Source organism: Prolixibacter sp. SD074 (assembly GCF_009617895.1).
Taxonomy (GTDB): Bacteria; Bacteroidota; Bacteroidia; order Bacteroidales; family Prolixibacteraceae; genus Prolixibacter.
Genome location: NZ_BLAW01000001.1, coordinates 749,385 through 1,672,130, shown reverse-complemented (window position 1 = coordinate 1,672,130; position 922,746 = coordinate 749,385). Strand labels below are relative to the sequence as shown.

Genomic DNA, 922,746 nt, shown 5'->3' with positions numbered 1-922,746 from the left:
TCGGCGCTATACATCTGAATATATTTCACATCAGAGGAACTGTTCTTCGAGAATTAGCTAATACGGAATCGATTGTTAACACCTCAAAAACTACACGTGTGAACATTGAGATTAAAGATCTGAATAAGATTTACCCGAATGGAAATCAAGCCCTGAAGGAAGTTTCATTGGAAATTGGAAACGGCATGTTTGGTTTGCTGGGGCCTAATGGTGCCGGCAAATCGAGCCTGATGCGTATTTTGGTTACCCTGATGAAACCTTCGAAAGGGCAGGTGCTGGTGAACGGACTCGATCTGCAGAAACATCGCCGCGAAATCAGGCAGATGCTGGGCTACCTGCCCCAGGACTTCCGCTTTTTCGCCAAACTGACAACGTGGGAATTCCTGGATTACAGTGCCCGCCTGGCGGGTATCAAACAAAGGAAAGCCCGGATGGGGGCAGTAGGGCAGATGCTGGAAGAGATGGGGTTGTACGAAGCCCGCAACCGCATGGCCAACAAGCTGTCGGGAGGAATGAAACGCCGCCTCGGCATTGCGCAGGCACTGATTGGTGAACCGAAAATTATTGTAGTGGATGAGCCTACGACAGGCCTCGACCCGGAGGAGCGCATTCGTTTCCGGAATTTGCTTTCGTCCATCAGCGAGCGGGAAGTCATCATTATTCTTTCCACGCACATTGTGGGCGATATTTCCAGTACCTGTACCGATATGGCTTTGCTTAACCAAGGCTCACTGGCTTATCATGGTGCTCCGGACAAGTTGATTGAAATGGCCCGCGGTAATGTGTGGCAGATTTCTGCTACCGAAACGGAATACCAGGAGATACAGGAAAAATATCCCATCATATCGTCCATTCCTGCCGAATCGGGCTGGGAAGTTCAGGTGGTTGCCCGCGATGTGAACGGTTACGCCGGGGAACAGATTGAACCGAACCTGGAACATGCTTATGTGAATTTTATGGAGCATGAATTAAATCAACGCTGGCACGAAGAATAATAGTCTGCCGGTTATTATCTTAAAATCCTAACGCTAAAGAAACAACGATCATGGCATCACTTCACCATATTCGTACCGTAGCCACCTATGAATCCAAGACCCTGTTCCGCAGTTGGTTCTTCCGGATTTTTGCCATTCTGGCGCTGGTATTTGTCTTCTTTTTCAACCTCTTTTATCAAACGAAAGCCGGATTCCCGTTCGACGATATGGTTGCCCTGCCTTCCAAGGTTCCGTTCATGAACCTGTACATTATTAATATGGCGCAGGCCATTATTGCGATTTTCCTGGCATCCGACTTCCTGAAAAGGGATAAAAAACTGGATACTACCGAAGTTATTTACATGCGTTCCATGTCGAACGCCGATTACGTTATCGGGAAAACGCTGGGAAACCTGTATGTTTTCTTGTTACTGAACGTAATCGCGCTGGTAATGGTGGCCGTTTTTAACCTGGCGTCGCCATACAGTTCTTTCCGGCTGATGCCATATTTTTATTACTTCTTCCTGGTAAGTGTCCCTACCTTGCTGTTTATTCTGGGATTGGCCTTTTTACTGATGTCGGTCATCCGGAACCAGGCGCTGACATTTATTCTGCTGCTGGGATACATCGCGGCAACGCTATTCTATTTGCAGGGAAAATTCCACTTTCTGTTTGACTACATGGCTTATCGGTTACCGCTTACCTGGTCCGATTTTGTAGGCTTTGGCAACCTGAATAGCCTGTTAATGCAACGCGGAATCTATTTCTTCCTGGGCGTAGGATTTATTTGTCTGACAATTTTATTATTGAAGCGGTTAAATCAGTCGAAGGCGGTGAATGGCGTGGTAACGGTTATTGGAGTTGGTTCGCTGATTTTTGCCCTCGTGTTGGGGTTCTCTTATGTGAACCAGGTATCGCAGTTCGATAATCACAGGAAGGAAATGATTGCCCTGAATGATCGGTATGCCCTGGCGCCAGTCATGCAGCTGACGCGGTGTGATCTGGACGTGAAACACAAAGGGAATACGATTACCGTTGTCGCAGATATGGAACTGAAAAATACCACGATCGAACCGGTGAAAGAGATTATTCTTACATTGAATCCGGGCCTATCCGTAACCAGTGTGGAAGGGGCAAAGTACCAACGCGACCAGCAACTGTTAAAGATTAAGCCTCAAAATGCCTTGGCTCCAGGCGATTCTTTGCAGGTAAAAGTACGATATGCCGGTACGATTGATGAGTCGTTGTGTTATCTGGAATATGATCGCGAAAGGCTTGACCAGATTACATTGGACGATAACGCCACAATTGACAAACGAAATGCTTTTGTGCAGGGCGATTATGTACTGTTAACGCCTGAAACACGGTGGTATCCGACTCCTGGAATCAATTATTCATCGAAGGGTTTGGCCTGGTTGCACAAAGGCTTCACCCACTTCTCGCTGACGGTCGAACCGGCAAACGATAGTTTAAAAGTATTATCGCAGGGTGAAAAAACAATCGGTCAGAACGGTACAATAACCTTCCGGGATAAAAAGCCGTTGCCACAAATTTCGCTGGTAATGGGCAATTACCAAACCCTCTCCGTCACCGTTGACAGTGTTCAGTATAGCTTAACCTTTCTGAAAGGTCATAACCGCTTCGATGAGTTCTTCACGGAAGTAAAGGATTCACTGGCACCGGTTATCCGTGATTTGAAAAATACGTTTGAGGCTAAATTGCAGCTTCGGTATCCGTTTAACCGGCTCGAACTGGTGGAAGTACCGGTGCAGTTCTATTCTTATTCGCACCTGTGGACTGCTGCCCGTGAACAGGTTCAGCCCGAAATGGTTTTCCTGCCGGAAGGCGGTTACATGGTTTCCGGAGCTAATTTTGCGCTGTCGAAACGGTGGGCTGAGCGAAGAAGCAAAAGAACAAATGAAAGCATTACTGAACGGGAATCGGAAGAGGACCTGTTCCGCGATTTTGTGGACGGTGCACTTCTATCAGCTGATGAAGGCCGTGGATTTCGTATGCGCATTGGTGGTCCGGGCCGAAATGCCGATGACAATCCGAATCCGTATTTCATTTTCCCTGATTATTACACTTACGTGAATGAAATCAATTCGCCGAAATATCCCATCATGAATCGTGTTGTTGAATCCTATTTAGTGGAACGTACCTCGGATGATCGTCCGGGCTTCATGCGCAACTTCATGGGCATGTCGAGCGACGAGAAAGGGAATATGGAACTTCAGGATAAATCGTTTGCTCAGGTATTGCAGGATCAGAATGACCCGGATATCGTGGACAATATTATCCAAACGAAAGGCGAATTTCTTTTCGCACTGATGAAAGCCGCAGCTGGCGAAGATAAGTTCGATAATGTGCTAAACTCCTTCCTGGAGAAAAACCGTTTCCGGGAAACCGGAATTGACGACTTGAAGAATGATTTGGCTTCATCGTTTAATCTTCAGCTCGACGATTACCTTTCTTCCTGGTACAATTCGAAAGAGTTGCCGGGCTACCTGGTAAACGACGTGGAAGCGGTGAAAGTGAAGGACGGCGACCGCACGCCGACGATGGTGGCTTTCCACTTATCGAATACGGGAAAAGAGCCCGGTGTGGTGAAATTTACTTTCCGGTTGGGCGGACAAGGTGGCCGTGGCCGACGTTTTGGCGGTGGTGGTGAGGCGGAAACCGTGGAACGGATTGTTGCCATTGCGCCTCATCAAACCAAGCGAATTGGCGTGCTGCTCAACGAAGAGCCGCGCATGATGATGACCAATACGTTCGCGTCAGCCAATATTCCTGCAGTATTGACGCAGCGTTTCGAAAAAATTGAACTTGACGAGAAACGAACTCCGTTTAACGGTGAAGAGGTGATTGATTATGATAGTGGTATGGCCCCGAATGAGACGATTGTCGATAACGAAGATCCCGAATTTAAATTGGTACAGCCCGAATCGAGCAGTTTCCTGAAAAAGATTTTCCAGGCTCAGCTGATAGATAATAAGGATCAAAAGTATAAAGGCCTGAACTTCTGGCGTCCCCCGGTGAAATGGACTTTAACTACCAATACGAATTTCTATGGAAAGACGGTTCGGTCAGCCTATTACACTAAAGGAGGCGCCGGTGATCGCGAAGCTATTTGGAATGTCCCGATTAAGGATGCCGGTTATTACACCGTTTATGTTTATGTCCCGAAAATCAACATGCGTTGGCGGGGGGAGGATAAAGGTGAATATACTTACACCATTCATCACGATGACGGGGAAGACGATCCGGCGGTTGATATCAAAAGTACTGATGGTGGTTGGGTTGAACTGGGAGCTTACTATTTCTCGCCTGATACGGCCAAAATTGAATTAACGAATAAAACCGAAGCCAGTATTGTGTACGCCGATGCCGTGAAACTGGTCAAAGAAAAATAACCTGTAAATCCATGAAGAAACTAAAGTATCTCTGTTTACTGTTGTTGATGGGAGTGACCGTGCCGGTTCATGCGCAGAAAATCCTGACGCTTGATGATGCGATGGCGATAGCTGTTAAACATAGTCCTGATTTGATAGCTTCCCGTCTGAACCTGGAGCGGACAAGCGAGTCGCTGAATGCGAAGCGGGCTTCCATGAAATCTCAATTTTCGCTTAGTCTGAATCCGCTGCAATACAGTCAAAGCCGGTCATTCAACGATTTGATCTCGCAGTGGAACACCACCGATAATTTCCAAACATATGGAACATTTACTGTTCAACAACCGATTTTGCTCACCGATGGGACCATTTCGCTGAACAACGAATTTGGTTGGAGGAACAGTTACAGTGAATACAGCGGGGTCCGGGATAAGTCGTTTTACAACAATTTGTATCTCAGTATCACACAGCCGTTGTTTACGTACAACCGGCAAAAAATGGAGCTGAAGCAACTGGAGTTGGATAACGAAAATGCGATGTTGAGTTATGCCATGCAACGGTTGAACCTGGAGAAGATGGTTTCGCAGTTTTTCTACGATGTTTACCAGGCACAGATGAGCCTGAACATCAAAGAGGACGAATACAAAAACACCCTGAAGAGTTACGATATCATTAAGAACAAGGTCGATGCCGGATTGGCTGCGCAGGAAGAATTGTATCAGGCTGAAGTGAACAAGGAAACGGCACGTTCCGATCTGGAAAACCAGCGAGTAACGCTGGAAAATTATAAAGATCAGTTCAAGCAGTACATCGGAATGGATATCAATGAAGAGATTACGGTGATGGCCGATGTAGAGGTGAAACCGGTGTCGGTAGACCAGAAAATGGCTATTGATCACGGCTTGTCCTCCCGCATGGAAATCAGGCAAAGGGAAATCAATGTGGAGAACTCGCAGTTTGATTTGATTCAGGTAAAAGCTGCCAATGAATTTCGCGGTGATGTGAACATAACCTACGGTTTGCTTGGTGACAACCCGGAGTTAAAAAATGTTTATGACAACCCGACCCGGAATCCGCGTGTGAACGTGGCATTTAATATTCCGCTGTGGGATTGGGGCGAAAAGAAGGCGAACATTCGGGCGCAGGAAGCGGTCATAAAAACGCAGCAACTCAGTCTGAATAATGAAAAAATCCAGATTGTCCTGGATATTCGCCAGGTGGTGCGGAGCCTTCAAAACATGAAAAACCAGATTAACATCGCGAAGATCAACGAAAAGAACGCACAATTGACGTATGATATTAACCTGGAACGTTACCAGAATGGTGACCTGACCAGCATGGATTTGAACCTGTATCAGTCGCAGCTTTCGGAGAAAAAAATGGCATATGCACAGTCGCTCATCAACTACCGGATTGAGCTGTTGAACCTGAAAGTACAGACGCTTTACGACTTCGAAGCAAAAAAATCGGTTGTACCAGAAGAATTTTTGAAAGAATATCGCGATAGCCAAACCAAATAACCATTTCTGAAAAATCGTGCAAAAATGAAAATATCGAATAAATGGCTGCTTGCCGCTCTTTTACCTGTATTCGCGTCCTGTGGCAATCAGAATAACCAACTGGGCAACGAACTGGCCATCCCGGTTTCAGTTCAGGATGTAAAAAAGAGTAGTATTGGGCAATATGTCAGTACAACGGGAACCGCCAATGCCGCCAGCGAGGCAACACTGAATACCGAAATGGCCGGTAACTATTATCTGCAACGCAATGCGAAAACGGGGCATCCGTTCCGGTTAGGTGATAAAGTGCAAAAAGGGCAGGTGATTGTCAAACTGGAAGATGAAGAGTACAAAAACGGAGTATCGCTCGAAACAAAGAAGCTGAACTACGAGATTGCCAAGCTGGAATATGAAAAGCAGCAATCACTTTACGAAAAAGGCGGTGTGACACTTCGTGAAGTGAAAAACTCGGAAGTATCGTTGAGCCAGGCAAAGCAGGATTACGAAAATGCACAATTGCAACTGGCGAAGATGAATGTAAAGGCTCCGGTTAGCGGAATTTTGGTCACTTTGCCCAATTTTACCAACGGGACACGCGTTGCGTCGGGAACGGCAGTGGCTACCATCATGGATTATAATACGCTGAATATGGAAGTGAACCTGCCCGAGAAGAATCTTTCCACAGTAAAAGTCGGGCAGGAAGTTAATATTACCAATTATACCCTTCCGGAAGATACCCTAACGGGAAGAATCAGCGAACTTTCGCCAGTTGTAAGCAGTGAGACGCGAACGTTCACCGGGAAAATCCGTATCGATAATCCCGAGCTGAAACTTCGTCCCGGAATGTTTGTGAAGGCCGATATCCAGGTAGCACGGATGGACAGTGCCATTGTCATCCCAAAAGATATTATCGTTTCGGGTAACCGCGGAAAAACAGTTTATATCGTTGTAAAAGGCGCAGCACAGCAACGGGTGATTGAAACCGGCCTGGAAAATGATAACCAGGTACAGGTGGTTTCAGGCCTTAAGGCAAACGACCGGGTGGTTACCAAAGGTTTCGAAACATTACGTAACCGGTCGAAAGTAAAGGTAGTTAAGTAGTTATTCCGGCAGCGTCCGCTGACCAGGAAAATCATATTTCTATGAGAAAACTAACAAATTTTGCGGTGAATTATCCGGTTACGGTATTGATGGCGGTAATGGCAATCCTCTTGCTCGGCATCATCTCGTACCAACGATTGGGAATTGACCTGTTTCCCGATTTGAATTCGCCCCGGTTGTATGTGGAGATAAAATCGGGCGAGCGCCCGCCTGAAGAGATGGAGACGTTGTTTGTGAAAAACATCGAAGCGTTGGCCATCCGGCAAAGCAACGTGGCGCAGGTTTCTTCTATCATTCGCACCGGTTCGGCACAAATTTCTGTCGAATATACCTGGGGAAAAGATATGGACGAAGCTTTCCTCGATTTGCAGAAAGCTTTGTCGAATTATACACAGAATAGCGAGATTGATGAGCTGAATATTACGCAGCACGATCCAAATACTGCTCCGGTGATGATTGTTGGCCTTTCCAACGAGTCGCTTACTGACATGAACGAACTGCGGAAGGTGGCTGAAAACTATATTCGTAACGAACTGATTCGCCTCGAAGGTATTGCCGAAGTGGAACTGTCCGGACAGGAGGAAAGGGAAGTCCGCATCGATACCGATCCCTATAAGCTGGAAGCTTTTAACCTGACGATGGATGATTTGAGTCAGAAGATCGAAGCGTTTAACCGGAGTATCTCAGGCGGTTCCATTACCGAAACCGGCATGCAATACATCGTGAAAGGTGTGAGCATGCTGCGCGATATCGACGACTTTAATAACCTGGCCGTCGGTTATAAAGCTCCGGTTACCGGTAGTGAAACGGTTCAGAAAGCGCCTATCTTTCTGGGCGAAGTAGCCCATGTTTCTTACCAGAATAAAGACCCCGAAAACATAGTCCGTGTAAATGGGAAACGCTGTATTGGACTGGCAATCTACAAAGAGACGCGATTCAATACCGTAAAAGCGGTCCGGGACATCAACGAAGAGCTGGCCAAAATCACCAGGGCGCTTCCGGGTTACGAATTCACGGTAGTGAGTAACCAGGGAACATTTATTAAGAGTGCCATTAACGAGGTGAAGAATACGTTACTCATCGGCATTGTGTTGGCTGTGTTTGTATTGTTTCTATTCCTGCGACGATTTGGGACAACGCTCATTGTGAGTTTGGCGATTCCAATTTCCATTATTGCCACCTTCAACCTGATGTATTTTAACGGGTTAACCCTGAATATTATGACATTGGGGGGATTGGCCCTGGGAGCCGGAATGCTGGTGGATAATGCCATTGTGGTAATGGAGAATATCTTCCGGAATCACGAAAGTGGTTTGTCGGTACGCGAATCGGCGATAGTTGGTACCGCGCAGGTTGGAGGGGCCATCACGGCTTCCACGTTGACGACCATTGTCGTTTTCCTTCCTATTGTCTATCTGCATGGCGCATCAGGTGAGTTGTTCCGCGACCAGGCGTGGACAGTAGCATTCTCGCTGCTATCTTCACTGGTGGTAGCCATTTTCCTGATTCCAATGATGTATCACCGCATTTACCGGAAGAAGGAAGCGACACTGCAGTTTCGTTCCGTTCAGGTAAAAGGATACGGAACATTCCTGACGCGGATTCTGGGACGTCGCTGGTGGGTGATTGGTGGAAGTGTTGTATTGTTAGCCATTTCAGCATTGCTTTATCCTTTTATCGGAAGTGAATTCATGCCCAAAGCTGATAGCCGGGAATTCACCATCGACGTAAAAATGCCGGAAGGAACACCGTTGGAGCGGACTTCGGAAGGTGTTGCTTCGATGGAAGCTTTGCTTAAGAAATTGTTGGGCGACAACGTGCAATCTATTTATTCCCGCATCGGCCCGGGTTCTGATTTATCAGCTACGACGGAAAGTGTCTTTGAAGGCGAGAATACAGCGGAGGTAAAAGTAGTACTGAAACCTGATGCGAAATACAATTCCCGGAATGTGGTGGGGGCGGTTTCGAATTGGTATAAAGATAATCCGCAATTCGAGGTGAGTTTTGTGCAGGACGAAACAGCGCTGCAAAGTATTCTGGGTACACAGGATGCCCCCGTTGTCCTGGAAATACAGGGAGAAGATTTGAATGTAATCGACACGCTCACGAAACAAGTAATGCAGCGGATTCAGGATGTTCCCGGATTGTATAATATGCGTACCAACATCGAAGACGGCTATCCGGAAGTAGATGTGGAAATCGATCGCCTGATGGCGGGAATGCACAACCTCAGTGTTGAACAGGTGGTGGGACAGATTACGGCTCAACTGGAAGGTCAGGACGCCGGTCAGATGGAGAAAGAAGGCGAGATGCGCGACATCACCATTCACACACCCAAGATGAGCCTGAAGCAATTCCATAATATCGAACTCAACAGCAACGGACAAGTTATCCGGCTGGATGAGATAGCCAAACTGAAGGAATCGGTTTCACCAAAAGAGATTTACCGGCTCAATCAAAACCGCATTGGAAAGGTAATGGCCGATTTGGATAAGAATGTGCCGTTGGATAGAGTGGTTGCTCAAATGCGCGGTAAACTGGCCGGTTTGCAACTGCCAACTGACTACAAATACAAAATTGCCGGTGAGGAGCAAAAGCGGGAAGAGTCGATGAATAACCTTGAGTTTGCGCTACTGTTATCCATTATTCTGGTGTATATGGTGATGGCTTCCCAGTTTGAGTCGCTCATCCATCCATTCGTTATCCTGCTCACGATTCCGTTCTCGATTGTGGGAACCGTACTGTTGTTCTTCATCATGGGGCAACCGTTCAATATCATGGCATTAATCGGTGTCATAATGCTGGTGGGAATTGCGGTCAACGATTCCATCATTTTTGTCGATCGCATCAACCAGCTGTGGCGTGGCGGTATGAATAAACGGGAAGCCATCGCGGTAGCGGGACAACAGCGTATTCGTCCCATTATTATGACCAGTTTGACGACTGTTTTGGCGTTGTTGCCACTCACCTTCGGATTCGGTGAGAGCGCTGCATTGCGTTCATCAATGGCGCTGGCGGTTATCGGTGGTTTGATAACCAGCACCATTCTGACGTTGGTGGTGATTCCGGTTGTGTACGATCTGTTTACCGGAAAGACCATCCGCAGTCTCGATACTGTGACTGACGAGGAAGTGTGACGAATCCCGGGATAAGGACTGTCCGGAATTGGACCAAAAGGGTTAACGGACGAGCTAAACTTGCGAACGAATGAACTTTATTATAAACAGAAAGACCCTTATCAGCATGTTATTCATCGGGCTGAGTTTGCTGGGATACATCTCCTGGCAAAATCTCCCCATGGAGCTGTTTCCCAATGCTGAGCTGCCCGTGCTTTTCGTTCAGGTAAATACCCAAACGGAGGTAGACCCCAAATATATGGAGAACCAGGCCATCATTCCGTTAGAAGGAGCCATTGGAACCATGCAGGGAATCGAAAATCTGCAGTCGACAGCGCAGTCGCAGCGGGGTACCATTGTCGTCGAATTTAAGAAGAACGTCAATTTCAAGTATACCTACCTGAAGCTGCAGGAAAAAATTGACGAGGCAAAGCAGTCGCTTCCTGAAGAATTCCGGGTAACCGTGATGAAGGTGGACCTCGACCAGATGAACAACCAGTTCATGGAGCTCCAGGTGCGTGGCTCGGGAGGTGTCGACAGAGTCCGGAACGAAACAGACCAGGAGGTTGTCCCTGATTTGGAAAACATCGACGGAGTTGCCGGTGTAACGGCCTATGGTGGCCGGGAGAAATCCATCGAGGTGCGCCTGAAAAAGGCGATGTGCGAAGCTTATGGCATTACGCCGGCAACTATTCGCAGCAAAATTGCCCAGGGTTACCGAACCCGTGCTTTCGCCGGAAACGTGTACCAGTCGAACCGGCAATTCATTGTGCATGTAAATGCCGAATACACCGATATCAAATCGCTGGAAAACCTCGTGATCGCCGACGGTCCCATCCTGCTGAAAGATGTAGCGAATGTTTATTTCGGTGTAAAGGAAGAGACGTCCTATTCCCGTGTGAACGGAAAGGATGCGGTGACGGTCCGGTTGGTGAACGACGCCCAGGCTAACCTGATTGATGTTTCGCACAAAACGCTCGATGTGGTTAAGAAGCTGAATGAAAAACTGGCTTCGAAAGATATCGAGATTGTAGTCCGGAACAACACCGCACAAACCATGGAGGACAATATCAACCAGATCATCGAACTGGCGCTGGTGGGTGGACTTCTGGCCGTGTTGGTGCTCTGGATCTTCCTGAAAAATTTCCAGCTGGTTTCTGTTATTGCGCTGGCCATTCCCATATCGGTATATGCGGCGTTCAACTTCTTCTATGCTGCCGGTGTCACCATCAACAGCCTGACCCTTGTCGGGATGGCGCTGGCCGTCGGGATGTTGCTCGACAACAGTGTGGTAGTGCTCGAAAATATTTATCGATTACGATCACAGGGCCTTCCCCCGGCGAAGGCAGTTATTCAGGGAACAACGGAAGTATGGCGCTCCATCGTAGCAGCTACATTAACGACCATTACTGTCTTCTTGCCTTTCCTTTTTTCTGATAATTACCTGATTAGCCTTATCGGGAAGAATGTCGGTGTATCCATTATCTCAACGCTCACCATCAGTTTGTTTGTGGCGTTGCTGCTGGTGCCCATGATGGCGCATTATTTCCTTACCAGGAAGAAAAGCAGTTCCATCAATTTCAACCAGATATCGACCCGGAATCCGCTTATTCAGGGCTATGTGATGGTGCTGAAAAATACGCTGCGGAGCCCGGCCCGGACCATTATTGGTGCCTTGGTCTTTTTCTTCCTGACCATTTTTATTCTGTTGGCGGTCAGCGTTAATAATCTTAGCGAAGTCGAAACCAACGATTTTCAGGTTTATGTGACCATGCCTTCCGGCTCGACGCTGGCATCGACCGATAAGGTGGTTTCACAAATCGAAAGCCGGTTAGAACCGGTTGAGGAAAAGCAGGATATCGTCAGTAAAATTGAAGAGGATAACGCGGTTGTAACGGTTACCCTGAAGGACGGTTACAAGAAGACCAGTAAACGAAGCATTGCCGAAATCAAAAGCGATGTAGAAAATCGTGTTGAAAATATTTCCGGCGCTGAAATCAGTGTCGATGAAGAACCAGCTTCTGCCGGAAACCGTGGTGGTGGGGGCGGTGGCTCCTTTGGTGGTGGCGGTACCAGTTTCATGCGCCTCTTGGGCGTAGGGACCAACTGGGAACGCATTCTTATCAAAGGACAGGATTTCGAAAGCATGAAGAATGTAGCTTCCGATTTACAGTATTATCTGGAAAGTCTGAAATCGATGCGCCGGGTGCAGGTTAGCTACTCCGATAACCGGCCGGAAGTTCACCTGGAGTTTCATCCGTTACTGCTGACGGCTTACGATATTCCGTTGGCTAACATCGCTTCAGAACTGAACTCTTTCAATCCGGAAATCAATACCAACGTTCCGTTCAAACAAGGAACCGACCAGTATGACATTATCATTCGTGATGAAGATGCAAAAGAGAACAAAGAGCGTTCAGCTGATGACTTACGGCATTTGCTCGTCACCGATGCGAATGGTGGTACGCACGAATTGCAGTCAGTAGCCGATGTGGTTTTCTCTTCCGGATACGCAAATATTGACCGGGTGAACCAGGAAAAACAGGTTGAAGTCCGCTATCGTTTTATCAATGAAGCGCAGGATTCGAAGACTTTGCTCGATGCTTACCGCATGGAAGTAGACCAGATCGTAGCCAATTACAATCTGCCTTCGGGTGTTGCCGTCCAGGTCATACACGAAGAAGATGGCCTGCAGGAATTCTATTTCCTGATCCTGGCGGCTTTTATCCTTATTCTGATGATTCTGGCGTCAGTATTCGAGTCGTTGTCTACGCCCTTTGTGCTGATGTTCTCCATCCCGCTGGCAGCCATCGGCTCATTCCTGGCGCTTATTTTTACCGGGAACAGCCTGTTTAATGCCAATACCTTGACGGGATTTTTGATCCTCTTGGGCGTGGTGGTGAATAACGGAATTATTCTCATCGACTATACCGGTATTCTGCGGAAGCGGGGTTACCGGAAAGAACGCGCCCTGATTACGGCCGGAATGTCGCGTATCCGCCCCATCCTGATTACCGCTATCACCACCATCGTGGCCATGATGCCACTGGCGATGGGCGATAATGAATATGTCGGAGCCATTGGTGCTCCATTCGCTATTACAGTAATTGGAGGACTAAGCGTAAGTACATTGCTAACGCTTATCTTTATTCCAACCTTCTATTTTGGCCTCGAAAATGCGATTAACTGGATACGCAAGCTCGATCTCCGGATTCAAATCCTTCAGATTTTACTTTACATAGGTGGTTGTATTCTTATCTTCACGAAAGTGGATGCCTTTATGTGGCAGATGGTCGATTTGGTTGGATTAACCGTATTGGTTCCCGGAGCGGCCTGGTTCGTAAAAAACAGCCTGCGAAAAGCTACCGAAGCGGTTATCGATTCAGATGTACCGATTCAAATCAGGATTCAGAACCTGGTGAAGATTTATGACCGGGGCAACCGGTTTATCCGTGAATGGAAAGGTAACCGGAACATTCGCGAACGCAAAGGTGAGTTGAAAACCTATCATTCATGGCGCGACTTCGACGATTTTATCTGGGAAATTCCGCTGATGGGTTTCATGGCCTATTTCACTTTTTCATATCTGGATAACGGCTTGTGGATGTTTATTATGTCGCACTTTGTGTTCCTGATGGCTTTGTCGATTTGGAGAAGGGTACAGCTGTTGCTAGCATATTCTTCCGCGCAAAGCGGAAAAGACCGCCCGGTTAAAATCGGAATTATCATGCATCGGTTATTGTACTGGGGATTGCCGGCAGTGGCGTTGGCGCTGTTTTACCTGAAGTGGGAATCCATCGGCCCGGTGGTAATGATTGCTGTGTTGTGGTATTTCGTACTTGCCGTGAAAGTGACAGCCGACAACTTATACCGCGACAAGATCAATATCGAACGGTTGAAAGGCCGTTTTGCCGGCTTGCGCCGATTGTTTTTCAAACTGGTGGAACAAATTCCGGTTATTGGCCGCAAGCACGATCCGTTCAAAGCGTTGCGAGGCGTTTCACTGGATATTGGTACGGGAATGATTGGTCTGCTCGGGCCCAATGGTGCCGGTAAATCGACCATGATGCGCGTGATTTGCGGAATTTACGATCAGAGCTATGGCAAGGTCTGGATTAACGGTGTGGATACACAGCATAAGCGTGAAGAATTGCAGGGATTGATCGGATATCTTCCGCAGGAATTCGGTACATACGAAAATATGTCGGCATGGGAATTTCTCGATTATCAAGCCATTCTGAAAGGATTGTCCGATAAAGAAGCGCGTGAAGCCCGTGTTCAATACGTGTTGGAAGCAGTTCACCTGTGGGACAAGAAAGACGACAAAATTGGTTCGTTCTCAGGTGGAATGAAGCAACGCATTGGTATTGCACAAATCCTGCTGCATTTGCCGCGTATCTTGGTTGTTGATGAGCCGACAGCCGGCCTCGACCCACGGGAACGAATTCGTTTTCGTAACCTGTTGGTGGAACTAAGCCGCGAGCGGGTGGTTATCTTCTCGACGCACGTTATTGAAGACATTTCCAGCTCCTGTAACCAGGTAGCCGTCATCAACCGTGGTGAACTACGTTATACCGGTCATCCCAACAACATGCTGAAACTGGCCGATGGCCTGGTTTGGCAGTTCCTGATTCCGGCCAAAGAGTTCGATGCCATGGAAGGAAAAGACCGCGTTGTGCATCACATGCGCGATGGCGGCCAGATTAAGGTCCGGTTTATTTCCGCATCTCAACCTACTCCGGGTGCTGTTCCGGTGAAACCGGTATTGGAAGAGGCTTATTTGTGTTTGCTGAAAGGAATCCATAAAGAGAACAGTTGATTCTGGTTGACGAAATGAATATTTGAAAATGGATACAAGATATATCGATAGAATGGTGAAAAACCGCTGGTTCGATTTAATCGTACGAATGGCAAGGTATAACATGAAAATTATCTTTGCCGGCCGTTTCCTGTGGTTTTTCCTGGCCTCACTGGTGTTTTACATTCTGTTGGCCATCAATTTAGTTTTTAATGAACCGGGTTACACCATGTCATCAGTTTACGGGATATTATATTTTCCGGCGGTACTGCTCATCTTTTATCCAACAGCCTTTGGTATCCAGAACGATGCCGATGCCCGAATACTGGAAATCCTTTTCGGGATACCCGATTACCGGTATAAAGTATGGTTGGTTCGTTTGGTCATGGTATTCATCCTGGTTTGGCTGTTCTTGCTGGTGTTTTGTGTGCTGGGTTACTATGCCCTGGTGCCGTTTCCTATTGTTTCGATGTCACTCCAGTTGATGTTTCCGGTTGTATTTCTTGGGTGCTTGTCTTTCATGATATCTACTGTAGTGAAAAACGGGAACGGAACGGCGGTCATCATGGTCATTATTGGAATTGCATTGTTGATTCTGAGCGATTTGCTTAACCGCACGCAATGGAATGTTTTTCTCAATCCATTCTCCATTCCTGATGATATGAATGAGTTGATTTGGCAGCAGATAACACAGAAAAACCGCATCTTTCTGGGAGTTGGCAGCGTGATTTTTCTGTTAGCCGGATTAACGAACCTGCAACGTCGTGAGAAGTTTCTGAAATAGGTAATAAGAATTTTTCTGCCGGATGCAGATTTATTTTGGCAGTTGCGATTCCGCATTACCTTTGTAGAACCAGATAACCTGACAATGAAAAGCGATACGCTGAAAAGCCACTTTAAGCTGCATTTTGTAGTCCTGATTTACGGATTCACTGCTATATTGGGCAAGCTGATTACTTTGCCGGCCGCACAGTTGGTATGGTTCCGCATGTTAATAGCGGCTGTTTCGTTTTATCTGTATTTCCGTATCCGGAAGAAAAATTTTCGTGTTTCCCGTAAGGATTTAATACAAATTCTGGGCGTTGGCCTCATCGTCGGTGCGCACTGGATTGCCTTCTTTGGCGCGATCAAAATTTCCAATGTTTCAGTCACGCTTGGCTGTCTGGCTTCCACTACGCTTTTTACCAGTTTCCTGGAACCGTTGTTTTTCCGGCGCAGTTTGAATTTGCTGGATATATTCATCGGGGTAATGATTATCGCCGGTCTGTATCTGGTTTTCCGCTTCGAGACACGGTATACGTCCGGGATCATAGTTGCCCTGACTTCTGCCTTTCTCGCCGGCCTTTTCACTGTTCTGAATAAAAAACTTATTGCCCGCAATAGCGCGTCCGTTATTAGTTTTTATGAAATGCTGGGTGGTTTTGCCGGAATTTCTATCTTCCTGGCTTTTACAGGTCAGCTTAACCTGGCATCGCTTCAGATGACCGGAATGGATCTCTTTTATCTGCTTTTACTGGCAATTGTTTGTACCGCATTTGCTTTTGCTGCGCAGGTAGATGTGATGCGGGAATTGTCGGCGTACATTGTGGCGCTGACTATCAACCTGGAACCCATTTATGGTATCCTGCTTGCCTTTTTTATCTTCGGAGAATCGGAACAAATGACCAGTGGTTTTTATGCCGGGACGGCGGTTATCCTTTTCGCTGTGTTTGGCTATCCTATCTATCATCATTATAAACGTAGAAATGCTCTTCGAAAAGCAAAAATTTCTTCATGAGATTTGTTTGGCAGGTGTTGATATGACCCAGTTTAGGGGCATTCTTTAGATTGCTTCCAAGCCAAATTTATATTATCTTGTATATCGTGTGTTTTTGGTGGGAAAATTTTTAGTCAAATTTTAAAACTTACCTCATGGTACATGAAGTTAATAAAAGGAAGAATTCTGTAAAAAAAAGAAAGGAGAGCCGTATGGTACCCAGGTTAAAGTGGGAGGGGAGTAAGTTACAGGATGATATTTTATCGGATGATGTTAGTTTATTCAAATCGCATCCCAATATTGATTATGAGAATTATATCCAGCGACTCTGGGATGCCAATAAAGATATCTGGCAGATTTTAATGGAGGCAGAAGATCTGGAACAAGCCCGTGATAAGTTTTATGCATATCTGGATCGAACTGAGCGGCGCGTTTTCGATTTGGATAACAATCTGCATATTCTCGAAAAATCGATGGTACGCGAATGTATTCGCGTATTGCGGAGTATCATTGGTCCTATCAATGAGTTTCGTACTGAGTTTTCGGCATTGGATAGCTTATGGAAATTAGCACAAAACAGACGGACGGAGTTGAAGGAGAAGATATCGGTTGGTTTTATCCTGGAGTTTATCAATCTTTTTCGTGGAGTAACGGGCCAGTCGTTTATCTATCTCGAAGATAAGGAAGTGAGGAAAGGAATCCCCGATTTTCTTCGGATGCAGGGCCGGGATGCAGCCCGTTTACAGACGGAAATGCTGGACGAGATGGGCTCGGGCATGCTGAAATACTTCAAAAAATACCCGTCGGGACTGGAGGAGGAAGTAATCAGCTGGCGGACCGAAAACCGGTCGCGCATCCTTCGTCATTTCCAGGGAACGGAAAAAGATTGGAACAATTACATTTGGCAAATCCGGAATGTGATTCGGAGCGCCAAACCGTTGGCCGATTTGATTGAACTGTCTGCCGAACAACAAGAGGCTATCGACAGGGCGGTGCAAAACAACATTGCTTTCGGCATCACGCCCTACTATCTCAGTTTGATGGATTCGCAAATCCCGGTAGGATACGATCATGCTATCCGGGCGCAGGTCATTCCGCCGAAAGAGTATGTGGATAAAATGAGTGAGCTCAGGCCCGGACGAAAACGCTCCTTCGATTTTATGGGCGAGCACGACTGTTCGCCGGTCGATTTGGTCACCCGGCGTTATCCCATGATTGCGATCATTAAGCCATATAATACCTGTGCACAAATTTGTGTGTATTGCCAGCGGAACTGGGAAATCGAGCGGGTACTGGAACCCAGGGCGATGGCATCGAAAGAGAAACTGCAGAATGCGTTGTCGTGGTTCGACCGGCACAAGAGCATCGGAGATGTGCTGATAACCGGGGGCGACCCGCTCGTGATGCGGGATGCGCAACTGGAAAATATCCTGGCTATCCTTTCGGAAAAGAAGCATATTTACCGTATCCGGATTGGCTCGCGAACGCCGGTGGTCCTGCCCATGCGCTTCACCGACGAGTTGGTGGCCATACTGGCTAAATATCATCAGCCGCCCCGTCTGCAGCTTTCCCTTGTGACACATTTCGAGCATTCGTATGAAATTACACCCGAGGCAATGGAAGCCGTTCAGAAACTGCGGAAAGCCGGCATTAGCGTTTATAACCAGCAGGTATTTACGGTAGAGAATTCGCGACGCTTCGAAACGGCCAAATTGCGCAAAGATTTGAAATCAATCGGTGTCGACCCGTATTATACCTTTAACATGAAAGGGAAGGAAGAGACGAAGCAATACATGGTGCCCATTGCCCGCATCCTGCAGGAGCGAAAAGAAGAGGCTCGCTTACTTCCCGGTCTCGATCGAACGGATGAGCCGGTGTTTAACGTTCCCCGTTTGGGGAAAAACCATCTGCGTGCCGGCCAGGACAGGCGCCTGGTAATGATTCTGCCGGACGGCTCGCGGGTGTACGAATTTCATCCGTGGGAAAAGAATATCAAGCCCATTCCGCCATACAACTACGTGGATGTGCCCATTTACGACTACCTGGAAGAGCTGGCCTCCCGGGGCGAAAATATCCACGATTACCGGACCATCTGGTTTTATTATTAAGAACCTCTCGCAGGAAGCACCGCAGAATCGCTGACGCAGGTTTATGATTATGGTCGGCTAAAATAACCATTCGGCGGAAGCCGGGTAACGTTTTAATAAGATTGAGCCGATGGAAGAACTCTTTCCCGGGAGTACTTCCGGATGTTTTTGAATTTATCTTACCCGGTAGTAACCGGATTGAATTATTTCTGAAATGAATCTTCAATCATTTCCAAAGAGTATGGTTACACGTTGATAAAATGCATTTAATACGTTCCATTTTTTCTCACCGTAGTTTTGAATCGGTAAAGATAGTGTTGGCTGATATGGATGATGCTGTTTTTACCACCTGATTTAATAAATATTGACTAAAACTGAGCGAAATGAAAGGGGTATTATTGATTTTACTGTTCATCTTGCCGTTACAGGTCCTGTTAGGACAGGATTATGCGGCAAATGTGAACGAAACGGAATTCAAAACCAAACATCCGGCAGAAAAGGAAGCTGTTGCGAGAGATTACAAGTGGGAATTCTATTCGCCTGATTTGGATAATTATACCAAACAGAAAGCGGCGGTTGTGGACGGAGAACGCTTCGATACATCGTTGTCGCCTTTGGTGGATATGTTCAACGAAAGTTATACCGATCAGGAACCGATTGCTCCGGGCAATCCGGCTACACGCATTATTATTCGTAAGCCTGCTATTTACAATGCCGTTCGAAAGATTGATAAGTACTATTCAAAACAGGTGGCCCATGGTGGGATGAATTCGGTGAATGCCCGAAAAGGCTTTGAACGAGTGTTGACCATTGCGATAGCTGCGTTAAGCGAAAAAAGCCAAAGTTTCGAGGACGCCCTTCAGCAAAACAGGAGGAATCCGGAGGCATTGCTAGCTCAATTTAACCAGGTAAAACTGAAGGATATGTAACAAATTAACGAAGGGGTTGCTGTAACAACCCCTTTTTTATGCAAATAAGCTATTTCAAATAACCTATTTATTAACTGTTTTAAAGATATGAAAAAAAAGCTTTTTCTGTTTCTGGCCTTTCTGGGATTCCTCATGGGACAACAGGCCTTTGCTCAAACAGAAATAAAAGGGTCTGTTAAAAGTCGGGAAGGGGAATCGGTTCCGGGAGTGAATGTGGTGATAAAAGGTACCACCAACGGAACGGTAACCGATATTGACGGGAACTATACCATTCATGCGCCGGGCGGAGGTGTGCTGGTATTTTCTTTCATCGGTTACACTCCTCAGGAAGTTCCAGTCAATGGACAGAAGACCATTAATGTCGTTCTGAAGAAAAACACCGAAGCGATTGATGAAGTGGTTGTGACTGCTTTGGGAATTAAAACCGAGAAGAAACGGCTCGGATATGCCACGCAGGAGATTACCGGTAAGCAACTCACCCAGGTGGAAGACGTGAACGTGATGAACACCCTGGCGGGAAAAGTTTCCGGATTGACCGTTCATACCAAAACGGGACTGTTTCAGGCGCCTGATTTTCTCCTTCGCGGGAAAAAACCGCTGATTGTATTGGATGGTATTCCTATCTCAACTGACTTTTATGATATTTCGAGTGATGATATTGCCAGCATCAACGTACTGAAAGGTACGGCGGCCTCGGCGCTTTACGGTTCGCGCGGTAAAGATGGGGCTATCATGGTTACCACGAAAAATGCTGCCAAAGGAAAACTGAATATCTCGGTTAGTAACAGCGAAATGTTCTCGGCCGGGTTTGTAGCCTTTCCTAAAGTGCAAAGCGAATATGGAAACGGTTCAGGCGGACAATATAAATTTGTGGATGGAGCCGGTGGCGGTATTCACGACGATGACCTGATTTGGGGGCCCAAACTGGATCAGGGAACGAACATTGTGCAGTGGAACAGCCCGATTAAAGATTTACAAACAGGCGAGATGATTCCCTGGAAAGGCCCGGTTAAGGGGACTCAATATGATGACGCCAATCGTTATCAGCGTGTCGCCACTCCGTGGGTTTCGCATCCTGATAACCTGAAAAATTTCCTGGAAACAGGAATTGTATCCAACTCCAATTTCAGCATCAGTTCTTCGAATGATAAAGGCTCAATCCGGTTGTCCGGTAGTCATATGTACCAAAAAGGTATGGTGCCGAATTCGCAACTGAACAGCACAGGTATCAACATGAGTTCGCAATATAAGATTACGAACAAACTGACGTTGGATGCCAGGCTTTCGTATAACAAGGTGTACACCGATAATTATCCACGTCACGGATACGGTCCGCTCAACCACATGTACACCATTGCGGTCTGGATGGGATATGACGTGAATATTCGGGACATGCGCGACTACTGGATGAAAGGCCGTGAAAACTACAAACAGGCCAACTGGAATTACCTGTGGTACAATAACCCGTATTTCATGGCTTATGAATGTACCCAGAGGTACGACCGGAACGTTGTCAACAGCAATGTTTCGCTGAACTACCAGCTTTTGCCAAATTTGTCCATCCAGGCACGGGGTGCAGTGCGAAACCGTTTTCAGTACGAAAACCGGAAGACCCCAAAGAGTTACCTCTACTACGGAAACAGTGTGCTGGGAAATTTCGAGGACTGGAAAACCAAATGGAACTATTACGATTTTGATGTTTTGGCAACTTATACGAAGAGTTTCTCTGATAAGTTCAGCCTCGATGCGTTTGCCGGAGCTTCTTCGTTCCGTTATGATTACGACTATCAATATGCATCGACCGATGGTTTGATTACCGGTGGACTTTTTAACCTGGGTAACAGCCTGGGACCGGTTAAGGCAAGCAATACCATCGAGAAAAAAGCTACCCGAAGTGCATACGGAAGTGTCAATATTGAACTGTTCAAAGCATTCTACGGGACTATCTCCGGACGTAATGACTGGTCATCCACACTTCCGGTCGATAATAACTCTTATTTCTATCCTTCGGTTTCCGGAAGTTTTGTGTTTGATAATATCGTGAAGCTGCCTTCATGGATGAGCCATGCGCAGCTGCGTTCAACATGGGCGCAAGTTTCTACTGACCTGGGTGTGTATAGCCTTTATAACACCTACTCAAATACATCAATGTATGGTTCAACTCCCGGTATGTCGTATCCTTCCAGCCTGGCGAACAGTGAAATTCAGCCGGCAAAATCGACTTCATGGGAACTGGGCGGAAATCTTGGATTGTTCAAGAATCGTTTGAGTATTGACGCTACCTACTATAAGGTGAAAGACGAGAACCAGATCATTGACCTTCCGCTGTCTATCACTTCCGGATTTGATTCCCGTAAGGTGAATGGCAATGTATATAATACCACCGGCGTGGAATTGATGGTAAATGTTGTTCCGGTGCTGACGGACAAGATGCGCTGGAATATGGCGGTTAACTGGTCGACCAATAAAAAGGTGTTGAGCGAAATCTATGGAGGGGCCACAAAATACGGGTACCTGCATATGAATGAACGGGTCGACAGCTACTATGCAACTGTCTGGCAAAAATCGCCCGACGGGCAAACCATCATTGACCAGGCGAGCGGATTGCCCATTCGTGACCCGTTTGCACGGAAATTGGGTCACCTCGATGCGAATTGGCAGTTTGGCTGGAACAATACGTTCACCGTAGGAAACTGGCAGTTCAACGCACAGGTTGATGGTCGTGTGGGAGGAATTATGCCTTCGCTTACGGTTGCTAAACTCTGGTGGGGAGGAAAACATCCCGAGTCGGTGGCTAACCGTGATGCGGAATATGCCGGTAAGCTTTACGTTCCGGATGGGGTAGCAGTAGTGAGTGGCGATGTTCAATACGATACCGATGGAAATATTATTTCCGATACCCGTGTTTTTGCGAAAAACGGAAAAGGATTGAAGTACTCCGACTGGGCGATGACATACGGTTACCGTGCCGAAGAAATGGATGTGAATACCTTCGATGCTTCGTTCATCAAACTCCGTGAGGCTTCAATTAAGTACGATTGCTCTTCGCTTTTTGCCGGAACGGTTGTTAAAGAAGCGTATGTACAGCTCATTGGACGAAATTTAGCGATGTGGAAAAAAGCGAAGTTGATTGATCCGGATTTTGGTAACGACGACAACTTACAGGATCCTTCGGCACGATATGTTGGTTTTGGACTGGGTGTTAAATTCTAATCAATGCAAATCATGAAATTCATACAAAAATCCATATTATTCTTCCTGTTGGCTGCCACACTGTTTTCGTGTGAAAAGTTGCAGGATATTAATGTCAACCCAAATAACGCACCGGAGACACATCCCAAGTTGCTGCTGAAGGATATTGCCTGGAATGCCTTTAACGGACAGGGAACCGGTTCGATGTTTGCTTCGAGGGTAATGGTTAGCTCCGATGGGGCCAGCAACGAGCAATATTATACCTGGGATCGCGATAATTTTGACCGTTACAATCAGCTTCGGAATATTACAAAGATGATGGAAGAGGCCGACAAGCAGGGTACCCCAGAATACACCTATCTGGCTCATTTCTTCCGTGCTTATCAGTTTTACGAGTTGACCCGCCGGTTTGGGGATGTACCTTATTCCGATGCTTTAAAAGGGGAAACAGACGGGGTATATGCACCGAAATACGATGAGCAATCGAAGATTATTCCGGCCTTACTGGATGAACTGAAAGCTGCGAATGAAGGTTTGAAAAGTGTAACCTATATTGACGGAGATATCATTTATGGCGGCGATCCGATGAAGTGGCGTAGGCTAATCAACTCTTTCCGGCTACGTATTCTTATGAACCTATCGAATAGAGCGAATGATGCTACGTTAGATATTTCGGCGCGTTTCCAAAATATCTATCAAAATGAGCCGTTGATCGGGAGCATCGACGATGCGGGGCAGCTGGTATATCTGGACCAAAAGGGAAGCCGCTATTTTGAGTTTTTGGGCAAATTCGGATCGGTTGGAATGGATTCCACTTTTGTTCAATTGCTGAAGGACCGCCAGGATCCCCGGTTGTTTGTTTTCTGTCAACCGAATCCCAATGCAGTATCGACAGGCCTTCCGGTAAATGACTTTGATGCATATGGTGGGGCTGATCCAACCTTGACGTTTGGCGCCATTTCTGACGAAAGAAACAAAGGATATGTATCGATGGTGAACCCCCGTTATTTTGACGGACCGGTGAACGAGCCTCACAAATTGATGGGGTATGAAGAGCTGCAGTTTATTCTGGCGGAAGCGACGGTCCGTGGCTGGATTGAAGGTGGCGATTTGGCAAAAGTAAAGGCTTTTTATAACGAAGGGATCAAAGCATCATTTCTTTTCTACCGGAAGTATGCAGCGAATTACGCCTCATATTTAGGGGATGATGCCATTGCTGAATATCTGAATCAACCAATGGTTAACTTTGATAATGCTACCACTTTCGACGAGCGTATTCGATATATCATAACCCAGAAATATATCCAGTTTTATTTCCAGACTGGCTGGGAACAGTTTTATAACCATCGCCGAACAGGATATCCGAAATTTCTGACTGGTGGTGCGGTTGGAAACAATGGTCAGGTTCCGGTGCGTTGGATGTATCCCGAAGATGAATATAATACAAATGCAGCCAATGTGCAGGATGCTGTTGCGAGACAATTTAATGGCGATGACAATATCAATGGAAAAATGTGGTTATTAAAATAGCGCTACCATGTATATCAACTTGATCTTTTTTTTTTGATCCATGCCAATAAATCAAGTTGGTGCACGTTTAATAGTAAGTAGCCAATCTTTTTTTTCGCAAAGTTTTTAGGTTTTTATGAGCGGGGTCCCTGTTTGGGATTCCGCTTTCATTTTTACAAGTGTTTGCGGAAAAGGGTGTTATCAGCGGCAGCGTTGGTTCACCTTCGTTGTCGTTTTATAATAATTTTAGATATGTAAGACTAAACAATATGGATGCATTATGCCTTATTATGGGTGAATTCATTTAATTGCAGTAAACACGATGGTAAAAATCAGGGTGTACCGTAAAGAGGATTTTGATAAGATAGTGGGGTTGCATCGGAAAGCGCTCGAAGCCATTGGAATGTACCGGGGAGAAGGTCCCTGGGACGATGATTTGCCTTATTTGGATACGATATATGGTGGTGATAACGGCTATTTCCTCGTAGGCGAGGATGAAGGTCGGGTTGTAGCGATGGGAGCTTTTCGGAAAACAACCGGGCATCTGGCTGAGATTAAGCGTATGCGTGTGGATCCGGATTACCAGGGAACGGGACTGGCACGGGAGTTATACGTGCAATTGGAAAATGAAGCGGTATCGCGGGGCTATGAGAAATTCCACCTCGAGACATCAGAGCCGCAAATAGCGGCCCGGAAATTCTACCAAAAGGTTGGTTTCCGGGAAACCGGAACAGCCATTATCGACGGGACACTAAGTGTTTTAATGGAGAAGGATTTACCTCAAAAGTAAAACAGCCACCCGAAGCAGGAACGGGCAGCTGTTTGTGAACTAATTTTGGGGTTAGCTTTTCATCATTTATAGGCCTGCTGATGAACATTTTTTACTGCTCGTCCACTTGGATCGGCACTGTTGCGGAATGACTCATCCCAAGCCAATGCTTCAGCCGTACTGCAGGCGATTGACGGTACCGATGGAACGCAGGCAGCTGCCTGGTCAGAAGGGAAATGCTCACTGAAAATGGCCCGGTAAAAATATTCTTCTTTCGACATGGGCGGATTTACCGGAAAACGAAATTTGGCGTTGTCCAACTGCTCGTCTGAGACTTGTTCTGCTGCCATAGATTTTAACGTATCAATCCAGCTATATCCTACACCATCAGAGAATTGCTCTTTTTGGCGCCAAACAACACTGTCGGGCAAATAATCTTCAAATGCTTTACGTACTACCCATTTTTCCATTTTTCCATCTTTGGCCATTTTGGCTTCCGGATTCATGCGCATAGCTACATCCAAAAACTCTTTGTCGAGGAAAGGAACGCGCCCTTCAACACCCCAGGCTGCTAACGATTTGTTTGCCCTTAGGCAGTCGTACAAGTGCAGTTTGCTTAACTTCCTGATGGTTTCTTCGTGGAAAGATTTAGCATCGGGTGCTTTATGGAAGTAGAGGTAACCACCGAAAATTTCATCGGCACCTTCGCCTGAAAGTACCATTTTCACGCCCATCGATTTGATGACCCGTGACAACAGGTACATCGGTGTGGATGCGCGAACTGTGGTTACATCGTATGTTTCGAGATGGTAAATCACATCTTTTACCGCATCTAGTCCTTCCTGTATGGTGAAGTGAACTTCATGGTGAACGGTACCAATGTGGTCAGCCACTTTTTGCGCCGCGGCCAAGTCGGGTGAACCTTCCAGACCGATGGCAAATGAGTGCAGTTGAGGCCACCAGGCATCCTTTTTATCTTCTGTTTCAACCCGGTGGGCGGCATATTTCTTCGCGATAGCGGAAATAACCGATGAATCGAGGCCCCCGGATAGCAGCACGCCGTAAGGTACATCGGACATCAGTTGACGGTGAACAGCTGCTTCCAAAGCATCGCGTAACTCGTCGATGGATGCCGGATTGTCCTTCACATTATCGTATTCCATCCACTCACGTTTATACCAACGCTTCATTTCACCTTCGGTACTTGACCAGTAATGGCCGGGCAGAAATTCTTCAATCTTGTTGCAGGCACCTTCCAGTGATTTCAATTCGGACGCAACGTAAAAGTTACCATATGAATCCCAGCCCATATACAACGGGATAATACCGATGTGGTCGCGGGCAATCAGGTATTCATCTTTTTCTTTATCATAAAGTGCAAAAGCAAAAATTCCGTTTAATTCTTCCAGAAAATCTTTTCCCTTTTCGCGATAGAGCGGAAGAATTACTTCACAATCCGATTTGGTGAGGAAATCATAAGAGTCTTCGTATCGGTCACGAATTCCCTGGTGGTTATATATCTCGCCATTGACAGCCAGTACCAAATTACCATCTTTACTGTACAACGGTTGTCCTCCGGATGAAGGATCGACAATGGATAATCTTTCGTGAGCCAAAATGGCTTTGTCCTCGCAAAAAATGCCGGACCAATCCGGACCGCGATGGCGAATCTTTTTGGACATTTCCAAAACCTGGGGCCGCAGCTGCTGCGATTCTACTTTCAGGTCAAATACACCGACAATTCCACACATAATAATTCGTTTATCTGATATCTATGATAACTCTTTTTGAAAGCTTTTGTTGCTGTAAATATACATATTTCTTTATAATACCGCCAAACACATGACAAAATGTAATGAAATAATAGGATATTTAATATTAATGTAAGATTTCCGACAGTTGAAAAATGAGGACTTAAGCGAGTAAGTTTTAATTTTTTATAGCAAAAATACGAATGAGAAGGGGGGGAAGAATGATTATCAAGGCAAAATAAACCCGGCATTCGGTTGAAATGCCGGGGCCAAAAAAATTTCTGATTTTATTCAAATTTGTTGATGATTCCCTGGTCGAGCATCGATTGTGTGATTTCTAAATCCTGCTCAAGAAACTCATCCAGCTCTTCTTCGCTTTTAAAATCAGCTACAAGACCATTGTAAACCAGGGTGAATGTGTCAGAAGCCTGAAGAATCTTCAGTCCTGGCAGGTCTTTATTGAAGTCTTTAACCGGATATCCCGGCTTTTCACCTTCATCTTCTGCCACCTGGTCGAGGTAACTAACGTAAAAATCGTGTCCGCCCTGTAGCAACACCTGGAGAATGTCGTCATCGTCCGCCCGGTCATAAAATTCGGTCACTGTCAGCCGGTAAATTTCCATGTCCCCTTCACCATTGATATAGAGAACATCGCCGAAAGGTTTATCCGGTCGGGTTTCCAACTCTTCAAAATCAAGCGCTTCCGCTTTGGCCAGAAAACGGGGATGGGCGTTGTGCAGTACAAATTCTGCCGGTTCATCACCGGAAGCGAAGGGATGGTGACAGATCAAAAAGCGAAGTGTTTTCATCTCATTATATTTTTTAGAACTTCCAATATTCGTTGAAATATGTCAGCAAGATGGACAGCGGAGTATCATTGTGACATTTTGCTGAATTGATGTTCATTTACGCTGCCAAGTTAGGGATTTTTGTCCCTTTGGCGCTATTCGTTTGTTTCTTTGCGGTACTTTTGTTCCATGTTTTCCGATGTATACCTTTTTAATCCGACCAATGAACTGGCCATTGCCAATGGCGATCCCAACTATATGCCGCCGAAAAGACTGCTTCAATTTGAAAAAGATTTGGGCACCATGCCGATGTTTTTTGCGAAGGAGACTGATATTGTGTTGGTTCACAAAGTTCCTTCGGAATCGTTTCTAACTCTTTGGCAAAAAGCAGGAAAGAAGCTCCCAGCGTTTATGAAGGAAGATGAAGCACTTAGTGATCTCGCGTTTTGTCAGCAACCAAAGGGATTTTTGTGTCCATGGGGGTGGGGCCCGTCTATCCACCGAAGGTTGAACCCTCTTAAAGAATCTTGTTCCGATGAATTCAAAAGCTCACCGATAGCTCAATGGACAGAATCTCTCCGAGAGGTTTACAGCCGGAAAACTGCCGCAGGAGTTTTAACGGAAGTATTGAGAACAGCAGGAGAGAACGATTGGTTGTTGCCACTGGATGAAAGCCCTGTTTTATGCTCACAATTAGAGGAAATAACACGCTTGCAGAGTAAGTGGGGAAGGTTGGTGGTGAAGTCCCCCTGGAGCGCTTCCGGACGGGGAATTCAAATGCTGGGAGCAAATGAGTTTAATCAATCAAGCCGACAGGTTATTTCCGGATTTTTGAAGCGACAAGGCTATGTAATGGTGGAACCCTGGCTGAATAACGTAGCCAATTTGTCCCTGCAATTTTATTCGGAGGCTAAGGGGGAAGTCGTTTATCGGGGACTATCCTCGTTTTTAACTGATGCTGCCGGACGCTACCAGGGAAATTATATCCGTGAATTATCACCGGGCCTTTCTGCCGATGAAAAAAGCTTTTTAACGGATTACGTGCCGGTTGTCAGGCAGTTATTACAAAGCGTGCTTTCCGAAAGTATCTTTTCACATATGTATCACGGTTGGCTGGGAGTCGATTTGTTGCTTTACCGCGATGCAGGTAATAAGCTTCGATTACATCCCTGTCTGGAAATCAATTCTCGTTACAACATGGGAGCTTTAACACTGGAGTTGCGTGAGATGATTTCTCCTGAAAGTGACGGACGATGGGAGATAACCTTTGATAAACTTGGTCGGTTTAGTCAGGATATCGAGGCACAAATGTCCCGGTTTCCTGTCAAAGTGACCGACGGGAAAATAGCTGAAGGCATTCTGCCGATGGTTCCTCCTTCGGAAGATGCACAATTTGGCGTCTGGTTAAATGTGGAGCGTAGCTAACTTACAGTAGTTTCAACCGGCGCATAAGGAATATTAAACCGGAAAGTCGTTCCATTTCCGGGACTGGATTCCAGATCGATGTTGCCACCCATTTGTTCAACAAGCGCTTTGCATATCGAGAGTCCCAGTCCGGTTCCCTGGGCAAACGGATCGAGTTTGGTGAAACGTTTGAATATCTTCTGCCGGTTCTCTTCTGAAATCCCAATACCTGTGTCGCTGACATAAAATTCCAACAAGCGTTCCCGCGAATTCAGGCCGTAACCAATCCTGATTTCTCCTTGCTGGGTGTATTTTATTGCGTTCGATACCAGCTGCTTCAGTATTTGAGTAAGTCGCTCACAATCGGTTTTTATTGGTGGAATATACTGTTTCCCAGATTTTTCATCAATAACAAGATTAACTTCAGGTAACAACTGTTTCTTCATTACATCGAGTACATCACCGCAGATATCTGGTATGCTGCATTTAATGAAGTCAAGCTCGTAGTTTCCACTCTCAATCTTCGAAATCTCAACGATATCATTAATCTGACTGAGCATGTAATCGCTCTGCTGGTGGATAATGCGTTGATATTCGGTTCTCTCTTCTGGTTCTATATCATCGTTCGATAACAGGTAAGCAAAGCCGATAATGGAGTTAAGCGGTGTCCGGAGCTCGTGGCTTAGATTGGTCAGGAAGGCTGTTTTTAATCGATCCGACTCTTCTGCCTTTTCCTTTACACGGATTAACTCATGTTCGATAATTCTGCCGCGTGCCAGCTCATGCATCAACCGGTTATTTTTTTGTTTGAGTTCCAGTGTCCGTTGCTCGATTTCGTTTTCACGGTTCCGGAAAGTTTCGTTGAGCAGATTTTGTTGTTGCTGACGTTGTAAATGCTGGTAAAAATTACGTCTGGCATAATATTCAAGATAATAGGAGCCGAACATTCCAATCAGGTTCATGGCCGTGAAGAAGAAGAAGGATATGACCAACAATTCGGAGAAGGTTTGCTGGGCTATTACTTTACCTGTGACGAATAAAATCAAGGTAATCCAGCCGGCAATCGACGCATACAAAAATCGGAGCCGTATGAAAAAATATCCAGCCGAAAATACCAGCATCAAACCTCCGTAATAAGTGAAGTTTTCCGGCTCGAGAATAAGCATATAACTAATCCCGGCTCCGGCAACAATGTAACAAAGGGCCAATAAAACCTGCCATATTCTTTCGAAATATTGAGAATAGGAAAGAAACAACGTGCCGGCCATCAGGGGTAGGACAATGCCAAACCTGATGAAAAGGAACGTTGTTAAGCGATTGGGAATATACAGGTAGTCTACAATGCTGAACCCGGCATACAGAATCGTCAATAGGAGAAACGTAAACCTGAATTGCGGTATGGACTCGCTGAAATACTGTTTCCTAAATTTGGATTCTGTCTCTTTCTGACCTGTAAACAGCAATGTAACCGGATGAAGCCTCATTCGTTTTTCTGTTATCTGGGGGTAAAGCATGCTATCAAAAAAGGTTGGATTTAATTTATGACACATCTTCAAGTTACGGCATTCTACTGATTTAAAACAGTCTTCCTACAACAAAATAACATTTTGATTAATAAAATCTTCGCAAATGAGGTGAATTTTTCATCAACCTGTGTTTGCGCGAGGGTACAAACTTTATAAAGTTTTCCGTGTAGGGCAAGGTATTGTTTAGTTTTGAACATATCATTACGAAAAGAAGTCGGGGTAAATGATGATCGATGAAATAAAACAATAGCCTATGAGAATTGAAGAAGAACTGGTTCACGGTCGTTTAATCAAACGGTATAAACGATTTCTGGCTGATGTAGAACTAGATGATGGTACTGAAGTGACGGTGCATTGTACCAATTCAGGGACGATGAAAAGTTGCCTGGAAGATGGGGCCGAGGTGTACCTGACTCCGGTGAACGATCCGAAAAGGAGGACGAAATTTACCTGGGAAATGATAAAGATTAACGGTGGCTGGGTGGGTATTAATACCAATAATCCCAACAAAATTGCCTTTGAAGCGGTCCGTGATAACCGGATTCCGGAATTGAGCGGGTACGATACCGTGAAACGGGAGGTAAAATTTGGCGACAGCCGTTTCGATGTGATGGCGCAGAAAGAGGGGGAAACCTGTTTCATCGAAGTGAAGAATGTGACCATGAAGGAAGGAAGCGATGCCCTTTTCCCGGATGCTGTGACCACCCGCGGGCGCAAGCATTTGAACACACTGATGGAGGTGAAGAAACAGGGAATGCGCGCCGTAATGCTCTACATCATTCAGCGCGTGGATGTCGATAGGTTTGGCCCGGCCGATGATATCGACCCGGAATATGGCAAAGCACTTCGTGAAGCATACCGCCAAGGCGTAGAGATTATTCCCATGCAGGCCGAAGTCACTCCGGAAGGCATCGAACTGGTACGGAAACTCGATTTTGAATTGTAATGAGTCCACTCCGAAAAGTCAAAAACCCCTATTCCGAAGTATCGGACCCCTGAAGGGGACCTTGAAGAATTCATTGATTTTCAGCGAGTTCCCCTTTAGGGATCAGGGGTAAAGAAGTTGAAAATCAATGAACTCAGACTTTTCGGAGCAGACTCAATATTATCATAAAACCAAACAACTGTTGATTCATATGAAGAGAAACCTCTTTTATCTGCTGGCCCTGTTGCTGTTATCGTCGTGTGGGCCGAAACAAATACCGGCAGTGGGCGACCAAACCCAGCCGGTTCTTGAGTTTGAAACTCTTTGGAAAAGTTCTCTTTCGTAGTTTTTTAAGGTATAACCTGAAACCTTTCAGTCGTCCCGACTCGTAGCAGTTGGTGAGAGAACCCAAAAAAGCTGCGATGAAAATCATGCGTTCCATATCGCCCTTTATTACCACGTATCATGTGGCGCAAGAGAAGAAACCGGTCACCTTTGCCTATCGTACGCCCCGGGGTGAACTGTTCCTGCTGGGCCGCGATGCTATCCGCAGCGAAAGCGACTTTGTGCGGAATGTAAAGTGGGAGGATTTGATTGCTTCCGACGAAAGCCTGGGAGCATTGCAAAAGTTATCACCCAACTATGCAGCTTTCCGGAATATGCCTGCCGAACCGTGGCAAATCAGTAAAATGGACAAGCAAACTGAAACAGGAAGTTACATCGACCAGCACCTCGAATGGATTAGCAAGATGTATGTGGACGGCTATTTTACCGGCGGAACGTACCCCCACTGGATTTATGTTCCGCGGAGTTCGAAGAATTATGCCATAGTCAATTTTACCATTGGCGGCCTGCTGGCTGTACTCGGGTTTTACATTTTCTTTTCCGGAGGACAGTCCATCACTGATAATGTGGTCGTGTTGTGGCTGGCCGGCATCGTTTTCATTTTAATGGGCGTACGAATTTTCTCCCGTAGCCGGAAACGGTGACTTATTCTCTTTTCTTCTTGAAAACCGCGCGTTTTAGAGCCGTTTTTATTCGCTTATCAGGAAGAAAGCTGATTCGTAAATCGCGTATGTTGCGCGATGTGACTTTGTCGGGAGTGCCTTCAGTGGTTACTTTTGCATGCAACCGAAAGGAACCGAATTCATCGATTTTTACTGTATTGCCGTCGAGCAATAACTCGGGCAGTAGATCCACCAGTCCCATTAATACCAGATGAACGTCGGCTTCCGATGCAGTCGAGCGTTGTGTCAATATCTCGGCGACTTGTCGAAGGTTGATTTTACGGGAACCGGTTAGCTTTGGGGACCAGATTCTTTCGTTAGCCTCAGCTTGTCCACGCTTAATGGTAGAGATGACTTTGTATTGAAGTGCCATGGTTTTGATAGAAAGGTTTAGTTATTATACTTTGATTATAATTGCTAATTTATAAAATAATCAGGATTAAAATTCCAAAACCTAAGTGCCTGTTTGATAAAGTGTAGGGATGAAGTATGTAATTTTCCGGTAGGTTTTTATGAAAATGTCTTTGACTACTTCCTGCAAGGATTGCTGATAATTTGGATTCCTGCCTATATGATTACCTTTATCCATCGAAAAATTCATGATGAGAATTATGCGTCCAGTTTCTGTTGTCCAGTTATTTTTAGCATTTACCCTTTCTGGGTTTACTTTTGCCTGCCAGTCAACCCATAAAAGCAGCAAACCGGTAGCGGCAGTTGAGGGAACCGATTCGTGCCGGTCGAACCCTAAACATACCTACGAGGTGTATGTCCCTGCCCACCGGTCAGCGGACACCCGGCTGCCGTTGCTGGTAGCCATCGATCCACATGGCTCGGGGCAAACGGCGATGGAGCATTTGAAAGAAGCGGCTTCAGTATATCCGGCGGTGCTGGTCGCCTCTAATCTCATTACAAATGATGGCCCAAACTACTTGTCCGAGCTGAATGAAATCATTGCTGATGTTCAAAAGCGTTTCCCGGTAGGAAAGCAAATTTACCTGGCTGGTTTCTCCGGAGGGGCGCGAATGATGTTGGGGTATGCGGCGAATCATCCGGTTGACGGGGTAATGGCCTGTGGTGCTTTTGCCAGTCCCGATCAATTGGCTGCCATCCATTGCCCGGTTACGGGCCTCATTGGGATGGACGATTTTAATTTTCCGGAAATGGTTCAGTACATTCTGAAACCGGAGAACACGCCTTCCCATGTTCATATCGTACTCACCGAGGCTTCGCATGCCTGGCCGGCAAAACGCAGGTTAACCAGTGTGTTTGGCTGGTTCCGATTGTCAGCTTCGTCGAACAAGGAGGCTTCGAAGCAGGAGATTGCCACATTTGTGAAAGGGCAACAGACACGAATCGATTCGTTGGCCGGGGCGGGAGAGTTGCTGCAGGCTGCTTGCACAAGTCGCAACATGGCTTCGGTGGGAGCATTTGAGAAAGTTGGTTCTTTTAGTGTCTTGACGAATGAACTGACCAACAAACCTGCTTACCAGGAACAACTATCGCAGTTAACTGCCAGTTTGCAGTTCGAGTTTAACCGGCGACAGGTATATCTTCAGTCCCTGTTTTCGAAGGATGAAAACTGGTGGAAGAAGGAGATTTCGGCTTTGCATGGGAAAATGGCTACGGAACCCAATACGATGCGGCGCATGGCTTACAAGCGGCTGGGCGGTTTCCTGGGAATTGTTTGTTATTCATACGCCAAACAGCTGGCCGGGCAGGAAGATATTCCTCACCTGGAGAAAATACTTATGATTTACCGTCTGGCAGAACCGGATAACAAAGATATGCAACACTACCGTGAGGTGCTCGAACAGCTGAAAGCGCAGCAATGATTTTCCGGCGCAACGGCTGACAGTAACCGTTATTGGGCGCCCTGGCCCGGGAAAAGGAAGTTCACACAAAATTAACGTTGGGCAATTGGTCGGGCTTTCATCCTTTCTTTTGGCGTCAATCCCTTATTTTTGTTGTTTAAAGCAATTTTTTATGAACGAAAAAACACCCATTTCGGAACTGAATGCACGGATGAAGACGTTTCGTCAAATCATGGATCAACAACATCCTGGTTGGGGAATGGCTGTCGTCTTTAGTAAAATAAACCTCTTGTATTTCACCGGTTCCATGCCGGAAGGTATGTTGGTCATCGAGCGTGGCAAGGATGCTACGTTATGGGCGCGAAAGGGATATGAACGGACCCTCGGTGAATCGGAATTTCCGGTTATTGAACCCATGAACAGCTATCGCGATGCCGCGCAGGCGTATTCGCAGTTGCCCGGCGAAGTGCACCTCGAAACCGAGTTTGTGCCTTTGGCCATGTATCAGCGTTTTCAAAAGCATTTTCGGTGCAGTTCGTACCAATCGATTGATTTTCAGATTGCGCAGGCCCGATCGGTAAAGAGTCAGTGGGAACTGCATTTTATCGAACAGGCCGGAACATATCACCGGAAGGTACTGGAAGATATCGTACCGGAAATACTGCGCGAAGGAATGGCCGAGACCGACCTGGCTGCTGAGCTCTACGAGGTAATGGTGAAGGAAGGGCACCAGGGAATCGCCCGTTTCGCCATGCACGATACCGATGTGGCGGTTGCCCAATTGTCGTTTGGCGAAAATTCCTTGTACCCGACCAACTTCGACGGACCGGGAGGAAACCGCGGACTGAATGCTGCTGTGACCAGCTTCGGAAACCGTGACCGGAAACTGAAGAAAGGCGACCTGGTATTTATTGATATGGGATTCGGAATAAACGGATACCATTCCGACAAAACCATGACGTACATGTTCGGAGAACGGTTACCCAAAGAAGTGATAGCTATTCATCAGCAGTGTGCCGACATACACGATCGGGTGGCCGAAATGTTAAAGCCGGGCGCCATTCCCGAGAATATTTATGAAACCATCATGAATAATTTAACTCCGGAATTTAAACGGAACTTTATGGGCTTCGGAACCCGGCAGGTGAAGTTTCTGGGGCACGGAGTCGGCTTAACGGTAGACGAATATCCCGTGCTGGCAAAAGGTTTTAAGGCCCCGTTGGTGGAGAATATGGTTTTTGCCGTTGAACCGAAGAAAGGTATCGAAGGAGTTGGTATGGTGGGAACGGAGAATACTTTCGTGGTAACGCCCCAAGGCGGCCGCAGTATTACCGGAAGTAACCGCGGACTGATTTTTGTTGGCTAAAAAAGGAGAAGGGATGATTGATTTTTGGCTGATTAGACATGGAGAGACGGTTGAGAATGTGCAGGGCATTTGCCAGGGACAAACCCCCGGGACACTTAGCGAAGACGGAATGATGCAGGCTAAAGCTTTAGCTGGATATTTAAAGAATGAAGAATTCGATGTGATCTATTCCAGCGACCTGCGACGGACAATGAAGACGACGGAAGAAGTACTCCGGTTTCACCCCGGGGAAGAGATTATTCCTGAACCGCTTTTACGCGAACGTTACCTTGCGGGATGGCAGGGAAAGCCGTTTCCGAATAACTGGGATGGGATGGATTTACCGGAAGGAGCCGAAACCTCGGAAGATTTGATTGTGCGTGCAGAAGCCTTCATTAAGCTGATAAAGGAAAAGAATGAAGGACAAAAGGTTTTTGCCATGAGCCACGGAGGTTTAATCCGTGCTTTCTGGACGGTGCTGCACAACCTCGACCCTGATTCTTACTACCAATGGGATACACCGAAAAACACCAGTATCAGCCGCTTCGGGTTGAAGGAAGACGGTTCGGTGAAAGAATTGGTTCGCAACTTCGCCGGGCATCTGGGAACGGTACCGGTGAAAAACAAAGCCAAAAACAACAACGACTGGCAGTTATAGAAAAATATAATGAATCTCCCCGCTGCAAGTAGCTGGGGATTAAACCCACTGAGCTAAAAAAAGGGAGTAAAATGAGCTCTCTGGTTTATTCATACCTCAAACTTTCTACCGGGTTTCGTGTGGCCGCTTTCCAGCTTTGCCAACGGGTTGTAATTAATAATTAGATAGAATGTGTTGTGGAATGGCGGGGTTTATCAAAAACTTTGACAACCGTGTCAATTTCTTTGTCAGGAAACTTATTCGTTCATTCCCAGTGTGGTTTCAACGTTTTCTTTGAAGCTTCGTCCTAAGGGAAGTTTGATGCCTTGTACTTCAATGGTATTTCCGAAAACCGCATTGATATTTTTAATGGACACAATATATGATTTGTGGATACGAATGAAGCCTTGTCCATTCAGTAAGTTTTCAATATTTTTCATGCGGTCCAACTTTGTGTATTTTTTATCTCGAGTGTGTATCACCACGTATTCCTTCATGCCTTCCACATACATAATATCGCTGATGTTCACTTTTTCGGATTTATATCCGGATTTGACGAAGATGAAATCACGAGGTATTGTGGCGCTGGTATTTTCTTCTGTATCAGCAGAAATCTTTTTATTTTCCGGAGTAACAATTCTGTCGATGGCCTTATTCACAGCTCTTACAAATCGCTCGAAGGAGATAGGTTTCAACAAATAGTCGACGACATCGAGGTCATATCCTTCCAGGGCATATTCCGAATAGGCCGTGGTAAAAATGGTGGCTGGCTTTTTTTGCAGGGTGCGGATGAACTCAATTCCCGTGATACCCGGCATCTGAATGTCAATAAATACGATGCCGGCTTCTTCATTCTCTATTAATTCATATGCATCCATTGCTTTACTGAATGTTGCAACTAATTCCAGCTGCGGCATTTTGGCCACATAATCGCTCAGGTATTGACGGGCGATAGGTTCGTCATCTATGACGATGCATTTAATTCGGGACATCATAATTCGTCTTTCTTTGAGAATACCGGAAATTGCAGGGAAACCAGGAATTCGTCTGTCTGTTTTATGATTCGAAGTTCATATTGGTCTCCAAAAATAAGAGCTAACCTCTTTTTGACGTTACTCAATCCAAGCCCGGAGGTTTTGCCCTGAGGGATTGGTTGCCCCGGTTTTTCCGTTTGAAAATTATTCTTGCACACAAAATAAAACTGTTCGTCTTCGTCCCATATATCCAACTCAATCCATCCATCGTCTTCCTTGCCAATTGCTCCATGCTTAAAGCAGTTCTCAATGAACGGCAGCAGCATTAACGGTGGAATAAAAGAACGCGGATGACTGATGTGGATGGATGTGCGGATATTTTCGGGGTGCGAAAGGCGCATTTTTTCCAGGTCGAGGTAGTTGTGAATGAAATCGAGTTCTTTTTCCACGGGTACCAGTTTCTGTTCGGTTTCATAAATCATATATCGCATGGTATCCGATAGTCCCAAAACCATCTGCGGCGCTAAATCCGATTTGGAATAAGTGAGCCCGTAGAGGTTGTTCAGGGTATTGAACAGAAAGTGAGGGTTGACCTGGGATTTCAAATAAAGAATCTGGGCTTCCTGGCTGTGTTGCAGTTCCTCCCTACTTTCCTGTTCCTTTTGGTCTTTGTGTTCGTAGAGCCTTAGCAGTGTAGCGAAGATGAGAATCGCACTATTGAGAAGAAAGCTTGCAATAAATGGAGCATGCCCATTGCGAATAATTGTCCCTTGTAGTAAGCGCGGCCTTATGATATACGTTTCAGGTGCCAGGCGAAAAGCATTGATAAACGGACCAGGGAAAGAGTCGAGTATCCGGGAGCGCAAAACAGAGAAAAAGAAAATGAGTAGGAATGCTGAAATGACGAACCAAACAGGGTGTTTACGCTGAATTAATAATTGAGTTGTTAATCCCCAACCGGCAATGTAGAATAACCCGACCATCAAAACCACCGCTTTGATGGTACGCCCTAATGCCAATCCCAACGGTAGGAAAAGCGAGAATGACATAAACAGGAAATAGGTTATCACCAGCCAAATAATGCTATGTACAAGCGACTTCTTCATTTCACAATGATACGAAAATAAAGGTTTATGCATGAACCGCTTAAACGAACCACTTAAATTCTTCAACCAATGACAAAATTCGTCAATTGGTAGAAAATTGAGCCGGGAGGTAGTTGGTAAAACTCAAATGGTTGTTCGATGAAATAACAATAAGGTACCAGTTCTAACCAATGAAAAAAATAGTTTTAGCCATTTTCTTTTTGGGGGCTACGGCAGCACATTACTCGACGCTACTTTCAATGTAACAACCCCAAATGCATACGGATACGGGGAATTAAGCTACGGAGATTTTGAAAAATACGATCTGGGCCTTGTTGGTGGTGTTGCCTTTAATTTTCCCTTTAGCAAACTCAGCATTAAATACTCGTATGGCTTTAAAGATGTACTGAAAAATACAGACGCCTACATGTATCTAAAAGGCGCCCGGAATGATCAGATATCCATTTCGTTTACCCGATATTTCAAATAAGCGCTTTATCCTCATCGTCCACGGATTTTATAATAGCCTGTCTGGATTTTGGTTGATTGAAAATGACGTTGGTTGAATGCAGCTGGTTGTTGGATGAAAAGATTTTAACGACTGAACAGACAGGTATATATTGGCCATGAATTTAAAAATCAATGACAGTAATGAAAAGAATAATTCTAATGAGTATGCTTTTTTTGACCAGTTCAATTGGCGCTTTTGCCCAGTTCAGCGGTACGACTTATACCCCGGGGCAACGGGCTCAAATACAAAACGACTGGATGAAGGATAATCTTCGGCTAACTAACGAGCAGTTGGAGAAGGTATCGGAACTGAATCTTGAATATGCTCAGAAAATGGAAGAAGTGAAAACAATTCAGGGAAAACTTGACAAGTTAAAGAAAGCCAGGGATATAGCTGATGATAAAGATAAGCGACTGAAACAGGTATTAACAAAAGAACAATTCGATTTGTACCAGGAAAAGAAAAGCGAACTCAGGAAGATGGCTCGGGAGCGAGCTAAAGAGTTCGAACAAAACAATCAGTAAAACTATCTCCGGAAGGAGTAAATAAACGATAAAAAGACAATCGATGAAAGCAAAAAGTATTTTGGTAGTATGGAGTCTGGTTGCCGTGATGATGGTCCTGGCTTTCAGTGGATTTAGTCCCGGAACAAAAGTGAGTTTTCCAAAATTCTTTCAACGCAGTCCCGAAACACGGGCAAACATGCTCACGATGGTGATGCAGAACCGGTTGAATCTGGATGATAAACAAAGCGAGAACGCTTACCGGGTTAACCTGAAATATGCACAAATGATTCAGCCTTATTTGGAAAAAGGCGAAGAGGTTCCCGTGTTGAACAAGGAGTTGGTAACGCTGAATCAGAAACGAAAAGATGAGTTGAAATCTATTTTGACAGAGTACCAGCTAAAAGAAGCCGATACCCTACGGCAACAATGGATTTCGCGACTGGAGATTATCCTGAAACAAATGAAAGAAGATCAATTTTCTCACCAATAAATTCATATATAATGAAAACAATGAAAAATTATGTAATGGCTTTTACGATGTTGTTGAGTATCGTCGCATTGAGCGCTTGCAACAACAATGACAATGCTCCGGCAGATGAAGAGCTAAGTGCCGAAACTGTCGATTTGGTTAACGAAAGTGCTTCGACTGATATGATTGACGAGGCGGTTGATGCCGACGTGAACGAGGCGATTGCCTCATCCGAACAGCAGGGGAGTAGCCTAAAATCTGCGTCGACTGATAGTACCGATTGTTTTACGTTAACAGTTAGTCCGAACGACGGAACGTTTCCTCGTACGATAACTGTTGATTATGGTGACAGCTGTGTCAGTATGACTGGTTTGACCCGTTCGGGTTCCATCGTGATTACGATTACTGATACGCTCAGGAACCCCGGGGCGTCGTATACCGTAGCTTTTAACAACTATACGGTGGAAGGATTTTCTATCTCGGGAAGTAAATCGGTTGAGAATACCGGAACAAAAGATGCACCGGAATATACCGAAACAACCAATTTTGACTTAACAACAGCCAATGGGGTAGTCATTAGCAAGACCAAAACAGGTACTCGTCAGCAGATTGAGGGAATCGATACGCCTGCTCTCGTTGATGATGTTTTCCTGCTTACCGGTTCCGGTGAGGTTTCTTCTTCTGTTGGACGTTCCTATTCCTACACGATTACGGAGCCGTTGAAAGTGGCGCGCTCCTGTGAAAATATTCTGGAGGGAGTGATGGAAATCACATGGACTGGGAAAGACGAACCGGTCACCATTGATTATGGGGATGGTTATTGTGACCGGAAAGTTTATGTTTCCCGTGCCAGAAGAATCGTGCGGAGGGCAGTGTATCTCAATCAATTCTGAGAGATGAAGGGTAGCCGGCGGTATTATATATCGCCGGTTTTTTATATCATAGATATATCATTGTATGCAGAAATGACGGGTTGCTTTCAGTAAAGATTATTACGTTTATCTCAGAACATTGAACCGGGAACATGAAAATCAACCGTACCATTAAAATAGCTAACCTTCGAATTGCCATACTGTTTGCAGCATTTCTTCCTACGTTTAATATTATTATCAACAGCCAACAGCAAAATGACCTGAATTTTAACCGGCTTTTACTGACTTTGCCGGTTACCTTCCTGTTTCTGCTGGTTGCATGGTATGTGAATGCTTTTTTGACTTTTTACTTTACCGAAGCAAAAACCGTTCATTCCCGGATTCGGGAAATATTGATTATCATTGGCAGTAATCTTCTGCTTCTTTCGCTTTTTCTTCTCTCCGGAATATATATCCTAAAAGAGACCGGTAATGTTCCTTTGAAGAATCATTTTGCCCTGTGGCTGATAACGCTGAAGGGAGCAGTAAGCATTGGTTTGATTTACATTATCCAATATGCATTGAATTCCAGCGCCCGCGCACAGGAGATCTCCATGCAAAATCAAATGCTGAAAATGGAGAATCTGCGCTCGCAGTTTGAAATTCTGCGCCAACAGGTGAATCCACATTTCCTTTTCAACTCACTATCTACGCTTCGTTCCATGGTTCGCTCGGGCGACCCAAAGTCGGAGCAGTTTGTTATGACGCTCTCGGAGATTTACCGTCAGTTGCTGGATAAACGGCAAAAGGATTTGGTTACCCTGGAAGAAGAGCTTGAGTTTGTAAACGACTATGTTTTCATGCTTTCAGCCCGTTTTGGTGAGAGGCTGGCCATTTCCATCGATCTGCCAGGGCAATTGATGAGTTTGAAGATACCGACATTCAGTCTGCAGCTCCTTATCGAGAACGGGATCAAACATAATATGATATCGCCGGATAAACCACTTGAAATAAAATTATTCAGTACGCTTCCCGAAACCATTACGGTAGAAAACAAACTGCAGCCGAAGATAACCAGTGAAGAGCATTCCGGCTACGGATTGGAGAACCTGGTGCAGCGGTATAGATTACTGGGCTATCCCGATGGAGTTTTTATTTATACCGACGATGAAATATTCCGTGTGAAACTTAAATTACTGAATACATGAAGGTGTTGATTATTGAAGATGAGCCACAGGCTGCTGATGTGTTGAGTGAAATAATTGGTGATGTGTATCCGGCAGCACAGGTGATGGGCGTGCTTCAGAGTATTGAGCAGGCCATAGCATGGTTATCCTTACCGGAAAACCAACCGGAATTAATCTTCATGGATATCCAGTTGGCCGATGGGATAAGCTTCGAAATTTTTTCGCGTGTTGAAGTGGCCTGTCCTGTCATCTTTTGTACAGCCTTCGACCAATACACGCTTCAGGCATTCAAGTCGAATGGCATCGAATACATTCTGAAACCGGTGAAAGAGGAAGATATCCGGGCTGCTTTTGCTAAAGTAGAGAAACTCAAAAATGCTTTCGGCAATGGTACTGAGATGCTCAACACACTCAAAAACGTTTTCACGGAAAAGAAAAGCTACAAAACTTCGATTCTTATCCGCTACCGCGAAAGTTATATTCCGGTTGCTATAGAAGATATTGCATTATTCATCCTCGAAAACGAGGTGGTTTATGCCTACCGTTTCGATCAGCAAAAACATGCAATCTTCAAAACCTTAGAAGAACTCGAAAGCAGCCTCGATCCCGAACAGTTTTACCGTATCAACCGGCAAGTGTTAATCAGTCGCCGGGCCGTTCAGAAAATTCAACCCTACTTCAACCGTAAGATGGTTATTCGGCCGCCTTTCCCTTTTGGCGAAAAGCTAATTGTAAGCCGGCTCAAAGTATCTCCTTTCATGCGTTGGATGGAGCAAGCCTGAGCCGGTTCAATTCACCCTTCTGTTTGTTCAGTTCACCTGATTTTCCGTTTTAAACGGGAAAATCTGACTGCATCTTTGTGCTATCGTTTTCATGTCCGCTCCGGGTAACCCACTGGAGTCATTGGTCCCCCGGAGCGGACTATTTTAATATTAGTACAAAGGTTATGAAGCAATTTATTCTATCTGTTTTCGTACTTGGATTTGCCTTTACTACTCAGGCAAACGAACCCCGGGACCAACTGGCTGGTATATGGACCAATTATTTACAAAATATCAGAATCGAATTCTATCAAACCAGCAACAGTTATTCGGCTAAAATCGTCTGGCTATCAGCTCCTGATGATCCGCAGGGACATCCGAAACGGGATCGGAATAATCCTGATCCGGAGAAAAGGGGCCGGCCTATTCTGGGCCTGAACCTGATTACCGGCCTTACCGGGGCGGGTGACGAATGGAACGGAGGTACGATATACGCTCCTAAGCGAGGTGTATATGCTGATTGCTCGGTTAAGGTGATTTCCGATAACGAGTTGAAATTGACCGTCAAAAGGGGACTTTTTACGGATACTAAAATTTGGACCCGGGTAGGGCCATGAAAAAGTCTATCATCATAGCACTGGCCCTGGGATGTTTGAGTGGCCACCTGAGTGCACAGGAAACTTTTGGTTCATTGTATGATGTGTGGAACTACGCATTATCGCACAATGCCGATAACCTGATTCAGCAGATGCAGATCGACCAGGCCGGCAAGAATAAACGGGAGGCCAACAGTTTTCTTTATCCGAAAATTACGGCCGGCATAAACGGGCAGGATAATATCGATATCGCTGAGACTCCGGTTCCCGGTGAGATCGTGGGACAGCCCGGCAAAACCGTTTTCCTGAAATTCGGCAAGAAATATAACTACTCGGCCGGTATAAGCGTGAATTATTCACCTCTCGACTGGCAGGCTATTTACCAGTCGAAAATTGCGAAGGTGAACCTTGAGCTGAAGACGGCCGGAAAATCATATTTCGAACAGAACCTGAAGAAGCAAATAGCCCAGTTTTACTTTGCAGCGCTAACCGCTAAACGGGCTGTGGAAATTGGCGGGTCCGATTTGGCAACTGCTGACACATTGCTCTGGCTTACGCAAGATCGCTTCAAACAGGGTACTGTTGATGCATTGGCTGTGAATAAAGCTCAGATCAACCGGAACACGGTGCAGCAAAAGTTGGAATCGTCGAAACAATATCGCGATGAGTATTTTAATAACCTGAAGATATTGCTTGGGTTGAATGCTTCTCAACCATTAGAATTGAGCGGTAACCTACCGGGAATTTCACAGACTGGTCCGGAACCTGAGATGCTTCCGAATCAACGTTTTCTGGAAAACTTCAGGCTCCAAAGCGAAATGTCTGCCTATGAAGCCAAAAAGGCAAAAGCGGCGTTCGTACCCAAAATCGGGATAAACGGATACTTTGGGAAATACCAGTTTCAGGATAATCTGTCTTTCTCTTTTTCTTCTGCCAATTGGCAACCCAATAATTATATCGGGGTTAGCATCTCTATTCCGGTTTTTACCGGGTTCTCCAGCAGGTCACGTTATGCTGCGGCTAAAATCGATAAGCAAGTGGCCATGACGACCTATCAGGAAGAGATCCGGAAATCGGCAATTAACGATAGTACGTTATACTCGAAATACAATTCCTCGATGAGTATTGCCCTGGCCGGAAGCGATACGTATCGTCTTTCTCATGATAATCTCAAACTGGCAAGGAAAAAATACGAACAGGGTTTACTCAGCCTTGATGGCTATCTGAATGTATTCGATGACTACCTGTCAGCCGAAAATCAATACCTGAATAACCTCTCAGAATTTTTAACACAAAAAGCAGTAATCGAATCACGTAAATAATCCAAAATGAAGTTCAAATCTGTCTATATCGCCCTCATTGCCCTACTTCCGTTGATTTCAGGGTGCAATAGCGAAAATCATACCTCGCCGCAGCGTAAGGATATTGTCGACGCTGTATTTGCCAGTGGGGAGGTGGTGATGAGTGATCCGTATTTGGTGACTTCCATGTCGGAAGGATATCTCACCCAGTCGTTTGTGGACGAAGGCGACAGTGTAACCAAAGGGCAGGAGCTATTCCATATTCAGGACGAAACACAGCAGGCACAACTGGAGGACGCTGAAACGACTTACCAGCATGCTTTATCGAATAATCGCCCGGATTCTCCGGTGCTGAAAAAGCTTAACGAACAAATTGTACAGGCAAGAAATCAATTGACAAACGATTCAATCAACTTTGTTCGGTATCGGAACCTGATTCAATCGAATGCGGTATCGAAAGCTGAATACGATAAAGCAAAGCTTGCACTGGAAAATTCGCGTATCAATCTGCATGTTCTGGAAAACAGCCTGGCGGATACCAAAAAGAACCTACAAGTCGAACTGGTTAATGCCAAAACCAATCTGGTAGCACAGCAAAACAACAGCTCCTGGTTTATGATCCGCAGCAATGTAAACGGTATCGTTTTGCAGAAGATGAAAGAGAATGGTGAGCTGGTCCGAAAAGGTGAAGCCATTGCACAAATTGGTTCAGGTGATTTTGTTGCCAGGCTTTACATCGCAGAAGAGGATATCAATCGGGTCAAACTGGGGCAGAAAGTATATGTGGAGCTCAACAGCGAAAAGAACTCATCGGTTCCGGCCCGGATTACCAAAATCTATCCTGCATTCAGCACGGAGGAACAATCCTTTATAGCCGAGGCACATTTTACGCAACCGGTCCCGGGTTTGCGCTCAGGGACGCAGCTTCAGGCCAATATTGTGGTAGATGAAAAGCACAATGCACTGGTCATCCCGTCTTCCTATCTGCTTCCGCATGATTATGTCGAAATCGAAGGTAGAGATAAAAAAGTGAAGATCGATACCGGCATTAAAACTGCTGAATGGGTGGAAGTACTGCAGGGGCTGAATGAAAAGGATGTACTGACTTTACCCGACGAACAATGAAACAACAAGGAAATCAAACAAAAACGACAGTGAACAGGCAGATATCATTTGTTCATCTGACCTCAAAAATCTGGCAAACGCTGGTGGCCGTCCTCGGTGTGACTTTTGGCGTTTCCATGTACATTTTCATGAACAGTTTCATGAATGGTGTGAATAATACCCAGGATAGCCTGACATTTAGCACACTGGCACATGTCCGGATTTACAATGACGAAAATACCAGTACCTATGATCCGGTAGTTGAGTTTGTGAAGCCCGGCACATTGATAAACATTAGGAACAAGAAGAGTATACAGTACACCGACGGAATCAAAAACACGTCACAAGTAATTTCGCTGGTGGAAAAACAACCCGGGGTAACCGGAATTGCTCCGCAACTTAATTTCAGTGTATTCTTTCGGAATGGAGCTAAAAAAATCAACGGAAATATTTCCGGGGTCGATGTTGTTAACGAAAATCGTCTATTCGCCATTGGTGACAAAGTAATTTCAGGCAGATGGAAGGACTTGACTTACCGAAAATCCGGGATCATTCTCGGAAAGGATCTGGCCAAAAACCTGGGGGTTAAGTTGAATGACAACGTCAATATCCTGACTTCCGATGGAATATCGAAGAATCTTCCGGTTGAAGGAATTGTTGAAACTTCAGTGAAAGGAATTGATAGGTCGCAGGCGTATGTCAATATCGTCACAGCCCGGCAGATATTGGGAAAGAACTTCGACTTTTCCAGCGATATCCAGATTAACATTGCCGATCGGGATAAAACCGGAGAACTGATCAATCAGCTCAAACCGCTCATTCCGTATCAAATCGAATCGTGGCAGACCGCTAACCAGCAACTCGTGGCTGCATCCCAACTTCGGAACATTACTGCGATAGCTGTCTCACTAACAATTTTGCTGGTAGCTGGTTTTGGGATTTACAATATTATGAATATGACCATCAACGAGAAAATAAAGGAGATAGCCATTCTGAAAGCGATGGGGTTCTCGGGAAAGGATGTGAAAAATATTTTTCTCACACAGGCAGTAATTATTGGGGTGGTTGGTAGTATAACCGGCATTCTGTTCGGCTATGGCATTTCATCACTGGTTAACGAAGTGCCGTTCAGAATAGCCGGTTTAACCACTCTCCCCATTTTTTATCAACCTGTAGACTTCATCATGGCAACAGTATTTGGAACCGCGACAACCATTTTTGCGGGTTATCTTCCGTCGCGGAAAGCATCGAAAATTGATCCGGTTATTATAATCAGAGGATAATCATGGGGAAAAAAGCGCTAAAGGTTAAAAACCTGATTAAATATTTTTACGACCCACAGACTTTTCAGGTCATCAAGGGCGTGTCATTTGACGTTGATAAAGCAGAATTTCTTTCCATAATTGGAAAGTCCGGTTCCGGAAAATCGACACTATTGTATGTCCTCTCAACCATGGACACCGATTACGAAGGCAGTCTTGAATTCAACGGAGACTTATTGACCGGAAGAACGCAGAATCAGCTTGCTCAGTTTCGGAATGAGCACATCGGGTTTGTGTTTCAGTTTCACTACCTGTTACCCGAGTTTACTGCCCTGCAGAATGTGATGTTACCGGCATTAAAACTGGGAAAACTCTCACCGGCGGAGATTGAAGAAAAAGCATACGAAAGCCTGGCATTACTCGATTTGAAAGATCAAGCGCTTAAACGGGCGAACAAACTTTCGGGAGGACAGCAACAGCGGGTTGCTATCGCCAGGGCACTGATAAACAATCCGTCCATCATCATGGGTGATGAGCCCACCGGTAATCTGGATAGCAAGAATTCAAAGGCTGTACAGGACATTTTTCGAAATCTGGCGCAGGAGTTTGGCCAAACGATTATTTGCGTCACGCATGATAACGATTTTGCCCGGAATACCGATCGGACCATCGAAATGACGGATGGTTTGATTTTGCAATAACAAAAAATAGCGATATACCGCAAACCTACAGCTTATGAGAATCGTGTACCGATTGGTTGGTTTATTTTTGCTTCTATTCATGGTATCCGGCGGATGGGCGCAACCCCTGATTCCGGGTGCCGCTGAAGTTGAATTGGCTCATCCGGGCTCGGAAATCAAACAAAACATGTCGTTTCGAATGGCCCTTCCGTTATATTCTTCTTCCGAAAATCGTTTGATGATGACGCCTCAATACCGGTATCTGCAACTGTCCGATGCTTTTCCATTCGAGGTTTCTCAATTCCATAAGCTCGATTTTCGATTTTCATGGATGCACCGGTTCAACAACGGTAAATGGAGTAGTGTTTTCTTTTTCGAGCCCACTTTATCATCCGATTTCAAGCAGGTCTCATTTTCTGATTTGATGTGGTCTTCAGGCATTCGGATGGTGTACCACAAGAATGAAAGACGAACCTTTTATCTTGGCTTCATTTATGCCAACCGGTACAATAGCAATTTGATTATTCCAACGTTTGGGGCCCGGCGTCAATTGACTGATAAAATTGTTATTTCCGGAAATTTACCGTTCTTCACCCGGTTTTCTTATTGGCTGGACCCGGATACGGAAACCGGGGTATATTACTTGCGTCGTGGTTTTTCTTCCGGTATAACCGGAAACCCGGACTATGATTACATTTGGGTACACGAACGAAGTTTGGGGCTCTTTGCCAATCGCAAAGTGTTTCGCAACTGGTGGATGGCGGTGAATTTGGGATATCGTATTAACCGCGAAGTAAATGCCTACCGGGAACCGGAGCATGCCAGCTGGTATTTCGGCACATTATTAACCAATAATTCCCTTGCTCCGGAATACCAATATTCCGAAAGCGGTTTTATCATGAGACTTGCGATCAGTTACCGGTTTTCGGTCAGTTCATTTTCTCCTTAATCATCGTTTCCAGAGCATCAATCCATAACGGATGGTCGTTGAGGCTTTCCACCATCGTCAGGGTTTCGCCACCGTTACCGGTGAAGAAGCGTTTGTAATCGATGCCGATTTCCACACGGGTTTCCAGGCAATCGGCCACAAATGAAGGCGATGCTACCAACAGTTTTTTTACTCCTTGCCTGGCTTGTTCTTCCAGCAGTTTATCGGTGAAGGGTTTGACCCATTTATCCGATAAGCGTGATTGAAATGACACCGTATAATCGCTGGGTTTCAGGCCCAGTTCTTCGGCCAGTTTGCGCGAGGTCGCGTAACAGGCAGCTTTGTAGCAGAAGGTCCCGTGTGCCGGCATGGCTTCGTGACAGGTGCAGGAGGTGTTGCTGATGCCGGGATGCGATTTATCGAGATGGCGCAGCGGTAGGCCGTGATACGAAAAGATGATGTGGTCGTACTCCTTCGGCTTTTGTTCGCGGATGCGCTCGGCGAAAGCTTGAATGAAATCGGGGCGATCATAAAACTGGCTGATAACCTGAACATCGGGAATGATGTTCCATTTCCGGACAGCTGCCCAAAATGCTTCAATAGCGGTTCCGGTAGAAGAGGAGGCATATTGCGGAAACAATGGTAACAGGATGATTCGTTCGAACCCGCCTTCCTGAATTTCTTTCAAGGCAGCTTTTAACGACGGATTGCCGTATCGCATGGCCACAAAAACCCTGTCGCCATCCGGCAGGCGGGCTTCCAGCTTTTCCTGAACGCTGTTGGCAAAAAACACCAACGGTGAGCCTTCTTCGGTCCAGAGTTGCTGGTACAATTTCGTCGATTTGGGCGCCCGGAACGGAACGATAATCAGGTTTACCAGTATCTTCTGTAGTAACCACGGAATGTCAATCACCCGCTGGTCGTTGAGAAATTGAAACAGGTAACGACGGACACTACCGACTCTGGGCTCGTCGGGGGTTCCGACATTCATCAGGAGAACGGCTGTTTTCTTTTCGGCCATCGAAGAAATGTTAGATTTTTGATGATAAATGTTGAATCGGTTTGTTCAGGAAACAAGTCAATCTGTTAAACAGTTTATCCAATCAATATCTTTTTTCAGTAACGAAAGGGTTTCGGCTTCCGGTGAACCGGGCTCGGGCGTGTGGTTGTATTCCCAAACCGCTTCGGGCGGCATGCTCACTAGAATGCTTTCGGTGTTTCCTCCCGAGACCAGCCCGAATTTGGTCCCGCGGTCGTACACCAGGTTGAACTCCACGTACCGGCTACGCCGCATTTGCTGCCATTGTTCTTCCCGTTCGGTGAAAGGCATATCGGCATATTGCGCCAGTTGTTCGGCATACATTTCCGGGTACGCACTGGCTAGATCAATAGTGAATTGCAGCAGCCTTTCAAAGGATACTTCTTCGGTCGGTTTTAACCGGTCGAAGAAAATACCGCCCACGCCGCGGGTTTCATCGCGATGGGGAATGAAGAAGTAGTCGTCAGCCCATTTTTTGTAATCGGAATAAAACGAAGGTGAGTAGCGGTCGCAGATTTCTTTTACCTTCCGGTGAAATTGCTGCGCCCCGGCTTTGTCGATATAGTGGGGCGTTAGGTCGATGCCGCCGCCAAACCATTGCACACCGTTGTCGAGACTGAAATGGCGCACGTTCATGTGAATAATCGGTGCGTGCGGGTTCACCGGGTGCAGAATGGAGGAGATGCCGGTGGCTGCATACGCCGAAGCTTTTTCGCCAAGCAGCTTCTCCATTTGTGTGCTGTAGGTACCTTCCACATGCGAAAAGTTGATGGCTCCCTTGGCAATCTTATTTCCATCGGCAATCACACGCGTCATTCCACCGCCAATATTTTTCTTCCAGGCATCGCGACTAAACTTTGCTTTGCCGTCGGACTGCTCGAGGCGGGCGCACATTTTTTCCTGCAATTCACTGTAAACCTCCGCTATCCGGGCTGTCTCTTTCATCCAATTTCTTTTTCGGTTATCATTCGTGCCTGTTTGATGCGGTCGGCCATCCCAATGCCATTGCGGATGTTCCCGGCCAGAATCAGTCCGGGATATTTCCCTTCCAGCCGGTCAATCATTTCAAAGCGCTCCTTCGAATTGGCGCCGTATTGCGGAATGGCGTGCCGATAACGGTAAATGTGCTGAATGTCCGGTTTCAGTTTCGTCAGTTTCATCATCGGGACCAGTTCTTTTTCCAACACCCGGTTAATTTCGCTGTCGCTGAAATCAATCATTTCCGGATGGCGAATTCCCCCTATAAAGACCGATAGTACTGCTCCTCCCGTCGGTGTACGGTTTTGAAAAAACGACGAGGTAAACAATACGCCCAGCATATTTTTGTTTTCCTTCGCAGGAATCAGTCCGCCAAAGGCGTTGAGCGGCATTCCTTGCCAATTTTTGAAGCCCAGAATAACCTGCGTCACGGTCGCGTATTTTAATGCCGGGAAAGGTGCCAGTTCCTCATCTTTGAGAAATGGATAAAGACCGGGAAATGCATGTCCACCCACAGTTGAAATTACCTTAGGGGCCCGGATGGTCTGGGTTTCTCCATCCGCGGTGGTTGTGACGGTGAACCCGTCCCGATCGGGCTGAACCTGTGTGTTTTCCGCGCCCAGCGTAATGCTTTCCAGTCCGACCGATTTTTCCAGCGCTTTGATGAGCGAGGCCAGTCCTCCTTTGGCCGAAAAGACTTCATGTGTGGCTTTCTTGTCACGCGGCCCTTTGGGCTCTTTCCATTTTTTCATCGAACCCCTGACGAAGCTGCCGTAGTTTTGCTCCAAATTGTACAACTTGGGCAGCGCATATTGGGTGACGAGGTATTCCGGGTCACCGGCATAAACGCCCGATATGAAAGGATTGACCGCGTAATCGAGGTAGCTTTTTCCCATGCGGCGACGTACCAGTTCGGCCACTGGTTCATTGGGCTTGGTGCCTTTCTTGCGAAACGGTTCCCCGAGAATGCGGAATTTATCGTACCACGAAAAGAGGGGGGTGCCGATAGCGGAAATCGGTCCGGATGGCAACGCATGCCAGTCGTCCCCTTTCCATATAAGTCGCCGTTTGGCAGCCGGATTGGCGGTTTCCAGGGTCACATCATTCCGTAACTCTTCGAACAGCTCGGCTACTTCGGGGTTCCCCAGTACGCCGGTATTCGGACCGGTTTCAAAGGTGAAGCCCTCCTCATGGACGGTTTGAATGACGCCGCCGGTGCGGTCATTCTTTTCAATGACACGAACGTTTTTTCCCTGTTTTTTCAGATAATGCGCGGCGGTCAGACCGGTCAGGCCTGCGCCGATAACGATGACGTCGGTATTTTGTATGATACTCATGGTTAAACTGGTTTGGAGAATTTGGATTCGTTGTCGCCGCCCATCAACGGGTCAAAGGTGGCGGCTACGTTGCGAATGAACATGTTTCCTGCTTCTGTCACATTCACTTTCTCGTTATCGAAATGAATGAGACCGTCGGTTTGCAGTTCGGTGAGCTTTGTTTTTTCATAGGCTACAGCCGACCGGACCGCATCTTCCGAAACCCGGCAGCGCCCAGCCATGTCGTCCCAGCGGACTTGCCGGTTGCACATCACTTCGGTCACCACTTCCCGGATGATCCGTTCCGTATTGTTCAGCCGGTAACCTTTGGCAATGGGCAAATGACCGTCTTCCACCTGTTGCATGTAATCGTTGATGGACTTGCTGTTTTGTGCGTAAACCTGCTCTAACTGACTGATTCCCGAAACACCGAAAGCGTACACTTGCCCGGTGGTGCGGCGGGTGCAGTAGCCCTGGAAATTCCGGTGCAGACTGCGTTCCTTGTGGGCAATGGTCAACTCGTCGTTGGCTAGCGCGAAATGGTCGAGGCCAATGGCATGATAGCCGCTTTCAATCAGCCGTTCGCTGGCCCGGTCGAACATGGCAATCTTATCCTCGTTGCCCGGAAGGCCAATCACTTCGAGGCGTTTCTGGCTCTTCTTCACCCACGGAACATGCGCATACGAAAAAGTCACCAGGCGGTCGGGCTTTATGGCAATCGCTTTTTCGATGGCCGAAATAAAGCTGTCGACGGTTTGGTTGGGCAGGCCGTAAATGAAATCGAGGTTCACATCAACCGGTTCGTCGCCTTCTTTCAGCAGCCGGATCAGTTCGTCTACCGGAAGTTGGGATGGGTCCCGGTTGACCGCTTTCAGTACGTTGATATCGAAATCCTGGACACCGATGCTGAAGCGGCGGAATCCGGCCCCTTTTAATCGTTTCACCGTTTCCTCATCCAAATGGGCCGGATTGCACTCAATGGCAATTTCGGGCTTTTCGATAAACGAAAAATTATCGAACAGCAGTTGGTTCAACTCTTCGAGGTAGTGAACCGGAATAGCGTTGGGGGTACCGCCGCCATAGTGAACCTGGGAAACTTTGCGTCCGGGGGCGAGGTGTTGTTTCACCATCTCCACCTCCTTCTTCACTGCCTCCATGTACCGTTTCACGGTTTCGTCGTTCTTCATGGGGAAGGAGTTGCAGCCGCAGAAAAAGCACATTTTCCGGCAAAACGGAATGTGAAAATAGAGCGATATGTTTTGCGGTTCCCAGTCGTTCGACTCTGTCAGCGCTTCACGGTAGCCGGTTTCCGTAAAGTTTTCGGTAAAGAAGTTGGCCGGCGGATAACTGGTGTAGCGTGGCACCGGACGATTGTATTTTTGTAATAATTCGTTGTTCATTTTGATGCATTTATGACCGTTTCCAGTCGGTATTTTTTGCCCAGTCGGCCAGGAAACGGGCGTTTTCAAACGGAATGCCGGGCATGAAGCCGTGGCCCAGGTTGAAAATCCAGTTTTGATTTTCCGCGCCAAAGCGGATATATTTTTCCAGTTCCTTTTCGATTTCTTCCTGTGGTGCAAACAGCAACCGCGGATCGACATTTCCCTGCAGCCCGATTTCCGGATGGACCAGGTTGCGGGTCGTTGTTAATGACGATTGCCAGTCGACGCTAAGGAAGTCGGCTTCTTCCGGTGTGATGTTGGCTAATCCGGTTCCAATCCCTTTCGGGAAGAAGATGAAGGGCAGCCCGGCATCGCGGACCACTTGTGCTATTTTCCGCACCGGCGGAAGGAACAATTCGTTGTACACATCGAACGGCAGCAGACCGGCGTGTGTGTCAAACAGCTGAAAGACGTCGATGCCGTGTTTGATTTGCCCTTTGATGTACTCGATAGACATATCCGTGAGGGCATCAATCAGCTGCCTGGTTGTTTCTTTTTTTTCGTAAATAAACCGAATTGCATCGGGAAAATTGCCTTTGCGGTCCAGGCCCTGCAACATGAACAACAGCACCGTAAGCGGAGCCCCGCAGAATCCAATGAGCGGAATGTTGGCTGGTTTGGTGCGGTTAATTTCGTCAATCACCGCATAGATATAATCCAGTTTGGCCGGATCATCAAACAGTCCGTTTATCGGGTTTTCCCGGAAGGCGAGCGGTTCGTCAAAAGTCGGACCGGCATCGGTGAACTCGAGGCCCATGCCCATGGCATAGGGAACGACCAGGATGTCGGAAAACAGGATGGCCGCGTCGACGCCCAAATCTTCTACCGGGAGGAGCGTCACTTTCGCCGCCACTTCCGGGTTCTGCATCATCTGCCAGAAGGTGTATTGCTCCTTGATTTTCAGGTACGAGGGCAACACACGTCCGGCCTGGCGCATGAACCACACAGGCGGCCGCTCCGTTGGTGCGCCTTTCAGGGTACGTAATAAAATGGATTCGGTCGGGTTTGTCTGCATCGGGGAATTAACTTTTCTGTTTGATTTTTTTCAATGCGTTGTAACTGGCTTCGATGGTGCGCTGAATGTCTTCGTCGCTGTGTGCTGCCGAAACAAAACCGGCTTCAAATTGCGACGGTGCCATGTAGATGCCGCTCTCCAGCGAGTATTTGAAATAATCGGAGAAAACCTTTGTGTCGCATTTCATCACATCGGCAAAGGAGGCCACCTTATCTTCTTCGGTGAAGAACAGGGTAAACATGGAGCCGACGCGGTTTACCACGGCCGGGAAATCCAGTTTCCGGAGGTTGTTCTTCAGGCCTTCTTCCAGCATTCCGGCTTTCCTTTCCAGGTCGTCATATATCATCGAGTCATTATCCAGCAAGTGCAGTTGCGTCAATCCGGCGGCCATCGCCAGCGGATTTCCCGAAAGGGTCCCGGCCTGGTAAACGGGGCCCTGCGGCGCCAGGTGATCCATGATGGGTTTCTTGCCGCCATAAGCACCGACAGGCAATCCGCCACCGATGATTTTCCCTAAGGTCGTCAAATCGGGCCCGATGCCCAGCAAACTTTGTGCGCCGCCCTTGGCTACGCGGAAACCGGTCATTACCTCATCGAAAATGAGCAAAGCGCCGTGCTTTGTACACAGTTCGCGGACGCCCTGCATGAACTCTTCCGTTGGAACCACCACGCCCATGTTTCCGGTGACGGGCTCGATGATGAGGGCGGCAATGTTGTCGCCGTTCTTTTCGAAAAGGGCGGCGACCGAATCCAAATCGTTGAATTGGGCGGTGAGCGTGTCGTGTGCCGTTCCTTTGGTGACACCGGGCGTATTCGGGGTACCGAACGTCAAAGCGCCGGAGCCGGCAGCAATCAGGAAACTGTCGTTGTGACCGTGGTAGCAGCCTTCGAATTTGATGACCAAGTCGCGGCCGGTGTAGCCACGGGCCAGGCGCAGGGCGCTCATGGTGGCTTCGGTGCCGGAGTTGACCATCCGCACACTTTCGATAGACGGCATCATCTTTCGTACCTGCCGGGCCATTTCGGTTTCCAGCAGGGTGGGAGCGCCAAAACTGGTGCCTTTCTGCATGGTTTCGGCCAGCGTTTTTAATACGTCGGGGTGGGCATGGCCGAGGATCATCGGGCCCCACGAACCTACATAATCGATGTACTCATTGCCGTCGATGTCACGGACTTTGGAGCCTTTGGCGCTTTCGATGAAGACCGGATCGCTTTCCACGCTCCTGAACGAACGCACCGGTGAGTTCACTCCGCCGGGGATGCAATCCAGCGCTTCCTGAAAGGCCTGTATGCTTTTGGTAAATTCCATGTATCTGATATTTTCATTTTCGCTCGTTTAATCCACAAAAATAACAAATATGCCGGCTCGGGGTTGTAATATTTTTGTTGTTTTAGTCGGGACGAATAGATATTCGCCCGTATCCTCGGAAGGATCTTTCTTCGGGGAGATTAGATCCGTTGGGGCGAAAAGCCATTCGCCCTCTTATGAAGCGGGGTCCTCTTTTCGGGCGAATGCGATTCGCCCGTACGGGCAGCCCGATTATTTCAGCTTATCCTTTTCCCAGTTGGAGGGATTATTGATGATATAATTGGAGATATTCCGGTAGGCCTTTTCTGATTTGATAATATGCTCGTAATAATTCCGTTGCCAGATCGTTGGGGCGAATAGCGATTCGCCCGTTCTGGCGCCCGTATCCCGATCGAATAGATATTCGCCCGTATCCTCGGAAGGATCTTTCTTCGGGGAGATTAGATCCGTTGGGGCGAAAAGCCATTCGCCCAATTCTCCCGAATTCCGATCGGATTTCGATTTTTCCGTTGGGGCGAAAAGCCATTCGCCCTTTTATGAAGCGGGGTCCTCTTTTCGGGCGAATGCGATTCGCCCGTACGGGCAGCCCGATTATTTCAGCTTATCCTTTTCCCAGTTGGAGGGATTATTGATGATATAATTGGAGATATTCCGGTAGGCCTTTTCTGATTTGATAATATGCTCGTAATAATTCCGTTGCCAGATCGTTGGAGGGTGTCCGAAAAGTCCAAAGAGCATTTTCAGAACTATCAAATTGTAAGTACAGCTTTAGTTATTTACCCCTAAATCCCCTGAAGGGGACTTTAAGCCTCACCTTTAGGGGAGGTTTGGAGGGGTAAATCCAAGATTGCTTTCAATTTGAAAGTAAACACTTTTCCAATTCAACTTTTCGGACACCCTCGTTCTGGCGCCCGTATCCCGATCGAATAGATATTCGCCCGTATCCTGGGAAGGATCTTTCTTTGGGGAGATTAGATCCGTTGGGGCGAAAAGCCATTCGCCCTTTTATGAAGCGGGGTCCTCTTTTCGGGCGAATGCGATTCGCCCGTACGGGCAGCCCGATTATTTCAGCTTATCCTTTTCCCAGTTGGAGGGATTATTGATGATATAATTGGAGATATTCCGGTAGGCCTTTTCTGATTTGATAATATGCTCGTAATAATTCCGTTGCCAGATCGTTGGGGCGAATAGCGATTCGCCCGTCCTGGCGCCCGTATCCCGATCGAATAGCGATTCGCCCGTATCCTGGGAAGGATCTTTCTTTGGGGAGATTAGATCCGTTGGGGCGAAAAGATATTCGCCCAATTCTCCCGAATTCCGATCGGATTTCGATTTTTCCGTTGGGGCGAAAAGCCATTCGCCCTTTTATGAAGCGGGGTCCTCTTTTCGGGCGAATGCGATTCGCCCGTACGGGCAGCCCGATTATTTCAGCTTATCCTTTTCCCAGTTGGAGGGATTATTGATGATATAATTGGAGATATTCCGGTAGGCCTTTTCTGATTTGATAATATGCTCGTAATAATTCCGTTGCCAGATCGTTGGGGCGAATAGCGATTCGCCCGTCCTGGCGCCCGTATCCCGATCGAATAGCGATTCGCCCGTATCCTGGGAAGGATCTTTCTTTGGGGAGATTAGATCCGTTGGGGCGAAAAGCCATTCGCCCAATTCTCCCGAATTCCGATCGGATTTCGATTTTTCCTTTTTAAGAGCTGAATTTTCTTTTCGGGCGAATAGCGATTCGCCTTTATTTAGATCTGGATTTTTCTTTGGATTGATTGGGGCGAATAGCAATTCGCCCGTACGTCCGCCTTCTTTTATTTCCCGGATAAGCTGATGAATCCGCTTGGTGGTGGCTCCTTTATAGCCCCGGATGATGGCGCCGATGGTGTGGGAGGGGGAATGAAATTTTCCGATTTCGTCCTTTCCTGTTTTCCTGATTTGATAATCGATGCTGATGATGCCGTGCATGTGGTTGGGCATGATGATGAATTCGCCCAGTGAAGTGTTATTCCTGATTTCGGGAGTTTTGGCCCATTCTTCTTTCGCTATTTCTCCAAATGGATTTAGAAATAGCTCTCCGTTGATAATTTTGCCAAATATATTTTTTCTGTTTGCCGTGCAAAGCGTAATAAAATATAGCCCTTTCCCTGCGTAGTCGTAATTCTTTAAACGGATGCTTCTTCGGTGATGAATGCTTGGATTATACATTTTCAATGGTTTGGTTCTATCGTTAGATTGCTTTTCACAGAACAAGTTAGGAATGATTGGTGTAATCTGCAACTGTCCTCATTGGCAGACAGGCCTTGGGTGGCCGCTAACCTGACAGTGCCGGGAGGCCTGTCAGCGTTCAGCGGCCCTGGTCCCGGCGTAGCTTTTCCAAAGTTTTGAACTTTGGAAAAGATTTCAGCTTCCCTGTAATTTGGACGGGCCACGCACATTTATGCACGCCTTCCCTGGGAGTTGGACGGCTCATGCACATTCGTGAAAGGCTTCCCTGTGGATTGGATGAGCCACGCAGATTTGTGAAAGGCTTCCCTAATGGATTGGACGAGCCACGCACGTTTGTGAAAGGCTTCCCTGCGGATTGGACGGGGCACGCACATTTATGCACGCCTTCCCTGAGAGTTGGACGAGGCACGCACATTTGTGTATGGCTTCCCTGTGGATTGGACGAGGCACGCACATTTGTGCACGCTGACCTGAAAGTTGGACGAGACATGCATATTTGTGCATAGTCTGTTTATGGCATAGCGGATAAAAGCAATGGGCGGATAGCGATGAATACCGCGAAATTACTTGCAAAAAAACAATAGAATGGATAATAGCTATGTTTTTTCAGATATTTACCATAAATTAGTTTGTCTGTTAAGTAATAAGTCAATTACAGGGTGTTTTGCCAGACGGATCGACAAACTAATAATTAATTTAACTTTTAATTCAAATTTATGATTCCAAAAATTAACTATCAAAGCAGGAATGCCGAGGTAGACGGCACTGTAAAACGAATGCTCAATGCCTGGAACAGCGCAGGTATAGTTGATGATGCCCACCTGGCCACCATTTTTAACCTCGTGGATGCAGGTGAAAAGAAGCTTCTCACGGCGATTAATCGCTCCAAAGCGGAATCGCAACTCGAAGAAAAAGACGAAGTCCGCGATAATCAATTCCGTTTACTGTATAATTTGGTACAAGGAGGGCTCGGTCATCCCGATCCATTGGTCCGGGGCGCAGCTCAAAAGTTGTTTGCCATACTTGATAAATATAGTATGGCAATTATAAACGAAAATTATGTAACCGAGTCATCGCTGCTCGGCTCGTTATTGGAAGAACTGTCCGACACCAGCCTGGAAACGTCTATTGCTGCGGTTTCGGGATGCGCCGAACTGATTGCCGCCTTGCAGGCTGCCCAGGACGATTTCGAGAATATCCGTACGGCTTATGAAAAAGAAAAGGACCTGGATAGTAAAACCGTTAATGCTACCACGCTTAAAAAGCAGATCGTCCGGACCATCAACAAAAAACTGGTGCCGTATCTCCGGGTTGTTTCGGAGAATGACGACGCCAAATATGGTGGTTTAGCCGGCACATTGACGCAAATTATTGCCGATAACAATGAGGTGGTGAAAAAGCGCCTTGCCGATGCCGAACCGGTTGCTGGTTGATGCATTGGTAGCTGGTCGTATCAGGCTAAATAAGTATAGATAGTCCGATCTGGTAATTTTGCTCAACAGATTGAATCCGCTTCACCGAAATGGTGGGACGGATTTTTTTTGGTGTGCCGGCAATCTTTTCCAAAGTTTAAAACTTTGGAAAAGTGTCAATCAGGCGATAGCCAATATTTCAGAAAAGGTTCCGGAGGTGTCATATGTTGTTAGCAGGGGGTAGCATAAAAAGCCATTCGGCTCCGGCGGGAGTCGTATATTCCCGGTAGGATATGATTGATTTTAACAAGATGTCATCCCATCCGGGATGAGAACAAAACAATTTTCATAATTTGTGTTTTATTCATCGTGGAAAATCCTCCTCCGGCCTGTCGGCCACCTCCTCCAGAGGAGGACACGTTGCGAAGTGCAGCACATTTGAACGACTGCATTGGTATTTTTCGGTAAGAATGCGGGAGCACCATTCTGCACTAAACCACTTAATCCTGCAGTAGGTTGGCGAACGGTCCCCCTTTGGGGGGAATTAAAGGGGGAGGATTTATCTGTTGGAATTCGAAAGATTGATCGTCGATGATTTTGATCATCCAACACCTTCGGCGTTGTAGTTTCAGTAGAGAGTTGTTCCACCGGTTGCACAGGCGGTGATGAATGGTTTATCCCCTTCGTGATATTTCTCTTTGGCCTGAAGGGCCGGTTTATTTCAGCCTAATGGCAACGCCTTGGGAATATAAGGCCTCCTCGATGCAGACGCGGTCGCGCGGTAGTTTGGATTGGAACAGGTGGTTGTTTCGACCGGAAGAGAGTTGAGGTAGAAAATAGAAGCTGTTTTTAATCGACGTTTGCCCGTGAAGAATATCTTTTCCAAAGTTCGAAACTTTGGAAAAGGTTTAAATAAAAACCCCCGAGCGTTTTACAACCCGGGAGCTTTTCTATCTAATTTTTGGCTAATCTTATAAATCTTTTACAATATCCTGCGAGTGATAGGTGATGATGATGTCGGAACCAGCGCGTTTGATGGAAGTAAGAATTTCGCGTACGATACGTTTTTCATCAATCCAGCCGTTGGCGGCTGCGGCTTTTACCATCGAAAATTCGCCACTCACGTTGTAGGCGGCGATGGGCATGTTGAAATTGGTCTTCACGCGCTGAATCACGTCGAGGTAACTCAACGCCGGCTTCACCATCACAATGTCGGCGCCTTCTTCAATATCCAGCGCTACTTCGCGTAATGCTTCATTGGCATTGGCAGGATCCATCTGGTAGGTTTGCCGGTCGCCAAATTGCGGGGCACTTTCGGCGGCATCGCGGAACGGGCCGTAGAAAGCGGATGCATATTTGGCCGAATACGCCATGATGGGTAGATAGTTGAAGCCGTTTTTATCGAGCTCCCGGCGAATGGCGCCCACGCGACCGTCCATCATATCGCTGGGGGCCACCATATCGATGCCTTCGTTGGCCAGCGAAACGCACTGTTTAGCCAGCGTAACCAATGTCAGGTCGTTCGCCACATCGCCATCAACGATGGTTCCGCAATGACCATGCGTGGTGTACTCGCAGTTGCAGATGTCGGCAATGATGTACAAATCGGGTACGGCTTTTTTCAGGGCGCGGGTGGCTTGCTGCACAATTCCGTTGTGCTCGCAGGCTACCAATCCGGTTTCATCCTTGTGTTCGGGTATCCCGAAAAGGAGAACCGCCTGGATTCCGATGCCGTAAAGACGTTTACACTCTTCTACCAGCAAATCGACCGACAGCTGGTAGTTTCCAGGCATCGATTTGATGGGGTTGCGGACATTGGTACCCGGACAAACGAACAGCGGCATGATGAGGTCGTCGCGGGTTAAAACGGTTTCACGAACCAGGTTCCTCAGAACCTGTGTTTTGCGCAGACGGCGCAGACGGGTGGTTGGAAATGCCATACTAATTGATTTTTATGTTATTCGTTAAATGCTATGTTGTAATGGCCGGCAATGGCGGCCATTAATCCTTTTGAATTACTCGTGGAAGCGACCACAACGGGTCCGGTTCCGTGTTTTTCTGCCGCTTTGGCTGTTGTATGCCCGATGCAGGCAAGTCGCAAAGCGGAAGGAGTGAGTTGTTTTTCGGTTAGCCGGATAAAGTTATCAATTCCCGACGGACTGGTGAAGATGATCAGTTCGTAATTGTCTGCTTCAATACGTCGCAGAATGTCGCTGTTAATTACTTCCGGCATCAGGGTTTGGTACACTTCCAGCCGCTCAACCTTTGTTTTTCCGGACAGTTTCTCTTCGATGCGGTGACGGGCTAAGTTACCAACCGGCAGCAATACTTTTTCACTTTCTGCAATTTCTTCATACAGTTCTTCGGCAAATTCATCGCCGGTTTGACCGTGATTGATGAACCGGGCCGAATGACCGTATGGTGCCAGTTTGGCAGCCGTTTTCTTCCCAACGGCCGCTATTTTTATTTTCTCCGGAAGGAGGTAGTTGTCCTGAACAGTTTTCAGCTGTTCGAAAAAGCAGTGAATGCCGTTGGGACTGGTAAAAACCAACCAATCGAAGCGGCTCAAATCGTTCAGGATTTTCTCCATCTTCGCGCTAAGCGGAACCGCCTGTATTTCAATCATTGGAAGTTCCAGCAGGGTGGCGCCTTCAGCGGCAAACCATCGCTTCATGTCTTCCGACGTTCCTTTGGGCCGGGTGGAGATAAATACCTTATGTTGCAATTGACTTTGGCTCATGTTTCTTTTTTCCGTTATTCTACCGGACGAATATTTTGCAAAATGGTTTTTCCGCCTTTTCCAATCAGTATAGTGGCTAACCGGATGCCCATTTGCTCACCGTCCGCTTCATTTCCCGTTAAGGAGTCGCTGAGGTATTCCGTTCCGTCGACTGACGAAACAAAGCCGGTGATGGTCATTTTGCCGTTTTCGCGGCGGGTATAGCAACCAATGGGCACCTGGCATCCGCCTTCGAGCGTGCGCAGGAAAGCGCGTTCGGCTTGCCCGGCCAGCCATGTTTCTTCATGGTTGATACCGGCCATCAGTTCGTTGATGTACGCATCGTCTTCTTTGGTTTCGATGGCGATGATGCCTTGCGATGGCGGCGGCATTAGCTGTTCGGGTTCCAGGATTTCGGTGATGTAATCGTCGAGGCCAATGCGCTGCAAACCGGCAGCGGCCATGATCATCACGTCGCAGTAACCTTCCTCCATTTTGCGGAGGCGGGTGTTGACGTTACCACGAATGTCGATGATTTGAAAATCGGGATTGTACTTTAACAACGAAGCACGGCGGCGCAGACTGGATGTGGCGAGAACATCTTCGGAGGTGAGGTCTTCCAGTTTCTTTCCTTCGCGGCTGACCAGTGCGTCGCGGTACTCAGCACGTTCGAGTACGGCAGCCAGTCTTAACCCTTCGGGAAGGGCAGTAGGGAGGTCCTTCAGGCTGTGAACGGCCAAATCGATTTCGCCGGCTACCATGTTCAATTCAATTTCTTTGGTGAATAATCCCTTGTCGCCAATTTTGGAAAGGGCAACATCGAGTATTTTGTCCCCTTTGGTGTGGATGATTTTGATTTCAACAGGCAGATCCGGGTATGTCGATTCGAGCGCTTCTTTCACGGCATGCGCCTGATACAACGCAAGCTGGCTTCCGCGTGTCCCTATCCTGACAGTTTTGTATTCCATAAAAGTAAATGGTTTCTGCGGGCTAATTCCGGTTGAACCGGAAAAGGGTTATTCGTTTACTTTGAACAATTCGTTGATGATGCGCAACGATTCGGCATCGCGGCCATTGTCGGTAATTTTTTTCAGATTCTTGATCAGGATACGGGCGTACCGTTGCGTCAAGTGGTTGGTGTATTCATTCACCTGGCGCTGCACATCTTCTGAATTAATTTTCTTGTATCCGCCCAGCTCTTCCTGGTTGACCCGCTGCAAATTAGTTTTGATGGCTTTGATGGCTGGCCGAAGTGACCGGCCCGTGTACCAATTACAGAATTCAGTCACTACTTCATCGATGATGGGACGGGCACTGTCAACTGCTAACAACCGCTTTTCCGTATTCCCGGCAATGTTCTGCTTCAGGTCGTCGACGCCAAACAAGTGGATATCCGGAAGAGTGCCTGCCTGTTCCTCAATATTCCGTGGAACGGAAAGGTCGATGAGTAATTGTGGTTTCCCGTTGCGTTTCTCTGCGGAAGCCTCCATCATTTTTTTATCGATCAGGTATGTAGGGGAAGAGGTAACTACGATAACAATGTCGAACAGCGAGAGGTGGTCGGGGTAATATTCAAAGGGAATAACCTTTCCATTGTAGCGTTTAGCCAACCGTTCGGCGTTGCCGGGTGTCCGGTTGCTTACCGCAAAATGGCAGGCGCCTTTTTTGACAAGACTTTGCAGTGTAATTCCGGCGGTGTCGCCGGCACCGATAATCAATACTTTTTTCCCGGTCAGGTTGTCAACCATGTTTTGGCAAATTTCCACTGCTGCTGCACTCACCGAGGTAGCTCCCACCTTAATGGCAGTTTCGGCACGAACGCGCTTGCCTGCTTCGAATGATTTCTGGAAGAGCCGCATCAACACGGCGTCGGTCATATTTGCTTTGGTGCAATGCAGGTAAGCATCCTTCACCTGTCCGATAATCTGATCTTCACCAATCACCATGGAATCGAAACCGGCAATCACTTCGAAAAGGTGCCGGGCGACGTCCTTATCTATTTTCCGGTAGAAATATTCGGCGTGCGAATTTTCCAGCTTTTTAAACTGGTTGACTTGCGCCAGAATGAGCTCAAAGGCTTTCTTCGGAGGGTATTTGCCCTGAGAAAAGTAAATTTCCGTGCGGTTACAGGTCGACAATACCACCATGTCGGTGATGTCGGTTGCCTGCTGCACTTCTTCGTAAAAAGGTTGAATTTCCTCTGTCAGGAATGTATATTGTCCCCTAATGTTAAGGGATGCCGTCTTGTGGCTGATACCTAAAAGGCCAATCATTTGCTGCTGATTTGTGGACAATTACCATACAAAAATAACAGATTATCAGGAATATGGCGAATTGTCCTGTCGGTCAATTACATTTCAAGCGATTACTCTCTTCACAATGGAAGAAATTTTTGGGAAGTTTCAGCTAAGGGTTGGCGGAGGCCGGGAGAATAACCGGAAAGCGAGATGTTGCTCCGAAAATTGAGTGGAGACATCAATGATATTATGGACAATTCCGGCAGCATACGATTTTTCTTCAGATACTTGTTGTTCTGATTGATCGAAATGTGTGCCTGCAATGTGGCTGAAAAAATGAACGGTGTCCCCGGAGGCAACATTGCTTTCTTTTGCAATGTTAATGGTATTTATGGTGGTTGCATCAACCGTGTTTTCTTCCACGTTGGGTTTACCCAACAACCACGATCCCAAGCCTACGACGTAGAGAACGAAGAGGAACAGGTAAGGCAATGTGTTCGATAATACTCCGAAGAAAAACACGGGCAGATTATTTAATTATCAATGGATTGTACTCACTTCCTTAGCTACTTAAGTTAAAGGAGTTCTGCAAACTTACTAAATCTGGCTGAGACTCTTTCTTTAAGAATGCTTAAAATTGCGGTGATATATCTCACAAAAAGGGATGGATATTTCGGGGCGAACCGTCGTCAGTACCTGGATTTCATTACTGCCGGAAGGCCGGGCGATGAAGAAAATTGCCAATTCATGAGACCTGCTTTATTTCGGTTTTTTGGTGGCGGAGCCTGGTAAAGAATTTTCTGGCTTCCGGTTTATTTTTCCTGGTCCATGCGTTGTTTGATTTCTTTCCTTATCACGAAAGTGGCCGCAATAATCGCGATGGAAATTCCCAGCCAGCCATAGTGCCGTAACACGTTTGGTTTCATGAAAATGGTGTAGAGGTTCCAGATGGCAAAAAGAGCCATGACAATAATGAGAACAATTTGCCACCGAAGTTTATTTTGGTCATTTTTCATGGTTAAGTACATTAAGGGGTATAATATATGTTTTATTTTGTTGCCATCGGAGTAAGCGGTGGTTGGAATTTCTTCGCGTTTAAATTTTACCTGAATTCCAATAAACCGGTCCTCTTTAAATGCCGGGAGAATAGAGCATTTGTATTTCTCGAATTTCTCCAGTGCCTCTGTAATGGTTTCGTTTGCCTGGAGATTCCCCTTTTCTGTTAAACAATCGATGACAAGTTTATGCGGGCGTTTAATCAGATCGGAAGGAGTCAGTATTCCCATATATTCCATCCTGTCATCCTCAATATCTTTTTATTGATAAAGACTGCTTCCACATTTATATCTTCTACTTCAAAAACTTCGAATTCATTGGGCACTAAGAATTCAAATGATTTAAATACGCCTGTTTTTCCCTGCGAACATTTTTTCCCCAGTATTAAAATATCTTAAGTGGGTGAATGTGTGTTTATTTGTGCGTGGATGATCCAATAATTAATATTGTTTATTTATTCCCACTGAAATAATGGGAGGGGTAATTGATTTTGTGGTAATGTCGTATTATTGTGTGAGGTGATTGGCCTTCATAATACTTTTATCGGCCGCATGCCTTCCTATCTCCACCATCTCTTTAGCCTTGTAGAAGTTGTAGGTGGTGCAGGCGTCGCGTGATATTTCTATGAGGATATCCGGCGGATGATTTTTTAGGTTGGTTTGCCCGATATGGTAGGCCATCATTCCGATGGTTTTGTTGATGACGTCGAAATAACCCAGTTTTTCTTCTTTGTTCGATGGCAAAATTTCCTGCAGGTGTTGATAAAACTCTTTGATTTTTTGCTGATAAGCGGATTGGTCCGCTTTATCTTTTTTTTTCGAAACGACCGGTTTCTCCAATGGAATATCTGCATTGACATTTACGGCAACCAGCAAATCACCCGGTTCCCGTTTGGCATGATTTAATGGAATGTTATTGATGATACCGCCATCGACCAGTAATCCATTTTTCGTTTTCACGGGAGTAAAAACCGTCGGAATGGCCATGGAAGCCCGAATGGCTTCGAAGACACTTCCTGTTTGGAACACCACTTCTTTTTTATTGATAATATCAGCGGCTACAGCGGCATAGTGTATATTCAAATCTTCAATATTGGCATCCGGGATAAACTCTTTCATCTTATTGAGCACCTTGTCGCCTTTCACCAGCCCTTGCGAACTGAGCGTGAAATCAACCAGTGCAAACACTTTCATGCGATCGAGCGAGTAGAGCCATTCCTTGTACTCTTCTATCTTTCCAAGGGCATAAACGCCACCAACCAGGGCCCCCATTGATGTGCCAACAATCGAATGGATTTCGAAGCCTTGTTTTTCCAATTCTTCAATCACACCAATGTGTGCTATTCCGCGGGCTCCACCTCCCGATAAAACCAGGGATACTTTTTGTTTCATCAATTCTTCCTAAGTGGGTTAAGGTAATGATTTTTTATGGGGTTGGTATTCCTGAATTCGTCTTCCGCCCATAGTTTTCAGTTTTAGTATGATGCCCCAGCCGTTTTTAATAATGTCATTGCCAGTATCTCTATTAAGCAGGTCGGTTGATGATAAACGTGACGTGAAAATCATACCAACTCAATCGAAGTAATTTCAGGCAACACGCCCAATCGTCCCTGGTACCCAATAAAACCGTAACCGCGGTTGACATACAAATACTGGTGTTCCTTTTGGTACAAACCGGCCCATTCTTTATAGAAATACTCAACCGGGCTCCATTTGAAACCGGGAATGTCTATTCCAAATTGCATTCCGTGCGTGTGCCCACTCAGGGTCAGGTTAATATCCTGATAATCCTTCCGGACCTGTGCATCCCACTGCGAAGGATCATGGCTCATGAGTATTTTCACGGAAATGTCCAATTTTTCCAAACCGGACACGGCTTTTTTCATATCACCATATTGGGTAAAACCTCTGGCTCCCCAATTCTCAATCCCAATCAACGCAATTTGCTGGCTGTTTCGTTCGAGAAGCACGTGTTCATTTGTCAGCAATCGCCAACCCATATCAGCCTGATGTTGTTTCAACTGCTCCAGATTTTTCATTTTGGCTTCTTCTGAAGGCCAGGAAACGTAATCGCCATAATCGTGATTTCCCAAAACAGAGTATACGCCCATTGGCGCTTTCAAAGCTTTGAATACTTCCATGTAGGGTACAATTTCGGTAGCCCGGCCGTTCACCAGGTCACCGGTAAACAAAATCAGATCCGGCTTTTCCTCCATAACGGCGGCAACACCTTGTGATACTGCCTCTGGGTCATCAAAACTTCCGGAATGAATATCCGAAATCTGAACAATACGAAGCCCTTTGAATTCATCCGGCAAACCGTTTATCGGTATGCGGACTCTTCTCAATTTGTAATTGTACCTGTTGGACATGCCATACACCAGTCCCGAAGTGAGCGCTCCTCCAATCAACAACGCTGTTTGGGAAATAAACGTAAAACGCCCGATTAAACGAGAGCTATCAGTCGGGCCCCCAGCAGGATGGTTTCTGAACGAAAGAAAAAAGCGAACGACGTTAGGAACAATCATGACAACATCGGTCAACAACATAATGGCCGCAATAAGTACCTGGCCAAGAAAGACTGTAATAAGAATATTTACAATGTATTTCAGGGTGGGCGAAGGCCAGGCTGTTCTTCCCCAATGAGGGAAAGCGTACAAGCTCCATAAGGTCGCCAGAGATAAGATTACGTAAAAGAAAAACAGCCACAAATGCAAGCTGCTGTTTGTATTTCGAAGAGCTGTTCTCACGGCCACGAATGTGTAATACTCAACGACAATTACGAAAAGGATAAAAAACAACAGCTGTTTACTCATCAATTCCAGTTTTCAGTTTGTTTTGACAGATGCTTCGCTATTTTCATTCAACCTGAACGCAAGTGAAAAGTAAACGACGAAACACCCCTAATTAACAAGAATTTTAGAAAGATGGTTGACTATTGTCAGTACAATTTTCAAATGAAGAAACTGAGAAGACAACCATAAGTGAATTTTTAGATGTCGGTTTTCGGTGGGTAATGCGAGTCTTGCGTTTGTTATTCTTTCTACATGATGACGCGAAAAATGATTATCTCAATTATATTGCTGTTTATTTCAGTTGCGCATAGGAGTAACCCTTTTTCCCGTTATACAAATCACACCAAATAGAAAATTTCAGAGGCTTAACGTTCAGCGGCATTCTTCGTCGGGGATTCAGGAAAAATTCGACCTGACTAATAGAGCAGTTTTCTCGTGATTTTAAATTATAACCCGTTATTTTGTAATACTTATTTCTCAGAACTCTTCCGGTTTGGCGTTGCGGATGATTTAAATGATGCTTTGAATTTTTTTCAAAAATCTCAACCTGTGTTTTATTATTTGGTTACACTCTATCGTTGCCTGGATAAGTGCGAAGATGATGAACAGCCCGCCAAGGTAATATGCGTATACGATCATGAGTATTCCCAGCACAAGCAATATTGAAGTGTTGAATACTTTCACCCATAGATTGATCACATAAAATTGTAGATTTAGGTCGTTGTCCTTATCTATTTTCCCAACGAATTTCAATATCATTCTCTTGCCTAAAAATGATTTTTCTGCGTCGTAGATTATAAAATTTCCAGATTTTATTTCTCCTAAGTAGTCGGAATTAGTGACAGATTTATTTAGCTGAAAGTCTCCCTGATTAATAGAAAAATCTGCAATCTCCTGAATTTTGGAAAGAAATTCTTCTGTGTTTGATAGATGCAATTTTTTTAGTCTCATTTGAGCTGGTTGAATTATCCATTTACGTTATGCAAAGCTCATCTGTTGAGATGACAATATTTTTTTTCTACTCAGTTGGAATGGGCGAATGATGTTGTTAAAAGAACGATAGTTTGTCCTACTCCATCACGGCAACTACCCGGGCCGGCGCTGCCGAAGCTCCGACAATCTTCAACTGGAAGGCCGCAATCTTAAAGCCTGAATAGGGGAGCGCTCCCAAATTGACCAGCTGTTCCATGTGGTAATATTCTTTATCTTTTCCGACCAGGTGAGCTTCCCAGAATAGTTCTTTGGAGATATCATCTAAAACAGAGAGTTGTATAAGTAGTAACGTTTCTTTTCGTAGTGAAAACCGAAGATATCCATTCCTAAATTCAATTGATTCGGTTTCAGACCAAAATATCACATGTTCTTTGCCAATCGTCTTAATTCTGAACTTATCGTCATCAATGTGTACAAATGATTTTCGTCCGAAGAAGTTTTCCAGGGCGTAACCCATTCCACCAGTCAAGTGGTATAGGCCGTTGAGTAAAAAGATGACAATTCCTATCCAATCCCAGACGCGAAATCCTTGTCCTGAAGAAATCCGGTGCTGGATTAAGAAGACGGTGAACAGGAAGAAAAGAATTCCGATGAAAAATCGAAATCTTGATTTTTTGAAATGGCCGTTTAGGTTTTGTTGGTATTCCATTTTAGGTCGGTTTTTGTTGGTTGAATGACAGAAGAATGGTTATGTGTTCCGAAAGTTAATATTTTCATTGAAATCCACATCACTTTTCGTACATTTCGGTCACTGTTATTTGACCATCTAACTATTGAGCCATGAACCGAAAACTGATATCCGTTATTCTAATTATTCTTACTCTAATGGTAAATCAATCCTTTGGAAAGAACAAGAACAATTCACTGGTGAATCTGGGTATAGCCGGCCTTACTCACGGACATGTGGGGTGGATTTTGGATGCCATGAAAAAAGGCGGTGTAAAAGTGGTGGGTATTGCCGAAAGCAACCGGGAAGTAGCGGAACGGTATGCGAAGCAGTACGGTTTCCCGATGAGTTTGGTCTACCCGACGCTGGAGGAAATGGTTACTAAAACAAAGCCGGATGGGGTAACTGCTTTCGGGCCGATATTCGATCATTTGCATGTGGTGGAAGTATGTGCGCCGCTGCACATTGATGTCATGGTAGAGAAGCCGTTGGCTGTGAATGGCGAACATGCGCAAAAGATGGCCCGTTTGGCCCGTGAAAACGGAATCAGGTTGCTGACCGATTATGAAACGACGTGGTACCCAACCAACCATTTGGCTTATCAAATGGCGGTGGATGAAAAGAAACTGGGTGAAATTCGCAAAGTAATTGTTTGTGATGGTCATCAGGGACCGAAGGAAATTAACGTACAGCCGGAATTTCTGGCCTGGCTGACCGATCCGAAACAGAATGGTGGCGGAGCGGTGGTCGATTTTGGATGCTATGGGGCGAATCTCATTACCTGGTTAATGCAGAATCAAAGACCGCTTACGGTATCGGCCACGCTGCAAACTATGAAACCGGATGTTTATCCCAAAGTGGATGATGAAGCAACCATCATCTTAACATATCCGGGTACGCAGGGAATTATACAGGCTTCGTGGAACTGGCCTTTCAGCCGTAAGGATATGCAGATTTATGGCCGTACAGGAGAATTCTTTGCTGGCAACCGACATGAAATAGATTACCGGTTAGCCGGAGAGGATAAAGAAACGAAGAAAGAGTTGCCTGAACGTTTGGCACCTTACAATGACCCGTTTGCCTGGTTTGAGGCAGTGATAAGAGGTGATATCATCGTCAGTCCCACCGATCTTTCATCGTTGGAAAACAACCTGATTGTTGTGGAAATTTTGGACGCCGCCCGTGAAAGTGCCCGTACCGGGAAAGTTGTTCATTTGTAGCGCTTATCTTTCCAGCGGGAAACGTGTATTAATCATCTTCAGTCGATTCTCCCAATGAGTTTCGCAGGTTGATGAGTGTCGTATTTTCAAAAGGAAGATAAATCTGTTCAAAAGGTTCTTCGCAAACGGCCCGATAGATCGATAAGGTGCGGTCATCCTGCACATCGAAACTCGTAATCCCGCAAATCAACTGGAGCGTCTCTTCTTTGGTAGCTCCCGTTTCCGATGCCAAAATGATTTCGCGCAGCAGGCTTCCTGCAGATGAAACATTCAATGATTCTCCCCCAATAGCCAGCATCCTGTTTATAATCAAATTGACTTGTTCCTCCTGAAGATGAAGTCGCTCTTTTTTCATTGGTTACCTTTATTATTCCGGTTAACGCTTCTTTTGCACATGCGCCGCAAATATACATCCCTTTCGGGGGAAGACAAATATGTTGTATTAAATATTGAAATTCTGTTATTTTTTTTCTGAAAGTATTGAATGAGGAAACCGGTGAAATTCCTCTACATAGTTTCTTTAAAATTATGAATGATAATTCAGTTAAAGCCTTAATTTTGGTTCTTAAAACCGGCGAATCAAACGACCCAACCCAAACCTGATAATTTATTGAATGATTATCAGCGGTTAATCGCTTGGATATTTGATTGGGATATGCTGGCCTGAGATGATCACGTCTTTTTATGTTTTCGTTATGGCTCAAATTGCCTGTATGTTTCGAATGCTAATTGAAAATAAACTAAAAGCACATGAAGAAAGTCTGGAAAATGTTTTTTGCTGCTATGTTTGCACTTCTTATGAGTATACCCACATTTGCAGCAGGAAGATTAAGTGTACAGATTGGGAATTTTACTTCTTTTAAAGAAACTCCCAATGGCGTTTTAATTTCGGCGGACAACGCCAAACTTTCCCTAACGGTTTATGGCCCGGAAGTAGTTAGGGTTAGGGCCACACAGGGCGATTTTAGTGATTTGCCTTCGTATGCAGTTATTGGTCAACCTACCGGAAAATTCACTTCCGTGAAGGATGAAAGCGATAAACTGGTTTTGTCAACAGGCGAACTAACAGTTGAGGTAAATAAAAATCCAATTATAGTTCGCTTTTACAACAAGGACGGGAAGTTGCTGAACGAAGACGAGAAGGGGTTAGGCATCAGTTGGCTGGGGACCGGAACGACCTGTTACAAGAAATTGCAGCCCGATGAGCGTTTTATTGGGCTAGGCGAAAAAACAGGCAACCTCGATCGGCGTGGTTCGGCTTACGAAGACTGGAATACTGACCATTACGGTTACCCGGACAATGCCGACCCACTATATACTTCTCTGCCATTTTATATTGGTTTGCATAACAACCTGTCTTACGGGATCTTCTTTGATAATACCTACAAAGCCACCTTCAATTTTGGCGCATCGAATAACCGGTTTTCCAGCTTCGGTGCGGTTGATGGTGAGATGAACTACTATTTCTTTGGTGGTAATTCAGTAGCTGAATTGCTGAAAGAATATACCGGCCTGACCGGTCGCATGAAAATGCCTCCCATGTGGGGACTGGGATTCCAGCAGTGCCGTTGGAGTTATTTTCCGGACACGGAAGTATTGAACCTGGCCCGCACTTTTCGTGAGAAGAAAATTCCGGCTGATGTGATTTATCTTGATATTCACTACATGGATGCCTACAAGGTGTTCACCTGGAATAAAGAACGTTTTCCGAACCCGTCGGCAATGATCGATTCGCTGAAAGATATGGGATTTCATGTGGTGACCATCGTCGACCCGGGTGTGAAAAAGGAAAAAGGTTACCGGGCTTACGAAAGTGGTTTGAAAAACGATTGTTTTGTCAAGTATCCCGATGGGATCAACTGGGCAGCTGATGTTTGGCCGGGCACCTGCAATTTCCCCGATTTTACTAATCCGAAAGTCCGGACCTGGTGGGGTGATCTTTACAAGGGGCTGGTTTCTGATGGTGTAACCGGATTCTGGAACGACATGAACGAACCGGCTTCGTGGGGAAACATGGTTCCTAACCTGGTGGAATTTGACATGGAAGGCCATAAAGGAACCATGGAGGAGGCACACAACATTTATGGCATGCAGATGGCCCGCAGTACATACGAAGGCGCTGCCAAACTGATGAATGGCAAACGTCCGTTGGTGCTTACCCGTGCAGCTTATGCCGGAGTACAACGTTATTCAGCTATTTGGACCGGTGACAATGTAGCTTCCGATGACCACATGTTGCTGGCATCCCGCCTTATCAATTCCATGGGATTGGCCGGTGTTCCTTTTGTCGGCGCAGATATTGGCGGCTTCACCGGGAAAACCACTCCGGACCTGTTTGCCCGATGGCTATCGATTGCTACATACACACCCTTCTTCCGCAGCCATTCGGAGTATAATTCCCGTGCTCACGAACCCTGGACTTTTGGCGAAGATGTGGAAGCCATTTCACGGAAGTACATCAATGAGCGCTATCAAATGCTACCTTATATTTACTCGGCTTTCGATGAAGCGCATGAAACAGGTATGCCAATAGCCCGTTCATTGGCCATCAATTATACGTTCGATAAGAATATTTACAACCCGGATTTCCAGGATGAATACCTTTTCGGGCCATCGATTCTGGTTGCGCCGGTTTCCAGTAAGCAGATGTTCGAGCGTGTTTATCTGCCTGAAGGCAGTTGGTACCGGAAAAGTACAGGCAAAAAATACGATGGAGGTCAGTCGGTCATTGTGGATGCTCCATTGTCCGACCTTCCGGTTTTTGTGAAAGCAAGCGCCATTATTCCCATGCAATCAACCGTTCAGAATACAGCACAAAAAGGCGATGGTATCCTGCGACTGCATATTTATAGTGGTTCCAGGCCCAATAAATATTTGTATTACGAAGATGACGGAACGACTTACCAGTACCAGGATGGTCATTTCCTGAGACGGGAATTCGTTTTCGACCCGGCGGCAAAGAAAATTACCATTGGCAAAGCCGAGGGAAATTACACTTCGAAATTCAACAAAATTGAGATTGTACTGCATGGTTTCGATGGCATGAATTCAGTAAAAGTGGGACGTAAAACGATGAACCTGCAAAAAGGTGAAGGCAACACGCAAACGCTTACGCTGGATGCAGGCAAAGGAGAGACTGTACTTTCCTGGTAAGGAAATAAATTGAGATGTGATGAAAGCCTGTCGGAGGAAAGTGTTCCTGCCGGCGGGCTTTTTTATGGATTTTTTGTCAACTGTTGTACACCGAAACTGACGAATTCCCAATTACAAACCGAAAGAAGAAAAATCAAGCAATTAGCTTTTCGGACACCCTCGTATTAGATGTTGTTTTGAATCCTGGTTGGGAGATATCTCTCAATGAAAAACATCCGTTGGTGCGACCACTATTACTTTTGTTCATGATTTGTTTCAGGATTTTTCCCGCTGTTTGCGCTCATTTCGGATAAAACCGCTTTCATCTGCTGCAGCTCTTTTCCATAACCGGCCCAGTTATTTTGTTTCAAATACTCATTGGCTTTATTGTAATGGCCGAGCGCCTCCTTCGCTTTCGCCGAAAGGGTAGTCCGAACGATATTTGCGATGTTTTTTACTTGCGGTACCGACAATGAATCCTGTGAGCCGGAGCTGCTAAAAATCGCCTGGAGCGCCTCTTCCAGGGTTTTTTTCATCTCAATATGATCGTTATAAGTAACAATAACCCTTTTCAATTCCGGAATCTTGCCCTGTTCCGATTGCAGATATACCGGTTCCACATAAAGGAATGAATTTTTTATCGGGATGATCAACTGGTTTCCTTTGAAAACCTGCGATCCCTGCTGTCCCCAGAGGGTAAGTTCGGAAGAGATGTCAGGCTGCTGATTAATCCTTGCTTCAATCTGCATCGGCCCGTATATCAACTTATCCTTAGGAAGGGAATATACAATCAGATCGCCGTAATTTGGCGTGTCGCAACGGGCGCACATCCAGGCAATCATATTATCCTTTTTGGAAGGGGTAAGCGGCAGCATGAGGATGTACTCTTCTTTCTGTGTTTCGGGCAAACGCATAATAATGTAATATGGGAACATTTTCTGTTGGGCATTATTGTAGCTCTCATTGGGGACAGCCCAGTAGTCTTCCTGGTTGTAGAATACCTTTGGATCGGTCATGTGATATACATTATACATTTGCGTTTGTATATTAAACAGATCGGTGGGATAGCGGATATGAGCCTTCAAAAACTCAGGCATGTCGCTAAAGGGTTTGAAGAGTTTGGGATATATTTTCTGATAGGTTTGAATAATCGGATCTGTCGGATTAATCACATAGTAGGAAACATCTCCATTGTAAGCATTTATCACCACCTTGACCGAATTATTGATGTAGTTGAAACCACGTCCGCTCAGGCTTTGTGTGACAGGCTCAGAGTAAGGAAACATATTGGTCGAGGTGTAGGCATCGTGTATCCAGTAGAGTTGTCCATCGTCTCCAACTACCAGGTAAGGCTGGCTGTCGTATGAAAGAAAAGGGGCAATGGTTTTGTCACGCTGTGTGATGTTCCGGTAGAACATGATGCGGCTTTGGTCAGTCAGATAGCCGGTCAGAAGAATTTTTATGTCTGAAAATTTCCAGGCAAAAACCAGGCGTTTAAACATACCGGAAATACGAACGCCTCCCTTGCCGGCGTAACTGGTATAAACATTATCGTCGCCTTTCGGGTAATCAAACTCCTTGGCTGTTGTGTTGACCAAAACAAACTGATTGGACTCTTCGCCATAATAAATTCCCATTTGGTCAAGCTTAAGGGGCACGGTGGTTGTCGGGGGGATGTCCTGAACAATTAAATTGGGCATACCGTTAGTCAATATCTCGTTAACGGGGTTCATCACGACGCCGTAACCATGGGTAAAGATCAAATGGGTGTTGACCCATGTTTTTGCCCGATCGGGAATTTGCGAAACGGGCAACTCTCTTGCGGCCAACGCCACTTCTGTATATTTGTTACCGAAATGATAGCGATCGACCTGGACGCTGTTAAAATCGTAATAGAGGCGAATCTCCTGCAATTGCTTATACGTTTGTATCAAAGGCCTTCTGTCCCATAACCGTATATTATCTATGGTGTTGCGGTTTTCCTGAATGTCCTTATTGGTAATCTTTTCGTCGACGGGAAATGGTTTAACCTTAATTTTATTTAAGCCATACGCTTCCCGCGTTAATTTTATATTATTCAGAATATACGGTGTTTCTTTTTGCAGTTCGTTGGGCTTTACAACGTATTGTTCTATTATGCCGGGATAGATCCACCCAAAGCCAATTAATACGAATGCCCATACTCCAACGGCATATAAAATAATTTTCTTTTTCCGGAAGGCCGGAGATAAAAACAAAAGCAATGTGATAACAACGCTCACGATGAAAAGCGCCCAATAGGCCGGGATTTGAGCATGTACATCCATATAGGAGGGGCCGTAAGCTGCTCCGTGGGAGGAATATAAAACATTATACAGTTTCAGGAAATAGGATGCCGAAATGCCCAGCACGAAGAATCCGGTCAGGCTCAGTAAATGTCTTCTGACGGGTTTGGAAACCTGAAAAATTTTTCCGATTGACGAAACAGCGTTGTCAAGCCAATAAGAGATTATAACGGCAATGAAAGTCAGCCCCACCATGAAAAGGTACCAGCTGGTGATGAACTGGTAAACCGGAAGTTTGAATACATAAAACCCGGCATCTTTGTGGAAAATCGGTTCCTGAATACCAAAAGAAGAAGCATGGATGAATTGCAGGAAATTGCTCCATTTATCAACGCCATACGTACCCATAAAGATGCCCAGAAACAAAATCAGTACAGCCCAGATCCAAAAGATTGCTTTCCCTTTGTAGGCCTGCAAAATAACTTGTCGCGGGTCATCTTCCGGCAGGTAGATGTTTTGCCTGCTCAGTTGGCCCCTGCGATGGGCTAAGCGAAGGTGAAGACTAAAGAACAGGACAAAAACCAGGAAGAATAAGATAAACGAAACAATCCTGGCAATAATCATGGTATTAAATACCGAGCTATAGTGCAGATTATTGAACCAGAGCCAGTCGCCGTAGTAATTTAAGAACAGGTTTAACAAGTAGAAAGCCACTAAAATGGCGACAATGATGCTGATGATCTTTCTGTTTCTTTTCATTGGTTTTCCTGTTATGGTGAAGAACTAGAATGGGAAAATACGCGTCGTGGCAGAACGACTGATGCGGTGAAAGTACACATTATTTCATCACAGTATCCGGAATGAGCGGACTTAATATGTTTTCCTGACGTGTTCAAATGGCGATATCCGGAACGATGAACCCGGCTTTCGTCTGATGCGGGGCTCATGCATAAACGTCAGGTTTATGGAAATATAAAGGCTGTGTTCTCGACATGAATGAATCGCAAGCACATGTACTTCATGTTACATCGGCTTCCAACGCGTCTTATTTAATGAAAAGGGATGGTTTAATGCTTCTTGTGCAATTTGGCCTGAATTGGAACAAAAATTTGAAAAAGCAGATAAGGTTACATTGTATCGAACGCTAAAAACATTCCAGAAAAATAAACTGATACATAGCATTGACGATGGAACAGGCTCTGTAAAATATGCTTTGTGTCACGATACTTGCGAGTGCCACCCCGAAGACCTGCACGTCCATTTCCTTTGCGCAATTTGCAATCAAACGTTTTGTTTAAACGACATTCCGGTTCCAACAATCAATCTTCCCAATAGCTTTTCCCTCGAAAGTGTGAATATGGTAGTTAAAGGTATTTGTTCGAACTGTAAAAAATAACTTTGCAACCCGGTTGCATCAACTTTTTTTTATCTTTGACGTTCATATTTTATGATTTTAAGTTTTAGAAACCGGTGAATTTTAAAGGACAACATATAGGAAACTTTCTTACCTTTTTGGCAGGGCTGATTATTTTGGCTCATGCTGTTGTACCGCACCATCACCATTCTGAGATAACGCATTCTCCAGAAGAGGAATCATTATGCGAAAGCCCTGTTCAGGAGAAGCAGACTTCAGAACAAAATGATTCCCATTGCCATGCATTTAACATCCTGGCATCGGATTACTCTATTACTACATCTTCAAATCAGACCAAGTCAGATTATTTTAACTTTTTTACAGTTGGAATCTTTGCTCAAACTTATTTTTCGCCTGTAAAAACTATTACTTCAACTTTTTTTGACCATCAGGCCATTTTCATCAAACAATTCTTCGTTACTGCCCAATCACTCAGGGCACCTCCTGTAAATGCTTAATTTTTATTTGAGTTAACGAACCGGCAAACAAGCCGGGCCAAATGTCTTATACTTAATTCTTTTGTTATGAAAAAGAAGAAGTTAAGCAAGCAACAATTACAGGAAAAACGAAAAATCGAAAATAAAAAGTTTAATCGAACACTTATTATCAGTTTTAGTTTACTGATGGTCGCAACAGTTTCTGTTCTGACTTTCTACACCTATAAGTGCGACACCCGGTTTTTTTATCATAAATGAGTTTGGTACGAAGAAGAAATTCCCGGCGAATGGGCTTGTATGAACGGCGATGACATACAGCTTCATAAATCTTCAAAAGTGTCCTATAAAAACAAGGTGTACTATTTCTGTAGCGAGGAATGTTTTAACCATCTGGTAAAGCATTTTACAGAAGTTGCGATGGTTCCCGATGCTTTTTCAGGCGATTCAATTAACAAGTCCGATGCATTAATCGGGCTAAAAGAAAAAGGGGAACCTGAATTGGTTTACTTTAAGAATAAACAAACGATGAACGAATATTATGAACAGAGAAATAAATAAAGTTTTAACAAATAAAATCAATATGAAATGATAAATAGAATCATAACTTTTTCACTAAGAGTGAGGTTAATTGTTTTATTTATGTTATTCCTTTCACTTCAGGGAATAGCTCAAACGCAAGACACAACAATAACCCTCGAAGACGCCGTTGAAATCGGTGTAAAAAATAACCTGGCAATACTTGCTGTGGAAAAAGATATCGCTGCCACTAAAGGAAAGGCAATCACCGGCCTGGGAGTAGAGGATCCGGAAGTTTCCGGGTCATGGACAGAAATCCCTAAAGGAAGCGGTGTGAGTAATTATAATGAACGTAATTTCACTATATCTCAATCCATTGATTTTCCTACGAATTATATTCACCGGAAAAAACGGGGTGATTTGGATATTGAGCGTTCACAAGTTATGCTCCAGGAAAGGAAGCTTGAATTACGCACCCGGATAGAAAAAGTCTATTACCAATTAGTGGGAAGCCGTGAACAAGTCAACCTAATCAGGGAAAACATCAGTTTGGCCGAAAATTTTCTGGATGCCGCCCAAAAAAGGTATAACGCGGGGAAAGCCCCAATCTTAGAAGTAAAAAGGGCACAAATTGTTCTGTCAAACATTGAAAATGAATTAGCAGTGGCGCAAAGCAATTATGAAAATAATCAGGCGGCTTTAAATGCTCTCCTGGCCTTCCCCGATGAGAAAAATGCCGTACCTGCCGATAGCTTAACGTATCGTTTATTGAATTTAAATTTAAATGATTTACTACTACAGGCAATAGAAACACATCCACTACTATTAATTTATAACCTCACGGCTAAGATTGCCGATAAAAATGTCAGCCTGGCCAAAGGCAGCTATTTACCCAAAATTTTCGGTGGTTATACGGCGCAAAAAATAGGGGGCAACAAATTTCGTGGTGTCGAAGCAGGGATCAGCATTCCGCTGTGGGCGCCTGTAAACCAACGGGGGCAGGTAATGGAAAGTAAAGGAAACCTCGCTGCAACAAAATACAGGGAACAAAATGCAGTACTTGTCCGTAAAGCCAGGGTGAAAGGCGCATACAGCAAGGTTATTGCAGCACTCGAACAGGTCGATAAGTATCAAAGTAACCTGCTTCAACAATCGGAAGAGTTATATAAACTCACCCTGCGCAGCTACGAGGAAGGCAAGGTTGATTACCTGAAGGTACTTGATGCGCAAACATCATATATAAACATTAACAAAAGTTATATCGATGCCCTTGCATATTATAAAATACAAGTGGCTGATTTAGAATTTGAAACCAATCAAAATTTTGTACAATAAAAAAATAATACAATGAAAAAAATACTTTTAATTTTTATAGTTTCTGTTGCCGTGATTTTAACTTCATGTAATAACACGCCTAAAGAGGGCGAACCTGAAGGCCATGCTACCGAAGAAGCTCCGGAGACTGAAGAACACGCCGAAGAAGGACATGGACAGGAGGTTCATATTACCCCAGAGCAAGTGAAAGAAATGGGAATTGTTGTAGAACCTTTAAAAGGTGGTTTGGTAAATTCAAAAATACAGCGCCCCGCCACGGTTAAATTTAACCCCGATAAAACCGTAAAAATGGGCCCGCGTATTTCTGCAAAGGTAGAAAAAGTGCAGGTTGATTTGGGCGATAATGTTTCGAAAGGACAAGCCCTGGCTTATTTAAGCAGCATGGAACTTGGTAAAATTAAAGCCGGTTACCTGAGCCAGTTATCGCATTTTCAGACTAAACAAAAAGCCTATCAAAGGGAGAAAAAACTGTACGGGGAAAAAATTAGCAGTGAAGCAGACTATTTACAGGCCAAAGCAGAATTTGAAAATGCCAGGGCTGATTTGGAATCCAGCAAAGCAACCCTGGAACTATTCGGAATTGCTGCAGAAAACGTGGGCAACCAGGATTACCCGTTGTCATATTTTGTACTAAACTCCCCTCTTTCCGGTGTGGTGCAGGAACGAAACCTTTCGCCCGGGCAAACATTATCGCCCAACAGCACCCCCATACATATTGTAAATAACAGCGAGATGTGGGTGATGGTAGATGCTTATGAGCGGGATATTGCCTACATTCAAACAGGACAGGCTATCAGCCTGACGGTAAAAAGCCTTCCCGGTAAAGTTTTTACGGGCAAGATAGACTGGATATCCAATGCCCTTGACCCGGATTCACGAACCTTGAAAATCAGGGCAGTAGTAAACAATAAAAAAGGCTTGTTAAAAGAAGGAATGTACGGAACCGCGGGCATCATCAATAATGAGGAAAGGAAAAATCCTATTATTCCTGTCGATGCCGTTCAAAAGATAGAAACCGAACAAGTGGTATTCATTCCCGGAGATGAAGAAGGTAGTTTTAAACCTGTAGAAGTAATTACCGGAAATGAAAACAACGGTTGGGTAGAGATTGCCGGGAATATAAAAATAGGTGAGCCGGTGGTTACTGCCGGGGCTTTTGACCTGATGTCCACCATCACTTCAAAAACAAGAAGCGCCGCACATGGTCATTAAAATATTGTTCAAGATTTAAAAAAAGACAAATATGATAGATAAAATAATAAATATATCCTTAAAGAACCGCATCATTGTCCTATTGCTGGCAATAGCAGTAGGCGCTTTAGGATATTGGTCGTACAAAAATGTCCCGATTGATGCTTTCCCCGATGTTACGCCCCCTATGGTGCAAATATTTACTTCCAGCCCCGGCCTTTCACCGGTGGATGTGGAAACGCAAATAAGTTACCCGGTAGAAATATCCATGTATGGATTGCCCGGTATTGAACGTGTACAAAGTACCTCTATTTTTGGCCTTTCGAGGGTTAACGTTTATTTTGAGGAAGGAACCGATATTTATTTTGCCCGGCGGCTGGTGATGGAACGCTTGCCCAAAGCCAAAGAAGCCATACCCGAGGGACTTGGGACTCCTGAGTTAGGGCCGCTTACTACCGGTCTGGGACAGGTATTGATGTACACCCTGGAGGTGGATAAAGACACCAGCTATTCCTTAATGGAAATGCGAACCATACAAGATTGGATCATCAAACCTCGGATGCGGACCATACCCGGGGTAACAGATGTTTTGGGTGTCGGTGGCGATGTAAAGCAATTCCAGGTAAATGTAGATATGAATGCACTCTTATCGCGAAACCTTACGATGGAAGAAGTCCGCGAGGCATTGATTTTAAATAACCGGAATATTGGCGCCTCGTTTATCGAACGTGCCGGGGAAGAGTTCCTCGTACGCGGGTTTGGCTGGATAAAGCCGCACAATGAAGGATTGGAAGATATCCGGAATATTATCGTTTCGGAAAAAAACGGGACACCTGTTACCATCGGGCAGGTTGCCACGGTTGAACACGGCGCTGAAATAAAGCGCGGCACCATGATTGCCAATGGCAAAGAAACCGTGGCGGGATATGTGCTCAAACTATGGGGTTCAAACACACAAAAGATTCTTGATGGAATGGATAAGCAAATCGCCTCTATTAATAATTCTCTGCCCGAGGGCATGAAGTTGGTCCCGTTTTATTCACAAGCGACGCTGGTTGAAAAAGCAGTGGGAACAGTTACCTCATCTCTGGGAATTGGGGCCATTTTAGTAATTCTCGTTCTATTTTTATTCCTGGGCAATATCCGCTCTACGTTCATCGTGCTTATTTCCATCCCTGTTTCTGCACTGATTGCTTTTATAGGCCTCAAATCCATCGGACTGACAGCCGACCTGATGAGCCTGGGTGGCCTGGCCATTGGTATCGGTATGATGGTTGACGGCTCTATCGTGGTGGTTGAAAATGTGATGCGCCACATAAAAGAACAAAAACAAAAAGGAGTTAAAATTTCGATGGTCAGACTGGTAGGAGAAGCTACCCGTGAAGTGGGACGTCCCATTGTTTTTGCAGTTGCCATTATCATTCTTGTTTTTATTCCACTATTTACGCTGCAAGGTACCGAAGGAAAGCTATTTAGCCCCATGGCATATTCCATTTCATTTGCCATGCTGGGAGCTTTAATTTTGGCTATCACACTTACACCTGTTATGACGAGTTATTTAATCAGGGAAAAAACAAAAAATAAAGAACCACGGTTTCTCGGTTATTTAAGAAAGAAATACCGGGTATTTCTGAACAGGACAGTAAAACATCCTTTTGCTGTGGTTAGCGTGGCTGTTATACTCCTGGCCGGGAGTATAGCCATCGTCCCGTTTTTGGGAACCGAATTTGTCCCTACCCTGCGTGAAGGGGATATTGTTATACGTTCCACCCTGCCGCCGGGAGCCAACCTGACAAAAACAGTCGATTACGCCAAAAAGATTCAAAAAGCGATAAACGAATTCCCTGAAGTCGAAGGAGCCTATGCACGCGTCGGGCGGGCAGAAATAGGTAGCGACCCCGAGCCGGTAAACGTGGTTATGACCGTTATCCCGCTACAACCATTGGACGAATGGGAAACGGGCAGGACTTACGAGGAATTGCAGGCGGCCATGGCAGAAAAGTTAGAGAAGGAAGTGCCCGGTCTGGCCAATAACGTTTCTCAGCCCATTCAACTTCGTACCGATGAACTGATGACCGGTATAAAAGCCCAGGTAGCAATCAGTATATATGGGAGAGATCTGGATGAACTCAATGAAATTGGAGCTCAAATCCGGGATATATGTAACGAAACGCCCGGGGCCGTGGATGTGAAAATGCAACAGCAAAGCGGGAAACCACAAATAGAAATTACTCCCGACCGTGCCGAGTTGGCCAGGTTGGGCGTTTCAGTGGATGAGTTTTTTAATACCGTAGAAATGGCTATCGGCGGGAAAACAGCAGGGCAGGTCTTTGAAGGAATCAGGCGGTTTAACATTTACACCCGTTTGCAGGAAGACCAGCGCAGCAGGCTTGACTTAATTCGCGAGCTTCCCATTAAAACAGCCAAAGGGAATGTAGTGCCCCTCGACCAGGTGTCGGATATAGAAGTTTTCGTAGGGCCTAAAATGATTTCAAGGAATAAAGCCAGCCGACGTACCTATGTGCAATTAAATGTTAGGGGACGTGATATGGGCAGCGTTGTTCAGGATATTCAGAGTGCTGTGAAAAACGAAGTGGATATGCCGGCAGGGTACTTCGTGGAATATGGCGGACAGTTCGAAAATCAGCAGCGATCCATGAAACGTTTATCCGTAGTGGTTCCGATTACCTTTGCCCTTATCTTTTTAATGTTGTTTTTTGCATTCGGCAGTCCGCGCTATGCAGCGCTCATATTCTCCAATGTCCCTTTTGCTTTATTGGGAGGTATTTTCGCACTGTTCATTTCAGGGCTCTACCTTTCTGTACCTGCCGTGGTTGGTTTTATAGCAGTATTTGGTATTGCCGTACAAAACGGGGTGGTACTTGTTGATTATATCAACCGGCAACGAAGTGCAGGGAAGGATATGCATGAAGCCATTATTACCGGTTCAGAGCATCGCTTACGTCCGGTATTAATGACCGCCCTGACCACAATCCTCGGGTTGTTGCCCTTGATGCTGGCCAGCGACATTGGCTCCAATGTACAGCGTCCGCTGGCAACTGTTGTCGTTGGGGGCTTGATAACTTCTACCCTGCTTACATTGATAGTACTCCCAAGTATTTACAAATGGTTTGCCCCGCGTAGAAAAGGAGTTGAAATATAATAATTATAAAATTGTAAATTATGAAGGAAATAAAAGCGTTTATTCGAACTAATATGGTAGATCAAGTTATTGACGCCCTTGAAAACCTGCCCATAACACCTGGGATTACTGTTAGTGAAGTCCAGGGATGGGGCCATTCGAAAAATGGTACAGGTGCAAAACTTACTGAAAGAATTAAACTTGAAACGGTTGTTCCCGATGACCAGGTAGAGACCGTTTTGGATTGTTTGGTGAAATATGCCCGTACCGGGGAAGGTCATTATGGTGACGGGGTAATATTTGTTTCTCCCGTGAATGAAGTTATCCGGATACGAAACGGGCAAAGGGGAAAGGAAGTAGTTGAGCATAAAGACTAAAATTGTTACGCCTGCATGTTCCATCATCCGGGAACATGCAGGCTTTATATTCTTATAAAAATGTTTTTCATAGTATAATAGAATGAATTCATGTTTTTGAGATGAACAAGATAATTGTGAAGAAAAAGCCAGGTACAATATCAATTAAAGAAATGCAAAAATTAGCAATGCAACACGGTGGTATGTGCTTATCTAATTCCTACATCAATAGCAAAACCAAATTGTGGTGGCAATGTGCAAAAGGCCATTGCTGGCAATCAACCCCGTTTAGCATTAAAGTTAGAAAAAGTTGGTGCCCGTATTGTGCGGGCAACCAACCTCTGGGGGTGAATGCCATGCATGTTCTTGCCCGTGAAAGGGGTGGAAAATACCTCTCAAAAGAATATAAGAACTGTAAAACAAAAATGTTGTGGCAATGTAAGCACGGACACAGGTTTCAATCAACCCTCGACAATATTAAGCAGGGCCGCTGGTGCCCGCATTGTCGTGCTGTCGGGGTTTGACTGTTTTATTATACCGCGGGAAATATTTGGCCCCGGTTTTTTGATTAAAACATAATTGACATGAAAAAATATTTTAAAAGTTTGTTTATATGGCAGTTAATTGGTGGTGGGGTTTTCTTTCTGATAGTGTCGCCACTTCTTATCGCAACTTATCAATACGAATTCTTATTTCATGAAACTCCTTTCCTGAAATTAGTATCAAATATTTACAATGTTCTTTTACCACCGACAGACCTTGGCATTTTTATGCTTGACTTAACCGTTTCTGTTGTGGGGATAGTTTTTGCCACTCTTTTCTATCGTTACAAAAAAAGAAAACCGGAAAAGAAGCTTACTACCTCAGATATCCTGAAACTAATTGAAAAAGGTGAAAATGAACGTGTAGAATTCAAATCATCGCTCAGGCATGACTACCGGCAGGTTAAAACCGATAAAAACCTGGAGCATGTTATTTTAAAATCAATTGCCGGATTTTTAAATGGGAAAGGTGGCATCCTGATTATTGGAGTGAATGATTACGGAGAGATTTTAGGATTGGACAATGATTATTGGTCATTGAAAAAGAAAACAAAAGATGGTTTTGAGCAAAGACTAATGTTAATCGTTGCAAATGCCTTTGGCAAAGATATCTGTAGCAAAATACAGGTGTCATTCCATATTATCAACGATAAGGAAATATGCTCCTTATTCATTGAGCGCTCTAAACGGCCTGTTTACTTTAAAGAAAATAACCAAACAGTTTTTTTCCTGCGAACGGGAAACGTAACCAATTCGCTTTCAACCAGTGAAACGGTTGAATATCTGGAATCAAAACAAAAAAAGAGGTTTAAATTCCAGAATATATGATTTTATTATTAAAGTTTTTTCACCAGGGATTTGGTAAAATCGCCTAACTCGAAAATCATCGTCACCGATGGTAAATCACCGGTGATAGTAAATGACCAATCAAGATAGCAAAAATTATTTTGCAAAGAGTGAATACAAATAACCTGCAAAAACAAAAGAAAAAGAAAAAAAGGAGATGAAAATTGTATATCAGGCTTTCTTTATTTTGAACACTTAAAAAGTAGTCTTAAAAACTTTGTACCATGGAATACTACTTCAACAAAATAGTAAAAGGAAATTTTAACGATATTCTGCAGGTAGTAAAAATATCTTTAAAGAAGGAAGACTTTGAATTATTCTATGAAATAGATATGCAGGAAAAAGTTCGCCTAAAACTTGGCAGTATATGTCCTGGATTTGTAGTATTGGGAGCCTGTAACATGGATTTTCTATACAATATTCTCGATATGAAAGGGTAAATTACGGCTTCGTTACCCTTTAATATTGTTTTACAACAAATAATAAGAATGAAGTAAAAGTAGTAGCAATAGACCCCTTTTCTTCCATAAAAGATTCTAATAATGAATTTCTGGTTATTCTGACTTATGCCATAAAATTGAAACTGGCAAGGATGATGGAATCAATCACTACTTCTTATGACTCAAAGTTCCTTTGAAGGTAATTGTAAGTTGCATTGGATTGGGAACTGATTAAAAAAAACGTGTAAAACATTAACATTTTTCTAAAATGAAAAAATATAACCTAAAAAACCTGGACTGCGCTTCATGTGCGGCAAAGGTTGAAGAAGGTGTCGGGAAACTGAAAGATGTAAAATTTGTGAGCGTTAATTTCGCCACTACTTCAATGACAATAGATACTGATGACCTTGAAAAGGTAAAAAGCAAAATAAAAGAGATAGAACCCGAAGTTGAAATTGAAGATGATATTGATAAAAAAACAATTGTTTCTTCAAGTGAACTTGCTGAAAACAAATGGACGATTATTAAAGCAATTTCAGGTATCCTTCTCCTGGTGGCAGGACTGATTTTTGAAGAGGAGCTCCACAATACGCCTTTTCACATCGCCGAATATGCTGTATTCGTGACGGGCTACCTCATCGTGGGCTGGAATGTTCTTGCATCGGCGGGTAAAAACATCATCCGGGGACAGGTTTTTAACGAGCAATTTCTGATGTCGGTGGCAACGCTGGGAGCCTTTGCTATAGATGAAATGCCCGAAGCCGTTGCTGTTATGTTGTTTTATGTTGTTGGTGAACTATTCCAGGATATTGCGGTTGACCGTTCCCGCGGGTCAATAAAATCGCTTCTTGAAATTAAACCCGATTATGCTAATCTGAAAGACGGTGGGGATATCATAAAAGTTTCGCCGGAAGATGTGAACCTTGGAGACGAAATAATAGTTAAAGCCGGCGAAAAAGTTCCGTTGGATGGATTGGTAATTGAGGGGAGTTCATTTGTTGATACCTCAGCGCTTACGGGTGAAAGTGTCCCGCGAAAAATAAAATCAAAGGATGAGGTATTAGCGGGAATGATAAATCAAACTGGATTAATAACCGTTAGAGTTACCCGCCTTTTTGGTGAATCTTCTATTTCAAAAATACTTGAGATGGTTGAAAACGCGTCATCCAAAAAAGCGGAAACCGAAAAGTTCATCACCACGTTTGCCAAATATTATACGCCCGTAGTGGTTTTTGGCGCTCTTCTGCTTGCTGTTTTGCCCCCGCTTTTACTAAGCGGCGCAACTTTTAGCGATTGGATTTACCGGGCGTTGGTAGTCTTGGTTATTTCATGTCCCTGCGCACTGGTAATCAGCATTCCGCTTGGATATTTCGGCGGAATAGGCGGCGCTTCGAGGAAAGGAATCCTGGTGAAAGGTTCTAACTTTTTAGATGCGCTGACCCAGGTTAAAACCGTGGTGTTCGATAAGACCGGCACGCTTACAAAAGGAGAGTTCAAAGTAACAGAAATAGTCACCTCAAATGGCTTTTCAAAGGAAGAAATATCAGAATACGCGGCCTATGCCGAATATAATTCCAATCATCCGATTGCAAAATCCATACTCGAATCCTATAAGCGGGATTTTGACAATTCGAGAATCGGGAAGGTGGAAGAAATATCCGGGCATGGGATTAAGGCAAACATTGACAAAAAGGAAATATTTGTAGGGAATGATAAGCTCCTTCATAAAGAAAACATAGCGCATGACACCTGTGAAATTGAAGGTACGGTTGTGCATGTTGTTGTTGACAGGAAGTACGCTGGCTACATTGTTATATCAGATAGTTTGAAAGAGGATTCCATTGAAGCCATCGGACGTTTAAACAAAAAAGGCATTAAAACAGTAATGCTTACAGGCGACAGCAAATATGCCGCGGGTATTTTCGCCCGAAAGCTGGGCATCAGAGAATATTATACCGAATTGCTTCCTGAAAACAAAGTTGAGCATATTGAAAGAATGTTGAACAAAAACAGCAAAGTTGCTTTTGTGGGCGATGGCATAAACGATGCCCCGGTAATTGCCCGTGCCGATGTCGGCATTGCTATGGGTGCGCTCGGTTCCGATGCAGCAATAGAAACCGCCGATGTGGTATTGATGACCGATTCACCTTCAAAAGTCATTGATGCTATGGATGTTGCCAGGAAAACCAGAAATATCGTGTGGCAAAATATAATTTTTGCCCTTGTGGTTAAAACGGCCTTTATAGTCTTGGGTATTTTCGGGGTTGCCACCATGTGGGAAGCGGTTTTTGGCGATATGGGCGTTGCTTTGATTGCGGTGTTTAATGCAATCAGGGTAATGAAAAATTAGCAATTTGTAAATAAAGTAATTTTGATAAAGTTTGATTGATGCTTAAAAAAGTGAAGTTGTACAAGGAATCGAGTGGACTGTTTGGTTTAATGAGGGGACATATTGAGCTACATGAAGGTAAATCATGGTGGTTGTGTTTTACATAACACCATACCAAATTGAAGCATTTAGGCGATATATCTTTTTAAATAAAGAAGATTTAGAAGAAAAACCTTAAAAGTTTTATCATTTGCTTTACAATATGGCAACAGGAAGCGGTAAGACTTTGATAATGGCAGGTTTGATGTTTCACTTTTACCAAAAAGGCTATCCCAGCCCACAAGCCAAAACTTGTCAATAAGTGTGTTTTTTCCCACGCACGGACTGAAATACGTTGCAGGTAAAATCATAAAATAAAAATATAATGAAAGAAATAAAAGCATTTGTAAAGCCATTTAAAGTAAATGATATATTCCATCACTTACTCGAAGCCGGTTTCCCAAATTTAACGGTTTCGATGGCGGAAGGAACGGGAAACCTTGAAAACTCCGACCCCTCTGTTTCAACACAATTTTCAATCACCAACAGCCAGGTAGCCAAAATTGAAATTGTGTGTAACAAAGAAAATGTGGATAAAATTGTTGCGATTATATCGGAACAAGGACGTACCGGGAACCCGGGTGATGGCCTCATTTATGTTTCGGATGTTGAAAAAGCCTACCGGGTAAAAGACGGGTTGAAAAACGGGAATTAATCAGATGAATGGCTGTGGCAACTTTAGGGTTGCCACAGCTTTTTGGTGTAAATTGCAACTTTAAATATAGTTGGTTGTATTTCAATAGTATTTAGTAACTAACACAGCATTTGCAAAATGACAAACAACGAAATCGAAACGAAACTTGAATCGAAAAACGTAAAACCAACTGCCATGCGAACGTTGGTTTACAAAGCACTTGCTGAATCTGGAAAAGCGCTGAGCCTGGCGGATTTGGAACAACGTTTTGAAAAGGTAGAGCGTTCAACCATATTCAGGGCGCTTAAATCATTCGAGGACAATTTCATCGTTCATACAGTTAATGATGGTTCAGGTTCAGTTAAGTATGCCGTCTGCGATGAGGATTGCACATGTAATATAAATGACCTGCACGTTCATTTTTACTGTATGCGTTGTGGCAGAACACGTTGCATGAAAGAACTTCCAATTCCCAACATTAAACTGCCAGACGGCTACACCTATGATAATGCTCAATTCGTTATTAACGGGGTGTGCCCGCGCTGCGATTAAACTTTGCAACAATGTTGCACTAATTTATTGGTAATTTTGATATTATTAAAATGTCTAACATTAAAAAATTAAACGTATGAAATATTATTTTGAGAAAACCACAGATTATGCTTTTGAAGAAGCAGTAGAAAAAGTAACCGAAGAACTTAAAAAAGAAGGGTTCGGGGTTTTGACCGAGATTGATGTGCAGGCCACATTAAAAAAGAAACTGGATGTTGATTTCAGAAAATACCAAATTTTAGGGGCTTGCAATCCGTCATTTGCACATAAAGCACTGCAGGCCGAAAACAAAATCGGGGCCATGCTACCCTGCAATGTGATTGTGCAGGAACTGGATAATGGCAAAACAGAAGTAGCTGCCGTTGACCCGGTGGCTTCGATGGTGGCGGTTCAAAATGACAAATTAGGTGGTATTGCCGGCGAAATCAGGGCCAAACTTGAAAAGGTCATTGAAAACGTATAATACGGCCGGAATTTAAACCTAAAGTAGTTTAAGAATCCTTGGAAATGAGAAAACAACTGTTGTTATTAACCTTCGCGCTTTTCTGTGCATTCACTATGAATGCACAGGAGGGAGAACGGTTGAAAGTAATCACAGGGGTGCGTGTTAACCCTTTTGTGATGTACGATTTTGACGGCAACAAAACGGAAATAACCCGTATCCATGCCGAATTGGGCGCCATGTTCAATAATAAAACCTACCTGTCGGTGGGATACACGCCCTTTGCCAACGCCATCTACAATTTCAACGAATACTGGTTTGTAGGGTTTGACAAAAAAATCCCGGTATCGTGGGTTTTGGCAGAAGAGTACATGTTTGATGAAAATAAATTTATAGTCCAGACCGGCCCCAATTTCAAATTAGGGAACGTGGGAAATGCCTTTGTATTCCTGTTTACCCCTGTTGATAATATTGACTGGGGCTTGAAAGTGGGCGTCTTCATTCCGTTGAACGTGGTGTTGTATAAAGAATAGCTAACATGTTCAAATCTGTATTTACCGTAAGTAAAATGGATTGCCCCTCCGAAGAATCCCTTATCAGGATGAAACTGGAAGGGCTTTCTGTCATTAAAAATCTGGTGTTCGATATTGAAAACCGAAAACTCACTGTCTTTCATTCCGAAGAAAATCCTGAAATTGAACAACGGCTGAAAGAACTCAATTTGGGTACGGAACACAAAGAAACTATAACTGTCCAACAGGATGAATTTATTGACAATACATCGGTACAATCGAAACTTCTTTGGACGGTACTGATTATCAATTTTGCTTTTTTTATCCTTGAAATCACAACAGGTCTCATATCAAAATCCATGGGCCTGGTTGCCGATTCACTGGATATGCTGGCAGACGCGTTGGTTTATGGACTTAGCCTTTGGGCAGTCGGTTCAACGGTAATCCGCAAGAAAAAAGTAGCAAAACTAAGCGGCTATTTTCAACTGGCATTAGCCCTTCTGGGCCTTTTGGAGGTGATACGCAGGTTTATCAGTTTTGAAGAAGTGCCGGATTTTCAAACCATGATTATCGTTTCGGTATTGGCATTGATTGCCAATTCTGTTTGCCTTTATCTTCTGCAAAAGTCAAAGAGCCGGGAAGCACACATGAAAGCCACCATGATTTTCACATCAAACGATATTATTATCAATACAGGTGTTATTGCGGCAGGTGTTTTGGTGTTGTTGACGCAATCAAAATATCCCGACCTGATTATTGGAACCATTGTTTTTTTGGTTGTGGTGAGAGGTGCAATAAGGATTTTGAAATTAGGGAAATAGATATGTGAAAATTATGGCACATACACACGGACATTCACATGCGGCTGGCAAAAATTACGGAAAATCTTTTGCCCTGGGCATTGGTTTAAATGTAACTTTTATTGCCGTTGAAATAGTTTATGGTTTAATCGCCAACTCATCCGCATTGCTCGCTGACGCAGGGCATAATGCCAGTGATGTGCTCGGCCTTGTTTTTGCATGGACGGCCATGTGGCTTGCATCCATGAAACCACGAGGCAAATACACCTACGGGCTTCGAAAAACAACCATCCTTGTTTCTATTTTGAATGCCCTTCTGCTGTTTGGTGCAGTGGCTGTAATCGCCTGGGACGCTATTGGTAAATTCAAAAATCCCGAACCAGTGGCAGGCAGTCAGGTAATGATTGTTGCCGCCATTGGTGTAGTTATCAACACCCTAACTGCCTTGCTTTTTATGAAAGGCCAGAAAGACGACCTGAACATTAAAGGAGCATTCCTGCACATGGCAGCCGATGCCGGGGTATCGCTGGGCGTTGTTTTGGCAGGTTTGTTAATCAACCTTACCGGCAAACAATGGATTGACCCGGTTACAAGTTTCCTTATAATTGCTGTAATCGTTTGGGGAACCTGGCGCTTATTTACCGATTCCATTGATTTAGCGCTGGATGCCGCTCCCAAGCATATTGAACTCGACAAAGTACGCAACTTTCTTTTATCCCAAAATGGGGTTGAAAATATACACGATTTACACGTTTGGGCAATGAGCACCACCCAAATAGCTTTAACAGCCCACCTGATAATGCCTGAAGGGTTTAGCGATGAATTTATTGCTGAATTACAGGAGAAACTTGTACACGAATTCGGGATAGGCCACACAACCTTTCAAATTGAAAACAAACAGATAGAAAAATATTGTGATACTGATTGTTAAGACATACTAATGGAAATAATTTACAAGTCAACAATAACCTGCCCCGAATGTGAATAGTTGCTGTTAATGTCTTTCGGTCCGCGAAAGTTAGCACCATACCAAAAATTAAATTTCCAAAAATATTTTTTACTTTTACCGTTCAGAAATACATTGATAAGTTGATGAAAAACCGGGTTAAAATATTACTTCCAATAGTTGGCATTATTTATTGCATGGCCTTTTTGGAAATAAATTTTCCCGGTGGTGTTCATCAAACCTGGAACGACCCATACGACACTTATATAGTCACACAGAATAATACTGATGCTCACTCTGCAAATCATTCTTTTGACTTAAACTCACCGAATTTAGCTGTTCTAAGCAGTAATAGTGTTTTCCCAATTATTGTCATAGCCCTTTTCGTATTATTCATCCCGTTTTTTATTCTGCGGTACAATTCATCCGGAATATATCTTACATAACAATCAGCATAAAAGACTTTTTTATTGAAAACAGACTTCTGCCCGGAAGGTTTTTTTACCTACTCCAGTTTCAATTCGAATTTTTCGTTGAACTGAAGATTTCCATCAGCTTTGGAGCCGTCCGGTGTTTCGAAACCTTTGATTTTCGGCGTTTTTCCTTTTCGTATCAACTGTTTTACCTGGTTGTTAGTCAGGTCTTTGTTCATGAAGGAGAATGGAATGCGAAGCGAGCAATTCTGAAAATTGGTGCATCCCCAGGCGGTTTTTCCTTTTACAATGGTTCCTTGGTTGCATTTCGGGCAGGTAAGTTTCTCTTCCTCTTTTTCTTCCAGTTCGATATTGAAATCGTCGGTCAGCACGAGTTTGCCATCTGCTTTTTCACCGCCATTGGTGAATCCTTTAATAACCCCGGTTTTTTTCTTCTCAATCAGTTGTTTGACCTGATTATCGGTCAGTTTCTTTCCCAGGAATTCAAAGGGAAGCCGAAAATTGCACCCATCGCGAAAAGCACTGCATCCCCAGGCTGAGTTCCCTTTTAATATCATCCCTTTTTCGCACTTGGGACAAGTTAGCTGCACCTCTTTTTCCACCTTTTCTTTTTCCCCGTTTCCCCCGGAAGGTTTTGCCTTCTTTTCATCTTCGATGATGGTGATCTCTTTTCGTGGCGAACGTTTTACCTGGTCGACAATTTCCGACACCATGGTTTTCATCTCCTCCATAAATTGCGAAACCTCGTAAGTGCCTTCCTCAATTTGGCGGAGCTTCTTTTCCCATTGGCCAGTCAGTTCGGCCGATTTGAGCAAATCATTTTCGATGGAACCAATCAAATCGATGCCGGTTTTTGTGGCTAAGATGCGTTTTTTATCGCGCACAATGTATCGGCGGCGGAACAGCGTTTCGATGATGTTGGCCCGGGTTGACGGACGGCCGATGCCATTCTCTTTCATTAATTCCCGTAGTTCGCCATCGTCTACCTGTTTACCCGCCGTTTCCATGGCGCGGAGCAGGGTGGCCTCGGAATAATAGCGCGGCGGTTGTGTCATCTTTTCCGCCAGATCGGGTTCGTGCGGGCCGCTTTCCCCTTTTACGAATGCCGGCAGAATGTTCTCGTCGGCCTGTGTTTTGCCGCCATCGCCCTGGTAAACGACCCGCCATCCGGGATGAAGGATTTGCTTTCCGGTTACTTTGAAATCCACTTCGTTAACGGTAGCCAGCACGGTGGTGTTGGCCACTTTACAATCGGGGTAAAACACGCTGATGAAGCGCCGGGCCACCAAATCGAATACCCGCTTTTCGTCAGGCGTCAGGTTGTAGGTGAACACGCCGGTCGGGATGATGGCATGGTGATCGGTAATCTTTTTATCGTCGAAAACCTTTTTCGATTTCCTGATTTTGTCTTTCAGAAGCGGCTCGGTCAGCTGCTCGTAAGGTTTCAGCTTTTTCAGGATACTGGGGACTTTCGGGTAGATATCGTTGGGCAGAAACGTGGTGTCGACACGGGGATACGTGGTTACCTTTTTCTCGTACAGGCTTTGAATAACACGGAGTGTTTCATCAGCCGAAAGGCCGAATTTGCGGTTGGATTCTACCTGCAGTGAGGTTAAGTCGAAAAGCTTTTGCGGTTGTTCTGTCCCTTTTTTCGTTTCCACGGAAGTGATGAAAAGGTCGTGCCCTTTGATCTCCCCCAGTTTCTTTTCCGCTTCTTCCTTAACGGAGAAACGTCCGCTGGTAGCACTGAAAACTGTTTCCCGGTAGGTGGTCTTTAATTCCCAGTACGGTTCCGGTTTAAAGTCTTCAATTTCCAGCTGTCGCTGAACCACCAGGGCGAGGGTAGGTGTTTGCACCCGACCGATGGAAAGTACCTGTTTGTTTTGCCCGTATTTTAGTGTGTAAAGCCGGGTGGCGTTGAGGCCCAACAGCCAGTCGCCAATGGCGCGGGCACTTCCGGCCGCATACAGCAAATCGAAATCGGCGCCGCTGTAAAGTTTCTCGAACCCTTCTTTAATGGCTTCTTCCGTAAGGGACGAAATCCATAACCGCTTGATGGGTTTTTGACATTTTGCCTTGGTGAGCACCCAGCGCTGAATTACTTCTCCCTCCTGGCCGGCGTCACCGCAGTTGATGACCTCGTCGGCCTCATTCACCAGCTTTTCGATGGTGTCGAACTGTTTTTTCACGCCTTCGTTATCAATGAGTTTGATGCCGAATTTACGTGGAAGCATGGGGAGTGTGCGCAAGTCCCACCATTTCCAGCGCGAGGTATAGTCGTGCGGTTCTTTTAGGGTGCACAAGTGGCCGAACGTCCAGGTGACCTGGTATCCGTTTCCTTCGAAATAGCCATCACGGCGGCTTTTGGCTCCCAGGATTTCGGCTATTTCGCGGGCAACACTTGGTTTTTCGGCTATGCAGACTTTCACGCTTCGATTGATTTGTCACCAAAAATAATCAGCTCAAACTAATTCGACGACAAACCGGCGACGAAGTTTTCAACGATATGCGTATTTCCGAAAGCTGGTCGTGGATGGAGGATCTTATCCGGTTATGGGGGCTTACAATCTTTTCAGGGGATTGCCCTGCTGCGGAAATCCTTTTTTATTGCAGAAGATTCTTCGCGATGACTGGGGTTTTGACGGCTATGTGGTATCGGACTGCTGGGCCATCAGCGACTTTTTTCAATTCCAGAATACAGTCAAAGACGCAGCCGAAGCAGCCGCTATTGCCATTAAAGCAGGCACCGATTTGAACTGTGGTGTTTCCTTTTCCAGGTTAGATACTGCCATTAAACGCGGTTTGGTGACAGAAACCGATATTGATAAAGCGGTGAAACGATTGTTCCGCGCCCGTTTCAAACTGGGAATGTTCGACCCGGACGCTCGGGTCCCTTACTCCAAAATTCCATACTGCGCCAATTGTTCCGACGTAAATGACCATTTGGCACGTGTAGCAGCACAGAAATTTCGCAAATGCGCAATTGAAAGGCAAACCTGAGTTTACCCGTGTGGACGATCAGATTAACTTCTACCGGGGCCCTCATTCTCCTTCACCACAGTTGCCTGGCGACGATTTTTCGGTAAGATGGACCGGATACATTGTCCCGCCGGTAACCGGAACCTATCATTTGGGCTGTTGGGGAATGCCAACATTGGACGTGTACTTCGAGGCTAAGAAGATATTGAGTCATAATTCAGGGCATCACGCGTTTTACCATGAACCGGATGTGCAGATGGAAGCCGGTAAGCGATACAAGGTAGTTTACGAATACAAAAACTGGTACGGAGAAGGAGACGCCAAACTGGTATGGGCCATGCCCAATCCGAACATGTTGAAAGATGCAGTAGCTACTGCCGAAAAAGCCGATGCTGTTGTGTTGCTACTAGGGTTGTCTCAACGTCTGGAAGGAGAGGAGATGCCCATCAAAGTCGATGGATTTAAAGGCGGCGACCGTACCAACCTGTTGCTTCCCAAACCATAGCGCGATTTGATGAAAGCCATCAAAGCTACCGGCAAACCGGTTGTTCTGGTGTTGCTCAACGGAAGTGCGCTGGCCATCAACTGGGCTGCTGATAACCTGGATGCTATTGTTTCGTCCGGATATGCCGGACAGGAAGGCGGGAACGCTGTTGCTAATGTTCTTTTTGGCGATTACAATCCGGCCGGAGGATTACCGGTCACTTACTACAAGTCGGTTGACCAGTTGCCTCCGTTCGAAGATTACGATATGAAAGGCCGTACTTATCGTTACTTTACCGGGGAGCCACTATTTCCGTTTGGTTATGGATTAAGTTACACCACGTTTAACTATTCGGATTTAAAGATTCCTCAAACGGTTTCTTCCGGCGGTTCCATCCCGGTTTCCGTCAAAGTAACCAATACCGGCAATCGTGACGGTGATGAAGTGGTTGAATTATACATTACCGGTGAGAAAGCACCTACGCCGCGTCCTATCAGGCAACTGGAAGGATTTAACCGTATCAACCTGAAAGCCGGAGAGAGCAAGGTGGTTAAATTCAGACTTGGCCCTCGTGAACTTTCGATGATTAACAAACAGGATAATCTGGTTGTGGAACCGGGCTGGTTTACCATCTCGGTAGGAGGAAAACAACCTGGCTTTTCTGGACGAGCCGATGCCGCAACCACATCGGTTGTTACCGGACGATTTAACGTGAAAGGAAAGCTGTTTAAACTGAAAAAATAAACCGAAGATTATCAGATGAAAGCGGGGCCTTGCGCCCCGTTTTTTATACCTTTAAAAGAAAAAGAACATGGCTGAGACGGTTAACCGTGTTCCGGTAGCGGCCGGACGCTTCTACTCCGGTTCACCGAACACATTAAAAAAAGAAGTTCACGAGTTCCTTTCTTCAGGAGCTACCTTACCCGAAACCGATCGATTGGTTGGTTTGATTGTCCCGCATGCCGGTTATGTTTTTTCAGGAGGTACCGCAGGAAAATGTTATGCGCGTATTCCGGGAAAAAACGGCATTGAAAGAGTTGTACTGATTGGTTCTTCACATTATGCCTCTTTTCGGGGCGCTTCCATTTACAATATTGGCAACTACGAAACGCCGCTCGGAGTAGTGCCGGTTGATTGGGAAATCTGTGAAAGACTAATTGAAAACAATGATTTGTTCAGTTTTCATCCAGCTGCCCACAGCGAGGAGCATAGTCTGGAAGTGCAATTGCCTTTTTTGCAGGAAAAATTGAAATCGGATTTTCGGATTGTTCCCATTTTGTTGGGACATGTACATCTCAAAGAGTGTAAATTAATGGCAAATCAGCTTATTTCACTGGCCGATGAAAAAACATTGTTCGTTATAAGCACCGACCTGTCACATTATCCGGGTTATGAAGATGCCCGGTTAGTTGATGCGGAAACCATTGAAGCCATTGCTTCCGGTGAGCCGGAAAAATTTATTGACGGACTGGACCGCAACAATGAAAAGCATATGGCTAACCTGGAGACCTCTTGTTGCGGATGGACTTCTGTTCTTACATTTCTTTACCTGGCAAAAGGAATGAAAAACGTCGTCATCCGGAAAGTGGATTACTCCAATTCAGGTGATTCTGCTTATGGCGATCGTGAACGGGTTGTTGGCTATGGCGGACTTGAGGCCGTTGTTCCCGGGGCAAAAACAGTTTACCTGAATGAAGAGGAAAAAGCACAGTTGAAAAAGCTGGCCGAAGAAGCCATCTGGCAATATTTTGAACGGGGAGGACGCGATGATATTGATCCGGAATATCTGCCTCCGGCTTTGCATGAAAGGTATGGAGTTTTTGTTACTGTTTATGTAGGAGAGAAGTTACGAGGTTGCCTTGGCCGTTTCGATGAGAAGGAGCCTTTGTATGAACGTGTCCGTGATTTAGCTATTGCATCAGCTACGCGCGATACCCGTTTTGCACCGTTAAACCGGGATGAATTAAAGAATATGCGCATTGAAATTTCTGTTTTGACCCCGCTCAAGCGAATTCACGATCCATCTGAAATTATTCTGGGGAAGCATGGAATCTACATTCGGAACGGATTAAATACCGGTACATTCCTGCCACAGGTTGCTACTGATCACCACTGGAGTGTGGAAGAGTTCTTAGGCTATTGCTCTAAGAATAAGGCTCATTTGGGTTGGGATGGTTGGCGTTCATCCGAACTGTTTGTTTTTGAATCCGTCGTGATTGATTAATTCTTTCCACATAAGCGTAATTCGGCACAATAATTGATTAGTTAACGTCGTTTTAAACTACACTTAATATAATTGTCAAATTAAATTGGCATATTTGAAGTTGAATAAAAATGCAAATCACAAAAACGAAAGATTTATGGGAAGAAAAGAGTATTTTGAAAGTTTGGAAGATTTGCGTTTGCTCAGAGAATCACTTTTAAGTAAAGAAAATGATGATCCTCTTTTCAGGAAACAATCGAAAGATGATATGATGTGCGAAATTGATAAGCGCCTTCATCAGTTAAAGGAAATTGTAGAAAGAGATTAAGAGAAACGTAAATTGACACTGTCCCGGTAAGGGACATTTTTTTTGTCCATACTTTTCTGGAGAAGCCCCCTCCATAATTATTTTCCAAAGGTGTTAACAAAGCTTTTCCACCATTCTCAACGCCGATAATATTTTTAATTTTGCTCATGTTCGTAAATGAAAAAGTTAAAGGAATTATATCGCCGGAATATTTATGGAGTGATTGGCACACTAGCCTTTCACCTCGTCCTTCTGTCCATTTTTTTGCTGGCGGAGCTGAAAACGTCCAAACAACCGCAAGACGAAGGCATCATTCTCGATTTTACCGAACAGCCGGCACCCAAATTGCCCGGGCCGGAAATTAAGAAAGAAAAAGCAACAACTGCATCTTCAGCCGAATCTCTCGATCGGGGCTCCAATCGGGCTGTTAACGATGCTTCCATAGAGAAACCTACCAAGGATAAGTTCTTCGATAAATCATACAAGGAAGAGATTGAAAAAGCCAAAGCGTTGGTTAATGACGTAAATAAAACGCTTTCGCAGAAGATACCGGAAATTGGCGATATTAAAATGCCGGAGGAGACTACCGAGGGCATGAAACGGGAGGATATTAAGAATACCATTTACAAGGGGAAAAGCAATATTCACTATTCGCTTGAAAACCGGTACCATGTCCGCTTGCCCATCCCGATCTACTTAGCACAGGGCGGCGGGGAAGTAATCGTCGATATCATCGTTGGCCGGAATGGCCGGGTGTTGAGTGCTGAGCCTCGTCCCAATCCGAATATTACCGATCCTATGTTGTTGGCTTACGCGAAGAAGGCAGCCTTGAATACGGAGTTCAACGTTGATCCAAAAGCACCAGAAAAACAAAGGGGAACGATAACTTATAATTTCGTCCCCCAATAGCCTATGGCTTATTCAGTCGTTTTATGATACAAACTGGCTGAAGTTTTTCATGAATTGAACTCTTTCCCATGCAGCGGGATTTCCGGCAGATGAATGCTTCAACAGACCGGTAAAGTCGTCGATGGCTTCAAAGTCCTTCTCAGCCATCCATTTCTTCAATTCTTCAAGCAAAACTTTGATGTGTTTGGGGCCATGTTTATAAATGACGGAGGCAATCTCAACAGCTTTTGCGCCTGCCAGTAATTGTTTCACAATGGCATCGCCGGTGTGAATACCGGTTGAGGCAGCCAGGTCACACTTCACTTTGCCTGACATTAGCGATATCCACCGAAGGGGTTGACTGTAATCACCCGGAGAGGACAAAATCGGTCCCGAAGTAACGGTCAGGTTTTCAGTGTCAATGTCAGGCATCCACGATCGGTTAAATAGGACAATTCCCTGAATGCCAGCTTTTGAAATACGACTTATGTATGATGCCAGGTTCGAGCAATAATATCCTATTTTCAGGGAAACCGGGAGAGTAACAATTTCTTTTACTTGGTGAATAATCGCATCGGTAATGACCAGGTTGTCCAGTTGTTCCCGGTCGTCATCCGACGGGAGGAAGAATAGGTTTAACTCGAGGCCATCGGCACCAGCTTCCTGGATTTCCTTCGCGAGGTACATCCATTTTTGGCTGGAGACACAATTGATGGAAGCGATAACCGGAATTTGAACCGCTTCTTTCGCTTCTTTAATTAGTCGAATATATTTCCGGACGGAATCTTCGTACAGCTCCTCTTCGGTAAAATCGAGCGTTTCGGGAAAAAGGAAAGGCCGGCCAGTCATTCGGTGCTCGGTTTCCTTCATTTCGAGAATAATTTCCTCTTCGAATAGTGATTTTAAAACAACGGCAGCCGCTCCGTTGGCTTCCAGTTCTTTTATTTTTTCAACTGAATCGGTAAGCCCTGAGCTGGCAATTATAATGGGATTCTTCAGAGAAAGTCCCATGTATTTCGTCGATAGATCTGTCATAATGATAGCTTTGCTGGTTATTGTACTTCGCTTAAGATACAAAGTTTAACCACAAAAAACCATTATTCGATTGAAAACCTATTTCGAGAGTTTGAGCAGAAAATTCAGGCTGCATTTAAAAATTGTAGGTCAAACCGATACCGAGGAACTGTTTTAACTGAACTCTGGGGCCATGTTCCACTCCGCTGGAATCGACATATTTGATGTTATCGTCATATTTTAATGTGGCACCAAAGTTGGCTGCCAGGAATTTATTGATTTGCATATTAAAACGAATATCCCAGTTTACATCAATGTTTTGTGGTTTATCCAGATAATTGGAGAAGAGGTCGAGTTTCGTTTCCAAATCAACATTCTTCAGTAAATCGGTCTGGGTGTAGGAAAATTTGGCATAGGCACCAAATTCGGCCCTGAATTTGTCACCCGGATTGACGCCAAATGCCCCGGCCATTGACAGTGAATCATCCACTAGAAATGTGAATTTTGTACTAACTGGTGAAATTAATGCTGAAATACTCTTGTTGGGCTTGTAATCAAAACCCAGAGCAAAATTCATGTAACCTGGAGCCATGAAGTTGGAAATGTAAGTAGTCTTGTTTGGGTAATTATATCCCTTGGCCAATTGGGTTCTGAAATCGTACAGGGCTGACAGGTACCATTTGCCGTCGATTTTATAGCCATACTTGGAAGAAAAGCTTAATTTATCGACGCTTTTGCGCAGGTTCTCGTTGTTGTTTTTAACAAAGCCGTACTGCATATTAAAGGAATTGTCCCAGGCATGATTGTTCTTCTTTTTATTGGCATTGATGTTAAAAAGAAAGGTTCCTGAAACCGAACCGTCTCCGCCTTCAGCCCAATTGGTCAGCGTAACCTGTGAAAAATTGAGCGAACCGTTTCCGTTGATGCTCCAATATTTTGTTGTGTCAGACGGCGTTTGCGCATGAAGCGCAAACGTTTCCGTTAAGATGACAATGAGGAAAGATAATTTTTTTAGCATGTTGTTAATATTCGTTTGGTTAGCCATTATTTTTCATTGAAAAGGTGTACATCCCTTTGTGGAAATGGAATGGAAATACCTTCTACATCAAATGATTTTTTAACTTTTTCGGTCAAATCAAAATATACTCCCCAGTAATTTGCAGCTTCTACCCAGGGCCTGACGACAAAATTCACGGAACTATCGCCCAATTCATGTACTGCTACAAAAGGAGCCGGATCTTTGAGTACCCGCTCGTCTTCTTCCAGTAACCTTTTCAGGATATCGCGGGCTTTGTCGATGTCATCCGAATAACCAATTCCAAATTTCATATCGACACGGCGGGTTGGCAAAGCCGAATAATTGGTCATACTGCCGGTTGCCAGGCCTCCGTTGGGAATAATCACCCGTTTGTTGTCGGGAGTGTTCAGAATTGTATTGAATATCTGAATCTCTTTTACCGTTCCCATATGTCCCTGGGCCTCGATGAAATCGCCGACTTTAAATGGTTTAAAAATGAGGATGATGACACTACCGGCAAAGTTTTGCAATGTTCCCGACAGGGCCAAACCAACGGCAAGGCCTGCAGCAGCCAGAATGGCAATAAAGGAAGTCATCTGGATACCCAGCATACTTGCAACGGTAATAACTAGAAGAACTTTTAAGGAAATATCAAGTAAGCTGATTAGAAAGGATGACAGAGAAGGATCAAACTCCCTCTTCGTCATGGTTTTTCGTATCAACTTGTCTAATCTTTTGATGATCCAAAGTCCGATAATCAGAATAATGACAGCATAAACCAGTCTAAGTCCCCATGATTGGATAAGCACCCACGCTGCAGGGGTGTAGTTGTTCAGGTTTTCCATTTTTTTTTGTCTTTAAGTTGTGTTAATAAAGTTTGAATGACTCGAAGTGAAATTATTCTATTTACATAGAATAAATCTAAATAAAATAATGCAAAATATGAATGAACTTTGGCAATTACTCAATGAAATGGCCATTTATCTGCTCATTGGGTTTCTTTTTGGCGGCATTCTTCATGTTCTTATTCCAAAGGAACGCGTTAGCCGATATCTTGGGAGAAAGAATACGTTATCGGTAATGAATGCAACCTTATTGGGAATTCCTTTGCCACTTTGTTCCTGCGGTGTGGTTCCTGCCGGAATTTCATTTTACCGTAACGGTGCCTCGAAAGGTGCAACCACGTCGTTCCTTATTTCGGCACCTCAAACGGCTGTCGACCCAATGTTGGTAACCTATTCTTTGTTAGGATTACCGATGGCACTTATTTATCTTATTTTGTAGGGACGAATGATCAGGGTGTAGTGTTCGCATATGAAACCTTCTGTGAACGGTTGCGGATAAACGCTTATATTATGATAAATAACCTAGGGCGATTATCGGAGGAAAATGATTGGATAATGGGTGAATTGGCTGACATATTTTCATCATTTTTCAATGATTTACATGTCAAAAATTCCTGATAAACAGATTGTTGTAGACAAAATGTCTGTTATTTGCAATTGGCAATAAGTTTGCTATTCGTGTGGAGAAAAAGAGAAAGAAACAAGAAGTCGATGAAATCTGGTGTCTCCGTTAATTGGTCGGGATGACTCCGATTTTTATCAACGAAAAAATTAAAAATACCGACATGAATTTTAACAATTTTACCATTAAAGCGCAGGAGGTTGTGCAGCATGCCATTCAGGTGGCACAGGGAAACAACCAACAGGTAATTGATACCGGACACCTGTTTAAAGGTTTGTTCAGCAAAGCTGAAAATGTCACTGGTTTTCTTTTGAAAAAACTGGGGGTCAATGGTTCGGTTTTGCAGCAAGCATTAGACCAGATTGTCGCTGGCTACCCGAAAGTATCAGGCGGTGAACCTTATTTGTCGCCGGCAGCGAATACGGTCGTTCAAAAAGCGACAGGGTATTCTCAAAAGATGGGCGACCAGTTTGTCTCGGTCGAGCACTTGTTGCTCGGTTTACTCGATGCGGGCGATCAGGTGAGCAAGATGATGAAGGACAGTGGAATCTCCAAAAAGGAATTGGAAGCTGCCATAGCCGACTTGCGCAAAGGCTCAAAGGTTGACAGTCAAACCGCGGAGGATACATTTAATTCGCTCAACCGGTTTGCTATCAATTTGAATGAACGCGCCCGTTCGGGAAAACTCGACCCGGTTATTGGCCGTGATGAAGAAATTCGACGGATTTTGCAGATTTTGTCCCGCCGGACTAAGAACAACCCGATATTGATTGGCGAACCAGGAACGGGAAAAACAGCGATTGCCGAAGGTTTGGCTCACCGTATCGTTCGGGGCGATGTACCGGAAAACCTGAAGACTAAGCAAATTTTCTCGCTCGATATGGGCGCGCTAGTGGCTGGCGCCAAATATAAGGGCGAGTTTGAGGAACGGTTAAAAGCAGTGGTGAATGAGGTGGTGAAGGCCAGTGGCGAGATCATTCTTTTCATCGACGAGATTCATACGTTGGTGGGCGCCGGTAAAGGCGAAGGTGCGATGGATGCTGCCAACATCCTGAAGCCTGCACTGGCCCGGGGTGATTTGCGTGCGGTTGGTGCGACTACCTTGAACGAATACCAGAAATACTTCGAAAAAGACAAAGCGCTGGAGCGCCGTTTCCAAATTGTGATGGTGAACGAGCCGGATACGTTGAGCGCCATTTCCATCCTTCGTGGATTGAAAGAGCGTTACGAAGGTCACCACAAGGTAAGGATTAAGGACGATGCCATTATAGCGGCAGTGGAACTTTCACAACGGTACATCACCGAGCGGTTTTTGCCTGACAAAGCTATCGACCTGATGGATGAAGCAGCCGCCAAATTGCGGATGGAGATGGATTCTCTTCCGGAAGAACTGGACGAAATCGAACGGAAGCTGAAACAACTGGAGATTGAGCGGGCTGCCATTCGACGGGAAAACGATACCCGTAAGCTGGCTAACCTCGATGAGGAGATTGCCAACCTGAAGGCAGAACAGACGAAATATCGTGCTTCATGGCAAGCCGAGAAGGATGTGATTGATGCGGTTCAAAAGCATAAGTCCGAAATAGAAGAGATGAAGCTGGAGGCGGAACAGGCTGAGCGGCAAGGCGATTATGGTCGCGTGGCTGAAATCCGCTATGGCAAAATCAAAGGTGCCGAAGAAGAAATCCAGCGTTTGCAGACCGAATTGGCTAAACTTCAGGGCGAATCCTCTATGATAAAAGAAGAAGTGGGAGTAGAGGATATTGCCGAAGTTGTAGCCCGCTGGACCGGAATACCGGTTTCCCGGATGATGCAAAGTGAGCGGGAAAAACTTTTGTACCTGGAAGATGAGTTGCACAAGCGGGTGGTTGGCCAGGATGAGGCGATTGCAGCTGTGGCTGACGCAGTTCGTCGCTCGCGTGCAGGCTTACAGGATGAAAAACGGCCGATTGGTTCATTCATTTTTCTGGGAACAACAGGTGTGGGAAAAACTGAACTGGCGAAGGCGCTGGCTGAATATCTTTTCGATGACGAGAACATGATGACGCGAATCGATATGTCGGAATACCAGGAGAAATTTTCGGTAACACGATTGATTGGCTCTCCTCCCGGATATGTGGGGTACGACGAAGGTGGACAGCTGACCGAAGCTGTTCGACGGAAGCCGTATTCGGTGGTTTTGTTCGATGAAATCGAAAAAGCGCATCCCGATGTCTTCAATGTGTTGCTCCAGGTACTCGACGATGGCCGGTTGACCGACAACAAAGGACGTTTGGTCAATTTCAAGAATACCATCATTATTATGACTTCGAATATTGGCTCGCACATTATTCAGGAGCGGTTCGAGAATCTGAAAGATGAAAACCGTGAAGAGGTGTTGGAGCAGACCCGCTTTGAGATGTTGAACCTCTTGCGGAAGAGCATTCGTCCGGAGTTTCTGAACCGTATTGATGAGACGATCGTGTTCACTCCGTTGAATCATGAAGAGATCAAAGAGATTGTGCGTCTGCAGTTCAACCTGATTGCAGAACGGCTGAAGAAAAGCAATCATGAAATCTCCATTAGTGAGGCAGCAGTGGATTGGGTGGCTGCTTCGGGGTTCGACCCGCAGTTTGGCGCCCGTCCGATCAAACGGACATTGCAACGTTTTGTCCTGAATGACTTGTCGAAACAGTTGCTGGCAGGAACCATCGCAGAGGACAAACCCATCATGGTGGATGTGGAAAACAATACCCTGGTATTCATGAATTAAGAAAATGAAATCCCCCGGTTGAGAAACGCCGGGGGATTTTTTGGTTTTTACCGCAAACTGACTTTCCGGACAACAGCCTGTTCGTCGTCAGTCCAACGAACAAGATAGATTCCGGTCCCGGGCTGTAGCCGGGCATGATTGGTGTGGTTGATTGAGTATTCAGTTATTTTCTGCCCAATAAAGTTGAACACCTCCAGTTTTCCGTTCAGCAGTTGTGGTGTTGTAACATGAAGGATTTTTCCGGAACTGTAGATGCGAACTTGGTCATTGGTTAAATCATCAAGTCCGGTTCCGTTTTTCAGATGCAGCATTAAACTGTTGTTGTTTTCTCCGGCGGCAGCATCGTATCGCAATGTATCGCTACTTCTCAAGTCAAGTGTTTCGCCGGTAATTGTATTTTCCAGCGAAATAGTAATTCCGCCACGGAATGAGTTAGAAACTTCACCGGTAATGCTGAGTTCGCCGGCATCAGAAATGTACAATCCCAGCGGGAAACTTTCGGGATAGGTTTTTGCCTGGTTGATGGCCAGTTTCTCACCTTCCTTATTGAACCAAAGCTGCGGTACCCCGATATCGTAGTACACTAATTTTCGCGAATCTTCATTGAAATCCAGTTCATCGCTGTTTGTTTGGTCGAAACGAACTAAAGCGAAATCTTTCCCATTAGGGCCAGTCACTTTGAGCCGGACAATATAATCTTCGGGTATTCCTTGTTTCAAGAAATATTGGCCGGTCGGGACACAGTCGTCCAGATTAACCGAATAATTCCCGGCAGTGGTTGCTTCCACGAAGAATCCCTGCATGGGAGGAATCATATCCGTAAACCCGGGACTGGTGACTGTGCCGTCAGATGAAACCGTTAGATAGGTTTTGGCATTCGGATCGAACATGTAAGCTGTTCCCGTTGTGTTGGTTTGATCGGAAGTCGACCAATTGATTGCTCCCAATCCAGGGTTACCAACAAAGTTGAAGTTATTGCCTCCATCTTCGAAACTTAGGGAAACAGACTGAATCCCGGAAATACAGCTTCCGTTGAAGACGAGTCCCAGCTCGTTGCGGGTACTGTAAAAGCCGTATCCGGTCATGGGTGATAGCGGCAGTGTTTGGTCGGACACATAACTCCAGGCGCTTTCATCTGCCGGTTGAGCGTTGTCGTAACGAATCAGGTATACCATGCCATACACTGGTTCGAACATGGCAGCGGTGTTGTCTTTTACCGGCGGGGTCAGGAAGAGCCATTTTCCTGCAGTTAATGCCCGTTTGGCATAGAGGATGCATTCTTCCGGAACATATTGCTGACCACCCAGCGAAGCATCCGACTCGAGTACCAGTGTTTTCGGGTTGACGGCTGCGGTAAGTACCGGGTAATGGTCAACGCCGGATGGAATGATGCCTTTCATCGTTCCATCCGGAATTCCGTTGTTCCAGTTGGCGGCATTGTTCCAGTTATTATTCTGTGTTCCCAACCACGTTGTTTCCAGGTTGGGGGATGCGGCTAATGTTTGTCCGGTGTTCACCGCACCAAATGACGATTCTGCCGGGTCCTCCCAGGTGAAGTCTTCGTAGTAAGAGCCTGGGCCGGTCAGTTGAATGGAGAAATTAGCAGGAGTGGTAGTAGTCTCTTCCGGAGCAATTTCGATTGATGTCAGTCCTGTAGCATCACCTTCGGTTGCAGTAACAGGCCCTTCGTAGCTAATGAACTGCACAATTTTGTGTTGATATGAAATGGCTAAACCATCAGGGCCTTTTTGCAATTCATCACAGTCAATCAGGATGAGCGAAAAGGTAATTTCATTCACAAATGATACATTTTCCGCTAAATTAAATTCATCTATGATGGTCCCACCATTTCCATTGTAGTGTATGAGGTTAAAGTCGTCAAGCAAATAGTTTTCTGCATTTTCGAGTATGATTTCAACCTGTGCGTGATCGTCAACACTGTCACTGTAATGAAACTCATTAATCCAGGCGTTGGGTAAGTCATCCAGCGGTGTGATAAGCGTTGTTTCGGGAATCGTTCCGTCTGTTTTCACATTGGTTGTTTCATCACTTCCCCGGTAGGGAATGATTTGTGCATACCAACGTGTTTCGTTTCCGGGAATATACACTTCAGCTGCAGTTGTATCCTTATCGATGACAATCAACGCCTCATCGTCACTAAAGTCGGTATCTTCAACCGGACTGTCGCCGTCGACGGGCAAATGAGGAGTTGTTTGACTGAAGAGGAGAAGATAGCCGTCAGCAGCTGCTTCCCCGCTGTTTGCATCCCAAAGTAAAGTAAAAGTGTTACCGGTTTGTCCGGCCAGTCGAAAGTTACTGACCTGGTTGGCGGGCTCTGTTTCCATTGCGGTTCCAGATAGAGACACCAATACCGTTTCCGGGAGTTCGGTTGTTTCGTGGGTGATATCTCCACTCATCGTCCCTGGGGCATCCGGGGCAAAACGGACATGGATGGTTGCGGATAATTCACCGTCTGTTCCGGCGAGTGAAAGAGGAGCTGTATTTCCCTGCCAGTTGGTTTCATCGGTGGAAACGTCGAACCCGGCAGGAGGCGTAATAACGAGGTTGTCCCTCAAATATTGGGCTGTAACTGTATAAAATGATGTCGCAGAGTTCTCACCCGTAACCACGTCACCAAAATCAGGAAGACTTTCGACTGAAACCGTTACTTTCGGGGCTGGTTGATCCAACGTAGTGACTTTTCCGCTGGAAATCTCACTTTCCTTCACCGAATTGTCTTCCATCAGCCGTATAGCCTTCAGTTGACAATAATAGGTGGTTGAGAATTGAACGGATGTCGCTTCGTATGAAGTAACATTTCCAATATCTTCATCCACAATGGGATTGGTGTAGTCCGATTCTGTACTGATGATCAGGGAATAGGATGTTGCCTGGTAACTGGCCTGCCATTCCAGTGTAAACTTATTATAGTCAACCGAACCTGCCTGTAAATCTTCGGGTGCGACAGGAGTACCGGCTGTAATTTCAAACGAAGCTTCGGCGCTCGTCGCTTCCTGTTGGGAGTTATCAGTTGCTTTGATTTGGTAATAATAAGTACCGTCCTCAAGAACAGGTAAATCCGCTTTCCATTTTGTGCCCGATGAATAACTAAGCGTAAATGACTCCGTTAAGTTACCCGGGGGTGTTCCGTAAAGCATGATAGCTGAAATGACTTCGCCATCATCTGAAATGGAAGCCGAAACAGTGTTGTTTCCGGTTACTTCGGTGTCCGTCATGGGCGAAGGCTTGAAGGTTACACTCCCGAATTCGGGAACCGGGTCGTTATCGAAGAGGGCATTTTCGGTATCATTGCTATATGGAACGGGTGGTGCCGGAGGTCTGGTCTGTGCGAATGAAGGGCTTTGAAAGATAATAATCAGGCTAATAAGGAAAAGAGTTGTTGCAAAATTATTCATATTCAGAAAGATTTTGGTTGTTAGGTTAATAATGTATTGTTGTCTTGTTAAGAACGTTTGGTGTTTTTCTCTTTTCCTATATATAAGTTACAATAAAATCGTTTGTTAGCAAGTTTTTAAAGAGATGTTTTATAACAACTGGATAGGTAATTGGTATGATTTATGAATTGTTATAAGAGTTCAGAATAGCAACGATAGCTAATGTTTCAGCCCTGATTTATGAGGAAAAGAGTTTGCAAAAAAAAAAGCGTAACCAAAAAACTGATTACGCTTTGCCAGCGGAGAGAGAGGGATTCGAACCCTCGGAACCCTTTAGAGGTTCACACGCTTTCCAGGCGTGCCAGTTCAACCACTCCTGCACCTCTCCATCGGTGCTGAACTCCGGCTAATTTACCATGACTCCGGGGCACAAAAGTAGGAGATTTTTTTTGTCCGCAAAATATTTTCTTCAAAAGAAAAAAGGGGGCAGGTCTGGCTTTTTACTTGCTGGTCGCAGGAACGTCTTCCTTCCGGATCACGATCTTGTCCTCCTTAATGTATTTCCTGTTGCCTGTATCGTCAGCTAACCGCACTGTCACATCAACCGGAGTTCCTACTTTCCAGTTGGGACCGTTAACAGCGGTGAGTTCCATGAAACCTCCTGGTATATCGGTTAATTCTTTATCAAACTTGCCTTCGTACCCATCAAAACTCATGTCGCTGGGACGGATGGCGTATATTTCGGCATGTAATCCTTTAGGTAAAGGTTTTCCGCCTGAGGCTATTATTTGAGCGATAATCGTAATGCCCTCACTGTCGGTATCGGAACGCGTTTGAAGGATGACCTCCGAATGAATGTGGAACTCTGTATCATCTAAAAGAATGACGCTGGATGCTTCGCAGGGGCATGGCAATCGGGTGGACGCACATGATGTCATCAGTAACAAGCCAGCTATATAAAAGAAAATGTTCAGTTTCATATCTGTCGATTTTGAGCAAAGTAATAAAAAGCCTTCGATTAATATGGGGGAATGTCAAGGGTTTTTTAGTTTACTTTTCATAGCTTTGGTACGCCTAAATGAAATGATAAAGATGTCAGAACAATTGAATCACTGAAATTTATATGACCAAAAACTGATAGGTATGAAACGAATCTCTTTGTTTTCACTGATGATTGTATTATTGATGGTAGGGGGATGCAAGAACTCCCCAAAACAAGATGCCGGGCAGGAAGACGTTGTTGCACAGAAGGTAAAAGCGTTTTCGAAAGTTAAGCTGACGACTGATATGAGTCAGCTTGATGAAAATCAGGGAAAAATGCTGTCGCTGATGTTCGATGCGGCTGATATCATGGATGATATTTTCTGGCAAGAAGCTTACGGCGATAAAGATGCGTTGCTCACCAGTCTGAAAACACAGGCAGAGAGGGATTTTGCCATGATTAACTATGGTCCCTGGGAGCGCTTGAACGGCAACAAACCATTTGTGGAAGGAGCCGGCCTGAAACCAAAAGGGGCAAATTTTTATCCTCAGGACATGACGGAACAGGAATTTAACGACTGGAATGATTCCACAAAAACCAGTCAATACACCATCATCCGTCGTGATAAAGAAGGTAAGTTAATATCGATTCCTTATCATGAATATTTTAAGGATAAGATTGAGAAGGCTGCATCGTTGATTCGTCAGGCTGCAGAACTGGCTGAAGATCCGGGACTGAAAAAGTACCTGGAATTGCGTGCCGAAGCCTTGCTGACGGATAATTATTACGACAGCGATATGGCCTGGCTCGATATGAAGAACAACACCATTGACTTTGTGGTGGGGCCTATCGAGAATTATGAGGATCAGCTTTTCGGTTACAAAACATCGCACGAAGCGTTTATCCTGGTAAAGGACAAAGAGTGGAGCCAACGACTGGCTAAGTTTGCAGCGCTGTTGCCTGATTTGCAACGGGCATTGCCTTGTCCTCCCGGGTATAAAACAGAAATGCCGGGCTCCGATTCCGATCTGAATGCATATGATGTATTATATTATGCAGGCGATTGTAATGCCGGTTCCAAAACCATTGCTATCAACCTTCCCAACGACGAGCGCGTTCGGGCGGATAAAGGCAGCCGGAAACTGCAGTTGAAAAATGCGATGCGTGCCAAGTTTGACAAGATTTTGGTACCGATTTCCGATCTGCTGATTGCTCCCGGCCAACGTTCGCACATCAAGTTTGATGCTTTCTTCGAAAATACCATGTTCCACGAGGTCGCTCACGGATTGGGGCTTGGAAAAACTATCGACGGTAAGTCAACGGTACGGGAAGCATTGAAAGATACTTACACTTCTATTGAAGAAGGCAAAGCTGACATCCTGGGACTGTGGGTGATTACCAAACTGCACAATATGGGGGAATTGTCGGGTGAAGGCCTGATGGACAATTATGTGACGTTTATGGCGGGAATTTTCCGTTCCGTGCGTTTTGGCGCTGCCAGTGCACATGGAAAAGCCAACATGATCAGGTTCTATTATTTTGAGCAGCAGGGAGCTTTTACCCGGGATACTGAAACCGGAACGTACCATGTCGATTTTGATAAAATGAAGAAGGCGATGACTGCTTTGTCGGATGAATTGCTGAAAATCCAGGGCGACGGCGATTATGAGGCTGCCGCTAAACTGATAAAAGAGAATGGTTACATTCGTCCGGAACTGCAAAGCGATTTGGATCGTATTTCTGCGGCCGGTATTCCGAAAGACATTGTTTTTGAACAGGGAAAGGCTGTCCTGGGACTGAAATAAGCCGGCCCGGGTCTTATTATATAAAAGTTATCACGCAACTTATCAGATCGTTTTACTCATCTTAAAGAAAGCCCAATTGAATTGTATTGTTTTTTTAGTAACTTGATATACAATTTAATTAAGCAGCTAAATGTTAAATCAATATTTAAATTAACTTACTTATGAAAAGGCTTTTCCGGGTGCTGATGGTGATGATGATCATTAGTCTGTTCTTCTCCTGCACCGAGAAGAAATCGAAGTATGTAACCCTTCAAAAGACCGATTCCAACGGTTATAAGTACGAAGAAGTGATCAATGATCCATTGAAAACCCGAATCTACACATTGGATAATGGATTAAAGGTCTATTTGTCTCAGAACACAGACGAACCCCGTATTTTTACTTTTATCGGCGTGCGGGCCGGTTCATTGAATGACCCGAAAGAAACAACGGGACTGGCTCACTATTTCGAGCACATGATGTTTAAGGGAACCGATGAGTTTGGTACCAATGACTGGGGAAAAGAAAAGGTACTGCTCGACTCCATCTCCGGCTTATTCGAAGCCCACAAGGTTGCAACTGATCCGGAAGTGAAAAAAGCCATCTACAAACAGATTGATGAGGTCTCGCAGGAAGCTTCGAAATATGCGATTCCGAACGAGTACGACAAAATGGTTTCCACAATTGGGGCAAAGTATACCAATGCGGGTACATCATATGAGTTTACCGTTTACATGAACGATATTCCATCCAATGAACTGAATAAGTGGATCAACATGGAATATGAGCGTTTTAGCGATCCGGTTCTTCGTTTGTTCCATACTGAACTGGAAACGGTGTACGAAGAATTCAACATGTCTCAGGATAACGATGGCCGCCGGCTGAACCGCGCTATTATCAGTGATCTTTATCCTGGGCATCCGCTGGGTACCGATGTAATTGGCCGACCGGAAGATTTGAAAAATCCGTCGATGGTTAACATCATGAATTTCTATCATACCTGGTACGTTCCAAACAATATGGCAGTTATCCTGACTGGAGATCTCGATTACGATAAAACCATCCAGATGGTCGGTGCCACTTTCGGTAAATATAAATCGAAACCGCTTCCGGAAGTAAAACATGCTAAACTGGAACCGATTGAGAAGCCGGTAGTGAAGGAAGTGTATGGACCGGATGCTGAGCGGGTGATGCTGGCTTATCGTTTCAGTGGCTATCATTCGCCTGACCGGAAATATGTGACCATGATTGACTACATCCTGACCAACTCGACGGCCGGGTTGATCGACCTTGATTTGAATCAAAGTCAGAAAGTACTGAAAGCAGGCAGCTATAGCAACTTTCACAACGAATATGGCGAACATCGTTTGTATGGAACACCACGACAGGGACAGTCGCTTGATGAGGTTCGTGACTTGTTATTGACAGAGATCGAAAAAGTGAAGAATGGCGAATTTGACGATTGGCTGATTCAGGCAACAGTGAATAACCTGCGTTTAAATGCCATTCGTCAGAACGAAGGAAAATGGAGAGTCTTCAATTACCTGAATTCCTTTATCAAGAAAACCAACTGGGCAGACGAACTGGCGTTTTACGATGAAATGGAAAAAATTACCAAAGACGAATTGGTGGCTTTTGCCCGCGAGCATTACAAGGATAACTATGTTCTTGCGTATAAACGGACAGGAGAAGCCAAAGGGCTGGTGAAGGTCGATAAACCGGAAATTACGCCTATTTCCATCAACCGGCAGGATCAGTCGAAATTCTTCACCGATTTTACGGCGCAGAAGGTAGAGCCTCTGAAGCCCCGGTTTGTCAACTTTGAGGAGGCTATCGATGAAAAGCCGCTGGCAGAAGGAGTGAAGATGGATTATATTCCCAACGAAACCAATGAGCTCTTCCAGTTGGATTATGTAGTCGACATGGGCCGGAACCACGATCCGTTGCTCGAACTAGCGGTCAAGTATTTGCCTTACCTGGGAACCGATAAATATCCGGCTGCTGACCTGAAAAAGGAATTCTATAAGCTGGGAGTTGATTTGAATGTGAATACCGGTAACGACCGTTCCTATGTGTTCATTTCCGGTTTGGATAAGAATGCGAAGAAGGGAATGGAACTGCTGGAACATTTGCTGGCCAATGCCCAACCCGATCAGGAAGCCTATGATAAAATGGTGGAAGGAATTCTGAAAGAACGTGCCGATGCCAAGCTGAACCAGTACCAGATTCGACGTGCTCTTCAGTATTACGGACAGTACGGAAAGGAGAATCCCTTCACCAATGTGATTTCGGAAGAAGGACTCCATAAAGTTGATCCGGCTGTTTTGGTAGCCAAATTACATGAATTTAGTCATTACCCACATCGCGTATTCTACTATGGCCCGACGTCCTCCGAGCAGGTTTTTCAGATGGTGAAGGAGGGGCATCAGATTCCGGCTGAGTTGAAATCGATCCCGGCAGAAAAAGAATTTGCGATGCAACCGACAAATGAGAATAAGGTCTTCTTTGTGAATTACGATAAATCGCAGGTTGATATCCGGATGATGTCCCAAAGTTTACCGTTCTCGCCCGAAACGTACGTTAATTCGCAGTTGTTTAATGAATATTACGGCAACTCGATGAGTTCAGTCGTATTCCAGGAAATCCGCGAATCGAGGGCTCTGGCTTATTCTGCATGGGCCGGATACAGTGCCCCATCGAAGAAAGAAGAACCTTTCTACATCAATGGCGCCGTGTACACACAAGCCGATAAAATGATGGATGCGATTGGTGCCATGAACGGTTTGTTGGATAACATGATTTCCGATAATCGTCTGTTTGGAATTGCCCGCGAAAGCGTGATGAAGAATATCCAGACGGAGCGCATCAACAAAACGAACATCTTCTGGACCTGGTTACGGAACCAGCGTTTGGGTATCGATAAGGATATCCGGGAAGATGTTTATAACAAGGTTGAGAATTCGGACATTGCCGATGTGCAGAATTTCTTTAACGACCATATGAAGAACCAGCACTTTACTTACCTGGTGGTTGGAAACCGGGATGACGCCGATTTGGATGCTTTGAAAAAAGTCGGTCCGGTTGAAGAGCTGGCGCTCGAAGATATTTTTGGATATTGATTTGGCTTGTGCCGGAGCTGCCCCCGAAATACATAAGCCCGTCTTAACAGGTGAACTGCGGAGAGGCCCGGTAGTGTTCCGGGCCTGTTTTTTTGCTGCGCATGAAAATAAAAGGATGATAAATTCTTACTTTTAGTCAATAGAAAGAAAACGTAAACGATGGAAAGTCCGGAAAACTTTGCTCCAATGGGGCTCATATTCGATATGGACGGTGTGATCATAGACAGTAATCCGCTGCATAAAAAAGCCTGGCGTACGGTTTTCGGGCGGGAAGGTATTTCCATCACCGAAGAAGATTTTACCAATTTCATTTTTGGTACCACCGGCGATTCGGCTATCCGGATCCTGATGAAACGAGAGATGGCACAGGAAGAGGTAGACAGTTTCAATCAGGCTGTCGATGCAGAATACCGGAGCATGGTAAAGCGGATGGACGGGGTGGAACCCGTTGAGGGATTGCGTAATTTCCTGGAACAATTACGTTCAGCCGGATACAGAATCGTTGTAGCTACGTCGGCGCCGACTAAGAATGTCGATATGGTAATGGACAAGCTTCAGTTAAGAGAGTATTTTGAATTCATTATTGACCGGGCCCGGGTAACCCACGGAAAGCCACATCCGGAAATCTATCTGGCTACTTTGGAGCAAATGGGCATGCCCGCTTCGCAATGTGTCGTTTTCGAAGACTCCCTGGCAGGAATAAGAGCCGCTGTCGGGGCGGGAATCAAAGTGATTGGGGTAACCACCAGCCATTCGGATGATGAACTCAGGAAAGCCGGGGCCATTCTGACGATCAGCAATTTCGATGAAATGAGCGCGGAACATATTTCAACCCTGATAGGGGGTAATTAGATGTATCCAGTCCGTATGTTCAAACTTTCTTCTGGGTAGAAGAAAAGAGATGAACAACAAAATTCAGATTTACTTTAAGCGTCTTCATGCCGAAGAAGCTGAACGCTTGCAAACACTGGGCGTCCGCACGGAACAGGTACGCTACGGGGAGCTCCTCAAATTGCTTCACCGATTAGGTTTAAGCATCAATAAAAGAATTGTCGATATGGTAAAGTCAAGTGGTCCATTTTTCTTTACGGTGGCTGCAGCCGGCGATTTCCTGATGGTACACCTTTTCCGCAAGGAAAACCGGGAAAGCTGGATACAGGGCCATTCATCGGAAATTGGATTTGGCAGAGGTTTAGGTTAATCATAATCACATTTATATTGTTTTTCTACTCCATCTGTGAACATTATGGCCTGTCTGAACGCTGTTGTAATCGGATATTCATTTATGGATTCTGCATGATTAAACGTAAATTTAGAGACATTTAAATAGCATGACATTTACATCAAACAAGATACAATAATGACGATTTCTGAAAGTACAGGACAGGTTCCGTTTAACGCATTTCTCAACTCGCTGAAGGAGACAATGAAAAGTGTTTTTTATGAGCGGGACAACATTGAAAAATTCATTCAGCAAAGGGGTTTTCCTGCCTTGGTATTGCGTGACATCATGTCCCGGAATCCGTTATCGGTAGCCATTCCTGAAGCCTATGGCGGCAGGGGCGTAAAGGTGAAGGAGTGTTTGGGCGTTCTGGAAACGGCGTCGTACGAGTCGTTGCCATTGTCGTTGGTATTCGGCATCAACATGGCCCTTTTCCTGGAACCGGTGGTGAAATATGCCCAGGATTTGGTTAAAGGCGACATCTTTAAACGGTTCATGAACAAGCAGAACATGGGGGGACTGATGATTACCGAGCCCGACTATGGCAGCGATGCGTTAAACATGCATACATTTAATGTGAAAGAGGGGTCACACTATCATATTCAGGGAACCAAGCACTGGCAGGGGTTGACGGGTATGGCCGATTACTGGCTGATGGCCTCACGCTCCAAAAATAAGGACGGCCGTCTGGCACGCGACATTGATTTTTTTGTTTGCGACGCCCATCAGCCCGGGCAGCGTATTGAAGTAGAAGAGTATTACAACAACATTGGATTATACCCGATTCCTTACGGGAGAAATAAGATCGATATCAAAGTACCCGAAGAGAATAAACTCCAGCCCGAAACAACAGGGCTTAAGTTGATGATGGATTTGCTCCACCGCAGCCGGTTTCAGTTTCCGGGCATGGGAATGGGCTTTATCAACCGGATGCTGGATGATGCCATCAGGCAGGTGACTTCCCGTTTTGTCGGGGGCAAGTCGCTAATGTCGCTTGACCAGGTGAAGCACCAGATTTCCCGTATTCAAAGTGCGTTTACCATTAGTTCTGCCATGTGTTCGCGCAGTGCGGAACACAGCGGTATCGAGCATGATTTATCGCCCGATGCGGTGGAAGCCGGCAGTATGAAGGCATACATCACCGACCTGATGCAGGAAGCAGCCCAAACCCTGACGCAATTGATGGGGGCCAACGGTTATAAAGCTGAGAGCGTGGGCTCACGGGGCATCATGGATTCGCGTCCATTCCAGATTTTCGAAGGTTCGAACGACATGCTGTACACCCAGGTTTCGGAAGGTGTGTTGAAGATGATGCGCAAGCAAAAAGTGACGAGCCTGTTGGATTTCTTCCAGTCGTACAACCTGACCGATCGCGCTGCTGATTATTTCAAGTCGCTGGTCAACTTTAAGGTCAATTTTGATTTGCCACAGCGCAAAGTGGTCGATTTGGGCAAAATTATCAGCAAGGTGATTGCTGCCAATCACGTGGTTACGCTTGGTTCGAAAGGTTTCCGCAGCGATTTGATTCAGGAAAGCATCGAAACCATCCGGCACGATATTGCCATGTTGGTGAGCTCATACAAGTTTCAGACACAAACGGCTCCGGTAGTCGAATATCATGAGAATAGCTCGTGGCTGAAGTTCAGTTAAGCGTTTCAATCAAAAATATGAGAAAGGGTGGATATCTTCCGGCAGCCGGATGAATCCATCCTTTTTTTTGTTTAACACTTAAAACTTCTTTAACAACAGTAACCACAGTAACAGCGAAGTGCAACCTGAAACCTGTAAATCAATGAGAAATGAACAATGAATAATAAAGAGGACGATTAGGCTAAACCCCAAAACAGAACATGAAACCTGTAAACGCAATACAGAATAAGTCTATATAAGAGGGTAGATCGTTGATGCAGCTAAATTTCAGCTATCTTGCGCTAATTGAATGACAATAGCATGAATAAATAAAAAGCTGAGCGTTGCCTGACAGGCAGTGGCGGCACGAAGGATTTGAAGAGGAAGGACAGATAATTTTCCGCCTGCCGGAAGTCTCCAAAGGTTAAAAAGAATACCCATAAGCCACTCTACCCGTACATTCCAACGTTTACCGATTAACAAATTACATTATGGCAAACACCCATTCGTTTCATATTCCCGTTATGGGAATTGGATATACCATTGATACACCTTTAAAAGTTGCACATTTAGGCATCGATTCTGTCATTTCGCTGGTAGATGATATGTTGCTTGAAAAACTGCGCAAAATGTATTGCGAGAAGTTTGAAATGCCTTACCAGGAAATCACGGAAAAGATTGAAGATTTCCGCGCCAAGCGGATTACTTCCTATCTCAACCTGGTGAACAGTGTGGCCGAACGCAAGCTCGAAGAGTTGAAAAGTGCGGCGTTGGAAAGGAGAGAGGAGATAAGGGAATACTTCAACTTGTTGCCCGACAGCTCGACCATCAAGCAAGAGTTCAAAAAACGGACGGCTAAGTACATCAATTGGGATGAAGTCGGTAGCTGGCTCCGGGAGAACCTTTCGCTGGGAAGCATCGATGTGAACATCATGACCAAGATTGATAAAGACAATTACCTGAAAAAGGAAAAACTGCCGGTAGAATATAACGATGCACATGCCGCGTTGCGCGGATTTGCCCAAAGCGATTTGCATTCGAGCATTGTGCTTTCGGCGGGTATGAACCCACGTTTGTATGGTTACCTGGAACATTTCGACGACTTCTTCCCTGATGAGAATGGTTACATCCAAAAGAAAATTGTGCTGAAGGTAAGTGATTACCGCTCGGCATTTATCCAGGGCAAATTTCTGGCGAAAAAAGGATTGTGGGTTTCGGAATACCGGGTTGAATCGGGGTTGAACTGCGGCGGTCATGCTTTTGCCACCGAAGGTAACCTGATGGGCCCCATCCTGGCCGAATTCCGGGACAACCGGAAAGATTTGATCCAGGGCGTGCACGAAATCATGGTACAAGCCCTTGTTGCAAAAAACCGTGTGGTTCCGGAGAAAGAACTTCCGCTGAAAATAACGGCGCAGGGTGGTGTCGGTACCGCTGAAGAGCACGAATTCCTCATCAATCATTACCAGATTGATTCAGTAGGATGGGGTTCACCCTTCCTCTTGGTTCCTGAAGCAACCAGTGTGGATGACGAAACCATGAACAAACTGGCGGAGGCCAAAGAAAAAGATTTGTACCTGAGTAATATCTCGCCATTGGGCGTGCCTTTTAATAACCTGCGCGGTAACACCAAGGATGTGGAGAAAATGCTCTGGGCCGAAGGTGGCAAGCCGGGAAGTCCCTGTCCGAAGAAATATGTGGCGTTGAATAATGAATTCACCGAAAAGGGAATTTGTCCGGCATCGCGGCAATACCAGCTACTGAAGATGAAAGAGCTGAAAAAAGAGGGCATGTCCCCGGAAGCTTACCAGGAAAAAGTGAACCAGATCATTGACAAGTCGTGCATTTGCGTTGGACTGGGAACCTCAGCGTTGAAAGCCCATCATCTCGATACCATTGAAGAAGGAGAAGGGGTATCCGTTTGTCCCGGACCGGATATGGCCTATTTTGACAAGGTCGTTAGCCTGAAGGAAATTACCGATCACATCTATGGTCGTGGTAACGTAATGGGGCGGGCTGACCGGCCTAATATGTTTGTTAAGGAACTGAATATTTACCTCGATTTTTTGAAGGATAAGGTGAATGAGGCCAAAAAATTGGTGACGGTAAAGCAGGTGAAATACTTATCTTCTTTTGCGGATAATATCGATAAAGGAATTACCTATTACCGGGGGCTGTTTGGCGGTTCTGCGAAAGAGAAATTCAACGACGGCAAAGCAGGCATTTTAGCCGGGCTGGACAACAGTAAAAATACACTGCAACGTCTGGTTGGAGAAATTGAAAGTTTGAAGTGAAAAACATCCCTGCCGGAAAGTCTTCCCAGGGAAGAAGTCCATCTCTCCCCGGAAAATATTGGTCGTGAAAACAGCACCGAACTGCCCCCGGATGTTACAGAAGTACTGGAACGTGAACCATCCAGGTGGTATGTGCGCAGGATCATCCGCCATAAATATGTATTAAACTCGCAAAGCAGTAATCTAATGACTGGATCACCAAATTCTTTCCCGGAGAAAACCACAGTGAAAAATCCTGCAGCAGCTGGTTGCAGTATCCGCTGGAATTTTTGCCGGGGAAATAACCTACAACATCATCTGTCCGCCATTCACAGGCAGATAATTCCCGGTGATGAATTTGGATTCATCGGAAGCATAAAACAGCACGGCTCCCGCGATATCTTCAGGTAACCCGATTCTTCTTAATGGAGTCATACCGGCAACCATCTTTTCCCTTTCTTCCGGCATGGAGCTGGTAGCATCAGTAAGTACAAGGCCGGGAGCCACCACGTTGACGCGGATTTGCATAGGCCCCATTTCAAACGCCAGCGATTTTGCAAATGCATCCAACGCTGATTTGGCTGTTGAATGTGCCGAAAATCCTGTATTGGGCCTTCTTGACAAACCACTGGAAATAATAATAACCGAGCCTGATTTCCGTTCTATCATGGACGGGAGCACAGCCTTCAAAGTCCAGAAACTCGCTTTCACTTCATGTAAAATCTTTTTTTCAAAATCTTCCCAGGCTTGTTCCATAAAAGGCGCGTTCTTAAAATTACCCCCGGCATTCAACACCACAATGTCGATTTTCCCAAACTCACGTTCAACTTCCCGAACCATTTTATCTGACTCTTCACGGTCAAAAACATTGGCCTTTACAGCTATGGCACGTCCATGATTCTTTTGGATAGCAGCTACCACTTCAGCAGCTTTTTCTTTACTTTGATTGTAATTTACGGCCACTGCAGCGCCGTGTTCTGCAAGTTTAACAGCCGTTGCGGCCCCAATACCCCGGCTTGCTCCGGTTACAATTGCAACTTTTCCCTTTAACAACATTTTCATCCCCTCTTTTTAATGTTTCTCTTTTTCAAGTTTCAGTTTTTCAGAAATCATTAAATCCCCCTGTGCCATATTTTCATAGGGATTCTCTTTAATAAAAACCACGAAAGCTTCTCTTGGGATATCGGTTATTTCACTGGCTAACTTTGTAAAGCCTTTGGCCAGGGCTTCTTTTTTTTCATTCGGAAGGAAAGGCCCTTCCATCGTGATTACTGGCATAATTTTCAATTTTTCAGATTAATAATTCAGTCCATTTCGTCCCCTCAAATCTTATACATAGCTGCAAAATTAAGTTTTTCCACGACAAAGTATTCTGAAATATTCTTAAAACGAATGGGCCCAGTTTAAGAACATATTTTTAAAGTTTGCATCATTGGCATATTTAACCTGAGAACGCCCTCCCAATTCCGCTTAAAATTGTTAGTTATTGCCCTGCACGTGCTTCCAGTTGCTTCCGCTTCAGCGTGATGAGGTGGCCAATGGGTTTTCCATCCCGGTAGGTAATCACCCGTAAAGTAATTGGCCCATCCGGCAATTCAACCAGGCCGGTGTATCTGGGACAGAAATTGTCGGGCATGGTGTCGTCGATGGTGTAGTAAATCGCCAGGTCAGGGATTTCGGTATTCATGACCAACATTAACTTACCATTTTCCTTTTTTGTGGTAACTTCTGCATCGTAAACGGCCTTGGAATAATTGATTTTCCCGATGTCGGCACGTGAAAACTGGTTCTCCATCCGGGTGGCAAAGTTATTCCAGTTTTTGGCTGATTTGGGCGACCAGAACACCTCGGATAGGGCCCAGGCGCGCGGATAAGTCATATAATCTACATATCTGAACGTTGGGGTTTGCTCGGTCCATAAATTACCCTGGCCTCCGAGAATGTATTTGGGATCGACGCCATCGGGTACCGGCTCAAAACTATAGGTTTTCGATACGCGCAGATTGGCATAAATAGGCGGCTCAACCGTCGGCTCTCCCTGGCAATAGTCGAGATAGGCATAAGTGGTCGGGGTCATGACTACTTCGTGTTTCATTTTCGCCGCTTCAATTCCGCCTTTCATTCCGCGCCAGCTCATCACGGTGGCATTGGGGGTGATGCCGCCTTCGAGAATTTCGTCCCAGCCCAACAAACGCTTTCCTTTCGACTCAAGTATTTTTTCAACCCGGTTCATGAAGTAACCTTGAAGCTTTTCTACATGGGTGATGTCGAGCTTTTTCATGAGCGCCTGGCAACCCGGATCTTTTTCCCAATAGCCTTTGTAACACTCATCTCCACCAACATGAATGTACTGGTTGGGAAAGAGTGCTGCCACTTCCGTGAATACTTTATCGAGAAACTCGTACACTTTTTCGTTTGACGGATCCAGGGTATTGTCAACAAACATCTGGAAAGTACCGTCGTCATTCCATTTCGCAAAACTTGAACCCGGATTTACTTTAACACTGGTATCCTGTGTGCAGCAAAGCTCGGGATAAGATGCAATGGCGGCCATGCTGTGTCCGGGAACATCGATTTCCGGAATGATGGTAACATAACGCTCTTTGGCATACTGAATAATTTCCCGGATGTCATCCTGTGTATAATAACCGCCAACGGTTGCTTTCTCGCCGGGTTTTGGAGCTTCGCGATCGCCAAAGTGTCCATAGCGTTTTACCCGCCATGCGCCTAACCCGGTGAGTTTGGGCAGCGATTTGATTTCGATGCGCCAACCGTTATCGTCGGTCAGGTGCCAGTGGAAAGTATTGTATTTGAACCGGGCCATCTGGTCGATGTATTCTTCTACCTGCTCTTTGGTGAAGAAATTACGACTCACGTCGAGCATCAGGCCGCGCCAGGTAAAACGTGGGTAATCAGTAATAGATACTGAAGGGACGTTCCAATCCCCGGCGGTTTTTACTTTGCTCTCAATTTCTTTTGGGAACAGTTGGAGCAACGTTTGCATTCCATAGAACAGGCCGGCTGGTTTGTTGGCGGCGACAACAATTCCTTTGGGATTTACATCCAGCGTGTAACCTTCGTCTCCCAGGGTTTTGCCGGTTTTGGTGTTCAGGTTGAATTGAATGGTTCCCTCAGTTCCCTTCTTCGCTTTCAGGTTAAAACCCGTCGGCGTATTGATTTTTGCCGTGAACATATTCGCAACATGTTCTGCATCAGGCATGTTGTATGCAACAGAAGATGCGGGTGTGATGGAATAAAACCCATCAGCCGGTTCCACATTGACCGGTTCAGGAATCAGGTTCAGACTGTTGGTTTGTCCGTTAACAGTCGCAATTGTGCAGACAAGCAACAGGAAAAGCAAGTTTCTCATCGTTTTTATTTAATGGATTAATAATCAGTTGAAGATTAGGCCTGCGTAGTTGAAAATTGACAACGTTGCCGATAAATATAGAAAATGTTCTCAATGATCAGGCAGGTTTTAGAAAGGTTCTTGTCATCACAACAAAGTGTAAAAAAAGTATTTGTTCGAGCTGGCTACAAAGTTATAGATCCATTCGTTGCTTCAACCGGAACCGATTAATAATTGCCCGTCTTAATTCTTTCCTAAATTTCATTGGTGATGAGTCAACTTTTCATTCAGTTTTGTATTTTAGGCGGCGCTTCGATGGTCTTCCATTTTGTAAGCTGTATCTTCCGGTTAACCGGAAATAATCACTAATGAACAAATCGCGTTTCCATGACAGATATTATTAAATCCATTATCCTCGGTATTATTGAAGGTATTACCGAGTTTCTGCCGATTTCGTCTACCGGGCACCTTATTATTGCCAATCAGTTTATAACATTCGAAGAGAGTTTCACCAACATGTTTGATGTGGTGATTCAATTGGGCGCTATTCTTTCTGTAATTTACTATTTCCGGAAGGAGATTATTCCCAAAAGCCTGAACATTGCTGAAAACAAACGCATTTTTGATATTTGGTCCCGGGCGGCTGTCGGAGTGGCGCCTGCTTTGATATTGGGCGCCATTTTTGGTTCATTCCTGGAAGAAAAATTGTTCAATCCGGTGGTGGTTTCGACCATGTTGGTGATTGGTGGCCTGGTTTTGATTCTCATCGACCGGAAAGACCGGCCATCCCGCTTTCACGATGTGGCTACCATGGACTACAAAACTGTCCTGCTTATCGGTTTAATTCAGTGTATGGCTATGATCCCCGGAACATCCCGGTCGGCGGCTACCATCATTGGAGCCATGTTGCTGGGGGCCGATCGGAAAACGGCAGCCGAGTTTTCATTTTTCCTGGCCATTCCGACCATGATTGCAGCCTCCGGTTATTCGTTGCTGAAACATCAAGCTTCGCTCAATAGTCACGATTTGATTGTGCTGGGAACCGGATTTGTTGTTTCTTTCATTGTGGCGTTACTGGTTATTGCCTTCCTGATGAACTTCATTCGGAAACATACTTTCCAAAGTTTCGGTTATTACCGTATTGTGCTTGGAATTGTTATTCTGGCCTGGATGTTCCTTTGGTAAAATGATCCACTTTTTCAACTATAATATTTACCCCCGTTTCCTTCTGATTTTTGATGAAAGATTCGGGGTATTTTATATTATTTTCGCTGCTCTGATTTTTATTGTATTCTAACCTGAATTGGCCGGAAACCTCCCCGATTTTTGAAAAAATTTCAAATCCGGTAACCCACTCGCAACGATACCCGTACAGCGATTTTCAGCTTCATTGAATAGTCTTTTTATGGCTAACTGCCGAATTATTAGTAAATTTGCATTGTTTTTAATCAATATTTTGGTTGAAAATCGACCATTTGGCCGGGGCCAAAATTGCCTTTCATTAATGCATGAGGATTGCATTCATAAATAGGAAAATTAAAAGTTTATGATCAAAAAGAAAAAGCCTGTGATTCTGTTTAAGTACGGCGGGAATGCTATGACCGATGACGAGCTGAAGAAACAGGTGCTTGAGCAGATGTGTTCGTTGACAAAAATGGGATATCATGTGGTCATAGTCCATGGCGGAGGGCCGTTTATAAAAGACATTCTGGGGAAAGTTGGCGTTGAATCGGAATTTATTGACGGCCACCGCAAAACGACACCTGAAGCCTTGAAATATGTGGAGATGGCGTTGAAAGGTGAAGTAAACGGTAGCCTGGTCAATCTGGTCAATCGTTTAGGATACAAAGCCGTTGGCCTTTCCGGGAAGGATGGAAAGATGGCAGTTGCCACTAAACGGCTTCACCGGAAAATGGTTGACGGAAAATGGACGGGTTTTGATCTGGGACAAGTTGGGGATGTGGAATATATCAACCCGCAATTGCCCGAATATTTACTGAGTGAAGGATACATTCCGGTGGTGACCTGTATTGCTTCGGATGAAAAAGGGAATGATTTCAATATCAACGCCGATATGTTCGCCGGTCATCTGGCCGGGGCGTTACATGCCAGGCAGTACATTGTCCTGACAGACGTGGACGGCTTGCGAATGGATAAAGACAAACCGGAAACGCTCATCGACAAATTGCATGTGGCGGAAATTCCATCGCTGGTTGAGGCTGGTGTTATTCAGGGAGGGATGCTTCCCAAAATGGATGCCTGTCGCATTGCTTTGGCTAACGGGGCCGACTCAGCCCGTATTATCAATGGGACCAAACCCGGGCAGATTTCAGACCTTATCGGGAAAACCCCGATTGGTACAACCATAATCAAATAATCATGACTTTAAAAAACAATCAGGCGTATCACGACGTCGATCAGAAGTATTATTTACAAACTTTCAGACGATATCCGATTGTTCTGGAAAAAGGAGAAGGATCAACCGTTTGGGACGTGGAAGGTAACCGCTATGTGGATGCTTTGGCAGGCATTGCGGTGAACAGCGTGGGGCATAATCATCCCAACGTGGTCAATGCCATTCGCGAACAGGCAGGTAAACTTATCCACATTTCCAATTTCTACCTGAGCCGGCCACAGGTGGAGCTTTCGCAGAAGCTGGTGGAAATGTCGGGACTTGACCGTGTTTTTTTCAGTAACAGCGGCGCCGAGTCGGTAGAAGGGGCGATTAAAATTGCACGAAAATATGCTCATAGCGAGGGACATGGCGGAACGGTCATTTCCATGAGCGGCTCTTTTCACGGCCGGACACTGGCTACGATTGCTACAGGAAAGAAAGCGATGCAGGAGGGATTCGAACCCATTCCGCAAGGTTTTGTGCAGGCAACTTTCGATGATATTGAATCGGTTAAGAGCCTGGTGGATAAGGAAACAGCTGCCGTTATTGTCGAACCCATTCAGGGCGAAGGCGGAATAAACGTGGCAGACAAGCAGTTTCTGAAAGATTTACGTACCTTATGTGACGAAAAGGACCTGGCACTCATCTTCGATGAGATTCAGTGTGGAATGGGAAGAACGGGCCATTGGTTCGCCAAAGACTATTTCGGCGTACAGCCCGATATTATAACACTCGCCAAAGGCCTTGGAGGGGGAGTTCCTGTAGGAGCGATTCTCTCGAATGAGAAAGTGAGCCAGGCCATCAACTTTGGTGATCATGGAACCACCTTTGGAGGAAACCCACTGGCTTGCGCGGCTGCGTTGGCCACCATTCAAACAATCGAAGAAGAGAACCTGTTGAAAGCAGCTGTTGAAAAAGGAAAGTGGCTGCGTGATAAACTTTCGGAATTGAACGAGCCGGCCATCAAGCAAATCAAAGGAAAAGGATTGATGATAGGCGTTGAATTCGATTTTGAAACCAAACCACTGGTGGCTGAAATGCTGAAGAACGGCGTGTTGGCCAATGCCACAGCCGGAAATATCCTGCGTTTGGTACCGCCGTTGAACATCAGTTATCCGGAGCTCGAAGAAGTGCTCAGGGTACTGAAGATTTCGTTACAAAACTTAAGAGAACATGGTTAAGAAACATAAGATAGGTATTATTGGAGCCACCGGATATACGGGCTCCGAACTCGTCCGCATTCTCGTCAACCATCCGGAGGTAGAGATTGCACTGATTACTTCCGAAAGCCGGGCCGGCGAAAAATTCTCTGACATTCATGCCTCCTTTCGGGGAATCGTAGACATCGTTCTTCAACCGGCTTCGCAGGTTGAAAAAACTGAGCTCGATCTGGTTTTTCTCGCATTGCCGCATGGCGTCTCCATGAATTTCGTTAAAAAATACCATCATCAACCGTTTAAGATTGTCGATCTGTCGGGAGATTTCCGGCTCGATTCACCGGAAATTTATCAACAGTGGTACCAAAAGGAACACATTTACAAAGAAGGTCTTGATAGAGCGGTCTTCGGTTTACCGGAATTGAACCGCGAAAATATTAAACAATCCGAATTGGTCGCTAATCCGGGATGTTTCCCCACAACTGCAATTTTGGGACTGGCGCCGCTGCTCAGCGAAGGCATGATTGAAAGCCGCGGGATTATTGTAGATTCCAAGACCGGCGTTACCGGAGCGGGCGTGAAGCCCAAAGAGGTGGCCCACTTTCCGACCGTGAACGATAATTTCAAGGCTTACGGCCTGAAAAAACACCGGCATACCATTGAAATTCAGGAGACACTGAATAAGCTCTCTTCCGATGAAGTAAATCTGCAATTTACGCCGCATTTGCTGCCCGTTGACCGGGGTATTCTGTCGACCATTTATGCTCGTCCTGTTAAAGAAGTGACGACCGCTGACCTGAATGCTCTTTACCTGCGTTATTACAAAGGCCATCCATTTGTACGCATCACCCTGGAAGCGCCGTCTATCAAAGATGTGCGGGCATCGAATTACTGCAATATTTTCATTACGTACGACGAACGGACCGGGAATATTATTGTGCTGAGCACTATTGATAATCTGGTTAAAGGTGCTGCTGGTCAGGCTATTCAGAACATGAATCTGATGCTGGGCCTTAACGAAACCGATGGTTTGAAACAAGCCCCGGTGAATCCATAAAACTAATATGCTATTCCGCTAATTGGAAGAGAAATTTAGAATGGCCTTCAAAAACTCTGAAAAAGTACTTTTAAAAATGGAGTCAAAACAACGAAACACGATGATTAAGAATATTACGAATGTAAGGGGAATCAAGTGTTGGGGGGCGCACATCGGTGTGAAGTCGATGCGTCGTGACCTGGCCCTTATTTATTCGGAGGTGCCTGCCAGTGCAGCTGCTCTATTTACGCAGAACCAGGTAGTTGCCGAGCCGATTAAGGTATCGCGCAGGCATATTGCTGACGGCAAGGCACAGGCTATTGTGGTCAATGCAGGAAATGCCAATGCCTGTACCGGCGCACAAGGCCTCGCAGGAGCCGAAGCCATGGCAGAAACCTATGCCAATGAGCTGGGGATTGACAAGGATTTGGTACTTGTTGCATCAACAGGAATTATTGGCGAACCTTTCCCTACTGATGACATTGTGGAAGGGATCAGGGAAAATGTAGACAAGCTGACGAATAAGTCGAATGCCGGGGCTTTTGTGGCCAATGCTATCCTGACAACAGATACCTTCGCCAAAGAGGGATTTATTGAATTCGATGTGAATGGATATGAAGTAAATCTGGGCGGCATTGCTAAAGGGTCGGGTATGATTCATCCGAACATGGGAACGATGCTCTCCTTTTTGGTAACTGATGTAGCTATTGAACCCAAGTTGCTGAAACGGTTGGTGAAAAAAGCAGTCGATCGATCTTTTAACATGATTACCGTTGATGGTGATACTTCGACCAATGATATGGTAGCAGTATTGGCAAACGGAATGGCCGGGAACGATGTCCTGATGAAGGAAAACGATCCGGGGTGTAAAGTATTTTATGAAAACCTGGAGAACATGATGATTCACCTGGCCAAGCTGATTGTTTCGGACGGTGAGGGTTCATCGAAATTTGTGCAGTACCAGGTTACACATGCTCCTGACGAATTAATTGCCCGAAAGTTGGTTCGGACAATTTCAGATTCATCGCTGGTGAAAACGGCAATGTTTGGTCGTGACCCGAATTGGGGACGTATTATTTGTGCAGCCGGAAATGCCGGTGTTCCATTCAATTACGAAAATGTGGACCTTTATCTGGGAGATGAAGAGACGCAAATTCAGGTGCTGGAGAAGGGAGTTCCGTTGGAATATGATCGGCATTTCATGAAGAAACTTCTTCGCGAATCGCACATTTACGTGAAGCTCGATTTAAATAACGGACGTGCTACAGCTACGGGTTGGGGAAGTGACTTGACGACTGACTATGTATTATTCAATTCGGTATATACTACCTGATTTGTATGGCAGTCCGATAAATTATAAATTTACTGCCCCCTGGTTTTCACGCCAGGGGGATTTTTTTGCACTTTGTTGTTTAGGTGGCCTGGACCTGAATGGTGAGCATTAATATCCCCAGAACCAGATAGACAATACTCATTAGTCTTGACAAGGATTTCTCGCTGATTTTACTGGCCTCTCGGGCGCAGAAGATACCGGTAAAAATAGCAGCCATGGCAATGGTTAGTCCGGCTGTGATATTCACGTTACCCATGCTGGCATGGCCAATAACTCCCGAGGCAGCGGTAAGCGACATAATCAAAATGGAAGTTCCTAGTGCTTTGTGAATTGGGAAGCGATTGACAAACAGAAGAATCAATAAAAGATTCGTTCCTCCTCCGGCACCCATAAAACCCGTTATAAACCCACTTCCTCCGGCAAGCACTGATGCTGAAATGCTGCGCCAGACCGGAATATCCGGAATTTTTGTATCCTGTCCGTCGCTGTCGTCACTGTGACGATCGCGGCGAATCCCGTTAATCCATATGACGATGGCCAATATGATAAGAATGGAAGCAAATGATGAACTTAATCCGTGGTCGGGAATTTTATCGGAGAAACGCGCACCTACCAGCGCCATAATAATGGACGCCAGTGCGACAAATCCACCGGATTTCATGTCGATGTTTCCATTCTTGTAAAATGTATACGCAATGGCGAGTGGAGTGAGCACATCCACCAGCAGGCTGGTACCAATGGCTTCGTGGATGGAAAATTTTAAAAGAAGGTGGATGAGGGGAACCACAACCATAACCCCGGAGGCTCCGGTGAGGCCGGTAACAAGTCCGGTAAAAATGCCGATGATGATCAGAAAAACAATATCCATCAGATACTTATAGGTCAAAGAGACATTGGTGCGCCCTGTAAACATAAGCATTCTGTCAGGTAAATAAAAATCGAAAGAGCTGGTTGATTCGTTAAATACTTGAGCCTTACCCGATGAATGCTTAAATTTGTCTAAAACGAAATAAGATGAAACTTCGGGAGTTAATCATGAGAAATCGCAGTTACAGGCGGTACGTCGAAGAGTTCCGGATTGACCGGAAGGTATTACTCGATTTGGTTGAGTTGACAAGGTATGCTGCATCAGGACAGAATGCGCAACCACTGAAATATAAACTGAGCTACGAACCTGAAATTAACGAAAAGGTATTTGAGCACCTGGCATGGGCCAATTACCTGACCGATTGGCCCGGGCCGGGAAAAGGTGAGCGCCCCTCTGCTTATATCCTTGTTTTGCTTGACCGGGAAATAGCGCAACAATGCTTTTGCGATGACGGCATTGCTATGCAGAACATTTTGCTTGGCGCTGTTGATAAAGGGTTGGGAGGATGTATTTTGCGGGCAGTGCATAAACCGGCTTTGCGCAAATTGTTTCAAATTTCCGAACGGTATGATATTATGGATGTGGTTGCGTTGGGAAAACCGGCCGAAGTGATACAGATTGAAGATTTGGGAGCCGACGGTGACTCGCGCTACTACCGTGATGAAGATAATGTCCATCATGTGCCCAAACGTAAACTGGCCGATCTTGTAATTGATTAGTGTGCTATGCGATAGCAAATTGCTATTTCAGCTTATCCTTGAAGACTTTTCGGAATTTCTCCAGTTTGGGTGTAACCACCAGACGGCAATACGGTTGGGTACTGTTGTTTTCGTAGTATTTCTGGTGGTAATCTTCTGCCGGATAAAAAACTTCAAATTTTGTAATTTCCGTCACAATCGGGTTATCCCAAATGCCTGCACTATTAAGTTTTTTCTTGTAGCCTTCAGCGAACTCCTTTTGTTTTTCGTTGTGATAGAAAATCACGGAGCGATATTGCGTCCCTACATCATGTCCCTGACGGTTCAACGTAGTCGGATCATGCGTTTGCCAGAATACTTTAAGTAATTCCGGATACGAAATGACTTTGGGGTTGTAAATAACCTGGATGCACTCGGCATGTCCGGTCTTTCCGGTACAAACTTCCCGGTAGGATGGATTTTTTACAGTACCGCCCGAGTAACCGGAAATGGCTTCCTTTACTCCTTTTAATTCACTAAAGATAGCTTCGGTACACCAGAAACAACCCGTACCGAAAGTTGCTGTATCGTATTTGGCTTTTTCATTCATATTTGGTGCTTTCTGTTGGGCATGTCCATCTTGATTTCCATTTTTGGGAAATGAAAACGACGCAATGATTCCCGCTAAAAGAATAAAGGGGATGAATAATACATGCCGGGATGCTTTCATACCTGTTTTGTACGCTGTTTTAGCTCGAAAGTTTCCGGTTGCTGTTGTGAAAGTAAGCATCCAGAATGGCCAGGTAGCGCTGTTTCTCCTCCGGAAGCAGGAAGGCAGACTCGAACGAATTTCGTGCCAACCGGTACAAATGATCTTTATTTAATTCGAGTGCTTTGGTAACGGCCAGGTAATTTTCGTTGACATAGCCTCCAAAATAAGCGGGATCATCGGAATTAATGGTCACTTTCAACCCTTTGTCAAGCATGATTTTCAAAGGATGTTCCCACATATCTTTTATCACTTGCAGTTTTAGATTTGACAGTGGGCAGATGGTGAGCGGGACCTGTTCATCTGACAGCAAAGCGACCAAATCGTTATCCTCCAGGCTACGGTTTCCATGGTCGATACGAGATACACTCAGGGCTTGAAGGGCGCCCCATACATATTCCGAAGGGCCTTCCTCACCGGCATGGGCAACCGTTAGAAATCCCATTTCGCGGGCTTTATCAAATACTCGTTCGAATTTTCCGGGCGGATTGCCTTTCTCAGATGAATCGAGCCCAACAGCTACAATTTTTTCACGGTAGGGCAGCGCTTCATTTAATGTTTCAAAAGCAGACTCTTCAGAAAGATGGCGCAGAAAACTCATGATTAACTTGGAGGAAACCCCGAGCTCTTTTCTTCCATCGTTCAACGCATCGACAATTCCCTCGACAACCAACTGAAAAGGTACTCCACGGGAAGTATGCGTTTGGGGATCGAAAAATATCTCGGCATGTAATATTTTATTTTCATGGGCCTTTTTTAGGTATGCCCAGGTCAGGTCGTAAAAATCCTGACGGGTTTGCAGCACATTGGCTCCGGCGTAATAAATATCAAGAAAATCCTGCAGCTTGCTAAATTGATATGCATTGCGTAAGTCTTCAACTGAGGCGTAAGGTATGTTCACATGGTTACGCTCAGCAATTTCAAACATGAGTTCAGGCTCAAAGCTACCCTCAATGTGCAGGTGCAGCTCGGCTTTAGGGAGATTTTTAATAAACTGTTCCATTCGTAAAATTAACGATTCTTGACTAACTCGGCCTGGTTGGTCATTCATCATAACGCATAACCGGGCAAGAGGTTTCATTCGTGCGTCAGGAAAATGTCGAAATAGAAGCTATTTGCTTCACCTTTTGCTTGTTCTCATTGACTTTGTTGAATGCTTGTCGTAAATTTGAGAACTGCCAAACAAAACCAATATTGTTAATTAGCGTTCTTTCGTATAAACCAGATTAAATGTGTTGGAGCGGTTCCCTTTCTCTTTTTGGGGGGAAGAGTATTTTCAGGTAACCAGTGTGTTGCCCCTGTAATATGTGATAAACGAACGATTACTTGCGATGAAACGATTGAAATATCAATTTACGTTGGATGATATGCCCCGGGTAGCTGAGTATATTTATCAGACTTTTCAACGGGATCATGATGAATTTGAGCGCTATTCTCCCGATTTTAATCAGGAATTTGAGGAGGCACTGGAAGAACGGATAAATGCTATTCGCGAACTTCCTAATCTGGATTTTCTGGATGAAAAAGTTGCCGGGAAGCAGAAAAAGTTGCTGATTATGACCAGTCACCTGCGCCCGTTGCTTAACATTACTGAGCTTTATTTTAAGACGGCTAAAGATGATGCTCTTGAACAAAGTGTTGATTTAGACGATATTAATTCATTGCGGACCATATTGGTTGAAAAACGCATTTGGGAAATTCAGTCCGGAATATCCAGGTTGCTGAAATATATTAATCAGCATTTGCCGGAACTGGAAGAACGTGGTTTTCCGTCCGGGATAATAGATGATTTTCGGTTGTTGTCGAAAAATCTTCAACGAATGGAGATCGATTTGGCTGAAACAATACACGAAAAAGAGGTCGTTACTCATGAAAACGTTCAGGCAATGAATAATTTGTGGGAAGCGCTGGAAGATATCTGGACGGCTTGTCCGGAAGTGTTCGCCGCAACCCATCAGGAGAAAGTGAAAGATTATTCACCGGAAGAGATTAAGCGTCATATTCATCCTAAGCCTTCACGAAGGGTTATACATAAATGATAATTGAATATCTGGAAAAAATTTGAGGTTGCCCGAAAAAGGCAGCCTCAGTTGCTATACGTTTAGCTCTTCTCCTTCCGATTTGGCAATAATAACGGCACCGCAGGAATCACTCCACACGTTGGTGGCTGTCCGGAACATGTCGAGTATCCGGTCGACCGGAAGCACCAGGGCAATTAGTTCGAAAGGCAATCCCAGTACATTCAGCAAAATGGTAATGATAACGAGGCTTCCCATTGGAATGGCCGCTGTACCAATACTGGCCAGCAACGCGGTGATTAGGATAATGAATTGTTCTTTTAAGTCCATCGTAACTCCCTGTGCCTGTGCGATAAACATCACAACGGCAGCGATGTAAATAGCCGTGCCATCCATGTTGACTGTAGCGCCAATCGGCAAAGTGAAGTTGGTTATTTTTTCCGAAACGCCCGAATTTTCATGGGTGTCATTCATATTCAAGGGCAATGCAGCTGCCGATGAGGCTGTGGAAAAAGCCGTCAACAACGGTGTAGCTACGTTTTTCATATGCTTGAATGGCTTGGCCTTTCCCACAAATTTGACCAGCAGGGGTAAAGTGATGAAAGCATGAATGAATAATGCTACCAGGACGGTTAGCATAAATGCGCCCAGACGGTAAACCAGATTACCAAAATCTTGCTGCTCAGCCACCACTTTCACAATCAATCCAAATACTCCGTAAGGTGCCAGCTTAATGATGAACATGGTAATTTTCATGAACAACTCGAAGCTGGAAGTAAATAGATCGACTAATAACTTACGATGCTGGCTATTCAGTCTGGACAGAAATATTCCGATGATAATAGCGACAAAAATGATGGATAACAACTCGTTGTCAACCATTGCTTTGAAGATATTGTCCGGAACAATGTCGATGAGGGTTTCGCTGAAACTTTTGTGCTGAACCTGCAGCTTGTCAACATTCTCAATCGCTGTAATATCGACGCCGATACCCGGTTTAACCAGATTGGCCAAAACCAGCCCGGTGGTAATCGACAACAGGCTGGTTACAACGTAGTAAGCTATGGTTTTTAACCCGAGAAGACCAAAATTCCCGTGCCCGCCAATGCTGGATATTCCCGAAATAATGGAAGTGAGAATCAGAGGGATGACAATCATTTTCAGTAACCTGAGAAAAATATCACCCATCCAGCTCACATAAGGGACTACAGGTTTGAAAAATATACCAACGACAACAGCGAGTACAAGAGCAATCAGAATTTGCCAGTGAAGATCTATCTTTATTTTTTTCATAAGCATACGGGTTATGCACAGCGAAAGGCTTTGGCACCGAATATAGCGAGAATTACAGGATCAGCAAAAAAACGTGAATTGTAGATAGGGAGATTGTGTTTGGTTATAACTTGTAACGAATGGGTTAAATCCACTTTTTCTTTTTGAAGTACCAGATGAGGATAAGAACAAGAGTGATCATGATTCCCCACAAAATGAAATAGGCGTACTTCCAGTGAAGTTCTGGCATGTTTTCGAAATTCATTCCGTACACGCCTACTATAAATGTGAGTGGAATAAAAATGGTGCCAATGATGGTGAGTACCTGCATCACTTTATTCATCCGGAAGCTGATGCTTGACAGGTACAAATCTTTCAGCCCGGAAACTACTTCCCGGTATGATTCAACGGTTTCGATGATTTGAATGATGTGCTCATAAATATCGGTGAAATATTTGCGGGTTTTATCTTCAATTAATTCAATATCATCGTTCTCCAGTTTTCGCATTGCTTCGCGAATCGGGTAAGTTATTTTCCGAAGCTGAAGTAAATCCCCTTTTATGCGGTGAATTTCCTGAAGTGCTTCTTCGCCGGGATGATTAAAAATCCAGTCTTCCAGTTTCTCCAAATCATTCCCAATATTTTCGATAATGGTAAAATAATTATCGACGACCACATCGGTTAGTGCATAAAAAAGGTAATCAGCTCCCCGCGAGCGAATGGTTCCTTTGGATGAAGAGAGCCGATTTATAACAGGTTCGAATACAGTATCGGGCTTTTCCTTAAAGCTAATAATATAATTTTTTCCCAGGATGAGGCTGATTTGTTCAGTTATCAGATTGCCTGTTTGTTCCTCGTAACTAAGCATTTTCAAACTCAGCATCACATAATCATCCTCGTCTTCCACTTTTGGACGTAAATCCGTATTCAGGATATCTTCCATTAAAAGAGGGTGTATCTCATAGTGGCTACCCAATTTTTCCATCAGTTCCACATCGTGTAGCTTGTCGATGTTGATCCAACTTACCGGATTGGCCTCTTTTCGCCTGAGTGCATCCTGCAGGGTGGCGTTGGTATTGACTTCAAACTTTGAAGCATCGTAATCGATGATGGTTAATTCAGGGGCTTCTTCGTGTTTGTCGCCAATGAAAACCATGCTGCCGGGTGGCAGGCCGGTTTTTTGAGATACTTTCTTTTTCCGGGTATTGCGCCTTTTGATGTGTGGATTTTTCATACGCGTCGGCTCTTAAACCTGTGTCGATGTCAGAAACAATGAATTATCGAAATGGTTTAACTGCTTATGCCTGCAAATGAGCTCGGTGGTGTTTGCTTGCACTTGCATGAAAGAATTTTGCCTGGAATAAATGCAAATCAGCAAGGCGGTTTTTAGCGATGAACTATTTGTTTGAGCTACAGGAATTTCAAAATGTAAGTTATTAATTTTTTATTAACTGTGTTTGTTTTCAGTTGTTTGGCATGAAAAATTTATATATTTTATTTCTACTAAAACCGGACTTTAACTTTAAACTGTGATGAAGCCGGTTCGATTCGGCTCTCGCAACCAGAGGTTGCTTGTATGTTTGATTCCTTTTTCGGACGCTAAACTTAATAGCGGCCAGTTGAAAAAGATGAAAGCTTCTTCAAATCAGTCGAATAATTGTTTGTGAAATTAGCCTAACAGATGTTCCTATGCTTGATAGAATTATTGAATTTTCCATCAGGAACAAGTTGGTCATCGGATTATTGACCCTTGCCCTGATTGGATTGGGGATTTTCAACTTTACCAGGTTACCCATAGACGCCGTCCCTGATATCACCAATAACCAGGTGCAGGTTACAACAGTATCTCCTTCGCTGGCTCCGCAGGAAGTTGAACAGTTCATCACTTTTCCCATCGAGGTGGTGATGGCCAACATTCAGGGAGTGAAAGAGATTCGATCCATTTCGCGGTTTGGCCTTTCGGTGGTCACCATTGTGTTCGAAGACCGGATAGATACCCATATTGCCAGGCAGATGGTGAGTGAGCAGATTAAGAGGGCGGAGCAGGATATTCCGGCCGGTTATGGTACGCCTGAAATGATGCCAATTACTACTGGTCTCGGCGAGATCTTTCAGTATGTTTTGGTTCCTGAAAAGGGGTATGAAAAGGCATTCAATCCGATGAAGATCCGCACGGTTCAGGATTGGATCGTCAAGCGGCAATTGTCCGGAATTCCTGGTATTGTCGAAATCAGCAGTTTCGGGGGAGAGGTAAAACAGTACGAAGTAGCGGTAAAGCCCCGTGACCTAGTGGGAATGAATGTGACCATCACCGAGATTTACAATGCGCTGGTACGGAACAATGAGAATACGGGGGGCAGTTACATCGAAAAAGGCCCTCACCGGTATTATATAAGGGCAGAGGGATTGGTTCGTGATGAAAAGGACATCGGGAATATTCTCATTAAGAATGTAAATGGCTACCCACTGTTTATTAAAGATGTTGCTGTTGTGAAGCTTTCGTCTCCGCCACGTTTTGGAGCCATGACCAAGGATGGTAAAGGAGAAACGGTGGGAGGAATCACGCTCATGCTCAAAGGAGCTAATACTTCTCAGGTAATCAAAGAGGTAAGAAAACGGATTGATCTGGTTCAAAAAAGTCTTCCCGAAGGTTTAATAATCGAGCCATACCTCGACCGTTCGCAGTTTATCGCCAAAACAATTAATACCGTTAAACAAAACCTGCTGGAAGGAGGTATCATAGTTATCTTCATCCTGATTTTATTGCTCGGGAATTATCGGTCCGGGCTTATTGTTGCGTCGGTTATTCCACTTTCGATGCTGTTTGCCTTCATCATGATGAATATTTTCGGGGTTACGGCAAACCTTATGAGTTTGGGCGCCATCGACTTCGGTTTGATTGTCGACGGTGCCGTCATTGTGGTGGAGGGAATTGTCTACCTTTTACATCAGCGGTTTAACGGCAAAATACTTAAGGCCGCCGAAATGGATGACACTGTTTCGACGGCCACACACCGGGTTGGTCGCTCTGCGGCATTTGGCGTCATTATCATCCTGATAGTTTACTTGCCAATTTTGGCTTTTACCGGCATTGAGGGAAAGAACTTTAAGCCGATGGCACAAACTGTCAGTTTTGCATTGCTGGGCGCATTGATATTGTCTTTGACCTATGTGCCGATGATTAGCGCTGTTTTTCTTTCCCGGAAGGTAAAAGAAGGACATAGCCTGGCGGACCGGATCATTGATTTTCTGAGCCGGTCACATCGGCCGGTTCTAAAATGGGCGCTGAGGCACAAATTTATGGTTTTGCTCGTTACCATCGTGTTGTTTGTGGCGACTATGTTCTCATTCTCGCGGTTGGGTGGTGAGTTTATGCCAACGCTGGAAGAGGGTGATTTGGCTTGTCAGATGACTATTGCTCCGGGGGCGTCGTTAGGGCAGAGTATCAAAACCACTACGCAGGTCGAAAAAATTCTCATGAAACAGTTTCCCGAAGTAAAAACGGTGGTCTCGAAAATCGGAACTGCAGAGATTCCGACTGACCCGATGGCTGTGGAAGATGCGGATATCATGATTATCATGAAGGATAAGAAAGAGTGGGTGAGTGCAGATAACCGGGAGGAGCTGGTCGCCAAAATGAAAAAGGCACTGGACGTAATTCCGGGGGCATCATTCGATTTTTCACAACCCATTCAGTTACGTTTTAACGAGTTGATGACAGGTGTGAAAGCGGATGTGGCCGTTAAGATCTACGGCGAAGATATGAACCTGCTTTTCGAGAAAGCGAACGAAGCTGCTACAATTATTCAGGGAGTTCAGGGGGCAGGTGATGTTCGAGTAGAGCAGGTTACGGGGCTTCCGCAGATGATGGTCCGTTTTGATCGGGATAAACTGGCTCATTATAACCTCGATATTACAGATGTCAACAATGTCATTCGGACAGGATTTGCGGGTGAGAAGGCCGGTCTGGTGTTCGAAGGTGAACGACGGTTTGATTTGGTTATACGATTGGATGAAGCTTACCGGAAAGATATCCGGGCTTTGGAGCGGTTGCGCATTAATAAACCGGATGGCAAACTGATATTGTTGAACCAGGTGGCCACGGTGACCATGGAGAATGGTCCGATGCAGATTAGCCGCGACAATACTCACAGGCGCATTGTCATCGGTATCAATGTTAGAAACCGCGACGTGGAATCGTTTGTCAACGATATCAACAATAAGCTGCAGTCTGAAGTAAAATTACCTCCGGGTTATTATTTCAGTTACGGTGGGCAGTTCGAAAATTTGCAATCGGCCAAGAAGAGCTCATCCATTGCAGTTCCGGTTGCGCTCGTGCTGATTTTCATTATGCTCTATTTCGCATTCAGCTCATTGAAACAGGCTACCATGATTTTTACGGCTATTCCATTGGCTGTCATGGGAGGTGTTTGGACGTTATTTATGCGAGGTATGCCTTTCAGTATCTCAGCTGGTGTTGGTTTTATTGCCCTGTTCGGCATTGTGGTGTTGAACGGTATCGTGTTGATATCCTACTATAACCAATTAGAACAGGAGGGAGTAGCTGATATTTATGAGCGGGTGTTGAAAGGGACCAGTATGCGTTTACGCCCGGTGCTGCTGACGGCTTCGACTGATGCATTAGGTTTCTTACCGATGGCCGTTTCGACGGCAGCCGGGGCCGAGGTGCAGCGTCCACTGGCGACGGTAGTTATCGGTGGTTTGATAACTTCTACATTCCTCACATTGGTCGTTCTGCCGGTTATCTATTACCTGTTTCATTCGGGCGAATGGAAGAATCTTTTTAAATGGAAAAAGAAACCGGTGGCTACGGCCGTTCTGTTGCTGTTACTTTTCCCGGTAGGTAAAAGCTGGGCGCAGGGACCGGCCAGGACCGTTACGCTAGGCCAGGCAGTGGAGATGGTGCTGAATAATAACCTTTCGGTGAAAGCCCGTTCGTTGATGGTGGAACGGGAACAGGCTTTGAAGAAATCTTCTTTCTCTCTGGATCCGGTTATGCTGCAGTATGATAAAGGAAAGATAAATACCAATTATAACGACTACAATTTTCAGGTGCGGCAGCGATTTGAATTTCCAACGATGTACGGAGCTAATGCCCGCCTGGCAAATGAAAATATCCGGCAAAGTGAACTGGCGCTCGGAAAAGAAAAATCGATGCTGACAACACAGGTGAAGATGCTGTACTCCCGCAGCCAGATTGCAGGTGAGAAACTTCGGTTGCTTCGCCGGCGCGACAGCTTGTTTGGGGCGATGGAGAAGGCCGCTGACAGGCAATTGGAAAGTGGTGCCATTGGGCTGAGCGAGTATAACCTGTTAAAAGCCGAGGCATTGCGATACCGGCAGGAGCTGTTGACTGGCCAAGCAGCTTTTGAGACACACTTGGGGCAACTGCAGGTTTTCCTGTATTCAGAAGAACGAATCATGCCTGTATCTGGCGAATTGGAACATTTTCAACCGGTCCGTTTATTACCTGATACAACATCGAATTCATGGGATTACCGGATGATGCTGCAAGATGTGGCCCGGAAAAATGCGGAAGTCAAACTTTCGCGAAACAATTGGGCGCCGGCTTTTTCTGTCGGATATTTCGATCAGAGTTTCGATGGAAACAAAGGATATGACGGCTGGAGTGTTGGCCTCGAGATTCCGATCTGGTTCTGGTCGCAAACATCAAAAACCAAAGCGCTGAAACTGGAGCGTGAATCGTTGACTTATCAGGCAGCTCAGCAGCAGCAACAGGATTGGGCGCTTCAGAAACAATTGATCATGCAGCAGCAACAATTATCCAAAAGCCTGGATATGTATGAATCAGAAATTGTTCCCCGAGCCAGGGAACTGCTAAAGGCTGCGATAAAAAGCCGTGAAGTGGGACAAACCGACTATATCGGATTTTCGCGAATGGCAGGCGAGGCGTTTCTGTCCCGGTTCAATTACCTCGATATCCTTCAGCAATATAATGAGACAGTTTTGCAATTGAATTTAGTAATGGGTTCCCCGGAAACAAAATAACCATGAGAAATCAACTTTTTATCATCCTTGCCGCAGTCGTGCTGATTTTTACAGCCTGCGGCCCAAATAAAAACAGTAACAACGAGGAAGCCGGAGCTTCCGGACAGTTACAACTTAGCCGAGAACAAATTGCCCATACCAATATTGCTTTCGGGCTACCGATGGAGAAAAATATGTCGGACGAAATACCGGCGAGAGGGGTGGTGGCGTTGCCACCGGATGGGCAAGCGCTTGTCAATTCTTTCTCATCATGCATTGTGAAACGGGTTTTTGTGCATATGGGGCAGAAGGTTAGTCGTGGACAAGTTATGGCGATGCTAACCGGACCGGAATTGATTATGATGCAGGAGAATTACCTCAAAAGTGTATACACGCTGGAAATGCTTGAGAAAGATTACCAACGCCTTCAGCAACTTGAAGGGGATAATATTTCTTCGCGGAAGCAAATTGAACAGGCGAAGGCTGCTTACTTATCCGAAAAAGCAGGTGTGCAATCACTACGTGAAAGATTGCGGCTGCAACACATCAATATTGACAAGCTAATGAGTGATGGCATTCAGAGTGAAATTCCGGTCATCTGTCCTATTGATGGAATGGTCAACAAGATTAATTTCTCAATAGGCCAGATTCTTTCTCCTGATCAGGTACTTTTCGAAGTGCTGGATTTAAGCCGGTTGGTATTGAAAATTTCCGTTCTGGAACGCGATATTCCCCATATTTCAGTGGGTCAACATGTCATGTTCATTCCTTCCAATTTGGGTGATAAGCCTTATCCCGCCAAAGTAGTGGCTATTGGTGGTAAGGTGGAAGAAACCGCTAAAGTGGTTAGTGTGCTCCTGAAGCCAGACGAGATGCCGAAGAAACTTATGCCGGGCATGTTTGTCGCTGCCATGATTCGGGTGGATGCCCATATGGCACAATGTGTACCTGAAGCTTCGCTGATTTATGATGAAAATAATAATTCCATCCTGTTTTATACAGAAGATGATCCGGAAAAGTCTGGGAGCGTTACTTTTCGGCACCTTAAAGTGGAACCCGGATACCGGAATAACGGTTTTGCTGAGGTTAGCGGCCTTAATCAATTACCTGCTAATGCGCACGTAGTTTTCGATGGTGGGTATTATCTCTATTCTGAACTGTTGAAAATGAAGGAATAAATCATCGAAAATCTTTTGATTTTCATGTTGGTGGGAATTTTTGTTAAAAAAAATAATTGTCAGTAGCATTAAAATTGCCCGGGAGATTTGATTTCCCGGGTATTATTTTGCTATTTTGAGATGATTTTTAAGACATTGAGGCCTTATCTGCCAAAACATTCCTGGCATGATATATGTACTAATGTAGATATATAAAACAATAAAGGAAGCGATTTAGGCGTTTCTGAATCAGAAGGTAAGATAATAAGTTTGAAGTATTATGAAGAAAATTTTTGTAATCGTAGCGTTGGTTGCCTTTGTTGCTCAGGGAGTGATGGCAGCTGCACCCGGTAATGGGGACGCAGATGTTCAGCCGGTTAAGCTGACAAAAGCCATGTTCCTGGAGAAGGTGATGAATTATGAGAAAAATCCGAATGAATGGAAATACGAAGGAAGTAAGCCATGTATCATCGATTTTTATGCCGATTGGTGTGGACCATGTAAACAGGCTTCTCCAATTCTGGATGAACTGGCCCAAAAGTATGCAGGCAAGGTGCAGTTTTACAAAGTGGATACACAGGTAGAGCAAGAGTTGGCTGCAGTTTTTGGTATTCGCGGCATTCCCGCTTTTTTATGGGTTCCTATGGACGGCAAACCGACTATGACGAGTGGTATTGCGCGAAGCAAAGAGGAAACCAAGGCTATGTTCGAAAAATTAATCAACCAGGTTTTGTTAGGCAATAAACCAGCTGAATGACGGAATTGAATATACTTAAAAAGAAGAGGCTTTCCTTATCGGGAAGCCTCTTCTTTTATCATGGTATTGAATTTTCTCAGATTTCAATGACTAAAATGGTATCGTACGTTTTTCGCTTGTTTTGCGGAATATTGATGGTTGTACCGAATTTGTTTTGCTGAAAATCGATCGGAGTTTTGTTGTCATACAAACAGGCCTTTTTCACTTTCTTACCAAAATCAGGTAGAAGCAGATTTTCATCGGCCAGATCAAGGACGTGCACATAAATTTTGTTTCCCTTTATGGTTGTAACGCCCCAGCTATGCGGAGAAACAGGGCCGCCCCTGGTACCATAAACGGTCTCACCATATTGATCCATCCATTTTCCGATTTCACCAAGTGTTTTAATAAACTCCGGCTGTATCTTCCCGTTAGGCATAGGACCAACATTTAACAGGAAGTTGGAGTTGTAACCCGCGGCTTTTACCAGGTAATGAACGAGGTCTTTTGTGGATTTGTAATTATTGTCTTGTAAGTTAAAGCCCCACGAATGGTTCATTGTTTCGCAGGTTTCCAAAGGAAGCTGGCCAATTTCTGATTCACCGCTAAAACCAGTCGTGTTGTGTCCGGGCAGGTCTTTTTCGAACATCTGGAAATCTTCTCCCGGTTTGGGTGCCTGGTGATGGTTGCTTCCAATAAGGCACGACGGTTGCAGATTGTGAATGAGGCTGTATGTTTTGTCGGGCCGCCAGTCAGCATCTTTTTTGTCCCACCGGCCATCGAACCAAATACCGGCAATGTCACCGTAATTCGTTAGCAATTCGGTTAGCTGGCCATCCATGTAGTCGAGGTAGGCGTACCAGTCTCCTTTTTCCGGCCGGCCGGAATAATGACCCGTATTACCTCGCGGATAGTAGTTGTTTTGATACCAGTCGAGTTGGGAATAGTAGAAAAAGAGCTTAATGCCCTGTTTATGACATTCATCTGCCAGCTGCTTCAGGACATCCTTCCCGTAAGGTGTTCTGTCCACAATGTTCCAGTCGGTCAGCTTCGTATCCCACATGCAAAAGCCGTCGTGATGTTTGGAGGTAATGGTGATGTACTTCATTCCGGCCTCTTTCGCTGTTTTCACCCACTCGGCGGCATTAAATTCAATGGGATTGAAAAAAGCCGGAAGCTTCTCGTAGTTTTTCTTATTGATATGCTGGTTGTTCATAACCCATTCGCCATCGCCCAACACCGAGTAAAGGCCCCAATGGATGAACATACCGAATTTGGCATCCTGAAACCATTGTCGGGCTTCCAGGTTGCCAGGCGTGGGTTGATAATTTTTCTGTGCCATAGCGAGCGATGAAAATAATGATAACAGAACAAAGCCTGCAATTTTTCTGAAATGCATGGTGTATTGGTTTAGTTATGACGAGACTAAGTTGGCAGGAACTTACCGGAAATGCGGTGAGAACCTCAGAGTTCTCCCCGAAGTCCAAGTGCATCGGCTTCTTTCTGCATTCCGGCAATGGTTTCTGCCATCAGTTCCTCCAGCGGCATGCCCAGCATTTCTGCACCCTGCATAATGACTTCACGGTTGGCGCCAGCGGCAAACGATTTGGTTTTCCATTTCTTCTTCACCGATTTGACTGTCAAATCGAGGATGCTGCGCGACGGCCGAACATACACTGCTGCTGTAATCAGTCCGGTTAGTTCATCAGTTGCATACAGCACTTTTTCCATCGGTAGTTCCGGTTTATCATCGGTGCACATTCCCCACGCATGGCTCATAATGGCACGGATGTATTCTTCCGGCCATTCCTGCTCTTCCAGAATTTGGCGGGTCATGGTACAATGCTGTTCGGGATACTTTTCGTAATCCAAATCGTGCACTAATCCGATAATGCCCCATTTTTCGGGGTCTTCACCCATCTTTTCAGCAAAGTGTTTCATCACGGCTTCTACAGCCATTCCGTGTCGGACCAGGCTGTCCGAGTCGTTGTACTTTTTCAGAAGCCCGAGTGCTTCATCCCGTGTAGGAATTTTCGACATCTGTTTTTGTTTTAGATGAGCCTTAAATTTAACAAGAGATTATCGATTGCCCAAGGACTGGGAAAATCATTTTCAGGATGAATGAGATTAATGATTTTTACTGGAAAAAAGGGTGGGAGAATATCAGGTTTTTCGCCGTGAAGAGCCTGTTTAGAAACAGACGAAAATCCTTTACCGGATTAGTGAATCAGCTAATTTAGCATCTCATGACGCACATCGATTTACAGGCTATACTGAACGAGATTGCCCGTGAAGTGGAACCGTTTTATGGCAAGGGCAAAGTAGCCGGCTATATTCCGGCTTTAGCCAAAATCCCGGCCCGGCAATTTGGCATGTCGGTTTCGTTATTGAACGGCCAGGAATATGCGGTCGGTGATGCCGATGTGCCCTTTTCCATTCAGAGTATTTCCAAGGTTTTTACGCTGGTGATGGCTTTTCGCGAAAAAGGCGATGAGGTTTGGAAAAGGGTGGGGCGCGAACCTTCCGGGACACCGTTTAACTCACTTACGCAGTTGGAAACGAACGGCGGTTATCCGCGTAATCCGTTCATTAATGCCGGTGCGCACGTGGTGTCGGATATGTTGATGGATTTCCTTCCCAATCCGCGCCAATCCCTGCTTGAATTCGTGCGCATGCTAACGCTGAATGACGCGGTCGATTATGATGGGGAAGTAGCGGAGTCGGAGCGGATTCATGGTGACCGGAACCGGGCTTTGGCCTATTACATGAAGAGCTTTGGGAATATTCACCACGAAGTGGACCAGCTGCTCGACGTTTATTTTCACCAATGTGCGTTGTCGATGAGTTGCCGTGACCTTTCGCGCAGCTTGCTGTTTTTGGCCAATCATGGTATTGTTCCTCACTCCGGAGAACAAATACTGAACGAAAGCCGTTCCAAACGACTGACGGCCTTAATGTTAACTTGCGGTTTGTACGATGAGGCCGGTGAGTTTGCTTTTCGCGTTGGCCTTCCTGGTAAGAGCGGTGTGGGTGGCGGTATTGTCGGCATCATTCCCGGCTTGCTGGGTGTTGCCGTTTGGAGCCCCGAACTGGATGTGTCGGGCAATTCGGTGCTGGCCATGGAGGCACTGGAACGGTTTACGACCAAACTGGGCATCTCCGTTTTTTAAGTAAGTAAGTTCGAAGCTTATTTGCCCAAAGCGGAAACTCAACCGCACAAGTTCGAAGCTTATTTGATCGAGGCTGAAGCTCTACCGGCTAAGTTTGCTAAAGTACCCCGAATAGTTGGCGACTGGCTTTAGTATTTTCATGGTAAAAATTCCTTACTTTCGTTATAAAATATCATTTCCATGGGCATTCAACGTAAAGATTTTCTGGTGCGCCAGTTTGAAGAACTTGGCCGGGTGATTGCTGCTTTGCTGGGATTTCGCGAAAAAGGCGAAAGCGAAAGAGCACTGCATTACGCGACTGATTCGTTGAAAGGTATGCTGGATAACGATCCGGATTATTATCTCTCTTTTTCGGATGATGATTTTCGAAAGAATCTTCAGGAGCTATGGAAGCCCGGTATTGCCGGAATGGAAATCCTGTCGGAGATGTTATATCAGCTTGGCTGGATTTATGACGATTTGGGGAAACCGGAAGTAGCTTCCAATTGTTTTCGAAAAGTGAAGATTACCTGGGAGGTTCTGGAAAGCGATCAGGGAACGTTCAACATGGAACGTAACATGAAGCTGGAAGTGCTTGATGGGTATATATCAAATAATGAGTAAAATATACCTTCTGCTCATCCCAGTTGTAACTTAATGAAAACTATTATTATGCCACTAAATATCTTAAAGAGTTATCGCGAAAGAAAAATAAAGGAGGCCTGGAAGTTGTTTCATGATGGCAAGCGTGAAGAGGCTTTCCGGAAAATCCGGTTGCCGCTGAAATCAACGAACAGAGAGGTGCAACTAGAGGCTTTGCAGATTGCCGGAATGGCGATGTACAAACAGAAAAAGTTTGACCAGGCTATTAATTACTTCCAAAAAGCCTGTAAACTGGGTAATGCCCGTCACGACTGGTTTAATTTGGCGATGGCATATGCCAAATCAAAGCATGTTCTGGAAGCGGAGGCTGCTTTTAATATGATTAACGGGGCATCTACCAAGCACAATTACCAATACGCCATTTCGCAACCGCAGATGTTGTATCAGTATTTCCGCGTATTGCGTGATTCGGCGTTCATGCGCGAAGCTTTCGGTCGAATCAACGAACTGAAGGCGATGTATTGTGCATTGTATAAATCAGAAGAGGATTATCTGGCTTCCAGGGGAATGCCGGGACTTTCGTTGATGATGAGGGAAGCTCTTCCTGTGCTTCAGTCGTTGGCAGTAGAAAGGGACATGGTTTCGTGGCTGGAGGATTTTGGGAAAAGAATAAAAGCGCCGGGTAGTCAGGTTTTGAAAGAGTATGTGACATTACTGGATGTCTGAATATGTTGACATACCCGTTTTTACCGGTATAGGTCACACCCCGAATACTAATATTTAATATTGTTCCAAATAAAAATTATTTTATCTTCGGTCAGGATAAATAAATTGGGCGGCCTAACCTTTTTTGCCATTTGGGTAAAAGGATTAGGTACAAATCCATTTCGGACCTAACCGGGTATATGGGGCTGTACACACCTGCAGCCCCGCTACTTAATCATTCTAAGTTATTCACGATCAGAAAAGGCCTTTGAAGAAAAGGAAGAACATGGTGCCCGAAATGAGAATTTTTATGAAAGTGGCTACCAGGAATCCGATGAACGAACCGAGGCCGGCACGAAACATTTCTTTGGAACGTTTGCCGGCATACATTTCTCCGATAATGGCCCCGGCAAACGGCCCGATGATGAATCCAGCCGGCGGGAAAAACAATCCTGCTAAAAGCCCAATGATGCTTCCCCAAACGCCATATTTACTGCCACCGAACCGCTTTGTTCGGCTCACTTCAATATTAGGGTGGGCAACAAAAAATTCTACTTTTATGTCATGGAAATAGAAAGCTTACTACGTTACTTATTGCCCCAGGAAATATTTGAATACTTTGATTTGATTGATTTCAAGGAAGTAGAAGGTGGACAATTAGAGCTACATTTAAATGAAAAGTCAATTAAGCCCTTGGAGCACGCTGATAAAGAGCTGGTTTCAAATGGATTCGACGAGCCTGTCCGTATCCAAGATTTTCCGTTAAGGGACAAGACAGTCTATTTTGTCGTCAGGCGACGAAAATGGAAGGACAAGCACACAGGAAAGATCTATAGTTCCCGATGGGATTTAATAGCCAAAGGCACCAGCTACACCAAAGAGTTTGCTGCTTTTTTAAAAGGGTTACTTGGACAAATACCCGATAAGTTCGAATAGCTTAGAGAAACATTATTATATCAACGGAGATTATTTTGGGCAACAATACAAGGATCATTTGAGCGATTTTCATGAATGGGAACAGAAGTCCCATTCAAAGGATTGGATCCTTTTTCCAGGGAATATAGGGACACGATTGAGTATCGATGAAACAGCACTTACCAATGGAGAACTTTACACCGTGGTGACCAATAAGGCAGGGAAAGGGAAAAAGGGCTCTTTAGTGGCCATGATAGAAGGGACAGAGGCAGGGAAAGTTATTGAAGTTTTAGATAAGATATCAGAAGAAGAAAGAAATGCAGTTGAAGAGGTAACACTGGATATGGCCAGTTCCATGCGAAAAATAGTAAAAAGTTGTTTTCCAAAAGCCAGCCGGGTTATTGACCGCTTTCATGTCCAGAAACTGGCCTATGATGCATTGCAGGAGATACGTATCAAACACCGTTGGGATGCCATTAATGAAGAAACCAATGCAATTGAAAATGCAAAAGCTGATGGCGTAAAATATATCCCTGAAGTTTTAAGCAATGGAGACACTAAAAAACAACTTCTGGCCCGTAGCCGGTATTTATTGTTTAAATCAGGGGATAAATGGACTGACAAGCAAAAGAAAAGAGCTGCTGTATTGTTTGAGCTTTATCCCGACATTAAAGAAGCATATTCCCTGACACATTCATTAAGAATGATATTTTTGAAAAACACGGACAAGAAAGTAGCTTATACTAAAATGGCCAGGTGGTTCAACGATGTTACTGAATCCGGTTTTAAATCTTTCAATACCATATCTGCTACATTCTATGCGCATTATCCTGAAATATTAAACTTCTTTGACAACCGAAGCACTAATGCTTCTGCTGAATCATTTAATGCCAAACTTAAAGCTTTCCGTGCAACTCAAAGAGGAGTTGTCGATATTGAATTTTTCCTTTTCAGAGTGGCTAAGATTTATGCGTAATCTAAAAAATCCACCCCAATTATGAATTGATCCCTTTGTTCCCCAAATGGGAATTAGATAGTCGAGAACCGTGACGATCAGGGCTATAACTCCCCAGACAACGAAGAATTTTGTTGAAAAAGTTACTCTGTCAGAAAAGCTGAGGACGACCAGGCCGAGGTACGAAAGTGTTGGTCCGGGGAGAGCAGGTAAAATGCAACCTATTAGGCCAACTAACATTAAGATGGCACTGATGGTGATGAGTACATAATCCATTGATAAAGTGTATTAATTCAGCGAATTGTAGTATTGTACGAGCTTAATCAAATCCGCTTTGTCTTTCGCTGACAGCTTATTGGATTTGTAATACCTGGCTACTTCATCATGATGTTTTGGAAATGCTTCCAGCAGGTTCTTTTTCTTGGTAATATGTTGAGCAGGTAAAGCGCCTACCTGGATGTAGAAATCTTCCAGTGGCCAGTCAAACCGCGCTGGCTTGGGATCTACGTAGGGTTTCTCTTTTTCTTTTTCGAAGAATTTGATGGTGTGTTGCGACAGGAGTCGAACATTCCCATCGGCCAAAATTTCAAAGTAACCTTCTTTGGTTTTGCTATCAGTGAATTGGTAGGTTGTGTAGGTAAATACGCGATTGCCGAACTCGGCTCTTTTTACGATATCCCTGGGTGAAAATGTCATTGCTTTTCCGTCCTTCTCAAACTGCAGTTCATCCTGGTATTGGTCGTATCGCAACGGGACATCGACGTATTTATCGTTCTTGGTAGTAAAGACAGTTCCCTTTACAAATTGGTCCTCCAGGTAGGGTGAACCCTGGATATCTTTCAGCGACAGGTTTTGAATGCCAAAATGCTCACCTTGTATCATTTTGGAGAATCGTACATCGTCGATGGTTTTGAGCATGGCGTTCTGCGATTTTCCAATGATTGGTAATACAAGGAGAAGAAGGATAATGATCTGTTGTTTCTGTTTCATGGATTCCAGGTTATTTGATTTCGTCCGTCTGAAAATATAAAAAATCATAGGATTATGCGTCGTTCTTTAGAAGTTTTCCCAGGCTTGGTTTTTCACTTTCGTTGAAGTTTTAGACAAAGGAAAATTTCTGCAAATTGACTGCAAATTTCATGCTGATTTGTAAACTTTTTCACACCCGTTACGTTACAGGAAATGAGTACAGTAGTTTTTTCTATGGTTTGTTAAGTTAGGTTAGTTGGTTTAATTTTTGATTGATTTCTTTTGCGTTGGTGTTTTAAGGGTTACAACCCCGGTTCGATTGAACCGGGGTTTTTAAATTTGTATTCGTATGAGTTCACATCATCACCACGAGCATGCTTCGGTTGATAATATGACCGGAAAGAAACTTTTTTTGACGACTATTTTGAATTTTCTCATATCCGCTGCTCAGATTGTGGGAGGAATCCTGTCGAACAGTTTAGCGCTGATTTCCGACGCGTTACATAATCTGAGTGACGGCATTGCGGTATTGCTTGCATGGATTGCTTACCGCTTGGGAAAAAAGCCGGGCACGCCACGTCAAACTTTCGGCTTTCGCCGAAGTGAGATTCTGGCAGCGTTCATCAATTCTGTTGCGCTGATTGCCATTTCGGTTTACCTGATAGTGGAAGCTGCAAAGCGTTTTACCGATACTACTCCGGTTGACGGCAGCGTCATGTTTTGGATGGGAATTATTGGATTGGTGGCCAATACCTTTTCAGTGATTCTTCTCCAAAAGGATAAAGGAAGTAACATCAATGTTCGGGCAGCTTATCTTCATTTGTTAGGCGATGCGCTTACATCACTGGCTGTTATTATTGGTGCCATTGTGATTGAAATGTGGCAGATTTACTGGATTGACCCGCTGGTGACTGTCATTATCAGTGTTTACATTCTGTATCACACAATTGGATTGTTGAAAGAATCAACTTCGGTGCTGATGCAGTTTACCCCGTCGGAGGTTGATTTGGTGGAGGCCAAGAAAAAACTGGAAACCTTGCCGGAAATCAATAACGTCCATCACCTTCATTCATGGGCGCTGTCGGAAGGGAGTCTCTATTTTGAGGCTCATGTTAACCTGCAAAATGATTTGCCGACCAGTAAAACCCTCGATGTGCGTCACAATATTGAAGAATTACTGCATCGCGACTACGGCATCGAGCATGTAACACTTCAGTTTGAATACAAGAGCCATCACCATCCGGGTATTCTGGTAGATGGTAATGGCTGCTGTTGATCTGTTTTTAATCACCTGGTTTAGTTTACCTGGACAATAAATTCTTTCGGCTTGGTAAGCAGGCCAAATGGCTCCGGTTGCATGCCGTAACGCGAGGTTACTTCAAGGAATTTCTCCCGGTAGGCAGGATCGACTGCAACCAAAAGTCCACCGCTGGTTTGTGGATCGCAAAGTACCACCTTTTGTTCTTCTGTCAGGGGAGAAATTTTGTGCCCATAGCTGTCAAAATTCCGGAATGTACCACCCGGGAACGTTTTGTGCTTGATGTAGAAATCAAGATTATTCAGCTTCGGTACTTTAGTCGAATCGATAGTTGCGCTGAGGTTGCTGCCTTCGCATATTTCGGATAAATGTCCCAGTAGTCCGAATCCGGTTACGTCGGTAATGGCTGTTACTCCTTCCAGTTCTCCCAGTTCCTGGCCAATTTTATTCAGGGTAATCATCGAGTTGCGGGCGACGTCCAAATCTTCTTTTTTGAGGATGCCTTGTTTTTGCGCTGTGGTTAAAATACCAACTCCCAGCGGTTTGGTAAGATAGAGTTCGCAACCGGCAACTGCAGAGCTGTTCTTTTTGATGTGCTTTTTCGAGGCTATTCCGGTAACCGCCAGGCCAAAAATCGGCTCCGGGCCATCGATGCTGTGACCGCCGGCAATGGCAATACCTGCCTGTGCACATGCTCTTTTCGCCCCTTCAAGGACTTTACCTGCAATTTCGGCCGGAAGCTTGTCTACCGGCCAGACCAGGATTGCAATGGCCATCAGTGGTTTTCCGCCCATTGCATAAATATCACTGATGGCGTTAACCGATGCAATGCCTCCGAAATCATACGGATCATCAACGATGGGAGTGAAGAAATCGGTTGTGGAGATGAGCGCTTTTTCATCATCAATGGCATACACCGCGGCATCATCAAGTGTGCCGTTACCGACCAAAAGGTTGGGGTCGTCAATCTCGGTTTTTGTTTCGGCCAGGATGTTACGTAAAACCCTTGGGGATATTTTGCAACCGCATCCCGCTCCGTGTGAATATTGAGTGAGCCTTAGCGGCTTAATGGCTGGTTGATTATCTGATTTTTTTTCCATTTTCCGTTTATAACTTTAATTCGTTCGCTTTTTCCACTAGTTTTCCGGCATCTTCCTGACTATTAATCCCGCTCAAATTGATGCTGGCATCACTTTTCTTGTATTTATCACGGCTGTAGCGATACGTTTTATCGTAATAACTGAGCAGCATGGCGGCGACCTGTTCCAGTTTGTCCGTTTGATATAACTCGAGAATCATGTTGGTTTGTTCTTCACCGAGCCTTTTGTGTAAAGACGAAATAGCCTTTTCCATCTGAGGCCTTTCAAGCATTCCGTAATCTTTGACAACTCGCTTCACCCGCTCTTCAACCGGTACTTCAATTTCAATAATTCGGGCTTGATTCATGTTTTTCCAAAAGGAATCGGGTAGAGAGACACGGCCTATGCTTTTGCTTTCACCTTCTACCCAAATACGTTTTTCGCGGTCCAGTTTTCGTAAAGCTGCCAGTAGATTGTTCTGAAATTGTTGTGTGGTGGGTTGTTCTCCTTGTCCCACACCGCCAAAAACGGAACCGCGATGGTTGGCCAAACCTTCCAGGTCCAGAATTTGTTCGTCTCGTTGGTCCAATTCCTGCAGCACCTCTGTTTTTCCACTGCCGGTAAATCCTTCCAGGACAATGAGGTGGGGAATGGTCCCAAGTTCTTCCATCAGCAGGTTTCGGTAAGCCTTGTAACCTCCTTTCAGCGTGAAGCATTGTATACCTACCCGCTCGAATAACCAGGCCATACTTTCTGAGCGCATCCCTCCACGCCAGCAATGAACAAGCAACTCTCCACTGGAAGCTAAAGCCTGTGCTTCTTTCACAAATCCTGACATTTTGGGCCCCACGATATCCAGTCCTAGCTCGATAGCCTGGAGCCTTCCCTGTTGCTTGTACACCGTTCCTACGTTGGCACGTTCTTCGTTTGAAAAAAGTGGAATATTGAACGCTCCGGATATGTGCCCCTCGGCGTATTCTGCCGGAGAGCGAACGTCAACTACCGGTGTATTTTCTGCTTTACTAAGAAATTCGTTGGGATACAGTACTTGCATCGAGTGAAATTTGACACAAAATTATGCTTTTAGGAGCGGAAAACAATGATGTGATGATTTGGAATTAATGATGTGAAAGTTTTAGTTTGATCCCGGGTTTCCCCTTTTTTCTTTCCGGGGCAAACGGTATGAACTTCGTACAAAAATGCCGTTACCAAATACAGTATCTGTATCGAGTGACGGCTTATTTTGTTGAACTTGTTTTGTCTGCTTTAATTGCCAGAAACCAAAGTAATTGCCGGGAAACAGCCAGTGAACCAGCATTAGTGCATCGTTCTGACTAAAGTTTACAGCTGATTACTGATCGAGCAGTTTTACCCTGACAGCAACCGGGCCTTTGGGACCAGGTTCGACCTCAAAGGTAACTTTACTACCTTCATTAATCTCATCCAACGTGTTGTTTACATGTACAAACACACTATCCTGAGTTTCGGTATCCCTGATAAAACCATACCCTTTGGAATCGTTGTAATAAGTAACTTTTCCTTTTCTTATTGGATCTGGTTGCTCCATATCTTCTTTCTTCGGAATGCTGATCTCAATATCTTCTGCCTTTGTTTTTGTTTTCTTACCCGGATCAGGAGGAGTATCCGTAATCATTCCGTTTTCGTCAACGTAAGCAATCATATCGTCGAGGCTACCTTTTTTTTCATTATCCTTTTTGGCCTGCCTCCGCATTACCTTTTCTTTTCTCTTTTTTACTTTCTTGTTTCTTACTTCTTTTTTGTTGAAAGTTTCTTGTGATCTACCCATAAATAATTTTAATTGATAATAAATCTGACTGTTTGTATTTACTCCATTTTAGTACCGAATATTTCGGTCTTTTGTATCCCGAATGTCAGAAGTGGACAGTTTACTGAAAGGCCCTTCCTGTCGTTCGGAAATATTTTCGTGTATGTTGATTACAGTAAATCGGTCCGGTTAAATTGGTTGATTACCAGTGTAAAACAACTGATCCGCATGTGTCGGTGCCGAAAACGGATTTAAAAAAAAGTGCAGTGTTTAACTAATACAAATGTGGAATTAGTATATGCACGCTTAATATCAAATCAGAACCAGTGCAAATATAGCGTTTATTTTCAGTGATTTCGAAATAAATTATTTTTTCCTGATTCTGATGTTTTGTGTATATCAGGTCAGGCAGGTGCCTGCAGATTGGTTTATTTCAACGAAGGCTGAAATTATTCCTGATAGTTTTTATCACTCAGTCAGGCAATTACAAGTAGTCCTGCTTATCGTTCCTGCGACTGAAAATAGTTCTCGATTTTTGCCGGTAGCTCAAAACGGTTGACTGGTTTCACCATGAAATCGTCACATCCTGCTTCCATGCATTTATCCTTGTCTTCAGACATGGCATAAGCAGTAAAAGCAATCACCGGTAAACCGGGATTTGTTTGATGTTGGTAATGTCCCGTCCACTCGATTGTATCTCACTAATTCCTCCGTTGTTATTAAGTATCGGAACATTAATCCATTGAACCCACGTTTCCGGTTTCCCGTTCATGGCGGGAATACTTATTTCGAAAGTGCCGACTTTTCCGGTTTCATTCTAATTTTAAATTCCCTACCTTCTTGCCTTGAAAAATTGCGTACTTTACGCCGCTTTTGAATTGTTAAACCTGAATAAAACAGATATTTTTGATGGGTAAAGTGTTGATCATTGGTGCCGGTGGCGTGGGAACCGTTGTTGCTCACAAAATGGCCGGACTTCCTAAAGTATTTTCGGGAATCATGCTGGCAAGCCGCACCAAATCAAAGTGCGATGCAATTGCTGAAAAAATAGGTGGGGACCGCATCCAAACGGCTCAGGTAGATGCTGACAGTGTGCCGCAGCTGGTCGGGTTAATTCGTTCGTTTCAACCGGACTTAGTGGTGAATGTGGCCTTACCTTATCAGGATTTGACCATCATGGATGCCTGCCTCGAAACGGGTGTTTCCTATTTGGATACAGCCAATTATGAACCGAAAGAAGAAGCCAAATTCGAATATAAATGGCAATGGGCTTACCATGATCGTTTCAAAGAAGCTGGTTTGACGGCTATTTTGGGGTGTGGTTTCGATCCGGGAGCGACTAGTATCTTTACATCATACGCGGCAAAACATGTGTTCGACGAGATTCAGTATCTCGATATTGTCGATTGTAATGCAGGTGATCACGGTAAAGCTTTCGCTACCAATTTCAATCCCGAAATTAATATTCGCGAGGTGACACAGAAAGGAAAGTACTGGGAGAATGACGACTGGGTTTTGACCGGGCCACATGAAATTCACAAACCGTTGAATTATCCGAACATTGGTCCGAAAGAGTCTTATCTGATTTACCATGAGGAGTTGGAATCGCTGGTGAAAAATTTCCCGACCATTAAACGTGCCCGGTTTTGGATGACCTTCGGACAGGAATATTTAACACACTTGCGCGTGATCCAAAATATTGGTATGGCCGGAATTGAGCCGGTTATGTATGAGGGCAAAGAGATTGTGCCGATCCAGTTCCTGAAAGCAGTGTTGCCGGATCCAGGTGATTTGGGAGAAAATTACCACGGCGAAACTTCTATTGGTTGCCGCATTCGCGGATTGAAAGACGGCAAGGAGCAGACTTATTACATTTACAATAATTGCAGTCATGAAGCGGCTTACAAGGAAACCGGTATGCAGGCTGTTAGTTATACTACGGGCGTTCCGGCGATGATTGGCTCCATGATGTTCATGCGGGGAAAATGGAGAAAACCCGGGGTGAACAACGTCGAGCAGTTCGATCCGGATCCCTTTATGGAGGAATTGAAGAAACACGGCTTACCATGGCACGAATTGCATGACGTCGATTTGGAATTGTAAAACATTGATAAAATATATTTACAGGAGAGCTGTTTCATTTGTGACAGCTCTTTTTTTTAAGTACAATGGCTGAAGACAGCAGGAATTTTGAAGCATTTAGAAGGTCGTTGTTCGGATTTGCCCGTATTGAAGTTTTTTAAACTAAAATAGTAACTTGACCGTTTCAAGGTGGTGATAACAGTGGTGTTTCGCTGTATGCACCTCACGGATTGGTTCACTTGTTCGAAATCGGTCAAATTCACTTGTATGCCGGCTCTCTTCAGAATTTTTTTATTCTCTTTCATTTGTCTTTTGCCGTTTGAGACATTTGCTCAAAAGAAACCGGTGGTTAAGAAAGTGGCGTTCGAAGGAAATGCCACGCTGACTGATGAAGGCCTCGCAGGGCAGATGAATACGGAAAGCCCGACATTTCTCGATAAGTTACAATTTTGGAAATCGGCTCCGGCTTTTTCAAATTACATTCTGGATGATGATATCGAGCGGTTGAAAAGGTACTATCAGCGCAATGGATTTTTGCATCCTAAAATCGGTTACTCGCTTGATTCCAATAAAGCAGGCCGACGAATTTCTGTCCTAATCCACATCAACGAGGGAAGGCCTTATCTTATCAGTGATGTAAAAGTACAGGATGGTACAACACGACTGGATTCGACCATTATAAGTGCTGTCCGGAAAGATTTTCCAGTTAAGCAGGGAAGTCGTTTTGTTGATCAGCAAGTATACCAATCGGAGGATAAATTAACCCATGCTTTTACCGATAAGGGTTATCCGCTGGTGCAGGTAAAACGCGATATCCAGGTCGATACCACAGAACATTCCGTTGGCCTTAACTTTCAGGTGCATCCGGGACCGGAAGCCTGGTTTGGAAAGATAACCTGTCACGGCGATTCCCTGGTACCCCAAAAATTTATTCGGAACAAGGTTCAGTTTTCTTCAGGTGATCGCTTCTCCCAAAAGCAATTACAAAAAACACAGCAGAAGCTTTTCAATACCGAATTATTCAGTTATGTCGTTGTTCGTGCACTGATTGATAGTATCAAGGGAGACAGTGTCCCGGTCGCCGTTTACCTGAAGGAAAATCCGGGTTGGTTGTTAAAAGCCGGTGTGGGATATGGTACAGAAGACCGTGTTCGGGTATCGGCTGAACTTACCCGGTTACATTTTCTGGGAGGTGCCCGGCGCTTGATTTTTAATGGAAAACACTCTCATTTTCTCCCCTTCAGTTTTGATACTAAGTTTATTCAGCCTGATATTTTTCGCGATAACCTCGATTTTATCCTGAACCCGTTTTATATCCGGGAAAATGAAACCGGTTTTGAGGTCGATCGACTGGGAACCGGCGTCACCTTTCAGCAAACATTTTCTTCCGGTACTGCCGGCTATTTGATGTATTCGCTGGAAAAAGACTGGCTGACCAATAAGACACTGGTAACTGCTGATTCAACGGTCAATCCTCAGGATTCGATTCACAATAAATCGGGAATCACTTTTGGTGTCACCCGGAATACGACCAACGATGTTTTTGATCCGACGAAAGGTTGGAAATTGAATACGTACATTACCTATATGGGAATTGGATTTCAATCGAAATATCACTACATCAAAGTCGAGTCAGATGTGCGGCACTATATTCCGTTTAACGTGAATTGGGTGTTTGCCGCCCGGTTGCGTGCCGGTGTTATTCGTCCCATAGGGGGAGATAAGGAGAGTCCGTTGGAAGACCGGTTTCTCTTGGGAGGAGCCAATTCCTTGCGCGGTTGGGGACGTAACCAGGTTTCTCCGGTAAACGGGAACGGCGTGCCGATTGGCGGTAACAGTGTCCTGGAAGGAAGTGCGGAATTCCGGTTTCCGGTTTATGGAATATTCGGAGGTGCCGCTTTCATGGATTTTGGTAACGTGTGGCCTAAAGCCTTACAGTACAATCTGGCCAGTCTTAAATGTGATGTCGGACTGGGTGTTCGGGTGAAAACGCCTATCGGTCCCATTCGATTGGATTTAGCGACACCTGTGTTTGAGAATAAGTTTCGAACGCAGTTTTTCATCTCTATCGGACAAGCATTTTAGGATGGTAAGGAGAATCGTGAAAATAGTAAGCTGGCTGGTTGGCGGAATCATCATTCTGGTTCTCGCTGTGCTGCTGGTGATCCGTACCGGAATGCTGAATCAATGGCTGGCTTCTGTCGTTTCGTCCAAGGGAAGTGAAATGCTGCATGCCAATGTGAAACTTGATTCCATCCGGGGAAACCTGTTAGGAGATTTTTATCTGAAGAATTTCTCGCTTTCGCGGAATGATACGACATTGTTGGCTTTTCAAAAGCTGGAAGTAAAATATTCTCTGGCATCGATCCTCCGAAAGAACGTGAACGTTGACTATGTCGGGCTGGGACAACTTCGTGTTTTTGCTGTCCAGGAAAAAGATTCGACCTGGAATCTGGAACACATTCTTCCGGCGGATACCACAAAAATGCAGCCGGGTTCGACATTGAAAAGCGGAAGTAATTGGAAGGTGAACATATCCGACTTTCGTCTGAAAGATTTTCAGGGAGCAGTCCTCCCGATTGATACGGCCACAATTATTCCGCGAAAATTGGCGCTCGGCTTAGCATTATCTTTCCGGTTCGAACCGGACGATTTGGCACTCAACTTAAAGCAGTTTCACCTGCAAACGCAAAAACCGGATGCCGTTATCGACAACCTGACGGGAAAACTGGAGGTGGCGAAACGGCGGTTGAAGTGGAGCGGCCTGCAATTCCAAACTGCTCGTTCGCGAATGACCAGTAACGGAATGCTGCCACTCGATTCACTCAATTTAACTGATTTGCAGCTGGCTTTTTCCCCACTCGATTTAGCGGATTTGCAACCTTTCCTGAAACAGCCGCTTTATGGTACGCCCAATATCCAGCTTTCGCTGAAAGGCGGGATGCGGCAAACCCAGGTGCAACTGAATGTCCAGGAGGCAAAGCAACGGCTTTCTCTTGATGGTTGGTCCAGTAATTTGCGCACGAACCCACAGTACAATTTGCACCTTAATATCGACAGTCTGAATGCAGCAACCTGGACGGGAGATAGCACGTTGACCTCATTGATTTCCGGACGTTTTGCCGTTGATGGTGACGGTTTTAACCTGAAAAATAATCGGCTGAAACTGGACGGGCAATTGAACGATGCTCACTATTCCGGTTATACGGTGAAGAATCTTTCAGTGAACCTGGACAAAAAAGCTGGCAGTATGCATGCCCGGATTGATGCGGATACCTGGTTGGGAAGCATGGAAGTTGTAGCGCAATTGGATAAGATATTTACCCAACCGGAATATCTGCTCAGAGCGAAACTGAGGCATCTGGATCCCGGTGATTTCTTACCCACTGATACGCTGAAGTCAGATTTGAACCTGGATGTAAAAGTGAGTGGTTCCGGCAAGGATTTGAATAGCTTGCAGGCACAGACTGAAATTAAATCGACAGCTTCTGTATTGTTTGGTCAACCGGTTTCCGATTTCCATACCCGGATGCGTTATGATGCAGGCGATTATCAATTGGATAGTCTGCTCTTCGAGGTTCCGGCCTTTCATCTTTTCGCGAGGGGGAAGGGGAACATTCACTCGGGCAACGACTTTTCAGTAACTGTTCAGGCCCGGGACATTAACAGTCTGGCTATGCCGATGGGATTACCGCCGTCGGAAATGACGGGGACTATTGCCGGAAGAGTAACCGGCCCGGTTGACTCACTTCGTTTTGCCGGAAACATCAATCTTCAATACCTGCGTTATGATTCCATCAGCGTGGGCTCGTTGGCCGGAAATATACAGGCCATAGTGCAGGATAGTGTTTATCGTGGAGATGCTGTTTTGCAGGCAAGTTCACTGGATATCAATGGGACGAAAATGAAATCCCTTGGCCTGAAGGCGCAGTTTCAAAATGGACGTTTGGAGAATCAGGTTGATTTGATAATGAATGATTCGTTGAAAGCAAATGTCGAAGCAAATGTCCTTTTCAGGAATGTTCTCCGGGTTGATCTGAAACGGCTCCATTTGAATTTGATCGGCTCGGAGTGGAACGGAGGAAGCGATTCAACTTCGATTATTCCGTCCAGTGGTTCCATCGTTGTGAGGAACCTGGTATTGGCTTCGCAGGAGCAAAAAATAGCAGTATATGGACGGTTTGCTTTTCATGGTAGTGAAGATTTAAACCTGTCTGTTGAAAATATTGATTTATCACAGATTCCACGGTTTAAAGGGATGCCCCAAAACTTAAAGGGAATTGTTTCTTCGGGCATCCGGTTGACAGGTGAGGCATCCAAGCCTGAAATACAAGCCTTTCTGGATGTACAAAAGCCAACGCTCGATATCATTAGCCTGAAGCAGATTGCGGCCCGAATAAATTACGTGGATGAAAGACTAACTTTGCAGGTAGTTGCGTTGGGTGAAAAAGACTCACTCTTAACTGCCAAACTAGATCTCCCGTTACACCTTTCGTTCGCCGATAGCATTTATCTGCTCCGGAACACGGCCCCGGTTAGCGGGTACTTACGGGTCGATAGTCTGGAAATTGCCCGGTTGAACCAGTTCATCGCACCGCAGAAAATGAAAATGAGTGGCTTGTTTTCGTCCGATGTGCAGCTTTCTAATACCATCGACGATGTGAAAATTGGTGGCCATATCCGTCTCGATAACGGACAATTTGATGATAAAGAGTACGGATTGAATTACCGGAATATCATGTTACGAAGCGGCCTTCAGGGCAACCGGTTCTCAATTGATACATTGGGCATGAAGGCAGGAAAAGGATACCTGGGAATGAATGGGTATGTGCAGTTGAAACCGCAGTTGGAAGCTGTTCCTGAGTTTATTCATTTGAATGTCAACGCGAAAGATTTTTCCGTGGCTAATTCTGATTTACTGGATGCTGTGATTAATACGAATTTGCTTTTAGAGGGAACCCCGGAAAAGCCTGTATTTTCCGGAAATCTGACAGTCAACCAGGCACATTTAAACGCGGATGCTTTGCGTGCCCGGATGGCAGTGAAATCGGACGATCCCAACCCGCCCTTGCTGGTGCAGGCCGTTCAGCAGGCATCAGCGTTTGATACAACGGGTAACCACCCTTCAGCGATGAAGTATAAGGTTCCCTCGTTCCAGTCTGTCGACTTTTACCGCAACCTGAGCGGAAACTTTACCGTTCGCATTCCCGGGAATTTTTGGATTGCGGGAAAAGACATGAATTTTGAGATGAAAGGGGATTTGCGTGCGGTGAAGGAAGGAAAGCTGGTGGATCTATTCGGTACGCTGAATGTGCAGCGCGGATTTTATAAGATGTATGGCAAACGCTTCGATTTTGAGTCGGGTAGTTTGACCTTTACCGGAAGTGATGAAATGATGAACCCAGTGGTTGATTTTACCATTGCTTATTCGTTCCGTGATGTTGAAAAGCAATTGAAGAAAATTACTTTGCATATTACCGGCCGGGCACTTGCACCTACATTTGAATTTCGTTTCGATGGACAGGTGATTACTGAGCAGGATGCACTGGCTTATATTTTATTTGGTCGTTCGTCCAGTCAACTTACCTCTGCACAAAGCTCGAGTGTGAATAGTGCATCGGGAGTTGCTAAGAACTTGGCGCTCGGACAGGTTTCTGCACTGCTGAAGGACGCGGTGCAGTCCACATTGAACCTCGATATGTTGGAGATTTCAGGAGACGAGAACTGGTCGTTGAGCAGTGTAGCGGTAGGAAAATATATTACCAAGAATCTCTTTCTCAGTTATCAGCAGACTTTTGCCCTTGATAAAAAGACCAAAATTATTCAGCCACAAAAGATTACGTTGGAATATCAGATTTTCCGCTGGCTTTACCTGCAGGCGACCAATCAGTCAACGAACTCCGGATTTGATCTGATAATTAAAAAATCATGGAAATGACCGGCAAGATGTTTTTGTGCGATTATCAATCATTCCAGCTTCTTACGATTAGTCAGTTCCATCTGATAATTTATGTGTAAACATCCATCGATTTACAGCTGTACACAAGGCTATTAATCTTTTGATGGGAAAAGATGAAGCGTTATTTACTTCCCTGATTAACATGGTTTGTTTTTATCGGTTCCATTCCTATTCTATCCTACCGGGAAAAGCGTAACTTTGCAGCCGGTTTTTGATGAATAATCACGGCAATTATGGCTATCGATCTGAGTAAGGTTCCTTCGCCCTGTTACGTACTCGACGAAGGTTTGTTGCGGAAAAATCTCGAACTCATCCGGGGCGTGAAGGACGCCGCAGGAGTGGATATCATCCTCGCGTTTAAAGGCTTTGCCATGTGGAGTGCTTTCCCCATTGTTCGTGAATACATTAGCGGTGCGACAGCCAGTGGCGCCTATGAGGCCCGTTTGGCAGTGGAGGAGATGAAGGCCTTGGCGCATACCTATTCGCCGGCTTATGCCGGGGATGATTTCGGTGAAGTCCTCGAATGTTCGTCGCACATCACCTTCAACTCCCTTTCGCAACTGGAGCGGTTCCTGCCGGCCGTGAGAAACTATTCGCGCAGGATATCGGTCGGACTTCGGGTCAATCCCGAATTCTCGGAAGTAGGCACCGATTTGTACAATCCCTGTTCGCCGGGAACGCGTTTAGGCATCTTATCATCGCAACTGGGCGATGAACTGCCCGAAGGCGTGGAAGGTTTGCATTTCCATACTTTGTGCGAGTCGGACCCGGTCGATTTGGAGAAAACACTGGCGGCGTTTGAAGAGCGTTTCGCCCGTTTCCTGCCGAAAGTAAAATGGGTGAACATGGGCGGCGGCCATCTTATGACCTGCAACGGGTATGATACGCAGCACCTGATCAATCTCCTGAAAGCTTTTCGTGAGAAGTGGGATGTGGAGGTGATTCTGGAACCGGGCAGTGCGTTTGCCTGGGAAACCGGCGTGCTGAAATCGACTGTGGTGGATGTAGTCGAAAACAAAGGCATCCGTACGGCCGTGCTCAACGTATCGTTTACGGCCCATATGCCCGACTGCCTCGAAATGCCTTACAAGCCCCGTATCCAGGGCGCTCATTTCGACCCGGTGGATGGCAAACCGACTTACCGTATGGGTGGAAATTCCTGCCTGGCCGGTGACTTTGTGGGCGATTGGTCGTTCGACGAAGAGCTGAAGCCCGGCGATTCGATTGTTTTCGAAGATATGGTTCACTACACGATGGTGAAAACCACCATGTTCAACGGGGTTGCCCATCCCTCCATCGGCATATGGAACGACGAAACCGGTTTCCGTCTGGTGCGGGGGTTCAGTTACTCGGATTATAAGCAGCGGTTGTCATAAAAAGGTGTAAAATAGTCTTAATTGTTGGCACTAGTAATTTTTATAGTTCATATCCTATTGTCAAATTTAGAGTTTGGCCATCTCCCGTTTTTAGTTTTCAAAATTTAATAAAAGGCTTAACTGTCCGTCATTAGGAGATGGCTCTGTTTGAGGAAGGAAAGCCCTTGGTGTCATATTGGCCAGCAATGCTTTTATTATCGTGCTGATTTTGTAATAAATAAAATTGAATAGTTCGTACATCTGTTCTTTGTTTAGCGTTTTTACCCCGCTTTCAAGGACCTCCTTGTTCTAGCTTTTTGCGCCATGGCCAAAACTGTAAAGCTTATTTTATTGTACAGGGGCGTCATTTCCCGGTCTTTGCTAAAGTGGGCAACATTCATCAGCCAATAGCCAAGGCTAATGGTCCCGTTATCGTCATCTCTCACATAGTCCAGCCCATCCATCGCCCTGGCAGGAGGAGCACAGTACAACGGCAACATCAGTGGTGCCATGTGGCGGCTATCGGGTAATGGCAAAAAAGGGTATGGTTTTACCTACGACGGTTTGAACCGGTTGACCGTAGCCGATTACGGGACCTATTCAGGAAGCTGGGCGAATACTTCAGCCTATGATTTGAGTTCTGTCGGTTACGATAAAAACGGCAACCTGAACTATGATGGAATACGTAATTTAACGATAAGTTATTTTGAAGAATTTAATTTGCCGAAACAGTATTACAAGAATTCCACTAACAAGGTAGATTACTATTACGATGGACTGGGGACTAAGTGGCGCAAAACAGCCACGGTTTCGGGCGTTGCCTCCACCACGCTTTATGATGGTACTTTTATCTACGAAAACGGCACCCTGAAGAAGGTGTTGACCTCCGAAGGGTATTACGACCCGTCGGCAGGGCGGTACTACTATTACCTGAAAGATCACCTGGGGAATACCCGTCTAACCTTCCATTACAGTGGTACCACGGCGGTAGTCGACCAGGAAGTTGAGTACTATCCGTTTGGCAGCCTGTTTACCGGGAACAATCTCGATAAAAATAAGTACCTTTATAACGGTAAGGAATTAAACGACGAGTTCTTTGAAAATTATGACTACGGGGCAAGGTTCTATGATGCTGAACTGGGACGATGGCATGTTGTTGACCCATCAGCTGATAAATACTACTCTATCTCTCCATATGCTTATTGTGCTAATAACCCCATGATTTATATTGACCTAACGGGGATGGAATTTACAGATGCTGCATGGGAATGGGTGAATAAGTTAATTGCGGAGGTTAACAGTCGGCAAGAAAGCAATAATGCAAGAATTGCTGACAAACAAGCAAAGCTGGATGCTGGCGGTCTATCTGCAAAACAAGAGAAGAGGTTAAACAGGCAAATAGGAAATCTTCAAAGCCAAAATAACTCGTTGGAAGGAGTAAGAGGTGAAGTTGCAACAACGGCAGCCTCTGACCAGACGTATAATGTGGTTGAGAGCTCTTCTCAAAATGAAAGCGGGCCTCTTCCTGGCATGGGAACAGAAGTAGCTTACACATCCTTTAACTTTGATACTAAAAATGTAGATATTACAGTATCTCCCGGTGCGGGATTAGGTCTTTTTGCACATGAACTTTTACATGGATATCAATTTGAGACAGGTCAAATTAGTTTGGGAGCTGCTGGCGCAAAAGGGTATAGTTTTCTTTTAGATAAGACGAATGAAGTTGCAGGCTATGCTAGGCAATGGATGTTTGGCAGTAATGAAGGAGTTACAAGCATAAGCACTTTGCCAGAGAGATATAGCGGTCTTCCCCAAGGACCTATAAATGTCCATAACTATAGTTTCCAGGGAAGAAAGTTAAGCGATATGAACCCCTATGAACTTCAGCGATTATCTAAAATAATGAAGCAGGCGTATAGGTATAATGGGAAAACTTTTTATTAAAACTCCACAGAGATGAGAACAAATTTAATTTTAGTATTCTTTTTATTGTTGTCACTGAAGGGAATTTGCCAAGATGTCTTATTTAACTTGTATTGTTACAATCCTTGTACAGAAGAAGTTAAAAGGATAGATTTTTTTGGTCTAAAAAAAGGTGACAAGATTTTTTCGGTCAAAGATTCTTCAGGCTTTCTTCAATTAAAAGATACCGGTGCTTATGCATTGTCATATGCCCTTACTATGATTGATAGCACACAATTAGGAAAGGAATATCACTTCAACTCTGCCGGAAGTTACAGTGATACCCTAAGGCTAATGACTATTACTCCCTGTCTTGAACCGACTTCACATCCCAATTTTATTGGATATTGTTGTTGTGGTGAAGAATGTGAGGGTAAACAGGTAGACTATTACGCAAATGGAAATAAAAGAGTAGAAGGATTCTTTAATAAAGGAAAACCTATTGAGAAGCTGATTTTCTATAAAAGAGATGGTTCTATAAATTACATTGAAAAATACAATAAAAAAGGTAAGTTTAAAAAGAAGACAACATATTAATAAAAGAAAGAGGGTGTCCGAAAAGTTGAATTGGAAAAGTGTTTACTTTCAAATTGAAAGCAATCTTGGATTTACCCCTCCAAACCTCCCCTAAAGGTGAGGCTTAAAGTCCCCTTCAGGGGATTTAGGGGTAAATAACTAAAGCTGTACTTACAATTTGATAGTTCTGAAAATGCTCTTTGGACTTTTCGGACACCCTCTTTCTTTTTACAATGCAGCGATATTTTTAATCTTAATGGATTTTATAAACCCATCAATAACCGAAAGAATATGCCCTTTGTCGGCCTCTTCCATTTTTTCAATCTCGTTAAGGCGTTTAAGCATCTCGGGGTCTTTCAGAATATTTTCCTTGTCAGTTTTCCCCAATAAATAACCTACGGTTGTGCCAACCAGCTTTGCTATTTTTTTAGCGGTCTCAATAGATGGCTTCATCTCGTTACCAAATGCTTAAATCGGACCGTTGGGTTTTTGATATTATCAGGCTTCGTTAAATTCCTGACCTTTATCTCTTAAATAAAATGAACAAATCTTAATCTTTGTAATTCGTTGGAGGTATCGATTTGGGACAAGAAAAATACCGGGGCAGAAATATTCCATTTAAAGCTTCCGTTAAAGCTGCACGCGTAAGTTCCCAAAACATTCCACAGAAGTTTTGATTCTATACCTTTGCATCTTAATTTCTTTCTTATGCCAAACTACGCTAAAATCCCTTTTCGGGCCGATCGTTGGCCATTCTTCTATGGTTGGTTTATTGTGTTGATAGGAACCCTGGGGGTTTTGTTCAGTATCCCGGGACAAACGATGGGTGTTTCGGTATTCACCGACCACCTGATTGGTGAGTTGAACATCTCGCGCGACCAAATCAGCCTGGCGTATATGTTTGGCACGATTGGCAGTTCGCTGTTTCTCACCCTTGCGGGAAAATGGTACGACCGTTACGGAGTTCGCCTGGTAATGAGTGGAGCTACACTTACCCTGGCTTTTGCATTGGTATTGGCATCGTTTTCCCCAGCCATTGTTTTATTGGGGAAAGGACTTGCGTTTTTACCCTTGTCCTATTTTGCCGTGTTCGTTATGAGTTTGCTCTTTTTCCTGATTCGCTTTTCAGGACAAGGCGTAATGACATTGGCGTCGCGCAACATGATCATGAAGTGGTTCGACCGGAAACGTGGTCTTGCCAATGCACTGAGCAGTGCTTTTGTTAGTTTCAGCTTTTCGTTGTCGCCACTGTTTTTGGCATGGGGGATCAACCGGTTCGAATGGTTTGGGACATGGCGTTGGCTGGCAGTATTATTACTACTTTTCGCTGTACTTGTATTGGTTTTCTACCGCGATAATCCGGAAATCTGCGGACTCGTTCCCGATGGCAAAATGACTCATCCTTTAACCGAAAATGAGAAACTTCAGCAGAATCGAAAACAGTTTACTTTGCAAGAGGCACGAAAGACAATTGCATTCTGGGGCGTTGCTATCGCCAATACCTATAACGGATTTTTTATTACCGGATTAACCTTTCATATTTTATCCATTTTTAAGACCGTTGGAATGGATGAATCCAAAGCGCTGGGGATTTTCCTTCCAGCTACGGTTATCTCCGTCATTGTTTCCATTGGCGGAAATTACATCAGTGATTTCGTTCGTTTGAAATATCTTCTTTTCATTATGGCATTGGGAGGCATATTGTCTTCTGTTGGGTTAATTTTGCTTGGTGATGGATGGGCCTATTATGTGTTGATTATAGGAAACGGAATTGTGAGCGGTATATATACTGTTCTTTCTGCGGTGGCATTTCCCCGCTACTTTGGCCGAAAGCACCTCGGCGCCATTTCGGGCTTTAACATGTCGATGATTGTTTTTGGCAGTGCTATTGCTCCTTTGATTTTTAGTTTGAGCAAAACGCAAACCGGTAGCTATTATACGGCCGGAATGTTCTCCCTTACGATTGCCGTACTGATATTCCTGCTCGCAACCCGCGTTCACAACCCACAACAAAGTTAAACGTTCATACTTCCTATCTTGAATGATTCGGCTCAATTTGTTACTCATTCCCCGGTTTGTTGGTTGATATTCAATATCCGTTGAAAAAATCCTGCCCTTTTGTTTCATTTTTGTACAAATTTAATTGAACAAAAAACTTTTATATTCATTTAAGACATGAAACTCTTATATTGCGGCAGAATTGAAACAGCTTAGATCCGAAATAGTCGAGCAGTCTCCTGACTTTATGGAAAGAGCCGGGGAGTATGAAAATGTGCTGAATTCCTACCGGGAAGCGCTCAGGCAGACAGTTGATCGGGAGCAGGGGCCAGCGTTGAAAAAGCATCTGGACCGGGGAAAACTGCCGGCACGTAAACGCATCAGTTTACTGATTGATCCGCAGACTCCCTTTCTGGAGCTTTCGCCTTTGGCTGCATACGATCAATATAATAACCAATTCCCATCGGCAGGAATCATTACCGGTATCGGTCGTATCCATGGCCGCGAAACGGTAATTATTGCCAACGATGCAACCGTGAAAGGTGGTACCTACGTGCACGAAACGTTGAAGAAGCATCTCAGGGCACAGGAGATTGCCATGCAGAATAATTTGCCGTGTGTATATCTGGTCGATTCGGGGGGAATATTCCTGCCAGAGCAGGCACGGTTATTTCCCGATCGGTTTGATTTCGGCCGCATTTTCCATAACCAGGCCCGGATGTCGGCGGAAGGAATCCCGCAGATTTCGGTAGTAATGGGCTCCTGTACGGCTGGCGGCGCTTATGTTCCGGCCATGAGCGACGAAACCATCATGGTGAAGGACCAGGGAACCATCTTCATTGGAGGTCCGCCTTTGGTGAAAGCGGCTACCGGCGAAGATGTGGACGCGGAAGAGCTGGGTGGCGCACTGGTGCACACGGGAATTTCGGGTGTTGCTGATCACCTGGCGGAGAACGATATTGATGCCCTGAAAAAGTGCCGTAATATTATTGAAACGCTGCCATTGCCCGATAAACAGATGTTGGATGTGGTTCCACCGGAAGCTCCTTTGTACAAAGCTTCTGACCTGTATGGCCTGGCTCCGGTCGATTTGAAAAAGCCGGTCCGAATGCGGGAAATTATAGCCCGTTTGGTAGATGGCAGCAAGTTCCAGGAATTCAAGGAGCGTTACGGAACAACCATTATTACCGGTTTTGCCAGGATGATGGGATTCCCGGTAGGGATTATTGCCAATAACGGGTTCCTTACGTCGGAGGCATCGTTAAAGACGGCTCATTTTATCGAATTATGCAACTTCCGGAAGGTTCCGTTGTTGTTTTTGCAGAATATCACCGGCTTTATTGTCGGAAAAAAATACGAACAGGAGGGCATTGCCCGTAATGGTGCAAAACTGATTCATGCAGTGGCCACGGCAAGTGTCCCTCGTTTTACGGTGATTATTGGTGGTTCATATGGTGCCGGAAATTATGCAATGGCGGGCCGGGCATATGACCCGAATTTTCTGTTTATGTGGCCCAACGCCCGCATCGGGGTGATGGGAGGTGAACAGGCATCACAGGTGTTGCAGTCTATCGGAAAGAAAGGTGAAAAGAGCGGCGCACCCGATTTGGTCAGCCAGTTTGATGAGGAAAGTCGCGCACTGTACAGCACATCTCGCCTTTGGGATGATGGTATTATCGATCCTACCGAGACGCGCAGTGTGCTGGGCCTGGTTGTTTCCGTATCACTAAACCGGAAAATTGCTGAACCTAAAACCGGTATTTACCGTATGTAGAATAAGTGTTGAATTGATTGATAAAACGAGATTCACAGGGAAATCTGTATTTGCATAACCTGATTGATTTGCCTAAGCATTGGTCTATGGAAGAATACCAAACCATATCGGTTAAACCGGAAGGAAAAACATTAAATCTTTGGTTAAACCGAAGTGAAGTGCACAATGCGCTTAACCGTCAGATGATGGTTGAGCTGCACCGTTTTTTTCAGTGGGCAGAAGTACAGCCGGGGTTTCGTTTCGTTGTGATTCGTGGCCACGGGAAATCCTTTTGTGCCGGTGCCGATTTGAACTGGATGAAAGAATCAGCAACGTTAAGTGAAGCGGAGAACCTGGAAGATAGCCGGTTGCTCACACAAATGCTGATGGCCATTTATCGAAGTTCGAAAGTGGTGATTGGTGCTGCGTATGGTAATATTTTTGGTGGCGGGACCGGATTGTTGGCAGCTTGCGATATGGCTTATACGGTTACCCGCGCCCGGTTTTCATTGAGTGAAACCCGTCTTGGACTGGTGGCGGCCAGTATTACACCTTTGCTGCTGAAACGAATGAAACCCTCGCGGCTAAAAGAATTGATTTTTTCAGGGAGCCATTTTAACGGAACTGAGGCTTTTGAAAATGGTTTAGCTGATCGGGTTTTCGAATCCGTTGAAGAAATGGACCGGTTCATCCTCCAGTTGTTGGAACAGATGCTGAAGGGGGGACCGCGTGCTGTTGTTCGCTCTAAGCAGCTAATCAATGAATTGACCGACGGAACATTGATGAACGAATATATGAAACAAATGCCGGAACTGTTGGCAGAAGTGCGGGTTACTCCCGAAGCCCAGGAAGGCATTGCTGCATTTTTAGAGAAACGAACTCCCGATTGGCCCTGATGATGGAGAGACTGGAAAAAATATTAATCGCCAACCGGGGTGAAATTGCTCTTCGGATCATCCGCGCAGCGCGTTCCATGCACATTTCCGCGGTAGCGGTTTATTCCGAAGGGGAAGCCGGTGCTTTGCATGTTCGCCAGGCTGACGGATCGGTATCGCTCGGAGAAGGTTCGCTGAACGATACCTACCTGAATATTGAAAAGATGATTCAGGTAGCGGTCCAATCCGGTGCCCAGGCCATTCACCCGGGCTATGGTTTTCTTTCGGAAGATTATCGCTTTGCGGAAGCTTGCGCCGAAGCCGGTATCATTTTCATTGGCCCTGATGCGGAAGTATTGAGGCTGATGGGGAATAAGATGGAAGCCAAGCTGTTTGCTCAAAAACTGGGAATTCCTGTGTTATTCGGACAAACATTGGTTGCCGGACAATTGAACGGTGAACCCCAAACGCTGGAGTATCCATTGTTAATTAAAGCTTCCCACGGAGGTGGTGGAAAAGGTATTCAGATTGTTGGTTCGGCTGACGAGCTAAATGAAAAACTGACCCAGGCATCGCGAGCTGCTGCTAATTATTTTGGTAACGGCGAAGTGTACATTGAACCTTACATTGAAAAGGCCCGCCATATCGAGGTGCAGATTTTAGGCGATAGCCACGGTAACCTGGTCCACCTTTTCGAACGTGACTGTACGCTGCAGCGGAATCATCAAAAGATATTAGAAGAAGCGCCTGCAGCGAATCTTCCGGCTTCCGTGCAGAAGAAACTCCTCGATGCAGCTTTGTTGTTGGGAAAAAGAACCAACTATTCGGGCGCCGGAACAGTAGAGTTTTTAGTGGAACCCGATGGCCGCTTTTGGTTCATGGAGATGAACCCGCGTATCCAGGTGGAACATCCGGTAACCGAAGAGGCGACTGGAGTAGATATCGTTCGGGAACAATTGCGAATTGCTTCCGGCAGGCCGCTTTCCTTTCGGCAAAGTGATGTTTCACTGAAGGGACATTCTATCGAAGTCCGTGTCTACCGGGAAGATCCGGAAAAAGCGTTTGCGCCGTCGTCTGTACCGGTTCATTTTTACCGGTTGCCCGGAAATGGTGTCAGGCTGGAAACCGATTTGGATGGAGACAATGTTGCCGGAAGTCTGTTCGATCCGCTGATTGCCAAGATTATTACTTTCGGCGAAAGCCGAAACGATGCGTTGGCGAAGATGCAGCTGGCACTGGATGAACTGACGGTTCACGGCCCGAAGACCAACCTTTTGTATCTGAAATATTTGCTGAAAGAACCTTCTTTCGCAAACAACAACATACACACCGCTTATTGTGGCGAACAGCTGGAAGAACACCTGGATGGATTACAGCAGGGCCGGGAGAATATTTCCCGGGAAGTGCTGTTGGCTGCGTATTTGTACCTCGGTTTTCTGCGAAAGCAAAATAACGCGGCTGATACCTGGGAACAGGTCGGATTTCTTCGTTTAAAAAATGAAGTAGAGATAGCTGTTGACGGTCAGATGTTTTCGGTTGCTTTTCATTCCCGGGAGGGAAATAGTTTTCAGTTACAAACCGGGGCTAAAATGCGGATGGTTTCAGTAAAAGAAACAGAAGATCAGTGGTTAACGGTTTCCCTGGGCGGGAAGAACCACGTAATTTCCTGGTCAAATCATCCGGTTGCCGGTAAGTGGCTGGATGCTGATGGTTTCCATTTTCATGTGACCAGCCCGGATTTACTGGAAGATTACTACGGTGAAGCGGCTGGGGAAGAGCCTGAAACCGCCGAAAATGAAGCGGTGGTCCGCTCGCCGCTGCACGGAAAGATTATCGATATTCAAGTCAAACATAAACAAACCATTAAAAAAGGGGAGGTGTTGCTGGTGATCGAATCCATGAAATCGGAGAACCACGTCACATCGCCCCGCGCAGCAAAAATCAAATCCATTGCTGTGGAAGTAGGCAGCCAGGTAACTGACGAAATGCCTTTAATTATTCTGGAGGATATTTAACTATGGACGAATTATTGCCCAAACACTACGCAGACTATCGTAAGCGAATCAGGGATTTTGCAGAGAAGGAGATTTACCCTGTTGCAATTGGGAACGACGAAAACGAGCATTTCCCGGTTGATTTGACGAGGAAAATGGGTGAAGCCGGACTTTTTGGAATTGCCATTCCCAGGGAATACGGCGGACAGGGGCTTGATACCTTATCGTACATTATTGCCGTGGAAGAATTGGCCCGTGTGGACAGCTCTCCGGCTGCTACCATAGCTGCCCATAATTCACTGGGGATTGCGCCAATTTATTCTTATGGTACGGAGGAACAGAGGAAGAAATTCATTCCGGGTTTGTGTACAGGTGAGAAACTTTGGGCATTTGGATTGACCGAATTGACTGCCGGCTCCGATGCAAAAGGTGTGGAATCGCGTGCCGAACTGGTCGATGGCGAGTGGGTTATCAACGGCTCCAAGATGTTCATCACGAACAGCGCATCGGAAATTGCGTCGGGCATTACACTGCAGGCGATAACCGGCGAAAAGGAGGGTAAGAAAGAATTGACCGCCATATTGGTAGAACGGACTACCCCGGGGTACGAAACCTGGCCGGTGAAAGGAAAACTGATGTGGCGTTCGGTGGACAACGGCAAAATGAAATTTACTGATTGCCACGTTCCGGAAGAAAATTTACTGGGAAAGCGTGGCGAAGGCATCAAGATTATGCTGGCCACACTCGATGGCGGACGTTTGTCGATTGCGGCCATGGGACTCGGTTTGGCGCAGGGCGCTTTCGAGATGGCCGTGAAACATGCCAGGAAACGTGAGCAGTTTGGTAAGCCGATTGCCGAATTCCAGGCGGTTTCCTTTAAACTGGCTGAAATGGCGATGCGTATTGAGCTGGCCCGAAATACGCTGTACCGGGCTTGCCAGTTAAAAGATGCCGGAAAACCTTTCGGAAAAGAAGCGGCGATGTCGAAGTTGTATTGCTCGGAAGTAGCCAAATATGTGGCTGATGAATCGGTTCAGGTTCACGGAGCATACGGTTTGCTCCGCGAAAATCATATCGAGCGTTTCTATCGTGACCAGCGTTTGCTTCAGATTGGTGAAGGAACTTCCGAAATTCTAAGGATGGTCATTGGCCGTTATGTCTTAAAATCGTAAACTGTTTTCCAACGAAATCAGATAACCATGGGCGCCGATCGCAAACTGGATCACATCAAACTGGCTTTTCAGTCGCAGATGAACGGAATAGCTGCTGATAACCGCTTCTTCTACGAACCGATGTTGTCAGGGCATCCGGCAGGCGAACCGGAAGAAATTCCGTTTGCCGGGAAGAAGCTGAAAGCTCCGGTTTGGGTTTCGAGCATGACCGGCGGTACCAGGTTGGCTAATACCATTAACCACAACCTGGCCCGGGCTTGTGGTGAGTTTGGACTGGGCATGGGACTGGGTTCCTGCCGCAAACTGCTGGATGGTGATACGTATTTTCCCGATTTTGACGTCCGTGCCGATATCGGTGAGCAACAGCCACTTTATACCAATTTGGGTATTGCGCAGGTGGAGGTGCTGTTGGATAAGGGGCAGACAGACAAAATCGAACGGCTTATCGATCGCCTTCGTGCCGATGGATTGATTGTCCATATCAATCCGATGCAGGAGTGGCTTCAGCCGGAAGGAAACTTCATTCAGCATCCGCCGATTGAAACGGTGGAACGCTTGCTGGAAGAAGTGAATTTTCCGGTTATCGTGAAGGAAGTAGGCCAGGGATTTGGCCCGGAGAGCCTGCTCCGGCTTTTAAAACTTCCATTGGCAGCAGTTGACTTTGGCGCTTTTGGCGGAACCAACTTTGCCCGAATCGAGCTGGAACGCAACAGCGAACTGAACAAAGAGTTGTATGGGCCATTTGTGTGGGTCGGAATGTCCGCTGAGCAGATGCTCGATGTGGTGAATCAAATGGTTGATGGAGGTGAAGAAATCAAGTGCCGCCAGCTGATTATTTCCGGCGGCATACAAAATTTCCTCGACGGTTACTACCTGACTGGAAAATCGAAATTGCCGGCCATCTATGCGCAGGCTTCTGCTTTTCTGAAATACAGCCAGGGGGAATATGAGGTGCTGAGAAATTATGTGGAAGCCCAGCTGAAAGGTTTGCGGATAGCCAAAGCATTTCTTCGGATTAACGAAAATTATTCTGAATGACGAAAAACGAACGGATTATCAGTGGCTTTTCCAAACTGAACCGGTCGCAACGAATCGATTTAATAGGAGACCGGCTGGGACTTGATGAGGCTTCCCGGTTGGTACTCGATAATTTCTTGCATCAAAATCCGTCTACACAAGCGCTCTTCGAAGAGTTTAGCGAAAACTTCCTCACCAACTTCTTTATGCCCATGGGCGTCGTTCCCAACATGGTCGTGAATGGTAAGTCTTACATCGTTCCGATGGTGATTGAAGAAAGTTCGGTGATTGCCGCTGCAGCAAGAGCAGCCAAGTTCTGGGCTTCGTTAGGGGGATTTCGGGCCCGGGTGGCCGGAATGGTCAAAAAAGGACAGGTGCATTTCACCTGGTCAGGGAAAGCTGAATATTTGACTAAGGTTTTTCCTGTTCTGAAAGAGAAAATGCTGGCGGCAACAGAAGAGTTGACCTCACGGATGCGTCAGCGGAACGGAGGTATCATCGCGGTTGAGTTGGTCGATAAAACAGAAGGCCTGGAAAACTATTACCAGGTAGACGTTTCTTTTGAAACAGCCGACGCCATGGGGGCGAATTTCATCAATTCGTGCCTGGAGACCATGGCCGCCGTTTTGGTCGATGAATTGAATAACCCGGAAAGAAAAGGCGAAGCGAGTGTCATCATGTCGATTCTATCGAATTATACGCCGGATAGCCTGGTGGAATGTTGGGTGGAATGTGATATTAATGAATTGGCCCCATTTAGCGGAAAACTGAAACCCGAAGAATTTGCCCGGAAATTTGAAATGGCCGGCAGCATTGCACAGCTGGATGTTTCGCGGGCGGTAACGCACAATAAAGGAATTTACAACGGCGTGGATGCTGTCGTGCTGGCTACCGGAAACGACTGGCGGGCGGTGGAGGCTTGTGGTCACGCGTTCGCGGCTTCTAATGGGAATTACCGCAGTCTGACATTTGCCCAAATCGACGGTAACCGTTTTCGCTACACGTTGCGACTGCCTTTAGCGCTCGGGACGGTGGGAGGCCTGACGAAAACCCATCCGGTTTCCAAACTGGCGCTGGAACTGCTGGAGAACCCTAATGCGGAAACCTTGATGATGATTGCCGCAGCTGCCGGCCTGGCGAACAATTTTGCGGCGGTTGCATCGCTCACGACGGTTGGCATCCAACAAGGGCACATGAAAATGCACTTGACTAATATACTGAATCAGTTAGGGGCTAATACCGAAGAAAAGAGTGCTTGTGTACAATATTTCAGCGATAAAAACATCGCCTACGCGGAAGTGGAGAAATACCTGAATCAAATCAGGAGTGCAAATGCCTGAAACGAAAAGCATACAAGAGAGGATATTTTATTCCCGAGGCAAATTATTGCTAACGGGCGAATACGCTGTGCTTCGGGGTGCAAGGGCCCTGGCTCTTCCGTCCAGGCTTGGACAATATATGGAAGTGATTGAAGGAAACGGGCCCGGCGTTTTGTCATGGGAAAGTACTTCTCCTTCGGGGAAATGGTTTGAAGCCCGGTTCCGTTTGCCGGAGATTGACGTTGTTTCCAGCACCGACCAAAGTAAGGCCGGTGTTTTGCGTGAGTTGATTTTGACTGCCAGACAACTGCGTTCCGGGTTCCTGGAGAAGGAAAAAGCACTGCAGGTAACTTCTACGTTGGAATTTCTTCCCGGATGGGGATTGGGTTCCAGCAGTTCTTTAGTCTCCAATATGGCTGATTGGGCGAAATGTGATCCGTTTGAGTTGAACCGTCGGGTTTTTCACAGTTCCGGATACGATGTGGCCTGTGCCCGTTCCAACGGTCCGATTCTGTATCGAAGGGTGAATGAATTGCCGGAGATTATTGCTGCCAAATTTCGGCCGTCATTTGCCGATAATCTGTGGCTGGTTTACCTGAACGAAAAGAAGAACTCACAGAATGCGGTAAAAGCATTCGCCGGGCAGAATGTGAAAGAAGAAATATTCGTACGCATATCTGCGCTTTCGGAAGAAGTTGTATTGGCTGACGGTTTGGATACCTTTTGTAATCTTTTGAATGAGCACGAAAAACTGGTTGGCGGAATGACCGGTCTGATTCCTGTTAAGGAAAAACTTTTTCCCGAATTTGACGGCTGCATCAAGTCGTTGGGCGCATGGGGCGGTGATTTTGTGCTGGCGGCGACAAAGCAGCCGGAAAAGGAAGTGAGAAAATGGTTTGGAGAGCGGGGATATGAAACTGTTCTTCCGTTTAACGAAATAATTTTAAATGACTGATAAGATAAACAGCTGGAACGAAACGACCTGGGTGAGCCCCTCGAATATTGCCCTGGTTAAATATTGGGGAAAGCACGGGGAACAGTTGCCCAACAATCCGTCGTTAAGTCTGACGCTGAAGAATTCGGTCACAAAAACGCAACTTCGTTACCGGAAACTGGAAAAGCCTGTGCCGGATTCCGGGGATTTGAAAGTTGCTTATTGGTTCGATGGACAGCGGAATAAGGCTTTTGAGCGAAAAGTCATCACATATATGGGACGTTTGCATACCGAAATGCCTTATTTACAGAACTTCGAGCTGGAATTTCGCAGCACGAATACCTTTCCGCATTCAGCGGGAATTGCTTCTTCGGCTTCGTCCATGAGCGCCATTGCACTTTGTTTAGTCGATATGGAAAAACAGTTGGGGTTACGGAAGCCTCCTACGCAGGATGTATTCCGACGGGCATCATTTTTAGCGCGGTTAGGATCGGGGAGCGCGTGCCGCTCGGTGTATGGCGGCTGGGTGGCCTGGGGCGAAGATGGTTTGTTGCCGGATTCGTCGGATCGCTATGCCTCGCCGTTGGAGCAACCGGTTCCCGGACAATGGCAGAATCTGCGTGACGCCGTGTTGATTGTGAGCAGCGCCCATAAGAAAGTTTCCAGCACCGCAGGACATGGATTGATGAACAATCATCCGTTTGCCGAAGGTCGGTACCATCAGGCCAGGAAACATCTGAACTGTATGATGCTGGCCCTTCAGAATGGGGATGAGAAAACCTTCATCGAAGTGGTGGAAAGCGAGGCGCTGAGCCTGCACGGTTTGCTGATGGCTTCTTCGGCGGATGGAATGTTGCTTAAACCGAATTCGCTCAATATTATCAATGCGGTTCGTGCTTTCCGCGAAAAAACCGGATTGATGATTTGTTTTACGCTGGATGCCGGCCCCAATGTGCATTTGCTCTTTCGGGAGGAAGACAAAGTGCTGGTTCGGCAATTTATTCAGGAAGAATTACTTTCTTTCTGCGAAAACAACCAATGGATTGATGACCAGGTAGGAAAAGGTCCGTATAAAGTAGAAAATGAATGAAACGTTTCCCCGCGAAAATATTATTATTCGGCGAGTACAGTATTATTACAGGCTCGAAAGGCCTGGCGCTTCCGTTTGAGTTATACGGGGGCAACCTGGCTTTTCCCGGCGGGAAGATGAGCCTGGTGGAAAAGAAGACGGCCCGAATTTCCAATCAGCATTTAACGGAACTGGCCGGTTTCCTGGAGAACAAAGGAGCGGCAACTGCTTTTTTAAATTTGGCCTCCTTTCGGGATGATTTGGCTACCGGACTGTATTTTCAGTCCAATATTCCCAATCAATATGGAGTGGGCAGTTCCGGCGCTCTCACGGCTGCTTTGTATCACCGCTATGGACGGAATCTTGGTCAGGCCTTGCCGGAAATTAAGGCGCATATGGCCGTCATCGAGTCATATTATCACGGAACCAGCTCGGGATTGGATCCGCTGGTATCGTTTGTACAAAGGCCGCTCTGGATCGAAGGCCTGGAAGAGATTAGCGTCGAAGCCGGGTGGCCGGAGCGTTTTTTCGATGAATATGCGGTGTTCCTAATCGACAGCGGACTGCCAGGCGGAACGGGCGACCTGGTCAATTGGTTTATGGAGCAGCATCAACGCCCTGCTTTCCGCGAAGTTTTCGAAAATGAATTAGCCCAAAGTATTGAAGTGCTCGTTAATAATTTGTTGTTGGAACAAATCGACAAAGTCCATCCGGTTTTGAAGCGTATTTCCGGTTTTCAGCTGAACCATTTTCGTCCGATGATACCGATGGGCTTCCGGAAACATTTCCGTTATGGCCTGGAAACAGGTGATTTTACATTAAAGCTTTGTGGCTCGGGAGGCGGTGGTTATATGCTCGGTTTTACCCAAAATCGCGTGGCAACCGAAAAATATTTCCGCGAACGCGAAATCAATTGCCTGTTTGTGGAAATGATTCCCGAAAGTGTCGACGAAAACAGCTTGCGCCCCTAAAAAGAAAATGTACCACCGGCGCTTCCTTAGCCTCCAATGGTACATCTTCCCGGTGTTTTTATTCGGTTACTGAATGGTCACGTCCAACTGACGGACCAGGAATTTTCCTACCGGGAAAAGGCTATCGGGGTACGATATCATCCCGGTTAATAACCTCCCCAAAAACAACTATCCGGTAGCCCGAAAAGAGTCGGATGTTCGCCGGCGATACCTGGCATCATCGTATTTTTCGCGGTAGCAGGGTTCACTTTTCGCCGCGCATGTTCTTTATTTTGATTGATTCTTAACGATATAATATTTAAGTTGCGTGGAGATTTTTTTAAAAGTTGGCAAACCTGCCGACATGGGACAGCAAACTTAGCATATAGCTTTTCGTGGTAATAAGAGAAAAGGAATAGAGGATGCCCGGGGTTTCGAAACGGCTATAATGAAAAAAACAATAGCCCGAACGGAGAGGAATCGCCGGCATTTTTTGTAGCCGGCGTTCCGGGGGGTAGGTTGGGCCGCCGATTTCTGTCGGCGACATTCCCGAGGGCCGGATGAGCTGCCGATTTCTGTCGGCAACATTCCCGAGGGCCGGATGAGCTGCCGATTTTTGTCGGCAACATTCCCGAGGGCCGGATGAGCTGCCGATTTTTGTCGGCAACATTCCGGAGGGCGGGCTGCATTAAGAACTGTAATCGGGAAGAATTTCCCGGCTCGTATATACTAACCAAAAAAAAGTTAGGACTATGATTGAAATTGCACTATCCAGGTTGAAAAACAACGCCCTGTTTACCTTGTGTAAGCGGATTTACGAATTGATTTTATCGGTGAAAACCGAGGAAATGGGCATCGACTTTTACTTTGGCCGCTTTGAGGAAGCGTACGCCGGGTACAAAGCGGCTATGGAAAAGTCGGTGCTGAGCGCCGACGAGATTGCGGAAAAAGACAGCTTCCGCGACCAGATGTGGTCGGCCCTGCGTATTCACGTGAAGAATTACCTGCGGCACCCGTCGCTGGGGGCAAAGGCGGCGACCATTCTCGACGAGATTAATAAGAATGGCAAAAGGGTTGCTCAGCAGAGCTACGAAGCCGAGTCGGCTATTATCCAGAACCTGTCCGAGACCCTCGAATCGGGGTATGGCGGCGATTTGGCCGCTATGCACGCCGATGAGTGGCTGACGTTGCTGAAGGATGCCAACACCGATTTCGAAACCACGTTGCGGGCTTTTAACGCGCAAAAATCGGACGCCGATGAAGTGGATGCTGCCACATCGGTCCGTCCCGGGCTGGAGGAAGCCCTGCGCAAACTGCTGATGTTTATGCCTATGCAGGCCGAAGTAACCGGGAACAACGGTTTGAACGAACTGGTGAAACAACTGGAAGTAGAAGTTAGCCGGTTTTAATAAAAAGATGAGGGTGTCTGAAAAGTCAAACCGCAAGGTCAAAACCTTACGAATTGTAACCGGTCCTTCTGTTTTACCCCTCCAAACCTCCCCTAAAGGGGCGGCTTAAAGTCCCCTTCAGGGTTCCGATACTTCGGAATAGGGGTGAAATTCTGGTGGCTACCTTCAATTTGATAATTTTGAAAATGTTTGATGTCCTTTTCAGACGCCCTCATCTTCCGATATTATTTTACTTTCCAATTATCGGTCCGGAAGGGAACCAGTGGAAGGCCGTTGGTATCGAATAAATTGGGCATGCCGCCGTTGGTGAAACAGTAGCGAACCGCCACGGGGTGTTTCACTTTCTTCGAAAACACTTCAACCGTTCCGCCTTTCTTCAGTTTGGCCTGGGCCGGGTAGAAGCGCTGGTCGTTTCCGGCAACCTGGAAGCTCTCGATGGTTTTCCCCTTCACGGTTAGTTTTCCAACCGATTTGACGGTAATGATAGCCTTGTTGCCTTTGATGGCCATTGACGCAAACTGCGGCTGATAGGGTTGCAGTTGACTGAATCCATATACTTCTTTTAATGCTAAGTTGGCCAGTCGGTCGCCAACCGGTTCTTTTGATTTGGGATGGATGTTTGTCACATCATCCACCAAGTCACCAACAGTGACCATGCCCGTTTTGGGCAAACTCAGTGCCGACGCCTGTTGCTCGCGGACAATGGCCCCGCTCAAACCGCCGTAACCGCTCCACGGAGCAATTTGCACGAAATAGAACGGGAAATCGTTGTTAAAGGCTTTCCGCCAGCTGGTGATCATCGCCCTGAACAGGCCGCCGTAGTACTGTGGCCTATCGGTATTTTGCTCGCCCTGGTACCAGATGGTCCCGGCAATTTTGTAATTGAGTATCGGGTGAATCATGGTATTATAGATGACCGAAGGCGCTACCGGCGACCAGCTGACTGCCGGAAGGTCTTCGGCTTCGTGCCGGAGCTGGCTGTTCCCTTTATAGGCCTCTTTCGGTGTCCAGGCCTGCACGCAGGAGCCGCCCCAGTACGAACCAATGAGTCCTACTGGTTTATGCAACCGGGTATTCAGCTTTCGCCCGAAGAAATACCCAACCAGGCTGAAGTTTTAACGTAGGTTGAGCGAACGTGAATGCAGGAAACAAATGCGCCAATGACATGGGATGGGATTATGGAGAAGATTATTATTTGTATTTTGAGGAATTATTTGAACAAACATTGAATAAATACAAAAGGATTTCTATGACAAAAAACTGGCTGAAAACCTATCAAGGGAAAACTATTGTTAAAGGTTATTCAAACTGGTTGGGTGTTGATTTATTATACAGACAAACTAAAAACAACTATTTACGTATGAAAACAAATATCTTAATACTTTTAGTGATGGCCACATTTTTTCCATGCTTCTCCCAAGATACATTAGTAGCGTTGGATAAAGGCCTTACGACTGTAAATTACCCTTTTGAGGTCAAATTTCATACGTTTAAATCGCAGGGACAAGACCTGAAAATGGCTTATGTAGATGTGTTGCCATCAAATCCTAATGGAAAAACCGTACTGCTCATGCACGGCAAAAATTTCAGTATAGCTTATTGGGAGCAAACCATAAAGGCGCTGGGTAAAGAAGACTTTCGTGTAATCGCGGCTGACCAGATTGGCTTTGGAAAATCCACCAAACCTGAATACTACCAATACAGCTTTCAGCAGTTGGCCCAAAACACCAAATCAATTCTTGATAGCCTGAAAATCAACAAAATTATTCTATTAGGACATTCGATGGGTGGAATGCTTGCCACAAGATTTGCATTATCTTATCCTGAAATGACAGATAAACTCATTCTGGAAAACCCGATCGGCCTGGAGGATTACAAAGTCCTGACCAGCTATCAAACCATTGACGTTAACTATCAGAGTGAGTTGAAGAACACAGTAGAAAGCTATCGCAACTACCAGTTAAAATATTATTATGATAATACCTGGAAGCCTCAATATGACCGTTGGCTTAACCTTTTAGCTGGTTGGACGTTGCACAAAGATTACCCAATTGTCGCGTGGAATGCAGCCCTGACTATGGATATGATTTTTACCCAGCCTGTAGTGTATGAATTCGGAAACATTAAATGCCCTACACTGCTTATCATCGGTACACGCGACAGGACAGCGATAGGTAGAGAAAGGGCCCCGAAAAACATACAGTCGAAAATGGGGCTTTACAATGAATTAGGAAAGAAAACACAAAAAGCGATACCAAACTCGACATTGGTAGAATTGGATAACGTAGGCCATCTTCCCCATATAGAAACATTTGAAAGATTTATAAAGCCGTTGACTGAATTTTTAAAAAAGTAGATTTATGAACATAATAGAAGAAGACCTTTCCTCCTGGGTTCAGATGTTTACTGACGATATGTTTTCCTGGGCTTTGCATAAAGTGTCAGATTCAGAAATTGCTGCCGATTTGGTTCAGGACACGTTCCTTGCTGCAGCAGAAAAAATCGATTCATTTAAAAATGAAAGTTCGCCAAAAACCTGGCTGTTCAGTATCCTAAACAACAAAATTGTGGATCACTACCGTAAAAAAATAAAACAACCGGTACGACTCGAAAGCCAGTCTTTTTTACTTTTTTTCAGCGAAGAGGGAGATTGGCGGGAAAATCGTAAACCAAAAAACTGGCATGAACAGGATAACGCCTCAAATTTGCTGGATGATCAGGAATTCCAGAATGTACTGAATAAATGTCTCGACGCTTTACCGGACCAATGGGGCATTTGTGTGAAATTAAAATACCTCTCTGAAAAAAGGGGTGACGAGATTTGTCAGGAACTTGATATCTCTGCGTCCAATTACTGGCAAATCATTCACAGGGCAAAACTTCAGTTGAGGGAATGCGTTGAAAAGAATTGGTTTAATTGATATGACGATGAAAAATAAAATAATGCACTTTCTGTTTCTTTCTTGTCTGAAAGCAACGGAATTAATCGAAAAAAAGCTTCAAGTAAGACTGACAATGAGGGAAAAAATGCAGCTTGAGATGCACAAAATGATGTGCGATGCCTGTACGATGTACGAAAAGCAAAGTGAATTTATTGAGGAAGGAATAAAGAAACATTTTAACGATAGACCTGCTGAGATAACTGATACTGAAAAGCTAAAAGAACAAATTAAAATTAAATTACAGAATAATCATCATTAAATGGACCAATACAAACCAATACGAGATATTTTGAAATTGCCAATTCAAAAGGAAGCAGTGAAACGAGCTTTGCGGGTGGCGGTTTTGGTTGGCGTTATTTTGAATATTATAAATAATCCGGAACTTTTTAATTTTTCAATTGAAGGTATAAGTATTTACCGCGTGCTGTTAACCTTTTTGGTCCCGTTTTTTGTTTCGTTATACTCCTCTGCATTGGCCGGCCGCGCAAAATGCCCCGATAACGAAAATCAAATTCACGCCAGGCCGCTAAAAAACAAGTAAAATTTAACGAAGCAGAATTGTAAAAAACTTTGCGCCCCTGCGCCCCGTCTGAATGGCACAGCCGGGCAGATTTGCGGGAAACAGGAAATACATATTTGGCTTAACACGCGCATTAACATCATTTTAATGCATAATCAGTTCCCATCTACCAGATACTTTTTAAGAACTGCCGTTTTAGGGTTTTTCAAAATTTCATCAGGATGGCCTTGTTCAATAATTTCCCCATAATACATAAATACCACATGGTCGGCAAGGCGTAATGCCTGCCTAAGCACGTGTGTTACCAGGATAATGGTATAATGTTGTTTTAAATCCTTAAATAAGTTTTCAATGATTTTTGTCGAAATCGGGTCGAGGGCTGATGTTGGCTCATCGGCTAAAATAATTGCCGGTTTAACTGCCAGGCCCCGGGCCAGGCAGAGCCGCTGTTGCTGGCCATTGGAAAGGCTGGTGGCGGGGCTTTTCAACCGGTCTTTTACCTCATTCCATAAACCTACCCTTTTCAGGTTTGTTTCCACACTATGTGCAATTAATCTTTTAGAGCGTATTCCTTTTAGCTTTAACCCGTAAGCCACATTTTTATAAATGGAAGCAGGTAACGGGAACGGCCTTTGCGAAAGCAAACCCATTTTTTGCCGCATGGCTGCAAGATTTTGGCCCGCCTTCATAATATCCTGCCCGTCAATAAGAATCTTACCCGAAACTTCCAGTTCTTTGTGCAGGTCGGTCAGCCGGTTTAAGCTTTTCAGCAACGTGGTTTTCCCGCAACCTGATGGCCCCAGCAGGACAATAATTTTGTTCTTGGGGATTTCAAGGTTGATGTTTTTTAAAATTTTCCCTTCCCTGGTTTTCACGTTTAAATCCTTTATTTCGATGATGGGGGTATCTTTAATTTCTTCTGCCATTTCTATTTCGTTTTGCAGGGTAACGCTTTCTGATGAAAGACTTGGTTGATGTGTAAACGCCAGTTGTTTCATTTGATAATGTTTTTTGAATATCTTTTAGAAAGGAAGCGTGCAGAAACACTGATGATTAAAATAATTACGGTTAGTACAACTGCAGCTGCATAAGCACGTTGCCGAACTTCTTCGATGGGAGAACTTAATTGAAAAAATATAGACAGGGGCAAAGTCGCAACAGGTTCGTCAAATGTTACCGGGATATTATCGGTAAAACCCGCTGTAAAAAGCACCGATGCAGCATCGCCAATCCCACGTCCAAAGGCAAGTAAAAGGGCTGTTATGAAACCTGCAAAACCTTGTTTGAACAACACCTTTAATGCAGTCTCTGTCCGTGTTGACCCGAGCGAATAAGAAGCTTCCTGGAGTTCCACCGGAATAGTTTTTAAAACTTCATCGAAAGCGCGGACCAAAATTGGCGTTATCAATAATGCCACGGTTATTATTCCGGCTAAAAGTGACGCATTTAGTCCGAAAAAAAGCATTACTGCAAAACCAAATGCCCCATACACAATTGAAGGAATTCCCCAAAGTGCATCAAGCAAAAAGCGAATTGTGTTCTGAGTCCGTTTTAACCTGATAAGCTGAACATTTATAAACAATGCCGCCGGCAGTCCAATAATTATCGCCAGAACGGTTGCCCCGATTGAAACGTAAAAAGAACCAACGATAGCGTTTAAGATTCCGCCGCCGCCACCAAAATAGTAACCACCCGCAGGCATGGAAAACACAATTTCCCATGATAACGCGCCAATTCCTTTATTGAAAACAACAATCAATAAGTATAACAGTATTAGCACCACAGAATAGGCAGCAACGAAAGAAATAATTTTAAATATCCATTCCTCTATTAGTTTCCAGCGGTTCATATTTTTTCGGTTTTGTGAATAAAATACCTGAAAAACAGGTTGATAATTAAAATCACAACAAATAAGAGCAATGCGGCAAACATAAGCGCCGAGTCGTAATCGGGAATCGACATCATTTCGCCGTAATTATTGGCAATTAGTGCTGGTAACGGATAACCCGGTTTTAGCGGAGAAAGTGTAAGGTTCAGTGTATTTCCAACCACCATTAAAACGGCAATAGTTTCGCCAAAAGCTTTGGCAATTCCCAGTCCAAAGGCTGAAATAATTCCGGGGAAGCCCTTTCGGATGATAACATGTTTTACCATTTCCCAGTGTGTGGCGCCCAGCGACAGAGAAGCCTCTTTCATCCCCACCGGAATGGTATGGAAAACTTCGATAAGCATATTCAGCATATAAGGAATACACATCACAGCCAAAACGATTCCTCCGGCTAGCAAACTGTAACCAGAGCTGGTTGAGCCGAAAAAAGGAGCAATGCGCCCCGAAACCAACGGAACGATTACAAGAATTCCCCAAACCCCATAAACCACCGATGGAATTCCGGCAAGGATATCGATAACCGGAAGCATAAAATTCAACAATCGCCTGTTGCTAAACTGGGTAAGATAAATGGCAGCAAACAAACATAGTGGCGCTGAAAGGATAAAAGCCAGCAGGGTTACATAAAACGAACTGAAAATAAAAGGCAAAAAACCAAATTCACCTTTCATGGGGAACCATTTCGAAGAAAAAATCAGGTCTGCCAGCGAATGTTCATTTAAAAGCGGGGCAGCTTTCCAGTACAACCCAATGGCAATGAGAACAGGAATAGCCAGTAAAATATACAGGCCTCCCTGCATCCAGATGTTAACCAATAAATTGGTTAACATCCTTTTTCTGTTCATATTTTGTTTTGTTTTTTTATTCAATTCAGGTGTGTATCAACTCTGTTATTTATCCAATTTGGCAACTTGTTCATCCAGCTTTGATTGTGTTAAAGGGACGTAACCAGCTTTCGATACAAATTTTTGCCCTTTGGTTACTACCCAGTTTAGAAAATCGAGCGTAGCTTGTTTTGTTGGTTTTCCTTTGGCGACCAAATAAAGTTCGCGTGCCGGTGGCGAAGGGTATTTCCCGGTAGCAATGGCCGCCAGCACCTGGTCAAACGTGTCGTAAAAATTTTCTTCCGCATCTAATTTCCCGTTTTCGTTAACGTCAATCGGAATTACTTCAATCCCCTGATTCTTACTTCCTGTTTTTAAATCGTACAGATAAATGGAGTTATTGAACCCGATTCCTTTTTCATCTTTTACCACAGCATCTGCCAATCCGGGGTCGCCAAACACACCCACTCCCTTCAGATCCTCCTGTGTCCCTCCAAGGTAGGCTGCCCATGTACCGGCAGCGCCACAGGCATCAGAACGGGTGAAGACATTAATGGGCTGGTCAATAGTTATTCCTGGTAGCTGGTTCCAGTTCGAATACTTTCCATCAATATACAGCCCCTGGAATTCTTCCCTTGTTACCCCCCTGGTTTTCAGAATATCAAAAACCGGATTGGCAGCATTAACCGTTGGAATAACGGCATCCTTTGTAACGGCAACCCACCAAACGCCTTTATCGATTTCGGCCTGTGCAATTTCGCGTGAAAACATGCCCAGGTCAACCGTGCCCGAAAGTGCATCGGCCATACCTTTACCAGCGCCACCGGCTGAAATATTAAATCGTATATCCGGATTTTCCTTTTTGTATTCTTCACTCCATTTAATGGCCAGCGGATAGAGTGCAAATGCCCCGGAGAGACTGATGGTTTGTTCTTTCTTTTTGCTTGATGAGCAAGCAGATAAAAGAATGGACACAGCCATAAATAAAATTAAATTAAAATTATTCTTTTTCATACTTCTCTATTTTTATAATATTTAACGATTGAATAACTAGAAATTTATTTGAAGTTGCAAGGTTGTCAGGTTGTTATCAATACTTGTACCCTGTTCCTGTTTGATGGTGTAATTGAGTTGAAGTTTTGCATTGCTGATAAAATAGTAGTTGCCTCCTAAAACGTACCAGGCAGGGGCATTGTCAGTTATATCCAGGTTCGGGTCGTAAAAATCATATTTAGCTACAAACTGAAATTTCTTTGGAACAAAATAATACCCAGCCTTCACATAATAACCTTCGCGATCAGTATTGCCGTCATTACCATGAATGTATTCACCGGTCACATTCAGGCTTTTATAATCGTAAGCCAGTTCAAACCCATAACGGTTGCGGTCAACGTTGCGGGAGGGTGTCGTCACCGTTCCGGAAGTCTGTCCGGGAACAAAGCGTTTTCCATTATACAGGGATGCGCCCAGGTCTAATCCTGCTATTGGGTGAACAACCAGCCGTGCTGCAAAGTCTTTGTTATCATTTTTGTCTGCCGTGTTGATACCGCCACCGTTAAAGATTCCCAAGCGGTAATCAAGCAGTGAACGATTTTCATGTTTCACAAGTGTTCCTCCAACCTGGATCCCGATATCCCGTCCACTCTGGTTACCCAAAACATCGCTTCCCCGTGAAACAAGTGCTTCCACTACCTGCGAGCGATCAATCAGGTCGAGCCTGGCCGAACCCGCCAGGTTTTCCAGCGAGAAGGGAATTTTGGCTTGCCCGAATGTGAATTTGAAGCAGTCATTCAACTTCGCTTCAGCATATGCATCAAGAATCTTAGGTGTCCCGGCCAGTTCAAACTGTAAACGGTAGCCCCATACTTTGGAAAGATTGCCTCTCAGGCCAAGCCGGGCGCGCCGGATATCGAAGCCGTCAGCTTTACCGGATTCAACGGACGAACGATAACGTACCTGCGTATAGCCAGACAATTGTATTTTTTTACCTGCCAAAACTGGCGTCGAACTGTTTTTACTGGCAGAGCGGATGGAACCCGCCTCGCTTGCTTTAATCAGTTTTTTCTGCGTGAGGACATTCAAAATGTCGTCAGAAGTTTGCGATTTTGCTGTGAAAGCAACAACTCCCAGCAGGGTGATTGTAAAAAGTAGTTTTTTCACACTTTTATTTCTCCTGATTGATTTTAAAACTTACTTTACAAAAGTATTTTGGCTAAATCAATCAGGGAACAGTCTAAAAACGTAAATTTCCGACTACGTCTTTAAACGTAGAACAAGGATTATCAGATTTGAAGCAAACCGTTCTTTATGGCATAGATAACCAGGTTGGCCGTATTTTTCGATTGGGTTTTAAGCAGAAGGTTTTCCCGGTGTTTGTCAACCGTTCGTTTGCTGAGTGCCAACCTGTCTGCAATCTCACTGTTTGTTAACCCTTTGCAGATTAACAACAAAACTTCTGTTTCCCGTTCAGTTAATTCACTGTCAAGAACGTTAAAACTGGCTTTGTCAGGGTATTTCAGGATTTCGTTCAGGATTTCGATGGATATGTAGCTTTTATCGTTACAAACGTCTGTAATTGCTTTTTCCACTTCATCAAAATTGGAATTTTTCAGCAGAAAACCACAAGCTCCTGCATCAATCATGCTCAGGTAATAATTTTTATCGGAATACATGGATAAAGCAAGGATTTTGATGGAAGGTTGAATTTCCCTGGCCCGTTTGGCTGCCTCAATTCCGTTCATAACCGGCATTTCAATGTCAATTAAAGCCACATCAACCGGATTGTTTTTCAAACCTGTTATAAACTCCTCTCCATTATTTGCTTCAACTATTTTTCCAATAAAATTAAGGTTGGAAAGCAACAGTTTCAATCCTTGCCTAAACAGGCCGTGGTCGTCCACAATATAAATATCAACTTTATTCATTGTTTTGTTTTGTTTAACGGGAAAAAGAATTCGATTAAAAAACCATTCTCCGGTGCTGTTACAATTGAATAATGTCCGTTTAGTGATTTGGTCCGGGAAAAAATATTATTCATCCCCATTCCCTTGTCGCTGTACTTTTCGTTTATCGGTTCATATTCAAAGCCTTTCCCGTCATCCAGATAGCGGATATGAATATATGTTTCTTCTTCTTTTATCTCCACATATACTTTTTGTGGATTAGCATGAATAAAACTGTTGTTCATCAATTCAGAAATAATCCGGTAGAAATTGATGTTCATTTCATCTGATAGCCGTTTTTCATCGAATTGAAAATCAAATTCATACCCAATGTTTTTTTGAGAAAAAAGTTGAGCCGCCAATGTGTCAAGGGCTTGTTTTAGGCCATAGTTTGTTAACAGGTGCGGGCTCATGTTATTGGCAATCTCTTTTAGCGTAACAATTGAATCGCTTGCAGCATTGTGTGCGGTTTCAATAATTTTACGGTTTATTGGGGTCAGGTTTTCTTTATTCACAGCGCTCAGTGTCATCTTTATCGACGATAACAACGGCCCCATTCCGTCGTGTAATTCCCGGGCAAATGTTTGCCTTGACTTTTCCTCTGTGTTAATAATGGCAGACAAGATTTTTTTTTCATTTTCTTTTCTTAACTTCTCAATCTCATCCTGCAGATTAAAAATCTTTTTTATAAAAATCACCCCTACAAAAACAGACACCGAAATCAAAACTCCAATCCAGCCATTTATTTCTTCTTTAAGAAATAATTTCGATTCCCAGAAAAATTCTGAAAACTCAAATAATCTCCGTAAAGCCATTAAAATAAAAGCGCAGGAAATTAATATCCATGATATATTAAATCTTGTTCGACGTATTAGGCTGATTGCGAGAATTGTAGCAACAACTTGAAAAAGCATTGAGAGAAGCAAAGCGATTTTCAACATCTGGTTTATCTTTTAAATTTTAATAAATATTGTTTAATTTAAAAGTAAAATTAGAAAATGGAACAATTTAAGAATTTCAACATTGCTGCCTGCAATGATAATGTTCACAGGTTTATCCCTATCGGTACGGGCCTGTCAGGGTTTGTGATCACCGGGATTTCAAGGTTTTAGTGTCTGACAATAATTTTTTGACTGGTCACTTTCCCGTTGAGGGAAATTGTGCAGAAATACAACCCGGACTGTTCTCTCTGTGCACTCCACTGGATGCTGGTTTCTCTCCCCTCTGAAACCGATTGATTCCATGATCTAACCACACGTCCGCCCGCATCAAAGATTTGAATATTGGCCATTCCGTCTTCGCCGGAGGTGAAAGAAATGGTTGCCATCTCATTCACCGGATTGGGGTATACCACCATGCCTTCGGCGCTTACTTTACTTTTGTCTAACTGGGGTATAGTAGCTGCTTTTAACGGGGCAGTATAGGCTTCATAATCGTTCGATTGTACGTAGATGGCGTAACCGCGGGCGGGCGCTTCAACCCAGACACGGCCGTCGGCATAAACATCGGTCGTTGCCCCGGTAAATGCATCCTTTAGTGTAGTGTTCGACCAGTTTGAAAAACCGGTAGCATTAGCGGTTACCCATACACCTTCGGTAGAAGAGTTATTGTTTATCACGACAATCGCACCGTCTTTTGTACCATTGCCATCACGACGGGCCACATATACGTTGGCTGCGTTACCTGCAGGGTAAGGATCTCCGGTTTCGGTCAGCACCGTTAATCCGCCATTCAAATAGGTTTTACGGACAAAAAGCAGCTTGTTGATATCGTCCTTCAGACTAGATGGTATAGAAACAGTAAGAGTTGAGTTGCTATTATCAACCAGTGTAACTCCAAAATAGTGAGGATAGAAAATACAGGGGCGGCCTTCATGCGTAAGGATATATGCGTACCCCATTTCCCAGTCCTTTGTTACCCATTTGTCATGTTCTTTCCCGGTATCGTGGTTCTCGAGCCAGGTAACTACCGAAGTTCCCGGTAATGTATTTCCTTGGTCGTTACGCACCATTCCGGCATGATTCAGCCAACGCATATCAAAACTGGCATCGCCATTACACATACTGGTTAATGAGCTTTTCAGCGGAAAGTCAAAAGCATCGGCGTCGGCACCCTGTGCGGCCAATCCTTCCACCCAGTTTTTAATCTGGTAGTCGACACCCCAATATTCACCGACGATAAAACGCTGGGCACCACCTTCCAATGGTAGGTTGTTAATCCAGGAGGAGATAAAATCAATCTGGTATCCACGCACAAAATCAAGGCGGAATCCATCGAACCCAATTTGATTGGCCATCCAGTAGCCCCAGGCATTCAAGCGGCTTTGTAGTGTAGTACTATAGGTGTTGAAATCGTTTCCAAATCCTTTGGTATTGGGGATTAAGGCATCTTGTCCGTTCCAGTTCCAACCGGTTAAAAAGTCATTGGCATCTACCGGGTGGAAATCGGTATAGGTCCAGGCATAATTTGCTTCATCCGTTCCGGTGTGATTCACATAGGTGATATGAGTATTCGTATGGGCTTCCAATGTAGAAGTTGCCAGATTGGTTCCGTTATACCAAATCTCAAATGGATAGTAACCATGTGTTTGATCGGCCCAGTTCCAGCTTCCGTCAGTTCCCTGGCTACGGGCAGTGAGTTTGATGACGATGTCATGAGTTGAAGTCAAGGTAACTTCGTACTCATCAATGTCACCGTCGTAACCGATAAATCCACGCATGGTAGAACCTGATATTCCGAAATCATTGGTTTCACCGTTTCCGTTATTGGGTTCGGCCTCCCAGTTATAAGCGCTACTAAATCCGGCACCGGTCCAGTCAATTTCGCAGTCATAGCCCCGATCGGTGTAGTTGAGGGAGTAATCAAGATAGTAACCCTTTATTTTGATGTAATAACTACCTGCAGCAGCATTGGGAATGACCCATTTAATTTCATTGGTGGGGTAGGGCACGTATTGAGTACTGTTCCGGAAAGCTTCGTCGAACACATATCCTTTTACGGCCGGATTGGCTTCATCGTTTTCGTCGCCGGAATAAACATGGTTTAGCACGGCATCAGCATAAACATTCAGGTAGGGTGCGCCTCCGGCTGTATTATGCATGGTGGCAATCATGTTCTCCAATTCGGCACGTGAACCAAAGCGCGTTTCGACCGTGTTTTTTTGATTGTAATTCCCCAAGTCGTAATGGTCGTAAATTCCATAGCCCATATCGGTAATTCCCCAGTTCCCTTTGGATGGGGCAGGAATCCAGATTCCGGTAATTCCGGCATTTTTTAGTTCGCTGGCTTTTGATGCCAGGTTGTCCCACCAAGTACCGTTTTTGTTTGCTTCGTCAACCGGTACATTCCAGTAAAAGGCTTGCATCATGGCATCGTTTTGTGCTCTGGTTTTTCCGGTAAATGACAGTACGATTAAACCCACAATCAAAATGTGGAAAAGAAACTTTTTCTTTTTCATAGAAAACTAGTTTTAGTTAATGAACCTCTGCGTAGGTTGGAGATCGGGGCATACCATTCCAATAGAGATTAGCTATATCGTTTTCGTAATCTCAGGTACACTCCTTATCCGTTCCCCAAAAATTAATCGCGTTTTAGTCTGGTTCGTTTTTATCGTAATGTCAACTAGTGGATTGGATAATACTCCGACATGTGCTATTGGATACAAGCCGGTGCATTTGTGATGTGTGTTGCTTTGACTTTTACATAGGCATCGCCTGGATTTAGGTTAATCTTGTCTTCTCTTTGGCCTGTTTTTCAGGCAATACATACAAACATGACGTTCATGTTCTTAATTTGTAAACTGATTATTTTATCTGTACTGAAACTGCTGTTCCTTTGGGAAGGGGAAGATATAAAAAAATATTTTATTATTTACTATCTCGATGGTTTGGATGTAGTGATTCAGTTATTGAAGAACTCTTAATGAGTAGACTTTCAAAGCCAGGTGAGCTCCCTGCTATACAACGATGAAGTATACTTCGGCATTTGCGTGGGGAAAATGTACAGGGCGGCACGGTAAAATGCTTCTGAACGTTGTGTGTGAGGCGGGCAACCATCTTGATATACGAATGCTCAAGGTTATTTTGCCGTTATCGAATCCAATCATTGCATGCCTGATTAGAAATACGTTTTTCTTAGAACAGGTAATTCAACCCGATATAGATACCCGAATCACCATCCTGTTTATTGAGCGCAATACCATAGTCGAGCGCTGCAATGAAGTTTTGGTTCATGGCCAGGCGAAGTCCGGCACCGATGCTGTAGTGCATCTTTTCGGCGCCAAAATTGAAATACTGGTTCATGGGCTCGGCCATGTTGGTAATCTTATTCTGTATATCCAGTTTCTTCACCACACGTCCGAAATCGAGAAAACCGTTCAGTCCGCAGTAAAAATGCTGGTTCCACTTTTCAATGCGGGCAAATTTCCAGCGCAGTTCGGTGTTCCCCATCACAATTCCGTCGCCGACAATCCGGTTACGGAGTATTCCCCGCAAGGTTTTAGCGCCTCCCAATCCCGACGACGATGAGCCGCGCAGTGCCGATGAAATGATTTGTGGCTGGTAATAAAACGGTGCGTGACCGCCAATGGTTTGCTGCCACTGAACACGATAAGCAAACGACAGGTCGTTTTTAATCAGGGTGAAATACTGTCGTTGGGTGATGGACAGCTTGGCAAAACTGCTTTCGGCGCCCATAAATTTTTGAGCGGTGGCCAGTTCCGCTTCTGCCCAGGTACCGTGCATCGGGTTGGGTTTGTTGTCGCGGGTGTCGTACACCATCCCGGCTTTCACAATGGGGACAAAACCGCCATTCGCTTCTTTCGCCGAAAGGATGCCCCATTGCTGGTATTTTTCGTACAGTCCGGGTTGTTCGCTTACCGGTGGCAGTTTGTCGGTTTCTTTCTTTCCTTTGTTCATTTTGTCGACATCAACGGAGCTGATATTAAAATTCAGCAGGTTGAAACCAACCAGCCAGCGGAAATTCGAGTTGCCCAAATCGCCCTGAATATCGGTTTTAAACCGGAAGAGCTTTTGATGAAACTTGTAAAACATCCGGGTACGGTAATCCGGGGAGGTATCGTCAATCCAGTTTTTGTTGTAGGCCGCCTCGTAACCGTTGAAGCCAAAAAAATCGTAAGCTTCATCGGGCAAATAACTTAAGTCCGTGGTGATCTCGATGCCGGGAATCAGCGCTTCCGAATCGTAGTAAAATCGGTAAGTTCCACTGCCTTTGGTGTAACGCGAAACTTCGAAATACAGCGAATGGTTGTAGCCGGGATAATTACTGCCGTCGCCGTAGTTGAAGAAGTTCACGGCCGCGCCGTACTGAAAACCCAGGTCGCTGTCGAACGAAATGGCAGGCAGCGCGCCCATGTTCCATCCGGTTTTTATCTCTTTTTTCTCAGTATTTTTTTGATTGTCTTGCTGCGCTATGCCCCAAAACGGAACAAATGCAAGCAAAGCGGACAGGAAAAGAATCTTTTTCATTTCAGGTTTTTCAAATTGCCAGATGACGGCGGCAAGATGGCGTTTTCCTTTTTATTTACAAAACGGAAAAGTACGCTAAGGCTACTTGAAGATGAGAAGTCGCGTGAGTGTGAATTATTTTGTTCCGTACGTACGAACTTTTTATTTTGTTAATCCTTTATCCGGAAGACGTCACCCCTAAATCCACTGGAAGGGACTTCAAAGCCGCTCCTTCAAGAGAGGTTGGGTGGGGTAAAATAATCGGATGAAATTTAAGTCTGGTAATTTAAAGAACATGAAACGAGTCCCGAAACGTCGGGACGAGTTCCATCTGACAATTGAAAATAAATGATAAACAGATGAAATACATAGGAGCACACGTGAGTGCAGCCGGAGGTGTGGAAAACGCGCCGGCGAATGCCCATGCCATCGGGGCGAAAGCTTTTGCCCTTTTTACGAAGAACCAAAGGCAGTGGGCAGCCAAACCGCTCTCGCAGGAAAGTATTGACGGTTTCAAGGGCAACTGCGAAAAATACGGTTACAACCCGAAGCACATTTTGCCGCACGATAGTTACCTTATTAACCTGGGGCATCCCGAAAAGGAAGGCCTGCAAAAATCGCGGGATGCGTTTCTAGACGAGATGCAGCGTTGTGAACAGTTGGGGTTATCGTTACTCAACTTCCATCCGGGAAGTCACCTGAATAAAATTTCGGAAAAGGAATGCCTGACCAGGATTGCCGGTTCCATCAATCTGGCTCTGGAGAAAACCAGGGGCGTGACGGCTGTTATTGAAAATACAGCCGGACAGGGAACCAACCTGGGCTTTTCGTTCGAACAGCTGGCGGAAATCATCGACCAGGTGGAAGACAAGCCGCGGGTGGGGGTATGCATCGATACCTGCCATGCGTTTACATCCGGCTACGATTTGGTAACTGATGAAGGATATGCGGAAACGTTCGGGAACTTTGAGGAAATTATCGGGCTGCATTACCTGAAGGGTATTCATCTGAACGATTCGAAAAAGGAGTTGGGCAGTCACGTCGATCGGCACGATAGCATTGGCAAAGGTTTCATCGGGAAGGAGGCATTCCGCCGGATGGCGCAGGATAGCCGTTTCGATGACATTCCCATTATTCTGGAGACGCCGGACACGGAAGCCTGGCCCGAAGAAATTGCTATGTTGTACGGGTTTGCCAACGAGTAGGCCTTTTCCGGTTACGGAAAAAGAATTGGCGGGGTGGTGTTTGCCCCACCGAATTTATTAATTTTGTACGGCCCGTTTCGGGCCTGCTGTGAAATCGTAATTACTCACTTGCAGGAGGCCACCATGTTGCTGCGCGAGAACATCGTGGACAAGCAGCGGGTCATGTCGTCCAACCTGAAAAGTGAACGTTTTCATAACAAGAAGGAGGGACATTTGCACATTATGCTGAAAGATGTGGGTTCGCTGCTGGGGCATACGGCGTTCAGCTTCGAACGTCTGGAATTTTTACAGGACACCTTTACTGATGCTGGCTTCCTCGGTACTGACGCTTTGGTATTTTCACCGCAAGGGCTGGTTGTAATATCTCACATTAAATTAAAATTCCCCTGCCGTTTCTTTTGCAACAAATAACAGGGGAATGAATGGGTATGGTTACGAATATTATCTGTTATACTCTTCCCGTTGCATAATAGTTTCCTTTATTATTATTTCCAGTTTATCAGGCTTTTTAACAGCATAATCAAACGCCTCTTTGGTCAGGTTATCGTACCCTTCGCGTCCGGCAACTACGATGGATGTATTGGTAACATGGTAGTAGCGGGTCAGTTTACGGTTAGGCTTCCGGTTAATATTGATGTCGATAAAGTGAACATTCATCGAATCGGCAAAGTATTTCATCACCGTTTCTTTCGCTACATTACCCACGGCCTGGCATGTGGTGCAGGGTTTATCGCCGTGAAAATAATATACATTCACCGTGTGGGGCGGAATCGAAATGATTGTGTCGGTCTCCATGGCTGCTTTTCGCTGCGCTTCCTTTTGATGCCCTGGTTTGCAGGCTGTAAATACAGCCAGCGCTATGATGGATATAAGGAAGTAGTTTTTCATGTTGTGTCAGATTAAGCGTTCGGAAATAAGACTTTAATGTGGATATCGGTTTTTGTTTACATTCTTTTGAGATACTTGCTCATACTTTATGATTCAAAAACAGTAGAGCAGCGGCCTTTTTCTTTTCAAGATACACAGAATTAAATAAACTTAGAAGTGGGTTAAGTCACATAATGCTCTTTATTATCTACATTTTTATTGTTTTCTTTTCAGGGATGAAAGGTGTGAGTATTGAGTCCACTCCGAAAAGTCAAAAACCCCTATTCCGAAGTATCGGAACCCTGAAGGGGACCTTGAAGAGTTCATTGATTTTCAGCGAGTTCCCCTTTAGGGATCAGGGGTAAAGAAGTTGAAAATCAATGAACTCAGACTTTTCGGAGCAGACTCAATATTCGAGTTTGAAAACTGATAACCTAATAAATTCTTTCCAAGTGAAAAAAATATTCCTTTCAATGTTTCTTGTCTGGTTTGCTGCGGGCGTATCTGCTCAGCAGGAGAAGAAACCACTAACCTTTGACAATTTTAAACCGCCTACCTGGTGACGCAAAACAATCTGTTTGCTGCAGCTATGGCCCGCGCTCCGGTTAGCAATATGACCAGTGCCTATGGTGGCATTCGCTGGGGAAGTGGTTTGAGCCGGATGTTTCAGTGCAAGCATACACAAAGCAGGCTGGGTGGAACCTTATGGGACAAACCATGGCGCTACATCGAGGACCCGCCGCTGTTTTATGCCGATAAAGTCGATACGCCATTGATGCCGGGAAATACTTTGTACCGGAACCCGGATGCAGTTGCTGATAAAAATAATCAGGTTCATGTTGCATTTGATACAGGGGATGAAGCTGGCGATTTTGAAATTTGGTTGACTTCTGTGACAACGGATGAGAAGGTATTCGAAAAATGTGTCCCCATTACAATTACCCGGTAAAAGACAATATATCAAGGTGAAAAAGCGGAACCTGGAAAATGGCCCCGCTTTTTTATGCCAAATGTTTTGGCTGAAATATTATAAATCCAGTAGTAACTCATCGGGAGAGCTTCCGCCGAAAAGCAGCTTCTCAGGATTTTCAATAAATTCCTTTAAGTCGACAAGGAAACCGACCGAATCTTTTCCATCGATAACACGATGGTCATAGGAGAGGGCAGTATACATCATCGGACGAATTTCCACTTTACCGTTTACGGCAATGGGGCGTTCTTTGATGCTGTGCATTCCCAGAATTCCGCTTTGCGGCGGATTGATAATGGGGGTAGACATCAGTGAGCCAAACACACCACCGTTGGTAATGGTAAAGGTTCCGCCGGTCATTTCTTCGATGGTCAGCCTCCGGTTACGGGCTTTAGCTGCCAGCTCTTTAATTTCCAGTTCAATTTCCGGAATCGATTTGGCCTCCACATTGCGTACAATCGGGACCATCAGTCCTTTTGGAGTCATTACGGCAATACCCACGTCATGGTAACGAGGTGTAACAATCTCATCGCCTTCAATCATGGAATTGATTCCAGTATGTAGTTTCAGGGCTTCGCTGACTGCTTTAGTGAAGAAAGACATGAATCCCAGTTTGAATCCGTGTTTTTCAACGAATTTTTCCTGGTAAGTTTTGCGTAATTGCATAACCCTGCTCATGTCCAGCTCGTTGAATGTCGTCAACATGGCCGTTTCATTCTTCACGGAAACCAGGCGTTGACTCAACTTTTTCCGCAACGAGGTCATTGTTTGCCGATCCTCTTCGCGACTGGCTTCCAGCTTCTGAAGCGACGGATGATTTCTCAGTGCACCTGCAGCTGTTTCGACATCCTTGCGGGAAAGTCGCCGTAATCCTTCGAGCACTTCTTCTACAGATAAACCTTCGGCTTCCATTACTGCTTTGGCTGCAGGAGTCGTTTTTACATGAGATACATCCTCACCTGGTGGTTTGGTCGTTTCTATCTTTTTCTCCGCCTTGGGTGGTTCAGGTTTTTTCGATTCAGCTTCTGGTTTCTTTTCTTCCGTAGCTTCCTTTTTCTCTTCAGCTTTAGGTTCCTCCTTTGGTGCTGCAGGAGCTTCTCCGGCTTTGTCCGTGTCAATGGTGCAGGCAACACCGCCTACCTTAATGGAATCACCTTCCTCCGCTTTAAAACTTACTGCTCCGGCTTCGGTAGCCACCAGGGCCAGGGTGGCTTTATCTGATTCAACTTCTGCTATTTCCTGGTCCTTTTCCACTATATCACCGTCAGAAACGAGCCATCTTCCTATCTCTACTTCGGTGATAGATTCACCGGGACTGGGTACTTTTATTTCGATGATCATCTTATGATACTTTTTTGATGAATTGTGATTGCTTTGGTTTATTTAAAAACAGCTTCCATGATTCGTTCGAGGCGTCGTTTATGTTGTTCCATCAATCCGCCGGCCGGACTGGCACTTTCGGGCCGGGAAATTACGTCAAGGTTCAAGCCCGGATACTTGCGGGCAATGTATGGCCAGGCTCCCATGTTTTCCGGTTCGTCCTGAACCCAGAGTTTGCATTTGGCATTTTTATTTTCGTAGATAATATTTCTGACGGTTTCTACCGGGAACGGATATAATTGTTCGATGCGGATAATGGCCACATCATTCTGTTTCAATTCATCGCGCCGTTCTATCAACTCGTAATAAATTTTTCCGGTAGTAAATACCAGTTTGGAGGCTTTTCCCGTTTTAACGGTGTTATCCGGAATCAGCGGCTGGAATTTACCATGAGCCAAATCTTCAAAGCTGGAAATAGCTTTCGGATGGCGCAAGAGGCTCTTCGGTGTGAAAATGATCATTGGAATCCGGAAATCCCATTTGACATGACGGCGCAGCATATGAAACAGGCTGGCCGGAGTAGTTGGCAGCATTACTTGCATGTTGTTGCCGGCAACTTGCGAAAGCATACGCTCGATGCGGCCGCTGGAGTGCTCCGGTCCCTGGCCTTCGTATCCATGCGGAAGCATCAGTACCAGACCGTTCATCATGCCCCATTTTTCACCGGCAGAACTGATATATTGGTCGATAATTACCTGGGCAACGTTGCTAAAATCACCAAACTGAGCTTCCCAGATGGTTAATCCTTTCGGGCACGCGAGGGCATAACCATATTCGAATCCCATGGCCGCATATTCATTCAACGGCGAATTGTAAATATGAAAAGGCGCCTGGCTTTCGCTAAGATGTTTGAGCGGGAAGTACTTTTCATCCGTAGCTTCCATTACCAATGCCGCGTGCCGGTGGGCAAATGTACCACGTTCGCTGTCCTGGCCGCCTATGCGGACCGGATGACCTTCCAATAACAATGCGGCATAGGCAAGTAATTCGCCCATCGCCCAGTCGAGCCGGTTGTCGGATGCTGCTTTTTTCCGATCGTTGAGGAGCTTGACAATTTTCCGGAAAAAGCTCTTATCATCCGGAAGCGTGTTCATTTTTTCGGCAATAGCCTTCAGTTGTCCGATATCGTAACCAGTATCGGTATCATGGTCCGATTCAGTTGGCTCCGGTAACCGGTAATTTTTGTATTCATCAAGCAAAAACCGTTGGATACGAAGCTTTTGAATGTGCTGGCTCTCTTCGTAATTTACTTCGAGCGCTTGGTTGAAATCATCAATTTCTTTTTGGATCTCCTCCTTGGTCATGATACCTTTTTGTATCAGTTTTTCAGCGTAGAGATCGCGCGGATTGGGATGACTGGCGATTGCTTTATACAGCGTAGGCTGTGTAAAACGCGGTTCGTCACCTTCGTTGTGTCCGTATTTCCGGTAGGAAAGAATATCAATGAATATATCGGATTCGAATTGCTGCCGGAACTCCATCGCCAATTTTATCGTAAAGATGAGGGCTTCCACGTCGTCGCCATTGACATGAAATACAGGAGAGCGGGTAACCTTTGCAACGTCGGTGCTGTACGTACTGGAACGGGCATCGAGGTAGTTGGTGGTAAAACCAACCTGGTTATTCACTACCAGGTGAATGGTACCTCCGGTTTTATACCCCTTCAACTGCGACATTTGAACCGTTTCATAAACGACTCCCTGACCGGCAATAGCGGCATCGCCGTGGATGACGATAGGGGCCAGTTTCTTGAATTCTTTACCATATTCGTGGTCCAGCTTGGCCCTGGCTACCCCTTCTACTAGCGGTGCCACCGCTTCCAGGTGCGATGGGTTGGGAAGAAGGTTCAGTTTTACTTTATGGCCCTGATCGGTGGTCACCTCGTTTTCATAGCCCAGGTGATATTTTACATCGCCAAGGGCAATTCCTTCTTCAAATTCAGTTCCGTAAAATTCCTTGAAAATATTCCTGTATGGTTTTTCCAGGATATTGGCCAGTACGTTTAATCGGCCCCGATGTGACATTCCAATCACAAATTCCTCGATTCCCAGTTCTGCACCACGTTCGATGATAGCGTCCATCGCCGGAATCAGAGTTTCCGTTCCCTCCAGGGAAAAACGCTTTTGTCCCACAAACTTCTTATGGATGAAGTTTTCAAATCCTACCGCCAGTTTCAGGTGATAGAAGATGTGCTTCCGGTTTTCGTCGGTGAACTCCTGCTGGTTTTTGGTACTCTCCATGCGTTCGCGAAGCCAGTTAATCACTTCGGGGTCCCGCATGTAAAGATACTCCACACCGATTGATTCGCAGTACGTTGTTTCAAGGTGCGCGACAATATCACGCAGCGATGCCGGACCGATGCCAATTTCGTTTCCCGCCTGGAAAACGGTATTCAGATGCGTGTCACTTAAACCAAAGTTTTCGATATCAAGTGTCGGTGAGTAAGCCCGGCGTGTTCGCACCGGGTTGGTCCGGGTGAACAGGTGACCTCGTTGTCGGTAACCGTGAATGAGATTCAGAATTTTAAACTCTTTGTCCAGGTGTTTGCAATCCTCAGGTGTTTCGGCGTCGGCCCACGACTGACGGGCGAATTCGAAGCCTTTGAAAAATGCTTTCCAGCTTGCATCCACATTCTCCGGATCCTCAAGGTACGTTTTGTATAGATCCTCTATCGCCCCAATCTCTTGGTTGCCAACCTGTGAGAATTTGTCCATGTTAGTGTTATTCATAAGTTGATGATAAAAACAATACAAAGATGTACCGACATATGTTCAGTAAAATTTTAAACTTTCGTTGATGATTTTTCAAAGAAGTGTGATGATTGATAAAAAAGTATCAACTTTACACTTCTGCTTCATTTTTCCCAGTGAAAACCAATAAAGGTTTAAATAGTTCTGAATAAACAGATAAATAATTTTATGCAAGGATTTTTAGCACGGCTGGCCGACCATTTATACGAGGTTTACGGAGACAATATCTCGGGGCAAATGATCATTTTTCCGAACCGGAGGGCGGGAATTTTTTTCATTAATTATCTCAACCGAAAGGTTTCTCAACCGATTTTCAGTCCGGAAATCGTTACCATCAGCGATTTTTTTGCCCGTCAGACCGATTTACATGTTGCCGATCCACTCACGCTCGTTTTTTATTTGTATGAAATCTATCGCGAAGTTACCGGCTCGGAAGAATCATTTGATGATTTTTATTTCTGGGGCGAAATGTTGGTCAACGATTTCGATGATATCGATAAATACAATGTTGATGCGGCCGCCCTCTTCCAAAATATTTCCGATTTAAAAGAGATTGATTTACTTTTTCAGGATTACGATGATGAAAGCCGGGAGCATATGACTGGTTTTTGGCGTAGCCTGAATAACCGCGACAAAACGCCGAACCAGAATGAATTTTTACGTATCTGGCAATCGCTCTTTCCTATATACGAAAAATTCAGACAGCGCCTGCAAAACGAAGGCGTGGCTTTTGAAGGGATGATTTATCGGGAAACCGCACAACGAATTAAGGAGAAAAAGCTGCAACTAAAGCATGACGGCGATATTATACTGGCGGGTTTTAATGCCCTGAACCGGTGTGAAGAGATATTGTTTTCGTTCTTCATGGAAACCGAAAAAGCCCGGTTTTATTGGGATTATGACCGCTATTATTTGGATGACCCGCAGCAGGAAGCAGGTTTGTTTATGCGGAAGAACCTGAAAAAATTTCCGCAGTCAGCTTCTTTGGGTGGTGAATCTGGTTTTATGCAACATCCTCCGCAGGTTGAAATCATTAATGTGCCTTCGCAGGTAGGACAGGCACAGGTTGCTTCCAATCAGTTGATGAAAATACCGGTTCCCGACCGGCAGTTTGATGATGCGGCTGTCGTTTTGTGTGACGAAGGTTTACTTTTACCGGTTTTAGGAACTTTGCCGCAGCAAATTGGAAAGGTGAATGTGACGATGGGATTTCCGGTGAACGCCAGTCCTGCCTATAGTTTGGTAAATCAACTGATCGAGTTGCAGCGAAATATCCGCACGCATGGGGAACCTGTTTTTTACTATAAAAATGTACTGGCGCTTTTGGGGCACCAGTTGGTTTCGGTTATTGAGCCGGAAGTAAGCCGGAAGTTGACGGAAGAGATTATTTCTCAAAACATAGTGTACCTTCCGGTGAGAAAATTGCAGGAAACGCCATTCCTGAGCCTGATTTTTCAATTGCCGCGATCCATTGATGCCTATTCCGGTTATTTCCTGGATATCCTTCGCTCGGTATTTACCCGGCTGCCTTCTGATGAAAATGAAATCCGGCATCAATTGCACAAGGAGTATCTGTTTCAGTTGTACCTGGCTGTAAACCGGCTGAAAGATGTGTTGCAAACCAGTGGTAAGAAGATTTTTGGAAACAAGGATTTCCTGACAAGAGAGACCTATTTCCGTTTTCTGGGCCAATATCTGGGAGGTATCACCGTGCCTTTCGAAGGAGAACCGCTTCAGGGCTTACAGGTGATGGGTATTCTGGAAACCCGGGCGCTTGATTTCCGCAACCTGGTTATTCTCTCGATGAACGATGGTGTGATGCCAAAAACTTCGGCGAAAGCCTCTTTCATTCCTTATAATTTGCGGCGTGGCTTTGGTTTGCCTTCAGTCGAAGAGATGAACGCCATGTACGCCTACTATTTTTACCGGCTGCTTCAGCGGGCCGAGAATGTAACATTTGTCTATCATTCGGGTACCGAGGGGCTTTTTGTCGGCGAGAAGAGCCGTTATTTATACCAGTTGCAAATGGAAACGCCGTTGGATATTAAGGAAACAAGTGTTTCAATGGAGGTTTCCACGCTTTCCCCGGTTCCAATAGTTGTTCAGAAAACAGAAGAGGTGATGGCTCCTCTGTTGCCGTATCTTAATGGCAAACGGGCACTTTCGCCCAGCGCTATCGATAAGTATTTGACCTGTCCGTTACAATTTTATTTCCGGTACAGCGCCGGCTTGGAAGAGCCGGATGAAGTAACCGAAGAGGTTGACGCCCGTATCTTTGGAAATTTGTTTCACGACACCATGGAGGCGTTGTATACACCTTTTCTTTGTAAAGAATTGGGTGCCGGTGATATTCAGGGATTGATGGACGACGTAGAGAAGATTCAGAATTTAGTGCTGCAGTCATTCCGCGATAATTATTTCAAGGGAGGAACCGGTTCTGAACAGGTTGTCCTTCGCGGGCGCAATTGGCTGGTTGGAGAAATTGTGAAGAAATATGTGCGGCAGGTACTTGAGGTGGATAAAAAACGTGCGCCAATTACCATCGAAGGGCTCGAAAACAAATTCAAGGCCGATTTTCCTTTAAGCGACGGAGAAAGGACCGTGCTGGTTGGTGGAAAAGTTGACCGTATTGATAAGCGGGATGGCGTTCTGGAAATTTTGGATTACAAAACAGGTAAGGCCGATTTAAGCTTTACAATGCTGGATGATTTGTTCGATCGCGAAAAAATGAACCGAAATAAGGCAGCTCTTCAGACGTTGATTTATGCAGCTGTTGTCTATGCTAACCGGAAATCGGAGGGAATTATTCAGACTGGTATTTATGCTTTGCGCAGAATATTCGAAAAAGATTTCCAACCGACTGTGACGAGCAAGGAATTGGGAAATCAGCCGGTCAATTACGTGGAACATCAGGAGGCATTCAATAAAAACTTGGTTCGCCTCCTGGAAGAAATTTTTGATACCAATGTACCTTTTTTCCAAACGGAAAAGGAAGAGACATGCCGCTACTGCGCCTATAAGAATATTTGCCGGAGGGGATAAAAAATCCCGGCGAGTGCAAATCGACCCGGGATGAAATATTGAATTTTTTATTCGTCATTGTGCTTCTTGAGCAAATCAGGCCGCAGCTCTTTTGTTCGTTGGTAGGCCTGTTCCATTTTCCAGTCTTCTATCAACTGGTCATTTCCTGATAAGAGCACATCCGGGACTTTCCAACCGTTATAATCAGCCGGTCGCGTATAAACCGGTGGGCTAAGAAGCCCGTCCTGGAAAGAATCCGTCAATGCAGATGTTTCGTCGGAAAGTACGCCGGGAATCAGCCGGACCACTGCGTCAGAGATAATAGCGGCAGCCAGTTCACCTCCCGTCAGGACAAAATCGCCGACCGATATTTCACGGGAAATAAGGTTGTCGCGTACTCGCTGGTCAACGCCTTTGTAGTGTCCGCAAAGAATAATGATGTTCTTTTTCAGTGAAAGCTGGTTGGCGTCGTTTTGTTCGAACCGTTTGCCATCGGGCGAAGTGAAAATTATCTCATCATATTCACGCTGGCTTTTCAATTCGTTAACCGCCTTTTCGATGGGCTCAATCATCATGACCATGCCCGCACCTTTACTAAACGCATAATCATCTACCCGCTTGTGTTTGTCTGTCGACCAATCTCTCAGATTGTGGACGTGAATCTCAGCCAGACCTTTGTCCTGCGCTCGTTTGAGAATCGAATAATTAAACGGGCTCTCTAATAATTCGGGTAAAACGGTAAGTATATCTATTCGCATTGTGTCAAAGTTTTTACAAAAGTAAAATTTCCCTTTTGAGTATTTCAATTCTCACTTTAATTACCTGTTTTGTCTGGTTGACTTTGTGTGAAAGTGACATATTGGCGCATATAAATAGACAAGACAGACAATGTGACGCATTAGTTTTGTGAAAATGTAGGATTTTTTAATTGGTATATCGTTTGAATAAAGTCCGTCAGAAATTGAAAATTAACATTGAAGAAATTAACGTAATTAAGGAGGAAAATATCATGTTGAACTTAATGACTTACTCGAACGCATATCCGAAAGTGAAATCAAACAATGATTTACTGGATAAATTATTTAACGACTCAGTATGGAACGACAGCTCTGCTTCAAGTCGTCCAAAAGCGAATGTAAAGGAAGAAAAGGATCAGTTTGTCATCGAACTGGTGGCCCCTGGTTTCACCAAAGAACAAATCAATATACATCTTGAGAATGAAATCCTGACCATTAAAGGCGAGTCGGTACAAATTGAGCAGGAAAAGGAAAAGGTAAACTACACTACCCGCGAGTTTGTAGCAGGCGATTTTAGCCGTCGGTTCTCTATGCCTGATTCTGTTGACACAGAAAACATCACGGCGGGGTTTAACAACGGAATACTCGAAATCAGATTACCGAAACGGGAAGAAAATATTGACAAAGGGCCCCGAAGGATTAAGATTGGTTAACAGCAATATCGGAAGTTGGATTTTTTGAATTAGGGGGGCTGGAAAATACTCACGCAGTCCCCTTCTTTTTGCTAAATTCAAAATATATGTTTATTTTCTTTGAGGATTAACCCTCAATTCTATATTTTCGTAAGAATTACAAAGGTTTAACGCTTTTGTATTTTGGGTCAAATTCGATTAACTGATAGAGTCCAACGAACAAAAAAACTCGGCTATGCCAGAGCACAACGACGAATCTCGTAACCTTAACGAGAGGGTAGAAAATGAAGAAGTCTCGCAGGAGAGACAAACGCCGGTTGACAATGAGCAACAAGCAAATGAACAGGAACCTGAACAAGCTCAGCAAGTAGACGATCCTGAAGGGCAACTTGCGGGAGAAGAAGTTGCTTCTGCTTCGGATGAAGCTGAAGGAAAATCAGCAAACGAGGGGGACACTCCATATTCCTCGGAAGAAACTGCTTCAGACGAAGGGGAAGTGTCCAAAAAGCAAGCAAGTGGTCCAGCCGATGAATCCATTGAGTTGGAAAAAGATCCGGATGATGTAGATGAAGAAGGAGAGGAAGAAGAAACCGACGATGAGGCTGTTGGTGAAGCTTCGCTGGATTATTCGGGATATAACAAAGATCAGTTAATAAATACCTTTCGAAAAATATTGCCTAAAGGTATTGGCGAGGATATTCGTCCTCAAATAGAAGCCATTAAGGCAAACTTCTATAAAATACACAATGCAGAGCTGGAGGAACAGAAGAAAGCGTTTATGGCAGAGGGTGGAGCAGAAGAAGATTTTCAGCCCACCCCCGATCCGTATGAGAATGATTTAAAGGACCTGCTGAAGGAATTTAAAAATCTAAGAACGGAATATCACCGAAGACAGGAAGTTCAGAAAGAAGAAAATTATCAGAAGAAATTAGAAATAATTGATGAACTGAAAGCATTGATCAATAAAGAAGAATCGATAAATGCTACTTTTCAGGAATTCAATGCACTCCAGTCCCGCTGGCGTGAATTGGGGCAGGTTCCCCAGGGAAAAGTGAAAGACCTGTGGGAAAATTACCATCACCATGTCGAGAATTTTTATGACTATATCAAGATAAACCGTGAACTTCGGGATCTCGATCTGAAGAAGAACATGGATAAAAAGGTTGGACTGTGTGATAGGGCAGAGGCGTTAGCTGAAGACGAATCCAATCCGGTAAGAACGTTCAGGCAGCTGCAAAAGCTGCATGAAAATTGGCGCGAAATAGGCCCTATTCCGCGAGAGAACAAGCAGGAATTGTGGGAGCGTTTTAAGGCGGCAACAACAGTTATCAATAAGAGATATCAGCAGTATTTTGAGGAGGAGAGAGCAAAGCAAAAAGAAAATCTTGAAAAGAAGGTTGAATTATGTGAGCGGGCGGAGGAATTTGCCAATTTCGATTCGACCAATCCGCGTGAGTGGAATGAAATGACTGAGAAAATTATTGCTTTACAGAAAAAATGGAAGACGATTGGCTTTGCACCAAGAAAAGATAATACGCTTGTGTGGGAGCGTTTTCGTGCTGCTAATGATACTTTTTTCAGGAAGAAACGTGATTTCTGGGCCAAGAGCAAAGAAAAGCTTCATGATAATCTGGCACAGAAAATTGAAATATGTGAACAGGCTGAGGAGTTGAAGGAAAGTACCGATTGGAAGGGAACGACCGATAAGCTGATTGCTTTGCAGACGAAATGGAAAGCAATCGGCCCCGTACCTCGGAAACAAAGTGACCTTGTTTGGAAACGTTTCCGGGCAGCCTGCGATGAATTTTTCAACCGAAAAGGTTCTCATTTCTCCGGTATGACAGAGGAGCAGGAAGGCAACCTCAAAGCCAAAAAAGCGATAATTAAGGAAGTTGGAAATTTTAAACCTTCCGGAGATGTTGAAGCAGACGTTGCCATTTTATCTGAATTCCAGGAACGCTGGAAGAGTACCGGACGCGTACCTTTTCGGAGAAAAGATGATGTGGAGTCTAAATTCAGGGATGCCATTAATGATAAATTCGATCAGATTGAAATGGACGAACAGGAACGTAACCTGCATAAGTTCAGAAACAAAATGGTTCATTGGATGACTATTCCACGCGGCTGGGGACGCATCAACAGTGAGCGGGATCGCAATGTGTTGCGTATTAAGCAGCTTGAGAGTGATTTGGGAACGCTGCAAAACAACATTGGTTTTTTTGGTGATTCGAAAGGAGCCCAGTCGCTGGCCGAAAATGTTCAATCGAAGATTGATCGGATAACCTCACAAATCGATTACCTGAAATCGAAAATTGAGATAATCGATGAACTGGGAGAAGAATCCCGGTAGATTGACATAAAGTACGAGAAAGCCCGTTGACGAGATTCGACGGGCTTTTTCATGCCCGGATTTACCCTAAATTTAATTTTAGGCTTCACCTGTTCGGATTTTATTCGTTACTTTGCATACTTTCAAAAAGCTCAAAAAATCACAGGAACGTGGCAGCAACGAAGTATATTTTTGTGACCGGCGGTGTAACCTCTTCGCTGGGGAAAGGGATTATCGCTTCCTCTTTGGCTAAGTTATTGCAATCCAGGGGATACCGGGTGACCATTCAGAAGCTTGATCCATACATTAATGTCGATCCCGGAACATTGAATCCTTACGAGCATGGAGAGTGTTTTGTAACGGAAGATGGAGCAGAAACCGATTTAGACCTTGGACATTATGAACGATTTTTGAATACACCTACTTCGCAAGCCAACAACGTTACTACAGGCCGTATTTACCAATCGGTTATAAATAAAGAGCGCCGCGGCGATTACCTTGGGAAAACGGTACAGATTATTCCACATATCACCGACGAAATTAAACGTTACATTAGGGTCCTCGGCTCGAAGAAGAAATTTGACGTAGTGATTTCGGAAATCGGTGGTACAGTTGGTGATATCGAATCGTTGCCATATATCGAGGCTGTGCGACAATTGAAATGGGAGTTAGGGGAGAATGCACTTATTGTTCATCTGACGCTTGTTCCTTACTTATCCGCATCTGGTGAGTTGAAAACAAAACCGACCCAGCACTCGGTAAAAATGTTGCTTGAAAACGGAGTGCAGCCCGATGTACTGGTATTGCGTACTGAGCATCAACTGACCCCGGATATTAAACGCAAAGTAGCTCAGTTCTGTAATGTTGAGAAAGAAGCTGTAATTGAGTCGATTGACGTACCGACGATTTACGAGGTGCCGATTAAGATGAAGGAAGAACAACTGGATGAAATTGTGTTGAAGAAACTGAGACTCCCTCTCGGTGTTTCGCCCCAGCTTGAAGCCTGGAATGATTTCTTGCGCCGGTGCAAAAATCCGAAGCAAAAGATTAAGATTGGCTTGATTGGAAAATATGTTGAGCTGCACGATGCTTATAAATCTATTTCCGAAGCGTTGATTCATGCCGGTGCCGCCAACGAAGCGCATGTTGAAATTGCCTGGATTCATTCAGAACGTGTCAACCAGGAAAATCTGGAGCGTAAACTGGCAGGCTGTGACGGAATTTTGGTTGCACCGGGATTTGGACATCGGGGTATTGACGGAAAAATTCTGGCTACCCGTTATGCCCGCGAGAATAAGATTCCTTTCTTCGGTATTTGTTTGGGGATGCAAATCGCTGTGATTGAATTTGCACAAAATGTTCTCAACATGTGTGGTGCCGATTCAAGTGAAATGAACCCCTCTACAAAATATCCGGTTATAGACCTGATGGAAGGACAAAAAGGCATTATCGAGAAGGGCGGGACCATGCGGCTCGGCGCTTATGCCTGCCAGTTAAAGAAAGATTCGAAAGCGTTTGCTGCCTACAACAGAGGAAAAGTACATGAACGTCACCGTCACCGGTACGAGTTCAATGACAAATATCTCAAAGATTTTGAAAGCGCAGGAATGAAAGCTGTTGGGATAAATCCTGAGACCCGTTTGGTCGAAGTAATGGAAATTCCCGAACATCCATGGTTTGTTGGTGTACAGTTTCATCCGGAATACAGCAGTACAGTTCTGAAGCCACATCCGTTATTTGTTGCTTTTGTCGATGCTGTATTGAAAAATAAAGAGTAAATCATTAAATAGTTGTAAAAGACTCCTATGGATAGAAATACCATTCGCGGACTTGTTCTCATTTTTGTCATACTGATTGGATTCAGTTATTTTAATAAACCTTCCAGGGAAGAGGTTGATGCAGCAAAGCGTAAGCGTGACTCAATTGAACAGGTCCAGGCCGAACAACAACGAATAGCCGAACAGAAGGCAAAGGAAGTTACCGCTCCAAAAGAACAGGAAAAACCGGATTCTACCGTTGCAACTTCAACTTCCGTTGGAAATCGGAAAGATGAGTATGGTGCATTTGGCCATGCCGCTGTTGGAACAGAAAAGTTTATTACCCTGGAAAATAACCTGATAAAGGTGAAAATTTCGACAAAAGGGGGACGGGTTTATTCTGTAGAACTTAAGGATTATAAAACATACGACGATAAGCCGTTGATTCTCTTTAAAGGTGATAGTAACCGGTTCGGATTGAACTTTTTCTCACAGAATCGTAGCATCGAAACGGATAATTTGTATTTCACACCTTCTTTGGACGAAGATAGTTTGGTTGTTACCGGGCCAAAGGTCCCGAAAGGAAAACAGGGACGTATTGGATTTAATGAAGAGCATCCGGGCGACTCGAAAACGCTGACGATGCGTGTAGATGCCGGAAATGGCAAATTCATCGAATATGTTTATACCTTGAAGTATAATTCATATATGATGGATTTCAATATTCGTTCTCAGGGACTAAGTCAGTTGACGGGACAGAATGCCTACATGAGCTTTAATTGGGCCATCGATGTTCCCCGTCAGGAAAAGAAATCGAAATACGGTGAAGACCGGTACACCACCATTTATTATAAATACCATCAGGATGAAGTTAACAGCCTGAGCTCGTCTAAGTCGGATAGTAAAGATTTGACGACCGCTGTGAAATGGATTGGTTTCAAGCAGTTGTTTTTCTCTTCAATTTTGATAGCTGATAATAGTTTTACCAGCGCAAAAATCAAAAACGATAAGACCGAAGACAATCCTAACTACCTGGGGCACTTCTCAGCCGATGTATCGATTCCGGTTGACAATACACAGGCCCAGGAAGTTCCGATGAAAATGTTTTTTGGCCCGAACCAATACAATGTATTGAAGCAGTACAAGCTTCAGCTTGATCAGGAGTTGAATCTGGGATGGACAGTTATTGGCTGGGTGAACAAATATATTGTGATTCCGGCGTTTGATTTCCTTCGCAGGTACATCAACAATTTTGGAATCATCATCCTGTTGCTGACCATTTACATCAAGCTCATCATTTCTCCGTTTACTTACAAGTCGTACTTGTCGCAGGCGAAGATGCGCGCGTTGAAACCGGAAATTGACGAGATCAAGGCGAAGTATGGCAAAGATAAGGCGATGGAATCTCAGCAGGCTACCATGGCACTTTACAAGAAAGCCGGGGTGAATCCCATGGGAGGTTGTTTGCCCATGCTATTTCAGTTCCCGATTCTGATTGCGATGTTCCGGTTCTTCCCGGTATCCATCGAGTTGCGTCAGCAGAGTTTCTTGTGGGCACATGACCTTTCATCGTACGATTCCGTGTACCACTTGCCGTTTACCATCCCCTTCTATGGCGATCACGTTAGTTTGTTCTGTCTGTTGATGACTGTTACCAACGTCTTCTACATTAAAATGAATAACGAAATGAATGCGGGCGGAACACAACAGATGCCGGGAATGAAGACGATGATGTACCTGATGCCGGTGATGTTCCTGTTCATCTTTAACAACTACTCTGCGGGATTAAGTTTGTATTACTTCCTGTCGTTGTTGCTGACCTTCCTGCAGATGTTCATTTTCAAGAAAGCTATTGATGAAGATAAGATTCGGAAGCAGATTACAGCTAAGCAGAAAAAACCGGCGAAGAAGTCGAAATTCCAGAAACGTTTGGAAGATATGGCCCGCCAGCGTGGCATGGAAGCACCGAAGAAATAATCGGAGATATTCTCTATAAAATAGAAAGAGGGAGTCCAATTTTGGGCCGCTCTTTTTTTAGCTTTCGCTGAAAATCATCATAGAAAAAGCTGCCTAATCCTGGGCAGCTTTAATGATAACTGTATCGTTTATGATTTCTCGTTACTCACCATTTTCCAAATCACGTTGAAGGGCAACCATCTTAATGGCAGTAATGGCTGCTTCATCGCCTTTATTGCCATGTTTGCCGCCGGCACGGTCGAGGGCCTGTTGCTGATTATCGGTGGTTAAAACACCGAAAATTACCGGCAAATTGAATTTTATGTTCAAATGAGTCGCTCCCTGAGAAACACCTTCACAAATAAAGTCGAAGTGCCGGGTTTCTCCCTGTATAACACAACCAAGCAACAGAACAGCATCTACGTCGGTATTTTCAGCGAAAAGCTGACCGCCCAGGGTTAATTCAAAACTTCCGGGTACGTGTTTTACCCGAATGTTTTCGTCTTTTGTTCCGTGCTTTTTCAGTGTTTCAACAGCGCCGCGCACCAGCGCTCCGGTTACTTCATCGTTCCATTCCGATACCACGATACCGAATTTCATGTTTTCGGACGATGGAACCTTTTCCATATCGTATGCAGATAAATCTTTTGTAGCCATTTTTTTAGGATTTTTGCAAAGATAAAAAATCCCCTCCGTTTCGAACGAAGGGGATTGAGTTATCGAAAACTAATTCTTTTATTTTTTCGCCAGGATTTTAATGCGGGCGATGTATTTATCAATCTGCCTTCCCTCGTTGCTTTCCGGGTACTTTTCCTTAATCGTTTTGTAGACGTTCAGCGCACCGTCATAATTACCCATGGTTCCATATAGGTTTCCTGCTTTCATTAGGTAAATAGGAGTTGAAAAATCGTTGTCGTTCATGTTGGCAGCATCCATATATCGGCTTACTGCTTTGTCGTTATTCCCCAGTTCGGCATATGCATCACCGGTAGCGCCTTTGGCAATTGGTCCGAGCAGCGGGTCATCGGTACTGAAATCGTCAAGGTATTCAATAGCCTGTTCGTACTGGCCAAGATGCAGATAAGCGATTCCGGTATAATAACGTGCCAGGTGACCAGATGTTGTGCTTCCGTACTCATCCAAAATATCGAGGAAACCAGGATAGTTACCATCGCCGTTAAGAGCCAGGTTGAATGAATCTTTCTGGAAATATTCTTCGGCAACAAACATTTGAGACTGTGCTTTTTTCTCCCGCGGAATTTTGTAATACCTGTGGAAGGCCAGGAAAGCGATGGCTATGATAACGCCAACTACAAAAATGTAAGTGATGATCTTTTGATTCTTTTCAAAAAACTGTTCACTTGACGTCAGCGCGTGTTCAACTTCCTGTAGGTTTTCATTGGTGTGTTTGTTTTTTCCTTTACTCATCGTATTTTTTATCTCTTTAATTTTCAGGTCGTGTAAACGTGAAGGCAAAAATAAATTTTTTTCAGGAATCAATGGTATTTTTAATCATAAAAATAAAAGGCGGCGACAAAAGAAAATTTTTAAAGATATTTCATATTAAGTGTTTGATAAACAGCTTGAATGTTAATTCAGATTCTCCAAACGACTGTTCGGGGCGATTATTTATTAGTTTTGTATTTGGATTATTTCCCTCAATTATATCTCATTCATGTACATTAAGGAATTATCTGTCATTAATTTTAAGAACCTGCAACAGGTTGAATTGGAATTTTCGCCCAAATTAAATTGTTTCATTGGAAACAACGGAGTAGGGAAAACCAACCTATTGGATGGTATCTATTATCTTTCTTTCTGCAAAAGCTATTTTAATTCGGTCGATTCACAGAATATCCGCCACGAAGATGAGTTTTTTGTGTTGCAGGGACAATATAGCCGCCTGGATGAGGATGAGAACATTTATTGTGGGTTCCAGAAAGGGCAGAAAAAGAAATTCCGTCGTAATAAGAAAGAGTATAAGCGACTGTCGGAACATATCGGCCTTTTACCATTAGTAATGATTTCCCCTTCAGACACACGTTTGATAATGGGGGGGGGCGATGAGCGCCGTAAGTTCATGGATAGTGTGATTTCGCAAAACGACCGGCAATATCTCGAACATCTGATTCGGTACAACCGGGCACTTCTTCAGCGTAATAATCTACTGAAATACTTTGCTGCCAATCGCGTTTTCGAACCCGACAGTCTGGAAGTTTGGGATGCTCAACTGGTTATGCTGGGCGAAAAAATTCATAAGCGCCGGCAGGAGTTTCTTGGGGAGCTACAACCTATTTTCCAGAAATATTACGACTTTATTTCGGATGGCCATGAACAGGTTACATTGGAATATCAGTCGCAGCTGAATGATGGCGATTTTGCCGGACAATTAACGGAAGCGCTTCCGCGTGACCGGGTTTTGCAATTTACTTCGGTGGGAATTCATAAAGACGATTTAGATTTGAAACTTGGTGATTTTCCGATGAAGAAAATGGGATCGCAGGGGCAGAAGAAAACTTACCTGGTGGCCCTGAAGCTTGCTCAATTCGATTTTATCCGTTCGGTGAACGAGGCCATGCCCATGCTTCTCCTTGATGATATTTTTGACAAGCTGGATGGCGAACGAGTGGAAAAGATCGTCAAACTCGTTTCAGAAAATACGTTCGGGCAGATTTTCATTACCGATACCAACCGGGAGCATCTCGATCGGATTATTCCCCGTGTGGGTGCCGACTACCGCATTTTCCGGGTAACCGATGGGGCGGTCGTTGAGAATGGAAATAATGGGAAGCACGAAGTGTGATTTTGGACCATTTTTATAAGAATAACGCTGAAACACTTTTGCTCAACCATTTTCGGGTTAGATTAAAACCAGAACATGCATGCCTGTTTATTATTTCACGGTAACCCGAACAAAACAGGTGTTCAAAGAAAGATGTTCATAATAAATCGAAGGGATGCGTTCTTTTCCCGGTAAGCATCTTTACATTTGTGGTAAGGAATTTATGCAAGAAAACAGGCAACAGGAATGCGAAGAAGCGAAACACAGTCATTGGGTAGTGTGATTAAGGAATACCTGAAAGAATCGCGGATGGACGGGAAACTGGCCGAAGTGGAAGCGATCAATTCATGGGAGGCCATTATTGGGAAAACCATTGCCCGGGCCACCACCAACATTTACATCAAAAATGGCGTGTTGTATGTACATCTCCGTTCTTCCATTGTGCGCAATGAGCTCTTCATGATGCGTCATCAGATAGTTGATGCGATGAACAACCACGTTGGGCGTCAGGTCATTCGCGAAATTGTTCTCCGTTAAAACCTACCATTTTATATTTTTAATTGGAATTACCGGTGATTCTTCCAATGAAACCATCGCATTGATGAGGCGTGCTTCGTCGAATTCCGGCAACATTTCCGGACGAATGGGGAGAAGTTTAATTTTGCTTTGGTTGAGGTAACAGGCCCGGCGGGTACCAGGTAACAAAGGTGTATCCGGCGTATACCATTTTTTTCCTTTCCTGAAAACAATATTTGCATACGATGTATCGGTGATGAACCCGTTTTTGACCAATAGCACATCATCGGCATCGCCACGTTGAGCAAACAAATCTTGCAGTTTTTCCCGGTTGGCATATTTATATTGGTAATCAACATCATTGGCATTCACCAAACGAAGCGAATGCACCGGCCGCATGGAATAAGGCTCAAATTCAACCTTCTCAATCTTTTCCCGGTAGGTAACACGGCATTTAAAAAGGCCATTTTTCGCTTTCACCGGAATACTTAAGTAATCGATTAAATCGATTCTGTCGACATGGGCAACGACTTCCTGCCGTGTTCGGTTCAGGCGTTCGTTATGCCATATAAGTCGTTCCGGCTCTCCATTTCGGATACAGATGGTTTCAATGAATTGGCACATACACTTTGTCAATCATTTCCTGATATTCTTTTTCCGGTTCGCTGAATACGGTGATGCCTCCGCCACTGCGAAACACCATTCGTCCGTTTTCCTGTGCAATATACCGAATCATCACGGCTGAATCGAGATTATGACCATCAAAAAGGCCAAATACGCCGGTGTAATATCCACGTTTATCAATTTCTGATTCGCTGATGATTTCCACCGTTTTTTGTTTCGGTGCCCCGGAAATGGAACCCGCCGGAAGCAACGCAGCCATTATGCTTCCAATGTTGAAATGATAGCCTGAAGGCAGGTCACCGGAAATCTCAGAACTAACCTGCAGCAGCGTTTTTTCATGCGTTTGCACTTCGTCGATGTACCGGAATCGGGAAACGTGCACATTTTTCGCCACCATCGACAAATCGTTTCGAATCAGGTCGACAATTGTGTTGTGTTCAGCTGTTTCTTTCCGATCGTTTAGAATCTGGTCGGCAGCATTGGGAATAGCTGCATCGATGGTGCCTTTCATCGGGTATGATGCTATTTTCCCATCGGTGATTTTGACGAAAATTTCCGGAGAAAAAACAACGCATTTGCCAGGAACCAGCAACTTATAGGGTGCAGTGCTGCGATGGAAAATCTCTTCAGATGATAAATTGGTTTCCACAGGAGTGGGAAATGTGAGATTGGTGAGGAACGAGTTGCCGTGCCGAATATGCCGCATTACATTGTCGAAGCCTTCCCGGTAGGTGTCATATGATACCGGATGTTTCCGGAACTGTACAGCTTTTTTCGGGAAAGCGGCCGGTCTGAAATTTCGTTGGCCGTCCACGTCGAACAAAATGCCCTGGGCAGTTGCTTCAGATAATTCCAGCACCAACGGTGCCTTAAGTTTGAAATCAAGCACGAACAGAAACGGTTGATGTTGTGCGGCCAGCCGGTTCATTTTTTCCGCGAAATGTTCACTCATGCCAAAGAATGGTGTAGTTTTGCGCATCAAAATTAATACTTTTTCCACCGATGCGGGTGCTGATTTTCGATAACTACGATTCGTTTACTTACAACCTGGTGCAGCTTGTAGAGCAGTGGGGCGGAGATGAAGTGGTTGTTCGGAAGAACGATGAAGTAACGCTAGACGAAGTGGCGGGTTTCGATCGCATCATCTTTTCGCCCGGACCAGGTTTGCCTGAAGATGTACCATTGATGGGGGAAATTATTCGCCAATTGGGATCGTCAATTCCTATGTTGGGCGTTTGTCTCGGGCATCAGGCTGTTGCCGAAGCTTTTGGCGGTAAACTGAAACACCTGGATGCCATTTATCACGGCACCGTCATTCAAACCAAAGCACTGGTTCATGATTTGCTTTTTGAGAATATTCCTGCTGTTTTTGATACAGGTCTTTATCATTCCTGGGCGGTGGACGATGCCGGTTTCCCGGAAGAACTGGAAATAACGGCCCGTGGCGAAACCGGAAACATTATGGCCTTGCGACACCGTACCTGGCCTGTTAGGGGAATTCAGTTTCATCCTGAATCAATCATGACACCGGATGGGAGGAAAATGATCGAGAATTGGTTGAGCGGACTGTAGAGGCGCTAATGCTAGAAATAGCCTACTATAACGCCCATCAAAATGGCTATTCCAAAGCTCAGCAAGGTTCCTACAAGAACATATTCGGTTTTCTGCGCATCGCTAAAGCGCAAGATAGATTTGGCTGCAATGATGAAACCCACGACTGAATATTGCTGCAATAGTACCAACGTCAGAACCAATAACCGTTCGGTAATGCCAATCAGTTTGCCGGCATTGGGCAATCCACCGCCATTTTCGTTATTTGTTTCTACTGGTGCCGGAATTGAGAAGTAGCGAAAAATATACCGGATGATGATGTTCGATGGTTTCACACAGAGGGTGTAAGCAAATATGATGGCAGCTGTTTGGGTATTGATGAATGCCGGGATTTGATTCACACCGGATTGTGCATACAGCCACACAATGGCGATGATAATCACTACATGAATAAATTGGTCGATGAAAAACCAATCTTTGTTCCACTTTACCCTGATAAAGCTCTTCGCCATATCTGTAAGAAAATGCAATATTGCAATGGCAAATGCGGCTGACCAGAAAGCCCATTGCAATGAAAAAAGCCATGCCGAAGCAAAAACGATGAGGATATGCCAGATGTGAATCTTGCTGACTATTTTTTTCTCTTTCTGTAAACTCCAGCGTTCGCTTTGAAGAAGGAAATCGGCTGCCAGATGGGCCGTAAGCTGCAGGAACAAGAGGGTTAGTATCATGTCAGTGTATGTTTTCTTCGAAGTACGAAACCGCCCGGTCTATGGCATTCCAGCCGGCAGCTGTCGAATGCTGGTTGATGGTCGACTGGTTCTTTTGTAGAATTTTGGAGATTTCCACTTCCGATTTGTTTAGCAATTTATAAAATACGACCTCACATTGTTTGGCCGAACAACGTACCAGTATTACATCCAGCATTTCGAGCATGGTTTCATATAAACGTTGAACAGCCAGATCGTTTGAAAGAAAATACAATGTTCGTTTGATGACGATTTTTTGCTTGTCGTGTGTGTTGTTCCGGTTTAGTGCTCTTCCTGAAAGATATATGGCTTCTCCGTCCATAACTCCTTTCCGGGGCTGGTAGTTTTCCAGCGGAGCTACCGCGATGGCCACGCGCACGCCATGCTCCTTGAAGTATTTTATGCGTTTGTTTTCTTCTTTAGATGTTGGCAACTCGATTGCCCGTACAAACGTTTTAATAAGTAGGGCCACACGCAGGGCCGTTTCCGGAGTATCCAAGGCGCATTCGATGTAATCACCTTTCAGCACTCGGCCGTAAAATCCCTGATTGGCAAAGTGCCGCGTAAGTTTAGTCATCAACTCTTTCAGCTTTTCTGACAACATATCTCGATTTGCGGCAGACAAAGCCGTTGAAGAGATGATATCGCATGAAATGGTTGCCCTGTTTTTCATCATTCATTATTGCCTTCGTCCGTTCTATGTAATCAATTTATTGGTAAATATAACAATAAACATGCAATATCGGTAAGTATACCAATAAATTTATTTTATCGGTATAAATACTAATAAATGATGTTTATCGGTAAATATACCAATAATGAAACGGGGTCTTACTGTAATATACTTTTTAGCGCTTCGGCATTCCTGATTTCTACTTCGCTACGGCGCCATTCCAAAATACCTTCACGCTGTAATTCGCCAATGGTGCGCGCCAGAGAAGGTCGTGCCACACCAAACATTTCTGCCAGACTTTGCTGATTCTGTGGTAGTGGAATATTCCGGAATCCTGGTTTGTAATATTGCAGCAGAAAAAAGGCAATTTTTTCGCGGATGGTTTTAAAATTCAGAAAGCTGATTTTCCGGGAAAGGAATTGTGCTTTATCGCTAATGATGTTCAGAAAGTTATTTAGAACACGATTGTCGAGACTCAACAGCCGCGTAAAATTGGGCTTTAAAATGATTAGCATTTTGCCATCAGCCATAGCCGAAAGATTCACTGGGAAACGGCTGTTTCGTCCAAAAAGGAAACCGGCAGCAACCATCTGTGGTGGAGTTAATTCCTCTATTTTCAAACTGTTCCCGCCAAAGTCAACCATTTCACCCTGAAGCTTTCCTTCCATGATAATCATCGCTGCATTCACTTCTTCCCCGGCTACGGCCAGCAAATCATCTTTGTGGAAGTGTCGAATCTGATGTGGGACCTGAACCAGTAGATTTTCAACTTCTAGTGGTTGAAGTTCTTTGAATATGGGCGATTGGGCAAGAACCGTATTCATCTCTGAAGGTTTTTATGCAAATATACCGAATTGTAACAGCTGTTACACTTTCCTGGTAGCATCCGCTCTACATTTATGATGTAAAACTTAGACAACAGAACAAACAAAACGGAACATGCAACGTGACATCATCCATATAGACGACGAGAAATGTACCGGTTGCGGTCTTTGCGTGCCAAACTGCCACGAAGGTGCATTGCAGATTATTGACGGGAAGGCCGTTCTAATCAGCGATTTGATGTGCGATGGTTTGGGAGCTTGTATCGGGCACTGTCCGGAAGGGGCCATTACCATTGAAAACCGTGAAGCGGAGCCATACGATGAAGTGAAGGTGATAGAGATCATGGTGAGTAAAGGATTTAATACGGTAGTGGCACATTTGAAGCATCTGCGTGGGCACAATGAGACAGGATTTTTGAAGCAGGGAATGGGATATTTGGTGGAAAATGCAAAGACTTTGCCCTTCTCTGTTCAGTCGGTTAAGGATGCTGTTCATGCTGGGCCGAAGCCGGTGAATGGAAGCAGTTGTGGTGGTGGATGCCCAAGCTCTCAAACCGTAGTTTTTAACCCGGAGGAGTTGAAGCTGCTGCCTAAGGGTGAAAATGGTTCATTGGCATCACAGCTTCGACAGTGGCCAGTGCAGATGCATCTCATTAATCCGGTAGCGCCTTATTTTCGAGGTGCAGACTTGTTGGTTGCAGCCGATTGTACTGCTTTTGCCATGGGTGATTTTCATCAAAATTACCTGAAGGATAAATCGTTAGTTATTGCTTGTCCGAAACTGGATTCCGGCAAAGAGGTTTACCTCGAAAAGTTAATCACACTGATCAACGAAGCAAAGGTGAACACGATTACGGTGCTTATGATGGAAGTTCCTTGTTGCGGTGGTTTGCATCAAATAGTTCAAATGGCCACACAACGGGCTAGCCGAAAAGTTCCGGTAAAAGCCATCACTGTCAGCATTCGTGGTGAAGTACTTGAAGAAGAGTGGGTATAAGTGCCATTATATAAATAGTTAATCATAAAACTTAATCTTTAAAACGAATAATTATGAGTATGTTTTGTTTTCAATGTCAGGAAACCAAGAAAGGCGAAGGCTGCACCGTCAAAGGTGTTTGTGGTAAGACCGATGATGTAGCCAATTTACAGGACTTACTGGTTTTTGTTACCAAAGGAATATCGATATACGCGCAGGAAGCCCGTCAAATGGGAATCGAATGGGAGCCTGTAAACCGCTTTGTGTTTGACGCTCTTTTCATGACCATTACCAATGCCAATTTCGATAAAACAAAAATCGAAGAAAAAATTCGTGAAGGACTGAAGCTTCGTGCTGAATTGAAAAACCGTTTTGAAGCGGAAGGTGGCAAACTGACCCATACGCATGAATCGGTTACCTGGGAAGCTGATACACTGGAAGCATTCGAAGAAAAAGCTGCTAACGTGGGAGTTCTCTCTACTGCGAATCCTGATGTTCGTTCTTTGCGTGAGTTGATTGTTTATGGTGTGAAAGGAATGGCTGCTTATGCTGAGCACGCTTTTAATCTCGGTTACGAAAAGAAAGAGTTGTATGCATTCATGCAGAAAGCAATGGCTGCTACTACTGACGATAATCTTACGGTTGATGAGCTGGTTGCTTTAACCATGGAAACCGGAAAATATGGTGTGGATGTGATGGCATTGCTCGACCAGGCCAATACCGAAAGTTACGGTAATCCGGAAATCACGGAAGTGAACCTGGGTGTACAGAAGAATCCTGGTATCCTGGTTAGTGGTCACGATTTAAAAGACTTTGAAGAATTGTTGAAGCAAACCGAAGGAACTGGTGTGGATATTTACACGCACAGCGAAATGTTACCGGCCAATTATTATCCGGCTTTCAAGAAGTATAAACATTTTGTTGGGAACTATGGTAACGCATGGTGGAAGCAGAAAGAAGAGTTTGAAGCGTTTAACGGTCCGGTATTGCTGACGACTAATTGTCTTGTACCTCCAGCCGCTTCCTATAAAGATCGCGTATATACCACTGGCGCTGCAGGATTTGAAGGTGTAACACACATTGCACCCCGGAAAGATGGTCAACCTAAAGATTTCTCAGTCATCATTGAGCATGCAAAAAAATGTGCTGCACCGACGGAATTGGAAACCGGAACGATTGTAGGTGGCTTCGCACACAACCAGGTAATACAATTGGCCGATAAAATTGTTGATGCTGTAAAAACCGGAGCTATCAAGAAGTTTTTTGTAATGGCAGGTTGCGATGGACGCATGAAGAGCCGCGATTACTATACTGAATTTGCAGATAAACTTCCCGAAGGTACGGTAATTTTGACGGCCGGTTGTGCTAAATATCGTTACAATAAACTTTCACTGGGTGATATTGGTGGCATCCCCCGCGTGTTGGATGCGGGGCAGTGTAACGACTCTTATTCGTTAGCAGTAATTGCCCTGAAGCTGAAAGAGGTATTCGAATTGAATGACATTAACGAGCTGCCGATTGCATATAACATTGCCTGGTACGAACAGAAAGCAGTGATTGTATTGCTGGCGTTGCTCTATCTCGGAGTAAAGAATATTCATCTTGGACCGACACTTCCTGCATTCCTTTCTCCAAACGTGGCCAACGTTCTGGTAGAAAATTTCGGAATTGCCGGAATTAAAACCGTAGATGAAGACATTGAGGTTTTCATGGGTTAAGTTTAGGTTGATTCGTTTTTATTCCCACTGGATCTTGTTCGGTGGGATTTTCATTTATTTTGAGCAATGACTGGAAAACGTTCAGAAGAAAAGCAAATCGTTACACTCATGATCGAATTGTATTGTCGGAAGAATCATAGGCGGGAAATAATCTGTTTTGACTGTGAGGAGTTAATTGACTATGCAGCGAAACGATTGGACAATTGTGTGTTTGGTGATGAAAAGCCTGCTTGCAAACATTGCCCGGTTCATTGCTATAAACCAGCAATGCGGGAAAGAATTCGTGAAGTAATGCGTTGGGCCGGACCGAGAATGATACTCTATCGTCCGGGAGCAGCTGTACGCCACATGTTGTCGAAACCTTTACAAAAGCGAATGAAAACTTAGTATTTTAATCTGTCAGGTTGATAGCTATTCCCAGGAACCTTCGGAATTGAATAAGCGCATATTTCCCCGCGACTGAGATATATTCAGTATTCTTTACGAAGAAAAAGCCGGATAAACTCCGGCCTATGATAAAAAAATTTCTTTGAAAATCATCTCGATTTCAGCGTCGACTGACGGCGGGATCTTGTAATGATCCGTGTAGTCGAAAGTTATTCCCTCATCCAGTTCATGGACGATCAGAATGTCTGTTAACTTCTTCGGGCTCTTTCCCCAAAAATCTCTTATTTCCGTCAATCTTTCATCTTTACTGATGATCTCTTTTACAATCCTGTTCTTAAATCTTCTCTTTTGTTCCTGAAAAGATTTAACTGTTTGTAATTCTGATGTTCTGCTCATTTCAGTTGGGTTTGAATTTCTTGTTTGGTGGTTTACTTAAACTGTAACATCATCATGTTGTTTCGTGTTCTGTTCTGCCAATTTACATCTTACCGTGAACAGAAAAAAGGAAACAGGTTATACAGCATATGACTATAATTATCAATATATGTTGATGCCATGAGTGCCACTTCCGATTCAGTACCCTCAAATAACAGTTTTTCAAAACGATATGTGTTTAACTGTTTATAAGTGAATGCCATAGATGTTTTTTAACATTTCTGCTTTACGGCAGAATATAAACGTGATTAAAATCATGATATTCGCTTGTTTTATATCTACTTACTGTTGTTTTGACTATATCCTTTCCACTCATCTTCCACAAATTATATTGTCATCCACAAGCTGTGTACTCAAAATGTGGAATTGTTTCTACATGTTGATATAAAATCATGTTATCATAATAATGTAAACGAAAAATGAAAGAAGTGTAAGTGTCAAATATTGTATGTGTTGTCTTGTAATCTCCATTTGGTGTTCTGAGTTTGGCACGACCTTTTCTATATTATCTGCCGAAGACAAGCAGATACTTGAATAAATAAATGAATTAACATGAAAAATCACTCGTCCATAGCGTTTCTTTTGTTCCCGGTTTCATCAGCCGATATAACCGGACAAATAGAAGGTGGGCACTCAAAGAATAGCTCTTCTGTGGAAAAGGTGGTTTTTAGCGTTATTCAGTTGAGTGATTTACCCATGGCCGTAAAGGAATCGGTTGCCGAAGAATTGACCGGATGCCGTTTATCGAACCAGGTGATTACCGGTACTATCAGTGGAAAGCCGGTTTACCGCTTAACCTTTCGGTCTCCATCAGGAATAAACAATGTTTTGTACAAAGCTGATGGTGAAAGGTATGTTGCTCAGTTACAAAATTAAAGGAAGATTAGAAGATTGAAGTAAATATTTCCCTGGTATAAAAAATGAACGAATTCAAGGATGCAACCATTACCGAAGCATATGTGGCAAAACTGGATGATGGTACTAAATTGTACAAAGTGATGTTGAATGTTGAGGGAAAGGAAGAGTCTGTCATGTACAATGAAGATGGTTCACGGTACCAAATGAGTTAAGAGAAAAACAGATCACCAGCAAATTTCTAAATATTAACAAACAATTTAAAACAAGTTAGTTATGAAAAAAGTAATTATTCCATTGGTATTAGTTTTTGCATTAGGCACTGGTTATGTATCGAATGCAGCAAATTCAGTTTCAAAAAACATGAAGACATCTTCTGTTTTACAGATGCAATCGGATCTGAAATTTGTTTCGGTTGATGTGGCTGATTTGCCCGAAGCTGTAACAACGGCTGTGAGCAATGACTACAAAGATGCCACAATCAGTCAGGCTTCAGTTGCGACTACTGAAGATGGATCAAAAGTATATCAGGTTGTACTCCAACTGAATGGACAAAGCATGACTGTTACTTATAATGAGGATGGCAGTAAATATGAGCCTGAATCATAATCGGGTGATTAATTGGGCAGTAAATTCCAACGAAAATTAGAAAACCAATTGTGAAGACACCAGGACATTTACTGTTCACGAATAAACTTTAAATCGTTGATTTCTAAATACCGTTCATACTTGTATTGTTTAGTCAAGGCTGCTCTCGTGTGGTTTTCCTGGCACGGTTGGCCACAATGGGGCGGCCTATCGACGACACATTCAGAATTTAGGTTTAGGTTTATTATCGCAAGATGTGCCGGAAATGACAGGAACCAAACCTTTCGGTGTAATGGTGGGATATTACCCGGGGGGTTGACCTGGTACAGACGGCACAAAATGTTTATTGACTACTCATGAAAGACCGGGAAAAGATGAAGGCAGCCATAAAAAAGGGGGATGGCTGCTGATTCTGCTCCCATCGTTTTAATAGAGTAATGTCAGGCGTTCTTATAAATTAGGTTTTGAGAGAATTCACTAAGGTAGGTTGGGAATCCTACCGATTTAAAGTTTTTTACATAAAAGCGGGTTGTTTGAACAATCCGCTTTTTTATTTTTTACTGTATAATATCATTTACCTTTTATGCGTTGAATAAAAGGGTTTCAACCTAAAAATCTTATCTTTATTCGCGAACCGATTTATTTACCGATAATCTTTGCCTGATAATTAATGGACATGCCCCGATTACTGATTGTTGATGATGATACCTCCTTCTGCATGCTATTGCAGGGGTTTTTAAAACGAAAAGGCTTTGAAGCCGATACTGCTCATGATTATCAAAAGGCCAGTCAGTCATTGGCAAAGAATACCTATGATTTAGTTTTAACTGATTACCGTTTGCCTGATGGTACCGGTATTGATGTGTTAAAGGAGAGTAAGAAGTTGGCGCCTGCCACTGTTGTTATTCTGATTACTGCCTATTCCGATATTCGTGTAGCTGTCGAAGCTGTCAAATTAGGGGCATTTGAATATGTTACCAAGCCTGTCAATTCCGATGAACTGTTTCATGTTATCAAAGAGGGGTTGAAAAAGCGGGAAACTTCGGAAAAGAAAAAAAAGGGACCGCGGAACCGCCGGAAATTTTTGGTGGGAACCAGTGCGGAAGCCCGGAAAATAGAAGAACATATTCGCATAGTTGCCCCAACCGATATTTCTGTTTTAATTATCGGAGACAGCGGCACCGGGAAAGAGTACGTAGCCCGTCGGATTCATGAGCTGAGTAAGCGTAAAAAGGAACCGTTTGTTGCGGTTGACTGTGGCGCCCTGCATCCCGATATTGCTGCCAGCGAATTGTTTGGTCACGTAAAAGGCTCGTTCACCGGGGCAGTGAATGATAAGACAGGTCATTTTGAAGCTGTAGGCGAGGGGACCATTTTCCTGGATGAAATTGGCAACCTTTCCTATGATGTGCAAATAAAGCTTTTACGGGCCATTCATGAACGAATGGGACGGAAAGTAGGAGGGAATAACGAATTTCCTATCAAGGCACGAATTATTGCTGCAACGAATGAAAATTTGAAAAGGGCTGTCGACGAGGGACGGTTCAGGGAAGACTTGTACCACCGTTTGAACGAATTCAATATGGTGCTTGCTCCTTTGCGTGAGCGCGAAGCCGACCTGATGATGTTTGCTGAGTTTTTTCTGGAAGATGCGGTCGCTGAATTTGATAAACTCATTTTGGGATTTGACGAAGAAGTACAGCGCATATTTATGAGGTATGAATGGCCCGGTAATCTCAGGGAGATGCGGAACATTATTCGCCGCGCTGTTTTGCTTAGTAAATCAGATGAAATTCACCGGGAGGTACTGCCGGAAGAAATCTACAGGAATAATTCAGAAAGCAACAATCATCAGGGCGATCAACAATCGGCCAATGACTTAAAAGAAGTCAAAAGTCTTTCTGAGAGGGAAGCCATTTTACAGGCGCTTGAAAAAACCCGCTATAACAAGACGAAGACAGCCAAATTACTTGGGATTGACAGAAAGACACTGTACAATAAATTACATTTGTATAATATTGAACTTTAAGATATTACGTCTTCAATAATAAGTGCTCTGACATCATTCCATAACTGGCTTAATGCAATAATGGAGGCCCGGATTATATCCCGTGTGGATGGATTATCATCTGCGGATTCCAGTTGTTTCAGAATTACTACGCCATCCGAAATAGCAAATTGACGGAAGCCAGTCAGCATTTTATGAGCGGTTTTCCTGATTCCGGGAATGTCATTGTCCTTCTCCATCATTTTTAGCAACGAAATACTCTCATCAGCATTCAGGATGAAGGTTTCGGTAACGGTGCGGAGTAATTCATCATCTTCGCCCGAAAAAGTTTTAATCTCGTCCAGGCTGAAACTTGCCTGCGTTCTTTCTTTTCGCTGGAAGTCCTCGATATCTTTCCCGTTAAGGATGGCATGAAATTTCTCCGCAAGCGATTTTCGGGTAAATGGTTTGGGCATCGCCCACACATTTTCAATAAGCGAAATCTCTTCTAACCTGCTTTCACTCAGGTTTGCGGTCAAAATTAATACCGGCGTGTAGGAACTAAATTTCTCCCTGATGGTTTTGGCCAATGAAATCCCATCAGTGTTGGGCATCTGCACGTCGGAAATAATCAGGTCGAAAGTGTCTTTTTTGAGGTAATTCAGCGCTTCGACGGGTGTATAAGCTGAAATCTTTTCGCCGTTCATATCATGAATGAGTGCTTCCAGCAACTGGTGTACCAATGGATCGTCATCGATACAAAGTATTTTTTTCCCGGTAAGAAAATCAGGTGCAATTATTTCATTACTTAGTTGATTTCCGGTCGCCTCTTTCATCGGAATGGTAAAGTGGAATGTACTTCCGCTTCCTTCTTCGCTTTCCAGCCATATTGCGCCTTCCATCAGTTTAATCAATCTTTTGCTGATGGAAAGGCCAAGGCCAGTACCTCCGGTCTGTTTCGTTTTCGAATTGTCTACTTGTGAAAATTCTTCAAAAATTTTCTCCTTCTGATCTTCCGGAATGCCGATACCTGTATCGGTTACCGCGAAAGCAAGTTTGTGATCTTCCCGTTTTACTGAGAACTTGACGTACCCTTCCTGTGTGAATTTAATTGCGTTTCCAACCAGGTTAATAAGCACCTGCTTTAACCGCATCCGGTCGGCGCTGAAATCAATAAGCCCCTCTTCGACTTCAAAGCTGAAGCCAATTTTTTTGTTTTGAGCGGCCAGTTTCATCTCTTCAAAGACCTCTTTCATCAACTCATCAGCCTTAATTTCATCTTCACTCAGGTTGACCATGTTTGCTTCAATCCTTGAAAAATCAAGAATCTCGTTGACCATTCGGTGAAGATGACGCGCTGAGCTTAGCAGCGTTTTAGCCATGTCGGCTTGAGGTTTATCGGCCAATCCTTCCGAAAGTAATTCGGCAAAACCGATGACTGATGTTAATGGCGTACGGATTTCGTGGCTCATGTTGGCCAGGAATTTTTCCTTCACTTTTAGTAGTTCGTCCACCTTATCCTTGGATGAGCGTAGCTGGTCATTCAGGCGGCGGCTACGTAGGATGTCACGGTTAACCCAAAGAATGAATAATGCAAAGATGATCAACGCTGAAATTCCCAGGTAAATTAGTTGATTGAACGTCTTTCCACGCATCGATTCCATTTCCCGGCTCTTCACTGCAGACATTCGGAAAGCTTCATCTTCAAGTGATTGAACAACTTCCCGAATCTTATTCATAATCTGGTTATCCAACTTAACCAGTTGTTGTTCCTGCGTGCTGAGGGCCCGGGCAAACCTGGCCTGTTGTGCCTGAAACTGTGATAGTTCACGTTTAACCTGAATTAAGGTTGAATCCTTCCGGATATGACTTACTTTTGAGGAATCGATCCGTTGTTCAATCACGGGAACCTTGTAATTTGTCGGTTCTTGCTTTTTCCCGGTAAGGAAATCAGAAAGCTTTTGCAGGGTATTACGTTTTAATGGAGTACCCTTTTTTTCAATGGAATCAGTAAAAGTCGACGTGTATTTGGTGTAGGTAATTTCAAATTCCAGGCTATCGGGGATAATGCTAATCAATTCACCGTACTGTTTCCGGTATTTATTGATGATGTTGATTTGTATGAGGCTTTCCATCAATTGTTCTTTTTCGCTGAACAAGCTCTGGATGGTGTCGATTTGGTTTAAAGCCAGCGTGTCGGAAAAATATTGGTGCAGATTATTGACCAATATCTCTATAGAGTCTCGTTTGTTGTGATACAGTTCCTTAAATTTCGGATCTTCAGTAATACCATAAATCCGGCCATATCCTTCTGCTTCAATCATCTGTGAAAGCGCCCTGTTGAGGAGGACCATCTTTTTGGGGAAGTTATCGTTGTACGATTGGTTTTTAATAACCCGAACCACACTCACGTAACTAATCCCGAAGAATAGAAGGGCAATGACAAACACAATCAGGAAGCCTGCCGTCAACTTGGCTTTTATCCATTTTTCCGGGGCGTTCTTCTTCATGCACAAATCGTTATATTACAAAATGCAATATGCCAATTATCTACACCAACTGAAAGAAAGTAGAATAAAAAATGAGGTATAACCCTTACTTTCGTTTTTAATGCGAATGATTCTGTTGTGGCTACACTCAAGCCTTTAAAATTTGACTGAAGGAGTACTGGCCGGCTTTTTCTTCGACATGTTGACTTTCGGAGCCCGCTTAAATTCCTTATTCCGGTCGAAGAGATAACGGTAGGTGATATGCGTTTTGTAGATTTTGCCGCCGATAAATTCGGCCACTTTCATCATTACCGGATTAAAGTCGCCAATCCAGTTTAATTCGAGCGTTTTGTAGGGGAATGATGGTTTCATCGCTTCTTTCTCGAAGGCCATCACCATGGCACCTTCCACACCTTTCCCCTGAAATTCCGGTATCACGCCGAATATTCGTCCAATGACACGATCGACAGATTGGGATATTTTCAGGTGATAGAAGAATCTCAACCGGGTCAGCCAATTCCATTTGCCCCTGAAACGGCGGGAAATTTGCCCAAGATCCGGCATCATCACGAAAAAGCCAATGGGTTGGTCCTTGTGGTAGGCAAAGTAAACCAGGCGTTCGTCCATAATGGGTTCCATGGTTTTCAGCAATTCCATCGCTTCTTGCTCGCTCAGTCCTTTAATCCCGTTAAATTCAGCCCACGCTTTATTATAAACCTCCTTGAAATCGTAGGCAAATTGCTTGTTGCCCTTTTCTATCATTTTTACATGATATTCGGGTTGGCTGAGCAGGTAATCGGCACGCCTTCTGATGGCCGGATGTAGTCCTCCGGGTTCAAATTTTCGCTGGTAAGTGTGTTGTCTGAAGTAATCACGAAAGCCATAGGCCTCAAATAATTCACGGTAGTAAGGGAAATTATAGGGCATGTTATACACCGGCTCGTGAAATCCATCAACCAAACAGCCCCAGAATGAATCCCGCATACCTAAACTTACCGGTCCGTCCATGGCTTCCATACCCCGCTCTTTCAACCACTCTTTTCCGGCATCGAACAACATGAAAGCAGCATCTTTATCATTGATGCATTCGAAAAAACCTACCCCTCCGGTTGGCTGCTCGTTCGTAACGGCTGATTCTTTTTCATAGAATGCGGCGATTCGTCCAACAGTACTTTCGGATTCGTCTTTTAAAATCCAGCACTGGCTTTCACCTTCTGCTAAAAGTTTGTTGCGTTCCGGATCGAGAATGGCAAGAATATCATTATCAAGCGGTTGTGACCAGTTCTTATCGTTGCGGTAAAGTTGTACCGGTAGATCGAAAAACTCGTTATGGGTTTGCTCATCAATGACTTCAATCAAACGATAGGCCTGTGTGTTCTTCATGGAATCGGTGGTTTGCCTGGCGGTTAAATGTTCAAAAGTAACAAAAAATTGCTATCATGGATAACGGGTGTATTTAACGGAATTAAGCAACATTTAATGGTCACAGATTTATCATTATCTTTGGTTTGAAACATAAAATTCCATCAAATGAAGCTGAAAAGGATTATCCCTCTCTCATTGGTTCTTATCGTTGTTGCATTGGTTGCATGGCAATATCCCCGATTTTATATTGCTACCGGCTATGGTGCCAAATGTTTGGCATCCGGAGTTTTTGTCGCTCACCGGAATGCCAATCAGGTAATTGCTCAGGATCTGGATTATTCCATTGTAAAATATACCCATAGCAAGATTGATTATCAGAAGAAAACCGTAACAACTTCTTTTTTGGGAGTGGCCCATCAAACGGCCGTTTACCGTGAAGGGCTTGGCTGCACGCTGGTTGGTGATATGCCGGAGAAAGAAGTTCGCTCTGAATCGCATAAACAATTAGCGCCGCAACCTGCCGACCCGTTTGAGGTGGCCTGGCCTACCGGTGACCAATTAAAGGATACAATATTTCCCGAGATTAATTATACAAAGTTGAAGAAAGCCATGGATGGTGCCTTCGACCATGCAGACGAAGATCTGAAAAGGACTGCCGCTGTTGTTGTTGTGTATAAAAATCAGTTGGTAGGCGAGGAGTATTGGGTGCAAAGAGGTATTACACCGGAAACCCGGCTGTGGGGATGGTCGATGGACAAAAGCATCATTAATGCCATGTTGGGTGTTTTAAAACGGGAAGGAAAACTGAATGTCAACGAACCGGCGCCGATACCTGAATGGCAAAATGATCAGCGAAAGAGTATTACCATTAATAACCTGATGCACATGAGTAGCGGGTTGAAATGGAACGAGGATTACGGTAATGTATCCGATGTAACCGTGATGCTGTACCGCAAGGCTGATGTTTACAAAGCAGCTGCGAACGCGCCTTACGGCGTGAAGCCCGGAACTCAGTGGTATTACTCTTCGGGTACAACGAATGTTCTTTCCGGAATGATTCGGCACATCATCGGTAATGATAGTGACTACCTCGATTTTCCCCGGAAGGAAATATTCAATAAAATCGGGATGCGCAGCATGCTGATGGAGACCGATGCCGCCGGAAACTTTGTTGGCTCATCGTACGGTTATGCCACGGCTCGTGACTGGGCGAGGTTCGGACTTTTGTTCCTGGACAACGGAATCTGGCAGGGCGATACCATTGTTTCTCCCGATTGGGTGAAATATACCCGGACTCCCGCTCCTGCATCAAAAGGCAATTATGGTGCGCAGTTCTGGCTGAACCGCGATAAATCGATACCCGATGCGCCGGAAGATATGTTCTATTGCGATGGACATCGCGGACAGCGGGTGTTTATCATTCCCTCAAAGAAATTGGTGGTGGTCCGGTTGGGATTTTCCCAGGAACATTTCAATCAGGATGGTTTTCTTAAAGAAGTATTAGCTGCCTTTCCGGCTGATAAGCAATAACAGAAAAATTCTACATTTGCGCCATGACAAAAGTAAGTGCAAACACCTTTCTTCCGGCCGAGTGGTATCCGCAAAGCGGCGTGATGCTGACCTGGCCTCACGCCGGGACGGACTGGGCGGAAATGCTTGACGAAGTGGAGCAGACTTTCATCGCGATAGCGAGAGAAATTGCAATGCGCGAACAATTACTGATTGTCTGTCCGGATGCAGCCGGATTGAAGAAGAAACTGGCTGGAACCAACCTGGAGAATGTGCATTTGTACGAAGTTCGATCCAACGATACCTGGGCACGCGATCACGGCCCGATTACGGTGTTCCGCAATGGCGCCCCGATTTTGTTCGACTTTCGGTTTAATGGCTGGGGCCAGAAGTTCCCTTCAAATCACGATAATCAGATTACCCGCCGCCTTTTCAACAAAGAGGCTTTTTCGGCAAATGCCGGATACGCTAACTTTCTGCAGTTTGTGCTCGAAGGTGGCGCTATTGAATCGGATGGCGAGGGTACAATACTCACCACCACGGAATGCATGTTATCGCTCAACCGGAATGAGCACATGAACAGGGAAGAAATTGAGCATCTGCTGACGGATGTTTTTGGTTTGAAGCGGATTTTGTGGCTGCACAATGGTCGCCTTGCAGGGGACGATACCGATAGTCATGTCGATACGCTGGCCCGGTTTTGCGATGCGGAAACCATTGCCTACGTCAACTGTTCGGACCCGGAAGATGAGAATTTTGAAGCTTTACAACGAATGGAAGATGAATTAAAGTCTTTCACAACGTTGGAGGGAAAACCTTATCGTTTGCTGGCCTTACCAATGGCTGATGCTGTATACGATGACGGAGACAGGTTACCGGCTACGTATGCCAATTTCCTCATTCTGAACAATGCCGTTCTCCTGCCGTTTTATGGAACAGAGAAGGATGAAGAAGCCGGGAAAGTGCTTCAGGAAGCTTTCCCCGACAGGGAAGTCGTTGGCATCAACTGTTTGCCCCTTATCAAACAGCACGGCTCGTTGCATTGCGTCACCATGCAGTTTCCCAAAGGCGTGTTGTAGAAATTGAAAAATCAAGAGAATTATGGGCAAAACAATAAAAGCCGGACTGATTCAGCAGTCAAATTCAGAAAACATTCAGGGTAACATTGATAAAGTGACCGGGAACATTGCCATTTGTGCGAATGGTGGTGCGGAATTGGTCGTGTTGCAGGAGTTGCACAACAGCCTCTATTTCTGCCAGACGGAAGAGGTTTGTCAGTTTGATTTGGCGGAACCGGTTCCAGGCCCGTCTACGGAATATTACAGCCAGGTTGCCCGCGAACATGGTATTGTACTTGTCACATCGTTGTTTGAGAAGCGGGCGCCTGGTTTGTATCATAACACGGCGGTGGTTTTCGAGAAAGATGGTTCGATTGCCGGGAAATACCGTAAAATGCATATCCCCGATGATCCGGCTTATTACGAAAAGTTCTATTTCACGCCGGGCGATACGGGGTTCGAACCAATTAATACCTCGGTAGGCCGGTTGGGCGTTTTGGTCTGCTGGGACCAATGGTACCCCGAAGCAGCCCGTTTGATGGCTTTGGCTGGCGCCGAAGTGCTGATTTACCCAACGGCCATTGGTTGGGAATCTTCCGACCCGAAAGATGAACAACAACGGCAGCTCGATGCCTGGATGATTTCGCAGCGCGGACATGCTGTAGCAAACGGTCTTCCGGTTATTTCCGTCAACCGGGTGGGGCATGAGCCCGATCATTCCGGACAAACCAACGGTATCCAGTTCTGGGGAAATAGTTTCGTGGCCGGGCCACAGGGAGAACTACTGGCAACTGCTCCTAACGATTCGGAAGCCAACCTGTTGGTCGATATTGATCTGGAACGTTCGGAAAATGTTCGTCGCTGGTGGCCGTTTTTACGCGATCGCCGCATCGATGCTTACGGCGATTTGCTGAAACGTTTTCGTGACTAAAAACAAACACGCCCTTTATCCCCGAAAGCCCTTTAAAAAAAGGATGTTTGGCGTTAACAAATTTCATAGGCATGATTTTAAAATTTCATGCCTATGAAATTTTTTTTCGTAAGCATGAAATTGGGAAATCATAAGCATGAAATTTAATTTTGTAAGCATCGTTTTTTACACTCGTTATCTGACGGATCGAAAATCAATTTTTGGGATCCTCGGCTAAGCGCTTTTCGGCCGGATTGACTTGTAATTGCAACGGATTGATTTTCTCGCCCCAATAGATGGTGGTATGCGGGAACGGGATCTCAATGTTGGCCTTGTCAAAAGCAATTTTTAGCCGGCGCCGGTATTCCCGGCCAACCGACCATTGTTGAACGGGTTGCGTCTTCAACCGGGCTTTAACAACCAAAGCGCTGTCACCAAACTGATCGAGCCCAACCACTTCGACAGGTTCCAGAATCTTGTCCTTAAAATCATCATCTTGCTGCATATCGGCGCCAACTTCTTTCATGATATTCATCACCTGGTCCACATCTTCTTTGTAGGCAACGCCAATATCGAAAACCATGGCTGACCACTCTTTGGTCATGTTGGAAAGGGAGTTGATTTTGCCATTCTGGAAAATGTGCACAACGCCTGAAAAATCGCGTAGCGTGATGGTTCGAAGTTCAATCTTCTCCACCGACCCTCCGGTTCCATTTATGATGGCTACATCACCGATGCGGATTTGGTCTTCCAATAAAATGAAAAAACCGGAAATGAAGTCCCGTACTAACTCCTGGGCGCCAAAACCTACAGCCAGTCCGACAATTCCGGCACTGGCCATGATGGGGCCGATATCGACACCGAACTTGCGCAGCAGTATCATCAGAAAAATAATCCAGATAATGATTTTACCGGCGCCCCTGACAATTCCCATCAGAGTATTGGTCCGCTTTTCCATTTCCAGATTGGTTTGATCGTTTCCCCGGGTTGCTCTCCTGAGGATGAGTGCATGCATCTTGTTCACCAGAAAGTGAAGTAACCTGAGAGTTACCACGAACAAAATGATGATGAGAAGAATGGAAGGGACATTACTGATTGACCAGTTCGCAAATGTGGTGTAGGCTTTCGACCAAAAGCCACTGCTGAATATTTCCTGCATAAGTTTAATTTTTATGGTTTACTGAAATGTAAAGAATTAAAAACAGCGAATTGCGTGATTTCTTTCTGAGAAAAACAGCTAATTGGCTAATGGGTTTATTATTTTTGCTTTATGCGACCATTACAATCTTTCATTTGTTTTTAACGAAGAAACGAAAACGAATAATTCTTTGTATCAATTGGCCATCTCCCGAAAATTGGATTGATCAAGTTCTGCAATCCAGTCATATCGGGGTTTAAACATGTTTTATACATGAGGAAAGCTGGTTTAAAAAGGTTATTTTTATTGTGTAAACAAAAGCAAAATCTGCCATGGGGACTACATCCTGTTCGATGGCCCTGATATCTAAAAGAGATATGCCAGGACGATGGATGGGCCGGACTATGTGGAAGATGGCGATAAAGGGACCATTGGCCTTGGCTATTGGCTGATGAATGTTGCCCATTTTAGCAAAGGCCGGGAAATGACGCCCCTGTACAATAAAATAAGCTTTACAGTTTTGGCCATGGCGCAAAAAGCGAGAACAAGAAGGTTCTTGAAAGCGGGGTAAAAAACGCTAAATTTACTTATTGAAATTAAAATAATATGGTTATGAACGATTGCTTTCAGTTTGGATGGGGCTGGGGTTGGCCCTTTGGATGGCTCATTTGGTTTGCATTTATTATTCTGGTCGTTTTGTTTATCGTGCGTTTAACACGGGGACGGGGACCTGTTTCGCAACCGCCTCGCGATACCGGTCACGATTCGGCCATGACAATCCTCAAAGAGCGTTATGCCCGTGGCGAGATTTCACGTGAAGAATACCTGGAAAGGAAGAAAACGCTGGAGAGTGATTAGTTAAGCATTTTGCTGCTGAATTTCTTATTAAAGAGGGCTTACACGCTCCAAGTGTTCATTGTTCCTACTATAGCTCATTCCAGATTACAAAGCATACTTTAAATTCATTTTTTGGAATTGACTATGAGGAGCAGGAGAGTGAACTAAACGATCTTAAGCGAAGTAAAGGGGCAAAGGGTATCGGCTCTCATGAGTATGTAATTAATAGATTCAGTGGAAAGTTAAGAGATTTATCGAAGAATGAGTACTTATCATTTACCCGAAATATCAAAGAGTTAAAAGCGTTCCGAAATCAATCTGACTATATTAATATAAATGTCACATCTGAACAAAGTGAACGAGCTTATCGTTTATCAGAAGAGATTGTTGGAATGCTTAAAAAGAACTGTCACGTATGAAAAGCCAAGAGTACATTAAAGAGCATTTGAGAGGAATAGTAAATAAATTTCCTCAGATTTCATTTTCTTACGAATATGACAAAATCGAGAATTTGCATATTGTTCAGGTTACTCCAATAGAGCAATATGTTTCAAATCAAGAATACAAAGATGCAGAGGGTGATATGACCTTTGAATTTGACAATCTTTTCTTTCCTGAAAGCCTTGTTTTTGTGAATGAGGAGTCATTGATTCAGGTTGATGAACCTGATTTTGTTATTGAACATACCGGAACCGAATTTAATTTGTCAATTTAGGAAATTGAGTTTGCAGTTTCGGTTTATGGAAATGATATATTTGAGTTCAATATGTTCAGAGGGATTGAGAATAAGGAATATATTTTTGATGAGAATAATTATGCATTAGCCGCCTGATAGTATGTCCGAAACAGTCCAATCAGCATTTCAATTTATTAAATACAACATAGTTCGGTCATTGATCGAGCGGAAAACTGACGGTAATTATAATTATTTCCTTACGTTAGGGCTTATATAGCGTCATTGACAACTTTATCGGGGATGTCTCCAATTCACCTGCCAACATTGAACTTAACAAGCTTGGCTCCAGAACTTGAGAAAAATACAACGTGGATATAAAAGTTAAGGATTCATTTTCCGTTTGAGCATTAAGCCAGTTCGCTGAGTTCCAGCCAGCGCATCTCTTTTTCGTCGAGTAAGTCTTGTACTTTACCGTGAAGGTTGGATTGTTCGACCAATTCTTCCGGCGATAAGTGGCCAGCATTCATCGCCTCTTCGATGGATGCTTTTTCTTTTTCCAATTCGGCAATTTCTGTTTCCAGCTGTTCCAGTTCAATTTTCTCTTTGTAGGTGAGTTTGCGCGGTTTGGGTTTTCCCGGTTTAACCAGTTCTGTTTTTTTCGCTTTCCCCTGTTTTTCCTGCTTGCGTTCCAGCTTTTCCTGTCCCTCTTTCCAGTCGCGGTAGTCGCTGTAATTTCCAGGGAAATCTTTGACTTGTCCTTCGCCCCGGAACACAAACAGGTGATCCACAATTTTATCCATGAAGAAACGGTCGTGCGATACAATAATCACGCATCCACTGAAGCTTTTCAGGTAATCCTCCAGGACGTTCAGCGTCATGATGTCGAGGTCGTTGGTCGGCTCATCGAGAATAAGGAAGTTGGGGTTCCGAATCAAAACCGTACAGAGATACAACCGTCTTCGTTCTCCGCCCGACAGTTTTTCTACATACGAATATTGCACTTCCGGCGGAAAGAGGAACATGTTCAGAAATTGTGCGGCAGTCATTACCTGCCCGTTCCCCAGATCGATTACTTCGGCAATTTCTTTCACAACGTCCAGCACCCGCTCTTCCGGTTTGAACTGCATACCATCCTGCCGGTAGTAGCCAAATTTAATGGTTTCACCTACGTCAATCGTTCCGCTGTCAGCGGGAATAGCGCCGGTAACCAGGTTCAGGAAGGTGCTTTTCCCGGTTCCGTTTTCTCCCACGATACCCACTTTTTCGTAACGACTGAATTTATATGAGAAATCCTCCAAAATTCGGATGTCACCAAAGCTTTTGGAGAGGTGTTCCACTTCCAGGATTTTCTTTCCCAACCGGGCGCCTTGCACATTCAGTTCCACCGCTTCGTCCGAACGTCCCTGGGCGGCTTTTTCCTGAAGTTTGTATGCATTCTCCACCCGGTATTTAGCTTTATGCCCACGGGCCTGTGGCATTCGCCGAAGCCATTCCAGTTCGGTGCGATACAGATTTTTGGCTTTCTCTACTTCAGCGGTTTGCTGTTGAATTCGTTCTTCCCGTTTGGTGACGTAATAGGAGTAATTTCCCCGGTAACGGTAAATCGTTTGGTCATCCAGCTCCAGGATCTCGTCGCATACACGGTCGAGAAAATAGCGGTCGTGGGTCACCATAAACAGGGTCGATTTAGCTTTGGCAAGGTATTTTTCCAGCCATTCAATCATGTCCAAATCGAGGTGGTTGGTCGGCTCGTCCAGAATGAGGAAGTCGGGTTCGGTAATCAGAACGTTGGCCAGTGCGACGCGCTTTTGCTGGCCGCCGGATAGCTCGCTGATGCGTTGATTGAAGTTGGTAATCTTCAGCCGGGTCAAAACCTGTTTGATACGCACCTCGAAATCCCAGGCATTTAACCGGTTCATCTTTTCCATCGCTTCGGCCAGCAAATCATGATCCTGATTTTCCACAGCGACCTCATACAACCGGATAGTTTCCAACAATTCGTCCGATGATTTAAAAGCCGCCTGCATCACCGTATCGTTTGGGTCCAAATCGGGCATTTGCCGCAGGTATCCCACACGGATGTCACTGGCAATGCTAATGCTGCCTTCGCTGGGCGGGTTGATATTGTAAATCAGATCCATCAACGTCGATTTGCCCGTGCCGTTTTTGGCAATCAAGGCAACTTTTTGACCTTCCGAAATGGTGAAGTTGATATTTTCGAAGAGGGGAAGTTCGCCCCAGTATTTTGTCAGATTTTCAACCTGGAGATATGGCTTCATGCAATCCTTATTTTAGCCCTCAAAATTAGCAGGAATTACATGAAAAACTACAAATGTCGCCTGTTATAACATTGATGGAAAAATCGGGAACGACTGAACAAAATCCGGTTGTTTTGAGTTGGATTGGTGATTTACATCAGCGAAAAAATTAATTTTACCACAAACGAATTAACCGATGCAGAAGAAAGAACGCTTTGCCTGTATTATCGAGTGGTTTAAGAAAGAGATGCCGGTTGCTGAAACAGAGCTTGAATATACCAATCCGTATGAATTGCTGGTTGCCGTCATTCTTTCGGCTCAGTGCACCGACAAACGGGTAAACCAACTAACGCCTGAACTGCTTCAGCGATTTCCTACGCCGGAAAAACTGGCCGAAGTGGAGCCGGGGGAGGTGTTCGAATACATCCGCTCATGTTCGTATCCGAATAACAAAGCCAAACACCTGGTGGGCATGGCCAGAATGTTGGTGGCGGATTTCAACAGCGAAATTCCGGGCACGGTGGAAGAGCTGGTGAAGTTACCAGGTGTCGGTAGGAAAACTGCGAATGTAATTGCATCGGTGGTATTTAATAAGCCGGCCATGGCAGTCGATACACATGTTTTCCGTGTGGCGGCCCGTTTGGGTTTAAGTACGAATGCCAAAACGCCGCTGGAAACCGAAAGGCAGCTGATAAAATACATCCCGGAAGATTTGATCGCCACGGCACATCACTGGTTCATTCTGCATGGCCGGTACGTTTGCCTGGCCCGAAAACCGAAATGTGAGAAATGCGGACTAACACCTTACTGCAAATATTACCAGCAAAAGTTGACGAAAGAAGAAGCTTAGAACCTGTTAAAAACTGATTCAGGGTTTTGCTTCGAAGTAAAAAAGCTCCGGTCTTCTTCATTTTTGGCTCCCATTTGGGTCGGGACAAAACAAAAATGGAGAAAACAGGGGTATCATAACTTTTCTCCAGAGAAATTTAAACGGTTTCTTAATTCCTTTTCAGGAAAGCACCATCAGGCTGAGCGCCATCACAGCCATTCCGACAATAAGGCCGTAAACGGAAAGGTGATGTTCACCATATTCTTCGGCCGACGGTAGCAATTCGTCGAAAGAGATGAAAATCATAATCCCGGCGACACCAGCCAAAATGTAGGCGAAAATCAAGTCCATGTTTTCCGGTGTAACGAACGGAAGAATCAGCAAATAACCAAGCAATGCGCCAACTGGTTCCGAAACGCCTGATAGAAACGAAAGCCAGAAGGCTTTTTTCCGGTTTCCGGTAGCATAATATATAGGTACCGAAACGGCAATTCCTTCCGGGATGTTGTGAATAGCGATGGCGATAGCAATGGCAATTCCGATGGATGGATCTTGCAGTGTAGATGCAAAGGTGGCCAATCCTTCCGGGAAATTGTGAATACCTACAGCCACTGCTGTCATGATTCCCATGCGGTAAAGTTTCCGGAACGCAATGGCTTTGCTCTTATCGTCCATATCCTCTACAGCCTTGACTTCGTGCGGGTTTTCAAAATTCGGGATGAATTTGTCGATTAAGGTAATCAGCAACATGCCCCCGAAGAACGCGATTAATGAATACCAGTGTCCACGGAGCTTTCCTAACTTTTCGATTAATATATGCTGTGCATGCGGAAAAATTTCCATGAACGAGATGTAAATCATTACACCCGCCGAAAAACCAAGGGCCAAACTCAGTAACTTGGTATTGGTTCGCTTGGTGAAAAAGGCAATGGCACTACCTATTCCGGTTGACAAACCGGCAAAAAGGGTGAGCAGAAACGCGGTTAGAATATTCCCGGATATCTCCATATGATGGGTCTAGCATAAGTTGGTTACAGGCCGTTTTTCCCTTATTATAAGACGAAAATAATAAAAGCTGTTGAAAATAACGGTTTCCCGACGTTTTTGGAATGATTATAAAATTCTCAAAAAAATGTTATTAACACATGTAGAGAATTTGTTTTTTAGTCAATCTTTGTACATTTGCTCCTAATAAAATGTTATCAACAAAAATCCATTTAAGTTATGGCTTACGTTATTAATGACGAATGTATTGCTTGCGGAACTTGCATTGACGAATGCCCGGTGGAAGCGATTAGTGAAGGTGATATCTACAAAATTGATCCGGAACTTTGCACAGATTGTGGTTCTTGTGCAGAGGTTTGTCCTGTTGAAGCTATTTTTCCGGCAGAGTAATCTCAGGAAAAGCATAAAAAAAAGCCTGTCCCCTGTCGGAGCAGGCTTTTTTATCGACTATGTCCATCGTTCAGAATAACGATGGTTCCGCCGGCAAGTCCGACAACCATGGCAGCCGATAGAATATCTTTCGCCCCTTCAATGAAAAGTTTGGTTATTTCATTGCCGCTTTTCCCGGTCGCCAATCCTGATGCAATTCTCAATCCCAGGAAAATCGTGGCGATTTCCATCACATACCCGTTGTATCCCATCACCCCGATAGTCAGGAATATGATGGTGAACAGGAGGAGTGTGAGTATGAAATAATGAACGGTTTTTCGTAAAGCCAGAAATCCTGTTAGCAGGAAAACGAAAGTTGCAACGGGAATAGCCGGCATCGGATACTTACCATTTCCGAAATGGAATCATACTAAATATTTAAAAGGGCAAAAAAATTAGCGTTTTATGCCTGATATGTCTCATTTTTATTTGCGTTTCCTTAAATTTATTTATTACTATTAAACTTTCATACTTATAAAGAGTATGGAGTTTATGAAACTACCTGGCCTGACGAAGCTTAATCTGTTACTACTTGAGATGAAATTCCTATTCGTTTCAAAAAATAAGTAATAGAGGTCGGTACTGATAAGTGATTGTTGAGATGCGCGGATTGATTCTGGATTTTGTTGACAACGAATAACGATCCATTGATTCTCCGGGTACGAAAAGTCTTAAAAAAGCTTCTGATTGGATACCCGTTATTCGGGATGAGTTTTCGGGGCGCTTTAAAAAAAATAGCAGATGAAAATATTGTTGGTAAATATCAAAGAGCTGGTGCAGGTCGAAGAAGAACCAAAACTATGGGTTGCCGGAAAAGATATGGCTAGAGTCCACACGATTAAGGATGCATTTCTTTTGCTGCGTGACGAAATGATTGTTGATTTTGGTCCGATGGAGGAGTTGAACGGAAGCGATTTGGATAATTACGATGTGTTGATGGAAATAGATTGCACGGGACGAATGGTTTTTCCATCCTTCTGCGATTCGCATACACATTTAGTTTATCCGGACAGCCGCGAACAGGAGTTTGTCGACAAAATCAAAGGGCTGTCCTATGAAGAGATTGCCCGGAGAGGCGGAGGTATCCTGAATTCGGCCCGTCGTTTGCACGAAATGAGTGAGGAGGAGCTTTATGTTTCGGCCTTTGAGCGGATATCCGAGATCATTTACAAAGGTACCGGAGCAGTGGAAATTAAAAGCGGTTACGGTTTGAACCCGGAAGATGAAATCAAAATGCTTCGTGTCATTCGCCGGTTAAAAGAATCAACACCACTGGCCATAAAATCCACATTCCTTGGGGCACATTCCATTCCGATGGAATATCGGGATAATCCTTCGGTGTATGTCGACCAGGTTATCAATGAAATGTTGCCGCGCATAGCGGAAGAAGAGCTGGCTGACTACATCGATGTATTTTGCGATACCGGTTTTTTCTCGGTTGCCGATACGGAAAGAATTATCGAAGCTGGAACAACGTATGGACTTCGGGCAAAAATACACGCCAATGAATTAGGGCTCACCGGTGGGGTACAGGTGGGAGTGAAAAACAAGGCTCTTTCGGTCGATCACCTTGAATATTTAGGTGATGATGAAATAAATGTTCTTAAACATTCGCAAACCATGCCCACCATTTTACCTGGTGCCGCCTTTTTCCTCGACTTGCCTCTTTCGCCAGTCCGAAAGCTAATAGATTCGGGGCTTCCGGTGGCATTGGCTACCGACTTCAACCCGGGTTCGTCGCCTTCGGGCGACATGAAATTCATGCAGTCGCTGGGGTGCATCCGGTATAAGATGCTTCCGGAAGAGGTAATTAACGCTACCACAATCAATTCCGCCTATGCCATGGGCATTAGTGATGGCTATGGAAGTATTGCCCGGGGTAAGGCAGCCAATGTATTTATAACCAGGGATATTCCTTCGTATCAGTATTTTCCGTACGCCTACAATTCCGAACTTATCGCGACAGTAATCCTCAGGGGCGAGATTCAGTGATGTATGAGAAAGATGTGATTTATCATGGTATTATCAGTTTAACGCTTCTATTTTGTAGTGTCTAAAAAAATGAAAGTTCTATGACAAAACGGATTATCGAATGCGTTCCTAATTTTTCAGAGGGACGCGATTTGTCTGTCATAAAAAAAATTACGGATACAATTGAGTTGGTAAAGGGAGTCAAATTACTGGATGTCGATCCGGGACATGCCACTAATCGTACCGTTGTTACATTTGTAGGAGAGCCCGAACTGGTAATAGAAGCCGCTTTTCAAGCGATTAAAAAAGCTGCCGAACTAATCGACATGTCGAAACACAGCGGAGAACATCCCCGTTTTGGAGCTACGGATGTTTGTCCGTTGGTCCCCGTTTCGGGTATATCGATGGAAGAGACTGTTGAATATGCCCGTCAATTAGGAAAAAGAGTAGGCGATGAGCTGGGTATTCCGGTTTACGCTTATGAGTTTGCTGCTTTTTCCGAAAAACGCAAGAGTTTGGCTTTTTGCCGCTCAGGCGAATATGAAGCCCTTCCTGATAAACTGAAACGTCCCGAATGGAAACCCGATTTTGGATCGGCGGAGTTTGTTCCCCAAACCGGGGCAATTGCCATTGGCGCCCGTAATTTCCTTGTTGCCTATAATATTAACCTGAATACGACATCTACGCGCCGTGCCAATGCCATCGCATTTGATGTGCGCGAAGCCGGGCGTGTTAAGCGGGAAGGAAATCCCGTAACCGGGAAAATCGCGAAAGACGAAAATGGTGAACCGGTACGTATTCCCGGAACCCTGAAAAAGGTGAGAGCCATCGGGTGGTACATCGAAGAGTACGGAATTGCCCAGATATCGATGAACCTGACCGATTTGACCGTGACACCTGTCCATGTAGCTTTTGATAAGGTTTGCCGCAGTGCCGAATCGCGGGGCATCAGAGTGACCGGTTCGGAACTGGTGGGTATTATGCCATTGAAATACATCCTTGACGCCGGTAAATATTTCCTGCGAAAGCAAAATCGGTCCACCGGTATTCCCGAAAGGGAAATCATCAAGATAGCTGTTAAGTCACTTGGTTTGGACGAGCTTCAACCCTTTGATCCGGAGAAAAAGATCATTGAGTATATGCTCGATGATAAAGAAGAGAAGAAGCTGATTGACTTAACAGCCCGTGGGTTTGCAGAAGAAACCGCTTCGGAAAGCATTGCTCCGGGAGGAGGTTCCGTTTCAGCATATGTTGGTGCTTTGGGAGCTTCATTGGCAACCATGGTCGCTAACTTGTCAGCACACAAGCGTGGCTGGGATGAGCGTTGGGAAGAGTTTTCCGAATGGGCCGAACGCGGGATCGAAATTCAGGAAAGGCTACTGAAACTGGTGGATGAAGATACGCAGGCATTCAATAATATTATGGTTGCCTTTGGGTTGCCGAAAGGCTCGGATGAAGAAAAAGCGGCACGTTCGGAAGCCATTCAGGCTGCCACGCTCAACGCCATGGAAATTCCGCTTTCGGTGATGGAAACCTCGCTGGCATCGTTTGATGTTATTCGTGCCATGGTAGAGAAAGGCAATCCGAACTCAGTTACTGATGCCGGGGTTGGTGCTTTGTGTGCTCGTACCGCCGTACTTGGCGCCTGGATGAATGTGCGGATCAATGCTTCAGGCTTAACGGATGAAGTAAAAAAACGGGAGCTACTTAACAAAGGTGAAGAAGTAGCCCGGCGAGCCGTTGAGTTGGAGCAGGAAATTGTACAGCTGGTGGAGAAAAAGGTGAATTAATACTTAAATTAGGGTTTTGTCATATGAACCTACTTGCGATTATCAATAAATTCAATTTTATGGTTACAAGTGTTACACGGAAAGTCCGTGGTTTGTGATAAATTCTTTTTATTTTTGCTCCTCTGGTAAAGAAATGCATAGGATTACGATATTTATTGTATTAAGTTTAATGTGTGTTATTGTTGCCCTATTTCCAATTTTATTAGGGTTTGTATGTAATTTTAAGTGAATCTTATAGTGGCTTGGTGTGAGGCCACTATGGGTATTTGTTTTATTAATCTAAAAATTTATTCTATGAAAAACTTAGGTTTGCTTCTTGTAATTTTAGCGATTGGTTTGCAGTCAGTTTTTGCGCAGACCAGGGAAATTACAGGAACAGTAACTTCCGCAGATGATGGAAGTTCAATTCCTGGCGTTTCTGTATCGGTAAAGGGTACTACGATGGGTACTATTACCGATATTGATGGCCATTTTACTCTTCGTGTTCCTCAGGATGCGAAAGCTTTAATCTTTTCTTTCGTAGGAATGAAAACACAGGAGATTGCAATTTCAGGTTCGAAAATTGACGTGAAATTGGAGCCCAATGTTGTTGGCGTTAAAGAGGTTGTTGTGACGGCCCTGGGTATTAAAAAAGACAAAAAGGCTTTAGGGTATTCCGTGCAGGCTGTTTCTAAAGATGATATTGATCGTACCGGGAACTCAGATTTTGCTACCGCCTTACAAGGGAAAGTGGCAGGGATCGATATTAAACCTTCCAGTGGTATGCCTGGAGCATCTTCGCAAATTACAATTAGGGGGGCTCGTTCATTTACTGGTAATAACGCTCCTCTTTATGTCGTAGACGGTATGCCTATCGAATCAACCGCGGACTATTCAACTGGTAATGGTGTTACGGGTGCTGACATTTCGAACCGGGCAGTTGACATTAACCCTGCTGATATTGCGAGTATTAACGTTTTGAAAGGTCAGGCGGCGGCTGCACTTTACGGTATTCGCGCATCGAACGGTGTCATAATTATTACGACCAAGAGTGGCGCCGATAATAAAATTGGCAAGCCGGTGGTGAATATTTCTCATAATAGTAATATTTCGGTTGTATCCCGTAATCCAGATTATCAAACGACCTATGCTCAGGGTAGTTATGGTCAGTATGTGCCAAATCAGTCAATGTCATGGGGGCCGAAGATTTCAGCCTTACCGGATGATCCAACTTACGGTGGAAATAGTAATGGACATCCCGGCTTATTTTACGTTCCTCAGTTGAATACAGCTAATATGGATCCATGGGTAGCCCCTAAGGTCTATAATAACTGGAAAGATTATTACCAAAAGGCTTACTCTACAACTAACAACGTTAGTGTAAGTCAGGCCACTAAAAGCGGTCATTTTGCGATAGGGCTCAGTCAAACGGATCAAACGGGTATTGCGTTGAATACTGGTATGACCCGGTGGAATGGCAAACTTAGTGCTGACAGAACATTGAATAAAAATTTTAAGGTCGGCTTCAATGGTAACTATTCAAAAGACAATATTGATAAACTGTCTGGCGCAAATGATGCTTCATTGGCGGGTGTACTTTCAGCTCCGGCAAGTTACAATTTGAAGGGATACCCATACCATGTGCCCGGAGACCCTTATACTCAGATTTACTATCGTTCGATGACTTTTGACAATCCTTACTGGATCGCAAAGAATAATACGTTCAATGAAAAAACTGAGCGTTTCTTTGGAAATGGATATGTCGATTTTAACGCTGACTTAGCCTCCAATATGAGGCTGGATGTTAAATATCAACTTGGAACAGACTCTTATACCACCCATTATCAGGATATTTTCGGCTATGGCAGTAAAGGCAAGGATGGTAACATGGACAATTACGGTGTAACTTCTGCGACCGTTAATTCACTGTTAACAGCAAATTATAATTGGACGATCAACGATGATTTGGATTTCACCATGTTGCTTGGAAATGAAATCAACCAGACCAATAAGAAGTACTATGACGAAACTGGAACTAACTTTAATTTTGGTGGTTGGAATCATATTGATAATGCCAATATTGTAACGGCTACAGAATCACAAAATAAAGACCGGACAGTAGGATTTTTTGGTAGCATGTCATTATCCTGGAAATCGATGTTGTTTTTAAATGCTACGGGACGACGGGATATTGTATCTTCAATGCCGAGAGATAACCGCTCATTCTTTTATCCGTCAGTCTCTTTAGGATTTGTTGCTTCTGAGCTTTCGGGACTAAAAAATTTGTCGTGGTTGAGTTTTGCCAAGCTGCGGGCTTCGTATGCAGAAGTTGGACAAGCCGGTTCTTATATGCAGAATTATTACGCTAAGCCGGGCTACTATTATGGTGGAGGTTTTTGGACAAATGCTCCGGTTCAATATCCTATTGGTGGTATTAATTGACCATCTCCCGTTTTTAGTTTTCAAAATTTAGTAAAAGGCTTAACTGTCCGTCATTAGGAGATGGATCTGATTGAGGAAGGAAAGCCCTTGGTGTCATATTGGCCAGCAATACTTTTATTATCGTGCTGATTTTGTAATAGATAAAATTGCGTAGTTCGTACATACGTTCTTTGTTTAGTGTTTTTACCCCACTTTCAAGCAACAGCCTTGTGTGCAGGGATGAAAGCGATGAGTATATGATGCTCATGGCTATTGTCAGTATTGCCAGCATGCTTTGTAAGCCTTCGAATGTTTTGATTTGTATGTCTTCCAGGTTGTAACATTCCTTGATATGTCGGTGGTACTCCTCTATTTTCCACCTAAAACCATAGGCTGTAAATGCTTCTTTGATTACTTCAACAATACTGTCTTTTGGAGAACGTGTCAGTAGCCAGCAATATCCGCCATTGGCCCTTTTGGTTACAACAAGCCAAAGATCATGCATCTTGCCCTTGATTTGATACTGGACCTTTATCGCCCCGCATTCATAGACCAACTGGCGCTTCTTGCTTTTCTGTATCCTTGTAGCCGTTAATTTCATGAACAACGGCACTTTCTGGCTTATTTTGTTCACTGCCATTTCTTCGCCTTTGTACATCAGCTTTGTGGTTTTCTTCAGGCGCAGGTTAAAGTTGCCTTCATTGGCAATAATGAAATCCCTGCAAATGGGACGGTCCATTCCCCGGTCGAATATTGTTGTGACATCTTTGTTAATGATTGCCCCTACTTCGCCCATTGCTTCAAGAACCTCCTTGTTTTCACTTTTTGCGCCATGGTCAAAACTGTAAAGCTTATTGTACAGGGGAGTCATTTCCTGGTCTTTGCTAAAGTGGACAACATTCATCAGCCAATACCCAAGGCCAATGGTTCCTTTATCGCCATCTTTCACATAGTCCAGCCCATCCATCATCTTGGCATATTTCTTTTGGATATCAGAGCCATCGAACAGGATGTAGTCCCCATGACAGATTTTGCTTTTTACACTGTTCATATGTCCCCGGAATAACTTCATGAAAAAATCTTTCTTGTTATAATGGTTCCTAAAGCGCTTGGTCGTCTGGCTCAACGAGATCGTATCGCAAATGCCTGTGGCTATCTTATTGACCAATACTGTACCTGTCTTGAGTATCCCGGTGGTCATTTCCCTGATACATCGGGCTTCCGGTTTTGTTAATTGACCCTCAAGCTTAAGAAAATAGCGACTGATCTTGTTCTGTACCTGTTTTGTTAATACTTTTGACATGAGCTGGTTTTTAGAGATTATTTGCTTTTGTTTGCACAATAAAAATAACCTTTTTAAACCAGCTTTCCTCATATATAAACATCTTTAAACCCCTGATATGACTGGATTGTAGGGCTTGATCAATCCATTTTTCGGGAGATGGTCAATTGGTGGTATTAACTCTTATATTCCCAATAATGAGCAATTTGATCCGAATTTGAAACCTCAGAATACTAAGTCCTACGAATTTGGTGCCAACTTGAAGTTCCTGCATAACCGGTTGGGAATTGATTATACATATTCCAGACAGAATGTTACCGATCAAATTTTTCCTGTACCGTTGGCGGGTTCAACCGGTATGGTTCAGCTGACAATGAACGGTGGAAAGATTCATACCATTTCACATGAGGTTATTTTATATATGACTCCTATTAAGTCCCGCAATTTTACGTGGGATATGAATGTGAACTTTTCCAAAATACATAATGTGGTCGATGAATTGGCTCCAGGTGTTGAAAGTATTTTCTTGGGAGGTTTTACCACACCACAGGTTCGTGCGGGCATTGGAGCTACTTATCCGGTAATTTATGGCTCAACATTTGTTCGCGACGATAAAGGGAATATTGTAGTTAACGATACTCCAGGGGCATCGAATTACGGTATGCCTGAGCAGGGAGCTCCGGGTGTAATTGGTCATGTGTCGCCGGACTTTATATTGAGTGGATCCAATACCTTCACGTATAAAGACTTCTCGCTGACTGCCTCTGTAGAATGGAAGAGTGGCGGCCAGATGTATTCTGGTTCAAATGGGTTATTGGATCTTTATGGTATGTCAAAAAGAACAGAAGATCGGACGTCAACGTTTGTATTTAAAGGGGTGAAACCTGATGGAACTCCGAATGATATCGTTCGCGGAGGTCCCAATGATCCGAAGGCGCTGCAGGATTTGTACACGAATGTGTTGTCCAATATCGATGAATATTACATTCACGACAATTCATTTGTAAAACTTCGCGAGGTTTCTTTGAAATATAGTTGTCCAAAGCCCGTATACAAAACGCTGAAATTTAATGTTTCTCTGTATGCAAGGAATCTTCTCCTTTGGACTGCCTTGCCTAATTTTGACCCTGAATCATCTCAAGGAAACACCAACATGGGTGGATCATTTGAAAGGTTCTCTTTGCCGCAAACAACCAGCTATGGATTGGGTGTCAATATAACGTTCTAATAATGGTGTAAATCGAGATAATTATGAGAAAGATATTTAATATAAGCATGGCGATGATCATAGGAATTGTGGTCTGGTCCTGTTCCGAAGATACGATGGATGCTATCAACAAGAACATCAATGCTCCCACTGATGTTTCGTCCAATCTGATTATAACAGATGCAATGACCAGTTCTGCATTTACCGTAACGGGGAGTGATTTGGCCTTTTATGCATCTTGTTATATCGAGCAGAATGTTGGTATTTATAACCAAATGTACAATGCAGAGATACGAAGTGGTGATCCGACCAATTCTACAACTTACAATAATTCATGGTCAGCTACTTATAACAACTTGTATAATCTGAAAACAGTAATTGACAAGTGCTCGGCAGGAGGCTCTGAAGAAGGTAACTATCATACTTTGGGAGTTGCACAGGTTTTGTCTGCATACAATTTGGCTGTCCTTACTGACATGTTTGGAGACGTTCCCTGGAGTGAAGCTTTACAACCAGGTGTCATCTTTACGCCGAAATTAGATAGTCAGAAAGACCTCTATGATACGATTTTTCATTTTCTGGATGAAGGAATTGCGAATCTTAGTAAAGAGAGCAGTTATCCTTCATTAGGTAGTCAGGATTTAATTTATGGTGGTGATGCTTCGCTTTGGAAAAAATTTGCTTACGGTCTGAAGGCTCGTTATACCATGCGTTTGTCACTCAGGAATCCGGACTATGCTGATGTGATTAAGTTTGCAGATGAATCTTTTACGTCTAGCAGCGAGCAATGTCAGTTTAATTACGATGGCAGTACAACGATCAGTCCATTCTTTCAGTTTTTTAAAGACAGGGATTATTTTGGTGCGAGTCAAAGTTTACATGATAAGCTTGTGGCCCGAAATGATCCGCGGGATACAATATTCTTTAAAGCTTATCCTGGAACCAGCGACTTAGTTTTTGCTCCAAATGGAACACCCGACCAGGTACAAGGAGTTTATGGTATTTCTGCAATTAGTAGTGCGACGGCACCGACCTATCTAATGAGTTATCACGAACTTGAGTTTCTGAAAGCTGAGGCTTATGTTCGGTTGAATGACTTGACGAATGCTGAGGATGCATTGAAAAAAGCCATTACCGCTTCATTCACTAAGGTAAACATCGGTCTGACAGCTGCCGATGCGGATGATTATTACACAAATCAGGTGAAACCCAAATTTGATGCGAATCCGTTGTCAGAGGTGATGAATCAGAAATATATAGCAAGCTATGAAGAGGAAGCAATGGAAGCATATAATGATTATCGCCGGTTAAAGGCAATGGGAGATAATGTAATCCAACTAGATAATCCCAAAGATGCGACACAGTTTCCTCTGCGCTATACTTATGGTGCAGACGATGTAACGACGAATGCCAATGTGAGGGAGGCTTATGGCGATGGAACATATGTTTATTCTGAAAATGTATGGTGGGCAGGAGGAACCCGATAATCAAGAGGCCATTCTTAACATTTAAAAAATTATGCAAATGAAAAATTTAAATATATTAGGATTAATAGCTGCTATGGTTATGGTCTTCGCTTCCTGTAGTACAAACGATGAGGATCCAGCCGGTTTAAGAGGAGTGGCAGTTGTACCTGAAATAACAGATTTGAATCCGGCCGTATTTGATTCCAACGATATGGGAAATACTTACGTTCAATTTACTGTCAAGATTCCTGATGGTGAGAGCGTAAGTAGCGGTTCGATTCAGGTATCATATAATGGACAAAAGGAGAGAGTAGATTATACCACTTTGAACTCCTTTCCTGCGACGGTGAAAATCTCATTGGCTGATTTAGCCGAAAAATTGGGAATGAGTTTGAGCGACGTGAAGTTGGGTGATGTATTTACCATTGAAGTACTAACTACCAGCAATGGTAAGACATACCGTTCAAATGCAAGTATTGATGCTGCTGTTGTTTGCGCTTATAACCCGGATCTGGTTACTGGTAGCTATCATGCAAAAAGTGCTGACTGGGGCTCAGAAGGTGATGTGACCATTACAGTCGACCCAACTGATCAGTATACTGTATATGTTTCAGGTTTAGAGGCAATTGAAGGTCTTAATGAAGATCAGGGCCCATTAAAGATGCTTGTGAATCCATTAGATTATTCTGTAACAGCAGTTAAAACTGTGTTAGCTTCAGATGCATGGGGGTATCACAATCTTGCTTATGAAGGTAGTGGTAAATTAAGTACTTGTGACGGCACCTATGCAATGAGCTTTGCCATTTCTGTTGATGAGGGAGATTTTGGAACATATAATTTCGTCTTAACAAAGAATTAAACAGCATTTCAATAATTTATGACCATAAGGAGCCAGTCTGCAATAGACTGGCTCTTTTATTACATGCCATTCTCAGAAAAAGAGATTTGTCTTCATACTATACAATTATTAAGGTTGATTAAAGTGGTGGGTAACGAAAAGTCACCTCTTCAATTTGTAGGTTTATAACACAATGAAAACACATAGGTGGTGCTGTAAATGACTTGCACCGATCAGATTTTTAGAATGTTATCTAAACGCCAGTTTTTATTGATACAACATCTTCTTTGTGGACTGGATATTAGTGTTAGGTTGGCAATCGGATGCTCACTGAAATATTTTGTTGTCTCTTCCTAGACTCCCTTGAAACTAAAACAAGCACACTTTTCCTCGCAGCACAGGCCAAAACATGTTAAGCATACATACTTTTCCCTACTGCACGCCCAGAAATATGTTATGGATACATACTTTTTTCCACGGCAAACCGCAAAACATGTTTTGGATACATATATTTTGAAACGGGGCACCTTGAAAAGTTCCCAGCCGACCTCCTCTAAAATAGCTTGGCAGATTTATACTTAATTGGTGAGTGACCTCCCCTAAAATAGCTTGACAGATTTATACTTAATTGGTGAGTCCGGTTGCTTGTTATTTCGTAACAACTGGATTCCAAATATACTTCTTTTTATCTTCCTACGTGGCCCGTCGCTTTTAACAGCAAAACCTGAAAACAGACTTAGGGTTGTTTCTAAAACCTGAAATACGCGGAAACTCTCATTGTTATTCCTGTTTCGGTATTCAGGCTTTTTCTTTTCAAAGAGGAATAATTTGCGGTATACGCAGATTTCAACGCAGGTTTTACCCGAAACCTCGTGTGGTTTGGCGTCAAATCATGTGTGGTTTGGGGGGATTTCACTGCAGGTTTCAGTCAAGATCACCTTAGGTTTTAGGTAAAACCACACTTGTTTTTCCTGGAGGTATCGGTAGTTATTAGTTGCTTTAGAGAGGAATTTCAAGCATATTGTTTTGAAAACATCAGCCTGAAGGGGAAAGACCAGGTACGGATAATTTCTATATCACTCATGATTGAGGCATTTGGTAACATATTTTAACACATAATTATTGAAGATATGTTAATAAGCATATCTTCAATAGTAAAGCTTAAGGGCTCTCTGGATTCAGAGAGCCATTTTTATGTATGTATCAGTATATCAGTGTAGTGAAGAATGGTAGGCTGATGCTGTAAAGAGCATTGATTTGTAATTTAAGGGAAGGATTTACGCACAATTTCACTCTTAACGAAAGAAAAAAAATGTTAATTTTCATTAAAAAATATTTTTTTCATATTTTTAACCGTCTATGTAAAATAACTGGCTTCACGACTACTTAACCTTTTAATACAATTATTTATGAAAAAACTTGTGCTATTACTTGCATTTTCTGCCTTTGGTTTGCTATCTCTGATGGCGCAAACCAAGGTGATTACAGGTACAGTTACCAGTGCCGATGACGGAAGTTCCATTCCGGGAGTTTCTGTTTCAGTCCAAGGTACAACATTGGGAACAATAACGGATATTGATGGGAAATACCGTATTAGTGTACCCCAAAACGCAACAACACTGGTTTTCTCATTCGTGGGAATGGAAACACAGGAAGTGGCGATATCAGGTAGTGTCATTAATGTAAACATGCGTTCTGACTTGGTTGGGTTGGATGAGGTACTGGTTGTAGCTTATGGTACCGCAACCCGGGAGTCATTTACCGGAGCAGCAGCAGTTGTTGACGCTTCAACTCTTGAAAAGAGACAAGTATCAAACGTGACCCAGGCGTTAACAGGAGTTACTGCCGGTGTTCAAGCAGCTAGTAATACTGGACAGCCAGGTACCTCTGCTAAAATCAGAATTCGGGGGGTAGGTTCATTGAGTGCATCTAGTGCTCCTTTATATGTTGTGGACGGGATACCCTATGGTGAAGATATTTCTTCAATTAGTACACAGGATATTGAGTCAGTGACCGTACTGAAGGATGCTGCTTCTGCAGCTCTTTATGGTGCACGTGGTGCCAATGGTGTAATATTAAATAGGGTCTGCTGATATTCTCAAAGAATACATTTAATACATTGATTATCAACATTTATTTGTTCATATTTTCAAGGCTGATGATTGGTGTAAATGCATGGTTTTGTATAAATTGGGTTCAAAACCCTTGCAGATATGATTGATTACACACCACAAAGCCAATTAAGTTTAAATATGTTCAAGCATCCTTTTGAACAAGGGTTGGACAAGGAGAACCGATGGGTGAAATTAGCCGCATTGATTCCCTGGGATTCACTTGCAGCCGTTTATAGCCGGAAGCTCGATGCGGGCTCGGGGCGTAAAAGTGTCAACATCCGCACGGTGATAGCGGCCTTGATAGTCAAGCACAAGCTTGGCCTGGATGACCGGGGTACCATAGAAATGATACAGGAAAACATTTACCTGCAATACTTTTGCGGGCTGCCGTGTTTTACCACCCAACCGGTTTTTGATGCCAGCCTGTTTGTCGATATCCGCAAAAGATTGGGAGGCGATGAGTTTGAAGCTTTCAACCAACGAATCATCGAATCATCCGAACAAATTAAACCACATCAGTCCCGCATTAAAAGAAAACAACAGCAACAAAAGGAAGAGGCAACGGACAAGGATAAGGACAAAAACGACGGGCCCGAAAAGAATGATAACCGGGGAACACTGAAAGTAGATGCGACTGTGGCCGACCAGGAGATCACCTATCCGACAGATTTGAAACTCTTAAACACCTCCAGGGGAAATCTGGAACGAATCATAGACCTGTTGTACCTTCGCCCGGCAGATGGAACAAAACCAAGAACCTACCGCAGGAATGCCCGCAAGCATTACCTGAACATTGCAAAGAAGAAAAAGAAGACAAAGAAGCAGATTCGCCGGGGAATCAGGGGATAGCTTCAATACATTTCCCGCGATCTAAAAATAGTTGACAGCTTATTGTTAAAACCCGGTCGGTCGGAATTGCTGGAAAAACGCGACAGGGAACTGATGGCAACCATTCGGAAAGTTTACAGCCAGCAAAAATTGATGTATGAGAATAGAACCCATCAATGCGAGAACCGCATTGTGAACATTTTCCAGCCCCATGTGCGTCCGATTGTCCGGGGAAAAGACAAAGCGAAAACCGAATTTGGAGCGAAAATCAACATCAGTGAGGTGAACGGATTCTGCCGGATAGACCGGTTCAGCTGGGATGCCTACAATGAAAGCACGGATTTGAAAATGCAGGTAGAAAATTTTAAACATACCTATGGTTGCTATCCCCGGGTATTCCTTGGCGACCAGATTTTCCTGACAAGGGAAAACCGCAAATACCTGAAAGAAAAAGGGATTAAGATCTACGGCAAACCCCTGGGAAGGCCACCGAAAAATGACAGCCAAACTGCCAGTCAGAAATACCGTGACAAAAAAGAAGCAGCCAAACGAAACCACGTAGAAGGCAAGTTTGGACAAGGCAAACGAGGATACGGGCTCAACAATATCATGGCCAGGCTTCCTGAAACGTCCGAATCATGGGTCAATGCGATCCTTTTTGTCATGAACCTGGCCAAATTGCTGCAAGTGGCAGAAAAATGGAAAGGTTCTTTTGCGCTCTTACTTAAAAAACTAAAAGCGGCCATCAAAAACCTGCTGAGATTAGAATTATTTGACAAAAACCTTTTGCTCATTCCAATATCGAACTCGTGTGGCGCATAGAAAATCAGCAGACCCTAATTACAACTAAAAAAGGAAAGAAAGGAAAAGTCTCTGTTAATTTGGATGTGAAGGCAGGAATTAATCAGCGTTCTGTACCCGAATATGATATTATGACAGACCCGGCCATGTATTATGAAAAATACTACGAAGGGATTTATAATAATCAAATCGCGGCAGGATTATCTCCGTCAGATGCTAATGTTCAAGCCAATCAATTGATGTTTGGGAATCAAGGTCTGGAATATAATATTTATACGGTCCCTGATGGTCAAAATTTGATTGATCAGAACGGCAAGATTAATCCCAATGCTACATTAGGTCGGGTTTGGGACAACGATTATTACCTAATTAATGATAATTGGTATAATGAGCTGTTTGGTAAAACCAATACTCGGAAGGAAGTTAATCTTTCGGTAAGCGGAGGAAATGATAAGCAAACAACCTTCTTTTCTTTAAACTATCTGAATGATGAAGGTATTATTTCCAATTCCGGGTTTGAAAGAATTACTGCGCGTATTAATACCGATTATCAATTGAATGAATGGATTAAGGTCGGAGGTAATATTAGCTACGCAAATTCTGTCAGCCGTTCGCCATCAGATCAGGAAGGATTGAGTTCGAAGAATCTATTCTATGTAAGCCGTATTGTTGCTCCAATTTATCCTTTATATGTGAGAGGAGCGGACAAACAAATAATCGTAGATGATCTTGGACATACTTTATATGATTATGGAACAGGGGAATATCCAGGATTAACCCGTCCGGTGATGTCTATTGCGAATCCGGCATCTGACTTGAAACTTGATAAGCAACAGTATAAAACCGATTTAATTACCATCAAGGGTTTTGCGAATTTTAATCTTCTTAAAGGACTAAAGTTTGCATTGAATGTTGGTTACGATGTTGATAATACACGTTATTTAGATAAAGGAAATGCTTATTATGGCCAAAGTGCCGATTTTGGAGGAAACATATATAAGACGAGTAGCCATTATGGTGCCTTAACCTTGCAGGAATTGCTTACCTATAAAAAATCGATTAATCAGCATTCATTTGACGTGCTCGTTGGCCATGAAACTTATGATCGGCAATGGGAGCAGATGTATGGGATTAAGTATAATCTCTTTAATCCGGAGAGTGAACAGTTGTCAAATGCAATTTTGAGACAGGAAACGGGCTCGAATAGCGATGAGTATTTCGTACAAGGTTATCTTTCGAGAGTACAATACGATTATGCTCAAAAATATTACTTGTCAGCTAGTTATAGAAGGGATGCTTCATCCCGGTTTTCGCCAGACAATCGTTGGGGTAATTTCTGGTCAGTTGGTGGCTCCTGGCTAATGGAAAAAGAGGGATTTCTGGCTGGAGCTGATTGGTTAGATATGCTAAAATATAAAATCAGCTATGGAGCACAGGGTAACGATGCGCTGCTGTATGAGAATGCAGCTGATGGTCAAAACTATTACCCTGCCCAGGACCAATACGATGTCAAGAATTCAAACGACGATTTCGCAATTGAACTTACCTATAAAGGGAATCGGGATATAACCTGGGAAACCAGTTATAACTTAAATACGGGTTTTGAATTTTCGTTGTTTAATGGAGTAATCAGTGGTTCAGTTGAATATTTCAATAGGAAAGTAGAAAATATGCTTTACTATATTCCTGTGCCTCCTACAGTTGGGTATTCAGCTTATCCAGATAATATTGGCTCGATGAGAAATCGGGGTATTGACGTCGATTTGCATGCCCGATTGGTTCACACTCCGAAATTTACCTGGTCTGTTTATGTAAACGGAACACATTACAAAAATGAGATTCTCTCCTTACCTCCTCAGTTTTCAGATCCTGATGGATACGTTAATGGAAGGCGAGTTTTGCGTGTAGGAGGAAGTATTTATGACTACTGGTATCCAGTCTATGCTGGTGTTAATCCGGAAACGGGTGCTCCACAATGGCGAACCACAAATGATGATGGGACTTATGGTGTAACTGAGGATTATTCTACGGCTTCATTAAAGCAAAACAGTGATAGTCCGGGTACCTCTCTTCCTGATTTACAAGGAGGTTTTGGAACCTCGGTTGATGCTTTTGGTTTTGATTTCTCGGTATCTTGTACTTATGGTCTGGGAGGTTTAACTTACGACTATATCTATCAACAGTTGATGCATGGAGGTCAGGCAAATGAGGCTGGTACTAACTGGCATAAAGATATCCTGAATTCATGGACATCAAGTAATACCGATACCGATATTCCGATGGTAAACTTTGGAGGTAAAGATATTGGAGCAACTTCAGATCGCTTCCTGATTTCATCTTCCTATTTGAGTATCAATAATATTACATTGGGATATACTTTACCGAAGAAAGTTTTAAATAAGATAGACTTAGAGGCTATTCGTTTGTATTTTGCTGCTGACAACGTTTATTTGTTCTCTAAGCGAAAAGGACTTGATCCCCGTCAAAATTTCAGTGGCACCACTGACTTTATTTATTCTCCCATTAGAACGATTTCTATGGGGGCAAACATCAAATTCTAACGCCAAAAGAACATGAAGATGAAAAATATAAGATTCATATTGCTATTAGTTATCACTTCTCTCGTTTTCGGATGTGATGATAAACTAAATGTGGCCCCGGATGGTGGCTCAATTACAGAGGATCAGTTGACTGAAGTCATTAATAATGATCCATCCAAACTTCAATCAGAGGTAAACGGACTGTATTCAATTATGAAAGCCTGGCCTGCTACTACTGGTTCGGGGAGTTATCAGGAAGACTTCGGTATTCCCGGTATAGCTGCTAAGACAGATCATAATGGTCAGGACATTGTAGGTGATGTGACTGGTTATAACTGGTTTAGTGGAGAACAGGATTTAACAAACCGGAACTTTACTTACCGTGCTCCGCGCGTGGTATGGAACCAGTTTTATATGCAAATTCGTACAGCTAATTCTATTATTGGAAAAATAGATCGTGCAACAACAGATCCAATTGGAAAGAGTTATCTGGGACAAGCTTTGGCAGTTCGGGCATATGATTATTTTAACCTGGTACAGTTATTTCAGTTTACGTATGTTGGAAATCAGGATAAGCCTGCAGTACCAATTATAACTGATGAAACACCTGTTGATTCACTGACAATGAATCCCAGAAAAACGGTTGCTGAAGTATATGCTTTGATCATAAAAGATCTGAACGATGCGATTGGATATCTGGGTGGCGATGACATTCCTGCAAGGCCCGATGTTTCAGCAGTAAATTTGGCTATTGCATATGGTCTGCGAGCTCGTGTCAATTTGGTAATGCAGAATTGGGATGCCGCTGCTTCTGATGCTGCAAAAGCATTAACTGAAAGCGGCCAATCTCCAATGTCGATGCAAGCTGTTTCTGTTCCAACCTTCGACGATGTAACGGAACCAGGCATTATGTGGGGATGCATTATTACAACAACGGATGATGCAACTACCTCTGGAATCTGTAATTTTACTTCGATGTGTACAAACCTTTGCTTTGGTTATGGCGGCTATACAACACTTGTTGGCACCTGGAAAAAGGTTAATAAATTATTGTATGATCAGATTCCCGCGACCGATGTTCGTAAAGGATGGTTTCTGGATGAAAATTACGAAGCTGCAGCCTTAAAAGGTTATGAGGATAGTGGCGAGGCTGCGTCAGCCTTTAATGAATGGTTTGGAGAACCATATTCGCCTGATTATGGCCCAATTTGGGACGTTTTTGGTATGGAGCCTTATACAAGTGTCAAATTTGCACCTACAAATAAACAACTGACATATCCGGAAAACTCGGATGATTTTCCATTGATGCGTGCTTCAGAAATGGAACTAATTATTGCTGAAGCCAAAGGAATGGGAGGAGATTTGGGAGCCGGTAAGGCAGCCTTGGAATCATATGTACAAACTTATCGTGATCCTGATTTTGTTAGTACAGCCGCATCGGCCCAGGAATTGCAGGATGAGGTATGGCTTCAACGCCGTGTCGAATTTTGGGGCGAAGGTATTTCCTGGTTTGACTTGATGCGTCTCAATAAGCCTGCAATTCGATATAAAGAAGTTGATGGAAAGATTGTCACGAATTACGGTGCTCTGGCTATTTTTAATATTCCTGCTGATGCGCCTTATCGTCTTTGGCCGATTCCTCAAAAAGAGATTCAGACAAATGAGGGTATATCGGATGCTGATAATAACGATATGGGAACGTTGCCGACAAGTCTTCCTGTACCCGGTGCAATGAAACGTGCACCAGTTAAGGAGTTTGGTTTTGTTAAGAGCATTACCGGATTGCAGGATTCATCTCCTTTCTGATGTGGTTTTAGGTAAATAATATTTCTTTTTCGATTTACGTTAAATCTAAATATTTATAATGAAGATGGGCTGTTCAATTTTTCTGAACAGCCCATCTTTTCTTTAACATGCGATGGCTAGTGTCGGTTTACGTCAATGGATTTATTTCAAATCATACAAGTTCGTCACCGTTACATCGGTACCCTTATTAAGCAGCTTTGCCGGCATGGTGCCCGATTTCAACATGGCTGCCGAAGTTCCGGTACTTCCGGTTGAGAGATAATTAAGCGCTGCTTTCAGACATAATTCGTTCGGATCGCCGAATGGGTATTTCACGTCTTCGTAAACCGTATAATCGACTGGAATGCCGTCGAAATAATCGCTGTAACCGGCACTGTTGACGTTGCGGAAACTAATGGGGGCAATCGCCAGATTGTTTTGATTATCCTGAAAAATACTCATCCCTACGGGTTTCCCCAATGTTTGTGTCCCGATAAGGGTAACGGGGTAAAAAGGCATTAGTCCGGCAATTACCAGTTCACTGGCCGAGGCAGTCGATGAAGAGGTGATGATAACAATATTGTTCAGATTCAGACTATTCGGTTTTTGATGAATCTGGTTTCCTTCGTTGGCATCGGTATGTTTGTCGTTAAATTCCTGTTGGTTATACGTTTGATTATTGTATTTATCACCGGCGATGAGACTCATCAATGAATCGGCTGTTGTAAGCAAGCCTCCTGTGTTGTAACGAAGGTCAAGAATAAGGTTGGAAACTCCATCTGCTTTGAATGTGGTAAAAGTGGTATCGAGGTCAGCAACGGAAGGCTCAAGGAAATCTGAAAATACGAGGTATCCGGTTTTCTCCCCGTTCGTGCCGTAAACGTGGCTGTATTGGACGGTGTTCATCACCACATCGCCTTTCGAAATACTCAATGCTTTGTATGTACTATCCGGTAGAACAAATCCGAAAGTAACCTGGTCCCTGGCCAATTCCTGGTTGATGGCATCGATACTCATGTCTTTTACCAACTGTCCGTCAAGCGATCGTATCATCCAGCCCCGGGCTACGCTGTCGGCACCCATAGGGCTGCTATTGTAAACATAAGCAATGCGTAAACTGTCGGACAAATCGAATTTGAAACCGGCGCCCCAGCCACCCGATTGGCCGCTTTGGAGGAGCGCCATAATTTGATCCAGCGGAGCCGCAAAGCTCCAGTGATCCTTACTGTAGCGAATGTCATCGATGTATTTGGACGGATCGGTATAAGTGGATAGATCCACGTCCGGCATATCTTTGTACCACAGGTACCAATCCTGGAAAAGGTTGGCCGTGTTCTGTACGCCGGCATCAACTACAGCGGGTGTGGGCGCCGGAGTCGGAGCCGGCGTGTCATTTTTCTTACATCCTGATACGGCGATTGCAGCAACAAGGAAAATTGGTAAAATAAATTGTAATTTTTTCATATATGGGGAGGGTTTGAAAATTTTATCGATTTTTACGTCTGTCTAAAGGAATTGTTTTGCGTTTAACTTTTTTTACCTTTTTCTCTACCGGATATTCCATGCGAACATGATAAATGGTCAGCAACTTTTCCAGGAAAATTTGCTTGAGTAGCGTGATGTCCTGGAAGGTGAGCGGCGCATAATCCAGCTGTCCATCCTTTATCTTTGATTTGAATATTTTGTCAATCAAATCAGAAAGCGATTCGGCATTGATGTCCTTCAAACTTCGGGATGCCGCTTCGATACTGTCCGCCAGCATAACAACAGCGGTTTCGCGTGTAGAGGGAACCGGTCCCGGGTAGGTAAACTTTGATGGATCGATATTTTGTTCCGGGTTTTCATTTTTCGACATCATATAAAAGTAGCCGGTTGTGGTGGTCCCGTGGTGTGTCCGGATAAAGTCAATGATCATCTCCGGGATTTTGTATTTCCTGGCCAACGTCACACCATCAGCTACGTGGCTCATAATTACCCGCGCACTCTCTTCCAGCGACATCTCTTCGTGCGGATTGATACCCTTTGCCTGGTTTTCGGCAAAGAAATGTGGCGCTTTGGTTTTACCAATATCGTGGTACATCGCACCTGTTCTCACCAGTAACGGATTGCCTCCGAGTTTGGTAATGGCATCTTCGGCGAGGTTGGCAACCTGCAACGAGTGTTGGAACGTTCCGGGCGCTTCTTCCGCCAGTTTACGCAGAAGGTTCTGGTTGGAGTAGGAAAGCTCAATCAACGTCACATCCGATACAAAACCGAAGGATTTTTCGAAGATATACACTAACAGGTAGGTAATCAAAGTCAACACGGCATTGCCTACGAACCAACGCAGCTGCATCCATTCAATGGCATGCCAGTTTCCTTCCTGAATAAGGGAAATACCAATATAAGCAAATACATAGGTCAACAGAATAAACACGGACGTAATAACAAGCTGTCCCCTTCTCAGCAGTTTATCCTGGCTGATGACCGCAACTGTTCCGGCCAGGATCTGCAGCAACACAAATTCGTAACCGTTGGGTACCATAAATCCCACAATCAGTGCGGCAATGGTGTTCACAAAAATAGCCAGCCGGGCATCCAGGAAGGTCCTGATGGTTAAAGCCAGAACCGTAAACGGGACGAGGTAAACCATTTGTGGGTTAGTGGATACGACCAACCGGCAAAAATAAATCATGACGACCGTCATCAACAGGGTGAAGGCAATGTCCCGTTTCGAATTCAGTAATTCGCGCCGAATATTGAATACGAAGAGAAAAAGCACCAGCATCAAAAGAATGATGAACATGCCTTTTCCGGCCAGCACTCCATAATATTCGGTAGCGTTACCCAACCGGTTTTCGTAGGCTTTTTGCAACGATTCCAAAATCCGGTAGGTGTCGGGAGTTATCAGGTCGCCCTGCGAAACAATACGTTCGCCTTCCTGGACCATTCCGCGCGACGTCGAAATATCATCAAGTAACTTCTGTCGTTCAAAATCGGTTGTTTTTGCATCGAATACCAGGTTGGATCGAAGGAATACTTCCGGATGTATTTTTACCAGTAAAGGCTGCCACGAGGGATATTTTTCAGCAAGTTGCTCCTGGCCCGAGGAAAGATAATTGTAAGCGGTTTTTAATGAAAATACGGAGCTTAACGGTGTTTTACGCCCAACGTGATCTTCTACAAACATTAAGTCGCTTTTCCCTTTCAGCGAAGGATAATCGGAAATACTCTGTTCCAGAATACCCCGTTTAAATACTTCCTGATAAAGATTTACCAGTTGTTGCCTGATACCGGCCTCAGAAATAGTTTTTGATTTGATATTGAGTGATTGTCCCAACTCGTCAACCTGGTTTTTTAGTTTGCCGATTTGGTCTTTTCCTATTGAATCCTGATACGTAAAATAAGGGAGTTGGGCATTCAATACCGAATCTCGTTCTGTTTTTAATTCATCGTCACTTTTAAGAATGGCAAAATCGAAAGGGGCAATCAGGGTTTCATGCATCCAGGGACGTCCCTTCTGAAATTCATACTTGAAGCGGGCTTCTCCGGGAAGTGCCAGATAAATCAGGACTGTGGTTATGACAAATAACGCAACCACGAAAGTGGTGTGCCAGAATGATTCTCTGGATTTTAGTTTATTTTTTACATCCATGTAAATAAGTCTCTTTTCCGTTCCTAAAAATCACGATTCGATAAAATTTTTATCTTTGGGATTAGTACCAAAAATAATAATAATTTTGATGAGATACGGAATCTCCAATCTCAGTATTATCCCGGTCCGGACGGAGCCGGCCGAGAAGAGCGAAATGTGTACGCAAGTTCTTTTTGGTGAACATTACGCCATTTTAGAAGAGACTGAGAAGTGGGCCCGCATCCGGAACGGGTTCGATGGATACGAGGGATGGATTGACCGGAAAATGGTCAATGAAGTGGACAATGCACTTATATCACAACTGCAGCAACTTCCTGCAGTAGTAACAACTGATGTATTCAATATTGTTCAAAGTTCGGATAGCTACAATAATTTTTTGATTGTTGCCGGCAGTTCTTTACCCTTTTATAATCAGGCGGATAAAACCTTTCGGATTGACGATGCGTTATATACCATAAAGGGAAATGTAACCGTTGAAACTTCTCCCGCTGTGCGGCCTACAATTATTGAAAATGCACTGAAATATTTCAACGCGCCGTATTTGTGGGGAGGCCGTTCACCCTTTGGGGTCGATTGTTCGGGTTTGACACAGGTCCTGTATAAGATGGTGGGAATACCGATTCCGCGCGATGCATCGCAGCAGGTCCATATCGGCCAGCATCTCAGTTTTGTAGATGAAGCGCAGCCGGGCGACCTGGCGTTTTTCGATAACGACGAAGGAGCGATTACACACGTTGGCATCATTTGGGAGCGGAATAAGATTATTCACTCTTCCGGGAAAGTGCGAATCGATAACGTCGATCAGTTCGGAATTTACAATACAGAAACCCGAAAATATACGCATAAGATGCGCCTGATGAAGCGAATCATCGATGGTTAACTCAAAATCACATCTATGGGCCATTTGCATGTCATTGGATACATTTTTGCCATTATTGTTGTGGCTTATTTAATCTGGCTTTATTCCCGAAAGAAAAAAGAGGAGTGAGTAGTGGTGAGATGGCGGAAATTTTTTGAATCTTTGTTTTGTTTGGATTATTTGTAGCGGGGAGCAATTTTCATCCCCGAAATTGATGAATTTTACCCTCCGGTTAATTTTGTAATTATATGTCCTACACCTATCAATATCCCCGTCCGGCAATAACAGTTGACGCTATTGTAACAGCAGAGCGTAACGGTGAGCAGTGGGTACTGCTTATTCGTCGAAAAGCAGACCCTTTTGAGGGGAAATGGGCGTTGCCCGGGGGATTTGTGAATATGGACGAAACGCTGGCTGAATCGTGTCAGAGGGAACTGGAAGAAGAAACTGCACTAACCGGGGTCGCGCTGAAACAGTTTTATACTTTCGATGCAGTCGATCGGGATCCTCGTGCCAGAACCATTTCAGTGGTATTTACCGGGCAAATTCCCGGGCCTGTCCCGGTAAAAGGCGGCGATGATGCATTGGAAGCGGAGTGGTTCCCCATTATTTCGTTACCGGAAATGGCGTTCGACCACCGCGAAATCATTCAGAAATTTGTGATGGAGATAATTTAAGGCTTTTGGTTATATCAGTCCTTAAAGCAATCTTCAAGAATACCCACTGATTCGGGGCCTTCGTTAAAAAATAAGTCGATGATGGAAAGATTGGGATGAAAGTCGAATTTTTCTTCGAAAACCTGCGTGTACGGTTCAGGAGAAAAGTGGGGGTCGGGCTTGCCCTTTTGCTTTTTGGGATGGATCACCTCGCGTAAATCGAGCATATTTCCCATTTCCTCTTTTATGAACTCAGTTGACCGTTTTATCCGGGCATCGATTTCCAGCAATTCCATTACCTTTTCCTGTATTTCCAGATTGAAATCTAACAGGTACTTCCATTTCTTTTGGTGAAAAAACGGGGTCAGTTCACCCTGGTAATAAGGGAAAAAAGGGGAGTTGTTATAAGCCGAAACAATCGTTCGCCAGTGAAGCCGTTGCCAGTCTTCCGCATAAGCAATACGGACATCTTTGGTTTTTACTTTTAATTCCGGGCCTTTATCAACCGGGATACTTAGTGTCAGTGGTCCGTTCCCACCCAAAATTTGGCAGCGGTTGCGGTACGTTTGTTTGGGGTAGTTTTCGTGTTGTTCAATTATTATTTCGGGGTAACGAAGCAGTTTTGAATAATACTGTACAGGTCCCAGGTAAGCTGTGGAGAGTAAAGCAGTATGTATTTTGGTCATCGGAAAATATTCGTTAATCGTCGAAGAATGTGCTGTTGGTATCGCCGCGAATCAGGTCGCCCTCATCTTTCTTTTTCTGTTCTTGCTTTCCCATGTTTTCCAAATCCTGACGGTACTCCAACAATTGTTCTTCCAGTTCGTCAATGCGTTCTTTTAATTTGCGGTTATCCTTTTTTAAACGTTGTCTGGCTGGATAACTGGACAGGGCGCTTAACATCACGCCAATCAAAATCGCTGACAAAAGAAGTAAAACCAGGGGAATCTCCGGTATTTGCCAAACCAAAAATTTTATTGAAACACTGATCGCATTTTGCAAGGCAAATACAACCAGTATGATTCCGAGAATAAGTCCGGTGACTAAACCACGCTGCATAATTATCAGGTTTTTCGTTACTCTAAGATACAGCTTTCAGCCTACTTCGTAAAAGAAGTACATCGTTTGTGCAAATTATTTTTTACTTGTCAGATCGTTAGGACATAAAAAAAAGCCAGCAAATAAGGTACTGGCTTTTTCAGGAATAATTATGAATAAGTTTGTTATTTGACTTTTTTAAAGAACCGGTCCCATCGGATGTTGGCAGGGAACGATTGGTCTTTATCAAGCGATAACCAGATGAAGGAAGCTTTTCCCACTACATGATCTTCCGGTACAAATCCCCAGTATCGCGAGTCGGCCGAATTGTGCCGGTTATCACCCATCATCCAGTAATAGTTCATTTTGAATGTGTATGAATCAGCTGGTTTATCGTTAACGTAGATGGCGCTGTCCTTTACGGCCAGTTTATTCTTCTCGTAAACGCGAATAATACGCCGGTAAAACGGGAGATTCTTCAACGTGAGGTGAACAGATGCGCCTTTTTTCGGAATCCAAACGGGCCCGAAATTATCGACATTCCAGGGATAGTCCTTCGGATCGAACGGAAAAATGTTTGGATCGGGACGACTGGCCGGCATATTCATCCGTTCAACGGAAATAACATTGCTGAATTTCTTCAGTTTTTCCACGTTCTCATTGGTTAGCGGGAACATGTATTGTGCCCCGTTCCGGTGACGGTCTGCCTTGGAAATATGAAGTCGATCGAGAGCTTCCGGATTAATCGGTGTCCCGTCCGTGGTGACAATGTAATCAAACTGAAGTCCGGGGATGCTGATTTGCGGCTTTCCGTTAACAAAAACCTGGGCATTGACAATTTTCAGCGAATCGCCTGGAATGGCCACACAGCGTTTAATGTAATTTTCCCGCCTGTCGACCGGGCGATAGATGATGTCGCCAAAGGTACGCTTGTCATTCCAGACCCGTTCGCGGCCATACATCCTGACGAGCTGATAGTAGCTCTGTGCCTGCATGTTGACTGCTACTGTATCACCTTCCGGGAAGTTGAAAACCACCACATCGTTGCGATGAACATGGCTAAACCCGTTCAAACGATGATATTTCAACTGAATGGCGTCGGAATAGGATTTCACCGTTTTGGTCAGTGGCATGGTGTGGTGTACAAACGGGAACGAAATGGGTGTGTTGGGAAGTTTCGGCCCATAGGCTGTTTTGCTGACAAATAGATAATCGCCAACCAACATGGTTTTTTCCATGGAAGAGGTGGGGATGGTATAAGCCTCAATAAAAAACATCCGGATAAAGGATGCCGCAATGACCGCAAAAATTATGGCATCCACCCATTCAACAACTTTTGTTTGCTTGCCATCCGGCGGATTTTTCTTTTTCCAGAAAGCCCAATGTACTTTTTTCGTGATATAAATATCGAAAATCACGATCAGGCCGAAGAGCCACCAGTAAATACCAAGCCAGATGACCCACAGGGTATACACTAAAGCTACGACGGCGAATTTAAACCACTTGTTTGTCAGAATATTTCTCATTCGAAAGTGCGTTTATCTTACAAAATATGATGAAATGTAATTATGATAGTTTAGGCCAATTCGTCAAGCAGGTTTTTTATGGATAGGACACCTTTCCGGCCCTGGCAGAATTCAGCTGCCAGCACTGCTCCAAAGGCAAATCCCCTGCGACTTTTGGCACTGTGTGTTATTTCAATATAATCGACTTCAGAATCGTATTTCACGGTGTGTATGCCTGGGACTTCGTCCTCCCGGATGGAGCTAATGGGCAATTCAGCCGCAGATTTTGGTTCATCGCTGGTCCACGAATCAATTCGCTTCACTTCGCCGATAATATCTTCGGCCAGTGAAATGGCCGTACCACTTGGCGCGTCGAGTTTGTGTGTATGATGGACTTCAGTCATGCTAACATTGTACTGGTCGAATGCATTCATCATACGTGCCAGTTTGCGGTTCAGTTCAAAAAAAAGATTGACGCCCAGGCTGAAATTGGATGCATAAAAAAAGCAGCCTTCTTTTTCATGGCAAGCTTTTTCTACTTCATCTTTGCGCGATAGCCAGCCCGTGGTGCCGCTGACTACCGGAACGCCGGATGTAAAACATAACCGGTAATTGTCGACGGCAGAAGCAGGCGCCGTAAATTCGATGGCAACGTCGGCTTTTCTCAGGTTCGCTTCCGTTAGAGCTTCGGTATTGTTTACATCAATTTTCAAAACAATCTCGTGGCCGCGGCTAATGGCAATCTCCTCAATTGTTCTCCCCATTTTACCGTAACCGATTAGCGCAATCTTCATATAAAATTTTTTTATTGAATTGGTATGTATTCTGTTTCAGGAATTACAAATATAAGATTATTGAGGAAAAGCATGCGTGAATTATTGTTAAGGTGGGAATGGTTTCGTTTAGATAAGATGCGTGTTGGAATAAATGACCAGACTAGTTAATGACAAAAAAAGGGAAGCTCGTCCGGAGCCTCCCTGATATCTGAGTGTTTATTTCACCTAATCCGAAAAAAAATTATTTTACCTTCTCAACAATGGCCGTGAATGCAGCCGGATGGTTCATCGCCAAATCGGCCAGCGCCTTACGGTTGATTTCGATATCGGCTGCTTTCAATTTACCCATAAACTGTGAGTAGGAGAGTCCTTCCACGCGGGCAGCAGCGTTAATACGCTGAATCCACAATGCGCGGAAGTGGATTTTCTTTTTCTTTCTGTCACGGTACGCATACTGAAGACCTTTCTCGTATGTGTTTTTAGCAACCGTCCAGACATTTTTCCTGGCGCCAAAGTACCCTTTGGTCTGGCTCAGGAGTTTCTTGCGGCGCGCTCTCGATGCCGCATGATTTACTGATCTTGGCATAATTTATACAATTTGAATAATGGCGGATTTTTTGTTTCAAAACCACTTAGTTGCTCATCATCCGGTTCGTAACTAATATTTTCTAATTTCTGTTCAAAAGGATTGAAATCCATTATTTCATCGCGAGAAGCTTTTTCACGTTAGCCTTGTCAACGTCGGCTACGGTACCCCAATAAGTGAGGTTACGCTTCTGTTTAGTCGTCTTCTTAGTCAGAATGTGACTTTTATACGCGTGCTTCCTTTTTATTTTTCCACTCCCGGTGAGTTTGAAACGCTTCTTAGCACCGGGATTTGTTTTCATCTTAGGCATTACAGTCTAATCTTTAAATTCGAATTACTTTTTCTTCTTAGGCGAAATAAACATGGTCATTCGTTTTCCTTCGAGTTTTGGCATCTGCTCTACAGCGCCCAACTCTTCCAGATCTTGCGCAAACCGCAGTAACAAGATTTCCCCCTTTTCTTTAAAAAGAATTGAGCGACCTTTGAAAAACACAAACGCTTTGACCTTTGCACCTTCCTGAAGGAATTTTTCCGCATGCTTCAGCTTGAAATTGTAATCGTGATCGTCGGTATTCGGGCCGAATCGAATCTCTTTAACAACTATTTTCGTCGCTTTAGCTTTCAATTCCTTCTGTTTCTTTTTCTGCTGATAGAGAAACTTCTGATAATCGGTGATACGACAGACCGGTGGTGCAGCTTTCGGGGAAATTTCTACCAGATCAAGCTCGAGTGCATCAGCCATGCGCAATGCTTCCCTGGTGGGAAAAACTCCCGGGTTTTCTATATTTTCACCTACCAATCGAACTTCCGGGACGCGGATATGGTCATTGGTCCGGAAACTCAGTTTGTCTTCTCTTTTTGGCCTTGGGCCTCTGCCTCTTTTTACTGCTATGGCTAAATCCTCCTTTGATTAATTAGTACTACGGTTAACTATAAAAGGCTGACAATTGTTCGCGGACTTCTTTATTTACAAATTCGGCGAACTTGTCAAGTTGCATGGTTCCTTTATCACCTTCTCCCTGACGGCGAACAGAAACCGTATTTCCTCCCATTTCTTTTTCACCAACGATGAGAAGATATGGGATACGTTTTAATTCGTTGTCACGGATTTTTCTGCCAATCTTCTCGTTACGTTCGTCAATTATGGCGCGAATATCGGAATTATTTAAGTATTCTGAAACTTTTTGAGCATAATCATTATACTTTTCGCTGATGGGCAAAATAACCACTTGCTCAGGGGTTAACCACAACGGGAACTTACCGGCAGTGTGCTCAATAAGTACGGCAACAAAGCGTTCCATCGAACCAAAAGGTGCGCGGTGAATCATTACCGGACGGTGGCGCTTGTCGTCGGCGCCGATGTACTCCAGTTCGAAGCGTTCCGGCAGGTTGTAATCCACCTGGATGGTTCCCAATTGCCAGTTCCGACCCAAAGCATCTTTAATCATGAAATCAAGTTTGGGACCGTAAAAGGCTGCTTCGCCCAATTCGGTTACGGTATTCAGGCCTTTCTCGTCGCAGGCTTCAATGATGGCCCTTTCCGCTTTTTCCCAGTTTTCATCCGAACCGATGTACTTTTCTTTGTTGTTCGGATCGCGGAGTGAAATCTGGGCGGTGTAATCTTTAAAGTCAAGCGCTTTAAATATAATAAAAATAATATCGATAACCTTAAGGAACTCTTCCTTCAACTGGTCAGGACGGCAGAAAATATGAGCGTCATCCTGGGTAAAACCACGTACACGGGTCAATCCATGCAACTCGCCACTCTGCTCATAGCGGTAAACCGTTCCGAACTCAGCCATCCTAACGGGAAGGTCTTTGTAGGAGTGCGGTTTGCTGCTGTATATTTCACAGTGATGCGGACAGTTCATTGGTTTCAATAAATACTCTTCGCCTTCAGTCGGGGTATGGATCGGCTGGAACGAATCGGCGCCGTATTTTTGGAAGTGACCGGAAATTTTATACAGGTTCACATCACCAATGTGGGGAGTAATTACCTGCTCATAGCCGAATTTCTTTTGTACCTTTTTAAGGAACTGCTCCAGTTGGTCGCGCAGAATGGCGCCTTTGGGCAACCATAGCGGCAAACCAAGTCCAACGCGTTGTGAGAAGGTAAACAGTTCCATCTCTTTCCCGATTTTGCGGTGGTCACGTTTTTTTGCTTCCTCCAGCATCTCCAGGTATTCTTCCAGCATTTTCTGCTTTGGGAAAGTAATACCGTAAATACGGGTCAGCATTTTGTTTTTCTCGTCGCCACGCCAGTAAGCGCCGGCAATGCTGGTTAGTTTTACTGCCTTGATATAGCCGGTATTGGGCAAGTGTGGCCCACGACAAAGGTCGGTGAAATTACCCTGGTTATAGAGCGTAATGGTTCCGTCTTCCAGTTCCGAAATCAGTTCCTGTTTGTACGGATTGCCTTTTTCGGTATATATTTTCAGCGCATTGGCTTTGGAAATCTCCTGACGAACAATATCATTTTTCTCCCGGGCCAGCTCAATCATCTTCTTCTCAATCTGCGGAAGATCTTTGTCCGAAAGAACTTTTCCGTCAGCAAGGTCAACATCGTAATAGAATCCGTTGTCAACAGTCGGGCCAATTCCGAATTTCGTTCCCGGATAGAAGGACTCAATTGCTTCCGCCATCAGGTGAGCCGATGAGTGCCAGAATGTTTCTTTTCCTTCGCGGTCGTCCCAGGTATGCAGCTTAATACTGGCGTCTTCGTTAATCGGACGCGTCAAATCCCAAACCTGCCCGTTTACCGATATGGACAGGACATCTTTTGCCAGCCGGTTACTAATGGAGCGGGCAATCTCAAAGCCGGTTACCCCAGGTTCGAATTCCTTAACAGAATTATCCGGAAGTGTAATTTGTATCATTTGTTTCTCTGTTTTCTTCTCAGCGAGCAAAGATAATCATAATCCCGACACACATAAAACTGTACTCCCGCTTAATTTTATGGTTTCATGAATTTTATTCCCTTGCCTACAACATATCCGAATGACGGTTGAATTTTTATCTTTGAAGATTGATTTAACGAAGGGGACGATTTTAAGCCCGAAAGAGTGATTTATTTTGGAAATAAGTAAACAGATATAAAATTCATTAATCAAAAAACATTATGCAGAAACGAAAGAGTCTATTTTTTCTGGCGCTTTTAGTGGTTATGTTTATTCCCCGGGTTCAGGCGCAGAAGATTACGCTGGCCGATGTAGTGTCGAAGGGAACTTTCCGGCCTAAAACGGTTGAAGGTTTGCGTTCGATGAAGGATGGCCTCCATTATACGGCCCTTGAAAAAGGCGGAACGGAAATCGTTAAATACAGTTACAAAACCGGTGAAAAAGTAGCCACTGTACTAACTGTTGCCGATCTGAAAATTGATTCCCTGGAACACATTACCGGTTACGAATTCAGCTCCGATGAATCGAGGGTCATATTAATGACTGATAAGCATAAAATTTACCGTCGCTCGTTTACTGCACAATACTATGTGTATAATTTTACCACCAGGGAAATCACTCCGCTATCTACTAAAGGTCGCCAGCAGTTGGCTACTTTTTCGCCGAATGGCGAACGGGTTGCTTTCGTGCGTGGCAATAATCTATTCGTGAAAAGCCTCCGTTTTGGTACCGAACGGCAGGTAACCTTCGATGGAAAGCGTAATCATATCATCAATGGGGCACCGGATTGGGTATACGAAGAAGAATTTGAATTTAACAAAGCATTTGTGTGGTCGCCAGACAGCAAGAAGCTGGCATTCATGAAATTTAATGAAGACGCTGTTCCAACCTACAGTTTCCCGATGTACAAAGGCGAAGTCCCGGCCCACATGAAGAACCGCCTGTATCCACATAATTACACGTACAAATATCCGAAGGCTGGCGAGCCTAATTCCACGGTAGAAGTGTATGTGTACGATATAAAATCAAGGACAAGTATCGATGTAGATTTGGGAACGGAAACCGATCAATATATTCCCCGCATCCGCTGGATACCGAATGCCAGTGAATTGGCTGTTTTTCGGGAGAACCGGTTGCAAAACAAACTGGATGTGTTGTTTGCGAATCCGTTTTCAGGCGATGCCCGTTTGGTTTACACCGAAAAGAATGATCGCTACATTGAGACGGACTTTTTGGATAACCTGAAATTTTTGCCGGACAACAAACACTTTGTGATTACCAGCGAGCAGGATGGTTACAATCATTTGTACCTGTACGATTTTAGCGGTATCAAAGTAAAAAGGCTGACGGATGGCGATTATGATGTGACTAAATTTTACGGCTACGACCCGGACCGGAATTTGTTTTACTATCAGGCGGCAGCCGAATCACCGCTCCGCCGTGAAGTATATGCAGTTAGTCTCGATAAGAAGAAAAAGTACAAACTGTCGAAAAAAGAAGGGACCAACGATGCTGCTTTCAGCAACGGCTTCAAATACTACATCAACTATTTCACGAATGTGAATACTCCAATGTACGTTACGCTTCACGATTATCGTGGAAAACTCATCAGGGTACTGGAAGACAATGCTGCATTGAAGCAGAAACTGTCCGACTATCAGATTCCCCGGAAGGAATTCTTCACCTTTAAGGATTCGGGAGGCGTGGAATTGAATGGCTGGATGATTAAGCCGCTCAACTTTAATCCGGATCAGAAATATCCGGTCGTGATGACGCAGTACAGCGGTCCGAATTCGCAGGAGGTGCTCGATAAGTTTAGCGTAGACTGGTATTCGTTCCTTGCACAGGACGGCTACGTGGTGGCTTGCGTCGATCCGCGCGGTACCGGTGCAAGGGGAGAGGATTTCCGGAAATGTACCTATATGCAATTAGGTAAACTGGAGTCGGACGACCAGGTTGATGCAGCTAAATACCTCGGTTCGTTGCCTTACACCGATAAAAACAATATTGCCATCTGGGGATGGAGTTACGGTGGTTTCATGTCGGCGCTTTCGCTGGAAAAAGGAGCCGGTATTTTCAAGGCAGCCATTGCTGTAGCACCGGTAACCAACTGGCGTTATTACGACACGATTTATACCGAACGTTACATGCGTACGCCGGAACAGAACCCAAATGGATACGACGACAACTCACTGCTGAACCACGCAGCCGAAATAAAAGGCAAACTGCTGCTGGTACATGGCTCAGCCGATGATAATGTGCATTTGCAAAATTCGATGGAGTTTGCGGAAGGGATGGTTCAGGCCGGAGTACAATTCCAAATGATGATTTACAATAACCGGAATCACCGTATTTACGGGGGGAACACGCGAATGCACCTCTATACGATGTTTACCGGTTTTCTGAATAGCAACCTGAAAAAATAAAAAAAGAAAACCCCGGTTAACTTCCGGGGTTCTTTTTTTTAATGCTGGCAAAAGCGGTTGATGTGCGGCAAATCGTTTTTAATAAACTTTTGTACCGCGGCATCAATATTGTTTTCGTCAGTGATGACAACCTCCACATTGTGGGCTGAAAAATCGTTGTACAAACGTTGGCCCATTCCTCCCGACAGAACAGCTTCGACTCCTTCTAAGGCTCTAAAAATATCCTCGTGCGAATGACTGTGGTTATGCTCATGCTCATGATGGTGTTCTTCATCGTGGTGGTGTTCATGCTCATGAAGATGCGGGGTGTCAAGACTAAACTCCTCTTTTGCATGGTTGGTGAAATCGTTGTCGCGGATTTCATCTTTCACTACCAGGTTGTTTTCTATCTCAACGATTTTGAATTTTCGGGTTTTACCAAAATGGCGCGAAATGGTTACGCCATCCATGGTTGGTACGGCAATTTTCATGATATTAAGTTATTTTAATTCCTGGTGAAACATTGTTTTCATTCAATTTCTGACATCATAAATGTGTCATGAAATTGAAGTGAACAAATGTTCATAAAAGATTGTGATATTTCCAAATAAACCAGTCAATTTTTAAGCAGGAAAGAAGGGGAAAATACGACTGGGGAAGTAAGTTTTTGTCCTTCTGGAAGAAAGATTGGAGATGTAGAAAAATGGCCGTATGTAGGGCGAAAATTTCGGATGAAAAGTTAGGAATAACTGAAAAATCATTTATATTTGCACCCGCAATTGCAGATAACACAATTGCCTAACGTTTTGAGAAAAAATAATGCCCAGGTGGTGAAATCGGTAGACACGCTAGTTTCAGGGACTAGTGACCGCAAGGTCGTGAAGGTTCGAGTCCTTTCCTGGGCACTTAAAGGCTGGCAATTATGCCGGCCTTTTTGTTGGGTACCTTCCTTGTGAAATCCGGATGGCTTCGTAAATTTACCGTTCAACGATATTGATAAAAACATTCTTGATGAAGCATATTTTGATTTTGCTCATGCTCAGTTTCACCTTGTTAGCCGGATGCAGCACGCAAGAAAAACTGACAAGAGCATATGAAGGGAAAAAGTGGGAACAGGTACAGTTGTCAGAAGGAAGGCCAACCCGCGTAGAAAATCGTGCCAACGGTGAAAAGGTAATGGTTTACGTTCGTGACAAGAATCTTGGAAAAGCCCAAATTAATACAGGAAATTTTCAGTATGATGAGTTTGCGAGTCCGCCGGCAACTAAAACGGAGACGACACGGTTTTATGTTTCAAAAGACGGGGTCGTAAAAAGGGTCGAATTCGAACGGGATTACGAGCGCTATTAGGCGAAAAAGTTACAAAAAAGGGGAGGTAAACATGTCCATGTTTTCCAAAAATTTTTACATTTGCAACCGCTATTGAAAAATGCCCGGATGGTGAAATTGGTAGACACGCCAGCTTGAGGGGCTGGTGCCGGTTTTCGGTGTGCAAGTTCGAGTCTTGTTCCGGGCACACCACATTTTTAAGCAAAAGTTCTTTATTGCTTTCGGTTATAACCATCAAACGAAAGTGTACATTCTGCCCAGATGGTGAAATTGGTAGACACGCCAGCTTGAGGGGCTGGTGCCGGTTTTCGGCGTGCAAGTTCGAGTCTTGTTCTGGGCACTTTGTGAGAGATCGTAAAGCTACAAAAATATTTGAATTCAATGATTTAGGTGCTTTTATGTTTTTGTAACAGATCCAAAATACTTTCAGGATTTATAGGAATCTTGCCATTTCGCTGGAACAGGTTACAGTCAATCCTTATTCAAAGTTCAAAGTTGGTCTGGAGGAGACGCATCGTGAAACACATTATTGCCGGTGCTGACGAACCAGAAGATGAATAGTTACCTGAAAGAGCTGGCTGATATTTGCCATATCAATAAGGATATAACCATGCATGTGGCGCGCCACACATTTGCGGCTTCAGTAACCCTGGGAAACGGAGTGCCCATTGAAACCATTTCAAAACTACTTAGACACAATTCTTTGAGAACAACCCCGATTTATGCAAAGATACTGGATGAGAAAATTGCAAAGGATATGGATGCTTCGGAGAAGAAGTTGCATTAAAATAAAAATTACCTTGGAAACAAAATATTGCAATCTGAATTAGTTTATAGGTATAGGCGGTTAAGCCACCCAATTTTTCTTGCTTTTGCTTCTTCCTTGTTTTTGTGTCTTCACTGCTATATCGTATCAAAAAAAAGGATTTCGATATGGCTTACAAACTTGATCCGATGGATTTAACTTCCCCGCACCCCTGCAGTTCCCCTTTCTCGAATTTCGCGATCATCTCGCCGGCAATGCTGATGGTGGACGAGTGGTTGGGCAGGTGGTCACGGGAGAACCAGGCAGCTTCTACAATCTCGTTGCCATCAACGCGGATGGGCTGGTGCTCGTCGGCCTCCGCCACAAAGCCAATCATCATCGAACCCGATAGCGGCCAGGGCTGGCTCTTGTAATACTGAATGTTTTTCACGTCGAGGCCCACCTCTTCCTTCACCTCGCGTGCCAACGCCTCCTCCAGCGTTTCGCCCACGTCTACGTACCCGGCAATCAGCGAGAACCAGTTGCCCCGGAAATTCGCGTTGCGGGCCAGCAGCAATTTATCGCTGCTCACAATGGCCACAATAATTGCCGGCGAAATCCTGGGATATATGGTGGTCTGGCAATTGGTGCACACCAGCGCCCGTTCGTTGTGTTTGTGTTCCGTCCGGCTCCCGCATGTCCCGCAGAAACGGTTTTGCGTGTACCAGTTTACCAGGTGCAACCCCGCAATGCTCACCCACGCGATTTCCGGCTGTTCAATCGTCCGGAAGAAACTGATTTCCTGGTAAGCAAAATTCGGTTCTTTCGCGGTCAGTTCATCCCATACCAGGAAACAGGGTACGTCATCCAGGGTAAACAGGAAGGTCCTTCCCGTCCGTTCCGAAATCCCCGGAAAGTCCTTTTTTCGCGGTAGCCCGAATGCCTCCCCGTCGGTCTTCATCAACAGGGAGTTTTCGTGGTAATGAAGGACAAAATCGTTTTCTCCGATCGGTAGGTTGGCGATATACTGATTATTGAAACGGTGGGGAAAAATATCCTGAATCATGTGATAAACCAATTTACATCAACCAGCAGGTTGATTGAATTTCCATCGGGCAAAGATAACCAGAATAACCTTTTACCCGTTAATGAAATGCAATTCCAACCGAAAATAACAACATTGCGCCCCCGTTAACGCCCCATCAATTCCCGGCCCCGAACAACGCGCCGTAGAGACGCCCCAATCTGCGTAATCCTGGTTCAGACAATTGAAATCCTCCTCCGGACCGTGCATTCGCAAACACGTACCATGGTATGTTTCTACACCTTTTTCGTCCAGTGGTAGTAAAAACATGTTGAGCATACATACTTTTTTGAGCGGCACACCCTGAAATATGTTCCGGGTACATACTTTTTCATGCGGGACTGACCTATTCTAAAAACGCTTTTGGGAGGTAATTGTCCGAATCGTAATCGGCATTGCTCCGTGTCAGGTAAAAGTATCAACATCAGGAAGATGTCGCACGGTTAATCGTCGAAAACGGACGATAATTACCGGATGCGTGTATAATTTCTCAACCCAATGCGTGCTTATTTGTTTAGGGGGGTGGTAGTTAATAGAGACGCACCATCGTGCGTCTCTATTAACTGTAAAGGAATAAAACGGTATGACAAAAGACTGGAACCCGGAATTGTACAACGACAAGCACGCATTTGTGTACCAATACGGACAGGGAATTCTCGGCTGGCTGGAACCCAAAGCAAACGAACGCATTCTCGACGTGGGCTGCGGCTCCGGACAACTCACCAGTCAGATTAAAGAAAGCGCTGCTTGGGTGGTGGGAATGGATTATTCGCCCGAAATGATTGCCGACGCGCGAAGCAAATATCCCGGCATCGCGTTCGAGGTTGGAAACGCGTCCGATTTTGAGTTCAACCAATGGTTCGATGCCATCTTCTCGAATGCGGCGCTCCACTGGGTAACCGATTACGAGGGAGCTGTTAAATGCATGTACCGCAACCTGAAACCGGGCGGCCGTTTGGTGGCCGAGTTCGGTGGAAAAGGCAATGTGCAACACATCGTGGGAACCTTGCGGAAGGTGCTGGCCAAACACGGTTATCACGAACAGGCCGAAAAGCAACTCTGGTATTACCCGTCGATTGGGGAGTATGCCACGGTGCTCGAAAAAGCCGGGTTCCGGGTAACCCGGGCCGAACATTTCGACCGTCCCACGGAACTGGCTGACCCGGATAAAGGTATCATCGACTGGCTGTCGATGTTTGGCAAGCAATTCTTCGACGGCGTGAGCGACGAGGATGCCGGAACCATCAAAGCCGAAGTACAGGAAACATTGAGGCAGGTTAGTTTTGCCGACGGTAAATGGTATGCCGACTACAAACGCATCCGCGTGATGGCCGTAAAGGAGAAAGCTGAAACCATCGATACCAAATAACAAACCATGGAGAGCATACAGCCATCATCCGGCGAACCGCTTCAGCCGTTTATTCCCGACGGACAGCCAGCCTTGTTGTTGGTGGTCGGCCTCACCACCGATTATTGTATTTCCACGACCGTGCGCATGGCCGGCAACCTCGGCTTCGACACGTATGTGGTAAACGATGCCACCGCCACGTTCCCCAAAAAAGGTTTTGATGGAAAAAGCTATTCCGCTGAAGATATTCACCAAACGGCGCTGGCCAGCCTGAACGAAGAATTTGCTACTGTATTGAATACGGAGGACATCATAAAAACATTCATTTAAAACGAAGGCCGGTCATTAAAAATAGTGAGAACGCCGGCTGAAATGAAGCGAAGAATATGAACAGACTTGTACCGATTAAGACCAAAGAAGACATCTTCCCGGAGTACCGGGATACGCCAATTGGTGATTTATTGGAGTACCACGATCTCAACCGGGATTTTGACTCCTACGATTCAGCACAGCTGCTGGTCGGTATGTGTATGGACAACCGGAAGCATCTGCACATCCCCGACAACTTCTCCTACATCATCAGGTCGGGTGGCGCCAATCTTCGTTACAGCGAATTTAAGGTATCGTATGCCATTGCGGTTGGAAATGTCCGTCACATCGCCCTCATCGGGCACAGTAACTGCGGAATGGTGAACCTGGCATCGAAAAAAGAAAATTTCATTGGTGGCCTGGTGGACAAAGCCGGCTGGGAACGTTCGTTTGCCGAAGAGCATTTCAATCAGTTCGCCCCGCTTTTCGAGATTGGCAACGAAATCGATTTCGTGTTAAGTGAAGTAAAGCGCTTACGCAACCGGTATCCGAAAATAATGGTAGCTCCCATGTACTACCGGGTGGAGGACAACAAACTCTACCTGATACGGGAGGAGTAAATAAACAGAAGAGAACCGTGGCGACAATACCGTAACTGCTACGCGGTATTCGTTCTCAGCGGCCTTTGCGTGAAATATTCGGTCTTAACATAAAATTTGTTAATGAAATAGATATGGGGAATAACCAGCCCGATAAATCCGTACATTTGATACGGGCAATGAGGTCTGCCATTAACCGCCACGCAAAGGCTAATGACTTCTGCAATTACTTTTAAAACTTAATGATATGAAAATTGCCAAAGTAAGAGCAATGGAAATCCTCGATTCAAGGGGAAATCCAACGGTTGAAGTCGATTTGAAACTGGAAAACGGAACGACAGGACGGGCCATGGTGCCCAGCGGCGCTTCCACCGGCGAACGCGAAGCTTTCGAAATGCGCGACGGCGACCTGAAACGCTACGGCGGAAAAGGGGTATTGAAAGCCGTTGAAAATGTGAACACTGTTATCGCGAATAAAACAGTGGGCCGCTGTTTCGGCAGCCAGCGCGAACTCGATCTCCTACTCCTCGAACTGGACGGAACAGCAAACAAATCGAACCTGGGAGCCAATGGCATCCTTGGCGTGTCGATGGCTTTTGCGCGTGCCATGGCTACCGCCACCAACACACCGCTCTACCGTTACCTGGGCGGCAGCAATGCCTACCTAATGCCCGTTCCGTGTATGAACGTCATCAACGGTGGCCGCCACGCCGACAACAATGTCGATTTCCAGGAATTCATGATTGCGCCGCATGGAGCTACTTCCTTCCAGGAATCCATCCGGATGGGCGCCGAAGTTTTCCATGCCCTGAAAGAGGTGCTGAAGAAGAAAGGATACAGCACCGGCGTGGGCGATGAGGGCGGTTTCGCTCCCGATTTGAAATCCAACGAAGAAGCGGTGGAGGTCATCCTCGAAGGAATTACTAAAGCCGGTTACCGGCCCGGCGACGACGTGAGCATTTGCCTCGACCCGGCATCGAGCGAGCTGTGGGAAGATGGTAAATACCGTCTCTTCAAAAGCACTAAAGAACTTATCACCAGCGATGACATGGTTAAACAGTGGGACAACTGGGCCCGTCAATATCCCATCGTATTACTGGAAGATGGTTTGGCAGAAAATGACTGGGAAGGATGGAAGAATTTGACACAAACCTTGGGCAGCCACATCGAGCTGGTGGGAGATGACCTCTTCTGCACCAACAAGGCTATCCTGGCGGAAGGCATTGAGAAGGAAGTAGCGAACTCCATCCTCATCAAGCTGAACCAGATTGGTACGGTAACCGAAACACTGGAAACCATCGAGATGGCGTACAAAAACGGGTACAATGCTTTTGTATCGCACCGGAGTGGCGAAACCGTCGACACGTTTATTGCCGACCTGACCGTTGCCGTGAATGCCGGACACCTGAAAACCGGAAGCGGCTGCCGGGGCGAACGCATTGAGAAGTTCAACCAGTTGATGCGCATCGAGCAGGAGCTGGTCGGCAGCGCTGCCTTTGCCGGCAAGAGCGCGTTCAAAAATGCGTAGCCGGATTGAATAAGAAAGTGATTAGTAACTATTGATATACCTAATCCCAACGAACGATGATAATCCCCTGATGGCTGGGCGCAGCTTTTTCAGGGGATTTCTCTTTTCTGCCCCGGGGCGGAAAAAGGCGGTGGCTATTTGATCATATCCTGCACAATAGGTTTCAAGCCGCTGAAGAAGAATTCCACCGCAATTACCATCACAATGAGCCCCATCAACCGCATGAGGACATTGTTCCCGGTGGGCCCCAGCTTCTTACTGATGCGGGTCCCGCTAACCAGGATGACATAGGTGAGCGCCAGGATGAGGGCAATAGAGCCTACCAGCACCAGCTTTTTCCAGAATGTAGAAGCATCTTCCATTAACACAATGCCGTTGGTGATAGAGCCCGGTCCGCTAATCATCGGAATGGCCAGCGGAGTGATGGAAATATCGTTCACATAAGCGTTGATCTCCGACTCTTTTTCACTCATCTTGATCTTTCCCAGCCGGGCCTGCAGCATATCTTGTCCCATCAGGAAGAAAATAACGCCCCCGACAATGCGGAAGCTGTTCACCGAAATGCCAAAGAACCGAAACAGGAGTTGTCCGGAAAACGCAAACACCAGGATGGTGATAAAGGCGACTACTACGGCTTTCCTCGCTGTTTTTCGTTTCTGCTCCTCGGAAAGCTCCGATGTCATCGATACAAAGATGGGCATGGTTCCCAACGGATTGAACAGCGTAAAGAATGAAGTCAGGGCCAGCAGGCCGAAGGAATAAATTTCCTGCATGAATTCGGGTTTTAAGTGTTCGGTAATCTGGCAGGAAGGTACGTATTCAAATAACAATAGTCAACAACACCGGTTATCCGGACAGAGCTGTTTTCGTGTCGTAAATAACGGTCCGGCACAAAAAAAACCGGAGAAAGCCGTAAAGACATTCTCCGGATTGGCAGGCCTGTAGCTCGGAACAGGCCGGTTACCGGTGTTGCGTACCTGCTCCCTGGGGGGATTGGGTACCGGGTGATTTGATACACCGGAAGCCAATATGGTTGGTGCTGGAATTTATCTCTTCTTTTCCGCGTGTGCCTACCATATATCGTGTACAATATTGATTCGTGCAAAGAAAGGAACCGCCCCGCTGCACCCGTTTGGGGACGCCGGGCTCCTGCGGATCGTTAGGTGCGTCGGGGCCTTGCGGATTATTCACAATATCGTTGGTCATGGCTATCTGCCGGTAATAATCTGCCCGGTACCAGTCGTGGCACCATTCCCACACGTTGCCGGCCATGTCGTACAAGCCGTAACCGTTCGCCGGATACTGTGCCACCGGGGCAATACCGGCGTACCTGTCAGCCGCGTCATCCGATTCGGGGAAATGGCCCTCGAAAATATTGGCCATCCATTTGCCACCGGGTGTTAGCTGGTCGCCCCATACGTATGGTTTCCCCGATAAGCCTCCTCGGGCCGCAAATTCCCATTCCGCTTCGGTAGGCAGTCGTTTGCCGGCCCATTTGGCGTAGGCTTTGGCATCGGCATAGGTGATATGTACTACAGGATAATTGTCCATCCCTTCGATATTGCTGTCCGGGCCGTAGGGATGTTTCCAGTTGGCGCCGGGAACGAAGCGCCACCACTGGCGATAATCGTTTAGCTGCACTTGCTGCTGCGGAGGAAAAAAGACAATGGAACCAGCCACGAGTTTATCGTCCGGAACACCAGGTAAATCTTCCGGTGTTGGTTTCTTTTCCGCTGTGGTAACGTAACCAGTCGCTTTCACGAATTGACGAAATTCGGCATTAGTTACTTCCGTTTTATCCATCCAGAAACCATCGACATACACCCGGTGAACCGGACGGGCATCGTTCATGGGCTCCTGTCCGCCATCCTGTAACGTGGTTGGATCGGTGGCTCCCATGGAGAACGTTCCGCCGGGAATCCACGCCATTCCATCAGGAGCTTTTCCCGGAGAAGTAGCCGGATTGCTAATGGTCGGGGCAAAGCCTTTGGCGATGGATGCTTGTGCGGTTTTATCTACCGAAATTAATTTCTTCTGCTTGGCTGTTTCTTCCGGGTTCTTATCGGTGACCCAATAGCTGATCACACCGAGAATCAGGATAGGCAATAGTAACAGTACCACCTTTCCCTGGTTGTTCTGCTTTATTCTTAGCGGATTATTTTTATCTACCGTCTGATTTGAGCTCATGTCTTTGGGCCATTGGTGAAGGTGCCTTCGGTACCCCTGTTGATCAACAGCAAATTCTTGTGTTGGTTCAAACATGACGAAAAGATGTCAGGCTGAATTTAATCCTTCGGCCAGGCATGGTAATGGTTGACTTCCGGATTATACGGGAGAAACTTTATCAGGATTCAAAAAAAAAAACGGAGAATCACTTGATTTCGCCCGGAAATTTAACCGGTAGTTCGATGCGAAGTTATCGACATCGGGGGAGCCAAACAACGGCTCGGAGCTGACGCTGATAAAGTCAAGTGGATGGAATCTTATTCCATTTTTCTCACCCGAACATCAATTGGTGTGTCTTTTAATAGCTCCACCAACTTTTGCGGATCGGTCTGCCCGAAGTGATAAGGGTAAAGAATCTTCGGCATGAAACTCCGGGCAGCTTCAGCGGTTTGCCCGGGTGTCATGGTATAGGGCAGATTCATGGGCAGGAACGCAATATCAATGTCCTTCAGATTCTTCATCTCCGGTATGTTCTCGGTATCACCGGCAATGTAAATGCGTTTGCCGCCCATGGTCAGCACATAGCCGTTACCGTTCCCTTTCGGGTGAAAAGGTTTGCCGTCGGGGCGTTTGTGCAACAGGTTGTAGGCCGGAACTGCATCAATGCCAATGCCGTCATCTGTGGCACTCTGTCCGCTGAGGAGGATGGTTTCACCAGGTACTTTACCTTCACAGCTTTTGCTCACAATAACCTTCGTACCCGGTTTCCGAAGCCGTGCAATAGTGGCCGGATCGAGATGATCGTCATGTTCGTGGGTTATCAAAACCAGGTCGGCTTTGGGAAGCTTCGAATAATCGGCTTCACGGCTCACCGGATCGATGTGAATGATCTTCCCGTCCCACATCATCATCAGGGTTCCGTGCCCAATGAAGGTAATGGCGAGGTTTCCTTTATCCGTTTGAAACGTATCGGTTTCGAATGTGTCTGCGGCTGGTTGTCCCGGGAATAACAGGGCCAGCATAATGACGATAGGTGACATGGTTTAGCCTTTTATGGATGTAACAATTCACAAGATACAAAAAAAGAAGCGAACCAGTTGAGGCTGTTTTTTCAGGTAACGGAAATTTGGGGATATCAGTCAATCAAAATTTGCAGCGGTGAAAGGAACGACAGCACTTCGGGTGTCGAGAAACGGGCATTTTTCATCTGGTTTTCCCACGGATTGAAGCGATAGTTTTTGGCTCCGCGAAAATCGGCTTCAGTCAGGTCGCATTGCCGGAAGAACGTTCCGGTCAGGTCGGTTTCCCGGAACTTAGCCATTTTCAGGTTGGTTTCCACAAACTCGCATTCGTCTATACGGCACCTTTCAAACGAGGTTTCTTCGAGGGGGAGACCGGTGAAGTTGCACATTTCGAGCTCCGAATCGTTGAAAGTCATTTCGAGCCTGACGCGGCTAATTATGGTGAAATCGATACCAATCAACTGACAACTGTCTAAAACAACTCCTTCGAGGTTGGCCTGCTGAAAGCGGCTGCTGCTCAGATCGCAATTGTCGAACCGGCAGTTGAGGAAGACGGTCCGGGTAAAATCGCACGATGAAAAGTTGCAATTTTGGAAGAGGCAATCTTCAAACTCTTCGAAACGAAAGGTTTGATTGGAGAAATCTTCTTCGCGATAGATCACACTGACGTGCGGGGCGGTAGCTGACTTCATTATGACTGATTTTTTTGGTTTACTCTGTTTGCTGAAGATAGGAAATTCAGGACAAAAATCAGTCGAATATGTTGTACAGCTATTCTACAGGGTGACTTGAAAAGCGTCGTTTACTTTTCCCGGAAGGGGATACCTGAGGCTGACAAAAAAGAAGGGAAATCCGGCATGCGAATCCCCCCTCAGGATATAGTTAAAAAACAACCTATTTCACATACGGTGCATTGTTCAGGAAGTCGAGACTTTTCTCTACGCTGACCAGCGGGTCGAAATTATACTCTTCCACCTCCACCACAATGTATTTCATGCCGGCCGTCCCGGCATCGGCAAAGATGGGTTTGAAATCCATCACGCTGTCATCGCCGCCCAGTTCGGTCGTATCTTTCACGTGCCAGAACAGGAATCGTCCGGGATATTGGTTAAAGTAGTCCACCGGGTTTTTACCTCCTTCAGTAATCCAGTACAGGTCCATTTCGAAGAATACCTTTTCCGGATCGGTGTTTCGGAGCATGTAGTCATAAATGGTTTGCCCGTCAATGTCCTTGAATTCGCCGTCGTGGTTATGGTAACCGAAACGGATGCCGGCAGCGTTACATTTTTCACCCACGGCATTAAAATAATCACAGTACCGTTGAACGCCGTCAATACTTTCGTAACCCACTTTATCCATAAACGGCTGAATGATGTATTTTACGCCGGCCGCTTTATGTGCTGCAATACACTGGTCCCACCAGGCCATTACCTTGTCCCGGTTCGATGAATCGGGCACGGCCTGTCCGGTGTGCGATGAAAGGAAATCCATGCCGTTGGCTTTTACCAGGGCAGCAAATTCGGTTGGCTCCATACCGTAGAACTTGCCATCGGCGTAACCGGCAGCCTCGACAAACTTGTAACCAATTTTACCCACCGCTTCCACGGTGGCTTTGGCATCATCTTTCATGTGACCGCGAACCGACCAGAGTTGAAGACCAATGTATTTTTTCTGTTTGTTTTGGGTTTGTTTACAGGAAGAAAGGCCGGATAGCAGGAGCGCCAACAGCAGCAATCCAGCCGATTTTAGATGAGTGTTTCGTTTCATAACAGATTAGGTAAATGATTAGTTAATTCGGTTGAGCATGCTATGCTTAACCGATACAAAATTAGCAGCATATTTAGATTATGAAAATAACCGGACGTTTTTCTTTGTGAAACCGATAATAACTTGATTTGCCGGTATCATTTTTGCTGAAAATGTTAAATGCATGCCGCTATCTGGACTATTGCGATATAATCGAAAACTTAAAAAACTAAAATAGTTTTTGATTTAACATTTAGATCACATACAAAAAACTAAATAAACTAAAATAGTTTTCGATATTTGGAGCAAAATTGGAAAAGATGAATGCACGCCAACGAATCATGATGGGAGCAATGGATCTGTTTGGCAGGGACGGCATCCGGAGTGTAACAATGGATGCGATTGCTGCCGAGCTGGGCATCTCCAAGCGAACCATTTATGAGAATTTCAGGGATAAGACGGAATTGTTGAGAGAAGGTATTATTGCAGGTGGTGCGCTGTATAGTAAGAAGCAGGAAGAAATCATGGAGAATGCCCCGAATGTCATTGACGCACTGTATCGAATTGGTAAAGAAAATCACCAGGTGATGCAGAAAATCAATCCTCGTTTCTTCAGTGATTTGAAGAAGCATTATCCGGATATTCTGGAGTTGGTCACCCATGATTACATGGCGAAATCCGGGAAGTTCATGCTCCGGTTATTCAGGCAGGGTGTTGAAGAAGGAATATTTGAGCAGGGTATCAACATGGAAATTGTGGAGGCCGTGTGGATTCAATTGGTGGAGTTGGCCCAGAGCAGTAAAGAGACCGGGGTAATAAGTGACTCCTGGTCGGTAAAAGAATGGCACTTTTATCTGTTCATGCCTTATCTGCGGGGCATCAGTACTGACAAAGGCCGTATGCTGATTAAGCAATATCTCGAGAATTTCGAAAGATTCACAGCGGAATAAATTGGAACCTATTCAAAGTAAAAACAGATAGTGTATGAGAAAAGTAGTGTTGATTGTTACCTTCCTGTTTGCCGGATTGGCAACGGTGTATGCGCTTCCGCCCGGAGATATGCAGTTGACGTTGAAACAGGCTCAGGATTATGCGCTTGAGTACAATAAGAACGTAAAGAATGCCAAACTCGATGTGGATGCTGCACAGAAGAGAATATGGGAGTCCATTGCGTCGGGGTTGCCGCAAATCGATGCCAAAGCTGATTACTCGAATTACCTCGGAGCTTCGATGAGTATTCAGTTTGATCCGAATCAGCCAGCAACAGAAATTCCGTTCAAAACGACCGCTAATGTTTCGGCAACCGTGTCGCAATTGCTATTTAGTGGAAGTTATCTGGTTGGATTGCAATCGGCTCAAATATACAAGTCGTTGTCGGAAACCAATTACGAAAAGTCGCAGCAGGACATTAAGGAACAGGTAGCCAACAGTTATTACCTGATTCTGGTGAGTGAAGAGACACGTGATATTCTGAAAAAGAACCTGGAGAACATGCGGAGTACACTGGCCAAAACCAAAACAATGGAAAAAGTTGGTATGGCTGAAGCGACTGATGTCGATCAGCTTTCTGTTTCAGTATCGACACTCGAAAACGGTGTTCGTTCGGCCGACCGGCAGGTGGAGATGGCTTATAACATGCTTCGGTTCGAACTCGGAATACCAGGTGAGCAAGAGATTCACCTGACTGAGACGATTGAAACGATCATCGATCGCATCAACTTCACCGTATTGATCGACCAATCCATGTCGGTAGACAATAACCTGGATTACAAAATGATAGAAATTCAGGAGCAACTATCGGAGAAACAGGTAGCCTTGGAAAAATCGGCCTATCTGCCTACGCTGAGTAGTTATTACAGCCGAATCGAGAAGATAAAGAAGGCAAGCTTTGATGCGTCGCCGAAAAATGTCATCGGATTGGACCTGAGTATTCCCATCTTTTCCAGCGGACTGCGGAAAGCCAAAGTGAGTGAAGCCAACATTGGCCTTGAACAGATACAAAACCAGAAGGATTTGCTGGAGGAGCAGTTGAAAATTCAGGAAAAGCAATTGCGGTTCAACCTGCGCAATGCCCTTGATAAGTACACTAGCCAGAAAGAAAATGTGAAGGTCGCTCTTCGGGTTAACCGGAATTTTGACCTGAAATACGAACAGGGAGTTGCATCGAGCCTGGAACGTTTGCAAGCTAATGACAGCTACCTGCAGGCCGAAACCAACTATGTAGGAGCTACACTGGAATTGCTGCAGGCCTATGTTGCCTGGGAAAAATTGTTGAATAATTTATAAATCAAACCCTAAATAGATTATCATGAATTTCAGAATACAACTATTCATGCTGCTGGTTGCCACAGGGCTTTTCGCCACCGGGTGCGGAAACAAAAGCGGTAAAAGCGAAGCAGGCGACGTCAAACAGGATAGTGTTAAAATACGACCGGTTAAAGTAATGTTGCTGGAGCCACAGAAAGTTAGCCGGACCATTAAGCAAACAGCTTCCTTTGTGGCTTATCACGAAAACTACCTTAGCTCAGCCAGCCCGGGCCGGATTGAAAAGATTTATGTTGAGGTCGGCGATCATGTAAAAGCCGGTCAGTTGCTGGTGCAAATGGATCGCTCGCAGCTGAAGCAGGCCGAACTGCAACTCGAAAACCTGAAGACCGATTTCGGTCGGCTCGATACCCTGCAGAAGACCGGAACGGTGACACAGCAAAGTTATGACCAGCTGGCGACACAGTACAACATAGCCAAAGAGAATGTTCAGTTCCTGAAGGAAAACACCGAACTCAGGGCGCCGCTCAGTGGAGTTATTACCAGCAAATATTTCGAGGATGGTGAGATGTATTCCGGCTCACCGAACACATCAGCCGGAAAAGCAGCCATTGTAACGCTGATGCAGCTCAACCCGATAAAGGCAGTTATCAACGTGACGGAAAAGGACTTTCCCCGTATTCATAAGGGAATGAAAGTAGATGTTACAGCGGATGTTTATCCCGGTAAGGTTTTCGAAGGAACAGTTTATCGTATCCATCCGGCCATTGACCCGTTATCGAGAACTTTCACGGTAGAAATAACCATTCCGAATGATGATGAGAAAATCCGTCCCGGAATGTATGGCAAGGTTGCCATTCATGTGGGAAGCGATGTGGCTAAGCTGGTTCCCTCCATTGCCGTTATAAAGCAGGAGGGTACCGATCAACGTTACCTGTTCAAGTACGTTAATGGAATCGCAAAACGGGTAGATGTTCAAATGGGCGAGCGCTTCAATGCCAATATTGAAGTTATCTCCAACGAGCTGAAGGATGGCGATAAGATCATCGTTGTAGGACAAGCCAACCTGATAGATGGCAGAGCAGTGAAAATCGTGAATTAACCAGGCCGTTCATTCTGAGTTAAACTTATTAAAACAGCAGAGACAATGAGTATCTATAAAAGTGCGGTGCAACGGCCCATCACAACCCTGATGATTTTCATGGCGGTGATTGTTATGGGAATCTACTCGGTGGTGTACCTGCCCGTGGACTTATATCCCGAAATTGAGTATCCTGCTATCACGGTGATGACCACTTATTCGGGGGCCAGTGCCGCCGATATTGAAACCAACGTTTCGAAAGTGATTGAAGATGGTATGAATACGGTTGACCATCTAAAAGATATTACTTCGGTATCGTATGAAAACCTTTCGGTGGTAACTCTCGAATTTCAGTACGGGACCAACCTGGATGAATCGGCCAACGACATTCGCGACGCCCTTGATTTGATTGAGAAACAGTTGCCCGATGCTAGTGATAAGCCGGTTATTTTTAAATTCAATTCCAGTATGATGCCGGTACTCTTTTACGCTGTCACAGCCAACGAGAGCTTTCCGGGCCTGGAGAAAATCCTGGATGAAAAAATTATTAACCCGCTTAACCGGGTTGACGGAATCGGTTCGCTAGGACTGGCCGGCGAACCCAACCGGGTAATATATGTGGATGTCGACCCTGTGCAACTCGATGCATACCATATGACGATTGGCCAAATTGGAAATGTTATTAGGGCCGAGAACCAAAACACTCCTTCCGGTAATGTGAAGATGGGAAAAATGGATTACCAGCTTCGCGTGGAAGGTGAGTTTACAGACAGCCGTCAGTTGAATAATATTATTGTCAGTACCAGCGGCGACGGGCATTCTGTATACCTGCGTGACGTGGCTACCGTGAAAGATACCCTGAAGGACACCGGTCTTCAGGAACGCATCAATGGAAAACGCGGACTACGGATGTTCGTCATGAAACAATCGGGAGCCAATACGGTGAAGGTGGCGCAGGATGTCAAGAAAAGACTGGCCCAGCTGGAAAAAAATCTTCCGCCCGATGTGAAGATTCAAACGATTTTTGACTCATCCGACTTTATCAAAGATTCAGTCTCCAACCTGTCGGAGACGCTGATGTTTGCACTCCTCTTCGTGGTGTTGGTGGTGCTGGCCTTCTTGGGACGTTGGCGGGCGACATTTATTGTGGCGCTCACCATTCCCATATCGTTGATTGTGGCCTTTATTTATCTCTACATTTCCGGGAACTCCATCAACGTGATATCCCTGTCGTCACTATCGATTGCTATTGGTATGGTGGTGGATGATGCGATTGTGGTGTTGGAGAATATTACCACGCACATTGAACGAAAGAGCAGCCCGCGCGAAGCCGCCATTTATGCTACAAATGAGGTTTGGTTGTCGGTAATTGTGACCACGCTGGTAATTGTGGCGGTGTTCTTTCCGCTGACCCTGGTTTCGGGCATGACCGGTGTAATGTTCCATCAGTTGGGTTGGATTGTCACCATTACGGTAGTTACTTCTACCGTAGCGGCTATTACACTGACGCCGATGCTGAGTTCGAAATTACTCAAGCTAAAGCCGAAGCCGAAAAAGCCTTCACGTTTCAGTTACGATAATACCTTCCTGCGTGTACTCAACGGCCTTGACCGTTTTTATGAAAGAGCGATTAAATGGAGTTTGTATCATAAGAAAATTATCTTATCGGTAGCTGTGGTGATTTTTGTTTCATCCATGTACCTGACCAAATACCTGGGAACAGACTTCCTACCTCAGACCGACGAGAGCCGGATTCAGATAAAGATTGAGCTGCAATCAGGTACACGGGTTGAGGTTTCAAATCAGATAGCCCGCGAGGTAGAGAATATCATTCACGAAAAAACGCCGGAAGTGAAGATCATCAATACCTCTACCGGCTCCGACGACACGGGTGGTTTTATCTCCCTGTTCAGCCAAACCGGTTCGCACATCATCAACATGACACTGGCGCTGGATAAACCAAATCAACGAACAAGAAGTGTATGGGACATTGCTGCGGTTCTTCGTCATCAGATGGATCAGATTCCGGATATTGAAAATTACGCATTCACCTTCTCCAGCGGCATGCAAACATCCAACACCGTGGATGTATATATCTACGGCTATGATTTCAATACGACTTCAAAACTGGCGAATCAAATTGCCTCCGAAGTGAAGGAAATCAAGGGGGCATCGGATGTGCAAATTAGTCGTGATAAGGAAAAACCTGAGTTGAAAGTGGTTCTCGATCGCGATAAAATGGCACTGCATGGCCTCAATACGGCTGCAGTATCGGCCATGATTCATAACCGCGTCGCCGGATTAACCGCCACTGAATACCGTGAACAAGGTGATGAGTATGACGTGATTGTTCGTTACGACCCGCAATACCGCAGCAATATTACCGACCTGGAGAATATTTCCATTACGACACCGGCTGGTAAATCCATTAAGCTGAAAGAACTTGGTAAAGTGGAAGAGTACTGGTCGCCGCCAAACATCGAGCACCGTCAGCGCGAGCGCGTTGTGAAAGTGTCGGTGACGCCTTTCAAGACGTCGCTGGGACAACTGGCCGAAGGGATTCAGAAAGAAGTCGACAATCTTGATTTGCCTACCGGGATAATGATTGACGTTGGTGGAGCTTATCAGGATCAGAAGGACTCGTTCACCGACCTCGGACTGCTCTTGTCGCTTAGCTTGGTGTTAGTCTTCCTGGTAATGGCGTCACAGTTCGAGTCGTTTAAGATGCCGTTTATCATCATGTTCTCGATCCCATTCGCCTTTTCGGGTGTGGTATTGGCGCTGCTGCTGACCGGAACCAACCTGAATCTGATTGCAGCCCTTGGTGCGGTGCTGCTGGTGGGTATTGTCGTGAAAAACGCTATCGTGTTGGTGGATTATACCAACCTGATGCGCGACCGCGATCTGGAGCTCTATGATGCCATTCGTGTGGCCGGCAAATCGCGTTTGCGTCCGGTACTCATGACGGCCATGACTACCATGTTGGGGATGTTGCCAATGGCTATCAGCACCGGAGAAGGTTCGGAGATATGGAAGCCGATGGGAATATCAGTTATTGGCGGATTGGTTTTCTCTACCATTATCACCATGGTTTTGGTACCGGTTATTTATGCTATTGTGGCTAAGAAAGGCGAACGCGATAAGAAAGCTGCCATTCGAAAAAAGTTTATTTTCATGAATAACAACAAGTAAATTCTATTTGGGAGAATTTTCACTATGGTTCATATTGGTTAAATTTTGGGCCGCGAATGATAGGACTGCCTGCCAGGTAAGTCTTATCTTCCCGGTTTAACCAAAAAAGAAATTGAACGAATAAATAAAAAGCATACGACGTGAAAGCAGTATTTATTGTGTATAATCAGGCCAATACCGAGCGGGTAGAGTACATGCTCGATCGGCTCGAAATAAGGGGATATACCCAGTGGGCCGACGTTCGGGGAAGAGGTTCGGTCTCCGGGCCTCCTCACTTGGGAACACACACCTGGCCGGAAATGAATTCGGCCGTCATGACCGTTGTTCCCGATGAAAAGGTGGAACAGCTTCTGGAAAAAGTAAAAAGAATGGATGCCATTAACGAAGAAGTTGGGGTAAGGGCATTCGCCTGGAATATTACAGAGTCAGTTTAGGTATAGATTTAAATAACAGAAATCGACCGGGTACAGTGGAGTATAAATGAGCATTTATTTTGACTTCACTTGCCCGGTTTTTTGTTTGCACACGCTAAAAACTTCAGTTTCCCACGAACTTAATGAATCTTTCACATTTAAAAATATAGATGTGTTTATATATGTGTTATATTTGTCGGAATTTAGTGATAACCCAATGATGACGTAACCCTTTCTCTCTGTTATTGAATGGTTGAAGAAAGCGGGTTTCGTTGTTAATAGAAAGACATGATAAAATGATGTTTCTTTACATTGGCGGAGGGGTCGCTGTGCTGTTCATCGCCTACTTGATTTACGGCTTCCGGAAGATGAAGAACCTTGAAAATGTACCTCCCAGCAAAATGATTAAGGTCCTGAACAATAAGAATTTCAAAACAGTCATTCGTAGTGGCACTGTGTTGGTTGATTTTTGGGCCCCCTGGTGTGGTCCCTGTAAAATGATTGCTCCTACGCTGAACGAAATTGCCGAGGAAGAAAATGGCCGTATTACCATAGGCAAAGTGAATGTTGATGAGCAACAGCAACTAGCCCAAAAGTACAATATCCGGAACATTCCAACGATGATTCTTTTCCGGGATGGAAGAGCGGAGAAGCGGATAACCGGCGTAAAATCGAAAAAAGCGATTTTATCGGAAATTGCCTGATTGGTTGTTTCCCCCGCTTCGCCTGCCAACTGATTGCAAAACAAAGGGACTGTTTCCGTTAACCGGACAGTCCCTTTGTCGTTTCGTAAAACGCAGATTTTACATCATTTCCTTCATTGCCTTGTAAGCCATATCGCCGTAGACAACCGATGGGCCACCTCCCATGACTACGGCAACTCCTATGGTTTCAACAATCTCTTCTTTCGTCGCACCTGCTTTTAACGAGTCTTGCACATGACAAGCGATACATCCCTCACAACGAATGGTGATGGATATTCCTAAAGCAATTAGTTCTTTTTGTTTTGCTGTAAGTGCACTGTCAGTTGCAGTAGCTTTGTGCATGGTCGCAAAGCCTTCGGCAACGCCGGTGTTTTCTTTTGATAGTGTTCCAAGAAAATCAAAAACGGCTTTGGCTTTATCTTTATAATTCGTCATACTGATAATGATTTAAAGGTCATTGATTCAATGAATATTGATAAATATGCAAAATAGGAACAACATTCGGTATGAATTATCTCATGCTGAATCTTCAGCCTGTTCTTTTTAATCACGCAAGCAGAATTCGAAAAGTGAAACAGCCATCTGCAAGCCTGTGGTAAAGTTAATTATTGTCTTTTCGGATTTCTTATATCTGACCTGAATGTAGTAACTTGACGGTATGGTGAATAATAATTGTAGGCCATGGAAATTGCTGTTCTGATGCTATTCTGAAGGACATACTTAGCATTTTGGCTTTCAGTCTGTCCAAAATTTCCGTAACTATGTAAAACAAATACCGTAACGTTTAACAGACCAACAAAAACCCTTGCTTCATGAAGAGACAGATCACTAACCATCTCCCCGTTACTTTGTTGCTATTGGTGGGCTTGCTGTGGCTCGGCCTGCCGGGGTGCCACACCAAAAAAGAGGCGGTGAACGCTTCGAAAACCGGCCAGGAAGAGACAGTCACCACGAAGAGCAAAAATAAAACGGTGGAAGACTTCGATCAGTTCTATAATCGCTTCCACGCGGACAGTACCTTTCAAATGTCAAGGTTAAGATTCCCCATCGAAGGCGCTTCGGTGGATGTGGATGGCACCGAAAAGTGGACGAAACAGAACTGGCTCATCATGAAAACGAAGATTTACGACATCGACACGACCCAATACAAGGTAACCTACCATAAAACACCCACGGAATTTACCCAGCACGTCTGGCTCCCCGACACCGGCTTCAGCTCGCAAATCCGCTTCGAACTGGTGGGGAAGAAATGGTACCTGGTGTACTGCCTGGATGAGAACCTGTAGGCAATGAAGAATGAGAAATGAACAATAACATTTCAGGTTACAGGTTACAGGTTACAGGTTTCAGGTTTCAGGTTACAGGTTACAGGTTGCGCTTCGCGGTTACTGTGGTTTCTGTGTTTGCTATGGTGCTGTTCTGTTGGGGGATATCCCGAATGGGATGGAATGTTCATCACCGCCGGTGAGACCGGTGGAAGAAAGCTCTGATATAACCACAACTCCGCGAGGAGTTGAATTAGTCGACTTGCTGTTCAACCCGCCTCGGGGTTGTGCTGACCATCAGGTGGCTTAACCTCCAATCGGATTGGAGGTGATGAATATGTATCCCTGCGGGAAATGTTGCGTCAACCACAGAAACCCTCTGGGCAAACTGAATGTGAGAAAGTGTGAAGATGGGAAGGTGAGAGCGCAACCTGAAACCTGAAACCTTCAACCGTTATAACCTTCCGGTTCATTTCCTGAAAATTCAGTAACTTATAACTGCATTTTTTACAATCTAAACCAGACAAAATGAAAGCAGTGATTCGAACGCAATATGGCACCCCCGACGTATTAAGCGTGCAGGAGGTACCAAAGCCCGTTTACGGAGACAATGAAGTGCTGGTGAAAGTGTATGCAGCCACCGTTAACCGCACCGACTGTGGCATCCTGACGGGAAAGCCCTATGTTATTAGGTTGTTTACCGGCGTGTCGAAACCGACTCATCAATCCACCGGAACCGACTTTGCCGGATAGGTTGAGGCCGTTGGCCGGAATGTCACCGCCTTTCAGGTGGGTGATAAAGTCTGGGGCTTTAACGACAGCGGATTGCAGTCGCACGCCCAGTACCTGACCGTCTCGGAGAATGAAGCCATCGCACACATCCCCGAAGGCATCACCTACCAACAAGCTGCTGCCAGCATCGAAGGCGCGCATTACGCTTACAACTTCATCAAGCGGGTGCCGTTTGGCGGAAACCGTAAAGTGATGCTGAACGGCGCTTCCGGGGCCATCGGCTCGGCCGCATTGCAAATGCTCAAATACTATGGCGCCGAAGTGACGGCTGTATGCAACACTCAAAACCTTGGCCTCATCAAATCGCTGGGCGCTGACCGCGTCATCGATTACCTGCAGGCAGATTTCACACAGGACTGGAAACTGTATGATTTCGTTTTTGATGCAGTAGGGAAAAGCTCTTTTGGGAAATGTCAGCGATTGCTGAAACAGGGAGGTGTGTACATTTCATCGGAGCTGGGAGTCAATGCGGAGAATCCGTTCCTCGCGATGTGGACGCCGTTCAGAGGAGGTAAGCAGGTTCGCTTTCCATTACCGACCGATCGCAAGGGGAGTATCGTCTTCGTCAAGAAACTGCTGGAAGGAGGAAAATTCCGGCCGGTCATCGACCGATGGTACCCGCTGGAAGATATCGCGGAAGCCTACCGGTATGTCCTCACCGGACAGAAAACCGGCAATGTAATGATTCGCTGTAACCAGGATGAAAGCTAACAATGACATAGAAGAACTGATTGACGGGCTGCAATTGAAGCAGCTAAAGGAGCGGGAAGAAGCCTTTCACCAGATGTATGCGTTACTGGGACAGGTAGTCGGAAATGCTTCACGGGCCTGAGGTGTTGAAGATATACCAGGCCATTCATATCATCGCCAACCTGGCGAGCGTGGATACGGATAACCGCTGTATTGGAAGGCAAAATTGAACTAACAATCGATAGAGTGAAACAGGTATTTGGGTAAGGTGATCGATACTACATTCCGAAAGGAGTTCCCGTTCCAGCTAAAATCTATGCCTTTTATGCGGATATAACCTTTTTCAATCAGAAGAACCCGTATCAGGAAAAATAGTTAACAGCAGGGATGCTCATGGACGAGTTACCCGTCTGATTTTTTATCCATTAAGGCGTAGATAGGGATCCATTTTAATCAAAGAATTCCTGGAGGCTCTGCCTCGGGGATAGTTCGTTTCAAGAAATTTGTTTATCTAATTATTTAACGGAATCAGCCTCTGAAACCTTATCTTCTTTTTCCCACATCTTGGCTCTATCAAACAATTCAACACAAACAAAATTTCAGGTTGTTTGCCATATACATAGCAAATGGTTATTAAAAAATGCAAAAAAATGTCATATTTGCCGGGTGTAATGATTTGAATAATTGAAAATGGTCATCAATAAAGTAGATTACAGTGATTTCTTCTTTATTCGTTTTCAGAACGGAGATGAACCGGCTTTTGAAAAGATATTCAATTCAAATTACCCGCAACTGGCCGGCTTTTGCAACCAGTTCTTAAACGACCTTGACAGAGCGCAAAGCCTGGCCCAGGAGGCATTTATCCATCTCTGGCTTAATCGGGAGAAAATTGAAACGCTGAATGGTATCCGCTCCTTTTTGTACACCTATGCCAAATCGAGTTGTCTGAATGATCTTCGGCACCGGAAAGTCGTTAGCAAATACCAGGACAAACATCTTCAGGCAAAGGAAGAACAGCTGAACATTGAAGTGCTCGAATCGTTCGATTTCCATTCACTGGAGCTTTCGGAACTGGAAGCATTGATAAAACAATCGATTGACGAATTGCCAGAGAAGTGCCGGCTGGTATTCCTGATGAGCCGAATGGAAGGGAAAAAGAACAAAGAGATTGCCGAGGAGCTGGATATTTCGGTTAAATCGGTGGAGGCTAACATCACCCGTGCGCTGAAAACCCTGAAAACAAACCTGTCCGAATATCTCCCCGTCATACTGGTCCAAATACTGTTGCAACACTTTTCCTGAAAAGGATTTCCGCCCGTTTTTCCGTTCGTCGATTATTTTTTTTGAAAATCATATAGGGTACAGGCTGGTACGCGTGTACTCAGTATATACAGCAACAAAAATGGATTACACACTGATCAGTAAATATCTTGCGGGAGAAGCCTCAGAAGAAGAGGTGAAAGCGATTTTCCAATGGATGGAGGCTGCTCCCGAAAACAAGAAAGAATTTGTGCACTTCAAGAAGGCTTGGGTCCTGACAGCCACGTCAACAGACAATCAGGAGAAAGTCTGGAGGAACTTATTGGCAGGGAAAAAGCGGTTGACAGGCAAACGGAGAATTTATACCGGCTATGCGCGGTATGCAGCGGCTGTTTTGCTCGTGTTCGGTTTGGGCATGATTGCGCAGTATTTTGGTTCAAAAGCTTTGCGCCAAAAGTTGCTTTATGCTTCCGATACACGGATTGAAGTTCCGCTGGGGCAGATGTCGAATGTGGTGCTGCCCGACGGAACCACTGTTCAACTGAACTCGGGAAGCCAGCTACTGTATTCAGGGAATTACAACACCGGCAAGCGGACCGTTCAACTGGAAGGAGAGGCCTATTTCCATGTGTCGAAGGACAAGGAACATCCGTTTATCGTTCAAACCCAGGCGCTCGATTTTAAGGTGTATGGAACTTCGTTCAATGTGCAGGCCTATCCGGACGATCAGGAAGTAAACACCACGCTGGTGGAAGGAAGTCTGGGTGTGATAAGTAAGAACGGCACTGAGTTTACGCGTTTGGTCCCGGGTGACAATATCAGATACCAAAAATCCTCTGAACGTTATGTTGTCAGTAAAGTGAATCTCGATCTGTACACCTCGTGGACGAACGGGCTGATCACCTTCCGTAACGAGAGCCTGAAAGAGATTGCGAAACGACTGGACCGCTGGTATAACGTGGAGATTGTTATCAAAAATCCGGAGCTGGAAAATCAATTGTATTTCGGCACCATCATGAAAAATAAGCCCATCGACCAAATCCTCGAAGTGCTACGGTTGACGTCCAATTTGAAATACCGGATTGTCCCTCGTCCGGATAAACCGACATTGATCTACTGGGAATAAACGAGCCAAAAAAATTTATCAAATAAACCTAATCAGAGAAACCATATGAATCCTACAAATGCTCCTTAACAAAAACAGACCGAAAATATGGTGCATATTCCCGGCCTGTTCCACTGGAATGATGTTCTGGCATCACACCGTGTGGCGATAAATAAAGGCATTCCGCAAGAATGCCAACATTCACGTAAACACTGCTAATTTATGAAAAAAAACATTGTTGTCCCGCTTAGGGCGGGCATTAATAAATTCCTGCGCATTATGAAAATAACTGCGGTTGTTGTATTCGTCTTAAGCATGCATGTTTATGCCAATACATACGGACAAACAGAAACCGAGAAGTTCAATCTGAAGATGAACTCTACCTTCCGGAATGTGATAGAACGGTTGGAACAAGAAACCGGCTATCATTTTATTCTGCAATACAATGAAGGGATTTTGGATAAAAAAGTTAATGTCGATTTTTCGGGTAAAAGCATCGATAAGGTGCTCGACGATTTATTGAGTAATACAGGCTATACCTATAAGATAGTTGATCGGTATATTGCTATCATTCCGGCGAATGAAAAAGCGGGCGAACAGCAGCAGAATATCATATCCGGAAAGGTGACCGATGCCTCCGGTAGTCCGCTGCCCGGAGTGACTGTCGTGGTCAAAGGTACCATGAAGGGGGGGATTACCGATGTCGACGGGAATTATTCCATCGCTGGTTTTTCCGGGAAGGATGTGCTGGTTTTCTCCTTTGTGGGAATGAAAACCGAAGAGATTCCCATCAACGGTAAGTCAGTCATCAATGTCGTTTTGAAGGAAGAGACCATTGCTTTGAATGATGTGGTGGTGGTTGGATATGGTGTCCAGAAGAAGAGTGATCTGACCGGCGCCATTGCCTCAGTGAAAGCGAGTGATATTGAAAAAATGCCGGTGGCTACAACCGATCAGGCGCTACAGGGACGCGCAGCCGGGGTAACCGTGACCACCAACTCCGGTTCGCCGGGTTCTCCCGTACAGATTCGCGTACGTGGAGTGGGCACTATCAACGACTCTTCACCGCTGTTTGTGGTAGATGGTTTTCCGGTAGACGATATCGGTTATTTAAATCCGTCTGATATCTCCTCTATGGAGATATTGAAAGATGCTTCTTCTACCGCGATTTATGGTTCGAGAGGTGCCAATGGTGTTATCCTGATTACCACCAAGAACGGGAAGAATATGGAAACGCCTGTTATCAGTTTCGATTCATATTACGGTGTGTCGACCATGTGGCGGAAACCCAAATTGCTGGATGCTTCGCAATGGGCCATGCTCAAAAACGAAGCACTGACCAACGGGGGCATGGCAACCATTCCCGAATTAGTCGATTATCAAAGTCTCGGAAAAGGTACCGACTGGGTAAAAGAAGTGACCCGCGCGGCCAGTACCCGGAACATCAATTTCTCTGTAACGGGCGGAAGCGAGAAGGTTAGCTATTTCATCAGCGCAAATAATTACTTGCAGGAGGGGATTGTAAAGAAGTCCGACTTTAACCGAACTTCTTTACGGTTGAATACCTCGATTAAAGCGAAAAAGTGGCTAACGCTCGGTGAAAACCTGTCGATAGAATATAACAAAACCCGCAGGATAAACGAAGATGATGAATGGACAGCTGTTTTGATTCAAGCTACCACCATCGATCCGGTGACGCCGGTTCGTTTGTCCAACGGCAATTTTGCCCCATCCAATTATGTGGATATGAATAATCCTGTGGCGCATATCGACCGGACAAATGCCTACAGCAAAGCATTCCGGGTCGTGGGAAACGTATTTGGTGATATCACCTTCAACAAATACCTGTCGTTCAGATCCAACCTGGGTATTAATTACACCTACGGGAATGATTACGATTTCAATCCTATCTACCACATCTCCGGATCGGAAAGCAACGATATTAACTCGGTTTACCGCGGCAGCAGTGAAGGCCGTTCGTGGAACTGGTCCAACTATTTTACTTACACCAGGGACTTTGGGAAGCATAACCTTTCGGTGATGGCCGGGATGGAAGCTTCGAAGGATTACAACGAGTGGTTTAGCACCCGGGCAACTGCCCTGCCCAAGGAATTTGTGCAGCTACGGTACATTCATAACGCTGCTAACCGCGACAAAGCAACTTCCGACGGTTCGATGACCGATAAACGGATGCAGTCATACTACGGGCGTATCAATTATTCGTATGACAATAAATATTTGTTGACGGCTAACATTCGCCGCGATGGTTCCTCTGTTTTTGGTCCGGATAAACGGTACGGTACCTTTCCCTCCTTCTCTGCAGGCTGGAAAGTTAGTCAAGAGGATTTCATGGCGGATAATACGACTATCAGTAACCTGAAAATCAGAGCTGGGTGGGGACAGATAGGAAATGACAAAATTCCGGAATACCAATACTATACCCTGGCCAACTCGGGGCAGCGTTATCCTTTCGGCGATCAGATTGTAGACGGAATCTCTTTCCCCGGGATTGGAAATTCGGAATTGCAGTGGGAAGAGACTACCACGACTAACGTGGGATTGGACATGGGATTATGGCGTGGTAAACTGACCATGACAGCCGATTATTATTTGCGGAAAACCAGTAATATGCTGATGCAGGCTCCTGTGCTGGCCCATGTAGGATTGCAGGAAGACCCGTGGGTAAATGTTGGTGCCATGAACAACAAAGGTTTTGAACTTGAGTTGAACTACAAGGACTCGAAAGGCGGATTCAAATACGAGTTAGGATTTAATTTCGCGGCTAACCGAAACAAAGTGACCGACCTTGGAACATCGGGTTCTATTTCTTCTGCCAGTTTGAGAAATGCGGGTTATGTTACCCGCACAATGGTGGGCAAACCCATCGCTCAATTCTGGGGATATAAAACACAGGGATTGTTCCAGAACTGGGATGAGGTAAATGCATGGACCGATAATGAAGGAAAGCTGTTACAACCCAATGCTGCTCCGGGCGATATCCGTTACGCCAAGGATGCTACGGGGAATCTGTACTACGGAATCATTGGCAATCCGCTTCCCAAGTTTACCTATGGCTTTAACGGCCAGTTCGGTTACAAAAATGTGGATTTGAACTTGTTTTTCCAGGGTACATACGGAAACGATATTTTCAACGGCACCAAAATCTATTCCGACCGGCCGGATGCCACGCACAACATGAGTACCCGTATGCTGAACCGCTGGACGGGTGAAGGCACAACCAACGATGCTCATTATCCGCGATTGAATGCAGCCGATGCCAACAACATCTGGTTTTCGGACCGGTATGTGGAAAACGGTTCGTATTTGCGGTTGAAGAACATTCAACTGGGCTATACGCTTCCTTCGCAATTGACGCAGAAATTTCAGATAGAAAAGTTCCGGGTTTATGTGGGAGCAACCAATTTGTTGACCTTTACAAAGTACGATGGCTTCGATCCGGAAATCGGCACCGGTTATTCTGGCTCACTCGATTTGGGAGTGGACAGAGCCAATTATCCTCAGGCCCGCACTTGGCTGTTTGGTTTAAGCCTTACTTTTTAACGTTAAATGATTCCGATTATGAAAACAAGAATAATGAGCTGGCTGGCAATTGGAATGCTGGCTTTAATCACCGGTTCGTGTTCAAATGATTTTTTGAATACGAAGGCTCCGTACATGACCATCGACAATTACTTTACAACAGAACTGGACGCTGAAAATGCACTGACGGCCTGTTATGATATCCTTGGCTGGGAGGACGGTACCAACAATTTTCAGCTTTGGGTTGGAGATATATTAGGACATGACTCTTACAAGGGCGGGGAAGGAGCCGGAGATCAGCCCTGGATGGAACCCCTGCTTAAATTCCAGTATAGCGCGAACAATGAGGGATTAATCATTCCTTACCAGAGTTATTACATCGCGATTAACCGTTGCAACACGGTCATTAGCCGGGTATCGACGATGTCAGAAGATGTGATTAGTGCTGAGAAAAGAGCTGAAGTTGTAGCAGAGGCAAAATTTCTGAGAGGCGTTTTCTATTTCGAGCTATATAAGATGTTTGGGCAGGTACCGCTGGTGACGTCAGAACTTCAACCCGGCAAGTACGATATTCCCAAAGCCAGTCTGGAAGAGGTAATGCATCAAATTGTGTCAGACTTTGCCGAAGCGGCGAAGGATCTCCCTAATAAAAGCGAACAATCGGCTGAAGAAATGGGAAGAGCGACCAAAGGCGCGGCTGATGCCTTCCGGTGTAAAGCCTATATCTATGAGCAAAAATGGGCGGAAGCGCTGGCTCTGGCTGATACCATCATCAATTCCAATGAATATGGGCTGGAAGAAAACTATTCGAGCAACTGGGATTTAACCAACGAGAATGGCAAAGAATCTATTTTTGAGATTCAGTATTCCAAATCAGGTGACGGAAGTTGGGGCGATGATAACGAAGGCAACATGTTTGGCATCTTTACCCGAAGCCGCAACAACGATGACGGTTGGGGATTTGATTGTCCCACGCAGAATTTCGTCGATGAATTTGAAGCGGGCGATCCCCGTCTTCAGGCTACGGTAATCTTTAACGGTGAAGTACTGTGGGGTGGTACTTCCGATGAGATGGTTGCCGACAACGATTTCTCCTCCTGTATCGATGGTTACATGGCACAAAAATACCAGATACCGATGAGCCAAAGGGGGGACCAGAGCGATGATCCAAACAACTGGAAGGTGATTCGCTATTCTGAAGTATTGTTATGGGCCGCCGAAGCGGCAGCGCACACCGGTGGTGACTGGAATTTCTATCTTCAACAAGTGCGCGACCGCGTGGGACTGGGCCCGACACCTTACACCGATCCGTTGAAAGCGGTTTATCACGAACGCCGCGTGGAACTGGGAATGGAAGGACAGCGCTTTTGGGATGTCATTCGTCAGGGCCGTGGAGAAGAACTGTGGGGGGCTAACGGAACCATTGGAAACTTTGGTTATTCTGAAGCGCAGAATCATTTCTTCCCGCTCCCGCAATCGCAAATTGATTTGAGTCAGGGAGTGCTGACTAATAATTAATTGGTGTGAAAACAGAAACGCTTCCTCACTTCGGTAAGCGTTTCTGTTTTAGTGCATACCCGGCCGGCTGGTGAAGTTGTGCATTATTCTGCTAATTTAGATGTCGTAGAATCAGTCGGTGTATGCAGTGATTTTTTGAATCGTCCATAAAATCCTGATATGAAACAATACAATCGCTATAATTGTCCTGTTCAATTATTTGCCTGTGCTAAATCCAATGCAATATGAAATTACGAAAGAAACTCAATGCGACTGTTTTAAGTTTTTTGGCGCTCTGTTTCATGGCGAGCTATGGCTTTGCTCAGGAGCAGTCAGCTACCCTGAAACTCGTGAAGAACTGGACTCTCCAGCCTTACGGCGAATGGAGTGCCGATGGTAAGCTCATCAAGCCCGATGTGTATTCTCCTAAGAACGAACTGAAATGCGATGTGCCCACCACGGTTTTTGCCGCCATGGTGAAAGACGGCAAGTTTAAAGATCCTTTTTTTTCCGACAACCTGGAGAAGGTGCCACGTGAGTGGTTTAAAGGAAAATGGCGCTACTCCAAAACCTTCGATGTACCGGAGAATTTGGTCGGAGCATACTCCCGCCTCTGTTTCGGCGGCATTAATTACAGTGCCGACGTTTTCCTGAACGGGAAGCAAATCGCATCGGCCGATACGTTGAAAGGGGCTTTTCAGCGCTTCGAAATCGACGTAACCGGAAAACTGAAAAAGAGTGGTAACCTGTTGCAGGTGATGGTGTATCCGCCGCAGCCCGGAGATTTCACTATTGGGTTTGTAGACTGGACGCCAAAAGTGCCGGACAAGAACATGGGCCTTTGGCGCGGAGTCAAGCTTCGTTTCAATGGAGCGGTTTCAGTGAATCAGCCATTTGTACAATCAAAGGTAAATACGGAGAATGACCACGAAGCAGCACTCACCATCGAAACAATGGTTGTTAACCACTCGAAAGAGAAGGTGAAAGCTACCGTTGAGGCACAGATCAATAACGTTACCGTGAAGAAAGAGGTGGAACTACAGCCGTTGGAAAAGAAACGGGTTGTATGGACACCGGAAGAGTATCCGGCATTGAATTTCAAAAATGCCAAATTCTGGTGGCCCGTTACCATGGGCGAACCAAATCTTTATACATTGAAGGTCAGCAGTAAGGTCGGCGACAAAATGTCCGATGAACTCTCGCAACCGTTTGGTATTCGCGAGGTAAGCAGTTACATCAATAAAGAAGGTTCACGAGCTTACAAAATCAACGGACGCGACTTGCAGATACGCGGAGGCGGCTGGGCCGATGATTTGTTGTTGCGCGAAAACAAGGACAACCTGAAAGCGCAGGTTGCCTACACCAAACTGATGAACCTGAATACCATTCGGCTGGAAGGATTCTGGGGCGAAAGCGATGAACTGTACAAGCTCTGCGACGAGAACGGCATTCTGCTCATGGCTGGTTGGAGTTGCGAGTGGGAATGGGAAAATTATGTAGGTAAAAAATGTGACAAATTCGGTGGTGTACAAACACCCGAAGAGATAAAGCTTATCAGCAACTCCCTGGATGATCAAATCCTGTGGTTGCGCAATCATCCCAGCATTTTTGTGTGGGTATTGGGAAGCGATATGTTGCCGCGTCCGGCACTGGAACAAACCTATCTGAATAACCTGGAAGTGGTTGATCCGACGCGGCCTACCTTATCGGCGTGCTCGGTTCGCACCAGCGAAGTCACTGGTCCGACGGCTGTGAAGATGAATGGCCCGTACGATTATGTATCGCCGAATTACTGGTACATCGATACCAAGAACGGTGGTGCTTTCGGTTTCAATACCGAGACAGGTCCCGGTCCGCAGATTCCACCTATCGAGACATTAAAGAAGATGTTCCCCGCGGACAAACTCTGGCCGATTAACGAAATCTGGAATTACCACTGCGGTCGTGGTGAGTTTCATAACATCGATACGTACCTGAAAGCGCTAGACAATCGGTACGGTGAAGCGAAGAACATCGACGATTTTGAAATGAAAGCACAGATGGCCAATTACGAAGCCATCCGGCCCATGTTCGAAGCCTTCGCGGTGAACAAAGCCGAAGCGGGAGGCGTCATTCAATGGATGTTGAATGCACCGTGGCCGAAACTCTTCTGGCAGCTGTACGATTACTACCTGACGCCCAACGGAGCTACCTTCGGAACACTGAATGCGCTGAAGCCACTGAATATCATTTACAACTACGGAAACCACAACATCTACATTTCCAACGACTACCGGCATAGTTTCGATAATCTGAAGGCTGAAGTAAAAGTGCTGGATCTGAACTCGAAGGAAGTGTTCAACAAAGAGGTTCCTTTCTCCGTAAAGGAATATACCTCGGAGAAACTTCTGGCGTTGCCGGAACTGAAGAACACCACGCCGGTATATTTTGCCGATCTGCGCATCGTTTCCCCCGAAGGGAAGGAGATGGCTCACAGCTTTTACTGGCTGTCGCAGAAGAAAGATGTGTCGGATTTCGACAGTACCAAGTGGTACGTGACTCCGATAAAAGAATATGCCGACTTCACGGCGCTCACCGAACTGCCGAAGGTGAAAGTGGAAAAGACGGAAACGGTTGAACAGCATGGCGACCAAACCTGGGTGAAAGTGACGCTGAAGAATCCTTCGGACAAGCTGGCGTTCTTCATCGGCTTGAAAGCCAAAACCAGCCAGTCACACGAAATGGTATTGCCGGTTTTCTGGAGCGACAACTACATTTCACTCCTTCCGGGAGAAGAGCGGGTGTTGACGGTGAAGATGAACACCAAAGATCTGAACGGCGAAAAGCCGGTAATTGAGATGAAAGGTTACAATACGCTTTAACAGTATAAACAGAAATACAGTATTTCAACAGACAAAAGAGGCTTATGAAACGGAACTATTACATGGTGGCCCTGGTGTTCATCGTTTTCTTTGTGATTTCTTTTATTACCAATATTCTGGGATCGATTAATCCCAATGTGTCAGACAGTTTTCATCTGAGTGGCGCCATGACCGGTTTGTTGCCCTTCTCTTTTTTCATCGCTTACGGACTGATGTCTATCCCGTCGGGAATGCTGGTGGAGCGCTACAAAGAGAAAATCAGCATGAGCGGCGGATGGATTGTCGCGACCATTGGAGCGTTTGTCTTCGCCCTGTTTCCCAGCTATCCGGTTTTTCTCGGCTCGTTGTTTTTTATCGGCGCTGCCATGGCCCTAATGCAGGTAGTCATTAATCCATTGCTGCGTGTATCAGGAGGAGAGGAGCAATTTGCCTTTTATTCCGTGTTCGCACAGTTGGTTTTCGGCGGAGCATCGTTCCTGAGTCCGTATGTCTATTCTTACCTGGTGCTCAACTTGGATAAGAGTGGACCGCAGTCCAACTGGTTCCTGCAAATTCTGGCCGACATCACGCCCGAACATTTACCATGGGTATCGCTCTACTGGGTGTTTGGCATCATCACGCTGCTGATGATCGTAATCATTTTAGTATCGCGTTTCCCGAAGGTGGAACGAAAGGAAGATGAAACAACCGGAGCATGGGCCATTCACAAAGAGCTTCTGAAAAACAAAACAGTTATCCTCTTTTTCTTCGGCATCTTTGCTTACGTAGGAACGGAACAGGGCATTGCCAACTGGATTTCGGAATTCCTGCGCACTTATCACGGTCTGCGTCCAGAAGTGGAAGGAGCGGCAGCTGTTGGATGGTTCTGGGGAATGCTCACCATCGGTTGTCTGCTGGGGATGCTGTTGCTGAAGTTCATTGATAGCAAACTGGTGTTACGCATCTTCGTCATCCTGGCCCTGATAACCTTAACAGCAACCCTTTTTGGTAATGAACAAATGGCCGTGTATGGTTTCCCGGCATTGGGATTTACCCTTTCGGTGATGTGGTCGATTACGGTTTCGCTGGCGCTGAACAGTGTGGCCAAGTACCACGGCACGTTCTCCGGCATACTGATGAGCGGTATTGCGGGCGGAGCATTGGTATCGCTGCTCATTGGCGGATTGAAAGATATGATTGGTTTGCGGCAGGGGATGTTTGTTCTTTATCTCACACTGGGCTATCTTCTGTACATCAGTTTTTGGGCCAAGCCGTTGATAACCAATAAAACCATTCAATTAAAAAAACAATAGCACAGTAACATATTGAAATAGTAGAGACAAGGCATTGCCTTGTCTCTTTTTTTATAAAACGTTGATTGCAAAATTGCCTGGTAGGAATCAGGATAAATAGCGTAGAGTCCCTTGGTTGCTTTTTTTTCTTTTGCCTATATTTGATTACATCTTGTAAAGGTAACAGGAAGGTTTTGCAGCATCTGAAACCTGACAGCTAAATCGCAAATCAACAATCCAATGAAAGGACTCGTCAAAGCATTCATCTTCATCTTTCTCGTAAGTATTCTTTCTTCATGTACTCATCAGATAGAGAATTATCGTTCAGACATTCACTTATCCGGTACCTGGCAGTTTCAGCTGGACTCAACCAATGTGGGGATAAAGGGAAAGTGGTTTTCAACAGCGCTGAGCGATTCCATAAAACTTCCGGGTACAACCGATTCCAACCGGAAAGGAATTTTGAACACCGACTCCACTACCATGCATCTGAGTCGTGTGTACCGTTACGAGGGTTCGGCCTGGTACCGGAAAACAGTCGATATTCCGGAGAATTGGAGCGATAAGCACATCCGTTTTGTGATGGAGCGAACCAAGCCTTCGAAGGTGTGGATTGACGGACACTACATCGGCGAATCCATCCTGCTGGAATCTCCACAGAAATACGATGTCTCGGCTTATCTGACTCCGGGTCGGCATGCCATTACCGTTCGGATTGATAATGATTTGAAGCTGACGCCTTACGGGAATGTACACATCTATTCCGACGATACACAGACCAACTGGAACGGTATTATCGGGAATATTTACCTGGAAGCGTCACCCAAAACCTACATTTCCGACCTGCAGGTTTATCCGGACATCGACCAGAAGAAAATCAGGGTAAAGATGGCCATCGATAATCAACTGAAGCTGGATAAAGTCGATGTGGAACTGAGGGTGACCAAGATGTTAGATGGAAATGTGACAACGCTGAAGCCGGCGCATTTTCAAATGAACTGTGATTCGGTCATCCACTTGGAATACACGTTGGGTAACAACATGGATTTATGGGATGAGTATCATCAGCCACTTTACCATCTTAATGCCATTATCAGCCATAGCGATATCAAAGACAATATGGAGGTTCCTTTCGGGATGCGGAAATTTACGGCCAAAGGAACCAAATTCGCCATCAACGGTCGAATTACCTTCCTGCGCGGGAAACACGATGCCTGTGTCTTTCCGTTAACCGGATATCCGCCCATGGATGTGAAAGGCTGGATGCGGGTACTGAAAATCGCCAAATCATACGGCATTAACCACTATCGTTTTCATACATGGTGCCCGCCGGAGGCTGCTTTTGAGGCGGCCGATAAAGTCGGAATATACATGGAACCGGAACTACCCTTTTGGGGCGGACTGGAATCGGATACGCTGGCTTTTCGCTTGAAGGCTGAAGGCTTAGCGTTGCTGAAAAACTATGCCAATCATCCCTCGTTTGTTATGCTATCGCCTGGGAACGAATTGTGGGGCAATCTTGATAAGGTGGGTGAACTGATTGCTGACTTGAAAAAGGCTGACGACCGCCCTTTGTACACACAAGGCTCGAACGACAACATCGGATACTCAGGACCCCTGCCTGTTGAGGATTTCCATGTGGCTGCCCGGACACCATACGCGCACGACACTACGTTGACGCATGTGAGACTTACCCAGGCTTTTGTCGATTCGCGTGATGGTGGCATCCTGAATACAGAACAGCCATCAACGATGATCAACTTCGATTATCCCGTGTCGCAAATTATGATTCCACTGATTAGTCATGAAGTCGGGCAATACCAGATTTATCCCAATTACAATGAAATCAAGAAATATACAGGTATCCTGAAGCCTCGTAACCTGGAAGTTTTTCGCGAAAGGTTGAAGAAGGCGGGAATGCTGGATCAGTATAGCGCATTTACCAAAGCATCCGGTGCCTGGTCGGCTTTGTGTTACCGGGCTGAAATCGAAGCGGCATTACGCACCAAAGGGCTGGCCGGTTTTCAGCTGCTCGATTTGCAGGATTATCCCGGACAGGGAACAGCGCTGGTGGGAATGCTCGATGCCTTCATGGATAGTAAGCACGTGATTGCCCGTGACGAGTGGCGGCACTTTTGCAACGATGTGGTTCCGATGCTGGTATTTAAGAAATACTGTTGGATCGTTAACGAAACGTTTACGGCCGCAGTGGAAGTGGCCAACTATTCGAACCGGGATTTGAAACAGCTACTGAAATGGACGGTTTCAGATCAACAAGGGAAGGTCATCAAATCGGGAAGCTTCATTAAACCTGATATTTCTATGGGAGGAGTTGACAGTGTAGGAGAGATTCATATTCCGCTTTCAGAGGTAACCGTGCCTCAGAAATTAACCGTTACCTTAAGCATCGAAGGAACCGATTACCGGAACACTTATCCGGTGTGGGTTTACCCCGAACTGAAAAAGGTACAGCCGGCGGAGGGTATTTACGTCGCCTCGAAACTGGACAACGAACTATTCGATAAACTCAATAAAGGAGAGAAAGTATTACTCTTTCCTTCGCGGGAATCGGTGAAAAGAAACAGTGTGGATGGTTTGTTTCCACCCGATTTCTGGAACTACAATATGTTTAAGGGAATCAGTGAGCGGATAAAGAAACCGGTTTCGCCCGGTACGCTGGGTATTTTGACCAATCCGGAACATCCGCTGTTCAACCATTTCCCCACAGACTTTCACACCAACTGGCAGTGGTGGTCTATTATCAAACACAGCAATCCGTTAAATCTGAATCAAACGGCGAAAAACTACCGCCCCATCGTTCAGGTCATCGATAATTTGCAACGGAACGATAAGTTCGGGTTGATATTTGAGTACAAAATAGGCAACGGAAAGCTGTTGGTTTGCATGTCGAGGTTGAATGAAATAAAGGATGACCCGGCAGCGGTGCAACTGTATCGTTCCATTGTTGACTACATGGAATCGGACGCATTTCATCCAATCGCAGTACTGGACAAAAATCAACTTCGTGGTCTGATACAATAAAGAAGATATTCTGAAAATTTGAACATTGAGACAAGGCATTGCCTTGTCACTACTATTTCATACCAACCTATCGGACAGACGCAGTGAATTGCGTCTCTACCGACCTTAATTTGCGAAGCCCTAAAACAACAGAGACAGCAAGTAACAAATTAAATCAGTAGTCTGAAAATAAACTATTTACATCAGTCCTCTTTTTGTATTTATTTTAAAATATACAGATGAGAGTGGAACAATCCATTTTCATGTTTAAATTGCGCAGCTGTTAGATAAGCGGATGTACATGGAACAGTTCAGTTTGAAAATAATCATCGTCATAGCCTCAGGAATTAGTCTTATTATGGGGTTTTACATGTTGCTCATACACCGGAATTCAGCAAAGGTAAAAGGACCGGTATTTTGGGCAGCCGGAAATCTGATGATTGGAGTAGGATTCCTTTTTCGGCTAATTTCTCCCGAGAATGGTTTCTGGGCAACAGCAGCACCCATGTTGTTGATAACAACCGGGCTGTATGTTTATCTGGCAGGCATCTGGCAATTCAAGGAGAAGCGAATCATCCGGTGGATTGTGATTGGCCTCCCGGCCCTGGACATTTTTCAATCGCTGCTATTCTTTTATCTCTTTCCGTTGAACAGGGTTAGGGTTGGCCTGCATCTGCTAGTTCTGATTTTTTACAGTGTCATATCCATTTATGAGATGCTTCAACTGGATGATAGTAAGCAATACCTTCGGCATATTTTTCGACTCAATGCCATTTCCTTTACTGCTTTTCTGGTTTTACTACTGGCAGGTGTCGGAATCATTCTGGATCGTCCAGGTTATACTCCCGCGCAGATTAATAATATATGGATTATTGCCTTCGGAGTTGCCGGTGGCATTATGACTGCCCTTACGTTTGGATTCTTGTCAGCTGTTAACATGCAACTGTATACGGAACTGGAGGGACAATTAAAATCCAAGACCAAATTCTTCGCCATCATTGCACATGATTTAAGAGGCCCGGTTGGCACCATTATGAACTTCCTTAATTTGCTGAATACCGAGAAGAATCTGAAAGAAGAGGAGAAGCTCATGTTCATGGAGAATATGGAAGTGCTGAGCCAGTCTACTTTTCACTTGTTGCAGAATTTATTGGAATGGGCAAACACATCACAAAATTTGGCTCATTTTGAGGACGAGTTGATTGAACTGAATCAATTGGTCTCTTCAAATATCAATTTTTTCAAAAGTCTGACACAGATGAAATCCATTCATCTGGAGTATCATAACGGAGAGGCAGCCTATATCAGTGGAAATGCAAAAATGATTGAGACCGTTATCCGCAACCTGGTTTCCAATGCCATCAAATTTACGCCTAGGGATGGCACTATTTCCATCACTACCCGCAATAACAAAAACGGGGTTCGTCTGGTGGTTGAGGATACAGGAATTGGGATTGAATCGAAGCGGTTGACTCGGATTTTTGAGTTGGCGAATAGCCGGTCATCTCAAGGAACGGAAGGTGAAACCGGATCGGGACTGGGTTTGGCGCTGTGTAAAGATTTTGTCCGAAAAAACAAAGGTACCATTAGGGTGGAAAGCAAATTGAATGCGGGGACGAAGGTAATTATCGATTTTCCGTCACCTGTTTAATTACATCCGCTGGCAACAACAGAAACAACAGAAACGCTCCGGCAAACTGAATGTGAGAAAGTGGGAAGGTGAGAGCGCAACCTGAAACCTCTTAACCACAACAACAGCGAAGCGCAACCTGAAACCGTTCAATGTCGAAGGTCAAATGTCAAATGTTCTGAGTCAACAATCCCAACCATAGAAACCGCACAGCTTAACCCGGGCAGTCACGAACATCGGGGAGGTGCCAATCAGGCATGTAATCTGTGTTCATCTGTGCTATTTGTGGCGAATCATTTATTCAAGGTCACCACATGTGGTGCAATAACCATCGTTCATTGTTGATGGCCGGAATGTGAGAAAGTGAGAAGATATGAAGGTGAGAAGATGGGAAAACGAGAGCGCAACCCGTAACATGAAACGTGAAACCGTCGAAAGTCTGAAAGTCAAAGGTCGAAAGTCCTGAGCGAACAACAGAAACAATTCCAACCACAGAAACAGCGAAGCTTAACCTGTAACCTGTAACCTGTAACCTGTAACCTGAAACCATCCAATATCGAAAGTCAAAGGTCAAAGGTTCTGAGTCAACAATAGAAACAACAGAAACAATTCTAACCACAACAACAGCGAAGCCCAACCTGAAACCTTTAACCATTTTCGTCTCCCCTCTAACATCTGTTTTGTAATTTTTATCCATTCTTAATAGTTCGATTTTAGTGGTGAACGTTCAATTTTATATGCTGAATGGTTCGAATTGTGGGATGAACGGAATTTGCCTGTTTCGGCACAATCGATTGACATGACTAATGAACAATAAGTTTGCATTCTTTTTATTATTTTGGTATCCCAGTGACTAACCGAATAGATGGAATGCATCATTTATTTAGCCATACGTAAGACAGACAGATAAACCAATAATCAACATATATTAAACAGAACTGTAATGAAAAACTATTTCGATTTTACTCTAACAGGAAAGAAGTTTTTGCCCATTTGGTTACTGTACTATCTGGTATATATCATCCCGATGGGCGTTTATTACTACGAAAGGTATGCACCTGGAGTCGAGCTTCATTATTTAAAACATATTTTTTTCCCCCTGTTACTTATCGGCTTATTAATATACTATCTCATCGCTAAGATTACCATTGAGCATGTTCAGTATGGAGAAACCAACTTTCGCTTTGGTGGAGGATTCTGGTTGTTCACCGGAAAGGTGTTACTGGGAGCGTTTTTGACTGTTATCACCCTTGGGATTTATGGTGCCTGGTTTGCCCGGGATATCAACCGCTTTTTTATCGATAACAGTTCGCATAGCGGACATATATTCCGGTTCAACGGAAGCGGCAGTAAACTATTTGTCATTGTTCTCCTGGTATTTATGATCCCGGTTATTGTATTTGCTCTGAGTACCATACCTTTTTATTCGATCAAAAGTGAACCACTTGCTTTTACAATTTCCAGGTACTTGTTTGTCCTCATCCTGGCCATTCCTTATTACTTCTTATACTATAAATGGCTGATTAACATTAATTACAAGGAATACCATATTCACTGGAATACGGAATGGATGCCTTCGGTAGGAAAAATCGCGTTGGAAGCATTCCTGTCCGTTATCACCCTGGGAATCTATTTGCCTATGGCTTTCCTTCGGTTATACACCTATTTTTCTGCACGGACCATTGCCCAAAAAGAAGACGGAGCCTACATATTTGGATATGATATCGAGCCAACTGCCGATTTTCTGTTTATCTGGGGACAATGGTTGCTGACCATCGTTACACTGGGTCTCTATCGTCCCTGGGCCTATGCAAAGATTCGGAAACGCATCCTCAGTAAAACCTATGTAACTGCTTCGAACGATCATTAAATAAACGGTAGAGACGTTGCAGGCAGCGCATCTATGACAAACCCACAGATAAATGTATCTTAGCGGACATCAAAGCATTGTTGTAAATAACAGGATACATGAAGTGGAACAGACGGACGGTCGCGACAGGATTAATTTTACTGACGGGGATCTGGTTGCTGGCCGGTTGCCGGGAGAAGCCTACTGATATTCTTTGGCAAACGGAAGATCGGTTAAACCGGATGCAGTCGGTAGGGTACAAAACCACCATTCATACCTTCCAGCGGGAGATGGGAACGGACAAGCTCGATTCGGCGCTTTGCTATTTCGATTTCACCAGTTCGGATTCCATTCTGGGAGCCCGGTACCGGTTCATGACCAGCAACGGGGAGCAGGTGTTCAACGGGCACCAGTTCTTTCAAAGCAGTCCGTTCGACAAAACCGTCATCTACTCCAATCATCATGTAGCATTCGACGTGAACAGCTCCACCTACCTCATCAACTCGGTGTATGTGCTGCGGAAGCTGTTACCACAGATGATGGATGCCCCGGACATTAAAATTACCTGGCAAAACGACCGGACCATCCGGAAGCAGGAATGTTGGGGGGTATCCATTGATATGAAGAATAAATGGATTGATCCGAATGCCAATCACCAATTGAGACCGGCGCCGGGGAAGACCTATCATTATATGCTTGCTATCTCAAAAAGAATGGGACTGCCGGTTCAGTTCCGATGGAACTACCCGGATAACAAAGGTTACTGGGAATCGACTTTCCGTTACCTCGGGATAGATCAAGGGATGGAGACGTCGGCATGGAGTTACGGCCGTTTTCCGAAGTCGTATCTGCGCATGTCTAAACAGGAATACTTTGCATCGTTGAAAAACCGGGCGCAGGTAAAATCCGGACAGGTAGCACCTCAATGGAGACTTCCGGAGCTGAAGGGCAGTTTTGTCAGTCTGAAAGAGATAAAAGGCAAACTGGTACTGCTCGAGTTCTGGTTTCCCTATTGCCAGGGCGACGACGAGGCCACCGCTTTTCTGAATAAACTGCATAAGCTGGACGGACACAACGACCTGGCGATTTACGGTATCGAAATGACCGGCAGGGAGGCATCCAATCTCAAAACTTACGTTGAAAAGCAGAAGCGGCTTTATCCAACCCTTTACCAGGGAAGAAATGTGGCTACCGAATATGGCGTCGATGTAGCACCCGTCTTTTTCCTGATTGACGGAACCGGAAAAGTCGTTTACGTCAGCACCGGACTGAACAAAGCTGCGTTAGCCAACGCCATCAAAACCACCCTGGAAAGACGATAACAGCATGTAGGGACGCGATGCTTTACCCTGGAACCAACATGGAAAACATTAGATTCAACACAAGCCTGAAACCCTCCAATCAATGAGTAATTAGGGTCTGCTGATATTCTCAAAGAATACATTTAATACATTGATTATCAACATTTATTTGTTCATATTTTCAAGGCTGATGATTGGTGTAAATGCATGGTTTTGTATAAATTGGGTTCAAAACCCTTGCAGATATGATTGATTACACACCACAAAGCCAATTAAGTTTAAATATGTTCAAGCATCCTTTTGAACAAGGGTTGGACAAGGAGAACCGATGGGTGAAATTAGCCGCATTGATTCCCTGGGATTCACTTGCAGCCGTTTATAGCCGGAAGCTCGATGCGGGCTCGGGGCGTAAAAGTGTCAACATCCGCACGGTGATAGCGGCCTTGATAGTCAAGCACAAGCTTGGCCTGGATGACCGGGGTACCATAGAAATGATACAGGAAAACATTTACCTGCAATACTTTTGCGGGCTGCCGTGTTTTACCACCCAACCGGTTTTTGATGCCAGCCTGTTTGTCGATATCCGCAAAAGATTGGGAGGCGATGAGTTTGAAGCTTTCAACCAACGAATCATCGAATCATCCGAACAAATTAAACCACATCAGTCCCGCATTAAAAGAAAACAACAGCAACAAAAGGAAGAGGCAACGGACAAGGATAAGGACAAAAACGACGGGCCCGAAAAGAATGATAACCGGGGAACACTGAAAGTAGATGCGACTGTGGCCGACCAGGAGATCACCTATCCGACAGATTTGAAACTCTTAAACACCTCCAGGGGAAATCTGGAACGAATCATAGACCTGTTGTACCTTCGCCCGGCAGATGGAACAAAACCAAGAACCTACCGCAGGAATGCCCGCAAGCATTACCTGAACATTGCAAAGAAGAAAAAGAAGACAAAGAAGCAGATTCGCCGGGGAATCAGGGGACAGCTTCAATACATTTCCCGCGATCTAAAAATAGTTGACAGCTTATTGTTAAAACCCGGTCGGTCGGAATTGCTGGAAAAACGCGACAGGGAACTGATGGCAACCATTCGGAAAGTTTACAGCCAGCAAAAATTGATGTATGAGAATAGAACCCATCAATGCGAGAACCGCATTGTGAACATTTTCCAGCCCCATGTGCGTCCGATTGTCCGGGGAAAAGACAAAGCGAAAACCGAATTTGGAGCGAAAATCAACATCAGTGAGGTGAACGGATTCTGCCGGATAGACCGGTTCAGCTGGGATGCCTACAATGAAAGCACGGATTTGAAAATGCAGGTAGAAAATTTTAAACATACCTATGGTTGCTATCCCCGGGTATTCCTTGGCGACCAGATTTTCCTGACAAGGGAAAACCGCAAATACCTGAAAGAAAAAGGGATTAAGATCTACGGCAAACCCCTGGGAAGGCCACCGAAAAATGACAGCCAAACTGCCAGTCAGAAATACCGTGACAAAAAAGAAGCAGCCAAACGAAACCACGTAGAAGGCAAGTTTGGACAAGGCAAACGAGGATACGGGCTCAACAATATCATGGCCAGGCTTCCTGAAACGTCCGAATCATGGGTCAATGCGATCCTTTTTGTCATGAACCTGGCCAAATTGCTGCAAGTGGCAGAAAAATGGAAAGGTTCTTTTGCGCTCTTACTTAAAAAACTAAAAGCGGCCATCAAAAACCTGCTGAGATTAGAATTATTTGACAAAAACCTTTTGCTCATTCCAATATCGAACTCGTGTGGCGCATAGAAAATCAGCAGACCCTAATTAGAAATGAACAATTAAGAGTGTGATTAGGATGAACTGTAACCTGAAACGTTCACCTCATCAAACACATTCCGATGCGGGAAGTAACCGCCATCACTTGGCTCACCTTCGTCGGCTGCTTCGAAAGAACCTGCTCATACAGTTGCAACTTCACCAGCAACGCATCGAGCATTGGAGCCGTCATACCGTAAGGAGAGAGCTTCTCCAGGTGTTCCTGCGCCAGATCGTACAACCTCCGAGAACAATCGCGCACATAGCTGTCGGTACCAAACCGGAACCGGCTGAGCGGGTTATACACATCAGGCTTCATTGCTGTGAGGTCGTTCTGCATTGCGTAGGCATACATCCGGCTCGACAGGTTAAAAGCCATATCACCCAGCCGCTTCTTCAGATCGTTTTTCAGTACAGAGATACCGTTCGTGTTCCGGCCCTGTTCTACCGTCATCTCCATCAACAGCCCAATGCTTTGGGTAAAACGGTCGTACCAGAAAGAGTAGTTCGGAAGCGCTTTTACTACATCGTGATTGTTGGCCAGGTAATCGCGTGCCACCTGGAACATCATCATCCGGATTTGTTGTTCGTGTGTCATGACGTAAAACGTTAAAAGAGTTTCTGTTGTTACAGGTTTCAGGTTTCAGGTTACAGGTTTCAAGTTGCGCTTCGTTGTTTCTATCGTTAGATCAGGATATTCGACCTTTGACTTTCAAACTTTCGACGGTTTCAGGTTCGGCTTGCTGTTGCGCCGCACGTGCTAACCCCGATTGAAACGGGAACAATAAATACAGAACGCATAACTACGTTAGCTGAAATCTAGCTAAGGCAAACAGACAGAAAAACCCGGAGGGAAAGTATTTGGAAATTAATACATTGGAAAGGAAAGGATTATTGCGTAAGCTAATGATGAGTAAGAAATAGGTTTTTGACTATTTGCATTCCTTTTTTTGATTGTTGACCTTTATTCTCAAATAATGCTTAAACTTACAGGCTTAACATTAATTTAATTCTGGAAGCGAATTACATTGGGAAGCAAAGGAAAATATAAGTTTAATCAGTTTAGGGTGAAATTAACTCAGGAGTCTTTCACTGACTTTTTTGATTATTTCTTCACACGCTTAATCCAATTCGCTACTACCATTACCAAGTCTGAGCTGCTGGCCGAAGAAATTGTATTAGATGTGTTTACGAAATTGTGGACACATAGAAAGTCATTGAACTCCATTAACAATATTGAAACCTATCTGTTTGTGTCCGTCAGAAATACGGCCCTTAATACACTTAAGAAGGAATGGAAATTCCACTTTGATATGCTGGAAGATTCTCATGTTCAACTGTCGGGATACAAGGTGGGCGCAGATGATTTGCTTGTCGAGAACGAGATGTTTGCGAGGTTGAATGAAGCAGTGAACCAGCTTCCTTCCAAATGCAAGATGATCTTTAAATTGCTCAGGGAAGACGGGCTTAACCGAAATGAAGTGGCCCACATCCTGAATATCTCCGTCAAGACGGTGGACAATCAGATTGCTATTGCCGTTCAGAAAATTGCACAGAAACTAAATATTGATCTCTCCAATCCAAAGAATTCCAGGGGACTTACTTCTTTTTTGTTTTCGTTATAGGCTGACAAACAGCTTGTTTGGTTGCTTCCTTTCTTCCGTGCCTGAAATATTTTAAAATTTCTTTGGGGAAAATTTGCGAAAGTGGTGTCCTTATATCAAACACTAACCATTTGGGATGAAGGATATTTCAGAAATTATTGCCCGTTACCTGCTGAACATTGCTGACAAAGATGAGTTGGATGATCTGTCCCGATGGGAAAGAAAGTCTGCGGATAACTCAAGATTTCTGGGCAGCCTCAGAACTTTTTGGAATCATCCGTTAGAAGAGAAGTCACCGGGTCTTTTGACGCATGCAAGAGAGAGGTTGCTGACCCGGATCACTCCGGCCGTGGGAACAAAAGGAAAGCGTTCACTGTTTTTCAGTTTCTCAAAGATTGCCGCTGCAATTATCTTGCTCATATCAATTGCCGGCGTTTCATCGTATTTCATTTCGAAATCCAATCTCTTCTATAGGAACAACTGGGTAGAAGTATCCACGCAAGCCGGTCAGCAAAGCAAGGTTACCTTGCCTGACAGCAGTATCGTATGGCTGAATGCCGAGACCGAAGTGAGGTACCATCCTGATCGTAGGGAACGGAAGGTCTACCTGAATGGGGAGGCTTATTTCGAAGTAAAACACTCCAGCGATTATCCCTTTGTTGTCGAAACAGGTGATGCCAAAGTTCGGGTCCTGGGTACCAAATTTAATGTATCCCACTATCCGGGGGCCGAGTTTGACAAAGTATCCTTATTGTCGGGCAGAATCGAAATGTCGTTGACCGGAAGAAAATCACCGATTGAATTGAAACCTGGAGAAAAAGTGGTCTACCGGCCAACCACTCACGTGATGACGAAAATGAAAGCCAACGTGCAGAATGAGATTTTATGGCGACAAGGGATCCTGGTTTTTGATAACGACTCATTTAATGAGTTGTTACAGAAATTGGAGAGATATTATGCTGTAACCTTTCTCTACAATAAAGAGGCCTTCCGTAATATCCATTATACCGGCACCATTAATAACCTGACAATTGAGAGAGTTCTTGAATTTATTAACCTGACAATTCCTATAAACTATGAAATAGACAACAAAACCATCAGGCTGGCGCTGAGAAAATGAGCGCTAAATAGATAAAGATAAAGGTGATACCCGCGCCAACGAAATATCACCTTTACATAATAGATTTAATTGCATAAATCCATTCAAAACTATGAAAAAAAAACGATTTCCGGACCATCCGGTAAGGATCGGGCAGGGCCAACGCATTTAATTTGTGATTAATTTCAGCAGGAACTTGTTGTCCCAGCCGGCCCTGAGCCTTTTGGACTTGAGGCTTCCCTTGGAACTGTCCTTTTTCAATATATTAAGGGCAATTTTGTTGACAAGGGCAAAGTTTTGGGCTGCCATCCCGTTCCTCTTTCTTTGGCCGTCCTCCCCAAAAGTCATGTCCAGTGTCCAGTGCAGTGAGTTTTCCACGCCCCAGTGCATCCTGATATATTGGTTGAACCGGTCAGCCGAGGTGTCCAAACTACTGATGTAGTAACGGGCCTCATGTTCCGTTTTGTCACGGACAACCCGTTCGGTGGTGATTCTTACAATACTTGACAGCCCTTCCCATTTTTCCTTCCCGTGCAAAAACCCCAGGTCGTTGATCACTTCGCACTTGCGTGTTTCTATCCGTCCGTGCCCTTTTTCGGTCACTTCGTGGGTTGAGGCAGGTTGCTGCACCCGGAAAATGCTTTCGGTTTCCTCCCTTAATTCTTTTTGGTTCCCTTTTAAGGCCAGCACGTAGTCACCTTCTCCCTTCACAATGGCTTCAGCTATTTTGGTTTGGGTGCCCATGGCGTCAATGGTTACAATGCAGCCTTCGATATCCAGAATCTCCAGCAATAAGGGGATGGTGGTGATTTCGTTGGATTTTCCCTCCGACCTGCATTGCCCAAGCACCAGTCCGTTGTGGCCGGCCCAGGCATTGACCAGGTGGATCGGGGACCGGTCATGAAAAGTGTCTTTTGATCCCCTTGCCGTTTTCCCGTCAATGGCAATCAACTCCAGGTCAATATCTTTATCCTTCAGCGAAGCGGCCCATTGGGCAAACAGCTTTTCGAATTTTCCGGGATTGAGCATCGAAAAGACCCGGTTGATCGTATCGTGCGAGGGGATGCCGTTGGGCAGTTTCAGGAAGCTTTTTAGGAAACCAATCTTGGTTTTCCCGAACAGCTCGATCGAGTTCCACGACTCCGCCCCACATAGGACTGCAATGATGGCCAGGATAACAATATCCAACAACAGGTGCTTCTTGTTCCGTTTGATCCTTGGATCGTTCAATCCTGAAAAGTGTTTGTGCAATGAGGTTTCCATAGTGCCTTGTTTTCAACCAAAACTGGGAAACTCCCGGCTGAATGCTGTACCACGGCCAGTACAAGTTATTGACATTCAAAGATGAACATATCAACAATCATTCAAAAAGATTCAAGTTTCAGGATTTAAGCCCGGGCCCATGTTGATAACCCGTGAACAAACCCATTCAAAACCTGGCTTTTTCAAAAAGTCATGCGTTGGCCCTGAAGGATCGGGTGGACACAATTGTTGCGAGTTATGAAACTAACGACCTTCTTAATCCTTGCTTTGGTCCTTAATGTCTTTTCAGCATCGTCATACTCTCAAAATTCGAAAATTTCGGTGAAAGTAGTGGACGGGACATTGGGGGAGATTTTCAACCAAATTGAAGCACAAACCGATTATCGGTTTTTCTATCAAAATGAACAAATACGTGAGGTTGGCAGAAGTTCTGTCGATATCTCCGGGCAGGATATCATGGATATTGTCAGCGAGTTGCTAAACGGTACAGGGCTGACTTATAAACTGGACGGGAAGAACATTATTGTATATCCGGACGCGGAAAAATCACAGGATAAGCTATCCCAGCCGCAGCATGCTATCTCCGGAAAAGTTACGGATACTTCCGGAGAACCGCTACCGGGTGTTACCATCGTGGTAAAAGGTACTACCAATGGTACGGTAACTAACCCGGACGGATATTATACAATGGGCAATGTTCCGGAGAATGCTGTGTTGGTTTTCTCCTTCATTGGAATGAAAACCCAGGAAATCCAGGTAAAAGATCAGACGACGATTAACCTGGTGATGGAAGGCGAAACGGTCGGTTTACAGGAAGTGGTAGCCATCGGGTATGGTGTACAAAAGAAAAAGCTGGTAACCGGTGCTACCTCGCAGATTAGCAGTGAAAATATTGAACAGAGCAAGACGGTTTCGGTCGTCGATGCCATGAAATCTTTTACTTCAGGTGTCCAGATTGTAAAAAAATCAGGACAGCCCGGTGAAAGTTACAATATCAATATTCGCGGTATGGGAACCATCGGTAACGCAACGCCTTTATTCATCGTTGATGGAACTCCGGTATCGAATATCGATTTTATCAATCCATCTGACATCCAGTCTATCGATGTACTGAAGGATGCGGCGTCATCTGCCATTTACGGTTCCCGTGCGGCAAACGGTGTCATCCTTATAACGACTAAGAAAGGCAGATTTGAGACAAAACCAACCATTACATATGACGAATATTACGGGCTTCAGAACCTGTATAAAAAGGTGCCCTTGTTGAATGCCCCGGAATATGCAGCCATGATGAATGAGGCGCGGATCAATGATAAGATGATGCCTTATGATTATGCCAGTATTATTCCCAACTGGAGTGATATAGAGAGTGGAAAAAGTAAAGGAACCAACTGGCTGGACGCCATTACGGTTAAAGATGCCCCGATACAGAATCACTCACTGGGATTTAACGGAGGCACCAAGAGTTCATCTTATTCCACCGGTTTCTCCTACACTTCGCAGGATGGAATTTTGGGTAAGCCGGTAGCATCTTCTTACGACAGATACAACGTCAGGGTAAATACGGAGCATATCATCTATCAGCATAACAACCGGGATATTCTGAAGATCGGTGAAAACATTGTCTATAGTTATTATGAAAAGTCCGGTATTGCCATCGGCGGTATGTACAACAATGCCATCCGGAATATGGTGTCTGCAAGTCCGCTGATGCCCATATACGATGACAACGGTGACTATCATTATGCCATCGATGCCTGGGATGTCAGGGAAGCCAATCCGATAGGAATTATGGATTACAATAGCCGGAACATTTCCAAGAACCATCAGTTATTGGCAAATGCTTTCGCGGAACTGCAGCCGATAAAGGATTTGACCATTAAGAGCAATTTCGGATATTCCCTTTACGGTTCAAGTTACAGAAGCTATGTTCCAGCTTACCAGTTGAGTGAGCGTTCTTTCAATAACGAAAGCGATATTTATCACAGCATGTCGCTGGGTTCTGCCTATACGTTTGAGAACACGATAAATTACGTTTTCACACTGAATGGAGAACACAAGTTTAACGTACTGGCTGGAAATACCATTCAAAAAGACGGCATCGGGGAATCGATCACGGGCAAAAACGTGAACAGTATATTCGATGATCTGGAGCACGCTTACCTGATCAATGCAGAGAAGATTGATGCCAAAAATACACAATTATCCAGCTATCCCTGGGGAGAAAATATGTTGCTTTCCTATTTCGGAAGGCTGAACTATAATTTTCGCGAGAAGTATCTGTTGACCCTGGTTGCCCGGGCCGACGGTTCTTCAAAATTTGCCCGGGGCAAACGCTGGGGATATTTCCCATCCGTAGCAGCAGGCTGGATTGCATCCAGTGAACCTTTTATGAAAGGAACAGAAAAGTGGCTGGATTTTCTAAAAATCAGGGCCAGTTGGGGACAAAACGGAAATCAGAACATTGATTCTTTCCAGTATTTATCATCCATCGCTTTCGATGCCAGCTATTACACGCTGGACAAAACAAACCGCCTGGTTGGCGCTTACCCGAGTATCATGCCGAACCCGGATATCACATGGGAGACTTCCGAACAGACAGATATCGGATTGGATTCCCGGCTTTTCGACAGCAAGCTGGTTTTCAGTTTCGACTGGTATAAAAAGACAACGAAAGATTGGTTGGTCCGGGCTCCTGCACTGGCAAGCTATGGAACTACAGCACCCTATATCAACGGCGGGGACGTGGAAAATACGGGAGTTGAATTCTCCTTGCAGTGGAGTGATAAAATCGGCGAGTTGCATTATCATGTCGGGGCCAATTTATCCCACAATAAGAACCGAATCACCCGTATTGCCAATTCTGAAAAGATCATTCATGGCCCCACCAATATTTTGGCCGATTTGACCAGCGAAATTTTCCGGGCTGAAGAAGGGATGCCCATCGGATATTTCTGGGGATACAAGACGGATGGAATTTTTCAGAATGAGCAGGAAGTACTGGCCTACAAAAATTCCAAAGGGGAATTGATTCAACCGAATGCGACTCCCGGTGACGTCCGTTTTGTCAACATGAACGATGACAATATCATCGATGACAAAGACAAAGTAAAGATTGGTGATCCCAACCCGGATTTTATATTTGGGTTGAGTGTGGGTGCTGATTTCAAGGGATTTGACTTTTCGGTATCTGCCAATGGAGTAGCCGGAAACCAAATCATTCGCTCTTATCGTGACTTTGGGATTTATCCCCGGCATAATTATACGACCGAGATTTTCGGGAGGTGGCACGGGGAAGGAACTTCCAACCGGCTTCCCAAGCTTTCGACCCTGTCATCCATCAACGCTACCAACATATCAGACTTGTACATTGAAGACGGTGATTACCTGAGAATATCGGATATTTCATTCGGGTATGATTTCAAAGCCCTGTATCGTCAGATACCCTTCCAGAAGCTGCGTGCTTATGTAGCTGTACAGAATCTCTACACGTTCACCAAATATTCCGGCATGGACCCGGAAGTAGGATATAACGGAGGAGTAAGTTTCGGTTCCGGGATAGATCTGGGGTACTACCCCAGTCCGAGAACGGTCATGTTCGGTTTCAACATTGTATTTTAAAAATTCAGACTATGAAAAAGATATTCTATCTGTTGGGTGTCATCCTGCTTTTCAGCCAATGCTCCAATAACTTTCTGGATACGGAGCCACTTACAATGAAAGTGAATACCAGTTTCTACCAAACGCCTGGGGACGTAGAAGAGGCACTATATGGAATTTACAGCTTGATGAATCCCGGAGACAATCTGTTCAAGCACAGTTTTTTCGTTTCCGAATTGATGTCGGATGACCGCTTTGGCGGCGGAGGTACCGTGGATCCGGAACTTCAGGCGATAGCAGATTTTAAAAACTATTCGTACGATATGTATTTGTTCCCATGGCAGCAGGACTACAAGGGAGTTTACCGGTCCAATATGTTGCTGGAGAGTATTTCGCAGGTAACGGATTGGGATTCAGAAACGCAGCAAGCCCGGTATGAAGGGGAAGCTTTATTTATGAGAGCATTCTTCTACTTCGATTTGGCCCGGATGTTTGGTACCGTTCCCCTGGTATTGAAAACGGAACCGGAGAATCTGCCCAAGGCCACACCGGAAGAGTTATATGCCCAGATTGCGCTGGATTTGAAACAGGCAATCGAGAAATTACCGGCTGCTCCCTATTCTGTTAACGATATTGGACGTACAACTAAATGGGCTGCAGAAGGATACATGGCCCGGGTGTTCCTGTTTTATACGGGAGTTTATGGTAAAACCGAATTGCCGTTGCCTGACGGAGGTACAATTACTAAAGCTGAGGTAATCAACTATGTAGATGATTGTGTCGCCAACAGCGGTCACAAATTGGTTAGTGATTTTCGAAACCAATGGCCCTATGCCTATGCCGGTGATGTGTATCCCTACGCGAAGGATAATAATCTTTCCTGGGTAGGTGAGGAAGGTGGAAATACCGAGGCGATGTTCTCTATTCGATTCTCTATTCAATCAGCCACCTGTAACCGCTTCAACCTGTTTTTCGGATTGAGAATGCAAAATACTTACCCGTTCGGATATGGGTGGGGATGCGGCCCGGTAAATCCCCAGTTATGGGATTCCTGGAGCAACGATGATATCCGGAAAGTCGGTTCGGTCTGTGATGTGAATGCGGAAAGTATCGGGTATGTTTCTTCTCCCGATCAGGTAGAGGAAACTTATTTCTGGCAGAAGAAATACATGCCGGTCAATATTGAAGTCGACGGCGCCAGTAAAAGTATGTTCACCCAGATCTATGCTCCTGATCAAAAGCAGGATAACATGACCTGTAATACACAGGAAGTGGTCCTTCTGCGGTTGGCGGATGTCATGCTGATGGGGGCTGAACTGGGTTCAACCAAAGCCCAGGAATATCTTGATGATGTTCGTGACCGTGTTCAATTGCCAAGCGTTCCCGTAACACTGGATAATATCAAGGTGGAAAGACGCCATGAACTGGCGTTTGAGGGAGTGAGGTACTATGATTTGCTTAGGTGGCATGATGCCGAAAAAGCCTTTAGTGCCATTTCGAATATTCCGGTTGTCAGCGGAGGAAAGCAAACTACTTATTCGGTAACATTCAATCCTGAAACCAAAGGGTTCTTGCCGATACCTGAATCCCAAATTTTGTTGTCTGAAGGTGTTCTCGAACAAAATCCCGGTTGGCAGTAAATCAATACAAACCTAAGAATTCAAAAAGAGATGAAAAAAATATTCATATTTCTGTTTGTCACAATGCTGATTGCATCTTGTGATCCCATTGAGGACAGGGATTCTCTTCCTGCCTTGAAAAGCGTAGATGAGGTAGCTCAGGAGCTAGACCTGAAAGTGGAAAGTTTAACTCCGGGGAGCAACGAAATAGCGGTTTCTGTTAAAGATGGCAGCATCGTTCTTTGGAAGGCAGATGGTCTGAGCTCTTTCGCAACAACAGACACACTCAAACTAACTTCTCTTGGCAAAAAAGAAATTGTTTGTGACGTCGTGACAGACGGTGGTATTGTCAGTATTCAAAGGGAAGTAGAGGTAACCGTTTTGGAGGGATTGGTCCCGGAACCACTGTCTTACCTGGTGGGCTCTTTTGGAGACGGGGTGACCTGGGTATACGCCACCGATTATGGAGACGGAACCCAACATTGGTATTTGTCCAGTCCTACCAATTGGGAAGAACTCTGGTGGTCTCCGGTTGCTGATGGAACCAACCCGGCTGACGGTGGATTTGAAGATGAGTTGTTCTTCAGTCGTGTCGATGATGTCAATACCCTGAAGATAACAACGTCTCCCGGGGCAGAACCGAAAAGCAGCGAATTTGAGTTTGATGCCGACAACATGACCATCACCCTGAAGGATATGGATCTGTGTGACTACGATTATGTATTTGTACCCGATGTCCGGATTTACCAGATAAAATTGCTGAATGAGAATGAACTCGTGCTGTTCCAGAATTGTGCCGGAAGTGCCAAGAATCTGGGGTGGGTATGGCGATTTAAGAAAAAAGGATACCGGTACTAAAACCGAAAATCATGTCAGTAATTGGAATTGACCTCGGAGGAACGAAACTGATCAGTGCGATTTTTTCTGAAGATGGAGAGATACTGGATGTAAGAAAGGTATTGCTTCAAGGGAAAAAAGGCAAAGAGGTCAGTGAATTGATGCAATCACAATTGAAGTTGTTGCTGACCATCGGCGATTCCTTAGCGGATCCGGTGAGAGCCGTTGGTGTATCTGTTCCCGGAATTTACAATGCCGTTTCCGGCACGGTCTGGGTGCCCAACATCGATGGATGGGACAACTACCCTCTGAAGAGGGAGTTGTTCGAAACGATAGAAGGAAGACAGATCAATATAGAAATTGCCGGAGATCGGGCCTGTTATGTCCTAGGAGAAACATGGAAAGGGAAATCCCGGGGATGTCGGAATGCTATTTTTCTAGCCGTTGGAACAGGAATCGGAGCCGGCATAATGATCGATGGTGAAGTTGTCCAGGGTCCCGGCGGTATTGCCGGGGCCGTTGGCTGGCTTGCACTTAGCAAACCATACGAGGATAAATACATTCCCTGCGGGTGTTTTGAATATTACGCTTCAGGAGATGGCTTGACCCGGTATGCGAATGAGTTGCTGTCTTTGCAGTCTGACTATTCGGGAATGTTCCGGACCCGGGAAATAAATGCTTATAACCTGTTCCGCGCATATGATGATAACGATGAAATTGCGGTTCGGGTAATCGACAATGCCATTGAATACTGGGGGATGGCTGTTGCGAATCTGGTGAGTATCCTAAATCCTGAGGTGGTTATCTTCGGTGGAGGGGTATTTGGCGAGGCAGTACGATTTCTTGACAAAATTTATCAGGAGGCCGTAAAATGGGGACAGCCCATTGCCATGAAACAGGTTCGGTTGGAAGCTTCCTGGAACGCTGAAATGGCTGGTCTTTATGGCGCGGCTAAACTGGCAATGGGTTACGATGACAATTTAAGCGAATAACCATGGATACACGAAAACTTCAATTCTTTGTCACCGGCTTGGTAATGATGTTGTTTGGCATTACGATGGTGGTGGTCGGAACCATCAACGACTTTCTGACTTCTACTTATCAGGTCGACAAAATTTTTATCGGGTTCTGTGCTTCTATGTTGACCACGGGTATCCTGGTTGGTTCCTTTACTTTTGGAGCGATTGTCGAGTTTTATGGTTATAAGCCCATCATGATTCTGGGAATCCTCTTCGTTATTATGGGAATAGAGGGGATTATTTATGCTCCGGATGTATCGGTTATTCCTTACCTGTTTTTGTTAATCGGAGTCGGCGGGGGAGTTATCAATGGAGTCACCAATCTAATCGTGGCCATTCTTTATCCCGAAAATGCCGGTGCCTGGATCAGTTTGCTGGGTGTCTTTTACGGGGTTGGGGCGTTTGGATTTCCGTTGTTGACTTCCATTCTATTGAATTCGGGTTTAAACTACCAGGCCATCTTGTTTATTACCGGTCTGGTGCTGGTAATTCCCTTAGTATTCGTACTATTCGTGAAGTTTCCGGCTCCTAAACGGGAAAAACCGGTGAAAATGCGGGAATACCTCGGTTTTTTTACTAAACCGGCGATTATTATCATTGGTTTGGTTCTCTTTTTTCAGAGTGCCGTTGAAGCCATCCTTCCGACCTGGGCTCCTACCTACCTGAAAGATACGTTTCATGTGGATTATGCGAGGGCACTTTATGCAATAACCGTTAGCTGTGTCAGTATTGCACTGACCCGACTCTTTTTAAGCCAACTCCTGAAAAAAGTATCGTCTTTCAAGGTGTTGTTATTCAGTTTGCTGATTGCCATGGCTGGAATTCTCATTATGGGATTAGGGCCTACGTTCTGGGTGTCCCTGACCGGGATCGCGATTATCGGTGTGGGACTGGCAGCATCTTTTCCGGTTATGCTGGACTATGCAGCCGATGCATTTCCCGGTTATACCGGAATCGTTTTCAGTATTGTGATCGGTATAGCCCTGGTTGGGAACATATTACTGAATTTGTTAACTGGTTATATCTTGCAGTTGTTGGGAATGAGCATGTTAAGTGTGTTGCTCATACTGTTTGTTTCAATCATCATAGCATTACTGTATGCTGTGAAATATAAAATCATTAAACAATAGATTTATGATAGCTAAAGAATGGTTGAATAACGCGCACGGCGTTATGAACAAAATTGAGGAAACTCAAATGGAAAATATCAGGAAAGCGGCGATGATCATGGCTGACTCCATTGAAAAAGAACGGTGGGTCCACACTTTCGGTTGCGGTCATGCTACCCTGCCAATCCAGGATATTTATCCGCGAATCGGTGGATTTGTAGGCTTTCATCCGATGCTGGAATTACCACTGACCTTTTTCACAAACATTACCAACGGGATGAGCGTGCAGAATTTTGTGTTTTTGGAACGGGTTGAGGGGTATGGAACGGAGATTATGAAAGGATATCAATTCCATCCGGATGACTGTTTCTGGATGTTTTCACATACAGGTATTAATGCCGTGAATATTGATATCGCCCTTAAAGTAAAGGAGATGGGTAATAAGCTGATTGTTTTTGGATCGGCTGAAGAGGCCAAAGGGAAAAAACCAAGACATTCCAGTGGCAAGACTCTTTTTGAACTTGCTGATGTGGTCGTTGATTCATGTGTCCCTGTGCAAGATGCCTCTGTTTCGCTGAAGAATCACGTTGACAAGGTCGGTCCGGTGTCGACAATGGCATTCGTTACAGCCACCTGGATGACTGTCCTGACGGTAGCGGAGATTCTGGCAGACAGGGGAGTGAAGCTGTATATCCATCCATCACATAATGTCCCTGGAGACACTACCGCTCACGAACGTCTTCAGTCATGCCTGACTGAATACAAGAAAAGAATTAAAGGAGTTTAGACTAGTAGTTTGGTTCGTTAGATTCAGTGGAATGAGGGGGGTATGACTAATTTCGCAGGTTGTGCTGCTCCTCATTCCCTTAAAGATAACCGGTTAAAAATATTGATGATGAAATATTGTTTATTCGCAGTGTTTGTTGTCCTGATGACATCCTGCCACTCCCGGGAGGAAAGTGCATGGATCAGGATTAATCAGGTAGGATATATGCCCGATGCAGTCAAGAATGCCGTCTATGTAAGTAATTCAGATGGAGGTATAACAGAATTCTCAATTTTCTCGGCTGACGGAGATGAAAAAGTTTACGAATCGGAGCAGGTTACCGAATTTCCGGTATGGGGACCTTTTCAAAAAAGCTACAGGCTCAATTTTTCCGATTGGAAAGAGCCTGGTCGGTACTATATTCAGGTCGGAGAGGTTAAATCCCCTGTTTTTCAAATAGGGAATGACGTGTATGCTCATATGGCGGACTACATTCTTCAGTATATGCGGCAACAGCAGTGTGGGTATAATCCGTTTTACAAGGATTCCTGTCATGTGAAAGACGGATTCATCATTTATAACCCGGACAAAAAAATCGATTCGACGCATATTGATGTAATCGGCGGATGGCATGATGCTACCGACTATCTGCAATATGTGACTACTTCAGCAAATGCCACCTATCAAATGCTTTTTGCCTACCAACAAAATCCTTCGGTTTACGGAGATCACTACCAGGCAAACGGGGATCCGGGGAGCAACGGTATCCCTGATATACTGGATCAGGCCAAGTGGGGACTTGACTGGCTGGATAAGATGAACCCCTCCGAAGGGCAGATGTACAATCAGATTGCTGATGACCGGGATCACATTGGCTTTAAACTGCCGGATAAAGACACGGCGGACTATGGCAGAGGAAAAGGTGGAGAGAGGCCTGTTTATTTTTGCACAGGTAAACCCCAGGGATCGACGGCTCACCAAAACAATGCAACAGGTATTGCTTCCACGGCCGGGAAATATGCTTCAGCTTTTGCCCTTGGAAGTAAGCTCCTAAAAAAATATTATCCGGAGTTTTCGGAAAAAATCTTCAAAAAAGCGTCGGAAGCTTATGATTTCGGTAAGAAAAATCCCGGGGTATGCCAGACGGCATGTTATGTGTCCCCTTACTTTTACGAGGAGGGTAACTGGGTCGACGATATGGAACTGGCTGCTGCTCAGCTTTATCTTCTGACCAAAAATGATACCTATCTGGAGGATGCCATAAGCTATGGCAAACAGGAGCCGTTTACTCCCTGGATGGGTGCCGATACCGCCAGACATTATCAATGGTATCCGTTCATCAATCTGGGACATTATTATTTGGCTTATGGGACAGGGGACAAGGAAGCTTCCTTGTTTGACCATTACTATCAACAGGGGATACAACGTGTTTTTAACAAAGGAAAAAATAATCCCTTTTTTATTGGAATACCTTTTATCTGGTGTTCCAATAATTTGGTTGTAGCTATGGCTACGCAGTGTAATTTGTACCGCAAAGCGACCGGGGATGAGCAGTACCAGGAAATGGAGCAGTCATTAATTGATTGGCTATTTGGCTGTAATCCCTGGGGTACCAGTATGATCATCGGAATTCCTGGAAACGGCGATTTCCCGACTCAGACTCATTCCGGAGCGGTCGTTCTGTTAAACCGGCAACCGCTTGGAGGATTGGTGGATGGCCCGATATACCGTTCCATTTTTGAACAGCATATTGGTTCAGGTTTATCAGGAGAAGATCCCTATCGGGCGTTTCAGTCTTCTGTAGCAGTGTATCATGATGACACAGGAGATTATTCGACCAATGAACCGACGATGGATGGTACGGCCAGTCTGAGCTATCTGCTTTCGGCTCTCGAATCGGAGGGAAGGAAAGAGAACCGGGACTGATTTTTTGTTGGGGAATATGCCGGGAGTTGTCTATTCCTCTTTACATTCGTTTTAGTAAACGAAAAAACCTGAAAGGAACAGGGCAAAATGGCACTATTCCTTTCAGGTTTTGAAATTGAAGTGTTAGTTCAAAAAAGGTTATTTATAATGAAGAACTATATCGTTAAAAACGGAAGAATCATTCTGAAAGACAGTATTCTGGATGGTTTCGATATTGTTGTCGAAAACAACACCATTACCGATATCTCGCAAGACGTGGCAGTTGTTGGAAATTTCACGATCATTGATGCTAAGCAGGCATACGTCTCTCCAGGTTTTGTTGAAGTACACATCCACGGGTGTGGTACCTATGGTTTTGATATTCTGGATGAGGGCGACCTGGAAAGAGCTGCCGGGTTTCTGAAACAAAACGGAATCAATACGTTTGTGCCGACCTTCCAATACAACCGGGAGGTTGTGAATGATGTAGTCCGGAAAATTCAGCAATCCAGTTTGTTGGCGGATATCCCGGGAATTTACATTGAGGGCCCCTTTATCAGCAAGGAGAAAAAAGGTGGCATTTCAGCAGATTATATCTTCGATTTCGACCGTGAGCGGTTGGAACAAATCATCGGTGAAACAGGAGGGTTATTGAAACTAATGACCATCGCACCGGAGAAGGACGGGAGCCGGGAGATGGCTGCTTACTTAAATGAGCATGGTGTCGTTCCCTGTTATGGTCATTCGAATTGTGAAATAAAGGATGTAGATATACCGGGAAAGTACAAAACGAATATTACCCATCTTTTCAACGCGATGTCGGGAGTATCTCATAAACGGAGCGGACTGGCCATGCTGCCGTTCATTAATCACGACACTTTTTTTGAATTGAACGGTGACGGGATCCACTTAAATGATGAGACCATCCGGATGTGTTATTCCAGCCTGAACAGGGAGAAACTTGTTATGATTTCTGATGCGGTGGTATCCGCAGGGTTAGAGTATGGCGAATATACTTCCTATAACCGGGAAATCGTATCAAATGAATTCGGTGTCAGGTATAAAGCGGATAATGTTTTAATGGGCTCCAATCTTTTGGTCAACCAAATCTTAAAACGGTTTGTGGAACTGACAGGAGCTTCGTTGTACGAGGCTGTTCGGTTTGTATCTTATAATCCCTGCCAGCTTTTGGGAATTGACCACCGAAGAGGAAGTATTGAAATTGGTAAGGACGATGATTTGATTCTTCTGGATCGGGAATTGAATGTAATTGGGAATTTAAAAAACGGATATGGTGAATGAAACCAATACAATAACCGGTAGTAAGACATCCCGCGTTTTGTCAGTTGATATCATGAGAGGACTGACGCTCTTTCTCATGTTGTTTGTGAATGACCTGTATGAGCCGGGAGTTCCTTCCTGGTTGGTGCATACTCCTGCCGATTATGATGGTATGGGATTGGCTGATTGGGTTTTCCCCGGATTCCTGTTTATGGTGGGTATCTCTATCCCGTTTGCTATTACTTCCCGTCTGTCTAAAGGAAAAAGCAGGCAGGAAATATTCACGCATATATTGGTACGTACCTTTAGCCTGTTGTTAATTGGTGTGCTGATGTTGAATATGGGCTCGGTAAATTCCACTCTGACAGGGATGAATCATTACTGGTGGTCGATACTGGTCTTTGTTTTCATTTTCCTGATATGGAACAGGTATCCTGATTTATCCCAACATAAAAAGTTGTACGCTGGTTTGAAGCTGGTGGGAGTGGTTGGGCTGGTTGTCATGGTGATCATTTTCCGTTCCGGAGAACCCGGACACATTGGTTGGCTCAAGACCGGCTGGTGGGGGATTCTTGGATTGATCGGATGGGGTTATTTTGCAGCCGGTACTTCTTTCCTCCTGGTCGGTGAACGATTTTGGGCAAACACCCTGGTATTCCTCTTTTTCTTCGTTCTGAACGTATTGTCTCAGGTGGGAGTACTGGAATTTCTTAATCCGGTCAAACCGCTGTTGGGCATTCTCATCCAGGGAAATGTACCGTTTATAGTCATGGCAGGATTGTTAACCGGGATGTTGATGAAAAAATATGGGACTCACTACAGGAAACTGCTGCCTGTGATTATTTCAGCTGGTCTGTTGTCCCTTGTTATGGGCTTCGTTCTAAGGAACTGGTTCATCATCTCTAAAATATATGCTACTCCCAGCTGGGGAATGCTTTGCAACGGGATTAGTTTACTTGTTTTCTCTGCTTTGTATTACTTTTTGGATGTACAGAAAAAAAGTCGTTGGGGCAGTATATTTCTTCCGGCCGGTCAAAATTCCCTAACTACGTATCTGGCACCGGACATCCTTTATTTTCTGGTTGGCGGACTGGGACTTCATATTTTCTTCTACAAGCAGGATCACAGCGCGTTGCTGGCTGTCGGTGGTTCATTGTTATGGGCTTTGGCCATGGTTGGACTTACTGCACTGCTTTCGAAAATTAACATTCGGTTGAGGCTATAATACAAGGGAAAGACTTTTCAACGTCACACATTGCCTTCTTTCTATTTAATAATAAAAATATAGACTTATTTATTATAAGTATATTGGAGTTGAGTGAACTATAAGGTGACCTGTTTTTAGTTATTTGCGGCAAATAGTTGATTTTCATATAAAAATAAAGAGGGCACCAAATTCAGAATTGGAAAGCCCTGGATGAGGCTTCAGTTTATCTCTGGTCAATTCTCTATGATGAAAAAAAATCTCTAAGCACCGGAAAACGACTAGTAAGACAGATATTGATTAGTTTTACTAAAAAAATGTTGCTCAAGGTTGCCCTCCTGTTGTCGATGATGATTCAAATTGGTGCTGCTGTTATTGCCATCAGTTTGATTCGTCGTACCCGTTATAATGTATCCTGGATATTGATTTCGGCTGGATTCGTTTTGATGGCTCCTCACGATTTGGTATCAATAACAAGTGGGGTTTGTTTCCTTCGGCTTCATTGGCATGGCGGATATCTGAGGAATCATTTATGAAGAGTTCTTCGGAGTGGCTGAGCTATTTGAAATTACGGGTTGGATACGGAATAACAGGAAACCAGGACGGCATCGGTGAATATAAATCTTTATCTCTCATTGGTGCTGGTGGTGCTCCTTATTACGATGCCGAAACCGGCAGCTGGAAACAATCCTACGGTATTATCCAAAACGCTAATCCAAATTTGAAATGGGAGTCAACTAGCCAATTAAATGTAGGTGTTGATTTCTCATTGTTTGATCGCATCAATGGTTCGTTTGAAGTATACCGGAAAAAAACGAGTGATCTTCTCTACACTTATGAAGTTCCGCAGCCACCGTATCTGTACGGAACAATCCTGGCAAATGTTGGCGACTTAAGTAACAAGGGCTATGAGTTGACTCTTAATGCGAATCTGATGCAGAAAACAGATTTTAGCTGGAATACAACACTGACTCTTTCACATAATATTCAGAAAATAGAGAAATTATCAAATCAGACTTATCAAACAGATGCCATCTATTCCGGCTCGCTTCATGGCCTTCCAGGTATGTCTGGTCAATATGCTCAGGTAATTAAAGAGGGGTATGCTCCCGGAAGTTTTTGGGGACCTAAAAGTCTTGGACTGGATCAAAACGGTGAAGTTGTTTATGAGAATGATGGTGAAGCCCAATATTTAGGTAATGCACAGCCAAAGTTCAACCTGGGATTTAGCATGGATTTGACCTACCGGAATTTTGATTTTCAAGTATCAACCTATGGTATGTTTGGGCAGAAGGTGTTGAATGCGACCGCGATGGTGCTCAGTGATCCGAATCGCTTACCTGTCAACAATGTCACGAATAGTTCACTGGAAAGTGGCATTACATCAAATGCAGCTTATTCAAGTTACTGGATTGAAGACGCTTCATTTTTGCGGCTCCAGAATGTTACCATTGGATATAATATCAATACCGGAAAAATGGGGATTAAAAAATGCAGAATCTATGTGACAGGTGAAAACCTTTTTGTGCTGACAGGATACAGTGGTATCGACCCTGAAGTGAACATAGATGGACTGGATAATCCGGGAATGGATGTATATAATTACTATCCCAAAACACGAACGGTAACTTTCGGTGTAAACCTTTCTTTTTAAACCTTATTAATAGAAATCGCTATGAAGAAAATAATATATATAATTCTGTTGCTGCCCCTGTTATTTTTCGAGAGCTGCACGAATCTTGACGAAAATTTATTTGATAAAGTGGAGTCGGCCGATTATGGAAAAACTCCTGACGAGATCAAAACGATTATCGGGAACGCATACGCTTCCTTAAGAGGATTTAATGATGGAATCACCATTTCTTATCCCACCTGTGAATATGTATTCTTTTTGACGGAAGTTTCCTCAGAAGAGGCGTGTATCGCGACCAAAGTAGGAGGTGGATGGTATGATGGCGGCGTTTATTTGGAAGCTCAGCATCATACCTGGACTCCGGCAAACCGAATGCTCTTAAGCGCCTGGAGGTATTGCTTCGAAGGTGTTTCAAAAGTTAACTCCGTAATTTATCAGGTCGATGAATCGAATCTCACGCAAGAAGAGAAAGGAGCTATTAATGTAGAACTGCGCGGTATCAGGGCTTATTATTACTATCTGCTTTTAGATATGTTTGGAAATGTTCCTATTGTAACCGACTATCAGGTAGCTGAATTACCTGCCAATTCAACCAGACAACAGGTTTTTGAATTTGTTGAATCAGAATTAAAGGACATCGTAAATAAATTGCCCAGTGAAGCTATTTATGGCCGTTTCACGAAAAATGTAGCCTATGCGCTCTTAGGAAGATTGTACTTAAATGCAGAAGTGTACACCGGAACTCCCAGATGGCAGGATTGTATAGATGTTTGTGAAAAAGTATCGGGTTATATTCTGGAACCAGATTATTTCACTAATTTCTTGATTCAGAATGAGGTATCAAAGGAAAATATTTTTGTGATTCCTTACGATAGTAAATCCGGAACAAAAGGTAATTATCTTCAATCGATGACCATTCATGAATATCAGAAATTCGCTATATCACGAACCGGAAATTACCCCGGAAGTCCCAACGGACTCCTCAGTCAGCCTGGTCTCTATTCCTCGTTTAATGATAGTGACTTACGGAAAAAATCACTGCTCGAAGGCAAACAAATCAATCTGAGTACCGGGCAGGTGATTTTATTGGATGATGGCAGTGAGCTTGATTATACTGAAGAGATTTCCGATTTGAACGCGGCAAAACCCAATGAAGGTGTTCGGATGTATAAATATGAAGTGAAAGACGGTCAGGGTTGGGAGCGTGACAACGACTGGGTACTCATTCGTTATTCTGAAATATTGTTAATGGAAGCTGAGAGTTATGTCAGGCTGGGAGACCCCGGAATGGCTCGACCGTTAGTTGAACAGGTTCGTTCCAGGGCAGGGTTGTCAACACCAGCAACAATCGATCTTGATTTCATTAATAATGAACTGAAATTCGAATTTGTGTATGAAGGACATCGTCGAACCGATAATATCCGTTTTGGAGATTATTTCAAACCTTGGTGGAATAAGGATGCGACACCTTCTTACCGTGGCATTTACCCTATTCCCCAGTCAGTGATGGATAAAAATACCAACTTAGTACAAAATCCCGGTTATTAATGATATGTCAGGCTTCCATGTTTAAGTGGAAGCCTGATTTAATTACCTGTAGTAGAAATCCTTTTCAATAAACAGATAAACACGAGACTGAGGTATACTGATTAGCTGTTAGCTTCTCAGAAGATAGTGTGCGATAGCGGTTGGAAATGAGTGGACTGAATGAATCAGTCATCTGTCCACGTTGGCTGACCGGAGCTCTCACTATGTCTTATCACAAAATAGTCAATCAGTTATGAAAAAATACATTTATATATTGCTATCCATTCTTTTAATGGAGGGCTATGTCTATGCCGACAATGCTAAAAAAACGGTCAGTTCCCCGGATGGAAGGATTAATGTGGTATTTGCCGTGAATAATGAGGGACGGCCTTATTACAACGTTTCATTTAAGGATGAACCAATTATAGGCAATTCTTTTATCGCATTCCGGTTCAAAAAGGCACACGAGTTAAAAAATCATATCCAGATGATTGACGCTCAAACAAGATCAGTAAACGAAAAGTGGAGCAGAAAATGGGGCCCTACAATTGAAGTTGCGGATCACTATAACATGTTGTCGGTTCAACTTCAGGAGGAATCCCGGCTAGGCAGACGATTCAATATCATTTTTAAAGTGTATGATAATGGGCTGGGATTTAGGTACGAATTTCCGGAACAGAAGAATCTAAAGGATGTCCAGATAATGGACGAACAGACGGAATTTCAACTAACGGGTGACAATAGTTGCTGGTGGACCCCGGGTGATTGGGATAGCTATGAACATCTTTATTCGCATACGAAGTTTAGCAAAATAGATGATACACCCTATTTGAGGGATGCTCTCATCTCTTCATATATCCCTGATATAAAGGCGGTAAGTACCCCGATTACGATGAAAACGAAAGAAGGGACTTACCTGAGCTTTCATGAAGCCAACCTGGCCAATTATGCAGGGATGACTCTTTCGTGTAATGCGGAAGCATTAAAAATGACCAGCGCACTGGTCGCCTGGGAAGACGGAGTTAAAGTAAAAACAAAAACTCCTTTTGTAACGCCCTGGCGCACGATTCAAATCTCAGAATCGCCAGCTGGTTTAATTGAATCGAATTTGATTGAGAATCTCAATGATGAGTGTAAGATAGAGGATACGGATTGGATTCATCCCCAGAAATACATTGGCTTGTGGTGGGCCATGCACATCGGTCAATACGATTGGGAAATGGAGAACAACAATCATGGAACCACAACCGAAAGATCAAAGGAGTATATTGATTTTGCCAGTAAAAACGGTATCGAATCGTTACTCATCGAAGGCTGGAACGATCAGCATGTCGAATGGATCAAAAATGAACGGAAAACGATATTCGATTGGGTGACTGCTTATCCTGATTTTAATTTTCAAGAGGTAGTGGATTATGCCCGGTCTAAGGGAGTTAAGATAATCGGGCAACATGAAACCAACGGCATGGTCGGCAATTACATGCGGGACATTGACAAGGCCTACGACTACTTTAATCAGTTGGGTATCGAGACGGTGAAATCTGGTTACGTTGGACAAATTATTCCGGCAACTCATTATCAACAGGGGCAATGGATGGTTGAAAATTACCGGACCGCATTGGAAAAAGCCGCAAAGCATAAGTTAATGCTATTTGTTCATGAAACCATAAAACCTACCGGATTGTGCAGGACTTATCCAAACCTGATGGCGGAAGAAGCCGCCCGTGGCCAGGAATTTAATGCCTGGGGGAAGCCAGGCAATAACCCTTCGCACACATTAATTCTTCCTTTTACCCGGATGTTAGCAGGAACGATGGATTTTACTCCGGGAATTTTCGATATAAAACTGGAAAAATACCGCGAAAACAATCAGATTCCAACCACGCTGGCGAAGCAGCTGGCCTTGTTTGTCGTTTTCTACAGCCCGGTTCAAATGGCCGCTGATATCATTGAGAATTATGAAAATAATCCCGCCTTCCAGTTTATTCGTGATGTACCGGTTGATTGGGATGCTCAAAAAGTTGTGAATGCGGAAATCGGTGAATATGTAACCATCGCCAGAAAAGAAAAAGGGACCAAGAACTGGGCATTGGGAAGTATCACCAATGAGTCAGCCAGGGAATTCGATATTCCGCTCTCATTTTTAAATGATGGGATAACATATAGCGCGTTTATTTATGCCGATGGAAAAGATGCCAGTTGGGATAAAAATCCGCTCGATTATTCAATTCACTGCGAACGGGTAACCAACCAAACGGTACTGAAAGTGAAACTGGCCAAAGGAGGAGGTCAGGCAATCTATTTTAAAGCAATGGAATAGACTGAAAAGGATGACGCCGGGACGGGTAGATTATCGATGCCCGTTCCGGTTTGTTGCCAAAGCATAAAAGTAGAGTGATAAATTATCTAGTGTATTGGCGTAAATGGGAAGGACGATGAACTGCTATACAATACAAGTCATAAAATCAATATTGTTCCGTCGGGAGAGGGGCGCATAGTGATTAATACGGAATTTGGTCAACAGCCGAAGCACACAAAACCACAACAGGTTATACCGTTTTTGCCCAAAAACGTCCGGGCAAAATTTCGGGTTGATTTTCGTCTGGTGCTCAAAGCGTTCAAGGAAAAGGGGTATTATGAAGATGTACATAGGGATAAAATTGCCAAGAACGATTTTAAAGGCCTTTATATAGCAGGCAATACTTTTTCGCTGAACCAGGACTATGACAACCTTCATCTCGATGACCGGATGCAGTTAAAGGATCCTGACGGTGATGGTATTTACGATACCGAATTGGTACTGAATACTTACAATCCTGATGCCCATGTGGCCTCAAAATGGTCATTGGAACACGATATTTCGAAATATCCCGCTTTCCGTAGCGAGTCATCGCTGTTAAATGCCGTTTGCAATATGTCGCTTGATGAGTTGTGTCAGAATATTGAAGCCGACAGTACTTTTCGAACCGGAGAAAAGTGGGGTGGCGTGTGGACAAGTGATATCAGCTACAGTATTTAAGATGATTAAGAAGTACGACTTTTACCGGAAAAACTTTTTCTCCAAACGGTTCCGGAACAACATGGAAAAGATGGATAAACTGTTTGAACAGATGGACTCCCTGAAAAACAATTATTTCCTGGAACAGGTAAAACCACAGGTCCCGAAGAAATAATTTCGCTTGAGGGATGACAGGCAGCCAATAGCAGAAGCGATGTGCGGCAAGGCGGGAACGCTGGAAACAGGTGCCGGGCATCGATTCAACGGTGCAATGCACCCTGCCCTGCTATTGGTTTGTCTTTGTCGTACATTGCCTTCCGGCGGAAAGAGATTGTTAGTCTCTTTTCCGCCACTCCACATCGGCTTTAAATAACGCTTTCGCGGAAGCGGTCTCAACGGCCTGTACCTTTGCTTCGGTTCCGTTGCGGTCGATTTGCATTTCCATTTCGTCTCCCCAATGTACTTCCGACAGGAATTCGAGGTTAAAAGCGCTGAGAACATTTTGCTCGTAATGCTTGCGGTCGAAACAATCGGTCACCCAGTCGAGGTAGCGGGTATTGTTCACGTGCATGTTCATGTCGATTTCATCGTAACGGATGACCTTGCGGAACGCCGGCTCGGCTCTTTCGAGGGAGATACGGTCGGGCAGGGGAGCATCCAGTGCGGTCTTTCCGCCATTATCGGGTAACTCTACCCCAAGGGCCGACAAACGCTGCGGACGCATGCTTTTGGCGTTCACCAGTAACCAGCCCGACGCACCACGAACGATTTCGTTGTTCTGTTCGTCGTACATCCGGAAGTCGCGGCGAAAGAAGAGGCGCTCCAGGCCTACCGGCCAGGTTTCAATGCGGATGGTTTCGCCCCATTTGGGCATGCGGTCAATCTCTACCCGGATGCGCGACAGAGCCCAGAACAGTTCACGTTCCATGAGTGTGTCGTAACCGGCTCCCAGGTTCTCGGCATGGTTACCGGCCGCTTCCTGAAAGTATTGCTGTAAAACGGAAGGTTTTAACTCCTGTTGAAAATCAAGGTGATATGAGGCTATCTTAAAGGATTCTTCCCAGACTTTTTTCATCGATAAATGTTTTGTTGGCGCCGTTGCCGGGTAATGGTACACGGCGGATTGAAGAGGCAAAGATAAGAAAAGGGGATAAGTTTCAGGTTTAAAAGTTTCAGGTTTGGAAGAGTTTCTGTTGTTCCTGTTGTTTCTGTTGTTCGACTTCGATGGACAGTTTTCGCAGAGGCGTCCCTTGAGGGATAAATTATTCTTCACCGGTGGAAAAGCAATTCAGATACACCCGCAACTCCGGAAGGAGCTAATTTGGTTGCTTTCATTCAACCCGCTTCGGGGTTGGTCGCAAAGGAGGAGTTCACAACCCCCAAATTAATTGGGGGTGAAGAATATTCATCCGGCACTGCCGGATAAAGCCCATCCTGAAACTTGAAATCAATTATTCATCCACAATAGCTATCGGGACTAATTATTAATTTCTCATTGTTCATTACTCATTCTCCTTATGTGTCAGGCTCAACAACCCGGGCAACACAACCAGCAACAGCGGAAGTGCGACAATAAATCCACCAACCACGGCAATGGCCAATGGTTGATGCAACTGGGCGCCGGTACCGATGCCCAAGGCCAATGGCGCCAGTGCAGTGATGGCACAAAGAGCAGTCATGAGGTTTGGGCGCAACCGGACGCTGATGGCATGGGTGATGGCTTCATGTACCCTACCGGTTTCTTTAAAGGTGCGCTTAAATTGCATATAAGTGAAAATTGAATTTTCGCCAATGATACCCACAATCATGATGAGGCCGGTATAGCTGCCCACATTGAGCGGCGTATTGGTCAGGTAGAGCGCCATGAAACCACCGGATAATCCAAGTATCGAAATGAGCAGAATGATGAGTGGAACTTTCAGCTCCCGGAACATGAACAGAATGACCCCAAATACCAGCATACTGGCAATGATGAGAATTGTTAACAACTCTTTGAATGATTGTTGCTGTTGAGTATAAGCGCCTCCGTATTCAATCTGGTAGCCTTGGGGAATGACCAGATTGGATTGGATGGTCGCTTTGATGTCGCTCATGACACTGCCCAGGTCGCGTCCGGCCAGACGGGCTGTTACGCCGTACATGTTTTGTAGGTTTTCGCGTTCAATTTCCGATTCACCCGTTTGAAATTTAATTTTGGCGACGCGAGAGAGGGGAATGAGCTGACCACCCGGCATAAATACTTTCAGGTTTTGCAGCCGGTCGAGGTCAATATTTGTGCTGTCGTGATCAATAATGCGGATGTTCGAGAGATAGTTTCCACTAAAAATATCGCCGGCCACATTCCCCTCCACAGCCGCTTGAAGCTGGTACTGGAGATCATCGGCAGTAATCCCGTATCGGGCCATGGCGGCGTAGTCGGGCATGACCGAAATCGACGGACCGGCAATTACAATACCATCGAACACATCAGCCGTTCCTTTTACCCGTTCTACCAGTGAAGCCGTCTTCTTCGAAAGCGATCTCAACTTTTTGTCATCGTTTCCAAATATTTTGATGACAATGGGCTGGACAGAGGTCGTAAGATCCCCCAGCATATCCCCAATTACCTGTCCGTAGTCGGTGATGAGGCCCGGTACTTTGGCACCCACCCGTTGCCGGATGTCATTAATTACTTCGTCAGTGGTTCGTTGCCGATGCCCTTTCAGTTCGATCAGGTAATCGCCACGGTTTGGTTCGGTGATGAAGAAGCCCATTTGTGCTCCGGTACGCCGGGAATAGGCTTTTACTTCCGGTATAGTAGTAATAATCTTATCCACCTTATCCAACATTTTATTGGTAGCATCCAGCGAGGCGCCTGGAGGGGAATTATAGTCAAGTACGATGCTTCCTTCATCCATTTGCGGAAGGAAACCGGTTTCCAGTCGCGGGTAAATCCAAACAATCGCGCCCAGGAGTAATACCACAATCACCACATTGATGTAGGCATGATGAGTGAAAAAGTTCACCCAGGTTTGCTGTTTCAATACATGAACTTTCGGATTGTCCGCTTTCTTTTTGGGTTTGCCTGAAAGCAGCAGATACACCACCGGTAAGCCCAGCCAGGTAACCAGGAACGAGCAGATAAGCGTAATCATCATGGTGTTGGTCATGATGTGGAAATAGGCGCCCGCTACGCCTGACATCAGGCCAAAAGGCAGAAAGATAACAATGGTGCTAAGCGATGATCCGACCATGGCCGGAAAAAGATAACGGATGGCTTTGCCCACCAATTTGCGGGAATGGGCGTCGGGATGCTCTTCGTGTGTCCGGTGAATTTGTTCGATGACTACCACGGCATCATCGATAATAAGTCCCATAGCTGCCACCAGCGCCCCCAGCGTCATGATGTTGAAGGTGTATCCAAGCGTGTAGAGGACCGTCAGCGTAGCGCCCAACGTAACTGGAATGACAATCAGGATAGTGCTTCCGGCTTTCGCTGAACGTAAGAATATGAGCGCTACGATAATGGCCAGTACGAGCCCAATCCAAAACGCATCCATCACACTCCGGATCGAGCCGTTTACAAAATTAGCCTGAACATAATAAGGTTTGATGCTAACATCTTTAGGTAAGGATTTCCGCAGTTGGACCAAATTTTTTTGTACGGCATCGGTGGTAGAAATCAGGTTGGCACCGGGTTGTTTCACAATATTCACCAGCACGCCTTCTTTTCCGTTGGCATTGACTTTTATATATTCTGTGGCCTTCTCGATTTTGATCTGTCCCAAATCTTTCAGGAGAATAACGCGGTTCCCATCATTCTTCACTACCATATTTTCCACATCCGATTTATCATGCATCGACGCGTCAGTCACGCTGAGATACAATCGCCTGTAGTCGGGGAGAAATCCGTTGGAGCGGATGAAACCGGTAGCAGCAAACCGACTTTGCAATGTAGCCAGTGTGATCCCGAGGCTGGACATCTTTTGCCGGTCGGGAATGAAGCGGTACTCTTTCTCTTTACCGCCAAGAATAGCCACCGAGGCTACACCCTCAGCCTGCGAAAGGAATGGTTTCACCTGGTAGGTGGCCATATATTTCAAATCAATGAGCGAGCGGGTTTTGCTCTCCAGCGAATAACCAATGACCGGCAGGATGGAGGGAGTCATCTTCTCCACCGTAATGCTGATATTGGCGGGAAGCTGATCACGAATCTGGTTGATGCGCGATTGTATCTGTAACTGGCTTAAATTGATATCCGATTTCCAGTCGAGAAATGCAGATATTTCGCAACTCCCACGGCTGGTGATACTACGGATCATCTTTAGGCCGGGAACCTGTTTGATGGCATTTTCCATCGGCCGTGTCACCGTCACCATCATTCGGTTGGCCGGTTGCAGTCCGGCATCAGCAATTACTTTTACTTTGGGAAATGTTACTTCCGGGAAAAGGGAAACCTGAAGCTTGGAATAAAAATAGCCACCACCCAAAAGAAGTATTGCCAGTAAAAAGGTTACCGGTTTTTTAAATGCGGTATAGAAGTTTTTAATGTTCATCGATAGAAAAAAGTTTCGTAATTAGCGAATCACTTTTACATTCAGGGTGTCAGGGACTCCATAGTTGCCGGTCGTCAGGATTTCATCGGCTGGCCGGAACGTTGGCGTGAGTATTTCCACGCTGTCAGCTGTTTGGATGCCGGTGGTCACCGGAACTTTTACGGCCGTTTCCTTTCCATGCATCTTCATCACCCAGAAATGGGTTTCCGTTTCGTTGGCCAGAACGGCCGTTTTGGGAAGCAACTGTGTGTTCTCCTTCTCCGATTGTGCCAGTGACACTTTGGCCATAAGGCCTTCGGGAACTACACCCGCTTTTCCCACGCGGATAATCACCTGATGGGTTTGTGCAGCCTGGTCAACCGACGGCAATGTTTCGGTGACCACTCCGGTCAGTGTCCGTCCGTCAGGCAGCCTTACCGGAAGCTGCATCCCGTTATGGATAATGGTCGGCCATTCAACCGGAACATTCAACAGGAAGGCCATACTGTTGCGATCGTTGAGGGTGGCCAGCGGTTCTCCCTCCGGTACAAAGTCTCCCGTTTGGTGACTGATGGAGGCCACGTAGCCTGATACACTGGCACGGATGGTTATCCTTCCCGACAGGCCCAGTTGCAGGTTCAGACTATCCAGGCTGTTGCCCAGCGCTCTTGATTCTTTCGTTTCAATAACGAAAACCGGGGCGCCCTTCTTTACCATACGTCCAGGTTCGGCAAACGACTTGAAGACATACCCGGTGACGGGCGATTTTAGTACATGCTGACGCCGAAACACGGACGTTGCATTGAGCTCCACGGTTTGTTGAATGGTCCCGCGCCTGACATGTGTAACCTGAACCTCAGGGAGCGGCGCCGCCTGGTCTGTTGTTGATGCAGAGTCCTTTTGACCGCATCCGCTGAAAGCCAAAGCCGTAAGTGCGAAGATCCCGGCCAGCCAAAAGCGTTGGGCTGTGAATGAAAAACGGGTACTGTTTCTTTTCATGAATGGCATACCTGACAAATTCGTTTGTATATCGTTACTCCGGAGCGGTTATTCCGTCCAGTAATTGATTTCGTTGATGATGAGCCATCGTTTGATGCGGATGAGGCCCTGTTCGTTTTTCAAATCGATGAAATTCTGGATGACCATGAAATACTGTGGAATGGAGACGGTTCCCTGTGTCACCAGTTTGCGGTTGGCCCGAATGAGCTGGTTCACCATCCTGAGTTGATCGTCCACTTCGGTTTGTTGGCTTTCCATTTGGCCGAGCTGCCGGAACAGTTCATTGATTTGCTGATTATACTGTTGTTTGAAGTAACTGTATTGTGCATCCAAATCTTCCTGTTGCAGCATCAGTTGTTGTTGTTGCAGTTCCTTCTGGTGGCCATCGTAAATGGGGATGGAAAGGCTCAGCCCGGCGCCGCCGCCAAAGTTTGTTCCGGGCGTCTTTTCAAACGACGCCATGTAGCCGGCATCGGCGTGCAGTCTCAATTTGGGTTGGTATTGCTGCTTATTGATTTCTGTTTGATTAACTAACCGCAGACTGTCGATTTGGTATTGTTTCAGAAATGCTGTTGGCGTTGTGGAATCGGAACCTTCCGGAATCATCTGCGGGGACGGTAGGGCGACTAAGCCTGAATCGATAATGCCGCACAGGTTTCGCAATTGTGATAAATCGTTCAGTAACTGGATCCGGGCCTGTGTTAGCAACAATGCCTGCTTCCGCACATTGGTGAGGAAAGCGAGGTAATCGGTTTGCTGGTAAACGTTGGCGCGGGTCAGTTCCAATAGCACACTCGATTCGTTCTGCAATGTGTTCAATAGCTCGCTATTGTAGCTGTACTGCAGCTGATCGCCGTAGGTAACCAAATATTGTCGGGTCACATTCCTCTTGATTTCCTTCCGGGTGAGATGAAGTGCATTGGTTGCCTTTTGCCGGTTGAGGGAAGCAGCCTTCAATTGCGGTTTCATCTGATTCTGAAAAGGAATAGCCTGGTCGAAATTCACCACCGAGCCGAGTATTCCCTTATTGGAAAGAGCCACATCGTAACCGAACTTTCCGTTGGTGGGATAATAGCTGGCATCGCCCTGAAAGCCAATCTGCGGTCCAAACTGTGAGCGGGCCATCGCACTGTCGATGCTGGCCGACTTCACTGCGTTCTGTCCGCTTTTCAACAACGGATTATTCGCGTAAGCAAAATTCAGGTAATCATCAAGCGAAGGCTGTGCCTGCAGCATTCCTCCTCCAATGAAAAATGATAAAAGAAGTAAACTCCTAATCTTCAAATTCATTATATTTCATTCAGTTTTTCGGCTGAAGCCGGTACATTAGTCAACATCCTCATCATCTTTCAGCAACTCTTTCTTCAGGAGTTGGCCGTTGGGGGCGAAAAGCAGTTCCACCCGGGCCTCTTTATTTTTGACCACCATTTCGTAAGCAATGGCATATTCCGGAGAACTAAGCTTTTCCGGCGAATGCACCACGAAATCAGCAAAACCTTCAGTTAAGGCTTCCTGAACAGCAATTGGTAACTGATCAGCCGTAATGCTTTGCTCGGTTTCTTTCCAGTTTCCCTTTTCATCGAAGGTCGCTGAAGTTGGACTTCCCTGCCAGGTAAATTCCGCCTCAAATTCGTGTTGGTTTTCATGCGACCAACTGATTTGGGCAGCTTCAGGGAACATCTTTCCCAGATTGGATTTGGCGGTAACTGGTACCTTCACGCTACACGAAGTTGTTCCAATAAAATAAAGAAACACAATAATGAAAGGTAATGCAATATTTTTCATCTGTTTTACCGTTTAGACTGAATACTGAGACAATATTACTATCAGAATCTGAACAGATTCTGAAGTTAGAAATGAATGGTCAGAATATGTCGGTTACCTGAATAATCATACGTTACCTTCATGTTTGTTACCCGGCCTATTTCTTTGACGATAGCGAGTCCCAAACCGGTGTTTCCTGTTTCGCTGCCGGTCTGAAATCGTTCAAACATTTTCTCTGCAGGCAACGACGACGCTCTGCCGCTATTGCTGATTTGCAGTTCATGCTCTTTCAACCAAATCTGAATATCGCCGTTGTCGACGTTGTGCCGTACGGCGTTGCCCAGCAGGTTTGATAACAAAATGTGCGCTAAATCGGGATCGATATTCCAAACCGGTTTGGCAGTATATGTTTTCTTAACCGAAAGTTTCTTCGATGTGATGAAATCTTCCAATTGTTCAAGTATTTCGTCAAGCACAGCGCTCACGTTCAATTGCTTATTTTGTTTGAACTGCCGGTTCTCAATCCGCGTAAGCGTTACCATGCTGCGATTCGTTTGCGACAAACGGCGGGCGTTTCGGTAGGCCGACTGGACCAGCTTTGACTGCTCCGGCGAAAGCTCGGTCGATTGCAGCAACATTTCGAGCTTGGATAAAATGATGGCCAGCGGTGTTCGGATTTCGTGAGATGCATTTTCGGTAAATGTCTTTAGTGCCTGGTAATCCGAGCGCACTTTGTCGGTTAGCTCAGTGATGGCATTCTCCAGCTCCCGGAATTCGAGTATATCGGTGCTGGAAGGTTTGGGCTGTTTATTTTCAGAAAGGCGGAACTGTTTTAAAAGCCCCAATGTGTGGTAAAAGGGAGACCAAAGCCGTTTCGACATGAAGTAGTTCATTAGCAGTAGTGCAGCCAGCAGTAACAGCAAAACAAGGCCGATAGAACTGCTGATGGCGATGACCATGTCGCGGTTTTCGACCAGTAGGCTGCGGATGACGATCTCGTAAGGAATGCCATTGATGATTGTGTGGGATGTTAGTTGGCGGTACGGTTCTTTGTCTCCTTCGATAGGATCCTGCAGTTTAACCGTTTGAATACTGACCGATTGCTTCGCCAGCGGTTGATCCAGACGGTGAATCAGCAAAAGGGGAGGAGCATCGCTAATGGAAATCCCTTGTTTCAGCTGTAGCTCGATATTCATTTGCATCGCTGTCAGGTTTTCGTCTATCTCTTCGTTTTCAATCCCGTTAATCATTTTGAAAAGGGCAAATCCGGCCAGCACAAAAAAGAGGGTTGTCAGCAGTAGTTGATATCCGATGGTTTTATGCAGTAGTTTCATTGAAGAGATTTTGTCGTTCTATTCGTCGCTCCATTTGTACCCCATTCCATAAACCGTCCGGATATAATCGTTGGCCCCGGCATCGGTCAGTTTTCGTCGGAGGTTTTTGATGTGTGTATAGATAAAATCGAAATTCCCGGCCATTTCCATGTAATCGCCCCACAAGTGTTCGGCGATGGCTTCTTTGGTCATTACACGGTTCTTATTGGTGACGAAATATTGCAATAAGGCAAATTCTTTACGCGTCAGCTCGGAAACTTGCTCATTGACCCGGACTGTCCCTGATTCGGGATCAATACTGATTTCGTGGTAGCGAATTTCGGCCTTTCCACCAAATATGCGCCGGCGGCTTAATGCCTTAACCCTGGCATTCACTTCCGCCAAATGAAAAGGTTTCGTCAGGTAATCATCGGCACCGAGGCCAAGGCCTTTCAGTTTGTCATCCAGTGAATCCCTCGCCGAAATGATCAGCACTCCGGTAGGGGGTTCCTGCTCTCTTAACAGGTGTAGCAGTTGCAATCCATTCCCGTCAGGCAGGTTAATATCCAGTAAAATTATGTCGTAATGAAAGGCAGCGAGCTTGTCTTCTGCTGCAAAATAATTGTGTGCCGATTCACAGACATTTCCTTCCGCTGCCAGGTAGTTAACCAAATCGTCAGCCAGCGACCGCTCATCTTCTATAATTAGTATTTTCATTTCTGAAAAACAGTTTTAAAGTTGCCGGAATGGTAAAAGTAGGCAGAATCGAGTTTTGAAATGACATAAAACCGATTTAAAAGTTTTCAAATAGAAATCGGGTTAATGTGTTGATTTGGGATCGTAGCTTAGCCCACAGGAATGGAAGTTGTTAATTTTGTTTGCAGAACAGTACCCTAAAAAGTCATCGCCATGGACACGCCACCGCCCTTGTGATACAAAGCCGGGGCAAATACCAGGTTGTTTTTCTTTCCGCAGCGGTGCTGATGGGTCAGGTAGACAAACTCAACCGAGAGAATCCCGACTCCGGCGCCGGCCAGTACGTCCGAAATCCAGTGTTGGTTATTCATCATGCGCAACATGCCCACTCCGGTAGCTGTTGCATAACCGGCCACGCTTATCCAGGGAGAAATATGACCGTATTCCTTCGCCAGGAAAGTAGCCGACAGAAATGCCTGTGCCGTATGCCCCGACGGGAAGGAAGTGAATACGCCACCATAAGGCCGCTCCACTCGCGTAGCATACTTGATGCCATAAACCATCACCGACATCAGCAATTCAGCTTTGGTAAAAAGGAGGCTTTGGTTCAGAAAATCGTTGCGTCCTTTTACACCCATCGCTCCCAGGCCCAACGTCACAACAGCCGGTGCAAACAGCAGGTAGTCGTCGGCCGTGGTGTGAAAAGTTGGGTTCCAGTCATGCATTGTGTCATGAATACGGTACTTACTAAGGACCGTTTGCTTTGGAACCGCCATGGTAACCAGTCCGGTGGCTATCAGGCTGGTAGGAAGAATGGCTTTCTTCAGAAAATGGTGCGCTTTGGTCCGGGTAACGGACTGCAGGCTATCTCCGGCATGACTGGCCTGCCAGAAACGGGCCACATCTGTATATTGTGATATGTGCAAGTGGGCATCAGCGTTCCCAATTCTTCCGGTCACAGCCTGGTTCACTGCCAGGTTATCATTACCCGACGTATTTTTCAGGCCATTGGCAGCCTGAGCCTGGCTAATGAACATGCTCAGGAGAAAAAATAACAAGATTCGATTTACCATTTTGAATTGATTTATTCATGATAAGTAATTGCGATGCTTATACATTGATTAATCAAAGCCACATCAAAATTTGAACTGTAAACTAAGATTGAACCGGCTAACAATGTGATGTGTGTCGTGAACCGGGTACCAGCCGCTCATGTTGGGCGATATCGTGACGCCCTTTACCGGGTGAAAGTCGATTCCGGCCAGGTAGAGCCGTCCGTCATTCAGCACATCCCAGCCATCCAGGGCTCCATCATTCCGTTTCGACCAGAGCTTATCGTACCGGATGAAGAGGTTGGAATGTCTTTTTAGTTTCATGGTAGCATAAAGGGAAATCCCCGAACGGTCCTGGTCGTTTACATTGGCGTGTGACAACTGGTAATTATACTCGAGACCGGCGGTTACTTTCGAACCTGCGTACCCCAGGAATGCCGAGTAGGTGTTCTGTGACATGCCTTTCTTTATGTGGTCGAAGTAAAAACGGGCATACAGGTTCTTCACCGGTTGGATGGTTAACCCGGTGGTATATTGCAGGGCGCTGTCCTGCTGAAGTTTTTGATATCCTTCGCCATTTAGTACCGAAACATCCAGCTGAACATACGGCGAAAACTTCCACGCAAGTGATGCCCCCAGATCGGCTTCCGGTCCGAAATGATAAGCATCCATAAATGTCGGGGCCACATAGCGGTGTCCCCAGAATTTGTCCTGCAACATAAACTGGCTGGTCGGTATCACGCCGAAATTGAGTCTCAGTTTATCACCATTGTACTGCAAATATGCGTTTTTCAACACCGCACTCAATTTAATGCCGCTTGTATCGGGGCGGCCCGCATCGAAAATTACCTTGCCGGAAAAACGATGGCTGAAGGCATATTCGTAGCCCAGGTAAGCCCGCGAGATATCAAATGACGGTTTCCCTTTGGAGTCGCTTAGCCGGTAGGTGAAATTACTGAAGACCTGCACCAGGGCTTTTCCGTGCGGTCGAAAATCTTCCTGCTTTGCTGATTGCGCCATGACCATTTTACTACCGGCCAAAAGCAGCGCGAGCAGGCTAAACCGAATTATTTTCATCGTCATCTGTTCGGGTAAGTAATAGGGAAATCATAACCGGAACCGAAGTCCGAACTGCAAATCATAAAACCGGGTATCGAGGTGTGGATGTGGACGAAGCGGGAACGGATGCCCCGATGTGTCAACTTTCCATCCGGTAAACGTGGACGGAGGAGCATTGTCGGCATCGTGGGTCAGAAGATACTTCGCCTCGGTGAAAAAACGGACATGGGGCGTCAGTTTAATGGACACACCATACAATACCTGCATGGCCAGCTTCACACTGCGGAACATACCAGGGTTTGTTTCGGTAATACCTGCACCGATCCCTGCGCCCCAGTAACCATAACTGTCATCGTCTTTCGCTCCTTCTTTATGGAAAGGATTTCGGGTCTTGGAGAGAAAACTCAGCAAAAACACGTTCCTCGCCTGCTCCATTTTTCTGAAAGGCGGAATTTCGTTGGTGAGAAAACGAACACCCCGGCTCTTGTTTTCCCATTTCAAATAGCTAACATCAAACCCGATGTTATGGTGCCAATAGGTTACGCTGAGGTTCGACACCGGAGACCATGATGATATGACCTTCGATGTTTTCAGATTTTTCATCAAAACCCCGTTTTCATAATACCTGAATTTTAAATCCTGCCTACCGGGAATTTGCAATCCATATCCCATGCTGATGCCCAACTGGCCATAACCGGACGAAATGGTGAGCATAAAAAGCATAACCGAAGCCGGAAGCGCCTTTTTCCAAAGCATTGTCTGTTTCATCAATTAAACGTTACTTCAACAACAGTTATCACCTTAGGTTTGGGGTATCCGGTTTCGTCAGAGGCTTGTACAGGAAAAGCAAGTTCTTTTCAACAGGAAATAGCGCGCTATGGATTAATCGTTATCCGCTCTGTCTTTCAGGATTCGCTTATTTTTCAGCACACCATCTTTGGTCAACTGTACTTCAATGGCCTGGTCCTTCTTTTTGAGTTCGATTTCGTACCCGGAAAAAGTGGGCAAATCAATGATGGCCACTTCTCCTGTTTTGTAGCCGGCAAACTGCTGTGTCAGGGTATTCTTAACCGGCGCAGGAAGCGAATTTTTACTAATTTCCGTCTCAGTTTCCATCCAGTTACCTACAGGACTGAATGAGGCTGAGGTTTCCACTCCGTTCAAATAAAATTCGGCTTCCCATTCGTTGGCTTCTTCCTGGTTCCAGCGCACTTTTTGTGCATTCGGAAATTTCTGTGAGAAAGCATCGGCTACGGCATTCGGTAATACCGCTTTTTGTGCATGTGCACAAAGACTCATACCTAAAAAGGCAAGCAATACAAAGGTCGTTTTCATAATTTTCTGAATTTTGATTATGACTCAAACGTAATTCTCATTTCTGAAGAAATTTTGAAGTTGACCAGGTTGGCCTCATCCTAACTGACGTTTTCGTATCTGCGGGGGGGGTAATTTGAATTCCGGAATTTGCCTTTTCAGTTTTGAAGGGGTTCACGATGGAGAATGGGTGATGAAGAGATAGCAGGGTGTAAAAGGAATCAGCGTCAATGTTTCACCTGGCTGATGTAAAAATCCTTGCAATAGCATAAAAAAGGATTACCAGCTAAATCATTAGTAAAAACATTTCGATGAAAAAAAATTTGACTCTGCTAATTGTCGCATTGGCTTTTTTTCAATCCTGTTTGCCAAAGCAGCATTCTGCCATCTCTGAAACTGTAAAACAGGACGTAAAAATTGATTCCAACCTGGTGGTCCCCCCCGCGTGGGCGTTCGGCATACTGTACGGAGGCTATACCAATCAACAGCTAACCATTCAGCACGTTGCAGATATTAAAAAGCATAACTATCCTATCCATTTATGCTGCAAAGAGGAGGTCGTCGTGTATTTCTTTTTTAATAGCTCAATGAAGTCTGACTATTGATTGCTGTTAAAGTTATCGTCACATTTTTCCATGCAAATGGCGTCGAGTGCCGCAATGGTTGACATGTTCACAATTTCACGAACCGAACTTTCGATAGGAATAATGTGTACAGGTTTATCAATTCCAAGCAATATCGGACCAATAATTTCATATCCGCCAAGTTCCTGAAGTAATTTATACGATATGTTTCCTGAACTGAGGTTAGGAAAAATCAGTGTGTTGATATATTTATCGCCCCATTTGGCAAATGGAAATTTTTCCATTCTTATTTTTTTGTTCAGTGCAAAATTGGCCTGTATCTCTCCGTCGACGATGATATTGGGATGCTGTTCATGCAACATTTGTACTGCCTTGCGTGGCGTTTCAGGGTTCCCTTTCGGGACGGAACCAAAATTGGAATAGGAAAGCATGGCAATGACCGGCTCGATATTGAATCGCCTGATGGCCCTGTCGACCAATAGGGTAGTTGCCATTAGCGTCTCTGCATTGGGTTCTGCATTGACGGTTGTATCTGCCAGGAAAATGGGACCTTGTTTGGTCATCACCATGTACATTCCGGCAATATGCCTTCCCGGATTATTCGTGCCGATAATGCGCAAAGCCGGACGGATGATATCGGAATATTTGGTGGAATATCCTGAAATAAAAGTGTCTGCGTCGCCCATTTCTACCATCATAATGCCAAAATGATCACGATTATACATCCTGTCCATGGCTTCCTGCAGGGTCAGGCCTTTGCGCTGTCTTTTCTCAAACAGGACTTTGGCGTATTCTTCGCGGCGGCAAGCTTCTTCTTCGCCAAAAAATTCGACGATGGTTGCCCCTTCAATGTCAATGTTGTTTTCATCTGCCAGCCGAAAAATTTTTTCTTTATTACCTAAAAGAATGGGGGTGGCAATCTCTTCGTGAAGTACATTTTGTGCAGCCTGAAGAATTTTAACTTTTTCACCTTCAGCAAATACAATGCGTTTTCCTGATTTCTTGGTTCGATCTCGAATGGTTCGAATGAGTGCGTTATCATGTCCAAGCCTGCGATCCAATTCATCGCGATAAGCATCCCAATCAGCAATACCATGTCGGGCCACCCCCGATTCAATGGCGGCCTTTGCCACTGCAACCGAAATGGTCGAAATCAAACGTGGGTCAAGCGGTTTGGGAATCAGATATTCTCTTCCGAAGCTGATGGCATTTTGGTTGTAAGCAGAGGATACGATTTCGGGTACCGGCTCTTTGGCCAACGATGCCAGTGCCCTTACGGCAGCAATCTTCATCTCCTCATTGATGGCTTTCGCCCTAACATCCAATGCTCCCCGGAAAATGTAAGGAAATCCGAGTACGTTATTCACCTGGTTGGGATAATCGCTTCGCCCGGTGGCAAAGATAATATCCGGACGCGAAGCTTTTGCCTTTTCATAAGAAATCTCGGGATTGGGATTAGCCAAAGCAAACACAATCGGGTTGTCGTTCATGGAACGGACCATCTTTTCGGTCAGCAAATCAGCGACTGATAATCCAAGAAACATGTCAGCCCCCTGGAGCGCTTCCTCCAGCGTATGTACATCCCGGCCGGTAGCAAATTCCGCTTTGGTAGGCGTTAAGTTCGTTCTCGAACGGTGGATAACTCCTTTGGAATCGCACATGATCAGGTTTTCTGGTTTCACCCCAAGGGAAAAATAGAGCTTGGAACATGCTACTGCTGAGGCACCGGCTCCGTTTACGACCACTTGTACCTCATCAATCTTTTTGCCGGTTACCTCCAGCGCATTCAGGAACGCAGCAGATGAAATGATGGCTGTACCGTGCTGGTCATCGTGCATGACGGGGATATCAAGCACTTCTTTTAGTCGTCGCTCAATTTCAAAGCACTCCGGCGCTTTAATGTCTTCCAGGTTAATACCACCAAACGTTGATGCGATAAGGGTAACGGTTTGAATAAACTTTTCTACATCCTGCGTATCCAGTTCAATATCGAAGACATCAATATCGGCAAAGGTTTTAAAAAGCAATCCTTTTCCTTCCATGACCGGTTTGCCTGCCAGGGCTCCGATATTTCCCAGCCCCAGGACGGCTGTTCCGTTGGATATAACAGCAACCAGGTTGCCTTTTGCGGTATAAGTGTATGCATCTTCCGGATTTTTCTCTATTTCAAGACAAGGGGCTGCAACTCCCGGACTATATGCTAAAGAAAGATCTTTTTGAGTACTATAAGGTTTGGTCGGAATTACCTCAATTTTCCCTGGCCGGCCCTGGGAATGATATAGGAGGGCATCATTATGAAATTGTTTTGTCATTGGTGCTATGGTTAAAGTTAAACAGTAAATTTAATATTTTTCAGGTCTATATATCTATTGCTGTCAATATGTTCATGTTATTTTTGAAATAGCATGGTGTAATTTTATGAAAGATCATTTTTCGGATGTAATATGATGAGTATTTACCTTGTTGATAGGTAGGTGATAAGAATATTTAATCTGACTGAATTCAAACTTGTGATAAATTATCCTAATGATGGAATTTGGGATGGCTGCCTGCTAATTACTAACTAAACCACATTGCATTTCGCAATCACATAGAATATATGTTTTGTTATTACAACGTCGGACAATTTGTTCATTTTTTGATGGGGAGTGGCTGAAAAGGTTTAAATGATTATACTGTTTCGTATAAGAAAAGTCTGCCATGTGAAAAGCAGACTTTCCCGGTGAACAGTAGATCTATTTTTTAAAGTTTTGAACCTATAGGAATTTGCAGCTTAAAGCTGAAGTTCCGTCCCATGTTATAAACCCCTTCGCGACCGGTGGCGTAGTTCATCCCTGTGTACTTCAACCGGCTCAGGTGACTTTGGTAGGCCACGTCGGCCAGGTTGTCGGCCTGTAACCAAACGGAGAATCGTTTCTTATTCTTCAGGTAGATATCTGTTCCAACACTTGCATGCAACAGCGTGTAAGCCGGAGTCCGGGTTTCGGTGCCGTATGCCGAAAAGAATTTATCCTGGACAAAATCATGCTCTAAACCGAACTCAATGTAACCATTGCGCAGGTTTTTCCCTTTCGGGAGAATATCAGCCCGCAACGTTGACTGGAACCGTGCCGCCGGTATGAGCGGCAGATTTTTTGTCGAGTCGGGTTGGTTGGGCTGTACACCCCGAACATACGAGAAGCTGTTCCCGAAATGCAGCCAGTCGAGCGGGTGCGGATGAATGTCGATGTGTGCTTCGCCACCGTACAGGTGGGCGTTGCCCGAAACATACCTGAATGCCGGAACGCCATCCATGATGGAATCCTGTGAAAAAGCTCCGTTCAGTTTTCGCGAAAAAATAAAGTTTTGAATGCTGTTACTGAAAAGATCCACTTCGGCAGAAACATGTTGTGTATTCATTCCGGTTGCGATATCGAACTGCCAGCTGCTTTCGGGTTTCAGGTCCGGATTTCCTATTTCGTATTTTTGTGTTCCTTCGTGTACGCCATTCGATCCCAGTTCGGCAATGTTGGGTGCACGGAATCCGCGCGAGATATTCATCTTCCCGTAAAAGCTTTCCGAAAACTGGTATGTCGCCCCTATACTACCCGATACGCCGTTAAAATCGGAGTGAAAGGATGGGAAACGTTCGGTTGCTCCCGGTGTTCCGGAAGAAACAGCCTGTTCTGTTGAGTTGAGATAGAGCGATTCGCCGTGTTCGGAACGACGGTCAAAACGCAGGCCTCCGCTCAAATCCAGCCGGCCGAAATTCTTCCGGGCCAACATAAAAACACCGGCATCGAACAGGTGATAATCCGGAACGAGGTATTCTGTTCCCTTATTCAACGAATGCTGAAACATACCGTTGACACCGAATGAAATATTCATCGAATTCGATTCGGGAAGCAGGTAACGAACGTCGTAATTGAGTGTATTCAGTTTGAGGTAAAGCCCGTACTGGTCGGGATTCTGAATATCGCCGTACTCCTGGCGGTTGTTTTGCTGAAATCCGAAAATGGTTTTCAGGTTTCCTTTTCCGGTAACGAAATTGTTTTTCCAAACCGCCTTGTAATGGTGGATTTGCTGGTATGGCATTCCCCGTTTATACGACATGAAATCGGAATGTGCCGCAATGGCTTCGCCGGGCGTTTCGTTAATGAGTACCGGTTTGATGAACTGTCCGGTCAGGCTGTCACGTTCGCCCTCCACAATGCCGGGGACCATATGATAATAACTCAGAATCAGGTGCGAGTATCCCCAGGCTTTATTCAGTCCGATGACTCCGTTCAAGGCATCTTCCTTGAACCGGGAATCGTATACGTTGCCATCGTATTTGTTTTTGTAATCGTGTGCGCGTTTGTTGCTGTAACGCAGGCTCCAGAGCAAACCATTTTTATTTCCTGCAAGATTGGCCGAGTAACCAAACAGCCCGTTGTTGGTTTGGTAATTGGTCAGCACGCCACCCTGCAGGTGACCTTCGGGAATCTGTGGTTCGGATATGAGGTTGATGACACCGGCCATGGCATCGGAACCATAGGCCAAACTTGCCGGACCTTTCAGGATTTCGGCGCGTTTAACATCATATTGGTCGATCTCGATGCCGTGCTCGCCGCCCCATTGCTGGCCTTCCTGCCGGATTCCGTCGTTTACCACCACTACGCGGTTGAAGCCCAGTCCGCGGATAACCGGCTTGGAAATTCCAGCCCCGGTAGTGACCTGCGAAATGCCGGGTTCTTTGGCCAACGCATCGATGATATTAGACGATGCATCTTGGAGAAGCCTGGTTTTGGGGACAATCTCAATGGGCGTTGGCGTCCGGTTTTGGGTCGCTGCCTTGGAAAGTCCGGTTACTACCACCTCATTGATTTCGGTTACGGATGGCCACAGTTGGAAGTTCATTTCATGAACCTGCGCTAGATCGATGGTTTCGGCAATGAGTTTGTACCCCATAAACCGCACCTGGATCATTACTTTGGAAGCAGGGAGGTTCTCAATCGTGTAATTACCGTTCATGTCGGTTACCGAGCCGCTCATCAAATCGGGAAAGTAAATGCTTACACCCGGCAACGATTCGCCGGTCTTCTTATCGGTTACTTTTCCTGTTAGTCTTGCTTTGGGGGGATTGGCCGGATCGGCCAGTGAAATAAACGGAAGTAACAGAATAATAAGGGATAGGAGATATATTTTTTTAATCATCGTTATACGGATTATTTTATTGTTCATTTTACCTGATGTTTTTGGGATACGTTCAGCAAGCGTTCTGCGATATATTGCAGGCTTATATCCGGAACGTATCCGTGATAAATTGAAGTCTCCGTTCCGCAATGATGACTTACATGCATAAACGAATATCCTCATGTATGAAAATACACGCGGGATACAGGAGCCTTCAGGCTTTACCGTTCAACTTTCCCCGCAAAGGGAAATTAGCTTTGGGCAGCGACTATGCGCAGTTTTGGGGTGAATGCATGGGAGGGGCACGAAGGAAAAAGAGGTGGATAAATTCGGCAAACCGGGATACAGGTAATAAAGCGTTGACTACCGGTTGGCCTTTAAGAGCTACATGTGTTTGTTTATTGTCAGTGCCAATGTAATGGACAAAATGAAACTGACTGATGGGGCAAATATCTTCGTGGTTTTCCAGCGAAGGATTACCCGGTATTTTTTCAATTTTATGATGGTGGACATACCGGTGAATAGACGGTACCAGCAACGGTTGGGTAAACGCTGCCAGGTGAAAAGCGACCAGTAAAATCAGATTCAATCGGTTCCGTCTCATCGGAGTTATAATGCTTGCCCGGTTCTTTCGAATACGTGTCGCAAAAGTAACACGATGGCGGATAGAAATGTTTTAACGAACGTTAAAATAAAAATGTGTTCAGGCGCTTTTAGGCTTCTTCTTCCAGGGTTTCAGCACCGAAATAACTGCTGCGAAGAGAATGGTACAAAGCTGAATGGTTCCGAAAATCATTAGCATTTTTTGATTGTGATGGAAAGTTTGGTTGTGAAAAGCTCCCAGTCCTTGTGTTCGGGCCAGTTCGGTCATTTCTGATAACCACGGGCCTAGCGGATAAGTTCCAAAGGATATGCCGGCCAGTAGAATAATCCATTTCACGGTGATCCAGCGGTGACGAAACCAGCCCCATTTGGTGAAAATGGAATAGCCAAGCGCTGTGAGTAAGGTTCCGTTAGCACCGACCACAATCACATACCAATCGATGAAATCCATAGTGGAAAGAATACCATAAAGCTCATCCCCGCTTTCGGGATGAAGAAAAAACTGTTTGAGGTTGATGCTGAATGCACCGCCAATCCATAAAGCGATGAAGAAGAGATGGAATATCTTCAGCCATTTTTGTCCGTTCGCCGTTAGTTTTTTCATGGTTAATTGGGGGGGTTACGTTTAAATTATCGATTGCCCGGTTTCCCGGAAGGCAATTCAATTTTCCATCAGGTGGTTGTGCGCCACGACAAAATCACCTTTTTGCACGCCCAGTTTATCGCCAATCAGCGGGCACTTGACCATCAGCAGATAAAAGATCGATTTTTCCCGGTTTCCCATAAGACCTTCCAGGTTACCCTGTCCTTTGGAGATGATGACATCAGCTTGCCGGTATACCTCCAGAAATTCGTCCGAAACCAGGTGAAGCAGCGTGGAAGGTGCATCTGCTCCGTTACTGATGATGCGTGCGAACCGGTCGATGCCGACGCTTTTCGCATCTTCCAGGGTTACGTCGTTGATGACGGGCCGGCCGCGGACTGCATACACCACGCCGGGATGACCGAGCGTTTCCAGAAAGAGTTTATCCATCACTATTTCGCCGGCATTATCGCCCAGGTATAGGACCGTGTCCGCCTTTTCCAGTTTTTGGCGGAGAAGTTGTGAATGGTTGATGGCAAAATCGCTGTTCAATACCTTGTCAAAAGTTTCATCCACATCGAATTCAGGATTGGCAGCGTAGTCGATAATGTTACCGCCAATGGCCAGCCGCAATGCTGTGTCAAACGAATCATTGCTTTGGTTTACCTTCTCCTTCCAGTGATCGTACTGTGCGAGCAATCCATTGTTCGACTGAATTTTGATTTCCCGGTAGGGATCGTCTGTTTGCAACATTTCCCGGATCTTCTGATGGTTCCGGCGACTAATATCGGCGGGCATAATCTTTCCGTTTTCAGCTCCCAGAAAACGAAGGAAATCTTTCATGTGCGCTTCTTTGGTATCTTCCGGAAAGGGATGTGATTCCAGTAGTTTGTCAAATGATTTTACCAGGCAGGTGTAACAACGATGATCCATGATGCTCAATTTATTCCTGGTTCAGTAATGCTTTGGGAAGATGCTCAATTGGCGTGATTTTCATGTCACGGACAAATACTTCTGCACCCTCCGATTGAATTTGAATTTTGCCCTTGGCCGCGGGCACTTCTTTCCCGTTTACCATCATTCGGTTATGGAAAAGAACCATGTTTTTATGCCCGTTCACCACATGAATGCTGGTGTCGCCAACCGTGTACAGATCAATCGAAGTCCATTTGCCCGGGAGGCTTTCCCAGTCTTTGTCGCGCTGGCAGCGCCAGAGGTCACCACCAAATGTTACCAGCGGGGCTCCTGCTTTGTAGGTGTAAAAGCGGTTTTCATTATTCGGTAAAGCCGGAATATCGGTGTAAGCTGCGCCAACCGGGTAAAAGTCACCGCAATCCCGTTCCTGTATCTGGCATTCCAGCGAGCGCATCCAGGTACTGGAGCCCGCACCAAATGGTCCATCGGAGTGATAGAGCAAGCCACAGTCGCGTGGCGCCTCCGTTCTGGGCGCCCATTTCTTCCCGCCCCACTTAAACTCAAGGTGGAAATGGTAGTTTTTGTATTCCTTCTGCGAAGCAATGCATCCAAATATCTGTCCGGAAATACGAACAGCCGGCGCACCATCTTTTTCCACTACTGTGAAAACGCCCAGCGGATCGTTATTTACGCCAAAGACAAGCGAATCGGGAAACGCATCGCCGTAATTCAGCCCTAACTTCTGCAAGGTATCGTAAGGAGCGGTTAGATAGGAATCCCATCCCGAAAGATCTTTCCCGTTGAATAAGCTGGTAAATGTAGGTTGTTTTTCCTGCGCACAGGAGAAGAGGATCAATCCGAGCCCGAAAAGCAAAATCAGTTTTTTCATGTGTATCAGTTTAGTCCGATGAACAAAATTAAGAAAATAACCGGTTCGTCTATTGGATATATGTTATACATCGTTGTTTGAAATTCTTCTAAATCCGGAAAAATCAAGTTTTTTTTTACCTTTCCCCGAATACCCGGGACCTGAAAAATCTTTATGATATTGAATTTCATGCTACGGCATCACACATAATCGACCAAAGTTCGTCTGGAGAACAGCCCCCAATTCAGTAAAGCATGGAATTAAATCAACTTATCGTTAAAAATGAAAACCGATCCCGCTGTTTCCAAAGGAATGCCCTAATTTTGTAGTTGGAAATTAATCCGACTGAGTCCTGAAATTATGGAGAAAGTGAACAATCGTACCAAGAAACTGGCTTCAACACTTTTGGAGACAGGAGCCTTGTTGATGAGCTCCGGAGCCAGTACCGGCCGGATTCGGGTGACCATTTCGCGGATTGCCGAAGCATTGGGCTACACTTCCGAGTTGTTGGTGACGCACCGGGCCTTGATGCTGACGTTGGTGGAAGAGGAATCGCAATATTTTTTCAGCAGCCTGAAACGGACTTCACCGCATGGTGTCAATTTCAAGGTGGTATCAGGCATTAGCCGGATGAGCTGGCGCGTAGTGGAAGAGGAGTGGGACATTCCGCAAATTAATGCAGAGATTGAGCGTTTGCGAAGTTTGCCGCACTATCCGCGATTGGTGATTTTGTTACTGGTCAGTTTGGCCGGAGCGTCGTTTTGCCGCTTGTTTGGTGGCGAGGCCATTGAAATGGCTGTGGCTTTCACGGCAACGTTTGCTGGTTTATATGTGCGGCAGGAGAGTGACAAACATGCATTCAACGGGTACATGTGTGTCTTTTTCGGTTCACTGGCAGCATCGTTGATTTCCGGCGCATCGGTAAAATGGGGGCTGGGCGCCGATCCGGAACTGGCCTTTGCCACATCGGTGCTGTTTCTGATTCCCGGTGTACCGCTAATCAATTCGTTTACCGACTTGATTGACGGAAACATTATGAATGGCCTGGTTCGTGGCGCAAACGGGATGATTATCTCATTTGCCATTGCGTTGGGGATGTTAGGAGCCATGTTAATCTATAATATTTAAGCGATGACGGAGTGGTATCATTTTCCGGAGATGGGCGTTTGGCTGGGATTTGCAGCCCTGGGGTTTGCCATATTGTTTAATGTGCCGCAGCGGACTTTGCCATTCATTTGGCTGTTGGGCGCACTGGGCGGAATAACCAAATTGCTGGTGCTTTTCTTCGGCGGAAATATTATCCTGGCATCGTTGGCCGGTGCCGTCGTAGTTGGTATTCTGAGCATTCCGGCGGCCCACAACAAACATGCGCCGCCGTTGGTCTTTTCCATTCCGGCCGTTATTCCCATGGTTCCCGGAGCATTTGCCTACCGGATGATGCTGGGACTGATTAAACTGGCTGGTAACACAGGCGCCGAAAGCTACAGCGATGTGTTGAATTCGGCAGTAAGCAATGGCCTTAAAACACTTTTTATCTTGTTATCGCTGGCAGCCGGTGTCGCCATTCCCATGTTGATTACCCGCAAGGAGTCAGCGAAGAAGATTAAGATTATTAAATAGCTTTCATTTTTAGCACTTGCTAAATACAACAGGTTATTTGTCCGTGGACGTTATCCTTTTCAGTTCACTAATCGAGGCTTTTTTCGTCTCCTCATCCGTTGAAGAGTGTCCGGCAATCGTCATATGCAGCTCCGAATTCTTCAATTGGGAATGCAACCTGAAAGCCTGTGCCGGAGGACAAATAAAATCATACCGTCCCTGCACGGTTAAGCCCAACACGAATTAAAACACAATTGGGCTGGCTTTGTAAGCTCTTCCCGCAAATTTTGGTCTGGCGTTGGCCTGTGGGGTTTGCTGGATGTGCTTGCAAATAGTGTGGGCAATACCACTAACTTTTCACAGTTTTGCCCAAGGCTTCTAATAGCTGTGGATTATCTTCCAATCCAATACGTGCTACTGCATAAAACTCGCTCATCCACTCATCTATCTTGCCAATTGCGGCATCTTTTATCTTGGTTGCATCCTGAGACTCTCCCTTTTCTTTCAAGTAAACTGCCCTTGATGCTTCTAATTCAGTTATCAGGGTATTGGCTGCGTTCAAGTCGTCTATGGATATTTTCAATCTTGAAAGTTTTGTTTGTATGTCGGTATCGGTTGAAGCGTCGGTAAGTTTGGTCCTTGATGCCATAATTTAATTTTTAAAGGTTTATAATAAATTACAAATTGGTAATTCGCTTTTACAGTCCTGTTTTCCAGACTTACAATTGCGTTTTTCCGACTTACATTTCCCTTTTTCGGAGTTGCAGATGGGTTTTCCATGCTTACATCTCCATTTTACAACCTTACAAATGCATTTTTCCGATTAACATGGCCGTTTTTCGGACTTACAGTTGCATTTTTCCGACCAGAAGGTGATTTCCTTCTGCTTATCGCTGACTAAAACGACTTTACAAGTCTATTTTTAAGAACTATAATAAAAATAACGTATGATGACAAATTTAAAAAAAGATTTGAACAGGAAGCGGTTTTACGGAATCTAAGTGAAAGGACCCGTAAAAGTTACTGGTGGCACATTGCCGGTTACAGTAGCTTTTGCAAAAAAGACCCGGAACAGGGAGTGTAAACATCAAACTTACCGACATTGACAGCCGGCGGATGCAGGTAAACATCCAGGAAGGCAAAGGGCTGAAACAACGTAAAGTGCCGCTATCGCCGGTTTTACTTTCTGTTTTAAGGGATTATTACAAAAAGTACAAACCCGGGCATTACCTTTTTGAAGGCGCGGGAGGAAAAGGTACCCACCTGGGCTTGAACCAAGGACTCCTTGATTATGAGTCAGGTGATCTAACCAACTGAGCTATGGGACCTTTTTTTTGACCGCTAGCGGTCAAAAGCGGGTGCAATGTTACCACTTTTTCGGCAAAACACCAAAGGAAACTTTCGATATTATTTATCCTAACAGGATGATGCCTTTTTCTTAGCAATTTACAAACTAATTATCCTAAGGGACTTTGCAAATAATATCATATTACAGCCCAAATTAGTCGGGTTTCATGATTAGATTATCTTATCAGCTGACAGAAGAAAAACGACTCTGACAACTTAGAATAACCCGGAATCTATGATCCGGTATCTATACATTCTTTTTATCCATCATTTTTTTGATGGCGTCAACGGCATGTTTCGATTTATATTTGACCGTCCTTTCATTTATTTTCAATATTTCCGCGGTTTCCCTGATGGTATATCCGTCCCAGTAACGCATCATGAAAATCTCTCCCATCTTATCTGGCATATCATTAAAAAAATCTGTAACGACAGATTCAAATTCTTTTATTTCGTATTCCCCCGATACGTGCGTATAGGACAGTTCATTTTCTAATTCCTCAAAAGATATTCTGCCGGCATCTGATAAAGTTTTGACATAGGGTGATTTTAAGAAATCGAGCATTCGGTAGGTAAAATGATGAAGCAAAAACTTGTTGGCTGAGTCGTTAGCGTCTGTTTTAATGATTCCCGGTTCCTCCCAAAACGTGATCCAAAAATACTGTGTGATTTCATTCGCCAGTTCCAAATCACTCGTTTTTCGGAATGCCCATTTGTACAATAATCGATAATATTTATTGTAAAATATCGTAAAAGCTCCTTCATCCTTCTTTTGTGAGATCTTTTCTATTAATTCTTTGTCAGACATAACTATAGCCTCATTGTCCGTCATCTGAAGTACAATTCTATAAAAATGTTGATGCAAAGGTAAATCAATCATGTTTCATAACGGTTAAGAAGAAAATCTTCCCTGTTAAACAGATCTAAATAAAATATCTTTTAAATAAAATAAAAAAAATGTATAGACATAATATATTGATATTCAATTTTATGTCTGGTTCGTAATAGGATCAAAATAAAAATGTAATTTTTTTGTTGCCCCAAAACAGAAGCGCAAAATCTTTTATTTAGTTAGAGGGAACATAACTCCCAAGAAAATATTTAATGTAAAAAGAATAAAAAATTGCGAATGATTTAATTCCTAAAATCGGCACGAAATATAGTTATTAACATAACAATAAAAAATAAAAAAAATTATGACTCGATTTAAGTTTAATTTGTTACTTATCTGGATAGGGCTTTTCAGCATACTGGGTCTCTCAAACACATTTGCTCAATCTAAAGGGAAAATTGTAGGTAAATTAATTGAAGAGTCATCCGGAACCCCTCTTATCGGCGCCAATGTTATATTACTGAATACTTCGCTGGGCGCTTCAGCAGATTTACAGGGCAACTATACGATTTCGGGGGTACAGCCCGGAACCTATCAGATTAGTGCTTCATACCTCGGATATGAGAAAAAAGTTCTGGACGTCACCGTTGAAGCAAACCAGGTTACTGTTGTCGACTTCGCTTTAAAGGAATCTGAAAAAAGACTGGGGGGTGTCACTGTTTACGGTCAGCTGACACGCGGACAGGCAAAAGCACTGAACGAGCAAAAGAATGCCCCCAACATAAAAAATGTTGTGTCGTCTGAGCAATTCCAGGTTTTCCCCGACAGGAACGCTGCGGAAACGGTTGCCCGCATTCCGGGTATATCTATTTCTTATGATCAGGGCGAAGGCGAACTGGTACAGATTCGGGGTATGGGTCCCAAATATAACTCACTGACAGTGAACGGTCAACGGATTCCTGCGCCGGACCCCGGCGAGGGGAGGGCTGTCGGACTGGATCTGCTTAACCAGGAACTGATGGAAAATATTGTTGTAACAAAAGCGTTAACGCCCGATATTGACGGAGACGCCATTGGCGGTAATATTAATTTCCAGATGAAACAAGCGCCCGACAAAGGTATTCTTGCCATAAATGCCGGGGCAGGTTATAATGACCAGCATTCTTATTTCGAAGAATATGGTAAAGATATTGTCGATCTTTCGGGGGTTGTCGGCTAGCGGTTCTTTGATAAAAAACTCGGGGTACTGTTTGTTGCAAGTTATTATAAGACCAATCGCGGTTCGTTGTTAAAAGAACTGGAATACGATGATATCATGGCCGGGCATATTTTTGCCCAACACTCCAACGATTATGACGTATTAAGGGAGCGGACCGGGTTTAATCTGAACACGGAGTATAAATTTGATAAATTTAACAGAATATACGTGAATGCCAACTACAACAGGTATTTTGATAAAGAGATCAGGCGGAAAAACGAATGGGTCATCGATGATAACGAGGAAACAAAAGAAACCAGAAACCGGGTCGAAGATCAGTATTTAAACAGCATTATGTTTGGGGGAAACCATGATTTTAACGGCATAAAGCTTGATTATACAGGAAGTTGGATTAAAGCCAAAGAAGATATGCCTGCGAGGACTTATTTCAGGTTTCAGCGTGATTTTGATTTCTCGGGTTACACTAACGATGAAATAAAAGAATTTAGCCCGAATACAAAATTTACCCAGGAAGATGTGCTCACACTCAACCGCATTCGCGTTGACGATAACCTGAAAGAAGATGAAGACATTTCGGGGATGGTAAATATTGAAATTCCCTATTACCTGACCGACGAAATGAGTACATTAAAATTTGGCGGAAAATATTTAAATAAAGATGCAAAATATACAGCCCGGAGATTGCAATTAAAGGATTTTCCTGAAGAACACACACTTGGCGAAGCGGAATTTGGTTTTATCGATGTGATTGCAGACCCGGATGATACAGGGTATTTGGGAGCAGAAAAGGCCGAGTACCTCGACAAAACGGATGACAATTATGATGCCAGTGAGGATATATGGGCTGCCTACGGGATGACAACGCTGAACCTGACTGAAAAATTTACCATTCTTGCCGGGTTAAGGTTCGAAAAAACCACGAATAAATACCAGACACTGGCCATCGCGTCCACTAACCAAAATGAATCAGATGCAAGCTACTCAAATTTATTGCCCTCTGCCCATTTTACTTACCGGTTCAACGATAAAATGAACCTGAGGTTGGCTTATTCATCGGGGATTTCCCGGCCTGATTATGTTTCATTGGTCCCCTACGAGTTTAGGGATGATGATTCGAGGGAAATAGAAAGGGGCAATCCGGAACTTGATCCAACCACTTCCAATAATTTTGATTTGATGTTCGAGAGTTATACATCATCTTTGGGGTTTTTCAGCGCAGGAGTCTATTATAAAAAAATGGCTGATATTATCCTGAATTCAACCCATACCGAAACATTGCCGTATGAAGGAGGATCACCGGTCTACGAGATAACCATGCCGGTTAACGGCGATGACGATGCTACAGTTTATGGTTTTGAACTTGCCCTGAATCAGCGACTTAATTTTCTCAACGTGCCTTTCCTGGATTATTTCAGCATTTATGCCAATTACACTTATACAAAAGCTGAAATAGAAGTTAACGGAAGAAACTTACCGATGGGATACAGTCCGGAAAATATCGCAAACTTTGCATTGATGTATGATAATCCGAAAATAGGTTTGTCGTTCGTTATTTCGAATAATTTCAGGGACGATATCCTGCAAAGTGTGGGTGACGATAAATATACCGATTCCTATTTTAAGCAGGAATATCATCTTGATTTATCGGTGAAGCAAAGAATTACGAAAAATTTGTCTGCTTTCCTTCAGCTTAATAACCTGACCGATCAGGAAGAACGACAGATTTACGGAAAACCATCAGCCGATTATGCCAAGCTTCAGCAATGGGCAAAATTTGGAAGATACGGTACTATAGGACTCTCTTTTAAACTTTAACGATTTCTAAAATACCTGTTGTATGAAAAGATCTGGAATCGGACACAAAGAATATTTATTTATCTCAAAACATGCTATGCAGGGAATATTCCTTCTGTTCCTTGCATGCTGTTTTTTATCAGGAATGCAGGCCTGTACAAATGATCGGTGGGAGGTGAACAGACAGGCAACCGCAGCAGAACTACCGGATCAGTTCGTCAGCACATCTGAACCGATCGCGGGATTATCTTATGGACAAATCCGGTCTTATCTGCATTATTATTCGCCCGTAATTTTCAAACAAGCGAATGAATATGACGATAATCACAAAGGCCATGACTGGATCACCAACTTCAATTACGACCAGGACAATTACCTGGCCAATAATAAAGAGAACTGGAGTGATGAATTAAAAAAATATGTCAACCAGGGTGAACACCCCGACTGGCAGATCAGGCCGACACTGTATTCGGCAGCCATTCTTTTTTACGATCATTCCCTCCAAACCAATAGTATTATTTTGCTCTACCATGTATATCATGCCAAGCAACGCTACGAAATACACGACTGGGAACGGATAGAGATAAGAATTGACAATGTTCATGGCGGACCTGGCTCCGGTGAGGAAATTAACTACGTGGTCATTACCCGGCACAGCCTGCACAACGCCAGGGAATATCCTGATCCGGATCTTAACTTCATGACAACATCTGCCGGGAAACATGTGATGATCTGGCAGGCGGACTGGGATTTCAACCTGTTCAACCCGTCGCAGGCAGAGTTGCATTTTGTAGAGGAGAGCTGGTCGGATATCACGGAACTAAATGCGAATAATGCAACGGCAAAAGTCGATATTAATAACGAAGGCAAAAGCCTGTTCCATTATATTTTTGTTGATCAGAATGATACCGAGGCAACGAGTTTCTGGAATGCGCAGGCCATACAAAATGACAATGCCTCAAGCCTGGCTTCCGGGAAAGATCAGTATTCAGGCGTTTCCATGTCTGAAGTAAAAAGAATTACCTATGAACTGCAGGATCTGGCTGACATTATCCCCAGCCACCTGGATCCCGCCAATTGGAAAGATGATCTCTCCGTCAATATGGTGACCCCGGTTACGGGTGAGAACGGCACCCCGGAAGTTTTAACCGGAGTAACAACCTTCTATTACACCGCACTGGATACCCAGGATCCCCACGAAGACCGGAAAGGTTATATCCGGAAACACTGGTTTTGGGGAGTATATATTTATGGTACGGAAGGCGATAACTTCTATTCCGAGTTGGGACCTGAACCATGGTTTCAACATCTTTATTTTGCCCATAATGGTACCCGGGGAGATAGTTCTGTTGAGGACGAGCTGGAAAACAGGGGAATATTTCTGGGCAAAGAGGAATATGCGAACTGGAATACCAGCGATGGAGGCTTCGACGGACGATGGGTTCAGTTATTCCCGGATTAGTCCCTATCAGGAAAAATAAAAAATAAAGAAGATAGGGAGCTCTGACTAAAATCGACGGAGATATAGTCCTATCGGGAAAGAATAAAGAGGTAATTTTGCAGCAGTTTGATTTATCAATCCAGGTTCATTTATGAAAGACAATAAAATATTACATCAAACAAGAATCATCATATTCCTGCTTTTTTTGTTGATTACAAACATTTCGTTTTCCCAAACTGAGAATGCCACCTTCAAAACAGTACAGACCTATGAAATCCGGGAAGCAAGGCAGGGTATTGCGATTGATTCGGCTTATTTTTATGCCATTAATACAAAAGGAATTGGAAAATACAGTAAAAAAAACGGTGATCTTGTTGCCGAATGGAAGGACGATTCAGGACAGATCATCCATTTCGATGGTGGGGTAGTCGTCAATGGCAAACTTTACTGCGCCCATTCAAATTATCCGGAAATCCCAATGACCAGTTCAATTGAGATCTTTGATACGGAAAATCTTGAACATCTCGGTTCCCACAGTTTTGGGATAAAATATGGGTCCTGTACCTGGGCCGACTATTACAACGATTATTGGTGGGTCTGCTTTGCCCATTATGACAAATTAGAACCGCTGACAAACAAAAATAACAGGTGGACCGTATTGGTAAAGTTCGATAAAAACTGGCATGAACAGGAATCCTGGACATTACCGGAGACCATTCTGCAGGAATTCAAACCAATGAGTTGCTCGGGCGGTTCCTGGGGACCTGATGGCAATTTATATGTAACCGGTCACGACAGTGCCAGGGTCTATGTCCTGCAATTACCAAAGATGGGATCGATTCTTGCGTTGAAAAAGATTTTAAAAATCACCTCAGAAGGACAAGGCATTGCATGGGATCGCTATGAAACAAACAATCTATACGGGATAATAAAAAAAGGTAATTTAGTCATCAAATCCAGATTATCCCCTTTTTAACCACATTGCAGCTTGATCTCGATAATTACAGAACCAATAAAATTTTTTAGATTAAGTTCTTTTTTGGCTACTCAGACACACATTTTGAAACAGCACATAATTTGTCAACAGAGTATTTTTTTGAATATCCTTTAACCACGTTTTTCCCAGTATATGTTTTTATCCAACTCTTGGCTGAACGAATTCTATATTCTCTTTTAGGAGTCTTTTTCATTTGTTTCCATAGTAGCAGGGCTTTCTTGTATGCGGCACAACGTTTTATATTGTGTGTTGAACTAAACCCGCCTTCGCGGGTAGCTCTTTCAAAATTACCCGATTCTTCCTATACTCCGAGATTATTTACCATAAAAATTTCAGATTATGAGAAAGAAATCGGGTTTTACTATTGTTGGGCAGGCCATTATGCTTGTTCCTGAGTTTGAAAAAGTTGTCCGCAAGCTGGAGCAACAGGTTACTTTGCGCGGACAGAGCAAAAGTACATTAAATAATTATATCCGGCGTATTGCGCTGTTTGTGGTTCATTTCGGCAAGCTGCCCGAGCAGATCGACCCGGATGAAATTAACGAGTACCTGGCTGCATTGGCCCGCGACCCCAAATCCCCTTCACGCAGCAGTTTTAAACACATGGTGTACGGGTTGCGTTACTATTACCGTTTGCTGGGGATGAACAAAAATGCTATCGCTTTGCCATCGCTAAAAGGAAATACCAAACTTCCCGTTATCCTCAACCAACTGGAACTTAAAGAGCTTTTCAGCGCCCCAACGCTTCTCAAACAACGAATTGTGTTGACCTTGATTTACTCGGCCGGACTGCGTGGCCAGGAAGTGATTAACCTGAAAATCCCGGATGTGGATTTTCAGCGGAAGACTATCCACATCCGCCAAACAAAACCTGGCTTTACAATTTACCGCGGAAGAGAAGCCCGGTATTGATGCGCTTATCAAACAACAAAAAACGCCTGAAACAAATGTTGAACGCTTTGCAAGGCTGACTGGCGTAAATCCCTGTATTTGTCCCGTATGTAAAACCGGGCGGATGGTTATCATAAGAGAATTGCCCGGATACGTTCCCCCACAGGAGACACTTTTAAAAAACGGGTAAAACAAATCTAAGGAACTTTCAAATTTGCGCTCCCGGTGCAACCGGGAAAGTTATGCCATAATACCAGCAAGAATGGCAAAAAAGCAGGGTACAAGCACCAACTTGCCTGTGCCAATGGCGTGTAAAAGCGTAAAAACCTGCAATACGTCAAAGAACACCTTCATTATTCTTCTTCAAAAAATACTAAAAACCTTCAGAAAGTACATAGCTCTGAGCCCGGCTGGTGTAGTTCAACACCGACTCATCGCTGGGCCTTGCAGACCGCTCAGAGTCCTATTTATTGTAGCTCGTTTTTTTCTTTTTAAAAATATGTATTCACTGCAAATTCAAATTGATTTATAAAAATCTCTTTGAACACAGATATATTATTTTGCTCATAAAACAGTAACAACGCCTTTTTATATTCCACGGAATCAACAGTTCTAAATGAAATCGGGCAATATTTGTTGTTCATCAGAATTGCATTACTTACAATTCTTGCTGTCCTTTTATTCCCATCAACAAATGGTTGGATATAAGAAATTAACACCAATGTCAAAAGTGCTTTTTCGAAAATATTGCTTTTGCCGTTTACCAAATCGCACATATTTATCAATGATTCCCTGATTTGAAATTCATTGTCTAACGGACGATAATTTGTCCCTGAAATACCGACTCTTCTTTTTCGAATATTCCTGTCAATTGCTAATTCTTTGATTAAGATACTATGAATGTCCTCAATTTTTGAAACAGTCAACGGAATTAAATAATCAGGATTTTCAATGATAAAATCAATCGCATCTTTATGGTTTAGAAGCATCGTTGCTTCTTCTTTTGTTTTTCCTGAAGCAGTTTCTTTTTCCTTTAGCAATCTTTCAGTTTCGAGCAGTGAATATGTGTTTCCTTCAATTTGAGAAGATTTCCAGCTCAAATCGATTGCCAGTCGTTCCAATTCTTTTTTGTACTCAAATTCTGAAAGTTGAGAAAGATTTTTTTCATAAGTATTTTGAAGTTCCGTCAATTTAATAATCTCATTTTCGGTAAAAAGTCCTGTGTTTAAAAGGGTTTCCGAAATTAGGTTTAAATTGAAATTTTCATTGATTGTTCTTTCGTCAATCTCCTTTTTATAGTATTCTTCAATGTCAACAGGTTTAAGTAATTCGTAAGTAGGAGAGATGATATATTTTGTGGCTTTTCCTTGTCCGACTTTTGAAATTAGGTTTTGAGAAGTAAGATTTAATAAAATTCTTTTAACGGTTGCATAACTCAATGAAACTGAAATTCCTTCATGAATTTCTTTAGAGGAACATTCTTTATTTTTTAGAATGAAATTTAGTATTTCGGAGTCTCTTTTGTTTTTCATTGTCAATTTATTTAGCTCACTAAAGTATTAAATGCGGCTCAATTATGCAATATTTATGAGCTGATTCTTTTTTCAAAATGAGCTACAACGGTCGGCGGTATGGTTAGTTGCCGATTTCGGAGCGCGTTCCTGTCCGAAGGACACGGAACTGCGAAACGAGAATCCGCAGTTGGCGTACCACCGAACCCCGCCCTGCAATATGTACCGTGTTGAACTTAACCTCACTGGCGTTCGGTGGTTTTACAGGCCACCGAAAACCAGTATCTTTGAGGCATTTAATCATTTAAAATTAATTATTATGACAAATTTAAAAAAAGCTTTGAACAGGAAGCGGTTTTACGCAATCTAAGTGAAAGGACCCGTAAAAGTTACTGGTGGCACATTGCCGATTACAGTAACTTTTGCAAAAAAGACCCGGAACACACGGGAGTAGAAGAACTCAGGGCCTATTTTCAAAGTATGCTCACCGATGGGAACCACAAACCGGGCAGTGTAAAAATGGGCTACTACGCCCTTCGGTTCCTCTTTACAAATATTTACCATAAGGAGTGGGCAAAAGAATACCTTCCAACGCCAAAGGTTGCCAAAACACTCCCGCTGGTTTTATCAAAAGACGAAGTGAGCGATGTACTCGGGGCTATTGACAACTTCAAGCACCGCGCTATCATCATGCTCATTTATTCCACCGGGGCCAGGGTATCAGAGAGTGTAAACATCAAACTTACCGACATTGACAGCCGACGGATGCAGGTAAACATCCAGGAAGGCAAAGTAGTGTGGAAACGAAAAACGTGCCCAATATCCGGGTCCCGGCCCCAAAACAGGTAAAATAGCAAAACCGGCAGCAGAAAAACAACGGAAAGGATGCAGGAAAACCATTCAATCCCCATAGTGTATAGCTTTGAACAGCAACGGTTAAGCCCAACACGAATTAAAACACAATTGAGCGCGCATTTTGAGCGCTGTTACCCTAAAAAAAGGCAGCAGGTAAATCAACCTACTGGCTTTTTTCAGGGCCCAACTGTGCCTTAATTCCTAAAATGTTGTGCGGTCGGCTTTCTTTTTAGTCTGATTATTTGTCTTTCTAATGTTATTTAAATAGTTCGTAAATGGTTTTACTTCAGAGTTGGATTCTTTTTCAATGTTCGCCTTTTCTATTATTTTTTCAGGGGCATCAATCTTATTTAACAAAACGCTAATACCTGTCACGGTTTGATTCCCGCTATACTTTGTCTTTCTATAACTTAGTTTGAAACCGTTTGATGTCACAATTTTTAGAATGTCATTTAATAAAGGGCGAAAATCCTTCTGAGATGAAAAAGTCAAATCATCCACATATCTTGTGTAGGTAATTTCGTGCTTTTTGCAAAGTTCAATTAGTTGTAAGTCTGTTTCAAGAAAAACGAGGTTCGCAATATGAGTGCTTGTAGGTGTTCCTTGTGGTAATTCAAACTTCCAAGTTGTCAACTTGGTCAGCCAATGAGAAAAGTGTGGTGAAAATTTCAGTTTTACAAAAGTTTCATACACTCTTTTTGAACTAATGTTAGGATAAAACTCTTGTAAATCTGTTGTAAATTGAAACTTATTCCCCTGGTGAGGTTTTGCATTTGTTATGTTGCTTCGTCCTTTTACGCCACCGTGAACACAGTCAGGAAGAGGAATGGGAACTAAAATCTTATTCTTGATATTTCCTTGAATAGCTTTTAGCTCCATTAATGATGGACGAATAATTCTTTTCTTTACTGTCCCGTCCTTGTATTTTTTTAAGTCTCCTGTTTTCTTATCTGTTTTCTTTTCAACCCATTCTTTATAAAAGCTATCAATGTTGGAGATTAATGTCTCAACATCTTTTGGTTTAAAGCCAATAGCTGCACATAGTTTTTTGAACTCATTCTTTTTATACTGCGAAGAATTCATTTACGAATGATTTTACAGAAGGACTAACTATTTCAAACGCCTTCCTTTTATTCGGCTGAACATCATCTTCAGTCATTGATAAAAAGAATAAGATTGGTAATGGAATATTTAGTTTTTCACTAATTGCTTTTAAAGTAGAAAGAGTGGGTTCTTTCAAGTTTCCTTCAATTTGTGAAAGATAAGTTTGAGTAATACCGCATAAAGAGGCAAACTCGTTTTGAGTTAGCCCTTTTTGCTTTCTAATATTTTTTATGACGTTACCTAAATCCATTTTCGATTTGCTTGAAAAAAATTAAGGAGTGTTCGGTTTTTTAATCAGCATCTTTGGACATCTATTCTGGTTTCAAACGAAAAACTTGGTTAACAACTCAATGACTTTTGCAAACTCGTCAAGAATTTGCTCATTGGTCTTACCTTTTTTCCGTTTCAGATTTTGAAGTCTTTCTAATACTTCATTCAAGACAACTCTGTCTTGTTCCGAAAGAGAACACTGGCTCTCTGCGATAACTGTGATACCTTGTACCAAGTTATCAATGTTTTGGATTTGTTTTAATCTACTCATTTTACTTTGTTTTTAATGAACAACGACATTGTTGTCCTGCTAAACCAACTCTGTCGTAAATAAAATGGTAGTTAAAGTCTATGCACTTAATGTGTAAACAATGTTCTCATACACTCACTTAAATTTCCTGCTTTTAATAAATAATAGCATAATAACGATTGAATCAATATCATCTCACATCATTCAGTCTTATGAGGGACAGTCTGACAGGGATAATGATTGAGTGTCGCTAATTTACCCGTTAGGGTTGTCTTTTCAGACAGTCAAGTGAACTCCATTAAGTCCATAAACACCAAAACATTTTTTCAAAGAACTAATACATTGCAAATATAGTAAAATATTCCTGATAGTTAATAGAAAGTTTGAAAATATTTTTCAACAATTCATTTAAATTTTGTTGAAAAGTCAGTTTGTCCTGCTTAGTTAAATGATGTTCGGGTGTTTTTTTAGCTGCCGCACAACGGTTGGGTATATGAACAGGTTTGCCTTGTAGAATGTTTCAAATTAGTAGTAACCTTAATGGCAAACTTGCTTATATACCGTGTTGAACTTAACCTCACTGGCGTTCGGTGGTTTTACAGGCCACCGAAAACCAGTATCTTTGAGGCATTTAATCATTTAAAATTAATTATTATGACAAATTTAAAAAAAGCTTTGAACAGGAAGCGGTTTTACGCAATCTAAGTGAAAGGACCCGTAAAAGTTACTGGTGGCACATTGCCGATTACAGTAACTTTTGCAAAAAAGACCCGGAACACACGGGAGTAGAAGAACTCAGGGCCTATTTTCAAAGTATGCTCACCGATGGGAACCACAAACCGGGCAGTGTAAAAATGGGCTACTACGCCCTTCGGTTCCTCTTTACAAATATTTACCATAAGGAGTGGGCAAAAGAATACCTTCCAACGCCAAAGGTTGCCAAAACACTCCCGCTGGTTTTATCAAAAGACGAAGTGAGCGATGTACTCGGGGCTATTGACAACTTCAAGCACCGCGCTATCATCATGCTCATTTATTCCACCGGGGCCAGGGTATCAGAGAGTGTAAACATCAAACTTACCGACATTGACAGCCGGCGGATGCAGGTAAACATCCAGGAAGGCAAAGGGCTGAAACAACGTAAAGTGCCGCTATCGCCGGTTTTACTTTCTGTTTTAAGGGATTATTACAAAAAGTACAAGCCGCAGCATTACCTTTTTGAAGGCGCGGGAGGAAAAGGTACCCACCTGGGCATTACAGCAGTACGGACTATTTGTATTAATGCACGGCACCGCACGCCACAGGTTAAAAAGCCTTACACGCCACACACTTTCCGGCATTGTTTTGCCACGCACCACCTCGAACAGGGCACCAACATTCTGGCCATACAGCGCCTGATGGGGCATTCCGATTTAAGCAACACGCTCAAATACCTCCACGTGCAGCAACTCAACACAAGCCAGGTGGTAAACCCGCTGGACACGCTGGAAGGACTGGAGGGGCTATGCAGGAACAAATAATTGTAGGAAGTTTACTGCGTGAATACGGGGGAAACTACATCAGCCAAAACAAGGTAACAAAAGAGCAGCAGAGCTTAATCCACCTGCTGTCGGCGTGCCGCACCGGGGGCCTTGGAAGCCATTTCGAGAAATGCGACCATTGCAGCTATACAGAGAAATCTTATAACTCCTGCCGCAACCGCCACTGCCCTGTGTGCCAGCAAAAAGAAAAACTGGAATGGCTGGACAAACGGATGAAAGAACTTCTCCCGGTGGGGTATTACCATTTGGTGTTCACCCTGCCGCATGAGTTAAACCCGCTTTGCCTGCAAAACAGGAAAGTGATGTATGGCTTGTTGTTCAAAGCTGTTTCACAAACCCTGCTCGAACTTACCCGTGACGTAAAGCACCTGGGCGCTGATATTGGCCTGGTTACCGTACTCCATACCTGGGGGCAGAACATGAAGGAACACCCACACCTGCATTGCATCATGCCCGCAGGGGGCCTGGGCTTCGACCGCGAACACTGGGTGCATGTACCGGCCAAAAACAACTTTTTCATCGCAGGCAAGATATTGGCAAAAAAGTTCAGGGGAAAGTTTCTGTATTTGCTAAAACAAGCCAAAGAAAAAGGGGAACTCGATTTTCACGGCAAACTGGCAGGCATAAAAGGGCCTGTGCAGTTTAACCGCTTCCTCACGCCTTTATACAAAAAGGACTGGGTGGTGAATGTGCAGGCACCCATGGGCAATCCTGAAAAAATACTGGAATACCTTTCGCGTTACGTGTTTCGTATTGCCATTACCGACCGGCGGATTTTGGAAGTGAAGAATGGCAAAGTGCGATTTTCGTGGAAAGATTACCGTACAGGCAGGTTCAGGGAAATGAAACTGGATGTGGATGAGTTTATCCGCCGGTTTTTGTTGCACATTTTGCCAAAGGGCTTTTTTAAAGTGCGGTACTATGGAATTTTATCGAGCCGTTACCGTAAACAAAACATCCTGGCGGCAAAACAACTGCTGGCACAAGAGGTCGAAAACCGGAAAGAAGAGGCACTGGAAGATGGCGGCCAGGTTTGGGAAAGACAGGATACGGTGTGGACTGAAATCCTGGAATGTATCCAAAACTTCCGGCAGCCCAACTGCCCGGTATGTAAAAAAGGAAGGCTGCGTTTTGCCGGTTTGGTGAAAGATGTTCCGTGGGAACCCGGATAGTGCCTACCCTGCAAATCGTTCTTTGAAAAAATTGCACAACCGGTTTACCGGCTAAAAATTCCCTGTTTTTGGCTGAACGGGAAAAGTATGTCCGGTGGAAAACGAAAAACGTGCCCAATATCCGGGTCCCGGCCCCAAAACAGGTAAAATAGCAAAACCGGCAGCAGAAAAACAACGGAAAGGATGCAGGAAAACCATTCAATCCCCATAGTGTATAGCTTTGAACAGCAACGGTTAAGCCCAACACGAATTAAAACACAATTGAGCGCGCATTTTGAGCGCTGTTACCCTAAAAAAAGGCAGTAAGTATGCAAACCTACTGCCTTTTTTCAGGGCCCAACTGTGCCTTAATTCCTAAAATGTTGTCTTTCGTAGTTCTCTTCTCCAAGTTATTTAATTATGAGTTTTTCAATATGATTTTCTTTACCAGATTTCACTAGTGTCTCTTAATAAATGTTAAAAAATATCAAACTCAAAATGCAACTGCCCATCGTCAGGGATTTGCTCAGCCTCCATAGGCTGGAACAGCTCCTTGATATTGTCCTTTGCCAGAAGGGAACTGCCCAATATTCTCATGACCTCATAAATGCTCCTGTTGAGTTCAAGTTTTCTTTCAATGATTGCAACAGTGCAATACGTGATGATAGCTACATAAACCTGTATCCGTACAGCATTCTCTGTATTTCCCCAGAAGGACTTGATGCGCAGATGTCCCTTCATCCATTTGAAGAAGGTCTCTACGACCCATCTGTTTTTATAAAGAAAGGCAATGTCCCTGGCCTTCAGAAAAAAGTTGTTCGTGTAGTAAGTGAAGGTTCGTTTGAGTTCTGGTTCATAATATATTATTCTCCTGATTTCGGACGGATAGTTTTCCGCATTTCCCCTTGTGGTGAACCTCACTGTATTATCTCTGAGGATATTATCTGTGTTCTCCAGAAGGTCTTCTCCGGCTATGACTTCAAACTTTGGTCTTCGTTTTTCCCGGATAACGAAGAACGAGTTGAGCAACCCGATACGGTACAGCCTGTCCAAATCCCAGTAACCACGGTCAAAAATATAGCAGGCAAACGGCTCATAATTTATCCAGTCCATCGCATTCACATCATGAACAGCAGCCTCTGTGATGTTGAACGAGACCGGTATCTGGGTCACAACATCAAGTTGTGTGTGTATCTTGATGCCGGACTTGGTACTTCTGAACCTTGCCCACTCAAAAAGAGACATACAGAGGTCTATGGTGGTGGAATCAAAGGCATAGTACTTCCCACTGAGTTCAAACTCCTTATCGATACGCTTTTTCTGGGCAAGTTCTACCATATGATAGGCAAATTCTTCAAAAATTTGGTAATCACGGATTTGATTAACTTTGGACAGTTGCGTTCTGTTAATAGGTGTCCGACCAAAACCAAGGTGAAAGGATTTCTTGGCATGAGCAGTAGTTATATCAGTCAGTTCACGAAGGCTGTTGCAGCCATCCAACTGACCGAACATGAGAACAAGCATCTGATTCCAGCTTGTCAAACTCCATTGCCTTGTCCTATCCTTGTATTTCACCATAATTCTTTCGAAATATCGTTGCGGTATAAATTTTGCTATCTGACTGAAAACGTACTTGCCTTGGTTCATGTCTGCCCAACTTTATGGTTTCAAACAAATATAACCATTTCAAAAGGCCGACAAGGTTTTTGCTAATGATACAGTTGATTATCTATTAGTTATAAATGAATTTAACGATTTTTAAGAGACACTAGTGACCAGATTTTAATAACACAAAGTAGATTCCCTTTTTTAATCCAGAAATATTGATAGTTGTTTTGTTTGATTTCATTTTTATTTTCTTTCTTATCTGCATTGTATTATCAATGAGTTCTACTTCATATTCATTGTTATTATTGACGCTATTTGTTAAACCAATAACTTCAATTTCTACAGTATTACTTGCAGGATTTGGATAAAGAGCAAAAAAAGGACTGGCATCTCCTGTAAAAAATGAGTAATTTTTCGTGTATGAACCACAAGCATTGCTTGCTGTGCAAGATAGCATTAGTATTCTGTCAGCAGCCTTTGTATAAACATAGACAGTATTATAACTTGCTGACCAATTAATAGGGATTAATGTTGACCCTAAAACTTTTGCCCAGTGATAATTTGTGGCTAAGCCATAATATTCATCTACAACCAGTTTCCCTTCATATTTGTAGTCACCACTTCCGGCTAATATTTTATATGAGTCAGAAATGTAGTCGTAACTTAGGTTATTAGTGCTGGTAACATCAAGAATTGAGGGTGGACCTACACCAATATCATAATTAGTTACACTGAATGAGTTTCCGTTAATAGTAACAGTAGCTCTTAGCCAACTACTACCATACCCATTCCCTGAACAAATAGCGCTTGTATTTGAGCTCGAAATAATATTAATGTTTGAACTGCTTGTCCAGTTAACAGTAGCATTTGAAGGCACATCACCATTTAATGTATAGGTTTCATTTGAGCTTGTACACAAAAGATTTGCACCGGTAATGTCATAGTTTAATGGATTCGGTTCTGTACTAAGACCAACTGCATAAAAAGCCATATCAACTTGATTCTTTATAAAACTTGAGTCTCCATAGTAAACCATTGCAGCATTTGAAAAGGCAGATTTAAAATCGGAGAAACTACTTAAATTGTCAAGGTATTCGTCATATATGCTGTTAGTTATAAACTCTTCAGCTTCATCCATACCAATGCCATAAACGGAATAACTATCTCCTATTTCATTCGTACCGGAACCTCCATTTACAAGTAAATAGAACCAGTATGAAAATACACCGCTTTTTATATATTGACTTGTTGTATTATTAAAACTAGGGCTACCATAGGTGACAGAAAGTTGGTATTTTGCTAAAGCATCTGTAGGATTTGCATTATTTCTCATGCAGCTACCACTCTTTACCACCTGGTCACCTATTTGCCAAATATTAACGGGTTCTATTGCATTTTCAAGAATTACGGACCAAATATCACTCAATCCTTCTTGAATTGCTGCTGAGGGTACATCATCATAAGGTATGTCAGCTTGCATATCGCTAATCCCGTGACCATATTCGTGCGCTACCGCATCTAATGATGCAATGGGGTTTAAATATGTATAACCTTCTCCAAATAATAGCCGATTATAGGTAGGATCCCATTTTGCATTATCTCTATCATCAGGATCATTTCCCCACCTAATAAAAGCATTAATATCGAAGGAGTTGTCATTAAAACTACTTATTTCATAATTGTCATAAAAATAGTCATATATTTCCTGTAATGCCCAATGGACATCTAATCCCATATCAATATTGTTAGGACTATGTTCAGAAGAAGTCCAGATGTTATTATAATCATAGATTTCAGCAGCATTAGTGATATTGGTGCTGTTATTTAGGTTTTTTGTATGTATTGGAGCTGCACGCGAATCATCTTCTAATCTATATTTACCAGAACCCAACATTGTCTTTGCTGTTTGCGTTCCACTATAACGTGTGCTAAATGTTCCAACGTAAGAAATACCTGTCATTCTAGGGATTGTTGCCAGAACTTTTCCTGAATTAGCATCAATATAACCAATCTCATTATTAACAATGCATTCGGCATCAATTGTTACTTTATACACTAGTTTTGGGATTGAAGAAGAATCAGAATTTCCATAACTAAATTCTCTTATTAAAAGTTCGCTTTGAAAGTTTACAATGGAGTCAATGGGAATATTTTTATAATCCGCAAAAGCATTTCTTGCGTCAATGGAGGTTAATATAGGGGCTATATCCATATCATCGATTGCAACAAAATTACCGTGAGCGTAAACCATTGTGTCATTTTTATAATGAAAAGTATAGCCTCCATATTCAACTTTAATCCCTTTGTAATACTGCTCAAAATGTTCGTTTTTTAATCCTTTGAATTAGGCATTTAAATAATACTTTGTTTATAAGGGAAGGGCTCTGCATTAACCATTCTGGTTAAAAGGCTATCGAAGATTCTTTCCTTCATATTACTTCGGTTAAACCGGTAGCAGTATTCATCAATATAGGCTTGCAAATTTTCGACTTGGTGGTGCATGCCCCGGAGCCAGCCTTTGAAGCCCATAATACACCTGTGCAAGTCAGGGAAGTTGCCGCCCTTTTTCCCTGAATCAACCTGCACAAGATTACTGAAGTCTTTTACCAAAGGGGAATATCCTCGCCATTTATCTGTCTTTATTTGTGCACTTGTCTCAATGGTCATTTTCATAAACCCACCAAGTTCCTTCGAACTGCTCTGCTTGATGACCTTTCCGTACATACGGCTAACTCCTTTGCCGTTTCTCTCAATGGCAAATACAACCAACTTCTTTTTGCCGTTTTTTCTCCCCACAACCCCTTCTTCCTGGCCGCCGACAACTGTTTCATCAACTTCGGCCTTGCCATCGATTTTATGGTTGCCACTGCTTTCCATGGCTTTCATTACCTTGCCTTTGAACTTCCAGCAGGTCTTTTGTCTTAACCCAAGCTTTCTGCTTAGTTCCGTACTGCTGATCCCTTTTTTACTCGTACTTACATAATAAACAATGTAAAAGGCCTTTAATACCGAGAACTTTAACTGGTGAAACAATGTCCCGCTCGTTGGGGAGGAGATTCGGTGGCAACTGGTACACTGTCTGTCGAATAGGCGCTTTCCGTTACAATAATTGGTGTGTCCACAATTGGGGCAAACAAAGCCAGTCCCCCATTTTAGTTCAGTCAAATATTGATAACAAGAATCTTCGTCAGGGAAACGTTCCTGAAACTCAAAAATAGTAAGGCTTCTGAATTTGTTCTCCATTTTTATAATATTTCCCCCTAAAGTAGACATTTCTATTGTATTTACAAAGAGCCTAATTCAATTAATCCTTTTCGATTGCGCTTGTTGGGTTTTTTAACTTAAATTCATCATTTTTCCCCGATTTCAAGTATTTAACTTTAAACTCTTCTGCGTTTTTGGGAATCGAGTCTTTATCTTTTGTTGCCTGAAAAGTTACCTCTTTTACAACACCCTTTTTGTTGTATTGTATATTTTGGCTAAAACAAGTAAAGCTTATTAGCATTGCTCCTAATAAAGTAAATATCCGGGTTTTCATAATTCAGTATTTTTAAGTTTAGTTAATTCGTTTATAAATAGATGTGTTAAAAATAGCGTAGGTCTGATCCAATCGCAATTTCTGATTGTTGTCTAAAAATTGATATCGATATTTTTCAACCCAAATCTCATCAATACTAGGGTAATATGTTTTTTCAATTAAAAATGTTTCATCAATTTCGTATGTCACATAGTTTGCTATGAATGTATCTGTTTCGTAAATAAAAAATCTTATCAAACTATCTTGATAATACTCTGTATACCCCCACGCAGGATAAGGCTCCAAATCGTCACCGTTTCCAATTGCTTCAATTTCCCATTTGCCTTGTATAAGTACGTTTGGGTCAATAGTAGTTGACTCTTCTTTTTCACAGCCTATCAGAAAAAGAATTGAAAATATTAATGTAATTGGTTTCATAATCATTTAAATTTAGTGTACTGTAACTTCTTTTTTTCTATGAAAGACAACGGTTTGCGTGTATGGTGTCGTTTGGCGATTCGAAGCACGAACCTGTCAAACCGCTACAAAGTTTATTAGATGTAACACCCTCGAAATTAGAACTATCCGCCAAATGCACTATACACGATGTTGAACTTAACCTCACTGGCGTTCGGTGGTTTTACAGGCCACCGAAAACCAGTATCTTTGAGGCATTTAATCATTTAAAATTAATTATTATGACAAATTTAAAAAAAGATTTGAACAGGAAGCGGTTTTACGCAATCTAAGTGAAAGGACCCGTAAAAGTTACTGGTGGCACATTGCCGATTACAGTAACTTTTGCAAAAAAGACCCGGAACACACGGGAGTAGAAGAACTCAGGGCCTATTTTCAAAGTATGCTCACCGATGGGAACCACAAACCGGGCAGTGTAAAAATGGGCTACTACGCCCTTCGGTTCCTCTTTACAAATATTTACCATAAGGAGTGGGCAAAAGAATACCTTCCAACGCCAAAGGTTGCCAAAACACTCCCGCTGGTTTTATCAAAAGACGAAGTGAGCGATGTACTCGGGGCTATTGACAACTTCAAGCACCGCGCTATCATCATGCTCATTTATTCCACCGGGGCCAGGGTATCAGAGAGTGTAAACATCAAACTTACCGACATTGACAGCCGACGGATGCAGGTAAACATCCAGGAAGGCAAAGGGCTGAAACAACGTAAAGTGCCGCTATCGCCGGTTTTACTTTCTGTTTTAAGGGATTATTACAAAAAGTACAAGCCGCAGCATTACCTTTTTGAAGGCGCGGGAGGAAAAGGTACCCACCTGGGCATTACAGCAGTACGGACTATTTGTATTAATGCACGGCACCGCACGCCACAGGTTAAAAAGCCTTACACGCCACACACTTTCCGGCATTGTTTTGCCACGCACCACCTCGAACAGGGCACCAACATTCTGGTTATACAGCGCCTGATGGGGCATTCCGATTTAAGCAACACGCTCAAATACCTCCACGTGCAGCAACTCAACACAAGCCAGGTGGTAAACCCGCTGGACACGCTGGAAGGACTGGAGGGGCTATGCAGGAACAAATAACTGTAGGAAGTTTACTGCGTGAATACGGGGGAAACTACATCAGCCAAAACAAGGTAACAAAAGGGCAGCAGAGCTTAATCCACCTGCTGTCGGCGTGCCGCACCGGGGGCCTTGGAAGCCATTTCGAGAAATGCGACCATTGCAGCTATACAGAGAAATCTTATAACTCCTGCCGCAACCGCCACTGCCCTGTGTGCCAGCAAAAAGAAAAACTGGAATGGCTGGACAAACGGATGAAAGAACTTCTCCCGGTGGGGTATTACCATTTGGTGTTCACCCTGCCGCATGAGTTAAACCCGCTATGCCTGCAAAACAGGAAAGTGATGTATGGCTTGTTGTTCAAAGCTGTTTCACAAACCCTGCTCGAACTTACCCGTGACGTAAAGCACCTGGGCGCTGATATTGGCCTGGTTACCGTACTCCATACCTGGGGGCAGAACATGAAGGAACACCCACACCTGCATTGCATCATGCCCGCAGGGGGCCTGGGCTTCGACCGCGAACACTGGGTGCATGTACCGGCCAAAAACAACTTTTTCATCGCAGGCAAGATATTGGCAAAAAAGTTCAGGGGAAAGTTTCTGTATTTGCTAAAACAAGCCAAAGAAAAAGGGGAACTCGATTTTCACGGCAAACTGGCAGGCATAAAAGGGCCTGTGCAGTTTAACCGCTTCCTCACGCCTTTATACAAAAAGGACTGGGTGGTGAATGTGCAGGCACCCATGGGCAATCCTGAAAAAATACTGGAATACCTTTCGCGTTACGTGTTTCGTATTGCCATTACCGACCGGCGGATTTTGGAAGTGAAGAATGGCAAAGTGCGATTTTCGTGGAAAGATTACCGTACAGGCAGGTTCCGGGAAATGAAACTGGATGTGGATGAGTTTATCCGCCGGTTTTTGTTGCACATTTTGCCAAAGGGCTTTTTTAAAGTGCGGTACTATGGAATTTTATCGAGCCGTTACCGTAAACAAAACATCCTGGCGGCAAAACAACTGCTGGCACAAGAGGTCGAAAACCGGAAAGAAGAGGCACTGGAAGATGGCGGCCAGGTTTGGGAAAAACAGGATACGGTGTGGACTGAAATCCTGGAATGTATCCAAAACTTCCGGCAGCCTAACTGCCCGGTATGTAAAAAAGGGAGGTTGCGTTTTGCCGGTTTGGTGAAAGATGTTCCGTGGGAACCCGGATAGTGCCTACCCTGCAAATCGTTCTTTGAAAAATTGCACAACCGGTTTACCGGCTAAAACTTTTGGTTTTTGGCTGAACGGGAAAAGTATGTCCGGTGTGGAAACGAAAAACGTGCCCAATATCCGGGTCCCGGCCCCAAAACAGGTAAAATAGCAAAACCGGCGGCAGAAAAACAACGGAAAGGATGCAGAAAAACCATTCAATCCCCATAGTGTATAGCTTTGAACAGCAACGGTTAAGCCCAACACGAATTAAAACACAATTGGGCGTGCATTTTGAGCGCAGTTACCCAAAAAAAAGGCAGTAAGTATGCAAACCTACTGCCTTTTTTCAGGGCCCAACTGTGCCTTAATTCCTAAAATGTTAACGCCTGGCTTTTATTTTTGTATCATGCTTTCAATCATCGAGATGAAATCATTAACTGGTTCAAAATAAGGTTCTACATTGTCTTTGTGAAAATCGAATAAATCGTCATAATCTCCTTTTTGTCTCCAAGTAAACAATTGAGAATACATTTTACCGTATTTTGAGTCAATCTTACCAGTCTTAATGAAATACTCCGAGAAGTTTGATTTTGCTCCGTTGTGGGTTGTTGGTTTTAAGTCAGAGTCGAGTAGAAGAGCCATTACTGCATAATAAGCGGCATAATACAATCTGTTAATTGTCGAATTCCATTTTTCCCTTTCTGCAAGAATTGATGCATCGTCATAGGTGTCTTTTGCTCTGGCAATTCTATAATTAATCAAATCATTTTTTGTTCCGGTCATTTTAGTCTAATTCCTTCTTTTTGAATATTTTCGTATAACGGAGTAATCGAGTAGTTTGAGTTCCAGTCATTTTTTGAGTAAATCAATGGCGAAAAAATTTCTCCTGTTTTTAATTCCAATTCATAGAATTCGTCCATGAATTTAGTCTCAAAGTCAAACGACACATTTGCAGAATTGAGCAGAATCAACAAATCCCAATCGGAAAGTTTTTTTGCATTTCCACGTGCCTGAGAACCATACAAATAAACTTCTGAATCAGGTGCATTTTTGTCAACGACCTTTTTTATCAGCTGTAATATTTGCTCTTTTTTACTCATAAAACAAAGATAATGATTTTTGATATAGCGTCAGTTTGTTTTTTTCAAGCTTGGCGTTAACGGTTGGTACATGTTGTCGGGGCGGATTTCGGAGAGCGTTCCTGCCCGGAGGACATGAACTGCGATGCGAGAATCCGCAGTTGGCGAACTACTACACCCGCCCTGCAATATGTACTTTGTTAACGGCTGGTTTTTATTCATCGTCAATTTGTTAACAGTATAAAAGTATCATTTTCCGAACAAAAGTTTCAGGTAACCACTTCGCTTATAAAATTTTTTCCAACCCCCAAAAGTCAAAGTTGCTTGTGGGTTGCAGGTAACCGCTGCCGATTTGTTTCGACGGCACGTGAGCCTGACTATTCCTAACTTACTCCGCTGGCGGAAAACTTGCCTAAACCAAATGTCCCTGCCAATTTTTTTATTCCATTCCAGGTACAAACGGCCAAAAATAAAACTATCAGATAACCACCGGCTTTTCCTAAAAAAGTGCTGAACAGTCAGACTGTAAAACAGTTTTAGCAAAGTGTCAAACCCCAAAAATTGGCGACTGCGCCAAACTCTCTTTTGCAAGTTTTGTGACAGCGATTTACAAGCGAGTAGCTTACCAAAGAACGAACGGTTTAAATAACCACAATTTATTTTTTCCAAACTTGCCGTTAACGGTCAGGTGCAAGTTTTCGTAGCGGATTTCGGAGAACGTTCATGTCCGGCAGGACTGAACGCTGATGCGAGAATCCACGGCCAAACACGCACGCCCCCCGCTATGAAATTTGCACTTTGTTGTGTGTATTTTTTTGTTCTAGATGTGCTTTTGTTATCTCGTATTTTAATTCACTGTATTTTATGGGTTCAGTTAGTTTTTTCAGTGAGTTTATTGTAATTGAACTTTGACTTCTTTCGTAATTGTCAAGTCGATAAGTAGGCAAAACATAAAAATCCCATTGTTCCATTTTTAAAGGGTCAATCGTATTTTGGTCTTTATGTTTTAAATGACAGAATACATATACATCTGCGTGTCGTTTAGTTTCACTTTCTGTGTTTGTCTCTGCGTCCCAAAATATTGCAGGTCTGATTGAAAATGAAATAGTCGAAAAACTCTTTTGGTTCCAACATTGGATGTATGCGGCAGATTTGACCTCTATTTTTATTCCGTCTTCAGTTGTCAAGTCATAAGCATCCCATTCGTCTCGTAAATTTTCGGGGTTCAGTCCAATTGCTGTTCCAACAATAAATTCTGCAAATCTTCCACGAGTAGCATTGCTCAGTATGTCAGAAGTGCTCCAACGCCAAAAGTCCAAAAGTGTATGCTTCATGCTCACACCATTATCAGAAAGTAATTCATTTCCAATTTTAGGCTCTGCTTTAATCTTTATTAAGTCCATGAGAAAGGTATATAATCAATATTATTTTCTTCCATAAACTGACCAAATTTTGAATAAGCTTCATTTCCCTCAAAACGATTTTTTATTTCCACTAATAATTTTTGTTTGTCACTGTTGTTTATCCCAAATAGAGGGTATAGCTTATCGACTTCTTTTGGTTCTATTGTATAAGTGTATTCATAATCAGAATCACCCCATGCTTCTTCAACTGTCTTTCCTATATCATAGCCATCAAATATTAATTGATCCTTGTCATTGAAGTATATCTCCATGGATATCTTTATTTCTGAGTTTTTGAATTTATATAATGTGATTCGTTTCATAGTCGTTTCTTAAAATTACACACAACGGTTGGTACATGTTGTCGGGGCGGATTTCGGAGAGCGTTCCTGCCCGGAGGACATGAACTGCGATGCGAGAATCCGCAGTTGGCGAACTACTACACCCGCCCTGCAATATGTACTTTGTTAACGGCTGGTTTTTATTCATCGTCAATTTGTTAACAGTATAAAAGTATCATTTTCCGAACAAAAGTTTCAGGTAACCACTTCGCTTATAAAATTTTTTCCAACCCCCAAAAGTCAAAGTTGCTTGTGGGTTGCAGGTAACCGCTGCCGATTTGTTTCGACGGCACGTGAGCCTGACTATTCCTAACTTACTCCGCTGGCGGAAAACTTGCCTAAACCAAATGTCCCTGCCAATTTTTTTATTCCATTCCAGGTACAAACGGCCAAAAATAAAACTATCAGATAACCACCGGCTTTTCCTAAAAAAGTGCTGAACAGTCAGACTGTAAAACAGTTTTAGCAAAGTGTCAAACCCCAAAAATTGGCGACTGCGCCAAACTCTCTTTTGCAAGTTTTGTGACAGCGATTTACAAGCGAGTAGCTTACCAAAGAACGAACGGTTTAAATAACCACAATTTATTTTTTCCAAACTTGCCGTTAACTAGTTTATATGTGTACCAAAACTACCATATATTTCCCATACGGGAGTGTTATGTGTACCTTTGGTATCTTATATTTTGAGATCATCAAATGGGTTTTTAATGTTTTGCAATGCACGGTTACTTACGTGTGTATAAATCTCAGTTGTTTTTGACGATTTGTGTCCAAGCAATTCCTGAATATAGCGAAGATCGGTCCCATTTTCCAGTAAATGGGTAGCAAAACTGTGTCGCAAACAATGAATGGTGTAAACCTTCTTGATTCCCGTTTTTTCCAGGGTTGCTTTAAAAACCTTTTGCAGGCTCGATGCTGTTAATGGCCCTCCCGGGGTTTGTCCTTCTATCAGGTACTGTTTGGGCTGATAAGCATGATAATATTCTTTTATTTTCGACAATAAACGTTCACTAATCGGTATGACCCGGTCTTTTTTCCCTTTCGAGTCAATTACCGACAGTAACCTTCTCTTCGAATCAAGGTGGTTTAGTTTTAGCTGAATCAACTCACTTCTGCGAAGTCCACACGAGTAGATTAGCATCATCGCCATTTTATGCTTGGCGTTTGTAATTCCATTGAAGAATTTTTCCAAATCTTCTTTACTAAATACCTTAGGTAATGGCTTTCCCTTTATAGGACGTTCAATCTTTTCACTGACTATTCGACGATTGTAGTGGAATTGGTAAAACTGTTTCAATGCACTCACGGTCTGATTCTGAAAAGTAGCACTGAGCCCGTTTTTCATGATAAACTCCGTGTTAAAATGCATAATATCGTTATCCGTGATGGTCTCCGGTGTTTTGTTCTGGTGAAACCCAAAAAAGATTTCCAATTGGTGGATATAGGTTTTGACACTGTTGGCAGCATACCGTTTTTGTTCCATCCATTTTTTGAAGGACTGGATTTTTGTCTTCACCTCAGGCGATACGTGCGATTTGATGTTCTTTAAATTGTAACGGGGCTTAATTGAGCCTGGACGCTGGGTAGGTTGCTTGCCATTTCTTTTCTTTAACTCCGAATAATCTACGTAGGCCATCCCCTTCAATGCCTCAAAAAAGGCATGCAAATCGAACTGCCCTTCCGGGACGTACCAACATCCCATCGTTTGGCCCCAGCGTGCACCGGCTACCTGCTTCACGCTGTCAATCACCTTCTGGTCGTAACCAAACCTTAGGGTGACCACTGTTTTATCACGGTGACGGGCTTTTTCAAGTACGATGGTCGGCTTTGTCGGCATCTTGTTAGTTATTTCAGTTCCTCAATGTAGAAAAAATTGCTCAAAAACCGGGCATCGGGGCCCCCATCCAAACCCCTTTTTCGGTCGTCATAATTTCCGTTCACCTGCCAGGTCCGGCCGTTCTCCAATCGAAAAGTCAGGCATTGGAGATACGTCCACGGTTTTGGCGGAGGTGTTTTGCGGTTTTGATATACGTACATGGCTTCCCCGGCAAGTAAACGGCCCGTGAATTTTTGATCACTGCTTCCCTGGGCGTTGGACAGCCCGTGGGCAAACGATCACATTCCCGGTGAGGGTAATCAGTCGAAGATGTGTGGGAGAGGAAAAGAATTCCCAGGCCTCATCGATGCCGGCTTCGATAAAAATCAATGTTGGGCCTGGGTTATTGATGTTGGGAAGGTCGTCCGCCTGCAATTGTTTCACGATTTCACCATCCCCGAATAATCGATTTTATTCCGCGAAAGCGTGATGATCCCATCTTTTTCCAGTTTTTTCAGAAGTCGCGAAACCACTTCGCGTGAAGTATTCAACGAAAAGGCGATATCCTGGTGCGTTCCGGTATACAGCGTACTTCCGGTCGACCGGAAACGATCGGCAAAGAATTTTTCCAGCCGTTCGTCCATTTTCATGAAGGCAATGCTATCGATGGTTTCCAGCAGCTCGTCGAAACGTTTATGGTAAGCATACATCACGTATTCTTTCCAGCTTTGGTAGGTGTTCATCCATTGATCGAGCAGGGGAGTTGGGATGCGGAGCAACAGGGAGGGGGCCTCGGCAACAGCCCGGATATTACTTTGGGGGTATCCCATGCAGCAAGTGAGCGACATGGCACAAACTTCACCGGGATGGAGGTAATAAAGCAGGAGTTCGCGTCCCTGGTCGTCGAGACGGGAAATGCGGACCAGACCTTCAAGGACCAAAGGGACCGACTTAATATACTGGCCTTCGCGAATGATCGCTTCACCTTCTTCTATCTCCTGCAAGATGCCTTTTTCGGCGATGGCATAGCGTAGCGAAAGTTCAAAAAACGGGAGCCGCTTTTCCAGTAGGGTTAAATCGACATTCATTATTCAAGGTGTGGGTTACGTCACAAATTTAAGCTTTCGTTTGGGAATTCCGAATGAAAAACATTGGTGCCAGGGCCATAAGTAACAGCGAAACAATCATCAGGCCATTGGCCAAACCAAACTTGTCGGCCAAAAAACCCAAAAACGCCGTGAAAATAGCCCCAAACAAGGTTTCCAACTGAGCAGCGGCCGACAAGGCTGTTGCCAGGATATCTTTCTCCAGCAAGTCAGCGGTACAGCTCATCCCGATGGGTTTCCGCAGGTTTTCAACCAGGTAAACAGCTACGAAAAACAGGATAGCCACAGCCGGAATGTGGAAGCGATAAAACAACCCGGAGAGTAAACCGGCACCGGCGCCAATGAAAATAGAGAGTGTTAGGGCCATCTGTAACGAGCTGAAGCGGAGGGAGAATTGTCCCGAATGGCGGGCTGCCAAACTCGATGCACGGTAAATAAGGTAATAGATTATGCCTACCAGGACTGCACTTCTGGTTTCATTGGGTTGCATGGTGAGAACAGGAAGAGCCAGAGCCAGGCTTTTGATTACCGGCTGCAAAAAATCTTTCAATGCCTTGTAGTAACCTGAATAGATTGAACTGTTGGCAATGGTTTTCAGCATTAACGGATTTTTGAAGGAATACCAGAAATCGGCGAGCACCTCTTTGAAATTTTTTCCAATATCGGAAAAACGGATATTCATCTTTTCCCCATCAAGGGCTTTTGGGTAACTGGCAATCAGGGCGAGATCGAGCACGTAGGGCACAATGGAAAAAAGAAAAATCATTCGGTAGTTGTGGCTGAGAATAACCAGGCCGGCAGCAATTAAAGCCGAAAGGGCAGAACCCTGTTGCGACCAACTCCGGGTATGCCCATAATAAGCCACCTTTTCCGATTCCCAACCTTTCATTTTCAGGTATTCAAAAATCATGGCCTTATGGGTACCTGTCCGAAATGCTTCCCCTAAAGCGAAAATGCTCATTGAAATGATAAAACCGGTGAGCTTTCCGGAAAAGAAAAATGCCAGGAAGGATAAGATGTAAAAAACAAAGGATGTGATCATGGTCCGGCGGCGGCCCAGTGCATCGGAAACAATGCCGGCCGGTATTTCCAGTAAGTTCTGGAGAATCATTCGAAGGCTGTACAGCAAACCAATTTGCAGGTAGGAGAGACCGGCACTCATCAGGAAGAGCACCATAAAAGGTTCGAAGAAGCGGAGGTTCTTCAGGAATCCGTAGGCACAAAACTTCTTAAACTGCCAATCTTTCTCAAAGGCCATAATGAATAGGTGTTTTGCGAAATTTCGGAAAAATCGGCCGAAAAATTACTAGATCACTGACAGGCAATTATTAATTGTCATGAGAAATTATTTGGCAGAAATGAAAACGGAGGCAATGTATTCCGTTAATTGAAAAACAAGGCCTCCGTTCACGCGGTTGAACAGATATTTACCGCTTCACCTTATCAATATACTTCGAATTCAGTACCCTGAGGGCGCCCATGTAGTCGAGTTTAAATTCCAACAGGTCGCCTGTTTTGTAGTTGTCTTCGTTATTGCCGAGGTCGATAACAATCATATCGGAACTGGCGCCCACAAAATTTAGTTTCGGGTTAACCGGTTCGATATGCGTTTCTTCAACATCCAACAACCCTAAATCGATGATGGCCCGGTACGACGTTTCGCCCAGTTTTTCTTCATCAATTTCGTATGCTTTACCTTCCACGTTAACGCCGAATTCGCCCATGGGGACCACCGGCTTTTCAATCAGCTCGATGATTTGAGCGTAAAGCTGGAAGACATCGGTATGCAGGTCTTTGTATTGCTGATTGGTATAAGGTTCTGTTCCTAAAAACAGGGTTTCGCCTACGCGGAAATGGTTGATAGCTTCGGGCAGCAACCCCTGGTCGATGAGTGGTATGGTAACCGATGAACCGCCGGAAACATACGGAATCATTTTGTTGAATTTAGCCTCGATGAGTTGCTCATACAAACTAAGCTGAATAAGCTTGTCGTGGTTGGGCAGTACCCCGTACAGGCAGGTCAGATTGGTCCCGATGCCCACCACTTCGATATTGGGCAATTCGAACACCTTGGCATAGAAATCGATAAACTCTTCGCGAAGAACACCTTCCCGCAGTTCTCCCAGTTCGATCATGATAATGACTTTGTGGGTTTTGTTCTGCTCCAGCGCCTCCCTGGAGAGCAGTTTAATGGTCTCGAATTCCGTATTCATACTGATGTCGGCAAACTCAACAATGCTTTTAATAGCTCGTTTGGCCGGTGGTTTGATGTATACGGTTTCGATATCGGGGGCAATGGATTTTATGGTTTTTAAGTTTGTCACCCGGGAATCACAAATTTGTTTTATGCCCAGGTTGATGACCTCTTCCAGGTATGATTTATGGCCACAAAGAACCTTGGAAACCACAGCCCATTCGATATGATGCTCCTTGAAGAGGGCATCGAGGTATTGGTAATTCTCTTTTAATTTATCTGTGTTTAGAGCCAGAAAAGCCATTTTTATTTGCGGTTTTGTTTATAGCGCATTTCAAGGTATTTGTTAGTAAAACCAAATTTCTCGTAAAGGAATTTGGCGGGGTTGTCTGGTTCAACGTGTAATGCGATATCCCCTTCGGCTTCATCAATAGCTTTTTGCATGAGGGCTTTACCAATTCCCTGTCCTCTCATATCGTGATGTGTGGCAATGTAAACGAGAATATTTTCGGGGATATAATCTTTCATGCCGGTTCGGTTAATCACGACTGCCCCGGTGATTTGATCCTTATCTTTGGAGACGAGCGTAAAACCGCCGAATGATTGTCCCTCTTTCAGTGAGTAGTCCAATGCCTTGAGAATATCAGGCTTCGGGTCTCCGTAGTTTTCGAGATGTGTAAAGAGGAAGTCAGCAATTGCTTCTTTCTGTTCCGGATTCGGTTTGTGATCTGATTTAAAAATTTCAGTTTCAATCATACAATTTGTTTTTGTTAAACATAGTTTATTGAACCATAATTGATTGCCGTCAAAGAAATGGCAACAGACAAATTATGGGGCCAATTGCCCGGGAGGACAGACTGCAGACGGCGAATAACGCAGGAAGTATGAACAGAATGATTGAAAGCGGGGATTGAGTTTGTCGGTATTCAAAACGCATAAAAGGATTACTTTCGAACGCACCCTGTTTTGTGTGAGGTATTTGAACAGAGTTAGGAAAAGCGTTCGTAGCCTTCTTATGATATGTAGTATTGCGGTCTCGAATAAAAACGATATTTCTGTCATCATTCCGGTCGTTCCCGGTAAATAAATCTACCACAGGATATCCGGCTGGACATTTATTTTACAAAGATAATCAAATGCTGGCTAAATGCCACATTTATGACTTATGACAGTTTTTATTAAATCGAAGAATTGATTTTGTATCACCCAATCATCACATTGGTACGGCCATACCGGTAGCGGGTATACATGGCCTTTTTACTGAGTGCAAGCGCCAACGTCAACGGGCCAACGCGCCTTACCAACATCGAAACGATGATGATGATTTTCCCGGTAACGGATAAGCCGGCCGTAATGCCGGTGGAAAGTCCCACAGTGGCAAAGGCTGATATCTCTTCAAAAAGCAATCTGACAAAATCGGTTTTGGGTTCAAAAATGCTGAGCAAAAAGGCCGATAAAAAAATCAGTGATATTGAAAACAGCACCAGCGAGTAGGCTTTGTTAATATTATTGAATGATATGGTCCGGCGGAAAAATTCCACATTTTTCTTACCTCTGAGCGTGTCGATGGCTGATTTTATAATGACGGCGAACGTTGTGGTTTTGACTCCGCCACCGTTGGAACCGGGTGAAGCCCCGACATACATCAGGAACATGAATATGGTGAGCATGGGCAAGCCAACATATCCGAAATCGACAGTGTTAAAGCCGGACGTGCGTGCGGTTACCGATTGAAAAAGGAGGTGATGAGGGCATGTCCAAGTGATTTTCCTTTCAGCACAGTGTCTTTTTCAAGTACATAGAAAACAACTGTCCCGATAAAAAGTAAGATGCCACTTACCCAGAGAACTAATCGTGTGTTGACCTGCAGTGGATGGTGTGGCATGTTTTTCTTTTTCCGGAAAGTCATTTTTTTCTGAATATCCTGCAAGGCAATGAAACCAAGACCTCCGGTAATCACCAGTGCGGCAACCATCAGTTGCAGGCCGTATGCATTCCGAACGCCCTGCTCATTCAGATTATCGGTGAAGAGAGAAAAGCCGGCATTGTTGAAGGAGGAAACAGCATGGAAAACCGATGAAAAGATTTTATCGCTGGTTTGTGGAAAACCATAGTAGTAAATGATACTTCCCATAGCTGCCAGCGAAACCAGTATCCGGGCTACCGGCATAATGCTATTGATTACCCTCCGGATGTTGTACCGGAAAGTATTGATATTTTCAAGTTGTTGTTTTGAAAAAATGGGCTTCATGCACTTTTACTTCAGGTGATGACTTCCGCCGGACAGCTTTTTATTCGTTAATTTCCAGAAAGCGTTCAATATCCTCTTGCTGCCCGAAGATGAGCATAAAATCATCTTCCCCGATTTCGGTAGACGAATTGGGGATATTGATGTGTTCTTCCAGTATGACCCGGCCGTTTTTAATTACTTCCAGCTCTTTGGTAATGGTTATCAGGCTGAGATTATAGCGGTCACGCAGGTCCAGCTCCCCAATAGAACGCCCAATGGCTACTTCGGGCGGTTTCATCTGGACGATGCGGTAATCGTCGGGTAATTCGAGGTAGGAAACAATACTCGGATTCAACAGCTTTTCGGTGACAATGGTCGCTACTTCACTTTCGGGAATGAGCACCTCGCGGATACCGATTTTTTCGAGAATCGTTTGTTGAACCGGACCGGTTGCCCGGGCAATGATCCGCTTGATATCTAACTCCAACAGGGTGACAGCACACAGTGTCAGTTGCTCGAAATTGGCACCGATAGCTATCACAACGGCATCGTAATCGCTAATATTTTGAGAAGTAAGCGCCTTCGGATCGGTGGCATCCAGGGCTACGGCGTAGGCAACTTCCCCTGCTATATCATCGATCAGTTGCTCATTGATATCGATAGCCAAAACTTCGGCGCCGCGCTGAGTAAGGTTCCTGACAAGCGCATGCCCGAATTGCCCCATTCCAATTATCGCAAACTTGCTGGTTGAATTCGCCATGGCTGTTTATTTTATGTAATGAATATTAGCCGATAATCGTCCGAACAGCCAAACAGAAAGGGTTAAAATGAAATATAGAAAAACGGGGTATGTCTTAAGGGAATAGTTTTTAAGGAGTTTCTGTTTTAAACCCTTCAGAACTATTTTATACAGCCGGGAGCACTGCTTACGATCCGGGCGATTTTCGCGTAGCGGATTCAGTATTGTCGGGATAAAGTTACCCCAATAACCGGAATGCTGTTCAGAACGGCGGCGATATTTTATTTACTCCTCATTCAGGCGGATACCATCGGGCTCCATGGTGATGATTCGCTTTTTATACAGCATCCCAACCGCCCTTTTATAGTTTTTCTTGCTTTCGCCGAAGAAGGAATAGATTGTTTCCGGCGAGCTTTTATCGGTAACAGCCAAAAAACCACCTTGCTCTTTTAGCATAGACAGAATTCTGTCGGAGAGGTCCATGGCACTTTCAATGCCGGGTTTCTGAAGGCTTACATCAAGCTTTTCGTCTTCACGCACCTGTTTGATATAGCCCGGAAGTTGCTCTCCGCTTTTCAACGGGCGAAACACTTCGTTTTGGTACAGCATTCCCCAGTGCATGTTGTTTACAATGGTTTTGTAACCGATGTCCGTCTTGCTGTGAATCATAAGCTGCACTTCCTGCCCGGCATGATACTCCGGGGGAACATTGTCGAGGTATTTATCCAGCTTCGTGGTAGCCACCATCCGGCGGCTTTCATCGTCGACATACACATAAACGGTGTACCAATGGCCTTCCTCCATTTTGCTTTTTTGTTCGCTGAAGGGAACCAACAAATCTTTCGGCAATCCCCAATCAAGGAAAGCGCCTACCTGGTTTACTGAAACTACTTTTAGTTGTGCAAAATCACCGGCAGTAGCCAGCGGTTCTTCGGTGGTGGCAATGATGCGATCTTCCGAGTCGAGGTAAATAAATACTTCCAGGAAGTCGCCCGGCTTGCAACCTTCGGGCATGTACCGTTTGGGAAGTAAAATATCGCCCAGTTCCTCTCCATCGAGGTAAGCGCCAAAATCAACCAGGCGCATTACCTCCAGCGCCTGAAATGTTCCGAGTTTGTTCATAGTAATCGTTTATGCTGCGGCAAAGGTACGGTTTAATTTGAACCGGGAACTATAAGATTATTGCACTCTTCGAAAAAACAAAAGATAACGACGTAGCAGAATGTTATTCGACACAAAAAAATGAAGGATGTTTATTCGTGAACCGAACAACTTAGAAAGAGTTCTGTAAGGGTTCCTCATAATAAACGGTGCAAATTAGGTCCAATTTCCCGGCTGCAACGAACGAAAATAGTTGATTACTTTCCAATAAATATGGAAAGTAACAGCCCTTAGAAATAACGTATGTACAGGTACAATGAAGTGATAACAATGGAGACCAGCATCAACGGGAAGCCGATCTTGAAATACTCTTTGAATTTTATTGGATAGGGCGTTTTTTGGGTAAATCCGGCTACAATAATGTTAGCAGCAGCACCAATCAAGGTCCCGTTTCCACCCAGACATGCCCCTAAAGACAATGCCCACCAGACGGGTTCAATACTCTGGCCCGGATTGATAGCCATCTCCTGGATCACCGATATCATTGTAGCTGTGTAAGGAATACTGTTGATGAAGGTGGTCGACAATGCCGACATCCATAGCACAAGTTGAGCCGCCGGTTCTACTTCTCCGTGAGTTACTTCTACCATTTTGTCTGCCAGGAAGCTGATGACGCCGGTTTTTTCGAGGCCACCAATAATAATGAACAGGCCAATAAAGAAGAAAAGCGTGGCCCATTCTACTTCTTTCAGTATTTCCCCGGGGTCCTGTTTGGTCACCATCATCATGGTAAAACCACCACCAATGGCTAATGTCGCGAGGTCGATCTTGTGCACTTGATGGGTGATGAATAGTGTGATGATGACGAGAAAGACGGTCAGTGTAGTGTAGAAAAAACGTTTGTTCTGGATGGCCCTTTTTTCGTCGAAAGCCTGAATCTTCTCTTTGTCGGCTACCAAACCGGCCAGCTTTTTGTGGTAGATCAAGCGGAGCAGGAAAAAAGTAACAACAGAAACAACAAGAATAACCGGTGTATTATTTTGAATGAAGTCCATAAAATCGAGGTTGGTAGCGCCACCTATCATGATGTTAGGCGGATCGCCAATCAGTGTTGCAGCCCCACCGATATTCGAAAAGAGTATTTCGGAGATCAGCAACGGCATTGGATTAATTTTCAGGGTGTCGGCTACCGCGAAAGTCAACGGGACGATGATTAAAACGGTCGTGACATTGTCGAGGAATGCCGACAAAATCGCGGTAACGATAGACAGGACCACCAGAATCCGCCACGGGCTTCCGCCAGTAAGTTTAATGCTCTTAATAGCGATGTACTCGAACAACCCGGATTTTCGCATAACGGCTACTGTCATCATCATACCACTAAGCAAACCGATAGTTTCAAAATCTATTGCATCAATAGCTTCTTCCTGGTTGATGATATGAAAGGCCACCAGTAGAAAGGCCCCAACCATGGCTGCAATGGCATTAGGAAGTGTTTCGGTTGTAATGAATACAAACGTTAGAATGAAGATAACCAGGGTGGTGATGATATGGATGGTGTCAAGATGCCAGCTTAGGAATTCCGTCATAAGTTGCCTCCTTAGCTTAGTTTGTTTCCATTGAGGGATACGGTTAGTATTTCGATTCGCGTTATCAGTCCTATCAGCAATTTTCCTTCCAGGACCGGTAAGGCTGCTTTTTTTGATCGGAATAGCAGATCGGCAGCATACGACATGGAATCGTTTGGTGTCACTGTTGGATAGCTTGAATCAGTGAACTTAATTGCTTCTTCGTCCAACAAATCATGTAAATGTCCGACGATGTGGTCCAAATCGGCCATGAAAAAAGTATTGTACATCGATTTCATGTAGTGCGGGACCGATGCATTGAGGATATCTTGTTCACTGATGCAGCCTACATATTCTCCCAACTGATTGACAACTGGAATAGCGCATATCCTGTGCCGCTTCATGGTGATGATGACCCGCCGCAAATCCGAATGCTCGTTGACTGACAGAATATCCCTGTATATGAAATCTTTCACCCTGTTCATGATACTTCCTCCACATCAATGCGTTCAAGGTTGGCCGTAATTTGCCCGGTATTGCGTATCTCTTTGTACAGCGCTTCGATGTTGGTCAGCCCGGCAGCTGATGCGTACCGGAGAACATCAGCCGTCGTGAGATTTTGCCGGTAGGCATGAATAAATCCCGCGAGGTAAGCATCGGCATAGCCCAGCATATTGACAATTTTTAAATCTTTGGGACGTAAAATGTAAGACTGTTTCCGGGTAACCGCCACGACATTTTCAATCCGGTGTGTGAAAATAACAAACTCTGTATCCTTCTGGTAGGAAATGATTTCTCTTCCTGCTTGCAGGAATGCACCGATACCATCGAGCGGACGGCCCATGAAATGATGGAAACTGCGCATATCCGGGTTGATGAGAAATGGTCCGTAATCAATTAACGGGTCAATGTATTTGGGCGCGGCATGCAAAACCACTTTGACGCCGTGCCCCTGGGCCATGACAATCATTTGACGGTACACATCTTCGATTACACCTTTGGGAAGCGAACCAGCCAGGACAACCATATCGACCCGATTGAGAAGTCGTTCATAGCTTTCCAGCAAGAATACCAGGTCGTCTTCCGGAATCTCCTGTCCAAAGTCGTTTATTTCGGTCAGCGTTTCATGTTGCGTATCCAGAATGGAAGTATTGGTACGGGTGGAACCTTCAGTAAAGATAAAACTGGTTGTAATGCCGTGTTGCCGCAAAGAGTCACAAAGTAAATGTCCTTCATGACCACCGGCAAAGCCTGTTGCTATCGTATCATCGCCCAATATTTTCAGGTTCAAAGCAATGTTGACGCCTTTCCCCCCGGGAACCGTCATACTCATTTCCCGGCTGTCGAGCCGGTGCAACTTATGAATTTCAAACCCGTTCAGGATTAGAATTTTGTCAATGGCCGGATTTAATGTGACGGTTAGTATCATAAGGCAATTCCCGGTTTTGGTTGGATGAGAAAGCAAGCTATTACGTATAAATTTAAGGAAAATAATCATCATTAACCGGTAACATGGAGGATTTTAAGGAGTTATACAACATAGAGAAGAAAACGATGAAACAGTATGTTACAGCCCGAAGAATCCTTCCTGTAGGAAATAGCGTAGGCATCTTCGCTTGGCCGTGTCGAAGCCGAGGGCAACAATAAGATATGACGGTGAGGATTTTTTGATAATTTTCAACCCTTTCATTAGTGTTTGCCGGTATTTCAGGGGATTGATGAGCTGGTCCGGAATCGTTGTAATTTTTTCCTTTGCAAGATGTATGCCATGCTTTTATTCTGCTCTATACAGAATTAAGCATATTTTAAGTTTATATAGAGAACCAATTAAGACTAGCTATTGTTTCTTTATCAGAAACTAAGCAAGTTACAGTCGCCTTGATTTTACTTATGATTTTAATTTCCGAAAATATACAACTTGATATGACGCGGCAGAATAAGTTATTCCCTGTTAGTTTTAACATTTTAAATTCATTAAAAAACTAAACGTTATGATTGATATTTCGCACATCCACCCTATGTTGGTACACTTCCCCATTGCGTTGTTACTGGCTGGATTTTTCTCAGATGTCCTTGGGCTGTTTGTAAAGAAGGAATTCTTTACCCGTGCCGGATTTTATTTATTAATTTTGGGAACGCTCGGGGCAATTGCTGCAGTTATTACCGGGCACATGGCAGGTGATGGCATTGAAGCGGGCGCATTGGGACAAGCCGTTGAAGTGCACGAAGATGCCGGAACATTGACATTGTGGCTCGCCTTAATCACTTCGGCTTTTCGGATTGTTCTGGTTTGGTTTAAAAAATACAGGGGTGCATTAAAAACTTTGGCACTGGTTTTTTTTCTCGCGACCGTTTTGTCAGTTGCCCGTACCGGATATTATGGAGGTGAGTTGGTATACAAACATGCTGCCGGCGTCGAACTCAGTTTCGGAAACAACTAATACCTTATCTAACAACTAGTCTGGTTCACTATGCGTATTTTGGTCATTGAAGATGAGCCTGGTATTGCCAGGTTCCTGAAAGAGGGCCTCGAAGAAGAATCTTTCGCCGTTGATGTAGCAGAAGATGGAATTAAGGGACAGGAGATGGCTATGGATAATGGTGAAGAGTACGATTTATTACTGGTCGATTGGATGTTGCCCGGGATGAGCGGTGTGGAGATTGTTCGGCAGATTCGTGAAGAAGGCCTGCAAATGCCGGTCATTTTTCTGACAGCTCGCGATACCGTGCAAGATGCTGTATTCGCGCTGGAAATGGGAGCCAACGATTATATTCGAAAACCTTTTTCGTTTGAAGAGTTGTTGGCCAGGATAAGGGTTCAGTTACGCGAGCCTTCAGGCGAAACTTCCCGTTTAAGTACCGGAAAATTGGTCATGGATTTGAATACGCATCGGGTTTTTCGTGGTGAGGAAGAAATTCAATTAACGCAAAAAGAGTTCGCGTTGTTGGAATTTTTGCTTCGGAACAAGGGTAAGGCTTGCTCCCGTACCCGGATAATTGAGCATGTGTGGGATATCCATTTCGATTATGATACGTCTGTGATTGATGTGTACATCAATTCTCTTCGAAAGAAAATCGATCAGAAAGATGAGCCTGGATTTATCCGCACCATCCGTGGTGTCGGTTACATTATACAGGAGGACTAAAATCACAAACACGAAACCTACGAATGAGACTTAGCTATAGCAACCGAATTGCTCTGTATTACATGGGAACCACTGCAATTTTGACGATGGTGGTGTTTTTTTTCATATACATGGTGGTACATCAAAGTGTATATCGGCATCTCGATTCGGAACTGACAGCAGAAGCAAATGAATTAAACGGTGATGTGGTATTGTTGAGTGACGAAATTGTCTTTACCAATCGTTATGAGTGGAACGAAAACGAACATGGGCAGGTTGAGGTAAATCCTACCTTTATACAGGTGAGTGATGAGGATGGACAGATTGTGCGGCGCACACCTAATCTGTCCGGTGATTCGCTGAATGTTTATATGCACCGGAAAACGCGGTTTTTTATTAACAGCACACTTTCCAAACAGCCGGTCCGGCAATTGCAGTCACCGATTTTTGATTCGTTGAATGAATTGAAAGGCTACGTCGAAATTGCTGTTCCGATCGAAGGTACCCTGGTTGTCATGAGGAACTTACGAGGCGTATTAATTCTGGCGTTTCCGATTGTCCTGGTGCTGCTCTTTTTTACAACAAGCCTCATTGCCCGCCGAAGTATCCATCCGGTGTACAGGTTGACCGAAACAGCAGAAAAAATAAGCAGGGAGAATTTGAGTGAACGCATTCCGTTGCCTTTGCACAAAGACGAACTTTATACGCTCACCCAGACAATCAATCAATTGCTGGAACGACTGGAAGATGCCGTAATTCGCGAAGAGCAATTTACATCAGATGCTTCCCATGAATTGCGGACACCACTTTCTATTTTGAAGGGAACACTGGAGGTGATGCTGAGGAAAAATCGTGAGCCGGAATATTACATCGAAAAAATCAGTAGCAGTTTATCCGAAGTGAACCGGATGTCGGATTTGGTGGACAAGCTCTTACTGCTGGCCCGGTACGAAGGGGATGAAGCTCCGGTTAATTTGTCGAATGTCGGTGTTCAGGATTTGCTGGAAGGTGTCCTGGCCCGGTTCGAAAGCCGGTTTGCTGAAAATAATTTACAGTTAGCACTGGATTTGACACCGGAGATTGTTCTGCAAACCGATCGGTTTATGGTAGAGCAAATTGTGGAGAATTTGATTACGAATGCCATTAAATACAGTCCGGCCAATTCAAAAATATCTATCTCTCTGAAGAAACAGGGAAAAATTGCCAGCCTGACGATAGCCGATGAAGGTCCCGGTATTCCCGAACATGCATTGAATGGGATTTTTGACCGCTTTTACCGTGTTGACGAATCCCGGAATTCCGTTATCGAAGGTAATGGCCTTGGCCTGGCGCTGGTCCGTCGATTTTGCGGATTGCTGCACATTCGGCCGGAAGTGGAGAGTGGGCCCGGAAAAGGTACCCGGTTTACCTTGTACTTTCCTCAAGAAAATCGTGTAGAAACGGATATTTTTATCTGATTTAAGCTGTTCTTAAGTTTCTCTTTAGACAAGTCTTATGATTGGTGTGTTAGATTTGTTCTCATAATAAACAAAAAACAAAACAGATATTGACCATGATGAAAAAAGAAATTTCTTCCCTGTTACTGGCATTTGTATTAATGCTGGGGATTACACCTGCTTTTGCAGCAGAAAATACACAAACCGTGAAAGATTTACAGGACGCTTTCACGGGTGAGAGCACAGCACATGCCAAGTATGCGGCTTTCGCCAAAAAGGCAAAAGAAGAAGGCTATCCAAAAATTGCATTGTTATTTGACGCTGCCTCGAGAGCCGAAAAAGTCCACGCAGGAAACCATCAATCGGCATTGAAGCAGTTGGGTGCCGAAGTTCCGGAAGTAAATCCGGAGTTTGATGTGAAAAGTACGCGTGAAAATTTGAAGAATGCCATCGAGGGAGAATCGTACGAGGTGGCAACGATGTATCCTAACTTTTTGAAAGATGCATCGAACGAAAAGGTAAACATCGCCATGATGTCATTCAACTACGCATTCCAGACAGAGAAAAAGCACAAAGAGTTGTATGAAAATGCACTTAATTCATTGGATAATAATCAGGTAAATAGTATGCCGTCGCTTTACCAGGTTTGTTTGGTCTGTGGCAACACCTATGCCGGACAAGGTCCAGCCCGTTGCGGTATTTGCATGACGCCGAATGAAAAATTTGTTACACTGAAACTTTAAATGTTGGAAAAAATCATTTTGTTGCAGTGCTACTGAAACGATTGGTTGATTAATTGAGATGAAGGCTTTCCTGTTTATTCAGGGAAGCCTTTCTTTATTCTACCTTGATGACAATTCCTGAAGCCTGGATTTTTCCACGGCTACTGGCTCTCCTTCCACCTTGATATGGTTCTTTACTCAGATAAACCTGAATGTAGTACAGCCCTTTTTTGGTGAAGCGTTTCCGGAGAGTGATATAACCGTCGCGATTGGCGGATGGAATTTCCCAGGGCCATAACTGGAAGGCAATCGCTTCGGTGAAGTCATTGTAGCTGTTCAATCGGTTGATTTGGGCGCGGCTCATGGGCTTCAGCGGCGGTTCATAGTAGCCGATGATGACATACGGGTAAAGCTTCTTATCCAGCAATCGGAATTGTATCGCAGCCGTTTCTCCCTTTTTGATGGTTTGCTGAAACGGACCAAACTGTAGATAGCGGTCGAGGTATTCTTCGTAATACCGGAAGCCTTGCCCGCACCAGGCTGTCCCAATTCCAACGTAGTTATGAAACGGGCCGATGACTGTTTGCTTGTGGCCATCACCAGGGGCCTTCTCTTCCATGAAACCAGAGTGAGCATTCTCCATTAATTTGACAATATCGTCGAAATCAGGCGAAATCCGTCCGGTCGTAATTAAAGCAGAAGCATTTTCCGATAAATGGTCGGTACCGCCGGCAAAAGCGTATCGGTGGTAAGGTCTCTCACCGGCCAGGTTCCAGTGGCCATAATAGCCATTGTCACACGATTCGCGGCTCATTTTGTTGGCTACGCGGCTGGCCAGAATATCCAGTTTCAGTGAAGGGACATGATATTTTTCCCGGCTTTCGTTGATGCGCTGTAGCAGGATGATCTTTGATAAAAGCATTAAATCGTCATCCCGGTAGGTACCTAACCGGTGTTCTTTGTTGTTCAGGACCTGGTAGTAGGCAAATTTTTCCCGTGAAATATGATAAGCCCTGATTTTTTGGTCCAAAGTAACTTCAGGTCCTGGCACATTTTGGAACAACGCAATCCCGTGAAAGAGATTGAAGGAAACAATAAGTAAAGCAAAAAATGGAATGATTTTCATGCCTGTTAAATAAATAGCCCGTAACTAAACAACAAATATCAGGCCTTTTGGATGAAATACGGTCTTACGCATATTTGAATGACGCAAAAAAAGGGACCGATGTCTCAACATCGCCCCTTTTTCATTCCCGGTTCCTCGTATTGTCTTGTCTCTTCGATCTAATTTAAGGTATGGGAAATTCATCTATTTTGCCCGTTTTTCAAGCGATTTAATTATAGCGGAGAAATCATCCCGGGCAAAACCGTCTGCTTTTGCCGATGCATAAATTTCGCTGGCTACCGATGCCATAAATTGTGGCACACCGTTGTCATATGCAGTCAATCCAAGCAGGTGAAGGTCCTTTTGCATCCACTCCAAAGGAAACTCAACCGAATAGTCGTTCAATTTAATTTTGTCGGCTTTTGCCTTGATAAATGGAGGCGTTACCGGCAGGGCTGATAGGAACTCGAGCAGAAAGTCGCGGGAGAACCCCATCTTTTCACCCAAAACAACCGACTCGGCAAAAACGGCCATGGCTTGGGCCAGTTGTGAATTGACCAACATTTTCAGTGAAGTTCCCATTCCGGTATCCCCAGCGTGAACTGTTTTCTTTCCCATGATATCGAATAGCGATTGAACCTCTTGCATGTCATGAGCGGCCCCACCTACCAGGAATACGAGTTCACCTTTTTCAGCCGGGATTTTGCTTCCGCTTACCGGTGCATCCATGAAGCGGACGTTGTAGCTTCTGGCTTTGGCTGCGGCGTCGCGCGAAAAACCGGGATCGACAGTCGTGCAATCCACCCAAAGAGCGTTTTGCTTCATGTGTTTAACAAAACCTGAGTCGCTAAAGGCAATATCGTGAACCACGCCTGGCGTTGAGAGCATCGAAATGACCACGTCTGCGTCCTTAACAGCATCAGCTGCCGATTTAGACATAGTGGCGCCTAGTTTGACCAGTTGGTCGGCGGCTGAGCGCGTCCGGTTGTAAACCGTTACATCCAGATTCTCTTTTACCAGATTTTTAGCCATCCGGCTTCCCATAATTCCTAATCCGATAAATGCGATTTTCATAGCACAATATTTTTGAGTTTAACTAAATCAATTTGTCTTTCATTATTTAATAACTGAACAGGAAAGCAAAGGTTTGTTGGTTAGGTAACGCGTTTTAGAACAAACCGGTAATATTTCCTTCGTTGTCGATATCGATATTTTCTGCAGCTGGTTTGGCAGGCAATCCGGGCATTCGCATAATGTTTCCCGTAATGGGGATGACAAAACCTGCGCCCGATGCAATTTCTATGTTGCGTACCGTTACCACGAAATCCTTCGGGCGGCCCAGCAATGCCGGATTATCGGAAAGCGATTTTTGCGTTTTGGCAATACAAACCGGCAGTTTGTCAAGCCCCAGCTTTTCAATCTTTTTTAAATCCTTTTTTGCCTGACTGGTAAAATCGATGGCCTCAGCTCCGTAAATTCGTTTAGCGACTGTCTCGATTTTCTTCTGAACATCCCAGTTCCAGTCATAAAGCGGAGTGATTTGATTCTCGCATCGTTCACATGTTCGGGTAATGATATCTGCCAGTTCAAGTGCACCTTCTCCACCTTTGCCCCATACATTAATGGGAGATACGTCTACACTCATCGATTTGCATTTTTCCACAATCAAATTGATTTCTGCATCGGTATCCGAAGTAAAACGGTTAATGGCGACTACCGGACAAGCCTTGAACTGCAGCATATTTTCGATGTGCTTTTCGAGGTTGGCAAAACCTTTTTGCAATGCCTCCAGGTTTTCCTCCTTCAGCGAACCGGCGGGAGCGCCCCCATGGTATTTTAGTGCACGCACGGTGGCAACCAAAACAACTGCCGAAGGTTGCAGATCACCGTAACGGCATTTGATATCGATGAATTTTTCGGCACCCAAATCAAAACCAAATCCTGCTTCCGTCACTACATAATCGGACAGAGAAAGTCCCATTCGTGTAGCAATAATGGAGTTGGTTCCCTGCGCAATGTTGGCAAACGGTCCGCCGTGGATAATGGCGGGAGTTCCTTCAATGGTTTGTACGAGGTTAGGTTTGATAGCATCCTTCAGCAGTGCCGTCATGGCACCCTGAGCTTTTAAATCGCGCGCATAGACAGGTTCACCGCTGTAGGTAAATCCGATGAAGATATTGCCCAAACGCTTTTTTAAATCCTCAATATTGTCGGCCAGACACAATATGGCCATGATTTCGGAAGCCGCGGTGATATCGAAACCAGTTTCGCGGGGAACACCAGAGCTGGTTCCGCCCAGGCCCAAAACCAATTGCCGTAGCGCCCGGTCATTCATGTCCATCACGCGCTTCCATTCCACTGTGCGGGGATCGATACCCAGCGAATATTGTTTGTTCTGTAGATTATTATCGATTAAGGCAGCCAGGAGATTGTGCGCTTTTTCTATCGCCGAAAAATCGCCGGTAAAGTGCAGGTTAATATCTTCCATCGGTAGTACCTGCGACCATCCGCCTCCCGTAGCGCCTCCTTTGATGCCGAATACTGGCCCAAGTGATGGTTCACGCAAGACAACAGTTGTTTGATAATTCCGGAGGTTCATCGCCTGCGCAAGCCCGATGGAAACAGTGGTTTTTCCTTCTCCTGCAGGTGTGGGCGAGATGGCCGAAACTAAAATCAGCTTATGCTGTTTTACCTTTTCCTTATCGATAAACCGAAGTGGAATTTTCGCCTTGTACTTTCCATACAGTTCCAAATCGTTAAATTCAATGCCCAGTTTTTTCGCAATCGATGCGATGGGCATCATGCTCACGGAGTGTGCAATTTCAATGTCAGTCTTCATGTGAATTTCGTTCGTTTTATGGTTTTCCGGATACGCCGGTTGCTAAAGTTGCCCTTATTGGTTATGGTGAAATTTCGGCATAGTACGAACATAACGAAAGAATGGGACGGAGACAATGTCATCTGTCAGCAATTTTACGGATAAGAAAAGTCGGAAGGAACCTAAAGCCGGATGGAGAGCAAAAAAGAGAGGCAACCATTGCCTCCCTTTCGTCAGTTATGGTTTGGGATAATCTTTCAAAAGATCGAGCGTTTTGGCAATTTCCTCATCGGGTAATTCAAAATCAGTTAGCTGCCCGCGCAGGTATTTATCGTAACCCATCAGATCCATCAATCCGTGTCCGGAGAAGTTGAAAACAATGGTCTTTTCTTTGCCTTCTTCTTTAGCTTTCAACGCTTCGCGAATAGTGGCCGCGATTGCGTGATTGGTTTCCGGCGCCGGAATAATCCCTTCAGTCTTAGCGAAAAATACACCGGCATTATAGCATTCGTTCTGGTGCAAAGAAACCGGATTTACCAAACCTGCCTCTACTGCGGCACTGACTAACGGCGCCATTCCGTGATAACGAAGTCCGCCGGCATGAATAGGGGCCGGAATAAATGTATGTCCGAGGCTGTGCATCGGAAGGAGCGGGGTCATTTTGGCAATATCGCCGTGGTCATATAAGAAGGGAGCTTTGGTTAATGTCGGGCACGAAGCGGGTTCAGCACCAATAATCTCGATGTCGGCGCCGTTAATTTTGTCGTTGACAAACGGGAAGGAGAGTCCGGCAAAGTTGCTTCCACCACCGCAACATCCAATAACCACGTCCGGCTTTTTGATGCCCACTTTGGCCAGTTGTTTCTTTGTTTCTAAACCGATAATGGTTTGGTGTAACATCACGTGGTTTAGAACTGAACCCAGCGAATAGCGGGTTTCACCGGTTGGGTCGGTAACAGCTGCTTCGATGGCTTCGGAGATGGCAATCCCCAAACTTCCGGGCGTATCCGGATTTTGTTCCAGAACGGCACGGCCGGCCTCCGTTTCCATACTCGGACTGGAAATACATTTACCACCCCAGGTATTCATCATCATCTTCCGGAAAGGCTTCTGGTCAAAACTTACCCGTACCATAAAAACTTTGCACTCAAGCCCCAGCAGGGAACAGGCGAATGAGAGCGCACTTCCCCATTGCCCGGCACCGGTTTCAGTAGTGATGCGTTTGATGCCAAACTCCTTGTTGTAATATGCCTGGGCAACAGCTGTGTTGGGTTTGTGGCTTCCGGCCGGGGATACACTCTCATTTTTGTAATAGATTTTTGCCGGAGTTCCCAACGCTTTTTCCAAAGCATAAGCCCTAACCAACGGACTGGGACGCCAGATGGAAAGTAGTTCCAGAACCTTTTCTGGAATATCAATCCAGCGTTGGGTACTCACTTCCTGCTCAATAATGTTCATGGGGAAAACGGGTGCCAACATTTCGGGCGAAATGGGCTTTCCATCAGGTCCGAGGGGAGGGCTCATTTTCAAATCAGCCGCCAGGTTATACCATTGCCGTGGCATCTCCGATTCGTCGAGAAAGATTTTTTTTTGCAGCATAGTAAGTGGTTTAGTGGTAATGGTGTTGAACGAGAAGTAAGAGTACTTTTCATCAACAACTTTAAAGATACAACTTGGTGATGCATTTTCGCATCATAAAAGATTTATAATGTGTCGAAAATGTATCTTGCCAAAAGTAAAAAAAATTGCGAAAAGTAAAAACAAGGAAAGCAAATAATGACTTGAAATCTATTGGAGGAATGACGACAGGGATGGAAATAAAAATGAAAAAGTCGCAGCAAGAATGAACTGTGCTGCGACTTAAAATTTATTTTTCTGTAACAGTTATTTTCTTTCCGGGTTCACCTCGATAGATGACGTAATGGGAAGCGCTTGCTTGTAAATAGCCGATACGCCACAATACCGGTCCTGTGAAAGATTTACCGCTTTTTCAAGCTTTTCCATGGGCAAATCTTTTCCCCAGAACTGATAAGTGATGTGCATGCTGGTATAAACCTTCGGATGCTCTTCACTCAGTTCGCCGGATACTGTTACATCAAAATTATCGGGGGTAACCCGCATCTTTTTCAAAATGGAAATAACGTCCATGGCGGTACAGCCTGCCAGGGCAGTCAGCATTAACGGCTTCGGACGTGGGCCCAAATCCTTGCCTCCAACTTTTTCGTCCGCGTCCAGCATGATTTTATGCCCGTTGACTTCGGCTTCAAAAGCCATGTCTTCTTTCCAGGAAATTCCTATTTCATGCTTCATAAAACAATGCTGTTTTTATTAGTTTGCCTCTACTTTCAGTACGTCGCTGATCGCCTGTACAAATGTGTCTTTGGGAAGCGCGCCCATAGCCATTTGCGGCTGACCTTCAACCGGCACAAAAAGCAGTGAAGGAATACTCTGGATTCCGAACATTGCAGCCAATTCGCGCTGGTCTTCGGTGTCAATTTTAAATATTTTCAGTTTGTCTTCGCCGTATTCTTCCTGAAGTTCTTCCAGAATAGGGGCTACCATTTTACATGGATTGCACCAGTCAGCGTAGAAGTCGATGATAACAGGCACATCGCCTTCAAATTTCCAATCCTTATTATTTTCAAAATCAAATACTTTTGATTTAAAGGTGTCTTTTGTTAAAAATTCTAAAGCCATTTTGTTTACTTTTTTTTTTGGTTTCTAGATATTGTTTATTTCAAATATTGCCAATAGCAAAAGTTTCGATGCAAAAGTAAGTACTGATTTTGAAAAAACAAATTTTTTGAGGGGAAAGTTGCTAATAGCAAAATATGTGCTTGTGAATAATTGCTTTATTTGTATTTTTGTATCCGGAAAAGAATCGAAAAAATTGAAATACAATGGAGAACGGAAATGGGATCATGTTTATGATATATGAACTGAGGCGCAAATGTGCTTCGGTAGATCAACGTTTGATGGATGATTTAAGACTTTCGCAATCGGAATTGTTGTTCTTTTCGGCGCTGGATAACTGCGAGAAGATTAGCAGTCCTGAGTTGGCCAAGAACATGAATTTGTCACCTTCGCGCGTGAGCAGGGTGGTGGATAAGTTGGTCAACAACGATTTCCTTATTCGGGAAGTCGATCCGAATGATCGCCGGGCTATTACATTAAATCTGACTGAAAAAGGGAAAAAGGTTAAGGAGCGGATTGACATGGGCCGGCAGGAGTGTGAGGCGCAGTTGATGGAGATTATGCCGGACACTGATATGAAGAAATTCAGCGAACTTGTCACAAAGATTGTAACGACATTAAAATAGTGAATTCCCCGCGGGTAAATTAACCTCGGGGAATTCAACTATGTGTAGTATTCTATCAGTATCGATTCCTGATTTTTCCTTTGCATACTCGACATTTCTTCGAGTCCTTTCCGGTAATTTTCCAATGACTTTGGTGGCGAACCCACTTGACTGTAAGCACGTTCCAATTCATATCCAACCACGGGTTTGGGCAATCTTTTTGCACCCGTCAGTTTTCAGTCCTCTTCTGCTATTCGTTGTTCAGATTCAACTCATACAAGTCGGAGCGGGGGTCTTTCAAATTGCGGACAGCTCCAAAATAGTGGAGTTCTTTCAGTAGGTCCAAATCGTTATATCTTGCCATTAACGGAGCATTAAAAAATTCCGGGAAGAGAGCAAAATCACTTTTGTATCCGGAAACGGCATCCACAAAAAATTCCACCTGTTCGAATAGCTCATCCAAGGTTTGGTAGGAGCGCATTTGCCATTGCACCAAACCCAGTCTGACAACCGATTTGGTGGCAGAAAGCCTGGGTGATTTCATCCGTAGGAAAAATGAATGTTCAATATTATGTAACAATAATATCGAATCGAAGTTTATAATTAGGTTATTCTATTGATGCTATGAAACAGCATTTGAAAGTCAATTGCGTGGTGTCTTGTCGTAATGGGGAAAGCGGTCCCCGTGCCGCCTTTTGTAATTTTCTTTAATAGGATACCTAGCGTCTAAAAATCGTGCTTTAAACATTTTATAACATTTATATGTTGTGTTTGCTGATTGGATTCAATAGCTTTGTCCCGCATAATATGATTCGAAAAACAGGACATATCCTTACAGCCCTGATCCTTTTAGCTTCAACAATCGGGGTCACGATCAACAAACATTATTCACATGGTCAATTGTTCGATGTGGCAGTGTATGCTGATGCGCAATCCTGCTGTACAGCCGAACATCATGACATGGATGGGTGCGCAGATACCCATGAACATTATCAGGTGGTCAATGATTTTCTGGCATCGAATTTCGATACCGATTTTCAGGCTCCTGTAATGAATTTTGTCGCTCCGGTGATGGTGGTCCCTGCTTTCGAACTAGCTGTTGTTTTAGAAGTTCAAACTTCCTTTGATACTCATCAGGCCAGTCTTCCCCTTTATGATGCAGGGGATAGGTGTGCCCTTACGCAAGTATTTCTCTGTTGATTTACAGTAATTAAAACAGCCTTATGTGGTTGTTGTGTAACTATCGGTTGCCTTCAGGAGGCGGCGCGTTAGTTGTACTGTTTATTCTGTAAATCAATTATTGACTGCTTAATAATAAGAGCATGCTGAACAAGATCATACGATTCTTTTTAGAGAACAAACTGGTCACTTTTCTGGCGCTTCTAACATTTGTTGCCTGGGGTATTGTTTCCGCACCTTTCCAATGGGATACAGGCTTTCTGCCGCGCGATCCGGTCCCGGTTGATGCGATTCCCGATTTGGGTGAGAACCAGCAAATTGTTTATACCGAGTGGCCGGGGCGTTCGCCACAGGATGTGGAAGACCAGATAACCTACCCGCTAACCACGTCCCTGCTGGGGATACCCGGGGTAAAAACGATCCGTAGTAACTCCATCTTCGGGCTTTCGAGCATCTATATTATTTTCGACGATGATGTGGATTTTTACTGGAGCCGTACCCGGATATTGGAGAAGTTAAATTCGCTTCAGCCAGGTACTTTACCCAACGGTGTCACACCGTCGTTAGGGCCTGATGCAACGGCCCTGGGACAGGTTTACTGGTATACTCTCGAAGGACGGGATAAAAACGGGAATCCGACGGGAGGATGGGATCCGCAGGAATTACGAACCATCCAGGATTACTTCGTCCGATATGGATTAATGTCTGCCAAAGGAGTTTCGGAAGTGGCTTCCATAGGCGGCTTTGTGAAGGAATACCAGGTCGATATCGACCCGAACGCCATGAAGGCCAATCACGTAAATGTGGGGCAAATCATGGGCGCAGTGAAGAAAAGCAACCTCGATATTGGGGCCCGCACCATTGAGTACAACCGGGCCGAATACATGATTCGCGCTTTGGGCTATATCAAGAATATTCACGACCTGGAAGAGAGTGTTGTTGCCGTTCATGACAATGTTCCTATCCGCATTAAAGATGTGGCGCATGTTACTTTTGGACCTGCTACCCGGCGTGGCGGTTTGGATAAAGATGGTGCCGAGGCGGTTGGGGGAGTCGTGGTTGCCCGTTACGGTTCCAATCCGTTGCAGACCATCAATAACGTGAAAGAGAAAATTAAAGAGATATCCCCCGGACTTCCGTCGAAAACACTGAAAGATGGCACGGTATCGAAAGTAACCATCGTGCCGTTTTACGACAGGACCGGCCTGATTATAGAGACACTGGGAACACTGGAATCATCGCTTTCGCACGAGATTCTTATCAGTATCATTGTGGTTATTGTGCTGGTTTTAAACCTTCGGGCTTCTCTTTTGATATCTAGCCTGTTACCCATCGGGGTGCTCATTACTTTCATCGTGATGCGGCAGTTTGGCGTGGATGCGAATATTGTCGCCCTCTCCGGTATTGCCATTGCCATTGGAGTAATGGTTGATGTGGGAATTGTGTTTACGGAAAACATCGTCAGGCACCTCGAGATGCCCGAGAACCGTGATGCCCGTGGACGCGATTTACTAAACGTGATTTACAATGCGACTATCGAAGTTGCTTCGGCCGTTGTTACCGCTTTGGCAACGACAGTGGTTAGTTTCCTGCCAGTGTTTTCGATGCAGGCGGCCGAAGGAAAACTATTCAAACCCTTGGCGTTTACCAAAACATTCGCATTGCTGGCCTCACTGGGAATTGGCATTATACTGATTCCGGCGATGGCACACATCCTGTTTGGCATCCGTTTCGATAAAAAGAGGACCAGCCGGGTTTGGTATTCGGCTTTAGTTGCGGCGGGTATTTTATTCCCGATTATCTATCATTCATGGGTCGCATTGGCATTGCTGGCTTTCGGTGTAAATGGCCTGTTAGAATACCGTTGGCCGGAAAACAAGCGCAAATATGTTACGTGGATCAACATCGCCATCGCGGTAGTGATTGTCGTTTATTACCTGTCTACCGAATGGATGCCGCTTGGGGCCCGGAACAGTCTGTTTGTGAATTTCCTGTTCGTCTCCCTGATTATCGGTGTAGTGTTAGGCGTTCTGATGACCATTGTCCATTTCTATCCGGTCATCCTGAAATGGTGCCTGGCGAACAAATGGAAATTTCTGAGCATACCGATTGCACTGGTGTTGTTTGGTATTGTTACCTGGCAGGGATTCGACAAAACGTTCTCTTTTATTCCATCTGCCATGAATAAAATTGGATGGAATATTCGAACCACGAGCCTCTGGACTTCGCTGGACAATTCGTTCCCCGGAATCGGGAAGGAATTTATGCCGTCGCTCGACGAAGGTTCGTTCCTGCTGATGCCTACTACCATGCCGCACTCCGGTGTTCAGGAGAACCTGGATGTGATTCGTCAGGTCGATAAAAGTGTGAACGCCATTCCGGAAGTGGAAACGGTTGTGGGCAAATGGGGACGTGTGAATTCAGCTCTCGATCCGGCCCCGATTTCCATGTTTGAGAATACTATTAACTACCGTCCCGAGTATATCCTCGATGAAAATGGTCACCGCATGCGCTTTAAAGTGAATAAGGATGATGCCTTCGTCCTAAAGGATGGGACCACGTACAATCCGAAGGACGGTTACCGGCTCATTAAGCGCAGCCAACTAATTGAAGACGATAACGGTGAATATTTCCGCCAATGGCGCAATAGTATCAAATCGCCAGACGATATCTGGAAAGCCATCGTTAATGCCTCTTCCGTGCCCGGATTAACATCCGCTCCGAAACTGCAACCCATACAGACCCGGCTGGTCATGTTACAGACCGGTATGCGGGCACCGATGGGCATTAAGGTGTTTGGGCCCGATTTGAAAACCATTGAGAAGGTTGGCTTCGAACTGGAGAAATTCCTGAAAGAGGTTCCCGGCATCAAACCACAGTCGGTATTTGCCGACCGGGTTGTTGGAAAACCTTACCTGGAAATCAACATCGACCGGGATGCGATTGCCCGTTACGGATTGACCATTCAGGATATGCAATCATACCTTTCCGGGGCGATTGGCGGAATGAAGCTGACCACAACAGTGGAAGGCCGAAAGCGCTTCCCCGTCAGGGTGCGTTACGCCCGCGAATATCGCGACAACCCGAATGATCTGAAGAATATACTCATCCCGACGCCAACAGGCGTTCAGGTCCCACTGAACGAACTGGCTGATATAAAGTACATACGTGGTCCGCAGATGATCAAAAGTGAAAACACCTTTTTGGATGGTTATGTTATTTTTGACAAAGAGCCGGGACAAGCCGAGGTGGATGTCGTGGAAAGTGCACAGAAATTCCTGCAAAAGAAAATCGATGACGGCGAATTCAAAGTGCCGGCCGGCGTGAGTTACAAATTCACCGGAAATTACGAAAACCAGGTGCGGGCCACCAAACGATTGATGCTGGTTGTCCCTATTTCGCTGTTGGTAATTTTCCTGATTCTTTTTTTCCAGTTCCGTTCGGTGACAACCTCGTCGATGGTATTCAGCGGTATTTTCGTCGCGTTTGCCGGTGGTTTCCTTATGTTATGGCTGTATGGCCAGCCTTGGTTTATGAACTTCAGTGTGGCGGGCATCGGTATGAGAAACCTGTTCCAGATGCACACCATCAACCTGAGTGTGGCCGTTTGGGTCGGATTTATCGCCCTGTTCGGGATTGCAACCGACGACGGGGTAATTATGGGGACCTACCTCACCCAGATATTTGCGAAAGAGAAACCCGAAACCATCGCACAGGTGCGGGAAGCCGTGCTGCACGCCGGTCAAAAACGGGTTCGTCCCGCGATGATGACAGCAGCCACCGCGATTATTGCCCTGATACCGGTATTGACTTCTACCGGGAAAGGGTCCGACATCATGGTTCCCATGGCCATTCCGTCGTTTGGCGGTATGCTCATCCAGGTAATGACCATGTTCGTGGTTCCGGTTCTGTATAGCATGTGGCAGGAACGCAAGTTGAAGGGAACACTAAAACAAAAATCGATTGAACCATGAAGCGATTAATCTATATCATCCCGCTATTGTTCGTTGCGGTTCTGCTTTCGCAGGAAAAAGCTTCGGCGCAGGAAGCGCTGGACAATTACCTGGTGCAGGCAGCGGAAAACAACCCGGGACTGAAAGCCAAATTCAATGACTACCGTGCTGCGCTTCAAAAAGTGCCGCAGGTAGGAACCTTGCCCGATCCGCAAGTGATGTTCGGTTATTTCATTCAACCGGTCGAAACCCGGCGCGGTCCGCAAAAGGCGACGGTTTCAGCCAGCCAGGTATTTCCGTGGTTTGGAACATTAAAAGCCCGCGAAAATGTGGCCTCCAACATGGCGCAAACCCAATACGAAGCTTTTGAGGATGCGAAATCGAAGTTGTTCTACGATTTGCGTTCCAATTACTTCAATCTCTATTTCACCGGAAGGTCGATTGCCATTACTAAGGAGAATTTGAAGCTGCTGCAGTCATTCAAAAAACTGGCGTTGGTGAAGATAGAAGCAGGAATGGCTTCCACGGTAGACGAGTACCGCCTGCAGATGGAAATCGGTGAGCTGGAAAATCAACTGGCATATTTGCAGGATAACTATGAAACACAGCAGGTAGCCTTCAACAACCGCTTAAACCGTGATCGGCATGCTACCGTGGAAATTCCGGATACGTTGTGGGTGAATGATTTGACGTTGAACATGCAGCAAATTGCCGACAGCGTAAACCTGAAAAACCATCAAATAAAAAGGCTGGATAACCTGATGGCGGCTTATCAGGCCGAACAGGAAGCAGCCCGCAAAGCCGGCAGCCCAAAATTTTCGATTGGGTTTAACTACATTTTTGTAGGCAAAGGTTCGATGACCAGCGCTGACGCCGGGAAGGACGCTTTTTTCCCATCGGTGGGAATTACGATTCCACTGTACCGAAGAAAGTACCAGGCCATGGTGCAGGAAGCGGAGTTCAGGGAAGAAGCGGCTACCAATCAGAAACTGGATAAGGTAAATACCTTGAATACAGTTTTGGAGCGGGCGGACCGCGATTACCAGGATGCGGTTAGGCGGGTTGCCCTTTTCCGTGAGCAGCTGAGCCTGGCGCATCGTTCGCTGAACATTCTCGAATCGTCCTATTCTACCGACGGAAAGAACTTTGAAGAGGTTTTGCGGATGGAACGCAAGGTATTGAAATATGCGATGGAACTGGATAAGGCGCGTGCCGATTGCAACGCTTCAGTCGCTTTTATCGATTACTTAAGGGGTAAATAAATGACAACTCATTGTGTGAAATTAATTCAGATGAAGAAAAATCAAGCTTTTTTACCCCTGGACACAAAGGGAAACCTTGATTTTTCATGACTCCCCTTCAGGGTTAATAAGGCAAAAGGCCTGAAAAAATCTTCACCGTGTTGAATTTCACACAACAGGTTCAGAGATAAAAAAATTTTAAACAGATGAAAAAATATATTAACCTGTCGAAAAAAGAGGGGTACCGTATCGGTATCGCGGTAGTAGCCGGATTACTGGTTGGATGGCTGTTTTTCCACGGAAGTGGGAAAAATGCCACCGAACCATCAACGCACAATCACGAACAGGTAGTGGCCGGAGCAGAAAAAGCGACCATCTGGACCTGCTCCATGCACCCGCAGGTACGCCTGGACCACCCGGGGAAATGCCCCATTTGCGGCATGGATCTGATTCCTTTGCAAGAGCTGAGCGCTACCAAAACGGCTTCGCCGGATGAAATCCAGATGACAGACGCGGCGATCAAGCTGGCCGATATCCAGACACTGACCGTTCAAAAAGGGTATCCCGCAAAAGAAGTTCGTTTGCTGGGTAAGGTACAACCCGATGAGCGAAACATCGCAGAGTTGACAGCCCGTTACGGCGGGCGAATCGATAAGTTGTTTGTCAATTTTACCGGGCAACACGTGCGAAAAGGAGAAAAGTTGGCGCTGATTTATTCGCCAGACCTGATTACGGCCCAGAAGGAGTTGCTGGAAGCAATTCAGTACAAGGATACCAATCCCGGTTTGTACCGGGCTGCCCGAAATAAACTGAAGTTATGGAACCTGACCGATGTGCAAATTAACGGCATCGAACAGAAAGGAACCATTCAGGAAGATTTTGAAGTAATGTCGCCCATTTCGGGTACGGTGACCAAACGGCAGGTGTCGCTTGGCGATTACGTGAAAACCGGCTCGAGCCTGTTTGAGGTCATCAACCTCACCGATGTGTGGGTGATGTTCGATGCCTATGAAACGGATTTGCCGTGGTTGCGAAACAAGGACAAGATACAGTTTACCGTGTCATCCCTACCGGGAAAAACCTTTAGCGGGAAGGTGACTTACATCGATCCGTTTATCGATGCCAAAACACGCGTGGCACACGTTCGGGTTGAGGTGAATAACCCGGACCTGGAGCTGAAACCCGAAATGTTTGCGAATGGTATTGTCACTTCACAACGGGCTGAAAGTGGCAAAATGCTGCTGATCCCCAAAACCGCGGTTCTTTGGACGGGTAAACGCTCCATTGTGTATGTCAAAGACCCGGACCGAAAGGAACCGACCTTTAAGATGCGGGAAATTACACTGGGTCCCGAATCGGGCGGTAACTATGTAGCTGCCGACGGGCTGAAGGAAGGTGAAGAGATAGCCGTAAATGGTGTATTCAAAATCGACGCTTCGGCGCAATTGGCCGGTAAGCCCAGCATGATGAACCCCGAAGGCGGCGATTCGGGCGCGGGAAGTATGCCCGGAATGGATATGGGCGGAAGTAAATCAACCTCTTCCGCGAAAGCGGAAACACCTGAAAAATCGTCTGATACAAATAGCTCTGACGCATTTAAGCAACAGCTTACCAACGTTTACAAGGCCTATCTGAAAATGAAAAATGCCTTTGTCGCGAAAGAGTTTGATAAAGTTCAAGCCGATGCAAAAGCGGTTCAGTCCGCGTTGGGAAAAGTTAATATGGAAGAGTTGAAAGGAGACAACCATGTTGAATGGATGAAGCAATTGAACGTGATGAAGCCCAACATTGCCAAAATAGCGTCGACGGTAAAACCGGATGAGCAGAAAGCAGCTTTTGCAAACTTTAACAAAGCTTTCTACGAAAGTGTGAAACGGTTCGGCCTGACAGGCGTAACTGCCTATTACCAGTTCTGCCCAATGGCGCTAAATAACAAAGGAGCTTTTTGGTTGAGCGAATCGGCCGATATCCGCAACCCGTATTTTGGTTCGGACATGTTGACCTGCGGCGAAACCCGCGACGCTATCAGGTAGTATTTTGGTATTCATTCTCAAAGTAAAAGCATGAAATTATGAGACTTGTCAAAGCATATATCCGCTACCGGAAAATGGAAGAAGTTTATCACGCATTGGAGAAGAACGGTTTCCACAGCATGACGATGATGGAGTGTGAAGGAACCGGCCGATATGCCGACCAGGAACATGAGCATATCAGCAGTAAATACCCTTTTGCTGAAGCCTATCGCGTGGTCAAACTGGAAATCCTGGTCGAAAAAGAACGCGTATCTGAGATGGTGGAGCTTATTCGAAAGAATGGCCGGACCGGTTACCGGGGAGATGGAATGGTGATTGTTTCGCCGGTAGAAGAGGTATACAAAGTGAGAACCGATGAGAACGGAATCTCGGCGATATAGATAACCACGTTGGAAGACCTGAAATTTAAATGCTAAAGTGTGTTAATTCCTAAAATGATATAAAACATTCGATGAATTATGTAACACATTAACAGCAGCTACTCGATAACTTTATCGTCTGAAGTTGAAATGAAAAAAACGCAACAATGAAATATTATATCGATAAAAAACTAAATGGCAGCTTCGGCGAGGTAATCGGTAAGGTTACGGAAGCTTTGCAGAAAGAAGGTTTTGGCGTGTTGACTGAGATTGATATGCAGCAGAAGCTGAAAGAAAAACTGGATGTCGATTTCCGGAAATACAAAATTCTGGGGGCCTGTAATCCGCCGTTTGCCTATCAGGCATTGGAATCGGAAGACAAAATCGGGACCATGCTGCCCTGTAACGTGGTGGTTCAGGAGCTGGAAAGCGGAGAAATTGAAGTGGCGGCAGTTAATCCGGTCGCTTCGATGCAGGCAGTTGAGAACGACGATTTATTCTGTATTTCAACGGATATTTTAAGAAAACTGGAAAGGGTGGTTGCTTCGCTTTAGGAAAGTTTTCTTCAAGATAATGACAGTTTAGAAGTTATTAACGAATAAGAAATGGAGGTTTATCATGATGCACGGATTTGGAAATATGTACGGAATGGGCTTTGGAATGGGTTGGGGCTGGATCATCGGCCTGCTGTTCATCATTGGCCTTGTTTGGCTGTTAATCCGGGCAACCGGAACGCATCAGCCCTATCATTATCCTCATTCTCCCGCTGCTTCACAGGATGGAAAATCACCGGTTGATATCCTGAAGGAGCGTTATGCACGTGGAGAAATCGATAAGGAGGAGTTTGAACAAAAAAAGAAAGACTTACAATAATAGTTATTTATTTAAAAGCAGACACATGAAAAAAGCAGTAGTAACGTTGATTTTTGGAATTTTAATGATTGGTGCGCAGTCTTTGTTTGCCGACAACGCGCAGAAAACCGACACGTTTAAAGTATACGGGAAATGTGGTTCCTGTAAGGCACGCATCGAAGGCGCTGCGAAGAGTGTTAATGGAGTAGCCAAAGCCGATTGGAACATGAAAACGGAGATGCTGGCGGTGACATACAATCCTTCGAAAACCAATGAGAAGAGCATTAGTAAAGCGATTGCCAAAGTGGGGCACGATACCCAGTTCGATAAGGCATCCGATTCGGTTTACGCCGGACTTCCCGGTTGCTGCAAATACGATCGGGCTATGTATCCTGATAAGAAAAAATAACGATTTTTATTCTTGATAATTGTAGTGAGGGTGTCCTAAAAGTTGAATTGGAAAAGTGTTAATTTTCCAATTCAACTTTTAGGACACCCTCTTTTTTTCTAACTGTGGAAACATGATGCTACGTGGTTCCGGGCCCTTGCCTATGGCATGGTGTATGTTATGAACAGTTCACCGGCAGATCGTAAGATCGTCCGGTTGGGCGATCCAGGCAGCCTTCCGGTCAGTATCAGCAGCGAAGGAAAGAAGGCGGCACAGAATTTTACACGGCTCTGTTAAGGTGCCTCCGACCACCGACAGGGTAGCCGACCGCCCCGTCAGTGGTTGAAAACCCTGACAGTGGCATAAGAACAGCAGGCAAACCTGTCAGCGTGTAAGGTCTATCGACGCGATTCTCCATTTCGTCTCATCTCCCAAACGCCGAAGTATTTAAATGAAAATTAATTTGTTTATTTACGATGGCTGAGCTTTTCGAAGACCCAGCACAATACATCCCATTATTGGGGTGTAACAACCATGTTGGTACAAACTAGTTGGCAACAGCCGTGGAAAGGTGGTGGAGGTTGCAACATGATTAAATGACAGGTGAAAAAGACGGCAATAATAGCAGGATTACTTTCGGGGTTCCTATTTGGGGTTGCAACGCCATTTAGTAAACTACTTTTGGCCCATTTAAACTCTTTTCAGTTAGCTGGTTTGTTGTACCTGGGTGCAGGAATTGCAATGATTCCATCGATAATGAAAACGGGGGGCCAGATTAAACTGCTTTTCAGTAAAAGTAATTTAGTAAGAACATCCGGGATTATATTGTTCGGCGGATTGTTGGGCCCATTATTATTATTGGTTGGTTTGCGGGCAGCCAATGCGGCCTCTGTTTCAATTTGGTTAAATATGGAACTTGTTGCTACGGCTGTTTTAGGTGTTCTGTTTTTTAAGGACAGCCTTGATAAATTTACGTGGATAGGAGTGATTCTAACGGTTTTTGCCGGAGTTGCAACATCATTTGGCGAAGGTGTAAGCGGACTAACTTCAGCTTTATTAATAACAGCTGCTTGTTTTTGTTGGGGGATCGATAACCACCTTACGGCACTAACCGATGGAGCTACCCCTCAGGCGGTAACTTTTGTTAAAGGATTAATGGCAGGCATTGTCAACCTGGCAATCGGCGTTTCAATATCTGCGTCTTCTATTGCATTTAATATTGTTGCCGCAGCGCTGATTGTCGGCGGTTTTTCTTATGGATTTAGTATTGTACTTTATGTGATCTCAGCACAAAACATTGGTGCAACAAGGGGGCAAATATTATTCGCGACAGCACCTTTATGGGGCGTGATTTTATCATATATCTTTTTTCAGGATAGTTTTCACTGGACACATGTAATTTCCCTTTTGCTTTTAATTCTTGCCGTTGTTGTGATCAATATGATTTCACACAAACATCAACACACACATGAGATGCTTGAACATATCCATTATCATAAACATAACGACGAACACCACGACCATAGCCATGACGATGAGAGCATAAATCCGGCGAAAGGACATTCTCATATGCATACTCATCAATCTTTAACGCACACCCATCCGCATTATCCGGATTTGCATCATAGGCATAAACATGAATAAAAAACGGTTGTTGTCTTTACCATAGGGTCTGCTGATTTTCTTTAAATTCATACTCTGCTAAAAATCGAAATCATATCAATGAACTTATATATTATGGCACAATTGCCGCTTAATTATTTAACGAGTATTGGATTAAAGGCACTTAATTAATCCTTTTAACAGACTTTTTTAATTTCATACTGGGTTTAAGGAGAATCTGGTCGGTCTTAATATCCTTATTGTTGAGTTTTGACAAGAGTAATTTTATCGCAATTTTACTGATACTACTAACTGGTTGGGCAATACATGAAAGCGGCGTAGATAAATAATCAAGATAAGGGTGATCATCAAATGTTATTAATGAAATCTCATCCGGAATACGAACATTTTCTTCCAACAATGCATTCATACATCCCAATGCAATCATATTACTCAGCGTGAATATCGCAGTTGGTTTTTCTCTTTGCTGGAGTAAGAGTTTAGTTTCCAGATAACCGTTTTGAATTGTGAAATCATCACCAACAACATTAAAGCTATTCAAACCAGATTCCTGCATGGCATCAATAAATCCCTTGACCCTGAGTCTATTTGGGGTAGATTCTTCAACACCTTGAATACAAGCAATCGTTTTATGACCATTCTCTATCAGGTGTTTAGTTGCGGAGAAAGCACCATCGTAATTATCAGTAGAAACGTATGGCATATCAAGGTCTTCAAAATACCTGTCAATACAGACAATTGGAAGTCCTTGATCATATAATGATTTAATATGATCCGACTGATTACCACAAGGTACAATCACTAATCCTTCAATATTTCTTGCCATCATCTGCTGCAATTCGGTTTTTTCGATTTCCAGATTTTCATCACTATCGCCAATAATCGTGATGTAACCGAACTTTCGCACCTCTGCATTTATTTCACTGGCAATCCCAGCGAAGAATGGATTATTTAGAGAAGGTACTATTAAGGCAATCGTTTCACTACGACCAGACCTCAAATTTGCAGCAAAATGATTTGGTATATAATTTAACTCTTTTGCCGCTTCTCGTATCTTTTTCTGAGATTTTTCTCCAATTCTGTATTTTTCAGCTTTACCACTTAATACTCTTGAAACAGTTGTAACAGAGAGTCCTGTCTTGTCAGCAATGTCTGTAATATTTACTTTTTGTTTAGTCATTCTATTTGCACAAACGTTTATACAAATATAGATATAAAATTCATTTCCTTAAAGAAAACTTTCATTTATTTAAAAAATATTAAAATCGATAAAAGTATTAAAGGATGCATTGATACGGGGTGCTTAGAGGATTTGACCCGGTTAATTCAAATTTTCTCATGACATAAAACTTAAAAAATAATGCACAAACGTTTGTGCAAATAATTTTTATTCTCTAAGTTTGCTTCGAATAGTCTGAAACTAATCACTTAAATGATTCAATCATGAATAAAAATCAAACTAACACGGGAGCAATAAGCCGCTTGGTTGGGATACCTTTGGCTTTGCAGAAAATTTTGTGGCTCCTGCATTTTAACGCTTTCATTTTAATTTTGATTCTTGTCCCAGTGATTTCATCCGCTCAACAAGAGGGAAGGGTAACAGGAAAGGTCACCGATTCGTCAGGAGCACCGCTGCCTGGTGTGACAATTGTGGTTAAAGGTACTACGCATGGTACGATCACTGATTCCGATGGCAAATATTCTATTGCTGATTTACCTGACAAAACGACATTGGTTTTTTCATTTGTAGGGATGAAATCTCAGGAAATTAAAGTCGGAAATCAAACAATTATTGATGTGACGCTTGTTGATAAGTCTGTTGGTATTGAGGAGGTCGTAGCAATTGGTTATGGATCTTCGAGAAAAAAAGATTTAGTTGGGTCTGTTGCTTCTGTAGAAGCCGACAAAATTAACAGTCAGACAGTGCAAAATGTTACACAGGCATTGCAGGGAAAAGTGGCCGGGCTTCAAATAACCAACAATGGAACCCCGGGCAGCAGTCCTCAGGTTCGGCTTAGAGGCTTGGGTACTGTAACTGATGGCTCAGGTCCGTTATATGTGGTAGATGAAGTAATTGTACCAAATATCTCGTTCTTGGCGCCCGGCGATATCGAAAATGTGACCGTTTTGAAAGATGCATCCTCCGCTGCTATTTATGGTGTTCGCGCCGCTGGTGGCGTAATTTTAATTACAACTAAAAAAGGCACTGATTCCAAACCTACTATCTCATTTAATTCTTATGTCGGTATAAAAAAGGCCGCCAATATAGTTGACATAGCTAACGGTCCGGAATACATTCAAATGTATAATGAAGCGCTTCAGTACCGGGGACTTACTTCCGGTCAATTGGATCCTTCAAAGTATTCTTCCCATAATTACTATGATGACATTCTTAATAATAACATTGTGACCAATTCGCAGGACCTGACCATTTTGGGAGGTACAAGCTCCGCAAAATACAGTATTGGATTTAGTCATTTGAAGGATGACGGTTTAATAAAAGACGATCATTATTCCAGAATCGGATTCAGGGCAAAATATGATGTTTCGATCAATGACAAACTCAGGGTTGGATTTTCAACAATATTATCTTCTGCTAAATCGAACCCGCAAGCTAATTCCATGGCTTCAGTACAAAGGGTATTACCTATTTTTCAACCAAAGGATGCAAATGGAAACTGGACTGACCCGACCTCCATTAAAAATGTCATAAATTTAGCTGCAGCACATTACTACGACAAAAATTCTTTTCAAACAGCGCTCAATGCTATTTTAAACGGATATGCAGAACTCGATCTTTTAAAAAACTTAACCTTAAAAAGCAGTATTTCTTTAAATCCCGGAGAAGTAAATTATATTAAATATTCTCCTCTTTATAAAGTTTCTGTTTATCAATCACAGCAACAAAATATTCTTACCAAAACCCGGGGCCAAAATTTAAATATCAACTGGGATAATACAGTAACCTATTCCATGACAATTGCCGAAGATCATCATTTGAAACTATTGGGTGGTATGTCTTATCAGGAGCAACAAATCAACAACCTTAATGCAACTGCCAGCGGACTTCAGAATTTGCCCGAAATTAGTTCCAGTTATCTGTTTTTGAGCTATCCCGGAAGAACTGATAAATACACAACTACCAGTTCTGATGGGGGTGATAAGACAGTTGCCAACTCCTATTTTGGCCGTATTAACTATGACTATAAAGGCAAATATTTATTTAACGCCACTTTGAGGAATGATATTTCAACCAAATTTCCTAAAAATAACCGCAGCGCTTTATTCCCATCTGTAGGTGGTGCGTGGATAGTTTCTTCTGAGGAATTTATGAAAAAATCAAAAATTGATTTTTTGAAAGTCCGTGCCAGTTGGGGGTTAATAGGGAATGGAATAATTCCATCAAACATTTATGTACCGACACTCTTCACAGATAATTATGGGGCAGTTATTTTTGGACCGAATCAAAACAACGGTACCACTGCAGATGTTTCTCCCATTGCTACCATCAACCAATTGGCTAATCCAAATTTAAAATGGGAAACTGTAAGCGAATTTGATGCAGGTGTTGATGTGAGATTAATTCAAAACCGTCTTTCTGTAACGGCAGATTATTATAGTCGTGATACCAAGGATGCTATATTCCCAATCAGCGCCCTCCCCAGCACAGGGTTAAATACAAGCGGAGTTTGGGGAAACAATGCTACTATCAATAATTCCGGATTAGAAATTACATTAGGATGGGCTGACCATAAAAGAGATTTTAGTTATAGTTTAAATGGTAATTTTTCCTACAACCAAAATAAAGTAACAGCGCTTAGCGCTGCCAGTGCAGCCGGTATATATGGAAAAGCATCTGGTTATAGTGCTACTTATACTTATAGCACACTTGGCCATCCTGTTGGGGAAATATATGGACTTCAGGCTATTGGAGTTTTCCAAAATACTGCTCAAATAGCCAGTACACCACATGTTTCAGGCGCTCTTCCTGGAGATTTAATATTTGAAGACCTTAACAAAGATGGTATTATTGATGATAGGGACCGAACATTCTTGGGCAATCCTAATCCTCCATTCTTTTATGGATTTGATGCTTCTTTGGGATACAAAGGGTTTGATTTAGCAATTGCCATACAAGGCGTTGCCGGCAATAAATTAGTGAATGCCGTAGATATCGAGAGGTTCGGAGGCGAAAACTATACAAAACGTTTTTTTGATAACAGGTGGCATGGCGAGGGAACATCCAATACATTTCCGTCTGCCGTGTTAGCAAATACCACTCAAAATAGTTCGTTTTTTGTTGAGAGTGGCAGCTATCTCAGGTTAAAGAACATTCAACTTGGTTATACCTTTAATGCAAAAATTCTTTCTAAGATGGGCATCAAAAAACTGAGATTATATGTATCCGGTGAAAACATTCACACGTTCACGAAATATTCTGGTACTTCACCTGAAGTTACCGGAGGTCCTATATTTGGTGGTGTTAATTACTCAACATATCCTTTGTCTACCGTTTATAGTTTTGGTTTGAATCTAAACTTTTAAAAGTACTAAAAATGAAAAATAATACATTTAAAATACTCATTTTTTCCTTTTTCGGAATCATTACATTTTCTTGTAATAATGAACTTGATTTTGCACCATACAACCAAAAACCGCCAGTTCAATTTTTTCAAAATGCAGACGATGCACAAAAAGCGGTAAATGCTTGTTATGGCGGCTTAACTGGGTGGGATTTTTTTGATCCTTCTACTTTTGGCGTTTCCGAAATGGCTTCCGGGAATACGGTTAAAGGCGGTGCCGCCAGTGACCAGGTTGTCGTATATCAATTTTCAAATTTCACAAGCACCTCTACCCATATAAACATTGGAAATAATTGGAGGGGGAGATACAATGTAATTAATTTTTGTAACCAGGCTATTACCAATATCCCCAATATTGATATGGATGAAGCAACTAAAAAATCTTTAATAGCAGAAGCTAAATTTATCAGGGCATGGTTGTATTTTGATTTGGCTAAAACATTTGGTGAAGTAGTTATTTATGATGGTATTCCCGAAGACGGGAACTATAATTTACCTAAATCATCTTTCGCAGATGTTTATAAATTTATTGAAAGCGATTTGGAATATACTATTGCTAATGGCAGAACAGCAGCTTGGGACATCAACAATAAAGGACGGGTTACATCTTGGGCAGGGTTGGCGCTTTTAGCAAAAGTAAAAATGTACGAAGCGAGCGGAGCCAATTTCACAGATGATGGACAAGCTATTAACGGAAGGTCCTGGGCCGATGTAAAAGCAACTACCGATGCTGTAATTAGCAGTAACTTTTATCGCCTGTTTACTGATAGAGGCGATAGTAGCTTCTTCTACTTGTTCAGGCTTCCATACGAAAATTGTGATGAGTCAATATTTGAGATGCAAAACGGGAGCGTCAATATCAGCTATTATGGGACCAACCATAGTTCTGCATGCCAGTACCAGTGGGCCACAACATTGAATGGATGGGGCTTTAACGCGCCAAGTGATAAACTAATTACAGATTGGGCCGCCCGAACAGATGATACCATCCGGTTCAGGCAATCCGTAGCTTTCCAGGGATTGATTTTACCCGATGGTGATATCGTTGATCCCAACGGGGTATTTCAGGCGGGAACCGGTTCAGTTGCCGCTAACCCAAATGCAACAGGAAATGCTAGGTGCCGGTTTAATTTTAAGGCGTATGAGTCAAGGCTTGATGACAAAGGTTTTGGTGGTTGGCAACGGTTAATTGAGCAAAACCTGAGATTATTCAGATATGCCGATGTGATACTTATTGATGCAGAAGCTGAATTTAATCTGGGGAATTTACAAGAGGCCGTAAATTCTATTAATTTAGTTCGGGCACGCGTGAAAGAAACACCGCTAACTACGGCCAATATTACCTTACAAAAGATCTGGGATGAACGTCGTTTCGAATTGGCATTCGAGAATGATTATTTCTTTGATCTGGTGCGTACCGGGCAGGCAAAAACCGTTTTGGGACCAAATGGATTTCAGTACCCAAAAGATAATTTCTATCCAATTCCACAGACACAAATTGATCTGTCTGCCGGAGTTTTAAAACAAAATAAGAACTGGGAATAATTAAACTTAATTATTAGAATCTTTTTGTGGTGTTACAGCCACAAAAAGATTCTTTAGTTTTTCTTTAATCCAATATCCTGTACCTTAATTTTTTATGATGCCTTCTGCGAAGCAGTATACACGGCAAATATAGAACGATCAAATTTATTATTGATAGAGAAAAGTTGTCTGACCACATTCAGCAATTATTATAGGTAGTAGCGCCTCGTGGTTTTAACAGATGACTGATGTTTCAACAAAGAATGTTCTGTTCAAGATAAATGTGAATTAGTTAAATTGTTTAATTTCTAAAAAATTCATCCTAATCAAAACGGAATTAAAATTATTGCACTATTAAATATTTTAGTACAAAAAAAATCTTTATGGAATGAACAATTCAATTTCACGTATTTTGAAAATTCAATTTTTTTTGACTTTTGTCTGTTTATCAAGCATTGTCAATGCCCAAATACTGCCTGATTCAGCTTTGAGTTTTGAAGCAAAACAATGGTGGACAGATTCCGATGTTCAAAACATGGACAAGGGAGATTTGAGCGGCATTTTAAACCAGTTCGATATGTATCACAATGGTTTTTTGAAAGAAACAAGTTTGCAAAATCGGTACAATAATTATTATGTGGGAAATGGTCAATTAGGTATGTTTGTAGATGCTCTTGGCGCTCAATCTCTTCCTTTTATAATAGACTCAAAAAATCTCGAGTACCCTGAAGCTGCTGATCGTGACGCAATAGATGTTAGTATTGGAAATTATAAAAGTTCCGAACTTCTGTCGGCCCTATACCATTACGGCACCAGCCAACAACCAACCATTAATTACAATGAGAGTTGGGTTAAATCCAAATGGCATGAGCACGGAAATGAATATGGACGCGGACAATTAAGTATCCGTAATTCTATTTTCCCTACCATCGACAATGTTTTTGAGGCAAATGATACCGCCATTACCAACTATAAACAACGCATGAACTTGTGGAACAATTGTTGTATAACGGAATTTACCTATAAACAGCAGCTGCAGGTTCAAATTACGAGTTACGCATCTTGGGCCAATAACCGTGTTGCTGTTTTCCATTATAAAATAAAGAATATATCCAGGAAGCACGTAAATGCCGGTTGTGTTGCAGAACCTATTGTATCTTATCACGGACAAAGGTTTAACTTCACCAAAGCAGGGAAGGGTTTAGCTTTGCACTTAAAGGAAGACTGGCTGTTGCACGAACTTTCGGTTTACCTCGAAGTTTCTGGTATCCGTACATACACAGCCAACGAAACAGGTAAGATAACTGTTAATTCGCCCTTAAATCCCGGTGATTCAAGCTCATTTACAATCTACCAGGGGATTGTTACCTCAAAAAACGCAAGTGACCCAGTACTTGCCAACACTAAAGAAGTAGACCGTTTGGTAAAAACGAATTACGATAAAGTGTTCAAGGATCATTGCAATAGTGTACACGAATTCTGGAATCGTTCTTATGTGCTGCTTCCCTGGAAAGATTTATGCAAGTTATATTACCGTTCGGCCCTGATTATAGCAGGGAATCTCAGATATGGTGATTATTATCCCTGTGTATCGATGTTAACAAGCAGTTCATATACCGGCTTTGGTTGGGGAATGGACAATGTACCTGTTTATGACTTTTTAATGCAAACCGGACGTGAAGATTATGTATTAAACGTCTTTAAACATTTTCGCAAAACCATGCCTACCGATTCGGGGAACTATGGGAACCAGTTAAATTATTCTTTCGGGCCTAACCCATGGGGTACTATGGTGTGCAGTTCATCGGGCAATTATGCTTATCTCATGCACGAATACTTCAGTGTAACCGGCGATACAACTTTTCTCAACAACATATTGTACCCGCAGCTAAAATCCTTTTGTAACTTTTGGTCCGGGTTCGCCAATAATGAAGGCGGTTCGTATGGCTTTTGGACAAGGGAAAGATACAACAACAAGGATTGGGAAGTACACACTTATGATGAACCGGTTTTTAAATATGGTATAAACTACCATTGGGGCGAAAGCGATGATGTAATTGATGCCGTAGCGCCTGCCAAATGGACACTGGAAACTACTGCTGGCTTAGCAAAAAAAATGAATGTCGATACCAAATTGAGGGCAAAATGGGAAGACTGTAATTCCCGTTTAATACTTCCGCAAACCGATTCGTTTTACCTAACCTACCGAAACCGTACCGATTCACTTGCATACAACCCAGATCCTTTCCCAAAACGTGAGGTGGCTGCATGTGCACAATTTAATTGCGTTTACCCAACATTTCTTGACAATATGGATACAACTAAAGTCTTTAATACATACCGGGTAATTAAGAATAAAGACTTACTTGGCTGGAATTTTAATTACAACCTGCAACTTTATGATGTTGTTGCACGGTTAAAAATGCCCGAAGAACTCGAATGGCTTTTAACAAAAAGCAAAATAAATATCAGGGATAGGCTCGATTCTGCCGAGTACAATACCTTTAGCGAATTTGGACAGGGAAAAGGCGCAGGATACTTTCTCATGCCGTATGGTATGCTCAATGTTAGTATAAACGAAATGTTGTTGCAGTCGTTCAACGATACGCTGCAGGTATTTCCATGCATAATGCCAGCGTTTGTTCAAAAGCCTTTGCTTTTTAGAAATCTTCAGGCAAACAAAGGCTTTAGGGTATCGGCAACATGGGAAAATGGAAAAACACAAAATATCGAAATACTGTCTCGAAATGGAAATGTATGCGTGATAAAAGTCCCTGAAAATTGGACATATATTAGTGTTTACAATGGGAATAAAAGAACTGAAATAAAAGCAGACAAGTCAAAAAATTCCATATCGTTTGCTACACTAGCTGGGCGAACGTATTTAATAACGGACAAAAGGTAGATGTTACAAAAACATTGCCTATTTTATGAACAACAGATTAATGATTATATTAACAGGTATTATTGTCAGGACGCCCTGAAATATTAGCAATTACAATCAAAAATTTACAAATAGTGGCCGAACCCGGGAAATTCGATTTAATGATCGGGGCATCATCAAGGGATATTCGGCTGAAGGACAGTTTTGAATTAGTAAATTAACAACGAAATAACTGAAATATGAAATCTATACTCATTACTCAAAAACTAAAACAATATTGCTTGTTTGTTTTCTTCCCGATAATCTTTTTTTATCCCGCGCAATCACAAACTGCACATTTACCCAACCATTGGAAGTTTAAGCTGGGAGACAATATTGAATGGGCAAGTCCTGCTTTTGATGATTCCGGCTGGGATAACATGCAAACAGGTGCAAGCTGGTCGACAAAAGAATTAAAAGACAATGTTTACGCCTGGTATCGAGTAAAAATAGTTATTCCTTCAAGTATGAAAAGTGCCGTAGAAAATGGGAAAGAAATGAAACTTTGTCTCGGCAAGATTGACGATGTGGATCAAACCTTTTTTAATGGCAAACTGATTGGGCAAACCGGTTCTTTACCTCCTGATTATAAAACTAAATGGGATGTGGAAAGGGAATATATTATTTCCGGAAATGAAATACAATGGGATAAAGAGAATTTAATAGCGGTGAGGGTTTTCAGTCTCGATAACGGAGGAATAGGCATGTACCAGGGACCCTATAGTATTGGCCCGGTTCAGTGGACGGATTATATCTCCGTTCGACATTCCATTTCTGAAACCGGAAACAACGGATTTATCACAAAAATTCAGTTCACAAACAACAGCAATAACGCCTTCGTTGGTACAGTGAACTATTCAATAAAAGATAAATTGGGGAAAGAAGTGTATTCTGAAAAAAAGCAAGTAGAAATGAAGCCTGAAAAGGGTGCTGAAACAGACATAACTTTTCAGGATTATAAACCGGGAAATGCAGATATTTTTAAAGTCAGCTTTGGAATTGCAGAAAGCGGGAGTTCGGATACGATCAACAACGAGCAGGTTTATTTGGCCAATAAAAATATTGAAATCAAAGTTGCCGCAGAACCCAAGGTAGTGATAGAGGATAAAATTAAGGATGTATATACTTCCATTCCTTTTCAGAATCAAATTTTGCAGGGTTATCTCGGAGAACGTTCTTCTCAAAATCTGGAAGAACGCCTTTTAAAAGTAGATGAAAACGGAATCATGAGTGGGTATTTGCAACGACCGGGAAGTCATCCCTGGATTGGCGAGCATGTCGGCAAATATTTGGAAGCGGCTTGTAATGTCTGGAAAAACACGCATGATCCGAGGCTTAAAAAGCAAATGGACCGGATGATGTACGAATTGGTGAACGCTCAATTGAAGGATGGCTACCTGGGAACGTATTCTCCTGAAGATTACTGGACAAGCTGGGATGTCTGGTCGCATAAGTACAATTTGTACGGATTGCTTGCCTATTATACCACCACAGGTTATCAGCCTGCTTTGGATGCCTGTAAAAGAATGGGCGATTTGCTTTGTACTACTTTTGGAAACAAATCCGGGCAGCGGGATATTATTTTGTCAGGCGAACATGTCGGCATGGCCGCCACCAGCGTTTTGGACCCAATGGTAGAATTGTATAAATATACCGGACAAAAGAAGTACCTGGATTTTTGCTATTATATTCTTGAAGCGTGGGAACAAAAAAACGGCCCAAAGATTATCAGTTCTTTGCTTGAAACCGGTCAGGTGAATAAAGTGGCCAATGGCAAAGCCTATGAAATGCTTTCGAATTTACTTGGTCTGGCAAATTTGTACCGGGTTACAGGAGATCCCAAGCTCTTGAAACCGGTTTTAATAGCTTGGCAGGATATCGTTTCCAACCGATTGTATATTACCGGAACGACCAGTTCTTTTGAGCATTTTCAGGGGGATAATGTATTGCCTGCGGCGGATACGGATCATATCGGTGAAGGATGTGTTACCGTAACCTGGATTCAGTTAAACCAACGTTTGCTGGCTATTACCGGCGACTTAAAATACATGGAGCAAATTGAAAAATCCATTTACAATCAACTATTTGGAGCTGAAAATCCTGAATCCGGATGTGTAAGTTACTATACTCCGTTGATGGGCAAAAAACCATATTCCTGTGGCATTTCCTGTTGTACTTCAAGTGTTCCCAGAGGAATTGCACTCATACCTTACTCAACTATCGGTAATGTAAATAATATTCCAACCTTGATGCTGTTTGGTCCGGCAATCTACAAGGAAAATATCACCACTGCCGATAAAAAGGATATCAACCTATCCGTAAAAATTGAAAGCAGTTTTCCTGAAACCGGAAGTGAAACGATCACACTAAATCCTTCTCAGACTTGTCTTTTCACATTCGCATTGCGGGTTCCATCCTGGAGTAGTTCTTTTATAGCCGAAGTCAACGGAAAAGAATATCCTGGAACGGCCAACCAGTATCTGGAAATAAAACGTGTTTGGAAATCAGGCGACAAAATAAAAGTTTCTTTCAAAATTCCGGGTCAGGTTTTAAATGGCGGCAAAAGCTATCCCGGTCAAATCGCATTTCAAAGAGGACCGCAGGTTCTGGCTTTTGATTCGTCTTTAAATCCTGATCTGCCAAAGGAGTTTTCTCTGGGAGCAAAGGAGAAACTTCTTGCTGAAGAACCGGAAGCTGCAAATTGCACCGGGTTATTGCCCAAAGTATGGATCGGGAAACAAGTTTACATTGTACGCTTTCCCGATTCAAAAAAGGAAGAGACAAACGAGAAACTGTTATTGGTTCCATTTGCTGACGCAGGTCAGACTGGTGGAGATGTAAAAGTATGGCTACCACTGAATGAAAATAAATAAAACTGCTAACCCGAATGAACATTAAATATTCTTTGATAAGTATTTTGATTCTATTTCTCCGTATCCGGATTGGATTTTCGCAAACCACAAAGCCATTGTCCGAACGTGTAAAAGCGATTACAGCCAGGTACGATCAGACTTTATTTGGCAAAAACACATTTGTGTTTGATCCTGCTATGGATATGCACGAAATTCAAACATTAATTGATTCAATTTATGCCGGTCAGCTCTATCCGGCGAATGAGTTTTCTGAAAACCGATATGCCTTGCTTTTTAAACCGGGAACTTATAAGCTGGATATTAAAGTTGGATACTACATGCACATTCTGAGCCTGGGTAATTCTCAGGAATATGTAGTGATCGACGAAGCGGTCAGGTCGGTATCGAATCGCGATGGACATGTACTTTGTAACTTTTGGCGGGCAGCCGAAAATTTGACAATCGTGCTTGCTGCCGATTCCACCAACACCTGGGCTATTTCTCAGGCTGCGCCGTTACGTCGGATTTATGTGAAAGAAAATCTGAAATTGTTCGAGGGTTATTCCATCGGCGGTTTTATGGGCGATTGTAAAATCGACGGGACTGTATTTTTCGGCGCACAACAGCAATGGTTTACACGAAATTCTATCGCTAAAAAATGGGATGGCGGCGTCTGGAACATGGTTTATACTGGAGTGGTCAACGCACCCAAAGAACATTGGCCCGAAAAACCGGTCACGACCATCAAACAAACACCCGAAGTACGGGAAAAACCGTACTTGATTTATTCAGGAGAAAAATTTTATTTGAAAATACCTGCCTTGAAGAAGAATTCATCGGGAACAGACTGGAACGAGCAGACCAACAAAGAGAAGACGGTGTCAATCGATGATTTTTATGTTGCCAAACCTGGTACGAATAATGCCAAATTAATTAACCAGACGCTGGGTAAAGGGAAGAACATTCTTTTAACGCCAGGAATTTATTCATTAGACGAAAGCCTGAAAATTACCCGCCCCGGAACAGCAGTCATCATGGGAATTGGAATGGCAACACTGGTACCTGAAAACGGGAACAAGGCGATTGAAGTTTCCGACGCTGATGGAATAACTGTTGCCGGTTTACTTATTGATGCAAACATCAACCCTTCCGAAACGCTTATGCAGGTTGGAAAGCCAGGATCGAAAAAGAATCATGCGGCAAATCCCAGCTATATATTTGACGTGTTTTTCAGGGTCAGCGGCCCACACGAAGGATCTGCTTCACATTGTTTGGGGATCAACAGTAATGATGTTTATGCCGATCATTTATGGATTTGGAGGGCTGACCATGGAAACGGAGTAGGCTGGGACAAAAACGGGTGCGCCAACGGTTTAATCGTCAATGGCAATAATGTTACGATTTACGGATTGTTTAACGAACATTTTCAGGAATATTAAACACTTTGGAATGGTGAGAATGGTCACTTCTATTTTTACCAAAGCGAAATGCCTTATGATATGCCTTCGGTTGATGCCTGGAAACACGGCAAAACTTATGGCTATGCTTCATACAAGGTTTCTAATCATGTTAAAACACATCAGGCCTGGGGTGTTGGCATTTATAATGTATTTTACGATGCGCCGATCGTTGTCGATCAGGCTATTGAGACATCTTAGGCATTGGAAAACGACATTCACCACATCGTCATTTTTTGGTTGAACGGGAATAAGAAAAGTGTGGTGAAAAGCATCATTAACGGTAAAGGTGGAAGCGTTAGCAGTTCGAATCGAAAAGAGACTCTAAAGTAATTTTAAAACAATTATACGATTTCTGCTTATGCAATATTGTGTATAAAGAAATAAAAATGATTGCTCATTTATTTGAATGTTTCCGCTTTTGTGGCATACCAGAAACTTTTCCAGTCGAAAGCAATAAAGAAAAAGGAACTGAATGCCATTATAAATTACCAGTGAAAAAGGAAAACGTACAAAGGTTGATTTAAAAATTAAACTTAAGATCATGGGTAAAATATTAGTAATAGGCAGTTCAAATACCGATCTGATTGCTACTGTTAAAAGCTTCCCAGCAGCGGGGGAAACCATCGTGGGAACAACTTTTTTTCAAACGATGGGAGGAAAAGGTGCTAATCAGGCTGTGGCAGCACATAGATTGGGAGGAGACGTTAAATTTAATACTTGTCTGGGGAGAGATGCAAATGGGCGAAATGCATTTAAATATTATAGTAAAGAAGGACTGGATGTTTCTTCTTCGTTGATTGTTGATGATATCCCTTCGGGAACGGCGATCATATTAGTGGACGAAAAAGGAGAGAATTGTATTGTCGTAAATCCTGGAGCTAATGAAAAGCTCACTTCGGAATATATTTATGAGGTGGAAAAAGATATTGCAAATGCTGATATGGTGGTTTTGCAGATGGAGATTCCTTACGATTCGGTAAAAGCAGTTTGTGACATTGCCAGCAAATACAAGAAAAAAATAATATTGAATGTTGCCCCTGCTCGAAAAGTAGAAATAGATCTTCTAAAAAAGGTCGATGTATTGATTGTTAATGAGACGGAAGCCGAAGTTTTAACAGAAGAGAAGATTGAAGATATCGGAGAAGAAGCAATTATCAACAAATTATTAAAAAAGGGAGTGCAAAATGTAATATTAACATTGGGCAATAAAGGATGCTTATTTAAAAATGGAAATGATTTGCTAAAAATTCCCGCCTTTAGAGTAAATGCTGTGGATACAACAGCCGCGGGTGACACCTTTTGTGGTGCCCTGGCTGCAGAATTAAGCAGGGAAAAAGATTGGGAAGAGATACTGAAATTTGCCACTGCTGCATCAGCAATTTGTGTTACCCGAATGGGGGCCCAACCCTCAATCCCGATGGAAAGGGAAATACAGGAATTTTTAAAGAAGAATGACGAATTACATATCAAATAAATTTCAAATACTAACCTAAAATAACTGTTATGTTTATAGTAAGTGATTATCCATTGGCAATTGTTTTCTGTTTTATTACAATGCTTTGCTGGGGTTCCTGGGGAAATACTCAAAAACTTGCCGGAAAAACCTGGCGATATGAGCTATTTTACTGGGACTATGTTATTGGTGTCTTGCTACTTTCACTCATTTTTGCTTTTACTCTTGGAAGTATGGGTGAGAATGGTCGGGGATTTCTGGAGGATCTTGGTCAGGCAAAGTGGGGAAATATTGGCAGTGCATTTCTTGGTGGTGTTATTTTTAATGCCGCCAATATATTACTTTCCACGGCAATAGCAATTGCAGGTATGGCAGTTGCTTTCCCGGTTGGAATTGGTTTGGCACTTGTCTTGGGTGTCATTATCAATTACATTGGTTCCCAAAAAGGAGATCCGCTGTTTCTATTCCTTGGTGTCGGGCTTGTTACTATAGCAATAATTATCAATGCTTTTGCCTACAAGAAAGCTTCCTCCGGAAAACAAAAAGTAAGTACTAAAGGAATACTTGTTTCCATTTTGGCAGGAGTATTAATGTCTTTTTTCTACAGGTTTGTGGCACGCTCAATGGACCTGGAAAATTTTGTCAATCCGGCAGCGGGAATGATGACTCCATATACGGCAGTTGTTATTTTTTCACTAGGGGTTTTTATCAGTAATTTCCTTTTCAATTCGGTTTTAATGAAAAGGCCAATCAGTGGAAAACCGACAAACTACAAGGTATATTTCAAAGGAAAGTTGTCCATTCATTTAGTAGGTGTCCTTGGCGGAGTTATTTGGGGCATTGGAAATTCTTTAAATCTGATTGCAGCCGGTAAAGCAGGAGCAGCTATTTCATACGGATTGGGTCAAGGGGCTACACTCGTTGCTGCATTGTGGGGAGTATTTATCTGGAAAGAATTTAAGAATGCTCCCAAAGGAACAAATAGATTACTGACCATTATGTTTGTCCTTTTTGTGTTAGGTATTATTTCTATTATTTATGCTGGCCAATGAGTGGTTTAAACAAAAATTTTCGTGGGAAAGTTGTTGCTGTTGCCAGTGGCCATGCAGGTTATAACAAAAAAATGGCAGTATTGAACTATTTTGAAGAAGCAGGTATCCCATATAAAGATTTGGGATGTTACAGCAATAAAAGTTGTGACTATCCGGATTTTGCCCATAAAATAGCGGAAGCCATTGGAAAAAAAGAGTTCGAATGTGGCATAACATTTTGTGGTAGCGGACAGGGTATCAACATTACAGCAAATAAACATCAAAATATACGTTCGGCATTGTGTTGGAATACCGAAATAAGTAAACTTGCAAGGGAACATAACGACTCAAATATATGTGCGATTCCCTCCAGGTTTGTTTCAGAAGAAGAAACTATTGCAATCGTGGAATCTTTTCTAAATGCTGAATTTGAACGAGGTCGCCATGCCAGGAGGGTTAAAAAAATTCCTTTATGCAAAAAGGACAGTGTCTGAAATTTGAATTGGATTTTATAAAGATAAAATGGAGAGGGGTAGTGTCCATTTTTTAGTAAAGTGTTTAAAGTTTCCCTCCCGGTTAATCCGAGGGGAAATTTTTTCAGTACCCATATCCAACCAAAACTAAAAACGGGAGATGGTCAAATTTTATATTTTTATGCCAAACAAAGCTTACCATGAAGAAAACCTGGAAATGGGGCATTCTGGCCCCCGGGAAGATTGCCCGAAAATTTGCTTCAGAATTACACACCCTTGATAATGCAGAGATTGTTGCTGTCGGCTCGCGAAATGAGTCCCGGTCGGCTGAATTTGCTGCAGAATTTAATGTGGGAAAAGCTTACGGAAGTTACGAAGAACTGGCTGCCGACCCGGAAGTTGAGATCGTTTATGTGGCTTCACCGCACTCGCACCATGCCGAACATGCCATTATGTGCATGAATGAGGGGAAGCATGTGTTATGTGAGAAAGCGCTTTCGCTGAATTTGAAGGAGGTGATTTCGATGTTTGAAGTAGCACGGAAGAACACGGTGTTCCTGATGGAGGCTTTTGTTACGCCGTTTCAGCCATCGTACCGAAAGGCGAAGGAAATTATTGAGTCGGGAGAGATGGGAAAAATTCAGTATCTGCATGGTTGGTTTGGCTTCAATAGCGCACCTTATGATCCGCAGGGACGGCTCTTCAACCCGGAACTGGGAGGGGGTTCGTTGCTGGACATTGGTTTGTATGCAGTTTTCGATGCGCTTTGGTTCATGGGCGCACCTCAGCAAATTTCGGCTGCCGCTTCATTGACTGAAAAAGGAATCGATACCAGTCTGACTATGCGCTTTGATTATCCGGATGGCGTATTTGCATCGCTCTTTTCCTCATTTTATACCGCTTCAGGACCCGGATGTGATATCTTCTGCGAAAAAGGTGTGTTACGCATCACCCGGCGTGGTATCTTGCATCAGCAGTTAGAGGCGCGTTCCCGGGGAACCGCTCCGGTTCAATACAGTTGGGAAGGTGCCGGGTGTGGTATGAAACTGGAAGCAGTGGAAGTGATGAAGTGCCTGGATGAAGGTAAAAAGGAGAGCAACGTGATGCCTTATAGCCGGAGTTTTGAATTGATGAAAACACTCGATGCCATTCGGGAACATGCGGGAATTCATTATCCCGGTAGGGGTTAAAGAATGATGTATAAAATAAAACAGGGCATTTCCACGCGCGGAGATGCCCTGTTTGGGTGAGGAAAGCAGGCTATTTAAAGGCTTTCAAGGCTTCGTCTACGGCATTTAAAACCGGTTGCGCTGAAATTTTCTGTCCAACAGCTTCCTCCATCCATTGCTGGGGAGTCAGACGGCCTTGCTCATAAATGCGGTCAACTTCGTCAGAGAAATTCTTTCCTTTCAGGTATTCTTCCAGCTGGAATTCGATGAGCTGACCGTACGAATAAGCCGGGAGATACAACGGATAGGAAATCATATGAGAATAGATGGCCAGAATCGGTTCGTCTTGCGTTCCGAAAATCGGTGAGAAGTATGTATTCCAAACATCTTTCGAGATGTTAATGACAGCCGTTTTCAATTCGGCTGAGTCAGCATCTGGATGCGCGTATAACCATTTCCACACTTTCATATCGACCATGCCGACACCCATAATTTCCATTAACGACCAGCCATTATCGAGCGCATTCAGGTATTTGGTATGCGGATTTTCATCGGTAATGCCCAGTAATTTCAAATCGCGGCTTTGGAAAATAAAGGCCAGCGCCTCGGTGAAGGCAGTGCTGGGAACGCCATGCAACATGTAGTAGTCTATGTTGTATAGCGAAATGGTTTGCTCGACGTTATGGCCGAACTCGTGAACGGCAATGTTATAGCCTTTGTAGTTCATTCCGGTAGAAGGAATGCGTGTGCGCAGGTGCGATTTCTCTCCAATCATCTGTGCGCCCCACGCATGACCTGAACCGCGGGCCGGATCGACAGCAATTTTGGAGGCAATGAAGTTCGCTCGCTCATCCGACCAGCCCAGTTGCTTTAACAGGTTCGGCATGTCTTCCTTGAACGCTTTCGGATCGGGATAATAGGCTTCGGCCTTTTCGTTAAGTGTTTGTTCCGGAATGGAGCTCCGTGCTTTGAAGCCATCGTACCAGATGTCGTACGGACGGAGCGGACGGCCAAGCCTTTCGGCGATAAGCGCACCGATTTGCTTCAACTCCGGAGAACGAAGATACGTATCGAACAATGCTTCTACTTTCGGTTGCGGAATTTCCATTTCGCCTGAAAACTTCCGTTTGATGTAGGTATCCAATACCGGGTAATAGGCATCGATAGCTTTTAATGCGTGGAAGTTGTTTAATATTTGCTGGTACCGTGTATTGGGCCCGGGTTTGAAGACAACTTCTTTACCATTATTATAAAGCTTATTGGCAAAAGGTTGCCATTCGTATGCCGGATTGTTGATTACCTTCTCGGGAATATCCTGGTCGATGATTCGCTTCATTACTTCGTAAATCATCTCCTGCTTTTGCGGGCCTTTTGCATTATCGGCATAGTCAGCTTTAATTTCATCGCGGAGGTTCCAGTGCGAAAGCAGTACCATATCATCCGGGAAAAGTTGTTTGTCGTCGTTAGTACGAAGATGCCCCATTTCGATATTGTACTCCGAAATGTACAGGTCGGCCTTCGTGTTCGCTTCGGCATAAGCCTGTTCCAGTTTGGCCGGTACGCGAGCGGAGAAAATGTCGCCTAATCTGGCGTTAGCCCATTCTTCCCGGCTCCAAATTGAGGCGAATTTTTCTTTGTCGGCCAATGGATAATAAGGGAAGTTCAGGGCGATAGCAAATGCTATTTTATTGCGGTACAGGTCCGACAGCATATGCGAGCCAACCGAATAACCGGCAAACATTTTATCAATAGGAAGCATCGGACCGGTAGCCAGTTGTACATTTTTCTGCAAGGCGAGTGTTATTTCATCAAAATGGCCGTACATGGCTTCCAGGTACTGACTAACCTTTTTAAAGAAAGCTTCGCGCTGCGCAGCATCGTTGATGTAATTATCCAGGCAAAACGAGGTAAACTCTTTTGCCGGACCATCATCCTTTCGCCACAATGATGCAGCGTGTTTTATGCCACGTTCCATCCGTTCGGCGGTGCTGTCGCCATATTTCTCCGTTAGTTTCTGGAGGATGTCATTTACGGCTGTTGCCGGAATTGGACTGGCGGCCTGTGCCTTACTCAAAGCGGGTGCAAACATCATAACGAGCATAGCAGAGAGGAAAAGCGTTAGTTTTTTCACGGGTCCACTCTTTTGTTGGTTAATGAATCGTGTTCGTGCGATAAGCAATTCGCTTGTCGCGATGTTAAAAATAGTGAAATGAACCGGAATACATTCAACATAAAGGATGCCTGAAAACAGGTATTTGGATAACTTGTATTCAATCAATTTTTTCGGGAAGGAAAAACGAGATGCCCTATCGATTAATTAAAAAAAACGCACCGGAAAAAATCGATGCGTTTTTAGAACTTCTTAAAATGAGCGTATTATTTGTCTGCTGTTTCTTTGGCTTTGTAGATAGCATCAAGCAAACCATCTTTCATCTTATCGTTGGCTAGCTGCCAGAACATAATACCGCCTAGATTTTTGTCGATGACATATTTTGTTTTCAGGGCCACCGATTTCGGATCGTCATACGTAGCAAACAAACTGTCTTTCTCGTTATACATGTACGGAGCCTGTGCTACATTGTCCCAATACGCTTTGAAGCCCTGCCGGGGCGATAAAATTGAATCGAATTTGTTATAACCTACGCCTTGTTTGAAAACACCCGGCTGGTACAAGCCATTATCCACGTTTTTCACGCCTTTCCAAACGCGGGCATAAAATGCGGCGCCAATGACAATCTTGTTGGAGGGAATACCCGCTTTCTCCAGGTATTTGACGGCATTGTCGGTCGATTTCGTTTGAGAAGCATTGGAGTATAGTGGAGTATGGTGACCGGTTACTTTGCTGTAGCCATTTACCAGGTCATACGACATCAGGTTTACGTAATTCACTTCCGGCATCACCGCTTTCCAGTCAATGGAATTTTCGAGGAATTGCTGGAAACCGCCCGCAGCAAAGCTGATGATGGCTTTTGGCCCCAGTATTTTCCTCAGTGTGGTAACCAAACTGGTGAAGTTGTCCTTGTCTTCCGTAAGGTATTGATGTCCCGGAAAGCCTTCAATGGCTGGATATTCCCAGTCGAGGTCAAGTCCGTCAGCCCCGGAATTGTCAAGGATTCTTTTCGCCGAAAGGGCAAATGCTTCACGTCCTTCCGGAGTAGAGAAGACTTCGGAGCAGGTTTTGCAGCCACCCCAGCCACCGAGCGACACCATGACGTTCAAATCGGGATACTTTTCCTTTAAGGCAACCAGGTGAGCCACACCTAAACTATCCTTCGGTGAGTCATAAGCCAGCTCGTTTCCTTTCAGATGAAGAAAGCTGTAGATAACATGTGTGACCTCGCCAAGGTTATACTGGTCAATTTGATTGGCATCGCCGGCATAATAAGCCATCACGGCAATTTGGCCGGAGTTGTCTTTTGGGGCTGTTGGTTTGTTTTTACACGAAAAGAGGCCAAGTAGCAAAAAGGCAATCAGATAGAGAGTCGAAAGGAGCTTACGTCTCATATGCTTTTAGGTTAAATTCATACATTCAGATCTAAATCTAAGTAATTTCCATTTTACCGGAATAACTTTTAAGAAGTTATGTAATATTAGTTATCCGGTTTCAGGTAAAATTCCAGTACATCCATGGCAAAGCGCGCTGAAACGGTCCCGGGGGCCACCGCTCAGTTCAATTCACACCCCAATGGCTTCATTAACTGTTTTTCAGGCTGCTGTAATAAATTTACGAAAGTGGGCCGAAAACGGACAATGAAATTGAAATCAGATTAGTTCCAGTTTCTCGTGGCCATAATGCTGTCGACGATTCCTTCGTGGTATACGCCAATTCGCAAAATGGAATCGAGAATCATGGTGCGATGTGCTTCGTGAATGGCTTTTTCCCGCCGGATATCATCGGGCGTTTTCTTCTTCCGGAAAACGGTAGCCACATCAGCCAGACTGAAGCTAATACCTACGCCACCGCCCAGTGCCGGATTGGTGGACATATTAACCGGGGATGCACCTCCTTGTGGCCCCATCGAATGAATCATTTTCTTAATCTGCCTGTTCATCAACTCGATGTTTTTAGCAAAATATTTCATATTATTCGGATTCTGCTGAATAATCAGCGGACTCAGTTCGTGTGCAGCAAAACGCACATAATAAACCTGTGGCGAAGCGACGGGGTTAAAACTTTCGACTTTGATAATTCTTCTTTTATAGGAAATATGAGAAATCATTAACGAGTCGCCGGGTTCGCAGGTCAGGGAGAAATGACCGTCCCGGTTTGTTGCCATTCCCATCATTGTCCGGTAGTTGATAACGTAAGCCCCTTCTACCGGAATAGAATCCTCATCGAATATGAATCCGGAAAACCGAAACGATGAATCGGGCATACTCTGGGCAAATAATCCTGTATTGACAAATAAAATAGCGGTAACAAGCAATAATCTCATAAATGATTAACGTTCGGTTTTTGCTGGAAGAAATTCTATTGCGAAGATGATGTAATGCATTGAAAACGTTGCTTTAATATTCCTGAATAATTGCTAAAAGATGTTATTGTTCATTAGGTATTGAAATAGCAGCTTACTAGCTATGTTTTGCGTATAAAGCAAAACCCCATTGTATTAAAAATGCGTGCGCGTTAATCATATTTGGGATATATTTTATGTTCTGCGGCAATGTTCTGTATGCTCTTTAACATGGGGTTACCCCTGATAACTATCAGGATTTTCAGGGATTTATTTGGGTAACTTTTCAGTCGATTTTAGCACCCAAATTGACGGAACGAAGCAGTAGGAAGGGTACTGAAAATAATTAGTCAATCATTAACCCAAATGCCCATGACTGCAACAGCCGGAAACCGTGGAGACAGCGTACGCTCGGACTGTTTTGTACAGATTGCTAAAACTGAGCATCATGCAACTGAAATCCGGTTACAGAGTAAAGTTGAAAGTTTGTTTGGCGATTCCATCCGGGAGCTTTGTCACGAAGTACTGGCCCATTATAACCTTCGGGATGTACTGGTGGAAATTGAAGACAAAGGGGCTCTGCCATTTGTCATTGCAGCGCGCCTGGAAGCGGCTATCCGCCAGTTAACCGGAACGGATCAATCCCTTTTATTACCCATTGAAACAAAAAATATTCATCGGACAGGCCGCGATCGTAACCGACGGACCCGTTTGTACCTACCGGGAAATAATCCGAAGCTGATGCTGAATGCCGGCATCTACGGAAGCGACGGCATCATTCTCGATTTGGAAGATTCAGTCGCACCTGATAAAAAAGCCGAGGCCCGTTTGCTGGTTCGCAATGCCCTACGTGCAGTTGACTTTGGTGATGCCGAACGAATGGTTCGTATTAATCAACTGCCGGACGGATTGAAAGATTTGGATGCCATTGTTCCCGAACAGGTAAACCTGATCCTGATTCCCAAGTGCGAAAGTGCGCAGCAAATCATTCAGGCAGAGGAACGCATTGAAAAAATACTGGGGCGCGAAAACACCGATATCTACCTGATGCCAATTATTGAGAGTGCCCTGGGAGTGGTAAAAGCTTATGAAATTGCATCGGCTTCGCCGAATGTAGCCGCATTGGCGATTGGTTTGGAAGATTATACAGCTGATTTAGGAGCTCAACGAACGCCCGGAGGTCGCGAATCCTTTTATGCCCGCAGTGCGGTTGTCAATGCTGCACGCGCAGCGGGCATCCAACCCATCGATTCGGTTTTCTCCGAAATTGATGACATGGAAGCATTGCACAACAACGTGCTCGAATCGAAAGCGTTGGGTTTTGCCGGTATGGGATGTATCCATCCGCGCCAGGTTCCGGTCATCAACGAAGGTTTCAGTCCGGATGAACAGGAAATTGAAAAGGCGAAACGCATTGTAGACGCTTTTGAGCAAGCCAGAGAGAAGGGACTGGGCGTTGTTGCCCTTGGTTCGAAAATGATTGATGCCCCGGTTGTCAAACGTGCTGTTCACACCATCGAACTGGCGATTCAATCGGGTAAACTGTCAACCAACTGGAGAGAAAATCATGAATGAAGATCTGATATATAATGCAGTCGGACGGCTCGTTCCGTCGGAAATAAACGGCGAACCGGCCGTTCCGTTTATGGGTGTCGGGAAATATCGCCCGGAAGGAAAGAAACATGCACCGGCTATTCCGACCAACGCCGATTATCCGGCTGACGGAAACAAACAGGTTGATTCACTGAAAGAGGCGTTAATAAAAGCCGGGCTCAAAGATGGCATGACCATTTCCACGCATCACCATTTCCGCGACGGCGACCTGGTTGCCAATATGGTTTTTGATGTGGTGAAGGAGCTGGGCGTGAAAGATATTCGCTGGTTTCCATCGGCTTCTTTCCCCTGTCATGCACATTTGATTCCTTACCTCGAAGATGGTACCATCAGTCACATCGAAGGAAGCATGAACGGACCGCTCGGACGGTTTTGTTCGGACGGAAAGATGAAGAAAACAGCCGTCCTTCGCTCGCATGGCGGACGTTACCAGGCCGTGCAGGATGGTGAAGTGAAAATCGATATTGCTGTGATTGGCGCTGCCTGCGCCGATCCGTTTGGCAATGCCAATGGTCTGAATGGTCCTTCGGCGAGCGGGTTGTTGGGCTTTGCCCTGGCCGATTCGCAATATGCAAACAACGTTATTGTGGTAACCGATAACATGGTGCCATTTCCCTGTGTGCCCTGGCAAATTCAGGGAAACCATGTGGATTACACGGTTGAGGTAGAAAAAATCGGTATTCCGGAGAAGATTGTTTCCGGAACCACGCAGATTACCCGTAGTCCAGACAGATTGCTAATTGCCGAAATGACCGCCAAATTCTGTGAAGCAACAGGCATCATTCGTGACGGCTTTTCTTTTCAGGCAGGGGCCGGAGGGACCGCCCTTTCCGTCGGAATTTACTTTGGCGAGATCATGCGCCGGAAGGGCATCAAAGCCCGTTTTGCACGGGGAGGTAGTAACAGGTACCTGGTTGAAATGCTGGAAGAAGGCTTGGTGGAATACATTCTCGACGGACAGACATTCGATTTGGATGGTGTTCGTTCCATGCGCGACAATCCCAATCATACATGGACGAGTCCGTTCACCAGTTACAACTACCATAGCAAAGGAAATTTTGCCGGTTTGGTGGATGTGGTTATCCTCGGTGCTACCGAAGTGGATGTGAATTTCAATGCCAATGTGGTGACCCATTCTGACGGAAAATTATTACACGGTCTCGGGGGCTGGCAAAACTGCCTTTTCTCCAGGACGGTCATTTTACCTGTGCCGCTTTTCCGTGACCGCATTCCGGTGATTGTAGATGAAGTAACCACACTTTGCGGACCGGGCGAACTAATTGATGTCATCGTAACCGAACGGGGCATCGCTATTAATCCCTTGCGGAAGGATTTAATCGAAAAAGCGAAAGATTCCGGTCTTCCCATTCGGACCATCGAAGAGATGAAGGAAGAAGCGGAACGTATTTGCGGTAAGCCGAAGAAACCGGTATTTACCGATAAGATTATCGCCGCCATCAAATGGGTGGACGGAACCGTGATTGATGTGGTGCGGCAGGTAGAAGAAAAGAAAACAGAAACTTGAACCAATATTAGTGACCAAGCCGGTTTAAAAACAAACGAGCGCAACGCCCCTGAACACCAAAAATCAGTGGTGTGCCAAAAAATCAATTGACTATGGCAAAAAGAACCATCGTAGCGATGCCGGGCGACGGCATTGGAAAGACAGTCCTTCCCGAAGCCATCAGGGTACTGGGAGCAGCCGGATTTGAAGCCAATTACGTAGAAGGTGATATTGGCTGGGAATTTTGGCGCAAGGAAGGAAATCCGCTGCCCGAGCGCACTATCAAACTTCTGGAAGAGCACAAAGTGGGATTGTTTGGTGCGATTACTTCGAAACCGAAAGAAGAAGCGTTTAACGAACTTTCGCCCGGGTTGAAGGAGAAAGGCCTGGTATATTCCAGTCCGATTGTCGGCCTTCGTCAGCATTTCAATCTCGACATCTGCATGCGCCCGTGCCATACATACAAAGGAAATCCGCTCAACTTCATTCGTCGCGGCAAAGAAAACAGCGTTGAAGAGCCGGAAGTGGATGTGGTTATTTTCCGTCAGAATACTGAAGGGCTCTATGGCGGTGTGGAATGGAGCAATCCGGATGACAAAGTTTACGATGCTTTGATGACGCATCCCCGGTTTGTGAAGAACTTCGGTTCGGTTCCCCGGAATGAGTTATCCGTGTCAACCCGAATCTTTACAAAAAAAGCGACTGAACGTATTCTTCGCGCCGCCTTTGCCCATGCAGCGAAATACGGCTACAAGTCGGTAACGCTCTGCGAAAAGCCGAACGTGATTCGCGAAACATCGGGAATGATGTATAAAATGGCGAAAGAGATTCAGCAGGAATATGCAGGAATAGCGCTTTGGAATACCAACATCGATGCGCAGATGATGTGGTTGACCAAAAATCCGGAAGATTATGGAGTAATCGTAGCCGGAAACATGTTCGGCGATATCGTATCGGACGGTTTTGCCGGATTGATTGGTGGTCTGGGATTTGCCTGCAGCGCCAATATGGGCGATGAAGTAGCCGTTTTTGAGCCGACGCACGGTTCTGCACCGAAGTATGCCGACTACGACGTATCGATTGTCAATCCGATTGCGATGATTGAATCGGCTTGTATGATGTTGGATCATCTCGGTGAAAATGACAGAGCCATCAAAATCCGTAAGGCGATTGCGGAAGTGGTGGCTGAGGGTAAAGTCCGCACGTATGATATGATGAAAATGGCGGGACGGCCCGATGTGATTGAAAAAGGTGCGGCTTCGACACAGCAGATGGCCGATGCGATCATTGAAAAACTGGAGTAATGAGCAACCTGGAACAAGTATATGACCTCTGGCCGGAACTGCTCTGGATTAAAAATGAGGAACTTCGCGGACAGACGGCTGAAGCCTGGCGGTTGGCGCTGGAGAAAAGCGTGTTGACGCCGGAAGATCTGCACCGGATTCCGTTCACACTTCTTTGTGGGCCGGATTTGAAAGTCAGCTTCATGGACCATAAACGGGCTGTCGTTCACATTGCCCGCGAAAGCGGTATGAAGATGAACGAGTTTTTCAAAAATGAGCTACCGGTAAACATGGATGTCCTGATTTCCGGTGCTATCCTGGCTGATGTGGGCAAACTACTGGAATATGAGCTGGACCAAAACGGGAATTCCTTCCAGGGAAAATATGGCAAACTGCTGAGGCATCCGTTTTCGGGAGTTTCGCTGGCTGAATCGTGTGGCGTTCCGGCGGAAGTCTGCCATATCATTGCCACGCACGCCGGCGAAGGCGACATGGTGAAACGCACTACAGAGGCGTACATCGTGCACCATGCCGATTTTATGACGTTTCTGCCCTTTAAGGCAATGAGCAATGAAAAATGAACAGTGAAAAATTACAATGAATAATGGACAATGAAGGAAAATCAGGTCGTTGATACATCAATTGATTTTGCACTGAACGTTTTGGCGTTGTGCAGAAGATTTCCAAGGCAACTTGAAAGCTCTTTCCAATTGTTCATTTCTCATTTTTAATTTCTAATTGAAATGATGACCATCATTGAAAAAATAATTGCGGCCCATTCCGGGAAGGAGTCGGTGAAACCGGGCGAGATTGTCGATATCAGTATTGATGTTCGCCTGGCCCGGGATTTCGGTGGGGCCAATGTAGTGAAGAACCTGGTGGACAACCAGCTGGCTGTAGATAACAGCTCAAAAACTTTCTTCACCTTCGACTGCAATCCAACCGGTTCGGATCAGAAATATGCTGCCAATCAGCAAAAGTGCCGGCTCTTTGCCCGCGATTTCAATATCCGGGTGTACGATATCAATTCCGGAATCGGAACGCATCTGGCGATTGATAAAGGTCTGGCTGTTCCCGGGTCAACTGTCGTATCCACCGATTCGCATGCGAATATTCTGGGGGCCATCGGCGCTTTTGGACAAGGCATGGGCGACCGCGATATAGCCGCTGCCTGGGCACGGGGAGCTGTTTGGTTCAAAGTGCCGGAGTCGGTAAAAATTACCCTTTCGGGAAAACGCCCGACTGGTGTTTACGCCAAGGATATTGTCCTGAACCTGCTGCAACATTTCGGTGCCAGTAGTTTGTTGGGCAAATCGGTAGAACTTTATGGTGAAGAGGTTGATGACCTCACGTTGGACGAACGCATCACCATCTCTTCCATGGGAACGGAAATGGGGGCTATTGCGGTTTTTTTCCCGCCATCGGATGAGGTGGTTCAATATGCAAAAGAACGCTCAGCTGAAGATTTTGAACCTGTATTTGCCGATGGAGACGCTCACTATGCAGAAAACTTCGAACTGAATATAGCAATCTTTGTTCCTGCCATTTCCCTTCCGGGAAAACCACACGATGTGGTTCCGGTGGAGCAGGTGAAAGGCACCAAAATCGATTCTTCGTTTATCGGAAGTTGTACGAACGGTCGCATGGAAGATATGCGGGCTGCTGCCCGGATTCTGAAAGGCCGGAAAGTGGCTCCCGGTGTCGTCTTGAAAATTGTTCCGTCAACCGATGAGGTGTGGAATGCCTGCATGGACGAAGGGCTGATTCGTATTTTTAAAAATGCCGGTGCCATGCTGAGCAATGCCGGATGTGCCGGATGTGCTGCCGGTCAGGTGGGACAAAACGGCCCGGGTGAGAAAACCGTTAGTACCGGGAACCGAAATTTTGCCGGCAAACAAGGCAAAGGTGACGTGTACTTAGTTTCGCCGGCTACGGCTGCTGCTTCTGCGGTAGCGGGTCATATTACCACCGAAGACGACCTGCCGGAACAACCTTCTTTATTCGAGGAAGGACATGGCAAACAGGAAGCGGTACTGGTAACGCATCATGTAAGTGAAAAAGAAAAGCCGTCAGTAGTTGAAGGACGGGTTTGGTTGGTCATTGAAGACAACATCGATACCGACATGATTTTCCACAATCAGCACCTGGCGATTACCGAACTGTCGGAGATGGGGAAATATACCTTTGGTAACCTGAAGGGCTGGGAAGATTTTGCTTCCAAAGTGCAACCGGGTGATATGGTCATTACCGGCAAAAACTTTGGCGCCGGAAGTTCCCGTCAACAGGCGGTCGACTGTTTCAAATCGTTGAGCGTACAGGCTGTTTTGGCTGAATCGTTCGGGGCTATTTACGAGCGAAATGCTATCAACGCCGGCTTCCCGATTATGACCTATGAGTCGATTGAAGAACTGGAACTTCAGAATGGTGATGTAATTGCCGTTGAATTCGAAACCGGAAAGATCACGAATCGGCGAAACGGTAAGAACATTACGGTTCAGCCGTTTTCAGATGTTCAAATGGAAATCTACCGGAAGGGAGATTTACTTCATGTATGACGTTAAAAATTTGGCGTATGTCAGGAAAAACGTTTGCTGAAAAAATTTTGGGTGCACCGGTTGGAAGTATCGTGTTTGCCACGCCGGATATCATCCTGTCGCACGATAATTCGTCGAGTATCGAAAAGATATTCCGCAAGATGGGCGGCAACAGGGTTGCCGATCCCAATAAATTACTGCTGGTGCTCGATCACAATGCACCGCCGACAAATGCCAAGTTGGCCAACGATTACCAGCAAATTCGCAACTTCGCGAAAGAGCAACACGTATCAGGTTTTCACGATGTGGGGCAGGGAATTTGCCATCAGTTGATGGCCGGTCATGCACGGCCCGGAATGTTGGTTGTCGGGAGTGATAGCCATACTTGCACAGCAGGAGCTTTCAACGCTTTTGCAGCTGGCATCGACCGCACGGAGACGGCTGGCCTGTGGAAACAGGGGGAAACATGGTTCCGTGTACCCGAAACCATCAAAATTACCCTCACGGGAAAATTGCCGGAGCATGTGTATTCAAAGGATTTGGCGCTGTACATTATCGGTATGGTTGGTTCTTCCGGGGCCGATTACATGTCGATCGAGTACCATGGCGAAGGTGTGAAGACGCTAACGGTGTCCGATCGGATGACCATTGCCAACCTGGCCTCGGAAATGGGCGCCAAAAATGCCGTTTTCCCGGCTGATGAAAGGCTGGAAGAATATTTCGGAGCGAAGTTCAAAGCCATTTGGGCGGATGATGATGCCGTGTTTACGAAGAAATACACCATCAATCTGTCCGAATTGTATCCGGTAGCCGCTTGTCCGCATCACGTTGACAACGTGAAAAGCATTGATGAGGTGGCCGGAACGCCGGTTGCCCAGGCGTTAATCGGAACATGCACCAACGGTCGCATCGAAGATTTACGGGCAGCTGCAGCCATCCTGAAAGGGCATAAAGTACCGGAAGGATTCCAGTTGTTGATAACTCCCGCTTCCCGCGAAATTTACCTGCAGGCCATGAAGGAAGGTTTGGTTGAAATCTTTCTGGAAGCAGGTGGAAATGTTCTTTCGCCTTCGTGCGGACCCTGTCTGGGAACAGGTCAGGGAATCCCGGCCGATGGCATCAATGTGATTTCAACGGCTAACCGCAATTTCCTTGGACGGATGGGTAACAGGAATGCTTCCATCTACCTGGCATCGCCGGCAACCGTGGCCGCTTCCGCTTTGCGTGGTGAAATTACTTCGCCCGAAAAGGCAACCTCTGCCCACAAGTTCCCGTATCACAAGCAGCAGACGGCTACCGTGGTGATTGATCCCGGTGATGACCGCCTCCAGAATGGTGTGTGGAACTATTCGGATGTGGATAACCTGAATACCGACCAGATGTTTGCCGGCAGTTTGACCTACGAGGTAAACAGCTCGGAACCCGGGAAAATTGTACCGCATCTTTTTAAAGGATTTGATGGCCGCTTTGCTGAAAGAGTGAAGCCGGGCGATATCATTGTGTGTAGTGAGAATTTCGGTTGCGGCAGCTCGCGCGAGCATCCTTCGGTTGGTTTGGTTAAAGCCGGCGTGTGTGCAGTTATTGTAAAATCGGTTTCCCGGATATTCTTCCGTTCGGCCATCAACCAGGGACTTCCCATTATTGTATTGCCCGAAGCAGTCGCCGCTTATCAGAAAGGCGAAAGTGTGGAAGTTGACATGGCTTCGGGTGTGATTTACATCGGAACCAAGATTTTCCATTTCAATCCGTTGCCCGAAAAGCTGATGCAGATTCTGGAAAAGGGCGGTTTGGTGAACTGGATCCGCGAAAGCGAAACAATTATTTAGTTGAACTGAGAATATATAACAACATAAAACGTAAATAATATGCAAGAAATGAAAGATGTACTGAAAACATTAGGCATCAAAGATGTGAATCCGGGGTTGTGCACCGGTACGAAATGGATTGATACCTCCGGCGATAAACTTACGTCGTATTCTCCGGCTGATGGAAAAGTGATTGCTGAGATTCAACAGGCAACACTGGAGGATTACCGGAAAGTGATTGATACGGCAAAGGGTGCCTTCAAGGTATGGAAGAAAGTACCTGCTCCGAAACGCGGAGAGATTGTTCGCCAGATTGGTCTTGAACTACGCAAATACAAAGAGCCACTGGGCCGTTTGGTTTCCTACGAAATGGGGAAAATATACCAGGAAGGACTGGGGGAAGTGCAGGAGATGATCGATATCTGTGATTTTGCATTGGGACAATCGCGCCAGTTGTATGGTTATACCATGCACTCCGAGCGTCCTGAACACCGCATATACGATCAGTATCATTCATTGGGTATTGTTGGCGTGGTTTCAGCGTTTAACTTCCCGGTAGCGGTTTGGTCGTGGAACGCCATGATTGCTTTGGCCGCCGGCGATGTAGTGGTTTGGAAACCCTCTTCTAAGGTACTGCTTTGTGCAATTGCTGTTCATAATATTGTGTCCGGTGTACTGAAACGCAACGATATTCCGGAAGGCGTGCTCAACCTGGTGGCTACCAGTTCGAAGTACCTGGGCGACGATATGTTCAGCGACAAGAACATTCCGCTGATTTCGTTCACCGGTTCTACCCGCGTGGGTAGGAAAGTCGGCCGTTTGGTTGGTGAACGTTTGGGCCGTTCTATTTTAGAGTTGGGAGGAAACAATGCGGTGATTGTTACCCCGACGTCCAACCAGGATATGGCGCTTCGGGCTATCGTATTTGGTGCTGTTGGAACAACTGGTCAGCGCTGTACTTCTACCCGCCGCGTTATTCTTCACGATAGTATTTACGAAGAGTTTAAGAACAAACTGCTCAACGTTTACAAAGGATTGAAAATTGGTAATCCACTCGACGAGAAAAACCATGTGGGTCCGCTGATTGACAAAGGGGCTTCGGATACTTATTTCAAAGCCATTGAAAAAGTGAAAGCTGAAGGTGGCAAGATTCTCTTTGGTGGTGAAGTTTATAAGGACGCCGGTTGCGGGTCGGGATGCTATGTGGTGCCTTGCGTTGCTGAAGTGGAAAATCATTATGAAATCGTTCAGGAAGAAACGTTCGCACCGTTGCTCTACGTTATCAAATACAGTACACTGGATGAAGCCATCGAACTGCATAACGCGGTTCCGCAAGGTCTGTCATCCGCAATGTTTTCATCCAACCTGCTGGAAACGGAAAGGTTCCTGTCGCACGACGGTTCCGATTGCGGAATTGCCAATATTAACATTGGTACTTCCGGCGCTGAGATTGGTGGCGCTTTTGGTGGGGAAAAGGATACCGGTGGCGGCCGGGAATCGGGGTCTGACGCCTGGAAAGCTTATATGCGCAGACAAACCAATACCATTAACTATGGTTCGGAATTGCCGTTGGCCCAGGGGATCGAGTTCAATGTGTAGCATTTGACAAGTTCGTTGGTGTCGTAACCGGACGGCAGGCAGGAAGTTTGATGAATGGTTCAGTTGATTTTCTGTACTGCCGCCGGTTTACAAATGGGTGTAGTTGTATCGAAAGTTGCTTTCAATATGATAAGCAGCGCATATTTTCTTATCTTGAAGGGGATTTTCCAAAATCTGCTGATAGAACCTGTACGTATCGATTAATTCCGGTTCAAACTTTTTATTAATTGATTAAATTTTCCGCGAATGAAGCTAGGTATCCTGAAAGAAGGTAAAGTACCGCCCGATCGGCGCGTGCCCTTTTCTGCCCAACAATGTCTCGAAATTAAAAAGCGTTTCCAGCAAGTGGAATTAACGGTTCAGCCGAGTCCCATCCGGTGTTTTCCGGATAGCGACTATCTGAATGCCGGTATTTCCATGAGCCCCGATTTGAGCGATTGTGATATTCTGATGGGAGTAAAAGAGGTACCGATGGCCGATTTGATGGAAGATAAAACGTATCTGTTTTTTTCTCATACCATCAAAAAACAACCGTACAACAAAAAACTTCTTCAGGAGATTCTGCGAAAGCGCATACGATTGGTCGATTATGAAGTGCTGACCGGGCCGAATGGCATGCGCGTGATTGGCTTTGGACGTTTTGCCGGACTGGTAGGAACCTACAAAGGCTTGCGCGCCCTGACTATCCGTCATGAGTTGCCCGAACCGAAGCCGGCATATGAATGCCACGATTTGGCTGAGATGAAAGCCGAAGCGCGGAAACTGGGACTTCCTCCGTTGAAAATCGCTATCACCGGCGGTGGTCGCGTTACGCACGGCGTGATGGAGATGTTGGATGAAATCAAGGTTCGCAAGGTAAGTATCGACGAATACCTGGCTACCGAACATGTTGACCAACCGGTGTATGTGCAACTCGAACCCGATGCTTACAATAAACGCAAGGATGGCAGCGTTTTTGATTTTGGAGATTTTGTGAAAAATCCAACGGCGTACGAAGGTAATTTCCTCCGGTTTGCCCGGACCACCGATTTGCTCATTTCGGCTGCCTACTGGGATCCCAATGCGCCGGTATTATTTACCCCGGAAGATATGCGTGGCCCGGATTTCCGCATTAAAGTGATTTCTGACATTACCTGCGACATCAAAGGTTCTATCCCGTCTACTTTGCGGGCGACTACTATCGATGAGCCGTTTTATGGATACAATCCGGTAACGGAACAGGAAGAAGTAGCTTTTATCAACCCGAAAAATATTACGGTGATGTCGGTGGATAATTTGCCGGCCGAGTTGCCGCGCGATGCTTCTGTCGATTTTGGTGAAAACCTTATCAATCGGGTGTTGCCTTATTTATTGGGAGACGATTCTGAAGGCATTGTTCAACGGGCCACGATTACCGAAAAAGGAAAGCTAACAGAACGATATAAATACCTCGGGGATTGGGTGAATTCCTGACAAGAAAGTGAGAGTGTGCGAAAGTGTGAAGACGAGAACGTGAGATGGGGAGAATAGGAGAAAGGGAGAGTGGGAGAATTCCATTCCACGTAAAGGCTGTGGTCTGAAATCTTTATTCTAATGTCTGGAGTCTAAAATCTTGGTTCTAATATTTATTGTTTTTTTTAGTATGAAAAAAGTATTCATCATTGGTGCCGGGCGTTCGTCCGCTACGCTGATCCGGTATATGGAAGAGCAGGCGCCTACTTACAGTTGGAAAATCACGGTCGGTGACCAGGATATCAACCTGGTGAACGATAAGATAGCGCCGCCAACCCGCGCCATTGCCTTTAATGTGTTCGATGAAGAGCAACGGAACCTGGAAATAGAACAAGCAGACATCGTAGTATCGATGCTGCCGGCCCGTTTGCATCAGGTGGTGGCGCTGACCTGTCTCAAATTTGGTAAGTCATTGCTAACAGCTTCTTACGTGTCTGACGAACTGAACGATCTGGATGCGGAAGTGAAGGCGAAAGGCTTACTCTTCCTGAACGAGATGGGCGTTGACCCGGGGATTGATCACATGTCGGCGATGCGGCTGATTGACCGGGTGAAAAGCGAAGGACATGCCATCACCGATTTTGAATCGTTTACCGGGGGACTGGTCGCACCCGAATCGGATAACAATCCGTGGAATTATAAATTCACCTGGAACCCACGTAATGTGGTGGTGGCAGGACAGGGAGGACCAGCCAAATTCCTTCAGGAAGGAAAATACAAGTACATCCCGTACAACCGTCTTTTCCGGCGTACCGAAGTAATCGATATTGAAGGCTTCGGAAAGTTTGAAGGCTATGCCAACCGCGATTCGTTGAAGTACATCGACAAGTATAACCTGCAGGGCGTGCCTACTGTTTATAGGGGAACATTGCGACGGCCCGGATATTGCCGCGCATGGGATATTTTTGTGCAACTGGGTGCTACCGATGATACGTATTTTATGGAGAATACCGGGAACATGACCTACAAGGAGTTCATCAACTCGTTTCTCTATTATGCCGAAGCAGCGGTGCGATTGAAGCTGTATCACTACATGCACATCGATCAGGATTCCGATATTATTGACAAACTGGAATATCTGGAGCTGTTCAGTGACAAAAAAATTGGCCTGGAGCGGGCTACTCCTGCGCAGATTATGGAACATATCCTTTCGGAGAAATGGAAAATGGAACCCGACGATAAGGACATGGTAGTGATGTGGCACAAATTGCTTTACAATCGAAACGGTGATTCCCATCCGGTGACAATGACTTCTTCGATGGTGGTACTGGGCGAGGATAGTGTACACACGGCCATGTCGAAGACCGTAGGCTTGTCATTGGCTATAGCCACCAAAATGGTCATGACCGGGCAAATCGCCCTAACAGGCGTGCACATTCCCAACAGGAAAGAGATTTACGGGCCGGTGCTGAATGAATTGGAAAGTTACGGCATCGCTTTCGTTGAGAAAGAAGGATAGCTACTACTATTGAAAAGCTCAGATTTTGACCTCCCGTTTTGGACGAAACGGTCAAAGTATGAGCTTTTATTTTTTGGGAATCATTCGTCAACCGACCAACTCCAGACGATGCGTGCGTCGCCGGTGGAGAAGTTATTCATGCGGTCGAGTTCCGTTTGTGTCTCAAATTCCTCGTCAAACTCTTCGTCCATCGACACAAAGCCGAAATCGCGGTCTTTGATGCTCCGCAGAATGCCGCCAATCAGTGGCAGCGCCTCTTTTGAAATCACCAGCCAGGGCAATGCGCCTGCACCCAGCATATCGCCTACGATATCGAAGGCATGTTTGCCCAACCTGCCTTTTACCTGTAGAAGCGTTTCGCCGGTACTGCGGGTATGCTTCCGGCAGTGACGCAGGTATACGCGTACCTTAATCCGCCGATCTTTGGGCATTTCCCGTTCGAGGACAAACAAACCGTCAGTGCCATCATCTGATGCTTCCGGAACAAAACTCAGTACGTTTTTCTGGCGGGGGGTGAGTTTGATGTACGGCTCGGGAGTGGTGGTGAGCACCATCTTGTCGTGGTCTTCGGGATGTTCTGCTACGATAACAAAATAGAGCTGCCAGCGCTCTTTGGGACGAAGAATGGTGAGTTTTTCGAATTCTAATTTGATTTTAGCCATGGTCCGATAATAATTTAGTGGTCAGTTTTTCTGTCTGGATAACCATCTTGGATAAATGGATTCTAACCTGCTGAAATTAGTAAAATATTATCATAATCAGTAAAACTCCTCTTAAATCTTAGGAAACAAAATTTATAAATCCTTTAGCATCCATACGGTGCAGGCGTAATGGCCCGTATCGCCGATGGGTTGTTTCAATCGGCGGAAGCCTGCCTTTTCATACATGCCTACAGCCTTTTCCAGTTCGGGAAGTGATTCGAGATAGAGTTGTTGGTAGCCCTGTTTGCGGGCCGAATCGATGCATTGTGCCATCAATTGCTTGCCGATTCCTGTCCCGCGTACCGGCGCCGCGACGTAGAATTTTACCAACTCGGCGCATCCTTCCGGCAAACCGTTGGAAGGGTAGATGCCGCATCCGCCAACAATTTCACTGTTGGCCCCGGCAATCCGATATTCTGCTTTCGGTACCTGGAAAAGCTCGTACAGGTGATCGGTAGTGGGATCGGTGTAAACGGTGCCCGGACGATCGATTTTGAATTCCCGGAATACTTTCCGAATCATTTCCGCCAACGGCGCATTGTCATTAGGTGCTATTAAGCGGTAGCTAACCTCCATGCTTATTCTCTTCTGTTCTCGAAATTTGATGTTGACTTCCGGCGGACGGTAAAATTAGGAAATGTAACGGGAATTAAAAAGCCGGGCAGTTTGAATACCTGAATTGTAAGAACAGAACCTGTCCCCAAAAAAGAACGATCAGGAATTTGGCGGTGGTTTTTTGTCCCCCGGGATGCCCGGCCGGCAAAATCGCGCTGAATTTCGCGCCCCATGGCTTTGAGGTAGCTTTTCAGCCGTCGACATTGGCCCCCAGGACTTTTAGGGCGCCCGCCCGAAGCCGATCGCTAACCTGAAACGTTTGAGGGCGAACAACCCGTGTAGATTTCTAATCTGAAAATTTTTTGGCCGGACTTCCGGAGTAAATATTGCTCCTAAAACCGTTGAGGGCGGTAAATTGCAACGCGATCGCTCCCTAAAACGTTTTAGATGGGAAAAATTCAACGGAAGAGTTCCCTCAAAGTTTTTAGATCGGAAAACGACAATCGGATCGTTCCCTCAAAATTTTTAGATCGGAAAAATACGGTGGGCGGGCTCCCTCAATCGTTTTAGATCGAAAAAATACAACAGAAGGGCTCCCTCAAAGTTTTTAGATCGAAAAAATACGGTGGGATTGCTTCCCAAAAATTTTTAGATCGGGATTTTGGTTCCGGTAATGGGTCAATGCGAATACCGGGAAACACCTGATTTGCCTGTCATACACGCTCGCACACTCGTCCCTGTTGTGCCGGCTGCATAACCGATGTACCAACTTCCTCATCCCGTAACGGTGAGTTTCGGGGTTAATTACAAAATCCTCCTCCGGCCTTCGGCCACCTCCTCCAGCGGAGGATATTTGCGGACTGCGGCGTTTTTAACAGCTGAAGTGGCATATTTTAGCATGAGCTTTAGGTCGCAAATTGGTACTGGTGAAGCTTAGTCGTGCAGTTGGATTATTCAGGGGTGGCGTGGTTTTATAGCCCCACCCGGCCTCCCCAAACGGGGAGGGGACGGTCGCGTGCTGCGGTACTTTTAATGGGCAGGTTTGACAGATTTGGGCTTCGGGGTTAATTACAAAATCCTCCTCCGGCCTTCGGCCACCTCCTCCAGCGGAGGATATTTGCGGACTGCGGCGCTTTTAACAGCTGAAGTGGCATATTTTAGCATGAGCTTTAGGTCGCAAATTGGTATTGGTGCAGCTTAGTCGTGCAGTTGATTGGCGGACTGTCCCCCTTTGGAGGGGGATTAAAGGGGGAGGATTTTAGGTATCCGGATTATCTTCGTTTTGCGTTATCCAGTTATCAATTTCCGTCAAAGCCAAGTCCATCCTGTTAAGGACCATTTCATCGGTCAGACGCAGCACCGTAAATCCAGCGTTGTTTAAATTATGGTCTCTTTGCTTATCACGCTCCAATTGTTCTTCATCGTGGTGCGTTATTCCATCCACTTCGATGATGAGTTTTAAGTCTTTGCACATGAAATCGGCGATGTAATTGAGGATGGGTCTTTGTCTGCGGAATTGATAACCTCTCATTTTCCCAGCTTTTAGGCCATATTTCCAAAGGGCTGCTTCGGCTTTAGTTCCCTTTTTGCGCATGTGCCGGGCAAAGTTTTTCAGTTTCTTGTTATAACCCAGATTAGAGGATAACTGTTCGTCCATTGGTGATTTTGTTAGTTTGGAATCATTAAGTTATGTTTTTTTTTACAAAATCCTCCTCCGGCCTTCGGCCACCTCCTCCAGCGGAGGATATTTGCGGACTGCGGCGTTTTTAACAGCTGAAGTGGCATATTTTAGCATGAGCTTTAGGTCGCAAATTGGTATTGGTGCAGCTTAGTCGTGCAGTTGGATTATTCAGGGGTGGCGTGGTTTTATAGCCCCACCCGGCCTCCCCAAACGGGGAGGGGACGGTCGCGTGCTGCGGTACTTTTAATGGGCAGGTTTGACAGATTTGGGCTTCGGGGTTAATTACAAAATCCTCCTCCGGCCTTCGGCCACCTCCTCCAGCGGAGGATATTTGCGGACTGCGGCGTTTTTAACAGCTGAAGTGGCATATTTTAGCATGAGCTTTAGGTCGCAAATTGGTACTGGTGAAGCTTAGTCGTGCAGTTGGATTATTCAGGGGTGGCGTGGTTTTATAGCCCCACCCGGCCTCCCCAAACGGGGAGGGGACGGTCGCGTGCTGCGGTACTTTTAATGGGCAGGTTTGACAGATTTGGGCTTCGGGGTTAATTACAAAATCCTCCTCCGGCCTTCGGCCACCTCCTCCAGCGGAGGATATTTGCGGACTGCGGCGTTTTTAACAGCTGAAGTGGCATATTTTAGCATGAGCTTTAGGTCGCAAATTGGTACTGGTGAAGCTTAGTCGTGCAGTTGGATTATTCAGGGGTGGCGTGGTTTTATAGCCCCACCCGGCCTCCCCAGGCGGGGAGGGGACGGTCGCGTGCTGCGGTACTTTTAATGGGCAGGTTTGACAGATTTGGGCTTCGGGGTTAATTACAAAATCCTCCTCCGGCCTTCGGCCACCTCCTCCAGCGGAGGATATTTGCGGACTGCGGCGCTTTTAACAGCTGAAGTGGCATATTTTAGCATGAGCTTTAGGTCGCAAATTGGTATTGGTGCAGCTTAGTCGTGCAGTTGATTGGCGGACTGTCCCCCTTTGGAGGGGGATTAAAGGGGGAGGATTTTAGGTATCCGGATTATCTTCGTTTTGCGTTATCCAGTTATCAATTTCCGTCAAAGCCAAGTCCATCCTGTTAAGGACCATTTCATCGGTCAGACGCAGCACCGTAAATCCAGCGTTGTTTAAATTATGGTCTCTTTGCTTATCACGCTCCAATTGTTCTTCATCGTGGTGCGTTATTCCATCCACTTCGATGATGAGTTTTAAGTCTTTGCACATGAAATCGGCGATGTAATTGAGGATGGGTCTTTGTCTGCGGAATTGATAACCTCTCATTTTCCCAGCTTTTAGGCCATATTTCCAAAGGGCTGCTTCGGCTTTAGTTCCCTTTTTGCGCATGTGCCGGGCAAAGTTTTTCAGTTTCTTGTTATAACCCAGATTAGAGGATAACTGTTCGTCCATTGGTGATTTTGTTAGTTTGGAATCATTAAGTTATGTTTTTTTTTACAAAATCCTCCTCCGGCCTTCGGCCACCTCCTCCAGCGGAGGACAGGTTGCCAGTCGTGGCGCTTTTAATGAATATTTAGGATGTTATTAGTTTCGTTTTGAGATTTGCCCCACCCGGCCTCCCCAGGCGGGGAGGGGACGGTCGCGAATGGCGGTGCTTTTAATGGGCAGGGGCGTTGATTGAGCAAATCCTGACAGGTTTCGAAAACCTGTCAGGATAGGTTGTTTTATTTTTCGGAAGATTGATTCCGAATCATGTTGGCCACGCGGGTGGTTTTGGTAGGGTCCTGATCGATGCTGGTGGTTTCGCCGTTGCAGTTGGTAAAATAGATGTAGTGCCCATCGTCGCGAAACTGGTACACTTTGCATCCATCGTGCTCGAAAAGGTACTGTACTCTGTATGTTTTATTGTTTTCGGGCGGGCCGCTTGAAAGTGGGATACCGGTAGTGCAGGATAGCAAATACAGAGCAATGAATGAGAGGGCAGATGCTTTTTTCATTGTTTATTTTCCATTAGCTTTATGCTCCCGAAACGCTTTGCTTATGGAGAACACGCATATACCGGTGATTGAGGTAAAGGAGGTGCATAAGTCCTTCAAGTCAGTTCATGCGGTGCAGGGACTGAACCTGACTATTGGGAAGGGAGAGTTTGTGGCGCTGCTGGGACCGAACGGCGCTGGAAAAACCACACTGGTGGAGATGATTGAAGGTATCCGTCATCCCGACAAGGGGGAAATCCGTATCATGGGGAAGACATGGAAGCACCACCAGGATGAGCTGCGTCACCTGATTGGCCTGTCGCTTCAGGAAACCCGTTTTACGGATAAGCTGCGGGTGTACGAAACGCTCCGGTTATTTGCCAGCTTTTTCGGATTGGGGAAGGAGCGGGTAGAGGAGATTATCGAACTGGTGGCGCTGGAGGAGAAACGCAAAGCGTATGTTGGAAACCTGTCGGGCGGCCAGCGGCAACGGCTGGCACTGGGCATCTCGCTGTTGAACAAGCCGCGTGTGTTGTTGCTCGATGAGCCGACCACCGGTCTCGACCCGAATGCCCGGCGCGAAATCTGGGCGATTCTGCGCAAGCTGAAAGAGCAGGCGGAAACATCGATGATTCTCACCACGCATTACATGGAGGAGGCGGAGCAGTTGTGTGACTATATTATCATTGTCGATCACGGGAAAGTGCTGCGGGAAGGTACGCTGGAGCAACTGTTGAACGATGAGAAAGGAGAAAAGGTAATAGAATTCACCCTGAAGGAGGCGCCGGAAACATTGCCCCGCCCCAAAGGACAAATCAGTGATATCCATTGGAACGGAACACAGGGGGGTGGCAAAGTAACGGTGCAGAACATGAATACGCAACTGCCCGAATTTATGGATTACCTGCAGCAGAACCGGCTTCACCTTCAGGATATGGAGTGCCGCCGCAACACCCTCGACGATTTATTCACCACGTTAACCGGAAGACATTTGCATGAATAACCGACTATCGAACCACCAGCTTTGGCAACTGACTATTTCGTATTCCCGGGAGTTAATTCGCGAGCCCGGCGTTTTGTTTTGGGGCATTGTTTTCCCAATTCTGATGTCGCTGGGGCTGGGCATCGCCTTCACCCAAAAGACCGATGTGGTGCGGAAGATAGCCGTCATCGACGCATCGGTGGATAGTACAGCCATCCGCCATTTTTTGCTCACGGAAGCTGAGCCCCATTCGGATGCTGCTGCCGATTCGTTTCGGTACAGCTACACGATTCCTGATAAGCAGATGGGAAATACCACTTTCCTTTTCCGGGAAACCGATTGGAAGGAAGCGATGATTTTGCTGAAACGCGGCCAGATAAATGTGATTTTGACCGAGCAAAACGGTAAGCCGGAATATCACTTTGATCCACGCAATCCGGATGCCCAGCTGAGTTACATCAAGCTGTCGGGCATTCTGAACGGGAAAGTGGTGAATACGCCGCAGGACAACGGCGAAATCAAACCACTGACGCTGGCCGGAACACGCTATATCGATTTCCTGGTGCCGGGACTGATTGCCATGAACGTGATGACGTCGTGTATGTGGGGCATTAGCTACGGCATCATCGACCGCCGCTCGAAGAAGTTGCTGCGCCGCATGGTGGCTACCCCGATGAAGAAGACCAACTTTCTGATAGCCTTCATTACGGTGCGCTTTGTGATGAATTTCATCGAATCGGCACTGTTGGTGCTGGTTACGTGGCTGGTTTTCGGAATTACCATACAGGGAAGCATCGTAGGATTGCTGGCCATTTTTATGGCGGGTAACCTGGCTTTCGCCGGAATAGCCATTTTTGTTTCATCGCATACCGCGAATACGGAAATTGGGAACGGTTTGATTAACCTGGTGGTGATGCCGATGATGGTGGTATCAGGCGTCTTTTTCAGTTACCACAATTTCCCTGACTGGAGTATCCCGGTGATTCAGAAACTGCCCTTGACGATGCTGACGGATGGTATCCGGGGTATCTTTAACGAAGGTTTGGGCCTGGCGGATATTGCTTTTCCATTTGTTATTTTATCGGCCATCGGGGTTTTCTTCTTTGCGCTGGGCCTGCGGTTCTTTAAGTGGCACTGACGGGAAGGGTTTCAGGTTAAAGGGGTGTCTTGTCCTGAAATAAGCTATTGGAAAAGGCTGCGTGGCATTCAGTCTTGGGGCGGCGTCATCGCGGCCATTGCCGCTCTTCCTTCCCCCAAGTTATGGGATTTCGGCCCTACAGGCCTTTTTGTATATACCGGCAGGGCCCCAATCCTCGTTATTCTTCAGTCATTACACATCTTTCAACCTTATCCAAATTAAAGCAAACGCCAAAGTCCGCTTTAAAACGACAATATAATTTGTGACTCGCGGGCTTTTAAGGTCAGTATTTGGAATGGATCAGGCTGAAATAGTAAGGAATGGGAATGGGGTTTTCTTCCAATGAAATAATCAAATTACATGTGATGAATAATATCCGGAATATATTTATTTCCTCTTCTTCGACTGGAAAACATACTAAAAGTCGTTTCCGGAATCCGGTTATTTTTCCATCTTTAGCATGTTCTAAAAACTGGCTATGACAACAACATTAACGCAACCGACCACTGAGCTTGAAAAATACTTTGAATCATTCCGCAAGAACATACTTGGTATTGACCATACCTTTGAATCTCCTTACGGAGAACAGCCGCTGGTGTATGCCGACTGGATAGCCAGCGGCCGACTTTACCGGCCCATTGAAGAGAAGCTGCAGCGACAGTTCGGTCCGATGGTGGGGAATACCCATTCCGAAGCTTCTGAAACGGGCTGCACGATGACACAGGCCTATCATTTGGCTCATTCGATCATCAAGGAACATGTTCATGCCAACGCAGATGATGTGATTCTCACAACGGGATTCGGGATGACTTCGGCTTTGGCTAAACTGCAGCGTATCATGGGACTGAAAATTCCGGAAAAGCTGATGAAGTTCTGCGATATTCCGCGCGAAGAGCGCCCCGTGGTTTTCCTGACGCATATGGAACATCATTCCAATCAAACTCCGTGGCTCGAGTCGTTGGCCGACGTGGTCGTGCTCGAACCGGATGAGAACCTGAAGGTCAACCCGCAATATTTGAGGACTGAAATACAAAAATATGCCGACCGGAAAGTGAAGATTGGTTCTTTCTCGGCTTGCTCCAACGTGAGCGGTGTGATTACGCCCTTTTACAAACTGGCGGAAATCATGCACGAGCACGATGGTTATTGCTTCGTCGATTTTGCGGCTTCGGCGCCTTATGTGGATATTGACATGCATCCGGAAAATGAACTGCAGCGGCTGGATGCTATTTTCTTTTCTCCGCACAAATTTTTGGGCGGACCGGGCAGTTCCGGTGTACTCATTTTTAATAAAAAATTGTATAAAAACCGCATCCCTGATCATCCGGGTGGCGGTACCGTGAAATGGACTAATCCATGGGGCGAACATACCTACGTAGATGACATCGAAATTCGCGAAGACGGCGGCACTCCGGGATTTATGCAAGCTATCCGGGCCGCTATGAGCATTAAGCTGAAGGAGCAGATGGACGTGAAGAAAATCCAGTCCCGCGAAAAAGAGCTCCTGAAAAGAGCTTTCAAGGGCTTCAACAAGATTGACGGAGTGTTCGTACTGGCACAGGAAGCCCGGGAGCGTCTGGGAGTTATTTCTTTCTATGTGGAGGGAACACATCATAACATGGTGGTTCGTTTATTGAATGACCGGTTTGGTATCCAGGTACGCGGTGGTTGTTCCTGTGCCGGGACTTACGGGCACTATCTGCTGCATGTGGATCGGGAGATGTCGCACCGGATCACCAAAAAAATCAACAGTGGTGACCTATCGGAAAAACCCGGATGGGTGCGATTGTCGTTGCATCCAACCATGACCAACGCCGAGCTTGACTATATTATGGATTCGCTCGAAAAAGTGGTCATCAATGCGCACAACTGGAAAGAAGACTATGTGTACAACCGGCACACCGGCGAATTCGACCACAAAGGCGGAAACGGAAAATGCGACCTGATTATGAAATGGTTTGAGTTGTAGAGAAGCGGCTATTTTTCTCTGCACAAAGTCAGTAGTCTTTCAGCCGCCGGCTTCTGTTCTACGATATTTGATTTTAAATGTTATGTGAATCTTTGCAATAATTGTTAAGTTTACTCGTCATGATTTAAGGTCATCGGATAACTGGAAATACTAACCGGGAAATGGCGGGGGAATTAAAAAACATTAGCAACGAAGAGTTTCGGTCAATCTTTGACCAGTACTATCCTATGCTTTTTCACCTGGGAAGAGAATATCTTCAGGATGATGATGAAGCCAAGGAGGTTGCCCAAAATGCCTTCGTGAAGCTCTGGGAGATTCGTGGGTCCCTTTCGAACGAATCCAATATTCGCAATTTTCTTTATACGATTGCCCGGAATAACTGCCTAAACTGTTTAAAACGCAGAGAAGTAATGGCCGTACACCATGACCGATTAAAGTACCTGGAGATGCACTTTAATTATGAAGCGCTGAACCGGATGGGACCTGATTATCTGGAGTTTTCCGAGTTAAAGGAAAAGATTGAAACCGCCGTCTCCAGCCTACCGGAAAATTGTCGCCGGGTATTTTACCTGAGCCGTTTTGAGGATAAATCCAATAAGGAAATTGCAGATGAACTCGATGTTACGGTGAAAACCGTTGAAGCGCATATGACAAAAGCGTTGAAATATCTCCGAAAAGAATTGCAAGATTACCTTCCTGTTTTAATGGTGATTACCAACTTCCTGAATTAATTCTGAAAAAAAATCCGAAAATGCTGTTAGGGTTCTCCCTTGCTTAGTTGTTTAATAGTTAAAGAATGTGAAATTATTTGTTTTCGCAGAGAGAGATTCATCAGAATCAACGAGTGCAAAGGCTCATTTCAAAGGAACACAGTTTATTCTACGGAAAAATATAGACGTAATTGATGTCAGACGAATTATTAGCAAAAGTTTTGTTGGGAACGGCAACTGAGGGGGAGAAAAGAGCCTATTATGAAGAGGTGGCCAGCGATGAATCCTTCCAGGAGGATTTTTATCAGACCAAAAGTTTGTGGGTGAGAGCTACAGCAGGCAGAAAAGATTCAAGTCTTAACCTGGATGAGGAATACAGGAATCTGAGGGGAAAAGTTCGTGTTTCGCCAAAAGCAGGGATACAGAATATGATTCGCATCTGGCTTGGACGTGCAGCGATGATTTTGGTATTGATTTCCGTTGGATGGCTGGCCCATCAGTTTTTGTCACCTGAAAAACAGGAAAAAGAGTTTACGCAGAAATTCGCCTCATCAATTGGTAGCATTTCACAGATGACACTACCAGATGGAACGCACATTTGGTTGAATTCAGGTAGCGAAGTTGTTTATCAGGAAAACTCCTGCGAAAGAAACGTTCAGCTTGTTGGGGAGGCTTGTTTTGACGTTGCCCATGACGAGGAACATCCGTTTTCGGTTCAGACAGAAAACATGGTTGTTCGCGATTTAGGTACCCGCTTCAATGTCCGGGCATATCCTGGCGATGAGGTTACCGAAACGACGCTTATCGAAGGCAGTGCAGAGATTCTTTCAGGCAATAATTTGAAGCGAATCTGTGAATTGAAGCCGGGGGAACTGGCTGTGTATGACAAGGCAAATAAGCGGATGTCAATACAGGAGATTGACCCTTCGACCATTGTCGCCTGGATGAATGGTAAGTTTGTTTTCAGAAATGAGAAACTGGTAGATATTTGCGATGAACTTGGAAAATGGTATGGCGTTCGTTTCCGCTTTGGTGATGATGTGATTAAAGACTACCGGTATACGGCGAACATCAAGCGGACCACTTCCATTTCATATGTTTTGAAAATGCTGAACATCACAACGCATTTGCATTATAGTATCAAGGAAAACAAAATGGAACCTGACATAATTACGATTTCGACAGAAGAGAAGAATTAACTGAATATAAAAACATAAATAAAGATATGCCTATGAACTAACTATCAGCTAAATCAATAAAAAAAACCGGGAGGGTGGCCCCCTTCCCGGTTCATGTGAATTTAATATCCCGAGCAGTCTCTATATCAGAGAATCGCAAATAAGACTGCTCTATTGTAAACCAAACAGTTCAAATCTATGAAGAATTTTCGAAGATTCCCGGGCAATTTACGCCCCGGGTTAAAAAAATTGTACCTAACCATGAAACTAACTGGATTCCTGTTGTTCCTTTCCGCAATGACGTTGTCGGCAAAGACCTATTCACAGGCTGTTCGTTTAAATCTCCAGGTTGAAAATGCAAACATCGTTCAGGTTTTCGACCAAATTGAGAAGAGCTCAGAATTTGGCTTTTTCTTTAAGACCGACCAGATGGATTTGACAAAGCGGTATAATCTTTCGATAGAAAATGCCAGCATCGACCAGATTCTTTCCCAGGTACTGGATTTATCGAAATACAAATATCAAATCGTTGATCGCAATATTGTGATTTCGAAAAGGTCTGTTGAAACTGCACAAAATGGCCAGCAAAACAAACACAGTGTTAATGGTACAGTCAGAGATGAAGACGGGGTTCCGCTTCCGGGTGTAACCATTGTTATTAAAGGAACGACTACCGGCACCATTACCGATACTAACGGAAATTATACGTTAAAGAATATTCCTGGAGATGGTACATTGGTATTTTCTTTTGTAGGGATGAAAAGCCAGGAAATTCCAGTAGCGAACCGGTCTAAGATTGATGTAGTGCTGAAGGAAAGCTCCGTTGGCTTGCAGGAGGTCGTTGCTATTGGTTACGGAACTATGAAAAGGAGCGATCTGACCGGTTCGGTTGCGCAGGTAAAAAACGAAGAATTGTCAGCTGTACCCGTCTATAATATGGAACAATCCTTACAAGCCGTTGCTGCCGGGGTTCAGGTTACACAAAACTCAGGACAACCAGGAGGGCGGATTGAAGTGAGAATTAGAGGCGGAAATTCAATGATTGGTGACAACCAGCCTTTATATGTCGTCGATGGCTTTCCGGTTACCGGAGGAATTGATTTCCTTAACCCGAGTGATATTGCTTCGGTCGATATTCTTAAAGACGCTTCTGCAACTGCCATTTATGGTGCACGTGGTGCAAATGGTGTCGTAATTATTACCTCAAAAAAAGGGGCAGCCGGACAAAAAGGCAAGGTTGAGATAAATAGTTACTATGGAATTCAACAAACTATAAACCGGTACAATTTACTGAACGCCAAGGAGTATGCTACCATTGCCAACGAATGGCTAAAAAACGAGGGACTCGATTCCTATTTCGATGTGAACCAGATTCAGAATCCCGGAACCAACTGGCAGGATGTCATTTTTAGAAACGCACCAATACAAGATCATACGATTACTTTTTCCGGAAGTTCGAATAAAACACAATATTCTTTTTCCGGTAACTTTTTTGATCAGCAGGGAATTATTATCAACACTGGAGTCAAAAGAGGTTCCATGAGATTAAACCTTAACCATGAGCTCAATAAATGGTTAAAGATGGCGGTCAACCTGGTTTTAACCAGAAAACAGGTATTATCTGTTCCGGTTGATAACGGATACCGGGGCTCAGGATCTGTTCTGTCAGCAGCGGCGGCAGCGCCCCCGACTCTCCCGGTGTATGATGAAAACGGATTGCCATATCAGATAGAAAAAGCATATAATTTCGGTTCTGCAGATATGCGCAATCCATTGCTCTTAGCGATGCGCCAGTCCAAAACCTTAACTAACAGTATTGTTGGAAACACTGCGCTGACATTCAACGTGACCAAAGATCTGTCCTTTACAACCCGTCTTGGTCTGGAATATGTTTATTCTTGGGATGATTACTTTGAACCGCTTGTTTACCCACACGACCGGGGATATGTGTCACAAACAATCTACTATCGCAATTCGTTTTTGAATGAGAATACGATGACTTATTCAAAAAAGTTCAACGATGAAAACAACCTGACATTTACCGGAGGATATACTTATCAAACTTATATGCTGAGAAACCTGGGCAGTTCTGCTTCTGGTTTTTCAAATAATACAACCCGGTACTACGACCTCTCAGCAGCCGAAACGATTGGTACGCCTTCCACCAGTTTTTCGCAGTGGACATTGGCTTCCTGGCTTGCGAGGGCTAATTATTCGTTAAAGAACAAGTACCTGTTTACGGCGAGTATCCGTGCCGACGGTTCTTCCCGTTTCGGGAAAAATAATAAATGGGGAACATTCCCCTCAGGGGCACTTGGATGGAGAATCTCTCAGGAACCGTTTATGCAGAATCTCCCATTCATCTATAATCTGAAACTGAGGGCCAGTTACGGAATTACAGGTAACACAGCATTAAATCCCTACCAGTCACTTGATCGTCTGGATTCAAAGAATGCAGTTTACGGTGGACAGACTGAAGTGGTTGGTTATATTCCTGCCGGCATATCAAATCCCAACTTAAAATGGGAAACAACCGCACAGACCGATGTAGGATTTGATTTTGGTGTTTTGAATAACAGAATCAGATTGACGGCTGATTATTATAAGAAAACAACAACCAACCTATTGGCGTATGTCCCTCTGCCCCCTTCTATAGGATTTGGTTCCATCTTGGAAAATATTGGTGAAATTCAAAATCAGGGGTTTGAATTCACTGTTAATGCGGACATTCTCAACAAAAAGGTAAAATGGAATGTTGCCGCCAACCTTTCAACCAATAAAAATAAAGTGGTCAAGTTAGCCGGAGGAAGCGATATTCTTGGCTCAGGCCAGTTCGCTGTGTGGTCCAATACGAATATTGCCCGTGTAGGTGAACCGTTAGGGGCTTTTTACGGAAACCTTGAGGATGGACTGGATGAAAATGGCTTCATCAAATATAAGGATATCAGCGAACCGGACGGAAAACCTGACGGCGTGGTCAATTCCTTAGACCGCACGATTCTTGGAAATCCAAATCCAAAGTTCTTTTATGGATTGACATCGAATCTTTCCTGGAAAAATTTGGAGTTAAATGTTATTCTTGACGGGGTTTACGGAAACAAGATTTTTAATGCTACAAACGGTTCTATTTTAAATTCGTTTCAACGTGGAACCAATCAGGATAAGCGAATCATAGGTAATTATTGGACAACAGAAAATCCCAACCCGAATGCCAAATACCCAAAAATCAGTTCACTGACAAGTGTCGATATTTCGGATCGTTTCATTGAGGACGGAAGTTATTTAAGAGTCCGTTCTATCCGGTTAGCTTACAATCTACCAATCAAAAAATGGAGGTTACCTCTGGTCGATTTTGCACAGGTCTATTTGTCAGGAATAAATTTATTCACGTTTACCAAGTATACCGGACTTGATCCCGAAGTCAATACCAAAGGTACCGATTCGCAAGACGTCGGTTCTCGATTGGATATGGGATATGATCAGAGCGGATATCCAAATGCCAAAAGCTATTCTGTTGGATTAAAACTTAACTTCTAAAACCGGAAAGACATGAAAAAGATAGTATTCTATATTCTATTGACAATTTTATTTGGCTCGTGCAAAAATATGCTGGACGAAGTTCCCAAAGATTTTGTCTCGAGAGCAAACTATTTTCAGAGTGAGGCGGATGCCCAGGGGGCGATCAATGGTGCCTACTCTTCACTTACTCCTGATTACTATGGAGGAATAACATACTACCTGACGGTGGCTCTTCAAGGCGATTACCTGAACGGGAGAGGCTCCCAGGCTCCTGTCTCCGATATGAGTAAGGTTTTGGATCGGCAAAATATAAACAGGGCTGGTTCGAGCTGGGCGTCTCTTTATCAGGCTATTGATCGGGCGAATAGTGTTCTGGACAATGTGCCGAACATTGCCGATATCAGCCCGGATGTGCAAACAAGAATTCTTGCAGAAGCACATTTTTTACGTGCAATGGCTTATTTTGAACTCGTCAGGGGATGGGGAGCGGTACCGCTTAAAACGAAGGAAAGCACCGATTTGTCTGATTTAAACGTTCCGCGGTCTCCTGTAAGCGATGTGTACGATCTCATTGTTTCTGACGCGAAAGTTGCTGAAGCAGGACTACCTGAGTCGGTTGGGGCTGAAACCGGACGAGCTTCGAAGTGGGCCGCAAAAATGCTGTTGGCTCATGTTTATCTCACCACGGGAGATTGGGCAGACGCAGCAAAAGAAGCAGATGATGTGATTAACAGCAGGATGTATTCTTTGGTAACTGTCCGGAAACCGGACGATTTCTATCAAATCTTCGGTTCAGAAACCAGTTCAGAAGATATCATGTCCGTACATTATTCCGAGAATATTACTTCCACAATCCCAATTTATTTGCACAGGGGCGGCGATTACCCTTATAACTACGGTAGTACTGGATATTACGCCTGGGTACCGGATACTGCAGGTAATTCAATCATTGGGAAAAGTTGGAATAATAATGACCTTAGGAAAAAGTTTAATTTGTACCGGAAGATTCAGGATGTAGATGGAAATTGGGTATCTCTGCCGTCAACTACACCAGTTCTTTTCAAAAAATTCATTACCAATGAAAATGGATTAAGTATTTACAGCGTTCCCATCTACCGTTATGCCGAAGCCTTTCTGTTTTATGCTGAAGCATCATGTCGGGCAGACGGAGGCCCATCGGCGCTGGCACTTGAACGACTGAATATGATTAAAAGAAGGGCGTACGGATACGATCCTGCCAGCCCGTCACCAGTAGACTATGCTGCAGGAATGACCGAAACTCAGTTTGTTGATTCAGTTATACAGGAAAGAGCGCACGAATTCCTTCTGGAAAGGAGGCGTTGGTTTGACCTCAAACGGACCGGAAAGGTAAAAGAGGCATTTGCTGCAGTAGGTAAAACAGTGATTGATGCACGCATGCTATGGCCCATACCGGAAAATGAAATAAATAACAATTCAGAAATCAGCCAGGCAGACCAGAATCCTGGATATTAAAACTAAATTGTTGCCGGACTGAAATCGGCAACCAACTCTCTCAAAATATATTGTTGCTCAATGTTCAAATCTTCCGATATGAACATTGGGCTTTAATTTGTACCTGTGTCTTCTGAACCAATTGTCAAAGTTAATTTCAATGGTCTCTAACATATCAAACGCATTGGTAAAACGGCATTATGGTATCCGGACCGAGCGCTATAAACTGGTCCATTTCTACTACGATATAGACGAATGGGAACTGTATGACCTTAAAAAGGATCCGGAAGAAATGCAAAATGTATACAATAATCCGGCATACCAACATGTGAGGGATTCACTGACTGTCGAATTGAGAAAAATTCAGCGAAAATATGGAGACTCCGATTCTCTGGCTGAAAAAATATTGGAACATGACAAAACCATGTCCAACCGATTCACGAATATTTATTAAATGTGAGATCACATCCCAACGGAAATCAGAAATAAACAAGATAAAATGTTGATATTGAAATACATTTCCAACGTGTCTCGCCGGCATAAATCCCAATTTGGGATCATCGTCCTGACTGTTTTTTGGAGTCTTTTTTTTACGCATATCTCAGTGGCTGAAATTCTCAATGCGGACGAAATTCCGGCTCATCAGGGAGATTCGCAAACAGCCGGAGTATATGATATCGCTGTTTACGGAGGCACACCTGCCGGGATCATAGCAGCCATTCAGGCTTCAGAAATGGGAAAGAAGGCTTTGATCATTGAACCGGGAAATCGACTCGGGGGTGCCATGAGTGGAGGACTGGGCTGGTCAGACATCGGGAATGAGGAAATCATCGGCGGCTTGTCCAGGGAATTTTTTCAGAAAGTTTATCAATATTATCAGGTCGATTCAGTCTGGAAAGCAGAAAGCTTTTCTGCTTACAAATCCAGAATGCGCGGGAACCACAGGATAGGGAAAGATGGCCCCATGTGGACGTTCGAGCCGCATGTGGCTGAAACCATTTTTCGGCAGATGATTGATTCGGCGCCTACCCCGATTGAGGTGGTTTGCAACGAGCGTCTCGACCTGCAACATGGTATTTTGAAAAAAGATGGAAAAATCAGGGAAATCAGGATGGAATCCGGTCGTCTTTACAAGGCCAAAATTTTTATCGATGCTTCCTATCAGGGCGACCTAATGGCTTTGGTCGGAGTGAGCTACCGGGTTGGACGCGAAAGCCGCGATACGTATCACGAACCACTGGCAGGGGTTTTAGGACCGACCATTAAAGTGAGGCAGCCCAAGCAGTTCTTCGGCCCGGATGTTTCTCCTTACGATGAAAACGGGAACCTGCTCCCGACCATTCAAAATGTCCCCATGGGGACTCCCGGACAAGGCGATAAAAAAATCCAGGCCTACAATTTCAGGGTTTGCCTGACGACCGACAGTTTGAATAAACTTCCCATCAAAAAGCCCGCGAATTATGATCCGCTGACTTATGAATTGTTGTACCGCTATATCCGGGCAAAACAACTAAAGTCCATCATGCAAATGCTGACAATCAGCCCGATGCCAAACCTGAAAACGGATATCAACGATGGCGGCCACGGCTGCCCGTTCTCCACAGATTACAACGGAATGAACTGGGATTATCCAGAAGGGGATTATGCCACACGTGAAAGGATTTGGCAGGCACATTATGATTTCACTATTGGCCTGTTCTATTTCCTTGGTCATGATCTCCGTTTGTCGGAATCCATTCGCCGGGAAATGTTGCAATACGGCTTGCCTAAAGATGAATATGCAAAAACCGGTCATTGGACGCCTCAGTTGTACATTCGCGAAACACGCCGGATGATTGGCGAATATGTATTGACACAGCACGATTGCCAGGAGAATGTTGCCAAAGAGAATTCAATAGGCCTGGCTTCTTACGGCCCTGATTCGCACCATGTGCAGCGGGTTGTATATAACGGGGAAGTGATCAATGAAGGTAATTTTCTGGAACCACACAAATCGTACGAAATTCCAATGGAAATTATATTGCCGAAGCGAGATGAATGCCAGAACCTCATTGTTCCGGTATGTGTATCGAGCTCGCACATTGCCTTTGGTTCCATCCGGATGGAACCGGTTTTCATGATTCTGGGACAATCGGCTGCAACCATAGCTTCGCTTGCCATCGACCGCAATACCTGTCCACAGGATTTGGATTATACAATTATCAGGGAACAACTGATAAAAGACCATCAATTATTAAAACTTAAAAACAATCAATAATATGGAACTGAAATCAAAAATACTATTGGGAATGGCAGGGTTAGGTGCGATGAGTATTTCGCCCAAAAACCTTCCGGCCCAAAATTTACCGACAAACAGCAAGCCCAACGTCGTATTAATCTTCGTGGATGACATGGGCTATGGTGACCTGAGCTGCTATGGGGCCACCCAGTATAAGACCCCGAACCTGGATGGAATGGCTGCCAATGGGGCCCGTTTTACCAATTTCTATGCGGCACAGGCGGTCTGTTCCGCTTCTCGGGCAGCCATCCTCACGGGATGCTATCCCAACCGGATCGGTATTCACGGCGCATTTTTCCCGGGATCAAAAACAGGGCTGAACCCGGATGAGGAAATCATCCCTGAGTTATTAAAAAAACGGGGATACCGGTCGGAAGCCATTGGCAAATGGCATTTGGGCGATGCTCAAAAATTCCTGCCTTTGCAACAGGGCTTCGATGAATTCCTCGGACTTCCGTATTCCAACGACATGTGGCCGGTAAATTACGACGGGACGCCCGTGACTCAGGAGAACCATCAGCGTCCGGGCAACTATCCGCCGTTGCCGCTGATCCGGGGAAACAAAACAATCCGGGAGATTCGCAACCTCGATGATATGGGCCAGCTTACAACCCTTTACACGGAAGAGGCCGTGAAGTTCATCCGGAAAAACAAAGATCATCCCTTTTTCCTGTACCTGGCGCATTCGATGCCACATGTTCCCATTGCCGTGTCTGACAAATTTAAAGGGAAAAGCAAACAGGGACTTTACGGCGATGTGGTCATGGAACTGGATTGGTCGGTTGGACAAATATTAAAGACGCTGGAAGAGAATAATCTGAGTTCCAACACCCTCGTTATTTTTACTTCGGATAACGGGCCCTGGATCAATTTTGGCAACCATGCCGGTTCAACCGGAGCCCTGCGCGAAGGGAAAGGAACAAGTTTCGAGGGCGGCCAGCGTGAACCTTGCATCATGAAATGGCCGGGCGTTATCCCCGCGGGAATCGTATGCAACGAAATGGCCTGCACCATTGATATTCTGCCCACGCTTGCTCAAATTACCGGTTCGCCACTTCCGGAAAAAAAGATCGACGGGGTGAATATTCTGCCCTTGATGAAAGGAATTCCGAATGCCAACCCCCGCAAATTTTTGTATTACTATTATCAAAAAAATAGTCTGGAAGCTGTTCGGGAAGGAAGCTGGAAACTGGTATTTCCACACCAACATCGTTCGTATGAGGGGGTTTTGCCCGGCAAGGATGGCTATCCCGGTAAAACAGTTAACCGTGAAACAGGACTGGCCCTTTATGACATGCGTCGTGATCCCGGCGAACGTTACGATGTGCAAACGCTCTATCCGGATACGGTTCAGGAACTGGAAAAGGTGGCGGAACAAGCCCGCGAAGATTTGGGGGATGATCTGACCGGAGCTCCCGGAAAAAACAGACGACCACCGGGACATTTATAGCAGAAATACCAAAAAACAGAAACACTTGAAGAAAAGTGATTCAACCGTTAAATTGTAAAAGATAATAATTCTTAAATGAGTAACCTAAACCATATCTATGAAAAAGCGCTTCAACTTCTTTAAAAATCTTGCTTTTATTCCATCCATTTTTTTGCTGGCTTTTTTTTCCTGCAAAAATGATGATTCAGTTCAAAAAGCCGATGTTGTCATTTATGGAGGAACGTCAGCCGCGGTAACTGCTGCGGTTGAGGTGGCTCATTCAGGAAAAACAGTAATCGTCGTTTCTCCGGATACTCATTTGGGTGGACTTACCTCCAATGGACTGGGATTTACCGATACTGGCGACAAATCAACCATCGGTGGGATTGCCCGTGAATTTTATCACCGGATTTGGTTGCATTACAATGATTCTGCGGCCTGGAACTGGCAAAAGCATTCGGAATATGGAAACAAGGGACAGGGAACGCCGGCAATTGACGGCGAAAATCGAACCATGTGGGTTTTTGAGCCGCATGTTGCCGAAAAGGTTTTTGAAGATTTTATTGCTGAAAATAAAATCAGGGTTTTGCGCGACGAATGGCTTGACCGGAATAGTGGATTGGTAAGAGAAAACGGCAAAATCGTTTCATTTAAAACACTTTCCGGTAATATCTTTTCCGGCAAAATGTTTATTGACGCAACGTACGAAGGTGATTTGATGGCTGCGGCAGGAGTTTCGTATCGCGTTGGGCGAGAGGCTTGCTCGGAATATAATGAGACCTGGGATGGTGTGCAGGCCGGAGTATTTCAGCACGGTCATCATTTCAGGAATAACATTGATCCGTACATAGTTCCGGGCGACCCGTCGAGCGGGTTGCTTCCCAAAATTTCGGCGGACAAGCCCGGCCCGAACTGTAGCGGCGATCATAAAATTCAGGCGTATTGTTTCCGGCTTTGTATGAGCAATCTTCCTGAAAACCGCGTGCCATTTCCGAAGCCTGAAAATTACGATCCGAAAGATTACGAATTGCTCGGACGTGTGTTTGACGCCGGATGGCGCGAGTGGTTCAACAAGTTCGACATGATTCCCAACCGGAAAACAGATACCAACAATCACGGGCCTTTCAGCAGTGATAACATCGGGATGAATTACGATTATCCGGAAGCGTCGTATGCCCGGCGGGAAGGAATTATTCAGGAGCATGAGAATTACCAGAAAGGGCTGCTTTATTACGTAGCTCACAATCCGCGTGTTCCGGCCGAAATCAGGGATAAAATGAAAAACTGGGGACTGGCCAAAGACGAATTTACCGACAACGGAAACTGGCCACATCAGCTTTATATTCGCGAGGCCCGGCGGATGGTGGGTGAATATATAACCACCGAAAATGACGTGCTGAGTAAACACGTGGTTCCGGAACCGATTGGAATGGGTTCCTACACGATGGATTCGCACAATGTGCAGCGCTACGTAACCGACGAAGGTTACGTGCAAAACGAAGGTGATCTGGGCATTCAGCCGCCGCATCCGTATCACATTGCTTATGGTTCGCTGGTTCCGAAAGCCGGCGAGTGCACCAATTTACTGGTTCCGGTCTGCGTTTCGGCCACGCACATTGCTTATGGATCAATCCGGATGGAACCCGTGTTTATGATTCTGGGGCAGTCGGCAGCCACAGCTGCTGTTCTGGCCATCGACGAACAATGCCCGGTGCAAAATATTCCGTATGCCGATTTGAAGCAAAAGCTTTTGCAGGGCGGACAAATTTTGGATTTGAATAACTAAGCTTTCTTCCGGATCGCTTCAAATAAAAAGATGATGATAATTTTCTTTCGAAATTATAGCTACAAACTTATACTGGTGCTAAGTTGCCTTGCTTTTTCGCTGGCGTGCATCTCTCAACCTCGTGGAGAAACGATTATTTTGAGCACACATCCTGAAAAAGGTAAGGCGTACCCGTGGCAAATGAAACGGGTAAGCAAAACATCGGCTTCCGGAGCTGAAATTTCGATACCCGGTTTCAAAACCGACTGGTGGGCTCCGGCCATTGTTCCGGGCACTGCTTTGAACAGCCTGATTGCCAACGGTGTTTTTCCTGAACCTTATTTCGGGCAGAATAACATGCGCATCAATAAGCTGATTCCGGATATTGCCGATGTAGGACGCGATTTCTATTATTTTTGGTACCGGACCACGTTTGATGCCTCCAAGAATTTTCAGCATAAAAAAGTGTGGATGCAGTTCGACGGCATCAATTACATTGCGCACATCTGGCTGAATGGTCATCGGTTGGGTGATATCACAGGAATGTTTCTGCAAAAGAAGTTCGATGTTACTAATTTCATTCAAATTGGTGGCAAAAACTGTCTGGCCGTTTCGGTGGAACCGGTTTTGTATCCCGGAACCATGAAGGCACACTCGAAGACCAACGTGGCGCCCAACGAAAACAGGAACGGCGGTGATGGCGCGATTGGAAAAAATGTAACCATGCTGATGACGGCCGGATGGGATTTTACGTTTTACGACGGCATTCGCGACCGCAATACCGGAATCTGGCGCAACGTGAAAGTTTTTGCTTCCGGTCCGGTGACGCTGGAAAACCCGTTTATCAAATCCAGTCTGCCTATTCCGGCGCTTTCGCCTTCCGGCGAAACAATTTCAGTTGAACTAAAAAATGCCGATCAGGAGAAAAAGACGGTTACTTTGACTGCTGAAATTGCCGAAGCGAAAATCAGCATCAGTAAAAAAATTACCTTGGCGCCGGGTGAAAAGAGGACGGTGAGATTATCTCCGGAAGAGTTTAAAGACCTGATTATTGAAAATCCAAAACTTTGGTGGCCGATTCACAAAGGACCTCAAAATTTATACACGTTGAAATTGAAAGTGGTAGTTGACGGAACCGTTTCGGACGAAGTCAGCCGGCGCTTTGGCATTCGCGACATTCGTTCGGATACCAACACGCCCGATTATTCGCGCATTTTTTACGTGAACGGCAAACGCCTGTTTATTCGCGGCTCAAACTGGATTCCCGAAGCCATGCTGCGCACTTCAAAGGAACGGACCTATGCGCAACTGCGATACACGAAACAGGCGGGAATAAACATGCTGCGTTTGTGGGGCGGCGGCATCAGCGAATCCGATTATTTCTTTGATTTATGCGACGAAATGGGTTTCCTGGTCTGGCACGAGTTCTGGCTGACCGGTGATACCGATTTCCCCGCCGATACGGCTGTGTATTTCAACAATGTCCGTTCAACGGTGAAACGCTTGCGCAACCATCCGAGTCTGGCTTATTATGTGGCTTCGAACGAGCGGAAAGTGATTCCCGATATTGAACCGATTCTGAATAAACTGGACGGTACGCGCGGCTACCAGCCTGAATCGGAATGCTGCGGCATACACGACGGCAGTCCATATAAATATGAAAACCCGATGCAGTATTACGACAATTCCGCTTCGGATCGCGGGAGTCGCATCGACGGGTTTTGCCCGGAATACGGAACAGCCTGCATGCCGGTCGTCGAGTCGCTGCGGAAAATGATGTCGAAAGCTGATCTCTGGCCGATGAATAAATTGACGTGGGATTACCACGACGGGAATGGTTTCCACAACATGACGACCAAATACAAAACGTCCATTGAGCAATATGGGAGCCCGAAAAATATTGAAGACTACACGGAAAAAGGGCAGCTTGTCGGGGCAGTGGCGTACCGCGCTCTCTGGGAAAACTGGAATTACAACAAACTGGATTACGGTGACCGGTTTACTTCCGGCGTACTGTTTTGGTACCACAACTGCCCGGTGCCGCAGGTTTGTTCGCGTTTATGGGACTGGTATCTGGAGCCAACGGCCGCGCTATATTTTACACAGAACGCGCTCGAGCCGATTCATGCCCAGTTCGATTTCATCAAAAATACGGTGAGTGTTTACAACGACGAATATCGAAGTTTCAAAAACCTGCGTGTTCGTTTTCGCCTGATCAATATGGACATGACAACCGTGCTGGAAAAGGAAATGCACCTCAATCTGGATGAAGATGCTGTGGCGAATGACATCCTGAAAATTGATCTTCCGACGGAAAAGCTGACGGCGGTTCATTTCATCAAGCTGGAAGTTTACGATTCGAAAGACAGCCTGATTGCCGACACTTTCTACTGGCGGTCAACTGATTCGTACAAAGGACCGTGGACCGTTGGCGGACCATTGCAAGGCGGTTTCGAAACCCTGAATCAACTGACGCCAGCAACGCTGACCTGTTCGGCAAAATGGAAGGATGAAAACGGGCGTCGGTATTATACGGTAAATCTGTCGAATAAAACCGGGCAGTTGGCTTTTTTTAATCGCCTGAAAGTGGTCAACGCAGCCGACAGCAGCCTGGTGTGTCCTGCATTTTACAGCGACAATTATTTCTCGCTGCTTCCGGGAGAGTCGAAAACCATAACGGTTGACTTTGCTATCAAAGATATGAAGGACGCTCAGACGAAAGTTGAACTGGAAGGTTTTAATGTGAAAAGCACGGTAATTACTTCGGAATAATTATAAAAATTTAACTTACAAAATATGAAAAAGCGAACTGCATTTGGAATCGGAATCCTCGGCCTGATCATCTTTATAACAGGTTGCCAGGCCAGCAATAATAATAATCAGTATGACATTGTGATTTATGGCGGAACTTCTTCCGGAGTGGCGGCAGCCATTCAGGCCAGCCGGAGTGGGAAATCGGTTGTTCTGATTGAGCCTACAAACCGAATTGGCGGATTGACAACTGGCGGACTTGGGCAGACCGACATCGGCAAAAAAGAAGTCATTGGCGGAATTGCCCGCGAATTTTATCACAACATCCGATTGTATTATAACGATCCGGCGCACTGGAAATGGCAAAAGCCGGAAGACTACAAAGACGGCGGCCAAACCCGAACGCTTACTGCTGAAGTCACGATGTGGACATTCGAACCCTCGGCTGCATTGAAAGTTTTTCAGGATATGTTGGGAAAAGAGAAGGTGAAGCTGGTTTATAACCAGCGCCTAAGCCGGGAAACGGGGGTCAAAAAAGAAGGGAACAAAATCGTGTCGATCACGATGAAAAGTGGCAAAACGTATTCAGGGCAACTATTTATCGACGCCACGTATGAGGGCGATTTGATGGCTGCCGCCGGAGTTTCCTATACTATTGGGCGCGAAGCAAACAGCCAATACGGCGAAACGCTCGACGGAATTGAGTGGAGCACTGAAGCGAAGACGATCGGGGGTGAAATTTCGCGTGATGCGGCCAACCACAATTTTGTTGACGGCGTTGATCCGTACGTCAAAAAAGGCGATCCGTCGAGTGGGTTGTTGCCGGGCATTTCGCCAAACGGACACGGCGAGCTGGGTGCAGCTGACAAGGGAATTCAGGCTTATTGTTACCGCATGTGCCTGACTGATGTGCCAGAAAACCGGATTCCATTCTTCAAGCCTGAAGGATACGATACAATAAATTATGAGTTGTTGCTGCGCGATTTTGAAGCCGGTGAAACGGGTATTCCGTGGATTAATTCATTCATGCCAAATCGCAAAACCGACACCAACAACCGGCTCGGATTTTCGACGGATTTTATCGGGCAGAATTACAATTATCCGGAAGCTTCGTATGCTGAACGTGAAAAAATTGCTGAGGCTCACCGCAACTATCAGCAGGGACTGATGTGGACGCTCGCCAATAATCCGCGTGTTCCGGAGAAGGTGCGAAATGAAGTGGCTCGGTGGGGAACTTGCAAAGATGAGTTTGGACGGAAAGATGGCTGGCCGCAACAACTGTATGTGCGCGAGGCACGCCGCATGATCAGCGATTATGTGATGACACAGAAAAATTGTGAGCGCCTTGAAGTGGTGGATGATCCGATAGGCATGGCTGCTTACGGCATGGATTCGCATCATGTGAAACGTTACGTCACTCCGGAAGGCTGGGTGAAAAATGAAGGAAATGTAGAAGCCCATGTCAAAGCGCCGTTCCCAATCAGCTATCGCTCGATAGTTCCGAAAAGCGATGAGTGTGCAAATTTAGTTGTGCCGGTTTGTTTGAGTGCCACGCACATTGCCTTTGGCTCCATCAGGATGGAACCGGTGTTCATGGTTCTGGGGCAATCGGCGGCGTTGGCAGCTGCAGAAGCCATTGACGAACAGAAGAATGTTCAGGATATTGATTATCTGAAATTGAAGAAAACACTACTTGAAAATAAACAAGTGCTTAATCTGCAGTAAAAAATTTTTACTTTAGCAGGAAGGCAGAAAAACTACTAAACGATAACCTGTTATGATCACATTTTTTATTTCAATAGTCGCCCTGGTACTGGGTTACATGGTTTACGGAAAGTTAATGGAGAAGATTTTCGGAGCCGATAAAAACCGCGAAACTCCGGCTATGAGCATGAATGACGGCGTGGATTACATGCCTTTACCCAAATGGAAAACCTTCCTGATTCAATTCCTGAACATTGCCGGGCTGGGACCTATTTTTGGAGCTGTTGCCGGCGCCATGTGGGGACCGGTTGCCTTTTTGTGGATTGTTCTCGGATCCATTTTCGCAGGCGCCGTCCACGATTATTTTGCAGGAATGTTGTCGGTAAAACACAAAGGGTTGAGTATTCCTGAAATTGTCGGAATTTACCTGGGCGTTGGCGCCAAACAATTTATGCGCGGTTTCACCGTGATCCTCATGGTTATCGTTGGCGCCGTGTTCATCATCGGTCCGGCGAAAATTCTGGAGGGCCTCACTCCCGAAAGCCTGACAATGAATTTTTGGGTGTGGACCGTGTTTGTTTATTATGTGCTGGCCACCATGCTTCCGATCGACAAAATCATTGGAAAGATTTATCCGGTTTTTGGTTTTGCCCTGCTGTTTATGGCTGTTGGATTGACAGCTGTCTTGTTTGTAAAAGGTTATCGCATACCGGAATTAACTTTGGGAAGTTTTACCAATTTTCACGATCAACCCGATAAGTTCCCTGTCTTCCCGATGATGTTCATTACCATCGCTTGTGGCGCGATTTCCGGATTTCATTCGAGCCAGGCGCCTTTGATGGCTCGCTGCATTACCAACGAAAAGCAGGGCAGGGGGGTGTTCTACGGCGCAATGATCACCGAAGGAATTGTGGCGCTGATCTGGGCGGCTATCGGGATGGCTTTCTATCGCGGCGTCGGTCCGCTGAACGACGTGATGGTTGCCAATAATGGAAATGCAGCTTACGTAGTGAATGAAATCTCCAACTCACTTTTAGGGAAATTTGGCGGAGCGTTGGCATTGCTGGGTGTGGTTGCAGCGCCAATCACTTCAGGTGATACTGCATTCCGGAGTGCCCGGCTGATTGTGGCCGATTTTCTGAATTTCAAACAAGGACCAATTAGAAACCGGCTGATGGTCAGCATTCCGTTATTTGCAGTTGGTTACGGCCTTACGCTAATGAATTTTGCCGTTATCTGGCGCTATTTTGCCTGGTCGAACCAAACATTGGCCATGGTTGTTCTTTGGGCTATCACCGTTTACCTGGCACGCGAAAATAAATTCTACTGGATCACTTTAATTCCGGCACTTTTCATGACCGTTGTAATCACCAGCTACCTGTTGTTTGCTCCTGAAGGATTCGGGCTGTCGTATGCCGTTTCAATTTCAGCAGGACTTGTATTCGCCCTGGCTGCGGCTATTTTGTTTTTTGTACAACGCCCCCGTCAACTTTATAAATATAGTCTTGAAGTATAAGGATGTAGGATATTTATGGTAATTGATAATTGGTGTTGAAACTAGTTTACTTTAAAAACGCTTTTACAACCATTACCTCAGTTTTCGATTCGTTAATTATTCGGTAGCTTTCCGCCGCCGCAGGAATAACAAAGGTTTCGGCATAGTTAAAGCGTTGTTTCATCCCGTTTTTAGTTTCTACGATTATGCTCTCACCTTCAACCAGGGACAGTTTACCATGGCCAACGAGCCATCGCTCCATATCCCTTACCTGTACAATTATGCCGGACAGCCATGGAAAACGCAGAAATTAGTTCGAGCACTTTTGCATGAGTGGTTCCGGAATGATTTGATGGGCGTTCCCGGCGATGAAGACGGCGGTGGCCTATCCTCGTTTGTTGCTTTCTCTTCGATGGGCTTTTATCCGGTTACGCCGGGAAAACCAGTCTACAGCATCGGAAGTCCGTTGTTTACCAATGTGAAAATTCATCTGGCGAACGGAAAGATATTTGAGGTAGAGGCGAAAAATGCTTCCGGTGAAAACAAATATATCCAGTCGGCAACGCTCAATGGAAAACCATTGGATGTACCCGTTCTAAGTCATTCGGACTTGATGAACGGCGCTAAACTGGTACTTGTCATGGGCAACCGGGCAAACCAAAGTTGGGGCGCTCACCAAAAGCCATAATTATTTTTCAAGCGAAAGCTTGTCCTAATCACCAAAGCTTGATGAAGGACTGCCATGACAGGGCAGTCCTTTTCTTTTAGTGTATTGTGGGTGGTTAGCATGCCTCATTTCCCGTTGTTTCAACAATTAGTGATTCCATCCTTATTCAGGCAGAATTGAAGCCGGACAAATTCGTTAACTTTAGGCAAATTTTAATTGCTGAATCCATGAAGAAAAATATCTTTCTCCTCTTATTTGCCGGTGCGGCTGTTTTAGCCGGTCCGGCAAAGGGCGTGGCTCAGGATAACTCAAAATCAGGCATGATGTTTTATATCGGAACCTACACCGAAGGAAGCGATAGCAAAGGAATTTATCGCTGTGGGCTGGATCCGGAAAGCGGTCAGTTGGAGAATTATGCATTGGCCGGAGTTTCGGTTAATCCATCTTTTGTAACGCTCACGCCTGATGGAAATTACTTACTGGCTGTCCAGGAAAAAAACACGGCAGTAGGCAATACCCAGGGGTATATCGAATCATTTGCGGTGGATAAAAGTACCGGCAATCTGAAGTCCATCAATAAGGAACCCAGTGGCGGTGCCGATCCCTGTTTTGTGGCTGTTAATCCGGAGGGGTTTGCATTGACGGCCAACTACACCAGCGGTAGCGTGGGACTGTTTCAGTTGGACGGTGACGGAACCATCAGCAAAGCATTGTATGTGAGCCAGCACGAAGGACACGGGCCCAATGTTAACCGTCAGAAGGGACCGCATGCACACAGTTCATATTTCGGGCCCGATGGAAATAGCGTTTTTGCGGCTGATTTGGGAACAGACGATGTATATGTTTATCGTCTCGATGCCGATAACGGAAAGCTGGTGCCGTGCAAAACACCCCAAATACCGATGGCTCCGGGAGCCGGACCCCGTCACATTGCTTTTGGCCCCAACGGACAGAATATGTATGTGATTAGCGAAATGGGTTGCACCGTTACCCGTGTGGCAATGAAAGATGATGGAGGCTTTGATGTGAAAGAATCGGTTTCCACATTACCTAAAGGCTACGACGGAGAAAACACCTGTGCCGAAATAGCTATTTCACCTGACGGGAAATACCTGTACGCCTCGAACCGCGGACTGGACAACATCGTTATTTTTTTCATCGATCCGCAAAGCAGAAAACTGACGGAGAAAGGAACGGAAGGAGTAAGGGGAAAAACTCCGCGGAACTTTACGTTGTCACCCGATGGTAAATTCCTGCTGGTAGCCAATCAGAACAGTAACAACATTGTGGCCTTCCGCCGCAATCCGGAAACAGGTATGCTTACTTATACCAGCGAAATAAAAGCTCCAAAGCCTGTTTGCCTGTTATTCCGGTAAGCTGAAAAGAGTAATACACAAAAGGCTGAACGTTGAATGTTCAGCCTTTTTGTTTTCTAACCTGTCGTTTGTTGTTAATTAATAATAGCTGAATGCGTGAATGAATGACTCATTTTCCCACATTCACTGGCAATATAAGGAAAATTGATTGGAATACAAGGGATACCCAATGACTTCAACGGTAATTGCCCCTTTGTTCATAACCACCGGTTCGGCGAGGCCTTTCCTTTTTTTCTGTTGCCAGGTTAACAATCACTTTTCGGCCACTAATTTCAGAACCGTTCAATGACTGAATGGCTTGTTCAGCCTCTGTACTATCAGGCATTTCAATAAAACCAAAGCCTTTGCTGCGACCGGAAAACTTGTCCATAATGATTTTCACCGAATCAACCGCGCCATAAGCTTCAAATATACTTCGTAATTCATCTTCGGTAATATCGTACTGAAGACTGCCAACATAAATATTCATCTGACATTCGTTTTAATTAGATGTTGCGTAAGTTACGGAGTTTTATGCTACTTACCCAAAATATTGAAAGTTTATGCAGGTAAGGCAAGACGGAAGGCCCGGATGCAATAAAAATTATGCTGCATGCTGTCCGAAAAAATTAGTTTTAAAACGGGAAGACTGAAAGCGTTTTAGGGGTTGTGGGCCTCCCGCACGAAATGATGACTTTGGTTTATTCAATCGCAGGTGAAACGAACTCTATGGAGGCTAATCTGTTGTAGTTCGTGAGTGCCGTTAACAAAGGAACACTGGTTATTTGTTGAGCGAACGAATTCAACGATTACCGAAAATAAGTGAAAAGTCGTATTAAAAAAACATGTACAAATGAACTTACTGGAACAATTAAAAAAAGTAACAACGGTTGTTGCTGATACCGGCGATTTTGAATCGATGAAGGAATTCAAGCCCCAGGATACGACGACCAATCCGTCGTTGATTCTGGCTGCCACCGAAGATTCAAAATATGATTCCCTCATCCAGGATGCCCTGGAATATGCGAAAGGGCATGGTGCCAGTAAACAGGAACAATTGACCATTTGCATGGATAAACTGTCGGTGAATTTTGGACGGGAAATCCTGAAGATCGTTCCCGGTCGTGTTTCCACGGAAGTGGATGCCCGCTTATCCTTTGACACAGCGGCGACGATTGAGAAGGCCCGTACCCTGATTCGGTTGTACGACGAAGTGGGCATTAGCAAAGAAAAGGTGCTGATTAAAATCGCATCGACGTGGGAAGGAATCGAAGCGGCCCGCATATTGGAACAGGAAGGCATTCATTGTAACCTGACATTGCTGTTCAGTATGCCGCAGGCGATTGCCTGTGCCGATGCAGGTGTTACATTGGTTTCGCCTTTCGTTGGCCGGATTTATGACTGGTACAAGAAGGATCGCGGGGTGGAGGATATCCCGGTAGAAGAAGATCCGGGTGTGGCCAGCGTAACTGATATTTTTACTTATTACAAGAAATTCGGATACAAAACGGAAATCATGGGCGCCAGTTTTCGCAAAGCGGAACAGATTATCGAGCTGGCGGGTTGCGACCTGTTGACCATTTCGCCAAAATTACTGAAGGAATTGGAGGGCCGGGAAGGAACACTGGAACAGAAACTTCGTCCGGAAGATGTGAAAGATGCCGACATCGAAAAGTTGACGCTGGATGAGAAATCTTTCCGTTGGATGCTGAATGAAGATGCCATGGGAACTGAAAAACTGTCTGAAGGTATCCGGAAGTTTAGTGCCGATATCGTCAAACTGGAAAAGAAAGTATCTGCCTATCTGTAATATGTCTTATCCTGAGAGTTGGACGGCCCGTTAACTTTTGATCACGGCTTCCCTGAGAGTTGGACGGCCCATTAACTTTTGTGAATGGCCTCCCCGGGAGTTAGACGGCCCACGCACGTTTGTGAATGGCTTCCCTGAGAGTTAGACGGCCCACGCACGCTTGTGAATGGCTTCCCTGAGAGTTAGACGGCCCACGCACGTTTGTGAATGGCTTTCCCCGGGAATTGGACAGCCCACGCACGTTTGTGAATGGCTTCCCTGAGAGTTGGACGGCCCGTTAACTTTTGAGCACGGCTTCGGTAAGGTGTTTTTGAAACAGCACAAAAAAAGCCGGAATGAGGCAAGCTGCATTCCGGCTAACTGATCGTTTTTTTCGCTGTCTGCGTTTCCCGAATTATTTGTCGTTATCGAAAAATTCCTTGACGCTTTGGCTCAGGTTATCCATGTCCTTGTCGAACTGCGTCTTGAATTGTTCCCACTGTTCCTGGGTTTTGTCGTTCAGTTGGTCTAAATCCGATTTTAGTTTATCGCGTTGCGTTTCCAGTTTTTTCAACGCTTTCTCTTTGTCTTCAGATAGTTTGTCCGACTGGTTGTCCATTGTCGATTTGAAGTTGTCAATTTTCTGATTGGCCTGTTCAAGCAACTCTTGTGCTTTACTTGTTAAATCAGCTTTCTTTTCTTCCAATGCCTGACTTACCGACTGTGATACATCTTTCATTTCCTGTTTCACATCGTTGTTATCGGCTTTTTTTGTCTTTTGTTTGCAAGCCGATACTGTTCCGATCATCAGGAACAGCAATCCATAAATGAAAATACGTTTCATATTTTATCCTCCTGTTTAAATTTTTTGTTTCTGAATAAGCATTTTATCTTGCCGTGAATATGAATCACCATTTTTTATTCCCGTAAGGATTTCGATGTGATTATTGAGGGGAAATAAAAACCGGAATTTGATCTTTCTGTTCTGCCGGATAGCAGCGGTGGCATTTTCTGCTTTCCAGCGTATAAATATAAATAAATTAATTAGTTAAACAATGGCTCCTGGCTTTATTTTTGGGCGATCAAGGAAAAAAGCGGAAACTTACGTGAACCGTTATCCCGTTTTCTTTCTAATTCATAGAAAATTTCATGGTGAAAGGGTTCCAGGCCTTGCTCTTTTAATTGTTTCGAAAGTTCGTCTTTATCAAAGCCTTTGTGTCCGGTAAATCCACTACCGTGAAAACTGCCGTCCTCTTTTACCAAATCCCCAATACACAGTTTTCCTCCCGGTTTTAGCAAGCGGTGGAAGACCTGTAGAATGTCCGGTAAGGAGTCGATATGGTGCAGGGCCATGAGTGTATAAATGGCGTCGAACGGACCGATGTCCGGAATGGCTTCCAATAAATCGGCCTGTAATGGGATGAAATGTGAAAGACTATCCTGTTCAATTTTCTCTTTCAATACCTTAATCATACCTTCCGAACTATCCACCAGAACAAAGGAGCCGAAATCGTCTTTCAGCTGGTAACTGAGCAGGCCGGTCCCACAACCGAATTCCAGCGCGCTCATTTCGGGCTTCGGTTGTACCTGTTCTACAATGGTTTTCGCGAAAGCCTTGGATCTTTCTGTTTTTATCGGGTCATCGTCCCAGGTGCGGGCACGTTCATTAAACCACATGATTTTACTTTTTAAGTGTTTTTGATAACTGGTTTACTCAACGATTGCCATTCTGGTTTGTTCAGTAAATATTAGGTCTATGTTGCATTAAATATGCCGGAAAGCAAAACCCGGTACATAATACACAGAATATGGAAAAGTTCAGAACAGAAACCGACTCAATGGGCGAAATTCAGGTTCCCGCCGAACATTACTGGGGAGCGCAAACCCAACGCTCGTTTCAGAATTTTCAAATCGGAACCAAACGTTTTCAATGGACATCGCCGATTATCCGGGCATTGGGGATTGTGAAAAAGGCTGCAGCGCAGGCAAATGAAGAACTCGGTGAGTTGCCGTCGGATATTGCCGGTAATATTATGGCTGCCGCCGAAGAGGTGATCACCGGCCGAATGGATAGTGAGTTTCCATTGGTGGTCTTTCAAACCGGTTCGGGAACACAATCGAACATGAACGCCAACGAAGTGATTTCCAATCGCGCTATTGAAATGATGGGCGGCGGGATGGGCAGCAAGCAACCGGTTCATCCCAACGACCATGTCAACCGCAGTCAGTCGTCGAATGACACGTTTCCCACTGCCATGCACATAGCGTTGGTTGAAGAGTTACACAAGCGCTTGTTTACGTCGGTCGAGTTGCTTCGAAAAACACTGGCCGATAAATCGGACATGTACCAATCGATTGTGAAAACGGGGCGCACGCACTTGCAGGATGCCACGCCGTTAACCGTAGGACAGGAGATGAGCGGTTGGGTTGCCCAGCTCGATTTCGCCATGGAAGGCATTCGCGCGTCGCTTCCCGGATTGTACGATTTGGCTATTGGAGGAACGGCGGTAGGTACCGGTTTGAATACTCATCCGCAGTTTGCCATGCGGGCCGTGCATTTTATTTCCGAAATCACCGGACACCCTTTCCGTAGTGCGCCTAACAAATTCTTCGCACTCTCGGCACACGATGCATTGGTACAAACTTCGGCTGCCTTGCGTACGCTGGCCGGGGCGTTGATGAAAATTGCCAACGACATACGCTGGTTGGCTTCCGGCCCTCGTTGCGGCATCGGCGAATACAACATTCCGGCCAACGAGCCCGGTTCATCGATCATGCCCGGGAAAGTGAATCCTACGCAGAGCGAAGCGCTTACCATGGTTTGTGCCCAGGTTTTTGGCAACGATGCCACCGTCGCTTTCGCGGGAAGCCAGGGAAACTTCCAGCTCAACGTGTACAAACCGGTGATGGCACACAACGTTTTGGAAAGCATTACGCTGCTGGCGGACGCCTGTCGCTCGTTCAACGAGCATTGCGCGGTGGGCATCGAGCCCAACTTGCCCCGTATCAACGAGAATATTCAAAAGAACCTGATGCTGGTGACCGCTCTGAACCGGCACATTGGATACGATAAGGCGGCCCGGATTGCCAAGAAAGCCCACGCCGAAGGGAAGACCTTGCGGGAATCCGCACTGGAACTGAAGTACGTTTCGGAAGAAGAGTTTGACCAGTGGGTGATCCCATTGGAGATGACACGCCCACACGAATGAAAAAAACCGCCTCGTCAGGAAAAACTCCCGGCAAGGCGGTTTTTTAGATCTTTTCCAACGTTTCAAACTTTGGAAAAGTATTATGCCCAAGGTTTTTGCAGAAGCAGGACATGTTCGTACCTACGGGGCCAATATCAAAATCTTATACCGTCTTTAGGAGCATATAGAGGGGCTAATTCAGGTGAAAGCTAAATTTTTGCTACATTCAGGAGTCTAAAACCTGACTTTGGAAACAATATACTTCACCGGTTTTACAAAGTGGAATGAAAATGGGACCCGTTTTTTATTGCCGGATCCTTTTATTTCTTTCTGTATAAAATAGAAAAACCAACTTATTCCTCAGCCATCCCGAATAATTCCTAACTTTGAAAAACAACGCCAACGAACTCTTCGTTTTTGGGAAAAGAAACAGGATGATTTGAAAAAAGAAAGCGGCAAAACGGCTCCCGAATCCAAACCCTTTTGGTTCTCTCTTGATAATGCTGCAAAGATATTTCCGGCCGTTATCACGAGGGAGGTTACCTCTGTTTTTCGCCTGTCGGTTGTTCTGAAGCAACCCGTGAGAATGGAACTTCTGCAAAAGGCGGTGTTGCAGGCCGAAGACCGGTTTCCCTATTATCTTGTCCAACTCAAGGAAGGATTTTTCTGGTACTATCTGGAACATCTCTCCCGGCACATACCGATTATTGCAGATGAGCGCCCCACTATTTGCCGGCGTTTTCGAAAAGGGGAACTTTTACTCCGGATTCTGGTCCGGAAAAACCGCATTAGCCTGGAAGGGTCGCATATTTTAACCGACGGCGCCGGTGCGTTCATCTTTTTCCGCACCATTTTGCTCTTGTATTTCGAGGCAAGCGGAATATCCTTCCCGGAAGGAGGGCTACCCCATGCTGCCCCTGAGGTGGTATCCGCAGAAGAATACGAGGATGCCTACAAACGCTATTTCAAAGACGATATTCCCCCCATGGTGAAACGCTCCAAGGCATTTCATCTGCCCTTTACGCTGAATAGCAGGCCCCGGTTCCGGCAAACTACCGCCACACTCTCGATGTTGCAGATGAAACAGGCCGCAAAGGAGAAAGGCGTCAGTATTACCGTTTACCTGGTGGCAGTGTATCTGCATACATTGCAGGAAATACATAACAATTTAGGCAGGCTGAACCGGCAGAGAAAATGCAAACGGCTGCGGGTGCAGGTGCCGGTTAATCTGCGGAAGATTTTCCCGTCGAAAACCATGCGGAATTTTTCGCTGTTCGTCATGCCTGAAATTGATCTGAGGCTGGGGCAATACTCCTTCGACGAGATCATCAAAACGGTTTACCACCAGATGCAGCTCGAATCGGATGAAAAGCTCATTAACAAAAACATCGCCCGAAACGTGGGCGGCGAAAAGAAAAGGGTGGTGCGGGGCATTCCCCTTTTCCTGAAGAGTTTCATTCTCCGGATGAAATATTACTCACTGGGTACGGGTCAATACAGCGGTGTCATCACCAACCTGGGGAAAGTCGATTTGCCGGAAGAAACACGTGAACTCATCGACCATTTGATCATCATTCCCCCTCCGCCCAACAAGATGCTGAAGCTCAACTGTGGTGTTATCGGGTTTGGCGACAAACTAGTGCTGAGCTTCGGAAACATAACCCGTTCGAACGAGTTTGAAGAACGATTTCTGCATTTCCTGACGACACATCACATTTCGGTTGAAACGGAAACAAAAACGGACCAGCCATGACTATTTGTCCAAACTGCGGCGTTGAACTGAACGAAAATGCCAACTTTTGTTCCCTTTGCGGGGAACCCCTGCTCCATAACCAATCTCAAAATGCTGAGTGGATTCAATCCCGCAAGCTTGTGCAGGAAAAGAAACTGCGCTCCGAATATCAACGACTGTCCCAGTCCCAGAAACGCATGATCTTCTGGGAAGTTTCCGGCCTCATCCTGCTCTCCGGGAGTCTCATCACGTTTCTTATCGACCTGATTGGCAACGAATCGATTACCTGGTCGAAATATCCCGTAACCATCAGTCTGGCCCTGCTCATTAACATCACCCTGCTCACCTTCTGGCATCGGAAGTCGGCCCGGTGGTTGTCTTTGAGCTTCCTGACGTCCTCTGTGCTGATTACCCTGCTGGATATTTACAGTGGCGGAACCGGATGGGGAATGCATCTGGGTATCCCGTTGCTGCTGGCCGCCTATATCACGCTATTCGGGCTTATCCTGATGATACGTCGTGCCCGGCAGAAAGGATTGAATATTGTCGCCTATTCGCTGATAACGGTGGGATTGCTGAGTGTGTGCACCGACGGCATCATCTCTCTGTACGTTATCCATCGCCTGCATTTTAGCTGGAGCCTGATAGTGCTGATCGCAACGGTAATGATTGCAGGACTTTTACTTTACATGCATTATCGGATGAAGAAAGTGACTGACTTGAAACGGTTCTTTCATATCTAATTACAATTACCGAAAAATCACCCACAGCTCTTTCCAAAGATCACGGCCCAAAACGAAAAACTGGAAAAGGCTACCGAGCCAGCCGTGAAAAATCCCCAGTGGCCAGAGGTTGCGCCAGTTAAAAAAAGCCCGTATGAATAGCAGTTCCATCAGGAAGGCAAAGCCCATCAGCGGCAAGCTCGGATAATGGACGAACGCAAACAGCAGCGATGTCCAGAACATGACCTGCGAATTGCGCAAACGGAGTGATGTGATAGCGCGCAAATTCCCGGCTACCAACGAAATCATCATGAACTGCTGAATGATGCCCCACAACGGGTAAATAGCCAGTACCGGGATGAAGCGCCAATTGAGGAAGTGGGCATTTACATAAAAGCCGTATCCGACAATGAAAACCAGTATTCCCGACGCATAGGGCAACAGATACAGAAACGTCCGTTTAAAATTCTCCTTACGGATGCCCCACTGACTGATAATCTTTGGATTTTCGCGGTAGCGGAACCAGATGTACATACCCCAAAACAGGATGGCAGCCGTGATGTAAAACAGCCGCAATCCGAGCCAATCCATCATCACATACTTTAGCGCTCCCGTCAGGACTACAGCCAGTATTTCAAACCATCTGCGCTTATCGGTCGTCTCCATTGCGGGCGTTATGTATTTGTTTTTCGCTCCCTTACGGGATAGTAATTTAGGTACGTACAAGATGGCACATTTTTAATTTCTACCTGTTCATTGAATTATCCCAGTTTCAGAATCCGCAACGCGCCACGAATGACAACAATGAAGACAAGTGTACCGATGATCAGATCAGGCAGGCCGGAGCGAAGCCAGTGCACCAAAAATCCCGAGCCAATCACGCCCAGGTTGATGATGACGTCGTTGGAAGTGAAAATCACGCTTGCCTGCATGTGCGCCTCCCTGCTTTTCGATTTCTGTAGTAACCACAGGCAAACAGCATTCGCGCCCAGCGCAAACGCCGACACCACAATCATGGTCGTGTAATCGGGAACCTGCTCCGGTCCGATAAAGCGTCGCACCACTTCGACGAAGCCTAAAACCGCCAATGTGAGTTGGAAATAGCCGGCCAGCCGGGCAATCCGTTTTTTACGCAACAGCGTACTTCCCACGGCATACAGGCTAATCGCATAAACAAACGAATCGGCCATCATATCGAGACTATCTGCCACCAACCCCATGGAGCGCGACAACAAACCGCTGGTCATTTCGATGGCGAAGAAGGCAAAATTGATGAACAGCACGGCCCACAGCACCTTCGTTTGAGCCTTCTCTTCCGCCAAATCGTTTGCCTCTGCCGATTCGGTAGAAAGCTTTTTCCCGCCCAACTTCAACTCATCGATGGATTGTTCGATGGCGCTCGTTTCGCCCGAGTGAAAAACGGTCAGTTTCCGGTTGGGAATATCGAAGTCCAGCTTTTGAATGGTGGAAATGCCATCCAGCTTCATCCGGATCAGGTTCTCCTCCGAAGGGCAGTCCATTTGTGTTATCTCGAAAATCGTCTTGTTCATACATAATGATTTGATTGGTTAGGCGTTCTTCGCCAAAGTAAGCAGCCGCCCAAATTAAAAAGCATGGTCAAAAAGCCAAAAGTTTATTCAAACATGGATTAACCTATATCGTTACAATTCTTTTAAATAGTCGCTTTCACGATAATATAGATATTTTTAATTTTTTTTCAAGTACTTAGATTAATTAATTTATCATCAATAGCAGTGTGTCGATTATTAAGCGTATCTTACACCCAACAATTTAATTTTATATTATGAATAAAGGAACAGTAAAATTTTTTAATGATTCGAAAGGTTTCGGATTTATTAAAGACGAAGATTCGTCGAAAGAATATTTTGTCCATTCAACCGGATTGATTGATAACATCAGGGAGAACGATGAAGTAACTTTTGAATTGAGAGAAGGACAAAAAGGATTAAATGCGGTTGATGTGAAACTTGTATAGTTTATAATAATACAACATACCATTTACAATTTTTGAGTCCCGCTATTGGCGGGACTTTTTTATGGATCTTTAGTCAGACTCATGAAACTCTTCGTAAGCCTGCAATACCGTTAAATGCGAAATTAAATAGGCCAGCGAGCTTTCGGCTCCCTGGTTACGGTTTACTCCATAATTTTCAAACCCATCGCAACACCCCTTCGTTTCAAAATCATACAGGCTCATACGCAGGTCGTTCTCTCCCAAAAACCACAAAAAAGAAGTATAAAGTTTGTTCAGGTATTCTTTGTCTCTGGTTAAGTGAAAAGCCTGGTGAAACATGAGTACCATAGCCATGGCATCAATTGGTTGCTGGGCAAAAACAGAGCGTTCGCCCTCTTTTTTATACCATTTCTCATTGCCTATGATCGATAAATAGTTATCCTTTAAGGTATGTCTTGTCAGGAAATCCATCGACTCAATAGCTACATTGGTTATTTTTTCGTCGTTCAGTATTTCTGCCGAATGCAATAGGGCAAGTGGCAAAATACCATTGTCGTAAGCAAGTAACGATTCAAACCAGTTCCAGTCGGGCGCCTGGTTTTCCGTATAGTGTTTTATTAAGACATTGGCGAGGTTTCTCAGCCGCTCTGTCATCAAGTCGTCCGATGGATTGCTTTTCAGGTAATAGCTGATCCCAACCATGGTATTGGCGATACCCCGGATTGACTTTAATTTCTCGAAATTGGGGGCCGCAGTAAAAAACACCAATCTGCCGGTCTGGTAGTAGGCATCGTTTGGGGCATTGCCCAACAAATATCCCAATGCCCAGATGGTACGTCCAAACGAATCTTCAGACCCCACTTCATCCAGAAAGTTTCGGCTAAAACTCAGAAAATTACGGAAGGTGCCATCGGCATTTTGGAGGTAATGGATATAGCTTAAGTAGACGGGCGATAATTCCAATGCCCGTAAGTCTTTCTTTTGTTTATAGGTCATAAGTACCATTAACAAGGCGCGGGCATTATCATCCAGGCAATAACCTTCTTTTAAGTTTGGGATACCAAATTTGGCATGTTGGATGATACCGGTATCATCGGTCAGCCGGTTGATGTGGGCCAGGGAAAACGGCGGCAGGCTCAATAAATCAAGTACCGATTCTTTCTTTTCTGGTACCTGGTATCCATCCTTCAGAATCGTTGAAGCAAGTGCCATATATTTTTGGCCGGTTTTGGGCCAGGTGATTTTCTGACCAAATTCCGACGCTTTTTGCTTCAATTGATCCAACTCCTCCGGATGGCCTAACAATTCGTTCAGTGTAGTGGATAAATCGTCCGGATCGCTGAAGTTAAAAAGTCGCCCTCTGCCGTTGCTTAATAATTCGGTAGCGTGCCAATAGGGCGTTGACAGTACAGCAGCCCCAACGCCAACAGCATAGGAAAGGGTACCGCTTGTAATTTGGGCTTCATTCAAATACGGAGTGATGTAAACATCACAGGCATACAGATATTTGAACAAGTCCTGTTCGTCGACGAACTCGTTTAAAAATATTACATGCTTTTCTAATTGGAGTTTTTTAACCAGGTGCATGAGGAAAATCCGATATTCTTCGCCGGAATGGCGCAATACATTTGGATGGGTTTTCCCCAAAATAATATAAACCACATTAGGGTGTTTTTCAACCACCCGGGGTAATGCATTGATGACTGTTTCAATTCCTTTACTGCGACCGATAAAACCAAACGTAAGGAGCACTTTCTTGCTTTCAAGTTTAAACTCCTTTTTCGATTTCGCCGGATTGAAATGAATGTCCGGGACACCGTGTTCAATCAGGGCAATCTTTTCTTTCGGAACGTCGTAGATACCTGTCAGGAATTCAACGGCTTTATGGCTCATTACCACAATTTTTGTCGCCATTTTGCAAATTTCCTTTAAAATCGCCCTTTCGTTGTACGATGGTGTTTTGAGGATTGTATGTAAGGTGACGATGAGCGGCATTTCCAATCGATGAAGCAAGGGGAGGATATAAACCCCGCTATGCCCTCCAAAGATGCCGAACTCGTGTTCGAGCACACAAATATCGGCACCACTCAGGTTAATGTATTTAACCGCTTCCAGGTAATCTTCCTGATCGTCCTGGCGGATGGTTCGTTTTACTTCTTCCGGATATTTATAGGTCAGGTTGTTATCATTTAGGGCGATTACAAATCCTTCGTGCTTTTCTTCCGTATTTCCGTTTTTAATCAGCATCGACTTAAACAAATTGTTGGTGAAGGTGCCGATGCCGCATTCGCGGGGAGGGTAGGTGGCAATAAAAGCGATTTTCATGTTTTTGATCTTTCGTTAAATGATTTGCAATCAATCTACAATTCGCTTTTTCTGTTTTTTTCAGCCTTCCTGGCTGCTTTTGCTGCCCGCTTTTCTTTTAAGTTCATTGCTGGCGCTTTTTTGTTTCCCTTTTCTTTACCTTCTTTTTCTTTTGACATGATGGCTCATTTAAATTGTTACTTATTAAATCGATATTGTACTTCCTTCATAACCACTTTTTATCACTGTCGAAATCATTTTGAACCTTTCATTGGCTTTAACTAAGTGAGATGTGTGGGCAGGTATAATAATTGCTTCACCTGTTTTTAACAGGTTGGAATGTTCATCAACAACTATTACAGCATCACCTTCAATAATTTGGACAAATGTGTCGAATGGTGAAATTTTCTCAATCAGCGTTTCCCCGGCATCAATGGCAGTGACACTTACGTTTCCGGTTGTTTTTCGGATTATTGTTTTGCTAACTATCGAATGAGGAACATAGTCTATAATTTCAACCAGAATGTGCATTCTCGATTTTTCAATTTCGGCATTCTGCATCTGTTCACTTTATTGAATAATTTCAATAAAGGTACTTTCCCCGGGGGCCGCAAGTGTTATACAATTGACGATATAAGTTACATCATTCACACATCCTCAAGCGTGGTACGTCTCTTGTTTTTGAGCTTTTTAAAGTGGGAGGGTGTAAGCCCTGTAAATTTCTTGAATTGATTTGACAGGTGGGAAACGCTGCTATAATGCATTTTATAGGCTATTTCCGTGAGATTTAACTCATCATATACGATAAGTTCTTTTACTTTCTCAATTTTGTGAACCAGGTAAAACTTTTCAATGGTAATACCTTTTACTTCAGAAAAAAGGTTTGCCATGTAAGTGTAATCGTAACTGAGTTTCTCGCTTAGGTAGTCAGAAAGGTTGACTTTAATCTGTTCATCAGTATAATGCACCAGCTCGATAATGGCACTTTTTATCTTTTCAACCAAAATGCTCTTTTTATCATCCATCAGGAGCAATCCCGATTTTTTCAAGCCAATATCCAATTGCTCCAATTGTTTTGGCGAAATTTCCCCAACGGTATTGGCTTCGCCTATTTCTACATAGGTGTATGGTATATTAAGTTTTTCCAATTCAGCTTTCACCACCATCTGGCAACGGATACAAACCATATTTTTGATGAACAGCTTCATGAAACCCGGATTGTTATTAATGAAATTCTTGTTTGCTAAAGTTACAAAATTTCCAATGGGACATATCAGGAGAGCTTTTTCTTCTCAATTTATAGACATTTAAATCAAATCGACGGGAATGGTTCATGAATGAATATGTCCGCCCGAATCTTTTGACGGCTGTTACATAAAAGTAAAAACCCCCGGATTGGAACAAGCTGTTCGTCCGGGAGTTGCTATATTTCCGGCTATTCTTAAATTATACTCGTATTTCCTGAACTGATTTCCGGGTACGACTTTCTTTTTCCGCCGGTTCATCGGCATAACCTACGGTTGCTACTGCTACCGGATGGTAGCTTTCAGGTTGTTTAATGTTTCTTTCGATTTTCTCCGGGAAAAATCCTCCCATCTGGTGTACCTGGACTCCGGCTTCAACTCCGGCCAGAAGAAAGAATCCCATGGCCATGCCGGTATCGTGACAGGCGTGTTGGGCGTTGCATTGTGGGCGTAGGCATTATGGGCCAAAGTGACCATCAGAATGGGAGCATCGCCGGCCCAGTTCTGGTTACCTTCCATCAGTGCATCATAAACCTTTTGAACGTTTTCTTCTCCGTTTCGGGTTACCAAAAAAAATTCCGGGTTCACCAAATTGGGCCCGGAATATCAATAAGCCCTTTTTGTAAGCATCCGTCAGTCGAAATTTGAGGATATCTTACCAGGACGCTTACTACAATACTAGTAGTTATTCCAGGAGTTGAACATGGCCGTTCCAAATATTGCCATAAAAAGTAGCCAAATAACAATGCCGATAGCTGCCCAAAGTAACGCTGCTTTCGCCCAGTTTGCCTTGCTGGGATTGGTATTGCTGCCAAATGCCCAAACAAATAACATAATAAGTCCAACCAGCGGAATAGCTGTCAGAAACAAGGTTAGAAACCAGTCGGAAATCGTGACAGGCTGTTGCGGCTGTTGCGGTTGCAGCGGTTGTTGCGACTGTTGTTGCGCTTCTTGATTTTCCATGAGATTTTGTTGTTTAGGTTGTCCTACTCGTAAGGCTTTTCGGTTCCGCCCTGTTTTTTCGGTGGTCACAGCCTCCACATAATAAATATCTGGTTAACTAAATTAAGTGATAACCTGCAGAATAGCAAATTGACACAACTTAAATATCTGTTTCCTGCCTTTTTCAATATAGGATTAATGTGTTTTAGGAAAAGAAAAAAGAGCGGCCCTTGCTGTCGAACTATGTTTCAGGTACTTATTGTGGTGTTCTAAATAAAGATGGTTGAGTCCTGATTTATAGCTGGTTTTATTTTAATTTATGTTTTCTAACGATTTTTTTATCGGATAAAAAAAGGTGGTTTCAATTAATGATCTAATTACGTGATTCGGGAAGTAGCCTGGCGTTTCAAAAGGCCGGTGTTACTGTTCTCGGGAGGAAAGGATTTGATCGTGATGTTCCACCTGGCCCACAAAGCTTTCTGGTCCGATCCAATACCGTTTCCCTTGCTGCACATCGACACGGGACATAATTTCCCGGAAACACTGGCATACCGCGATAAGTTGGTAAAGGAAAGCGGCAGCCAATTGATTGTGTGCAGTGTGGAAGAGTCTATTGCGCAGGGAAAAGCGGTGGAAGAGACCGGGATTCATGCCAGCCGAAACAAGCTGCAAACAGTTACCTTGCTCGATGCCCTGGAGAAGCTAAAGGTAGATGCCGCGTTGGGAGGTGGCCGGCGCGATGAAGAGAAGGCTCGTGCGAAGGAGCGTTTCTTCTCGCACGAGCGACCAGTCATCGAACGTGATGGCATTTTGCTTGCCGATTCTCCGTACCTGATAAAGAAAGAAGATGAGAAGCCGGTATTGAAAGAGGTTCGCTGCCGTACCATCGGCGACATGACCTGCACCGGGGTAACCTTGTCGCCGGCTGCTTCGCTCGACGAAATCATTGCCGATACACCCGGACACTTGCAGTATACCCGCAACATTGCGCTTTCTGTCGGCGGGATTGAGGTCTTTACCAAAATGTTCCTCTATTTCCTGCACGAGCGCGCCTGGAACCGCGTCAGGATTGGGAAGCACAACGGGAAACCGGGGTGGTTTACCACGAAAAGCCTTACACTCCTGATGTACTCGATGATTATGTCCTGGAACGAAAAGCGGCCAACCGGTTACTGGAGTTGGCGAAATGTGATGTGGATTATCACGAAGATGCCCGCAATTGGAGCGATGCTGTACTCGAAATTCCGCAACAACAAAAAGGTACCATCTCCGATGCGTCCGTAACCGCTTCTGATAGCGTGACTCCCGCGGTTGTTTACGGCCGGCAGAATCCTTTTAAAGCCAAAGTGCTCGATAAGATTAAGCTGAGCGGACGGGGTTCCGGGAAAGAGGTGTATCACCTGGAGTTGTTACTTCGCAACTCGGGACTGACCTACGAACCGGGCGACACGGTGGGGATTTTCTGCGATAATCCACCCGAACTGGTGGAGAAAGTGCTGGAAATTACCAGCTTCGACGGCAATGAGCTGGTGACGGTTAAGAACGGGACACACCCGCTGGAAACCGCCTTACGTCATCATCTGGAGTTATCGGTGTTGAACCGTTCGGTATTGGAAAGCTACCGTGAAAGGACCGGTAATGAGATTCTGGGCGATTTACTGAATGATGAACAGGCATTGGATATCTATCTCTACGGACATGATGTGGTCGATTTGCTGACCGATTTTCCTGCCGAATTGGACGTGACAGGGCTGATATCTGTTTTAACTCCGCTGCAACCCCGGATGTATTCCATTGCATCCAGTCAGGCCGCTCACCCGGAGGAACTGCACGTCACGGTTGCAGCCGTGCGCTACGACAATCACGACCGTCACCGGCTCGGAGCTTATTTCTTTGTATACAATGTTGTTTCGCCGGAACACCCGTTGCGGAGCGAGTTGTATAGCCGGGCAGCAAAATTGCAGGGCATCGGTTTTCCCGGTTTCCCGGTAGGAGAAAATGTGAAGTTTAAAACAGTGAGTAGTCAGAAATTAATCGATACCGGGTTCCGGTTTACCTACCGTAATCCGTTAGCCGTGTCCCCCGGCGTCACTGATCCGGACGTTTTCAAGTTCCGGTTTACCTACCGTAATCCGTTAGCGGCTTTGGAGGATTTGTATGAACAGGAGAAGAACGATTGAACGGATACCGGTGTCATTGGTCGGGGCCGGGGCCGGGCGACCCGGAATTGCTGACGGTAAAGGACCTGAAACGGGTACAGCAGGCGGATGTGTTGTTGTACGATGCGTTGATATTGGAACCAAATGCATTTCTATCGGCGGTGCTACAACAATTGCCTGCGGAAATTCCGACCATTTAAACGGAGTCCCACTTTGTTCTTATTTTCAGTAAAATAGAATTCGTGTATTTCGCGTTTGGAAGCATGTGCAAAAAAAGTTCTCTCCTTTTTCAGGGTATTTTCCTGCTGAATGGTCTTCACATTAAACCATTGCTTCGAAAAGTAGTCAAAGAAACATGATTCAGGGCGATACTAACTGATTGAATTACGACATTTTCATTTTTTCATAGATTTGTATGCCAAAGCAAAAAAGCTGCCCGGACATTCCTGTAAAGAGGGAATATGCCGGAGCAGCTTTTCGCCCATGGTGCTATCTTATGGTCTGAATAACGCGTGTTGTTCAGCAAGTTAAGTCCATCGGTAACTGTGTTTCCTGTAGTCAATACCTTCTGCCTTCGATTACCCCTATCCCGAATTCTCGGGACCCTGAAGGGGAGGCTTGGTGGGGTAAATTTGAAAAGATTGACAGTTCCTTCTTTACCTATCTATCAAAATAACTTCCGGAACAACATTCATTTCCCCATCACTTATCGTCGGTGAAACTCTGGTTGAGCGACATTTTGTGCACATCGTACGGTGCGGCAGGACCGCCCAGGTACTTGTGGAACCAGTCGAGGTGCGCATCGTAGTACAGCGGCATCGATTTCACGCGGTTGGGCCAGTGGCCGTCGTTTTTGAAGATGATCAGGCGCGACGGAATGCCCAGTGTTTGCAGTGTACTGAAATATTGAATACTCTGGGTGTACGGTACACGGAAATCCTTCTGGCCGGTGATGATGAGTGTCGGTGTAACGAAATTCTTCACGTATTCCGAAGGAGAGAATTTCTTGTACAGGTACGAATTCCAGGGTTGTCCTTTCAGGTCGAAGTTCGGGAACCAAAGTTCTTCGGTTGCCCCCCACATCGAACGCAGGTCGTAGAGTCCCATCATCGAAGCCAAACACTTGAAACGCTTGGTCTTGGCCTGGAACCAATTCATCATATAACCTCCGTACGACCATCCCATGGCTCCCATGCGGGTTGAATCGACATACGACAGTTTAGCCAGTGCGTCAGTTACCTTCATCAGGTCCTCGAACGGTTTGCCGCCCCAGTCACCCGAAATTTCGCGGGTGTAAGCCTGTCCGCGTCCGGTTGAACCGTGCGGGTTGGCAAATGCCACCACGTAACCGGCTCCGGGATATACCTGCCAGTCGCCGCGGAACGAATCCATCCACTGTCCCTGTGGTCCTCCGTGAACGTTCAGGATGAGCGGATATTTTTTCGATGGGTCGAAGTTGTGCGGCTTCACAATGAATACCTGTACCTGCTTGTTGTCGGCGCCGGTTACCCACATCTTTTCCGCCGGGCGGAAATCTACTCTCGACAACAGTTCTTTGTTGAAATTGGTCAGCTGTTCTTCGGTGCCGCCTTTGGTTTTCATGCGGAAGAGTTCAGCCGGTTTGTCGATGGTGGTAGCCAGGTAGTACAGGTATCCGTTGCCGGCTACATCGAAACCGTAAATGGAACGTTGTCCCGAAACAGGGGTGATAACGTCCGAAGCCAGATCGACCATGTAAACCGGTTCTCCTCCTTCTTGCTCTGCTGAAAAGAAAATTGATTTGGAGTCGGGGGCCCATTTAAAGTCATCCACCCAGTTATCAACGTCTTTGGTGATGATCTTCGTTTCGCCGGTTGCCCGGTTATAGAGCGCAATGTTGAATTTCGCCGATTCGTATCCCGGAATACGCTGGGTACGGTAAGCAATGTATTTGCCGTCGGGCGAATAGATGGGCCATCCGTCCCATGCTTTGTTTTCTTGGGTAATGTTTTTGGCTTCTCCACCCGTTACCGGAACAACAAACAGGTCGCTGTTGGTCGATGCCTCGGGGTGATCTCCGTGTTTCGATGCGTAGCAAATTTCTTTACTGTCGGGCGAGAAGTTGTAACCAACGCCGCCACCCAACATAAACACAGGCGATGCAAATTTACCAGGTGTAACATCGGTGTACTCTTGGGTTTCGGTGTCGAATACAATGATGTGGGAATATTTACCCTTAGCGTAATGGGTCCAGTGACGGAAGAGCAGGTGATCGGCTACATAGGCCTGGATGGGCCCATTGTGCGAAAGTGAGTCGTAGCGTGCGTTGCATTTGCTGTTGGCGCCGCAATCGGGATATACTTCTGCCGAAAAGGCAATCAGTTTGTTGTTGGGCGACAATACCGGGGCATCTACACCCATCGGGAAATCGGTTACCTGTTCTGACTTTTTGGTTGCAAATGAATAATGTACCATTTGCGGAGTTCCCGATGCAGCTGACACATAATAGAGGTTTTTGCTGTCGCTGGTCCAGATGGGGTTGTAATTTTCTTTGTGATTGGTGGTTACCGGGGTAATGTTGCTGCCGTCGGCGTTCATCACGTAGATGTCGGCCATCGATTTACCTTTCGGCATATCGTAATCGGTAACGGTGAAAGCCACACGCATGCCATCAGGCGAAACTACGGGAGCGCCCACGTGACGCACTTTGTACAAATCGGCGATGGTAAACGCGCTTTTCTGCGGAAACGCTGCCTCAGCAGTAAAGAGAAAGGCCATCACTAAGAGATAAAGTAATCTTTTCATACGTTCTCAACTTTAAAATCAATGATGAATAAATATCTTGTCATCAAGGTGTCGGGTTATCGGCAACAATGCAAACAATCCGGCGCCATTAATGTTTGCCACTGGCACATAATCTCCTGAAAAGGAGCTTTTATTCATTAGTTTTAGGCATGATTTTGAGTCTGGTTTTGGCCGTGTGGAAAAGGACTTCATTACAAATGACAGGTTTTGGACGAGAAATTTACAAAGAAAAGGGTGGGAGGGGCATGAATTTTCTCATGTTATGATTTTTGCGTTTGTGTTAACGCGCAATCATACAGCTTATTATGAAAAGTGGCGAAAAAATATTTTGTTTTTATGTGGCTGATAATGAATGATTAAGTGTTTTTTTGTTGAAATTATTTTTGAGAAAATAAAAGATGGTGTTTTGTTTTCGGATACAATGCGTATATTGCGGCGTATTAAATAAATAACAATGAATAAAGGAACAGTAAAATTTTTTAATGACACCAAAGGTTTTGGCTTCATTAAAGACGAAGAATCAAACAATGAGTATTTTGTGCATGTAACCGGATTGGTTGATGAAATCCAGGAAAATGACGAAGTAACCTTCGATTTGCAAGAAGGAAGAAAAGGATTGAATGCGGTAAATGTTAAACTTGCGTAAGTAAGTTTAAACGACATATTCATTAAGATTTGAGCCTCACGGTATGTGAGGCTTTTTTTGGTGTGCCGTGCATGGTAAATAGCTAAGTGGTGCAAGTCCAGCTTTGGTCTGGGAGGGACTGTGGGGCTGTTTCCATAAGAAGCTGTTATGTAATCATAGCTTTGGATTGTTTATTTTGGGGCGCATTGGAGTGGCTGTCTTTTGTTCAGGTGTGTTGGCTTAGCTTATTGACTTTGAGGTACGAAAAGGCAATGTGCTATAAGAGTGGAAAGAAATGTAAATAAGACGAAGAAAATTTTGGTTTTCATTTTTAAATGTTTTTTGATTAAATGTTGAAAATAGGGATGAGTTCTTGCAAACTACTGATTGTTCTTGTGGGTTGAATATTCCACGTATTAAAAACAGCATCCGGGTTTCGTCGTACCCAAGCCGAATTCATTCCGAAAGAAATTGCGCCGATAACATCAAAAGAATTTCCTGATATAAGCCATGTATCTACCTTAGGAGATTTTGATTTTAGCAAAAAATGTTCGTAAACGGCAGGATTTGGCTTGAAAGTTTTCACATCTTCAACACTAACAATATCTTCAAAGAAATACAGTATATCCGCATTTCTTAGTAAGATGTCAATATCGGAGGCGCTTCCGTTTTAAAACGCAAACAAGCGCACGTTAGCCGATTTTAGTTTCTCCAGACTTTCACGAACGTCGGCAAATGCTGGTAAAACCTTGTATTCGCGCATTAAACGGTTCCTTTCTTCAGGTTGAAGATGGCATTTCAATACTTCGCAGGTAAAATCAAGGGCATTCCTGGTACATTCGGAAAAGTCAACATAATTTTTCATCAGCCCCCGACGAAACGTATATTCAAGTTGCTTTGCCCGCCAGGAGTCCATAAAGCTTATGGTCTTGTCGCCAACCAAAGTTTTAACCAAGCTTGAAATACCATTCGTATTAATTAAGGTGCCGTAAACATCAAATGCGAGAGTTATAGCCATATTTCTTTACTTTTTCTGTTCTTTTTTTAATTCTTTCAAAACAGCAAGTAAGAGTCCGCCCGATAACCTTGTTTTATAATCAGGATTAATGTATTCAAACGCGATTTTTCCACTGGTGTCTGTAACAAAAACAGAAGGCACGGGCAAAAAACCATCGTTTAATCCGTCCGATTTTTCAGAAAGCATCCCGGAATACCGTTCAGGCGCTTTAAATGCGATGCCGATTGCTTTAATAAGTTTTCCGTTAGCATCGGAATAGAGGCTGTATGCCAGGTTATGTTTTTCATCGGTAACCTGCAAATTTTCGGGCGAATCGGGGCTGATGGCAACAATCTGGTAGCCAAGGTTCACTACCTCATTTTGTACACCCTGAATTTCAGCCAGGTGGGCATTACAAAAGGGGCACCAACCGCCACGGTAAAATAAAACTACAGAGGGTTTTTGCCTGAGTATTTCCTGCAGGTTATGTTCGCTGCCATCGGGCGCTTTTAAAACAGCATCAGGCAATGTTTCGCCGTTTAATAAAGGTGAGATATCTTCAGCTTTATCCGGTAACTGGGCACTTGCTGAAATTACTGTAAATACCATATAAAGTAAAATTAAAGTTATGTTTTTCATTTTTCTTTTTTAGTTATTATTAAGAGCGTGCCTCCCACTTAAAAGCTTCAATTTGCTTGTCAAGAGGAGTATGTGCAAGGTGGTTTACATAGTTACTTATTATCTTTTGGCCAATGCCAACAATTATTTCCAGTACATTTTTTTGGGAAAAGCCAGCTTCCAGAAATTCCTGAACTTCATCATCGGAAGCCCACCCGCGTTTTTCCACCAGTAAGGCGGTAAATTTTCTGAGTGCTTCAAGTTTGGCATCGTTGAGCGGTTTGTTGTTTCGCAGTGCTTCAATCATAACCTCGGGCACTTTGAACATTTTAGCGGCCATCGAATGGATAGCCATACAGTAATGGCAACTGTTATGATAACTAACCGTTAGCCATACGATATTCTTTTCTACCGGACTTAAGGAGGTTTCATTGAAGAGCTGGTTCATTTGAGTGTAGGCTTTCAGCACTTCGGGCGATTCGGCCATAATTCCGTATAGGTTCGGGACAAATCCGTTTTGTTTTAAGGCAGCTTCCAGAATTTCTTTTGAACCTTCAGGAGCCGATTCGAGGGTGTGCAATTTAAATTGTGTCATAATTATTGTTTTTATTTATGAGTGCAGTCTAAAAAGCCTTCAAACTGCTGATTTCTACCATTTTTACCCCTGACCCCTAAAGGGGAACTGCTAAAAATCAGCAGTTTGAAAAAGTCCCCTTTAGGGGATTTAGGGGTCAAAAGGCTTTTTATACTGCACTCATTTATTCTAAGCACATGCTTAGAATAATAGTTAAAAAAATTATCTGATTTGTTTCAATGCCACTTCAATGAAGTCTTTTAACCGTTCCTTCTCCATTGTTTTGCCTGCAACCGAAATCCCCTGCATTACACCGAGGAAAAAACTGGCCTGTTTTTCAATATCTGTATTTGCAGGAATTTCACCTTTTTTTACGGCATTTTTCAATACCTTCAAAATCATATTGCGGATAAAATCGTAATAGATATTCAGTTCGCTTGCAACATCAGGATCTTTGTAGCCCAGTTCACCGGCAGTATTTACCACGAGGCAACCTTTTTTATCTTCCTTGCCTTTCGTTGAGGTAGCGGCGCTGAGCAGAAATTTTTCCAGTTCTGCAAAACCTGCTCCTTCCTGCAAAAGGGGATGAAACCTGCTTTTGATGACAAACTCGCGGTATTTGCGTAAAGCGTTTATAAACAGGTTCTTTTTATTTTTAAATGATGAATAAATCGAAAACTGGTTGATGCCCATTTCCTTTTCCAGCAACCTTACCGAAGTGGCCTCATAGCCATGAACCCAGAATACGTTCATCGCTTTTTCTAAAACCAGTTCATCATCGTATGTTTTATTTCTTGGCATATTCAATTGAAATCGGAAACAAAACTAAGCAATCGCTTTGAATATATCAAATGTAAGAAGGTCAAAGTTTCAAAAACAAATGAAGTAATTTAAAAAGTTATCACTTTGTCACTGTCAACCACCCATTCGGTTAATTCTGCCATGGTGCTGATTTCCGTATCTGCAATAAGCTCAGCATTCTTTAAACCGCGAGCTTCGGCACACGACCCACATATTAACTGAAGACAACTTTGGGTTTGATTTCGCTGGAAAGTTGGTTGAAATTAACATCAGCATAAATGCAAAGGCAAAAATTGATTCTTTCATAAAAGTTGAGTTAAATATTTGATTTATAAAAGTTTATTAACAATTTCTGAAATAGCCTCTACTGCGTAGTCAACTTCTTCTATGGTGGTATATTTCCCGGTTGAAATGCGCACCGTACCAGCGGCTGTCCGCGGATTTACCTGCATGGCTTTCAGCACCGGTGAAATTTCGACCGAATCGGCATGGCAGGCCGAACCGGTTGAAAACAGGACTTTTTTACTGACCAGCGAAGCAAGGGCGTGCGCATCCACATTTTCAAAGGGGACGCTTAACGTGTTGGGCAGGCAATTTTCCAGGTCGGCATTCAGTTTAATGGTTGTCCGGCATTTTTCTTTTAAGCCATCCAACAGCCGTTGCCGCATTTGAAACAGGTGGCGGTTGTTGGTTCCCAGATTTTCTTTGGCCAGTTCACAGGCTTTTCCAAGTGCAACAATGTACGGTACATTTTCAGTTCCGGGACGTAATCCATGTTCCTGCCCTGCACCAAAAATCAGGTTTTCCAGCTTTACCCCATCCCGGATGTACAAAGCGCCGATGCCTTTGGGAGCATATAATTTATGCCCCGCGATGGAAAGCAAATCAACACGCAGTTCAGTTACACCGGTCATTATTTTTCCAACCGATTGAGCTGCATCGGTATGAAAAAAGATGTTATATTGACGGGCAATGGCTGCAATTTCTTTTATGGGCTGAATGGTGCCCACTTCGTTGTTGGCGTGCATAATGGAAATCAGCGCCGTATCGGGGCGAACCGCCTTTTCAACATCCGCCGGGTTTACCTTCCCGAAAGAATCAACCGGGAGCCAGGTAATTTCGTAACCCTGTTTTTCCAGGTAGTTGCAAACCTCCATCACTGCCGGATGTTCTGTTTGCGAGGTGATGATGTGTTTCCCTTTTTCAGAATTGGCAAAAACAGCCCCGCGAATCGCATGATTGTTCGATTCGGTGCCCCCGCTGGTGAAAATAATTTCTTCAGGTAAAGCGCCGATAAGATTTGCCACCTGCACCCGTGCCTTTTCAATGGCTTCCTTGTTTTGTCGGCCTGCGTCATAGCCGCTGGAAGGATTTCCGAAATGCGACCGGATATAAGGCAACATTTCTTCAGCTACTTCCGGGGCAATGGGAGTGGTAGCGTTATAATCAAGATAAATTGGTGTTTTCATATTTATTGCTAGGTTTTTTCCAGTTCGGCGATTTCAGAAACGTCAAATTTTGTAATGTGTTGATAAAGTGCCAGAAATTCGTCATTAACAAGTGAGTAATAAACGTAATGACCTTCTTTTTGTGACTTTACGATGTTGTTGTTTTTTAAAACCTGCAAATGTTGCGAGGCGTTCGCTACCGTCAGGTTGGTTAATGCCACAATACCTTCCACGCTTTTTTCGCCCTGCGAAAGCATCTCGATGATTTCAAGGCGCGCAGCCGCTTTTTTAGCGGCGGTTTTTAGTTGGGTTTGGTTCGTTACAAATGAATTACTTCAACTCCTGCAAAATACAAAATATTATCTTGCAGAAGCTGAAATAAATTTCTCAAGAATTTTCCTGATTTATCTAAAATGCTAATCTTTAAGAAAAGTCTCTATGTTAAAGCTGAGTGTGTATTTACCTTTTCAAATCAACACTCTCAAACATAAGATGCAAAAATCCATGGCCTGTTCCGGGAACAGGACTCTTATTCCCATCCAAATCCTGCGGTGGTAAAATAACATGAGTTTCGATTTTGTCAGGGCTTAAATCAGACAGGTCTTCATCCACGCTTGTAATTAAGTTCAAATTTTCATCTCTTACTTTCCCGGAAACCATTATATGGATCATCCGGTTTTCAGCTAATAAATTACCATTCCCATCTTTTAGATCAGCCGTTCCCCAAAGGGTAATGTATGAAGTCAATTTAGGCATAAATCCGTTTCCAATACCAGTGTTGCCGTGCATGACCTTGTTTTGTCCAACACCCCCAAAGAAGGTATGGTCGCCACTGCCTTCCTGCTTATGAATGACATTGATGTTTCCAATCGTAAATGTTTCGCCATTTTGCCTTTTGTATGTGAGGTTAAATTGCAATACGGCATCTTTCGAATTTTCAGAATCTTCTACTGTCAGGTCTCTTACGTGGAGTTTATAAAAACCTGCACCTATTCCAATTCTATTGGAGAATGGAGTAGGTGACATTTCGGGATTAATGGCGGCAGGACCGGGAAGCACTTCATAAGCTAATTTCCAATCTCTTTCGCCTCCACTGAGTTTAACATTTTCAAACATCATGTGTAGAAATCCATGGGCTGTACCCGGAACGGGATTCATGTTGCCTTGCATATCCTGCGGCGGAAGTATGATATGTGTCTGGGCATTTTTTATGTTATAATCCGAAGCGTCCTCTTTAACACTGGTAATCAAATCAAGATTTTCATCACGTACGTTGGTGGAAGTCATGATATGAATAATTCTGTTGGAGGCAATAACTTCTCCTGTTGCCGCATTTTTCAGGTCGGTTTTTCCCCAGAGCGTAATGTATGAAAACAATTTGGGCATTAATGGAGTTCCTATTCCAGTATTTCCGTGCATCAGCTTGTTCAAACCAACTCCTCCAAAAAAGGTGTGGTCGCCGGCTCCCAAAGGTTTGTGGATTACCTTTATTTCATCTATCAGATAAGCAGTGCCATCACTTCCGGTAAACTGAATATTGACAGATTTTACTGTATCCCGGGAATCTTCTGAATCTTCAGGAGTTAAGTCGGCGACTTTAAACTGATATGAACCATCTGTAATTAGAGTTTTGTTTGAAAACGGTGTCGGGGACATATCCGGATTTAAAGCTGCCGGTCCGGGCAACACTTCATATACCAGCCCTGTTTCTGAACTTTCCTTTTAGTAAATTCTACCAGGTTAGGGTAATTTGCCGAAGAGTAATTTTCAGGAAAAGTGCGTGATGCTTTTTTTAGGGCGACTTCCTGTTCATTTTGAATTAACGATTCCTGGCAGGCGCTGATAAAAGCCACAACGCCAATAAATGCTGAAAAACGTAATACTTTCAATTTTCTCATAGCGGAATAAACTTTAAAATTTAGGAAATACGTTTTAATAGTCGCAGGGCTTACATATTCCTGACAAAAAGACAAAAAAATCTGATTTATTTTTGAATTTAATTATTCTCCCTGTTTCGACGGACATTTCACGGTTCCATACGAGCAATAAACGCAGCAGTCGCCGGGTTTCGGTCGTAAAACGGTTTTACAGTTTTCACATTCGTAAAAAAACTGGCAGCCATCAGTGGGCATTTCTTCTGTTTTCGGGTGGCCACATTCAGGGCAGGTTAATGTAGAAAAATACTGTATTTCCATTTGGTGTTATATTTCTTTTAATCCTTTAAGCAAAGTGGGTAACAATTCTGATACGGTAGGATGAGAAATTACCGCATTTTTCAGTACGGTGTAAGGAACATCAGCATACATAATCAGTAAAATGCTGTTGATAATTTCATCTCCGCCTACGCCCAGAATGGATGCACCGAGTATTTTTTGGTTTTCAGCATTGACAATGACCTGCATCATCCCATTGGTTTCACCTTTTTCTCTGGCTCTTGCTACCCTGCTCATGGGCATTGTTGCTTCCATAATTTTATATCCTTTTGCAAGGGCTGCCTTGCGGGTCATTCCGGCGCGCCCCAACGGCGGGTCAGTGTACAGGTTATATGTCATAACCCGGTCCGAAATTCTGCGGTTTATATTACTGAATTTGTTGGCGACAATAATTTCATAGTCGTTATACGAAGTGTGTGTAAACGCTCCTTCCCCGTTGCAGTCGCCCAGGGCAAAAACGCCTTTCACGTTCGTTTCCAGAAAGTCGTTCACCTTAATGTATCCGCGGTCGCCGATTTTAATTCCGGCAGCCTGCAAATTCAAAGAATCGGTATTGGGTTTGCGTCCCACACCAATCAGCAGATGCGAACCGGTCACTTCCGGGCCCCCTTCTTTGCAGTCCAGTTTCAAGGTGACTGAATTATCTGCGTTTTGCGTGCCCCCGATACATTTGGCATTCAGACGGAATTCAATGCCTTCATCCTGTAAAAATTCCTGAATGTTTTCACTGATTTCCTTGTCCTCGCGGCCAATAATGGAGGGCCCTTTTTCAATAATAGTTACTTTGCTCCCAAACCTCCGGAACATTTGGCCAAACTCCAGCCCGATGTAACTCCCGCCGACAATCACCAGGTGTTCCGGCAATTCTTCCAGTTGCAAAATGGATTCGTTGGTCAGGTAATTCAGCTTTCTGAAAGGCTCAGGAATAACCGGTCTGGCCCCGGTATTGATGTAAATTTCAGAAGCGGTGATTTCTTCGCTGTTTACTTCAATAGTTTTTTCTCCTGAGAAACGGGCCTCGCCTTCAAAAAAAGTGATGTTTTCTTCCTTTTCCACGCCGGAACTTATTCCGTCAACCGATTCCTGCACAATTTTATCCTTACGGCTTTTTATTTTTTTCAGGTCAGCCGATGCACCTTCCGGTATATTTACTCCAAGGGCAGCTCCATTACAGGCATCCCAAATACGGCGGGCGCTGGCCACATAGGCTTTTGTAGGAGTGCACCCATCATTTACACACGTTCCTCCAAAATGCTTTTTTTCAATAAAAGCTACTTTATTCCCTTCAGCGGCCAGTTTAAATGCCAGTGGTGTACCGGCCTGGCCTGAGCCGATAATAATTGCATCAAATTTCTTCATCTTGTTTTATTTCGTTTTTGAATTATAGGTATAGGCGTTTAGACATCCCAGGTTAATCAACTGATTGTAAGCGAATAGGCTTAGAATAAACCATCCTTCTTATGAGTACATCGAAGATTGTCTCCATATTTGATCGTCTATTGTGCCTAAAATGAAACTCATCAAGGTATCCTTGAAGTCGTTCTTCACTGCAATGTTGGTGAATTCCTCTTAGCCATCCCTTTATATTCATAATGTGAAAATGGAGATCTGGAAAATTTTTGCCCTTCTCTGATTTCATTTGTTCCATATTTGGGTAATCTTTTTTTAGAGGAATATATCCTTTCCATACATCAGTGACGATTTTTGCATCCTTGCTAATGTATGTTTCAAAAAATGGTTTAAACGAAGTATTCGAAGCATCGCTGATAACTTGGGCGTAAGCACGTCCAACCCCGCCTTTGACTATTTCTAAGGCAACAATGACAAGCTTTTTATCCCCTTTACTCCGGCCTGGTTTTCCTTCTTCTGGTCCGCCGATATAGAATTCATCTACATGAACTATCCCGTTGATAGGATGCAATTTACTGCTTTGCATAGCTTGTTGGATTTTCCATTTGAATTCCCAACAAGTCTTCTGACGAAGTTCAAACTCTCGAGATAATTCCAACGAAGACATTCCTTTCTTCTTTGTACTTATTTTGAATGCTATGTGAAAAGCCAGTAGTAATGGGAATTTACATTTATCAAACTGAGTCCCGGCTGTTGGACTTTCATCATATTTACATTTCATACATCGTCTTGAAAATGGCTTAACGCCTTTGCAGTATTTTGTATGGCCACATTTTTTACAATGGAATTCTGTTTCGTTCCACTTGATCCCTGCCAAGTACCGATAACAATCTTCATCTGTCGAAAATGTTTTATTGAATTTAATTGAGTTCACTCCTTTAAATTGATTTCTTTCATTCATGCTACAAAAGTAGCCATTATTAATTTATTGGGCGGTCTAAACGCCTATACCTATTGAATTATTTTCGAAAGTATTGTTAAAATCTATGATTGCTCCAATGCAGGAAGCATGCACAAAACTCTGGGGAATATTTCCGAGCATGGTATCGGAACCGGGGTCGGCTTCCTCGGCAAACAGCCCCAAATCATTTTGGTATTTTAACGCAGCATCGATGTATCTTTTACTTTTCTCAACATTTTTCCGCATGATCCAGTACTGGGCCATCCAGAAATTCGCTGCCAGAAAGGCGCCCTCTTTTTTTTCGTCGAACAGCAGCAGGTTCCAATAAACCAAATCGTTGTTGAATTCGCGGGATAATAATTTCCAATTGTTCATTTTTTCCATATTTAAAAAGTTATAAATTCTTTCACCCATTTATTGACCGGTTTTTGCTGAATATTCCCGGGCGTATCAACTTGTTCGATTTCTCCTTTATTCATAATGACAACATGGGTCCCCAGCGTAAATGCTTCGTTTAAATCGTGGGTAACCATGATAAACGTGATTTTCAATTTCTGGTGCATTTCCTTGATTTCATGTTGCAGGTTTCGGCGGGTAATGTTATCGAGAGCTCCAAAAGGTTCGTCCATCAAAACAATTTCGGGTTGCGATGCCAGGGCCCGGGCAACTCCGACCCTTTGCTGCTGACCACCACTTAATTCAGAAGGAAACGCATTTAGCTGACGTTCATCAAAACCCATTATTTCCGCCAATTCGTTCACCCGTTTTTCGCTCGCTTGTTTTTCAACCGATGAAATGCTTAAAACGAAAGCGATATTCTGCCTGACGGTGAGGTGTGGAAAAAGACCACCTTGTTGAATGACATAACCTATCTCCCGACGGAGTTGAATTTTGTCCCAATTATCCAGATTTTCACCCATCACTATAATCCTTCCCGAATCAATACCAGTCATACCATTCATCAGGCGCAACAATGTGGTTTTTCCACAACCGCTAGGGCCGATTATTGTAACAAATGCCCCTTGTGAAATTTCCAGCGAAACATTAATCAGCGCCTTGCTCTCTGGTTCGTAAGATTTGGTAACGTTCTTTATTTCAATGACAGGATTGTTCATTCTCCGGTTTTATTTCAATAATTTATGTTGTTTCAAAAAATTAGCTGCGACTTCATTGGGTGATTTTTTTTCAATTTCAACCTTATAATTAAGTTGAAGCATTGCCGAATCGCTGATGGTATTTTCCAGGCGTTTAATCAATCCTTTTAATTCAGGATATTTTTGTAAGGTTTCATTTCTGATAACAATACCCGCCTGATAAGCAGGGAAAAAGTGTTTGTCATCTTTCAATACCCTGAGATTCATTTGCCTGATTCGCGAATCGGTTGAAAACGCATTGATAACATCGACTGTGTGGTTTTCGAGCGCCTGAAATTTCAGGTTGATATCAAGTTCCACCTTGTTTTTAAAATTGAAAGGATAGACTTTACTTAGTCCGGCAAAACCATCTTCGCGCTCAAAAAAATCGAATTCAGCACCAAACACAAATTGGTTGCTTTTAACTGCCAATTCCGAAAAAGTAGTGATATTTTGATTTTTCGCCACCGTTTCGGGAAGTGCAAGGGTAAACGTGTTGTTAAATCCAAGCCTGCAAGCCCATTCCAGATTGAATTGTTCGGCATACGTTTTTTTTAACGCCAAATACAAACTATCCGGATTATTCATTTGTGGTTCTTTCAAAACAAACAGCCAGGCAGTTCCGGTGTATTCAGGATAAATATCAATTTCGCCTTTTAACATTGCAGGGTGGATGTTAGAAGTTCCACCTCCAATGCCAAATTTCTTAATGACCTGAATATCGGTATTGTTTTCAACTAGTTGTGAAATGATTTCTCCTAAAATATATTGCTCGGCAGTGGGTTTTGTGGCAACAACAATTTTTTTTTCGAAGGAATTGCCTGGTTTTGACGTGAGCATGGAAATGAACAACAACACAAGAATTCCCAATCCGAAATATTTCAGGAAACGACCTTTTTTATCCGTTTTTTTCACTTTTGTTTTCAGCGACTTTTCGATAGCCCCGATTCCCAAATCGGCTACCAGCGCCAGCAAAGCCACTGCAATTGAACCGACCAAAATAAGCGAAGAGTTGTTGGTGTTGATTCCGCGGTAAATGGCCTGTCCCAAACCACCGGCCCCGATAAAAGAGGCTAACCCGGCCAGTGCAATGGTCATTACAACCATGGTGCGAAAACCGCTTAAAATAGTTGGTAATGCCAGTGGCCAGCGTACAATCGAAAAAACCTGCCAGGGAGTGGCACCCATTCCTTTTGCGGCATCGAGCAGGAGTGGGTCAACTTCGTTCAACCCTGTGTATGTATTTCTGATAACAGGCAGCAAACCATAAATTACAAGCACCACCAGCGCATTGCCATACCCGATTCCAATTAAGGGGATAAACAATCCAAACATGGCGATTGACGGGATGGTGTAAAGGAAATTGACCGTTCCTAAAATAATTTGCCTCCATTTTTTAGATTGCAGAATGGCAATCCCGGTTGAAATGCCAATTACGGTGATGATAAAAATGGCGCCAAGGCTAAGCAAAATGTGCTGAACGAGAAGTTCGTAAAGGTAATCGCGACGTTCGGCGATGGTTGTGAAAAAATCGTTCAGCAAAGTCATATTATTTTTTCTATATTTTCTCCCACAGGGAATCCACAAAGTAATTCCGTTGGTCGGTGAAATTTTGAACCACTTTAAAATGGTGATTTAACGCTAGTTCTTCAATAGTTTTAATGTCGTACTTCCGTGAACGTTCCATAAAGACAGCTTCCCATTTTTCAAAATGGAATACTTTTTCGAGTGCGCCAATCTGAACGGTTTGTTCGGTATTTGAAATCAGGAAACTTTTTACTTCACCTGTTTGCGGATTGTAAGTAGTTTGCTGTTCGAACTGCCGGATGTCGAAATCAGCATCCAGTTCACGATTGATACGCACGAGGTGGTTCAGGTTAAAACGGCGTGTGTGTCCGTGCGGGTCGTTGTAAGCCTCCATAATTATGGCAGGTGATTTTTTCAGGTCGAATCCAATCAAAACTTTATCGCCAGAATTTGAATACGTTGATAGCCGGCTCAAAAATTCAGTTGTTTCATTTTCAGAAAAATTCCCGATATTCGCGCCCAGAAAAAGGATGATTTTTTGAATGGAAGCATGCCCGTTCAGGGTTTTTAATTTTCTGAAATAATCACCGGTTTTGGCTTCAACTTGTAAGGTTGGCAACTCTTTTTTCAGGCTCTCCACCAGTTCGTAGTTGGCTTTGGCGCTGATATCAACGGGTGTGTATTGAAAATTGATGCCCTTTTCAACCAGGTGCTTTAGCAGGATTTTGGTTTTTAATCCATCGCCTGAGCCCAGTTCTACCAGGTTAAACAGCTTGTTACCGGCGCAAATAGCTTGTGTAATTTTCTCTTTTTGAGTAGAAAATATTTCATGTTCGCAATCTGTGAGGTAATACTCGGGCATGTTCATGATGTCCTGAAAAATCCGGCTTCCCTCGTCATCATAAAAATATTTCGACAACAGGTATTTTGGATTTGAGGAGAGCCCTTTTAATGTATCAGTGGCTAATTGTGAAAGAAGTATTTTTTTTTCCATAATTTAACTTCTCTTGGTGTCTTAGCGGCCTGGCGTGAAGTTTTCTTCAGGAATTCCGGTTTCATAAGGATTATCCGGGTCGTTGCTCCATTCAAACCAACCGCCGTCGTAAACAGAAACAAGCGGCCAGCCCATCAGCCAGGCGTTAAACCAGGCTTCACTTCCGCGCCAACCCGTACCACAGTAAAAGGCCAAATGTTTATCGGGTGTAATGCCATTCTTTTCCCATATTTCAGCAATTTCATGAAACTCCCGGGTAGTGTGGTCCACGTTACGGTAATTTTCCATGTGATAAGCATCGGAGCCGCAATCGGCAAATATGGCTCCCGGTATCCGGCCCTTTGCCCTGATATAGTTATAGCCACTCACTTCACCAATGTATTCAGGCCAACTGCGCATGCAAACCAGTTCGGCTGTGGGTGAGGCCAGCATCTCTTTTGCTTCGGGCGTATCGACAGCCAGTTCGGGTTTCCGCGGAATGGAAACGCCAAAATCGGCCACCTGTTTTTTGGGTTCATCGGTAAACGAAGTTTCAAAACCGGCATCCTGCCATGACTGAAAACCGCCGTTTAATATCCTGACATCTCTCACCCCGGCATACAACATGATAAATGCATTACGGATGGCGCCAATGTCGCCGGCAGCGCTGCCCGGAAATTCGTCGTTGTTGTCGGGGTCCATGTATTTGCCGTATAAAACCACGGTGGTGGCGGCTGTAATTCCATGTTCTTCCAGTGTTTTTTTCAATTCTTCCGGTGAACGGCGGTTCCAGGTTTCGGGCGCTTCCAAAGCCAGCGTATCCATATCAATTGCACCCGGAATGTGCCCGCTCAAATAAGCTTCGCGATTGCGGTAATGTGAGTGGACTAGCACAAAATTATCATTATCATATTCAGCAGGTTTTCTGCCCGAATTCAACTCGTTAACCCATTCTGCTGAAACCAGGTTTTTGTAACGTTCTAGTTTTTGCATGGGTAGATCGGGGTTAGCAGTCCATCCATTTACAAATTGATTATAGGCTAAAACTTTTGAATAGCCCGATTTTTCAAACCGTTCGGCCACTTTTTGCGTTTCTTCGGGCGAATACCCGTAAACAATGATTTCGTGTTCCGGAAGTATTTCTTTGTGCCGAACTATTTCAATCCAATCTATATAATTCAGCCATTTAGCCGGAAGGCTTTTTGCCCCGGCAATGTGGCCGCTACGCTTTTCGTTTTTCAACTGCCAACCGTTGTAAGCCTCTACTGGCCGCACATCGATGATTTTTACGTTTTGTGAGGCCTCCCCAGCCCCTCCAAAGCTTTTTGATTCAGACAAAAACGCAATTATCTCTTTTGTAGTTATTTCATTAATCATAGAAATCTTATTTTAGTCTTTAATTACCTGAACTCCTTTCCAAAAAGCCACCCGGTTTTTAATGCTTTTCGCCAATTCTGAAGGTTCGGGGTAATACCAGGCAGCATCAATATTTTGTTTTCCATCCACCTCAAGGGTGTAATATGATGCCGTTCCTTTCCAGTGGCAAACAGTGTGGGTTTCGCTATTTTTTAAAAACTCTTTTTTTACTGATTCAATCGGGAAATAAGCATTTCCCTCAACGTTTACAATGTCGTTGCTTTCGGCTATCATTTTGCCGTTCCATATTGCTTTCATAATATACTAAAATTAATCGTTTTCCAACGGGAGTGCGCAAAAGAACCTCTGTCTACGTCAAGAAGTCTCATGTTTATGTTCCAAAACAAAGCTCTTACTGTAACAGGCTTCCATTTGTTAATTTTTGCAGTATAAATTATTTTTTGATACTTAATATAACTGTCGTGTATTTTTATGAACCTGAGATTAAACGGTCTAATTTTCAAAAAAAATTAACTTCCCTTTTCAAAATTTTTCAACCCTTTATTCAGAAAATCAATGTATCCTTCAATGCTTGTATTATATCCTTTTGGTTTTGCCAGCATCTTTCCGTTAAGGTCGAGGAGCACATAAAACGGTTGTGCGTTAGCCCGAAAATGTGTCGTTTGAAAATCACTCCATTTATTGCCAATGGTTTTTACCTTGCGATTGGTTATTTCAGAAACATATTGCTCTTTCTCAGGCAGAGTTGTTTTGTCATCCACATAAAGAGAAATCAACACGTAATCGTTTCTTAGCAGCGATAGTACGTTTTTATCACTCCAGACATTATCTTCCATCTTGCGGCAATTTACACAGCTCCATCCGGTAAAATCGAGTATAACCGGTTTGTTAACCTTTTGGGCATAAGCCATTCCTTTCTCGTAATCGTGAAAACAATTGAGCCCAAAAGGACAATGGAATTCATTATCGGCAATTTTAGCCACATCAGTTGTTTGGTCTGAATTATTTGTACCGGCCGTTGGTGCATTTTGCAGGCTCCACCCTTCATTGTAAAACGATGGTGGAGGAAAACCACTTATCAACTTTAGCGGTGCACCCCACATGCCCGGAACCATATAAACTACCAGGCCAAAAACAAGTATACTGCCAACCAGGCCTTGAATGGAGGTTTTCTTTTGTTCGCTGTCGTGCGGCAGGCGGATTTTTCCAAGCAGGTAAAATCCGAGCAGACTAAAAATCACTATCCAAAGCGCTATAAACACTTCGCGCGTAAGTATTCCCCAGTGGTAAGCCAGGTCAACAGCCGATAAAAATTTCAAGGCAAACGCAAGTTCAATAAACCCAAGTATTACTTTTACAGAGTTGAGCCAGCCTCCCGATTTTGGCAGTGAATTTAACCATCCGGGGAATGCCGCAAACAAGGCAAAAGGGAGGGCTAGTGCTATGGCAAAACCAAGCATTCCAATGGCAGGACCAATTACGTTACCATTCACAGCGGCTTGTACCAGCAAGCTCCCAATTATTGGCCCGGTGCAGGAAAACGACACCAACGATAAGGTAAAAGCCATAAAAAAGATGCCGATTAACCCGCCTTTATCGGCAGCTTTATCTGATGCGTTCAGCCATTTGGACGGAAGTGTAATTTCGAAAGCCCCGAAAAACGACAAGGCAAAAACTACGAAAATGATAAAAAATGCCAGGTTCATAATTCCGTTGCTAGCCAATGAATTTAATGCATCTGGCCCTAATGAAAGTGAAATCGTCAAACCAAGTGTTACATAAATTACAATAATTGACACGGCATAAATCAATGCGTTGCGGATTCCCTTTGCCCGGGTTTTACTTTGTTTGGTAAAAAAACTTACGGTTAAAGGGAGCATTGGAAAAACACAGGGTGTCAGCAAAGCCAGCAACCCCCCGGCAAACCCGGCAAAAAAGATTGCCCAGATACCCAGGTCGCCTCCTTCGGGTTCAAAAGAACCGGCAACCGGCGCGGCGGCAACAAATTCCGGGCCTTTATCAACTGTAACAGTAAATTCGCGTGTATCGGGGGGAAGGCACATTTCGTCGCTGCAGGCCATAAAAGTGGTTTTCATTGTAATTTGCAAACTGTCGCTGGTTTGCAGTGCAATTTTTTGGTTAAACGTTGTTTTTCCTTCAAAAAAAGAAACTTCAGCATTATTAAAAGCAGGTTCTTTTTTTGTAATGGGCGTCGGTTCTTCAGTTTGTCCTACAAGTTTGTAGGCCGAATTGTGTTCAAATTCAAATGTAGTGGGTACCGGGCCTTCACTTTTGTTTTGTACCTGACTGTAAATGTGCCATCCTTTGTCAATATCAGCATTAACCGTGATAAGGGCTGAATCAGGGGCGAAACGTTCTGCTTTTAATTCCCATTTTACCGGGTTGTATATTTGTGAAAATCCCGATAATGACACAAGTAAAAACAAAAGAGTTGTTAATGTTTTCATTTTGGCTATTTGTTTAAGGTTTACGATAAAAGGCTTTCAAGTTTTTTTACAAACTCTCTTTTAGGAGCTACACCTTTTAATTTGTCCTCAACCTGACCGTTTTTGAAAAACAGGACGGTGGGAATATTCATTATCCCGAATTTCACAGCAAGTTCCTGATTGGCGTCTACATCAACTTTGCCAACCAGAACCTTACCGTTAAACTCATTGTTAAGTTCTTCAATTATTGGCCCAATAGCTTTGCATGGGCCACACCATTGTGCCCAAAAATCTACCAAAACGGGTTGTTCCGATCTAAGCACAACTTCATCAAAGTTGTCTTTTGTTAATTCTTTAGCCATAACTTTTTTTATTAAAAAGGCGGAACTGTTTATTCCGCCTTTCATTTAACTTTCTTAAATTTTTAATTTGCAGCCTTTTCAGCGGTTTTCATTGCCTGGGCCAGCTCATTGTTGCTTTTGGCTACACTTATCTGAGTGATTAATTCTTTAGAATCAGCATCGAAGAAATACACCATACCTGTTCCATTGTATTTGGCCATTGCCTTTTCCAGCCCAACTTTTTTTAACGCTTTTCTCGATTCCGCTTTTGTTTTATCATTTGTCAGGTCATTGCCCACAAACTGAATGGCCATGTCCTTGTTATTGGCCTTGAAGGTTTCCATAGCACGCATACCATTCTTTTGGCACACCGGACACCAATCGGCTTTGTTTACCACTGCAATTACTTTAGAACCATTAGCTGCAAAGGCAGAAACGGAAACCAGCATGATAAAAGCCACGCTCGAAAGGATTGTTTTTACGTTTTTCATGATTTCTTAAATTTTTTTATTTAACTTAAAAATTGTGATTTACCTATCTTTTGTCGAAGATTTTTTACTTTCCTGACAATTTTTTTTATTAAAAGTTTATAACACTATACCCATCAGCAAAAAGACTGCGTAAACTAGCGTGTTTTTTAAATTCTGAAAGTAAAGGAACTCCTGCTTTTTCTACCTTTGATTTTACACCAAAAGCTTCAGCACAATATATGATTTCAATGGATTAGACGAAGAATAATCCAAACCTGACAACCGGTTGCAAAAAAATAGCCGCTCTTGAGATGAGCAGCCAAAATTCAGAACAAAAGGAAAATGGACAGATAAATTTCATTAAGTCGTGTCAACTTTATTTGCATTTGAAAGTCCTTTTTTTAGCCGCACAAAAATATTCGGAATACCAGCATTTTTTTTATAAATAATCCACCCCAGGACACTTCCCAAAGCAATATGTGCAAGGGTAACCGTTGTCAGGAATTGCCAACCGTCCTTAAATTGCAATCCAAAGGCGCCGATACCCAATGCCCTTGTGGCCGGACTGACCATAAAGCCAATACCGATGATAATTCCATAAATAATACCCATCCAGGTCTTACCCCTGCCAAAAAAAAGGCTGAAGATGATGCCAAATGCAGCGCCGTTCCAAAAGTGGTAAGCCCACCCTGCCACATTCGACCAAAAGCTTGGCCCCTGGGCGAACCGGTCTAAAAGTAAAACCCCTAATAATTTAGGCATATCACCTGGCATCCCGCCAATTCTGAATCCAATTTCTCTCACGATTTCCAAACCAATGGTGCCAACCAAACCGGCAATAATACCATTAGTAATTTGTTTCCGCACATCATCATATTTCAAAGCATGTGCCGCCATAATCAAAATTAAGGTGATTACAACAGACGGAATTAAAAACTCAACTGCCAAAGATGACAGCTTCGCAATACCTGCCTGTGAAACCGGGAAAAGATTTGGAGATATTCCTGCAATAATCAGACTTATAATAACCAATAATAACTTTTTCTTTTCTTGTCTCATAACAGTAGAATTTAAAATTTTATATCCAAATCAGCACACTGGAAAAAGTCGGATAATACATTGATTATCCGACTCTTTAAACACCCTACTTAGAGATCATTTTCATCATCATTTGTAACTTGCCGTCAAGCTTATCTCCAATCATTTTCACTTTTTGATTGTCGAAGGAAGCAAATTCTTCGGAGGGCTTGAAATAGCTGACATAAGTTTTCCCATTTCCCTCATAAACATTAACTCTTACGGGTATTACCAGCCCCACGGACGGGTCGGCAGAAAACGCTTCTTTCCCAACGTTGGGATTACCAATAAAAAAAGTATGTACCTTGACACTCAGTCCAGTCATCGACAGCATATTTCCCTGGTCCATTTCAGACATAACCTGCATGCCGCCTCCGGAAACAGCCTTTTTAATGGCACTTTTGGTCCCTTCAAAATCCTTTGAAGATTGCACTGTCACTGGTTTAATAGATTGAGCCTGCAAGTTGGCCGAAAGTCCCAGAAAACCAGTAAACATTATCACTACAAGCAGCAATGTTGAAATTTTTAAATTGTTCCGTTTCATAATTTTACATTTTTAATTTAACAATTTGAATTAGGCTCTTTGTAAATACAATAGAAATGTCTACTTTAGGGGGAAATATTATAAAAATGGAGAACAAATTCAGAAGCCTTACTATTTTTGAGTTTCAGGAACGTTTCCCTGACGAAGATTCTTGTTATCAATATTTGACTGAACTAAAATGGGGGACTGGCTTTGTTTGCCCCAATTGTGGACACACCAATTATTGTAACGGAAAGCGCCTATTCGACAGACAGTGTACCAGTTGCCACCGAATCTCCTCCCCAACGAGCGGGACATTGTTTCACCAGTTAAAGTTCTCGGTATTAAAGGCCTTTTACATTGTTTATTATGTAAGTACGAGTAAAAAAGGGATCAGCAGTACGGAACTAAGCAGAAAGCTTGGGTTAAGACAAAAGACCTGCTGGAAGTTCAAAGGCAAGGTAATGAAAGCCATGGAAAGCAGTGGCAACCATAAAATCGATGGCAAGGCCGAAGTTGATGAAACAGTTGTCGGCGGCCAGGAAGAAGGGGTTGTGGGGAGAAAAAACGGCAAAAAGAAGTTGGTTGTATTTGCCATTGAGAGAAACGGCAAAGGAGTTAGCCGTATGTACGGAAAGGTCATCAAGCAGAGCAGTTCGAAGGAACTTGGTGGGTTTATGAAAATGACCATTGAGACAAGTGCACAAATAAAGACAGATAAATGGCGAGGATATTCCCCTTTGGTAAAAGACTTCAGTAATCTTGTGCAGGTTGATTCAGGGAAAAAGGGCGGCAACTTCCCTGACTTGCACAGGTGTATTATGGGCTTCAAAGGCTGGCTCCGGGGCATGCACCACCAAGTCGAAAATTTGCAAGCCTATATTGATGAATACTGCTACCGGTTTAACCGAAGTAATATGAAGGAAAGAATCTTCGATAGCCTTTTAACCAGAATGGTTAATGCAGAGCCCTTCCCTTATAAACAAAGTATTATTTAAATGCCTAATTCAATTAACAATATTTATTTCACTATATAAATGCCTGTAAAAAGGCAATCTACTTATCCTTTTGTGCAATAAGTCGAATGGAATTATCAAACCTGACAGGTGGGAAGTTTTTTTTTCTTCTGTGTGGAACGGAAATAATATTGTTATAAAATGGGAAACAGATTATCTCGCTTCCAATATAAATTAAGGGAGGAGTGCCAATGACTGTCAATTACTGCCATCATTTCACCAAAACTGTTGCTGGGCAACAGTTTTTGGTATACGGGCAACAATTGTACAACATAATTTACGCAAATAAGGGCAAAAAGGCAACAAGAAAAGGACAGAACAACCTTGTAAATGTCAGTAAAAGAAGATAAAAGAATAATAAGAGAAAGGTTATTACTTCCCGATACAGAAAGTAATATGGTCAGTAAATCAAGGTGTTGTAAATTGACGGTACAAATAAGGGCCAAAAGCGTACCAAAAAACACAAAATTAGACTAAATACCGGGGAATATCTTTTTTACTTTCCGAACCAACATGTCACGACTTTCCAATGCGAGATTTCATAAAAGTAATGCAGCTCAATTTTGTCAGAGTTTCACCTTATAGCTTGCTAATTTCCTCTGTGAGCTCCATGAATACCAATTTGGGATTTTTACCAATAAAGGGTTTGCAAGTTCTCTTGTTGATATAATTTTTGGGTACGAGGTCGTACAATTCAAAGTCTAAATATCCTTTTGTTGTATAAAACCTAATTTTGTTTATTTCATGTTTAGATAATTGGTTGACACAATCATCTGTAAGGATTGTTAAAAATTTTACAGCTTTATCACATTCAATATCACCAAGATAGTTAAGCGTTAAAACGTCTCCATTGTCCAGTTTGATCATTGCTTTACTTTCACTATTCAAGCATAAAATATCTGTCGAGTTCTCACTGAAAGCAAAGTAACAATAAACCTTATCATCAATCTTATTGAGGTAACTAATAACATAGGAAAAATCCTTTTGAAATAGTGGTAATGGAACGTTTTGAGTTACATTCTTGCTTTCTGTAAATTCATCAATTTTAGTGGTGAAGTTTTCAGATGAAGAATTGTTGTTAGTATTCATATTTGGCTTTTGTCCAAATGAATAGGAAAAAATAAGCAGTAGGATAGAAATAAATAGAGTTTTTTTCATAGCGTTACGGTTTAGGTTCTTTCGGGCTTTTGTTGATTTTCTTCAATTCAGTTAGCATTTCTTTTTGTAGGTTGATCACATCATTTATTCTAAGCATCCAAGCTCCGAAAAGTCTTATTAATAGGATGATTCCTACAATTAATACAACTCCGATTATAAATTCCATTTCGTTTGATTTTGATTCAGTTTTTAAAATGAACAGTAAGTCAATCCAAATTTGAATGATTCAAATGTGCCGATACCGGCTTCTAATCTCAAATTGTAGGCTAATTTTAAACTTCCAATAAGTCCTAAATTAATTTTTGAATTGGTTTCTCCCATAAAGTAAGTGTCCCATCCAACAGGGTCCTGAAAAATCTCATTTGAATAGGCATATCCTAAATATGGAATAAATGAGAATTGCTTTATCGGAATTTTATAACCTACATTGAATACCCCAACATTATACTTGTTAGCGGAATAGGTGTAGTTTGATGAAAATTGAAGTTCTTCTCCTTTTCCTGACGACAGGTTTGATGCAAAATCCATATAGAATTTATTGAAAGAAACAGATAAGCCAATGCCTGTATTAGAAGATTTTTGGGTTTCTGTATTAAAGCTGCTCATATGTAACCCAATAGTAATTGGTTCGAGTGAAACCTGACTAAAGGATGTGTAGCTACATAGGAATAGAAATGAAAGGATTAGGTTAATTTTTTTCATTGTTGATTTTTTAGGTTTCTTGAAATTATAAAAAACCTATAACTAATACATAATATTTCAAATAAATTTTATTCATCACTATTCAATAGTTTTTCTTTTAGTTCATTTATCCGGGCTTCCCGGTCGAAATTTGGAGGTAAAACGATGATTGTATCATTATCTAACTCCGCCTTTAAATCGGTCTGCTTTAGCTTGGGAATTGAAAAGTCCAGTAATTTCGATAGAAATAGTAACCGGTCTTTTGGTTCCATTGCTTCCAGATTTTCAGCAACCTTTTCGGGGGTAAAGTGTTCGGCCAGTATGTCGGCTATTTTCCCCCGGATTTCCGCTGTTGCTTTGTTCTTTGCTCCGGCTGGCCTTCCGTCCGGGTTCCCGGATTGTCCTTTTTTAAATGGCATGATGTTGTATTTTATTTGTTGTTTACAATGTGTGTTTTCTGTTTTGCGACAAAAAAGTTTTTTTTCGGGCGTTCACATTTTTCACGTTTTTCACAGCATCGGGAATATAATCCCGGCCTATTTCTGTTTCTGTTTTGGCTCCGGTATTTCCCGGACTTTGTTGGCATGATTTAAAGCCATCATTCCGATAAAATCTTTTAGGTAATCAATCGGTATTTTAGTAACAGTTGAGGCCTCTGCCAAGGCTCTGGCTGCTTTCTGCAAGGCTTTTATTTCCTGCATTGACAATATTTGTTCTTCATTCAAATTATAATTCATGATTGTTAGATTAAAAAGGTTCATTCATATTCGATAGATAGGCAACATTCTGCCCGGTTCCCGGTTGGCGTCCGGCTACAATACCCAATCCCTGTAACTGTTTATTGAAATTCCGCTTTGAAAATGGTTTCATTCCATCTTCAATGCAAAATTGCCTGTATTCGGGGTAGAGTTCCTTTATTAGTTTGTAATCTGCCGGGCTGGGTTGGTAGCCCGATTCATCCAAAAACATCTTTACGCTGTTGCTTTCGGCTTTGTACTGTTCGACTGCCAACCGGGCCGCCTCACATTCAGAAAACCGCTTTTGCTGTAACAACCTGTTAAGGCCATCCAATACCCAATTAAAAACGCCGGATAACTCATTTTCGATAATCTTTGTATGTAGCTGTTTATCCTGTTCATCTTCCGGGATTGTGACATCAAAGGGGATGATCAGAAACCGCCTGAAATAAGCGTTCGTGTGTTCAACGTCCTTTGGTAGTTCATTTGAATTAAAAATCAGCTTTGCATACTGTTTCAACATAAAGGGCTGTCCGTAGGGTAAACGTGCCTCAACGGGTTCCCCGGAAACCATTTGCTTAAAGGTTGAGGCCTCCAATTTTCCGTTGATTTCAGAGGCATAATTTACCAGCTTGTTAGCCAGCTTTGCCCGGAAATATCCGTTGTCGTTCGTGAGTGATTGTAGGGAATAACTCGAAACGTTCTCGGCTCCCAGTAGTGCATTGACAACCTCAAAAAATACGGACTTTCCGTTTGCTCCTGAACCGTACAGAATTAAGGCCTTTTCCTCTTTGAGTGTCTGGCTCCCGTGTTTGATAAATACAAATCCCAGGTATTCGGCCAAAACCCGTTGGCGTTCAATGTCTGGCAATACCCGGTTTAGGTATGTTTCAAATAGTGGCGCCTTTGCTTCCGGATCGTATTCAAACGGTAATTGATAGGTCAGAAAATCCGATGATTCAAACGGCCTTAATTTTGTCCCGTGTGCAGTGATTTCAAAAGTCCCGTTTTTAAGGTTGATTATCACTTTGCCGGGGTCGGGTTCCGGTGTGGGTAGGTATGCGGTTGCAAGGAATTGTTTAAAGAGTGATTCCCGGAATGAAAAGAAACGGGCATCGAATTTTTTTACCCCCTGCTTTTCCGCTGCTTCGCCCAAAAACTTTTGAAATGTCTCTTTCTCTATCTCCTTCCAGTGTGTCCCATTGAAAAGATAAATGAAGTCATGATTCCGGCAAAGTCCCCAACTGTTACTATGTGCAAGCGTTAGAATGCTCTCGACTGACAAAATCAAATAGTGTTTCGTTGTTACTTTCAATTTTGTGAGCTGCTTTCTGATTTCGTTCGCCCTCTCACTTTGGGGATCAAGTTTTTTGAGCTGCGCTTGTAGCTGTTCGATTTCGGGGAAAGCCAGTTTTTTGAAATTAATCGGCTTAACCTGATTCAATAACTCACTTAACAGAATTTTATGGGAAACTCTTTCGGAAATAGTAACAACAGGGGGCGGCGTGGCTAAGCTCTGTGTCATTTGCTGGCCCTCCTTTCCTTGCAGGCTGCAATAATACCGCCAATCAAATCTTTAAATTGGGTTTCGTTATCCAGTGCATCCAGATTTTTAGTGAATGCCGTTGTTTTGTATTGCTTCCCGGCATCGAAATAGAATATTTCAAGTGTGGCGGCATAATCACCGATGAAAGAACGGGTTACTACAATTTTTTCCTTATTTTTGTAGTGTCCTTTTGTGTTGCCGCTACCTCGTCCGGGTGCGGCTTTTTCCTTTATGCACATGATTCAAGCCCTCCCGTTTTTCAGGTAGTTATCCGCTTCCGCCTCAACTTCGGAATTTGACTTTTGAAGGCCTTCTTTAATCCAACTGAGAATGATGTCACGTTGAAAATAAAGACGTTTTCCTTTTTTGCAGACTCCGGGCAATTCACCTTTTGAATGCTTACTGTAGATCGTCGCTTTCGTAAGATGTAGAAGCTCTGAAACTTCGTCAACCGTTAATATTTGGTCAGGGGCTTCGCTGGGTTCGATTTTCGGGGGATGGTGCTTCAAACAAGAATTAACGCTATCAACGATTAACGCCTGTAATTCATGTACTGGTAACGAAATTAAAATTGTCTTTTCCATATCTTTCTTTATTAGCGATATGGTAAATAGACAAAGAGTTATTTACCTGTTTTTTCCTTCGGTAGATAATGGTAAATCTGGCAATAAATTCAATAGGTTTGTGTAGTATTTGTTATATGATGTTGTTTCAAGGTTCCTTAACGTTCTCCCGTCTTCTCCAAGTTCTAACCCTCCAAATCTTGTATTGAGATGTTTTGCTATGATCGGATCAGATATATTACTTCTCAAAAATCCTTTTGCTTTTAAAGCCTTTACCCATGCAACTATAGCCCCTTTGCTTTTACTGCCAAGGTTGTATTTATTATTCTCGGTGAGTATCGGAGGCTCAACCCGTTTTAACACATCGATACAATCATTTATCAACTTCTCTTCTTGGTGGGTGAAAAGTTCCTCGAATGTTTTCGGAGTTTCTTGTCTTGTTTCTTCTTTGGGCTGTTGAGGCGGTAAAGCTCCCTTCGCCTTATTGATCGCTTCCTTTATTACTGCTATGTAAGAAAAGCCTATTGTTATGCCTATTCTACTATGTTCCCGATCTAAATGGGCAAGATTAAACGGGTAATTGTCCGGGTTAAATAGCTTTAACTCGTCTTCTGCATACTCTCTATGTTCTTTACTTTTTGCCATTTTCATTAAGTAAAACTCTCCTTTCTGTTCATTTACTCTCTTATTTACAAAATATTCAAGGTGTTCAACAGCCTTATTTAGCCCGCTGAAAAATTCCTCAGCCTCAAAATATTCCTCTTCAGCTTTCTTTTGTTCCCGGATAAAATATTTTTCTAAGTGTTCCCTTTCGTTTGGGCTGCAAATTCCATCCAATAAGATTTTCAAATAATCCATGTCCTTCTGTTTTAAGTGTTTTACAAATCCAGTTTTATTTTATTCGCTGCATCCCGTTTGGCTTGATCCACTATTTTAGCGTAAATCTGTGTCGTTTTCAGGTCTTTATGGCCCAACATCTTGGAAACCGTATAGATATCAGTTCCATTGCTAAGTTGCAAAGTGGCGTAGGTGTGCCGGAAACAATGGAACGTTATATCCTTTGTAATGCCGGCGGCTCCAATCCATTGAAACAGGTGTTTGTTTTGGTAGGCTGAATATTTCAACCCGTCAAATACTTTTTCATCCTGTGGCATATCCTTTGGGTTTGTAGTTCCCTCGGTAAGATTGTAAGCCTGTTCCGATATGGGTAACACCTCAACTCCTTTGGTTTTCTTTTGGTCGAAATTCAGGAAATAGCCCTGTCCCTCGATGTATTCCAGTTCGCCCCAAATCATCTTTTGAATATCGGAGAACCTCAACCCGGTAAGGGCAGAGAACAGGGCGGCCCTTTTTAGTAAATCATCATTGCAAGGAGTTTTTACCAGTCGGTTAAGTTCTTCCAGCGTCAAAAATTCCCGTCTGGTTTCAGCTGCTTTTATTGGTTGTATCTTGCTGTTGAGGTCGGTTTGTAAAATGCCATCGTGAAAAGCCTGTTTTAGGGCTGCTTTTATCTTATTGAAATAGGAAACAGCGGTATTCTTTGAGATGCGTACTTTTTTGCTTCGCTTGCTTTTGGCGTCCAGTAGGTATTCTTTAAAATCGTTGAAAAAACGTTCGTTGAGGTCGGAAAATTTCTTTGTTCCCCCGGTGTAGGCTTCCAGATAGTTTAGGGCCGAAACCCAATTATCATGATTTGAATTTTGTCGTTTGTCGGCCAGTTTGCGGAAATAGGCAACAAAACATTGTTCCCCCAGTTCCTTAATGCGTAGTTGTTCCTTTTCGTACTGGGAATAGATTTCCGGTTTGTTTAAAAGGTTCTCCCGTTTTTGCCGTATGCTTTCGGCAATTCGTAACGTGTCGGAGTTGTGGCTTTTTTCAATCGGTGTCCGTGGTTTTTCGATTAGGTACATTTTCAAAAATTCCCGCCGTGTGTCTTTTCCGGTTTTCGGGTGGGGGATGGCCGGGTAAAAATCCAGGTACAGGCTTTTGCGTCCGTTGCTGATTTTCCTTTGTCTTAATTTTACTTTGATTGTCATGTCCTAAAGCTCTGTGAAAAACGTGAAAAATGTGAAGCTCTCAAAAAAAACTTTTTTGTTCCGATAGCAGATTATCAATAATTGATTTCTGTACGTAGGTATATTTTCCCCTTTTTATCTTTGGGATATTGTTCCTTTTAATCATGCTGTATAAGCCCTTTTCAGAGATGCTGTACTTTTCCTGTATTTGTTTCATATTGTAACAGTCCTCTATATTCCAGCTTCGGGCCGGTTGAGGAATTTTGTTTTCCTGTTGAGGCTTTGGGCTTTGGTTAATCAGTTTGTCAATGTCGGATCGTTTTATCAGTTTGCGCCTCCCAATGTTACCGGCTTTCAAATCATTGTTTTTAATGGCTCTCCAAATTGTCCAGCGGCTTACTGAAAGTAGCTGACAAGTTTCTGTTATGGTTAGATACTCCTTTGCTTTCAGTTCTTCCATTGGGCGGGCTTTTATCTGGCGGGTTTCCTTATTGGTTGCCTCAACCTTTGCAGCCTTTATTCTCGCTTTGTATGCTCGTTTTGCACACAAATCACTGCAATATTTAGTAACAGTTGTTTTGGCTGTAAACTCCTTCCCGCAATGCTGGCAGATTCGCTGTACCTGAATATTTGAGCTCATTTGTAGCTGATTGTTTCCTGTTGTTGCAAAACGTTGCAATATGTTGCAAATAAATTCCGAAAAAAGGGTTGATTTTGTACCTCAACCCAAACGGTACAATAAAGGTACAAATTTGAGCGAAATAAACAACTAACAAAACAAACCAAATAGTAAGATGATGGTAATAAAAAAGCCATCATTTAAAGGGCTATATTTGTTTTTATGATTTTTTCTTAGTCTGTTGTTTTGTGGTGGTTACTTTCCGATACAGAAATTCTTGAAAATGTTCGCTAACACCTCGTCCGTGCTAATCTCACCCGTGATGAGGCCGAGGTGGTGCATACATTCGCGGATATCCTGTGATAGGAAATCGCCGGTGATGCTATTGTGCAATCCGTCAATCGCACGATTAATCGCCTCGCGTGCTTGTGTGAGCGCTTCGAAGTGACGGGCATTGGTCACAATCACATCTTCTTCGTTGTTAAGCTTCGCCAGGTTGACTGTTTCCAGCAACAGGCTCTTCAGACTGTCGATGTTGTGCCCCATCTTGGCGGAAATGAAGACCATATCTTCGTTATCGGCCAGGGAAATATCCATCAGCATCTTCCGGACAACGGATTCGTCCACCTGATCGGCTTTGTTGCCTACGATAATCAGGTTTTGCTTGTCGATGTGCTCCCGGATATCTTCCAGGTTCTTCAGGTATTTCTCCGGCTCGCGGGTCAGGTCGAGCAGCAACAGGACGATGCTGGCCTGTTTGATTTTCTGATACGTCCGCTCGATGCCCATGCTCTCGATTTTGTCGGCAGTGGTACGGATGCCGGCCGTATCAATGAACCGGAAGCTGACCCCCCGGATGTTAATGACATCCTCGATAGTGTCGCGGGTGGTGCCGGCAATCTCCGACACAATGGCACGTTCGTCATTCAGCAACGCATTCAGTAAAGTGGATTTCCCCACATTGGTTTCGCCGGCAATGGTTACCGGAATGCCGTTTTTGATGACATTTCCCAGCTTGAACGAGTCGGCCAGCTTGCCAATCATCGCCTCAATGCGGGTGGCCAGGTGGAGCAACTGCGTACGGTCGGCAAATTCCACATCCTCTTCGCTGAAATCGAGCTCTAGCTCAATGAGTGACACAAAGCTAAGAAGTTCACCGCGTAGCTTAGTCAACTCCTGCGAAAAACCACCGCGCATCTGGTTCAGCGCCAATTTGTGTGAAGCAGCCGAAGTGGAAGCAATCAGGTCGGCCACGGCTTCGGCCTGTGAGAGGTCCATCTTTCCGTTCAGGAAAGCCCGTTGGGTAAATTCCCCCGGACCAGCCATACGGGCTCCTTTCGAAAGCAACAATTCGAGAATGGCTTGCTGGATGTATTGTGAACCGTGGCACGAGATCTCGACCACATCTTCTCCTGTAAAGGAATGAGGCGCACGGAATAAACTCACGACTACCTCGTCAATCATCTTTTCTCCGCTGCGAATGGCCCCGAAATGAAGCGTATTGGCAGACTGCTCAGCCAGTTTCTTTTTCCCGTTAGGGGAAGAAAAAGCACGTTCGGTAATGGTGATTGCCTCACTTCCCGACAACCGGATGACAGCTATGCCACCCACGCCCGGTGGGGTGGAAATGGCGCATATGGTTGATTGATCGATCATTTTTCTGTTCTCCTTTTTAAGGAGAACAAAGATACAAAATCCCGAGACATGAGAGGAACGATGGTTTCAGGTTATGCTGCGCGGTTACAGGTTTCAGGTTTGGGCGAAGAAGTTTCTATTGTTAGAAATGTTTCTGTTGTTGTCAGCCTTGTCAGCCTGAAGGGCTGGAAGGCAATAGCCCGGGGTAAGGAATCCTCGACGTATGTCGGGATGACGCCACCCCGGGATAAAGAAGAGCGTGCCCGGAGGCGCACATTCTGCCCATCAACAAAGAACTACTGTTCTTGCGCCGCACGCGCAAACCATGATTGAAATAGTTTCAGGTTTCAGGTTGCGCTTCGCGGTTATCATTGTTGCTTTTGTTCCTATCGTTACTATTGTTCGGCTTTGATGGACGTACCATCTTTGTGTTTGTGGTGTTAAATCATAGTGTCCTTTGTGGTTAAAGAAAAAAAGGCTCCACGCAAAACACGCAAAAATTTCCGCAAGGGGCGCAGAAGATTTCGCAATTCTCCCATGACTGTTCTCCATCAGCGTCGATCCGTGGCTCAAATCCGTGCCAATCCTTTTATCTAATAGCCTCGAAGTGAAATTCGCGTAATTCGTATTCCCAATATTGCCCCACAGTCCTTTGCTAATAATCACTCACTAATTTGCGAAATACGCCTTCTTCAGCCGGAAGGCGACATTTACTAGTGCTATCATCACCGGCACTTCTACCAGCGGACCAATCACCGCCGCAAAAGCTTCGCCGGAGTTCATGCCGAAAATGGCAATGGCTACCGCGATAGCCAGCTCGAAGTTGTTGCTGGCTGCCGTAAACGAAAGGGTAGTGGCCTGCGCGTAGTTGGCGCCAATCTTCTTGCTCATGAAAAAGGAGAGGAAGAACATCACGATGAAGTAGATGAGCAACGGGATGGCTATCAGCACCACATCCATCGGTATCCGGATGATGTATTCCCCCTTCAGCGAAAACATCACGATGATGGTAAACAGCAAGGCGATGAGGGTTATCGGACTGATTTTGGGAATAAACTTCCGTTGATACCAATCCTTTCCTTTGGCCCGGATGAGCAGGACACGCGATAGGAATCCGGCAACAAACGGGATGCCCAGGTAGATGAACACACTTTCGGCAATCTTTCCGATGGTGATGTTGTCAACCGCGTGGCTCGTGGGAATGCCAAACCATCCCGGCAGGATGGCGATAAAAAACCAGGCATACACCGAGAAGAACAGTACCTGGAAGATGGAGTTGAACGCCACCAGTCCGGCTGCATATTCGGTATCGCCTTTAGCCAGTTCGTTCCACACAATCACCATGGCGATACACCGCGCCAGGCCAATCATGATAATACCGTACATGTAAGGCAGGTTGGCGTTGTTCTCGCCCGGAAAGAGTTTGAAAAACAGGATGGCAAGCAGGAACATCACCACCGGACCGATGATCCAGTTTTGCACCAGCGACAGGCCCAGCACTTTGTAGTTTCGGAATACATCGCCCAGCTCTTCGTATTTCACCTTTGCCAGGGGCGGGTACATCATCAGGATGAGGCCAATGGCAATGGGTAAATTGGTGGTGCTGCCGGGCGACGATTTCAGGGAATCCCAAAAGGTGGCGATGCCCGGGAAAAAGTATCCGGAAAGGACACCAACTGCCATGGCCAGGAAAATCCACAGCGTCAGGTACCGATCGAGGAATTTCAGGCGGGGTTTCGAAGGCATAATTATCGTTTTTTATTTGTTCGCGGTAACCGTAATGCTGAAAATGCCGGTTCCGGAAGTTCTGTACTCTTCCATCTCCTGCCCCGACAGGTAATTGCTCAGGATGTCATCCGGAATGGTGATGGCTTTGTTCTTTTCGACCGTGATACCGGAAAAGCCTTTCTCTTCAATAATCGAAAGATATTGCCTACGCTGAACAGCGCCCGACACACAGCCGGCATACAATTCGGCCTCTTTGATTAAGCCTTCCGGCAGATCGCCGTCCAGCACCACGTCGGAAATACAAAAGTGGCCGCCGGGTTTCAGTACCCTGAAGATTTCGCTGAAAGCTTTTTCCTTATCGGGAACCAGGTTGAGCACGCAGTTGCTGATGACCACATCGTAGGTGTTTTCCGGCAACGGCATCGCTTCAATGTCACCTTTGACAAATTCCACGTTAGTGAAGCCGGTTTTCTTCAGGTTCTTCCGGGCTTTTTCGAGCATGGCATCGGTAAAATCGAGGCCGGTGACCTTCCCGGTTTCGCCGGTAATGGCGCGGGCAACGAAGCAATCGTTTCCGGCACCGCTTCCCAGGTCGAGCACATGATCGCTTTCGTTGATGCGGGCAAACTCGGTAGGCAAACCGCATCCTAAGCCCAGGTCCGCGTCTGAATTGTAGCCTTTCAGCATGGTGTAATCGTCGCTAAAAATGGTATAGGTTGAATCACCGCAGCAACTGGTTCCGCCGCAGCACGATGACTGGTTGGTTTCCTTACTTTGTGAGGCAATCTCGCCATATTTTTCCTGCACCAGCAGTTTTAAATCTTCGGGTTTTATTTGCATCGCGGATTATATTTGAGGTTTGATATCTTCGGTATACAGCTTGTAAAAAGCCGTTTTTATTTCATCGCGTACGCGGATAAATTCACTCCGGATGAATTCGTCGGTTCCGGTAGCATGCGACGGGTCGTCGAAACCGATGTGCAGCCGGTGTTTGACTTTTCCCATGAAAGTAGGACAGGCCTCATTGGCGCCGCCGCAAACGGTAATCACATAGTCCCATTCGTCGTTCAGGTATTTATCCACCGGATCGGAAGTGTGGTGGCTGATATCGATGCCAATTTCCTTCATAGCGGCCACGGCTTTTTCATTCAGTTTGCCCGAAGCTTCGGTACCGGCCGATTGCACGTTGATGTTTTTATCGAAAGATTGCAGGAAACCGTGGGCCATCTGGCTGCGACATGAGTTTCCGGTGCAAAGAATAAGTACGTTCATATGAATTGACGGATTTAAGTTGATTGATAATGTCATTGTCTTTATTCACAGCAATAGTCTTCCAGGTACAGGTTATCTAAAAAGCCACTTAATTCACTTCGAAGTCTGGCTACATTTTCCATGTCGAGGCAGTATTTGGTTTTAACCCCCTCGATGTGGCCGGTTACGAGGCCTGCCGCTTTCAGTTCTTTCAAATGTTGGTTGACAGTGGTCCGACCCAACGGCAGTTCATCGGAAATGTCGCCGGTGATGCACGATTGCGTGGCGGCCAGGAACTGCAGTATCTGCAACCGGGCCGGATGGGCCAGGGCTTTGAAAAGCGCCGCCTTCCCGATGAGTTCCTGTTCGAATAGTTCGGTTTTACTTTGTACCATGATGACTTTCTTTTGACGCAAATATACGTCAAATATTGAGATGACGTAATTATACGTCAAAAAAATCAGTTGAAACATCCTCCCCCTTGACCCCCCTCCAAAGGGGGATAGTTCGCCAACCACTCTGCAACATCTACCGTCTAGTGTCTGGGACCTGAGGCCTTTCTCTCCAATAACAGCAACCTCAGAGCGCAACTTGAAACCTGAAACCCTTTAATCAATGAATAATTCGAAATGAGTAATGAACAGTCAATAGCAGGATAGGCTGAACCTCGAAGCGTAACTTGAAACTTGAAATGGTCAAAGGTCGAAAGTTCAAGAATGAAGAAACCCGGCAATTGCCGGGAATTGAATCCCAGGCAACTTACCGGGTAGAAAAATAGGGCTGAAAATTATGAAAAGCTGTAATCTTTATTTGGCTGCACAATCGATGCAAACCTTTTTATGGCCTTTAATACGGCCGTATTCCATGTTGTTGTTTCTCCAAAACTCTTAAGAACTATACCCAAATTTCCTGAATGGCACGTCCAATCTTACAGCTGTGTCAAGCTAACCCTAGTGCGCTTGAGCTTGCAGTTCAGATAATATTTTCAGTGCCAACAGACCAAACGCCTCGGTGAGGGTTGGATGCGGATGAATGGCTTGTGCCACATCCAACAGGGTCAATTTTCTGGATACAATCAACGCAGCCTCTCCGCTCAGCGAAGCGGCACCATTTATAAAAATATGAACACCCAAAATTTCCTGATTACTCTTATTGACAATAAACTTAAGGAAACCAAACGTATCGCCGCTAATTTGCGCCATGGCATCCACCCTATAATCATGAATTCCGGTTACCACATCAAAGCCTGCTTTCACCGCTTCCGCTTCGGTAAGGCCAGCGGCGGCAATTTCTGGATCGGAGAATAGCACCCATGAGTTCTTGGTAAAACAAGCCTTGCTGATGTTTCCACGCAAAATATTGGTTGCTACAATATGGGCATCGTAGGTGGCAGTATGAGCGAATTTAGGAGCGCCCAGCACCACATCGCCAGTTACATAAATCCCAGCCACATTAGTTTCCAAGAACTCATTCACCACAATGCCGTTTCTCTCGAAACTTACGCCCGTTGCCTCCAGGTTCAGCCCTTCAATAGAAGGCACCTTACCCGTAACAACCAGCACCTTCCCGGTGAGAAACTGCTGAGTTTTTCCATCAGCATCCACAAATACGGTTTGAAACTCACCATCAATCTTGTTGATCTCTTCAACCTTCGAATGAGTGTAGACCCCAATTCCTGTCTCCTGCAACTTTTTGGTAATGCCTTCTGCAAATTCGGGCTCCACCACTCCGGATAACAGGCTTGGCATCATCTCAACGATGGTGCACTTCACGTGAAGCTTTGCTAACATCTGTGCCAATTCAATACCAATAGGTCCACCACCAACAATCAGCATGGACGATGGCAATGTTGGCTGTTGAAACAACACCTCACTAGTGAGCACCTCTTTTGTACCATCTCCTTTGAATGGAGGAACAAACGAGTGTGCTCCAGTGGCTATAATTGCCTTATCAAACCCATACCGTGTATTGTTTATCTCTACCTCATTGCTGGAGATGAACTGTGCTTTCCCAGCCACAAAAGTAATTGGCAATCGGTTGACTTGCTGTATGGCAGCCGAAGAGCGACCATTAAGGATACGATCCATGCTGTTACGAATGGATTCCCACGATTCGGCCAAGGCGGCTTTTGAATCAGAGGTGGCTGATGCGTTTTTCTCGTACGAGAAAAACGCATCAGCGCCATGCTTAATTATTTTTGAAGGGATACATCCAACAAACAGGCATGCACCTCCAAGTTTTCCCGATTCCTCTGCGAGTAAAACCCTCTTTCCGCTTGCAGCCAATTGCATTGCGGCGGGAGTTCCACCGGGACCACCTCCAATGATGAGTACATCAAATTTTTCGTTCATAGCTTTAGTTTTTTTGGAACGTCATAAATTGAACAAACTCAATTCTTCATAGATTTCTCTGATTGTTCCGTTCTTCAAAAAAATTTGCAAGTATCTAATTTACTGGCTGCCACCAACAATAGTTTCTTATAAGCTGTTGAATGAGTCGTATTTATCAACTAGGCAACCACACCGTAAATCAATTAAGCTGCAATAAGCAGGAGAACAACAACGTAAGGAATCTTTACTTGTTTAGGCAATCGATGCAAACCTTCTTATCGCCCTTAATGCGGCCATATTCGGTAACGGTCATTTCTCCGCACTCCTCGCAAACAAAACCATTGAAGCTGTCCTTCTTAGGTTCAAGCTTGTATTCAAAAATGGGTGAAACGGAGAATAACTTCTCATCTGGCGCACTCATTACACTGATAACCAAGGGGTCAACTACTTCGGCTGGCACCGTACTAGCGGGCTTGCCAACCATACGGTAGTCAGTAAAGAAAGAAGACTTCTTATTGTTAAGCATGGCTTCTGCAGTTGGTGTTACTCTTACAGCCCTGCCAGTGGCACGCTCAACAACGGTAACAGCCCACTTCCCCTTGTGGGTTTTCTTAATATTCCCCTTGCCAAAGGTGGTTCCGAGTATTACCTGCAAACCATCGCCATAGCAGGTGGCACAATGGTCATCACCCAGGTCAACTAAAGCGATGAGTTGTCCGTCGTGGGCGCGTTCAACGCCCAGTGCGTTCATGGCGGCTGCACCAACGCGCAGTCCCATAGGCATGGCCGGACATTTGTGTCCGTGAAACTTTTGCCCGAATTCGAGCCATTCTTGTGGATTGATCATGATGTTGAATTTTAAGTTTGACAATTCGCTATTATACAGTTCTCCTTCTACCGAAAGAGTAACTGCAGTTGGATATTGGCCGAATAAACCGGATCCTGATTCAGGTCGCGGCATTTAAAATCGGCCATCAATTTTGTTTTTTCTGTAATGAGGTAGTTGAATCCCAGTCCATACCAGGGCTGATCCGATGTCGCGGAATTCAAGTCCGTGTATTTCTCGGTAAAAGCGGTGAGCTGGTAATGGGTATTGAAATCGTACCAGCCCAGCAGGTAATAACCATCTGCTTTGCCACTGTTCAGTAGCGCTTGAATATATTCAGCCTGCAGCTGGAAATGGTTGCAATGGAGCAATGCCTCTGCACCCCAGCGGAAATCGTCCCCGGAGAGGAGTGAGTCGGCGGCATAAATGGTCGGCAGGCTCATTTGCGTGATGTTCCGGTACGCTACCGAACCTCCAAGGGTAATATCGGATTGCCGATCGAAACGGAATTTCCGGTTTAACCGTGATGTCACCAACAGGGAGTTGTTATTATGCCCGGGTTTGTCTGTGTTTCCGTTGAACAGCCCGATACTGGCGTGCCACGGTTGGCCGGATTGGCTGTAAAGGTATTCCAGTCCAATCATCCGGGCTCCGTACTTCGGATTCAGATTCAGCGCATTGATGACCGATGCCCGTTCTAAAACCGGAACCTGGTAATCAGGTTGCATGCGTTGCAGCATGAAATAGGGAACAAAACGTCCCAGCCGGAACAATCCGTTATCTTTTAAATGAATATCCGCCAGCGCGTCCTGGAAGATGAAATTCTGATCCTTGTACGACCGGTACACCACCTGCAGCTTGTAGCTGATGAAATTGACTGTAGGTACATCGCCTTTGAGCCAGAGTTTGGCCCGCCGGACCATGAACCCCGAGGTGGTATTCAGGTTACTGGAAAAACGGGTTTGAATGTAGCCGTTCCACTGCGGAGCTTTGTTTTCCTGTGCCTGAACGGTCATGGTTACCAAAAGCAGCAGAACTACTAATCTAAATATCTTCATGAGACTGTTCATTTTAGTGGAGGGCACCATACACCATTTTCGAGGAAATCAGCAACAAAACGATGGCATAGACCACCTTTACCTGTTTCGATTTTGCCTTCTGTGTCATGTACCGTCCGCCCAGCTGCGAACCGATAATAACGGCGATGACGACAATGATGGTCAAAGGCCAATTCATGTGTCCTTGCGAAACGTGGCCCAGGTATCCCGATATGGAAGAGAAGGTAACCACAAAGGCTGTGGTGGCAGCCGCTTCTTTGGTTTTGTAGCCCATCATCATAAGGATAGGGGCAATGATGAATCCGCCGCCCAGTCCGAGCATGCCACCAACGAAGCCGGCAAAACCACCAACGAAGAACCCGATGATGCTTCGCTTCTTCATGGACATCATCTGGTCCGGATCGGCCATCCTGGATGCATATATCATGCGAATAGCTGCCGCGACAACCATGATGGCAAACAAGATTTTTAACATAGCTACAGGTACTTTATCGCTGGTCATGGCTCCAATGGGGGAGGCAATAAGTGCTGTTGCCGCCATAACGGCGCCGCCTTTCCAGTCGACCATCTTTTTCCGTGCAAACGGAATGAGTACCAAACCCGTGTTTAAGCCATTCAACAGCAAACCGAGCGGAATAGCAACGGAGACCATATCGAAACCAGCCCAGTTCAAAACCGGTACGTACACCATTCCTCCGCCAAGGCCCAGCATGGCGAAAATGAATGATGCTACCGCGATGATGAAAAAAACAATTCCGTATAACATGATTCCAACTTTTAAGTAAGCGTTTACTTACAATAAGAAGTAAAAAAAATTACCGTTTCAATAATTTAAGCATAAGACTCAGCATCTTCTTGCAGAAATTGTCGACGTATGACTCTCCACCGTTGAGAATGAGCTCAATGTTAAGTGATACCGGAATACCCATGTACAGCATAGCGAGATTTTCAACGGGTATCTCTTCATCCCAGGTCCCTTCAGCAATTCCGTCAAGAAAGATTTTGCTAACCAGTGATTTCTGGTTATTGAAGATTTGGCGAAGCGTTGATTTCAGTTGTTCGTCATTATTGTGTGATGCCTCAGAAAAGAGGAGCATGGTGATGCCTTTGTTGTCAGTGAGATACTGAACGGTTGAACAAATGAACTTTTGCAAGCGCTCTTCCGGTTCCAGTGATGAGGTGGCAATCCTTCGCAGCTGCCCGATAAAATCGGTTTGTACATCGTTGATAATCGATAGTATGATGTCTTGCTTGGTAGCAAAGTGGCGGAAGATGGCCCCTTCGCTCATGCCAATGCGTTTGGCCAGGTTGCGGGTCGACAGGTTCTTCAGTCCATCTGTATAGATGATGTCGAGTACTGCCTGCTTGATTTGTAATTGCCGTGTTTCGCTGTTCTGCCGTTCCATGGCTTATATGTAAGTAATCGCTTACAAAATTAATTCTTTTGTGGGAAATGCAAACGTTTTGGAAATTATTTTTTGCGGGTTTTGCGAAAATATTTGCGCTTTTTGCGTGAACCTTTTTAACCACTAAGAACACTAAGATTTACACAACGGACACAAAGAAAAGCCACCTCGAAGCCGAACAACAGGAGGAAGGCAAAAGGAAAAGGTAAAAAGCACAAGGCGAAGTCCTGACCGTTGCGTCGGGGGTCTAACGTCTTCATTCTAACAACAGGAAAAAGGTTAAAGGCAAAAGGAAAAAGGAAAGTCGAAAGTTGTGCTAACCTGTAACCTGTATCCGTTTTTCTACATCACATGGTTGAAGACGGACCCGACCACCAGTATCCCAACGGCAACAATGCCGACAAAGACCGAAATCAATTGCCATTTAAGCACTTTTTTCAGAATGATGATCTCCGGAAGGGAAAGGGCAATCACTGACATCATGAAAGCGAGCGCCGTACCGAGCGAGACACCTTTCTCCAGCAGCACACTCACAATGGGAATGATTCCGGCGGCATTGGAATACATCGGCACACCGAGCAAGATGGCTACCGGAACGCCATACCATTTTTGGTTGCCTAACAGGGAACCGAGAAAGTTTTCAGGCACATAACCGTGGGCACCGGCTCCGACAGCAATACCAATGAGGATGTAAATCCAGATTTTACCGACAATTTCTTTTACCGCTTCGTACCCCGATTGGATTCTTTCCTGAAAAGGTACACGTCCTTCTGCATCTTCATTGTGGCCGGCTTTTACTTCATAAACCCATTTAGCCACATACTTCTCCAGGCCCAGTTTCCCCAGTATCCAACCCGCCAGGATGGCAATGATGAGGCCTGTTCCCACGTAGATAAGGGCTACTTTCCAGCCAAACATTCCAATCAACAATACTACCGCCACTTCGTTGATCATCGGAGCGGCAATAAGGAATGAGAAGGTGACACCCAGTGGCACTCCCGCTTCAACAAAGCCCAGGAACAACGGGATAGCGGAACAGGAGCAAAATGGAGTAACAATTCCCAGCAGCGAAGCCAGGATGTTGCCGGTAAACAAGGATTTTCCTTCCAGGATTTTCCGGGTTTTTTCCGGAGTGAAATACGTTCTTACAATGCCGACGACAAAGATGATGAGTACTAATAACAACAGCACTTTGGGTACCTCGAAGATGAAGAAACGCAGGGTTTCTGTCAGGCGCTTGCCAGTAGCCATTCCAAACACATCATTGATGAAAAAATCGGCTACATGCTTCAGCTGCCAGTAAAGAACAATCCACAGGGGTAGCAAGATGGCCGGAAACAACCAGCCATGCATGTTCCGGTTGAGTGTAAGTACTTTTTCTTTCATCGCTCTGTCAAACAAAAAATTATGCCTGTAATTACTTAACTGCAACAACAGCAGGTAGCCGGATCATTGCTGATTTTTAGCATGGCGTTAATGTCTCCGGAGCAGCATTTTTCGGTGATTTTGTGGTTATTGATTTTGGGTTAGTAGTTCTTTTAGTTCCTTAACCGACGGTACTTTCCCTTTTACAACTACTTTTCCATCAACCACCAGTGCCGGTGTCGTCATAACGCCCATTTTCATGATTTCCACGATGTCTTCCACCTTGGAGACCGTAGCATCCAATCCGGCCCCGGCAACAGCCTCATTGGTTGCTTTTTCCAATGCCCGACATTTGGGGCAACCCGTTCCCAGGACTCTAATATCCATATGGATGGGTTTTACGTTCTGAAAATCCATTGATTTTTGGTTTTAGTTCGTTGTTCGCAAAAATACGAACAATGTCACTCTTTCCAAAACTTTTCGAACAGGATTTGCGCTTCTGACCAATTTTCCCGGTTCAGGCAGTATTTAATCCTGGGCGCTTCAATTTCTCCCTGGATGAGGCCGGCATCTTTCAGCTCTTTCAGGTGCTGGGAGAGGGTAGACTTGGCAATGGGAAGTTCCTCGGAAAGGTCGCCGCTGTAGCAGCACGACTGGCGCGAAAGGAGTTCGAGAATATAAATACGCACCGGATGTCCCAGTGCTTTGGCGATTCGGGCTAACCGGTGCTGGTCTTCCGTAAAGATATCTTTGATCAGGTTCTCTTTCATCTTCACTAAATAACTAGTTGTTCGTAAAAATACGGACAAACTTCAGGATTCAAAACAGCAGCTCGATTTGCTGTGTGAAACTTTTCTTAATTATCCCGGTAATATTTTTGTCGGGAAAACAATATCGTCATAGATTGTTTACTTTAGTAGAAAGACTATCCGTTATGTTTGATAATGACTACCTGAATATTTTAATACTAATTGCCGGACTTATTGTGGGCTTCTTTGGAGCTCATCTGATCATCCGCCTGGTGAAACATCAATTACACGATAAGAAATATGCCGGATGGATACAGACCCTGACGAAAATTACGCGTCCGCTTACCTTTCTAACTGCATTACTGGTGTTGTTGTCCATTCAACCATTGATGGATTTTGGAAAAAAACTGCCGTTCGATTTGCAACATCTTTTCACGCTTCTTACCATATTCCTGGTTACATGGCTAATTATTAATGCCATTCGAAGTATCCGCATCGTGTTGCTTCGTCGATATAATTTAGATACGAAGGATAATCTGAAAGCACGAAAGATGCACACCCAGCTTCGGGTTTTCGAACGCCTGCTCATTGCCGTGGTGTTGGTAATCGCGATTGGCATCGCCCTGATGAGTTTCGATAAGATTCATAAAATCGGTGTGAGTTTACTGGCTTCGGCCGGAATTGCCGGTATCATTATTGGTTTTGCTGCGCAGAAAAGTATTGGTTTGATACTGGCTGGTTTTCAGATTGCCATTACACAGCCCATTCGCCTGGAAGATGTGGTGATTGTAGAAAATGAATGGGGTTGGATTGAAGAAATTACCCTGACATATGTAGTTGTTCGAATATGGGATAAACGGCGGCTCATCCTTCCGATTAGTTATTTTATCGAGAAACCGTTTCAAAACTGGACCAGAACGACAGCAGAAATTTTGGGTACGGTTTTCATTTATGTTGATTACCGTTTCCCGGTAGAAAAAATGCGGGAGGCGTTAACCGAAATTCTGAAGAAAACCGATTTGTGGGATGGACAGGTTAATGTGCTTCAGGTAACCGATGCCAAAGAACAAACACTGGAATTGCGGGCACTAGTGAGTGCAATTGATTCGCCTACTGCATGGGATTTGCGGGTTTTGGTACGAGAGAAGTTGGTGGAATTTGTACAAAAGAACTATCCTGAATATCTTCCGCAAACACGTATTTTATTTTCCGAACAGACGAACAATCCGGCGAAGGATACGCCGGAATCCAAAGTAGAAAAATCTTGACTTAACCCCCTTGAATATTTTAAGATGACAGATTATCTGGATAAAGCTGCCCGGCTCATCAGAGAGTCGGGTCAGACTGTAGCGTTTACGGGAGCCGGTATTTCCGTTGAGAGTGGAATTCCTCCCTTTCGGGGGAAAAACGGGCTCTGGAGCCGTTATGATCCCCAAATACTCGATTTGGACTATTTTTATTCGAATCCCCATGATTCGTGGGTGAAAATTAAAGAGATATTTTATGATTTTTTCGGGACAGCGCAACCGAACCCGGGACACATCGCATTGGCCGGACTGGAACAACAAGGCTGGCTGAAAAGTGTGATCACGCAAAACATCGATAACCTGCACCAGGAAGCCGGAAGCCAAACGGTATGGGAGTTTCATGGGAATTCGCAATGGGTGGTTTGTCCGCAATGTGGAGCCCGTCACTTTGCTTCTGAGATTGATATGAGTGAACTTCCGCCGCGTTGCCACGAAGATGGTTCGGTGCTGAAGCCCGATTTCATTTTCTTTGGCGAAGGAATTCCGCGTGAAGCGTATAATCAATCGTTCGAAGCAGCACGAAAAGCGGAAGTCATGCTGGTAGTAGGCACTACTGGCGAGGTTATGCCGGCCTCAATGGTTCCATACGAAGCAGCGCGAAACGGAGCGACCATTATCGAAATTAATCCTGAAACAACACCTTTTACCAATCAGATTACCCATGTTTTCCTGGAGGGAAAAGCAGGTGAGGTGCTTCCGGAATTATTGCACCGGGTAAGACAACAGACAGCCGATTGAATTTTCAACGCGTAGGTTCGAATTTTACCGTAAAATGCAATTTTGGGCGAAATATGGATGAATTTATCCTGAGAAATGACTGTTTGAAAATTCATCCTTGGGAAAGATTTATATTTTTGTTTCTCGTTAACAAAATCCGGCCGGAAAAATAGCGTTGGTTATATTCCTGGTAGGAGATGTGGGCATTACTGATGACCATTTAAGTAAACTATACAACACATGAAACTTTTAGAAGGAAAAACTGCCATTGTTACCGGCGCTGCCCGGGGAATCGGAAAAGCGATTGCACTGCGTTTTGCTCAGGAAGGTTGCAATATCGCTTTTACCGATTTGGTGATCAATGAAGCTGCTGAAGCAACCGAAAAAGAGATTGCTGCTTTGGGTGTCAAAGTAAAAGGCTATGCATCCAATGCTGCCAATTACGAGGAAACTCAGGCTGTTGTTAAGCAAATTGCCGATGATTTTGGCCGCATTGACGTCCTGGTGAACAATGCCGGAATCACGAAAGACGGTGCATTGAAACGAATGACCGAAGACCAGTGGGATGCGGTAATCGCCGTGAACCTGAAATCCGTATTCAACTTTACCAAAGCAGTTCAGCCAGTCATGTGGAAACAGGCTTCGGGTAGTGTTATCAACATGAGCTCGGTGGTTGGCGTTTCGGGAAATGCGAACCAATGTAACTATTCTGCGTCGAAAGCAGGAATCATTGGTTTTACCAAATCTGCAGCCAAAGAAATGGGTTTACGCGGCATCAGGCACAATGCTGTTGCTCCCGGATTCATTATTACCGAAATGACGGGTGTTCTTCCGGAAGACGTTAAGAAATCATGGGAAGCACAAATACCTATGCGTAGAGGTGGAACTCCGGAGGATGTAGCCAATACCTGCGTTTTCTTTGCGTCCGATCTCTCATCGTATGTAACAGGCCAGGTGGTTAATGTTTGTGGCGGAATGAATACCTGATACGAAAAAATATGTTTTTAATACAGTTTAGGAAGGTCGTCATAATTGGCGGCCTTTTTATTTTCTATATTCGCGGCTGAATTTTAATTGTCTCATTTTTATTACATCATGAAAGGCTTATTCTTAGGCTTGACCACGATAGATATTCAGTATATTATTGATCAGTTTCCTGCACCTGACAGTAACGTCAAATCGCCCGGTGCGCCCGATATCCTGGTAGGTGGGCCAGCGACCAACGCTGCTGTCACTTACTCTCATTTGGGAGGAAGGGCCCATTTGGTTTCGGCTTTTGGTCAAAATGCTTTTAACCCCTTTTTACAGGAAGAGTTACGCAAATTCAACATCGAACATCGCGATTTAGCGGCTTATCTTGAGGAAAAGCCCGTAATTGCCTCGGTTGTAACAACGTCGGACAATGGCGATCGGACCATCTTTACCAATCAGCCGGCTGATTATGATATCAGTTTTGATAGTCGAGGATTAATGGAGGAAAATCAGTTCGATTTCGTGCTTCTCGACGGCTTTTATATGCAGAAAGCACATGAAGTAGCTTGTGAGGCCGGACGACGCGATATTCCTGTCAATATTCCGGAACACGCGTGTGGATGAAGTGAATATAATTTGAAGTTGATTTTGATTTTCATAATTTTAGAGAAGTCAATTGGATTTCTATGAAAAATCAAAATATTGCTTTTCACCTAAGTTTCTACCTGTTGCTGGCTGGTTTTACCCTAACCATGCTGATTGTAGCCATTGGTTATCGTTTTACACGCGACACCATTCTTGACGGTTTATCTGACCGGGCCCAAACAGTTACACATTCCGCTTCCCTGTTGGTGAACGATGCAGTTGTACATGCCCGTAAATCGGCAGAAATCATTGCATCGGGTACGAAACAGATGAAAAGTGATGAAGAGTTGGATGATTTGCTGAACCTGGTATTGAAAACAAATCCTCATCTCGAAGCTGTTCAGTTGAAGGAATATCCCAATAGTACAGAAGAAGTTAACCACTTTTTTTACCGGAAAGACTCACTTATTCTTCGTGCAAGCGACGATTTACCCATGTGCAATCAACTCCGGAATTGGTATCATAAGGTACTAATCTCTGGTAAGCCGGGATGGTCGGAACCATTTTTGGCGGATGGTCATGAGATGCAATGTATTGCTTACGCTATTCCGTTCCGTGTATTAAAGCACGGGACAGAGGTGCAGGCCATTGCCTGTGCAGTGATGTCGCTGGAAGATATTTATAATGAACTTGCGGGAATAAAGATTTATAAAACCGGATTTCCGATTCTTTTTTCTTCCGAAGGGAAAGTAGTCTATCATCCGCAAGTGGCCTTTCTAAATGAAAATGTGGATACGCTTAGCCATTGTTTTTCGCTGGGCGATCTCAGTAAGATAAAACGAATTATTTCACGTGGTGTTGGCGGAAAGATGCTGTTAAATCCGGTTTGCTATGGCGGGCGACGTGCTACGGCTGTTTACTGGCCGGTTACCGAAAATGGCTGGCTGATGATGGTTTTGGTTCCCTATTCTGAATTGCTGGGAGAGTTGCGTAAAGTGATTATTATGGTCATGTTTTTAGTGCTGATAGGAACCGGTGTGATGGTCTCAGTCACCATTCTTCTTTCCCGCTCGGTGACTACTCCTATAACCCAATTGGCTAATGAAGCGCGACGGATTCTGGAGGAAGAGGGTGATCCGGTGGAAGTAGCAGGAAATGAATTTGATATGCTGTCCGGGGGGCTTGCCCACATGAAGCAGCGCATAGATAATTACCAGGCGAGGTGGGTTCAGAGCCGGCGCGATCAGGAAGAATTGGATCGGGAACTGGAGCTGGCACGTTCCATCGAAATGAGTATTGTACCATCCAGATTTCCCATTTTCCCCGATAGGAAAGAGTTTGATTGCTTCGGAAAACTCATCCCGGCCCGCTCGGTGGGAGGCGATTTGTTCGATGTGTTCTTCCTCGACGATGATAAATTGTGTATTTCCATCTGCGATACGCTCGGTAAGGGCATTCCGGCTGCCATGTTTTCGGTAATGACGCGAACATTAATGCGGGGAATTGCCAATGCTGATATAAAGGTCAGTCGCATTATGGAGCGCCTGAATGAAGAGCTATGCTCTGATGCTGAGTCGGATATGTTTGTAACTGTGTTCCTCTCTGTTTTGGAAATATCGACCGGGACCTTTACTTACTGTAATGCCGGCCATCCGCATCCATATCTGCTCAGGAGAGATGGCTCTGTGGAAGAGTTGCCACATTCACATGGTATCCCGGTAGGTGTAATGCCCCGTCAAACGTTTGATGAGACGAAGATGGTTTTCAAACCAGGCGAAATGCTGATTGCTTATACCGATGGTGTAACCGAAGAGAATGATGTAGGCGGAAAAATGTTTGGTCAGGATCGTCTGCGCTATGAGATTGCCCGGATTGGAATGACGGAACCGGAAGAGATGGTGGAACGCATTTTAGATGCGCTGCTCTCTTTCCGTGGACGGCTTGAACAACGCGACGATACCACCCTGTTGGCTGTTAAGTATCATGGCGCTATCCGGAAATGAATAAGGAATTAACGCAGATATGTGATACCCAAAATGGTTATGGTGGTGGCCATGTACAGCAAGGTCAGCGGAAATCCAATCTTAAAGAAATCGCGGAATGAATAACCTCCTGGTCCATATACCATCAGGTTGGTCTGGTAGCCGATGGGTGTCATGAAGTTGGCTGCGGCAGCAAAAGCTACTACCAGGATAAAAGGTTGCGGTGGCAAGCTCAGATTTGATGCCATGGTTAACGAAATGGGGAATATAAGCGCGACGGCTGCTTTGTTGGTTATCAAGTTGGCCAGCAGCGAGGTTATCAGGTATATTCCCGCCAGAAGGGCTACTTTCCCGAACGGTAAGAAGATAGAGATAAGACTATTCGCCAGCATTTCGGCAACGCCGGTTTTCAACATGGCGGTTCCCAGCGCAAGGGACAATGCGATGACCATGGCGAGTTCATAATCGATACTCTTGGGAATATCCTTCGGTGAATAAATCTTGAGTATGTTGATGAGAATAATGAGTACCAACAGCGAGGTGAATAATGGCACCAATCGCAAAGCTGCGAGTAAAATAGCCAGTCCGGTTCCACCGAAAAGAACAAAATACTGCCATTTTTCGAGTTTTCTGAAAGCTTTGACTTTTGAGATGTAGTAAAAGTCGAGTGTGCCGGACGAACGGCTTTCGAAGTTTTTTCCTACAAAGAGCAAAAGAACGTCACCCGCTTTTAGTTTTTGGAAAGTAATCTTACCCGAAATTCGTTCCCCGTTACGGTGAATAGCAATAATCGCCGAGTCGTAACGTCCCCGGAAATTAGCTTCCATAACGGTTTTCCCGATAAGGGAGGAGTTGTGCGAAATAACTACTTCTACCACTTCACTCTTTTTGCTGTACTGCAACGAGCCAAGTGTCGGGAATGAAAGGCCTGAGTCCGTTTGTGTGATAATATCAGCAATGGTTTCGGTATCACCGGCAAATACCAACTGGTCGTGTACACGAAGTTGTGTGTTGAGAGAAATGGCCGGAATGCGTTCATTATCGCGAATTAACTCTACCAGGTACAATCCTTTCAGTCTGTCGAGGTTTTCATTCCGGATATCTTTCCCCGCAAGGGGCGAACCCTCATTAATTTGTGTTTGTAGAATATATTCCCTGTTCCTTGTACGAAACTGCGACATCGCATCTTTTCGATCGGGAAGTAATTTCTTTCCAAAAAGCATCAGGTAGGCAATTCCAATAATGGCCATGGCGGCACCTACCGGGAAAAAGTCAAACATATCAAGTGAGGGTAATCCCGGAATAATTTCCTGGTCAAGGACCATCCCATTTACGATTAGGTTGGTAGAGGTGCCAATCAATGTGGCACAACCGCCTAGAATGGCTGCATACGAGAGTGGAATCAGCAATTTGGACGGGGAGGTGTTGTTGCGTTTACTCCAATGGTGCACATAGGGCATCATGATAGCGACCAACGGTGTATTATTCAGAAAAGCGGAGAATCCGGCCACAAGCGGCATCATGCGAATCATAAACCCTTTGTAGCTTTTGGCGCCTTTAAATACTTTATCAAAAATCATTTCCATGATGGGTGTTTGCCGGATGATATCTCCGAGCAAAAGAAGCAACAGGATAACGACCAGTTGTACATTCGCAAACCCACTGAGGATTTCAGCTGGGGTTAAAATGCGGGAAACGCCCAATACAGAGATGGCAATAACAAAAGTAAATGATGGTCCGAGTATCTCAAAATACAGGGATATCAGTATGAATGCCAGGACAACAAATACTATGAGTACTTCGTAATTCAAAATCCAGGTTCAGTTGATCTCACAAAATGTGAAGATATAATATTTTAACAATATGTAGTTGCCGGCTTTTCTTTTTCGGGATCGTTAGCAAAAGAAACGGCCGGAGTAGTTCCGGCCGCTGTATTTCTTATATGAAATGTCTTCTTAGAATAGTCTGATACCCAGTGATAAGGTCAGCGTGTTGCCTTTGTTTTTAAATCCGATTAGGGTTGGATCGTCGTTTGAAACACCTTCTGAAACATTGGTCAATGCCCAGGCATAACGAACATCAAACGACAACATGGCTACATCAACACCGGCACCCAATTGCCAGTCCCATGAATTGTTTTTGAAGTTATTCTGATCATACAGGCTGGGATCTACAGCAACACCATCTTGTTTGTTGAGTTTAATTTCGCTTCCATCCAAAATGAACGACATGGCCGGGCCCGTGAAAACATTAAGGGAAGCAACTTTCAGATCGAGTACCTTAACTCCCAGTAATATAGGAACCTGGATGGATTTTATATCCATATCCTGAGTGACAGCACCTTCAAGTCCGTTTTGCGTTGCTGAAGTAGGAATGGTATACGATGTTTTTCCCTTCTGAACGCTGTAAAGCAATTCGGGTTGCAGGAAAGTTTTTCCAAATTTTAATCGCAAAAAGGCACCTACATTGAAACCATTGGCGGCATCTTTTTTTAGATCACTTAAGCTGTAATTTTCAGCGCCCGCAATGGCATTGTCAGTAGTAATTTTTGTGGAGTTAATACTCCCCTTAATGCCAAAGCTAACCGGGAGTTGAGCAAACAGCGTGGTGGTCATGGCCACCAATGCAAATGACAGAAGTAGTCGTTTCATAAGATTAAAAATTAATGTTTGTAGAAATTGACGAATAAATTGTTCATGCTATTGTCTTGTGTCTTTATTTCTGCTTGCCAATTTAACTATTTTAACGGTTCATCCTCGGGATTCACTGTCGAATTTGTACTTTCGTTCCATTGCAAAACAAAAATACCAATTCAATGAGAACGTTAAATACCCTCTCTCCACAGCCTGTATGGGACTATTTCGAAGACATTTGCCAGGTTCCGAGGCCATCGAAAAAAGAAGGGCAGATTATCCAATTTCTGCTGGATTTTGCTGCAAAACATAATTTGGATGCCAAAACTGATGAAGCTGGAAACGTTGTAATCTCCAAGCCGGCTACTCCCGGAAAAGAAAAGGTAAAGCGGGTTATTCTGCAGTCACACATCGATATGGTGTGTGAGAAGAATTCCGATACCGAACATGATTTTGAAAAAGATCCTATTAAAGCCTACGTCGATGGGGACTGGGTGACCGCCGACGGTACGACACTTGGCGCAGATTGCGGAATTGGCATGGCCGCAGCGATGTCTGTTCTTACCGCGAAAGATTTTGAACATGGCCCCATTGAGAGCCTTTTCACGGTAGATGAAGAGACCGGATTGACCGGAGCTTCTGGCCTTCAACCCGGATTTCTGAACGGTTCCATACTGTTAAACCTCGATTCGGAGGACGAAGGCGAGTTATTCATCGGTTGTGCCGGAGGTGTCGATACAGTTGCCACGTTTAATTATCAGCCGGAAGCTTCTCCTGCCGGGATGTTTTCCGTCAAAATTTCGGTGACAGGACTATTAGGCGGCCATTCAGGCGATGATATTCACAAGGGCAGGGGGAATGCCAATAAAATCCTGAACCGGTTTATTTGGGAAGCTACACGGAAATACGGTGCTCGTCTGGCCTCGTTTGATGGAGGGAACTTACGTAACGCAATTGCGCGTGAAGCATTTGCTGTCGTATTGGCGCCTTCGGATAAAAAGGAACAATTAACAGCAGATTTTAATGTTTTCAGAGCAACGGTTCAGAATGAATTGTTAGTAACCGAACCAAAACTCAGATTGGATCTCCAAAGCACCGAAGCGGCTCCAACGGTAATGGATAAAGAAACTCAGCAGAAGTTACTTCAGGCGTTGTATGCCTGTCCGCACGGTGTACTTGGAATGAGTTTCCGTATGCCGGGCATGGTGGAAACATCAACGAACCTGGCATCGGTGAAATTTAAAGAAGGGAACAAGATTGAGGTAACGACCAGCCAACGTAGCGATTTAAACAGCGGCAAAGAGGATGCGGCTGCCATGGTTAAAGCCGTTTTCCAATTGGCCGGCGCCGAGGTCCAACATAGCGAAGGTTACCCGGGCTGGACACCTAATCCTGACTCTGAGATTATGGACATCACGCGTTCCGCTTACCATAAATTATTCAGTCAGGAGCCAATTATACGTTCGATTCATGCAGGTTTGGAATGCGGATTATTCCTGGAAAAGTATCCGTCGATGGACATGATTTCATTTGGACCGACCATCCGCGGGGCGCACTCACCTGACGAGAAGATTGAAATAGAAACAGTGAATAAATTCTGGGATTTGCTGGTTGAAGTACTGATTAAAATTCCGGAAGAGAAATAAGGAAACAATGTTGAATTCCTTTTCAACTTATCAATACTTTAACTAAGTCATGGTAATAATCTGAATAATAAAAGTGGTCAGAAATGTCAGTTGATTTACAGCATTTACTCAATCATTTTGAGCCCATTAGTTTAGATGCGGCGGATAAGGCACGTTTGATGAACCGCGTGGACTCAAAATTTGTGGTTCCTGTAGATAAACTGGAAGAAATCCTGGAGGGAACATGGTCGGATTACCAGGTCCTGAGTATCAAAGGTGAGAGGAATCTGCCTTATCGGACACGTTACCTTGATACGCCGGACTTTGCGATGTTCAATGCGCATGTAAATGGCAAATTGAACCGCTACAAGATCCGTTTCCGGGAATATCCCCTTACGGGAATGCGATTTTTGGAATCAAAGTTTAAAATGAACCATAACCGGACCATCAAAAAACGCATTTCCCGCCGGGAGCGTATTCCGGAAGAAAATGAGGTGGAAGATCAGTTTGTAATGGAACAAACGCCTTATAATCGGGAAGATCTGGAAACTAAGTTGTATAATCGGTTTAAGCGGGTTTCGTTAGTTCATAAGACCGTAAATGAACGAATTACGATTGATACCGACATTTTTTTTTCAACCGATAAGAAACATTGGAAAGCGCTTGGTGATTTGGCGGTAATTGAGTTGAAACAAGAGCAGTTCAGCCGGCATGTCGGTTTTACCCGCATTTTACACAGACATGGAATCAGGCCAGTTGGCTTTTCAAAATATTGTATCGGAGTTTCGATGTTATATCCCGACAGGAAAATTAATCGGATGAAACAGAAAATCCGGATGCTGAACAAACTAACGAAACACCCATAATGACGACTATTTTGCCATTAATCACTTCGGTTCCCTTGTTTTTGCCAATCGCCGATTTGTTCGGAATTGAGTGGCTTAACGGACCGGGCACCCTGGAATTACTGTTCCGGTTCCTGTTTAATTTGCTGGTAATAACAATTATTGGCCGTTACCTCTACTACCGCATTTCCCGCCGGAAGGAGTACTATTTTACGTACATTCTGATTGGCACAACCGTGTTTTTCATCTCCTTCCTGTTGGAAAGTGTTAAGCTGGAAATTGGCTTTGCATTGGGCTTGTTTGCTGTATTTGGCATTCTTCGTTACCGAACGGATACTATTCCGATCAAAGAGATGACTTTTCTCTTTGTGATCATTGCAATTTCGGTCATCAATGCTTTGGCGGGTGCGGAAATCAGTTATGCCGAGTTGTTTATGACCAACGTTGCCATTATTGCGGTAACCTGGGCAATGGAGCGTTTGTGGTTCAACCGTCAGGAGACACAGAAAACGGTTATTTACGAGCGCATTGAACTGATTAAGCCGGAAAATTATGGCGCTTTATTAGCTGATTTGGAAGAAAGAACGGGTTTGAAAATCAATCGAATTGAAGTTGGTGACATCAACTTTCTTCGCGATACCGCTGAAATTACCATCTTTTATCATCCTTGCCAGGAAAAGGCTTCCCGCAAGCCGTAAGTTTCTTTCGTTATGAAGAAAATCACCACCACATCTGCAGGGTTGGTTTTTTTCCTGTTCGCTACAAAGCCTGTGGTTGCAGCCGGCAATTATCAGTTACTTAGAGAACAGTCAAAAAAAAATTAGATGGTTGAATAATGATGTGAATGCCTTTTCTTTCCTCATTTTTAGTTGGTTTTCATAATGTATTTTGGTAAATTTATAGTAGCCGCAGGGCAGAAAGAAGCAGAAGCGTTCTTCACTTTTTGAAATACAGCCATATGCGGCCGTTTGAATCCGTAAACCCTAAATTCTAAAGCTATGTCTGATAAGTTGGTTACCGTTGCTCGTTTTAGCTATCTGCACCGTGCTTACCTGATGAAAGGTTGGCTTGATTCGTCCGGTATCGAAAGCTGCATCCTGAACCAGGGATTGCGCTATGCTATCCGTTCCGAGGCCCAGAACCGGGTTGAACTTCAGGTAAGAGAAGGAGATGTGGAAAAAGCGTTGGAAATCATCGACCAGGTAAATAAAAAGTACGGGCCCGAATTCCAGGAACCCGATGATATGGTTGCTGCCATCCGGCGAATTCTTGTGCCGATAGATTTTTCCCCCTTTGCACTCAATGCAGCACGCTATGCTGTTCATCTGGCGAAACAGAAGCAGGCGGAATTGGTGTTGGTTCACGCCTTTTTTAACCCAATTGTCAGTCCGTGGGGATACGACAATACCTATATCTATCCAAGTAGTGTAACTGATGCCCTTAACGAAATTGAGGAGCATGCAACACGTGGAATGACAAAATTTGTGAGTGATCTCAGGCAGTATATGGAGGGGAAAGATCTGTTGGACATTACACTAACCACCCGGTTGGTGGGCGGGATTGCTGAAGAGACTATTTTGGAACTGGTTGAAAACGAAAATTTTGACATTATTGTGTTAGGAGCAAAAGGTAAATCGCGTTCGGATTACTGGTATGGAAGTGTAACAGCCAAAATCATGCAAAAAGCCAAGATTCCGGTGCTGGCCATTCCTGAAAATTCCATTTACAAGGAGGAGATGTTCAAGCGCGTTATGTATACGACAAACTTTGATAAATCGGATGGGCCCGCAATCCGGATGTTACTGAATATTGTACGGCCGCTGGATGTTCACATTTATGTTGTTCATATCGATACCACCGACGAAAATCCCTTTGCGAAATATGATTTGACCCATTTTAAAGAGAAATATGCCGGCATACCGGAAGATGTATCCATGGATTTCGATTTGATCAAGAATGATAATCAGGTAAAAGGTATTGAGCAGTACATCAAGGAGAAGGAGATTGATATTATTTCGCTTACGACACATAAACGAAACCTGATTACTTCGATTCTGAGGCCGAGCGTGGCTCGTGAATTATTCTTCCAGACATCTATACCACTTTTGGTTTTTCATTCGAAGGATTAAATTGAAATACAGCATTATAAATGAATATATTGAACTTAAACTTAAGGGCTGCTGATAATGTAGTCCTTTTTCATGTTTGGAATGATAGTTTGTTTTTATTTTTGTGCCTGAACGAATGACTTACAGGTGTGATTTTCTCAACAGCATATCCCGAAATATTTATTCTTCTCTGTCTGGCTTTCTCCTGGTTCCTGACACGATTGCTCTACCGCAATTCAGCATCGTTCGATGGTTTGGGCCGTGGCCGGCTTTGGGTAATGAAGAGCTTGCGCTTTGTCGTTTTATTTCTTGTGACATTGTTGTTGCTTTCACCGGTGGTTAAACTGAAGAAGAAAGTGAAAAACAAACCGGTGATCTTGGTCTTGCAGGATAATTCCTCTTCTATGCTCAATCATCCTGACTCGTTGAAGATTCGTTCTGCTTTGGATTCGCTGAAAGGTCAACTGGCTTCTGAACTTTCAGATGTAGCTGAATTGAAGTGTTACGTGTTTGCCGATTCTGTCCAGGAAGAAACCAGCCCCGGTTACAAAGGTAATTTGTCAGATTATTCAGATGCCATTCAGACGGTTGCGGCGCAAAACGATTATGAGAAACCGGCAGCGATGCTGGTTATCGGCGATGGAATTTACAACGCCGGACAAAACCCGGTTAACGTAGTCGGGACGCTTGGATATCCGGTCTTCCCCATTGTTGTAGGTGATACAACCCTACGCAGCGATATACGAATAAGCCGGGTGAGATCAAATCCAACCGCCGTTACCGGGAAAACTTTTCCGGTGGAGGCCGAGATAAGCGGGCATGGTTTGACCTCCGGGCAAAATCGTATTTCCATTACACAAAACGGGAGAGTGGTTGAGCAACGGACTATTCAGGTTACCGGACCTTCCGTCTTTCGTCAGGAATCCTTTCGGATAAAAAGCGATAAACCGGGATTACAACAATACAAAATTCAGGTGAATCCGGTAAAAGGAGAGCAAAATATTGCCAATAATACGCGAATACTCACCGTTGATGTGCTGAATACCCGGCGGAAAATTCTTATACTGGCCGCAGCGCCCCACCCCGACATTGGTGCGCTGACTAGTGCGCTGGAAACCGATCCGCAATTCAACGTGGTGGTAGCTCCGTTTGGTCATTTTGAGGATTATTCACCGGAGAAATTTAATTTGCTCATTTTTTATCAGTTGCCTGGAATAGGAGGAGCTGGAATTACCCATCTGAAACGTTTCATCGATTCGCGGACTTCCCGTTGGTATATTCTGGGAGCTACAAGCAGTATTTCGACTTTTAATAAGTTAAATACTGGTATGAAAATTGTTAATAAAAATGAACAACTGCTGGACGTTCAGATGAAGATTAACCCTGGCTTTGGATTGTTCCATCCTAATATACGACTAGATGAATGGCTGGGTACGCAAATGCCTTTGGTGGTGCCGGAAGGAAAAACGGAAGTAAAGCCCTTTATGGAAACATTGTTTTACCGGACAGGAAATAACAATGAGAATCCGATTTTGGCCATGGGAGAACAGAATGGTATTAAAACAGCTATCTTAGCTGGTGAAGGAACCTGGAAGTGGCGAATTTTGGCCATGTCAATCGATGGAAACGAAGGCCTTTTTAATGATTGGATTGTTAACACTGCCAGGTATCTTGCGTTAAAGCGGAATAAAGATCAGTTCAATATTCACTTTAACCGGATGGTGATGGCCAACGAGACGGTCAGTTTCTCGGCTACCTTGTTCAACGCAATATATGAACCGGTCCGGAATTCGTTGGTTACATTGGATTTGACTGATCATGCCGGTAAATTATTCCATTACGTTTTCACGGAAGGTGATGATGGATATGAGTTGAATGCCGGGCATTTATCGCCGGGAAGCTATCATTTTTCCGCTACTTCGAAGATAGGGACAGATTCGTTGAAGGAACCGGGTGATTTTGAGGTGATGGCTACACAAACAGAAATGCTGGAAACCCGGGCAAATCATCATCTGATGAAGGCGATGGCGGAATATTCGGGAGGTAAGGTTTTTTATGCACCACAGTTAGCACAGTTGTTTCCGGACATGAAGAAAATCCTGCAAAGCAAGAACGTACAGACGGAAGAAGTGGTGATGATGGATGTCGTTCGGTATGAATTCGTTTTGTTCCTTTTGGTAATTTTGCTGGCGATTGAGTGGTTTTTACGTCGCTATTGGGGTAGCTACTAAAGAGAATAACTGATTTTCAACTAATTTATACTTAAATTATTTGTTGGGTTGATGTTATTTAAGTAATTATATTTTAGTGTGTAGTAAATTTTGAATAAGAAAAAGATTCTTGAATAAGTGTCAGATGAAGAGGATCCGCATCATAGTTTATTTTCTTTTTGTGCTGGCAGGCATCTCCCTGCTTGGCGGTTGCTCGGCTGTCCGGACAGTGAATATCCAGTTGCTTCAGCCGCCGCCATCCTATGTTCCTGATTCTATTCAGGGTCTGACGGTTTTTAACCGGAGCATGACACCTGATTTTAAAAACTGGGATCGCGATTCGCTGGAACAGTTGCTGTCTGACCGTCATTTGGAGCTGGATACCACACTTCGCGATAGCATTGCTGCTGATACAGTAATCCAGGTGGCAGCACACCAATTGTTCAATTCGGACCGGTTTGACGTGGTTATTCCCAAAGAGAAAAATCTGACTAATTTCCTGCCTTCGACCATTAGCCCCGGGCCTCTGGATTGGGAGTTTGTAACGACCATGTGCAAAAACTTCAATACCGATGCCCTTCTGGTGTTGGAAAGTTTCAGTGAGGAGGTCAATACCGATTTCGACAGTGGTTATGAGCAGGATTTTTCCGGTAATATGGTCGAAACCTATTACGGAGCCTTGGATCTTACGTATCACTCCCGGTGGAGGCTTTACGATCCGAAACACCGTGAGAGGGTGCGGGCTTTCAATGTTACCGATACAATTTTCTGGGATTCATATGGATACACAGCCGAAGAGATGTACTACAAGCTGCCGTCGATTAAGGACGCACTGGTTGAAGGCGGAGTAGTAACCGGACAGGATCTGGCCCGCAAAATCGCGCCGCAGTGGAAGGACGCCCGAAGGCACATCTTCGCCACCGGGAATAAGGCTATCGATAAGGCGATTCCATTAGCTGAGAACGGCAAATGGGAAGCAGCCCAAAAGATTTGGGAAAAGTATGCCGGTGTGGGTTCTAAAAGCAGAAGGAGTAAGGTGGAGTTTAATCTGGCGCTGGCCAATGAAATGAACGGCGATATCGAAGAAGCGATTGCATGGGGGGTGAAGTCGTACAAGACTTACTACCGGCACCAAACAGACGAATATCTCAGGATACTGGACAAACGAAGAAAATTACTGAAAAAGATCGACGAAGAGAAAGAGGCCGATTAATCATCGGTCAGGCAGGGGACTAATCTCGCCGGTCAAAATAAATACTGAAATCATGAAAACACGCCGGTTTATTTTAGCGATAATGGCCAGCACACTGCTTTTTGCTTCATGTACGACCACACAATTGGTTCCCATTGAAGTACTGAAACCTGGAAAGGTAACGCTTCCTGCAAATATGCGAAATTTGGCTTTTATAGCCCGTAATTTCAAATACGACGTCGACACACTGGATAACTACTATAGTTTCAATTATAAGCTAAAAAAGGCCCCTGAAAAGCAAAATGAGAGGCTTGATAGTTTGGCAGTTCAATCCGCGTTAGACAATCTTCAGAAAAAACTACTGGCGACGGGGCGTTACGATACGATTGTGACGTATCCGTACAACGCGATTCGGCCACATCGTGGTAAGCATGTTTTGCTGTTGTCTTCCGATTTTGTATCTAAAATATGTCGGGAAAGCCATGTTGACGGGCTGGTTGCGCTGGAAATGCTTAGCTATTTCTATTCCAAAGTAACTCCCGGAGTACGAGACGATTCAGGGGAATCCAGTGTAAAAATCAATGCGCTTTGGGCACTTTATCTACCGGGAAAAGAAAAACCAGTCGACCATTTTCGTTATACCGACAATTTGGTGTGGAACCGCTACGACCAGTATGGCAATCTGGATATGAAGAAAGTGAACCCGGACCGAAAAGCAGCGGTTGAATTGGCGGCCCAAATTGCCGGAGAACAGTATGCGCATCATATGGGACCTTTGTGGACAACGGCCAACCGTACTATTGTAACCCCTTCCGGTGATGAGTGGAAAAAGGCCACACAAATGGCGCAGAAAAATCAATGGGAAGAAGCTGCGGCCATTTGGAATCGGCTTGCTTCGGTCCAGGTTGCTAAAAACCGTGGAATTGCTGAACTAAACCTGGCTGTTGCTGCTGAAATGATGAACCAAATTGACTTAGCGGTCAGTTGGGCATCAAAAGCAGTCAAATTGATGGATGGTAAACGATATGGCCCCGTGGCCGGACAGTACCTCGCTGTTCTATTGGACCGTCAGAAACAAATTTCCAGGCTAAACCAACAAATGAAATAATGAAGCCTAACCATTTGTTATTAATTATTTTAGTTCTTTTTTTATTCTCAGGATGTTATACAACCAATAATTTTGGATTTGTCGATATGCAGGTGATGGAGCCTGCCGTCGTTTCGTTGCCCGACAGTATTGTGAACCTCGCACTGGTCGATTTTCACCGGAATCCCGTTTCGAATGGAATTAAATTCAGGAACAATGCAGATAGCGTTATCAACTGCTATGCTGCTGCAAGTCTGAAAGGATTTGAATCACAAACAGACAGTGTTCAGTACTTTCATCATGTTGCTGTAGTGCACAACGGGCTTGATTTTTTCCCAAAAGGTTTGGCAGTACCCGATTCCGTTTTGCGCTCCAAAATGTCAGCTTTTTGTGGTTCCATGGGAGTTCAGGCCCTGGTCGGGCTTGACACCGTTTGGATAAGTGATAACAACACAAATAACCAGCTCGTAAAGCAGGTGGTTCTTGGGGCGCGGTGGAGTTTTTTTAATACTCTTGGTGGTTTAAATACTTATTGGAAAATATACGCCGATACCATGCTTTGGATTCCCAACCGGGCGGAATTGATTACTTATGAGAAAAACAACAGATACCCGAAAACTTTTGTCGACGTGCTTGAAACGTATGGCGAAAACAATGGCGCCCGGGTGGCTATGTTGTTTGTTCCTTCCTGGAAATGGACTGACCGGTTGATTTATTATTCGGGTAACGAAGAGATGAAAAGAGCCGATAGTCTGGTCGCGAAAAATCAATGGGAGGAAGCTGCTGAAATCTGGACTAAAATGGCCAAAAGCGATAATAAAAACATTGAAGCAAAGGCGACTTACAATATGGCTTTGGCCTGCGAAATGCTCGGCCATCTTGAATTGGCACTCGAATGGGTTTCCAAATCATATCATGTTTACAATAACGAAGACCATAAACAGAAATGTAAGGACTACATTGATATCCTGGCTACACGCTTGCAACAGGAGCGAAAGCTTAAAAAACAGTTTGGTGCCTGATGTCCGGTTGTGGTGGATGACAACGATATTTTGTACATTCGCCCCGCATAAATCAACTTTTATATTCGATGCATAATTCTGTTTATTATATCATCCTGGTAATCATTGTTCTTGACTTTATTTTTGAACGTTACCTTGAATACTTGAATTCAAATTCCCTGTCAGTAAAACTTCCTGACGAGCTGAAGGGAATATACAACGAGGAACAATATGCCCGGTCACAGAAATATGAAAAAGCGAAAAGCCGGTTCTCCCTGGTTACAGCTACCCTGAGCTTTTTCGTGATTATCCTGATGTTTGCCTTTGGCGGTTTTGGGTGGCTCGATATTTACCTGAGACAGTGGACAACCAACCCTATTTGGCTGGCCTTGCTGTTTTTCGGGGTTATTGGCCTGGCTTCCGATATCCTTACTTTACCATTTGGTTGGTACAGCACCTTTGTTATTGAAGAGCGGTTTGGTTTTAATAAAACTACCGTGAAGACTTTCATATTCGATCATATTAAAAGCCTGCTGCTTGCTGCTGTTATCGGGGGCGGTTTGTTGGCGCTGGTTGTATGGATTTATGAGCAGACGCAGGGAATGTTCTGGATTTATACTTTAATCGTCATTACAGCTTTTTCCTTGTTTATGACGATGTTTTATTCCACACTGGTAGTTCCACTTTTCAATAAGCAGAAACCGTTGCAAGATGGTGAGTTACGTGATGCTATTCAACGCTTTTCTGAAAGGGCTGGGTTCAAGCTGGACAACATTTTTGTCATCGATGGGTCGAAACGTTCGACCAAAGCGAATGCCTATTTTACGGGTTTTGGCGCGAAAAAACGTATCGTGCTATATGATACACTGATGGGTGAAATGGAAAACGAAGAGATTGTGGCAGTATTGGCACACGAAATAGGGCATTACAAGAAGAAGCACATTGTTTCCGGTTTGTTGTTGTCGTTACTGAATACGGCTGTGATGCTCTATATCTTCTCACTTGTCGTTGGCCGGCCGGAACCCGCTTTGGCTTTGGGAGCGGATGTGGCAAGTTTTCATGTGGGACTGGTTGCCTTTGGAATTTTGTACGCTCCGCTTTCTTTCCTTATCGGGATGGGTATGAATGTCTTTTCCAGGAAGAACGAGTACCAGGCCGACAGTTTCGCTGCAAGCTATGGATTGGCAGAAGCGTTAGGTAATTCGTTGAAAAAGCTTTCGGTGAAAAACCTGAGTAATCTGACGCCGCACAAAGCTTATGTCTTTTTCCATTACTCGCATCCACCGCTGCTGGCGCGATTGAAGAACCTAAAAGCGAATAATCCTGATAAGTAAGACCTTGTGCTATTTAAATGATAAGTTAATTTGACTTGGTTTAATTGTCAGTAATTTAGTGTGCTGATTGAATTTATCTTGGTGCTTTAACTAATTCCTCACTTTAAAACTGAATCGTTGTGACTGGGTGCTGATTGAAACCAATAAAATACCCGGGGGAAGATCGGCCAGAGGGATGTAAATGGCGCCTTCAGTAATTTTTTGATTAAAAAAGCACGTTCCCGTTAGGTTGTATATTTTGACCAAATAGTCTCCCTGATAGTTTTGTAGTGTAATTTTCAACTGCCTTTGCGTTGGATCAACAAAGCATTGAAAATTCACGCCGTTTTTCAGCGGAATATCGACTGAAGACGTGACATAGGTTTTCAGATCAGGCATCTCGTCCAGCGTGATAACGTAGTCGCTGTTCATCACCTTTTCCCAGTGACTAAGCGGATTGTAGGTGCCATCTTCCACAAAATCGCCGTACCAGGTCATAAAATAGGACCATCCGGCCTCATCTTGCTGAAGTTTATCGGGATCGGGTACAATTCCGCATTCGCTGAGTGTGACCATCTTCGTTCCGGCAAAGTCAGTTTTGATTTTATCGAATGTGAGGTATTGCGAGCTAAAATCTCCCTGGTTTGCATAAATATCCACGCCCAAAATATCGACATACGCGTCACCGGGGTACCAATCCATATTGTTGGGATTGGCATCGGTAGTCCATACCCAAATTAGGTTATTTAAATGGTGGTAATTAACCATCCGGTCGTACATGATTTGCCACAACTTTTTACAGGCATCCGGGCCTTTGGCACCCCACCAAAACCAGCCTCCTGAGGCTTCATGTAGCGGACGCCATAAAACTGGTACATCGTCATCGGCAAGATTCTTCAGCAGTCCTGAAATGTAGTCGATATCGCTGAGCATTTCCTGGTATTCAGCGGAGTTCTCATCGAAAATTTTCGATACATCGAAGTTAGTATTGTCGGTATAAAACTCTTCGGTTAGCCGTGAAGGATCGCGCCAATGCCAGCACATTGCAGGTATTCCGTTTTTGTCGTACCAGGCTTTGGCATCGTTTGTAGGCGTCATGTCGTCGTACCAGGTGTAGCCTCGGTTGCAATGCATGAAGTCAATCCCGATAAGAGAGGGTTCTTTTCCGGTTTGTTCCTTCAACCAGTCTGTTTCATCGAAACTATTGAGTGTCATGGTTCCGGAGATGATTTTCTTCTGAAAATTATCCAACAGAAACTGATACAATCGCTTCGTATTATCGCTTGCATTGGGATTAACCAGTTGCCCGGTAAGATTAAATTCGATAGCGGGATCGTTGTTTGGCACAATCTTCAGGTAATCTACATAAAACCAACCCCAGTTTTTGATGATGTTGATCTCGTTCTGACCTTCATTTAAACGAACTTTTCCAATGCTAATTTCCTGAAAAGCATCGGATTGTGCTACCGTAAATGAAGTGGTATTACCGTTAATCGAAATATCGTTGGTTTTTTCGCCGTAAGGTGTAGCGACACCCAATGAAATGTCGTAATAACCAGCAGTTGTTATGGAAAATACGAAGGTAAGCTGGTCGTTGTCGTTCGAGAAGTTACCCACATATCCTGTACCCGAATACCCCAAAATGGACGTCTGGACGGAAAGTCCGGAACTCAATGAGACATTTTCTGCTTCGTAGGTGGTTTGGGCGTTGATTGCCCCGGCAAACAGAAATAGCAACAGGAATGTGAGAAATGATGGAAGTATATTCATGGCTTTGAATCAATGATCAGCTTAAAAGTACCGTATTGGATGTGCTTTGACAATGGGAAGAAGCGCACATTCCTGGTGAGGAATGTAGCGCTTCTTTTTTGCTAAACATCTAACTATTTGTGTTGGAACCTAATATTATCAATGTACAAACCGGTAATATCCACACTTCCATCGGCATAATTGAAATTCATACCCCATTCGAGTGTATCGTCACCGGAAATCACATCAGGCAGGTCGGCGAATTGAGACAAGTCGTAAGTGACGGTAATCCATCCCGGTGTGGTTTCGTCGGCAGCAACCACGCCAAATCCGCCTATATCAATCCGGTTACCGGCCATCTCCATTTGGAAATGCACATTGGTACTACCAAATGGCTTGTTCAGATTGACATCCATTTTCAGCAGATAATCAGCTTTTGTAGCTTCCACTTTTGGCAATGCAGAGTGGTTACAGCCCCAAATCCAGGCCCAACCGGTCAATGCATCAGCTATTCCGTGCATGTAGTTACCTGAAATGGCTATTGCCGGATCGCTGCCTAATTCAACAGTGCCGCCCCAGTTATCCCAACTGAGATCGTGACCGGTTTCATCAAAATCGTTGATGACCAGACTCGGATCAGCCACCGGCTCAACGCCACCAATAAAGATTTCCGGCAACAGGCCTTCTTCACCTTCGTAGGTAATCATCTTGATTTGCCCATAGCCAATCGCAGCATCCATTGGAACATATACTTCCACTTTGGTATCGGTTTTAATACCATATGCCGTAGCGACCACATTATCCGGGAAGATCAGTTCCTTAATCAGATCCATATTGGTTCCGTTGATGGTCAGAATCTCTCCCGGAGTTGCTTTTGCTTCTGTATAAGATGAGAACACAGGCAGGTTGGTCAGAATTGTGAAATCTGAAGGTGAAGTAACTTCAGTTCCGTTTTTGGCAACTAACGTGATGAGGCCTGTTTGAGCACCTACCGGAACCGTTACCGCCAGCGATGTTTCCGATTGTGAAGCAATAGTACCACTCATACCACCTATGAAATCGACTGTTGTAACCAAATCGAGATCGGTACCTGTAATGGTTATGTCGGTATTGGCTTTCGCCTGAGCAGGAGTGAAGCTGGTAAACACCGGATCAATAAGGGTAAGCTCTTCGCTTGTTACATTATTACCGGACTGAGTGGCCAGCGTAACAACGCCGGTTACAGCATCGTCAGGTACCGTAACCTGAAGTTCTGTTTCGGTTGCGGAAGTGACTGTTCCTGTCTTATCGCCGCCAAAGGTAACCGAGGTGACCAGATCCAAATCAGTTCCGGTAATGGTTAGTATGGCACCGTTTTTCACCGGATTGGGATCGATCTTCGTAATGACAGGCATTACCAGTGTTAATGCTGTCGGGCTGGCTACTTCCACACCTGAGAATGCCACCAGTTTTACTGCTCCGTCCTTTGCGTTGACTGGAACGTTTACCGTAATGGTTGTTTTGGTTCCATTGAGAGTGAAATCTGTCACCGTGAGGTTCTCGTTGAAGATGATGGATTTTACCAAATCGAAGTTTTTCCCTGAAATAGTAATCGCGTTTCCCGGTTTGGCCGGATTGGGAGTCATTCCGGTAAATTCGGGCAATGTTACTTTCAGGTCGCTTTCGGTGTAAATTACGATAGGCGATTCTGCTCCGTTTGAGATGGCAACTTTACCGGTTTGCGCTTCGATGGGAACCAAAATTTTGATTTCGTAGCGACTCAGGCTTTTGAAAGCAGCCGAATCTACCAGCACGTTGTTGGCAAAGATCACTTGTTTAATCTGACCCAGGTAATCACCTTTAATGGTGAGTGTGTCTCCGGATTTAACGGAATCGGGTGCAAAGCTCTCAATGGAGATGGGTTCGGAATATCCCAGTTCCGTTTTGGTTGTAATATCGCCCTGAGGCGTTTTTAACACTACGTAACCAGGTTCAGCTTCCTGTGGAACGACCAAACGTATCTCATCGCCGCTGAACATGGTAAACTCAGTAATCTCAATGTTCTGCGGAAGCACAATGCTCGTTACCTTATTGAGATTCTGACCGATAAAACGGATTTCTGTTCCGCGCAAAGCGGGAGAAGGTCCAAAGCTGTTCAGTACAATCGGTGTACTGCCATTGTCATCCTTGTTACAGGATGCCAGAATGGAACCCGCCATCAAAACGATGACGAGCATTCGGAATATAAAGAGGAATCTATTTCGTTTCATAGTTTGGCTTATTTATTTTTTAACGGAACGATGCGAACGTTATCGATTCTGATATCAATAGGGTAGGTGTCGTCGGAGGCGCCGAACAGCATGAACGTGACATTTGTGTATTGCGAGATGTCGCTGATTTTTAGATCTGCTTTCGATTCATCCTTATTGTAGATAAAGTCGGATAACGGAATGGAAACGGTTATCCATCCATTGGATGAATAGGTCGATTTTATACCGTCTTTGTTGTAGGGTTTCCAGTGTGCCTGAGCGGCATCACCATCCGGATTGATTCCATCGGGCGTATCGTACTTATCAAACCAGATGAGCATCGGTACATCTGACCAAGTCACCACATTGGCTTCGAAACAGAGTTCGAGATCGTCTACCAGTCCATCAGCTACCGGTATATCACCCGCGCCATATTTAGCCCAATAGCCGAACATCATTGGGTTCAACCACTGCCACGCTCCCAACGTTCCAACAAACTGCAGATATTGTCCTGAACATCCGTTAGTAGTTCCAAAACCTCCTAGTCCCCAAGGATTACCATAGGATGAATCTTCGAAATTGAGAATAATATTGGTATTATCGCGGAATATGAAGGAAGAACGGGTCGTTCCATACATGGATTCTACCGTTACTTTTCCGGAAACAGCACCATCGGGTACGATGACTTTCAGCTCATCCATCGACCAGGAGACGATGGTTTCTGCTTTCACGTTATCCGAAAAGTAGACATTGGGTTCGTCAGAACCTTCGGCCGGCAGGAAATAGTTACCGTAAATCACTGCGGTATCTCCCGCATTTACATATTCGCAGAGCATATTCGAAAGGATGGGTGCAGGTACATCCACTCGGAAAGGATAGGTGAGCTGCTGCCCGTCTTTAAACAGAAGTATCATCTGGTCAGAAACTGAGTCCGGTATGATACTGGGCACTGATACCAGAACGGATGTAGCAGTAATGTATGCCGGATTCAGTTTGGCTTTCTGGTCGTTGAACCAGAGCTCTTTCAGCCCTTGCAAATCTTCGCCCATGATGGCTATTAGGCTGCCCATGTAGGCGCTTACTACCAGCGAGTCGGATGCTTGGGGTTTGGTTACCCGGATGTATTTGATCGCTGGGTGTTTACCAACGCCATCTGATTCCTCGTTGCAGCCGGTAAATAACGTTCCGGCCATCACAACAGTAAACAGGAGAAATATGGTGATTGATTTTATTGTTTTCATTAGTTTTCGGCTTTTAGGTTATTCAAAATTGTAGTCTACGGCCTCTCCAGCAAGCATGGGATCCGAAACAACGGCTTCCGAAGGAATTGGGAATGCCTTGATTTGGTCGGAATAGATTACCATCGGAACTTCAGGCGTCGCAATTTCGTAACCGGCATAACTGTTCATCAAGTTTTCATCGCTGGTCGGTATCGCGTAATAGTAGTTCTCGCGGTCTTGTGCATTCAGGAATTCCGTTGCTGCCTGTGCATTGCGATAATACATCCGCTTGATGTCAAACCAGCGAATACTCTCCATTCCGAATTCAATCCGGCGCTCGTGCATCACTTCAGCAAATGTGAGCGGGGCTACTCTATCGGCCAGTCCGGCCCGTTCGCGAACAGTGTTGATGTACTCAAGGGCTGTTGCATCGGACGTTTCGTTTCCTGACCCAATAGCTGCCTCGCAGTAAATAAGGTACATCTCGGATAAGCGCATCAAGTAAAGGTTGTTGCCAGCGTCTTGATCAGTACCAACCTGGTTGTTAACGTCGGCTGCTTTACCAATCACATATTTCTTGATATGACTGAGCACTTGATTGGCATTTTCAATCGGGCTGTTGGGATCATCCGGATTGGCGGTGCGAATGTTGTAGGTGTAACCGCCATCCGCTTTATCGAGCTCAGGATAGTAATCGCCTTTTTGCATGATGATCCACTTGCGACGACCATCATTCGGTTCAAATGCACTTTGGAAATTGAGGGTTGGGCCTTTGCCGCCTCCCCAGGTCTGATCTGCAATTACTGAACTTCTTGACCATGCTGTATTTCGTGGGTTACCGAGACCATAGCCACCAGCTCCAATCATCTGCAAAGCAAACAGCGATTCGCTGTTGTTATTTCCTTCGATGGTAAAGAGCTCTTTGTAGCTGTCGATCATCTGAAAACCATCGGAGTTATCAATAACCTCCTGTGCATATTTCTTCGCCAAATCAAAGTATTCAGCCGATTGCGAATCGGTTAAGTCTGAAGCCATGGTAAGGTAGAGTTTTGCCATTAAGCCTTTCGCTGCCCATTTGGTAGCACGTCCTGCTTCTTCATCCTTGCCGGGAAGATTTTCTTCGGCGAAAGCCAAATCGCGACGAATGAATTCATAGAGGCTTTTCCGGGTGTTTTTGGGCAACATCATATCGCCGGAAGCAATCAGGTCGGAACCGTTTTCGACAATGGGTACTTCGCCCCAGTATTCCGTTAGAAGGAAATAAACCCAGGCTCTGACAAAGCGGGCTTCGCCCAGGGCAGCATTGATGACGTCTTCGCTTACACCGTTCTTTCTCGCAGCATCGGGCATATCGTTGATTACCGAGTTACAATAGGAGTTCACACGGAAAAGGCTTTTCCAGCCACTGGTGAGGTGGGCATTACCACTATTGAAGGAAAAGTAAAAGAATTGTCCTTCCTGATCGTAGGTATAATACATATCACCGGAAGCCATATCGCCTGCATAGAACATCAATCCGGCAAGGTAGTCGAACCAGGCAGTTCCTCCGTACAATATCGCTGTCGACGAACGGATTTCATCTTTGTTTTTGTAATAGTTATCCGCAACAATGCTGTCAACCGGATCGACGGTGAGAAAGTCTTTGGAGCAGGATGCGATCATGATAAAAACACCCAGCAAAATATATTTGATAAACTTTTTCATTTTCAAGAGATTTTTCATCATTAAAAATCGATACTAACACCAAATGTGTAGGTTCTCGGACTAGGATAACGTCCCATGTCTATATTCTGCATCATGGCATTCTGGTTGAATGATCCAATCTCCGGATCATAACCTGAATAGTTGGTGAAGGTATACACGTTCTGTACGTTGGCGTAAACCTTGAAGCGCTCGATGCTGACTTTGCGGGTTAGTTGCTGGGAAATCTTGTAACTCAGCGAAATAGTCTTCACCCGGACATAAGAGCCATCCTCGATGAAACGTGTCGACATCCGGTTGTTCCGGTTATTGTCGTTGGTTGTTACACGTGCGATATTTGTTCCCGGATTGGACAACTGGTAGTTGCTTGGATCGGTTGTGCTGCCATTGGGATCGATCAATTTTGCCCGGGCCCGGTCCACAACTGCGTTGCTCTGGTTACTCCAGATACTGGTTTGTCCTTCAGTTTGTACACGGGTATAATTCAGGATATCGCTACCATATGCCCCGGAGAGGTAAACTGATAAGTCAAAATTTTTGTAACGAAAAGTGTTGTTTAGACCGAAAGTGAAATCCGGGTTGGGGTCGCCAATAATTGTTTGGTCGTAGGTGTCAATTACACCATCCGGTTTTCCATCCGGTCCGGAAATATCTTTAAATTTCACATCACCAATCCAAACTCCTTGTTTTTGGTTGATATAGTTGGTCCCGGGGTGGGTCGGATCTTCAATTTGTACGGCATGATTGGCAATATCATCGGCATTTTTGAAAATACCTTCCATCTCATATCCGTAGAATTGCCCCATGGGTAATTCCTCTTTGGTAACCGTGACTGTCTGAAACTCGCTGTACCAGTTGAGTGCTCCGTAAAAAACCGCATTGGGATCGTTCAGTTTTACCACCATGTTCTTGTTGTGTGAGAAGGTGATGTCGGTCGTCCAGCTAAAACTGGGTTTAGTGATATTATGAGAAGTCAGCGAAACGTCGATACCTTTGTTCTCCATTTTGCCTACGTTGGCATATGGTGCGGCAATATCGTTCCAGCTGCTTCCTCCAATGTAACTGGGAACAGAAATCTGTAACAGCAGGTCTCTTGTATTTTTCTGGTATGCATCAACCGATAAAGTGATTTTATTATCGAATAATCCCAGATCCAATCCCACGTTATATTGCTCTGTGGTTTCCCATTTTAAGGCCGGGTTTGGGAATTTAGCCAGGCGATAACCAGTACCGAAAACGGTGGTTATTGTTTGCATGGAAGAACCGTACAGGTAAGTTGAACCAGGCATATTACCCACGGAACCGTAGCTAACTCTGAGTTTCATATTGGAAATAGCCTCCAGGCCTTTCATAAAATTCTCGTTGTTAATTCTCCAGGCCAGTGATCCAGAAGGGAAATAGCCCCACTTGTTGTCGGAACCAAACTTAGACGAACCGTCAGCACGGAACGTAAAAGTGGCCAGGTAACGTTCGTCGTAATTATAGTTGAAACGACCGTAATAGGACATTTGTGTGGCCGAATCTTTCCAACCATCATTGGATACGAAGGTTCCGTCTGATGTCATGACATAGATATCGTTGGTTGTAAAACTCTGTTTAATCAGGGAATTGCCGGACCACGATGATTCCTGCATTTCCTGACCGAACATAGAGGTAAGATGATGAACATCCGCAAAGTCGAGATTGTAGGTCAGGTAATTTTTCCAAACCCAGAATTTGCTGTGCTCTTCGCGTTGCATCATTTTGTTGATGTCATTTTTTAGAATACCCCATTCGTAAGTGGGATGGAAGGCTTTGTTCACTGAGGCGTTGACATCATAACTGTATTCGCTCCGTAGATTCAAGCCTTTGATGATATCAGCACTGAGATAAGCATTTCCGGTTGTTCTCTGACGTTTCAGCGTGTTGTTTCGCTGCAGTGCCAGTGCTACCGGGTTATATTGTGAGGAACCGGCAACCGTATTTGGGCCGGCAAAATTTCCGTCCATATCATAAACAGGGACATCGGGCTGCATGAGCAATGCCTGCATGATAACACCATCGCCACCGTCATTCAAGGTAATTTTCTCGTCCGTTTCAGCGTAAGCGAGTGAGCCACCGATTTTTAGCCATTTTTTTACCTGACTGTCCATGTTCATTCGGGTACTGAAACGACTAAAATTGGAACCGATGATGATGCCGTCCTGATCGAAATATCCACCGGAGAAGGCATAAACGGTTTTATCGCTACCCCCGGTGACCGATAGCTGGTGATTCTGCATCCAGGCTGGGCGGAATACCTCGTTTTGCCAGTCAGTTCCTCTTCCGAGAATGGAAGGGTCGAGATAGTTCTGATTTTTAGAGTTTCCCAGTTCATCTGCAATCTGGTTCTCGTATTCCGCATATTCCCGAAGGTCCATCATGTCAAGTTTGTTGGGAAGCTGCTGCAGTGCCATGTAACCATCATACGTTACTTTGGCTTCTCCTTTTTTCCCACGACGAGTGGTGACAAGGATTACACCATTGGCAGCCTGAGCACCGTAAATGGCAGCTGCCGAAGCATCTTTCAATACTTCAATGCTCACAATATCTGACGGGTTAATGGTCGATAATGGGTTTACCTTGTTCTGACCGTTGGCACCTCCAGCCCAGTCGAAACCGGCGATCGTTTGTCCGTTGCCGACAAAGGGAACGCCATCGACGACATATAAAGGTTCATTACTTCCGGTTACCGAACTGGCACCACGGATTCGGATCGAAGTGGCGCCACCTGGCTGTCCGGAGTTTTGTGTCACCTGTACTCCGGCAACACGTCCCTGCATGGCCTGGTCGATGTTCGTAGAAATGGTTGATTTCAGCTTTTCTTCGGATACCGATACAACAGAACCTGTCAGGTCCGACTTTTTCATGGTTCCGTATCCAACCACAACTACTTCATCGAGTCCTGTTGTGGCCGATTTTAGAGAGATGTTAATCTCTGTTTTAGAACCTACGCGAGCTTCTTGCCTCTGGTAACCGATAAAGGAGAATACCAAAACGGTTTCGTCTGACGGTACTTCAATTGAATATTGCCCGTCGACGTTGGTGATTGTTCCTTGTGTAGTCCCTCTCAGCACTACATTGACTCCCGGTAAAGCTTCGGATGTTCCAGCATCTTCCACTGTCCCGGTAATTCTTTTCTGAGCAAGCAATGCGTGACTCATTAAGAACAACATCAAAACAAAGATTGCATGTTTCTTCATAGATAAAGGATTGATAATTAGTTAATTTAATAGCCAGGTAATTGAAATAATGAATGCAATGATGATGAAATAGATGAGTATTTCTATCAGCAGATAAAACTGGCGGCTGTACTTTTTCATGTTAGGTTTTATTGGTACGATAAAGTTGGTAGTATTTTGCTGATCGGCTGTGTGTCACTTGTAAAGGATTTGGGGGTGATTAATCCGGCATGGTGTGGATTTGTATATATTTAGTACTTCAAATGTAAAATGAGGTTGAAAAATCACTTTGAGTGGTTAACTTCATGCTGTTAACCTAACGGGTATTAAATTACCTGCCTAAATGCTAACCTAACCATGACCAGAATTACATGGATTGTAATTGCTTTACTGGTTTCAGTTGTCCAGTTAATGGCGCAGCAGACCGCTATCAATTTTTCCAATATCAGTACAAGACGAGGAATGTCTTCCAATTGGGTAACATCTTTGTGTCGCGACTCGGACGGATTTATATGGGTAGGTACCAACCGGGGATTGAATCGTTTCGACGGGTATGACATTGCAACATTTGAGTACCGGACAGGTGATTCCACCAGTATTTCCGACAATTATATATCCTGTATAGCTGAGGATGATAATTCCAATTTGTGGGTTGGAACCAGAAATGGCGTGAACATTAAAAGCGTGGATGAAGAGAATTTTCATCAGATTTCGCTGTTTAATTACAATGCCTTTAATTGCAACGATATCAATAATATCGGCGCTATTTATGTAGCGCATGACAGTACTGTGTACCTGGGAACACACGAAGGTTTTTTTACCTACCGGAACGGAACTTTTCGTCATCACCTGATTGATTCGACTCGTTTTTCAGCACATGTGAATAATGTAATGTCTTTTGCCGAAGATATCCAGGGAAATATTTGGATGGGAACGTTCACGCGCAATCTTATCTGCTACCGTCCAGGAAACGGTGCCATAGAATCGATACCGCTACCGCCGATTTACGAGGGAAAATATGTGAATGGCCTGCAAAAACTGTTCATCGATAATGATAGTTTATTATGGATTGGTAGTCAGGCAGGTTTGTATGTTTACGATCTCCGAAAGAAGAAGTGGCAGGAAACACTTAATCAGGTCTTGTATCGTGAGGTGGGTAACAAGGTAATTAGCGGTATTCAGGAAGATAAGGATGGAATCATTTGGCTGGCGACTGATGGAGCCGGCATTTTTCTGTTCGATAAACAGCAAAATACCGTCCAGAATCTGGCGTATAAAGAAGGAAAATCCGGAACTATCTCCACGAATGGGTTATTTAGTATGTTGATCGATAAGGATGATATTGTCTGGCTGGGTACCTATAAACAGGGGCTGGATTTCTATAAACCGAGCTCTAAAAAATTTCGGTTGATACAGAATGATCCGGAAATTGATAATTCGCTTAGTTTTAATGATGTCGATTGCTGTATTGAAGACCGTAAGGGAAATATTTGGATTGGCACAAATGGCGGCGGTATTAATATTCTTGACAGGAAGACGCATAGGTTCCGGTACATTACAGTAGAAAATAGCGGCCCCAATGGTCTGACCAATGATATTGTTGTTTCTCTTTTTGAGGACCATCAGAAAAACATCTGGATCGGTACCTACTTTGGCGGATTAGACAAATACAATCCAACGACTGGGAAATTTAATGCTTATAAGTACAATGCCGACGATTCCACGAGCCTTTCAGATGATCGCATTTGGAGTATTTTCGAAGACCGAAACAATCGGTTATGGGTTGGCACATTGGGTGGTGGACTGAATGTATTCAATCCTGAAACAGAGTCCTTTAAAAGGTATACGAACGAAAATTCCAATCTTTCAGGAAACTATATCAATCACATTTCTCAGGATAGCAAGAACCGACTTTGGATTTGTACATCTGATGGCTTATCGATTTACGATCCGAAGAAGGATGATTTTGATGTTTACTTTACGAAGTATTCGACGGATGGTACACCGTTTTTGGGGCCAATTAGTTCCAGCTTCGAAGATAGCAGGGGATGGCATTGGTTGTGCAGTGTCAATGGATTGATCAAGTTTTCACCAGAGAGTCTTAGCATGGTTGTTATTAACAGAAGTTCCGGTTTGGTCGCCAATCCTGTTTACCGTATTTTGGAAGATAATCAAGGAAATTTATGGGTTAGCAGTTCCCGGGGAATAACTAAGATTCATTTCTCCAACATTGAAAATGACACCACTTTTACCACCAGTCTCAGGCATTTCGATGAGACAGACGGTTTACAGGGATTGGAATTTTCCGAAACAGCTTCGTTGAAGACCCGGAATGGTGAGTTACTGTTCGGTGGAGTTAACGGAGTAAATATTTTTAGGCCTGAAGAGATTCAAATCGATAAGACAGTACCCGGCTTGATCTTTACGAATCTTCGGGTATTGAATTCTGATATTAAACCGGAACAGGAGTTCAATCATCGCGTATTGCTGAATAAACCTCTCAATCATACCGATCAGATTGTACTGAAATATTCCGAAAATCTTTTCTCCGTTGAGTTTGCTGCATTGACCTATTTATACCCTGAAAAGAACAAATACCGCTACCAGTTAGAAGGTTTCGACAATAGTTGGTTTGAAACTGATGGAACAGCCAACTTTGCCACCTTTACCAACCTGAACAATGGAGACTATATTCTTCACGTAAAGGGCTCAAATGCTGACGGGACCTGGAATGAAGAGGGAATTTCATTAAAAATAAAAGTGTTACCGCCTTTTTGGAAAAGCTGGTATGCAATGGCGATTTATGCTCTGGTGCTAACCATTTCCTTGCTGGGATTGAGGTATGTTATCCTTTTTAGGGAACGGATGAATGTAGAACTGGAGATGGAACGTTCAGAGGCCAAGCGTATTCATGAATTGGACAGCATGAAACTGAAATTCTTTACCAATATCTCGCATGAGTTCCGTACACCATTAACCTTGATAATATCGCCTGTTGAAAAGCTGTTGCCACGGTTCAAAGGTGAACCGGAAGAGATATACCTGAATCATATTTATCAGAACTCGAAGAAGTTGATTAATATGATAAACCAGCTGCTGGATTTCCGAAAAATGGATGACAAAGGATTATCGTACAATCCTTCGTGGGGAAATATTATCGAATTTATTACAGCCACCGTTTCATCCTTCAATGATTTGAGTTATAACAAGAACATCGAGTTGCGACAAATCACCGATTTGCGTGAATACTTCATGGTGTTTGATAAAGATAAACTGGAAAAGGTGCTTTTCAATTTGCTGTCCAATGCATTTAAGTTTACTCCTCTCAGTGGACTGGTGATTGTTCAGGTAAGCCTGGAAGTAGAGCAAAATGATGGGCAGATAGAGAAAAAGAATAATCTGGTGATCAGAGTAAAAGACAACGGCGTAGGTATACAGCCGGAAAATATCGACAAGATTTTCACTCGTTTTTACCAGGAAGAGAACGGCAATGGAGCAAGAGAAAAGGGAACAGGTATTGGTTTATCGTTGGTAAAAGAGTACGTGCAATTGCACGGTGGAAAGATTACCGTCGATAGTGCACCGAATATTGGTAGTTCTTTTAATGTGTTCTTGCCGGTTACCGAAGCCACTGAACTGGAAACGCATGAAGTTCGTGGAGCACTCAGGGAAGTAAAATTCACATCGGATGAAAAAATTGCATAGGTATAGGCGTTTAGACCGCCCAATAAATTAATAATGGCTACTTTTGTAGCATGAATGAAAGAAATCAATTTAAAGGAGTGAACTCAATTAAATTCAATAAAACATTTTCGACAGATGAAGATTGTTATCGGTACTTGGCAGGGATCAAGTGGAACGAAACAGAATTCCATTGTAAAAAATGTGGCCATACAAAATACTGCAAAGGCGTTAAGCCATTTTCAAGACGATGTATGAAATGTAAATATGATGAAAGTCCAACAGCCGGGACTCAGTTTGATAAATGTAAATTCCCATTACTACTGGCTTTTCACATAGCATTCAAAATAAGTACAAAGAAGAAAGGAATGTCTTCGTTGGAATTATCTCGAGAGTTTGAACTTCGTCAGAAGACTTGTTGGGAATTCAAATGGAAAATCCAACAAGCTATGCAAAGCAGTAAATTGCATCCTATCAACGGGATAGTTCATGTAGATGAATTCTATATCGGCGGACCAGAAGAAGGAAAACCAGGCCGGAGTAAAGGGGATAAAAAGCTTGTCATTGTTGCCTTAGAAATAGTCAAAGGCGGGGTTGGACGTGCTTACGCCCAAGTTATCAGCGATGCTTCGAATACTTCGTTTAAACCATTTTTTGAAACATACATTAGCAAGGATGCAAAAATCGTCACTGATGTATGGAAAGGATATATTCCTCTAAAAAAAGATTACCCAAATATGGAACAAATGAAATCAGAGAAGGGCAAAAATTTTCCAGATCTCCATTTTCACATTATGAATATAAAGGGATGGCTAAGAGGAATTCACCAACATTGCAGTGAAGAACGACTTCAAGGATACCTTGATGAGTTTCATTTTAGGCACAATAGACGATCAAATATGGAGACAATCTTCGATGTACTCATAAGAAGGATGGTTTATTCTAAGCCTATTCGCTTACAATCAGTTGATTAACCTGGGATGTCTAAACGCCTATACCTAAAATTGCAACTAAACCGAAAAAGCGTTCCGAAGCGGCGAAAAAAGCAGAATCGATATTGCTTGTGGAGGATAATGAAGAACTGCGGCAATATCTGAAAGAGAATCTGGAAGAGAAGTATGAGGTGATAGAGGCAGCCAATGGTCGGCAAGCGTTGGAAGTATTGGAAAAAACGCTTCCGGATTTAATTCTTAGCGATATTATGATGCCGGAATTGGATGGTGTGGAGTTTTGCCGCCGTGTGAAAGACGACAAAATCACCAGCCACATTCCATTTATTTTTCTGACTGCAAAAATTTCGGAGCAACATAAGTTGGAGGGACTTCAAAGCGGTGCCGACGATTACATCATAAAACCTTTCAATTTCGAAATATTATGGATTAAAATTCAGAATCTCATTCAGTTGAAAAAGAACATCCGCGAAGTGTTTAAATCGAAAATGAATATCGAGCCGAAGGATATCAGCATCACGTCTCTGGATGAAAAATTTATGGCAAAAGCACTCGATATAATTGAGGAGCACATGGCTGATATCGGTTTTTCAGTCGCTGAATTTGGCAGGCAAATGGGCATTAGTCGCATGCAACTGTACAATAAAATTGTAGCGTTAACCGGAAGCACTCCTTTGGAGTTTATTCGCATCCTGCGATTGAAACGGGCTGCCCAACTCTTGCAAAAAAGCCAGTTAAGCGTATCGGAAGTGGCATATCAGGTGGGGTTCAACGACCCGAAATATTTCAGTATGCATTTTAAGAAGGAGTTTCAAATTCTTCCTTCCAAATACCGTGAAGAAAAAGGAAGTTGATACAGGTTATTTGATCCACTGGTAAATCCGCACATAATCGATTTGGTACTCGGCTGGGAAAATCAAGTCATCTATTCCTTGCTGACCGCCCCACGAACCGCCAATAGCCAGGTTGATAAGCAGGAATTGTGGTTTATTGAAAGGCCAGGCACCTTCACCGTCGCCGTTATCCTTGCAGGTAAAGTAGGGGACGCCTTCTATCGAAAAGACCAGTTGATCATGATACCAGTCGACGGCAAATACGTGAAATTCTTCCCATGGATTTTCGTGGTGGATTTTATCACCGCGTCCGGTTTTCCGCATGTGATTGTAGGCGCCGGTATGAACATTGGCATAAATCGTATCGGGATTGAAACCCACATATTCCATGATGTCTATTTCACCGCAGGCAGGCCAGCCTATGCTATCGATATTACTTCCAAGCGTCCAGATTGCAGGCCAAACTCCCCGTCCTTTGGGAAGCCGGGCACGTACTTCAATTCTTCCGTAAGTGAAACGAAAGGTCTTCTTGGTATTCAGACTTGCCGAGGTATATTTAGCTCCTTCGAAAGGTTCTTTCCTGGCTGTTATAATTAGTTTACCGTTATCCACCCGGGCATTTTCCAGTCGATGATCGGTGTAATACTGTGCTTCGTTGTTGCGGACCATACCTGTTTCGTAACTCCACTTGGTAGAGTCGGGAAGGCCTTCGTAATCAAATTCGTCGGACCAGGCTAATTGTAATTCCTGTGCCCTGAGAAACAAAGGAAAACAGCAAAGGAGCAAAATCAGGAAATGTTTCATAAGGATTGGGTTCGTTTGGGTACATTCAAAAGTAGTGATTTAGTTGATTAATATTTAGTTGTGTATCTAATTTGTAAATCATATGATCAAGCTTTTTCTGTTGGTCTGAATCCATTAGTTAACGAAAGGAAGCTCGAATGGGGTAAAAATGTATTTGGAAAGAATAAGAGGGGATTATCCGGCCAGGTTGATTTTCTCCAACCGTTCGTCATTCAGAATAGTGATATCTTTTCCTTTGACTTCAATCAGCTTATCCATCACAAAATCAGTTAATATCCGGCTGATGGTTTCCCGGGAAGTTCCTAATAGATCAGCCAAATCATTACGGGTCAGGCTTAACTGGAAGTGATTGCTTTGGTAAAGGTTCCGGGAAAAATCGAGTAACATACCGGCAACCCGGCCAGTGACTTGCGTCTGTATATGGTTGGCACATCGATGAAATTGATGCAACTCAAATTTACTGAGTACGGTCAGGATTTCATATGCAAACTTACCATTTGTTTCAACAAAATCTTTAAATGTGGATCGATCGATGAAGCAACAGGCGACATCGGTCAAAGCAATAGCGGAGTAATTGTTGATTTTGTCGCCCAGTGTGGTAGGGATCCCCATGTATGTTGGGGCTTTCACAATTTTGAGAATCTGTTCGCGATTGTGTCCCCGCATGGTCAGTTTGACGAGTCCTTCACGCAGATAAACAATATTGGTCGAAAAAGCATCCTGTTTAAAAATGACCTCATCCTTTTCGAACTCCACTTCAACACTCCGTTTCCCCAGCAGATCAAGCTCGTCTAACGAGAGGTAATTTGCTGCTGCCGAACGTATTTTACAATTCTGGCACAAACATTGGTTCATAGTAATAAATGCTATTGCTAAATCTTATCGGCGCCAAATGTAGTAAAAAAAGTGATCGATGTCACACTGAAACAAAATAAACCTCACACCGATTTTTTCTCCCCCTGCCGCTTATGTCTATACTTTTACCCGTGTTAATATGTTAATGTTTACATAATTATTAAAGCAAGAGAATCATGCCTAAAAGAATGACCCTGGCGCTTTTTTCCGGAAGCATCGATAAGCTCACTGCAGCTGGGATAGTACTGACGGGTGCAGCCGCCGATGACATGGATATCGATGTTTATGTGCTTCTACAAGGGGCACGTGCATTCAGAAAAGATATTGCTACAGATGCAACCAAACTGGAAATGGCCGAAAATCCTCAGCTGAAACATGAGTTTTTGGATTCGTTGAAAGCACTGAATGTGAATCCCTGGCTGGAGTTCTTTCGCGATGCAAAAGAGATTTCGAACGTGAAAATTCATGTTTGCGGTTTGGCCGGAAAAATATGGGGCGCCGAAAAATTGGAGGATTTTAATGAATTAGTTGATGATATCGTGGGTATCAGCGAATACATTACTGCAGCCCAGGAATCAGACGTACATTTATTCATCTAAAAAGTATTGATAGTGGAAGAGAAAATTTTAGAACTGGAACGTCGAATTAAGCAACTGGAAGCAACCAAAAAGAAGGATCAACTTTCAATGGTTATTTTTTCGGGAGAACTCGATAAGCTTCTGGCAGCAATGATTATTGCTACCGGCGCTACTGCTATGGATATGGAAGTAAAGCTTTTCTTTACCTTCTGGGGCCTTTCCGCTTTGCGCGACAAAAAGAAAAGAGCACAGAAAAAAGAACTGACATCCAAAATGTTCGGTGCCATGCTTCCTAAAGGAACTTCGGAAGTGAAACTTTCGAAAATGAATATGGGCGGAGCGGGTTTAGCCATGCTTAAGTCTTTGATGAAGAAAAAGAACGTTGCCTCTCTTGATGATTTGCTTAAAACAGCAGGCGAGTTGGGCGTCGAAATCAACATTTGTGAGATGTCGATGGGCCTAATGGGATTCAGTAAGGATGAAATGATTGATTATCCGGGACTGAATTACTGCGGTGTGGGAACCTATCTCGCTGACGCGGAAGAGAGTACTGTTCAGTTATTCATATAATTAAAACTCAAAGTTATGTCACAAGAAGAATTAACTGCCATCCAGGCAGACAAAGTTGTTGATGCTCGGGGTACTGCGTGTCCCGGACCGCTGTTGGCTGCCAAAAAAGCCATCGCTGAAATCACTTCAGGTCAGGTAATGGAAGTATTGTCAGCTGACGAAGGTACCAAGAAGGATATTCCCAAATGGGCAACCAAAAAAGGCCATGAGTACATGGGAACCGTTGAAGAATCAGGCTTTTTCAAAATTTATCTGCGCAAAGCGTAAGCTTAAAAAAAAGAAAAACTAAAATGGCGAATAAAGCTCCTAAAATTTTAGTGTTTTCAACAGAAAAGATTTCCGACCCCGCGATTGATCTCGCGGGGTTGTTGAAAATGCACTACCCGCCAACTGTTTATTCCATTTCGTTAAGATGTTCCAGTTCGGTTAAATCGCGATGGATCATGCGCGCTTTCGAGCAGGGATTTGATGGTGTATTTATTGCAGCCGACGGAACCGATTGCTCTTACGGCGAAAGCTGTGTGGATAAAACGGCTGCCATTATTTCCCAAACACACGAAATGATGAAGGCAAAAGGGATTGAACCGGCCCGGCTAAAGATGGCGGCATTGTGCTCGGTGTGTGCCGAACCGTTTGTAAAACACATGAAATCTTTTTACAAAGCACTTTCCCAAACACCGGCGTAAACGGAATTTTTTACGATTAGAAATGTAACATGGAGAACGAAGTTTTAACATATGACGCACTGGTTGTTGGTGGCGGAATTGCCGGCGAGGAAACAGCGCTGAATTTGGCTAAGATGGACTATAAGGTCCTTCTGGTGGAGAAGGAACTCTCGATTGGCGGTAAAATGATTCTGCTGAGCAAGGTTTTTCCTACACTCGACTGTGCCGCGTGTATTACCACACCGAAAGTTTCGGAAACAGCACGTCATCCCAATATTACTATTTTTACCGGTAGCGAGGTAAAAGGAATTGAAAAGAAAGGCGAACGAAATTTTGAAGCTCGCATTTTACGCAATCCCCGTTATGTAAAAGAAGATGCCTGCACTGGTTGTCAGGAGTGCGAACTGGTTTGTCCGGTGGTGGTGAAGGATCAATATCAGTATAATCTTGTTGGCCGGAAGGCCGTGTTTGTACCCTTTAGCATTGCCAATCCGCGTATTGCTGCCATTGATATCGAGAACTGTTCGTTGTGTGGTGCCTGCGAAAAGGCTTGTCCGTCGGATGCCATCGACTTTACACAGGAGCCTGAGGAGAAGACGTATCAATTCAAAAGCGTAGTTGTGGCCACCGGATACAAACTTTTCGATCCCATTAAGATGCCGCGTTACGGTTACGGCAAATACAAAAATATTGTCACCTCTATGCAGATGGAGCGTGAATTGGCGCCCACACGTCCATTCAACACCGTATTGCGTCCCGGCGACGGGAAAATGCCCGATAACCTGGCATACGTTCTTTGTACCGGATCACGTGACCATACCGTGGGAAATCCCATTTGCTCGCAGGTTTGCTGCATGTATTCCATCAAGCAGGCCCAATTGTTATTGGGCTCTCTTCCCATGGCCGATGTAACCATATATTACCTGCACATTCGCTCGTTCGGTAAAGGGTTTAACGAATTCTACGAAACGGCAAAAGGCATGGGCGTTGAGTTTGTGAAGGGTAAAATTGGAAAAATTTCTGAAAAGGAGAATGGAAACCTCGTTCTGAGGTACGATGATATTGATACCGGTCAGGTAAAAGAGGCTGAACACGATATGGTGGTACTTTCGGTTGGTATTCTGGCTAACGACGAAATAGGACCGGTTTTCAAAACACAGAAACTGGAATTCGATGATTATCGCTATGTGAAGCAAGTTGATGAGCTAAAACGCCCGGCGATGACGAATATTGATGGTGTTTATGTGGCTGGAGCTGCGTCAGGACCGATGGATATTCCGGATTCGATCCTTTCCGCTGGCGCAGCATCATCTGAAGCAGCCAGTTACCTTGCAGAAGTTGAGTAATTGATTGTATCAGTGACTGTAAGATTGGCTTACTTGAATAATGAATTAAATTAATTTAGGAATATTTCCCGGCAAAGTTTTCGATGTTTTTGCTTTTTCGGAACGAATAAACGCTTCGTCGCGGCATCCGGGGTTTCCTAACTTTCAACTCATTTTACATGAAGAACAAAATTGGCGTATACGTTTGTCACTGTGGCGGTAATATTTCCGACGTTGTTGATGTCAACAAAGTCAGGGAAGAGGCCGAAAAGATTGACGGCGTTGCCATTGCCAAACATACCATTTTTGCCTGCGCCGATTCCTCCCAGAAGGAAATCGCGGAGGATATCAAAAACCTGGGACTCGATGGAATTGTCGTGGCTTCCTGCTCCCCAAAACTACACCTCTTTACTTTCCGTGCAGTTGCTGAACGGGCAGGATTGAACCCTTACAACTATGTTCAAGCAAATATCCGCGAGCAAAGTTCGTGGGCTCACTCCGATGATAAAAAGGGTGCCACCGAAAAGGCCATTGCACTGGTACGCTCTGCTGTAGAGCGGGTTTCTCACTCAGTAGCCATGGAACCGGTTTCCATTTCAGCAAAAAATATAACGACTATAGTGGGTGCCGGAGTGGCCGGAATGAAAGCAGCTATTGAACTGGCTGATATGGGCTCACAAGTATACCTGATTGAAAAATCGCACTATGTTGGTGGTCGTACTTCGCAATGGGGCGAACTTTTCATGCCAGGCGAAACAGGAAAATCAGTTGTATCATATCTTTACCAGGAAGTAAAGAAGCGTCAGAATATCAATCTGTTTACTGGTGCCGAACTTGTTTCCAAGAAGGGGAGTGTCGGTAACTTTGAGATTGAGGTGAAAATTACTCCGCGTGGCATAAAGAAAGATGCTGGTACTTCGGGACTGGAGAAAGCCATTCAGGTTTGTCCGGTGGAAGTTTCTGATGAATTTAACTTCGGCATCACCAGGCGGAAAGCCCTGATGAATTTTCATCCCGGTCAATTTCCGGAAATCGCCTCCATCGATGCTGCAAACTGTACCCAATGTGGTAAATGTGCTGAAATAAGCGAAGCCGTCGATTTGAACCTGGCAGAAGAGCGTATTACGCTGCAAACTGGCTCGGTCATGATTACCACCGGCTTTGACCCGTATGAACCGGAAAAATCAGAATTCGGTTACGGCGATTATGACAACGTCATCACATTACCACAACTGGAGCGTCACCTGGAACTTAACGGTAAGGATCTCGTGATTAACGGAAAGAGAATCCGGAGCATGGCGTACATCTATTGTGTCGGAAGTCGTCAGCCGGAAGGCGAAAACAAATATTGCTCACGTTACTGCTGCACCTCTGCTGTTCACAGTGCCATTAAAGTCCGCGAAAAAGTGCCCGGAATGACCGTTTATCATATCAACCGCGGTATTCGTACCTACGGAAAACAGGAGATCCTTTACGAACAGTCATCGAAAAACGGCGATATCTATATTCAGTTCAATGAAGATATGTTCCCGGAAGTTTCAAGGAATGGAAAGCATACGGTAGTTAAGGTAAATGATATCCTGACGGCTGGAAAAGAACTGGAGATTGAACCTGATTTGGTGGTTCTTGTCACCGGAATGGTCCCAAGGAAAGACAATGCAATTGGTGAGTCACTGAAGATTCCTCGCGGACGGGATAAATTTTACAACGAAATTCACCCGAAACTGCGCCCGGTGGAAACCACCATCGATGGTGTGCTGATTGCCGGCGTTTGTCAGGGGCCAAAGAATATTACCGAATCGGTGAAATCATCACTTGCGGCAGCAGCCAAAACATATTCGCTTTTGAAACGCGAAGAGATTACTCTCGAACCCATTATGGCAAGTGTTGACCCCGATAAATGTGAGGTATGCGACAGCTGTTCAACGGCCTGTCCATTTGGCGCTTTTGAGTTTGTGGAAGGAAACGGGAAAAAAGTAGCCCGTGTCATCGAATCAAATTGCAAAGGTTGCGGAATGTGCCTTCCGGTATGCCCGACCGATGCCATTGAGCTTTCCGGTTACACCAATGCCGAAATTGAAGGCATGATTGATGCCCTCATGGAAAGTGAATATTAACGCCGAATTAGTAAACTGTATAACAATCGATAAGATGGCAGGAGAAAAACAACGTACCGTCAAGGTAATAAAAGAAAAGCGGACGATTTCGGATGAGGTGAAAGCCAATATCAAGCATTATAATAAAATGAAGAAGTTGATCAAAGAGGCATTGAAGGAAGGACCGAAAACCATTCCGGAAATTGCCCGTGCAACTGAACTTCCCGCCCATGAAGCAACCTATTATGTGATGTCGATGCGAAAGTATGGCGATGTGGTGACCGGCGAGATCGATGACATGGACGAGTATTTTTACTATCACTTGAACCAAAAGAACTAAACAGTTATGTCAAAGGTAGATCCTAAGCTGGCAAAAGATATAGCAAAGTACGGGGCGGTCGATTTCAGCGCCTGCTACAACTGTGGTAATTGTACAGCCGTTTGTAACCTGACGGAAGAGAATGCCAGTTTTCCAAGAATGATGATTCGCTACAGTATGCTGGGAATGAAGGAAGAAATTCTGAGCAGCAAAGAACTCTGGATGTGTTATCACTGTGGTGATTGTTCTACAACCTGTCCGCGCCAGGCCGATCCGGGCGAATTAATGGCTGGTTTGCGTCGCTACGCCATTGCACATTACGAGCCTTCCGGCATTACAAGGCTCATTTTTAAAAGCAATCCTTTCTCCATCTTGCTGACCCTTGTTTTGGCTACGATACTCGGTTTTTTCCTGATGACGCTGAAACCGGAATTCATTGTTTCCCGCTGGATTTTCAGCTGGATGCCTTATGCCGTTATTCACCTGATGGGCCTGATTGCCTTTTCTTTTACGGGATTAACAGCTCTCTTGGGAATTGTAAGCATGGGCCGCAGTCTGAACCGAAAACAGAATGCGGACAACGCAAGTAAAACCAAAAAACCAATTATCCAATCAATTGGCGAGGTATTAACTGAGGTGGGAACAATGGGACGTTACCAAAAGTGTTCAACCGACGAAGGTGAATACTGGAGTACCAAACCCAACCTGGTTCGTCCGTGGTTTGTCCACTGGTCTATCATGTGGGGCTTTATCGGCTTGCTGGTAGCTACCATTCTCGACTTCCTGTTTAAGGATCCCGCAACTGCTATTTGGTTACCTTCCCGTATTCTGGGTACCGTTTCCGGACTGCCCCTGATCTACGGAACTTCGATGGCCATGTTTTATCGTCTTACGAAACCAACCAAAACATATGAGACTACAAAACTGGCAGATTGGTTATTCCTTGTTTTTCTATGGCTTGCCGGTCTGACTGGATTTTGGATGGAAGTAGCTGTTTCGTTTAATTTGAACGAAACGTTGGACCAGGTAATATTTATGGTGCATACCATCATTTCCATGGAACTGGTTATTTTGTTTGCCTTTTCCAAATTTGCACATGCGGTGTATCGACCAATTGCACTGTATTTTCTGGCCCGAAACAGAAAATAGATATTTCTCTCAATCAATCAATGCTCATAATCCGGCTTCCGCCTGTTTCTCAGGTCCGAAGCTGGATTTTTCCTGGGGTATTATTGCGTTTTGGCAAGGCTGGAAACTGGCGGGCTATTTTATTGCCTGGCGAAACCGTCTACTTTGTTACAATGCAAGAAGCCCGGGTTAATTGCTGCACATTGTACCGAATTACATCCAGGAGGGTCTTGGTCTGATGTGTACCCGGAAAATTAAGCAACGAGACCAGTTGGGCATCAGGGAGCACTTCCTTCAACGGTTTTCCTACCGGGTTGTGTGCGTTGTCAATGATTAACACAGCATGGGTTTTAGCCATGTCAGCGATTTGACGGGCTTCGGGTGGGGCCGGACCAAAAACACCGGCGACCTGCAAGCCAAGCTCTTTGGCCATAGGTTTTTGAAAGAAGTGAACTAACACCGGCATGTTTAGTATCCCATCTTCCATTAGTGTCTCCTTTGCCTGGTTAATAACTGTTGCAATCTGCCGGATATTGGTTTCCGCTTGTTCTGTTGTTCCGAGCCTTTCGGCAATTTTCATGATGGATTTCCGAATGGTCGGTATATCATAGCGAGTATCGATTTGCAACATTTTGCCCTCATCAACATGTAATCCTTTTCGCATGTAACGAAGCGATAAGAGCCGGCAAGAGTAGCAATGCGTCAAGTAACAGTGCGCCGATGAGTTTCATGGCGGCAGCTACGGTAATGGCTGTCAGCAGGATGATTGCGTAGTACAGGCGTTCCTCGTTAACACCCGAAGAAAAGGCGATTTCGCGGTCGAAAAACACCGCCCGGAGCTTTCTCCGGTAACGGAACTGAAAAGCCAGTAAAAGGCCTGAAAAGGCCATGACGCCGATTACCTCGTGCCAGCTGAGGGCGAACAGGCTGCCCCACAACAATGAAAGTGTATCCTGTGCGGGAACATTGAATTTATAGATGAAGATAAAGGCCAGCGAAATGGAGATGACCATCATGAACATGCTGATTTGCCCCGTGTCGACCTGCTTGGAGCGTGAGGTTTTGGTCATCAGCAGCACCATCAGCAGGTTGACCAGCATCGTGGTCCAGAACGGGTTATATTGCATGGCCAGCGCGATAGCACCTCCCAGAATGGCGCCATGCATCAACATGAATCGCAATGGGAGCAGGTTCATGCGCAGCAGGTAAACGCCTGTTACCGGGAAGGTGAATCCGGCTAAAGCCAGTACCAGCAGACCTTTCAGGATGGGAGCGAGGGAGAGTATCTCTAACATAACTGTCCTCCTTTAAGCTCTTTCCGCGGCCAGTTCAGCTGATCGAGCCAGGCGGTTTCGTGAGAAACCAGAATCATGGTTGGCGCTTCGGTGGAACTCAGTTCATTTAACAATTCCAATAAATCTTCCTTTCCGCCCGAATCGAGAAATGACGTCGGTTCATCAAAGAGCAGCACACGCGCATTTTGACAAAGACAGCGAGCAAGAGAGACTCGTTGTTTTTCGCCGCCGGACAAACTGTGGTAGGATTGCTTGGCTAAATGAAGACTGCCGGTTCGCCGCATGGCTGCTTCCACCCGGTAAGTAATTTCTTTTGAAGAAAGTTTACGTTCGCTAAGTCCGATGGCTGCTACCTCTTCGGCGGAAATCGGGAAGGTATTTTTCACATTCTCCTGATGCACATAGCCCACCATGTTCCGCTTTTGTCGCCACTCATTGCTTCCAACATTGATGTCTCCAATGCGGATGGTTCCCTGAACGGGTTGAACAAAACCGAGAATGGTCCGCAGCAGTGTGGTTTTGCCGGTACCGTTGGCCCCGTGAATCACTAACTGTTCGCCGCGTCCCAGTTCCAGGCCGAGGTCTTCGAGAATGCTTTTTCGTCCGATATCGACCGTAAGGTTCTCAATTTTTACGGGTAAACCCTGGACACGTCCGGCACGCTTTCGCAGAAAAAGGTAAGCATCGTCGATGCTCATGGCATCGGTAATCAGGTCTTCGGTACGGCACTGAATATGTTCCACCAATTCGCCGTAGGAAAATTCAACACCGTGTGCCCTGAAAACCGGGATAGCCCGTTCGCTGAGCAATTCCACGCGACAGCGGGTGATTCCCAAACGAACCATTAGACAGGCTGCTGCCTTTCCCGCAATTTTATCGTGCACGAAAAGTTTCGAAGGTGGTATGTTTTCCCCTTTCAGATAGTCTTCGAGTTCGAACAGCGGATGGAGCCAGTGTCCGTTACTGGTAAAAACCGTTTCTTCTCCGCGCCTGACGATGAGTGAGTGTTCCAAAGGCCGTTAGTTTTGCCCGTCAAAATAAGACTTTTCGGGCAAAGCACAGAATGGCAACGGGGGAAAATGGGACAGATGTTGATTCCGCGAAACCGGATTATACCAGTTCCAACAGATTTTGAGCGAAAATTCCTATCCCGATAAGGATAATGAAAATGGAAAAGATGTAACGCAGCCGGGCCTGATTGAGGCGTTTGGCGTACCAGGCGCCGATGATTCCGCCCAGCGAACCTCCAATAACAAATATCGCGCTTATCGTCAGGTTAACTTCGCGTCCCTGAATGAGGTAGCTGGCCAAACCAAAACTGCCAAACAGGAAAATGATGAAGAGGGAAGTGGCAATGGCTTCTTTCATTTTGAGGTGTGCGCCCAGAAATAGTGCAGGTACCAGGAGAAAGCCGCCGCCCACGCCGAAAAAACCGCTGGCAAATCCGGTGAGGAAACCCAGCACGATAATCCGGGTGTAGTTGATTCTTCCCGGTTCAGCGGATTCGTCCGTTTGGCTTTTTTTCTTCCGGGTCATCAGGTAACCGATGAAAATCATCAGGAGGGCGAAGAAGAGCAGCAATACCGGCCCTTTGAATTGTTTGTTGAGCAGTGCGCCCAGGTACGTACTGACGAGTCCCGGTGCGGCCATCAGGAAGGCAATGCGAAATTTTACCAAAGACTGTCGCATGTAACTCACCGAAGAAATCAATGAAGTGACACCCACTGCAATTAGTGAAGTCCCGATGGCCAGGTGAACATCCTGACCAACCAAATATACCAACAACGGCACAGCCAGTATGGAACCACCGCCTCCGGTCATTCCCAAAGCACCGCCCGATAATAATCCGCTAAGAAGGGCATAGAGGTACGCTAAAATCATGGTTTATGTGGTTAATCAATTGATGTTGTTAAGCCATCAGGGTTACCAGTTCATTTTGTCGTTTTCCGGACCTTAACCGGAAACCCGCAATCTACCCAATTGTCGATACCATACATCAGGTTAATGACATTATTGTATCCCTGTTCTGTTAGATAGGTCGTTACCTGAAAACTCCTTATGCCACTGTGGCAGCCAACAATGACCTCTTTATCGCGGGGAATTTCGCTGATCCGGTTGACAAATTCACTTAACGGAATATGCAATAAATCTTCCACGTCGTAGGCTTCCTCTTCAAGTTCCTGTATCTCCCGCACATCCAGCAACACGGCTCCGGTTTTTATTTTTTTATACGCTTCAGCGGGAGCCACCTCTTTTATTCCTTGAGTCATTCGTCTGTTCATCTTTTCGAATTTAATAAATTAAACATGAGCCATCTTCAGATGACCGATTAATTAGCAGGATGATTTAGCAGGAGGTTGGTTAGCGGTTATTGCCAAATTCCCGGAACGAAATGCATTTCCTTTTGAATTCACAGGCAAAATAAAGGCTTGAAGGTCAGGAAAGCAAATCGTCAATTGTTATATGTTATAACGGGATGTTATAATATGCCGGACAGTCAGGTCTTTTTCCTGAAGAGTAAAATGAAGACGCTGAAGAAGATTAAAGTGAAATTAACTTGATTTTAATCGGTTTCCGCTAGTTGGAACTAGATAAGCGCACCTGACTTTGGGTATAATTGATAAATGAGCATTATGAAAGGAAAAGTTAAGAGGTACGTCATCAGCACTTGTATTTTGAAGTTAATTACGGTATCGTTCCCGGAATGCAGGTTCATTTGCTGGTTCCGTTAAATTACGCAACCACTCCGCACCAGCCGGCACAATTTGGATATGCAGACACGGAACTGGGGGTGAAATATTGCTTCCTGAAGGAAACCAAAAACCGCCCGCAAATTGGCGTTTTCCCGATTGTAGAGGTTCCTACCATCAAGAACAATGCATTTAGCGATGGGAAAGTAAAAACGTTTATTCCGGTGTGGGCCCAGAAATCGTGGAATAAAGTGACCACATACGGAGGAGTTGGTTACCTGATTAATCCGGGCAAGAACAATGAGAATTCACTTTTCGCCGGATGGGAAATGCAATATGATTTCTCCAATGTTGTGACCATGGGCCGAGAACTGTATTTCCAATCGGCCGATACGGTCGACAGTCAATCGACGACAGGTTTTGATTTGGGAGGTTCGGTGAATTTCAGTCCGAAAACACACCTGCTCTTTTCCCTGGGACAAAGTTTAACGAACACAAGCATTACGAGCTCCTACATTGGCTTGTTGTGGACCATCTAAATGGATGATTTGGGTGCGTAAATACCCGTGTTTACTGGTGCAGAGATGAACCGAGGTCGTGCAAACTACTCCGCGATTCATGCAATGGACCCGCGGACTGCCTCAATGTCAGTTTGGAATCATGCAAACTACTCCGCAATCTTTGCAGAGAACTCAGCGGTCAAAGAAAACTACTCCGAACAGCGTACGAACTACTGTGTGACCGATGCAGAGAACTCAACGATGAATGCAGAGAACCCGGCAGGCCGTTCAACAGACCCGGTGATGAGAACAATGAAAGTGACGGACGGCCGGGCAGAGGTTTTTCCCGGAAGGATGAACCGGGTGAGGATGGTAACGAACAGTTGTAATGACGAAATCACATCGCCACCCGTACGTGAACACGCCAGTTACCGCGTGTCCCGGTTTTTTGTCTTTTAATGATGTTTAATCAAAGAATTCCTCGAGGCTCTGCCTCGGGGATAGTTCGTTTCAATAAATTTGTTTATTGACATCCGAAGTAAGGAGAATGGCCTGAAATTGCCTAACTTGAATATCCGTTAACGACGGTCTTAAATAAATAAAATTCTGAAAGTTGACTATCCCCGTGGCAAATTACGAGGAATTATTTAATTAAAATATTACCCCATATGCCTGCACGAATGATGAACCGTTTTAACTTTTTACTGGGAGAATGGAACCTGGCTTACACCATTCCGGAAAGCAGCCTGAGCTCGGCCGGAACCGACACCGGCGTGGGTAAATTCACCAGGGAGATGAACAGCCGCTACGTGGTTTTCGATTATGCCACTGTTTCGGGCGGTGAGGCCAGGGGAATTTTTGCCTGGGACGAAAAAACGGAGATTTACCGCTACTGGTGGTTCGAAAACTCGGGTAATTTCCTGGATGCATCCTGTGAGTTCCTCGATGATGATACCCTGGCCATGAACTGGCACAACACGCTGCTGGTGCAAACCTTTATCAAAGAAGGCCCGGACAAAGTGGTGCTGAAGATGCAGTACCCTGCCGTTGACGGAGGTTATGAATTGATTATGGAGGTGGTTTTTACACGATAAGTCGGATGAAATATAGAAACCACCGCAATGTTCGCCCGGAGGGAGTTCTGACATTCATCACATGCTTTGACTGTTTGCTTGTTTATCTTTGGGCCGGATAAAAATTGGACTATGCGTTATTGGAGAAAGTTAACCGGAGACGAAATCAGAGAGCGGGTATTTGGCGCTTTGAACCGGAATATCAACTATAAAGAAAGAACCACGCTGGGCATTCCGGCTTCGCACCTCGACGAGAATGTGTTTAACCAGGATGCGACATACCTGAAAGATGCGCCGTTTCTATCGGCCATGGTCCGCAACCCGAACCACATCGGGTGTCATACGCTGGGTGATTCGGAGCAATTTTTTGCCGGAACGCAGCAGGTTGAACGGGAACTGATTGCCCTGGTAGCGGAAGATATCCTGAAAGGCAAACCGGATGCGCACGACGGTTATGTAGCGTCGGGTGGAACGGAAGCGAATATGCAGGCTATCTGGATTTACCGCAATTTTTTCATTCGCGAAAGCGGGGCAAAAAACAACGAAATAGCTATTCTTTGCTCGGCCGATTCCCATTATTCCATGCCCAAAGCCGGAAATATTATGAACCTTCCGGTGATTTCCGTTCCGGTAGATGATACGGCCCGTGAAATTCAGGCGGAAATCTTGGACCAAAAACTGGAAGATGCAAAGGCATCTGGTATCCGGTGTTTCATCGTGGTTTCGAATATGATGACCACCATGTTTGGCTCGGTTGACCGGGTAGAGACCTATGTTGCTGCATTGAAAAAGGCAGGTGTGGAGTATAAAATTCACATCGACGGCGCGTACGGCGGGTTTGTTTATCCGTTTAGTACCACCGATGAAGATCTGACCTTCCTGAACCCGGAAATTACTTCGTTTACGCTGGATGCACACAAAATGGTACAGGCTCCGTTTGGTACCGGTATTTTTCTTATCAGGAAAGGCTGGATGAAGTATGCTGCCACGGAAGAAGCGCAGTATGTGCAGGGAATGGACACTACCATCATTGGAAGCCGCTCGGGCGCCAATGCCATTGCTGTTTGGATGATTTTGCAAACCTACGGGCCACATGGCTGGTTCGAGAAGGTTCATATTCTGAATTATCGCACCGAATGGCTCTGCAACCAACTGGAAGAACTCCACGTGCCTTTTTACCGAAATCCATCATCGAACCTGGTGGCCATGCGCGCGGCCAGTATTCCAACCGCGTTGGTTGAAAAATACGGACTGGTTCCCGATAGTCATAGTAAACCGAAATGGTACAAAATTGTGGTGATGGAGCATGTCACGGTCGATCACCTTATGCCGTTTGTCGAGGATTTGCAAGCTCACCTGGCCGGTAAGTAATCTGCTTTTTGCAGAAGCACAAGCAGATAAAATTTGTAATTTAGACCGAAAATAATGCCATGAGAATATTTTACGTTATTGCGTTCCTGTTGATGTTACTGGTGGGGGGTAAGGTTTCGGCTCAAATCAGGGCAACAACAGCTTCCGGGAATAAGGTCCTGCTGTTTTCTGACGGTACATGGAAGTACGATGAAGGACAACTCACAAAAGATACGCTTCCGAAGGCTCAGTCACAGACTGCTGTCACACCGGCACCCGCTTCCTGGTCAATGAAGATCGATTCGAGCCGGGCCGACTCGACTTTGAAGGTGCAAATTATCGATGTTTCCAGTCCGCGACTGGCCCGTTTCTTTGGCGACGCAAATGGCCGGATGCGTTGTAGCGCCGAGTGTGCCAACGAAAAAGGAGTGATATCCATTCGCCTGGAATGGGCTGCTGCCGTTGGGGATGCCAATCGCTACTTCGGTTTCATGAAAGATGTGAAAGACGTGACATTTGTGTTGGCGAACGGTCAGGCGTTGAAATTTCAGTACAATCCCGATTTCAAGGAGCACTTTTTCAACGATTATAACATATCGTATTATAACGGTTCGGTTACACTCTCGAAAAACGATATTGGTGCATTCCTGTCTTCCCCGGTTGTCCGCATCGATATGGACTGGAAGAAAGCGCCGGAAGAATATGAGGTGAAGGACACGCGGTATTTTATGGATAACCTGCCAAAAGTTTTATAGAAAAATGTCGGTGAAGTGAATAAATTTCCCGGCAGGTGATGCATAATAACTTCATTTGTACAATGCCTACGGCGTAAATTTTTCCGGTGGTGGCCGCTGTTGCTACAATACTTGATGCCCTACGGGCAAGTCGTACGCGAATGAAGGTAATCATTGAAATGGTAAATTGGAAAGGAGAATTTGGCGACCGAATACCGCGTAGCGGTTTTAGTGTTGTAGAAGGAAGGCATAGCGTTTTAATGTTTCCCCGGGGATACACAAACACAGCCTTCTGAACCTTTCCTTTTTTCTTTTGTTTTTCCCGGTAGGAGTTTCATTCGAAACCTTATAAAATCAAAATATAAAAAAAAATGGAATATAGAAGACTCGGAAAATCCGGATTAAAGCTAAGTACATTATCGCTGGGAAGCTGGGTAACATTCCATCAGCAAATCGATGACAACAAAGCTGATATGCTGATGGGACTGGCTTACGACCACGGCATCAACTTTTTCGATAATGCCGAAGCCTATGCCATGGGCGAAAGCGAAAAAATGATGGGACGTGTCTTGAAAAAGAAGCAGTGGGACCGTACTTCGTATGTGGTTTCGAGCAAGGTGTTTTTTGGTATTCACGGCGAAGATAATAAGCCCACACAACGCGGACTCTCGCGCAAGCACCTGGTAGAAGCCTGTAACGAAGCGTTGCAGCGTTTGCAAACAGATTACCTTGATTTGTACTTCTGCCACCGTCCCGATAAGGAAACTCCCATTGAAGAGGTGGTTTGGACCATGAATCATTTGATTCAGCAGGGAAAAATTCTCTATTGGGGAACATCGGAATGGAGCGCTGCAGAGATTATGGAGGCGTTCATGGTAGCCGAAAAATATCGTCTGATTGGCCCGACCATGGAGCAGCCGCAATACAACCTCTTCGAGCGGACCAAGCTCGAAAAAGATTACCTCACGATATTCGAGGATGTCGGTTTGGGTACGACCATCTGGAGTCCGCTGGCTTCGGGTCTCCTTACGGGAAAATACAACGACGGAATCCCGAAAGGTTCGCGTTTGGATGACAAACAGATGGAATGGCTGAAGAACAACATCCTGAACGACAATAAAATTGAACGGGTCCGGAACCTGCAGAAAGTGGCAGACGAGCTGGGAACCTCGCTGGCGACTTTGTCAATTGCCTGGACGATTAGTAACCCGGATGTTACGACCGCTATTTTAGGTGCGACCCGAAAAGAACAGCTGGAAGAAAACCTGAAAGCGCTGGAAGTGTACCCGAAACTGACGCCGGATGTGAAAGACCGGATTGACGAAATTATGGGCACCAAACCGGTGCCACCGATGTTGTAAAAAATTATCGAAACAAAATAAAAGCTCCTTTGCTATAAGCAGGGGAGCTTTTTTTATTTAGCAAATCTTTGTGTAGTAGTTGGAGACATTGCGTTAATCAAACAAATCCATAAGTTCTGAAGAATTTTTGAGCACTTTTTGCGCACCGTTGGCACGCAGCTCTTCTTCGCCACGAAAACCCCATAAAACACCCACGGCATACATCCCGGCATTACTGGCGGTTTGCATATCCACGTCCGTGTCGCCCACGTAAATCATCTCTTTTGGATCGACACCCATATCATTACTCATCTGAAGCGCTTTTTGCGGGTTGGGCTTTTTTAAAGCTTCATCCGTCAGGCCAGAGATAATATCGAAATATTCGGCGGGAAGCAGCGCCCTGGCGGTCTTTTGCGTCATTTCATCTGCTTTATTCGACAGGATGGCGAGTTTTAAATTGCGACTAGCGAGTTCGTCCAGCATATCCGTAATCCCGTCGTACGGCTTGGTTTTGTTGACACAGTTTTCCTTATAAAGATTGTACATCGTTTCGAAATAAGCCTGAATCGTTGCTTCGTCCCGGTGCGATTCGGGGAGGGCTTTCCTTACCATATTTTTGATGCCGCTACCGGTGAACAGCTGGTACGCTTCTGTGTCGTGCGTTGGGAGGTCATTTTCGCGGAGTACCCGGTTCATCGAATCGGCAATATCTTCAATGGTGTCGAGCAACGTACCATCCAAATCAAAAATAATTCCTTTAAAGGGCATACATCTGTTTTTATGGATACAAACGATTGGAATAAGCCAACAAAATTAAGCATTTTGGCGAAGCATCACAGGAATGTGCCCATTTCTTCCTTCCCCAAAATAGTATTGGCAGAAACAAAATCAGTTATCCCTGGCAGCTTTCAGCATCTAACGGTAACCTTTTTGTACCAGGTCGTCGGCATCGGGGAGTAAAATGTCAGCGATGGCTAATGTGCCTTTCAAAAAAAGGACTCTTCGTGTGGGGATAATCAACGAAACAGCAGCAGTGCGTTTCATCCAACGGCTCTTTGAGGTGGCAAACTCCCTTAATTGGGCCGGAAACTCCGGGTACATCATTACAAAGTCCGCAACGGTGAGATTGCACCGCGTATTGCACGAAGCCCGGTTGTTTACGCAATATGATACACGCTTCTCAAACACCCTAAAATCCCCGGGAGTGTACTGTTCCCGGAGATATTAGGACCAATTGCAGGCTAGGGCCGACTCCTCCGGGTTGCCCGACTGCCACAACTGGTCACACAGAGCAAAAAACATCGGTCCATCAAAATTTTTATGGAGCAAAACCATTTCTGATCGCATCTCTAAAAACTTTTAGATCGAAAAATTGCATCTGCCCAGGGCTCCGGGCTTTCATCGGGCCGCACCCTGTCGGAGTTTCCAACCACTGACGGGGTAATGGGGGCAGGAATGTCGTTACTTCACGGCAAACTGAAGAGGGTTGAATATTTATTGGGGGCTTCGTATTATTCAACTCACAGGGGTCGTTACATGCCGGGCTTTAGCCCAATCTTCCTGCAAAGAAAATCCCGGCCGGTTTTCGAAATCTGTCGGGATAGAGGGTTGGGGGTATGGTTCGTTTATTTACTGAAATACTTCTGCCGGACGGCTTTTAGTTTGTACTTGTTCACGGGTTTCGCGAAATAATCGTTGCATCCCGCCTGGATGGCTTTTTCGCGCTCGCCGGTAAGGCCAAATCCTGTTAAGGCAACAACGATAACATTCTTATTAAATTCCCGTATCTGCCGGGTAGCTTCATAACCATCCAACCCGGCCATTTGCACATCCATCAAAATCAAGTCGATGTCGGGATTGTTGCGGGAAATTTCTACCGCCTCCTCACAGGTTTTGGCCAGGAGAATTTCATTTCCAAACATTTTCACTGCAATGGATATTATCAACTCCGATGTTTCATCGTCTTCGGCAATCAGCACTTTCAGTTGTCCGTTCTCATCGTCCGGTTCGACAACGTAGGCTTCGTTTTCGCCCAGGTTTCGCTCTTCCGGTCCTTCGGCAAATGGCAGGGTGAAATAGAAGACAGAGCCTTTTCCAACTTCACTTTCCACCCAGAGCTTTCCGCCTTGTTTTTCGATGAACTCTTTGCAGAGAATCAAACCGAGTCCGGTGCTGGCCTCTCCTTCGGTTCCTTCGCGGTTGACTTTACCGTCGAGGTGGAAGAGTTTGTCCAACATTTCCCTGTCCATTCCAATCCCCGTATCGGCAACTGCTATTTCGATAAAATGGTTGGGCAACACTTTGGCCGCAATGTCTACTTTTCCGCCCCTTGGCGTGAATTTTATCGCATTGGAAACCAGGTTCCGGATGATGGTCTGCACCACACTGACATCGGCCAGTACCTCAAGATTGTTGGGAATGGTACAGGTAATTTCAATCTCTTTTGTTTGGGCCGGTTCAGCCACAATATCCAAGCTTTCCATGATGATGGAGCAGAGGGGAATCACTTCCGGGTTGAACAAAATCATGCCCTGCTGCATCCGTGACCATTGCAGCAGGTTTTCGAGTAAGCGGTACAGATGGGAGACCGAATCGCGCATCGTGAGGGTGAACTTCCGTATCTCCTCCATAGTGAAGTCTTGCAGGTTTTCTGCCATAATTTGGGTGAGGCCCAAAAAACTGTTGAACGGGCTGCGCAAATCGTGCGCGATGATGGAGAAGAATTTGTCCTTTTCGGCATTGCTGATCAACAGCTCTTCATTCATGCGTTTGATTTCGGCTTCGGCATTCTTCCATTTGGTGATGTCCCGGTCGATGCCCCGGTATCCTTCCAGGTTTCCTTGTTCGTCGAGAATGGGAACGCCATTGGTGAGGATGCAACACAATTCGCCATCCTTTTTAATGTTCCAGTTCTCCAAATCTTTGATGATGGCCTTTTGGGCCATCATTTCCGCAAACAGCGGGGCGATCCGCTCCTTTTCTTCCGGAGGCATAAAATCGAAGGGGGCCTTCCCGATGATATCATCCGGCGACGAGCCGAACATGTCGATGCCGGTTTGCGATGTGTAGGTGTAAACACCTTTTTCGTCGACTTCCCACACCCAGTCGGTTTGGCTGATGTCGCGAAGGCGTTCTTCGCTTCTCTGCAAATTCAAATCTGCCTGCTTCCGGAAAGCGATGTTTTTGTCGTATTGTTTCTTTAGCGATTGGTACTTCTGTTGCAATTCCTGCAATCCGGTAATGAGTTCTTCTTTGGTTTTGGCGCTGTGTTTCATCACGCAGGTTTTATTAGGGTTCCCGTTCGTCCGCCGGTTGCGTTTAACCGGTTATATGTGGTGTTTCAGTTTTACATGATTGGGTGTAGTAATATGGGTAAAAAATTTCTTTCCCCGGGTATTATGAAACAGGTTTTAATCATAGATATTATTCATTGCACATTATTCATCCTCGGCGAAGATTTCCTGAACCCCAAAATCAATCAGTTCCAGTTCCAGCTCTTCCAGGTCGAGGCCTTCTTTGCCTTTTACCTTGAAGTTGCATTTGTGCCCGAACATGAAGTCAACCGAGCCCGAAGTACCCAGCGAGCCGTTGCACTTGTTAAAATAACTGCGCACATTGGCAACGGTGCGGGTGGGGTTGTCGGTGGCAGTTTCCACCAATACGGCAATACCGTACGGTCCGTAGCCTTCGTAAACCAACTCTTTATAATCGGCCTGATCTTTCGATATAGCCCGTTTAATTGCCCGTTCCACGTTATCCTTGGGCATATTGGCCGCTTTCGCGTTTTGAATCAGCGCCCTCAGGCGCGAGTTGGCGGCCGGCTCGGGGCCATTGGCCTTAACAGCGATAGCAATTTCTTTTCCCAGTTTGGTGAAAGTTTTGGCCATGGTGCCCCAGCGTTTCAGCTTCCTGGCCTTGCGGTATTCAAAGGCGCGCCCCATACGTTATTTTCTTACAGATATTGAGTTTTGTGATTTTTCAGGGTGCAAATTTAAAAGATTTTTAATTTATTCTTGTGCAAGCCCAAAAATGACGGTAAAAGTCACCGTATTATCCATAAAAAATGAAATTCCGGATTCCCGTAGAAGGATTTCTTATCTTTGATAACAAGACGGTCCGATGAAAAAACTTTCTTTTATATGGATTCGTGCTTTTGGTAACCTGAATGACTTTCTGTCATCCGATTACCGGCAAAAACCTTTTAGGGTAAAGCTTCGATTGGGGCAAACAGTGAAGGATGCGGTGGAATCGGTGGGTATTCCCCATGTCGAGATTGATGTTCTGACCATAAACGGCCATTCAGTTAGGTTCGAAGCACCACTTTCTTCTGGTGACCTGGTGAATGTTTATCCGGCAGCTAAATTGTTAGACGATACTTCCATTATTCATCTTCGTCCGGTATTATCTGAAGAGATACGTTTCATACTGGATGTTCATTTGGGTAAACTGGCCAAATACCTGCGTATGCTGGGTTTCGATACGATGTATCGTAACCAGATGGATGACGATGTGATTGCCAATATTGCGGAAGCAGAAAACCGGATTGTACTGACCCGTGATTTGGGTATCCTGAAATATAAGCGCGTATTGTATGGTTACTGGCTCCGTTCACAGCATTCCAAAAAACAACTTTCGGAAGTGATTAATCACTTTGATCTCTTTCGGGCTATTCGTCCGTTTACCCGGTGTATGCATTGTAATGGACACTTGAAGGAAGTGCCCAAAGGGGAAGTAGCGAAAGAACTTGAAACCGGTACCCGCCGTTACTACGACCAGTTTTATCGTTGCACCAACTGTGGCAAGATATTTTGGGAAGGTTCCCATTTTGCCCATATGAACCTGTTCATTGACGAATTCCTCGATAAAATGAATCCAAAGGATTCGGACGTTTGGAATACCTGATGATTACCAAAAGGCTATTGAAGCCATTCTTTTCAGCGCCGGCACCGGGATAGGAAAATTCAACCGAGGTGGTTATGATACACGCTTCGGGAGTTATTTATGACAACGGTGAATTCCAGGTAACAGTTATTCGACGAATAGGGCTGTTGAGGATACTCCGAAATTTTACAGGTTTGTACAATGGAAACTTCATTCGTGACAAACATGTAACGACGCAAACTGCACGACAAATTATCTTCGGTCCCAACAAGCCTATTCCGGGTGGACCCGACGGAGAGACACTGAAACGTGGACATTATACATTGCAGTTCCTTCCGGGAAAAATCAATGTAATTTACGGAAATAACCGTTGTTTTTCGCATCCCACCCGGGTAGAATAACCTTCTGTAAAATAAAAATTGGCATTACCCTTTTCTCCTCCTTTACAGGCACTGCGCCTGTTTCATTCCCTATATTTGTAACATAAGTAAGGGAGTTAACATGAAAATGTCCATTTACACATTTGGGCTGATTTTTCAGCTGTACCGGAATCTGAAGAACAGGGATTCTTATAATTAATCCATCACATTCTAATTGATAACAATTGATTCGGCTTTAGCCGGATTTTACCTGAACACCCTAAATTTAAAATTAAGATGGATTTACCTTTTACAGAATGCTATAAAATAAAAATGGTTGAACCTATCCGGAAAAGTACCCGGAAAGAGCGTGAAGAATGGATCAGGAAAGCGAAATTCAACCTGTTTAACCTCCGGAGCGAGCAAGTGTTTATCGATCTGCTGACGGATAGTGGGACAGGTGCGATGAGCGATCGCCAATGGGGAGCTATTATGACCGGTGACGAAAGTTATGCCGGTTCTTCTTCCTATTACCATCTGAAAGAAACCATTAAAGACGTTACCGGATTTGAGTATTTTCTCCCCAGTCACCAGGGACGGGCTGCTGAAAATGTGCTGTTTTCGTCGCTGATTAAGGCTGGTGACTTAATTCCCGGAAATGCTCATTTCGATACCACAAAAGGGCATATCGAGTTTCGCCATGCCGATGCCATCGACTGTACGATTAACGAGGCTTACGACACCACGAAAGAGCATCCGTTCAAAGGAAACGTGGATTTGGATAAATTGGAGCATGTATTGATTTCCAATCCAAAGGAGCGTATCCCGATGATTATTGTGACGGTTACCTGTAATACGACCGGAGGTCAGCCGGTCTCGATGCAGAACCTGAAGGATGTGTACCAGATGGCAAAAAAATATGGTGTCACGGTTATTTTTGATGCAGCTCGTTTTGCCGAGAATGCGTATTTCATCAAAATGCGTGAGCATGGTTACCGGAATAAGCCGATTAGGGATATCGTACAGGAAATGTTTTCTTATTCCGATGGCATGACCATGAGTTCGAAGAAAGATGGCCTGGTGAACATCGGTGGTTTTATGGCCTTCCGGGAAAAAGAGATGATAGACAAATGCTCGATGCATACCATCATGTACGAAGGGTATATAACCTATGGCGGCATGAGTGGCCGCGATATGAATGCGTTGGCTGTTGGTCTTCAGGAAGTGGTTGATTTTGACTATCTGGATACCCGCATACAGCAGGTGAAATATTTGGGCGACAAACTCATCGAATATGGTGTTCCGGTCCAGCAACCCATTGGCGGGCACGCTGTTTTTGTAGATGCCAAACGTTTTTTGACACATGTTCCCAAAGAGGAATACATTGCCCAGACGCTGGCCATCGAGCTGTATCTCGAAGGTGGCGTTCGTGGAGTGGAGATTGGTACGTTGCTGGCCGACCGTGATCCGCATACGCGGGAAAACCGTTATCCTGCCTTGGAACTGGTTCGCTTAGCCATTCCGCGGAGAGTTTATACCAACAATCATATGCACTACGTAGCTGCGGTATTGAAGAATGTTTACGACCGCAGGGACCAGATAAAACATGGATTTAGTATCACCCACGAAGCGCCCATTTTGCGACATTTTACGGTCGAATTGGAACGGGTGAACAAGGAGGCATCTATGAAGTAATTAAAGCCGGAAGAGTTGGCACTGACTAGGCGCAACGCCCGTTTACACCCGGATACATTACCGCCTGATAATGTTCTATCGGACTGGGATCTCACCGTTGAAATTCCTTTTTCAATACTTGGACTGCAACGAGGAAAGAGCTTTCGCGGCAATTTTTACAAATGCGGCGATAAGACCTTGGTTCCTCATTTCGTCAGTTGGGCCCCCATAAAAAAACTCAAGCCGGATTTTCACCGGCCTGAGTTCTTTGCTGAGTTAGTTATTGCTTAATGCAATTTATATTTTACGATTTGGAAGAAAGTGCGTTGGCTGACAAGTTAAAAACTGCAACCACATCCGTCTTCGACAAATTTCAGAATGTGCACGCCGTCGAGCCCTTTGGCGACCACTACCCACTTTGAACCATCGGATGCTACATCGTTGACTGATCCCGGAGGAGCACTGGATTGTGTATCCCAAACCCACCGGGGGGTAACCATATTTTCCGGTGTTTCAGTATCGAATGTAGCCAGGTATAATCCATCGGCACCATTTCCGTAATAAACAAATTTGTCGTCGAAGGCAAAGCTGTTGGTATTTCCGGAATGCAGCATGGAAGATGGCGAAGACTTGATTTCCTCGGTGGTAAGATTGACCACAACCGCTCCCTGGCTACCCAATGTCGCAATTGCCAGGTTATCTGTAATAAAGCGAACCTTCGTCTTGCCACTGTACATATCTTCAATAGCAACATTTTGGTGGGTTATTGGCTCATCCGACAGGGTAATGGTTTTCTCATACGTGCCGTCAGTTCCTGTTAAAACAAGACTCGCTTTTTCACCTTCGTTACCTCCTACTAAAAGTGCCAGATGGTTTCCATCAGGACCTATAGCAATTGAACTGGCCGAAGGAGCGCCGTAGTAATTGAGGCCATCATAACCTTCGGTTGCTTGAGACAACCAGAATAAACCACCGTTGGTATTTCCGGCAGAAAGCATCGCTTGCGTCCCCGATAACACCAGCCCATTGGCCGAAGAAACCGTTTGTCCTTCCAGTAATTTCGAAAGGATAGAAGCACGTGTAAATTCCGAAGTGGTCAAATTGTATGTATAAAGGGCTGCACCCGTTTGGGAATCGGAACAAGCCATGTAAACAATGTTGTCTTTTAGCAGAATATCATTTACATCGACCGGCAAACCTGTAACAACGGTTTCCACCAGCTCACTTTCCTCTTTGAACTTGATAATCTGGAATGCGCCGCCAAAATCAGCTCCCCGAACGTTATAACCAATAACTGACTGATTATCCTTTATATAAAGACAAGAAGCACTCAAGGGGTTATCGTTCTCTGGGGCACTAACATTTGCTTTATGAACAAGAGTAAGGTTTTCTACCTGGGCAAGACTCGCGGATTTTGTTTGATCATCGAAAGGCCGTAAATGAACAACTTCATTGACTGCCGTCAGGTATCCGGATGCATCAGACTGAGGTATGTTCTCTTTTACAGGACTATCCCCTGATATATGGTAATCGTTGGTACATTTATTGAAGAGCAACACGATGCTCATCAAAATAAATACCCTTAAGAGGGAGAATAAAGTTTTCTTCATGGAATACATATTTAGGTTATAAGAGATTAATTTCAATAATCGGTCAATTAGTTCTAAAAGTTACGTTAATTTATCAAAAAATAAAACACAAAATTTGGATTCTTTGCGGCGTACTTTTGTTAGGAAAGATGAAGGATATTTGCAGTCTTCAACCAGTATGTGGCTCCGCGGTTTAGTTTTTTCCCAACAAGCACTGGCGCATCGATCTGTTTCAATCTCCTCTCATATTTGCTAATTTTATGCAGTGACGGATCTTGTAAATCGATAGTAGTGACAGAGCGTTTTAAGGAAAGTATTTCAGAAGAATATAATAAACTGATTGCTGCCTGCTCACGCAATTTCAGTGATCAGGAGTTGGTGCATGTACATAATGCTTTTGAGCTGGCCAGGGAAAAGATTGGTGATAAAACCTGGTCAAATGGCGATCCTGTGATTTTGCATTCCATCGCTGTAGCTCAGTTGGCGGCTAATGAAATTGGTTTAGCGTCCGATTCGGTCATTTCAGCGTTGATGCACAATGTTTATACCGAAGAGGAAGAAATCAAGGGTAAGCAAGAAATCGAGAAACTTTTTGGCAAAGCAGTTTGTGAGATTCTTGACGGCTTAATCAAGATTAATGCCATCAACACAGATAACCTGGCGCTGCAAAGCGAAAATTTCAGAAGGCTGATGCTGGTACTGTCGGGCGATGTGCGGGTTATTTTGATTAAAATTGCCGACAAACTTCAGGATATGCGTACGCTCGATCGGTTTCCACATACCGAACACAAAAAGCATGTGCATGAGACGATGCATTTGTATGCCCCGCTGGCCCACCGCCTGGGGCTATATAAAATTAATTCCGAGTTGCAGGATCTTTCTTTGAAGTATTTGCATCCGAAAGACTATCGGCATATTGTTGATAAACTTAAAGAGACGGATGGGCAACGCAAAAACTTTGTTTCGGAATTCGTAAAACCTGTTGAAGTAAAGCTGAAAAAGCGAGGCTTTGACTTTGAGATGAAGGCCCGGACCAAATCGATTTTCTCTATCTGGAACAAGATGAAGAAAAAGGGAGTCGATTTCGATGAAGTGTTCGACCTGTTTGCCATCCGTATCATTTTAAATTCGAAGCCGGATGACGAAAAATCGGATTGCTGGCAGGCTTTTTCGGTTGTCACCGAAGAGTACCAATCGAACCCTGAACGTTTGCGTGACTGGATTACCATTCCCAAGTCAAACGGCTATGAATCACTTCACACAACGGTGCTGGGACCAGGAAAGCGTTGGGTGGAAGTTCAGATCCGCACACACAGGATGGATAATGTGGCAGAAAACGGCCTGGCTGCCCACTGGCGCTACAAAGGCGGAAAGGGCTCGTCGGAATTGGATGGCTGGCTGAAAAATATTCGCGAAATTCTGGAGAATCCTGAAATGAATCCAGTGGATTTCATCGAAGAGTTTAAGGTCAATATATATGAAGATGAGATTTTCGTTTTCACACCGAAAGGTGATTTGAAGAAGTTGCCTGCCGGTTCAACCTTGTTGGATTTTGCCTACGAGATACATTCAGCAATCGGCGATCATTGTACGGGTGGTAAAGTGAACGACCGGATGGTCACGCTGAAGCACAAGCTGAAGAATGGGGATCATATTTCGGTAGCAACCTCCAATAATCAGAAACCAAAACTCGATTGGCTCGAATTTGTGGTGACTTCAAAGGCAAAATCACACATTAAATCGAGTTTAAACGAGGAACAAAAAAAGCAAGCTGATAATGGTAAAGAAATGCTTCTGCGCAAGCTGAAAAACTGGAAAATTGCCTACAATGACCAGGTTATCCGCGACTTACTGAAGCATTACCGACTGAAGTTGGCTGCCGATTTGTATTACAATATTGCCATCGGAAAGATTGACCCATTGGAGATAAAGGAAGTGCTTTCCGGCGGTAAGGAAGAAGAAACGGTCAAAGATAAATTGTCGGAAATTTTGCCGGCTTCCAATCTGAAGGATTTGACTTTCGATACGGGAGGTGATTTTTTGGTGATTGATAATGATATCCGGAACATCAATTATAAACTGGCCCAGTGTTGTAATCCGATTTTCGGAGACGATATTTTCGGGTTTGTCACCATTAGGGAAGGAATAAAAATTCACCGGATGAATTGCCCGAATGCGCCCCAGATGTTCGAACGCTATCCATACCGGGTCATTAAAGCTCGTTGGAAGGATACCGGGGAACGGAATTCCTTTCAGACAACAATTCACATTTCCGGAACGGACGAGATGGGACTCGTCAGCGATATCTCCCATATCGTTTCCAAAGATGTTGGGGTGCAAATGCGTTCAATCTCGGTTAACTCGGAAAACGGCAACTTTGAAGGGACGCTGCGTGTCTATGTAAACGATTTGGAACACCTCGACTTTCTGATTAAGAAATTACGCAATGTACGTGGTGTTCTGTCTGTTGGACGTGCAGACAACATTAAAACGAGGTAGGCAAGCAATAAGAGGCTTAAGAAAACGTGGCACAGTTTTCGTAATAATTATTACTGTTAAAAACAAACAAGACTGATAAAACTGAAAAAAGGGGAAGTTCAAAATATGAATGAGAATTTGACAAAAGCCAAAGAAGCATATGAACGGGGAGATGTGGATGAAGTATTTTCACTATTGAATAATGGTGAAATAAATGAACCTGATCCGGAAGCCAATATGCTCCTGGGGATGAGTTACTACAAGATGCAGCAATGGGGAAATGCCCTGAATTGCTTCAACTCAGTTACTTCAGTTGAACCGGAAAACAAAAATGCAAAAGGTTATATCGATATGATTCAGAATATTTTAAAATTTTACCATAAGGAGCAGTACAACCCCTGATAATCATTTTATGGTTATGCCCCTCTTATTTTATTGGGAATTTCCGTTAAAAGCATAAGATTTATGAGTAGATACTACTATATTCAACGCTCGGTTGTATGAGGCAGTGATGAAAAATATACATGTAACTACTTTCATATTTTTTTAAAATCATTATTTTTGAGCTTGATAATAGCATATAATAAACATAAATATTGATAGACAATTTAAAATAGGAGCAACAATGAAGAAACTGATCGCTGTTTTAATTTTAACCGTAGGATTTTTGGGAACCTCTTTTGCACAGGACCAAAAGCAGGGTGCAATCGCATCGAAGAATGCAGGAAACGAAGCTTTGCGTTCAAAGGACTATGCAAAAGCGTTGACCAATTTCGAAAAAGCTATTGCGAACTGGGGCGACCAGGATCCGGATTATGTGATGATTTACAACACTGGGTATTCTGCTTACAAAATTAAAAAGTGGAATCAAGCCATTAAGTATTTCACCATAGCGGCTGACGCTAGCTACAAAGCTGAGTATGCTTATTTGTACATTGCCAATTCGTACCGGCATTTGAATAACATGCAAAAATTTGAAGAAACGCTTGAAACCGGTCTCACAAAATACCCGAATAGCAAAAAAATTAAATCATTTTTGGGCGTTTATTACCTGAAAGAAGGAAATACTCACTACAAAAAAGGTGCTGCTACCCTGCAGTCTGCTGCCAATGATGTAAAAGCCGGCAAGTACAAAACAACCGACGACAAGTACAAGGCACAGGTTGCCAAGGCAAAAGTTGATTTTAAAGCTGCCCTGCCTTTTGTCAATAAAGCCCTGAAACTCGACCCGGCTGATCCGCAGGCAAAACAGTTGAAAAATTTGATTGACGAAGGCATGAAAATGTAAGAAATAATACATATTTCATGAGAAGCCCGGAATTTGTCCGGGCTTTTTGTTTAGATACTTTCCAAAACGCAGGAAATCGGACACGTTTTAAAGGGAATTTTGTATTTTCAACCTTCGAAATTCACAAACACGGTTATCCAATGAACTTATTTGAAGACAAACGAGTGGCTATGACACTCGACGCCGGAGGGACCAACTTCGTTTTTTCAGCGATTCGCGGTGGAGAAAATATAGTCGAACCCATTACATTGCCCTCAAACGGCGATAACCTGGAAAAAAGCCTGACTAATATGGTCGACGGTTTTTCCAGGGTGAAGGACGAACTCAGGGAGGAGCCGGTGGCCATTAGTTTTGCTTTTCCCGGTCCGGCCGATTACCCCAATGGAATCATTGGCGATTTAGTGAATTTGCCCGGGTACCGTGGCGGCGTAGCGCTCGGCCCGTTCCTTGAAGAGAAATTCAATTTACCTGTTTACATTAATAACGACGGCGACTTATATGCATATGGTGAAGCCCTTGGAGGTTTTCTTCCCGAAATAAACAAAAGCCTGGAAGATGCTGGTTCTCCAAAGCGGTACCATAACCTGGTGGGAATTACCCTGGGAACCGGCCTTGGTGGCGGCTTGGTACGTGAAGGCAAACTCGTCATTGGAGACAATGCCATGGCAGCCGAGATTTATGCCTACCGAAACAAACTGAACCCTAATTGGTGTGCAGAAGACGGCGTTTCTATTCGTGCAGTAAAGCGTCATTATGGAGAATACAGCGGCGATACCAATGCCGATGAACTGACGCCGAAAGATATTTTCGAAATTGCCAAGGGCATGCGCCCCGGAAATAGCGAAGCAGCGGTGAAAGCTTTTGCATCGGTTGGCGAATCATTGGGCGATGTGTTGACACAACTGGCTACTACGCTTGATGGTTTGATTGTGATTGGCGGAGGGCTCTCCGGCGCAGCTGAATTGATTATGCCTTCCGCTCTGGACGAAATGAACGGAACGTTGGATTTGCCCAACGGCGGAACCATGCCCCGGTTAGTGCAGAAAGTAGTGAGTGCCGATACCGAGGAAGGACTTTCGACGTTGCTAAACCAGAAAACCGCTGAGATTAAGGTACCGCAAAGCGATAAAACAGTCGTGTATAATCCAGAGCCCATGCTCGCTATCGGAATTAGCCGTATTGGCGCAAGTCGTGCTATTTCGCTTGGCGCTTACGCTTTTGCGCTCGACAAACTGGATGCTTGATAATCATCAGAAATAGAACAGGAGCCGGTTGAATTTTCGACCGGCTTTTTTATGCCAAACCACATTCCCTGTCGGTGGTTGGAGGCACTGATAGTGGTTTAATTGCACCGGGCTGGGACCCTTGTTTTTGCTTTGTGGGCGTTTATATATTCAATTACATTAAAACCTGGATAGAAAAATTGAAAAACAGGATGAGTATATTTGCCCATTGATTGAGAATTGGTGCCGGAAAAAATTAGTTTTTGCCCACCCACTTTTGCCCTATGGGGCAGTTGAGGAAGCATAATGATTCCGTGAGTTGCTAAAACAAGTGTTTCTTTGTTATCTGTTTTATCCCAAAATGCAAAAAGCCGATAGTTCTTTTTCTCAAACAGCGTCCGAAATTCCCATATGTTTTCGTTTAATTTTTTAAATAGGGTCTGCTGATATTCTCAAAGAATACATTTAATACATTGATTATCAACATTTATTTGTTCATATTTTCAAGGCTGATGATTGGTGTAAATGCATGGTTTTGTATAAATTGGGTTCAAAACCCTTGCAGATATGATTGATTACACACCACAAAGCCAATTAAGTTTAAATATGTTCAAGCATCCTTTTGAACAAGGGTTGGACAAGGAGAACCGATGGGTGAAATTAGCCGCATTGATTCCCTGGGATTCACTTGCAGCCGTTTATAGCCGGAAGCTCGATGCGGGCTCGGGGCGTAAAAGTGTCAACATCCGCACGGTGATAGCGGCCTTGATAGTCAAGCACAAGCTTGGCCTGGATGACCGGGGTACCATAGAAATGATACAGGAAAACATTTACCTGCAATACTTTTGCGGGCTGCCGTGTTTTACCACCCAACCGGTTTTTGATGCCAGCCTGTTTGTCGATATCCGCAAAAGATTGGGAGGCGATGAGTTTGAAGCTTTCAACCAACGAATCATCGAATCATCCGAACAAATTAAACCACATCAGTCCCGCATTAAAAGAAAACAACAGCAACAAAAGGAAGAGGCAACGGACAAGGATAAGGACAAAAACGACGGGCCCGAAAAGAATGATAACCGGGGAACACTGAAAGTAGATGCGACTGTGGCCGACCAGGAGATCACCTATCCGACAGATTTGAAACTCTTAAACACCTCCAGGGGAAATCTGGAACGAATCATAGACCTGTTGTACCTTCGCCCGGCAGATGGAACAAAACCAAGAACCTACCGCAGGAATGCCCGCAAGCATTACCTGAACATTGCAAAGAAGAAAAAGAAGACAAAGAAGCAGATTCGCCGGGGAATCAGGGGACAGCTTCAATACATTTCCCGCGATCTAAAAATAGTTGACAGCTTATTGTTAAAACCCGGTCGGTCGGAATTGCTGGAAAAACGCGACAGGGAACTGATGGCAACCATTCGGAAAGTTTACAGCCAGCAAAAATTGATGTATGAGAATAGAACCCATCAATGCGAGAACCGCATTGTGAACATTTTCCAGCCCCATGTGCGTCCGATTGTCCGGGGAAAAGACAAAGCGAAAACCGAATTTGGAGCGAAAATCAACATCAGTGAGGTGAACGGATTCTGCCGGATAGACCGGTTCAGCTGGGATGCCTACAATGAAAGCACGGATTTGAAAATGCAGGTAGAAAATTTTAAACATACCTATGGTTGCTATCCCCGGGTATTCCTTGGCGACCAGATTTTCCTGACAAGGGAAAACCGCAAATACCTGAAAGAAAAAGGGATTAAGATCTACGGCAAACCCCTGGGAAGGCCACCGAAAAATGACAGCCAAACTGCCAGTCAGAAATACCGTGACAAAAAAGAAGCAGCCAAACGAAACCACGTAGAAGGCAAGTTTGGACAAGGCAAACGAGGATACGGGCTCAACAATATCATGGCCAGGCTTCCTGAAACGTCCGAATCATGGGTCAATGCGATCCTTTTTGTCATGAACCTGGCCAAATTGCTGCAAGTGGCAGAAAAATGGAAAGGTTCTTTTGCGCTCTTACTTAAAAAACTAAAAGCGGCCATCAAAAACCTGCTGAGATTAGAATTATTTGACAAAAACCTTTTGCTCATTCCAATATCGAACTCGTGTGGCGCATAGAAAATCAGCAGACCCTAAATAATTCCGGGTCACATGATTTGTTTGCTGGTATCGCAGGTTGACAGAAAATATACTTTTCGTTGCATGATTATGCCCTTTTTGCGCGGGAAGATAGGGAAAAGGAGAAAAAAAAACAGAATGAACAGTAACCTACTGAAATGAATGAAAAGGCGCAGCAGGCATTTTTTAGAATGGACTGCTACGCACTTTTTTATTTATACTGAGTCTTTTACAGCTCGATACTTAGGTATCCTTTTTTCTGTAATTGAAAGTCATAAAGGAGACCATTTTTGGTCACATGAATTTGTTTGGGCAAGCTTTTGGGATCGATTTTAAATTGCTTTAAAGACAATCCACAAGCATACAATTCAACGTGATTTTTTTCTGCCATCTCCAGATATGGAGCCATCTTGTCCATTTGAGTGACATTGGTAATTGTTTTGCCGCAAATGATAACCTTGAACTCACCGAAATGACTTCCGTCTTCATCTGCCAAATCTTTAGCTGCCAGAATAATTGGCTTCAATTGTTTTATGTTCCTAGTGAGAACGATGTAGTTTTTAACCTTTGACTTTGCCGGTGCCTGCGCTTCACTGTTACCTGTAGCCAGGAATGTGAAAATGATGGTTATTATGACGATGTATGTTTTCATGCTTTTGTTTTTTTAAAGTTGTTAAAATTGTTATTTAAAGCGAAGAACATCAATCCTCCGAATATTGCGACATTCTTAAACAACGGTCCAATGGTTGACATTTGTCCGACCTGAATGGTAATGGTAATCGGGATGAGTATCAAAGCCAAAACGATGGCTGCATATTTGGTATTAAATCCAATCAACAGCGCAATACCCGCAATGAACATAGCAATTCCCGAAGCAATTACTGAAATTTCAGGTTTACCTAACAGATAGCCCAGCTCACTGAATCTGGCATGATTAATTCTGTCAACTACTTTTTCAACCTTGAATGTATGCATGATACTTGCTACAATAAAAATCATGCTCAACAATATTCGGAGTACTGTTACCAGGTCCTTATTTATTTCGATTGTTTTTGTTTCCATTATGATTTTAATTTTTTATTGAAACACATCATGTTATGTTGATGGTGTCAGTTGATTTTAACCGATATCGACCAACGGGAAAGGCAGATCCGTGCCTTCTTATGCGTTTCAGTGAGTTATATCAATTTCGTACATACCATTATTCTTCCTATACCAAAGAAGCCGGCCACACCGGGTTCAACCGCAATAGCAGTATGTGAAAGCCGAGCCGAAATGATATGGCTACACTAACTTTTGCTTCTGATTTAAGAGGGTATTTATATAACAGATTTAATCGATCTCAGTGAAATCAGGTCATGTACTTCAATCTTTTATATAAAATGTAGAGAGGAATATTTTGATGACTTGTATTTTGCTTCGTTAAGAGATTAAGAAAACGGGAATGCCCTAAGTCAACATTTGAAAATTGATCTGTAAGGGTTGCCAAAGATTTGAACGAAAGTTGATGTCCGACATTCTCTGCATTTACGGTCCCCGCCTGACTAAATATCACGCAACAATCGCCTGATTGTTTTATCGTTTTCTTTGACGGGTTAAGTGTTTTGGTTGGTTTTACACCTAATTCGTGTTGTAATAGATTTTGAACGGAACAGGGGGCGATGACCAACAACAGTCCTAATAACTGTGCTGCCCACAGATTTCTGTTTCTTTTTTTATGTTTGAAAATTTCTTCCATCACAAAAACCACTGACAACAGAACATGTGTTCTGCTCGATTGTCGTCAAAGATAATCGATTTTTTTTATGAAGGAAATTGCATGTTTTCTTTCGTGGCACTTTTTTTTTCGCCTTCCGCTAACTGGTGCAAATGGCAAAACAATGGATATTCCGGTCTTTTCATCCACGCAGGTGCATCCCGTTTCCCTCGCAGTAGGAATAGAAGTCACAGTCGGTACAAAGGCCGGTTTTGGTTCAGCTGCGGTCGTGGAACACCTGGTAGCGGTTTTGCCACACGTTGGCCAGGTTGTCTTGGTAGATGTTGGCCTGGATGAAGTTTTTTGTAATTTAAAGTGATACGTATATTTATTGTAAAAGATCTTTAATCAATAAAATATTTCTTTTTGTAAAAAGCCCTATCCCAACGAGAATAACAACAAGTCCGCCAATAAAAATTGGCCAGTAAAAATTTTCGGGATAGTATTGAACAGAAAATTTTAAAATGTCTTTGGCCGGCAGCGACCAAATGTCGGCAGCCGTATAATGACTGAGTATAAACCTTATGTAATCCTGGGTAAAGGATATAATTACTATTACGGAGCCTGTTATTAACGTTACAAGTTCATGGGCCTTTAAGTGAACCTGTTCGTTGCGTGCGGAAAAATAAAGTATTAGCAGAGCTAATAAAATCATAAGAAAAGATAGAATTACCGGGGCTACTACAGGGCCAACCCAGGTTACAGGCAATAGAAACAGAATATCCATTGTCATTAAAGATTCCGGCCAGTTTATTAATATTTTCAGGAAGATATAGTAGAAAATATCCCAAACGGCAAAAGAATATAAAAAGTAAGCAAACCTTGTAAAAGTTGATTTGCCTACAAGAATACCAACAGAAAGAAGCATAAGCAAAGAAAAGGCTTCTCTTAGAATTTCTGTTGTTGCAAGCCCCCTTTCGACAGGCTGTAAAGGGAAAGCAAACCCATTGGGATATATCATTTCCCTTAGGTAAATTACAATTGCACTTTCGAAAAAACCCATCGAAACAGCAAAAACTGTTACCCAGAATATAGTCTTTGGTTTCATTTTTTGTTATACTTAAAATTTATTTATTTGATTATTTACAATTTTTGTTAATGAATTAAAGTTGTTAAACAATGCTAAAGCAATTTGGTGTCCTTCCAAAACAAATTCTTTTATTGCTCTTGATTTACTACCGGCTTTATCAAATTTGGTTGGATGTTTTAGTCCTTCGAGCATCACATATTTAACCCTCTTTCCCTGTGCCTGATAGTATAGATTGATAAATGTTTCCACACCGAATTTTGAAGTTTTCATTTTCACCAGTAAGGGCAGGACATCTTTCTTTAGCAACGCCCTTTCGCCCGTAAACGATTTGAACGGGTTGATTTTATAGTTAATCAGGGTCTCTGTTGCCTGCCCCAGAATCATATCGGCCTCATTACTGAAAACAGGAGTAATTAGCTGTTCAAAATGCTCCTCTTTCAGGTTAGACAAATCGGCATCAATGAAAACAATAATTTCTCCTGTTGCATGTTCTATCCCGGTTGCCATTGCATACCCTTTACCTTTATTCTCGGGAAGTGCTACATACCTGAGTGAAGGCAAAAACTTAAGTTCACCTAATATGTTGGCCGTACCATCTGTTGAACCATCATTAACAACAATCACCTCGTCAAAAAAGTATTCACACACGGTTGTTACTACTTCTTTGATTGTTTTTTCCTCGTTATACGCGCAAATTATTGCTGAAATTTTTCTCATTATTATATTTTTTTAAAATAACATCTTGCTCTTTTATGCTGTCTGTTTTCAAGTTTATCCCAAAGGTTTTGCGCGGATAAATTGTGTTCCAGCTCACGTGTGGTTTCTATATATCTTATCCCTTCTGAAACAATCGCGTTACCTATATCGTTAAAGATCAAGGCATTTACACCTTTGTTCCTATAGTCGCTATGGATTGCAATAAGTAAGGAGTCGATTGTGCCATTACCACGTAGGGCCTTTTGAATATGCAGAAATCCAAAAGGAAATAAATTTCCTTTGGACTGTTGCAAGGCTTTTGAAAGAGAAGGCAGGCATAAGCCAAAACCAACAACTTTGTTTTCAGCATTCAGTACTACTGAAACAAATTTTAATCTCAGCAACGGGATGAATTGTTTTTTCAGGGCATCTATTTGGTTGGGAGTAAGCTCAGAAAAGCCATGGATGCTTTCGTATTCCTTATTTAGGAGTTGGAAGATTTGGTCTGCATATTTTAGGACCTCTTTCTTTGATTGTAATTTCACGCTTTGCAATTTATGTTTCTCAGCAATCGACCTTTCTATCCGGCTGTATCTTACCGGTATTTTGTCAGGAACAGTTACCCTGAATTCAACCCAGTCAACTTCTTTCTCAAAACCCAGTTGTTCAATCATCTGAGCGTAATAAGGATAGTTATATTTGCCGTAGGCTGTCGGGATTTCGTCAAAACCTTCGATAAGAATACCTGAAGCATCAAACTCGGAAAACCCGAGAGGGCCATGAATGCCATCGGCCCCTTTTTCGTTGGCAAATTTTACAACTGTCTCAATCAGGGCTTTTAAAACATCAATATCCTCGATAAAATCAAGCCAACCAAAGCGAACCAGTTGCTTGCCAACCTTTTTGTTGTACTTATGGTTTATGATTCCTGCTATTCGCCCAACTATAGTATTGCTCTCATTGTAGGCCAACCAGTATTTTGCTTCACAAAAGTCAAAAGCAGGGTTTTTATCTTTTGATAAGGTTTCCAGCTCCACTGAAATTAGTGGGGGTACATAAAAATTATTCTTATTATAAAGTTTGATAGGGAATTTGATAAATTTTTTCAAGTTGTTTTTGCTTGTAATCTCTTTGATTGTTATTTTCATACAATAATGTCTTAATCTTAAAGGTAGTATTTACTAATTATCCGATAAAACAGTTTTTCAGGTAGTATTCTTTTCAGGAACACTGAAAATTTTTGCAGAGGTGAGGCTATGACAAGCCTTACAGGTGCTTTCTTCTTACTAATAAGTCTCTCTATTCTTTTGGCTAATTCATCCGGGTGTAAACCGTTCTTTTCATCTTGTTCAATTTGGGAAAGCGTTTTGCCAAAAGTTGGATAAACCGCTATCGAATCGTTCTTTTCAGCACATAGCCTGTTTGCTGTAAATCGCGTAGCAAAGTCACCAGGGTTAATTACTGTAACTTTAATGTTGAATTGCCTGGCCTCGTGATATAAAGCCTGGCAAAAGCCTTCGAGGGCGAACTTGCCGGCCGAATAAATTCCCTGATAGGGTAAGCCTATCAAACCGCCTATGGAGCTGATAGATATAATTAGACCGCCTGACTGCTTGCGCATAATTGGTAATACCGCTTGAGTAACTCTCACGGCCCCAAGAAAATTAACATCCATCAGGTATTGAATATCAGTAATTTTGGTAAATTCAAGAGGTGCTGCAATGCCTGCACCGGCATTATTTATCAGCACGTCAATGCGTCCTTCCTTCTGCTGTACCTCATCGATTGCCTGTTTAACGGATTCATCTGAAACCACATCCATGTAAAGGTAGTTGACATTAAGTACCGGGTCAACTTCTCTACGCACAGTCCCATATACCCGGTAATTGCCTTTTGCAAGCCGTTGAGCAATGGCAAAACCAAAACCGGATGAAATACCCGTTATTAAAACCACTTTCATGATTATAGTATTGTTCACATTATTATTCTACGCGTTGAAAACGGGGTGCTACATCGAGTTCTTTAAAAGCTCTGATTATTTTTTCTACAGCTACATCGAGTTGTTCGTAAGTGTGTGTAGCCATAAGGGAGAAACGTATCATAGCATCATCCTTCGAAACCGCGGGAGAAATAACCGGATTCACGAAAATACCCTCATCAAGTAGTATGCGGGCCAACTTCAAAACTTTCATATCATCCCTGACATATAACGGGATAATCGGAGTTTCGCTTTTACCTGTATCAATACCGGCACTGATGAAAGCCTGGTGTGCGTATTTGGTTAAATCCCAAAGATGCTTGATTCGTTCAGGTTCATTAAGCATAATATCAATGGCAGCACTTACGCTTGCAACGGAAGCCGGGGGCATGCTTGCGCTAAAAATCAATGCACGGGCATTATGCTTTAAAAAGTTAATTACCTCCTTGTCGCCGGCAATAAACCCACCTATTGAGGCCAACGATTTGGAAAAAGTACCCATAATTAAATCTACATCCTGGGTCAGATTAAAATGGGAGGATGTACCTCTGCCATTTTGCCCAATTACCCCGATTGCATGTGCATCATCAACCATTAAGCTCGCGTTATATTTTTCTTTCAATCGCACAATTTCCGGTAAATTAACAATATCCCCTTCCATAGAAAATATGCCATCAACAACAATCAGTTTATTTTTGTCCGGTTCACAAAGCATCAGCTTCGATTCAAGCGAGGCCATATCGTTGTGGGCAAACTTAAGTATTTTGGCAAGAGACAACCTGCTTCCCTCAATGATGGAAGCATGGTCCTGAGAATCGAGTAAAAGGTATTCGTTGCGGCCACAGAGAGCTGAAATTGTTCCAAGATTAGCTTGAAAACCGGTGCTAAAGCAAATAGCTTCGTCCTTGCCAACCAGTTTGGCCAACTTCTCTTCCAGCTCAAGGTGAATATCGAGTGTCCCGTTAAGAAAGCGGGAACCCGAGCAGCTTGTACCATATTTTTCGATGGCTTTTATCGCGGCCTCTTTAATCTTAGGATGATTTGACAGGCCCAGATAGCTGTTAGAACCAAACATCAGCACGCCTTTCCCGTTAATAGTTACTTCAGAATCCTGCCCGGATTTGATTGCCCTAAAGTAGGGATAAATACCTGCAGCCATTAGCTGCTGAGGGATATCATACTGTTCGTATCTTTCTGAAAGTATTTTCATGGGATTAATATTAATAGTTTATGTTTTTCAATGATTCCATTTCGTTTACCGGTTCAATTATAGATGGACGTTTTTTGAACACTACAAACTCGGCAAGAACAAAATTCACAATGCCGGATATTACCAATGCCGCCAGATTGCAGAATACTACATCCCAACCAAATAGTTTCTCGAATAGCAGCAGAAATGCCATTTTAACAATAAATCCCAAAACACAGGAAATGTTGAAAATGGCAAAGCGGGTTATAAAAGTCTTTATGTTTTTTGTTGATATTCGTTTGTGCCATACCCAGTAGTAGGATAATAAGAAATTTGAAAATACCGCGATCTCAAACGAAATAGTTGGTGCCACCAGGTAATGTCCAAAATATGTAGAAAAAATGTAGGATGAGAGCCCCCATAGGACCATGGTATCGACTAATGTGCCAATAAGACGGCTTGCTACGAATTTTATATATTTAATTGCCATAAATAATGCTTTAGTATTTGGGAGGGTCGATTTCCGCGTATTTATTCTTATCAATTAAAAAGTTAACCAGGTAAATAATGAAAAGAATAAAAGCAATAACAATCCCTATGACATCAAACAGGCTTAAAGCAACACCATCAAGTACAAAGTTCCGGGTTCCTGTCGGGTAATATATAAAGAGTGTGTTTATAAGGATAACCAATAAACGAAATTCGGTGGGTCCCAGTTTATTGTAAGTAATCTTGAACTCCCCTTTAAGGTAGGTATTGATGTATGTTAAAATTGATAAGAGCAAATACCCTGCAAGAATAAGCATGGCAACTGCAAAGTTTATGTATGGAGAAAGCCCTGCACCCACACAAATGGCAAAAACCGTTAACCCATCGATACTGTGGTCGATGAAAAATCCGTATGTCGGACGTTGAGCTTTCCTTACACGGGCCAATGTTCCATCAAGGCTGTCGCCAAACCAGTTCAATAACAAACCAAAAGAGGCTAACCAAAGAAAATTGCTTTCAAAGTTGGAAAGTATATAGCCCGCACTTGAAAGTAAGGCACCCATAAATCCTAAAACTGTTAAATGGTCTGAATTAATTTTCTGAGGTATTCTTTGTGCCATCCAAACTAACGCTTTCTTCTCCAAGCCATTTAAAATGGATGTTTGTATTCTTACTTCGGGTTTTTTACTGCTCGTCATATTAGTTATTAATTTAAAAATTGTTATATCTGAAATGCAAAACTCTAATAATTTATTGCCTCTTTAGCTGCATTTTCCCCCAACTGTATCAATTCCTTTGCCCTGTAAAAATCAAAGGTATTTGCCGAATTGCCGGGTATATTTATAATCATATCAGGTTTATGTTTTTCAATACTCATTTTTGCAATCCTGTGTATCATTGCCGAAGTAGTACTGCTTAAAAGTGAGTAATACCCTGTACTGTGCTTGTCTCCGGTTAAAATTAACGTCGATAAGGTGTTCATCAACCTGTTTAAGTATCCATTGTTATTAGTTGTATCTTTTGGAATATCATACTTTTTGTCGCCGTAAAGATTTACTACTACCAACATATCACCATTTTTTCGGGACACCTGTTCAACCGGAATTGGATTAAGAACGCCACCGTCAACAAGAATGGTACTGTTGCACTTCACTGGTGTAAAAACTGCAGGAATTGCGATGGATGCCCGGGCAGCTTCATAAAAACTTCCTTTTGTAAAAACCACTTCTTTTTCATGGAGTATATCAGTAGCAACGGCAGCAAAGGGGATGGGCATATCTTCAATATTCACGTCGGGGATAAAAGCTTTCATTTTATCAAAAACCCGCTCACCCTTTAATAAGCCATTAGTCGCAAGCGTAAAATCCATAAAACCCCAGACATTCATTTTTTTAAAAGAGCTTACCCACGAGGTAAATTCCTGTAGTTTGTGCATGGCGTAAAGCCCTCCTATTACCGCTCCTATAGAAGAGCCTGAAACTGAAGTAATGGTAAACCCGTGTTTTTCAAGTTCTGAAATAGCACCAATATGGGCAAGTCCGCGGGAACCGCCACTCGATAGTACCAATGCCACATTCTGTTTCATATTTTATACTTTTAGTTCAGGTGAAAAATTTTCAGGATATTTTGCGGTAACGTCAGAATACAATTGAGCAATCTCTTTTCTTACTATATGAATATCTGTAGGGTTATAAATCACTTTTTTAATCCCGATTTCTTTCTTCTTATAATCAATGTATCCAACAACAATGGGAACATTCGCCCGTACAGCCATATAGTAATACCCTTTTTTCCATCGTGTTGTTTTTGCCAATTGCCCTTCCGGGGACAACACGATATGAAGTTCGTGGCTATTATTAATTAATTCAACAACATAATCAATATACTCCTTGGTTTTACTCACGGGTATTGAACCATAAATCTTAAAAAAGTATTTTAACGGAAACTTGAAAAATTCCTTTTTTGAAAGAAATCTATAATTTACATCTAACTGCATCAAATATAGTTTTCCGTACAATCCATCCCGGTAGCTGGTGTGTGGGGCAAATATTATTATAGATTTCTTTATGCTTGGAAACTTGCCTTTTATTTTCCATCCCAAAATATTTACAAGAACAAAACCTGAAATTGTTTTCATATTTTGAATTATAATTTTTTCAATAAAACTGCACCGCTTGAATACCCGCCGCCAAAAACTGATATAATAATATCGTTTTGTCTAAACTTGCCCCAATTATCAGATAATACAATCGCTGCACTGGCCGAACCTGTATTTCCAAAGCATTCAATATTTGTAAGTATCTGCGAGTTTTTTAGTTGATACCCAAAAAAATGGTTAATATCAAAACAGCTAAGACTATCAGTCATTTCAGTCTGATTATTGATTTTACAAATCTGTTCATATTTTTATTTGTTATTATTTGTACCAATACCGTTTTATAGTCAGTTTTGGTTAAAAAAATCAGGTGGCTAAACCCTTATTCAATATGTTTATTAACCCATCAAAGTAGGGTGAGTATTTCTCGTACTTATTTTGTAAAAAAAATGGTATTTCAAGACCTTTCAGCACCATTAAAAACATATCCAGCAAAACATCTATTTCAATAACTAAGGTAAACTCGCCTGTATGAACACCTTGAAGAATGATTTTCCTCAGTTTTTCTTTTTCCCACGTATCTAATTCGGTTCGCAAATCATCAATGAAATGAAAATGCTCAAAAAAATCGGCTTTTAGGGTTTCATGGTAGTTTGCTGCACTATTCAAAAACTTCATCCGGGTAATAAGGTATTCCTTGATTTTATCCGATGCTTTTAAATCAGGATTACTAACAATGGTTGACAATTGATTCTTTAACTTGGTCATTTCAATTGATACAACCTCCTTAAATAAATCTTCTTTACTCGCAAAATGGTAGTATAGTGATCCTTTTGCCTTTCGTGCAATTTTTGCGATTTCGTCCATAGAGGTTTTGTGAAACCCAAAACGGCTAAACAGTTGGTTTGCAACCCGCAATATTGAATCTTTAGTAGTATCTATGCTCATGTTCTTTTTGTACTAAAAATGTTTTGGAGTACAAAAATAGAAATCTTTTATCAATCCGGAAAAATTTTTGCTTTTTTTAACAATGAGCCTGGTCTAACCAGCTTGCTCACCAGTACATTTGTTAAAATGGTGTTCGATCTACCAGTAGGGTTCCTGCTTTCAACGGGTGTGTCAAAAACCAGTATGGCAGTGACCGGTGGGCTTGCCGGAATACTGCCTCCGTAGTCAAAGCCTTTCGGGTTTTGGGAGCGATAAAACCGGGAAAAACAACCCCTCATGCTTATTGGATATGGCTTGTCGGCGCTAATTATCCCGCTTTATAGTTTTGTGGTCTCGCCCGGTGCAGGCTCTTTGCCTTCGTTTTACCGAAAGGAAGGTGAATTCAGGCGTACCATTTTATTAATAATTTTGGTTCATCACAAAAACGGATACTTATTAGCATGTAAATTGTAAATATTAAGAATGAAGTAATCCACATCCCTGTCTAACCATATGCTTTTCTTTTCAAAAATATAACGCTTCCGCGGATGATCTTGGAGAAATTGAGGAATCCACTGGATACTACTTTGCAGCCGATCCGGTGTTGGTAGCTGATATTTCCCTTTTCGGGATGATTTTGCACCACGATATCGTTGGATCCGTCGGCATCCACATCGCCTACGGAAGGAGTAACGGCAGGTGTTCCGGGCCGGATTACCGGCCAGTCATCACTGAATGATGCCCCCGATGGCGTGAAAACATATACCCCGGCTTCGATATTGCCTGAACCGGTTTTTCTTTTAAAAGAGATTATCTCCATAGTCCCGTCTTCATCAATATCGGCAATGGCCGGAGCACAAGTCATAGTGTGGTTGTCGAAAGATACGGGCCATCTGTCAACCATAGTGCCTTCATGGTCGAAAAGACACACCGAACCATCCCAATAATTATTGGTATAATTGGTGTTAACAGCAATTTCCATAAGTCCATCGCCATCAACATCTGCAACAGCAGGAGGATAAGTTATATTTCCCGGAAGATTTTCACTTTCCCAAATAATTTCACCACTACCGTTGATGGCATACACAATTTCATCGCTCCCGGTAACAATCGCCTGAACGCCATCATCATTAATATCAGCGACAACGGCCCCCCGAAAGTTTTTAAAATATTGATTGGCATAAAAAACCATGGGAAACCCATTCAACATTTCAAAATCACTTTCACGCGGAGAAAAATCCCGCGTGGATTGATATTCTTCCACTTGAATTTTAAGTATAATTTCTAAGTTACTTTAATGAGCCTAAGATGGTTTCTGCCTTGCCTTCATAAGGAGGTTTGAAAAATTCATCATTGGGAAGTTCAGGTGACTGGTAAACTACGGCACGTGCATTTGTCATTTCCAAAAAGCCATACTTGCCATAACCTTTTCCGATACCGCTCTGGTTCACACCACCAAACGGCATCGCAGGATCAAAGGCGTGGGTCATTACATCGTTTACCGTTACGCCTCCGGAAGTTGTATGGCTGATAATATAATCTGTAAATTCATTGTCATTACTAAACACATACAAAGCAAGCGGTTTTTCAATAGCACGGATAATATCTACTATTTCTTCTTGGGTATCATAAGTAATAATAGGCAAAAGTGGCCCGAAAATTTCTTCTTTCATAATAGCCGAATCCAAAGAAACGTTGGTCAATACAGTAGGCTGTATCCGGCGAAGTTGCTCATCAAAAACACCTCCTACTTCAACTTTGGCACTATTGGCAACCGCATCATCAAAAAGTCGTTTCAAACGGTTGAAATTCGGTACATTGATAATCTGATCATAATCATCGTAATTGAAATCCCCTTTGGTATAGTAGGCATCCTTAAGGTAAGTGTTGGTTTTTTCTATGAAAGCGTTCTCCATACTCTTGGGTATCAATACATAATCGGTATCCATGCATATCTGACCAGCGTTTAATGCCTTTGCTTTGATAATACGGGGAACAGCTTTGTCCAAATCTGCCGATTCGTGAATAATAGCAGGTGCTTTGCCACCAAGTTCTAATGTAACGGAAGTAAGGTTTTCCGCAGCAGCCTTCATGACAATTTTTGCCACTTTTGGACTTCCCGTAAAATAAATATGATCAAAAGGCAGTTTGAGCAATTCCGTAGTTTCCGCGACCCCCCCCTCAATTACCGTAACCTCATTCTCATCAAAGCAATCTGCTATAAGTTTGCTTAATAACGCACTGTGGTTAGGTGTAAGCTCCGACGGTTTGATGATGGCTGTATCACCAGCTGCTATAGCTGATATTAAGGGATAAAGCGTCAGGAAAAACGGCACATTCCACGGGCCAACAATCAATACGACACCTTTAGGCTCATAAACGATTTCTGTAGTAAAACCGGTTGGCGGCTGATAGGCTGCCACAATGGGCTCGCGTTGCAACCATTCCGCAGCATGTGCCACTGTATAGTCAATATGGTTCAATAATGTGCCCACTTCTATTGCATAGCTAACTACGGGCGGTCTCTGAAAATCGGCATAAAGTGCTTCACCGACCTCTTCTGCGTACTTCAGCACCCCCTCGCGGAATCTTTTTAGTTTTTCAATTCGCTGTTCAGCGGAAGTCTGTTTTATAACGTGCTGATGCGCTTTTTGTGCATCAAAGATATTTCGTACTTTTTGGACGAAATTCCCGTCCTGTGTTGATGTTTCCATAATTTCGTACTTTTTTGTGTTACTAACTTTTAAATTTTGTTTTGGCGTTCTAAAGTCAGATACAATAGGTTATTGAGGCATACGTAAAATAGCCTTCAATGTTTTTCCCGATTCTGAATCTTCAACTGCCTGGTTGATTTCTTCCAAATCATAAAATTTAATTAATTTATCGAATGGAAAAATACCCTGTTGGTACATATTGATTAATCTCGGAATAAATATATCTGGAACACTATCCCCTTCAATCACAAACTCTATGGATTTGCCCATCATCAAGTTGTTGTAGGTAACTTCCATTTTTTCTTTTTCAGATACCCCGACCAAAGCACAACGGCCCATATAGCGGAGCGATAATATTGCCTGTTCTATTACTTCACTACGGCCTGTAGTATCGAAAGCATAATGTAAACCTCCTGGAATAATATCTCTGGTGATTACCTCAGAAACCACTTCATTTCGGCTATTGATCGTATGTGTTGCCCCCAGCTCTTTGGCTAACTCAAGGCGATTATCGTGTACATCCACCGCAACGATGGTTGTACAACCTGACGCTTTAGCAGCCATTAGGGCTGACAAACCCACCGGACCAATACCAAATATCACTATACTTTGTCCCGGACGAGGCTGTAATACATTTAAAGTAGCGCCGGCACCTGTTTGAATTCCGCAGCCTAAAGGCCCCAAAATTTCCAACTGAATATCCTTACTAACTTTAACAACGTTGTTTTCTTCAATTAGCGAGTAGGTTGCGAAAGAAGATTGACCAAAGAAAAAGGTGTTCAGTTCCTGCCCTTCTTCACCATGAATTGGACAAGAACCATCAGAACGATGCCCATTACCAAAATTTAATGGGAAAAACTTCTCACAATAAGATGGGTGCCCATCTTTGCAGTAGGTACATTTTCCACAACTGGCTGGTGCCAGCACCACGTGGTCGCCTACCTGAACTTTTGTAACGGCACTACCTACTTTTTCTACAATTCCCGCACCTTCGTGCCCCAGAATAGAAGGAAAAGGAAAAGGCATCTGCATATCACGGATGGAAATATCCGTATGACATAAACCTGTTGCCACAACTTTTACTAATACTTCTTCAGGATGCAATTCTGTATTCAATTGAGCATCCGTAATTTTGAACTCTTCGCGAGGTGCATTTAATACTGCTGCTTTTATTTTCATAATAAAACATTTTTGATTATACAAAAAATTTTATGGCATAAACGTAAAATATAAACATGTCAAGTTTCAAAATGTTGTTTATGAAAGCTTAAATTATAATTTTACTATAAATTTAGCATTTATTTTTACAGCTTAAATTAGGGTCTGCTGATTTTCTGCGTGCCGCACGAGTTCGATATTAGAATGAGCAAAAGGTAATTGTCCAAATAATCCTTTTAAAAAATCCGCGAAACTTTTGGTGTAACGCGTCCCCTTTGCTGTCAGGTCCCATGACTTACTGACCAGTTCTCCAGTGGCCTCCACCAACCACTTTCGCCTGCGTACATGCAGAAATGTAGCCTTCTTGCGGATAGGAAAGTCTTGGATAACAACCTCGGCATGAAATCCTTTTGACGTGAGATTCTCATTGAGGTAAGCAGCCATAGGTTTGTTTAAAATTTTCTACCTGCATTTTTACATCTGTACTTTCATTATAGGCATCCCAGCTGAACCGGTCTATCCGGCAGGACCCGTTCACCTCACTGATGTTGATTTTCGTTCCAAATTCCGTTTTCGCTTTGTCTTTTCCCCGGACAATCGGACGCTCCAAAGAAATATTTTTTAAAACTTCGTTATTGCGCCACTTAATGAAAATCCGTTTCCCGAAAGCTGGATAAAATCGGATGTTATGCTGTCCCTGTTTTGTCGCTTGCTTTTATAGGCCCAGTACCAAAATTTTGACAAAGTGACGTTGTGCTGGCGGAAAAATTCCGACTGCGTCATCCCTGACTCCCGCCAGGATTCAACAAGGGCAAGCATCGATGTTCTTTTTTCTTGTAATGTCATAACAATTTTTGCCCGGCAGGGTGGGGAGTTTTACGGAGCTGTGAAAGATGCCCGTGCCCGGGCGGATACTGCAAAATAACTAATTGCAATAATTCTCTTACTTTTTTCATGTCTGTTTGCTTCATCGCTTTTCCTTTATTTGAAAAAGCAAGATAAACAGGCCTAATTTAGTGTCCGGATGTTTCCGGAATCACTGTCCGGATAATCCGGACACCCGTTCCGGGATTTTATCGGGCTGTTACCGTAAACAAAACATCGAAACGGCAAAACAACTGCTGGCACAGGAAACTGAAAACCAAAAAGAAGAAGCTTTGGAAGATGGAATCCGTATTTTAGGGAAACAGGATACGGTGTGGACTGAAATCCTGGAATGTATCCAAAACTTCCGGCAGCCTAACTGCCCGGTAAGCAAAAAAGGGAGGTTGCGTTTTGCCGGTTTGGTGAAAGATGTTCCGTGGGAACCCGGATAGTGCCTACCCTGCAAATCGTTCTTTGAAAAATTGCACAACCGGTTGCCCAACACGAATTAAAACACAATTGGGCGTGCATTTTGAGCGCTGTTACCCTAAAAAAGGCAGTAAGTATGCAAACCTACTGCCTTTTTTCAGTGCCCAACTGTGCCTTAATTCCTAAAATGTTGTGCGTTCGGCTTTTTGTCATTTTATTTGTTCAATTAGTTCAAGTCGTTTTACAACACTGTTCTTTTCTAAAATTGTCCCTGGTGATAAAACTGCGTTCGCTCCAATTTTAGAATTATCTCCAACTAACGACCCGAACTTTTCAATTTTTGTGTCAATTAATTGATTGTTTTGTTTTACAAAAATTCTTTTCTCCTGTCTTTCATTATAATGGTTCGCACAAATTGAACCTGCTTCAAAATTTGTATTCTGCCCAATTATACTATTCCCAATATAGTTAAAATGTGCAATAGCAGAATTGTCAAAAATTATGGATTGCTTTATTTCAGAACTCGGTCCAATTCGAACAGATTTACTTAAGAAAATTGGTCCGCGCAAATATGCATTCGCACCTATAAAGCAATTTTCTGAAACAATAATTATTCCCTTCAACACTACTCCTTTTTCAATGGTTGCGGATTTGTGTATAGCAATATTGTTCTCAATTTTGTAGTCAGCACTTAATTTCCTTAAATGCTGTGATAATATATGTTGTAAATTTTCAACAACTTCCCAAGGTTGCATATTGATGTCTTGCAAAATTGTTGATTTAAAATTCTCTATAAAAAATTCAATGTCTATCATATGCGTATATTGTCTTTTTCAATATGGTAATATAATATAATCCTTCAATTTTCACTTTTGTCTCTTAGAATGTCTTTTTATGCTGACGCACAACGGTTGGTGCAGGTGGAGTGCGGGACTTTGAAACGGTTTCCTGTCAAACCCGCACGGAGCCAAGCCAGCTTTTTATTAAATATCATTTTAAAACCGTCATCCGTCAAAGACGGATTGGCGGTGGCTGAACGGGGCGAAAACGCTGGAATACCACGCCCGTCCGCATTACATTTGCATTACCACACGTTATTTTTCACTAATTTCTTTTTCTAACTCATTTATTTGAGATGGTCGGCTTGCATGTTTTTTTAGAATTTCCCCATTACTGTCCATTAAAATATACCATGGGATACTAATTGAACCCTGTCTGTCAAATATTTTTCTTAGTTCTGCGTTAAGTTCTTTATTCGCTCTTACATGAAAACCTTCAAGGTTATAAAACTTTACCATGTTTTTCCATTGAATTGAGTCTTGGTCGCGGTCTACTGATATGTATAGTATTTGAATGCCGTTTTTTTGCAATAATGTTTTTAATTCCTTTTTGTGTGCAAATTCAGCTTTGCATGGTCCACACCAGGTTGCCCAAACATCGACGTAAATTTTACCCTGAGGCAAAGTGTTTGCAATTTCAGCTAACGTATTCAGATTCTGATAATTTTTAATAAATTTGGTCTTCTCACTAAAGCCGGATTCAGCTGTTTTGTGAAATTCAATTATTTCATCAATCAGCGGTGAAATGTACGGGATGTATGCGCTTTCAGGGTAGTCGGTTTTAAAATCATTAATTGAATTAGGCATTTAAATAATACTTTGTTTATAAGGGAAGGGCTCTGCATTAACCATTCTGGTTAAAAGGCTATCGAAGATTCTTTCCTTCATATTACTTCGGTTAAACCGGTAGCAGTATTCATCAATATAGGCTTGCAAATTTTCGACTTGGTGGTGCATGCCCCGGAGCCAGCCTTTGAAGCCCATAATACACCTGTGCAAGTCAGGGAAGTTGCCGCCCTTTTTCCCTGAATCAACCTGCACAAGATTACTGAAGTCTTTTACCAAAGGGGAATATCCTCGCCATTTATCTGTCTTTATTTGTGCACTTGTCTCAATGGTCATTTTCATAAACCCACCAAGTTCCTTCGAACTGCTCTGCTTGATGACCTTTCCGTACATACGGCTAACTCCTTTGCCGTTTCTCTCAATGGCAAATACAACCAACTTCTTTTTGCCGTTTTTTCTCCCCACAACCCCTTCTTCCTGGCCGCCGACAACTGTTTCATCAACTTCGGCCTTGCCATCGATTTTATGGTTGCCACTGCTTTCCATGGCTTTCATTACCTTGCCTTTGAACTTCCAGCAGGTCTTTTGTCTTAACCCAAGCTTTCTGCTTAGTTCCGTACTGCTGATCCCTTTTTTACTCGTACTTACATAATAAACAATGTAAAAGGCCTTTAATACCGAGAACTTTAACTGGTGAAACAATGTCCCGCTCGTTGGGGAGGAGATTCGGTGGCAACTGGTACACTGTCTGTCGAATAGGCGCTTTCCGTTACAATAATTGGTGTGTCCACAATTGGGGCAAACAAAGCCAGTCCCCCATTTTAGTTCAGTCAAATATTGATAACAAGAATCTTCGTCAGGGAAACGTTCCTGAAACTCAAAAATAGTAAGGCTTCTGAATTTGTTCTCCATTTTTATAATATTTCCCCCTAAAGTAGACATTTCTATTGTATTTACAAAGAGCCTAATTCAAATCATTAAATAATCCGATGAGTTCTTTCTCATATTTTTTCTGAATACTTTCTTGGTATAAATAATTAGCTAAGTAGTCTTCACAAAACGCTGCAGGAAGATATTCTTTTGCATTATTTACACGGTAGTTTTTGGTTTGGTCTGATTCTCTTAATGCTTCTAATTTTTCTTTTGTAAAATTACCATTCACATATTCCTGAAAGTAGATATAACTTTCAGCATAAAAATTGAACCATTGCGATTTAACAATTTCAGGATTTGAAAAAAGAGGTTGCTTAAATGTTTCTTTCCATAAATTTTCAAATTCTTTTGTAAATACTCTTTCCCCTCTCTGTATGGTCATTAAATCTTTTATCCATGCTATGGTTGCTAAAACAGCATCGTAATAGCAATTTCTATCAGTTTTTACAAAATCGAATACATCTCTGGAAATCAATTTATCTGAATACAATTTTTCAAATTCCGCAATTTCTGCTGTTCTTCTTTGGTTAATTGTTTCCTTAATTTTAGTTGCTATTGTATCTCGTAAGAATTCTCTTGCTCCAAGCTGGATATGTTCCGGGTTTGGAAACTTGTTATAGGTTTCCTGGATGATGGAGCTTTTATCTGCAACAGAGAAAATATTTTCTTTATCATTCAAGTTGAAACGAATATAATAGGTTTTACCCGGTTCTGCAATCAATGTCCCCTGTTCGGTATAAGAAGTTCTTATTTTTATGAATATGGGTTCTTTTGATGTCGTCTCAATTTGAAAATTTCCAAGCGAATCGGCTTGAGCAGATTTTGTAAAATTCCAATTACAAATACCATGAATAGGATTGGTGTATTCTACTTTTTCAGGTATTTCTCCTATAATTTCTCCATGAATTACAATCTTATCCTTGGAATCCTTACATGCAAATAGTCCGATTAGTAGGACAGTTAAGACTAATTGATTTAGTTTCATCCTTATTTCATTTTAATGTGTGCCAACTAGTGTGTATCAATATTGTTGTTATTTCTCTTATATCAACTGATGAGTTGTTGTTATACACCCATATTGGGATGTATTGTGTACATTATTATGTTGAATTTTCGAAAAGTTCATCCAATGGATTTTTAATCTTTTCAATATATCGTTTTGATATATGGGTGTAAATCTCTGTTGTTGTACTCGATTCATGTTTTGGTACTGTTTGGGGGCGCCCCATATCCATTTCGGGTTTAGGGTGACAACGGCTACTTGTTCGTTCGATTTGGTGATCGACTCTCATCTTGTTAGTTATTTCGGTTCCTCAATGTAAAAAAAATTGCTCAAAACCGGGCATCGGGGGCCCCATCCAAACCCCTTTTTCGGTCGTCATAATTTCCGTTCACCTGCCAGATCTGGCCGTTCTCCAGGATCAAATTCAATGATGCGCGTTGCCGGATGCTTCTTCAGGTAACTGCGAATGATTCCCTGGGTATCGCGGTTGTCCTGCCGGGAAGAAATGCAACCGTGCAGGGCTCCAATACCTTCGTTCGAATTTTCTTCGTCGACGTAACCAAAGCCTGTGTAACGGCCATTCTGTACTTTTACGACAACCCATTCGCCTTTCCTGCGTCCCTCTTCCAGAATGAAAAAGTTGGGCGAACGAAACTGAAGCTTAGCTGCCGCCATTTCAGCCCGTTGGTTGTAATCATCAGGTGCTTCTTCGCCGATGCAGGCACCGTTGCAACTCTTTATTTCGTAGTGAAAGCAGGAACCATCGGTTTGATACAGGCCGCAGAGCTTTTGGCATAATTGGTATTTGTCAACCAAATCATGCAAATATTCTTTGGCTTCAGCAGCCGAATAAAAACTGGTCAGCGGCAATTTCCCGTCGATAATCTTCCTGACTTCGAAGCGCTGGTAACCCGCTTCATCCTGGTAAGTAAACAAGCCATAGTGGAAACGGGTACGCCGTAGCGCCCGGTTGTACAATGGCTGATGACTTTTAATCTCATCCGACTCGAGCAACAGCGAAACCAACTCGCTGCCGGTAATCTGCCAATCGATGTTCACCAGTTTGCTGCGCATTTCGATGGCCTTCTTCGTGCTGTTGTTGGCCAGGTGCGAAAGAACCCGTTGATGGATGTCCTTGCTTTTCCCGATGTAGATGATTTCTCCCGGGTCATTCAGAAAGTAGTACACGCCGGTCTGCCCGGGAAGTGCTTCGAGTGTTTCTTTCGAAAGCTCTTTCGGAGCATTGGAAAACAGATTCTGCGTTTGCTCGTTATTCTGCCGTATCAGAATTTCGAACAATTTCACGGTAGCAAAAGCATCGCCGCCGGCCCGGTGGCGTCCATCGATCGAGATATTCAAATCGGAGCATAGGTTTCCCAATGAATAGGAGCGGTGCCCCGGAAGTAATTTTCGGCTCAGCTGAACCGTACAAAGCGTTTTCCGGCGGTAATCGTATCCCAGTCGTTTAAATTCTTCCTTGACAAAGTTGTAGTCGAATGTCACATTATGTGCCACAAAAATCTGCCCTGCCGTAATCTCTACAAGCTGTTTGGCCACTTCGTAGAACTTGGGCGCGTCAGCCACCATCTCGTTGGAAATGCCGGTCAACCGGGTAATGTTGTATGGGATGAAGCACTCCGGATTGATGAGGCTGACGAATGAATCCGTAACCTGTTGACCATCGTGAATGTAGACAGCAATTTCAGTAATTTTCCCGTTCCGGTGACTGGTCCCGGTGGTTTCTATGTCAATTATGGCATACATCAAATGCAAAGATAACAGATCTCTCTTTTTGTTGAACGGCGAATTTTGCAGGCAGTTGAACTTTCCTATCTTTACCGGGTTTGAAAATATATTATGGATAAATTTGAACCCAAATCATTATTGAAGCCAGCCATTCGTGCAGCATTGGAAGCTGGTGAAGCCATTATGAAAGTTCATCGGTCAAGGGAACTGGAAGTGGAGTACAAGGAAGATGACAGTCCGGTTACACTGGCTGACAAGGAAGCCAGCCGGGTGATTATTGAAATGCTTACTCCTTATGGTTTCCCCTTTTTAAGCGAAGAAGAAATATTTCCTTCATATGAAGAGCGGCAGAAGTGGGATTATTTCTGGATGATTGATCCGCTCGATGGCACAAAAGAGTTTATTCGTAACGGCGATGATTTTACGGTGAATATTGCGCTTATCGATAAAAACCAGCCGGTATTGGGCGTGATTTACGTCCCGGTTACCGGATATCTCTATTTTGGCAGTGCCGATAAAGGAGCGTACCGCACAGCCAATGCTGATACGCTTTCGGCAGGGCAGATTTTTGCCAAAGGCGTTCAGCTTCCGCTGAAAAATCAGCATGAAAAGTTTACGCTTGTTGGAAGCTTATCACACATGAATAAGGAAACCAGCGCCTATTTCGACAAAATAATGGCCGAAAAGGGAAAAGATAACGTAGATGTGATTATTCGCGGAAGCTCATTAAAAATGTGCATGGTGGCCGAAGGGACCGCCGATTGTTATCCGCGTTTGAGTAATATCATGGAGTGGGATATCGCTGCCGGCCACGCTATCTGCGAAGCATCCGGATGCGAAGTAACGCAATGGAATGGTAAGCCGATGGTTTATAATAAAAAGGATTTTTACCAGCCCTGGTTCCGGGTCAGCCGTTGATTATTGCATGTCGATGGTAACAGAATCTTCCCAGACTTTTTTCCCGTTAGGAACGGATTTCATTTGGTAGTGTACCTTGTATTTTCCGTTTCCCGATTTACGAACCACTTCACCGGTCAACAGATAATCGGCCTTTTGCCCGGCAGCCCAGTTTAGCTGCGCCTTTTCTGATGGGGGCGTAGTCGTTGAAAAGATCAGGCCCCTTCTGTCTCCTCCATGGATAACCCTTAATAAACCGGAAGCAGCCAGCTTGGCCTCGACGACGGGAACAACTGCTTTTGCTGATGTGCCAAGTGAAGCCGGAATCACAATACTCCCAATAATACAAACCGGTCGTTCTGTCGCGTAATCTTTCCCGGTTTTTTTCAACCAACTTGAATTAAGCAGACTGTGTTGAAGTTTCGATGGAAAATAGACAATGCTTAAAGCCGGATCCGGCGTTTCCATGCCTGGTTCCTGCACCTGCCTGGAAACCTGGGGACTGCAGGCCTGCAAAAGGCCCGCCAGAAAAATAATATAGATGGCGGTAAATCTCATAATGTTTGGTGGCGCAAGATAACGATTACTCGTCAGTTATCAGTTGATCTTTTTCATTTCTTCGGCAATTTCCCGGTAAATGATTTCACTGATTTTTGTTAAAGGCAAACGTAAAACATTCTGTACTTTGCCTTTTACATTCAATGCCGCTTTAATCCCTCCCGGGTTACCTTCAACAAAAAGAAGATTGAAAAGTTTTAGAAACTGCATGTGTTGTGCCGACGCTTTCCGGAAATCTCCACTTGCTGCTAAATGCACCATTTTAGCTACTTGCGCCGGAAATCCATTGGCAATTACAGATATAACTCCGTCGGCGCCCAAAGAAATAGCCGGGACAGTCAAGCCGTCGTCACCGGAAAAAACAGCGAAGTTTTCGGGACGGTCGCGGAGAATGATAGCGAGTTCATTCAAATCGCCTGAGGCTTCTTTAATAGCGATTAATTTGTCGGAAGCTTCGGCCAGTCTTATGGTCGTTGCTGCATCCATATTCATACCGGTACGACCGGGAACATTATACAGAATAACAGGGACCGGACTGTATTTGGCAATCTGCATAAAATGTTGGTAAATGCCTTCCTGCGTGGGTTTGTTGTAATAAGGGACAACAGAAAGAATTCCGTCGATCTTATCTGCATCCAGGTTTTTCAGTCCTTCAACTACTTCTTTCGTGTTATTTCCTCCGGCGCCCACAACGATGGGAAGTCGTCCGGCATTTTTTTCGGCAATAAAATCAATTACATTTTTCTTTTCTTCCTGCGAAAGGGTAGCGGTTTCGGCTGTTGTTCCTAAAACAACGAGAAAGTCGATGCCTCCGGAAATCATATCCCCGACTAAATTTCCAAGTGCATCAAAATCAATTGTGCTATCTTCTTTAAATGGTGTTATGAGAGCGGCACCTGCTCCACTAAACTTTTGTCCCATAATGCTTAATCTATTCGATTGATGTAATCCAAATAGTGAATAATCTGTTCGGTCAGATAACGGCAATTCTTTTTCCCTGAGATTTCCACGGTTAAGTCATAAAAATTGTTTTCCGGCTCTTTCCAGCCAACTTTAAAACTGGCTGCAGAGTTGACCAAAATGCTCTGTAGTGGTATCAGTTCCGAAATGGACAAATCCAAAAGCAGATCATATTTGGTATTTACAAAACTTTTGAGGTCGTCCATCCTGGGATTTCCTTTCCAGTCGATCTCTTTTCCTGTAAAGAACCGCGAATGCGATGCTTTACTGAACGTTTCTTTTTCGTCTTCTGAATCAACCAACGCCAATCCCCGGGCGCTAATGCCGTGCTCTGTAAGAACTTTTCTCATATGTTCATAGCTTTCCATTGCTCCGTCATCTTCGGGATACCACAGAATCGCTGCAGATTTCGCCGTGTTGAATGTATTGACCAGTACGTTACGTCCTTGTTTCTGAGACTTTTTATGAAGCCTTTTCAGCGTAACGGTTTGGAAAGCTTTTTTGAACATATCGGGACAAATTTACTAATTCGTTGATTGGTTATTCGTATTTAATATTGATGGTTATAATATTTCTGCTTACAGATTGTAAGTATATCTATCGATTATTCTATAGATCAATCGATAAATGCACCCTGTTTAAGCTGTTTTTAATTTCACTATCTTTTGTCTTCTTCGCTGTATCATAATTGCTTCTTACGCTTCAATCATCCTGAGAAATTCATCTTCGTTGATGATTGGAATTTTTAATTTCTCAGCCTTTTCTCTTTTCGATGGCCCTATTTTGTCACCGGCCAGCAGATAGTCTGTTTTTCCGGTAATAGAGCCGGCGTTTTTCCCACCGTTTTGTTCCACTAATTCACCCAGTTCTTTTCTGCGCTGCGATGTTCCAAAATTCCCGGAAATCACAAACGTAAGGCCTTTCAGCTTTTCAGAAGCGGGAAGCGAATCCTCATCAACTTCCATGGTGAGGCCGGCCTTGCGTAATCGCTGGATTAAAATACGGTTTTTTTCGTCATCAAAATAATTCCGGATGGACTGAGCCATTTTTTCGCCAATCTCATCTACAGCAATCAATTCATCCAGCGAAGCTTCTTCCAGTTTTTCGATAGAACGAAAAGCACGGACAATTTTTTTGGCAGCTGTTTCCCCGATAAACCGAATACCCAAACCGAACAACACCTTCTCAAAAGGTTGTTTTTTTGAATTCTCAATACCAGTTACCAGGTTCTCCACCGATTTTTTCTGAAAGAAATCCAGGGCGAGAATTTCTCGTTGTTTTTCAGGAAGATCATAGATGCCGGCTACGTCGGTGAGTAACCCTTTATCAAAGAAAAGCCGGATGGTCTCTTTTCCAAGTCCTTCAATATCCATGGCGCCACGACTACAGAAATGCTCTATTTTCCCCCTTAGCTGGGGGGGGCAACCATTTTCGTTGGGGCAATAATAGGCAGCTTCGCCTTCCGTGCGTTTCAGGGGTGTATTACACTCCGGACAATTGGTTATGAATTCAACTTTAGCAGCGCCTGCCTTTCGGGATTCGGTATCGACCCCCACAATTTTGGGAATAATTTCCCCGCCTTTTTCCACGTAAACCTGGTCATCGATATGGAGATCGAGGTTGGCAATGATATCGGCATTATGGAGGGAAGCTCTTTTAACAATGGTTCCCGCCAACAATATGGGGTCCAAATTAGCGACCGGTGTAACCGCGCCAGTCCGTCCCACCTGGTACGTGACGGCTTTCAAACGGGTCGCCAGTCTTTCGGCCTTAAACTTATAAGCAATGGCCCAACGCGGTGATTTGGCCGTATAGCCCATCTCTTCCTGTATCCTGCGGGAATTCACTTTAATCACAACGCCGTCGGTAGCAACCGGAAGATTTTTCCGCTCCTCATCCCAGTAATGGAGAAATTGAAATATCTCTTCTACGTTTTTACAGGCCTTAATATGTTCAGAGGTTTTGAATCCCCATCTCTTTGCCTTTTCCAACAACTCCATATGACCGTCAGACGGCAGGTTATCACCCAATACATAATAGAAGACGGCGTCCAGGTTTCGCTTGGCTACGTCAGATGAATTCTGCAGTTTCAGTGTTCCTGAAGCTACATTTCGCGGGTTGGCAAAAGGTGGTTCACCGGCTTCAGCACGTGCTTCGTTCAGCTTTTCAAACGAAGCAAAAGGCATCAGCACTTCTCCGCGTATCTCAAATTTTCCCGGATAGTCACCTTTCAGCTTTAGCGGTACACTTCGGATGGTTTTTACATTGGCTGTCACATCGTCTCCCTGAACACCATCGCCGCGGGTTACGGCACGAACTAATTGACCGTTTTCATACGTCAAACTGATGGAAATCCCGTCAAATTTCAGCTCACAAACATAAATGAATGGTTCATCGACGAGCTTTCGGGCCCGTTGGTCAAATTCCCGGACTTCACTCTCAGAATAGGTGTTGCTCAACGAAAGCATCGGGTAGGTGTGACGAACCTGTGCAAACTGCTGGTTGATGTCACTGCCTACGCGTTGCGAAGGTGAATTGGAATCGTACAATTCCGGCGCCTCTTTCTCCAGTTCGATGAGTTCATTCATCAAATGGTCGAAAGTTTCATCACCGATAGTTGGCTGGTTTAATACGTAGTAATTGTAATTATGCTGCTCGAGTTCTTCTCTTAATTCCAGAATGCGTTTCCGGGTCGTTTCCGAAGTCATTTTCTTCACATTTTAAAAAACTAAAAGTACTAAAAATGGCAGTTCGGGAATAGAAAAAGAAGCCATTCGCAGCGAATTCGTTTACTTTAATGAAATTGTGAAATCATAATCAGATAGATAATCACGAAACCGGCAAGCACAACCAGCCGGGTCAGATTAGCCATCTTCCGGGCCTTCATCATTTCTTGGAAATCTTGGCCGTGGGTAAAAAATCAAATGCTATTATTGTTGAAAAGTAAGCAAAATATCCTGTTAAAAAATGGTCATAATTTGAAAATGTCATATATCTTTGACGTGAATTTTGGTTTTTCAACTCCCGGTCGGGGAGAAGAAAATGAAAAGGGAATCCGGTGAAAATCCGGAGCTGTTCCCGCAGCTGTAAGCCCGTAGTTATGAGTTTCCTGATCCGCATAACCACTGTTTCATTTTGAAACGGGAAGGTGCAGGAAACCCGGGTGAGCCAGAAGACCTGCCACGGTTCACAGACTAGTTTTTGCTTTCGGGATAAATAGCAAAAATGAACTGCAAGCAATTGTTCTTCATTTTTCACATTTGAAAGAAAGCCGGAATCATCCACTAATTAAATGTCATTATTATGGAAAATGTATGTCCGCGCTGTGGTTCCACATTCGAATGTCGGGAGGACGACATTCAGCAATGTTGGTGTGCCCGTGAAAGATTGCCCGATGCGTTGAGTGAAACGCTCAGGGACAACTACGATGCATGTTTATGTATGTCATGCATCAGTGAACTTCAAAATGACCTCCGAATCAATGGAAATCAAACGACAAAAAAGGATTAATCATGAAGAAATTAAACGGATTGTTCATGGCAACAATTGCTTTGGCTTTGCTATTTACTGCCTGCGACAAATCGGAAGAAACCATTACTGAAACGAAAACAATCGATTTTGAAGGCCTCCAGACGCCTTCTTCCGGTTACTGGAACGGAAGCGATGCATCGGGCGGATTTACTTCGGGCGATATGGTTTTCCCGAATAATTACAACGCCGATTGGTCAACCTGGGACAGTTTTTCGTATTCCAAACTGAATGACACCCAAACAGCCGGTTATGGCAATCAGTACAGCGTTTATGACGCCGCCAATAACGGCAACAGCTTTGCCATATTTTTCCCGTCATACCCAGGTGATGTATACTTTTCATTTCTGAACGGCCAGGAATACCAGGTAAAAAACATTGAGCTGTGTAATGACGCCTATCCGGCGCTTTCGATGAAAGACGGAGATGCTTACGGTAAAAAATTCGGCGGCGATACCGGAAACGATCCTGATTGGTTCAAAGTAGACATTATCGGCTACGATGCGGCCGGCGATTCAATTGGCAATGTAGCGTTTTACCTGGCCGATTACCGTTTCACAGACAACAGCCAGGATTACATCGTGAACGAGTGGTCCAAAGTTGATTTATCAGGTTTAGGTAAAGTGAATAAATTAACTTTCCGCTTTGGATCTTCTGATGTCGGTGATTATGGCATCAATACACCTACTTATGTTTGTCTCGACAATATTCGTTACGAAATAGTATCAAAAGGAGAGTAGTGAATCATCACCCCACAGGAATAAACTATTGTCATGTTGTAACTGTTTAGATTTTTTACTATTCCTGCTTAACATACTTGATTGTAAAAAGGCGGATGAATCCATTTAAGGAGCATCTGCCTTTTTTGTCTGTCGTGTGGCCTTTCTGTCCATTTGGCAGAATTTCTGTAAATTCCCGTTCATTTTAAACCGAATTGACAATGAAAAAATTTGCTTCTCTGGTATTGTTTTTTTTGACAAGTATCTCGCTGTTTGCGCAGGATCGGATAACCGGTAAGAATTTCGCCACACGTTCTGAGGTGATGGCGCGCCATGGGATGGTATGTACCAGCCAGCCATTGGCGACACAAATTGGTATCGATATCCTGAAGAAAGGCGGCTCGGCTATCGATGCAGCCATTGCAGCCAATGCGGCGCTTGGATTGATGGAACCGACCGGTAGCGGAATGGGCGGTGACCTGTTCGCCATCGTCTGGGATGCCAAAACCAAAAAGCTTTACGGACTGAATGCCAGCGGCCGTTCGCCGAAGGCGCTGACACTGGCGATTTTCAAGGAAAAGGGATTGACGGAAATACCGCCGTTTGGCCCGCTTCCGGTGACTGTTCCCGGATGTGTAGATGGATGGTTCTCGTTACATAATCGTTTTGGAAAACTGCCCATGAAAGATCTTCTGGCTCCGGCGATTCAATATGCTGAAGAAGGATTCCCGGTAACGGAAATTATCGGTTATTACTTTGGCCGTTCCGTGGAATATTTCAGCCGAAAGTTCCCCAACGTGAAAGAGACTTACATGTCTGCCGGCGAACCACCCTATAAAGGCAAAGTATTCCGGAATCCCATGCTGGCCAATACCTACCGGGAAATTGCCAAAGGCGGCCGCGATACTTTCTATAAAGGCCGAATCGCACATGTGATCGCGGATTTTATCCAGGAACAGGGAGGTTACCTTTCGTATGAAGATTTAGCTTCACATCATTCGGAATGGGTGGAGCCGGTTTCAGTGAACTACCGCGGCTACGATGTTTGGGAGCTTCCGCCGAATGGACAGGGAATTGCTGCGTTACAAATGCTCCAGATTTTGAAAGGTTACGATATTGCTTCCATGGGGTTTGGCTCGGCTGATCACATTCATTACTTTACCGAAGCTAAGAAACTGGCCTTCGAGGACCGGGCTAAATACTATGCCGATATGGATTTTGCTAACGTACCGGTAGAAACACTGATTTCTGAAAAATATGCCGCCGAGCGCCGGAAGCTTATTCGTCCCGACAGGGCAGGAAAATATTCAGCCGGTGAAATCAGCCAGGGAGAAACGGTTTACCTGACTGCAGCTGACGATGAAGGGAATATGGTTTCATTAATTCAATCGAATTATCGTGGAATGGGTTCCGGAATGGTCCCTCCGGGACTGGGATTCATGCTGCAGGATCGCGGTCAGCTTTTCAACCTGGAAGAAGGACATGCCAATACCTATGAACCTGGTAAAAGGCCTTTCCACACCATTATTCCGGCTTTTGTTACCAGGGATGGCCAGCCATTTATGAGTTTTGGCGTGATGGGAGGCGATTTCCAGCCGCAGGGACATGTCCAGATTTTGATGAACGTTATCGATTTTGGAATGGGGCTGCAGGAAGCCGGCGATGCGCCACGTATTAGTCACGATGGTTCTACATCACCGACTGGCACACCAGCCGACGGAACCGGGCAAATTTCGCTGGAAAGCGGTTTTGGCTACGAAGCGATAAGAACATTAATGCAACGAGGACATCGTGTTGGTTTTGAAAATGGAATTTATGGTGGTTACCAGGCGATTATGTACGATGCTAAGAATGATGTTTATTACGGAGCATCTGAATCAAGAAAAGATGGAGAGGCTATAGGCTATTAATTAGCTACATGATTGATGAAATTTCTTTTAAATTTAATCTAAATTAATGTATTTTTGATAACTGATATTTGCATGATAGAATAGTTCGTGCTTTCTTTGTACGACGCAAAATTTGTATTAAATAGCTTATTATGACAATTGCTAGAGATAAAATGGTTTCCCTCACTTATGAGCTCAGAGTAGACGGGAAGGAAGGAGAAGTATTCGAGACTGCCGGACGTGAAAATCCATTGACATTTCTTTACGGAGCCGGGTTGATGCTGCCGATGTTCGAAGAACGTTTGGCCGGATTGACTGACGGTGCCGTATTTGACGTGGAAATTCCGGCAAAAGATGCTTACGGTGAAGTGAACGAAGAGGCCATCATTAACCTGCCCAAACACATTTTCGAAGTGAACGGCGAGTTTGATGCTGAACTGGTTAAACAGGGAAATACCGTTCCGATGATGTCTACTTCAGGACAGCGAATGAACGGAATCGTTTTGGCTGTTGAAGACGATACGGTACGCATGGACTTCAATCACCCGTTGGCCGGCGAAGATTTGTTCTTCAAAGGTGAGGTTATGGAAGTACGTGATGCAACAGCTGAAGAATTGGCGGCTGTATATAACCAGGGCGGTTGTGGCTGTGGAAGCGGCGGCGGTTGCGGTAGCGGAAGTTGCAGTACCGATGAGCACGAGCACGAACACGAGCATGCACATGCAGGCGGTGGTTGTGGTTGCGGAAGCGGCGGCGGAAGTTGCGGCTGCTAAGCAAATCGTAAAAACATTTTCTTTTTGAAATAAAGAAATTAACGTATTTTTATCAACCCGGGACTTTCCCGGGTTTCTTATTTCAGCCTATGAACACGTTTGGACAAATATTCAGGTTAACCACATTTGGAGAATCACACGGTGCAGCGATAGGCGGCGTTATTGACGGATGCCCATCCGGACTGGAACTGGATGTGGAAAAAGTGCAGAAGGATTTGGATCGCCGTAAACCCGGACAATCACATATTACCACACAACGCGAGGAAGGCGACAAGATTGAATTCCTTTCGGGAATATTTGAAGGAAAAACCACCGGAACACCTATCGGTTTCATTATTCGAAATAAAGATCAGCATTCGAAGGATTATAATAACCTCCGGGAGATCTTTCGCCCTTCGCACGCCGATTATACCTACGTTAAGAAATATGGCCGGCGCGATCATCGCGGTGGTGGACGCTCATCGGCCCGGGAAACCATTGCCCGGGTAGCTGCCGGAGCAGTTGCCAGGCAGTTGCTGCAGAATATTGGTGTAAACATTCAGGCATATGTATCGCAGGTTGGTGAGGTGGAAGTGGCCAAAAGTTACCTGGAACTGGATCTTGGTTTAACCGAATCAAATATTGTCCGCTGCCCGGATTTGGAAACAGCCGGGAGAATGATTGCCCGCATTGAAGAAGCCGGAAATAATCACGATACGGTTGGTGGTGTAATTACCTGCGTTGCAACAGGTGCGCCAGCTGGTCTTGGAGAACCTGTTTTCAATAAATTGCATGCCGATTTAGGACATGCCATGTTGGGAATTAATGCGGTAAAAGGCTTTGAGTATGGCTCCGGTTTTGCCGGAACCCGTTTATCTGGTTCGGAACACAACGATGTATTTGTGAAAGACGGCGACAAAATCCGGACAAAAACGAACCACTCCGGTGGCGTGCAGGGAGGAATATCCAATGGTGAAGACATTTATTTCCGGGTAGCATTTAAACCCATTGCTACCTTACTGAAAGAGCAGCATACAATAGATAGCTCGGCACACGAAGTAACGATCAATCCCAAAGGTCGTCATGATCCGTGTGTATTGCCGAGGGCTGTGCCCATTGTTGAAGCGATGGCTGCCCTTGTACTGGCCGATCATTTCCTGATGAACAGCATCTCAAAACTCTAACATTTTAACCAATGGAAATCAGTGAACTAATCCTGCAAACCATGAACGAAACCGGCCGCCCACTTAAGAGTGGTGAAATAGCTGAAAGAGCCGGCATTGACAAAAAGGTGGTCGACAAAGCACTGAAAAAGCTGAAAGACGAAGGGAAAATTGTTTCTCCCAGGCGTTGTTTTTATGAGCCCAAACATCCTTAGGAAGGACAATTATACCTATTCGTTATGAGACTTTTAGGAAATATTATATGGTTCGTATTTGGAGGCGTTTTTATCTTCTTCGAGTATCTTTGGGGGGGCTTGGTCCTCTGCCTGACGATTGTTGGCATTCCCTGGGGATTGCAGGCTTTTAAACTGGGCGTTGCTCATTTGACCCCTTTCGGAAAACACGTGGTTCCGACCGGCGAAAGCATCCCGGTCATTTCGTTTCTGTTGAATGTCATCTGGATCATTTTGGCCGGGTTTTGGATTGCTGTTACACATCTTCTGTTCGGAATTCTGTTTTGTGTCACCATTATCGGAATTCCGTTCGGACTTCAGCATTTTAAACTGATGCGACTGGGATTTTACCCCTTCGGATACGGCCTGCGCTAAACAGGGCGAAGAGGTTTCCTGAATAAAAATCTGGAAGATGGGATGAGACGGCTGGAACATTATCTGCAAAATTTCAATGGATTAGGATCATAGATGGCTTATAAGCTATTTGTTTCGGGCTAAAGGATGTTACCCGTAAGCGACCATGGCCCAGGTTTATGGTATTCTGAAGATGAACGCAAGGTTGTTTTCCGTAATTTAGACCGATATTAACCCGAAGGAATGAAAACTGCAGTGTTGGTTTCATTTGGCCCCATGAACAGATTATAATACTTGATGAAAGCAGATTTAATTACCATTGGCGATGAGATTCTCATCGGCCAGATTATCGATACTAATTCGGCCTGGATGGCCAGACAACTCAATGACGAAGGAATTGCCGTCCGGCAGATTACCAGTATATCAGACGAGCACGACCACATGTTGGAAACATTGGCAGATGCTTTGGGCAAAGTCGATTTAGTGCTGATTACCGGAGGATTAGGCCCGACAAAAGACGACAGGACCAAAGACGCTATTTGTCAGTTCTTTGGCACACAGTTGGTCTATGACGATAACGTACTGGAACACATAAAAACATTGCTAGCTCCGCGCGGAGTGCAGATGAACGGACTCAACCGCGACCAGGCGCTGGTTCCTGAAAGTGCGGTTGTGCTGCACAACCGGATGGGAACAGCTCCCGGACTTTGGATGGAAAAAGAGGGATATGTTTTTGTTTTTATGCCCGGCGTTCCATTCGAAATGAAAACACTGGTAAATGAGCAGATATTACCAAGGGTGCGTACCCGGTTCAAAACTACACCAATCATTCACCGGACCATTTTATCGCAAGGTTTACCGGAGTCGGTGTTGGCCGAACGGATTGCCGGTTGGGAAGACAATCTGCCTTCGTTCATCAAACTGGCGTATTTGCCTAATCCGATGCACATCCGGTTGCGGTTGAGCGCTACGGGCGATGACCGCGACATGATGAACCGTGTACTTGACCAAAAAGTACAGGAATTAATAACGATTATCCCGGAACATATTTTCGGTTATGAAGATGATACCCTTACCGGGAATATTGGCAAGCTGCTAAAACAGCGCAACCTGACAGTTGGAACAGCAGAAAGTTGCACCGGTGGAAATATTGCACACTTTTTCACTTCCGATGCAGGTAGCTCAGATTATTTCCGCGGAAGCGTAGTAGCTTATTCCAACGAAGTAAAGGAAAACGTTCTCGGTGTCCCTGAAAAAGTGCTTATTGAGCATGGAGCTGTAAGTGCCGAAGTCGTGGAAGCGATGGCAGTTGGTGCGCGAAAAGTATTGGGAGTTGATTATGTAGTGGCTACTTCCGGAATTGCCGGACCTACAGGAGGCACACCGGAAAAGCCGGTTGGCTTGGTTTGGATAGCGGTTGCCGGCCCTGACGGTGTTGTTTCAAAAAAATATAACTTTGGTAACGACCGCGGAAGAAATATTGTTCGCTCGTCGCAATCGGCCCTGAACCTGTTACGCAATACTTTGTTGAAGTAAAAAACAGACAGCCGAATAACCAAACTTATTTTTTAGACTCTCAATGCATTGCTTGGTTCCCGGTTAGCCGGAATGAGAATTATACGGACAGATAAAAAACGATGATATGAAAAAAGCACTCATCATTATTGGCGTAGTTGTGGTGGTTTTATTGGCTGCCATGATTGCCGTTCCACTGATTTTTAAAGATCAGGTTTATCAGAAAGCGCTCGACAAAGCTAACGAGATGGTTGATGCCCGGGTTGAACTCGATGGGGTAAACCTGTCCCTGTTCAAGAGTTTTCCAAAAGTGTACGCCGAGTTGGACGGGCTACGTGTTATCGGGAAAGGTGATTTTGCCAACGATACACTGGTGAGTGTAGGCTCGGTAGCTACTACCATTAATCTGTCCAGCTTGTGGCATCTCGACCAGGGAATCGATGTGAATGAAATTATCGTCGACAATCCAACGGTTGCCCTGAAAGTGAATAAAGCCGGTAAAAGCAACTGGGATATTACCACTTCAAACGAACAGCCGGCAACCACCGATACAACAGCATCAGAAATGCAATTGAACCTGGATAAAATCGCAGTGCACAACTTGTCACTCCGTTATACCGATGAGTCAACCCCCATGTTCTTTTCGATGGAGAAAGGGGAATTCAACCTTTCGGGAACAATGGATGGTGCGAACAGTACCCTGAAAACCGATGCACAGGTAAAGAATATCACGTTTGATTACGAAGGCAGCCGGTATGCGAAAGATATTAATCTGGATATGAATACTGTGTTGACAGCCAACTTCGATAAGATGAAATTTGCTGTTGCCGAAAATGAGATGCACATCAATAAACTACCGGTGAAAATCGACGGTAGCTTTGCCCTGGCTGATTCCAGTTATGATTTTGATTTGAAATTCAGTTCTCCCGGTTCCGGATTTGACGAATTGCTGGGCTTTGTGCCCGAAGAATACCAGTCGTATCTGAAAGATGTTCAGACGAAAGGTGATGTGACATTTGGCGGATTTGTAAAAGGTGCTTATACCGAAACGAGCTACCCGGCATTTGGTATCGACCTGAAGCTGGATAATGGTTGGTTAAAATATCCTGATTTGCCCAAAGCGGTTGAAAACGTCAATCTGGCAGCCAGCGTGAAAAAGCCCGAAGGCGATTTGGATTTGATGACAGTGGATGTGACTAAATTCGAAGCCAAGGCAGCAGGAAACCCGGTTTCGGCTAACCTCTCCATTGCGCATCCGATGAGAGATATGCAGTTGAAAGGAAAGCTGAACGGGAAAATCGATTTCACAACAGTATCGCAGGCGTTGCCAATGGATTCGATGGATATTCGCGGCCTGCTTGATGCTGCTGTTCAGTTTAACGGACCCTATTCTGCTATTGAAACGCAGCAGTACGACAAGTTTGAAACCGAAGGAAAGGTTCAGCTAAAAGGATTCCGAATGGCTTCGAAAGATTTGCCCATGCCAATAACCATTTCCTCGGCTGATATGACGATGAACTCACGTTCAGTATCGCTCGCTTCGCTAAAAGGGAATATGGGGCATTCCGACTTTTCGGCATCCGGTTCGCTTTCTAACTACTGGCCGTATATTCTAAAAAGTGAGACACTGAAGGGAAATCTGAAAGTAAGTTCCAATCTGCTCGATGTGAATCAATTGATGGCCAGCATGGCAACTACCGATACCACAAAGACCGATACCAGCAAAATGGAAGCCTTTGAAGTTCCCGATCACATCGATTTTGCAATGCAGGCCAATATCAATAAAATTCTGTATGACAAGATGGTGATTACCGGAACCAAAGGTGAAGTAACTGTCAGGAATAAAAAGCTTTTACTGGATGGTTTACAAATGAATATGCTGAACGGTGAGGTGACGATGAATGGATCATATGAAACGCCACAGCCACAAAAGCCGAAATTTGATTTCAACCTGAAAGTGAAGGGATTTGATATCCCACAGGCCTATCGCTCATTGTCGACCGTTCGAACCATGCTGCCGATTGCGTCGAACAGTACCGGTGCATTCAGTACAGGCTTATCCATTTCCGGTTCGTTAACGAGAAATATGGAACCGGTTTTCCAATCGTTTAACGGAAACGGCGACATTTCTACATCTGATATTCAGATTGTGGGGGCGAAGGTATTCCAGGAAATTGGTAAATATTTCAAGAAGAATACGTTCCACAAAGTTGATATCGGTAATTTTGCAACAAAATTCAAGATTGTTAACGGAGGTCTGGATGTTTCGCCGTTCAAAACAAATATTGCCGGACAGGAAGCGGTGATATCCGGGCATCAAACCGTTAGTCAAAACCTGAATTACAAAATAGACTTTAAGGTCGATAAAGACAATTTAAGCGGCAATGTTAACAAGTACCTGGGCTTTGTTCCGGGCTCGGAAAATATTCAAAAATTGCCGGTAGGAGTGACCATTGGAGGTACATTCAAGCAACCGGAAGTAAAATTGAACCTGAACGATGCTAAAAAACTCGTCGAAGAGGAATTTAAAAAGTCATCGAAGAAGCAGATTCAGGATGCCGCGAAAAAGCTTGGCAACGAGTTGCAGAAAATATTCAAGTAATTATCTGAGGTTACCTATATTGAAAAAGGCTGCATCATTTAGTGCAGCCTTTTTTCTCTCCGGCTAACTTGTAGTTTATTATTGTATTATCTTACCAGTCAACTCAATTCCTTCTTCCTTGAGTTCTTCGGGTGAATACCTCCGTATTTTAAAGTTGAGATAAGCCACCAGAATTGTCATCACCGGGCTGATCAGGTTGAAAAATGCATAAGGCAGATAGGCCAGCGTAGGAACGCCCAGAACCCGTGACTGCGTCGCACCGCATGTATTCCAGGGAATCAGTACAGAAACAACCGTACCCGAATCTTCGAGTGTTCGGCTGAGTAGTTCAGGCTTAAGACCGTTTTCCCGGTAGGTTTGCGAAAACATGCGCCCCGGAACTACGATGGCCAGGTATTGATCGGAAGCAGTAAAGTTGAAAAATATACAGCTGCTGACGGTGGAGAATACCAACGAACCTGTGCTGTGGGCAAACTTCAGAATCTCATTGGTAATGCGATTCAACAAACCGCCTGCTTCCATCACACCCCCAAAAACCATGGCGGATAAGATTAACCAGATAGTGTCCAGCATTCCACTCATCCCGGAGGTGTGCAAAAGCTCATTTACTGCCGCGTCCCGGGTGGTTAAGCTAATATCGCCAAACATCGATTGCATCACAGCGATATAAGCATCTTTCAGGTAAATGCCTGATTCGCCGGAAACGCTTTGAATGATTTGCGGTTGAAATATGACTGCAAACAGGGCGCCCAGCATGGTTCCAATAAAAAGAGCGGGCAAGGCAGGCATTTTCCGAATAATGATGACCAGCAAAGTTATTGGCACGATAAAGAGTAATGGCGTTGTGTTGAAGGTTCCTTCAATGGCTGTCTTTACATCGTCAACATTAATGGTAATTTGGGTAAAGTCGTGAGTGATTCCCATGATGAGGAAAATAATGAGCGTAATGGTCATGGTGGGGACCGTGGTATACATCATGTACCGGATGTGCGTAAAGATATCGGTGCCAGCCATGGCAGGAGCCAGATTCGTCGTATCGGAGAGGGGAGACATCTTGTCGCCGAAATAGGCTCCACTGATAATGGCGCCGGCTACAACCGGTTCGCTAAATCCCAGTGTTTTGCCAATACCTAACAATGCCACGCCAATGGTTGCAACCGTAGACCATGAACTTCCGGTAGCAACCGAAACAATAGCCGATACGACCACTGCGGAGAAGAGGAATAATTTGGGAGAGATAATATCCAGGCCATAAAAAATCATTGCAGGGACCACGCCACTAATCATCCAGGTTCCGGCAAGTGAACCAATGAGCAGCAGGATAAGCATTGATGGCATTGCTGAGCTGATATTCTCTATGACCTGTTTTTGTATGGTTGTCCAGCTTCGCTTCAGCCTGTGACAAATGAGACCTGCAATAGCAGCCGAAAGTAATAGGGCAATCTGGTTCGCGCCAGCCAATGTGTCTTCGAAAAACCAGACATTCGCGCTGAGAAGCGTTATCAGAAAGATAATCGGAAGAAATGCCTGCCACAAAGCCGGTTTATTTAGGTCTTCTTGTGCTTGAACCAAAATCGAAAAAAATTAGTTAATGGTTAGAATATTAGGTCTCAGGAATATAATATCTCCTGCAAATTCCCGTTACAAAGAAAAGGTATTTTTACTTATTTAGTGTGTTTTTTCCTGATGTTTAAAAGATACCAGAAGTTCAAATCCCCGATAATATTTTGTTATGTAGAATTAAAGTTTTGCTTACTTTTATGTTTCATCTATTATCAGATTTTGCCGTATTTATGGATACTACCTATATTTCGTTGCGTAATGTTCTGATTACTTTGTCTTTGGGAGTGGTGTTTTTATCATCCCCGTCTGCCTATGCTCAAAAAAAGAAACCACAAATATTAGAAGTTGGTGGAAAAGTGCGGTTAGATGAAGGCCGATTTGACGGGGCAACCATTGAAGTACTCAATACCGACAATAATAAAATTGAGAAAAAGATAAACGTAACGACAGCAGGAAAATTTGATTTTGAATTACCGTATCAGTATAATTACCAGCTATTTTTCCGAAAAAGTGGTTTTTATCCGAAGATGTTGATTGTAACAACGGTTATCCCGGAAAAAGTATTGGAGCGCGACCCTTATTTTCCACCGATCCAGTTTGTCGTCACATTATTTAAGGTGGTGCCGGAAATCGATCCGGCGTTTTCAAAAAAGCCAGTCGGGAAAATATTCTATTCGGCTAAAGTGGATAATTTCGATTCGGAATCGTACTTCAACGATATGCAAATACGTCAGGAGATTGATGACGAAAAGACCAAACTTGCCGACAAATCTTATCAGAAGAAACTGGATCTGGCCAAAACGCTCGAAGAAGCTGAAAAATTGGCGGAAGCTATTGCCGTATATCAACAGGCTGCCGATTTAAAGCCGAACGATAATTTTGTTAAGGACAAGATTAAATTGCTTGGCGAACAAATTAAACTGAAAGAAGAGCAGGCAAAGCAGAATGAAGAATTTAAACAGCTAATGGCCGAAGGAGAGGAAAAGGTTGCCAGTAAGGCATTCCAGGAGGCCCTGAATATATACAATAAGGCCCTGAAATTACAACCGGATGCGCAGCATCCTAAAGAGATGTTGAACAAAATTAAAGCTGCCATTGCCGCACAAAGGCAAGCTGCGGAGGAAGCGGCCAAACAGAAAGCTTTGGCCGAAGCCCGTCAAAAACAATTTGAGCAGGTTGTTTCGAAAGGAGACAGCTTGTTTGCCGTTAAATCTTATCCTGATGCGACAACCGCTTTTAATCAAGCATTACAGTTGCAGCCCGTTGCAAAACATCCGCAGGAGATGTTGAACAAAATTAAAGCTGCCATTGCCGCACAAAGGCAAGCTGCGGAGGAAGCGGCCAAACAGAAAGCTTTGGCCGAAGCCCGTCAAAAACAATTTGAGCAGGTTGTTTCGAAAGGAGACAGCTTGTTTGCCGTTAAATCTTATCCTGATGCGACAACCGCTTTTAATCAAGCATTACAGTTGCAGCCCGTGGCAAAACATCCGCAGGAGATGTTGAACAAAATTAAAGCTGCTATTGCCGCACAAAGGCAAGCTGCGGAGGAGGCGGCCAAACAGAAAGCTTTGGCCGAAGCCCGCCAAAAACAGGCTGAAGCCAAAGTAGAACAACGCCGTTTTTCTTCTGCAATAGCAAAAGGTGATAGTTTATTTGGATTGAAACAATACAATAGCTCCATTGCTGCTTTTAATGAAGCGTTGCAATTACAACCCGGTGCAACTTATCCGGCTACGATGCTAGAAAAAATAAAGCACGCTTTGGCTGAAAAAGAGCAGGCTGCAAAGGAAAAACAGTTGGCTGAGCAAGCACAGAACCGTTCGACGTATCAGGAACAAAAAGACACTGCGAGTTTCCATTATATTGGTGTAGTAGAGGATTTGTATCTGAACAATATCAAAAAAGCGGATGCCGCTTACGCCGAATCAATGTGGACAGTTGCCCGTTTCTTTTATTACGAAGCACAGAAGTACAAACCTTCGGAAAAATATCCGCAAAAGCAGGTTGATTTATGTGATAAAGCGATAGAATCGGAGTTGCTGGCCAAAAGAGAAAAGCAATATCAGGATTTTATCAGCAAGGCGGATGCGAGTCTGAAAACCGCTGAATTCACGTTGGCAAAATTCTATTATCATCAGGCGCTGAAGATTAAAGGAGGAGAGGACTACCCCAAAAGGCAGCTGGTTGAAGTTAAGAAAGCGGTCCAACAAAAACACGCTTCAGAAGAAGAAACCCAATTCCGTTCTTTTGTGAAAAAGGCTGATGAGGCGTTCGGCCAAAAAGACATTTCAGTTGCCCGTTTTTACTATAAGAAAGCGCTCGCCCTGAAACCCGATGAATCATATCCAAAAACACAGTTAAACAGGTTGGACAGCCTGTAACAAGCTTTAAAAGCAAAAAAAGCCCCGCCGGGCTTTTTGTTTTTTTGTAAGGTGAGTAGAAGGATTTAAATAAATCCGGCGGGACCTTATTTCGTTATACAAAACTTGCGTTATTCAAAAACGTAAAGCTGGTATTCAAATCTTCCCAAATATCGCCTTTGCAACGATCTTCTTCCACAAAGAAATGTTTCATTCCTGCTTTTTCGCGCGCATCAAATATCGGTTTAAAATCAATTGTTCCGGTACCTACAGCTGCAAAAAATTGTTCCGGAGTGTTATCCATGTCTTTTACATGCCAGAGTTCGAAACGGCCGGGAAATTTATCGAAATATTCAATCGGCGTGTGGCCACCTTTGGTAATCCAGTATAAATCCAACTCACTTTTTACCAGGTTCGGATCGGTATTGCTGAGCAATACATCCATTGGAATTTGGCCTTCCATGGGCTCGAACTCGAAATTGTGGTTGTGATAGGCAAACTGAAGGCCGTGTTTTTTGGCAAATTGTCCCAGCGTATTGAGTTTGTCAGCCGTATTCTTGTATCCATCGAGGTTTTCGCGGAACTCACCAGACAGATAAGGGTAAACAATGTACTTGCAACCAGCTTCGGCGTGAGCGGAACAAACCTCATCAGCTACATCCGGTTCGAATACGGTATGGCTCGACATGAACTTCATGCCCATATCATTGAGCATCCTGGTAAATTCCTTCGGTTCTTTTCCATAAAAACGGCCATTACCGAAACCGGCGGCTTCAACCGAATTGTATCCTGTTTCAGCAACTTTTTTTAGTGTGCCTTCCAGATCGTCATTTAGCTGATCGCGTACAGTGTAAACCTGTAAGCCAATTTCTTTTTGCTTTTTACCACAGGATGAAAGAGCTGTGGGAGCCACCATTGCAGCGGTTGTGAGCATGGCTGATTTTTTAAGAAAATCGCGTCTTGTTCCCATTTTTATCGGTTTATAATGTTAGATAGAATGTAAATTTACACGATGATTTTTTCATTTTCAGCATCCCAGAACACTTTTTTATTATGCTTATATGAAAGTGTTCCCATGTGTGCCGTAATGGCTTCTTCGAAACCCTGATCAATATTGCAACTGGGCTGTTTCCCGTCGCGGATGCAGTCGACCCACTCTTTCATGTGCAGGTGCGTTGTATCTACTCGTTTGCCACCTCTGTAAGTGTATAACAGACCTCGACCGGCAAAATACTTTTCGGTAGCCGACGTAACGGCATCTGCATTTTTCCTGCCGGGAATATAAGAATAAATAGGCAGTTCCGGATCGATGATCCCTTTCTTGATCTTGTCGGCGTATTTGGTTGACTCAACGTCGGCATTGATGGTGAGGGTTTGTCCGAGCTCCATCCAGGCATCGTGCCCCATCACTACTTTTCCGCGTTGATGCTGACTGGAGAGAGTGGCACTGTAAACCAGTGATAAATCCTGTTTTGGGAATTCAAACACGGTATGCAACACATCCGGTACCGTCCGTCCGTCTTTATAGAAATAAATTCCCCCGGTTGACATGGCTGAATCCGGAATGCCAACATTCATGATTTGGTTGATGGCATCGTATTCATGTGTAAGCAAGTCGCCTGACAAGCCGGTGCTGTAATCCCACCAACAACGCCAGCGGAAAAAACGCTCGAGACTGAATTCATGCCATGGCGCTGGCCCGATAAATTGCTCCCAGTCGATGGTTCCAGGATTGGCGTCTTTATGTATTGGATACACCCAGGCACCATTTGGCGTATTCCGGTTGGTGGTTACTTCAACCAGGTTAATTGGCCCCAGTACGCCTTTTTCGATGGCTTCTTTGGCTTTCTGGTAACTATCAGTCTGCCGTCCCTGGTGGCCGAGCTGGAAAGTTATTCCACTCTCTTTTACTGCCTTCCTGACCTCATAAGTTTCTTCAACCGTCCAGGTCATGGGTTTTTCGCAGTAAACATGTATGCCATTTTTCGCTGCTTCAATGGTCATCGGACCGTGCCAGTGATCAGGGGCAGCAATAACAACGGCATCTATATCGGGAGCAGCACAAAGCTCTTTGTAATTCTTAAATATTTTAGGCATTGGCCCCATGTTTCCACCGGTTCCTTCGCGGTTAACATTGGCGCCGGCTTCGGCACACATTTTTTCATAAGTGTTGAAGATATCGCAAACAGCAGTAATCTGAATTCCGAGGTTTTCCTGCTGAAGAAATTCCTCGTACCGTTTATCCCCTTTATTATTCATGGCGCCTTCTTTCCACTCGTCTACCATCGTAGGATGGGCAAAGCCTAACGCTTTAGCCAGCATTTTCCCACGGATACCGTATCCGATCAATCCAACGCGAAGCGGTTTTCCGCTAAGGTCCGAAGGGGGAGTGGCGGCCGGCTCTTCATAACCCATACCTACTTCATCGGTAATTGAACTACTCAGCAGGCGATCGTATTGTTTCTTTTTGTAAACACCGTAGGCAAAAGCACCCAAAACGGGAACTGTTGCCAGACTTTTAATCACGTCGCGGCGTCCTACATTCTTTTTATTCTCGTTCTGTTCTGTGTGTTCCTGATTTTGCTTTTTATCACTCATTTCTCGTTCCTCTCAAATAATTAAATTTTACTTTGTTTTAACCAGCAACCGATCGAACCCAATAATTTTCCCGGTAGGAAAAAGGGATAATGCCCACATAGCAAAAAATTCGATGGCCACCTTATCGATGAAGAGGTAACTTCCTTCGGAAGGAAGGGCGTACGTTAATCCGATGAAAGGTGGATGAGAGAAATAATACATGGCCAGTAACAACATGCCTCCGTAAATGGCCCAACGGGTAAACAGGCCCATTATCAATGCTACGCCGATAAGGACAAGCCCCCATTCGTTTAAAGCGTCGATAACCGGAAGTAATTTTGGGGAAGCTGCCAGTGAGTGATAAAACCCGGATAAAAATCCTTTGGAATCCATTAAATAGCCAACAGAAGTCCAGTTGGGGTTCAGGAGCTTGGTAATACCTTCATAGAGAAAATGCCAGCCGATCACCACACGAAGGATAAGCAATGCCGCAAGCTGGGCATTGGAAAGTTTTTGGTGAGGATTTAACATGGTGCGTTTCGTATTGATAGGATAAAAGTTGAGATACAAATCGCCCGAAAATTAATAAAAGGAAGGAGATTGAGAAAAATGTTAAATAGCATTTTGTGTTTATTACAATTATTTAACTTATGAGAGGAAGTAGATATGACGATGGCACCCCGGATGAGATGCCATTTGTATTCTGCAAATAATCTCTGATTTCGGGTTTATTCAACAAGCATGTCTTCCGCCAGCTTCTCTGCTACTTTTTTGTCTTCCAGGTATTCAACAATTTTCAGTGCGAATTTAATGGCAACGCCGGCGCCTCTTCCCATGATGATATTTTCACATTGCAACGTCGGTTCTTCCAGGATGGTTGCACCCTTCAGGTACTTTTCATATCCGGGGTAACAAACAGCTTTCTTGCCTTCAAGAAGTCCTAATTCCCCCAAAACAAGGGGCGCAGCACAAATAGCTCCCATAGGCTTATCTTCGTCGGCAAAGGCTTTGATTTGTTTCTTAAGCCCTTCATGTTCGTTTAAATGGCGTGCACCTGGCATACCTCCAGGCAGAACAATCATTTCAACATTATTGTAATTGACTTCTTCGAATAGTTTGTCTGCAATAACCGGGATGTTGTGATTACCCTTTACCTCTTTCTTTCCTGTAACGGAAACAGTTGTCACATCTAAACGGGCACGCCTGAGAACATCAATAATGCTGATAGCTTCAATCTCTTCAAATCCCTCGGCAAGGTGTACTGCAATGTTGGTCATATTGTGTATTTTTTTGATGATCAAAGTTAATGATTAGCTGGCATGAACACAAAAAAGCCCGGAAAAACAATTGTTAACCGGGCCTCAAAGAAAAATTGAAGATTTATTTTTCAGCTAATTAAACGGCATAATCTTTTAACCACTTACTGAGCTTTTTACGGGTAAAGAAAATGCGACTTTTAACCGTACCTAACGGTAGGTTTAGTTTTTCAGCGATTTCTTTGTATTTGTACCCGCTCAGAAACATCTGGAAAGGCTCTCTGAATTCTTTCTCGAGCATGTCAATTTTCTTGTAAATCTCCTTCTCTGCATGAATAGAATCGGGGGCCGGATAATGAACATCCTTGGAAAGGGAAAGATGAAAGTTATTGTTGGCTGAATCAAATGTTTTTTTTGCCTTTACGTTGCGCCTATAGTCATTAATGAACGTGTTCTTCATAATGGTGTAAATCCAGGCTTTGAAATTGGTATTCGTGCGGAACTTATCACGATAGGTAAGCGCTTTCAGATAAGTTTCCTGAAGCAAATCCTGTGCTTTTTCCGGGTCGCTTGTTAAACTTAGGGCAAAATGATACAGCCGGTCTTCCAGACTGATTAAAGTGTTTTGAAATTGAATCTGTGTCATGGTTTTTGATGATTAAAGTTCGTGTTGACTGACTAGAATGCGTGTTTGGTTGATCAAACATACTATCAAAATTATCCTAAGTTTTTGGTATTAACAAACAAAAGGAGGGGTTCTTTTCATTAAATTGAACTTATTCTAAATAAGGCATGACATAAATCACTGATATACTTTCCTATAAAAACCAATCAAAGAATTATTCTAAATTACAGGTTAAATGAAACATTTTTTTACACTTTGGGGTATAAGGCCCCCTTCTTCGTCTGAGATGAACGGATTATTCATTATATTTTGTTGTAGTACTGATGGTTATATGCCTTTTGAAACTGTTTAATAAAGTTTCGGACGGAATGTATTTGCTGGTTGGATTTTCGTTTAGTAAAAAGTAATGAAAATTATGATAATAGATGTGGCCCCGTTTTCGCGATTTAAAGTAGGAGAGAAACAAAAAAGCCTCCCGATAGAAGAGGCTTTTCTGAAAGTGACTGAGCTGGGGCTCGGACCCAGGACCCACGCCTTAAAAGGGCGTTGCTCTACCAGCTGAGCTACTCAGTCATCCTTGTAGTACCCTTGTTTTTCAAAGGCGGTGCAAATATAGAATCTTTTGTTAAAAAATCAAAAGTTGAATTCTAAACATGGCGAAAACAATGGTCTTCGTATGCGGCAACTTCTTTTTTTCCAGAAGTTCAGAAAGGGTAATTATTCCCGGATAAGTTTATCGTCCTCGTAGCTGAAGAGCAACGGAACGCCGGTAGGAATTTCCAGTTGCAGAACTTCCTCCTTCGAAAGGTTTTCGATGTACATTACAATGGAACGCAGGCTGTTTCCGTGAGCTGAAACCAACACGTTTTTGCCTTCTTTCAGTTGTTTCAGAATGTTTTCCCTGAAGAAGGGGATGGTCCGCTCGGCCGTGTCCTGCAGGCATTCGCCGTTTGGCGGCGGAACATCGTAACTTCTTCTCCAGATATGAACTTGCTCGTCGCCGTATGTTTTTGCGGTTTCAGCTTTGTTCATGCCCTGCAATTCGCCGTAGTACCGTTCGTTCAGGTGCCAGTCACGGTAAACCGGGATGACATTTTTATTCATTTCTTCGCTGTAGATTACGCCCCATTCGCTCATCTTACCATCAGGATGAACCACTACCGGTGTTTTTTCGCTTTTGTTTTTGGCCATTGCAATCATGGCTGTTTCGAGGGCACGAACCTGTACCGAAGTGTAGACTACGTCGAATTCCATATCGGCCAGCGTCTCACCGGCTTTCAGCGCTTCTTCAATTCCGACAGTCGACAGCGGGACGTCTACCCAGCCGGTAAATACGTTTTTCTTGTTCCAAAGGGATTGTCCGTGACGGACCAACACCAATTTTGCCATTGTTTCTTTTTTTATTGAATGGTTTAATAATCTCTTTTCAGTCTGTTTTCCCCGTTAAACAACTAAACAGTGGAGTAGGTTGAAAAAAATGTACAGGACAATAATTTTCTTTTCCCGAATATCTCACATCCTTAAATAACAAACGAGCCGCAACCGATTTCCGGTTGCGGCTCGTTTTAAGACAAAAAATTAATTAACCTAAAATCAAACTTATATGGGAAAATATCAATTCTGATTGGCCCAAACAAATCAAACCTCTTCGTCAACAGCCTCTTCTTTACTATTGCGTCCGGCCCGAATGGCCAGTTGGGTTTGGTAGTATTTGATTTTTTCGTTCAGCTCATTCACGAATGTCTCCACACCTTCGGCAGCCATGTCGAGGGTGATGGTGGCGTTAATCCGTTTGACCATTTGTTTGTAAATCGGATCAATAATCAAGCGGGTCGAACGTACATCTGCGTTAAGTCGACCGGCTAACTCGGTGTTTCGTTGGTTCAACACCGTCTGAAAATGTTCGTTTTGCTCTTTCAGCATAGCTACCCAGGTGGTTATGCCGATTAGATCGACATGAGGGCTGTAGGTTTCATTTTGCAAATCGCCAACCAGATTGGTTAGTGCGGCGCTCTCTTCGTTATATGACATTTTGCGCATGTTGCCATACAGGCTGATTACCCGTTTTAACTTGCGGGCACTTTCTTCCTCGGCTTCGACCGGACTGCGTACCGTGGCATTTACCCGGCCTCTGATAGCGCTCCATGTCGTATCGCGAAGTTTATCCAGCTGGTATACCTCGGCTGATTTATTGCTGCCTTGCTCAACACGTAAGGCCGAATCAAGGCTGCCTAATGCATCCCCAAATGCAGCGTATTGCACTGTAATGCCTAATGTTTCAGAGGTTGCAGCTTCGATAAGTGTTTTAACATCGGTCATAAACTGATAATGTTCATTGTTCCGTAGGTAGATTAGATTGAAGTTTTGGATTAGATTCATAATGTTATATTTAAGTGGAAAAATGATAACTAATTTACAACTATCTAAAATAAAATTCAATCTTCAAAACATGTTTATGATCATCATTTTGGTTCTTTTCGTTACAAAAATATTCAATTTATCAGATGTTTTTTACACAAACGAAACAGTTGATTACAAGTCTGGCTTGTAAAGATGATTGCAACATCCTTTCTTTTTCATATTAGTTTATAGCTATTGGAATATCGAAAGACTTGTTTCTACTGTTCGCTTCCTGAAATATTATACCGGCAACTGTTTTCATGCAGTCTCGCGGCGAGAAACCTTGCCGCCAATCGTTTTCATACTTTCTCGGATCGAGAAACCTTGCCGACAACTGTTTTCATACTTTCTCTTAATAGAGAAACGTTGCCGCAGATTGGATTCAAGCTTTCCCACTGCTGGGAAACCGCGTCATCAGCTGATTTTATGATTCCCCGAGAATGTTCACTCAACTGTGTCTGTCACTCTGCATAGTCATCACATTTTTCGATGAAGGTGTCATATATCACGATTAATTCTATCGTCGAATTTTATCTTCAATTGAGCCAGGACAAGTCCCCAATTGGGTTGTTTTGCCCTTTCTCATGGCAGAAATTGCCTTTTTATTGATATTCTCACTATCCTGAGACATGTTGTTGATAATATTTTGCACGTTCGGCAAAATTATGGCGTTTGTTGTTTCAGCAAATCTTCTGATATTTTGCTCATGTGGTCCCATTATAGTAATAAGCATCAGGGAATATGTTTGGGGTTTGACAGAACATGAGTTCGGGCTCAATATATGCCCAATTGATGAATACTAAGAATAATTTCCACAGACACCAGCCGGTCATATTTTACCGCTATTATTTTAATTAACAATTCATCATTCTCAAAAAAAAATAGCTGAAAAATTGTGCTGCCAAATCTAGTTTTAAATGCTTTCAAATCGCCATATATTATCCCTATTTTAAAACTTTCGAAAACCTCGCTGGTTGTACATATTGTAAGGATTTAATGGATGATTTATTTGTAAATTTGAAATCGGATTACTAAATAATAAAAGGATTTGACGATGAGAAAGACTTATGGCGTTGGTATTGACGCGGAAAAGCGTGCCGTCAACAAGAAAAAGAAGATTCAGTATATCAATCTGAAACTGGCAGCACAAGGATTTCCCTATTATCAGGATGAACGTTCAGCCCAGTTTCTGGAAATAGCCACTCCTTTACTGGATAACTATAAGGAACAATCGCGGCTGTTGGCCAGTCATTTATCACCCATTGAAAAACGGGTTCAAACCTTCCTGGACGATTACTTTGCTGATGTTCCGGGGAAAAAAAATATTTCCCTGCCGGGAAATTCTTTTGTGCTCGACACACATGGTCTGGCCCGCATGATGTCCATATCGCCCGGCAAGGATTGTTACGAAACCGATATGGTGAAATCGTACCGGACCTCACAAGGCATTTTGCACAATCCCAAAGGAGATAAGCGAACAACCAAAGGGGTATTTCACATTTGCGAAGGCGGGTTGCCTATTCCCAATGACAAAAAGGCGGTGCCCAAAGAGACGTTCGCCAAATTGCTCGAAGCAGCCCTGAACCCGCCAAAGGATTTGATGGAACTACCATTTACCTCGGATCAGGATGATAAGGCAGAATTGTTTATGAGCCTGATGTTGCGCCCGATTGTTGTTCCGGAAGTTCATGGGGTAACCAAGGAAAAATCGATGGAAGTTCTTTTTCTGGCTCCCGGAAGCCTCATTAGCAACCTCGATTTCGTTGAATCCATTTTTGGAAACGCCGGCGATCCCAACTTGCCGGAGAATGATGCGGCCCTCGATCCTGAAGGCTGGACCGGACATACCGGTTGTGTTATTATGGCGACACACCTGGTCCATGTGAAAAAGAAAGATATGGGCCTTCCGCATTACAATAATGCAACCGAACGGCAGCGCCGCGAAGGCATGTGCTGGAAGGACGAAAATGAGCGGTACAACGATGGCGGCGCGTTTAAAATTACCGCCCGTGACGAACGGGGAGTGGTGGTGACCATTATTGCCGACAACTATTTTGGATACTGCAAAAAAGAGGTCAAAACGCAAATCAGTTATTCAGCCAACTTGTTCGGCCTGGCGGAAGAAGAACACGCGGGTGGCGCAATTGCCTATCCCGGTTATGATTTGGGAGAACGGTACGTACTCGACGAAAGTCTGTTGCCGTCGACCATGACATTTAAAGAGTTTACCGCGCTTTATTCCGATATGATGAACCTTCATCCTGAAGGGTACGGGACTGACAAGAACTACCCGAACATTATTTATGTACCGGAGAACGCGCGCTTCAATATCTTCGAACAATCGGTGAGCTGGACAAATGACCAGGCAACCTATTCCATTAAATTGCTTCCGGCCAATCACTACGTTCTTCCTTCGGGGTACCGGATAAGAATGCGGAAGCGTTTAAACGGCCATCACTGGCACCTGACCGGAGCGGTTGGCGAAGGCACGTTGTGCCACAAACCCTGCACGGTTTCCGGTGGCGGAAAATCGGAGATATCCAAATCCATCCGGGATGCCATGATTCAAGGCAGCGTGATTGTTTCTGACCTGTCCGGGGATCTGGATATGGTGGAAGAGATCATGCAAAAAGATTTCTCTCACCGCTTCAAAATACCGGTTGATTACAAACGGCCGCCCCGCAGTATCCTCGATGCGGACCGCTCGCTGGGTTCAGTTATCAAACTGCTGACACCGGCCAATGAATACACCGATGAATACAACGACTGGTTGAAATCGGTTCCGCAACGGATAAAGGATTTGATTTACATTGTCAAACGAAGATATCACAACGAGTGGAGCCAGTACTGGCGGGAATACTTTTCTGTCGACCAAATCAATGGTAGTCCGGGAAATGAGCTGAAGTTCATGAACCGTAAGTTGATTTCCAATTACCTGCGCGTGGGCCATGATCTGGATAACTCCTGGCGAATTTTCCAGCTGCGGCAGGATTTCTATCCGGCACAAAAAATACAGGTAGAAGACGATATTACAGCCTCTATCATTGTGAGAAGCGATAGGTTGTCCTATCTCAATTCGAATTACGACAATCCGAGTGTTAAGCTGGTGACTAATTGCGAGGCGCGGTTATTCCAACGCCCGGACGATTGTATTATTAAAGGATACGATAAACAGGCGGAGAGCGATATTGCCAGTCCGAATACATTCCTGTCGAACTTCGAACCGTTGACGCGCGAACAGGTAAAAGAGATCAAGGAAGATACCATCGGGTTTGATTTCTATTCCCGCCCGGTGAAGGATTTAATCAATAATTTCCTGGCTAGTGATGAACCTGAATACCTGGTGGTTCCTTCCGAACCCAGACTGGTAAACGGTGTTCCGTCACAAAATCCACGTTACCTGCAGGTACGTCCCGACTTTGTTGATCCGATCGAAAAATACCTGGCCGAGACCTGTACGCGTATTTACCGCAGAATACCTTTGGACAAAGCTCTTTACCAGCCGGTGAACAGTGTCCTTCCGGGGCGCCGCAACAATCCGTCCGATCCGAAAAACAAGGTGCCGCCGCTGGCCATTTACAGCCCGGTGCACTATCAGGAGCTGCCCGAATTGTTCATTGATTTCATCTGCAGTGTCACCGGAAAATCGCCATCCACTACCGGATTCGGTTCGGAAGGTGCCTTGACCAAAGGCCCCTTTAATAACCTATTGGTAGCTTCCGACCTGAATAATGCCCTGCTGTCATACATTCTGACGGGTTATGAACCGCTGTCATCGGCCGCTGGCTATGTTGGACCGAAGTACAGGGTCGATCACGATATCAGCCTGCTGATGCCGGAAGTGATTTCGCGCATGTCGGTCAAGGAGCGTGATCCGAAATACCTGATTGAAAACGGGTACCTTGAAAAGGTCGAAAATGTTGAATACAACGGTGAGACCATTGAAGCCAGTCTGCTGGGATACCGGATTACCATCAAGTTTGTACGCCATTTCCTGGGACGAATCTTCAACAAACCGGATGCCGTATTTACAGAGGATATGCTGCGCCCCGAACTACAGGACATGGAGGCATTTGTCCAGTCGCTGAAAAACCTTTTCATCACCCAAAAACGGGTGGCCGAAGGGTTGATGACGGACGGGACCTACGAGGCATTGTGCCCTCCATTGCAGGCGCTGTTATCGATTATGGTGAAAGGGCAATTCGAAGGTAAGGACCGTGAACATCCGGACATACGGAAGCTGTTTACCAGGGAATATGTGATAAACAGCGATTGGTACAGGCACCGTCTGAAGGTGAAGCAGGAGCGCGATATCAAATTCTGGAATCAAACCATTGCCTATCTGGAAGACGCAATAGGCCGGGAAAACCTGAAAGAAGCCGTTCAAAAGCTTGAACTGGAATCGAAACTTAAAACGGCCCGAAAAGAACTGGCTCATGTACAATCAGAAGCCTATCTCAATGAGTTATATGGTACACTCGGAGCAGACCCGTTGAAATAATGTATCGAAAAACAAAGCAAAAAAGCCACTTCCTGACTTAACGGGAGGCGGCTTTCGCTTTGGAAAGTCAGGCGATGTATGACTTGGTTTACCCACACGTTCTGTTCATCTGAATTCCATCGAGCAGGAATCGGTTAACTTCACCGTTTATATTCGTGTTGCGGACAATCTCGTAGCTTAATTTCAACCAGTTCTTGTCACCGGTCGTTTTGTATATCTCCCAGGCTGCCAGCGACCACGCCACACACGGTCGGAGGAGACCGGCCAGGCGCCGCCGGTTCCCGTATCCTGAATAATGTGACCATCTTTCACCTTCTTCACCCGGCTGATTTTGGCCACTTCCGGTTCCAGCATCGCCAGTGAGAGCACGATTGAATGCATTAAACATCAGTTGAACGCTGTAAATTCCGTTACTATCAGGGCCGGTGAGTTCCAGTTGTTTGTTGTTGGGAAGGTCCTCGAAGTCCCGGTTCAACGGATAAGCACTGCCGGCAACGTACACACCTTTAAAATCTTTCCGGTAAATTTTATTACCATGAACATCTTCATAGTATCCCTTGGTTTTCCGAATACGGCATTGATAACCACCGGTTGATTTCCGGTAGAGCTTAACTTTCATTGTTAGGCTGTTGGTCGTTATTTTTCGATGGTAATGTGTGCTACTGTTAGGTCGGCCGGGACGTAAATGGTACACACATGTGAATCCTTGTCCCAGGACCACTGGACGCGTTTCGCGAAATGTTTGCCGGAAGGATTCCAGGCTTCTTTCACCTTCTTCATTTTACCGTCCTGCGTGAGTATTATATGTGGTGCCTGTTCCAGATAAATGCGATAAACTAACTCCCTGGCAGTAACCTTGTAACCGTTTGACACCTTTAGTGAATAATTAATAGAATAAGCTTCGCGGGCCGTGCCGCAAACCAGTTTCCTTTCGGCGAAGATGTTTCGTTTGTAGTCGTTGCTTTCGCCGTCATCTTCGTACACCGAAAAAGTGGCTTTCTTATTCACCGAAGCCGGGTAAACATGCAGGATGAGCGGATATCGCGGATTTTGATTGATGAATTGCATGACCGGCATCATGGGGATGATGGAACCTTTGCGGACAAACAAAGGCGTGGTTTCCAGCGAAACCGGATAATCAATCCACTGCTTTCCGGTATAAACCGTTTCCGGATGTTTAAAGTCTATCCATTCGCCTTCCGGCAGATAGACTTTTTTCGATGCGGCACCTTCTTCCGTTACGGGAGCCACCAGCAATTCCTTCCCGAAAAGGAATTCACCGTTCAGGCCTGCTGTTTCCGGATCATCCGGATACTCGAGCATCAAGGCGCGCATTAACGGAAGGCCGGTGTCGTGAGCCTTCCGGGCATACGAGTAAATGTATGGGAAGAGTTGGTATTTCTGTTCAATGGCTTTTTTGCAGATGGCTTCTACTTCCGGACCAAAGCGCCAGGGCTCCACCGCATTGTTCCCTTCGTGATGCGCCCGGCTGATGGGATTAAATACCCCGAATTGCATCCAACGGGTATAGAGCTCACCTTCGGCCTGGTAGTCGGTTATATCGCCGCAATAGCCCGATATGTCACAACTCCAGAAAGGAATCCCGCCCATTCCGGACGAAAGGGCCAACGGAATCTGTCCGGCCAGTTTGTTCCAGCCTTCGGTTACATTATCTCCGTTACCTGAATCGCCCGACCAACCGAATGTGTACCGCTGCATTCCGGCGAAAGCCGAACGGGTCATCTGGAAAATGCGGGTGTTGGGATTGTGCTTTTCAAATTCTTTGGTCACGACCTTGTCCCAGGTTAAGCCGAAAACATTGTGGATTTCGGCATGCATGCCCAGGTAGTGCTTCATATTAAGCCGGTCGGTACTCTCTTCGTTGCTCCATGCGGGTTCGCCCATGTCGGTCCAAAAGCCACGAACGCCCTGGCCGATGACTTTTTGCTGGTAGTTGCCCCACCAGTCGGCTACTGCCGGATTGGTGAAATCGACTACGCCACAGTTACCTCCCCAGGGCCAGGGCATATCATACGATTTTCCGGTTCGGACATCTTTCACAAAATACCCGAGAGAATCGGCTTCTGTCCATTGTACTTTATTACTTTGCGAAACAACCGGATCCTGCGAAACAATTATTTTAAAACCTTCGGATTCGAGATCTCCGAGCATCTTCACGGGATCGGTGTAATTCTCCTTTCGCCAATTGAAATCCTGCAAATATTGCGTCCAGCCAATGTCCTGAAAGATGATATCGCAGGGGATTTTCCGTTCCCGGAAGCCTTTGGCAATCTCGCGTGTGAGCTTTTCATTGGTCAGCATACCGCGCGATTGCGAGAATCCAAGTGCCCAATCGGGCGGCATGATGGGATGACCGGTCAGGTTCATGTACCGGCTAATAATTTGTTTGTAGGAAGGACCGTAAATAAAGTAATAAATCATTTCTCCACCCGGTGTAGCAAACGAATAGTTATCGACTGATTCAGAGCCGAAATTGTAGGTAGTTTTGAAGGTATTGTCGAAGTAGATGCCGTAACCTTCGCTGCTCATGAAGAAGGGAATGCTTTTGTACAACGGATCTTTATCGACCTCGTAGCATGGATTGTCGCTGTTCCACATTTTAAAGTTATGGCCGATGCGGTCGATAGGGCCGTTTTTTTCACCCAATCCGTAAATGCGTTCACCCGGGCGAAGGCCGATGTAACTGGCCATCCCGGTAGAATCGCTCTCAAAGCCCCGGTTTTGGTAATCATCCATCAATAACTTCTGATACTTGTCGAAAATACTGATGTGGAAAGGAGCTTTCCGTACCCGGATGATCAAATCACCGGTATAGATTTCGTAGTGTTGTGGTTGCTCCGAAATATTCAGTTGCTGATTTCCGTTCGACTCGTCGGCTACCACAGCAAACGATGGGTTATTCCGGTGAAAATCGTCGGTATCGTACCAAATTCGGATGATTCCGGGACCTACTTCTTTTATCTGCACTTTGATGCTGTTTTCACAGGTAAATACAGCCGTATTTCCATTCACGGAATAACTCCGGCAATTTCCCGGATGAATAACATCTGAAGCTTTTATCATTCCTGCAAAGAGGAGAACAAAAGCTACTGTTTGTATAATTCGTTTTATCATTTTTCGTCTTATTATTTGGTTCCGGAAACACAAAACATCCCCTGAAGAACCGATGATCCTTCTACTCTTTTTACCTATTCTCTATTCGTTTCTCTGGCCTTTCTGTTAATTATATTCTATCACCAACATGCCCCAATACTGCATCTCCGGAACGGTACAGGTGAGTGTAGAACCTTCTTGCGTAAATGCCAATTCTTCGGATGAACCGTAGCGATAATCAGGTGAGGCATACCAAACCTTGTTCGCTGTTTTTGAAGTCTCAATCTGCAGCGATAAATCCCGAATTATTCATCTCGAGTACAATAAAATGGGTGCAAAGTGTTATCTTTAAGTAGATTAAACGAAACAACAACACTTTTAAACGCACCCATTTATGAGCAATAAAGATACCGTTTTTTACCGAGGCAGGACAGCAATAAACATGGATTTTTCAGCAGATGCAGTCAGTTCTGACGGGGCCGTACTACTGCTGGAAAAACTCGAAAGGAAACATCGCATATTGCACTATTTTAGCCAAGTGATTCCCGATTGTCGTGATCCATTTCGTATAGTCCACCCCATTGATAAGCTTTTAAAGCAGCGCGTGTTCACCATGGTACAGGGCTACGAAGATGCCAACGATGTCCAGTACCTGAAAAACGACCCGCTGTTAAAGGACATCCTTGAAGGGGAACTGGCCTCACAGCCCACCATGTCAAGGTTCGAGAACGGTTTTGACAAGCATTCCGTATTTGCTTTGTGCAATGCGTGGGTTGACCGCTATGTACTCACACTGGCGGGCAGGGAACAACTTGTGATCGATATTGACGGCACCGACGACCCCACCCATGGCGAACAGCAACTGTCGATGTTCAATGGCTATTACGGCCAGTTCATGTACAACGAACTGTTTTTCCACGATGGCGACACGGGGCAGATCATCCTCCCGGTACTACGCCCGGGTAACAGCCACTCCAACAAATGGTACGTTGCCATTTTAAAGCGGATATTGAAAAAGATAAGGGCCGCCTATCCCGGACTGAAGATCATTGTGCGGGCCGACAGCGGCTTCAGTTGCCCCGCTTTTTACCAACTGGCCGATGATTTTGGCCTCAAGTTCGCCGTTGGCATCGCCGCAAACGAAACACTGAAGAAAAAAACCGCAAGGGCGGAGAAAGCCGTGCGCCATTTGTTCGTTTCCAACAACACCAAGCACCAACATTTTATAAGCTATACCTATCAAGCAGGCACCTGGCACAAACCACAACAATGCTACTCGAAGATAGAAAGCACGGGAAAGGGGCTGAACGTCAGGCATATTGTCAGCAATATGGAAGAAGCCGATGCCCGGTCCATCTATTTTGGGTTTTACGTAAAACGGGGCGAGGCCAGCGAAAACCGGATCAAAGAGGTAAAAAACATGTGTTTTTCGGACAGGTTGTCCGACCATGGCTTTTGGCCAAACTTTTTTCGGTTGTTCCTCAGCAGCTTGTCCTACGAAATATTTTTACTTGTGAAAGAAGCAATAAAGAAAACAGGCTTCGAAGCGGCCAAAAAATGGCAGGTTGATACTATTAGGGCATCATTGTTGAAAATTGGGGCAACAATAAAAACGACAAAGCGAAAGGTGTACTACCGCTTTTCCAAGGCGTTCGTACACCAGGAACTGTTCAGGCAACTGGTCTTTCAATAAAATAAACAGCAGCGAACAACCAAGCAGGGCACAATGATGGGATTGCTATGCCCTGTTGTCAAAAAATGAGAGTTTTGGGACAAGAACAGCCGGACACGGCATCGGTTGTCCCCAATATTTATATCGCCCGACCGGAATTTAGTGTAGTTTTCATCAAGCCCAGCTTTCAAAAATATGAACGCTATAGTTTTATGCACAATTCTCCGGCTGATGAATAATGCGGGAAATCTTTTATCACACGCTGAAAAGGTTGTGTTCCTGAAGCATCCCTCCAAGTCAGGCTGGTAGCATCCATGTAATTCAATAAGTTGATAACCTGCGTTGAGCCCAAATCTTTTCCAACCACCGAAACACTTCCGGTTTGTGGCGGCCAGCTGTTGATGTCGATTTGCCCATCGAGTGAAGTCATTGCCGGATTGTTAAAGTCTCCTTCTGCATGAAGTAGATTTTCATAAGCAACCTGGAAGTCGTAATAAGTGGTTAATGCTTCTTTCAGATCAGCCCGCATCAACAGATTATTGTTTGGGAAATATTCCTTGGCAAGCATGTGTTCACCCAGTTCCAGGTGGCTTCCGCCGAAAGCGAAAATAACGGCATCGGTCATCAACACGCCCGGCGTATTGAAATAGCCGGTGGAATTGGCTTTGTCGTAATCCATGTATGCAGCTAAGACTGTCCTTGTTCCAGCGGCTCCCATTTTTGCATTGTTCTGAATAATATTCGCAAGATCCTCGTAAGTGTCATTAGGTGACCATACTTCGGTGTAGGCGAAATTAACCGGCGTTGACAGAATATTGGCCTGTCCGTACTGGTTAACGGCATTCATCACCATCTTTTTATCCGGAAAGCGTTGGTTCAGATTATTCAGGAAAGAACTGAATCCGTAAGGCGAATCGGCTTTCTGTCCATTTCTTTGAAGGCGGAGTAGTTTGCGCGCCTCGGTGTGAGTTCATTTCTTTACCGCCGACTGACTTTGCGACAGTCGCCGCTGTCATTACGTCAGTCTCCGGGTAGTTTGCACGGAGCCCGGAGTAGTTTGCATGAAATTCGGAGTAGTTTGCATCAAAACCGACAATTTTCGCGGCAGCGGGAAAATCGGTTAAACAAGAAAAGCTTCCCGTTTCGGGGACGCTTTTCTGAAAAGTGACTGAGCTGGGGCTCGAACCCAGGACCCACGCCTTAAAAGGGCGTTGCTCTACCAGCTGAGCTACTCAGTCATCCTTTGTTGTACCCTTGTTTTTCAAAGGCGGTGCAAATATACAGTCATTTTTCTTTTATGCAAAAGATGAATACAAAAAATTGCCACTCTTTTAACCGTGAATTTCGGGAGATTTGGTAACCTTCTGTAAACCGGCTAATTTCCATTGGCACGCAAGGTGAATTCGCCGGTCGCATTTTCGGTTTTGATGATAAACTTCCAGGTGCCGATATAATCGGCATGATCTTCCTCCACCTGTACCGTGCGCGACCAACTGGCATAATTGCCATTTTCCATGTGAATGGTAGCCATGGTGTTTCCTTTCGGCGCCAGTAGCTTGATGTCGACATTACCGATGGTACTGTGACCGTTAATGGAAAGTTCCAGCTGTTTGATTTTCCGGTTTACCCGGAATTCAATTTCATCCTGCGATGTATTTTTCTGAAGTTGTTTGTGCTCCTGAACCAGGTTGCCCGGCCCAGCCTGCTCATCGGAGGACTGACTCATCTTATCCTGCATCTCCTTCATCGTCGATTTCATTTTATTATGAAATTCTTCAGTTTTCTTTTTAAACTCACTCGACTGCGCGAAAGCCGGAACGATCAGCGCCAACATCGAAAAAATTAAGAGTACTTTTTTCACGTGCTTGTTTTTTTACGGTTATACGAGATTTGTGCCGGGGTATTAATGACTTCTAAAAATACAACGCTTTATGGTTGTTTAAAAGTATGCTGCTGCTTTTATCTTACCGTAATCGTTAACATTTACCTTTCGGCGAAAACAGGTTCACTAAAAAAACATACTTTTGTTTACCTTAAATAAACCGGGAAAGATCGTTTCGGTTTCCAAATGTTCGATTTCTATTATGAAAAATAAAGTTGTCATCATTACCGGCGCTTCTTCCGGTATCGGAAAGGCTTTAGCGATTGAATTTGCTTCACGCGGGGCGAAGCTGGTGCTGGGCGCGCGGCGTACCGACAGGCTGGCCGGGCTCGAAAAGGGGCTTCCGGGTACCGAAATCCTATCGGTTAAAACAGATGTGTCGGTAGAGGCAGATTGCCGTAACCTGATTGAACAGGCCGTTTCACACTTTGGTCACATCGACGTGCTCATTAACAATGCGGGCATCTCCATGCGTGCCAATTTTGAAGAGATGGACCTTGAAGTAATGCATCGCGTGATGGATGTGAACTTTTACGGAACCGTATATTGTACCAAGTATGCCTTGCCTTATCTGCTACAGTCCAGGGGTTCGCTGGTCGGCGTTATTTCCATTGCCGGTCATGTGGGCCTGCCGGGAAGGACAGCATATTCCGCATCGAAATTTGCCGTTCGCGGATTTTTAGATACGGTCCGCATCGAAAACCTGAAGAAAGGATTGCATGTATTGGTGGCAGCCCCGGGTTTTACCGCTTCCGAAGTCCGAAAATCAGCGCTGACGGCTAACGGAACCTCGCAAGGTGAAACACCACGTAACGAAGAGAAAATGATGAGTGCAGAGGAGTGCGCGACACACATTGCCAATGCAGTGAAAAAGCGGAAACGTCAGTTAATTCTCACTTTCGTGGAAGGGAAATTTACCGTCTTCCTGGGCAGGTTTTTCCCGTCATTGCTCGATAAACTAACTTACAATCACATGGCCAAGGAGCCGGGTTCACCTGTTAAGTAACACTGATATGTATTCATTCGATTCACAATACCGGGTTTGCTACGGCGACACGGATAGGATGGGGGTGGTTTATTATGGTAATTATCCCCGCTTTTACGAAATTGGCCGGACCGATATGATCCGGGAAATTTATAAGTCGTACCGCTTGCTTGAAGAGGAAGATCGAATTTTCCTGCCGGCCCGATCGCTTCAAATCAATTACCATAAACCGGCTTATTACGATGAATTGCTTACCATTCGCACCATTGTGAAAGAGATGCCCAAAGTCAAATTTACATTGTTCTCGGAAATTTACAACGACGCTGGCGATTTGATTAATGAAGGAAAAGTAGTCCTGGCGTTTATGGACTTCCGGACTGGACGACCGTGCAAGATACCGGATCGTTTTGAGGAAATTCTCCGCGATAAACTGGGAAATAATCAATCGAACCGGAGGTAGATAAACGATACGATCGCGAAAATAATGATCACAATGCCCACAATTTTGTTGGCCCACCAAAGCATATGAAGATTAATTTTGTGCCGGAAAAGGTTCACCATGCCGGTCAATACAAACCACCAGCTTGCAGCACCACCAAATATACCGGTAATGATCATCAGTGACTTTATGGGGGCCGACAATTTCAGCGCCAGTCCCGAACCGGCAAACACTGCAATAAACACAAATACGGCCATTGGATTGGATACCGTTAACAGCAATGTGAAGAGGTAATCCTGTAAATAGGTCGAACCTTTTTTCTTGAATTTTTGCAGTTCCTGCGAAGGGTTGGAATTAAATATGTGCAGCCCGAGAAGGATGAGAATGATGGCACCAAAGATTTCGAAATAGATGGAATGTGCCGTGATGAAGTCAATAATCATCGTCATACTAAAACCGGCAATGATAGCATAAATCGTATCGGATGTTGCAGCACCCAAACCCGCCGACATACCGGAACGCCAGTTTTTGTTTACTGTACGTTGGATGCAAAGCATTCCAATTGGTCCGAGTGGAATGGAAACCGCAATTCCAATGATAAATCCTTTCCATATTAATTCCAGTTCCATGGCCGCAAAATTAAGTTAAAAATTGTTATGCCCCCGGATTTGCTGATGAAAAATACTCCTGCGATTCCCATGGAATTTTCTATTTTTAAAGGAATTTTGAATATGCTGGTGGCACTGGTTGGTTATCCCGCAATTGAAGGTCAACGCGGCATACATTTAAGTATTTTGTATTGTTGTATACTAAATTCATTCTCATGAAAAATTTTCTTCTCCTGTTTTTATTACTCATGTGTATGCACCAACCTATATTCGCTCAGGAAACAATCCCACTCTGGCCCAACGGAACCCCTGGCCCCAATGTTTCGCCCAAAGCGGAGGAAACCTTTGATGGCGTACGGGTCCGTTATGTGTCTGAACCGACACTGACCGTCTATCTGCCCGAAAAGGAAAAAAACAGTGGAACGGCTGTGGTCATTTGTCCCGGCGGTGGTTACTGGATGGAGGCCATGGATCACGAAGGATACGATTTTGCTAAGTATCTACAGGAACACGGAGTGGCCGGTATTGTATTAAAATACCGCTTGCCTTATGGTCACCCCGACATTCCGTTGCAGGATGCTCAAAGGGCTATCAGGACAGTCCGGGCGAACGCAGTTAAGTGGGGCATTAGTCTTGATAAAATAGGTATTGCCGGTTTTTCAGCCGGTGGCCATCTGGCTTCGACAGCTGAAACCCATTTCGATAATGGAAATCCGAATGCTCCCGATTCAATTGAAAAGGAGAGTTGCAGACCCGATTTTGCCATTTTGGGGTATCCGGTAGTGACCATGAAAAAGGAATGGGCGCACATGGGATCACGGGAAAACCTTCTTGGCAAGAATCCATCGAAGGAGTTGATCCAGGAATATTCAAATGAGTTACAGGTAACGCCACAAACGCCACAAACGTTTCTCTTCTTAGCTGACGATGACAATACGGTCCCTCCGAAAAACAGTATCGAATTTTACTTGGCTTTAAAGAAAAATCATATCCCGGCTGAAATGCACATTTTTGCGGAAGGTGGTCACGGTTTTGGAATGCATGTCAGTGGAAAGCCACACGACAAATGGAGGTACCTGCTTATCGACTGGGTGCGCGTCCTCAAATTGATTCCATAAATAATGAGAGATTTTAGCCAGACAAGTATTATATTGTTAAGTTTATAATATATGATGTCAAATACACATCCACACAAGGTCATAAATCATTGTCCTCGTTGTGGTTCAGGAAAATTTAAAGGTCGGAAAGAAGGGATTTCATTCACATGCGAAGAGTGTGGGTTCGTCTATTTTGTCAATAGTTCGGCTGCAGTGGCTTGCCTTATATTCAATTCGAAAGGGGAACTCATGTTGTCACGCCGGGCTGTTGAGCCGAACTTCGGAATGCTCGATTTACCTGGTGGCTTTGTGGATGTGATGGAAACGGCCGAAGACGCTGTTCGGAGAGAAATCAGGGAGGAGCTAGGTATTTCGGTTACCCGTTCACGCTACCTGACTTCATTTCCTAACGAATACGTCTTCTCGGGTTATAGTGTTTTTACACTTGATCTGGCTTTTGTATGTGAAGTTGATAATATGAGGGCAGCTCAGCCGAAAGATGATATTTCGGCCATCGAATTTTATGATATTATGTCTGTTCCTTTTCATGGACTTTGTTCCGACAGCATGCGGAATATTATTGAATTCTATATTAAAAAAGAAATAAAATGATTGTACCCGAACGTCTTGCAGCAGCAAGAGATTTGATGAAGCAACGCGGAATTGATGCCTGGATCGTTACAGGCACCGATCCGCATATGAGTGAATACCTTCCGAAACATTGGTATACAAGGGAATGGATTTCCGGATTTACCGGTTCATACGGAAAGGTGGCAGTTACACTGGACGAAGCCATTCTTTCCACTGATTCGCGCTACTTTTTGCAGGCCGGAGAGCAACTGTCCGGAACCGGTATTCAGTTGGTAAAGGATCTTCGCCAACCCGGGGATGCGCCTTACATCGGTTGGCTGAAAAAAGTGCTGCCGGAAGGAAGTAAGGTTGGCATCAATGGACTAACCATTTCGGTGAACGAAAAACGTAGTTTGGAAGCTTTGCTGGGTGCGAAGGGCATATCTTTGGATATTACAGTTGATCTTGTCAGTAAATTATGGAATGGCCGCCCATCGCTTCCCAATTCACCGGCTTATGAGCTAATGCCTGAATTCGCTGGCACTTCCCGCAAGGAAAAGCTAAGCAAGTTACGGGAACGTTTGCCGGAGAAGGGGGCTGATGGCATCCTGATAACGGCACTTGACGAACTGGCCTGGACATTTAATCTTCGCGGTAGCGATATCGATTACAATCCGGTTTTTGTTGGATACGGATATATCGACAGGGAAGAAGCGCATCTTTTTGCCCCGGAAGGAAAGATTGACCGGGTACTGAATGAGAAATTGGAACCGGAAGGAATTCATATTCATCGCTATGATGAGTTTCTTTCATTTATCAAAAATATTGAGAATAAAACGCTGTTAATCGACCCGGACCGTACGAATGCCTTATTATATATGTCGGTTCCTGAAGCGTGCAGCATCGTGGAAACTTCTTCACTGGCAAACTTACTGAAGTCTGTAAAGGGCCCGGTAGAGATAGCAGGAATGAAAAAGGCACATGTTCGTGACGGCGCTGCCATGGTAAACTTCTTGTATTGGCTGGAGAATCATCTGGGGAAAGAGAAAATAACGGAATTAACGGTTGATGGAAAATTAAGGGAATTCAGGGCTGAACAGGATTTGTTTGCCGGCGAAAGTTTTCACTCAATAGTAGGGTATGCCGAGCATGGTGCGGTTGTTCATTACAGCGTAACGGAAGAAACGGATAAGGAAGTATTGCCCGAGGGATTTTTACTGATTGACTCGGGCGGTCAATACCTTGACGGTACGACCGATATTACCCGGACGGTTGCTGTCGGTCCGCTTTCGGAACTGCAACAACATGATTTTACACTGGTCCTGAAGGGAATGATCGGCTTGAGCCTGGCCCGTTTCCCGGAAGGAACGCGGGGTGTGGCACTTGATATCCTGGCCCGAAAACCACTGTGGGATAATAACATGGATTATGGTCACGGAACAGGGCATGGCGTAGGATATTTTCTGAACGTGCACGAAGGCCCCATGAGCATCCGGCAGGATTTAAATCCGGAGATTATTCGCCCGGGACAGATTCTGTCAAACGAACCGGGATTATACCGGGCCGGACAATACGGAATCCGGACGGAGAACATGATTCTTTGTGTACCGGGACAAGAATCGGAGTTTGGCCGGTTCCTGACATTTGAAACGCTTACCCGTTGTCCGATTGATACAAGCGCAGTGATACCGGAATTATTGACAACGGAAGAGCGGGAGTGGTTGAATGATTATCATCGTATTGTTTTGCAGGAAGTCGGACCTCTTATTTCAGGAAAAGTAAAAGAATGGCTGACCGCGAAGTGTGCCCGCATATAATTGAAGGGGAGGCACATTCTACCAAACAATATTACGTATTGCTTTTTAATTGTTTCTGCATATGAGAAGGTTTTTCGTGTTATTCATCCTGCTGGCAAGCGGTATGACTTCCTACGGTCAGTACTATATCAACGGACAGGATCCTGCTTCGATTCGCTGGCGGCAAATTAACACACCTAATTTCCAGGTAATTTATCCGGAAGATTTTGAGCAAAAAGCAGAACAGGTGGCCTTTATTCTGGAAAAAGTGTACGGCTATGCCAGTGAGACATTGGAACATCAACCACGAAAAATCTCCGTTATATTACATACCAAGACCGTTCATGCCAATGGTTTTGCCGCTTGGGCACCTGCCCGGGTGGAAATGTTTCCCACTCCGTCACAGGACATGTATCCGCAGAAATGGCTGGAACAGTTGGCAATTCATGAGTTCAGGCATGTGGTGCAGATTGATAAAATCGGCGAGGAGTTGCCTGGTATTTTCAAGGTAATACTGGGGCAGCAAGCTGCAGCTGTGGCAGTGGGCGCTTACCTGCCATTCTGGTTTCTGGAAGGGGATGCTGTCACCACCGAAACAGCCCTCTCGCATGCAGGCCGCGGGCGATTGCCATCATTCGAAATGCATTTGCGGGCTCAGGTCCTGCAAAAGAAGATCTATTCTTACGACAAGGCATATTTGGGGTCTTACAAGAATTTCATTCCCGATCATTATGAACTGGGGTACCAACTGGTTGCAGGAACCCGAAGTCGTTATGGTGCGGATGTATGGGCGGGTGTGCTTGACCAGGTGGCCAGGCAACCTTTATCGCTGACGGCTTTTGATAAAGGACTGGAACTAGCTACCGGGAAGAACAAGATTGGCCTGTATCACGAAATATTCAACGGTTTGAAAGCCAAGTGGCAGTATCAGGACAGTTTGAACCGGCTGACCCCAATTCAGGTTCTCTCTTCTCATCCTAAATATTTTACCAGTTACCGGTATCCTTATTATGTGAATGACTCAACAGTGGTTGCCCTGAAAACTTCCATCAACGATATTAGCCAGTTTGTTTTGCTACAGCCGGACGGCGCTGAAAAAAAGCTGGTGGCTCCGGGAACATGGTTCAGCGAATCGATAACATATGGGAACAATCGGATTTACTGGGTGGAGCAGCAACCGGATGTGCGCTGGGAACACCGGGAATTTTCCCTGCTTCGCGTATACGACATTAACAAAGGAATGGCCTGGCAACAGCGTTATCACGAAAAGGTACTTGCACCGTCGGTTTCGAAGGATGGAAAACATTTGTGTGCGGTGGAAATTGGCAGGGAGAACCAAAGTTCCATTTTACTGCTTTCTGCTGAAGATGGTGATATTATCAAGTCTTTTCCTGCTCCTGAAGGGATGTATTTTCTGACACCATCGTGGAGTGAGGATGGAAAGCATATTTTCACGGTAGTGTTGGGCGACAAAGGGAAAACACTGGCTGAACTGGATGCAGAAACCGGCAAGCTTAAAAACCTCATGTCTTTTTCCTATGTGGAAATCCGTCGGCCGGTACAACAAGGTAATTATCTGTTTTATGCATCGGCCCAAACGGGTATCGATAATATTTTTGCATTGGATTTAGCGACCGGGGAGAATTATCAGGTAACTTCTTCGCGGTTCGGTATCCGTGATATTCAGTTTTCACCGGATGGGAAAAAACTTGTATATGCCGATTATTCGGCCGATGGTTTCCGGGTAGTTCAGACCAATGAGAAATCGTTGCTTTGGAAAAAATCGCAGCAACTTAAAGAAGTGAATATGGAACCGGCCCAAACGTTGGCACAGAAAGGACCGGGGGCCGTGGAAATGACTGAACCGGACCCGGCCATCTATCCTTCCAAGAGGTATAGCAAACTCGGACACCTTTTCGATATTCACAGTTGGGCGCCGGTGTATGTAAATACGACGGACTATTCCGTCCATCCTGGTTTTTCCATCATGTCGCAGAATAAGCTGAGCAGTATGATTTCTCAATTTGGGTATGACTATTCAGTGAATGATAAGACAGGCAAGTGGTATGCGAACCTCGAATATGCAGGGTGGCTTCCCATTTTTAAACTGGAAACAAGTTATGGCAAACGGAAATCGCAATACTATCAGATAACCAATTATACCAACCAGGCAGGTGAAGTCGTTCGTGTCGATACTTCGCTGGTTGATTTTTCCTGGAATCAATGGAATGTGGATTTGGATGCCCGGATTCCGTTGGATTTTTCCCGCGGTAAGTGGTACCGGCTACTTCAGCCGGGAGCAAAAATGGAGTTTACCGGTATCCGGCATAATGCCACTACACCTTCTCAGTTTTTTGAGGGGAACATCGTGCCCCTTACTTACCGCTTGTATTTTCACAATTTACTCCGACAAAGTTTACGTGACCTGCAACCCCGATGGGGACAGATTATGGATTTCAATTTCCGGCACACACCTTTTGGGAACCTGAATTATGGAACGGAGTGGTCGGCAGCAGGATATGAATATCTTCCGGGATTTTTCCGTCATCATGGGATTCGTATTTACGGCGGGTACCAGCAAAAAGAGCTCTCATCAACCGGTAATATGTTGTCGGACCTGATTTTGTACCCGCGCGGTTACAAGAGTTTTACCAATCGGCAGTTGGTTACATTACGAACGGATTATACGCTGCCTTTACTTTACCCGGACTGGAACCTGGGGAGGTGGATTTACCTGAAACGCATCAACCTGCGCGGGTTTTACGATTATGGATGGACGGAAGTACTGGCTTCTCAGAATAATCAGACAATCAACTATGATTTTAGTTTTAAATCGTACGGGGCAGAAGTCACAACCAATTGTCATTTCCTGCGATTCAAAGCGCCGGCCAACCTGGGAGTCAGGTACAGTTACATGCCCGATTTGAACGACTATCGTTTTGATGTACTTTTTTCAATCAATTTTTCTGCACTGTAATTTCAGAAAAGGACCTGCGGATTACATTTACCGGAAGAAAACTGAATTTTGTTTTGCTGGCTTCTTCTGTCGGATTGTATATCCATTTCTACGCAGCAAAACTGTATCAATACCTGGTTAACCACAAACCATTCAATTCTCAGTAAGTCAATTATCAACAAAACGATTTACAATACTCAATTAATTCGGCAATCCAATCAATAACAAAAAACATTCAAACGGACATATGTCAACCGATATTCAATTCACATATGTATCAAGTAATTTTAATTACATTTGTATAACAAATAAATAAATTACTAAAGTAAATTGATTGAATTTACATAGATTTCATTTTAATTCACATCGTTAATTAATGGAAAGTCTAATTTGTAAACACAATATCGCTGTTGATTATATACTTAAAAAGTTGCACATTAAGTCCATAAAATCAATATGTTATATTCAGAAATACAAGTAATACTTTAAGTAATCGCATACATTTGTATGCAATTACGGATAAACACGCCTAATCGTTATCAATTTATAGCTTTATTTATCTTTTTATCAGTATGTTACCACTTATATTAAGTACCAATACTTTAAGTGGAATACTGAGGTTATTTACATCAATAGCATACCTAAGCATTAAGGTCTTATAGGGTAGTAAAACAATGACTTAATGTAGATAGTTGTTTATGGGACAGATTCTATTCTCCTCAGCTTCTTACTTATAGGCTCTTTATGTTTTTGATACAGTTGTAAATTGCAAGATGTACATAACTGGTGTTGTTTGTTCTGTTTTGTTTTGTTACATTTGTCATAACGGGGGGTTCACAAGTGAAATACTTCAAATTAATGCCGCCCCTTGGGCCACAATTTGTTGTTATTATTTGTGAATTTCAGCAATACGCTAAGAACCAATTGTAATCAAATGAAAGAACGTATCAATCAGTTTTTGCAAAGTGAGCGCCTGTCGCCGGCCGAATTTGCTGATCATATTGGAGTACAACGCTCCAGTGTTTCGCATGTATTGAATGGGAGGAATAATCCCAGTGCATCCTTTATTCAAAAGATGATTGCTGCTTTTCCCGGACTAAATACCCGCTGGTTGCTGCTTGGTGAGGGTGATATGGCCCGGTGGGACAACCGGACAAAACCTGACTTATTTGCCGAAGCTGGGGAGGTTGAACCTGTTAGCCGGATTTCACCTAAACCACCTGTTCAGCAAAAGTCGGAAAGGTTAGAAGCCGCACCGGAACAGGCCAATGGACCAGCTTCGGTGCAATCTGAGGAACAGGCCACCTATATGTCGAAAAAGGCAGTGAAGAATACCTGGGACGATGGGCTGGGCGAAATTGAGCGTATTGTGGTATTTTACTCCGATAAAACTTTTAAAGCATACAAACCCTCAAAATAGTTTTTTCGGCTATCTTTGCCCTTCAAATAGTGGCTTAAGATGATGAATAAGACTGTTCAAAACCTCAGGGTTCTATCGAATATCCAACTTAACCGGGACCATCATCTCCTGGAGTTGCAGGCTCCCGTCAAATTGGAACAAATCAACCCCGGGCAGTTTGTGAATGTCCGTGTCGAAAAATCACAGAGTACTTTCCTTCGCCGGCCGTTTTCGATTTACGGGGTTAATTATGAGAAAAATACCATCTCGTTGTTTATTAAGGATGTGGGGCCAGGCTCGCATGTACTTACTTCAACGCCCGAAGGTGAGGAAGTTGATGTTGTTTTCCCGCTCGGAAATGGGTTCTCACTCCCCGAAAACAACGAACGTATTTTGCTGGTAGGCGGTGGTTTTGGTATTGCTCCTTTACTTTTCTTTGCGCAAGAGCTGAAAAATCTCAATTCCAAGGTTGATATTCATGCACTGGTAGGCGCCCGTACAGCGGATGACCTGATGGAACTGGATTCGTTTGCTCAGTATGGACAGGTGTATACCACTACCGAAGATGGTTCACACGGATTGAAAGGCCGTGTGACTGACCATTTGGTTTTGAACGATAATTTACAAATATTTGACAGGGTTTACACTTGTGGACCAGAGCCAATGATGAAAGCTGTTGCAGCTAAAGCGGCAGCGGTCGGCGTTTTTTGTGAAGTATCACTGGAGAATACCATGGCTTGCGGCTTTGGTGTTTGCTTGTGCTGCGTGACAGATACGACCAGCGGACATCAGTGTGTTTGTACAGATGGCCCGGTGTTTAATATAAAGGATTTGAAATGGTAGATTTACGTGTTAAGATAGGCGATCTTGACCTGAAGAACCCGGTTATGACTGCTTCCGGGACATTTGGATACGGAGTTGAATTTGAGGATTTTTTTGATTTAAACCGGCTGGGAGGCTTTGTAGTTAAGGGAACGACCTTGCATGAACGCCAGGGAAATCCTTATCCGCGCTCAGCTGAAACGCCTTCCGGAATGCTGAATGCTGTTGGGCTGCAAAATCGCGGAGTAAAATACTTTGCTGAAAAAATCTACCCAAAGCTGGAGAGATTTCAGACCAATGTGTTGGTGAATGTTTCGGGATCTACTGTGGAAGAATACGTTGAGTGTGCGGGGGTAATTGACGAACTGGAGCATATTCCGGGGATTGAACTGAATATTTCCTGCCCGAATGTGAAGGAAGGTGGGATGACTTTCGGAACCAGTTGTCCGTCGGCAGAAGCGGTTGTACGTGCGGTGCGCAAAGTTTACAAAAAACACTTAATGGTAAAGCTGTCGCCAAATGTAACTGCCATTGATGAGATTGCCCGTGCGGTGGAAGGTGTGGGTGCCGACAGTGTCTCGCTGATCAATACGTTGCTGGCGATGGCCATTGATGCTGAGACGCGTAAACCGGTGCTTTCGACGATTACAGGCGGACTATCGGGCCCTGCGGTCAAGCCTGTTGCACTGCGGATGGTCTGGCAGGTTGCTCGGGCGGTAAAAATACCGGTTATTGGTATGGGAGGCATCATGAATGCTGCGGATGCAATTGAGTTTATGCTGGCGGGCGCTTCTGCTATCCAGGTAGGAACGGCTGGTTTTGTCGATCCGCTTGCTCCGGTAAAGATTGTGAAAGGTATAGAGGATTACCTGAAACGTCACAAAATTGAATCGGCTGCTGATTTAGTCGGCAGTTTACAATTGTAAATACATTTGTACGTACACGAATTAATGAATTTTAACGTTATATAACATGCAGCCTGTTTTTTGAACAGGCTTTTGTTTATAAAATTGCGGCACCTATTTAATTGTGCTTCGATATTTTAGTGAATTTTCACAATACTATTTCCAGAACAGTGCCTATGAGGTATTTATTGGGATTTATTTTTGCATTGCTGTTTGTCATGTCTGACTTTACACCTGGCTTTTCTGACCTGGGTGTTCCCAAACACAGCTTTTCGGTTCCTGACATGAAACCGCTTAACGAGCGGCTTACCAACGACTTATCGACGTTTGATTACTCTGATTATATTGAGCGTACGGTGGATCGTTTCATGGAAAGAAATGAATTGCGCGGTGTTTCCATTGCTGTGGTGAAGGACGAAAAGCTGGTTTTTGCACATGGCTACGGTTATGCTGATAAAGAACATAATGTCATTACCGAACCCCGTAATATTTTCAGAATTGCCAGTGTTTCAAAATTGATTACGGCTGTTGCCATTTTTAAACTCATTGAGAGTGGCAAATTATCGCTCGACTCAAAGGTGTTTGGCAAGGATGGAATTATCAACGACGAAAAATATATGCCGTATCGCGATCGGCGCATGGCCGACATTACGGTACGGGAGTTATTGAATCACTCTGGCGGCTGGACACAGAAATACGGCGACCCGATGTTTATGCCCGATGTCATTGCGCGCAAGGTGGGCGATCCGCTTCCGGCTACCATCGACACGTATTTGAAATTTGTCACCAGTCACCGGTTGCATTTCAAGCCGGGCACAATGAGTTCGTATTCTAACCTGGGCTTTGTGTTGCTGGGCGAAGTGATTGCCCGTACTTCTGGAATGTCGTATGAGAATTATGTGCGGGCCAATGTATTGTTGCCTGCAGGGATTACTGATATGCACATTGGACACGATTTATATAAGAACAAATATCCAAACGAAGTAAAGTATTACGAGCAACGGGGTTCTCTTCCGGTTAAGGCTTGTGATGGCTCGGGTTTAATTCTTCCTAAATCAAATGGTGGAAACGACATTTCACTCCTGAGTTCAGCCGGTGGTTGGGTCGCTTCTCCTGCCGAATTGATGAAGTTACTGGTTGTCATCGATGGTTTTCCCGGCGTAACGGATATATTGTCGCCCGAGAGTATCAGGGAAATAACTACTCCGAATCCGCGTGGATTCGAACCACTGGGTTGGCGTGGTACTACCGCATCGGGTTACTGGTGGAGAACGGGGAGTATGCCCGGAACGGCTGCGATCATGAAACGTCGTCCTGATGGCCTCGAATATGTGATTATTACCAATACCAGCAGCTGGAAAGGCCCGAACTTTACGCGCGACTTAAGCCACCTGATGGATCGTATTTGTCGCCGGGTAAAAGAGTGGCCTGATCAGAATTTGTTCGAATATCACCGGCCCAAAGATATGTTGGCAATTAATTAATTTACAATATAATCGGATTGAAAAGAGTACCACATTTTGGTGCTCTTTTTTTTTTTGATTGATATCTGAACATTATATTTTTACGCATTATTTTTAAAGTAGAATGAACCCTTTTCAAACCTTTCAGGCTTTAGTGTGTTAAATGAGGTGAAAATGTAAAATCGATTTATAATCATTCACAATAAAAACCGTTTAATTACAATGTCTGATTTTCAAGTGATTATGCCCAAGATGGGTGAAAGTGTCCAAGAGGGTACAATCACCAAAATGTTTGTCAAAAAGGGCGATACTGTTGAAGAGGACGATGTTCTTTTCGAAATTGCCACCGATAAGGTGGATTCGGAAATTCCCTCACCGGTTGCAGGAAAGGTAAAAGAGATTAAATACAACGAAGATGACCTGGTTGCGGTTGGGGAAGTTGTTATGTTGATTTCGATGGATGGGGAAGACGAAGAAGAGGACACTTCTTCGGAAGAAACTACCGATAAAATGGCAGAAACACAACCTGCGGCCAAAGAAAAGGCAGCGGAAACAGTAAAAGATTCCGGTGCAGCACAAGGAAATGTAAACAAACAATCGGGCCGGTTCTATTCGCCGCTGGTCCGCAGCATCGCCGATAAAGAAGGCGTTTCGTTCGAAGAGCTCGAATCGATTGAAGGAAGTGGTCAGGGTGGTCGTGTTCAAAAGAAAGATATCCTGGCTTATCTCGAAGACCGTGGTTCAGGAAAAGCTGCAAAACCTGCAGCCGACGGTGCGCCAGCCCAGGCAGCAAAAGCCGCTCCCCAGGCTCCGCAATACAAAGTTTCGGTTTCTATTGGTGCCGAAGACACAATTGTGGAAATGGATCGCGTGCGCAAGTTGATTGCCGATCACATGGTTACATCGAAACATGTGGCACCTCACGTTACTTCGGTTGTTGAAGCCGATATGACCAATATGGTTTTGTGGCGTAACAAAGTAAAAGGAGAATACCTTGAGAAGTACGGCGAGAAAATTACTTTCATGCCGCTGATTACTGAAGCAGTTGCCAAAGCATTGACTGAATTCCCTTACGTTAACTCATCGGTTGACGGTTACAATATTGTTTTGCGCAAACATGTTAATGTTGGTATGGCTGTAGCTACAGAGAATAACAATCTCGTTGTTCCGGTTATCAAAGATGCCGATATGAAGAACCTGCTCGGTCTGACAAAGGATATCAACCATTTGGCTGCTTTGGGACGTAAGAACAACCTGAGCCCGGATGATTTGCAGGGAGGAACATTTGCCATCACCAACTTTGGATCATTTGGAAACATCATCGGAACACCGATTATCAATCAGCCGCAAACTGCTATTCTGGCTATTGGTACCATCGAAAAGAAACCGGCTGTAATGGAGACACCGACCGGCGACGCTATTGTTGTCCGTCATAAAATGTTCCTGTCACTGTCATACGACCATCGTGTGATTGACGGAATGTTGGGTGGTAAATTCCTGCGCCGTGTGGCCGATATTCTGGAAGAACATGATCCCAACCGCGAAATCTAATTGACAAACGGATAACAGATTATTACAAAAGGAAATAAAATGAAAGAGAATCTTCGCGAACTTGAAGTTCCCAAGAATTACCATATTAAAAAGACGGACAAGGAGACCTTAGCCAAGTGGTTTTACCTGATGACCCTTGGTCGCGCCATTGACGAGAAGGCCCCCAACTACCTGAAACAGGCGATTGGTTGGTCTTACCATGCACCCTATGCCGGTCATGACGGCATTCAGCTGGCTATCGGTCAGGTTTTTGATAAGGAGACAGACCACCTGTTTCCTTATTACCGTGATATGTTGACAAACCTATCAGCTGGTCTGACTGCCGAGGAGTTGATTCTGAACGGGATTTCCAAAGCTACGGATGTAGCTTCGGGTGGTCGCCACATGTCGAACCACTTTGCCAAGCCGGAGTGGAATATTCACAACGTATCATCCTGTACCGGTAACCACTCGCTTCATGCCGTTGGTGTTGGACGTGCCATGCGTTATTACAAACACAAGGGGGTTTCCATCAGCTCACAGGGAGAATCGTCAGTGTCTGAAGGATACGTTTATGAGGCCATCAACGGTGCTTCAAACGAGCAGCTGCCGGTAGTATTTGTTTTACAGGATAACGGTTACGGAATCTCGGTTCCAAAACGTGACCAGACAGCCAACCGGAAAGTGGCGAACAATTTTAGCGGATTCAAAAATCTGCGCATTATTCACTGTAATGGTAAGGACGTATTCGATTCGATGAATGCCATGGCTGAAGCAAAAGCCTGGTCTATCGAAAACCAGAAGCCGGTGATTGTTCAGGCCAACTGCGTGCGTATTCATTCACATTCAAATTCCGACCGTCACGAACTTTATCGCAACGATTCAGAGTTAAACTATGTGGCTGAATATGATCCGCTGGGTAAATTCCGTCGTATGTTGCTTCGTTACAACCGCTTTACTGAAGAGGAGCTGGATGAATTGACCAACAAAGCAATGCAGGAAGTTAAGGATGTGCATAAGAAGGCTTTGAAGGCTCCGGATCCGGATCCGGAATCGATCTTCGATTTTGTATATCCTGAACCATACGTTTCTGAAAAATTTCCGGAAGGACTTCACAATGAGGAAGGTGAAAAAAAGAAATTAATCGAGGCGCTGAACAGTACCCTGAAAGAGGAATTCCGTCGTAATCCCGATACCTTCATTTGGGGACAGGATATGGCCAATAAAGACAAAGGCGGTATCTTCAATGTCTCTAAGGGTTTGCAGCAGGAATTTGGCTCCGAACGCGTGTTTAACGGCCCGATTGCTGAGGACTATATCCTCGGAACAGCCAACGGAATGTCTCGCTTCAAAAAGGATATCCGTATTGTTGTCGAAGGTGCCGAATTTGCCGACTATTTCTGGCCGGCCATGGAGCAGTTTGTCGAGATGAGCCACGAATACTGGCGGACCAACGGTAAATTTGCCCCGAATGTGACCATTCGTCTGGCTTCCGGAGGATACATCGGTGGAGGTTTGTACCACTCGCAGACCACCGAAGGCGCTTTGTCTACATTCCCGGGCATCCGCATTGTGTATCCATCGTTTGCTGACGATGCGGCTGGGCTGCTTCGTACGTCGATCCGTTCCAAAGGACCGACTTTGTTCCTGGAGCCCAAAGCGCTGTACAATTCACCGATTGCAGCAACCCCGATTCCGGAAGAATTCGAGGTTCCGTTCGGTAAAGCCCGTGTACGCAAGGAAGGTTCTGATTTGACTGTAATTACCTATGGTAATACCACCCACATGTGTATCAGTGCCGCGAACAGGCTGGAGGAAGAAGGTCAAAGTGTGGAAGTAATCGACCTGCGTTCACTTATTCCACTGGATAAAGAAACGATTATCGAATCGGTGAAAAAAACCGGTAAAGCGCTGGTGGTCCATGAGGATAAAGTATTCTCAGGCTTTGGTGCTGAAGTGGCGGCTACCATTACTTCCGAGGCTTTCGAATATCTCGACGGCCCGGTTCAACGTTTGGGTTCAACCTTTACACCGGTAGGTTTCAATCGTATTCTCGAAAAAGCCATTCTTCCAAATGATGAGAAGATCTATAACGGTATGGCCGTATTACTCAAGTACTAAAACTTTAGTTGAAGATTAACCATTTAGCAATGAAGAAAATAGGATTATTCTATAGTTTCCATACACAGAAAACCGCTAAAGTGGCCGAAAAGATACAGAAAGCTTTAGGTGAGAAAGATGTAGAGGCCCTTAATGTGGAGGAAGTTGACGAAAAGAAGTTCGCCGGTTTCGATAACCTGGTACTGGGTGTGCCCACCTGGTTCGATGGTGAATTGCCTAATTACTGGGACGAATTTGTTCCAGCTATCGAAGAAATGGATTTAAAAGGCAAAAAAGTGGCCATCTTCGGATTGGGCGATCAGATCAATTATCCGGAGAATTTCTGTGACGGAATCGGTATAATGGGCAAACTGATGGAACAACAGGGTGCTGAGCTCGTAGGGTTTGTTCCGGCCGATGAATACAATTTCGAAAGCTCGGTAAGCGTTCGGGGTGACAAATTTGCAGGACTAGCACTCGACCAGGAAAATCAGGCTCGAAAAACCAATAAACGTATCGAAGATTGGGTAGCAGGACTTAAGAAGTCATTTAACTGATTATCTGATACTTTTTATTGATAAAATATGGAATACCATGCTGCGGGAGATCCTCCCTGGCATGGTATTCGTATTTTTAGCCTACATTTGTAACTTATGAAACGAAGGCAAAGGAACAGACTTTTTCAAGTTATTGTCGTTACCGGAGTAGTGATATTGGTTGCTTTACTAACCCGAACACCTAAATTCAAAACCAGGAAACTACAGTTGCTGGAGAAACAAATTGGCAGTATTGACAGCATTATCCCTCCCGGCGATTCCACTATTATTCCCGTTAGCTACCAGGGCGTACCTGATTTTACCGATTTAGATCCGCAGGTTCGTAAGGAGAAATTCATTCAGTTTATGTTGCCGGCGGTACTCGTGGTTCGCCATCAACTGATGGAAGATTTGCGGCATGTCGAATTTGTTGAAAATCGTATGGATGCGGGAGAACGTGTAGCCCGCTCAGATACAGCATTCCTGAATCACATGTTTAAGAAGTACCATACTGATTCCATAAACGTACTGAAACGGAGGATTTATCCCCATCCGGTAAGTTTAGCCATTGCTCAGGCGGCGTTGGAATCGGGCTGGGGTACATCGCGTTTCTTCCGGGAAGGGAATAACATTTTTGGCGTTTGGTCGTTCGATAAGGACGATTCGCGCATCGCATCAAAATACAAACGAAATGGACGTACGATTTACCTGAAAAGTTATTCTTCCTACATACAATCCATCAGTAACTATTACCTGACCATTGCCAGGGTGCCATACTACAAAAAATTCCGGATGAAACGCTGGAAAGGAGCCTCATCCATTGAACTACTCCCGTATTTAAGCCGCTATTCTGAGAAAAGTCAGTACGCACAGCTGGTCCGCTTGATTCTCTGTGAGAACAACATACCAAAATTCGACAATTATTCATTAAGGGAATATGAACACAAATCGGGCATTGTGTTGTTTATTCATGAAAAATTGAAGTTTTGGTAAGCATTTTTTCGCTTCGACAGTTATGTTTATTTAGTAGCTTTACGGCATAATCATATCAGGATTTTTAACCGTCTTGGACTAAATTAAATCAGGGTATAATGTCAGAAATAATGAAAAAGAAGAAAAGAATCGCACTGGTTGCACATGACAACCGGAAGAAAGATATGATGGAATGGGTGAGCTACAACTGGAATGAACTGGCTCAACATTCTTTGGTTGGCACTGGAACTACCGGAAAACTGGTTGAAGAAGTCATTAATCAGAAATGCATTGAAAACGATGCCGTTCCACCAGAATTAACCCGTTTGAAATCAGGACCATTGGGTGGTGATCAGCAATTAGGAGCGATGATTTGCGAAGGCCTGATTGACGTGGTCATCTTTTTTTGGGATCCCATGCAGCCGCAGCCGCACGATGTCGACGTGAAAGCATTGTTGCGTATTTCGGTATTGTACAACGTCCCAACGGCTTCGAACCGTTCAACTGCAGATTTTCTGATCTCATCGGAACTGTTTCACAAAGAATACAAACCACGCATTAAAGATTATTCAGGCTATATTACCCGTTCTATTGACATGGAGATGGAGTAGTATCTTTATCAGGAACGAATTTCAGCGCCGCTGAATTAATGCAGTAACGCAACCCGGTTGGTGGCGGGCCATCGTTAAAAACATGTCCCAGGTGAGCATCGCAGTGGGCACAACGAACTTCGGTTCGAATCATGCCGTGACTGGTGTCCCTGACTTCTTTTATATTTTTATTGTCCGCAATATCGCTGAAACTAGGCCAACCACAGCCAGATTGAAACTTGGAACCAGAATCGAACAGCAAAGCGCCACAACAAACACAATGGTATGAACCTTTTTGATAGAAATCGTAATAAACACCGGTAAACGGTCTTTCAGTTGCCGATTTCCGTGTAACATCGTATTGTAGTGGCGTTAAGTTCTCTTTCCATTCTTTGTCTGTTTTCTTCACCATAGTTTGATTGCTTTGTTTCGATTTTGAATTTTGTGCCTCGCTCGTAATCGCCCCAAGTAAAATGAGTCCGATAATGAAAATTGCTTGTCTCATGCTACTATATACTAATACTCGCTTGTCTTATAATTAATATTATGTTATTTTAGTGTTTCGAAAAACAGGGAAGCTAATTGGCCTCCCTGCTTTGGTATACTTGTTGAATTATTTCAAACTGTCGAGCCTGGCTTGAACTTCTTTGAACTTATCCATCATTTTCAGACGGTAATACAAGTTTTTGAGATGCTCCAGAATAAAGCGGTCTTTCGGGTTTAGTTCGCTGGCTTTTTCCATATAAGGAATTGCTTTCTTGAACTGAACATCAGCTTTCCCTTTTTCAGCTTCGTATTTATCCTGTTGTGTCGGCGGTATCTTCGCAGCAACTTCCAGCTGTTTCACACCCCGGTTGAAATAGACAACACCCATGTTATAATATGCATCTGCAAATTTCGGGTTTACTTCAGTTGCCTGCTGATATGCTTTCAATGCTTCGTCTGAGCGGCCCAGTTTATCAAGAGCTGCTCCTTTAGCAAAATAGAATGTCGGATTTTTCGGATCTTTCTCAATGGCTTTATCAAGATATGAAATTGCATCTTCCGATTTATTCTTCGACATGTAGTAGTTGATTAGCGAAACCAGTATGTTCTGACTTTCCGGATATGCTTCAAAACCTTCTTTCATTGCGCTGACAGCAGCTGTGGTATCACCCATGGCTTCGCATGCGCTGATGATTTGACCATATGAAGCGCCACCATTGTAATTGTATTTGATACACTCTTTAAAGTAGTCAATTGCTTTTTTATACTGCTTGGCATTGGCTGCCGCTAAACCGGTATTGTAAATAATGACTGTATCAACCGGTGTATCCTTCTTGAACATATCGGTCTTTTCAATATCCAAAATGTTTTCAAAGTACCGGGTGGCATCATCATATTTTTCTGCCTGAAAGGCATTAACAGCGGCCTTTGTCAAATCCTGAATCAGGAATGTCAATTTAATTTTGATACCGTTGGCATAACGGCCTTTATCATCCAACGACAGGGCCTTCATATATGATTTGTAGGCTTCTTCCAACGGATTGTCACTCAGTTTTTTATAATTCTCATCTTTCGATGCAAAAATAGCCTGATAGATTTCACCACGAACTTCCCATGTACGAGGCCAATCAAGCGTTTTGTTTGATTTGTCATTATTCGGATCAACCGTTTGCTCTATGGTCTCCAGAGCTTTGTCCAGCTTTCCGCTTTCCTTATAATTTTCAGCACTGGATACTTTACCTTTCTGCGCGAATACAGTAGTTCCGGCAAGAAGTAGGATGACTACAAAGAATACTTTTTTCATGTTTGAATTGATTATCATTTTGCTACTTACAAATTTGCTTGAATTTTCAGAAAGTACAAACTTTCCAACAAATTATTCTACTACTCCGTTATCAGATTCATTATCAGCCTGTACTGCATCATCTGAAACATCAATTCCAGTGTCGGCGGCCCCTACACGGGCAACAGATGCAATTGAGTCATCTTCTCTCAGGTTAATGAGCTTAACGCCTTGTGCAGCACGTCCCGTCATCCGAATATCCTTGACGGGAAGACGGATGGTAACGCCCGACTGTGTGATGATCATCAGGTCGTCATCGTTACTTACGCTTTTTATTGCTACCAATGAACCCGTTTTCGGGGTAACATTAAGGGTTTTTACACCTTTACCTCCCCTATTGGTCACCCGGTAATCATCAATTTTAGAACGCTTTCCGAATCCGTGTTCAGACACCACAAGGATATCCTCGCTTTCATTCTCCACACAAACCATACCAACAAGTTCATCCTTGTCGTTACCCAGCGTAATACCGCGTACTCCAGCCCCTGTACGGCCAATGGCCCTCACCTTATCTTCCGGGAAACGAATAGCTTTTCCGGTGCGCACTGCCATCATGATTTCGTTATTACCGTTGGTCAGCCGTGCTTCCAATAATTGGTCATTCTCACGAATTGTAATGGCATTTACCCCATTTTGGCGTGGACGCGAATAAGCCTCGAGTGATGTTTTCTTGATTACACCTTTCTTAGTACAAAGAATGATATAATTGTTATTGATGTAATCTTCGTCCTTCAGATTTTTAACGTTGATGAATGCTTTAACGTTGTCGTCCGGCTCAATATTCAGCAGGTTTTGAATTGCACGTCCCTTGGAGGCTTTTGTGCCTTCCGGAATTTCATAAACCTTCAGCCAGAAACATTTACCTTTCTCAGTAAACAGCAGAATGGTGTTGTGCATCGTGGCGATAAACAAGTACTCCAGAAAATCTTCTTCACGCGTGGTTGAACCACGGGAACCAACACCTCCGCGGGACTGCGTACGGAATTCAGTTAAAGGTGTACGCTTCATGTATCCCATGTGCGAAATGGTGATGACCATTTCATCATCGGCGTAGAAATCTTCCGGATTAAACTCTTCTGCTGAATGGATGATTTCTGTTCTTCTTTCGTCACCATACCGGCCCTGAATCTCTAGTAATTCATCTTTGATAATCTTCATCCGGAGAGGCTCATTGGCCAGGATATCTTTCAGATATTCGATTTGCTTCATCAGCTCAGCGTACTCTTCGTGCAATTTGTCACGCTCCAGCCCGGTCAGTTTCTGCAAACGCATATCCAGAATGGCGCGGGCCTGAATCTCATCCAGATCAAAATTCGCCATAAGGCCTTCTCTTGCCTCTTCCGGCGTTTTTGATGCACGAATCAGGCTGATGACAGCATCCAGATTATCGATTGCGATAATTAAACCGCGTAAGACATGAGCTTTTTTTTCTGCCTGGTCCAGCTCGTACTTTGTGCGCCGGACAACTACTTCGTGACGATGTTCAACAAAATAGTGAATCAGGTCTCGAAGGTTCAACATACGTGGACGGCCTTTTACCAACGCAATGTTGTTTACACTGAACGTCGACTGTAACTGAGTGTACTTATACAGCTTATTCAGTACAACACTGGCCATGTCATCACGTTTGATATCGACCACAATACGCATTCCTTTACGGTCCGACTCATCATTGATATTGGCAATTCCGTCGATTTTCTTTTCGTTAACCAGTTCAGCGATTTTAATAATCAGTTCTGCCTTGTTAACCAAATATGGAATTTCGGTAATGACCAGTTTTTCCCTTCCGTTCGGCGTTACCTCAATCTCTGATTTTCCACGCATGACAACCCGCCCACGACCGGTTTCATAAGCTTCACGTACGCCAGAGTATCCATAAATGATTCCCCCTGTCGGGAAATCGGGTGCCTTGATCAAATCGATCAACTCATCCACTTCTATGTCAGGATTGTCGATATAGGCATTAATCGCTTCAATGGTGTCGGTCAGGTTGTGTGGTGGCATATTAGTTGCCATACCCACTGCAATACCCGATGCACCGTTAACCAGCAAATTCGGAAATTTGGCCGGGAGAACAGTGGGTTCTTTCAGCGACTCATCGAAATTGGGGGCAAAGTCAACCGTATTCTTGTCCAGATCGGCTAATGCTTCTTCTGCGAGTTTTTGAAGACGGGCTTCGGTATAACGCATGGCAGCCGGACTATCACCGTCGACCGACCCAAAGTTTCCCTGTCCATCAACCAGCGGATATCTCATCGACCAACGCTGTGCCATACGAACCATGGCAAAATATACCGAGGAATCACCGTGCGGGTGGTATTTCCCCAATACCTCACCAACAATCCTTGCTGATTTCTTATACGAGCGATTGGAGTAAATTCCCAACTCGCCCATTCCAAACAGGATTCTTCGGTGAACTGGCTTCAGTCCGTCACGAACATCCGGAAGAGCTCTTGAAACAATTACCGACATCGAGTAGTCGATGTAGGCAGATTTCATCTGCTCTTCAATATTTATCTTAATTATCTTTTCTCCGTCAGCCATTTACTTTAAATTAAAAATTTCTAACGTCTCTTTTTAGGTCACACAAAAATAGTAAAATATAGGTATCTATGAGAATTATTTGCGCTTCAATTTACTGACAAACCCAAACTCCTGCTTTACATATTGTTTGGGCTTTCAAATGACGAAAAGTCAGAAAGGTTACATATTTTGACAGATAATAAATTATGGATTAGTAAACTTTCTCGTTTCCAGCACGAATCCACTGAACATGCTGGTGCGATCGGTTGTTAATTTGGCTAAAACACCTTGAAAAAAACTGAAATAATAGCTATTTTAGTAATTTCGGATTACCCGGAACAGTATTTGATAAGCAATTGCAAACACAGTTAGCTGATGAGTATGGATTCAAAATTTTCACCCAGAATAAAAGATGTCCTCTCCTACAGCCGCGAAGAAGCCATCCGGTTGGGGAATGATCACATTGGAACCGAACACCTTTTTCTTGGAATTCTAAGAGATGGTGAGGGAGTCGCCATTGATATCATGACCCAGCTAGGTATTGATTTCTCCGGCATCAAGAAGGATGTGGAAAAAGCAGTTATTAATGACAAACCACTTGGGCCCGATGCGTCGGTACCATTGATGAAAAGTACCGAGAAGGTTCTCAAAATTGTTTATCTCGAGGCACGCTCATTGAACGAACAGACCATTAGTACAGGACATTTACTCCTGGCTATTCTGAAAGATCAAAATAGCCTGGTAAGTCAGCTGTTCAATGACTATGGGCTGGGTTATGACGATGTAAAAACCGAACTCGGGCATCTTTCAAAGACCGAAAACAAATCCGATTTTCCGGAAGACAGCGATGACCAGGACGATATGTATGGTGGTCGTGGTAGCGGAAGTGGGCCGTCTGGTTCAGGTAGCACCAAAGGTTCTTCTCCCAAAACCGAAACTCCGGTTCTCGATAATTTTGGTATCGATATTACCAAAGCAGCCGTTGAAGGCAGCCTTGATCCGATTGTTGGCCGTCAGAAAGAGATCGAGCGGATTGCACAGGTTTTAAGCCGGCGCAAGAAAAACAACCCAGTTTTAATTGGAGAACCTGGCGTTGGTAAATCGGCTATTGTAGAAGGTCTGGCCTTGCGCATCGCACAGAAAAAAGTGTCGCGCATATTGTTCGACAAACGCGTGGTAAGCCTCGACTTGGCTTCTATTGTAGCTGGAACAAAATATCGCGGACAGTTTGAAGAACGCATGAAAGCGATTCTCAACGAACTTTCGAAAGTGGACAATGTGATTCTTTTCATCGATGAGATTCACACGATTGTTGGTGCCGGCGGCGCTACCGGTTCGCTGGATGCTGCCAATATGTTAAAACCTGCGTTAGCCCGCGGTGATATTCAATGTATTGGCGCCACTACGCTTGATGAATACCGCCAACACATCGAAAAAGACGGTGCCTTGGAGCGTCGTTTCCAAAAAGTAATGGTGGAACCAACCAGTATTGAAGAAACCATCGAGATTCTTAATAACATCAAAGAACGTTACGAAGATCACCATAACGTAATTTACACGCCGGAAGCGATTGACGCTTGCGTGAAACTCACAACCCGATACATTACCGACCGGCATCTTCCTGATAAGGCAATTGATGCATTGGATGAATCAGGTTCAAGGGTTCATATCTCAAATATTACGGTTCCTGACAGGATTATTAAGCTGGAGGACGAAATTGAGGGTACCCGGAACGAAAAAATTCAGGCTGTAAAAAGCCAGAATTTCGAGTTGGCTGCCAGCTTTCGGGACAAGGAAAAAAACCTGTTGGCCAAACTTGACAAAGAGAAGGATGACTGGGAAAAAGAGTTGGAAAATCACCGTGAAACTGTTGGTGAAGAACAAGTTGCCGATGTAGTTTCTATGATGTCCGGTATTCCTGTACAGCGTATTGCTGAAGCAGAAGGTAAAAAGCTGAAAAACATGCTGGCCGATCTGAAAGCAAATGTGATTGGCCAGGATGAAGCTTTGGAAAAGATTACCAAGGCGATTCAGCGAAACCGTGCGGGATTGAAGGATCCAAACAAACCAATTGGAACTTTCATCTTCCTTGGTCCTACCGGGGTTGGAAAAACGCAGTTGGCGAAAGTATTGGCTGAATATCTGTTCGACAGCAGTGAAGCGCTGATTCGCATTGATATGAGCGAATACATGGAGAAATTCTCTGTTTCGCGGTTGGTGGGTGCTCCTCCGGGATATGTTGGGTACGAAGAAGGTGGCCAGTTGACAGAAAAAGTAAGGAGAAAACCTTATGCCGTTGTGTTGTTGGATGAAATTGAGAAAGCACACCCGGATGTTTTCAACCTGCTTCTTCAGGTATTGGATGAAGGTCGTCTGACGGATAGTTTAGGTCGCAAGATTGACTTTCGAAATACGATTATCATCATGACTTCCAATATTGGGACCCGCCAACTGAAAGACTTCGGTCAGGGGTTGGGCTTCAATACCAATAAAACACCTGATGATGAGAACGAGCATGCTAAATATATTATTCAGAAAGCGCTGAAACGTGCTTTTGCACCGGAATTTTTGAACCGTGTGGACGATGTGGTTCTCTTCAATACTTTATCGAAGGAGCAAATAGGCAAGATTATCGATATCGAGCTTAAAGGCTTGTACGAACGTGTTGAAGCATTGAATTACAAACTGAAAATTACAAATAAGGCAAAAGATTTTATTTCTGATAAAGGTTTTGATCCACAGTTTGGAGCGCGTCCGTTGAAAAGGGCTATTCAAAAATACCTCGAGGATGAAATGGCAGAAGCCATTATCCAAAACCGGATTGAAGATGGCTCAACAATAACCATTGATTACAATGTCAAAGAAAATAAAATGGTGGTCAAGATTGTCTCACCGGCAGGCCCGCCCAAGGCATTAGAAAATAACAGCAATTAAAAGAGGGTGTCCGAAAAGTTGAATTGGAAAAGTGTTTACTTTCAAATTGAAAGCAATCTTGGATTTACCCCTCCTCCCGATGGACATCGGGACTCCCTAAAGGTGAGGCTTAAAGTCCCCTTCAGGGGATTTAGGGGTAAATAACTAAAGCTGTACTTACAATTTGATAGTTCTGAAAATGCTCTTTGGACTTTTCGGACACCCTCTTTTTTGATTACTTATTATCCAGTTTTTTGGCCTCCTCCCAGTATATGTCCATCTCTTCCAGGCTCATATCATGCATGGAACGTCCGTTACCGAGCGTTTTCTCTTCCAGGTAATTAAATCGGTGGATGAATTTGCGATTCGTGCGTTCCAGGGCCGTTTCCGGATCAATATCATACAAACGTGCGGCATTAACCAGCGAAAAGAATAGATCGCCAAATTCCTGTTCCATTTTGACCGGGTCATTTACTTTCATTTCGTGCTCTACCTCCGCCAGTTCTTCTTTCACCTTGTCCCAAACCTGTTCCCGGTATTCCCAATCAAAGCCAACCCCCCTCGCCTTTTCCTGTATCCGATTAGCCTTAACCAGTGCCGGAAGCGATGTGGGAACGCCTTCCAGAACTTTCTTCTTACGACCTTTTTCCTTCAATTTCAGTGCTTCCCAGTTTTCCTCTACTTCGTTAGCATCAGCTACCGAAACGTCGCCGAAAACGTGGGGATGCCGGTAAATTAGTTTTTCCGTCAGTGCGTTTATCACATCACCAATGTCGAACGAGTCCATTTCGTCGCCAATCTTGGCGTAAAAGACGATATGCAGCAGAATATCACCCAACTCTTTTTTGATTTCCGGTAAGTCGCGCTCAATGATAGCGCCACCCAATTCGTACGTTTCTTCGATGGTTAACTTTCGAAGCGATTCAAAGGTCTGCTTTCGGTCCCACGGACATTTCACCCTTAGTTCGTCCATTATATCCAGTAACTTTCCAAATGCATCCAGATGTTCCTTCTTCGCCATGTAATCCTTTATTTAGAGAATGATAATTTATTTTTTATAAACCAAAACGGCTTTACTGAGTTTTGATTTGCGAACGAAGTTAATAAATTCTTTTGTGGGGGTAATCTGCCGGAAGGTTGTCGTATCAACACGAAAAAAAGTGTTTATTTTGTAGTGCCTTTCATTGAGGTGATAATAAATGTTTATGATCGAAAAGATTTTTGAACTCGAAGGCGTAGAACATACTTCTTTCTTTGGAGTGCGGAGCAGTAAAATTGATTTGATAAAGTCCTACTTTCCAAAACTAATCATCACTGCCCGTGGGCACAACGTCAAAGTAAAAGGTGAACATACGGAAATAGAGGAGTTTACCACCAAATTTCAGCTGGTACTCGACCACTACTACCATTACAATTCATTGTCCGACGAGAGCATTCATCAAATTATGATGAACGCGGAAACCATCGACCGGCAATTTCCCGGACAGGAAGATATTTTACTTTTCGGAAACTCCGGGAAACCCATAAGGGCACGTACTCCCAATCAGCGAAAGCTGGTTGAAAAGGCGAAAGAAGACGATTTGATCTTTGCCATCGGCCCGGCTGGTTCAGGAAAAACCTACACGGCCATTGCTTTAGCCGTTCGGGCGTTGAAAAACCGTGAAATCAAACGGATCATCCTGAGTCGCCCGGCTGTTGAAGCTGGTGAAAATCTAGGCTTCCTACCGGGAGATTTGAAGGAGAAGATCGATCCATATCTGCAGCCGTTGTATGATGCGCTGCTTGATATGATTCCACCGCGAAAGCTTGAAGAATTTCTGAAAGATGGCGTCATTCAGATTGCACCACTGGCATTTATGCGCGGACGTACACTCAGCAATGCCTATGTTATTTTGGACGAAGCTCAGAATACTTCTATCCCGCAATTGAAGATGTTTTTAACCCGAATGGGACTAAATACCAAATATGTGATTACCGGTGACATTACGCAGATTGACCTACCCAAAAAGCAGCCTTCGGGCTTGATAACTGCACTCCGAATTTTAAAGGATTTAGAAGGAATTTCCATCATTGAATTTGACAAGGGCGATATTATCCGGCACCGTTTGGTACGCGATATTGTTGAAGCATACGACCGTTATGATAAATCGAAATAAGCATTTTTAAAACTATTAAACTTTATCAACATGAGCAGTAAAGCCATTACCCGGACAGATTTCAATTTTCCCGGACAAAAAAGTGTTTACAAAGGAAAAGTGCGCGATGTGTATAACATCAACGACGATTACCTTGTAATGATTGTTTCCGACCGGATTTCTGCCTTCGATGTGGTGCTCCCGGAAGGCATTCCTTACAAAGGACAGGTTCTGAACCAGATCGCATCTAAATTTTTGGATGCAACTTCGGACATTGTTCCGAACTGGAAAATCGCGACTCCTGACCCAATGGTCACTGTTGGACATATGTGTGAGCCTTTCAAAGTAGAGATGGTCATTCGTGGTTACCTGACGGGGCACGCCTGGCGCGAGTACCGTGATGGAAAGCGCTCGTTGTGCGGCGTTCCTCTCCCGGAGGGAATGAAAGAAAATCAGAAATTTGCTCAACCACTCCTCACTCCTACAACCAAAGCCGACGAAGGCCATGATGAGGATATTTCCCGTGAGGAAATTTTGGTTAAGGGACTGGTAAGCGAGGAAGACTACGTGTTACTTGAGAAATATACGCACGAATTATTTCAGCTGGGAACCGAAATGGCGGCCGAAAAGGGGCTGATTTTGGTAGATACCAAGTATGAATTCGGTAAGAAAAATGGTCAGATTTACCTGATTGACGAGATTCATACACCGGATTCATCACGCTATTTTTATGCTGATGGCTACGAAGAAAGATTGGCCAATGGCGAAAAGCAAAAGCAACTGTCGAAAGAATTTGTGCGTCAGTGGTTAATCGAAAATGGTTTCCAGGGACAGGATGGCCAGAAAGTTCCGGAGATGAACGAAGAGTTTGTCAACCAGGTTTCCAACCGATACATTGAGCTGTTCGAGAAAATTACCGGTGATACGTTTCAAAAAGCCGAAGCCAACGACGTTGCCGCTCGTATTCAAGACAATGTAACGAGCTACATTAAGCAAACGCTCTCATAAACTTCAATGTAAACTAACTTTTTAGTTATTGGATATTGATAAAATTATTCAGATTGATGACGACCGCAGCAATTTCTTCCTGTTAAGGAGATTACTGAAAGAAACGGATGTCGGGTAGATTTAGCTCAAAATGCAAGCGAATGGATTAAGCTCCTTAAAAAGGACAACTATTCGATTTTTTCAATCCACCCGATTTTGAGGATCTGTTTCACGTACCCAAAAAATTCCTAAAAAAAAAGAGGGCATTCAATGTTGAATGCCCTCACCCCATATCTATAATAAATTATTTTTTGCTGTCGTCTTCCGATGCTTCAGATTTTGCTGCTTCTTCATCTTCTACCTCTTCATCGTCATTCAGCAATTCCTTCTCCTGAAGCAGGTTGTACCACTGAATAACCTTCCGGATATCGGAAATGTATACCTGGTCACGGTCATAATCGGGCAATACTTCGGCAAAATAATTGGTAAGTTCCTGGGTCGATGCCTTGTGACTAATCGCTTTACCGCCATTTTCTTTTTTGATGATATTTTTGAAAACGTCTTTCAACGGAACGTCTTCCTGTAAAGTGTAAATGGCAATATCTTCCAATGAACTGATTTTAGAGCTGGCAAATGCCGGCATCTTTTTTCCGTTCAGCAACGATTCGACAATGATGTTATTTTTTCCTTCGGATACTACTTTAAAAAGTCCGGGCTGTCCGGAAATCGCCAAAATTCCTTTTAACATATGCTTCGTTTCTTATTTTTTTGGTGCACGAATATAGTAAATAAATTGGCGCAAAACCTTGACAAGAGTAACGTGGATTCAATCCGGGATGCATTTTTGCAACATCCCGGCCCGAATCCATTAATTTATTATCAGAAATCGATTTGCCGTATTATCCCAAACCGAATCCAGCGCCCCGGTTGTGCGAGATTCCCAAAATCGTAATAGGTTTTATCCAACAAATTGGAGATTCCCATGTATATGTTGGTTCCTTTTCTCTTCCAATATAAACGGGCATCGGCCAGCCAAAATGGCTTGTAGCTAACTTCTTCACCATAGCTGGTCCCTGTCCAACGGGTGTAGGCGCCGTTTCTATCCTGGTAAGAGAATTGCCAGTTGGCACCAACGTGATTCCAGATGGCATGTGAAATACCGATGTCGAGCTTGTTTTTCATGTAATCCAGTACATACCTGGAAGCATAAATTCCGCTCTGCTTATTCTGGTTCATCCATGCATACGAAACATCGATGGAATGAATAAAAGTCTTCTTTCCGAATAACTCTTTGGGATTGATTCGTGCCGCGAACTCTACCCCATCGGTGTTTATTTTGGTCAGGTTTTCAGCATGCCAAACTGTCTCGTCGGGTTGACGGACCCAATCAATCATGTTTTTCCCCCACCGGTGAAACAACGAAACATGGCCTGTTAAACCTTTCTGTTCCAATTTTATTCCTGATTCCAACACTGTAGCTTCTTCCGGTTTTAAATCGGGATTTCCGACGTTTGTCGGACTGCTGTAATATAAATCGGTAAAGGTTGGCATTCGCAGTGACTTGTTCACGGATGCATACCAACGGGCTATCTTGCTGAAGTTCCAACTCATATTGGCTCCGGGGTACAAATTCCATTTCATTCCCAGCTGCGAATTCCAGTTAGTCACCAGTCCGCCCGAAAACGTCCAGCTTTTTAGGTAGGCCGAATGCTCCAGGAACATACTGAAGTTGGTCCGGGAATCGGATTTCGTAAACCGGATTCCATCTTCTCCCGGAACATTAATTGGCTTGTCCATCTCTTTTCCCAACACGGTACTCCAGATGTTCTCACTCCGGAAGTTGGAACCAAATGCTGTTTTCCCTAACGGGGAAGTAAACCAGGCATTCAGGCTGGTTCCGTACACATCGGTCAGGTGATAATTGTGTTGTGTGTACCACGAAGGCGCATCAACCATACCGCGAAAAAGCTCAAAACGGTCTTGATTTCGCCGCCAATAAACCGAAGGTGTAAAATGCACTACCTTGCCGGTTTTCATTTTCGCTGACGCGAAAATAGTTTTAATGCGCTCGTACTGATTGGGATAAGCAGGCGTATAGAAGCTATTGGCACCAAATCCACGGTTGGTGTAACCGGTCTGGATTTCCAGGTTACCTGCATTGGTCATGATTTTCCCCTGGTAGAATCCCTCACCGATATTGAAATCCGTGTTGTTGATATAACCATCGGATTTTCGGTAATCAGCTGCCATGAAGTTTTTCATGTGTTTCGTAACCCAGGTACCCGACAAACCACCATTATAATAGCCGTGCTGTCCGCCTGCAGCGCGCACTTTCAAATTCGAATGATCACTGGTCCCGGTGATGATGTTGATGGCTCCGCTAAAGGCGTTGGCTCTGTAAACCCGGGATGCGGGCCCTTCGAGGATTTCGATGCGTTCGACAGCATCGAGGCTGATGGGGAGATTTAAATTGTGGTGACCCGTTTGCGGGTCGGTGATGTTGATGCCGTTAAGCAGGATGAGAACCTGGTCGAAAGAACCACCGCGGATGCTGACATCGGCCTGAACGCCAAAATTACCACGTTGTCGTACATCAACATTTAATGCATACTCTAAAAGATCCTGGATACTCTGGACCGGGGCAGCCTCAATCTCGTCCTTCCCGATAACGGTAACGGCACGAGCCACCTGTGAGAAGGTTACAGGGGCACGTTGCGCACGCACCACTACCTCATCCACCTGATGAACGTCTTTTGTCAGATCGAGGGTATCGCGGCGGGCATCCAACAGATTGGTTGCGGCGTTCGAAGGTATGGCATGCAAAAAATACATCACCCCCAGCGAGCCTATACGCACTACTTTGTGCAGGCTACAAAAGACCGAGTACCCTTTCCTGCCCCACTTTTTAAACGTCACCACTTCGGGTGCCTGGCGCTTGCCAGTTGTTTTGTCCATAAAATGATTATTTAACTTATTAATCTATGAAAGGACATAAACGTGTTACATGCAAATGACTTTATCTTCGCGCCCCTATGAATATCAGGATGTAATAAAACAGGGTGGCCAATGAAGCTAGTGCAGCTACCACATAAGTGTACGCAGCCCATTTCAATGCATCTTGTGCTTTTCCCTGTGTTTGGGTAGTCGTAATGCCGGTCGTCTTCAACCAGGCCAGTGCACGACTGCTGGCATTAATTTCTACCGGAAGGGTAATAAAACTAAACAGCGTGGTCAATCCAAACAGGATAATACCAAACAACAGAATGGCCGGAAAACGCTGAACCGTAAAAATGCCGGCCAGCAAAATCCACATGGTGTACTTCGAGGTGGCACTCACAATCGGGACCAGTTTTGAACGCAGCCCTAACCATTCATAAGCGTCTGCATGCTGAACGGCGTGCCCGCATTCATGAGCGGCAACTGCTGCTGCTGCGATACTGTGCCCGTAATATACATCGTGGCTCAGGTTTACGGTTTTGTTGGCCGGATTGTAATGGTCGCTCAATTGACCTGACACCGTACCAATTTTCACTCCCTGAATACCGTGATCCCGTAACATCTGTTCTGCTACATCACGCCCGGACATTCCGTTAGCGGTAGGAATTTTTCCGTACGCTTTAAACCGGCTTTTCAACTGGTAACTGACCAACCAGCTCAAAAGTGCAAATCCGATAAAAATAATCCAAATCATATCTTTTTGTTTTTAGTTACCTTCGTTTGTCATAACAGTGTCTGGTTTACAAATGCCCTGCCAAATTATAAAACGGGACCGATTGGCAGCGCTCAAATTATCTTAAATTTTCTTAATACTGTCATATTTTCCCGGCAAGGTTCATCATATTTGTATCATCAAAATATAAATGGCACATGAGATATCTGGTTTCCATATTTTCCGTTTTTGCTTTATTTCTTTCAACTACTTTTGCCGCAGCGCCTGCAGACGATGATATCCAGTTCTTAAAAGATGGTGTATCTTTCAGCCTTCCAGCCGACTGGACAATTATATCGGACGAGCCTGTCGATGACGATGGACATTATTTTTCGGTTGAGCACAACACGGACGATGCTACCGGTGTAATAACGGTTACCTGGCTGAACATACATATCGAACCGGATGTGGTCATCGATTCGCACAAGAAAAATATGCGGGCTGCACAAATTTATCAGCAGCCAGGCATTGAATTTACTGCCATTGAGCCTGTCACTTTTGCCGGACGAAAAGCTTACCGTTCCAAATATGCGACACTGGTAAACGGCAGCAAAATGGAAGGCGAAATTATTTGCCTGAATTGTGAAGGAAAAACCATCAGCTTTTTTGTACAAAGCGGACTGGATGACAAAAAGGCTACGGATGCCGCATTTCTTCAATTGGAACAGACGTTTGGCTGTCGCGAAGAATAATTGTTGTTATCGTAAAATCAACTTTCAGCTTTTTTCTATTTTTAAAATAGAAAGCCACTTACAACGACAACATATGTAAGTGGCTTTTTTTGAGCGGCAAACGAGATTCGAACTCGCGACCCTCAGCTTGGGAAGCTGATGCTCTACCAACTGAGCTACTGCCGCCTTTTAAAATATTCACGCAAATGTACTATTTTTTTTCAGTTGAGTTTTTTCTTCTTCAAAAAATACTCCTTCCCCGTAACGACTTTTCCCATTCATATTCTAATAAAAACAGTCTAAGTGGAACTTTCTTTCCTGTTATACGAAAAAGTAATTATCGTCATTTTAACACGACTTCCGGTTCCTCTCGTTCATCCCATTATTGATATCGTTTTTCAATGTTTAAGATTTCCTGTTGTACAATATATTGGTAAACAGAATAAAAACTAATACGTTCATGTAGAAACTATCCATTAAATAAGCAACTTATGATAATTGGACTACTCAAGGAGGCCGGTTCTGAAAAACGGGTCGCCATGTTACCTGAAGTTGTCTCCGGTTTAATCGGTAAGAAAGTCGAAATTCTCGTCGAAAAAGGGGCCGGTGAAACAGCTTATCAAAGTGATGAGAATTATAAAAAAGCCGGGGCTCAGATTGTATCACGAAAGGAAGTTTTGGAAAAATCAGCCGTGGTGATACAAATTCAACCTCCCGGGACAGCGCTAATTGAAAGTCTGCGAAAGGAGCAAATTTGGATTAGCCAGTACAATCCACTGTGGAATACCGATTTGGTGAAGACTTTTATTTCAAACGGGATAACCAGTTTCAGCCTCGATTCCATTCCCCGTATTACACGCGCCCAGGCCATGGATGTACTCTCATCGATGGCGACAGTTTCGGGGTACAAGGCGGTTCTGGAAGCGGCTTCTCTCCTTCCCTCTTTTTTCCCGATGTTTATGACAGCTGCCGGAACCATCCGCCCTGCCAATGTGCTGATCCTGGGTGCTGGAGTAGCAGGACTTCAGACTATCGCTATCGCACGAAAACTGGGAGCGCAGGTGCAGGTTTTCGATGTGCGCTCGGCCGTTAAAGAAGAAGTAATGAGCCTGGGTGCAAAATTCGTTGAAGTGGAAGGCGCCCGCGAAGACGCTGCGGCCGGCGGCTATGCCGTCGAACAAACCGACGACTTCAAAAAACGGCAGCAGGAAGCCATCAACGAAAAAGCGATCAAAGCGGATGTTGTTATCGGGACCGCGCAAATTCCTGGTAAGAAAGCTCCGGTTTTGGTTCCCAAAGAAGTGGTTGAAAAGATGAAACCCGGGGCGGTTATCATCGACTTAGCGGCTTCAACCGGAGGAAACTGTGAGTTTGCGAAAGACAACGAAACAGTCGAACATCATGGTATTCGCATTGTCGGACAGTCTAATTATCCCTCCCAAATGCCTGTCGATGCCAGCAAGATGTTTGGCAAAAATCTCTCCAATTTCCTTTCGCTCATGATCGATGAAGAAGGTCAACTTCAGCTCGATTTTGAAGACGAAATTATTAAAGGGACCTGTATAACCCGTGATGGTGAAATTATCAACGAGCGGGTCAAGTCGAAGTTGGACAGCAAAAACGAATGATATGGAACAGATATTAGCATATTTCTATACCTACAAAGAGGTCATCTTTGTCATCGCCCTTTCTGTTTTTCTTGGTATTGAAGTGATTTCCCATGTGCCGTCGGTATTGCATACACCGCTCATGTCGGGAGCCAATGCCATCAGCGGTGTTATCATCATCGGAGGAATTATTCTGGTTGGGCACGCCGACACCAGTCATATTTCCACAGAACTGGTTCTGGGAATCTTTGCCATCATTTTCGCCACCCTCAATGTGGCAGGTGGTTTTGTGGTTACGGACAGAATGCTGGAAATGTTTAAGAAGAAAAAGAAATAAGCGATCGATATGGATAAAATTATCGGAACACTAAACGGGACGCCCTTTACCATGGGCGAAACCCTTCTTCAGCTTAGCTATTTGCTGGCTGCACTACTGTTTGTTTATGGATTGAAATTACTGAGTCATCCTGAAACTGCGCGTCGGGGAAACATCATTGCAGGAGCCGGTATGTTGCTCGCCATGATCTCGACCATGTTTTTGCATAAAAGTGCCGATGGTCAGGGAATCGCACTAACCAACATCTGGATCATTGTTGTATCGATTGGCATCGGAACGGCCCTTGGTTGGTACATCGCCAGGAAGGTAAAAATGACTGCCATGCCACAATTGGTATCGTTTTTCAACGCCACCGGAGGTTTGGCCTCGGCATTGGTTGCGCTACTTGAGTTTCCGCATGCCGACATTCATGACATCCGGCTCGTTCTGGTTACACTTCTGGGATTGGTTATTGGTAGTGTTGCCTTTAGCGGCTCGATGATTGCCTACGGTAAACTGGACGGAAAAATCAAGGATATTCGGGCCGGTATCATGAAGTACGTGAATATTGCCCTGCTTATTCTTGTCCTGGCCATTTTTGTTTACATGCTCGTATCCGGAAAAAGTACTACAGAGCTTAATTGGGAGCTATACGTGCTGTTTGGAGTATCGCTGTTGTATGGCGTTCTGTTTGTTATGCCTATTGGTGGTGCCGACATGCCGGTAGTTATTTCCCTGCTAAACAGCTTTACCGGTATTGCCGCTGCCATGGCCGGTTTTATTTATAATAACCAGGCCATGATTCTCGGAGGTATACTGGTCGGAGCGGCTGGAGGTATTCTTACTGTTCTGATGTGTAACGCGATGAACCGCTCATTACTCAATGTGATTATCGGAGCTTTTGGTGGAGGTCCTTCTTCCGCGCAAGCCGAAGGCGGTACCATGAAAGAAATTACGCTGAGTGATGCGTCTATCCTGCTAAGTTATTCGCAGAATGTGGTTATTGTTCCCGGTTATGGTCTGGCTGTTGCCCAGGCACAGCACGCTTGCCACGAATTTGATCAATTACTCGCATCGAAAGGGGTAAATGTTCGTTATGCCATCCATCCCGTTGCCGGACGAATGCCCGGACACATGAATGTTCTGCTGGCCGAAGCCGATGTTCCTTACGGTCAGTTGGTGGAAATGGACGACATCAACCCGGATATGCCCAATACCGATGTGGCAGTAGTAATTGGCGCCAATGATACCGTCAATACTGCTGCAATTAACGATCCGGGCAGTCCAATAGCCGGGATGCCCATCATTCATGCTCATGAAGCCAAAAACATTATTGTTATGAAGCGCGGACGGGGAAAAGGTTATGCCGGAATTGAAAATCAGTTATTCTTTGGTGAGAAAACCCGGTTGCTTTTTGGTGATGCAAAAGACTCGTTGCAAGCACTGGTTACTGAGATTAAGCGTTTGTAATTAACGGTGATATGGAATGTCCCCGAATTTGTTGTGAATGGCAAATTTCGGGGACTTTTTTATTTGTTTATTCCAGCCAGGGATCCATAAAAAGATTGGTATTGGCGTAAATGTCTAAATTTTGATAGCGAAGAATGTTTTCCAGCTGGATGCGCAATATTTTCACTTCAGTACATTCTTCATCTTTTTCAAGCTCGTTCAACGCATTAAGAGCTTCTCCAAAACGCTGTTCTCCTATTAATTGGGAAATATGCCCTAACTTTCCATCAATTTCTTTCCGCTTCATCAAAAAAACATGTTCCGGTGCAAAGGCTTATCCTGCCTCACCGAGGTCTTCAGAATCCCTTGATTTATTTGAAAAAGCTGGAACGAATCGGGATCTTTGTGACGTTCCTCCATCAACCAATGGATATGCTTTTGCATGATTTCCAAAGCCTCTTCGGGAGAGTCCTGCATTATGATGACCGGAATAAAATGGCGATTTACCCGTTTCAGGTTACCACCAAACTTTTTGGAAACAAGAACGTCAACCTTTTCGGAAGTAAATAATTCGGTCAGTAAACCGGCTTTTTCTTCGGAACCAGTAGCAAATGAATGATGGGAACTTTTCGCCGGATTAGTTAATTCCTTACAAAAGGCTATTTCACCTTCACGATAGTCATACAGCAGGAATTTTTCGGCATCGCCAAAATATCTGGGCTCAAAGAGATGTTGAGCATTCACAGCTAAAGCAAAACGCAGGTTTGATTTCATAAATTCTGGTTTTTAGGGCTTGAAGTTTTGTATTATAAGCTCAAATCCAATTTAGGCCTTTCAACGGAATCTTTTTAAAGATAACAAAGTATATGAACATATGTTCCTTTTAAAAGAAAACCTTCCCAACATTTACATGCAGAAAACAGAAAGCCTGAAAAATAACCAAGGATACCAAACCAAAGACAGAAAGAGCTGTTAAAAAAAATGACAAACAAAAGAAGTCTGCTGAACCTTCAACAGACTTCTTTCCTTTTACCAGAGCCACTCATGGGACTCGAACCCACGGCCTGCTCATTACGAATGAGCTGCTCTACCAACTGAGCTAAAGTGGCAATTTTCGGGGGGCAAATTTAGTAAAATTGGAATTCACTCCAACACTCCCCCCCCCGAAAATAGAAGTTTTTAATCTTCCCAGTCGAGGATAATTTTACCACAATTTCCTTCTTCCATGATTTCGAATGCTTTCTGAAATTCGGTGTAGTGGAAACGGTGCGTAATAACTGGTGAGATATTGAGCCCTGACAACAACATTTTTTCCATTTTGTACCAGGTTTCGTACATCTCTCTTCCATAAATCCCTTTCAGGGTAATCCCTTTGAAAATAACTCTATCCCACTCGATTTGTGTAGTATCCGGCAAAATCCCCAATAAAGAAATCTTACTGCCATTATACATGTGCTTAATCATTGAATCGAAAGCAACCGGTGAACCGGATACTTCCAGTCCAATGTCAAACCCTGAAACCATCCCGGCATCGTGCATCGTTTTCTCCAAACTTTCGGTTCGCGGATCAATAACATTCGTCGCCCCCATTTTCATCGCCAAATCACGTCGGTATGGGCTCAATTCGGTTCCAATCACATTGCGCGCCCCTACAAACTTACTGATGGCAATGGCCATACAACCAATTGGGCCACCGGCACCCGTAACCAGAACATCCTCGCCAATGAGTGGGAAAGAAAGAGCTGTGTGGGTGGCATTTCCCAACGGATCCATGATGGAAACAATCTCATCAGGAATCCGGGCATCTATCTTCAGTACATTTTCGGAAGGTACGACTACATATTCGGCAAACCCACCATCGCGGTTAACACCAATTCCTACTGTATGATCGCAGATGTGTTTCCGCCCCCGACGGCAATTACGGCAGTAACCACAAGCAATATGACCTTCGACGGTTACCCGCTCGCCTATTTCGAAATGTGTTACTTCATTTCCCTTATCGGCAACGACTCCAACATATTCATGCCCGATGGTCATGGGGGTATTAATGGTTTTCTGTGCCCAGGCGTCCCACTTATATATATGTAAGTCGGTTCCGCATATTGCCGATTTTTTTATCCTGACCAGTACTTCATTTACACCAACTTCAGGAATGGCAACATCTTCGAGCCAAAGTCCTTTTCCTGGTTTACTTTTTCTTATTGCTTTCATGAATTTCTTCTTTTATCGGATGAATGACTTTTATTTACTGTATATCCGGACAGATTTGCACAATCCATTCGCAGAAGCGAGAAAGTCTCTTCCTTTTTACAAAATAAGGCAATTTGCCGACCCAAATCGCTAATAAATGTCATCTATTACAGGTGCCCATTCAAAAATATTTTGACGGTCATGCTTTAAATCATTCGCATTCAGGATGAATTACTCTTATATAAAGAATATGCTGAAAAACATATTAATGACAAATATCATATTATTCACTGTTTATGTGAATGTTATAGACATTTTTACTTAGGTAAAGCAATAGTAATTGTTGTAATTACATTAACATTTTTAACACAAATTAATAATTAGTGCTAAATTAGCTAACGCTAAACTGGATGAGCATTTTGATTGAATCTGAAGGTTTAGGCCTTTTACTAAAACCACAACATTTTCTGACCTGGCTATGCTAAACTAATGAAGCGGGAATTTTCAACTTCCCGCTTTTATTTTGTAATATGCCTGATGTTGTATCGAATGCGAAGGTAAAAAAATATTCCGGCGGAAGCCAAACCGGCAAGAAACCCAATCCAGATTCCGGCTGGTCCAAACTTCAGGACGAATGCAAACAGGTAACTGACCGGGATTCCTATTAAAAGGTAAGAAATCCCAGCCATGTACATGGGATATTTTACATCGGCCATCCCGCGAAGGCATCCCAGTGAAACAACCTGTAACCCATCGAAAATCTGGAAGAAAGCAGCAACAATCAACAGAATCGTCGCCTGATGGACGACCGCCTTGTCAGGGGTAAACAGAACAGGCAGTAAGTTCCGAAAGACAATAAAAACAACTGCCGAAAATCCCATAAAAAGTAAAACGAGATGCCGTGATGCTTCGATGGCCATTCTCATTTCCCTTAAACGGTGGGCTCCCATCCAGGTGCTGACCCGCACAGTGGTAGCCATGGCAATACCATTGGAAATCATGAAAGTCATAGTTGCCAGTCCTAATGCTACCTGGTGCGCTGCCAGCGGAACGGCGCCCAACCACCCCATCATCACGCCGCCAAAGTTAAAAGCGACAATTTCGAGCACCAGTTGTACCCCAATTGGCAAACCAATTTTAAGTAACTCAAGCATCTTATGCATGCTTGTTGGAACGGAAGAAAAAAACAAGAGGTACTTCCTGAAATTACCTTTAAAATAAAGAAGCAAAGCCATCATAACCGGCATGGCCGTTCGGGCAACTAACGTAGCGTAACCCGCTCCCAGCAATCCCAATGCCGGGAACCCTACCTTACCATAAATCAGGATATAGTTTAGAAAAATGTTAAGCGCGTTGGCCGTGAGCGTTACCACCATGGCAATATGGGTATTCCCCAACCCTTCGGCGAATTGCTTCAATGTAAAAAACAAGAGAAAAGGCAGCATGGAGATGCTCAGGACCCTGAAGTATGGAATTGCCAAAACAACCACGTTGGCAGGCTGTCCCATATAAGGCATCAGGTAAGAAACTCCCCATGAAGCTGAAGTCAACACTACCGTGAACCCAAAATTCAACCATAAGCTGTTTTTAAAGTAAATCGCAACCTCATGGAATTGATTTCGACCATACGACTGCCCCACCAAAGGCGTAAGGCCAAATGTTATTCCCATCCCCAGCATCATCACCAGGTAAAACAGGTTGCTGGCAAACGAAGCTGCTGCCAGTTCGGGGGTCCCGACATGCCCGACCATCACTGTGTCAGCCAGCTGTACCACCACCTGACCTGCCTGCGAAAGCATCAAAGGAAAAGCAAGGCGCAATATATTCTTATAGTATGATCGGTAATTCCGGAACATCGGGCTCTTTGTTTTCGGCGTCAAAAGTACGACACTTTACCGAATAAAATCGGGCTGTTTTATTTGCCTCAAAATTGAACTGAATTCGGTGATTACAATCTTTGAATTCATACAAATAGTTCCTATATTTGCGCGGTTTTAAACAATGATTATTAATAAAACTGAAACGTATGTTGAATCAGTATGAAACCGTTTTCATTGCAACTCCCGTTTTATCTGAAGCCCAGATAAAGGAAGCGGTTGAAAAGTTCAAAGGACTGATTACCGGTAACAACGGCGAATTGCTCCACGAAGAACACTGGGGATTAAAAAAACTGGCTTACCCCATTCAAAAGAAATCGACTGGGTTCTATCACCTTTTCGAATTTAAAGCCGATCCGGCTTTTATTAACAAGCTCGAAACTGAGTTTCGTCGCGACGAGCGTGTCATCCGTTTCCAAACTGTGAAACTGGATAAATATGCAGCTGAATACAGCGAGAAAAGAAGAAACAAAGTAAAAGCTAAAAAAGAGAAGGAGAACTAAATTATGGCAGGTAATACAAGCGAAATCAGGTACCTGACCCCGCCGTCAGTCGAAATCAAGAAGAAAAAATACTGCCGTTTTAAAAAGAACGGAATTAAGTATGTTGATTACAAGGATCCGGAATTCCTGAAGAAATTCCTGAACGAACAGGGTAAAATTCTTCCCCGTCGTATCACCGGAACTTCTTTGAAATACCAGCGTAAAGTAGCACAGGCTGTGAAAAGGGCCCGTCAGATTGCTTTGCTGCCTTATGTAACCGATTTGTTAAAATAAAAAAGGAGGAGGTAAGACTATGGAAATCATTCTGCTTCAAGATGTACCCCGCCTGGGTAGCAAAGATGATATTGTGGATGTAAAGGACGGTTACGCACGTAATTTCCTCATTCCGCAAAGACAGGCTGTTTTGGCCAGCAAGTCGGCAAAAAAAGTACTAAGCGAAAACCAACGTCAGCGCGCTCACAAAGAAGCAAAGTTGAAAGAGGAAGCCCAGGCAATTGCAGCCAAACTCGAAGGCTTAAAAATTAGCATTGGCGCTAAAACCAGTACGACCGGAAAAATATTCGGCTCAGTTAATAATATTCAGATTGCTGAAGCGCTTAAAGAAAATGGCTTCGACATCGATCGCAAACAGATTACCATCAAAGAAGACGCTATTAAAGAAGTCGGTAAGCATGTTGCGAAAATCAAACTGCACCGTGATATGTACTTTGATCTCGAGTTTGAAGTTGTTTCCGAGTAAGTTTATATAACTGATAGAAATATTATTATTATTGATTAAATTCTTTCCGAACATTACATTTTCAAACAACATAAAAGCCGTCAATTTTCGACGGCTTTTTTTCATTTTTGTCTATTTCATCTTCTGCTATACTCCATCAACGATTAAATTTCGCTACTATTTTACGGCAATGGTTTCAATTTCGATCAGTACACCCAATGGTAATTCTTTTACTGCAAAAGCTGCCCTGGCCGGTGGATTCGTTTCATAATACCTTCCGTAAACCTCATTCATGGCCTTAAAATTGGCCATATCTGTCAAAAAGCAAGTGGACTTCACCACCTCACCAAAACCAAAACCAGCGGCTTTTAAAATGGCTTCAATATTTTTCATCACCTGATCGGCCTGTGCCGTGATTCCCCCAGGGATTTTCTTTGTGGAAGGGTTCATTGGTATTTGCCCGGAAATGTAAAGCGTTCCGTTTACTTCAACAGCCTGGCTATAGGGACCGATTGCTGCGGGAGCATCTGGTGTCGAAATAATTTTCTTCATATTATTTGATTGAGTTTACCTCTAATTACGTAAATATAGCACAAGAAAAGCGGGAAAAATTCCCCGGAGGAAAGATTCTGTCCATGTGTCAAATAGTTGTTTTGTCGAAAAAAGAAAAGAAATTTAATGACAAAGAATCCACAACAAGGTTGAAGTCAGTTTAAAACCAAATGATCTTTTAAAACCCAAATACAAAAAACCAATCTTAAAACCGAAAACGACTGTCGTGGATTCTATTGCAATATTGGTAAAACCTGACGAAAAAACAACAATTTTGAGGCAATTCTCCACCCCTGTTGGTATTATTTACTTAATTAAAAATCACATAAAATGAGCTTCAACATTCCCTTTAACGTATGTTTTTTAAAAATATTTTGTAGAAAGCAACTTTTTTTTCTCCCTTCAAAGTGTCGGTTTTATTGGGTTATTGCCTATCTATTCCTATTCGATAACGATTTTTTATAAAATTTCTTGTCAAAGATCTTGACACGTAAGGTTAGACTTTCGTAACTTGGCTTTACCAAATACGAATAAAACCAATTTTAAAACCAGGTTATGACAAAGCATCTAACGGTGCTGGTTCCTGAATTTATGGTCAACACTTCCTCCTTCCCCCAGGAAATTGCCCGATATGGAAACCAGTTGAAAAGTGAAGGTTCCAAAGGTTCACCCTCCAGCCATTGTAATGGTGGGAAAAATAATCCAAACACATTCGAGCGTACCGTTGATACTTTTGAATACGCCGTATTTAGTCGTACAGAACGACTGATGAACACAACCACTTCTTTAATTAAAAAAATAATAAGTTAAAAAATTCTTTTATGTTACTGCGTTTTAGGATGTATGTTCATAAATAGCATTACGTTAAAATAGCATTAAATCTTAATAAAGATACTTTAAAACCCAAAATCTCTTTTTTTACAAACCAATCTTAAAATTGAAAATTATGAAAAAAGTAATTCTACTCTTCGTAGCTGTAATGATCAGCAGTGTCCTATGGGCACAAGAGAATGTTTATGGTGACGCAACTGTAAGCCAAGTGGGTAATTACAACAAAGCGCTAGTTGATCAAACCCAGGCTTCTGGTGGTGGTTGGGACATGGCTTATGGTAGTGGAACCGATGCAACTGTTCAAGTTAATGGTGACTACAACCAAACTTATATCAAACAAGTAGGTCAGAAAAACGTAGCAGGTCAGGACATTCATGTTACATCTTTCGATGTATGTGCTGGTTTCTCTGCTATGAACACTGGTGAAAAGTTTGGTCGTTACCAGAGTTTGTACATGGGGCCAGAAGGTTCTACTATTGAACTGGCATGTGGTGAAATGATCCCATTTATGACTTTTGCACTCGATCTTCCTAAAATTTATCCCGGAATTTATATTTCTGGTGATGAAAACATAACATCCATTTCTCAGGACGGAAGTCACATGTTAGCTGGTATTACTGTTTCTGGTGATAGAAACCGCGCTGGTATTTACCAGGTTAATGGGGAATGGAGTAAAGCTGGAGTTTCTATTGCTGGAAACGACAACAAAGCAATCGTTAAGCAAGATGGTGACGAGGCAACTGCATACGTTGATATTAATGGAGATAATAACGCAGTTGGTGTAAATCAGCGTTCCGGACTTAACAACAGAGCTATTGCAGAAGTTGAAGGTAATGGGAATCAAGTCTTCGCAGATCAGAATGGAGATCTGAATATCAGTGTACAGGGTGTTACTGGTAATAACAATAATGTATTACTGGAACAAGTTGGTCACCACAATGGAAGTGTTCAGATGACCTCTGGATCGAATCATAATTCATGGGTTTATCAGAACGGAAGTGAAAACCGGTCAATTGTTCTTCAGTAATTTGTTAAAAGTAGTTTTCGATCCAATTTTCAAACGAATTATTTATAGTAATAAATCATAACTGATTTTGGGTCTTAGCTGCCTGCTTCGGCAGGCAGCTTTCTTTATAAATAAATTGTGCATATGAAAACCTCGTTAGTGATTAGAATTGGATATTTATCATTTCTTTTGACCTTCTTCAATTTGACAACATTGTCAGCACAAAAAGTCATATCCGGGGAAAAAAGACCGACAATTTTGTTTGCTCCTGACTGGAAGGTTAATGATTCTGTTAAATACGAAGCCACAATTGAAAAGGATGTAAAGCAAGGAAATTTTGCTTGGGTTGGGAATTACAAAAATACCGAGAAATTTAAGGTAGTTGAAGTGAACGATTCAATTTACGTTGTCAATTGGGAAGCGGACGGGTTTCCCATCAATGTTTTCCAGGATTATCCCGGGCCGATGTACGATTGGTTTCAGGAGTGGAGTAAAGGAAAAACCCTAAACATAAAAATTCGTTTTAATCGGTTGGGGGCTCCACTATCTATCATTAATGCTGACTCGCTCCGTTATTTTTATACTAACATGGTCGATGAATTCCTGGTTGAGTTACCGTCAAGAAATGTAACCCCCTTGTCGAAAGATGCTGTAAAGGAATCGTTAATGAATTTGAAAAACCTTTTGATTCCTGCGAAGACTTTTCAAAAAGTGTTTCTGGGTAATCTTAACATACTCTTCCCTCTGTATGGAAAAACATTTTATAAAAATCAGGATAAAAAAATTACTCATTACAAGACATTATCAACAATGGAATTCTCCATCCCAATTGTGATTCATACCAAACTGTTAAAACTCCCCGACAATAATTACCAACTAACCTCTACTCAATCACCGTTGCCTTTTGATGAGTGGAGAATAAAACCCAGTGGTTATACCAGCATTGATTTTTCTTATGCTGATTCACTCGATTTTATTTATAATACGAAAGTATTCTGGTTAAATCACGCAGTACATAAAACAGATTTTGAGCGGAACAATTCAAAAAATAACACTGTAATTACCTATACGAAAATCAACTAATTTCAGTTATTTAATATATATTGTAGTAAATTAATTGAGCAGTATGAAAAGAATACTATTAATATTACTCTGTTTAACGCCGGCTATGGTTTTTGCTCAGGACTTTGTTTATACGCCCGTGAATCCTGCCTTTGGTGGCAACACATACAACTACAGTTGGTTGATGAATTCAGCAGATGCACAAAAAAAACAAAGTTCTTCTTCCAATTCCGCCACCGATTTGTTCAGTCAATCACAATCCAATCTTACCGATTTTACGACCAATTTGAATAATCAAATCCTGAACGAACTATCGAATAGAATACTGCAGGATCAGTTTAACAACTTTAGTCTCCAAAATGGACAATACAATGTTGGGAATTATCAAATCAACATAAAACAAGGCACTCAAGGGGTTGATATTAATATTTTAGATACCCAAACCGGGGGACAATCCAGTATCACGATTCCCAATCAATAAAAAAATTTAGACCATAATAATCGATCTTCCCCCATGAAAAAAATCGAATTTGCCATCATATTGACTCTTTCGCTAATCCTGAATTCGTGCAATGCGTACTTCAATCAACCTATGGCCCCCATGCCTGCGCGTATTGGACAGAATACAAAAGTTACCTCCAGGTTTGCAGAACTTCCTGAACCTGAAGAGCCTATTGTTGCGGCAGTGTACAAATTCAGGGATCAAACGGGCCAATACAAAGCAACCGATTATGGTTCATCCTGGTCTACTGCTATTACGCAAGGGGCTACATCCATCCTATTAAAAGCATTGGAAGATTCGAAATGGTTCGTACCTATCGAGCGGGAAGGACTGGCGAACCTGCTGAATGAGCGGAAAATTATCAATTCAAGCCGGATGAATTATTCTCAGAATACCGGGGCAAAAGAACCTTCCCTGCCTCCTCTTTTGTTTGCCGGTATCATTCTGGAAGGTGGAATTATTTCATACGATTACAATATTTTAACCGGAGGGCTCGGCGCTCGCTACCTGGGTATTGGAGCAGATACAAAATACAGGGAAGACCGCATTTCAATCTACCTCCGGGCGATTTCAACCAATAGCGGAAGAATACTCAAATCAGTTAATGTAACCAAAAGAATCATATCGCAGGAAGTCAGTGCAGGTGTCTTTAAATATGTCGCAACCAACAAATTATTGGAAGCAGAAACAGGTTTCACATACAATGAACCCACCGATATTGCGGTAAAAGAAGCCATTGAAAAAGCGGTCCTGGATTTAATCATGGATGGTGTCTTTGATGGTTTATGGAAATTGAAAAATCCCGCAGATGTTGAAGCACCAATTTTCACGCAATATCTTCATGAAAAGGATGACGATGAGCAAGAAAATTTTTGGGGGAATAAGCTGCAACAGAGAAGAGATAAGTTTGCACTTAATTTTTCATCCGATGCTTTTCAATTTCAAAGCGATTGGGGAAAAACAAGTTTAACTGGCGGCGGGAGTTTTGGCTTGTCTTATTTGCCGAATAAACACCGGTCGTTTCTTTCCCTTACCGCAGGTATTGGCAAACTAAAAAGTGGCCGATTATTTGAGACAACGATGGTTCACAGTGAGTTAAATTATGGTATCAATCTATTTCCACAACGCTCTTTTTCTCCTTATTTTACCGTAGGGACAGGACTTACTTACAGCAATAATTTTTACCCGTATATCAAAGGTGGAATTGGGATGGAATTTTTATTAAAAAATAATGCAGGCTTATTTATGGAACTAAATTCCAATTACTTATTGAATGACAAGATTGATGGCATTAACCATGGGTATTACAACGATTATTTCCTGGGTGCCAAAGTAGGCCTGAATATATACCTTGATCTAAAGAAACGAAAATGATTACTGATTGACATTAATCCGGACTTTTTGTAACTTATGTAAAAATCAAAGTCATGAAAAATCTACTCACATCATTCATATTAATGGGACTTATTTACTTTGCAATGAGTGTTCAGGCCCAAGATAATCGCACAAAAAAAGATGACAGGATTCAACAACAGTTGCGCCTGCAGCAAATGTTTATTAATGAACAAACCGCTTTGCAGAACATGTCCTTGCAATCTCAGGTAAACCAAAGAGGTAGCTACAATCATGCATTGATTAATGATCAATCTGTGCAATCAAACTTGAATTTTACGTCCATTAATCAGAATGGCAACTCCAACAATGCCCAAATACAGCTGGATGGGAAAAATCTGCGAACCGACGCATTACAGAATGGAAACCATAATAACCTTGACCTTAATATCAAAGGCAGTAACATTACATCAACCATTGTGCAAAGTGGAGATAATAATAATTACGTGAACAATTTTTCCAACTATTCATCCGGAAATAAAAATTATAATGTTCAACAACAAGATGGCGCCCAATTATACATCCAGGAAAATTACTTTAACCGGATAAATGGTATTTCCATTAAGATGAAAGGCGATATGAAGCTGCTTCTCAAGAATGGCGGCAACTAAAATTTTTCCAAATGGCTTGTACTGCACTACTTACTAATATTTAACCCCTCCAGATACAATGAAAAAATTCTCCTCATTTAGGCTTCTTCTTGTTATTGCTTTGCTATTAAGTCTATGGCGTTGTGAGGAACAACCCTATGATGTTGTCCGGTACGGATCGCTTGAAGGAGTTATTTTGAGCGAATACGATGATAAACCGATAAATGGCGTAAAAATAACAACTTCGCCTACCTCCGAGACCGTTTACACTGATTCGGTCGGGCATTTTAGTATCCCGGAAGTGGAATTGGGTGACATTACAGTAACAGCTTCCCGTGATGGATATCTGAATTACACAGAAAAACTGTCAATCACAGAAAACGAAACCAGGAGTGTCAGTATTTATTTACCCAAGGATAGTACGTCAAATCCGGCAGATGATGTTATTGACCTAAAAAATCCTCTCGATGGTTCACTCGATCAGCCTGTTAATTTAACATTCGACTGGCACTTTAGTGCTACAACCTATAAAAATAGGCCGATTGATGTTAGCCTGGTGACCATTAATACAGCTACACTTGAAAAAAAAACATGGGTTGCCCATACGGCCGATACCACCTATACGGTGCAGGGGCTAAAATACAATACAACTTACCTTTGGTATTTAAAGGTGGAAGCAGATGGTACTTCTATAGGGAATACCCAATTTCAACGAATTCAAACGCAGGCAGTCCCTAAAAACCTATTGGTATATGCAAAAGTATTCAATAACAATTTGACCATCTCCCGAAAAATGGATTGATCAAGCCCTACAATCCAGTCATATCAGGGGTTTAAAGATGTTTATATATGAGGAAAGCTGGTTTAAAAAGGTTATTTTTATTGTGCAAACAAAAGCAAATAATCTCTAAAAACCAGCTCATGTCAAAAGTATTAACAAAACAGGTACAGAACAAGATCAGTCGCTATTTTCTTAAGCTTGAGGGTCAATTAACAAAACCGGAAGCCCGATGTATCAGGGAAATGACCACCGGGATACTCAAGACAGGTACAGTATTGGTCAATAAGATAGCCACAGGCATTTGCGATACGATCTCGTTGAGCCAGACGACCAAGCGCTTTAGGAACCATTATAACAAGAAAGATTTTTTCATGAAGTTATTCCGGGGACATATGAACAGTGTAAAAAGCAAAATCTGTCATGGGGACTACATCCTGTTCGATGGCTCTGATATCCAAAAGAAATATGCCAAGATGATGGATGGGCTGGACTATGTGAAAGATGGCGATAAAGGAACCATTGGCCTTGGGTATTGGCTGATGAATGTTGTCCACTTTAGCAAAGACCAGGAAATGACTCCCCTGTACAATAAGCTTTACAGTTTTGACCATGGCGCAAAAAGTGAAAACAAGGAGGTTCTTGAAGCAATGGGCGAAGTAGGGGCAATCATTAACAAAGATGTCACAACAATATTCGACCGGGGAATGGACCGTCCCATTTGCAGGGATTTCATTATTGCCAATGAAGGCAACTTTAACCTGCGCCTGAAGAAAACCACAAAGCTGATGTACAAAGGCGAAGAAATGGCAGTGAACAAAATAAGCCAGAAAGTGCCGTTGTTCATGAAATTAACGGCTACAAGGATACAGAAAAGCAAGAAGCGCCAGTTGGTCTATGAATGCGGGGCGATAAAGGTCCAGTATCAAATCAAGGGCAAGATGCATGATCTTTGGCTTGTTGTAACCAAAAGGGCCAATGGCGGATATTGCTGGCTACTGACACGTTCTCCAAAAGACAGTATTGTTGAAGTAATCAAAGAAGCATTTACAGCCTATGGTTTTAGGTGGAAAATAGAGGAGTACCACCGACATATCAAGGAATGTTACAACCTGGAAGACATACAAATCAAAACATTCGAAGGCTTACAAAGCATGCTGGCAATACTGACAATAGCCATGAGCATCATATACTCATCGCTTTCATCCCTGCACACAAGGCTGTTGCTTGAAAGTGGGGTAAAAACACTAAACAAAGAACGTATGTACGAACTACGCAATTTTATCTATTACAAAATCAGCACGATAATAAAAGTATTGCTGGCCAATATGACACCAAGGGCTTTCCTTCCTCAATCAGATCCATCTCCTAATGACGGACAGTTAAGCCTTTTACTAAATTTTGAAAACTAAAAACGGGAGATGGTCAAATTCAATAACAATTACGAAATCTTTTCGTACGATAGTACCACCCAGATCAACTATCAGCTGACAAATTATCCATCCAGGGATTGGTACCCGAGAAAATCACCGGCCGAAGATAAGGTAGCTTTTGTTTCCGACCGCGATAATTCCAATCAAATTTATACCATGGGCATGGACGGACGGAATGTCACCAAAATATCACAATTGTCAGTAACCGGATATAACAATAACGGTACCGGTTTTGCCTGGTCACCAGATGGCGGGTACATCATCTATCCCCACAACAATAAGCTTATTAAAATTAATAAGAATGGTTATGACAGCCAGGTATTGGCTACCGCACCGGCTGGACGCGATTTTTGGTATTGTGATTGGTCAAGATACGGGCACAAAATTGTAGTTCAGACCGCTGGTGACAATATTTATGATTCGGAAATCTATATCATGGACGAAGATGGTAGTAATATGCAATTGCTGGTTGCAAATGAACCGGGAAGGACAGACTCACCGACTTTTTCGTTCGATGGCAATACGGTTTACTACACACATGATGCCGGAGGAGTAGACGCTCCTGACGGATGGGAACAGGACGCCCGATTATATCAGATTAATATAGATGGAACCAATCGGCAGGAAATCCTAATCAGTCAAAGTGCCGGCGAGAGTGTATATAACCCACATATTTTGAACGCCGGAGTTGGATTGGTGTATTCTCTTGGCATTCCAGATGGACCGAAGACTATTCACTTATCGTATCTACAAAATAACCCTGATGGAACGATCTCCGGAACTAATAAGTCTGTAATTGCCGGTGAGATGCCGGATTGGTAGAATTAGTTTATTTAACAAAAAATGAAAGGGGACTTAATTTATCTTTGATTTTCAGAATTCAGGGAAGATATTAATATATTCCGTTCCCCATCATATCCGGATCTTCCAGGGTCTGAGAAACATTTTCTCTTCGTTTTAAGTAGGTTTGGACCTGGCTAACCGCATAGTCCGCGTAGGCATTGATGATTTCCTCACGCGGAGACAGATATGACGAAAACACTTCATCATCATTCACATAAATAGACACCATTACTCGATTTATTCGGGGTGGGCTTTCTTTGATAAAAAGAGTGTAATCCTTGGCATCTACTGGTGCCACCCATTTGGAATAAAAAGCCTCATAAAAATCGCGTCCTACCTTCGAAAGCGTTTCATCCACAACGAGACCATCAATCTCCACACTTAAGGCGTTTTCACTCTCTTTTTGCTTTTGCTCATTGATCAACGAAACCAGCTTTTCGAGCATCATTTTTTGGAAAGCTTTTTGCCGAAAACTCAAGTCGCCCAACTTATTTAGGGGCGAATCGGGTGTAGCTGACAATTGCTTTGAGGGCACTGAAGGAATAGGCTTTAATGCAAGAAGTACTTTTACCCCATCGACATAAATCGTATCAGGATACGGTCTCTTGTTTAATATTTCATCAACATGTTTTTTCCATTCTGCACTATAAGTATCTGGGACCTTATAAAGTGCAGAACGAGAAGCCTCATCTACTGTACTGTCCTGGTGGACAATTTGTGGAGTGTTATTGCCTGCTGAAAAGTTGCCTGACGGAAAAGTCTGAGACTTGGCCTGAAGATTTAAGATCAACAAGAAAAATGCTGCCAGGTAAAAATGTTTTGTGAGTTCTTTCTTCATAGCACATCTGGAGGTTATCAAGCTTCAAGTTACTACAAAATATCGTTAAATTCAATCATTGAAAACATCCCGTTCCCTCTAAAACACAACAAAATGAAGGTGCTATTTGCTTTTTCAATAGCCCTGCAATTAACGCTAACGGACTATTCTTCCGAATTGGTATGTCCGTCACCTAAAACCTGATTTTAGCGCGAATCGAAAATTTGCTTATTTTCACCATTTAATTAGGAAAGTATGTCGGATACGATTGATATAACAGGAAGATGGCTGTTCTCTGAAGGCTTCGGCTATGGCACCGATACTGGATATGCTGATTTGGAGCAAATTGGTTCCAGAATATCGGGAACGCTTCAGTTTGCGGAACAGATTGAAGGCGAAGAAACATTTATTATCAGACAGGAAATTTATGGCACCCTTACAGGCCGTATCGTTTCTTTAAAATCCAAATCATGTGAAATTCTGTTTAATAACCAGGATATTATATATGAAATGGACTCATGGAGAGGTCGAATTAACACCGATGGAAAGATAACGGGAGAAAGTATTGACGATGAGGGAACAAGCGGCAAATTCGTAATGGAACGAGTCAATGTACAGGCATCTGGTTCCTCAGATGATATTTCGTTTCGAATAAATTAAATATTTTATGCCCAATAAAAATCCAAAAAATTGTTTTGTGTGCCAGGCACCAGAAGAAGAAAAATTGCTACTGGTTCACCCACAGGTAATACTCCCAGTGTGTCTGGATTGTCATAATACCGATGCAGAGAAACAAAAAGTTGAAGAATTGCTGGAAGGCTTAGCTGATGAATTTGTCTGCGGCTGCATCTGATTATAAACTCAACATGATTAATTCCCTTGATTTACCCGAACCTTACCTGGTGTGGTTTAAACAAAAAGGCTTTCCCAGGGGAAATTTGCTACGGAAATCAAAAGTCTGGATACCAAGAAAAAGTAGCTGGTGACTACTTTATATCGTCCAGATTAAAAGGCGTTTCCTGATAAACGTAATAGTTCAGCCAGTTGGAAAACAAAAGATTGGAATGCGCACGCCAAAGCATTATCGGCTTTTGAGAACTATCGTTATTGGGATAGTAATTCTTAGGAACTTCGATTGGCAGGTTTTTGGCTACATCACGTTTGTATTCCAAATCGAGATTAATACGTGCATATTCAGAATGGCCGGTAACAAAAATTTGTTTTCCCTTTCGCGCCATTACCATGTACACACCAGCTTCCGCCGATGAGGAAACAATTTTCAATTCAGAAACTTTTTCGACGTCCTCCCTGCGTGTTTCCGTATATCGTGAATGCGGGACATAAAACATGTCGTCAAAACCTCTGAATATCGGCAATTTATTGTTGGTAACCGAATGCTCAAAAACGCCAAACAATTTCTTGTCCAATGGATATTTCGGGACACCATAAAAATGATAAAGTCCTGCCTGAGCTCCCCAGCAGATAAACAAGGTCGAGGTCACATGGTGAACAGACCAATCCATTACCGCCTTCAACTCATCCCAATAATCGACCTCCTCAAAAGGCAGCAATTCCACCGGCGCTCCAGTTACGATCATTCCGTCATAGTTGTTCTGTGAAACCGAATCAAATCGCTGGTAAAATGCCTGCATATGTTCAGCGGGTGTATGTTTCGGGGTATGACTGCCCAACTGCAACAAATTAATCTCCACCTGGAGCGGTGTATTCGACAATAACCGGATTAAATCCGTTTCTGTATTTACCTTCAGCGGCATCAAATTGACAATGGCAATTCGAAGTGGCCTGATATCCTGTTGCGCAGCCCTTGTCTTGCTCATGACAAAGATGTTCTCTTTCTTGAGCATTTTAATGGCAGGCAGTTTATCGGGCAAGTTTAAAGGCATTTTACGCTGTTTTTAAAGTTAAAATTGCAGGATTCGAAAATAACGAATCCTGCAAACTATTCCTATTCGGCCATTTATCGATTAAAGTGATTGAAACGCCTGTTCAAAATCAGCAATGATATCGTCGATGTGTTCTATACCGACTGATACACGCAACGAGGCGGGTAATACACCAGCTGCCAGCTGCTCTTCGTCACTCAATTGTTGGTGCGTGGTAGCAGCGGGCTGAATGATCAAGGTTTTTGCATCGCCCACATTTGCCAGGTGACTAACCAGTTCCAGTTTATCCACGAACTGGCGCGCTTTTTCTTTTCCACCTTTTACAATGAAAGATAGTACGGCGCCGGCGCCGTTCGGCAGGTATTTTTTTGCCAGGCCGTGATCGGGATGGCTTTCCAGTCCCGGATAACTGACAGATTCAACCTGTGGATGCTGTGACAACCACTTGGCCAGTTTCGACGTATTCTCCACATGGCGTTCAACCCGAAGTGACAATGTTTCTAATCCCTGTAATAACAGGAATGCATTAAACGGGCTAAGAGCCGGACCGAAGTCACGAAGCGCTTCAACACGGGCTTTGATGATGAAAGCAATGTTCTGAAACGTTTCCCAATAACGCAGACCATGATATCCTTCCGAAGGTTCTGTCAAACCGGGGAATTTTCCATTGTTCCAGTTGAAATTACCGCCATCGACAATGATTCCGCCAATGGAAGTTCCGTGGCCTCCAATCCATTTGGTGGCTGATTCCACCACAATGTTGGCGCCATGTTCCAAGGGGCGGAACAATTTACCGCCACAACCAAATGTATTATCAACAATCACCGGAATGTCGTGCTTTGTAGCAATAGCCGCAATCGCTTCAAAATCCGGGATGGCAAAACTTGGGTTCCCAATGGTTTCGAAATAAAGCGCTTTGGTGTTTTCATCAATCAGCGCCTCGAAACTTTCTGGTTTCAAATCTTTGGTGAAACGTGCATCAATACCCAATTTTTTCAACGATACTTTGAACTGGTTGAATGAACCTCCGTACAGGAATGGCGAGGTCACAAAGTTATCGCCCTGTTCCATCAAAGTGGTAAGGGTAACAAACTGCGCAGCATGCCCCGATGAAAGCGCCAGTGCAGCCACTCCCCCTTCGAGTGCAGCCATACGCTGTTCTAATACATCGGTGGTAGGATTGTTAATCCGGGTATAAATATTTCCAAATTCCTGCAATCCAAACAAATTGGCAGCATGCTCCGAATCGTTGAACACATACGATGTGGTCTGATAAATGGGTACTGCTCTCGATAAAGAAGACGAATCCGGTTCGTGCCCGGCATGAACTTGTAATGTTTCGAAGTGTTTACTTCCCTGACTCATAATGCTCATTTTTATAATTAATAATTGATTTTATTGTTTTATGTGGCACAGAACTCCGCCCTGTGTCATTTTCCCGGCAGGGGAATGATTTTTATACCTGAATAAACTTTGGTTCAAAAAACTCCTGATGAACTGCGTTCACCGCTTTGGAACAATCGTCACGGTTAACCAGAAAATAACTGACAACCGGTGACGCCCCGAAACAGCTCATCACCACGTTAATTCCCTCGTTCGCCATCGAGGAAAAAATCCGGGCAGCGATTCCGTAGTTGTCAATCAAACCATCGCCCACTGCCGCGATAACTGAGATTTTTTCGATGATCAACAACTCACTGACAGCGGGTAGCCCTTCAGCACTAACGACAGCGTACGCATTTCGCAAGTCCTTTTTGGCTAAAAGAATATTGATGGAAATTTGAGATGTAATCACGGAACTGATGTTGATACCGGCCAGATGCAAAGCCGTTGTTACTCTTGCCAGAATACCCGGTTTTAATCCTACTCCGGGGCCTTTTAGCTTCAACACACCAAAATCATCGCTGTAGGTGACACTCTTCACCACCCCTTCGCGAATGGTCTGGTCGGAGTTCACAATGGATAGTGGCTTTTGCACGTCCATGTCGCCGTAGATGTTGAATACCCGGATGGGAATGTGTGGGTCGACCAGTGGTTCAATGGTGCGCGGGTGCAGTATTTTTGCACCGAAATAGGCCAATTCTGCTGCTTCGGCATAAGCTAACCGCTCAATGCGTACCGGTCCGTCAACCAGCTTCGGGTCGGCGCTTAAAAAGCCATCTACATCTTTCCATATATCCAGCGAAGATGCTCCGATGCAACGGGCCAGTGCAGCTGCCGAATAGTCGCTTCCCCCACGGCCCAGCAAGGTCACTTTTCCTTCATCTGACACTCCGTAAAATCCAGGAACTACATAAATCCGGTTCCCCGAAAGGGCTTCTCTCACCGGAGTTGTTGCTTTTTGAAAATCAATGGATGCACTACCAAATTCTCCATCAGTAACCAATCCAATTTCTTCTGGTGAAGCATATTGGGCATCTAAACCGCAACCTTCGAGTACGCCTTGCAAAAATACCGCTGATAAACGCTCTCCGAAAGCCAGGATTAAGTCTCCCAACGCATCCGAAGCATCACCGGTGAGCGCGATTCCCTGCAGGTAATTCTCCAATTCATCAAGCAGGTTCCGGATGTCGGTTTCTACCCGTTCCAGTAATTCGCTTGCGATTGGATGCTCTTCCAGCGCCTCTTTCTTTAGTTGATAAAGATAACGGCTTACTTCACCGGCCACTTTTTCATCCTGGCGGGCTTTATCTAACGACTCAATCAGGTAGTTGGTAACTCCATAAAAGGCGGACACTACAACCACAAGAGGTTTATCATAGTTCCTGATAACGTTTACCACACGGCGCACGTCACTCTTGCTTTTAAGGTTTGAGCCGCCGAATTTTACGACAACCTTCGGCATAATTATCCTTAATAAGATGTAATAAAAATAATGTGTTTCAGATGATGGGTGGTCCGGAACAGACCGGTCGGAAATGCCTCCAGGCACGGATATACCTGAAGGCTATCGCATGGACATACTCATAGTGAGCATCATAGAAGAAGCAGTCATCAATCCCGAGGTGTAAATGGTTACCTCGGCAGTAAATTTGGGTGTAATGATTTGTTCTTTTTTCATTGTTTTGCTGTTTATTATGATTAGGTTTTGGCACCATAGACTTTTCCCGGTTGCCAGAGCTTCACAGAGCCTAATCTCTCCACTCTTCTTCATAATATCAAACATCTTCTTTGCCCAAGAGTATGTATGATGTGTCAGCAAACATATGGACATGATTTTAAAAATGCAAACATCTCAACATAAAAATCGGACAAATTCCTATTTTTTAAAATCGGCTTAATATTGCTTTTAAAATTTTTTGAGAAACCGGTCACACATATTATGACATAAAAAATCTTCTTTGTAGTTTTAACTCGCAACTAACACAAAACCCGACTACGATGAAATGCCTCATTTGCATTCTCCCGACATACCTGCCGCGTATTAACTTCCGAATGATATCCCACATTATTTAACTGGACACTAAACAACAGACAAATGAAACTTAAAAAAGGATTCTTTATGCTGGTTATTCTTGCTGCATTGGTTGGATGTTCAACCAAACAATACACGCGGCCTGAAGTGAAAATTGTTCCGGGGCCGGCCAAAATTACAAACGCGGATGGTGTGTTTGCCCTGAATGAAAAAACACCAGTTCTGGTAAACGAAGATAACCAGGAACTGAAACAAATCGCCGGTTTTCTAACTGCTCATCTTTCCGATTTTTATAGATTAAATGCTTCCGTCGATGTAGCCGACTCGCCCCAAAAGAGAGCGATCTTTATCGGCATTGACAAAAGTCTAAGCCTGGGAAAAGAAGCTTACAACCTTTCGGTAACCCCGAAGCAAATTGTTTTAAAGGCTTCAGCGCCGAATGGCCTGTTTTACGGCGTTCAGACCTTAATTCAGTTGTTGCCCCCTTCTCGTCAACAGCTATCGGAAGCAGTATTTCCTGCTGTCGAAATCGAAGATTCGCCACGATTTAGCTGGCGAGGTATGCATCTCGATGTGGGCCGTCATTTTATGCCGGTTGATTTCGTGAAAAAGTACATCGATTACATTGCCATGAACAAAATGAATGTGTTCCACTGGCACCTCACGGAAGACCAGGGATGGCGTATTGAAATCAAGAAATATCCAAAACTGACCGAAATTGGTTCGAAACGGAAGGAAACGCTCATCGGGCATGCCCACGAATCGAATGAATACGATGGAAAACCTTACGGTGGATTTTATACGCAGGACGAAATCAAGGATGTGGTAGCATACGCCAAAGCCCGCTATGTAACCGTCGTTCCTGAAATAGAGCTTCCCGGACATGCTTTAGCAGCACTCGCATCGTACCCCGAACTGGGATGTACCGGAGGCCCTTATGAAGTCGCAACTACCTGGGGCATTTTCGACGATGTATATTGTGCCGGAAAGGAAAACACATTCAAATTCCTTGAAGATGTTATCTCAGAGGTAATGCCGCTTTTCCCGGGCGAATATTTCCACATCGGCGGCGATGAGTGCCCGAAAACACAGTGGAAAAAATGTCCCTACTGCCAGGCCCGCATGAAAAAGGAAGGTTTGAAAAACGAGCATGAGCTGCAAAGCTATTTCGTGCAGCGCATCGAAAAATTCCTGAACGAACACGGCAAGAAAATGATTGGCTGGGACGAAATCCTCGAAGGTGGATTGGCTCCTAATGCAACCGTAATGTCGTGGAGGGGTGAAGAAGGCGGTATTGCTGCAGCACAGGCACATCATGATGCTGTGATGACACCGGGCAATTACTGCTATTTCGACCACTACCAGGCCGATCCCAAAACACAACCTCTGGCTATTGGCGGTTTTACTCCGCTCAAGGAGGTTTATGGGTACGAACCGGTTCCTAAGGAATTGTCTGCAGAAGAAGGAAAATATATTTTGGGCGCCCAGGGAAATGTTTGGACTGAGTACATGAAAACCCCGGAACGTGTAGAATACATGGTCTTCCCGCGTATTGCCGCGTTGGCCGAGGTAGTTTGGTCGCCTAAAGGTGCCCGTAATTACGACGATTTCATGAATCGCATGCAGGATGAGGTGAAACGCTACGACGCTTTGGGTATCAATTATTGCAACGTGGAATTTCAATAAAATCTGAATCATTATAAAAAGAAAAGGATGGCAATGGTGTCATCCTTTTTTCATTTATCCGTATTTTCCGGTGCTTAATACAAAACTTAACCACCATCATGCATCTGATGCTCCTGACAATTGCCCCGGTAATTATCATCCTGTTTTATATTTATTCGCGCGATAAATATGAAAAAGAGCCTTTCTATTTGTTGGCAAAAGGACTTTTGTTTGGTGTTATCAGTGTATTGCCTGTTACATTGATTGAAGGTATTCTGATGATGTTCGGCCCACTATTTACCGGCTACTGGAACACATTTTACCAGGCATTTGTCGTAGCCGGAGCTACGGAAGAAGGTTTCAAGTTTCTCGCATCTTTTTTATTGGTTTGGCACAGCAGGGAATTTAATCAGCGTTTCGACGGAATTGTCTATGCCGTATTCGTCTCCATGGGATTTGCCCTGGTCGAAAACATGTTGTACGTATTCACCAGTGCCAATGGCCTTTCGGTCGGACTAACCCGGGCGCTTACCGCGGTTCCGGCGCATGCCATGTTTGGCGTATTAATGGGATTTCATCTCAGTATGGCCAAATTTTACCCTGAAGCCCGGGGAATTTTTCTGGGGTATGCTTTCCTGATTCCTTTTATCTTTCACGGAATATACGACTTCATTCTGATGTCGGGTAATCAGGTTCTTCTGGCTCTTTTCATTCCCTTTATTTTCTATATGGTCTTCCGGGTACACCGCCGGATGAAATTGCTGGCAGATGCCGACAACCTGGTACAACATGGACCGGAATAGTTGGCGGAAAGTTTTCTTTGTATATTTGTTCTCATCACGCCCAAAAACGACTGGATATGCAATTTCCACGTATCTGTGCTGAGTTTTTTAAACTGCCCAGCCATTTAGAGCCCATTGCTTTAATCCCGGTAGGATATCCGGATGAACAGGTCATTCCTCACAAAAAGCGGAAAGAAGCTTCCGAAATCATCCACTGGAACAAGTTTTAGTACCTTTCACTGAAAAGAAAACATTATTGGTTTGCATGCTTGACAGTTACCATATTACTCCTTCTGTTTTTCCCGACTCTAACCATTTCAGCCATTCGTGATTTAATTTCCCGAACTTCCCCGTTACAACACCCGTGTATTCTGGGCCATTGTCATTCTCTTTCTTTTCCCGATAGGCACGTTTATCTATTTCCTTTACGGGAAGAATGATTCGATGTATTAAAAGAGTGGCTTAATTGTTGGCCCCCTGAAGCAGACTATTGTCGACCGACATGGAAATGAGATTTAGCACCAGTTGAACCGTTAACGGATCATATTGCAAACCATCTTTGTTTGACTGTACTTTCCCGTCTGGCTTGAGTAACCGTCCGTCGGTAAGTAGTTGCGAAAGAACAACCTTACCACGCCCTCTCCCAATAGAAATTGAGACAACCGGAAACCGGTATGGATTTTTCCCGGTTTGAACGATGTTCTTTTTTGAGCCGCCTTTTACCTTCACATTCATCCGGACAGGAGGTACGGTAACTGCATCAAAACCATTCCAGTTCCCGCTCTCCATATTTTGTAAATGATAATTCAGTTCCTGATTTTTTGATACTATCGAAAATGCAGTTTCCGGATTTGCCTTACCGGAAAAATAAGCGGAAATTCGGAAGGGAAGGTCAATTTCAGTCTGATCGATATCGGGCATGGTTGCCGGTCCAAAATCAAGGAAAATAACCGACATGTTTCTACGCAGGGCCCGTTCTACTTCTGCACTGACATCGGCATCTCCGTTTTGAAGGCGCTGCCAGGTCCGGTAAGAACATAGCATACATTGTCCCCAGCTAAATGTTGGCGCATTGATCTTCCACTCCTCGACAAACTTTTTTAACGCTGGCTCATAATCGGGAACATAAACCATGATTTTCGATGATTTCTTCGATTTTTCGGGTTGAAAAACATCAAACGGAATGTCATCGCTTAATTTAGCCCCGTTTTCATCTGCACATGCCCGCAAAACATATTTTCCTTCTGCTTCAGGAGCTTTTACCATCATCGGAATACGGAAAGGCTGATTGGCTTTCAGTGGTATCCTGAGTAACGTACTCCAACTTTCCATACCGCCCTGGTTCACGACCTGCAATCTCGTCCGGTTCTTTATCAGTTGGGATGTGTGATTATTCAATTGTACATCGACCTTGATAACTTGTCCCGGCAGGAAATGATGTGCACCTACATCAAGTAACGCATTAACTTCATCAGATGATTGAGCGGCACTACTCAAGGGACTGAGAATCGATAATAATCCAAGAAAAAGGAGTAAAAAAAAACGTTGCTGTTTCATGGCTTCATACAAAAAATACCCTGTCCGGGTTAATTCACAGACAGGGTACTTTATTTAACAATATTTTTAAGGTTATTCTTCCGGATCACCGTAAGTAAATGAAACGAAAGCCACCTGTTTTCCGTCAGGGCTCCACGAAGGAACATTCATCGTACCTTGTCCGCCATAAAGGTAAGCAATCACTTTCGATTCCTTGCTATCGGTGTCCTGCACCTGGATCATGACCCGCTTATTGTGTGGATGATCACCCGGAGCAACGGTAGGTGGATAGGAAACATATACCATTCGTTTGCCATCCGGCGAAATGTGTGCAAACCAATCGTTATATGGGCCAAAACTTACCTGCTCCTGGTCGCTTCCATCCGGTTTCATGCGCCAAATCTTCATCAGGCCCGAACGGACAGAATTGAAGTATATATATTTTCCATCCGGAGAATACTCCGGGCCGTCGTCCAAACCTTCGGCTGTTGTTAACCGAAACTCTTTTCCTCCGGTTGAAGGAATACCGTAAACATCGTAATTGCCATTCCGTTCGGCACAATACACCAACGTCTTTCCATCGGGCGACCATCCATGCCAGTATGAGGGTGCATTATCGGTTACCCGGAAAGCGGCCCCTCCTTCGATACGGATGGTGTAAATAATGGAGCCCGACTTCCCATCGCCTAAATCGGTATGACTGGAAACAGCCAGCATGGTTCCGTCGAACGAAATACCGTGGTCGTTATTATTGTTTTGCGCTACGCCGGTATTCAAAACCTGCGGATTGATGGTATCCAACGGGAATTTGATAATCTTCCCCCCGGAATTGTACAAAAGGAATTTTCCATTGCGTGACCAGTTAGGCGCTTCGATATGTGTATTGGTCGCATAAATCACTTTCCGGCGACCAGTCTCTACGTCCAATAGTTCCAACCTGCTTGGCGACGGGTTTTGATAACCGTCTACGCCTTCCGGTGCCGGAACGTCAATACGGAAATTTTCAAAAACAGCAGTTTCCGATACATCCGGATTGTGTGAACCGATAAATAAACCGGCATATACCGTATCGGGCAATTGCAAAGTAATCCGGACGGTTTCTGTTAATGGATCGCCAAATTTGGCCGCCCGCATAATGATGGTATCTCCCTGGCGCTCCAACTGAATCACATCCGGAGCCGACAGTTCCGATTTTACTTCTAGTGTTTCAGCGCCTTCTTCCGGGCGATATTGCAAAGAGGCTAGCCCGTCGCCGTGAATGGCCGCATCGGCATATACCGAACCGCCAGTCAGATCGCTACGAAACATTAATCCCATTTTGCGATGGGGATCAACACCATCACCTTCGAAATGAGCCATGCAGGTCAAAATGAAATCACCGCCCAGTTTTTTGCGGGCAAACTGAAATTCATCGCTGGTTCCCCAAATATTGGTACCACTTCCGGTTAAGGTATAGGCTTGCGTTTCCGGATGATAAACCGTGCTCCCTTTTATTTTTACCTGACCAATGTCGGTGGCTTCATCAAATACGCCAATATCAGTTATATTAGCCGGAGGTGTTGAACAGGAAAAAAGTGCCATAATGGAAATCAAAAACATAAATAGTTTCATCGGTTTGTTATTTTAGATTTATTAGTCACATAGCCAGGCCCTTCAATTACCAGTTAGCAAATAATATGAAAAATTGCCTGTTGGAGGTTTTTCCAATATTAAGCATAATTCTATTAATTCCGAAGGGATGCCGGCAATAAATGTCTTTGATACAGTATGCCCCTGTTTGACGGATTTTAGTTAATTTTCTCTCTTTGTTCCAAGCAAATAAACGCCCGCAATGGAAAGAATAACACGACATTTGTACCTTGATAAATACCCGGTTTCTCCAAAAGCTGAGAAATTGATTGTGGGCACCATCCACCCTCACGATGCTTCGCAATTCAAGTTGCCGTTCTTTTATGGAAACCGGCTTAGTTTATGGAAAATTTTGCAGCAGGCCTTTCCGGAAGACTTCCAACCGGAACTAACGCTCGATTCCATCCTTTACTTTTTAAGGAAACACCGGATTGCCGTGAGTGATACCATTCGGGAATGTATCAGGACAAATGGCTCAGCTTCGGACGAGGATTTGATTCCTACTCGTCTGAACCGCAAATTATTGGAGCAAATTCGCCAATCCCATATCCGTGAAATCTTTTTCACCAGTGGTTTTCAAAAGAACAATGCGTTCAAACTGTTTTATGTCGATATACTCAGGCGAAAAATCACTCCTGAAATCCGTCGCAACAGGGAATTGGTGCTTGAACCGGAAATTGTTGGAAGACCTGTGAAATTAACCATCCTTTACTCGCCTTCAGGAGCAGCCAATCGCGCCTGGGCGCAAACTAAAATATGGAAGGACAATCAACACAAGTATGCCGATGCTCCCACTCCGCTGCAGGATTTCAAAGTAGATTACTACCGTGAAAAGTTTAGTTGAAGCTTTTAAGTTCCCCTTTACAATCGATTTTTTCAGCGCCAAATATCAGGAAGAAAAATTTTATGTTTCCTATTTCTTCCATTATCAATGTGGTGCGACAGAACGTGCATTTTTTCAGGAATAGCTATTGTTAAAACCCGAAAATCCCTTACATTTGCAGCCGTCAAACGACATCAGCCGCCTGACAAAAAATTCGGGGTGTAGCGCAGCCCGGTAGCGCGCGTCGTTCGGGACGACGAGGTCGTCGGTTCAAATCCGGCCACCCCGACTACAAAGGACCAATTTGTTTTATACAGGCTGGTTCTTTTTTAGTTAATAATCAACAACGGAATTTTGACGTTATGCCTTACAACATCAACGGTGGTACCAAAAATCAGGTCTTTCACCCCTTTATGTCCGTGTGTTCCCAGAACCAGTAAATCGATATCATTGTCAACAATTGCTTTGCTGATTTCTGAAGCTGCGTCGCCAAACCCAACTACCAGGTTAGCGTTATACCCATTTTTCTCCAGGCCTTTCTGATATTTTTCGAGATTCTCTTTATCCAGTTGTGTTTCATAGTCCATGGAATTTTTACCAAGGTAGCGGGCTGCAGCACTTTCTACTACGTGAATTAATGTATAGGAAGCCGATTTCCCTCCCTGTGTGATGGCATTCTGGATGATTTTTTGTTCGTTGCCCGAAAAATCGATAGCGACACCAATGTGGTGGTACCTGACCGGTCCAACCAATTTGAATTCTTCTGCTTTTCCGTGTGGCCATTGTCGTTTCTTTTTCTTTGAAGAAGTGAAGAATGGATAAACAAAAATGAATGCCAACAGGGCAAGAGCTGCTACTGCTATCGGAACAACCAGGATATAAATATAAATTCGGTTGTCGCCCGCTGATTTAATCCATAAAACAATTTCATCGATGACCAGACGAATATTCAAATAAATGATGACCGCTGCGCTTAACCAAGCCAGAATTTTCACCCAAAGCTTGATGGTAAATTCTTTCATTACCTTCCTGTCGGAGTTGAAATGAATAAGCGGAATAACGGCGAACCCCAACTGCAGGCTCAGTACCACCTGGCTCAAAACCAAAAGTCGTCCTAAGGCGCCATCACCAAAATAAATAATAGTGAACAGGGCGGGAATAATAGCAAGCAGCCGGGTGATTAACCTTCGTAACCAGGGTTGAATCCGGAGATTCAGGTGGCCTTCCATGACGACCTGACCAGCCAGTGTACCCGTAATAGTGGAACTTTGTCCGGCTGCTATCAACGCAATAGCAAAGAATATTGGGGCAGTTTCCCCAAACAAGCTGTTGAGAAGTTTGGAGGCATCTTGAATTTCGGCAACATGAAAATAACCGTTCACGTAGAAGGCGGCGGCAGCCAATATCAATATGGCTGCATTCACTAAAAAAGCAAGGTTTAAGGCGATGGTCGAATCGATGAAGTTGAACCGGATAGCAGACTTTAATCCATTTGAAGAGCGGTCGATTTTGCGGGTTTGCACCAATGAGGAGTGCAGATAAAGGTTATGCGGCATCACGGTTGCACCGATTATCCCGATGGCGATGTATAAAGCGTCTCCACCCAGGCTGGAAGGAATGAACCCTTTCATCACATCGCCATAAACCGGCGATACAATGAACATTTCTGCAAGAAATGAAAGCCCGATAATAAAAACAAGTGATACAATAAAGACTTCCATGGTACGCATTCCCTTGTTCATTAAAAAGAGCAGCAAGACCGTATCCAGGGCCGTTAGACTGACACCCCAAATCAATGGAAGACCAAATAACAGGTTCAAACCGATGGCCATTCCGACAATCTCGGCCAAATCGCAGGCTGCGATGGCAATTTCTGCCAGTATGTACAACGGAACATTTGCCCAGCCAGGATAAGCATTTTTCGAAGCCTGGGCTAAATCCATTCCTCTTACAATTCCCAATCGTGCACTTAATGACTGAAGGAGCAGGGCAATTAAGTTGGACATGAGCAGTACCCATATCAACTTGTAACCAAATTCCGAACCCCCGGCAATGTCGGTGGCCCAGTTTCCCGGATCCATATAGCCTACACTAATCAGGTAGGCCGGACCAATGAATGCCATAACCTTTCTCCAACCTTTCTTGTCGGTTCTAACGGTTGAATGTACTTCACTCAATGATTCACTCTTCATACGTTATGTTGTTGTATTCTCAAATAATTTGATAGACAAAAGTAGAGAGTTAGAAGAGTCTAATAAAATTATTTTGACCTTTTTCTTACTTTTGTTGCCAATGACTCGTTAACTATGGCCTCAGTAACCGAAGAAAATTATCTGAAAGCACTCTTTATACTCGTTTCGGAACGAGGAATGGCAACGATCTCCGACCTGAGTAGTTTGCTAAAAGTAAGCCTTCCCACTGCCAATAGCATGATTAAAAACCTGAAAAAGCAGGATTTGGTCAAGTATGAAAAATACAAGCCACTTTCATTAACCGAGAAGGGAAAGAAAGAAGCTGCACTCGTTTTGCGTAAGCATCGACTTACCGAAATGTTTTTGGTTACCAAAATGGGATTTGGCCGGGAGGTCGTTCACGAAATTGCCGAACAAATAGAGCATATCGACTCGGCAATATTTTTTGAGCGGATGGACGAATTAATGGGGCATCCTACGATTGATCCGCATGGTTCGCCGATTCCAGACAAGAATGGCCGGGTTGCTGAAGAAGTTTATGAACAGTTGAGTAGTTGTAAGGCCGGTGACAAAGTCCGGTTAATAGCGTTGCCCCATTCCGCAGCCGATTTTTTGAAGTATCTCAACAATCGGGATCTCCAACTCGGCGTTGAGATGGAAGTAGTTTCGGTAGGGCCATTTGACGGAAGTATGGTGATCAGTTACCCGAATCATCCGGCAGAGACCTTGACTCGTGCGGTTTGCGAAAGGTTAAAGGTCGAGCAGGTTAGAAAATAAGTTGATTGTTGTTTACTTCTGCGATTTGAAGTAGCGCCGTGTGAGCACCTTCTTCAAATCACGCACGATGATCTGATGCGCCAACACCTCCATCTCGTTGTAATCGGGCAATTCCAGTCCGGCCCGCGTTATCTCCTTTTGTGTAATATCTACTTGGTACAGCACCGACAGCAATCGTCGGTAATCGCTGGTCAGCAAATGACGAATCTGGTCGACCAGTTGTTCGTGCAATTCCCGATAAGCCTGACCTGTATTTCCTGAAAAAGTGATGGTAATACCAAACATGGCAAAATCCTTCATGATTTGTTCGGCCGTTTCCTGAACAACAGCCGAGCTGTCGAGGAAACGGGCTACATTATCGTTGCGTATATCGGGAAGTTTCATAAAACAGGTTACATTTCGTCATTCTATGGTGGTGAAGTAAACAAAAATACCAATAAACCAGTAATCCGTCAAATCCTTGACTTAGTGCCTCGCTGGATATTTGATAGCTGTACCAATACATACAAACCCGATAAAGGGTGCAGTAAATATAAGACTTACGATCAATTCGTGGCATTAACTTACGGACAGCTCTAAATTTATGTGAAAGATGCCAAAGGTAACCCGCCGACGGAAAATGCTGTGCTCGATTTCACCAATCCGGAGGCTGTGAAATGGTACCAGGATAAACTGGCCGGTCTGTTAAAAATGGGTGTCAGTGCCATTAAGGTTGACTTTGGATTAAGCTATACCACCTTCAAATACAGCAACCTGAAAGTAAGTTCAGACAATATGCAGGTTGGAAAGCCGCTTACCATCTCCTTCAACATCACCAATACCCGCAAACGTGCTGGTGATGAAGTGGCACAGCTGTACGTTCGCCATCTGCATTCGGAGGTACAACGGACGGCAAAGGAGTTGAAAGGATTTGAAAGAATAACGATACAACCGGGAGAAAACGATTCCATCCGCTGGAAATGGAAAAAAGACGGACTACATATTTTCACTCCGCCACAAATGCCAAATTCCATGACTACCGTCTTCAAAATCAAAACATCAGGAAAAGCTATATTAAAACCACATTATGTAAGTCACAAATAATGTGCTTAATAGGTCGAATTTCACATTTATTAACACAGAATTAATTTCGAATGCGTTGTGTTATTTTGTAATATTGACAATAAACAGAGCCAAGATGAAAGAATTCGTTCATTCCCCGTCAATAACACAATTGCCTTACCCTGAATAGATTTGAAACGTGACCACTAAAACAACAGATTTATACATGAAACGAAAATCGATTGCACTTCCTGTGCTGAGTGTGTTGATTTTGGGCGTGCTGTCCTGCTCACAACCCAAGAAAAACAATGCACCTGCTTACGAGAAAAAAATTGACTCCCTGATTAGTCAGATGACTTTGAAGGAGAAAGTAGGAATGATCCATGCAAACTCTTCGTTTACTTCCGCCGGGGTTCCCCGTCTGGGCATTCCCGAATGGGTAATGTCCGACGGCCCACACGGAGTAAGGCCGGAACATGGCCGCGGATGGACACTATTGAACAATGGTAAAGACTCATCAACGTACCTGCCTACCGGGATAACCCTGGCATCGACCTGGAACAAGGATTTAGGATACCAGTTCGGAAAGGTGCTTGGCAGCGAGGCCAATGCCCGGGGAAAAGACAACATTCTGGGCCCCGGTGTTTGTATTATCCGTACACCGCTAAATGGCCGCAACTTCGAATACCTGAGTGAAGACCCGTACCTGGCCGGACAAATGGCTGTGGGTTACATCAAAGGCGTACAAAGTCAGGATGTAGCTGCCTGTGTAAAACACTACCTGGCCAACAACCAGGAAACCGAGCGTAACACCATCGACGTGGAGATGAGCGAACGTGCCCTTCGCGAAATCTATCTCCCGGCTTTTAAGGCAGCGGTTGAACAAGGCAACGTTTACACACTGATGGGCGCCTACAACAAGTTCCGCGGACAATTCTGTACCGAGAATAAATACCTGGTGAAGGATATTCTGAAAGGTGAATTCGGCTTCAAGGGTATTGTGATGAGCGACTGGGGCGCCGTACACAATACCATGGACGCTTTGATGAACGGAACCGACCTGGAAATGGGAACCGACCTGCCACAGAAGACGCCTGACTACGGCAGGTTCTTCATGGGTGATACCGTTATCGGACTGGTAAAAAGCGGAAAAGTTCCCGTATCCGTTATTAACGATAAAGTGCACCGCATTTTGCGCGTGATGTACGAAACCCACGTAATGGGCGGTGGCCGCAAAAAAGGTGAGAGAAATACCCCCGAACATCAGGCTGTTGCATTGAAAGTAGCAGAGGAAGGTATTGTACTGCTGAAAAACCAGGATCATGTGCTTCCGCTGAAAGAAAACGGATTGAAAAGCGTGGCCGTTATTGGTGCCAATGCCAATCGCAAAAATGCCATGGGCGGAGGAAGTTCCCAGGTACGCCCGCCGTTTGAAATTACGCCGTTGCAAGGAATTCAGCAATATTTAGGCGGCAAAGTAAAAGTGAACTATGCCGAAGGATACAAAGTAGCCCGCGGCGAAAAAGCCAACCCGAAACTGATTGCCCGGGCGGTGAAAGCAGCCAAATCGGCTGACGCAACGATCCTGATCGGTGGCTGGATTCATGGTTATGGCGGCCAGTGGTCTGACAACGCTTTCGATTCGGAAGGTATCGACAAACCGAACATGCAACTTCCATTCGGTCAAAACGAATTGATTCAGGCCGTACTCAAAGCCAATCCCAACACCATCATCGTAATGATGGGCGGTGGCCCGATGGACATGACCAGCTGGGCAGGCAATGCCAAAGGCATTCTCGAGGCCTGGTACCCCGGAATGGAAGGTGGAAAAGCCCTCGCCGAAATCATCTTCGGTAAACTAAATCCTTCCGGTAAACTGCCGGTAACTTTCCCGAAAATGCTGGCCGATGTACCAGCGGAGGCCATGGGCGATTACCCCGGGAAAAACGGCAAAGAAACGTATAAAGAAGGAATCTATGTTGGCTACCGCTACTACGATTCTTACAATGTTGCTCCTGAGTTCTGCTTCGGACACGGACTTTCTTACACAACATTTAAGTACGATAGTCTGCAGGTAACACCCGGCGACAAACAGGCAACAGTGAAGGTTAAACTGACCAATACCGGCGATATGGCAGGTGCCGAAGTAGTAGAAGTTTACGTTCACCAGGAAAAATCGGAATTGAAACGTCCCGAAAAGGAATTGAAAGCCTTTAGTAAGGTTTTCCTGCAACCCGGCGAATCCAAAGAAGTTACCCTGGCACTTCCGGCCAACGCATTTGAATACTACAACGACCAAAAACACGAATGGGTACTGGAGCCCGGCAAATTCGACATCCTGGCAGGAAGTTCCTCCCGCGATATTCGTCAAACCGGCACGGTAACCTTATAAATCACAAGCATTCTTTTGATACGAAAAGGGAGGATATTCAGTTATTCTCCCTTTTTCTTTGATAATCTGGCTTTTGAAGAAAAATTTAGCCTTGCAATTAGGAATGCCCCCCGGCTCAATAAACAGACCCGCGATTTACTACGCAGGTAGCAGCGGGCACTTACTTAGCCCGCACTGGCGAGCTAGATGACAACACCCGTAACATAGTAGCTCATCCTGGTTAGCTAGATGACAATATCGGAAACATAGTAGCTCATACCCGAAACTTCGGAAGAAATACCGACAACATAGCAGACAATTCCATACACTACGGAATCAATATTTATATCATAGTAATTCATTTCACATAGTTAGAAGTGATTATTATTTACATAGTTGCTTATTTCATGCTCTTCGGAAGGAATACTGTGTACGTAGTTAACGATTTCGGCAACTTAGTTACCCGCCACAGCCACCTGGTTACTCTCCTTCCCGGTCTGGTCACTGATAGTTTAAAAATATTCAGCGGAAGCGAAAAGAAAATACAAACCGGTTAAGGGCATTTTCAAGTCGGCTTGTCTTTAGAGTAGAAAGCACAAAGCAAGAAACGCTAAATAATTTAAGCCATGAAAACAAAACAGCCAATTAGTTTCAAAAACATGAAGGTATGGGTTACCTTACTTCTCTTTGTTTTCATTTCGGGAACAGCCGCAGCCGCCGGTCCGTATCCCCGTAGCCAGCCGGATGACAACCAGAACTACAAGACTTTCAAAGGGGTAATTCGGGATAGCGGTTCCGGCGATCCGCTGGTATTTGCCACACTTGCCATTGATGGGACCAACATTGCCACAGTAAGCAACTCGGACGGAGAATTCATTCTGAAGGTGCCGGAAGGCCAGCTAAAGAAAAACATAACCATTTCTTATATTGGTTATAAAAACAAGCAGGTTCCTGTTTCGGACCTGAAACCCGAACGCAACAAAATTGAGCTCGACGTTTTAGCCGTATCGCTTAGCGAAATCAAGGTTTTCCCGACCGATCCCGACCTGCTCATCCGGACTGTCATGTACAAGAAAAAGGACAACTATGTTGAAGAACCTTTGGAAATGACGGCTTTCTACCGTGAAACCATTAAGAAAGGATGGAGTTACGTGTCGCTTGCCGAAGCTGTTGTAGAGATATACAAACAGCCTTATACTTCAGCAAGAGCTGACAAAGTCAGGTTATTCAAAGGCCGGAAAAGCACCGATTACTCCAAACTGGACACGTTGGTATTTAAACTTCAGGGAGGTCCGTACACCAACTTGTTGATGGACATCATGAAGAATCCATACATCATCTTTACCGATGACATGATTGGAAACTATGAGTTCAACCTGGCCAGTGTAACCCGTATCGACAACCGGTTGGTTTACGTGCTGGAATTCAAACCCAGACCAGGCGCAGTTGACGCACTGTTCTATGGTAAATTGTTCATCGATACCGAATCGCTTGCTATCACCAGCGCCACATTCAACATGGACACATCCGATGAGCTGAAAGCTGCAGATATTCTTATCAAGAGAAAACCAAGGGGTGCGAAAGTGTACCCGACCGAAGCAGTTTATATGGTCAACTACCGCGAAAAAAACGGAAAATGGTATTACGGGTATTCCCGTGGCCAGGTAACATTTAAAATCAACTGGGACAAGAAGCTTTTCAACTCCCACTACATATCGACTATCGAAATGGCAGTAACCGACTGGGATAAAGCAGATGAAAAGCCGTTCAGATCATCGGTCCGCATGAAAATGAATGTCATTATGAGTGATGCCGTATCTGGCTTCGCCGACCCGGAATTCTGGGGCGAGTACAACGTCATCGAACCGGAAAAGTCAATCGACCAGGCCATCAGAAAAATACAGCGGAAAATGAAAAGAAATTAACATCAAACCGTAAGCTTAACAATCAATTAACTACTTAATTCCCGTATTCGGTCCCCATGCCCCTGCCGAAGATTTCGGCAGGGGTATTTTTTATATTCCGAAGCGCTACTTTGAAAGAAAAGCCTGCATTTTTATGTACTCCTTTCGGGAAAAGTTTGCAATTTTGAGTTGCAAACGACTCAGTTCACATTATGGATTTCACACCCGTCATTATAAAAGTCAGAAGGATTGTACGCTCGATCAACCTGGAATCGAAAAAAGTACAAAAGGAATATGGCGTAAGTATTCCGCAGCTACTTTGTCTCGAATACCTGAAAGAAGCCCCCAATTATCAGGCGACTCAGCGAATGATACGCGACCATATGCGCTTGAATTCGTCTACCATGACGGGAATTATTGACCGGCTGGAGAGAAAAGGGTTTGTTGCCCGCCTGCCCAAATCAGGCGATAAACGGGTCACCAATATAGCCCTCACGTCCAACGGAGAACGAATTTTAAAAAATACGCCCGACCTGATGCAGAAAAGGTTAGATATGAAGTTGCGCAGTCTTTCGGACGATGAAATTGGAAAAATCAACAACGCGCTCGATCTGCTCATCAATATGCTGGAAATAGAAAACATTGATGCCTCTCCGGTCCTCACCGGTGGAGAAGAAAATATCCGTGATTTCTGAAAGCAGCTAATTGCTCCGGTTTTTTTACCCCCTTTCATCCTTACCACAAAAGTACCCTCATTGGAGGTGTTATAAATAATTAACAGTAACTTTACATATGTTCTGCAGAACCTAAATTAGGCCCTGAATTCCTGCTGCGTCAATACAATCCATCCAAATAAATAACTAATAATTAATTTTCAGCAACTTATATCGAACCGAAGTTGCCTGAACCTTCGTTAATACTGCCTGATATTTGTTAATTCCCGTTCAAAGAAATACTTTTGTCGCACAGAACATATCTAACACTCCAGAAGTTCTAAACTGGAGTTGATGCCTTAAAATTTAGAGACATCATTTTAAATCAAACAATTAAATTATGGTTATTAGTAAAAGGAAGATTTTAATTACTGGATTACTATTATTTTTAATTACCCCTCTATTTTCTCAAAACGAAAAAAAAGAAAAAAGTCTTAAGATTGGCGGAGCGCTGCGTTTCAACTACCGCTACAAAGCATGGGACAAAGCCAACACCGATGTAGGCGGTGACTTTGTACTCGACATGTTTAGGATCAACGCAAAAGCACGTTACAACAAATTATTTCTGAATGCCGAATACCGGTTCTACCCGTCAGATTTTGGTGGTGGAATGCTGAAACAAGGTTTTGTTGGATACGATTTCACGCCCAAAACACAACTCCAGATTGGTGTGAACCAGGTCCCATTTGGCGCACTGCCTTATGCCAGTCATTCCTGGTTTTTCAACCTTCCTTATTATATCGGGTTGGAAGATGACTACGACACCGGTATCAAACTGGTTCACTCAACCGACGACTGGGCCTTTATGATGGCCTTCTATAAGAATGCCGAAGGTGGGAAAACCTGGAATAACTTTTCCGATGGTTCCAGTGGTTACGGAGTCGACCCGGCCCGTTACTCTTACGATGTAGCCGGCGATGATGAAGAACGCGGTCAATGGAACGGTCGGATCACCCGTAAATTCGGTCACAACGAAATAGGTGTTTCTGCTGAATACGGTCGGTTATTTAACCACGTAACCAAAAGTAATGGCGATCATTATGCGTTTGCTGCCCACTTCGACGGAAACTTTCTGCCCAAGCAGCAGTTAAATGTGAAACTGGAAGCGCTGACTTATGCGTATAATTCAGATGCGAACACAAATACGGTGACCATGGCCGCCTATAACTCTACTTACCAGGTTGCCAAAGAAGGCCAGGTTTACACGGCTGGTGTTGCGTATACGATTCCAATGAATTGGGGACCGTTTACCAGCATTCAGTTTTATGAAGACTATAACTACATGAATAAAAATGTTGATGGCTTCCTCGATACCCAAATGAACGTAGTTGGATCACTGATTTCAACGAAAGCAGGATTGTACACCTACGTTGATTATGCATCAGGTAAAAACCAGGACTGGTTTGGACCGTGGGGACATGGACTGGGCCAGGGCTCGGACAACAAGTGGCACTCCTGGTTCAACATCAACATTGGTTACTACTTTTAATTAAAAGCGTATGACGAAGATTCTCATTGAAGACCTTTACCTGATCTTTGGTAAAAATAGGGAAAAGGCTTTGAAACAGTCCCGCGAAGGGAAAAGCAAAGCCGAGGTTTTATCGTCTACCGGATGTACAGTGGCTGTGAACAAAACCAGCCTGAACATCGAAGAGGGTGAAATTTTTGTAATCATGGGCCTTTCGGGAAGTGGAAAATCCACCCTGCTTAGGTGCATCAACCGGCTCATTGAGCCAACAGCAGGCAAAATCATTGTGAACGAGCAGGACATTACCCGTTCGACCGACAAAGAATTGCTAAATATCAGAAGGAAAGAATTTGCGATGGTATTTCAGCATTTTGGCCTGCTTCCGCACCGGACCGTTCTGAGCAATGTTGCTTTTGGCCTTGAAATTCAGGGGATCACGAAAGAAGAACGTGAACAGAAAGCCCGGGAAACAATCGTACTGGTTGGACTCGAAGGTTACGAAGACATGAAAGTTTCCGAACTTTCCGGTGGAATGCAGCAGCGTGTAGGCCTGGCAAGAGGATTGGCCAACGACCCGGAAGTACTGCTGATGGATGAGGCATTTTCGGCGCTTGATCCCCTGATTCGCAACCAAATGCAAGACGAACTTCTGATCTTACAGGAGAAGATGCAGAAAACCATCGTGTTTATTACGCACGACCTGGATGAAGCCATTAAACTGGGTGACCGAATTGCTATCATGAAAGATGGTGAGATCGTCCAGGTAGGCACATCTGAAGATATCCTGACGGCACCGGCTGACGATTATGTCAAATCATTTGTCGAGAAAGTTGAGCGGGGAAGAATTATAACTGCTGCTTCGGTGATGTTTGAAAAACCGACCGTAGCACGATTAAAAAAAGACGGTCCGGAAGTGGTCATCCGCAAAATGCGGGAAGCCGGATTGAAAACACTTCCTGTTATCCGGACCAACCGGACTTTCATTGGATTTGTCCAACTGAAAGATGTTCTGGAAGCGAAAAAACAAGGTGCCAAAAGCATCGAAGAAATCGTTAATACAGAAGTCCACTCGGTGTACCCTGATACAACCGTGGAAAATATGCTGCCACTTCTGACAGAGACGGATCTTCCTATTCCGGTAGTAAACGAGGAGAATTTCCTGTTAGGATTGGTATCACAAACTTCCATCATTGTTGAGATGACCGGGAAGGATAACAAAGAGATTAAGGAAATCATTCAAAATGCCATTGACTTATGATTGATATCGGAACCTATATTGAACAATTCATCAATTGGCTGACTGCCAACTTCTCCGGTTTCTTCGACGGCGTCAACTATGGAATGACCAATTTCATCGGGGCGGTCGAGGGGTTCTGGGTCTGGCTGCCATTTTATATCACCATCGCGTTTATGGCCGGAATCGCCTTTTGGCAGGCCGGAATAGGAAATGGATTTCTGACACTCTTTGGCCTGTTATTCATCTACGGGATGGGCTACTGGGATCAAACCATGCAAACTTTTGCCCTGGTATTGTCCTCCGCCATCACGGCACTCGCAATTGGAATACCCCTGGGAATCTGGTCTGCGAGAAGCCAAACAGCCAACAAAATCATCCGCCCAATACTGGACTTTATGCAAACCATGCCGGCTTTCGTTTATTTGATACCGGCAGTACTGTTTTTCGGTTTAGGAACGGTCCCCGGAGCGTTTGCGACCATCATTTTTGCAATGCCACCGGTGGTCAGGCTTACCTCTTTAGGTATCAATCAGGTACCCGAAGACATTGTCGAGGCGACAAAAGCATTTGGTGCTACTTCGAGGCAATTGCTGGTAAAAGTTCAGGTGCCGCTGGCGATGCCTTCCATTCTGGCTGGGGTTAACCAAACCATTATGATGGCCCTCTCGATGGTCGTAATTGCCAGCATGATTGGTGCCAAAGGACTGGGTGAAATTGTTCTTCAGGGAATCAGCCAGTTACGCATCGGAATGGGATTCGAAGGTGGTTTGGCCGTTGTACTGTTGGCCATCATTCTCGACCGCATAACACAACATCTTGGAAAATCTAAATAATAAATGAATATGAATTTATTACGAAAACTCACTATCATCTCAGCCGCAGCACTGATGCTCACATCCTGTGGTGGTTCAAAGAAGAAAAATTCTGAAAAAGGCGCTCAGAAAAAAGTGACCATTGCCATGGTAAACTGGTCGGAGTGTATCGCTGACACTCACTTAGCCAAAGTAGCCCTGGAAGCACATGGCTACAAAGTTGATTTGATTAATGCCGACGTAGCACCTGTATTTGCAGCTGTTGCCAAAGGCGATGCCAATGTTTTCATGGAGGTTTGGAGCCCAATTACGCACAAGCCCTACCTTGACAAGTTCGGCGATAAAATTGAAAAACTGGGGACCATTTACAAAGATGGTCGTCTGGGATTAGTTGTTCCTGATTACGTTACCATCGGTTCCATCAACCAGTTGAACGAATACAAAGACAAATTCGAAGGCAAAATTATCGGTATCAACCCGGGAGCCGGTATCATGAAAATTACTCAGAAAGTAATTAAAGATTACGGTCTGAATTACGAATTAGTCACCTCAAGTGAAGCCGGAATGCTTGCCTCTTTGAAGAAAGCGTACGACAGAAAAGAGTGGATTGTGGTTACCGGCTGGAAGCCTCATACCATGTTTGCTAAATGGAAACTGAAAATTTTGAAGGATCCAAAAAAAGTAATGGGTGAAGCAGAAAACATCTCAACCTATGCAACCAAAGGATGGGCTGCTAAAAATCCGGAAGCTGCCACTTTCTTCAGCAACTTCAAGATGGATGACGACCTTCTCGGTTCATTGATGTTGGCCGTTGAAGCCGCTCCCGGTAAGGAAGATCAGGCTGCAAAAAAATGGTACGACGAACATAAGGAACTGGTCGATGGCTGGTTCAAGAAGCAAACCAACTAAGTTTTTACTCGACGAAACAAACGTTAATAGCCGAAAAACTCTGATGCTTTTTCGGTATATGAATAAACGATACTGAGTAAAGACGAACTCTATTATCATTTTAAATCCTGGACAGGTAGTTGCCAAGCAATCCTGTTCAGGATTTTTTCATGAAAAAGACTATTCACCCAAAATTCGTTCTATTTTTGATGTGGACGTTTTAAAACAATCGCATGGATTACCGCTACCAGGTTTTTCTGGCTGTCGCCAATAATTTGAGTTTTACCAAAGCAGCCCAGGAGATGTACATCAGTCAACCTGCTGTTACCCGTCACATTCGTGAACTGGAAAACACGTTGGGCCTCGCCCTCTTCAACCGAAAAGGAAACCGAATAACCTTGACAGCAGCCGGAGAAATCGTATACCGGTATGCCCAGAAAACACACATCCTTTACGATGAACTGCAATACGAACTCGGTACCCTAAAGCAAACCTTCTCCGGTTCACTGCGATTAGGAGCCAGTTCCACCATTTCGCAGTATGTAATTCCCGAAGTTATCGCGGCATTCCATACCCGCTACCCCGATATTGAGGTCAGTTTAATCAACGGCAACTCCTTTGAGATGGAGCAAAAACTGCAGGAAAACCGGATTGATTTAGCAATGGTAGAAAACTATTCCAGCAAAACCGATTTGCAGTACGTTGATTTTTCGGATGACGAAATTGTGGTCATTGCAGGCCATACTTGCAAATTTGGCCGGAATGCGAACGGCACACTCGCCGAACTTCAGCACATTCCGTTGGTAGTACGCGAAAGAGGCTCAGGAACACTGGAAGTTATTGAGCAATACCTGAAAAGTGCCGGCTATCCGCTCGACCGGCTGAATGTCATTCTTCATCTGGGAAGTACGGAAGCCATCAAAAATTTTCTTCCCCGCTTCAACGGAATCGGTCTCGTTTCTGTGAATGCCATCCATAAGGAAATTCAACTTAACACTCTGAAAATAATTCCAGTGAAGGGACTGAATATCAAACGAAAATTCCGCTTTGCCTACCCCAAAGGACCGCTAACCGGAAACGTAAAGTACTTTGTCGACTTCACGAAAAACTATAATACATCATTTTGACTAACAGCAATATAAATATTTATACACAAAGTAAATAATCAACTGTGCCCTGACAACAATTACCAATCGCATGTAATTTTAAAGGCCTGGCCACAATGGCCAAGCCGGAAGTTACTAAACGTTCTTTGGTATATCATAACAATTCGTTATGAATCTACGTTCTAATCACACAAGTTTTTTCTACAATGCCGATAAATATCTAACGACAAAATGTCCTCCTAAAATTAACCATATAAATAATATAAACGCTAATATAAAGGGTTTAATACCTGCTTCTTTAAATTGCTTAAGATGAGTTTCCATTCCTAAAGCCGTCATAGCAATAGTCAACAAAAACGTGTCGATATAGTTAATTACACTAACCAAGTCTTTCGGCAGCAAATTAAAGGAATTAAATCCGATAACAGCCAAAAATCCAAAGGCAAACCAGGGAATGGTAATTTTAGCAGTTTTAGATGAGTCACCTACAGTTCGTTTTGATTTTGCAACAATAAACGCAAATATTAACAGTACCGGAGCTAAAAAAATAACCCGTATCATTTTTACGATAATAGCAGTTCCTGAAATGCTTTTGCTCATTGCATTCCCGGCTCCTACCACATGGGCAACTTCATGCACTGTAGCACCGGTATAAAGTCCCCATTGCTGGCTAGTCAGATGCAAAATTCCACTCCTATATAACACGGGATACAAAAACATAGCCGTTGTTCCAAAAATAATCACAGTAGATACTGCAATAGCAGTTTTATACGGTTTGTTATTCAACACCGACTCCATACCCAACACTGCTGCTGCACCACAAATAGCACTTCCAGTACTGGTTAACAAGGCAATTTCCTTGTCTATCTTCATTAATTTACCCAGTAATATTCCGAGTCCCAGCGTCACGGTAATAATGACAATATCAATAATGATAGCGGACATACCGACATCCAGGACATTCTGAAAAGTCAATTTAAAACCGTATAAAATAATGGCCAGCCGTAAAATCTTTTTCGAGCTAAAATTTATTCCCGGTAACCACTCTTCCGGCATATGCTTTTTTAAAGTATTACCATATAACATACCTAATACAATACCTATAATAAGAGGGCTGAATGACAGATACCTTATTATTTTAAATTCTGATATATAAAAAGCAGAACAAGCAAACAACACCACAAATAAAACACCATGAATTACATGCACCTTTCTTTTTCGCTGAAGCATATTTCTATATTCTTTTTGTTAGACGCCTCAAAAATATGACATGTCTGTTTATTATTTTGCTTCCATTTCTTTATGACCAATAACACCAGGTTATAACATAACTCTATATCCCGCTAAAACCGGAAAAATTAAATGTTTTATCGACTCTATTCAAAACAATAACATATCATTATAACCAATAATATTTAGTTATTTGTTTTCCCTATGACTTCGGTGTAGCTTTGCATTAATATTAGTATAGTAAAAGAATTAGTCGCCCTCATCGCAGTATTAACAAAATAAAAATGATAACCGCATCAACATTCCGTGGTTCATTCCGTTATTTGTAGTAGCCATGAATGTTGCTCATTATATCTCTCAAAGAAGCCGTACTTTTAAACATCTGAGCTGGCTGAAGGCTGGGAGAAAAGAGCTTGTTGGTGGCGCTGCTCTTCATCGGAGCAGGAATTTCGAAAAAAGACATAAAATCAGCAGGATGGTGGCCCGTCCTGATGGGACTGGTTCTCTGGACCCTAGTTTCCGTCTCCTCCATCCTGGTTCTCAATTAACCAAAAACTATGGAATGGGTATTCATCGCAATAGTCATACTATTTGCATCAGTACTAAAGGGTTTGACAGGTTTTGGCTTTGCCCTGCTTGCCATGCCTTTTCTGCTCATTTTTTATCCGGCCAAAGTAGTCATCCCGGTACTAACCCTGTTTAACCTGCTTACTTCCACGCAGATTATTTTGAAAATACCGAACCTGAAACTAAACCGGTACACCCTGAAGATCCCAATCTGGGGAGTTATCGGAACCATCCCTGGTGTGATATTACTGAATTTCATCGAAGATCGTCCGTTCAAAATATTTGTGGGAGCAATGCTTATTATTGTTTCCGTTGCCTTTTTAAAAGGATTTCGTTTTAAAATCAAAGATCCTTTACGCGGTTCAGTAACGGCTGGTTTGACCAGCGGATTTCTCGGAGGCTTCACGTCCATCAGTGGTCCTCCCCTTGCCCTTTTTCTCACCTCACTCAATGTTTCCAACGACGATTTTCGGGGCAAGTTCGCCTATTTCAATATTGCAACTGCTACACTGGCCATCATCGGATATGCCTTCAGTCATATGCTTACCGTTCAAACACTGAAAATAACAGCCTTTCAACTTCCCATCATGATTTTTGGGATTCTCATTGGTCAAAAGCTCAGTCGGGTTGTTTCGGTCAGCTTGTTTCAGAAAATCTGTATCTTGATTACGCTGTTTTCCGGATTCATGACCCTTTTCAGTGTACTGCATCCCATCGGTTAAAATCACCCTATTTTGTTAAAAAATCCTTCCAAATAAAATATTCCACTTGTACATCCGTCTACCCGAACAGAGCTATTAATAAATAACAGTTTAGGTGAAGGAACATCAAATATTCTTGACTTCACCTTAAGTATTCAAGGCACTTATTGTCATAATGTTGTTAAAAAATGATCACATAGATTCTTTTATCTTCCGCTAAATATTTAAGATTTACGAAACATTTCTACGATATGATTGTATTATTTTTGACCCTTCTAACAATAAGGTCAAATAGAATAAGAGAATGGTTCAGGTAAAACATACCGGAGGAAACACAGAGAAACTCAATCGAATAATTGAGGCGGCACAGCGACGTTTCGGAATTTATGGTCTGGAAAAAACGTTCATGCGTGAAATTGCTTCAGATCTGGGTATCTCCAAAGCTTCGCTCTATTACTATTTCCCTGACAAGGAGCATCTTTATATTCATGTTGTTGATAAGGAGCACGATGAATTCATCAAAAATCTCCGACGCAATATGGAACAATCAGGGGTTCCCGATCAAATGATTCGAAACTTTGTGAAAACCCGGATGGAATTGTTCCGCACCTTTTTAAATCTCAGTCGGTTTAAGATGAGTAATCTCATGGAATTCAAAACGCTCATGAACGAGTCATGGATACGTTCGAAAGCTAAAGAGACTACAATCATGAGTGATGTATTAAAACAGGGAATGGAGAGTGGTTTATTTCGAAAGGATGATCCCGACGAACTGGCTGCTTTATTTATCGATATACTTCGGGGACTGCGAAGTACCTTCATTAAAAATAAGGAATACTTCTTTCTGGATGACGAAGAGTACTCTGTGCTCCTGGAGAAAACAAATTTGTTTACCGAAGTTTTTATTCGGGGAATTTTGAAGTAGAAATTAAAAAATAGCTATAAAGAATATATGACCGAAAAGAATCAGAAAAAAGGAAAGGTTGTCAGGGTTTACCTTCCCCTGGCCATTGTAATTGCCGTCGTTTTAGGCATTGGATGGTATTATTACAAAGAATACACGCATTATATCAAAACGGATGATGCGTATGTAGATGCGGACAAGGTTGCCGTTAGCGCCAAGATGATGGGACGCATCGAAAAGATGTATGTGGATGAAGGAGACACTGTACAAAAAGGAAAACTCTTGGCCGAACTGGACAGCACTGATTTGCTGGCTCAAAAAGTTCAGGCTGAGGCCGCGGTTGAACAGGCGCAAACAGCATTGGTCCAGGCACAGGCACAATACGAATATTATAAAGAAAACCTGAAGGTGCTGAAGGTAAACCTGAGCAAAAGCAAAGATGATTTGGATCGTGGAAAAACGCAATTCAATGGCGGAGTAATCACACAGGAGAAGTATGAGCATTTGCAAAAGGCTTTTGAAGCGTCGTCAGCTACTTATCAGGCCGCGCTCAAACAGCTTCAGGTGGTGCAATCGCAGATTAAAAGTGCCAAAGCTGCTATTAATACAGCCAAATCACAAGTAGGTGTAATTGAAGCTTCGTTAGATAATACCAAACTTTACGCCCCCATTAGCGGAGTCATAGCCAAGCGTTGGTTATTGCAAGGCGATATGGCACAACCTGGCCAATCGGTAGTAACCATTTCGAACCATCATGATTACTGGATAACCGTTTACCTGGAAGAAACCAACGTTGGTGAAATCAAAAATGGCCAACAGGCCAAATTCACCATCGACGCGTATCCGGGAGTAACTTTTTCTGGAAGGATTTTCTACATCGGTTCCAACGCCGCTTCGCAGTTTGCACTCATTCCGCCAGACAACGCTTCCGGAAACTTTACGAAAGTTACGCAGCGTGTCCCGGTAAAAATATCAATCGACAAAGCAGATAACAACGAAGAAATCAGTCAATTCAATCTGATGGCCGGAATGTCATCAGTCATTAAAATTATTAGACAATGAGCCATTTACGGAAAATAACGCTTGCCCACCGAATCAGGCGGATTCTCCGGAACAGAGACTCATCGTATCATCCCAAAAGTAAGTTTTATCGTTGGTGGGTTTTGGGAAATGTTATGATCGGAACCTTTATGGCGGTATTGGATGCCACCATTGTTAATGTGGGTTTACCAAAGATCATGGCCTCCTTTGGTGTGAACATCGATAAAATAGAATGGGTACTGACAGCTTACATGCTGGCCATGGCCGTCATGCTTCCAACTTCCGGTTGGTTTGCCGACCGGTTTGGGCACAAGCGAATGTATTTTTTCGGTTTGTTCCTGTTCACTTTCGGTTCCATGATGTGTGGAATGTCGGGCAACGAGGATATGCTTATTTTTTCCCGGGTTATCCAGGGATTAGGAGCCGGTTCCCTAATGCCTATCGGGATGGCCATCATCACCCGCGAATTTCCGCCGGAACAACGTGGAACAGCCCTTGGATTCTGGTCTATTTCGGCGGCGGCGTCGGTTTCGTTCGGCCCGCTGATTGGGGGGTACCTGGTCGATAATTTCAGCTGGGAGCTCATGTTCGACGTCAATGTCCCGATAGGGATCATCGGTATGATCTTCACCGTGATCATCCAGAAGGAATACATCAACCCCAAGGTGGGAAAATTTGATTTGATCGGCTTTTTGTCGGTAAGTATTTTTCTGCCCGTGTTGCTCTATGCCTTGTCGGAGGGAAATGCGGCGACCAACAGTGGAGGATGGCATGCCCCATTGATTCTGGCCTGTTTTGCCATATCGGCTATTGCTTTGACAGTGTTTATTGTTACTGAATTAAATGTGAAAAAACCATTGGTGGATTTGAAATTGCTGAAAAACCATAATTTTGCCATTAGCAATCTCATCATGTTCATCTTCGGAATTGGCATGTTCGGAAGTACGTTCCTGTTGCCCCTGTATTTGCAAAATTCACTGGGATACACAGCTATTCAGGCGGGGGCCGTTTTCCTGCCCATTGGGTTTATTCAGGGGTCTGCCTCACCGCTTGCCGGCCGGTTTGCCGATAAGTTTAATGCTAAGATTCCGGTAATTCTGGGGATTATCCTCCTGGCGCTCAGCTTCTACCTAAATAGTCTGTTTTCGAGGCTTACTGAGCACAACTATATCATGCTTTCCCTGTACATTCGGGGACTGGCGATGGGGATCATCTTTACCCCGCTGAGTGCAATCTCCCTCCTCGAGATTTCGAGGGACCAGATGGCACAGGCATCCGGATTATTTAATGTCATTCGTCAGTTGGGAGGAAGTTTTGGTGTAGCAATTCTCGCAACTCTTCTTACCTCACGAACAAAATACCATTCCACAATTTATGGTGAAGCCCTGAATCTGAATTCAGAAACTTTTCATCAGGTGACCCAAAACATGACTGGTTACATTCAGCATACAACCGGAAGTTCCATGGGAACTGCGGCTATGCAGGCAAAATCGCTACTAATCGGTCACGTAAGCAGTGAAGCTTTCATTCAGGGGATTGACGATGACTTTTTGATAGCCGCTATCATCACAATAATTGGTGGAATACCGGTTTTCTGGCTACATACCAGGAAAAAACTGGAAGCTAAAAATCGAGTGAATCATGATTAAGAAATACCCTATTTTACTATTGCTCATTGCCACACTAATGGCATTTCATCAGCCTGTACAGGCACAAACTGAAGCGGTCGCTATGGAGACAACGGCAACCGATTCGCTTTCGCTGGACAGCATCATCAGCAAAGTTGTCAGCAGTTATCCTTCGGTAAAAGAAGCTGAAGAAGCCGTAAAAAGAGCAGACACGCAAATCGAACTGGCCCGCTCGGGACATTACCCCAACGTAAGTGCCAATGCCAGTTATTCGCACATTGGGCCTGTGACCAAATTTACTCTGCCCGGATCCGGAGAAATTCAAATGAATCCGAATGATAATTATGCGGCAACTATCAATGTCAGTCAATCCATCTCCGATTTTGGAAAAACCGCTGCAAATATAGCTTATCAGCAGGAAACCAAAAAGCTTGGACAACAAACGCTGCAACAGGTAAAGCAACAATTGACTATCCGCGCTATTCATACCTACTACAGTTTGCTTTTCCTGCAGGATGCGATTGATATCAAAAACGAGCAGTTGGCCAATTTGCAACACCATCTCGATTTCATCGTAAAAAAGAGAAAAACCGGCTCGGCAACCCAATACGAGGAACTTTCCACGAAAGTGAAAATTTCCGGAGTGAAAAGTGAGAAACTGGATATTCTGTCGTCTATCCGTGTTCAGCAGGCTGTGCTAAACACGCTTCTTGGAGAACCAGAAACAACGCATCATTTTGTGAAGGAAAAGCTGACCGTAGAACGACCGGCTATCCTTCCTGATACCATGATCAACCTGGCTGTCCGCAATCGTGATGAAATGAAGATTGCCCGCGAAAAAATTCGGTTAGCAGAATTAAATTTGAATCTGATTAAATCGGAGAATACACCCAGTCTGAAAGCCTTTGTTTCGGCCGGAGCAAAAAACGGTTACATTCCAGACCTGCATCAGTTCAAACCAAACTATGTAGCTGGTTTGGATTTTCACATTCCGATTTTTGATGCAAACCGAAACAAAAATCAAAGACTACTGGCTAAATCAGGGATACAAACTTCCATTTACGAAACAGAACGGTTACAACGGGAAGTAGCAAGTGATGTAATTCAAAACTCCGCAAATGTCGAAACAGCAGAGCAAAAGGTAAAACAGTTCGAACTCCAGCTGAAACAGGCGCGTGACGCCTTTTCTCTGGCCGAAACCAGCTACAAGGCGGGCGTCATTACCAACCTTGATTTGTTGGATGCCACCACAGCCGTGTCGAACAGCCAGTTACTACTACTCAAGTCCCAAATTGATTATGCATTAAGCGTATATGACCTGCAGGCTGCTGTGGGTAAACACATATTTGAGTAACTTTTCGGAGGAGAACATCCTTCCATACTGTATACAAAACCGTATCCGCCTGGCTACGGTTTTTTTTATGCGACGAAATTTTTGCCTGCATCAACACAAGCCATTTGTGAAAATTCCCGAAAAAATTACCTTTGCACTATATTAATTTAGACCACATTTCAATAAGATGTTTCTTTACAATCGAATTAATAAGGAAGAGCTGAAAAAGCAACTGATGGCGGAGACTTTCAACCGGAAAACCATTTCGTTTTACCGTTATCACTACATTGATAACCCGGGTGAAATCCGTGATCAACTTTATCGTGAATGGTTCCCGCTGGGATGTTTCGGGCGCATTTATATTGCCCGCGAAGGTATCAATGCGCAAATGAGTGTCCCTGGACACACCATGGAAGCCTTCATGGAAACATTGATAAAATTCGACTTATTGAAGGATATTCCCATAAAATACGCCATTGAAGACGACGGCAAATCCTTCTACAAACTGACCGTTAAAGTTCGTCCGAAAATTGTGGCCGATGGGCTTGATAAACGAACTTTTGATGTAACCAATGTAGGAAAACATCTCAGTGCGCTGGAATTTCATGAACTAGCCGGTAAAGATGATACCATCATTGTGGACATGCGCAATTTCTACGAAAGTGAAATTGGCCACTTCGAAGGTGCCATTTGTCCTGAAGCAGATACTTTCCGCGAAGAGATTGAAATGGTGGCAGAGCAGTTGCAGGATAAGAAAGATGAGAAAATACTACTTTACTGTACCGGCGGTATTCGTTGTGAGAAGGCCAGCGCTTACCTTCGTCATTTTGGTTTCAACGATGTAAACCAGCTGCACGGTGGAATTCTGGAATATGCCCGACAAATCAAAGCTGAAAATATTACCTCACGCTTTGTAGGTAAAAACTTTGTATTCGACGAGCGAATGGGCGAAAGTGTGGACGGTCAAGTCATTTCGCATTGTCATCAATGCGGCAAACCTTGCGACACCCATACCAACTGTTCCAATCATGCCTGCCACCTGCTCTTCATTCAGTGCCCTGAATGTGCGGCTCAGTACGATGGTTGTTGTTCAGATGAATGTCGTGACGAAAAGCGTGATCCGGAAAAGAATACCGGCGCACGCAAAAAAAAATATCAATTCGGTAACCGGAAAAGAAACCGTGCCAGTCTCGGTTTAAGAAAGAAACTGGAAGCAAGCAAATAAAAAAATATTTGTCTCACTTATTTAAATAGAAAAACACCTAAATTTTCAATCCATATATCACAAATTTAGCCCAACATCCGATAAGGAGTTGGCTATTTATTTTGACGGCTTCAACCTTTCGGCTGAATAGATTTTCAGTGATAAAATCCTCTTTTTATTCCCTGACGCTGGTTGCCAGCTCAACTTTGCGACTTTTTAGCCGTACCGAGAAAAGAGTCATTGCAAGAATCATCACCGCCAGATAAAGAAACAGGTTTTGGTAACCTTTAATTCCTTCTTCTGACGCTGTCACAGCTCCGATGATCGCTCCCCCCAGCATCTGCCCGATGCTGATAAAAATGGTCACCAGCCCCTGTGTAGTGGCACGTTCGGCTGCCGATACTTCGTTTAACATGATGTAGCGCAACGAACTTCCCGACGGAACCGAAAGCCCCAGGCCAATCAACGCTCCGGAAAGGTAAAAGAAAGTGCGGCTCCCTTCCACTTCATGCATCAGGTAATAACCAACAGTCGCTATAACTAATCCAATTAATATCACAACACGTGAGCCAAGCGAATCAAGCATGCGTCCAAACAGAGGCGAACCAACCGCAATGGCGAGTACGGCGGGAAGTAACATGAAGCTGGCTTTCGCCGAAGTTACGCCAAAAACATCCACCACAAAATCGGGAACAAACACAAAGGAAGCCTGCAAAACTCCCGTTCCAAAAGCGATGAGAGCCACCAATCGTATTTGCCGGCCCTGAAACATATTCACCCGTACTACCGGGGTTTTTGCATTTTTCTCAACCCGGACAAACACAAAAAGGAATGCCAGCGAAGCAATTAAAAAGGGTAATACCCGGATGGATGCCAAGCTGCTGAAAAAGCCTAAAGTGCTGGTACGGTTGATACCCAAAGCAAACGCCCCAAGCAAAAGTCCAAGCAAAACAATTCCCTTCCAGTCGAGTACCGAAGAACTTTCAATGCTTTTATTGGGCAAAATGCGGAAGCTTCCCCACATGATGAGCGCAGCAATTGGCAGATTAATCAGGAAAAGGTAGTTCCATGGAAAGAACGACAACATGGTTCCAGCCAAAACCGGCCCGATAATGAAAGCCAGTCCGAAAACCGCTCCGATGAAACCTAAAATCCGGCCACGTTTCTCAGGCGGAAACACATCTCCCACTACTGCAGAAGCCACCGGGAAAATACCGCTCGAACCAAATCCCTGCACAGCACGTCCCACCATAAGCATCTCGAAAGTGTGTGAAAGTGCAACAATAAGTGACCCAACAGCGAACAGTAAAACAGAAAGCATGTAGATGTTCCGTCGTCCAAAACGGTCGGAAAGCTTGGCAAACAGCGATATTCCCACCAGGTTGAACAACACATAGATTGAAAAAATCCATCCGAGTAAACGCTGACTGACAGCAATATCCTTTGAAATAGACGGAATGGCCGGTCCGACAATGGAAATATCCAGGGCTCCCATCAGAACACCCACAAAAAGCACCAGCAGTATTTTTCGGTTACTGCGTTTATTTTGCTCCATAATGAAAAATTGTTTTTAAAATATTTTCAAAACTCCGCCAGTTAAGAATGGTCAGCAAATAACTTAGAGAATAACCGCAATTTTGCCCGAATGTTTATGTCCGTTTAACAAAAAAGCGATAAAAAGAAGCCGGCCACAAAGTAATTATATGTTGGTTACTCAACAGCAATTATTTACTGCTGCAACTTAAAAAAAGAAAAGCCGCACCAAATGATGCAGCTTTGTATATAATGTCGTGTAAAACCGATTTACAACATTTCGAAGAAATCGTTTCCCTTATCGTCAACGATAATGAAAGCCGGGAAGTTTTCCACCCGGATTTTCCGGACAGCTTCCATTCCCAGTTCAGGGAAATCAACCACTTCAACGGATTTGATGTTATCCTTGGCCAGGATAGCCGCCGGTCCGCCAATGGAACCCAGATAGAAACCACCGTGTTGCTTACAAGCATCGGTTACCACCTTCGAGCGGTTTCCCTTGGCCAGCATAATCATGGAACCACCCATACTTTGGAACAGATCTACATACGGGTCCATCCGGTTGGCCGTTGTCGGGCCAAAACTACCTGAAGGCATTCCTACCGGAGTTTTTGCCGGTCCGGCATAATAAACCGGATGATTCTTAAAATACTCAGGCAACGGTCCGCCCCTATCAACCATATCCTTGATTTTTGCATGGGCGATATCGCGGGCAACAATCAGCGTGCCTTTCAAATTCAAACGGGTTTTCACCGGATATTTGGTCAGTTCCTTCAGCACATCGCCCATGGGCTGATCCAAATCAATTTCTACCGGAGAAGCCAATTCCGGAGCTTTCGCCGGAAGGAAACGAGCCGGATTTTTTTCCATCTGCTCCACAAAAATACCTTCTTCGGTAATTTTTGCCTTGATGTTACGATCGGCACTACAGCTTACGCCCACGCCCACCGGACAGGACGCCGCATGACGTGGCAAACGAATCACCCGTACATCGTGCGTGAAATATTTACCGCCAAACTGGGCGCCAATGCCAGACTCTTCGGCTATTTTCTGCACTTTGGCCTCCCATTCCAAATCACGGAATGCCTGTCCACCATCGTTTCCTTCAGTAGGCAGGTTGTCCAAATCACCTGCTGATGCCAGTTTTACCGTTTTCAGGTTGCCTTCGGCAGAAGTTCCGCCAATCACAATCGCCAGGTGATAAGGAGGGCAAGCTGCTGTTCCCAGGTCCCTGATTTTCTCCTTAATAAATATGGTCAGCGACTCTTCGTTCAACAACGACTTGGTTTGCTGATACAGATACGTTTTATTAGCCGAACCACCTCCCTTGGTCAGGAAAAGGAATTCGTATGAATTGCCGGGCTTGGAGTAAACATCAATCTGAGCCGGAAGATTGGTCCCGGTATTTTTCTCATCGAACATGGTATAAGGCACCACTTGCGAGTAACGAAGGTTACGATCGCCGTAGGTATTAAAAATTCCCTTCGACAAGAATTCAGCATCATCCACACCGGTGTAAACATCTTCACCTTTCTTAGCTATCACAATAGCGGTTCCGGTATCCTGGCACGTAGGCAAATCGCCACTGGCCGAAACTTCGGAGTTTTTCAGTAGTGTGTAAGCTACGAAACGGTCGTTATCCGTTGCTTCCGGATCGTCCAGAATCCTGGCTACTTTTTCAAGGTGTGCCGGACGAAGGTAGAACGATACGTCAGCAATCGCTTCCTGTGCCAGCAATTCAAGGCCTTTCGGATCCACTTTCAAAATTTTACGGCCGTCAAACTCCACGGTAGATACAAAATCTTTTGTCAGAAGACGGTATTGCGTCTTTTCTTCCTTTACAGGAAAAGGTTTTTGGTACTTAAATTCAGCCATGATTTTATCCCAAATATTTTATTAAATGCTTATCGCGAATGCTTTCGGCGAAAGCCAAAAGCACCCTATTATTCATTGTAAAGCGTAACAAATATATACATAATGCAGAAAAGAATGAATCTCAACTATTCAATTCTGACCACATCGGTTGGCGCATAGCGCGAGGTTAACCGCACATCATATTTATCTGATAACAAACTGAATGACTCCATTGCCAGCTCCGGCGTATTGTTCTCAGCCGAAATATGGGACAAAAAAATCAGGACCAACTCCTCTCCTGCTTTTTCCTGTACTAAATTTAGCGCCTGAAAGTTTGACAAATGCCCGTTTTTCGATCCAACCCGCTGTTTTAGATAATATGGATACGGACCATTCATCAGCATCGGTTCGTCGTAGTTGGTTTCCAGAAAAACCGCCTGACAGTGTGTGAAATGGTGATGTAAATTCTCGCAGGGTTCCCCGATATCGGTAAACACGCCAATGTATTTGTCATCCAACTGAATACTGAAACTGCAAGGCTCTACGGCATCGTGATTTTTCAGGAAAGAATGTACCGTGATAGAACCAATAGAAACCGACTCGCCGGGTTTGAAAAAACGAGGACTGTTGGGTTGCACTCTCCGGGAGAGCTTCAGATAGGTTTGTGCCGTAAAATAAACCGGGATGTTATATCGGTTAGAGAATACCCGGACACCGCGCACATGATCGGCGTGTTCATGAGAAACGAAAACCGCTTTAATCTTCTGCAAATCCAGTCCTTTTTCGGCCATTCGCTGCACCGCCTGTTTGGTCGATATTCCCAAATCAATGAGCACAGCCTCCGTCTCATTTCCCACGTAATAACAATTTCCGTTACTCCCCGATGCAATGGCACATATTTCAATCATTTCGTCGTATCTGAAAATAAATTGCTAAGATAAAACTGCCAGGCCAAATGAACACGCAATAATTGTTGAAAAATATAAGCATTGAATAAGTCTTAGAAGAAATATTGGTCACCTACCCAAATCAACAATGTGTCCTAACAACATACAATATATTCATTTTCCACAATCGAAATCACATAGCATGGACCATTAGAATTATTTGTGACAACAATGGCAAACCGTGCATCTCCGAAAGTGTTCAACAAGGATGGCAAAAGTTTTTCAGGTTAACCGAATATTTATTAAAAAGTTGGTAGGGTAACTCGTCAATCATTCGGTGTAAGGTTAAAATTATTAATTAACCAAAACATCAATGACATGAGAAATCTAGTATTAGCAATGGCCGTAATAGCAGGTGTTACACTATTTAGTTGCAGTGAAAAAGCGGCTGACCTTGAGTCTACACCCGAGATTACCGATGCACAACTGACCAAATCAGTTTCTGCCATCATAAGCGATCAAAGTACAGTAGAAGCAGTTTCCGAAGAAGTAAATTATGAAGTGGATTTCATTTCTACTGCAGAGTCTGCAATTGACGACTATACCAGCGCGCTCAAAAGTGCCGATCTGACCGAAGGTCATGGCTTTGGACATTACTATAGTTTCCACAAACGCTACCGCAATGGTGTTTGCCCGAATGTTAATATTGCCATGGGAGATTCGGCATTCCCCAAAACCATTGCCATCGATTACGGCGACAGTACTGTGCTGGCCAATGGTCGCATACTGAGCGGAACTATCACCATTACCATTTCGGCCCCAATGTTTACCGATGGCAGTACCCGAACCGTTACGTTCGAAAACTTCAGCGTCGATTCCATCGGTATTGATGGTACCCTTACCCGCGTCTACACTGGCGACGCTGTTACAGAACAGGTATTCAGCTGCACCAGCAACCTGACCTTTACCATGCCTGACGGAACCACGGTTCAACGTATCTCCGACAAAACCCGCACCTGGGTAACCGGTCTGGATACCGAACTCGATCCGGCAGATGATATGATTGAAATAACCGGTTCGGTCCAGGTTACCGATTCGGATGGAAACGAGTACAGTTATGTCATCACCAGTCCGCTGATAAAAACAGGAGAATGCCGTTTTATCACGGAAGGCGAGATTACCTACTCGCAAAACGGTGTAATATTCGCGGTAGTGGATTACGGAGATGGCACCTGTGACAATGTGGTAACAGTAACCACCAGCGATGGAACCACCGAAATGACCATCCGGGAATTCTGCCTGTCACAAAAGCTTTAACAGTCAAAGCGAAGGTCATCGCACAGGAAGAAAACCGCCATCTTGGAATTCTGGCGGACAACAGAATTCATTTTTCATGCTCCCGGCTGTAACGCCGGGGGCTTTAAAAAGCAACAATTGAAAAGCGTTTTGTAAATTCGCCTATACAAAATAAGGTTCCTTTGACACAAGAAGAATTTAAAGAATTATTCGACGCTCATTTTGATGCCATTCGCAATTATGTGTACTATCGTTCAGGCGACCCGGAACTGGCCACCGATATTGCACAGGATACGTTCATGCGGTTATGGGAAAAGAAATACCTGGTGAAGCCAGACAACATTAAAGGCCTGTTGTACAAAATGGCCGGCGACCTGTTTGTCAGTTCCTACCGCCGACACAAACTGGCTGTTAACTTTTCCATTAAACAACATCACCAATCCCGTAACCAGGAAGAAAGTCCGGAAGATCAACTCCAGTACAAAGAACTGGAAAAACGTTATGAAACCGCTCTTCGGCAAATGCCGGAAAAACAACGAACGGTTTTTCTGATGAGCCGGATGGATGAATTCAAATACCACGAAATAGCCGCTAATTTAGGCTTGAGTGTCAAAGCTGTTGAGAAAAGAATGAAGAATGCCCTGGCATTCCTGAAAAAGACGATGGAGAATTAAATGAAGAAGAACTTACCATATAACGACAACCGTTTCCGAGAAAAGCCGCCGGACCAGTATCCTGAGATCGGATTTCCCTACCCGAGGTCGAAGGAAGATGTCTGGAACGCGCTTTCGCAAAAGATGAGCGGCCAAACGGAGCAGTCGACACCCATTCGAAGATTACATTCCTACCGGATGGCTGCAGCCGCCGTCATCATTGTTTTATTGGCTACGGCCAGCTTCCTCAGGTTCTACACAAACAAGGTTATTGCTCCGGCAGGTCAACACGTAGCGGCCCTTCTTCCCGACAGTTCAACGGTCAACCTGAATGCAGGTTCTACCCTCACCTATCACCCGTACTGGTGGAAAGTAGCCCGTTCTGTAAAACTGGACGGCGAAGGATTTTTCCAGGTACAAAAAGGAAAACAGTTTGATGTAATTTCAAAATACGGTGAGGTAACTGTTTTGGGTACCAGCTTCAACATCTACGCCCGTGGCGATGATTACAAAGTAACCTGTTTTACAGGTAAAGTACGGGTCGAATCCATTGTTACACACGAGAATATTATTCTTCGTCCTGACGAACATGCATACCTGGAAAAGAACGGAAACCTGAAGGTGGTGGCCCATTACAATGTAAAACAGTCCAATGCCTGGATGCACGATATGTTTATCTTTACCGGAACACCAATCAACCTGGTATTCCAGGAAATTGAACGCCAATACAACGTTCAAATCAAGGCGAAGGAAAATATGGACTATACCTACACCGGAAATTTTACGCGAAATATGCCTGTTATCGAAGTGCTGCAGTATGTTTGTGAACCATTTGGCCTTACCTTTGTAAAACAGTCAAAAAAAGTATACCAGATTGAACAAAGCCACTAAACCGTGAAGCGAAAAATCGTTGTCGTCATTTTCATTCTTGCAGCCTTTGTTACCTCTGCCTCCGGCCAGAAATATAAAGTCAACGCGCAAAATACGGCATTGAACCAGGTTTTGATCGGCTTACGCGATAAATACAACTTTCATCTCTCTTTCAATGACAACGCCCTGGCTCAATACCAGGTTTCTGTTTCCGGTTCGTTCGATACTCCCGAAGAACTATTCGGCGCATTACTGAAAAGTATACCTTTCAATTACCGAAAAAGGGGCAATGTCTTTCTTATCCTTCCGGAAGAAAAAAAACCGGGGGCCCCGAAAGCATTTTCTCTTTCGGGACAAGTTTTGGAAGCCATTACTCACGAACCACTTCCCTACTCCAATGTTTTGATAAACGACCAGGGCCTGGCCACGGATTTAAAAGGAAGTTTCCGCTACATCTCCTCAACCGACAGCATTTTTCACATCCGTATTTCACATTTAGGACACTACATTCTCGATACGATTTGCGTTCCCGGCAACAACTACCGGTTCATCCTCACGCCATCCAGCATTGGATTGAAAGAGATTGTTGTTGCCAACAAAGTCGTAGAGAAGGCAACACAAATTGGAGATGCCCCCGGTGTCATGCGCCTGAATCACCAGATAGTGCAGTTTCTTCCCGGAAACGACGACAACTCGGTGTTTAATCTGCTACGATTGCAACCGGGTGTTCTGGCGGCTGGCGAGCAATCCAACGGATTGATCATCTGGGGCAGTTACGAAGGAAACAGTCAGGTGCTTTTCGATGGATTTACGCTGTGGGGACTAAAAAACTTTAACGACAACATTAGTGCGGTCAATCCATTGGTTGTAAAAGACGTTCAAGTCCTGAAAGGCGGTTATGATGCCCGTTACGGAGAACGGGTTGGCGGCATTATCAATATCGCCGGGAAAAACGGTTCCACATACAAACCCGGGCTCAACCTGGCACTGAACAATGTCACGGCTAACGGCATGCTGGAAGTTCCTCTTTCGAAAAAGTCATCCATCCTGTTGGCCTTCCGGCAAACCTATTACAATCTCTACAATACCGATGATGTGGTATATACCGGAACCACAACGGCACCAACGGGTGGTCAGGGAATGGAACCCGTCGGCGGACAAGGACAAAACTCCATCAATGTAAATATCCGGCCCGACTACACCTTCCACGACGCCAATATTCGTTTTTCGACACGCAGCGACGGCGGCGACTTGTTCTACGTCAGTCTGCTGGGCGGTGAAGACCAGTTCAAATACACGCTAAACCAGGCAAACACGCAGCTTGATATCTCCAAATCCACACAGGAAGATAACAGACAGCTGGGTGGAGCTATTTATTACGGAAAGAACTGGAATAAAGGAAATACCTCCAGCATGACCATTGAATACTCCAGCCTCGATAATAATGTTAGAAGTGATTACCAAAACCGGTTTGGCAAGGGAAGAGGACTGGCTAGCTGGAGCAATTCTAACACCGACAACCAGGTTTCGCAGTTTTCGTTTAAGAATACCAACCGTTTTGCAGTCAGCAAGCAGCATACTATGGAAACAGGTTTCGGACTGATTGCCGACCAGGTGAAGTTGGTCAACGATACAACACAAATCAATCTGTCATCGCAGAAAGCTGACTTGCAGCGACTCAACTTCTATGCTCAGGATCACATTGCCCTTCCCGGAAATATTCAGTTAAAAGGTGGTTTTCGGTTCGACTTACCGTTTGAGCAACAAAAGTTGTTCATCCAGCCGAGAATTTCAGCCAGTATTCCCGTCAATCAATCGGTGAAGTTTAACGCAGCATGGGGTATTTTCAACCAATTCATCAGTAAAAGTACCGTTATCGATGCTCTTGGGAACTATCAATACCTGTGGTTTGGCTCCGATGGAACAGATGTTCCGGTATTAAAAGCAACACACTATGTGAGCGGCTGGTCCCTTCATGGAAAAAGCTTTCTGGCCAGCCTGGAAGGATATTACAAAAATATTGAAGGTTTAACGCAATTCCGCACCGACCCGGAAACCGGAGTTCAAACCCATATACACGGAAAAGGACGAAGCTATGGAATCGACCTGTTCCTGAAAAAGGACTTTCATGGCCATTCCATATGGCTTTCCTATTCGTTGGGCAAAGCAGAAGAAAAATTTCTGACGACGGAATACCAACGGGCGCCGCAGGATCAACGACATGAGCTGAAACTGGCCGGGATTATTCATCTGAAACCTTTTTACTTATCGGCAAACTATATTTACGGAAGCGGTTTTCCACTCTACACAGATCCGACTGACCCGGGTTCATATACCGAACCCGATTACCAACGTACCGATGTTTCGGTGACCTACCGTTTTTCATCATCAAAAATCAGGGGCGAGCTGGCATTTTCCATTCTCAACCTATTCAATAACTACAACATTAAATACTCCTCATTCGAAACTGTACCGCTCGACGACACCAGCACTCTCAAAATTAACACGGAATCAGTCCCATTCTCTCCCCGTCTGTCCGTCAGGTTGGCATTGTAAGAAATCACTCCTGTTACCAACTATCCATAAATACATTACACACCAACACAACCATTCAAATGTTGCAAAATGTTGCATATGCCTGCTTTTTCCTGAACAAGTGTTAAACCACGCCCTTGTCAGCTAAAATATCCTAAAAATGAGGATACTACGCCAACCCAATTCAGAATACATTGTTTGATATGCCAAAAAGAAGATAATCATGTCTGGAATAAAAAAGATGCTGAACGATATACAGCTTCCGGAAATATTTTTCTCTTCCGGTTAGCGTGAAAAAATATACCACTGGCTACCTGCCGAATGGCAGGCCCACTACAATCAGTGATTAAAAGGATAAAGATGTTAAACTCAAAATCTCAGGGGTCATGAAAAAGTTAATTTTAGCAAGTATGATTGTGCTGGCCTTTACCCTGCAGGGCTTCGCACAGCAGAAGATGAAAGTACAGGTACCAATGGAAAAGTTGGTCATTGACCGGAATCAGGTTCCTCAAGCCGTTACACAGGCAGTACAAAAAGATGTAGCAGATGGCCAACCCATTCAATGGCATACTTTCCCTTATGTCTTTAAAAAATACGGCTGGGATGTGATCAATCCGAAATTGGCGAAGAAAGAAAAAAAACCAGATCAATACGAGGTCTACATTAAAACCAGCCACGGTGGCCGTATCAATGCAGTCTACGGAAAAAATGGGAATCTGGTGAGAATGCGCGAGGTGCTAAAAGATATAGAATTACCAATGAACATTGAAGATGCGATTGCCAAAAGCCAGTACAAAGATTGGAACATCTCCAAAGACAAGGAATTGATAACCGTTGGAGAAGATCACGTTAAACATTATGTGGTAAGATTAACCAGGGGAGAACAGAAAAAAACCCTTTTCATAGACGAAAAAGGGAATTTCCTCCCACATGTTTAAACGTGCCCATATATATTATCACTCAAATGCTGCAGGTTCAATTGGGAATCTGCAGTTTTTTTTCCAAAACCTTCTGCTTCCTTCATTTTTTTACTCCGGATAATTATTCTATGCCAATAAATATACAACAATTGTTATCCTGATAAGGTGACCATCTAGCCAAATTACCAGGTAAAATCCCCCTCCTCCTCCTATTTTTATTCTCACGAAAAGAGTGTAAATTTATAAAACACTAAACACAGGACAGAAGAATCATGATTTTTCGTTCAGATTGATAATTGCCCCCGATTTAACCCTGATTATCGCAGTAAATACTTCAGATGGAAGAACCTCTAGTCATTTCTTCAAGCAACAAAGCTGCGGTAATACAAGCATACAACAACCCTACAACTTAAAAATATAACTCATGAAAAAAACAGCCTTTCACACTTCCATTCTGCTGATAACGTTTGCTATGTTTGCCTGCAAACAGAAACCGGCAGAACCTCAACGCACGGTAAAACAGTATTCCATCGATCAGTTTTACAAGAATAAATCCATTTTTGGAGGACAGTTTAATGCCGATGAACCCAAACTACTGATATGCAGCAATGAATCAGGGATTTACAACTTGTACGAAATCAACCTCGATGATGGAACGAAACAGCAAATAACCGATTCCAGGGTCGAGTCTATTTTCCCGGTTGACTATGTTCCGGGAACCGACCAAATCATCTATTCAGCCGATAAAGGTGGGAATGAAATCAGTCATCTCTATCTGCTTTCGCCTGACAGCACCGTTGTGGATTTGACGCCGGCCGAAAAGGAGAAAGCCAATTTCGCCGGCTGGAATAAAGATAAAACAGCCATGTATTACCTGTCGAATAAGCGCGATCCGCGTTTCTTCGATTTATATAAAATGAAAATCGGCGACTGGAAGCCGGAAATGATTTATCAAAACAACGATGGACTCGAGATTGACGGTATCTCCTGGGATGAGAAATACCTGGCACTGACACAAAATATTACGACCAGTGAAACCAAACTCTTCCTCACAGGTATGAAAAACGGACAACGCACGGAGATTTCCCAGCCCGATTTCCCGGGTATTTATGCTGCATCGGGCTTTAGCAAAGATGGCAGTTCCTTCTTCTACCGTACCGATGCCGATTCGGAGTTCATGGACCTCGTAAAATACAATATTGCTGACGGAAGCCGCGAGCCGCTTTATCAAACCGACTGGGACGTTGCATTCAGCTACAATTCGGAGAACGAAAAATACCGCGTAATTGGTGTGAATGAGGATGCCCGAACCAAAATTATTGTAATGGATAATGCTACAGGACAGGAAGTCACCTTTCCGGATATTCCTGATGGAAATATTCTTGGTGTATCCATTTCGGATAACGAAGACATGATGCGTCTTTCGGTTGGAACGTCCAAGGCTCCCACCAACATTTATGTCTATAATTTCGAAACGAAGGATCTGAAAAAACTGACCAACTCGCTGAACCCGGACATCAACCCGGATGATTTGGTTTCAGCTGAAGTGGTACGGTTCAACTCTTTCGATAGCTTGAAAATACCGGCTATCTTCTATAAGCCCGTCAATGCATCTGCCGACAACAAAGTGCCTGCGTTGATTTGGGTACACGGAGGCCCGGGAGGTCAGTCCCGAACCGGTTACTTCGCACTGATTCAATACCTGGTGAACCACGATTACGCGATCCTTGCGGTGAATAACCGGGGCAGCAGTGGCTATGGAAAAACCTTCTACAAGATGGATGATCAGAATCACGGAGATAAAGATTTAATGGACTGCATCTACGGCAAAAAGTACCTGCAAACACTCGATTACATCGATCCGGAAAAAATTGGAATCATCGGCGGTTCTTATGGCGGTTACATGACCATGGCTGCCATGACCTTCCATCCGGATGAGTTCAAAGTGGGTGTCGATTTGTTTGGCGTTACCAACTGGTTGCGTACCCTGAAGTCCATTCCGTCTTACTGGGAATCTTTCCGGAAAGCGCTTTATGCCGAGATGGGTGATCCTTTCACTGCTGATTCGGTTCGTCTCTACAATATTTCGCCACTGTTCCATGCCGACCAGATCAAAAATCCGGTGATGGTGCTGCAGGGTAAAAACGACCCACGTGTGCTGCAGGTCGAATCGGATGAAATTGTCAACGCGATGAAACAGAACAATGTTCCGGTCGAATATGTCGTCTTCCCCGATGAGGGCCATGGTTTCAGAAAAAAAGAAAATGAAATTAGCGGTTACGGAAAAATCCTGACTTTCCTTGATGCCTATCTGAAAGGTTCAAATAAAAATAACGCTGAGATGAAACAATAGCTTGTTCCGCGCACGCGGTTTTCGTTTCTTTTTTCAACGCAGAGTTTAATTCCGTGATTTACCGGGACGTCCTTCACCTGTAATTCATGGAATTATTCGTAATATATAAGAATACTCATCCGGTATTTTCCCGAAAAACAGGAATTACCGGAATGAATCAATTTATTTATCAGCACAAAAGCTATGGAAAACGTTGAGAAAAAACCGGCCGATAAACTTTTTGTAGTTTCCGGAGGCCGGGGAGTTGCCGGCCACACCATGGTCCAGTCCCTCCTTATTCAGTATCCTGATAACAAAATCCCGGTTATCATTATTCCAAATGTCCAAAGCAATGAAAAAATCAAAGAGGTGGTTTTGCGGGCCAAAAAGACCAACGCTTTAATTACGCACACCATGGTCAACTCCGATCTGCGGCATGAACTGCTAAAGTCCTGCCGGGAAGAAGGTGTAGAGGAAATCGATTTCATGGGGCCTCTGGCCAATTACCTGGAGAACAAAATTGGTTTGATAAGTGTGAATGTACCCGGTCTTTACAGGCGTATCAATGCGCAATATTACGACCGTATTGAGGCCATTGAATATGCTTTGAACCAGGATGACGGCTTAAATCCCAGGCGGCTAAAAGACGCGGAAATTATACTGACCGGTGTCTCACGGAGCGGTAAAACCCCCCTCTCGGTGTATATATCGATGTTTGGCTGGAAAGTAGCCAATGTCCCGCTGGTAAAGGGCATAGCACCTCCCGAAGAACTGTTCAATGTTGACCCACGTCGGGTTTTCGGTCTTTCCATTAACATCAGCTATCTAGTCGCACAGCGACATAAACGACTTTCGCAACTGGGGTATGGTAGCAATCCAAGCTATACCGACAAACGTATCGTTAATGATGAATTGCAATACGCCAAAATGATTTTCGAACGTGGTGGTTTTACCGTCATCAATGTGACCAACAAACCCATCGAAACCAGCGCTAACGAAATTATCGGGCACATTTACGGGCGGTTTGGGGAACAGGAACGAAAACATCAAAAACCATCGGATAATTAACACTACCGGAATTCATCAGAACATCGATCACGTATCCTTTGTTAAAAGGAAACGATTCAGACTATTAAACAAACTGCCTCAAAAAAACGAATGTAAAAATAATACGGTATGAAGACAAGTGTGCAAATTGATTCCTCCAAACCGATTCTCGTAACAGGTGGTTCGGGCTATGTAGCTTCATGGATATTGAAGCAGTTGCTCGACGAAGGCTACAACGTAAGAACAACCGTTCGCAATAAATCGAATACCGCCAAATATCAGCACCTGCTGGATATAGCCAATGAATCCAAAGGAAAATTGGAATTATTCGAGGCTGACCTGATGAAGGAAGGGACCTTCCTGGAAGCCATGAAAAATTGCGAGTTGCTGTTTCATTCCGCTTCACCTTTCAAAATTGTTCGTTTTCATTTTAAAAATGAAGGTTTATGTCAACCATTCAGGACATCATCGAACTAAGACATACTTTGCACCAACACCCCGAATTATCGAACCGGGAAAAGCAGACCTCAGCCCGGATCCGCGAATTCGTGCAGCGCTACCACCCCGATAAAACCATCGATATAAGCCACACCGGAAAAGCCTTCGTTTTCGAAGGGAAGCATCCCGGCCCTACCGTGATGTTTCGCGCTGAGCTCGATGCATTGCCCATTCCGGAACACACCGATGTACCTTACGCCTCGCAAAATGACGGAGTATCTCACGCTTGCGGGCACGACGGACATATGTCGATGGTGGCTGGCCTCGCACCTTTCATTGCTGAAAATCGTCCGGAGAAAGGCAGGGCCATATTGCTCTTTCAACCAGCTGAAGAAGTGGAGCAGGGCGCCCGCGATGTAGTTGAATCAGCGGCGTTCGCCGATATAGCGCCCGATTATATTTTCGGATTGCACAACATTCCGGGTATCCCGAAGGGAGAAATTGTTTTACGCAAAGGCACTTTTTCGGCAGCATCCAAAGGAATGATCATCCGGTTAACGGGAAAAACATCCCATGCGGCCGAGCCGGAAAATGGAATCAGCCCGGTGAGAGCCATCGAACAAATCATTCACGGACTATCGGAAATTGCCGAAAATAAATCAGCATTCAGCAACCTTGCCCTCCTTACCATTGTGCACATCCGCATGGGCGAGGTTACTTTTGGCACCACACCGGGCGACGCTGAAGTGATGGTTACCCTTCGTGCCTACGAGAACAACGACATGCAGAAAATGACGCGGCTTGCCGAGCAGGTAGTTGAAAAAGCCGCCGATAGCAAACGACTGAAACATGTCATCTCCTATATCGAAGATTTCCCGGCACTGGTCAATGATGACCAATGTGTCGACATGCTGGAGGATGCAGCACGGAAAACGGGACTGACTTTCGGGTACAGGGAACAACCTTTTAAATGGTCAGAAGACTTCTCCTATTATACGCAGAAGTACAAAGGTGGCTTCTTCGGGCTAGGCTCCGGCCCCGGGCAACCTCAGTTGCACAATCCCGAATTCAATTTCCCGGATGATATATTAGGTGCCGGGATGAATATTTTTCAAGTACTCTACAAAATGTTGCTAACCTAAAATCAATCATTTCTCATGCAGGAAACCTCCGTCATTACGCTAAAAGAAAGCGCCCTCATCAACAATATCCGGTTTTTGAAAAAAAAGCTCGGAAAAAATGTCAAAATATCCTCGGTTGTCAAAGCCAATGCGTATGGCCATGGCATTGAGCAGATGGTTCCCATGCTTGAAAAAGCCGGAATTAATCATTTTTCTGTTTTCAATTTCGACGAAGCACAACGGGTTTGCCGCAGCCTGACAAAAAAAAGTACGGTGGTTATTATGGGGTACATCTCCAACGAACACTTACGCGAAGCCATCGAAAAAAATTTTGAGTTTTTTGTCTTCAACCTGGAACGGTTGGAAGTAGCACTTGAAGAAGCGCGCAATTTGGGCAAACCCGCCAAAATCCACATTGAAGTGGAGACTGGTATGAACCGGACCGGCCTTAACATGAATGAGCTGATTGAAGCCATCAATGTCATCAAAATGCAACCAGAGAATTTTGAGGTAGAGGGTTTCTGTACACATCTCGCTGGCGCGGAAAGTGTTTCGAACTATGTTCGTATCCAAAAGCAAATAAAGCGTTACCGGCAAATGAGCGCTATCCTGGAAAAAAGCGATATCAGGCCTCGTTACAGGCACGTGGCCAACTCAGCTGCTGCCTTTGTCTATCCGGCAGCACGGTTCGATTTGGTACGCATTGGTATTATGCAATATGGCTTTTGGCCGAGTGCAGAAACTTTTATCCACTTTATTAACCACAAGAAAAACCGTACCGATCCGTTACACCGGATTTTAGGTTGGGAAAGCAAAGTGATGTCCGTTAAAATTATTAAAACAGGCGAATTTGTTGGCTACGGAAACCATTTTCTGGCACAGCAGGAAACCCTCACGGCACTTGTCCCGGTAGGATATGCCACTGGCTACAGCCGATCACTGAGCAACAAAGGACGGGTGCTCATTCGTGGCCGTAGCTGCAATGTGATTGGTGTGGTAAACATGAACATGGTTGTTGTCGACATCTCGGCAATTCCTGAAGTCAAAATCGGCGACCAGGTAGTTATCATCGGGCGACAGGGCGACACCGAAATCAACGTATCGGCCTTTAGCGATATCAGCAATGCCCTTAACTACGAAGTCCTTTCGCGGCTTCCACTGAACATCGAAAGAAGAGTAATTCCGGCTGAATAAAATATACTGCCTACTTCTTATTCACCAAATACAGGCCGGCAATCACCAACAGTGTTCCGGCAACGCGGCTGACTGCAATTGGTTGTTTCGGGACGCCCAGCAAACCATAATTATCAATAATGAGCGACAAAATGAGTTGGCCCGCCACCGCTGCAATCAATACATTAGCCACACCGATTTTGGGTATAAACAAAATGACACTGGTGACGAATATGGCTCCGAGCAAGCCGCCAATCATCAAATATGGCGGGATGCCTTTCACTGCATGAAGAGATGGAAAACCAATTTGCATGATAAACAATGCAGCAGCAAGCGCCAAAGTTCCTCCCAGGAAGGAGATAAAAGCGGCCTGCAACGGATGGGACAACATTTTTCCCAATTGGGCATTGATGGCTCCCTGCCAGGCAACCAGGCTCCCCACAACCATTATCAAAAAGACTAACAGTAGTTTATTCATTCGTTCAGCAATTATTTCGGCACACTTGTTTTACATTTAACCATAAAAACGGCTGGTTAGTCCAACCAGAAGTTCCGTAAATTGTTCAATAACTATAATTATCGGTCAAAAATAGTAATATGAATCATCTCCTCAGTTTTTCGCTCACTGTATTCATGGGATTTTTCGCCATCATGAATCCCATTACGAACATTCCGATTTTTTTAAGCCTGACTGATGAAGCGGATTTTCCCACCCGCAAACGGATCGCGAAATCGGCTACATTCACTGCATTCATTATCGTGCTCTGCTTTATCGTCGTCGGAAAATATATCTTTATGGTTTTCGGACTTACGATTCCCGGTTTCAAAATTGCCGGTGGAATCCTGGTATTTTTTGTAGGCTTCGAAATGTTGCAGTCCAAAAAATCCACCATCCACCATTCCGACAAGATTGCCATTGATGAAGGGATGGCTATTTCACCGCTGGCTATTCCCATTCTGGCCGGACCGGGAACGATCGTCACTGCTATGAACTACGTAACAGAGAGCAATGGCTGGCACGTGGTTATCACGTCGGTTATTTTTGGCGTGATGATTCTCCTCACCTACCTCGCTTTCGTCTACAGCGACTACATCCTTCGGCTGGTAGGTCACAAAATCATCGTGGTGATGAGTAAGATTATGGGACTGATTCTGGGCATCATCGGGGCCAACATGGTTACCGAAGGAGTCCGGATTGCTTTCCATCTGGGCGGCACGTCATAAATAACAAGGCAAAAAAATTCCCGGTTTCCCGGAAATATATCAATTCGATGACGTTTCCATTTGATTGGCTGGCGGCACTTCTTTGTGCTTCGGGTGTTTGGCCGGCGAGATAATCAGCCGCAACGACTGGTCGTAGAATACATAGTTCCAAACCCAGTTGATGAAAATAAGCAACCGGTTTTTTACGCCTACGATAGCCATCAGGTGGACAAACATCCAGACCAGCCAGGCCCAGAATCCGCGAAAACTGTAAAAAGGCAAATCAACTACCGCCTTGTTGCGCCCAACAGTAGCCATGGTTCCTTTATCACTATATCGGAATGGTTTCAACGGCACATTTTTTTCAAGGCGCAGGAGATTTTTCGCTAACAAACTTGACTGCTGAATCGCCACCTGCGCCACCTGCGGATGACCATGCGGATACTTTTCTGTTTGCATTGTCGCTATATCACCGATGGCAAACTCATGCTCCTGCCCTTTTATGCAATTGAACTCATCAACGGCTATGCGATCACGTTTATCAATCAGTTCTGCGGGAATCCCTTTTACCGGCATTCCTTTCACACCTGCCGCCCACACCAATGTATTGCAGGGCAGTTTTTCGCCATTCGAAAGCGTTACCTCGTCTCCATTATACGAATCCACCGCAATGCCGTTATACACCTCAACCTCCAGCGATTTAAGAAAATCCTCGGCTGCTTTGTGCGATTTCTCCGACATATGTCCCAATAGCTTACCGGAAGCTTCTACCACGGCTATTTTCACCTTCTTGTGGTCAATCTCGTGGTAATCGCGTGGAATAATCCATTTGCGCATTTCGGCTAACGCACCAGCCACTTCCACCCCCGTCGGGCCGCCCCCCACAATCACGATGGTCAGTAATTCCTGCCGTTTCTTCTCATCATCGATACTGGAAGCCCGTTCAAGATTCATCAGGATGTGGTTGCGCAAGGCCAACGATTCGGGTATACTCTTTAACCCCCACGAACGCTTCTGAATCTCTTTATTGCCAAAGAAGTTGGTTCCGGCTCCCATGGCATTCACCAGGTAGTCATAATGAATCGTTCCTACACTGGTATGTACTACCTTACTGTCGAAATCCACACTTTGTATTTCCGCTTTGCGAAAATGAACATTCTGGTTGTCCTGAAAAACTTTCCTTAACGGAAAAGCGATGGCACTAGGCTCAAGGCCTGCTGTTGCCACTTGATATAACAAAGGTTGAAACTGGTGATAATTATGCTTGTTAACCAAAACAATCTGAAACTCACTTTTCGCCAGTTTTCGGGCGAGGGTAAGCCCTGCAAAACCACCTCCCAGAATAACCAGCCGCTTACCGTCGTAGCCCGGAATATTTGCACTCATATTTTTTGAGATTATTATGTCTTTTCGTATATCAACAAAGTCTGTGCGAAAATTCCCGAAGGCTATCTGATTTTTAAGATGGATTTAACGTTCCGGTAGCAATTTCCCGGAATTGAGCTAGAATTGATGGAATTAAGCGATGGAATAAATCTTACGAAAATGATAGCCATAGATGGCTAGTGTAATCGCTTCGGGGAAGTTTTCAGGGCAATGAAAAATGGTCCAGGCAAACAACCTCCAGTAATAGAACTGACCTTGTTTCAATACTCCCAAAACTAACATGGAACGTATTAACGCCTTTATGTTGCCGAAGGTCATTTTCCGGTGGAAATGCAGCCCTGGCTTATAAATCTTCAAGAATTGCCGGACTCGTTGATAATAGGGTTTGTAACTATAAATTTCCTTCAGCACCTGACGGTATCCTTCCATCAGAAAATCGATGTTCATCCGGGGGATAAAATTCATACTAAAGTCTGTATTGTTTCCCGAACTCACATCCAACAGGCGCTTCTCATCTTTAAGCCGCTGGTACAGTTTGGTTTTCTTTGGCGCATTCAACAAGCCAACCATGGCAGTCACGATACCGCTCTGCTGAATAAAATCAATCTGACGTTGAAAAACAGATGGGGAATCATGGTCAAAACCGACTATAAACCCACCCGAAACCTGCAGCCCAAATCGTTGCATTTTCCGGACATCTTCCACCAGGTTCCGTCCGGTATTCTGCATTTTGTTGCATCCTGCCAGGCTGGCCTGTTCGGGTGTTTCAATTCCCACGAACACACTTTCAAATCCGGCCTTCCCCATCAGGCGCATCAGCTCTTCATCATCAGCCAGATTAATGCTCGCTTCGGTATTGAACCGGAAAGGATAATTTCGTTTTTCCATCCAGGCAATCAATTTCGGAAGAAGCTCTTTTTTCAGCCGTGCTTTGTTCCCAATGAAATTATCATCCACAAAAAAGATGTTTCCCCGGTGATTTAACCGGAACAGGTTTTCCAGTTCAGCAACTACCTGTTCAGCTGTTTTGGTACGAACCTTACGCCCAAACAGTGCGGTGATATCACAAAACTCACAATCGAACGGGCATCCGCGCGAATACTGCAGGCTCGGTGTGGCGTATCGGTTCAGGTTCAAAAGATAATAATCCGGTACCGGTGAAGTATTGAGTGAAGGGAACTCGTTGGTTTGATACAGGTGTTTAGGAGTTCCTTTCTCCAAGTCCTCCAAAAATTTGGAAAGGGTTATTTCTGCTTCATTCAACACCAGGTAATCAATCATGGGCCATTCTTCCGGCTCACTGGTAAAGAGTGGCCCGCCTGCCACCATTTTTTTATTCAGGTTACGGCACATCCGAATGATATTTAATACCGAATGTCGCTGAATATCCATGGCACTGATGAATACCAAATCGGCGCGCCGAACATCCTCTTCCCGCAAGGGAGATAAATTCATATCGACCAGTTTTTTCTCCCATGCCGCCGGCAATAACGCCGAAACAGTCAACAATCCCAAAGGCGGATTGGCGACCTTCCGGGCGATAAACCGAAGTGCATATTTAAAACTCCAGAACGTATCGGCACATTGCGGGTTAACTAAAAGAACATTCATTGGGTTGCCTGTTAATAATTTGTCCAGGAGAGAGAAAATAGTGCCACGAAATTCGTCCGGGCGCATTCTCTTTCCTTTATGAGTAAAATAGGAATAAATGGTGAAGACTTCAATGGCCCAGGGACGAAATGAACAGATAAGGTTTTGACTTCCCGCTTTAGGGCTGAACCGGCTTAAAACAGTTTTGGTTCGTGCAGTTTATCGTAAATTTCGCGGAAACGCGGGGCAAAGGAACGGGACACATGCAGTTCATCAGGAACTCCATCGAGTTGGATATGGTAACCATGCTGGCTGCTTCGCATGCGGGTAACATACTTCACATTCACGATACAAGTGCGGTGACAACGAATAATATGCGGAAAGCGTTTCACCTGTCTCATGGCGTTTTCCAATGTATTCCGGACCATCATCTTTCGCAGTTGCCCATCCTCCTTATAGTATATCTCGATATAGTTTTGAGCCGAATGAATCATTACCAAATCATGCAGGTTTACCTGGGCGTTTCCCCTTTTGTATTTCGATGGAAAATTGACCAGAACAGTTGTCGGACCATCCGGGGAACCGTCAACCGAATGAAGGTTCATTTTGAGCTGCCGGTCCTGGTTAATGACAATCAGCAGCGATACCGGAATAATACCGAACAATAAAATCCGGATGAGCGTGTCAAAGTTCAATTCGTACAAACCCGTCAGCCGCGCATAAAAAAAGTACCCAACGGTAATGGTCATCAAAATCCAAAGATTCCAGAAAATTTCATGCTTAACCTTCCATTTCCCGGAAAGGAAAATGCCCGGAAAAACGGCTGGCAAAACCAACAAATTGATGCCCAGTGAAAACAATGTTACCAAAGCAAAACCGAGTAAAAGGTACACCTTGTCGTACAAATCAAGAACCGATAAATCAAGGGGTTTATAGAGTATCAGGAATAGAAACACAGCCAAACTGATTCCGGGGATTATCCGCAGATTACGCTTAAAATCATCGTTAAACGGATATGGTTTATTCAGATAATCAAACATGGTCGTTGGGCAATAAATGGCTCACGAATTTAAAGATACAACTTTGAAAACGCTTTTAAAAATATTTAACAAAGTCTGGAAGTGAGTTGGTCGTTCTTTTTCTGCCGGTGTAGAACAAAATTTCCCACCATTCGTATTCATATAGATTAACAACGATCACCTGACCGGTTCTATCGGTATTTCTCCGATATATATAAAGAAAAATCAGAAATTTGGTTTTTCTTTGCCGGTTGAAGGAAGTTCATACTATGCAGAAAAGACAAAAACAAGATAATACCCGCCCGGGAAAGAAAGTTAATCTGTTTGGTTTGCTGAAGCCGTACCGGATGATGGTCGCACTGCTGGTACTGTTTGCCCTGCTGAGGAACGCGGCCAACCTGGTCATTCCGAAAATTATTTCACAAGGAATCGACACATTCAACAGCGGCCATTATATATTCAAAAGTATCGCCATTCAATTTTTAGTCGTCACACTGGCTATTTTCGCCTTCACTTATCTGCAGGCCATTGTGCAGACATACGCTTCCGAGCGGGTCGCCTTCGACCTCCGGGAAAAACTCTCCAACAAAATATCGCGGCAGAGTTTTTCTTTTATCCGGGAAAACAATCCGTCGAAGCTGCTCACCAACCTCACTTCCGACATGGATTCGGTGAAAACATTTGTAGCCCAGGCTGTGGCTTCCATTGTTTCTTCGGTGTTTGTCATCCTCGGAACCTGCGTGCTCCTCCTCACCATCAACTGGAAACTGGCCCTTCCGGTGATTACCATGATTCCCATCATCGGATTTGCCTTTTACATGGTACTGAAGCGGGTGCGCGTGCTGTTCAAACGTAGCCGCGAAGTTGTCGATTGGCTCAACAAGGTCATCAACGAAAGCGTTTTGGGTGCCGCTATTATCCGCGTAATGAATGCACAGCAAGCCGAATACCGGAAATTCCTGTCGGCGAATACCGAAGCAAAAGATTTAGGCGTCTCCATTCTCACTTTGTTTGCCACGCTTATTCCAATCATCACTTTCGTGGCGAACCTGGCGACCCTGACCATCCTGGCACTCGGAGGACATTACGTCATCAACGGAAGTATGACGCTGGGTAATTTTGCCGCCTTTAACAGCTACGTGGCCATTCTCATCTTCCCCATCATCGTCATTGGGTTCATGAGCAACGCCATCGCGAAGGCAACAGCTTCTTACGAGCGGATTGACAAGGTGATGAAAGCGCCGGAAACCGTCGACAAGGGCACCATCGAAAAACCAATCGAAGGTAATATCGAACTGAAGCATGTAACGGTATCGTACGAAGGAAAGCCGGCATTGAAGAACGTCTCGCTGAACATTAAAGGCGGTTCGCAAACAGCCATCATCGGACCGACAGCAGCCGGAAAAACACAATTGTTGTATCTCCTGACGGGATTGATTCATCCCAACGAAGGAACGGTACTGTTCGACAATATTCCGCTTGACGATTACCGGAAAGAAACGTTTCATAACCAGATTGGCTTCGTCTTTCAGGACAGCGTGATGTTCAACCTGAGCCTGCGCGAAAACATTGCCTTCAGCGATACAGTAACCGACGAGTCACTGGAGAAAGCCATCGAAACAGCCGAGCTGAAAGAGTTTATCAAATCACTTCCGAAGAAACTGGATACGCTGGTTTCGGAGCGGGGAACCAGTCTTTCGGGCGGACAAAAGCAGCGCATCATGCTGGCCCGGGCGCTGGCGCTAAACCCGAAAATCCTGCTGCTCGACGACTTCACCGCAAGGGTCGACCAGCAAACCGAACAGAAAATCATTGGAAACGTATTAAAGAATTACCCCGGTTTGACCTTGATTTCGGTTACACAGAAAATAGCACCGGTAAAACACTACGAACAAATCATCCTCCTGATGGAAGGCGAAGTGGTCGCAGCCGGGAGACACGAAAACCTACTGGAAACCTCACCGGAGTACATGCAGATTTACCAGTCGCAAAAAAGCACCAGCCACTATGAAACAACCCCATCATAATACAAGCCTCTCTCATTGTCCATCAAACCTGCAACGGACAAAGGGTCAGGGTGGGCCAGTCAAAGTAGTTCCGGCCCACCCCCTCTTTACTTGTAGGAGGGGAAGAGGATGTCCGAAAAGTTGAATTGGAAAAGTGTTAACTTTCAAATTGAAGGCAATCTTGGATTTACCCCTCCCTCCGAAGCCTCGGAGCTCCCCTGAAGGGGCGGCTTTGAAGTCCCCTTCATGGTCCCGGGAATTCGGGATAGGGGTTGTCGCGGTACCGTTACTTACATATTGTAAGTTATTGAAATGTAAAACTGACTTTTCGGACACCCTCGGGGTGAGTAAAAGAAAAAAGAAATTGAAAAACAGTACATGGATTATAACCTCTATACATCCTCCGGTGAAACCGGAAAAAAGAAATCGACTTTTGCCTTGCTGAAATCGTTGGTATCGCACATGGTCGAAGAAAAACGCATCCTCATCACGGCGTTTATCGCCATGCAGGTGGCCGCAGCCCTCACCTTGCTGGGCCCGCTGCTCATCGGGCACACCATCGATGCGTACATACAGACCAAACAGTTTCACGGTGTACTCGTTTTCAGCGGCATCCTGCTGGTGATGTATATCATTTCACTGTTTGCCGGCTACCTGCAAACCAAGCTGATGGGCACCGTGGGACAACACATGCTCTTCAACCTGCGCAATGCCCTGTTCAACAAGCTGCAGGAACTACCCTACGATTTCTTCAACCAGAACAAAGCCGGCGACCTCATCTCGCGACTCAACAACGACACCGACAAGGTGAACCAGTTCTTATCGCAGTCGCTGATGCAGTTTGTCCGCTCCATCCTCATCATGATTGGCGCCGGCATCTTCCTGCTCTCCATCAATCTGCCGCTGGGAGCCGCTGCCCTGGCACCTGTGGTCATTATCTGGTTTATCACCCGGTTTGCCTCACCGTGGGCAAAGAAACGCAATGCCATTAACCTCACCAGCGTGGCCAACCTCAGCTCCGAAGTACAGGAAAGCCTCAACAATTTCAAGGTCATTGTGGCATTTAACCGCCGTGACTATTTCCGGAAACGGTTCGATGAGGTTAACAAGGACAATTACAACACCTCCGTGAAAGCAGGCATCGCCAACAACCTCTTCATGCCGGTATACACCTTCTTTTCCAACATCGGGCAACTGGTGGTGCTAACCTTCGGAATCTATCTCATCTCCACCAACCATTTCACCATCGGGTTGCTCATCAGTTTTCTTGCGTACATTACCAATTTCTACAATCCCTTACGACAACTTGCGTCGTTATGGGCCAGTTTCCAAATAGCGCTGGCCGCCTGGGATCGCATTGCGAAAATACTAAACATGGAGAACAACATGCCGCTGCTCGACGCCAGTGAAGAAGGCGAATCAAAGGCGCTCCTATCCTTCCGGGATGTATCGTTCACCTATCCCAACGGCACCGAAGTGTTGCACCACATCAATTTCGATTTGGAAAAAGGAAAAACATACGCTTTCGTCGGGCCGACCGGTGGCGGAAAAACAACCACCGCCTCACTCATTTCCCGTTTGTACGACCCCACCAGCGGAACAGTATGGCTCGATGGTAAAAACATCGGTTCTTATGCACCGGAAGAACGCTGCGGCAAAATCGGATTCATCCTGCAGGAACCGTTTCTCTTCAGTGGCACCATCCGCGACAATATTCTTTATGGCAACGACGCCTACCGGGAATACAAGAACGGTGAGCTAACGAAACTTTTTCACAATACCGGGCTCGAATCATTGCTGCAACGCTTCGATGAAGGTCTGGATACCAAAGTCGACGTATCGGGCGATGGCATCAGTCTGGGGCAAAAGCAGCTCGTCGCTTTTATGCGCGCCGTTTTGGGGCAACCCGACCTGCTCATCCTCGACGAAGCTACGGCCAATATTGATACCGTGACCGAACAGCTGCTTAACGAAATCCTGCAGAAGTTGCCAACACACACCACGAAAGTGATCATCGCGCACCGGTTGAATACCATTGCCAATGCCGACGAGATTTACTTCGTCAACTCCGGGGAAGTCACCCGCGCCGGCTCCCTCGCCGATGCCGTGCAAATGCTGAAAGACGGCAAGATGGCAAGCTGAACGGAGTTACAGGTAAAAAACAAGCGCACCGGTCACCAACTACTACGTAGGGGTTATGCAGGTAGAAGTTCCACGCAAAACCCGCAAAGATACCCGCAAAGAACCGCAAAAGGTTTTCCACTGATGGCGCGCACGGATGGATATTGATAGATGAACACCGAGTTCCTGTTGTTCGTTCAGGATGTTTGACCTTCGACTTTTGACTTTTGACTTTTGACTTTTGACTTTCGACCTTTGACTTTCGACTTTTGACTTTTGACTTTTAAATCATATCGTGTTGTAAAAAACAAGCGCACCGGTCACCAACGACTACGTAGGAATTATGCAGGTAGAAGTTCCACGCAAAACCCGCAAAGATACCCGCAAAGAACCGTAAAAGGTTTTCCACTGATGGCGCGCACGGATGGATATTGATAGATAAATACCGATAACACTGATTCCAGATCGGGAACATTCATTCATTGCGCCATCCTTCGCACCATGTTACCACGAAGGGGTTAATGATTAATCACCCGGGTTGGCATACGCGCGACAGCCAGAGGCGCACATTCCGGCTCAAATTGAAACGGATAAGCTGTTGCGCCGCACCGACCAGGCTAAAATAGAAATGCCGGCTCAGAAACGTTAAAGAATCAAAACAATCCCTGCCCCATTCAACCTTTCAGCCCTTCCGGCGGTTTAGACCAGTAAACGACAACACAAAAAACAGCATTCCACGCTGAAAAAACAACTAACAAAAAACACGTATTATGAAGTACAACCTATTAGGAAATACCGGATTAAAAGTATCGGAACTGTGTCTGGGGACCATGACTTTTGGCGGACGCGGTATGTGGACGTCCATCGGGGCCCTGCCGCAGGAGCAGGTCAATGCCCTGGTGAAGCAGGCCGTTGACGGCGGCATTAACTTCATCGACACGGCCAACGTGTACAGCGAGGGCCTCAGCGAGCAGATGACCGGACAGGCCATCCGCGATTTGGGACTAAACCGTGATGAGCTGGTCGTTGCTACCAAGGTGCGCGGCGAGATGGGCGTAGGCCCTAACGATTCGGGTTTAACCCGTAAACATATCCTGCAGCAGGCCGACGAGAGCCTGAAACGGCTGAACTTGGATTACATCGACCTGTACCAGATCCACGGCTTCGATGCGCTGACACCGCTGGAGGAAACCCTCGGCGCACTCGATTCGCTGGTGAAAGCGGGCAAGGTTCGTTACATCGGGTGCAGCAACCTCGCTGCCTGGCAAATCATGAAAGCGCTGGGCATCTCGGCCCGCGAGCACCTCAGCAAGTTCGTTTCGCTGCAGGCCTATTATACCATTGCCGGACGCGACCTTGAGCGCGAGCTGGTGCCGCTCCTCCTCGACCAAAAACTCGGATTGATGGTCTGGAGTCCATTGGCCGGAGGTTTGCTCAGCGGTAAATATGGCCGCGACGTGGAATCGGGCGAAGGACGCCGTGCTAATTACGATTTTCCGCCGGTGAACAAGGACAAAGCTTTCGACATCATCGATGTGATGCGCAAAATAGCCACAGCCAAAGATGTCTCCGTGGCACAAATTGCCCTTGCCTGGCTGTTGCACCAAGAAGCCGTCACCACCGTGATTGTGGGAGCCAAGAAGCCGGAGCAGCTGGCCGACAACCTCAGCTCAGTAAAAGTACAGCTGTCCGACGACGAACTCGCCCAACTCGGTGAAGTTAGCAAGCTAACTCCCGAATACCCCGGTTGGATGCTCGACCGCCAGGGAGCCGACCGGAAATAACCCGTCGCTTCCGCGGAATAGCAATACCAAAACAATTCTATATATTTCATCCCCATCTGGTTCCGCCCGGATGGGGATTATTTTTGGTTTCAGGTTAAGCTTAGCTGTTCCTGTTGTTCGCTCAGGACCTTCGACCTTCGACAGTTACAGGTTGCGCTATCGCCTTCCCGTCTTCCCGCTTTCTCTCATTCAGTTTGCCCGTAGAACATATCGTGTTGTAAAAAACAAGTGCACCGGTCACCAGCTACTACGTAGGAGTTATGCAGGTAGAAGTTCCACGCAAAACCCGCAAAGATACCCGCAAAGAACCGCAAAAGGTTTTCTACTGATGGCGCGCACGGATGGATCTTGATAAATAAACACCGAGTTCCTGTTATTATAGCTGTTCCTGTTGTTCGCTCAAAACCTTCGACTTTTGACTTTTGACTTTTGACTTTTGACCTTCGACAGTTACAGGTTGGGCTGCGCTGTTCCTCTTGTTCGGAACCTGGATGGAGCATTTCTCATTGTCCACTTAAAAACTCCTCCTCCGGCCTGTCGGCCACCCCCTCCGGAGGAGGACACGTCGCGAACATTTATTGCATTGAATGAATTGGAAAAATCAGGATGGCTAAAAAATGGAGCAATAACGTTTATCTGGTTGAATAGTTGGCGCGCTGTCCCCCTTTGGAGGGGGAATTAAAGAGGGAGGATAATTACCAGTAAGTTTTCCACAAGACATTAAAATAGTTGAGGCAATTCAAAAACACCTCCTCAGCGGAGGACACGTCGCGAGCCATGTTACATAAAAGTCAGTGTACCGTGATAGAATGGTTATAAAAAAATCCGCCCCACCGGTGAGGCGAGGCGGACGGCTATACAATAGCCACTTATGGGAAAAACCAACGAAGTCGTAACCCGGGGTGTTGGCCCGAAGGCCTGTATTATGCAGCCGGTTCCGGCTTTTTGCGGCGTTTCTTCACCTCTTCGTTATTCTCGGCGATAATGGTCGATACCGCCCCCACAAAACCGCCGTACAGCGCTTCATCTATATTGAGCATAGCCCGGAGGTGCACCACCAGCTTATCGTTAATGGTCCGGACCATCCGTTTTTTAATGGAGGTCGCACTTTCCAGTTTCTCCTCCTTCCCTTTCTCGGTTTGGTACACCACCCTGAAGTTCTCAAAATCATCCTGTGCGGCCTGCAGTTGGGCAATCAGTTCGGCTGTACCGGCTACCGCCGTGATGGATACCTCCAGCGAAGCCTCGCCCAAATCGTCGAGCAGCGATTTCACCAGCGTGGTCTCAGTCGCATAGCTATCATTCACGATGGCCAGGCCATATTTATCGAACACAGGCATCAGGGTTTCCGCAGCCGAGCGGACAGCCGGGCCGGGATGGTTCGTCTGTCCAAGCAGGAAGTAATAAAGGGCGCGCAATTTATCATCGCGTACCTCATCCTTCTCCTCCAGCTGCGACTCCGTCTTCGAGCGGTCGATAGCCTTGGTAAGTAGGTTATTTTCAGCCGACAGCCCGGTGATGAGCCCGTCCAGATAACTGTCGGTAGTTAGGTTGGCGTTCTTGTACGCCTTGGTTATACGAGTCGTAGCCGCACCCACTTCGGTAGATCGGCTATTGGATCTTAATTTTTGTAGCATGGTTAGAAAAATTTTAATTCAACGTATGGAACGGTTAATTGAACCATTTCCGAAAATTTAATTAAGGTTACGACTGTCCGGATGTTTAACTGTGTACTAATTTATGATAAAATTCTCAGATCCAACCGATGTTCTTTGACATAAAAGAGCCAGGATACCACAATGATTTTAACCATACCCTTATGTACCACCGCCATTCGTACATGCAAAAACCACCACTTTCCGCCAGCGAAGTCATTAGCAAATGCTAAAACGGCCGCCTTTTGCATGGTGAAGCAATTAACAAATGCTTAAACGCTTATTTTAGTCCGGGGAAACAATTAGTAAATGGTTAAGCCTCCACTTTTTGTCCGGGGAAACAATTAGTAAATGGTTAAGCCTCCACTTTTTGCCAGCGAAGCGATTTACAACAACCTGGTAAAAAATAATCCGGAGACAGATAAACTCCTGCTTTTCAAAAAAACACAAAAACTACTCGATCGCTTTCTATTTATTTTTTTTGCCGAAGACCGGCTTTTGGTTCCGGCTAATTCTATTAGTCAGATTATTGAAAAATGGAAGGATGATGTTGCCTTTGGTGAATCCAAAAGGCTTTACGATATTTTCAGGCAATATTTTAATGTATTATATAAGGGTCGGCCTAAAAAAGGCAATCGGGAGGAAATTTTCGCATATAACGGCGGACTTTTTACTCCTGACGAGATACTCGACAATATTACCATCGACGATGATCTTCTTTACGAACACACCCTGCGGTTAAGTAGTTACGATTTCGAGACCGATGTAGATGTCAATATCCTCGGACATATTTTTGAACATTCGCTGGGCGAGATTGCGGCAATTGCCGCAATAGCGGGGCATGTCCCGTTGTCTGCCGACAGGCGGAAAAAAGACGGCATATTTTATACCCCGAAATACATTACCAAATACATTGTTGAAAATACGATTGGAAAACTTTGCGGGGAAAAACGGAAAGAACTGGGAATTGTTGATGAGGAATATGCCAAAGGAAGGAGAAACCGGAAAAAAGATATTGTACGTGCCCTCGACAAAAAACTGGAAGACTATCGCAACTGGCTCCTGTCGTTAACCATTCTCGACCCGGCCTGCGGTTCGGGCGCGTTTTTAAACCAGGCGCTGGAATTCCTGATAAACGAGCATCGTAAAGTTGACGAGTTGCGTGGGCAACTACTTGGCGGCGCCTTGGTTTTCCCGGATATTACAACCGACATTCTGGAGAAAAACATTTATGGCGTCGACCTGAACGAAGAATCGGTTGAAATTGCCAAGCTATCGCTTTGGTTACGAACCGCCCAAAAAGGGCGCAAACTAAACACACTCAGCAACAACATTAAATGTGGTAACTCACTGATTGACGACCCTAATATTGCCGGAGAAAAAGCCTTTAACTGGCAAAAAGAATTTCCGAATATTTTTCAGAAAAAGAAGAAAAAGGCCTGGCATATCACAACGGCTACGCATAACTCCCGCTACTCGCAGCGAATGTCCGACAATCTTGTCAAAACAGGCGAACCAGTTTGGCTATCAGAAAAGGAGGAAGAAATAGTAACGAAAACCATTGCGGAAATTGCGAATGAAGATAAACTGAATATTCTGGCCTACAATATTTGTGGCGACCATGCCCATATGTTGCTGGTTTGCGAAGAAGAAGAACTACCTAAAATCGTACAAAAAATAAAATCGGTATCGGCGAGGGCATGCAATATCGCCATGGGGCGCACAACGCCGGAGCATGCAGGGACATCGGAGCATGCTCCGATGCGGGGGTACATACTTCCTATCGGGAAACGTCGGAGCATGCTCCGACGCATGAAGCTGTCACTCTGTCCGGATCAGGGGAGCATGCTCCCCACAGAGGAAAAACACAATTTCACCTCTGGGCGAAAAAATTCAACCAAAAAGAAATCACATCGAACGACCAGTTCGATAACACGCTGGCCTACATACAAAATAACCGGGCGAAACATGGGCTGGGCGGCCAACCGGGGAGCATGCTCCCCTGCTCCACCCGCGAACACGCCTTCCGCCCCGAATACACCGGTGGCTTCGACGTGGTGATTGGAAATCCGCCATACGTACAGCTGCAGTCGATGGGAGAAATGAGTGAAAAGCTCAAAAGCTGTGGCTATGAGGCATTCGACAAAGGTGCTGACTTGTATTGCCTTTTCACCGAGCGCGGCTACAATTTATTAAAAGATGGTGGTAGGCAATCCTACATCATGCCCAATAAATGGATGTTGGTAGCTTATGGCAAACCCTTAAGGAAATTTTTATCGAAAACAGGCTTGCGGCAGCTACTCAATTTTGGTGACATTCAATTTTTTCAGGAAGCTACCACCTATGTTAGCATTTTTGTGACTCAAAAGGATAAAATCAAGGAAAAAGTACAAGTCTTATCATTGAATAGAAAGACCTATCAGGGTGATTTTCTCTCCGAAGTAAAAGCGAATATTTATGACTATCCTTCCTCCCGATTCGGTGAAAATGAATGGAGTATCCAACCGCACAGCGATTTCAGGATACTGGAGAGAATGAAACAAAATGGTTCCGAATTAAAGGAATTACCGATAAGTATTAATTATGGAATAAAAACGGGTTACAATGATGCTTTTTTTATTGATGAAGAAACGCGAAAGAGATTGATTAAAGAAGATGCTAAAAGCGCTGAAATTATTCATCCCATGGTGAGGGGACGCAATATTGCAGGATATGGAATCACTGATTTTGAATACCTAATTGGCACGTTTCCCTCCCTAAAATTGGATATCGAAGAATATCCTGCTATAAAACAACATTTACTTTCATTTGGTTACGACCGGTTAAAACAGACAGGAGATAGCGGGGCACGCAAGAAAACAAAAGGAGAATGGTTTGAAACCCAGGATAGCATTGGCTACCATGAAGAGTTTGCCAAACCCAAAATCATTTATCCCAACATGACTTCGGTATTTCCGTTCGTGCATGATGAAAGTGGATATCTAAGTAATGATAAAAGCTTTATTTTAACGGCACAGGACGAGTCTGTTTCGCTGCTGTATCTAACAGCGGTATTCAATTCATCGTTGGCAAAGCGTTGGATATGGTACAACTGCCCCGAACTACAGGGTGGGACCCGCGAAATACGGAAAGTTTATTTCGAACATTTCCCGGTACCAAAGGCTAATGAAGCACAAACCGCCCGGCTTGGAGAGTTAGCTTCTGAACGTACACGCTCAACCGAGCTTATACAAACAAGGGTAAGCGGATTCAATAAATACCTGAAATCGCAAACCGGTTCGGATAAACTGAGTCGAAAGCTCGAAAACTGGCACAAACTTGACTTTTCGGAATTCATCAAAGAACTCAATAAAGCAATCAAATCAGCCAACAAGGAGCGTCTCAACAACGGGTCACGACCCGTTGCTAAAGTACTCACCAAATCGGATGAAATGGAGTGGATGGAGTTGTTCGAAGGAAAAAAAGCGGAAGCCCAAATCCTGCAATCAGAGATCGAAAAAACAGACAAAGAAATCGGCCAGATGGTTTATCAGTTATATGGTTTAACAGATGAGGAAATCGCGATAGTAGAAACTTCAAACCATTAACCGATGGGACATGATGTTCACATAATAGGTCGTCACCAACTCGATACCAGTAGCATCGAGTCGTTAGCCCGCGATTTATCATCACGCTTCCATACCGGAGTTACTTTTGGTTATTACGACATATTCGACTTCGGACTGGAAGGTGACGATAGAACTCCCCCATTTCAATATGTGGCTTTGGGTAAAATAGAGCATCCCAACGCGGATAGATCGCTTTGGCTAACCGATGAGTTCTACTTGCTTCATATGCTCATAGAAAAGTATGGAAACCAGGTTTACGATTTGTCCTGGCTTAAGCAGCATGGATATGTGAAAAGTGAAATTGATGAAGCTATCAACAGTGTTTGTTTTGAGTTAAGAGATAACACCAACGATGTTGATTACGGAACCATTTACAACGATACGTTTCACGATTTTTATAACTACTATCACAACCGGTGGTGGAGTTTTTGCAAGGCATTTACCGAAAATAATGATGGAGTTTTCCTGGAATATGTAAACTCATTTAGAAAGAAGGTGAAGGCGTTTTTCGAAAAAATAGGAGGCTCGGAAGTTGTGTATTTAGACGATCAAGGCCCGACCCAACATTGGGTACACAGTAATAATAACTGGCACACGATACAATCCGGACTCAAAAAAGAATTCAAAGCGAGTACGCTTCATATCCCAAATTTCATGAAGCAAAAAAAACGTTTACCGTCCGGACAATATCCTCTGGCCTTTTATGACGATTTTTCCGATTTTCATGACTAACACCGTTTGAGAGTAGAAACGAACGTAACGCTTAACTTTTCCAAAGTCCGGAACCTTGGAAAAGTTTAAAGCCCCAAAAATGATACACCAACATGGAAGAATACGACGAATTTTATCAATCAGATTTCGAGAAGCTGGGTTTTGACATGATCCCGCTCAATTTAACAGAACCTGGCAGATGGTTAACCTACCAGAACTACATTTTTGATTACAAGGGCAACATCATTAAAATGATACGATTACTGGATTGATGATGTTACCAATCTTACAAGTTCGCCGTTCGACAACTGCGTTGCGATTGTTGTTAACGATCCAACACTGGAATACGTTCGATTACGAAGGAAACAAATTTCGTTTTACGCATCACCACGGGTTAGAACAATTCGACGAAAATGAGTGACAACTATTACATTATCGGCAAAGAAACATTAAACGAACTTCAGGTACTAAGAAGCTTTGTGGACTTTGTTGCCGGACAACCAGAAACTCCTCCTGAACAAAGAAAACTGGCCTCCGATATCAAATACAGTATCGAAAATTTCGATAAACCCGAAACATTTAAAGAGTGGGGTGTTTGCATTGATATTTACGACCCGGTTATTCAAAGCAAAAGCGATGGTGGAAAGGGCGGTATGTACTGGAAGAAATGGTGGTTATGGTTTGAATTGGGATTATTAGAGATCTGTATTGAAGAAGAATACGTCGATAAAGATGGTTACCTCGACGAAGAGCAGATTTTTTACGGTTACATCAATTTCAATAAAAATATTAAAGGGCCGCGAACCCTCGGAGATCATAACTATCAGAAATTCTTAGAGGATGCTTTCCAATTCAGGAATGATATAACTGATAGTTTAAACAATGTGGAAACCGAACTTAACCTCTGGTGATAATTGAATTTGATCCCGAAAAACTCCCCCTCCGGCCTCCAGGGGAGGACATGTTGCAAACTTTTGCACTTTGATTAGCCATCTAGTCCCCTGTTCTGATAAATCACGAATATTCGTACCTTTAACATCGTATTTTTCCGGACGTTGGAACATCGCTTCGGGAAGAACAGTTTCCGCCAGCTAACAAACCTTGACCGAAAAGGCAGGGCCCGCCCGCCCCGCCGAACCCGGATGAGCCCAAATCCAACTACCTACTCCCGGTGCGAGCCGGATCGTTACAGACAAACCAATAATCATTTGATTTCGAACAATAATCAATGGAAAGCAGCGGGAGGATACAAACGAGTTGCAACACTCCCGTTGGTCTTATCTGTTTTTTTACATCATCCGCGAGTTGAGCGTATACATTACCCAAAGCGTTCCGCCTACGAAGATAAATAACAACATTGCGGTAAACAGCAGGGCAATCACGTTCCAGCGCTGCGCCGACGATCGGTCGAGGTGCAGGAAGTAGTGCAAGTGTACCACCATCTGGGCGAAAGCAGCAATAAACAATCCCACAATGGTAGCCGTGCGGCTGAACGCACCGCTCATAGCCATTCCGAATGATACGATGGTAAGCAGCAAGGCCAGGACAAAACCTACGACATAGGCTTTCGTGGTAATCTTGGCTCCCATCTCCTCGTTATGTACTTGACTCATAGTATGTCTTTTTTAATTTTCTACAATTAAATTCGTCAAAGCCGTTACACAACGTGCAACAGGTAAACAAAGCTGAATACGCCAATCCAGACAATGTCGAGGAAGTGCCAGAAAAGGCTGAGGCGCATCATACGGGAACTGATACCTTCGGTGATACCCGATTTGGCAATCTGTCCAATCATGGTAGCAATCCAGATGATCCCGAAGGTAACGTGGGCACCGTGGGTTCCAACCAACGTGAAGAAGGCGGAAAGGAATCCACTGCGATCGGGGCTGGCTCCTTCACCAATCATCGAAACGAATTCGTGAATCTCCATCCCGATGAAGCCAAGGCCAAGCAAGGCGGTAACGATCAACCCGGTGATAACCCGTTGCTTTTTGTTGTTGTGCATGGCAATCATCGTAAAGCCGAAAGCCACACTACTCAGCAACAGGAACATGGTTTCGACAAACAGGTAAGGTATGTCGAACAAATCTTTTCCTGTGGGGCCACCGGCACTGTTAAAACCGATTACCGCATAGGTAGCGAAGAGCACAGAAAACAGAACCAGGTCGCTCATGAGGTAAATCCAGAACCCGAAGGTCCGAATCTCACCATGGTTGGGATGTTCCGCGTCTGCTGTATGTACCGCGTTTTGTGAAACGTTAGTATTCATTACTGTCTGATTTTTTAGTTATTCTTCTTTTCTTCCATGGCAGCGGCCAGTTGCCCGAAACGCTCGTCTTCGATCCGTTTCACTTCGGCAGCCGGAATAACGTATTCCTCACCGTCGTGTGATGAGCCGATAATCACGGTAGCAATTACCCCAATGATAGCCGCAATGGCCAACCACCAGATATACCAAACCATAGCAAATCCGAAGGCCAGTACAAAACCACCGATAATCGGTCCGCGGGCTACGTTTTTCGGCATGTGAATATCGTGGTATTCAGCCGGACGCTGATAAGCGGTACCATTCTCTTTCATGGCCCACCATTCGTCGAGTTCATCCACTTTCGGAATCACTGCGAAGTTATATACCGGCGGCGGTGAAGAACTCATCCACTCCAGTGTGCGTCCGTTTTCCCAGGAGTCACCGGTCAGGTCGACGTTTTTCTTACGGTCGCGAATACTGATATAAATCTGAATCAACTGCGACAGGATACCGGCACCGACAATCAGGGCGCCAACGGCAGCCACAATCAACCAGGGTTGCCACGCCATGTTATCGTAGTGTGCCATACGACGCGGCATTCCCATGAACCCGAGTACATACAACGGCATAAATGCAACAAAGAAACCGACGGCCCATCCCCAGAAGGCACGCTTGCCCCATTTCTCATCGAGATGGAAACCGAATACTTTCGGGAACCAGTAGGCCAATCCGGCAAAGTAGCCGAACAGCGCACCCGGAATCAGCATATTGTGGAAGTGGGCAATCAGGAACAGACTGTTGTGTACGACGAAGTCAGCCGGCGGAATCGCCATCAGTACTCCGGTCATTCCCCCAATCACGAAGAGTGTAAGGAAGCCCATGACCCAGTACATCGGTGTAGCAAACGTAATACGCCCCCGGTACATGGTAAAGAGCCAGTCGTACACTTTCACCCCGGTGGGTATCGCAATGGCCATCGTCGCAATTCCGAAGAAAATATTCACATTCGTATCGTTACCCATCGTGAAGAAGTGGTGTAACCATACAGTGAAAGAAAGAATCATAATGGCCGCAGTCGCCCAAACCAGCGATACGTAACCAAAGAGTTTTTTTCGTGAGAAAGTAGCCACCACTTCGGAGAAAATACCGAAGGACGGAAGAACCACAATGTATACTTCCGGGTGGCCCCACATCCAGAACAGGTTGTTCCACATCATCATGTTACCCCCCATATCGTTGGTGAAGAAGTGCATGCCCAGGTAACGGTCAAGCGTCAACAGTAACAATGCACCGGTAATCACCGGAAACGACAAAATCATTAATACGTTTGTGGTCAGGGTTGTCCAGGTGAACAACGGCATTTTCATCCATGTCATGCCCGGTGCGCGCATCTTCACAATGGTCACCAGGAAGTTCACCCCGCTAAGGAGCGACCCGACCCCCGCTATCTGGAAAGCCCACATCCAGTAGTCGACCCCCACTCCGGGATTATATGTTTTTTCGAAAAGAGGTGCAATTCCGAACCAGCCGGTATTGGAAAACTCACCCACACCGAGTGAAATCATAATCAAACCGGCACCGGCAGCCGTCAGCCAGAAACTAACCGAGTTCAGCACCGGAAAGGCCACATCCCGTGCACCAATCTGATGAGGAATCACCAGGTTCATCAAACCAATTACAAAAGGCATGGCCACGAAGACGATCATGATGGTACCATGCGAACCGAAAATCTGGTCGTAGTGATGCGGTGTCAGGTATCCCGGATCAGAACCAGCTGCCATGGCCTGCTGTCCACGCATCATAATCGCGTCAGCGAAACCGCGCAACATCATCACCAGCGCCAGGATGATGTACATCACACCAATACGCTTGTGATCGACACTGGTAAACCATTCGTGCCACAAGTACGGCCACTTTTTAAAGTAGGTTATTAAGCCGATAATTATCAGGGCTAAAAACGTAGAACTAACCACGGCCCCCATGATGATCGGATTGTTGTACGGTATATCCGATAAGGTCAACTTTCCAAACATATTATTTGTCCTCCATTGTTTTAGTATGTACGTGTCCCGAATCGGACTGCATAATCATTGGACCGTGCTCTTCCTGCATCTGTGTAGAATCCTGCATTCCGTGCATATGGTGTGTATCATTCATATCGTCCGTCATTTTCATTGCGTGGTCGGTACCCCCCATCCATCCCATGAACTGCATCATCACATGGTCGAACAGCTTGGGTGCAACCGATGAATAAGTTGTTACCGGGTAGTCGGTATTGGGTTGCGCGAATTTTTCGTAGGTAGCCATATTCAATACATCAGGCGATTGTTTGGCTTTTTCCACCCAATCTTCGAACTCTTCCTTTGAAGTGGCCACCGCATCGAAGTGCATGGTTGCATATCCTGTACCACTATACTCGATGTTTTGCCCAAGGTAGGTTCCTTCGTGATCGGCCTGCAGGTGCAATTTAGTCCGCATACCAGCCATCACGTAAATCTGACTTCCCAACTGCGGAATAAAGAACGAAGTCATCACCGAGGCTGATGTCAGACGAAAATTCACCGGTGTGTTGGCCGGGAAGACCAGGTGGTTAACCACCGCGATGTTGTAATCGGGGTAAATGAACAGCCAGTTCCAGTCGGTGGAAATGACTTCGACACGAACCGGTTTGACATCCGATACAATCGGTTTGTACGGATCCAGTTGGTGGGTTTTGACCCAGGTCAGATACGAAAGGGCCGCCACAATAGCAATAGGCACCAACCATACTACCAGCTCAATCTTGTGTGAGTGGGCCCAGTTAGGCTTGTAGGTTGCCTTTTTGTTGGAAGCCCGGTACCGCACCGAAAACCAAATGACCATAACAAAAACGGGAAGAACCACGATCAACATCAGGATGAATGCGATCTTGATCAGGAAAGCTTCCTCGCTACCGATTGATCCCTTCGAATCGAGCACTACCATATTGCTACAACTGCTCAGGAGAACCGTGGCCAGCAACAATACCACTCCCATTAAAGATTTGTAACGATTTTTTTTCATCATTGAGTTCCTCGCAACATTTATATGAGATTTAATCAATTTCATAGGACTTCTTCCATGTATCAACAAGCATTTTCTTCAATTTTGGGAGGGCAAAACAAAACGAATCAAGCCACTTAGCACCCAAACAAATAAAAATTGACGTTTTTCTTCAGTAGGAAACATAACTCACCCTTTTTCAAATATGGTTTGTTCCCGACCATCCACTCAAACACCTATCAACCAACTGTTAAAATATATGAACTTCTATTAAATGATTTTATCATGCTCTTGTTAAACTACTTACCGCCACTTTTATCCGTTCGTGCAAAACATGATTACAGTCATTCAACAATTTTAAATATGAAAAGTTAAATAACCTTCCATATTTTACAAAACAGTCGCAAATTTATTTTTATTTTGTCTAAATAATGCAACGGGGACAGAAAAGATTTCGTCATTTGCCCGAATTAAAAATTCTAAGAGCAATTTCGACGGGAGAACTTTTTGTCGCACAATTGGTTTTTATTGAAACATTGGTAAGAACATGAAACAACTGAAAGATTTCTTTAGCATACTGCTCGAACTGAACAAGACGCGGATTACGTTTGTGGTGGCGCTGACGACCCTGGCAGGTTATGTATTGGCCAACAAGCACATCGACTCGAATGTCGTCTTACCCATGCTTGGGATTTTTGTTCTGGCTTGTGGTTCGGCTGCCCTGAACCATTACCAGGATAGGGACAAAGATGCGTTGATGGAACGCACCCGGAACCGCCCGTTGCCATCCGGACGCATATCGGAACGGAATGTTTTACTGATATCCGCCATCGAAATTCTGGCCGGAACCTGGATTATTTACATTGGCAGTAACCTGGAAGCCGTCATACTCGGTTTTATGGCGTTCATTTGGTACAACGGTATATACACGCCCCTGAAACGGGTGACAGCATTTGCGGTTATCCCGGGAAGCGTAATTGGCGCCATCCCTCCCGCTGTAGGTTGGGTCGCCGGCGGTGGAGCATTGCTCGATATCCGGTTGTTGGTGCTCACCGTTTTCTTCTTCATTTCGCAGGTACCCCACTTCTGGCTACTCATGCTGAAATATGGTAAAGAATACGAAGTGGCCGGTTTTCCGTCCATCACTTCGGTACTGACACCCGAACAAATTAAGCGGGCCATCTTTATCTGGACGGTCGCTACCGCAATTATCGGGGCATTGATTGTCTTTTCGGGACTGGTCATTACCGCTTTCTTCAAGGTAATGGTCTTTTTCGCCGCCGCCTGGTTGATTGCCTTATTCTCGAAGCTTCTGCGAAAAGCTTACTTCGATTTCAATCCGTTCCGGTATTTTATGAGCATCAACTACTTTGTACTGGCACTCATCATCGCGATGATTATAGACCCATTGATATAATGACTTCCGGGAAACAGACACAAGACATTTTGTCGGGAAACAATCAGCCAACCAGTATCCCTGCAAATACATATTGGGTACATGGCTTTAACCCTGCCCAATAACTTATTACCATACCTTCCCATTTCATGGGTTTTTCGTATCTTGAGATCCTAAACCTGAAGCAGTAACCCCCACTCATTATTCAAACAACTAATAAAGCCGCAAGGCCAGATTTCGTTAACCAAATAACTAATACAATGAAAAACTTAGGATTCTTACTTTTAATTGGATTATTGTTCGTCTCTTGTAACCAAAAACCAAAAACAAGCAGTGTTTCCACCGAAGGGCAAAAAACGGTTGCCGAAGCCGTTGCCCCCAAAGATGGAGTATTTATTCACATCACCCAAGGCTATGACGACCCGCACCGGGTATTAATGCCACTAAAGATGGCCACCATGATGGCCACGGATAAAGACGTAGTTGTTTATATGGATATCCATGCAGTGGAACTGTTGGTGAAAAATGCCAAGGACATGACCTATACAGACTTTGAATCGTTCCACACCTATGTGAAGCAACTGGTCGACAAGGGTATTCCGGTGATGGCTTGTCCCACCTGTCTGAAAATCGCCGGCTACACACCGGATGATTTGATGGAAGGCGTTCAGGTAGCGCAGAAAGACAAGTTCTTCAATTTTACGAAAGGACGCATTGTGACACTGGATTATTGAAATCCGAATTGAACCAAATAGCCAAAAGCCACCCGCAACAGGATGCTCATCCATCCTACACGGGTGGCTTATTATTTCGCCCAATCAGACTCTTCCAATTCAAAAATCTCATTAACGCTTGTTTCGAAAACCTGTGCTATTTTTAATGCAAGCACCGATGATGGAACATATTTTCCAGACTCGATAGCATTAATGGTTTGCCGGCTGACAAAAACCAGCTTAGCCAAATCAGCTTGTGTGAGATTTTTTTTGGCCCGTTCTACTTTCAACAAATTTTTCACAACACATGCTTTAAAGGGGTAAGCGACCATAAACTTCCATTTCTTGTAGTAATTATAAATCACCACATATAAGAAGAGCTGGAATTGCAGAATATAAAATCCCCTCAGCTGCAATTCATCGCTGGTAAGGAATAAAACCGATGCTATCAGCCAGGTTAGGAGCAACGATTTCGCCAGGCTCATGTAGCGGAGGCGTTCAATAAACTCATCTTCCACTTTCTCTTTAGAAAACATATAGAGGAGAAAACCGGCAAAAGAAAAAGAGAGGCTCACCCAGGTCGCATTACAAATAATTGCAGGCACCATACATGGAAAAAGCTCCGATTCTTTATCTTTGGTTGCCATGAAGCAACTCTTCGATATATACAAGCTCACAGAGGAAGGAGCCAGGGAAATAGCGGCGTCGGGCAATGAACCTCATCAGCACGACTTTGAAGAGCTGCTGGTAGGTGTGGAAAGTGCCCTCGACCATTTTATCGATTATGAGTCCGTGGAAATCAATGCTCCGTTCATCAGCTTCGTCACCAGGGGAAAGGTGCACCGGGTAGTTCCAAAACTGAAGGACGGCAAGCGCCAGATTTGGGCCATCCGTTCCAGAATTAATTTCATTAAGAAAACAAGCTTTGGCGTTTACCACCAAATACTGAACGACAAAGGTGAAATAGCTGCCGAAGCACAGGATGTGATGGTAATGTTCGATTTCGAGGAAAACGGGAAGGCGATAGCGCAACCTGTAATTGTCAAAGGTCAAAGGTCAAAGGTCGAAGGTCGAAGGTCGAAGGTTTTGAGCGAACAACAGGAACAATCCTAACAACAGGAACTCGGTGTTTATCTATCAAGATCCATCCGTGCGCGCCATCAGTAGAAAACCTTTTGCGGTTCTTTGCGGGTATCTTTGCGGGTTTTGCGTGGAACTTCTACCTGCATAACCCCTACGTAGTAGCTGGTGACCGGTGCACTTGTTTTTTACAACACGATATGATTTAAAAGTCAAAAGTCAAAAGTCAAAAGTCAAAAGTCAAAGGTTGAAAGTCAAAAGTCAAAAGTCAAAGGTCAAAAGTCGAAGGTCGAAGGTCGAAGGTCGAAGGTCGAAGGTTTTGAGCGAACAACAGGAACAATCCTAACAACAGGAACTCGGTGTTTATCTATCAAGATCCATCCGTGCGCGCCATCAGTGGAAAACCTTTTGCGGTTCTTTGCGGGTTTTGCGTGGAACTTCTACCTGCATAACCCCTACGTAGTAGCTGGTGACCGGTGCGCTTGTTTTTTAGAACACGATATGATTTAAAAGTCAAAAGTCAAAAGTCAAAGGTTGAAAGTCAAAAGTCAAAGGTCAAAGGTCGAAGGTCGAAGGTTTTGAGCGAACAACAGGAACAATTATAACTGGCATATATAGAATTAATTCAAACACGTTTTAGTGGTATATATCTGAGAATTTGGCGTAATTTAACATCCATGCACCTTTAGCAGGAAACATAAAATTCGGAAGAGCATTCATGATTGAGAACGTTGATCGGTTAAAACAGGTAAACAAGGTGACACTGGTTGGATTTTTCACCAACTTGTTACTATCCGTTGGTAAAATAATGGCTGGAATAGTTGGGAAAAGTGGTGCTATGCTGGCCGACGGCATTCACTCGCTTTCCGATTTTGTCACCGACATCATTGTCCTGGTATTCATCCGGGCATCCAGCAAAGAGCGGGACGGTGACCATCATTACGGACATGGGAAATTTGAAACATTTGCCACCATGTTGATTAGTTTTGGATTAATGGTGGTAGGTGTCGGCATTTTCTGGACCGGATTACAAAAGGTCATCAGCGCCCTGAAAGGAGAAATCATTACCCAACCCGGAATCATTGCGCTGGTAGCCGCCCTGGTAGCCATTCTTCTTAAAGAGGGTTTGTATTGGTACACCATAAAGACCGGGAAAAGAATCAACAGTTCGGCGGTGATCGCCAATGCATGGCATCATCGCTCCGATGCTTTTTCCTCGGTTGGAACCGCCATCGGAATTTCCGGAGCAATTTTTCTGGGTGAGAAATGGCGGGTACTCGATCCCATTGCCAGTATCATCGTTAGTCTCTTTATTGTAAAAGTTGCCTGGGACCTGGCGAATCCAAGCGTGAAAGAGTTGCTCGAAAGTTCATTGCCCAAAAAACTAGAGGACGAAATTGCAGCCACCATCCAGGGAGTTTCGGGTGTAAAAGCTTATCACAATTTACGGACCCGAAAAATTGGGAATTACTTTGCTATTGAAGTACATGTAAAAGTGGACAAAGAACTTTCGGTGGAAGCGGCCCACATGATTGCCACCGAAGTAGAGCGGCAAATGCGGGACAAATACGGACGCCAAACACACATCGGCGTACACATCGAGCCCTATTATGATAGCGTACACGAAACCGTGTCTGCACCTCTGAACAATCATTAGTCCCAAGATGCGGGCCAATGGCTAAAGACACAAAAAAAGAAAGCCCCGCCTTCCTGCCCCGCTGTTCCCACATCGCTCAAAAGTTCCCGTTTTCCTGTCCTGTAAACGAATAAGTTTTCAACTTAAGTAAAAAAGCTCTTTTGTGCCAAACATTTTGACGAGTGGCCGATTTTTTATGGTGAACGGTCGGATCTGGCAGGTGAACGAAAATTATGACAACCGGAAAAGGGGTTTGGATGGGGAACCCGATGCCCGGTTTTGAGCAATTTTTCTACATTGAGGAACCGAAATAACTAACAAGATGAGAATCGATCACCAAATCGAACGAACAAGTAGCCATTGTCACCCTGAACCCGAAATGGATATGGGGCGCCCCTCCAAACAATACCAAAACATGAATCGAGTACAACAACAGAGATTTACACCCACGTGAGCACTAAATCTCTTGCAAAAATAAAAAGTCCGCTGGACATCTTTTTGAAGGGTAAAAACATAGATTAACAGACGATTGAAAAACAAAGCATATACAATATATAACGCACCTGCAGTATACAACTACGTTGTTGTGCTTCATACAAAAGAAATGAAAAGTTGTCTAATTGGACGACTTTTTGTATATTTGTTCTATGAATAAAAACGGGAACTATATTTCTTCAAAAATTACTTTGAGGATTTTTACGAAGACCAAACCGATAAGGTAAAAAAGAAAATTATTTGGACCTTAAAGGTCATTGAGGAAATTGACCGAATTCCCGAGAATTATTTAAAACATCTGAAAAACACGACTGGACTTTACGAAATTAGGGTTCAAGTAGGAAATAACATTTTTAGGATTTTTTGCTTTTTCGACTTGGACAATATCGTAGTTGTAGGTCACGGGTTTCAAAAGAAAACACAAAAAACACAAAAACAACAAATTGAGAGAGCAGAACAAATAAAAAAAGAATATTATGAAAGCAAAAAATAAAAACATGAAAAGCCTTGACCAGTTTGTCGATGAAAAAATCGGCAAAAGAGGAACTGAAAAACGTGAGGAATTTGAAACAGAATATGACGCTTTCAAACTTGGAGTATTAATTCAACAAGCCAGAGAGGATAAAGGTCTCACCCAAGAACAATTGGCTGAACTAGCAGGAACAAACAAATCCTACATTTCAAAATTGGAAAGAAATTTAAAAGACATCCGATTTTCGACATTACAAAGAATCATTAACGAAGGATTAGGTGGACATTTAGACATTTCCATCAAATTCGAATAAAAAAGTACGAAAGCATAACATTTTAGGAATTAAGGCACAGTTGGGCCCTGAAAAAAGGCAGTAGGTTTGCATACTTACTGCCTTTTTTTGGGTAACTGCGCTCAAAATGCACGCCCAATTGTGTTTTAATTCGTGTTTTGTATAAATTTCCTTTCGATAATTTATTTTTAAATAATTATCCGCTATTTGACCTAATTTTGTTATCTTTACATTATGAAGAAATTTAGAGATTACTATAAATTTTTTAGTAAAGAAGAAATTTGTATCCGGATTTTAAAGGAGATCAAGGAGCAACAAGGAATAATTTGTAAAAAATGCAAAAATAAAACACATTATTGGAAGAATGACAAAAAAAAATTTGAGTGTAAAGAATGTAATTACAGAACTTCATTAAAAAAAGGCACTATTATGGAGAACAGTAATTTACCGCTACAATATTGGCTGTCCGTTATTGCCTACCTGAGTGCAACAGGAGAAAATGTTTCGGCTCTAAAACTTCAAAAAGAACTTGGACACAAGCGCTATGAACCCATTTTACGAATGGTGAAAAAAATCAGAGGTATGCCCGAAACCGACATTATGAAACAAAAAATAGTAGAATACTTAAAAGGAATGCAACTACAAGAACTTAAGAATAATTAAAATGGAAACGTTAAAAACAAATATTGACTGGTTTAATAAAATTATCCCCGACGGATTGCCCGTAAAATCGACAACCATCATTACCGGGCCTGGAGGCTCAGGGAAGCCGCTTATCGGGGAATACTTTTTATCATCGTGGTTAAAAAGCGGGGGAAGTGCTGTTATCATTTCATTGCAATATCCTTCCCCTGAATTTGTGGCAAAAAGCGTAAAAAATATTACAGGAACAGACATGAATGACTTTGATGAAAACATTATTTTCATTCGTCTCAATACACAAATACAGGGCTATGAGCAAATAAACAAACAGCTTGTTGATGCCAACCTGGTAAAACCGGTAGTTTGGGAACAGGCTGTTGGTTTCGCTACAAAACAATTGCCCGATAATGGTCCGGGCATCATGGTTTTCGTCTCAGCTTTAAATCTTTTACTCTTTTCACCCACTTATGGAGCGCTTATTTTTAGTAAAATCAAAGAAACAATAAAACGTAATACTCATTTAACCTATATTATTTCAGTAAGCACATCGGCAAAAAAAGAAGAAATAGCACAGTTAGAGGAAATGGCTGACAATCTGATTTTATCTCGTAGCGAAAAAGAACCTTTCAGATTATACATAACTATCGAACGGCTAAAAGCCGGACACTTTAATCGCAACGAAATTCAAATCCCTGTTTCGGCTGATACATTGAACCACATTAAAGAAATGGCCAATCATAGCCGGGCACAAGTATTACCGGCTATATTGAAAACTTAAATGAGTCTGGTCTAAAAAAGGAGCTTTAATACTGGTTGTATGGGATCCTGTTAAATAGTAAATGTTTATTTTAAACCTGGCAATATGTTAAATTTAAAAAACAAATTCATATTTGCGCCTGTAAAAACAGGATATAGCGATAATACAGGTGTAGTTACCGAAAGGCATCTGGAGTTTTACAAAGCCAGAAGCGGGTTTATTGGAGCTTTAACACCCGAACCTCTTTATTTAGACAAAGGATTGAGAGAATTGCCAACTCAAATGGGTATTGACAGCGACGACAAAATTGAAGGATTAAAAAAACTGACCGATACCATTCATCAGTTTGACACAAAAGTCATTGCCCACCTGAATCATCCGGGCCGTATGACAAACCCCAAAATTCCGGGAAATTATTTCGTGTCGTCAACCGATATAGCCTGCGAAAATGGTGGTGCAAGTCCAAAGCAAATGGATGCAAATGATATTAAACAAGTTGTGAGTTTATTTGCCAATGCCGCCAAAAGAGCAGAAAAAGCAGGTTTTGATATTATCGAGTTACAATTCGGGCATGGCTATCTCGCAGCTCAGTTTATTTCTCCAAAGGTCAACAACAGAACTGATGATTACGGCGGAAGTTTTGAAAACAGGGTAAGGTTTCCTTTACAGATTTTAGATGCAGTAAAATCTGCTACCCATCTACCTGTAATTGTCAGAATAAGTGGTGATGAAATGATTCCTGACGGAATTAAGGTGGATGAAATGATTCAGTTTTCAAAAATATTAAAAGAAAAGTCAGTAGAGGCAATTCATGTATCGGCAGGAACGGCTTGCAGTACTCCACCCTGGTTTTTTCAACACATGTTTGTTCCTAAAGGTAAAACGTGGGAATTGGCCAATAAAATTAAAGAAGCAGCAGGTATTCCCGTAATTTACGTCGGTCAAATCAATGAGTTTAAAGATGTTGATAAAGTTCTAAATGAATTTAAGGCAGATTTCGTTGCCATAGGCCGCGCATTATTAGCAGACCCTGAATTTGCAGGCAAATATTTAGGTAAAGTAAAAGGTAATCTTCGTCCGTGCTTAGCATGTAGCGAAGGTTGTCTGGGCGGTGTAAGAAGTGGCAATGGCCTCGGATGTTCGGTAAATCCTGCTGTCGGACACGAAAAAGAAGTTATTGAAAAAGCATCTGTAAACAAGAATATTGTGATTGTCGGTGGCGGGCTTGCCGGCATGCAGGCCGCTATTTCACTTCACCAACGTGGTCATAAAGTAACCCTTTATGAAAAAGACAAACTTGGAGGACAGTTTCTGCTGGCTCCTTTGCCTCCACACAAAGACTCTCTGATAAAAATTGTGGATTATTTGAAAAAAGAAATTCAGGACAGAAATATAGAAATTGTTAAAAAGGGGGCAAGCATTGAAGATTTTTCAAATTTCGATGAAATAATAGTGGCAACAGGTTCAAAACCTGCTATACCTCCAATTGAAGGACTGAAAAAATACTATTGGGCTGAAGTGCTAGAAAACCACAATTTACCTGAAAATAAACGGGTTCTTGTAGTGGGTGGCGGATTGATAGGAACAGAGATAGCCGTTAAATTACTATCAAAAGGAAACAACGTTTTTCTCGTTGAAATGCTGAGCGAAATTGCCAGAGGAATGGAATTGCTTGAACAAAAATTTACTTTGAAAACACTTCAACACGAAAACGTAAATGTTTTTTTGAACACAAAAGTCCAAAAAATTTGTGATGATAAGGTTCAAATCGAAGGACCGGATTATAAGCAAACCATAGAAAATATTGATGTTATCGTATTGGCTACCGGAATGAAATCGTATAATCCGTTTAAAAATATAAAACAGGATAAACCCATTCACATTATTGGTGATGCCCTAAAACCCGGTAAAGCACAAGATGCAATTCATGGCGCTTATAAAACAGCAAAGAAAATTTAACACAAACAAACTTAAAACTATATTAAAATGTCTGAATTAGAAAGAAACAGCGGTTTTGGCCTGGGCCACGGACAAGGAACCGGCGGCGGCAGAGGAAGAAATAACGGCGGAGGATACAGTGTTGGAGGGTTTTGCATTTGCGCCAAATGTGGTGAAAAAATACCGCATCAACAGGGAGTAAAGTGTACTACACTAAAATGTCCGAAATGTGGCCATACAATGATTCGGGAAGAATTATTGAACGAAAAAAGGAATAAGGGATAGATGAAAATAAACCATGTCGCATTAAATATTAATTCTGTTGATGAGGTAATTGATTTTTACCAGAACATTCTTGGATTTCATATCGAATATCAATTTGAATTACCGACTACTTTAAGTCATACTATTTTCGGAATTGATAAAAGTTTACCTGCTTATTTGTGCAAAAACGACCAGGTAGCTTTTGAATTGTTTGTTTTACCTGAAAATATAAATAAAGGGCTTGCACATGTCTGTCTTGAAATGTCCAATAGAGATGAACTAATAACCCGGTGCATAAATAAAGGCTATAAAGTCAACAATATTCAAAGGGATAACAAGCCAAATCTTCTGTTTATTTGGGATAAATCAGGTAACTGCTTCGAGATTAAGGAAAAGAAATACCATGATTAAGTTTTTTCAACGAAATTTTTTTGCAAATATTCATACTTAAATAAATAAAAATGACAAAATCAAAGAAATTAGGAATCATTATTTGCGACCGCTATCGGAATTGCGCCGGCGGGAAATGCTTTCGTGCCATGAAAAACCATGAAGGGGCATTTAGCACGTATGATGATGACACCAACTTAGAACTGGCGGCTTATACTACATGTGGCGGCTGCCCGGGCGGAAACATTGAACATGCTCCCGAAGAAATGATTAAAAACGGGGTTGAAGTGATACATCTGGCCACCGGTTTGGTAGTAGGCTACCCACCATGTCCTTATACGACTTATTTTAAGCAGTTTATTGAAGAAAAATATAAAATTCCGGTGGTTGTAGGCACGCATCCCATCCCGCAAAAATATTGGTTAACCCATCAAAAGTTAAAAACATGGGAATCTGAAGAATGGCAGGAACTCATTGCACCTACTCTTTTTAATGAACAAACCAGACTATCATATGATTGATTATAAGCACAAAAAATGCAAATGGTTCCCGGTTTGTCCCATGAAATTTTATCGGGAACAAGGTAAAATAGATGAGTCATGGATACAACAGTATTGTTTTGGAAATTGGACAGCATGTGTCCGCTATCAAAAAGAAGAAGCGGGTATTTATCACCCGGACAACATGATGCCTGATGGGCACATTAATTCAAAACTAAAATAAATGTATAAATATCTCTTTGGCCCGGTACCTTCGCGAAGGTTGGGAATGTCGCTTGGGATTGATTTAATCCCTAAAAAAGTGTGCTCGCTAAATTGCGTGTATTGTGAAGTAGGGAAAACCACCAAACTAACGACCGATAGGCTTGAATACGTAAAATACGATAAAGTGATTGCTGAACTCAAAGATTTTATGAGCAACAATCCTACAATTGATTATATCACTTTTTCCGGTTCGGGCGAACCAACGCTTAACAGTCGGATTGGTGATGTGCTGAATTTTGTCAAAGATAATTATCCTGATGTAAAAACGGCTGTATTAACAAACGGGACACTGCTGTCTGACAAAAACCTGCGAAAAGAATTGCTAAAAGCAGATGTCATTTTACCTTCGTTAGATGCTGCCGGACAAGAAGCTTTTGAAAAAATAAATCGCCCTGCCCCCGAACTTTCACTACAAAACTACATACAGGGAATGATTGATTTTCGAAAAGAATACGAGGGTAAAATCTGGTTGGAAGTCCTGTTTTTAAAAGGTTACAATGATTCCAAAGACGAATTAATAAGGCTGAAAGAAGCCATTAAAAAAATAAAACCCGACAGTGTACAGCTCAATACCTTAGACCGTCCCGGAACCGTAGAAGGACTCATTCCTTTAACAAAAGAAGAATTGCAGCATATCATTGATTTTTGGGGATTTTCAAATGTTGAAATTATTGCAAGCGAGGTTGAGCGCACAACTATCGAATCTTATCGCAGCGATGTGGAATCGGCCATCCTGGAAACCATTGCCCGAAGGCCCTGCACGCTCGACGATTTACATCGCTTATTGGGTATTCACGTAAATGAAATCAATAAATACCTTGGCACGCTCGAAACCGAAGGAAAAATTATAACAAAAAGTCTCGAAAGGGGCGTTTTTTATGAACTGAAGCATAAATAGCGATAAACAATTGCATGGAATTAACAAAAAAAATATCAAGTCATAATTTTAAGGCATTTTTATGGCATGCCACTTTTTTGGCTTTCGCTAAAAATTTTATGGATGTGGATACCATAATCCCGTCGATGGTTGTAGAAGCAGGCGGTGGCGCCATGCATATTGGAATTTTAACCGCAATAATGCTGGGCGGATCAAGATTTACGCAAATTTTTTTTGCTCCATTTATAAGTAATAAAATCTACAAAAAGAAATACCTTTTACTCGGAATTAACACCCGGATTTTTGCCCTGTTTGGCTTGAGCGCGATATTGTTCTTATTACAAGACGGACAGCAGGGTTATGTCTTGTGGCTAATATTCTTTTTTATAACAGTATTCTCTCTTGCCGGTGCTTTTACAAATATCAGTTACGTTGATATTTTAGGAAAATCAGTCAATCAGAATAAACGCAAAACCTTTTTTTCAACCAGGCAGATTATATCTGGTGTAGTTGTACTTAGCTCGGCATTTTTAGTAAAACGTTTATTAGATTGGAAAGAATATCCGATAAATTACACTTTTATGTTTTTTATCGGTGCAACATTATTGTTAATTGCAACCGCTGGTTTTTGGAGCATAAAAGAAGTTGTACCGTCAAGGTTGAAAATTTCGGGAATGAAGTCGTTTTTTAAGGTATTACAAACCGAACTGAAACAAAATAAAAAACTGGGTTATTTTCTCGGCTATATTAACACACAGGGAATTGCAATTTCGTTTTTACCTTTTATAATTTTGTATGCCAAAGAAACTTTTAATACCCAAAATGCCGATATAGGCATATTTCTTATTTACAAGGTTATAGGAATTGTTTTTGTTAGTCTTTTAGTGTTGATGGGGGCAACAAAAATAAAATACAACCTGCTTCTTTACAGCAATGTTTTGCTATCGCTTTTTCTCGTTTTCTTAGCTTTTATTATAAAAGATGTAACATCAATCAAATATATTTTTGTGCTTGGCGGAATTGTGTTTTCTCTGTTTACCATTTCGATGAATGGTTTGTTGCTTGAAGTTTCAGGAAACGAAAACCGGGCTCTTTATACAGGTTTTGCCGGTGCCGGAAATATACTGCCCGCCATTTTTCCCCTCGCGGGAGGTGCAATAATCAACTGGTTTGGGTATCACGCGTTCTTTGTCCTTTTTATGCTGATTATTGCCATGGCGGCTTTCTTTATCTTTAAAATAAATTGTAAAAAATAAATTATGGCTGAAAAAATTTATCCCGATTCGGGTGTTGAACTCAAAGAATTTGTTGCAAAAAACTACGACAAAATCATGAACACCATGTCGTTTGGCTTGTACCGTGGTTTTATAAAAAAAGCCATAAAACAAATGGATATTCAACATACTCGATTTTGCCGAATTTGATATGACAAAAATGCCTGCCTTTCATCGGCTTATATTCAAAAAGATAGAATGCAAATATGCCTTTGATTTCATTAAACGCGACTGGAAAGCAATATTAAAAGAAGCAGGCTTTGATAATTTTAACGAACATTTATATCTAAAAAAATACGTCCGTTTGTTAAAAGCAGTGAAAACAAAAAAAATAAATTTACTATCTGATAAAAAACAAATGAATATGAATAATATTTTAAAAGAACAAATTGAAAACACAATAGCGAGTGTTATGCACCCTGCCATTGATTTAAGCCTCATAACTTTAGGCTTGGTTAAAGATGTAAAAGTAACCGATGAAAAAGCAGAAGTTACCTTTGCATTCCCATTCCCCAATATACCTATTGGCGAACAGTTAATCAATTCCGTAAAACTTCCTGTAACAAACCTGGGTGTTGCTTTTGATTATCAGGTGGTGATTATGACAGAAGAAGAAAAACAAAAATTCTTACAACTCGAAGCTTCGGCATGGAAAGGCATGTAATTATCAGTTTAAATCAAGTTCGTTTTATATAAAAAATATACAATCATGCCAAAAATAGAAGCTTTCCAAAAATACACCAATGAATATGATAATTGGTTTGTAGTAAACCATTATGCATTTTTGTCGGAACTGGAAGCCGTTAAAAAAGTGCTTACGCAAACTGACGGAGTGATAGAAATCGGTATTGGCAGCGGTATTTTTGCCGAACCGTTGGGAATTAAGGAAGGAATAGACCCATCAGAAGCCATGCGCCAAAAAGCCGCACAAAAAGGGTTGAAAGTATTAAATGCCGTGGCAGAAAAGTTACCCTATCCTGATAAATCTGTCAACGGGGCGGTTATGATTACTTCTATATGTTTTGTCGATGATATTTACCAAACTTTTAAAGAGGCTCACCGGGTTTTAAAAGATGACGGGTTTTTAATTTTGGGATTTGTCGATAAAGACAGTCCGGTGGGTAAAGAATACCTGAAATACAAAGATAAAAGTATGTTCTACAAAGAAGCTGTCTTTTTTGGCACCGAAGAACTCTACAAAATATTAGGGCAAACAGGGTTTACAGTAGTAGAAACCCTGCAAACAATCTTTGGTAAAGTTGACGACATAAATGAAATTCAACCTGTTATTGAAGGTTTTGGGAAAGCAAGTTTTGTGGTAATGAAAGCACTTAAAAAAGATGGAAGAAGTTTATAAAATGTTTTTAAAATCCATTATGATATCCGGTTTTGTGTTTATCATGATGGTGATGATTGAATACATCAATGTTCAATCGAAAGGAGTTTGGCAAAAACATCTTACAGGGAATAAATGGAAACAATACATTATTGCCGGACTGTTGGGTGCATTGCCGGGCTGTTTGGGAGCTTTTACGATGGTTGCCTTGTTTTCGCATCAATTGGTTTCGTTTGGAGCGCTGGTAACTACGATGATTGCCACCAGTGGTGATGAGGCTTTTGTAATGTTTGCCATGTTCCCCATGCAAGCTGCAATACTTACTATAATCCTTTTGGTTGTGGGAATTTTGGCAGGTTATCTTACCGATAAATTTTATCACCCCAAAAATCTTCTTAATAAAATGCCAAGGCATAATTTAGAATTGCATGATGAAGAGCAATGTAAGTGCTTTCAGAAAAACATATTTTGGTCGAATATATTGCATCCTTCTCTACATCGCTTATCAGTTGCCATTGGTATAATAGCCCTTATGATTGGATTAGCCACAGGAGTACTTTCAGGTAAAGCTGAAATGTGGGTTAAATTTACGCTGATGTTTACCTTTGCTTTTGCATTGTTTATTGTGGTAACTGTTCCTGACCATTTTCTGAAAGAACATATCTGGAATCACATCATTAAAGTTCATTTACCACGTATCTTTTTGTGGGTATTTGGTGTTTTATTGTTAATGCATTTTTTAACGCTTTATATCGATGTTGAAGATTGGATATCAAATAATATGTTCGTAGTACTGCTCATTGCTGTTTTAATCGGTATTATTCCGGAATCCGGGCCTCATTTAGTATTTGTTACCTTGTTTGCCGCCGGAACTATTCCATTCAGTGTTTTACTGGCAAGCTCCATTTCACAGGACGGACATGGAATGCTGCCATTGCTTGCCGAATCAAAAAAAGGGTTTGTCGCGGTAAAAATTATCAATATGATTTATGCTTTAGTAGTAGGAGGAGTTGGTTTGTTCTTTGGATTATAAATTTAGCTGTGTAATAACCATCAATGCAAAAAGTTCAATGATAGAAATACCATTCATCAGCAGATTAAAAGTTAAAAGGACAAAAAGTACGACCGCACAATCGAGTAGACTGCCCCGCCACCCATCCTGCTCCGGCTCCATTGGTAGGCATGATCTAAACCTACTCCAAGCCTTATCAGGTTTTTTCCGCTTTCGCTCCGGTTTTTTCCAGTCAGTCCAAATGCAATATCGTATCCGGTTGCGTAACCATCCGTCCAGTTCGTTGGGCTTATTGGATATGCTCGCGGATTTGAAATAGTTGATCCGGCCCCGTTGTACTTCTTTCAGCTTTTGAATGCGCTGGTCAAAACTCACCGGGCTTGTTTTGCGGGCTATTTCCTTCAACTTGGCTTTTAGCGTTTTCCAACGTTTCACCCCGGCCACCAGTTGGTATTTGCCCTTTTCCCCTTTTCGATACGTGGATACAAAACCGTAACCCAATATCTTGAAGGTTAACGGGCGGCGAATATGTACGGCATAGCGTACGAAACGAAGCTTGCCCCGCTGCATTTCCATGTCCAGCTCATGTAACATGATGTTGGACAATAACGGGCTCAGCGGACTGCCCTGTGATGCACCTGCTTCCGTTCTCTCAAATTTATGGTCCACTACAACACCCGCATTCAGGTATTTGTGTACCAGTTGCAAATTCCGGAAGCATTCGGACAACTATTCCGGAAACATCCGGACACTAAATTAGGCCTGTTTATCCTGCTTTTTCAAATAAAGGAAAAGCGATGAAGCAAACAGACATGAAAAAAGTAAGAGAATTATTGCAATTAGTTATTTCGCAAGGGCAAAGCTCCCGACAGGCTGGCAAGATAGTTGGCATCATCAAGTAATGCCCGGGTTTGTACTTTTTGTAATAATCTCTTAAAACAGAAAATAAAACCGGCGATAGCGGCACTTTACGTAGTTTCAGCCTTTTGCCTTCCTGGATGTTTACACTCTCTGTTCCGGGTCTTTTTTGCAAAAGCTACTGTAATCGGCAATGTGCCACCAGTAACTTTTCCGTGTCCTTTCACTTAGATTCCGTAAAACCGCTTCCTGTTCAAATCTTTTTTTAAATTTGTCATAATAAGATAATTAAATGATTAAATGCCTCAAAGATAGTGGTTTTCGGTGGCCTGTAAAACCACCGAACGCCAGTGAGGTTAAGTTCAACACCGTGTATAGTACATTGGGCGGATGGTGCTAATATTAAGGGTGTTACATCTAGCAAACTTTGTGGCGATTTGACAGGATTGAGCTTCGAATCGCCAAACGACACCATACACGTAACCGTTAGCAAACATAAAAAAGAACGACAGTAACAATCAATTCGACAGTGATTTCGTTATCTTTGTATAAAATAAATTATTATGAAAGGAATGATAAAAATAGAATATCCTGAGTCATTAGCGAATACGCTGAGACTTAGCGGTAAGGATTTTGCATCAGAAATGAAAATAAGTTCTTTGGTGAAGTTATTTGAACTCGGTAAAGTTTCATCTGGAGTTGCTGCAAGAGTTTTAGGATTGTCAAGACTTGATTTTCTTGAATTACTTGCCAAATATAATGTTTCAGTTCTCGATGGTTACGATACTGATGATTTAAATGAAGATATTGCAAATGCCTAAGACAGTTTCAAATACCACGCCGATTATATCTCTACTGAAACTAAATCGGTTGAAATTATTGCAAAAAATTTATAAGCAGATTTATATTCCGACTGCTGTATATAACGAGATTGAAGCAGGAAAAGCAAAAGGATATTACAGAGATTTATCCGAAATTGATTGGATAAATATTATTGAAATACAAGACAAACAGGCTGTTAAATATTTTCTTGATTTAGACGCAGGAGAAGCAGAAGCAATTGTATTGGCAACAGAATTAAACGCTGATTTAATAATACTTGACGAAAAACTTGGTAGATTTCATGCCAAACATGCAGATTTGAAAGTTACAGGAACAATTGGGATTCTTATAAAAGCAAAATCAGAAGGATTGATTGAAAAATTGAAACCACTGTTAAATGAATTGACTGATAAGGAAGTTTGGATTAGTGAAAAACTCAAAAGTGAGATTCTCAAGAAGGTTGGAGAAGAATAATTACGTTTGCTAACATTTTAGGAATTAAGGCACGCACAGTTGGGCCCTGAAAAAAGGCAGTAGGTTTTGTATACTTACTGCCTTTTTTAGGGTAACTGCGCTCAAAATGCACGCCCAATTGTGTTTTAATTCGTGTTGGGCTTAACCGTTGCTGTTCAAAGCTATACTCTATGGGATTGAAAGCTACTGTAACCGGCAATGTGCCACCAGTAACTTTTACGGGTCCTTTCACTTAGATTGCGTAAAACCGCTTCCTGTTCAAATCTTTTTTAAATTTGTCATCATACGTTATTTTTATTATAGTTCTTAAAAATAGACTTGTAAAGTCGTTTTAGTCAGCGATAAGCAGAAGGCAATCACCTTCTGGTCGGAAAAATGCAACTGTAAGTCCGAAAAACGGCCATGTTAATCGGAAAAATGCATTTGTAAGGTTGGAAAATGGAGATGTAAGTATGGAAAATGGAGATGTAAGTATGGAAAACCCATTTGCAACTCCGAAAAAGGGAAATGTAAGTCGGAAAAACGCAATTGTAAGTCTGGAAAACAGGACTGTAAAAGCGAATTACCAATTTGTAATTTATTATAAACCTTTAAAAATTAAATTATGGCATCAAGGACCAAACTTACCGACGCATCAACCTTAGAATTGTACCGTGTAGCATTGGAAAATGCAGAAACACAACCAGAAATTTCAACCATCATGGCCGAATTGGGATATGATACAGCTAAAATCACAGAAGGGAAAAGCCTTTTAGCTGAAAGCCGTTCTGCCTACGATGCAAACAAAACCGAAGACGATGAAACCTCTGCTGCATACGCAGATTTTTCAAATAAAAAATCTCAATTAGGGGATGCATTCAACATTCACCGCAAGAAAGCAAAAGTTGTTTTCCGTAACGATTCTTTAACAGCCGATAAATTGGCTATTTCAGGACAAATGCCCCGGACTTACATGAAATGGTTAGAAGCAGCAAGAAAGTTCTATACAGTCGCTTCAACCGATACCGACATACAAACAAAACTTTCAAGATTGAAAATATCCATAGACGACTTGAACGCAGCCAACACCCTGATAACTGAATTAGAAGCATCAAGGGCAGTTTACTTGAAAGAAAAAGGAGAATCTCAGGATGCAACCAAGATAAAAGATGCCGCAATTGGCAAGATAGATGAGTGGATGAGCGAGTTTTATGCAGTAGCACGTATTGGATTGGAAGATAATCCACAGCTATTAGAAGCCTTGGGCAAAACTGTGAAAAGTTAGTGGTATTGCCCACGCTTGATATTTCGGTGTATTACTTTATTACCCTGTCAACTACGGTCGGAATACCCAGTGGGCGCTTTGAATGGCCATCTTTAGGTATCTCAACCCTGCCGGGCGATCCTTCCCGTTTCGGATGGATTTTATCAGGTCAGGACCATGTTGTTTCAGATATTCTCCAAGAGATTCAAATAACTTTCCCTCCATGTCCCCGCCGCATTTACATCCCGGTCTCCGTGTAATCTTTGGACTTCGATTTGTTTGGCAATCTCATCCCACCGGTTATGCCTGATGCGGTTTGTATTCCCCGGGGCAGAGGTTTGCTTCCGGCTTCCTTCAGATTCCGCTTCACAACAGACAACCTTGCCTTCTGCTAATGGTTGGCGATTACAAACCCCCATAGTGGACTCTCACCACCAAGCCTGCTGCCATGCACGGCACACCAAAAAAAAAGCCGGGCTGGGAACCCGACTTTAAGAAACTAACCTAACCTAACTAAACCAAACTAACCTAAAAATTCCTATGAAAAAACTTGCTTTTTCTGTCATCAAAGGTGGCCATTTTTTCTGTTAACTGATTTGAACAGCTATTAAATAAAGTTAAACTTCATGAGTGGCCGGGAAGGAAACTACGCTATTTTCGGTGTTCCCTATTCTGTAAAGTTCACGAGGGAAACTCAGCGTAAAAGGTTGTTACTGGCATTTGTAGATCAGAGAGCCTGACCGGGTAAGGACACAAACATGCTAAGCAAAGTCGCCGGTTTCTCTGCTCACCAAACAACCATCGTCTTCAAAAAAGTATGAATAGGATGCCGGAGATCATCCTGTCATAAAATCACTCGGCTTTCCGGAATGTTAATAACAACTGCCCGCCGCTCCACAGTGATAATTCATTGCCGGTTACATCATACTGATCGATTTCCTGAAGAATAGCCAGGAATTCTTCCTCTTCGTCCAACGCAGGGCACGCTTTTTTGGTGGCAACAACGCCTACAATCTTCATGTATGCCCCGTCGAGTGTCAGTTGCCCATGAAATTGGTTGCAGCCGGCAAATCCTGCGACCTGATTTTCTTTCACGTTAAATTCAATGGTTGGGTGATTGTGTGGGAAAAGGTCGTCAACCGCTTCTCCATCCATTTCGGCCAGTTTCCAGGTTGCCTCCAGGGCTTTTTCGTTTTGTCCGGCTTGCGTTGCTTCCGGTACCGAACTCCTCTTTTCCTGTTGTTGTGCTTTTGCCAAATGCGTTCGGCTGGTACCGAAAATAAGAAAACAGAAGAATAATATCAGTGAAAGCGGTGTCGTTTGTGTCTTCATACGAGATGTTTTTCCTGTTAGCATTTATTGTGCCTGGTAATTCCCGACGGGGAACCAACCCTTCAAGTTACGAAATACTGGGTGCTTTTCTGTCTGTTTTTTAGCAATAAACATTCCGGGATCAAGACAATAGACATTAGATTGTAGACGGTAGTCATTTCAGGTTTCTTTTCTTCATACGTGTTCAAATAATTCCTTTAGTTGTTCCTTTACCATCTTGGGATCGGGATCAACCGGGAAAACCAAATCCGGCTTCATAAACTGAATTTCATTCTCCTCCTGGAATCTGCGGATACCTCCACCGGTCACGTTGAGCATGATGACGGCATCTTTCTCTGCCTTACCGGCCCCGACAGCCTGAATTAACGAAGCAACAGCCACTGCAGCAGCAGGTTCCAGGTCGATGCCTTCGTTCAGTTCGAATAACGTACTGGCTAAATCAGCTTCTTCATTCGTCACCGCCAGCACTTCGCCTCCCGCGTCTTTCAGGGCGTCATACAAGCCGCCTAAAATTCCGTACGGAGGTTTCCGGTTCGATAATACGATGGCATCAATCGCTTCCACCTGCTTCCGGGCAACGGCATCGTCCATGGGTAATATCTTCCGGGAACCGGCTTCCCATGCATCCTTTATCGGGGTAAACGGTGCATTCTGCGAAACCATCAGTTTCATCTTATTGGAACCAAACCGCCCGTCTTCGATAAAGCGCAGGTTGGCTTCCCACGCAGCAATGGCCCCTGTTCCGCTACCGACCGCCTGGAAATAGTAATCCGGTATTTCTCCGATAGTGGTTACAGCCGACATTACCGTTGTCCCCATTCCATCGCGACGGGCTACATTTTTGGCTCCTCCTTCCGGGAAGAAAATGTCCATTTCGCAGGCAATGTTCGAGAGATGAATCGCATCGAAATAATCGCCGCCCGATTCGGTTGCAACCAGCTTCACACACGGATCAATCGGTTCGTTGAACCAAAGCGCCTTCATGTTATCGGCTGGAACGCACAACAACAGCGGGATTTTATTCTCCGAACAAACACGGGCAAACGCACGGGCGGTATTTCCAGCAGAAGCTACCACCATGGTCTTGTCTTCGTTGTAATTGGTCCGGGCACAAACCGAGTATGCCTCGCACTCTTTAAAGCTGCCAGTCAACATCTTCGCGCCTTTCTCCGGCCAGTAACCGTTGAAGGTAACATAGAGGTTCTCCAATCCCAATTCGCGCGCAAATCCATCACTTTTATACGTTACAGGCGCTCCGGAGCCTTCCAGTACCCGATTAATCGGCAGCCAGTCGGCAAATTTATACAACCCGGGAAGTTCTTCACGTATATGTAATTGCTTCTTTGCATATATTGCCCTAATCAGGGAGGGAGTTTCATTTTCAGGACAGCTCAATTCCCAGTTACCATCATTAAACCGGGTGCCGCAACACATCGATTCAAGATAATACTCTGTTTTGGTAAAGTTGGCCATAGGAATATCTCATTTATGGGGCAAAAATAAGTTTTTTTTCGAAAGGGCGTCTCCTTTTCAGGCCTGCGTTTGCAATACGGAATGCTTCCAATCAAATTATCAGTACATTATAGTTGGATTTCCTGTAGCGTTGACCTCCGTCATAAAATGCCTCCTAAAATTACCGCCCGTTGATATTATGTTTCTACAACCGGTTCGGTTTCACCAGCTTTTCTCAATGAAAACCTGGAAATAAGCGGCCCGATAATTTCATGAATAATGGTCGCGCCCATAATCGTTCCCAACAATATTTTCGCAAAAGGTTCAAACTCGGGTGTAGCATGAACTGCCAACGCCAATCCTATTACGATTCCTCCCTGCGGAATCAATCCGCCAATGGTGAAACGGCGTACATTCACCGATTGATGTGTCAGCCTTGAGGCGAAATAAACACCGGTAAATTTGCCCACCCCCCGAGTCAAAACAAAAAGTAAAATGAGGGACAAGGCTCCGGAAACGACTGAAAATTCGAGATACATCCCACTCACAGTGAAGAAGAAAAGAAAAATGAGCTCCTCCGTGTAGCGTTGCATAACTTTTTTAATGATGTGACGATGTGGATTAAAATTAGCTATCATCAATCCCAGCGACATAGCCGAGAGTAACCCGTCGAATTCCAATGTCCGCGCTATACCAAAACAAAACGCCAAACCGCCAATGATGAGGATAATATAAGCTCCCTCGGAAACAACCTTTAAATGACGTGCCAGAAAATTAAAAATCCACCCAAACAGAATCCCTACACCAACACTGAAAATAATTTCTTTCAACGATGTCAGTAATCCGGTTCCAAAACCGGCTGATGCGTCCCCCAGCATAGAAGAAGCCATATTGATGGCAACCGAAAAAATGATGATACAGATGGCATCATCCAGCGCTGCAACACCCATAATGGTATCGGTCACCCTTCCTCTCGCCTTGTACTCATGCATCACGGCAAGTGTAGCTGTAGGATCGGTTGGTGCAGCCAGTGAAGCAACCAGCATACTAAACGGCAACAAATAGGCTGCGCCCATATCAAAGCCGGTGAGATAGAGGAAAAGATACAGTACCGTCCCGACCAATAAGAAAGCCATAATCGATTCGGCAAAAGCGATGGCAATAATGGACCGCCCCAATTGCCGTAACTTGGGCATCGTTAAAGATGTTCCCACTTCCATGGTGATAAAAGCGAGGCAAAGATCGGTTATCGGGCGTACTTGCTGAAGAAAAACATCGGGAACGATGAAGAATATTCTCGGATTTAACATAATGCCGGCAACAATGTAACCGGTCACCCGCGGAAGGCCAATCCGGTGAAACACCTGACCAAAAACATAACCGCTCAACAGAATGATTCCGGTAATCAGAAGGGTATCCATACGTTAAGATTTCGTTCGGCTACCATCAAAATTAAGATGATTATGGCGATTTGAAAATTTATACGCAGGAAAACCAAGGACTAAAGTTTGACATAAGTCATTTTATTTTACCTTTAAAAAATGGAATTTAACCGTTAAGTATATCACTAATGGTTCGCTTTCGGACAGTTCCGTTCCTGACATGACTGAAACCTGTGTATTTTTCCGTATAAAACCGAGTCGGGATCAGCGCATCATCGGGTGACAATTTTTAACTCATTCATCAATAAAAACTAACTCATACCCCGTAAAACTACGACCCATGAAAACTATCATCTTCCTTTTGCTTACTACAATTTCAATAACCAGTTTCAGCCAAACAGAATTCGAGAAAGGATATCTCATTAATAACAATGGACAACGGATTAACTGTTATATTAAAGACAATGATTGGAAGAATAACCCTGCAAAAGTGAATTATAGAATCGGTGAAAGTGGTGAAACAAAAGTCGCAGATTTAAAAAACACCAAAGCTTTTGGGATTGGAAACAAAGTAGCCTATGTACGAGCTGTTGTTGATATCGATTACTCTTCCGGTGATGTTGCGGCTTTATCCCAAAAACGAGATCCTGAGTTAAAAACCGATACCGTATTTTTAAAAACGTTGATCAAAGGAGTAGCATCGCTTTACTACTATGAGAACGGTAGTCTTATCCGTTATTTTTACAGCACATCAAGCAAGCCGATAGAGCAATTAATCTACAAGGAATACATCAACGGCAATAAAGGAATTTTCAAAAACAGAGATTTTACGGCTCAGCTATGGGAGAATGTCAGGTGTTCTGAAACTTCTATAAATATTATTAAAACCATCCAATATAAGGCGCAAGACCTGAGCGATTATTTCCGGAATTACAATGCATGTGTAAACAAGGCTTATACCGATTATACGCTATCGGAAAAGAAAAAACTTTTCTCCCTGACATTTGCGCCCGGCGTCGAAAGGGGATCCATGTCAATCGACAGCCGCGAGACGAACCTGATTGATGTGGACTTTGGCAGCAAATTCAATTACCGGATTGGACTGGAACTGAATATGCTCCTCCCATTTAATCATTACCGGTGGAGTATTTTCATGGAACCTACCTATCAGCAATATTCAGGTCACGAAATAATTGAAAGGACCTATTACTTGCCGAGAGATGTAAATGCTGAATACAAATCGTTGGAAATACCGATGGGGTTGAAATACCACTTCCAGCTGAACAAAAAAACGTTTCTTTTCCTCAGGGGAGGCCTGGTCGTCGATATTCCGTTTAGTTCAACCATTACATATACCAACGAAGACCGTCTTTACAAGATCCTTTCGGGAAATAGCTTTATTGCGGGCATAGGTGTGCAACACAACCGATTCAGCTCTGAATTTCGGTATTATGGAAACCGCGATATTTTAAGTAGTTCCATGTCGTGGGATACAAAATACAGCAAGCTGTCTTTCATTCTGGGGTATCGCATTTTTTAATCAATTTTATTTCGGATAAAAAAATCCACTACACCTGATAAATCCCCTGTTATGCCGATTTTGGATTTTGTAACTTCCTTGCAAACAAAAAGAGCATTATCATGAGAATTGATCACATTGCTTATCGCGTTCGCGACCGCTTTGAGACAGCACGATTCTTTACGGAAGGATTCGGTTACAAAATCGACCCGGAATTACCCGATGGCTTTGAAATTAAGTTTGACGATGGCTCTACGGCCAAATGCCTGGTGTTGTTACCACCAGAGAAACTCAAGAACGATATTCCGTGGGATATTCCCGGGGCTAATGGTTTGGAATACCACATGGCTCCCGAAATCTTCATTTCCGACGGACAAAATCACTCGGTTGTAGAAGAGTGGGTAGCCTCAAAGAACGGTGGAATTGGAGGTGTGCATCACATTGCATACCAGGTTGAATCGGTGGAAGCTAAAATGAAAGAGTTCAAAGAGAAAGGCCTGATGGAATTTACTACCGAGGAGCCTATCCGGTGCGAAGGCCTGACACAGGTTTTCACCAAACCGACGCCTTTTACCGGCATCATTTACGAGTTCATCGAACGGGAAAAACACGGATTCTGCCAGGACAGCGTAAAATTCCTGATGGAAAGTACCCGCGATTTGAAATAAGTTTTCCTTCCGGGAAACCAAAAATAAGAAAGGGGCCTCACCAGCCCCTTTTCTTTATGGTAGTTTTTTCAGTTCGATATTTTTCCAGCGCACTTTGATTCCACCTCCGGCATGAATCTGCAACGCAATGGAACCAGTGGCCTTCCCGATTTTTTCATCCGTCAGCTTCACCATCTTCTTTCCGTTGAGCCAGGTTTCAACCGTTGGCCCAACCACGCGCAAACGCAACGTGTTCCACTCTCCCATCTTCAGGATATCTTCCTTCTCTTCCGGAATTTTCTCCAACCAGCCACGACCGTACGACTCGTATATTCCGCCGGTATCGTGTCCCGGAGGAGCTACTTCGCACTGCCAGCCGGTTATCTTGGTCCCTTCGATGGTTGACCGGAAAAAAACGCCGCTGTTGCCATTGCTCTCCTGCAAAAACTGGAGTGTCAAATCGAAGTTCTTGTAATACTTATCGGTGCCCAGGTAACCATATTCCTTATCGGGACCACTTTCGCACACCAGCTCCCCGTTATCGACATACCACTTTTCAGTTCCGTAAACCGTCCATCCGGTCAGATCTTTCCCGTTAAAAAGGGAAATGGTCTTGGGTAACGACATAAATCCGCTGAACAGCGCTACCACTGCCAGCAATATTCCTATTTTCTTCATTGCAGTTAATTTAGTCAGGTTAGCAGATTAGAGTTCACGGATTTTGATGTTCCGGAACCAGATGTAACTTCCGTGATCCTGCAGAGAAATATGGCCAATCTTCGCCATCCCATAATCGGGATAATCTTTCCATTTTCCTTCGTTCTTGCGTTTGCCCCAGTCATCGGTCCAGCGCTCGAACCCGACCACCTTCCCGCCGTTCAGCCATTGCTCCACATGGTTGCCGTTCACTATAATACGGGCCGTATTGAACGCCGGGCAACCAACCATCTGCAGTTTCTTCTTCGACTTATCGGCTGTGTACATCCCGTAATTAGCGCCGGTCAACTGCCATTCTTCCACCTTTTCCGGGAAACCAACATCATCAAGCAATTGGTACTCGGGGCCAGTATAATACACCGCACCGTACTTCGGATCATCGATAACGCCGTACAGAATTCCGCTATTGCCTCCATGCGAAATTCGCCATTCCAATTTCAGCTCAAAATTTTCGTATTGCTTGTCGGTAATGATGTCGCCACCAATATCGCCACCTTTACCGAGTGACATCAGGCAACCGTCGCGAACCACCCAACCTTTGGAGATGTCGTTACCATTGAAACCTTTCCAGCCATTTAACGTTTTGCCGTCGAACAGCAGTTGCCAACCATCAGCTTTTTCCTGATCGGTTAGTGTGTTCAATGCTTCCAATTCGTGTTTCGAGAGACAATCAGAAGCACAACCGGCTTGACCGGCATAGGAAGTTTTCTCGACCTCAACAGCCTCAGTTTTTGTTTGCTTTTGTTTGTTTGACTGGCATCCGGCGAAGATAAGGCCGACACCAAAAGCGATCAGGACAAGTGTTTTTTTCATAGAAATAATAGGTTTGATTAATTTATACATTTGCTGTATGCTCAAACAGGGAGAGAGAGTCTGTCATATCCTTCACTCCCGCCAGCTGTTCGAAAGCTACTAATTTTTTATCAGCTGAAAAATACTTTTCAAAAGCCCTTGGTCACCGATCCATAGACACCATGTAGACTGTTTCAGTTTCTCATTCATATTGGGGGATTTAAGAAAAAAGAGATGCCGCTGGTGGATGAATCACTCCGGCATCTCGTTCTATTCACCTGTTGTCAACATAAGTAAATTTGCGGTACAACCACCCTAAATTCGGGTATCGGATGTCCGGCAATTCACTGCAATACAAAATTGATAGGTACTGTATACTGAACGTTGACCGCTTTTCCTCTTTGCGTTCCCGGAGTCCACTTAGGTAAGCCTCTAACAACACGCAATGCCTCGTCATCCAATGAAGAAGAAACGCCCCTGGCAATTTTCGCTCCGCCTACCTCACCAGTTTTCGTCACAACAAAGGTGACATATACCTTACCCTGTATTCCCTGTTTTTGGGCATCTTCAGGATACTTAATATTGGCCGCAATATATTTTCTAAGCGCTAAGTCACCACCAGGAAATTTGGGCATATTTTCTACAATGAAGAAAACAGGCTCTCCGTTATACCCTGCATTATTGTCACTGGCATTTTGCCTGGTTATGCTGGCATCTTTCTCGACCGTGCTTTCAACGGGTTCATTCAAAAATCCTTTTGTATAAATAAGGATTACACCATTTTTAACTCTTTCTTGACCATATTTTTCTGCGTACGGAGCCAGGGATTCTTTGTTCTTGAGTACATCAATGTGAGAAATTGATTTTGGATTCAGCGTATCCATCACAGCTTTCGTAACTGGTACCTCGTCTAATACCATCAACGGCTGGCTATCAACGTTCGCAGATTTAACAGCAACTTGCTCCGTCGCCGGCTCGGTTGTTTTTTCGCACGCAAAAACAACTACCAGCAACAGCATGCCTATTAATCCAATCAGGTATTTATATCCGGCCCAACGGGGCGATTTTATTTTTGAAATCATCTTTATTCTACTTTTAAGTAAGGAATAATTGAAGTTGTTGGCGACCTGAAGCTGAATGCCGGTCACCTGTTCAATCAGCATGGCTTTGTAACGTACAGGCGAAATGCCTTTGTTAACCACCAGCGCATCGGCCAGAAATTCGTGATTTTCTCTTACTGCACGGCGCAGATACCAGATGAATGGGTTGGACCATTGCACCAAAACGACCAGTTCGAGCAATAAAACATCGATGGAATGCCGTTGCCGGATGTGTACCATCTCATGTTTCAGGATATGATTACTTTCCTCGGTTCCAAATTGGAAACTTCGGCCAACAAACAGCCAGCGAAAAAAGGAAAAAGCAGATGTATCGAATCCCAGGCGGACAATAGTCAGCCCTCTGAACTTGCGTTTCTCACCACTGCGGACCAACAGGACCATCTGCCCCAGTTTCCAGGTAAAACGCAGCGCAAAAAAGAGTATTCCACTAAAATATATCAGACCGATGAGAGGCAATGAAAGAAATGCTCCGGATGCGTTGGCCCCGGCACCACCGTACACCTCGACAACTTCGAGCACACTTGGTCCACTGGCAATTAGTCCCAGATTGGATGAAACCGAATTCAGGAACACCGGAATATGAAGCAAGGGAAGTATACCGGAAAAAACAGCTGATACAAGCAGATACAAACGGTTTAACCGGAAAAACGTCTCGTTGCGAAGAAAGAAGAGATACACCAGGGTCAGCAAGCCTAAGCTGATTCCCGATTCTGTAATGAAGTTAATATACGTGTTCATATGGCTAAAGTCAGTTGTCGTTCATTACCAAATCACGATTTCATTTTATCGCTATCATCTATCTCGCGCCGGACTTCTTCCAGCAAGTCATTCAGGTCATGAATATCGAGTTTGTCCTCCCGGGCAAAAAACGATACCATCTCTTTAAATGAACCATCGAAGTAATTCCGCATAAAACGCTTTCCAAACGAACGGGTGTACTCCTTTTTGCTTACGATGGGAAAATACTGGTGCGATTTGCCGTACGCCCTATGGTCGACAAACCCTTTTCGCTCCAATATCCTGACGATGGTGGAAACCGTATTATACGCCGGTTTCGGCTCCGGCATTTCGTCGATAATGTCACGCACAAATGCTCTTTCCATATTCCACAGTAGTTGCATCACCTGTTCTTCTGCCCTTGTCAGTTCTTTCATTGTAAATTGACTATTATTCAATAACATTTATTCCTTCGGCTAAAGTTACCGAAGTCGTTATTTATTTCAAACTACTTTGTTAGTTAATGCAGGTAAAAAAATCAGGGTGGTATGCCCCTTTTCAATTTCTCTTTCATGTTATTCCGTTTTTCGATTATTCATCATCTTATTTCCTGCGCATGGAAATCTATTCACAATAATACAACTAATCTTTTAGTTTTACAACTATATAATTAGTTTTTCTTAAAAAATAACTGTTGCAGAAACATTGGTGTGAAAGAAATAATTTGGCATATCTGACCGTTATACCCTTGTGCCCCTCCACTTACCTCCTGATTTCAAAAAAATGTTGAAAAATAGAAAAGACTTATTGGGGATAAAATTCAGCGAAGATCGCAGATTGGTGCCTGCCTGCGATCGTTCGTTGAAATCTCGTTAAAAACGTATTAACAAACTGTTGATAACGTATGTTCTTTACACCGCTAATATTGATTATTGCCCGGGTTTTTATTTCGGCCGTTATAATCCGTTTGTTGCTAAGTAGCTCAATTAGGGAAGGTCAGAGTAACCGAAAATCATCGGCATCATTCCCGACCGGGAATTTCAACCTGAAGTTTTCCAAATTTTCGATGGATAATGTGCCTGTAACAACTACTTCCCGGTTCTCCAGGCGATGCATTACTTCTCCGCGTGGATTTACCAGCAGCGAATCGCCACAGTAATCTACTTCATTACCATCTGAACCAACCCGGTTGGCACCCGCTACATAAATCTGGTTCTCGATGGCACGGGCTTTCAGTAAAGTTTGCCATACCCGCGTACGCGATGCTGGCCAGTTGGCTACGTAAAGCGCTAAATCGGTATCATTCCGGTTACGCGACCAAACAGGAAAACGTACATCATAACATATATACAGGCCGATACGCCATCCCCTGAAATTGACAATCACCCGCTCTTTTCCCGGCTCAAATACGCCAATCTCACCCTCGATGAAGAACAGATGCCGCTTGTCGTAACTTTGATAACTTCCATCGGGATGGACAAACAGCAAACGATTGTAACTGCCTCCCTCATCTTCAATAATCGCACTTCCGCAAATAGCCGCATTCAGCTCGGCAGCCTTTGCTTTCATCCATGCCATGGTTTCCCCGTTCATCGGCTCAGCTAAAGCCGAAGCATTCATGGTAAAACCGGTGGTAAACATTTCCGGCAGAACAACCAGGTCGGTATTTCCACTTACCGTGTTCATCATTTCCGATATGCGCTCCCGGTTTTCCACTGGCGACTCCCAATAAACATTGGGCTGTATCAGCGTAATGCGAAGATCTTTTACCTGTTCCATAAGCAGTTTTTTAATCCAAATCGTCCCCGGTATTAAACAGTTCCGGATGTTTTCCCTGTACGCCTTTATTCTTGTACCATTGACGTACCCTCTTCAAATCTGCGTTCACATCATCAGTCAATTCAAATTTTTCATTGAAACCTATTTCTTTTTTGCCCCAATCGAAATAGCCCAAATACACCGGGACATTTGCCAGACGGGCCATCGTATGAAATCCGGCTTTCCAGCGCGCTGTTGGCTTTCGGGTCCCCTCGGGGGCAATCGCCAGGTGAAGGTAATCGCGCGTTTTGAATTCATCAACAACTTGCTTCAAGACATTGGCCCCACGGGTGCGGTCAACCGGAATACCTCCCATCCAACGGACTATGTATCCCACTGGCCAGAAGAAAAATTCCTTCTTCACCATTACATAAGCTTTCCCACCCACACTGGTATAATAGAGCCACGAAATGACAAAGTCAAGTGCGGAGGTATGCGGTGCTCCCAAAATAATACACTTCGATTCCGGAGCCACTCCACTCATCGCTTTCCATCCCAGGAGACGTAATATAAATGCGGTAAGTTTCTTCATTTTTTTGCTTTAATCTATCAACGTTGTTTCACGCAAAAATAGTCCTTTTATCTTCTTCACGAACTTCTATCGAACAATCCATTGTTCTATATTGCCGGCCTTTCCATAACGAGCCAGCAGATCAACAGCCAGCTTCATTGCTTCTTCCGTCCCCTGTAGCCCTGAAAAACCAATGATAACCATCAAAAAACGGGTGGTTGCATTTTTCTGGTTAATATCTATCCGAAAATAATCATTACATTTGATAAAAAGCATAATTGTGCCTGTTCCGTATATCGATATCCATACACACAACGCTGTTGACCAGGAAGACCTTTTTCAACTGCAAAGTTTATTTTTACAGGATTTTGAGCAGAACCCTTCGCTGAATTATCCTGTAACTGCAGGCATACATCCGTGGCATGCTCATTTGTTCACTCCGGACGAGGCCCGGGAAATGCTGGAGCGCAACATCGGAAATCCAAACATTGTCGGCATTGGTGAAACTGGCCTCGATCGCTCCATTCACACTTGTCTCGCTATCCAGGAAGAGATTTTCAAACTGCATATTCATGCTGCACAAAAATTCGGTAAACCACTGATTATACACTGTGTAAGATGTTGGCAGGATGTTCTTCGAATGAAAAAAGGCACCACAATTCCGTGGATATTGCATGGCTATACAGGCAATCTGCAAACCACGCAGGAACTTCTCAAAACAGACTTTATCTTTTCCATCGGTTCCCATCTGCTCGACCACCGGGCAAAACTGCGGGAATCGGTAGAGATAATCCCGATAAAAAATTTATTCCTGGAAACAGATGATTCTTCTGTAGATATCAAAGATATTTACCGGGAAGTAGCTCTTCTGAATAATATGCCTCTCGAAGATTTGAAAATGCATATCTTTGGCAACCTAAAAAAAATCTTCGGACCAATTGTCCGGGCATAGTTTTTTCCCAGAAATGAAGTGGTACAAACGGACGGAGCTCCTGGTCGGAAGCACCGGAATTGAGAAATTGCGGAATGCACATGTATTGGTAGTAGGATTAGGTGGTGTTGGTGCATATGCAGCCGAAACCATTTGTCGTTCCGGCGTGGGACGGATGACCATCGTAGATGGCGATACGGTAGAAATGACCAACCGCAACCGTCAACTCCCGGCCCTTGTATCGAACGAAGGCCATCCCAAAGCAGAAGTGCTGGCGCAACGATTTCAGGATATCAATCCGGACATTCAACTCGGGCTTATCAACGATTATCTTCAGGAAGAACATATGCATCAGGTACTTCAGGAACAGCAATTCGATTATGTTGTGGACTGCATCGATACACTTTCACCTAAAGTAACCCTGATGTACACGGCTGTGCAACTCAATCTTCCTATTGTCAGCTCAATGGGAGCCGGTGGAAAAATGGATCCCACGCAAATTCAGATTGCCGACATCTCCAAATCCTACAATTGTGCACTGGCAAAAATGATTCGTAAACGTCTTCGAAAAATGGGTGTTCACAAAGGCATCAAAGTAGTTTTTTCGCCCGAAGATGTAGACAAGAGCAAGCTGATTATTGAAGAATCGCGGAACAAAAAATCAACGATAGGAACCATCTCCTACATGCCCCCGGCTTTTGGCTGTTTTATCGGTTCGGTCGTTATTCGTGACCTGCTGGAAAATTAATTTCAGCGTTGCTTTCCGAATAATTTTTGGAAAAACTATCCCGTTAGTCGCCATCTGACAGCGAGAAAACTTTCCTTCCAGGAAAATCTACATTTTTTTCCTATATTTGACCTGACCATTTTGGTATGATAACTTACATTAATACCAATATGGGTTGCTTTTATGAATAATCAGCAAAAGCATTAAATCATTCCGGTTACCCGGATTACACCCTAATAATCTATTCATGAATATTTTAAACAGTGGAGTTGGTCGCACTATCAGGGTAAATGATAAAACGTTGTTGTCTTATTTTGCCGGGAACAACTACCTGGGACTTGCCAATAACCCCCTATTGGTGAAGAATGCGATTAAGGCACTGAAAAAGTATGGGGTAAATTTTGCCGCGTCCAGGCGAACAACAGGTACGTCGGATATCCACCTGGAGTTGGAAAAATCGTTGGCTGAATATAAAGGCCAGCAGGATGCAGTAGTATTTGCTTCGGGGTACATGGGAAATAAAATTCTGCTTCACGTGCTAAGGGGGCGCTACGATTCCATCTTCGCCGATTCCATGGTCCATTCCAGCATCACAGATGGCATTCCCTGTGATATTCCGCAAGTAAAATATTATGAGCATGCTAATCCCAGCCATCTGGAAGAATTGCTGAAAGCTTCGCCCAAAAGCCGTCCACTCATCATTACTGACGGTATATTTGCCCTTACGGGGGAAATTGCGCCCGTCGATCAACTTTATTCACTGGCTCAAAAATACGGAGCAACTCTGATTGTGGATGATGCACATGCGACTGGCGTTCTCGGAGAAAACGGGCGGGGAACTCCCGAACACTTTCATCTGGACAACGCACCCGATCTTTATCAAAGTGAAACCATGAGCAAAGCGATTGGCTCCTATGGCGGCTTCATTGCAGGTAATCACGGACTAATTGAGGCCATCCGGAAAAAATCAACGTTCTATGGCGCATCCACTGCATTGCCACCACCGATCGTAGCCGCAGGCTTATCGTCACTGAAACTTATTGAAAAACATCCGGAACTGCGTACCACATTAATGAATAATACTCGTATGCTTCGAAAGGGAATTGAAGATCTGGCGTTTTCGACAACCACTGGATCTACACCCATTATTCCTCTCTATTTCAAGAAAAAACAAACAGCAGTTCATCTCTCTCAATTCCTTGAAGAAAACGGGATCGTTGCTCCGGCAGTCGACTATCCGGTTAAAACGAGCCAATTCATTGTACGAATTACCGTATCAAGTATACACACTGAAACTCAAATACAACACCTGTTACAAACCTTAAAACAATGGAGAGAAAAATATGATACCCACCACCATTAAAGAGGTTTTCATCGAAACCATTAACATCCCGCTGGATGCACCGTTTACAATAGCCACCGGTGTAAAATACGAGATGGAGAATGTGCTCATCATCGTACGTCTCGAAAACGGCATAGAAGGTTACGGCGAAGCTGCTCCGTTGGAACCTGTTAACGGGGAGAATCAGGCCACGGCACTGGCCACAATCAATAGTTGTCAAAAATTCCTTATCGGGAAGGAAGCAGCCGAATTCCGGCAAATATCCAAACACCTGAAAAGTGTGTATGGTGTGCAGGCAGCTGCCCGAAGTGCTATCGAAATGGCCCTCATTGATGCCTTCGCAAAATCGCTAAACACACCATTGTATACTTTCCTTGGTAAGGCCGAAAATCAAATCGAAACCGACTATACCATTGATATCGTATCGACCGACACAGCCCGGAAAAATGCAGCCAAACTCAGCAGCAAAGGGTACAATACCCTAAAAACCAAAGTCGGTAAAAACCTGGTAGAAGATATCGACCGGTTACTGGCCATCAAAGACGGGGCACCGGGGTGCCGGCTCATGCTGGATGCCAACCAGGGATATTCGCCAGCTGATGCTGTTTACTTCCTGAAAGAGCTTGAAAAGAACAATATTCGTCCTGAATTATTTGAACAGCCTGTCAGGAAGGATGACTTGTGCGGAATGAAATTCGTGAAGGATCATACGTCAGTGCCAATCGCAGCAGATGAGTCGGTCTTTACATCGGCCGATGCCATTAAAGTCGTACAGGCCGGATGTGCTGATTTGATCAACATCAAGCTTATGAAATCAGGAATAGTGGAAGCTTTGGATATCGCCGCAATCGCACGAAGCGCTAATATGGAACTGATGATTGGTTGTATGATTGAATCAAGGCTGGGACTGGGGTGCGCTGTACATCTGGCAGCCGGATTGGGCGGCTTCCGCTTTGTTGATTTGGATCCGCATTTGGAACCGGCACAGGATCCGTTTACCGGTGGCCCGGAATTCACCGAACCTGTGTATTCGCTCTCAGATGAAATTCCCGGAATTGGTGTAGCAAAGAAGTAACAACAGAAAAAAAACTGATTGATTGAAGCGTATTTACTTCATTTTCAACCAGCTTTCATTTTTATCAATCAATTATCAAAGCAACTCTTTGACTACTTTAAGAGCAACTTCGTAATCGGGTTCGGTAGTGATTTCCGGAACAAATTCTACGTATTTAACAGTTCCCTCTTTGTCGATGACAACCGTACCACGAGCCAGCAAACGCAGTTCCTTAATCAGAAATCCGTATTTTACTCCAAAGTCCGTATCGCGGTGATCAGACAATGTTACGATGTTATCCAGGCCTTCTGCTGCACAAAAACGTTTTTGCGCAAAAGGTAAATCACAGGAAACCGAAAGAACTACGGCATCACCCAGTTTGTCTGCTTCAGCATTAAAACGACGGTTTTGTGCAGCACAAACATCTGTATCGATAGAAGGATAAACGGCAATAACAACCACTTTTCCTGCATAATCACTTAACTTAACCGGACTCAAGTCTGCTCCTACAACCGTAAATTCAGGAGCTTTCTGTCCCACTTTTATCTCTTCTCCAACAAGTGTCACCGGGTTTCCGGCAAACGTTACTTTTTTAGCATTCTCTTTCATGTGTATCTTATTATTTTAATTATCACATATCCCGAATTTTACGGGAATATTCCTTTATTTATCTTACCACTCAAGGTACCTCTTACTAAACCGAATTCTTTTTAAAATGTTCGATACAAAAAATACAACAAGATTAAATTGCGTTATTTATACCCGCATAAACGTTTAAATAGGCTAATAAATTAAAAGGAGAAGGAAGAATCCGCTGTTTATCCATTATAATTCTTTCATACTTACCCCTGAGAAGGTAACTTTACTAAAAAACCAAAATCTTACATCGATGAAGACGAATAAATTACCGAACATGGTGAAATTATTGTCGATGAAAAATACAAACTGGTCACAAACCCCTGTTACATGCTCGATGCAACCATTCTGCAAATAACTGAAGGGATCGACAATATTATCAAAGAATTAATTTACCTAAGTGAAAATACCTGATGCAAAACAATGTAAATGAGATAAAAAAAGAGATGCAATTGAAAACTGCATCTCTTCCTCTTTTTTAGTTGAAATATAAATCTGCTCCATTAAAACTGGTAACGTACTCCGAGGCCAAGATTAAAGTCAAAACTATCACCATGGTTTACTAAGCCCAATTCGGGTCTCATATCTAAACCGAGCTGCAAACCAAAGGGCCATGAATACTCAATACCAATATCACCCGCTACAGCCAGATAAAAACCACTACTACTGCTTCCGGTATAACTGCTTTTATAATCCCATGAACCAATCTTAGCGCCCGGTCCGGCATACCAGTTAAATCCTTCGCCCAAAGGCCAAACCCATTGATAGATTCCTGTTAATCCCCAGGCTGTATAGTCGCTGTGCGAAATCAGGCCTAAATCAAATTCCAGCCGGTTTAAATCCGACAAACCATGCTGATACGAAACTTCGGTGCCAAATCCGCTTCCGCCTCCGAACCGCAAACCAATTGCGTGGTCTTTTACAACTTGTGCATTAGCCGACATGGCCAGTCCAGCAATGAATAATGCTGATAAAAGAAATAGTTTTTTCATGTGTTTAAAGTTTAATTTCAATTGACTTGTGAAGACACCACAACCTCAATCAATCATCTCTATTTTTCTTTTGTGAGAATTCGTTAGTCCCTGGCACAGTTTATAACGTTCAGAACCTTGTTTTGTTTGCTTAGCCCGTAATTTCATCGAATTCATTATTTTTAAAACCGGATAGCGTACATTTCCCGGTATAACCACTTTATATGGACAACCAGAAACCAACCATCAGCCTGACAATCATTATTTTGCTATTGTCTCTTCAGCCAATAACGGCGCAAAACACTCTTGACAAACAGCATAAATTCAGGGTAGGTCCCGGTATATTGTTCGAACGCGGCATCGACCGGTGCGGCCCGCTCCTCATGGCGGATTATAACTGGCAACTAAACCCGGTCATTGGAATTTCACCCGAAGTTTAGCGGGCCTGCCTTTGTGGTAACCCACGGGACAGATTTTAATGCAGCCAGGTTTGGATTGGGTTTCAGGTATGCTTTTTGAACCTTTTTTGGCGTTCTTTAATTTTCGCCCGGTAGTAATAATTCCAGAAAATCATTCTTCTTTCTTTCGGTGGCACAAGTTGGACCAAAACAACTGGCACATCTTCGTCCGTTTTATCTATTCTCCATTGAGCTCCCTTAAAATCATTTGTATTTTTCCAGTTTCCGTCATTCAAATGCGTTTAAAATACTGACGCATTTTTTTGATTTCTCCCGATTAACAAACGATTAATAAAATGTAGAAAAACGGTTAATGAATATGGAGGGCGCTTTGCAACTCTTTGTGACGTATTTTTAAGGCTGTGGTTATATTTTTTTCGACAGCAGGTAGCTAATTTTCCATTATCTCTGCAATTTCTGCATATTTTAGATTGTCAAAACGGTGCAGTTAAAGGCAAGTTTGGCGCGTGGCGGCAGTTTCCGGAAAATCCGCTCAAATTCGGTTTTTAATTCATTCTCGATACAGATGGTTTCGGGGATGGTGTCTTTCCGGGCCGGAAGGCCAAAAAATTGTTCGATGGGGAGCAAAACTGTTTTTTGTTTCCGTAAATGCGAAAAGGCCTGGTTTTTTGCCGCGCTGAACAAATAGGCCTTCAGGCTGCTCCTTACAGCGATATGCTTTTTATTTTTCCACAGGTTGATAAAAACATTGGCCGCGAGTTCTTCCGCAACTTCTTTTTCCGGAACAAACACAAAAGCAAAACCGCAAAGTGGCTGGTAATACAGCTCAAACAAAACCGAAAACGCTTTGAGGTTGCCCTTTTTTATCTGATCGAACAGTTCGTTGTCCTCACGTGTCATCATTCAGCATTCAAAATTTCCGGTAGATAAGTTTCTTTAATTTTATTTAAACGTTATCCTGCTGTTAGCAGAAAAATACAATCCGGTTAAAATTTATGCGGGATTTTAACCGGAATTTAACTTTTCCCATCAAACATTTTCAGAAAAGCGCCGTTTAATAAATTGAAAAAAAATGTTTCACGAAATAAAATTTACATGTTATGAAGAAAAAGTTTATACTCTCTCTTGGGTTAACGTTCGCCTTGCTGTTTATTATGCCTGAAAATATGTTGGCGCAAAGCGGGTCAGGTTCGTCATACAACGATGCAGCGGGCATGCGCATCGAGTTTGGCAGTAAATACGGCACGTTTGCCGGTTTCACCTTCAAGCATTTTTTTGATGCAACCAACGCCGGAGAAGCACAATTGCTTTTTGGCGATGGTTTTACTTTGCTTGAAGTAGAGTACCAGTATCACGGGGATATCCCCAATGCCCCCGGGTTAAAATGGTTCTTCGGCTTTGGCCCTGGTTTCGCGTTTGGCAACGACGCTACCGATTTTTTGTTGCGTCCTGTAGGTGGTTTGGATTACAAGATAAAGAACGTGCCGTTGAATTTCACCTTTGACTGGCGGCCTGCCTTTGTGGTAACCCATGGGACAGATTTTAATGCAGCCAGGTTTGGATTGGGTTTACGGTATGCTTTTTGAATCTTTTTTGGCGTTCTTTAATTTTCGCCCGGTAGTAATAATTTCAGAAAATCATTATCATTAAAATCACCGGTATCCTCTATGGCCTGCCGAACAATAACTGCATTGAGTGAGGGAATAATATACATCCTGTTTTTCCCGGCACCCAGACACCCTATTATATCTTCATAGGTGTAGTATAGCATCCGTTAGGGATGTGGGGATTTCCGGCATCGTCATATATCCATTTCTCATAGTGAAACCCTATTTTTTGAACTATTTTTTCATCCAGATATTCGAGTGGATTCTCGTTAATCCCGGACTGTTTCAGTTTTCGTTTCAACAATTCACCAAAAACATAAAAATGACTTGGCCCGTACTGGAATGTCGTTCCGGGATAAAAATTAAGAGACAGATTGTTGACCGCGTAATCATAGATGTCAGGCGCCAAAGGATCCTCTCCCTGTATATAGTAAACATCCTGTGAGAGCCCGGAGGTAAGTGATACTAAATGCCTGATGCTATAAGGGGGATAAAAAAAAGACTGATAAGGTATTTACTCATAATCCATTGCTTTTATTATAATTATTTCGTTTGCGATGAAACATTTTTATTATGCATGTACGCTACCCTGTTATAGCTGCCGGCTGATTTTGTTGTTCCCGTTGGAATACCCGTTGCAAACCGCCAGATTTCAAATTCTCCCTGCGGGTTAATCTGGTTGTAGTAAATAAACCCTTTATTTGCTCCATCGTATTTTTCCGGATCTTCAAAATGATTTTATCTCAATCATCCCATTAATAATAGATGAGTCTGGTCTAAAAAGCCTTATGACCCCTTCTAAAGGGGACTTTTTCAAACTGCTGATTTTTAGCAATTCCCCTTTAGGGGTTAGGGGTAAAAATGGTAACAATCAGCAGTTCTAAGGCTTTTTAGACTGCACTCATAGATCTTTCATTCATCAAGTTTCCCCACCACTTCGTAACCCGTTTTTTCAATAGTTACCTGCTTGTAAATGATATCGTTGTATTCCATGAAAGGTTTACCGTCGATTTCTATTTCGGCAGCATCGGATGGCAGTTGGCTTACAACTGCACCAACGGGCGGGTCAGCAACGGCATATTCCCGGCTGGCTTCATCCAGGATATAAAATATCCCCCCGGCATAAAAGAAAACGCGCGGCCCGACAACAACCCGCACATATCCGGCAGGCAATGCTGCAACCCGGATGCCCACGGGCGGAACCGAGCGGACATAAACCCCATTACGGGACACATAAAACATCCCACCATGATAGTAGTAAGGAACGTTACGGTAACGGATAACAACAGCGCGCCGTGGCAGGCGCCTTACAGTCCGGACCACCGGTTTTTTCCGGTAAACCACCGTTCCGCGTGGCCCTTGCACCACCGTCCGTCGGGGTGTTTTGATTACCCTTCGTTGTGCATACGAATTTGAAGCTACACCCAGCAGAATGACCATTAAAATAAATACAACTTGTTTTGCTTTCATGATTTCTATTTTTTTAGATATTTGTTAAATTGTTCAATCCCACCCTGTTCCTTTCGTTCTTTGGCCATTTCCATCGCTTTTATTCGCAGATCTTTCCGTTTGCATTTGGGCGCGTTCTTCGGGTGTACGTTGCATCCCGAAATTCTGTGCAAAAGCACCCTGTGCAAGAAAGATTAAAAAAAAATACCACTAAAAATAATTCTTCCCATAACTATTGTTTTTTTTACGGCTTAAAAATAATTCAAATCGGTTTATCGTAAGAATTTTATTCATCGAACGACAGAATGAATTCAACAAACAACCGACCGTTTTAACCAATAACAATTGAACAATACAGGTTGTTGGTTGAAATTATAGTTGCTTTGGTTTAAAAAATTTATCTTCTACGTTTTGTTTTTTTTACTTTGAAATGAATTTGTTGCTGGTTAGCGGCAAGAATAATACGAAAAAATGAAGCAGTTATTCAAATTCTTTTTGTTGCTGGCAATTGGAATTGCCCTTTTTTCGCGGTGCGAACAGGATCATTCTTCATTACCCGACCCGGATGATCAGATACCGAAAGAAGTTGTGATAAAACCCAATGATTTTCTTTCGGGAGAAAATTACGACCGGTTAATCGTGGAGATAGCCAGTGTGCAGGGATTTGAGCCAACAGGAGAGGCACTTAACAATCTCAAAGCATTTCTGGAATCCCGGTTGAACAAGAACGGTGGGATCGAGTTGGTACCCGCTTCTATTCCCTCGCCGGGTAAAGTCGCGTATTCCCTCGATGATATAAAAAAAATTGAACAGGAATACCGTACGCTCTTCCCTGATCCGGAAGAAAAAAAACTGACAGCATGGTTTTTCTTTGCCGATGCGGATTACGCTGAAAACGAGGGCGACTCAAAAGTGCTTGGCATTGCGTATGGCCCCACCTCCATGGTTATTTTCGAAAAAACGATCGGGGAATTCAGCGGGGAACGTGGGCAACCGTCCACGACGGTACTGGAGACAACAGTCACGGAACATGAGTTCGGCCATATCCTCGGGCTGGTCAATAACGGTACAAACATGGTTGTAAACCACCAGGATGTAACTAACGGAAAACACTGCAATAACCAGGATTGCCTGATGTATTGGGCTGCCGAACACAGCGGCCCATTTATTAACTTATTAACCGGGGGCATAATCCCGTCGCTGGATCAAAACTGTTTGAATGATTTAAAAAATAACGGGGGAAAATGAGGAGTCTATTAAATGAACCCAAGTTCACCAAATGAGAACCATCTCCCTTTTTTCGACCCTATCCCCCTAAATTCGATCACGGTAAATAAATCCTGAAAAAATGTATTGGTGATCCTATTCTTTGCCAAAAAAAGATGGGATGGAATATCAAAAGAACAGGATTTATTGTTTTCATACTCGCCTGGCATATCCCTGTATTTTCACAAAACAGCGTGATTGACGGATATGTTGACCAGGCGCTGGAAAGTAATATTGCTTTAAAGCAAAAAGAGTATTCCTATACCAAGAGCCTGGAAGCACTGAAGGAAGCCAAACGCATGTTTTTTCCCATAATATCACTACAGGCCAGGTACTCCCGTGCCGAGGGGGGAAGGATGCTTGTGGTACCATTTGGCGAAATCATGAACCCTGCTTACGACAACCTGGAGGTAATCAATCATTCGTTAAGTCAGTCCGTTCCCGGTTATCCTGCTTTTCCGGCATACCCCAAAATTGACGACTACACCATCAACTTCGTTCGTCCTAAAGAGCAGGAAACTAAAATTCAACTGGTTATGCCCGTTTTTAACGACGCTATTATCAAAAACCGGGAGATTAAAGAAGGGATGGCCAAAGTTGAAAAAATCAACGTGGATATCTATAAACGGGAGTTAGTTAAAGAGGTAAAAACGGCCTGGTTCAATTACCTGCGTGCCGGAAAGATGGTTGAATTGTACCGGAATTCGCTCGGCGTTACGCAGGAAAACCTCAGGAACAGCGAAAGCCTGTACCATCATGATAAGGTCACGATGGAAGAGGTGTATGCTGCGCGGGCCAAAATAAAGGAGATGGAAAAAGAGCTGGCATCGGCACAAAAGGACGAGGCAATGGCCCGGGCCTGGTTCAATTTTCTTTTGAACAGGGATTTGAATGCTGAAATTCAAACAGGAGAACCCATTGCTATTTCTTACCTCACGTTTGACCTGGATTCCCTGGTTATTAAGGCTGTCGGTAACAGGAAAGAACTGGTTCAGTTAGACCAATACATAAACATACAGCAAAAAAAGGTGAAGCGGGAAGCAGGAAGCGCCCTGCCCGAGGTGGGTTTGTGGGCATCTTACGGTTACCAGGGTGAGAAATACTCATTTACAAAAGATGACGACTTTGCTCAGATCGGCATTTCGCTTTCCTGGGACCTGTTTACTTCCGGCCAACGCAAAGCAAAGGTGCGGCAGGCCAGAATTGACCGGGATATGATGGAACAGAAGAAACTGGAAGCTGTCAGTCATATCAGAATGGAGGTCATGGATGCCTGGTATTCGTTGAACACTGCCCGTAAAGGGATTGACCAGGCTGAGGAGGAAGCGCTGAATTACAGGAAAGCGTACAATCTGGTCAGCAAAAAATACCAGAGGGGAATGGCCAGCCACCTGGAATTATCGAATGCCCTGAACAACATGCTGAATGCTGAAAATAAACTGATTTTGGCCCGCTATGACAATCAAATCCGGCAGGTTGAGTTGGAACGGGTTGTAGCTGGCTATGAATTTTTAACAATGAAAAATTAGAAATATAACACATGAATAGAACGGTTAAAAATATAATACCTCTGTTCCTGCTTTTATTCACATTTGCCTGTACTAAAAAGCCCGCGCAGCAACAGGAAGAATCCGCTGTCCCGGTTGTCCGGCTGGAAAAGGTAAGCAGGGTGGCCTTTCGTGATGAAATTTACGCTACGGGCCGGGTTACGTACCAGGATGAATTTCAACTGAGTTTCAAAACTTCGGGTATTGTGGGTAACATCCCCGTGAAAGAAGGGCAAAGGGTAAAAGCCGGCCAATTGATGGCTTCCCTGAAACTGGAAGAAATCAGGGCAAAGGTCGGGCAGGCCGAAAACGGGCTGGAGAAAGCCCGGCGGGACTACGAACGGGTGAAAGGATTATACGGGGACAGTGTCGCTACGCTCGAACACCTGCAAAATGCCCGTACACAACTGGAAAATGCCCGGTTGGAAGTGGAAACGGCACAGTTTAACCTGAAACATTCTCAAATCAGTGCGCCGGGAAACGGATGGGTATTAAAGGTAAACGCCCGGGAGAATGAGGCGGTACAGGCAGGAATGCCGGTCATTTTCTTTGGCCGGGGCAGCGTTTCCAGAATTATTACAACAAACCTGTCGGATGCCGATGTGGTAAAAATCGCAATCGGCGACACGGCATGGATACGCTTTGACCCTTTCCCAGACAAACTTTTTAACGGGGCTATCACTGAAATAGCGGGGACAGCCGACCCGGTTACCGGGACATACGAGATAAAAATCAATATGAACGATTCGGAAAACCAGTTGAAGTCAGGTTTTATCGGGAACATTTCCATCCGGCCTTCAGTCCGGAAAGAACGCGTTCAGATTCCGGTTGATGCCCTGATCTTTGCCGATGCCAATGAGGGAAGCATTTACGTGGCCAAAGACGACACAGCTTACCAGCGGCACATCAGAATTGAGAAAATTGCCGGTGACAGCCTACTGGTATCAGAAGGACTTGAAGGTCATGAGACTATTGTGGTTGAAGGCCTGCAAAAACTTTCGGGCGATTCAGTAAGGATCAGTTTAAAATGATGACTGTTAAAAATTACTTTGCCTCTTCGCGCCTTTGCGAAAAAAAACAAGACTATGAAGAATCTTCCAAAATTTTCCATTGATAATTACCAGTTTGTTTTGGTGCTGTTCCTGGTTCTCCTGGTTGCAGGCATACATTCTTTTTTAACCATGCCCCGGAGTGAAGACCCGCCTGTTGTCACACCGGGAGCGGTAGTTACGGTAATCTATCCCGGCGCTTCACCCATGGACATGGAAGAGCTGGTAGTAACGACCATCGAAGAAAAAATCAATGAATTGGAAAATATTGATAACATCGCTACGATTATTTCCGACGGGTTCGCCATTTTCAACATTTCATTCGACTACGGTAATTACGATGAGGATGAGAAATACAACGAAGTGATCCGGCAGGTGAATAATATCCGTACCGACCTTCCGGAAGACATTCGCGAAATTAATTTCAAGAAAAAAACCACCACCGACACCAAAATCCTGCAACTGGCCCTGGCTTCGGAATACATGGATTTTGAACAAATGGACGAGTATGCCGAAAATCTGAAAGGGTCCCTGGAAGAAATGGACGGGATTAAAAGTGTAGAAATTCTTGCCGTCCCGGAAAAACAGGTAAAAATTGCCCTGCGGGCAGACAAGATGGTGAACATGGGCATTACCACTGACAACATCATCAATGCCATCGACGCCAATAATCAAAATATACCTGGCGGGGAACTCTATGCAGGCCGGAAAAGTTTTAATATCAAAACCAGCGGTTCATACAAAGACCTTGACGAGATACGCAATACGGTTGTGGGGTCGGTACAGGGAAAACTGGTATACCTGAAAGATGTGGCCACCGTTGAATTTGGATACGAAAACAACAATTACCTGGCCCGGTTTAACGGTAAGAGGTGCATATTTATTACAGCAGAACAAAAAGAAAACGTCAATATACTGGATTTAACCGACCAGATAAATGCGAAAACCGAAACTTTTAAATCCAATCTTCCACCCGGGCTCAGGCTGGAAGCTGTGCACAGCCAGGCTGAAAGTGTAAGGACAAGCGTCAACGGTTTTATCATCAACCTTATCCAGGGCATCATCCTGGTAGGACTTTTTATTTTTCTGGCCATTGGCTTTAAACCAAGCCTGGTTGTGATGCTGGCCATTCCTTCTTCCATTCTCATTGGGCTGGGTTTTGTAGATTTGGCGGGCTATGGGCTGCAGAATATTTCCATCGCGGCCCTGGTCATCGCGTTGGGATTGTTGGTTGACAATTCCATTGTGGTGACAGAAAACGTGGAACGGTACCTGCAGGCAGGTTTGCCGGCGAGGGACGCAGCCATTAAAGGTACCTCCCAGGTGGTATCAGCTATTACAAGCTCAACGCTCACTACCCTGGCGGCATTTATTCCCATCGCGATGATAAAAGATTCAGCCGGTGATTTTATGAAAAGCCTGCCTGTAACGGTCACCGCCACCCTGACGGTTTCCCTGGTGATTGCCATCAGCGTGTCGCCGCTCCTTTTGTCAAAATTCATCAGGATAAAGCCCGGGGTAAAGCCCAAAGAACAGCCCTTGCAAAAAAGGTTGAAGAAATTCATCCGTGGGCCTTTTCGCAAGTTGCTTGAATACTGTCTTTCCCAACCCAAACGCGTTTTGTTTATTACCATAGTGGTATTCCTGTCGGCCATTTTTGTCCTGTTCCGGTTTGTAGGGTTTAGCTTTTTCCCAAAAGCGGAAAAACCCAGCTTCATGATCCAGGCCCAACTGCCACAGGGTGCTAACCTGAATGAAACGAACCGGGTGGCCAGCTATGTTGAAGCAACGCTGGACACCATTCCCGAAATAAAACATTATGCCTCAAACATTGGCCACGGTAATCCCAAGGTCTATTACAATTATTTTCCCCGGGACTATGCCAAAAACCTGGCCGAATTTTTTGTGGAACTGAAGGAATACAATCCCGAAGGAGTTGAGGCGCTGCTGGATTCGCTTCGCGGCGCGTTTAGCGCTTACCCGGCTGCCGACATCCGGGTGAAAGAATTTGCACAGGGAGTCCCCATTCAGTACCCTGTGGAAGTTATCATTTATGGTGATAACCTCGATGAATTAACACGGGTTTCGGAAGAAATCAAAGCCATTGTTCAACAACAACCCGGCGCAGTTAACGTGGAGAATAAGCTGGAAGGGGTACGTACCGACCTGTTTGTGCACATCAATAAAAACAAGGCAGCCCTCCTGGGGGTGCCAATTTCCGAAATTGACAAAACCGTACGGATTTACATGAACGGCTCGTCGGTATCGAAGTTCAGGAATGAAGAAGGCAAGGAATATGATATGGTTCTGGGCTCGTCGGCGGGAAATAATGCCACTTTTGAAGATTTCGGGCGTATTTATGTGAAATCGCTGAGTGGTGAACAGATTCCGCTCAGCCAACTGGCCCGCATCGAATTTAAAAAGGGGCCCGGCGTGATTACGCATTACAATTCAAAGCGCAGTGCCACGATTGGCGCCGATGTGGAAAAAGGGTACAATACCGCGGAAGTAACCCGGGCCATTGAAGCTCAATTAAAAAATTATCCTTTCCCTTCAAACTTTAATTATCATCTGGCAGGGGAAATCGAAGCGCAGGGGAAATCATTCAGCTCACTCGGCGCTGCCGCGCTGATCGCGTTCCTGATGATTCTGGCCATCCTGGTATTCCAATTTCATTCATTCAGGCAACCGTTCATCATCTTTGCCGCCGTGCCCATGGCTTTAATTGGCTCGTTCTACGCGTTATTCGTGACCGGCTATACTTTCTCGTTTACAGCTTTCGTGGGTGCCGTGGCCCTGCTTGGGATTGTCATCAACGATGCCATTGTTTTAATTGATTTTACCAATGAATTGCGGAAAGAAGGAAAAACGGTTCATCAGGCGCTGACCGAAGCGGCACAGGTCCGCTTTATGCCGATATTGATTACCTCGTTCACCACCATCGGCGGACTGCTTCCCCTTACCCTGCAGGGCGGGACATTTTGGGGGCCCATGGGCTGGACCATCATCGGTGGACTGACCCTTTCAACAACGCTTACCCTGCTTATTGTACCCGTGCTTTATAAAGTTTTGGAAAAAGAAAATTCAAAGAAACCAATAAAGCTGTCAACGAAATAAAATCTTAACATATGGACACGAAAAGAAAACTAACAAAGCCAATTCCCGCAGCATTTTTCAGTTTTGTTTTTATGCTTTTAACAAGCGGCCTGTTTGCCCAGAATGGACAGGAGGTTAATAAAACTGTGGAATATCAGCAGAAAAAAAGGGATAGAGAGGATTATACCCTGATACATTTAAAAAATAAATGGGAACTTTCCGCCGGTTACGGAAGGTGGTATTTTTCCGAAGCTTCAAAATCCGGGAATCCCGATGAACTCTTTTTCCTTCCCAACATGGGGACGGGGACTTTTAGCGTGACCTGGCATTTTCACGAAAAATTTTCGACCAATTTAACGGTTGGCCTTCAATTCAAAAAGGATATCCCTGCAAGTCCGGGCCTTCTTCGGGTTATTTCTGGCGAAGAGATAAAAATTGAAGGCAGCGGGGGCGGTTTTATTCCCCTTGAAGCGGGATTAAAATATAATTTTACCGGCAGGAGGCTCAGCCCGTACATTCAGGCAAGCGCAGGTCTGATCCTGGGAAAATCGCAGTACACAATAGTGGAAGGGAACATTTTCGAGGGTATTTCCCGAACAGATTTTGTGTTCAATGCAACTGCCCCCCTTGCGGGCATCTCGTCAGGCATTGATTACCGGTTAGACAACCATTTTATGTTGGAGCTGGACTTGAAGTACAGTCTTTCCGGGAAATTTGACAGCGCCATTGGTGGATATGAGCGTTATTCGGGGTGCGCCGTTTCAATAAAAGGTATTGTAATCTTGTAATTTATTAATTTTGAGCTATCGTTAAAAGTAAACAGAAATGCACCTGAATCTTAACAGAAAGGTTTTTATCCGCATATTGATTGTTTCGGTTTATTCCCTTTTGGTACTTTACCTTTTTGGAATGATGCGGGATTTTACCCTAAGGGGAAAAGTTAACCTTTGGGTGCTTATACCGGCCTATATTTTCTTTTTTAATGTGGCCAGCGAAGGCAACCTGCTCATTGATAAGTACCTGAACAAAAGATTGCCGTGGTTTATTTTCACACGAAAAAGACTGGTCATACAAATTGTTGCAACTTTAGGCTGGACATTTCTGATGACAGCCATTCCATTATCAACAAGGTTCCTGGTAAACAACGAACTTCTTTTCCACGACAGCGATATGCTGCGTATTTTCCCTGCATTTGCGCTGTTCACCTATATTGAAGGGACCTTTTTTCTTATCGCTTTTAACGGAATTTATATTGCCCGCAATTATTTCCACAAGTGGAAATCTTCCCTTCTTGAAATAGAAAAGCTGAAGCAGGAAAAATTGAAGCGCGATTATCAGGCCCTGCAGGACCAGATCAATCCGCATTTCCTGTTCAACAGCCTGAATGTGTTAATATCGGAGATTTACCATCACCCGGAAACGGCAGCAGATTTTGCCCGCGGGCTTTCACGTATTTACCGGTACGTGTTGCAAAGCAAAGACCGCGAACTGGTCGCTTTAAAAACCGAACTGGAATTTGTTCAGTCTTTCATTTACCTGCACCAGGCACGGGTTGGCGACGCCCTTCAGGTTGAAATCGACGTGGACGAACAAGCCGCATCGCTATTCCTGCCCCCTCTGACACTCCAGGTATTGGTTGAAAATGCCATTAAACACAATGTCCTTGAAAAGGATAACCCATTGCACATCGGCATCTATTCTCAGATAAAACCGGTTTTGACTGTAAAAAACAATTTCAACCCGAAAATGGCACTGGAATCCCCACATACCGGACTGTCGAACCTGAAAAGCAGATATGCCTTGTTGGGAAACCGGTCAATCGAAGTGTATAAAAACGAAAAAGAATTTGTAGTAGAAGTTCCTTTACTGGGGAATTAAAAAACAGTGTAAATGAGAGTATTAATTATAGAAGATGAAATTCCTGCCCAAAGGTTACTGGTCGATTTACTGAATAGTATGAAACGGGATATTGAAATTGCAGGCTGTTTGGGCAGTGTCCGGGAATCGGTAAAATGGTTTAAACAAAATTCGCACCCGGAAATTGTTTTACTCGACATTCAGCTCTCGGATGGGGTGAGCTTCGATATCATGAAGGAAGTGAACATCGAAAGCCTGATTATTTTTGTGACGGCCTACGACGAATACGCCATCCGGGCTTTTAAAGTAAACAGCCTCGATTACCTGCTCAAACCGGTTGAAGTACATGAACTGGAGGAAGCTTTTCAGAAATACGACAACTACGGCCTAAAGTTTATACAGACAAAGAACCTGGACACCAACTACGAAGAACTGATTTCAGTGATTAAAAATTCCCTTCCCGGGTACCGAAAACGGTTTCTAATCCGGTCAAATGAAAGCTGGTTCCAGGTGCCGGTAGAAGAGATAGCCTATTTTTACAGCCTCCAAAAAATCACCTTCGCGGTTACTTTCAAGAAAAGGGAGTATCCTGTTGATTTTTCCCTCGAAAACCTGAAAGAGCAACTTGATCCCGATGTTTTTTTTAAAATAAACCGTCAGTTTATCGTTAACCTGAATGCGATTTCCCGTGTGCATTCCTGGTTTCAGGGCAAACTGGTACTTGAGATTAACCCTTCCCCAATGGAAAAACCCGTGGTAGGTAAGGACAAGGTAGCAGCTTTTAAGCGGTGGATGGACCGGTAATCATTTTTTATCTCTAATAAAACGTCAACACCAAGCTCTTGTTGGCCGTTCGTTGTTTTTTAGTTTATCACTGCATTGATTTTTGCCCAAAGTTCATTGTCAAAACCTGAAACAGCAAAATTGGGGTTGTTTGGGTCAGCGGCATTTCCCATTCTTACGATGACCATTTTTTTGCCTGGTATAACATAAATCCGCTGGTCGTTTGCACCCATGGCTGCGTACATATCTGCTGGTGCATTGGGAACTAAAAATCCAGGGTAAACGGTTTGCTCACCCGGTATCATAAACTTTGTTTTTCCATTTAACCACCATAAATATCCATAAGAAGGATTGATATTTTGAGATGTTGAAATGCTTTCATTAAAAAAGGTTTCATTGATAATCTGTTCGTTATTCCATTTTCCTTTGTTAAGTGCTAATATTCCAAATCTTGCCATACTTCTTGTCGTGCTATAGTATATGGTAAAAATTATCCCGAAATTCCAATAGCCATCCATTCCGATTTTGTTTTTCAGTTTTTCGTTGAAGTAAGTTTCAAAATCTTTACTGCTCGTTTCGGCAACTATGTCTGTTAGTTTTTGGAAAACATTGCCGTAAGCCCATCTCGTTCCTGCATCGGCAACATAAGTGAGATTAGATTTTATCACATATTGTTTTGTGTCGTCAATGCCAGAGGTCATTGTCAGCAAATTCCTTACTTTTATCCGATTCTCTTTTTCCAATGGCATATTCGTCCATTCCGTTCCCAAATAATCGGATGCTTTATTGTTTATATTCAATAAACTTTCCTGTTGAGCAATTCCCGTTGTTGTAGCTACCAAAGTTTTACCTGCACTGTTCCACTCCCAGTCTGTGTTTACCGTGTGTCCATTAAAATATTCTTCCAGAACAATTCTGCCGTTTACGAGTATCATAAATGATTTTGTATTCTTTTGGACAAGAAAATCTTTTAAAGGCTGAATGGCATTTTGATTCCAACCTAATTCCGAAACAGGCGTTGTTTCCCATTCTGTGCCTGAATTTGCAGGAAAATACATAGAAGTATCTGGATGGGTCGGTGCCGGGTTGTCATCTTTACTGCAACTTGTCAATAATAGTAATGCAAATAACAATACGTTCATACAATTCATACGATAATATTTTATTCTTTTCATTAAAGTCGAATGGAACTCGCATGATTGATTTTATACATCAACTTTTGTGACAATCGTTGTCATGTTCGTTTCATTGTATGATTATTTTTGAAGAGAAGATTTTTGATTCCTCATCGTTTAGTACCACAATGTAAATGCCCGGTTTAATTTGACTTACATTCACGTTGTTCATTGACGAATTTAACTGTTTTTCACCAACTACCAGCCTTCCGTCAATATTGAGGATCCTGAGCGATACATTATCCACAGGCTGAGGAAATTCGACATACAACGTTTTAGTTAACTGGTTCACATATACATTTATTTTAGTTTCCATCTCCCTTGTTGAAACGGATGTGCCGGTATTTTCGACTAATTCTTTTCTCCGGGGACTGTTTCCCAGAACAGTAAGCATCCTTTCTTTCTGACAATTTGTGAAAATATCCATGCAGGTATCATCTGTATAGTCGAGGTAATTGTTAATCATATCTATGGAATTACAAGAAATTTTGCCTTCCGGACATCCGTAATTTGGTTCCGCCGCATTTGGTGTATCACTGCAATAATCATCAACAGAACAATCACCATCGCCCCAGATATGACGAAGCCCCAGCCAATGGCCAACTTCGTGCGTGGTTGTCCTGCCCAGGTCGAAAGGGGCATAAAGGTCGGGAAAATCGCCCTTATCACTGCTCCCGAAATATTGGTATCCTATTACCACGCCATCCGTTGAAGCACTTCCGTTTGTCCCAGAAAGTCCATCCAGTCCCGACATATCCGGGAATTGTGCGTAGCCCAACAGGTTTCTTGAAACAAACCCACCGAAATTAACAGTCCAGATATTGAAATACCTATCAGGGTCCCAAATAGTAGAAGGTTTGAGTTCGGTTTCTATAGGATTACGGAGGGGGCTCGACGGCCAGGAATCCCTCCCGCCATATAGACGGTCGATACCCGGTTCCCCCAAAACTTCTCCATCGGGGCCGTATTCGGCAAGGTGAAATTCTATCCCTGTATCTGCGCCTGCCGGGTCGTCATTGTAACCACGGGTTCCCTGCATCCTTCTGAAATCTTCATTTAATACCTGAATCTGGGACACAACCTGTTCATAGCTAATATTAGCTCCTTCTCCCGGATTTTCACCGTTATGTACCACATGCACAATAACCGGTATGCGATATACCTGATCAGATTTCAACCTGGTATCCTGAGTCATCTTTTCATTCAACCAATCTTCAAAATCTTCCAGTGATGGGAGAGAATATTCAACCCTTCTTAAACTGTCGAAGGCCATTGTACCGCAATTTCGTTGAGCAAATAATTTACCCTCAAAAACCAAAAGAAAGGAAAAAATCAATAAAAAAAATATAACTTGTCTTTTCTTCATTATTAACATATTTTGAGTGAACTATAAAAACCATGCCGCTATCATTCTTTCTGCCGGCATGGTTTCTTTTTAAACTTTATCTGGTTATCAATTTACCAAACTCACTTTTCAATTTACTAAAAGACAGATATTAAAAATATTCGAAGAAGTTTATTGCTCTTCCACTTCCCCTGTTTCCAAATTGGTAACATAACGGGTCCCTGAAATTTCAATGATGGCTTCCCGGTTGCCGGTAAACGTAATGGTTCCATCGTAGCTGAAAGAACCGCGTCCGCTGCTGCCTGACATCGAGAAATGAATGGTCCCATTGTCAATTTCCTTAGGTTCTTTTTCAACGGCTACATCAACAAGTTCAAATTGAATCGTGGCCTGGCGGTTTGCCTGGTTGCCAATTTTAGACTCGAACCCGCCACTTCGTTGCCACGTACCGTTTATCAGGTACATATCGGAAGTATATTCGATTTGAGTGATTTCAAAATTACCGCTCACCGAGTGAGTGGAAGCCAGGCGGGGGGCGTCGAATTCACCGTCGTATGTAAAGCTCATGTCGAGCATTACAGGGTTTCCCAATGTGTCGCAATCCAGCATGTAATTGTAGGTTTTGGTGTTATTATAAGTAATTACACCAGTTCCGGCGGTGACCATTGTTGTGTCAGCCGATTCGCCACAACTTAAACTTTTGTCATTCGTGGTGGCAGATTTCAAGTTACTTTCATATCCAACCGCCTCGTTGGTAAGCGCGGCGGCAGTTTCAATATCCGATGCGGTGCCTGAGGTTCCGTCGGCCAGTGAAGAGGCCACCATTTCGGCTGCTTCTGTTTCAGTAGCCGATAAGTCTTCGGCTACCGGTTCGTCATCCTTGCTACAGGAAGTAAAAATTAACATTCCCGAAAGGATAATGATACCTGTTAATAAAAGATTTCTTGTTTTCATAATTTTAATTTTTTAAAAATAAATTCGGATACACAAGGTTTAATCCAGTTATAATTTTTTTATTGCTCTTCCACGTCTCCTGTTTCCAGATTGGTAACATAACGGGTCCCGGAAATTTCGATGATTGCTTCTCCGTTGCCGGTAAACGTAATGTTCCCTTCGTAGTTGAACGAACCGCGTCCGCTGCCGCCTGACATCGTGAAGTGAATGGTGCCGTTGTCAATTTCCTTAGGTTCTTTTTCAACGGCTACATCAATAAGTTCAAATTGAATCGTGGCCTGGCGGTTTGCCTGGTTGCCAATTTTAGACTCGAACCCGCCACTTCGTTGCCACGTACCGTTTATCAGGTACATATCGGAAGTATATTCGATTTGAGTGATTTCAAAATTACCGCTCACCGAGTGAGTGGAAGCCAGGCGGGGGGCGTCGAATTCACCGTCGTAGCTAAAGCTTACATCCAACTTCTCGGGGTTCTCCAATGTGTCGCACTCCAATGTGTAATTGTAGATTTTCGTATATTCATAAGTAATTACACTGGTACCCGTTGTTACCATTGTGGTATCCGCCGATTCACCACAGCTTAAACTTCTGTCAGTAGCGCTGGCAGACTTCAGGTTACTTTCCGAACCAACCGCTTCGTCGGCAAGTACGGCAGCAGTTTCAATATCCGATGTAGTACCGGCATCTGACAAACTATAAGCCACCATGTCAACTGCTTCTGTTTCGGTAGGCGGTAAGTCCTCATCTACTGTTTCATCATCCTTGTTACAGGAAGTAAAAACGAATATTCCCGAAAGGGTAATAATACCCGCTAATAAAAGATTTCTTGTTTTCATTGTTAAAAATTTTAAGTGACTAGTTATTAAAAATTGTTTTCCTTTAAATGGACCAAGATGGTTTCCAGCCGGTTAATCCACTTTTCCCGGATGTCTTCGGCCTTTTTGATTTGTTCCGGCGTGAGGATGGCTTTTAGTTCGTCGCTTCGCTTTTGGTTGAGCGCCAGCAGTTCACCCGTATTTTCCATTGTCACACCTTCCACTTTCAGGTAGGATTGACTTAACTTTGCGTATTTCAGATTAATCTGCAAGGCTTTTTCAGCCTGAGCTTCATCCATGTCCAGTCTGTTTTCCATAACCATGGTAACTACCTGTGCACGGGTTTCCGGGCTCCTCCTGAACAGCTCACGAAAGCCATCTTGCCTGCCCGGCGCGAAACTGCTAAACATAATTAATGTAAGCAGTGCTGCTGTTACTACAAGTAAGTTTTTTATTCTCATCATAATATTTCATTTTAAAATTCGCTTCAAACTTACGCCCTCCGTACCGCGTTATGGAAAACTTTTCATCAAACGGCAGATTCTTTTACACCAATAACCTGACAGATCAATAAGCGGCATGTTGAACCTTTTTGCCATTGGTTGAAGCTTAAATGACGTTGGTTTAAAGAGTTTATCCTGAATGGATTAATTTGTATTATTGCTTTATGAAAAAATTATTTGTACATATCGGCGTTTGGTTAACCCGCATTTCCTTTTCAATACCCTGAACAACCTGTACGGGTTGGCCTGGTCCAAATCCGACCTGGTCCCGCAAATGGTACTGGGGCTCCCGGACGCGATGCGCTACCTGATTTATGAGACCGAGCAAAAATTAGTGCCGGTGGAAAAAGAACTAAATATCTGGGATGAAAAAGAGCGCTTCTTTTTGTTTGTTAAAATAGTTACCGGAAAGATAAAAAAGCCGGAAAAACGAAAGCTTCTGGGCTTGGACTGGTAAATGTAAGAAAGCGGTTGGACCTGATTTTCGGGGAAAATTATGAACTTGAAATCGTGAAACAGGAAGAGGAGTACATGGTATCGCTCCGGTTTTCGGTTTTTTCAAAAAAAGAGGAGTTATGATGGAAAGGATTAAATGTATTGTGGTGGATGATGAGCCGATTGCCCGTCAGTATTTATAATAAAATAAAAAATTCAAACTTCGTTTTTTTTATCTTACTCCACAACTTTTTAAAGTGAGCCTAGCTTTCCTCATATATAAAACATGTTTAAACCCCGATATGACTGGATTATAGAACTTGATCAATTCAATTTTCAGGAGATGGTCAAATTAAAGTTTAATTTCAATTGACTTGTGGAAACACCATAATATCAACCAATCATCTCTATTTTTCTTTTGAGAGAATTCGTTAGTCCCTGGCACAGTTTATAACGTTCAGAACCTTGTCTTGTTTGCTTAGCCCATAATTTCATCGAATTCATTATTTTTAAAACCGGATAGCCGCAAATTTTCCGGCATAACCACTTTATATGGACAACCAGAAACAAACCATCAGCCTGACAATCATTATTTTACTATTGTCTCTTCAGCCAATAACGGCACAAACCACTCCTGACAAGCAGCATAAATTCAGGGTAGGTATCGGTATATTATTCGAGCGCGGCATCGACCGGTGCGGCCCGCTCCTCATGGCGGATTATAACTGGCAACTAAACCCGGTCATTGGAATTTCACCCGGAGTTTGGCTGGCCTACCGCCATTCTGCCTGGAAAAACGATACGGAATATTGGCGTTCCACTTTCGACAGTAAAGACTTGCGTGTAGTCCCGCGTGTGAATTTGGTTATCACTCCCCTGCCGGGAAAATTTTCCCGATTGCACTTTCAGTCAGGTATCCTGACAGAAGTACTGTTTTCCCGCTTTCATTCGACCAACGAAAACGATCTGATGGAACGAACCAGTGACTACCTGGAAGAATCAACTAAACTCCGCCCCGGATTCAGCGGCGGATTTCACCTCGACGTTGTTCAGTTTGATCAACATTGGTTGGGTATCGATGGTGAAATTATCTACGAATATTCCGGCTACAATCCACGCATTGACGCAGTGAACCTGGCAATCTATTATACTTTTTAATCACCTAATTCCTACAAATTAATTTCCTGACTTCCAGAATGCAATAGACGTTTTTCACCATTCCAACGGAAAATACCCGTAAGATTTGCCGGCAAGATTATTCGTCCCGTAATTCCATTCGTCCCTTTACGTTTCAAGTCAAATTCAATCATTCCTTCCGGATGCGGAAAGTTGCCTTTTATAAATTGCAATGGACCAAGCGCCGGTTCTATCTTCACCGTTTTAAAACCGGGCGAAGATGGCTCAATGCCGGCAACTGTAGCCAATAAATCATAGCCGGGGCTTGCGCTCCAGGCATGACAATCAGAGCGTGTCGGATCAGGCTTCTCTGCAAACGTGGTTAATCCTTTCGTCAGCATATCCCGCCAAAGCCCAAGGGTATTCAGGTATTCATCAGCCAAACCTGCCTTTTTCATGGCCCGGGTAAGATAAAACCGAAAATACATTGTTGGCTGGACTAGCGAAGTGTCATTCATCATTCTCCTAACAAAATCCTTCGCATTGCGCTTATCCACTGCTCCCGTTAGTACAGCAAATATATTCGTGTGCATGCTGAACTCCTTCTTTTCCGGTGCATCCGAAAAGTATCCTTTCGATTCGTCCCGGCAATTTTCCTTAACAGCCTTTACCAGGTTATCAGCCAATATCTGATATTTTTGGGCAAGACAAGTATCGTCAAATTGTTTAAAGATTTCAGCGGCATGTTGTGCACTATAGGCAAATTGCAACGTCAACATGGCACTTTGACCACGAAATCCACCGGCCGGGACACCTCCCATTTGCGTCTCGCTGCTCCAGGCCCATTCTTTGGCCCAATCAACAAAATTCCAGTATTCAACTTTCCCCAATAAACCCGTTTTCGGATCGATGCGTTGTTCAAACCAATGCATCACATTTTCAATTCCCCAAAGATTACTTCGAACAAACCCCGGATCATTGCGAAGCATCCGGTAATCATTCACCATATCCACCCAAAACAGCGAATAGGGAGGTATGATTTGCGGTAAATAGGACGGATACCGGCTTCTGGTCAGTCCTTCCGAAAAACGGGAATCGTTAAACAGTTTAATGGCTTTGCGCACCAATCGATCATCGCCCGACACGTAAAGTGAAATCAACGCCTGTATACGCGTATCGCCCACATACTGCAGCTGTTCGTAGTACGGACAATCGAAATAAGTTTCATTAGCACACAAACGGGCTGTTCGCCAACCTACGTTCCAAATTTGCTGCAGGGTCGAATCACTGGATGCGAATTTTGCTTTCTCCACCAACGGATAGGCCGTAAACATTCCATAAAAGTCGTTGATAGTTAGCGGCTCATCAGCTGTTTGAATATCCATTCGGATGTACCGGTACGTTCGGAACCACAATGGCCGGAACATGCGGTTCGTTCCGCCGTCCGGCAGAAAAACGTCGGTATAGCCGATAAGCTTTTTTCCGTCAATGTTATTGCGGTTTCCTTTCTGTCCATTTGCATCAAATAGCGCTTCCGCGTAACTGATTTTCACGGTAGCTCCTTTCCCGTTTGTAACGTGCAATTCGGGATAAGCGGTCGTCAAAACACCATTATCAATCAAAATGGAAACTTCCCTGTTGGCCGGAATAGTTAACGGAGCTTTTCCCTGAAGCCAATTATCGGTTAAATTAATTCCTTCACTTCTCCGGACAGATTTCATCCGTTCCATCTTATTCTCCATGAAAGGAATTTGCCGCGGGGTCAACGTCCAGGATGTTTCTGTTCCGATTCCTTTCGGCTGACCATTGTTCAGTTGGCTAGCTTGTTTCCAAACCGAATCGTCGTAATCAACGTTCTCCCATCCCCAGGGATATTCCGAACCATCGACCACATCGGTTGGGCCTACTACGATATATGCATGAAGCAATTTCCCCGGATCTTCTCCCGGACGATATGCAGTATCCTGCATGACTTTCCAGGATGAATTAGTATTCACCATTTCTTCTTTCGATGAATTTCCCTGTAGAATGAAAGCTGTCATTAACGAAAACTGTGCTACCGGCCGTTTCAATCCGAAATTCCAAACTTCGGCTGCCAGCACATTCTTTCCTTTCCGGAGATAGGGAGCAATGTCGGCCGGTTCAAAATGCCAGTGTTCGATGTCTCCACGCGAAGGGCCTTCGCAAACGGTTTGCCCGTTTACAAAAAAACGATACCGGTTGTCACCAGAAATATGCACGACGAATTTCTCCGGGACATCGGTCAAATCAAAACTTTTTCGGAAATGAAATACGCCATATTCCGTTGGGGAAGCCGTTGGATGACTTATCCAATGGGCGCTCCATGGTTTACTTAATAACGAAGGGTTTATCTTATTCAGGGCAACTTCCTGACCTAAGCCAGTTATGCATACACTGCTCCAAATCAGGATGGTCAGTATCCATTTCATCGGTTTGGTTATTTTGGTGTTTTGTTCGTTTTTCCGTTTCGATCAAAAACTACTTCTTTTTGTCCCCGGTCACAATCTTGGTGTATTTAAAATAATAAAGTTGTTTCATTCCCCTCAACCAGGCCGGCGGCTGACGAATTCCGGTATTGCTGACATCAATTATTTTCAACTTTTTACAGTTGGAAAGTGTGTAAGGTAATTCCGTCAGATTTGGATTATTGCTCAAATACAACTCTTCCAGGTTATCACACAAATCCAGCACCTTGTTAACTGATTGCAGATCATTATCCCTCAACGATAAAGTCCGCAAGTTTTTCATCGCTGTAATGTTATTTGGAATTTCCTTCAAATTATTGTGATCAAGAATCAACACGCGAATAGTAGGCGAAAGCGCCTGAACCGGAAAATTGTGTAATCCTTCCCAACTTAAATCCAGAATATAGTGATCGGCGCCATATTGGGCATCTCCGTAAAATATACCCGGTCGTTTCTCCTGCCCATAGGCAAACAAAGTTGCCAGGCTAAAAATTAACGTAAAGATCAGCTTCATCTTCTTTATTTTAATGTAGTTTCAATCGAACAGCATAGAGTTATTCTGAGCATTCGGAAAGCAAAAGTTACAAAAAAGGAATGAAAACCGACCGAAAATAAAGGCATTTACCCGCCGGATGGAGCACTTCAAAAATCGGGGAATTGAAAAAACCACGGTTTCCTGTCTTTATAGAACAGGAACACCATGGTTAAACCGTACACATCATTTTAATGACTTCTTGTACTTTCAATCATCAAAAAATAAATCAACTAACGCTTAATTTAATCGTGGATATCAGGATAACAAGAGCCATTTTAAAAAGTTCACCTTACGGTAGAAAACCAAAATAAATTTTCAGGAATCAGCCTATCCGATAATTAATCTCCGTTCTCTTTTACGTCTCCACGGAGAACCCGCTCCTACCAGAAGCCTGTATTTGTGTTATCTTTGCCTCCGATCGAAATTGAAAAGAAAACAAATGATTACCGTTTTACTACTAATGGGGGCCGGCATTCTTGCCGGAGTGTGGCTGGGAAAATTTCCGCTGGTAATGAAAATCAATGACAAGCTCATCTCATGGGCCATCTATCTGTTGTTGTTTTTACTCGGAATCGGTGTGGGAACCAACAAAATGGTTATCCAAAGCCTCGATTCGATTGGTTTACAAGCTTTGCTTTTAACCATCGGTGCGTTGGCAGGAAGCATTGCGATGGGATGGATTATCTATCGTGTATTTTTTCACCTGAATAACAACTAAACCATGAAAGGCAGTATTATCATTCTCTCTTTCTTTGCCCTGGGGCTTATTCTGGGTATTACACATTCCTTGCCAGCCGTCCTGCTGAAGACCGATTTCAGCATGTATGCGTTGTACATACTCATGTTTCTGGTGGGAATCGGTATCGGAGCCGATCGAAAATCGTGGAAAGTTATCCGGACTATCAATGTCAAAATCTTTCTGGTGCCCCTGGGAGTTATGGTAGGAACGGCCATTGGTGTTACCATTGTTTCCCTGTTCCTCCCAAATTTGTCTATCAGAGAAGCGATGGCCGTTGGAGCCGGCTACGGTTATTACAGCCTGTCCAGCATTTTTATTACACAAATGCACGGAGAAACGCTTGGCGTAATGGCCTTGCTGTCGAATATTATCCGCGAAGTTGCCACGCTGTTGCTGACTCCTGTCTTTGTAAAGTATTTTGGAAAACTCGCCGGAATCATGAGTGGGGGCGCCACAGCCATGGATACAACCCTGCCCATTATCACCCGTTACTCGGGAAAAGATTATGCGATTATCTCGCTTGTCAGCGGAATTGTATTGACAATCCTGGTACCTGTCATCATCACATTCATCCTACACACCAGCCTATAAATCACTGAACATCAAGCGCCTGATAATTGTTTGTCTGCAAGTTGCCGAGAACCAGCCAATGGTAAGGTAAAATAGAATTCCGAACCCTTTCCCAACTGACTATCAACCCAAATACTTCCATTGTTGGCACCCACAAATTCGCTGCACAGATTCAATCCCAGGCCAGATCCCTTTTCATTATTTGTTCCGTATGTGGTGAAATAAGTGCTCTTATCAAATAACCTGGGAATATTTTCTTTCGGAATGCCGATACCAGTATCGCTGACTGACACTTTAATATGCTTATTACCCTGTTCAATCTTCAGCACAATGCGTCCGCCGGAAGGCGTAAATTTAATGGCATTACTAAGCAAGTTTCTCAAAACCAGGGCAATCATGTCCGCATCGCAATAGGAAAGTACGGCTTCTCCCATATTGATCTCCAAATCGATGCCTTTTACTTTCGCATCTGCTTTAATCAGGTCCAGCGATTCTTCAACCAACCCGGTTAAGTCAACCACACCTTGATTGGGCGTAATTCGGCCTTGTTGTGACCGTGACCAATACAACAGGTTTTCCAGCAAATTATGAGTATCGCAGGTTTTGTCCCGCAGCACTTTCATCACATCGAAGAGTTCTTTCCTATCGGTGAACTCATCTTCCAAAACCATATCAAAGATGGAACGCATATTGGCAATCGGTCCGCGAAGGTCGTGTCCAATAACCGAGAAAAGCTTGTCTTTCGTTTGGTTCAGTTCCTCAAGCGTATTTTTCTGCATTTCCAGCATTTCATTTTGCCGCGCAATCGCTGTATTCTGCTGCGTAATTTTCTCATTATCCAGCCGTTTTTGCACGTACGCGTAAATAATCAATGCGGCAACAAGAAGAATGGAGATGGTTAGGCCCAACAAAGTATTGCCTAAAAACTTTTCCCTTTCGAGCTTTGCCTGCTGCAATTCAATCAACTGCTCTTTCTTCTGTGTCTCATATTTTGTCTGCAATTCGGCAATTTGTTGCGATTTGGCGAGATTGAGAACCGAGTCGCTGTAAGCCTTATATTTTTCATGATAATAAAACGCTTTTTTATAGTTCTCCAAACCTGCATAAGCCTTCGAAAGATTTTTATAGATGCGGGCCACTTCGTTATTCACGCCCATGTCACCTATAATATTGAGAGCAGCAGCATAAAAACTGATGGCTTTCTCGTACGAGCCAGTCTTATCGAGAATTACGCCAATATTATTCACACACTGTGAGATACGACTATGATCATTCATCTCCTTATACAATGCCATAGCCTGCAATGCATGTTCAAAAGCCAGGGGCATTTCTCCCTGTTTCTGCAAAATGACCCCAATATTCATCAAGCAGTTAGCAATTCCTCGCTGGTTATCCAGTTCTTTATAAACATTGAGTGCCTTTGTGTAATATTGTTTGGCGTCGACCAGCTTATGCCGATTCGATGATATAACTCCCATATTGACCAGACTGGCAGCTAATTTATCTTTAAAGCCATTTTTTTTAGCCAAATCCAATGCTCGCTGATTATATTCCTTCGCATTATCGATCAGCCCAATTGTAATATAAGTGCTGGCAATATTCGTCAGTGTTGTTATTAGTGGGTGAATAATATGATTGGAATCGTAATAATTCAGGGAAACCTGGTAATTTTGAAGTGCTTTTACATATTTTCCCTGCCGGTGATAAATACCTCCAATGTTATTATGCGCATGTGCCGCACCACGCTCATCATCTATTCTTTCATAAATCACTAATGCCTCCTGATATAAAGACATCGCCTGATTTAAATCGCCATCTTGCTGAGATAAAATCCCATAGTATTGTTTCGCATCGGCAATCCCTTTTTCATATCCAACACGGGTGGCATAGCTCAAAATCCCGCGAAGCTGCAATCTTACGGTTTGTGGATCGGAAAATATATTCTCCTCACACGAGTTCAGCAACATATCAATTTTATCCCGGTCAGTCAATGTCGAGTTATCCGTCTGCCCGGGTAAATCATTTTTCACTTTACCGTTGGCGAAAAGCATCTGCCATCCCATCATCAGGAAGAGAAAAAAATACAGACCTGTTGCCCGGTTCACCTTCATTGCGCTTTAAACTGTTGTGATTACCGACGGAACGATTCACTAATAAACTTAAGTCCGGCTGGCAAACCGGTGCGCCAATAGGTCCAACTGTGTGAGCCATCACGGACCCTGTATTCGTGAGGAATTTTCAAGTCGCGCAATAATACGTGCAACGCCGAATTTCCCTTATACAGGAAATCATCATCGCCACAATCGACGTAAAACCTGACGGAACGAAGTTTTTCAACCGGGATATCCTTGGCCAAATGCAGCGGACTATGTTCGATCCAGTTCTTTGTGATACGGCCTTGGCCTTCCAGATTTTTACCAAAAATATCGCCAAAAAACATGTTGTAATTCTTATCAGGCATATCGACAATTTCCTTGTCAGTCATCGTTCCGGAAGAAAAGGCAACACAGGAAGAAAACAAATCGTTATACTTCATGGCGTACATCAATGCACCATAGCCACCCATCGATAATCCGGCAACAGCCCGAAACTCTTTCTTCGAGCGAATGCGGTATTGTGACTCGATAAACGGGACAAACTCTTTAATGAACATATCCTCGTACGGATCTTTCCCCTGATAGTCGTTGCAATACCAGGTTACTTTAGCATCCGGCATCACGATGATCATGGGCGAACTCGAACCGCTGTCAATGGCATCATCGGCTATCCGGTCCACCTCACCAAACTGAACCCAGCCAGTCTCATCATCGGAATAACCGTGTAAAAGATAAAGAACTGGATAATCCCGCTGCGAATCATCGTAACCCGGTGGCAGGTAAATGGAATACTTCACATCGCGTTTCAGGAGATCGCTTTTCATGGAAAGGCTCTCCAGTACCGTGCCTTGCTGAGCAAATGCAGCAACCTGAAATGACAGCAACACAAGTAATAGCAACAACTTTTTCATTGACATATGCTTTATTTTTAGTTTGTGGTTTTTAAATTCCGATGCCGGTTAAAGCGGCCGAACACGCATGAGATCGAGCATCGCCATATTGATATCACCATTCATATTTTCATTGAAATCTTCCAGCGAAAGCTTCAATGTATTTTTACCGGCCTTCAATTCCACCTGAATGGGATTGCTCCATCCCCAGTTCGACCATTCTTCTTTTCCTCGCTGTGCAAAAACAGCTACCCCGGCAAACTGGCTATCAACTTTCACCGAACGAACCGCACACTTATTATCGGTATTGTCCGGTCCGGAACCGTTAGAATACCTGAAATCGACGGTGTATTTTCCGGTGTGGTTTACGTTGAACTGAAAAACAAGTTTCCGGTTTTTATTTTTGGTTAGTTCTACAAAACCTTTTCCGCTGTAACCATGGTATTCAAGCGATGATTTTGGGGCCACCTGTTCAGCCTCTACTTCGATAACTCTCTTTGGCGATATAACGTCCACTGGCTGGCTTAAAAATGAATTATCGGCCTTTCCGCGAGTTTCTACCTGATATTCTGCCAAACGAGTTGTCAACAGAATGCGTACAGCTGTGTCACTAACCATCTGGAAGAATTTTCCATTCCGGTAAACGGTGTAGCTATCAGCCTCTTTAACCGGTTGCCAGGTAAGGCGATCGCCCTTAAGTGTTACCTGCATTGGTGCAGCCGGTGAGAAACGATTGCCCACCCGATTAATGTTTCCCGTATGTTGAATCCGGTTATTCATTTCGATGATGATCTTATGCTTTCCGTTTAAATTTCCCGGCAAAAAGTAATCTTTACCCGCCTTTCCGTCGATAGAAAAACGGCTGATTTCATCGCCATAGCCTTCGACCTTTATGGAAAGATTCATTTTCCTGTAATGGAAATTCGTTACCTCAAAGTTTCCCCTATAGGCAATAGGAATAACCGGAGCAAACATTATTCCGTCCACATGGAAATCCATTCCCAAAAAGACCCGGTAAACCATAGCCAGATTTCCGGCAATACTCCATAACTGCCGGTTAGAATTGACTTGTGTATCCCTGAAATCACCATTTCCGGCTACCATATTTTCCTTGTTGGTCAGGAAGAGCGCTGCCGGCCGGTATAAAGCGGCAAGGCCCTGATCCAATCCGGCCATATTTCCATGCAGGGCATTAGCCCAATTCCAATAAGCCTGTACAAACGGCCAGATACTGTTATTGTGATACGGAGGAATTCCGGGTATTTGCGGATAAATCGTGGGAATTCCATAATCGACGACAGGTGTTTTTCCCAGGATGGATCGAACACGGGTAGTATCGGCTATCCCAAATAAAACAGACAATGCTTCTCCGAGCGCTTCACTTCCTGGCGAAAGCGAAAAATTATTTCTTCCGTAAAGATACTGGCCATAATATCCTTTCTCGGCAACCCACAATTTGTTATTCATATCCGCTTTAATGGAATCTGCCAGTTGTTCATAACGAGAGGTCGTATCCCCCATCATTTTAGCCAAACGGGAAAGAATCATCAACGAATGAAAATGCACTGCATTGGTACCCAAACAACGTGACTGGGATATATCAACACCATTCATCCATGCAGGATACGTCTGTTTTCGCCAGTCGAGAAATGACGATTCCCCCATCATCAGGTGATTCCGGTTATTCAGTAACGTTTTAATGTCGTCATCAACGCTATTTTTAATAATCGGATAAATGGTTTTCAACCAATCCCGATCGCCGGTCACTTTATAAATTTCCCAGGCTGCGGTTGCCCAAATACTCCTGTCAGACGAAACCGGCCAGGCCCCTCCCGTTCCGGTATCCTGAATAATCCGGACGTTTTTCACTTTTCGCATCAGGCTTGTTTTGGCCACCTCCGGTTCGAGATATGCATAGGCGAGGATAATGCTGTAACTTACATCGCGCGTCCAAACTCCCGGCCATGACTCACCCGTGCGGAAAGTTCTGTCTGACTCAATATCTTGTACCGTCTCGTCAAGTGACATATTATACATGGCATCAACCAACGGAATATCTGAATGCAATTGGGGATAACCGGAAATATCATTTTTCAGGTCCCATTTCTTTGCCGTAAAATTTCCGGGTTCGTATGGATTCAATACTACCGTGATGGTGTAAATGCCATCACCATCCGGATCGGTTAATTGAAATTGTTTGCGTGTTGACAGGTTATCAAAATCCCAACTCAATGGAGCTAAATTTCCGGCAATGAATATTCCCGTAAAATCATCTTTATAAATTCGTTGCCCATTTGAGAAATCGTGAAAACCTTTTTCTCTAAAGTCTTTTATCAGCTCACGGGCATCGAGACTGATTTCCACCCTGGTGTTAGCAGGTAAACTGCCCGTTGGGTTCGATTGTTTTTCGTCCTTGCCTTTTTGACCAAATTCAATCGGTGGTAAGCTTACCACCTTATTTTTGTCTGGATTCAGCAAAAAAGTATGGTTTACCCCCACAGGCAACTCGTTGTCTTTTCCGTTTACGGCAAACTTGAATTCAATGAAATTGGGAAAATCCTCATTGGCCGGACTTTGATAATCAGAAACCATTTGAGTAGGAGAAATAACTTTTGCCTTATACTTTCCCTGGACAACCCGATTGGCATATACCTTATAATTTTCTGCTTTATAAAGCAATCGGTTCCCCTGGTGACAACCCGCCAGCATGATCATCGAAATGACAAGTAAAATCCCCTTTTTCACAACGCTATTTTTTCTTCGTTATAATTACACCATTTTTTGGTAATAACCTAATCACAAAGGTAATGAACACCGGCAACGAAAAAGAAAAGCAAAGCAGAATATTTTCATCAAAAATACGAGCGGTAAAGGAGTTCATAAAATAAGTAAGGGAATCGCTTAAGTAAGCAATTCCCTTTCCTCTTTTAACCAGGCCTGACCAAAATTGTATGAAAAAAATTTCTCCTCTCTTGCCACCAAAGATGGTCGATAAAGGTGTTAACCCGATAAAAGTTTTCCTAAAATTCCTAAAATACAACTACTTTTCCTCGAAGAAAGCTTCCTTCCCGGGATAATTCATCGATTCCATTGCTTTTTCAACGGGAAACAGGAAATACCGGATATTACCTTCACTGGCTACTTTTCCTTCGTGATTGATAATTTGTGCATGAATGGTGGCTAACCGCCGGTTCTGATCAACCAACTTTGCTTTCAAGGTGATTTCGCCCTTATCAATCAGTACCGGTTGCTGATATTTCACTTCCATCGATGCGGTGACACCGGCCGTTCCACATTGTGTATACACCACCCAACCGGAGATTTCATCCAGCATCGTTGCCTGAATTCCTCCATGCAATACATTCAGGTATCCCTCATATTTCTTTTCAGGAATCCATTTCGAAATTACTTCACCCTCTTTCACTTCATGAAAATGCATATTTAAGCCAATCGGATTGCTGGGAGAGCAACCAAAACAATGGTATTCACCGGAGGTATCTTTTGCGTAAGGATTGATAATCTTTTTCATGTGTATATAAAATGTTTTATTTAGACGCTTCGTTTATATTGATGGAAAACTCAATCAACCTCAACCAGTTTGTTTTCCTGGATATACCAAACATATCCCTTTGCATGCGCATATCCCATTTTCCTGATATCGGTTAAGTAGCCGGCGACCTGCTTCCGGTTTTTTTCATTTTCACTTCCCGTTTTGTAATCAACGACCACCAACTGGCCACCCTTTATCATTACCCTGTCGGGACGATGTGTGCGTTCTTTTCCGCGAAGGATGTCCCGTTCGGCGAGAACCTTCCAACTACCATCGAACCACGAATGAATAATGTCTTTCTCCAGCTTTCCGGCAATCTCATTTCTGAGGTCCTTCATTGCTGTTTTTTCGATTTTCCCTTCAAACAACATGCGGTTCAATGCCCTGTCGATATCGTGGATAGTAATGATGTTCTCGAATAGCTCATGCATCAACTGTCCATAGTTCACTTTCTCTAATTTGTCGCTGGGTATAATCTCAAAGTAATCCCGGCTGTGCAACCGGATTTTCAGACTATCGCCTTTCCCACCAAATTGAAAATTAGTTAGCACAAACGAACCTGCGGTTGTTCTTTCCTTTTCAAAAGGTTGGAGAGCTCCTAACTCAAAGGCTTTCTCCTCCATATTCCAATAGTCCGTAATGTCGATGTAATGTTGCCGGTCCTCCGAATCGAGCAATGGCGGATTTTCAAATATGCGTTGCAGTAAACCCGACATCGAGTTTCCAACTCCTTTAGTCAATTTTGGATGGTATGCACCATACGCAACCAACGCATTTTTGGCACGTGTAAATGCCACATACAGCAAATTGAGGTTGTCGACGGCACTGTACAACAATTCGGTAAAGTACTCATCAGCAAATAACGAATTGGTCAGATTCTTTTTATACTTCACCGGAACCAGCGCCAGCTCACTTAACGGCTCACTATCAGGCTTACACCACAAATGCGGCGCATGTTTTGGTTCGGGATAAACCAGCCAGTCGCAGAACGGAATAAAGACAACCGGGAATTCCAATCCCTTCGATTTATGGATGGTCAAAACCCGAATAGCGTTTTGTTCCTCTGCCACACTGATGGTTTTACTAAAACCGGTACTCTCCCACCAATCGACAAACGAGTTGATATCGGCAGATTCCGTGTTCGTATAATCCAGCAGAATATCCAAAAACGCCTGCAAATAGGGCCATTCTCCGGAAATACTATTCAACCGGAATTCGCGAATCAACCGTTCAGCCAGATTATACAACGGCAATCCCCGTAGTTCGTTTTTCAAGGCAACGCTTTCCTCGTCTCCTAACCAGGGTTTAAAAAGCGCCGGCATATTATTCATATAATTAAAATACCAGTCAGCTGCTTCGTCCTGATCCATTTCCGGTGTCCCGAACAAGTCCAACTGCGGTTTTCCTTCATTCTTCAACAATGCCTGATCTTGTTGCGGCATGGAAGGAAGCAGATAAAAGAAAAACTCGTGGATCATTTCAGCTTCCCTGATTTTATTCTTCGGAACAGCCAAAATATGAAAGTAGTTCAGGATGAACTTCACCGTTGCGGCATTACCCACGAACAATGAGTCGTTCGAAATAACCTCATAGCTAAAGGTTGAACCGGGAACTGCCAGTTTCTTTTCCAGCAATGCCCTGGCAATTTCTGCTCCTTCCCGTTTGTTCCGCACAAGAATCGCCATATCGCCCGGCTCATAACCCAGCTCCTGCATTTTTTCAATATCCGAGATGGTTTTACCGATGGCCATTTGCCGGAAGTCATCCTTGTTTCCTTCATTTTCCATCAGTTCAATGCGCACGTAACCATCTTCATTTCCACGTTTAGCGCACTTCTGAAAATGATCGGCATATGCTTTTGCTATCAGATTTTCGAAATCTCCTTTGTTTTTGATCGTATCGCCGGCCGATTCGAGTTGAGCATTCACATCATCCTGCAAAAATTCGGAAGCTTGCCGGAAGACTATGTTATTGAAGTCGATGACATTCTTTGAGCTTCGCCAGTTGGTATCAAGCGTTACTTTATCGAGACCATAATGTTGAAAATCGTTCTCCAACTGGTTCGCCAGTAAGTTCCAATCACCATTACGCCAACGGTAAATCGATTGCTTCACGTCGCCTACCACCATATTTTGTCCCCCTTCGGCCAACGAATTTTCTACCAGCGGGTTCAGGTTATGCCACTGCATCCGGGATGTATCCTGAAACTCATCAAGCATAAAATGTTGATATACCGACCCCATCTTTTCATAGACAAAGGGCGTATCGCTGCCGGCTATCACTTTGTTCAGCAACTGCGCCGTGTCACTCAGGATCAGAATGTTCTTCTCCAAGGATATTTCCTTGACTTTGGAAGCCAAATCGGTTAAAACTCCCAATGTATAAAGATTAGGAAGAACGGCCTTCACTGACTCTACCCGTGGAGATTCTTCGTTGTAATATTGCAATGCCTCTTTGAGCAAACTATTTAATCCTTCGTCATACGCCGAAGCAATGGCATTTTTAACAGCCGGCCCAGTCGTCTTGGTCGACCAATCGTCAAGATTGTCAACGGCATTCAAAACCCGTGTGCCAGGTTCATAGTTTCCTTCTGTCAACTTAGAAAAATAGGATGCGAATGAACGTGATCCATACTTAAACGATTCAGGGTTCAATCCATGACTGCTCATCAAAGCAATTGCTTTTCGCCCGATATCAGCCATCCGCTCATCGAACTCCTCAGCAATCTTCTTCAACTTCTTTCCATAATCAGCCAGGAACTCCTTGTCCTCCATCCGGGCAATTAATTCCTCATCGAATGTCCGGAAAACTTCGCCGAAGATTTCACTTCCCCTTTCCAGGATATGCTGTTTAAAGTTCCAATTCTGTCCGACTTGTAACGTCTGCTCAGCGAAATCTAAAAACCATTCCCGGAGCAATTCATTATCATCAATACCAAGAAAAAGCCTTTCGACGGCTTCCTCCAAAATAGCCCGATGATCCAATTCGGTCCGGAATGAGGCATGCAACCTGATTTCTCGTGTAAAAGCCCGTACAACCCGTTGAAAAAAACTATCGATGGTACTGACTGAAAAGCGGGAATAATCGTGCAAAACCGATTTCAATATATTATTGGCTAGCTTCCTGAGCACATCTTCCGGTTTACCGGAAACACTCAATAACGTATCCAAATGTTGGGACGCTTGACCACTGGCCAGCAGGTAAAGTTCACTGAGTATCCTTCCTTTCATTTCGGTTGTCGCCTTATTGGTAAAGGTTACAGCCAGTATATGCCGGTAGGCCGTCGGTTCGCGGAAAATCAGTTTCAGATATTCCCGGATAATCTGAAACGTTTTTCCCGAACCGGCCGAAGCTTTATATATTTTCAAATTAGACATTACCGTAAGAATTTTTTGGCGTTTTCAATCGGTCCATCCTCCTTCATAACTCATCATTTCCGCATAAAACCGATAACATATGACGGAATTCCTGTAAAAGTAGAAAACATCTCCGGAAAAATTTTTTACACCAACAATATTTATCCCTTTTGCAGCTTTAATTTTTTCTACAAAACCCGAAACAGCTGATGATCTGACACCTGAAACAAGGACATTGATACCTGTTGCTAACCCAATAACCTCTACAATTCACAATTTTATATCATAATTACATAATTTTTGCCGTTATAGTGCGTTATTAATGGCAAAGGGTAATTCTGAATTACCAAAAAAATGTTATGTTAGCAAGCTTAAAATTCGAGAAATTGTGCAGTTTGACTAACCCAAATCACAAATACGGAAGCATGAAAATCCTAAATTCTGAGAAAGTAACTTACTTGTTGTTGTTGGGGTTACTTCTATTTTTCAACCCCGGTATCACTGTGGCTCAAAATGTTTCAGTAAGTGACGAACCCCATAGCCCGGACTCGACTGCGGTTTTGGACATATACTCAAACACTAAAGGCCTGCTTATCCCCCGCGTAGACCTGGTTGCGCCCGATGACCCGGTTGTTGGAACAAAACCGACAGGATTGTTGGTCTGGAACAAAACCGCTTCGGCACTTTATCCCAATGTTGGATTATATTATTGGGATGATGTTACTGCTGATTGGAAAAGTATTTCATCGACGGAATATGTTCCGCAGGCATCAGCTTATTATATAGACCAGGCAACATCATACAATAGCGCCGACTTCATATTGGATGAAAACTTGCACGCTATAGATGATCTTTTTCAGGTGATAGCCAATCAGCCTGGTACCAACGCCAACTATATGGTAAATATTATTGCAACCCGCCAGGGAGCCGGATTGAACCAAACCGATGGTTCCTACATTAATCATCCGACAGCAACGTACATTTCGACAGCCACTTCGCTAAATGGGGCTGATTCACTTCTGGATACGCAATTGACCAGCGTTACAAATACAACAGCATTGCTGCAATCGCAAGTCAATACAAACAGCACAGCGCTTGTTAATTTAAATACGAGAGTTGTAAACAATACATCCAATATTTCAACAAATACAACTGACATTTCGGACTTACAAACACAGGTAAATAATCTCGCGTCGAATACACCAACACAAACTGAAATAGATGCGGTTGAAGCCGGTGCCGGCTTAAATACCGACGGAACCTATTCAACTAACAGTGGCACTACTTATATTGGAACCGCCACCAGCCTAAACAATGCTGATTACTTGTTGGATCAGGCAATCAGTTCTGTCATGGCTAACGTGCAAACCAACAACCAGGATGTTTCACAACTCTCCCAAGATGTAGCTAACGTACAGCAACAGGCTACAAACATTCAGGCTGAGCTGGACAATACCCAGGCCGGGGCCGGAATAGGAACCGACGGTAGTTATACCGCCAATGCCGGAACCAACGTAATCATTAATGCAACCGACCTGAACAATGCCGATGTATTGCTCGACCAGGCGGTAACCGATGTTACCACAACGGCTCAAACAAACCAGTCTGATATTTCCAATCTGGACAATCGTGTACAAACATTGGAAAACAATACAGTTTCCAAGAGTGATTTTGGAGCTGCCGGTACTGTGGAAGCCAACAAGGCCATTGTAGCCGGAAGCGATAAATCGGTTAGTGGTTTTAACAAAATATCTACCGATGGAAAAGTAACCGTTGGGGCAACTACGCAGCCCGAAGCCTCAGCCATTATGGAAGTAAATTCAACTACACAGGGTTTTCTTCCACCACGGATGTCCCTGGCACAGATTGATGCTATTGCATCTCCCGCCGAAGGTTTAATGGTGTACTGCACTTCGCTTCACCAACCTTTGTATTACAATGGAACTCACTGGATGACCTATACAGGATTACCAGCGGAAATTAAAGTCGGTAATAAATTGGAAGGTGGTATCATCTTCTATGTTAACAATGCAACAAACGAAGTATATGTCGTGGCAGAGCAAGTATTTAATAGCCTTGAATGGGGACCGACCAATCAGCTGATTGGTGCAACCAGTACTGACGGAGCATCCAATACATCACTGATTAACACAGCATTGGCAAGCGATATAACTTATGCTGCTCCGTTTTGTGAAAATTATAGTTACGAATTGAAAACTGATTGGTATTTACCGTCGCAGGAAGAGATGGCGTTACTATTTGCTGCCAAAGGTCAGCTACCAACTAATTTTATTCAATCAAATGTTTACTACTGGTCCTCAACGGAAGTTGATACCTCAAACGCTATCGCTATTAACGGTTCTAACGGAAATCCGGTTATTAGCAGCGGATTAACCAAATCGAGCAAATTCCAGTTTTATGCAATTCGGAAATTCATTATTACACAGTAATGAGTCGACTCATCTACATAGCATCTCTTCTTGTCTTCACACTTCTGTGCAGGAATACTGAAGCACAGCAAACTGTTTTTCACAATAGCGGTGCACAGATTGTGATTACCAAAGGAGCAGAAATGAATATTCAGGGTTCCATGCTTAGCGAGCCCGCCAATAATATTGCCCCCAAAATTCAGTTAAACGGAAGACTCAGTATTTCGGGTGATATCATTAATCACTCCGACAATCTTTTCCGTATATCCGAAGGATACCTGATTTTGACAGGCCCGGGAACCCAGGTTATCAGTAGTAATTCGTCCGCTCCGTTTCTGGTGTACAACCTGGAACTCAACGGTACAGGAACAACGCTTCTGCAAACCAATGTTCGTATTATCAACGACCTGAATTTTCAACAGGGATATCTCGATGTCGGTGACCAGGATTTGGTCCTCTATTCAAATGCTTTTACTTCCGGCACACCGGGTAATCAATCCATGATTACCACTTCTGGTACCGGAAGATTGATTAAAAGTATGACACAACAGGAAGATATTACGCTGCCGGTAGGAACTACTGCCAAAGGTGCACACTATTCTCCCGTCGATATTGCCTGGGAATCGGGCAACTTTTACAGCAATAGTTTGGTTATGCTTTCGGTTAAACCGGAAAAACTGGACGCCAATACCAGTCCGCAGAATTACCTTGAAAAATACTGGGACGTACAGGTAAACGACGTGGACAATCCGAAAGCCGACCTAACATTTCATTATGCGCCGGAAGAGGTTTTTGGTGACTCATCGCAGATTTATGCCATGCGCTTCTTTGAAAACAATGGACAAATGTGGCCGCGCTTCGATGGCAACCTCAATCCGGTAACTCATAGCTTTACCTTTGCCACAAGCAATTTTGGCAAATTTACCGCAGGCGATTTGGGGACGGCTGATTTTTCAGATGTAATTGTTTTCCCGAATCCAAACAACGGAGCTTTCTCGATTAAAGTGATTGCACCAGCGGAAGGAATGATGGACATGCAATTCACCAATATGGTTGGCCAGTTGATTTATGCAGGCCAAATCGATCAGGGAATTCATGAATATGACTTCACCAACTCGCCTAAAGGCGTATATTTTGTAAAGATATTCTTCAAAAAGAAGCCAAAAATTGTAACACGTAAAATCGTCATTCGATAATAAAGAGACTTGTATTATCGAATAAAAAGGTAAATATTCAAGAAAGGGTGGCTTCCATTGGAAATCACCCTTTTTCTATCTTATTCTGCTCTCATAATTATGGGTTCAGTAAACAACAACTACCAGTTTCTTCCGGAGAGCGTCCTACGCCCCAAACCTGATGAAATAATAATTATTCATCATCGTATATGCCATGGAACTCATTGGAAATTGATCGTATACGTGCCCCGTTTTTGTAACAAACGACGAAAGCATCCTTAATTTTGGTGTCTTTCCTGATGCGGTTCCTGAAAGCTTCAGCCTCCGGATAAGTGTCAAAAGTTCCTAAGGTAAACTTCAGGTAACCATCCTGCTCTTCACGCTTGATGGGTTGAGTCAGATGAAGTATTCTTGCCAGCTCCTCAACAGTATAATGATATTGGGCAAAAGCGCCCACTTGGACAGCAAAGCGATAAACTGCATCCTTATACAAATGGCCGCTTGCTTTTACGCTGTCGTCACCTGTGCGGTAAAAGCCGAAATGTCCATCAATTTGCTGAGCTCCGGCATAATCTTTCAGCGGAAGAATCTTATAACTCAGCATCATTGTTGGGCCTTTTGGCAGTTGCGGGTAATCTACATGGATATCCGTCATGTCATAACTCTTCGTTGAATCATTCCAGGCGTAAACACCCTTAGGAAGTGGAATATCCAACATTCCCGGCGTACCCAGATCTCCTTTCTGAATTTTGATATCCACATGATACTCATGTCCGGGTAAGAGTTTGTTTTCCGCATTCACCGTAAGGGGAACTTCCTTCAAGCCAAATTTTTTGTCCAAATCCAGCATGTCTTCAGCCGTCTTTTCCCCTCTTCTTTTTCCAAACTTATAAACCAGCCCAACCTCGCCCACCAGGTAATTCGGATTTCTCAACCATTTGTAATCCCTGTCGTTTCCTCCTTCGTAATATTGTGAATCAAGACCTCGCCACGATGCTCCCAAACGCAATCCCAGATGATGCGTCAGATTATAATCGAAAAGCAACCCAACCTGATAGGAAATTTTGTATTTATCTTTTGGCTTTGCAATATTAGGTGACGGTTCAAATATATTTACACCTCCACCGACTTTACCGTAAAACGCATATCGCTTTTGAGAAACATCGTTTGCCTGTAAATTGGTAAAATTAATCAATCCGTTCAGGTTGATATCATGGTAATAGGAATAATCGTTACCAACTGCACGGGCAAAACCAAACTCATACTCAGTCTGGATGGAAAAAACATCGTTTATTTTTCGTTGAATTCCCGCCCCTACAAACGGTGTTATTTCGTTAAAATAAGCCTTGAAATACGGATCATTTTCATTGTTTATCGCTTTAAAATAATTGGTGGCTCCTCCATTAATGTAAAAAAACCAGGGTTGACTGATGTGATACTTTTCCGGTTTTGCCTGTGTACTGTCCTGTTCCTGTGCAGTTGCACCCACGGATACAGAAATCAATAAAAGCATCAATGTGGCACGAAGTAATCCAGGCGGAGTAAAATGTCTTCTCATTTTTATCACGGTTAGTTGCAAAAACAACGTAAAATGGTTTCTTCTCAAAATTTATTAAGGGTTCGAACCAAATTTAGAAAATTTGAACCCTATTTCTGAATTTAATGAAAAATATTATCAACAAATGCGACCGACTTATTATATATAAAGAAGGTATTACCTGGAAACGAACACATTCCTTAACTAAGTTTAAACCGGACCCGAAGCACCCCATCGGAGAAAGAGGTGGAAATCAACTGAAACTTTCCAATTTCGTTAGTCTGGTTAACATGCTCGCCAATACAGGGACAGGCATCATATTCACCAACATGCACAATACGAAGATGCTCCTCATCGATGGCTTCTTCAGGCAACCGGTCCAGATTGTATCGCTCTGCCGCCACATCATAGGTGACCATTTCGTAACTTACTGCCAAATCCCAGCCAATAACTTCATTGACCCGCGATTCGAGCTCCTTTTCCTCATCACTGTCCAGGGGACGGCTAAGCCGATAATCACATTTCGATTTTCGTCGCTCGATATGACTGGAAAAGGCGCGGTTACAACCAAACATACGCATCATCGTCTGATTTAAAATATGCTCGGCCGTATGCATTCGGTTATCGTAATCTTTCATTAGTTAGTTTATTTAAAAACAAAAATAACCAATTCTACTGTTATATTCGCGGTATTTCTTGCATACCCTGTTTCAAAATATGAATTTTATGTTTCCACGATGCAACACAAATGAAGTCGTCTCGTCATTCAAACAAGAAGTATAGAACAAATTGAAAAGGAATGCGATAAATATTCATCAGCACCTGATTGACCGCTGCCTGCTTAACGATACCAAAGCTCAGTTCGAGATCTACAAACTGTATTACAAAGCAATGTATACAACTAGTTTGCGAATTGTCGGCACAACTGAAGATGCCGAAGATGTAATGCAGGAAGCTTTTCTTAAAGCGTTCAAAAAACTGGATAGTTACAAAGGCAAAGTAAGCTTCGGAGCCTGGTTGAAGCGGATTGTCATCAATCATTCTATCGATTATCTGAAAAAAAGAAAGATGGAATTCAATGAACTTTCGCCCAATGAAAACCAGCTGCCGGATACTGACAGCGAACCGGAAATGAAGGAAAGTATTACAGTTGATGAAATAAAACAGGCAATAAGTGAACTATCAGACGGTTACCGGGTGGTACTTTCGCTCATCCTGTTCGAAGGATACAATCATGAAGAGGTGAGTGAAATTTTGGGTATTAAAAATGCAACCAGCCGTTCGCAGTTTCTGCGGGCACGCAACCGGTTAAAAGAAATCTTGCTCAACCGAAAAAGTAAAAATAACGTAGCAATTATGTAAATCATGGATAATCTGGAGAAAATATTAAAGGAACGAAGGGACGATTTTCCGGAGGAACCCGCAGAAGGCCATTTTGAACGCTTCCAAAACCGACTGGAGCAAACCAAAAGGAAAACAAAGCGGAAGAAGTTGCTGGTTTCCCGGGTCAGTCGCGTAGCTGCTGTTGCTATTATTCTGTTGCTATCGGCCAACCTGGTTCTCTATTGGTTCCATCCGGCAAACGACCAGGGCCGGGCTGTCAATCAGACAGAGAAAATTTCGGGTGAATTTAACGAAGCTCAGCTCTACTATACAGCCCGAATAAACGACGGAATCAGTCAATTGCAGAAGATGGCCGGCCAGGGGGTGGAATCCTCCAAAGAGGCCAAAGAAATCCAAAAGGAATTGACAGAAATGGACAGCCTTTACCGGAACCTGCAAAAAGAGCTGAAAGCAAATCCAGGCGACGAACGGATATTAAACGCTATGATTGAACATTACCAGACGAAACTGGCAATCATAAATACCATGCTCAACGATTTAAAAAACGCTTCAATTCAAAAAAAATCATCATCTCATGAAAAAATTCAAATATAACCTGTTCCTTCTGGTTGCTATTCTTTTTGCCAGCCAGGCCTTTGCTGAGAAAACAACCAAGAAAGTGTACCAGAGTTTCGACATTAACTCGGTAAAAGCACTGAATATCAACAATAAATTTGGCAATGTTTACATCGATGACGTTCGCAGCGATTCCGTTGTGGTCGATGTAGATATCTGGGTTGAAGGATTGCCCGAAGACAAAGCCAAAGGACTACTCAATAAAATTGATGTATCCATTCACCAGGATGGCGGAACGGTTTATGGCGAAACCAACATTACATCGGATTTTAAAACGCGGCAAACGTTCAGTATCGATTACCACATTTCGGTTCCGGCTGACCGTGACCTAACGGTGAAACAGCGTTACGGAAACGTCACGATGAATAATCTGACCGGTAAGGGTAAATTCGAAATCAAGTACGGTAATCTTACCGCTAAAAAACTCAATTCACCTTTGCTTAGCTTCGATTTGGCCTACGGCAAAGCCGAAGTAGAGGAAACCGATGATTTGACTGCCGACCTGCGTTACTCCAAACTTTTCCTGACAAAAGGAAAGAAATTGACTGTCGACAGCCGCTACTCGGTAGTAAAAGCCGACAATTGCGATTACCTGAAAGCTGAATCGCGCTACGACAACTTTGAGCTGGGCGAATTGAATACGCTGATTGCGGGGTCGATGTACACCAACATCAAGGCTGACCGGTTAAATTCCGTTCTGAAACTGCAAAATGGTTACGGAGATATTAAAATTGGTACAATTCCGGCAAGTTTCGACAGCATTAACGTTACAAACAAATACGCCAGCATCAAGCTGGGCCTTGTACCCGGTGCATCCTATTACCTGCACGGAGATGTTCAGTATTGTAACTTCCGCCATCCCGACAGTAACCGGTTGAACCGGATGAAGGAAAACACCAGTTACGAAGTAGACGGGATCATCGGAAACGATAGTGCTCCCAAAGCAAAAGTGGATATAACCAGCCGTTACGGAAGTATTTCCTTAATACAGTAAACTCGAATGCTGCCTTTTCAGCCGGCCGTTTTACGACCGGCTTTTTTTCTGAAAAACAAATAAGTCAGTTTGTACAAGTCAAACAACCACAACGGCCCTCCTTTTCGCGCCAATTGCTTTTCCCATTTCACGTGAAAATTCCGGTACAAAGTCGTCATCATTTTTTGCATTCCCAACCTTTTGAAAAACCTAAAATACCGAATAACCTTAACGCCCGATGAATCAAAACCGGTATTTGCCTGCATCAATTCAGCCAGGTTCTCCACTCCTTCCCTTGTCTTGGCAAGAAAAACATCAGCATCGTCGAGCCCGGTATGAACCGCCGGGTTATCGATATGAAGAATGCTTGCGCCTGTCTTTTTCAATTTCTGCCCTAAAAATGTATCCTCGTGCCCGTACCGGGACAATTCTTCCGAAAAACGAATCTTCAGAAATCGTTCTTTCCTTATCAGGAAATTGAATGCAGAAAAAGAATTGAAAGGCTGCTGATTTCGCCGGGTTGAAGGAATTTGCTCCCGGTGAATGCCATATCTCCATCGTAAATGATTTCTCTCTTCAGCTGGCGGCTCATAAAAATAAGTTGTACCGCCACAGATGACATCTACATCATCAGCGTAAGCTATATAGTTTTTCAAAAAATCCGGGTTAAAGATTTCCGCATCAGCGTCAATAAAAAGCAGATAAGGATATTGTGCGATTTCCGCCAGGCGGTTACGATTTGCAGCCCGGCCCGCAGTTTCCGCTGCAGTTTCAATCCGGGCAAAAGGAAATTCTCTATCAAAGTTGAATGCCGGTGTTGGCCCGTCTTCCCCTACAATGATTTCAAACGGGATTTCGCACAATACAGCCTGCTCGTGCAACGTTTTGACCAGCAGGCGACAATTATTATGATAGCTTGGAATCAATATTGAAATCATGGGAATTGCAATTGTTTTTACTAAGTTGCAAACCCGAAATCCGATTCGCAATCATGCAAAAATTAACTGGAATGTTTCATATAAAAAAATATCTGCCACTAACGCTCGTGGCATTTTTATTGGCGGCAAAAGTTGTCGTTGCCGAAGGTTACCAAATTAAACTTTCGTTACCTCGGCAGAAAGATACGCGTATTTATCTGGCCAGCTATTATGGCAACCGAATTTTCCGGATCGATTCCACTCAGACCGACCAGCACGGTAATGCAACCTTAGCCGGCGATTCAAGCCTGGATGAAGGATTTTACCTGCTGTATCTCGACAAAGACCATTACTTCGATTTCCTGGTTGGAAAGGATCAAACATTTTCCGTTTCCGCAGGCTTTCAAAACATCGAAAATCAACATTTTTCAGGCGCACCGGAAACAGGGGCATTTCAAAAATACCAGCAATTTTTGGGGCAACAGCGAAAAATACAAATGAATCTGCAACAGGAAATGCAGCAATATCATTCAAATACCGATTCGGTTAAACAAATCAGAAACCGGATGATGGCCTTAAATCAGGAAATGCAAAAATACTGGGAGGAACAGGCCGACAAGTACAAAGGAACATTTTACGCCGACTTTATGCGCTTCATGATTATTCCGCGTCCGGATGACATCAAAGTACCGGCCAATGTTGCCAATCCCGACTCGGTTAAATGGACCAAAGAGTATGCGTTCCGCCGGGATCATTTCTGGGACAATTTTAATTTTGCCCAGCCTGGCCTTATTCGTACACCGCTTGTTCAAAACCGGCTCGACACCTACTTCGACAAAGTTTTGATACAAAATCCCGACTCGATTATCGGTCCGGCAAAAAAGTTGATAGAAAAATCGAAAGCCAATGACAATATGTTCCGGTTCATGGCCGACTTTGTATTGACTCACAGTGCCAATTCGCAGGTAATGGGCATGGACAAGGTCTTTGTTCAAATTGCCGATGCTTATTTCCTGAATGGGAAAGCCAGTTGGGCCGATTCGACCATGCTGTCTAAAATCCGGAAGAAAGTATATGTTACACGCCCCAACCTGCTTGGAAAAATTGCGCCGGAGTTAAAACTCCAAAATGCCGATGGTCAGTATTTCAGCCTACACCAGGTTGATGCCAAATACACTATTCTTTACTTCTGGGAGCCCGGTTGCAACCATTGTAAAGAACAAACTCCGGTTTTGTACGACAAAATATACAAGAAATTACATTCGAAGGGAGTTGAAGTTTATGCGGTATTAACGCAGCCGGACGAGAAAACTGACTGGCAAAAATTCATCGACGATCACGGACTATATGACTGGATAAATGTTTGGGATCCGGATATGATTTCCAACTTCCACACCTTGTACGACGTACACAGCACGCCAACATTATACATTCTCGACAAGAATAAAAAAATTATTGCCAAACGGTTAGATGTAACTACCGCCAGTGATTTACTGGAAAAACTACTGAAGTACCATTAATAAGTTCAGCAATTAAATACTTTAACGGAGGAATCAGATGTGATGAATTAAAATATCCATACTGGTTGCTTCGTCTTTTTGAACCTTCACCTCAACCTCACTATCTTCATAACCATACTTATGTACCTTAGCATGATATTGTCCGGGAGGCAAATTACAGAACCTGAAATGTCCGAGAGGGGATATATGCCGGGTTAACTTCAATTCGCGTATCGTAACATCGGCATTTCCTACCGGAAGATGCGTGGCATCGTCGATAACGGTTCCCTGCAACGGAATGGAATAAGCAGTACGAATTCCCCGGGCTTGTTTGTAAGCTTCGTAAAAGTCTTTGTTCACCCACCGAAACATCATCGACTGGGCATCCAGATGTTCCCTCAACACTTTTTTTGCCTCCAGCATCAAATCATCGAGCTTGTCGTAAAGCTTTTCCCGGGTTTGAATTGTGATTGGTTCTCCTCCGGTACAATAACGCAGTTTCTCGATGTTCTCCTCCATTTCGGCCAAATGTGCCAGTGTAATAAAGTAAGTACGAAGCTCGCTATAGTGCTGTACACTGATGTCCAATATATCCTGACTTTTACGCAATAAATCGTCACAGGTAATTTCACTAAAATCGGACGAAATGTAGTCCAGTTTGTCAATCAACTGATGATCGTCCTGCGTTAATGCGTACACCAACAGATTTTTGGAAATCCTGATGGTGAGTTCCTCCAGTCGTTTTCTGAAAACAGCTGAATCTTTTTTCGGCAAAACATACAACGATTCCATTTTCCGTACAATTTGCCTGATGTAAAGCAAACGCCCCGAAAACAGGTGAAATGCCGAACGAAATCCGTAATGGTTGCGCCAAAGGGAATGATACTCACTGCAAACCTTCTCCACAGCCAGAAACATTTCCATGGTGGCTAGCTGATCTTTATTCATGGCAGTATCGTTTTGATTGAGAAATTACCTGAAGTATCTCCTGAGAGGGCTGTGATAGAGGATATATTACTGCTTGTAATCTTTCCGGGAAGAATAAATATCGCTTTCAGAAGCGTGCTCAATAGTCTGACTTCATACTAAATTTACGGAAAAATAAGGGAATTGGGTAAATAGCTGTTCAATTTTAAATTGGGCAATCCAGAAATAAATCAGACTTATTTACCCCGCTAAAATTCGCCAGTCTGCTTATTTGGCTTTTCTAATTCCAAATGTCATTTAGACTTACCTGGTAATTGTTTGATTTTTTCCTCCAGGTTTTTTATGGCTGTTAGTACCGTTGTCATTTCTGGCCGGGCTTCCGGAAATTCCTTGCTCGTATAGGCGTAGAACTGCCATATTTCCATCACATCACTGGCGTCAACGGTGTAAGGTTCATACATAGAGTTAAGTGATTTCAGCTGAACCGTGCCGTTCGTGTTCACTGTAACCATCTTAAATACGAAATCCTGTTGTCCTTTCAGGATGACGATACAAGGTGTATCTGGTTTGATGGCTGTCCAGTCCTCCACGTATTGCGTGATAATGTCACTGTTCTCCGGCACCGGCAGCATGGAATCGCCGGTAGATGGAAAAACACGAAACGTCCCCTGGGCCGGCAGGTTGGGAAGCGAATATTTCGGCAGGGATGCGATAAACTCCGGGTCGTTGTACCCGGCCATGTATCCTGCTTTGGCTTTTACCGGCACGTACTCCACATTTTCGTTATTGGACAAGTCTACCGAGATGGCCAACACGCGCAAATTACCTCCCCGGATGTACACATCATTTCCGGCCTCCAGTTCCCGGAGCTTTATTTCTCCCAGCGTGGAAAGGTTGATTCTTAGTAAGGTATCGATACTTATTTTGAAAAAATCCGAAAAATTCAGGTAATCTTCCGGTTGCGGTGACTTCGTGTTACCGGCCTCGATGGCTGCCAGTTTGGCCCTGCTTAATCCCAACTCTGCTGCAAGGGCTTCCTGGCTCATTTTCTTCCGTTCCCGGAGAAATTTAATATTCCCGGCGAAAAAAAGTTTTTGTGATCTGCCCCTCATTTGTTATATTTAGAAACATCAATTTGTTATTAATAATAACAAATTTAGTAATTATTTTCAATTATGAAAGAATTGGCCGGGAAAAAAGAAATTATCAAGCAGCTGAAAGAGAAGATACTTGCAATGGAAGGGTTCAGCCCGGGGCCGGACAGTCACCCGTTTGATTTCGGACTGGGACCGATGAATGAAGCATTTCCGGGAGATACTTTTCCTGTTGGGGCGGTGCACGAGTTCATTAGTCCTACCCAGGCCCGTTTCTCGGCAACCAACGGCTTTGTATCCGGCCTGTTGAGCACACTCATGAAGCAGGAGGGCATTTGCCTGTGGGTTAGCACGGGGCGCAGACTGTTTCCACCAACATTGAAATCTTTCGGAATCGAACCGCATCGAATCATCTTTATCGATGTCAGACGGGATAAAGATGCTTTATGGGTCATGGAGCAAGCCTTGAAGTGCAATTCACTTGCAGCGGTGGTGGCCGAATTGAGAGACATCAGCTTTGCGGAGTCAAGACGATTGCAACTGGCCGTTGAAGATAGCCGGGTCACCGGTTTTTTGCACCACTATTTTCCACGTACCCAAAATACGCTGGCCGCTGTATCCCGTTGGAAAATCAAACCTCTGCCCAGCTTGGTAATCGACGGGTTACCCGGGGTAGGATTTCCCCGTTGGGAAGTGAAACTGGAAAAAATCCGGAACGGCCAACCCGGTATCTGGCAGTTCGAATGGCGAAGCGGCCAATTCAGGCATATCACCGTTCCCAAACGAGCGGTTCCGGAATCCGGATCACCAAGAAAAGAAAAACATTATGCCTAAGCGTTATTTGTCCATATGGTTTCGTCATCTGCCCACAGACCGGATGGTCAGGCTTCATCCCGAACTTCGGAATAAGCCGTTCCTCCTGTACGCTCCCGAACGCGGCCGGATGGTAGTCAGGGCCTCAAGCCGGGTTTTAGATAAGGAAGGCATTGTGCCCGGCATGGCCGTGGCCGATGTGCGGGCCATACTCCCTTCGGTGGAAGTCTTCCCCGACGATCCGGTGTCGGCCGGAAAACTGCTGAAAGGCCTTGCGGAATGGTTTCTCCGCTATACACCCGTAGCTGCCATCGACCCGCCCGACGGCCTGATGCTGGATATCACCGGTTGCACACACTTGTGGGGAGGGGAACTTTCCTACCTCAAGTCGATCATCCTTCGTCTCCGCAAAGGCGGATACGATGTACATGCCGCGATTGCCGATACCATCAGTGCAGCATGGGCCATGGCTCATTACAGCAAAAACGGAATAATCGTCGAACCCGGAAGACAAGCAGAGGCTCTTCGTTCACTTCCGCCAGCGGCTTTGCGACTGGAAGCGACTATTCTTCAACGTTTGGAAAAGCTTGGTTTCAGGCAAATCGGGCAGCTGAGCCGCATCCCCCGGAGCAATCTGCGCAGACGTTTTGGCGATGTTCTACTTATCCGGCTAGGGCAGGCGTTGGGAACCGAACCGGAAATCCTGAATCCGGTCCAGCCTGCCCCACTCTTCCAGGAATGGCTGCCCTCCCTGGAACCGATCCGAACGGCCAAAGGAATTGAGATTGCCCTTCAGCGCTTACTGGACACCTTGTGTGAACGCCTTTTCAATGAAGGAAAAGGGATGCGAACAGGTACCTTTAAAGGATACCGCGTTGACGGCAAGACCGGGCAGATTAGCATCGGGACAAACCAGGCATCGCGTAATGCGGCCCACCTGTTCAAGTTATTTGAGCTTAAGATACCGGAAATAGAACCGGCGCCTGGAATTGAACTGTTTGTGCTGGAGGCAACACTTGTTGAAGAGGTCAGCGAAACACAGGAAGCTTTATGGAGTATGGGAAACAGCAATCATACAGCCATTGCTGAATTACTGGACAACATTGCCGGTAAGGTGGGAATGAATTCCATCCACCGCTACCTCCCGCAGGAACATCATTGGCCGGAAGCTTCAATAAAGGAAGTCTCCTCCCTGGTGGAAGGACCTGAGACAGCATGGCACACCGACCGTCCCAGGCCGCTTCATCTTTTGCCCAACCCCGTCCCCATCGAAGTCATGGTAACACTCCCCGATTATCCGCCACTGCATTTCCGGTACAAAGGAAATATTATCAAAGTGGCCAAAGCCGACGGACCGGAAAGGATTGAACAGGAATGGTGGCTCCAAAAGGGACCGCCCAGGGATTACTACTACGTTGAAGATGAAAACGGCGCGCGTTACTGGCTGTTCAGGCTTGGAACATATGACAATGGAGACCCCCGATGGTTTCTACACGGATTTTTCGCCTAAGGAAAGAACAAGATGATGAATTATACGGAACTACAGGTGACCTCAAACTTCACCTTTCTCCGGGGAGGCTCACATCCGGAAGAGCTAATTGAAAAGGCCGAAGAGCTGGGCTATAAAGGGATTGCCATTACCGACCGCAATACCCTGGCGGGAATCGTCCGTGCTCATGCAGAAGCCCGCGGCAAGAATATCCGGTTCATTCCCGCATGCCGCCTCGACCTGCTGGATGGACCGGGCCTTCTGGCCTATCCAACAAACATATCAGCCTATGCCGGTTTGTCGGAACTACTTTCAGTGGGGAATCTTCGGGCAGAAAAAGGGGAATGCCACCTGTACAAAGCCGATGCCTACCAATATGCCCGGGAGATGAAGTTCATCGTAATACCGCCGGCATCGCTCAATGCGGATTTTGATTTCGAACCGGAATTTGTTAAGGCGCTGACGGAATACAAAGAAGCACTGGGAAACGACCTGTATCTTGCGGCCAGTTTCACCTACACGGGGGATGATCAAAAGAGATTGTTCCGCCTCTCGCAGCTGGAAACCAGGTTGGGAATACCGATGGTAGCCACCAACGATGTGCATTACCATGCTCCGGAACGCAGGGAATTACAGGATATCCTGACCTGCGTCCGGGAGAAATGCACCATCCACACAGCAGGTTTCAGACTTTATCAGAATGCAGAGCGCTACCTGAAACCTGTCGAAGAAATGCAGCGTCTTTTTCGGCAGTATCCCGAAGCGATTTACCGTACACAGGAAATAGCCGGCGCCTGTCGTTTTTCATTGGATGAACTAAAATATCTCTATCCGGAAGAGATTACCAGTGAAGGGCGAACGCCGATGGAAGAATTGGCCTGCCTTACCTGGAAAGGTGCCAAAGAGCGTTTCGACGGTGCAATTCCTGGAAAGATAAAGGACACCATTGAGATGGAGCTGGAGTTCATCGGACGAAAAGATTATGCCTCTTATTTTTTGACGGTATATGATTATGTACGCGAAGCCAGATCCAGGGGCATCCTGTGCCAGGGACGCGGTTCGGCAGCCAACTCGGTGGTTTGCTATTGCCTGGGCATCACATCGGTGAACCCTTCGAAATTCAAATTGCTGTTCGCCCGGTTCATGAGTGATGCGCGCAATGAACCACCTGATATCGACGTAGACTTCGAGCACGAACGACGGGAGGAAATTATGCAATACATCTATGAAAAATACGGCCGCGACCGGGCCGGCATTATTGCCACCGTCACGCAGGTACACTGGAAGGGCGCCGTGCGGGATGTGGGAAAAGCAATGGGACTGTCCACCGATGCAATCAATGTTCTTTCCAAATCGGCGTATGAGTTCACCGAAAATTGGTCCACCGGTAAAGCGGCCCCCACCAATCGCTTCAACCACGACGATCCGCATTTGCGAAAGATCCTCGAAATAACGGACCAGTATATTGGCTTTCCGCGACAGCTGGGACAACATACGGGCGGATTTGTCATCACGCGGGGAAAACTGCACGAGCTGTGCCCGATCCTGAACGCACGCATGCAAAACCGCACCAACATTGAATGGAATAAGGACGACATTAAGGCGCTGGGCTTTATGAAGGCCGATGTGCTGGCGCTGGGCATGCTGACCTGCATCCGTAAAGCATTCGATCTGGCAAAGCAACATTACGGTTTGGATCTGACATTAGCCAATATTCCCCAGGATGATCCGAAGGTTTATGAAATGATTAGCCATGCCGACACACTCGGTGTATTCCAGGTCGAAAGCCGGGCGCAAATGTCCATGCTTCCCCGGTTAAAGCCCCGCAACTTCTATGACCTCGTCATCGAAGTTGCCATCGTAAGGCCCGGCCCGATACAAGGCGACATGGTGCATCCCTATTTAAAACGACGAAACGGTGAGGAACCGGTAGAATATCCATCGAAAGAGCTGGAAAGTATCCTGGGAAGAACGCTGGGCGTTCCGTTATTCCAGGAACAGGCGATGGAAATAGCCATTGTTGCCGCTGGTTTTACACCCGGCGAGGCCGACGGTTTACGCAGGGCTATGGCCACATTTAAAGCAAAAGGTAAAGTAAGCCGCTATCGCGAAAAACTGATCAATGGCATGATAAAGAACGGCTATACCCCCGATTTTGCGAACCGCGTATTCAAGCAGATTGAAGGCTTCGGAAGTTACGGTTTCCCCGAAAGTCATGCGGCCAGCTTTGCGTCGCTGGTGTATGTGTCCTCCTGGCTCAAATGCTATTATCCCGATGTATTCGCTGCTGCCTTAATCAATAGTCAGCCAATGGGTTTTTACCGTCCGGCACAGATTGTGATTGATGCCCGCAGGCACGGCGTAGCGGTAAGGCCCGTAGATATCAATCATTCTCATTGGGACAATACATTGGAAGAACAATCGGGCCAATACCGTGCGATCCGCCTGGGCTTCCGGCAGGTAAAAGGCTTACGCGAAGAAGACATACAAGCCCTTGTGTCCGGAAGGCCCATGCCCTACCAAAATGTGAACGATTTGATTAATGCAGGTGTTTCGCCATCTGCGCTGGAACGGCTTGCCGATGCCGATGCTTTCCGATCCATCGATCTCGACCGGAGGCAGGCGCTATGGGAAGTGTCTGCCCTGCGTGACCATCCAACCGGAATATTCAAGGGGGCGCCTTCTCAAAGTACAGAAGAGGAAGCCACAGAATTACCCCGAATGACACCCGAAGAACATGTGATCCAGGACTACGCCAGCACATCTCTGTCGCTAAAAGCCCATCCGGTCAGTTTTCTTCGGCGGAAGCTAAACCAACTACAGGTTACGCCTGCCGCCGGATTAAGAAAAATGAAGAATGGCATGTACGTAAAGGCCTGTGGCCTAATCACGGTCCGGCAACGTCCCGGTACGGCCAAAGGCGTTCTGTTCATCACTATCGAAGATGAAACCGGATTTGCCAACCTGGTTGTCTGGTCAAAGACTTTCAGGAAATACCGCAAACAGGTCCTTCAATCCAGGCTGCTCATGGTATCCGGCAAATTACAGGTCAAAGGCGAAGTCATCCATGTGGTGGTCAATACCTGCTACAACCTAAATGAATGGATGAGCCTCGATACTGAGGGGTATGATATCGGCCCTGTCCATAAGCATATGCAGGCGAAAGGGGCTACTGAAGAAACTTCATCCGGGAAGGTTGTCCAGGGAACACTTTTCCCGTCGAGGGATTTCAAATAACAAAACTTACCGAAAGGGGGCCGGATTTTCCGTTAACAGCAAAACAGGATGCCCAATGCCTGTTGTGCTTAAAAAATTTCTACTGAAAATCGCAATCTTATTTAAGAACAATCTAAGACCTTTTTATATTTTTGTACCCTGATTTTCGGCAGTTAACAATTGATATCGTAAATACCGGGGTCGGCTGGTTACGATGATTGTTTTAAATTAAATTAAAAAACCAAAAATGTCACATGTAAATCTTATTGACTTAACGATTCTTACGGTATTGACTCTCGGGTTTATTGCGTTTTTGCTAAGTGAAAAAGTGCATATTTCCTCCATCCCGATACTCGTTATTTTGGGTTTTCTGTTCGGTCCTGTTTTTGGATTGATCCCCAATGCCCAGGGACACACCATTTTTAATTATGCCCGTGTTTTAGGTTTGGTACTCATATTATATACGGAGGGGCATAACCTGAAATGGTCGATGATTAAAAAGCACGTTACTACCATCGGGCTGATGGATACAGTAGGCTTGCTTTTAACGGCTGCCATTAGCGGTTTCCTGTTTTCGTATGTATTCGACCTGCCTTTGGGCGCTGGTTTACTTTTCGGGACCATTGTATCAGCAACCGACCCCGCTACCTTGATTCCACTATTCAAGCAAAACAAGGTCGACGAGAATATTAAAACGGTTATTGTTACCGAATCCATTTTCAATGACCCGCTGGCCATCGTCTTGAGTACACTGGCCATTGCCATGGTTGCACCACATGCCGACCAGGCTCATCTCATCGAAACGATTGCACATTATACCACCATCTACCCGGCTGGAATCATTTACTTCCTCTACGTTATGGTTTCGTCCCTGGCATTAGGCGTAGGGTTGGGGGTTATCGGTTACTGGTTTATCCGGTGGTTGAAACCGGGATTTTTTCCCCAAATCTTTGGTATCTCCATCGCATTCGGGGGTTTCCTGATTGGTGAAGCAGTCCAGACATCGGGTTACCTGGTAGCCACCATCATCGGTATTGTTTTTGGCAACCATGCCATCATGTTTAAAAGATGGAATGAACACGAAGGGTTCAACCAATTTATCAGGGAGGAAATGCATTTTAATGAAATCATCTCCGATATGGCCAGTGTGTTCATCTTTATTTTGTTTGGCGCCACCATTAACATATCCGTTCTTAACGAAACGCTGTTAAAAGGGGCCTTAATTGCTTTAGGGGTTGTTTTTATTGCCCGCCCTCTTGCTGCCTTAATCATCGTTCCATTAAAAAAATGGACCTTCAAAGAATATCTTTTTATTGCGCTTGAAGGGCCCCGGGGCGTTGTTCCTGCTGCATTGGCTGGAGTTCCCCTAAGCATCGGGTTTATGAATCACGATCAGTCCCTGATTTACTGGGGCGAGATTATTCTCTCGGCGACCATCATGACGGTTTTGATATCGGTATTGCTCGAAACACTTTGGGTAAAAACTCTTTCCAGGAAATTGTTAAGCCCTAAAGAATGATCATGTTTGAATATCCATCCTCCTGTTTATATCGGTTTCAGAATACCCATGGAAAAATCAGGTTTTGTAGAATGAGGGTGTGAAAATGGCCAACACCGACAGAATCTCCAGACGCCCCATGATCATGTTAAACGAAAGATAATACTTGCCAAAATCGGTTATCCCGGAAAAGTTATTAGCGGGTCCTACTTTCCCTAATACCGGACCTATTCCGCCCAGCGTGGTAATCACGCTACTGAATGCCGGTTTGTAATCGAGGCCGGTACCCATCATGATAATGGAACCAATCAGGAAGGTCAGGAAATAAATGAAGGCAAACGGGTAAATACTCAAGATGACCAGGATGGACGAACCTGTGGTCGTAAATCCGGACACCGTTTCAAAGAATGCATCGACAAAACGTGGGATGGAATGACTGAGCAGGTACGGCAAAGTCCCAAACAGCGAAATGAAAATCCAAACCAGTACCACCACCAGGAAACTGTCTCTTAAACCAGGCTCCTTCATCTGGTTGCGATGCGTGGCCAACACCATCACCCCGCCCGATGCCAGCGTAATCAGGAATGACCGACCAATAGCATAAACATCGGTCCCTCCATACACAAGAGAGACGGGGACATCAATGAGCATAAATAAGCTTTCGAATATCAAAGCAATGCCCAGCGTGTTGATAACAACCGAATTTAAGCCTGAAACCGGTAAGATGGCACTAATTAAACATGAATTTAACATTTTTCACTATCAAGGTTATCAGCAGAATTTCTACCTTGGATGAGCGATCTTCCCTAAAAGAAACGATTAAAGGTATTCATCCAATTTGTTCCCCGCATCAAGAATTGGTAACTTTGAAGTTTATGTGAAACACAGATAAAAGGAGAGGGCATGTTGTACCGTTTACTACGTTACATCGTCCATCTGATAATGAACAAATTGAATTTCCACATATGACAAGAGAAACGGGCGGATCGTTTGCCCTTTTGACCGGCGCCAGCCAGGGCTTGGGCAAACACATGGCTTTAGAGCTGGCCAGGAGACAATTCAATACCATCCTGGTAGCCCTACCCAACGAAGACATCCAAAGCATTGCCAAACAGTGCAGGGCTTTTGGGGTAAAAGCATATTATTACGAAACAGACCTGACGAAAAAGGAAGACCTTTTGGCGCTCACACACTGGATCAATGAGAATTTCAACATCAGTATTCTCATCAACAATGCCGGCTTAGGCGGAACAGAAAGTTTCCATGAAACCGATGTCGATTATGTCGACCACATCATCCAGCTGAATATCCGGGCCACTGCCATGATTACACACCAATTGCTCCCCAATATGATGCAGCAAAAGCAAGCCTACATCCTCAACGTTTCCAGCATGGCTGCGTTTTGTCCAATGGCCTACAAAGTGATATACTCAGCATCCAAACGTTTCATCCAGCACTTTTCCCTCAGTTTGCACCAGGAACTAAAACACAGCAACGTGTTTGTCAGTATCGTTCACCCGGGCCCCATGAAAACCAACAATCACGTCACACAACGTATTAAACAACAGGGAGTATTGGGAAAAATAGGCCTGCTTTCGCCGGAAAAAGTAGCCAGAAAAAGTATTCATCAACTATTGAAAAAGAAATCGTTTATCCTGTTGGGCTGGAGTAATCGTCTGAGCTGGCTTTTCATGCGTTTTGTCCCGACCTGGATTAAATTTCCCATCCTGAACCGGGCTTTCCGCCGCGAATCAAAATTTCAAATGGAATAAAGAAGATGTATGCCAACCATATTAGTCACTGGCGCCAATGGATTATTGGCCACGCACATTATCATTGAATTACTTGAAAACGGCTACCACGTAAAAGGCTTGTTGCGTAACCGCGCGAAGTTCCAATATCCCGGTCATCCAAACCTCGAACTCATCGAAAGCGATATCACCGACTTCCCTTCCGTCAAAAATGCTTTAGCAGGATGCGGGTCAGTCATTCATGTGGCAGCCCTAACGGCCCAGAACTTTCTCCGTTACGATGTTTATGAAAAAGTAAATGTTCAGGCTTCCGAAAAGCTCGTCAAGCTGGCCATCGATGCAAAGATCAAACGTTTCGTTTACGTCAGTTCGGCCAATGCGTTTGGTTACGGGAGCAAGGAAAATCCCGGAGACGAGACAACCTCCATGAAAGCGCCGTTTACCTCCTCTCTTTATGCCCGCAGCAAACAGGAAGCGCAGATGCGGGTTTTATCCTACCGGGATCAAATGGAAGTTGTGGTCATCAACCCGACCTTTATGCTGGGGGCCTACGACGGGAAACCCAGCTCCGGACAAATCATTTTCATGGGGTACCTTAAACCGGTTATTTTCTATCCGCCGGGAGGGAAAAACTTCGTGCATGTAGCAGACGTGGCAAAAGGAACGGTGCTGGCACTGGAAAACGGGACCGCAGGTGAATCGTACCTCATGGCCAATGAAAACCTCTCCTACCGCGAATTCTTTCGTCAACTGGCCGTGGTCACCGAACGCAACCCCATGCTGATACCAGTTCCCGGGTTCATTTTATTGGCAGCGGGATACATTGGCGATCTGCTTCGCTTTATCGGCTATCCCGTCAGTTTCTCGTCGGTCAACATGCGAAGCCTGTGCGTGCACAACTACTACAACAATGAGAAAGCGGGACAACAACTGGGCATGACCTTCCGTCCCGTAAAACAAGCCATTGCCGAAGCGATTGACTGGTTCCGGAGCAAAGGCATGCTCAGTTAATCCCTTCAAATCCCTGATCTCCCCAGGCAGTGCCCCACGAATTCCGGATGAAAAAAGAGGCGGAAACGGATTTACCCCGGATGGCCGGGAATTTCCCGAATACGCAATAATATTCCGGGCAAGGTTTGAATTTATTTGCCCCCCATTATCTCACTCTTCACATTCCTGCGGTGTTCAATCCCCCACTCCACCATCACATCCAGCACCGCTTTGAAGCGCTGGCCCGACTCAGTCAACTCATATTCCACGGTTACCGGGGTGGTATTATGCACCGTCCGTTTCACAATGCTGTTCATCTCCAGGTCTTTTAATTCCTTCGAGAGCATACGGGGCGTAATTTTCTCAATATCCCGCTCCAGTTCCTTAAAACGCTTTTTACCATAAAGCAAGGAACCAATAATTGGTAATTTCCACTTACCGTTAATCACGTTTATCGTGTCGTTCACCGCCATCACATAATTGCCGGAACACATCTTCGCTTCGGCCAATACGGTTGCATCACATGCCATAACCCTTAATTTTACTAATACTATACTTTTATATACCGGTATACTTTAGTATAGTAGTTACTTTTCGATAGCAAACATAGTGTATTTTCGCCATTGTTTTTAATTGGTCTAAAAAATAATTGCAATGAATTTAATTGATAATTTAAAATGGCGCTATGCCACCAAAAAGATGAATGGCAAAGCGGTTCCCGAAGAAAAACTGCAATATATTCTGGAAGCCGCCCAGCTGGCGCCATCTTCCTCCGGGTTGCAACCCTACTCCATTTTGGTAGTTAGCAATAAAGAGCTGAAAGAGAAGATGAAACCGGTTGCCGGGGATCAAAGCCAGCTCACCGACGCATCGCACGTACTGGTTTTTGCCGCCTGGGAAAACTATACCGAAGAAAAAATCAAAGAGGTTTTTAACCACACAATTAAAGAACGGGGGTTGCCTGAGACAACAATGGACGCCTACCGGGAAAGACTGTGGGGCATGTACTCACAAATGCCGGAAGAGTGGCACTTTCACCACGCGGCCAAGCAGGCATACATTGCCTTTGGTTTGGCCATTGCCGCTGCTGCCGAACAAAAAGTAGATGCCACCCCAATGGAAGGTTTCGATGCTGCTGCCATGGATGAGTTGCTCAACCTGAAAGAAAAAGGACTGCGCAGTGTAACGATTCTGCCATTGGGCTACCGCGACGAAGACAACGACTGGTTGGTGAATATGAAAAAGGTCCGTACGCCGAAAGGCCGGTTATTCATCGAACTGAACTAAGAAAAAGAAACTTCAGGACGGTCGGATTATCTGCAAACAGAATTATGTAGCCTAATCGTTAAGGCAGCCACAATGAGGCTGCCTTTTTCGTTTTCAATAATAAACAGCAGGGCAAACCGATATAAATTTTCTTCCGGAAGGTAACCGGTAATAGCATCCGTTGATAATTTTTTCCCTATCCCGTTTTTCCGTTTGAAATTTTTATACTAAATTCACTAGCAATTTAAAAAACAACAATAACCAATAAACAAACATATCCGGCAGCAGCACACCAGGCAACAAACTGACTAACATACAACCAGGCAACCGGAAGATAGCAACGCAATGAACAGACGCAGGAAAATAACCATCAGGGACTGAACTAAAGCCATCAGGTATCACCAAACATTCCGGGAAACACATGCCGGGCTATCAGAAATAAAAAAAGAGCGAGCAGATACCCAAAAAGATGTTGAGGAACACATGCCGGACTATCAGGAACACAAAAAGGACGATCAGATACCCAAAAAGATGCTGATGAACACGTGCCGGACTATCAGGAAGCAAAGACGGGCGGACAACACAATAAAAACACCGGGTAGGACATAGTGAAGAACGGATAAGGAGCGATAAATCGATTCAAGACAACGGAAAATCAGCTCACCGGAAACGTTAACCCCGTTGCCGGGGCGCTTGTAAAATAGAATTTATAACACTTAATCGTTTTAGTTATGACTAGAAGAACCTCAGAAGTAAAAACCCTGGGAAAATACAGGGTAGCTTTCGAAAACTCAGCAAACCAACCACAAATCGCTTCCTCTGTGGCCTTATATGGCTATGATGCCGATAAAATGGCAGAAGGTAAAGCGTTGTTCGACGATGCCGTCCTGCTATTCGACACCAACAAGACTGAGAATGACGAAGCATCGGCTGCTTACAGTGTGTACAAAAACAAGCGAAAGGAACTAAAAACCATGTATGCCCGGCACCGTAAAAAAGCTAAAGTTGCCTTCATGCGCGATCCCGTAACCGCCGACCAAATCGGGGTCACCGGGGAGCTGCCGGAAGCATATGCCAATTGGCTGCAAACCGTGAAAAAATTTTATACTACAGCGCTGGCCGATAGCAATATCCAATCCCGGCTCAACCAGTTTCAGATAACAACAGAAGAGTTGAACGCCGGCAATGCAATTATTCCGGAGGTAGAAAAGTTGAGGGCAGCCTATCTGAAAGAACTGGGCGAATCGCAGGATGCGACCACCGCCAAAGATTCCGCCCTGGCCAAAATCGACGACTGGATGCGGGAATTCTATGCGGTAGCACGCTTAGCGCTCGAAAATAACCCGCAATTACTCGAAGCATTGGGAATCACCGTGAAACGATAATTGCAATTGATTTGACTTAACGAACAAGGCAGCCCAAATGAGGCTGCCTTGTTCGTTTTCAACAATAAACAACATACGGTATTCCCAGCTCCGGAATCCCAGGCTTTCAGCCTGTTTCCGACCGCCACGCACCGGCCATCATCAGTGGGCCCGGGCCTGAAAGGCTCCCATTCCATAGCTTGGGGCATCGCCCCAAGGATCGGGCACAACAGGTAAACCGCCAGCCTGTTTCCGGCCGCCATCGAACCGGCCATCATCAGTGGGCCTGAGCCTGAAAGGCTCCCATTCCATAGCTTGGGGCATCGCCCCAAGGATCGGGCACAACAGGTAAACCGCCAGCCTGTTTCCAACCGCCATCGAACCGGCCATCATCAGTGGGCCCGGGCCTGAAAGGCTCCCATTCCATAGCTTGGGGCATCGCCCCAAGGATCGATGACACCAGATAAACCGCCAGCCTGTTTCCGGCCGCCACGCACCAGCCATCATCAGTGGGCCCGGGCCTGAAAGGCTCCCATTCCATAGCTTGGGGCATCGCCCCAAGGATCGGGCGAAACAGGTAAACCGCCAGCCTGTAGGGCTGGGACACGTTCTCCTCCCCCCAACGGAATTGTGGAAGCCCTTCAGGCTTCCCTCGTTGTTCGGCGCCTTTCTCTAGGGCCTGTCCCGACAAACGTCGTGGGGCGTTGCCCCCAGTTCCGGAATCCCAGGCTTTCAGCCTGTTTCCGTCCGCCACGGAACCGGCCATCATCAGTGGGCCTGAGCCTGAAAGGCTCCCATTCCATAACTTGGGGCATCGCCCCAAGGATCGGGCACAACAGATAAACCGCCAGCCTGTTTCCAACCGCCACGCACCGGCCATCATCAGTGGGCCTGAGCCTGAAAGGCTCCCATTCCATAGCTTGGGGCATCGCCCCAAGGATCGATGACACCAGATAAACCGCCAGCCTGTTTCCGGCCGCCACGCACCAGCCATCATCAGTGGGCCTGAGCCTGAAAGGCTCCCATTCCATAGCTTGGGGCATCGCCCCAAGGATCGGGCGAAACAGGTAAACCGCCAGCCTGTAGGGCTGGGACACGTTCTCCTCCCCCCAACGGAATTGTGGAAGCCCTTCAGGCTTCCCTCGTTGTTCGGCGCCTTTCTCTGGGGCCTGTCCCGACAAACGTCGTGGGGCGTTGCCCCCAGCTTCGGAATCCCAGGCTTTCAGCCTGTTTCCGTCCGCCACGAACCGGCCATCATCAGTGGGCCCGGGCCTGAAAGGCTCCCATTCCATAGCTTGGGGCATCGCCCCAAGGATCGGGCGAAACAGGTAAACCGCCAGCCTGTAGGGCTGGGACACGTTCTCCTCCCCCCAACGGAATTGTGGAAGCCCTTCAGGCTTCCCTCGTTGTTCGGCGCCTTTCTCTGGGGCCTGTCCCGACAAACGTCGTGGGGCGTTGCCCCCAGTTCCGGAATCCCAGGCTTTCAGCCTGTTTCCGTCCGCCACGCACCGGCCATCATCAGTGGGCCCGGGCCTGAAAGGCTCCCATTCCATAGCTTGGGGCATCGCCCCAAGGATCAGGCGCAACAGGTAAACCGCCAGCCTGTAGGGCTGGGACACGTTCTCCTCCCCCCAACGGAATTGTGGAAGCCCTTCAGGCTTCCCTCGTTGTTCGGCGCCTTTCTCTAGGGCCTGTCCCGACAAACGTCGTGGGGCGTTGCCCCCAGTTCCGGAATCCCAGGCTTTCAGCCTGTTTCCGGCCGCCACGAACCGGCCATCATCGGCAGGCCCCACGTGAAACATCGAAGGAAACCTTTAAAGTTTGGCGCTGGCGCCCAATGAAGCTCCGGCAGTTGATGCCTTTCGAACAGGCAGCGGCGTGAGTCCTTCTCTATGATTAGAGAAGGGGTGGGATGAGTAGAAACACTCAAAGGTATTACCCCGTCGTTCCCAGTGCATTGGCAATGGCGTTCACACATTGCAGCAATGCAAACAAGTACTGGTCTTCGTCCGGAAGGTTATCTTTCTTTGCCGCACGCCATTTACGTAGCAATTCAATCTGTGCTTCATGGAGGTGCGCCAATGCTTCGGCCCGTAGCATGGTCGAGTAATAGTGATTTTTACGCCGTTTGTTAATTGGGATTTTCAACAAATCGGCCAGCATGTTTCGGGTTAGTTCCAACTCAGCAACCATTTTAGCCATCATCCGTCCGCGGACATCGGCATCTTCCACAAGGGCAGCGTATTTCGCCATGATACGTTCATCGGTAGCTGCCAGGCTCGAGTCGAGGTTGGTGATCACATAGCGTACAAACGGATCATATTTTACCAACTCGCGGAGTTTCGCGTACGCTTTGTTATCTCCGGCCTGCATCTCCTTCAATGTCGAGCCCACGCCATACCAACTGGTGATGTTAAACCGCGACTGCGCCCAGCTGAATACCCACGGGATGGCCCGTAAATCTTCGATGGAGCGCTTACCGGTGCGCCGGGCGGGCCGCGAGCCAATCTTGCTCGACTCGATCACGTCGATAGGCGTAGCCTGGGAGAAGAATTGTATAAAATCGGGGCCCGAAATCAATTCACGGTAGTAATACTGTCCCCGCTCTCCCAGCTTACGAAACAAACCGGCCACATCGCCATTCCCGGCAGGAAGGTATTTGTGCAGCGCCGTTTGTGCAGTGACACTGGCCAGCATCAACTCGAGATTGTAGGCAGCATTCACCAGGTTGGCATACTTTCGCTCGATGGTTTCGCCCTGTTCGGTTACCCGGAATTGTCCGTTGATGGAACCATGCGGCAATGTTTTGATGAACCAGTGTAATGGCCCGGAACCACGGCTGATACTTCCTCCCTTTCCGTGAAAGAACCGGACGATAACACCGTGCTTCTTCCCCACTTCGGTGAGGTGGCGCTGCGCTTCGTTCAGAAACCACGAGCTGGCCAGGATACCGCCGTCCTTGTTGCTGTCGCTGTACCCAACCATCACATCCTGGTAAAGGACTTTAGCTTTGGTACGTTCGCGCTGCAATTCCAGACTGTTCTTCACCACCGGATGGCTTAGGTAATCATCCAGAATCTGTGGGCTGGCCTTCAGGTCGTCAATGGTTTCGAAAAGCGGCGCTACCGGCAGCTTCGCCGCCAGGGCATTGTTGTATTGTATGGTAAGGCCGGCTTCGCGCATAAACAGGTATACGGTCAACAGGTCTTCGGCATTGCGCGTCATACTAATAATGAGTTTCCCGATGGAACGCCGGCTGTACCGGCTGATGTGGTCCTGCACCACCTGGAGCGTCTCAATCACGTTGCGCGCTTCGCTGCCGGTTCCGGAATGCTCCAGCAGGAAGGGCCGGTTCATCTTCAGCTCGGCATCCAGAAATTTACGTTTCTCCGTTTGCGATGAAAGGGCCAGGCCCTCCGTATTTGCCCCCAACGATGCAGCAACCAACTGACCCAGCGCTTTCTCATGAAACTGGCTGTTCTGACGAATATCGAGCTGTGCCAGGTGAAAACCAAAAATGGTCAACAGTCGTTTGCAACGCCCCACATCGACATGAGCCACTTCAGGTATTCCATAATTTTCCAGCTCCTGTGACAGGATATTTAAGTCGGCTACCAGCTGTTCGGAGTGACGGTAACGGTTCTCCGCGTCTTCCAGCGCCATGTTGTATTCCTGCGTTACATCGATGGGCAACTTGTGCAGCAACAACATGACGTATGCTTTGAATATTTCGTTTTGATTTTCCTTCAGCACCTTTTCTCCTGACGCCCCCAAATCTGAAACCAACTGCCCTAACCGTGTGGCAAACACTTCGCCTGCCCCGTGCAGACTGATATAAATACTCAGCTTTTGCGCCAATGCCAGCAGCTCCTTCTTCACAATCACAAAAGCATGAATGCGAAGCTTATTCAGCGTCATCCGGGTAATGCCGGGCGTCACCAGCGGATGGCCGTCGCGATCGCCCCCAACCCAGTTTCCGAACGACAATCCAGGAAAAAGATCGGTGTTATTCAACTTGGCGACATCAAACCCCGACTCGCGCCAGGCTTGTCGTAACCGTTTATCGAGGAAAACCACCACATCGGAAAATACGTTGGTGAGGTAGTGCAAAATATTGTCAAGCTCCGACTCCAGCCGGGGCTTTTCAATGTAAATCTCGTCGATGTTCCACAAGCGGTGCAGGCTCTGCTTAATCTCATCCCGGATGTCTTCCCGCTCGATGTGGGTGTACATTTTATTCTCGCGTTGAACCAGTAACAGGTAAAGTCTTCGGTACTCCTGCAACACCACCGTTCGTTTGGCCTCTGTAGGATGCGCTGTCAGAACAGGCTCGACCAGCACACCGGGCAAAACTTCCAGGATTTGCTCTTCGGTGATACCTTTCTCTTTTAGCAATTTGAAGTTCGCCGACCAAAGTCCGTTTACCGTACTCATATCCCGGTCTTCCTTCGCGCGCCGGCTTTGTACCGCGCCATTCACTTCCACCAGGTTTACCAGCTGGAAACTCATCGAAAGCATGTGAATGTAATCGTTGCTCAGTAATACATCTTCGGGTGGCTGTTCGTCGGAACTAATCCAGGGAATATAAGGAACAATGGCCTGCTTGCCGCTCTCTTCGAGCACTTCGCGAAAGCAAGTCAGTAAAAAATCCAAATCCTCATACGGCCTTCCCAGTGCATCCCTTACTTCGGTGAATACGGTTTTCATGGTCATCGCAATTTATCTAAGGAACTAAACATCCGAAATAATGAACAGTTCAAAATGATTTGAAATTGGATAATGGATGATGAACAATGATGGTCTGTGATAGGATGAGATTCAGCGCGCTTTGCTATTTTCCGATCCTCCGGTCCGGAATACCATTTATTCATGCATAAAAGCTGACTCTCCTTCTATTTTGTCTTTCCGTGTTAAATAAAGCTCCCGTCGGTTGATTATTAAGCTAAGAAGGTCTAATTTAGTGTAGACCATGCACAAATATTATATTCAATATGGAAAATCCAAATAAAACGGTTGAAGGAAAAAAGCCATCAGACCATCAAAATGACGTAAAAAAAGTAACTGCTGAAACTCCAAAGTCGAAGCAAGCGGCAGCACAAAAAGTGGATTCTGGTAGTACAAAAACGACTGAAGCAAAAGCCACTCCCGTAAAAAAAACACCTGCACCAAGGAGGAAAAGAAGTACTTCAACATCCAATACCTCTGAAACAATAACACCCGCCGGTACAAGCAAACCAGCTCCAGCTCCAGCCACTTCAAAAACGGTCGAAACGAAGCCAGTTAATAAGAAAAATATTCCTGCTAAGGAAACAGAAGAAGTGACCAAAAGCAAAAAAGTGGCAAAACCATCAAATAATGAAATAACTATCGAAAAAAGTCAATCCGGACCGAAACCGGTTACTGAAGATAAGGGTAAGTCTGATTCGAAAAAGAAAGAGACTAGTTCCGACAAGAAACAAGGAGGTAAAATGAAGACAGAAAAAAAGAAAGTCAAGAAAGCAGAAGAAAAGGTTGACAAGCTAAAGAAGAAGGTTAAAAAGGCCAAAAAGAAAGATGTCAAAAAAAGTAAGCTGAATAACTGGAAAGACAAACTAAAGAAGGCCCTGAAAAAACTCAAACGCCGTAACAAAGCACTTAAAAAAACGAAGAAATAATCTTTTGTTTGCCTGTATTTACAAATCTGTAAAATTCAGCCACGATAGGTAACCAGATTATTATGGCTGAATTTGTGCGGTCAGAAATCAATTTTCAAATGTCTTTTTAAGACAAAGCGCTCGTTGAACAATTGCGTAAATCTTTCTTTCTGCATAAACGCTGTGGCAACATCTTATCAGGAATTCTCCCGCCAATAATCAGTATAGACTCGTCTTTATTCGTAAACAATCCACTCCTTCCATTCGTTACCCTGACGATAAACGGTAAAATATAGCCATATTTCGACTAAAACCATAACGTACGCCGGCCACACCTTATGTTAAAACCGGCAGCTCCCATTTGATAATACCCGACCACCGTTTTCAATCGTCGAAAAGATTACGAAACAAATACCATAAACAAGAAAGCCACAGGTAATGAAAAAAATCTTGCTTCTCCCGATGCTTCTTGCCGGCATCGCATTGACCTTAAAAGGACAACCACCAACTGAACAACTTACTTCATTTGTCGATCCGTTTATTGGTACGGAAGGTGCCGGTAATGTTTTTCCGGGCGCTTCACTTCCTTTCGGGATGGTGAAACCGGGGCCCGATTGCGGTAATAAAAGTTCCAACTCCGGGTATGTTCCCGGAGCGGTGATTCACGGTTTCAGCCATGTTCACGTCAGTGGGACCGGCGGTGGCCCGAAATACGGGAATGTGCTGGTGATGCCTTTCACCGGGCCGTTTCACCCAGAAAAGATACAATCACAACCAGCCAATGAACAGGCCAGCCCGGGCTACTTTGCCGTCGACCTGACCGATTACGACATCAAGGCCGAAATGACCGTCAGCCGGCGGGTTGGTTTTCACCGGTACACGTTCGGTGATAATAAAGAGCGGGGCATTCTCATCGATGCCGGGAGTATGCTGGGTGAACATCATTGTTGCGGTGAGGCACAACGGCTCATCGGCTCGGAAATCAAGGTTGTTTCCGACACGCTGATTCAAGGTTACACGCGCGTGAGAGGCGGATGGAATAAGGGAGGCGAATACACCGTTTTCTTCTCTGCCGTTTTCGATACGCCAGCCAAATCATACGGGACATGGAAAGGAAACGTGGCTTCACCCGAAAAAGCGTCGGAATACGACAGCGGCAAAAAGACCGGCGCCTGGTTCTTCTTCGGGAATGGAAGTAAAAAAGCCATCCAGGTAAAAGTGGGCATTTCGTTCATCAGCAGCGGGAAAGCATTGGCCAACCTTCAGCAGGAAGTCCCGGGATGGAATTTTGATAAAGTACATCAGGATGCTGTTCAAACATGGAACAATGTTTTGAATACGATTCATGTGGAAGGCGCTTCGAATGATATGAAGAAAGTGTTCTATACCGCCATGTATCACGCCATGCTGATGCCGGTGGACCGGACCGGGGAGAATCCGAAATGGCACTCTGATGAGCCGTATTACGACGATTTCTACGCCATTTGGGATACCTTCCGGGCAACCAATCCGTTGCTGACACTCATTCAACCCGACCGGGAAAGAGATATTGTCCGTTCGCTGATTGACATATACCGCTACGAAGGCTACATGCCCGATTCGCGCAGCGGCAACCAGACCGGGCGCACCCAGGGAGGCAGCAACTGCGACATGGTGGTAGCCGACGCTTTCCTGAAAGACTTGAAAGGCATTGATTACCAAACAGGATACGAAGCGATGGTAAAAGACGCGGAGATTCCGCCGGGTGGCAACCAGCAAACCGACGGACGAGGCGGCATCAACGAATACATCAAGCTGAACTATGTACCGGCAGAATATGAACCGGACGGAAAATCGCCGACACTGCACACCCCAAAACTATACGACCGGGCCGGAACACGTACCGTGGAGTATTCGGCGAACGATTGGGCCATTGCACAAGTAGCGAAAGGTCTCGGCAAAGAAGCGGACTATGAAAAGTACCGCAAACGGGCAACCAACTGGGCCAACTTATGGCGGCGGCAGGTAACTGACAGCGGTGTAAGCGGATTCATCTGGCCCAAGCGAAGAGATGGTTCGTGGGTCGAAGATTTCCCGACCACAAAAGCCGGCAGCTGGGGCAACTTCTTTTACGAGGCCAATTCGTGGGAGTATTCCTTCTATGTGCCACAAGACGCACGGGCATTGATTGACAGTTGCGGTGGCCCGGAAACCTTTGTGAAAAGGCTGGATACCTTTTTTACGGGACCGAACTACCGGGTCGACAATGAACCGGGCTTCTTCACTCCTTGCCTGTACACTTATGCGGGTTATCAATACAAAAGCAGCGACCGCGTTCGCGATATCATCCTAAAGCACTACACCTCGGCAAGAGATGGCATTCCGGGCAACGACGATTCGGGATCGATGTCAGCATGGCTGGTATTCAACACCGTAGGATTCTATCCCAATGCCGGACAGGATGTCTATCTCATCACTGCTCCACATTTTCAGCGGGCCGTACTGGATCTAGGCGGCGGAAAACAATTGGAAGTAATCGCATCGAACCTTTCTGAAACAAACCGGTACATTCAGTCGGCCACATTAAATGGCCAACCATTGAACAGGGCCTGGTTCCGCCACAGCGAAATTGCGAACGGGGCAAAACTCCGGTTCGTGATGGGCCCGAAACCTTCGGATTTTGGAAGAGAGCATTTACCTCCTTCCCTTTCCGCTCACGAATAGGCTGAAAATTCTGAGAGCAGGGCATAAAAAAGTCCCGCCAAAAGCGGGACTTTAAAATTTTTAATGTCTGTATATTACAGACTATGCTAGTTTTACATTGACTGCATTTAAACCTTTTTTGCCCTCCTGCAATTCAAACGTTACTTCATCATCCTCACGAATCTGGTCGATTAATCCGGATGAATGTACGAAATATTCTTTTGATGAATTTTCGTCTTTAATGAAACCAAATCCTTTTGATTCATTAAAAAATTTTACTGTCCCTTTGTTCATGATAATTGAATTAATTCGGTCTAAGTTACGGCTAATAATTGAAACCTAATCCAGTTTTGAAATTAATCTCCGGACTTATTTCCCGGTTGTTTTTCAATTACCTGTTCTCATGAATAGATTTCTGTCCGTTCAACCACAACCGAAAGACAGATCAAAGTGAAGCAATCATTTTTTCCAACTCCTTACGGCTCAGTTTCAGTTTCACCGCCAGAATCTTGAAAAAGTCCTCTTTTGTCTCATGTCTCCACATTAAATCAGCATTTGTCAATTGAGGGTATTTTCTTTTCAGATCCATCTGAATGCTGTTCCACTTGTTGATGTCAAAATCTGTACTCATTATTGTTCTTTTTTAAATAAATAGATTTCTAAAGGGATAAATCATGAAGGTCTTTCCGATGGGATGTCATAGAATTCTGATCTTTCGGAAGGCAGGTTCCGTTAACGGAAGCTTTTTGCATCAGTTGATTTAATCGGCAAATATACAGAAATCAGCCGGGATTACCTGAAAAAGTACCAAAACAACATCCATAAAAAAGAAATTGTATCGGTCTGCGCATACTTTTGCTGAGCGCAACAGGTCTAAGCCAGTGAACCACTTGCGCGTTTTTTATCATCCTGCTGAGTATATCAGCACTTTTATGCTAACTTTAAAACCGCGTTTTAACCCAATTGGAGATTTTAATTTCAGCATACCATGAAACCGATTCGCATTCACTACCTGCAACACGTTTCCTTCGAAGGGGTGGGTTGTATCGGACAATGGGTAGCCCGAAACCAACATACGCTAACCGTTACCCGTTTTTTCGCGAACGATGAACTCCCCTCCCTTTCCGATTTCGATATGCTCATCATCATGGGAGGCCCCATGGGAATTTACGATGACGGGAAATATCCGTGGCTAACCAAAGAGAAGGAGTTTATACAACGAGCCATAGAGGCCAGGAAAACAGTTTTAGGCATTTGTTTGGGCTCACAGTTTATTGCCCATGCTATGGGGGCCAATGTCTATCCGAATAGCGAAAAGGAGATTGGATGGTTTAATATTTCGCTAACAAAGGATGGCGGTCGGAGTAAACTTCTCAGCGATTTTGAAGAAACCTTCCCGGTATTCCACTGGCATGGCGACACGTTTGAGCTACCCGCAGGGGCGCAACATCTTTTTCAATCGGAAGGCTGTAAAAACCAGGGGTTCATCCGTGATAATGTTTTAGGACTGCAATTTCATTTCGAAGTAACACCGGAAAGCCTAAACGAAATGGTGAAACACGGACAAGAAGAATTGACTGACGGAAAGTATATCCAAAGTGCAAAAGAAATTCTGGCTCACCAGCAGCTCATTCTCCGAAATAATGATTTGATGTTTACCATTCTTGACAGAATAACGCGGCATATCAACTAATTTTCATGTGACGCCCGGATTTTTCTTCTCTCTACTAACAAGCCCGTGCACGTTTCCCCTGGCTTTCTGACGAACATGCAAGACAACCCAATCGCTTTTAAAATGAGAAATATACTGTCATGAAAAAGAAAAAACACGAAAACGAATACTTCGATGCCATGAGAAAAGACCTGGGCAACTGGCGCGGTCCCTTTTATGTGAACCGCAAAGATCCGAGGTTAATTGTTCCCAAGTATAATCCGGCCCGGGGTTACACCTTTAACTTTGCCAGTCCATATGCCTACATCACAATTATTGCCTTTATACTGATTATTGTCGCTGCACAGTATTTGAAATAATACAGATGAGGTTAGTATCGTTTCTGTTGTTACAATGTTTTCTGTCGTTGATACAACGAGCCGGTCCTCAACGAGTTACCGGCTCAACATTTAATTCTTGTATATCTTCAGCGGTCGCTTCAGTGCGCGGACTACCAGTATTATTCCTGCTAAGACAAACGGGATACTGAGCAATTGTCCCATATTCAACAGCATGTGTGCTTCAAACGGTTCCTGGTTTTCCTTGATGAATTCGATAAAGAAACGGGCGGTAAAAATGCAGATAAAGAATACCCCCAACAGGAAACCGGGACGGTTCCTCTTATCGACTGTGTGAAAGTACATCCGCCAAAGCAGAACAAAGGTGGCCAGGTAACAAAGCGCCTCGTAAATCTGTGTGGGATGTTTGGCAACGGTTTCGCCGTTGCGCTCAAAAATAAATCCCCAGGGGAGCGATGTTTGTACACCATAGATTTCTGAGTTCATCAGGTTACCGGTACGAATGAGTACGGCCACCAGGGCCACCGGGACCACCAGTCGATCCAAAGTCCAAAGCATGGAGCGTTTGGTGACGAACCGGGAGTACAACCAGATGGCAATCAGGATACCGATAGCGCCGCCATGGCTGGCCAGACCGCCGTGCCACACCTTCAGAATCTCGCTGGGGTGCTGCGAATAGTAATCCCATCCATAAAAGAAAACATGTCCTAACCGTGCGCCAACCACCGTGGCAATAATCACGTACATAAAGAGACTGTCGAGCCACTTTTCGTTAGCGTTTTCAAACTTTAACATCTTCTCCATGATGTAATAACCCAACAGAAAGCCGGTGGCAAACAAAAGTCCGTACCAACGAACCGACAAAGGCCCCAGATGAAAAATCTCAGGGTTTACATTCCAATGGATAAACAGGAACTCATTCATAGCGTGCTCACATTAAGGGTAAAAGCAGCAGGTTGCCCCTGCTGCCATATGAAGGACCAGAATTGATTTAGCTTACACAACGCCACGCCCATGACATTGTTTATATTTCTTTCCACTTCCGCAAGGACATGGATCATTTCGTCCGATTTTCGGCCCATGGCGAATCGGCTCCATTTTCTTGGGTGGTTGTTGCTCACCACCCTGTTCACCGCCGCCGGAACTCAACCTGCCGGCTTCACTTTTCTGCTCCTGATACTGTGAGCGATCGGTGTGTTGAACGGCCCGTGCTTCCTGTACCTGGTCCGGATCGCTGATGGGAATATGTCCCTTCATCAGGGTGGAAACCACATCCAGGTTCAGCTTATCCATCATTGATTTGAACAGGTTGAAGGATTCGAGCTTGTAAATCAACAACGGATCTTTCTGCTCGTAGCTGGCGTTCTGTACCGAAGTACGCAAATCGTCCAGTTCACGCAAGTGCTCTTTCCACGAATCGTCAATCGAAGCCAGGTTCACCTGTTTCATGTATGATTTCACCAAATCCTGTGCCTCGGAGTTGTACGATTTCTCGAGGTTGGTAACAATCTGGTAAACCTTCTGCCCGTCGCTGATAGGAACAACGATATTATTGTAAATGTGTGATTTGTGTTCGTATACATCTTTAATAACCGGCCATGCCTGCTTGGCGATGATCTCCACCTTTCGGGAATAATTGTCGATCATTTCCTTGTATATCCGCCCGGTAATTTCTTCCGGATTTTGGCTGATGAATTCTTCCTTCGTCACCGAGGTGTCGATGGAGAGCAAACGCATGGCCTCGAGACGGAATTCTTCGTAAGCGTCCTGTCCCATCTGGTGGAAATCGGCTACCAGACCTTCCACAGAGTCGTACATCATATTCAGTACGTCTACTTCCAGGCGTTCGCCGAAGAGCGCATGTTTACGTTTCTTATAAATGACCTCACGCTGCGAGTTCATCACATCATCGTATTCCAGCAATCGCTTACGAATACCGAAATTGTTCTCTTCCACTTTTTTCTGTGCCCGTTCAATGGACCTGGAAATCATGGAGTGCTGAATCACTTCGCCCTCTTCCAGTCCCAGGCGGTCCATAATACCGGCAATCCGGTCGGAAGAGAAGAGGCGCATCAGGTCGTCTTCCAACGACACAAAGAACTGAGATGAACCGGGGTCACCCTGACGGCCGGAACGTCCGCGTAACTGGCGGTCGACACGACGTGATTCGTGACGCTCGGTGCCAATTATGGCCAAACCGCCGGCTTCTTTCGTTTCCTTCGTCAACTTGATGTCGGTACCCCGTCCGGCCATGTTCGTCGCAATAGTCACGGTCCCGGGCTTACCGGCTTCCGCCACAATGTCAGCCTCACGCTGGTGCAACTTCGCGTTCAGCACCTGGTGATCGATCCCCCGCATTTTCAGCATACGGCTCAACAATTCCGATATTTCCACGGAAGTGGTACCTACCAGGATTGGCCGTCCCTGTTTATGCAGTTTGATTATCTCCTCGATAATAGCGTTATATTTCTCCTTTTTGGTTTTGTAAACCAAATCCTCGTGATCCTTCCGTACAACGGGTTTATTGGTCGGGATAACAACAACCTCCAGTTTGTAGATGTCCCACAATTCTCCTGCTTCCGTTTCCGCCGTACCGGTCATACCGGCCAGTTTGTGGTACATCCGGAAGTAGTTCTGAAGTGTAATGGTTGCAAATGTCTGTGTGGCAGCTTCCACTTTCACCCGCTCCTTTGCCTCGATGGCCTGGTGCAATCCGTCGGAATAGCGCCGGCCCTCCATGATACGTCCGGTTTGCTCGTCGACGATTTTCACCTTGTTGTCCATTACCACGTACTCCACATCCTTTTCGAACATGGTGTAGGCACGCAACAACTGATTGATGGTGTGCACACGCTCCGATTTCACTGCGTAACTCTGAATCAGCTCGTCTTTCTTTGCCAGTTTGCCCTGTGCATCCAACGATTCGTCGTTTTCGATTTCAGCAATCTCGGCACCAATATCGGGCAAAATAAAGAAGTTGGAATCTTCGTTGTCTTCCGACAGTACATCGATCCCATTATCTGTTAACTCAATCGAGTTCAGTTTCTCGTCGATGATGAAGTAAAGCGGGTCAGTAACAATATGCATGTTCTTGTTATTGTCCTGCATGTAGTAGTTCTCCGTTTTCTGCATCCTGGCTTTAATACCCTCTTCGCTCAGATAACGGATAATCGCTTTATTCTTGGGAAGACCTTTAAATGCACGAAGCAACAATAACGAACCTTCATCACGCTCTTTGGAATCTTCCGATTTTATCTTCTTTTTGGCTTCCGCCAGAATTTGTGCCACAAGGTCACGCTGCAGTTTTACCAAACGCTCAATCGGTGCTTTCAACTCTTCGAATAGCTGGTCGTCGCCTTTTGGAATCGGGCCCGAAATAATCAACGGCGTACGGGCATCGTCAATCAAAACCGAGTCGACCTCATCGACGATGGCGTAGTGGTGTTTCCGCTGCACCAAATCGGATGGGTTGATGGCCATGTTATCGCGCAGGTAATCGAAACCAAACTCATTGTTGGTTCCATACGTGACATCTGCATTGTAAGCAGCACGTCGTTCGGCCGAATTGGGCTGATGCTTGTCAATACAATCAACAGACAAGCCGTGGAATTCGAAAATAGGTCCCATCCACTCCGAGTCACGACGGGCCAGGTAATCGTTCACGGTTACCAGATGTACTCCCTGGCCTGCCATGGCGTTCAGGAAAACCGGCAAGGTTGCCACCAGCGTTTTACCTTCACCGGTCGCCATCTCGGCAATTTTACCTTCGTGAAGCACAATACCACCGATGAGCTGAACATCGTAGTGGACCATATTCCACTTCTGCTCCGAACCTCCCGCTTCCCAGTGATTGGCGTAAACGGCTATGTCTCCTTTCACATCCACGTAATCTTTCGCGGCAGCTAAATCACGGTCGAAATCATTGGCCGTCACTTCCAGCTGTTCGTTCTCCGCAAAACGGCGGGCGGTATCTTTCACGATGGCAAAAGCCGTGGGCAAAACTTCATTCAATACTTCCTCAATCTTCGTATCGATCACCTCTTCCAGTTTGTCGACCCTGTCGTAGAGTTTTTCACTCTCTTCCAAAGGCACCGAACCACTTTCAGCCTGTTCCTTTAATGAAGCTATTTCGTCTTCTTCAGCCTTGATATACTCTTTAATCCTGCCTTTTAGTTTTTCTGTCTCAGCTCTAAGCTCGTCATTGGTAAACCCGGTTACGCGATCAAATTCATTTTTCACGCGCTCCAATACCGGCAGAATCCCTTTGATATCCCTTTCGGATTTATTACCAAAGACTTGTGTTAGAAATTTTGTTACAAATGCCATTATATCTTGTTCGGTTATTTTTTATGTTTACTTCTATCGCGAATCACTCACAAATTAAACTAAAAGTTGCAAGCATTGAAAACAATCGCTATTTTTTTCGGCGAGTCGAATTCCCCAATTTTTTGCCTTCACAGAACAGAAAAAAAGGAGAATACCGCCAGGGGCACTCTCCTCTTTACGAAATCAATATTTTCGGATGTAAAATCGCGGTCCGATCAATTTCCCGCCAGAGGGCAGATTTGCCAGGCGGGAAATGTTTATCAAGAACTATGCCCCGGTGGTCGGATCTGAAAACGTCCGGTTCATCATTTCCCGATCCATCATCAGCAGGCCTTGTCCTTCGCCGTTGATCATCTTCAGATTATTCAATATCTGATCGACGGTATTCTCTTCCTCAACCTGTTCGTCGAGGAACCACTGAAGGAAACTCTTGGTAGCATGATCTGATTCTGCAATCGAAATATCCATCAGATTATTAATACGTTCCGTAACATTTTGTTCGTGTGCCAGCGTTTTCTCAAAAACATCGACTACCTCATTAAACTCAGCCGGAACTTCAGCAATCGGGGCTAAAATAACCCTTGCTCCGCGGTCGTTCACGTAGTCGAAAAATTTCTGTGCATGCGCCAATTCTTCCTTGTATTGAACCTTCATCCAATTGGCAAAACCTGACAAACCGACAGCTTCGAAATAAGCCGACATGGACAAATAGAGGTAAGCCGAATGAAATTCAGCGTTAATTTGCTCGTTTATTGCTTTATTAACTGCTTCTTTCAACATGATTAATTGATTTTAAGGTTTATATCTGAACCCAAATATACAAATAATCAGGCGGGCGCCCAGCCACGTTCGGAACACATTTATTAACTCAACCGTGCCTTCAGGCCTTCAGCCAGGGTATTCAGGAACTGCTCGGTTGTGAGGTAATGTTCCGGCTTCAAATCTTTTCCGTGGATGGCCAGGGCCAGGTCTTTTGTCATTTTGCCTGATTCAACCGTATCAACACAAACTTCTTCCAGCGTATGGCTGAATTTGATCAACTCTTCGTTGTTATCCAGACGTCCACGGAATGCCAGGCCACGCGTCCAGGCATAGATAGAAGCAATCGGGTTGGTTGAAGTTGGGTTCCCTTTCTGGTGTTCACGGTAGTGACGGGTCACTGTACCATGGGCCGCTTCTGCTTCCAGAATATCGCCATCCGGCGTCATCAGTACCGAAGTCATTAGTCCCAGCGAACCGAATCCCTGAGCTACGGTATCCGACTGAACGTCGCCGTCGTAGTTTTTACAGGCCCAGATAAAGTTACCGTTCCACTTCAATGCCGATGCTACCATGTCATCAATCAGACGGTGCTCGTATGTAATACCAGCTTCGTCGAACTGTTTCTGATAATCTGATTCAAAGATTTCCTGAAAGATATCCTTAAAGAAACCATCGTATTTCTTGAGAATGGTATTTTTTGTGGACAGGTAGAGCGGCCATTTTTTCTGCAACGCCATTTTAAAACAGCTGTGCGCAAAACCACGGATAGACTCTTCGGTGTTGTACATCGACAAGGCCACACCCGCGCCTTCGAAGTCATAAACATTGTGAGTAATGGGTTCCGAACCATCTTCCGGAGTGAAAGTCATCGTCAGTTTTCCGGGACGATCGACGACCATATCGGTCGCACGGTACTGATCCCCGAATGCGTGACGTCCGATTACAATCGGGCCGGTCCATTGCGGAACCAAACGCGGTACATTTTTCACGAAAATAGGCTCGCGGAAAATGGTTCCACCAATAATGTTACGAATGGTACCGTTCGGTGATTTGTACATGCGCCTGAGGCCAAACTCTTCCACCCGCTTCTCGTCCGGGGTAATGGTTGCACATTTAATCCCCACTTTGTACTTCTTGATGGCGTTGGCAGCGTCAACAGTCACCTGATCGTCGGTCGCGTCGCGATGCTCAATACCCAAATCAAAATACTTAATGTCGAGGTCCAGGTACGGCAGGATGAGTTGATCTTTAATCATCTGCCAGATAATCCTGGTCATTTCATCGCCGTCAAGCTCTACAACGGGATTGGAAACATTAATTTTGTCCATGCCTGAATAAATTTTTTAATAGAATAAATGATGTTTACTAAACAAGATTGGACTGGTTTAGTTTGAATTCACCTTGATGTCAGGTTACGGTACATATCGTTTCAAGATTCTCTTAACTATCAAAATCGAGTCCGAACATCTTCTTAAACTGAGCCAAAGATGGATTTACCTCCACCATGGCCTGCCATTTTTCCGAGTCGGAATAAGGTCTACGCGGTAACGCATCATCCCCCTCCGCAATCTGAAACTCCACTTCAATCCGTTCGTTCCGCAGTGTTCTTCTCAAAAAGCCCAGCAACTTCGGCTTTACTTCCAACACCAACCGTTCGCGCTGTGTCTCGTTGTCGAGCAAGTAATTCACGTTCCATTCGTCCGTCAACAACGGTTCGCGTGTCGATAAAGCAGCTTTCAGTTGTGGTGCATCCACCCGCTCTACAAACCCCTTCCATGCCTCTGCCAATTTTTCTCCGGTAAACGGATGCACTTCCGGTTCTGCCACCTGCTTTGCCTGCTGTGTCGCTTCCTTTTTATATTCAAAAGCAGGTTTGTTTCCCCTCAGCGCATTGGCAATCGAGGGAGTGCTAATACTGTCCCTTCGGGCCACCCTCCGGCTCTTTACCTTTCCTGGCGCTGGCGGTGAAACAACAGGCGTATTCGGCTGCCTGTCCGCTTCAGCTGGTTTACCGCTGTCCGCTCCGCTTTGTGAAACGGACTCATTTGACCGGGTTACTTTTTTTGCCGTTGCCGCCGAAAAAATGGGTAAAAGTATGGTAGAAACTACGCGTTCGTCAGCCTTTTTTTTTTAAATGCCTCTTCCAGCTGTGCAATGCGAATGAGTGCCAGCTCTACCAGGAAGCGTTTATTGGATGAAGCCTTGTATTGCATATCGCACTCGCTGGCCAAATTCAATCCTTCCACCAGGAATGGCAAATTACACTCTTCGGATTGGCGCCGGTATTTTTCCCTGATGTCGCCACCTACTTCCAGCAATTCCACCGTCACCGGATCTTTACACACCAGCAAATCACGGAAGTGCTGGCACAAACCGGATACGAAGTGATGCCCGTTAAACCCCTTATCCAGAATCTCGTTGAAAATCATCAGAACACCCGGGACATCACCTTTTTGAAACCCGTCAACCAATCGAAAATAGTAGTCGTAATCCAACACATTCAGGTTCGAGATGGTATCCTGGTAAGTAATGTTACTACCTGAAAAGCTCACCACCTGGTCGAAAATGGAAAGTGCGTCACGCATAGCGCCGTCAGCCTTCTGGGCAATAATATTCAGCGCTTCCGGCTCAAAGTTGATTTGCTCTTTTTCGGCCACCGAAGCCAAATGTTTTTCAATATCGGTAATGCCAATCCGGTTGAAGTCGAAGATTTGACAACGTGAAAGAATGGTTGGCAGGATTTTATGTTTTTCGGTAGTAGCCAACACAAAAATAGCATGTGGAGGCGGTTCTTCCAGTGTTTTCAGGAAAGCATTGAATGCAGATTGCGACAACATGTGTACCTCATCAATGATGTACACGCTGTATTTTCCAATCTGCGGCGGGACCCGAACCTGGTCGACCAGCGTACGAATATCGTCCACCGAGTTATTGGACGCAGCATCGAGTTCGTGAATATTGTAAGATCTGTTTTCGTTAAAAGCCTTACATGACTCACAGGTATTGCAAGGCTCTGTTTCAGTAGTAATATTCTGACAATTGATGGTTTTGGCAAAAATACGGGCTGAGGTAGTCTTCCCTACCCCGCGAGGTCCGCAAAACAGGTATGCATGCGCCAGATGGTTATTACGGATCGCATTTTTAAGCGTGGCAGTAATCGACGGCTGCCCAACGACCGAGCTAAACGTAAAAGGTCTGTATTTTCTTGCTGAAACAATATAATTCTCCATAAAAATTCCTCGGGTGCCAGATTTGAAATTCAAATATAGTATAAAATGGGCAACCATTTATGCCCCGTTTTCGCATAAGTTATCAACGACTAAAACAAGCTTCTGGTTTACTGCCAGATGAAAATTATGCTGAGCAACTTTTTGCCTGGCTTTGTTGTTTATTATATCCAAAATAGAGTGCAGTCTAAATAAAAACTGACAGATTATGAAAAAATTCTTTTTACTGTTTTCCATACTGGCGATGACGCTCACCACATTTGCGCAGGAGAAAACCATCTATGATTTTAAGGTAACCGATATTGATGGCAAACCATTTGATATGGCATCGCTAAAAGGGAAAAAGGTGCTGATTGTAAATACCGCATCCAAATGTGGGTTCACACCGCAGTACAAGCAACTCGAAGCGATTTACAAAAAGTACGGGCCCGATAAATTTGTTATTGTCGGCTTTCCGGCCAACAATTTTATGCACCAGGAACCAGGGACGAACAGCCAGATTAAAACTTTCTGTACCGAAAATTACGATGTTACCTTTCCGATGATGTCAAAGATTTCAGTGAAGGGTGATGACATGGCCCCGCTCTACCAGTGGCTGACAGAGAAATCGAAGAATGGTATAATGGACGCACCAATCAAATGGAACTTTCAGAAGTTCATGATTGACAAAACAGGCCACCTGGTTGGTGTAGCATTGCCTCAGGATAAGCCTGATTCAGAAAAGATCATTAGCTGGATTGAAAGCAAAAACTAAGCTTTAGCTTTTACTGCTTCGGCATAACGTGCAAGCGCCCGTTCACAGGCTTCGGCGTGAACTACAATGGGTTTCGGATAGGACATCGTTCCATATTCCGGAATCCATTTTACAATGTACTCTCCGTCCGGATCAAACTTCTTGGCCTGCAATTCCGGATTAAAAACACGAAAATAAGGCGCTGAATCGTTTCCCGAGCCAGCAGCCCACTGCCACCCTCCATTATTCGACGCCAAATCATAATCCAATAATTTCCGGGCAAAATATGCTTCTCCCCAACGCCAGTCGACAAGCAAATGTTTGCACAGGAAACTGGCCGTAACCATCCGCACACGGTTGTGCATGTATCCGGTGGCGTTCAGTTCGCGCATCCCGGCATCAACCAACGGATAGCCGGTCCGTCCTTCGCACCAGGCTTTGAAATGCTCCTTGTTGTTGTCCCAGACAATTTCATCGTAAGCCGGCTTAAAAGAAGCATGAACAACCCGGGGAAAAAACCACAAGATAACACTGTAAAAGTTCCGCCAAATCAGTTCATTCAGAAACGTATCGGAATGTTGCATCGCCAGCGCCGTTACTTTCCGGATACTTACGGTGCCAAATCGCAGGTGCACACCAAGATGTGACGTTCCATTCCGGGCAGGAAAATCCCGATCCGTTTCATAACCCTTCAGCAACCCGGCAGGTAACTTCCGGGGAGGAACAGGTACTTCTACCCGCGAATATCCCATACTCTCCAGCGAAGGCATGGCAAGCGGCAAAGTCCTGAGAAAATTATATGCATACGTTGAAATTACTGCCGCCACAACCATCGACTGATTCAGCTTTCGCTGAAACCGTTGTTTGTAGGCCGTAAATACCGTATAGGGTTCACCGTTGTCTTTTACAATTTCGTTTTGCTCAAACAAAACATGATCCTTATAGGTATGAAACTCCACCCTCTGGCTGGTAAGATAAGCAGCAACTTCGTCATCCCGCCGAAGCGTATAAGGTTCATACTCCCGGTTGGCATACACACAGAAAATATGATAGCTGTCCATCAATGCCTTAAAGACATCGAGCGGTTTGCCGGCAGCCACATACAACCCGGAACCAATAATTTCAAGTTTTTCTTTTATTCCCAGTAATGTATCATACACAAAGCCCACCTGAACATTTCGGTTGTTTTCGTCCCGTTGAAAAACTTCCGGGTCAAATACAAACAAAGGCAACACATTTTCCCTGGTTTTCAGGGCATGCATGAGACCAACATTGTCTTCCAGCCGCAGGTCGCGACGGAACCAGAAAATACTAACCACACTTTTCTCTTTCTTTCTCATCTCAAGTCCATTACCAATTTATCATCACCACTATCAGAGAAAAAATGGCCATCCGGTTTGGATAACCATTAAAATCAACGTTTCCGTGTAATTGAAAATACAATAATTAAATCGAAAAAGAAACATATTTTTGTGCAGAATAGTTAATATCGTAACTTCAAGTCGGCACAAAATACCGCCGAGCATAGTAAAAACATCAGGAAGTTTAATTATAAAGCAGATTTATACATGACACATGAAAGAGGCTTTGCCAGCGACAATAATTCGGGCATTCACCCCGATATTCTGAACGCAATGGTTGAAGCCAACCAGGGCCATGCCGTTGGTTACGGCGGAGATAGATGGACCGAACAAGCCATACAACTTTTTAAAAAGGAGTTTGGTAACGATACCGAAGTATTTTTCGTATTCAACGGCACCGGAGCCAATATTCTCAGTTTGAAATCAGCCTCCCGTTCATTCAATTCCATCATCTGCGCCGAAACGGCACACATCCAGGTGGACGAATGCGGTGCCCCGGAAAAATTTACCGGCAGCAAGCTTCTCCCGGTCAGCACTTCAGACGGAAAGCTTCGTCCGGAAGATATCAAACCGCATCTTCATGGTTTTGGCTTCGAGCACCATGCCCAGCCCGGAGTTATCAGCATTACGCAGGCCACCGAATTGGGAACCGTTTACCGGAAAGAAGAAATTCAGGCTTTGGCTGATTTAGCGCACGGGCATGGTATGTACCTCCACATGGATGGTGCCCGTTTGGCCAATGCGGCTGTAGCGCTTGATATGAACTTTCGCGAATTCACCCGCGATGCAGGAGTCGATATTCTTTCCTTCGGAGGTACCAAAAATGGTATGATGATAGGGGAAGCGGTTGTTTCCTTCAAACCGGAACTGGCTACTTTCACGAAATATTTTCGCAAACAGGCTGCACAGTTAAGTTCTAAAATGCGCTTCATTAGTACCCAATTTATTCCTTACCTGGGCGACGGATTGTGGAAGAAAAATGCAACGCATGCCAACCGTATGGCCCGGTTACTGGAAGAAGAAATTCGATCCATCGAAGGAGTTGAAATTACCCAGCCAGTAGATGCAAACGGCGTATTTGCTATCATTCCAGGCGAATTAATCCTTGAATTACAAAAAGAGTTTTTCTTTTATACCTGGGACGAGCAGCGCAATGAAGTACGCTGGATGACCTCGTTCGATACGACGGAAGAAGACATTCACACGTTCGGAAACCTGCTTCGGCAAAAAATGAAAAAATGAGCGTATTCCGGTATATTCCGGGCAATCACTACACCGAAGAGCAAAAGCAACTGGATAAACGGATTTTCAGGCATAGCCTGTTCTTTCCCACTTTTCTGATTGTTCTGCTTTGGCTAATCAGGTTATTTGAAACAGAGTTTCACCTCGACCTGGCACCGGGAGGGATCTATCCCCTGCATGTGAAAGGATTGCCCGGAATCATTACCGCGCCATTGGTCCACGGTAGCTTCAGCCACCTGATGGCCAATACTGTTCCACTTTTCTTATTAACCCTTGCCCTGTTATTTTTCTACCGGGAATTAGCCTACCGCATCTTTTTCCTCATCTGGATCTTATCGGGAATATTCGTTTGGCTGGGAGCACGGGAAGCCTGGCATATTGGGGCCAGCGGGGTTATTTACGGTTTGGCCGCCTTTCTCTTTATGAGCGGTATTGTTCGCAACAATGTTCGTTTGCTCACCATATCAATCATTGTAGTTTTCCTATATGGAGGTCTGTTTTGGGGAATCTTTCCCATGAAACCCGAAATTTCATGGGAAGGGCATTTATGGGGAGGTGTTTCGGGTATTGTGCTGGCTGTTGTTTACCGGAAAAAAGGACCTCCTGCGGAAGAACATCCATGGGATGAAGAAGATGAGGAGGATGAAGCGTCTTCTACCGAAGAAAAAGCCATTGAAACCTTCCCGGTATCCGACTCCGGGAAAACAAAACTATCCGATTCATCACAAAGCTTTCCCGATGATGGAAAGTCATCCTGAACCGTCAGATTTACAGCCAATATCAATAAATCATAAATAAAGACAGGAACGTTCACCGAATTGGTCTGTACATCCAATAAATATTGTATTTTTGCCGTCGTAACGTATTGTAACAGGAATCAATTAATAAAAAGAAAGTTCTTGCCCGATTATGATTAGCCGTAGGATCATCCGCACCAAGGTATTGCAGATTCTGTATGCCCACTTTACCACAACAGGGAAAACCATTAACCAGTCAGAATCAGAACTAAACTTCAGCATCCGCAAAACATACGACCTCTATCACTTATTGTTTGCTTTGCTTATTGAAATTCGTGATTTAGCCAAAGAACGACAGACAGCCGGAAAACATAAAAATATTCCATCTTGGGACGATCTTCACCCCAACACACGTTTTGTCGATAATCACATTATTAACCGGCTGAAAGAAAATGAAGCACTGAACAGCTACATTGAGCAAAATAAAATTAGCTGGAAGGAAAATCCGGAACTAATCCGGAAGCTTTACCGCGAATTGGTTGAATCAAAATTTTACCAGCAATACCTTTTGGCTGAATCGAATAGTATTCAATCTGACCAGAAGCTTTGCGAACGTTTCTTCATTGAAATGGTACTGAACAACGATCTTTTCGAAAGCGAACTGGAAGAACAAAGCATTTACTGGAACGACGACCTGGATTTTGTTGTCAGTATGGTCATAAAAACCATCAAAAAAGTAAAACAGGATCCGTCTCCAAACCTTCGCTTGCTTTCACTTTACAAGGACGATGAAGATCGCGATTACACCATTAAATTGTTCAGGAAAACGATTCTGAAACACGAGGAAAATCACAAAATCATCGAGTTGTACACCAAAAACTGGGATGTGGAACGTGTTGCGCTGATGGACGTACTCATACTGGAGATGGCCATTACCGAATTAACCGATTTCCCATCCATTCCGATTAAAGTAACGCTGAACGAATACATCGAACTTTCGAAATATTACAGTACGAAGCGTAGTTCCACCTTTATTAATGGAGTACTCGATCGGATAAGCAAGGATTTTCAGGAAGATGGCCGTGTTGTAAAAGCCGGCCGCGGACTGTTGGATGGAAAATAAGTAAGATGAGCCGGTTTACTGCCTTCGTATTTATAGCTACGGCATTATTTTTGGCTGGATGTAACACTCAAACCAGCCAGGACCAGAAGAAGAAAAATCCGAGCGACACAGCAGCGATAAAACAAAAGGTAGCAGCCAAATTTGAGTTTCGCGACGAAATCCATAATTTTGGTGCCCTGAAGGCAGGAGAAGTTGTCTCCTACTCTTTTCGTTTCGAAAATACAGGTGGTGAGCCGCTTACCATCTCGCATATAAAAAACGAGTGTGGATGTTTGGAAATTTTATATCCGAAAAAACCGGTTCAACCGGGAGAAAAATCCACAATTGAAGTTATCTTTACCACCGATGGAGAATGGGGAAACGAATTCAAAACCATTGAAATTAATACCCGCAAGGGTTTAAAAAAGAATATTGCCGTTACTGCGCGCATACAGAATGCGCAATTTGAAAAACTGATAAATAAAAAATGATGAACAATTTACTCTTTGTTATTGCACAAACAAAAACCAACCCATTAATGACCTTTCTTCCCTTGGTACTGATTATGGTCGTATTCTATTTTTTCATGATCAGACCTCAGATGAAACGTCAGAAAGAACTGCAAAAATTTCGCTCAGCACTGCAAAAAGGCGATAAAGTAGTAACTACCGGCGGATTATATGGTCGGATTGTTGAAATAAAAGACAGTATCATTTTTCTCGAAATTGCCCCCAATGTGAAGGTAAAAGTAGATAAAAGTGTTGTACTGAAAGACATCAGCGACGCACCGCAGCAAAAATGATTAAAGGCTGGTCCTTCCAGCCTTTTTTAAAAATTTAGTTGGCCGTGATTAGGGAAATACGAACAAGGGTATATAAAATCAGGAGATTCTTCCGTGACGAACACCCATTTCGCCGGGACGGTAAATTGTTTATATTTCTCATCTGCTTTATAATTTCTTCTTTCTTCTGGACGTTAAACAACCTTAGTAAAAATTATACGGCCCGAATTTTTTTCCCGGTAAAGTATATCGATCTTCCTACCGATCAGAAGTTATCGCAACCATTGCCGCAGAAACTCGAGTGCACAGTGAGCGCCTATGGTTTCACACTCTTGCGTCACAAGCTCAAATTATCATTCTCGCCCATTTTAATCAATGTGAGCGAACTGAAAACCAGGCATAAAGTTTCAAAAAACAACCACTTCGGTTTTTCAGCATCAACCGAGGCAAACCGTAGTATGATAGTAAACCAGATCAGCAACGAAATACAGGTGTTGAACATTTACCCGGACAGTCTCTACTTTAATTTCAACCCAATTGTTCAACGGAAATTTCCGGTCAAGCCGAAAGTGAATGTCACCCTGCTCAATCAGTACATGTTGAAACAATCCCCCTATACCACACCAGATTCAGTCATGGTAAAAGGGCCGGAGGATGTTTTGGATACGCTGAAGTTCATCTCTACAAGAGGACAGAAATATAAAGACCTGTCACATAGCGTACAACGCAATGTATCGTTAACCGGGGATGATAAGCTGCAGTTCACTCCACGGCGCGTAGTGCTGAATATACCGGTTGAGCAGATAACGGAAGGCACCCGTGAAATTCCACTTGTCATTAAGGATGTTCCTGACAGCATAGAATTGAAGGCGTTCCCTTCTTCAATCAAAGTGTCGTATAAAGTTGGCCTTAGTCAGTACGATCAAGTCAACGCTGCCAGTTTTCATCCTTCCATCGATTATGACAGCATCAGTGCTTCGCGTCAAAAACTTCCGGTGACGATGGAAAAATATCCGCAAAACGTTATCTCGTACGATTATTATCCGAAGGAAGTAGAATTTATTCTGGAAAAGAAAAACAGTAATCAATGAAGCAAATCGGAATAACCGGAGGGATTGGCAGCGGGAAGTCCAGCATATGCAATGCCTTCCAATTATTGGGAGCGCCTGTTTATGAAGCTGAT

Annotated in this window: 816 protein-coding genes, 9 tRNA genes, 9 pseudogenes and 3 riboswitches (1 of these 837 cut by a window edge); of the genes and pseudogenes, 462 read left to right on the top strand and 372 right to left on the bottom strand. The window is 44.3% G+C overall.

Annotation, left to right across the window (positions count from 1 at the left end):
- Positions 1-98 precede the first annotated feature (98 nt).
- From GJU82_RS07340 to GJU82_RS07280, 13 genes are all read left to right on the top strand, one after another.
- Positions 99-995, top strand: a complete 897-nt coding sequence (locus GJU82_RS07340) for an ABC transporter ATP-binding protein (protein WP_153631556.1) — start codon at positions 99-101, stop codon at positions 993-995.
- A 50-nt stretch (positions 996-1,045) separates the two neighbouring features.
- Positions 1,046-4,387 carry a hypothetical protein gene (locus tag GJU82_RS07335; RefSeq protein WP_153631555.1) on the top strand — a complete coding sequence of 1,114 codons (3,342 nt, stop codon included), beginning with the start codon at positions 1,046-1,048 and terminating at the stop codon, positions 4,385-4,387.
- An 11-nt stretch (positions 4,388-4,398) separates the two neighbouring features.
- Positions 4,399-5,886, top strand: coding sequence for a TolC family protein (locus GJU82_RS07330; protein WP_153631554.1), 1,488 nt, complete (start codon positions 4,399-4,401; stop codon positions 5,884-5,886).
- A 24-nt stretch (positions 5,887-5,910) separates the two neighbouring features.
- Positions 5,911-6,966: an efflux RND transporter periplasmic adaptor subunit gene (locus GJU82_RS07325; RefSeq protein WP_153631553.1), complete on the top strand. Its 1,056-nt coding sequence runs from the start codon at positions 5,911-5,913 to the stop codon at positions 6,964-6,966.
- 41 nt (positions 6,967-7,007) lie between these two features.
- Positions 7,008-10,103 (top strand): efflux RND transporter permease subunit, encoded by a 3,096-nt coding sequence (locus GJU82_RS07320; protein ID WP_153631552.1) that lies wholly within the window; start codon positions 7,008-7,010, stop codon positions 10,101-10,103.
- A gap of 70 nt (positions 10,104-10,173) precedes the next feature.
- Positions 10,174-14,901, top strand: a complete 4,728-nt coding sequence (locus tag GJU82_RS07315) for an efflux RND transporter permease subunit (RefSeq protein ID WP_153631551.1) — start codon at positions 10,174-10,176, stop codon at positions 14,899-14,901.
- Between the two features lie 28 nt (positions 14,902-14,929).
- Positions 14,930-15,664, top strand: a complete 735-nt coding sequence (locus GJU82_RS07310; RefSeq protein ID WP_228488611.1) for a hypothetical protein — start codon at positions 14,930-14,932, stop codon at positions 15,662-15,664.
- Positions 15,665-15,748: 84 nt separating this feature from the next.
- Positions 15,749-16,657 carry a DMT family transporter gene (locus GJU82_RS07305; RefSeq protein WP_153631550.1) on the top strand — a complete coding sequence of 303 codons (909 nt, stop codon included), beginning with the start codon at positions 15,749-15,751 and terminating at the stop codon, positions 16,655-16,657.
- 191 nt (positions 16,658-16,848) lie between these two features.
- Positions 16,849-18,744, top strand: coding sequence for a KamA family radical SAM protein (locus tag GJU82_RS07300; protein WP_153631549.1), 1,896 nt, complete (start codon positions 16,849-16,851; stop codon positions 18,742-18,744).
- A gap of 362 nt (positions 18,745-19,106) precedes the next feature.
- Positions 19,107-19,652 (top strand): hypothetical protein, encoded by a 546-nt coding sequence (locus GJU82_RS07295; RefSeq protein ID WP_153631548.1) that lies wholly within the window; start codon positions 19,107-19,109, stop codon positions 19,650-19,652.
- A gap of 87 nt (positions 19,653-19,739) precedes the next feature.
- Positions 19,740-22,865, top strand: coding sequence for a SusC/RagA family TonB-linked outer membrane protein (locus GJU82_RS07290; protein WP_153631547.1), 3,126 nt, complete (start codon positions 19,740-19,742; stop codon positions 22,863-22,865).
- A 12-nt stretch (positions 22,866-22,877) separates the two neighbouring features.
- The gene (locus GJU82_RS07285; protein ID WP_194830996.1) at positions 22,878-24,374 is read left to right on the top strand and encodes a SusD/RagB family nutrient-binding outer membrane lipoprotein; all 1,497 of its coding nucleotides are present in this window, start codon (positions 22,878-22,880) and stop codon (positions 24,372-24,374) included.
- 301 nt (positions 24,375-24,675) lie between these two features.
- The gene (locus GJU82_RS07280; RefSeq protein WP_153631545.1) at positions 24,676-25,143 is read left to right on the top strand and encodes a GNAT family N-acetyltransferase; all 468 of its coding nucleotides are present in this window, start codon (positions 24,676-24,678) and stop codon (positions 25,141-25,143) included.
- Positions 25,144-25,205: 62 nt separating this feature from the next.
- Here GJU82_RS07280 and asnB read toward each other — a convergent pair whose 3' ends face one another.
- Positions 25,206-26,873 carry an asparagine synthase B gene (asnB, locus tag GJU82_RS07275; RefSeq protein ID WP_153631544.1) on the bottom strand — a complete coding sequence of 556 codons (1,668 nt, stop codon included), beginning with the start codon at positions 26,871-26,873 and terminating at the stop codon, positions 25,206-25,208.
- A gap of 287 nt (positions 26,874-27,160) precedes the next feature.
- Positions 27,161-27,682 carry a hypothetical protein gene (locus GJU82_RS07270; RefSeq protein WP_153631543.1) on the bottom strand — a complete coding sequence of 174 codons (522 nt, stop codon included), beginning with the start codon at positions 27,680-27,682 and terminating at the stop codon, positions 27,161-27,163.
- 168 nt (positions 27,683-27,850) lie between these two features.
- Between GJU82_RS07270 and GJU82_RS07265 the strand changes: the two genes are divergently transcribed.
- Positions 27,851-29,086: a hypothetical protein gene (locus GJU82_RS07265; protein WP_153631542.1), complete on the top strand. Its 1,236-nt coding sequence runs from the start codon at positions 27,851-27,853 to the stop codon at positions 29,084-29,086.
- Here the strand turns inward: GJU82_RS07265 and GJU82_RS07260 are convergent.
- On the bottom strand, positions 29,083-30,549 hold the full coding sequence (locus GJU82_RS07260; protein WP_194830995.1) for a sensor histidine kinase KdpD: 1,467 nt from the start codon (positions 30,547-30,549) through the stop codon (positions 29,083-29,085). The genes GJU82_RS07265 and GJU82_RS07260 overlap by 4 nt on opposite strands.
- A gap of 295 nt (positions 30,550-30,844) precedes the next feature.
- Here GJU82_RS07260 and sfsA point away from each other — a divergent pair, with 295 nt between their 5' ends.
- From sfsA to GJU82_RS07250, 3 genes are all read left to right on the top strand, one after another.
- A complete protein-coding gene (gene sfsA, locus GJU82_RS07255; protein WP_153631540.1) occupies positions 30,845-31,537 on the top strand; it encodes a DNA/RNA nuclease SfsA in 693 nt (230 codons plus the stop codon).
- A 190-nt stretch (positions 31,538-31,727) separates the two neighbouring features.
- Positions 31,728-31,862, top strand: a complete 135-nt coding sequence (locus tag GJU82_RS17165; RefSeq protein ID WP_194830994.1) for a lipoprotein — start codon at positions 31,728-31,730, stop codon at positions 31,860-31,862.
- Positions 31,863-31,938: 76 nt separating this feature from the next.
- Entirely contained in the window at positions 31,939-32,505 is a 567-nt protein-coding gene (locus tag GJU82_RS07250) for a hypothetical protein (protein WP_153631539.1), read from the top strand.
- Between the two features lies 1 nt (position 32,506).
- Here GJU82_RS07250 and GJU82_RS07245 read toward each other — a convergent pair whose 3' ends face one another.
- Positions 32,507-32,896, bottom strand: coding sequence for an HU family DNA-binding protein (locus GJU82_RS07245; protein ID WP_153631538.1), 390 nt, complete (start codon positions 32,894-32,896; stop codon positions 32,507-32,509).
- Between the two features lie 226 nt (positions 32,897-33,122).
- Here GJU82_RS07245 and GJU82_RS07240 point away from each other — a divergent pair, with 226 nt between their 5' ends.
- The 3 genes from GJU82_RS07240 (at position 33,123) to GJU82_RS07230 (ending at position 36,337) form a co-directional block, all read left to right on the top strand.
- Positions 33,123-34,355, top strand: coding sequence for a hypothetical protein (locus GJU82_RS07240; RefSeq protein WP_153631537.1), 1,233 nt, complete (start codon positions 33,123-33,125; stop codon positions 34,353-34,355).
- Positions 34,356-34,506: 151 nt separating this feature from the next.
- The gene (locus GJU82_RS07235; RefSeq protein WP_153631536.1) at positions 34,507-35,700 is read left to right on the top strand and encodes a Xaa-Pro peptidase family protein; all 1,194 of its coding nucleotides are present in this window, start codon (positions 34,507-34,509) and stop codon (positions 35,698-35,700) included.
- Between the two features lie 13 nt (positions 35,701-35,713).
- The gene (locus GJU82_RS07230) at positions 35,714-36,337 is read left to right on the top strand and encodes a histidine phosphatase family protein (RefSeq protein ID WP_153631535.1); all 624 of its coding nucleotides are present in this window, start codon (positions 35,714-35,716) and stop codon (positions 36,335-36,337) included.
- 236 nt (positions 36,338-36,573) lie between these two features.
- Here the strand turns inward: GJU82_RS07230 and GJU82_RS07225 are convergent, their stop codons facing one another.
- Entirely contained in the window at positions 36,574-37,311 is a 738-nt protein-coding gene (locus tag GJU82_RS07225) for a LytTR family DNA-binding domain-containing protein (protein ID WP_153631534.1), read from the bottom strand.
- Positions 37,308-38,396: a sensor histidine kinase gene (locus tag GJU82_RS07220; protein ID WP_194830993.1), complete on the bottom strand. Its 1,089-nt coding sequence runs from the start codon at positions 38,394-38,396 to the stop codon at positions 37,308-37,310. The genes GJU82_RS07225 and GJU82_RS07220 overlap by 4 nt, the downstream gene beginning before the upstream one ends.
- Positions 38,397-39,026: 630 nt before the next feature.
- Here GJU82_RS07220 and GJU82_RS07215 point away from each other — a divergent pair.
- The 11 genes from GJU82_RS07215 to GJU82_RS07165 all read left to right on the top strand — a co-directional run bounded on the left by GJU82_RS07215 (position 39,027) and on the right by GJU82_RS07165 (position 48,552).
- On the top strand, positions 39,027-39,410 hold the full coding sequence (locus tag GJU82_RS07215) for a hypothetical protein (RefSeq protein WP_153631532.1): 384 nt from the start codon (positions 39,027-39,029) through the stop codon (positions 39,408-39,410).
- A 43-nt stretch (positions 39,411-39,453) separates the two neighbouring features.
- A complete protein-coding gene (locus GJU82_RS07210) occupies positions 39,454-39,882 on the top strand; it encodes a hypothetical protein (RefSeq protein ID WP_153631531.1) in 429 nt (142 codons plus the stop codon).
- A gap of 11 nt (positions 39,883-39,893) precedes the next feature.
- Positions 39,894-40,754, top strand: coding sequence for a hypothetical protein (locus GJU82_RS07205; RefSeq protein ID WP_153631530.1), 861 nt, complete (start codon positions 39,894-39,896; stop codon positions 40,752-40,754).
- Between the two features lie 131 nt (positions 40,755-40,885).
- Positions 40,886-41,920 (top strand): sensor histidine kinase, encoded by a 1,035-nt coding sequence (locus GJU82_RS07200; RefSeq protein WP_153631529.1) that lies wholly within the window; start codon positions 40,886-40,888, stop codon positions 41,918-41,920.
- Positions 41,917-42,681: a LytTR family DNA-binding domain-containing protein gene (locus GJU82_RS07195; protein ID WP_153631528.1), complete on the top strand. Its 765-nt coding sequence runs from the start codon at positions 41,917-41,919 to the stop codon at positions 42,679-42,681. Before GJU82_RS07200 ends, GJU82_RS07195 begins: the two co-directional genes overlap by 4 nt.
- Positions 42,682-42,845: 164 nt before the next feature.
- Complete coding sequence (locus tag GJU82_RS07190) at positions 42,846-43,277, top strand: DUF2147 domain-containing protein (RefSeq protein WP_153631527.1); 432 nt, start codon at positions 42,846-42,848, stop codon at positions 43,275-43,277.
- Positions 43,274-44,578, top strand: a complete 1,305-nt coding sequence (locus tag GJU82_RS07185) for a TolC family protein (RefSeq protein ID WP_153631526.1) — start codon at positions 43,274-43,276, stop codon at positions 44,576-44,578. The genes GJU82_RS07190 and GJU82_RS07185 overlap by 4 nt, the downstream gene beginning before the upstream one ends.
- 6 nt (positions 44,579-44,584) lie before the next feature.
- Positions 44,585-45,682 carry an efflux RND transporter periplasmic adaptor subunit gene (locus GJU82_RS07180; RefSeq protein ID WP_153631525.1) on the top strand — a complete coding sequence of 366 codons (1,098 nt, stop codon included), beginning with the start codon at positions 44,585-44,587 and terminating at the stop codon, positions 45,680-45,682.
- A 29-nt stretch (positions 45,683-45,711) separates the two neighbouring features.
- Positions 45,712-46,944 (top strand): FtsX-like permease family protein, encoded by a 1,233-nt coding sequence (locus tag GJU82_RS07175; protein ID WP_228488610.1) that lies wholly within the window; start codon positions 45,712-45,714, stop codon positions 46,942-46,944.
- Between the two features lie 2 nt (positions 46,945-46,946).
- On the top strand, positions 46,947-47,624 hold the full coding sequence (locus GJU82_RS07170) for an ABC transporter ATP-binding protein (RefSeq protein ID WP_153631523.1): 678 nt from the start codon (positions 46,947-46,949) through the stop codon (positions 47,622-47,624).
- Positions 47,625-47,658: 34 nt separating this feature from the next.
- The gene (locus GJU82_RS07165; RefSeq protein ID WP_153631522.1) at positions 47,659-48,552 is read left to right on the top strand and encodes a DUF6268 family outer membrane beta-barrel protein; all 894 of its coding nucleotides are present in this window, start codon (positions 47,659-47,661) and stop codon (positions 48,550-48,552) included.
- On the opposite strand, the gene hemH is transcribed toward GJU82_RS07165, so the two are convergent.
- The 10 genes from hemH to GJU82_RS07115 all read right to left on the bottom strand — a co-directional run bounded on the left by hemH (position 48,533) and on the right by GJU82_RS07115 (position 57,838).
- Positions 48,533-49,552: a ferrochelatase gene (hemH, locus tag GJU82_RS07160; protein ID WP_153631521.1), complete on the bottom strand. Its 1,020-nt coding sequence runs from the start codon at positions 49,550-49,552 to the stop codon at positions 48,533-48,535. The genes GJU82_RS07165 and hemH overlap by 20 nt on opposite strands.
- 57 nt (positions 49,553-49,609) lie before the next feature.
- Entirely contained in the window at positions 49,610-50,515 is a 906-nt protein-coding gene (gene hemF / locus GJU82_RS07155) for an oxygen-dependent coproporphyrinogen oxidase (protein ID WP_153631520.1), read from the bottom strand.
- A complete protein-coding gene (gene hemG / locus GJU82_RS07150) occupies positions 50,512-51,885 on the bottom strand; it encodes a protoporphyrinogen oxidase (protein WP_153631519.1) in 1,374 nt (457 codons plus the stop codon). Before hemG ends, hemF begins: the two co-directional genes overlap by 4 nt.
- 2 nt (positions 51,886-51,887) lie before the next feature.
- Complete coding sequence (hemN, locus tag GJU82_RS07145) at positions 51,888-53,264, bottom strand: oxygen-independent coproporphyrinogen III oxidase (protein WP_153631518.1); 1,377 nt, start codon at positions 53,262-53,264, stop codon at positions 51,888-51,890.
- 10 nt (positions 53,265-53,274) lie between these two features.
- Entirely contained in the window at positions 53,275-54,321 is a 1,047-nt protein-coding gene (gene hemE / locus GJU82_RS07140; RefSeq protein ID WP_153631517.1) for a uroporphyrinogen decarboxylase, read from the bottom strand.
- 7 nt (positions 54,322-54,328) lie between these two features.
- The gene (gene hemL / locus GJU82_RS07135; protein WP_153631516.1) at positions 54,329-55,630 is read right to left on the bottom strand and encodes a glutamate-1-semialdehyde 2,1-aminomutase; all 1,302 of its coding nucleotides are present in this window, start codon (positions 55,628-55,630) and stop codon (positions 54,329-54,331) included.
- Positions 55,631-55,861: 231 nt separating this feature from the next.
- Positions 55,862-56,104, bottom strand: a complete 243-nt coding sequence (locus GJU82_RS07130) for a transposase (protein ID WP_153631515.1) — start codon at positions 56,102-56,104, stop codon at positions 55,862-55,864.
- A gap of 117 nt (positions 56,105-56,221) precedes the next feature.
- Entirely contained in the window at positions 56,222-56,368 is a 147-nt protein-coding gene (locus GJU82_RS07125; protein ID WP_194831112.1) for a transposase, read from the bottom strand.
- 324 nt (positions 56,369-56,692) lie between these two features.
- Positions 56,693-56,935, bottom strand: a complete 243-nt coding sequence (locus GJU82_RS07120; RefSeq protein WP_153631513.1) for a transposase — start codon at positions 56,933-56,935, stop codon at positions 56,693-56,695.
- Between the two features lie 117 nt (positions 56,936-57,052).
- A complete protein-coding gene (locus GJU82_RS07115) occupies positions 57,053-57,838 on the bottom strand; it encodes a transposase (protein WP_153631512.1) in 786 nt (261 codons plus the stop codon).
- A gap of 737 nt (positions 57,839-58,575) precedes the next feature.
- Here GJU82_RS07115 and GJU82_RS07110 point away from each other — a divergent pair.
- Positions 58,576-59,292 carry a DUF6261 family protein gene (locus tag GJU82_RS07110; protein WP_153631511.1) on the top strand — a complete coding sequence of 239 codons (717 nt, stop codon included), beginning with the start codon at positions 58,576-58,578 and terminating at the stop codon, positions 59,290-59,292.
- A gap of 950 nt (positions 59,293-60,242) precedes the next feature.
- Here GJU82_RS07110 and hemB read toward each other — a convergent pair.
- The 10 genes from hemB to GJU82_RS17420 form a co-directional block, all read right to left on the bottom strand.
- Positions 60,243-61,211: a porphobilinogen synthase gene (gene hemB, locus GJU82_RS07105; protein WP_153631510.1), complete on the bottom strand. Its 969-nt coding sequence runs from the start codon at positions 61,209-61,211 to the stop codon at positions 60,243-60,245.
- A gap of 17 nt (positions 61,212-61,228) precedes the next feature.
- A complete protein-coding gene (locus GJU82_RS07100; protein WP_153631509.1) occupies positions 61,229-62,011 on the bottom strand; it encodes a uroporphyrinogen-III synthase in 783 nt (260 codons plus the stop codon).
- A 14-nt stretch (positions 62,012-62,025) separates the two neighbouring features.
- Positions 62,026-62,958, bottom strand: a complete 933-nt coding sequence (gene hemC, locus GJU82_RS07095; RefSeq protein WP_153631508.1) for a hydroxymethylbilane synthase — start codon at positions 62,956-62,958, stop codon at positions 62,026-62,028.
- A 48-nt stretch (positions 62,959-63,006) separates the two neighbouring features.
- Entirely contained in the window at positions 63,007-64,263 is a 1,257-nt protein-coding gene (gene hemA, locus GJU82_RS07090) for a glutamyl-tRNA reductase (RefSeq protein WP_153631507.1), read from the bottom strand.
- Between the two features lie 129 nt (positions 64,264-64,392).
- Positions 64,393-64,749 (bottom strand): hypothetical protein, encoded by a 357-nt coding sequence (locus tag GJU82_RS07085; protein WP_153631506.1) that lies wholly within the window; start codon positions 64,747-64,749, stop codon positions 64,393-64,395.
- 290 nt (positions 64,750-65,039) lie between these two features.
- Positions 65,040-65,513, bottom strand: coding sequence for a hypothetical protein (locus GJU82_RS07080; RefSeq protein ID WP_153631505.1), 474 nt, complete (start codon positions 65,511-65,513; stop codon positions 65,040-65,042).
- Positions 65,514-65,789: 276 nt separating this feature from the next.
- Positions 65,790-66,674, bottom strand: a complete 885-nt coding sequence (locus GJU82_RS07075) for a patatin-like phospholipase family protein (protein WP_153631504.1) — start codon at positions 66,672-66,674, stop codon at positions 65,790-65,792.
- Positions 66,675-66,844: 170 nt separating this feature from the next.
- Complete coding sequence (locus tag GJU82_RS07070) at positions 66,845-68,098, bottom strand: metallophosphoesterase (protein WP_153631503.1); 1,254 nt, start codon at positions 68,096-68,098, stop codon at positions 66,845-66,847.
- A gap of 489 nt (positions 68,099-68,587) precedes the next feature.
- The gene (locus GJU82_RS07065; protein WP_153631502.1) at positions 68,588-69,028 is read right to left on the bottom strand and encodes a hypothetical protein; all 441 of its coding nucleotides are present in this window, start codon (positions 69,026-69,028) and stop codon (positions 68,588-68,590) included.
- 118 nt (positions 69,029-69,146) lie between these two features.
- A complete protein-coding gene (locus tag GJU82_RS17420; protein ID WP_228488609.1) occupies positions 69,147-69,719 on the bottom strand; it encodes a hypothetical protein in 573 nt (190 codons plus the stop codon).
- A gap of 131 nt (positions 69,720-69,850) precedes the next feature.
- Here GJU82_RS17420 and GJU82_RS07055 point away from each other — a divergent pair, with 131 nt between their 5' ends.
- Positions 69,851-70,957: a Gfo/Idh/MocA family protein gene (locus GJU82_RS07055; RefSeq protein WP_153631501.1), complete on the top strand. Its 1,107-nt coding sequence runs from the start codon at positions 69,851-69,853 to the stop codon at positions 70,955-70,957.
- 28 nt (positions 70,958-70,985) lie between these two features.
- On the opposite strand, the gene GJU82_RS07050 is transcribed toward GJU82_RS07055, so the two are convergent.
- Entirely contained in the window at positions 70,986-71,312 is a 327-nt protein-coding gene (locus GJU82_RS07050; protein WP_153631500.1) for a hypothetical protein, read from the bottom strand.
- 395 nt (positions 71,313-71,707) lie between these two features.
- Here GJU82_RS07050 and GJU82_RS07045 point away from each other — a divergent pair, with 395 nt between their 5' ends.
- Positions 71,708-74,110 carry a glycoside hydrolase family 31 protein gene (locus tag GJU82_RS07045; protein WP_153631499.1) on the top strand — a complete coding sequence of 801 codons (2,403 nt, stop codon included), beginning with the start codon at positions 71,708-71,710 and terminating at the stop codon, positions 74,108-74,110.
- Between the two features lie 233 nt (positions 74,111-74,343).
- Here the strand turns inward: GJU82_RS07045 and GJU82_RS07040 are convergent, their stop codons facing one another.
- Positions 74,344-77,112 (bottom strand): UPF0182 family protein, encoded by a 2,769-nt coding sequence (locus tag GJU82_RS07040; protein ID WP_153631498.1) that lies wholly within the window; start codon positions 77,110-77,112, stop codon positions 74,344-74,346.
- A 241-nt stretch (positions 77,113-77,353) separates the two neighbouring features.
- On the opposite strand from GJU82_RS07040, the gene GJU82_RS07035 reads away from it, so the two are divergent.
- From GJU82_RS07035 to GJU82_RS06950, 18 genes are all read left to right on the top strand, one after another.
- Entirely contained in the window at positions 77,354-77,749 is a 396-nt protein-coding gene (locus GJU82_RS07035; protein ID WP_153633339.1) for a transcriptional repressor, read from the top strand.
- 74 nt (positions 77,750-77,823) lie between these two features.
- On the top strand, positions 77,824-78,225 hold the full coding sequence (locus tag GJU82_RS07030; RefSeq protein ID WP_153631497.1) for a DUF6769 family protein: 402 nt from the start codon (positions 77,824-77,826) through the stop codon (positions 78,223-78,225).
- Between the two features lie 315 nt (positions 78,226-78,540).
- A complete protein-coding gene (locus GJU82_RS07025; protein WP_194830992.1) occupies positions 78,541-78,762 on the top strand; it encodes a hypothetical protein in 222 nt (73 codons plus the stop codon).
- A 27-nt stretch (positions 78,763-78,789) separates the two neighbouring features.
- Entirely contained in the window at positions 78,790-80,055 is a 1,266-nt protein-coding gene (locus GJU82_RS07020; protein ID WP_153631495.1) for a TolC family protein, read from the top strand.
- 12 nt (positions 80,056-80,067) lie between these two features.
- Positions 80,068-81,267 carry an efflux RND transporter periplasmic adaptor subunit gene (locus GJU82_RS07015; RefSeq protein WP_153631494.1) on the top strand — a complete coding sequence of 400 codons (1,200 nt, stop codon included), beginning with the start codon at positions 80,068-80,070 and terminating at the stop codon, positions 81,265-81,267.
- A gap of 31 nt (positions 81,268-81,298) precedes the next feature.
- Complete coding sequence (locus tag GJU82_RS07010) at positions 81,299-84,409, top strand: efflux RND transporter permease subunit (protein WP_153631493.1); 3,111 nt, start codon at positions 81,299-81,301, stop codon at positions 84,407-84,409.
- A 20-nt stretch (positions 84,410-84,429) separates the two neighbouring features.
- On the top strand, positions 84,430-84,765 hold the full coding sequence (locus tag GJU82_RS07005) for a P-II family nitrogen regulator (RefSeq protein WP_153631492.1): 336 nt from the start codon (positions 84,430-84,432) through the stop codon (positions 84,763-84,765).
- Between the two features lie 101 nt (positions 84,766-84,866).
- Entirely contained in the window at positions 84,867-85,268 is a 402-nt protein-coding gene (locus GJU82_RS07000; protein ID WP_153631491.1) for a zinc-ribbon domain-containing protein, read from the top strand.
- Positions 85,269-85,328: 60 nt separating this feature from the next.
- Positions 85,329-86,114 carry a helix-turn-helix domain-containing protein gene (locus GJU82_RS06995; RefSeq protein ID WP_153631490.1) on the top strand — a complete coding sequence of 262 codons (786 nt, stop codon included), beginning with the start codon at positions 85,329-85,331 and terminating at the stop codon, positions 86,112-86,114.
- Between the two features lie 242 nt (positions 86,115-86,356).
- Positions 86,357-86,572, top strand: a complete 216-nt coding sequence (locus tag GJU82_RS06990) for a hypothetical protein (protein ID WP_153631489.1) — start codon at positions 86,357-86,359, stop codon at positions 86,570-86,572.
- A 268-nt stretch (positions 86,573-86,840) separates the two neighbouring features.
- A complete protein-coding gene (locus GJU82_RS06985) occupies positions 86,841-88,922 on the top strand; it encodes a heavy metal translocating P-type ATPase (protein ID WP_153631488.1) in 2,082 nt (693 codons plus the stop codon).
- A 229-nt stretch (positions 88,923-89,151) separates the two neighbouring features.
- Entirely contained in the window at positions 89,152-89,262 is a 111-nt protein-coding gene (locus GJU82_RS17415) for a DEAD/DEAH box helicase family protein (protein WP_255473942.1), read from the top strand.
- 63 nt (positions 89,263-89,325) lie between these two features.
- Positions 89,326-89,655, top strand: coding sequence for a P-II family nitrogen regulator (locus GJU82_RS06975; protein ID WP_153631487.1), 330 nt, complete (start codon positions 89,326-89,328; stop codon positions 89,653-89,655).
- 117 nt (positions 89,656-89,772) lie between these two features.
- On the top strand, positions 89,773-90,186 hold the full coding sequence (locus GJU82_RS06970) for a Fur family transcriptional regulator (protein WP_153631486.1): 414 nt from the start codon (positions 89,773-89,775) through the stop codon (positions 90,184-90,186).
- Between the two features lie 76 nt (positions 90,187-90,262).
- Entirely contained in the window at positions 90,263-90,649 is a 387-nt protein-coding gene (locus GJU82_RS06965; protein WP_153631485.1) for a DUF302 domain-containing protein, read from the top strand.
- A 44-nt stretch (positions 90,650-90,693) separates the two neighbouring features.
- Entirely contained in the window at positions 90,694-91,161 is a 468-nt protein-coding gene (locus tag GJU82_RS06960; protein ID WP_153631484.1) for a hypothetical protein, read from the top strand.
- Between the two features lie 5 nt (positions 91,162-91,166).
- A complete protein-coding gene (locus tag GJU82_RS06955; RefSeq protein ID WP_153631483.1) occupies positions 91,167-91,961 on the top strand; it encodes a cation transporter in 795 nt (264 codons plus the stop codon).
- Positions 91,962-91,974: 13 nt separating this feature from the next.
- Positions 91,975-92,871 (top strand): cation diffusion facilitator family transporter, encoded by an 897-nt coding sequence (locus tag GJU82_RS06950; RefSeq protein ID WP_153631482.1) that lies wholly within the window; start codon positions 91,975-91,977, stop codon positions 92,869-92,871.
- Positions 92,872-93,391: 520 nt separating this feature from the next.
- Here GJU82_RS06950 and GJU82_RS06945 read toward each other — a convergent pair.
- Positions 93,392-95,749: a type IA DNA topoisomerase gene (locus GJU82_RS06945; protein ID WP_153631481.1), complete on the bottom strand. Its 2,358-nt coding sequence runs from the start codon at positions 95,747-95,749 to the stop codon at positions 93,392-93,394.
- A gap of 88 nt (positions 95,750-95,837) precedes the next feature.
- Between GJU82_RS06945 and GJU82_RS06940 the strand changes: the two are divergent.
- From GJU82_RS06940 to GJU82_RS06915, 6 genes and pseudogenes are all read left to right on the top strand, one after another.
- A pseudogene (locus tag GJU82_RS06940) lies at positions 95,838-96,320 on the top strand (glycoside hydrolase family 3 N-terminal domain-containing protein); the annotation flags it as partial.
- A complete protein-coding gene (locus GJU82_RS06935) occupies positions 96,304-96,804 on the top strand; it encodes a PA14 domain-containing protein (protein ID WP_153631479.1) in 501 nt (166 codons plus the stop codon). The pseudogene GJU82_RS06940 and the gene GJU82_RS06935, both read left to right, overlap by 17 nt.
- A gap of 9 nt (positions 96,805-96,813) precedes the next feature.
- Positions 96,814-97,527: a glycoside hydrolase family 3 C-terminal domain-containing protein gene (locus tag GJU82_RS06930; protein ID WP_153631478.1), complete on the top strand. Its 714-nt coding sequence runs from the start codon at positions 96,814-96,816 to the stop codon at positions 97,525-97,527.
- Positions 97,528-97,594: 67 nt separating this feature from the next.
- A complete protein-coding gene (gene amrB, locus GJU82_RS06925; protein WP_153631477.1) occupies positions 97,595-99,007 on the top strand; it encodes an AmmeMemoRadiSam system protein B in 1,413 nt (470 codons plus the stop codon).
- Positions 99,008-99,143: 136 nt separating this feature from the next.
- Positions 99,144-99,314: a hypothetical protein gene (locus GJU82_RS06920; protein ID WP_153631476.1), complete on the top strand. Its 171-nt coding sequence runs from the start codon at positions 99,144-99,146 to the stop codon at positions 99,312-99,314.
- A gap of 156 nt (positions 99,315-99,470) precedes the next feature.
- Positions 99,471-100,202, top strand: a complete 732-nt coding sequence (locus GJU82_RS06915) for a hypothetical protein (RefSeq protein WP_153631475.1) — start codon at positions 99,471-99,473, stop codon at positions 100,200-100,202.
- 21 nt (positions 100,203-100,223) lie between these two features.
- Here the strand turns inward: GJU82_RS06915 and GJU82_RS06910 are convergent, their stop codons facing one another.
- The 3 genes from GJU82_RS06910 to GJU82_RS06900 form a co-directional block, all read right to left on the bottom strand.
- Complete coding sequence (locus GJU82_RS06910; RefSeq protein ID WP_153631474.1) at positions 100,224-101,216, bottom strand: dihydroorotate dehydrogenase-like protein; 993 nt, start codon at positions 101,214-101,216, stop codon at positions 100,224-100,226.
- 115 nt (positions 101,217-101,331) lie between these two features.
- Positions 101,332-102,213, bottom strand: coding sequence for a DUF3078 domain-containing protein (locus GJU82_RS06905; protein WP_194830990.1), 882 nt, complete (start codon positions 102,211-102,213; stop codon positions 101,332-101,334).
- A 26-nt stretch (positions 102,214-102,239) separates the two neighbouring features.
- A complete protein-coding gene (locus tag GJU82_RS06900; RefSeq protein WP_153631472.1) occupies positions 102,240-103,058 on the bottom strand; it encodes a mechanosensitive ion channel family protein in 819 nt (272 codons plus the stop codon).
- Between the two features lie 97 nt (positions 103,059-103,155).
- Between GJU82_RS06900 and GJU82_RS06895 the strand changes: the two genes are divergently transcribed.
- Together GJU82_RS06895 and clpB are read left to right on the top strand one after the other, a co-directional pair.
- Positions 103,156-103,497 (top strand): permease, encoded by a 342-nt coding sequence (locus GJU82_RS06895; RefSeq protein ID WP_194830989.1) that lies wholly within the window; start codon positions 103,156-103,158, stop codon positions 103,495-103,497.
- 346 nt (positions 103,498-103,843) lie between these two features.
- The gene (clpB, locus tag GJU82_RS06890) at positions 103,844-106,432 is read left to right on the top strand and encodes an ATP-dependent chaperone ClpB (RefSeq protein ID WP_153631470.1); all 2,589 of its coding nucleotides are present in this window, start codon (positions 103,844-103,846) and stop codon (positions 106,430-106,432) included.
- A 47-nt stretch (positions 106,433-106,479) separates the two neighbouring features.
- On the opposite strand, the gene GJU82_RS06885 is transcribed toward clpB, so the two are convergent.
- From GJU82_RS06885 to GJU82_RS06875, 3 genes are all read right to left on the bottom strand, one after another.
- Positions 106,480-109,848 (bottom strand): hypothetical protein, encoded by a 3,369-nt coding sequence (locus GJU82_RS06885; RefSeq protein ID WP_153631469.1) that lies wholly within the window; start codon positions 109,846-109,848, stop codon positions 106,480-106,482.
- A gap of 279 nt (positions 109,849-110,127) precedes the next feature.
- Positions 110,128-110,215, bottom strand: a tRNA-Ser gene (locus GJU82_RS06880).
- A gap of 112 nt (positions 110,216-110,327) precedes the next feature.
- Complete coding sequence (locus GJU82_RS06875) at positions 110,328-110,807, bottom strand: hypothetical protein (protein WP_153631468.1); 480 nt, start codon at positions 110,805-110,807, stop codon at positions 110,328-110,330.
- Positions 110,808-110,970: 163 nt separating this feature from the next.
- On the opposite strand from GJU82_RS06875, the gene GJU82_RS06870 reads away from it, so the two are divergent.
- The 6 genes from GJU82_RS06870 to GJU82_RS06845 all read left to right on the top strand — a co-directional run bounded on the left by GJU82_RS06870 (position 110,971) and on the right by GJU82_RS06845 (position 120,857).
- Entirely contained in the window at positions 110,971-112,614 is a 1,644-nt protein-coding gene (locus tag GJU82_RS06870; RefSeq protein WP_153631467.1) for a Zn-dependent hydrolase, read from the top strand.
- A gap of 161 nt (positions 112,615-112,775) precedes the next feature.
- Positions 112,776-115,712, top strand: coding sequence for a pitrilysin family protein (locus tag GJU82_RS06865; protein ID WP_228488606.1), 2,937 nt, complete (start codon positions 112,776-112,778; stop codon positions 115,710-115,712).
- Between the two features lie 159 nt (positions 115,713-115,871).
- Positions 115,872-116,564, top strand: coding sequence for an HAD family phosphatase (locus GJU82_RS06860; protein ID WP_153631466.1), 693 nt, complete (start codon positions 115,872-115,874; stop codon positions 116,562-116,564).
- Between the two features lie 49 nt (positions 116,565-116,613).
- On the top strand, positions 116,614-116,913 hold the full coding sequence (locus tag GJU82_RS06855) for a hypothetical protein (protein WP_153631465.1): 300 nt from the start codon (positions 116,614-116,616) through the stop codon (positions 116,911-116,913).
- A gap of 159 nt (positions 116,914-117,072) precedes the next feature.
- Positions 117,073-118,584 carry an acyl-CoA dehydrogenase family protein gene (locus GJU82_RS06850; protein WP_153631464.1) on the top strand — a complete coding sequence of 504 codons (1,512 nt, stop codon included), beginning with the start codon at positions 117,073-117,075 and terminating at the stop codon, positions 118,582-118,584.
- A 470-nt stretch (positions 118,585-119,054) separates the two neighbouring features.
- On the top strand, positions 119,055-120,857 hold the full coding sequence (locus tag GJU82_RS06845) for a hypothetical protein (protein ID WP_153631463.1): 1,803 nt from the start codon (positions 119,055-119,057) through the stop codon (positions 120,855-120,857).
- Between the two features lie 285 nt (positions 120,858-121,142).
- On the opposite strand, the gene GJU82_RS06840 is transcribed toward GJU82_RS06845, so the two are convergent.
- The 3 genes from GJU82_RS06840 to GJU82_RS06830 form a co-directional block, all read right to left on the bottom strand.
- Positions 121,143-121,898: an SDR family NAD(P)-dependent oxidoreductase gene (locus GJU82_RS06840; protein ID WP_228488605.1), complete on the bottom strand. Its 756-nt coding sequence runs from the start codon at positions 121,896-121,898 to the stop codon at positions 121,143-121,145.
- A gap of 9 nt (positions 121,899-121,907) precedes the next feature.
- Positions 121,908-122,114 carry a 4-oxalocrotonate tautomerase DmpI gene (gene dmpI / locus GJU82_RS06835; RefSeq protein WP_153633336.1) on the bottom strand — a complete coding sequence of 69 codons (207 nt, stop codon included), beginning with the start codon at positions 122,112-122,114 and terminating at the stop codon, positions 121,908-121,910.
- Positions 122,115-122,319: 205 nt separating this feature from the next.
- A complete protein-coding gene (locus tag GJU82_RS06830) occupies positions 122,320-124,206 on the bottom strand; it encodes a beta-N-acetylhexosaminidase (RefSeq protein ID WP_153631462.1) in 1,887 nt (628 codons plus the stop codon).
- Positions 124,207-124,572: 366 nt separating this feature from the next.
- Here GJU82_RS06830 and GJU82_RS06825 point away from each other — a divergent pair, with 366 nt between their 5' ends.
- The 5 genes from GJU82_RS06825 (at position 124,573) to argJ (ending at position 130,106) form a co-directional block, all read left to right on the top strand.
- Entirely contained in the window at positions 124,573-125,370 is a 798-nt protein-coding gene (locus tag GJU82_RS06825; RefSeq protein WP_153631461.1) for an undecaprenyl-diphosphate phosphatase, read from the top strand.
- Positions 125,371-125,731: 361 nt separating this feature from the next.
- Positions 125,732-126,562 carry an acetylglutamate kinase gene (gene argB, locus GJU82_RS06820; protein ID WP_153631460.1) on the top strand — a complete coding sequence of 277 codons (831 nt, stop codon included), beginning with the start codon at positions 125,732-125,734 and terminating at the stop codon, positions 126,560-126,562.
- A 2-nt stretch (positions 126,563-126,564) separates the two neighbouring features.
- Complete coding sequence (locus tag GJU82_RS06815; RefSeq protein WP_153631459.1) at positions 126,565-127,761, top strand: aspartate aminotransferase family protein; 1,197 nt, start codon at positions 126,565-126,567, stop codon at positions 127,759-127,761.
- On the top strand, positions 127,754-128,794 hold the full coding sequence (gene argC / locus GJU82_RS06810; RefSeq protein ID WP_153631458.1) for an N-acetyl-gamma-glutamyl-phosphate reductase: 1,041 nt from the start codon (positions 127,754-127,756) through the stop codon (positions 128,792-128,794). The genes GJU82_RS06815 and argC overlap by 8 nt, the downstream gene beginning before the upstream one ends.
- A gap of 100 nt (positions 128,795-128,894) precedes the next feature.
- The gene (gene argJ / locus GJU82_RS06805; RefSeq protein ID WP_153631457.1) at positions 128,895-130,106 is read left to right on the top strand and encodes a bifunctional glutamate N-acetyltransferase/amino-acid acetyltransferase ArgJ; all 1,212 of its coding nucleotides are present in this window, start codon (positions 128,895-128,897) and stop codon (positions 130,104-130,106) included.
- A 79-nt stretch (positions 130,107-130,185) separates the two neighbouring features.
- Here the strand turns inward: argJ and GJU82_RS06800 are convergent, their stop codons facing one another.
- Positions 130,186-131,025, bottom strand: coding sequence for a sulfite exporter TauE/SafE family protein (locus tag GJU82_RS06800; RefSeq protein ID WP_153631456.1), 840 nt, complete (start codon positions 131,023-131,025; stop codon positions 130,186-130,188).
- A 116-nt stretch (positions 131,026-131,141) separates the two neighbouring features.
- On the opposite strand from GJU82_RS06800, the gene GJU82_RS06795 reads away from it, so the two are divergent.
- Positions 131,142-131,693: a nitroreductase family protein gene (locus GJU82_RS06795; protein ID WP_228488604.1), complete on the top strand. Its 552-nt coding sequence runs from the start codon at positions 131,142-131,144 to the stop codon at positions 131,691-131,693.
- A gap of 22 nt (positions 131,694-131,715) precedes the next feature.
- Here GJU82_RS06795 and msrA read toward each other — a convergent pair whose 3' ends face one another.
- Complete coding sequence (msrA, locus tag GJU82_RS06790) at positions 131,716-132,261, bottom strand: peptide-methionine (S)-S-oxide reductase MsrA (RefSeq protein ID WP_228488603.1); 546 nt, start codon at positions 132,259-132,261, stop codon at positions 131,716-131,718.
- 139 nt (positions 132,262-132,400) lie between these two features.
- The gene (locus GJU82_RS06785; RefSeq protein ID WP_228488602.1) at positions 132,401-133,423 is read right to left on the bottom strand and encodes an adenosine deaminase; all 1,023 of its coding nucleotides are present in this window, start codon (positions 133,421-133,423) and stop codon (positions 132,401-132,403) included.
- A 328-nt stretch (positions 133,424-133,751) separates the two neighbouring features.
- Between GJU82_RS06785 and GJU82_RS06780 the strand changes: the two genes are divergently transcribed.
- Positions 133,752-134,459, top strand: coding sequence for a hypothetical protein (locus GJU82_RS06780; protein WP_153631453.1), 708 nt, complete (start codon positions 133,752-133,754; stop codon positions 134,457-134,459).
- 54 nt (positions 134,460-134,513) lie between these two features.
- Here the strand turns inward: GJU82_RS06780 and GJU82_RS06775 are convergent, their stop codons facing one another.
- Both GJU82_RS06775 and corA read right to left on the bottom strand, forming a co-directional pair.
- Positions 134,514-135,731: a dicarboxylate/amino acid:cation symporter gene (locus GJU82_RS06775; RefSeq protein WP_153631452.1), complete on the bottom strand. Its 1,218-nt coding sequence runs from the start codon at positions 135,729-135,731 to the stop codon at positions 134,514-134,516.
- 124 nt (positions 135,732-135,855) lie between these two features.
- Positions 135,856-136,944, bottom strand: a complete 1,089-nt coding sequence (gene corA / locus GJU82_RS06770; RefSeq protein WP_153631451.1) for a magnesium/cobalt transporter CorA — start codon at positions 136,942-136,944, stop codon at positions 135,856-135,858.
- Positions 136,945-137,399: 455 nt separating this feature from the next.
- On the opposite strand from corA, the gene GJU82_RS06765 reads away from it, so the two are divergent.
- The 3 genes from GJU82_RS06765 to GJU82_RS06755 all read left to right on the top strand — a co-directional run bounded on the left by GJU82_RS06765 (position 137,400) and on the right by GJU82_RS06755 (position 143,633).
- Positions 137,400-141,740, top strand: a complete 4,341-nt coding sequence (locus GJU82_RS06765) for a CusA/CzcA family heavy metal efflux RND transporter (protein WP_153631450.1) — start codon at positions 137,400-137,402, stop codon at positions 141,738-141,740.
- A 2-nt stretch (positions 141,741-141,742) separates the two neighbouring features.
- Positions 141,743-142,897, top strand: coding sequence for an efflux RND transporter periplasmic adaptor subunit (locus GJU82_RS06760; protein ID WP_153631449.1), 1,155 nt, complete (start codon positions 141,743-141,745; stop codon positions 142,895-142,897).
- Between the two features lie 259 nt (positions 142,898-143,156).
- Positions 143,157-143,633, top strand: coding sequence for a co-chaperone YbbN (locus GJU82_RS06755; RefSeq protein WP_153631448.1), 477 nt, complete (start codon positions 143,157-143,159; stop codon positions 143,631-143,633).
- Positions 143,634-143,709: 76 nt separating this feature from the next.
- On the opposite strand, the gene GJU82_RS06750 is transcribed toward GJU82_RS06755, so the two are convergent.
- Positions 143,710-145,011: an alpha-L-fucosidase gene (locus GJU82_RS06750; protein ID WP_153631447.1), complete on the bottom strand. Its 1,302-nt coding sequence runs from the start codon at positions 145,009-145,011 to the stop codon at positions 143,710-143,712.
- A gap of 65 nt (positions 145,012-145,076) precedes the next feature.
- On the bottom strand, positions 145,077-145,652 hold the full coding sequence (locus GJU82_RS06745) for an HDIG domain-containing metalloprotein (RefSeq protein ID WP_153631446.1): 576 nt from the start codon (positions 145,650-145,652) through the stop codon (positions 145,077-145,079).
- Between the two features lie 206 nt (positions 145,653-145,858).
- Between GJU82_RS06745 and GJU82_RS06740 the strand changes: the two genes are divergently transcribed.
- From GJU82_RS06740 to GJU82_RS06730, 3 genes are all read left to right on the top strand, one after another.
- Entirely contained in the window at positions 145,859-146,782 is a 924-nt protein-coding gene (locus GJU82_RS06740; RefSeq protein WP_228488601.1) for a glutaminase, read from the top strand.
- A gap of 180 nt (positions 146,783-146,962) precedes the next feature.
- Entirely contained in the window at positions 146,963-147,385 is a 423-nt protein-coding gene (locus tag GJU82_RS06735) for a hypothetical protein (protein WP_153631445.1), read from the top strand.
- A gap of 48 nt (positions 147,386-147,433) precedes the next feature.
- On the top strand, positions 147,434-148,090 hold the full coding sequence (locus GJU82_RS06730; protein ID WP_194830988.1) for a M48 family metallopeptidase: 657 nt from the start codon (positions 147,434-147,436) through the stop codon (positions 148,088-148,090).
- 234 nt (positions 148,091-148,324) lie between these two features.
- On the opposite strand, the gene GJU82_RS06725 is transcribed toward GJU82_RS06730, so the two are convergent.
- Positions 148,325-148,591, bottom strand: coding sequence for a DUF456 domain-containing protein (locus tag GJU82_RS06725; protein ID WP_228488600.1), 267 nt, complete (start codon positions 148,589-148,591; stop codon positions 148,325-148,327).
- A 42-nt stretch (positions 148,592-148,633) separates the two neighbouring features.
- On the opposite strand from GJU82_RS06725, the gene GJU82_RS06720 reads away from it, so the two are divergent.
- Both GJU82_RS06720 and GJU82_RS06715 read left to right on the top strand, forming a co-directional pair.
- Positions 148,634-149,005 (top strand): transposase, encoded by a 372-nt coding sequence (locus GJU82_RS06720; RefSeq protein ID WP_153631442.1) that lies wholly within the window; start codon positions 148,634-148,636, stop codon positions 149,003-149,005.
- Between the two features lie 136 nt (positions 149,006-149,141).
- Entirely contained in the window at positions 149,142-149,960 is an 819-nt protein-coding gene (locus GJU82_RS06715) for a transposase (protein ID WP_228488599.1), read from the top strand.
- Here GJU82_RS06715 and GJU82_RS17915 read toward each other — a convergent pair.
- Together GJU82_RS17915 and GJU82_RS06705 are read right to left on the bottom strand one after the other, a co-directional pair.
- The gene (locus GJU82_RS17915) at positions 149,865-150,179 is read right to left on the bottom strand and encodes a DUF456 family protein (protein ID WP_373921455.1); all 315 of its coding nucleotides are present in this window, start codon (positions 150,177-150,179) and stop codon (positions 149,865-149,867) included. The genes GJU82_RS06715 and GJU82_RS17915 overlap by 96 nt on opposite strands.
- Before the next feature lie 48 nt (positions 150,180-150,227).
- Entirely contained in the window at positions 150,228-150,929 is a 702-nt protein-coding gene (locus GJU82_RS06705; RefSeq protein ID WP_153631439.1) for a hypothetical protein, read from the bottom strand.
- Positions 150,930-151,257: 328 nt separating this feature from the next.
- Here GJU82_RS06705 and GJU82_RS06700 point away from each other — a divergent pair, with 328 nt between their 5' ends.
- The gene (locus GJU82_RS06700; protein WP_228488598.1) at positions 151,258-152,184 is read left to right on the top strand and encodes a cation diffusion facilitator family transporter; all 927 of its coding nucleotides are present in this window, start codon (positions 151,258-151,260) and stop codon (positions 152,182-152,184) included.
- Between the two features lie 20 nt (positions 152,185-152,204).
- Here GJU82_RS06700 and selD read toward each other — a convergent pair whose 3' ends face one another.
- The 4 genes from selD to GJU82_RS17410 form a co-directional block, all read right to left on the bottom strand.
- Positions 152,205-153,266, bottom strand: a complete 1,062-nt coding sequence (gene selD / locus GJU82_RS06695; RefSeq protein ID WP_153631438.1) for a selenide, water dikinase SelD — start codon at positions 153,264-153,266, stop codon at positions 152,205-152,207.
- Positions 153,267-153,273: 7 nt separating this feature from the next.
- Positions 153,274-154,299, bottom strand: a complete 1,026-nt coding sequence (gene mnmH, locus GJU82_RS06690) for a tRNA 2-selenouridine(34) synthase MnmH (protein WP_153631437.1) — start codon at positions 154,297-154,299, stop codon at positions 153,274-153,276.
- 297 nt (positions 154,300-154,596) lie between these two features.
- Positions 154,597-155,052 (bottom strand): cold-shock protein, encoded by a 456-nt coding sequence (locus GJU82_RS06685; RefSeq protein ID WP_153631436.1) that lies wholly within the window; start codon positions 155,050-155,052, stop codon positions 154,597-154,599.
- 479 nt (positions 155,053-155,531) lie between these two features.
- The gene (locus tag GJU82_RS17410; protein WP_228488771.1) at positions 155,532-155,723 is read right to left on the bottom strand and encodes a response regulator; all 192 of its coding nucleotides are present in this window, start codon (positions 155,721-155,723) and stop codon (positions 155,532-155,534) included.
- A 217-nt stretch (positions 155,724-155,940) separates the two neighbouring features.
- Between GJU82_RS17410 and GJU82_RS06675 the strand changes: the two genes are divergently transcribed.
- The 4 genes from GJU82_RS06675 to nspC all read left to right on the top strand — a co-directional run bounded on the left by GJU82_RS06675 (position 155,941) and on the right by nspC (position 164,448).
- Positions 155,941-157,134, top strand: a complete 1,194-nt coding sequence (locus GJU82_RS06675) for a saccharopine dehydrogenase family protein (RefSeq protein ID WP_153631435.1) — start codon at positions 155,941-155,943, stop codon at positions 157,132-157,134.
- Positions 157,135-157,458: 324 nt separating this feature from the next.
- Positions 157,459-159,198, top strand: a complete 1,740-nt coding sequence (bamA, locus tag GJU82_RS06670) for an outer membrane protein assembly factor BamA (protein ID WP_194830987.1) — start codon at positions 157,459-157,461, stop codon at positions 159,196-159,198.
- A 1-nt stretch (position 159,199) separates the two neighbouring features.
- A complete protein-coding gene (locus tag GJU82_RS06665) occupies positions 159,200-163,051 on the top strand; it encodes a translocation/assembly module TamB domain-containing protein (RefSeq protein WP_153631433.1) in 3,852 nt (1,283 codons plus the stop codon).
- A 254-nt stretch (positions 163,052-163,305) separates the two neighbouring features.
- On the top strand, positions 163,306-164,448 hold the full coding sequence (gene nspC, locus GJU82_RS06660) for a carboxynorspermidine decarboxylase (protein WP_153631432.1): 1,143 nt from the start codon (positions 163,306-163,308) through the stop codon (positions 164,446-164,448).
- A 90-nt stretch (positions 164,449-164,538) separates the two neighbouring features.
- On the opposite strand, the gene GJU82_RS06655 is transcribed toward nspC, so the two are convergent.
- Together GJU82_RS06655 and GJU82_RS06650 are read right to left on the bottom strand one after the other, a co-directional pair.
- Positions 164,539-164,688, bottom strand: coding sequence for a hypothetical protein (locus GJU82_RS06655; protein ID WP_153631431.1), 150 nt, complete (start codon positions 164,686-164,688; stop codon positions 164,539-164,541).
- Between the two features lie 20 nt (positions 164,689-164,708).
- Entirely contained in the window at positions 164,709-164,939 is a 231-nt protein-coding gene (locus tag GJU82_RS06650; protein ID WP_153631430.1) for a hypothetical protein, read from the bottom strand.
- On the opposite strand from GJU82_RS06650, the gene GJU82_RS06645 reads away from it, so the two are divergent.
- Both GJU82_RS06645 and GJU82_RS06640 read left to right on the top strand, forming a co-directional pair.
- Complete coding sequence (locus GJU82_RS06645; RefSeq protein ID WP_153631429.1) at positions 164,938-166,371, top strand: RHS repeat-associated core domain-containing protein; 1,434 nt, start codon at positions 164,938-164,940, stop codon at positions 166,369-166,371. The genes GJU82_RS06650 and GJU82_RS06645 overlap by 2 nt on opposite strands.
- Positions 166,372-166,383: 12 nt before the next feature.
- Positions 166,384-166,926 carry a hypothetical protein gene (locus GJU82_RS06640; protein ID WP_153631428.1) on the top strand — a complete coding sequence of 181 codons (543 nt, stop codon included), beginning with the start codon at positions 166,384-166,386 and terminating at the stop codon, positions 166,924-166,926.
- Between the two features lie 207 nt (positions 166,927-167,133).
- Here GJU82_RS06640 and GJU82_RS06635 read toward each other — a convergent pair whose 3' ends face one another.
- Positions 167,134-167,358, bottom strand: coding sequence for a hypothetical protein (locus GJU82_RS06635; RefSeq protein WP_153631427.1), 225 nt, complete (start codon positions 167,356-167,358; stop codon positions 167,134-167,136).
- A 255-nt stretch (positions 167,359-167,613) separates the two neighbouring features.
- Between GJU82_RS06635 and GJU82_RS06630 the strand changes: the two genes are divergently transcribed.
- From GJU82_RS06630 to GJU82_RS06580, 11 genes are all read left to right on the top strand, one after another.
- Positions 167,614-168,924 carry an MFS transporter gene (locus tag GJU82_RS06630; RefSeq protein WP_153631426.1) on the top strand — a complete coding sequence of 437 codons (1,311 nt, stop codon included), beginning with the start codon at positions 167,614-167,616 and terminating at the stop codon, positions 168,922-168,924.
- 226 nt (positions 168,925-169,150) lie between these two features.
- Positions 169,151-170,677 carry a carboxyl transferase domain-containing protein gene (locus GJU82_RS06625; RefSeq protein WP_153633331.1) on the top strand — a complete coding sequence of 509 codons (1,527 nt, stop codon included), beginning with the start codon at positions 169,151-169,153 and terminating at the stop codon, positions 170,675-170,677.
- Positions 170,678-170,763: 86 nt separating this feature from the next.
- On the top strand, positions 170,764-171,552 hold the full coding sequence (locus GJU82_RS06620) for an enoyl-CoA hydratase-related protein (protein ID WP_153631425.1): 789 nt from the start codon (positions 170,764-170,766) through the stop codon (positions 171,550-171,552).
- On the top strand, positions 171,552-173,546 hold the full coding sequence (locus GJU82_RS06615; protein ID WP_153631424.1) for a biotin carboxylase N-terminal domain-containing protein: 1,995 nt from the start codon (positions 171,552-171,554) through the stop codon (positions 173,544-173,546). Before GJU82_RS06620 ends, GJU82_RS06615 begins: the two co-directional genes overlap by 1 nt.
- Before the next feature lie 2 nt (positions 173,547-173,548).
- Complete coding sequence (locus GJU82_RS06610) at positions 173,549-174,697, top strand: acyl-CoA dehydrogenase family protein (protein WP_153631423.1); 1,149 nt, start codon at positions 173,549-173,551, stop codon at positions 174,695-174,697.
- Between the two features lie 27 nt (positions 174,698-174,724).
- Positions 174,725-175,735, top strand: a complete 1,011-nt coding sequence (locus tag GJU82_RS06605; protein ID WP_153631422.1) for a type 2 isopentenyl-diphosphate Delta-isomerase — start codon at positions 174,725-174,727, stop codon at positions 175,733-175,735.
- Positions 175,732-177,054, top strand: a complete 1,323-nt coding sequence (locus GJU82_RS06600; RefSeq protein ID WP_153631421.1) for a hydroxymethylglutaryl-CoA reductase — start codon at positions 175,732-175,734, stop codon at positions 177,052-177,054. Before GJU82_RS06605 ends, GJU82_RS06600 begins: the two co-directional genes overlap by 4 nt.
- On the top strand, positions 177,047-177,988 hold the full coding sequence (locus GJU82_RS06595) for a GYDIA family GHMP kinase (protein WP_153631420.1): 942 nt from the start codon (positions 177,047-177,049) through the stop codon (positions 177,986-177,988). The genes GJU82_RS06600 and GJU82_RS06595 overlap by 8 nt, the downstream gene beginning before the upstream one ends.
- A complete protein-coding gene (locus tag GJU82_RS06590; RefSeq protein WP_153631419.1) occupies positions 177,981-179,057 on the top strand; it encodes a diphosphomevalonate/mevalonate 3,5-bisphosphate decarboxylase family protein in 1,077 nt (358 codons plus the stop codon). The genes GJU82_RS06595 and GJU82_RS06590 overlap by 8 nt, the downstream gene beginning before the upstream one ends.
- Positions 179,054-180,007 carry a mevalonate kinase gene (locus GJU82_RS06585; protein ID WP_153631418.1) on the top strand — a complete coding sequence of 318 codons (954 nt, stop codon included), beginning with the start codon at positions 179,054-179,056 and terminating at the stop codon, positions 180,005-180,007. Before GJU82_RS06590 ends, GJU82_RS06585 begins: the two co-directional genes overlap by 4 nt.
- Before the next feature lie 731 nt (positions 180,008-180,738).
- Complete coding sequence (locus GJU82_RS06580; protein WP_153631417.1) at positions 180,739-181,395, top strand: DUF6261 family protein; 657 nt, start codon at positions 180,739-180,741, stop codon at positions 181,393-181,395.
- 224 nt (positions 181,396-181,619) lie between these two features.
- Here GJU82_RS06580 and GJU82_RS06575 read toward each other — a convergent pair whose 3' ends face one another.
- Positions 181,620-182,501 carry a sialate O-acetylesterase gene (locus GJU82_RS06575; RefSeq protein ID WP_153631416.1) on the bottom strand — a complete coding sequence of 294 codons (882 nt, stop codon included), beginning with the start codon at positions 182,499-182,501 and terminating at the stop codon, positions 181,620-181,622.
- A 59-nt stretch (positions 182,502-182,560) separates the two neighbouring features.
- Between GJU82_RS06575 and GJU82_RS06570 the strand changes: the two genes are divergently transcribed.
- Genes GJU82_RS06570 through GJU82_RS06560 form a run of 3 tightly spaced genes read left to right on the top strand, consistent with a single transcriptional unit; the run spans position 182,561 to position 184,596 of the window.
- Positions 182,561-183,751, top strand: a complete 1,191-nt coding sequence (locus GJU82_RS06570) for an alpha/beta fold hydrolase (protein WP_228488596.1) — start codon at positions 182,561-182,563, stop codon at positions 183,749-183,751.
- A gap of 4 nt (positions 183,752-183,755) precedes the next feature.
- Positions 183,756-184,316, top strand: a complete 561-nt coding sequence (locus GJU82_RS06565) for a sigma-70 family RNA polymerase sigma factor (RefSeq protein ID WP_153631415.1) — start codon at positions 183,756-183,758, stop codon at positions 184,314-184,316.
- Positions 184,317-184,323: 7 nt separating this feature from the next.
- Positions 184,324-184,596: a hypothetical protein gene (locus GJU82_RS06560; protein ID WP_153631414.1), complete on the top strand. Its 273-nt coding sequence runs from the start codon at positions 184,324-184,326 to the stop codon at positions 184,594-184,596.
- Between the two features lie 416 nt (positions 184,597-185,012).
- On the opposite strand, the gene GJU82_RS06555 is transcribed toward GJU82_RS06560, so the two are convergent.
- The 8 genes from GJU82_RS06555 to GJU82_RS06520 all read right to left on the bottom strand — a co-directional run bounded on the left by GJU82_RS06555 (position 185,013) and on the right by GJU82_RS06520 (position 193,968).
- Positions 185,013-185,855, bottom strand: coding sequence for a phosphate ABC transporter ATP-binding protein (locus tag GJU82_RS06555; protein ID WP_228488595.1), 843 nt, complete (start codon positions 185,853-185,855; stop codon positions 185,013-185,015).
- Positions 185,852-186,706, bottom strand: a complete 855-nt coding sequence (locus GJU82_RS06550) for a PstA family ABC transporter permease (protein ID WP_153631413.1) — start codon at positions 186,704-186,706, stop codon at positions 185,852-185,854. The genes GJU82_RS06555 and GJU82_RS06550 overlap by 4 nt, the downstream gene beginning before the upstream one ends.
- Entirely contained in the window at positions 186,703-187,590 is an 888-nt protein-coding gene (pstC, locus tag GJU82_RS06545; protein WP_228488594.1) for a phosphate ABC transporter permease subunit PstC, read from the bottom strand. Before pstC ends, GJU82_RS06550 begins: the two co-directional genes overlap by 4 nt.
- A 45-nt stretch (positions 187,591-187,635) precedes the next feature.
- Positions 187,636-188,583, bottom strand: a complete 948-nt coding sequence (locus tag GJU82_RS06540; protein ID WP_153631412.1) for a PstS family phosphate ABC transporter substrate-binding protein — start codon at positions 188,581-188,583, stop codon at positions 187,636-187,638.
- Between the two features lie 36 nt (positions 188,584-188,619).
- On the bottom strand, positions 188,620-189,729 hold the full coding sequence (locus tag GJU82_RS06535) for a porin (RefSeq protein ID WP_194830985.1): 1,110 nt from the start codon (positions 189,727-189,729) through the stop codon (positions 188,620-188,622).
- A 122-nt stretch (positions 189,730-189,851) separates the two neighbouring features.
- A complete protein-coding gene (locus tag GJU82_RS06530) occupies positions 189,852-190,493 on the bottom strand; it encodes a response regulator transcription factor (protein WP_153631410.1) in 642 nt (213 codons plus the stop codon).
- Positions 190,490-191,449, bottom strand: a complete 960-nt coding sequence (locus tag GJU82_RS06525; RefSeq protein ID WP_194830984.1) for a sensor histidine kinase — start codon at positions 191,447-191,449, stop codon at positions 190,490-190,492. Before GJU82_RS06525 ends, GJU82_RS06530 begins: the two co-directional genes overlap by 4 nt.
- 170 nt (positions 191,450-191,619) lie before the next feature.
- Positions 191,620-193,968, bottom strand: coding sequence for a T9SS type A sorting domain-containing protein (locus GJU82_RS06520; protein WP_153631408.1), 2,349 nt, complete (start codon positions 193,966-193,968; stop codon positions 191,620-191,622).
- A gap of 324 nt (positions 193,969-194,292) precedes the next feature.
- Here GJU82_RS06520 and GJU82_RS06515 point away from each other — a divergent pair, with 324 nt between their 5' ends.
- Positions 194,293-194,433: a hypothetical protein gene (locus GJU82_RS06515; protein ID WP_153631407.1), complete on the top strand. Its 141-nt coding sequence runs from the start codon at positions 194,293-194,295 to the stop codon at positions 194,431-194,433.
- 211 nt (positions 194,434-194,644) lie between these two features.
- On the opposite strand, the gene GJU82_RS06510 is transcribed toward GJU82_RS06515, so the two are convergent.
- Positions 194,645-195,997 carry a BamA/TamA family outer membrane protein gene (locus GJU82_RS06510; protein WP_153631406.1) on the bottom strand — a complete coding sequence of 451 codons (1,353 nt, stop codon included), beginning with the start codon at positions 195,995-195,997 and terminating at the stop codon, positions 194,645-194,647.
- A 338-nt stretch (positions 195,998-196,335) separates the two neighbouring features.
- Between GJU82_RS06510 and nfo the strand changes: the two genes are divergently transcribed.
- Both nfo and GJU82_RS06500 read left to right on the top strand, forming a co-directional pair.
- The gene (gene nfo, locus GJU82_RS06505) at positions 196,336-197,181 is read left to right on the top strand and encodes a deoxyribonuclease IV (RefSeq protein ID WP_153631405.1); all 846 of its coding nucleotides are present in this window, start codon (positions 196,336-196,338) and stop codon (positions 197,179-197,181) included.
- A 63-nt stretch (positions 197,182-197,244) separates the two neighbouring features.
- Positions 197,245-197,592, top strand: coding sequence for a hypothetical protein (locus tag GJU82_RS06500; RefSeq protein ID WP_194830983.1), 348 nt, complete (start codon positions 197,245-197,247; stop codon positions 197,590-197,592).
- Positions 197,593-197,622: 30 nt separating this feature from the next.
- On the opposite strand, the gene GJU82_RS06495 is transcribed toward GJU82_RS06500, so the two are convergent.
- Complete coding sequence (locus GJU82_RS06495) at positions 197,623-198,069, bottom strand: nitrophenyl compound nitroreductase subunit ArsF family protein (RefSeq protein ID WP_153631403.1); 447 nt, start codon at positions 198,067-198,069, stop codon at positions 197,623-197,625.
- A gap of 538 nt (positions 198,070-198,607) precedes the next feature.
- Here GJU82_RS06495 and GJU82_RS17160 point away from each other — a divergent pair.
- A complete protein-coding gene (locus GJU82_RS17160; RefSeq protein WP_194830982.1) occupies positions 198,608-198,997 on the top strand; it encodes a S9 family peptidase in 390 nt (129 codons plus the stop codon).
- Between the two features lie 78 nt (positions 198,998-199,075).
- Here GJU82_RS17160 and odhB read toward each other — a convergent pair whose 3' ends face one another.
- Complete coding sequence (odhB, locus tag GJU82_RS06485; protein WP_153631402.1) at positions 199,076-200,359, bottom strand: 2-oxoglutarate dehydrogenase complex dihydrolipoyllysine-residue succinyltransferase; 1,284 nt, start codon at positions 200,357-200,359, stop codon at positions 199,076-199,078.
- Positions 200,360-200,397: 38 nt separating this feature from the next.
- Positions 200,398-203,112: a 2-oxoglutarate dehydrogenase E1 component gene (locus GJU82_RS06480; RefSeq protein WP_153631401.1), complete on the bottom strand. Its 2,715-nt coding sequence runs from the start codon at positions 203,110-203,112 to the stop codon at positions 200,398-200,400.
- Positions 203,113-203,316: 204 nt separating this feature from the next.
- On the opposite strand from GJU82_RS06480, the gene GJU82_RS06475 reads away from it, so the two are divergent.
- On the top strand, positions 203,317-206,190 hold the full coding sequence (locus GJU82_RS06475) for a PD-(D/E)XK nuclease family protein (RefSeq protein ID WP_153631400.1): 2,874 nt from the start codon (positions 203,317-203,319) through the stop codon (positions 206,188-206,190).
- Positions 206,191-206,237: 47 nt separating this feature from the next.
- Here GJU82_RS06475 and trmD read toward each other — a convergent pair whose 3' ends face one another.
- The gene (trmD, locus tag GJU82_RS06470; protein ID WP_153631399.1) at positions 206,238-206,927 is read right to left on the bottom strand and encodes a tRNA (guanosine(37)-N1)-methyltransferase TrmD; all 690 of its coding nucleotides are present in this window, start codon (positions 206,925-206,927) and stop codon (positions 206,238-206,240) included.
- A 203-nt stretch (positions 206,928-207,130) separates the two neighbouring features.
- Between trmD and GJU82_RS06465 the strand changes: the two genes are divergently transcribed.
- From GJU82_RS06465 to yidC, 4 genes are all read left to right on the top strand, one after another.
- Positions 207,131-207,619 (top strand): Hsp20/alpha crystallin family protein, encoded by a 489-nt coding sequence (locus tag GJU82_RS06465; RefSeq protein WP_153631398.1) that lies wholly within the window; start codon positions 207,131-207,133, stop codon positions 207,617-207,619.
- Between the two features lie 214 nt (positions 207,620-207,833).
- The gene (locus GJU82_RS06460) at positions 207,834-209,948 is read left to right on the top strand and encodes a DUF349 domain-containing protein (protein ID WP_153631397.1); all 2,115 of its coding nucleotides are present in this window, start codon (positions 207,834-207,836) and stop codon (positions 209,946-209,948) included.
- 149 nt (positions 209,949-210,097) lie between these two features.
- Positions 210,098-211,705, top strand: coding sequence for a CTP synthase (locus GJU82_RS06455; protein WP_153631396.1), 1,608 nt, complete (start codon positions 210,098-210,100; stop codon positions 211,703-211,705).
- Positions 211,706-211,732: 27 nt separating this feature from the next.
- Entirely contained in the window at positions 211,733-213,661 is a 1,929-nt protein-coding gene (yidC, locus tag GJU82_RS06450; RefSeq protein WP_153631395.1) for a membrane protein insertase YidC, read from the top strand.
- Positions 213,662-213,802: 141 nt separating this feature from the next.
- Here the strand turns inward: yidC and ribH are convergent, their stop codons facing one another.
- Positions 213,803-214,297, bottom strand: coding sequence for a 6,7-dimethyl-8-ribityllumazine synthase (gene ribH, locus GJU82_RS06445; protein WP_153631394.1), 495 nt, complete (start codon positions 214,295-214,297; stop codon positions 213,803-213,805).
- A 78-nt stretch (positions 214,298-214,375) separates the two neighbouring features.
- Positions 214,376-215,116, bottom strand: coding sequence for a tol-pal system YbgF family protein (locus GJU82_RS06440; RefSeq protein WP_228488593.1), 741 nt, complete (start codon positions 215,114-215,116; stop codon positions 214,376-214,378).
- A 199-nt stretch (positions 215,117-215,315) separates the two neighbouring features.
- Between GJU82_RS06440 and recF the strand changes: the two genes are divergently transcribed.
- Together recF and GJU82_RS06430 are read left to right on the top strand one after the other, a co-directional pair.
- Entirely contained in the window at positions 215,316-216,443 is a 1,128-nt protein-coding gene (recF, locus tag GJU82_RS06435; protein ID WP_153631393.1) for a DNA replication/repair protein RecF, read from the top strand.
- A gap of 225 nt (positions 216,444-216,668) precedes the next feature.
- The gene (locus tag GJU82_RS06430) at positions 216,669-216,959 is read left to right on the top strand and encodes a DUF721 domain-containing protein (protein ID WP_153631392.1); all 291 of its coding nucleotides are present in this window, start codon (positions 216,669-216,671) and stop codon (positions 216,957-216,959) included.
- A 3-nt stretch (positions 216,960-216,962) separates the two neighbouring features.
- Here GJU82_RS06430 and GJU82_RS06425 read toward each other — a convergent pair whose 3' ends face one another.
- Positions 216,963-217,562 (bottom strand): aminotransferase class IV family protein, encoded by a 600-nt coding sequence (locus GJU82_RS06425; protein ID WP_153631391.1) that lies wholly within the window; start codon positions 217,560-217,562, stop codon positions 216,963-216,965.
- Positions 217,546-218,562: an aminodeoxychorismate synthase component I gene (locus tag GJU82_RS06420; RefSeq protein ID WP_228488592.1), complete on the bottom strand. Its 1,017-nt coding sequence runs from the start codon at positions 218,560-218,562 to the stop codon at positions 217,546-217,548. Before GJU82_RS06420 ends, GJU82_RS06425 begins: the two co-directional genes overlap by 17 nt.
- Before the next feature lie 2 nt (positions 218,563-218,564).
- On the opposite strand from GJU82_RS06420, the gene GJU82_RS06415 reads away from it, so the two are divergent.
- Complete coding sequence (locus tag GJU82_RS06415) at positions 218,565-219,134, top strand: aminodeoxychorismate/anthranilate synthase component II (RefSeq protein WP_153631390.1); 570 nt, start codon at positions 218,565-218,567, stop codon at positions 219,132-219,134.
- 11 nt (positions 219,135-219,145) lie between these two features.
- Here the strand turns inward: GJU82_RS06415 and GJU82_RS06410 are convergent, their stop codons facing one another.
- The 3 genes from GJU82_RS06410 to GJU82_RS06400 form a co-directional block, all read right to left on the bottom strand.
- The gene (locus tag GJU82_RS06410; RefSeq protein ID WP_153631389.1) at positions 219,146-219,844 is read right to left on the bottom strand and encodes a DUF3307 domain-containing protein; all 699 of its coding nucleotides are present in this window, start codon (positions 219,842-219,844) and stop codon (positions 219,146-219,148) included.
- A 1-nt stretch (position 219,845) separates the two neighbouring features.
- On the bottom strand, positions 219,846-220,538 hold the full coding sequence (locus GJU82_RS06405) for a fumarate hydratase (protein WP_153631388.1): 693 nt from the start codon (positions 220,536-220,538) through the stop codon (positions 219,846-219,848).
- Between the two features lie 155 nt (positions 220,539-220,693).
- Positions 220,694-221,359: a Crp/Fnr family transcriptional regulator gene (locus GJU82_RS06400; protein WP_153631387.1), complete on the bottom strand. Its 666-nt coding sequence runs from the start codon at positions 221,357-221,359 to the stop codon at positions 220,694-220,696.
- A 115-nt stretch (positions 221,360-221,474) separates the two neighbouring features.
- Here GJU82_RS06400 and GJU82_RS06395 point away from each other — a divergent pair, with 115 nt between their 5' ends.
- From GJU82_RS06395 to GJU82_RS06385, 3 genes are all read left to right on the top strand, one after another.
- The gene (locus tag GJU82_RS06395; protein ID WP_153631386.1) at positions 221,475-222,356 is read left to right on the top strand and encodes an ATP-binding protein; all 882 of its coding nucleotides are present in this window, start codon (positions 221,475-221,477) and stop codon (positions 222,354-222,356) included.
- Positions 222,357-222,409: 53 nt separating this feature from the next.
- The gene (gene hcp / locus GJU82_RS06390; protein WP_153631385.1) at positions 222,410-224,053 is read left to right on the top strand and encodes a hydroxylamine reductase; all 1,644 of its coding nucleotides are present in this window, start codon (positions 222,410-222,412) and stop codon (positions 224,051-224,053) included.
- A 66-nt stretch (positions 224,054-224,119) separates the two neighbouring features.
- A complete protein-coding gene (locus GJU82_RS06385; protein WP_153631384.1) occupies positions 224,120-224,440 on the top strand; it encodes a nitrous oxide-stimulated promoter family protein in 321 nt (106 codons plus the stop codon).
- Between the two features lie 123 nt (positions 224,441-224,563).
- On the opposite strand, the gene GJU82_RS06380 is transcribed toward GJU82_RS06385, so the two are convergent.
- The gene (locus GJU82_RS06380) at positions 224,564-224,836 is read right to left on the bottom strand and encodes a hypothetical protein (protein WP_153631383.1); all 273 of its coding nucleotides are present in this window, start codon (positions 224,834-224,836) and stop codon (positions 224,564-224,566) included.
- A 591-nt stretch (positions 224,837-225,427) separates the two neighbouring features.
- On the opposite strand from GJU82_RS06380, the gene GJU82_RS06375 reads away from it, so the two are divergent.
- The 4 genes from GJU82_RS06375 (at position 225,428) to GJU82_RS06360 (ending at position 228,347) form a co-directional block, all read left to right on the top strand.
- A complete protein-coding gene (locus GJU82_RS06375) occupies positions 225,428-225,751 on the top strand; it encodes a hypothetical protein (RefSeq protein WP_153631382.1) in 324 nt (107 codons plus the stop codon).
- A gap of 44 nt (positions 225,752-225,795) precedes the next feature.
- On the top strand, positions 225,796-225,945 hold the full coding sequence (locus tag GJU82_RS06370) for a hypothetical protein (RefSeq protein ID WP_153631381.1): 150 nt from the start codon (positions 225,796-225,798) through the stop codon (positions 225,943-225,945).
- Positions 225,946-226,006: 61 nt separating this feature from the next.
- A complete protein-coding gene (locus tag GJU82_RS06365) occupies positions 226,007-226,339 on the top strand; it encodes a hypothetical protein (protein ID WP_153631380.1) in 333 nt (110 codons plus the stop codon).
- A gap of 655 nt (positions 226,340-226,994) precedes the next feature.
- Positions 226,995-228,347, top strand: coding sequence for a sigma-54 dependent transcriptional regulator (locus tag GJU82_RS06360; protein WP_153631379.1), 1,353 nt, complete (start codon positions 226,995-226,997; stop codon positions 228,345-228,347).
- On the opposite strand, the gene GJU82_RS06355 is transcribed toward GJU82_RS06360, so the two are convergent.
- Positions 228,344-230,815, bottom strand: a complete 2,472-nt coding sequence (locus tag GJU82_RS06355) for an ATP-binding protein (protein ID WP_153631378.1) — start codon at positions 230,813-230,815, stop codon at positions 228,344-228,346. The genes GJU82_RS06360 and GJU82_RS06355 overlap by 4 nt on opposite strands.
- 135 nt (positions 230,816-230,950) lie before the next feature.
- Positions 230,951-232,177: a hypothetical protein gene (locus tag GJU82_RS06350; protein ID WP_228488591.1), complete on the bottom strand. Its 1,227-nt coding sequence runs from the start codon at positions 232,175-232,177 to the stop codon at positions 230,951-230,953.
- A 147-nt stretch (positions 232,178-232,324) separates the two neighbouring features.
- Here GJU82_RS06350 and GJU82_RS06345 point away from each other — a divergent pair, with 147 nt between their 5' ends.
- Genes GJU82_RS06345 through GJU82_RS06335 form a run of 3 tightly spaced genes read left to right on the top strand, consistent with a single transcriptional unit; the run spans position 232,325 to position 235,657 of the window.
- Positions 232,325-233,689: a serine hydrolase gene (locus tag GJU82_RS06345; RefSeq protein ID WP_153631377.1), complete on the top strand. Its 1,365-nt coding sequence runs from the start codon at positions 232,325-232,327 to the stop codon at positions 233,687-233,689.
- Between the two features lie 23 nt (positions 233,690-233,712).
- The gene (locus tag GJU82_RS06340) at positions 233,713-234,747 is read left to right on the top strand and encodes an agmatine deiminase family protein (protein ID WP_153631376.1); all 1,035 of its coding nucleotides are present in this window, start codon (positions 233,713-233,715) and stop codon (positions 234,745-234,747) included.
- Positions 234,748-234,769: 22 nt separating this feature from the next.
- The gene (locus tag GJU82_RS06335; RefSeq protein ID WP_153631375.1) at positions 234,770-235,657 is read left to right on the top strand and encodes a carbon-nitrogen hydrolase; all 888 of its coding nucleotides are present in this window, start codon (positions 234,770-234,772) and stop codon (positions 235,655-235,657) included.
- Positions 235,658-235,850: 193 nt separating this feature from the next.
- Here GJU82_RS06335 and GJU82_RS06330 read toward each other — a convergent pair whose 3' ends face one another.
- Entirely contained in the window at positions 235,851-236,795 is a 945-nt protein-coding gene (locus GJU82_RS06330; protein WP_153631374.1) for a mechanosensitive ion channel family protein, read from the bottom strand.
- A gap of 367 nt (positions 236,796-237,162) precedes the next feature.
- Here GJU82_RS06330 and GJU82_RS06325 point away from each other — a divergent pair, with 367 nt between their 5' ends.
- From GJU82_RS06325 to GJU82_RS06315, 3 genes are all read left to right on the top strand, one after another.
- Entirely contained in the window at positions 237,163-237,345 is a 183-nt protein-coding gene (locus GJU82_RS06325; protein WP_153631373.1) for a hypothetical protein, read from the top strand.
- Positions 237,346-237,386: 41 nt separating this feature from the next.
- Complete coding sequence (locus GJU82_RS06320; RefSeq protein WP_153631372.1) at positions 237,387-237,632, top strand: SHOCT domain-containing protein; 246 nt, start codon at positions 237,387-237,389, stop codon at positions 237,630-237,632.
- Between the two features lie 394 nt (positions 237,633-238,026).
- Complete coding sequence (locus GJU82_RS06315) at positions 238,027-238,326, top strand: hypothetical protein (protein ID WP_153631371.1); 300 nt, start codon at positions 238,027-238,029, stop codon at positions 238,324-238,326.
- Between the two features lie 368 nt (positions 238,327-238,694).
- Here the strand turns inward: GJU82_RS06315 and GJU82_RS06310 are convergent, their stop codons facing one another.
- Entirely contained in the window at positions 238,695-240,566 is a 1,872-nt protein-coding gene (locus GJU82_RS06310) for an ABC-F family ATP-binding cassette domain-containing protein (protein WP_153631370.1), read from the bottom strand.
- A 175-nt stretch (positions 240,567-240,741) separates the two neighbouring features.
- On the opposite strand from GJU82_RS06310, the gene nth reads away from it, so the two are divergent.
- Positions 240,742-241,395 (top strand): endonuclease III, encoded by a 654-nt coding sequence (gene nth / locus GJU82_RS06305; RefSeq protein ID WP_153631369.1) that lies wholly within the window; start codon positions 240,742-240,744, stop codon positions 241,393-241,395.
- 159 nt (positions 241,396-241,554) lie between these two features.
- On the opposite strand, the gene zupT is transcribed toward nth, so the two are convergent.
- Positions 241,555-242,382 (bottom strand): zinc transporter ZupT, encoded by an 828-nt coding sequence (gene zupT / locus GJU82_RS06300; RefSeq protein WP_228488590.1) that lies wholly within the window; start codon positions 242,380-242,382, stop codon positions 241,555-241,557.
- A 216-nt stretch (positions 242,383-242,598) separates the two neighbouring features.
- Between zupT and GJU82_RS06295 the strand changes: the two genes are divergently transcribed.
- Positions 242,599-242,769 carry a 4Fe-4S binding protein gene (locus GJU82_RS06295; RefSeq protein ID WP_153631368.1) on the top strand — a complete coding sequence of 57 codons (171 nt, stop codon included), beginning with the start codon at positions 242,599-242,601 and terminating at the stop codon, positions 242,767-242,769.
- Between the two features lie 50 nt (positions 242,770-242,819).
- On the opposite strand, the gene GJU82_RS06290 is transcribed toward GJU82_RS06295, so the two are convergent.
- Positions 242,820-243,146 carry a hypothetical protein gene (locus tag GJU82_RS06290; RefSeq protein ID WP_153631367.1) on the bottom strand — a complete coding sequence of 109 codons (327 nt, stop codon included), beginning with the start codon at positions 243,144-243,146 and terminating at the stop codon, positions 242,820-242,822.
- Positions 243,147-243,549: 403 nt separating this feature from the next.
- Between GJU82_RS06290 and hutI the strand changes: the two genes are divergently transcribed.
- The 3 genes from hutI (at position 243,550) to GJU82_RS06275 (ending at position 248,990) form a co-directional block, all read left to right on the top strand.
- Positions 243,550-244,800: an imidazolonepropionase gene (gene hutI / locus GJU82_RS06285; protein WP_153631366.1), complete on the top strand. Its 1,251-nt coding sequence runs from the start codon at positions 243,550-243,552 to the stop codon at positions 244,798-244,800.
- Between the two features lie 80 nt (positions 244,801-244,880).
- Positions 244,881-246,569 carry a glutamate formimidoyltransferase gene (gene ftcD, locus GJU82_RS06280; protein ID WP_153631365.1) on the top strand — a complete coding sequence of 563 codons (1,689 nt, stop codon included), beginning with the start codon at positions 244,881-244,883 and terminating at the stop codon, positions 246,567-246,569.
- Positions 246,570-246,863: 294 nt separating this feature from the next.
- Positions 246,864-248,990, top strand: a complete 2,127-nt coding sequence (locus GJU82_RS06275; protein ID WP_153631364.1) for a SusC/RagA family TonB-linked outer membrane protein — start codon at positions 246,864-246,866, stop codon at positions 248,988-248,990.
- 13 nt (positions 248,991-249,003) lie between these two features.
- Here GJU82_RS06275 and GJU82_RS06270 read toward each other — a convergent pair whose 3' ends face one another.
- The gene (locus GJU82_RS06270; protein ID WP_194830920.1) at positions 249,004-250,272 is read right to left on the bottom strand and encodes a transposase; all 1,269 of its coding nucleotides are present in this window, start codon (positions 250,270-250,272) and stop codon (positions 249,004-249,006) included.
- 196 nt (positions 250,273-250,468) lie between these two features.
- On the opposite strand from GJU82_RS06270, the gene GJU82_RS06265 reads away from it, so the two are divergent.
- The 8 genes from GJU82_RS06265 (at position 250,469) to GJU82_RS06230 (ending at position 261,851) form a co-directional block, all read left to right on the top strand.
- Positions 250,469-251,479 (top strand): hypothetical protein, encoded by a 1,011-nt coding sequence (locus GJU82_RS06265; RefSeq protein WP_373921430.1) that lies wholly within the window; start codon positions 250,469-250,471, stop codon positions 251,477-251,479.
- 23 nt (positions 251,480-251,502) lie between these two features.
- Positions 251,503-252,945, top strand: a complete 1,443-nt coding sequence (locus GJU82_RS06260) for a SusD/RagB family nutrient-binding outer membrane lipoprotein (protein WP_153631362.1) — start codon at positions 251,503-251,505, stop codon at positions 252,943-252,945.
- Positions 252,946-252,982: 37 nt separating this feature from the next.
- On the top strand, positions 252,983-253,783 hold the full coding sequence (locus GJU82_RS06255) for a hypothetical protein (RefSeq protein WP_153631361.1): 801 nt from the start codon (positions 252,983-252,985) through the stop codon (positions 253,781-253,783).
- Between the two features lie 1,388 nt (positions 253,784-255,171).
- Entirely contained in the window at positions 255,172-255,855 is a 684-nt protein-coding gene (locus tag GJU82_RS06250; protein WP_153631360.1) for a TonB-dependent receptor plug domain-containing protein, read from the top strand.
- 120 nt (positions 255,856-255,975) lie between these two features.
- Entirely contained in the window at positions 255,976-256,725 is a 750-nt protein-coding gene (locus GJU82_RS06245; RefSeq protein WP_153631359.1) for a transposase, read from the top strand.
- Between the two features lie 42 nt (positions 256,726-256,767).
- Positions 256,768-257,526 carry a transposase gene (locus tag GJU82_RS06240; RefSeq protein WP_153631358.1) on the top strand — a complete coding sequence of 253 codons (759 nt, stop codon included), beginning with the start codon at positions 256,768-256,770 and terminating at the stop codon, positions 257,524-257,526.
- The gene (locus GJU82_RS06235) at positions 257,514-260,066 is read left to right on the top strand and encodes a SusC/RagA family TonB-linked outer membrane protein (RefSeq protein WP_194830981.1); all 2,553 of its coding nucleotides are present in this window, start codon (positions 257,514-257,516) and stop codon (positions 260,064-260,066) included. The genes GJU82_RS06240 and GJU82_RS06235 overlap by 13 nt, the downstream gene beginning before the upstream one ends.
- Before the next feature lie 18 nt (positions 260,067-260,084).
- Complete coding sequence (locus tag GJU82_RS06230; protein WP_194830980.1) at positions 260,085-261,851, top strand: RagB/SusD family nutrient uptake outer membrane protein; 1,767 nt, start codon at positions 260,085-260,087, stop codon at positions 261,849-261,851.
- 141 nt (positions 261,852-261,992) lie between these two features.
- Here the strand turns inward: GJU82_RS06230 and GJU82_RS06225 are convergent, their stop codons facing one another.
- Positions 261,993-263,294, bottom strand: coding sequence for a S41 family peptidase (locus GJU82_RS06225; protein WP_153631355.1), 1,302 nt, complete (start codon positions 263,292-263,294; stop codon positions 261,993-261,995).
- A 22-nt stretch (positions 263,295-263,316) separates the two neighbouring features.
- Entirely contained in the window at positions 263,317-265,464 is a 2,148-nt protein-coding gene (locus GJU82_RS06220) for an HD family phosphohydrolase (RefSeq protein ID WP_153631354.1), read from the bottom strand.
- Positions 265,465-265,552: 88 nt separating this feature from the next.
- On the opposite strand from GJU82_RS06220, the gene GJU82_RS06215 reads away from it, so the two are divergent.
- Together GJU82_RS06215 and GJU82_RS06205 are read left to right on the top strand one after the other, a co-directional pair.
- Positions 265,553-266,344 carry a C40 family peptidase gene (locus tag GJU82_RS06215; RefSeq protein WP_153631353.1) on the top strand — a complete coding sequence of 264 codons (792 nt, stop codon included), beginning with the start codon at positions 265,553-265,555 and terminating at the stop codon, positions 266,342-266,344.
- Positions 266,345-266,571: 227 nt separating this feature from the next.
- The gene (locus GJU82_RS06205; protein ID WP_153631351.1) at positions 266,572-267,000 is read left to right on the top strand and encodes an NUDIX hydrolase; all 429 of its coding nucleotides are present in this window, start codon (positions 266,572-266,574) and stop codon (positions 266,998-267,000) included.
- 14 nt (positions 267,001-267,014) lie between these two features.
- Here GJU82_RS06205 and GJU82_RS06200 read toward each other — a convergent pair whose 3' ends face one another.
- The 8 genes from GJU82_RS06200 to thrS form a co-directional block, all read right to left on the bottom strand.
- Positions 267,015-267,665: a WbqC family protein gene (locus tag GJU82_RS06200; RefSeq protein WP_153631350.1), complete on the bottom strand. Its 651-nt coding sequence runs from the start codon at positions 267,663-267,665 to the stop codon at positions 267,015-267,017.
- 13 nt (positions 267,666-267,678) lie between these two features.
- On the bottom strand, positions 267,679-268,038 hold the full coding sequence (locus GJU82_RS06195; protein WP_153631349.1) for a lipopolysaccharide assembly LapA domain-containing protein: 360 nt from the start codon (positions 268,036-268,038) through the stop codon (positions 267,679-267,681).
- Positions 268,039-268,202: 164 nt separating this feature from the next.
- On the bottom strand, positions 268,203-269,543 hold the full coding sequence (gene lepB / locus GJU82_RS06190; RefSeq protein ID WP_153631348.1) for a signal peptidase I: 1,341 nt from the start codon (positions 269,541-269,543) through the stop codon (positions 268,203-268,205).
- A gap of 50 nt (positions 269,544-269,593) precedes the next feature.
- Positions 269,594-270,316, bottom strand: a complete 723-nt coding sequence (dapB, locus tag GJU82_RS06185) for a 4-hydroxy-tetrahydrodipicolinate reductase (RefSeq protein ID WP_153631347.1) — start codon at positions 270,314-270,316, stop codon at positions 269,594-269,596.
- 223 nt (positions 270,317-270,539) lie between these two features.
- Positions 270,540-270,884 carry a 50S ribosomal protein L20 gene (gene rplT / locus GJU82_RS06180; RefSeq protein ID WP_153631346.1) on the bottom strand — a complete coding sequence of 115 codons (345 nt, stop codon included), beginning with the start codon at positions 270,882-270,884 and terminating at the stop codon, positions 270,540-270,542.
- Positions 270,885-270,996: 112 nt separating this feature from the next.
- Positions 270,997-271,194 (bottom strand): 50S ribosomal protein L35, encoded by a 198-nt coding sequence (gene rpmI, locus GJU82_RS06175; RefSeq protein ID WP_153631345.1) that lies wholly within the window; start codon positions 271,192-271,194, stop codon positions 270,997-270,999.
- Between the two features lie 24 nt (positions 271,195-271,218).
- Complete coding sequence (infC, locus tag GJU82_RS06170; protein WP_255474008.1) at positions 271,219-271,728, bottom strand: translation initiation factor IF-3; 510 nt, start codon at positions 271,726-271,728, stop codon at positions 271,219-271,221.
- Between the two features lie 82 nt (positions 271,729-271,810).
- On the bottom strand, positions 271,811-273,760 hold the full coding sequence (gene thrS / locus GJU82_RS06165; RefSeq protein ID WP_153631343.1) for a threonine--tRNA ligase: 1,950 nt from the start codon (positions 273,758-273,760) through the stop codon (positions 271,811-271,813).
- A gap of 242 nt (positions 273,761-274,002) precedes the next feature.
- On the opposite strand from thrS, the gene GJU82_RS06160 reads away from it, so the two are divergent.
- On the top strand, positions 274,003-276,207 hold the full coding sequence (locus GJU82_RS06160; RefSeq protein WP_153631342.1) for a S9 family peptidase: 2,205 nt from the start codon (positions 274,003-274,005) through the stop codon (positions 276,205-276,207).
- A 38-nt stretch (positions 276,208-276,245) separates the two neighbouring features.
- Here GJU82_RS06160 and GJU82_RS06155 read toward each other — a convergent pair whose 3' ends face one another.
- The gene (locus GJU82_RS06155) at positions 276,246-276,677 is read right to left on the bottom strand and encodes a NifB/NifX family molybdenum-iron cluster-binding protein (protein ID WP_153631341.1); all 432 of its coding nucleotides are present in this window, start codon (positions 276,675-276,677) and stop codon (positions 276,246-276,248) included.
- A gap of 330 nt (positions 276,678-277,007) precedes the next feature.
- On the opposite strand from GJU82_RS06155, the gene GJU82_RS06150 reads away from it, so the two are divergent.
- From GJU82_RS06150 to GJU82_RS06130, 5 genes are all read left to right on the top strand, one after another.
- Positions 277,008-277,091, top strand: a tRNA-Leu gene (locus GJU82_RS06150).
- A gap of 106 nt (positions 277,092-277,197) precedes the next feature.
- Positions 277,198-277,536 carry a hypothetical protein gene (locus GJU82_RS06145; protein ID WP_153631340.1) on the top strand — a complete coding sequence of 113 codons (339 nt, stop codon included), beginning with the start codon at positions 277,198-277,200 and terminating at the stop codon, positions 277,534-277,536.
- A gap of 81 nt (positions 277,537-277,617) precedes the next feature.
- Positions 277,618-277,702, top strand: a tRNA-Leu gene (locus GJU82_RS06140).
- 68 nt (positions 277,703-277,770) lie between these two features.
- Positions 277,771-277,855, top strand: a tRNA-Leu gene (locus tag GJU82_RS06135).
- 195 nt (positions 277,856-278,050) lie between these two features.
- Complete coding sequence (locus tag GJU82_RS06130; RefSeq protein WP_228488589.1) at positions 278,051-278,302, top strand: tyrosine-type recombinase/integrase; 252 nt, start codon at positions 278,051-278,053, stop codon at positions 278,300-278,302.
- A 151-nt stretch (positions 278,303-278,453) separates the two neighbouring features.
- Here the strand turns inward: GJU82_RS06130 and nudC are convergent, their stop codons facing one another.
- Positions 278,454-279,326, bottom strand: coding sequence for an NAD(+) diphosphatase (gene nudC / locus GJU82_RS06125; protein ID WP_153631339.1), 873 nt, complete (start codon positions 279,324-279,326; stop codon positions 278,454-278,456).
- A 601-nt stretch (positions 279,327-279,927) separates the two neighbouring features.
- Here nudC and GJU82_RS06120 point away from each other — a divergent pair.
- The 4 genes from GJU82_RS06120 (at position 279,928) to eno (ending at position 283,128) form a co-directional block, all read left to right on the top strand.
- Positions 279,928-280,713: a class I SAM-dependent methyltransferase gene (locus GJU82_RS06120; RefSeq protein ID WP_153631338.1), complete on the top strand. Its 786-nt coding sequence runs from the start codon at positions 279,928-279,930 to the stop codon at positions 280,711-280,713.
- A 6-nt stretch (positions 280,714-280,719) separates the two neighbouring features.
- Positions 280,720-281,022, top strand: coding sequence for an isochorismatase family protein (locus GJU82_RS06115; protein ID WP_153631337.1), 303 nt, complete (start codon positions 280,720-280,722; stop codon positions 281,020-281,022).
- A gap of 56 nt (positions 281,023-281,078) precedes the next feature.
- Positions 281,079-281,621 (top strand): carbonic anhydrase, encoded by a 543-nt coding sequence (locus GJU82_RS06110; protein WP_153631336.1) that lies wholly within the window; start codon positions 281,079-281,081, stop codon positions 281,619-281,621.
- Between the two features lie 145 nt (positions 281,622-281,766).
- Positions 281,767-281,830: riboswitch (Fluoride riboswitch) on the top strand.
- A gap of 17 nt (positions 281,831-281,847) precedes the next feature.
- Positions 281,848-283,128, top strand: a complete 1,281-nt coding sequence (gene eno / locus GJU82_RS06105) for a phosphopyruvate hydratase (protein ID WP_153631335.1) — start codon at positions 281,848-281,850, stop codon at positions 283,126-283,128.
- 134 nt (positions 283,129-283,262) lie between these two features.
- Here eno and GJU82_RS06100 read toward each other — a convergent pair whose 3' ends face one another.
- From GJU82_RS06100 to GJU82_RS06080, 5 genes are all read right to left on the bottom strand, one after another.
- Positions 283,263-283,901, bottom strand: a complete 639-nt coding sequence (locus GJU82_RS06100) for a MarC family protein (protein ID WP_153631334.1) — start codon at positions 283,899-283,901, stop codon at positions 283,263-283,265.
- Between the two features lie 187 nt (positions 283,902-284,088).
- The gene (locus GJU82_RS06095) at positions 284,089-285,315 is read right to left on the bottom strand and encodes a formylglycine-generating enzyme family protein (protein WP_153631333.1); all 1,227 of its coding nucleotides are present in this window, start codon (positions 285,313-285,315) and stop codon (positions 284,089-284,091) included.
- A 296-nt stretch (positions 285,316-285,611) separates the two neighbouring features.
- Positions 285,612-286,334 carry an MBL fold metallo-hydrolase gene (locus tag GJU82_RS06090; RefSeq protein ID WP_153631332.1) on the bottom strand — a complete coding sequence of 241 codons (723 nt, stop codon included), beginning with the start codon at positions 286,332-286,334 and terminating at the stop codon, positions 285,612-285,614.
- A 95-nt stretch (positions 286,335-286,429) separates the two neighbouring features.
- Positions 286,430-287,008 (bottom strand): pentapeptide repeat-containing protein, encoded by a 579-nt coding sequence (locus tag GJU82_RS06085; RefSeq protein WP_153631331.1) that lies wholly within the window; start codon positions 287,006-287,008, stop codon positions 286,430-286,432.
- A 202-nt stretch (positions 287,009-287,210) separates the two neighbouring features.
- A complete protein-coding gene (locus GJU82_RS06080) occupies positions 287,211-288,083 on the bottom strand; it encodes a sugar phosphate isomerase/epimerase (protein WP_153631330.1) in 873 nt (290 codons plus the stop codon).
- Between the two features lie 299 nt (positions 288,084-288,382).
- On the opposite strand from GJU82_RS06080, the gene GJU82_RS06075 reads away from it, so the two are divergent.
- From GJU82_RS06075 to trxA (GJU82_RS06050), 6 genes are all read left to right on the top strand, one after another.
- Positions 288,383-289,012, top strand: a complete 630-nt coding sequence (locus tag GJU82_RS06075) for a TetR/AcrR family transcriptional regulator (protein ID WP_153631329.1) — start codon at positions 288,383-288,385, stop codon at positions 289,010-289,012.
- Between the two features lie 34 nt (positions 289,013-289,046).
- The gene (locus GJU82_RS06070; protein ID WP_153631328.1) at positions 289,047-290,348 is read left to right on the top strand and encodes a TolC family protein; all 1,302 of its coding nucleotides are present in this window, start codon (positions 289,047-289,049) and stop codon (positions 290,346-290,348) included.
- Between the two features lie 22 nt (positions 290,349-290,370).
- Positions 290,371-291,429 carry an efflux RND transporter periplasmic adaptor subunit gene (locus GJU82_RS06065; RefSeq protein WP_153631327.1) on the top strand — a complete coding sequence of 353 codons (1,059 nt, stop codon included), beginning with the start codon at positions 290,371-290,373 and terminating at the stop codon, positions 291,427-291,429.
- Positions 291,430-291,474: 45 nt separating this feature from the next.
- The gene (locus GJU82_RS06060) at positions 291,475-294,600 is read left to right on the top strand and encodes an efflux RND transporter permease subunit (RefSeq protein ID WP_153631326.1); all 3,126 of its coding nucleotides are present in this window, start codon (positions 291,475-291,477) and stop codon (positions 294,598-294,600) included.
- Between the two features lie 140 nt (positions 294,601-294,740).
- Entirely contained in the window at positions 294,741-295,034 is a 294-nt protein-coding gene (locus GJU82_RS06055; protein ID WP_153631325.1) for a PG0541 family transporter-associated protein, read from the top strand.
- Positions 295,035-295,309: 275 nt separating this feature from the next.
- Entirely contained in the window at positions 295,310-295,717 is a 408-nt protein-coding gene (trxA, locus tag GJU82_RS06050) for a thioredoxin (RefSeq protein ID WP_373921429.1), read from the top strand.
- Between the two features lie 99 nt (positions 295,718-295,816).
- Here trxA (GJU82_RS06050) and GJU82_RS06045 read toward each other — a convergent pair whose 3' ends face one another.
- On the bottom strand, positions 295,817-296,152 hold the full coding sequence (locus GJU82_RS06045) for a carboxymuconolactone decarboxylase family protein (protein WP_153631324.1): 336 nt from the start codon (positions 296,150-296,152) through the stop codon (positions 295,817-295,819).
- Between the two features lie 377 nt (positions 296,153-296,529).
- Between GJU82_RS06045 and GJU82_RS06040 the strand changes: the two genes are divergently transcribed.
- From GJU82_RS06040 to GJU82_RS05995, 12 genes are all read left to right on the top strand, one after another.
- The gene (locus tag GJU82_RS06040; RefSeq protein ID WP_153631323.1) at positions 296,530-297,003 is read left to right on the top strand and encodes a DUF4348 domain-containing protein; all 474 of its coding nucleotides are present in this window, start codon (positions 296,530-296,532) and stop codon (positions 297,001-297,003) included.
- Between the two features lie 507 nt (positions 297,004-297,510).
- Positions 297,511-297,735 (top strand): hypothetical protein, encoded by a 225-nt coding sequence (locus tag GJU82_RS17405; RefSeq protein ID WP_228488588.1) that lies wholly within the window; start codon positions 297,511-297,513, stop codon positions 297,733-297,735.
- 36 nt (positions 297,736-297,771) lie between these two features.
- A complete protein-coding gene (locus tag GJU82_RS06035; protein ID WP_228488587.1) occupies positions 297,772-298,485 on the top strand; it encodes an NAD(P)-dependent alcohol dehydrogenase in 714 nt (237 codons plus the stop codon).
- Positions 298,475-298,606, top strand: a complete 132-nt coding sequence (locus GJU82_RS17665; protein ID WP_255473940.1) for a hypothetical protein — start codon at positions 298,475-298,477, stop codon at positions 298,604-298,606. Before GJU82_RS06035 ends, GJU82_RS17665 begins: the two co-directional genes overlap by 11 nt.
- 548 nt (positions 298,607-299,154) lie before the next feature.
- Positions 299,155-299,766 (top strand): RNA polymerase sigma-70 factor, encoded by a 612-nt coding sequence (locus tag GJU82_RS06030; RefSeq protein WP_153631322.1) that lies wholly within the window; start codon positions 299,155-299,157, stop codon positions 299,764-299,766.
- A 100-nt stretch (positions 299,767-299,866) separates the two neighbouring features.
- On the top strand, positions 299,867-300,850 hold the full coding sequence (locus GJU82_RS06025; protein ID WP_153631321.1) for a FecR family protein: 984 nt from the start codon (positions 299,867-299,869) through the stop codon (positions 300,848-300,850).
- Positions 300,851-301,051: 201 nt separating this feature from the next.
- Entirely contained in the window at positions 301,052-304,390 is a 3,339-nt protein-coding gene (locus tag GJU82_RS06020; protein ID WP_153631320.1) for a TonB-dependent receptor, read from the top strand.
- An 18-nt stretch (positions 304,391-304,408) separates the two neighbouring features.
- Positions 304,409-305,887 carry a RagB/SusD family nutrient uptake outer membrane protein gene (locus tag GJU82_RS06015; RefSeq protein ID WP_194830979.1) on the top strand — a complete coding sequence of 493 codons (1,479 nt, stop codon included), beginning with the start codon at positions 304,409-304,411 and terminating at the stop codon, positions 305,885-305,887.
- A 224-nt stretch (positions 305,888-306,111) separates the two neighbouring features.
- Positions 306,112-308,727 carry a glycoside hydrolase family 2 TIM barrel-domain containing protein gene (locus GJU82_RS06010; RefSeq protein WP_153631318.1) on the top strand — a complete coding sequence of 872 codons (2,616 nt, stop codon included), beginning with the start codon at positions 306,112-306,114 and terminating at the stop codon, positions 308,725-308,727.
- A 44-nt stretch (positions 308,728-308,771) separates the two neighbouring features.
- Entirely contained in the window at positions 308,772-310,019 is a 1,248-nt protein-coding gene (locus GJU82_RS06005; RefSeq protein WP_153631317.1) for an MFS transporter, read from the top strand.
- A 219-nt stretch (positions 310,020-310,238) separates the two neighbouring features.
- Entirely contained in the window at positions 310,239-313,040 is a 2,802-nt protein-coding gene (locus tag GJU82_RS06000) for a sugar-binding domain-containing protein (protein WP_153631316.1), read from the top strand.
- 280 nt (positions 313,041-313,320) lie between these two features.
- Positions 313,321-314,670 (top strand): sensor histidine kinase KdpD, encoded by a 1,350-nt coding sequence (locus GJU82_RS05995; RefSeq protein ID WP_194830978.1) that lies wholly within the window; start codon positions 313,321-313,323, stop codon positions 314,668-314,670.
- Between the two features lie 286 nt (positions 314,671-314,956).
- Here the strand turns inward: GJU82_RS05995 and GJU82_RS05990 are convergent, their stop codons facing one another.
- Positions 314,957-315,346, bottom strand: coding sequence for a hypothetical protein (locus GJU82_RS05990; protein ID WP_153631314.1), 390 nt, complete (start codon positions 315,344-315,346; stop codon positions 314,957-314,959).
- A 246-nt stretch (positions 315,347-315,592) separates the two neighbouring features.
- Between GJU82_RS05990 and GJU82_RS05985 the strand changes: the two genes are divergently transcribed.
- The 3 genes from GJU82_RS05985 to GJU82_RS05975 all read left to right on the top strand — a co-directional run bounded on the left by GJU82_RS05985 (position 315,593) and on the right by GJU82_RS05975 (position 319,595).
- Complete coding sequence (locus GJU82_RS05985) at positions 315,593-316,519, top strand: DUF898 family protein (RefSeq protein WP_153631313.1); 927 nt, start codon at positions 315,593-315,595, stop codon at positions 316,517-316,519.
- A gap of 98 nt (positions 316,520-316,617) precedes the next feature.
- Positions 316,618-317,820 carry a TlpA disulfide reductase family protein gene (locus tag GJU82_RS05980; protein WP_153631312.1) on the top strand — a complete coding sequence of 401 codons (1,203 nt, stop codon included), beginning with the start codon at positions 316,618-316,620 and terminating at the stop codon, positions 317,818-317,820.
- Between the two features lie 224 nt (positions 317,821-318,044).
- Positions 318,045-319,595, top strand: a complete 1,551-nt coding sequence (locus GJU82_RS05975; RefSeq protein ID WP_153631077.1) for an IS5 family transposase — start codon at positions 318,045-318,047, stop codon at positions 319,593-319,595.
- A 70-nt stretch (positions 319,596-319,665) separates the two neighbouring features.
- On the opposite strand, the gene GJU82_RS05970 is transcribed toward GJU82_RS05975, so the two are convergent.
- Positions 319,666-320,202 carry a hypothetical protein gene (locus tag GJU82_RS05970; RefSeq protein ID WP_153631311.1) on the bottom strand — a complete coding sequence of 179 codons (537 nt, stop codon included), beginning with the start codon at positions 320,200-320,202 and terminating at the stop codon, positions 319,666-319,668.
- 469 nt (positions 320,203-320,671) lie between these two features.
- Between GJU82_RS05970 and GJU82_RS05965 the strand changes: the two genes are divergently transcribed.
- Positions 320,672-321,229, top strand: a complete 558-nt coding sequence (locus GJU82_RS05965; RefSeq protein WP_153631310.1) for an RNA polymerase sigma-70 factor — start codon at positions 320,672-320,674, stop codon at positions 321,227-321,229.
- Between the two features lie 115 nt (positions 321,230-321,344).
- Positions 321,345-322,328, top strand: coding sequence for a FecR family protein (locus tag GJU82_RS05960; RefSeq protein WP_153631309.1), 984 nt, complete (start codon positions 321,345-321,347; stop codon positions 322,326-322,328).
- 147 nt (positions 322,329-322,475) lie between these two features.
- Here the strand turns inward: GJU82_RS05960 and GJU82_RS05955 are convergent, their stop codons facing one another.
- Complete coding sequence (locus GJU82_RS05955; RefSeq protein ID WP_153631308.1) at positions 322,476-323,570, bottom strand: ISAs1 family transposase; 1,095 nt, start codon at positions 323,568-323,570, stop codon at positions 322,476-322,478.
- A gap of 237 nt (positions 323,571-323,807) precedes the next feature.
- Between GJU82_RS05955 and GJU82_RS05950 the strand changes: the two genes are divergently transcribed.
- The 14 genes from GJU82_RS05950 to GJU82_RS05885 all read left to right on the top strand — a co-directional run bounded on the left by GJU82_RS05950 (position 323,808) and on the right by GJU82_RS05885 (position 343,243).
- Positions 323,808-327,191, top strand: a complete 3,384-nt coding sequence (locus GJU82_RS05950) for a TonB-dependent receptor (protein ID WP_228488586.1) — start codon at positions 323,808-323,810, stop codon at positions 327,189-327,191.
- Positions 327,192-327,202: 11 nt separating this feature from the next.
- The gene (locus GJU82_RS05945) at positions 327,203-328,810 is read left to right on the top strand and encodes a RagB/SusD family nutrient uptake outer membrane protein (RefSeq protein ID WP_153631307.1); all 1,608 of its coding nucleotides are present in this window, start codon (positions 327,203-327,205) and stop codon (positions 328,808-328,810) included.
- Between the two features lie 30 nt (positions 328,811-328,840).
- Entirely contained in the window at positions 328,841-329,647 is an 807-nt protein-coding gene (locus tag GJU82_RS05940) for a hypothetical protein (protein WP_153631306.1), read from the top strand.
- 11 nt (positions 329,648-329,658) lie between these two features.
- On the top strand, positions 329,659-330,618 hold the full coding sequence (locus tag GJU82_RS05935; protein WP_153631305.1) for an ROK family protein: 960 nt from the start codon (positions 329,659-329,661) through the stop codon (positions 330,616-330,618).
- Positions 330,619-330,620: 2 nt separating this feature from the next.
- Positions 330,621-331,775 (top strand): sugar MFS transporter, encoded by a 1,155-nt coding sequence (locus GJU82_RS05930; protein ID WP_153631304.1) that lies wholly within the window; start codon positions 330,621-330,623, stop codon positions 331,773-331,775.
- A gap of 4 nt (positions 331,776-331,779) precedes the next feature.
- Positions 331,780-332,541 carry a sugar isomerase domain-containing protein gene (locus GJU82_RS05925; RefSeq protein ID WP_153631303.1) on the top strand — a complete coding sequence of 254 codons (762 nt, stop codon included), beginning with the start codon at positions 331,780-331,782 and terminating at the stop codon, positions 332,539-332,541.
- A gap of 42 nt (positions 332,542-332,583) precedes the next feature.
- Positions 332,584-334,446 (top strand): glycoside hydrolase family 9 protein, encoded by a 1,863-nt coding sequence (locus GJU82_RS05920; protein ID WP_228488585.1) that lies wholly within the window; start codon positions 332,584-332,586, stop codon positions 334,444-334,446.
- Between the two features lie 147 nt (positions 334,447-334,593).
- Positions 334,594-335,727, top strand: a complete 1,134-nt coding sequence (gene nagA / locus GJU82_RS05915; protein ID WP_194830977.1) for an N-acetylglucosamine-6-phosphate deacetylase — start codon at positions 334,594-334,596, stop codon at positions 335,725-335,727.
- Complete coding sequence (locus GJU82_RS05910; protein WP_153631301.1) at positions 335,717-336,931, top strand: DUF5009 domain-containing protein; 1,215 nt, start codon at positions 335,717-335,719, stop codon at positions 336,929-336,931. Before nagA ends, GJU82_RS05910 begins: the two co-directional genes overlap by 11 nt.
- A gap of 391 nt (positions 336,932-337,322) precedes the next feature.
- Entirely contained in the window at positions 337,323-338,564 is a 1,242-nt protein-coding gene (locus GJU82_RS05905; RefSeq protein ID WP_153631300.1) for a TonB-dependent receptor domain-containing protein, read from the top strand.
- Between the two features lie 21 nt (positions 338,565-338,585).
- Positions 338,586-340,091, top strand: coding sequence for a RagB/SusD family nutrient uptake outer membrane protein (locus GJU82_RS05900; protein WP_153631299.1), 1,506 nt, complete (start codon positions 338,586-338,588; stop codon positions 340,089-340,091).
- Positions 340,092-340,323: 232 nt separating this feature from the next.
- Positions 340,324-342,390, top strand: coding sequence for a glycoside hydrolase family 97 protein (locus tag GJU82_RS05895; RefSeq protein ID WP_153631298.1), 2,067 nt, complete (start codon positions 340,324-340,326; stop codon positions 342,388-342,390).
- Between the two features lie 285 nt (positions 342,391-342,675).
- Positions 342,676-343,089, top strand: a complete 414-nt coding sequence (locus tag GJU82_RS05890; RefSeq protein ID WP_153631297.1) for a hypothetical protein — start codon at positions 342,676-342,678, stop codon at positions 343,087-343,089.
- Between the two features lies 1 nt (position 343,090).
- Positions 343,091-343,243, top strand: coding sequence for a hypothetical protein (locus GJU82_RS05885; protein ID WP_153631296.1), 153 nt, complete (start codon positions 343,091-343,093; stop codon positions 343,241-343,243).
- 159 nt (positions 343,244-343,402) lie between these two features.
- Here the strand turns inward: GJU82_RS05885 and GJU82_RS05880 are convergent, their stop codons facing one another.
- The 18 genes and pseudogenes from GJU82_RS05880 to GJU82_RS05800 all read right to left on the bottom strand — a co-directional run bounded on the left by GJU82_RS05880 (position 343,403) and on the right by GJU82_RS05800 (position 364,507).
- Positions 343,403-344,143, bottom strand: a complete 741-nt coding sequence (locus GJU82_RS05880; RefSeq protein WP_153631295.1) for an acyl-[acyl-carrier-protein] thioesterase — start codon at positions 344,141-344,143, stop codon at positions 343,403-343,405.
- Positions 344,144-344,570: 427 nt separating this feature from the next.
- Positions 344,571-347,603: an efflux RND transporter permease subunit gene (locus GJU82_RS05875; RefSeq protein WP_153631294.1), complete on the bottom strand. Its 3,033-nt coding sequence runs from the start codon at positions 347,601-347,603 to the stop codon at positions 344,571-344,573.
- Between the two features lie 21 nt (positions 347,604-347,624).
- The gene (locus GJU82_RS05870) at positions 347,625-348,581 is read right to left on the bottom strand and encodes an efflux RND transporter periplasmic adaptor subunit (RefSeq protein ID WP_194830976.1); all 957 of its coding nucleotides are present in this window, start codon (positions 348,579-348,581) and stop codon (positions 347,625-347,627) included.
- A gap of 48 nt (positions 348,582-348,629) precedes the next feature.
- Positions 348,630-349,871 (bottom strand): TolC family protein, encoded by a 1,242-nt coding sequence (locus GJU82_RS05865; RefSeq protein ID WP_153631292.1) that lies wholly within the window; start codon positions 349,869-349,871, stop codon positions 348,630-348,632.
- 36 nt (positions 349,872-349,907) lie between these two features.
- Complete coding sequence (locus GJU82_RS05860; protein ID WP_153631291.1) at positions 349,908-350,366, bottom strand: PepSY-like domain-containing protein; 459 nt, start codon at positions 350,364-350,366, stop codon at positions 349,908-349,910.
- Positions 350,367-350,431: 65 nt separating this feature from the next.
- Entirely contained in the window at positions 350,432-351,679 is a 1,248-nt protein-coding gene (locus GJU82_RS05855; protein WP_153631290.1) for a cell wall metabolism sensor histidine kinase WalK, read from the bottom strand.
- An 18-nt stretch (positions 351,680-351,697) separates the two neighbouring features.
- Entirely contained in the window at positions 351,698-352,375 is a 678-nt protein-coding gene (locus GJU82_RS05850; protein WP_153631289.1) for a response regulator transcription factor, read from the bottom strand.
- A gap of 176 nt (positions 352,376-352,551) precedes the next feature.
- Positions 352,552-353,427 (bottom strand): phosphatase PAP2 family protein, encoded by an 876-nt coding sequence (locus tag GJU82_RS05845; RefSeq protein WP_153631288.1) that lies wholly within the window; start codon positions 353,425-353,427, stop codon positions 352,552-352,554.
- A 63-nt stretch (positions 353,428-353,490) separates the two neighbouring features.
- The gene (locus tag GJU82_RS05840; protein ID WP_153631287.1) at positions 353,491-354,483 is read right to left on the bottom strand and encodes a hypothetical protein; all 993 of its coding nucleotides are present in this window, start codon (positions 354,481-354,483) and stop codon (positions 353,491-353,493) included.
- Positions 354,484-354,513: 30 nt separating this feature from the next.
- Positions 354,514-355,233, bottom strand: a complete 720-nt coding sequence (locus GJU82_RS05835) for a hypothetical protein (RefSeq protein ID WP_153631286.1) — start codon at positions 355,231-355,233, stop codon at positions 354,514-354,516.
- Between the two features lie 114 nt (positions 355,234-355,347).
- Positions 355,348-355,800 carry a PepSY-like domain-containing protein gene (locus tag GJU82_RS05830; RefSeq protein WP_153631285.1) on the bottom strand — a complete coding sequence of 151 codons (453 nt, stop codon included), beginning with the start codon at positions 355,798-355,800 and terminating at the stop codon, positions 355,348-355,350.
- Positions 355,801-356,377: 577 nt separating this feature from the next.
- Positions 356,378-357,382 (bottom strand): annotated as a pseudogene (locus tag GJU82_RS17910) (phosphate acyltransferase); the annotation flags it as partial.
- 69 nt (positions 357,383-357,451) lie between these two features.
- Positions 357,452-358,675: pseudogene (locus GJU82_RS17905) on the bottom strand (malic enzyme-like NAD(P)-binding protein); the annotation flags it as partial.
- A 430-nt stretch (positions 358,676-359,105) separates the two neighbouring features.
- Complete coding sequence (locus GJU82_RS05820) at positions 359,106-361,538, bottom strand: TonB-dependent receptor (protein ID WP_228488584.1); 2,433 nt, start codon at positions 361,536-361,538, stop codon at positions 359,106-359,108.
- Positions 361,539-361,785: 247 nt separating this feature from the next.
- Entirely contained in the window at positions 361,786-362,121 is a 336-nt protein-coding gene (locus GJU82_RS05815) for a hypothetical protein (RefSeq protein WP_153631283.1), read from the bottom strand.
- A 99-nt stretch (positions 362,122-362,220) separates the two neighbouring features.
- Positions 362,221-362,724 carry a hypothetical protein gene (locus GJU82_RS05810; protein ID WP_153631282.1) on the bottom strand — a complete coding sequence of 168 codons (504 nt, stop codon included), beginning with the start codon at positions 362,722-362,724 and terminating at the stop codon, positions 362,221-362,223.
- Positions 362,725-362,781: 57 nt separating this feature from the next.
- The gene (locus GJU82_RS05805) at positions 362,782-363,636 is read right to left on the bottom strand and encodes a DUF89 domain-containing protein (protein ID WP_153631281.1); all 855 of its coding nucleotides are present in this window, start codon (positions 363,634-363,636) and stop codon (positions 362,782-362,784) included.
- A 10-nt stretch (positions 363,637-363,646) separates the two neighbouring features.
- Positions 363,647-364,507 carry a DUF1080 domain-containing protein gene (locus GJU82_RS05800; RefSeq protein WP_153631280.1) on the bottom strand — a complete coding sequence of 287 codons (861 nt, stop codon included), beginning with the start codon at positions 364,505-364,507 and terminating at the stop codon, positions 363,647-363,649.
- A 339-nt stretch (positions 364,508-364,846) separates the two neighbouring features.
- Between GJU82_RS05800 and GJU82_RS05795 the strand changes: the two genes are divergently transcribed.
- Both GJU82_RS05795 and GJU82_RS05790 read left to right on the top strand, forming a co-directional pair.
- On the top strand, positions 364,847-365,614 hold the full coding sequence (locus tag GJU82_RS05795; RefSeq protein ID WP_153631279.1) for a threonine/serine exporter ThrE family protein: 768 nt from the start codon (positions 364,847-364,849) through the stop codon (positions 365,612-365,614).
- A gap of 3 nt (positions 365,615-365,617) precedes the next feature.
- On the top strand, positions 365,618-366,106 hold the full coding sequence (locus GJU82_RS05790; RefSeq protein ID WP_228488583.1) for a threonine/serine exporter family protein: 489 nt from the start codon (positions 365,618-365,620) through the stop codon (positions 366,104-366,106).
- Positions 366,107-366,434: 328 nt separating this feature from the next.
- On the opposite strand, the gene GJU82_RS05785 is transcribed toward GJU82_RS05790, so the two are convergent.
- The gene (locus GJU82_RS05785) at positions 366,435-366,734 is read right to left on the bottom strand and encodes a hypothetical protein (RefSeq protein ID WP_153631278.1); all 300 of its coding nucleotides are present in this window, start codon (positions 366,732-366,734) and stop codon (positions 366,435-366,437) included.
- A gap of 404 nt (positions 366,735-367,138) precedes the next feature.
- Here GJU82_RS05785 and GJU82_RS05780 point away from each other — a divergent pair, with 404 nt between their 5' ends.
- Positions 367,139-367,402, top strand: coding sequence for a hypothetical protein (locus GJU82_RS05780; RefSeq protein ID WP_194830975.1), 264 nt, complete (start codon positions 367,139-367,141; stop codon positions 367,400-367,402).
- Between the two features lie 277 nt (positions 367,403-367,679).
- Here GJU82_RS05780 and GJU82_RS05775 read toward each other — a convergent pair whose 3' ends face one another.
- Entirely contained in the window at positions 367,680-368,312 is a 633-nt protein-coding gene (locus GJU82_RS05775) for an RNA polymerase sigma factor (RefSeq protein WP_153631277.1), read from the bottom strand.
- 316 nt (positions 368,313-368,628) lie between these two features.
- Here GJU82_RS05775 and GJU82_RS05770 point away from each other — a divergent pair, with 316 nt between their 5' ends.
- From GJU82_RS05770 to GJU82_RS05750, 5 genes are all read left to right on the top strand, one after another.
- Complete coding sequence (locus GJU82_RS05770) at positions 368,629-369,483, top strand: carboxypeptidase-like regulatory domain-containing protein (protein ID WP_153631276.1); 855 nt, start codon at positions 368,629-368,631, stop codon at positions 369,481-369,483.
- A gap of 66 nt (positions 369,484-369,549) precedes the next feature.
- Positions 369,550-371,298: a TonB-dependent receptor domain-containing protein gene (locus GJU82_RS05765; protein ID WP_153631275.1), complete on the top strand. Its 1,749-nt coding sequence runs from the start codon at positions 369,550-369,552 to the stop codon at positions 371,296-371,298.
- Between the two features lie 22 nt (positions 371,299-371,320).
- On the top strand, positions 371,321-372,739 hold the full coding sequence (locus GJU82_RS05760) for a hypothetical protein (RefSeq protein ID WP_153631274.1): 1,419 nt from the start codon (positions 371,321-371,323) through the stop codon (positions 372,737-372,739).
- Positions 372,740-372,869: 130 nt separating this feature from the next.
- Positions 372,870-373,694, top strand: a complete 825-nt coding sequence (locus GJU82_RS05755) for a hypothetical protein (protein ID WP_153631273.1) — start codon at positions 372,870-372,872, stop codon at positions 373,692-373,694.
- A gap of 360 nt (positions 373,695-374,054) precedes the next feature.
- Positions 374,055-374,627, top strand: coding sequence for a phage integrase N-terminal SAM-like domain-containing protein (locus tag GJU82_RS05750; RefSeq protein WP_153631272.1), 573 nt, complete (start codon positions 374,055-374,057; stop codon positions 374,625-374,627).
- A 470-nt stretch (positions 374,628-375,097) separates the two neighbouring features.
- Here the strand turns inward: GJU82_RS05750 and GJU82_RS05745 are convergent, their stop codons facing one another.
- The gene (locus tag GJU82_RS05745) at positions 375,098-376,138 is read right to left on the bottom strand and encodes a Fic family protein (RefSeq protein ID WP_153631271.1); all 1,041 of its coding nucleotides are present in this window, start codon (positions 376,136-376,138) and stop codon (positions 375,098-375,100) included.
- Between the two features lie 288 nt (positions 376,139-376,426).
- Here GJU82_RS05745 and GJU82_RS05740 point away from each other — a divergent pair, with 288 nt between their 5' ends.
- Positions 376,427-376,966 (top strand): phage integrase N-terminal SAM-like domain-containing protein, encoded by a 540-nt coding sequence (locus GJU82_RS05740; RefSeq protein ID WP_228488768.1) that lies wholly within the window; start codon positions 376,427-376,429, stop codon positions 376,964-376,966.
- A 207-nt stretch (positions 376,967-377,173) separates the two neighbouring features.
- Here the strand turns inward: GJU82_RS05740 and GJU82_RS05735 are convergent, their stop codons facing one another.
- From GJU82_RS05735 to GJU82_RS05725, 3 genes are all read right to left on the bottom strand, one after another.
- Complete coding sequence (locus GJU82_RS05735; RefSeq protein ID WP_153631269.1) at positions 377,174-378,055, bottom strand: reverse transcriptase family protein; 882 nt, start codon at positions 378,053-378,055, stop codon at positions 377,174-377,176.
- Positions 378,036-378,326, bottom strand: coding sequence for a helix-turn-helix domain-containing protein (locus tag GJU82_RS05730; RefSeq protein ID WP_153631268.1), 291 nt, complete (start codon positions 378,324-378,326; stop codon positions 378,036-378,038). Before GJU82_RS05730 ends, GJU82_RS05735 begins: the two co-directional genes overlap by 20 nt.
- A gap of 72 nt (positions 378,327-378,398) precedes the next feature.
- Positions 378,399-378,617, bottom strand: coding sequence for a hypothetical protein (locus GJU82_RS05725; RefSeq protein ID WP_153631267.1), 219 nt, complete (start codon positions 378,615-378,617; stop codon positions 378,399-378,401).
- Between the two features lie 623 nt (positions 378,618-379,240).
- On the opposite strand from GJU82_RS05725, the gene GJU82_RS05720 reads away from it, so the two are divergent.
- Positions 379,241-380,116 carry a site-specific integrase gene (locus GJU82_RS05720; RefSeq protein ID WP_228488754.1) on the top strand — a complete coding sequence of 292 codons (876 nt, stop codon included), beginning with the start codon at positions 379,241-379,243 and terminating at the stop codon, positions 380,114-380,116.
- Positions 380,101-381,309, top strand: coding sequence for an IS91 family transposase (locus tag GJU82_RS05715; protein WP_153630605.1), 1,209 nt, complete (start codon positions 380,101-380,103; stop codon positions 381,307-381,309). The genes GJU82_RS05720 and GJU82_RS05715 overlap by 16 nt, the downstream gene beginning before the upstream one ends.
- Positions 381,310-381,765: 456 nt before the next feature.
- Here GJU82_RS05715 and GJU82_RS05710 read toward each other — a convergent pair whose 3' ends face one another.
- The 5 genes from GJU82_RS05710 to GJU82_RS05690 form a co-directional block, all read right to left on the bottom strand.
- Entirely contained in the window at positions 381,766-382,935 is a 1,170-nt protein-coding gene (locus tag GJU82_RS05710; RefSeq protein WP_153631266.1) for an IS4 family transposase, read from the bottom strand.
- Positions 382,936-383,056: 121 nt separating this feature from the next.
- Positions 383,057-385,147 (bottom strand): M4 family metallopeptidase, encoded by a 2,091-nt coding sequence (locus GJU82_RS05705; RefSeq protein ID WP_153631265.1) that lies wholly within the window; start codon positions 385,145-385,147, stop codon positions 383,057-383,059.
- Positions 385,148-385,248: 101 nt separating this feature from the next.
- On the bottom strand, positions 385,249-386,169 hold the full coding sequence (locus GJU82_RS05700; protein WP_153630358.1) for an IS1595 family transposase: 921 nt from the start codon (positions 386,167-386,169) through the stop codon (positions 385,249-385,251).
- A gap of 31 nt (positions 386,170-386,200) precedes the next feature.
- Entirely contained in the window at positions 386,201-386,434 is a 234-nt protein-coding gene (locus GJU82_RS05695) for a hypothetical protein (protein ID WP_153631264.1), read from the bottom strand.
- Positions 386,435-386,452: 18 nt separating this feature from the next.
- Positions 386,453-386,851: a hypothetical protein gene (locus GJU82_RS05690; RefSeq protein ID WP_153631263.1), complete on the bottom strand. Its 399-nt coding sequence runs from the start codon at positions 386,849-386,851 to the stop codon at positions 386,453-386,455.
- Between the two features lie 250 nt (positions 386,852-387,101).
- On the opposite strand from GJU82_RS05690, the gene GJU82_RS05685 reads away from it, so the two are divergent.
- The gene (locus GJU82_RS05685) at positions 387,102-387,977 is read left to right on the top strand and encodes a site-specific integrase (protein ID WP_228488756.1); all 876 of its coding nucleotides are present in this window, start codon (positions 387,102-387,104) and stop codon (positions 387,975-387,977) included.
- Positions 387,962-389,170: an IS91 family transposase gene (locus tag GJU82_RS05680; RefSeq protein ID WP_153630610.1), complete on the top strand. Its 1,209-nt coding sequence runs from the start codon at positions 387,962-387,964 to the stop codon at positions 389,168-389,170. The genes GJU82_RS05685 and GJU82_RS05680 overlap by 16 nt, the downstream gene beginning before the upstream one ends.
- A 375-nt stretch (positions 389,171-389,545) precedes the next feature.
- Here the strand turns inward: GJU82_RS05680 and GJU82_RS05675 are convergent, their stop codons facing one another.
- From GJU82_RS05675 to GJU82_RS05595, 17 genes are all read right to left on the bottom strand, one after another.
- Positions 389,546-389,935: a HEPN domain-containing protein gene (locus GJU82_RS05675; protein WP_153631262.1), complete on the bottom strand. Its 390-nt coding sequence runs from the start codon at positions 389,933-389,935 to the stop codon at positions 389,546-389,548.
- Entirely contained in the window at positions 389,932-390,252 is a 321-nt protein-coding gene (locus tag GJU82_RS05670) for a nucleotidyltransferase domain-containing protein (protein WP_153631261.1), read from the bottom strand. Before GJU82_RS05670 ends, GJU82_RS05675 begins: the two co-directional genes overlap by 4 nt.
- Positions 390,253-391,013: 761 nt before the next feature.
- Positions 391,014-391,634 carry a hypothetical protein gene (locus GJU82_RS05665; protein WP_153631260.1) on the bottom strand — a complete coding sequence of 207 codons (621 nt, stop codon included), beginning with the start codon at positions 391,632-391,634 and terminating at the stop codon, positions 391,014-391,016.
- A complete protein-coding gene (locus tag GJU82_RS05660; RefSeq protein WP_194830974.1) occupies positions 391,625-391,906 on the bottom strand; it encodes a hypothetical protein in 282 nt (93 codons plus the stop codon). Before GJU82_RS05660 ends, GJU82_RS05665 begins: the two co-directional genes overlap by 10 nt.
- A 745-nt stretch (positions 391,907-392,651) precedes the next feature.
- Positions 392,652-393,812 (bottom strand): tyrosine-type recombinase/integrase, encoded by a 1,161-nt coding sequence (locus GJU82_RS05655; RefSeq protein WP_153630593.1) that lies wholly within the window; start codon positions 393,810-393,812, stop codon positions 392,652-392,654.
- A gap of 237 nt (positions 393,813-394,049) precedes the next feature.
- The gene (locus tag GJU82_RS05650) at positions 394,050-394,235 is read right to left on the bottom strand and encodes a hypothetical protein (RefSeq protein ID WP_153631258.1); all 186 of its coding nucleotides are present in this window, start codon (positions 394,233-394,235) and stop codon (positions 394,050-394,052) included.
- Complete coding sequence (locus GJU82_RS05645) at positions 394,232-394,879, bottom strand: Crp/Fnr family transcriptional regulator (RefSeq protein WP_153631257.1); 648 nt, start codon at positions 394,877-394,879, stop codon at positions 394,232-394,234. Before GJU82_RS05645 ends, GJU82_RS05650 begins: the two co-directional genes overlap by 4 nt.
- Positions 394,880-394,907: 28 nt before the next feature.
- Entirely contained in the window at positions 394,908-396,155 is a 1,248-nt protein-coding gene (locus GJU82_RS05640; RefSeq protein WP_153631256.1) for an MFS transporter, read from the bottom strand.
- Between the two features lie 169 nt (positions 396,156-396,324).
- Entirely contained in the window at positions 396,325-397,395 is a 1,071-nt protein-coding gene (locus GJU82_RS05635) for an alanine racemase (RefSeq protein ID WP_153631255.1), read from the bottom strand.
- A gap of 2 nt (positions 397,396-397,397) precedes the next feature.
- On the bottom strand, positions 397,398-397,847 hold the full coding sequence (locus GJU82_RS05630; protein WP_153631254.1) for a GNAT family N-acetyltransferase: 450 nt from the start codon (positions 397,845-397,847) through the stop codon (positions 397,398-397,400).
- A 446-nt stretch (positions 397,848-398,293) separates the two neighbouring features.
- On the bottom strand, positions 398,294-398,857 hold the full coding sequence (locus GJU82_RS17660; RefSeq protein WP_153631253.1) for a potassium transporter TrkG: 564 nt from the start codon (positions 398,855-398,857) through the stop codon (positions 398,294-398,296).
- Entirely contained in the window at positions 398,815-399,342 is a 528-nt protein-coding gene (locus GJU82_RS17655; protein ID WP_153631252.1) for a potassium transporter TrkG, read from the bottom strand. The genes GJU82_RS17660 and GJU82_RS17655 overlap by 43 nt, the downstream gene beginning before the upstream one ends.
- Before the next feature lie 40 nt (positions 399,343-399,382).
- Positions 399,383-400,081, bottom strand: coding sequence for a TrkA family potassium uptake protein (locus GJU82_RS05615; RefSeq protein ID WP_153631251.1), 699 nt, complete (start codon positions 400,079-400,081; stop codon positions 399,383-399,385).
- 264 nt (positions 400,082-400,345) lie between these two features.
- Complete coding sequence (locus GJU82_RS05610; RefSeq protein ID WP_153631250.1) at positions 400,346-401,182, bottom strand: S1 RNA-binding domain-containing protein; 837 nt, start codon at positions 401,180-401,182, stop codon at positions 400,346-400,348.
- A gap of 269 nt (positions 401,183-401,451) precedes the next feature.
- Positions 401,452-402,750 carry an SLC13 family permease gene (locus GJU82_RS05605; RefSeq protein WP_153631249.1) on the bottom strand — a complete coding sequence of 433 codons (1,299 nt, stop codon included), beginning with the start codon at positions 402,748-402,750 and terminating at the stop codon, positions 401,452-401,454.
- An 11-nt stretch (positions 402,751-402,761) separates the two neighbouring features.
- Positions 402,762-403,205 carry an HPP family protein gene (locus GJU82_RS05600; protein ID WP_194830973.1) on the bottom strand — a complete coding sequence of 148 codons (444 nt, stop codon included), beginning with the start codon at positions 403,203-403,205 and terminating at the stop codon, positions 402,762-402,764.
- A gap of 5 nt (positions 403,206-403,210) precedes the next feature.
- Positions 403,211-404,158: a 1-phosphofructokinase family hexose kinase gene (locus GJU82_RS05595; RefSeq protein ID WP_194830972.1), complete on the bottom strand. Its 948-nt coding sequence runs from the start codon at positions 404,156-404,158 to the stop codon at positions 403,211-403,213.
- A gap of 562 nt (positions 404,159-404,720) precedes the next feature.
- Here GJU82_RS05595 and GJU82_RS05590 point away from each other — a divergent pair.
- From GJU82_RS05590 to GJU82_RS05575, 4 genes are all read left to right on the top strand, one after another.
- Entirely contained in the window at positions 404,721-405,170 is a 450-nt protein-coding gene (locus tag GJU82_RS05590) for a DUF2231 domain-containing protein (protein ID WP_153631246.1), read from the top strand.
- Between the two features lie 30 nt (positions 405,171-405,200).
- A complete protein-coding gene (locus GJU82_RS05585) occupies positions 405,201-405,875 on the top strand; it encodes a response regulator transcription factor (RefSeq protein WP_153631245.1) in 675 nt (224 codons plus the stop codon).
- 23 nt (positions 405,876-405,898) lie between these two features.
- A complete protein-coding gene (locus GJU82_RS05580) occupies positions 405,899-407,311 on the top strand; it encodes a cell wall metabolism sensor histidine kinase WalK (protein WP_153631244.1) in 1,413 nt (470 codons plus the stop codon).
- Positions 407,312-407,406: 95 nt separating this feature from the next.
- Positions 407,407-408,033: a rubrerythrin family protein gene (locus tag GJU82_RS05575; protein ID WP_228488582.1), complete on the top strand. Its 627-nt coding sequence runs from the start codon at positions 407,407-407,409 to the stop codon at positions 408,031-408,033.
- A 94-nt stretch (positions 408,034-408,127) separates the two neighbouring features.
- Here the strand turns inward: GJU82_RS05575 and GJU82_RS05570 are convergent, their stop codons facing one another.
- The 6 genes from GJU82_RS05570 to trxA (GJU82_RS05545) form a co-directional block, all read right to left on the bottom strand.
- Positions 408,128-409,138 carry a CAP domain-containing protein gene (locus GJU82_RS05570; protein ID WP_153631243.1) on the bottom strand — a complete coding sequence of 337 codons (1,011 nt, stop codon included), beginning with the start codon at positions 409,136-409,138 and terminating at the stop codon, positions 408,128-408,130.
- Positions 409,139-409,321: 183 nt separating this feature from the next.
- On the bottom strand, positions 409,322-410,191 hold the full coding sequence (locus GJU82_RS05565) for an NAD(P)-dependent oxidoreductase (RefSeq protein ID WP_153631242.1): 870 nt from the start codon (positions 410,189-410,191) through the stop codon (positions 409,322-409,324).
- A gap of 94 nt (positions 410,192-410,285) precedes the next feature.
- On the bottom strand, positions 410,286-411,956 hold the full coding sequence (locus tag GJU82_RS05560; protein ID WP_153631241.1) for a formate--tetrahydrofolate ligase: 1,671 nt from the start codon (positions 411,954-411,956) through the stop codon (positions 410,286-410,288).
- Positions 411,957-412,172: 216 nt separating this feature from the next.
- Complete coding sequence (locus tag GJU82_RS05555) at positions 412,173-413,534, bottom strand: TrpB-like pyridoxal phosphate-dependent enzyme (protein ID WP_153631240.1); 1,362 nt, start codon at positions 413,532-413,534, stop codon at positions 412,173-412,175.
- Between the two features lie 285 nt (positions 413,535-413,819).
- The gene (locus GJU82_RS05550) at positions 413,820-414,245 is read right to left on the bottom strand and encodes an OsmC family protein (RefSeq protein ID WP_153631239.1); all 426 of its coding nucleotides are present in this window, start codon (positions 414,243-414,245) and stop codon (positions 413,820-413,822) included.
- An 18-nt stretch (positions 414,246-414,263) separates the two neighbouring features.
- Entirely contained in the window at positions 414,264-414,632 is a 369-nt protein-coding gene (gene trxA, locus GJU82_RS05545) for a thioredoxin (protein ID WP_153631238.1), read from the bottom strand.
- Positions 414,633-414,835: 203 nt separating this feature from the next.
- Here trxA (GJU82_RS05545) and GJU82_RS05540 point away from each other — a divergent pair, with 203 nt between their 5' ends.
- Positions 414,836-415,255: a MarR family winged helix-turn-helix transcriptional regulator gene (locus tag GJU82_RS05540; protein WP_153631237.1), complete on the top strand. Its 420-nt coding sequence runs from the start codon at positions 414,836-414,838 to the stop codon at positions 415,253-415,255.
- A 229-nt stretch (positions 415,256-415,484) separates the two neighbouring features.
- On the opposite strand, the gene GJU82_RS17395 is transcribed toward GJU82_RS05540, so the two are convergent.
- Positions 415,485-415,778 (bottom strand): hypothetical protein, encoded by a 294-nt coding sequence (locus GJU82_RS17395; RefSeq protein WP_228488581.1) that lies wholly within the window; start codon positions 415,776-415,778, stop codon positions 415,485-415,487.
- A 263-nt stretch (positions 415,779-416,041) separates the two neighbouring features.
- Here GJU82_RS17395 and GJU82_RS05530 point away from each other — a divergent pair, with 263 nt between their 5' ends.
- The 9 genes from GJU82_RS05530 to GJU82_RS05490 all read left to right on the top strand — a co-directional run bounded on the left by GJU82_RS05530 (position 416,042) and on the right by GJU82_RS05490 (position 426,883).
- The gene (locus GJU82_RS05530) at positions 416,042-416,434 is read left to right on the top strand and encodes a hypothetical protein (protein WP_153631236.1); all 393 of its coding nucleotides are present in this window, start codon (positions 416,042-416,044) and stop codon (positions 416,432-416,434) included.
- 122 nt (positions 416,435-416,556) lie between these two features.
- A complete protein-coding gene (locus tag GJU82_RS05525; RefSeq protein WP_153631235.1) occupies positions 416,557-420,387 on the top strand; it encodes an efflux RND transporter permease subunit in 3,831 nt (1,276 codons plus the stop codon).
- A complete protein-coding gene (locus tag GJU82_RS05520) occupies positions 420,384-421,628 on the top strand; it encodes a TolC family protein (protein WP_153631234.1) in 1,245 nt (414 codons plus the stop codon). Before GJU82_RS05525 ends, GJU82_RS05520 begins: the two co-directional genes overlap by 4 nt.
- Positions 421,629-421,813: 185 nt before the next feature.
- Positions 421,814-423,640 (top strand): efflux RND transporter periplasmic adaptor subunit, encoded by a 1,827-nt coding sequence (locus GJU82_RS05515; protein ID WP_228488580.1) that lies wholly within the window; start codon positions 421,814-421,816, stop codon positions 423,638-423,640.
- 38 nt (positions 423,641-423,678) lie between these two features.
- Positions 423,679-424,020 carry a P-II family nitrogen regulator gene (locus GJU82_RS05510; protein ID WP_153631233.1) on the top strand — a complete coding sequence of 114 codons (342 nt, stop codon included), beginning with the start codon at positions 423,679-423,681 and terminating at the stop codon, positions 424,018-424,020.
- A gap of 146 nt (positions 424,021-424,166) precedes the next feature.
- Positions 424,167-424,553, top strand: coding sequence for a DUF302 domain-containing protein (locus tag GJU82_RS05505; protein ID WP_153631232.1), 387 nt, complete (start codon positions 424,167-424,169; stop codon positions 424,551-424,553).
- A gap of 64 nt (positions 424,554-424,617) precedes the next feature.
- The gene (locus GJU82_RS05500) at positions 424,618-424,872 is read left to right on the top strand and encodes an SHOCT domain-containing protein (RefSeq protein WP_153631231.1); all 255 of its coding nucleotides are present in this window, start codon (positions 424,618-424,620) and stop codon (positions 424,870-424,872) included.
- Positions 424,873-424,897: 25 nt separating this feature from the next.
- Positions 424,898-425,260, top strand: coding sequence for a heavy-metal-associated domain-containing protein (locus GJU82_RS05495; protein ID WP_153631230.1), 363 nt, complete (start codon positions 424,898-424,900; stop codon positions 425,258-425,260).
- Between the two features lie 582 nt (positions 425,261-425,842).
- The gene (locus GJU82_RS05490; protein ID WP_228488579.1) at positions 425,843-426,883 is read left to right on the top strand and encodes a DMT family transporter; all 1,041 of its coding nucleotides are present in this window, start codon (positions 425,843-425,845) and stop codon (positions 426,881-426,883) included.
- Between the two features lie 142 nt (positions 426,884-427,025).
- Here the strand turns inward: GJU82_RS05490 and GJU82_RS05485 are convergent, their stop codons facing one another.
- Positions 427,026-428,042 (bottom strand): LacI family DNA-binding transcriptional regulator, encoded by a 1,017-nt coding sequence (locus GJU82_RS05485; protein WP_153631229.1) that lies wholly within the window; start codon positions 428,040-428,042, stop codon positions 427,026-427,028.
- A gap of 263 nt (positions 428,043-428,305) precedes the next feature.
- Here GJU82_RS05485 and GJU82_RS05480 point away from each other — a divergent pair, with 263 nt between their 5' ends.
- The 10 genes from GJU82_RS05480 (at position 428,306) to GJU82_RS05435 (ending at position 444,351) form a co-directional block, all read left to right on the top strand.
- Positions 428,306-431,407: a TonB-dependent receptor gene (locus GJU82_RS05480; protein WP_153631228.1), complete on the top strand. Its 3,102-nt coding sequence runs from the start codon at positions 428,306-428,308 to the stop codon at positions 431,405-431,407.
- A gap of 11 nt (positions 431,408-431,418) precedes the next feature.
- Positions 431,419-432,990: a RagB/SusD family nutrient uptake outer membrane protein gene (locus GJU82_RS05475; protein ID WP_153631227.1), complete on the top strand. Its 1,572-nt coding sequence runs from the start codon at positions 431,419-431,421 to the stop codon at positions 432,988-432,990.
- 514 nt (positions 432,991-433,504) lie between these two features.
- Positions 433,505-435,874: a glycoside hydrolase family 95-like protein gene (locus tag GJU82_RS05470; RefSeq protein ID WP_153631226.1), complete on the top strand. Its 2,370-nt coding sequence runs from the start codon at positions 433,505-433,507 to the stop codon at positions 435,872-435,874.
- Between the two features lie 218 nt (positions 435,875-436,092).
- Positions 436,093-438,765: a beta-L-arabinofuranosidase domain-containing protein gene (locus tag GJU82_RS05465; RefSeq protein WP_153631225.1), complete on the top strand. Its 2,673-nt coding sequence runs from the start codon at positions 436,093-436,095 to the stop codon at positions 438,763-438,765.
- Positions 438,766-438,779: 14 nt separating this feature from the next.
- On the top strand, positions 438,780-440,183 hold the full coding sequence (locus GJU82_RS05460; RefSeq protein ID WP_153631224.1) for a hypothetical protein: 1,404 nt from the start codon (positions 438,780-438,782) through the stop codon (positions 440,181-440,183).
- Positions 440,184-440,231: 48 nt separating this feature from the next.
- Entirely contained in the window at positions 440,232-440,402 is a 171-nt protein-coding gene (locus GJU82_RS05455) for a hypothetical protein (RefSeq protein WP_153631223.1), read from the top strand.
- Between the two features lie 343 nt (positions 440,403-440,745).
- The gene (gene rbsK / locus GJU82_RS05450; protein WP_153631222.1) at positions 440,746-441,678 is read left to right on the top strand and encodes a ribokinase; all 933 of its coding nucleotides are present in this window, start codon (positions 440,746-440,748) and stop codon (positions 441,676-441,678) included.
- Positions 441,679-441,707: 29 nt separating this feature from the next.
- Complete coding sequence (locus tag GJU82_RS05445) at positions 441,708-442,709, top strand: GRP family sugar transporter (protein WP_153631221.1); 1,002 nt, start codon at positions 441,708-441,710, stop codon at positions 442,707-442,709.
- Entirely contained in the window at positions 442,706-443,182 is a 477-nt protein-coding gene (locus GJU82_RS05440) for an RpiB/LacA/LacB family sugar-phosphate isomerase (protein ID WP_153631220.1), read from the top strand. The genes GJU82_RS05445 and GJU82_RS05440 overlap by 4 nt, the downstream gene beginning before the upstream one ends.
- Positions 443,183-443,361: 179 nt before the next feature.
- Positions 443,362-444,351 carry a Gfo/Idh/MocA family protein gene (locus GJU82_RS05435; RefSeq protein ID WP_153631219.1) on the top strand — a complete coding sequence of 330 codons (990 nt, stop codon included), beginning with the start codon at positions 443,362-443,364 and terminating at the stop codon, positions 444,349-444,351.
- 70 nt (positions 444,352-444,421) lie between these two features.
- Here GJU82_RS05435 and GJU82_RS05430 read toward each other — a convergent pair whose 3' ends face one another.
- From GJU82_RS05430 to GJU82_RS05420, 3 genes are all read right to left on the bottom strand, one after another.
- Positions 444,422-446,461 carry a hypothetical protein gene (locus GJU82_RS05430; protein WP_153631218.1) on the bottom strand — a complete coding sequence of 680 codons (2,040 nt, stop codon included), beginning with the start codon at positions 446,459-446,461 and terminating at the stop codon, positions 444,422-444,424.
- Positions 446,462-446,706: 245 nt separating this feature from the next.
- Complete coding sequence (locus GJU82_RS05425; protein ID WP_153631217.1) at positions 446,707-447,834, bottom strand: glycoside hydrolase family 18 protein; 1,128 nt, start codon at positions 447,832-447,834, stop codon at positions 446,707-446,709.
- 263 nt (positions 447,835-448,097) lie between these two features.
- The gene (locus tag GJU82_RS05420; RefSeq protein ID WP_153631216.1) at positions 448,098-448,766 is read right to left on the bottom strand and encodes a hypothetical protein; all 669 of its coding nucleotides are present in this window, start codon (positions 448,764-448,766) and stop codon (positions 448,098-448,100) included.
- Between the two features lie 390 nt (positions 448,767-449,156).
- Here GJU82_RS05420 and GJU82_RS05415 point away from each other — a divergent pair, with 390 nt between their 5' ends.
- The 9 genes from GJU82_RS05415 to GJU82_RS05375 all read left to right on the top strand — a co-directional run bounded on the left by GJU82_RS05415 (position 449,157) and on the right by GJU82_RS05375 (position 462,073).
- Positions 449,157-450,359, top strand: coding sequence for an aldolase/citrate lyase family protein (locus GJU82_RS05415; RefSeq protein WP_228488578.1), 1,203 nt, complete (start codon positions 449,157-449,159; stop codon positions 450,357-450,359).
- Positions 450,352-451,923 carry a citrate lyase subunit alpha gene (citF, locus tag GJU82_RS05410; protein ID WP_194830971.1) on the top strand — a complete coding sequence of 524 codons (1,572 nt, stop codon included), beginning with the start codon at positions 450,352-450,354 and terminating at the stop codon, positions 451,921-451,923. The genes GJU82_RS05415 and citF overlap by 8 nt, the downstream gene beginning before the upstream one ends.
- 92 nt (positions 451,924-452,015) lie before the next feature.
- Positions 452,016-453,206 (top strand): isocitrate/isopropylmalate dehydrogenase family protein, encoded by a 1,191-nt coding sequence (locus GJU82_RS05405; protein ID WP_153631214.1) that lies wholly within the window; start codon positions 452,016-452,018, stop codon positions 453,204-453,206.
- Positions 453,206-453,766 (top strand): HD domain-containing protein, encoded by a 561-nt coding sequence (locus tag GJU82_RS05400; protein WP_153631213.1) that lies wholly within the window; start codon positions 453,206-453,208, stop codon positions 453,764-453,766. The genes GJU82_RS05405 and GJU82_RS05400 overlap by 1 nt, the downstream gene beginning before the upstream one ends.
- Before the next feature lie 162 nt (positions 453,767-453,928).
- Positions 453,929-455,740 carry an aconitase/3-isopropylmalate dehydratase large subunit family protein gene (locus GJU82_RS05395; RefSeq protein WP_228488577.1) on the top strand — a complete coding sequence of 604 codons (1,812 nt, stop codon included), beginning with the start codon at positions 453,929-453,931 and terminating at the stop codon, positions 455,738-455,740.
- Positions 455,741-455,757: 17 nt separating this feature from the next.
- Complete coding sequence (locus GJU82_RS05390) at positions 455,758-457,545, top strand: aconitase/3-isopropylmalate dehydratase large subunit family protein (protein ID WP_153631212.1); 1,788 nt, start codon at positions 455,758-455,760, stop codon at positions 457,543-457,545.
- 39 nt (positions 457,546-457,584) lie between these two features.
- Complete coding sequence (locus tag GJU82_RS05385) at positions 457,585-459,123, top strand: aldehyde dehydrogenase family protein (protein ID WP_153631211.1); 1,539 nt, start codon at positions 457,585-457,587, stop codon at positions 459,121-459,123.
- 246 nt (positions 459,124-459,369) lie between these two features.
- A complete protein-coding gene (locus GJU82_RS05380; protein ID WP_153631210.1) occupies positions 459,370-460,575 on the top strand; it encodes an NAD(P)-dependent oxidoreductase in 1,206 nt (401 codons plus the stop codon).
- Positions 460,576-460,744: 169 nt separating this feature from the next.
- Positions 460,745-462,073: a saccharopine dehydrogenase family protein gene (locus GJU82_RS05375; protein ID WP_153631209.1), complete on the top strand. Its 1,329-nt coding sequence runs from the start codon at positions 460,745-460,747 to the stop codon at positions 462,071-462,073.
- 80 nt (positions 462,074-462,153) lie between these two features.
- On the opposite strand, the gene GJU82_RS05370 is transcribed toward GJU82_RS05375, so the two are convergent.
- The 5 genes from GJU82_RS05370 to GJU82_RS05350 form a co-directional block, all read right to left on the bottom strand.
- Positions 462,154-462,735 (bottom strand): hypothetical protein, encoded by a 582-nt coding sequence (locus GJU82_RS05370; RefSeq protein WP_153631208.1) that lies wholly within the window; start codon positions 462,733-462,735, stop codon positions 462,154-462,156.
- A gap of 132 nt (positions 462,736-462,867) precedes the next feature.
- A complete protein-coding gene (locus tag GJU82_RS05365; protein ID WP_153631207.1) occupies positions 462,868-463,350 on the bottom strand; it encodes a GNAT family N-acetyltransferase in 483 nt (160 codons plus the stop codon).
- A gap of 1,237 nt (positions 463,351-464,587) precedes the next feature.
- Entirely contained in the window at positions 464,588-464,986 is a 399-nt protein-coding gene (locus GJU82_RS05360) for an endonuclease domain-containing protein (protein ID WP_153631206.1), read from the bottom strand.
- Positions 464,987-466,010: 1,024 nt separating this feature from the next.
- Positions 466,011-466,409 (bottom strand): endonuclease domain-containing protein, encoded by a 399-nt coding sequence (locus tag GJU82_RS05355; protein WP_153631206.1) that lies wholly within the window; start codon positions 466,407-466,409, stop codon positions 466,011-466,013.
- Positions 466,410-466,681: 272 nt separating this feature from the next.
- Positions 466,682-466,954: a DUF4884 domain-containing protein gene (locus GJU82_RS05350; protein ID WP_153631205.1), complete on the bottom strand. Its 273-nt coding sequence runs from the start codon at positions 466,952-466,954 to the stop codon at positions 466,682-466,684.
- A gap of 43 nt (positions 466,955-466,997) precedes the next feature.
- Here GJU82_RS05350 and GJU82_RS05345 point away from each other — a divergent pair, with 43 nt between their 5' ends.
- The 16 genes from GJU82_RS05345 (at position 466,998) to GJU82_RS05270 (ending at position 491,367) form a co-directional block, all read left to right on the top strand.
- On the top strand, positions 466,998-467,936 hold the full coding sequence (locus GJU82_RS05345; protein ID WP_153631204.1) for an ABC transporter ATP-binding protein: 939 nt from the start codon (positions 466,998-467,000) through the stop codon (positions 467,934-467,936).
- A complete protein-coding gene (locus tag GJU82_RS05340) occupies positions 467,929-469,053 on the top strand; it encodes an ABC transporter permease (protein ID WP_153631203.1) in 1,125 nt (374 codons plus the stop codon). The genes GJU82_RS05345 and GJU82_RS05340 overlap by 8 nt, the downstream gene beginning before the upstream one ends.
- Positions 469,054-469,531: 478 nt before the next feature.
- Complete coding sequence (locus GJU82_RS05335) at positions 469,532-471,022, top strand: aminotransferase class V-fold PLP-dependent enzyme (RefSeq protein ID WP_153631202.1); 1,491 nt, start codon at positions 469,532-469,534, stop codon at positions 471,020-471,022.
- A gap of 161 nt (positions 471,023-471,183) precedes the next feature.
- A complete protein-coding gene (locus GJU82_RS05330; protein ID WP_153631201.1) occupies positions 471,184-471,753 on the top strand; it encodes an RNA polymerase sigma-70 factor in 570 nt (189 codons plus the stop codon).
- Between the two features lie 173 nt (positions 471,754-471,926).
- Positions 471,927-472,931, top strand: a complete 1,005-nt coding sequence (locus GJU82_RS05325) for a FecR family protein (RefSeq protein ID WP_153631200.1) — start codon at positions 471,927-471,929, stop codon at positions 472,929-472,931.
- A gap of 240 nt (positions 472,932-473,171) precedes the next feature.
- Positions 473,172-476,447 carry a TonB-dependent receptor gene (locus GJU82_RS05320; RefSeq protein WP_194830970.1) on the top strand — a complete coding sequence of 1,092 codons (3,276 nt, stop codon included), beginning with the start codon at positions 473,172-473,174 and terminating at the stop codon, positions 476,445-476,447.
- A 12-nt stretch (positions 476,448-476,459) separates the two neighbouring features.
- Positions 476,460-477,923, top strand: coding sequence for a RagB/SusD family nutrient uptake outer membrane protein (locus GJU82_RS05315; RefSeq protein WP_153631198.1), 1,464 nt, complete (start codon positions 476,460-476,462; stop codon positions 477,921-477,923).
- 139 nt (positions 477,924-478,062) lie between these two features.
- A complete protein-coding gene (locus tag GJU82_RS05310) occupies positions 478,063-478,356 on the top strand; it encodes a sulfatase/phosphatase domain-containing protein (RefSeq protein ID WP_153631197.1) in 294 nt (97 codons plus the stop codon).
- Positions 478,357-478,401: 45 nt separating this feature from the next.
- Entirely contained in the window at positions 478,402-480,159 is a 1,758-nt protein-coding gene (locus GJU82_RS05305) for an FAD-dependent oxidoreductase (RefSeq protein ID WP_153631196.1), read from the top strand.
- A gap of 1 nt (position 480,160) precedes the next feature.
- On the top strand, positions 480,161-481,630 hold the full coding sequence (locus tag GJU82_RS05300) for a sulfatase (RefSeq protein ID WP_153631195.1): 1,470 nt from the start codon (positions 480,161-480,163) through the stop codon (positions 481,628-481,630).
- A 97-nt stretch (positions 481,631-481,727) separates the two neighbouring features.
- Entirely contained in the window at positions 481,728-483,395 is a 1,668-nt protein-coding gene (locus GJU82_RS05295; protein ID WP_153631194.1) for an FAD-dependent oxidoreductase, read from the top strand.
- 30 nt (positions 483,396-483,425) lie between these two features.
- Positions 483,426-486,146 (top strand): sugar-binding domain-containing protein, encoded by a 2,721-nt coding sequence (locus GJU82_RS05290; RefSeq protein ID WP_153631193.1) that lies wholly within the window; start codon positions 483,426-483,428, stop codon positions 486,144-486,146.
- A 24-nt stretch (positions 486,147-486,170) separates the two neighbouring features.
- Entirely contained in the window at positions 486,171-487,850 is a 1,680-nt protein-coding gene (locus tag GJU82_RS05285) for an FAD-dependent oxidoreductase (protein WP_153631192.1), read from the top strand.
- A 52-nt stretch (positions 487,851-487,902) separates the two neighbouring features.
- Positions 487,903-489,345 carry a carbon starvation protein A gene (locus GJU82_RS05280; RefSeq protein ID WP_153631191.1) on the top strand — a complete coding sequence of 481 codons (1,443 nt, stop codon included), beginning with the start codon at positions 487,903-487,905 and terminating at the stop codon, positions 489,343-489,345.
- Positions 489,346-489,499: 154 nt separating this feature from the next.
- Entirely contained in the window at positions 489,500-490,012 is a 513-nt protein-coding gene (locus GJU82_RS05275; protein ID WP_228488576.1) for a glycoside hydrolase domain-containing protein, read from the top strand.
- Between the two features lie 206 nt (positions 490,013-490,218).
- Entirely contained in the window at positions 490,219-491,367 is a 1,149-nt protein-coding gene (locus GJU82_RS05270; protein ID WP_153631190.1) for a lactonase family protein, read from the top strand.
- A gap of 175 nt (positions 491,368-491,542) precedes the next feature.
- On the opposite strand, the gene GJU82_RS05265 is transcribed toward GJU82_RS05270, so the two are convergent.
- Positions 491,543-491,836: an RNA-binding protein gene (locus GJU82_RS05265; protein WP_025865703.1), complete on the bottom strand. Its 294-nt coding sequence runs from the start codon at positions 491,834-491,836 to the stop codon at positions 491,543-491,545.
- 363 nt (positions 491,837-492,199) lie between these two features.
- Between GJU82_RS05265 and tal the strand changes: the two genes are divergently transcribed.
- A complete protein-coding gene (gene tal / locus GJU82_RS05260; RefSeq protein WP_153631189.1) occupies positions 492,200-493,156 on the top strand; it encodes a transaldolase in 957 nt (318 codons plus the stop codon).
- Positions 493,157-493,550: 394 nt separating this feature from the next.
- Here the strand turns inward: tal and GJU82_RS05255 are convergent, their stop codons facing one another.
- The gene (locus GJU82_RS05255) at positions 493,551-493,979 is read right to left on the bottom strand and encodes a hypothetical protein (protein WP_153631188.1); all 429 of its coding nucleotides are present in this window, start codon (positions 493,977-493,979) and stop codon (positions 493,551-493,553) included.
- Between the two features lie 224 nt (positions 493,980-494,203).
- Positions 494,204-494,812 (bottom strand): class I SAM-dependent methyltransferase, encoded by a 609-nt coding sequence (locus tag GJU82_RS05250; protein WP_153631187.1) that lies wholly within the window; start codon positions 494,810-494,812, stop codon positions 494,204-494,206.
- A gap of 131 nt (positions 494,813-494,943) precedes the next feature.
- Here GJU82_RS05250 and fumC point away from each other — a divergent pair, with 131 nt between their 5' ends.
- The 3 genes from fumC to GJU82_RS05235 all read left to right on the top strand — a co-directional run bounded on the left by fumC (position 494,944) and on the right by GJU82_RS05235 (position 498,798).
- Entirely contained in the window at positions 494,944-496,344 is a 1,401-nt protein-coding gene (fumC, locus tag GJU82_RS05245; protein WP_153631186.1) for a class II fumarate hydratase, read from the top strand.
- Positions 496,345-496,762: 418 nt separating this feature from the next.
- Positions 496,763-498,076 carry a hypothetical protein gene (locus tag GJU82_RS05240; protein WP_153631185.1) on the top strand — a complete coding sequence of 438 codons (1,314 nt, stop codon included), beginning with the start codon at positions 496,763-496,765 and terminating at the stop codon, positions 498,074-498,076.
- The gene (locus GJU82_RS05235) at positions 498,073-498,798 is read left to right on the top strand and encodes a DUF6320 domain-containing protein (RefSeq protein WP_153631184.1); all 726 of its coding nucleotides are present in this window, start codon (positions 498,073-498,075) and stop codon (positions 498,796-498,798) included. The genes GJU82_RS05240 and GJU82_RS05235 overlap by 4 nt, the downstream gene beginning before the upstream one ends.
- A 6-nt stretch (positions 498,799-498,804) precedes the next feature.
- On the opposite strand, the gene GJU82_RS05230 is transcribed toward GJU82_RS05235, so the two are convergent.
- A complete protein-coding gene (locus tag GJU82_RS05230; protein WP_153631183.1) occupies positions 498,805-499,443 on the bottom strand; it encodes a CPBP family intramembrane metalloprotease in 639 nt (212 codons plus the stop codon).
- A 95-nt stretch (positions 499,444-499,538) separates the two neighbouring features.
- Complete coding sequence (locus GJU82_RS05225; protein ID WP_153631182.1) at positions 499,539-500,327, bottom strand: cation transporter; 789 nt, start codon at positions 500,325-500,327, stop codon at positions 499,539-499,541.
- Positions 500,328-500,581: 254 nt separating this feature from the next.
- On the opposite strand from GJU82_RS05225, the gene GJU82_RS05220 reads away from it, so the two are divergent.
- Positions 500,582-500,773 carry a cold-shock protein gene (locus GJU82_RS05220; protein ID WP_153631181.1) on the top strand — a complete coding sequence of 64 codons (192 nt, stop codon included), beginning with the start codon at positions 500,582-500,584 and terminating at the stop codon, positions 500,771-500,773.
- A 69-nt stretch (positions 500,774-500,842) separates the two neighbouring features.
- Here GJU82_RS05220 and GJU82_RS05215 read toward each other — a convergent pair whose 3' ends face one another.
- The 6 genes from GJU82_RS05215 to GJU82_RS05195 all read right to left on the bottom strand — a co-directional run bounded on the left by GJU82_RS05215 (position 500,843) and on the right by GJU82_RS05195 (position 505,263).
- Positions 500,843-503,077, bottom strand: coding sequence for a glycosyltransferase family 4 protein (locus GJU82_RS05215; protein WP_153631180.1), 2,235 nt, complete (start codon positions 503,075-503,077; stop codon positions 500,843-500,845).
- A gap of 35 nt (positions 503,078-503,112) precedes the next feature.
- Positions 503,113-503,235 carry a hypothetical protein gene (locus GJU82_RS17650; RefSeq protein WP_255473937.1) on the bottom strand — a complete coding sequence of 41 codons (123 nt, stop codon included), beginning with the start codon at positions 503,233-503,235 and terminating at the stop codon, positions 503,113-503,115.
- 25 nt (positions 503,236-503,260) lie between these two features.
- Entirely contained in the window at positions 503,261-503,617 is a 357-nt protein-coding gene (locus GJU82_RS05210) for a cupin domain-containing protein (RefSeq protein WP_153631179.1), read from the bottom strand.
- A gap of 86 nt (positions 503,618-503,703) precedes the next feature.
- Positions 503,704-504,264, bottom strand: a complete 561-nt coding sequence (locus GJU82_RS05205; RefSeq protein WP_153631178.1) for an AraC family transcriptional regulator — start codon at positions 504,262-504,264, stop codon at positions 503,704-503,706.
- Between the two features lie 321 nt (positions 504,265-504,585).
- On the bottom strand, positions 504,586-504,870 hold the full coding sequence (locus GJU82_RS17390; RefSeq protein ID WP_228488575.1) for a hypothetical protein: 285 nt from the start codon (positions 504,868-504,870) through the stop codon (positions 504,586-504,588).
- Positions 504,871-504,978: 108 nt separating this feature from the next.
- Positions 504,979-505,263, bottom strand: coding sequence for a hypothetical protein (locus GJU82_RS05195; RefSeq protein ID WP_228488574.1), 285 nt, complete (start codon positions 505,261-505,263; stop codon positions 504,979-504,981).
- 360 nt (positions 505,264-505,623) lie between these two features.
- Between GJU82_RS05195 and GJU82_RS05190 the strand changes: the two genes are divergently transcribed.
- From GJU82_RS05190 to GJU82_RS05180, 3 genes are read left to right on the top strand one after another with little or no spacing between them, the layout of a single operon-like run.
- Positions 505,624-506,526, top strand: coding sequence for a phosphoadenosine phosphosulfate reductase family protein (locus GJU82_RS05190; RefSeq protein ID WP_153631176.1), 903 nt, complete (start codon positions 505,624-505,626; stop codon positions 506,524-506,526).
- The gene (locus GJU82_RS17385; RefSeq protein WP_308788838.1) at positions 506,436-507,422 is read left to right on the top strand and encodes a hypothetical protein; all 987 of its coding nucleotides are present in this window, start codon (positions 506,436-506,438) and stop codon (positions 507,420-507,422) included. Before GJU82_RS05190 ends, GJU82_RS17385 begins: the two co-directional genes overlap by 91 nt.
- On the top strand, positions 507,419-507,601 hold the full coding sequence (locus tag GJU82_RS05180; protein ID WP_153631174.1) for an SAM-dependent methyltransferase: 183 nt from the start codon (positions 507,419-507,421) through the stop codon (positions 507,599-507,601). The genes GJU82_RS17385 and GJU82_RS05180 overlap by 4 nt, the downstream gene beginning before the upstream one ends.
- A 502-nt stretch (positions 507,602-508,103) precedes the next feature.
- On the opposite strand, the gene GJU82_RS05175 is transcribed toward GJU82_RS05180, so the two are convergent.
- Positions 508,104-510,185 (bottom strand): S9 family peptidase, encoded by a 2,082-nt coding sequence (locus GJU82_RS05175; protein ID WP_153631173.1) that lies wholly within the window; start codon positions 510,183-510,185, stop codon positions 508,104-508,106.
- 454 nt (positions 510,186-510,639) lie between these two features.
- Here GJU82_RS05175 and GJU82_RS05170 point away from each other — a divergent pair, with 454 nt between their 5' ends.
- A complete protein-coding gene (locus GJU82_RS05170; protein WP_025865958.1) occupies positions 510,640-510,831 on the top strand; it encodes a cold-shock protein in 192 nt (63 codons plus the stop codon).
- A gap of 325 nt (positions 510,832-511,156) precedes the next feature.
- Here the strand turns inward: GJU82_RS05170 and GJU82_RS17900 are convergent, their stop codons facing one another.
- The 24 genes and pseudogenes from GJU82_RS17900 to GJU82_RS05055 form a co-directional block, all read right to left on the bottom strand.
- Positions 511,157-511,462, bottom strand: a complete 306-nt coding sequence (locus GJU82_RS17900; RefSeq protein ID WP_373921454.1) for an HAD hydrolase-like protein — start codon at positions 511,460-511,462, stop codon at positions 511,157-511,159.
- Positions 511,463-511,480: 18 nt separating this feature from the next.
- Positions 511,481-511,828 carry an HAD-IA family hydrolase gene (locus GJU82_RS17380; protein ID WP_228488573.1) on the bottom strand — a complete coding sequence of 116 codons (348 nt, stop codon included), beginning with the start codon at positions 511,826-511,828 and terminating at the stop codon, positions 511,481-511,483.
- A 6-nt stretch (positions 511,829-511,834) separates the two neighbouring features.
- The gene (locus tag GJU82_RS05160; RefSeq protein ID WP_153631172.1) at positions 511,835-512,446 is read right to left on the bottom strand and encodes a peroxiredoxin-like family protein; all 612 of its coding nucleotides are present in this window, start codon (positions 512,444-512,446) and stop codon (positions 511,835-511,837) included.
- A 19-nt stretch (positions 512,447-512,465) separates the two neighbouring features.
- Entirely contained in the window at positions 512,466-513,020 is a 555-nt protein-coding gene (locus tag GJU82_RS05155) for a carboxymuconolactone decarboxylase family protein (protein ID WP_153631171.1), read from the bottom strand.
- 201 nt (positions 513,021-513,221) lie between these two features.
- Entirely contained in the window at positions 513,222-513,800 is a 579-nt protein-coding gene (locus GJU82_RS05150) for a TetR/AcrR family transcriptional regulator (protein ID WP_153631170.1), read from the bottom strand.
- A gap of 89 nt (positions 513,801-513,889) precedes the next feature.
- The gene (locus GJU82_RS05145) at positions 513,890-514,015 is read right to left on the bottom strand and encodes a DsrE family protein (RefSeq protein ID WP_153633310.1); all 126 of its coding nucleotides are present in this window, start codon (positions 514,013-514,015) and stop codon (positions 513,890-513,892) included.
- 114 nt (positions 514,016-514,129) lie between these two features.
- On the bottom strand, positions 514,130-515,269 hold the full coding sequence (locus tag GJU82_RS05140) for a cysteine desulfurase family protein (RefSeq protein WP_153631169.1): 1,140 nt from the start codon (positions 515,267-515,269) through the stop codon (positions 514,130-514,132).
- 8 nt (positions 515,270-515,277) lie between these two features.
- Positions 515,278-515,517: pseudogene (locus GJU82_RS05135) on the bottom strand (ArsR/SmtB family transcription factor); the annotation flags it as partial.
- A gap of 190 nt (positions 515,518-515,707) precedes the next feature.
- A complete protein-coding gene (locus GJU82_RS05130; RefSeq protein ID WP_153631167.1) occupies positions 515,708-516,904 on the bottom strand; it encodes a hypothetical protein in 1,197 nt (398 codons plus the stop codon).
- An 8-nt stretch (positions 516,905-516,912) separates the two neighbouring features.
- Positions 516,913-517,146, bottom strand: coding sequence for a hypothetical protein (locus tag GJU82_RS05125; RefSeq protein WP_153631166.1), 234 nt, complete (start codon positions 517,144-517,146; stop codon positions 516,913-516,915).
- 102 nt (positions 517,147-517,248) lie between these two features.
- Positions 517,249-517,443: a GDCCVxC domain-containing (seleno)protein gene (locus GJU82_RS17760; protein ID WP_153631165.1), complete on the bottom strand. Its 195-nt coding sequence runs from the start codon at positions 517,441-517,443 to the stop codon at positions 517,249-517,251.
- Between the two features lie 6 nt (positions 517,444-517,449).
- Complete coding sequence (locus GJU82_RS05115; RefSeq protein ID WP_153631164.1) at positions 517,450-518,820, bottom strand: FAD-containing oxidoreductase; 1,371 nt, start codon at positions 518,818-518,820, stop codon at positions 517,450-517,452.
- A 52-nt stretch (positions 518,821-518,872) separates the two neighbouring features.
- Positions 518,873-519,772: an IS1595 family transposase gene (locus tag GJU82_RS05110; RefSeq protein WP_153631109.1), complete on the bottom strand. Its 900-nt coding sequence runs from the start codon at positions 519,770-519,772 to the stop codon at positions 518,873-518,875.
- Between the two features lie 36 nt (positions 519,773-519,808).
- Complete coding sequence (locus GJU82_RS05105; RefSeq protein WP_153631163.1) at positions 519,809-520,147, bottom strand: glycoside hydrolase family 15 protein; 339 nt, start codon at positions 520,145-520,147, stop codon at positions 519,809-519,811.
- Positions 520,148-520,158: 11 nt separating this feature from the next.
- The gene (locus GJU82_RS05100; protein ID WP_153631162.1) at positions 520,159-520,887 is read right to left on the bottom strand and encodes an ABC transporter ATP-binding protein; all 729 of its coding nucleotides are present in this window, start codon (positions 520,885-520,887) and stop codon (positions 520,159-520,161) included.
- Positions 520,888-520,896: 9 nt separating this feature from the next.
- Positions 520,897-522,453 (bottom strand): ABC transporter permease/substrate-binding protein, encoded by a 1,557-nt coding sequence (locus GJU82_RS05095; RefSeq protein WP_153631161.1) that lies wholly within the window; start codon positions 522,451-522,453, stop codon positions 520,897-520,899.
- 10 nt (positions 522,454-522,463) lie between these two features.
- Positions 522,464-523,426 (bottom strand): L-histidine N(alpha)-methyltransferase, encoded by a 963-nt coding sequence (locus GJU82_RS05090; protein WP_153631160.1) that lies wholly within the window; start codon positions 523,424-523,426, stop codon positions 522,464-522,466.
- A 21-nt stretch (positions 523,427-523,447) separates the two neighbouring features.
- A complete protein-coding gene (locus tag GJU82_RS05085; RefSeq protein WP_153631159.1) occupies positions 523,448-524,782 on the bottom strand; it encodes a rhodanese-like domain-containing protein in 1,335 nt (444 codons plus the stop codon).
- Positions 524,783-524,794: 12 nt separating this feature from the next.
- Positions 524,795-525,079, bottom strand: a complete 285-nt coding sequence (locus GJU82_RS05080; RefSeq protein ID WP_153631158.1) for a DUF427 domain-containing protein — start codon at positions 525,077-525,079, stop codon at positions 524,795-524,797.
- Between the two features lie 212 nt (positions 525,080-525,291).
- Positions 525,292-527,250 (bottom strand): thioredoxin family protein, encoded by a 1,959-nt coding sequence (locus GJU82_RS05075; RefSeq protein WP_153631157.1) that lies wholly within the window; start codon positions 527,248-527,250, stop codon positions 525,292-525,294.
- Positions 527,251-527,270: 20 nt separating this feature from the next.
- On the bottom strand, positions 527,271-527,636 hold the full coding sequence (gene trxA / locus GJU82_RS05070; protein ID WP_228488572.1) for a thioredoxin: 366 nt from the start codon (positions 527,634-527,636) through the stop codon (positions 527,271-527,273).
- A 17-nt stretch (positions 527,637-527,653) separates the two neighbouring features.
- Entirely contained in the window at positions 527,654-528,061 is a 408-nt protein-coding gene (locus tag GJU82_RS05065; protein ID WP_153631156.1) for a hypothetical protein, read from the bottom strand.
- Positions 528,062-528,400: 339 nt separating this feature from the next.
- Positions 528,401-529,099, bottom strand: coding sequence for a hypothetical protein (locus GJU82_RS05060; protein WP_153631155.1), 699 nt, complete (start codon positions 529,097-529,099; stop codon positions 528,401-528,403).
- 85 nt (positions 529,100-529,184) lie between these two features.
- Positions 529,185-529,661 carry a DUF302 domain-containing protein gene (locus GJU82_RS05055; RefSeq protein WP_153631154.1) on the bottom strand — a complete coding sequence of 159 codons (477 nt, stop codon included), beginning with the start codon at positions 529,659-529,661 and terminating at the stop codon, positions 529,185-529,187.
- A 56-nt stretch (positions 529,662-529,717) separates the two neighbouring features.
- On the opposite strand from GJU82_RS05055, the gene GJU82_RS05050 reads away from it, so the two are divergent.
- Positions 529,718-530,638, top strand: a complete 921-nt coding sequence (locus GJU82_RS05050; protein ID WP_153630358.1) for an IS1595 family transposase — start codon at positions 529,718-529,720, stop codon at positions 530,636-530,638.
- A 597-nt stretch (positions 530,639-531,235) separates the two neighbouring features.
- On the opposite strand, the gene GJU82_RS05045 is transcribed toward GJU82_RS05050, so the two are convergent.
- The 24 genes from GJU82_RS05045 to GJU82_RS04930 all read right to left on the bottom strand — a co-directional run bounded on the left by GJU82_RS05045 (position 531,236) and on the right by GJU82_RS04930 (position 550,344).
- On the bottom strand, positions 531,236-531,814 hold the full coding sequence (locus GJU82_RS05045) for a hypothetical protein (protein WP_153631153.1): 579 nt from the start codon (positions 531,812-531,814) through the stop codon (positions 531,236-531,238).
- Between the two features lie 4 nt (positions 531,815-531,818).
- On the bottom strand, positions 531,819-531,980 hold the full coding sequence (locus tag GJU82_RS05040; protein ID WP_153631152.1) for a hypothetical protein: 162 nt from the start codon (positions 531,978-531,980) through the stop codon (positions 531,819-531,821).
- A 23-nt stretch (positions 531,981-532,003) separates the two neighbouring features.
- The gene (locus tag GJU82_RS05035; protein WP_153631151.1) at positions 532,004-532,516 is read right to left on the bottom strand and encodes a hypothetical protein; all 513 of its coding nucleotides are present in this window, start codon (positions 532,514-532,516) and stop codon (positions 532,004-532,006) included.
- Between the two features lie 68 nt (positions 532,517-532,584).
- Positions 532,585-532,914, bottom strand: coding sequence for a DUF5681 domain-containing protein (locus GJU82_RS05030; RefSeq protein WP_153631150.1), 330 nt, complete (start codon positions 532,912-532,914; stop codon positions 532,585-532,587).
- A gap of 117 nt (positions 532,915-533,031) precedes the next feature.
- Complete coding sequence (locus tag GJU82_RS05025; RefSeq protein WP_153631149.1) at positions 533,032-533,232, bottom strand: hypothetical protein; 201 nt, start codon at positions 533,230-533,232, stop codon at positions 533,032-533,034.
- A gap of 10 nt (positions 533,233-533,242) precedes the next feature.
- Entirely contained in the window at positions 533,243-534,757 is a 1,515-nt protein-coding gene (locus GJU82_RS05020) for a phage/plasmid primase, P4 family (RefSeq protein WP_153631148.1), read from the bottom strand.
- Entirely contained in the window at positions 534,754-535,017 is a 264-nt protein-coding gene (locus GJU82_RS05015) for a hypothetical protein (protein ID WP_153631147.1), read from the bottom strand. The genes GJU82_RS05020 and GJU82_RS05015 overlap by 4 nt, the downstream gene beginning before the upstream one ends.
- 3 nt (positions 535,018-535,020) lie before the next feature.
- Positions 535,021-535,362, bottom strand: a complete 342-nt coding sequence (locus GJU82_RS05010) for an AlpA family transcriptional regulator (protein WP_153631146.1) — start codon at positions 535,360-535,362, stop codon at positions 535,021-535,023.
- Between the two features lie 42 nt (positions 535,363-535,404).
- Entirely contained in the window at positions 535,405-536,199 is a 795-nt protein-coding gene (locus GJU82_RS05005; RefSeq protein WP_153631145.1) for a hypothetical protein, read from the bottom strand.
- Positions 536,200-536,219: 20 nt separating this feature from the next.
- The gene (locus tag GJU82_RS05000; protein WP_153631144.1) at positions 536,220-537,377 is read right to left on the bottom strand and encodes a site-specific integrase; all 1,158 of its coding nucleotides are present in this window, start codon (positions 537,375-537,377) and stop codon (positions 536,220-536,222) included.
- A gap of 40 nt (positions 537,378-537,417) precedes the next feature.
- A complete protein-coding gene (locus tag GJU82_RS04995; RefSeq protein ID WP_153631143.1) occupies positions 537,418-537,996 on the bottom strand; it encodes a helix-turn-helix domain-containing protein in 579 nt (192 codons plus the stop codon).
- A 234-nt stretch (positions 537,997-538,230) separates the two neighbouring features.
- The gene (mnmE, locus tag GJU82_RS04990; RefSeq protein WP_153631142.1) at positions 538,231-539,631 is read right to left on the bottom strand and encodes a tRNA uridine-5-carboxymethylaminomethyl(34) synthesis GTPase MnmE; all 1,401 of its coding nucleotides are present in this window, start codon (positions 539,629-539,631) and stop codon (positions 538,231-538,233) included.
- A 648-nt stretch (positions 539,632-540,279) separates the two neighbouring features.
- Positions 540,280-541,356 (bottom strand): ACR3 family arsenite efflux transporter, encoded by a 1,077-nt coding sequence (gene arsB / locus GJU82_RS04985; protein ID WP_153631141.1) that lies wholly within the window; start codon positions 541,354-541,356, stop codon positions 540,280-540,282.
- Positions 541,357-541,368: 12 nt separating this feature from the next.
- Entirely contained in the window at positions 541,369-542,178 is an 810-nt protein-coding gene (locus GJU82_RS04980; RefSeq protein WP_153631140.1) for an arsenite methyltransferase, read from the bottom strand.
- Between the two features lie 6 nt (positions 542,179-542,184).
- Positions 542,185-542,610, bottom strand: coding sequence for an arsenate reductase ArsC (locus GJU82_RS04975; protein ID WP_153631139.1), 426 nt, complete (start codon positions 542,608-542,610; stop codon positions 542,185-542,187).
- A gap of 41 nt (positions 542,611-542,651) precedes the next feature.
- Complete coding sequence (locus GJU82_RS04970; RefSeq protein WP_153631138.1) at positions 542,652-542,984, bottom strand: helix-turn-helix transcriptional regulator; 333 nt, start codon at positions 542,982-542,984, stop codon at positions 542,652-542,654.
- Positions 542,985-543,539: 555 nt separating this feature from the next.
- Positions 543,540-544,940: an NAD(P)/FAD-dependent oxidoreductase gene (locus GJU82_RS04965; RefSeq protein ID WP_153631137.1), complete on the bottom strand. Its 1,401-nt coding sequence runs from the start codon at positions 544,938-544,940 to the stop codon at positions 543,540-543,542.
- Between the two features lie 223 nt (positions 544,941-545,163).
- Positions 545,164-545,766, bottom strand: a complete 603-nt coding sequence (locus tag GJU82_RS04960) for an FmdE family protein (RefSeq protein WP_153631136.1) — start codon at positions 545,764-545,766, stop codon at positions 545,164-545,166.
- Between the two features lie 47 nt (positions 545,767-545,813).
- The gene (locus tag GJU82_RS04955) at positions 545,814-546,803 is read right to left on the bottom strand and encodes a porin (RefSeq protein WP_194830968.1); all 990 of its coding nucleotides are present in this window, start codon (positions 546,801-546,803) and stop codon (positions 545,814-545,816) included.
- A gap of 13 nt (positions 546,804-546,816) precedes the next feature.
- A complete protein-coding gene (locus GJU82_RS04950) occupies positions 546,817-547,569 on the bottom strand; it encodes a sulfite exporter TauE/SafE family protein (RefSeq protein ID WP_194830967.1) in 753 nt (250 codons plus the stop codon).
- A 49-nt stretch (positions 547,570-547,618) separates the two neighbouring features.
- Positions 547,619-548,209 (bottom strand): TetR/AcrR family transcriptional regulator, encoded by a 591-nt coding sequence (locus GJU82_RS04945; protein ID WP_153631133.1) that lies wholly within the window; start codon positions 548,207-548,209, stop codon positions 547,619-547,621.
- Positions 548,210-548,551: 342 nt separating this feature from the next.
- Entirely contained in the window at positions 548,552-549,595 is a 1,044-nt protein-coding gene (locus tag GJU82_RS04940) for a permease (RefSeq protein WP_153631132.1), read from the bottom strand.
- A 126-nt stretch (positions 549,596-549,721) separates the two neighbouring features.
- Entirely contained in the window at positions 549,722-549,961 is a 240-nt protein-coding gene (locus GJU82_RS04935) for a thioredoxin family protein (protein WP_153631131.1), read from the bottom strand.
- A gap of 74 nt (positions 549,962-550,035) precedes the next feature.
- Positions 550,036-550,344 (bottom strand): helix-turn-helix transcriptional regulator, encoded by a 309-nt coding sequence (locus GJU82_RS04930; protein WP_153631130.1) that lies wholly within the window; start codon positions 550,342-550,344, stop codon positions 550,036-550,038.
- A gap of 164 nt (positions 550,345-550,508) precedes the next feature.
- Here GJU82_RS04930 and GJU82_RS04925 point away from each other — a divergent pair, with 164 nt between their 5' ends.
- The 5 genes from GJU82_RS04925 (at position 550,509) to GJU82_RS04905 (ending at position 555,907) form a co-directional block, all read left to right on the top strand.
- The gene (locus tag GJU82_RS04925) at positions 550,509-551,591 is read left to right on the top strand and encodes a mechanosensitive ion channel family protein (RefSeq protein ID WP_153631129.1); all 1,083 of its coding nucleotides are present in this window, start codon (positions 550,509-550,511) and stop codon (positions 551,589-551,591) included.
- A 24-nt stretch (positions 551,592-551,615) separates the two neighbouring features.
- Entirely contained in the window at positions 551,616-552,368 is a 753-nt protein-coding gene (locus GJU82_RS04920; protein ID WP_153631128.1) for an NAD-dependent deacylase, read from the top strand.
- 219 nt (positions 552,369-552,587) lie between these two features.
- A complete protein-coding gene (gene fabG, locus GJU82_RS04915) occupies positions 552,588-553,334 on the top strand; it encodes a 3-oxoacyl-[acyl-carrier-protein] reductase (protein ID WP_025865997.1) in 747 nt (248 codons plus the stop codon).
- 108 nt (positions 553,335-553,442) lie between these two features.
- The gene (locus GJU82_RS04910) at positions 553,443-553,943 is read left to right on the top strand and encodes a PfkB family carbohydrate kinase (RefSeq protein ID WP_153631127.1); all 501 of its coding nucleotides are present in this window, start codon (positions 553,443-553,445) and stop codon (positions 553,941-553,943) included.
- A gap of 62 nt (positions 553,944-554,005) precedes the next feature.
- Complete coding sequence (locus tag GJU82_RS04905; protein ID WP_153631126.1) at positions 554,006-555,907, top strand: SpoIIE family protein phosphatase; 1,902 nt, start codon at positions 554,006-554,008, stop codon at positions 555,905-555,907.
- 8 nt (positions 555,908-555,915) lie between these two features.
- Here GJU82_RS04905 and GJU82_RS04900 read toward each other — a convergent pair whose 3' ends face one another.
- Both GJU82_RS04900 and GJU82_RS04895 read right to left on the bottom strand, forming a co-directional pair.
- Positions 555,916-557,697 (bottom strand): SLC13 family permease, encoded by a 1,782-nt coding sequence (locus tag GJU82_RS04900; RefSeq protein ID WP_228488571.1) that lies wholly within the window; start codon positions 557,695-557,697, stop codon positions 555,916-555,918.
- A gap of 144 nt (positions 557,698-557,841) precedes the next feature.
- Positions 557,842-558,537, bottom strand: coding sequence for a porin family protein (locus tag GJU82_RS04895; protein WP_153631124.1), 696 nt, complete (start codon positions 558,535-558,537; stop codon positions 557,842-557,844).
- A 164-nt stretch (positions 558,538-558,701) separates the two neighbouring features.
- On the opposite strand from GJU82_RS04895, the gene GJU82_RS04890 reads away from it, so the two are divergent.
- The 9 genes from GJU82_RS04890 (at position 558,702) to GJU82_RS04850 (ending at position 569,921) form a co-directional block, all read left to right on the top strand.
- Complete coding sequence (locus tag GJU82_RS04890; protein ID WP_153631123.1) at positions 558,702-560,165, top strand: aminoacyl-histidine dipeptidase; 1,464 nt, start codon at positions 558,702-558,704, stop codon at positions 560,163-560,165.
- Between the two features lie 83 nt (positions 560,166-560,248).
- On the top strand, positions 560,249-561,010 hold the full coding sequence (locus GJU82_RS04885) for a polyphosphate polymerase domain-containing protein (protein WP_153631122.1): 762 nt from the start codon (positions 560,249-560,251) through the stop codon (positions 561,008-561,010).
- Positions 561,010-561,687 carry a DUF4956 domain-containing protein gene (locus tag GJU82_RS04880; protein WP_153631121.1) on the top strand — a complete coding sequence of 226 codons (678 nt, stop codon included), beginning with the start codon at positions 561,010-561,012 and terminating at the stop codon, positions 561,685-561,687. Before GJU82_RS04885 ends, GJU82_RS04880 begins: the two co-directional genes overlap by 1 nt.
- A 300-nt stretch (positions 561,688-561,987) precedes the next feature.
- The gene (locus GJU82_RS04875) at positions 561,988-563,118 is read left to right on the top strand and encodes a universal stress protein (protein ID WP_153631120.1); all 1,131 of its coding nucleotides are present in this window, start codon (positions 561,988-561,990) and stop codon (positions 563,116-563,118) included.
- Positions 563,119-563,246: 128 nt separating this feature from the next.
- Positions 563,247-565,328 (top strand): hypothetical protein, encoded by a 2,082-nt coding sequence (locus GJU82_RS04870; RefSeq protein ID WP_153631119.1) that lies wholly within the window; start codon positions 563,247-563,249, stop codon positions 565,326-565,328.
- 124 nt (positions 565,329-565,452) lie between these two features.
- Positions 565,453-566,520: a DUF6340 family protein gene (locus GJU82_RS04865; RefSeq protein ID WP_153631118.1), complete on the top strand. Its 1,068-nt coding sequence runs from the start codon at positions 565,453-565,455 to the stop codon at positions 566,518-566,520.
- Between the two features lie 52 nt (positions 566,521-566,572).
- A complete protein-coding gene (locus tag GJU82_RS04860) occupies positions 566,573-567,607 on the top strand; it encodes a DUF6340 family protein (RefSeq protein ID WP_153631117.1) in 1,035 nt (344 codons plus the stop codon).
- On the top strand, positions 567,607-568,608 hold the full coding sequence (locus tag GJU82_RS04855) for a DUF6340 family protein (RefSeq protein ID WP_153631116.1): 1,002 nt from the start codon (positions 567,607-567,609) through the stop codon (positions 568,606-568,608). Before GJU82_RS04860 ends, GJU82_RS04855 begins: the two co-directional genes overlap by 1 nt.
- A 68-nt stretch (positions 568,609-568,676) precedes the next feature.
- Positions 568,677-569,921, top strand: a complete 1,245-nt coding sequence (locus tag GJU82_RS04850; RefSeq protein WP_153631115.1) for a M48 family metallopeptidase — start codon at positions 568,677-568,679, stop codon at positions 569,919-569,921.
- A gap of 90 nt (positions 569,922-570,011) precedes the next feature.
- Here the strand turns inward: GJU82_RS04850 and GJU82_RS04845 are convergent, their stop codons facing one another.
- From GJU82_RS04845 to GJU82_RS04825, 5 genes are all read right to left on the bottom strand, one after another.
- Positions 570,012-571,670 carry a glycosyl hydrolase gene (locus tag GJU82_RS04845; protein WP_153631114.1) on the bottom strand — a complete coding sequence of 553 codons (1,659 nt, stop codon included), beginning with the start codon at positions 571,668-571,670 and terminating at the stop codon, positions 570,012-570,014.
- Positions 571,671-571,783: 113 nt separating this feature from the next.
- Entirely contained in the window at positions 571,784-573,898 is a 2,115-nt protein-coding gene (locus GJU82_RS04840; RefSeq protein WP_153631113.1) for a glycan-binding surface protein, read from the bottom strand.
- An 8-nt stretch (positions 573,899-573,906) separates the two neighbouring features.
- Positions 573,907-575,118: a glycan-binding surface protein gene (locus GJU82_RS04835; RefSeq protein ID WP_153631112.1), complete on the bottom strand. Its 1,212-nt coding sequence runs from the start codon at positions 575,116-575,118 to the stop codon at positions 573,907-573,909.
- Between the two features lie 18 nt (positions 575,119-575,136).
- On the bottom strand, positions 575,137-576,801 hold the full coding sequence (locus GJU82_RS04830) for a RagB/SusD family nutrient uptake outer membrane protein (protein WP_153631111.1): 1,665 nt from the start codon (positions 576,799-576,801) through the stop codon (positions 575,137-575,139).
- A 20-nt stretch (positions 576,802-576,821) separates the two neighbouring features.
- Entirely contained in the window at positions 576,822-580,019 is a 3,198-nt protein-coding gene (locus GJU82_RS04825) for a TonB-dependent receptor (protein WP_228488570.1), read from the bottom strand.
- A 336-nt stretch (positions 580,020-580,355) separates the two neighbouring features.
- Between GJU82_RS04825 and GJU82_RS04820 the strand changes: the two genes are divergently transcribed.
- From GJU82_RS04820 to GJU82_RS04810, 3 genes are all read left to right on the top strand, one after another.
- Positions 580,356-583,703, top strand: coding sequence for a two-component regulator propeller domain-containing protein (locus GJU82_RS04820; protein WP_153631110.1), 3,348 nt, complete (start codon positions 580,356-580,358; stop codon positions 583,701-583,703).
- Between the two features lie 50 nt (positions 583,704-583,753).
- Positions 583,754-584,653, top strand: a complete 900-nt coding sequence (locus tag GJU82_RS04815) for an IS1595 family transposase (protein WP_153631109.1) — start codon at positions 583,754-583,756, stop codon at positions 584,651-584,653.
- 89 nt (positions 584,654-584,742) lie between these two features.
- Positions 584,743-585,483, top strand: coding sequence for a response regulator (locus GJU82_RS04810; protein WP_153631108.1), 741 nt, complete (start codon positions 584,743-584,745; stop codon positions 585,481-585,483).
- Between the two features lie 6 nt (positions 585,484-585,489).
- Here GJU82_RS04810 and GJU82_RS04805 read toward each other — a convergent pair whose 3' ends face one another.
- Together GJU82_RS04805 and GJU82_RS04800 are read right to left on the bottom strand one after the other, a co-directional pair.
- On the bottom strand, positions 585,490-586,266 hold the full coding sequence (locus tag GJU82_RS04805) for a family 16 glycosylhydrolase (protein WP_153631107.1): 777 nt from the start codon (positions 586,264-586,266) through the stop codon (positions 585,490-585,492).
- A 174-nt stretch (positions 586,267-586,440) separates the two neighbouring features.
- Positions 586,441-587,121, bottom strand: a complete 681-nt coding sequence (locus GJU82_RS04800; protein ID WP_153631106.1) for a Crp/Fnr family transcriptional regulator — start codon at positions 587,119-587,121, stop codon at positions 586,441-586,443.
- Positions 587,122-587,297: 176 nt separating this feature from the next.
- Between GJU82_RS04800 and GJU82_RS04795 the strand changes: the two genes are divergently transcribed.
- The 8 genes from GJU82_RS04795 (at position 587,298) to GJU82_RS04760 (ending at position 593,823) form a co-directional block, all read left to right on the top strand.
- Positions 587,298-587,720 (top strand): DsrE family protein, encoded by a 423-nt coding sequence (locus GJU82_RS04795; protein WP_153631105.1) that lies wholly within the window; start codon positions 587,298-587,300, stop codon positions 587,718-587,720.
- Positions 587,721-587,732: 12 nt separating this feature from the next.
- On the top strand, positions 587,733-588,269 hold the full coding sequence (locus GJU82_RS04790) for a DsrE/DsrF/DrsH-like family protein (RefSeq protein ID WP_228488569.1): 537 nt from the start codon (positions 587,733-587,735) through the stop codon (positions 588,267-588,269).
- Positions 588,270-588,284: 15 nt separating this feature from the next.
- Entirely contained in the window at positions 588,285-588,536 is a 252-nt protein-coding gene (locus GJU82_RS04785; RefSeq protein ID WP_153631104.1) for a sulfurtransferase TusA family protein, read from the top strand.
- 23 nt (positions 588,537-588,559) lie between these two features.
- Complete coding sequence (locus GJU82_RS04780) at positions 588,560-588,955, top strand: hydrogenase iron-sulfur subunit (protein ID WP_153631103.1); 396 nt, start codon at positions 588,560-588,562, stop codon at positions 588,953-588,955.
- Positions 588,956-588,984: 29 nt separating this feature from the next.
- Positions 588,985-590,280, top strand: a complete 1,296-nt coding sequence (locus GJU82_RS04775; protein ID WP_153631102.1) for a CoB--CoM heterodisulfide reductase iron-sulfur subunit A family protein — start codon at positions 588,985-588,987, stop codon at positions 590,278-590,280.
- A 158-nt stretch (positions 590,281-590,438) separates the two neighbouring features.
- Positions 590,439-592,376, top strand: coding sequence for a CoB--CoM heterodisulfide reductase iron-sulfur subunit A family protein (locus GJU82_RS04770; RefSeq protein ID WP_153631101.1), 1,938 nt, complete (start codon positions 590,439-590,441; stop codon positions 592,374-592,376).
- Positions 592,377-592,410: 34 nt separating this feature from the next.
- Positions 592,411-592,695 carry a hypothetical protein gene (locus GJU82_RS04765; protein WP_153631100.1) on the top strand — a complete coding sequence of 95 codons (285 nt, stop codon included), beginning with the start codon at positions 592,411-592,413 and terminating at the stop codon, positions 592,693-592,695.
- 6 nt (positions 592,696-592,701) lie between these two features.
- Positions 592,702-593,823: a 4Fe-4S dicluster domain-containing protein gene (locus GJU82_RS04760; protein ID WP_153631099.1), complete on the top strand. Its 1,122-nt coding sequence runs from the start codon at positions 592,702-592,704 to the stop codon at positions 593,821-593,823.
- Positions 593,824-593,962: 139 nt separating this feature from the next.
- Here GJU82_RS04760 and GJU82_RS04755 read toward each other — a convergent pair whose 3' ends face one another.
- The 5 genes from GJU82_RS04755 to GJU82_RS04735 form a co-directional block, all read right to left on the bottom strand.
- Positions 593,963-594,466: a hypothetical protein gene (locus tag GJU82_RS04755; protein ID WP_153631098.1), complete on the bottom strand. Its 504-nt coding sequence runs from the start codon at positions 594,464-594,466 to the stop codon at positions 593,963-593,965.
- Complete coding sequence (locus GJU82_RS04750) at positions 594,444-595,097, bottom strand: metal ABC transporter permease (RefSeq protein WP_153631097.1); 654 nt, start codon at positions 595,095-595,097, stop codon at positions 594,444-594,446. Before GJU82_RS04750 ends, GJU82_RS04755 begins: the two co-directional genes overlap by 23 nt.
- Positions 595,091-596,110, bottom strand: a complete 1,020-nt coding sequence (locus GJU82_RS04745) for a DUF1893 domain-containing protein (RefSeq protein ID WP_153631096.1) — start codon at positions 596,108-596,110, stop codon at positions 595,091-595,093. Before GJU82_RS04745 ends, GJU82_RS04750 begins: the two co-directional genes overlap by 7 nt.
- A 97-nt stretch (positions 596,111-596,207) precedes the next feature.
- Positions 596,208-596,978 carry a sulfite exporter TauE/SafE family protein gene (locus tag GJU82_RS04740; protein ID WP_153631095.1) on the bottom strand — a complete coding sequence of 257 codons (771 nt, stop codon included), beginning with the start codon at positions 596,976-596,978 and terminating at the stop codon, positions 596,208-596,210.
- A gap of 50 nt (positions 596,979-597,028) precedes the next feature.
- Complete coding sequence (locus GJU82_RS04735; RefSeq protein WP_153631094.1) at positions 597,029-597,379, bottom strand: rhodanese-like domain-containing protein; 351 nt, start codon at positions 597,377-597,379, stop codon at positions 597,029-597,031.
- A gap of 386 nt (positions 597,380-597,765) precedes the next feature.
- Between GJU82_RS04735 and GJU82_RS04730 the strand changes: the two genes are divergently transcribed.
- From GJU82_RS04730 to GJU82_RS04705, 6 genes are all read left to right on the top strand, one after another.
- Positions 597,766-598,326 carry a transporter gene (locus GJU82_RS04730; protein ID WP_153631093.1) on the top strand — a complete coding sequence of 187 codons (561 nt, stop codon included), beginning with the start codon at positions 597,766-597,768 and terminating at the stop codon, positions 598,324-598,326.
- A gap of 105 nt (positions 598,327-598,431) precedes the next feature.
- Positions 598,432-598,746 carry a hypothetical protein gene (locus GJU82_RS04725; protein ID WP_194830966.1) on the top strand — a complete coding sequence of 105 codons (315 nt, stop codon included), beginning with the start codon at positions 598,432-598,434 and terminating at the stop codon, positions 598,744-598,746.
- 209 nt (positions 598,747-598,955) lie between these two features.
- Positions 598,956-599,381, top strand: coding sequence for a hypothetical protein (locus GJU82_RS04720; RefSeq protein ID WP_153631091.1), 426 nt, complete (start codon positions 598,956-598,958; stop codon positions 599,379-599,381).
- Between the two features lie 111 nt (positions 599,382-599,492).
- Positions 599,493-600,731 carry a pyridoxal-dependent decarboxylase gene (locus GJU82_RS04715; RefSeq protein ID WP_153631090.1) on the top strand — a complete coding sequence of 413 codons (1,239 nt, stop codon included), beginning with the start codon at positions 599,493-599,495 and terminating at the stop codon, positions 600,729-600,731.
- Between the two features lie 59 nt (positions 600,732-600,790).
- Positions 600,791-601,465 (top strand): hypothetical protein, encoded by a 675-nt coding sequence (locus tag GJU82_RS04710; RefSeq protein ID WP_153631089.1) that lies wholly within the window; start codon positions 600,791-600,793, stop codon positions 601,463-601,465.
- Between the two features lie 350 nt (positions 601,466-601,815).
- A complete protein-coding gene (locus GJU82_RS04705; protein WP_153631088.1) occupies positions 601,816-602,805 on the top strand; it encodes an aldo/keto reductase in 990 nt (329 codons plus the stop codon).
- Between the two features lie 93 nt (positions 602,806-602,898).
- Here GJU82_RS04705 and GJU82_RS04700 read toward each other — a convergent pair whose 3' ends face one another.
- The 4 genes and pseudogenes from GJU82_RS04700 to GJU82_RS04685 form a co-directional block, all read right to left on the bottom strand.
- Positions 602,899-603,552: an HAD family hydrolase gene (locus tag GJU82_RS04700; RefSeq protein ID WP_153631087.1), complete on the bottom strand. Its 654-nt coding sequence runs from the start codon at positions 603,550-603,552 to the stop codon at positions 602,899-602,901.
- Positions 603,553-603,699: 147 nt separating this feature from the next.
- Positions 603,700-603,990: pseudogene (locus GJU82_RS17375) on the bottom strand (DNA alkylation repair protein); the annotation flags it as partial.
- A 419-nt stretch (positions 603,991-604,409) separates the two neighbouring features.
- Positions 604,410-606,059, bottom strand: coding sequence for an ATP-binding protein (locus tag GJU82_RS04690; RefSeq protein WP_228488764.1), 1,650 nt, complete (start codon positions 606,057-606,059; stop codon positions 604,410-604,412).
- Between the two features lie 162 nt (positions 606,060-606,221).
- Complete coding sequence (locus tag GJU82_RS04685) at positions 606,222-606,725, bottom strand: YebC/PmpR family DNA-binding transcriptional regulator (protein WP_228488567.1); 504 nt, start codon at positions 606,723-606,725, stop codon at positions 606,222-606,224.
- Between the two features lie 178 nt (positions 606,726-606,903).
- On the opposite strand from GJU82_RS04685, the gene GJU82_RS04680 reads away from it, so the two are divergent.
- The 4 genes from GJU82_RS04680 to GJU82_RS04665 all read left to right on the top strand — a co-directional run bounded on the left by GJU82_RS04680 (position 606,904) and on the right by GJU82_RS04665 (position 609,989).
- On the top strand, positions 606,904-607,686 hold the full coding sequence (locus GJU82_RS04680) for a Mut7-C RNAse domain-containing protein (RefSeq protein ID WP_153631085.1): 783 nt from the start codon (positions 606,904-606,906) through the stop codon (positions 607,684-607,686).
- A 74-nt stretch (positions 607,687-607,760) separates the two neighbouring features.
- On the top strand, positions 607,761-608,066 hold the full coding sequence (locus tag GJU82_RS04675; protein WP_194830965.1) for a hypothetical protein: 306 nt from the start codon (positions 607,761-607,763) through the stop codon (positions 608,064-608,066).
- Positions 608,067-608,321: 255 nt separating this feature from the next.
- Positions 608,322-609,719 carry a tryptophanase gene (locus GJU82_RS04670; protein WP_153631083.1) on the top strand — a complete coding sequence of 466 codons (1,398 nt, stop codon included), beginning with the start codon at positions 608,322-608,324 and terminating at the stop codon, positions 609,717-609,719.
- A gap of 15 nt (positions 609,720-609,734) precedes the next feature.
- Complete coding sequence (locus GJU82_RS04665) at positions 609,735-609,989, top strand: carbohydrate-binding family 9-like protein (protein WP_153631082.1); 255 nt, start codon at positions 609,735-609,737, stop codon at positions 609,987-609,989.
- Positions 609,990-610,036: 47 nt separating this feature from the next.
- On the opposite strand, the gene GJU82_RS04660 is transcribed toward GJU82_RS04665, so the two are convergent.
- Positions 610,037-611,308 (bottom strand): hypothetical protein, encoded by a 1,272-nt coding sequence (locus tag GJU82_RS04660; protein ID WP_153631081.1) that lies wholly within the window; start codon positions 611,306-611,308, stop codon positions 610,037-610,039.
- Between the two features lie 270 nt (positions 611,309-611,578).
- Between GJU82_RS04660 and GJU82_RS04655 the strand changes: the two genes are divergently transcribed.
- The 5 genes from GJU82_RS04655 to GJU82_RS04630 all read left to right on the top strand — a co-directional run bounded on the left by GJU82_RS04655 (position 611,579) and on the right by GJU82_RS04630 (position 618,394).
- Entirely contained in the window at positions 611,579-613,786 is a 2,208-nt protein-coding gene (locus tag GJU82_RS04655; RefSeq protein WP_228488566.1) for a bifunctional (p)ppGpp synthetase/guanosine-3',5'-bis(diphosphate) 3'-pyrophosphohydrolase, read from the top strand.
- A 105-nt stretch (positions 613,787-613,891) separates the two neighbouring features.
- Complete coding sequence (locus GJU82_RS04650; protein WP_153631080.1) at positions 613,892-614,167, top strand: hypothetical protein; 276 nt, start codon at positions 613,892-613,894, stop codon at positions 614,165-614,167.
- Between the two features lie 223 nt (positions 614,168-614,390).
- The gene (locus tag GJU82_RS04645) at positions 614,391-615,053 is read left to right on the top strand and encodes a lipopolysaccharide assembly protein LapB (RefSeq protein WP_153631079.1); all 663 of its coding nucleotides are present in this window, start codon (positions 614,391-614,393) and stop codon (positions 615,051-615,053) included.
- A gap of 140 nt (positions 615,054-615,193) precedes the next feature.
- Positions 615,194-616,297 (top strand): ROK family protein, encoded by a 1,104-nt coding sequence (locus GJU82_RS04640; protein WP_153631078.1) that lies wholly within the window; start codon positions 615,194-615,196, stop codon positions 616,295-616,297.
- Positions 616,298-616,843: 546 nt separating this feature from the next.
- On the top strand, positions 616,844-618,394 hold the full coding sequence (locus GJU82_RS04630; RefSeq protein ID WP_153631077.1) for an IS5 family transposase: 1,551 nt from the start codon (positions 616,844-616,846) through the stop codon (positions 618,392-618,394).
- A gap of 229 nt (positions 618,395-618,623) precedes the next feature.
- On the opposite strand, the gene GJU82_RS04625 is transcribed toward GJU82_RS04630, so the two are convergent.
- The 3 genes from GJU82_RS04625 to GJU82_RS04615 form a co-directional block, all read right to left on the bottom strand.
- Entirely contained in the window at positions 618,624-619,046 is a 423-nt protein-coding gene (locus GJU82_RS04625; RefSeq protein WP_153631076.1) for a DsrE family protein, read from the bottom strand.
- Complete coding sequence (locus GJU82_RS04620; RefSeq protein WP_153631075.1) at positions 619,043-619,456, bottom strand: DoxX family protein; 414 nt, start codon at positions 619,454-619,456, stop codon at positions 619,043-619,045. The genes GJU82_RS04625 and GJU82_RS04620 overlap by 4 nt, the downstream gene beginning before the upstream one ends.
- Before the next feature lie 289 nt (positions 619,457-619,745).
- Positions 619,746-620,132, bottom strand: a complete 387-nt coding sequence (locus tag GJU82_RS04615; protein ID WP_153631074.1) for a hypothetical protein — start codon at positions 620,130-620,132, stop codon at positions 619,746-619,748.
- A gap of 67 nt (positions 620,133-620,199) precedes the next feature.
- Here GJU82_RS04615 and GJU82_RS04610 point away from each other — a divergent pair, with 67 nt between their 5' ends.
- A complete protein-coding gene (locus GJU82_RS04610; protein ID WP_153631073.1) occupies positions 620,200-620,469 on the top strand; it encodes a hypothetical protein in 270 nt (89 codons plus the stop codon).
- A gap of 9 nt (positions 620,470-620,478) precedes the next feature.
- Here GJU82_RS04610 and GJU82_RS04605 read toward each other — a convergent pair whose 3' ends face one another.
- From GJU82_RS04605 to GJU82_RS04535, 15 genes are all read right to left on the bottom strand, one after another.
- Positions 620,479-621,198 (bottom strand): hypothetical protein, encoded by a 720-nt coding sequence (locus GJU82_RS04605; protein WP_153631072.1) that lies wholly within the window; start codon positions 621,196-621,198, stop codon positions 620,479-620,481.
- 12 nt (positions 621,199-621,210) lie between these two features.
- Positions 621,211-621,897: a glycosyltransferase family 2 protein gene (locus tag GJU82_RS04600; protein WP_153631071.1), complete on the bottom strand. Its 687-nt coding sequence runs from the start codon at positions 621,895-621,897 to the stop codon at positions 621,211-621,213.
- Between the two features lie 2 nt (positions 621,898-621,899).
- Complete coding sequence (locus GJU82_RS04595) at positions 621,900-623,024, bottom strand: hypothetical protein (protein ID WP_153631070.1); 1,125 nt, start codon at positions 623,022-623,024, stop codon at positions 621,900-621,902.
- 17 nt (positions 623,025-623,041) lie between these two features.
- A complete protein-coding gene (locus GJU82_RS04590; protein WP_153631069.1) occupies positions 623,042-623,836 on the bottom strand; it encodes an SDR family oxidoreductase in 795 nt (264 codons plus the stop codon).
- Between the two features lie 22 nt (positions 623,837-623,858).
- Complete coding sequence (locus tag GJU82_RS04585; protein WP_153631068.1) at positions 623,859-625,064, bottom strand: pyridoxal phosphate-dependent aminotransferase family protein; 1,206 nt, start codon at positions 625,062-625,064, stop codon at positions 623,859-623,861.
- A gap of 10 nt (positions 625,065-625,074) precedes the next feature.
- Positions 625,075-625,533: a GtrA family protein gene (locus tag GJU82_RS04580; protein WP_153631067.1), complete on the bottom strand. Its 459-nt coding sequence runs from the start codon at positions 625,531-625,533 to the stop codon at positions 625,075-625,077.
- 10 nt (positions 625,534-625,543) lie between these two features.
- Entirely contained in the window at positions 625,544-626,230 is a 687-nt protein-coding gene (locus GJU82_RS04575; protein WP_153631066.1) for a CDP-alcohol phosphatidyltransferase family protein, read from the bottom strand.
- Positions 626,231-626,274: 44 nt separating this feature from the next.
- Complete coding sequence (locus GJU82_RS04570; protein WP_153631065.1) at positions 626,275-627,117, bottom strand: patatin-like phospholipase family protein; 843 nt, start codon at positions 627,115-627,117, stop codon at positions 626,275-626,277.
- Positions 627,118-627,120: 3 nt separating this feature from the next.
- The gene (locus GJU82_RS04565) at positions 627,121-627,669 is read right to left on the bottom strand and encodes a 1-acyl-sn-glycerol-3-phosphate acyltransferase (RefSeq protein ID WP_153631064.1); all 549 of its coding nucleotides are present in this window, start codon (positions 627,667-627,669) and stop codon (positions 627,121-627,123) included.
- 8 nt (positions 627,670-627,677) lie between these two features.
- Complete coding sequence (locus GJU82_RS04560; protein ID WP_153631063.1) at positions 627,678-627,899, bottom strand: 3-oxoacyl-[acyl-carrier-protein] synthase III C-terminal domain-containing protein; 222 nt, start codon at positions 627,897-627,899, stop codon at positions 627,678-627,680.
- A 94-nt stretch (positions 627,900-627,993) separates the two neighbouring features.
- The gene (locus GJU82_RS04555) at positions 627,994-628,575 is read right to left on the bottom strand and encodes a TetR/AcrR family transcriptional regulator (RefSeq protein WP_153631062.1); all 582 of its coding nucleotides are present in this window, start codon (positions 628,573-628,575) and stop codon (positions 627,994-627,996) included.
- Positions 628,576-629,059: 484 nt separating this feature from the next.
- Positions 629,060-629,818, bottom strand: a complete 759-nt coding sequence (locus tag GJU82_RS04550) for a VCBS repeat-containing protein (RefSeq protein ID WP_153631061.1) — start codon at positions 629,816-629,818, stop codon at positions 629,060-629,062.
- A 25-nt stretch (positions 629,819-629,843) separates the two neighbouring features.
- The gene (locus GJU82_RS04545) at positions 629,844-631,268 is read right to left on the bottom strand and encodes an aldehyde dehydrogenase family protein (protein WP_153631060.1); all 1,425 of its coding nucleotides are present in this window, start codon (positions 631,266-631,268) and stop codon (positions 629,844-629,846) included.
- 69 nt (positions 631,269-631,337) lie between these two features.
- The gene (locus tag GJU82_RS04540) at positions 631,338-632,447 is read right to left on the bottom strand and encodes an NAD(P)-dependent alcohol dehydrogenase (RefSeq protein ID WP_153631059.1); all 1,110 of its coding nucleotides are present in this window, start codon (positions 632,445-632,447) and stop codon (positions 631,338-631,340) included.
- Positions 632,448-632,579: 132 nt separating this feature from the next.
- Positions 632,580-632,870: a hypothetical protein gene (locus GJU82_RS04535; RefSeq protein ID WP_153631058.1), complete on the bottom strand. Its 291-nt coding sequence runs from the start codon at positions 632,868-632,870 to the stop codon at positions 632,580-632,582.
- A gap of 572 nt (positions 632,871-633,442) precedes the next feature.
- On the opposite strand from GJU82_RS04535, the gene GJU82_RS04530 reads away from it, so the two are divergent.
- A complete protein-coding gene (locus GJU82_RS04530) occupies positions 633,443-633,742 on the top strand; it encodes a hypothetical protein (protein WP_153631057.1) in 300 nt (99 codons plus the stop codon).
- A gap of 186 nt (positions 633,743-633,928) precedes the next feature.
- Here GJU82_RS04530 and GJU82_RS04525 read toward each other — a convergent pair whose 3' ends face one another.
- From GJU82_RS04525 to GJU82_RS04505, 5 genes are all read right to left on the bottom strand, one after another.
- Complete coding sequence (locus GJU82_RS04525) at positions 633,929-634,534, bottom strand: DapH/DapD/GlmU-related protein (protein WP_153631056.1); 606 nt, start codon at positions 634,532-634,534, stop codon at positions 633,929-633,931.
- A 279-nt stretch (positions 634,535-634,813) separates the two neighbouring features.
- Positions 634,814-635,365 (bottom strand): TlpA disulfide reductase family protein, encoded by a 552-nt coding sequence (locus GJU82_RS04520; RefSeq protein ID WP_153631055.1) that lies wholly within the window; start codon positions 635,363-635,365, stop codon positions 634,814-634,816.
- Positions 635,366-636,286 (bottom strand): IS1595 family transposase, encoded by a 921-nt coding sequence (locus GJU82_RS04515; protein WP_153630358.1) that lies wholly within the window; start codon positions 636,284-636,286, stop codon positions 635,366-635,368.
- A gap of 22 nt (positions 636,287-636,308) precedes the next feature.
- Positions 636,309-637,262, bottom strand: coding sequence for a hypothetical protein (locus GJU82_RS04510; protein ID WP_153631054.1), 954 nt, complete (start codon positions 637,260-637,262; stop codon positions 636,309-636,311).
- Positions 637,263-637,655: 393 nt separating this feature from the next.
- Positions 637,656-639,044: an exonuclease domain-containing protein gene (locus GJU82_RS04505; protein ID WP_153631053.1), complete on the bottom strand. Its 1,389-nt coding sequence runs from the start codon at positions 639,042-639,044 to the stop codon at positions 637,656-637,658.
- A 93-nt stretch (positions 639,045-639,137) separates the two neighbouring features.
- Here GJU82_RS04505 and cysQ point away from each other — a divergent pair, with 93 nt between their 5' ends.
- Positions 639,138-639,944: a 3'(2'),5'-bisphosphate nucleotidase CysQ gene (gene cysQ / locus GJU82_RS04500; RefSeq protein ID WP_153631052.1), complete on the top strand. Its 807-nt coding sequence runs from the start codon at positions 639,138-639,140 to the stop codon at positions 639,942-639,944.
- Here cysQ and GJU82_RS04495 read toward each other — a convergent pair whose 3' ends face one another.
- From GJU82_RS04495 to ligA, 4 genes are all read right to left on the bottom strand, one after another.
- Entirely contained in the window at positions 639,945-640,481 is a 537-nt protein-coding gene (locus GJU82_RS04495) for a hypothetical protein (protein WP_153631051.1), read from the bottom strand.
- A gap of 39 nt (positions 640,482-640,520) precedes the next feature.
- Positions 640,521-641,402, bottom strand: a complete 882-nt coding sequence (gene dapA, locus GJU82_RS04490; RefSeq protein WP_153631050.1) for a 4-hydroxy-tetrahydrodipicolinate synthase — start codon at positions 641,400-641,402, stop codon at positions 640,521-640,523.
- Positions 641,403-641,407: 5 nt separating this feature from the next.
- A complete protein-coding gene (locus tag GJU82_RS04485; protein ID WP_153631049.1) occupies positions 641,408-641,950 on the bottom strand; it encodes a hypothetical protein in 543 nt (180 codons plus the stop codon).
- Positions 641,951-642,136: 186 nt separating this feature from the next.
- On the bottom strand, positions 642,137-644,149 hold the full coding sequence (ligA, locus tag GJU82_RS04480; RefSeq protein ID WP_153631048.1) for an NAD-dependent DNA ligase LigA: 2,013 nt from the start codon (positions 644,147-644,149) through the stop codon (positions 642,137-642,139).
- A gap of 285 nt (positions 644,150-644,434) precedes the next feature.
- Positions 644,435-644,641: riboswitch (cobalamin riboswitch) on the top strand.
- A 103-nt stretch (positions 644,642-644,744) separates the two neighbouring features.
- On the opposite strand from ligA, the gene GJU82_RS04475 reads away from it, so the two are divergent.
- From GJU82_RS04475 to GJU82_RS04435, 9 genes are all read left to right on the top strand, one after another.
- The gene (locus GJU82_RS04475; RefSeq protein WP_153631047.1) at positions 644,745-644,951 is read left to right on the top strand and encodes a cysteine-rich CWC family protein; all 207 of its coding nucleotides are present in this window, start codon (positions 644,745-644,747) and stop codon (positions 644,949-644,951) included.
- A 2-nt stretch (positions 644,952-644,953) separates the two neighbouring features.
- Positions 644,954-645,709: a DUF4465 domain-containing protein gene (locus GJU82_RS04470; RefSeq protein WP_153631046.1), complete on the top strand. Its 756-nt coding sequence runs from the start codon at positions 644,954-644,956 to the stop codon at positions 645,707-645,709.
- Positions 645,710-645,909: 200 nt separating this feature from the next.
- Positions 645,910-647,598 carry a gamma-glutamyltransferase gene (gene ggt, locus GJU82_RS04465; RefSeq protein WP_153631045.1) on the top strand — a complete coding sequence of 563 codons (1,689 nt, stop codon included), beginning with the start codon at positions 645,910-645,912 and terminating at the stop codon, positions 647,596-647,598.
- A gap of 131 nt (positions 647,599-647,729) precedes the next feature.
- A complete protein-coding gene (locus tag GJU82_RS04460) occupies positions 647,730-648,350 on the top strand; it encodes a peptidylprolyl isomerase (RefSeq protein ID WP_153631044.1) in 621 nt (206 codons plus the stop codon).
- An 89-nt stretch (positions 648,351-648,439) separates the two neighbouring features.
- Entirely contained in the window at positions 648,440-649,513 is a 1,074-nt protein-coding gene (gene aroC, locus GJU82_RS04455) for a chorismate synthase (RefSeq protein ID WP_153631043.1), read from the top strand.
- A gap of 11 nt (positions 649,514-649,524) precedes the next feature.
- Positions 649,525-649,707, top strand: a complete 183-nt coding sequence (locus GJU82_RS04450) for an HTH domain-containing protein (protein WP_153631042.1) — start codon at positions 649,525-649,527, stop codon at positions 649,705-649,707.
- 24 nt (positions 649,708-649,731) lie between these two features.
- A complete protein-coding gene (locus GJU82_RS04445) occupies positions 649,732-650,100 on the top strand; it encodes a YccF domain-containing protein (protein ID WP_153631041.1) in 369 nt (122 codons plus the stop codon).
- A gap of 276 nt (positions 650,101-650,376) precedes the next feature.
- Complete coding sequence (locus GJU82_RS04440; RefSeq protein WP_153631040.1) at positions 650,377-651,615, top strand: competence/damage-inducible protein A; 1,239 nt, start codon at positions 650,377-650,379, stop codon at positions 651,613-651,615.
- Positions 651,616-651,721: 106 nt separating this feature from the next.
- Entirely contained in the window at positions 651,722-654,196 is a 2,475-nt protein-coding gene (locus GJU82_RS04435) for an AsmA family protein (RefSeq protein ID WP_153631039.1), read from the top strand.
- A gap of 78 nt (positions 654,197-654,274) precedes the next feature.
- Here GJU82_RS04435 and nhaC read toward each other — a convergent pair whose 3' ends face one another.
- The gene (nhaC, locus tag GJU82_RS04430; RefSeq protein WP_153631038.1) at positions 654,275-655,768 is read right to left on the bottom strand and encodes a Na+/H+ antiporter NhaC; all 1,494 of its coding nucleotides are present in this window, start codon (positions 655,766-655,768) and stop codon (positions 654,275-654,277) included.
- Between the two features lie 188 nt (positions 655,769-655,956).
- Between nhaC and GJU82_RS04425 the strand changes: the two genes are divergently transcribed.
- Entirely contained in the window at positions 655,957-658,140 is a 2,184-nt protein-coding gene (locus GJU82_RS04425; protein ID WP_153631037.1) for a hypothetical protein, read from the top strand.
- 94 nt (positions 658,141-658,234) lie between these two features.
- Here the strand turns inward: GJU82_RS04425 and GJU82_RS04420 are convergent, their stop codons facing one another.
- The 8 genes from GJU82_RS04420 to GJU82_RS04385 form a co-directional block, all read right to left on the bottom strand.
- Positions 658,235-659,089, bottom strand: coding sequence for a TIM barrel protein (locus GJU82_RS04420; protein WP_153631036.1), 855 nt, complete (start codon positions 659,087-659,089; stop codon positions 658,235-658,237).
- Between the two features lie 35 nt (positions 659,090-659,124).
- Positions 659,125-660,717: a Gfo/Idh/MocA family protein gene (locus GJU82_RS04415; RefSeq protein ID WP_153631035.1), complete on the bottom strand. Its 1,593-nt coding sequence runs from the start codon at positions 660,715-660,717 to the stop codon at positions 659,125-659,127.
- Positions 660,718-660,744: 27 nt separating this feature from the next.
- Complete coding sequence (locus GJU82_RS04410) at positions 660,745-661,227, bottom strand: DoxX family protein (RefSeq protein ID WP_153631034.1); 483 nt, start codon at positions 661,225-661,227, stop codon at positions 660,745-660,747.
- A gap of 197 nt (positions 661,228-661,424) precedes the next feature.
- Positions 661,425-661,973 carry a DJ-1 family glyoxalase III gene (locus GJU82_RS04405; RefSeq protein ID WP_153631033.1) on the bottom strand — a complete coding sequence of 183 codons (549 nt, stop codon included), beginning with the start codon at positions 661,971-661,973 and terminating at the stop codon, positions 661,425-661,427.
- A gap of 118 nt (positions 661,974-662,091) precedes the next feature.
- The gene (locus tag GJU82_RS04400; protein WP_153631032.1) at positions 662,092-662,598 is read right to left on the bottom strand and encodes an RNA polymerase sigma factor; all 507 of its coding nucleotides are present in this window, start codon (positions 662,596-662,598) and stop codon (positions 662,092-662,094) included.
- Positions 662,599-663,077: 479 nt separating this feature from the next.
- Positions 663,078-663,150: transfer RNA gene (locus GJU82_RS04395), tRNA-Lys, on the bottom strand.
- A gap of 144 nt (positions 663,151-663,294) precedes the next feature.
- The gene (locus tag GJU82_RS04390) at positions 663,295-663,966 is read right to left on the bottom strand and encodes a 2,3-bisphosphoglycerate-dependent phosphoglycerate mutase (protein ID WP_153631031.1); all 672 of its coding nucleotides are present in this window, start codon (positions 663,964-663,966) and stop codon (positions 663,295-663,297) included.
- A 249-nt stretch (positions 663,967-664,215) separates the two neighbouring features.
- A complete protein-coding gene (locus tag GJU82_RS04385) occupies positions 664,216-664,956 on the bottom strand; it encodes a DUF6261 family protein (protein WP_153631030.1) in 741 nt (246 codons plus the stop codon).
- A gap of 727 nt (positions 664,957-665,683) precedes the next feature.
- Here GJU82_RS04385 and GJU82_RS17895 point away from each other — a divergent pair.
- Positions 665,684-665,743: a DUF2971 domain-containing protein gene (locus tag GJU82_RS17895; protein ID WP_373921453.1), complete on the top strand. Its 60-nt coding sequence runs from the start codon at positions 665,684-665,686 to the stop codon at positions 665,741-665,743.
- 288 nt (positions 665,744-666,031) lie between these two features.
- Positions 666,032-669,478, top strand: coding sequence for a hypothetical protein (locus GJU82_RS04375; protein ID WP_153631028.1), 3,447 nt, complete (start codon positions 666,032-666,034; stop codon positions 669,476-669,478).
- Between the two features lie 88 nt (positions 669,479-669,566).
- On the opposite strand, the gene GJU82_RS04370 is transcribed toward GJU82_RS04375, so the two are convergent.
- The 3 genes from GJU82_RS04370 to GJU82_RS17890 all read right to left on the bottom strand — a co-directional run bounded on the left by GJU82_RS04370 (position 669,567) and on the right by GJU82_RS17890 (position 672,898).
- On the bottom strand, positions 669,567-670,097 hold the full coding sequence (locus GJU82_RS04370; RefSeq protein WP_153631027.1) for a hypothetical protein: 531 nt from the start codon (positions 670,095-670,097) through the stop codon (positions 669,567-669,569).
- A gap of 17 nt (positions 670,098-670,114) precedes the next feature.
- Positions 670,115-672,613, bottom strand: coding sequence for a glycoside hydrolase family 31 protein (locus GJU82_RS04365; protein WP_228488565.1), 2,499 nt, complete (start codon positions 672,611-672,613; stop codon positions 670,115-670,117).
- A 105-nt stretch (positions 672,614-672,718) separates the two neighbouring features.
- Positions 672,719-672,898, bottom strand: a complete 180-nt coding sequence (locus GJU82_RS17890) for a glycoside hydrolase family 66 protein (protein ID WP_373921452.1) — start codon at positions 672,896-672,898, stop codon at positions 672,719-672,721.
- An 88-nt stretch (positions 672,899-672,986) separates the two neighbouring features.
- On the opposite strand from GJU82_RS17890, the gene GJU82_RS04355 reads away from it, so the two are divergent.
- Positions 672,987-674,285 (top strand): IS1380 family transposase, encoded by a 1,299-nt coding sequence (locus GJU82_RS04355; protein ID WP_153631026.1) that lies wholly within the window; start codon positions 672,987-672,989, stop codon positions 674,283-674,285.
- Positions 674,286-674,466: 181 nt separating this feature from the next.
- Here GJU82_RS04355 and GJU82_RS04350 read toward each other — a convergent pair.
- The 3 genes and pseudogenes from GJU82_RS04350 to GJU82_RS04340 form a co-directional block, all read right to left on the bottom strand.
- Positions 674,467-675,189, bottom strand: a pseudogene (locus GJU82_RS04350) (glycoside hydrolase family 66 protein); the annotation flags it as partial.
- A gap of 240 nt (positions 675,190-675,429) precedes the next feature.
- Positions 675,430-675,502 (bottom strand) — tRNA-Lys (locus GJU82_RS04345).
- Between the two features lie 137 nt (positions 675,503-675,639).
- Complete coding sequence (locus GJU82_RS04340) at positions 675,640-676,125, bottom strand: hypothetical protein (RefSeq protein ID WP_153631025.1); 486 nt, start codon at positions 676,123-676,125, stop codon at positions 675,640-675,642.
- 223 nt (positions 676,126-676,348) lie between these two features.
- On the opposite strand from GJU82_RS04340, the gene GJU82_RS04335 reads away from it, so the two are divergent.
- Both GJU82_RS04335 and GJU82_RS04330 read left to right on the top strand, forming a co-directional pair.
- Positions 676,349-677,152 (top strand): SDR family oxidoreductase, encoded by an 804-nt coding sequence (locus tag GJU82_RS04335; RefSeq protein ID WP_153631024.1) that lies wholly within the window; start codon positions 676,349-676,351, stop codon positions 677,150-677,152.
- Between the two features lie 7 nt (positions 677,153-677,159).
- Complete coding sequence (locus tag GJU82_RS04330) at positions 677,160-677,591, top strand: thioesterase family protein (RefSeq protein ID WP_153631023.1); 432 nt, start codon at positions 677,160-677,162, stop codon at positions 677,589-677,591.
- On the opposite strand, the gene GJU82_RS04325 is transcribed toward GJU82_RS04330, so the two are convergent.
- Complete coding sequence (locus GJU82_RS04325) at positions 677,573-678,199, bottom strand: LysE family translocator (RefSeq protein ID WP_153631022.1); 627 nt, start codon at positions 678,197-678,199, stop codon at positions 677,573-677,575. The genes GJU82_RS04330 and GJU82_RS04325 overlap by 19 nt on opposite strands.
- A gap of 194 nt (positions 678,200-678,393) precedes the next feature.
- Here GJU82_RS04325 and GJU82_RS04320 point away from each other — a divergent pair, with 194 nt between their 5' ends.
- From GJU82_RS04320 to GJU82_RS04260, 13 genes are all read left to right on the top strand, one after another.
- Positions 678,394-679,296: an alpha/beta hydrolase gene (locus GJU82_RS04320; protein ID WP_194830964.1), complete on the top strand. Its 903-nt coding sequence runs from the start codon at positions 678,394-678,396 to the stop codon at positions 679,294-679,296.
- Between the two features lie 51 nt (positions 679,297-679,347).
- The gene (locus GJU82_RS04315) at positions 679,348-679,887 is read left to right on the top strand and encodes an NUDIX domain-containing protein (RefSeq protein WP_308788836.1); all 540 of its coding nucleotides are present in this window, start codon (positions 679,348-679,350) and stop codon (positions 679,885-679,887) included.
- The gene (locus GJU82_RS04310) at positions 679,884-681,662 is read left to right on the top strand and encodes an aminopeptidase P family protein (protein WP_153631021.1); all 1,779 of its coding nucleotides are present in this window, start codon (positions 679,884-679,886) and stop codon (positions 681,660-681,662) included. Before GJU82_RS04315 ends, GJU82_RS04310 begins: the two co-directional genes overlap by 4 nt.
- Before the next feature lie 61 nt (positions 681,663-681,723).
- Positions 681,724-684,618 carry a hypothetical protein gene (locus GJU82_RS04305; RefSeq protein ID WP_153631020.1) on the top strand — a complete coding sequence of 965 codons (2,895 nt, stop codon included), beginning with the start codon at positions 681,724-681,726 and terminating at the stop codon, positions 684,616-684,618.
- Between the two features lie 913 nt (positions 684,619-685,531).
- Positions 685,532-686,017 (top strand): helix-turn-helix transcriptional regulator, encoded by a 486-nt coding sequence (locus tag GJU82_RS04300; RefSeq protein ID WP_153631019.1) that lies wholly within the window; start codon positions 685,532-685,534, stop codon positions 686,015-686,017.
- Between the two features lie 39 nt (positions 686,018-686,056).
- Positions 686,057-686,839: a dihydroorotate dehydrogenase electron transfer subunit gene (locus GJU82_RS04295; RefSeq protein WP_228488564.1), complete on the top strand. Its 783-nt coding sequence runs from the start codon at positions 686,057-686,059 to the stop codon at positions 686,837-686,839.
- A complete protein-coding gene (locus GJU82_RS04290; RefSeq protein WP_153631018.1) occupies positions 686,833-687,744 on the top strand; it encodes a dihydroorotate dehydrogenase in 912 nt (303 codons plus the stop codon). Before GJU82_RS04295 ends, GJU82_RS04290 begins: the two co-directional genes overlap by 7 nt.
- Before the next feature lie 155 nt (positions 687,745-687,899).
- Positions 687,900-689,207, top strand: coding sequence for a serine hydrolase (locus GJU82_RS04285; RefSeq protein WP_153631017.1), 1,308 nt, complete (start codon positions 687,900-687,902; stop codon positions 689,205-689,207).
- A 201-nt stretch (positions 689,208-689,408) separates the two neighbouring features.
- Positions 689,409-690,737, top strand: a complete 1,329-nt coding sequence (locus tag GJU82_RS04280; RefSeq protein ID WP_153631016.1) for a dihydrolipoamide acetyltransferase family protein — start codon at positions 689,409-689,411, stop codon at positions 690,735-690,737.
- 39 nt (positions 690,738-690,776) lie between these two features.
- Positions 690,777-692,837 (top strand): thiamine pyrophosphate-dependent enzyme, encoded by a 2,061-nt coding sequence (locus GJU82_RS04275; protein ID WP_153631015.1) that lies wholly within the window; start codon positions 690,777-690,779, stop codon positions 692,835-692,837.
- A gap of 29 nt (positions 692,838-692,866) precedes the next feature.
- Positions 692,867-693,373, top strand: a complete 507-nt coding sequence (locus GJU82_RS04270; RefSeq protein WP_153631014.1) for a flavodoxin — start codon at positions 692,867-692,869, stop codon at positions 693,371-693,373.
- A gap of 96 nt (positions 693,374-693,469) precedes the next feature.
- A complete protein-coding gene (locus tag GJU82_RS04265; RefSeq protein ID WP_153631013.1) occupies positions 693,470-694,345 on the top strand; it encodes a glucosaminidase domain-containing protein in 876 nt (291 codons plus the stop codon).
- A gap of 98 nt (positions 694,346-694,443) precedes the next feature.
- Positions 694,444-694,935 carry a methylglyoxal synthase gene (locus GJU82_RS04260; RefSeq protein WP_228488563.1) on the top strand — a complete coding sequence of 164 codons (492 nt, stop codon included), beginning with the start codon at positions 694,444-694,446 and terminating at the stop codon, positions 694,933-694,935.
- Here GJU82_RS04260 and msrB read toward each other — a convergent pair.
- The 3 genes from msrB to gyrA form a co-directional block, all read right to left on the bottom strand.
- Positions 694,913-695,326 (bottom strand): peptide-methionine (R)-S-oxide reductase MsrB, encoded by a 414-nt coding sequence (gene msrB, locus GJU82_RS04255; RefSeq protein WP_153633298.1) that lies wholly within the window; start codon positions 695,324-695,326, stop codon positions 694,913-694,915. The genes GJU82_RS04260 and msrB overlap by 23 nt on opposite strands.
- 201 nt (positions 695,327-695,527) lie before the next feature.
- The gene (locus GJU82_RS04250) at positions 695,528-696,703 is read right to left on the bottom strand and encodes a lipopolysaccharide assembly protein LapB (protein ID WP_194830963.1); all 1,176 of its coding nucleotides are present in this window, start codon (positions 696,701-696,703) and stop codon (positions 695,528-695,530) included.
- 72 nt (positions 696,704-696,775) lie between these two features.
- Positions 696,776-699,286, bottom strand: a complete 2,511-nt coding sequence (gene gyrA / locus GJU82_RS04245) for a DNA gyrase subunit A (RefSeq protein ID WP_153631011.1) — start codon at positions 699,284-699,286, stop codon at positions 696,776-696,778.
- Positions 699,287-699,646: 360 nt separating this feature from the next.
- On the opposite strand from gyrA, the gene GJU82_RS04240 reads away from it, so the two are divergent.
- Positions 699,647-702,199: an ATP-dependent Clp protease ATP-binding subunit gene (locus GJU82_RS04240; RefSeq protein WP_153633297.1), complete on the top strand. Its 2,553-nt coding sequence runs from the start codon at positions 699,647-699,649 to the stop codon at positions 702,197-702,199.
- Between the two features lie 214 nt (positions 702,200-702,413).
- On the opposite strand, the gene mazG is transcribed toward GJU82_RS04240, so the two are convergent.
- Entirely contained in the window at positions 702,414-703,199 is a 786-nt protein-coding gene (gene mazG, locus GJU82_RS04235; RefSeq protein ID WP_153631010.1) for a nucleoside triphosphate pyrophosphohydrolase, read from the bottom strand.
- Between the two features lie 184 nt (positions 703,200-703,383).
- Here mazG and GJU82_RS04230 point away from each other — a divergent pair, with 184 nt between their 5' ends.
- Together GJU82_RS04230 and GJU82_RS04225 are read left to right on the top strand one after the other, a co-directional pair.
- Entirely contained in the window at positions 703,384-704,334 is a 951-nt protein-coding gene (locus GJU82_RS04230) for a PhoH family protein (protein WP_153631009.1), read from the top strand.
- Between the two features lie 30 nt (positions 704,335-704,364).
- Entirely contained in the window at positions 704,365-705,321 is a 957-nt protein-coding gene (locus tag GJU82_RS04225) for a phosphoribosylaminoimidazolesuccinocarboxamide synthase (protein WP_153631008.1), read from the top strand.
- A 283-nt stretch (positions 705,322-705,604) separates the two neighbouring features.
- Here the strand turns inward: GJU82_RS04225 and GJU82_RS04220 are convergent, their stop codons facing one another.
- The 3 genes from GJU82_RS04220 to GJU82_RS04210 form a co-directional block, all read right to left on the bottom strand.
- Positions 705,605-706,048, bottom strand: coding sequence for a DUF5606 domain-containing protein (locus GJU82_RS04220; RefSeq protein ID WP_153631007.1), 444 nt, complete (start codon positions 706,046-706,048; stop codon positions 705,605-705,607).
- A gap of 131 nt (positions 706,049-706,179) precedes the next feature.
- Positions 706,180-708,255 carry a TonB-dependent siderophore receptor gene (locus tag GJU82_RS04215; protein ID WP_153631006.1) on the bottom strand — a complete coding sequence of 692 codons (2,076 nt, stop codon included), beginning with the start codon at positions 708,253-708,255 and terminating at the stop codon, positions 706,180-706,182.
- 61 nt (positions 708,256-708,316) lie between these two features.
- Positions 708,317-708,991 carry a zinc metallopeptidase gene (locus tag GJU82_RS04210; protein ID WP_153631005.1) on the bottom strand — a complete coding sequence of 225 codons (675 nt, stop codon included), beginning with the start codon at positions 708,989-708,991 and terminating at the stop codon, positions 708,317-708,319.
- A 176-nt stretch (positions 708,992-709,167) separates the two neighbouring features.
- Here GJU82_RS04210 and GJU82_RS04205 point away from each other — a divergent pair, with 176 nt between their 5' ends.
- Positions 709,168-709,701: a hypothetical protein gene (locus GJU82_RS04205; RefSeq protein WP_153631004.1), complete on the top strand. Its 534-nt coding sequence runs from the start codon at positions 709,168-709,170 to the stop codon at positions 709,699-709,701.
- Between the two features lie 92 nt (positions 709,702-709,793).
- Here the strand turns inward: GJU82_RS04205 and GJU82_RS04200 are convergent.
- A tRNA-Gly gene (locus tag GJU82_RS04200) sits at positions 709,794-709,866 on the bottom strand.
- A 305-nt stretch (positions 709,867-710,171) separates the two neighbouring features.
- Between GJU82_RS04200 and GJU82_RS04195 the strand changes: the two genes are divergently transcribed.
- The 3 genes from GJU82_RS04195 to GJU82_RS04185 are packed head-to-tail and all read left to right on the top strand — an operon-like array spanning position 710,172 to position 713,073.
- On the top strand, positions 710,172-711,308 hold the full coding sequence (locus GJU82_RS04195) for a Re/Si-specific NAD(P)(+) transhydrogenase subunit alpha (RefSeq protein WP_153631003.1): 1,137 nt from the start codon (positions 710,172-710,174) through the stop codon (positions 711,306-711,308).
- A 1-nt stretch (position 711,309) separates the two neighbouring features.
- Positions 711,310-711,624 carry an NAD(P) transhydrogenase subunit alpha gene (locus tag GJU82_RS04190; RefSeq protein ID WP_153631002.1) on the top strand — a complete coding sequence of 105 codons (315 nt, stop codon included), beginning with the start codon at positions 711,310-711,312 and terminating at the stop codon, positions 711,622-711,624.
- A gap of 9 nt (positions 711,625-711,633) precedes the next feature.
- Positions 711,634-713,073 carry an NAD(P)(+) transhydrogenase (Re/Si-specific) subunit beta gene (locus GJU82_RS04185; protein ID WP_228488560.1) on the top strand — a complete coding sequence of 480 codons (1,440 nt, stop codon included), beginning with the start codon at positions 711,634-711,636 and terminating at the stop codon, positions 713,071-713,073.
- Between the two features lie 67 nt (positions 713,074-713,140).
- Here the strand turns inward: GJU82_RS04185 and GJU82_RS04180 are convergent, their stop codons facing one another.
- The 5 genes from GJU82_RS04180 to GJU82_RS04160 form a co-directional block, all read right to left on the bottom strand.
- Entirely contained in the window at positions 713,141-713,359 is a 219-nt protein-coding gene (locus GJU82_RS04180) for a hypothetical protein (protein WP_153631001.1), read from the bottom strand.
- Positions 713,359-713,826 (bottom strand): NifB/NifX family molybdenum-iron cluster-binding protein, encoded by a 468-nt coding sequence (locus GJU82_RS04175; protein WP_153631000.1) that lies wholly within the window; start codon positions 713,824-713,826, stop codon positions 713,359-713,361. The genes GJU82_RS04180 and GJU82_RS04175 overlap by 1 nt, the downstream gene beginning before the upstream one ends.
- 262 nt (positions 713,827-714,088) lie before the next feature.
- Positions 714,089-714,161 (bottom strand) — tRNA-Thr (locus GJU82_RS04170).
- A 70-nt stretch (positions 714,162-714,231) separates the two neighbouring features.
- On the bottom strand, positions 714,232-715,263 hold the full coding sequence (gene tdh / locus GJU82_RS04165; RefSeq protein WP_153630999.1) for an L-threonine 3-dehydrogenase: 1,032 nt from the start codon (positions 715,261-715,263) through the stop codon (positions 714,232-714,234).
- Between the two features lie 497 nt (positions 715,264-715,760).
- Complete coding sequence (locus GJU82_RS04160) at positions 715,761-717,122, bottom strand: MATE family efflux transporter (RefSeq protein WP_228488559.1); 1,362 nt, start codon at positions 717,120-717,122, stop codon at positions 715,761-715,763.
- Between the two features lie 146 nt (positions 717,123-717,268).
- Here GJU82_RS04160 and rpsF point away from each other — a divergent pair, with 146 nt between their 5' ends.
- The 3 genes from rpsF to rplI are packed head-to-tail and all read left to right on the top strand — an operon-like array spanning position 717,269 to position 718,361.
- Complete coding sequence (rpsF, locus tag GJU82_RS04155; protein ID WP_153630998.1) at positions 717,269-717,622, top strand: 30S ribosomal protein S6; 354 nt, start codon at positions 717,269-717,271, stop codon at positions 717,620-717,622.
- Positions 717,623-717,625: 3 nt separating this feature from the next.
- On the top strand, positions 717,626-717,895 hold the full coding sequence (rpsR, locus tag GJU82_RS04150; RefSeq protein ID WP_025866281.1) for a 30S ribosomal protein S18: 270 nt from the start codon (positions 717,626-717,628) through the stop codon (positions 717,893-717,895).
- A gap of 19 nt (positions 717,896-717,914) precedes the next feature.
- Positions 717,915-718,361 carry a 50S ribosomal protein L9 gene (rplI, locus tag GJU82_RS04145; RefSeq protein WP_153630997.1) on the top strand — a complete coding sequence of 149 codons (447 nt, stop codon included), beginning with the start codon at positions 717,915-717,917 and terminating at the stop codon, positions 718,359-718,361.
- Positions 718,362-718,517: 156 nt separating this feature from the next.
- On the opposite strand, the gene GJU82_RS04140 is transcribed toward rplI, so the two are convergent.
- Positions 718,518-718,892, bottom strand: coding sequence for a RidA family protein (locus tag GJU82_RS04140; RefSeq protein WP_153630996.1), 375 nt, complete (start codon positions 718,890-718,892; stop codon positions 718,518-718,520).
- A 555-nt stretch (positions 718,893-719,447) separates the two neighbouring features.
- Between GJU82_RS04140 and GJU82_RS04135 the strand changes: the two genes are divergently transcribed.
- From GJU82_RS04135 to GJU82_RS04095, 9 genes are all read left to right on the top strand, one after another.
- Positions 719,448-719,702: a hypothetical protein gene (locus GJU82_RS04135; protein WP_153630995.1), complete on the top strand. Its 255-nt coding sequence runs from the start codon at positions 719,448-719,450 to the stop codon at positions 719,700-719,702.
- A 136-nt stretch (positions 719,703-719,838) separates the two neighbouring features.
- Entirely contained in the window at positions 719,839-720,750 is a 912-nt protein-coding gene (locus GJU82_RS04130) for a hypothetical protein (RefSeq protein ID WP_153630994.1), read from the top strand.
- 123 nt (positions 720,751-720,873) lie between these two features.
- Complete coding sequence (locus GJU82_RS04125) at positions 720,874-721,812, top strand: hypothetical protein (protein ID WP_153630993.1); 939 nt, start codon at positions 720,874-720,876, stop codon at positions 721,810-721,812.
- Between the two features lie 43 nt (positions 721,813-721,855).
- Positions 721,856-722,272 (top strand): curli assembly protein CsgF, encoded by a 417-nt coding sequence (locus tag GJU82_RS04120; RefSeq protein ID WP_153630992.1) that lies wholly within the window; start codon positions 721,856-721,858, stop codon positions 722,270-722,272.
- 33 nt (positions 722,273-722,305) lie between these two features.
- Positions 722,306-723,667 (top strand): CsgG/HfaB family protein, encoded by a 1,362-nt coding sequence (locus tag GJU82_RS04115; RefSeq protein WP_153630991.1) that lies wholly within the window; start codon positions 722,306-722,308, stop codon positions 723,665-723,667.
- Between the two features lie 53 nt (positions 723,668-723,720).
- On the top strand, positions 723,721-724,296 hold the full coding sequence (locus GJU82_RS04110; protein WP_153630990.1) for a hypothetical protein: 576 nt from the start codon (positions 723,721-723,723) through the stop codon (positions 724,294-724,296).
- 58 nt (positions 724,297-724,354) lie between these two features.
- Positions 724,355-725,077: a carboxypeptidase regulatory-like domain-containing protein gene (locus GJU82_RS04105; protein WP_153630989.1), complete on the top strand. Its 723-nt coding sequence runs from the start codon at positions 724,355-724,357 to the stop codon at positions 725,075-725,077.
- 119 nt (positions 725,078-725,196) lie between these two features.
- The gene (locus GJU82_RS04100) at positions 725,197-726,465 is read left to right on the top strand and encodes a transposase (RefSeq protein WP_194830920.1); all 1,269 of its coding nucleotides are present in this window, start codon (positions 725,197-725,199) and stop codon (positions 726,463-726,465) included.
- 9 nt (positions 726,466-726,474) lie between these two features.
- Complete coding sequence (locus GJU82_RS04095; RefSeq protein ID WP_153630988.1) at positions 726,475-727,308, top strand: DUF5050 domain-containing protein; 834 nt, start codon at positions 726,475-726,477, stop codon at positions 727,306-727,308.
- Between the two features lie 70 nt (positions 727,309-727,378).
- Here the strand turns inward: GJU82_RS04095 and GJU82_RS04090 are convergent, their stop codons facing one another.
- Positions 727,379-728,167, bottom strand: a complete 789-nt coding sequence (locus GJU82_RS04090; RefSeq protein WP_153630987.1) for a CsgE family curli-type amyloid fiber assembly protein — start codon at positions 728,165-728,167, stop codon at positions 727,379-727,381.
- A gap of 234 nt (positions 728,168-728,401) precedes the next feature.
- Between GJU82_RS04090 and GJU82_RS04085 the strand changes: the two genes are divergently transcribed.
- From GJU82_RS04085 to GJU82_RS17885, 3 genes are read left to right on the top strand one after another with little or no spacing between them, the layout of a single operon-like run.
- Positions 728,402-728,806 (top strand): hypothetical protein, encoded by a 405-nt coding sequence (locus GJU82_RS04085; protein ID WP_153630986.1) that lies wholly within the window; start codon positions 728,402-728,404, stop codon positions 728,804-728,806.
- Between the two features lie 7 nt (positions 728,807-728,813).
- Complete coding sequence (locus GJU82_RS04080; RefSeq protein WP_153630985.1) at positions 728,814-728,999, top strand: hypothetical protein; 186 nt, start codon at positions 728,814-728,816, stop codon at positions 728,997-728,999.
- Positions 728,974-729,132, top strand: a complete 159-nt coding sequence (locus GJU82_RS17885) for a putative quorum-sensing-regulated virulence factor (RefSeq protein WP_153630984.1) — start codon at positions 728,974-728,976, stop codon at positions 729,130-729,132. The genes GJU82_RS04080 and GJU82_RS17885 overlap by 26 nt, the downstream gene beginning before the upstream one ends.
- Here the strand turns inward: GJU82_RS17885 and metA are convergent, their stop codons facing one another.
- From metA to GJU82_RS04060, 3 genes are all read right to left on the bottom strand, one after another.
- Complete coding sequence (gene metA / locus GJU82_RS04070; protein WP_153630983.1) at positions 729,133-730,050, bottom strand: homoserine O-succinyltransferase; 918 nt, start codon at positions 730,048-730,050, stop codon at positions 729,133-729,135.
- An 81-nt stretch (positions 730,051-730,131) separates the two neighbouring features.
- Positions 730,132-731,415: an O-acetylhomoserine aminocarboxypropyltransferase/cysteine synthase family protein gene (locus tag GJU82_RS04065; RefSeq protein WP_153630982.1), complete on the bottom strand. Its 1,284-nt coding sequence runs from the start codon at positions 731,413-731,415 to the stop codon at positions 730,132-730,134.
- Between the two features lie 91 nt (positions 731,416-731,506).
- Positions 731,507-732,895: an aspartate kinase gene (locus GJU82_RS04060; protein ID WP_153630981.1), complete on the bottom strand. Its 1,389-nt coding sequence runs from the start codon at positions 732,893-732,895 to the stop codon at positions 731,507-731,509.
- 227 nt (positions 732,896-733,122) lie between these two features.
- A riboswitch (SAM riboswitch) is annotated at positions 733,123-733,209 on the bottom strand.
- A 319-nt stretch (positions 733,210-733,528) separates the two neighbouring features.
- Between GJU82_RS04060 and GJU82_RS04055 the strand changes: the two genes are divergently transcribed.
- The 3 genes from GJU82_RS04055 (at position 733,529) to GJU82_RS04045 (ending at position 736,142) form a co-directional block, all read left to right on the top strand.
- Positions 733,529-735,151 (top strand): beta-N-acetylhexosaminidase, encoded by a 1,623-nt coding sequence (locus GJU82_RS04055; RefSeq protein ID WP_153630980.1) that lies wholly within the window; start codon positions 733,529-733,531, stop codon positions 735,149-735,151.
- Between the two features lie 98 nt (positions 735,152-735,249).
- Positions 735,250-735,933 carry a PrsW family glutamic-type intramembrane protease gene (locus GJU82_RS04050; RefSeq protein WP_153630979.1) on the top strand — a complete coding sequence of 228 codons (684 nt, stop codon included), beginning with the start codon at positions 735,250-735,252 and terminating at the stop codon, positions 735,931-735,933.
- A 56-nt stretch (positions 735,934-735,989) separates the two neighbouring features.
- Entirely contained in the window at positions 735,990-736,142 is a 153-nt protein-coding gene (locus GJU82_RS04045; RefSeq protein WP_153630978.1) for a hypothetical protein, read from the top strand.
- 232 nt (positions 736,143-736,374) lie between these two features.
- Here GJU82_RS04045 and GJU82_RS04035 read toward each other — a convergent pair whose 3' ends face one another.
- Positions 736,375-737,409 carry a hypothetical protein gene (locus GJU82_RS04035; protein ID WP_153630977.1) on the bottom strand — a complete coding sequence of 345 codons (1,035 nt, stop codon included), beginning with the start codon at positions 737,407-737,409 and terminating at the stop codon, positions 736,375-736,377.
- Between the two features lie 132 nt (positions 737,410-737,541).
- The gene (locus GJU82_RS04030; RefSeq protein WP_194830961.1) at positions 737,542-739,059 is read right to left on the bottom strand and encodes a TolB family protein; all 1,518 of its coding nucleotides are present in this window, start codon (positions 739,057-739,059) and stop codon (positions 737,542-737,544) included.
- 220 nt (positions 739,060-739,279) lie between these two features.
- On the opposite strand from GJU82_RS04030, the gene GJU82_RS04025 reads away from it, so the two are divergent.
- Both GJU82_RS04025 and GJU82_RS04020 read left to right on the top strand, forming a co-directional pair.
- Positions 739,280-739,921 (top strand): hypothetical protein, encoded by a 642-nt coding sequence (locus tag GJU82_RS04025; protein ID WP_153630976.1) that lies wholly within the window; start codon positions 739,280-739,282, stop codon positions 739,919-739,921.
- A 194-nt stretch (positions 739,922-740,115) separates the two neighbouring features.
- Positions 740,116-740,189 (top strand) — tRNA-Pro (locus tag GJU82_RS04020).
- 40 nt (positions 740,190-740,229) lie between these two features.
- Here GJU82_RS04020 and GJU82_RS04015 read toward each other — a convergent pair.
- Positions 740,230-742,092, bottom strand: coding sequence for an Nramp family divalent metal transporter (locus GJU82_RS04015; protein ID WP_153630975.1), 1,863 nt, complete (start codon positions 742,090-742,092; stop codon positions 740,230-740,232).
- Positions 742,093-742,206: 114 nt separating this feature from the next.
- Here GJU82_RS04015 and GJU82_RS04010 point away from each other — a divergent pair, with 114 nt between their 5' ends.
- Positions 742,207-742,869: a metal-dependent transcriptional regulator gene (locus GJU82_RS04010; protein ID WP_153630974.1), complete on the top strand. Its 663-nt coding sequence runs from the start codon at positions 742,207-742,209 to the stop codon at positions 742,867-742,869.
- A 12-nt stretch (positions 742,870-742,881) separates the two neighbouring features.
- Here GJU82_RS04010 and GJU82_RS04005 read toward each other — a convergent pair whose 3' ends face one another.
- On the bottom strand, positions 742,882-743,253 hold the full coding sequence (locus GJU82_RS04005; RefSeq protein WP_194831111.1) for a hypothetical protein: 372 nt from the start codon (positions 743,251-743,253) through the stop codon (positions 742,882-742,884).
- A gap of 12 nt (positions 743,254-743,265) precedes the next feature.
- On the opposite strand from GJU82_RS04005, the pseudogene GJU82_RS04000 reads away from it, so the two are divergent.
- The 10 genes and pseudogenes from GJU82_RS04000 to GJU82_RS03955 all read left to right on the top strand — a co-directional run.
- Positions 743,266-743,445, top strand: a pseudogene (locus tag GJU82_RS04000) (DUF4372 domain-containing protein); the annotation flags it as partial.
- A gap of 9 nt (positions 743,446-743,454) precedes the next feature.
- On the top strand, positions 743,455-743,952 hold the full coding sequence (locus GJU82_RS03995) for a fibronectin type III-like domain-contianing protein (RefSeq protein WP_153630972.1): 498 nt from the start codon (positions 743,455-743,457) through the stop codon (positions 743,950-743,952).
- A gap of 184 nt (positions 743,953-744,136) precedes the next feature.
- Positions 744,137-746,302, top strand: a complete 2,166-nt coding sequence (locus GJU82_RS03990) for a glycoside hydrolase family 3 C-terminal domain-containing protein (RefSeq protein ID WP_153630971.1) — start codon at positions 744,137-744,139, stop codon at positions 746,300-746,302.
- A gap of 605 nt (positions 746,303-746,907) precedes the next feature.
- Complete coding sequence (locus GJU82_RS03985) at positions 746,908-748,206, top strand: carboxypeptidase-like regulatory domain-containing protein (protein ID WP_153630970.1); 1,299 nt, start codon at positions 746,908-746,910, stop codon at positions 748,204-748,206.
- 191 nt (positions 748,207-748,397) lie between these two features.
- Complete coding sequence (locus tag GJU82_RS03980; protein WP_153630969.1) at positions 748,398-748,880, top strand: MarR family winged helix-turn-helix transcriptional regulator; 483 nt, start codon at positions 748,398-748,400, stop codon at positions 748,878-748,880.
- Positions 748,881-749,238: 358 nt separating this feature from the next.
- Positions 749,239-750,387, top strand: a complete 1,149-nt coding sequence (locus GJU82_RS03975; RefSeq protein WP_228488558.1) for a hypothetical protein — start codon at positions 749,239-749,241, stop codon at positions 750,385-750,387.
- Between the two features lie 10 nt (positions 750,388-750,397).
- Positions 750,398-751,624: a glycine betaine/L-proline ABC transporter ATP-binding protein gene (locus tag GJU82_RS03970; protein ID WP_153630968.1), complete on the top strand. Its 1,227-nt coding sequence runs from the start codon at positions 750,398-750,400 to the stop codon at positions 751,622-751,624.
- Complete coding sequence (locus GJU82_RS03965; RefSeq protein ID WP_153630967.1) at positions 751,621-752,436, top strand: proline/glycine betaine ABC transporter permease; 816 nt, start codon at positions 751,621-751,623, stop codon at positions 752,434-752,436. Before GJU82_RS03970 ends, GJU82_RS03965 begins: the two co-directional genes overlap by 4 nt.
- Positions 752,437-752,445: 9 nt before the next feature.
- Positions 752,446-753,324, top strand: coding sequence for a glycine betaine ABC transporter substrate-binding protein (locus tag GJU82_RS03960; protein WP_153630966.1), 879 nt, complete (start codon positions 752,446-752,448; stop codon positions 753,322-753,324).
- A gap of 212 nt (positions 753,325-753,536) precedes the next feature.
- A complete protein-coding gene (locus GJU82_RS03955) occupies positions 753,537-754,430 on the top strand; it encodes a LysR family transcriptional regulator (protein ID WP_153630965.1) in 894 nt (297 codons plus the stop codon).
- Between the two features lie 180 nt (positions 754,431-754,610).
- On the opposite strand, the gene GJU82_RS03950 is transcribed toward GJU82_RS03955, so the two are convergent.
- Positions 754,611-755,639, bottom strand: coding sequence for a YeiH family protein (locus GJU82_RS03950; protein WP_153630964.1), 1,029 nt, complete (start codon positions 755,637-755,639; stop codon positions 754,611-754,613).
- 557 nt (positions 755,640-756,196) lie between these two features.
- Here GJU82_RS03950 and GJU82_RS03945 point away from each other — a divergent pair.
- The 6 genes from GJU82_RS03945 (at position 756,197) to GJU82_RS03920 (ending at position 763,038) form a co-directional block, all read left to right on the top strand.
- On the top strand, positions 756,197-756,928 hold the full coding sequence (locus tag GJU82_RS03945) for a sulfite exporter TauE/SafE family protein (protein WP_153630963.1): 732 nt from the start codon (positions 756,197-756,199) through the stop codon (positions 756,926-756,928).
- A 283-nt stretch (positions 756,929-757,211) separates the two neighbouring features.
- The gene (locus tag GJU82_RS03940; protein WP_153630962.1) at positions 757,212-757,832 is read left to right on the top strand and encodes a TetR/AcrR family transcriptional regulator; all 621 of its coding nucleotides are present in this window, start codon (positions 757,212-757,214) and stop codon (positions 757,830-757,832) included.
- 27 nt (positions 757,833-757,859) lie between these two features.
- Positions 757,860-758,873, top strand: a complete 1,014-nt coding sequence (locus GJU82_RS03935) for an HlyD family secretion protein (protein WP_153630961.1) — start codon at positions 757,860-757,862, stop codon at positions 758,871-758,873.
- The gene (locus GJU82_RS03930; protein WP_153630960.1) at positions 758,870-760,501 is read left to right on the top strand and encodes a DHA2 family efflux MFS transporter permease subunit; all 1,632 of its coding nucleotides are present in this window, start codon (positions 758,870-758,872) and stop codon (positions 760,499-760,501) included. The genes GJU82_RS03935 and GJU82_RS03930 overlap by 4 nt, the downstream gene beginning before the upstream one ends.
- Positions 760,494-761,834 (top strand): TolC family protein, encoded by a 1,341-nt coding sequence (locus GJU82_RS03925; protein WP_153630959.1) that lies wholly within the window; start codon positions 760,494-760,496, stop codon positions 761,832-761,834. Before GJU82_RS03930 ends, GJU82_RS03925 begins: the two co-directional genes overlap by 8 nt.
- A 166-nt stretch (positions 761,835-762,000) precedes the next feature.
- Positions 762,001-763,038, top strand: coding sequence for a rhodanese-related sulfurtransferase (locus GJU82_RS03920; protein WP_153630958.1), 1,038 nt, complete (start codon positions 762,001-762,003; stop codon positions 763,036-763,038).
- Between the two features lie 154 nt (positions 763,039-763,192).
- On the opposite strand, the gene GJU82_RS03915 is transcribed toward GJU82_RS03920, so the two are convergent.
- The 3 genes from GJU82_RS03915 to GJU82_RS03905 form a co-directional block, all read right to left on the bottom strand.
- Entirely contained in the window at positions 763,193-764,572 is a 1,380-nt protein-coding gene (locus GJU82_RS03915; RefSeq protein ID WP_153630957.1) for an MFS transporter, read from the bottom strand.
- Positions 764,573-764,820: 248 nt separating this feature from the next.
- The gene (locus GJU82_RS03910; RefSeq protein WP_153630956.1) at positions 764,821-766,425 is read right to left on the bottom strand and encodes a fumarate hydratase; all 1,605 of its coding nucleotides are present in this window, start codon (positions 766,423-766,425) and stop codon (positions 764,821-764,823) included.
- A 125-nt stretch (positions 766,426-766,550) separates the two neighbouring features.
- A complete protein-coding gene (locus GJU82_RS03905) occupies positions 766,551-767,312 on the bottom strand; it encodes an MBL fold metallo-hydrolase (RefSeq protein WP_153630955.1) in 762 nt (253 codons plus the stop codon).
- A 357-nt stretch (positions 767,313-767,669) separates the two neighbouring features.
- Here GJU82_RS03905 and GJU82_RS03900 point away from each other — a divergent pair, with 357 nt between their 5' ends.
- The 10 genes from GJU82_RS03900 to alr all read left to right on the top strand — a co-directional run bounded on the left by GJU82_RS03900 (position 767,670) and on the right by alr (position 779,697).
- The gene (locus GJU82_RS03900) at positions 767,670-768,608 is read left to right on the top strand and encodes a hypothetical protein (RefSeq protein WP_153630954.1); all 939 of its coding nucleotides are present in this window, start codon (positions 767,670-767,672) and stop codon (positions 768,606-768,608) included.
- 161 nt (positions 768,609-768,769) lie between these two features.
- Complete coding sequence (locus GJU82_RS03895) at positions 768,770-769,261, top strand: RNA polymerase sigma factor (RefSeq protein WP_153630953.1); 492 nt, start codon at positions 768,770-768,772, stop codon at positions 769,259-769,261.
- A complete protein-coding gene (locus GJU82_RS03890) occupies positions 769,262-770,131 on the top strand; it encodes a FecR family protein (RefSeq protein WP_153630952.1) in 870 nt (289 codons plus the stop codon).
- A 3-nt stretch (positions 770,132-770,134) separates the two neighbouring features.
- Complete coding sequence (locus GJU82_RS03885) at positions 770,135-772,666, top strand: TonB-dependent receptor plug domain-containing protein (RefSeq protein WP_153630951.1); 2,532 nt, start codon at positions 770,135-770,137, stop codon at positions 772,664-772,666.
- Between the two features lie 365 nt (positions 772,667-773,031).
- Positions 773,032-773,583: a hypothetical protein gene (locus GJU82_RS03880; RefSeq protein ID WP_153630950.1), complete on the top strand. Its 552-nt coding sequence runs from the start codon at positions 773,032-773,034 to the stop codon at positions 773,581-773,583.
- Between the two features lie 406 nt (positions 773,584-773,989).
- Positions 773,990-775,918, top strand: coding sequence for an alpha/beta fold hydrolase (locus GJU82_RS03875; RefSeq protein ID WP_153630949.1), 1,929 nt, complete (start codon positions 773,990-773,992; stop codon positions 775,916-775,918).
- A gap of 183 nt (positions 775,919-776,101) precedes the next feature.
- Positions 776,102-776,965: a pyruvate, water dikinase regulatory protein gene (locus GJU82_RS03870; protein ID WP_153630948.1), complete on the top strand. Its 864-nt coding sequence runs from the start codon at positions 776,102-776,104 to the stop codon at positions 776,963-776,965.
- A gap of 108 nt (positions 776,966-777,073) precedes the next feature.
- Complete coding sequence (locus tag GJU82_RS03865; protein ID WP_153630947.1) at positions 777,074-777,421, top strand: NAD-dependent epimerase/dehydratase family protein; 348 nt, start codon at positions 777,074-777,076, stop codon at positions 777,419-777,421.
- Positions 777,391-778,524, top strand: a complete 1,134-nt coding sequence (locus GJU82_RS03860; RefSeq protein WP_153630946.1) for an amidohydrolase — start codon at positions 777,391-777,393, stop codon at positions 778,522-778,524. The genes GJU82_RS03865 and GJU82_RS03860 overlap by 31 nt, the downstream gene beginning before the upstream one ends.
- Positions 778,525-778,539: 15 nt before the next feature.
- Positions 778,540-779,697, top strand: a complete 1,158-nt coding sequence (gene alr, locus GJU82_RS03855; protein WP_153630945.1) for an alanine racemase — start codon at positions 778,540-778,542, stop codon at positions 779,695-779,697.
- Between the two features lie 10 nt (positions 779,698-779,707).
- Here alr and GJU82_RS03850 read toward each other — a convergent pair whose 3' ends face one another.
- A complete protein-coding gene (locus tag GJU82_RS03850) occupies positions 779,708-780,154 on the bottom strand; it encodes a DMT family transporter (RefSeq protein WP_153630944.1) in 447 nt (148 codons plus the stop codon).
- Positions 780,155-780,273: 119 nt separating this feature from the next.
- On the opposite strand from GJU82_RS03850, the gene GJU82_RS03845 reads away from it, so the two are divergent.
- The gene (locus GJU82_RS03845; protein ID WP_153630943.1) at positions 780,274-780,900 is read left to right on the top strand and encodes a MarC family protein; all 627 of its coding nucleotides are present in this window, start codon (positions 780,274-780,276) and stop codon (positions 780,898-780,900) included.
- Positions 780,901-780,939: 39 nt separating this feature from the next.
- On the opposite strand, the gene GJU82_RS03840 is transcribed toward GJU82_RS03845, so the two are convergent.
- From GJU82_RS03840 to GJU82_RS03830, 3 genes are all read right to left on the bottom strand, one after another.
- A complete protein-coding gene (locus GJU82_RS03840; RefSeq protein ID WP_153630942.1) occupies positions 780,940-782,265 on the bottom strand; it encodes an NAD(P)/FAD-dependent oxidoreductase in 1,326 nt (441 codons plus the stop codon).
- A 132-nt stretch (positions 782,266-782,397) separates the two neighbouring features.
- Positions 782,398-783,876: a B12-binding domain-containing radical SAM protein gene (locus tag GJU82_RS03835; RefSeq protein WP_153630941.1), complete on the bottom strand. Its 1,479-nt coding sequence runs from the start codon at positions 783,874-783,876 to the stop codon at positions 782,398-782,400.
- Positions 783,877-784,049: 173 nt separating this feature from the next.
- On the bottom strand, positions 784,050-784,895 hold the full coding sequence (locus tag GJU82_RS03830) for a LytTR family DNA-binding domain-containing protein (protein ID WP_153630940.1): 846 nt from the start codon (positions 784,893-784,895) through the stop codon (positions 784,050-784,052).
- Between the two features lie 248 nt (positions 784,896-785,143).
- On the opposite strand from GJU82_RS03830, the gene GJU82_RS03825 reads away from it, so the two are divergent.
- From GJU82_RS03825 to GJU82_RS03815, 3 genes are all read left to right on the top strand, one after another.
- Positions 785,144-786,901: an ABC transporter ATP-binding protein gene (locus GJU82_RS03825; protein ID WP_153630939.1), complete on the top strand. Its 1,758-nt coding sequence runs from the start codon at positions 785,144-785,146 to the stop codon at positions 786,899-786,901.
- A gap of 357 nt (positions 786,902-787,258) precedes the next feature.
- Positions 787,259-789,022, top strand: a complete 1,764-nt coding sequence (locus GJU82_RS03820) for an ABC transporter ATP-binding protein (RefSeq protein ID WP_153630938.1) — start codon at positions 787,259-787,261, stop codon at positions 789,020-789,022.
- A gap of 749 nt (positions 789,023-789,771) precedes the next feature.
- Positions 789,772-790,785, top strand: a complete 1,014-nt coding sequence (locus GJU82_RS03815) for an aldo/keto reductase (RefSeq protein ID WP_153630937.1) — start codon at positions 789,772-789,774, stop codon at positions 790,783-790,785.
- A 923-nt stretch (positions 790,786-791,708) separates the two neighbouring features.
- On the opposite strand, the gene GJU82_RS03810 is transcribed toward GJU82_RS03815, so the two are convergent.
- Positions 791,709-792,422 carry a DUF6261 family protein gene (locus GJU82_RS03810; RefSeq protein ID WP_153630936.1) on the bottom strand — a complete coding sequence of 238 codons (714 nt, stop codon included), beginning with the start codon at positions 792,420-792,422 and terminating at the stop codon, positions 791,709-791,711.
- 369 nt (positions 792,423-792,791) lie between these two features.
- On the opposite strand from GJU82_RS03810, the pseudogene GJU82_RS03805 reads away from it, so the two are divergent.
- The 5 genes and pseudogenes from GJU82_RS03805 to GJU82_RS03785 all read left to right on the top strand — a co-directional run.
- Positions 792,792-794,135 (top strand): annotated as a pseudogene (locus GJU82_RS03805) (Eco57I restriction-modification methylase domain-containing protein); the annotation flags it as partial.
- Between the two features lie 5 nt (positions 794,136-794,140).
- Positions 794,141-796,027, top strand: a complete 1,887-nt coding sequence (locus GJU82_RS03800) for an Eco57I restriction-modification methylase domain-containing protein (protein WP_153630934.1) — start codon at positions 794,141-794,143, stop codon at positions 796,025-796,027.
- A gap of 3 nt (positions 796,028-796,030) precedes the next feature.
- A complete protein-coding gene (locus tag GJU82_RS03795) occupies positions 796,031-796,780 on the top strand; it encodes a hypothetical protein (RefSeq protein ID WP_153630933.1) in 750 nt (249 codons plus the stop codon).
- 92 nt (positions 796,781-796,872) lie between these two features.
- Positions 796,873-797,031: a hypothetical protein gene (locus GJU82_RS03790; RefSeq protein WP_153630932.1), complete on the top strand. Its 159-nt coding sequence runs from the start codon at positions 796,873-796,875 to the stop codon at positions 797,029-797,031.
- A 141-nt stretch (positions 797,032-797,172) separates the two neighbouring features.
- On the top strand, positions 797,173-797,670 hold the full coding sequence (locus GJU82_RS03785) for a hypothetical protein (RefSeq protein ID WP_153630931.1): 498 nt from the start codon (positions 797,173-797,175) through the stop codon (positions 797,668-797,670).
- 378 nt (positions 797,671-798,048) lie between these two features.
- Here the strand turns inward: GJU82_RS03785 and cyoD are convergent, their stop codons facing one another.
- The 4 genes from cyoD to cyoA are packed head-to-tail and all read right to left on the bottom strand — an operon-like array spanning position 798,049 to position 802,052.
- Positions 798,049-798,372, bottom strand: coding sequence for a cytochrome o ubiquinol oxidase subunit IV (gene cyoD, locus GJU82_RS03780; RefSeq protein ID WP_153630930.1), 324 nt, complete (start codon positions 798,370-798,372; stop codon positions 798,049-798,051).
- A 44-nt stretch (positions 798,373-798,416) separates the two neighbouring features.
- Positions 798,417-799,028: a cytochrome o ubiquinol oxidase subunit III gene (gene cyoC / locus GJU82_RS03775; protein ID WP_153630929.1), complete on the bottom strand. Its 612-nt coding sequence runs from the start codon at positions 799,026-799,028 to the stop codon at positions 798,417-798,419.
- A gap of 14 nt (positions 799,029-799,042) precedes the next feature.
- Positions 799,043-801,040, bottom strand: a complete 1,998-nt coding sequence (cyoB, locus tag GJU82_RS03770; protein ID WP_153630928.1) for a cytochrome o ubiquinol oxidase subunit I — start codon at positions 801,038-801,040, stop codon at positions 799,043-799,045.
- A gap of 1 nt (position 801,041) precedes the next feature.
- Positions 801,042-802,052 (bottom strand): ubiquinol oxidase subunit II, encoded by a 1,011-nt coding sequence (gene cyoA, locus GJU82_RS03765; RefSeq protein ID WP_228488557.1) that lies wholly within the window; start codon positions 802,050-802,052, stop codon positions 801,042-801,044.
- A gap of 523 nt (positions 802,053-802,575) precedes the next feature.
- Between cyoA and GJU82_RS03760 the strand changes: the two genes are divergently transcribed.
- Entirely contained in the window at positions 802,576-803,445 is an 870-nt protein-coding gene (locus tag GJU82_RS03760) for a protoheme IX farnesyltransferase (protein ID WP_153630927.1), read from the top strand.
- 239 nt (positions 803,446-803,684) lie between these two features.
- Positions 803,685-804,158 (top strand): DsrE family protein, encoded by a 474-nt coding sequence (locus GJU82_RS03755; RefSeq protein WP_153630926.1) that lies wholly within the window; start codon positions 803,685-803,687, stop codon positions 804,156-804,158.
- Between the two features lie 71 nt (positions 804,159-804,229).
- On the opposite strand, the gene GJU82_RS17370 is transcribed toward GJU82_RS03755, so the two are convergent.
- The gene (locus GJU82_RS17370) at positions 804,230-804,784 is read right to left on the bottom strand and encodes a helix-turn-helix transcriptional regulator (RefSeq protein ID WP_228488556.1); all 555 of its coding nucleotides are present in this window, start codon (positions 804,782-804,784) and stop codon (positions 804,230-804,232) included.
- Here GJU82_RS17370 and GJU82_RS03745 point away from each other — a divergent pair.
- The 17 genes and pseudogenes from GJU82_RS03745 to GJU82_RS03660 all read left to right on the top strand — a co-directional run bounded on the left by GJU82_RS03745 (position 804,783) and on the right by GJU82_RS03660 (position 817,387).
- Positions 804,783-805,250: a hypothetical protein gene (locus GJU82_RS03745; RefSeq protein ID WP_153630925.1), complete on the top strand. Its 468-nt coding sequence runs from the start codon at positions 804,783-804,785 to the stop codon at positions 805,248-805,250. The two genes, GJU82_RS17370 and GJU82_RS03745, sit on opposite strands and share 2 nt — an antisense overlap.
- Positions 805,251-805,935: 685 nt before the next feature.
- Positions 805,936-806,874 (top strand): cation diffusion facilitator family transporter, encoded by a 939-nt coding sequence (locus GJU82_RS03740; RefSeq protein ID WP_153630924.1) that lies wholly within the window; start codon positions 805,936-805,938, stop codon positions 806,872-806,874.
- A gap of 694 nt (positions 806,875-807,568) precedes the next feature.
- A pseudogene (locus tag GJU82_RS17880) lies at positions 807,569-807,841 on the top strand (type II toxin-antitoxin system RelE/ParE family toxin); the annotation flags it as partial.
- Complete coding sequence (locus GJU82_RS03725; protein WP_153630923.1) at positions 807,825-808,133, top strand: helix-turn-helix domain-containing protein; 309 nt, start codon at positions 807,825-807,827, stop codon at positions 808,131-808,133. The pseudogene GJU82_RS17880 and the gene GJU82_RS03725, both read left to right, overlap by 17 nt.
- Before the next feature lie 213 nt (positions 808,134-808,346).
- Positions 808,347-808,775, top strand: coding sequence for a hypothetical protein (locus GJU82_RS03720; RefSeq protein ID WP_153630922.1), 429 nt, complete (start codon positions 808,347-808,349; stop codon positions 808,773-808,775).
- 1 nt (position 808,776) lies between these two features.
- On the top strand, positions 808,777-809,532 hold the full coding sequence (locus GJU82_RS03715; RefSeq protein WP_153630921.1) for an ATPase domain-containing protein: 756 nt from the start codon (positions 808,777-808,779) through the stop codon (positions 809,530-809,532).
- Between the two features lie 84 nt (positions 809,533-809,616).
- Positions 809,617-811,470, top strand: a complete 1,854-nt coding sequence (locus GJU82_RS03710; protein ID WP_153630920.1) for an NAD(P)/FAD-dependent oxidoreductase — start codon at positions 809,617-809,619, stop codon at positions 811,468-811,470.
- A 27-nt stretch (positions 811,471-811,497) separates the two neighbouring features.
- Positions 811,498-811,734, top strand: coding sequence for a hypothetical protein (locus GJU82_RS03705; RefSeq protein WP_153630919.1), 237 nt, complete (start codon positions 811,498-811,500; stop codon positions 811,732-811,734).
- The gene (locus GJU82_RS03700) at positions 811,735-812,124 is read left to right on the top strand and encodes a VOC family protein (RefSeq protein WP_153630918.1); all 390 of its coding nucleotides are present in this window, start codon (positions 811,735-811,737) and stop codon (positions 812,122-812,124) included.
- 50 nt (positions 812,125-812,174) lie between these two features.
- Positions 812,175-812,624 (top strand): CGGC domain-containing protein, encoded by a 450-nt coding sequence (locus tag GJU82_RS03695; RefSeq protein WP_153630917.1) that lies wholly within the window; start codon positions 812,175-812,177, stop codon positions 812,622-812,624.
- Positions 812,617-812,826, top strand: a complete 210-nt coding sequence (locus GJU82_RS03690; RefSeq protein ID WP_153630916.1) for a uracil-DNA glycosylase — start codon at positions 812,617-812,619, stop codon at positions 812,824-812,826. The genes GJU82_RS03695 and GJU82_RS03690 overlap by 8 nt, the downstream gene beginning before the upstream one ends.
- Entirely contained in the window at positions 812,827-813,765 is a 939-nt protein-coding gene (locus GJU82_RS03685; protein ID WP_153630915.1) for a radical SAM protein, read from the top strand. It abuts the gene before it with no gap.
- A gap of 14 nt (positions 813,766-813,779) precedes the next feature.
- Complete coding sequence (locus tag GJU82_RS03680; protein ID WP_153630914.1) at positions 813,780-815,000, top strand: MFS transporter; 1,221 nt, start codon at positions 813,780-813,782, stop codon at positions 814,998-815,000.
- A gap of 3 nt (positions 815,001-815,003) precedes the next feature.
- On the top strand, positions 815,004-815,168 hold the full coding sequence (locus GJU82_RS03675) for a hypothetical protein (RefSeq protein ID WP_153630913.1): 165 nt from the start codon (positions 815,004-815,006) through the stop codon (positions 815,166-815,168).
- A gap of 1 nt (position 815,169) precedes the next feature.
- A complete protein-coding gene (locus GJU82_RS03670) occupies positions 815,170-815,682 on the top strand; it encodes an iron-sulfur cluster assembly protein (RefSeq protein ID WP_153630912.1) in 513 nt (170 codons plus the stop codon).
- A gap of 45 nt (positions 815,683-815,727) precedes the next feature.
- Positions 815,728-816,375, top strand: a complete 648-nt coding sequence (locus GJU82_RS03665; RefSeq protein WP_153630911.1) for a class I SAM-dependent methyltransferase — start codon at positions 815,728-815,730, stop codon at positions 816,373-816,375.
- Positions 816,359-817,387, top strand: a complete 1,029-nt coding sequence (locus GJU82_RS03660) for a putative manganese transporter (RefSeq protein ID WP_153630910.1) — start codon at positions 816,359-816,361, stop codon at positions 817,385-817,387. Before GJU82_RS03665 ends, GJU82_RS03660 begins: the two co-directional genes overlap by 17 nt.
- Here the strand turns inward: GJU82_RS03660 and GJU82_RS03655 are convergent.
- Positions 817,382-818,074 (bottom strand): group II intron maturase-specific domain-containing protein, encoded by a 693-nt coding sequence (locus GJU82_RS03655; RefSeq protein ID WP_228488555.1) that lies wholly within the window; start codon positions 818,072-818,074, stop codon positions 817,382-817,384. The two genes, GJU82_RS03660 and GJU82_RS03655, sit on opposite strands and share 6 nt — an antisense overlap.
- Positions 818,075-818,787: 713 nt before the next feature.
- On the opposite strand from GJU82_RS03655, the gene GJU82_RS03645 reads away from it, so the two are divergent.
- The 3 genes from GJU82_RS03645 (at position 818,788) to GJU82_RS03635 (ending at position 820,784) form a co-directional block, all read left to right on the top strand.
- On the top strand, positions 818,788-819,045 hold the full coding sequence (locus tag GJU82_RS03645; protein ID WP_153630909.1) for a UPF0175 family protein: 258 nt from the start codon (positions 818,788-818,790) through the stop codon (positions 819,043-819,045).
- On the top strand, positions 819,038-819,520 hold the full coding sequence (locus GJU82_RS03640; protein WP_194830959.1) for a DUF3368 domain-containing protein: 483 nt from the start codon (positions 819,038-819,040) through the stop codon (positions 819,518-819,520). Before GJU82_RS03645 ends, GJU82_RS03640 begins: the two co-directional genes overlap by 8 nt.
- Before the next feature lie 604 nt (positions 819,521-820,124).
- A complete protein-coding gene (locus tag GJU82_RS03635) occupies positions 820,125-820,784 on the top strand; it encodes a hypothetical protein (RefSeq protein WP_153630907.1) in 660 nt (219 codons plus the stop codon).
- Between the two features lie 51 nt (positions 820,785-820,835).
- Here GJU82_RS03635 and GJU82_RS03630 read toward each other — a convergent pair whose 3' ends face one another.
- The 4 genes from GJU82_RS03630 to GJU82_RS03615 form a co-directional block, all read right to left on the bottom strand.
- On the bottom strand, positions 820,836-820,988 hold the full coding sequence (locus GJU82_RS03630; protein WP_153630906.1) for a hypothetical protein: 153 nt from the start codon (positions 820,986-820,988) through the stop codon (positions 820,836-820,838).
- A 627-nt stretch (positions 820,989-821,615) separates the two neighbouring features.
- Positions 821,616-822,095: an META domain-containing protein gene (locus tag GJU82_RS03625; RefSeq protein ID WP_194830958.1), complete on the bottom strand. Its 480-nt coding sequence runs from the start codon at positions 822,093-822,095 to the stop codon at positions 821,616-821,618.
- Between the two features lie 174 nt (positions 822,096-822,269).
- Positions 822,270-823,568, bottom strand: a complete 1,299-nt coding sequence (locus tag GJU82_RS03620; RefSeq protein WP_153630904.1) for a cysteate synthase — start codon at positions 823,566-823,568, stop codon at positions 822,270-822,272.
- A gap of 176 nt (positions 823,569-823,744) precedes the next feature.
- Positions 823,745-824,968: a cation:proton antiporter gene (locus GJU82_RS03615; RefSeq protein WP_153630903.1), complete on the bottom strand. Its 1,224-nt coding sequence runs from the start codon at positions 824,966-824,968 to the stop codon at positions 823,745-823,747.
- 301 nt (positions 824,969-825,269) lie between these two features.
- Here GJU82_RS03615 and GJU82_RS03610 point away from each other — a divergent pair, with 301 nt between their 5' ends.
- Both GJU82_RS03610 and GJU82_RS03605 read left to right on the top strand, forming a co-directional pair.
- Positions 825,270-826,469, top strand: coding sequence for a hypothetical protein (locus tag GJU82_RS03610; protein WP_153630902.1), 1,200 nt, complete (start codon positions 825,270-825,272; stop codon positions 826,467-826,469).
- A 101-nt stretch (positions 826,470-826,570) separates the two neighbouring features.
- Positions 826,571-827,116, top strand: coding sequence for a VOC family protein (locus tag GJU82_RS03605; RefSeq protein ID WP_153630901.1), 546 nt, complete (start codon positions 826,571-826,573; stop codon positions 827,114-827,116).
- A 54-nt stretch (positions 827,117-827,170) separates the two neighbouring features.
- Here GJU82_RS03605 and GJU82_RS03600 read toward each other — a convergent pair whose 3' ends face one another.
- The 7 genes from GJU82_RS03600 to GJU82_RS03570 form a co-directional block, all read right to left on the bottom strand.
- Entirely contained in the window at positions 827,171-827,773 is a 603-nt protein-coding gene (locus tag GJU82_RS03600; protein ID WP_153630900.1) for a DUF1080 domain-containing protein, read from the bottom strand.
- A gap of 27 nt (positions 827,774-827,800) precedes the next feature.
- Complete coding sequence (locus GJU82_RS03595) at positions 827,801-828,625, bottom strand: DUF1080 domain-containing protein (RefSeq protein WP_194830957.1); 825 nt, start codon at positions 828,623-828,625, stop codon at positions 827,801-827,803.
- 323 nt (positions 828,626-828,948) lie between these two features.
- A complete protein-coding gene (locus tag GJU82_RS03590) occupies positions 828,949-830,463 on the bottom strand; it encodes a M56 family metallopeptidase (RefSeq protein ID WP_153630898.1) in 1,515 nt (504 codons plus the stop codon).
- A gap of 32 nt (positions 830,464-830,495) precedes the next feature.
- Positions 830,496-830,879 (bottom strand): BlaI/MecI/CopY family transcriptional regulator, encoded by a 384-nt coding sequence (locus GJU82_RS03585; RefSeq protein WP_153630897.1) that lies wholly within the window; start codon positions 830,877-830,879, stop codon positions 830,496-830,498.
- A 559-nt stretch (positions 830,880-831,438) separates the two neighbouring features.
- Positions 831,439-832,221 carry an amidohydrolase gene (locus GJU82_RS03580; protein ID WP_153630896.1) on the bottom strand — a complete coding sequence of 261 codons (783 nt, stop codon included), beginning with the start codon at positions 832,219-832,221 and terminating at the stop codon, positions 831,439-831,441.
- A 10-nt stretch (positions 832,222-832,231) separates the two neighbouring features.
- Positions 832,232-832,792: a 1-acyl-sn-glycerol-3-phosphate acyltransferase gene (locus GJU82_RS03575; RefSeq protein ID WP_153630895.1), complete on the bottom strand. Its 561-nt coding sequence runs from the start codon at positions 832,790-832,792 to the stop codon at positions 832,232-832,234.
- A 66-nt stretch (positions 832,793-832,858) separates the two neighbouring features.
- A complete protein-coding gene (locus GJU82_RS03570; RefSeq protein WP_153630894.1) occupies positions 832,859-833,047 on the bottom strand; it encodes a hypothetical protein in 189 nt (62 codons plus the stop codon).
- A 4-nt stretch (positions 833,048-833,051) separates the two neighbouring features.
- Between GJU82_RS03570 and GJU82_RS03565 the strand changes: the two genes are divergently transcribed.
- The 4 genes from GJU82_RS03565 to GJU82_RS03550 all read left to right on the top strand — a co-directional run bounded on the left by GJU82_RS03565 (position 833,052) and on the right by GJU82_RS03550 (position 836,846).
- A complete protein-coding gene (locus GJU82_RS03565; protein ID WP_194830956.1) occupies positions 833,052-833,723 on the top strand; it encodes a TatD family hydrolase in 672 nt (223 codons plus the stop codon).
- Between the two features lie 13 nt (positions 833,724-833,736).
- Entirely contained in the window at positions 833,737-834,450 is a 714-nt protein-coding gene (locus GJU82_RS03560) for a ThiF family adenylyltransferase (RefSeq protein WP_153630892.1), read from the top strand.
- Between the two features lie 226 nt (positions 834,451-834,676).
- Entirely contained in the window at positions 834,677-835,792 is a 1,116-nt protein-coding gene (locus GJU82_RS03555; RefSeq protein ID WP_153630891.1) for a pyridoxal phosphate-dependent aminotransferase family protein, read from the top strand.
- Entirely contained in the window at positions 835,773-836,846 is a 1,074-nt protein-coding gene (locus GJU82_RS03550; RefSeq protein WP_153630890.1) for a dipeptide epimerase, read from the top strand. Before GJU82_RS03555 ends, GJU82_RS03550 begins: the two co-directional genes overlap by 20 nt.
- A 75-nt stretch (positions 836,847-836,921) precedes the next feature.
- On the opposite strand, the gene tpx is transcribed toward GJU82_RS03550, so the two are convergent.
- On the bottom strand, positions 836,922-837,434 hold the full coding sequence (gene tpx / locus GJU82_RS03545) for a thiol peroxidase (protein WP_153630889.1): 513 nt from the start codon (positions 837,432-837,434) through the stop codon (positions 836,922-836,924).
- A 530-nt stretch (positions 837,435-837,964) separates the two neighbouring features.
- On the bottom strand, positions 837,965-838,453 hold the full coding sequence (locus tag GJU82_RS03540; protein ID WP_153630888.1) for a hypothetical protein: 489 nt from the start codon (positions 838,451-838,453) through the stop codon (positions 837,965-837,967).
- A 203-nt stretch (positions 838,454-838,656) separates the two neighbouring features.
- Between GJU82_RS03540 and GJU82_RS03535 the strand changes: the two genes are divergently transcribed.
- Positions 838,657-838,872, top strand: coding sequence for a hypothetical protein (locus tag GJU82_RS03535; protein ID WP_153630887.1), 216 nt, complete (start codon positions 838,657-838,659; stop codon positions 838,870-838,872).
- 62 nt (positions 838,873-838,934) lie between these two features.
- Here GJU82_RS03535 and GJU82_RS03530 read toward each other — a convergent pair whose 3' ends face one another.
- Positions 838,935-839,126: a hypothetical protein gene (locus GJU82_RS03530; RefSeq protein ID WP_153630886.1), complete on the bottom strand. Its 192-nt coding sequence runs from the start codon at positions 839,124-839,126 to the stop codon at positions 838,935-838,937.
- Positions 839,127-839,316: 190 nt separating this feature from the next.
- Entirely contained in the window at positions 839,317-839,754 is a 438-nt protein-coding gene (locus GJU82_RS03525) for an RNA polymerase sigma factor (protein ID WP_153630885.1), read from the bottom strand.
- Positions 839,755-839,951: 197 nt separating this feature from the next.
- On the opposite strand from GJU82_RS03525, the gene GJU82_RS03520 reads away from it, so the two are divergent.
- Entirely contained in the window at positions 839,952-840,437 is a 486-nt protein-coding gene (locus tag GJU82_RS03520) for a hypothetical protein (protein WP_153630884.1), read from the top strand.
- Positions 840,438-841,370: 933 nt separating this feature from the next.
- Here GJU82_RS03520 and GJU82_RS03510 read toward each other — a convergent pair.
- On the bottom strand, positions 841,371-841,928 hold the full coding sequence (locus GJU82_RS03510) for a DUF6515 family protein (RefSeq protein ID WP_153630882.1): 558 nt from the start codon (positions 841,926-841,928) through the stop codon (positions 841,371-841,373).
- Positions 841,929-842,378: 450 nt separating this feature from the next.
- Between GJU82_RS03510 and GJU82_RS03505 the strand changes: the two genes are divergently transcribed.
- From GJU82_RS03505 to GJU82_RS03475, 7 genes are all read left to right on the top strand, one after another.
- On the top strand, positions 842,379-843,155 hold the full coding sequence (locus GJU82_RS03505) for a peptidase (protein ID WP_153630881.1): 777 nt from the start codon (positions 842,379-842,381) through the stop codon (positions 843,153-843,155).
- Between the two features lie 134 nt (positions 843,156-843,289).
- On the top strand, positions 843,290-844,702 hold the full coding sequence (locus GJU82_RS03500) for a TolC family protein (protein ID WP_153630880.1): 1,413 nt from the start codon (positions 843,290-843,292) through the stop codon (positions 844,700-844,702).
- 11 nt (positions 844,703-844,713) lie between these two features.
- Positions 844,714-845,751 carry an efflux RND transporter periplasmic adaptor subunit gene (locus GJU82_RS03495; RefSeq protein ID WP_153630879.1) on the top strand — a complete coding sequence of 346 codons (1,038 nt, stop codon included), beginning with the start codon at positions 844,714-844,716 and terminating at the stop codon, positions 845,749-845,751.
- A gap of 54 nt (positions 845,752-845,805) precedes the next feature.
- Positions 845,806-848,886: an efflux RND transporter permease subunit gene (locus tag GJU82_RS03490; RefSeq protein ID WP_153630878.1), complete on the top strand. Its 3,081-nt coding sequence runs from the start codon at positions 845,806-845,808 to the stop codon at positions 848,884-848,886.
- Between the two features lie 11 nt (positions 848,887-848,897).
- Complete coding sequence (locus GJU82_RS03485; protein ID WP_153630877.1) at positions 848,898-849,653, top strand: hypothetical protein; 756 nt, start codon at positions 848,898-848,900, stop codon at positions 849,651-849,653.
- A gap of 37 nt (positions 849,654-849,690) precedes the next feature.
- Entirely contained in the window at positions 849,691-850,743 is a 1,053-nt protein-coding gene (locus GJU82_RS03480; protein ID WP_153630876.1) for a sensor histidine kinase, read from the top strand.
- 12 nt (positions 850,744-850,755) lie between these two features.
- Positions 850,756-851,526 (top strand): LytTR family DNA-binding domain-containing protein, encoded by a 771-nt coding sequence (locus GJU82_RS03475; RefSeq protein WP_153630875.1) that lies wholly within the window; start codon positions 850,756-850,758, stop codon positions 851,524-851,526.
- A 59-nt stretch (positions 851,527-851,585) separates the two neighbouring features.
- Here GJU82_RS03475 and GJU82_RS03470 read toward each other — a convergent pair whose 3' ends face one another.
- From GJU82_RS03470 to GJU82_RS03450, 5 genes are all read right to left on the bottom strand, one after another.
- Positions 851,586-852,656, bottom strand: coding sequence for a serine hydrolase (locus tag GJU82_RS03470; protein WP_228488554.1), 1,071 nt, complete (start codon positions 852,654-852,656; stop codon positions 851,586-851,588).
- Between the two features lie 94 nt (positions 852,657-852,750).
- Positions 852,751-853,953 carry a M43 family zinc metalloprotease gene (locus tag GJU82_RS03465; protein WP_228488553.1) on the bottom strand — a complete coding sequence of 401 codons (1,203 nt, stop codon included), beginning with the start codon at positions 853,951-853,953 and terminating at the stop codon, positions 852,751-852,753.
- Between the two features lie 243 nt (positions 853,954-854,196).
- The gene (locus tag GJU82_RS03460) at positions 854,197-854,979 is read right to left on the bottom strand and encodes a hypothetical protein (RefSeq protein WP_153630874.1); all 783 of its coding nucleotides are present in this window, start codon (positions 854,977-854,979) and stop codon (positions 854,197-854,199) included.
- 59 nt (positions 854,980-855,038) lie between these two features.
- Entirely contained in the window at positions 855,039-855,815 is a 777-nt protein-coding gene (locus tag GJU82_RS03455; RefSeq protein WP_153630873.1) for a hypothetical protein, read from the bottom strand.
- Between the two features lie 26 nt (positions 855,816-855,841).
- A complete protein-coding gene (locus GJU82_RS03450) occupies positions 855,842-856,258 on the bottom strand; it encodes a hypothetical protein (RefSeq protein WP_153630872.1) in 417 nt (138 codons plus the stop codon).
- Positions 856,259-856,454: 196 nt separating this feature from the next.
- Between GJU82_RS03450 and GJU82_RS03445 the strand changes: the two genes are divergently transcribed.
- Both GJU82_RS03445 and GJU82_RS03440 read left to right on the top strand, forming a co-directional pair.
- Positions 856,455-856,754, top strand: coding sequence for a histidine kinase (locus GJU82_RS03445; RefSeq protein WP_153630871.1), 300 nt, complete (start codon positions 856,455-856,457; stop codon positions 856,752-856,754).
- Positions 856,755-857,284: 530 nt separating this feature from the next.
- Positions 857,285-857,890: a hypothetical protein gene (locus GJU82_RS03440; protein WP_153630870.1), complete on the top strand. Its 606-nt coding sequence runs from the start codon at positions 857,285-857,287 to the stop codon at positions 857,888-857,890.
- A gap of 11 nt (positions 857,891-857,901) precedes the next feature.
- Here the strand turns inward: GJU82_RS03440 and GJU82_RS03435 are convergent, their stop codons facing one another.
- On the bottom strand, positions 857,902-860,298 hold the full coding sequence (locus GJU82_RS03435; protein ID WP_153630869.1) for an alpha-L-rhamnosidase C-terminal domain-containing protein: 2,397 nt from the start codon (positions 860,296-860,298) through the stop codon (positions 857,902-857,904).
- 49 nt (positions 860,299-860,347) lie between these two features.
- Entirely contained in the window at positions 860,348-860,848 is a 501-nt protein-coding gene (locus GJU82_RS03430) for a leucine-rich repeat domain-containing protein (protein WP_153630868.1), read from the bottom strand.
- 460 nt (positions 860,849-861,308) lie between these two features.
- On the opposite strand from GJU82_RS03430, the gene GJU82_RS03425 reads away from it, so the two are divergent.
- Positions 861,309-861,587, top strand: a complete 279-nt coding sequence (locus tag GJU82_RS03425) for a LysO family transporter (protein ID WP_153630867.1) — start codon at positions 861,309-861,311, stop codon at positions 861,585-861,587.
- A 3-nt stretch (positions 861,588-861,590) separates the two neighbouring features.
- Complete coding sequence (locus GJU82_RS03420) at positions 861,591-862,199, top strand: lysine exporter LysO family protein (RefSeq protein ID WP_153630866.1); 609 nt, start codon at positions 861,591-861,593, stop codon at positions 862,197-862,199.
- Between the two features lie 11 nt (positions 862,200-862,210).
- Here GJU82_RS03420 and GJU82_RS03415 read toward each other — a convergent pair whose 3' ends face one another.
- The 5 genes from GJU82_RS03415 to GJU82_RS03395 all read right to left on the bottom strand — a co-directional run bounded on the left by GJU82_RS03415 (position 862,211) and on the right by GJU82_RS03395 (position 872,091).
- Positions 862,211-864,289, bottom strand: a complete 2,079-nt coding sequence (locus GJU82_RS03415) for a tetratricopeptide repeat protein (RefSeq protein ID WP_153630865.1) — start codon at positions 864,287-864,289, stop codon at positions 862,211-862,213.
- A gap of 20 nt (positions 864,290-864,309) precedes the next feature.
- Positions 864,310-865,191: an alpha/beta hydrolase family protein gene (locus GJU82_RS03410; RefSeq protein WP_228488552.1), complete on the bottom strand. Its 882-nt coding sequence runs from the start codon at positions 865,189-865,191 to the stop codon at positions 864,310-864,312.
- Between the two features lie 42 nt (positions 865,192-865,233).
- A complete protein-coding gene (locus tag GJU82_RS03405) occupies positions 865,234-867,909 on the bottom strand; it encodes a hypothetical protein (protein ID WP_228488551.1) in 2,676 nt (891 codons plus the stop codon).
- Positions 867,910-868,204: 295 nt separating this feature from the next.
- On the bottom strand, positions 868,205-868,693 hold the full coding sequence (locus GJU82_RS03400; protein WP_153630864.1) for a PaaI family thioesterase: 489 nt from the start codon (positions 868,691-868,693) through the stop codon (positions 868,205-868,207).
- Positions 868,694-868,743: 50 nt separating this feature from the next.
- Positions 868,744-872,091, bottom strand: coding sequence for an exodeoxyribonuclease V subunit beta (locus GJU82_RS03395; RefSeq protein WP_153630863.1), 3,348 nt, complete (start codon positions 872,089-872,091; stop codon positions 868,744-868,746).
- Positions 872,092-872,495: 404 nt separating this feature from the next.
- Between GJU82_RS03395 and GJU82_RS03390 the strand changes: the two genes are divergently transcribed.
- On the top strand, positions 872,496-874,520 hold the full coding sequence (locus GJU82_RS03390; protein WP_153630862.1) for a hypothetical protein: 2,025 nt from the start codon (positions 872,496-872,498) through the stop codon (positions 874,518-874,520).
- Complete coding sequence (locus GJU82_RS03385) at positions 874,520-875,695, top strand: T9SS type A sorting domain-containing protein (protein ID WP_153630861.1); 1,176 nt, start codon at positions 874,520-874,522, stop codon at positions 875,693-875,695. Before GJU82_RS03390 ends, GJU82_RS03385 begins: the two co-directional genes overlap by 1 nt.
- A 172-nt stretch (positions 875,696-875,867) precedes the next feature.
- Here the strand turns inward: GJU82_RS03385 and GJU82_RS03380 are convergent, their stop codons facing one another.
- Together GJU82_RS03380 and GJU82_RS03375 are read right to left on the bottom strand one after the other, a co-directional pair.
- Positions 875,868-877,232, bottom strand: coding sequence for an SPOR domain-containing protein (locus GJU82_RS03380; RefSeq protein ID WP_153630860.1), 1,365 nt, complete (start codon positions 877,230-877,232; stop codon positions 875,868-875,870).
- A 179-nt stretch (positions 877,233-877,411) separates the two neighbouring features.
- On the bottom strand, positions 877,412-877,849 hold the full coding sequence (locus GJU82_RS03375; RefSeq protein ID WP_153630859.1) for a hypothetical protein: 438 nt from the start codon (positions 877,847-877,849) through the stop codon (positions 877,412-877,414).
- Between the two features lie 151 nt (positions 877,850-878,000).
- Here GJU82_RS03375 and GJU82_RS03370 point away from each other — a divergent pair, with 151 nt between their 5' ends.
- From GJU82_RS03370 to GJU82_RS03360, 3 genes are read left to right on the top strand one after another with little or no spacing between them, the layout of a single operon-like run.
- Positions 878,001-878,573 (top strand): RNA polymerase sigma factor, encoded by a 573-nt coding sequence (locus GJU82_RS03370; RefSeq protein WP_228488550.1) that lies wholly within the window; start codon positions 878,001-878,003, stop codon positions 878,571-878,573.
- Between the two features lie 3 nt (positions 878,574-878,576).
- The gene (locus GJU82_RS03365; RefSeq protein WP_153630858.1) at positions 878,577-879,149 is read left to right on the top strand and encodes a hypothetical protein; all 573 of its coding nucleotides are present in this window, start codon (positions 878,577-878,579) and stop codon (positions 879,147-879,149) included.
- Positions 879,130-880,164 (top strand): hypothetical protein, encoded by a 1,035-nt coding sequence (locus tag GJU82_RS03360; protein ID WP_153630857.1) that lies wholly within the window; start codon positions 879,130-879,132, stop codon positions 880,162-880,164. Before GJU82_RS03365 ends, GJU82_RS03360 begins: the two co-directional genes overlap by 20 nt.
- A 17-nt stretch (positions 880,165-880,181) precedes the next feature.
- On the opposite strand, the gene GJU82_RS03355 is transcribed toward GJU82_RS03360, so the two are convergent.
- Positions 880,182-881,081 carry a glycosyltransferase family 2 protein gene (locus GJU82_RS03355; RefSeq protein ID WP_153630856.1) on the bottom strand — a complete coding sequence of 300 codons (900 nt, stop codon included), beginning with the start codon at positions 881,079-881,081 and terminating at the stop codon, positions 880,182-880,184.
- Between the two features lie 71 nt (positions 881,082-881,152).
- Here GJU82_RS03355 and GJU82_RS03350 point away from each other — a divergent pair, with 71 nt between their 5' ends.
- A complete protein-coding gene (locus tag GJU82_RS03350) occupies positions 881,153-882,580 on the top strand; it encodes a redoxin domain-containing protein (RefSeq protein WP_194830954.1) in 1,428 nt (475 codons plus the stop codon).
- Positions 882,581-882,613: 33 nt separating this feature from the next.
- Here the strand turns inward: GJU82_RS03350 and GJU82_RS03345 are convergent, their stop codons facing one another.
- Positions 882,614-883,507, bottom strand: a complete 894-nt coding sequence (locus GJU82_RS03345) for a carboxypeptidase regulatory-like domain-containing protein (protein ID WP_153630854.1) — start codon at positions 883,505-883,507, stop codon at positions 882,614-882,616.
- A gap of 272 nt (positions 883,508-883,779) precedes the next feature.
- Positions 883,780-884,598 (bottom strand): LexA family transcriptional regulator, encoded by an 819-nt coding sequence (locus GJU82_RS03340; RefSeq protein ID WP_153630853.1) that lies wholly within the window; start codon positions 884,596-884,598, stop codon positions 883,780-883,782.
- A 63-nt stretch (positions 884,599-884,661) separates the two neighbouring features.
- Between GJU82_RS03340 and GJU82_RS03335 the strand changes: the two genes are divergently transcribed.
- The 4 genes from GJU82_RS03335 (at position 884,662) to GJU82_RS03320 (ending at position 891,617) form a co-directional block, all read left to right on the top strand.
- Positions 884,662-885,414 (top strand): ImuA family protein, encoded by a 753-nt coding sequence (locus tag GJU82_RS03335; protein ID WP_153630852.1) that lies wholly within the window; start codon positions 884,662-884,664, stop codon positions 885,412-885,414.
- On the top strand, positions 885,407-886,903 hold the full coding sequence (locus tag GJU82_RS03330; protein WP_153630851.1) for a DNA polymerase Y family protein: 1,497 nt from the start codon (positions 885,407-885,409) through the stop codon (positions 886,901-886,903). Before GJU82_RS03335 ends, GJU82_RS03330 begins: the two co-directional genes overlap by 8 nt.
- Before the next feature lie 12 nt (positions 886,904-886,915).
- Positions 886,916-890,119 (top strand): error-prone DNA polymerase, encoded by a 3,204-nt coding sequence (locus GJU82_RS03325; RefSeq protein ID WP_228488549.1) that lies wholly within the window; start codon positions 886,916-886,918, stop codon positions 890,117-890,119.
- A gap of 226 nt (positions 890,120-890,345) precedes the next feature.
- Complete coding sequence (locus GJU82_RS03320; RefSeq protein WP_153630850.1) at positions 890,346-891,617, top strand: sodium:proton antiporter; 1,272 nt, start codon at positions 890,346-890,348, stop codon at positions 891,615-891,617.
- A 57-nt stretch (positions 891,618-891,674) separates the two neighbouring features.
- On the opposite strand, the gene GJU82_RS03315 is transcribed toward GJU82_RS03320, so the two are convergent.
- Positions 891,675-892,247: a potassium transporter TrkG gene (locus GJU82_RS03315; protein ID WP_194830953.1), complete on the bottom strand. Its 573-nt coding sequence runs from the start codon at positions 892,245-892,247 to the stop codon at positions 891,675-891,677.
- Positions 892,248-892,561: 314 nt separating this feature from the next.
- Here GJU82_RS03315 and GJU82_RS03310 point away from each other — a divergent pair, with 314 nt between their 5' ends.
- Positions 892,562-893,368 carry an SDR family oxidoreductase gene (locus GJU82_RS03310; RefSeq protein ID WP_153630848.1) on the top strand — a complete coding sequence of 269 codons (807 nt, stop codon included), beginning with the start codon at positions 892,562-892,564 and terminating at the stop codon, positions 893,366-893,368.
- Between the two features lie 9 nt (positions 893,369-893,377).
- Entirely contained in the window at positions 893,378-894,358 is a 981-nt protein-coding gene (locus GJU82_RS03305; RefSeq protein WP_153630847.1) for an NAD-dependent epimerase/dehydratase family protein, read from the top strand.
- Positions 894,359-894,489: 131 nt separating this feature from the next.
- Here the strand turns inward: GJU82_RS03305 and GJU82_RS03300 are convergent, their stop codons facing one another.
- The gene (locus tag GJU82_RS03300; RefSeq protein ID WP_153630846.1) at positions 894,490-894,867 is read right to left on the bottom strand and encodes a helix-turn-helix domain-containing protein; all 378 of its coding nucleotides are present in this window, start codon (positions 894,865-894,867) and stop codon (positions 894,490-894,492) included.
- A gap of 124 nt (positions 894,868-894,991) precedes the next feature.
- Here GJU82_RS03300 and GJU82_RS03295 point away from each other — a divergent pair, with 124 nt between their 5' ends.
- Both GJU82_RS03295 and GJU82_RS03290 read left to right on the top strand, forming a co-directional pair.
- Positions 894,992-895,624: an NAD(P)H-dependent oxidoreductase gene (locus GJU82_RS03295; protein WP_153630845.1), complete on the top strand. Its 633-nt coding sequence runs from the start codon at positions 894,992-894,994 to the stop codon at positions 895,622-895,624.
- A gap of 710 nt (positions 895,625-896,334) precedes the next feature.
- On the top strand, positions 896,335-896,988 hold the full coding sequence (locus tag GJU82_RS03290; protein ID WP_153630844.1) for a hypothetical protein: 654 nt from the start codon (positions 896,335-896,337) through the stop codon (positions 896,986-896,988).
- 256 nt (positions 896,989-897,244) lie between these two features.
- Here GJU82_RS03290 and GJU82_RS03285 read toward each other — a convergent pair whose 3' ends face one another.
- Together GJU82_RS03285 and GJU82_RS03280 are read right to left on the bottom strand one after the other, a co-directional pair.
- Positions 897,245-897,508: a hypothetical protein gene (locus GJU82_RS03285; protein ID WP_153630843.1), complete on the bottom strand. Its 264-nt coding sequence runs from the start codon at positions 897,506-897,508 to the stop codon at positions 897,245-897,247.
- Positions 897,509-898,902: 1,394 nt separating this feature from the next.
- Entirely contained in the window at positions 898,903-901,674 is a 2,772-nt protein-coding gene (locus tag GJU82_RS03280; protein WP_153630842.1) for a phosphoenolpyruvate carboxylase, read from the bottom strand.
- A 284-nt stretch (positions 901,675-901,958) separates the two neighbouring features.
- Here GJU82_RS03280 and GJU82_RS03275 point away from each other — a divergent pair, with 284 nt between their 5' ends.
- Positions 901,959-902,621, top strand: coding sequence for a hypothetical protein (locus GJU82_RS03275; RefSeq protein ID WP_153630841.1), 663 nt, complete (start codon positions 901,959-901,961; stop codon positions 902,619-902,621).
- A 417-nt stretch (positions 902,622-903,038) separates the two neighbouring features.
- The gene (locus GJU82_RS03270; RefSeq protein WP_153630840.1) at positions 903,039-905,303 is read left to right on the top strand and encodes a GH92 family glycosyl hydrolase; all 2,265 of its coding nucleotides are present in this window, start codon (positions 903,039-903,041) and stop codon (positions 905,301-905,303) included.
- A gap of 81 nt (positions 905,304-905,384) precedes the next feature.
- Here the strand turns inward: GJU82_RS03270 and GJU82_RS03265 are convergent, their stop codons facing one another.
- Positions 905,385-905,576 (bottom strand): cold-shock protein, encoded by a 192-nt coding sequence (locus GJU82_RS03265; RefSeq protein WP_025864637.1) that lies wholly within the window; start codon positions 905,574-905,576, stop codon positions 905,385-905,387.
- Between the two features lie 151 nt (positions 905,577-905,727).
- Positions 905,728-905,913 (bottom strand): hypothetical protein, encoded by a 186-nt coding sequence (locus GJU82_RS03260; protein ID WP_153630839.1) that lies wholly within the window; start codon positions 905,911-905,913, stop codon positions 905,728-905,730.
- A gap of 357 nt (positions 905,914-906,270) precedes the next feature.
- Here GJU82_RS03260 and GJU82_RS03255 point away from each other — a divergent pair, with 357 nt between their 5' ends.
- Positions 906,271-906,975 carry a type 1 glutamine amidotransferase gene (locus GJU82_RS03255; protein WP_153630838.1) on the top strand — a complete coding sequence of 235 codons (705 nt, stop codon included), beginning with the start codon at positions 906,271-906,273 and terminating at the stop codon, positions 906,973-906,975.
- A 119-nt stretch (positions 906,976-907,094) separates the two neighbouring features.
- A complete protein-coding gene (locus tag GJU82_RS03250) occupies positions 907,095-907,313 on the top strand; it encodes a hypothetical protein (RefSeq protein WP_153630837.1) in 219 nt (72 codons plus the stop codon).
- A 90-nt stretch (positions 907,314-907,403) separates the two neighbouring features.
- Here the strand turns inward: GJU82_RS03250 and lgt are convergent, their stop codons facing one another.
- The 6 genes from lgt to GJU82_RS03220 all read right to left on the bottom strand — a co-directional run bounded on the left by lgt (position 907,404) and on the right by GJU82_RS03220 (position 915,610).
- The gene (lgt, locus tag GJU82_RS03245) at positions 907,404-908,216 is read right to left on the bottom strand and encodes a prolipoprotein diacylglyceryl transferase (protein ID WP_153630836.1); all 813 of its coding nucleotides are present in this window, start codon (positions 908,214-908,216) and stop codon (positions 907,404-907,406) included.
- 72 nt (positions 908,217-908,288) lie between these two features.
- Entirely contained in the window at positions 908,289-911,618 is a 3,330-nt protein-coding gene (gene secA, locus GJU82_RS03240; RefSeq protein WP_153630835.1) for a preprotein translocase subunit SecA, read from the bottom strand.
- Between the two features lie 267 nt (positions 911,619-911,885).
- Positions 911,886-912,398: a ferritin gene (locus tag GJU82_RS03235; RefSeq protein WP_153630834.1), complete on the bottom strand. Its 513-nt coding sequence runs from the start codon at positions 912,396-912,398 to the stop codon at positions 911,886-911,888.
- Positions 912,399-912,481: 83 nt separating this feature from the next.
- A complete protein-coding gene (locus GJU82_RS03230; RefSeq protein WP_153630833.1) occupies positions 912,482-913,708 on the bottom strand; it encodes an NADP-dependent isocitrate dehydrogenase in 1,227 nt (408 codons plus the stop codon).
- Between the two features lie 112 nt (positions 913,709-913,820).
- Positions 913,821-914,312, bottom strand: coding sequence for a hypothetical protein (locus GJU82_RS03225; RefSeq protein ID WP_153630832.1), 492 nt, complete (start codon positions 914,310-914,312; stop codon positions 913,821-913,823).
- A gap of 173 nt (positions 914,313-914,485) precedes the next feature.
- On the bottom strand, positions 914,486-915,610 hold the full coding sequence (locus tag GJU82_RS03220) for a DNA polymerase III subunit gamma/tau (RefSeq protein ID WP_153630831.1): 1,125 nt from the start codon (positions 915,608-915,610) through the stop codon (positions 914,486-914,488).
- Between the two features lie 241 nt (positions 915,611-915,851).
- Here GJU82_RS03220 and GJU82_RS03215 point away from each other — a divergent pair, with 241 nt between their 5' ends.
- Complete coding sequence (locus GJU82_RS03215) at positions 915,852-916,361, top strand: glutathione peroxidase (protein WP_373921451.1); 510 nt, start codon at positions 915,852-915,854, stop codon at positions 916,359-916,361.
- Here GJU82_RS03215 and GJU82_RS03210 read toward each other — a convergent pair.
- Positions 916,358-917,680 (bottom strand): deoxyribodipyrimidine photo-lyase, encoded by a 1,323-nt coding sequence (locus GJU82_RS03210; RefSeq protein ID WP_153630829.1) that lies wholly within the window; start codon positions 917,678-917,680, stop codon positions 916,358-916,360. The genes GJU82_RS03215 and GJU82_RS03210 overlap by 4 nt on opposite strands.
- Positions 917,681-917,908: 228 nt before the next feature.
- Between GJU82_RS03210 and GJU82_RS03205 the strand changes: the two genes are divergently transcribed.
- The 7 genes from GJU82_RS03205 to coaE form a co-directional block, all read left to right on the top strand.
- Positions 917,909-918,943, top strand: a complete 1,035-nt coding sequence (locus tag GJU82_RS03205) for a low specificity L-threonine aldolase (protein WP_153630828.1) — start codon at positions 917,909-917,911, stop codon at positions 918,941-918,943.
- A complete protein-coding gene (locus tag GJU82_RS03200) occupies positions 918,940-919,701 on the top strand; it encodes a rhomboid family intramembrane serine protease (protein WP_153630827.1) in 762 nt (253 codons plus the stop codon). Before GJU82_RS03205 ends, GJU82_RS03200 begins: the two co-directional genes overlap by 4 nt.
- A 151-nt stretch (positions 919,702-919,852) precedes the next feature.
- Positions 919,853-920,803: a transcription antitermination factor NusB gene (gene nusB, locus GJU82_RS03195; RefSeq protein WP_153630826.1), complete on the top strand. Its 951-nt coding sequence runs from the start codon at positions 919,853-919,855 to the stop codon at positions 920,801-920,803.
- A gap of 5 nt (positions 920,804-920,808) precedes the next feature.
- The gene (locus tag GJU82_RS03190) at positions 920,809-921,273 is read left to right on the top strand and encodes a DUF1573 domain-containing protein (protein ID WP_153630825.1); all 465 of its coding nucleotides are present in this window, start codon (positions 920,809-920,811) and stop codon (positions 921,271-921,273) included.
- The gene (gene yajC, locus GJU82_RS03185) at positions 921,270-921,584 is read left to right on the top strand and encodes a preprotein translocase subunit YajC (protein WP_194830952.1); all 315 of its coding nucleotides are present in this window, start codon (positions 921,270-921,272) and stop codon (positions 921,582-921,584) included. The genes GJU82_RS03190 and yajC overlap by 4 nt, the downstream gene beginning before the upstream one ends.
- Positions 921,585-922,021: 437 nt before the next feature.
- Positions 922,022-922,654, top strand: a complete 633-nt coding sequence (locus GJU82_RS03180; RefSeq protein ID WP_153630824.1) for a CdaR family protein — start codon at positions 922,022-922,024, stop codon at positions 922,652-922,654.
- On the top strand, positions 922,651-922,746 hold the start of the coding sequence (gene coaE, locus GJU82_RS03175) for a dephospho-CoA kinase (RefSeq protein ID WP_153630823.1). The gene runs 504 nt beyond the window's last position; 96 of the gene's 600 nt are visible here — the first part of the coding sequence; it begins with the start codon at positions 922,651-922,653; the stop codon falls past the right edge of the window. Before GJU82_RS03180 ends, coaE begins: the two co-directional genes overlap by 4 nt.

What these genes read in the sequence shown, in the direction of transcription:
- GJU82_RS06495 (WP_153631403.1), bottom strand. Translation starts at nt 198,069, where the DNA reads ATGAAAAACTACTTCCTTATATCCATCATAGCGCTGGCTGTATTTACA.
- GJU82_RS04295 (WP_228488564.1), top strand. Translation starts at nt 686,057, where the DNA reads ATGATGAATAAGACTGTTCAAAACCTCAGGGTTCTATCGAATATCCAA.
- GJU82_RS06585 (WP_153631418.1), top strand. Translation starts at nt 179,054, where the DNA reads ATGAAACGTTTCCCCGCGAAAATATTATTATTCGGCGAGTACAGTATT.
- GJU82_RS04105 (WP_153630989.1), top strand. Translation starts at nt 724,355, where the DNA reads ATGAAAAAATTCTCCTCATTTAGGCTTCTTCTTGTTATTGCTTTGCTA.
- GJU82_RS05710 (WP_153631266.1), bottom strand. Translation starts at nt 382,935, where the DNA reads ATGAACCAAGGCAAGTACGTTTTCAGTCAGATAGCAAAATTTATACCG.
- GJU82_RS04275 (WP_153631015.1), top strand. Translation starts at nt 690,777, where the DNA reads ATGAAAGAGAATCTTCGCGAACTTGAAGTTCCCAAGAATTACCATATT.
- GJU82_RS06740 (WP_228488601.1), top strand. Translation starts at nt 145,859, where the DNA reads ATGACGCACATCGATTTACAGGCTATACTGAACGAGATTGCCCGTGAA.
- GJU82_RS05610 (WP_153631250.1), bottom strand. Translation starts at nt 401,182, where the DNA reads ATGAACAAACTCGGAACATTTCAGGCGCTGGAGGTAATGCGCCTGGTT.
- rbsK (WP_153631222.1), top strand. Translation starts at nt 440,746, where the DNA reads ATGGGTAAAATATTAGTAATAGGCAGTTCAAATACCGATCTGATTGCT.
- GJU82_RS06120 (WP_153631338.1), top strand. Translation starts at nt 279,928, where the DNA reads ATGACAAAAGACTGGAACCCGGAATTGTACAACGACAAGCACGCATTT.
- GJU82_RS04330 (WP_153631023.1), top strand. Translation starts at nt 677,160, where the DNA reads ATGTATTCATTCGATTCACAATACCGGGTTTGCTACGGCGACACGGAT.
- GJU82_RS03425 (WP_153630867.1), top strand. Translation starts at nt 861,309, where the DNA reads ATGATTACCGTTTTACTACTAATGGGGGCCGGCATTCTTGCCGGAGTG.
- cyoA (WP_228488557.1), bottom strand. Translation starts at nt 802,052, where the DNA reads ATGATGAAAAAAAATCGTTACAAATCTTTAATGGGAGTGGTATTGTTG.
- GJU82_RS07265 (WP_153631542.1), top strand. Translation starts at nt 27,851, where the DNA reads ATGTTTTCCGATGTATACCTTTTTAATCCGACCAATGAACTGGCCATT.
- GJU82_RS06295 (WP_153631368.1), top strand. Translation starts at nt 242,599, where the DNA reads ATGGCTTACGTTATTAATGACGAATGTATTGCTTGCGGAACTTGCATT.
- GJU82_RS04890 (WP_153631123.1), top strand. Translation starts at nt 558,702, where the DNA reads ATGAGAACGTTAAATACCCTCTCTCCACAGCCTGTATGGGACTATTTC.
- GJU82_RS04875 (WP_153631120.1), top strand. Translation starts at nt 561,988, where the DNA reads ATGTCTGATAAGTTGGTTACCGTTGCTCGTTTTAGCTATCTGCACCGT.
- GJU82_RS07100 (WP_153631509.1), bottom strand. Translation starts at nt 62,011, where the DNA reads ATGAGCCAAAGTCAATTGCAACATAAGGTATTTATCTCCACCCGGCCC.
- GJU82_RS03715 (WP_153630921.1), top strand. Translation starts at nt 808,777, where the DNA reads ATGGAAACGTTAAAAACAAATATTGACTGGTTTAATAAAATTATCCCC.
- fabG (WP_025865997.1), top strand. Translation starts at nt 552,588, where the DNA reads ATGAAACTTTTAGAAGGAAAAACTGCCATTGTTACCGGCGCTGCCCGG.
- GJU82_RS04760 (WP_153631099.1), top strand. Translation starts at nt 592,702, where the DNA reads ATGTCAAAGGTAGATCCTAAGCTGGCAAAAGATATAGCAAAGTACGGG.
- GJU82_RS07230 (WP_153631535.1), top strand. Translation starts at nt 35,714, where the DNA reads ATGATTGATTTTTGGCTGATTAGACATGGAGAGACGGTTGAGAATGTG.
- GJU82_RS06965 (WP_153631485.1), top strand. Translation starts at nt 90,263, where the DNA reads ATGAAATATTATTTTGAGAAAACCACAGATTATGCTTTTGAAGAAGCA.
- GJU82_RS03300 (WP_153630846.1), bottom strand. Translation starts at nt 894,867, where the DNA reads ATGGCATGTGATGCAACCGTATTGGCCGAAGCGAAGATGTGTTCCGGC.
- GJU82_RS06855 (WP_153631465.1), top strand. Translation starts at nt 116,614, where the DNA reads ATGAACAACAAAATTCAGATTTACTTTAAGCGTCTTCATGCCGAAGAA.
- GJU82_RS03860 (WP_153630946.1), top strand. Translation starts at nt 777,391, where the DNA reads ATGTCAACCATTCAGGACATCATCGAACTAAGACATACTTTGCACCAA.
- fumC (WP_153631186.1), top strand. Translation starts at nt 494,944, where the DNA reads ATGGAAAAGTTCAGAACAGAAACCGACTCAATGGGCGAAATTCAGGTT.
- GJU82_RS06530 (WP_153631410.1), bottom strand. Translation starts at nt 190,493, where the DNA reads ATGAATAAAGTTGATATTTATATTGTGGACGACCACGGCCTGTTTAGG.
- GJU82_RS03685 (WP_153630915.1), top strand. Translation starts at nt 812,827, where the DNA reads ATGTATAAATATCTCTTTGGCCCGGTACCTTCGCGAAGGTTGGGAATG.
- GJU82_RS05040 (WP_153631152.1), bottom strand. Translation starts at nt 531,980, where the DNA reads ATGGAATTTATAATCGGAGTTGTATTAATTGTAGGAATCATCCTATTA.
- GJU82_RS04920 (WP_153631128.1), top strand. Translation starts at nt 551,616, where the DNA reads ATGACAGATTATCTGGATAAAGCTGCCCGGCTCATCAGAGAGTCGGGT.
- GJU82_RS05210 (WP_153631179.1), bottom strand. Translation starts at nt 503,617, where the DNA reads ATGCAGAATGCCGAAATTGAAAAATCGAGAATGCACATTCTGGTTGAA.
- GJU82_RS07165 (WP_153631522.1), top strand. Translation starts at nt 47,659, where the DNA reads ATGAGAATCGTGTACCGATTGGTTGGTTTATTTTTGCTTCTATTCATG.
- hutI (WP_153631366.1), top strand. Translation starts at nt 243,550, where the DNA reads ATGAAAATATTGTTGGTAAATATCAAAGAGCTGGTGCAGGTCGAAGAA.
- GJU82_RS05405 (WP_153631214.1), top strand. Translation starts at nt 452,016, where the DNA reads ATGGCAAAAAGAACCATCGTAGCGATGCCGGGCGACGGCATTGGAAAG.
- GJU82_RS04995 (WP_153631143.1), bottom strand. Translation starts at nt 537,996, where the DNA reads ATGAGCTCAAATATTCAGGTACAGCGAATCTGCCAGCATTGCGGGAAG.
- GJU82_RS06415 (WP_153631390.1), top strand. Translation starts at nt 218,565, where the DNA reads ATGCGGGTGCTGATTTTCGATAACTACGATTCGTTTACTTACAACCTG.
- GJU82_RS04945 (WP_153631133.1), bottom strand. Translation starts at nt 548,209, where the DNA reads ATGGAACGGCAGAACAGCGAAACACGGCAATTACAAATCAAGCAGGCA.
- GJU82_RS04925 (WP_153631129.1), top strand. Translation starts at nt 550,509, where the DNA reads ATGTTTGATAATGACTACCTGAATATTTTAATACTAATTGCCGGACTT.
- GJU82_RS04930 (WP_153631130.1), bottom strand. Translation starts at nt 550,344, where the DNA reads ATGAAAGAGAACCTGATCAAAGATATCTTTACGGAAGACCAGCACCGG.
- GJU82_RS06095 (WP_153631333.1), bottom strand. Translation starts at nt 285,315, where the DNA reads ATGAGCTCAAATCAGACGGTAGATAAAAATAATCCGCTAAGAATAAAG.
- GJU82_RS03255 (WP_153630838.1), top strand. Translation starts at nt 906,271, where the DNA reads ATGAAACCGATTCGCATTCACTACCTGCAACACGTTTCCTTCGAAGGG.
- GJU82_RS07125 (WP_194831112.1), bottom strand. Translation starts at nt 56,368, where the DNA reads ATGCTCTTTGGACTTTTCGGACACCCTCCAACGATCTGGCAACGGAAT.
- GJU82_RS06195 (WP_153631349.1), bottom strand. Translation starts at nt 268,038, where the DNA reads ATGCAGCGTGGTTTAGTCACCGGACTTATTCTCGGAATCATACTGGTT.
- GJU82_RS03490 (WP_153630878.1), top strand. Translation starts at nt 845,806, where the DNA reads ATGAAGAATCTTCCAAAATTTTCCATTGATAATTACCAGTTTGTTTTG.
- GJU82_RS05520 (WP_153631234.1), top strand. Translation starts at nt 420,384, where the DNA reads ATGAAGCGATTAATCTATATCATCCCGCTATTGTTCGTTGCGGTTCTG.
- GJU82_RS03500 (WP_153630880.1), top strand. Translation starts at nt 843,290, where the DNA reads ATGGGATGGAATATCAAAAGAACAGGATTTATTGTTTTCATACTCGCC.
- hemE (WP_153631517.1), bottom strand. Translation starts at nt 54,321, where the DNA reads ATGCAGACAAACCCGACCGAATCCATTTTATTACGTACCCTGAAAGGC.
- GJU82_RS04125 (WP_153630993.1), top strand. Translation starts at nt 720,874, where the DNA reads ATGAAAACCTCGTTAGTGATTAGAATTGGATATTTATCATTTCTTTTG.
- GJU82_RS07305 (WP_153631550.1), top strand. Translation starts at nt 15,749, where the DNA reads ATGAAAAGCGATACGCTGAAAAGCCACTTTAAGCTGCATTTTGTAGTC.
- GJU82_RS05565 (WP_153631242.1), bottom strand. Translation starts at nt 410,191, where the DNA reads ATGAAAATCGCATTTATCGGATTAGGAATTATGGGAAGCCGGATGGCT.
- GJU82_RS04315 (WP_308788836.1), top strand. Translation starts at nt 679,348, where the DNA reads ATGATGTCAAATACACATCCACACAAGGTCATAAATCATTGTCCTCGT.
- GJU82_RS04685 (WP_228488567.1), bottom strand. Translation starts at nt 606,725, where the DNA reads ATGGGGCGCGCCTTTGAATACCGCAAGGCCAGGAAGCTGAAACGCTGG.
- GJU82_RS04585 (WP_153631068.1), bottom strand. Translation starts at nt 625,064, where the DNA reads ATGAAAATACTTTCAGAAAGATACGAACAGTATGATATCCCTCAGCAG.
- GJU82_RS04680 (WP_153631085.1), top strand. Translation starts at nt 606,904, where the DNA reads ATGAAAAAACTTTCTTTTATATGGATTCGTGCTTTTGGTAACCTGAAT.
- GJU82_RS04630 (WP_153631077.1), top strand. Translation starts at nt 616,844, where the DNA reads ATGATTGATTACACACCACAAAGCCAATTAAGTTTAAATATGTTCAAG.
- GJU82_RS03570 (WP_153630894.1), bottom strand. Translation starts at nt 833,047, where the DNA reads ATGCTTTTTATCAAATGTAATGATTATTTTCGGATAGATATTAACCAG.
- GJU82_RS17650 (WP_255473937.1), bottom strand. Translation starts at nt 503,235, where the DNA reads ATGTCAAAAGAAAAAGAAGGTAAAGAAAAGGGAAACAAAAAAGCGCCA.
- GJU82_RS05500 (WP_153631231.1), top strand. Translation starts at nt 424,618, where the DNA reads ATGATGCACGGATTTGGAAATATGTACGGAATGGGCTTTGGAATGGGT.
- GJU82_RS06275 (WP_153631364.1), top strand. Translation starts at nt 246,864, where the DNA reads ATGAAAAACTTAGGTTTGCTTCTTGTAATTTTAGCGATTGGTTTGCAG.
- GJU82_RS05005 (WP_153631145.1), bottom strand. Translation starts at nt 536,199, where the DNA reads ATGGATTATTTGAAAATCTTATTGGATGGAATTTGCAGCCCAAACGAA.
- GJU82_RS03260 (WP_153630839.1), bottom strand. Translation starts at nt 905,913, where the DNA reads ATGAGTACAGATTTTGACATCAACAAGTGGAACAGCATTCAGATGGAT.
- GJU82_RS07235 (WP_153631536.1), top strand. Translation starts at nt 34,507, where the DNA reads ATGAACGAAAAAACACCCATTTCGGAACTGAATGCACGGATGAAGACG.
- GJU82_RS03990 (WP_153630971.1), top strand. Translation starts at nt 744,137, where the DNA reads ATGAAACGAAAATCGATTGCACTTCCTGTGCTGAGTGTGTTGATTTTG.
- GJU82_RS06570 (WP_228488596.1), top strand. Translation starts at nt 182,561, where the DNA reads ATGGGATGGGATTATGGAGAAGATTATTATTTGTATTTTGAGGAATTA.
- trxA (WP_153631238.1), bottom strand. Translation starts at nt 414,632, where the DNA reads ATGGCTTTAGAATTTTTAACAAAAGACACCTTTAAATCAAAAGTATTT.
- GJU82_RS05605 (WP_153631249.1), bottom strand. Translation starts at nt 402,750, where the DNA reads ATGACGGAATTCCTAAGCTGGCATCTTGACACCATCCATATCATCACC.
- GJU82_RS04195 (WP_153631003.1), top strand. Translation starts at nt 710,172, where the DNA reads ATGATAATTGGACTACTCAAGGAGGCCGGTTCTGAAAAACGGGTCGCC.
- ggt (WP_153631045.1), top strand. Translation starts at nt 645,910, where the DNA reads ATGAAAAAATTTGCTTCTCTGGTATTGTTTTTTTTGACAAGTATCTCG.
- GJU82_RS05390 (WP_153631212.1), top strand. Translation starts at nt 455,758, where the DNA reads ATGTCAGGAAAAACGTTTGCTGAAAAAATTTTGGGTGCACCGGTTGGA.
- GJU82_RS05855 (WP_153631290.1), bottom strand. Translation starts at nt 351,679, where the DNA reads ATGAAACTACTGCATAAAACCATCGGATATCAACTACTGCTGACAACC.
- GJU82_RS06775 (WP_153631452.1), bottom strand. Translation starts at nt 135,731, where the DNA reads ATGAAAAAAATAAAGATAGATCTTCACTGGCAAATTCTGATTGCTCTT.
- GJU82_RS03505 (WP_153630881.1), top strand. Translation starts at nt 842,379, where the DNA reads ATGAAGCAGTTATTCAAATTCTTTTTGTTGCTGGCAATTGGAATTGCC.
- recF (WP_153631393.1), top strand. Translation starts at nt 215,316, where the DNA reads ATGTACATTAAGGAATTATCTGTCATTAATTTTAAGAACCTGCAACAG.
- GJU82_RS06395 (WP_153631386.1), top strand. Translation starts at nt 221,475, where the DNA reads ATGCAACGTGACATCATCCATATAGACGACGAGAAATGTACCGGTTGC.
- GJU82_RS03815 (WP_153630937.1), top strand. Translation starts at nt 789,772, where the DNA reads ATGAAGTACAACCTATTAGGAAATACCGGATTAAAAGTATCGGAACTG.
- GJU82_RS04100 (WP_194830920.1), top strand. Translation starts at nt 725,197, where the DNA reads ATGTCAAAAGTATTAACAAAACAGGTACAGAACAAGATCAGTCGCTAT.
- GJU82_RS07290 (WP_153631547.1), top strand. Translation starts at nt 19,740, where the DNA reads ATGAAAAAAAAGCTTTTTCTGTTTCTGGCCTTTCTGGGATTCCTCATG.
- GJU82_RS04835 (WP_153631112.1), bottom strand. Translation starts at nt 575,118, where the DNA reads ATGAAAACAATAAAATCAATCACCATATTTCTCCTGTTTACTGTTGTG.
- GJU82_RS03580 (WP_153630896.1), bottom strand. Translation starts at nt 832,221, where the DNA reads ATGGAACAGGTAAAAGATCTTCGCATTACGCTGATACAGCCCAATGTT.
- GJU82_RS03710 (WP_153630920.1), top strand. Translation starts at nt 809,617, where the DNA reads ATGTTAAATTTAAAAAACAAATTCATATTTGCGCCTGTAAAAACAGGA.
- GJU82_RS05980 (WP_153631312.1), top strand. Translation starts at nt 316,618, where the DNA reads ATGAAGTGGAACAGACGGACGGTCGCGACAGGATTAATTTTACTGACG.
- GJU82_RS06315 (WP_153631371.1), top strand. Translation starts at nt 238,027, where the DNA reads ATGAAAAGCCAAGAGTACATTAAAGAGCATTTGAGAGGAATAGTAAAT.
- GJU82_RS04325 (WP_153631022.1), bottom strand. Translation starts at nt 678,199, where the DNA reads ATGGAACTGGAATTAATATGGAAAGGATTTATCATTGGAATTGCGGTT.
- GJU82_RS07190 (WP_153631527.1), top strand. Translation starts at nt 42,846, where the DNA reads ATGAAGCAATTTATTCTATCTGTTTTCGTACTTGGATTTGCCTTTACT.
- GJU82_RS07080 (WP_153631505.1), bottom strand. Translation starts at nt 65,513, where the DNA reads ATGGGAATACTGACTCCTTCCGATCTGATTAAACGCCCGCATAAACTT.
- GJU82_RS03340 (WP_153630853.1), bottom strand. Translation starts at nt 884,598, where the DNA reads ATGAGGGGCAGATCACAAAAACTTTTTTTCGCCGGGAATATTAAATTT.
- GJU82_RS03440 (WP_153630870.1), top strand. Translation starts at nt 857,285, where the DNA reads ATGGACAACCAGAAACAAACCATCAGCCTGACAATCATTATTTTACTA.
- GJU82_RS03595 (WP_194830957.1), bottom strand. Translation starts at nt 828,625, where the DNA reads ATGAAAAAAACACTTGTCCTGATCGCTTTTGGTGTCGGCCTTATCTTC.
- GJU82_RS05350 (WP_153631205.1), bottom strand. Translation starts at nt 466,954, where the DNA reads ATGAAAAAAGCATCTGCCCTCTCATTCATTGCTCTGTATTTGCTATCC.
- GJU82_RS06430 (WP_153631392.1), top strand. Translation starts at nt 216,669, where the DNA reads ATGCGAAGAAGCGAAACACAGTCATTGGGTAGTGTGATTAAGGAATAC.
- mnmE (WP_153631142.1), bottom strand. Translation starts at nt 539,631, where the DNA reads ATGATCGATCAATCAACCATATGCGCCATTTCCACCCCACCGGGCGTG.
- rpmI (WP_153631345.1), bottom strand. Translation starts at nt 271,194, where the DNA reads ATGCCTAAGATGAAAACAAATCCCGGTGCTAAGAAGCGTTTCAAACTC.
- GJU82_RS05560 (WP_153631241.1), bottom strand. Translation starts at nt 411,956, where the DNA reads ATGAAGACTGACATTGAAATTGCACACTCCGTGAGCATGATGCCCATC.
- GJU82_RS05230 (WP_153631183.1), bottom strand. Translation starts at nt 499,443, where the DNA reads ATGGAGACGACCGATAAGCGCAGATGGTTTGAAATACTGGCTGTAGTC.
- mazG (WP_153631010.1), bottom strand. Translation starts at nt 703,199, where the DNA reads ATGGCGAAGAAGGAACATCTGGATGCATTTGGAAAGTTACTGGATATA.
- GJU82_RS04285 (WP_153631017.1), top strand. Translation starts at nt 687,900, where the DNA reads ATGAGGTATTTATTGGGATTTATTTTTGCATTGCTGTTTGTCATGTCT.
- GJU82_RS03975 (WP_228488558.1), top strand. Translation starts at nt 749,239, where the DNA reads ATGGTTATTAGTAAAAGGAAGATTTTAATTACTGGATTACTATTATTT.
- GJU82_RS04720 (WP_153631091.1), top strand. Translation starts at nt 598,956, where the DNA reads ATGCCTGCACGAATGATGAACCGTTTTAACTTTTTACTGGGAGAATGG.
- cyoC (WP_153630929.1), bottom strand. Translation starts at nt 799,028, where the DNA reads ATGAATACTAACGTTTCACAAAACGCGGTACATACAGCAGACGCGGAA.
- GJU82_RS03960 (WP_153630966.1), top strand. Translation starts at nt 752,446, where the DNA reads ATGAATTTATTACGAAAACTCACTATCATCTCAGCCGCAGCACTGATG.
- GJU82_RS05655 (WP_153630593.1), bottom strand. Translation starts at nt 393,812, where the DNA reads ATGCCGACAAAGCCGACCATCGTACTTGAAAAAGCCCGTCACCGTGAT.
- GJU82_RS04670 (WP_153631083.1), top strand. Translation starts at nt 608,322, where the DNA reads ATGGATTTACCTTTTACAGAATGCTATAAAATAAAAATGGTTGAACCT.
- GJU82_RS03380 (WP_153630860.1), bottom strand. Translation starts at nt 877,232, where the DNA reads ATGAGAAGACATTTTACTCCGCCTGGATTACTTCGTGCCACATTGATG.
- GJU82_RS06000 (WP_153631316.1), top strand. Translation starts at nt 310,239, where the DNA reads ATGAAAGGACTCGTCAAAGCATTCATCTTCATCTTTCTCGTAAGTATT.
- GJU82_RS04045 (WP_153630978.1), top strand. Translation starts at nt 735,990, where the DNA reads ATGCAATTTCCACGTATCTGTGCTGAGTTTTTTAAACTGCCCAGCCAT.
- GJU82_RS05060 (WP_153631155.1), bottom strand. Translation starts at nt 529,099, where the DNA reads ATGAGACAAGAAAAGAAAAAGTTATTATTGGTTATTATAAGTCTGATT.
- GJU82_RS04265 (WP_153631013.1), top strand. Translation starts at nt 693,470, where the DNA reads ATGAAACGAAGGCAAAGGAACAGACTTTTTCAAGTTATTGTCGTTACC.
- GJU82_RS05310 (WP_153631197.1), top strand. Translation starts at nt 478,063, where the DNA reads ATGGTCTCTAACATATCAAACGCATTGGTAAAACGGCATTATGGTATC.
- hemG (WP_153631519.1), bottom strand. Translation starts at nt 51,885, where the DNA reads ATGAGTATCATACAAAATACCGACGTCATCGTTATCGGCGCAGGCCTG.
- GJU82_RS04180 (WP_153631001.1), bottom strand. Translation starts at nt 713,359, where the DNA reads ATGAAGCGGAAAGAAATTGATGGAAAGTTAGGGCATATTTCCCAATTA.
- GJU82_RS04580 (WP_153631067.1), bottom strand. Translation starts at nt 625,533, where the DNA reads ATGGCAATTAAATATATAAAATTCGTAGCAAGCCGTCTTATTGGCACA.
- GJU82_RS05340 (WP_153631203.1), top strand. Translation starts at nt 467,929, where the DNA reads ATGAATAACCGACTATCGAACCACCAGCTTTGGCAACTGACTATTTCG.
- mnmH (WP_153631437.1), bottom strand. Translation starts at nt 154,299, where the DNA reads ATGCAAGTACTGTATCCCAACGAATTTCTTAGTAAAGCAGAAAATACA.
- nfo (WP_153631405.1), top strand. Translation starts at nt 196,336, where the DNA reads ATGAAATACATAGGAGCACACGTGAGTGCAGCCGGAGGTGTGGAAAAC.
- GJU82_RS05265 (WP_025865703.1), bottom strand. Translation starts at nt 491,836, where the DNA reads ATGAATATTTATGTTGGCAGTCTTCAGTACGATATTACCGAAGATGAA.
- GJU82_RS05630 (WP_153631254.1), bottom strand. Translation starts at nt 397,847, where the DNA reads ATGATTGAAACTGAAATTTTTAAATCAGATCACAAACCGAATCCGGAA.
- GJU82_RS06025 (WP_153631321.1), top strand. Translation starts at nt 299,867, where the DNA reads ATGGATTACACACTGATCAGTAAATATCTTGCGGGAGAAGCCTCAGAA.
- GJU82_RS06950 (WP_153631482.1), top strand. Translation starts at nt 91,975, where the DNA reads ATGGCACATACACACGGACATTCACATGCGGCTGGCAAAAATTACGGA.
- GJU82_RS03910 (WP_153630956.1), bottom strand. Translation starts at nt 766,425, where the DNA reads ATGGCTGAATTTAAGTACCAAAAACCTTTTCCTGTAAAGGAAGAAAAG.
- GJU82_RS03220 (WP_153630831.1), bottom strand. Translation starts at nt 915,610, where the DNA reads ATGGAGAATTATATTGTTTCAGCAAGAAAATACAGACCTTTTACGTTT.
- GJU82_RS05645 (WP_153631257.1), bottom strand. Translation starts at nt 394,879, where the DNA reads ATGAATGTCGATTTAACCCTACTGGAAAAGCGGCTCCCGTTTTTTGAA.
- GJU82_RS07300 (WP_153631549.1), top strand. Translation starts at nt 16,849, where the DNA reads ATGGTACCCAGGTTAAAGTGGGAGGGGAGTAAGTTACAGGATGATATT.
- GJU82_RS04830 (WP_153631111.1), bottom strand. Translation starts at nt 576,801, where the DNA reads ATGAAAAAGTTTATCAAATATATTTTGCTGGGTGTTTTTATCATGATC.
- GJU82_RS03985 (WP_153630970.1), top strand. Translation starts at nt 746,908, where the DNA reads ATGAAAACAAAACAGCCAATTAGTTTCAAAAACATGAAGGTATGGGTT.
- GJU82_RS03200 (WP_153630827.1), top strand. Translation starts at nt 918,940, where the DNA reads ATGAGCGTATTCCGGTATATTCCGGGCAATCACTACACCGAAGAGCAA.
- GJU82_RS05195 (WP_228488574.1), bottom strand. Translation starts at nt 505,263, where the DNA reads ATGGAAAATCAAGAAGCGCAACAACAGTCGCAACAACCGCTGCAACCG.
- rpsF (WP_153630998.1), top strand. Translation starts at nt 717,269, where the DNA reads ATGTTGAATCAGTATGAAACCGTTTTCATTGCAACTCCCGTTTTATCT.
- GJU82_RS04755 (WP_153631098.1), bottom strand. Translation starts at nt 594,466, where the DNA reads ATGCGAAAAGGATTACATGTTGATGAGGGCAAAATGTTGCAAATCGAT.
- GJU82_RS04765 (WP_153631100.1), top strand. Translation starts at nt 592,411, where the DNA reads ATGGCAGGAGAAAAACAACGTACCGTCAAGGTAATAAAAGAAAAGCGG.
- GJU82_RS05850 (WP_153631289.1), bottom strand. Translation starts at nt 352,375, where the DNA reads ATGAAAATACTAATTATAGAAGATGAGCGGTCGCTGGCTGACGATTTG.
- GJU82_RS06795 (WP_228488604.1), top strand. Translation starts at nt 131,142, where the DNA reads ATGAGAAATCGCAGTTACAGGCGGTACGTCGAAGAGTTCCGGATTGAC.
- GJU82_RS06160 (WP_153631342.1), top strand. Translation starts at nt 274,003, where the DNA reads ATGCAGAAACGAAAGAGTCTATTTTTTCTGGCGCTTTTAGTGGTTATG.
- dmpI (WP_153633336.1), bottom strand. Translation starts at nt 122,114, where the DNA reads ATGCCAGTAATCACGATGGAAGGGCCTTTCCTTCCGAATGAAAAAAAA.
- GJU82_RS03365 (WP_153630858.1), top strand. Translation starts at nt 878,577, where the DNA reads ATGGATAATCTGGAGAAAATATTAAAGGAACGAAGGGACGATTTTCCG.
- GJU82_RS04800 (WP_153631106.1), bottom strand. Translation starts at nt 587,121, where the DNA reads ATGAACCAATGTTTGTGCCAGAATTGTAAAATACGTTCGGCAGCAGCA.
- eno (WP_153631335.1), top strand. Translation starts at nt 281,848, where the DNA reads ATGAAAATTGCCAAAGTAAGAGCAATGGAAATCCTCGATTCAAGGGGA.
- GJU82_RS07170 (WP_153631523.1), top strand. Translation starts at nt 46,947, where the DNA reads ATGGGGAAAAAAGCGCTAAAGGTTAAAAACCTGATTAAATATTTTTAC.
- GJU82_RS03315 (WP_194830953.1), bottom strand. Translation starts at nt 892,247, where the DNA reads ATGCTCATTGATGTCCCCGTCTCTCTTGTGTATGGAGGGACCGATGTT.
- GJU82_RS04905 (WP_153631126.1), top strand. Translation starts at nt 554,006, where the DNA reads ATGAAAAATCAAAATATTGCTTTTCACCTAAGTTTCTACCTGTTGCTG.
- GJU82_RS06750 (WP_153631447.1), bottom strand. Translation starts at nt 145,011, where the DNA reads ATGCATTTCAGAAAAATTGCAGGCTTTGTTCTGTTATCATTATTTTCA.
- GJU82_RS05020 (WP_153631148.1), bottom strand. Translation starts at nt 534,757, where the DNA reads ATGACACAGAGCTTAGCCACGCCGCCCCCTGTTGTTACTATTTCCGAA.
- GJU82_RS07280 (WP_153631545.1), top strand. Translation starts at nt 24,676, where the DNA reads ATGGTAAAAATCAGGGTGTACCGTAAAGAGGATTTTGATAAGATAGTG.
- GJU82_RS03180 (WP_153630824.1), top strand. Translation starts at nt 922,022, where the DNA reads ATGATAGTAAACCAGATCAGCAACGAAATACAGGTGTTGAACATTTAC.
- GJU82_RS03645 (WP_153630909.1), top strand. Translation starts at nt 818,788, where the DNA reads ATGAAAGGAATGATAAAAATAGAATATCCTGAGTCATTAGCGAATACG.
- GJU82_RS04015 (WP_153630975.1), bottom strand. Translation starts at nt 742,092, where the DNA reads ATGAAGAGTGAATCATTGAGTGAAGTACATTCAACCGTTAGAACCGAC.
- GJU82_RS05395 (WP_228488577.1), top strand. Translation starts at nt 453,929, where the DNA reads ATGATGACCATCATTGAAAAAATAATTGCGGCCCATTCCGGGAAGGAG.
- GJU82_RS05865 (WP_153631292.1), bottom strand. Translation starts at nt 349,871, where the DNA reads ATGAATTTGAAGATTAGGAGTTTACTTCTTTTATCATTTTTCATTGGA.
- GJU82_RS05940 (WP_153631306.1), top strand. Translation starts at nt 328,841, where the DNA reads ATGAAAAAAATATTCATATTTCTGTTTGTCACAATGCTGATTGCATCT.
- GJU82_RS05355 (WP_153631206.1), bottom strand. Translation starts at nt 466,409, where the DNA reads ATGGACGAACAGTTATCCTCTAATCTGGGTTATAACAAGAAACTGAAA.
- GJU82_RS03845 (WP_153630943.1), top strand. Translation starts at nt 780,274, where the DNA reads ATGAATCATCTCCTCAGTTTTTCGCTCACTGTATTCATGGGATTTTTC.
- GJU82_RS04705 (WP_153631088.1), top strand. Translation starts at nt 601,816, where the DNA reads ATGGAATATAGAAGACTCGGAAAATCCGGATTAAAGCTAAGTACATTA.
- GJU82_RS04535 (WP_153631058.1), bottom strand. Translation starts at nt 632,870, where the DNA reads ATGGCTGCTTACCTCAATGAGAATCTCACGTCAAAAGGATTTCATGCC.
- hemH (WP_153631521.1), bottom strand. Translation starts at nt 49,552, where the DNA reads ATGGCCGAAAAGAAAACAGCCGTTCTCCTGATGAATGTCGGAACCCCC.
- GJU82_RS06895 (WP_194830989.1), top strand. Translation starts at nt 103,156, where the DNA reads ATGAATGAACTTTGGCAATTACTCAATGAAATGGCCATTTATCTGCTC.
- GJU82_RS07050 (WP_153631500.1), bottom strand. Translation starts at nt 71,312, where the DNA reads ATGAAAAAAGAGCGACTTCATCTTCAGGAGGAACAAGTCAATTTGATT.
- GJU82_RS05795 (WP_153631279.1), top strand. Translation starts at nt 364,847, where the DNA reads ATGGAGAAAGTGAACAATCGTACCAAGAAACTGGCTTCAACACTTTTG.
- GJU82_RS06785 (WP_228488602.1), bottom strand. Translation starts at nt 133,423, where the DNA reads ATGGAACAGTTTATTAAAAATCTCCCTAAAGCCGAGCTGCACCTGCAC.
- GJU82_RS05700 (WP_153630358.1), bottom strand. Translation starts at nt 386,169, where the DNA reads ATGTCTACTTTAGGGGGAAATATTATAAAAATGGAGAACAAATTCAGA.
- GJU82_RS05970 (WP_153631311.1), bottom strand. Translation starts at nt 320,202, where the DNA reads ATGACACACGAACAACAAATCCGGATGATGATGTTCCAGGTGGCACGC.
- GJU82_RS07210 (WP_153631531.1), top strand. Translation starts at nt 39,454, where the DNA reads ATGAAAGCAAAAAGTATTTTGGTAGTATGGAGTCTGGTTGCCGTGATG.
- GJU82_RS06385 (WP_153631384.1), top strand. Translation starts at nt 224,120, where the DNA reads ATGACTGGAAAACGTTCAGAAGAAAAGCAAATCGTTACACTCATGATC.
- GJU82_RS03980 (WP_153630969.1), top strand. Translation starts at nt 748,398, where the DNA reads ATGGATTTCACACCCGTCATTATAAAAGTCAGAAGGATTGTACGCTCG.
- GJU82_RS03915 (WP_153630957.1), bottom strand. Translation starts at nt 764,572, where the DNA reads ATGGAGCAAAATAAACGCAGTAACCGAAAAATACTGCTGGTGCTTTTT.
- GJU82_RS03630 (WP_153630906.1), bottom strand. Translation starts at nt 820,988, where the DNA reads ATGGAGGGAAAGTTATTTGAATCTCTTGGAGAATATCTGAAACAACAT.
- clpB (WP_153631470.1), top strand. Translation starts at nt 103,844, where the DNA reads ATGAATTTTAACAATTTTACCATTAAAGCGCAGGAGGTTGTGCAGCAT.
- GJU82_RS03620 (WP_153630904.1), bottom strand. Translation starts at nt 823,568, where the DNA reads ATGGCCAACTTTACCAAAACAGAGTATTATCTTGAATCGATGTGTTGC.
- GJU82_RS05425 (WP_153631217.1), bottom strand. Translation starts at nt 447,834, where the DNA reads ATGAGACGTAAGCTCCTTTCGACTCTCTATCTGATTGCCTTTTTGCTA.
- GJU82_RS03900 (WP_153630954.1), top strand. Translation starts at nt 767,670, where the DNA reads ATGAGAAATCTAGTATTAGCAATGGCCGTAATAGCAGGTGTTACACTA.
- GJU82_RS06905 (WP_194830990.1), bottom strand. Translation starts at nt 102,213, where the DNA reads ATGCTAAAAAAATTATCTTTCCTCATTGTCATCTTAACGGAAACGTTT.
- GJU82_RS05465 (WP_153631225.1), top strand. Translation starts at nt 436,093, where the DNA reads ATGAAATCTATACTCATTACTCAAAAACTAAAACAATATTGCTTGTTT.
- GJU82_RS03590 (WP_153630898.1), bottom strand. Translation starts at nt 830,463, where the DNA reads ATGAACACGTATATTAACTTCATTACAGAATCGGGAATCAGCTTAGGC.
- GJU82_RS03385 (WP_153630861.1), top strand. Translation starts at nt 874,520, where the DNA reads ATGAGTCGACTCATCTACATAGCATCTCTTCTTGTCTTCACACTTCTG.
- GJU82_RS17760 (WP_153631165.1), bottom strand. Translation starts at nt 517,443, where the DNA reads ATGGAAATACAGTATTTTTCTACATTAACCTGCCCTGAATGTGGCCAC.
- GJU82_RS06735 (WP_153631445.1), top strand. Translation starts at nt 146,963, where the DNA reads ATGGGCATTCAACGTAAAGATTTTCTGGTGCGCCAGTTTGAAGAACTT.
- GJU82_RS04400 (WP_153631032.1), bottom strand. Translation starts at nt 662,598, where the DNA reads ATGACACAGATTCAATTTCAAAACACTTTAATCAGTCTGGAAGACCGG.
- GJU82_RS03850 (WP_153630944.1), bottom strand. Translation starts at nt 780,154, where the DNA reads ATGAATAAACTACTGTTAGTCTTTTTGATAATGGTTGTGGGGAGCCTG.
- GJU82_RS04750 (WP_153631097.1), bottom strand. Translation starts at nt 595,097, where the DNA reads ATGTTAGAGATACTCTCCCTCGCTCCCATCCTGAAAGGTCTGCTGGTA.
- GJU82_RS03320 (WP_153630850.1), top strand. Translation starts at nt 890,346, where the DNA reads ATGTCACATGTAAATCTTATTGACTTAACGATTCTTACGGTATTGACT.
- GJU82_RS05495 (WP_153631230.1), top strand. Translation starts at nt 424,898, where the DNA reads ATGAAAAAAGCAGTAGTAACGTTGATTTTTGGAATTTTAATGATTGGT.
- GJU82_RS05745 (WP_153631271.1), bottom strand. Translation starts at nt 376,138, where the DNA reads ATGAAAAACAAAAGAGACTCCGAAATACTAAATTTCATTCTAAAAAAT.
- GJU82_RS05840 (WP_153631287.1), bottom strand. Translation starts at nt 354,483, where the DNA reads ATGAAAATAATTCGGTTTAGCCTGCTCGCGCTGCTTTTGGCCGGTAGT.
- GJU82_RS03470 (WP_228488554.1), bottom strand. Translation starts at nt 852,656, where the DNA reads ATGAATTGTATGAACGTATTGTTATTTGCATTACTATTATTGACAAGT.
- GJU82_RS04425 (WP_153631037.1), top strand. Translation starts at nt 655,957, where the DNA reads ATGTTTCATCTATTATCAGATTTTGCCGTATTTATGGATACTACCTAT.
- GJU82_RS06560 (WP_153631414.1), top strand. Translation starts at nt 184,324, where the DNA reads ATGAAAAATAAAATAATGCACTTTCTGTTTCTTTCTTGTCTGAAAGCA.
- GJU82_RS05035 (WP_153631151.1), bottom strand. Translation starts at nt 532,516, where the DNA reads ATGAAAAAAATTAACCTAATCCTTTCATTTCTATTCCTATGTAGCTAC.
- GJU82_RS04120 (WP_153630992.1), top strand. Translation starts at nt 721,856, where the DNA reads ATGAAAAGAATACTATTAATATTACTCTGTTTAACGCCGGCTATGGTT.
- rpsR (WP_025866281.1), top strand. Translation starts at nt 717,626, where the DNA reads ATGGCAGGTAATACAAGCGAAATCAGGTACCTGACCCCGCCGTCAGTC.
- msrA (WP_228488603.1), bottom strand. Translation starts at nt 132,261, where the DNA reads ATGAATGAAAAAGCCAAATACGATACAGCAACTTTCGGTACGGGTTGT.
- GJU82_RS06060 (WP_153631326.1), top strand. Translation starts at nt 291,475, where the DNA reads ATGAGTATCTATAAAAGTGCGGTGCAACGGCCCATCACAACCCTGATG.
- tpx (WP_153630889.1), bottom strand. Translation starts at nt 837,434, where the DNA reads ATGAAAGAGAATGCTAAAAAAGTAACGTTTGCCGGAAACCCGGTGACA.
- GJU82_RS06370 (WP_153631381.1), top strand. Translation starts at nt 225,796, where the DNA reads ATGAACGAATTCAAGGATGCAACCATTACCGAAGCATATGTGGCAAAA.
- odhB (WP_153631402.1), bottom strand. Translation starts at nt 200,359, where the DNA reads ATGATCATCGAAATAAAAGTACCCAGTCCCGGTGAATCTATCACCGAA.
- GJU82_RS03285 (WP_153630843.1), bottom strand. Translation starts at nt 897,508, where the DNA reads ATGGAATGGGAGCCTTTCAGGCCCGGGCCCACTGATGATGGCTGGTGC.
- GJU82_RS05320 (WP_194830970.1), top strand. Translation starts at nt 473,172, where the DNA reads ATGAAACTAACTGGATTCCTGTTGTTCCTTTCCGCAATGACGTTGTCG.
- GJU82_RS06800 (WP_153631456.1), bottom strand. Translation starts at nt 131,025, where the DNA reads ATGCTTATGTTTACAGGGCGCACCAATGTCTCTTTGACCTATAAGTAT.
- GJU82_RS06460 (WP_153631397.1), top strand. Translation starts at nt 207,834, where the DNA reads ATGCCAGAGCACAACGACGAATCTCGTAACCTTAACGAGAGGGTAGAA.
- GJU82_RS04725 (WP_194830966.1), top strand. Translation starts at nt 598,432, where the DNA reads ATGTCAGTTTGGAATCATGCAAACTACTCCGCAATCTTTGCAGAGAAC.
- GJU82_RS06635 (WP_153631427.1), bottom strand. Translation starts at nt 167,358, where the DNA reads ATGAAGCCATCTATTGAGACCGCTAAAAAAATAGCAAAGCTGGTTGGC.
- GJU82_RS03820 (WP_153630938.1), top strand. Translation starts at nt 787,259, where the DNA reads ATGGATTATAACCTCTATACATCCTCCGGTGAAACCGGAAAAAAGAAA.
- GJU82_RS04505 (WP_153631053.1), bottom strand. Translation starts at nt 639,044, where the DNA reads ATGTATGCCATAATTGACATAGAAACCACCGGGACCAGTCACCGGAAC.
- GJU82_RS04185 (WP_228488560.1), top strand. Translation starts at nt 711,634, where the DNA reads ATGGATAAAATTATCGGAACACTAAACGGGACGCCCTTTACCATGGGC.
- GJU82_RS03795 (WP_153630933.1), top strand. Translation starts at nt 796,031, where the DNA reads ATGGGACATGATGTTCACATAATAGGTCGTCACCAACTCGATACCAGT.
- ftcD (WP_153631365.1), top strand. Translation starts at nt 244,881, where the DNA reads ATGACAAAACGGATTATCGAATGCGTTCCTAATTTTTCAGAGGGACGC.
- GJU82_RS05295 (WP_153631194.1), top strand. Translation starts at nt 481,728, where the DNA reads ATGAAAAAGCGCTTCAACTTCTTTAAAAATCTTGCTTTTATTCCATCC.
- GJU82_RS05335 (WP_153631202.1), top strand. Translation starts at nt 469,532, where the DNA reads ATGACAACAACATTAACGCAACCGACCACTGAGCTTGAAAAATACTTT.
- GJU82_RS04305 (WP_153631020.1), top strand. Translation starts at nt 681,724, where the DNA reads ATGAGAAGGTTTTTCGTGTTATTCATCCTGCTGGCAAGCGGTATGACT.
- GJU82_RS17165 (WP_194830994.1), top strand. Translation starts at nt 31,728, where the DNA reads ATGAAGAGAAACCTCTTTTATCTGCTGGCCCTGTTGCTGTTATCGTCG.
- GJU82_RS04445 (WP_153631041.1), top strand. Translation starts at nt 649,732, where the DNA reads ATGAGACTTTTAGGAAATATTATATGGTTCGTATTTGGAGGCGTTTTT.
- GJU82_RS07180 (WP_153631525.1), top strand. Translation starts at nt 44,585, where the DNA reads ATGAAGTTCAAATCTGTCTATATCGCCCTCATTGCCCTACTTCCGTTG.
- GJU82_RS05300 (WP_153631195.1), top strand. Translation starts at nt 480,161, where the DNA reads ATGGAACTGAAATCAAAAATACTATTGGGAATGGCAGGGTTAGGTGCG.
- GJU82_RS03560 (WP_153630892.1), top strand. Translation starts at nt 833,737, where the DNA reads ATGAAGTGGTACAAACGGACGGAGCTCCTGGTCGGAAGCACCGGAATT.
- GJU82_RS05015 (WP_153631147.1), bottom strand. Translation starts at nt 535,017, where the DNA reads ATGTGCATAAAGGAAAAAGCCGCACCCGGACGAGGTAGCGGCAACACA.
- GJU82_RS07205 (WP_153631530.1), top strand. Translation starts at nt 39,894, where the DNA reads ATGAAAACAATGAAAAATTATGTAATGGCTTTTACGATGTTGTTGAGT.
- GJU82_RS05205 (WP_153631178.1), bottom strand. Translation starts at nt 504,264, where the DNA reads ATGAAGCTGTTCATCAAAAATATGGTTTGTATCCGTTGCCAGATGGTG.
- hemC (WP_153631508.1), bottom strand. Translation starts at nt 62,958, where the DNA reads ATGGAATACAAAACTGTCAGGATAGGGACACGCGGAAGCCAGCTTGCG.
- GJU82_RS06550 (WP_153631413.1), bottom strand. Translation starts at nt 186,706, where the DNA reads ATGAACCGCTGGAAACTAATAGAGGAATGGATATTTAAAATTATTTCT.
- GJU82_RS06340 (WP_153631376.1), top strand. Translation starts at nt 233,713, where the DNA reads ATGACAAAAGTAAGTGCAAACACCTTTCTTCCGGCCGAGTGGTATCCG.
- GJU82_RS04610 (WP_153631073.1), top strand. Translation starts at nt 620,200, where the DNA reads ATGAAGGAAATTGCATGTTTTCTTTCGTGGCACTTTTTTTTTCGCCTT.
- rplI (WP_153630997.1), top strand. Translation starts at nt 717,915, where the DNA reads ATGGAAATCATTCTGCTTCAAGATGTACCCCGCCTGGGTAGCAAAGAT.
- GJU82_RS04405 (WP_153631033.1), bottom strand. Translation starts at nt 661,973, where the DNA reads ATGACCAACATTGCAGTACACCTTGCCGAGGGATTTGAAGAGATTGAA.
- GJU82_RS05880 (WP_153631295.1), bottom strand. Translation starts at nt 344,143, where the DNA reads ATGAAAAAAGTCTGGGAAGAATCCTTTAAGATAGCCTCATATCACCTT.
- GJU82_RS03465 (WP_228488553.1), bottom strand. Translation starts at nt 853,953, where the DNA reads ATGGCCTTCGACAGTTTAAGAAGGGTTGAATATTCTCTCCCATCACTG.
- GJU82_RS03925 (WP_153630959.1), top strand. Translation starts at nt 760,494, where the DNA reads ATGATTAAGAAATACCCTATTTTACTATTGCTCATTGCCACACTAATG.
- GJU82_RS06085 (WP_153631331.1), bottom strand. Translation starts at nt 287,008, where the DNA reads ATGAAGTCAGCTACCGCCCCGCACGTCAGTGTGATCTATCGCGAAGAA.
- GJU82_RS06015 (WP_194830979.1), top strand. Translation starts at nt 304,409, where the DNA reads ATGAAAACAAGAATAATGAGCTGGCTGGCAATTGGAATGCTGGCTTTA.
- GJU82_RS04850 (WP_153631115.1), top strand. Translation starts at nt 568,677, where the DNA reads ATGCATAATTCTGTTTATTATATCATCCTGGTAATCATTGTTCTTGAC.
- GJU82_RS05065 (WP_153631156.1), bottom strand. Translation starts at nt 528,061, where the DNA reads ATGAAAAACGTAAAAACAATCCTTTCGAGCGTGGCTTTTATCATGCTG.
- GJU82_RS04205 (WP_153631004.1), top strand. Translation starts at nt 709,168, where the DNA reads ATGAGATATCTGGTTTCCATATTTTCCGTTTTTGCTTTATTTCTTTCA.
- GJU82_RS03675 (WP_153630913.1), top strand. Translation starts at nt 815,004, where the DNA reads ATGGCTGAAAAAATTTATCCCGATTCGGGTGTTGAACTCAAAGAATTT.
- GJU82_RS07330 (WP_153631554.1), top strand. Translation starts at nt 4,399, where the DNA reads ATGAAGAAACTAAAGTATCTCTGTTTACTGTTGTTGATGGGAGTGACC.
- GJU82_RS05670 (WP_153631261.1), bottom strand. Translation starts at nt 390,252, where the DNA reads ATGAGTAAAAAAGAGCAAATATTACAGCTGATAAAAAAGGTCGTTGAC.
- GJU82_RS05045 (WP_153631153.1), bottom strand. Translation starts at nt 531,814, where the DNA reads ATGAAAAAAACTCTATTTATTTCTATCCTACTGCTTATTTTTTCCTAT.
- GJU82_RS05785 (WP_153631278.1), bottom strand. Translation starts at nt 366,734, where the DNA reads ATGGCATCAAGGACCAAACTTACCGACGCTTCAACCGATACCGACATA.
- GJU82_RS05675 (WP_153631262.1), bottom strand. Translation starts at nt 389,935, where the DNA reads ATGACCGGAACAAAAAATGATTTGATTAATTATAGAATTGCCAGAGCA.
- GJU82_RS04955 (WP_194830968.1), bottom strand. Translation starts at nt 546,803, where the DNA reads ATGAAGATATTTAGATTAGTAGTTCTGCTGCTTTTGGTAACCATGACC.
- tal (WP_153631189.1), top strand. Translation starts at nt 492,200, where the DNA reads ATGAACTTACTGGAACAATTAAAAAAAGTAACAACGGTTGTTGCTGAT.
- GJU82_RS06245 (WP_153631359.1), top strand. Translation starts at nt 255,976, where the DNA reads ATGATTGATTACACACCACAAAGCCAATTAAGTTTAAATATGTTCAAG.
- GJU82_RS04780 (WP_153631103.1), top strand. Translation starts at nt 588,560, where the DNA reads ATGGCGAATAAAGCTCCTAAAATTTTAGTGTTTTCAACAGAAAAGATT.
- ligA (WP_153631048.1), bottom strand. Translation starts at nt 644,149, where the DNA reads ATGACTTCGGAAACGACCCGGAAACGCATTCTGGAATTAAGAGAAGAA.
- hemF (WP_153631520.1), bottom strand. Translation starts at nt 50,515, where the DNA reads ATGAAAGAGACAGCCCGGATAGCGGAGGTTTACAGTGAATTGCAGGAA.
- GJU82_RS04690 (WP_228488764.1), bottom strand. Translation starts at nt 606,059, where the DNA reads ATGAAACACAGCGCCAAAACCAAAGAAGAACTCATTACCGGATTGCAG.
- GJU82_RS03235 (WP_153630834.1), bottom strand. Translation starts at nt 912,398, where the DNA reads ATGTTGAAAGAAGCAGTTAATAAAGCAATAAACGAGCAAATTAACGCT.
- GJU82_RS05910 (WP_153631301.1), top strand. Translation starts at nt 335,717, where the DNA reads ATGGTGAATGAAACCAATACAATAACCGGTAGTAAGACATCCCGCGTT.
- GJU82_RS06080 (WP_153631330.1), bottom strand. Translation starts at nt 288,083, where the DNA reads ATGAAACGAAACACTCATCTAAAATCGGCTGGATTGCTGCTGTTGGCG.
- hemA (WP_153631507.1), bottom strand. Translation starts at nt 64,263, where the DNA reads ATGATTGGCCTTTTAGGTATCAGCCACAAGACGGCATCCCTTAACATT.
- GJU82_RS03745 (WP_153630925.1), top strand. Translation starts at nt 804,783, where the DNA reads ATGAAGCAACTCTTCGATATATACAAGCTCACAGAGGAAGGAGCCAGG.
- GJU82_RS05470 (WP_153631226.1), top strand. Translation starts at nt 433,505, where the DNA reads ATGGACAAGGGAGATTTGAGCGGCATTTTAAACCAGTTCGATATGTAT.
- GJU82_RS06760 (WP_153631449.1), top strand. Translation starts at nt 141,743, where the DNA reads ATGAGAAATCAACTTTTTATCATCCTTGCCGCAGTCGTGCTGATTTTT.
- GJU82_RS05075 (WP_153631157.1), bottom strand. Translation starts at nt 527,250, where the DNA reads ATGAAAACATTAACAACTCTTTTGTTTTTACTTGTGTCATTATCGGGA.
- hemL (WP_153631516.1), bottom strand. Translation starts at nt 55,630, where the DNA reads ATGGAATTTACCAAAAGCATACAGGCCTTTCAGGAAGCGCTGGATTGC.
- GJU82_RS06115 (WP_153631337.1), top strand. Translation starts at nt 280,720, where the DNA reads ATGGAGAGCATACAGCCATCATCCGGCGAACCGCTTCAGCCGTTTATT.
- GJU82_RS03615 (WP_153630903.1), bottom strand. Translation starts at nt 824,968, where the DNA reads ATGGATACCCTTCTGATTACCGGAATCATTCTGTTGAGCGGTTATGTT.
- GJU82_RS07220 (WP_194830993.1), bottom strand. Translation starts at nt 38,396, where the DNA reads ATGAAGAAGTCGCTTGTACATAGCATTATTTGGCTGGTGATAACCTAT.
- GJU82_RS05815 (WP_153631283.1), bottom strand. Translation starts at nt 362,121, where the DNA reads ATGAGACGGAACCGATTGAATCTGATTTTACTGGTCGCTTTTCACCTG.
- msrB (WP_153633298.1), bottom strand. Translation starts at nt 695,326, where the DNA reads ATGGTGAAGAAAACAGACAAAGAATGGAAAGAGAACTTAACGCCACTA.
- GJU82_RS06220 (WP_153631354.1), bottom strand. Translation starts at nt 265,464, where the DNA reads ATGGATGTAAAAAATAAACTAAAATCCAGAGAATCATTCTGGCACACC.
- GJU82_RS05105 (WP_153631163.1), bottom strand. Translation starts at nt 520,147, where the DNA reads ATGAACAATTGGAAATTATTATCCCGCGAATTCAACAACGATTTGGTT.
- GJU82_RS05455 (WP_153631223.1), top strand. Translation starts at nt 440,232, where the DNA reads ATGCCTTATGATATGCCTTCGGTTGATGCCTGGAAACACGGCAAAACT.
- GJU82_RS03800 (WP_153630934.1), top strand. Translation starts at nt 794,141, where the DNA reads ATGCAATATCGCCATGGGGCGCACAACGCCGGAGCATGCAGGGACATC.
- GJU82_RS07335 (WP_153631555.1), top strand. Translation starts at nt 1,046, where the DNA reads ATGGCATCACTTCACCATATTCGTACCGTAGCCACCTATGAATCCAAG.
- GJU82_RS06475 (WP_153631400.1), top strand. Translation starts at nt 203,317, where the DNA reads ATGCAAGGATTTTTAGCACGGCTGGCCGACCATTTATACGAGGTTTAC.
- rplT (WP_153631346.1), bottom strand. Translation starts at nt 270,884, where the DNA reads ATGCCAAGATCAGTAAATCATGCGGCATCGAGAGCGCGCCGCAAGAAA.
- GJU82_RS05975 (WP_153631077.1), top strand. Translation starts at nt 318,045, where the DNA reads ATGATTGATTACACACCACAAAGCCAATTAAGTTTAAATATGTTCAAG.
- GJU82_RS04565 (WP_153631064.1), bottom strand. Translation starts at nt 627,669, where the DNA reads ATGAAAACAATTTCAGGTTTTGTTCTTGTAAATATTTTGGGATGGAAA.
- GJU82_RS07000 (WP_153631491.1), top strand. Translation starts at nt 84,867, where the DNA reads ATGAACAAGATAATTGTGAAGAAAAAGCCAGGTACAATATCAATTAAA.
- GJU82_RS07285 (WP_194830996.1), top strand. Translation starts at nt 22,878, where the DNA reads ATGAAATTCATACAAAAATCCATATTATTCTTCCTGTTGGCTGCCACA.
- GJU82_RS03935 (WP_153630961.1), top strand. Translation starts at nt 757,860, where the DNA reads ATGACCGAAAAGAATCAGAAAAAAGGAAAGGTTGTCAGGGTTTACCTT.
- GJU82_RS05000 (WP_153631144.1), bottom strand. Translation starts at nt 537,377, where the DNA reads ATGACAATCAAAGTAAAATTAAGACAAAGGAAAATCAGCAACGGACGC.
- GJU82_RS04025 (WP_153630976.1), top strand. Translation starts at nt 739,280, where the DNA reads ATGGAAAGAATAACACGACATTTGTACCTTGATAAATACCCGGTTTCT.
- GJU82_RS05420 (WP_153631216.1), bottom strand. Translation starts at nt 448,766, where the DNA reads ATGAGATTATTGCTTGTTACCGCTATTTTATTTGTCAATACAGGATTA.
- GJU82_RS05805 (WP_153631281.1), bottom strand. Translation starts at nt 363,636, where the DNA reads ATGGATCATCGTTGTTACACCTGCCTGGTAAAATCATTTGACAAACTA.
- GJU82_RS03690 (WP_153630916.1), top strand. Translation starts at nt 812,617, where the DNA reads ATGATTGATTATAAGCACAAAAAATGCAAATGGTTCCCGGTTTGTCCC.
- GJU82_RS04555 (WP_153631062.1), bottom strand. Translation starts at nt 628,575, where the DNA reads ATGAGCATAGATACTACTAAAGATTCAATATTGCGGGTTGCAAACCAA.
- GJU82_RS04950 (WP_194830967.1), bottom strand. Translation starts at nt 547,569, where the DNA reads ATGTTATACGGAATTGTTTTTTTCATCATCGCGGTAGCATCATTCATT.
- GJU82_RS05860 (WP_153631291.1), bottom strand. Translation starts at nt 350,366, where the DNA reads ATGAAAAATATTGCATTACCTTTCATTATTGTGTTTCTTTATTTTATT.
- GJU82_RS06745 (WP_153631446.1), bottom strand. Translation starts at nt 145,652, where the DNA reads ATGTCGAAAATTCCTACACGGGATGAAGCACTCGGGCTTCTGAAAAAG.
- GJU82_RS05370 (WP_153631208.1), bottom strand. Translation starts at nt 462,735, where the DNA reads ATGGCTAAAATCAAATTAGAATTCGAAAAACTCACCATTCTTCGTCCC.
- GJU82_RS05475 (WP_153631227.1), top strand. Translation starts at nt 431,419, where the DNA reads ATGAAAAATAATACATTTAAAATACTCATTTTTTCCTTTTTCGGAATC.
- GJU82_RS04300 (WP_153631019.1), top strand. Translation starts at nt 685,532, where the DNA reads ATGAAAGAACGTATCAATCAGTTTTTGCAAAGTGAGCGCCTGTCGCCG.
- GJU82_RS05725 (WP_153631267.1), bottom strand. Translation starts at nt 378,617, where the DNA reads ATGAGTAGATTAAAACAAATCCAAAACATTGATAACTTGGTACAAGGT.
- GJU82_RS04590 (WP_153631069.1), bottom strand. Translation starts at nt 623,836, where the DNA reads ATGAAAGTGGTTTTAATAACGGGTATTTCATCCGGTTTTGGTTTTGCC.
- GJU82_RS07225 (WP_153631534.1), bottom strand. Translation starts at nt 37,311, where the DNA reads ATGATGTCCCGAATTAAATGCATCGTCATAGATGACGAACCTATCGCC.
- GJU82_RS03880 (WP_153630950.1), top strand. Translation starts at nt 773,032, where the DNA reads ATGAAAAAGTTAATTTTAGCAAGTATGATTGTGCTGGCCTTTACCCTG.
- GJU82_RS05580 (WP_153631244.1), top strand. Translation starts at nt 405,899, where the DNA reads ATGAGACTTAGCTATAGCAACCGAATTGCTCTGTATTACATGGGAACC.
- GJU82_RS05270 (WP_153631190.1), top strand. Translation starts at nt 490,219, where the DNA reads ATGAAGAAAAATATCTTTCTCCTCTTATTTGCCGGTGCGGCTGTTTTA.
- GJU82_RS06270 (WP_194830920.1), bottom strand. Translation starts at nt 250,272, where the DNA reads ATGTCAAAAGTATTAACAAAACAGGTACAGAACAAGATCAGTCGCTAT.
- GJU82_RS05445 (WP_153631221.1), top strand. Translation starts at nt 441,708, where the DNA reads ATGTTTATAGTAAGTGATTATCCATTGGCAATTGTTTTCTGTTTTATT.
- GJU82_RS03450 (WP_153630872.1), bottom strand. Translation starts at nt 856,258, where the DNA reads ATGATGAGAATAAAAAACTTACTTGTAGTAACAGCAGCACTGCTTACA.
- GJU82_RS04060 (WP_153630981.1), bottom strand. Translation starts at nt 732,895, where the DNA reads ATGCCGAAGGTTGTCGTAAAATTCGGCGGCTCAAACCTTAAAAGCAAG.
- GJU82_RS06675 (WP_153631435.1), top strand. Translation starts at nt 155,941, where the DNA reads ATGGGTAAAGTGTTGATCATTGGTGCCGGTGGCGTGGGAACCGTTGTT.
- GJU82_RS05555 (WP_153631240.1), bottom strand. Translation starts at nt 413,534, where the DNA reads ATGCTGCAAAAAAAAATCTTTCTCGACGAATCGGAGATGCCACGGCAA.
- GJU82_RS05415 (WP_228488578.1), top strand. Translation starts at nt 449,157, where the DNA reads ATGACTGCAACAGCCGGAAACCGTGGAGACAGCGTACGCTCGGACTGT.
- GJU82_RS06230 (WP_194830980.1), top strand. Translation starts at nt 260,085, where the DNA reads ATGAAAAATATAAGATTCATATTGCTATTAGTTATCACTTCTCTCGTT.
- GJU82_RS04965 (WP_153631137.1), bottom strand. Translation starts at nt 544,940, where the DNA reads ATGAACGAAAAATTTGATGTACTCATCATTGGAGGTGGTCCCGGTGGA.
- GJU82_RS04855 (WP_153631116.1), top strand. Translation starts at nt 567,607, where the DNA reads ATGAAGCCTAACCATTTGTTATTAATTATTTTAGTTCTTTTTTTATTC.
- GJU82_RS07310 (WP_228488611.1), top strand. Translation starts at nt 14,930, where the DNA reads ATGGATACAAGATATATCGATAGAATGGTGAAAAACCGCTGGTTCGAT.
- GJU82_RS04605 (WP_153631072.1), bottom strand. Translation starts at nt 621,198, where the DNA reads ATGAAACCAAAGACTATATTCTGGGTAACAGTTTTTGCTGTTTCGATG.
- GJU82_RS06260 (WP_153631362.1), top strand. Translation starts at nt 251,503, where the DNA reads ATGAGAAAGATATTTAATATAAGCATGGCGATGATCATAGGAATTGTG.
- GJU82_RS05945 (WP_153631307.1), top strand. Translation starts at nt 327,203, where the DNA reads ATGAAAAAGATATTCTATCTGTTGGGTGTCATCCTGCTTTTCAGCCAA.
- GJU82_RS05460 (WP_153631224.1), top strand. Translation starts at nt 438,780, where the DNA reads ATGAACATTAAATATTCTTTGATAAGTATTTTGATTCTATTTCTCCGT.
- GJU82_RS03375 (WP_153630859.1), bottom strand. Translation starts at nt 877,849, where the DNA reads ATGAAAGATTACGATAACCGAATGCATACGGCCGAGCATATTTTAAAT.
- GJU82_RS03605 (WP_153630901.1), top strand. Translation starts at nt 826,571, where the DNA reads ATGAGAATTGATCACATTGCTTATCGCGTTCGCGACCGCTTTGAGACA.
- alr (WP_153630945.1), top strand. Translation starts at nt 778,540, where the DNA reads ATGCAGGAAACCTCCGTCATTACGCTAAAAGAAAGCGCCCTCATCAAC.
- cysQ (WP_153631052.1), top strand. Translation starts at nt 639,138, where the DNA reads ATGGATAAATTTGAACCCAAATCATTATTGAAGCCAGCCATTCGTGCA.
- GJU82_RS05250 (WP_153631187.1), bottom strand. Translation starts at nt 494,812, where the DNA reads ATGTGGTTTAATGAACGTGCCCGCACCTGGGACGATGACCCGATAAAA.
- GJU82_RS04450 (WP_153631042.1), top strand. Translation starts at nt 649,525, where the DNA reads ATGGAAATCAGTGAACTAATCCTGCAAACCATGAACGAAACCGGCCGC.
- GJU82_RS05770 (WP_153631276.1), top strand. Translation starts at nt 368,629, where the DNA reads ATGACTCGATTTAAGTTTAATTTGTTACTTATCTGGATAGGGCTTTTC.
- GJU82_RS05150 (WP_153631170.1), bottom strand. Translation starts at nt 513,800, where the DNA reads ATGCCAAGAAATAAAACATACGATGATGAACTGGTTTTAGAAAAAGCG.
- GJU82_RS03460 (WP_153630874.1), bottom strand. Translation starts at nt 854,979, where the DNA reads ATGAAAACAAGAAATCTTTTATTAACAGGTATCATTATCCTTTCGGGA.
- GJU82_RS06910 (WP_153631474.1), bottom strand. Translation starts at nt 101,216, where the DNA reads ATGACAGATCTATCGACGAAATACATGGGACTTTCTCTGAAGAATCCC.
- GJU82_RS06410 (WP_153631389.1), bottom strand. Translation starts at nt 219,844, where the DNA reads ATGATACTAACCCTCTTGTTCCTGCAGCTTACGGCCCATCTGGCAGCC.
- GJU82_RS07245 (WP_153631538.1), bottom strand. Translation starts at nt 32,896, where the DNA reads ATGGCACTTCAATACAAAGTCATCTCTACCATTAAGCGTGGACAAGCT.
- GJU82_RS07260 (WP_194830995.1), bottom strand. Translation starts at nt 30,549, where the DNA reads ATGAGGCTTCATCCGGTTACATTGCTGTTTACAGGTCAGAAAGAGACA.
- GJU82_RS06830 (WP_153631462.1), bottom strand. Translation starts at nt 124,206, where the DNA reads ATGAGAAACTTGCTTTTCCTGTTGCTTGTCTGCACAATTGCGACTGTT.
- GJU82_RS04660 (WP_153631081.1), bottom strand. Translation starts at nt 611,308, where the DNA reads ATGAAGAAAACTTTATTCTCCCTCTTAAGGGTATTTATTTTGATGAGC.
- GJU82_RS05885 (WP_153631296.1), top strand. Translation starts at nt 343,091, where the DNA reads ATGATTAAGAAGTACGACTTTTACCGGAAAAACTTTTTCTCCAAACGG.
- GJU82_RS06705 (WP_153631439.1), bottom strand. Translation starts at nt 150,929, where the DNA reads ATGAAACAGAAACAACAGATCATTATCCTTCTTCTCCTTGTATTACCA.
- GJU82_RS03535 (WP_153630887.1), top strand. Translation starts at nt 838,657, where the DNA reads ATGGACAACCAGAAACCAACCATCAGCCTGACAATCATTATTTTGCTA.
- GJU82_RS06045 (WP_153631324.1), bottom strand. Translation starts at nt 296,152, where the DNA reads ATGACGAATTATAAAGATAAAGCCAAAGCCGTTTTTGATTTTCTTGGA.
- GJU82_RS06590 (WP_153631419.1), top strand. Translation starts at nt 177,981, where the DNA reads ATGACTGATAAGATAAACAGCTGGAACGAAACGACCTGGGTGAGCCCC.
- GJU82_RS07185 (WP_153631526.1), top strand. Translation starts at nt 43,274, where the DNA reads ATGAAAAAGTCTATCATCATAGCACTGGCCCTGGGATGTTTGAGTGGC.
- GJU82_RS06225 (WP_153631355.1), bottom strand. Translation starts at nt 263,294, where the DNA reads ATGAAAAAATTACAATTTATTTTACCAATTTTCCTTGTTGCTGCAATC.
- hemN (WP_153631518.1), bottom strand. Translation starts at nt 53,264, where the DNA reads ATGAACAACGAATTATTACAAAAATACAATCGTCCGGTGCCACGCTAC.
- GJU82_RS03395 (WP_153630863.1), bottom strand. Translation starts at nt 872,091, where the DNA reads ATGTCTAATTTGAAAATATATAAAGCTTCGGCCGGTTCGGGAAAAACG.
- GJU82_RS03865 (WP_153630947.1), top strand. Translation starts at nt 777,074, where the DNA reads ATGAAGACAAGTGTGCAAATTGATTCCTCCAAACCGATTCTCGTAACA.
- GJU82_RS17395 (WP_228488581.1), bottom strand. Translation starts at nt 415,778, where the DNA reads ATGAAATCACCCAGGCTTTCTGCCACCAAATCGGTTGTCAGACTGGGT.
- GJU82_RS07015 (WP_153631494.1), top strand. Translation starts at nt 80,068, where the DNA reads ATGAAAAAAATACTTTTAATTTTTATAGTTTCTGTTGCCGTGATTTTA.
- GJU82_RS04390 (WP_153631031.1), bottom strand. Translation starts at nt 663,966, where the DNA reads ATGGCAAAATTGGTGTTGGTCCGTCACGGACAATCCCTTTGGAACAAG.
- GJU82_RS03455 (WP_153630873.1), bottom strand. Translation starts at nt 855,815, where the DNA reads ATGAAAACAAGAAATCTTTTATTAGCGGGTATTATTACCCTTTCGGGA.
- GJU82_RS03210 (WP_153630829.1), bottom strand. Translation starts at nt 917,680, where the DNA reads ATGAGAAAGAAAGAGAAAAGTGTGGTTAGTATTTTCTGGTTCCGTCGC.
- GJU82_RS03890 (WP_153630952.1), top strand. Translation starts at nt 769,262, where the DNA reads ATGAAGAAGAACTTACCATATAACGACAACCGTTTCCGAGAAAAGCCG.
- GJU82_RS03695 (WP_153630917.1), top strand. Translation starts at nt 812,175, where the DNA reads ATGACAAAATCAAAGAAATTAGGAATCATTATTTGCGACCGCTATCGG.
- GJU82_RS04065 (WP_153630982.1), bottom strand. Translation starts at nt 731,415, where the DNA reads ATGAGTCAGGGAAGTAAACACTTCGAAACATTACAAGTTCATGCCGGG.
- GJU82_RS03705 (WP_153630919.1), top strand. Translation starts at nt 811,498, where the DNA reads ATGTCTGAATTAGAAAGAAACAGCGGTTTTGGCCTGGGCCACGGACAA.
- GJU82_RS04935 (WP_153631131.1), bottom strand. Translation starts at nt 549,961, where the DNA reads ATGGATATTAGAGTCCTGGGAACGGGTTGCCCCAAATGTCGGGCATTG.
- GJU82_RS06615 (WP_153631424.1), top strand. Translation starts at nt 171,552, where the DNA reads ATGATGGAGAGACTGGAAAAAATATTAATCGCCAACCGGGGTGAAATT.
- GJU82_RS06755 (WP_153631448.1), top strand. Translation starts at nt 143,157, where the DNA reads ATGAAGAAAATTTTTGTAATCGTAGCGTTGGTTGCCTTTGTTGCTCAG.
- dapA (WP_153631050.1), bottom strand. Translation starts at nt 641,402, where the DNA reads ATGGGACAAAAGTTTAGTGGAGCAGGTGCCGCTCTCATAACACCATTT.
- citF (WP_194830971.1), top strand. Translation starts at nt 450,352, where the DNA reads ATGAATGAAGATCTGATATATAATGCAGTCGGACGGCTCGTTCCGTCG.
- GJU82_RS05220 (WP_153631181.1), top strand. Translation starts at nt 500,582, where the DNA reads ATGAATAAAGGAACAGTAAAATTTTTTAATGATTCGAAAGGTTTCGGA.
- GJU82_RS03665 (WP_153630911.1), top strand. Translation starts at nt 815,728, where the DNA reads ATGCCAAAAATAGAAGCTTTCCAAAAATACACCAATGAATATGATAAT.
- GJU82_RS03350 (WP_194830954.1), top strand. Translation starts at nt 881,153, where the DNA reads ATGTTTCATATAAAAAAATATCTGCCACTAACGCTCGTGGCATTTTTA.
- GJU82_RS04215 (WP_153631006.1), bottom strand. Translation starts at nt 708,255, where the DNA reads ATGGACAAAACAACTGGCAAGCGCCAGGCACCCGAAGTGGTGACGTTT.
- GJU82_RS03555 (WP_153630891.1), top strand. Translation starts at nt 834,677, where the DNA reads ATGAATATTTTAAACAGTGGAGTTGGTCGCACTATCAGGGTAAATGAT.
- GJU82_RS06655 (WP_153631431.1), bottom strand. Translation starts at nt 164,688, where the DNA reads ATGTACGAACTATTCAATTTTATTTATTACAAAATCAGCACGATAATA.
- GJU82_RS06365 (WP_153631380.1), top strand. Translation starts at nt 226,007, where the DNA reads ATGAAAAAAGTAATTATTCCATTGGTATTAGTTTTTGCATTAGGCACT.
- GJU82_RS06955 (WP_153631483.1), top strand. Translation starts at nt 91,167, where the DNA reads ATGTTCAAATCTGTATTTACCGTAAGTAAAATGGATTGCCCCTCCGAA.
- GJU82_RS05895 (WP_153631298.1), top strand. Translation starts at nt 340,324, where the DNA reads ATGAAAAAATACATTTATATATTGCTATCCATTCTTTTAATGGAGGGC.
- GJU82_RS04775 (WP_153631102.1), top strand. Translation starts at nt 588,985, where the DNA reads ATGGAGAACGAAGTTTTAACATATGACGCACTGGTTGTTGGTGGCGGA.
- GJU82_RS03725 (WP_153630923.1), top strand. Translation starts at nt 807,825, where the DNA reads ATGAAAGCAAAAAATAAAAACATGAAAAGCCTTGACCAGTTTGTCGAT.
- GJU82_RS17405 (WP_228488588.1), top strand. Translation starts at nt 297,511, where the DNA reads ATGAAAGCAGTGATTCGAACGCAATATGGCACCCCCGACGTATTAAGC.
- GJU82_RS05050 (WP_153630358.1), top strand. Translation starts at nt 529,718, where the DNA reads ATGTCTACTTTAGGGGGAAATATTATAAAAATGGAGAACAAATTCAGA.
- GJU82_RS06090 (WP_153631332.1), bottom strand. Translation starts at nt 286,334, where the DNA reads ATGTCACCTATCGTCATTATGCTGGCCCTGTTATTCCCGGGACAACCA.
- GJU82_RS04520 (WP_153631055.1), bottom strand. Translation starts at nt 635,365, where the DNA reads ATGCCTAATTCAATTAATGATTTTAAAACCGACTACCCTGAAAGCGCA.
- GJU82_RS03345 (WP_153630854.1), bottom strand. Translation starts at nt 883,507, where the DNA reads ATGAATAAAGATCAGCTAGCCACCATGGAAATGTTTCTGGCTGTGGAG.
- GJU82_RS03430 (WP_153630868.1), bottom strand. Translation starts at nt 860,848, where the DNA reads ATGAAGCTGATCTTTACGTTAATTTTTAGCCTGGCAACTTTGTTTGCC.
- GJU82_RS05735 (WP_153631269.1), bottom strand. Translation starts at nt 378,055, where the DNA reads ATGAATTCTTCGCAGTATAAAAAGAATGAGTTCAAAAAACTATGTGCA.
- GJU82_RS06595 (WP_153631420.1), top strand. Translation starts at nt 177,047, where the DNA reads ATGCCTGAAACGAAAAGCATACAAGAGAGGATATTTTATTCCCGAGGC.
- GJU82_RS04495 (WP_153631051.1), bottom strand. Translation starts at nt 640,481, where the DNA reads ATGAGATTTACCGCCATCTATATTATTTTTCTGGCGGGCCTTTTGCAG.
- GJU82_RS06155 (WP_153631341.1), bottom strand. Translation starts at nt 276,677, where the DNA reads ATGAAAATTGCCGTACCAACCATGGATGGCGTAACCATTTCGCGCCAT.
- GJU82_RS05530 (WP_153631236.1), top strand. Translation starts at nt 416,042, where the DNA reads ATGATTCGAAAAACAGGACATATCCTTACAGCCCTGATCCTTTTAGCT.
- GJU82_RS06580 (WP_153631417.1), top strand. Translation starts at nt 180,739, where the DNA reads ATGATTGAAATTGCACTATCCAGGTTGAAAAACAACGCCCTGTTTACC.
- GJU82_RS03495 (WP_153630879.1), top strand. Translation starts at nt 844,714, where the DNA reads ATGAATAGAACGGTTAAAAATATAATACCTCTGTTCCTGCTTTTATTC.
- GJU82_RS05660 (WP_194830974.1), bottom strand. Translation starts at nt 391,906, where the DNA reads ATGGAGATATACTTCAATGACAAGGATCAATTAATATTTGATGGCTAT.
- GJU82_RS06540 (WP_153631412.1), bottom strand. Translation starts at nt 188,583, where the DNA reads ATGAAAAAGAATAATTTTAATTTAATTTTATTTATGGCTGTGTCCATT.
- GJU82_RS04250 (WP_194830963.1), bottom strand. Translation starts at nt 696,703, where the DNA reads ATGAAAAAAGTATTCTTTGTAGTCATCCTACTTCTTGCCGGAACTACT.
- dapB (WP_153631347.1), bottom strand. Translation starts at nt 270,316, where the DNA reads ATGAAGATTGCGCTAATCGGTTACGGTAAAATGGGGAGAACAATTGAG.
- argC (WP_153631458.1), top strand. Translation starts at nt 127,754, where the DNA reads ATGGTTAAGAAACATAAGATAGGTATTATTGGAGCCACCGGATATACG.
- GJU82_RS05525 (WP_153631235.1), top strand. Translation starts at nt 416,557, where the DNA reads ATGCTGAACAAGATCATACGATTCTTTTTAGAGAACAAACTGGTCACT.
- yajC (WP_194830952.1), top strand. Translation starts at nt 921,270, where the DNA reads ATGATGAACAATTTACTCTTTGTTATTGCACAAACAAAAACCAACCCA.
- GJU82_RS03270 (WP_153630840.1), top strand. Translation starts at nt 903,039, where the DNA reads ATGAAAAAAATCTTGCTTCTCCCGATGCTTCTTGCCGGCATCGCATTG.
- GJU82_RS04470 (WP_153631046.1), top strand. Translation starts at nt 644,954, where the DNA reads ATGAAGAAATTAAACGGATTGTTCATGGCAACAATTGCTTTGGCTTTG.
- GJU82_RS05920 (WP_228488585.1), top strand. Translation starts at nt 332,584, where the DNA reads ATGACTAATTTCGCAGGTTGTGCTGCTCCTCATTCCCTTAAAGATAAC.
- GJU82_RS05985 (WP_153631313.1), top strand. Translation starts at nt 315,593, where the DNA reads ATGAAAAACTATTTCGATTTTACTCTAACAGGAAAGAAGTTTTTGCCC.
- lgt (WP_153630836.1), bottom strand. Translation starts at nt 908,216, where the DNA reads ATGAATGAGTTCCTGTTTATCCATTGGAATGTAAACCCTGAGATTTTT.
- GJU82_RS06920 (WP_153631476.1), top strand. Translation starts at nt 99,144, where the DNA reads ATGGGAAGAAAAGAGTATTTTGAAAGTTTGGAAGATTTGCGTTTGCTC.
- GJU82_RS03825 (WP_153630939.1), top strand. Translation starts at nt 785,144, where the DNA reads ATGCAGAAAAGACAAAAACAAGATAATACCCGCCCGGGAAAGAAAGTT.
- GJU82_RS03585 (WP_153630897.1), bottom strand. Translation starts at nt 830,879, where the DNA reads ATGAAAGAACTGACAAGGGCAGAAGAACAGGTGATGCAACTACTGTGG.
- GJU82_RS05930 (WP_153631304.1), top strand. Translation starts at nt 330,621, where the DNA reads ATGGATACACGAAAACTTCAATTCTTTGTCACCGGCTTGGTAATGATG.
- GJU82_RS03930 (WP_153630960.1), top strand. Translation starts at nt 758,870, where the DNA reads ATGAGCCATTTACGGAAAATAACGCTTGCCCACCGAATCAGGCGGATT.
- GJU82_RS03740 (WP_153630924.1), top strand. Translation starts at nt 805,936, where the DNA reads ATGATTGAGAACGTTGATCGGTTAAAACAGGTAAACAAGGTGACACTG.
- GJU82_RS04560 (WP_153631063.1), bottom strand. Translation starts at nt 627,899, where the DNA reads ATGACTGATAGTCTTAGCTGTTTTGATATTAACCATTTTTTTGGGTAT.
- GJU82_RS04130 (WP_153630994.1), top strand. Translation starts at nt 719,839, where the DNA reads ATGAAAAAAGTAATTCTACTCTTCGTAGCTGTAATGATCAGCAGTGTC.
- GJU82_RS05285 (WP_153631192.1), top strand. Translation starts at nt 486,171, where the DNA reads ATGAAAAAGCGAACTGCATTTGGAATCGGAATCCTCGGCCTGATCATC.
- GJU82_RS04175 (WP_153631000.1), bottom strand. Translation starts at nt 713,826, where the DNA reads ATGAAATCAAACCTGCGTTTTGCTTTAGCTGTGAATGCTCAACATCTC.
- GJU82_RS06970 (WP_153631486.1), top strand. Translation starts at nt 89,773, where the DNA reads ATGACAAACAACGAAATCGAAACGAAACTTGAATCGAAAAACGTAAAA.
- GJU82_RS04525 (WP_153631056.1), bottom strand. Translation starts at nt 634,534, where the DNA reads ATGATAGACATTGAATTTTTTATAGAGAATTTTAAATCAACAATTTTG.
- GJU82_RS06665 (WP_153631433.1), top strand. Translation starts at nt 159,200, where the DNA reads ATGGTAAGGAGAATCGTGAAAATAGTAAGCTGGCTGGTTGGCGGAATC.
- GJU82_RS04240 (WP_153633297.1), top strand. Translation starts at nt 699,647, where the DNA reads ATGGATTCAAAATTTTCACCCAGAATAAAAGATGTCCTCTCCTACAGC.
- GJU82_RS04980 (WP_153631140.1), bottom strand. Translation starts at nt 542,178, where the DNA reads ATGCAAATAAAACCCGAAGATTTAAAACTGCTGGTGCAGGAAAAATAT.
- GJU82_RS05085 (WP_153631159.1), bottom strand. Translation starts at nt 524,782, where the DNA reads ATGATTAATGAAATAACTACAAAAGAGATAATTGCGTTTTTGTCTGAA.
- GJU82_RS03945 (WP_153630963.1), top strand. Translation starts at nt 756,197, where the DNA reads ATGGAATGGGTATTCATCGCAATAGTCATACTATTTGCATCAGTACTA.
- GJU82_RS06870 (WP_153631467.1), top strand. Translation starts at nt 110,971, where the DNA reads ATGAAACGAATCTCTTTGTTTTCACTGATGATTGTATTATTGATGGTA.
- GJU82_RS05515 (WP_228488580.1), top strand. Translation starts at nt 421,814, where the DNA reads ATGAAAAAATATATTAACCTGTCGAAAAAAGAGGGGTACCGTATCGGT.
- GJU82_RS04820 (WP_153631110.1), top strand. Translation starts at nt 580,356, where the DNA reads ATGACCAGAATTACATGGATTGTAATTGCTTTACTGGTTTCAGTTGTC.
- GJU82_RS06375 (WP_153631382.1), top strand. Translation starts at nt 225,428, where the DNA reads ATGAAAAATCACTCGTCCATAGCGTTTCTTTTGTTCCCGGTTTCATCA.
- GJU82_RS04545 (WP_153631060.1), bottom strand. Translation starts at nt 631,268, where the DNA reads ATGGAAACATCAACACAGGACGGGAATTTCGTCCAAAAAGTACGAAAT.
- GJU82_RS03230 (WP_153630833.1), bottom strand. Translation starts at nt 913,708, where the DNA reads ATGGACAAAATTAATGTTTCCAATCCCGTTGTAGAGCTTGACGGCGAT.
- nusB (WP_153630826.1), top strand. Translation starts at nt 919,853, where the DNA reads ATGATTAGCCGTAGGATCATCCGCACCAAGGTATTGCAGATTCTGTAT.
- amrB (WP_153631477.1), top strand. Translation starts at nt 97,595, where the DNA reads ATGGCTGAGACGGTTAACCGTGTTCCGGTAGCGGCCGGACGCTTCTAC.
- GJU82_RS05055 (WP_153631154.1), bottom strand. Translation starts at nt 529,661, where the DNA reads ATGAAACGGAACAATTTAAAAATTTCAACATTGCTGCTTGTAGTGATA.
- GJU82_RS06620 (WP_153631425.1), top strand. Translation starts at nt 170,764, where the DNA reads ATGGAAGAATACCAAACCATATCGGTTAAACCGGAAGGAAAAACATTA.
- GJU82_RS06565 (WP_153631415.1), top strand. Translation starts at nt 183,756, where the DNA reads ATGAACATAATAGAAGAAGACCTTTCCTCCTGGGTTCAGATGTTTACT.
- GJU82_RS07010 (WP_153631493.1), top strand. Translation starts at nt 81,299, where the DNA reads ATGATAGATAAAATAATAAATATATCCTTAAAGAACCGCATCATTGTC.
- GJU82_RS06600 (WP_153631421.1), top strand. Translation starts at nt 175,732, where the DNA reads ATGACGAAAAACGAACGGATTATCAGTGGCTTTTCCAAACTGAACCGG.
- GJU82_RS04625 (WP_153631076.1), bottom strand. Translation starts at nt 619,046, where the DNA reads ATGAAAACATACATCGTCATAATAACCATCATTTTCACATTCCTGGCT.
- GJU82_RS06780 (WP_153631453.1), top strand. Translation starts at nt 133,752, where the DNA reads ATGAAACGATTGAAATATCAATTTACGTTGGATGATATGCCCCGGGTA.
- GJU82_RS07075 (WP_153631504.1), bottom strand. Translation starts at nt 66,674, where the DNA reads ATGAAACAAAAAGTATCCCTGGTTTTATCGGGAGGTGGAGCCCGCGGA.
- GJU82_RS06915 (WP_153631475.1), top strand. Translation starts at nt 99,471, where the DNA reads ATGAAAAAGTTAAAGGAATTATATCGCCGGAATATTTATGGAGTGATT.
- GJU82_RS03940 (WP_153630962.1), top strand. Translation starts at nt 757,212, where the DNA reads ATGGTTCAGGTAAAACATACCGGAGGAAACACAGAGAAACTCAATCGA.
- nagA (WP_194830977.1), top strand. Translation starts at nt 334,594, where the DNA reads ATGAAGAACTATATCGTTAAAAACGGAAGAATCATTCTGAAAGACAGT.
- GJU82_RS05280 (WP_153631191.1), top strand. Translation starts at nt 487,903, where the DNA reads ATGATCACATTTTTTATTTCAATAGTCGCCCTGGTACTGGGTTACATG.
- GJU82_RS03250 (WP_153630837.1), top strand. Translation starts at nt 907,095, where the DNA reads ATGAAAAAGAAAAAACACGAAAACGAATACTTCGATGCCATGAGAAAA.
- GJU82_RS03475 (WP_153630875.1), top strand. Translation starts at nt 850,756, where the DNA reads ATGAGAGTATTAATTATAGAAGATGAAATTCCTGCCCAAAGGTTACTG.
- GJU82_RS05665 (WP_153631260.1), bottom strand. Translation starts at nt 391,634, where the DNA reads ATGGACTTAATAAAGATTAAAGCAGAGCCTAAAATTGGAAATGAATTA.
- GJU82_RS05125 (WP_153631166.1), bottom strand. Translation starts at nt 517,146, where the DNA reads ATGAGAAAATTGAAAGTATTACGTTTTTCAGCATTTATTGGCGTTGTG.
- GJU82_RS05750 (WP_153631272.1), top strand. Translation starts at nt 374,055, where the DNA reads ATGAGAAAGAAATCGGGTTTTACTATTGTTGGGCAGGCCATTATGCTT.
- trxA (WP_373921429.1), top strand. Translation starts at nt 295,310, where the DNA reads ATGATGTTTCTTTACATTGGCGGAGGGGTCGCTGTGCTGTTCATCGCC.
- GJU82_RS05755 (WP_153631273.1), top strand. Translation starts at nt 372,870, where the DNA reads ATGAAAGACAATAAAATATTACATCAAACAAGAATCATCATATTCCTG.
- GJU82_RS04210 (WP_153631005.1), bottom strand. Translation starts at nt 708,991, where the DNA reads ATGATTTGGATTATTTTTATCGGATTTGCACTTTTGAGCTGGTTGGTC.
- GJU82_RS06930 (WP_153631478.1), top strand. Translation starts at nt 96,814, where the DNA reads ATGAAAGCCATCAAAGCTACCGGCAAACCGGTTGTTCTGGTGTTGCTC.
- GJU82_RS04010 (WP_153630974.1), top strand. Translation starts at nt 742,207, where the DNA reads ATGGCCTCAGTAACCGAAGAAAATTATCTGAAAGCACTCTTTATACTC.
- GJU82_RS05875 (WP_153631294.1), bottom strand. Translation starts at nt 347,603, where the DNA reads ATGAACATTAAAAACTTCTATACCGCATTTAAAAAACCGGTAACCTTT.
- gyrA (WP_153631011.1), bottom strand. Translation starts at nt 699,286, where the DNA reads ATGGCTGACGGAGAAAAGATAATTAAGATAAATATTGAAGAGCAGATG.
- GJU82_RS03480 (WP_153630876.1), top strand. Translation starts at nt 849,691, where the DNA reads ATGCACCTGAATCTTAACAGAAAGGTTTTTATCCGCATATTGATTGTT.
- GJU82_RS06875 (WP_153631468.1), bottom strand. Translation starts at nt 110,807, where the DNA reads ATGAAACTGAACATTTTCTTTTATATAGCTGGCTTGTTACTGATGACA.
- nspC (WP_153631432.1), top strand. Translation starts at nt 163,306, where the DNA reads ATGGCTATCGATCTGAGTAAGGTTCCTTCGCCCTGTTACGTACTCGAC.
- GJU82_RS05315 (WP_153631198.1), top strand. Translation starts at nt 476,460, where the DNA reads ATGAAAAAGATAGTATTCTATATTCTATTGACAATTTTATTTGGCTCG.
- GJU82_RS05435 (WP_153631219.1), top strand. Translation starts at nt 443,362, where the DNA reads ATGAAGAAAACCTGGAAATGGGGCATTCTGGCCCCCGGGAAGATTGCC.
- GJU82_RS06845 (WP_153631463.1), top strand. Translation starts at nt 119,055, where the DNA reads ATGGCAAACACCCATTCGTTTCATATTCCCGTTATGGGAATTGGATAT.
- GJU82_RS03610 (WP_153630902.1), top strand. Translation starts at nt 825,270, where the DNA reads ATGAAAACTATCATCTTCCTTTTGCTTACTACAATTTCAATAACCAGT.
- nth (WP_153631369.1), top strand. Translation starts at nt 240,742, where the DNA reads ATGCAGAAGAAAGAACGCTTTGCCTGTATTATCGAGTGGTTTAAGAAA.
- GJU82_RS07315 (WP_153631551.1), top strand. Translation starts at nt 10,174, where the DNA reads ATGAACTTTATTATAAACAGAAAGACCCTTATCAGCATGTTATTCATC.
- GJU82_RS03355 (WP_153630856.1), bottom strand. Translation starts at nt 881,081, where the DNA reads ATGATTTCAATATTGATTCCAAGCTATCATAATAATTGTCGCCTGCTG.
- GJU82_RS17915 (WP_373921455.1), bottom strand. Translation starts at nt 150,179, where the DNA reads ATGTTAGTTGGCCTAATAGGTTGCATTTTACCTGCTCTCCCCGGACCA.
- GJU82_RS06850 (WP_153631464.1), top strand. Translation starts at nt 117,073, where the DNA reads ATGACGATTTCTGAAAGTACAGGACAGGTTCCGTTTAACGCATTTCTC.
- GJU82_RS04050 (WP_153630979.1), top strand. Translation starts at nt 735,250, where the DNA reads ATGCATCTGATGCTCCTGACAATTGCCCCGGTAATTATCATCCTGTTT.
- GJU82_RS06360 (WP_153631379.1), top strand. Translation starts at nt 226,995, where the DNA reads ATGCCCCGATTACTGATTGTTGATGATGATACCTCCTTCTGCATGCTA.
- GJU82_RS04540 (WP_153631059.1), bottom strand. Translation starts at nt 632,447, where the DNA reads ATGAAAATAAAAGCAGCAGTATTAAATGCACCTCGCGAAGAGTTCAAA.
- GJU82_RS03670 (WP_153630912.1), top strand. Translation starts at nt 815,170, where the DNA reads ATGACAAAAATGCCTGCCTTTCATCGGCTTATATTCAAAAAGATAGAA.
- GJU82_RS06325 (WP_153631373.1), top strand. Translation starts at nt 237,163, where the DNA reads ATGGATGGGCCGGACTATGTGGAAGATGGCGATAAAGGGACCATTGGC.
- GJU82_RS17665 (WP_255473940.1), top strand. Translation starts at nt 298,475, where the DNA reads ATGAAAGCTAACAATGACATAGAAGAACTGATTGACGGGCTGCAATTG.
- GJU82_RS04475 (WP_153631047.1), top strand. Translation starts at nt 644,745, where the DNA reads ATGGAAAATGTATGTCCGCGCTGTGGTTCCACATTCGAATGTCGGGAG.
- GJU82_RS04055 (WP_153630980.1), top strand. Translation starts at nt 733,529, where the DNA reads ATGAAACTTAAAAAAGGATTCTTTATGCTGGTTATTCTTGCTGCATTG.
- GJU82_RS06005 (WP_153631317.1), top strand. Translation starts at nt 308,772, where the DNA reads ATGAAACGGAACTATTACATGGTGGCCCTGGTGTTCATCGTTTTCTTT.
- GJU82_RS07200 (WP_153631529.1), top strand. Translation starts at nt 40,886, where the DNA reads ATGAAAATCAACCGTACCATTAAAATAGCTAACCTTCGAATTGCCATA.
- GJU82_RS06720 (WP_153631442.1), top strand. Translation starts at nt 148,634, where the DNA reads ATGGAAATAGAAAGCTTACTACGTTACTTATTGCCCCAGGAAATATTT.
- corA (WP_153631451.1), bottom strand. Translation starts at nt 136,944, where the DNA reads ATGAAAAATCCACACATCAAAAGGCGCAATACCCGGAAAAAGAAAGTA.
- GJU82_RS05900 (WP_153631299.1), top strand. Translation starts at nt 338,586, where the DNA reads ATGAAGAAAATAATATATATAATTCTGTTGCTGCCCCTGTTATTTTTC.
- GJU82_RS06650 (WP_153631430.1), bottom strand. Translation starts at nt 164,939, where the DNA reads ATGGCACCACTGATGTTGCCGTTGTACTGTGCTCCTCCTGCCAGGGCG.
- GJU82_RS06815 (WP_153631459.1), top strand. Translation starts at nt 126,565, where the DNA reads ATGACTTTAAAAAACAATCAGGCGTATCACGACGTCGATCAGAAGTAT.
- GJU82_RS04970 (WP_153631138.1), bottom strand. Translation starts at nt 542,984, where the DNA reads ATGGTACAAAGTAAAACCGAACTATTCGAACAGGAACTCATCGGGAAG.
- GJU82_RS03720 (WP_153630922.1), top strand. Translation starts at nt 808,347, where the DNA reads ATGAAGAAATTTAGAGATTACTATAAATTTTTTAGTAAAGAAGAAATT.
- GJU82_RS03265 (WP_025864637.1), bottom strand. Translation starts at nt 905,576, where the DNA reads ATGAACAAAGGGACAGTAAAATTTTTTAATGAATCAAAAGGATTTGGT.
- GJU82_RS05800 (WP_153631280.1), bottom strand. Translation starts at nt 364,507, where the DNA reads ATGAAAAAACTGATTTTGCTTTTCGGGCTCGGATTGATCCTCTTCTCC.
- GJU82_RS04095 (WP_153630988.1), top strand. Translation starts at nt 726,475, where the DNA reads ATGGTCAAATTCAATAACAATTACGAAATCTTTTCGTACGATAGTACC.
- GJU82_RS04335 (WP_153631024.1), top strand. Translation starts at nt 676,349, where the DNA reads ATGAAAAATAAAGTTGTCATCATTACCGGCGCTTCTTCCGGTATCGGA.
- GJU82_RS05995 (WP_194830978.1), top strand. Translation starts at nt 313,321, where the DNA reads ATGGAACAGTTCAGTTTGAAAATAATCATCGTCATAGCCTCAGGAATT.
- GJU82_RS06640 (WP_153631428.1), top strand. Translation starts at nt 166,384, where the DNA reads ATGAGAACAAATTTAATTTTAGTATTCTTTTTATTGTTGTCACTGAAG.
- GJU82_RS06865 (WP_228488606.1), top strand. Translation starts at nt 112,776, where the DNA reads ATGAAAAGGCTTTTCCGGGTGCTGATGGTGATGATGATCATTAGTCTG.
- GJU82_RS04230 (WP_153631009.1), top strand. Translation starts at nt 703,384, where the DNA reads ATGATCGAAAAGATTTTTGAACTCGAAGGCGTAGAACATACTTCTTTC.
- GJU82_RS04940 (WP_153631132.1), bottom strand. Translation starts at nt 549,595, where the DNA reads ATGAAAGAAAAAGTACTTACACTCAACCGGAACATGCATGGCTGGTTG.
- GJU82_RS05845 (WP_153631288.1), bottom strand. Translation starts at nt 353,427, where the DNA reads ATGGTAAATCGAATCTTGTTATTTTTTCTCCTGAGCATGTTCATTAGC.
- asnB (WP_153631544.1), bottom strand. Translation starts at nt 26,873, where the DNA reads ATGTGTGGAATTGTCGGTGTATTTGACCTGAAAGTAGAATCGCAGCAG.
- GJU82_RS04735 (WP_153631094.1), bottom strand. Translation starts at nt 597,379, where the DNA reads ATGAACAGACGAATGACTCAAGGAATAAAAGAGGTGGCTCCCGCTGAA.
- GJU82_RS04085 (WP_153630986.1), top strand. Translation starts at nt 728,402, where the DNA reads ATGTCGGATACGATTGATATAACAGGAAGATGGCTGTTCTCTGAAGGC.
- GJU82_RS07045 (WP_153631499.1), top strand. Translation starts at nt 71,708, where the DNA reads ATGAAGAAAGTCTGGAAAATGTTTTTTGCTGCTATGTTTGCACTTCTT.
- GJU82_RS06070 (WP_153631328.1), top strand. Translation starts at nt 289,047, where the DNA reads ATGAGAAAAGTAGTGTTGATTGTTACCTTCCTGTTTGCCGGATTGGCA.
- metA (WP_153630983.1), bottom strand. Translation starts at nt 730,050, where the DNA reads ATGCCTTTAAACTTGCCCGATAAACTGCCTGCCATTAAAATGCTCAAG.
- GJU82_RS06520 (WP_153631408.1), bottom strand. Translation starts at nt 193,968, where the DNA reads ATGAAAAAGAAAAAGTTTCTTTTCCACATTTTGATTGTGGGTTTAATC.
- GJU82_RS05640 (WP_153631256.1), bottom strand. Translation starts at nt 396,155, where the DNA reads ATGGCCTTTGAGAAAGATTGGCAGTTTAAGAAGTTTTGTGCCTACGGA.
- GJU82_RS03310 (WP_153630848.1), top strand. Translation starts at nt 892,562, where the DNA reads ATGACAAGAGAAACGGGCGGATCGTTTGCCCTTTTGACCGGCGCCAGC.
- hcp (WP_153631385.1), top strand. Translation starts at nt 222,410, where the DNA reads ATGAGTATGTTTTGTTTTCAATGTCAGGAAACCAAGAAAGGCGAAGGC.
- GJU82_RS05595 (WP_194830972.1), bottom strand. Translation starts at nt 404,158, where the DNA reads ATGATACTAACCGTCACATTAAATCCGGCCATTGACAAAATTCTAATC.
- GJU82_RS04620 (WP_153631075.1), bottom strand. Translation starts at nt 619,456, where the DNA reads ATGGAAACAAAAACAATCGAAATAAATAAGGACCTGGTAACAGTACTC.
- GJU82_RS05550 (WP_153631239.1), bottom strand. Translation starts at nt 414,245, where the DNA reads ATGAAGCATGAAATAGGAATTTCCTGGAAAGAAGACATGGCTTTTGAA.
- GJU82_RS03275 (WP_153630841.1), top strand. Translation starts at nt 901,959, where the DNA reads ATGGAAAATCCAAATAAAACGGTTGAAGGAAAAAAGCCATCAGACCAT.
- GJU82_RS06765 (WP_153631450.1), top strand. Translation starts at nt 137,400, where the DNA reads ATGCTTGATAGAATTATTGAATTTTCCATCAGGAACAAGTTGGTCATC.
- GJU82_RS17885 (WP_153630984.1), top strand. Translation starts at nt 728,974, where the DNA reads ATGAATTTGTCTGCGGCTGCATCTGATTATAAACTCAACATGATTAAT.
- GJU82_RS06010 (WP_153631318.1), top strand. Translation starts at nt 306,112, where the DNA reads ATGAAATTACGAAAGAAACTCAATGCGACTGTTTTAAGTTTTTTGGCG.
- GJU82_RS04140 (WP_153630996.1), bottom strand. Translation starts at nt 718,892, where the DNA reads ATGAAGAAAATTATTTCGACACCAGATGCTCCCGCAGCAATCGGTCCC.
- GJU82_RS04650 (WP_153631080.1), top strand. Translation starts at nt 613,892, where the DNA reads ATGAATGAGAATTTGACAAAAGCCAAAGAAGCATATGAACGGGGAGAT.
- GJU82_RS06840 (WP_228488605.1), bottom strand. Translation starts at nt 121,898, where the DNA reads ATGAAAATGTTGTTAAAGGGAAAAGTTGCAATTGTAACCGGAGCAAGC.
- GJU82_RS05100 (WP_153631162.1), bottom strand. Translation starts at nt 520,887, where the DNA reads ATGAACAATCCTGTCATTGAAATAAAGAACGTTACCAAATCTTACGAA.
- ribH (WP_153631394.1), bottom strand. Translation starts at nt 214,297, where the DNA reads ATGGCTACAAAAGATTTATCTGCATACGATATGGAAAAGGTTCCATCG.
- GJU82_RS05615 (WP_153631251.1), bottom strand. Translation starts at nt 400,081, where the DNA reads ATGGCGAATTCAACCAGCAAGTTTGCGATAATTGGAATGGGGCAATTC.
- GJU82_RS06255 (WP_153631361.1), top strand. Translation starts at nt 252,983, where the DNA reads ATGAAAAATTTAAATATATTAGGATTAATAGCTGCTATGGTTATGGTC.
- GJU82_RS05790 (WP_228488583.1), top strand. Translation starts at nt 365,618, where the DNA reads ATGACGGAGTGGTATCATTTTCCGGAGATGGGCGTTTGGCTGGGATTT.
- GJU82_RS04740 (WP_153631095.1), bottom strand. Translation starts at nt 596,978, where the DNA reads ATGATTTTAGCGTACCTCTATGCCCTTCTTAGCGGATTATTATCGGGC.
- GJU82_RS07215 (WP_153631532.1), top strand. Translation starts at nt 39,027, where the DNA reads ATGAAAAGAATAATTCTAATGAGTATGCTTTTTTTGACCAGTTCAATT.
- pstC (WP_228488594.1), bottom strand. Translation starts at nt 187,590, where the DNA reads ATGAACAGAAAAAGGATGTTAACCAATTTATTGGTTAACATCTGGATG.
- GJU82_RS06335 (WP_153631375.1), top strand. Translation starts at nt 234,770, where the DNA reads ATGGGCAAAACAATAAAAGCCGGACTGATTCAGCAGTCAAATTCAGAA.
- GJU82_RS04290 (WP_153631018.1), top strand. Translation starts at nt 686,833, where the DNA reads ATGGTAGATTTACGTGTTAAGATAGGCGATCTTGACCTGAAGAACCCG.
- trmD (WP_153631399.1), bottom strand. Translation starts at nt 206,927, where the DNA reads ATGCGAATAGATATACTTACCGTTTTACCCGAATTATTAGAGAGCCCG.
- selD (WP_153631438.1), bottom strand. Translation starts at nt 153,266, where the DNA reads ATGGAAAAAAAATCAGATAATCAACCAGCCATTAAGCCGCTAAGGCTC.
- GJU82_RS07295 (WP_153631548.1), top strand. Translation starts at nt 19,107, where the DNA reads ATGAAAGGGGTATTATTGATTTTACTGTTCATCTTGCCGTTACAGGTC.
- GJU82_RS05820 (WP_228488584.1), bottom strand. Translation starts at nt 361,538, where the DNA reads ATGATTAAAAAAATATATCTCCTATCCCTTATTATTCTGTTACTTCCG.
- GJU82_RS04410 (WP_153631034.1), bottom strand. Translation starts at nt 661,227, where the DNA reads ATGTTAAATCCTCACCAAAAACTTTCCAATGCCCAGCTTGCGGCATTG.
- GJU82_RS03280 (WP_153630842.1), bottom strand. Translation starts at nt 901,674, where the DNA reads ATGAAAACCGTATTCACCGAAGTAAGGGATGCACTGGGAAGGCCGTAT.
- GJU82_RS05570 (WP_153631243.1), bottom strand. Translation starts at nt 409,138, where the DNA reads ATGAAAATCATTCCATTTTTTGCTTTACTTATTGTTTCCTTCAATCTC.
- GJU82_RS04615 (WP_153631074.1), bottom strand. Translation starts at nt 620,132, where the DNA reads ATGGAAGAAATTTTCAAACATAAAAAAAGAAACAGAAATCTGTGGGCA.
- GJU82_RS04770 (WP_153631101.1), top strand. Translation starts at nt 590,439, where the DNA reads ATGAAGAACAAAATTGGCGTATACGTTTGTCACTGTGGCGGTAATATT.
- GJU82_RS05440 (WP_153631220.1), top strand. Translation starts at nt 442,706, where the DNA reads ATGAGTGGTTTAAACAAAAATTTTCGTGGGAAAGTTGTTGCTGTTGCC.
- GJU82_RS06625 (WP_153633331.1), top strand. Translation starts at nt 169,151, where the DNA reads ATGGAAAGAGCCGGGGAGTATGAAAATGTGCTGAATTCCTACCGGGAA.
- GJU82_RS04575 (WP_153631066.1), bottom strand. Translation starts at nt 626,230, where the DNA reads ATGACGAGCAGTAAAAAACCCGAAGTAAGAATACAAACATCCATTTTA.
- GJU82_RS17380 (WP_228488573.1), bottom strand. Translation starts at nt 511,828, where the DNA reads ATGGCTATAACTCTCGCATTTGATGTTTACGGCACCTTAATTAATACG.
- GJU82_RS07065 (WP_153631502.1), bottom strand. Translation starts at nt 69,028, where the DNA reads ATGAGACTAAAAAAATTGCATCTATCAAACACAGAAGAATTTCTTTCC.
- GJU82_RS06345 (WP_153631377.1), top strand. Translation starts at nt 232,325, where the DNA reads ATGAAGCTGAAAAGGATTATCCCTCTCTCATTGGTTCTTATCGTTGTT.
- GJU82_RS05325 (WP_153631200.1), top strand. Translation starts at nt 471,927, where the DNA reads ATGTCAGACGAATTATTAGCAAAAGTTTTGTTGGGAACGGCAACTGAG.
- GJU82_RS05810 (WP_153631282.1), bottom strand. Translation starts at nt 362,724, where the DNA reads ATGAAAAAACTAACGGCGAACGGACAAAAATGGCTGAAGATATTCCAT.
- GJU82_RS03390 (WP_153630862.1), top strand. Translation starts at nt 872,496, where the DNA reads ATGAAAATCCTAAATTCTGAGAAAGTAACTTACTTGTTGTTGTTGGGG.
- GJU82_RS04460 (WP_153631044.1), top strand. Translation starts at nt 647,730, where the DNA reads ATGACAATTGCTAGAGATAAAATGGTTTCCCTCACTTATGAGCTCAGA.
- GJU82_RS06860 (WP_153631466.1), top strand. Translation starts at nt 115,872, where the DNA reads ATGGAAAGTCCGGAAAACTTTGCTCCAATGGGGCTCATATTCGATATG.
- GJU82_RS03970 (WP_153630968.1), top strand. Translation starts at nt 750,398, where the DNA reads ATGACGAAGATTCTCATTGAAGACCTTTACCTGATCTTTGGTAAAAAT.
- GJU82_RS07240 (WP_153631537.1), top strand. Translation starts at nt 33,123, where the DNA reads ATGATGAGAATTATGCGTCCAGTTTCTGTTGTCCAGTTATTTTTAGCA.
- GJU82_RS07020 (WP_153631495.1), top strand. Translation starts at nt 78,790, where the DNA reads ATGATAAATAGAATCATAACTTTTTCACTAAGAGTGAGGTTAATTGTT.
- GJU82_RS06380 (WP_153631383.1), bottom strand. Translation starts at nt 224,836, where the DNA reads ATGAGCAGAACATCAGAATTACAAACAGTTAAATCTTTTCAGGAACAA.
- GJU82_RS04715 (WP_153631090.1), top strand. Translation starts at nt 599,493, where the DNA reads ATGCGTTATTGGAGAAAGTTAACCGGAGACGAAATCAGAGAGCGGGTA.
- GJU82_RS04785 (WP_153631104.1), top strand. Translation starts at nt 588,285, where the DNA reads ATGTCACAAGAAGAATTAACTGCCATCCAGGCAGACAAAGTTGTTGAT.
- GJU82_RS05960 (WP_153631309.1), top strand. Translation starts at nt 321,345, where the DNA reads ATGAAGGATATTTCAGAAATTATTGCCCGTTACCTGCTGAACATTGCT.
- hemB (WP_153631510.1), bottom strand. Translation starts at nt 61,211, where the DNA reads ATGGCATTTCCAACCACCCGTCTGCGCCGTCTGCGCAAAACACAGGTT.
- GJU82_RS06425 (WP_153631391.1), bottom strand. Translation starts at nt 217,562, where the DNA reads ATGTGCCAATTCATTGAAACCATCTGTATCCGAAATGGAGAGCCGGAA.
- GJU82_RS06330 (WP_153631374.1), bottom strand. Translation starts at nt 236,795, where the DNA reads ATGCAGGAAATATTCAGCAGTGGCTTTTGGTCGAAAGCCTACACCACA.
- GJU82_RS05030 (WP_153631150.1), bottom strand. Translation starts at nt 532,914, where the DNA reads ATGCCATTTAAAAAAGGACAATCCGGGAACCCGGACGGAAGGCCAGCC.
- argB (WP_153631460.1), top strand. Translation starts at nt 125,732, where the DNA reads ATGATCAAAAAGAAAAAGCCTGTGATTCTGTTTAAGTACGGCGGGAAT.
- GJU82_RS03290 (WP_153630844.1), top strand. Translation starts at nt 896,335, where the DNA reads ATGACTAGAAGAACCTCAGAAGTAAAAACCCTGGGAAAATACAGGGTA.
- GJU82_RS06990 (WP_153631489.1), top strand. Translation starts at nt 86,357, where the DNA reads ATGGAATACTACTTCAACAAAATAGTAAAAGGAAATTTTAACGATATT.
- GJU82_RS03325 (WP_228488549.1), top strand. Translation starts at nt 886,916, where the DNA reads ATGATGAATTATACGGAACTACAGGTGACCTCAAACTTCACCTTTCTC.
- GJU82_RS04375 (WP_153631028.1), top strand. Translation starts at nt 666,032, where the DNA reads ATGAGAAAGACTTATGGCGTTGGTATTGACGCGGAAAAGCGTGCCGTC.
- GJU82_RS07070 (WP_153631503.1), bottom strand. Translation starts at nt 68,098, where the DNA reads ATGAGTAAACAGCTGTTGTTTTTTATCCTTTTCGTAATTGTCGTTGAG.
- GJU82_RS07115 (WP_153631512.1), bottom strand. Translation starts at nt 57,838, where the DNA reads ATGTATAATCCAAGCATTCATCACCGAAGAAGCATCCGTTTAAAGAAT.
- GJU82_RS04710 (WP_153631089.1), top strand. Translation starts at nt 600,791, where the DNA reads ATGAGAATATTTTACGTTATTGCGTTCCTGTTGATGTTACTGGTGGGG.
- GJU82_RS07110 (WP_153631511.1), top strand. Translation starts at nt 58,576, where the DNA reads ATGATTCCAAAAATTAACTATCAAAGCAGGAATGCCGAGGTAGACGGC.
- GJU82_RS04220 (WP_153631007.1), bottom strand. Translation starts at nt 706,048, where the DNA reads ATGTTAAAAGGAATTTTGGCGATTTCCGGACAGCCCGGACTTTTTAAA.
- GJU82_RS04310 (WP_153631021.1), top strand. Translation starts at nt 679,884, where the DNA reads ATGATTGTACCCGAACGTCTTGCAGCAGCAAGAGATTTGATGAAGCAA.
- GJU82_RS06100 (WP_153631334.1), bottom strand. Translation starts at nt 283,901, where the DNA reads ATGCAGGAAATTTATTCCTTCGGCCTGCTGGCCCTGACTTCATTCTTT.
- GJU82_RS03830 (WP_153630940.1), bottom strand. Translation starts at nt 784,895, where the DNA reads ATGTTTGATTATCTGAATAAACCATATCCGTTTAACGATGATTTTAAG.
- GJU82_RS04135 (WP_153630995.1), top strand. Translation starts at nt 719,448, where the DNA reads ATGACAAAGCATCTAACGGTGCTGGTTCCTGAATTTATGGTCAACACT.
- GJU82_RS05480 (WP_153631228.1), top strand. Translation starts at nt 428,306, where the DNA reads ATGAATAAAAATCAAACTAACACGGGAGCAATAAGCCGCTTGGTTGGG.
- GJU82_RS06610 (WP_153631423.1), top strand. Translation starts at nt 173,549, where the DNA reads ATGGACGAATTATTGCCCAAACACTACGCAGACTATCGTAAGCGAATC.
- GJU82_RS04795 (WP_153631105.1), top strand. Translation starts at nt 587,298, where the DNA reads ATGCCTAAAAGAATGACCCTGGCGCTTTTTTCCGGAAGCATCGATAAG.
- GJU82_RS05095 (WP_153631161.1), bottom strand. Translation starts at nt 522,453, where the DNA reads ATGACTTTGCTGAACGATTTTTTCACAACCATCGCCGAACGTCGCGAT.
- GJU82_RS05385 (WP_153631211.1), top strand. Translation starts at nt 457,585, where the DNA reads ATGCAAGAAATGAAAGATGTACTGAAAACATTAGGCATCAAAGATGTG.
- GJU82_RS05360 (WP_153631206.1), bottom strand. Translation starts at nt 464,986, where the DNA reads ATGGACGAACAGTTATCCTCTAATCTGGGTTATAACAAGAAACTGAAA.
- GJU82_RS03625 (WP_194830958.1), bottom strand. Translation starts at nt 822,095, where the DNA reads ATGAAGACACAAACGACACCGCTTTCACTGATATTATTCTTCTGTTTT.
- sfsA (WP_153631540.1), top strand. Translation starts at nt 30,845, where the DNA reads ATGAGAATTGAAGAAGAACTGGTTCACGGTCGTTTAATCAAACGGTAT.
- GJU82_RS06350 (WP_228488591.1), bottom strand. Translation starts at nt 232,177, where the DNA reads ATGAAGAACACACAGGCCTATCGTTTGATTGAAGTCATTGATGAGCAA.
- GJU82_RS03335 (WP_153630852.1), top strand. Translation starts at nt 884,662, where the DNA reads ATGAAAGAATTGGCCGGGAAAAAAGAAATTATCAAGCAGCTGAAAGAG.
- GJU82_RS06205 (WP_153631351.1), top strand. Translation starts at nt 266,572, where the DNA reads ATGTCCTACACCTATCAATATCCCCGTCCGGCAATAACAGTTGACGCT.
- GJU82_RS06515 (WP_153631407.1), top strand. Translation starts at nt 194,293, where the DNA reads ATGTTCTTAATTTGTAAACTGATTATTTTATCTGTACTGAAACTGCTG.
- GJU82_RS03760 (WP_153630927.1), top strand. Translation starts at nt 802,576, where the DNA reads ATGAAACAACTGAAAGATTTCTTTAGCATACTGCTCGAACTGAACAAG.
- GJU82_RS07195 (WP_153631528.1), top strand. Translation starts at nt 41,917, where the DNA reads ATGAAGGTGTTGATTATTGAAGATGAGCCACAGGCTGCTGATGTGTTG.
- GJU82_RS06480 (WP_153631401.1), bottom strand. Translation starts at nt 203,112, where the DNA reads ATGGACAAATTCTCACAGGTTGGCAACCAAGAGATTGGGGCGATAGAG.
- GJU82_RS04260 (WP_228488563.1), top strand. Translation starts at nt 694,444, where the DNA reads ATGTCAGAAATAATGAAAAAGAAGAAAAGAATCGCACTGGTTGCACAT.
- GJU82_RS03840 (WP_153630942.1), bottom strand. Translation starts at nt 782,265, where the DNA reads ATGAGTGCAAATATTCCGGGCTACGACGGTAAGCGGCTGGTTATTCTG.
- GJU82_RS04675 (WP_194830965.1), top strand. Translation starts at nt 607,761, where the DNA reads ATGATACACGCTTCGGGAGTTATTTATGACAACGGTGAATTCCAGGTA.
- GJU82_RS04280 (WP_153631016.1), top strand. Translation starts at nt 689,409, where the DNA reads ATGTCTGATTTTCAAGTGATTATGCCCAAGATGGGTGAAAGTGTCCAA.
- GJU82_RS06685 (WP_153631436.1), bottom strand. Translation starts at nt 155,052, where the DNA reads ATGGGTAGATCACAAGAAACTTTCAACAAAAAAGAAGTAAGAAACAAG.
- GJU82_RS05510 (WP_153631233.1), top strand. Translation starts at nt 423,679, where the DNA reads ATGAGACTTGTCAAAGCATATATCCGCTACCGGAAAATGGAAGAAGTT.
- GJU82_RS04910 (WP_153631127.1), top strand. Translation starts at nt 553,443, where the DNA reads ATGAAAGGCTTATTCTTAGGCTTGACCACGATAGATATTCAGTATATT.
- GJU82_RS04385 (WP_153631030.1), bottom strand. Translation starts at nt 664,956, where the DNA reads ATGAATCTAATCCAAAACTTCAATCTAATCTACCTACGGAACAATGAA.
- GJU82_RS06200 (WP_153631350.1), bottom strand. Translation starts at nt 267,665, where the DNA reads ATGACCAAAATACATACTGCTTTACTCTCCACAGCTTACCTGGGACCT.
- GJU82_RS06215 (WP_153631353.1), top strand. Translation starts at nt 265,553, where the DNA reads ATGAGATACGGAATCTCCAATCTCAGTATTATCCCGGTCCGGACGGAG.
- GJU82_RS05485 (WP_153631229.1), bottom strand. Translation starts at nt 428,042, where the DNA reads ATGACTAAACAAAAAGTAAATATTACAGACATTGCTGACAAGACAGGA.
- GJU82_RS04420 (WP_153631036.1), bottom strand. Translation starts at nt 659,089, where the DNA reads ATGGGAACAAGACGCGATTTTCTTAAAAAATCAGCCATGCTCACAACC.
- GJU82_RS05170 (WP_025865958.1), top strand. Translation starts at nt 510,640, where the DNA reads ATGAATAAAGGAACAGTAAAATTTTTTAATGACACCAAAGGTTTTGGC.
- GJU82_RS06075 (WP_153631329.1), top strand. Translation starts at nt 288,383, where the DNA reads ATGAATGCACGCCAACGAATCATGATGGGAGCAATGGATCTGTTTGGC.
- GJU82_RS03875 (WP_153630949.1), top strand. Translation starts at nt 773,990, where the DNA reads ATGAAAAAAACAGCCTTTCACACTTCCATTCTGCTGATAACGTTTGCT.
- GJU82_RS05830 (WP_153631285.1), bottom strand. Translation starts at nt 355,800, where the DNA reads ATGAAAACGACCTTTGTATTGCTTGCCTTTTTAGGTATGAGTCTTTGT.
- GJU82_RS17420 (WP_228488609.1), bottom strand. Translation starts at nt 69,719, where the DNA reads ATGGAATACCAACAAAACCTAAACGGCCATTTCAAAAAATCAAGATTT.
- GJU82_RS06250 (WP_153631360.1), top strand. Translation starts at nt 255,172, where the DNA reads ATGAAAAAACTTGTGCTATTACTTGCATTTTCTGCCTTTGGTTTGCTA.
- GJU82_RS05400 (WP_153631213.1), top strand. Translation starts at nt 453,206, where the DNA reads ATGAGCAACCTGGAACAAGTATATGACCTCTGGCCGGAACTGCTCTGG.
- GJU82_RS04825 (WP_228488570.1), bottom strand. Translation starts at nt 580,019, where the DNA reads ATGAAGAAACATGCAATCTTTGTTTTGATGTTGTTCTTAATGAGTCAC.
- GJU82_RS04805 (WP_153631107.1), bottom strand. Translation starts at nt 586,266, where the DNA reads ATGAAACATTTCCTGATTTTGCTCCTTTGCTGTTTTCCTTTGTTTCTC.
- GJU82_RS06310 (WP_153631370.1), bottom strand. Translation starts at nt 240,566, where the DNA reads ATGAAGCCATATCTCCAGGTTGAAAATCTGACAAAATACTGGGGCGAA.
- GJU82_RS06510 (WP_153631406.1), bottom strand. Translation starts at nt 195,997, where the DNA reads ATGAAAAAGATTCTTTTCCTGTCCGCTTTGCTTGCATTTGTTCCGTTT.
- GJU82_RS07325 (WP_153631553.1), top strand. Translation starts at nt 5,911, where the DNA reads ATGAAAATATCGAATAAATGGCTGCTTGCCGCTCTTTTACCTGTATTC.
- GJU82_RS06885 (WP_153631469.1), bottom strand. Translation starts at nt 109,848, where the DNA reads ATGAATAATTTTGCAACAACTCTTTTCCTTATTAGCCTGATTATTATC.
- GJU82_RS05345 (WP_153631204.1), top strand. Translation starts at nt 466,998, where the DNA reads ATGGAGAACACGCATATACCGGTGATTGAGGTAAAGGAGGTGCATAAG.
- GJU82_RS05695 (WP_153631264.1), bottom strand. Translation starts at nt 386,434, where the DNA reads ATGAAAACCCGGATATTTACTTTATTAGGAGCAATGCTAATAAGCTTT.
- GJU82_RS05365 (WP_153631207.1), bottom strand. Translation starts at nt 463,350, where the DNA reads ATGGAGGTTAGCTACCGCTTAATAGCACCTAATGACAATGCGCCGTTG.
- GJU82_RS05380 (WP_153631210.1), top strand. Translation starts at nt 459,370, where the DNA reads ATGAAGCTAGGTATCCTGAAAGAAGGTAAAGTACCGCCCGATCGGCGC.
- GJU82_RS07270 (WP_153631543.1), bottom strand. Translation starts at nt 27,682, where the DNA reads ATGAAAACACTTCGCTTTTTGATCTGTCACCATCCCTTCGCTTCCGGT.
- GJU82_RS07320 (WP_153631552.1), top strand. Translation starts at nt 7,008, where the DNA reads ATGAGAAAACTAACAAATTTTGCGGTGAATTATCCGGTTACGGTATTG.
- argJ (WP_153631457.1), top strand. Translation starts at nt 128,895, where the DNA reads ATGATTAAGAATATTACGAATGTAAGGGGAATCAAGTGTTGGGGGGCG.
- GJU82_RS03540 (WP_153630888.1), bottom strand. Translation starts at nt 838,453, where the DNA reads ATGAAAAAACTATTTCTTTTATCAGCATTATTCATTGCTGGACTGGCC.
- GJU82_RS06320 (WP_153631372.1), top strand. Translation starts at nt 237,387, where the DNA reads ATGAACGATTGCTTTCAGTTTGGATGGGGCTGGGGTTGGCCCTTTGGA.
- GJU82_RS05835 (WP_153631286.1), bottom strand. Translation starts at nt 355,233, where the DNA reads ATGAAACAGACAATGCTTTGGAAAAAGGCGCTTCCGGCTTCGGTTATG.
- GJU82_RS03810 (WP_153630936.1), bottom strand. Translation starts at nt 792,422, where the DNA reads ATGCTACAAAAATTAAGATCCAATAGCCGATCTACCGAAGTGGGTGCG.
- GJU82_RS04030 (WP_194830961.1), bottom strand. Translation starts at nt 739,059, where the DNA reads ATGAAACTATTTATGTTTTTGATTTCCATTATGGCACTTTTTTCCTGT.
- GJU82_RS04485 (WP_153631049.1), bottom strand. Translation starts at nt 641,950, where the DNA reads ATGTTCAAAAAAGCTTTCCAAACCGTTACGCTGAAAAGGCTTCATAAA.
- GJU82_RS05115 (WP_153631164.1), bottom strand. Translation starts at nt 518,820, where the DNA reads ATGAAGAAATTTGATGCAATTATTATCGGCTCAGGCCAGGCCGGTACA.
- GJU82_RS05255 (WP_153631188.1), bottom strand. Translation starts at nt 493,979, where the DNA reads ATGAAACGTATTTTCATTTATGGATTGCTGTTCCTGATGATCGGAACA.
- GJU82_RS05955 (WP_153631308.1), bottom strand. Translation starts at nt 323,570, where the DNA reads ATGGAAACCTCATTGCACAAACACTTTTCAGGATTGAACGATCCAAGG.
- GJU82_RS06145 (WP_153631340.1), top strand. Translation starts at nt 277,198, where the DNA reads ATGAAGCATATTTTGATTTTGCTCATGCTCAGTTTCACCTTGTTAGCC.
- GJU82_RS04860 (WP_153631117.1), top strand. Translation starts at nt 566,573, where the DNA reads ATGAAAACACGCCGGTTTATTTTAGCGATAATGGCCAGCACACTGCTT.
- aroC (WP_153631043.1), top strand. Translation starts at nt 648,440, where the DNA reads ATGAACACGTTTGGACAAATATTCAGGTTAACCACATTTGGAGAATCA.
- GJU82_RS05160 (WP_153631172.1), bottom strand. Translation starts at nt 512,446, where the DNA reads ATGAAAAACATAACTTTAATTTTACTTTATATGGTATTTACAGTAATT.
- GJU82_RS04815 (WP_153631109.1), top strand. Translation starts at nt 583,754, where the DNA reads ATGAATGAAAGAAATCAATTTAAAGGAGTGAACTCAATTAAATTCAAT.
- GJU82_RS03520 (WP_153630884.1), top strand. Translation starts at nt 839,952, where the DNA reads ATGAAGAAAAAGTTTATACTCTCTCTTGGGTTAACGTTCGCCTTGCTG.
- GJU82_RS03600 (WP_153630900.1), bottom strand. Translation starts at nt 827,773, where the DNA reads ATGAAGAAAATAGGAATATTGCTGGCAGTGGTAGCGCTGTTCAGCGGA.
- GJU82_RS04435 (WP_153631039.1), top strand. Translation starts at nt 651,722, where the DNA reads ATGAAAAAAGCACTCATCATTATTGGCGTAGTTGTGGTGGTTTTATTG.
- GJU82_RS04700 (WP_153631087.1), bottom strand. Translation starts at nt 603,552, where the DNA reads ATGCCCTTTAAAGGAATTATTTTTGATTTGGATGGTACGTTGCTCGAC.
- GJU82_RS06065 (WP_153631327.1), top strand. Translation starts at nt 290,371, where the DNA reads ATGAATTTCAGAATACAACTATTCATGCTGCTGGTTGCCACAGGGCTT.
- GJU82_RS04190 (WP_153631002.1), top strand. Translation starts at nt 711,310, where the DNA reads ATGGAACAGATATTAGCATATTTCTATACCTACAAAGAGGTCATCTTT.
- GJU82_RS03510 (WP_153630882.1), bottom strand. Translation starts at nt 841,928, where the DNA reads ATGAAAGCAAAACAAGTTGTATTTATTTTAATGGTCATTCTGCTGGGT.
- GJU82_RS03330 (WP_153630851.1), top strand. Translation starts at nt 885,407, where the DNA reads ATGCCTAAGCGTTATTTGTCCATATGGTTTCGTCATCTGCCCACAGAC.
- GJU82_RS05175 (WP_153631173.1), bottom strand. Translation starts at nt 510,185, where the DNA reads ATGAAAAGATTACTTTATCTCTTAGTGATGGCCTTTCTCTTTACTGCT.
- GJU82_RS06730 (WP_194830988.1), top strand. Translation starts at nt 147,434, where the DNA reads ATGCCACTAAATATCTTAAAGAGTTATCGCGAAAGAAAAATAAAGGAG.
- GJU82_RS03905 (WP_153630955.1), bottom strand. Translation starts at nt 767,312, where the DNA reads ATGATTGAAATATGTGCCATTGCATCGGGGAGTAACGGAAATTGTTAT.
- yidC (WP_153631395.1), top strand. Translation starts at nt 211,733, where the DNA reads ATGGATAGAAATACCATTCGCGGACTTGTTCTCATTTTTGTCATACTG.
- GJU82_RS17370 (WP_228488556.1), bottom strand. Translation starts at nt 804,784, where the DNA reads ATGGCAACCAAAGATAAAGAATCGGAGCTTTTTCCATGTATGGTGCCT.
- GJU82_RS06405 (WP_153631388.1), bottom strand. Translation starts at nt 220,538, where the DNA reads ATGATGAAAAACAGGGCAACCATTTCATGCGATATCATCTCTTCAACG.
- GJU82_RS06900 (WP_153631472.1), bottom strand. Translation starts at nt 103,058, where the DNA reads ATGGAAAACCTGAACAACTACACCCCTGCAGCGTGGGTGCTTATCCAA.
- GJU82_RS03955 (WP_153630965.1), top strand. Translation starts at nt 753,537, where the DNA reads ATGGATTACCGCTACCAGGTTTTTCTGGCTGTCGCCAATAATTTGAGT.
- GJU82_RS06355 (WP_153631378.1), bottom strand. Translation starts at nt 230,815, where the DNA reads ATGAAGAAGAACGCCCCGGAAAAATGGATAAAAGCCAAGTTGACGGCA.
- GJU82_RS05225 (WP_153631182.1), bottom strand. Translation starts at nt 500,327, where the DNA reads ATGAACAAGACGATTTTCGAGATAACACAAATGGACTGCCCTTCGGAG.
- GJU82_RS06555 (WP_228488595.1), bottom strand. Translation starts at nt 185,855, where the DNA reads ATGAAACAACTGGCGTTTACACATCAACCAAGTCTTTCATCAGAAAGC.
- GJU82_RS03525 (WP_153630885.1), bottom strand. Translation starts at nt 839,754, where the DNA reads ATGATGACACGTGAGGACAACGAACTGTTCGATCAGATAAAAAAGGGC.
- GJU82_RS06290 (WP_153631367.1), bottom strand. Translation starts at nt 243,146, where the DNA reads ATGCCGGCTATTCCCGTTGCAACTTTCGTTTTCCTGCTAACAGGATTT.
- tdh (WP_153630999.1), bottom strand. Translation starts at nt 715,263, where the DNA reads ATGAAAGCAATAAGAAAAAGTAAACCAGGAAAAGGACTTTGGCTCGAA.
- GJU82_RS03790 (WP_153630932.1), top strand. Translation starts at nt 796,873, where the DNA reads ATGGAAGAATACGACGAATTTTATCAATCAGATTTCGAGAAGCTGGGT.
- GJU82_RS03870 (WP_153630948.1), top strand. Translation starts at nt 776,102, where the DNA reads ATGGAAAACGTTGAGAAAAAACCGGCCGATAAACTTTTTGTAGTTTCC.
- GJU82_RS03410 (WP_228488552.1), bottom strand. Translation starts at nt 865,191, where the DNA reads ATGTCAATGAAAAAGTTGTTGCTATTACTTGTGTTGCTGTCATTTCAG.
- GJU82_RS04975 (WP_153631139.1), bottom strand. Translation starts at nt 542,610, where the DNA reads ATGAACGTACTTATTCTTTGCACCGGAAACTCATGTCGCAGCCAGATG.
- GJU82_RS05290 (WP_153631193.1), top strand. Translation starts at nt 483,426, where the DNA reads ATGATGATAATTTTCTTTCGAAATTATAGCTACAAACTTATACTGGTG.
- GJU82_RS05010 (WP_153631146.1), bottom strand. Translation starts at nt 535,362, where the DNA reads ATGGAAAAGACAATTTTAATTTCGTTACCAGTACATGAATTACAGGCG.
- GJU82_RS06985 (WP_153631488.1), top strand. Translation starts at nt 86,841, where the DNA reads ATGAAAAAATATAACCTAAAAAACCTGGACTGCGCTTCATGTGCGGCA.
- GJU82_RS06825 (WP_153631461.1), top strand. Translation starts at nt 124,573, where the DNA reads ATGACAGATATTATTAAATCCATTATCCTCGGTATTATTGAAGGTATT.
- GJU82_RS04960 (WP_153631136.1), bottom strand. Translation starts at nt 545,766, where the DNA reads ATGATCAATCCACAAGAATGGCTCGAATTCGGGCAAAAGTTTCACGGA.
- GJU82_RS06995 (WP_153631490.1), top strand. Translation starts at nt 85,329, where the DNA reads ATGAAAAAATATTTTAAAAGTTTGTTTATATGGCAGTTAATTGGTGGT.
- GJU82_RS05690 (WP_153631263.1), bottom strand. Translation starts at nt 386,851, where the DNA reads ATGAAACCAATTACATTAATATTTTCAATTCTTTTTCTGATAGGCTGT.
- GJU82_RS04600 (WP_153631071.1), bottom strand. Translation starts at nt 621,897, where the DNA reads ATGAGAAAAATTTCAGCAATAATTTGCGCGTATAACGAGGAAAAAACA.
- trxA (WP_228488572.1), bottom strand. Translation starts at nt 527,636, where the DNA reads ATGAAAGGCGGAATAAACAGTTCCGCCTTTTTAATAAAAAAAGTTATG.
- GJU82_RS17655 (WP_153631252.1), bottom strand. Translation starts at nt 399,342, where the DNA reads ATGAAGCCCATTTTTTCAAAACAACAACTTGAAAATATCAATACTTTC.
- GJU82_RS07250 (WP_153631539.1), top strand. Translation starts at nt 31,939, where the DNA reads ATGAAAATCATGCGTTCCATATCGCCCTTTATTACCACGTATCATGTG.
- GJU82_RS04415 (WP_153631035.1), bottom strand. Translation starts at nt 660,717, where the DNA reads ATGAGTGATAAAAAGCAAAATCAGGAACACACAGAACAGAACGAGAAT.
- GJU82_RS03950 (WP_153630964.1), bottom strand. Translation starts at nt 755,639, where the DNA reads ATGCTTCAGCGAAAAAGAAAGGTGCATGTAATTCATGGTGTTTTATTT.
- GJU82_RS03550 (WP_153630890.1), top strand. Translation starts at nt 835,773, where the DNA reads ATGATACCCACCACCATTAAAGAGGTTTTCATCGAAACCATTAACATC.
- GJU82_RS04840 (WP_153631113.1), bottom strand. Translation starts at nt 573,898, where the DNA reads ATGAAACGAAATAGATTCCTCTTTATATTCCGAATGCTCGTCATCGTT.
- GJU82_RS05215 (WP_153631180.1), bottom strand. Translation starts at nt 503,077, where the DNA reads ATGAAAATCGCTTTTATTGCCACCTACCCTCCCCGCGAATGCGGCATC.
- nudC (WP_153631339.1), bottom strand. Translation starts at nt 279,326, where the DNA reads ATGATTCAGGATATTTTTCCCCACCGTTTCAATAATCAGTATATCGCC.
- GJU82_RS05375 (WP_153631209.1), top strand. Translation starts at nt 460,745, where the DNA reads ATGAAAAAAGTATTCATCATTGGTGCCGGGCGTTCGTCCGCTACGCTG.
- GJU82_RS05870 (WP_194830976.1), bottom strand. Translation starts at nt 348,581, where the DNA reads ATGAAAAGAAACAGTACCCGTTTTTCATTCACAGCCCAACGCTTTTGG.
- GJU82_RS06400 (WP_153631387.1), bottom strand. Translation starts at nt 221,359, where the DNA reads ATGAATACGGTTCTTGCCCAATCGCCCATATTCAAAGAACTTCAACCA.
- GJU82_RS04440 (WP_153631040.1), top strand. Translation starts at nt 650,377, where the DNA reads ATGAAAGCAGATTTAATTACCATTGGCGATGAGATTCTCATCGGCCAG.
- GJU82_RS04595 (WP_153631070.1), bottom strand. Translation starts at nt 623,024, where the DNA reads ATGAAAATAACAATCAAAGAGATTACAAGCAAAAACAACTTGAAAAAA.
- GJU82_RS03415 (WP_153630865.1), bottom strand. Translation starts at nt 864,289, where the DNA reads ATGAAGGTGAACCGGGCAACAGGTCTGTATTTTTTTCTCTTCCTGATG.
- GJU82_RS03305 (WP_153630847.1), top strand. Translation starts at nt 893,378, where the DNA reads ATGCCAACCATATTAGTCACTGGCGCCAATGGATTATTGGCCACGCAC.
- GJU82_RS05990 (WP_153631314.1), bottom strand. Translation starts at nt 315,346, where the DNA reads ATGGATAAAAATTACAAAACAGATGTTAGAGGGGAGACGAAAATGGTT.
- GJU82_RS05950 (WP_228488586.1), top strand. Translation starts at nt 323,808, where the DNA reads ATGAAACTAACGACCTTCTTAATCCTTGCTTTGGTCCTTAATGTCTTT.
- GJU82_RS05090 (WP_153631160.1), bottom strand. Translation starts at nt 523,426, where the DNA reads ATGGAAAAAAAAATACTTCTTTCACAATTAGCCACTGATACATTAAAA.
- GJU82_RS03920 (WP_153630958.1), top strand. Translation starts at nt 762,001, where the DNA reads ATGTTTCTTTACAATCGAATTAATAAGGAAGAGCTGAAAAAGCAACTG.
- GJU82_RS03575 (WP_153630895.1), bottom strand. Translation starts at nt 832,792, where the DNA reads ATGAAGAAACTTACCGCATTTATATTACGTCTCCTGGGATGGAAAGCG.
- GJU82_RS04225 (WP_153631008.1), top strand. Translation starts at nt 704,365, where the DNA reads ATGAGCAGTAAAGCCATTACCCGGACAGATTTCAATTTTCCCGGACAA.
- GJU82_RS04895 (WP_153631124.1), bottom strand. Translation starts at nt 558,537, where the DNA reads ATGAAACGACTACTTCTGTCATTTGCATTGGTGGCCATGACCACCACG.
- GJU82_RS03755 (WP_153630926.1), top strand. Translation starts at nt 803,685, where the DNA reads ATGAAAAACTTAGGATTCTTACTTTTAATTGGATTATTGTTCGTCTCT.
- GJU82_RS03680 (WP_153630914.1), top strand. Translation starts at nt 813,780, where the DNA reads ATGGAATTAACAAAAAAAATATCAAGTCATAATTTTAAGGCATTTTTA.
- GJU82_RS04865 (WP_153631118.1), top strand. Translation starts at nt 565,453, where the DNA reads ATGAAGAGGATCCGCATCATAGTTTATTTTCTTTTTGTGCTGGCAGGC.
- GJU82_RS03835 (WP_153630941.1), bottom strand. Translation starts at nt 783,876, where the DNA reads ATGAATGTTCTTTTAGTTAACCCGCAATGTGCCGATACGTTCTGGAGT.
- GJU82_RS05575 (WP_228488582.1), top strand. Translation starts at nt 407,407, where the DNA reads ATGATGAAAAAAGAAATTTCTTCCCTGTTACTGGCATTTGTATTAATG.
- GJU82_RS04110 (WP_153630990.1), top strand. Translation starts at nt 723,721, where the DNA reads ATGAAAAATCTACTCACATCATTCATATTAATGGGACTTATTTACTTT.
- GJU82_RS05080 (WP_153631158.1), bottom strand. Translation starts at nt 525,079, where the DNA reads ATGAAAGCAATATGGAACGGCAAAATGATAGCCGAAAGCAACGACATT.
- GJU82_RS07005 (WP_153631492.1), top strand. Translation starts at nt 84,430, where the DNA reads ATGAAGGAAATAAAAGCGTTTATTCGAACTAATATGGTAGATCAAGTT.
- GJU82_RS03435 (WP_153630869.1), bottom strand. Translation starts at nt 860,298, where the DNA reads ATGAAATGGATACTGACCATCCTGATTTGGAGCAGTGTATGCATAACT.
- lepB (WP_153631348.1), bottom strand. Translation starts at nt 269,543, where the DNA reads ATGAGAAATATTCTGACAAACAAGTGGTTTAAATTCGCCGTCGTAGCT.
- cyoD (WP_153630930.1), bottom strand. Translation starts at nt 798,372, where the DNA reads ATGAGTCAAGTACATAACGAGGAGATGGGAGCCAAGATTACCACGAAA.
- GJU82_RS03295 (WP_153630845.1), top strand. Translation starts at nt 894,992, where the DNA reads ATGAATTTAATTGATAATTTAAAATGGCGCTATGCCACCAAAAAGATG.
- GJU82_RS04515 (WP_153630358.1), bottom strand. Translation starts at nt 636,286, where the DNA reads ATGTCTACTTTAGGGGGAAATATTATAAAAATGGAGAACAAATTCAGA.
- arsB (WP_153631141.1), bottom strand. Translation starts at nt 541,356, where the DNA reads ATGCCTTCGAAACCCCGCCTGAAATTCCTCGATCGGTACCTGACGCTG.
- GJU82_RS05775 (WP_153631277.1), bottom strand. Translation starts at nt 368,312, where the DNA reads ATGATTGATTTACCTTTGCATCAACATTTTTATAGAATTGTACTTCAG.
- GJU82_RS04355 (WP_153631026.1), top strand. Translation starts at nt 672,987, where the DNA reads ATGAGCAATAAAGATACCGTTTTTTACCGAGGCAGGACAGCAATAAAC.
- GJU82_RS05235 (WP_153631184.1), top strand. Translation starts at nt 498,073, where the DNA reads ATGACTATTTGTCCAAACTGCGGCGTTGAACTGAACGAAAATGCCAAC.
- GJU82_RS05110 (WP_153631109.1), bottom strand. Translation starts at nt 519,772, where the DNA reads ATGAATGAAAGAAATCAATTTAAAGGAGTGAACTCAATTAAATTCAAT.
- GJU82_RS05590 (WP_153631246.1), top strand. Translation starts at nt 404,721, where the DNA reads ATGATTGATATTTCGCACATCCACCCTATGTTGGTACACTTCCCCATT.
- GJU82_RS05330 (WP_153631201.1), top strand. Translation starts at nt 471,184, where the DNA reads ATGGCGGGGGAATTAAAAAACATTAGCAACGAAGAGTTTCGGTCAATC.
- GJU82_RS05925 (WP_153631303.1), top strand. Translation starts at nt 331,780, where the DNA reads ATGATAGCTAAAGAATGGTTGAATAACGCGCACGGCGTTATGAACAAA.
- GJU82_RS03785 (WP_153630931.1), top strand. Translation starts at nt 797,173, where the DNA reads ATGAGTGACAACTATTACATTATCGGCAAAGAAACATTAAACGAACTT.
- GJU82_RS06975 (WP_153631487.1), top strand. Translation starts at nt 89,326, where the DNA reads ATGAAAGAAATAAAAGCATTTGTAAAGCCATTTAAAGTAAATGATATA.
- GJU82_RS07040 (WP_153631498.1), bottom strand. Translation starts at nt 77,112, where the DNA reads ATGAAAAGAAACAGAAAGATCATCAGCATCATTGTCGCCATTTTAGTG.
- GJU82_RS03700 (WP_153630918.1), top strand. Translation starts at nt 811,735, where the DNA reads ATGAAAATAAACCATGTCGCATTAAATATTAATTCTGTTGATGAGGTA.
- GJU82_RS04270 (WP_153631014.1), top strand. Translation starts at nt 692,867, where the DNA reads ATGAAGAAAATAGGATTATTCTATAGTTTCCATACACAGAAAACCGCT.
- GJU82_RS04370 (WP_153631027.1), bottom strand. Translation starts at nt 670,097, where the DNA reads ATGAAAGTTAAGCTCTACCGGAAATCAACCGGTGGTTATCAATGCCGT.
- GJU82_RS04005 (WP_194831111.1), bottom strand. Translation starts at nt 743,253, where the DNA reads ATGAAACTTCCCGATATACGCAACGATAATGTAGCCCGTTTCCTCGAC.
- GJU82_RS04510 (WP_153631054.1), bottom strand. Translation starts at nt 637,262, where the DNA reads ATGAAACTAAATCAATTAGTCTTAACTGTCCTACTAATCGGACTATTT.
- GJU82_RS04880 (WP_153631121.1), top strand. Translation starts at nt 561,010, where the DNA reads ATGACGACTATTTTGCCATTAATCACTTCGGTTCCCTTGTTTTTGCCA.
- GJU82_RS05585 (WP_153631245.1), top strand. Translation starts at nt 405,201, where the DNA reads ATGCGTATTTTGGTCATTGAAGATGAGCCTGGTATTGCCAGGTTCCTG.
- GJU82_RS04365 (WP_228488565.1), bottom strand. Translation starts at nt 672,613, where the DNA reads ATGATAAAACGAATTATACAAACAGTAGCTTTTGTTCTCCTCTTTGCA.
- GJU82_RS06605 (WP_153631422.1), top strand. Translation starts at nt 174,725, where the DNA reads ATGGGCGCCGATCGCAAACTGGATCACATCAAACTGGCTTTTCAGTCG.
- GJU82_RS06645 (WP_153631429.1), top strand. Translation starts at nt 164,938, where the DNA reads ATGTGGCGGCTATCGGGTAATGGCAAAAAAGGGTATGGTTTTACCTAC.
- GJU82_RS03640 (WP_194830959.1), top strand. Translation starts at nt 819,038, where the DNA reads ATGCCTAAGACAGTTTCAAATACCACGCCGATTATATCTCTACTGAAA.
- GJU82_RS04080 (WP_153630985.1), top strand. Translation starts at nt 728,814, where the DNA reads ATGCCCAATAAAAATCCAAAAAATTGTTTTGTGTGCCAGGCACCAGAA.
- GJU82_RS05155 (WP_153631171.1), bottom strand. Translation starts at nt 513,020, where the DNA reads ATGACACAATTTAAATTGCACACCCTCGAATCGGCTCCTGAAGGTTCA.
- GJU82_RS03360 (WP_153630857.1), top strand. Translation starts at nt 879,130, where the DNA reads ATGAAAAAATTCAAATATAACCTGTTCCTTCTGGTTGCTATTCTTTTT.
- thrS (WP_153631343.1), bottom strand. Translation starts at nt 273,760, where the DNA reads ATGATACAAATTACACTTCCGGATAATTCTGTTAAGGAATTCGAACCT.
- GJU82_RS05760 (WP_153631274.1), top strand. Translation starts at nt 371,321, where the DNA reads ATGAAAAGATCTGGAATCGGACACAAAGAATATTTATTTATCTCAAAA.
- GJU82_RS05305 (WP_153631196.1), top strand. Translation starts at nt 478,402, where the DNA reads ATGTTGATATTGAAATACATTTCCAACGTGTCTCGCCGGCATAAATCC.
- GJU82_RS05705 (WP_153631265.1), bottom strand. Translation starts at nt 385,147, where the DNA reads ATGGTTTACGCTCACGGTAATTTTGTTGCAATCGATGATATGGATATA.
- GJU82_RS06960 (WP_153631484.1), top strand. Translation starts at nt 90,694, where the DNA reads ATGAGAAAACAACTGTTGTTATTAACCTTCGCGCTTTTCTGTGCATTC.
- GJU82_RS05715 (WP_153630605.1), top strand. Translation starts at nt 380,101, where the DNA reads ATGCAGGAACAAATAATTGTAGGAAGTTTACTGCGTGAATACGGGGGA.
- GJU82_RS06030 (WP_153631322.1), top strand. Translation starts at nt 299,155, where the DNA reads ATGGTCATCAATAAAGTAGATTACAGTGATTTCTTCTTTATTCGTTTT.
- GJU82_RS05140 (WP_153631169.1), bottom strand. Translation starts at nt 515,269, where the DNA reads ATGAAAACACCAATTTATCTTGATTATAACGCTACCACTCCCATTGCC.
- GJU82_RS05025 (WP_153631149.1), bottom strand. Translation starts at nt 533,232, where the DNA reads ATGAATTATAATTTGAATGAAGAACAAATATTGTCAATGCAGGAAATA.
- GJU82_RS04885 (WP_153631122.1), top strand. Translation starts at nt 560,249, where the DNA reads ATGTCAGTTGATTTACAGCATTTACTCAATCATTTTGAGCCCATTAGT.
- GJU82_RS03660 (WP_153630910.1), top strand. Translation starts at nt 816,359, where the DNA reads ATGGAAGAAGTTTATAAAATGTTTTTAAAATCCATTATGATATCCGGT.
- GJU82_RS06700 (WP_228488598.1), top strand. Translation starts at nt 151,258, where the DNA reads ATGAGTTCACATCATCACCACGAGCATGCTTCGGTTGATAATATGACC.
- GJU82_RS06040 (WP_153631323.1), top strand. Translation starts at nt 296,530, where the DNA reads ATGAAGAGACAGATCACTAACCATCTCCCCGTTACTTTGTTGCTATTG.
- zupT (WP_228488590.1), bottom strand. Translation starts at nt 242,382, where the DNA reads ATGGAGATATCCGGGAATATTCTAACCGCGTTTCTGCTCACCCTTTTT.
- GJU82_RS03635 (WP_153630907.1), top strand. Translation starts at nt 820,125, where the DNA reads ATGGCATCAAGGACCAAACTTACCGACGCATCAACCTTAGAATTGTAC.
- GJU82_RS04090 (WP_153630987.1), bottom strand. Translation starts at nt 728,167, where the DNA reads ATGAAGAAAGAACTCACAAAACATTTTTACCTGGCAGCATTTTTCTTG.
- GJU82_RS04115 (WP_153630991.1), top strand. Translation starts at nt 722,306, where the DNA reads ATGAAAAAAATCGAATTTGCCATCATATTGACTCTTTCGCTAATCCTG.
- GJU82_RS04645 (WP_153631079.1), top strand. Translation starts at nt 614,391, where the DNA reads ATGAAGAAACTGATCGCTGTTTTAATTTTAACCGTAGGATTTTTGGGA.
- GJU82_RS06630 (WP_153631426.1), top strand. Translation starts at nt 167,614, where the DNA reads ATGCCAAACTACGCTAAAATCCCTTTTCGGGCCGATCGTTGGCCATTC.
- secA (WP_153630835.1), bottom strand. Translation starts at nt 911,618, where the DNA reads ATGGCATTTGTAACAAAATTTCTAACACAAGTCTTTGGTAATAAATCC.
- GJU82_RS04845 (WP_153631114.1), bottom strand. Translation starts at nt 571,670, where the DNA reads ATGAATATACTTCCATCATTTCTCACATTCCTGTTGCTATTTCTGTTT.
- GJU82_RS03965 (WP_153630967.1), top strand. Translation starts at nt 751,621, where the DNA reads ATGATTGATATCGGAACCTATATTGAACAATTCATCAATTGGCTGACT.
- GJU82_RS03215 (WP_373921451.1), top strand. Translation starts at nt 915,852, where the DNA reads ATGACGCTCACCACATTTGCGCAGGAGAAAACCATCTATGATTTTAAG.
- GJU82_RS03400 (WP_153630864.1), bottom strand. Translation starts at nt 868,693, where the DNA reads ATGAAAAAGATTATCAATCCTTACGCAAAAGATACCTCCGGTGAATAC.
- GJU82_RS03420 (WP_153630866.1), top strand. Translation starts at nt 861,591, where the DNA reads ATGAAAGGCAGTATTATCATTCTCTCTTTCTTTGCCCTGGGGCTTATT.
- GJU82_RS06020 (WP_153631320.1), top strand. Translation starts at nt 301,052, where the DNA reads ATGAAAAAAAACATTGTTGTCCCGCTTAGGGCGGGCATTAATAAATTC.
- GJU82_RS05935 (WP_153631305.1), top strand. Translation starts at nt 329,659, where the DNA reads ATGTCAGTAATTGGAATTGACCTCGGAGGAACGAAACTGATCAGTGCG.
- GJU82_RS03190 (WP_153630825.1), top strand. Translation starts at nt 920,809, where the DNA reads ATGAGCCGGTTTACTGCCTTCGTATTTATAGCTACGGCATTATTTTTG.
- GJU82_RS03205 (WP_153630828.1), top strand. Translation starts at nt 917,909, where the DNA reads ATGACACATGAAAGAGGCTTTGCCAGCGACAATAATTCGGGCATTCAC.
- GJU82_RS03485 (WP_153630877.1), top strand. Translation starts at nt 848,898, where the DNA reads ATGGACACGAAAAGAAAACTAACAAAGCCAATTCCCGCAGCATTTTTC.
- GJU82_RS05540 (WP_153631237.1), top strand. Translation starts at nt 414,836, where the DNA reads ATGGAGAACGGAAATGGGATCATGTTTATGATATATGAACTGAGGCGC.
- GJU82_RS05130 (WP_153631167.1), bottom strand. Translation starts at nt 516,904, where the DNA reads ATGTCCCCGACACCGTTTTCAAACAAAACTCTAATTACAGATGGTTCA.
- cyoB (WP_153630928.1), bottom strand. Translation starts at nt 801,040, where the DNA reads ATGTTTGGAAAGTTGACCTTATCGGATATACCGTACAACAATCCGATC.
- GJU82_RS06110 (WP_153631336.1), top strand. Translation starts at nt 281,079, where the DNA reads ATGAACAGACTTGTACCGATTAAGACCAAAGAAGACATCTTCCCGGAG.
- GJU82_RS05505 (WP_153631232.1), top strand. Translation starts at nt 424,167, where the DNA reads ATGAAATATTATATCGATAAAAAACTAAATGGCAGCTTCGGCGAGGTA.
- GJU82_RS07055 (WP_153631501.1), top strand. Translation starts at nt 69,851, where the DNA reads ATGAACCGAAAACTGATATCCGTTATTCTAATTATTCTTACTCTAATG.
- GJU82_RS05635 (WP_153631255.1), bottom strand. Translation starts at nt 397,395, where the DNA reads ATGGCTTTTCTGGCTCTAAACACAGATAAATTAAAAGAGAATTACCAA.
- GJU82_RS05730 (WP_153631268.1), bottom strand. Translation starts at nt 378,326, where the DNA reads ATGGATTTAGGTAACGTCATAAAAAATATTAGAAAGCAAAAAGGGCTA.
- GJU82_RS05680 (WP_153630610.1), top strand. Translation starts at nt 387,962, where the DNA reads ATGCAGGAACAAATAACTGTAGGAAGTTTACTGCGTGAATACGGGGGA.
- GJU82_RS04320 (WP_194830964.1), top strand. Translation starts at nt 678,394, where the DNA reads ATGAAAAATTTTCTTCTCCTGTTTTTATTACTCATGTGTATGCACCAA.
- GJU82_RS04640 (WP_153631078.1), top strand. Translation starts at nt 615,194, where the DNA reads ATGAACTTATTTGAAGACAAACGAGTGGCTATGACACTCGACGCCGGA.
- GJU82_RS04570 (WP_153631065.1), bottom strand. Translation starts at nt 627,117, where the DNA reads ATGAAACAGAATGTGGCATTGGTACTATCGAGTGGCGGTTCCCGCGGA.